810 protein-coding genes, 15 tRNA genes, 1 other RNA gene, 4 pseudogenes and 2 riboswitches (1 of these 832 only partly in view) are annotated in these 922746 nt (G+C 60.0%); of the genes and pseudogenes, 392 read left to right on the top strand and 438 right to left on the bottom strand.

Annotated features, from left to right (window positions below):
• Nucleotides 1–44: 44 nt before the first annotated feature.
• Both NF676_RS13395 and NF676_RS13390 read right to left on the bottom strand, forming a co-directional pair.
• A complete protein-coding gene (locus NF676_RS13395) occupies nucleotides 45–1019 on the bottom strand; it encodes a hypothetical protein (protein ID WP_252887897.1) in 975 nt (324 codons plus the stop codon).
• A gap of 429 nt (nucleotides 1020–1448) precedes the next feature.
• A complete protein-coding gene (locus tag NF676_RS13390) occupies nucleotides 1449–1940 on the bottom strand; it encodes a hypothetical protein (protein WP_252878121.1) in 492 nt (163 codons plus the stop codon).
• Between the two features lie 197 nt (nucleotides 1941–2137).
• Between NF676_RS13390 and NF676_RS13385 the strand changes: the two genes are divergently transcribed.
• Nucleotides 2138–2830, top strand: coding sequence for an aspartate/glutamate racemase family protein (locus NF676_RS13385; RefSeq protein ID WP_236168885.1), 693 nt, complete (start codon nucleotides 2138–2140; stop codon nucleotides 2828–2830).
• A gap of 1 nt (nucleotide 2831) precedes the next feature.
• On the opposite strand, the gene NF676_RS13380 is transcribed toward NF676_RS13385, so the two are convergent.
• Nucleotides 2832–3350, bottom strand: coding sequence for a GNAT family N-acetyltransferase (locus tag NF676_RS13380; protein ID WP_252887896.1), 519 nt, complete (start codon nucleotides 3348–3350; stop codon nucleotides 2832–2834).
• A 627-nt stretch (nucleotides 3351–3977) separates the two neighbouring features.
• Between NF676_RS13380 and NF676_RS13375 the strand changes: the two genes are divergently transcribed.
• From NF676_RS13375 to NF676_RS13365, 3 genes are all read left to right on the top strand, one after another.
• A complete protein-coding gene (locus tag NF676_RS13375) occupies nucleotides 3978–4337 on the top strand; it encodes a DUF6124 family protein (protein ID WP_252887895.1) in 360 nt (119 codons plus the stop codon).
• A gap of 393 nt (nucleotides 4338–4730) precedes the next feature.
• Entirely contained in the window at nucleotides 4731–7313 is a 2583-nt protein-coding gene (locus tag NF676_RS13370) for an immunoglobulin-like domain-containing protein (RefSeq protein WP_252887894.1), read from the top strand.
• Between the two features lie 472 nt (nucleotides 7314–7785).
• Nucleotides 7786–8145, top strand: a complete 360-nt coding sequence (locus NF676_RS13365; RefSeq protein ID WP_252887893.1) for a DUF6124 family protein — start codon at nucleotides 7786–7788, stop codon at nucleotides 8143–8145.
• Nucleotides 8146–8738: 593 nt separating this feature from the next.
• Here NF676_RS13365 and NF676_RS13360 read toward each other — a convergent pair.
• From NF676_RS13360 to NF676_RS27735, 10 genes are all read right to left on the bottom strand, one after another.
• The gene (locus tag NF676_RS13360; protein WP_252887892.1) at nucleotides 8739–9719 is read right to left on the bottom strand and encodes a substrate-binding domain-containing protein; all 981 of its coding nucleotides are present in this window, start codon (nucleotides 9717–9719) and stop codon (nucleotides 8739–8741) included.
• Nucleotides 9720–9864: 145 nt separating this feature from the next.
• Nucleotides 9865–10806: a peptidylprolyl isomerase gene (locus NF676_RS13355; RefSeq protein WP_252887891.1), complete on the bottom strand. Its 942-nt coding sequence runs from the start codon at nucleotides 10804–10806 to the stop codon at nucleotides 9865–9867.
• A complete protein-coding gene (locus tag NF676_RS13350) occupies nucleotides 10803–11273 on the bottom strand; it encodes a YbjN domain-containing protein (protein ID WP_252887890.1) in 471 nt (156 codons plus the stop codon). Before NF676_RS13350 ends, NF676_RS13355 begins: the two co-directional genes overlap by 4 nt.
• 17 nt (nucleotides 11274–11290) lie before the next feature.
• Nucleotides 11291–11920: a hypothetical protein gene (locus NF676_RS13345; RefSeq protein ID WP_056785753.1), complete on the bottom strand. Its 630-nt coding sequence runs from the start codon at nucleotides 11918–11920 to the stop codon at nucleotides 11291–11293.
• Nucleotides 11921–11937: 17 nt separating this feature from the next.
• Nucleotides 11938–13635: a putative porin gene (locus NF676_RS13340; RefSeq protein ID WP_252887889.1), complete on the bottom strand. Its 1698-nt coding sequence runs from the start codon at nucleotides 13633–13635 to the stop codon at nucleotides 11938–11940.
• Nucleotides 13636–13674: 39 nt separating this feature from the next.
• Nucleotides 13675–14379, bottom strand: a complete 705-nt coding sequence (locus NF676_RS13335) for an energy transducer TonB family protein (RefSeq protein WP_122692655.1) — start codon at nucleotides 14377–14379, stop codon at nucleotides 13675–13677.
• Between the two features lie 3 nt (nucleotides 14380–14382).
• A complete protein-coding gene (locus tag NF676_RS13330) occupies nucleotides 14383–14808 on the bottom strand; it encodes an ExbD/TolR family protein (RefSeq protein ID WP_003201710.1) in 426 nt (141 codons plus the stop codon).
• Between the two features lie 11 nt (nucleotides 14809–14819).
• On the bottom strand, nucleotides 14820–16619 hold the full coding sequence (locus NF676_RS13325; RefSeq protein ID WP_252887888.1) for a DUF2341 domain-containing protein: 1800 nt from the start codon (nucleotides 16617–16619) through the stop codon (nucleotides 14820–14822).
• Nucleotides 16620–16631: 12 nt separating this feature from the next.
• Entirely contained in the window at nucleotides 16632–18230 is a 1599-nt protein-coding gene (locus NF676_RS13320) for a ShlB/FhaC/HecB family hemolysin secretion/activation protein (RefSeq protein WP_095179900.1), read from the bottom strand.
• A gap of 54 nt (nucleotides 18231–18284) precedes the next feature.
• The gene (locus NF676_RS27735; protein ID WP_095179898.1) at nucleotides 18285–18896 is read right to left on the bottom strand and encodes a transposase; all 612 of its coding nucleotides are present in this window, start codon (nucleotides 18894–18896) and stop codon (nucleotides 18285–18287) included.
• Nucleotides 18897–19272: 376 nt separating this feature from the next.
• On the opposite strand from NF676_RS27735, the gene NF676_RS13310 reads away from it, so the two are divergent.
• The 4 genes from NF676_RS13310 (at nucleotide 19273) to NF676_RS13295 (ending at nucleotide 23417) form a co-directional block, all read left to right on the top strand.
• Entirely contained in the window at nucleotides 19273–20898 is a 1626-nt protein-coding gene (locus NF676_RS13310; protein ID WP_252885970.1) for an NADP-dependent glyceraldehyde-3-phosphate dehydrogenase, read from the top strand.
• Nucleotides 20899–21000: 102 nt separating this feature from the next.
• Nucleotides 21001–21357 carry a DUF3302 domain-containing protein gene (locus NF676_RS13305; protein ID WP_150742061.1) on the top strand — a complete coding sequence of 119 codons (357 nt, stop codon included), beginning with the start codon at nucleotides 21001–21003 and terminating at the stop codon, nucleotides 21355–21357.
• A gap of 2 nt (nucleotides 21358–21359) precedes the next feature.
• On the top strand, nucleotides 21360–22319 hold the full coding sequence (locus tag NF676_RS13300; protein ID WP_016774598.1) for an HlyD family secretion protein: 960 nt from the start codon (nucleotides 21360–21362) through the stop codon (nucleotides 22317–22319).
• A gap of 57 nt (nucleotides 22320–22376) precedes the next feature.
• Nucleotides 22377–23417, top strand: a complete 1041-nt coding sequence (locus NF676_RS13295; protein WP_095179892.1) for an FUSC family protein — start codon at nucleotides 22377–22379, stop codon at nucleotides 23415–23417.
• A gap of 3 nt (nucleotides 23418–23420) precedes the next feature.
• On the opposite strand, the gene NF676_RS13290 is transcribed toward NF676_RS13295, so the two are convergent.
• Nucleotides 23421–24314, bottom strand: coding sequence for a DMT family transporter (locus NF676_RS13290; protein WP_252887887.1), 894 nt, complete (start codon nucleotides 24312–24314; stop codon nucleotides 23421–23423).
• Between the two features lie 147 nt (nucleotides 24315–24461).
• On the opposite strand from NF676_RS13290, the gene NF676_RS13285 reads away from it, so the two are divergent.
• The gene (locus NF676_RS13285; protein ID WP_095179888.1) at nucleotides 24462–24899 is read left to right on the top strand and encodes an Lrp/AsnC family transcriptional regulator; all 438 of its coding nucleotides are present in this window, start codon (nucleotides 24462–24464) and stop codon (nucleotides 24897–24899) included.
• Nucleotides 24900–24957: 58 nt separating this feature from the next.
• A complete protein-coding gene (locus tag NF676_RS13280) occupies nucleotides 24958–25287 on the top strand; it encodes a YceK/YidQ family lipoprotein (protein WP_130910296.1) in 330 nt (109 codons plus the stop codon).
• A gap of 65 nt (nucleotides 25288–25352) precedes the next feature.
• Here NF676_RS13280 and NF676_RS13275 read toward each other — a convergent pair whose 3' ends face one another.
• Entirely contained in the window at nucleotides 25353–26024 is a 672-nt protein-coding gene (locus NF676_RS13275; protein WP_008006561.1) for a Bax inhibitor-1/YccA family protein, read from the bottom strand.
• A 123-nt stretch (nucleotides 26025–26147) separates the two neighbouring features.
• On the opposite strand from NF676_RS13275, the gene NF676_RS13270 reads away from it, so the two are divergent.
• Nucleotides 26148–26235, top strand: a tRNA-Ser gene (locus NF676_RS13270).
• A 152-nt stretch (nucleotides 26236–26387) separates the two neighbouring features.
• Here the strand turns inward: NF676_RS13270 and NF676_RS13265 are convergent.
• The 6 genes from NF676_RS13265 to pstS all read right to left on the bottom strand — a co-directional run bounded on the left by NF676_RS13265 (nucleotide 26388) and on the right by pstS (nucleotide 31640).
• On the bottom strand, nucleotides 26388–27029 hold the full coding sequence (locus NF676_RS13265; protein WP_252887886.1) for a hypothetical protein: 642 nt from the start codon (nucleotides 27027–27029) through the stop codon (nucleotides 26388–26390).
• On the bottom strand, nucleotides 27029–27727 hold the full coding sequence (locus NF676_RS13260; protein ID WP_056785687.1) for a hypothetical protein: 699 nt from the start codon (nucleotides 27725–27727) through the stop codon (nucleotides 27029–27031). The genes NF676_RS13265 and NF676_RS13260 overlap by 1 nt, the downstream gene beginning before the upstream one ends.
• Nucleotides 27728–27820: 93 nt before the next feature.
• The gene (gene pstB / locus NF676_RS13255) at nucleotides 27821–28582 is read right to left on the bottom strand and encodes a phosphate ABC transporter ATP-binding protein PstB (RefSeq protein ID WP_016774591.1); all 762 of its coding nucleotides are present in this window, start codon (nucleotides 28580–28582) and stop codon (nucleotides 27821–27823) included.
• Nucleotides 28583–28657: 75 nt separating this feature from the next.
• On the bottom strand, nucleotides 28658–29569 hold the full coding sequence (pstA, locus tag NF676_RS13250) for a phosphate ABC transporter permease PstA (protein ID WP_016774590.1): 912 nt from the start codon (nucleotides 29567–29569) through the stop codon (nucleotides 28658–28660).
• Nucleotides 29569–30534: a phosphate ABC transporter permease subunit PstC gene (gene pstC / locus NF676_RS13245; RefSeq protein ID WP_024012838.1), complete on the bottom strand. Its 966-nt coding sequence runs from the start codon at nucleotides 30532–30534 to the stop codon at nucleotides 29569–29571. The genes pstA and pstC overlap by 1 nt, the downstream gene beginning before the upstream one ends.
• A 74-nt stretch (nucleotides 30535–30608) precedes the next feature.
• A complete protein-coding gene (gene pstS / locus NF676_RS13240; RefSeq protein WP_051600442.1) occupies nucleotides 30609–31640 on the bottom strand; it encodes a phosphate ABC transporter substrate-binding protein PstS in 1032 nt (343 codons plus the stop codon).
• Nucleotides 31641–31953: 313 nt separating this feature from the next.
• Between pstS and NF676_RS13235 the strand changes: the two genes are divergently transcribed.
• A complete protein-coding gene (locus NF676_RS13235) occupies nucleotides 31954–33393 on the top strand; it encodes an ATPase domain-containing protein (RefSeq protein WP_252887885.1) in 1440 nt (479 codons plus the stop codon).
• A gap of 23 nt (nucleotides 33394–33416) precedes the next feature.
• Nucleotides 33417–33776 carry a response regulator gene (locus tag NF676_RS13230; RefSeq protein ID WP_016774585.1) on the top strand — a complete coding sequence of 120 codons (360 nt, stop codon included), beginning with the start codon at nucleotides 33417–33419 and terminating at the stop codon, nucleotides 33774–33776.
• Here the strand turns inward: NF676_RS13230 and NF676_RS13225 are convergent.
• Nucleotides 33771–34727, bottom strand: a complete 957-nt coding sequence (locus tag NF676_RS13225) for a fimbrial protein (RefSeq protein ID WP_056785684.1) — start codon at nucleotides 34725–34727, stop codon at nucleotides 33771–33773. The genes NF676_RS13230 and NF676_RS13225 overlap by 6 nt on opposite strands.
• A gap of 330 nt (nucleotides 34728–35057) precedes the next feature.
• Here NF676_RS13225 and NF676_RS13220 point away from each other — a divergent pair, with 330 nt between their 5' ends.
• Nucleotides 35058–35642, top strand: coding sequence for a hypothetical protein (locus tag NF676_RS13220; protein WP_056785683.1), 585 nt, complete (start codon nucleotides 35058–35060; stop codon nucleotides 35640–35642).
• Nucleotides 35643–35680: 38 nt separating this feature from the next.
• Here NF676_RS13220 and NF676_RS13215 read toward each other — a convergent pair whose 3' ends face one another.
• From NF676_RS13215 to NF676_RS13190, 6 genes are all read right to left on the bottom strand, one after another.
• Entirely contained in the window at nucleotides 35681–37309 is a 1629-nt protein-coding gene (locus NF676_RS13215) for a methyl-accepting chemotaxis protein (protein ID WP_095179876.1), read from the bottom strand.
• 115 nt (nucleotides 37310–37424) lie between these two features.
• A complete protein-coding gene (locus tag NF676_RS13210; protein WP_056785680.1) occupies nucleotides 37425–37886 on the bottom strand; it encodes a hypothetical protein in 462 nt (153 codons plus the stop codon).
• 308 nt (nucleotides 37887–38194) lie between these two features.
• Nucleotides 38195–38572, bottom strand: coding sequence for a type 1 fimbrial protein (locus NF676_RS13205; protein WP_016774580.1), 378 nt, complete (start codon nucleotides 38570–38572; stop codon nucleotides 38195–38197).
• Between the two features lie 101 nt (nucleotides 38573–38673).
• Nucleotides 38674–42306 carry a transporter substrate-binding domain-containing protein gene (locus NF676_RS13200; RefSeq protein WP_423661282.1) on the bottom strand — a complete coding sequence of 1211 codons (3633 nt, stop codon included), beginning with the start codon at nucleotides 42304–42306 and terminating at the stop codon, nucleotides 38674–38676.
• 7 nt (nucleotides 42307–42313) lie between these two features.
• On the bottom strand, nucleotides 42314–43021 hold the full coding sequence (locus NF676_RS13195) for a response regulator transcription factor (RefSeq protein WP_016774579.1): 708 nt from the start codon (nucleotides 43019–43021) through the stop codon (nucleotides 42314–42316).
• Between the two features lie 173 nt (nucleotides 43022–43194).
• Nucleotides 43195–44415 carry an EAL domain-containing response regulator gene (locus tag NF676_RS13190; protein ID WP_095179872.1) on the bottom strand — a complete coding sequence of 407 codons (1221 nt, stop codon included), beginning with the start codon at nucleotides 44413–44415 and terminating at the stop codon, nucleotides 43195–43197.
• 320 nt (nucleotides 44416–44735) lie between these two features.
• Between NF676_RS13190 and NF676_RS13185 the strand changes: the two genes are divergently transcribed.
• The 3 genes from NF676_RS13185 to NF676_RS13175 all read left to right on the top strand — a co-directional run bounded on the left by NF676_RS13185 (nucleotide 44736) and on the right by NF676_RS13175 (nucleotide 48815).
• On the top strand, nucleotides 44736–45341 hold the full coding sequence (locus NF676_RS13185; RefSeq protein ID WP_056785673.1) for a fimbrial protein: 606 nt from the start codon (nucleotides 44736–44738) through the stop codon (nucleotides 45339–45341).
• Nucleotides 45342–45408: 67 nt separating this feature from the next.
• Nucleotides 45409–46158 (top strand): fimbrial biogenesis chaperone, encoded by a 750-nt coding sequence (locus NF676_RS13180; RefSeq protein ID WP_041478776.1) that lies wholly within the window; start codon nucleotides 45409–45411, stop codon nucleotides 46156–46158.
• Nucleotides 46159–46355: 197 nt separating this feature from the next.
• Entirely contained in the window at nucleotides 46356–48815 is a 2460-nt protein-coding gene (locus tag NF676_RS13175; RefSeq protein WP_252887883.1) for a fimbria/pilus outer membrane usher protein, read from the top strand.
• A 121-nt stretch (nucleotides 48816–48936) separates the two neighbouring features.
• Here NF676_RS13175 and NF676_RS13170 read toward each other — a convergent pair whose 3' ends face one another.
• From NF676_RS13170 to NF676_RS13130, 9 genes are all read right to left on the bottom strand, one after another.
• The gene (locus NF676_RS13170; protein WP_016774575.1) at nucleotides 48937–49842 is read right to left on the bottom strand and encodes a LysR family transcriptional regulator; all 906 of its coding nucleotides are present in this window, start codon (nucleotides 49840–49842) and stop codon (nucleotides 48937–48939) included.
• An 87-nt stretch (nucleotides 49843–49929) separates the two neighbouring features.
• Nucleotides 49930–50466: a 2,4'-dihydroxyacetophenone dioxygenase family protein gene (locus NF676_RS13165; protein WP_024012829.1), complete on the bottom strand. Its 537-nt coding sequence runs from the start codon at nucleotides 50464–50466 to the stop codon at nucleotides 49930–49932.
• Between the two features lie 108 nt (nucleotides 50467–50574).
• Entirely contained in the window at nucleotides 50575–51720 is a 1146-nt protein-coding gene (locus NF676_RS13160; RefSeq protein ID WP_252887882.1) for a glycerol dehydrogenase, read from the bottom strand.
• A gap of 24 nt (nucleotides 51721–51744) precedes the next feature.
• Nucleotides 51745–52515, bottom strand: coding sequence for an SDR family oxidoreductase (locus NF676_RS13155; protein WP_252887881.1), 771 nt, complete (start codon nucleotides 52513–52515; stop codon nucleotides 51745–51747).
• A 33-nt stretch (nucleotides 52516–52548) separates the two neighbouring features.
• A complete protein-coding gene (locus NF676_RS13150; RefSeq protein WP_073474647.1) occupies nucleotides 52549–53253 on the bottom strand; it encodes an ABC transporter ATP-binding protein in 705 nt (234 codons plus the stop codon).
• Entirely contained in the window at nucleotides 53246–55027 is a 1782-nt protein-coding gene (locus tag NF676_RS13145) for a branched-chain amino acid ABC transporter ATP-binding protein/permease (RefSeq protein ID WP_252878103.1), read from the bottom strand. Before NF676_RS13145 ends, NF676_RS13150 begins: the two co-directional genes overlap by 8 nt.
• An 11-nt stretch (nucleotides 55028–55038) precedes the next feature.
• Nucleotides 55039–55914 carry a branched-chain amino acid ABC transporter permease gene (locus tag NF676_RS13140; protein WP_024012825.1) on the bottom strand — a complete coding sequence of 292 codons (876 nt, stop codon included), beginning with the start codon at nucleotides 55912–55914 and terminating at the stop codon, nucleotides 55039–55041.
• Nucleotides 55915–55991: 77 nt separating this feature from the next.
• Complete coding sequence (locus NF676_RS13135) at nucleotides 55992–57239, bottom strand: ABC transporter substrate-binding protein (protein WP_252887880.1); 1248 nt, start codon at nucleotides 57237–57239, stop codon at nucleotides 55992–55994.
• Nucleotides 57240–57441: 202 nt separating this feature from the next.
• Nucleotides 57442–58347, bottom strand: a complete 906-nt coding sequence (locus NF676_RS13130) for a LysR family transcriptional regulator (RefSeq protein ID WP_252887879.1) — start codon at nucleotides 58345–58347, stop codon at nucleotides 57442–57444.
• Between the two features lie 118 nt (nucleotides 58348–58465).
• Between NF676_RS13130 and NF676_RS13125 the strand changes: the two genes are divergently transcribed.
• Together NF676_RS13125 and NF676_RS13120 are read left to right on the top strand one after the other, a co-directional pair.
• Nucleotides 58466–59392, top strand: coding sequence for an alpha/beta hydrolase (locus tag NF676_RS13125; protein ID WP_252887878.1), 927 nt, complete (start codon nucleotides 58466–58468; stop codon nucleotides 59390–59392).
• Between the two features lie 94 nt (nucleotides 59393–59486).
• Nucleotides 59487–59696 (top strand): hypothetical protein, encoded by a 210-nt coding sequence (locus NF676_RS13120; RefSeq protein WP_252887877.1) that lies wholly within the window; start codon nucleotides 59487–59489, stop codon nucleotides 59694–59696.
• Between the two features lies 1 nt (nucleotide 59697).
• Here NF676_RS13120 and NF676_RS13115 read toward each other — a convergent pair whose 3' ends face one another.
• Entirely contained in the window at nucleotides 59698–60672 is a 975-nt protein-coding gene (locus tag NF676_RS13115) for an NAD-dependent epimerase (protein WP_252887876.1), read from the bottom strand.
• Nucleotides 60673–61357: 685 nt separating this feature from the next.
• Here NF676_RS13115 and rfaH point away from each other — a divergent pair.
• From rfaH to NF676_RS13035, 16 genes are all read left to right on the top strand, one after another.
• The gene (rfaH, locus tag NF676_RS13110) at nucleotides 61358–61876 is read left to right on the top strand and encodes a transcription/translation regulatory transformer protein RfaH (protein ID WP_252887875.1); all 519 of its coding nucleotides are present in this window, start codon (nucleotides 61358–61360) and stop codon (nucleotides 61874–61876) included.
• A gap of 51 nt (nucleotides 61877–61927) precedes the next feature.
• Complete coding sequence (locus NF676_RS13105) at nucleotides 61928–63088, top strand: outer membrane beta-barrel protein (RefSeq protein ID WP_252887874.1); 1161 nt, start codon at nucleotides 61928–61930, stop codon at nucleotides 63086–63088.
• A gap of 12 nt (nucleotides 63089–63100) precedes the next feature.
• Nucleotides 63101–63634 carry a polysaccharide biosynthesis/export family protein gene (locus NF676_RS13100; protein ID WP_236168959.1) on the top strand — a complete coding sequence of 178 codons (534 nt, stop codon included), beginning with the start codon at nucleotides 63101–63103 and terminating at the stop codon, nucleotides 63632–63634.
• A gap of 2 nt (nucleotides 63635–63636) precedes the next feature.
• A complete protein-coding gene (locus NF676_RS13095; RefSeq protein WP_252887873.1) occupies nucleotides 63637–65946 on the top strand; it encodes a GumC family protein in 2310 nt (769 codons plus the stop codon).
• Nucleotides 65947–66012: 66 nt separating this feature from the next.
• Nucleotides 66013–67404, top strand: a complete 1392-nt coding sequence (locus NF676_RS13090) for an undecaprenyl-phosphate glucose phosphotransferase (RefSeq protein ID WP_056785633.1) — start codon at nucleotides 66013–66015, stop codon at nucleotides 67402–67404.
• 46 nt (nucleotides 67405–67450) lie between these two features.
• On the top strand, nucleotides 67451–68809 hold the full coding sequence (locus NF676_RS13085) for a UDP-glucose dehydrogenase family protein (RefSeq protein WP_252887872.1): 1359 nt from the start codon (nucleotides 67451–67453) through the stop codon (nucleotides 68807–68809).
• On the top strand, nucleotides 68806–69513 hold the full coding sequence (locus tag NF676_RS13080) for a WecB/TagA/CpsF family glycosyltransferase (RefSeq protein WP_252887871.1): 708 nt from the start codon (nucleotides 68806–68808) through the stop codon (nucleotides 69511–69513). Before NF676_RS13085 ends, NF676_RS13080 begins: the two co-directional genes overlap by 4 nt.
• Before the next feature lie 11 nt (nucleotides 69514–69524).
• Nucleotides 69525–70604, top strand: coding sequence for a glycosyltransferase (locus NF676_RS13075; protein WP_252887870.1), 1080 nt, complete (start codon nucleotides 69525–69527; stop codon nucleotides 70602–70604).
• Nucleotides 70601–71707 (top strand): glycosyltransferase, encoded by a 1107-nt coding sequence (locus tag NF676_RS13070; protein ID WP_150635431.1) that lies wholly within the window; start codon nucleotides 70601–70603, stop codon nucleotides 71705–71707. Before NF676_RS13075 ends, NF676_RS13070 begins: the two co-directional genes overlap by 4 nt.
• A gap of 1 nt (nucleotide 71708) precedes the next feature.
• The gene (locus NF676_RS13065) at nucleotides 71709–73016 is read left to right on the top strand and encodes an O-antigen ligase family protein (RefSeq protein ID WP_252887869.1); all 1308 of its coding nucleotides are present in this window, start codon (nucleotides 71709–71711) and stop codon (nucleotides 73014–73016) included.
• Nucleotides 73010–73939, top strand: coding sequence for a glycosyltransferase family 2 protein (locus NF676_RS13060; RefSeq protein ID WP_252887868.1), 930 nt, complete (start codon nucleotides 73010–73012; stop codon nucleotides 73937–73939). The genes NF676_RS13065 and NF676_RS13060 overlap by 7 nt, the downstream gene beginning before the upstream one ends.
• 17 nt (nucleotides 73940–73956) lie before the next feature.
• Complete coding sequence (locus tag NF676_RS13055; protein ID WP_252887867.1) at nucleotides 73957–75375, top strand: oligosaccharide flippase family protein; 1419 nt, start codon at nucleotides 73957–73959, stop codon at nucleotides 75373–75375.
• 31 nt (nucleotides 75376–75406) lie between these two features.
• On the top strand, nucleotides 75407–76462 hold the full coding sequence (gene galE / locus NF676_RS13050) for a UDP-glucose 4-epimerase GalE (protein ID WP_252887866.1): 1056 nt from the start codon (nucleotides 75407–75409) through the stop codon (nucleotides 76460–76462).
• A 30-nt stretch (nucleotides 76463–76492) separates the two neighbouring features.
• Nucleotides 76493–77971, top strand: a complete 1479-nt coding sequence (locus NF676_RS13045) for a family 16 glycosylhydrolase (RefSeq protein WP_252887865.1) — start codon at nucleotides 76493–76495, stop codon at nucleotides 77969–77971.
• A 408-nt stretch (nucleotides 77972–78379) separates the two neighbouring features.
• Complete coding sequence (locus NF676_RS13040; RefSeq protein WP_252887864.1) at nucleotides 78380–79564, top strand: MFS transporter; 1185 nt, start codon at nucleotides 78380–78382, stop codon at nucleotides 79562–79564.
• Between the two features lie 27 nt (nucleotides 79565–79591).
• Nucleotides 79592–80266 carry a polysaccharide lyase family 7 protein gene (locus tag NF676_RS13035; RefSeq protein ID WP_252887863.1) on the top strand — a complete coding sequence of 225 codons (675 nt, stop codon included), beginning with the start codon at nucleotides 79592–79594 and terminating at the stop codon, nucleotides 80264–80266.
• Nucleotides 80267–80333: 67 nt separating this feature from the next.
• Here NF676_RS13035 and NF676_RS13030 read toward each other — a convergent pair whose 3' ends face one another.
• The 7 genes from NF676_RS13030 to NF676_RS13000 all read right to left on the bottom strand — a co-directional run bounded on the left by NF676_RS13030 (nucleotide 80334) and on the right by NF676_RS13000 (nucleotide 88459).
• A complete protein-coding gene (locus tag NF676_RS13030) occupies nucleotides 80334–81824 on the bottom strand; it encodes an aldehyde dehydrogenase (protein WP_252887862.1) in 1491 nt (496 codons plus the stop codon).
• A 1-nt stretch (nucleotide 81825) separates the two neighbouring features.
• The gene (locus NF676_RS13025) at nucleotides 81826–82728 is read right to left on the bottom strand and encodes a dihydrodipicolinate synthase family protein (protein ID WP_122610468.1); all 903 of its coding nucleotides are present in this window, start codon (nucleotides 82726–82728) and stop codon (nucleotides 81826–81828) included.
• Between the two features lie 48 nt (nucleotides 82729–82776).
• Complete coding sequence (locus NF676_RS13020) at nucleotides 82777–84093, bottom strand: NAD(P)/FAD-dependent oxidoreductase (RefSeq protein ID WP_252887861.1); 1317 nt, start codon at nucleotides 84091–84093, stop codon at nucleotides 82777–82779.
• A gap of 124 nt (nucleotides 84094–84217) precedes the next feature.
• Nucleotides 84218–85279, bottom strand: a complete 1062-nt coding sequence (locus NF676_RS13015; protein ID WP_252878085.1) for a GlxA family transcriptional regulator — start codon at nucleotides 85277–85279, stop codon at nucleotides 84218–84220.
• Nucleotides 85280–85366: 87 nt separating this feature from the next.
• The gene (proX, locus tag NF676_RS13010) at nucleotides 85367–86347 is read right to left on the bottom strand and encodes a glycine betaine/L-proline ABC transporter substrate-binding protein ProX (RefSeq protein WP_370695137.1); all 981 of its coding nucleotides are present in this window, start codon (nucleotides 86345–86347) and stop codon (nucleotides 85367–85369) included.
• A gap of 72 nt (nucleotides 86348–86419) precedes the next feature.
• Nucleotides 86420–87373 carry a glycine betaine/L-proline ABC transporter permease ProW gene (gene proW / locus NF676_RS13005; RefSeq protein ID WP_252887859.1) on the bottom strand — a complete coding sequence of 318 codons (954 nt, stop codon included), beginning with the start codon at nucleotides 87371–87373 and terminating at the stop codon, nucleotides 86420–86422.
• A gap of 51 nt (nucleotides 87374–87424) precedes the next feature.
• Nucleotides 87425–88459, bottom strand: coding sequence for a quaternary amine ABC transporter ATP-binding protein (locus NF676_RS13000; protein ID WP_252878082.1), 1035 nt, complete (start codon nucleotides 88457–88459; stop codon nucleotides 87425–87427).
• A gap of 368 nt (nucleotides 88460–88827) precedes the next feature.
• Between NF676_RS13000 and NF676_RS12995 the strand changes: the two genes are divergently transcribed.
• From NF676_RS12995 to NF676_RS12975, 5 genes are all read left to right on the top strand, one after another.
• On the top strand, nucleotides 88828–89787 hold the full coding sequence (locus NF676_RS12995; RefSeq protein ID WP_122610472.1) for a LysR family transcriptional regulator: 960 nt from the start codon (nucleotides 88828–88830) through the stop codon (nucleotides 89785–89787).
• A 141-nt stretch (nucleotides 89788–89928) separates the two neighbouring features.
• Nucleotides 89929–91275: an MmgE/PrpD family protein gene (locus NF676_RS12990; protein ID WP_252878081.1), complete on the top strand. Its 1347-nt coding sequence runs from the start codon at nucleotides 89929–89931 to the stop codon at nucleotides 91273–91275.
• 155 nt (nucleotides 91276–91430) lie between these two features.
• Nucleotides 91431–92666: an aromatic ring-hydroxylating oxygenase subunit alpha gene (locus tag NF676_RS12985; protein ID WP_252887858.1), complete on the top strand. Its 1236-nt coding sequence runs from the start codon at nucleotides 91431–91433 to the stop codon at nucleotides 92664–92666.
• Between the two features lie 16 nt (nucleotides 92667–92682).
• Nucleotides 92683–93834: an MFS transporter gene (locus NF676_RS12980; protein WP_252887857.1), complete on the top strand. Its 1152-nt coding sequence runs from the start codon at nucleotides 92683–92685 to the stop codon at nucleotides 93832–93834.
• A 251-nt stretch (nucleotides 93835–94085) separates the two neighbouring features.
• A complete protein-coding gene (locus NF676_RS12975) occupies nucleotides 94086–95378 on the top strand; it encodes an MFS transporter (RefSeq protein ID WP_150742030.1) in 1293 nt (430 codons plus the stop codon).
• A 7-nt stretch (nucleotides 95379–95385) separates the two neighbouring features.
• Here NF676_RS12975 and NF676_RS27585 read toward each other — a convergent pair whose 3' ends face one another.
• Both NF676_RS27585 and NF676_RS12970 read right to left on the bottom strand, forming a co-directional pair.
• Nucleotides 95386–95514: a hypothetical protein gene (locus NF676_RS27585; RefSeq protein WP_290127647.1), complete on the bottom strand. Its 129-nt coding sequence runs from the start codon at nucleotides 95512–95514 to the stop codon at nucleotides 95386–95388.
• Between the two features lie 132 nt (nucleotides 95515–95646).
• Complete coding sequence (locus tag NF676_RS12970; protein ID WP_150742029.1) at nucleotides 95647–96198, bottom strand: cytochrome b; 552 nt, start codon at nucleotides 96196–96198, stop codon at nucleotides 95647–95649.
• A gap of 206 nt (nucleotides 96199–96404) precedes the next feature.
• Here NF676_RS12970 and NF676_RS12965 point away from each other — a divergent pair, with 206 nt between their 5' ends.
• From NF676_RS12965 to NF676_RS12925, 9 genes are all read left to right on the top strand, one after another.
• On the top strand, nucleotides 96405–97082 hold the full coding sequence (locus NF676_RS12965; protein ID WP_150742028.1) for a thermostable hemolysin: 678 nt from the start codon (nucleotides 96405–96407) through the stop codon (nucleotides 97080–97082).
• On the top strand, nucleotides 97072–98550 hold the full coding sequence (locus tag NF676_RS12960; protein WP_252887856.1) for an AMP-binding protein: 1479 nt from the start codon (nucleotides 97072–97074) through the stop codon (nucleotides 98548–98550). The genes NF676_RS12965 and NF676_RS12960 overlap by 11 nt, the downstream gene beginning before the upstream one ends.
• Entirely contained in the window at nucleotides 98550–99224 is a 675-nt protein-coding gene (locus NF676_RS12955) for an iron-containing redox enzyme family protein (RefSeq protein ID WP_252887855.1), read from the top strand. The genes NF676_RS12960 and NF676_RS12955 overlap by 1 nt, the downstream gene beginning before the upstream one ends.
• Nucleotides 99211–100020: an SDR family oxidoreductase gene (locus tag NF676_RS12950; protein ID WP_122699284.1), complete on the top strand. Its 810-nt coding sequence runs from the start codon at nucleotides 99211–99213 to the stop codon at nucleotides 100018–100020. Before NF676_RS12955 ends, NF676_RS12950 begins: the two co-directional genes overlap by 14 nt.
• Nucleotides 100017–100661: a tetratricopeptide repeat protein gene (locus NF676_RS12945; RefSeq protein WP_041478760.1), complete on the top strand. Its 645-nt coding sequence runs from the start codon at nucleotides 100017–100019 to the stop codon at nucleotides 100659–100661. The genes NF676_RS12950 and NF676_RS12945 overlap by 4 nt, the downstream gene beginning before the upstream one ends.
• Nucleotides 100662–100672: 11 nt before the next feature.
• Nucleotides 100673–101335: a response regulator gene (locus tag NF676_RS12940; RefSeq protein ID WP_016774538.1), complete on the top strand. Its 663-nt coding sequence runs from the start codon at nucleotides 100673–100675 to the stop codon at nucleotides 101333–101335.
• Entirely contained in the window at nucleotides 101332–102702 is a 1371-nt protein-coding gene (locus NF676_RS12935; RefSeq protein WP_252887854.1) for an ATP-binding protein, read from the top strand. The genes NF676_RS12940 and NF676_RS12935 overlap by 4 nt, the downstream gene beginning before the upstream one ends.
• A gap of 8 nt (nucleotides 102703–102710) precedes the next feature.
• Nucleotides 102711–102914: a hypothetical protein gene (locus NF676_RS12930; RefSeq protein WP_056785583.1), complete on the top strand. Its 204-nt coding sequence runs from the start codon at nucleotides 102711–102713 to the stop codon at nucleotides 102912–102914.
• Nucleotides 102915–103256: 342 nt separating this feature from the next.
• Nucleotides 103257–103469: a hypothetical protein gene (locus tag NF676_RS12925; RefSeq protein WP_241149620.1), complete on the top strand. Its 213-nt coding sequence runs from the start codon at nucleotides 103257–103259 to the stop codon at nucleotides 103467–103469.
• Here NF676_RS12925 and NF676_RS12920 read toward each other — a convergent pair.
• Nucleotides 103463–104434: a universal stress protein gene (locus NF676_RS12920; protein WP_252887853.1), complete on the bottom strand. Its 972-nt coding sequence runs from the start codon at nucleotides 104432–104434 to the stop codon at nucleotides 103463–103465. The genes NF676_RS12925 and NF676_RS12920 overlap by 7 nt on opposite strands.
• A 233-nt stretch (nucleotides 104435–104667) precedes the next feature.
• Here NF676_RS12920 and fnr (NF676_RS12915) point away from each other — a divergent pair, with 233 nt between their 5' ends.
• The 3 genes from fnr (NF676_RS12915) (at nucleotide 104668) to NF676_RS12905 (ending at nucleotide 107906) form a co-directional block, all read left to right on the top strand.
• Nucleotides 104668–105408, top strand: a complete 741-nt coding sequence (gene fnr / locus NF676_RS12915) for a fumarate/nitrate reduction transcriptional regulator Fnr (RefSeq protein ID WP_252887852.1) — start codon at nucleotides 104668–104670, stop codon at nucleotides 105406–105408.
• 202 nt (nucleotides 105409–105610) lie between these two features.
• Entirely contained in the window at nucleotides 105611–106951 is a 1341-nt protein-coding gene (gene potE, locus NF676_RS12910) for a putrescine-ornithine antiporter (RefSeq protein ID WP_252887851.1), read from the top strand.
• 49 nt (nucleotides 106952–107000) lie between these two features.
• Nucleotides 107001–107906, top strand: coding sequence for an amino acid ABC transporter substrate-binding protein (locus NF676_RS12905; protein ID WP_252887850.1), 906 nt, complete (start codon nucleotides 107001–107003; stop codon nucleotides 107904–107906).
• A 41-nt stretch (nucleotides 107907–107947) separates the two neighbouring features.
• Here the strand turns inward: NF676_RS12905 and NF676_RS12900 are convergent, their stop codons facing one another.
• On the bottom strand, nucleotides 107948–108859 hold the full coding sequence (locus NF676_RS12900; RefSeq protein ID WP_095179817.1) for a universal stress protein: 912 nt from the start codon (nucleotides 108857–108859) through the stop codon (nucleotides 107948–107950).
• Nucleotides 108860–109083: 224 nt separating this feature from the next.
• On the opposite strand from NF676_RS12900, the gene NF676_RS12895 reads away from it, so the two are divergent.
• The gene (locus tag NF676_RS12895; protein WP_252883742.1) at nucleotides 109084–109647 is read left to right on the top strand and encodes a GNAT family N-acetyltransferase; all 564 of its coding nucleotides are present in this window, start codon (nucleotides 109084–109086) and stop codon (nucleotides 109645–109647) included.
• Between the two features lie 53 nt (nucleotides 109648–109700).
• On the opposite strand, the gene NF676_RS12890 is transcribed toward NF676_RS12895, so the two are convergent.
• The 4 genes from NF676_RS12890 to NF676_RS12875 all read right to left on the bottom strand — a co-directional run bounded on the left by NF676_RS12890 (nucleotide 109701) and on the right by NF676_RS12875 (nucleotide 113346).
• Entirely contained in the window at nucleotides 109701–110624 is a 924-nt protein-coding gene (locus tag NF676_RS12890) for a universal stress protein (protein WP_252887849.1), read from the bottom strand.
• A 100-nt stretch (nucleotides 110625–110724) separates the two neighbouring features.
• Entirely contained in the window at nucleotides 110725–111966 is a 1242-nt protein-coding gene (locus tag NF676_RS12885; protein ID WP_252878071.1) for an MgtC/SapB family protein, read from the bottom strand.
• 47 nt (nucleotides 111967–112013) lie between these two features.
• Nucleotides 112014–112238 (bottom strand): hypothetical protein, encoded by a 225-nt coding sequence (locus tag NF676_RS12880; RefSeq protein WP_236168978.1) that lies wholly within the window; start codon nucleotides 112236–112238, stop codon nucleotides 112014–112016.
• A 34-nt stretch (nucleotides 112239–112272) separates the two neighbouring features.
• A complete protein-coding gene (locus NF676_RS12875; protein ID WP_252887848.1) occupies nucleotides 112273–113346 on the bottom strand; it encodes an NAD(P)-dependent alcohol dehydrogenase in 1074 nt (357 codons plus the stop codon).
• Between the two features lie 255 nt (nucleotides 113347–113601).
• On the opposite strand from NF676_RS12875, the gene NF676_RS12870 reads away from it, so the two are divergent.
• The gene (locus NF676_RS12870; protein ID WP_252878069.1) at nucleotides 113602–114528 is read left to right on the top strand and encodes a universal stress protein; all 927 of its coding nucleotides are present in this window, start codon (nucleotides 113602–113604) and stop codon (nucleotides 114526–114528) included.
• A gap of 783 nt (nucleotides 114529–115311) precedes the next feature.
• Here the strand turns inward: NF676_RS12870 and NF676_RS12865 are convergent.
• Nucleotides 115312–115677: a phage tail protein gene (locus tag NF676_RS12865; protein ID WP_252887847.1), complete on the bottom strand. Its 366-nt coding sequence runs from the start codon at nucleotides 115675–115677 to the stop codon at nucleotides 115312–115314.
• Nucleotides 115678–116132: 455 nt separating this feature from the next.
• Here NF676_RS12865 and NF676_RS12860 point away from each other — a divergent pair, with 455 nt between their 5' ends.
• The 3 genes from NF676_RS12860 (at nucleotide 116133) to NF676_RS12850 (ending at nucleotide 118114) form a co-directional block, all read left to right on the top strand.
• On the top strand, nucleotides 116133–116855 hold the full coding sequence (locus NF676_RS12860) for an XRE family transcriptional regulator (protein ID WP_041478742.1): 723 nt from the start codon (nucleotides 116133–116135) through the stop codon (nucleotides 116853–116855).
• Between the two features lie 16 nt (nucleotides 116856–116871).
• Entirely contained in the window at nucleotides 116872–117453 is a 582-nt protein-coding gene (locus tag NF676_RS12855; protein ID WP_041478741.1) for a hypothetical protein, read from the top strand.
• Nucleotides 117454–117916: 463 nt separating this feature from the next.
• Entirely contained in the window at nucleotides 117917–118114 is a 198-nt protein-coding gene (locus tag NF676_RS12850) for a hypothetical protein (RefSeq protein WP_252887846.1), read from the top strand.
• Between the two features lie 192 nt (nucleotides 118115–118306).
• Here the strand turns inward: NF676_RS12850 and NF676_RS12845 are convergent, their stop codons facing one another.
• Nucleotides 118307–118657: a hypothetical protein gene (locus tag NF676_RS12845; RefSeq protein WP_252887845.1), complete on the bottom strand. Its 351-nt coding sequence runs from the start codon at nucleotides 118655–118657 to the stop codon at nucleotides 118307–118309.
• A gap of 131 nt (nucleotides 118658–118788) precedes the next feature.
• Between NF676_RS12845 and NF676_RS12840 the strand changes: the two genes are divergently transcribed.
• On the top strand, nucleotides 118789–119394 hold the full coding sequence (locus NF676_RS12840; RefSeq protein ID WP_252887844.1) for a hypothetical protein: 606 nt from the start codon (nucleotides 118789–118791) through the stop codon (nucleotides 119392–119394).
• Nucleotides 119395–119425: 31 nt separating this feature from the next.
• Nucleotides 119426–119572, top strand: a pseudogene (locus NF676_RS27635) (integrase); the annotation flags it as partial.
• Nucleotides 119573–120006: 434 nt separating this feature from the next.
• Here the strand turns inward: NF676_RS27635 and NF676_RS12835 are convergent.
• Both NF676_RS12835 and NF676_RS12830 read right to left on the bottom strand, forming a co-directional pair.
• The gene (locus tag NF676_RS12835) at nucleotides 120007–120768 is read right to left on the bottom strand and encodes a hypothetical protein (RefSeq protein ID WP_252887843.1); all 762 of its coding nucleotides are present in this window, start codon (nucleotides 120766–120768) and stop codon (nucleotides 120007–120009) included.
• Between the two features lie 29 nt (nucleotides 120769–120797).
• The gene (locus NF676_RS12830; RefSeq protein ID WP_252887842.1) at nucleotides 120798–121016 is read right to left on the bottom strand and encodes a hypothetical protein; all 219 of its coding nucleotides are present in this window, start codon (nucleotides 121014–121016) and stop codon (nucleotides 120798–120800) included.
• Nucleotides 121017–121431: 415 nt separating this feature from the next.
• Here NF676_RS12830 and NF676_RS12825 point away from each other — a divergent pair, with 415 nt between their 5' ends.
• From NF676_RS12825 to NF676_RS12815, 3 genes are all read left to right on the top strand, one after another.
• Nucleotides 121432–122058, top strand: a complete 627-nt coding sequence (locus NF676_RS12825; RefSeq protein ID WP_252887841.1) for a hypothetical protein — start codon at nucleotides 121432–121434, stop codon at nucleotides 122056–122058.
• Nucleotides 122059–122132: 74 nt separating this feature from the next.
• Entirely contained in the window at nucleotides 122133–122366 is a 234-nt protein-coding gene (locus NF676_RS12820; protein WP_252887840.1) for a hypothetical protein, read from the top strand.
• Between the two features lie 161 nt (nucleotides 122367–122527).
• On the top strand, nucleotides 122528–122779 hold the full coding sequence (locus NF676_RS12815) for a hypothetical protein (RefSeq protein WP_252887839.1): 252 nt from the start codon (nucleotides 122528–122530) through the stop codon (nucleotides 122777–122779).
• A 231-nt stretch (nucleotides 122780–123010) separates the two neighbouring features.
• On the opposite strand, the pseudogene NF676_RS12805 reads toward NF676_RS12815, so the two are convergent.
• Nucleotides 123011–123209, bottom strand: a pseudogene (locus NF676_RS12805) (site-specific integrase); the annotation flags it as partial.
• A gap of 328 nt (nucleotides 123210–123537) precedes the next feature.
• Nucleotides 123538–125307, bottom strand: a complete 1770-nt coding sequence (locus NF676_RS12800) for a hypothetical protein (RefSeq protein WP_252887838.1) — start codon at nucleotides 125305–125307, stop codon at nucleotides 123538–123540.
• A 370-nt stretch (nucleotides 125308–125677) separates the two neighbouring features.
• Between NF676_RS12800 and NF676_RS12795 the strand changes: the two genes are divergently transcribed.
• The 3 genes from NF676_RS12795 to NF676_RS12785 all read left to right on the top strand — a co-directional run bounded on the left by NF676_RS12795 (nucleotide 125678) and on the right by NF676_RS12785 (nucleotide 129601).
• Entirely contained in the window at nucleotides 125678–127390 is a 1713-nt protein-coding gene (locus NF676_RS12795; protein ID WP_252887837.1) for a hypothetical protein, read from the top strand.
• Nucleotides 127391–127919: 529 nt separating this feature from the next.
• On the top strand, nucleotides 127920–128288 hold the full coding sequence (locus NF676_RS12790; protein WP_252887836.1) for a hypothetical protein: 369 nt from the start codon (nucleotides 127920–127922) through the stop codon (nucleotides 128286–128288).
• Nucleotides 128289–129007: 719 nt separating this feature from the next.
• Nucleotides 129008–129601 carry a DinB family protein gene (locus NF676_RS12785; protein WP_252887835.1) on the top strand — a complete coding sequence of 198 codons (594 nt, stop codon included), beginning with the start codon at nucleotides 129008–129010 and terminating at the stop codon, nucleotides 129599–129601.
• On the opposite strand, the gene NF676_RS12780 is transcribed toward NF676_RS12785, so the two are convergent.
• The 5 genes and pseudogenes from NF676_RS12780 to NF676_RS12760 form a co-directional block, all read right to left on the bottom strand.
• Nucleotides 129522–130442, bottom strand: coding sequence for a LysR substrate-binding domain-containing protein (locus tag NF676_RS12780; RefSeq protein ID WP_252887834.1), 921 nt, complete (start codon nucleotides 130440–130442; stop codon nucleotides 129522–129524). The genes NF676_RS12785 and NF676_RS12780 overlap by 80 nt on opposite strands.
• A 1140-nt stretch (nucleotides 130443–131582) precedes the next feature.
• A pseudogene (locus NF676_RS12775) lies at nucleotides 131583–131756 on the bottom strand (DUF2625 family protein); the annotation flags it as partial.
• Between the two features lie 11 nt (nucleotides 131757–131767).
• On the bottom strand, nucleotides 131768–131935 hold the full coding sequence (locus NF676_RS12770; RefSeq protein ID WP_155400930.1) for a hypothetical protein: 168 nt from the start codon (nucleotides 131933–131935) through the stop codon (nucleotides 131768–131770).
• Between the two features lie 152 nt (nucleotides 131936–132087).
• The gene (locus NF676_RS12765) at nucleotides 132088–132762 is read right to left on the bottom strand and encodes an FMN-dependent NADH-azoreductase (RefSeq protein WP_042609824.1); all 675 of its coding nucleotides are present in this window, start codon (nucleotides 132760–132762) and stop codon (nucleotides 132088–132090) included.
• Between the two features lie 28 nt (nucleotides 132763–132790).
• The gene (locus NF676_RS12760) at nucleotides 132791–133273 is read right to left on the bottom strand and encodes a GNAT family N-acetyltransferase (RefSeq protein ID WP_042609823.1); all 483 of its coding nucleotides are present in this window, start codon (nucleotides 133271–133273) and stop codon (nucleotides 132791–132793) included.
• 89 nt (nucleotides 133274–133362) lie between these two features.
• Here NF676_RS12760 and pdxR point away from each other — a divergent pair, with 89 nt between their 5' ends.
• Nucleotides 133363–134799 (top strand): MocR-like pyridoxine biosynthesis transcription factor PdxR, encoded by a 1437-nt coding sequence (pdxR, locus tag NF676_RS12755; protein ID WP_122704474.1) that lies wholly within the window; start codon nucleotides 133363–133365, stop codon nucleotides 134797–134799.
• On the opposite strand, the gene NF676_RS12750 is transcribed toward pdxR, so the two are convergent.
• Entirely contained in the window at nucleotides 134792–135271 is a 480-nt protein-coding gene (locus tag NF676_RS12750; RefSeq protein ID WP_064361697.1) for a carboxymuconolactone decarboxylase family protein, read from the bottom strand. The two genes, pdxR and NF676_RS12750, sit on opposite strands and share 8 nt — an antisense overlap.
• A 612-nt stretch (nucleotides 135272–135883) precedes the next feature.
• Between NF676_RS12750 and NF676_RS12745 the strand changes: the two genes are divergently transcribed.
• Complete coding sequence (locus tag NF676_RS12745) at nucleotides 135884–136627, top strand: SDR family NAD(P)-dependent oxidoreductase (RefSeq protein WP_064361698.1); 744 nt, start codon at nucleotides 135884–135886, stop codon at nucleotides 136625–136627.
• Nucleotides 136628–137484: 857 nt separating this feature from the next.
• Complete coding sequence (locus NF676_RS12740; RefSeq protein WP_252887833.1) at nucleotides 137485–138063, top strand: hypothetical protein; 579 nt, start codon at nucleotides 137485–137487, stop codon at nucleotides 138061–138063.
• Nucleotides 138064–138412: 349 nt separating this feature from the next.
• On the opposite strand, the gene NF676_RS12735 is transcribed toward NF676_RS12740, so the two are convergent.
• The 5 genes from NF676_RS12735 to NF676_RS12715 all read right to left on the bottom strand — a co-directional run bounded on the left by NF676_RS12735 (nucleotide 138413) and on the right by NF676_RS12715 (nucleotide 142862).
• A complete protein-coding gene (locus NF676_RS12735) occupies nucleotides 138413–139201 on the bottom strand; it encodes an ADP-ribosyltransferase family protein (protein ID WP_252887832.1) in 789 nt (262 codons plus the stop codon).
• Between the two features lie 343 nt (nucleotides 139202–139544).
• Entirely contained in the window at nucleotides 139545–139931 is a 387-nt protein-coding gene (locus tag NF676_RS12730) for a hypothetical protein (RefSeq protein WP_252887831.1), read from the bottom strand.
• 863 nt (nucleotides 139932–140794) lie between these two features.
• Nucleotides 140795–141565, bottom strand: coding sequence for a molybdopterin-dependent oxidoreductase (locus tag NF676_RS12725; RefSeq protein WP_039760272.1), 771 nt, complete (start codon nucleotides 141563–141565; stop codon nucleotides 140795–140797).
• Complete coding sequence (locus NF676_RS12720; RefSeq protein WP_431078550.1) at nucleotides 141562–142119, bottom strand: cytochrome b/b6 domain-containing protein; 558 nt, start codon at nucleotides 142117–142119, stop codon at nucleotides 141562–141564. Before NF676_RS12720 ends, NF676_RS12725 begins: the two co-directional genes overlap by 4 nt.
• 134 nt (nucleotides 142120–142253) lie before the next feature.
• Nucleotides 142254–142862, bottom strand: a complete 609-nt coding sequence (locus tag NF676_RS12715) for a hypothetical protein (protein ID WP_042609816.1) — start codon at nucleotides 142860–142862, stop codon at nucleotides 142254–142256.
• Between the two features lie 215 nt (nucleotides 142863–143077).
• Here NF676_RS12715 and NF676_RS12710 point away from each other — a divergent pair, with 215 nt between their 5' ends.
• Complete coding sequence (locus NF676_RS12710; RefSeq protein ID WP_039760267.1) at nucleotides 143078–143773, top strand: heavy metal response regulator transcription factor; 696 nt, start codon at nucleotides 143078–143080, stop codon at nucleotides 143771–143773.
• Nucleotides 143746–145134, top strand: a complete 1389-nt coding sequence (locus NF676_RS12705) for a heavy metal sensor histidine kinase (RefSeq protein WP_039760264.1) — start codon at nucleotides 143746–143748, stop codon at nucleotides 145132–145134. The genes NF676_RS12710 and NF676_RS12705 overlap by 28 nt, the downstream gene beginning before the upstream one ends.
• Here the strand turns inward: NF676_RS12705 and NF676_RS12700 are convergent.
• The gene (locus NF676_RS12700) at nucleotides 145106–145612 is read right to left on the bottom strand and encodes a nuclear transport factor 2 family protein (RefSeq protein ID WP_042609814.1); all 507 of its coding nucleotides are present in this window, start codon (nucleotides 145610–145612) and stop codon (nucleotides 145106–145108) included. The genes NF676_RS12705 and NF676_RS12700 overlap by 29 nt on opposite strands.
• 78 nt (nucleotides 145613–145690) lie before the next feature.
• Nucleotides 145691–146449 (bottom strand): SDR family oxidoreductase, encoded by a 759-nt coding sequence (locus NF676_RS12695; RefSeq protein ID WP_039760604.1) that lies wholly within the window; start codon nucleotides 146447–146449, stop codon nucleotides 145691–145693.
• Nucleotides 146450–146617: 168 nt separating this feature from the next.
• Here NF676_RS12695 and NF676_RS12690 point away from each other — a divergent pair, with 168 nt between their 5' ends.
• Nucleotides 146618–148129 carry an MFS transporter gene (locus NF676_RS12690; RefSeq protein WP_223631549.1) on the top strand — a complete coding sequence of 504 codons (1512 nt, stop codon included), beginning with the start codon at nucleotides 146618–146620 and terminating at the stop codon, nucleotides 148127–148129.
• 1 nt (nucleotide 148130) lies between these two features.
• Here the strand turns inward: NF676_RS12690 and NF676_RS12685 are convergent, their stop codons facing one another.
• On the bottom strand, nucleotides 148131–148991 hold the full coding sequence (locus tag NF676_RS12685) for a LysR family transcriptional regulator (RefSeq protein WP_122704478.1): 861 nt from the start codon (nucleotides 148989–148991) through the stop codon (nucleotides 148131–148133).
• A 118-nt stretch (nucleotides 148992–149109) separates the two neighbouring features.
• Here NF676_RS12685 and NF676_RS12680 point away from each other — a divergent pair, with 118 nt between their 5' ends.
• The 4 genes from NF676_RS12680 (at nucleotide 149110) to NF676_RS12665 (ending at nucleotide 151653) form a co-directional block, all read left to right on the top strand.
• Nucleotides 149110–149961, top strand: coding sequence for an NAD(P)-dependent oxidoreductase (locus tag NF676_RS12680; RefSeq protein ID WP_042609811.1), 852 nt, complete (start codon nucleotides 149110–149112; stop codon nucleotides 149959–149961).
• Nucleotides 149962–149995: 34 nt separating this feature from the next.
• Nucleotides 149996–150328 carry a chorismate mutase gene (locus NF676_RS12675; protein WP_042609810.1) on the top strand — a complete coding sequence of 111 codons (333 nt, stop codon included), beginning with the start codon at nucleotides 149996–149998 and terminating at the stop codon, nucleotides 150326–150328.
• 46 nt (nucleotides 150329–150374) lie between these two features.
• On the top strand, nucleotides 150375–151028 hold the full coding sequence (locus NF676_RS12670; RefSeq protein WP_110599395.1) for a hypothetical protein: 654 nt from the start codon (nucleotides 150375–150377) through the stop codon (nucleotides 151026–151028).
• A 232-nt stretch (nucleotides 151029–151260) separates the two neighbouring features.
• Entirely contained in the window at nucleotides 151261–151653 is a 393-nt protein-coding gene (locus NF676_RS12665; protein WP_122704611.1) for a RidA family protein, read from the top strand.
• A 191-nt stretch (nucleotides 151654–151844) separates the two neighbouring features.
• On the opposite strand, the gene NF676_RS12660 is transcribed toward NF676_RS12665, so the two are convergent.
• The 7 genes from NF676_RS12660 to NF676_RS12630 all read right to left on the bottom strand — a co-directional run bounded on the left by NF676_RS12660 (nucleotide 151845) and on the right by NF676_RS12630 (nucleotide 157512).
• Nucleotides 151845–152447 carry a terminase small subunit gene (locus NF676_RS12660; protein ID WP_252887830.1) on the bottom strand — a complete coding sequence of 201 codons (603 nt, stop codon included), beginning with the start codon at nucleotides 152445–152447 and terminating at the stop codon, nucleotides 151845–151847.
• Nucleotides 152448–152776: 329 nt separating this feature from the next.
• The gene (locus NF676_RS12655; RefSeq protein ID WP_047598490.1) at nucleotides 152777–153109 is read right to left on the bottom strand and encodes a phage holin family protein; all 333 of its coding nucleotides are present in this window, start codon (nucleotides 153107–153109) and stop codon (nucleotides 152777–152779) included.
• 529 nt (nucleotides 153110–153638) lie between these two features.
• Entirely contained in the window at nucleotides 153639–153998 is a 360-nt protein-coding gene (locus NF676_RS12650) for a PA0613 family protein (protein WP_252887829.1), read from the bottom strand.
• On the bottom strand, nucleotides 153991–156210 hold the full coding sequence (locus NF676_RS12645; RefSeq protein ID WP_252887828.1) for a VapE domain-containing protein: 2220 nt from the start codon (nucleotides 156208–156210) through the stop codon (nucleotides 153991–153993). Before NF676_RS12645 ends, NF676_RS12650 begins: the two co-directional genes overlap by 8 nt.
• Nucleotides 156200–156424 (bottom strand): TraR/DksA family transcriptional regulator, encoded by a 225-nt coding sequence (locus NF676_RS12640; RefSeq protein WP_116254822.1) that lies wholly within the window; start codon nucleotides 156422–156424, stop codon nucleotides 156200–156202. Before NF676_RS12640 ends, NF676_RS12645 begins: the two co-directional genes overlap by 11 nt.
• Entirely contained in the window at nucleotides 156417–156935 is a 519-nt protein-coding gene (locus NF676_RS12635; protein ID WP_009049401.1) for a phage regulatory CII family protein, read from the bottom strand. The genes NF676_RS12640 and NF676_RS12635 overlap by 8 nt, the downstream gene beginning before the upstream one ends.
• Before the next feature lie 319 nt (nucleotides 156936–157254).
• Nucleotides 157255–157512, bottom strand: coding sequence for a hypothetical protein (locus tag NF676_RS12630; protein ID WP_083368988.1), 258 nt, complete (start codon nucleotides 157510–157512; stop codon nucleotides 157255–157257).
• A 76-nt stretch (nucleotides 157513–157588) separates the two neighbouring features.
• Here NF676_RS12630 and NF676_RS12625 point away from each other — a divergent pair, with 76 nt between their 5' ends.
• The 9 genes from NF676_RS12625 (at nucleotide 157589) to NF676_RS12585 (ending at nucleotide 162102) form a co-directional block, all read left to right on the top strand.
• A complete protein-coding gene (locus NF676_RS12625; RefSeq protein WP_083368987.1) occupies nucleotides 157589–158311 on the top strand; it encodes a LexA family protein in 723 nt (240 codons plus the stop codon).
• A 96-nt stretch (nucleotides 158312–158407) separates the two neighbouring features.
• Nucleotides 158408–158587, top strand: a complete 180-nt coding sequence (locus NF676_RS12620) for a hypothetical protein (protein ID WP_083368986.1) — start codon at nucleotides 158408–158410, stop codon at nucleotides 158585–158587.
• On the top strand, nucleotides 158584–159174 hold the full coding sequence (locus NF676_RS12615; RefSeq protein ID WP_252887827.1) for a hypothetical protein: 591 nt from the start codon (nucleotides 158584–158586) through the stop codon (nucleotides 159172–159174). The genes NF676_RS12620 and NF676_RS12615 overlap by 4 nt, the downstream gene beginning before the upstream one ends.
• Before the next feature lie 10 nt (nucleotides 159175–159184).
• Complete coding sequence (locus NF676_RS12610) at nucleotides 159185–159466, top strand: phage antirepressor KilAC domain-containing protein (RefSeq protein ID WP_252887826.1); 282 nt, start codon at nucleotides 159185–159187, stop codon at nucleotides 159464–159466.
• A 140-nt stretch (nucleotides 159467–159606) separates the two neighbouring features.
• Complete coding sequence (locus NF676_RS12605; RefSeq protein WP_252887825.1) at nucleotides 159607–160017, top strand: hypothetical protein; 411 nt, start codon at nucleotides 159607–159609, stop codon at nucleotides 160015–160017.
• Nucleotides 160017–160397 carry a pyocin activator PrtN family protein gene (locus NF676_RS12600; protein WP_083368982.1) on the top strand — a complete coding sequence of 127 codons (381 nt, stop codon included), beginning with the start codon at nucleotides 160017–160019 and terminating at the stop codon, nucleotides 160395–160397. The genes NF676_RS12605 and NF676_RS12600 overlap by 1 nt, the downstream gene beginning before the upstream one ends.
• Nucleotides 160394–160867, top strand: a complete 474-nt coding sequence (locus NF676_RS12595) for a hypothetical protein (RefSeq protein ID WP_252887824.1) — start codon at nucleotides 160394–160396, stop codon at nucleotides 160865–160867. Before NF676_RS12600 ends, NF676_RS12595 begins: the two co-directional genes overlap by 4 nt.
• Nucleotides 160864–161070, top strand: coding sequence for a DUF4224 domain-containing protein (locus NF676_RS12590; protein WP_252887823.1), 207 nt, complete (start codon nucleotides 160864–160866; stop codon nucleotides 161068–161070). Before NF676_RS12595 ends, NF676_RS12590 begins: the two co-directional genes overlap by 4 nt.
• Nucleotides 161071–162102 (top strand): site-specific integrase, encoded by a 1032-nt coding sequence (locus NF676_RS12585; protein WP_083368979.1) that lies wholly within the window; start codon nucleotides 161071–161073, stop codon nucleotides 162100–162102.
• 93 nt (nucleotides 162103–162195) lie between these two features.
• On the opposite strand, the gene NF676_RS12580 is transcribed toward NF676_RS12585, so the two are convergent.
• Nucleotides 162196–162282: transfer RNA gene (locus NF676_RS12580), tRNA-Leu, on the bottom strand.
• 490 nt (nucleotides 162283–162772) lie between these two features.
• Here NF676_RS12580 and NF676_RS12575 point away from each other — a divergent pair.
• On the top strand, nucleotides 162773–163306 hold the full coding sequence (locus NF676_RS12575) for a GAF domain-containing protein (protein ID WP_164488345.1): 534 nt from the start codon (nucleotides 162773–162775) through the stop codon (nucleotides 163304–163306).
• Between the two features lie 86 nt (nucleotides 163307–163392).
• Here the strand turns inward: NF676_RS12575 and NF676_RS12570 are convergent.
• From NF676_RS12570 to NF676_RS12545, 6 genes are all read right to left on the bottom strand, one after another.
• A tRNA-Cys gene (locus NF676_RS12570) sits at nucleotides 163393–163466 on the bottom strand.
• A 46-nt stretch (nucleotides 163467–163512) separates the two neighbouring features.
• Nucleotides 163513–163588, bottom strand: a tRNA-Gly gene (locus tag NF676_RS12565).
• Nucleotides 163589–163648: 60 nt separating this feature from the next.
• The gene (pgsA, locus tag NF676_RS12560) at nucleotides 163649–164209 is read right to left on the bottom strand and encodes a CDP-diacylglycerol--glycerol-3-phosphate 3-phosphatidyltransferase (protein ID WP_041478738.1); all 561 of its coding nucleotides are present in this window, start codon (nucleotides 164207–164209) and stop codon (nucleotides 163649–163651) included.
• Nucleotides 164210–164241: 32 nt separating this feature from the next.
• On the bottom strand, nucleotides 164242–166065 hold the full coding sequence (gene uvrC / locus NF676_RS12555; RefSeq protein ID WP_150635509.1) for an excinuclease ABC subunit UvrC: 1824 nt from the start codon (nucleotides 166063–166065) through the stop codon (nucleotides 164242–164244).
• A gap of 2 nt (nucleotides 166066–166067) precedes the next feature.
• Nucleotides 166068–166709, bottom strand: a complete 642-nt coding sequence (gacA, locus tag NF676_RS12550; RefSeq protein ID WP_024012761.1) for a response regulator transcription factor GacA — start codon at nucleotides 166707–166709, stop codon at nucleotides 166068–166070.
• 127 nt (nucleotides 166710–166836) lie between these two features.
• A complete protein-coding gene (locus tag NF676_RS12545) occupies nucleotides 166837–167280 on the bottom strand; it encodes a GNAT family N-acetyltransferase (protein WP_056785278.1) in 444 nt (147 codons plus the stop codon).
• Nucleotides 167281–167885: 605 nt separating this feature from the next.
• On the opposite strand from NF676_RS12545, the gene NF676_RS12540 reads away from it, so the two are divergent.
• Entirely contained in the window at nucleotides 167886–168959 is a 1074-nt protein-coding gene (locus tag NF676_RS12540) for a 3-deoxy-7-phosphoheptulonate synthase (RefSeq protein WP_252887822.1), read from the top strand.
• A 54-nt stretch (nucleotides 168960–169013) separates the two neighbouring features.
• On the opposite strand, the gene NF676_RS12535 is transcribed toward NF676_RS12540, so the two are convergent.
• Nucleotides 169014–170093: a hypothetical protein gene (locus NF676_RS12535; protein WP_252887821.1), complete on the bottom strand. Its 1080-nt coding sequence runs from the start codon at nucleotides 170091–170093 to the stop codon at nucleotides 169014–169016.
• 334 nt (nucleotides 170094–170427) lie between these two features.
• On the opposite strand from NF676_RS12535, the gene NF676_RS12530 reads away from it, so the two are divergent.
• The 10 genes from NF676_RS12530 (at nucleotide 170428) to NF676_RS12485 (ending at nucleotide 183444) form a co-directional block, all read left to right on the top strand.
• A complete protein-coding gene (locus NF676_RS12530; RefSeq protein WP_056786840.1) occupies nucleotides 170428–171297 on the top strand; it encodes an esterase/lipase family protein in 870 nt (289 codons plus the stop codon).
• A gap of 95 nt (nucleotides 171298–171392) precedes the next feature.
• Nucleotides 171393–171674 (top strand): peptidylprolyl isomerase, encoded by a 282-nt coding sequence (locus NF676_RS12525; RefSeq protein ID WP_041478733.1) that lies wholly within the window; start codon nucleotides 171393–171395, stop codon nucleotides 171672–171674.
• A 131-nt stretch (nucleotides 171675–171805) separates the two neighbouring features.
• Entirely contained in the window at nucleotides 171806–173674 is a 1869-nt protein-coding gene (locus NF676_RS12520) for an extracellular solute-binding protein (protein ID WP_252887820.1), read from the top strand.
• The gene (locus NF676_RS12515) at nucleotides 173674–174735 is read left to right on the top strand and encodes a microcin C ABC transporter permease YejB (RefSeq protein ID WP_041478731.1); all 1062 of its coding nucleotides are present in this window, start codon (nucleotides 173674–173676) and stop codon (nucleotides 174733–174735) included. The genes NF676_RS12520 and NF676_RS12515 overlap by 1 nt, the downstream gene beginning before the upstream one ends.
• The gene (locus tag NF676_RS12510) at nucleotides 174735–175757 is read left to right on the top strand and encodes an ABC transporter permease (RefSeq protein WP_041478730.1); all 1023 of its coding nucleotides are present in this window, start codon (nucleotides 174735–174737) and stop codon (nucleotides 175755–175757) included. Before NF676_RS12515 ends, NF676_RS12510 begins: the two co-directional genes overlap by 1 nt.
• Before the next feature lie 9 nt (nucleotides 175758–175766).
• Nucleotides 175767–177341: an ABC transporter ATP-binding protein gene (locus NF676_RS12505; protein WP_252887819.1), complete on the top strand. Its 1575-nt coding sequence runs from the start codon at nucleotides 175767–175769 to the stop codon at nucleotides 177339–177341.
• Nucleotides 177342–177474: 133 nt separating this feature from the next.
• Nucleotides 177475–178890, top strand: coding sequence for a sigma-54 interaction domain-containing protein (locus NF676_RS12500; protein ID WP_252887818.1), 1416 nt, complete (start codon nucleotides 177475–177477; stop codon nucleotides 178888–178890).
• Between the two features lie 275 nt (nucleotides 178891–179165).
• On the top strand, nucleotides 179166–180557 hold the full coding sequence (locus tag NF676_RS12495) for a GntP family permease (RefSeq protein WP_041478724.1): 1392 nt from the start codon (nucleotides 179166–179168) through the stop codon (nucleotides 180555–180557).
• Nucleotides 180558–180564: 7 nt separating this feature from the next.
• The gene (gene hbdH, locus NF676_RS12490; RefSeq protein ID WP_071172267.1) at nucleotides 180565–181338 is read left to right on the top strand and encodes a 3-hydroxybutyrate dehydrogenase; all 774 of its coding nucleotides are present in this window, start codon (nucleotides 180565–180567) and stop codon (nucleotides 181336–181338) included.
• Nucleotides 181339–181488: 150 nt separating this feature from the next.
• Nucleotides 181489–183444, top strand: coding sequence for an acetoacetate--CoA ligase (locus NF676_RS12485; protein ID WP_252887817.1), 1956 nt, complete (start codon nucleotides 181489–181491; stop codon nucleotides 183442–183444).
• Between the two features lie 47 nt (nucleotides 183445–183491).
• On the opposite strand, the gene NF676_RS12480 is transcribed toward NF676_RS12485, so the two are convergent.
• The gene (locus NF676_RS12480; RefSeq protein ID WP_252887816.1) at nucleotides 183492–187250 is read right to left on the bottom strand and encodes a hypothetical protein; all 3759 of its coding nucleotides are present in this window, start codon (nucleotides 187248–187250) and stop codon (nucleotides 183492–183494) included.
• 132 nt (nucleotides 187251–187382) lie between these two features.
• Nucleotides 187383–188492 (bottom strand): PilT/PilU family type 4a pilus ATPase, encoded by a 1110-nt coding sequence (locus tag NF676_RS12475; RefSeq protein ID WP_252887815.1) that lies wholly within the window; start codon nucleotides 188490–188492, stop codon nucleotides 187383–187385.
• A 109-nt stretch (nucleotides 188493–188601) separates the two neighbouring features.
• Between NF676_RS12475 and NF676_RS12470 the strand changes: the two genes are divergently transcribed.
• Both NF676_RS12470 and NF676_RS12465 read left to right on the top strand, forming a co-directional pair.
• Complete coding sequence (locus NF676_RS12470; protein ID WP_252887814.1) at nucleotides 188602–191139, top strand: PAS domain-containing hybrid sensor histidine kinase/response regulator; 2538 nt, start codon at nucleotides 188602–188604, stop codon at nucleotides 191137–191139.
• Nucleotides 191140–191191: 52 nt separating this feature from the next.
• Complete coding sequence (locus NF676_RS12465; RefSeq protein ID WP_007912322.1) at nucleotides 191192–191467, top strand: peptidylprolyl isomerase; 276 nt, start codon at nucleotides 191192–191194, stop codon at nucleotides 191465–191467.
• Nucleotides 191468–191583: 116 nt separating this feature from the next.
• On the opposite strand, the gene kdgK is transcribed toward NF676_RS12465, so the two are convergent.
• The 8 genes from kdgK to NF676_RS12425 all read right to left on the bottom strand — a co-directional run bounded on the left by kdgK (nucleotide 191584) and on the right by NF676_RS12425 (nucleotide 198246).
• Complete coding sequence (kdgK, locus tag NF676_RS12460) at nucleotides 191584–192504, bottom strand: 2-dehydro-3-deoxygluconokinase (RefSeq protein ID WP_150635519.1); 921 nt, start codon at nucleotides 192502–192504, stop codon at nucleotides 191584–191586.
• Between the two features lie 133 nt (nucleotides 192505–192637).
• Entirely contained in the window at nucleotides 192638–193852 is a 1215-nt protein-coding gene (locus NF676_RS12455; RefSeq protein WP_252887813.1) for an amino acid deaminase, read from the bottom strand.
• A 38-nt stretch (nucleotides 193853–193890) separates the two neighbouring features.
• The gene (locus NF676_RS12450; protein WP_150635937.1) at nucleotides 193891–194655 is read right to left on the bottom strand and encodes an IclR family transcriptional regulator; all 765 of its coding nucleotides are present in this window, start codon (nucleotides 194653–194655) and stop codon (nucleotides 193891–193893) included.
• 147 nt (nucleotides 194656–194802) lie between these two features.
• Complete coding sequence (locus tag NF676_RS12445) at nucleotides 194803–195192, bottom strand: RidA family protein (RefSeq protein ID WP_016774497.1); 390 nt, start codon at nucleotides 195190–195192, stop codon at nucleotides 194803–194805.
• Nucleotides 195193–195223: 31 nt separating this feature from the next.
• Nucleotides 195224–196015, bottom strand: a complete 792-nt coding sequence (locus NF676_RS12440; protein WP_041478713.1) for an amino acid ABC transporter ATP-binding protein — start codon at nucleotides 196013–196015, stop codon at nucleotides 195224–195226.
• Nucleotides 196012–196674: an amino acid ABC transporter permease gene (locus NF676_RS12435; RefSeq protein WP_041478712.1), complete on the bottom strand. Its 663-nt coding sequence runs from the start codon at nucleotides 196672–196674 to the stop codon at nucleotides 196012–196014. The genes NF676_RS12440 and NF676_RS12435 overlap by 4 nt, the downstream gene beginning before the upstream one ends.
• 9 nt (nucleotides 196675–196683) lie before the next feature.
• Complete coding sequence (locus NF676_RS12430; protein WP_024012746.1) at nucleotides 196684–197346, bottom strand: amino acid ABC transporter permease; 663 nt, start codon at nucleotides 197344–197346, stop codon at nucleotides 196684–196686.
• A 51-nt stretch (nucleotides 197347–197397) separates the two neighbouring features.
• Nucleotides 197398–198246, bottom strand: a complete 849-nt coding sequence (locus tag NF676_RS12425; RefSeq protein ID WP_041478710.1) for a transporter substrate-binding protein — start codon at nucleotides 198244–198246, stop codon at nucleotides 197398–197400.
• 458 nt (nucleotides 198247–198704) lie between these two features.
• Between NF676_RS12425 and NF676_RS12420 the strand changes: the two genes are divergently transcribed.
• On the top strand, nucleotides 198705–199136 hold the full coding sequence (locus tag NF676_RS12420) for a thioredoxin family protein (RefSeq protein ID WP_252887812.1): 432 nt from the start codon (nucleotides 198705–198707) through the stop codon (nucleotides 199134–199136).
• Nucleotides 199137–199272: 136 nt separating this feature from the next.
• Here the strand turns inward: NF676_RS12420 and NF676_RS12415 are convergent, their stop codons facing one another.
• The 5 genes from NF676_RS12415 to cobW form a co-directional block, all read right to left on the bottom strand.
• The gene (locus tag NF676_RS12415) at nucleotides 199273–200832 is read right to left on the bottom strand and encodes a TerC family protein (RefSeq protein ID WP_041478708.1); all 1560 of its coding nucleotides are present in this window, start codon (nucleotides 200830–200832) and stop codon (nucleotides 199273–199275) included.
• A 357-nt stretch (nucleotides 200833–201189) separates the two neighbouring features.
• Nucleotides 201190–201882: a vWA domain-containing protein gene (locus NF676_RS12410; RefSeq protein ID WP_252887964.1), complete on the bottom strand. Its 693-nt coding sequence runs from the start codon at nucleotides 201880–201882 to the stop codon at nucleotides 201190–201192.
• Nucleotides 201855–202865 (bottom strand): magnesium chelatase ATPase subunit I, encoded by a 1011-nt coding sequence (locus NF676_RS12405; protein ID WP_252887811.1) that lies wholly within the window; start codon nucleotides 202863–202865, stop codon nucleotides 201855–201857. Before NF676_RS12405 ends, NF676_RS12410 begins: the two co-directional genes overlap by 28 nt.
• Before the next feature lie 215 nt (nucleotides 202866–203080).
• A complete protein-coding gene (gene cobN, locus NF676_RS12400) occupies nucleotides 203081–206929 on the bottom strand; it encodes a cobaltochelatase subunit CobN (protein WP_252887810.1) in 3849 nt (1282 codons plus the stop codon).
• Nucleotides 206930–206932: 3 nt separating this feature from the next.
• Nucleotides 206933–207997, bottom strand: coding sequence for a cobalamin biosynthesis protein CobW (gene cobW, locus NF676_RS12395; RefSeq protein ID WP_225930814.1), 1065 nt, complete (start codon nucleotides 207995–207997; stop codon nucleotides 206933–206935).
• 99 nt (nucleotides 207998–208096) lie between these two features.
• Nucleotides 208097–208308, bottom strand: a riboswitch (cobalamin riboswitch).
• An 874-nt stretch (nucleotides 208309–209182) separates the two neighbouring features.
• Nucleotides 209183–209401, top strand: a riboswitch (cobalamin riboswitch).
• 123 nt (nucleotides 209402–209524) lie between these two features.
• On the opposite strand from cobW, the gene NF676_RS12390 reads away from it, so the two are divergent.
• The 4 genes from NF676_RS12390 (at nucleotide 209525) to cobM (ending at nucleotide 211670) form a co-directional block, all read left to right on the top strand.
• A complete protein-coding gene (locus tag NF676_RS12390) occupies nucleotides 209525–209722 on the top strand; it encodes a CbtB domain-containing protein (protein WP_016774486.1) in 198 nt (65 codons plus the stop codon).
• Nucleotides 209723–209733: 11 nt separating this feature from the next.
• Nucleotides 209734–210435 (top strand): CbtA family protein, encoded by a 702-nt coding sequence (locus tag NF676_RS12385; protein ID WP_110599348.1) that lies wholly within the window; start codon nucleotides 209734–209736, stop codon nucleotides 210433–210435.
• Nucleotides 210432–210845 (top strand): cobalamin biosynthesis protein, encoded by a 414-nt coding sequence (locus NF676_RS12380; RefSeq protein ID WP_252887809.1) that lies wholly within the window; start codon nucleotides 210432–210434, stop codon nucleotides 210843–210845. The genes NF676_RS12385 and NF676_RS12380 overlap by 4 nt, the downstream gene beginning before the upstream one ends.
• Nucleotides 210846–210923: 78 nt before the next feature.
• Complete coding sequence (gene cobM / locus NF676_RS12375; RefSeq protein ID WP_056785217.1) at nucleotides 210924–211670, top strand: precorrin-4 C(11)-methyltransferase; 747 nt, start codon at nucleotides 210924–210926, stop codon at nucleotides 211668–211670.
• A gap of 144 nt (nucleotides 211671–211814) precedes the next feature.
• On the opposite strand, the gene nfuA is transcribed toward cobM, so the two are convergent.
• Together nfuA and NF676_RS12365 are read right to left on the bottom strand one after the other, a co-directional pair.
• On the bottom strand, nucleotides 211815–212399 hold the full coding sequence (gene nfuA / locus NF676_RS12370; protein WP_003225494.1) for a Fe-S biogenesis protein NfuA: 585 nt from the start codon (nucleotides 212397–212399) through the stop codon (nucleotides 211815–211817).
• Between the two features lie 104 nt (nucleotides 212400–212503).
• Nucleotides 212504–214798, bottom strand: a complete 2295-nt coding sequence (locus NF676_RS12365) for a fatty acid cis/trans isomerase (protein WP_252887808.1) — start codon at nucleotides 214796–214798, stop codon at nucleotides 212504–212506.
• 155 nt (nucleotides 214799–214953) lie between these two features.
• Between NF676_RS12365 and metH the strand changes: the two genes are divergently transcribed.
• On the top strand, nucleotides 214954–218664 hold the full coding sequence (gene metH / locus NF676_RS12360; RefSeq protein WP_041478700.1) for a methionine synthase: 3711 nt from the start codon (nucleotides 214954–214956) through the stop codon (nucleotides 218662–218664).
• 54 nt (nucleotides 218665–218718) lie between these two features.
• Here metH and NF676_RS12355 read toward each other — a convergent pair whose 3' ends face one another.
• Nucleotides 218719–225720 carry a dermonecrotic toxin domain-containing protein gene (locus NF676_RS12355; RefSeq protein WP_252887807.1) on the bottom strand — a complete coding sequence of 2334 codons (7002 nt, stop codon included), beginning with the start codon at nucleotides 225718–225720 and terminating at the stop codon, nucleotides 218719–218721.
• Between the two features lie 448 nt (nucleotides 225721–226168).
• On the opposite strand from NF676_RS12355, the gene NF676_RS12350 reads away from it, so the two are divergent.
• The 3 genes from NF676_RS12350 to NF676_RS12340 all read left to right on the top strand — a co-directional run bounded on the left by NF676_RS12350 (nucleotide 226169) and on the right by NF676_RS12340 (nucleotide 228996).
• Nucleotides 226169–226387, top strand: a complete 219-nt coding sequence (locus NF676_RS12350; RefSeq protein ID WP_041478699.1) for a DUF2970 domain-containing protein — start codon at nucleotides 226169–226171, stop codon at nucleotides 226385–226387.
• A 472-nt stretch (nucleotides 226388–226859) separates the two neighbouring features.
• Complete coding sequence (locus NF676_RS12345) at nucleotides 226860–228518, top strand: nitrite/sulfite reductase (RefSeq protein WP_071172068.1); 1659 nt, start codon at nucleotides 226860–226862, stop codon at nucleotides 228516–228518.
• Nucleotides 228502–228996 (top strand): DUF934 domain-containing protein, encoded by a 495-nt coding sequence (locus tag NF676_RS12340; protein ID WP_041478697.1) that lies wholly within the window; start codon nucleotides 228502–228504, stop codon nucleotides 228994–228996. The genes NF676_RS12345 and NF676_RS12340 overlap by 17 nt, the downstream gene beginning before the upstream one ends.
• Before the next feature lie 65 nt (nucleotides 228997–229061).
• Here the strand turns inward: NF676_RS12340 and sohB are convergent, their stop codons facing one another.
• Complete coding sequence (gene sohB / locus NF676_RS12335; RefSeq protein WP_252887806.1) at nucleotides 229062–230093, bottom strand: protease SohB; 1032 nt, start codon at nucleotides 230091–230093, stop codon at nucleotides 229062–229064.
• 204 nt (nucleotides 230094–230297) lie between these two features.
• Here sohB and NF676_RS12330 point away from each other — a divergent pair, with 204 nt between their 5' ends.
• Complete coding sequence (locus NF676_RS12330) at nucleotides 230298–231008, top strand: histidine phosphatase family protein (protein ID WP_252887805.1); 711 nt, start codon at nucleotides 230298–230300, stop codon at nucleotides 231006–231008.
• 63 nt (nucleotides 231009–231071) lie between these two features.
• Nucleotides 231072–231389 carry an SCP2 sterol-binding domain-containing protein gene (locus NF676_RS12325; RefSeq protein WP_056785204.1) on the top strand — a complete coding sequence of 106 codons (318 nt, stop codon included), beginning with the start codon at nucleotides 231072–231074 and terminating at the stop codon, nucleotides 231387–231389.
• Between the two features lie 78 nt (nucleotides 231390–231467).
• Here the strand turns inward: NF676_RS12325 and NF676_RS12320 are convergent, their stop codons facing one another.
• From NF676_RS12320 to NF676_RS12300, 5 genes are all read right to left on the bottom strand, one after another.
• Complete coding sequence (locus NF676_RS12320; RefSeq protein ID WP_252887804.1) at nucleotides 231468–232073, bottom strand: hypothetical protein; 606 nt, start codon at nucleotides 232071–232073, stop codon at nucleotides 231468–231470.
• Nucleotides 232070–233107, bottom strand: coding sequence for a hypothetical protein (locus NF676_RS12315; RefSeq protein ID WP_252887803.1), 1038 nt, complete (start codon nucleotides 233105–233107; stop codon nucleotides 232070–232072). The genes NF676_RS12320 and NF676_RS12315 overlap by 4 nt, the downstream gene beginning before the upstream one ends.
• Before the next feature lie 12 nt (nucleotides 233108–233119).
• Nucleotides 233120–233647: a PAAR domain-containing protein gene (locus NF676_RS12310; RefSeq protein ID WP_041478692.1), complete on the bottom strand. Its 528-nt coding sequence runs from the start codon at nucleotides 233645–233647 to the stop codon at nucleotides 233120–233122.
• Nucleotides 233648–233830: 183 nt separating this feature from the next.
• Nucleotides 233831–234325 carry an RES family NAD+ phosphorylase gene (locus NF676_RS12305; protein WP_039758650.1) on the bottom strand — a complete coding sequence of 165 codons (495 nt, stop codon included), beginning with the start codon at nucleotides 234323–234325 and terminating at the stop codon, nucleotides 233831–233833.
• On the bottom strand, nucleotides 234322–234798 hold the full coding sequence (locus NF676_RS12300) for an MbcA/ParS/Xre antitoxin family protein (RefSeq protein WP_252887802.1): 477 nt from the start codon (nucleotides 234796–234798) through the stop codon (nucleotides 234322–234324). The genes NF676_RS12305 and NF676_RS12300 overlap by 4 nt, the downstream gene beginning before the upstream one ends.
• A gap of 350 nt (nucleotides 234799–235148) precedes the next feature.
• On the opposite strand from NF676_RS12300, the gene NF676_RS12295 reads away from it, so the two are divergent.
• From NF676_RS12295 to NF676_RS12285, 3 genes are all read left to right on the top strand, one after another.
• Nucleotides 235149–236012, top strand: a complete 864-nt coding sequence (locus NF676_RS12295; protein WP_056785192.1) for a LysR family transcriptional regulator — start codon at nucleotides 235149–235151, stop codon at nucleotides 236010–236012.
• Nucleotides 236013–236123: 111 nt separating this feature from the next.
• Complete coding sequence (locus tag NF676_RS12290) at nucleotides 236124–237269, top strand: sterol desaturase/SRPBCC family protein (protein WP_252887801.1); 1146 nt, start codon at nucleotides 236124–236126, stop codon at nucleotides 237267–237269.
• Nucleotides 237266–238342, top strand: a complete 1077-nt coding sequence (locus NF676_RS12285) for an SMP-30/gluconolactonase/LRE family protein (protein WP_236169002.1) — start codon at nucleotides 237266–237268, stop codon at nucleotides 238340–238342. Before NF676_RS12290 ends, NF676_RS12285 begins: the two co-directional genes overlap by 4 nt.
• A gap of 131 nt (nucleotides 238343–238473) precedes the next feature.
• Here the strand turns inward: NF676_RS12285 and NF676_RS12280 are convergent, their stop codons facing one another.
• Both NF676_RS12280 and NF676_RS12275 read right to left on the bottom strand, forming a co-directional pair.
• The gene (locus tag NF676_RS12280; protein ID WP_016774471.1) at nucleotides 238474–238638 is read right to left on the bottom strand and encodes a hypothetical protein; all 165 of its coding nucleotides are present in this window, start codon (nucleotides 238636–238638) and stop codon (nucleotides 238474–238476) included.
• Between the two features lie 99 nt (nucleotides 238639–238737).
• On the bottom strand, nucleotides 238738–238992 hold the full coding sequence (locus tag NF676_RS12275) for a DUF465 domain-containing protein (RefSeq protein ID WP_041478686.1): 255 nt from the start codon (nucleotides 238990–238992) through the stop codon (nucleotides 238738–238740).
• 204 nt (nucleotides 238993–239196) lie between these two features.
• Between NF676_RS12275 and NF676_RS12270 the strand changes: the two genes are divergently transcribed.
• Nucleotides 239197–239718 (top strand): DUF4142 domain-containing protein, encoded by a 522-nt coding sequence (locus NF676_RS12270; protein WP_056785185.1) that lies wholly within the window; start codon nucleotides 239197–239199, stop codon nucleotides 239716–239718.
• A 56-nt stretch (nucleotides 239719–239774) separates the two neighbouring features.
• Here NF676_RS12270 and NF676_RS12265 read toward each other — a convergent pair whose 3' ends face one another.
• Nucleotides 239775–240038, bottom strand: a complete 264-nt coding sequence (locus NF676_RS12265) for a hypothetical protein (protein ID WP_110647015.1) — start codon at nucleotides 240036–240038, stop codon at nucleotides 239775–239777.
• Nucleotides 240039–240298: 260 nt separating this feature from the next.
• On the opposite strand from NF676_RS12265, the gene NF676_RS12260 reads away from it, so the two are divergent.
• Genes NF676_RS12260 through NF676_RS12235 form a run of 6 tightly spaced genes read left to right on the top strand, consistent with a single transcriptional unit; the run spans nucleotide 240299 to nucleotide 245727 of the window.
• On the top strand, nucleotides 240299–241150 hold the full coding sequence (locus NF676_RS12260; RefSeq protein ID WP_041478684.1) for an STAS domain-containing protein: 852 nt from the start codon (nucleotides 240299–240301) through the stop codon (nucleotides 241148–241150).
• A 2-nt stretch (nucleotides 241151–241152) separates the two neighbouring features.
• Nucleotides 241153–241515 (top strand): STAS domain-containing protein, encoded by a 363-nt coding sequence (locus tag NF676_RS12255; RefSeq protein WP_056785183.1) that lies wholly within the window; start codon nucleotides 241153–241155, stop codon nucleotides 241513–241515.
• Nucleotides 241512–241916 (top strand): anti-sigma regulatory factor, encoded by a 405-nt coding sequence (locus NF676_RS12250; protein WP_016774465.1) that lies wholly within the window; start codon nucleotides 241512–241514, stop codon nucleotides 241914–241916. The genes NF676_RS12255 and NF676_RS12250 overlap by 4 nt, the downstream gene beginning before the upstream one ends.
• Nucleotides 241913–242926 (top strand): ATP-binding protein, encoded by a 1014-nt coding sequence (locus NF676_RS12245; protein ID WP_252869337.1) that lies wholly within the window; start codon nucleotides 241913–241915, stop codon nucleotides 242924–242926. Before NF676_RS12250 ends, NF676_RS12245 begins: the two co-directional genes overlap by 4 nt.
• A complete protein-coding gene (locus tag NF676_RS12240; RefSeq protein WP_252869336.1) occupies nucleotides 242919–243794 on the top strand; it encodes a sensor histidine kinase in 876 nt (291 codons plus the stop codon). Before NF676_RS12245 ends, NF676_RS12240 begins: the two co-directional genes overlap by 8 nt.
• Entirely contained in the window at nucleotides 243784–245727 is a 1944-nt protein-coding gene (locus NF676_RS12235) for a response regulator (protein ID WP_252869335.1), read from the top strand. Before NF676_RS12240 ends, NF676_RS12235 begins: the two co-directional genes overlap by 11 nt.
• 122 nt (nucleotides 245728–245849) lie before the next feature.
• Here NF676_RS12235 and NF676_RS12230 read toward each other — a convergent pair whose 3' ends face one another.
• The 3 genes from NF676_RS12230 to NF676_RS12220 all read right to left on the bottom strand — a co-directional run bounded on the left by NF676_RS12230 (nucleotide 245850) and on the right by NF676_RS12220 (nucleotide 251458).
• A complete protein-coding gene (locus NF676_RS12230; RefSeq protein ID WP_252877988.1) occupies nucleotides 245850–248483 on the bottom strand; it encodes an excinuclease ABC subunit UvrA in 2634 nt (877 codons plus the stop codon).
• Between the two features lie 38 nt (nucleotides 248484–248521).
• The gene (locus NF676_RS12225) at nucleotides 248522–250633 is read right to left on the bottom strand and encodes an ATP-binding protein (RefSeq protein ID WP_252883691.1); all 2112 of its coding nucleotides are present in this window, start codon (nucleotides 250631–250633) and stop codon (nucleotides 248522–248524) included.
• Nucleotides 250634–250768: 135 nt separating this feature from the next.
• Nucleotides 250769–251458 carry a GntR family transcriptional regulator gene (locus tag NF676_RS12220; RefSeq protein ID WP_076563214.1) on the bottom strand — a complete coding sequence of 230 codons (690 nt, stop codon included), beginning with the start codon at nucleotides 251456–251458 and terminating at the stop codon, nucleotides 250769–250771.
• A 126-nt stretch (nucleotides 251459–251584) separates the two neighbouring features.
• Between NF676_RS12220 and NF676_RS12215 the strand changes: the two are divergent.
• Nucleotides 251585–251701 (top strand): annotated as a pseudogene (locus NF676_RS12215) (metal ABC transporter ATP-binding protein); the annotation flags it as partial.
• Between the two features lie 274 nt (nucleotides 251702–251975).
• On the opposite strand, the gene NF676_RS12210 reads toward NF676_RS12215, so the two are convergent.
• The 16 genes from NF676_RS12210 to NF676_RS12135 form a co-directional block, all read right to left on the bottom strand.
• Complete coding sequence (locus tag NF676_RS12210) at nucleotides 251976–255053, bottom strand: error-prone DNA polymerase (protein WP_252887800.1); 3078 nt, start codon at nucleotides 255051–255053, stop codon at nucleotides 251976–251978.
• Nucleotides 255050–256465 carry a Y-family DNA polymerase gene (locus NF676_RS12205; protein WP_252887799.1) on the bottom strand — a complete coding sequence of 472 codons (1416 nt, stop codon included), beginning with the start codon at nucleotides 256463–256465 and terminating at the stop codon, nucleotides 255050–255052. The genes NF676_RS12210 and NF676_RS12205 overlap by 4 nt, the downstream gene beginning before the upstream one ends.
• Before the next feature lie 5 nt (nucleotides 256466–256470).
• Nucleotides 256471–257088: a translesion DNA synthesis-associated protein ImuA gene (gene imuA / locus NF676_RS12200; RefSeq protein WP_041478676.1), complete on the bottom strand. Its 618-nt coding sequence runs from the start codon at nucleotides 257086–257088 to the stop codon at nucleotides 256471–256473.
• A complete protein-coding gene (gene lexA, locus NF676_RS12195; RefSeq protein WP_236169010.1) occupies nucleotides 257088–257705 on the bottom strand; it encodes a transcriptional repressor LexA in 618 nt (205 codons plus the stop codon). The genes imuA and lexA overlap by 1 nt, the downstream gene beginning before the upstream one ends.
• 197 nt (nucleotides 257706–257902) lie before the next feature.
• Nucleotides 257903–258181: a DUF971 domain-containing protein gene (locus tag NF676_RS12190; protein ID WP_252887798.1), complete on the bottom strand. Its 279-nt coding sequence runs from the start codon at nucleotides 258179–258181 to the stop codon at nucleotides 257903–257905.
• Nucleotides 258178–259140: a HEAT repeat domain-containing protein gene (locus NF676_RS12185; RefSeq protein WP_252887797.1), complete on the bottom strand. Its 963-nt coding sequence runs from the start codon at nucleotides 259138–259140 to the stop codon at nucleotides 258178–258180. Before NF676_RS12185 ends, NF676_RS12190 begins: the two co-directional genes overlap by 4 nt.
• Nucleotides 259137–259985, bottom strand: a complete 849-nt coding sequence (locus NF676_RS12180) for an ABC transporter ATP-binding protein (RefSeq protein ID WP_252887796.1) — start codon at nucleotides 259983–259985, stop codon at nucleotides 259137–259139. Before NF676_RS12180 ends, NF676_RS12185 begins: the two co-directional genes overlap by 4 nt.
• Nucleotides 259985–260764 (bottom strand): ABC transporter permease, encoded by a 780-nt coding sequence (locus tag NF676_RS12175; protein ID WP_186569798.1) that lies wholly within the window; start codon nucleotides 260762–260764, stop codon nucleotides 259985–259987. Before NF676_RS12175 ends, NF676_RS12180 begins: the two co-directional genes overlap by 1 nt.
• A 445-nt stretch (nucleotides 260765–261209) precedes the next feature.
• Nucleotides 261210–262634 carry an ABC transporter substrate-binding protein gene (locus NF676_RS12170; protein WP_252887795.1) on the bottom strand — a complete coding sequence of 475 codons (1425 nt, stop codon included), beginning with the start codon at nucleotides 262632–262634 and terminating at the stop codon, nucleotides 261210–261212.
• Nucleotides 262635–262845: 211 nt separating this feature from the next.
• A complete protein-coding gene (locus NF676_RS12165; RefSeq protein WP_003225615.1) occupies nucleotides 262846–263091 on the bottom strand; it encodes a 4Fe-4S dicluster domain-containing protein in 246 nt (81 codons plus the stop codon).
• Nucleotides 263092–263118: 27 nt separating this feature from the next.
• Entirely contained in the window at nucleotides 263119–264849 is a 1731-nt protein-coding gene (locus NF676_RS12160) for a fumarate reductase/succinate dehydrogenase flavoprotein subunit (RefSeq protein WP_252877980.1), read from the bottom strand.
• Nucleotides 264846–265598, bottom strand: a complete 753-nt coding sequence (locus NF676_RS12155; protein WP_252885886.1) for a GntR family transcriptional regulator — start codon at nucleotides 265596–265598, stop codon at nucleotides 264846–264848. The genes NF676_RS12160 and NF676_RS12155 overlap by 4 nt, the downstream gene beginning before the upstream one ends.
• A 225-nt stretch (nucleotides 265599–265823) precedes the next feature.
• Nucleotides 265824–266789: a Gfo/Idh/MocA family protein gene (locus NF676_RS12150; protein ID WP_252887794.1), complete on the bottom strand. Its 966-nt coding sequence runs from the start codon at nucleotides 266787–266789 to the stop codon at nucleotides 265824–265826.
• A gap of 9 nt (nucleotides 266790–266798) precedes the next feature.
• Nucleotides 266799–267686 (bottom strand): Dyp-type peroxidase, encoded by an 888-nt coding sequence (locus NF676_RS12145; RefSeq protein ID WP_076563227.1) that lies wholly within the window; start codon nucleotides 267684–267686, stop codon nucleotides 266799–266801.
• 74 nt (nucleotides 267687–267760) lie between these two features.
• Nucleotides 267761–268498, bottom strand: a complete 738-nt coding sequence (locus NF676_RS12140; protein WP_252887793.1) for a DUF72 domain-containing protein — start codon at nucleotides 268496–268498, stop codon at nucleotides 267761–267763.
• A gap of 10 nt (nucleotides 268499–268508) precedes the next feature.
• A complete protein-coding gene (locus NF676_RS12135) occupies nucleotides 268509–270296 on the bottom strand; it encodes a thiamine pyrophosphate-requiring protein (protein WP_041478664.1) in 1788 nt (595 codons plus the stop codon).
• A gap of 180 nt (nucleotides 270297–270476) precedes the next feature.
• On the opposite strand from NF676_RS12135, the gene NF676_RS12130 reads away from it, so the two are divergent.
• The 4 genes from NF676_RS12130 to NF676_RS12115 all read left to right on the top strand — a co-directional run bounded on the left by NF676_RS12130 (nucleotide 270477) and on the right by NF676_RS12115 (nucleotide 275809).
• Entirely contained in the window at nucleotides 270477–270980 is a 504-nt protein-coding gene (locus tag NF676_RS12130; protein ID WP_252887792.1) for a cupin, read from the top strand.
• A gap of 229 nt (nucleotides 270981–271209) precedes the next feature.
• Nucleotides 271210–272049: a glutathione-dependent disulfide-bond oxidoreductase gene (gene yghU / locus NF676_RS12125; RefSeq protein WP_236169021.1), complete on the top strand. Its 840-nt coding sequence runs from the start codon at nucleotides 271210–271212 to the stop codon at nucleotides 272047–272049.
• Nucleotides 272050–272319: 270 nt separating this feature from the next.
• Complete coding sequence (locus NF676_RS12120; protein WP_252887791.1) at nucleotides 272320–274488, top strand: TonB-dependent siderophore receptor; 2169 nt, start codon at nucleotides 272320–272322, stop codon at nucleotides 274486–274488.
• Nucleotides 274489–274615: 127 nt separating this feature from the next.
• The gene (locus NF676_RS12115; RefSeq protein ID WP_252869323.1) at nucleotides 274616–275809 is read left to right on the top strand and encodes a GAF domain-containing sensor histidine kinase; all 1194 of its coding nucleotides are present in this window, start codon (nucleotides 274616–274618) and stop codon (nucleotides 275807–275809) included.
• An 8-nt stretch (nucleotides 275810–275817) separates the two neighbouring features.
• On the opposite strand, the gene NF676_RS12110 is transcribed toward NF676_RS12115, so the two are convergent.
• The gene (locus tag NF676_RS12110; RefSeq protein ID WP_041478660.1) at nucleotides 275818–276750 is read right to left on the bottom strand and encodes a helix-turn-helix transcriptional regulator; all 933 of its coding nucleotides are present in this window, start codon (nucleotides 276748–276750) and stop codon (nucleotides 275818–275820) included.
• Between the two features lie 541 nt (nucleotides 276751–277291).
• On the opposite strand from NF676_RS12110, the gene NF676_RS12105 reads away from it, so the two are divergent.
• From NF676_RS12105 to NF676_RS12090, 4 genes are all read left to right on the top strand, one after another.
• Nucleotides 277292–278641: an MFS transporter gene (locus NF676_RS12105; RefSeq protein WP_056785134.1), complete on the top strand. Its 1350-nt coding sequence runs from the start codon at nucleotides 277292–277294 to the stop codon at nucleotides 278639–278641.
• 99 nt (nucleotides 278642–278740) lie between these two features.
• Nucleotides 278741–279433, top strand: a complete 693-nt coding sequence (locus NF676_RS12100) for a fumarylacetoacetate hydrolase family protein (protein WP_252887790.1) — start codon at nucleotides 278741–278743, stop codon at nucleotides 279431–279433.
• Nucleotides 279434–279466: 33 nt separating this feature from the next.
• The gene (locus NF676_RS12095; RefSeq protein ID WP_252887789.1) at nucleotides 279467–280225 is read left to right on the top strand and encodes an SDR family oxidoreductase; all 759 of its coding nucleotides are present in this window, start codon (nucleotides 279467–279469) and stop codon (nucleotides 280223–280225) included.
• A 31-nt stretch (nucleotides 280226–280256) separates the two neighbouring features.
• Nucleotides 280257–281213 (top strand): 2-hydroxyacid dehydrogenase, encoded by a 957-nt coding sequence (locus NF676_RS12090; RefSeq protein ID WP_252887788.1) that lies wholly within the window; start codon nucleotides 280257–280259, stop codon nucleotides 281211–281213.
• Between the two features lie 816 nt (nucleotides 281214–282029).
• Here the strand turns inward: NF676_RS12090 and NF676_RS12085 are convergent.
• On the bottom strand, nucleotides 282030–282371 hold the full coding sequence (locus NF676_RS12085; protein WP_252887787.1) for a hypothetical protein: 342 nt from the start codon (nucleotides 282369–282371) through the stop codon (nucleotides 282030–282032).
• An 87-nt stretch (nucleotides 282372–282458) separates the two neighbouring features.
• A complete protein-coding gene (locus NF676_RS12080) occupies nucleotides 282459–283100 on the bottom strand; it encodes a class II glutamine amidotransferase (protein ID WP_252887963.1) in 642 nt (213 codons plus the stop codon).
• Between the two features lie 167 nt (nucleotides 283101–283267).
• On the opposite strand from NF676_RS12080, the gene NF676_RS12075 reads away from it, so the two are divergent.
• From NF676_RS12075 to NF676_RS12060, 4 genes are all read left to right on the top strand, one after another.
• Complete coding sequence (locus NF676_RS12075; RefSeq protein ID WP_056785124.1) at nucleotides 283268–283516, top strand: hypothetical protein; 249 nt, start codon at nucleotides 283268–283270, stop codon at nucleotides 283514–283516.
• 105 nt (nucleotides 283517–283621) lie between these two features.
• The gene (locus NF676_RS12070; protein WP_252887786.1) at nucleotides 283622–284779 is read left to right on the top strand and encodes a GGDEF domain-containing protein; all 1158 of its coding nucleotides are present in this window, start codon (nucleotides 283622–283624) and stop codon (nucleotides 284777–284779) included.
• Between the two features lie 8 nt (nucleotides 284780–284787).
• Nucleotides 284788–285303, top strand: coding sequence for a PaaI family thioesterase (locus tag NF676_RS12065; RefSeq protein ID WP_095179703.1), 516 nt, complete (start codon nucleotides 284788–284790; stop codon nucleotides 285301–285303).
• A 32-nt stretch (nucleotides 285304–285335) separates the two neighbouring features.
• On the top strand, nucleotides 285336–285740 hold the full coding sequence (locus NF676_RS12060) for a hypothetical protein (protein WP_252887785.1): 405 nt from the start codon (nucleotides 285336–285338) through the stop codon (nucleotides 285738–285740).
• A 64-nt stretch (nucleotides 285741–285804) separates the two neighbouring features.
• Here the strand turns inward: NF676_RS12060 and NF676_RS12055 are convergent, their stop codons facing one another.
• Entirely contained in the window at nucleotides 285805–288009 is a 2205-nt protein-coding gene (locus NF676_RS12055; protein WP_252887784.1) for an OsmC domain/YcaO domain-containing protein, read from the bottom strand.
• Nucleotides 288010–288229: 220 nt separating this feature from the next.
• Here NF676_RS12055 and NF676_RS12050 point away from each other — a divergent pair, with 220 nt between their 5' ends.
• The gene (locus tag NF676_RS12050) at nucleotides 288230–290839 is read left to right on the top strand and encodes a bifunctional diguanylate cyclase/phosphodiesterase (RefSeq protein ID WP_252887783.1); all 2610 of its coding nucleotides are present in this window, start codon (nucleotides 288230–288232) and stop codon (nucleotides 290837–290839) included.
• Nucleotides 290840–290842: 3 nt separating this feature from the next.
• Here NF676_RS12050 and cydB read toward each other — a convergent pair whose 3' ends face one another.
• The 5 genes from cydB to ppk2 all read right to left on the bottom strand — a co-directional run bounded on the left by cydB (nucleotide 290843) and on the right by ppk2 (nucleotide 295306).
• Nucleotides 290843–291844, bottom strand: a complete 1002-nt coding sequence (cydB, locus tag NF676_RS12045; RefSeq protein ID WP_252887782.1) for a cytochrome d ubiquinol oxidase subunit II — start codon at nucleotides 291842–291844, stop codon at nucleotides 290843–290845.
• A 12-nt stretch (nucleotides 291845–291856) separates the two neighbouring features.
• Nucleotides 291857–293230: a cytochrome ubiquinol oxidase subunit I gene (locus NF676_RS12040; RefSeq protein ID WP_252887781.1), complete on the bottom strand. Its 1374-nt coding sequence runs from the start codon at nucleotides 293228–293230 to the stop codon at nucleotides 291857–291859.
• A gap of 3 nt (nucleotides 293231–293233) precedes the next feature.
• On the bottom strand, nucleotides 293234–293623 hold the full coding sequence (locus NF676_RS12035) for a VOC family protein (RefSeq protein WP_236169030.1): 390 nt from the start codon (nucleotides 293621–293623) through the stop codon (nucleotides 293234–293236).
• A 23-nt stretch (nucleotides 293624–293646) separates the two neighbouring features.
• Nucleotides 293647–293862 (bottom strand): hypothetical protein, encoded by a 216-nt coding sequence (locus NF676_RS12030; RefSeq protein ID WP_095179697.1) that lies wholly within the window; start codon nucleotides 293860–293862, stop codon nucleotides 293647–293649.
• A gap of 628 nt (nucleotides 293863–294490) precedes the next feature.
• Entirely contained in the window at nucleotides 294491–295306 is an 816-nt protein-coding gene (ppk2, locus tag NF676_RS12025; protein ID WP_252887962.1) for a polyphosphate kinase 2, read from the bottom strand.
• A 190-nt stretch (nucleotides 295307–295496) separates the two neighbouring features.
• Between ppk2 and NF676_RS12020 the strand changes: the two genes are divergently transcribed.
• The 3 genes from NF676_RS12020 to msrA all read left to right on the top strand — a co-directional run bounded on the left by NF676_RS12020 (nucleotide 295497) and on the right by msrA (nucleotide 299300).
• Nucleotides 295497–297623: a TonB-dependent receptor family protein gene (locus NF676_RS12020; protein ID WP_252887780.1), complete on the top strand. Its 2127-nt coding sequence runs from the start codon at nucleotides 295497–295499 to the stop codon at nucleotides 297621–297623.
• Nucleotides 297624–297861: 238 nt separating this feature from the next.
• Nucleotides 297862–298647, top strand: coding sequence for an enhanced serine sensitivity protein SseB (sseB, locus tag NF676_RS12015; RefSeq protein WP_252887779.1), 786 nt, complete (start codon nucleotides 297862–297864; stop codon nucleotides 298645–298647).
• A gap of 146 nt (nucleotides 298648–298793) precedes the next feature.
• On the top strand, nucleotides 298794–299300 hold the full coding sequence (gene msrA, locus NF676_RS12010) for a peptide-methionine (S)-S-oxide reductase MsrA (RefSeq protein ID WP_016774420.1): 507 nt from the start codon (nucleotides 298794–298796) through the stop codon (nucleotides 299298–299300).
• 18 nt (nucleotides 299301–299318) lie between these two features.
• On the opposite strand, the gene NF676_RS12005 is transcribed toward msrA, so the two are convergent.
• Nucleotides 299319–300536, bottom strand: a complete 1218-nt coding sequence (locus NF676_RS12005; RefSeq protein WP_076563247.1) for an MFS transporter — start codon at nucleotides 300534–300536, stop codon at nucleotides 299319–299321.
• A gap of 130 nt (nucleotides 300537–300666) precedes the next feature.
• Here NF676_RS12005 and NF676_RS12000 point away from each other — a divergent pair, with 130 nt between their 5' ends.
• Nucleotides 300667–301290, top strand: coding sequence for a TetR/AcrR family transcriptional regulator (locus tag NF676_RS12000; protein ID WP_076563248.1), 624 nt, complete (start codon nucleotides 300667–300669; stop codon nucleotides 301288–301290).
• 5 nt (nucleotides 301291–301295) lie between these two features.
• On the opposite strand, the gene NF676_RS11995 is transcribed toward NF676_RS12000, so the two are convergent.
• Nucleotides 301296–302522: an MFS transporter gene (locus NF676_RS11995; RefSeq protein WP_236169032.1), complete on the bottom strand. Its 1227-nt coding sequence runs from the start codon at nucleotides 302520–302522 to the stop codon at nucleotides 301296–301298.
• 59 nt (nucleotides 302523–302581) lie between these two features.
• On the opposite strand from NF676_RS11995, the gene NF676_RS11990 reads away from it, so the two are divergent.
• The gene (locus NF676_RS11990) at nucleotides 302582–303583 is read left to right on the top strand and encodes an AraC family transcriptional regulator (RefSeq protein ID WP_375709712.1); all 1002 of its coding nucleotides are present in this window, start codon (nucleotides 302582–302584) and stop codon (nucleotides 303581–303583) included.
• A gap of 40 nt (nucleotides 303584–303623) precedes the next feature.
• On the opposite strand, the gene NF676_RS11985 is transcribed toward NF676_RS11990, so the two are convergent.
• The 3 genes from NF676_RS11985 to NF676_RS11975 all read right to left on the bottom strand — a co-directional run bounded on the left by NF676_RS11985 (nucleotide 303624) and on the right by NF676_RS11975 (nucleotide 305885).
• Nucleotides 303624–304256 (bottom strand): carboxymuconolactone decarboxylase family protein, encoded by a 633-nt coding sequence (locus NF676_RS11985; RefSeq protein WP_252887778.1) that lies wholly within the window; start codon nucleotides 304254–304256, stop codon nucleotides 303624–303626.
• A gap of 141 nt (nucleotides 304257–304397) precedes the next feature.
• The gene (locus tag NF676_RS11980) at nucleotides 304398–304832 is read right to left on the bottom strand and encodes a cyclophilin-like fold protein (protein ID WP_252887777.1); all 435 of its coding nucleotides are present in this window, start codon (nucleotides 304830–304832) and stop codon (nucleotides 304398–304400) included.
• A gap of 24 nt (nucleotides 304833–304856) precedes the next feature.
• Entirely contained in the window at nucleotides 304857–305885 is a 1029-nt protein-coding gene (locus NF676_RS11975) for an alpha/beta hydrolase (RefSeq protein ID WP_252887776.1), read from the bottom strand.
• A gap of 134 nt (nucleotides 305886–306019) precedes the next feature.
• Here NF676_RS11975 and NF676_RS11970 point away from each other — a divergent pair, with 134 nt between their 5' ends.
• Nucleotides 306020–306928 carry a LysR family transcriptional regulator gene (locus NF676_RS11970; RefSeq protein ID WP_150742622.1) on the top strand — a complete coding sequence of 303 codons (909 nt, stop codon included), beginning with the start codon at nucleotides 306020–306022 and terminating at the stop codon, nucleotides 306926–306928.
• Nucleotides 306929–307128: 200 nt separating this feature from the next.
• Here the strand turns inward: NF676_RS11970 and NF676_RS11965 are convergent, their stop codons facing one another.
• Together NF676_RS11965 and NF676_RS11960 are read right to left on the bottom strand one after the other, a co-directional pair.
• On the bottom strand, nucleotides 307129–307371 hold the full coding sequence (locus NF676_RS11965) for a hypothetical protein (RefSeq protein WP_110645864.1): 243 nt from the start codon (nucleotides 307369–307371) through the stop codon (nucleotides 307129–307131).
• A 223-nt stretch (nucleotides 307372–307594) separates the two neighbouring features.
• Nucleotides 307595–308512 carry a LysR substrate-binding domain-containing protein gene (locus tag NF676_RS11960; RefSeq protein WP_150742624.1) on the bottom strand — a complete coding sequence of 306 codons (918 nt, stop codon included), beginning with the start codon at nucleotides 308510–308512 and terminating at the stop codon, nucleotides 307595–307597.
• A 194-nt stretch (nucleotides 308513–308706) separates the two neighbouring features.
• Between NF676_RS11960 and NF676_RS11955 the strand changes: the two genes are divergently transcribed.
• The 9 genes from NF676_RS11955 (at nucleotide 308707) to NF676_RS11915 (ending at nucleotide 330733) form a co-directional block, all read left to right on the top strand.
• Nucleotides 308707–309456, top strand: a complete 750-nt coding sequence (locus NF676_RS11955; RefSeq protein WP_073474913.1) for an SDR family NAD(P)-dependent oxidoreductase — start codon at nucleotides 308707–308709, stop codon at nucleotides 309454–309456.
• Between the two features lie 100 nt (nucleotides 309457–309556).
• Nucleotides 309557–310855: an MFS transporter gene (locus NF676_RS11950; RefSeq protein WP_123442684.1), complete on the top strand. Its 1299-nt coding sequence runs from the start codon at nucleotides 309557–309559 to the stop codon at nucleotides 310853–310855.
• Nucleotides 310856–310872: 17 nt separating this feature from the next.
• On the top strand, nucleotides 310873–311721 hold the full coding sequence (locus NF676_RS11945; RefSeq protein ID WP_252887775.1) for a transketolase: 849 nt from the start codon (nucleotides 310873–310875) through the stop codon (nucleotides 311719–311721).
• Nucleotides 311718–312746 carry a transketolase family protein gene (locus NF676_RS11940; protein WP_252887774.1) on the top strand — a complete coding sequence of 343 codons (1029 nt, stop codon included), beginning with the start codon at nucleotides 311718–311720 and terminating at the stop codon, nucleotides 312744–312746. Before NF676_RS11945 ends, NF676_RS11940 begins: the two co-directional genes overlap by 4 nt.
• 61 nt (nucleotides 312747–312807) lie before the next feature.
• Nucleotides 312808–313767 carry an alpha/beta hydrolase gene (locus tag NF676_RS11935; protein ID WP_252887773.1) on the top strand — a complete coding sequence of 320 codons (960 nt, stop codon included), beginning with the start codon at nucleotides 312808–312810 and terminating at the stop codon, nucleotides 313765–313767.
• A 407-nt stretch (nucleotides 313768–314174) separates the two neighbouring features.
• Nucleotides 314175–325901 carry a BapA/Bap/LapF family large adhesin gene (locus NF676_RS11930; RefSeq protein WP_252887772.1) on the top strand — a complete coding sequence of 3909 codons (11727 nt, stop codon included), beginning with the start codon at nucleotides 314175–314177 and terminating at the stop codon, nucleotides 325899–325901.
• Nucleotides 325902–325944: 43 nt separating this feature from the next.
• On the top strand, nucleotides 325945–327381 hold the full coding sequence (locus tag NF676_RS11925; protein WP_252887771.1) for a TolC family outer membrane protein: 1437 nt from the start codon (nucleotides 325945–325947) through the stop codon (nucleotides 327379–327381).
• Nucleotides 327378–329540, top strand: coding sequence for a type I secretion system permease/ATPase (locus NF676_RS11920; RefSeq protein WP_252887770.1), 2163 nt, complete (start codon nucleotides 327378–327380; stop codon nucleotides 329538–329540). The genes NF676_RS11925 and NF676_RS11920 overlap by 4 nt, the downstream gene beginning before the upstream one ends.
• A gap of 5 nt (nucleotides 329541–329545) precedes the next feature.
• Nucleotides 329546–330733, top strand: a complete 1188-nt coding sequence (locus NF676_RS11915) for an HlyD family type I secretion periplasmic adaptor subunit (RefSeq protein WP_370593533.1) — start codon at nucleotides 329546–329548, stop codon at nucleotides 330731–330733.
• On the opposite strand, the gene NF676_RS11910 is transcribed toward NF676_RS11915, so the two are convergent.
• Both NF676_RS11910 and NF676_RS11905 read right to left on the bottom strand, forming a co-directional pair.
• Nucleotides 330734–331330, bottom strand: coding sequence for a trypsin-like peptidase domain-containing protein (locus NF676_RS11910; protein ID WP_143170125.1), 597 nt, complete (start codon nucleotides 331328–331330; stop codon nucleotides 330734–330736).
• 238 nt (nucleotides 331331–331568) lie between these two features.
• Nucleotides 331569–333458, bottom strand: a complete 1890-nt coding sequence (locus NF676_RS11905) for a sigma-54-dependent Fis family transcriptional regulator (RefSeq protein WP_252887769.1) — start codon at nucleotides 333456–333458, stop codon at nucleotides 331569–331571.
• Between the two features lie 246 nt (nucleotides 333459–333704).
• On the opposite strand from NF676_RS11905, the gene NF676_RS11900 reads away from it, so the two are divergent.
• The 5 genes from NF676_RS11900 to NF676_RS11880 all read left to right on the top strand — a co-directional run bounded on the left by NF676_RS11900 (nucleotide 333705) and on the right by NF676_RS11880 (nucleotide 338985).
• Complete coding sequence (locus NF676_RS11900; RefSeq protein ID WP_252887768.1) at nucleotides 333705–335528, top strand: NAD(P)/FAD-dependent oxidoreductase; 1824 nt, start codon at nucleotides 333705–333707, stop codon at nucleotides 335526–335528.
• 114 nt (nucleotides 335529–335642) lie between these two features.
• A complete protein-coding gene (locus tag NF676_RS11895) occupies nucleotides 335643–336647 on the top strand; it encodes an NAD(P)-dependent oxidoreductase (protein WP_252887767.1) in 1005 nt (334 codons plus the stop codon).
• A gap of 86 nt (nucleotides 336648–336733) precedes the next feature.
• Complete coding sequence (locus NF676_RS11890) at nucleotides 336734–337300, top strand: GNAT family N-acetyltransferase (protein ID WP_056785063.1); 567 nt, start codon at nucleotides 336734–336736, stop codon at nucleotides 337298–337300.
• Nucleotides 337301–337384: 84 nt separating this feature from the next.
• The gene (locus NF676_RS11885) at nucleotides 337385–338290 is read left to right on the top strand and encodes a LysR family transcriptional regulator (protein ID WP_024012654.1); all 906 of its coding nucleotides are present in this window, start codon (nucleotides 337385–337387) and stop codon (nucleotides 338288–338290) included.
• Between the two features lie 137 nt (nucleotides 338291–338427).
• Nucleotides 338428–338985, top strand: a complete 558-nt coding sequence (locus tag NF676_RS11880) for a flavin reductase family protein (RefSeq protein ID WP_056785061.1) — start codon at nucleotides 338428–338430, stop codon at nucleotides 338983–338985.
• Between the two features lie 45 nt (nucleotides 338986–339030).
• On the opposite strand, the gene NF676_RS11875 is transcribed toward NF676_RS11880, so the two are convergent.
• Nucleotides 339031–339246 carry an Atu4866 domain-containing protein gene (locus NF676_RS11875; RefSeq protein ID WP_056786820.1) on the bottom strand — a complete coding sequence of 72 codons (216 nt, stop codon included), beginning with the start codon at nucleotides 339244–339246 and terminating at the stop codon, nucleotides 339031–339033.
• 235 nt (nucleotides 339247–339481) lie between these two features.
• Nucleotides 339482–340051 (bottom strand): NAD(P)H-dependent oxidoreductase, encoded by a 570-nt coding sequence (locus NF676_RS11870; RefSeq protein ID WP_016774391.1) that lies wholly within the window; start codon nucleotides 340049–340051, stop codon nucleotides 339482–339484.
• A gap of 204 nt (nucleotides 340052–340255) precedes the next feature.
• Between NF676_RS11870 and NF676_RS11865 the strand changes: the two genes are divergently transcribed.
• The gene (locus NF676_RS11865) at nucleotides 340256–341164 is read left to right on the top strand and encodes a LysR family transcriptional regulator (RefSeq protein WP_252887766.1); all 909 of its coding nucleotides are present in this window, start codon (nucleotides 340256–340258) and stop codon (nucleotides 341162–341164) included.
• Here NF676_RS11865 and NF676_RS11860 read toward each other — a convergent pair.
• Nucleotides 341158–342288 (bottom strand): MFS transporter, encoded by a 1131-nt coding sequence (locus tag NF676_RS11860; protein ID WP_252887765.1) that lies wholly within the window; start codon nucleotides 342286–342288, stop codon nucleotides 341158–341160. The two genes, NF676_RS11865 and NF676_RS11860, sit on opposite strands and share 7 nt — an antisense overlap.
• Nucleotides 342289–342498: 210 nt before the next feature.
• On the bottom strand, nucleotides 342499–343332 hold the full coding sequence (locus NF676_RS11855; RefSeq protein WP_056785051.1) for an oxidoreductase: 834 nt from the start codon (nucleotides 343330–343332) through the stop codon (nucleotides 342499–342501).
• Nucleotides 343333–343627: 295 nt separating this feature from the next.
• Between NF676_RS11855 and NF676_RS11850 the strand changes: the two genes are divergently transcribed.
• Together NF676_RS11850 and NF676_RS11845 are read left to right on the top strand one after the other, a co-directional pair.
• Nucleotides 343628–344059 carry a DoxX family protein gene (locus NF676_RS11850; RefSeq protein WP_082228565.1) on the top strand — a complete coding sequence of 144 codons (432 nt, stop codon included), beginning with the start codon at nucleotides 343628–343630 and terminating at the stop codon, nucleotides 344057–344059.
• A gap of 60 nt (nucleotides 344060–344119) precedes the next feature.
• Entirely contained in the window at nucleotides 344120–345055 is a 936-nt protein-coding gene (locus NF676_RS11845; RefSeq protein ID WP_252887764.1) for an NADP-dependent oxidoreductase, read from the top strand.
• On the opposite strand, the gene NF676_RS11840 is transcribed toward NF676_RS11845, so the two are convergent.
• The 5 genes from NF676_RS11840 to NF676_RS11820 all read right to left on the bottom strand — a co-directional run bounded on the left by NF676_RS11840 (nucleotide 345033) and on the right by NF676_RS11820 (nucleotide 352822).
• Nucleotides 345033–348092 (bottom strand): efflux RND transporter permease subunit, encoded by a 3060-nt coding sequence (locus NF676_RS11840; RefSeq protein ID WP_252887763.1) that lies wholly within the window; start codon nucleotides 348090–348092, stop codon nucleotides 345033–345035. The genes NF676_RS11845 and NF676_RS11840 overlap by 23 nt on opposite strands.
• A complete protein-coding gene (locus NF676_RS11835; protein WP_252887762.1) occupies nucleotides 348089–349198 on the bottom strand; it encodes an efflux RND transporter periplasmic adaptor subunit in 1110 nt (369 codons plus the stop codon). Before NF676_RS11835 ends, NF676_RS11840 begins: the two co-directional genes overlap by 4 nt.
• Nucleotides 349199–349298: 100 nt before the next feature.
• The gene (locus NF676_RS11830; protein WP_236169230.1) at nucleotides 349299–350570 is read right to left on the bottom strand and encodes an OmpP1/FadL family transporter; all 1272 of its coding nucleotides are present in this window, start codon (nucleotides 350568–350570) and stop codon (nucleotides 349299–349301) included.
• Between the two features lie 168 nt (nucleotides 350571–350738).
• Nucleotides 350739–351365: a TetR/AcrR family transcriptional regulator gene (locus tag NF676_RS11825; RefSeq protein ID WP_016774383.1), complete on the bottom strand. Its 627-nt coding sequence runs from the start codon at nucleotides 351363–351365 to the stop codon at nucleotides 350739–350741.
• A gap of 134 nt (nucleotides 351366–351499) precedes the next feature.
• Nucleotides 351500–352822, bottom strand: a complete 1323-nt coding sequence (locus tag NF676_RS11820) for an APC family permease (RefSeq protein WP_252887761.1) — start codon at nucleotides 352820–352822, stop codon at nucleotides 351500–351502.
• A gap of 547 nt (nucleotides 352823–353369) precedes the next feature.
• On the opposite strand from NF676_RS11820, the gene NF676_RS11815 reads away from it, so the two are divergent.
• Nucleotides 353370–353732, top strand: a complete 363-nt coding sequence (locus tag NF676_RS11815; protein ID WP_095179679.1) for a DUF6124 family protein — start codon at nucleotides 353370–353372, stop codon at nucleotides 353730–353732.
• An 84-nt stretch (nucleotides 353733–353816) separates the two neighbouring features.
• Here the strand turns inward: NF676_RS11815 and NF676_RS11810 are convergent, their stop codons facing one another.
• The 4 genes from NF676_RS11810 to NF676_RS11795 form a co-directional block, all read right to left on the bottom strand.
• Complete coding sequence (locus NF676_RS11810) at nucleotides 353817–353900, bottom strand: YHYH domain-containing protein (RefSeq protein ID WP_252887961.1); 84 nt, start codon at nucleotides 353898–353900, stop codon at nucleotides 353817–353819.
• A complete protein-coding gene (locus NF676_RS11805; RefSeq protein ID WP_252887760.1) occupies nucleotides 353897–355033 on the bottom strand; it encodes a nickel/cobalt efflux transporter in 1137 nt (378 codons plus the stop codon). The genes NF676_RS11810 and NF676_RS11805 overlap by 4 nt, the downstream gene beginning before the upstream one ends.
• Before the next feature lie 7 nt (nucleotides 355034–355040).
• Nucleotides 355041–355340, bottom strand: coding sequence for a metal-sensing transcriptional repressor (locus tag NF676_RS11800; RefSeq protein ID WP_016774379.1), 300 nt, complete (start codon nucleotides 355338–355340; stop codon nucleotides 355041–355043).
• 375 nt (nucleotides 355341–355715) lie between these two features.
• Complete coding sequence (locus NF676_RS11795; RefSeq protein ID WP_252887759.1) at nucleotides 355716–356609, bottom strand: AraC family transcriptional regulator; 894 nt, start codon at nucleotides 356607–356609, stop codon at nucleotides 355716–355718.
• Nucleotides 356610–356882: 273 nt separating this feature from the next.
• Between NF676_RS11795 and NF676_RS11790 the strand changes: the two genes are divergently transcribed.
• A complete protein-coding gene (locus tag NF676_RS11790) occupies nucleotides 356883–357395 on the top strand; it encodes a nuclear transport factor 2 family protein (protein WP_252887758.1) in 513 nt (170 codons plus the stop codon).
• 149 nt (nucleotides 357396–357544) lie between these two features.
• Here NF676_RS11790 and NF676_RS11785 read toward each other — a convergent pair whose 3' ends face one another.
• From NF676_RS11785 to NF676_RS11770, 4 genes are all read right to left on the bottom strand, one after another.
• Nucleotides 357545–358297 (bottom strand): GIY-YIG nuclease family protein, encoded by a 753-nt coding sequence (locus NF676_RS11785; RefSeq protein ID WP_252887757.1) that lies wholly within the window; start codon nucleotides 358295–358297, stop codon nucleotides 357545–357547.
• Between the two features lie 43 nt (nucleotides 358298–358340).
• Complete coding sequence (locus NF676_RS11780) at nucleotides 358341–359006, bottom strand: hypothetical protein (RefSeq protein WP_252887756.1); 666 nt, start codon at nucleotides 359004–359006, stop codon at nucleotides 358341–358343.
• Nucleotides 359006–360067, bottom strand: a complete 1062-nt coding sequence (locus tag NF676_RS11775) for a ParA family protein (protein WP_252887755.1) — start codon at nucleotides 360065–360067, stop codon at nucleotides 359006–359008. The genes NF676_RS11780 and NF676_RS11775 overlap by 1 nt, the downstream gene beginning before the upstream one ends.
• Nucleotides 360068–360360: 293 nt before the next feature.
• Complete coding sequence (locus tag NF676_RS11770; RefSeq protein ID WP_252887754.1) at nucleotides 360361–361263, bottom strand: LysR family transcriptional regulator; 903 nt, start codon at nucleotides 361261–361263, stop codon at nucleotides 360361–360363.
• 145 nt (nucleotides 361264–361408) lie between these two features.
• Between NF676_RS11770 and NF676_RS11765 the strand changes: the two genes are divergently transcribed.
• The 4 genes from NF676_RS11765 (at nucleotide 361409) to NF676_RS11750 (ending at nucleotide 365438) form a co-directional block, all read left to right on the top strand.
• Complete coding sequence (locus tag NF676_RS11765; protein WP_252887753.1) at nucleotides 361409–362455, top strand: SDR family oxidoreductase; 1047 nt, start codon at nucleotides 361409–361411, stop codon at nucleotides 362453–362455.
• Between the two features lie 58 nt (nucleotides 362456–362513).
• The gene (locus NF676_RS11760) at nucleotides 362514–363824 is read left to right on the top strand and encodes an NTP/NDP exchange transporter (RefSeq protein WP_252887752.1); all 1311 of its coding nucleotides are present in this window, start codon (nucleotides 362514–362516) and stop codon (nucleotides 363822–363824) included.
• 84 nt (nucleotides 363825–363908) lie between these two features.
• The gene (locus NF676_RS11755; RefSeq protein WP_056784992.1) at nucleotides 363909–364454 is read left to right on the top strand and encodes a P-loop NTPase family protein; all 546 of its coding nucleotides are present in this window, start codon (nucleotides 363909–363911) and stop codon (nucleotides 364452–364454) included.
• Nucleotides 364455–364535: 81 nt separating this feature from the next.
• Nucleotides 364536–365438, top strand: coding sequence for a bestrophin family protein (locus tag NF676_RS11750; RefSeq protein ID WP_024012629.1), 903 nt, complete (start codon nucleotides 364536–364538; stop codon nucleotides 365436–365438).
• A gap of 44 nt (nucleotides 365439–365482) precedes the next feature.
• On the opposite strand, the gene NF676_RS11745 is transcribed toward NF676_RS11750, so the two are convergent.
• Nucleotides 365483–365782: a hypothetical protein gene (locus tag NF676_RS11745; protein WP_236169219.1), complete on the bottom strand. Its 300-nt coding sequence runs from the start codon at nucleotides 365780–365782 to the stop codon at nucleotides 365483–365485.
• Nucleotides 365783–365892: 110 nt separating this feature from the next.
• Between NF676_RS11745 and NF676_RS11740 the strand changes: the two genes are divergently transcribed.
• The gene (locus NF676_RS11740) at nucleotides 365893–366504 is read left to right on the top strand and encodes an LbetaH domain-containing protein (RefSeq protein WP_252887751.1); all 612 of its coding nucleotides are present in this window, start codon (nucleotides 365893–365895) and stop codon (nucleotides 366502–366504) included.
• Between the two features lie 118 nt (nucleotides 366505–366622).
• On the opposite strand, the gene NF676_RS11735 is transcribed toward NF676_RS11740, so the two are convergent.
• The 5 genes from NF676_RS11735 to NF676_RS11715 all read right to left on the bottom strand — a co-directional run bounded on the left by NF676_RS11735 (nucleotide 366623) and on the right by NF676_RS11715 (nucleotide 373529).
• A complete protein-coding gene (locus NF676_RS11735) occupies nucleotides 366623–367078 on the bottom strand; it encodes a hypothetical protein (RefSeq protein WP_252887750.1) in 456 nt (151 codons plus the stop codon).
• Between the two features lie 113 nt (nucleotides 367079–367191).
• Entirely contained in the window at nucleotides 367192–368295 is a 1104-nt protein-coding gene (locus NF676_RS11730) for a tetratricopeptide repeat protein (RefSeq protein WP_122601574.1), read from the bottom strand.
• Nucleotides 368296–368455: 160 nt separating this feature from the next.
• On the bottom strand, nucleotides 368456–368749 hold the full coding sequence (locus NF676_RS11725) for a DUF7660 family protein (protein ID WP_122601573.1): 294 nt from the start codon (nucleotides 368747–368749) through the stop codon (nucleotides 368456–368458).
• A 190-nt stretch (nucleotides 368750–368939) separates the two neighbouring features.
• Nucleotides 368940–372458, bottom strand: a complete 3519-nt coding sequence (locus tag NF676_RS11720; RefSeq protein WP_122601572.1) for an AAA domain-containing protein — start codon at nucleotides 372456–372458, stop codon at nucleotides 368940–368942.
• Nucleotides 372459–372785: 327 nt separating this feature from the next.
• Nucleotides 372786–373529 (bottom strand): methyltransferase domain-containing protein, encoded by a 744-nt coding sequence (locus NF676_RS11715; RefSeq protein ID WP_122601571.1) that lies wholly within the window; start codon nucleotides 373527–373529, stop codon nucleotides 372786–372788.
• Between the two features lie 215 nt (nucleotides 373530–373744).
• On the opposite strand from NF676_RS11715, the gene NF676_RS11710 reads away from it, so the two are divergent.
• The 3 genes from NF676_RS11710 (at nucleotide 373745) to NF676_RS11700 (ending at nucleotide 376553) form a co-directional block, all read left to right on the top strand.
• A complete protein-coding gene (locus NF676_RS11710; protein ID WP_435406600.1) occupies nucleotides 373745–374128 on the top strand; it encodes a GNAT family acetyltransferase in 384 nt (127 codons plus the stop codon).
• A 148-nt stretch (nucleotides 374129–374276) separates the two neighbouring features.
• A complete protein-coding gene (locus tag NF676_RS11705; RefSeq protein ID WP_252887960.1) occupies nucleotides 374277–375260 on the top strand; it encodes a helix-turn-helix transcriptional regulator in 984 nt (327 codons plus the stop codon).
• A gap of 165 nt (nucleotides 375261–375425) precedes the next feature.
• Nucleotides 375426–376553, top strand: a complete 1128-nt coding sequence (locus NF676_RS11700) for a mechanosensitive ion channel family protein (RefSeq protein WP_252887749.1) — start codon at nucleotides 375426–375428, stop codon at nucleotides 376551–376553.
• A gap of 36 nt (nucleotides 376554–376589) precedes the next feature.
• Here the strand turns inward: NF676_RS11700 and NF676_RS11695 are convergent, their stop codons facing one another.
• Complete coding sequence (locus tag NF676_RS11695) at nucleotides 376590–378509, bottom strand: tyrosine-protein phosphatase (protein WP_252887748.1); 1920 nt, start codon at nucleotides 378507–378509, stop codon at nucleotides 376590–376592.
• Between the two features lie 337 nt (nucleotides 378510–378846).
• Between NF676_RS11695 and NF676_RS11690 the strand changes: the two genes are divergently transcribed.
• The 3 genes from NF676_RS11690 to NF676_RS11680 all read left to right on the top strand — a co-directional run bounded on the left by NF676_RS11690 (nucleotide 378847) and on the right by NF676_RS11680 (nucleotide 381808).
• A complete protein-coding gene (locus NF676_RS11690; RefSeq protein WP_252887747.1) occupies nucleotides 378847–380385 on the top strand; it encodes a methyltransferase regulatory domain-containing protein in 1539 nt (512 codons plus the stop codon).
• A 280-nt stretch (nucleotides 380386–380665) separates the two neighbouring features.
• Nucleotides 380666–381547 carry a manganese catalase family protein gene (locus NF676_RS11685; protein ID WP_041480494.1) on the top strand — a complete coding sequence of 294 codons (882 nt, stop codon included), beginning with the start codon at nucleotides 380666–380668 and terminating at the stop codon, nucleotides 381545–381547.
• A 51-nt stretch (nucleotides 381548–381598) separates the two neighbouring features.
• A complete protein-coding gene (locus tag NF676_RS11680) occupies nucleotides 381599–381808 on the top strand; it encodes a hypothetical protein (protein WP_252887746.1) in 210 nt (69 codons plus the stop codon).
• Nucleotides 381809–381881: 73 nt separating this feature from the next.
• Here NF676_RS11680 and NF676_RS11675 read toward each other — a convergent pair whose 3' ends face one another.
• Nucleotides 381882–382313, bottom strand: a complete 432-nt coding sequence (locus NF676_RS11675) for an HhH-GDP family DNA glycosylase (protein WP_150742652.1) — start codon at nucleotides 382311–382313, stop codon at nucleotides 381882–381884.
• 160 nt (nucleotides 382314–382473) lie between these two features.
• Between NF676_RS11675 and NF676_RS11670 the strand changes: the two genes are divergently transcribed.
• Entirely contained in the window at nucleotides 382474–384030 is a 1557-nt protein-coding gene (locus tag NF676_RS11670; protein ID WP_252887745.1) for a sensor domain-containing diguanylate cyclase, read from the top strand.
• 25 nt (nucleotides 384031–384055) lie between these two features.
• Here NF676_RS11670 and NF676_RS11665 read toward each other — a convergent pair whose 3' ends face one another.
• Nucleotides 384056–385150 carry a GNAT family N-acetyltransferase/peptidase C39 family protein gene (locus NF676_RS11665; RefSeq protein ID WP_252887744.1) on the bottom strand — a complete coding sequence of 365 codons (1095 nt, stop codon included), beginning with the start codon at nucleotides 385148–385150 and terminating at the stop codon, nucleotides 384056–384058.
• Between the two features lie 94 nt (nucleotides 385151–385244).
• On the opposite strand from NF676_RS11665, the gene NF676_RS11660 reads away from it, so the two are divergent.
• Nucleotides 385245–386825: a RimK family ATP-grasp domain-containing protein gene (locus NF676_RS11660; RefSeq protein WP_056784954.1), complete on the top strand. Its 1581-nt coding sequence runs from the start codon at nucleotides 385245–385247 to the stop codon at nucleotides 386823–386825.
• A gap of 3 nt (nucleotides 386826–386828) precedes the next feature.
• Nucleotides 386829–387740, top strand: coding sequence for a magnesium transporter CorA family protein (locus NF676_RS11655; protein WP_252887743.1), 912 nt, complete (start codon nucleotides 386829–386831; stop codon nucleotides 387738–387740).
• Nucleotides 387741–387782: 42 nt separating this feature from the next.
• Here the strand turns inward: NF676_RS11655 and NF676_RS11650 are convergent, their stop codons facing one another.
• Nucleotides 387783–388049: a DUF6555 family protein gene (locus NF676_RS11650; RefSeq protein WP_041480507.1), complete on the bottom strand. Its 267-nt coding sequence runs from the start codon at nucleotides 388047–388049 to the stop codon at nucleotides 387783–387785.
• 133 nt (nucleotides 388050–388182) lie between these two features.
• On the opposite strand from NF676_RS11650, the gene tspO reads away from it, so the two are divergent.
• Nucleotides 388183–388626, top strand: a complete 444-nt coding sequence (gene tspO, locus NF676_RS11645; RefSeq protein ID WP_041480509.1) for a tryptophan-rich sensory protein TspO — start codon at nucleotides 388183–388185, stop codon at nucleotides 388624–388626.
• Nucleotides 388623–389606 (top strand): alpha/beta hydrolase, encoded by a 984-nt coding sequence (locus tag NF676_RS11640; protein WP_252887742.1) that lies wholly within the window; start codon nucleotides 388623–388625, stop codon nucleotides 389604–389606. The genes tspO and NF676_RS11640 overlap by 4 nt, the downstream gene beginning before the upstream one ends.
• On the opposite strand, the gene NF676_RS11635 is transcribed toward NF676_RS11640, so the two are convergent.
• Entirely contained in the window at nucleotides 389564–390139 is a 576-nt protein-coding gene (locus NF676_RS11635) for a TetR/AcrR family transcriptional regulator (protein WP_056784946.1), read from the bottom strand. The two genes, NF676_RS11640 and NF676_RS11635, sit on opposite strands and share 43 nt — an antisense overlap.
• Nucleotides 390140–390280: 141 nt before the next feature.
• Here NF676_RS11635 and NF676_RS11630 point away from each other — a divergent pair, with 141 nt between their 5' ends.
• Entirely contained in the window at nucleotides 390281–390976 is a 696-nt protein-coding gene (locus NF676_RS11630) for a glutathione S-transferase (RefSeq protein ID WP_252887741.1), read from the top strand.
• 48 nt (nucleotides 390977–391024) lie between these two features.
• On the opposite strand, the gene NF676_RS11625 is transcribed toward NF676_RS11630, so the two are convergent.
• A complete protein-coding gene (locus NF676_RS11625) occupies nucleotides 391025–392035 on the bottom strand; it encodes a zinc-dependent alcohol dehydrogenase family protein (protein ID WP_252887740.1) in 1011 nt (336 codons plus the stop codon).
• A gap of 157 nt (nucleotides 392036–392192) precedes the next feature.
• On the opposite strand from NF676_RS11625, the gene NF676_RS11620 reads away from it, so the two are divergent.
• Nucleotides 392193–393107: a LysR family transcriptional regulator gene (locus tag NF676_RS11620; RefSeq protein WP_056784938.1), complete on the top strand. Its 915-nt coding sequence runs from the start codon at nucleotides 392193–392195 to the stop codon at nucleotides 393105–393107.
• A gap of 37 nt (nucleotides 393108–393144) precedes the next feature.
• Here the strand turns inward: NF676_RS11620 and NF676_RS11615 are convergent, their stop codons facing one another.
• Together NF676_RS11615 and NF676_RS11610 are read right to left on the bottom strand one after the other, a co-directional pair.
• On the bottom strand, nucleotides 393145–393537 hold the full coding sequence (locus NF676_RS11615) for a carboxymuconolactone decarboxylase family protein (RefSeq protein ID WP_370593534.1): 393 nt from the start codon (nucleotides 393535–393537) through the stop codon (nucleotides 393145–393147).
• A 70-nt stretch (nucleotides 393538–393607) separates the two neighbouring features.
• A complete protein-coding gene (locus NF676_RS11610) occupies nucleotides 393608–393994 on the bottom strand; it encodes a MerR family transcriptional regulator (protein ID WP_056784936.1) in 387 nt (128 codons plus the stop codon).
• 262 nt (nucleotides 393995–394256) lie between these two features.
• Between NF676_RS11610 and NF676_RS11605 the strand changes: the two genes are divergently transcribed.
• From NF676_RS11605 to NF676_RS11570, 8 genes are all read left to right on the top strand, one after another.
• Nucleotides 394257–394613: a metalloregulator ArsR/SmtB family transcription factor gene (locus NF676_RS11605; protein WP_150742657.1), complete on the top strand. Its 357-nt coding sequence runs from the start codon at nucleotides 394257–394259 to the stop codon at nucleotides 394611–394613.
• A 64-nt stretch (nucleotides 394614–394677) separates the two neighbouring features.
• Nucleotides 394678–395148, top strand: a complete 471-nt coding sequence (locus tag NF676_RS11600) for an arsenate reductase ArsC (protein ID WP_095179654.1) — start codon at nucleotides 394678–394680, stop codon at nucleotides 395146–395148.
• A gap of 47 nt (nucleotides 395149–395195) precedes the next feature.
• Nucleotides 395196–395909 carry an arsenical resistance protein ArsH gene (gene arsH / locus NF676_RS11595; protein ID WP_252877926.1) on the top strand — a complete coding sequence of 238 codons (714 nt, stop codon included), beginning with the start codon at nucleotides 395196–395198 and terminating at the stop codon, nucleotides 395907–395909.
• Nucleotides 395910–395977: 68 nt separating this feature from the next.
• Nucleotides 395978–397051, top strand: coding sequence for an ArsO family NAD(P)H-dependent flavin-containing monooxygenase (locus NF676_RS11590; RefSeq protein WP_252887739.1), 1074 nt, complete (start codon nucleotides 395978–395980; stop codon nucleotides 397049–397051).
• Between the two features lie 211 nt (nucleotides 397052–397262).
• Nucleotides 397263–397514 carry a hypothetical protein gene (locus tag NF676_RS11585; RefSeq protein WP_252887738.1) on the top strand — a complete coding sequence of 84 codons (252 nt, stop codon included), beginning with the start codon at nucleotides 397263–397265 and terminating at the stop codon, nucleotides 397512–397514.
• Nucleotides 397515–397703: 189 nt separating this feature from the next.
• Nucleotides 397704–398528 (top strand): oxidoreductase, encoded by an 825-nt coding sequence (locus tag NF676_RS11580; protein ID WP_150635626.1) that lies wholly within the window; start codon nucleotides 397704–397706, stop codon nucleotides 398526–398528.
• A 230-nt stretch (nucleotides 398529–398758) separates the two neighbouring features.
• Nucleotides 398759–399700, top strand: a complete 942-nt coding sequence (locus tag NF676_RS11575; RefSeq protein WP_252887737.1) for an AraC family transcriptional regulator — start codon at nucleotides 398759–398761, stop codon at nucleotides 399698–399700.
• A gap of 119 nt (nucleotides 399701–399819) precedes the next feature.
• Nucleotides 399820–400233, top strand: coding sequence for a PaaI family thioesterase (locus NF676_RS11570; protein WP_041480531.1), 414 nt, complete (start codon nucleotides 399820–399822; stop codon nucleotides 400231–400233).
• Nucleotides 400234–400309: 76 nt separating this feature from the next.
• Here NF676_RS11570 and NF676_RS11565 read toward each other — a convergent pair whose 3' ends face one another.
• Entirely contained in the window at nucleotides 400310–401881 is a 1572-nt protein-coding gene (locus NF676_RS11565) for a GMC family oxidoreductase (RefSeq protein WP_252887736.1), read from the bottom strand.
• A gap of 26 nt (nucleotides 401882–401907) precedes the next feature.
• Nucleotides 401908–402681: an alpha/beta fold hydrolase gene (locus NF676_RS11560; RefSeq protein ID WP_252887735.1), complete on the bottom strand. Its 774-nt coding sequence runs from the start codon at nucleotides 402679–402681 to the stop codon at nucleotides 401908–401910.
• 88 nt (nucleotides 402682–402769) lie between these two features.
• On the opposite strand from NF676_RS11560, the gene NF676_RS11555 reads away from it, so the two are divergent.
• The gene (locus NF676_RS11555) at nucleotides 402770–404209 is read left to right on the top strand and encodes an HD domain-containing phosphohydrolase (RefSeq protein ID WP_252887734.1); all 1440 of its coding nucleotides are present in this window, start codon (nucleotides 402770–402772) and stop codon (nucleotides 404207–404209) included.
• A gap of 13 nt (nucleotides 404210–404222) precedes the next feature.
• Here the strand turns inward: NF676_RS11555 and NF676_RS11550 are convergent, their stop codons facing one another.
• Nucleotides 404223–405131, bottom strand: a complete 909-nt coding sequence (locus NF676_RS11550) for a LysR family transcriptional regulator (RefSeq protein ID WP_252879921.1) — start codon at nucleotides 405129–405131, stop codon at nucleotides 404223–404225.
• Nucleotides 405132–405339: 208 nt separating this feature from the next.
• Between NF676_RS11550 and NF676_RS11545 the strand changes: the two genes are divergently transcribed.
• Complete coding sequence (locus NF676_RS11545) at nucleotides 405340–406116, top strand: SDR family oxidoreductase (protein ID WP_252887733.1); 777 nt, start codon at nucleotides 405340–405342, stop codon at nucleotides 406114–406116.
• Nucleotides 406117–406164: 48 nt separating this feature from the next.
• Here NF676_RS11545 and NF676_RS11540 read toward each other — a convergent pair whose 3' ends face one another.
• A complete protein-coding gene (locus NF676_RS11540) occupies nucleotides 406165–407058 on the bottom strand; it encodes a LysR family transcriptional regulator (protein ID WP_150635633.1) in 894 nt (297 codons plus the stop codon).
• Nucleotides 407059–407153: 95 nt separating this feature from the next.
• Between NF676_RS11540 and NF676_RS11535 the strand changes: the two genes are divergently transcribed.
• On the top strand, nucleotides 407154–408320 hold the full coding sequence (locus NF676_RS11535; protein WP_252887732.1) for an MFS transporter: 1167 nt from the start codon (nucleotides 407154–407156) through the stop codon (nucleotides 408318–408320).
• 12 nt (nucleotides 408321–408332) lie between these two features.
• Here the strand turns inward: NF676_RS11535 and NF676_RS11530 are convergent, their stop codons facing one another.
• Nucleotides 408333–409508, bottom strand: coding sequence for a XylR family transcriptional regulator (locus NF676_RS11530; protein WP_016774329.1), 1176 nt, complete (start codon nucleotides 409506–409508; stop codon nucleotides 408333–408335).
• A gap of 282 nt (nucleotides 409509–409790) precedes the next feature.
• Between NF676_RS11530 and xylA the strand changes: the two genes are divergently transcribed.
• From xylA to NF676_RS11510, 4 genes are all read left to right on the top strand, one after another.
• Nucleotides 409791–411107 carry a xylose isomerase gene (gene xylA / locus NF676_RS11525; protein WP_130888049.1) on the top strand — a complete coding sequence of 439 codons (1317 nt, stop codon included), beginning with the start codon at nucleotides 409791–409793 and terminating at the stop codon, nucleotides 411105–411107.
• Between the two features lie 148 nt (nucleotides 411108–411255).
• Complete coding sequence (xylF, locus tag NF676_RS11520; RefSeq protein WP_016774327.1) at nucleotides 411256–412257, top strand: D-xylose ABC transporter substrate-binding protein; 1002 nt, start codon at nucleotides 411256–411258, stop codon at nucleotides 412255–412257.
• 157 nt (nucleotides 412258–412414) lie between these two features.
• Nucleotides 412415–413971, top strand: a complete 1557-nt coding sequence (xylG, locus tag NF676_RS11515; protein ID WP_252887731.1) for a D-xylose ABC transporter ATP-binding protein — start codon at nucleotides 412415–412417, stop codon at nucleotides 413969–413971.
• Entirely contained in the window at nucleotides 413972–415108 is a 1137-nt protein-coding gene (locus NF676_RS11510; protein ID WP_016774325.1) for a sugar ABC transporter permease, read from the top strand.
• Nucleotides 415109–415276: 168 nt separating this feature from the next.
• Here NF676_RS11510 and NF676_RS11505 read toward each other — a convergent pair whose 3' ends face one another.
• Both NF676_RS11505 and NF676_RS11500 read right to left on the bottom strand, forming a co-directional pair.
• Nucleotides 415277–416359, bottom strand: coding sequence for an alkene reductase (locus tag NF676_RS11505; RefSeq protein WP_252887730.1), 1083 nt, complete (start codon nucleotides 416357–416359; stop codon nucleotides 415277–415279).
• 28 nt (nucleotides 416360–416387) lie between these two features.
• A complete protein-coding gene (locus NF676_RS11500; RefSeq protein WP_252887729.1) occupies nucleotides 416388–417128 on the bottom strand; it encodes an SDR family oxidoreductase in 741 nt (246 codons plus the stop codon).
• A gap of 26 nt (nucleotides 417129–417154) precedes the next feature.
• Here NF676_RS11500 and NF676_RS11495 point away from each other — a divergent pair, with 26 nt between their 5' ends.
• The gene (locus tag NF676_RS11495) at nucleotides 417155–418192 is read left to right on the top strand and encodes a LysR family transcriptional regulator (protein ID WP_236708157.1); all 1038 of its coding nucleotides are present in this window, start codon (nucleotides 417155–417157) and stop codon (nucleotides 418190–418192) included.
• Between the two features lie 338 nt (nucleotides 418193–418530).
• Here NF676_RS11495 and dctA read toward each other — a convergent pair whose 3' ends face one another.
• Both dctA and NF676_RS11485 read right to left on the bottom strand, forming a co-directional pair.
• Nucleotides 418531–419838: a C4-dicarboxylate transporter DctA gene (gene dctA / locus NF676_RS11490; RefSeq protein ID WP_042610193.1), complete on the bottom strand. Its 1308-nt coding sequence runs from the start codon at nucleotides 419836–419838 to the stop codon at nucleotides 418531–418533.
• Between the two features lie 102 nt (nucleotides 419839–419940).
• Nucleotides 419941–421110 (bottom strand): mandelate racemase/muconate lactonizing enzyme family protein, encoded by a 1170-nt coding sequence (locus tag NF676_RS11485; RefSeq protein ID WP_252883610.1) that lies wholly within the window; start codon nucleotides 421108–421110, stop codon nucleotides 419941–419943.
• Between the two features lie 98 nt (nucleotides 421111–421208).
• Here NF676_RS11485 and NF676_RS11480 point away from each other — a divergent pair, with 98 nt between their 5' ends.
• Nucleotides 421209–422084, top strand: a complete 876-nt coding sequence (locus NF676_RS11480; protein WP_252887728.1) for a LysR family transcriptional regulator — start codon at nucleotides 421209–421211, stop codon at nucleotides 422082–422084.
• A gap of 182 nt (nucleotides 422085–422266) precedes the next feature.
• Here the strand turns inward: NF676_RS11480 and NF676_RS11475 are convergent, their stop codons facing one another.
• Nucleotides 422267–423235, bottom strand: a complete 969-nt coding sequence (locus NF676_RS11475) for an oxidoreductase (RefSeq protein WP_252887727.1) — start codon at nucleotides 423233–423235, stop codon at nucleotides 422267–422269.
• An 88-nt stretch (nucleotides 423236–423323) separates the two neighbouring features.
• Here NF676_RS11475 and NF676_RS11470 point away from each other — a divergent pair, with 88 nt between their 5' ends.
• Nucleotides 423324–424244 carry an AraC family transcriptional regulator gene (locus NF676_RS11470; protein WP_252887726.1) on the top strand — a complete coding sequence of 307 codons (921 nt, stop codon included), beginning with the start codon at nucleotides 423324–423326 and terminating at the stop codon, nucleotides 424242–424244.
• A 49-nt stretch (nucleotides 424245–424293) separates the two neighbouring features.
• On the top strand, nucleotides 424294–424746 hold the full coding sequence (locus NF676_RS11465) for a thiol-disulfide oxidoreductase DCC family protein (protein WP_252887959.1): 453 nt from the start codon (nucleotides 424294–424296) through the stop codon (nucleotides 424744–424746).
• Here NF676_RS11465 and NF676_RS11460 read toward each other — a convergent pair.
• Together NF676_RS11460 and NF676_RS11455 are read right to left on the bottom strand one after the other, a co-directional pair.
• Nucleotides 424729–425226, bottom strand: a complete 498-nt coding sequence (locus NF676_RS11460; protein WP_252877912.1) for a DUF2269 family protein — start codon at nucleotides 425224–425226, stop codon at nucleotides 424729–424731. The genes NF676_RS11465 and NF676_RS11460 overlap by 18 nt on opposite strands.
• Before the next feature lies 1 nt (nucleotide 425227).
• Nucleotides 425228–426355, bottom strand: a complete 1128-nt coding sequence (locus NF676_RS11455) for a saccharopine dehydrogenase family protein (protein ID WP_252887725.1) — start codon at nucleotides 426353–426355, stop codon at nucleotides 425228–425230.
• A 169-nt stretch (nucleotides 426356–426524) separates the two neighbouring features.
• Between NF676_RS11455 and NF676_RS11450 the strand changes: the two genes are divergently transcribed.
• Both NF676_RS11450 and NF676_RS11445 read left to right on the top strand, forming a co-directional pair.
• Nucleotides 426525–426740, top strand: coding sequence for a PLD nuclease N-terminal domain-containing protein (locus NF676_RS11450; protein ID WP_041480553.1), 216 nt, complete (start codon nucleotides 426525–426527; stop codon nucleotides 426738–426740).
• Nucleotides 426741–426996: 256 nt separating this feature from the next.
• Nucleotides 426997–427473 carry a PA2171 family ribosome-binding persister protein gene (locus tag NF676_RS11445; RefSeq protein ID WP_016774305.1) on the top strand — a complete coding sequence of 159 codons (477 nt, stop codon included), beginning with the start codon at nucleotides 426997–426999 and terminating at the stop codon, nucleotides 427471–427473.
• Nucleotides 427474–427712: 239 nt separating this feature from the next.
• On the opposite strand, the gene NF676_RS11440 is transcribed toward NF676_RS11445, so the two are convergent.
• The 3 genes from NF676_RS11440 to NF676_RS11430 all read right to left on the bottom strand — a co-directional run bounded on the left by NF676_RS11440 (nucleotide 427713) and on the right by NF676_RS11430 (nucleotide 430255).
• Nucleotides 427713–428639, bottom strand: coding sequence for a LysR family transcriptional regulator (locus tag NF676_RS11440; RefSeq protein WP_252887724.1), 927 nt, complete (start codon nucleotides 428637–428639; stop codon nucleotides 427713–427715).
• The gene (locus NF676_RS11435; protein ID WP_252887723.1) at nucleotides 428636–429610 is read right to left on the bottom strand and encodes a quinone oxidoreductase family protein; all 975 of its coding nucleotides are present in this window, start codon (nucleotides 429608–429610) and stop codon (nucleotides 428636–428638) included. The genes NF676_RS11440 and NF676_RS11435 overlap by 4 nt, the downstream gene beginning before the upstream one ends.
• A 153-nt stretch (nucleotides 429611–429763) precedes the next feature.
• Entirely contained in the window at nucleotides 429764–430255 is a 492-nt protein-coding gene (locus NF676_RS11430; protein ID WP_150742682.1) for an anti-virulence regulator CigR family protein, read from the bottom strand.
• Nucleotides 430256–430381: 126 nt separating this feature from the next.
• On the opposite strand from NF676_RS11430, the gene NF676_RS11425 reads away from it, so the two are divergent.
• Nucleotides 430382–430540 carry a DUF2986 domain-containing protein gene (locus tag NF676_RS11425; protein WP_081932631.1) on the top strand — a complete coding sequence of 53 codons (159 nt, stop codon included), beginning with the start codon at nucleotides 430382–430384 and terminating at the stop codon, nucleotides 430538–430540.
• 1 nt (nucleotide 430541) lies between these two features.
• Here NF676_RS11425 and NF676_RS11420 read toward each other — a convergent pair whose 3' ends face one another.
• Nucleotides 430542–431753 carry an MFS transporter gene (locus NF676_RS11420; protein ID WP_435406598.1) on the bottom strand — a complete coding sequence of 404 codons (1212 nt, stop codon included), beginning with the start codon at nucleotides 431751–431753 and terminating at the stop codon, nucleotides 430542–430544.
• A 131-nt stretch (nucleotides 431754–431884) separates the two neighbouring features.
• On the opposite strand from NF676_RS11420, the gene NF676_RS11415 reads away from it, so the two are divergent.
• Nucleotides 431885–432787 carry a LysR family transcriptional regulator gene (locus tag NF676_RS11415; RefSeq protein ID WP_252887722.1) on the top strand — a complete coding sequence of 301 codons (903 nt, stop codon included), beginning with the start codon at nucleotides 431885–431887 and terminating at the stop codon, nucleotides 432785–432787.
• 481 nt (nucleotides 432788–433268) lie between these two features.
• Here NF676_RS11415 and NF676_RS11410 read toward each other — a convergent pair whose 3' ends face one another.
• The 3 genes from NF676_RS11410 to NF676_RS11400 are packed head-to-tail and all read right to left on the bottom strand — an operon-like array spanning nucleotide 433269 to nucleotide 435156.
• Entirely contained in the window at nucleotides 433269–434081 is an 813-nt protein-coding gene (locus tag NF676_RS11410) for a DUF3618 domain-containing protein (protein WP_252887721.1), read from the bottom strand.
• Entirely contained in the window at nucleotides 434078–434506 is a 429-nt protein-coding gene (locus NF676_RS11405) for a phage holin family protein (RefSeq protein ID WP_252877905.1), read from the bottom strand. The genes NF676_RS11410 and NF676_RS11405 overlap by 4 nt, the downstream gene beginning before the upstream one ends.
• On the bottom strand, nucleotides 434506–435156 hold the full coding sequence (locus NF676_RS11400) for a hypothetical protein (RefSeq protein ID WP_252877904.1): 651 nt from the start codon (nucleotides 435154–435156) through the stop codon (nucleotides 434506–434508). Before NF676_RS11400 ends, NF676_RS11405 begins: the two co-directional genes overlap by 1 nt.
• A 298-nt stretch (nucleotides 435157–435454) precedes the next feature.
• Between NF676_RS11400 and NF676_RS11395 the strand changes: the two genes are divergently transcribed.
• Nucleotides 435455–437311, top strand: a complete 1857-nt coding sequence (locus NF676_RS11395) for an ABC transporter ATP-binding protein (RefSeq protein ID WP_236169182.1) — start codon at nucleotides 435455–435457, stop codon at nucleotides 437309–437311.
• A gap of 39 nt (nucleotides 437312–437350) precedes the next feature.
• On the opposite strand, the gene NF676_RS11390 is transcribed toward NF676_RS11395, so the two are convergent.
• The 9 genes from NF676_RS11390 to NF676_RS11350 all read right to left on the bottom strand — a co-directional run bounded on the left by NF676_RS11390 (nucleotide 437351) and on the right by NF676_RS11350 (nucleotide 443631).
• Entirely contained in the window at nucleotides 437351–438496 is a 1146-nt protein-coding gene (locus NF676_RS11390) for a sensor histidine kinase (protein WP_252887720.1), read from the bottom strand.
• Between the two features lie 169 nt (nucleotides 438497–438665).
• Nucleotides 438666–439100 carry a bleomycin resistance protein gene (locus NF676_RS11385; RefSeq protein ID WP_041480563.1) on the bottom strand — a complete coding sequence of 145 codons (435 nt, stop codon included), beginning with the start codon at nucleotides 439098–439100 and terminating at the stop codon, nucleotides 438666–438668.
• Nucleotides 439101–439142: 42 nt separating this feature from the next.
• Entirely contained in the window at nucleotides 439143–439844 is a 702-nt protein-coding gene (locus tag NF676_RS11380; RefSeq protein WP_252887719.1) for a DUF695 domain-containing protein, read from the bottom strand.
• 164 nt (nucleotides 439845–440008) lie between these two features.
• Complete coding sequence (locus NF676_RS11375) at nucleotides 440009–440350, bottom strand: antibiotic biosynthesis monooxygenase family protein (RefSeq protein WP_252887718.1); 342 nt, start codon at nucleotides 440348–440350, stop codon at nucleotides 440009–440011.
• A 28-nt stretch (nucleotides 440351–440378) separates the two neighbouring features.
• Nucleotides 440379–441353: a zinc-dependent alcohol dehydrogenase family protein gene (locus NF676_RS11370; protein WP_252887717.1), complete on the bottom strand. Its 975-nt coding sequence runs from the start codon at nucleotides 441351–441353 to the stop codon at nucleotides 440379–440381.
• A 63-nt stretch (nucleotides 441354–441416) separates the two neighbouring features.
• Entirely contained in the window at nucleotides 441417–441719 is a 303-nt protein-coding gene (locus tag NF676_RS11365; protein WP_252887716.1) for an ArsR/SmtB family transcription factor, read from the bottom strand.
• Nucleotides 441720–441826: 107 nt separating this feature from the next.
• On the bottom strand, nucleotides 441827–442225 hold the full coding sequence (locus tag NF676_RS11360; protein WP_252883597.1) for a nuclear transport factor 2 family protein: 399 nt from the start codon (nucleotides 442223–442225) through the stop codon (nucleotides 441827–441829).
• Nucleotides 442226–442274: 49 nt separating this feature from the next.
• Complete coding sequence (locus tag NF676_RS11355) at nucleotides 442275–442871, bottom strand: NADPH-dependent F420 reductase (RefSeq protein ID WP_206663340.1); 597 nt, start codon at nucleotides 442869–442871, stop codon at nucleotides 442275–442277.
• A gap of 7 nt (nucleotides 442872–442878) precedes the next feature.
• On the bottom strand, nucleotides 442879–443631 hold the full coding sequence (locus NF676_RS11350; protein ID WP_130889210.1) for a 3-oxoacyl-ACP reductase family protein: 753 nt from the start codon (nucleotides 443629–443631) through the stop codon (nucleotides 442879–442881).
• A gap of 112 nt (nucleotides 443632–443743) precedes the next feature.
• Between NF676_RS11350 and NF676_RS11345 the strand changes: the two genes are divergently transcribed.
• Both NF676_RS11345 and NF676_RS11340 read left to right on the top strand, forming a co-directional pair.
• On the top strand, nucleotides 443744–444670 hold the full coding sequence (locus NF676_RS11345) for a LysR family transcriptional regulator (protein WP_252887715.1): 927 nt from the start codon (nucleotides 443744–443746) through the stop codon (nucleotides 444668–444670).
• Between the two features lie 168 nt (nucleotides 444671–444838).
• Complete coding sequence (locus tag NF676_RS11340; RefSeq protein ID WP_252887714.1) at nucleotides 444839–445798, top strand: EamA family transporter; 960 nt, start codon at nucleotides 444839–444841, stop codon at nucleotides 445796–445798.
• Between the two features lie 64 nt (nucleotides 445799–445862).
• On the opposite strand, the gene NF676_RS11335 is transcribed toward NF676_RS11340, so the two are convergent.
• The 6 genes from NF676_RS11335 to NF676_RS11310 all read right to left on the bottom strand — a co-directional run bounded on the left by NF676_RS11335 (nucleotide 445863) and on the right by NF676_RS11310 (nucleotide 451104).
• The gene (locus NF676_RS11335) at nucleotides 445863–446156 is read right to left on the bottom strand and encodes a hypothetical protein (RefSeq protein WP_252877898.1); all 294 of its coding nucleotides are present in this window, start codon (nucleotides 446154–446156) and stop codon (nucleotides 445863–445865) included.
• Nucleotides 446157–446236: 80 nt separating this feature from the next.
• Nucleotides 446237–446893 carry a DUF2931 family protein gene (locus NF676_RS11330; RefSeq protein WP_252887713.1) on the bottom strand — a complete coding sequence of 219 codons (657 nt, stop codon included), beginning with the start codon at nucleotides 446891–446893 and terminating at the stop codon, nucleotides 446237–446239.
• Nucleotides 446893–448434, bottom strand: coding sequence for a T6SS phospholipase effector Tle1-like catalytic domain-containing protein (locus NF676_RS11325; protein WP_252887712.1), 1542 nt, complete (start codon nucleotides 448432–448434; stop codon nucleotides 446893–446895). Before NF676_RS11325 ends, NF676_RS11330 begins: the two co-directional genes overlap by 1 nt.
• Nucleotides 448435–448572: 138 nt before the next feature.
• Nucleotides 448573–448932, bottom strand: coding sequence for a DUF6124 family protein (locus NF676_RS11320; protein ID WP_252887711.1), 360 nt, complete (start codon nucleotides 448930–448932; stop codon nucleotides 448573–448575).
• Nucleotides 448933–449552: 620 nt separating this feature from the next.
• On the bottom strand, nucleotides 449553–450113 hold the full coding sequence (locus NF676_RS11315) for a nucleotidyltransferase family protein (protein ID WP_252869238.1): 561 nt from the start codon (nucleotides 450111–450113) through the stop codon (nucleotides 449553–449555).
• A gap of 124 nt (nucleotides 450114–450237) precedes the next feature.
• Nucleotides 450238–451104 (bottom strand): LysR family transcriptional regulator, encoded by an 867-nt coding sequence (locus tag NF676_RS11310; protein WP_252887710.1) that lies wholly within the window; start codon nucleotides 451102–451104, stop codon nucleotides 450238–450240.
• Nucleotides 451105–451247: 143 nt separating this feature from the next.
• Here NF676_RS11310 and NF676_RS11305 point away from each other — a divergent pair, with 143 nt between their 5' ends.
• Both NF676_RS11305 and NF676_RS11300 read left to right on the top strand, forming a co-directional pair.
• Nucleotides 451248–452222 (top strand): hypothetical protein, encoded by a 975-nt coding sequence (locus NF676_RS11305; RefSeq protein ID WP_252887709.1) that lies wholly within the window; start codon nucleotides 451248–451250, stop codon nucleotides 452220–452222.
• Nucleotides 452223–452365: 143 nt separating this feature from the next.
• Nucleotides 452366–453133 (top strand): sulfite exporter TauE/SafE family protein, encoded by a 768-nt coding sequence (locus tag NF676_RS11300; protein WP_056784810.1) that lies wholly within the window; start codon nucleotides 452366–452368, stop codon nucleotides 453131–453133.
• A gap of 12 nt (nucleotides 453134–453145) precedes the next feature.
• Here the strand turns inward: NF676_RS11300 and NF676_RS11295 are convergent, their stop codons facing one another.
• The gene (locus NF676_RS11295; protein ID WP_252887708.1) at nucleotides 453146–454090 is read right to left on the bottom strand and encodes a GlxA family transcriptional regulator; all 945 of its coding nucleotides are present in this window, start codon (nucleotides 454088–454090) and stop codon (nucleotides 453146–453148) included.
• 116 nt (nucleotides 454091–454206) lie between these two features.
• On the opposite strand from NF676_RS11295, the gene NF676_RS11290 reads away from it, so the two are divergent.
• Nucleotides 454207–454971: an SDR family oxidoreductase gene (locus tag NF676_RS11290; protein WP_095179612.1), complete on the top strand. Its 765-nt coding sequence runs from the start codon at nucleotides 454207–454209 to the stop codon at nucleotides 454969–454971.
• A gap of 57 nt (nucleotides 454972–455028) precedes the next feature.
• Here the strand turns inward: NF676_RS11290 and NF676_RS11285 are convergent, their stop codons facing one another.
• Both NF676_RS11285 and NF676_RS11280 read right to left on the bottom strand, forming a co-directional pair.
• Nucleotides 455029–460491, bottom strand: a complete 5463-nt coding sequence (locus tag NF676_RS11285; protein WP_252887707.1) for a trifunctional serine/threonine-protein kinase/ATP-binding protein/sensor histidine kinase — start codon at nucleotides 460489–460491, stop codon at nucleotides 455029–455031.
• A gap of 56 nt (nucleotides 460492–460547) precedes the next feature.
• Nucleotides 460548–461219, bottom strand: coding sequence for a response regulator transcription factor (locus NF676_RS11280; protein ID WP_056784803.1), 672 nt, complete (start codon nucleotides 461217–461219; stop codon nucleotides 460548–460550).
• A 199-nt stretch (nucleotides 461220–461418) separates the two neighbouring features.
• On the opposite strand from NF676_RS11280, the gene NF676_RS11275 reads away from it, so the two are divergent.
• The 6 genes from NF676_RS11275 to NF676_RS11250 all read left to right on the top strand — a co-directional run bounded on the left by NF676_RS11275 (nucleotide 461419) and on the right by NF676_RS11250 (nucleotide 465993).
• Nucleotides 461419–462423, top strand: a complete 1005-nt coding sequence (locus tag NF676_RS11275) for a GlxA family transcriptional regulator (RefSeq protein WP_056784802.1) — start codon at nucleotides 461419–461421, stop codon at nucleotides 462421–462423.
• A gap of 96 nt (nucleotides 462424–462519) precedes the next feature.
• Nucleotides 462520–462876, top strand: coding sequence for a response regulator transcription factor (locus NF676_RS11270; RefSeq protein WP_056784799.1), 357 nt, complete (start codon nucleotides 462520–462522; stop codon nucleotides 462874–462876).
• Between the two features lie 223 nt (nucleotides 462877–463099).
• Nucleotides 463100–464302: an NAD(P)/FAD-dependent oxidoreductase gene (locus NF676_RS11265; RefSeq protein ID WP_095179611.1), complete on the top strand. Its 1203-nt coding sequence runs from the start codon at nucleotides 463100–463102 to the stop codon at nucleotides 464300–464302.
• 40 nt (nucleotides 464303–464342) lie between these two features.
• Nucleotides 464343–465275, top strand: a complete 933-nt coding sequence (locus NF676_RS11260) for an MBL fold metallo-hydrolase (protein WP_252877893.1) — start codon at nucleotides 464343–464345, stop codon at nucleotides 465273–465275.
• Between the two features lie 178 nt (nucleotides 465276–465453).
• Nucleotides 465454–465660 (top strand): hypothetical protein, encoded by a 207-nt coding sequence (locus NF676_RS11255; RefSeq protein ID WP_370593551.1) that lies wholly within the window; start codon nucleotides 465454–465456, stop codon nucleotides 465658–465660.
• 84 nt (nucleotides 465661–465744) lie between these two features.
• Nucleotides 465745–465993, top strand: coding sequence for a DUF6555 family protein (locus tag NF676_RS11250; protein WP_041480580.1), 249 nt, complete (start codon nucleotides 465745–465747; stop codon nucleotides 465991–465993).
• Between the two features lie 169 nt (nucleotides 465994–466162).
• Here the strand turns inward: NF676_RS11250 and NF676_RS11245 are convergent, their stop codons facing one another.
• Nucleotides 466163–466672 (bottom strand): nucleoside deaminase, encoded by a 510-nt coding sequence (locus NF676_RS11245; protein ID WP_095179608.1) that lies wholly within the window; start codon nucleotides 466670–466672, stop codon nucleotides 466163–466165.
• Nucleotides 466673–466705: 33 nt separating this feature from the next.
• Complete coding sequence (locus tag NF676_RS11240; RefSeq protein WP_056784786.1) at nucleotides 466706–468046, bottom strand: nucleobase:cation symporter-2 family protein; 1341 nt, start codon at nucleotides 468044–468046, stop codon at nucleotides 466706–466708.
• A 202-nt stretch (nucleotides 468047–468248) separates the two neighbouring features.
• Between NF676_RS11240 and NF676_RS11235 the strand changes: the two genes are divergently transcribed.
• Nucleotides 468249–469163: a LysR family transcriptional regulator gene (locus NF676_RS11235; RefSeq protein ID WP_252887706.1), complete on the top strand. Its 915-nt coding sequence runs from the start codon at nucleotides 468249–468251 to the stop codon at nucleotides 469161–469163.
• On the opposite strand, the gene NF676_RS11230 is transcribed toward NF676_RS11235, so the two are convergent.
• Nucleotides 469164–469589: a VOC family protein gene (locus NF676_RS11230; protein ID WP_252887705.1), complete on the bottom strand. Its 426-nt coding sequence runs from the start codon at nucleotides 469587–469589 to the stop codon at nucleotides 469164–469166.
• 168 nt (nucleotides 469590–469757) lie between these two features.
• Entirely contained in the window at nucleotides 469758–470210 is a 453-nt protein-coding gene (locus tag NF676_RS11225; protein WP_056784779.1) for a winged helix-turn-helix transcriptional regulator, read from the bottom strand.
• 107 nt (nucleotides 470211–470317) lie between these two features.
• Between NF676_RS11225 and NF676_RS11220 the strand changes: the two genes are divergently transcribed.
• Nucleotides 470318–471544, top strand: coding sequence for an MFS transporter (locus NF676_RS11220; RefSeq protein WP_095179604.1), 1227 nt, complete (start codon nucleotides 470318–470320; stop codon nucleotides 471542–471544).
• 112 nt (nucleotides 471545–471656) lie between these two features.
• Here the strand turns inward: NF676_RS11220 and NF676_RS11215 are convergent, their stop codons facing one another.
• The 5 genes from NF676_RS11215 to NF676_RS11195 form a co-directional block, all read right to left on the bottom strand.
• Complete coding sequence (locus tag NF676_RS11215) at nucleotides 471657–471803, bottom strand: hypothetical protein (protein WP_177434183.1); 147 nt, start codon at nucleotides 471801–471803, stop codon at nucleotides 471657–471659.
• Nucleotides 471804–471911: 108 nt separating this feature from the next.
• Entirely contained in the window at nucleotides 471912–472139 is a 228-nt protein-coding gene (locus NF676_RS11210) for a PLD nuclease N-terminal domain-containing protein (RefSeq protein WP_024012535.1), read from the bottom strand.
• Between the two features lie 86 nt (nucleotides 472140–472225).
• A complete protein-coding gene (locus NF676_RS11205) occupies nucleotides 472226–472681 on the bottom strand; it encodes a DUF421 domain-containing protein (RefSeq protein WP_016774256.1) in 456 nt (151 codons plus the stop codon).
• A gap of 7 nt (nucleotides 472682–472688) precedes the next feature.
• Nucleotides 472689–473207 (bottom strand): hypothetical protein, encoded by a 519-nt coding sequence (locus tag NF676_RS11200; RefSeq protein WP_252869229.1) that lies wholly within the window; start codon nucleotides 473205–473207, stop codon nucleotides 472689–472691.
• A complete protein-coding gene (locus NF676_RS11195) occupies nucleotides 473204–473713 on the bottom strand; it encodes a CinA family protein (protein ID WP_150635663.1) in 510 nt (169 codons plus the stop codon). The genes NF676_RS11200 and NF676_RS11195 overlap by 4 nt, the downstream gene beginning before the upstream one ends.
• 165 nt (nucleotides 473714–473878) lie before the next feature.
• Between NF676_RS11195 and NF676_RS11190 the strand changes: the two genes are divergently transcribed.
• Nucleotides 473879–476260, top strand: a complete 2382-nt coding sequence (locus NF676_RS11190; protein ID WP_236169561.1) for a DUF3772 domain-containing protein — start codon at nucleotides 473879–473881, stop codon at nucleotides 476258–476260.
• A 5-nt stretch (nucleotides 476261–476265) separates the two neighbouring features.
• Here the strand turns inward: NF676_RS11190 and NF676_RS11185 are convergent, their stop codons facing one another.
• Entirely contained in the window at nucleotides 476266–477279 is a 1014-nt protein-coding gene (locus NF676_RS11185; RefSeq protein WP_252887704.1) for a LacI family DNA-binding transcriptional regulator, read from the bottom strand.
• A gap of 206 nt (nucleotides 477280–477485) precedes the next feature.
• Between NF676_RS11185 and NF676_RS11180 the strand changes: the two genes are divergently transcribed.
• Genes NF676_RS11180 through NF676_RS11170 form a run of 3 tightly spaced genes read left to right on the top strand, consistent with a single transcriptional unit; the run spans nucleotide 477486 to nucleotide 481002 of the window.
• Nucleotides 477486–478649: a Gfo/Idh/MocA family protein gene (locus tag NF676_RS11180; RefSeq protein WP_252887703.1), complete on the top strand. Its 1164-nt coding sequence runs from the start codon at nucleotides 477486–477488 to the stop codon at nucleotides 478647–478649.
• Nucleotides 478639–479721 (top strand): sugar phosphate isomerase/epimerase family protein, encoded by a 1083-nt coding sequence (locus tag NF676_RS11175; RefSeq protein ID WP_056784758.1) that lies wholly within the window; start codon nucleotides 478639–478641, stop codon nucleotides 479719–479721. The genes NF676_RS11180 and NF676_RS11175 overlap by 11 nt, the downstream gene beginning before the upstream one ends.
• A gap of 42 nt (nucleotides 479722–479763) precedes the next feature.
• Nucleotides 479764–481002, top strand: coding sequence for a nucleoside permease (locus NF676_RS11170; RefSeq protein WP_252887702.1), 1239 nt, complete (start codon nucleotides 479764–479766; stop codon nucleotides 481000–481002).
• Nucleotides 481003–481081: 79 nt separating this feature from the next.
• Here the strand turns inward: NF676_RS11170 and NF676_RS11165 are convergent, their stop codons facing one another.
• Nucleotides 481082–481378, bottom strand: coding sequence for a hypothetical protein (locus tag NF676_RS11165; protein WP_042609596.1), 297 nt, complete (start codon nucleotides 481376–481378; stop codon nucleotides 481082–481084).
• Between the two features lie 1026 nt (nucleotides 481379–482404).
• Here NF676_RS11165 and NF676_RS11160 point away from each other — a divergent pair.
• Both NF676_RS11160 and NF676_RS11155 read left to right on the top strand, forming a co-directional pair.
• Nucleotides 482405–483241, top strand: a complete 837-nt coding sequence (locus NF676_RS11160; RefSeq protein ID WP_252887701.1) for an AraC family transcriptional regulator — start codon at nucleotides 482405–482407, stop codon at nucleotides 483239–483241.
• Between the two features lie 54 nt (nucleotides 483242–483295).
• Nucleotides 483296–483889 carry a LysE family translocator gene (locus tag NF676_RS11155; protein ID WP_076563371.1) on the top strand — a complete coding sequence of 198 codons (594 nt, stop codon included), beginning with the start codon at nucleotides 483296–483298 and terminating at the stop codon, nucleotides 483887–483889.
• Here the strand turns inward: NF676_RS11155 and NF676_RS11150 are convergent.
• A complete protein-coding gene (locus NF676_RS11150; RefSeq protein ID WP_252885778.1) occupies nucleotides 483886–484656 on the bottom strand; it encodes an AraC family transcriptional regulator in 771 nt (256 codons plus the stop codon). The two genes, NF676_RS11155 and NF676_RS11150, sit on opposite strands and share 4 nt — an antisense overlap.
• 221 nt (nucleotides 484657–484877) lie before the next feature.
• Between NF676_RS11150 and NF676_RS11145 the strand changes: the two genes are divergently transcribed.
• The 5 genes from NF676_RS11145 (at nucleotide 484878) to NF676_RS11125 (ending at nucleotide 491353) form a co-directional block, all read left to right on the top strand.
• Nucleotides 484878–486503 carry an APC family permease gene (locus tag NF676_RS11145; RefSeq protein WP_252887700.1) on the top strand — a complete coding sequence of 542 codons (1626 nt, stop codon included), beginning with the start codon at nucleotides 484878–484880 and terminating at the stop codon, nucleotides 486501–486503.
• Between the two features lie 22 nt (nucleotides 486504–486525).
• Nucleotides 486526–487452 carry a 4-hydroxyproline epimerase gene (locus tag NF676_RS11140; RefSeq protein WP_252887699.1) on the top strand — a complete coding sequence of 309 codons (927 nt, stop codon included), beginning with the start codon at nucleotides 486526–486528 and terminating at the stop codon, nucleotides 487450–487452.
• A 54-nt stretch (nucleotides 487453–487506) separates the two neighbouring features.
• Nucleotides 487507–488454, top strand: a complete 948-nt coding sequence (locus NF676_RS11135; RefSeq protein ID WP_056784739.1) for a dihydrodipicolinate synthase family protein — start codon at nucleotides 487507–487509, stop codon at nucleotides 488452–488454.
• A gap of 63 nt (nucleotides 488455–488517) precedes the next feature.
• A complete protein-coding gene (locus NF676_RS11130; protein ID WP_252887698.1) occupies nucleotides 488518–490110 on the top strand; it encodes an aldehyde dehydrogenase (NADP(+)) in 1593 nt (530 codons plus the stop codon).
• Nucleotides 490100–491353 (top strand): NAD(P)/FAD-dependent oxidoreductase, encoded by a 1254-nt coding sequence (locus NF676_RS11125; protein ID WP_252887697.1) that lies wholly within the window; start codon nucleotides 490100–490102, stop codon nucleotides 491351–491353. The genes NF676_RS11130 and NF676_RS11125 overlap by 11 nt, the downstream gene beginning before the upstream one ends.
• Here NF676_RS11125 and NF676_RS11120 read toward each other — a convergent pair.
• Nucleotides 491350–491559 (bottom strand): hypervirulence associated TUDOR domain-containing protein, encoded by a 210-nt coding sequence (locus NF676_RS11120; RefSeq protein ID WP_051600414.1) that lies wholly within the window; start codon nucleotides 491557–491559, stop codon nucleotides 491350–491352. The two genes, NF676_RS11125 and NF676_RS11120, sit on opposite strands and share 4 nt — an antisense overlap.
• A gap of 164 nt (nucleotides 491560–491723) precedes the next feature.
• Here NF676_RS11120 and NF676_RS11115 point away from each other — a divergent pair, with 164 nt between their 5' ends.
• From NF676_RS11115 to NF676_RS11105, 3 genes are all read left to right on the top strand, one after another.
• A complete protein-coding gene (locus tag NF676_RS11115; protein WP_056784730.1) occupies nucleotides 491724–491951 on the top strand; it encodes a hypothetical protein in 228 nt (75 codons plus the stop codon).
• A gap of 142 nt (nucleotides 491952–492093) precedes the next feature.
• Entirely contained in the window at nucleotides 492094–493143 is a 1050-nt protein-coding gene (locus tag NF676_RS11110) for an NAD(P)-dependent alcohol dehydrogenase (RefSeq protein WP_071171871.1), read from the top strand.
• A 127-nt stretch (nucleotides 493144–493270) separates the two neighbouring features.
• The gene (locus NF676_RS11105; RefSeq protein WP_290128316.1) at nucleotides 493271–493969 is read left to right on the top strand and encodes a tRNA (adenine(22)-N(1))-methyltransferase; all 699 of its coding nucleotides are present in this window, start codon (nucleotides 493271–493273) and stop codon (nucleotides 493967–493969) included.
• Between the two features lie 193 nt (nucleotides 493970–494162).
• Here NF676_RS11105 and ycaC (NF676_RS11100) read toward each other — a convergent pair whose 3' ends face one another.
• Nucleotides 494163–494792: an isochorismate family cysteine hydrolase YcaC gene (ycaC, locus tag NF676_RS11100; RefSeq protein WP_016774235.1), complete on the bottom strand. Its 630-nt coding sequence runs from the start codon at nucleotides 494790–494792 to the stop codon at nucleotides 494163–494165.
• 287 nt (nucleotides 494793–495079) lie between these two features.
• On the opposite strand from ycaC (NF676_RS11100), the gene NF676_RS11095 reads away from it, so the two are divergent.
• Together NF676_RS11095 and NF676_RS11090 are read left to right on the top strand one after the other, a co-directional pair.
• Nucleotides 495080–495790: an SDR family NAD(P)-dependent oxidoreductase gene (locus tag NF676_RS11095; RefSeq protein ID WP_041480604.1), complete on the top strand. Its 711-nt coding sequence runs from the start codon at nucleotides 495080–495082 to the stop codon at nucleotides 495788–495790.
• A gap of 94 nt (nucleotides 495791–495884) precedes the next feature.
• Entirely contained in the window at nucleotides 495885–496814 is a 930-nt protein-coding gene (locus NF676_RS11090) for a LysR family transcriptional regulator (RefSeq protein WP_041480605.1), read from the top strand.
• Here NF676_RS11090 and NF676_RS11085 read toward each other — a convergent pair whose 3' ends face one another.
• Both NF676_RS11085 and NF676_RS11080 read right to left on the bottom strand, forming a co-directional pair.
• Complete coding sequence (locus NF676_RS11085; RefSeq protein WP_252883576.1) at nucleotides 496815–497732, bottom strand: AraC family transcriptional regulator; 918 nt, start codon at nucleotides 497730–497732, stop codon at nucleotides 496815–496817.
• Nucleotides 497733–497905: 173 nt separating this feature from the next.
• Nucleotides 497906–498670, bottom strand: a complete 765-nt coding sequence (locus NF676_RS11080; RefSeq protein ID WP_056784713.1) for an SDR family NAD(P)-dependent oxidoreductase — start codon at nucleotides 498668–498670, stop codon at nucleotides 497906–497908.
• Nucleotides 498671–498928: 258 nt separating this feature from the next.
• On the opposite strand from NF676_RS11080, the gene NF676_RS11075 reads away from it, so the two are divergent.
• Together NF676_RS11075 and NF676_RS11070 are read left to right on the top strand one after the other, a co-directional pair.
• A complete protein-coding gene (locus NF676_RS11075) occupies nucleotides 498929–499810 on the top strand; it encodes a helix-turn-helix domain-containing protein (protein WP_252887956.1) in 882 nt (293 codons plus the stop codon).
• Between the two features lie 127 nt (nucleotides 499811–499937).
• A complete protein-coding gene (locus NF676_RS11070) occupies nucleotides 499938–500675 on the top strand; it encodes an SDR family oxidoreductase (protein WP_024012510.1) in 738 nt (245 codons plus the stop codon).
• Between the two features lie 514 nt (nucleotides 500676–501189).
• Here NF676_RS11070 and NF676_RS11065 read toward each other — a convergent pair.
• Together NF676_RS11065 and ycaC (NF676_RS11060) are read right to left on the bottom strand one after the other, a co-directional pair.
• The gene (locus NF676_RS11065) at nucleotides 501190–501390 is read right to left on the bottom strand and encodes a hypothetical protein (protein ID WP_016774226.1); all 201 of its coding nucleotides are present in this window, start codon (nucleotides 501388–501390) and stop codon (nucleotides 501190–501192) included.
• 143 nt (nucleotides 501391–501533) lie between these two features.
• On the bottom strand, nucleotides 501534–502163 hold the full coding sequence (gene ycaC / locus NF676_RS11060) for an isochorismate family cysteine hydrolase YcaC (RefSeq protein WP_016774235.1): 630 nt from the start codon (nucleotides 502161–502163) through the stop codon (nucleotides 501534–501536).
• Between the two features lie 205 nt (nucleotides 502164–502368).
• Between ycaC (NF676_RS11060) and NF676_RS11055 the strand changes: the two genes are divergently transcribed.
• Both NF676_RS11055 and NF676_RS11050 read left to right on the top strand, forming a co-directional pair.
• Nucleotides 502369–502632 carry a hypothetical protein gene (locus tag NF676_RS11055; protein WP_217850025.1) on the top strand — a complete coding sequence of 88 codons (264 nt, stop codon included), beginning with the start codon at nucleotides 502369–502371 and terminating at the stop codon, nucleotides 502630–502632.
• Entirely contained in the window at nucleotides 502629–503366 is a 738-nt protein-coding gene (locus tag NF676_RS11050) for a Fic/DOC family protein (RefSeq protein WP_252887696.1), read from the top strand. The genes NF676_RS11055 and NF676_RS11050 overlap by 4 nt, the downstream gene beginning before the upstream one ends.
• Before the next feature lie 118 nt (nucleotides 503367–503484).
• Here NF676_RS11050 and NF676_RS11045 read toward each other — a convergent pair whose 3' ends face one another.
• Nucleotides 503485–504411 carry a Gfo/Idh/MocA family protein gene (locus NF676_RS11045; protein ID WP_252887695.1) on the bottom strand — a complete coding sequence of 309 codons (927 nt, stop codon included), beginning with the start codon at nucleotides 504409–504411 and terminating at the stop codon, nucleotides 503485–503487.
• A gap of 273 nt (nucleotides 504412–504684) precedes the next feature.
• Here NF676_RS11045 and NF676_RS11040 point away from each other — a divergent pair, with 273 nt between their 5' ends.
• Nucleotides 504685–505290: an SCO family protein gene (locus tag NF676_RS11040; RefSeq protein ID WP_016774221.1), complete on the top strand. Its 606-nt coding sequence runs from the start codon at nucleotides 504685–504687 to the stop codon at nucleotides 505288–505290.
• Entirely contained in the window at nucleotides 505290–505769 is a 480-nt protein-coding gene (locus NF676_RS11035) for a copper chaperone PCu(A)C (protein ID WP_150635681.1), read from the top strand. Before NF676_RS11040 ends, NF676_RS11035 begins: the two co-directional genes overlap by 1 nt.
• A 220-nt stretch (nucleotides 505770–505989) precedes the next feature.
• Here the strand turns inward: NF676_RS11035 and NF676_RS11030 are convergent, their stop codons facing one another.
• A complete protein-coding gene (locus NF676_RS11030) occupies nucleotides 505990–507006 on the bottom strand; it encodes an ABC transporter substrate-binding protein (protein ID WP_252887694.1) in 1017 nt (338 codons plus the stop codon).
• A 328-nt stretch (nucleotides 507007–507334) separates the two neighbouring features.
• Between NF676_RS11030 and NF676_RS11025 the strand changes: the two genes are divergently transcribed.
• The gene (locus NF676_RS11025) at nucleotides 507335–509545 is read left to right on the top strand and encodes an LTA synthase family protein (RefSeq protein WP_252887693.1); all 2211 of its coding nucleotides are present in this window, start codon (nucleotides 507335–507337) and stop codon (nucleotides 509543–509545) included.
• Between the two features lie 9 nt (nucleotides 509546–509554).
• Here NF676_RS11025 and NF676_RS11020 read toward each other — a convergent pair whose 3' ends face one another.
• Complete coding sequence (locus NF676_RS11020) at nucleotides 509555–509983, bottom strand: hypothetical protein (protein ID WP_252877874.1); 429 nt, start codon at nucleotides 509981–509983, stop codon at nucleotides 509555–509557.
• Between the two features lie 260 nt (nucleotides 509984–510243).
• Between NF676_RS11020 and katG the strand changes: the two genes are divergently transcribed.
• A complete protein-coding gene (gene katG / locus NF676_RS11015; protein WP_252887692.1) occupies nucleotides 510244–512520 on the top strand; it encodes a catalase/peroxidase HPI in 2277 nt (758 codons plus the stop codon).
• Nucleotides 512521–512706: 186 nt separating this feature from the next.
• Here the strand turns inward: katG and pepN are convergent, their stop codons facing one another.
• From pepN to NF676_RS10985, 6 genes are read right to left on the bottom strand one after another with little or no spacing between them, the layout of a single operon-like run.
• The gene (gene pepN / locus NF676_RS11010) at nucleotides 512707–515364 is read right to left on the bottom strand and encodes an aminopeptidase N (protein WP_252887691.1); all 2658 of its coding nucleotides are present in this window, start codon (nucleotides 515362–515364) and stop codon (nucleotides 512707–512709) included.
• Between the two features lie 10 nt (nucleotides 515365–515374).
• A complete protein-coding gene (locus NF676_RS11005) occupies nucleotides 515375–516205 on the bottom strand; it encodes a DUF2797 domain-containing protein (RefSeq protein WP_016774216.1) in 831 nt (276 codons plus the stop codon).
• Nucleotides 516202–516462 carry a YeaC family protein gene (locus NF676_RS11000; protein WP_016774215.1) on the bottom strand — a complete coding sequence of 87 codons (261 nt, stop codon included), beginning with the start codon at nucleotides 516460–516462 and terminating at the stop codon, nucleotides 516202–516204. The genes NF676_RS11005 and NF676_RS11000 overlap by 4 nt, the downstream gene beginning before the upstream one ends.
• Nucleotides 516463–516496: 34 nt before the next feature.
• Nucleotides 516497–517366 carry a rhomboid family intramembrane serine protease gene (locus NF676_RS10995; RefSeq protein WP_236169539.1) on the bottom strand — a complete coding sequence of 290 codons (870 nt, stop codon included), beginning with the start codon at nucleotides 517364–517366 and terminating at the stop codon, nucleotides 516497–516499.
• Nucleotides 517363–518334, bottom strand: a complete 972-nt coding sequence (locus NF676_RS10990; RefSeq protein WP_095179579.1) for a metallophosphoesterase — start codon at nucleotides 518332–518334, stop codon at nucleotides 517363–517365. Before NF676_RS10990 ends, NF676_RS10995 begins: the two co-directional genes overlap by 4 nt.
• Nucleotides 518334–519224: an NAD(+) kinase gene (locus tag NF676_RS10985; RefSeq protein ID WP_041480619.1), complete on the bottom strand. Its 891-nt coding sequence runs from the start codon at nucleotides 519222–519224 to the stop codon at nucleotides 518334–518336. The genes NF676_RS10990 and NF676_RS10985 overlap by 1 nt, the downstream gene beginning before the upstream one ends.
• 114 nt (nucleotides 519225–519338) lie before the next feature.
• On the opposite strand from NF676_RS10985, the gene NF676_RS10980 reads away from it, so the two are divergent.
• Nucleotides 519339–520289 (top strand): DUF1853 family protein, encoded by a 951-nt coding sequence (locus tag NF676_RS10980; RefSeq protein WP_252887690.1) that lies wholly within the window; start codon nucleotides 519339–519341, stop codon nucleotides 520287–520289.
• A 115-nt stretch (nucleotides 520290–520404) separates the two neighbouring features.
• On the opposite strand, the gene NF676_RS10975 is transcribed toward NF676_RS10980, so the two are convergent.
• Both NF676_RS10975 and NF676_RS10970 read right to left on the bottom strand, forming a co-directional pair.
• The gene (locus tag NF676_RS10975; protein ID WP_252887689.1) at nucleotides 520405–521688 is read right to left on the bottom strand and encodes an arsenic transporter; all 1284 of its coding nucleotides are present in this window, start codon (nucleotides 521686–521688) and stop codon (nucleotides 520405–520407) included.
• Nucleotides 521689–521837: 149 nt separating this feature from the next.
• The gene (locus NF676_RS10970) at nucleotides 521838–522395 is read right to left on the bottom strand and encodes an NADPH-dependent FMN reductase (protein WP_039763234.1); all 558 of its coding nucleotides are present in this window, start codon (nucleotides 522393–522395) and stop codon (nucleotides 521838–521840) included.
• 183 nt (nucleotides 522396–522578) lie between these two features.
• Between NF676_RS10970 and NF676_RS10965 the strand changes: the two genes are divergently transcribed.
• Nucleotides 522579–522809 (top strand): hypothetical protein, encoded by a 231-nt coding sequence (locus NF676_RS10965; RefSeq protein ID WP_071171849.1) that lies wholly within the window; start codon nucleotides 522579–522581, stop codon nucleotides 522807–522809.
• An 85-nt stretch (nucleotides 522810–522894) separates the two neighbouring features.
• The gene (locus tag NF676_RS10960) at nucleotides 522895–523788 is read left to right on the top strand and encodes a LysR substrate-binding domain-containing protein (protein WP_252887688.1); all 894 of its coding nucleotides are present in this window, start codon (nucleotides 522895–522897) and stop codon (nucleotides 523786–523788) included.
• On the opposite strand, the gene NF676_RS10955 is transcribed toward NF676_RS10960, so the two are convergent.
• The 4 genes from NF676_RS10955 to NF676_RS10940 all read right to left on the bottom strand — a co-directional run bounded on the left by NF676_RS10955 (nucleotide 523754) and on the right by NF676_RS10940 (nucleotide 526969).
• The gene (locus tag NF676_RS10955) at nucleotides 523754–524368 is read right to left on the bottom strand and encodes a GNAT family N-acetyltransferase (protein ID WP_016774208.1); all 615 of its coding nucleotides are present in this window, start codon (nucleotides 524366–524368) and stop codon (nucleotides 523754–523756) included. The two genes, NF676_RS10960 and NF676_RS10955, sit on opposite strands and share 35 nt — an antisense overlap.
• A 308-nt stretch (nucleotides 524369–524676) precedes the next feature.
• Nucleotides 524677–525435: a DNA polymerase III subunit epsilon gene (gene dnaQ, locus NF676_RS10950; RefSeq protein WP_041480624.1), complete on the bottom strand. Its 759-nt coding sequence runs from the start codon at nucleotides 525433–525435 to the stop codon at nucleotides 524677–524679.
• Nucleotides 525436–525649: 214 nt separating this feature from the next.
• Nucleotides 525650–526120, bottom strand: a complete 471-nt coding sequence (rnhA, locus tag NF676_RS10945; RefSeq protein ID WP_007910572.1) for a ribonuclease HI — start codon at nucleotides 526118–526120, stop codon at nucleotides 525650–525652.
• 90 nt (nucleotides 526121–526210) lie between these two features.
• Nucleotides 526211–526969, bottom strand: coding sequence for a class I SAM-dependent methyltransferase (locus tag NF676_RS10940; RefSeq protein ID WP_041480625.1), 759 nt, complete (start codon nucleotides 526967–526969; stop codon nucleotides 526211–526213).
• A gap of 66 nt (nucleotides 526970–527035) precedes the next feature.
• On the opposite strand from NF676_RS10940, the gene gloB reads away from it, so the two are divergent.
• The 9 genes from gloB (at nucleotide 527036) to NF676_RS10895 (ending at nucleotide 541170) form a co-directional block, all read left to right on the top strand.
• Nucleotides 527036–527803 (top strand): hydroxyacylglutathione hydrolase, encoded by a 768-nt coding sequence (gene gloB, locus NF676_RS10935; protein ID WP_056786790.1) that lies wholly within the window; start codon nucleotides 527036–527038, stop codon nucleotides 527801–527803.
• A 99-nt stretch (nucleotides 527804–527902) separates the two neighbouring features.
• Nucleotides 527903–529366, top strand: a complete 1464-nt coding sequence (locus NF676_RS10930) for a transglycosylase SLT domain-containing protein (RefSeq protein ID WP_041480626.1) — start codon at nucleotides 527903–527905, stop codon at nucleotides 529364–529366.
• Between the two features lie 334 nt (nucleotides 529367–529700).
• On the top strand, nucleotides 529701–531533 hold the full coding sequence (locus NF676_RS10925) for an extracellular solute-binding protein (protein WP_095179575.1): 1833 nt from the start codon (nucleotides 529701–529703) through the stop codon (nucleotides 531531–531533).
• Nucleotides 531530–533371, top strand: a complete 1842-nt coding sequence (locus tag NF676_RS10920) for an extracellular solute-binding protein (protein WP_252883565.1) — start codon at nucleotides 531530–531532, stop codon at nucleotides 533369–533371. The genes NF676_RS10925 and NF676_RS10920 overlap by 4 nt, the downstream gene beginning before the upstream one ends.
• A gap of 4 nt (nucleotides 533372–533375) precedes the next feature.
• A complete protein-coding gene (locus NF676_RS10915) occupies nucleotides 533376–534449 on the top strand; it encodes a microcin C ABC transporter permease YejB (RefSeq protein ID WP_016774154.1) in 1074 nt (357 codons plus the stop codon).
• A 1-nt stretch (nucleotide 534450) separates the two neighbouring features.
• Entirely contained in the window at nucleotides 534451–535470 is a 1020-nt protein-coding gene (locus NF676_RS10910; protein WP_016774153.1) for an ABC transporter permease, read from the top strand.
• A 1-nt stretch (nucleotide 535471) separates the two neighbouring features.
• The gene (locus NF676_RS10905) at nucleotides 535472–537082 is read left to right on the top strand and encodes an ABC transporter ATP-binding protein (protein ID WP_150635691.1); all 1611 of its coding nucleotides are present in this window, start codon (nucleotides 535472–535474) and stop codon (nucleotides 537080–537082) included.
• A 19-nt stretch (nucleotides 537083–537101) separates the two neighbouring features.
• Nucleotides 537102–537896, top strand: coding sequence for an enoyl-ACP reductase FabI (gene fabI, locus NF676_RS10900; protein WP_003202751.1), 795 nt, complete (start codon nucleotides 537102–537104; stop codon nucleotides 537894–537896).
• Nucleotides 537897–538047: 151 nt separating this feature from the next.
• Nucleotides 538048–541170: a hypothetical protein gene (locus NF676_RS10895; RefSeq protein WP_252887687.1), complete on the top strand. Its 3123-nt coding sequence runs from the start codon at nucleotides 538048–538050 to the stop codon at nucleotides 541168–541170.
• Between the two features lie 239 nt (nucleotides 541171–541409).
• On the opposite strand, the gene NF676_RS10890 is transcribed toward NF676_RS10895, so the two are convergent.
• The 4 genes from NF676_RS10890 to NF676_RS10875 are packed head-to-tail and all read right to left on the bottom strand — an operon-like array spanning nucleotide 541410 to nucleotide 545647.
• Nucleotides 541410–542372 (bottom strand): sensor domain-containing diguanylate cyclase, encoded by a 963-nt coding sequence (locus tag NF676_RS10890; protein WP_252879862.1) that lies wholly within the window; start codon nucleotides 542370–542372, stop codon nucleotides 541410–541412.
• Nucleotides 542373–542426: 54 nt separating this feature from the next.
• The gene (locus NF676_RS10885) at nucleotides 542427–543005 is read right to left on the bottom strand and encodes a hypothetical protein (protein ID WP_016774149.1); all 579 of its coding nucleotides are present in this window, start codon (nucleotides 543003–543005) and stop codon (nucleotides 542427–542429) included.
• 1 nt (nucleotide 543006) lies between these two features.
• Nucleotides 543007–545169, bottom strand: a complete 2163-nt coding sequence (locus NF676_RS10880) for a xanthine dehydrogenase family protein molybdopterin-binding subunit (protein ID WP_252887686.1) — start codon at nucleotides 545167–545169, stop codon at nucleotides 543007–543009.
• A gap of 22 nt (nucleotides 545170–545191) precedes the next feature.
• Nucleotides 545192–545647, bottom strand: coding sequence for a (2Fe-2S)-binding protein (locus NF676_RS10875; protein WP_041478642.1), 456 nt, complete (start codon nucleotides 545645–545647; stop codon nucleotides 545192–545194).
• A gap of 247 nt (nucleotides 545648–545894) precedes the next feature.
• Here NF676_RS10875 and NF676_RS10870 point away from each other — a divergent pair, with 247 nt between their 5' ends.
• Nucleotides 545895–546725 (top strand): alpha/beta fold hydrolase, encoded by an 831-nt coding sequence (locus NF676_RS10870; protein ID WP_252887685.1) that lies wholly within the window; start codon nucleotides 545895–545897, stop codon nucleotides 546723–546725.
• 960 nt (nucleotides 546726–547685) lie between these two features.
• On the opposite strand, the gene NF676_RS10865 is transcribed toward NF676_RS10870, so the two are convergent.
• Nucleotides 547686–548078, bottom strand: a complete 393-nt coding sequence (locus NF676_RS10865; RefSeq protein ID WP_236169368.1) for a GFA family protein — start codon at nucleotides 548076–548078, stop codon at nucleotides 547686–547688.
• Nucleotides 548079–548245: 167 nt separating this feature from the next.
• On the opposite strand from NF676_RS10865, the gene NF676_RS10860 reads away from it, so the two are divergent.
• A complete protein-coding gene (locus tag NF676_RS10860) occupies nucleotides 548246–549079 on the top strand; it encodes an AraC family transcriptional regulator (RefSeq protein ID WP_236169367.1) in 834 nt (277 codons plus the stop codon).
• A gap of 143 nt (nucleotides 549080–549222) precedes the next feature.
• On the opposite strand, the gene NF676_RS10855 is transcribed toward NF676_RS10860, so the two are convergent.
• From NF676_RS10855 to NF676_RS10840, 4 genes are all read right to left on the bottom strand, one after another.
• Complete coding sequence (locus tag NF676_RS10855) at nucleotides 549223–549810, bottom strand: LysE family translocator (RefSeq protein ID WP_252869200.1); 588 nt, start codon at nucleotides 549808–549810, stop codon at nucleotides 549223–549225.
• A 225-nt stretch (nucleotides 549811–550035) separates the two neighbouring features.
• Nucleotides 550036–552273, bottom strand: a complete 2238-nt coding sequence (locus NF676_RS10850; RefSeq protein ID WP_041478638.1) for an ATP-binding protein — start codon at nucleotides 552271–552273, stop codon at nucleotides 550036–550038.
• Nucleotides 552270–552875: a biliverdin-producing heme oxygenase gene (locus NF676_RS10845; protein ID WP_041478637.1), complete on the bottom strand. Its 606-nt coding sequence runs from the start codon at nucleotides 552873–552875 to the stop codon at nucleotides 552270–552272. Before NF676_RS10845 ends, NF676_RS10850 begins: the two co-directional genes overlap by 4 nt.
• Before the next feature lie 194 nt (nucleotides 552876–553069).
• A complete protein-coding gene (locus NF676_RS10840) occupies nucleotides 553070–553345 on the bottom strand; it encodes a hypothetical protein (protein WP_252887684.1) in 276 nt (91 codons plus the stop codon).
• A gap of 161 nt (nucleotides 553346–553506) precedes the next feature.
• Here NF676_RS10840 and NF676_RS10835 point away from each other — a divergent pair, with 161 nt between their 5' ends.
• Nucleotides 553507–554622 carry a carboxylate-amine ligase gene (locus NF676_RS10835; RefSeq protein WP_252887683.1) on the top strand — a complete coding sequence of 372 codons (1116 nt, stop codon included), beginning with the start codon at nucleotides 553507–553509 and terminating at the stop codon, nucleotides 554620–554622.
• Here NF676_RS10835 and NF676_RS10830 read toward each other — a convergent pair.
• Nucleotides 554604–555035, bottom strand: a complete 432-nt coding sequence (locus NF676_RS10830; protein ID WP_252887682.1) for a VOC family protein — start codon at nucleotides 555033–555035, stop codon at nucleotides 554604–554606. The two genes, NF676_RS10835 and NF676_RS10830, sit on opposite strands and share 19 nt — an antisense overlap.
• A gap of 109 nt (nucleotides 555036–555144) precedes the next feature.
• On the opposite strand from NF676_RS10830, the gene NF676_RS10825 reads away from it, so the two are divergent.
• Together NF676_RS10825 and NF676_RS10820 are read left to right on the top strand one after the other, a co-directional pair.
• Entirely contained in the window at nucleotides 555145–556227 is a 1083-nt protein-coding gene (locus NF676_RS10825; protein ID WP_252887681.1) for a bifunctional transcriptional activator/DNA repair enzyme AdaA, read from the top strand.
• Between the two features lie 58 nt (nucleotides 556228–556285).
• Complete coding sequence (locus tag NF676_RS10820) at nucleotides 556286–556903, top strand: DNA-3-methyladenine glycosylase family protein (protein WP_252879857.1); 618 nt, start codon at nucleotides 556286–556288, stop codon at nucleotides 556901–556903.
• A 44-nt stretch (nucleotides 556904–556947) separates the two neighbouring features.
• Here the strand turns inward: NF676_RS10820 and NF676_RS10815 are convergent, their stop codons facing one another.
• Nucleotides 556948–557883, bottom strand: a complete 936-nt coding sequence (locus tag NF676_RS10815) for a LysR family transcriptional regulator (RefSeq protein ID WP_252887680.1) — start codon at nucleotides 557881–557883, stop codon at nucleotides 556948–556950.
• A gap of 225 nt (nucleotides 557884–558108) precedes the next feature.
• On the opposite strand from NF676_RS10815, the gene NF676_RS10810 reads away from it, so the two are divergent.
• The 3 genes from NF676_RS10810 to NF676_RS10800 are packed head-to-tail and all read left to right on the top strand — an operon-like array spanning nucleotide 558109 to nucleotide 560690.
• Nucleotides 558109–558807, top strand: coding sequence for a CoA transferase subunit A (locus NF676_RS10810; RefSeq protein ID WP_016774135.1), 699 nt, complete (start codon nucleotides 558109–558111; stop codon nucleotides 558805–558807).
• A gap of 24 nt (nucleotides 558808–558831) precedes the next feature.
• Nucleotides 558832–559497: a CoA transferase subunit B gene (locus NF676_RS10805; protein ID WP_150742753.1), complete on the top strand. Its 666-nt coding sequence runs from the start codon at nucleotides 558832–558834 to the stop codon at nucleotides 559495–559497.
• 11 nt (nucleotides 559498–559508) lie between these two features.
• A complete protein-coding gene (locus NF676_RS10800; RefSeq protein WP_252887679.1) occupies nucleotides 559509–560690 on the top strand; it encodes an acetyl-CoA C-acetyltransferase in 1182 nt (393 codons plus the stop codon).
• A gap of 219 nt (nucleotides 560691–560909) precedes the next feature.
• Here the strand turns inward: NF676_RS10800 and cobF are convergent, their stop codons facing one another.
• Together cobF and NF676_RS10790 are read right to left on the bottom strand one after the other, a co-directional pair.
• A complete protein-coding gene (cobF, locus tag NF676_RS10795) occupies nucleotides 560910–561665 on the bottom strand; it encodes a precorrin-6A synthase (deacetylating) (RefSeq protein WP_056784616.1) in 756 nt (251 codons plus the stop codon).
• The gene (locus tag NF676_RS10790; protein WP_431078503.1) at nucleotides 561665–562294 is read right to left on the bottom strand and encodes a histidine phosphatase family protein; all 630 of its coding nucleotides are present in this window, start codon (nucleotides 562292–562294) and stop codon (nucleotides 561665–561667) included. Before NF676_RS10790 ends, cobF begins: the two co-directional genes overlap by 1 nt.
• Before the next feature lie 258 nt (nucleotides 562295–562552).
• Between NF676_RS10790 and NF676_RS10785 the strand changes: the two genes are divergently transcribed.
• The 8 genes from NF676_RS10785 to NF676_RS10750 all read left to right on the top strand — a co-directional run bounded on the left by NF676_RS10785 (nucleotide 562553) and on the right by NF676_RS10750 (nucleotide 570765).
• Nucleotides 562553–563407, top strand: a complete 855-nt coding sequence (locus NF676_RS10785; RefSeq protein WP_252887677.1) for a MurR/RpiR family transcriptional regulator — start codon at nucleotides 562553–562555, stop codon at nucleotides 563405–563407.
• Between the two features lie 2 nt (nucleotides 563408–563409).
• On the top strand, nucleotides 563410–564054 hold the full coding sequence (locus tag NF676_RS10780; RefSeq protein WP_252869191.1) for a cysteine hydrolase family protein: 645 nt from the start codon (nucleotides 563410–563412) through the stop codon (nucleotides 564052–564054).
• Complete coding sequence (locus tag NF676_RS10775) at nucleotides 564051–565382, top strand: type I glutamate--ammonia ligase (protein ID WP_041478625.1); 1332 nt, start codon at nucleotides 564051–564053, stop codon at nucleotides 565380–565382. The genes NF676_RS10780 and NF676_RS10775 overlap by 4 nt, the downstream gene beginning before the upstream one ends.
• Nucleotides 565366–566118 (top strand): N-formylglutamate amidohydrolase, encoded by a 753-nt coding sequence (locus tag NF676_RS10770; RefSeq protein WP_252887676.1) that lies wholly within the window; start codon nucleotides 565366–565368, stop codon nucleotides 566116–566118. Before NF676_RS10775 ends, NF676_RS10770 begins: the two co-directional genes overlap by 17 nt.
• A 54-nt stretch (nucleotides 566119–566172) precedes the next feature.
• Nucleotides 566173–567522, top strand: a complete 1350-nt coding sequence (locus NF676_RS10765) for an APC family permease (protein ID WP_076567476.1) — start codon at nucleotides 566173–566175, stop codon at nucleotides 567520–567522.
• Between the two features lie 118 nt (nucleotides 567523–567640).
• Nucleotides 567641–568657, top strand: coding sequence for an arginine N-succinyltransferase (locus NF676_RS10760; RefSeq protein WP_150635707.1), 1017 nt, complete (start codon nucleotides 567641–567643; stop codon nucleotides 568655–568657).
• A gap of 49 nt (nucleotides 568658–568706) precedes the next feature.
• On the top strand, nucleotides 568707–569741 hold the full coding sequence (gene astA / locus NF676_RS10755; RefSeq protein WP_041478621.1) for an arginine N-succinyltransferase: 1035 nt from the start codon (nucleotides 568707–568709) through the stop codon (nucleotides 569739–569741).
• Nucleotides 569742–569895: 154 nt separating this feature from the next.
• Entirely contained in the window at nucleotides 569896–570765 is an 870-nt protein-coding gene (locus NF676_RS10750; RefSeq protein ID WP_217849971.1) for an isocitrate lyase/PEP mutase family protein, read from the top strand.
• A 105-nt stretch (nucleotides 570766–570870) separates the two neighbouring features.
• On the opposite strand, the gene NF676_RS10745 is transcribed toward NF676_RS10750, so the two are convergent.
• The 3 genes from NF676_RS10745 to NF676_RS10735 all read right to left on the bottom strand — a co-directional run bounded on the left by NF676_RS10745 (nucleotide 570871) and on the right by NF676_RS10735 (nucleotide 574092).
• Nucleotides 570871–571173, bottom strand: coding sequence for a hypothetical protein (locus NF676_RS10745; RefSeq protein ID WP_056784599.1), 303 nt, complete (start codon nucleotides 571171–571173; stop codon nucleotides 570871–570873).
• Between the two features lie 401 nt (nucleotides 571174–571574).
• Nucleotides 571575–572810: a M20/M25/M40 family metallo-hydrolase gene (locus NF676_RS10740; protein WP_056784596.1), complete on the bottom strand. Its 1236-nt coding sequence runs from the start codon at nucleotides 572808–572810 to the stop codon at nucleotides 571575–571577.
• Between the two features lie 208 nt (nucleotides 572811–573018).
• A complete protein-coding gene (locus NF676_RS10735; protein ID WP_150635710.1) occupies nucleotides 573019–574092 on the bottom strand; it encodes a diguanylate cyclase in 1074 nt (357 codons plus the stop codon).
• Between the two features lie 188 nt (nucleotides 574093–574280).
• Between NF676_RS10735 and NF676_RS10730 the strand changes: the two genes are divergently transcribed.
• The 7 genes from NF676_RS10730 (at nucleotide 574281) to NF676_RS10700 (ending at nucleotide 583160) form a co-directional block, all read left to right on the top strand.
• The gene (locus NF676_RS10730; protein WP_252887675.1) at nucleotides 574281–575735 is read left to right on the top strand and encodes a flavin-containing monooxygenase; all 1455 of its coding nucleotides are present in this window, start codon (nucleotides 574281–574283) and stop codon (nucleotides 575733–575735) included.
• Between the two features lie 21 nt (nucleotides 575736–575756).
• On the top strand, nucleotides 575757–576683 hold the full coding sequence (locus NF676_RS10725; protein ID WP_056784590.1) for an alpha/beta fold hydrolase: 927 nt from the start codon (nucleotides 575757–575759) through the stop codon (nucleotides 576681–576683).
• Nucleotides 576684–576775: 92 nt separating this feature from the next.
• Entirely contained in the window at nucleotides 576776–578275 is a 1500-nt protein-coding gene (glcD, locus tag NF676_RS10720; protein WP_122880115.1) for a glycolate oxidase subunit GlcD, read from the top strand.
• Nucleotides 578275–579324, top strand: a complete 1050-nt coding sequence (gene glcE / locus NF676_RS10715; protein WP_252877848.1) for a glycolate oxidase subunit GlcE — start codon at nucleotides 578275–578277, stop codon at nucleotides 579322–579324. The genes glcD and glcE overlap by 1 nt, the downstream gene beginning before the upstream one ends.
• A gap of 2 nt (nucleotides 579325–579326) precedes the next feature.
• Entirely contained in the window at nucleotides 579327–580547 is a 1221-nt protein-coding gene (gene glcF / locus NF676_RS10710; protein WP_252887674.1) for a glycolate oxidase subunit GlcF, read from the top strand.
• Nucleotides 580548–580635: 88 nt separating this feature from the next.
• Entirely contained in the window at nucleotides 580636–582024 is a 1389-nt protein-coding gene (gene hglS, locus NF676_RS10705; RefSeq protein ID WP_252887673.1) for a 2-oxoadipate dioxygenase/decarboxylase HglS, read from the top strand.
• A gap of 308 nt (nucleotides 582025–582332) precedes the next feature.
• Entirely contained in the window at nucleotides 582333–583160 is an 828-nt protein-coding gene (locus NF676_RS10700; protein WP_056784574.1) for a glycosyltransferase family 2 protein, read from the top strand.
• A gap of 323 nt (nucleotides 583161–583483) precedes the next feature.
• On the opposite strand, the gene NF676_RS10695 is transcribed toward NF676_RS10700, so the two are convergent.
• From NF676_RS10695 to NF676_RS10670, 6 genes are all read right to left on the bottom strand, one after another.
• Nucleotides 583484–584068: a hypothetical protein gene (locus NF676_RS10695; protein ID WP_252879845.1), complete on the bottom strand. Its 585-nt coding sequence runs from the start codon at nucleotides 584066–584068 to the stop codon at nucleotides 583484–583486.
• 86 nt (nucleotides 584069–584154) lie between these two features.
• Entirely contained in the window at nucleotides 584155–584355 is a 201-nt protein-coding gene (locus NF676_RS10690) for a hypothetical protein (protein ID WP_056784567.1), read from the bottom strand.
• 11 nt (nucleotides 584356–584366) lie between these two features.
• Nucleotides 584367–584609, bottom strand: a complete 243-nt coding sequence (locus NF676_RS10685; RefSeq protein WP_056784562.1) for a hypothetical protein — start codon at nucleotides 584607–584609, stop codon at nucleotides 584367–584369.
• Nucleotides 584610–584746: 137 nt separating this feature from the next.
• Complete coding sequence (locus NF676_RS10680) at nucleotides 584747–585814, bottom strand: lipocalin-like domain-containing protein (protein ID WP_252887672.1); 1068 nt, start codon at nucleotides 585812–585814, stop codon at nucleotides 584747–584749.
• Entirely contained in the window at nucleotides 585804–588272 is a 2469-nt protein-coding gene (locus tag NF676_RS10675) for an ABC transporter permease (protein ID WP_412071890.1), read from the bottom strand. Before NF676_RS10675 ends, NF676_RS10680 begins: the two co-directional genes overlap by 11 nt.
• Nucleotides 588272–588925 (bottom strand): ABC transporter ATP-binding protein, encoded by a 654-nt coding sequence (locus NF676_RS10670; protein ID WP_016774109.1) that lies wholly within the window; start codon nucleotides 588923–588925, stop codon nucleotides 588272–588274. The genes NF676_RS10675 and NF676_RS10670 overlap by 1 nt, the downstream gene beginning before the upstream one ends.
• Nucleotides 588926–589064: 139 nt before the next feature.
• Here NF676_RS10670 and NF676_RS10665 point away from each other — a divergent pair, with 139 nt between their 5' ends.
• Complete coding sequence (locus NF676_RS10665) at nucleotides 589065–591038, top strand: alkyl/aryl-sulfatase (protein WP_252887671.1); 1974 nt, start codon at nucleotides 589065–589067, stop codon at nucleotides 591036–591038.
• A 218-nt stretch (nucleotides 591039–591256) separates the two neighbouring features.
• Here NF676_RS10665 and NF676_RS10660 read toward each other — a convergent pair whose 3' ends face one another.
• Complete coding sequence (locus tag NF676_RS10660; protein ID WP_252887670.1) at nucleotides 591257–592108, bottom strand: helix-turn-helix domain-containing protein; 852 nt, start codon at nucleotides 592106–592108, stop codon at nucleotides 591257–591259.
• A 96-nt stretch (nucleotides 592109–592204) separates the two neighbouring features.
• On the opposite strand from NF676_RS10660, the gene NF676_RS10655 reads away from it, so the two are divergent.
• Together NF676_RS10655 and NF676_RS10650 are read left to right on the top strand one after the other, a co-directional pair.
• Nucleotides 592205–593149 carry a LysR family transcriptional regulator gene (locus NF676_RS10655; RefSeq protein WP_122506404.1) on the top strand — a complete coding sequence of 315 codons (945 nt, stop codon included), beginning with the start codon at nucleotides 592205–592207 and terminating at the stop codon, nucleotides 593147–593149.
• The gene (locus tag NF676_RS10650) at nucleotides 593146–594165 is read left to right on the top strand and encodes an AraC family transcriptional regulator (RefSeq protein WP_150635721.1); all 1020 of its coding nucleotides are present in this window, start codon (nucleotides 593146–593148) and stop codon (nucleotides 594163–594165) included. Before NF676_RS10655 ends, NF676_RS10650 begins: the two co-directional genes overlap by 4 nt.
• Before the next feature lie 140 nt (nucleotides 594166–594305).
• Here NF676_RS10650 and NF676_RS10645 read toward each other — a convergent pair whose 3' ends face one another.
• Nucleotides 594306–596003 (bottom strand): sulfatase-like hydrolase/transferase, encoded by a 1698-nt coding sequence (locus NF676_RS10645; RefSeq protein WP_252887669.1) that lies wholly within the window; start codon nucleotides 596001–596003, stop codon nucleotides 594306–594308.
• A gap of 389 nt (nucleotides 596004–596392) precedes the next feature.
• Here NF676_RS10645 and NF676_RS10640 point away from each other — a divergent pair, with 389 nt between their 5' ends.
• The 17 genes from NF676_RS10640 (at nucleotide 596393) to NF676_RS10560 (ending at nucleotide 615081) form a co-directional block, all read left to right on the top strand.
• A complete protein-coding gene (locus tag NF676_RS10640; RefSeq protein WP_252887668.1) occupies nucleotides 596393–597745 on the top strand; it encodes a UDP-glucose dehydrogenase family protein in 1353 nt (450 codons plus the stop codon).
• Nucleotides 597742–598776 (top strand): NAD-dependent epimerase, encoded by a 1035-nt coding sequence (locus tag NF676_RS10635; protein WP_041478601.1) that lies wholly within the window; start codon nucleotides 597742–597744, stop codon nucleotides 598774–598776. Before NF676_RS10640 ends, NF676_RS10635 begins: the two co-directional genes overlap by 4 nt.
• A gap of 14 nt (nucleotides 598777–598790) precedes the next feature.
• The gene (locus NF676_RS10630; protein WP_016774101.1) at nucleotides 598791–599537 is read left to right on the top strand and encodes a sugar transferase; all 747 of its coding nucleotides are present in this window, start codon (nucleotides 598791–598793) and stop codon (nucleotides 599535–599537) included.
• Complete coding sequence (locus NF676_RS10625) at nucleotides 599537–600184, top strand: CpsD/CapB family tyrosine-protein kinase (RefSeq protein ID WP_024012451.1); 648 nt, start codon at nucleotides 599537–599539, stop codon at nucleotides 600182–600184. Before NF676_RS10630 ends, NF676_RS10625 begins: the two co-directional genes overlap by 1 nt.
• A 21-nt stretch (nucleotides 600185–600205) precedes the next feature.
• On the top strand, nucleotides 600206–601228 hold the full coding sequence (locus tag NF676_RS10620) for a polysaccharide biosynthesis/export family protein (protein ID WP_095179536.1): 1023 nt from the start codon (nucleotides 600206–600208) through the stop codon (nucleotides 601226–601228).
• Nucleotides 601229–601244: 16 nt separating this feature from the next.
• A complete protein-coding gene (locus NF676_RS10615) occupies nucleotides 601245–602837 on the top strand; it encodes a GumC family protein (RefSeq protein WP_236169334.1) in 1593 nt (530 codons plus the stop codon).
• Complete coding sequence (locus tag NF676_RS10610) at nucleotides 602834–603925, top strand: glycosyltransferase family 4 protein (protein ID WP_252877837.1); 1092 nt, start codon at nucleotides 602834–602836, stop codon at nucleotides 603923–603925. The genes NF676_RS10615 and NF676_RS10610 overlap by 4 nt, the downstream gene beginning before the upstream one ends.
• Nucleotides 603922–605292 carry an O-antigen ligase family protein gene (locus NF676_RS10605; protein ID WP_252877836.1) on the top strand — a complete coding sequence of 457 codons (1371 nt, stop codon included), beginning with the start codon at nucleotides 603922–603924 and terminating at the stop codon, nucleotides 605290–605292. Before NF676_RS10610 ends, NF676_RS10605 begins: the two co-directional genes overlap by 4 nt.
• Nucleotides 605289–606257: a glycosyltransferase family 2 protein gene (locus NF676_RS10600; RefSeq protein ID WP_150635725.1), complete on the top strand. Its 969-nt coding sequence runs from the start codon at nucleotides 605289–605291 to the stop codon at nucleotides 606255–606257. Before NF676_RS10605 ends, NF676_RS10600 begins: the two co-directional genes overlap by 4 nt.
• Entirely contained in the window at nucleotides 606250–607386 is a 1137-nt protein-coding gene (locus NF676_RS10595) for a glycosyltransferase family 2 protein (protein WP_150635726.1), read from the top strand. The genes NF676_RS10600 and NF676_RS10595 overlap by 8 nt, the downstream gene beginning before the upstream one ends.
• Nucleotides 607387–607399: 13 nt before the next feature.
• Entirely contained in the window at nucleotides 607400–608401 is a 1002-nt protein-coding gene (locus NF676_RS10590; RefSeq protein ID WP_041478593.1) for a polysaccharide deacetylase family protein, read from the top strand.
• Nucleotides 608398–609702 carry an oligosaccharide flippase family protein gene (locus tag NF676_RS10585; RefSeq protein WP_252869164.1) on the top strand — a complete coding sequence of 435 codons (1305 nt, stop codon included), beginning with the start codon at nucleotides 608398–608400 and terminating at the stop codon, nucleotides 609700–609702. Before NF676_RS10590 ends, NF676_RS10585 begins: the two co-directional genes overlap by 4 nt.
• The gene (locus NF676_RS10580) at nucleotides 609699–611618 is read left to right on the top strand and encodes a hypothetical protein (RefSeq protein WP_252887667.1); all 1920 of its coding nucleotides are present in this window, start codon (nucleotides 609699–609701) and stop codon (nucleotides 611616–611618) included. The genes NF676_RS10585 and NF676_RS10580 overlap by 4 nt, the downstream gene beginning before the upstream one ends.
• 68 nt (nucleotides 611619–611686) lie before the next feature.
• Nucleotides 611687–612376, top strand: a complete 690-nt coding sequence (locus tag NF676_RS10575; protein WP_095179528.1) for a GNAT family N-acetyltransferase — start codon at nucleotides 611687–611689, stop codon at nucleotides 612374–612376.
• A 4-nt stretch (nucleotides 612377–612380) separates the two neighbouring features.
• The gene (locus tag NF676_RS10570) at nucleotides 612381–613568 is read left to right on the top strand and encodes a GNAT family N-acetyltransferase (protein ID WP_252887666.1); all 1188 of its coding nucleotides are present in this window, start codon (nucleotides 612381–612383) and stop codon (nucleotides 613566–613568) included.
• On the top strand, nucleotides 613540–614331 hold the full coding sequence (locus tag NF676_RS10565; RefSeq protein WP_041478588.1) for a carbohydrate deacetylase: 792 nt from the start codon (nucleotides 613540–613542) through the stop codon (nucleotides 614329–614331). Before NF676_RS10570 ends, NF676_RS10565 begins: the two co-directional genes overlap by 29 nt.
• 57 nt (nucleotides 614332–614388) lie before the next feature.
• Complete coding sequence (locus NF676_RS10560) at nucleotides 614389–615081, top strand: GNAT family N-acetyltransferase (protein ID WP_041478587.1); 693 nt, start codon at nucleotides 614389–614391, stop codon at nucleotides 615079–615081.
• A 126-nt stretch (nucleotides 615082–615207) separates the two neighbouring features.
• Here the strand turns inward: NF676_RS10560 and NF676_RS10555 are convergent, their stop codons facing one another.
• A complete protein-coding gene (locus tag NF676_RS10555) occupies nucleotides 615208–616005 on the bottom strand; it encodes a class I SAM-dependent methyltransferase (RefSeq protein WP_252887665.1) in 798 nt (265 codons plus the stop codon).
• 308 nt (nucleotides 616006–616313) lie between these two features.
• Between NF676_RS10555 and relB the strand changes: the two genes are divergently transcribed.
• Both relB and NF676_RS10545 read left to right on the top strand, forming a co-directional pair.
• Nucleotides 616314–616505 (top strand): type II toxin-antitoxin system RelB family antitoxin, encoded by a 192-nt coding sequence (gene relB, locus NF676_RS10550; protein WP_056786779.1) that lies wholly within the window; start codon nucleotides 616314–616316, stop codon nucleotides 616503–616505.
• Entirely contained in the window at nucleotides 616495–616764 is a 270-nt protein-coding gene (locus tag NF676_RS10545; RefSeq protein ID WP_082228561.1) for a type II toxin-antitoxin system RelE/ParE family toxin, read from the top strand. Before relB ends, NF676_RS10545 begins: the two co-directional genes overlap by 11 nt.
• Nucleotides 616765–616836: 72 nt before the next feature.
• Here NF676_RS10545 and NF676_RS10540 read toward each other — a convergent pair whose 3' ends face one another.
• On the bottom strand, nucleotides 616837–617736 hold the full coding sequence (locus NF676_RS10540; protein WP_041478583.1) for a LysR family transcriptional regulator: 900 nt from the start codon (nucleotides 617734–617736) through the stop codon (nucleotides 616837–616839).
• A gap of 160 nt (nucleotides 617737–617896) precedes the next feature.
• On the opposite strand from NF676_RS10540, the gene NF676_RS10535 reads away from it, so the two are divergent.
• Both NF676_RS10535 and NF676_RS10530 read left to right on the top strand, forming a co-directional pair.
• Nucleotides 617897–618919: an alpha/beta hydrolase gene (locus tag NF676_RS10535; protein WP_252887664.1), complete on the top strand. Its 1023-nt coding sequence runs from the start codon at nucleotides 617897–617899 to the stop codon at nucleotides 618917–618919.
• Nucleotides 618920–619027: 108 nt separating this feature from the next.
• Complete coding sequence (locus NF676_RS10530) at nucleotides 619028–620455, top strand: mechanosensitive ion channel family protein (RefSeq protein ID WP_252887663.1); 1428 nt, start codon at nucleotides 619028–619030, stop codon at nucleotides 620453–620455.
• 224 nt (nucleotides 620456–620679) lie between these two features.
• Here the strand turns inward: NF676_RS10530 and ycaC (NF676_RS10525) are convergent, their stop codons facing one another.
• The 6 genes from ycaC (NF676_RS10525) to NF676_RS10500 all read right to left on the bottom strand — a co-directional run bounded on the left by ycaC (NF676_RS10525) (nucleotide 620680) and on the right by NF676_RS10500 (nucleotide 626881).
• Nucleotides 620680–621303 carry an isochorismate family cysteine hydrolase YcaC gene (gene ycaC, locus NF676_RS10525; RefSeq protein ID WP_016774080.1) on the bottom strand — a complete coding sequence of 208 codons (624 nt, stop codon included), beginning with the start codon at nucleotides 621301–621303 and terminating at the stop codon, nucleotides 620680–620682.
• Nucleotides 621304–621371: 68 nt separating this feature from the next.
• Entirely contained in the window at nucleotides 621372–623210 is a 1839-nt protein-coding gene (locus NF676_RS10520; protein ID WP_042609477.1) for an amidohydrolase, read from the bottom strand.
• 40 nt (nucleotides 623211–623250) lie between these two features.
• A complete protein-coding gene (locus NF676_RS10515) occupies nucleotides 623251–623877 on the bottom strand; it encodes an antibiotic biosynthesis monooxygenase (protein WP_110646470.1) in 627 nt (208 codons plus the stop codon).
• Complete coding sequence (locus tag NF676_RS10510) at nucleotides 623870–624283, bottom strand: DoxX family protein (protein WP_024012430.1); 414 nt, start codon at nucleotides 624281–624283, stop codon at nucleotides 623870–623872. Before NF676_RS10510 ends, NF676_RS10515 begins: the two co-directional genes overlap by 8 nt.
• 636 nt (nucleotides 624284–624919) lie before the next feature.
• Nucleotides 624920–625843, bottom strand: a complete 924-nt coding sequence (locus NF676_RS10505; protein ID WP_039762138.1) for a LysR family transcriptional regulator — start codon at nucleotides 625841–625843, stop codon at nucleotides 624920–624922.
• A 54-nt stretch (nucleotides 625844–625897) separates the two neighbouring features.
• Complete coding sequence (locus NF676_RS10500) at nucleotides 625898–626881, bottom strand: MBL fold metallo-hydrolase (protein WP_056784490.1); 984 nt, start codon at nucleotides 626879–626881, stop codon at nucleotides 625898–625900.
• Between the two features lie 236 nt (nucleotides 626882–627117).
• On the opposite strand from NF676_RS10500, the gene NF676_RS10495 reads away from it, so the two are divergent.
• On the top strand, nucleotides 627118–627549 hold the full coding sequence (locus NF676_RS10495; protein ID WP_041478577.1) for a helix-turn-helix domain-containing protein: 432 nt from the start codon (nucleotides 627118–627120) through the stop codon (nucleotides 627547–627549).
• Between the two features lie 134 nt (nucleotides 627550–627683).
• A complete protein-coding gene (locus NF676_RS10490) occupies nucleotides 627684–630533 on the top strand; it encodes an ATP-binding protein (protein WP_252887662.1) in 2850 nt (949 codons plus the stop codon).
• On the opposite strand, the gene NF676_RS10485 is transcribed toward NF676_RS10490, so the two are convergent.
• Both NF676_RS10485 and NF676_RS10480 read right to left on the bottom strand, forming a co-directional pair.
• Nucleotides 630498–631970, bottom strand: a complete 1473-nt coding sequence (locus NF676_RS10485) for an ATP-binding protein (protein WP_252887661.1) — start codon at nucleotides 631968–631970, stop codon at nucleotides 630498–630500. The genes NF676_RS10490 and NF676_RS10485 overlap by 36 nt on opposite strands.
• A 90-nt stretch (nucleotides 631971–632060) precedes the next feature.
• Nucleotides 632061–633011: a GlxA family transcriptional regulator gene (locus NF676_RS10480; RefSeq protein WP_252887660.1), complete on the bottom strand. Its 951-nt coding sequence runs from the start codon at nucleotides 633009–633011 to the stop codon at nucleotides 632061–632063.
• Nucleotides 633012–633231: 220 nt separating this feature from the next.
• Here NF676_RS10480 and NF676_RS10475 point away from each other — a divergent pair, with 220 nt between their 5' ends.
• Nucleotides 633232–633954, top strand: a complete 723-nt coding sequence (locus NF676_RS10475; protein ID WP_056784475.1) for a pirin family protein — start codon at nucleotides 633232–633234, stop codon at nucleotides 633952–633954.
• 41 nt (nucleotides 633955–633995) lie between these two features.
• On the opposite strand, the gene NF676_RS10470 is transcribed toward NF676_RS10475, so the two are convergent.
• On the bottom strand, nucleotides 633996–634502 hold the full coding sequence (locus tag NF676_RS10470; protein ID WP_236169324.1) for a hypothetical protein: 507 nt from the start codon (nucleotides 634500–634502) through the stop codon (nucleotides 633996–633998).
• A 180-nt stretch (nucleotides 634503–634682) separates the two neighbouring features.
• The gene (locus NF676_RS10465; RefSeq protein ID WP_056784468.1) at nucleotides 634683–635558 is read right to left on the bottom strand and encodes a LysR family transcriptional regulator; all 876 of its coding nucleotides are present in this window, start codon (nucleotides 635556–635558) and stop codon (nucleotides 634683–634685) included.
• 111 nt (nucleotides 635559–635669) lie between these two features.
• On the opposite strand from NF676_RS10465, the gene NF676_RS10460 reads away from it, so the two are divergent.
• The 3 genes from NF676_RS10460 (at nucleotide 635670) to NF676_RS10450 (ending at nucleotide 638988) form a co-directional block, all read left to right on the top strand.
• Complete coding sequence (locus tag NF676_RS10460) at nucleotides 635670–636869, top strand: YbfB/YjiJ family MFS transporter (RefSeq protein ID WP_252887659.1); 1200 nt, start codon at nucleotides 635670–635672, stop codon at nucleotides 636867–636869.
• A gap of 61 nt (nucleotides 636870–636930) precedes the next feature.
• Nucleotides 636931–637929 carry an NAD(P)H-quinone oxidoreductase gene (locus tag NF676_RS10455; protein WP_252887658.1) on the top strand — a complete coding sequence of 333 codons (999 nt, stop codon included), beginning with the start codon at nucleotides 636931–636933 and terminating at the stop codon, nucleotides 637927–637929.
• A gap of 114 nt (nucleotides 637930–638043) precedes the next feature.
• Nucleotides 638044–638988 (top strand): alpha/beta hydrolase, encoded by a 945-nt coding sequence (locus NF676_RS10450; protein ID WP_252887657.1) that lies wholly within the window; start codon nucleotides 638044–638046, stop codon nucleotides 638986–638988.
• 30 nt (nucleotides 638989–639018) lie between these two features.
• Here NF676_RS10450 and NF676_RS10445 read toward each other — a convergent pair whose 3' ends face one another.
• On the bottom strand, nucleotides 639019–639348 hold the full coding sequence (locus NF676_RS10445) for a hypothetical protein (RefSeq protein WP_041478568.1): 330 nt from the start codon (nucleotides 639346–639348) through the stop codon (nucleotides 639019–639021).
• 196 nt (nucleotides 639349–639544) lie between these two features.
• On the opposite strand from NF676_RS10445, the gene NF676_RS10440 reads away from it, so the two are divergent.
• Nucleotides 639545–639820, top strand: a complete 276-nt coding sequence (locus NF676_RS10440) for a hypothetical protein (RefSeq protein ID WP_095179513.1) — start codon at nucleotides 639545–639547, stop codon at nucleotides 639818–639820.
• 127 nt (nucleotides 639821–639947) lie between these two features.
• Nucleotides 639948–640163, top strand: coding sequence for a hypothetical protein (locus NF676_RS10435; protein ID WP_016774063.1), 216 nt, complete (start codon nucleotides 639948–639950; stop codon nucleotides 640161–640163).
• Nucleotides 640164–640245: 82 nt separating this feature from the next.
• Here the strand turns inward: NF676_RS10435 and NF676_RS10430 are convergent, their stop codons facing one another.
• From NF676_RS10430 to NF676_RS10420, 3 genes are all read right to left on the bottom strand, one after another.
• The gene (locus NF676_RS10430; RefSeq protein ID WP_041478565.1) at nucleotides 640246–640533 is read right to left on the bottom strand and encodes a hypothetical protein; all 288 of its coding nucleotides are present in this window, start codon (nucleotides 640531–640533) and stop codon (nucleotides 640246–640248) included.
• Between the two features lie 174 nt (nucleotides 640534–640707).
• The gene (gene rtcA / locus NF676_RS10425; protein WP_095179512.1) at nucleotides 640708–641733 is read right to left on the bottom strand and encodes an RNA 3'-terminal phosphate cyclase; all 1026 of its coding nucleotides are present in this window, start codon (nucleotides 641731–641733) and stop codon (nucleotides 640708–640710) included.
• A gap of 160 nt (nucleotides 641734–641893) precedes the next feature.
• Complete coding sequence (locus tag NF676_RS10420; protein ID WP_095179511.1) at nucleotides 641894–643120, bottom strand: RtcB family protein; 1227 nt, start codon at nucleotides 643118–643120, stop codon at nucleotides 641894–641896.
• Between the two features lie 195 nt (nucleotides 643121–643315).
• Here NF676_RS10420 and rtcR point away from each other — a divergent pair, with 195 nt between their 5' ends.
• Nucleotides 643316–644920, top strand: a complete 1605-nt coding sequence (gene rtcR / locus NF676_RS10415) for an RNA repair transcriptional activator RtcR (RefSeq protein ID WP_252887955.1) — start codon at nucleotides 643316–643318, stop codon at nucleotides 644918–644920.
• 418 nt (nucleotides 644921–645338) lie between these two features.
• Here the strand turns inward: rtcR and NF676_RS10410 are convergent, their stop codons facing one another.
• The 10 genes from NF676_RS10410 to thrS form a co-directional block, all read right to left on the bottom strand.
• Entirely contained in the window at nucleotides 645339–645554 is a 216-nt protein-coding gene (locus NF676_RS10410; RefSeq protein WP_252869149.1) for a hypothetical protein, read from the bottom strand.
• Nucleotides 645555–645763: 209 nt separating this feature from the next.
• Nucleotides 645764–645840, bottom strand: a tRNA-Pro gene (locus tag NF676_RS10405).
• 89 nt (nucleotides 645841–645929) lie between these two features.
• Nucleotides 645930–646286, bottom strand: a complete 357-nt coding sequence (locus tag NF676_RS10400) for a MerR family transcriptional regulator (RefSeq protein ID WP_003179985.1) — start codon at nucleotides 646284–646286, stop codon at nucleotides 645930–645932.
• A complete protein-coding gene (ihfA, locus tag NF676_RS10395) occupies nucleotides 646267–646569 on the bottom strand; it encodes an integration host factor subunit alpha (protein WP_002553164.1) in 303 nt (100 codons plus the stop codon). The genes NF676_RS10400 and ihfA overlap by 20 nt, the downstream gene beginning before the upstream one ends.
• Nucleotides 646570–646572: 3 nt before the next feature.
• On the bottom strand, nucleotides 646573–648951 hold the full coding sequence (gene pheT / locus NF676_RS10390; RefSeq protein ID WP_252887656.1) for a phenylalanine--tRNA ligase subunit beta: 2379 nt from the start codon (nucleotides 648949–648951) through the stop codon (nucleotides 646573–646575).
• A 26-nt stretch (nucleotides 648952–648977) separates the two neighbouring features.
• The gene (gene pheS, locus NF676_RS10385; protein ID WP_003226365.1) at nucleotides 648978–649994 is read right to left on the bottom strand and encodes a phenylalanine--tRNA ligase subunit alpha; all 1017 of its coding nucleotides are present in this window, start codon (nucleotides 649992–649994) and stop codon (nucleotides 648978–648980) included.
• A 109-nt stretch (nucleotides 649995–650103) separates the two neighbouring features.
• Nucleotides 650104–650460, bottom strand: coding sequence for a 50S ribosomal protein L20 (gene rplT, locus NF676_RS10380; protein WP_002553161.1), 357 nt, complete (start codon nucleotides 650458–650460; stop codon nucleotides 650104–650106).
• Between the two features lie 27 nt (nucleotides 650461–650487).
• A complete protein-coding gene (gene rpmI / locus NF676_RS10375; RefSeq protein WP_002553160.1) occupies nucleotides 650488–650682 on the bottom strand; it encodes a 50S ribosomal protein L35 in 195 nt (64 codons plus the stop codon).
• Between the two features lie 60 nt (nucleotides 650683–650742).
• Nucleotides 650743–651294, bottom strand: coding sequence for a translation initiation factor IF-3 (gene infC, locus NF676_RS10370; RefSeq protein WP_169432615.1), 552 nt, complete (start codon nucleotides 651292–651294; stop codon nucleotides 650743–650745).
• Nucleotides 651294–653216 (bottom strand): threonine--tRNA ligase, encoded by a 1923-nt coding sequence (thrS, locus tag NF676_RS10365; protein WP_024012407.1) that lies wholly within the window; start codon nucleotides 653214–653216, stop codon nucleotides 651294–651296. The genes infC and thrS overlap by 1 nt, the downstream gene beginning before the upstream one ends.
• 370 nt (nucleotides 653217–653586) lie before the next feature.
• On the opposite strand from thrS, the gene NF676_RS10360 reads away from it, so the two are divergent.
• Together NF676_RS10360 and NF676_RS10355 are read left to right on the top strand one after the other, a co-directional pair.
• Complete coding sequence (locus tag NF676_RS10360) at nucleotides 653587–653889, top strand: hypothetical protein (protein ID WP_056784441.1); 303 nt, start codon at nucleotides 653587–653589, stop codon at nucleotides 653887–653889.
• 290 nt (nucleotides 653890–654179) lie between these two features.
• Entirely contained in the window at nucleotides 654180–654392 is a 213-nt protein-coding gene (locus tag NF676_RS10355; RefSeq protein WP_003179963.1) for a cold-shock protein, read from the top strand.
• A gap of 65 nt (nucleotides 654393–654457) precedes the next feature.
• On the opposite strand, the gene NF676_RS10350 is transcribed toward NF676_RS10355, so the two are convergent.
• The gene (locus tag NF676_RS10350; RefSeq protein WP_095179508.1) at nucleotides 654458–654775 is read right to left on the bottom strand and encodes an I78 family peptidase inhibitor; all 318 of its coding nucleotides are present in this window, start codon (nucleotides 654773–654775) and stop codon (nucleotides 654458–654460) included.
• Between the two features lie 166 nt (nucleotides 654776–654941).
• Nucleotides 654942–655244 (bottom strand): hypothetical protein, encoded by a 303-nt coding sequence (locus NF676_RS10345; RefSeq protein WP_056784439.1) that lies wholly within the window; start codon nucleotides 655242–655244, stop codon nucleotides 654942–654944.
• A gap of 129 nt (nucleotides 655245–655373) precedes the next feature.
• Between NF676_RS10345 and NF676_RS10340 the strand changes: the two genes are divergently transcribed.
• A complete protein-coding gene (locus NF676_RS10340; RefSeq protein WP_016774045.1) occupies nucleotides 655374–655574 on the top strand; it encodes a hypothetical protein in 201 nt (66 codons plus the stop codon).
• 33 nt (nucleotides 655575–655607) lie between these two features.
• Here the strand turns inward: NF676_RS10340 and NF676_RS10335 are convergent, their stop codons facing one another.
• The 8 genes from NF676_RS10335 to NF676_RS10300 form a co-directional block, all read right to left on the bottom strand.
• The gene (locus tag NF676_RS10335) at nucleotides 655608–656636 is read right to left on the bottom strand and encodes a nucleoside hydrolase (protein WP_056784434.1); all 1029 of its coding nucleotides are present in this window, start codon (nucleotides 656634–656636) and stop codon (nucleotides 655608–655610) included.
• Nucleotides 656637–656667: 31 nt separating this feature from the next.
• Nucleotides 656668–657072, bottom strand: coding sequence for a D-ribose pyranase (gene rbsD / locus NF676_RS10330; protein ID WP_041478553.1), 405 nt, complete (start codon nucleotides 657070–657072; stop codon nucleotides 656668–656670).
• A complete protein-coding gene (rbsK, locus tag NF676_RS10325; protein WP_252887655.1) occupies nucleotides 657069–657986 on the bottom strand; it encodes a ribokinase in 918 nt (305 codons plus the stop codon). Before rbsK ends, rbsD begins: the two co-directional genes overlap by 4 nt.
• Nucleotides 657987–658010: 24 nt before the next feature.
• Nucleotides 658011–659030 carry a LacI family DNA-binding transcriptional regulator gene (locus NF676_RS10320; protein WP_041478551.1) on the bottom strand — a complete coding sequence of 340 codons (1020 nt, stop codon included), beginning with the start codon at nucleotides 659028–659030 and terminating at the stop codon, nucleotides 658011–658013.
• Nucleotides 659031–659033: 3 nt separating this feature from the next.
• Nucleotides 659034–660011 (bottom strand): ABC transporter permease, encoded by a 978-nt coding sequence (locus NF676_RS10315; RefSeq protein ID WP_016774040.1) that lies wholly within the window; start codon nucleotides 660009–660011, stop codon nucleotides 659034–659036.
• On the bottom strand, nucleotides 660008–661561 hold the full coding sequence (locus NF676_RS10310; protein ID WP_041478550.1) for a sugar ABC transporter ATP-binding protein: 1554 nt from the start codon (nucleotides 661559–661561) through the stop codon (nucleotides 660008–660010). The genes NF676_RS10315 and NF676_RS10310 overlap by 4 nt, the downstream gene beginning before the upstream one ends.
• Before the next feature lie 55 nt (nucleotides 661562–661616).
• Entirely contained in the window at nucleotides 661617–662573 is a 957-nt protein-coding gene (locus NF676_RS10305) for a sugar ABC transporter substrate-binding protein (RefSeq protein WP_024012403.1), read from the bottom strand.
• 198 nt (nucleotides 662574–662771) lie between these two features.
• Complete coding sequence (locus NF676_RS10300) at nucleotides 662772–663221, bottom strand: hypothetical protein (protein WP_041478549.1); 450 nt, start codon at nucleotides 663219–663221, stop codon at nucleotides 662772–662774.
• 336 nt (nucleotides 663222–663557) lie between these two features.
• Here NF676_RS10300 and NF676_RS10295 point away from each other — a divergent pair, with 336 nt between their 5' ends.
• The 3 genes from NF676_RS10295 (at nucleotide 663558) to NF676_RS10285 (ending at nucleotide 665807) form a co-directional block, all read left to right on the top strand.
• On the top strand, nucleotides 663558–664646 hold the full coding sequence (locus NF676_RS10295) for an asparaginase (RefSeq protein ID WP_095179504.1): 1089 nt from the start codon (nucleotides 663558–663560) through the stop codon (nucleotides 664644–664646).
• A gap of 197 nt (nucleotides 664647–664843) precedes the next feature.
• Nucleotides 664844–665113, top strand: coding sequence for a DUF1654 domain-containing protein (locus NF676_RS10290; protein WP_016774035.1), 270 nt, complete (start codon nucleotides 664844–664846; stop codon nucleotides 665111–665113).
• 4 nt (nucleotides 665114–665117) lie between these two features.
• Nucleotides 665118–665807, top strand: coding sequence for an endonuclease (locus NF676_RS10285; protein ID WP_041478547.1), 690 nt, complete (start codon nucleotides 665118–665120; stop codon nucleotides 665805–665807).
• A gap of 84 nt (nucleotides 665808–665891) precedes the next feature.
• Here NF676_RS10285 and NF676_RS10280 read toward each other — a convergent pair whose 3' ends face one another.
• Nucleotides 665892–666257: an SPOR domain-containing protein gene (locus tag NF676_RS10280; protein ID WP_056784413.1), complete on the bottom strand. Its 366-nt coding sequence runs from the start codon at nucleotides 666255–666257 to the stop codon at nucleotides 665892–665894.
• Between the two features lie 250 nt (nucleotides 666258–666507).
• On the opposite strand from NF676_RS10280, the gene csrA reads away from it, so the two are divergent.
• Entirely contained in the window at nucleotides 666508–666702 is a 195-nt protein-coding gene (gene csrA, locus NF676_RS10275; protein ID WP_003179932.1) for a carbon storage regulator CsrA, read from the top strand.
• A 219-nt stretch (nucleotides 666703–666921) separates the two neighbouring features.
• On the opposite strand, the gene NF676_RS10270 is transcribed toward csrA, so the two are convergent.
• Both NF676_RS10270 and NF676_RS10265 read right to left on the bottom strand, forming a co-directional pair.
• The gene (locus NF676_RS10270) at nucleotides 666922–667377 is read right to left on the bottom strand and encodes a DUF2214 family protein (RefSeq protein WP_252869133.1); all 456 of its coding nucleotides are present in this window, start codon (nucleotides 667375–667377) and stop codon (nucleotides 666922–666924) included.
• A gap of 463 nt (nucleotides 667378–667840) precedes the next feature.
• A tRNA-Val gene (locus tag NF676_RS10265) sits at nucleotides 667841–667917 on the bottom strand.
• Between the two features lie 183 nt (nucleotides 667918–668100).
• On the opposite strand from NF676_RS10265, the gene NF676_RS10260 reads away from it, so the two are divergent.
• Entirely contained in the window at nucleotides 668101–669384 is a 1284-nt protein-coding gene (locus NF676_RS10260) for an NAD(P)/FAD-dependent oxidoreductase (protein ID WP_252887654.1), read from the top strand.
• A 130-nt stretch (nucleotides 669385–669514) separates the two neighbouring features.
• Here the strand turns inward: NF676_RS10260 and NF676_RS10255 are convergent, their stop codons facing one another.
• The 23 genes from NF676_RS10255 to leuC all read right to left on the bottom strand — a co-directional run bounded on the left by NF676_RS10255 (nucleotide 669515) and on the right by leuC (nucleotide 694657).
• On the bottom strand, nucleotides 669515–670486 hold the full coding sequence (locus NF676_RS10255) for an XdhC family protein (RefSeq protein WP_252887653.1): 972 nt from the start codon (nucleotides 670484–670486) through the stop codon (nucleotides 669515–669517).
• A 1-nt stretch (nucleotide 670487) separates the two neighbouring features.
• Nucleotides 670488–671723, bottom strand: a complete 1236-nt coding sequence (locus NF676_RS10250) for a c-type cytochrome (protein WP_252887652.1) — start codon at nucleotides 671721–671723, stop codon at nucleotides 670488–670490.
• A 2-nt stretch (nucleotides 671724–671725) separates the two neighbouring features.
• Entirely contained in the window at nucleotides 671726–672265 is a 540-nt protein-coding gene (locus NF676_RS10245; RefSeq protein ID WP_016773947.1) for a (2Fe-2S)-binding protein, read from the bottom strand.
• Nucleotides 672258–675089, bottom strand: coding sequence for a xanthine dehydrogenase family protein molybdopterin-binding subunit (locus tag NF676_RS10240; protein ID WP_252887651.1), 2832 nt, complete (start codon nucleotides 675087–675089; stop codon nucleotides 672258–672260). Before NF676_RS10240 ends, NF676_RS10245 begins: the two co-directional genes overlap by 8 nt.
• 490 nt (nucleotides 675090–675579) lie before the next feature.
• Nucleotides 675580–675656 (bottom strand) — tRNA-Asp (locus NF676_RS10235).
• Between the two features lie 93 nt (nucleotides 675657–675749).
• A tRNA-Asp gene (locus tag NF676_RS10230) sits at nucleotides 675750–675826 on the bottom strand.
• 55 nt (nucleotides 675827–675881) lie between these two features.
• Nucleotides 675882–675957 (bottom strand) — tRNA-Val (locus NF676_RS10225).
• Between the two features lie 166 nt (nucleotides 675958–676123).
• Nucleotides 676124–676900, bottom strand: coding sequence for an SDR family oxidoreductase (locus NF676_RS10220; protein ID WP_056784397.1), 777 nt, complete (start codon nucleotides 676898–676900; stop codon nucleotides 676124–676126).
• Nucleotides 676897–678108 carry an O-succinylhomoserine sulfhydrylase gene (locus NF676_RS10215; protein ID WP_016773944.1) on the bottom strand — a complete coding sequence of 404 codons (1212 nt, stop codon included), beginning with the start codon at nucleotides 678106–678108 and terminating at the stop codon, nucleotides 676897–676899. Before NF676_RS10215 ends, NF676_RS10220 begins: the two co-directional genes overlap by 4 nt.
• Nucleotides 678109–678179: 71 nt before the next feature.
• Complete coding sequence (gene purF / locus NF676_RS10210) at nucleotides 678180–679685, bottom strand: amidophosphoribosyltransferase (protein WP_016773943.1); 1506 nt, start codon at nucleotides 679683–679685, stop codon at nucleotides 678180–678182.
• A 41-nt stretch (nucleotides 679686–679726) separates the two neighbouring features.
• Complete coding sequence (locus NF676_RS10205; RefSeq protein ID WP_016773942.1) at nucleotides 679727–680287, bottom strand: CvpA family protein; 561 nt, start codon at nucleotides 680285–680287, stop codon at nucleotides 679727–679729.
• Between the two features lie 98 nt (nucleotides 680288–680385).
• On the bottom strand, nucleotides 680386–681045 hold the full coding sequence (locus NF676_RS10200) for an SPOR domain-containing protein (protein WP_041478538.1): 660 nt from the start codon (nucleotides 681043–681045) through the stop codon (nucleotides 680386–680388).
• On the bottom strand, nucleotides 681029–682336 hold the full coding sequence (folC, locus tag NF676_RS10195) for a bifunctional tetrahydrofolate synthase/dihydrofolate synthase (protein ID WP_252887650.1): 1308 nt from the start codon (nucleotides 682334–682336) through the stop codon (nucleotides 681029–681031). The genes NF676_RS10200 and folC overlap by 17 nt, the downstream gene beginning before the upstream one ends.
• The gene (gene accD / locus NF676_RS10190; RefSeq protein WP_016773939.1) at nucleotides 682333–683253 is read right to left on the bottom strand and encodes an acetyl-CoA carboxylase, carboxyltransferase subunit beta; all 921 of its coding nucleotides are present in this window, start codon (nucleotides 683251–683253) and stop codon (nucleotides 682333–682335) included. The genes folC and accD overlap by 4 nt, the downstream gene beginning before the upstream one ends.
• A gap of 198 nt (nucleotides 683254–683451) precedes the next feature.
• Nucleotides 683452–684084 (bottom strand): phosphoribosylanthranilate isomerase, encoded by a 633-nt coding sequence (locus tag NF676_RS10185; RefSeq protein WP_252887649.1) that lies wholly within the window; start codon nucleotides 684082–684084, stop codon nucleotides 683452–683454.
• A gap of 64 nt (nucleotides 684085–684148) precedes the next feature.
• Entirely contained in the window at nucleotides 684149–684973 is an 825-nt protein-coding gene (truA, locus tag NF676_RS10180) for a tRNA pseudouridine(38-40) synthase TruA (protein ID WP_016773937.1), read from the bottom strand.
• 266 nt (nucleotides 684974–685239) lie between these two features.
• Nucleotides 685240–687897 (bottom strand): motility hub landmark protein FimV, encoded by a 2658-nt coding sequence (locus tag NF676_RS10175; protein WP_252887648.1) that lies wholly within the window; start codon nucleotides 687895–687897, stop codon nucleotides 685240–685242.
• A gap of 209 nt (nucleotides 687898–688106) precedes the next feature.
• Entirely contained in the window at nucleotides 688107–689117 is a 1011-nt protein-coding gene (locus NF676_RS10170) for an aspartate-semialdehyde dehydrogenase (RefSeq protein WP_150635754.1), read from the bottom strand.
• A gap of 245 nt (nucleotides 689118–689362) precedes the next feature.
• Nucleotides 689363–690475 (bottom strand): aspartate-semialdehyde dehydrogenase, encoded by a 1113-nt coding sequence (gene asd / locus NF676_RS10165; protein WP_016773934.1) that lies wholly within the window; start codon nucleotides 690473–690475, stop codon nucleotides 689363–689365.
• 66 nt (nucleotides 690476–690541) lie between these two features.
• Complete coding sequence (leuB, locus tag NF676_RS10160) at nucleotides 690542–691624, bottom strand: 3-isopropylmalate dehydrogenase (protein WP_016773933.1); 1083 nt, start codon at nucleotides 691622–691624, stop codon at nucleotides 690542–690544.
• Between the two features lie 55 nt (nucleotides 691625–691679).
• Entirely contained in the window at nucleotides 691680–692447 is a 768-nt protein-coding gene (locus NF676_RS10155) for a class I SAM-dependent methyltransferase (protein WP_056784380.1), read from the bottom strand.
• Nucleotides 692448–692579: 132 nt separating this feature from the next.
• The gene (gene leuD / locus NF676_RS10150) at nucleotides 692580–693224 is read right to left on the bottom strand and encodes a 3-isopropylmalate dehydratase small subunit (RefSeq protein WP_056784378.1); all 645 of its coding nucleotides are present in this window, start codon (nucleotides 693222–693224) and stop codon (nucleotides 692580–692582) included.
• A gap of 2 nt (nucleotides 693225–693226) precedes the next feature.
• Nucleotides 693227–694657 carry a 3-isopropylmalate dehydratase large subunit gene (gene leuC, locus NF676_RS10145; protein ID WP_041478531.1) on the bottom strand — a complete coding sequence of 477 codons (1431 nt, stop codon included), beginning with the start codon at nucleotides 694655–694657 and terminating at the stop codon, nucleotides 693227–693229.
• 139 nt (nucleotides 694658–694796) lie between these two features.
• Here leuC and NF676_RS10140 point away from each other — a divergent pair, with 139 nt between their 5' ends.
• The 3 genes from NF676_RS10140 (at nucleotide 694797) to NF676_RS10130 (ending at nucleotide 700815) form a co-directional block, all read left to right on the top strand.
• The gene (locus NF676_RS10140) at nucleotides 694797–695687 is read left to right on the top strand and encodes a LysR family transcriptional regulator (protein ID WP_024012384.1); all 891 of its coding nucleotides are present in this window, start codon (nucleotides 694797–694799) and stop codon (nucleotides 695685–695687) included.
• A gap of 63 nt (nucleotides 695688–695750) precedes the next feature.
• Nucleotides 695751–699029 (top strand): PAS domain S-box protein, encoded by a 3279-nt coding sequence (locus NF676_RS10135; RefSeq protein WP_071171649.1) that lies wholly within the window; start codon nucleotides 695751–695753, stop codon nucleotides 699027–699029.
• Between the two features lie 94 nt (nucleotides 699030–699123).
• Nucleotides 699124–700815, top strand: a complete 1692-nt coding sequence (locus tag NF676_RS10130; RefSeq protein ID WP_252887647.1) for a molecular chaperone HscC — start codon at nucleotides 699124–699126, stop codon at nucleotides 700813–700815.
• Here the strand turns inward: NF676_RS10130 and NF676_RS10125 are convergent.
• The 13 genes from NF676_RS10125 to uvrB all read right to left on the bottom strand — a co-directional run bounded on the left by NF676_RS10125 (nucleotide 700812) and on the right by uvrB (nucleotide 712648).
• Nucleotides 700812–703505 carry a DUF805 domain-containing protein gene (locus NF676_RS10125; RefSeq protein ID WP_095179490.1) on the bottom strand — a complete coding sequence of 898 codons (2694 nt, stop codon included), beginning with the start codon at nucleotides 703503–703505 and terminating at the stop codon, nucleotides 700812–700814. The genes NF676_RS10130 and NF676_RS10125 overlap by 4 nt on opposite strands.
• Complete coding sequence (locus tag NF676_RS10120) at nucleotides 703502–704197, bottom strand: DUF1266 domain-containing protein (protein WP_095179489.1); 696 nt, start codon at nucleotides 704195–704197, stop codon at nucleotides 703502–703504. The genes NF676_RS10125 and NF676_RS10120 overlap by 4 nt, the downstream gene beginning before the upstream one ends.
• A 188-nt stretch (nucleotides 704198–704385) precedes the next feature.
• A complete protein-coding gene (locus NF676_RS10115) occupies nucleotides 704386–704832 on the bottom strand; it encodes an Hsp20 family protein (RefSeq protein WP_016773925.1) in 447 nt (148 codons plus the stop codon).
• A gap of 119 nt (nucleotides 704833–704951) precedes the next feature.
• Nucleotides 704952–705911 carry a tRNA dihydrouridine synthase gene (locus NF676_RS10110; RefSeq protein WP_252887646.1) on the bottom strand — a complete coding sequence of 320 codons (960 nt, stop codon included), beginning with the start codon at nucleotides 705909–705911 and terminating at the stop codon, nucleotides 704952–704954.
• Between the two features lie 175 nt (nucleotides 705912–706086).
• A complete protein-coding gene (locus NF676_RS10105; RefSeq protein WP_016773923.1) occupies nucleotides 706087–706530 on the bottom strand; it encodes an acyl-CoA thioesterase in 444 nt (147 codons plus the stop codon).
• Nucleotides 706531–706576: 46 nt separating this feature from the next.
• A complete protein-coding gene (locus NF676_RS10100) occupies nucleotides 706577–707410 on the bottom strand; it encodes an alpha/beta fold hydrolase (protein ID WP_150635760.1) in 834 nt (277 codons plus the stop codon).
• Nucleotides 707411–707440: 30 nt separating this feature from the next.
• Nucleotides 707441–707980 (bottom strand): TetR/AcrR family transcriptional regulator, encoded by a 540-nt coding sequence (locus NF676_RS10095; RefSeq protein WP_041478525.1) that lies wholly within the window; start codon nucleotides 707978–707980, stop codon nucleotides 707441–707443.
• A gap of 182 nt (nucleotides 707981–708162) precedes the next feature.
• Nucleotides 708163–708238, bottom strand: a tRNA-Glu gene (locus tag NF676_RS10090).
• A gap of 80 nt (nucleotides 708239–708318) precedes the next feature.
• A tRNA-Ala gene (locus NF676_RS10085) sits at nucleotides 708319–708394 on the bottom strand.
• Between the two features lie 53 nt (nucleotides 708395–708447).
• Nucleotides 708448–708523, bottom strand: a tRNA-Glu gene (locus NF676_RS10080).
• Between the two features lie 79 nt (nucleotides 708524–708602).
• Nucleotides 708603–708678, bottom strand: a tRNA-Ala gene (locus NF676_RS10075).
• A 188-nt stretch (nucleotides 708679–708866) separates the two neighbouring features.
• Nucleotides 708867–710348, bottom strand: a complete 1482-nt coding sequence (gene gltX, locus NF676_RS10070; protein ID WP_016773920.1) for a glutamate--tRNA ligase — start codon at nucleotides 710346–710348, stop codon at nucleotides 708867–708869.
• 284 nt (nucleotides 710349–710632) lie between these two features.
• Entirely contained in the window at nucleotides 710633–712648 is a 2016-nt protein-coding gene (gene uvrB / locus NF676_RS10065; protein WP_016773919.1) for an excinuclease ABC subunit UvrB, read from the bottom strand.
• A 337-nt stretch (nucleotides 712649–712985) separates the two neighbouring features.
• Between uvrB and NF676_RS10060 the strand changes: the two genes are divergently transcribed.
• Together NF676_RS10060 and NF676_RS10055 are read left to right on the top strand one after the other, a co-directional pair.
• Nucleotides 712986–714182 carry an amino acid aminotransferase gene (locus NF676_RS10060; protein WP_056784357.1) on the top strand — a complete coding sequence of 399 codons (1197 nt, stop codon included), beginning with the start codon at nucleotides 712986–712988 and terminating at the stop codon, nucleotides 714180–714182.
• 227 nt (nucleotides 714183–714409) lie between these two features.
• Nucleotides 714410–714610, top strand: coding sequence for a hypothetical protein (locus tag NF676_RS10055; RefSeq protein ID WP_056784354.1), 201 nt, complete (start codon nucleotides 714410–714412; stop codon nucleotides 714608–714610).
• On the opposite strand, the gene NF676_RS10050 is transcribed toward NF676_RS10055, so the two are convergent.
• On the bottom strand, nucleotides 714607–714837 hold the full coding sequence (locus tag NF676_RS10050; RefSeq protein WP_024012377.1) for a hypothetical protein: 231 nt from the start codon (nucleotides 714835–714837) through the stop codon (nucleotides 714607–714609). The genes NF676_RS10055 and NF676_RS10050 overlap by 4 nt on opposite strands.
• Before the next feature lie 219 nt (nucleotides 714838–715056).
• On the opposite strand from NF676_RS10050, the gene NF676_RS10045 reads away from it, so the two are divergent.
• Nucleotides 715057–715132: transfer RNA gene (locus NF676_RS10045), tRNA-Asn, on the top strand.
• Between the two features lie 113 nt (nucleotides 715133–715245).
• Here NF676_RS10045 and NF676_RS10040 read toward each other — a convergent pair.
• On the bottom strand, nucleotides 715246–716769 hold the full coding sequence (locus tag NF676_RS10040) for a nucleobase:cation symporter-2 family protein (protein ID WP_024012376.1): 1524 nt from the start codon (nucleotides 716767–716769) through the stop codon (nucleotides 715246–715248).
• 301 nt (nucleotides 716770–717070) lie between these two features.
• Between NF676_RS10040 and NF676_RS10035 the strand changes: the two genes are divergently transcribed.
• The gene (locus NF676_RS10035; protein WP_150741429.1) at nucleotides 717071–717406 is read left to right on the top strand and encodes a BrnA antitoxin family protein; all 336 of its coding nucleotides are present in this window, start codon (nucleotides 717071–717073) and stop codon (nucleotides 717404–717406) included.
• Here NF676_RS10035 and NF676_RS10030 read toward each other — a convergent pair.
• The 10 genes from NF676_RS10030 to NF676_RS09985 form a co-directional block, all read right to left on the bottom strand.
• Nucleotides 717403–718236, bottom strand: coding sequence for an arylamine N-acetyltransferase family protein (locus NF676_RS10030; RefSeq protein ID WP_252887645.1), 834 nt, complete (start codon nucleotides 718234–718236; stop codon nucleotides 717403–717405). The genes NF676_RS10035 and NF676_RS10030 overlap by 4 nt on opposite strands.
• Nucleotides 718237–718336: 100 nt before the next feature.
• Entirely contained in the window at nucleotides 718337–719131 is a 795-nt protein-coding gene (xth, locus tag NF676_RS10025; protein WP_252887644.1) for an exodeoxyribonuclease III, read from the bottom strand.
• Between the two features lie 83 nt (nucleotides 719132–719214).
• Nucleotides 719215–720657, bottom strand: coding sequence for a mechanosensitive ion channel family protein (locus tag NF676_RS10020; RefSeq protein WP_252887643.1), 1443 nt, complete (start codon nucleotides 720655–720657; stop codon nucleotides 719215–719217).
• A 330-nt stretch (nucleotides 720658–720987) separates the two neighbouring features.
• The gene (locus NF676_RS10015) at nucleotides 720988–721854 is read right to left on the bottom strand and encodes a pirin family protein (protein WP_252887642.1); all 867 of its coding nucleotides are present in this window, start codon (nucleotides 721852–721854) and stop codon (nucleotides 720988–720990) included.
• A 158-nt stretch (nucleotides 721855–722012) separates the two neighbouring features.
• Nucleotides 722013–725219 (bottom strand): transporter substrate-binding domain-containing protein, encoded by a 3207-nt coding sequence (locus NF676_RS10010; protein WP_252887641.1) that lies wholly within the window; start codon nucleotides 725217–725219, stop codon nucleotides 722013–722015.
• A gap of 10 nt (nucleotides 725220–725229) precedes the next feature.
• Nucleotides 725230–725862 carry a response regulator transcription factor gene (locus tag NF676_RS10005; protein ID WP_056784337.1) on the bottom strand — a complete coding sequence of 211 codons (633 nt, stop codon included), beginning with the start codon at nucleotides 725860–725862 and terminating at the stop codon, nucleotides 725230–725232.
• A 125-nt stretch (nucleotides 725863–725987) separates the two neighbouring features.
• The gene (locus tag NF676_RS10000) at nucleotides 725988–726422 is read right to left on the bottom strand and encodes an ANTAR domain-containing protein (protein WP_041478514.1); all 435 of its coding nucleotides are present in this window, start codon (nucleotides 726420–726422) and stop codon (nucleotides 725988–725990) included.
• A gap of 230 nt (nucleotides 726423–726652) precedes the next feature.
• The gene (gene mgtA / locus NF676_RS09995; RefSeq protein WP_252887640.1) at nucleotides 726653–729352 is read right to left on the bottom strand and encodes a magnesium-translocating P-type ATPase; all 2700 of its coding nucleotides are present in this window, start codon (nucleotides 729350–729352) and stop codon (nucleotides 726653–726655) included.
• A gap of 677 nt (nucleotides 729353–730029) precedes the next feature.
• Nucleotides 730030–731367, bottom strand: coding sequence for a lysine N(6)-hydroxylase/L-ornithine N(5)-oxygenase family protein (locus tag NF676_RS09990; RefSeq protein ID WP_076567052.1), 1338 nt, complete (start codon nucleotides 731365–731367; stop codon nucleotides 730030–730032).
• Between the two features lie 133 nt (nucleotides 731368–731500).
• On the bottom strand, nucleotides 731501–731983 hold the full coding sequence (locus NF676_RS09985; protein WP_016773904.1) for a sigma-70 family RNA polymerase sigma factor: 483 nt from the start codon (nucleotides 731981–731983) through the stop codon (nucleotides 731501–731503).
• 280 nt (nucleotides 731984–732263) lie between these two features.
• Between NF676_RS09985 and NF676_RS09980 the strand changes: the two genes are divergently transcribed.
• From NF676_RS09980 to NF676_RS09970, 3 genes are read left to right on the top strand one after another with little or no spacing between them, the layout of a single operon-like run.
• Nucleotides 732264–733427 carry an efflux RND transporter periplasmic adaptor subunit gene (locus NF676_RS09980; protein WP_252887639.1) on the top strand — a complete coding sequence of 388 codons (1164 nt, stop codon included), beginning with the start codon at nucleotides 732264–732266 and terminating at the stop codon, nucleotides 733425–733427.
• A complete protein-coding gene (locus NF676_RS09975; RefSeq protein WP_252887638.1) occupies nucleotides 733428–735398 on the top strand; it encodes a MacB family efflux pump subunit in 1971 nt (656 codons plus the stop codon).
• Between the two features lie 7 nt (nucleotides 735399–735405).
• The gene (locus NF676_RS09970) at nucleotides 735406–736800 is read left to right on the top strand and encodes an efflux transporter outer membrane subunit (RefSeq protein ID WP_252887637.1); all 1395 of its coding nucleotides are present in this window, start codon (nucleotides 735406–735408) and stop codon (nucleotides 736798–736800) included.
• Nucleotides 736801–737424: 624 nt separating this feature from the next.
• Here NF676_RS09970 and pvdP read toward each other — a convergent pair.
• The gene (pvdP, locus tag NF676_RS09965) at nucleotides 737425–739050 is read right to left on the bottom strand and encodes a pyoverdine maturation tyrosinase PvdP (RefSeq protein WP_252887636.1); all 1626 of its coding nucleotides are present in this window, start codon (nucleotides 739048–739050) and stop codon (nucleotides 737425–737427) included.
• A gap of 207 nt (nucleotides 739051–739257) precedes the next feature.
• On the opposite strand from pvdP, the gene pvdM reads away from it, so the two are divergent.
• The 5 genes from pvdM (at nucleotide 739258) to NF676_RS09940 (ending at nucleotide 747187) form a co-directional block, all read left to right on the top strand.
• A complete protein-coding gene (gene pvdM / locus NF676_RS09960) occupies nucleotides 739258–740622 on the top strand; it encodes a pyoverdine-tailoring dipeptidase-like protein PvdM (RefSeq protein ID WP_041478506.1) in 1365 nt (454 codons plus the stop codon).
• Nucleotides 740619–741905, top strand: coding sequence for a pyoverdine-tailoring periplasmic protein PvdN (gene pvdN / locus NF676_RS09955; RefSeq protein ID WP_252887635.1), 1287 nt, complete (start codon nucleotides 740619–740621; stop codon nucleotides 741903–741905). The genes pvdM and pvdN overlap by 4 nt, the downstream gene beginning before the upstream one ends.
• 36 nt (nucleotides 741906–741941) lie before the next feature.
• Nucleotides 741942–742829 carry a dihydropyoverdine dehydrogenase gene (gene pvdO, locus NF676_RS09950; protein WP_252887634.1) on the top strand — a complete coding sequence of 296 codons (888 nt, stop codon included), beginning with the start codon at nucleotides 741942–741944 and terminating at the stop codon, nucleotides 742827–742829.
• A gap of 109 nt (nucleotides 742830–742938) precedes the next feature.
• Nucleotides 742939–744588 (top strand): cyclic peptide export ABC transporter, encoded by a 1650-nt coding sequence (locus tag NF676_RS09945; RefSeq protein ID WP_123443162.1) that lies wholly within the window; start codon nucleotides 742939–742941, stop codon nucleotides 744586–744588.
• A 115-nt stretch (nucleotides 744589–744703) separates the two neighbouring features.
• Entirely contained in the window at nucleotides 744704–747187 is a 2484-nt protein-coding gene (locus NF676_RS09940; protein WP_252887633.1) for a TonB-dependent siderophore receptor, read from the top strand.
• Between the two features lie 877 nt (nucleotides 747188–748064).
• Here NF676_RS09940 and NF676_RS09935 read toward each other — a convergent pair.
• From NF676_RS09935 to NF676_RS09910, 6 genes are all read right to left on the bottom strand, one after another.
• Nucleotides 748065–749027 carry an alpha/beta hydrolase gene (locus tag NF676_RS09935; RefSeq protein WP_252887632.1) on the bottom strand — a complete coding sequence of 321 codons (963 nt, stop codon included), beginning with the start codon at nucleotides 749025–749027 and terminating at the stop codon, nucleotides 748065–748067.
• Between the two features lie 69 nt (nucleotides 749028–749096).
• Nucleotides 749097–761411: a non-ribosomal peptide synthase/polyketide synthase gene (locus NF676_RS09930; RefSeq protein ID WP_252887631.1), complete on the bottom strand. Its 12315-nt coding sequence runs from the start codon at nucleotides 761409–761411 to the stop codon at nucleotides 749097–749099.
• A gap of 13 nt (nucleotides 761412–761424) precedes the next feature.
• Complete coding sequence (locus NF676_RS09925) at nucleotides 761425–769248, bottom strand: non-ribosomal peptide synthetase (protein WP_252887630.1); 7824 nt, start codon at nucleotides 769246–769248, stop codon at nucleotides 761425–761427.
• Entirely contained in the window at nucleotides 769245–772646 is a 3402-nt protein-coding gene (locus NF676_RS09920; protein WP_252887629.1) for a non-ribosomal peptide synthetase, read from the bottom strand. Before NF676_RS09920 ends, NF676_RS09925 begins: the two co-directional genes overlap by 4 nt.
• A gap of 187 nt (nucleotides 772647–772833) precedes the next feature.
• Nucleotides 772834–773817, bottom strand: coding sequence for a TauD/TfdA family dioxygenase (locus NF676_RS09915; RefSeq protein WP_252887628.1), 984 nt, complete (start codon nucleotides 773815–773817; stop codon nucleotides 772834–772836).
• A gap of 34 nt (nucleotides 773818–773851) precedes the next feature.
• Nucleotides 773852–774592: a thioesterase II family protein gene (locus tag NF676_RS09910; protein WP_056784290.1), complete on the bottom strand. Its 741-nt coding sequence runs from the start codon at nucleotides 774590–774592 to the stop codon at nucleotides 773852–773854.
• A gap of 136 nt (nucleotides 774593–774728) precedes the next feature.
• On the opposite strand from NF676_RS09910, the gene NF676_RS09905 reads away from it, so the two are divergent.
• Entirely contained in the window at nucleotides 774729–775862 is a 1134-nt protein-coding gene (locus NF676_RS09905; RefSeq protein WP_095179464.1) for a cupin-like domain-containing protein, read from the top strand.
• A gap of 47 nt (nucleotides 775863–775909) precedes the next feature.
• Here the strand turns inward: NF676_RS09905 and NF676_RS09900 are convergent, their stop codons facing one another.
• Nucleotides 775910–777082 carry an MFS transporter gene (locus NF676_RS09900; RefSeq protein WP_252887627.1) on the bottom strand — a complete coding sequence of 391 codons (1173 nt, stop codon included), beginning with the start codon at nucleotides 777080–777082 and terminating at the stop codon, nucleotides 775910–775912.
• A 234-nt stretch (nucleotides 777083–777316) separates the two neighbouring features.
• On the opposite strand from NF676_RS09900, the gene NF676_RS09895 reads away from it, so the two are divergent.
• The 3 genes from NF676_RS09895 (at nucleotide 777317) to NF676_RS09885 (ending at nucleotide 781010) form a co-directional block, all read left to right on the top strand.
• Nucleotides 777317–778117: an SDR family oxidoreductase gene (locus NF676_RS09895; protein ID WP_252887626.1), complete on the top strand. Its 801-nt coding sequence runs from the start codon at nucleotides 777317–777319 to the stop codon at nucleotides 778115–778117.
• Nucleotides 778110–779936: a glycoside hydrolase family 15 protein gene (locus tag NF676_RS09890; RefSeq protein ID WP_252887625.1), complete on the top strand. Its 1827-nt coding sequence runs from the start codon at nucleotides 778110–778112 to the stop codon at nucleotides 779934–779936. Before NF676_RS09895 ends, NF676_RS09890 begins: the two co-directional genes overlap by 8 nt.
• A 186-nt stretch (nucleotides 779937–780122) precedes the next feature.
• Nucleotides 780123–781010, top strand: coding sequence for an alpha/beta fold hydrolase (locus NF676_RS09885; protein ID WP_150741405.1), 888 nt, complete (start codon nucleotides 780123–780125; stop codon nucleotides 781008–781010).
• Here NF676_RS09885 and NF676_RS09880 read toward each other — a convergent pair.
• Complete coding sequence (locus NF676_RS09880; RefSeq protein WP_150741404.1) at nucleotides 780979–781962, bottom strand: GlxA family transcriptional regulator; 984 nt, start codon at nucleotides 781960–781962, stop codon at nucleotides 780979–780981. The two genes, NF676_RS09885 and NF676_RS09880, sit on opposite strands and share 32 nt — an antisense overlap.
• Before the next feature lie 89 nt (nucleotides 781963–782051).
• On the opposite strand from NF676_RS09880, the gene inhA reads away from it, so the two are divergent.
• The 4 genes from inhA (at nucleotide 782052) to NF676_RS09860 (ending at nucleotide 786185) form a co-directional block, all read left to right on the top strand.
• On the top strand, nucleotides 782052–782738 hold the full coding sequence (gene inhA, locus NF676_RS09875) for an isonitrile hydratase (RefSeq protein WP_150741403.1): 687 nt from the start codon (nucleotides 782052–782054) through the stop codon (nucleotides 782736–782738).
• 209 nt (nucleotides 782739–782947) lie between these two features.
• Nucleotides 782948–783739 carry a CPBP family intramembrane glutamic endopeptidase gene (locus tag NF676_RS09870; RefSeq protein WP_252887624.1) on the top strand — a complete coding sequence of 264 codons (792 nt, stop codon included), beginning with the start codon at nucleotides 782948–782950 and terminating at the stop codon, nucleotides 783737–783739.
• A 102-nt stretch (nucleotides 783740–783841) separates the two neighbouring features.
• The gene (locus NF676_RS09865) at nucleotides 783842–785407 is read left to right on the top strand and encodes a methyl-accepting chemotaxis protein (RefSeq protein ID WP_041479077.1); all 1566 of its coding nucleotides are present in this window, start codon (nucleotides 783842–783844) and stop codon (nucleotides 785405–785407) included.
• 307 nt (nucleotides 785408–785714) lie between these two features.
• On the top strand, nucleotides 785715–786185 hold the full coding sequence (locus tag NF676_RS09860; protein WP_052392185.1) for a hypothetical protein: 471 nt from the start codon (nucleotides 785715–785717) through the stop codon (nucleotides 786183–786185).
• Between the two features lie 172 nt (nucleotides 786186–786357).
• On the opposite strand, the gene NF676_RS09855 is transcribed toward NF676_RS09860, so the two are convergent.
• Together NF676_RS09855 and NF676_RS09850 are read right to left on the bottom strand one after the other, a co-directional pair.
• Nucleotides 786358–786711, bottom strand: coding sequence for a DUF6124 family protein (locus NF676_RS09855; RefSeq protein ID WP_133338899.1), 354 nt, complete (start codon nucleotides 786709–786711; stop codon nucleotides 786358–786360).
• Between the two features lie 910 nt (nucleotides 786712–787621).
• Nucleotides 787622–788302, bottom strand: a complete 681-nt coding sequence (locus NF676_RS09850; RefSeq protein ID WP_252887623.1) for an alpha/beta family hydrolase — start codon at nucleotides 788300–788302, stop codon at nucleotides 787622–787624.
• A 92-nt stretch (nucleotides 788303–788394) separates the two neighbouring features.
• Between NF676_RS09850 and ccoN (NF676_RS09845) the strand changes: the two genes are divergently transcribed.
• The 10 genes from ccoN (NF676_RS09845) (at nucleotide 788395) to NF676_RS09800 (ending at nucleotide 796492) form a co-directional block, all read left to right on the top strand.
• Nucleotides 788395–789819 (top strand): cytochrome-c oxidase, cbb3-type subunit I, encoded by a 1425-nt coding sequence (ccoN, locus tag NF676_RS09845; RefSeq protein WP_217850964.1) that lies wholly within the window; start codon nucleotides 788395–788397, stop codon nucleotides 789817–789819.
• Between the two features lie 10 nt (nucleotides 789820–789829).
• A complete protein-coding gene (gene ccoO / locus NF676_RS09840; RefSeq protein ID WP_003223389.1) occupies nucleotides 789830–790438 on the top strand; it encodes a cytochrome-c oxidase, cbb3-type subunit II in 609 nt (202 codons plus the stop codon).
• Nucleotides 790439–790441: 3 nt separating this feature from the next.
• On the top strand, nucleotides 790442–790639 hold the full coding sequence (locus tag NF676_RS09835; protein WP_016773878.1) for a cbb3-type cytochrome oxidase subunit 3: 198 nt from the start codon (nucleotides 790442–790444) through the stop codon (nucleotides 790637–790639).
• Nucleotides 790636–791589, top strand: coding sequence for a cytochrome-c oxidase, cbb3-type subunit III (gene ccoP, locus NF676_RS09830; RefSeq protein WP_095179454.1), 954 nt, complete (start codon nucleotides 790636–790638; stop codon nucleotides 791587–791589). The genes NF676_RS09835 and ccoP (NF676_RS09830) overlap by 4 nt, the downstream gene beginning before the upstream one ends.
• 481 nt (nucleotides 791590–792070) lie before the next feature.
• On the top strand, nucleotides 792071–793513 hold the full coding sequence (gene ccoN, locus NF676_RS09825) for a cytochrome-c oxidase, cbb3-type subunit I (protein ID WP_024012334.1): 1443 nt from the start codon (nucleotides 792071–792073) through the stop codon (nucleotides 793511–793513).
• Nucleotides 793513–794121, top strand: a complete 609-nt coding sequence (gene ccoO / locus NF676_RS09820; RefSeq protein ID WP_252887622.1) for a cytochrome-c oxidase, cbb3-type subunit II — start codon at nucleotides 793513–793515, stop codon at nucleotides 794119–794121. Before ccoN (NF676_RS09825) ends, ccoO (NF676_RS09820) begins: the two co-directional genes overlap by 1 nt.
• Before the next feature lie 5 nt (nucleotides 794122–794126).
• Nucleotides 794127–794312 (top strand): CcoQ/FixQ family Cbb3-type cytochrome c oxidase assembly chaperone, encoded by a 186-nt coding sequence (locus NF676_RS09815; protein WP_016775513.1) that lies wholly within the window; start codon nucleotides 794127–794129, stop codon nucleotides 794310–794312.
• Nucleotides 794309–795292, top strand: a complete 984-nt coding sequence (gene ccoP / locus NF676_RS09810) for a cytochrome-c oxidase, cbb3-type subunit III (protein WP_150635810.1) — start codon at nucleotides 794309–794311, stop codon at nucleotides 795290–795292. The genes NF676_RS09815 and ccoP (NF676_RS09810) overlap by 4 nt, the downstream gene beginning before the upstream one ends.
• Nucleotides 795293–795818: 526 nt before the next feature.
• Nucleotides 795819–796073: a type II toxin-antitoxin system Phd/YefM family antitoxin gene (locus tag NF676_RS09805; protein ID WP_056786773.1), complete on the top strand. Its 255-nt coding sequence runs from the start codon at nucleotides 795819–795821 to the stop codon at nucleotides 796071–796073.
• Complete coding sequence (locus NF676_RS09800) at nucleotides 796073–796492, top strand: type II toxin-antitoxin system VapC family toxin (RefSeq protein ID WP_252869093.1); 420 nt, start codon at nucleotides 796073–796075, stop codon at nucleotides 796490–796492. The genes NF676_RS09805 and NF676_RS09800 overlap by 1 nt, the downstream gene beginning before the upstream one ends.
• A gap of 38 nt (nucleotides 796493–796530) precedes the next feature.
• On the opposite strand, the gene NF676_RS09795 is transcribed toward NF676_RS09800, so the two are convergent.
• On the bottom strand, nucleotides 796531–797535 hold the full coding sequence (locus NF676_RS09795; protein ID WP_252869092.1) for a metallophosphoesterase family protein: 1005 nt from the start codon (nucleotides 797533–797535) through the stop codon (nucleotides 796531–796533).
• Between the two features lie 483 nt (nucleotides 797536–798018).
• On the opposite strand from NF676_RS09795, the gene ccoG reads away from it, so the two are divergent.
• From ccoG to hemN, 6 genes are all read left to right on the top strand, one after another.
• Nucleotides 798019–799434: a cytochrome c oxidase accessory protein CcoG gene (gene ccoG, locus NF676_RS09790; RefSeq protein WP_016773872.1), complete on the top strand. Its 1416-nt coding sequence runs from the start codon at nucleotides 798019–798021 to the stop codon at nucleotides 799432–799434.
• Between the two features lie 13 nt (nucleotides 799435–799447).
• Nucleotides 799448–799987 (top strand): FixH family protein, encoded by a 540-nt coding sequence (locus tag NF676_RS09785; RefSeq protein WP_056784237.1) that lies wholly within the window; start codon nucleotides 799448–799450, stop codon nucleotides 799985–799987.
• Nucleotides 799988–800200: 213 nt separating this feature from the next.
• Nucleotides 800201–802651, top strand: a complete 2451-nt coding sequence (locus NF676_RS09780; protein WP_252887621.1) for a heavy metal translocating P-type ATPase — start codon at nucleotides 800201–800203, stop codon at nucleotides 802649–802651.
• Nucleotides 802652–802674: 23 nt separating this feature from the next.
• Nucleotides 802675–802887, top strand: a complete 213-nt coding sequence (gene ccoS, locus NF676_RS09775; protein WP_039763029.1) for a cbb3-type cytochrome oxidase assembly protein CcoS — start codon at nucleotides 802675–802677, stop codon at nucleotides 802885–802887.
• Nucleotides 802880–803563 (top strand): sulfite exporter TauE/SafE family protein, encoded by a 684-nt coding sequence (locus NF676_RS09770; RefSeq protein ID WP_041479091.1) that lies wholly within the window; start codon nucleotides 802880–802882, stop codon nucleotides 803561–803563. The genes ccoS and NF676_RS09770 overlap by 8 nt, the downstream gene beginning before the upstream one ends.
• A 197-nt stretch (nucleotides 803564–803760) precedes the next feature.
• Complete coding sequence (hemN, locus tag NF676_RS09765) at nucleotides 803761–805143, top strand: oxygen-independent coproporphyrinogen III oxidase (RefSeq protein WP_252887620.1); 1383 nt, start codon at nucleotides 803761–803763, stop codon at nucleotides 805141–805143.
• Here the strand turns inward: hemN and NF676_RS09760 are convergent.
• Nucleotides 805140–805622: a hypothetical protein gene (locus NF676_RS09760; RefSeq protein ID WP_076566956.1), complete on the bottom strand. Its 483-nt coding sequence runs from the start codon at nucleotides 805620–805622 to the stop codon at nucleotides 805140–805142. The two genes, hemN and NF676_RS09760, sit on opposite strands and share 4 nt — an antisense overlap.
• A gap of 154 nt (nucleotides 805623–805776) precedes the next feature.
• Between NF676_RS09760 and fnr (NF676_RS09755) the strand changes: the two genes are divergently transcribed.
• Both fnr (NF676_RS09755) and NF676_RS09750 read left to right on the top strand, forming a co-directional pair.
• Nucleotides 805777–806511, top strand: coding sequence for a fumarate/nitrate reduction transcriptional regulator Fnr (fnr, locus tag NF676_RS09755; RefSeq protein ID WP_016773865.1), 735 nt, complete (start codon nucleotides 805777–805779; stop codon nucleotides 806509–806511).
• A gap of 75 nt (nucleotides 806512–806586) precedes the next feature.
• On the top strand, nucleotides 806587–807135 hold the full coding sequence (locus NF676_RS09750; RefSeq protein ID WP_024012326.1) for an adenine phosphoribosyltransferase: 549 nt from the start codon (nucleotides 806587–806589) through the stop codon (nucleotides 807133–807135).
• Between the two features lie 110 nt (nucleotides 807136–807245).
• Here the strand turns inward: NF676_RS09750 and NF676_RS09745 are convergent, their stop codons facing one another.
• From NF676_RS09745 to dnaX, 5 genes are all read right to left on the bottom strand, one after another.
• Nucleotides 807246–808394 (bottom strand): acyl-CoA dehydrogenase family protein, encoded by a 1149-nt coding sequence (locus NF676_RS09745; RefSeq protein ID WP_252887619.1) that lies wholly within the window; start codon nucleotides 808392–808394, stop codon nucleotides 807246–807248.
• 137 nt (nucleotides 808395–808531) lie between these two features.
• Nucleotides 808532–809134, bottom strand: a complete 603-nt coding sequence (gene recR, locus NF676_RS09740; RefSeq protein WP_016773861.1) for a recombination mediator RecR — start codon at nucleotides 809132–809134, stop codon at nucleotides 808532–808534.
• A 66-nt stretch (nucleotides 809135–809200) separates the two neighbouring features.
• Nucleotides 809201–810235 (bottom strand): NADPH-dependent curcumin/dihydrocurcumin reductase, encoded by a 1035-nt coding sequence (curA, locus tag NF676_RS09735; RefSeq protein ID WP_095180857.1) that lies wholly within the window; start codon nucleotides 810233–810235, stop codon nucleotides 809201–809203.
• Nucleotides 810236–810495: 260 nt separating this feature from the next.
• Nucleotides 810496–810834, bottom strand: a complete 339-nt coding sequence (locus NF676_RS09730; RefSeq protein ID WP_003223337.1) for a YbaB/EbfC family nucleoid-associated protein — start codon at nucleotides 810832–810834, stop codon at nucleotides 810496–810498.
• 66 nt (nucleotides 810835–810900) lie between these two features.
• A complete protein-coding gene (gene dnaX, locus NF676_RS09725; protein WP_252887618.1) occupies nucleotides 810901–812973 on the bottom strand; it encodes a DNA polymerase III subunit gamma/tau in 2073 nt (690 codons plus the stop codon).
• Nucleotides 812974–813118: 145 nt separating this feature from the next.
• Between dnaX and NF676_RS09720 the strand changes: the two genes are divergently transcribed.
• Nucleotides 813119–813868 carry a substrate-binding periplasmic protein gene (locus NF676_RS09720; protein WP_236169140.1) on the top strand — a complete coding sequence of 250 codons (750 nt, stop codon included), beginning with the start codon at nucleotides 813119–813121 and terminating at the stop codon, nucleotides 813866–813868.
• Nucleotides 813869–813888: 20 nt separating this feature from the next.
• On the opposite strand, the gene NF676_RS09715 is transcribed toward NF676_RS09720, so the two are convergent.
• The 8 genes from NF676_RS09715 to NF676_RS09680 form a co-directional block, all read right to left on the bottom strand.
• Nucleotides 813889–815856 carry a hypothetical protein gene (locus tag NF676_RS09715; RefSeq protein WP_252877775.1) on the bottom strand — a complete coding sequence of 656 codons (1968 nt, stop codon included), beginning with the start codon at nucleotides 815854–815856 and terminating at the stop codon, nucleotides 813889–813891.
• A 36-nt stretch (nucleotides 815857–815892) separates the two neighbouring features.
• Nucleotides 815893–816393, bottom strand: a complete 501-nt coding sequence (locus NF676_RS09710) for a hypothetical protein (RefSeq protein WP_252887617.1) — start codon at nucleotides 816391–816393, stop codon at nucleotides 815893–815895.
• Between the two features lie 205 nt (nucleotides 816394–816598).
• Nucleotides 816599–816695, bottom strand: an RNA gene (gene ffs, locus NF676_RS09705) — signal recognition particle sRNA small type.
• Nucleotides 816696–816841: 146 nt separating this feature from the next.
• The gene (locus NF676_RS09700) at nucleotides 816842–818005 is read right to left on the bottom strand and encodes a zinc-binding metallopeptidase family protein (RefSeq protein WP_252887616.1); all 1164 of its coding nucleotides are present in this window, start codon (nucleotides 818003–818005) and stop codon (nucleotides 816842–816844) included.
• A gap of 311 nt (nucleotides 818006–818316) precedes the next feature.
• The gene (ligA, locus tag NF676_RS09695; protein WP_252887615.1) at nucleotides 818317–820674 is read right to left on the bottom strand and encodes an NAD-dependent DNA ligase LigA; all 2358 of its coding nucleotides are present in this window, start codon (nucleotides 820672–820674) and stop codon (nucleotides 818317–818319) included.
• Nucleotides 820675–820836: 162 nt separating this feature from the next.
• A complete protein-coding gene (gene zipA, locus NF676_RS09690) occupies nucleotides 820837–821700 on the bottom strand; it encodes a cell division protein ZipA (RefSeq protein ID WP_016773851.1) in 864 nt (287 codons plus the stop codon).
• Between the two features lie 259 nt (nucleotides 821701–821959).
• The gene (gene smc, locus NF676_RS09685; RefSeq protein ID WP_016773850.1) at nucleotides 821960–825448 is read right to left on the bottom strand and encodes a chromosome segregation protein SMC; all 3489 of its coding nucleotides are present in this window, start codon (nucleotides 825446–825448) and stop codon (nucleotides 821960–821962) included.
• A 2-nt stretch (nucleotides 825449–825450) separates the two neighbouring features.
• Nucleotides 825451–826110: a GntR family transcriptional regulator gene (locus NF676_RS09680; protein ID WP_039763015.1), complete on the bottom strand. Its 660-nt coding sequence runs from the start codon at nucleotides 826108–826110 to the stop codon at nucleotides 825451–825453.
• 268 nt (nucleotides 826111–826378) lie between these two features.
• Between NF676_RS09680 and xdhA the strand changes: the two genes are divergently transcribed.
• The 4 genes from xdhA to guaD all read left to right on the top strand — a co-directional run bounded on the left by xdhA (nucleotide 826379) and on the right by guaD (nucleotide 832519).
• On the top strand, nucleotides 826379–827833 hold the full coding sequence (xdhA, locus tag NF676_RS09675; RefSeq protein WP_252887614.1) for a xanthine dehydrogenase small subunit: 1455 nt from the start codon (nucleotides 826379–826381) through the stop codon (nucleotides 827831–827833).
• On the top strand, nucleotides 827826–830225 hold the full coding sequence (gene xdhB / locus NF676_RS09670) for a xanthine dehydrogenase molybdopterin binding subunit (RefSeq protein WP_252887613.1): 2400 nt from the start codon (nucleotides 827826–827828) through the stop codon (nucleotides 830223–830225). Before xdhA ends, xdhB begins: the two co-directional genes overlap by 8 nt.
• A gap of 118 nt (nucleotides 830226–830343) precedes the next feature.
• Entirely contained in the window at nucleotides 830344–831201 is an 858-nt protein-coding gene (xdhC, locus tag NF676_RS09665; protein ID WP_073473987.1) for a xanthine dehydrogenase accessory protein XdhC, read from the top strand.
• Between the two features lie 13 nt (nucleotides 831202–831214).
• On the top strand, nucleotides 831215–832519 hold the full coding sequence (gene guaD / locus NF676_RS09660; protein ID WP_056784189.1) for a guanine deaminase: 1305 nt from the start codon (nucleotides 831215–831217) through the stop codon (nucleotides 832517–832519).
• A gap of 248 nt (nucleotides 832520–832767) precedes the next feature.
• On the opposite strand, the gene NF676_RS09655 is transcribed toward guaD, so the two are convergent.
• Nucleotides 832768–833532, bottom strand: coding sequence for a GntR family transcriptional regulator (locus NF676_RS09655; protein ID WP_007918375.1), 765 nt, complete (start codon nucleotides 833530–833532; stop codon nucleotides 832768–832770).
• 358 nt (nucleotides 833533–833890) lie between these two features.
• Between NF676_RS09655 and NF676_RS09650 the strand changes: the two genes are divergently transcribed.
• Nucleotides 833891–835081 carry a benzoate/H(+) symporter BenE family transporter gene (locus NF676_RS09650; protein WP_056784186.1) on the top strand — a complete coding sequence of 397 codons (1191 nt, stop codon included), beginning with the start codon at nucleotides 833891–833893 and terminating at the stop codon, nucleotides 835079–835081.
• A 242-nt stretch (nucleotides 835082–835323) separates the two neighbouring features.
• Here NF676_RS09650 and NF676_RS09645 read toward each other — a convergent pair whose 3' ends face one another.
• Complete coding sequence (locus NF676_RS09645; protein ID WP_016773843.1) at nucleotides 835324–835668, bottom strand: YggL family protein; 345 nt, start codon at nucleotides 835666–835668, stop codon at nucleotides 835324–835326.
• 234 nt (nucleotides 835669–835902) lie between these two features.
• Here NF676_RS09645 and dacB point away from each other — a divergent pair, with 234 nt between their 5' ends.
• Nucleotides 835903–837363, top strand: coding sequence for a D-alanyl-D-alanine carboxypeptidase/D-alanyl-D-alanine endopeptidase (gene dacB / locus NF676_RS09640; RefSeq protein ID WP_252887612.1), 1461 nt, complete (start codon nucleotides 835903–835905; stop codon nucleotides 837361–837363).
• 159 nt (nucleotides 837364–837522) lie between these two features.
• Here the strand turns inward: dacB and NF676_RS09635 are convergent, their stop codons facing one another.
• Both NF676_RS09635 and rlmKL read right to left on the bottom strand, forming a co-directional pair.
• Nucleotides 837523–839907, bottom strand: coding sequence for a sensor domain-containing diguanylate cyclase (locus NF676_RS09635; RefSeq protein WP_252887611.1), 2385 nt, complete (start codon nucleotides 839905–839907; stop codon nucleotides 837523–837525).
• 144 nt (nucleotides 839908–840051) lie between these two features.
• The gene (rlmKL, locus tag NF676_RS09630) at nucleotides 840052–842322 is read right to left on the bottom strand and encodes a bifunctional 23S rRNA (guanine(2069)-N(7))-methyltransferase RlmK/23S rRNA (guanine(2445)-N(2))-methyltransferase RlmL (protein ID WP_024012311.1); all 2271 of its coding nucleotides are present in this window, start codon (nucleotides 842320–842322) and stop codon (nucleotides 840052–840054) included.
• A 530-nt stretch (nucleotides 842323–842852) separates the two neighbouring features.
• On the opposite strand from rlmKL, the gene rmf reads away from it, so the two are divergent.
• Nucleotides 842853–843068, top strand: a complete 216-nt coding sequence (gene rmf, locus NF676_RS09625) for a ribosome modulation factor (RefSeq protein ID WP_003223300.1) — start codon at nucleotides 842853–842855, stop codon at nucleotides 843066–843068.
• A gap of 299 nt (nucleotides 843069–843367) precedes the next feature.
• Here the strand turns inward: rmf and NF676_RS09620 are convergent, their stop codons facing one another.
• Nucleotides 843368–844387, bottom strand: coding sequence for a quinone-dependent dihydroorotate dehydrogenase (locus tag NF676_RS09620; RefSeq protein ID WP_071171588.1), 1020 nt, complete (start codon nucleotides 844385–844387; stop codon nucleotides 843368–843370).
• A 218-nt stretch (nucleotides 844388–844605) separates the two neighbouring features.
• On the opposite strand from NF676_RS09620, the gene NF676_RS09615 reads away from it, so the two are divergent.
• From NF676_RS09615 to cobA, 8 genes are all read left to right on the top strand, one after another.
• On the top strand, nucleotides 844606–845817 hold the full coding sequence (locus tag NF676_RS09615) for a CmpA/NrtA family ABC transporter substrate-binding protein (protein WP_252887610.1): 1212 nt from the start codon (nucleotides 844606–844608) through the stop codon (nucleotides 845815–845817).
• A gap of 15 nt (nucleotides 845818–845832) precedes the next feature.
• Complete coding sequence (locus NF676_RS09610) at nucleotides 845833–846408, top strand: ANTAR domain-containing response regulator (RefSeq protein ID WP_056784167.1); 576 nt, start codon at nucleotides 845833–845835, stop codon at nucleotides 846406–846408.
• 431 nt (nucleotides 846409–846839) lie between these two features.
• Entirely contained in the window at nucleotides 846840–848051 is a 1212-nt protein-coding gene (locus tag NF676_RS09605) for a nitrate/nitrite transporter (RefSeq protein WP_041479125.1), read from the top strand.
• A gap of 7 nt (nucleotides 848052–848058) precedes the next feature.
• A complete protein-coding gene (locus tag NF676_RS09600; RefSeq protein ID WP_252887609.1) occupies nucleotides 848059–849729 on the top strand; it encodes a bifunctional protein-serine/threonine kinase/phosphatase in 1671 nt (556 codons plus the stop codon).
• A gap of 419 nt (nucleotides 849730–850148) precedes the next feature.
• Nucleotides 850149–852602, top strand: coding sequence for a nitrite reductase large subunit NirB (gene nirB / locus NF676_RS09595; RefSeq protein ID WP_056784156.1), 2454 nt, complete (start codon nucleotides 850149–850151; stop codon nucleotides 852600–852602).
• Nucleotides 852599–852916, top strand: coding sequence for a nitrite reductase small subunit NirD (gene nirD, locus NF676_RS09590; protein ID WP_016773836.1), 318 nt, complete (start codon nucleotides 852599–852601; stop codon nucleotides 852914–852916). Before nirB ends, nirD begins: the two co-directional genes overlap by 4 nt.
• On the top strand, nucleotides 852916–855627 hold the full coding sequence (locus tag NF676_RS09585) for a nitrate reductase (protein WP_252887608.1): 2712 nt from the start codon (nucleotides 852916–852918) through the stop codon (nucleotides 855625–855627). The genes nirD and NF676_RS09585 overlap by 1 nt, the downstream gene beginning before the upstream one ends.
• A 13-nt stretch (nucleotides 855628–855640) precedes the next feature.
• Nucleotides 855641–856393, top strand: a complete 753-nt coding sequence (gene cobA / locus NF676_RS09580) for a uroporphyrinogen-III C-methyltransferase (protein ID WP_252887607.1) — start codon at nucleotides 855641–855643, stop codon at nucleotides 856391–856393.
• An 88-nt stretch (nucleotides 856394–856481) separates the two neighbouring features.
• On the opposite strand, the gene NF676_RS09575 is transcribed toward cobA, so the two are convergent.
• The 8 genes from NF676_RS09575 to ppsA all read right to left on the bottom strand — a co-directional run bounded on the left by NF676_RS09575 (nucleotide 856482) and on the right by ppsA (nucleotide 864713).
• Nucleotides 856482–857516: an OmpA family protein gene (locus tag NF676_RS09575; protein ID WP_039762998.1), complete on the bottom strand. Its 1035-nt coding sequence runs from the start codon at nucleotides 857514–857516 to the stop codon at nucleotides 856482–856484.
• 107 nt (nucleotides 857517–857623) lie between these two features.
• On the bottom strand, nucleotides 857624–858214 hold the full coding sequence (gene sigX / locus NF676_RS09570; RefSeq protein ID WP_016773832.1) for an RNA polymerase sigma factor SigX: 591 nt from the start codon (nucleotides 858212–858214) through the stop codon (nucleotides 857624–857626).
• A 90-nt stretch (nucleotides 858215–858304) separates the two neighbouring features.
• A complete protein-coding gene (locus NF676_RS09565) occupies nucleotides 858305–859129 on the bottom strand; it encodes a mechanosensitive ion channel family protein (protein ID WP_016773831.1) in 825 nt (274 codons plus the stop codon).
• A gap of 2 nt (nucleotides 859130–859131) precedes the next feature.
• A complete protein-coding gene (locus NF676_RS09560; RefSeq protein ID WP_003223293.1) occupies nucleotides 859132–859380 on the bottom strand; it encodes a hypothetical protein in 249 nt (82 codons plus the stop codon).
• A 63-nt stretch (nucleotides 859381–859443) separates the two neighbouring features.
• The gene (locus NF676_RS09555) at nucleotides 859444–860439 is read right to left on the bottom strand and encodes a zinc transporter ZntB (protein ID WP_016773830.1); all 996 of its coding nucleotides are present in this window, start codon (nucleotides 860437–860439) and stop codon (nucleotides 859444–859446) included.
• A 21-nt stretch (nucleotides 860440–860460) separates the two neighbouring features.
• The gene (gene rraA / locus NF676_RS09550) at nucleotides 860461–860952 is read right to left on the bottom strand and encodes a ribonuclease E activity regulator RraA (protein WP_039762996.1); all 492 of its coding nucleotides are present in this window, start codon (nucleotides 860950–860952) and stop codon (nucleotides 860461–860463) included.
• Between the two features lie 210 nt (nucleotides 860953–861162).
• Nucleotides 861163–862152: an alpha/beta fold hydrolase gene (locus NF676_RS09545; protein WP_041479138.1), complete on the bottom strand. Its 990-nt coding sequence runs from the start codon at nucleotides 862150–862152 to the stop codon at nucleotides 861163–861165.
• Nucleotides 862153–862337: 185 nt separating this feature from the next.
• Nucleotides 862338–864713, bottom strand: coding sequence for a phosphoenolpyruvate synthase (ppsA, locus tag NF676_RS09540; RefSeq protein WP_056784146.1), 2376 nt, complete (start codon nucleotides 864711–864713; stop codon nucleotides 862338–862340).
• A 174-nt stretch (nucleotides 864714–864887) separates the two neighbouring features.
• Between ppsA and ppsR the strand changes: the two genes are divergently transcribed.
• Nucleotides 864888–865706 carry a posphoenolpyruvate synthetase regulatory kinase/phosphorylase PpsR gene (gene ppsR, locus NF676_RS09535; RefSeq protein ID WP_016773826.1) on the top strand — a complete coding sequence of 273 codons (819 nt, stop codon included), beginning with the start codon at nucleotides 864888–864890 and terminating at the stop codon, nucleotides 865704–865706.
• A gap of 133 nt (nucleotides 865707–865839) precedes the next feature.
• Here ppsR and prpD read toward each other — a convergent pair whose 3' ends face one another.
• The 6 genes from prpD to NF676_RS09505 all read right to left on the bottom strand — a co-directional run bounded on the left by prpD (nucleotide 865840) and on the right by NF676_RS09505 (nucleotide 874426).
• On the bottom strand, nucleotides 865840–867324 hold the full coding sequence (gene prpD, locus NF676_RS09530) for a 2-methylcitrate dehydratase (protein ID WP_252887606.1): 1485 nt from the start codon (nucleotides 867322–867324) through the stop codon (nucleotides 865840–865842).
• Nucleotides 867325–867510: 186 nt separating this feature from the next.
• A complete protein-coding gene (prpF, locus tag NF676_RS09525) occupies nucleotides 867511–868701 on the bottom strand; it encodes a 2-methylaconitate cis-trans isomerase PrpF (protein ID WP_252887605.1) in 1191 nt (396 codons plus the stop codon).
• 53 nt (nucleotides 868702–868754) lie between these two features.
• Complete coding sequence (acnD, locus tag NF676_RS09520) at nucleotides 868755–871349, bottom strand: Fe/S-dependent 2-methylisocitrate dehydratase AcnD (protein WP_016773823.1); 2595 nt, start codon at nucleotides 871347–871349, stop codon at nucleotides 868755–868757.
• Between the two features lie 198 nt (nucleotides 871350–871547).
• Nucleotides 871548–872675: a bifunctional 2-methylcitrate synthase/citrate synthase gene (gene prpC / locus NF676_RS09515; protein ID WP_252887604.1), complete on the bottom strand. Its 1128-nt coding sequence runs from the start codon at nucleotides 872673–872675 to the stop codon at nucleotides 871548–871550.
• 138 nt (nucleotides 872676–872813) lie between these two features.
• The gene (gene prpB, locus NF676_RS09510) at nucleotides 872814–873707 is read right to left on the bottom strand and encodes a methylisocitrate lyase (protein WP_150635869.1); all 894 of its coding nucleotides are present in this window, start codon (nucleotides 873705–873707) and stop codon (nucleotides 872814–872816) included.
• A complete protein-coding gene (locus tag NF676_RS09505) occupies nucleotides 873704–874426 on the bottom strand; it encodes a GntR family transcriptional regulator (RefSeq protein ID WP_177180867.1) in 723 nt (240 codons plus the stop codon). The genes prpB and NF676_RS09505 overlap by 4 nt, the downstream gene beginning before the upstream one ends.
• Nucleotides 874427–874830: 404 nt before the next feature.
• Between NF676_RS09505 and rloA the strand changes: the two genes are divergently transcribed.
• From rloA to pabB, 4 genes are all read left to right on the top strand, one after another.
• A complete protein-coding gene (gene rloA, locus NF676_RS09500; protein WP_016773819.1) occupies nucleotides 874831–875367 on the top strand; it encodes a retropepsin-like aspartic peptidase RloA in 537 nt (178 codons plus the stop codon).
• A 5-nt stretch (nucleotides 875368–875372) separates the two neighbouring features.
• Nucleotides 875373–876908 carry an osmotic stress tolerance membrane protein RloB gene (gene rloB / locus NF676_RS09495; RefSeq protein ID WP_024012295.1) on the top strand — a complete coding sequence of 512 codons (1536 nt, stop codon included), beginning with the start codon at nucleotides 875373–875375 and terminating at the stop codon, nucleotides 876906–876908.
• Nucleotides 876908–877894: an alpha-L-glutamate ligase-like protein gene (locus NF676_RS09490; protein WP_056784132.1), complete on the top strand. Its 987-nt coding sequence runs from the start codon at nucleotides 876908–876910 to the stop codon at nucleotides 877892–877894. Before rloB ends, NF676_RS09490 begins: the two co-directional genes overlap by 1 nt.
• Nucleotides 877895–878197: 303 nt before the next feature.
• Nucleotides 878198–879541: an aminodeoxychorismate synthase component I gene (gene pabB, locus NF676_RS09485; RefSeq protein ID WP_252887603.1), complete on the top strand. Its 1344-nt coding sequence runs from the start codon at nucleotides 878198–878200 to the stop codon at nucleotides 879539–879541.
• 94 nt (nucleotides 879542–879635) lie between these two features.
• On the opposite strand, the gene thrH is transcribed toward pabB, so the two are convergent.
• Entirely contained in the window at nucleotides 879636–880253 is a 618-nt protein-coding gene (thrH, locus tag NF676_RS09480) for a bifunctional phosphoserine phosphatase/homoserine phosphotransferase ThrH (RefSeq protein WP_252887602.1), read from the bottom strand.
• A 164-nt stretch (nucleotides 880254–880417) separates the two neighbouring features.
• Between thrH and NF676_RS09475 the strand changes: the two genes are divergently transcribed.
• The 3 genes from NF676_RS09475 (at nucleotide 880418) to NF676_RS09465 (ending at nucleotide 884054) form a co-directional block, all read left to right on the top strand.
• Nucleotides 880418–881158 (top strand): phosphoadenylyl-sulfate reductase, encoded by a 741-nt coding sequence (locus NF676_RS09475; protein WP_056784126.1) that lies wholly within the window; start codon nucleotides 880418–880420, stop codon nucleotides 881156–881158.
• A gap of 574 nt (nucleotides 881159–881732) precedes the next feature.
• Entirely contained in the window at nucleotides 881733–883271 is a 1539-nt protein-coding gene (locus tag NF676_RS09470) for an NCS1 family nucleobase:cation symporter-1 (RefSeq protein ID WP_252887601.1), read from the top strand.
• A gap of 54 nt (nucleotides 883272–883325) precedes the next feature.
• The gene (locus tag NF676_RS09465; RefSeq protein WP_252887600.1) at nucleotides 883326–884054 is read left to right on the top strand and encodes an aspartate/glutamate racemase family protein; all 729 of its coding nucleotides are present in this window, start codon (nucleotides 883326–883328) and stop codon (nucleotides 884052–884054) included.
• 107 nt (nucleotides 884055–884161) lie between these two features.
• Here the strand turns inward: NF676_RS09465 and NF676_RS09460 are convergent, their stop codons facing one another.
• On the bottom strand, nucleotides 884162–885085 hold the full coding sequence (locus NF676_RS09460; protein WP_252887599.1) for a LysR family transcriptional regulator: 924 nt from the start codon (nucleotides 885083–885085) through the stop codon (nucleotides 884162–884164).
• A gap of 125 nt (nucleotides 885086–885210) precedes the next feature.
• On the opposite strand from NF676_RS09460, the gene NF676_RS09455 reads away from it, so the two are divergent.
• Nucleotides 885211–885957 carry a 3-oxoacyl-ACP reductase family protein gene (locus NF676_RS09455; RefSeq protein WP_056784118.1) on the top strand — a complete coding sequence of 249 codons (747 nt, stop codon included), beginning with the start codon at nucleotides 885211–885213 and terminating at the stop codon, nucleotides 885955–885957.
• Between the two features lie 62 nt (nucleotides 885958–886019).
• Here the strand turns inward: NF676_RS09455 and NF676_RS09450 are convergent, their stop codons facing one another.
• Complete coding sequence (locus tag NF676_RS09450) at nucleotides 886020–886715, bottom strand: HAD-IA family hydrolase (protein WP_252887598.1); 696 nt, start codon at nucleotides 886713–886715, stop codon at nucleotides 886020–886022.
• A gap of 239 nt (nucleotides 886716–886954) precedes the next feature.
• Between NF676_RS09450 and NF676_RS09445 the strand changes: the two genes are divergently transcribed.
• The 6 genes from NF676_RS09445 to NF676_RS09430 all read left to right on the top strand — a co-directional run bounded on the left by NF676_RS09445 (nucleotide 886955) and on the right by NF676_RS09430 (nucleotide 894171).
• Entirely contained in the window at nucleotides 886955–891811 is a 4857-nt protein-coding gene (locus NF676_RS09445; RefSeq protein ID WP_252887597.1) for an RHS repeat-associated core domain-containing protein, read from the top strand.
• Nucleotides 891808–892194: a hypothetical protein gene (locus NF676_RS09440; RefSeq protein ID WP_217851028.1), complete on the top strand. Its 387-nt coding sequence runs from the start codon at nucleotides 891808–891810 to the stop codon at nucleotides 892192–892194. Before NF676_RS09445 ends, NF676_RS09440 begins: the two co-directional genes overlap by 4 nt.
• 138 nt (nucleotides 892195–892332) lie before the next feature.
• Complete coding sequence (locus NF676_RS27630; protein WP_353956312.1) at nucleotides 892333–892728, top strand: Imm50 family immunity protein; 396 nt, start codon at nucleotides 892333–892335, stop codon at nucleotides 892726–892728.
• A 170-nt stretch (nucleotides 892729–892898) separates the two neighbouring features.
• Complete coding sequence (locus NF676_RS09435; RefSeq protein ID WP_217851032.1) at nucleotides 892899–893312, top strand: DUF6896 domain-containing protein; 414 nt, start codon at nucleotides 892899–892901, stop codon at nucleotides 893310–893312.
• Nucleotides 893300–893530, top strand: a complete 231-nt coding sequence (locus NF676_RS27730) for a DUF6896 domain-containing protein (RefSeq protein ID WP_431078424.1) — start codon at nucleotides 893300–893302, stop codon at nucleotides 893528–893530. Before NF676_RS09435 ends, NF676_RS27730 begins: the two co-directional genes overlap by 13 nt.
• A 266-nt stretch (nucleotides 893531–893796) precedes the next feature.
• Nucleotides 893797–894171 carry a UCP019853 family protein gene (locus NF676_RS09430; protein ID WP_041479377.1) on the top strand — a complete coding sequence of 125 codons (375 nt, stop codon included), beginning with the start codon at nucleotides 893797–893799 and terminating at the stop codon, nucleotides 894169–894171.
• Nucleotides 894172–894239: 68 nt separating this feature from the next.
• Here NF676_RS09430 and NF676_RS09425 read toward each other — a convergent pair whose 3' ends face one another.
• The 4 genes from NF676_RS09425 to NF676_RS09410 all read right to left on the bottom strand — a co-directional run bounded on the left by NF676_RS09425 (nucleotide 894240) and on the right by NF676_RS09410 (nucleotide 895953).
• A complete protein-coding gene (locus tag NF676_RS09425; protein WP_016773805.1) occupies nucleotides 894240–894407 on the bottom strand; it encodes a hypothetical protein in 168 nt (55 codons plus the stop codon).
• Between the two features lie 118 nt (nucleotides 894408–894525).
• On the bottom strand, nucleotides 894526–894945 hold the full coding sequence (locus NF676_RS09420) for a glycine zipper domain-containing protein (RefSeq protein WP_024012287.1): 420 nt from the start codon (nucleotides 894943–894945) through the stop codon (nucleotides 894526–894528).
• A gap of 135 nt (nucleotides 894946–895080) precedes the next feature.
• Nucleotides 895081–895452, bottom strand: a complete 372-nt coding sequence (locus NF676_RS09415) for a hypothetical protein (RefSeq protein ID WP_016773803.1) — start codon at nucleotides 895450–895452, stop codon at nucleotides 895081–895083.
• A 312-nt stretch (nucleotides 895453–895764) separates the two neighbouring features.
• Nucleotides 895765–895953: a hypothetical protein gene (locus tag NF676_RS09410; RefSeq protein WP_024012286.1), complete on the bottom strand. Its 189-nt coding sequence runs from the start codon at nucleotides 895951–895953 to the stop codon at nucleotides 895765–895767.
• Between the two features lie 221 nt (nucleotides 895954–896174).
• On the opposite strand from NF676_RS09410, the gene NF676_RS09405 reads away from it, so the two are divergent.
• Nucleotides 896175–896453, top strand: coding sequence for a hypothetical protein (locus NF676_RS09405; RefSeq protein ID WP_252887596.1), 279 nt, complete (start codon nucleotides 896175–896177; stop codon nucleotides 896451–896453).
• Between the two features lie 55 nt (nucleotides 896454–896508).
• Here NF676_RS09405 and NF676_RS09400 read toward each other — a convergent pair whose 3' ends face one another.
• The 4 genes from NF676_RS09400 to NF676_RS09385 form a co-directional block, all read right to left on the bottom strand.
• A complete protein-coding gene (locus tag NF676_RS09400) occupies nucleotides 896509–896829 on the bottom strand; it encodes a YbjQ family protein (protein WP_016773801.1) in 321 nt (106 codons plus the stop codon).
• A 68-nt stretch (nucleotides 896830–896897) separates the two neighbouring features.
• Nucleotides 896898–898178, bottom strand: a complete 1281-nt coding sequence (locus NF676_RS09395; protein WP_252887595.1) for a Y-family DNA polymerase — start codon at nucleotides 898176–898178, stop codon at nucleotides 896898–896900.
• Nucleotides 898165–898596 carry a LexA family protein gene (locus NF676_RS09390; RefSeq protein ID WP_095180825.1) on the bottom strand — a complete coding sequence of 144 codons (432 nt, stop codon included), beginning with the start codon at nucleotides 898594–898596 and terminating at the stop codon, nucleotides 898165–898167. The genes NF676_RS09395 and NF676_RS09390 overlap by 14 nt, the downstream gene beginning before the upstream one ends.
• Before the next feature lie 250 nt (nucleotides 898597–898846).
• Nucleotides 898847–898936 (bottom strand) — tRNA-Ser (locus NF676_RS09385).
• Between the two features lie 296 nt (nucleotides 898937–899232).
• On the opposite strand from NF676_RS09385, the gene NF676_RS09380 reads away from it, so the two are divergent.
• The 3 genes from NF676_RS09380 (at nucleotide 899233) to NF676_RS09370 (ending at nucleotide 901968) form a co-directional block, all read left to right on the top strand.
• Nucleotides 899233–899922 (top strand): crotonase/enoyl-CoA hydratase family protein, encoded by a 690-nt coding sequence (locus NF676_RS09380; protein WP_252883434.1) that lies wholly within the window; start codon nucleotides 899233–899235, stop codon nucleotides 899920–899922.
• 219 nt (nucleotides 899923–900141) lie between these two features.
• The gene (locus NF676_RS09375; RefSeq protein WP_024012238.1) at nucleotides 900142–900864 is read left to right on the top strand and encodes a 1-acylglycerol-3-phosphate O-acyltransferase; all 723 of its coding nucleotides are present in this window, start codon (nucleotides 900142–900144) and stop codon (nucleotides 900862–900864) included.
• Nucleotides 900865–900996: 132 nt separating this feature from the next.
• Nucleotides 900997–901968, top strand: coding sequence for a magnesium and cobalt transport protein CorA (locus NF676_RS09370; RefSeq protein WP_252887594.1), 972 nt, complete (start codon nucleotides 900997–900999; stop codon nucleotides 901966–901968).
• Between the two features lie 69 nt (nucleotides 901969–902037).
• Here NF676_RS09370 and NF676_RS09365 read toward each other — a convergent pair whose 3' ends face one another.
• The 3 genes from NF676_RS09365 to NF676_RS09355 form a co-directional block, all read right to left on the bottom strand.
• Nucleotides 902038–902766, bottom strand: a complete 729-nt coding sequence (locus tag NF676_RS09365) for an amidotransferase (RefSeq protein ID WP_252877749.1) — start codon at nucleotides 902764–902766, stop codon at nucleotides 902038–902040.
• 91 nt (nucleotides 902767–902857) lie between these two features.
• Nucleotides 902858–905002 carry a 3-hydroxyacyl-CoA dehydrogenase NAD-binding domain-containing protein gene (locus tag NF676_RS09360; RefSeq protein ID WP_252887593.1) on the bottom strand — a complete coding sequence of 715 codons (2145 nt, stop codon included), beginning with the start codon at nucleotides 905000–905002 and terminating at the stop codon, nucleotides 902858–902860.
• Nucleotides 905003–905026: 24 nt separating this feature from the next.
• On the bottom strand, nucleotides 905027–906232 hold the full coding sequence (locus NF676_RS09355) for an acetyl-CoA C-acetyltransferase (protein ID WP_252887592.1): 1206 nt from the start codon (nucleotides 906230–906232) through the stop codon (nucleotides 905027–905029).
• A gap of 577 nt (nucleotides 906233–906809) precedes the next feature.
• On the opposite strand from NF676_RS09355, the gene NF676_RS09350 reads away from it, so the two are divergent.
• Nucleotides 906810–907631, top strand: coding sequence for a c-type cytochrome (locus NF676_RS09350; RefSeq protein WP_252887954.1), 822 nt, complete (start codon nucleotides 906810–906812; stop codon nucleotides 907629–907631).
• A 121-nt stretch (nucleotides 907632–907752) separates the two neighbouring features.
• On the opposite strand, the gene NF676_RS09345 is transcribed toward NF676_RS09350, so the two are convergent.
• The 10 genes from NF676_RS09345 to NF676_RS09300 all read right to left on the bottom strand — a co-directional run bounded on the left by NF676_RS09345 (nucleotide 907753) and on the right by NF676_RS09300 (nucleotide 917002).
• Nucleotides 907753–908556, bottom strand: a complete 804-nt coding sequence (locus NF676_RS09345) for a transglutaminase family protein (protein WP_056784068.1) — start codon at nucleotides 908554–908556, stop codon at nucleotides 907753–907755.
• Nucleotides 908553–909503, bottom strand: a complete 951-nt coding sequence (locus NF676_RS09340; protein WP_016773788.1) for an alpha-E domain-containing protein — start codon at nucleotides 909501–909503, stop codon at nucleotides 908553–908555. The genes NF676_RS09345 and NF676_RS09340 overlap by 4 nt, the downstream gene beginning before the upstream one ends.
• Before the next feature lie 12 nt (nucleotides 909504–909515).
• Nucleotides 909516–910925: a circularly permuted type 2 ATP-grasp protein gene (locus NF676_RS09335; RefSeq protein ID WP_056784066.1), complete on the bottom strand. Its 1410-nt coding sequence runs from the start codon at nucleotides 910923–910925 to the stop codon at nucleotides 909516–909518.
• Between the two features lie 477 nt (nucleotides 910926–911402).
• Nucleotides 911403–911750 carry a ribonuclease E inhibitor RraB gene (locus NF676_RS09330; RefSeq protein WP_003223226.1) on the bottom strand — a complete coding sequence of 116 codons (348 nt, stop codon included), beginning with the start codon at nucleotides 911748–911750 and terminating at the stop codon, nucleotides 911403–911405.
• Nucleotides 911751–911959: 209 nt separating this feature from the next.
• Complete coding sequence (locus tag NF676_RS09325) at nucleotides 911960–912193, bottom strand: hypothetical protein (protein ID WP_236169486.1); 234 nt, start codon at nucleotides 912191–912193, stop codon at nucleotides 911960–911962.
• Between the two features lie 288 nt (nucleotides 912194–912481).
• Nucleotides 912482–913357 carry a polyamine aminopropyltransferase gene (speE, locus tag NF676_RS09320; RefSeq protein WP_016773785.1) on the bottom strand — a complete coding sequence of 292 codons (876 nt, stop codon included), beginning with the start codon at nucleotides 913355–913357 and terminating at the stop codon, nucleotides 912482–912484.
• A gap of 241 nt (nucleotides 913358–913598) precedes the next feature.
• Nucleotides 913599–913790 (bottom strand): PLDc N-terminal domain-containing protein, encoded by a 192-nt coding sequence (locus tag NF676_RS09315; protein ID WP_016773784.1) that lies wholly within the window; start codon nucleotides 913788–913790, stop codon nucleotides 913599–913601.
• 71 nt (nucleotides 913791–913861) lie between these two features.
• The gene (locus NF676_RS09310) at nucleotides 913862–914392 is read right to left on the bottom strand and encodes a hypothetical protein (protein WP_056784060.1); all 531 of its coding nucleotides are present in this window, start codon (nucleotides 914390–914392) and stop codon (nucleotides 913862–913864) included.
• 158 nt (nucleotides 914393–914550) lie between these two features.
• The gene (locus NF676_RS09305) at nucleotides 914551–915069 is read right to left on the bottom strand and encodes an ankyrin repeat domain-containing protein (RefSeq protein WP_150741359.1); all 519 of its coding nucleotides are present in this window, start codon (nucleotides 915067–915069) and stop codon (nucleotides 914551–914553) included.
• 94 nt (nucleotides 915070–915163) lie between these two features.
• Nucleotides 915164–917002 carry a long-chain-acyl-CoA synthetase gene (locus NF676_RS09300; protein ID WP_095180815.1) on the bottom strand — a complete coding sequence of 613 codons (1839 nt, stop codon included), beginning with the start codon at nucleotides 917000–917002 and terminating at the stop codon, nucleotides 915164–915166.
• A gap of 385 nt (nucleotides 917003–917387) precedes the next feature.
• Between NF676_RS09300 and NF676_RS09295 the strand changes: the two genes are divergently transcribed.
• A complete protein-coding gene (locus NF676_RS09295) occupies nucleotides 917388–917666 on the top strand; it encodes a DUF3509 domain-containing protein (RefSeq protein WP_016773780.1) in 279 nt (92 codons plus the stop codon).
• Nucleotides 917667–917840: 174 nt separating this feature from the next.
• Here NF676_RS09295 and mtnC read toward each other — a convergent pair whose 3' ends face one another.
• From mtnC to aroC, 5 genes are all read right to left on the bottom strand, one after another.
• Nucleotides 917841–918524, bottom strand: a complete 684-nt coding sequence (gene mtnC / locus NF676_RS09290; protein WP_236169483.1) for an acireductone synthase — start codon at nucleotides 918522–918524, stop codon at nucleotides 917841–917843.
• A gap of 4 nt (nucleotides 918525–918528) precedes the next feature.
• On the bottom strand, nucleotides 918529–919074 hold the full coding sequence (locus NF676_RS09285) for a 1,2-dihydroxy-3-keto-5-methylthiopentene dioxygenase (RefSeq protein WP_038861971.1): 546 nt from the start codon (nucleotides 919072–919074) through the stop codon (nucleotides 918529–918531).
• A 92-nt stretch (nucleotides 919075–919166) separates the two neighbouring features.
• On the bottom strand, nucleotides 919167–919793 hold the full coding sequence (locus tag NF676_RS09280; protein ID WP_095180814.1) for a methylthioribulose 1-phosphate dehydratase: 627 nt from the start codon (nucleotides 919791–919793) through the stop codon (nucleotides 919167–919169).
• Nucleotides 919790–920935, bottom strand: a complete 1146-nt coding sequence (locus NF676_RS09275; protein WP_150638721.1) for an MFS transporter — start codon at nucleotides 920933–920935, stop codon at nucleotides 919790–919792. The genes NF676_RS09280 and NF676_RS09275 overlap by 4 nt, the downstream gene beginning before the upstream one ends.
• Before the next feature lie 34 nt (nucleotides 920936–920969).
• Nucleotides 920970–922061, bottom strand: coding sequence for a chorismate synthase (gene aroC, locus NF676_RS09270; RefSeq protein ID WP_024012223.1), 1092 nt, complete (start codon nucleotides 922059–922061; stop codon nucleotides 920970–920972).
• 130 nt (nucleotides 922062–922191) lie between these two features.
• Between aroC and NF676_RS09265 the strand changes: the two genes are divergently transcribed.
• Nucleotides 922192–922746, top strand: the 5' portion of a protein-coding gene (locus NF676_RS09265; RefSeq protein WP_041479390.1) for an alpha/beta hydrolase. 399 nt of this gene lie beyond the right edge of the window; the window shows 555 of its 954 coding nt (coding positions 1–555); its start codon is at nucleotides 922192–922194; its stop codon lies beyond the right edge, outside the window.

Below are 922746 nucleotides of genomic sequence, written 5' to 3'. Positions count from 1 at the left end.
TGCAAAGTTCACATCCGACAGCGCGTGTGCCTCGCCAACCGGTATTACCAGGACGATGTTTCGCCACTGCGCAACGCCATCTCCCGCCGGCTATTGGCGCGCATCGCCTTGATCAGCGATACCGTTCCCACCAGCAGAATCGCCGCACCAAACAAGAAGTCGATGTTGTATAGCTGGAAATCTTCCACCGGCCCGATCAGCAATGTACGCACCAGCGCAATTCCCACCAGCGTCGCGAGAAAGTCGATCCCCGGTTCATCGCGGTAGAACACCAGCATCAGTGGCAGGCACAGCACCAGCAGAAGCAACAGCACCACGACCTTGAACGAGCCTTTGCGTTCGACGCTGAACGCGCACTCATGCGCCCCGTACGGCTTGTAGTCCTCATCGCGGATCATCGAGTTTTTCTCGTTGATGTAGTCGGCGCGGTTGTACTTCTGGATCGGCGTAAAGGTGTTGGACATCTCCATCAGCGTGGTGATGTTCTTGAAGCGCAAGTCGATGCGCTCGCTGCCCTTGAGGTAATACAGCACCGGTTTATAGCCGTAGCGATAAGTGTCGAACGGGAACGCCGCGGTCTGGGCGTGCACGCCGATCGGCCGTGGTTCGAGTTCAGCGAAGGCGCTTTTGTTGGTCGACGAGAGGTTGCGGCTCAGCGGCTGCACCTTGATCTGCTCGAGGAAGATCGGCGTGACGCCGAAAGACCACTGCAACGGTTCCAGACGCAGGCGCAGTTCGTTGCGGCCCAGGTCGTAGCGGTGGAAGGTTCGTTCGGAAACCACCAGCGAGCCGCCAACCATGAATTCGCCGCGCAGGTTGTTGGTGACGCGCAAGGTCAGTTGATCCTTGCCCAGCAACGCCGCCTCACTGGTCGGTGGCGTGCCGCACCACGCGGTGCTTTCGCCGACACCGCCAAGCTGGCCGTCGCGGTTTTCCTTGAATACATAAAAGTAACTGGCCCACAGCGTCAGCAGCAAAAGCGACGCCGTGAGACCGAGGATTTTTTTACCCGGACTCACTGATCAGACTCCCTTCTTCGGTTCCATCGTCCAGCCGAAAACCCGCTGGCGACGGCGACTCTACCAAAAGGCCATCAGTGACCCAAGGGAAAATGCCGGATTGGCACCGAACCTAAGGGTTTCCCCGGTCTACGCCTCACTCCTCCTGCGGATGTGGCGCTGGCCCGGCGTCATGCTCAGATTGCTTGAGGGCTCAGGTGATGGAGATGCTTTTTGATGCGCTGGGCGTGATGTTTTTGTGGCTGGCGGCGGGCTGCCCTCACCCTAGCCCTCTCGCAGAGGGAGAGGGGACTGACCGAAGTGTTTGTAGGACTCACGTCGACCTGAAATATCGCGTCGAGCTCAAGTTTTGAACATCACTCGGTCTGCCCCCTTTCCCCCTCGCCCCCTTGGGGGAGAGGGCTGGGGTGAGGGGGTAAGCTTTTGATCTTAACCGCGATCGCGAGGTATCAGGCTCTGCAATTGCTGAGCAAGGAAATCGGCGTCGAAGGCAAACGTATCCGGATCCTTCAAGCCATTGGTCTTGCGCCACTGCCACGCACCATCCGCCAGGCCAACCAGGGAAATGCTCCCGTACCGCGCCGCCGTCAGCCCCATCACTGCCAGGGAAATCTGCCCGCCGCTGCCCATCACATCCGGCACAAATTCCACCGGTTTGCCGGCAATCACAATGCTCAATTTTTCCGTCTTGAACGTCGAGGTTTCCACCGGCACGCTCGGCCCGGATGCGACATACGCCTCGCGACTGACCTCCAGCAGATTCGGCGCCTTGACCGGTTCAAGCCATTGTTCGATCTGGTCGAACAGCGCGCCAATCCGAGCCGCCCAAGCGGCCGATTGCGTGGTGAACAGTTGCTTCTTGTGCGCTTCGCTTTCGGCATAGTGGCGCAGCATCTCGCCCAGTTGCTGTACGTCGTTCATTGCGGTGTTCCTCGGAAAGGACCTGCGAAGGGTGATAGTGGCAGATCCCCGGCGCGGCGTACGTTTAGTTCTTGCAGATGCACAGTTGCGGGAAAGATCGGCGGTACAGTCAGTCGGTACTGGCGTCGAGTCTGGAACAGAAGGTAACTTCGGGCAGCCCTGAATGCTCGACACTGACATTTGCTTGAGGAAATCCAATGCGCACCATCGGCCTTATCGGCGGCATGAGCTGGGAGTCCAGCGCCGAATACTATCGCCTGATCAACCAACAGGTTCGCGAGCGCCTCGGCCCGTTGCGCTCGGCGCAGTTGCTGATGTACAGCGTCGATTTCGGTCCGGTCGAACAGGCCCAGCACGCCGGGCGCTGGGACGATGCAGCGGCGATTCTGGTGGATGCCGCGCGCAGGCTCGAAGCTGGCGGCGCAGAATGCGTGGTGCTGTGTACCAACACCATGCACAAGGTCGCCGAGCAGATTCAGGCGGCGATCAGCATTCCGTTTTTGCACATTGCCGAACCCGCCGCGCAGGCTGCACTGGAAATCGACGCGCGCACCGTCGGGTTGCTCGGCACCGCGTTCACCATGGAGCAGGACTTCCTCAAGCAGCGTCTGATCGCCCAAGGCCTGACAGTGCTGGTGCCGGATGATGCCGAGCGCAAAGAGGTGCACCGGATCATCTACGACGAACTCTGCGTGGGTGTGATCAGCGAACAATCGCGAAAAATCTACCAAGGCGTCATCGAATCCCTGACCGCCCGTGGCGCCCAGGCGATCATCCTCGGCTGCACCGAAATCGGTCTGCTGATCAAACCCGAACACAGCGCCCTGCCCCTGCTCGACACTACCGAGCTGCATGCGCAGTCGGCAGTGGCGTTCGCACTGGGCGACTGACTCAGGGTTTCGACGAACCGCGCAGACGGGCCATGCTCAACGTGTCGACCCACTGTCCGTCGCGCACCGCGTAATCACGCAACAGCCCTTCGGTCTCGAAACCGAACTTGCGGTAGAGGCCGATGGCTGCCTCGTTATCGGCGTAGACCGTGAGTTCGACGCGGTGCAGATTCATCCAGTTATCGGCGACCTCCAGCGCCGCCGCCAACAACATCGATCCGACGCCCTTGCCCTGCCAAGCCGCCCCGACTGCCATGCCGAAGCTGCCGGCGTGGGCGCGGCGCATGCGGGAATAAGCTTCCAGGCCCAGATTGCCGATCACCACGCCTTGGTCCAGGGCAACCAGTTTCAGCGCACGTTCGTTATCAGCCTGAAGTCGCTGGCGCCAGACCTCGGTGGATTGAAACGGCATTTGCAGCACTTGCCGTGCAACGACGGGGTCGTTGTAAAGCGCGGTGATACCTTCGAGGTGGGATTCGTTGGAGCGTTCGAGATGGATCGTGGAGGTTGGGTCTGACATGGGATCGGTCCGTGATCAGCGTGTGGCTGGTCACTCTAAACCGCTGATCTGGAATCTGGCGAGCGGCAATGGTGGGGGCGAGCCTGCTCGCGAAGGCGGTTGGCCAGTCACTGAAGCCTCGACTGGCAGATTGCATTCGCGAGCAGGCTCGCTCCCACATTTTGATCCAGCCCGGGCACAACCCCTGTGAGCACTGAAGATTCCTGTGGGAGCGAGCCTGCTCGCGAAAGCGACCTCATAGCCAACACCTGCTTCCCGGCAAAAACGTCTACCGTGCTGTCGCCAATTTGTTGCTTTTTAAACACCGCTGTTTAAATGACACCTGCTGACACGCCTTCCAGGCTACAAATCCTTGCGTCGTTGCCTACAGCCAAGCCAGAATCCGCCGGCTTGTGCGCCTTGGGGGCGGGTTCTATTGTGGTGCGGTCGCTGACGAATCAGCGATCGGGTCTCGCAGCCCGTCGATCTCTGGACGCACAACACCCGCTGTTTTTATGGCGGCTGTACGTGGGAGACCTTCGGGTCTGCCGGTTCTAGAGTCCCGGTCTGCGACCCGCGTACAGCTGCCACCAACCATTTCGTATCGCAGCGAAAGGTGGCAGCTCCGTCGACTCTAGGAGCTTTACCATGATCAAACCCACACCCAACCCACCCCAAACCGACCCCACCTCTCCCTACGAATCCCTCGACTCAAAAAAACTTCACCAAGCCGCCGACCGCGCCCTCGACCACTACTTCTGCCCATCCGGCTCCACCCCGCCGCCCTTCAGCCCCCGCGCCATGTACGCCGTCACCGCCGACACCAAAAACGAAGACCTTCTGGCCAACGCCTGCGAAACCCTCGCCTCAGCGAAAACCATCGCCCAGGAATTCGCCGGATTGGTCAAGCCATCCCAGCGCCGAACGCTGATGGGGATTGCGCAGTTGATCATGCTCGGCGAACTGGCGGTGAATCGGGTGCTTGATAATCTGGAGTTGCCGCAGTAGCGGGCCTTTGATGATCGTTCCCACGCTCTGCGTGGGAATGCCTCAAGGGACGCTCCGCGTTCCAGCTCTGGTGGGGACGCAGAGCGTCCCGGGCTGCATTCCCACGCAGAGCGTGGGAACGATCAACGCGTAAGCAATGAAGATTCCTGTGGGAGCGAGCCTGCTCGCGAAAGCGTCGGAGCAGTCAGCATTGCAACCGAACATTACGACAAATTCGCAAGCAGGCTCGCTTCCGCAACTGCCGCGCGGACAAGATCCGGCAAGACCGCTCGTCTGAATACCGCCTGTACCTGTCAGATCTGACAGGTGTGCTTTTTTTCAAACTGGAGTGAGATGGATCCCATTCAATGCACGGCACGGCACGGCACGGCAAAATTCTCAGGGAGCGCTTCCATGGATATCCAGTCTTCGATTTTCAACGAATTGTTTGTCTTGTATCCGGTCATCATCAGGGGCTGGGTCACACCGGTGAAGCCGCAGGGCATTGCCCAAGGCGGGATTCCCAAGGTGCTTTACGATGGCGAGACGCAGGGCCTGGAATGTCTGATAGATCCGTGGACGGAAATGCAGCTCGCTTCCTGGACCATGGCCGCTGATGACCGCGTCGATCTGTACGTCAACGACAACCCTACTCCCGCAACGGGCAAGACCGTTGCCCCGGGCGAAGAACAACAGCGGGTGCGCTTGTACTTGCCCCACGGCTGGCTCAATCAGGGCGTCAATCGCCTGTATTACAAGGTCACGCGCGTAGGAGGTAACGATGAATCGTCTCGGGACACGCTAGCCCTCTACCATTTGCGTCTGCCGGAATCTCTGGATCTGATCATTCCGCCGGAAGTAGTACGTGAAGGCGTGGGGCCGGAGCTCGCCGCACGAGGTGTGACATTTGCGTTTACTTACACCAACCGACGCCACTTCGACTCCATCGTTTTTGCGCTCGGCGATACCACCGTGCGCTTCGACGTGCCCGACGCGCCGGCCCCGATCAACCTGACCCTGCTCACCGATACCTTCCAGCGTGCCGGTGACAACCCGAATGCTGTGGCGGAATTCAGAGTATTTGACCAATTGGGCAATGCCGTCATGTCAGGTGAAAAGCGCGTGGACATTCACCTCGGTCGCCTTTCTCTGCTGGCACCCACCGTCCGTGGCATGAACGGCAATCAGTTCAGTCCGACCACTCCGGAAATCAGAGTCCTCGTACCGCAGGGTTCGTTACTGCCCACCGACACGTTGTGGGTGAACTGGCAAGGCGCGACGGCTGTCCCTGAAGGCTCCTACCCAAGCCCGCCTCGGCTGGTCAGTGCCGGCCTGGAGATTGCGGTACCGCGCTCGGTGCTCGCCTACAGCCTGGGCCAACGGGTTGCAGTCAGTTATTTTATCGACCGCGACGACAAACCCGTGGAGTCGGCTGTGTTGCTGCTGGACATTCTGCCGCTGCCGGCAACCGCTTTGAACTCCCCGAAAATTGTCGAGGCCGATGCCAACAATTTTCTCGACATAACGGCGCTTGGCACCAAAAACGCAACCATTCATGCGCTGCTGCATACCTTGATTGAAGCCGAACAGCCCTGCTGGCTGCGGCTTGAGGGTAAGAAGGCTGATGGCACTGCACATGACTTGACTCTCTGGGCTGGGTTGCCAGCTAGAGTCAACAGCACTTGGATCAACCAGGGATTCTGGCCACAGACACTGGCAAACAGTTATCTCGTTCAATTGGGGCATGGCACGACACTGACGCTTAAGTACCTGGTGGCGCTGGACAAGAGCAATATCGAAACGAACGCAGTGAAATTTCCGGATCGGGTTTACACGATCAAGTCTGTAGAACTGGTTGTGCCGACACTGGACAGGATATTGGACTCGAACGGTGAGGAAGTGCTGGAAGGGGGATGGACGGTCAGCACTAGCTTAACGTTGTCGGGAACTGCCAGTAAGGGACTGGATATCGAGGTGTTCGATGATGATGGGTCGAGCACGGTTGCCAAAGGCCGAGCGACGGCCGACCCGCTGACGGGGATCTGGACACGAGAAGTGACTGTTGCTGAAGGGAAGCACCGGTTATTTGCGAGATCGTTGTATCACAGTGGAGAAGTTGATTCTGGCGCGCGGAGTTTTACTGTGGCAGCTGAAGTTGCCCCGACGATTGATTCGGTGAAAGGATTGCCAAGTAACGCCGAAATTGAGGAAGGTGGAACTACTGCAGACACTTCAGTAGCAATGCAAGGCTTGGCCTCGAAAGATCAATGGGTCGAGGTGTCTGATAAAGAAGAGTTTAGAATCAAAGTCCCGGTGAACCACGAAGGCGTTTGGAAATACAGTGAAGATCTGACCGCAGGAAATCACAGCTATAAAGTCAAGGCACTGTATGGTAGTGGAAAAGTTTCCATCCCAAGAACTCTAAAAGTTGTTCCACCGCTATTGGTCGACATATCACCCGTACATCTCTCAGGGAGAAATTACGTCGTCGACCATGCCGCGCTTGGCTGGGCATTAACTGGAAACGATTTCCCAGATACAACCGCGACCCGGGCGGCGACAGGCGGGCAAGCACCGTACACCTACAGGTCGAGCATGCCCAACGTTGTATCTGTGGACGGCAACGGCATGATTCGTTCAATCGGGAATGGTGCAGCTAAAGTGATCGTATCTGACGCTAGCGGACAACTTAAAGAAATACCTGTCGTAGTAAGCAACGTGCAAAAGGTTTTAATTGGCGGCGCCAACTTTACACACGAAGCGGCCAGTGCCTGGATCGCGCGCGTGGGGGGCAGTCCATTTCCGAGCTACTTAAGCGAGATTGCACTTCTTAATATTAAATACAGACCGCTTTACGAAGCCCGGTACTTTTGGGGATATACACTTCCTAGCAACCCTCAGGTCGAATTCACATGGGCCAAGACCAGTTTTATATCGGCATCAACAGGTGCTACGTCCCCTTTTGCTTACACAGCGGTCTGCGTGGCCAGGGCCTAAAACTACACAACGGTTCAACAAGAGAGGTTAACCACCGGTATTCGGAAAAAGGGCGGATTTATTTAACCAGTGATTTAAACAGCGAAGCGCGATCCAGGCTTCTCTTCTGATCGCGAAAGGACCGTCAGGTTTGCGCAATTCTTTGATTTAAACGAAGGTGTTTAAAGGGCACCTCCAGACACGCCTTCCAGGCTACAAAATCTTGCGCCATTGCCTACAGCTACGCCAGAATCCGCCGGCTTGTGCGCCTTGGGAGCGGGTTCTATTGTGGTCCGGTCGCTGAATGTTCAGTGATCGGGTTTAGCAGCCCGGGTTATCTCTAGACGCACAAGGTCTTGCCGTTATGGCGGCTTTGCGTGGGGCACTTCGGTGCGCCGGGTTCTAGAGTCCTGGTCTGCTAACCCACGTACAGCCGCCACCTCCTTCGTTAGCAGCGAACGGTGGCAGCTTCACCACTCTAGAGGCTTCACCCATGATCAAACCCACACCCAACCCACCCGAATCCGACCCCACCTCTCCCTACGAATCCCTCGACTCAAAAAAACTTCACCAAGCCGCCGACCGCGCCCTCGACCACTACCTCTGCCCACCCGACTCTACCCCGCCACCCTTCAGTCCCCGCGCCATGTACGCCGTCACCGCCGACACCAAAAACGAAGACCTGCTGGCCAACGCCTGCGAAACCCTCGCCTCGGCCAAAACCCTCGCCCAGGAGTTCGCCGGATTGGTCAAGCCATCCCAGCGCCGAACGCTGATGGGGATTGCGCAGTTGATCATGCTCGGCGAACTGGCAGTGAATCGGGTGCTGGATAATCTGGAGTTGCCGCAGTAGCGGGCCTTTGATGATCGTTCCCACGCTCTGCGTGGGAATGCCTCAAGGGACGCTCCGCGTTCCAGCTCTGAGGGGACGCAGAGCGACCCGGGCTGCATTCCCACGCGGAGCGTGGGAACGATCAACGCGTAAGCAATGAAGATTCTTGTGGGAGCGAGCCTGCTCGCGAAGGCGGTGGGTCAGTCACTGAGGCTTCGACTGGCGGATTGCATTCGCGAGCAGGCTCGCTCCCACTATCGATACGGTTTGTTCAGTTACGGGTGTGGTGTCTGGGCTGGCGCCATCGCGAGCAGGCTCACTCCTACAAGGGGATCGGGTTAAGGCTGGAACCATTCGTGGCGTTCGTTGAAGGTTTTGATGATCGTCCCCACGCTCTGCGTGGGAATGCCTCAAGGGACGCTCCGCGTTCCAGCTCTGGTGGGGACGCAGAGCGTCCCGGGCTGCGTTCCCACGCGGAGCGTGGGAACGATCAACGCGTAAGCAACGAAGATTCCTGTGGGAGCGAGCCTGCACGCGAAGGCGGTGGGTCAGTCACTGAGGCTTCGACTGGCGGATTGCTTTCGCGAGCAGGTTCACTCCTACAGGGGGGCGGGTTAAGGCTGGAACCATTCGTGGCGTTCGTTGAAGGTTTGCTGGATGAGGTCGATGAGGGCTTTGATTTCGGGGGAGTCTTGCGAGTCGGTGTTGACGGCGAGCCAAGCATGGAGCTGCATCGGTTCGGCGAATAATCCGGGCAGTGCGATGAGGCCACGGTCGAAGCGGCTCATGTATGCCGGCAGCAAGCCAATGCAGGCGCCACAGCGGATCATCTCCAGCATCAATTCATAAGACTGCATCTGCACCACCCCGGCCAACCTCTCCTCCACCAACTCATTCCACGGCCGAAAGCTCTCAACCTGTCGGTCATGCTGCCAGTGCACCAACATGAAATCAGCCAGATCTTCCGGCGTTTCCGGTCGCGCTGTCACCCGTGAATAGCGCTTGGCGATATGCGGCAGGTACTCGATCCGCGCGAGGTGTTGCGGTTGGCTGGTGGAAAAGGTCGGGCCGGAGTTTGGGCATTCGCCTGGAGCAAGCCACAGGACAATGTCGGCGCTGACCGCACGCAATGCCAGTTCGCTATCCAGCGCGATAATTTCCAGACGCAGGCTGGCGTTGCGCCGCAGCAGTGCGATGAGGTCGCGGCCGAGGATGTCGTGCAGGATCGATTCGGCGATGGCCAGACGAATCAGCGGTTGTTCGATGAGCGGGAGTTTGCGTTCGTGGGCCAGGGTGATGAGTCGGGCCTGCAACTGTTGGCCTTCGCGGGTCAGGCTGAGGGCGCTGCCCTGGAAGCTGAACAGGCTGCGTTGCAGTTGCTGTTCGAGTTGCGCGAGTTGTTTGCGCAGCAGCGTCGAGCGCACATTGAGGCTGCGCGCGGCTTGCATGAAGCAGCCGCAGCGAGCACTGACCAGGAAGTATTGGGCGACTTCGCTGTCGATGGTCGCGGCCTGGTTTAGCCAGGGCTCGGAGCGGGATTGCGGCGATTGATAATCAACGGTGCCCGGGCGTCCTGCGGGTTCGGTGAATGACATTGATGACTCCCTGTCGATCTAATGTGGTGTCGTTACGCAAATCTTTGTAGGAGCTGCGGCACGCTGCGATCTTTTGATCTTTAAAAGCAAAATCAACAGATCGCAGCCTCGTTTCACTCGACAGCTCCTACAGAAACACCGTGTGTCAGTTACCTATCACTTTGTTCAGTTCAGCGCCGTCGATGCTGAGGGTGGCGGTGTTGAGCATGCCTTCCAGATAGGCCTGGGCGATCTGTTCCTGGCGTTGTGCGCGCAGGGCCTGGGTCAGTTGGTCGCGCAGTTCCTCCAGCGTCGCGGTGCGGGCCGGTTGTTGTTCGGTGAGCTTGATCACGTGGAAACCGGCGGCGCTTTGCACCGGATCAGACACGGCGCCCACCTTGAGCCGCGCCACGGCGCTGCGCACTTCCGGCACGAGTTGTTGCAACGGTTGCAGGCCGGTATCACCGCCCCGCTCTGCCGTGACGCGATCCTGCGAATATTGCGTAGCGAGCGCCGCAAAATCAGCCGGTGCTGATTGCGCCTTCTTGCTCAATTCAGCGGCTTGTTTGCGCACCGTTTCCACATTCGCTGCGTCACTGACGCCAAGGAAAATCTGACTGACCCGGTACATCGGCGGCGTCTGCCAATTGGCCTTGCCGGCGTCGTACGCCTGCTGCAATTCAGCTGCGCTTGGATACTCCGCCGGCACCTGACTCACCGAGCGCAAATAATCACGAAACACGATTTGCTCAGTCGCTGCGCGAGTCTGCCGGGCGACGTCCGGACGCTGCGCCCAACCCTGCGCATCGGCCTGTTCCAGCACCGCTTTCTCGGTCAGCCGCGCACGAATCCAGCGCTCCAGCGCCTCACGGTTACCGCGCAATTGCTCGCGGGTTTGCGCCGGGACGGTGGCCAGCAGCGCCTGCAATTCCTCTGGCGAAACCTGCTGATTGCCCAACCGCGCGACTGCTGGCCCGGCTGCAACCGCCGGCAACGGCGACGGCTGCTGGGCGGCGACCGGATCACTGCCCGGTCGCAGCACCAGCGCCACGGCCACCACCAACAACGCCAGCGCTCCGGCGCCGATCACCATGGCAGGCTTCTTCACAGCGCGGCTTCCTCTGCTTCGGCGACAGCGGACTTGGCGGGTTGCACAGCAGCGGTCTGGCTAAAATCGCGCAGGTAAACGATGAATTCCTGCAACAGGCGATCCCACAACTCCAGATTGCCGCGCAGGTGCTCGTTGCTCACCCCTGCGGCCACGACCACGTCCATTTCCATCAGCAGAAACTCACCCTGCAACGACAACCGTGCAAACCGCCGCGTCGCGTTCCACTGCTCGGCCACGCCCTGGGGCAAGTCGCCCTGCACGCGCAGCGCACAGCTGAAGGTGAAATCAACAAAGCTGCCCTGCTCCACCGCCGGGTTGCCGAAGCGCACGGCGTAGCCGATGCCCTGACTGGCGCTGAGCAACTGGACGATGCCGTTCTGTTCGCTCTGGTTGACGCGATAACCGGCGGCTTGCAGAACGTCGGTCAGCGATTGCGGGGAAACGTGGGTGATCAATTGAGTCATGGCTTTCTTCCTTGTTATCAGTGAGCGATCGCCGCTTGCGGCGCGTCGAATTGGGTTTTGTACAGCTCGTCGCCAAAGCCCTGGGCCAGTTCATCGAACTTGACCCGGGCGCTGCCGGCGAAGGGCTGGCGGATCTTCATCACTTCGGCGACGTCGATGTTTTCGTAGGCCGTGAGGATCTGTTTGGCGACGCCGTACATTTGCTGATTCTTGGCTGAACATTGCTGCACTTGTGTGTCACGTTCCGCCAGTTGCGCTTGCAGCTTCGAGCGTTCGGCTTCCTTGCCGCGAGCGAGGACCAGCAACTCGTCGTAGGCTTTTTTGAACTTGCCGGTCTGCTCGGCACTGGCCGCGACTTGCGCCTGCGCCTGGCTATGCAGGCTCTGTTGCTGTCCGGCGAGTTGCTCGGCGAGGCCTTTGGCTTTGGCCAGTTCGGCGGTCAGCTGCTTGATCTGCGCTTGCGCTGCCTTGGCTTCGTTCTGCGCTGCCAGTTGCGCGGCGCTGGCCTGGGCCTGTTGGCTTTGCAGGGCCTGCAATTGCTGGGTGGTGCTGCGCAATTGCGTGCGCAAGCGCTCTTCCATGCCTTCGGCGCTCGCCCCGGTGGCAATCAACAAACCCAGGCCCAGCGCGAGAAAACGCGTGTTCATAAAGCTCTCCCGGCGCTTTAGAAGCGCGTATTGATCTCAAGCTGCAAGACGTCGATGTCGAACGGCGCGCCGTACACCGCTTCGGTGCTCATCCAGCGACCCGTGGCGGAAACGTTCTTCGCCAGGCCGTAGTTGCCGCCCATGAAATAACCTTTGGCGTTGGTGCCGCCGAGGTGGAACGACGAGTCGTTGAAGCCGTCGGGCAAGGCGTCCGGCTGGATGTACTTGTAGCCGGCGAACAGGTTCCAGTCGCCCTTGCGCTTGAGGTCCAGCGCGTTGCCGAGGGTGAACTGCACCATCCACGCGTTGGCGCCGCTTTCGATCTCGCCGTTGCTGTCGAGGTTGTTGACGATCTGCCCGGCGGAACGCTTGCGCATGTCGCCTTCGTCGTAGCTGAGGTTGTGGATGTAGTTGCCCTGGCTGCGCAGTTTGAAATCCTGCGGCAAGTCGGCGTCCCACACGACGTTGAGGTCGAGCAGGTTGAACTCGGACGCAAGCCCGACGAATTGCGGCTGCGGCGTAGCGCTCGGGTTGAGCGGGTTCGGCGTGATGTCACGCAGCAGGAACACGCTGTTGCCCTTCTGCATGAACGCTGCGCGAGTGCCGTCGCTGTCGCAACCCGGCGCGCCGGCCCACGGTTCGCAGGGGCTGGAGCGCTGGCCCTGTATGTCATCGAAGCGGTAATAGGCCAGCGCGCCTTTGAGGCGGTTGTTGCTATTGATCGCCCACTTCGCGCCGAGCTGCGCGCCGTACAGCCACTTGTTGTCGCTCTCTTCCTTGTCGAAACCGTTGCTGCTGGAAGTGTCGTTGGTGTAGTCCACCGGGAACGCGCCGACCGTGCCGAACACGCCCCAATCGCGGTTGAGCTTGTGATCGAAAATCGCCGCCACACCGTCGAAATTCAGGTCATTGGAATAGAGCATGTCGGTGGACATGAACGGATTGGCGAAGCGCCCGCCGGCCAGGGTCAATTCGTCCATTGGCTTCCAGGTCAGATAGCCCTGATCGAGCCAGATGTCTTTCTTGGCGAAGCCGCCGCCGAGGTTCTGCGTGGTCGATACCGGGTTGTTGTCCGAACCGGTGCCGATGCGAATGCCGGCGGTCCACTCTTCCGAGATCAGCGCTTTCATGCCTAGGCGTGCGCGCAGGCGAAAGAGATTTTCGCGATCTTCGCGGGTGTTGAGCAACGGCGGCAGGCTGGTGCTGCTGTTGGGGTTCACGTCGTACGGGCCATTGTTGTTGAGCTTGGCGAAGTCGACGATTTCGTTGCTGTTGTTGCCCGAGTAGTAACGCGATTCGTCTCGCAGGCGAATGTCGCCGTCGAAGCTGATGCGCGAGGCCCAGTCCGGGAAGGTATTGGGCGCGGCCCAGTTTTCCTGTTTGGCGGTGGCCATGACCTCGGCTTTGACCTGATCGCGGATCTGGTCGCGCACCGCTGCCGGCACGTACTGCACGCGCACATCCCCCGGCGCGGCGACCGGCCCGGCCGCTACGGCAGTGGACGCGGCAGCCTGCTTGGCCTGCGCCGCTTCGTTCTGGGCCTGGGCGATCAGCGCGTCGGCCTTGTCCTGTTTCAGAATGCCCTGCTCGACCAGCAAGCGGATCAGATTGATCGTGGCGTTCTCCGAAGGCGCAGGCGCTGCCACGGCCTGACCGACCAGGGTCGCAATGACCATGCCGACCGCCAGGGACAATCGATTCACGTTGGAAATCATCTGCACACAACTCCTTTTGCCAAAGCTTGAATAAGTGAATTAACCCGGACGCCGCCCTTGCAGGGACAGGCGCACGGGCAAAGTGATGGAGGCCGGAGGCCGTTCGCTGAGCGCTGGCGCACCGCGTAAAGCGGCCAGCACCTGAGTATCGATTTGCGGGTTGCCGCTGGACTTGATCAGCTCGACACGGGTAATCTCGCCGACGCTGCTCAGCCAGACATCGGCCTGCAGCGAGAATGCGAGGTTGCGCAGCTCGGGGTTCTCACGCAGCAAACGCTGGAAGGTGAACGCCAGAAACTGGCTGTACGTGCCCGTACCCAAACGCCCGCCGCCGGCTCCGGCCATGCCGCCGCCCTTGCCCGCGCCAATGTTGAAAGCGTCGCTGCCGGCCTGCGCGTCGCCGTCCATTTGCATCGGGTTTGCCAGGTCGTCCGCCGGCGATGGCGGTGCTTCTTCTTCAGGCTTGACCTCCTCCGGCTCAGGCGTTGGCTCGGGCTCGACGACTTTTTCTTCCACCGGCGTTTCCGGCTCTGGCGGTTTCTCCGGCGGCGGCGGTGGCGGTGGCGGCAACGGAATGATCGTCGGCACCTTCGGCGCTTCGCGGCGCACGCCGGCCATGTCGTTGGCCCACTGCCAGAGGAACCACGCGGCGAGTGCGCCGACCAGCAATCCGGCGCCCCACTTCACATAGCGCAACGGCGACTTTTTCACGGGCGGCGGTTCGATCGGGAGTTGTGCGGTCATGACTCAGCCCTGACTCGGTTTGCCGGTGACGAGACCGACCTGGGACAGTTCGAGCCGGCGCAGCAGGTCGAGCACTTCGATGACTTTCTGGTACTGCACCGTCGCATCGCCACGCACGATCACCGGAAAATCCGGGCTCTGCGCTTTCTCGATGCGCAGGCGTTCTTCCAGCTCCGCCAACGTCACGGGATAGGCATCGAGAAACACCTGGCCGCCGTCGTTGACCGAGATCGCCTTGGTCTTGGCCTCCGACAGCGACACCGAAGCGCTGGCCTTGGGCAGGTTGATCTGGATCCCGGAGACCTGCGCGGTGGCGGTGAGGATGAACATCACCAGCACCACCATCAGCACGTCGACCAGCGGAGTGATGTTGATGCTGTCGACTGCGGCATCGTCATCATCGTCGTGGGAGGCATTTACGGACGCCATGGCAGTGCTCCTCAGGCCGGTACGGAGTGGTTGGCGTGATGGCCGCGCTGGTGCGACGCCTCACTGAACTGGCTCTCGCCATGCATCTCCGCCAGACGAGTGATGAACTCGTCGACGAACACGCGCATGTCGGCGCTGACTTCCTTGTTGCGGGTGATCAGGCGGTTGTAGCCAAACAGCGCCGGGATCGCGACGAACAGGCCCATCGCCGTGGCCAACAGAGCGGCGGCCATGCCCGGCGCGATGGCATTGATATTCACGTCGCCGGCCATCGCCGTGCCGAGGAACACCACCATGATCCCCAGCACCGTGCCTAACAGGCCGATATACGGACCGCCGGCGATGGCGTTGGACAGGGTCGAGAGTTTCGAACTCAGTTGCTGGTTCTCGCGGGTGCGCACACCGTCCATCGAGCAACGGATGGCTTCGATGGTCGCGGCAGAGACCGACGAGGTATCGGCGCCCTGCTCGCGGCGGGTGCGGATCTCTTTGACCGCCACCAGATAGAGGCGCCACAGCGACGAATGCTGCAGACGTTGAGCCAGTTGCGCGTCGTCGGCGAACATCTCCAGACGCGTGCCGACCTTGGCGAATTGCACGCGAAAGTCTTCGTTGGCCGCAGTGACGCGACTGAGGCTGCGGTTCTTGCGTAGCATGATGACCCACGACTGGAACATCATCAGCACCAGCACGGCGATGATCACCCAGGCGTCGATTGGCACCGCGTTGAGCAGGAAGCCGAGGCTGCCGAAACCGAAGCCGGATTGTTCTTCATCGACGCCGTAAGCCACCAGTTTCGACTCGGCGCCTTGCGAGGTGGCATCGGCCAGCAACAGCGCAGCAGGTCGGGCGACTTTCGACAGGCGCAGCTCATCAATAGCGCCAGAGAATGGCTGCAACGCGCCTTCCTGCAGATCGGCGCCGATGGCCATGGCCGAGTTGAACGCCGGCATCGCCTGGGCCAACGCAGCACTTTCGCGACCGTTAACGTACAGCGTGACTTTCGAGCCCTCGGCAGTCAGCGCAACGTGCTGCCATTGCGAAGGAGCCAGAGCTTGCGTGGCGGCAGCGCGCTGGCCGTCGATTTCCACGAACGGCAGGCCTTGGCTGACACCGATCAGCAGACTTTGCATGCCTTCGCGCCGAGCCAGGATCAGTTGCTCGCCAGTGGCCTGATCCAGACGCAGCCAGGCGCTGAAAGTGAACGCGCTACCAGCGTTGTGTTGCAGCGACGGACTGGCCGGCAGCAACAACGGCTGACCGCTGAACTGCAAGGCACGGCCGACGACGCCATCGATCGCTGTGCCGGTCGCGCTTTGCGCGGTGTTGCCGTACGCCGTGGTGTCTTTCGCCGGGGTGCCGGTGGCGCCGTCGAAGTGATACAGCGCGGTGTAATTCGGATCGAAAGTCAGTTGGCCGTTGCCGGTAGCCGGGGCTTTCTGGTTGCCGTAATACATCCAGATGTCCTGACGCTGACCGCCCTCGACATTCGGCACATCGACCCAGATCAGCGCCATGCCCATCAGCGCATCGAAACTTTCGATCTGGTGGTTGAGCACGGTTTTGTCATCCGCCGCGACAAAGCGCAGATCCGAGCCGTCCTCTTTAACGCCGTCGAAGGTGAAGTTGCCGGTGTGCAGGCGCACCAGCAGCGCGGTGCGGCCAAGGGCCTGATTGATCGCCGCGCCTTGTGGCGTGGTGTCGACGGCGATCTGTTTGCGGTAATGCCAGTCGTCCTGCCACCAGGCCTGAGCCGTGGCCGGGAGCACGAAGCCCAGGCAGATCAACAACGAAAGGAAGAGGCGTTGCATGGACGTGCTCCGTTAGAAAGTGGCTTGGAGGTTGAAGTGCAGGCGCGATTCCTGCTTTGAGGTGTTCGGCCCTTCGAGTAGCGGGTAGCCCCAGTCGAGGCTGCCGGACAGCCATTTACTCAGGCTGGCGCGGGTGCCGAGGCCGACGCTGGCCAGGGCGTAATTGGCGTCCTGATCTGGCAGTTCGTCGCGCAGATACAACTGCGCGCCTTCGGCGAAGGCATAGAAGCGCCAGTCCTGCATCCACGTGCCGGCGAATTTCGCCAGCGACGGTGTGCGCAATTCCTGGCTGAGCAGGTAGCCGTCATCGGCGGTACGTTCAGCCGCGAGATAGCCGCGCACCGAAGTGGCGCCACCGGCGGAGAATTGTTCGTTGGAAACCAGCGGCCCCGAGGCTAGCTGGAACGCCGCTTTGCTTGCGCTCTGCCAGTCGCTGTCGAAGGTCCAGGTGTAGTTGGTGTCGCCCTTGAGCACGGCGAAACCCGGTTTGGCGCGATAGCGTTTGTAGTCGAAGTCTTCGTCGTCGCTGCCGTAGCCGAACACGCTGCGGGTGGCGGCAACCAGGCTCAGACCGAGACCGAGCTGGCTCTTTTCGCTGTAGCGATAGCCGTTGTAAGCGAAGGTGAACGGTGCATATTTGAGCGGTACCTTGTCGCTTTCGCCGGACAGACTCAGGCGCTCGTCGAAGTCCTTGAAGTCGATGCCGGCCGACAGCGAGTTCGACCAGTTGCCACTCGAGGGCAGCGTGTAAATTGCCGCGACGCCGTAGCTGTGACCCTTGCCGAGCACGTTGCTGCCGCCGATGGTGGCGACGTTGCTGTCGGACTGGTAACCGGAGAATTGCACGCTCCAGCGCTCGCTCAGCGGCGCGGTGTAGGACCCGGACCAGACCTTGGCGTTGTCGGTTTCCTGCGGCGCGGTGAAGAACGTCAGGTTGACGCTGTGACCGAGTTGCCAGAGGTTGTTGTAACCGAGGCTGGTGACGCTGCGCAGCTTTTCGGTGTCGGCGCTGTAGTCGTTGTTGAGGCCGACGCTGGCCGTCCATGGGTTCTGGTCTTCGACCTGCAAGTCGACATCCATGGTGCCGGGGCGCTGCCCTTCACGCACCAGCGGCATGACCTGGCGACCGGGGGTCTTGTTAAGTTGCGCGAGTTCGCCCTGGACCTTGGCGAAGTCCGGCACCTCGCCTTCTTTCAGCGCCGGTACGTTGTCGCGAATGTCCAGCGGCGAATAGTGTTTGGCGCCGACCACGCGCACCCGGCCGACCTTGGTTTCGCTGACTTGCAAATAAACGATGCCATCGGCCACGGCCTGCTCGGGCAGCTCGACAAACACCGACTGATAGCCGCGCTCCTGATAGGCCTTCTGCAACGCATCGCGGGCGCCTTCGATGTCGCTCAAGGCTTTCTGCGGGCCGAGAAACGGGTACACCGCTTCTTCGATCGCCCGCGCATCAAGCACGGTGTTGCCGCGCACGAAGTATTCGTTGACGTCGACCAGTCGCTGCGCGGCGGGCGCTTCTGTGCCCTCCTCGGCCAGCGCTGGCTGCGCGCCCGCCGTCACCAGCAGCCAGCCCCACAGCGCCAGCCGTGACGTGAAAATCCGTTCCACATTACCCCCTGAAATTCGCGATGACCTGTGGGCGTTAGCGCCCGGTGTGCTGCGTCAATTGCTGATCGTTGTGGCGCAGGCGTGCTTGCCCAGCCAGGTGTGCAACAGCGCAAAGTTCAGCGAGAACTCGGGCATTTGCAGCAAGGCACCGCAGAACACTTCGCCGATGATTTTCTGAATCAGCAGCACCGCGCGCGGCTCGTTGAGCAGCGTGGCGATGTCACGGCTGAGGGCGGTGAAACTCCAGACCTTCTGGTTCAGGCCAAGACCGACGAACCAGCGGAACAGCAGGTTGTAATTGAGCTGTTCATAGAGCTGCTGTTCGCTGGGCACCGAATACAGCAATTGCAGGAGCAGGATGTGCATCACCGTCTGCGCGGGAATGAGCATGCCGGGCGCGGCGTTGAGGTCGCGCAGCAGGTCCTGGTGGGCGTCGAGCAGATCGTCGATCTGCGGGCGCAGCAACACCAGCGAATGGCCCGGCGGAATGTAGCTGGACACTTCTTTCAAAGCGCCCTGCCAGTCATCCTGCGAGACGATCCAGACCCACGGCGCGCCGTAGCGATACACCGAAACCGGCTTCTTGCGCGCGGCTTCGACGATCTTCGACAGGCGTTGATCGAGCTCCTGCATGCCCACTTTCGAATAGCGTTCCATAGTCCCCATTGCCTCACTCCCGGCGTCCCGCCCCGACTCGCAAAGTGCGCCCCGAAAGGCCCCTCAAGCGCGTTACACAGGCATGACCGGACTGGCTATGTGCTACCGAACTTTTGTCATAAAAGCTTCATTACCGAAGATGGATTGACGGATGTAGATGATCGACCGTGGGAGCGAGCCTGCTCGCGAAAGCGCTGTGTCAGGCGATGAGGATGTTGGATGTGCCGCCGCCTTCGCGAGCAGGCTCGCTCCCACAAGGTGGACTGTGGTTGCACCGTTGCGTGACATTCGCGTGACATTCACGGGGTTAAATCCCGGCCCGTTCAGGCGTATAACCTTCACAAGACTTTCAATCGGCACGCCGACTTCAACACAGGGTAGTGACATGACCACAGCAAACATCCTTGGCAACCTGTTCCCTTCGGTCAGCGACATCCCGGAAAAATATCGCCTCGACGCTCAGGTCGAGCAGCGTGAATACCTGGTCGATGGCCAATTGCGCCGCTGGGACGGCCCACTCGCGCAGGTGCGCAGCCCGGTTTATCTGAAAAGCGCAAACGGTGAAGAACAGGTGATCCTCGGCAGCACGCCGCTGCTGGATGCCGACACCGCGCTCACCGCTCTCGACGCTGCCGTTCGCGCTTACGATCGCGGCCAAGGCCTGTGGCCAACCATGCGCGTGGCCGAACGCATCCAGCACGTCGAAGCATTCCTCGGCCGCATGCGCGAGCAGCGCGAGGCGGTGGTCAAGCTGCTGATGTGGGAGATCGGCAAGAACCTCAAGGACTCGGAAAAAGAGTTCGATCGCACCTGCGATTACATCGTCGACACCATCAATGCCCTGAAAGAACTCGACCGCCGTTCCAGCCGCTTTGAGCTGGAGCAGGACACCCTCGGCCAGATTCGCCGCGTGCCGCTCGGCGTCGCCTTGTGCATGGGGCCTTACAACTACCCGCTGAACGAAACCTTCACCACGCTGATTCCGGCGCTGATCATGGGTAACACCGTGGTGTTCAAACCGGCCAAGCTCGGCGTGCTGCTGATTCGGCCGTTGCTCGAAGCCTTCCGCGACAGCTTCCCGAGCGGCGTGATCAACGTCATCTACGGCAGCGGCCGCGAGACCGTCAGCGCTCTGATGGCCAGCGGCAAGATCGACATCTTCGCCTTCATCGGCACCAACAAGGCTGCCAGCGACCTGAAGAAGCTGCACCCGAAACCACACCGCTTGCGCGCCGCTCTCGGTCTGGATGCAAAGAACCCGGGAATCGTTTTGCCCGAAGTCGATCTCGACAACGCCGTCAGCGAAGCGGTCACCGGCTCGCTGTCGTTCAATGGTCAGCGCTGCACCGCACTGAAAATCCTCTTCGTACATGAAGACGTGGTCGACAGCTTCATCGAGAAATTCAACGCCAGACTGGCCACGCTCAAACCGGGTATGCCGTGGGACAGCGGCGTGGCGCTGACGCCGCTGCCGGAGTCGGGCAAAGTCGACTATCTGCACGGTCTGGTCGCGGATGCGCAAAGCAAAGGCGCACAGGTGGTCAACCCGAATGGTGGCGAGTCCCACGCCTCGTTCTTCTACCCGGCAGTGCTGTATCCGGTGAATCCGCAAATGCGCGTCTATCAGGAAGAACAGTTCGGCCCGGTCGTGCCCATCGTGCCGTACCGCCACCTCGATACCGTGATTGACTACGTGCTGGAATCCGATTTCGGCCAGCAGTTGAGCATCTTCGGCACCAACCCGGTGGCGGTCGGCCGGCTGGTCGACACTTTCGCCAACCAGGTCGGGCGGATCAACCTCAACGCCCAGTGCCAGCGCGGCCCGGACACTTACCCGTTCAACGGTCGCAAAAACTCCGCCGAAGGCACGCTGTCGGTTCACGATGCCTTGCGGGTGTTTTCGATTCGTACGCTGGTGGCGACCAAATTCCAGGAGAGCAACAAGGATCTGATCAGCGAGATCATTCGCGGGCGTGATTCGAGCTTCCTGACCACCGATTACATCTTTTGACGGGTGATCGGCAGGATTGAATGATCCTGCCGATCCGTCAGCTACCCGGCAATTCAGTGACTACACTGAGCCCAGCATTGCTGGATGCCCGGGAGGCTGACCATGCTCGATTACTTCGCATTGGGTCTGTTGGTTTTTGTCGGTCTCGTGCTGTTTTACGGGATTATCGTGCTGCATGACATTCCGTACGAGATCGCCGTCCACCGCAACCACCCGCATCAGGACGCGATCCATGCCACTGGCTGGGTCAGCCTGTTCACCTTGCATGCGCTGTGGCCGTTTCTGTGGATCTGGGCGATGGCCTATCGCGAGGATCGTGGTTGGGGGTTCGGCGATGGCAAACCCATTCAGAATCACGTCAATCAACTGGAGCAGCAGGTCGTCGAGCTGCAAGCCCGGATCGAGCGGCTCGAAGCGCAGTCGCCGCTTGCGCCGCAATCTGACAGCCGGGGGATCTGAGCATGGATCTGTTGCTCATCCTCACGTATGCCGCGCTCTGCGTCGCGATTTTCAAGATCTTCCGCATTCCGCTGAACAAATGGACGGTGCCCACCGCTGTCCTGGGTGGCGTGCTGATCATCGGCGCGCTGATTTTCACCATGAACTACAACCATCCCTATTCTGAGGTGGCGCGCTCCTACTTCGTCTCGGTGCCGGTTATTCCGATCATCAGTGGCCAGGTGATCGACGTACCGGTAAAGGGCAACGAACCCCTGGAAAAAGGCGACGTGCTGTTTCGCATCGATCCAACGCCTTTCCAGAACCGCCTGAAATCGCTCAAGGCGCAACTGGTTGCAGCCAAGGGCGACCGCTACCGCATCACCGAACTGATTCGCCGCAACTTCGGCACCCAGCGTGAACTGGACGCGGCCATCGCCCGCACCGACGATCTGCAGGCGCAACTGGACAATGCGCAGTTCGAGCTGGACAACACCGTGGTTCGGGCACCGAGCAAAGGCTTCGTCACCCACGTTTCGCTGCGACCGGGGATGATGGCGAGCAAGCTGCCGCTGCGCCCGTCAATGGTGTTTATTCCGCAGGAAGGTCAGTACTTCGCCGCCTGGATGCGCCAGAACAGCCTATTGCGTCTGACCGTGGGCGACGAGGCCGAAGTCGCCTTCGACGGCATTCCCGGCAAGGTCTTCGCCGGTCGGGTGAAAAGTGTGATCGGGGTGATCGCCGAGGGCCAGGTGCAACCTTCCGGTACCCTGATCAGCTACACCGGCTCGCCACCGGCCGGACGGGTGCCAGTGATCATCGAGATAACCGATCCGGCGTTCGCCGAATACAGCGCGCTCATGCCGGGCGGCGCCTACGGGCAAGCGGCGCTTTACAGTCAGCACTTTCACCACATCGGCGCGATGCGCAAAATCCTGCTGCGCATGTCCGCCTGGATGAATTACATTTTCCCCTTCCACTGATTTGACTGACTCACGAGGTTCGCACTGACTACTTACAGCACCCACCGCCTGCCACCGCTGTTGCGCCGTATCCTGCGTCCGTTGCTGGACCCGTATCGGCGCTACCGTCACGCCCGCCTGATCCATTCCGTGCGGGTGGCCTTGGGGTTGCTGGCGACGATTCTGCTGACCACTGGCATCAATCTGCCCCACGGCGAATGGGCATCGGTGACCATGCTGGTGGTGATCGGCGGTTTGCAGCACCACGGCAACATCGGCAAAAAAGCCGCCGAGCGCGCCATCGGTACCTTGATCGGTGCAGGAGTCGGATTGGCACTGGTGGCGCAGCACGCCTGGCTGGGCATGCCGTGGCTGACCTACTTTTCCATGGCCGTGGTCTGTGGCTTTTTCTCGTATCACGCGATTGGCAAGGGCGGCTACACCGCCCTGCTCTCCGCCATCACCGTGTTCATCGTCGCCGGGCATGGCGACAACCCGATCACCGATGGTCTGTGGCGCGGCGTCGACATCCTGATCGGCATCGCCCTCGCCCTGGCGTTTTCCTTCGCCCTGCCGCTGTACGCGGTCTACTCGTGGCGTTACAACCTTGCCGATGCCTTGCGCGATTGCGCTACGGTGTACGGACGCATCATCAACGGTGAAGCGGTCAGCGCCGACGAACACGTGCGGCTGATGAGCAAGCTCGGCGCGGTGATGGTGCAATTACGTTCGCTGATGCCGTCGGTGTCCAAGGAAGTGAAAATCTCCATGACCGAGCTCGACGCGATTCAGCGCAACCTGCGCATGTGCATCAGTACGCTGGAGATCCTCGGTAATATCCGCCCCAACGCAAGCGACCCGCAGGCCACGGCACATCTGCAAACGGCACTCAAGGCTGAGCACCGGCAGATTCGCGTGCAACTGATCGGGATGGCTCGCGCCTTGAAGACCGGTGCCTCGCAACGGCTGGAGCGGCCGATGGAACTCCCGCAAGCGAACCTCGACGCGCCAGTTGCCAATACACTCGACGGCTACCGTATGCTGACCCGACAACTCGCTGCCAATATCAGCGAGATGCGCCAACGCTTGGCAGCCACCGCACCGCGCTGGAACATCTGATCCTTACTGCGCCGCCAGCCGCCGGGCTTTCCAGCCCCAACCTTGTTGCATGCCGGCGGCGGCCAGCAGGATCGCTGCGACGCCTATCCATTGCAGCAATTCGAGGCGATGGCCGAAGGCGAACCAGTCAACGAAAATCGCCGCGATCGGATAAATGAACGACAGTGCGCCGGTCAATGCCGTCGGCAGCTTTTGAATCGCGCCGTACAGCAAGACGTACATCAAACCGGTATGCACAATGCCCAGCGTCACCAGACTGGCCCACGCATCGGCGCCTTGTGGCAACGCATCGAAATGCGCGAACGGCGCGAGCAACAACACACCGGTGCACACTTGAACCAGCGCGATGAGGTGCGGCGGCGTGCCGGTCAGGCGCTTGATGATCAGTGCGGCAATCGCGTAGAGAAACGCCGCGCCCAACGCCAGGGCAATTCCCAGCAGATAGTCATTGCCGCTCTCGCCTTGGGTACCATGGGCGCTGACAATCGCCAGCATGCCCAGAAACGAAATCGCCAACCAGAACAGCTTCTGCAAGGTGATTTTTTCGCCGAGGAACAACGCCGCCAGGCCGACCAGCATGAACGGCTGCACGTTATAGACCGCCGTACCAATGGCAATCGAGGCGCGGGAATAGGATGCGAACAGCAGCACCCAGTTGCCGACAATCGCCATTCCACTGAGCACCGCCAGCAGAAACGTTGTGCGGGTCAGAATCCCCGGACGCAGGAATCCGAACGCGGCGCAGACCAACAGCAAGGTGCCGGCGCCGAACACGCAGCGCCAGAACACCACGTCCAGCACCGGTTGCCCGGACACCAGCACAAACCAGCCGATCGTCCCGGATATCAGCATGGCGGCGGTCATTTCCAGCGAACCGCGGCGGATTGCGTTGTCCATCATCTTCTCCTGAGGCTGTGAGCGAAGCATGGCAAAAGTATGCCAAGCGCACCTCGGGCTGCTCCAGCGCATAAAGCAGGCTAAACTTGGTTTTCGCCTTTTTTATCGAGGGTGATTCGCGCCCTTCGCCTAATCCGGAGTTTGAATGTGACTGACGATATCGATCAGATCCTTATCAGCGCGCTGATGGAAGACTCGCGTCGCTCGCTCAAAGCGCTGGCGCAGATCAGCGGCCTGTCATCGCCCAGCGTGGCCGAGCGGTTGCGGCGTCTGGAAGAACGTGGCGTGCTCAAGGGCTACACGGTAGAGATCGATCCGAGATGCTTCGGCTATCAGTTGCAGGCGATCGTCCGTGTGCGGCCGCTGCCAGGGCAACTGCAGGAGGTTGAGCGGCAGATCATGTCGATCCCGGAGTTCACCGAGTGCGACAAGGTCACCGGCGACGACTGCTTTATTGCCCGCCTGCACGTGCGCTCGATGGAGCAGCTCGATACCCTGCTCGACCGACTGAATACGTTGGCCGAAACCAACACCGCGATCGTCAAGAAGACCCCGGTCAAGCGGCGACTGCCACCGATGGCGTAGGTGTCTTTTACCAATGATCAGGGTAGATTGGGTTTTTTTGCGGCTAAGGAATGGCGCTATGAAAATTCAGGCAATACTGCTGGCCGGCATGCTGCTCGGCGGCTGTGGCACGATTCAAACAGTAGCGCGCAACGATCAGGCTGCCGTTGACGGACTCAAGCAGCAGAAAAGTTATTGCGGCGCGGTACCGAGAATCTACAGCGGCCTCGCTTATGACTTCTGCACGCTGAACGCTCCGCTGGCCTCAGGCATCGATCCCGATGATCACCGCAACGCGGCGATTCCGGTGGTGCTGGTGGACGCCGTGGTCTCCGGCGCCCTAGATACCTTGCTGCTGCCCTACACGATCTACCGTCAGCAAGTGGACGGCAGCATCGTCATCAACTGAGCAGACACCTTTGTCCAGACGATAAAAAACCCGCCGAAGCGGGTTTTTTATTGCAGCCATTACGATCAGTCGTCGCGGCTCATGATGCCGAACAGTTGCAGCAGGCTGACGAACAGGTTGTAGATCGATACATACAGGCTGATGGTCGCCATGATGTAGTTGCGCTCGCCGCCGTGGATGATCGCGCTGGTCTGGAACAGAATGCAGACCGACGAGAACAGCACAAAGCCGGCGCTGATCGCCAGTTGCAGGCCGCTGATCTGGAAGAAGAAGCTCGCCAGCGTAGCGCCCAGCAGGACAAAGAAACCTGCGGTGATGAAGCCGCCAAGGAAGCTCATGTCCTTGCGGGTGATCAGCACGTAGGCCGACAGACCACCGAACACCAGTGCGGTCATGGCGAAAGCCGAGCTGACCACTTCAGCGCCGCCCTGCATGCCCAGGTAACGGTTGAGGATCGGGCCGAGCAGGAAACCCATGAAACCGGTCAACGCGAAGGCGGATACCAGGCCCCACGCGGAATCACGGAGTTTGTTGGTGAGGAAGAACAGCCCGTAGAAGCCGATCAGCACCACGAAAATGTTCGGGTAGCCGACACGCATCTGCTGGGCTACGAAGGCCATCACACCGCTGAATGCGAGGGTCAGAGCCAAGAGACCATAAGTGTTGCGCAGGACGCGGCTAACCTCTAGCTGCTCAGCCTGCACGCTGTTATTAACTGCGTAATCCTGTTCGCGCATGGCGACACTCCTGTTGGTTTGAAACGTTCAGTCGCAAAGATCATAACAGACGCTCTGTAACAAGCCATGCAGAGAGTTTGACAGTGTGTTTCATTCAGGTATTATGGCGCCCGCAACGCAAACGGAGGTGTGGCCGAGTGGTTTAAGGCAACGGTCTTGAAAACCGTCGACTGTAACAGGTCCATGAGTTCGAATCCCATCGCCTCCGCCATATTTGATACGACAAAGCCCTGATTATTCAGGGCTTTGTCGTTTCTGCGAGATATGTTTTGCGCAGCATCGTTTGCGCATCTGTTGAGTCATTTCACAGCAGTGCCTCGTACACCTGAGGCGCTGCTGCCCGAATAGCCAATGCGTACCCGCTCAGCCAAGCGACTCAAAGACAGCCTCCGCACGCTGTTGCACCGGCGCCTGAGGTCTGAGCATTTGCTGCCAGGCGAGCTGCGCCTGGACCTTGGCCACCGAATCCAGCACTTTCTGCGCCCAGCGATCATCCTCGGGATGCACCACGACCACCCGGAAGCCATGATCCTTGCCTTCAATCTGCACGCCCTCCGAATCATCGACATGCAAGTCGATATCGAACGCTGGCGGATACTTGGAAGGCGCATTCGACATCCCGTGCGCCGTCAGGGCACGGTTGTGCAGCACACTGTTGACAACGCCGTCGACGCGGATGCCATAAAGCGCCAACCAGCGCCTGATATAGGACGGCGTGCGCCCGGATGAGGTGTAGACCCAGACACTGCAATCCTGGCGACGCAGTTCTCGGATCAGCGATCGTGTGCCCATCCGCAACGGCTCACCCAACCAGCGATGGATACAGGCCGGTAGTCGACTGTTCTCGACTGCGCAGTGGTGGAGCTGGCAAGCGAGCGTGTCATCGATATCGAACGAAATTCGTATGCGCTGACGTTCGAACAACTGCGGCAAAACGCAGCGGACAGCCTGCCCTGCCCAGCTGCCGAAGGTTCTCAATCTGGCAAATGCTGGTGCCCAGTTCATCAATGGCCACCTTGAGAGAGAGGCAAAGGCTTGCCTTTGAGAAAGAACTTCATTGGATCGGGCGCCTGTTCTTCTAAGAATGCTGCATATTTTTTCTTGATCTTGGGCAATTCGTACAACGCCTTGACGCCATGCTTGGCGGAGTTGCGGATGACCGAAGACGGGTTGAAATAGCCCTCGGCGTTTTCCAGCGTCAACACGAATGGAGGCAGCCCCGCCCGCATGAGCAGGTAGCTGACAATGAGCGAGCCACTACGGTTATTGCCTTCGATAAACAGCTGCGGCTTGCTCAGAATGCGCACATAGACACCCGCTGCACGCTTCCAGACCGATTCACTGCGATACGCGCAATACCAGTTGTACAAGTCCTTGATGCCTCCCTCAACATTGTTGAAGAAGTGCGCCTCAGTGGCTGCCAGATGCTGGGCGTATTCCAGCCGGCGCGCCGGATCCCGGCCACAAAGCACTGTGGCATTGATCTCCAGCATCAGGTTCAGTTGCTGCAGATCGAACAGGTCGATGCCGCGGGCAACATATTCGTCAACCAACGCATAACCTTCAAGCACATTGTTCAGGACTTCGTCAGTGAACGGGTCTCGGGGCTCGGTGAAGTGCCGGCTGAGCTCGGCGAAACGGCTCTGCACGTTACGCAGTGCGCGTTCAATCGCAGGCAAATCAAGGCGATGCGTGGCAGGCATTGGAGCTCCTTGGAAACGCTTGGTAAATGTCCGCCGGTGCCCGCCAAATCCATTTGGCTTGTGCAGGTAGGCGGCCGTGACCGGTGCTGTGACTTAGCTGAACTTGCCGCTGATGTAATCGCCGGTCATCTGTTCACGCGGGTTGTCGAAGATCTGCGCCGTCGGGCCCATCTCGACCAGATAACCGGTGCGCGTGCCCTGGGAAATATCCACCGAGAAAAACGCTGTGGTGTCAGCAACACGGATGGCTTGCTGCATGTTGTGAGTGACCAGTGCGATGGTGTAGTCCTTCTTCAACTCGACCATCAACTCTTCGACGCGTCGGGTGGCGATCGGGTCGAGTGCCGAACAAGGCTCATCCAACAACAATACTTCCGGCTCGGTGGCGATTGCCCGGGCGATACACAGGCGTTGCTGCTGGCCACCGGAGAGCGACAGACCGCTGACCTTGAGCTTGTCCTTGACCTCATCCCATAACGCGGCGCCTTGCAGCGCATGCTTGACGCGGTCACCGATATCGCCCTTGTAGCGATTGAGGCGAAGACCAAACGCGACGTTGTCGAAGATGCTCATCGAGAACGGGTTAGGCTGCTGAAACACCATACCGATGTAGCGGCGTACGACCACCGGATCGACGCCCTTGCCGTAGACGTCCTGGCCGAGGAAATGCACATGGCCCTCAAAACGAAAGCCCTTCACCAGATCGTTCATCCGGTTGAGACTGCGCAGCACGGTGCTTTTGCCGCAGCCTGAGGGACCGATGAATCCGGTGATCTTGTTTTTCTCGATGGGCACGTGGCTGTCACGTACTGCCATGAAGTTGCCGTAGAAAATCTTGTCCAGTTTGCAGTCCATGACTACAGGCGCCTGGGTGACAAACGGAGCGGCAATTTGCGCAGTGGATACGTTCAAAATCAGATGCTCCCGTTCTTAATACTTGGGCTTGCCGAAAATCCGGCTGATGATGTTCACGAACAGCACGATCATCACCAGCACCAACGAGGCCGCCCATGCGAGCTCGAGCTGGTTATCGAAAGGCATGCCGGAGAAGTTGTAGATCAGCACCGCCAGCGAGGCAGTCGGATTCATGACATCGAGATTGCCCTGGTGGTAGATCCAGTAGTTGCTGAACAGCGCGGTAAACAACAAAGGTGCCGTCTCGCCTGCGGCACGCGCCACGGCGAGCATCACGCCAGTCAGGATCGCCGGCATGCCGGTCGGCAAGATGATTTTCCAGATGACCTGCGAGCGAGTGCAGCCCATGCCATAAGCAGCATCTTTCATGATCTTGGGCACCATCCGCATCGATTCTTCTGCGGTGAGCACCACGATAGGCAGCATCAGGACGGCGAGCGCCACGCCACCTGCCGGTGCCGAATACGTGCCAGTCGTCATTACTACCAAAGCGTAGGCAAACACCCCCGCCAGGATCGACGGCAGGCCCGTAAGCATCTTGGCGGCAAAACGCGCGGCGTTCCCCAGCTTGCTATCCGGCCCCAGTTCAGCCAGAAAAATGGCCGCCATGATCCCGACCGGCACCGCGATCGCTGCCGCGATACCGACCATCACAAAGGTACCCGCCATCGCGTTGCCGAAACCGCCACCCATCTCGAAGCCGGTCGGCGGCAGTTCGGTGAAGACTTCCAGGTTCAGACGCGCGCCACCGCGGGTGATCAGCATGTAGAGCACGGAAATCAGCGGTACGCTGGCCAGCAAAGCACCTGCCCAGACCAGGGTGGTCAGGATCAGGCTGCGCAGCGCGCGGCCTTCGAACCTGCGTTGCAAACTGGGCATCGCACCGGTTGGCGCCGTCAGGTCTGTTGCTGCGGTCAGATCAGTCATCACTTGTTACCCCGTTGGGCGTACATCATGATCATCGAGCCGAAAATGTTCACGATCAGCGTAATCAACATCAGTACGAGCGCGGCATACATCAACACCTCGATCTCGTTCGGCCCGGCTTCGGGGAAGTTCAGCGCCAGCAGAGCGGCAAGCGTGTTGGCCGGTGCAAACAACGAGAGGGAAATGTTGTTGGCATTGCCGACCAGCATGGCCAGCGCCATCGTTTCACCCAGCGCGCGCCCCAGGCCCAGCACCAGAGAGCCGAAAATGCCGGTGGCGGCCGAAGGCACCATCACCTTGAGAATCGCTTCCCAATGGGTTGTGCCCATGCCGTACGCGGCCTGTTTGGTTTTCATCGGCACAGCCGTAAGCGCGTCCTGCGACACGGCGGCAATGGTCGGCAGAATCATGATGGCGAGCACCAGAGCTGCGGGCAGCAGGCCCGGACCGCTCAGGGACGTGCCGAAAAAGGGTATCCAGCCCAGCTCGCTGTTCAGCCAGGTCGTCAGCGGCCGAATCGCCGGAATCACCACATAGATCCCCCACAGGCCATAGACCACGCTGGGGATGGCCGCGAGCAGTTCGACGATGGTGCGAAACAGCGCAGCAAGCTTGGTCGGCAGGAAATCCTGGGTCAGGAAAATCGCCATGCTCACACCAAAAACACCGGCGATCAGCAACGCGATGAAGGCGCTGTAGAGCGTGCCCCAGATGGCTGGCAGAATGCCGTATTTGCCTTGGTTGACGTCCCATACGCTGCCCAGAAGCACATCGAAGCCGTGCTTCTCCATACCGGGAAGTGCTTTGCGTCCGACTTCGAACACCAATGCAAATACCAGCGCCAGAATCAGTACCACACCGATGCGCGCGAGCGCGCGGAAGGTGCGATCAACCAGGAAATCCTTCGTCGAGGGTGGCTGGCAGGCAGAGTCGGGATTAACCGGTACGACAAAAGGTTTGTTCATGGGCTAAGTCCGGAACAGGGGGAAAACTCTCCCGGCGTGGTGCAGACGCACACGCCGAGAGAGACCTCACGGCGTTACTGAATGTTGGCGGACGCTTTGCGAACCTGTTCGACGACCGATTGCGGCAACGGGATGTAACCCATCGAATCGGCAATCTTCTGCCCCTCGGTCAGGCTGTATTCGACCATTTCACGCATGGCCTTGGCCTTGGCCGGGTTGCCATTGTCCTTGCGGAAAATCATCCAGGTATAAGAGGTGATCGGATAGGACTTGGCACCGTCCGGATCAGGCAGCCAGGCCACCAGGTTTTCCGGCATCTTCACCGCCGCCAATGCCTCGGCACCGCTTTCGGCGTTTGGCACGACGTAATTGCCTGCCTTGTTCTGCAACTGGGCAAAGTCGACCTTGGCAAGCTTGGCGAAGCCATATTCGATGTAACCAATCGCACCAGGGGTCTGGCGTACGGTAGCGGTTACGCCATCGTTTTTCGGCGATTTGATGAACTTGTCACTGGCCGGCCAGTTGACGGTGTTGCCCTCACCCAACGCCTGCTTGAACTCGGCGTTGACGGTTGCCAGGTGCTTGGTGAATACCGCGGTCGTACCGCTGGAATCTGCACGCACTACAACGGTGATCGGCGTATCGGAGAGTTTCAGGTCCGGGTTGGCTGCGACGATCTGCGGATCGTTCCAGCGCGTGATCTTGCCCAGGAAAATGTTGGAATAGACGTCGCGTGGCAGCTTCAGGCCCTTGGGATTGCCCGGCAGGTTATAGGCCAGCACGATTTCCCCGGCGGTCATTGGCAGCAACTGCACGCCTTCGGCGACCTTGGCGATATCTTCGTCCTTCATTGCCGAGTCACTGGCAGCGAAATCCACGGTTTTGTTCAAGAAGTCCTGTACGCCCGCGCCACTGCCTTTGGATTGGTAATCGACAGTGACGCCATCGGATTTCTTGCTGAAATCCTTGAACCAGGTCAGGTAGATCGGCGCCGGGAAACTTGCTCCGGACCCCGTCAGGCGAACATTTTCTGCTGCAAATGAGGCCGAGGTGGCACAAAGAGATACCGCAATGGCGAGCGCAGCAGACTTCATCAAACTTTTCATTAAATGACACCTAGTGATTACGGGCTCCCGAACTCTGCAGCAGTTTTGTGACGATTTCATGAAAGCAAAGTGGCAAGCGTTACCCTCATGGTCCGCAGCAGCGCATATGGACGTAATCGGCTTCCGGGTTTCGAAAAATCGAATCTTCCTGTGCCGGACTTGTCACTACCCCCTGATCCCGAGCAGTCACGTGCCAGGTTCACATTGCAAAAACGCTACTTTTCCCCAGCCTTTATGGCCCTCAACCGGAAATGGCGTTAGCATTTCACTCATTCGGCTGAACAAGCCTGTTTATTCAGATCAGGGTTGCATTGTGGAAAAGCTAAAACGCCTTCAAAGCGGGATCGAAGGGCTCGACGCGCTGCTTCAGGGGGGCTTTGTCGCGGGCGCCTCGTACATCATTCAAGGGCGTCCGGGCTCCGGCAAGACCATCCTTGCCAATCAGCTCGGATTTCACCACGCCCGAAACGGCGGCCGTGTGCTGGTCGCCACGTTGCTGGCCGAGTCCCACGACCGTCTGTTCCAGTTTCTGTCGACCATGAGTTTCTTCGACGCCTCGCGAGTCGGCGCGGAAATCCAGTTTGTCAGCGCATTCGATACGCTGGAAAACGAAGGCCTCGATGAGGTAGTGAAGCTGCTGCGACGCGAAATCACCCGGCAGAAGGCGACCGTCATGGTCGTTGACGGCCTGCTCAATGCACGTTCCAAAGCCGACTCGCCGATCGACACGAAAAAATTCATCTCTGAACTGCAAGGCCATGCCGCATTTGCCGGTTGCACCGTGCTGTTCCTGACCAGCTCGCGCCTGGATGACGGCAGCCCCGAGCATACGATGGTCGACGGCGTCATCGAAATGGGCGAAGAGCTGTTCGGTACCCGTTCGGTACGGCGCATTCATTTGCGCAAGACTCGCGGCAGCGGCGCGTTGACCGGTCTTCACGAGTGCGAGATCACCGATAACGGCCTGGTCGTCTACCCGCGCCTCGAAAGTCTCTACAAGCGCCCTTCCGCCCCTGACAGCGCGGACATGACGCGCATTCCAAGCGGCATTGCTTCACTGGATGACATCCTCGGGGGTGGCTTGCACAGCTCCAGCGTGACGCTGGTCATGGGGCCTTCCGGGATCGGCAAGACCACGCTGGGTCTGAAGTTCATCGCGCAGTCGACGGCCGAATCGCCGGGCCTGCACTTCGGCTTCTATGAAAGCCCGCAGCGGCTGCGGCTGAAAGGCCGTTCGCTGGGCATTGATATCGAACACATGGAACACAGCGGTGCGCTGAGCATTGCCTGGCAGCCAACTACCGAAGGCTTGCTGGACGGCCTCGGCGCACGCCTGCTGAGCCTGGTCGATGAAAAAGGCATCAAGCGCCTGTTCATCGATAGCCTCAGCGGCATGACTCGGGTTTCAACCACACCGGAACGCATCACCGACTTTTTCAGCGCGCTGATGAATGAGCTGCGATCCAGAGGCGTTACGGTGTTCGCCTCATGGGAAATGCGCGATTTGTTCGGCTCCGAGGTCAGCGCACCGAACTCTGACCTGTCCAGTATTGTCGACAACCTGATCCTCATGCGTTTCTTTGAAAATCACGCTGAACTTCGCAGGACGCTTTCCATTCTTAAGGTACGCGATAGCTCCTACAACCCGTCGCGGTTCGAGGTGGTTGTACGCGATCAAGATGTGTTCCTGGAAAAGGCTTTGAAAAATGAACCTTCAGTCGCAGCTGAGTCATTGCCTGGTTCAATTTCGTAAGTCTTCAAGCGGGTTGAAATAACATGACCACCATTCTGGTAGTCGACGACGAGTATCTGATTGCTGACATTCTTGGCTTTGCGCTTGAGGATGAGGGCTTCATGACTGTGACCGCGAGCAATGGCAAGAAGGCTCTCGAAGTGCTGGAAAGAGAACGTCCAGCCCTGGTCATCACTGACTTCATGATGCCGGTCATGGACGGCCTCGAATTCGCCGAAGCCGTGCGTGCCCAGCCGTCCGTCAAACACTTGCCGATCATTCTCATGAGTGGCGCGCAAGCGCACATCGGCATGCAGCGTTCGGATCTGTTTGATGTGGTGGTGCCCAAGCCGTTTGATATTGCGGTGATTGTGGCTGAGGTAAAGAGGCTGTTGGGCTCATAGATACTCGACGACAAAGGCAATTTCGGCATTGGCATCGCCCGCTCGCATTTGCGCATTGGAAGGCTCGATGCGCACGAAGCGGGCTTGCAAGGAAACGGATGCATTACCGCCGCTCGATGTTGGCGCTTTCATTATGTAATTCTGGTTCAGCTTGAGTATCGTCCTGTCACTGAAGCGCATTTGCAATGCCAGCCCTTTGGCAGTGGAATTACTGTTGAGGTGTACCACGCCGGTATCAGCGCTCCATGCAGGGCTGCCCGCAGTGGGCGAAAAGGAGTACCTGAAGTTATTGATTCCGGGAGGACAGTTTTTCATATCAAGAAAGAAATATTTCTCCTTGGCATAGTCACCGTTCTGCAAAAAATCGCTCATGGTGTAGCTGCCCATATCCACTTTCACATCAGGTGTTTCACAAGACTGCGAGACGATCCGCGTTCCATTTGTATTCATTGCCAGAGGCTCGATTTCTGCAGCGACGAAGGTCCCAAGTTGGCCTGAGGGTATCGTCGCACTGCCGGAAATAGTTCCCGTCTTTACAAAACGCAAGATGTGCTCAGAACCATTCCAACCCCAACCGCCAGCAGTGTCGGTAGTTCCTGGAAAGCCTTTCCACGCTTTCCCCGATGGCGGTCGGACCCATTGCCAGCCGATTCCGGTATTTCCGATAGGAAAAATCTCCGCGCCCGGCTGAGTAACGCCGACAGTATTGCGTACACCTTCGTTGTGTACCGCAGAGCACCTGAATGAGCTGGGTATGGCGCCCAGGGTCACGATCGGGCTTTCATAGATAACCGTGCCGTTGGGCGTGTCACGAGGCACCGAGATCGTGGCTGGAAGAACCACCCTGACACTGCCCTTGGAATGGTCGGGATAAAATTCGCAAACTGCAGCCATTGCGTTAAATGGCAGTAAATACAAAAAACCGACAATTAAAACATGGGAAAACTTCATAGCAATCTCTCTGAACTCGCCGTGTTTGCAAACATTTGAATGGCGGACGATTGCGTGAACTATCAGCAGTAAACGCCACCAAAGCGGCAGCAGACGATAATGAAAAAAAGGAGCTTGAGCAAAAAGTTTATTTATTCGCAAACAAGACAATTCTCATGGACCCACAAGAAACTTTAGATAGTCGGTTTAAAAAAGAAGCCTTCTGCGAATTCGTTAACAAATGTTAGCCGTTATCGACATACGCAAATAGAGCACAATTTAAGACTCGTCTTAAAGGCCCAGCGAATCGAGGTTATTACACTGTCTACTCTTGATAGGAGAAACGATTCCGTGAGAGCCCTCGATACCCTCAATAGCTCAAAACCCCAGAGCAACGCCGCCATCTACTGCCTGACCATTCTTGCGCTGGCACTGATCGCCATGACTGTGGTCGCCGGCTACCAACTCAATGAACTGTTTCCACTGAAGGCTGTGGTGCAACAACAGGAGGTCCAACTCACCCAGCGCGCCGATGCAATCCAGTCGATGAGCGCAGAACTGAAGCGCCTGGCGGAACAGAAACAGGTTTTGGAAGCCGACCTGCTTAGCGCAAAGGAACAGGCGAAGGCCGCTGAGCACGCAAAAACCGAACTCGAAAACAATCGACAGGCAGCCCTGACCAGCGCGGCGTTAGAGGATGAAGATTCACTGTGCGCGATCATCGAGCAAAACATCCGACTTGTTGCGGACCAACTCAATCGCGACGATTTCTTCCGCCTGCGTGATGAGCGCGAAGCTGAAGCCGAAGCGGTACTTGAAAGCTATGAAAAACAACTCGCCAGCTGCATTGAGCAGTTGACAGCACAAACCGCATCGCCAGCACAAACTGACTCTGCACCCCATGCGCAAGACTTTGCTGCGCCGATCGAGCGCTGATCAAAAAGCCCTGGTAGCCAGGGCTTTACGTTTACTGATTAAAGTTTGAATTCCTTGGTCAATTTGTTCAGCGACGCCGCCAATTGCGACAGCTCCGCCGATGCAACTGCCGTCTGTTTCGACCCCTCTGCGGTTTCACATGACAGGTCACGAATGCTGATCAGGCTGCGGTCGACTTCCCGCGCAACCTGAGCCTGTTCCTCAGCAGCGGTTGCCATCAGCAGGTTTCGCTCGTTGATGAGATTCAGCGAGCCAGTGATGTCGGTCAGCACTTCGCCGGCGATATTGGCCATTTCGAGCGTTCTCTCGGCCTGAGCGCGGGTGTGGCTCATGGAGGAAACTGCGCGGCTGGTGCCCGACTGAATGGAGCTGACCATGGACTCGATGTCCTCGGTCGACTTCTGAGTACGCTGCGCCAGCCCTCTCACCTCATCGGCAACCACGGCAAAACCGCGACCCGCCTCCCCCGCCCGCGCTGCTTCGATCGCTGCGTTCAAGGCAAGCAGATTGGTTTGTTCGGCAACCTCTCGGATAACGTCCAGCACGCTGCTGATATCGCTCGCCATGGTCGATAGCGCCTGCACCTCAGCCGAGGTGCTGTGCACGCTGGACACCATCAGGTTGATTGCGGCTACCGTGTCGCTGACCTGGCTTCGACCGGCGACGGCTGCGGCACTTGATTCCGACGTCAACTGCGAGGTCGATGCGGCGTTGTCTGCAACCTGCTCCACCGCTGCACTCATTTCAGTGACGGCGGTGGCGGCCATTTCGATTTCATGGCTCTGACGTTGAGTGATACGCGAGATATCTTCAGTGACGCCGTGCATGACCTCCGAGGTCTCGGCCAACTGCGTGGACGAATCACGGATCATGATCAAGGCATCTCGCAGGCTGGTTTGCATCGCCGCCAATGACGACAGCATTTGCGCCGCCTCATCAGAGCCATCCAGCGCAATGGTTTCGCTCAGATCATTGGCGGCGATGCATTCCGCCACCCTTAGCGAGCCTGCAATGGGTACCGTCAGGCTGCGGGTATACAACACGGCCAGGGCCAACGAAGCACCGATCGCGATGAGAATGAACACACTGACGATCAACAGCGTGTGCTCATAGACATTGTCGGCCTGCTTGCCCGCCTCATAAGCTTCTATTTCGTTGAGTGCAATCAGCTTCTTGAGCGCGACTTGTACGCCATCCGAGGCAGCACGCATCTGATTCTTTGACAACGCAATGGCCGCTTCAAGCTGCCCGTTCGCCACGGTTTGAAGGTATTGCTCCTGAGCCAGATCGTTGACCTTCTGTGCTTTGGCAAACTCCTCGAACGCCTCGCGCCCAGCGTCAGTGGCCAGCAGATCAATGAGCGCTTGCTGATGTTTTTTGATCAGCTGACGCGACTGCTGAATGTCCATCAGGGCTTGCGCCTTGCGCTCAGGGGTTTCGATGGGATTGCGCAAGCGAGCGTTGTTGCCCTTGATTTCGACGAACTCTCGATCGAGTTGGCCGAGCAGCTTGATACTCGGCACGATCGTCGTCTCGACGTACGTTTCTGCCTTGTTGAGCAAGTCGACTTGCTGCAGAGCGATCAATCCGATCGCGATAATCATGAGACAGAACAAGCCGAAACACAGCGCCGAACGAGGCGCGAGATTAAGTTTACGAAGCAGCATGATGCCTTACCTTAGAGTGTATTCAAGACAATGGGGCAAACGAGTGGGCGGCACAGCAGGCGCTGGGCAATAGCACCTCAGCGTCTACGTGGATCATCGCGGGAAGGTGCAGCAGCTAGCGGTTTGCGCACGAAGAGAGTGTGGAGTCGGTCGAGGCCGGCTCCGCAAGTTCCTTGAGCGCCGGGTCGGCCAGCATCAGAAAATCTGCCAGTCGCGGCAGATTGATTTTCGAGACCAGGCGCATCCAGCGTTGCGGATGCGGGTTGAAGAAGGTCTTCGACCACTGGTGATCATCGTTGGGATTGAAAATCAGCAAATGACGAATCAGCGGGTTTTCCCCGAAAAAGTCGAGCGGATCCATCGCCATCTCGCTGAGCAGCTCAGCATTGACGACGACCAGGCTCAACCGTTGAGGGCAGTAATACGTCAGTATTTTCAGGTCACGATAAGTGCAAACGTTCAAGACGCTGAGACAGCCCAGCTTGTTGAACTGCTGTTCGATTGACAGACCTCTGCGCACATCGCTATCGGCGATCAGGATCCGCAAGGATCGACTGCGGTTATTTTCAAGAAACATCGGGCACCTTTGGCAGCTCCATTCTTCCTTTCAAGAAAATAACCAAGGGCCAACCTGCCTGATATGAGACTTGTCTCAAAAATGAACGCAGGGATAGATGATAAAAAGCCACACCTTGACGACAGCCCAAGCGATCGGCGCATGGTCTGGCTCAGAAAGTGTTGAAGGAGGGATTTTGCAACGCAGGGGAGTGGCGACAAGCCAGAAGCGCGGGACGGTTCTGTGCGAACCAGACAATTCTCATTATTAACGCCCCTTTTTGTCAGTAACCTTGAAACAAGGGGCGCAGACTCATTCTTTCCAAGCCATCAAGGCAGCGTCATCGTCACTACGTAATTACCGCTCGTTATCTGGTGACCCTTGTTGTCCGTGAGCAGCAAGCGCTGGTCGTAATAATCGTCCTGCTCATGAGTATCGGCAATCACCTTCACAAACACCTGCTGGCGCGACTCACCTCGCCCTGCCGCACTGACGTTGTTCACGGTAAAAATCTGCCCGGTGCTTGCCTGGGGGCAATCAAGCAACTCGACAGAAGAATGGCTGGCGCCACTGGCAATGCAACTTGCCTCGACAATTCGACCGCTGAAGCGAATCACTCCGCTGACCGGCGCAGACTGGGCTGCGCTGACGGTGTCAAAACCGAGCAGGCAAAGGCAGGCAATCAATAAAGGACGTCGAATGATCATCGCGAAACTCCATGGTTATTACCAAGGTATCGCCCGCTGCAAAATGATCTTTAACGTCAGCTTTAATGCAAGGCCAGTCGGATGGTCATGAGCCGATACGTTTACAGCTCGATCCGTTTGATTTTCTTGATCAGATCAGCCTGTGCATGCTCCAGCTTCAATGCACTGCGATTGAGGTCCAGCGGATCGATAACAGGCGCCTCGCACTCGGCTTCAAGCTCGTTACACGCCTCAATGACCTGATGCTCGGCAACAATGCGCGCCGCCCCCTTGATGCGGTGCGCCAGGTCAGCCAACAGCCCGGGATCGCTTTCGGGTATTAGCGAATGCAACTCCTCCAGATCCTTTTCGCAACTCGACAGCGCCTCGCGCAGAAGTTCTTTCATCATGTCGAGATCGCCTCCGGTGAGCTCGTCAAGACGCTCGCGAATCGAACCCAGCTCCTTGATAGTCGCCGCAGGCGGGCTTTCAAATGGCTGGGTTTCAACATTTTTTTCCCAGCCTGCAAGCATGATCGACAAGGTGCCGAGACTGATCGGTTTGAACAGACAATCATCCATCCCGGCCTCCCGGCATTTCACTTTTTCTTCCGGCTGCGCGTTGGCCGTGAAGCCCAGTACGATGCACGGCGATCCACCACTTTCGCGTTCGTCCTGGCGAATGGTGCGGGCCAGCTCATAGCCGTTCATGACCGGCATGTTGCAGTCCGTGATCACAATGTCGAACGGCTCCGAGCGCCACAGCGCCAATGCCTGGGCACCGTCGGCGGCATCACGCACCGCCTGGCCAAGGAAACTCAGCTGCTGCGTCAACAGCAGGCGGTTGGCGCTCTGGTCATCGACTACGAGAATCCTGAGTGTCGGTACCGGTTTGTCCTGAACAACCGAAACAGGCAGCACTTTGCCGCCAAGCGGGCTGAGAATATTGAAGAACAGCGACACTTCCAGGCAGGTGCCTTTGCCAAGCGTACTGGTAATGTTCAGCCGCCCGCCCATCAATTCGCACAATGAACGGGAGATCGCCAGTCCCAGACCGGTGCCGCCTCTGCTGGAGGGGCCATGATTGGCTTGGGAAAACGGCTGGAACAGATTCTGCAGATCGGCGCTGGAAATGCCGATGCCGGTGTCCTCGACCTTGAGGTCGACCTGTAAGCGTTCGTCAGCGAGACGTTGGCCGCGAATCGAGACGGTGACATGACCGGTGTCGGTAAACTTGATCGCGTTGCCCACCAGGTTCGAGAGCACCTGCTGGAAGCGCATCGGATCAACCAATACGTCACAGCCGACAGTGGCGTCGATGTCGAGCTTAAGCACCAGACTCTTCTGCCTGGCCAAGCCGTCGAACACCCGCGCCACGGATTCGACCAATTCGCGCAGGTTGGCACGTTTCGGCGAAAGGCTGACATGGCCCGATTCGATGCGTACCACATCGAGGATATCGCCGATCAGTTCCAGCAGACCTTTTGCCGAGTCGTATGCCACTTCAATCGCCGGCCGATCGAAGTGACCTTGCTCGGCACGCTTGAGGGTAAGTTCGAGCATGCCGATCACGGCGCTCATCGGCGTACGGATTTCGTGGCTCATGGTCGCCAGGAACGTGGTTTTGGCGCGGCTCGACTCGTCAGCCAGCTCTTTCGCCGAACGCAACTCCTCGATCAGTTCACGGCGTTCGCTGATATCGATCCAGCCGCAGATCACGCCTCTGACTTCACCCGCCGTGTCGTGATACGGCTGGATCCAGTGGTAAATGATCAGCCGCGTATCACCCACATGCAGCGTGCGATCCACCTCGTAAGGTTCGTCCTGCTCGATGACGCGCAGGTAGTCGTCGTGAAATTGCAACGCCTCCTGACGATTGCGCTTGCCGCTTTCGAGCACGGTCTTGCCGATCACGTCCTTTTCTGACAGGCCAAATGTTTGCAGATAATTATTATTGCAGGTCACCAGCCGACCTTCCCGGTCACGTACGTAAATGGGATGCGGCGTGCCGTTGATCAGCGCCCCCATGAACTTCAGCTGATCGCCGAGCAAGCGCTCTGCACGACTGCGTTCGCGAATCTGCCGACGGATGTAGAAATTCCACGCCAGCGATCCCAGGATAATCAGGAACGCGCCAGCGCTGATCTGGTAGATCAGCGCCTTGTAATCGCGCCACGACAACCCCGAAAACGCTGCAATGGGACGCCACCTGTTGAGGATTACGTCCAGCTCATCCGGCGGAATGCTCAGCAGCGCCTTGTTCAGAATGCTGACCAGTTCGGTATCGGCACGCCGCGCGGCGAAAGCGAGGAAGCCTTTGTTCATGCCGACGATGTTGGAGATACGCAAGCTGTCGCTGTAGATGTGGGCGATGTAGTAGCGCGCACTGTGCAACGTGGTAATCATCGCGTCCGCTCGACCGTCCTTCACGTCAGCCAAGGCGCCCAGAACTGTTTCGTTATCAACGATCTCGATGTCGGGGTAGTCCTTGAGCAGCTCACGCTCAGCCGAACTTTCGGGCACTGCGACGCGCTTGCCGCGCAGCTCCTGCAGGCTTGAAGGCGCGCCTGCGTCCTTGGTGGTGACGATCACAAAGGGGCTGGCAAGGAACGGATGAGTGAAACGCATGCCGACTTCCCGCGAGACCGTTGGTGTCAGCAGAGAAATATCCGCGCTGCCATCCAGCAGACGCGTGCTCAGACTGGAAAAGCTGTCGGTGCGCTCGACATTGATCTGCAAGCCGGTACGCCGCTGGATGAGCTCGAGCAGATCAGCGCCGATCCCGCCAAAGTTGCCGTCACCATCAAAGAATGCAAACGGTGCCTGATCGTCATTGATCACGAACCGCGCGACCGGATGCAGCTCAAGCCAACGTGCTTCGCCGGGTGTCAGGTCAATGCGTTTGGGCGTCAGCGCCCCGCCGCCGCCCGACCAGCGCTTGGTAATTTCGGCAATCTTCGCATCACCCAGCGACTCGAGGGTCGAATCGATCAGACGCAGCAATTGGTCGTTGCCCCGGCGCAAGGCAAAGCTGAAACCGCTGGTTTGGGTTTTGACGAAAGAGTGCAGCCGCACATAGTTGAAGTAGTTGAGGTTGATCAGGTAATTGCTCGACACCGTATCGCCGAGAAACAGGTCGACCTTGCCAAAAGCCAGCGCAGCCAGTGCCAACTCGTTCGATGGAAAAAGCACGAATTCGGCGTTGGGGTATAACGCGTGTAATTGACTGGAAGGCAGGTAATCGTCGGCAACCGCAATACGCAAACCGGCCAGATTGGCCGGCATCGGTCGTCGATCATCGCCGCGCATGAACATCGCCGGCACGTCTTCGACATAAGGTTTGCTGAGCGTGACGAGGCCATCGATCAATTCGAAACTGTTGGAACTGCCCAACATGTCAATGTCACCGCGCTCAAGTGCGGCCATGGCGTCACGCCGGTCAGGGTAAGCCTTGACGGTAATCTCAACATGCAGTGCCTGACCGATAATGCAGGCGATATCGGCGGCAATCCCCTCATAGCGCGTACCGCTGGCGGTCATGACATAAGGCGGGAAATCCGGAAGCGCAGAACCCAATATCAGGCTGCGCTTTTGCCGCAGCCAACTCCAGTCTTCATTGGCCAGATCGACTTGCAGCTCCTTGCAGTCCGAGCGACCGAACACCTGCAAGGTGCGCGGCTCTGCTGCCAATAACACACCACTACTGAATACGAAAAGCACACTGATTAGCAAAACACCGCGCAACAGATGAAACATAAGCGTGTTATCCCTGGTTGTCGGCTGTCAGGCTGTGCTGCAACTTGAACAGCTCTGCGTCACCACGAATGCCAAGCTTTTTGAAAGCGGCCTGTTTTTGCCCACTGATGGTTTTGCGACTGCGCGAGAACTTCAAGGCAATCTGCGTCACCCCCATCCCCTCGAGACAACAGCGCAAGACTTCTTTCTCTTTAGGTGACAGCAGAGGATTACTGAGGAAATCGTCGCTGTGCGCCGCGCTCTCGTCTTTGGCACCGGCGGGCTCTTCGATCGATGCTGGCAACACGTCAAGCTCAAAGGCCATGGTGGGAGACAGGTACAACTGGCCGGACGCTGCACAGCGAATGGCAGTAATCAGGTCATCGACCGACTGTGACTTGCCGAAGAATCCACTGACGCCCGCCCCGACCGCCATGTTCACCACTGCCGGGCGCTCTTCTGAGGAAGAGACGAGGATGCGCATGCCCGGATATTGCTTGCGCAGCAGGCGGATCAGATTGAGCCCGTCCAGCTCCCCATCGTGCAGTTTGTAATCGAGTATCAGCAGGTCGATGTCGATTTCGCGCAATCCGGCGAGCAACTGCGCGCTGCTGCCATACACACCTACGACACTGAACTCGGCTTCGCGCGTCAGCCGCGACTTCATCGCCAGACGTATGAGCGAGTGATCATCAAGGATGGCAACGCGTAACGGATTCACGACTGACCAATGCATGAACAGCTCCATGATGAAGAGTGTTGGAGGACCATCAGCACTTGGCAACCGCAGCAAATCCCGGGCATCACCGAAGCATTCAGGTGCATCTGATTGATTTCTCGGCACATGATGAGTGTTTTAAAGGCGTGACGAAATAGGGCTTTGTCCCAAAAGTCAGAATGCCGCTTGCATCAACGATCGGATGTGCCTATTGCGCGGCGCCAGGACGACTTCTGGCCTTCGAAACGCCAGTCGACCAAATGCGCCCAATTCATCGGGCGAGCATAGAAGAAGCCCTGCCCCCACTGACAACCAAGCCGCGCCAGATGCTGAACCTGATCTGCGGTTTCAATACCCTCTGCCACCACGCGCATGTCCAATTCCCGCGCCAAGGCCAACGCCCCGTGGATGACCGCGCTGTAGCGCGCCTGATGGAAATTCTGCACGAAGCCGGCGTCGAGTTTGATTTCGTTGAACGGCATCTGGCACAGCCGCTCAAGTGAAGAATAGCCGACACCGAAATCATCGATTGCCAGACTGAAGCCGAGCATGCGCAGACGCACCATGTTTTCCATGCTGATCTCGGGCATCTGCAGCAGGCCGGTTTCCGTGAGCTCGAAAATGAGCCCAGCTGGCGAGGCGCCATGGATGCGCAACAGCGCCTTGATCCGGTCGACAAGATTCGGATTGGCCATCTGCGTCACGTCGAGATTGAACGCCAGCTTGAACGGCTTGCCGTGAGACTGGACGAAGCGCTGCAGACTCAAGCCTTGCGTGAGCAGGCTGAAAAACATCTCATCGAGCAGCCCGCAGCGCTCGATCGTCGGCAAGAACATGCCCGGCGAAAGCAATCCACGACTGGGGCTCTGCCATCGCACCAGCACCTCGGCGCCATCCACCTCACCACTGCGCAGATGAAATTTGGGCTGGAAGTAGGCGCGAAACTCCTGCCGACGAATGGCTTCGAGTACCTCACCCTCTGTGGGCTGATCAAGCTGACTTTCTGCCACTTTGGCATCGATCTGATTGTGCGGCCGGTAGCGAGCCAACAACGGCGCCAGCACATCGACCATCAACGGTTTTCCGACACTGCCAAGCAACTCAAGCCCCTGCAACGTGACGATTCGATCAACCGTGCGCAACAAGTCTTCAGGCAGTGAACTGCAGATGATCACTGCACGAATCAAACCGGCCTCTCTCGCCAGGCGCAAGAACGTCAAACCATCCATCCCGGCCATGCTCAAGTCACACAATGCAACGTCCACGCCTCCAGCCTGGGATATCACAGCCAGCGCATCCTTGCCGTCAGCCGCCTGAAAGATATTTTTGTACCCCAGACTATTAAGCGCACTGACTGCCGCCGTGCGCTGAAAGGCGTGATCTTCCAAGACCAATATACGAAGCGTGTTCACAAACCTGGAACCTCTTTCTATCAGTCGTTAATAGCGAAAGTCTGAATAATCTTTCAAGCAGGACGCCCGCTCACAAACTTTGCGTTGACTGAGAATTTCTGCATCCGCGAATACTAGCCAGACAAAGACCGCACGACTTTGAGAATTGTCTCATTTGGTTCGCTGCACCATTACCGCAAATATGAATACGCCACTGCCATATTACTGACTGGCTCGCACCTTTATCGCTTTAAGACAAATCCCAAAGACCCGCCACCACCGCACACCTAATATGGCCTGGCATTTCAATGCAGCACTTCACAATAACTTCGGATATAAACATGAAAAAGTTCGCTTTCGCAGTACTCACTCTTTCCGTACTGGCTGCCTCCACTGGTGCAGTGGCTGAAGAAGAAGCCGCTAAAGCTGTCAAGGGCGGCAGCGGTCAAATCAGCTTCACCGGCGTTATCAACAACGACGCCTGCTCGGTAGACGGCGCTTCGGGTAACGACAAGATGATTGCCGTGGACATGGGCAGCGTGTCGATCAAAGACATGGGCACCGACTCTGCTCCGGGCGCCGGTCGTGTGGCCGCCAACGATTTCAACCTGAAAGTGAACTGCAACGCTGGCACCAAGGTTTCGATGCTGTTCAAACCAACCGTAAACGGCGGTTCGGGCCTGGTTGATGGCAAAAAAGTTCTCAAGCTGCAGGGTGCAGACGCGGCCAAAGGCGTTGGTATCGCACTGCTGGACAGCAATGGCCAGTTGATCGACCTGAGCTCCGAAGCCACTGCCAAAGTGCAGACCAACCTGACTGGCGACGCAACCACAGGCGGTGACGGCACCCTGTCGTTCGCAGCCGCTTACGTCACCACCGGCGACAAGACCACCGCTACTGCCGGTACCGGTAACGCCACTCTGCCGTTCGTTCTCGAATACGAATAAGCAGCCCGCAATACCTGGACGGGGCCGCTGTGCCTCGTCCTTCCCCGGCCATTAATCGGTGAAAACTATGTTAAGTCGCTATTTTCCGCTTTGCCTGGGGCTTGCCGGGGTGTTGATGACGCACTCGGCATTCGCCAGCATCTCTCTGAGCTCCACCCGGATCATCTTCGATGGCGCGCACAAAGAGGCGAACGTCACGGTGCGCAACGGCGGGCAAACCATCCTCGCACAATCGTGGCTCGATGCCGGCGACACGGCTGGCAGCGCACCGCCTTTCGCTGTTACTCCACCACTGGCCAAACTTGAGCCCAATCAACAGCAATTACTGAGGATTCTTTATGAAGGCCGCGGCATGCCTGCGGACAAGGAGTCGGTGGTATGGCTGAACGTGCAGGAAATCCCCCAGGCCAGTGCTGCCGATGTCAACACGCTGCAATTGGCGGTACGTCAGCGTATCAAGGTCTTCTTCCGCCCGGACGGACTCACCGGTGATGCCGCAAAGGCACCGGAGCAACTTGCATGGCAATTGGTCACTCAGGCTGGCAAGTCGGTGCTGAAAGTAAAAAACCAAAGCAACTACCACGTGTCGCTGGCCGATCTGAAAGTCGTTGCAGGAAAAAAAGCGGAATTGGTAATTGATTCGACAATGATCGTTCCAGGGGAAGTTCGCTCATTCAATCTGAAAGATCTGCCAGCTGGTACTTCGCATTTGAGTTTTTCAGCAATTAACGATTACGGCGCACAACAACGATTCGATGCACCACTAAGCGTTGCCGAAAGCCATGCCGAGCGCGTGAAAGATGCCTCCGCCCAGTAAATCCCCCACCCCACCCTGCCAACTTACAAGCTATTCACAAGTTCCGGACTCCGGTTGAAGCAACACGGACTGATAAGGCAAATTGCATGTTTCCCTCCCAACACCACACATCTGAAAGTTGTGTTAAGCATCATGTTGCGCGCCAGAAAAACAAAGCGGCGTTGGGCTGCCTGCATCCATTGTGCTTTGCTATCAACATGGCCATTTGCGGATTCGCCGTGGGCGCCGAAGCCCCGGCCGCAGTGGCGAGTGAATCTTTCAATACGCTGTTCCTTGAAGGTTCATCGGCGGTCGATCTGCAACCGTTGCTGAATGCCAACAGCGTCTTGCCAGGCCAATACCGCGTCGACGTGTTCAGCAACGGCACGCTGGTCGGGCGTCGCGATATCGATTTCGCGGCCAACCCGGTCAACGGCAAAGTCGAGCCACGCATCACTCTGGAACTGTTGCAGCAGCTGGGTGTGGACATGCGCAAACTGCGTGAGCAGGGTCTGGTTGACGAGCAACACCCTGCCGATCACTACGACCTGCCTGCAATGATCGAGCAAGCGAGTCTCAATTTCGATGCCAACCGCCTGCGCCTCAATATCAGTGTGCCGCAGGTCGCCATGGCGCGTGGCATGCGCGGCTATGTAGATCCAGAGCTTTGGGACCAAGGTGTGGCCGCCGGTTTCATCAACTACCAGCTGAGCAGCACCCGCAGCAAAACCGATTACTCGACGCAAATTTCCAACAACCTCGGGCTTCGCAACGGCCTGAACCTGGGCGCCTGGCGGCTGCGCAACGAGTCCAACCTGAGCAGCTCCACCGGCCGGCCCAATCGGTTCGTCAGCAACCGCACCTTCATCCAGCGCGACCTCACGGCGATCAAGGGGCAACTGAGTGCGGGGGAAATCTTTTCCGATTCGGATCTGTTCGACAGCGTGCGCTATCAAGGCGTCAAGGTGGCCTCTGATGAGGGCATGCGCGCAGACAGCGAGCGGGGCTATGCGCCGATCATACGTGGCGTTGCTGAAACCAACGCCACGATCGAGGTCCGCCAGGATAACTACATTCTCTACACCACCAACGTGCCGCCGGGTCCGTTCGAGATCAGTGACATCTATCCATCGGGCTCCAACGGCGATCTGGAGATCACCATTGTTGAAGCAGATGGACGGCGCAAGGTCACCCGGCAGGCGTTCTCCGCCCTGCCGACGATGGTGCGTGAGGGGCAACTGAAGTACAGCCTGTCGAGCGGCAAGTTCAACAACAACAGCGAGGGCTATGACAAACCGGCTTTCCTTGGGGGCACTTTCGCCTACGGCTTGACCAGCAACCTGACGGGCATTGCCGGCATTCAGGCGAGCAACGGCTTCAAGGCGCTGTCCATCGGTGCGGCGAAGAACACCTCGATTGGCGCAATGTCCCTGGACGTGACGCAATCGTCCAGCAAGGCATTCGGCAAAACCACCCAAGGCAGCAGCATACGCGCGCTCTATGCAAAGACCTTCACCGGCACCGATACCAGCTTCACCCTCGCCGCTTATCGTTATTCGACCGAGGGTTATCGCACGCTGACCGACCATGTCCAGGACACCAGCTCCGGGGCCACCCGGCGCCTGGGTAATTCCAAAACCCGCACCGACCTCACGGTCAACCAGACTTTGGGCGAAGCACGCCAGTTCGGCTCGCTTTACCTGAACGCCAGTGACCAGCGCTATTGGGATCGCGGTGGCTCGCGGAGCTTTTCCGCCGGCTACAACAACAATTGGCGCGACCTGAACTACAACATCAGCCTGAGCAAAACCCAGGAGTTCGGCGCGCGCGGTGACACCAGCAACGACACACAACTGAGCGTCTCGATTTCGTTTCCGCTCGGTTCGACACCCCGCGCACCGCGCGCCTACATTTCCAGTAACCATCAGAACACCGGTACCAGCACCCAAGCCGGGATCAACGGTTATCTGACCGAGGACAGCGACACCTACTATTCCGTGCAGACCGGGCGCAGTGTCCAAGGCGATCGATCTGGCTCGCTGAGCCTGAGTACCCGCACATCGATGGGCGACCTGAGCCTGGGTTACAACCGAGGCAACGGTTATGAATCACAGAACCTGAGTGCCGCCGGATCGCTGGTGGCCCATGCAGGCGGCATCAATATGGGCCAGACCGTCGGTGAAACGTTCGGTCTGGTGGAAGTGCCCGGCATGTCGGGCGTCGAAGTCAGCAGCTATTCGGGTGTGAAAACCGGCCTGAACGGCTATGCGGTTCTGCCTAACGCGCAACCGTACCGCGTGAACTGGGTAACGCTGGACACGCGTAACCTGGGCGGTGAGATCGAGCTGGACAATGCCACCCAGCAACTGGTGCCAAGACGAGGTTCGATAGTTCTTGCACGCTTCGAAGGCAGCAAAGGCAGACGCGTCCAGTTTGAACTGTACGATGCCAACGGCCAGCCGATTCCATTCGGCGCGGTGCTGTTGGATAGCGACGGCAAACAACTGGCATTGTCAGATCCGACGGGCAAGGCCCTGGCGCTGGTGACCAAAGATCACGGTGTCATCACCATCAAGTGGCAGGGCAAAAGCTGCCCCGTGCCGTACAAGCTGCCGGAAAAGGTCGAAGGCTTGAACTATGAGCAATACCGGTTGGCCTGCTCTTCGAGCGCGAAGTAGACCGACCGCGAGCTTGTCACTCTACGCCCCCTCAACCAAAACTCAGCCCTGATGATTCAGGGCTTTTTAATGCGCAGTTTGAGCATCGCGTTGATCAATACGCTGCCCCCAGAGCTGAACGTCAGGAGACCTTCCACGGATGCTCACGCCACTTGTTCTGAAAAAACTCGATGAATACTCGTATCCGTGGACTCAAATGCTTGCGATCCGAATAAAGCAGGTAGATCGGCTCGACCACACCCGTTTTGAAATCCTCAAGCAACGGCACTAGCGTTCCCGCTTTTACATCAAGCCCGATATGAAAGTCCGCAAGCTTCACCACGCCAGCGCCTGACAGCGCCATGTCGCGCAACAGATCGCCTTGAGTAAAAGACGCGCTGGCGGTCACCGGTACCGAGACGCCGTCTCCATCCTGCAAAAATGACCATTTGTTCCACGGGCTGACGAAGCTGAAATTGAAGCAACGATGATTCAGCAAATCTGCGGGTGTGGTTGGTGTGCCGTGTTCAGCCAGGTACTGCGGCGAGGCACAGATCAGCCATTCACATTCGCCGATGCGTCTGGCAATGCGTGATGAGCTGGGCAATACGCCGCTGTGGATGGCGATATCGAGCCCTTGCTCGAAGTGATCGACGAATTGCGCGCCGAGTTGAATCTCAACGTCCAGTGAGGGATACAAATCCAGAAATTCCGGTAGCCACGGCACGATCTGGTGTTTGGCGAAAGAGGTCATGGTGTGGATGCGCAGGGTGCCACTGACCCTGGAGGGCAACGCCTCGGCCAGCGAGTCCGCCTCGTTCATGGCTTCAACGACGGCTTTGGCGCTGCGCAGGTAAGCGGCGCCCTCCTCGGTCAGCGTCAGCACGCGTGAGCCGCGCTGGAACAGCCGGACCTGCAAGCGATCTTCCAGGCGGGTGATCAGTTTGCTGACCGCTGATGGCGTCAGGTGATGGGCGCGCGCGGCAGCAGAAAAACTTCCACATTCGGTAGACCATATAAAAGCGAGCAGCTGCGAATAATTGTCCATGGCCGGTCCTGGCGAAAAGCTTGAAGGCATGTTGTCTCAACGCTTATGAAAAAGCGCGCCGAAGCGCGCTTTTTCCTGGGGGCCGGGTCAGCGAATGAACTGTTCGATGTAGTCGTCCGGCAAACCCAGCGTCTTGTAATGCGCTCGGGCGGCTTCAAGCTTGGTGAACACATCTTCGTAACCCACGGCAACGCCCTGCGGATCGACGTAAGTGTAGCCACCCTGCACGTGGAACCAGGTGATCATTTCACTCACATCCTCGGGGACGAACAGGGTATGCGTTTCACCGGGCGGCTCATAGGCAAAAGACCCCTCCTCCGCGACCCAGTCATGCTCCAGGTAGTACCAGCGACCCTTGAGCACGATCGCATGCACGCCGCCGGTATGGCGGTGACGCGACAGCACGCCGGCCTGACGCACCCGCAACAGGTTGATGTAATAGCCGCCGCTGGTGTTGAGCAGCAATGGCTTGAAGGAGACAGATTTTGTTACCGGCACCCACAGCGCATCGTCTTCGAGCCACTGCGTCATGACGCCCGGGTGCACCATGTCGGGCGTCATGAATGGAACTTGCGGCAACTGATACGCAATGGCGAGTTCATCAGGTTTAACAGGAGTATTCATAGTCAGGCCTCTCGGTTTTTTTGACGAATTCACAGCACTTGATTGCGCCAGGATTTCGCTTGAGGGAAAGGTTATGGCGTCGCTGTACGGGAGAAAACAGCTACTTGGTCACACCTGTTGTGACGCAGGATCACAGTGTCGGGGCGGGTTCGCGCAGACTCTGACCAGCCGTGAACCAAGGCTGTCAGCCGCCGCCAATCCTTCCACCAGGCGCTGGTAGTTCAAGGGCGGTTGCATGTTTCTGGCGTAAACCGCCGATAAGGTTGCGTCCACGAGAATATTGATCTGCGCCGTCGTCAACGGCGTGCGCTGACCCAGTTCAGCGAACGTCACGGGCAGCTTCACCGCGTGCAGCAGACGCGCGACCTGTTCAATCTCTTCGGCCGGTCGCGCCTCCACCGCCATCTGCACCAGCGTGCCGAACGCCACCAGTTCGCCATGCAGCATCGACGCCATCGCCGGTATCGCGGTCAGCCCCCGAACCAGGGCATGGGACAGTGACAAACCACCGCTCTCGAAACCGACACCGCTAATCAGCACGGTGCCTTCGATGACCCGCTCGACATCATCGGTGAGTTCATGTCGACACACCGCCTGATATGCCGGGACGCCGTACTGCATCAGCGTGTCGAAAACCAGGTTGGTGAGCATCAATGCCGTGTGCAGCGGCGGTGTGCCGAAAGAGTTGTGGCCGCCGGCGGCGTAGCACTGTCGGGCTTCGAATTTCTTGCTGATGGCATCGCCGATCCCGGCCGCGAAGAACCGTGCCGGCGCCTGAACGATGACCTCTGTATCGACAATCACCGCAGCGGGATTCATCTTCAGAAACTCCACGCCCACCACTTTGTGCTCTTCGTCGTAAAGCACGATCAGCCGACTCGTTGGCGCGTCACTTGAAGCGATCGTGGGGCAGACAATGATCGGCACGTCGAGATTGGCCGCCAGCCCCTTCGCCGTATCGATGGTCTTGCCACCGCCCAGCGCAATGATCGTGTCGGGGGCGTGCAGCAATGCCTGCTCGGATAACTGCGCAATCGCAGCGCGCGTGCACTCGCCGGGAAACTCGATGTGCAATGGCTCCAATCCCTGGTCCTGCAACGTGGCGCCAACCTGCGGCCATAGATGCCGGGCGACAAACTCATCGCAAAGCACCAGCGGCCGTGATCGACCCATGTCGCTCAGCACTCTGCCCAATTGTTGCAATGCATTCGGACCCTGCTCGTAGCGCCCGGGAAATCCCATCGTTTTAACCATGACAAACGTCCTCGCAAGAAGTCATCAGCGCATCAACCAGCCGCCCGCGACATCAACCACCTGGCCGGTAATGAAGTCGCTTTCGCTTGACGTGAGAAAACACGCCGCTCTCGCCACCTCAAGCGGTGTGCCCAGCCTGCGCAGCGGTGTCTCGTCGACCACGGTTTGATTGGCCTGGGCCGATACGGTCTTGAGCAATGGCGTTTCGATTCGTCCAGGTGCCAGCGCATTGGCGGTGACACCGAACGGCCCGAGTTCGCCGGCCAGGTGGCGGGTAAAGCCGATGATTGCGGCTTTGGTCGCACTGTAGTGCGCTGCGACAATCGGCAAGAACGCGCTGCCCGCCACCGAAGACATATTGACGATGCGCCCGAACCGGCGCTCGACCATGCCGGGCGCGAGCACTCGCACCAGGTTGAAGGAGCCATTGAGGTTGATATCGACCACCCGCAGCCACTCATCCGGCGCCATGGTCCAGATCGGCGCGGGTGCGCCGTGGTGTTTGGGCGAAATGCCGGCGTTGTTGATCAGCGTATCGAAGGGGCCGAGCTCACCTTGCAAGCGCTCGCAGGCAGCAGCGCAGTCTTGAAAACTCGCGACATCAGCCTGCGCCCACGCGACCGCAAAACCCGCATCACGCAACGCCACGCCCTGCTGTTGCACCTTGTCGGCATCAGCGTCGAGCAGCGCCACGGCTGCACCTTCTTCGCAATACAACCGCGCGATCGCCGCACCGATGCCACCACCGGCACCGGTGACCAATACGGTGCGCCCGGCGTGTCTGGAATGAGTCATGACCTTCTCTCGCTTGCAGATAAATGGACTGGGTCAGAGCCCCAGATAAGCACGCTTGACGTGCGGGTTCTCCAGCAGTTCCTGGCCGGTGCCGCTGAGCACCACTTCGCCGTTCTCCAGCACGTAACCTCGATGAGCAATGCGCAGCGTATGAACGATGTTCTGCTCGACGATCAACACGGTGGTGCCCAGCTGGAGAATCCTGTTGATGATCTCGAAGACCTGCGACACCAGCAGCGGCGACAGGCCCAGCGACGGCTCATCAAACATCAACAATTTCGGCTCGGCCATCAGGCCCCGGGCGATGGCAACCATTTGTTGTTCGCCGCCCGACAGTGTCCCGGCGTTCTGATCAAGGCGTTCGCGCACCCTCGGAAACAGATCGAGAATATTGTCCAGACGCTGCCTGTAGCCCGCTCGTGCACTGCGTTTGTAGGCGCCCATCAAGAGGTTGTCGCGCACGCTGATGAAGGGAAACAACTGGCGCCCCTCCGGTATCAGCGTCAGGCCCGCGTCGACAATCTGATCGGGGCGATTGCCATCGATGCGCTGGCCTTCGAATTCGATCGTGCCTTGGGACGGTGTGACGATGCCGCACAAGCTGCGCAGGGTCGTGGTTTTGCCGGCGCCGTTGGCGCCGACGATGGTCACCACCTCACCGGCATTGACCTCGAACGACACGCCACGAAGGATCTCCGTACCGCCATAGCCGCTGTGGACGTTGTCGAGTTTAAGCATGGCTGTACTCCTTACCGAGGTAGGCTTCGATAACCTGAGGATCGTTGATCACATCGTGAGGCGCGCCCTGCATCAGCAGCGTGCCGGAACTGATCACGACGATGCGGTCAGAAAGGCTCATGGTGGCTTGCATCAAGTGCTCGATCATCAACACGCTGACGCCCGAATCACGCACCCGGCGAATGACTGCGATGGCCTTGGCAACATCCGTCGGGTTGAGGCCGGCCATGACCTCGTCGAGCAGCAGGATGCGCGGGCGGGTCGCCAGAGCGCGGGCCATTTCCAGGCGCTTCATGCCGCCGACCGTCAAGTTGCGCGCCCGGGTGTCGAGCAGCGCGGTGAGTTCGGTCAGCTCGGCGACTTGCTCGGCGATCGCCCTCGCCTCCTTCGCGTCGGCGGTGTGCATGAATGCACCGAGCATGATGTTCTCGCAGACACTCAAATCAGCGAATGGCTGCACGATCTGAAAGGTCCGGCCAATGCCTGCCCGGGCGAACTCGGCCGGGCTGTTCGGGGTGACCCAGTCGCCATTGAGCAGGCGCACTTTCACTTGGCCTTTGGATGGCAGAAGAAACCCGGAGAGCTGGTTGAACACCGTAGTTTTGCCGGCGCCGTTCGGGCCGATCACACCCACGATTTCGCCTTCGGCCAAGCTCAGCGAAACATCGTTGGTGGCGTGCAGTCCGCCAAAGAACTTGTGCAGGTTTTCTGCGACCAGAACCGGCTCACCGTGCGTGGCCGAGTGGGCTTGCGCCAAGGTCGGCCCGATCGGTGCTTTTGTATTTGCCATCGAACGACGGCCGCCGGGCAATGAGTCGATCCAGGCAAATATCCGAGCCCCAAAACGCCCCACCACGCCTTGCGGAATAGTCAGCACCACCACGACCAGCACGATGCCATAGACCAGACCGTGCACCCCGCTGCCCAGATCGCCAAGCCAGCCGCGTGCCAGTTCAGCCAGCGGCAGCACCAGCAAAGTGCCGATCAACGGTCCCGATACCGTGCCCAGTCCACCAATCAACGCGAACATGGCGATCTGAATCGACATCTCCAGAGAAAACATCGAGCCGGGTTCGATGAAGGTCAGGTACATCGCGTGAAAGCTGCCGACCAGGCTGGTGATAAATGCGGACAACACCACGGCGATCAGCTTGACCTTGACCGAGTTCACGCCCACCGCATGGGCGGCGTCTTCACGTTCACGCACGGCGATCAGGTAATAACCCAGTCGGGAATTCTTGATCTTCCACGACACTGCCAATGTGATGAGCAGAAACGCGAAGGCAATCAGCAGGTATGGCCAGCGCGGGCGGAACAACATCCACTCGAAACCGAGCTTCAGCGGTACGCCCAGCCCTGCCGCACCACCGGTCACGTCATGCTGATTGATCGCCACCAGACGCACGACCTCCAGCACCGCAATGGTCGCCAAGGCAAAAAACGGCCCGCGCAATCTGAAGCACGGCCAACTGATCAGCACCGCGACAATCGACGACAGGATTGCGCCAGCGAACATGCCGATCCATGGACTGATGCCCAGTTTCATCATCAGCAGCGTCGTCGTGTAAGCGCCCACCCCATAGAACACGGCATGCCCCAACGACAGCTGGCCGGCAAACCCGCCGACGATGTTCCAGGCACTGGCCAGTGCCGCATAACTGCATATGAGGATGAACAGGTGGTAAACGAACGGCGAGCCAACGCTCAATGGAATGATCAGTAACAGCGCCAGGGCCAGTGCACTGACATAGACACGCGGGTGCAAAATATTCATGAACATCTTCCTCACTCAGACCCGCGACCGGCGCCGAAAAGACCTGTCGGACGAAACACCAGGATGCCCAGGAAAATCGTGAAGTAGACGACCTCCTTGAGGTCCGGCGCGATGTAGTAACCGGCGAGACTGTCGACGATGCCGATCAGCATTGAACCGATCAGTGCGCCGGACAGGCTGCCCAGGCCGCCCAGCACCACAATCACAAACGCCGTCAGCACGAAGAAAGTGCCAACGGTTGGAAAGACCGGATATTGCGGAGCGATCAGTCCCGAGGCGACGCCCAGGCAGGCGCAACCCAGGCCGAAGGCAAACACATAGATGTTTTTGACGTTGACACCCATCAGTTGCGCCGCGTTGCGATGCTGTGCAGTAGCGCGGACAGCCCGGCCGAGAAATGTGTTCTGCAAAAACCAGTGCAGCCCCGCGACCAGTGCGAGCGACGCGACAAACGTGATCAACTGACCGCTGCTGACGCGAAAGGCGCCGAAGCTGACGGTCGTGGTACCGACGCTGATGTTCTTCACCGTCATGACGTCGGCACCGAAGATCAGCAACGCGCCGTTCATCAGGGCAATCGAGACGCCCACGGTGGCGAAAATCTGGATATGTCCCTCGGCGCCAAGCAACGGCTGAATGATGAAACGCTGCATTGCCGCACCAGCGGCAAACAACAGGATCGTTGCAGGAATGATCGCCATATACGGGTGGATGCCGAAGTGCGAATTCAGCAAATACACGGCATACAGGCCGATCATCAGAAACTCGCCATGGGCGAAGTTGACCACACGCACGATGCCGAAAATCAACGTCAGGCCGATGCTGATGATGGCCAACGTGCCACCGAGCAATAAGCCGTTCAACAGGAGCTGGATGAAAATTTCCACGGTTGGCGCCCTCTTTGCGAGCGAACGAACCCGTGAAGCTCAATGATCAAGCTTCAGCAGATTGCGGGGTTCAGGTATCAGGGTTGGTCGGAAAAACGCGCTTGGGCAACGGCGGCTGCCTGGGGGTAAACGGTTTTCAGCAGTCCGTTCTGCCACTGCATGATTGCCGTATTGGCGCGCTGGTTCTGGCCGTTCTTGCCAAACCTGGCACCGATGCCGGCAGCCGTGCCGCCGAGAGGAATATCGATGGTTGCCACCGAGGCACGGATCGCATCGGCGTCCAGCGAAGTACTGTTTTCCATGGCATCAAGGAATATCTTCGCCCCGACATAGTTGATCAGGCTGTGGCCCGAGCGCGGTTCGCTGCCGTAGCGATCCTTGTATGCCTTGGCGAACGCCCCGATACCGGGAGCGCCGTTTTCATTGGTCTGGAACTGTGGGAAATCGACATCGAGCACGCCTTCCATATTGGCTGCGCCGACGACCTTGACCGTGTCCTGCATGGAATAGCCGCCGCCGGCGCCGATAACGGCTTTGGGCCTGAAACCGGCTTCGCGGATCTGGCGGAAAAACAGCGTCGTGTCGTTCTGATAACTGGTCTGCAATACCACATCCGCCTGGGCGCCCTTCAAACGCAGGATCAGCGATGAGAGATCAACCGCTTTGGCCGAATACGGCAGTACCTCGACCACATTCAGACCTTGCTCCTGAGCGATCTTTTTCTGAAACCCGGCGATGGTCGTACCGTACAGCGCATCCTCGTGGATGATCGCGACCTTCAATTGTTTCGGATCGACCTTGAGCGATGGGCTGACAATCTCCGTGATGGCGGTGATGGTGCCTTCGGCAAAATTCCTGGCGGTCGGGTTGCTGCGCATCACGTAGCTCAGATCACGCTCAGTGATGTGGTCGGACACCGCACCCAATTCGAAAAACGGCACCCCCGCCATCTCCGTCACCTGCGTGGCCGCAAATGACAGCGCCGAGGAATAGCTGCCAAATACAGCAGTGACGTTCTCAACAGAGGTGAGCCGGCGCGCGGCACCGACCGCTTGTCCCGCATCGACTGCGTCGGCCTTGAGCAACTTGATCGGCTCGCCCTTCAAACCGCCCGAGGCATTTCGTTCGGCGACGGCCAGTTCGAGGCCACGGAAGCTCTCGTCGCCCAGTAACGCCAGGGATCCACTCAGGGGATAAAGCGCGCCGATCCTGATGTCCGCGAGCGCGGCGACCGGGGTGGACAGGCAAAGCAGGATGCCGGCAGCTTTCAGCCAGCTTTTCGTGGTAGCCGCCACGGCCACGGCTTCCTCTTGAGCGAGTCTCATTGGATTCATCTCCCGCAGATATTGTTTTTATTGTTCCTTCAAATGATCCGTGCCGAGCACAGACATCGTCGGATTACAGTGGCGATGACACGCAAGTTTCTGCGCCACTGTTTGCAAGAGTACGGCTCGCCAAGATTGGCTGGATATAGCTGAAAAAGCACACCTGCTGTGAATTTGCGGCACAGCTCCTATGGCGGGCTGATCAGTCCCAAGGCGCCGGCGACCATGCTTCCACCAGCCTGTCGATGAACAGCCGAATCTTCGGCGACAGGTGTCGCTTGCTCGGATAAATCACCCGGATCGGCTCGGCAGCCTCGGCGTACTCTGCGAGCAACTGCACGAGCTTGCCACTACGCAGGTCATCGTTGACCACATAGGATGGCAACGTCGCGATACCGAGGCCTGCGGCAGTCGCCTGATGCAAGGCTTCAGCGCTGTCCATCTGCAGCCGTCCAGCATGAATGACCGGCACAGGCTGACCATTGACGCGAAAATTCCACGGCAGCAATCGGCCGCCGCTGACGAAGTGCAGGCACGCATGCCCGGCGAGATCTTCGGGTGTCTGCGGTGCCGGATGTTCTTTCAGATAATCGGGCGAGGCACAGGTGATCATTTGCTGGTAAGCCACCGTGCGCGTGAGTAGTCCGGAGTCTTCCTTGGGCGGACCGATGCGAATCGCCAGATCGAAACCCTCGTCGATCAGGTCGACCAGCCGATCGGAAAACGTCGCGTCGATGGCGAGCGACGGCCAGTCTCTCAAGCAGCGCTCGATGTGCTGCACAACGTGCAGCCGGCCCAGTGCGACCGGCAGGCTCATGCGCAAGCGGCCGCTGGGCGTCGAACGGCGGAACGCCAAAGCTTCTTCGACCTCGTCCAGATCCTGCAGGATGCCCACGCATCGCTCAAACAGCACCCGACCATCGTCGGTCAGGCTCAGGCTGCGGGTGGTGCGGTTGAGCAGACGGACCTGCAGACGCGATTCGAGCCGCACGATCGATTTACCGACGGCCGAGCGAGTCAGCCCGAGTTGCCTGGCCGCCGCCGTAAAACTTCCGGCATCCACCGAGGCGACGAAGGCGGCGATGTCGTTCAGGTTATGCAGTTCCACTAGGCCTCCGGGTTTGGCATTCAGGCGGGTTGGCACCGGTTATGGGGAACCCTATTCCCCAATCATGAGCATAACATCTCGATTAGTTAAGCCATCACTAACGTCTGATCGAGGTCATATGAACACTGAAGTAAAAGCAGCTGTACAAACCTGGGCCAACAGCCTCAGCGATTTGGTGCCCGTGCTGAAGGGTATCGATACCACCACTAAGATGAGCGACATCCGCGATGCCTACGCAAAAATGCTCGGGCAGAATCAACCACCGGCTGGCGTGAGGTTTGAAGCAGTCGACATGGGCGGCGTGCCCGCTACGCTGGTGACTCCGGATGAACTCAAGACCGACGCAGTGCTGATGTACATCCACGGCGGCGCCTACATCGTCGGTCGACCTGACGGCTACCACGGCATCGGCGGCAACTACGCAAAAATGCTCGGCGCGCGGGTGTACATGCCGGATTACCGTCTCGCACCCGAGCATCAGTTCCCCACCCCTATCAATGACACTTTGCGCGCCTATGAGTGGTTGCTTGAGCAGAACATCGCCGCCGGCAAGATTGCCTTCGCTGGCGAGTCGGCGGGTGGCGCGATGGTGGTCAGCGTGATGGTCGCGGCAAAATCCAAAGGTTTGCCATTGCCTGCGGTGGGCTCGTCAATTTCGCCATGGGCCAACCTCGAACACACCGGCGCTTCCATGAGCAATCGTGAAGGCCTTGACCCGCTAAACTCCAAGCCAGTGCTGGACATCCTCGCGCGAGCCTTTCTCGGCGACACCTTGGCCAACCATCCGCTAGCCTCGCCGGTGTTCGCCGACGTCACCGGACTGCCACCGATTCTGGTGCAGATCGGCGAAAACGAACTGATGCTCAGTGACGCGATGCGTCTGGCCAATCACCTGGCGGACAACCGCGTCCGGGTCAATCTTGAAGTGTGGCCCGGCATGTTTCACGCCTGGCATTTCTACGCGGGCATATTGGCCGAGGGGCAGCAGGCACTGGAGAGTTCGGTGCGGTTTATCGAGGCGGGATTGACTGAGGCTAATCGCTGACCAGACAGCATTAGCTGCTGATCGGGGACACTTGTCGCTGTATTGCTCGGCGCCTTGGCGGTATGGTGATTTGCCGACCGCCGAGGAACCCTGAATGCCGAAAAAACCACCAGCCCCTGAGAACAGCGCCAGTGCAGCCGACATCGAACGCGCCATTCTAGCCTTGAACAAAATGGCCGAGCGTCTGTGGGGTGACGGGCGTGAAGCCGAGGCCAACGCGTTGCTCGATGCACTGGATGCGTTGAATCGCGCCCTCGACCGGATCCGCATCGGGGAAAGTCGCAGGGCCGTCACCCTGCACTGAATCAGACCTGATAGAACTCGCGATACCACTGCACGAACGCTTGCACGCCCTGCTCGATCGGCACCTGCGGGCTGAAGTCGATCCAGCGTGCCAGCGCCGACACGTCGGCCCAGGTCTTCAATACATCGCCCTCCTGCATCGGCAGATAACGGCGCTGGGCCTTCATGCCCAATGCCTGCTCCAGGCATTCGACGAAGATCAATAGCGCTACTGGACTGCCGCGACCGATATTGAACAGCCGGTTAGTACCACGCTCGGCGCTGAGTGCGGGCGGTTTGTCGAGCAGTCGGAAAATCCCTTCGACGATGTCATCGATGTAGGTGAAATCCCGCGCCATTTCGCCTTGGTTGTAAAGGTCGATGGCGCGCCCCTGCAGCATCGCTTCGGTGAACTTGAACAGCGCCATGTCCGGTCGACCCCAGGGACCGTAGACGGTAAAAAAACGCAGGCCGGTGGCTTGCAAGCCGTAGAGATGGCAGTAACTGTGCGCGAGCAATTCGTTGGCACGCTTGGTCGCGGCGTACAACGAAACCGGTTGGTCGACCGGGTCGTCTTCTGCAAACGGCATCTTGGTATTGGCGCCATACACCGAGCTGCTCGATGCGTAGATAAAGTGCTCCGGCGGATGACGACGGCATGCCTGCAGAACGTTGAGAAACCCGACCAGATTCGATTGCGCATAGGCATCGGGATTGTCCAGCGAGTAGCGCACCCCGGCCTGGGCGGCCAAGTGAATGACCTGTTTGAAGTGGCCGTGCTGTAACAGCGCGTTCAACGCCGCCTGATCAACAATGTCCAGCCGATGGAAAGTGAAATTGGCCAGCGTCTGCAATCTGTGCAAACGCGCCTGTTTGAGTTTGACGTCGTAATAAGGATTGAGATTGTCGATACCCACAACCTCGAGCCCCTCGCGACACAAACGCATGACCGTGTGATAACCGATAAAACCTGCGGCACCTGTTACCAGAACACTCATGATCACCTCGGCTCACCGGTTGGACTTTAAGGAGATACACAGCACCGAACATTTACCGGCCAACAACGGCAACTATTGATAGACGACCCTAGTTACCCTGGCCAGCAGCATCCGACGCGAGGCATTTAAAAGTCGAACTGCCGATGAATCGAAAGATGTAAGATTGAAACTAATTTGCTATCACGGACGCCATCTAAGACCCGCGACTTCAATAACTTCGAAAAGTTTAAAAAATCCGACGAATAAATTTCACCTTTCATAAACAATGACTTACGGAACACGGCCATTATCAGCGGATGAAAGGCAGTCTTTTTGACTGTTATTAATTGACAGCTTGCAAAGACTGGTCGATAACTTAGCACTGCCCGAAGAGCTCGCGCCGCCGCGCACTTTTCTGCTCTCCGGCTACTTATGTAATTGGATCCTGAAGGTCGCAACTGCGAACCGTGCGGTAGCTTTGCCTGAATGAAAGCGCGCCGATTCGTTATAGCCAAGACGGCCACGGATATAACAATAACCAACCAAGTTGATTCATTTTTGAAACACTTCTTCTGCCAATAAACATTGATGCATCTGGCTCGGCACTTTGCCTTGATCAGCCTACTACCTACTAGCAAGCTTGGCGGCTAGTCCCACGTTATCGGCCGCCCTGCTTACACGATCGCTATGTATGGAGTACTCCAGCATGCTAACGGTTTGCCGCAACGGCTCTAACTGGTATTTATTGCAGTGCAAGCCCCGCCAGGATGAACGGGCACAACTCAATCTGCAGCAACAGAACTATTCGACCTTTCGGCCGCAGCTGATGAGCGAGCGAAGTATTCGTGGCAAACGCCAACGAACACTGGAATCGCTGTTCCCCGGCTACGTATTCATTGAACTGAGCCGCGACGATAACTGGGCACCGATTCGCTCGACCCGTGGTGTCAGCCGCATCGTCGAATTCAACCATGTGCCCGCCCGGGTCGATGAAGACGTGATCGCGCAATTGCGTGAGCGCAGTCAGGAGTCGATCGGCTTTCCTGCGGAACCGACACTCAAGCCCGGCGAACCTCTGCAAATCGTCCAGGGTCCACTGTCCCCGCTCGAAGGCGTGTTCCTGTCCATGCAGGGCGATGAGCGCGTGATGATGCTGCTCAATTTTCTCAACCGCCAACAGCACGTCAGCGTCCCGCTGAGTTACCTCGAACGCCAGCGACAATAGTCCGGATCCGCTTCGCCCTGACCCCGACCCCCTTAATCAGGAGCGTGATCCATGGCTCTGAAGCCTCGCTGTTCCCTGGTTTTAGTCGTCGCCTGCTGTGCCCCCGAAGCTGCCTGGAGCGTTGAGCCGCAAGCGATCAATGTGTACGGCTTCGATTTCACCCCGACCTTTGCCTTGTCGGAAAGCTACGACGACAACTTTCGTGAAGTCGAACACGATGTCGAATCGACCATGGTCACCCGCCTGGCGCCGGCCTTCGAGCTCAAAGCCGAGGACCGCAACAGCGCCACGCGGGTGATCTGGGAGCCGACCCGCTACATCTATCACAGCGCCTCGGACGCTTCGAACACCGCCCAGCGTCTGCGCGCCGACAGCATCATGGAGTTCACCGACCGGCATCGGCTGAAACTCGAAGCCGAGGCACGCAAGTACGAGCGCACCACCTCGACCGCCGTCGACGGCATCAACGACAAGATCGAGAGCCAGCGCGTCGGCGGCGTCTACACCTTCGGCGCGCGCAGTGCGCTGAACCAGATCGACCTCGGCGCCAGTTACGCACAACTGCGCTATGACAACTCCGACGGCATCAACGATGACAAGGAGCGCAACACCAGCAATCTGTCCAGCACTTGGTATCACCGCCTCGGCAGCAAGACCCGTGGCCTGCTCGAATACGACCACACCCGCTTCGATTACCTGCAATCGAACAGCCCGCGCAGCAGTCGCTCCGACGCGGTACTGGCCGGAGCCGAGTGGGACATGACGGCGAAAACCACCGGCAAATTGCGCGTCGGCTACGAGCGCAAGAACTTCGACCAGAGCGGCGCCGACGACCTGAGCAATCCGACCTGGCAAGTGGATCTGGCGTGGAAACCGCGCACCTACTCGACCTTCACCTTCCTCGCGCGCCAGGCCATGGCCGAAGGCGATGACGGCTCCGACGCGGTGAAAGCCACCTTCACCCAGATCGGTTGGCGTCACGGCTGGACCGAACGCATCACCACGATTGCTGAAGCCGGCATGGGTCATTACGTCTACGAAGGCCAGGACCGCAGCGACGATTTGCAGGACTACAAACTCGGCGTGAATTACGCAATGCGCCGCTGGCTGGACGTCGAAGTCGCCTATCGCCACCGCGACAACGACTCCGATGCCGACAACGAAAGCTTCACCCGCAATGTTTTCCAGATCACGTTCGACGTCAGTCTTTAGGAGGGTTGGGCCATGCACACGCGCCTGATTTTACTGTTGTTGCTGCTCTGGACAGTGCCCACGGTCGAGGCGGCGGACACCGACACCCATTACCGCCTGGCCGCTGGCGATGTCTTGCGCATCATCGTGTTCGGCGAGCCGGAACTGAGCTTCAAGAAGATTCGCCTCAATGATGCCGGCACGTTCTCCTACCCGTTTCTCGGCGAAATCGTCGCCAAGGGCCTGACGCCCAATCAGGTCGAACAGAAAATTGTCGATGGCCTCAAGCAAGGCTATCTGGTCGATCCGAAAGTCAGCCTCAGCCAGATCGAGTACCGCCCGTTCTACATCAACGGCGAGGTGCAGAAGCCCGGCAGCTATCCGTTTCAGCCCGGCCTGACCCTGGAAAAAGCCATCGCCCTGGGTGGCGGCCTGACCGAACGCGCCTCGATGAAACGCGTGACGATCCTGCGCGGCAGTGGCGGCCCGCCGGTCACTGAAAACGTCTCGCGCACCACTGTCATCGCCCCCGGCGACACCATTTCCATTGCACAAGGCTTTTTCTGATCATGGACAACAGCCCAAGCACCTACCTCGAACGTCCGCTCCAGGGCCACTCGCAAACGCAAGCGGCTGATGAGTCGGACACCCTTGATCTGCTGCACCTGTGGCGCGTGGTCTGGTCGGCGAAGTGGAACATCGCCTGGCTGGTGCTGCTCAGTTGCGCGCTGGCCGTGGTGGCGCTGTCGTTCATCACGCCGCAATACGTCGGCAGTGCGACGTTGCTGATCAAGGACAAGACGCCACCGGTGTTGAGTTTTCAGCAGGCCGCCGAATCCGGCGGCGCCACCACCACTGACTACTTGCAGACCCAGCAAGCGCTGCTGCAATCGCGGGAGCTGGCCGAGCGCGCCGTACGCAAACTGGGCCTCACCACCCACCCGGTCACCGATCCACGCCAGCAGGCGCAGAGCTGGTTCACCCCGCGCCAATGGCTGGCGGAGCTCAATCGCGACCAGTGGCTGCCATGGCTGGACCTGTTGCCGCCGCCGAAGCCGCCAGCGACCGAAGAGCAAGTGTTCAATGACGTCACGCAAAACCTGATGCTGCACACCAGCGTCAAGTTTGTCGGCAAGAGTCAATTGCTGGAGATCGACGTCGAACTGCCCGACCCGGCACTCGCTGCGGCGGTGGCCAACGCCCTCGCCCAAGGCTTTATCGACAGCCAGCAGGACACCAGCCTGAAGTCCTCGCAAAACAACACCAGCTGGATGAACACCCGCCTGGTCGAGTTGCGCGACAACCTGCGCGTTGCCGAAAACAAGTTGCAGGCCTACCGCGAGGAACAGGGTCTGGTCGATGTCGACGGTGTCGCCACCATCAGTGCCAACGAGCTGCAGATGACCGGCAACCGCATGATCGATGCGCGCCGCGACCGTGCTGAAGCGGAGAGCCAGTTCCGTCAGGCGCAAGCCTTGAGCAACGGCGACATCAGTCGTTTGTCCAGCGTGCCGGCAGTGCTGAGCAATCCGCTGATTCAGCAGTTCCAGGCCGACCTGGCCAAGGCTCAGGCCAAAGTCGAAGAGTTGTCGGGCCGCTACGGGCCGAAACACCCGGCGCTGATCTCCGCCCGATCCGAACAGCGCACCGCCGCCAACAGTCTGCGCCTGCAAGTGCAGCAAGTGGTCGCCGGCATCGAGCGCCAGTATCAACTGGCAGTGGCCAGCGAAGACGCGCTGCGCAAATCCTTCAACAGCAACAAGGCGCAGATTCAGGACATTTCGCGCAAGGAATTCCAGCTGCGCGAATTCCAGCGTGAAGTCGACAGCACCCGCGCGCTCTATGAAACCTTCGTCACCCGCCTCAAGGAAACCGCCGCCACTTCGGACATGGATTCGGCCAAGGCGCGCATCGTCGACCCGGCGATCGCACCGCTGGAAGCGAGCAAACCGCGCAAGAATCTGATTCTCGCGATTGTCGCGCTGGTCGCAGCGATCGTCGGCGTTGCCCTCGCCTTCCTCTTCGATACGCTCAGCAATACCTTCAAGACCGACGACACCGTCGAGAGTCTGCTCAATGTGCCGTTGCTCAGCGTCGTGCCGCTGGTGATGAAGAAGAGCCGGCGACAGTTGGCGCGGCTGTTCGAAGACAACGACCACCCGCGCTTCTGTGAAACCATCCGTAATCTGCGCACCTGGCTGATGCTGCAGAACAACGAACGCCCGGCGCAGGTGGTGCTCGTCACTTCCTCGGTGTCCGGCGAAGGCAAAAGTACCATCGCCAACAACCTTGCCTCGTCACTCGCGCCACTGGAACGGGTGCTGCTGATCGATGCCGACATGCGGCAGCCGACGCTGTCGCTGAACTTCGATTTCCCGCCGCAGAGCCCCGGCCTCGCCAACCTCATGGCCGGCAGCGCGCGGCTGGAAGACTGCATTCGCAGTGTCGGTAATCTGGACATGCTCCCGGCCGGCTGCCTGACGCCCGCAGCGCTGGACCCGTTCGAGGCACCACGCTTGAAAGCCTCGAGCAGTTCGAGCAACGCCGTGGCCCCCGCGCAGGACTTGCTCAGCTCACCGCGCCTCGGTCGGCTGTTGCAGATTCTCAAGTCGCGCTACCGGCACATCATCATCGATTCGCCGCCAGCGGAAATCGTCAGTGACGCGCTGTTGCTGGCGCAGCATTCCGATGCGGTGATCTACGTGGTCAAGGCGCAGAGCACGCCGGTCGGCCAGGTGCGCAAGAGCATTGCCGTGTTGCAGCAGAGCCAAGCGCCGGTGTTCGGCGTGGTGCTCAATCAGGTCGATCTGCGCAAGGCGCGCAAGTACGGCCATGGCCATTCCCGTTCCTTCTACGACTACGACTTCGCCCCGCGCTGATCCTTCGGGCCGTGCCGCCCGGCCGCAGCCTGTCCTTCCCTGTTCGATGAATCGGAGATCGCGCCGATGACCTCGCAATATTCCGCGCAAATGGCACACCGTCGCGGCCTCACCTTCTGGGGGCAATGGTTGTGCGCAATGACCCTGGTCAATCTGTTGCTGATTGTTCTGGTGCACTGGCGCATCGGCGCCTTGCCCAGTGAATACCGGCTACTGATCATCCTCACGGTGCTCGGCTCGATGCCGGTCTACAGCCTCGTTCAGGTCTACCACAAACGTCATGGCCTGCTGGTCGGGCTCGGCCGTTTGCTGGCCGGCTGGCTGATTCTGCTCGGACTGCTGATGAGCATCGCCTTCGTCACCCAGACCAGCGCGTTGTTCTCGCGGCAGGTGGTGATTGTCTGGGCGGTGGTCGGTTTTCTCGCCCAGGCGGCGACGTTTCTGCCGCTGCATCTGTTCGTGCGCATGTACACCAAAATGATTTGCAACGAGCGCCGCGCGGTGATCATCGGCACCTGCCCGACCGCCCATGAACTGGCGCGCAAACTCCTCGACCCGGATCGCGCGCTGCTGCTCGGGTTTGTCGCGGCGAAAGCCGACAGCGGCCCGGCGCCGAGCATTCTGCCGCTGCTCGGTGAAGTCGAGGACATCCGCGAAATCATCACCCGTTTGCAGGCGCGGCGGGTGTACATCGTGCTGCCGATGGCCGAGGCGGCGACGATCGAAGCGTTGTACATCAATCTGCTCGACATGAACGTCGACGTGGTGTGGATTCCGGATCTGGGCAGCATGGTCTTGCTCAATCATTCGATCTCCGAGATCGAGCGGATGCCGGCGATTTACCTCAACGAAAGCCTGCTTACCTCGCACCCCGGCAGCCTGTTCTGCAAGGACCTGTTCGAACGCAGCGTCGCAGCGGTAGCGCTGATTCTGCTCAGTCCGCTGCTGCTCGGCGTGGCCATTGCGGTCAAGCTGACGTCGCCGGGGCCGGTGCTGTTCAAGCAGAACCGCCATGGCTGCGACGGCGAAGTGATTCGCGTGTGGAAGTTTCGCTCGATGCGCGTGCACAACGATCAGCAAGTGCGTCAGGCCACCCGCGACGACGACCGCGTCACACCGCTGGGACGCTTTCTGCGACGCAGCTCCATCGACGAATTGCCGCAACTGTTCAACGTGCTGTTCGGCCACATGGCGCTGGTCGGGCCGCGTCCGCACGCGGTCACCCACAACATCTATTACACCGGCAAGGTGCGCGCCTACATGGCACGGCATCGGCTCAAGCCTGGGATCACCGGACTGGCGCAGATCACCGGGCACCGCGGCGAAACCGAGACCGTGGAAAAGATGCAGCGCCGGGTCGCCCAGGACCTCAATTACATCAATCAATGGTCGCTGTGGCTGGACATCAAGATCCTGCTGAAGACGCCCTTCACCCTGTTCTCGAAAAACATCTACTGACAGCGGCCAGCGCTCTGGCCCACCCCGCCACGCATGAGGTTTTCCCATGAATGTGAGTGTATTCGGTATCGGTTATGTCGGACTGGTCCAGGGCGCCGCGCTGGCCGGGGTCGGCCACAACGTGCTGTGTGTGGATGTCGACGCGGCCAAGGTGCAGGCCTTGAATGACGGCACTCTGCCCATCTACGAGCCGGGTCTGAAAAGCCTGGTGCGGGACAATCATCACAGCGGCCGTCTGCAATTCGGCAGTGATCTGGTCGCTGCGGTAAAGCACGGCGATGTGTTGCTGATCGCGGTCGGCACGCCGCCGGACGAGGACGGCTCGGCGGATCTCAAACATGTCCTCAGCGTCGCCCGTACCATCGGCGAACACCTGCGCGGCGAGCAGATCATCGTCGACAAATCCACGGTGCCGGTGGGCACGGCGGACCGGGTACGCGAATGCATCAGTGCAATCCTCGCCGAGAGCGGCCGCGCTGCGCTGACCTTCGATGTGGTTTCCAACCCGGAATTTCTCAAGGAAGGTTGCGCGGTCGACGACTGCATGCGCCCCGACCGGATCATCATCGGCACCGACAGCCCGCGCGCCGAAGCGCTGATGCGCGAGCTCTACGAACCGTTCAATCGCAACCGCGAAAAAATCATCGTCATGGATGTGCGCAGCGCCGAACTGACCAAGTACGCCGCCAACTGCATGCTGGCAACCAAGATCAGCTTCATGAACGAGATGGCCGGGCTTGCCGAAAAGCTTGGCGCCGACATCGAAATGGTTCGCCATGGCATCGGCTCGGATCCGCGCATCGGCTACCAGTTCATTTATCCCGGCATCGGTTACGGCGGTTCGTGTTTTCCCAAGGATGTGCGTGCACTGATCCATGCTGCACACGGCGTCGATGTCGATGCACGCCTGCTGCGGGCGGTGGAGTCGCGCAACAACGAGCAGAAAAGCACGCTGTTCCACAAGATCGCCGAGCACTTCAACGGTGCGCTGGAAGGCAAGACCTTCGCGCTGTGGGGCCTCAGTTTCAAGCCCAACACCGATGACATGCGCGAAGCGCCCAGCCGCGTGTTGATGGAGGCGTTGTGGCGAGCCGGCGCCAATGTGCAGGCATTCGACCCGAAAGCCATGGAACAGGCGCAGCAGCTTTACGGCCCGCGCGATGACCTGACGCTGGCCGGCACCAAAGAGGCGGCGCTGAAAAATGCCGACGCGCTGGTGATCGTCACCGAGTGGCAAGCGTTTCGCGCGCCGGACTTCGAACTGCTCGCCCGCCAGCTTAAAAATCCGCTGATCTTCGATGGCCGCAATTTGTTCGATCCGCAACGCCTCAGCGCACGCGGTTTCACCTACATCAGCGTCGGCCGGCCAACCTGCGCCGCCCAAGCACAGGATCTCGCGTCATGATCCGCCTGGAATTGCTCGACCGTTATTCGCCGGCCCTGCTGGAATCCAACCGGGCCTTCTCCTTTCTCAACTTCGCCTCGATCGGCAGTTTCATCCGCCAGCCGCCGTCGTCGCTGGCGTATTTTTGCGACGGCATGCTGATGTCCGGGTTCATGTCGCGCATCACCGGGCGCGCGGTGCAGCGGGTCAGTTTCGATTTCACCTCGATTGCCGATCCGGTGTTGCGTGAATCCGAGCAGCGCGGCAAACGCGTCTATGTGGTCGGTGCGCGGCAGGCCGAGCTTGATCGTTTCGTGGAAAAGCTCGGCATGCAGTACCCGCGCCTGCAACTGGTCGGCGCGCACAACGGGTACTTCGATGCCGAGCAAGGCGCCGCGCTTCAGGCTGATATCCGTCGGCAGCGGACCAACCTGTTGCTGGTCGGCCTCGGCGCCGGTCTGCAGGAGCGCTTTGTCCTCGATGCGCTGCGTGGTGGCTTCAGCGGCGTGGCGTTCACCTGCGGCGGTTTCATTCGTCAGGAAGCCAATGCTGGCGAGCGTTACTACCCCGACGCCATCAACCGCCTGCACCTGCGCGCCTTCTACCGCATGTACCGCGAGCCGCACACGATCAAGCGTTACCTGCTCGACTACCCGAGCAATGCCCTGCGCCTGACCGAACTGATTCTGCGCCAGCAAGTGGCAATCAATGTCACTGCCCCATGAGGATTGTGCCGATGCATATTCTGTTCACGCTCAAGGATTACCAGACTGGCGGCGGCGTCGAGTGCGTGCAGCAACGCCTCGCCGAGCAGTTTCTGGCGGACGGCCGGCGGGTGAGTTTTTTCGTCATGAACGGCGACTCGCCCAACGTCGACGGCGCGCCGAGCATGGCCGGTGGCGGCAGTGGGCTCGCGGGCTGGCTGAAATCGATCGTGCTGCTGCGCCGGCTGATCCGCCGTGAGGGCGTGACGCATCTGATTGGCGCCAAGGAGCAAGCCAACCTCTGCACCTGGTTCGCCACCCTGGGCAGTCCCTGCAAAGTCATTTACACCCGCCACGCCGCGCTGGATTGCGCCGAACAGAACACCGGGCGCGCCAGCCTGCGTCTGTTGTACGCGCTGTACCTGTGCGGCAGCGGCAAGGTGGTCGCGGTGTCCCACGGTCTGCGCCAGTCGCTTGCCGGGTTGATGCCGTGGGGCCAGCCGCGCATCCGTTATTGCCCGAACGCGGTGATCAGCGAGCAACTGTTGCGCGCGGCACAGGCGCCGTTGCCCGGTGGCGTGCCCCATCATTTCTGGCTGGGGGTCGGCCGGCTAGTGGAAACCAAGGGCTTCGCGCTGCTGCTCGACGCCTACGCGCTGGCGGCGCAACAACGCCCGCTGCCGTATCTGGTGATTGCCGGCGACGGGCCGTTACGCGCAGCGCTTGAAGCGCAGACACAACGGCTGGGCATCGAACGCCTGGTGCATTTCACCGGGCATCTGCGCAATCCCTATCCGCTGATCCGCCATGCGCAACTGTTGGTGCTCAGTTCTTTGCACGAAGGTTTGCCGACGGTACTGGTCGAGGCGCTGGCGCTGGGTACGCCGGTGATCTCCACCGATTGCGGCAGCGGTCCGCGCGAGTTGCTCGACGATGGACGCCTCGGGCGTTTGGTCAAGGTCAATGATGTGCCGGCCCTGGCCGAGGCGCTGCTCGACAGTCTGGCCAGCCGCGAACCCGAGCCGCCGCCCCGACATTCAGTCAGCGACGCGATCCTGCCCTATACCAGCCAGTACGCCGCGCAGGCTTATTACCAGGTGTGGAACCGATGAAAAAGCTGCTGATCATCCTCCAGGACCTCGGCGCCGGCGGCGCGGAGAAAATGATGGTGCGCCTCGCCGGTGCCTTGGTTGAGGCCGGCAACGAAGTCACGCTGCTGATGCTCACCGGTGCCGGCATCAATCAGCCGGCGCTCGACCCACGAGTCAGACAAGTGCTGCTCGACAGTCCGCGCAGCGCGGCGGCTGTGCCGGCACTGACACGGTTTTTACGCAGCAATCAGTACGACGCGCAACTGGCCGCCCTCACCCACGTCAACGTCGTGGCGATTGCCGCCGCCGCGCTGTCCGGGACGCTGGCGCGGCTGCATGTCAGCGAGCGCAATGCCTTTTCGCGGGACAAACACGTCAACCCGGCATTGTCGGTCAAGCTCGCCTACTGGCTGGCGCCGTGGTTGTACCGGCTGATTCCCAACCCGGTGATCTGCGTGTCACAAGGCGTCGCCGAGGATCTGGTCGACACCACCATCGCCCGCGCGCGCGATGTGACGACCGCTGACAACCCGGTGCTCGACAACGATTTTCGTGACAAACCCGCCGCCGCGCCCAGCCATCCCTGGCTGAAGGACAAAACCACCCCGGTGATCGTCGCCGTGGGTCGACTGGCGCAACAAAAGGGCTTCGACACTCTGATCGACGCCTTCGCCCGTCTGCCGCAACGCGATGCGCGGCTGATCATCTTCGGCGAAGGCGCCCTGCGCGGCGAACTGCTGGCCCAAGCGACAGCGCTCGGCGTCGCAGAGCGTTGCGATCTACCGGGATACGCCAGTGACCCTATCGCCGAGATTGCCCGAGCGGACTGTTTCGTCCTGTCGTCGCGTTTCGAGGGCAGCCCCAACGCGTTGGTCGAAGCCCTGTCGACCGGCACGCCGGTCGTGGCGACCCGCTGCCCGTACGGCCCGCAGGAAATCCTCGGCGATGGCGCCGTCGCCCCCTTGGTCGATGTTGACGATCCGGCCGCGCTCGCCAGCGCAATCAGCGCACAAATGGCCGCACCACGAGCCCTGCATCGCCAGCGGCGGATTGATGCCGCCGCGCGCTTCGTCAGCGGCCGCGCGGTGCAGACCTACCTCAAGGCGTTACTCGGGAGGCGCTGAGATGAACCGCCTGCAAGTGCGTTATTCGACACTGGCCGATGCCTTCACCTTGTTTGGCGTGCTGTTCTATACGCAAGTGATCGGCTTCTTTCTGCGCCTGGGGAATGTGAGCACGCTGGACGATGCCCAGCAGGATCTGGAAGGCAATCTGGCCAATCAGGTCTGCGGCTTGCTGACGTTGCTGGTGCCGCTGTTCTTCTTCATTCGCCACAAAGTGTTCCTCAGCAAGAGTTTCTACCGGCAGAACCTGTTTTTGCTGTTGTTTCTCGGCTGCGTGGCGGCGTCGATCAGTTGGTCGAGCGAGCCGATGCTCAGTTTCAAGCGTTTCATTGCGCTGCTCAGCGTGGTGTTTTTTGCCGGTTTTATCGCTTGGCGCTACAGCATCGAGCGGATCGCTTTTCTGTTCGGCTGCGTGATCGGTGCAGCGGCGCTAGTCGGGTTGATCTTCGCCGTGATTCGCCCGGACATCGCCTTTATTTCCGGCGGCATCCGTGACGGGGCCTTTCGCGGGGTGTTCGCGGAAAAGAACGCTGGCGCACGCCTGAACGCGATTGCGATCCTGTTGCTGCTGCCGATGATCCGCCAGCGCAACCCGCTGGCCATGCTGTATGGGCTGTTCGCGCTGATCGCCATCGGTCTGGCGCAGTCAGCCACGGCGATTGCGCTGATCGTCGCCGGCACCGCCAGTTACGCCTACTTCATCACGCTGATCCGGCTGCGCATCAACCGCTCACTGCTGGCCTTCACCGCCGCCACGTTGGTGTTCTTCCTCTTGTGTGGGGTGCTTTACGCCAACTACGCCATGCTGCTGGAACTGGTCGGCCGCGACCCGTCACTCACTGACCGCACGTTGATCTGGGAGCTGTTGCAGCCGCTGATCGATGCGCAATTTCTCAAGGGCTATGGTTTCGGCGCGTTCTGGGCCAGTGCCGATGCAGATGCGTTCATTACGCGCTGGGGCTACATCGGCAACGCGCACAGCGGCTACGTCGAAACCCTGCTCAATGGCGGCCTGATTCAGTTGATCGCCCTGCTGCTGATGTTTGCCCAGACCCTGAGCAAGCGCTACCGGGCAATCACGGCGGATCAGTCGGTGCGCTATCAGGCCTGTGCGCTGGTGATCATCGGCCTGTTCGTCGTTACCAATTACGTCGCCTATGTGATTCCCAACTACCGCTCGGGTGAGTTCCTGATTTTCTGCGTGCTCAGCCTGACCTTCCGCCATCACCTCGTCGCCCGTCCGCAGCCGCTGCCAGCGGCGAATGCTCGGCCAATGCGCGGCACTTTCCGGGAGCAACGCCCATGCTGAATGATCCCTCGGCAGTCACCGTGTGCGTGGTGATTCCGCTGTACAACGCCGCCGCCAGCATTCAACGCACACTGGACTCGGTGTGCGCACAGACCCGCCTGCCGGACAAAGCCATTGTCGTTGATGACGGTTCCAGCGATGCCGGGCCAGAGATCGTCAGGCAGTACGCCGCGCCCTTCCCCATCGTGCTGTTGCAGCAGCCCAACCAAGGCCCGGCCAGTGCGCGCAATCGCGGCGTGTTCAGCGCCGAAGAAACCTTTATCGCTTTCCTTGATGCCGACGACCGCTGGCATCCGGAAAAACTGCAAAAACAACTGGCACTGCACGCGGAATTGACCCGACAGGGACGCAAAGTCGGTTTGATCGATTGCTTTCAGATGAGCGAATTCAGTGATGGCAAACGCCAATTGGAGGATCGCTGTAAACACGGCGAGCACTTTGCCGACTTCATGCGCGAGAACATCATCAACGGCACCTCCGGCGTACTCGCCCTGCGCGAGATCATCGTCGCCATTGGCGGCTTCGATCAGAGCCTGCGCTTCGCTGAAGATCGCCTGTTGTGGACGCGCATCGCGGAAATCAGCGAGATCCACAGCGTGCCGCAGATCCTCCACTGGCGCGCCGTCAATGCCGCCAACATCACCGCGCAACCGCACAAGTATTACCCGCACAAGCTGCGCTTCATCCAGCTGTACCTGGCGCGTTACGGCACCCGTTTGAACCAGCAACAGCGGATCTATTTCGTTCTCGCCAACCACGCGGAATTTCTCAATGCCTTCTCCCGGCGCGGCGATCATCGACGGGTTATCGAGGTGTTCCGGCAGATGCTCGGGCATTCGTGGCAGACGCTGTTGTTCTCCCGGGGCAAACCGACCCTGCGCTACCTCTACGCCTGCTTCAAAAGTCTGGGCAACAGCCGCTGAATTTCAGGGATCGCGCCATGGCCAACCGTCGCCTGATGACCCTCGCATGGATTTTCACCGAGAAGTTCGGCCTGATTTTCCTGTCGATGATTACCTTTGTCGTCTACGCGCATTTGCTGACGCCGACGGAGCTGGGCATCGGCACGTTGATCATCGCCGTGGTCGAAGTGGTCGGCATTCTGTTCTCGTCGATGCTGGAAGACCCGCTGGTGCGCCTGCAGCGGATGGAAGACAAACACATCAGCAGCGTGTTCTGGTTTGCCGTGCTGGTCAGCCTGCTATCGATTGCGTTGATCTCGTTGGCGGTGGTGCTGTATACGCCGTCCACCGCGTTGCGCTGGATGACCGCCGTGGCCTCGGTGAAAATCCTCTTCACCCTGATGGCCCGGGTGTATGTGGCACAGATGCGCCGCAGCGGCAATTTCAAGCTGCTGGCCTCGCGCACCTTGCTCGGCAAAGTGGCTGGCGGGGTTGGCGGCGTGGCTGTTGCGCTGCTGGGTTTCGGCCCGTGGGCGGTAGTCGCGCAGGCGCTGATCATGGACGGCGTTTCCACACTGGTACTGATGCGCAGCGAGCGTCGGCGCATTCCCTTGCTGATCGACCGCCAGGTGCTGGGCGAAGTGCTGCGCGCCGGTCTGCCGGTCTGCGTCAATGTCATGAGTTCGCAAACCCTGCAACGCGGCGTCAATCTGATTCTCGGCCTGACTGCCGGGGCGCACGCGGTGGGCATGTTCAATCTGGCCATGCGCATCATCGACCTGCCGCGCTCGGCGATCTGCAACGGCTTGATGAGTTACGCCCTGCCGGTGTTCGCCCGGCGCAGTGCCGAACCGGCGCGCCTGATCGGGGTTATAGGCGATTCCACGGCGATCAGCGGCTTCGTGCTCACGCCGCTGTTCTTCGGCATCGCCCTGACCGCCGAGGACATCATCCTGCTGATCTTCGGCGCGAAATGGGCCGATGCGATTCCTTTGCTGCAAGTGCTCGCCTGCACGGCGGCGCTGGGCAATCTGGCGCTGTATGCAACCACTGCGCTGGTGGCGGTCAATCGCACGCACTTGACCCTCAAGGCGGAAGTCGCCACCACCCTGCTCGCGCTGGCGCTGGTGTATCTGCTCGGAGCGACCTACGGCGGCATGGCGGCGGCGCTGGCATTGCTGCTGCGCACGCTGCTGATCACGCCGTTGCAGGTACGCGGCCTGCACGCCGCGATCGGTTACGACTGGCGCAGCTTCTTTCAGTCCAGTTACCGCAGCCTGCTTGCCTCTTTCGTGATGGTCGTCGTGGTGATGTGGCTGTCGCGGCAGACCGGCCTGTCCGGTTATGCGCACCTGGCCGGCGACATTGCCATCGGCACGCTGACCTATGCCTTGGCCTACAGCCTGCTGCACCCGCGCTGGCCGCAAGAATTCAAGTTGGTGTTCACCGCCCGCTGAGCTGCATTTCCTCGCAATGGAGAACGTCGTCATGCGCAAAACCACGTTGATCACGGGCGGTGCCGGCTACATCGGTTCGCACACGGCATTGCAACTGATCGAAGCCGGACACTCGGTGCTGATCCTCGACAATCTGTGCAACAGCAGCCGCGAAGCAGTCGCACGGCTGGAGCTGTTGAGTCATTCGCACGTCGATTTCATCGAGGGCGATATCCGCGACGCCGCACTGCTGGACGAGATTTTCAGCACCTACGCGATCGACGCCGTGCTGCATTTCGCCGGGCTCAAAGCCGTTGCGCAAAGCGTGCGCCGGCCGATGGATTACTACGCCAACAATGTGTTCGGCACGCTGAACCTGTGTCAGGCGATGGCCCGCGCCCACGTGTTCAATCTGGTGTTCAGTTCCTCGGCGACGGTGTACGGCGAGCCCTCCCGCATGCCCATCATCGAAGACCACGGCACCGGCAAACCGGCCAATCCCTACGGGCGCTCGAAGTTGATGATCGAAGAATTGCTCAGCGACCTTGCCCTCGCCGATTTACGCTGGAACATCGCTGTGCTGCGTTACTTCAACCCGATCGGCGCGCACCAGAGCGGGCTGATCGGCGAAGCACCCAGCGGTCGACCGAACAATCTGCTGCCGTGCCTGACCGAGGTTGCCAGCGGCCAGCGCGCGGCGTTGACCGTTTACGGCAACGACTATCCAACAGTCGACGGCACCTGTATTCGCGATTACATCCATGTGCTGGATCTGGCCGAAGGTCATCTCAAGGCGCTGCAGGTTTTGCAGGGCGACGAGCATGGCCTGCACGTGTGGAATCTCGGCAGCGGCACCGGCTACAGCGTATTGCAGATCATCAGCGCCTTCGAAGACGTCACCGGCCTGCGCATTCCCTACCGGTTCGCTGCCCGCCGCGCCGGTGATGTCGCCGAGTGCCGCGCCGATGCGAGCAAGGCCGGGCGCGAGCTGGGCTGGCGGGCGCAACGCGAGCTGACGCAGATGCTCATCGACAGCTGGCGCTGGCAGACCAGCAACCCGTGGGGCTACCGCCCGCAACCGGCGCCGCTGCTGGCGGTGGGTAGCTGAACCGGCGCACATCCATGTTAGGGACGACTCATGAACAGATCACCATGCTTGCTGTTGGTTTTGCTGCTGCTGAGTGCTGGCGTCAGCGCCAATATTCCACGACCGGTCACTGAAGGCCTGGTGTTGTGGCTGGACGGCAATGACCCGGCCGCGATGACACTGGAGGGGCAAAACCAGGTCGTACGCTGGCTGGATAAATCCGGCAAGGGCAATGACGTCACTGTCGACAACCGCGCGGCGACGACATTGCCCACGCGCGTCGACAACGCCCTCAACGGCCACGGCGTGGTGCGTTTCAACGGCACGGCAGCGTTCATGGGCCAGGCGATCCGCACAAGCAAAGGCCCGGTGACGGTCTTCGTCGTCTCGCGACGTCTGCCCGAGCAGGCCGGCGGCAAGGCCTGGCAGCGACTGTTCAGCTCGCGGCCGCAACTGGCGGACAACGATAACGTCGCACCGAATTTCGGCATCAGCGTGCAGCAGACCAGCGCCTACGAGCCAGCCCTGGCCTTGCTGGAAACCAGTGACGTGCCGATCGGCCCGTTCGCGGTGGCGCGCAATGTGGTGGGCACCTCGGAGATTCTGCGAGGCGACATCGCCGAGGTGCTGGTTTATGACCGCCCATTCAGCAGCCAGGACGAACGCCGCAATGTGTTCGAGTATCTGGCGCAGAAATGGGCGGTCGCCATGCCGCAACAGGTCGACGCGTGGACCCGCGTCGGTCCGCTAGGACCGACCCCGACGCACGTTACGCCCGATCTGCCGTTATCGGACCAGGCCAATGCCGGCGGTTGGACACGCGATACGCGGCTGTCAGACGAATTCAACGGCAGCGCCCTCGATGCCGAACGCTGGCACGTCAACAACGCCACCGGCACCGATTCCCTCGGGCGCAAACCGGCGCTGTTTTTGCCGGAGAACGCCAAGGTCGGCAGCGGTAATCTGAACATCACCTTCCGCAAACAGACCCTCCCGGAAAAATACGTCGCCCTGGGCTACAAGGACTACAGCTCGGCGATGGTGCGCACCAACGAACGGGGCATGTACGGCTATTACGAAGCCCGGGCGAAGCCGATGAACTCTGCCGGCTCCAGTGCGTTCTGGCTGGCGTGGACCGGGCTGCCGGACAACGCCACGGAAATCGACATATTCGAAATCGGCGGCAAAACCCGCGACGAAGCGTTCGACCGCCGGTACAACATGAACGCCCATGTCTGGGCCAGACCGCAGAATGATCAACACCTGAGTTCCGGCAGCACGTGGAATGCCCCTTGGCGGCTGGCCAGTACCTTTCATGTCTACGGTTTCGACTGGCAACCCGAGACCTTGCGCTGGTACGTCGACGGCGTACTCGTCCGGGAAGCAAAGAACAGCTACTGGCATTTCCCGATGCAAATCGTCTTCGACAGCGAAGCGATGTGGGACTGGTTCGGGGTGGTCGACGATGCTGACCTGCCGTCGGTGTTTCGCATCGATTACGTCAGGGTCTGGACCCGCTCGCCGCAGTAGTGCTGTGTTCAACGGGTTTGGACCTTCGCTTGCATCCGCCACAGCGTGCGGAAACCTCCCTGACGCTCGCGCAGTTCTTCCGGCGTGCCGTCCTGCACTAACTCGCCCCCCTCCAAGCGCCATCCCCCGCCCCTCGATACCCGCAAAAACCCCTCGATCCTGCTCGCAAAGGTTGACGTGCGCCAAGCCAACCGAGAGCTGCCCTCGCCCTTTGCTCTACCATCCATCGGCTGTGTTGGAAAATCATCAAACCCCAGTGCAAGTCCGTTATCAGAATCGGTAACCACTCCAGCAACAGACATCCTCAGGGACACTCATGGCTAATGATCCCTCCAACTCCGACCGCACCAGGTTCAGGCCGGAGCATGCGGTCGAGACAACCTTTCCTGCCAGCAATCCGATTTCACCGTGAGTCTTGACCGGCGCAGCCTCAATCTTGTCGCGGCAGCGTTCGCGCTGACGGCGTTGTCCTATGGCCTCGCGCGCTTCGCTTACGGATTGCTGCTGCCGCAGATTCGTCAGGATCTGACGCTCAGCGTGACCGCTGCGGGATGGATTGGTGGCAGTGCGTTCGCCGCTTACTGTGTGGGCATCGTTGCGACGTTTGTCTGCAATGGCAAAATCAGTCCGCGCGGGTTGACGGTGATGGCCGGTGCAGCGGCCACGCTGGGGATGGGCCTGGTGGTTGTGGCCTCGTCGGGGCTGACGTTGGGCTGTGGTGTGGCGCTGGCGGGATTGAGCACGGGTCTGACTTCGCCGCCATTGGCCAGCGCGGTGGCAGCGCGTCTTGATGATGCGGATCGCCCGCGGGCCAATGGTTTTATCAATGCCGGGACAGCGGCGGGAATCGTTTTTTCCGGTTTTGCGGCGATATTGGCGGCCGGGCAATGGCGCCAGCTGTATGCCCTGTTTGCCTTGACCGGCATCGGCGTCACGATCTGGCTCTGGTTTGCGGTACCGCGCCGGGTCGAGCGTGACGTCGCGCAGAGCTTCTCGCTGGCAATGCTGCGTCGACCCGGCGTACTGCCTTTGTGCGCCAGTGCTTTCCTGATGGGCCTGGCGAGCACGGCGATCTGGACATTCGGCGCCGATATTTTGCGCAGTGAGGCTGGTTTCTCCGATCAGGCCATTGCGTGGGCGTGGATGGTATTGGGCGCAGCGGGAATCAGCGGCTGCATGACCGGCGTGCTCACTGGCCGCTTCGGTGTCGCACGCATGCAGCACCTAGCGCTTGCCGGAATCGCCCTCGGGACATTGGGCCTTTCTGCCGCATCAGTTTCCGCCGGATCGGGCCTCGCCGCGATGTGCCTGTTTGGCGCGGCCTACATCGTTTCTTCAGGCGTTTATCTGCTGCAAGGCATTCGTTTGTTGCCGGACCGCCCGGACCTGGGACTGGGCATTCCGTTTCTGCTTCTGGCGCTCGGTCAGACCGCTGGCACGCCGGTTTTCGGCGCTGTGCTGGAGGCTGCCGGTGTGATCGTTGCCCTTTGTGTTTTCGCGGCGGCCGCTTGCGCCGCCATGGTGCTGTGCCCAAGAGATGGTGAAAGTCCGCGCAGACAGATGTGCCAATCCACCGAAGGCTTGGGTCGCTAATGATTTTTATCGTCAGGAGTACAAACCATGGCCGTAAACATCAGCAATCTCACCCTCTCCACCCCGGTACCCGTCTCGGCGACCAATCCGGTCGCACTTGAGCTCAGCGGCGCCGAGGCCATTGCGCAATTTCCCAGCATCGTCACCGTGCTGCCGGACGGATCGCTGCAACTGTCCGCGCCGACCAAAGGCGCCTCAAGCAAGAGCACCCACCGCACCCGCTGCGAATGGAAAGAATCCTTCTATTGGTCGCTGGCCAGCGCCGCTGACCACCTCAACTATCAGGAGATGACCGTGACCAAGGTCAACTCTGCGCAGAAAGTCGTTATTTCGCAGATGCATGTGAAAAACGACGACAGCCCCGCCATCAAGGTGTTCTGGCAGAAAGGCAACATCACCATGGGCTTCCGCCAGAGTTTCAACCAGCCCACCCCGGTCAACACCACGGTGCTCAAGGGCGTACCGCTGGGCGCGAAATTCAAGGTGACCATTCGCGCCAACTCTGCCGGCGTAGCTCGAGTCACCGTCGACTACAACGGCGTTGTCGGTACATCAGGTGATTTGCAGCTCGACTCAACCTGGAATTCGCAGGTGTTCAATTTCCACGGCGGGGTCTACAACCAGATCGACTACACCGACGCCACCCCGCCAGAGGATGGCTCGATCTGCATCATCAGTGATTTGTTGATTTCGCATACCTAGGCGCTGAAACGAGCAAGGGCCTGCGTCAGCTTTCGCTGGCAGGCCCTTGTGTAGGTCCAGACGCCAATTACGACGCGTCGATCCAGATGGTTTTCAGTTCAGTGTATTGGTCGTGCGCCCAAATCGACTTGTCGCGCCCGCCGAATCCCGACTCCTTGTAACCGCCGAATGGCGTCGAGGCATCGCCCTCGCCGAAGCAGTTGACCGTGACGATCCCCGCGCGAATGCCGCGTGACAGTTTCAGCGCATTGCGCAGGTTGCCGGTGTACGCCGAAGCGGCCAGTCCATAGGCAGTGTCGTTGGCCAGAGCGATGGCTTCATCGACCGTGTGAAAGGTGGTGACGCTCAGCACCGGGCCGAAGATCTCCTCTTGGAACAGGCGACTGTCGGGGTTTACGCCATCGACGATGGTCGGCTCGACGAAGATATCGTGGCGAGTCTGGCCGCCCACCAAAAAGCTGAGATGCTCGTCGCGGGCGATATCGAGATACAAACGCACCTTGTCGAAATGCGCCTTGCTGATCATCGAGCCCAAACGGTTCTCCGGGTCCAGCGGGTCACCCATTTTCCAGTCGCCGAGCTGCGCCTGAACGCGCTGCAAGAGTTCGTCCTTGATGTCGGCGTGGACGATCAGGCGCGATGAGGCTGAGCAGTTCTCGCCCATGTTCCAGAACGCGCCATTGACCACATGCTGCGCGACCACATCGATGTCTTCGACATCGTTCATGACCACCGCCGGATTCTTGCCGCCGCACTCGAGCACGATGCGTTTCAGGTTGGATTCGCTGGAGTATTTGAGGAACAGCCGGCCGGTGTCGGTCGAGCCGGTGAAGCTGACCATTGCCACATCGGGATGACGCCCCAGCGGCTCGCCCGCCTCCTTGCCGCCGCCGGGCACGACGTTGAACACACCGGCAGGAATACCCGCCTGATGCGCCAGTTCGGCGACACGCAAGGTGCTCAGGGTGGTTTCCTTGGCCGGTTTGACCACGATCGAACAGCCTGCGGCCAGTGACGGGCCGATCTTCCAGGCGAGCATCAGCAGCGGGAAATTCCATGGCAACACCAGCCCGACCACGCCGATCGGCTCGCGCACGACCATGGTCACCGCGCCGGAACCGACCGGCGCCGTGGCGTCGTAAATCTTGTCGATCAGCTCGGCGTGCCAGCGCAGGGTATGGATGGTTTCCGGCACGTCGATGGTCTGGCACTCACGAATTGGCTTGCCACTGTCCAGGCTTTCCAGCACCGCCAGTTCATGAGCGTTGTCTTCCAGCAATTGGGCAAAGCGCAGCAACACCGACTTGCGCGCCGACGGTGCGAGTGACTGCCAGCGGCCTTCATCAAACGCTGCTTTCGCTGCTGCAACGGCCTGATCGATATCGTCGGCATCACACGCGGCAATCTCGGTCAGCACCTGCTCGGTGGCGGGATTGGTCGTGGTGAACGTCTTGCCGGACTTTGCCGGACAAAAACGCCCATTGATAAAAGCCTGATGGCGAAATTCCAGCTGCCCCGCCAGTTCACGGTATTGCTCTTTACTCAGCAGATCAGCCATTTCAAGCCTCCTCGACAATGCGCGCGACGTTCTTCTGCAGGGTTTCGATGACGTTTTTCAGTTGCTCTTTCTCGGCGGGCTCCAGCGCTTGCAAAGGTGCGCGTACACCGCCGGCACGCAGGCCGCTGAGTTCGCTGCCATGCTTGATCGACTGCACGAACTTGCCGCTCTCGAGGACGTCCATCAGCGGCAACATCGCCGACATGATCCGCCGGCCCTTGTCGAAGTTCTTCTCCAGTACGCAGGCTTCGTACAGCGCAATGTGTTCACGCGGGATGAAGTTGGAACCAGCGCAGACCCAGCTGCGTGCGCCCCAGGCAAAGAACTCCAGCGCCTGATCATCCCAGCCGCAGGACAACTGGATCTGCGGGTGCGAGTGAGCCAGACGATGCAGCCGTGCGGTCTCGCCCGAACTTTCCTTGATCGCGGCGATGTTCTTGCAATCGGCAATGGCAGCGAAGAATTCATCGCCCATCGCTACGCCCATCCGCGACGGATAGTTGTAAAGCATGATCGGCAGACCGGCGGCCTTGTCCACTGCGAGCACATGGGCGGCAATCTCTTTCTGCGTCGGCAAGGCATACGGCGGCGAGCCGACCAGAATCGCGTCTGCTTGCAGTGCCTTGGCCTTCTCGGCGAAGTACACCGAATCTTCGGTACGAATGCCGCCAGTGCCAACCACCAGTGGCAAGCGCCCGCGAATCACCTCTTTCGCGCGCTGGGCCACGGCGACCCGCTCCTCTGCGGTGTGCGCGTAATACTCGCCGGTCGAACCGCCGATCACGATGCCGTGCACCCCGGACTCGATCAGGTATTCGATTACTTCGGAGAACGCCGCATAGTCGATCTGGCCATCGGCGGACAACGGGGTAATGGCCGGGGTAAAGATTCCATCAAAGTTCATCGCGTTTTCTCCAGGGTTCAATATTCAGGATTTCGGGCTTCAGGTAATTCAGCTTTCTCTGCCGGCGCGGTACTGCCCCCACTTGAGGTTCATGTTCACCCCCAGCGATAGGAACGGTTCTGGCGGGTTGCTGTTGGGACCGGGGGTTTGCAGGAGGAAATCGATCAGCCCGTCGCGTTGGCCTGCCAGCCAGTCGGCCAGCAACTTTCCAGTGACAGTGCCGCGAGTGACACCGAGGCCGTTGCAGCCCAGCGCGCCGTAGACGTTGGGCGCCAGCTCACCGAAAAAGCCGTTGTGATTGCGCGACATCGCCAGCGCGCCGCCCCAGGTGTAGTCGAACGTGACGTTGGGCAGCATCGGGAAACGCTGGTCGAACGACGCCTTGTGCCGGCGCACGAAACGCTCGTTGTATTTGCGGTTGCTGCGGCCATCGGGGTTAAAGGTGAAGCTGTTGCGGATCAGCAAGCGGTTGTCCGGCGTGCGGCGCACCGTGGTGCCGAACGGATCAGCGGGAATGGCGCCCCAGAACGGTTTGCCACCCAAGCGCGCCTGCTCTTCCTCGGTCAGCGGCCGGGTGATGCTGGCGTAGGTGTAGATCGGCAACATGCGCCCTTGGAGGAAACCGAAACGCATTCCGAAGGAATTGTTCGCCAGAATCAGTTTGTCGGCCGTGATGCTGCCGTGGGCATGTTTAAGAACCGTCCTGGCGCCGTACTCGACTTCGAGAATCGGCGTGCGCTCATACAGCGTGACGTTGGCAGGCAGATTGTCGGCCAGGCCTTTGACCAGCCCGGATGGCTGCAGCAACACCGCGCCCGGCGTGAACAATGCCTTGCGGTAGAAATGCGTGCCCAGATGTTCAGGCAACTCATCGGCGTCGATCATTTGAAACGGCTGATCGAGTTTCTCCAGACCGCGACGATAGGCATCGAGCACGGCGATACCGCGATTCTCCACGGCAGCCTGATATTTGCCGCACGCCTTCATCTGACAGTCGATGCGGTACTGATCGACCAGATCACGCAGGATCGACTGCCCGGCCAGATTGAGTTTCAGACTGGTGCGCGCCAGTGCAATGTCACCGATGTAATCATCGGCGCCGATATCGTGCGGCAGGTCAATGGCAAAACCGGCATTGCGCCCCGATGGCCCTAATCCAACTTCCTGTGCTTCGACCAGTACTACTTCGTCATCGGGAAAATTCAACGCCAGTTGCCGCGCACAGGCGAGTCCGGTGAAACCGGCGCCGATGATCACCCACCGCGCCGAGCGCTGCCCACGGTGCGCAGGCTCGGGGCTACGCGGTTTGCTCAGATGAAACCAGCCACAACTGTCATCATCGGCGGGTAATGAACTGACTTTCATAGTGTTGAACCGTTAATCGTTGAAGTTGCAAAACGCACGCGGCACAAAGCGAACGCACGCAGTGGCGTTGATCGGAAACTGGTAAAACCGTGACTGGCGCAAACCGTCAGTTCGCGCGGCTGATTCAGTAGCTGGCGGCTAAGGCATAGCGCCCGTGGCTGGCAGAGTCGCTAGCGTAGTGGTAATCCCTGAACGTCATCGGCGGTAAGCCGAACAGATCCTTGAAGCGCTTGTAGAAGTGCGGATAACTGACAAATCCGGTCGCCAGTGCCACGTCTGTCATCGAGCGATCACTTTGCACGATCAATTGCCGTGCGCGGGTCAGGCGCAACTCCAGGTAATAGCGATTGGGCGCAGCGTTCAAATAGCGCGCGAACCGGCGTTCCAATTGTCGGCGCGACACTCCGACGTGACTGGCGATGGCATCGATTTCCATCGGTTCCTCGATGTTGTTTTCCATCAGGTCGATGGCGATGTTCAGCGGCTTGGGAATCGCTGCAGGCCGAACACCGTCGGCAGCTCCCGCAGGTTTGCCCTGTGCCGGCTGATGGACCCGTCTGATTTCATCGAGCAGCGCCACATCGTTGTGCGAACCCAGTCCTTGCATGATCGCCAGGGTCATATCCAGTGCCGCATGAGCGTTGGCACAAGTGGCTCGGCGCTGAGCGACGATGAATTCACGGCTGGAGGCTTTCAACTGTGGGAAGTACTCGCTGAGCAAACCGCAGCTGTCGCGGTGACAGGCGAATTCCTCAGCGCCGAGCAATCCCGCATCAGCCAGGTAGAACGCTGCATTCCAGCACCCGGCGACAATGCCCTTGCCAGCGGTTTTCTTCAGCACTCGGCGCAGCAGCGGTTGCGGCGCCAAGCGGACGCGCTGACCGCCGATCACAATCAGCGCGTCATGGTTGAAGCCCTCTGCGACCAGTCGTTGCGAATCGACCGGCACGCCAATATCGCTTTCGACACGTCCGCCCTTGAGCGACCAGGTCGAGACGGTGTACAGCGTTTCGCCATTGATGAGGTTGCCGGTAACCAGCGCGTCCATCGCCGTGGACAGGGTCGTCAGGGAGAAATTCTCAAGTAATACGAAGGCCACTCGCACCACTCGGGCCTGTCCGGCCACCGACGCGGACTGGCGAAAGCCGATGTTCTGCTGCTTCAACGGACTCTGAAAGGTTTCCATCTTCGCCTCACTCACTCGCCGTTCACTGACACCTGCGATCGCAACGTTGGCGACGGGCTGAGCCGCCGCCAAGCGCGGTCGAACCGATTACTTCGCCGCCGCGCGTGCGTCGCTCAACCAACCGTCATAAGCCTGCTGATTGGCCTTGATCCATTCAGCGGCGTGACGCTTGATGTCGGCGAGGGATTTTTCACCCTTTTGCATGCGCAGGTTCTGTTCGCTTTCCGCGCTGGTCGGAATGCTGACCTCGGAGAGGAATTTGCGCGCCACCGGGTTCTTCTCGGCGAATTCCTTGTTCATCACGGCATTGACTGTGTCTACCGGGAAACCGAGGTTCTTGCCGTCATGGAAGGTGTCTTTGCTTTCCTTGCCGTCTGGCAGCGAGGTGAACGGCACTGGCAACCAGACCACATCGCGTCCTTCCACCAGCACGCCGGCAATCCACTGGGGTACCCAAGTGAAGAACAGCACTGGTTTACCCTGTTGAAAGCGCGCGATGGTGTCGGCCATCAAGGCGAAATACGAGCCGCGGTTATCCACCACGGTCGGACCGAGACCATAGGCCTTCATGTGATGTTCGATCATGATTTCGCAGCCCCAGCCCGGGTTGCAGCCGGTCAGGTCGGCCTTGCCATCGCCGTTGCTGTCGAACAGTTTGGCGATCTCCGGCTTTTTCAGATCGGACAGGTCCTTGATCTGGTAAGCCTCGGCTGTTTTCTTGTCGATCATGTAGCCCTGCAGCACGCCTTTCATGACCTGCCCGACCTTGACCATCACGTCATCGCCGCCCGCCTTTTCATAAAATGCCTGGTGCAGGATTTCCCATTCATGCACGGTGAAATCCGCATCGCCGTAGGACAGCGCGAGAAACATCGCCGGGTAGTCGACCTCTTTGGGCGCTTTCACTTCGTAGCCCAATTCCTTGAGGCCGGCGATCACCACTTCACCGCGAAAACGCTCTTCGGCGATGCTCGGGAAAATCGGCGTGATCGACACACCGGCGCCCGGTTTGTTGGCATCGGCTGCGTAGACTGCCGAGCACAACAGAGTGCCGAACAACGAAGCCATCAGGCCTTTCTTGAAAGTTGTCAGTTTCATGTTTCACCACGCTTGAAAGTGTTTATGGGTGAGCAGGCAAATTCAGTTGGTCACGGGAAGTGCAACGGTTTTCTTTTTTTTCAGTTTCATCAGCAGCCCTACCGGGCCGGTGTCGTACCAGCGCTGACCGGTAGCCAGATCGCTGCTGCGTTCGCCCATGGCTTGGGTCAATCGGTCGAGAAACACCGCCAGCAACACCAGACCGGCGCCGCCGACACTGGCCAGGCCCATGTCGAGGCGGCCGATGCCGCTCAACACCATCAGACCGAGACCACCCACCGAGATCATCGAGGCAACCACCACCATCGACAGCGACAACATCAAAGTCTGGTTGAGCCCGGCCATCATCGTTGGCGCCGCCAGCGGCAATTGCACCTTCAGCAGCATCTGCGTGGCCGTGCAGCCGAACGCCCGCGCCGCCTCGACCTTGTCGGCGGGCACCTGCCGGATGCCGAGGTTGGTCAGCCGCACCAGCGGCGCGACGGAAAAGATGATGGTGACGATCACCCCGGGTACGTTGCCAATGCCGAACAGCATGACCACCGGCACCAGGTACACGAATGCCGGCAGCGTCTGCATGGCGTCGAGAACCGGGCGGATGATCATTTCGGTGCGATCACTGCGCGCACAGAAGATGCCCAGCGGGATGCCGATGACCGCGCAGAACAATAGCGATGTCAGCACCAGAGCCAGGGTGACCATCGCGTCGTTCCACACGCCGATCAGGCCGAGGCCGGTGAGCGTGGCGACACTGAAAATGGCGATTCGTTTGCCGCCGATCTGCCAACTGATCAGTCCGGCAATGATGATGAAGACGGTGGGAGGTACCGACAGCAGGCTCCACTGCACGCCGTCCAGGACCTGGTCGACCGGCCAGCGAATCGAGCGGAACACTTCACGAAAGTTGCTGACCAGATATTTAAGCGCGGTTTCGACCCACGAACCCAAAGGAATGTTGATGCTCTGGAAAGGATCCAGAATATTGAAATCTGACATGGTGCTACCTCGCCCGCAGAAACTGCTTTATCAATTCTGACTGTTCGGAGTTCAGCTGTTACTTAGGCAGCTCAGTAAGTGTCCTTGGGAAATCGAACCTTTATAAAGTCCAACTTCATCGACCACCGGCATTGGAGTTGCCGACGCGGCAACAATATGAAAGATGTCTCGCAACGAGGCCTCAGCCTTGATCGTTACTTGACTGCCCGGCAGATAAACAACATTCGAATCCTGCTGGGCGATATCCCCGGCCTTCAATATTCGACTGGTGTCGAAACCATTGAAGAAGTCGCGCACATATTTATTCACCGGGTTGCACAGCAGTTCACGCGGAGTGCCGATCTGCACCACGCGCCCGCCTTCCATGATCGCGATGCGATGGCCGATGCGCACCGCTTCTTCAATGTCGTGGGAGATGAAAATGATCGTGCGATCCTGCTCGGCCTGAAGTTTGATCAGCTCACCCTGCATCTCGCTGCGGATCATCGGGTCGAGCGCGGAGAAAGCTTCGTCCATCAGCAGAATGGCGGGGTCGTTGGCCAAGGCGCGGGCCAGGCCTACACGCTGCTGCATGCCGCCGGAGAGTTGATGGGGAAAGCTGAATTCCTGGCCGGACAGCCCGACCTGCTCGAGGGCGCCCATGGCCCGGCAGTAGCGTTCTTTCTCGCTGACACCGCTGATTTCCAGACCGAAACTGACGTTATCAATGACGCTCATGTGCGGCATCAGGGCGAATGACTGGAAGACCATGCCCATGTCCTTGCGCCGCACTTGCAGCAGATCCTTGTCGCCCAGGCCGGTAATTTCCTTGCCGTTGAGAAAGATCTTGCCGGAGGTCGGTTCGATCAACCGGTTGAACAAGCGGACCATGGTCGATTTGCCGGAGCCGGACAAACCCATGATCACAAAGATTTCGCCTCGGCGAACGGAAAAGTTGGCATCGAATACACCAATGGCCTGACCGGTCTTTTTGAATACTTCAGCTTTCGAGGCGCCCTCTTCAATCATCTTCATGGCCAGCACTGGCTGGCTGCCGAAGACTTTGAAAACATTCTTTACGCAGATGATCTCGTCGGAACTTGTCATACCATGCCTCCTTCGCGTCGCACTTCGATCACTTTAAACGGCAAGTAATCAAGCGAAACTGTGTTTAAACGGCAGAGGTAATGAATAAATGTCTTCACGACGGTTTCCTTTTATTATTTTTGGGTGCCCAGGAAAGAAGGGATGTTGCAAATCTATTAGCATCACCGCGCTTAATCCAACTACATTTACAGGGACAATTTGATAACGTCGGGTTATCGGTTGCGGGCTCGGGCATGGCTGTCCGTTCGGCTCCGCACCATGAGCGACCGGGTCTATTCCCAAAGCGACGCTGGCGTGGCCCTGCGAGGAGCGTTCCGTTACCCTCCACGCGCTTCGTTGGGGAGCTTTATCGTTAGGAGAGTGTACGAATGACCAAGCATGTCGACCCTGACACCATCCTGCTGAAAATGCCGTCCTTGAGGGCTGTGAAGGCATTTGTCGCCGCCGCCAAATACGAAAGCTTCACCCGTGCCGCCGAGGCGTTGTGCGTTTCGCAAGCGGCGATCAGCCGGCAGATCCGCGAGCTGGAAAGCTACCTGGGCGCGCAACTGTTTACCCGGGTGGGTCGTGCGGTAGAACTGACCGCTGCCGGTGCGGTGTTCTTTGATGCCGCGCAACTGTCGTTCGTCAACATCGCCCAGGCCGCCGAACGGATTCGCAACAGCCAGTCGAGCAAGAAAGTGCTGACCGTCTGCTGCTCCCCGGCCTTTTCCGCGCTGTGGTTATCAGATCACCTGCAGGAGTTCTTCGCTCAGTGTCCTGACATTGAACTGAACCTGATCACCACGCAGAACTTTCTGACGATGGAACCCGGCGTGCAGCCGGACATCTTCATCACCAAGATTTCGCGCATCCGCGAAGGCTATAGAAGCTATCCGCTTTGCCACGACGTGATCTACCCGGTGTGCACGCCGCAGTATCTGGAGCAGCATCCGGAGATTTCCACCATCGAGGGCGTGCGCGATTCGGCCCTGCTCAACCTCAGCCCTTACGGCCGTTCGCAAGTCGCCGAACACGTCGACTGGGGCGTGTGGCTGGCGTTTCAGGCAATCGATATCGACGACCGCCCGGCCAACAGTCCACAGATTTTCAACGCCAACGACTACAACCTGCTGATCAGCATGGTGCTGACTCATCAAGGCATCGCTCTGGGCTGGAATCACCTGGTCACGTCGCTGGTGCAGCGAGGCTTACTGGTGCGACCGATTGAGCAGCAGGTACAGCTGCGCAACAGTTGGCACTATTTGAGCTGCCGCGAAAATTCGGACAATGAAGACGAATTGCAGCGCTTCCGTGAATGGATTCTGGGGAAGTTTCCCCGCCGTTGATCTGCTCTGCGCCAGCGTCGGTCGTTTTGGTTATCAATAGCGCGACGAAAATGTCGCTGGAGCAGCCTGCCGTCCCTGACCCATTGTTGAGCGACGCCGACCAAGCACGGTCGCGCTCAACACACAGGAAGGGCTTGTTGCATGTCACTCTTCGAATTCACTCGCGATTTTGATTTTCTCGACGCTCCGCAGAAAACCCGCGCGATCGTACAAAACAGTCTGCTCGACATTATCGGAGTCATGGCCGGCGCGGCGAGCAACGACACCAGTGTCGCGATGCGCCGGTTTGCCGAACGGCACTATCCGGCCGGTCTCTACAGCAGTCGCCTGATTTTCTCCGGGCAGCGCGTCAACGTGCTCGGCGCAGCGTGGGCCGGCGGCTTCAGCGCCGACAGCCTCGACGCCCATGAGGGCCATTTCAAATCCAAGGGCCACGCAGGGGCGACCTTGGTACCCGCCCTGCTCGCCCTCGCCGATGCACTGCATCAGCAGGGCCAATCGATCAGCGGGCATGAGCTGCTGAGCGCTTTATGCATTGGTTACGAAACCGCGTTGCGCGCAGGTTCGGCATTGATGGCGACCTCACCTACGTATCACGCTTCCGGTGGCTTTTCAGCGCTGGGCGTGGTCTGCGCTGGCGCGCGATTGTTGCGTCTGGATGAGACAACGTTCCGCCACGCCTTGGGCATTGCCGAATACTTCAGCGCACGCTGCCCGATGATGCGCGTGGTGCAAGCGCCGACGATGCTGCGTGATGCTCATGGTGCGGGCGCATTCACCGGTCTGAACGCTTTGTTCATGGCCTTGGAAGGCATTACCGGTGCGCCAGCGGAAACAGTCGAAGACATCGCCGTTTCAGAGCATTGGCGCGACCTCGGTCAGCGTTGGGAAATCGACAGTCAGTACTTCAAACCCTGGCCCGTCTGCCGCTGGGCGCAACCGGCGCTGACCGCAATGCTTGAGCTGCAACGACAACATCCGTTGCTCGCTGCCGATTCGATCGAAACCATACGTGTGGAAACGTTCTATGAATCGATGTGCCTGCAGGGACATTCACCGAAGAACGCCGATCAAGCGCAATACGCCTTGGCGTTTCCACTCGCAGCGCTGGTTGTCAGGGGCAAGGTCGGGCCTGAGGAAGTCACCGGTCTGGCGATTACTGCGCCGGATATTCTGGCCCTCAGCGCCCGCATCGAAATCGTCGAAGCCGCCGATATCTCGGCCAGATTCCCCGAGGAAATCCTCTCCCGGTTGAGCATTACTCTGAAGAATGGCGAGGTGCTGGTGAGCCCGATCACCGCTGCGCGCGGCGATCCGCAGACGCCTTTGAGCGTTGAAGAGCTGGAGCAAAAGTTTGATCTGTTCGCTCAGGGGCTCGGCCTTGAACGCAGTACCGCTGTGAAGATGGCAATCAGAAACATCGCTAAAGCCGACTGCGCCGTCACTGCACTGCAAGCGGTTTTTCAAGCGGTGCCGACTTCACCCTGACTCTGTCACTCATAACCGCAAATCATTAATTGCCCGCAGCAAATGTCGGTTGTGACGTTTGTTCTGTGCCGGATAGGCTGAGGCTTATCGTTCGCTTATTTAGAAAGTCACGGTTAAAGGTGACCGCTCAAGATCGAAGTCCTGGGAGGATAACAATGAACAACAAGCAAAGCGTTTATGACCTGATCGCACAACGCAAACCGTGGCATTCGCTGCCGGGCGCGCTTTACCGCAGTGAGGACGTATACCGTCAGGATCTTGAGCAGATCTGGCACCGAGACTGGATCTTCGCCGGCCACACCTTTGAAATCACCAAACCGGGGCAGTATTTCACTTTGCAGATTGGCGACTATCCGGTGGCCGTCGTTCGCGGCAAGGATGGTGAGGTTCGGGCCTTCCACAATGCGTGCCGGCACCGTGGCGCGAAAATCTGCGAGGCTGACCATGGCAAAGTGGCGAAGATGGTCTGCCCGTATCACAAGTGGACTTACGAGCTGGACGGCAACCTGTTGTTCGCCGGCAACATGGGCCAGAACTTCGACAAAGCGCAGTACAACCTGAAAAGCGTGCACTGCGAAATCGTCGACACCTACATCTACGTCTGCGTTGCCGCCAAGGCACCCGACTTTGAAGGTTTCCGCAAAGCCGTCAGCCCTTTCATCGCGCCGCATTTCCTTGAAAACTGCAAAGTCGCGTTCGAGTCGAACATCGTCGAGAAAGGCAACTGGAAACTGGTCTTCGAAAACAATCGCGAGTGCTACCACTGCGACGGCTCACACCCAGAACTGCTGCATTCGTTTGTCGATAACCTTTCAGTCGGAGGCATCAGCGGCGAAGACGATCCCGAGCTGTCGGCATATTGGGCCAAGTGCGAAAAGGCCGGATTGCCAAGCCGTCTGGTCATGGACATCAATGGCCAGTTCCGCATGACGCGTATCCCGCTTTCATCAGGCGCCGTCAGCTACACCATGGATGGCAAGCCCGCCGTCAACGGCCGCCTCGACAAGACCTCCGAAGCCGACATCGGCGCGCTGCTGTACTTCCACTACCCGTCCACCTGGAACCACTTCCTCGGCGACCATGCGCTGAGTTTCCGCGTGCTGCCGATCAGCGCCACTGAAACATTGGTCACCACCAAATGGCTGGTGCCCGACACGGCGGTGGAAGGCGTTGACTACGATATCGAGCGCCTGACCAAAGTGTGGATTGCCACCAACGATCAGGATCGCACGCTGGTTGAAGGCACCCAACGCGGGGTGACCTCGCCCTCCTACGAACCCGGCCCGTATTCGGAAACCGCCGAGACTGGCGTTTGTCAGTTCGATGACTGGTACTGCGTGACGATGATGGATCGGCTCAAAGGACCGATTCCGTTGAAGTCGGTTGGTTGATCGGCGCTTATCGTCCATGAGCGGTTGCACATCATCCCTGGCAATACGCGAAAACTACGGCGAGCGCGCGTCCACGCGGATCGTTTTCCTGATCACCGGCATTGTCATGTCGGCCTGGGCGCCGCTGGTTCCTTTGGTAAAAGCGCGCACCGGGCTGGACGAAGGTGGCCTGGGCCTGTTGTTGCTGGGCTTTGGCATCGGCTCGATCGTGGCCATGCCGTTCGCCGGATACCTGACCGCGCGTTTTGGCTGTCGGCCGGTGATCATCGCCTCAACTCTGGCTCTGTGTGCGGTGCTGCCGATGCTGAGCCAGTTGACGTGGCTACCGGGGCTGGCGCTCACGGTGCTGTTGTTCGGCGCGAGCATGGGCATGCTCGACTGTGCGATCAATATCCAGTCGATCATCGTCGAAAAGAACAGCGGCGAAACCCTGCAATCGGGTTTTCACGGGCTCTATAGCGTGGGCGGTATCGCCGGTGCCGTGGCGATGACGGCGATGCTCAGTATTGGCCTGGATCCGCTGCCATCGGTGCTGTGCCTGGTGGCGATCATTCTCGCCTCGCTATATAAGGCTGCACCAAACCTGCTGCCTTACGGTACCGAGCGCGACGGCCCGATCTTCGCGGTTCCGCGCGCAATCGTCCTGTTGCTGGGTGTCCTCTGCTTCATCGTGTTCCTGACCGAAGGCGCAATGCTCGACTGGAGCGCGGTGTTTCTTGCCTCGCAACGCGATATGCCATCGAGCTACGCAGGATTGGGCTACGCCTGTTTCGCCGCAACCATGACGCTAGGACGGCTGACCGGCGACGCGATTGTCAGCCGACTGGGCGGCATTCGTGTAGTGACGCTCGGCGGTATCTGCGCGGCAGTCGGCATGCTGATTTCGCTGGTGTTCGATGGCTGGCCGGCGTCATTGCTGGGCTATGCGCTGGTCGGCGCCGGATGCTCGAACATCGTTCCGGTGTTGTTCAGCGCCGCAGGTCGACAACAGCGCATGCCGCAGCGCACCGCTATTCCGGCAATCATTTCCATGGGTTATGCGGGGATTCTGATGGGGCCGGCGTTCATTGGCCTGATCGCCCATTTCAGCTCGTTGACGATCGCCTTGGGTGGCGTGGCCGTGCTGTTGTTGTTTGTCAGCTGTGCCGCGAGGTTGCTCAAGGCCTGAACGCGGCGAACTCTGACGGGCCTGCGTCCTAACGTCGCAGCCGTCAGCTATTGGCAAATCCTGCGCAAGCCGTAGAATCCCGCGCTCTCGCATCGCGCGTCTGGTCACAGACGCGAACTTGCAGGGCTGGCCATGTCGTCCGACGTCACCACCCTGCCCGATCGGCAGACCCCCTGCACAACACCTGTTCCAGCCTGGCAACCGCACGCGCAGTGGCGCACGTTGCGCTGTTCGATTTTCTTGAGGTTTTTATGTCTCCGCGTTTGCTGGCCATGGCGCTGGCGCCCCTGCTCGGGCTGTTCATTATTGCTCTGGGCAATGGTTTTCTGTCTTCCCTGACCACCCTTCGCCTGGACGCCGCCGGTGCCTCGGCGACGATGATCGGAGTTGTTTCGTCGGCCTACTTCATCGGCCTGACGCTGGGTGCGGTGTTCAATGACCGGCTGATTCTGCGCATCGGCCATATTCGTGCCTACGGCAGCTTCGCGTCGCTGATCGCCGTGACGATCCTGTTGCAAGGTCTGTTCTACGAGACCTGGGGCTGGCTGGTCCTGCGCCTGATCAACGGCTGGGCCACGGTCGGTGTGTTTCTGGTGATCGAGAGCTGGCTGCTGCTGGCCGGTGACGAGAAGATTCGCGGGCGCTTGCTCGCGCTGTACATGATCGTCCTTTACGGCGCTGGCGTTTTGGGCCAAGCCACGCTGGGGACCATCACCGGCATGAGCGACAGCGCGCCGTTCATGGTCGCCGGCATGCTTGCTGCGCTGTCGGTGCTGCCGATCGTGATCCTGCCGCGCGTGTCGCCGCTGCTCGATCAGGTCGAGCCGCTCAAGCCCCGGCAACTGCTGGGCGTGACGCCGACCGGGCTGGTCGGCTGTTTCGGCTCGGGGGTGACCATCGCGGCGATCTACACCTTGTTGCCGCTGTATCTGCAACGCAGAGGTCTGGACGTCGGAGAAGTCGGCAGCATGATGGCCTGGACGATCCTCGGCGCGATGCTGCTGCAGTATCCGGTCGGACGCTGGTCCGACCGCACGGATCGCTTGCAGGTGCTGACGCTTCTGACGGTGGCATGCACGGCATTATCGCTGGTGATTGTGCTGCTGCCGCTGTCTTCGACAATGCTCGCGGCGATGCTGTTTCTGCTCGGTGGCGGCGTCTTCGCGCTGTACCCGGTGGCCGTCAGCCACGCGGCCGACCGCGCCCCGGCCGAAGCGCTGGTGCCGATGATTCAGGGTTTGCTGCTGATCAACTCGCTGGGCTCGGCCATCAGCCCGATGATGATCTCGCCGGTGATGAACTCGTTCGGCGCCAACGGCCTGTTCTGGGTATTTGCGGTGGTCAACCTGAGCATGGTCAGCTTTTTCTTTTGGCGCCGCGGCAAACGCCCGGTGCCGGCCAACCCCGCACCTTTCACGGCGGCAGCAACCTACTCGCCGACGGGTGCGGAGTTGCGGGTCACCGAGGATTTGCGTGTGGCCGCTGAGGAGCATCCGGCGATGATGGATGCGATCAGCGGAGAATTGGTGACGCAGCCGCGGTAACTGGTGATCAGCAACTGCCCGGCGGAATACCGTCCTTGTTGAAGTCCTTCAAGCGCTCGCGCTCTTCTTCGGTGGAATGCGCCGGGGTTGTTTGATCCGGTACTTCTTGCGGCACTTCGGGTTTTTCTTCAGTCATGGCTTTGCCCTCGTTGTCGATGCTATTTCGGCATCGGCGAGGGCCGGCAGTTCCGGATTTTCAACTCCACCGCAGCCATGCGCTTCAGTTACGGCGAGCATTACCTTCAGCGAACAGCGCCAGATGCTTGCCTCAAGAGCGGGCACGCTCAATCAACATCCTCTGCAACGTGTTGTCCTTCACCCAGTAATGGTGGAACAGCCCCGCCAACGCGTGCAGGCCGATCAGCCAGTAGCCGGCACTGCCAATCCATTCGTGCCAGTACTTGAGTTGTTTGGCCAGGTCCGGATCAATAGCCACCGGCGCCGGCACATGGAAGCCGAAGTAAGGAAACGGCTTATCGCCCGCCGCGAGCATCAACCACGCGAGGAGCGGTGTGACAATCATCAATCCATACAGCGCCAGGTGCGTCAGGTGCGCGATTGCGGTCTGCCACGCTGGCGGCTTGGGGATGATCGGCGGACGCGGGGTCAGGCGGCCGATCAGACGAATCCACACCAACGCGAAGATGCTTGCGCCAAACAGCCCATGCATACCCATCAGCAGGCCGCGTGCTTCGCTGCCTTTGGGCATATAGCCTTTGATTTCGACGCACGCATACACACCGACGAACAACGCCAGCATCAGCCAATGCAGGATGATTGAGAGTTTTCCATAACGGGTTACAGCGGTGTCGCGAATCATAGGAAACGCCTCGTGATTGTTGTGGAGCGACGATCATCTCGCTCGAAATTATCGATCCGGTTGCCCTGAATCAAGGCTAACCATGCTTGCCCAGCCTTAAGGGAGTCTGAAGATCGGCGCTGCGGTTAACGGTTTTTCATCTTCAGACTTCGTTAAGAAATGGCTTGGATACTGCGCTCAAACCCATTGAGGGAGGCGTTCTGCCCATGCCCGAATTCGACTGGAACATCCCGCTGCCCCTGCACTTCGGCCAGGCCGAATCGATGCCGATGACGCTGAGAAACGCGTTGCCGGAGGACGAACTGCGCGCGCCCTTCGAAGCCTTTATCCAGCAGCGTTTTCGCACGGCTCACGGTGCCGAAATCCGCCATTTCATGCCCGAGCTGTTCGGCATGCACAACAGCGATGGCCAGTTGTGCGCAGTGGCCGGGGTCCGTCGAGCGCATCTGGAGGCACTGTTTCTCGAGCGCTATCTGGATGAACCGATCGAGCCGTTGATCAGCGCCGCCGCCGGTCGTGCAGTGGATCGCAAGGTCATTGTCGAAGTCGGCAACCTCGCCGCCAGCGATACCGGCAGTGCGCGCCTGAGCATCATCGCCATCACCTATCTGCTGGCCATGGGCGGCCTGGAATGGGTGACCTTCACCGGCAACATCGGGCTGGTCAACAGCTTCCATCGCCTGGGTCTGAAGCCCGTGACATTGTGCGCCGCTGATCCACAGCGACTGGGTGACGAGCGTCAACACTGGGGCAGTTATTACGAAAGCAAACCCTGGGTGCACGTCGGCAACATTCGCGCGGGATTTGTTCATCTGCGCAATATTGGCCTGTTCACTCGCCTGGGTTTGCCGACTTCCGTTGAAGGAGCCTGCCATGTCGCTTGAATTGCAGCGCTTCCAGGAAACCCTGCGCGACCATGCCCGGCGCAATGACAACGCCTCAGCCCTGTGGGGCGACACGCTGAGAATAGATTACGCCACGCTGTATGCCGAGGTGTTGTATCGCCAGGAGCGCCTGCGCGATGAGCAGGTGCAGGTGATCGCGCTGGCGCTGGACAACGGCGTCGACGCGATGCTTTGGGATCTGGCTGTGTTGTTCGAAGGCTTGACCTGCGTAACGCTGCCACCGTTTTTCAGTGCCGCGCAGCGCGCCCATTGTCTGGAGCAGAGCCAGGCCGAACGGGTGATCGCCGAGCCGCAACTGCAAGCCGAGCTGCTGGCGGCGGGATATGAATTACGAGGCGAATTCTGGTGTCGCTCGTTCAATGGCCCGAGTCGCATGCCGGCGGGCACCGCGAAACTCACGTTTACCTCCGGGACCACCGGCACGCCGAAAGGGGTGTGCCTGAGCGCCGACAGCTTCCTGCGCGTTGCCCGGGAGCTTGATCAGGCAAGCGCAGCCACTGGACCGGAGCACCATCTGGCGCTGTTGCCTTTGGCGATCCTGCTGGAGAACCTGGGCTGTTATGCCGCGCTATACGCCGGTGCGGTGTTGAGCCTGCCAAGCCAGACAACCCTCGGCATTCAAGGTGCCAGCGGCATCGATGTTGCGCGCCTGCTCGGTTATCTGGCCAAGCGTGCGCCGGAGAGCCTGATACTCGTGCCACAGCTGCTGCAAGTTCTGGTCAGCGCCGCTGAACAGAAGGCTTTCGATCCGCAAACCCTGCTCTTCGCCGCGGTCGGTGGAGCGCGGGTGTCAGCGGATCTGCTGCACCGCGCGCAACGGGTCGGGTTAGCGGTTTACGAGGGATACGGCTTGTCCGAGTGCGCCTCGGTCGTATGCCTCAATCGCCCCGGCGCGCGCCGTCCGGGCAGCGTCGGGCGCCCTCTGCCTCATATCGAGGTGCGGTTGGCCGAGGACGGCGAAGTGCTGATCAAGGGTTCGGTGTTGCTCGGTTATCTGGGGGAGCCGGCGTATACCGATCAATGGTGGCCGAGTGGCGATCTGGGCGAGTTCGATCCGGAAGGTTTTCTCTATCTCAAGGGCCGCAAAAAACACCAATTCGTCACCAGCTACGGGCGAAACGTCAACCCGGAATGGGTCGAGTCGGAACTGACCCAGCGCCGCCACATCGCTCAAGCGTTCGTCTATGGCGAGGCGATGCCGCACAACCACGCCCTGCTCTGGCCGCATCGTCCGGACTGCACCGATGCCGAGCTGACCGCCGCCGTCGCCGAAGCGAACGAGGCGTTGCCCGATTACGCCCAGGTGCATCAGTGGACGCGCCTGGCGCACCCCTTCACCGCCGCCAACGGCCTGCTCACCGCCAATGGCCGGCCGCGCCGCGACGCCATCATCGCGCAGTACCACACGCAATTGACCGAATCCGCCACTTCCGAGGAATCCGCATAATGAGTTTTTTCGACACCCTGCAAGAAGCCACACAACGCGAACGCCACGAGCTGTTCAACCTGCCGATCATCGTCGATGCGTTGCAAGGCAAGGTCAGCCTCGACAGCTATCGGGCCTTTCTTGCCCAGGCTTACTACCACGTGCGCCACACCGTGCCGCTGATGATGGCCTGCGGTGCACGCCTGCCGACGCGCCTGGAATGGCTGCGCAAAGCGGTGTGCGAGTACATTGAGGATGAATACGGCCACGAACAATGGGTGCTCAACGACATTGCCGCCTGTGGTGGTGATCGCGACGCCGTGCGCGATGGCCAGCCGTCATTGTCAATCGAGCTGATGGTCAGTTTTCTCTACGACCTGATCGCCCGGGGCAATCCGGTGGGTCTGTTCGGCATGGTAAATGTGCTCGAAGGCACCAGCATTGCCCTGGCTACCCACGCGGCGGGGAGCATTCGCGATCGCCTGGCGCTGCCGGAAACGGCATTCAGCTATCTGAGCTCCCACGGCGCACTCGATATCGAGCACATGCAGACCTATCGGCGGTTGATGAATCAGCTGGAAGACCCTGACGATCAAGCGGCGGTCATTCATGCTTCGAAAGTCGTCTATCGGCTCTACACCGACATGTTCCGTGATCTGCCGCGCGACGCTGAGGCCCAAGATGCAGCTGCATGAAGCCCGCGTGGTGCTGACAGGTGCCAGTGGCGGCATCGGCCTGGCCATCGCCAGTGCCTTGTGCGCCGCCGGTGCCAGGGTATTGGCCGTGGCGCGGCATCAAGAGGCGCTGTTGCCGCTGCTTGAGCGGTATCCGCAGAACCTGTGCTGGGTCGCCGCCGATCTGACCTTCCTTAGCGATCGGCGCAAAGTGTTGGCCGCCGCCGACGCCATCGGCGGCATCAACCTGCTGATCAACGCCGCCGGGGTCAATCACTTCGCCATGCTCGAACAGCTCGATGACAGTGACATCAACGCGATGCTGGCGGTGAACATCAGCGCGCCAATCTGCCTGACCAAAATGCTGTTGCCGCTGCTCAAGCAGGCTGACAGTGCGATGGTGGTCAACGTCGGCTCGACCTATGGCTCGATCGGCTACCCCGGTTACGCCAGTTATTGCGCGAGCAAATTTGCCCTGCGCGGATTCTCCGAGGCGTTGCGCCGCGAGCTGGCCGACACGCGGGTCAGCGTGTTGTATGTCGCGCCCCGGGCCACCCGCACCTCGATGAACAGCGCCGCTGCGCAAGCCTTGAACGATGCCCTGAAGGCCAGCGTTGACGATCCGCAGACCGTGGCGTCGGCAGTGATGCATGCGATTGCCGGCGATCGTCGTGATCTGTATCTGGGCTGGCCCGAACGCTTCTTCATCAGACTCAACAACCTGCTGCCCCATCTGGTGGATCGCGGTCTGCGCAAGCAATTGCCACTGATCCGCCGTCTCAGTGAAAAACCTGACAACGAGGCTTCAAAGCCATGAAAAAACTCTCCACATGCCTGCTGTTTGCCGCCCTCAGTCAAAGTGTCTGGGCGCTTGAGCCGGCTGATCAGCAACGTCTCACCGGCATCCAGCAGAACTGGGCGCACATTCAATACGAGGTCGCGGAAAAGCAGCGCGCCGCGGCGTTCGAGCAATTGGCCAGCGAAGCCAACGCGTTCACCACGCAACGTCCGAATGTGGCCGAAGCCTGGATCTGGAAAGGCATCGTCACCAGCAGTTGGGCCGGTGCCGAGGGCGGGCTCGGTGCCCTGGGCAAAGCCAAGGACGCCAAAGCGGACCTGGAAAAATCCCTGACGCTTGACCCTAAAGCCCTGCAAGGCTCGGCATACACCAGCCTCGCTGCATTGTACGATCGGGTACCGGGCTGGCCGATCGGCTTTGGCGACAGCGACAAGGCCGAGCAATTGCTCAAACAAGCCCTGCAGCTCAACCCCGATGGCATCGACAGTCTGTACTTCTGGGGCGACCATCTCTACCGTCAGAAGCGCTACGCTGAAGCCAAGGCAGCGCTGATCAAGGCCAGACAAGCCGCACCCCGTGCGGGCCGCGAAAGTGCCGACGCCGGGCGTCGTAAAGAGATCGACGCCTTGCTGGTGGACGTGAACAAGAAACTCGACTGAAAGGAGTGCGCGTGCGTTTATTACTGATCGAGGATGACGTGGCGCTGGGTGAAGGCATCTATCAGGCGCTGGGCCGCGAGGGGTACACGGTCGACTGGCTCAAGGACGGCAGCAGCGCCTTGCATGCCCTGCTCAGCGAAACGTTTGATGTCGCCGTGCTGGACCTCGGTCTGCCGCGCATGGATGGCCTTGAAGTGTTGCGTCGTCTGCGTGACAGCGGTTCGAACCTGCCGGTATTGATTCTCACCGCGCGCGATGCCACCGAGGACCGCATTGCCGGACTCGACGCCGGTGCTGACGATTACCTGGTCAAGCCCTTCGACCTCGCCGAACTCAAAGCCCGCCTGCGCGCCTTGTTGCGCCGCAGTGCCGGGCGCGCCCAGGCGCTGATCGAACACGCCGGCATCAGCCTCAACCCCGGCACCCAGCAGGTCAGTTATCAAGGCCAACCGGTCGCGCTCACCCCCAAGGAATATCAGTTGCTGCACGAACTGCTGTCGCCGCCGGGGCGGGTGATGACTCGCGATCAATTGATCCAGTTGCTCTACGGCTGGAACGAAGAAGCGGAAAGCAACACCCTGGAAGTGCACATTCATCACCTGCGCAAGAAGTTCTCCACCGACCTGATCCGTACCATCCGCGGCGTGGGTTATCTGGTGGAGGAGCGTCGATGACCTCGATCCGCCGGCGCACGCTGACCCTGATCATCGGCCTGTTACTGGCCGGTCTGGCGATACTCAGCACCTTCAATGTGCATGACAGCAACCACGAAATCGCCGAGGTTTACGACGCGCAATTGGCGCAGAACGCACGCCTGTTGCAGGGCGTAATGCGTATGCCGATGGCGAGTACCGAGCACGCGCAGTTGTATCAGGCGTTCAATCAGGCTCTCGGGGAAGCCAAGCCACGGGTTGACGGACATCCTTACGAAAGCAAAATCGCCTTCCAGGTGTGGAACCCGCAAGGCGAGGTGCTGGTACATACCGCCAGTGCGCCCTCCTTCACTGCGCCGCCGACGAGAACGGGCTTCAGCGACGTCGTCGATCTGAAAGGTCGGCAATGGCGAGCGTTCATGCTGGAAGACAAGCAGAACGGCCTGCGCATCTGGGTCGGCGAGCGCGACGATGTGCGCACCGACCTGGTCGACCGCATCGTACGCCACACGCTGTGGCCGAACATGCTTGGCAGCCTGATCCTCGCCGCGATGATCTGGCTGGCCATAGGCTGGGGACTCAAGCCCCTGGCAGACATGGCGGCGACTCTGCGCGCCCGTCACAGTGGTTCACTTGAGCCGCTGCAACTGACGCCCCTGCCCAGTGAGCTGGAGCCCATGCAGGCAGCGCTCAATCGCATGCTCGCGCAGATTCAGGAAGTGCTCGGCCGGGAGCGTCGCTTTATCGCCGATGCCGCGCATGAAATGCGCACGCCGCTGGCGGTGCTGCGGGTGCATGCGCAAAATCTGCAGGAGGCCGGTACCGAAGACGAGCGTCGTGAGTCACTTGAGTTTCTGATCTCCGGAGTCGACCGCACGAGCCGACTGGTCAACCAGCTGCTGACCATGGCGCGTCTTGAACCCAAACCCAACCCGCCGCCACTGCAACGCATTGATCTCAGCGAAACCGTACGCAACAGCCTGGTGCAATTGACACCATGGTTGCTGAGCAAACACCTTGAATTGATCTTCGAGGTCAGCGACCAACCGTTTCATGTCCTCGCCGACCCCGCCGCCATCGACATCGCGCTGAATAACCTGATCACCAACGCGGCGAATTTCTCCCCCGAACACGGTGCGATCACCGTGCACCTGAGCAAGTCTGATGGCGTCTGTCATTTGACGGTCGACGATCAAGGGCCGGGAATTGATGAATCAGGCAGAGAGCGATTGTTCGAGCGTTTTTACAGCCGTGGCACGGCGCATGGAGCCGGGTTGGGGTTGACCATTGTCAACACCATCGCGATGCGACTGAACGGACGGATTGAACTGACAAACCGCGCAGAGGGAGGTTTGAGGGCGACGTTATCGATTCCGGCAGGGGAATAATCATCCGATTGATTCAGCTGTATGCCGCCGGCCCCAAATACCTGCTGCTCAGCGCTCTGCTCTACGCGCTTGGATCGTTGATTTACCTGGGCACGCTGAAAACACGTCAGGGTCAGCCGCTCAGCGGTCCGGAAACGGGTGTGTTGATCATCATCTGGGCCGCCGCGATTTACGCTGGCCGGATGTTGTGGGCCGGAACGCTGACTTTGTAAGGTGCACCAGCGTTTGCGCTAGACCGCCAGTACGCTGCAGGGGTCCTGGTACAGTGAAAAACCTGAATATCGAGGCTTGTCCACCACCCTTGCGAAAGCGCCTGGAAAACCGACAAAGCGGCGATGAAACTGGCGAGCGACATTGATCTGGATCAATCGCTGCGACGACAAACTGGATCGAAATAGATTCATGACTCGGCTGCGCCCGCATCTCGGATCAGGGACAGTCACAAGCTGCTCGAACGCGTGAAAGTTACAGATGCGGCCACAGGGTGGCAGGTCCGCAACCCACCCTCATTCTTGCTTTGCGAGGTTCACGATATGGTCATCAATGATTCAGCCATGACAACCGCCAATGTCCCCGACGCGATCGATGACAGTGGCGCACTGTTTCACGAAGCCGATCGGCTCAGCGAACGGGCCTATGCCGTCCTTGAAGAGCCGTTTTCTCCAGACACCATGCACAAGTTCACTGAAGCGAGGAAACGCGCCGATGAGAAATATCGGCACGCCTGGCAACAATGGCAATACGCACACGGCGGGCGCAGTCACTGATGGATTATCCTCAACCGATTACCATCAACTGCTGCGATGACCGGGCAGGCTGTGGCAGGCATTGCCTTGACCATCAACAAACTGCAAGAAGCCCGGTTCATCAGGCATTCGGCCGTGCCGCCGATGAAGCCGTCGAGCGCTTGATGGTGACAGATACCGAGCACCAGCAGGTCGAACGCGTGCTGCCGGGCGAAGTCTTCGATCACCCGGTACGAGACACCTGAGAGCAGGTGGCTATGCTCTTCATCGAGACCATAGCGCTCGGCCAGCGTATCGAAGGCTTCCTGCTGAGTGTCGTTGATCGCATCGCGCAAACTGTGATCCAGACTCAAGTTCGGCACACTCATCGCCGCATCACCCACCACTGACCAATTGGCGACGTTCAACAAGTGCAACGATGCATCGCATTTAGCTGCCAATGTCGATGCAACGCCAAGTATCCGGTCATTGAGCCCTTGGGTCAGATCCTCGAGATGCGACAGGTCAATGGCCGCCAGGATCTTCAAGGGTTTCGGATGTGCGGCCTCGGTGACCAGATGCACGCAGGCGGGACAATCTCGTACCAATAGCCAGTCCAATGGCGGATGAAACGTTTGATTGAGCGCTGAAACATGGTGAGCATCCTTGATCACCAGATCGACATGAATGTCATTGATGTACTCAAGCACATGCGCCGGGGTGGCCCTGGCCCAGACCACTTCGGTGCTGACTTGCACGCCGGCGCCACGTTGAAACCGGGCCTGCTGCTCCAGCCACTGGCGATGCATCTGCAAATAGCCTTCACGCGCTTGCGCCATGGCGTCGTGGTCGATCAGGCCGGCCAACGCCAGGGACTGGACATGATCGAACGCTACGATGTGCAGCAACGCGCCACTGGCCCTAGCAAGTGCCTGGGCGCGATCAAACGCCGGGGTGCGGGTCATTTCGGCAGGTGCGATCAACAGAATTCGTTTGAGCCTGAACATCACGAGTGTTTCCAGTCAGCGCCATCGGACGATTCTGCAACTCTGCCAACCGCCACGCTTGATATGCATCAAGTTTCCCCATTAACCCTGCAATACAAGAGCGGCGAAGAGCCCGACGCCTCTGTGAGTTCCCTCCCCGCCGTTCGTCCGTAATCACGCTGGCACGCCAAACGAAAAGTACGTGCGCTGCGAAGACTTCTATGCTTATCACACTCATTGGAGGCTGCTTATCCATGCTTGAAGCCCACTCGCCCCCGCCGATTCTCAAAACTGCCTGTTCCAACTGCAGCGTGATTGAGTTGTGCCTGCCGCTCGGTCTGACTGGCCCGGAGGTTGATCGACTCGATACGCTGATCGTGCAGCGATACAAGGTGAAGAAAGGTGTCGCTCTCTACCGGACCGGGGACCCGCTGCGCTCTCTGTACGCTGTGCGAATAGGTTCGTTCAAGACCAGCGTGGTCTCCGTCGATGGCCGCGAGCAAGTGACCGGTTTTCATATTCCCGGCGAAATGCTCGGGCTGGACGCCATCAGCATCGATCAACACGCGTGTACTGCGTATGCGCTGGAAGACAGCGAAGTCTGTCCGATTCACTTCGCACAGCTGGAAAAACTCGCGCAAAGCCTGCCATCCCTGCAGCACAATCTGAATAAACTGCTGAGCCGGGAAATTGTGCGCGATCACAGCATGTTGATGCTCATGGGCAACATGAACTCAGATGAGCGCCTCGCGGCTTTCCTGGTCAACCTTTCACAACGCCTCAGCTCCCGTGGCTATTCCTCGAAAGAGTTCGTGCTGAAAATGCGCCGTGAAGAAATCGGCTCCTACCTTGGGCTGCGTCTGGAAACCATTTGCCGCGGCATTGCCCACTTGCGCGATCAGGGTTTGGTGGAAATCACCGCACGCGACGTAAAAATCCGCAACATGGACGGCCTCAAGCAGATGGTGTCGGGCTGCAACCGCCAGCAGCATTGAGCCCGTCCATGAGTTCCTGCCATGCCTTCGCCATCCCTCGGGCAAGCCATATCGAAGCGATGGGCGCGCTGTTTCGATGCACTTGAAATCACCTGTCTTTCTAACCGTTGAACGTCGCTTGAAAAGCTGCGTACTGCCGATGCCGGCAAAACCTTGAGCGTTGGCTGAGCGGTGATGCGTTGCGCAAATCGAGGGAACTGCGATGGCCGACTCAAGCAAGAAAATGAGCCTCATGGGGCTCACCACACTGGTGACGGTGAACATGATGGGCTCAGGCATCATCATGTTGCCGACGAGCATGGCCCAACTCGGGGCTGTTTCATTGCTGTCATGGATAGTCACCGCTGTCGGCTCGATGGCCATCGCATATTGTTTTTCCCAGTGCGGCATCTTCTGCCTGCGCTCTGGCGGGCTATCCGCCTACACCGAAGAGGCGCATGCAAAGTCAGGCTTTTTTCTGTGCTCTTACCTGTACTTCCTGTCGCTGGCCATCGCCAACGTGGCGGTGGCCATTTCGGCAGTGGGCTACATGACGTCGTTCATGCCTTGGCTGGGAAGCGGCGCCATTCCTTTATTCGTTGGAACGGTCGGCCTGCTCTGGCTGACCACCGTGGCGAATTTCGGCGGCCCAGGCATCACCGGCAGGATTGGTGCGGTTACGGTGTGGGGGGTAATCATTCCTGTAGCGGGCTTGAGCATCATCGGTTGGTTCTGGTTCAAACCCGATCTGATCATCGCCGCCTGGAACCCGAATCAACTGCCGATATCCGAGGCCATCAGCAAAGCGATTCCCCTCACGCTCTGGGCGTTTCTCGGAATGGAGTCGGCAGCCCAGGCCTCAGATGCGGTGGAAAACCCCAAGCGCACCGTACCGCTGGCCTGTCTGTTCGGGACATTGGGCGCAGCGGTGATCTATGTGCTCTCGACGACGGTCATTCAGGGCATTATTCCCAACGCCGAACTGGCCAACTCATCTGCTCCTTTCGCGCTCGTTTATGCACACATGTTCAATCCCCTGGTCGGCAACATCATCATGGCGCTCGCGGTAATGGCCTGTGTTGGCTCGCTGCTGGGCTGGCAGTTCACGTTGGCGCAAACGGCCAAGGTGACCGCTGATCAGGGGATGTTTCCAAAACTGTTCTGCAAGGTCAGCGCACGCAACGCCCCCATCGTCGGGATGCTGGTCTGCGGCGTCCTGCAGACCTTGATGGCGCTGTCGACCATTTCGCCGAACGCGAGCGCGCAGTTTGGAAAACTCGTCAGCCTCGCGGCGGTGACCAACCTGATTCCCTACGTGACGGCAGCCACCGGGCTGCTGGTCATGATGTACAAAGCCAGAGTCAGCGCCGCCGTATACACGCGCAATACCCTGCTGTTAGTGGTTGCCGTGGCCTATTCGTTGTATGCGCTGTATGCCTGCGGCAAAGACGCGGTATTCGGCGGCATCCTGGTCCTGGTGTTCGGCTACCTGCTTTACGGTTTCCTCGCCAAACGTTTTGTCGCTGCCCCTGCGCCTGTCGGCCCCCGGCCTGATAACCCTTGATCGAAGTCTTCGGTACAGCACTGCCATCTGAATTCGAGGAACCGCGCGCATGAACGTGAAACTGATCAGAGCCCACCACCTGCTGCTCGTCTGCGTCCTTGCGCTGCTACCGGTAGTGACCCATGGCAATACGCTGGAGCGCATCCGTGCCAGTCAAGCGATCACCCTTGGCTACGTGCCTGACTTCATGCCTTTCAGTGATCAGGCCGCCGATAAAGCCAGCGGCTATGCCATCGATCTCTGCCTGAAAATAGCCGAGAAGGTCAGGATCGATCTGCATCTGCCGACGTTGAAAATCCAGTACCAACCGGTCTCGCTCAACGACGAGATGAGCGCCGTCAGTTCCGGCAAGATCGACATTCTTTGTACGCCGACCCCACCCACGCTGGCGCGGCGCAGGGTCGTAAGCTACTCGGTGCCGATTTACACCGCCGGGCTCTCGGCCGTGGTGCGCCAGGATGCTTCCGAAACCTTGCTCAATGTGCTGAATGGCAAAGTGGCCCATACCTGGCCAACGTGGCGAGCCACGGTGAACCGTGGTCTGGCCAATCAGACGTATGCCGCCATCGCCGGCGGGGTCACCGAAACGTGGATACAACAGCAGATGCGATTGCTGGGTGTAGTAGCCAAGCTGGTCACCGTAGAGAACGCAGAAGCCGGTCTGAATCTGGTTGCCAATGGCAAAGCCGATGCGTTTTTCGCTGAACGCATGCTGCTCAAGCATCTGCTGACCAGAAATTATCCATCGGGCAACCTGGTGCTGCTGGAGCGGATTTTCGAGTACGCACCGACGGCGATGGCAGTGGATCGAGAGGATGAGGATTTCCGTCTGCTGGTCGACACGGCGCTGAGTGAAATGTACCAATCCGGCGAAATTGAACAGGCATTCGACAAACATCTGGGCGGCGCCGGCGATGCGGCCAGGAAGCTGTTCAAGATCTATGCAATACCCTAGCGAGCCAGCGAACAGGCTGGCTCGCTACGCTGCGATCATGCTCAACGCACAGGCTCTTTCGTCACCGCCAGAATGCTCCCCGGCACCGAATACAAGGCGCGCTCGGTGGTGCTGCCGATCACGCGTTCGATGCCCACGCGATGAACCGTGCCCATCACCACCACGTCGGCCAGGTACTGCTCGACGAACTCATTGATGACCTGCACTGGATGGCCCATGACGAAGTGTCGACGCTCAGGTGGCACACCGTGACGATCGGCAAGGGCGACAAAAGCCTGATGCAGTGTCTGACGCAGCTCGTTCGCCAGATCTTCGTTCCAGCCACCGTTGATCATTGGTGCATCGCCGTTGAAAGCGGCGGACAAATCGTAGGCGCAGAGCAGGTGCAACGGCACGTCGCATTGCAACGCCAAAGCGTTCGCCGATCGTATGATGACGTCGTTCAAGCCATTGATTTGGGTATCTGGATCAAACGGATCAACGGCCGCGACGACACGATGCGGCAACGCATAGCGAATCTGATTGACCAGATGCACGGGGATCGGACACTCACGCAGCAGGTGACAATCGAGCGGCGTGATGAACACGCGCTTGAGCGCCGGTTCCAGTCGCACATCCTTGATCAACAGGTCGGGCTTGAGCACATGGACGGTCTTGAGGATGTCCAGCAGCGGATGGCTGGAGAAGACCACATCAACGGTGCCGTCCAGCCCCTGGTTGCTGAGCTGCTCGAGCTCATCGGCCACCCAGCGACGGTAGCGCCGCTGATAGCGCTGAGCATCCACGTCATCGATTTTTTCCTCCCACAGATGGGTGATCGGCACCGGCTCGACGAAGGCCCGCACATCCAGTGCCGCCCCGCTCGCCTTGGCCAGCGCGATGGCACGCAGCATCGCCGCCGATTGATGCAGCGTCTGGTCGGCGACCAGCAACAGACGTTCATATTGGCCCATCACACACCTCCGCTCGGCACCGGCGCGGTGGGCCGGCAGGCTTCAAGACTGCGCCCGCTCGCCCTGGCCGGGCGTTGATTTACATCAAACCCGGGTCAATCAACGAGGCGCATGGCAGCTGTCTGATGTAGATCAGATGTCGCCATGGGCAACCGCGTAGAAGGGAGGCAAGCGGACGGTTTTCCAACCGCCCGCCAGCCTCTCGAACCGGATGGAGAATGACCATGCTCACCGTCAAAGACCACAACGATCAGGCCGTGGCCGCTTACGCGGCGGTTTCCGGTCAATACTGGATTGAGGCGCTCAAGGACGGTCGCCATGTATTGATCCGGCCGCTCACGGAGAAGGATCGCCTGCGCGAATACGACTTCATCAAGCGCCTGTCCCCCGAATCCAGGCACATGCGTTTTCTCGCCCAGATCGGCGAACCCGGCACTGCTCTGCTCGACCAGTTGATGGACACCGATAACAAACAGCGCACCGCCTTCATTGCACTGGTTCACGAGAACGGCAAGTTGATCGAAATCGGCATCAGCCGCTATGCCGGCACAGGCAGACATCAATGCGAGTGCGCGGTGACGGTCGCCGATGAATGGCAGCACTTGGGCTTGGGCACGTTGCTGATGGAACACTTGATCAAGGCAGCCCGCCACAACGGATTTCGCCAGATGTACTCGGTCGATGCCGCCAGTAACGCGGCGATGCGCGATCTGGCCAAAAGCCTGGGCTTCGAAACCCACAATGATCCGGACGACGCACGCCAGGTCATTCATCGTCTTGACCTGTAAATGAATCGCCCCGAGGTGAGTCGGCCAACGATTCACCTCGGGGCGTTCGTGTTTCAGGATTGCAGTGTGGGTTGCGGCTTGATCGCCAGCACACTGCAAGGTGCCCGATGCAGCAGCTGTTCGGCGGTGCTGCCTAACAACTTGCTCAAGCCGTGGTGCTGCACTGTGCCCATGACAATGACGTCGATCTGCTTGTTGATGGCGAACTCGCAGATACTGCGCACCGGCGCGCCCTCGATGAAGTGCCGGCATGAGGCCGGCACGCCGTGGCGCTCGGCCAGGGCCGTAAATGCCTCATGCTGCGCAGTGCCCAGCGTTTCATGGATCCCGGTGGCCAATGGCAGTGCGCCGAACCCCATGTCCGTGGCGTAAGCCGCCGTCCAGTCGTAAACATGCACCACATCAAGACTGGCATCGCACTGCGCGGCCAGTTGGGTGGCGGCATCGATGATTTGATCGTTGAACAGGCAGTCCTGCTCTTCGCTGCGCAAGACATCGACGATGGCCAGCACACGGCGTGGGCGCGGATGAGTGTCGTCGGTCACCAAATGCACCGGCACCGGGCAATCGCGTAACAGTTGCCAGTCCAGCGGGGTGTAGAAAATACGCTCCAGCACGGACTCGTGCTGCACATCCTTGATGATCAATAGCAACGGCATCTCGTTGATGAACTGCAGGATCTCGGCGAAGGGATCCTGAACCCACATCACCTCGCTGGTGACCATGATCTGATGCCTCGCCAGCAATGAAGCCTGCTCTGTGAGCCACTGCCGGTGAGTGCGCAGATAACCATCGCGGGCGAGGCGGATCTGCTCGGGGGCAAACAGCCCTGCCACTGCCAGCGCCTGCAAGTAGTCGAAGGCCACGATGTGCAACGGCAACTGCATGGCCTGGGCCAGCGCAGCCGCGCGCTCGAACGCAGGCGTGTGCTCCATGGCGCAGGGAGCGATCAACAGTAAACGCGGAGTCTGTGACATGGGATACCTCGGCATGCGGCCAGCCAGAACAAACAGTCTTCAGGGTGAATGCTGTGGCCATTGGCAGCTTGATCTTTATCAGCAAGAGCACCGATTGCGCTCAAAACAGCACAGTGCCCGCCCACATGGCCAAGGTCAGCAACAACTGGCCCGGGATCACGCAGGCAGCGAAACGCCTGCCGCCGCTGACCCACGCCACCACGCATTTGCTCACCGAGTTACTGCTGACGGCAATCAGCGCTGGCACGACTATCGAGTCATAAGGCACCTGGCCCGCCTTGGCCAGGCTTGCGATGGACGCTGTGGCAGAGTGCGCATCGGCAAAGCCCGAAAGCATTGCGGTAAGCCACAAGCCTGCCTGACCAAAGTGGCTGAGCATGGCCGAGGAGACGAATGTGATGCCGGTAAGCGTCAATGTCACGATGACCGCGAGTTTCAGATTGAACGCCCCTGCCGTATCGACCGGTTTGCTGCGGCTCCCTCGCGTGGGGTCGGGAAACATCAGGCAGGCGCCGTACAACAACGTAGCGATCAGGCCGAAAAGCAGAGGCGTCCATATACTGTTCAGCAGATTCGGATCAACCATCATGAGGATCAGTCCGACCTGTATCACCGTTGCCAGATTGGAGAAAATCGCGGCCGCGCTGAGGATGCGGATATTGCCCGGCTCATGGGCAAGGCGTTGGCCCATGGTCGCGATCGTCACGGTACTGGAGGCGAAGCCGGATGCAATCGCGCTGATGACGTAGCCATAGCGCGAGCCCAAAGCGCGCACGGCAATGTGGCCGAACGCGCCGACCAGCATCAGCAACACCGTCACGGTACAAATGGTGCGCAGATTGATCGCGGCGTAGGGGCCGATATATCGGTCCGGTGCCAATGGCAGTATTACCAGCGCGGCGATCAGCAAGATCAGGCCATCACGCATTTCCGTGTCGGACAACTGGCTGTTGGCAAAGTGATGCAGCGTCTGGCGATACGCCAAAAGGCCCGCAATCACCACGCCAAGGGCAATGGCCAGCGCCGGCGCAGTTGCGCACAACGCGCCCAGGATCAGCACCGCGATCAACGCCACCTCGCTGGTCAGCCCAGGGTCGTCGCTTTGACTACGCCAGTACGCAACGCTGGTCAGCAACGTGACACAGCCGGCGACAATCCCCAGCAGCAGGCCACCGCCGACCTGTAGCGCGACATACCCCAACAGCGCGGTAATGGCGAACGTGCGCAAACCGGCGCAGTGTCGCGCATCGCCGGTGCCCTTGTGCCGTTCACGCTCAAGACCGATGAGCATGCCGATCCCCAGCGCCGCAGCGGCGCCGGACAGATCAAAAACCTCATTCATGATGGGTAGCGTCCCGCAGGGTTTGCGCACCCTGCTCTGCACTTGGCTTATGGCGAGCATTCAGCACTTGCGCTGATGCGGCGAGCCGTTGCCGGCCTCGCTGGCAACGGCTGGGCAAACGCATTCGGCCACTCATGAGGAGCGTTGATACGGGCCTCAAGCACCTCGACAAATTCCTGCGCAGCCTTAAGGCTCCTGAAGCCCACATCCCAGTCATCCATGTGCACGACCCAGCCATGGGGAGCGTGTTTTTCAGTGATCTTGATGTTCATGGAAACCCTCGCTTCAGCGGCCTGCCAATGGCTTTCAAGGAGTGATTGCGACTTTCATGACCCCGTCGCGTTGATGAGCGAACAACTCATACGCCTGCTCGATGTCGTCCAGTCTGAAACGGTGAGTCACCAGCGGTGACAGATCGACGGCGCCGCTCTGCACCACCGCCATCAGGCGCCGCATGCGCTCCTTGCCGCCGGGGCACAGGGTGGAAACGATGCTGTAATCGCCCAGTCCGGCGGCAAACGCGCCGAGCGGGATGTGCAGATCGCTGGAATACACCCCGAGGCTGGACAAGCGCCCACCCGGGCGCAGCACCCGCAATGCCGACTCGAACGTGCCTTGGGTGCCCAGCGCTTCGATGGACACATCCACGCCACGGCCATCGGTCAACGCCATGATCTGCTCCACCACATTGCCGTCCTTGAAATTGACGGTATGGGTCGCGCCCAGTTGGCGCGCCATGGCCATGCGTTCGGGCACCGCGTCGACACCGATAATCGTGGTGGCGCCCTTCAGGCGCGCTCCGGCCACGGCGCAGAGGCCGATGGGACCCAATGCAAATACTGCGACAGCGTCGCCGATGGCGATCTCGCCCCGCTCCGCCCCCGAGAACCCGGTGGACATGATGTCCGGGCACATCAGGACCTGTTCATCGCTCAACTCATCGGGGATCGGGCACAGGTTGGCCTGTGCATCCGGCACCAATACGTACTCGGCCTGGCAACCGTCGATCGTGTTGCCAAACTTCCAGCCGCCAATGGCCTTGAAGCCGTGCCGGGTGTCGGGGCCGTCCTGCGAGCCGCAGCCACACAGGCACGCGTAACTGTGCCCGCTTGGGGTGATGGCACCGGCGATCACCCGCTGCCCTTCGATAAAACCGCGTACTTGCGAGCCCAATCGCTCAATGATGCCGACCGGTTCGTGCCCGATGGTCAGCCCTTTGGCCACTGGATATTCGCCGCGCAGGATATGTACGTCGGTGCCGCAAATGGTGGTGGTGGTCACGCGGATCAACGCATCCAGCGGCCCGACCTCGGGAATCGGCTTGTCATCGAGCACGATGCGGTTTTTTTCAACGAATATTGCGGCTTTCATGGTGGCCATGATGGCTTTCCCTCCGCCGACAGGTGAGTGCAGAGCAGAGCTTGAGCCGCGGCGACAGGGTCGTAGTTGATAATGGTCAACTATCCGAGGATCAGTGGTCTTGCTCGACCGTACATCCGCTCACGACCACGCGCTGATGTCTGGTTGATAAATATCAACCCCGCCCTGCTGGCTCGCTCCAGGATAAGCGCATGCGCCACTACTCACTCCAGGCATGCAGCGCAATGCTTGGGTGACTACCTCGGGAGTTCTGTCATGTCTGAGCAATCGCGTTTCATGCTGGTCGTGTCGCCGCTGATGAAAAACAGTCCCGCATTCGACCGCGCCGCCGCACTGGCCAAAGCGTCGGATGCCGCACTGCATATTGTCGCGTTTGATTATCTGGAGGGCCTGGCGACCGCAGGAATGGTCAACGAGCAAGCCCTGGAGCAGATGCGTCTGGGCTATGTCGAACGCCATCATCAATGGCTCGAAGACCAGGCCCGGCCGCTGCGCAAGATCGGAGTGACCGTCACCACCGAGGTCGTCTGGGTGGACAATCCTTTGAAGGAGATCCTCATCCATTTGAAGGAACAGCCGATGGCCGCCCTTGTAAAGGCTCTGGAGCACGAATCAGTTCTGTCGCGACTGATGTTCACCCCGCTGGACATCCACCTGTTGCGCGAATGCCCGGTGCCGCTGCATTTTGTCAGCCACGCTCAAAACGCACTGCCACGCCGAATCGTCGCGGCGGTCGACCCCTTCCATCGTGATGGCCAATACCAGGGCCTCAACGACCGGATCCTGCGCGAAGCAGCAAGACTGGCCGGTATCTGCAATGGCAGCCTGGACGTAATTTATGCTCATGACCTGTCATCGATCAGCGCTGCCGAATTCGGCTTCAATAACGCGTCCGCGATCTTTTCTTCCAGCGCAGCCAAGAAACTGTTCGACGCCCAAGGCGAAGCTTTCCAGGCGCTGGCTGCACGCAACAACATTCCGGCAGAAAACCAGCACATGATTGTGGGCGATCCCGCCAAGGTGCTTTCCAGCTATGCCGATGCTTACGACATCGATGTGATCGTAATGGGCCGCGTCACTCATCGAGGAATAGGCAGACTGGTTGGCAGCACGGTCGAGCATCTGTTGTACAAAATGCCCTGTAGCGTATGGGTGGTAGCGCCGGAAACGCTTACTCGCTGATGGATGCAGTCGACGCTGAAGAAAGGAGTCGAACTTCAGGCACCAGACGGCGACGGAATGGCCAGTCAGGAGCGTGGAAAACATTTCCACGGCACAAAAAATAAGGGCTTGCATGACATATGTCATGCAAGCCCTTGATATTTATGGTGCCCGAAGCCGGAATCGAACCGGCACGCCCTTACGAGCGGGGGATTTTAAGTCCCGCGCCAGAATCAAGCGCCTTGATAGGCGCGATTTTGGTGACTCCGTCTAATGGAGGCGTAATTCCCTTCGTTTTCACAATGGTTACTTTGCTTTGCACGATCACCGTCTGGCTGGGATCATATCAAGGCGGATACTTATTCCCAGAAGGGAAAATCAGAAGTATCTTGGCATATGTCGGCGCGCGATCTTTTGCAATATATCTTGTTCACAACCCGTCATTTTGGCTGACCAGAGAAATCTGGTCGCGAATTGAAGGGGTAGGATTCGAGTTCAACTCTCATTACAACATTAGATTTTGCGTAACCGCTATTATCCTAATCGCAGTCTTCGCTGAGCTGAACTACCGGCTTATCGAAACGCCACTCCGGAAGCGAGGCATTGAGAAGTCCAAAAGATATCTAGCTTCCAAAGCCAGCACTCGGGAGCCTGTACTTGCTTAGTCCGTGAACGGTATCCCTTAAGGGGCGGCGGCAAGTATGCCGGCGCTCCGCAGGACCAGCATAAACTTCAGATGATTAATGAACAGCGTTTATTAACGCACCCAAATTCGCTCATTTCGTGTATCGGCATTCGATCCTTTTAGAGCTCATTCGACTCACTCAGCAGCGGCGCAGCAATGATTTCCGGGATGGGCGGTTCGATCGGCCATATCGGCGCCTGACACCAGGTCGGCTGCACAGTGACCTTGCCCAGTGCAAACTTATAGCTCTTCCACGCTTTCAGGTTCAGCGTCAGTGCGGCCTGCTCGGCCTCGTCTTCTGCAGCGGCTTCACCGATCTCAATGCCGAAATTGATCGTATCGATGCGGTCTTGTATTCGCGAGATCTGGGCGATCGCCTGTGCATTTCGTGAGGCGAGCAATGTCTTCGCGGCTGCCAGTTCAGCGGCCTGAATGGCGGCGTCCTTCATGGCCTTGGTGATCAGTTGAGTCCAGTCGATGTTCATGCTTGTTCTCCTGGCTCTGGCAGAGGCATGGGCAAGGGAATTACGCCGTCACGCACATCCTCAAGCGGTGACGGGAATGCCTGATCTGGGCTGTAATAGATCGGGAGCGGAAGGATCAGAGTAAGCTCAAGCTCCCCGTCGACGCGGCTGACATCGCCTGCAAACCATGACGATTTGATCGCGGCACTAGGCAAGGTGTCGCCTTCGCCCACGTTTTACAATTGAAGACTTCACCATTCACGGTTAGAACATCACCAGCACGCACGACCTCAAGACTGGCATCCATTCTGCTAGATGATAGCTTTATGCGCATCAGAACCACCTCCCGATGTGCGTTCTGTTCCATAGCGTCCTCGTTAAACTGGTAATTACAACGCACAGTTACAGATTTTAAATCGAAACTACAATTTATAATTGCAATGCTAGCTACAAGTTCGAGTTGTATTCTCGCTGCCATGACTATTACCTCCTCCCGAATCGCTGCGGCCCGCGAGGCTGCTGGGCTAAATCAGTCCGAGCTGGCGCGAAAGCTCGATGTGAGCCCGCAATCCGTCCAAGCCTGGGAATCCGGGCGAACTGTCCCGAGAAACCCGAAGATCAAAATGCTGAGCGACGTGCTTGGAGTTTCGGTCGCCTATCTGATGGGCGAGGCTGGCCCGCTCGAAAGTCAGAGCCGCACTGCCGACACTTCATTGGGCTCAATCGAAACGTGGGATGACGAGACGCCACCTGGCGACGACGAGGTCTACGTCCCCTTCCTCAAGGAAGTCGAACTGGCGGCGGGCACTGGGCGATTCGCGATAGAAGAAAGCGACAGTGCAAGGCTTCGCTTCTTCAAGAAGGATTTACGCAACAACGGCGTTCAATTCAGCAACGCCAAGTGCGTGACGGTGAGCGGCAACAGCATGATGCCGGTGCTGCGGGATGGCGCCACAGTGGGCGTCAACATGGGCAAAAACTCGCTCGGCGATATCGTCGATGGCGAGATGTATGCGGTGAACCATAAGGGTCAGCTTCGTGTGAAGCAGGTTTACCGGACTCCGACGGGCATCAAGCTTCGCAGCTTCAACCACGACGAACATCCGGACGAGAACTACACCTTCGAGCAAATCCAGGAGCAGCAGATAGCGATTCTTGGACATGTTTTTTGGTGGGCGATGTACTCCCGCGCGAATTGAATTCAGAGGCTTCAACATGGAAGAAGCGGTAAAAGCCTGCCCCTATTGCGCAGAAACGATCAAAGCCGAGGCCATCAAGTGTAAGCACTGCGGTGCTGATGTTCCTTCGCAGGCAGTGGAGGGTGGTGTTTGCCACTCGCGGCCCGACGAGAAACCTCTTCTGAAAATTTTAGGCACTCACTGGACAGTGATTCTGTGTGCCTTCCTGGTTTGCGTGACCCTTTGTGCATTCGTCTACCGCGAGACCTCCGCTAGCTCAGCGGTTCCTGTTCAGCAAAAATCTGTCGCCTATAAGCTGAAGGCGAAAGATCTAATTCATCTCGACATAGAGGCTTTCGGCTGCATCACTCCTGACGATTTTGATCGAGCGTATTCCAGCTACACACATGGCGATTATGCGTTGAGCGCTGTTATGGTCACGCGCGGATTATGCTTTGAGCAGATGGATATCAGCCAAAATACCTCGTGGACGGTTGTACAAATGCGCGATGACCGAATGGAGATCGAACTGAAGAACGGGGCCGAGTATTCGAAAGCGCCCGGCCTAAGCCGATCTACTTACTGGACACATACCCGATGGGCCTCTCGCGCAAAATAATCTAGTGCCCTACAAAGCCCGCCAAGCGCGGGCTTTTTTACGCCTGCAGGAAATCCTTCCATGCATAAATGCAAAACCAATTACAACTCACGCCTGCATATTACAATTTTTGTTGTAGCTTGCCTCAACGCCAAAGCAATCCGGCGCCAGGGTCGACAGACCCGCCGCTCTTTAAAAACCCGCGCCATGAACCACCACCCGGCCAGTCCGGTTAGGTCACTCCCGGCTCCATCGGTGGGAGGTCAGTAAACCGATGAACAAAACGGCACTTGCCTCTACCGGCGACCGGCGACCGGCGATCCGACAGGCCCGAAAGCCTGCCCACGCGCAGCCCACTGCGACGGCGGACGAGGTGTTGACCGAACTGAGTGAATGACCTGGTGAGCGGGTGCGGAGAAACACGGAATTTTTCAGTGATGCACCTGGTGACGGGGGCATTGGGAAAACAACCGAGGGCAAGACAATGAACAAAATCATCCACATCACCCTGCGCGGAGAGCAGCAGGACTTCGCCGACGCCGACTTGAACGCCTGCATCCGAGAGGCGAACAGGCTCAACGCTGAACGTGGACTCACCAGCGGCGTGCGCGTAGTTGAGTGCGAAGACGGCCATCGAATGACGGCGGCTGATTGCAAGGCTGCTGCCCGATCCTCTCTATGAGAGCGCATCGGGGTGTGATCTGAGGCTAAGTCTGGGGCAGCGGATGTGCCAACCGGTCGCCTTCAGGGCTACCCCTTCCGCCGAATGCCGGTTGAGCCCCGGCCAGATCACACCCCGATGCGGAAAGACAGCGGCCTGTAACCGCCGACATGCATCAGGCATCGCTCTCAGCAAAGTAAGAAAGCGAGGCAATTACTTAGCAGTAATCAATCCACCGCAGAGGCTTTCCAGCAAATCCTGGCCGCCTTTGGAATTGAAAAATTCAGTCGACTGCTTCACTTCCATTTCGTACCGAGGATTTGTAGCAACATCACGGATGTGTTGCGCCATCTCGTCAGTCATGCCCTCTTTCTGCTCCGTCAGGAATTTTTCTAGAGTGATACCTGCTTCTGGATGTTTCTTTGCGCACGCCTGGGTGGATGCGACAGCCATAACCGCAGTGTTGTGGTCTGCGACAACGTCGGTGGTAGCCGAAGCTGGGACAGCATAAGCGAGGGCAATCACCGCGATGGCTGTCGCGCTGCGAACTTTACTCAGAAACATTCAGATCTCCAGATCTCAATTATTTGGCATTGATGCCAAGACGTATCGGCCAAGCTCGCTGGTTCCTTTAGCGATTTAGTCATCCTCCCCCGACACCACCCGAATGCACTCCCCTCGGCGTCGAGGCCAAGATGCAGTTGAACGCCAAAGTTGCCGGCCAGATCCTGCCCTGTCGCGGCGACGACCTTTACGGGCGCGCCGGCCCAGATTATCGGCTGGTGATCGTGAGCAAAATCACCGATGCCAGCAAAGGCATCGTGAAGATGCTGGAACACCTCGGCGTCAGAGTGATGGTGCCGAGACAGAGCTGGACCCGACAAGGCAACTGCCTGACCTTCAGCCTCTACCATTCTCTGCTGGAGGTAAGCGGGCACAAGCCTTTCTACGACTGGTACATGTTCGACTGGAACCCGCCTGAGCGCTGCCAGGTGCCGGCTGGCGTGCCATCCCCTGTGCGCCTGACACCGTGGAAAGAGTCAGCGTTGAAGGTGCTGGCCCAGCTCCGGCGCCAAGGCTTCATCACCGCCAAACAGATCGCCAGCCACGGCATCGGCGTCAGCGCGTGGACGCAGGCACCGGGAAGCAAACCGGCATGGCCGGCAGAGGGCGCCGTGCGCGGTACCTGGATCGAAACTGAACATCTGCCGGCCTTCGACAAGCAGCCCCCGGACGTGTACGCCTTGACCGTCCAAACCCTGGCCGCAACAGCGCCAGCAGAATTGGAGCTGTCGCCATGATCACCAAGTGCGCAATCGGCTGCACCCTCTTCTTCTGGCTTCCATTGGTACTGACCATAAGGCTGAATCCAGTGGCGATATCTTGCAAGCCAGAGATCAACTTGGGCATACGACGGTGGTTATGACCGAGCAGTACATCCGCAATCGAAAAGGCAAAAAGGTCATGCCTACCAAGTGAATTGCGGACCAAGTTCAAAATAGCGGACCAGAAACAAACAAGGGTTTGCATCAGCTTTCGCCCGCAAACCCTTGATTTAAGATGGTGCCCGAAGCCGGAATCGAACCGGCACGCCCTTACGAGCGGGGGATTTTAAGTCCACAATTTTTTACCTTTAATTCAATAGCTTACGATCAGTTTTTTTCCGCATCACAGAAATTTTCTCTCCGTTCAAAGACAGCAAAACCAGCACCCTAAAAATAAATTGCGGAAAGAAATTGGGCTGCAGGGTCACGCATTTTAAGACAACTCAGATGCACGTCAGTAGCCAGACAGCAAAGGAATGACAGACCAGCATCGGGGTGACTGGTTGCCGTGGCCGCAACAAAGGCCCCCACGCCTGGTCCAGGTGTGGGGGCCGAGTGAACATAAGCTGAAATTCAACGTACCCGTCGTCAAGGCAGCGTTGACCAATCACTGGACTGGAAGTTGGTGCCTGTAGCCTTCTGAAAGCTAGCCTCATAATCGCGAATTGAATTGAATAACTCGTGATCACCGAATGCCATCGCTGAGAAGCCGCAGGCCATGAGGCCACGATACATATAATTCCAAAAGTCAGCACGATGCTCAGCTTGCCTCGTAGTCCCGTGCATGCCTCGCATAAAAAATCCGCGCGATGCTCCCCCATACATATCCATGATCTGGGGTGAAGCTGCGTGGATGTAACCCGAATAAGCTTTACTGAGCGTTCTGACAGTCTCCAAGTGCTTGCTGCAACCTTTTGGGCCACTCACGCACCGATCCACATACGCACGAATTTTTTTCCGGGGGACCATTCCCCTGTCTGTCGATGAAACAGACTCTGCGTCGGGATCAAATTCTTCTTGAAAGAAATTCTCCAGGTATTGCTCATGTATGGGAATAGACTCTCCGTTTATTACGGAGAGAGCCAAGAACGAAATGTCTTCGGTGATCTCATCGAGAATACGTTGTAGAGAAGCCTGTTCTTGAACAAACCCCGCGTCCAACAGCAACCTTGCGGCGTGGAGACTACTCACCAGCCGCGCAAGCTTCTGTACCAACGCCTGATGTACTGTTTTCTCTACATGGCGATAGACGAAGGACTTTTTAAAAGGTACAGATCTGGGCGCAGGAACTCGCAAGGAAAGCACATTGACGATGCGCTCCATGTAATTCAACGCTTGTTCGTAATGCATGCTTTCTGTCATAGGAAATGGAATCCCATCTAGAGTTGTCGAAGTCGCAGAATCGCGTCTGTAATCGCTTTCGCGTTTTCATCCAGTGTTTCCATGGCCCCGACCGCGTTCTCTGCAACTGTCCCTACGCCATTCTCCGAAAGCCACTTGGTGACCTCCTCTATCGCCGCCCCAAGCGCATGCTGGTTGTGCAGTAGTAACGTGAGTGCATCCGCAGTGGCAATGTTGGAATCTGAGTTATCTGGCATAGCAGCCTTCCTTGGAGTTCGGTTCGCAGAAGCCTAGTTCACCGGATCGCTGGCGAAGATTAGTCACCCGACATTTTTCGCACCAAAATGGCGACTCAGTCCCATCTCAGTCCCATATGGCCTTTTTTTCAGACGCCGAAAACCACACCCCCCCGACTTTCTCTAGGAGAATCAAGGATTTGTGATTTTTGGCGTCCCAAAAACAGCCCCATGGGACCGCCATGGGACTGGCGCTCCATTATGATCCGAAAAGCTGGAGTGAGGAGATGAGTAACCCAGATGTCTCGATCTACGCCCGTTGACGCTTAGAATCCGAAGCGAAGCGTCATTTCCGGCCAGATCTCCTATTCCGCACGTCAGTAGTTACTGCGTCTAATATCAGCATCTATTTCGCTACGTTCATGGAGGGGCAGTCATGGATTCGGGGAACGTTTCAGCAATTATTTCAGCAGTAGCAGGCATAAGCGGCGTGTTGCTTGGCAACCTATTCGTGCTGGTGAAAGAGTGGTGGGTCAAGCGGGGCACGGTTGGCCAAAATACGACGTACCTCGGGATTATTGTCGTTTCGCATTTGGACCGGTTTACAACGCAGTGCTTCGACGTTTGCATAGATGATGGTACCTATCATGGCCAGCCAGCGGGTCAAGATGGTCAGTATGAAACTACCACGGTGGCTCCTGTATTTAATCCATTGGAGCTTGATGTCGACTGGAAGCTGTTACCCAAGGAGTTGATGTACTCGATTCTTCGAATTCCCGATAAGCAAGACCAGCTCCATGGAAAGCTTCGAGGAATCCAGGAGTTCAATTATGACCCGCCAGATCATGCAGATTTTTTTTGGACAAGACGACGGGGGTATGCAGTCCTCGGATTAGAAGCGTCAGAACTAATAAAGAAACTGCGTATGCATGCAGGACTTCCTACTGATGTGCCTCTACCAGGTGAGTGGAATAGGGATCAAAACCTGAAGGATGTCATAGCTGATCTTGATAGGCTGGAAAGAGAAAGCCTTAGCAGGAACGCAACTGTGCATGAGCTTTAACAGCGTGTGAAAGGAACCCCCACCCCAGCGGCCGCTGTGCTTACAATGAGCCACCATCACAAGGAGTGTTACTTATGAGTGAGCAATACGACCCTCAAGGCCAATATGACCTGTATGACCCGGAAGGCATCAAGTTAGGGGAGATTCGCCAAGGCCGCTATTTCGAGGGCGATTGGGAGGCGGGAGCAATCGAAGGCGACGTATTCCATTATAACGGTGAGGCGGCTGGCAGGCTGGACGGCCTGACCCTGACGCGCAATGATCCGCCGGGCAAGCTGACCCAGTGCCAGTTGGTGCGCAAGGCGTAAGCTTTACGAATAACGCCGCTTATGTTCAAAAGGCCCCCACACCTGAGGCAGGTGTGGGGGCCTTTTGTTTACCGGCGGAAACCACAACCTCCTAGACCGGTATGCCGATGCCCCCTACAGTGGTTTTAAGCACTAAAACCCATTCAGAAAGGAATCGACCCATGGGCACCCCCACGACTACGCAATTGAAAGGTATCAATCTTCCTACGCAGGCTCGCCAATGCGTGGAGAAGCATTTGGGTTGTATTGAGCGCGCTGAGGACGACGCCACTGTGCGCGTCTTGCTCGACCGAGCGGAAAGTTTGATCGAAGGGCTGGAGGCATCCGGGGCATTCAACGACAGTACGATCGAGGCGCTGTATGTACACTTCGATCGGGTCGCGGTAGCGCGTATGGTGGTGCTGAAAGGATAATCGGCGAGGCTATCCAGTCAGAGACGCTGAAAGCCCTGGTCAGCCAACACTCCGTTCGGGATGCAATAGTGGGCCGCGTTGCCAGCGACGACGGAAAATGGACCCTGTCTATCCGCCTGGGCGGTCCCACCACGTGCCTAATACCGGTGCGTTCGAGGCGTGAGCCGTTGCGCACTTGGTCAAGCCTGACGGCCGTGGGCCGCTTTGCCGAGGCCATGGGGCTTTCGGGTTTCAGTGTAGAACTGTGACCGGCGAAAGCTTTAGAGCCAGCTGTAGCATTCCCACCACGACTGGCCCATCCTCATTGATCCACGTTCCATAATGCTGACGGATCATGTTGCCGTTGGTATGCCCCATCTGTTCAGCGATCCAAATCGATTGAGGCGATGCCCCTCGTCAGTAATTGGCTGGCGTAGGTGTACCGGCATCGGAGAAGCTATCGAGAAGGCAGCTTCGGGTCGTTCGCGGACTTTAATCAGCGTCTGCATTTTCCCGTAAGCGAACAGTCAGGATCGGCAGCTAACGGCCAGAAGCGGACGATCATAAACTCGCAGCTGGTGGAGCATGTTAGGGAGCTGGAGGGGCAGTAGGCTCAGAATCAAGGCAATGGGAAAGTGGGGAAGCTAAATCAGGTCGCTTCATGACCTTTGGCCTTGATGTGCTGCGCTACGCCGCTGCGTTAAACCGGCGAGCGGCTTAGCGGACGAGTGCCGGGCGAGCTGATATGGGAAAATATTCGTCCCATGATCGCTTAACTACTACTCGTCTAGACTGGACGGCTCGCCAAACAAGAATTTTCCGGTATACCAAATCGACCGCCCAACGTTGTGAATTAGCTGCTCCCCTTGCCGTAAGGGCGAGTTATCTTCATTGATGCCCGCGAGCTTGATCGCATCTATAACCTTCGAACCAGTAGGGTGCGCATCTCCCAATCGCATATCATAAGCACCGGCAATTTCAGCAAACACCTGCTGGGCTCCATCGATTCCAATACTCTGGGCCAGGATACTTTGTAGCAATTTATTCGAGCCAAGCTTATCTTTATCCGCGTGTGTAGAAAGCTTACGTAGTTCGCGCACGTTGAGTCTGTCCGAGAATACTCGAATAATGTCTTTGGCCAATCTGAGTAGGGTTGGTCTATCCTTGCTCGCAAATCTAGATATTTGCTGTCCTGCCTCAGCGTCATCAATGTCATGGGTGAATAAGGATATGTTGTATTTTTCCCGAAACCCATCTTCTAGAAGCCTCATACTTCCAAAGAATAGTTCTTCTACCGCATTTGTAGATGCTGGTTTTGCCTTCACCTGCGATTCTAGCAACTCACTTGAAACTTTCCCTTCTGGAGCAGTGTTATGTGCTGCCCAAACATGCTGTTCCCAGGAGGCCAAGCGTGCGACGTCATAGGCGTAGACAGTAATCAGGTCAGAGCTATTGATCCCGAAGTGAGTTTTATACCCTGATGTGGACTGAATTGCCCCAGTTTCGGCAGTGTACCAAGTCAACTTAAAGGCGCGATTATTCAGAAGCTCAGTGACAACGCTCGGCCGAAACCATAACCAACGACCGATGTCCTCGTTCCTGAGTGCCCGTGACGGCATTCGAGTTCCATCAGTTTCCACGATGAATTGAGGGAGGTTCTGATCAATATCTCCGCGAACGCGCTGGCTTTTTGATTGGTGGTCGACCCACTCCTCCCGCCAAAATTTACTCTCGACCCGAACACCTGCATAGCCTCCACGTTTACCATTGGAGCTTTCATGGTCTGTGTTGGTATCATTTTCAAGCCCCATCACCGGAGCGTCTTCATCCTCATCGACATCCGTCCTCCAAGCACGAAACATCGCCCAACTTCCCCCGAACACGTCATTGAGATCCCTAACGATTAGCTCGAACCTGCCTTCATCTCTTTCCTCGCTCCGTGTTTGAAAATTTGAATAAGGGCTATTCTGCAATGCGGCGACATTTTCCACCCTCTGTCGATAATACGACAGGCGGAGCGACAAATTTCTCGCTGCTAAATAATCAATTAGAAACTCCCTTTTTATTTCAATAAGACAATATTCGCCGTTCGCGTCGAAGGTTTCGCGAGCTACTACTACGAAGTTTTCTTCAGGTCTAACCCAGTTATCACCTTCTTTGATGAGGCGAAGCGCAACGATGAGATCCGGGCTCAATATCCATTTGTTGCCACCTATGACGGGTTGGGGCTGCACGTAAACCAGGTTAAAACCTATTGGCTCTTTGTCATTGTACTGATATTGATCGATTGAGGAATAATATCCATCTTCGTACGCATACGGGGCAACGGTGTGCCCTATTCCTATGTTGCTCCAACCAAGACGTTCTTCCACGAGGGCTCGATGTTCTGGTGGGAATGCAACAGAGCCACAACCGAAATACTCACTGACATGATCTACCTCTTTCACTTCACCTTTCTTGTCTTCTACAGAGGCTCTCAAAGGAACCCATGTCGCGTTATAAAATGCTCTGCGAGTTTCCTTGGTTTGGAGAATCCACTCTTCATTCATGGTTGAACTTCCGTTTTTCAAGATGGCGTTTGGCAATAAAGGAGTCGTCCTGTTTAGCATGTTGGCTCGCTACTGGTTTGCATCTGTGCGCATGCTACGCAGGATGCCAGAGCTTAAGGTAGAGTAGCACCGCGACTAGCCGTCGTGGAGCTAACGGCTGTATAAATCTGGTGGTGCTCCAACGGGGTAGGAGCTGCGTTCAACGGTACGCCGCTTTTGGCTGATTGCTGCTTCTCATGAAGTGCTGCAATCGACCAGATCGACTCATTAACAGGCCCGCCGCAAATGAGTAGCATCTAGCTGTCAAAGATGTTATATCGTCGAACAATCGTTCCTGTTTAAATAGCCTAAATGTTATTTGAGAAGAATTATGAATAGTTTTGACGACGACTCCTATACTGCACAGCGACTTCTGGATGCATGGAAGGCAATGAGAGAGGGGAAACTGAAGTTTCCGCCAGCGCTACAATCCCATGCAGATGAGCTATTAGCTGCACCACTGACGGCTATTGGATTGGTAGATACCAAAGGTATGTCCAGACAAACTGTACTCATGGCGACGAGCGCTGGTGAAGCGCTGTCGATACAGGGAGAAGAACAATCGAAGGAGAAAACCGATCAGCTATCAACTGCCATGAGTGAAACTCAAATTGAGTTATTTGTACATTTCAGCGCGCTATTTTCTGCATTGACAGGTCGTGCGGTCGATCTCGTGAGAAGCGTGGAGGAGATCAAACAACGGATAATGCGTCGTATTGAACTTCAGCCAGACGTGTTCGCCAATTCTGTAAATCAAGCAACAGATGAGTTAGGTGAATTTTATAATCGCCACTCGATAAATATTTACCAACGGGCAAAAAATCTAGGTGGTATGAGATTGGTTACTGGCGGCCAACGGCATTTTGGTCCATCCGCACTCAATGCTGTTCGCATAACTGGCCTTTACGCAGACACACAACTAATTCCAGACCCTATATATCCATTCATAAGCTCAGAACTAAACTTAAACGCTGCGCCTTTGCAACTTGCCATTGAGCTTTTTAATATACTGCAGCTGCGTCCATTAGTGGATGCACAGCTTCCCGTGCCAGCGGTTTTTATTTTCCCCAGCTTTGAGCAGCCATTGGAAGAGAATGATGCACATACCAAGTTGGGGCTTCAACAATTGGCGATTCGTCTGATCTCCCCGATTTGCGACGGAGAGATCCAATCACTGGAGGAGCTCTTCGATTATTCAAGTACACAAGAATCTGCATTTCTTGATGCGCTGATGCCGTCAGGCTTATTCGTCCCGCCAGGAGGGGAGCCCGGCATTCAACTTAGTGCAATCGAAGCGGCGAGCCAGTATCTCAAAGCGCTTGAGGGGAAACGCTCGTCCCGTTATTTAGATCAAATGAAACGCATGCCCACCGGCCCACTGCTTCTCAATGGCGTGTTGGAAAGATTACGACCTCAGTACCATTTGTTTGAAAACTCAAACGAACTCGGGGCGCAAGCACTTCTTTCGCAGCCTGTTCACTGGCACTATTTTGAGAAAATCGCCCAAGCAAATGCAAGAGATCTCCGCTCACAGAGTGTGATCTCTGATCAGGCACTTCAGACGCTCCATGCAGTCCAGGATGACAGCCTATCCTGGCTGGCTAATATCCCAGTAACAACTCTTGTCCAGCTAATCTCGAATAACGAACACCGGTGGCTCCGGGAAGAACTCAATAAATACACAAGCCAACTGGCGTCCACAGGCCCCATTGATACGAATGAGATGATCAGAGAGGTCAGCCACGGCCTCGCTTCGCTTGTACAACGACAACAAAAGAGTCTTAAGGATATTGAGTTAAAATACGCACCGAAGAAAGCAGCTGTCCTTACAGGTGGCGTCATAGGCGCGGGCTTGGTAGCATCGGCAGTCATGCTTCCCTTGCTCTCCCCTCTCCTTGCAGTAGGTGTTCCTACAGTTGCGCTAGCAGGCGCTGCTAGCGGTGCACTCATTGGTTTGGGAAAGGAAAAAATAGGTGAAGTCGTTGAAAAGCGCTACGCGGGTAAGTCCATGCTAGGCGTGCTCGCTACAACCAGACCCAATTAATATCCCGATGCTTGGTATATGTAACTAACAGTACGTCCGCTATTGTATCTAATTGTTTGATTAGATGCAAAGTGGGCAGATTGACCCGGTACAGGCCCCAATACTGCTCCCTTCAGCCTTAGAGTGTCGAGAGCTTAAGCTTCGGCGGGTATACTCCCCATTTAGCTATTCGCGAGGATCGTTTCTGTCAAATCTTTATCGGCGTTCTGAAATTAAGTTCTGATGACCTCAACCTTCTTCATTATCGTTCATCACCTTTAAGGCCCTCATTAGGCGACATTGGTCAGCATCCAAGAATTCTATTTTACTTGATCAGGCTAATTGCCAACAACTCGGCTACAATTTACCAATTCCACTCGGTCACGAAATCGAAAGACTGGGTCGTAAACGGACGTGGTCGAGCGTCCGCTTTTGGCCGAAAGCGGTGGCCTGGTACGGCAGGTTTCGGCTAGAAGCGCACTCGACAGTTAGCCGCTGATGTCTCTACGCTGATCGATCTGGTGAAAGCACACCACTAAAAGGAGCAGTCATGTTGGTAGTTGCCATTGATCGAGATAGCGTTCATGCGGGAGATGATCTGGAAAGTCATGCAATATCGATCTCACTCGATCAATCAGCAACACTGCGCATCTTGATCGAAGTGATACAAGATATGGACTACCTACCTCGTATCAGTGGAGGCAAGGCCACTTGGGTTGTTTATTCATCTGGCGAACCATTAGGTGTTTTAGCCCAGCAATGGCCAGATCCTAAATGGGTCGTGCGCCCCGAGAGCATCGTGGATCAATATTTCAGAAATATTGAGCCTCGCCTACTTTTCAGATATTGGTGTGAGGCAGATCCAGATGAGGTCTTTTCGGATGCCCTGGCCGGAAATGAACTGCCATCACGATTTTAGGATGGGCAGGAGGCATTGCTTTAGATCAATGCGGTTCAGATTACTGCTGTGGGTCGATAGCTGCCTCCCGTGAACGACTGCTTTTGGCCGTTAGCGGCCGTTCTGAGGAACATTGCAGGAAATCAAAGCGGAACACTACGGCTCATAACTCATTGAAATTAGTCGAATTATTAAAGGTCTTGAAAACCGTCGACTGTAACAGGTCCATGAGTTCGAATCCCATCGCCTCCGCCATCTTATGTACGACAAAGCCCTGATTATGCAGGGCTTTGTCGTTTCTGGCATTCAGGAAATTGGCTCCTCTGTCTACGGATCGTTTCCGCATCTTTTCGGGCATTTCCGCAACCCTACCCTTCTGACACCGTTAAGTGCTCAACAAAACTAAGCACAGCGCGACGGCAGCATTGAATGCTCAGTAGACCGCTTTCGGCCATAAGCAGCCGTTCAAGACGGCTCGTTTTTCAGGCGGCAGAGGCCCATCCCGTCGCCGCTACCTGGCGCTCACCCTCCACAACTGATCCAGCTTCGTCGTATAACTCTGGTAGGCTCCCTGATCAGCAAAGACTGAGGGGGGCAGGCAGCGCCTTTACGCTTTCCGGCTTCGAGTCTCCTAGCCCAATTGGCTCCCTGGCGCTTGCCGACCGATAATCAGCGTCTTCGATGCCGCTCGTTGTGAGGGCTATGCTTGGCATTACGCCCATTTAAATTGGGGAAATCTCATGATCAACGTACGCACAGCCCGCATGCTTGCCGATTACAAATGCTGGGCCGATCAGCGCCTCTTTGACAGCCTGGCCGCACTGCCTCCTGGCGAAGTCAGCAAAGAGCGAGTGTCGGTGTTCAAAAACGTAATCGGCACTTTGAATCACATTTACGTCGCGGACTGCATTTGGCAGGCTCACCTCGAAGGCCGGGGGCACGGCTTCGAAACTTCACATGATCTGCTGCATCCCGAACTCGCTGATTTGCGCTTGGCACAAAAGGAGATCGATCACTGGTACAGCGACTGGAGCGCCCGGCAGAGCGAGGCATCGCTGGATAGACTCGTCGAGTTCACGTTTGTGTCTGGGGAACGCGGCACCATGAGTGCCGGAGCAATGCTGATGCATGTGGTCAACCACGCCAGCTATCACCGTGGGTGGGTTATCCAGATGTATTTCGACATTCCGGCCATTCCGCCAATGACAGACATGCCGATATTCCTGCGCGAGACCGATCCAAATTTCAATTCGCTCAATACACCGGCAGAGGGGTCGCCATGTGTTGGGCAATTAATGAGCGCAACCAACGCTCTGCCGGATCGTTATCGTTGACCCCGCTCCAGACCATCGACAACTCCGACGGCACGATGTCAAAGGGCGGGTCATCAGCACGCAACTGGCTGCTGCCATCGATCAGCGCGCACGCCGCGTAGTCCGGCACTGCGGCTAGCATTTCCGTGCCCGCTAATAAGGCACGCAGTCCTGAGAACTGGGGTACCGCCAGCATCACTCGCCGCGAGCGGCCGATGCGTGCCAGGTCGGTATCGATGGCACCGGTCAAATCCCCGGAAAACGACACCAGGGCGTGAGGTCGTTCGCAATACTCATCCAAGGTCAGGGGGCCAGGACGATTATCGCCGCGCAGTATCTTGACGCGCAGATCCCGCAGCTTCTTGCGCTTGGCGTTGGCCGGCAACTCGGTGGTGTAACTGACTCCGACGGAAATCTCTCCGGAGGCAAGCATGGTCGACATCAGCAGAAAGTTAACCCGCCGTACCACTACGATAACCTTTTGCGCCTCTTCGCGAAGTTGATTGATCAATGGTGGAAATAGGCCGAATTCGGCATCGTCGGAAAGGCCGATTCGGAATACGTCCCGGCTGGTGGATGGGTCAAAATCCTTAGCTCGGCTGACAGCTCCGGAGATGGTGTCCATGGCTGGTCGCAACTCTTTAAGAATTGCCAGCGCTCGCTGGGTCGGCTCTAAGGTACGACCGTTGCGTACTAGCAAGGGATCGTCGAACAAGTCGCGCAACCGCGCTAAAGCGGCACTGACGGCGGGTTGGCCTAAGAACAGTTTCTCCCCAGCCCGAGTCAAGTTCCTTTCGAACATTAAGGTTTCGAAAATAACCAGAAGATTCATGTCCACGCGACGCAAGTCGTTTCGATTCATTCCTAGGCCCTCGCAGGCAGCATAATTTTCAAGTAAAGCAGCTACGCGGCAGAACACCGTGTTTCTGCTGCAACTAGACTTTGAATACGCCTTATTCAATCTCTTTACATTTGACCGGAAATGGATCGGGTGCGTGTAGCTCAAATTGGCGTGGGGAGTACGTCACGTATTTCCCTTAGCGAAGCATTAGGACTCAGAGAGCTCTCCCCTCCAAGCTATGTCCGATGTGCAAAGCGGCACGCCACTTCTTGTCGCTCTTTAACCTTCGCATCTAATGACAGGCTGAAGTCATCAGCAAAACGAGCTAAGTGCGATTCCCGTGCCCGCGAACCAAAATTTTTTGTTTCAATTTTGCAGCAAAATCCGAGGGGCAGTCTGTGTTAGACCAGTGCTCGCGACTTTATTGATAAAAACGAAATCCAGTGGTCCTTTTCCTCGCTTGTCCGCCTTCTCTCCCGAGTGGATCTTTGTACTAATCAACCCATGATCTGCGTTGCGGTGTTCCTAGGCAGGTAGAGCAATTTCGTAACAATTGCTGCCAACAAAATTACAAAAGGTCGGAGGACTTATGCGCCAAGATCAGCTTGATGGTCTTGGTTAAATTCTTAGAGGTAGCAAAGCAGCGCAGCTGCACTTGGGCATCCCACCATTGGGGGGGGGCTCCCCCTGCTGTAAGCTAGGTAGAGAGAAACCTCGAACGAAGGCTCGGTGTTGTATTGTTCAGACGTACTATCCGGAGTGTCAGTCTGACGTAAGCAGGTGGTCAGTGTCTCAGTAAGAGTCCAGTGAATGCTTCAACTTTGAAATGTCTGTGCGTAACCAGCGCACTTTGACTCGCTGCCGGCCTGCTTAATTTAATTAGGAGTGATGGCGGGGCGTACAACTGGCCGGCTAATGTGCAATTCAAATCATACTATTCAGCCATGCTGACAACCTGCGCGCTTATTGCCACTCAGCCCCTCGTGTCCATAGGAATGGGTAGAAAGACACGCATTGATCTCCGCCCACTCACTGAATGTCGTTGCGCCAGGATTACCAACGTAGGCCCTCTTAGTAGGCCGCCGTACGATTGCTCACAGCTCATTCCAAGAAGGCGGTATAATCGATGCCCAATGGCTCCCACTGCAGAATATCGGGCGCCTAGTAGTACACCGCTCCCACATCATCACCCAAGCCGCCGCCGTTGATGGAAAAGCATCCACCTGCTTCGTCATCTGCCACCAGCAGCTGCCCTTACGCCCGTCCCTCGCTCCATCCCGCCAGGCCCCGATCAATCAGTATCCCGCCAGTCTCAAATGCTATAGCCCCCAAAGTAGACTTGGTTGTTACCTGTAGCTGTAGAAGAACGCTGGTGTTTTGAGGTGAGGTGGAAGCAAGTCGTAGGGGCGGTCGGCATGCTCCAGCATCTCCCGTATGTAGATCATGGCGGGGTCATTAATTTCAAGCGACTTGGCTGCACCATGTGAAGTTTGAAACCAACTGAGGCGACTCATGATCAATTCCTCTCTGTAGGCGGTATTAAGAGGTGGACATGCGGCCCATGGCTGTCGACCCGGGCGAACAGCTCTCCCGAAAATCAAAAAGCTAGGCTCAGCTTCAGGCATCGCTGCCGACCTTTGTACTTCGGCCGTCTGGGGCACCGGCTTCAGGCAACTGTTTCATGAGTCCTAGTTTCGATTTCCTCATGAAAGAACGTATGCACATCGTCGTACCCTATTTTCTGCGCCGTTTTTAGCGCGTCCGTCCCTTTTGCTGTGCCTTCAACGGTGAAGTAATGCACCTGATTGAGACCGATGGTTTTCAGCACTGCGGATAGGTAGGGACGAAGAAAGTCGGGTTGCCGTGCCCTCTCACCGCTAATGTAGCCGCCGGTGGCTACGGCAACGTAGACGGGGCGATCCAATAACGTTCCAACCTTACCTTTTGATGTGCTGAGGAAAGTTTTTCCGACGCGTACGACGTGGTCAATCCAGGCCTTGAGCGGCGAGGGCACGCTGTAGTTGTGCATGGGAGTAGCGATAAGCAGCACATCGCAGGCATTCAACAGGATGATCATTTGGTCGGAGCGACTCAATGTACCTTTCTGATCCTCGGTAGCTATTTCGCTCGGATGGGCCAAGGCATGGGCATAAGTCGCATCGACTGGCGATAACGTGTTCAGGTCTATATCCGTCAGTTCAATCCCGCGTATGCCAGCGCGTACTGTCAGAGCGTGCAGAATCCGCTCAGACAGTTTCAAGCTTTCAGATGCATTACCGTTGGGACTGGCAATCAGGCGAAGGATTCGCAAAGGAGCGAGGGGCTTCTGAGACGGGTTCATGATATTGCCTCCTGTACGGGTGATGCGGTCATGGGGTATCGAACTGTTTTTGAAAACGCAGCGCGCCGGTATAAAGGCCTTCGCGGAAGTAGAAGCGTTGGGCGCGCGCGTTGGCCAAACCCGTGTCAAGCACAAGGCGAGCACAACCGCTGGCACGAGCCAGTCGTTCCAGAGCTCGCAATAACCGGGAGCCCCACTGGCCGCCGCGCTGGGCTTCATCGGTGATGAGGTCATCGACATACAAGAATGGGCCATAAATCAGATTCTCCTGAAGGCGGTAACCTGCAAGCGCCACGAGAGCCGATGACTCGAAGGCTCCAACCAGGCGATAGCCGCCGGCTCGCATTCGTTCGATACGACTCATAAAATCGGCCTCGCTTGTTAGGTGGGGGCGCAATTGCTGCATTACCGGGAAAGCGATTTTCAAGTCATGGCGGCTGTCTAGAGGACGCAGGGCAGTGTCGGCCAAGTCGAGCACGCTGGGCACGTAGTCTTGAAGATTGAACGTCATGGGAGAGGCCTTAGTGGGTTGTGATGGTCAAATCTTGAACTAACATTGCCTCAATTTATTGAACCAAGAAGTGAGATATGAACTAGGCCATGATGACTTCCTGTTCGCACCCTTTCGCCTCCTTGGATGGGCAACCCGGTTCGCCTCTGTACCGTCAGTTATATGACCGAGTACTCGCCGCCATCGCCGCTGGCACGCTTTCCCCTGGTGACCGATTGCCTTCGGTGCGAGCTCTCGCCAAGGATCTCGGCGTTGCTCGTGGCACCATCGAACTGGCCTATTCGCTGCTCACGAGCGAGGGCTACCTCTTGGCCCTGGGGCAGAAGGGCACCGTGGTCAATCCCGAATTGCAGAAGCCGCTACTGTCTGCCCCCGCTTTATCCGTCAGCAGCGAGGTGATTGAAAACTCCCCAGACGCACTATGGCGTCCACCGCAACTTTTGCCGTTTCAGATGGGAGTGCCTGCAATGGATGAGTTCCCACGCAAGATCTGGGCGCGCTTGGGTGCCCGTTATCTGCGAGGCATGCGTTCAGGCGATCTGGACTATCCGCCGCCGCACGGCCTGCCTGCCTTACGCAGCGCCATCGCCTCATATCTGCAGGTGTCTCGAGGTATCGATTGCGGCGCCCATCAGGTGTTTATCACCAGCGGCTGGCGCAGTAGCCTGTCGCTGATCGCACATACTTTGCTGCGCGCAGGGGAGCGAGCCTGGGTCGAAGATCCTGGCTACCCAACCACGCGCCAAGTGCTTCGTCAATTCGGTATTGAGCTTGAGGCAGTGCCAGTTGATGCCGAAGGTATGGATGTGGAGCAGGCCATTGCCAGGCATCAGGCTGCACAGGTCGTCATGGTGACGCCGGGGCATCAAAGCCCACTGTGTATGGCGCTGTCTTTGCCTCGGAGACAGTTGTTACTCGATTGGGTGGCCCGGAGCGATGCCTGGGTTGTCGAGGATGATTACGACGGCGAGTATCGCTATGTCAGTCGCCCCTTCCCGGCGTTGGCGAGCCTGGATCGCAACGGGCGCGTGCTGTACGCCGGGACTTTCAGCAAGGTGCTTTTCCCCGGTATCCGCCTTGCCTACCTAGTGGTGCCTCAGGGGCAAGTGGCAGCGTTTGAGCGTGTAAGTCGGGCGTTATTCTCCGCAGGCTCGCCAGCGATTACTCAAGCGCTGGTCGCAGAGTTCATTGTCGAGGGGCATTTCACTCGGCACATTCAGCGCATGCGAAGGCTCTACAGCGAACGACGCGCTTTGACTATTGAAGCGTTGGAGCGGAGTTTACCCAATGGACTGCTGGTGGAGCGCTCGCCAGGGGGGATGCACTTGGTACTCCGTTTGCCGGAGGGAGTAGTCGACACTGCCCTGACTGAGCAACTGCTGGCCAAAGGCATCGCCGTGCAACCCTTGTCGCGATGGAGTGTTTCGTCGCGGCGTCAATCTGGGCTGCTGCTGAGCTTCACCAACTGCGCCTGCGCTGCTCAGGGCGAGCAGCTTGGCGCGTTGATAAACCGTGCGCTCAGTTGAGGTTGGCTTTGGTCAGGCCGAACACCTCATCCGACGAACCAGGGACTGCCTGAAAGGCCACATTGAGGCGATTCCAACCGTTGATGGCGACAATCAGGAACGACAAATCCGACAGATCCTGTTCGGAAAACTGCTCACGCACATCCGCGTAGAGGCTTTCAGGTACACCATGGGATGGCAGTTGGGTCAGGGCTTCTGTCCAGGCGAGCGCCGCGCGCTCTATTGGCGAGAACAGTTGCGATTCACGCCAGACCGCAATGTGATGGAGGCGCAATTCGCGCTCGCCATGGATCTTGGCTTCCTTCACGTGCATATCCACGCAGAACGCGCAGCCATTCAATTGAGACGCCCGCAGCATTATGAGGTGGGCCAGGTCAGCCAGTAGCGGCTTCTTACTCAGTTGCATCGTCAGCTCCACCAGCTTATTGGAAGCCTGAGGCGACTGTTTGAAGTAATCAATACGGTTGTTCATGGCGGTCACTCGCAGCGGGTTTAGGGTTGTTGGAGCCCACTGTAGCCACGCGTGGTCTAGTCAGACAGGGCCAAGAAAAGACCTTTCAACTAAGCCATGCTGTTCTGATTCGCGATTTGCCGTTCGCCGATGTTGCCAAGCCGGTTGTCCGTGAACCCGGCGGAAGGCGACCCAAAGCCGGTGTATAAACTGGCACAGTAAGCGGCAACTGAGTTGCGATGCGCGATAGTTCTGGGGTGGATAACAGGTGCAGCGCCTTTGTGAAGACTGATTCCTCTCGCCGGTCGACAAAGCCGAAACAGATCGCAAGAGAGTGGGGCGGTGGGCGGTCAATCCGCAGTTCGCGGAGCAACTCGGGCGTGTTTACGAAGAGTGGAGTGGTATTTTCCTCTCAAAGAAATTCGATGCGACCGGATTTTCAGTCCTATAACGCACTTGAGAACACAGCCATTGGTGCGTGTCAAAAAAACCTATTTGTCGTCATTTCGACTAAAACGAATAATGGTCAAATTGACTCGGTATAGCTTCTGCACCCTGATTTTTATGACGTTTTAGGTTGGCATGAAATGTGTCAGTGATGGGTAAATGGTTTAATACCCAAGGAGCTGAAACATGAAAAGTGAGTTCGACAATCGTGTCGCTGTGGTAACCGGAGCAAGTTCAGGCATCGGACTGGCAGTCGTTCAACGATTACTAAGCTATGAAGCGACGGTAGTGGCGATGTCCCGTGGCCGGGGCGGCCTGGCTGCACTCAAAGACGTTCATGGTGATCGCCTCCATATTGTCAGTGGCGATGTTACGGTAAGTTCGGATCTTGAGAAGCTTGCACACTGCGTCTCCAGAATCGGGCCTGTAGATTTTCTAGTACCGAATGCAGGAGTCGCTGTACTTGAAGACAGCTTGGCGAGTAAGGGATTCGAGCGAAATTGGGCCATCAACGGAGCAGGTGCGCTTAACACGCTTTCAGCTTTGCGAGCCCAATTGGCGAGACCCGCTTCGGTAGTATTTGTGGGGACTTTTCTTTCCGCTTTGGCCTTCCCAGGCTTGGCTGGCTACATTGCGTCGAAAACAGCACTGACAGCGCATGCTCGAACCTTAGCCGTCGAACAGGCTGAGGCCGGAATTAGAGTGAACGTCGTATCGCCAGGGCCAACAGCTACGCCGATCTGGCGATCACTAGGGTTGGATAATGCGACGTTGTCCTCAGTCGCGGAAACGGTCAATCAGCGCTTACTAGAGGGTAAGTTCCTTGAGCCGGAAGCGGTGGCAGATGTGATTCTGTTCCTTCTATCAGAGCGAGCACGTGGCATTTACGGCCAAGATATTGTGGTAGATGGTGGGTATACCTTGCGGTAGGGCATAGAAACGCGAAGAGGTCGTGTAGACATGTATTCGGTGCGGATCGTGCGCTCGGCCTCTTATTTTTTCTTGCGCTAACTTTACCTCGATTGACGCGATCAACTCGGACCCTTGATTACGTACATTCCCCCCATGGTTGCCCACCTTGTATCTATGAATCCTCAGCTGGCCGGTGCCGACACGCCCAGCACGCCTTGAACGAAAGACCCACATGGGCAAGCCCGCAGCGGTGACCACCTTTGCTATATGCATGCCTCATTTATGTCCGCTTTTGGCCGAAAGCGGTCATTCATAAGCGTCTGCTTCCGGCCAAAAGCAGTCGTTGGCTATGGACTGCTTCCGGCCAGGATCAGAAATTGAAGTAAAAATAAAGCTGCCTGTTATTCCTGTACTTACGACAAAATGAGACCTTCCTTTGGACTCTTCGGGTCTGCACCCTATGGACGACTCTCTTTTCACTCCAGAGCAGGTGGCATTGCGATCTGGTTTTGATCAGGTAGATAAGCAGGTGAGGCGATGGTTAGTGGGTCTAATCGCTGAGAGACTCGACTTTCTAAAGCGAATGTGTCCACTAAACTACCGATACTCAATCAGACCGCCCTAGGCTGTACAGCTATCGAGGCAGGGTAACGAGCACATGTTTAGGATTCGCTGCCTGCTGGCCTTCACAGCGCGGGACAGGAACTCAACAGCGGTTACAGCCGATTCAGGGGGGGAAAGCTCCGTCGGATTGCGTCACAGGAGAAGCTTTTACCGACGATGCGCTAGTTCATGAGTTACTACGGCCGTGGGCGTCTGGATTCTCAACCCAAGGAAAAAATAAATCTTTAGTCTTCTCTAGGAGAATTGTTCCAATGGAAACAATAAACAAACCAGACGTAGCACAGCAGACTTGCTTTCCGGCCGTGGCCTCGCCAGTCACCACTCAGAAACTCGGTACGCATCTCGACTCAATAAACGCTAGTATTGCGTCGCCTAAGGCGAAAAGACGAACACCTGAGCAAGATTTAATCGACGAGTTCATAGGCCATCTAAACGTCCATGTGGATGATGACCTGAAAATTCACACACTCTTCAATACTGACTGCAAGTCCAAAACTCTCGCAGACATAGAGTTCAAATCCGTATCAAACATCCATTGGGTCATCGAGGCAAAAAGCAATGACTCCGCGGATAGGCACAATACCGTTCATAAAATATTTGGCGAGCTGTTGAAGGAAACAGGAAGAAAAGGCAGAGTAGATTTTCGCCATGCAATTCTTATCCCTCTGGAATCTGTGAAGTTCTATAGTCGTGCATTTCAATCGATCAAACGGGAAAAATACATTGGATTTGGCAATCTGATTCCGATTGATACAGTATTCATGAGTAGTATAGAAGGCATATCTCAGCTCAGTTGGGCAGCGCTGTACGACGCGTATAGAAAAAACTAAACTCCTTACCAGTCAAGCCAATAGCTTAATTAAGGAACTGTCGAATTCGCGCTAAGCAAACGACCATTCTCTTGAACTCGTATAGTGCCCCAAGCAAATGTAGCAACCGCTTGCATGCACCTTCATAACCTGCATGTCATCAGTTAACTCAGCGCACGTTTTACCTGGAAATACGCTCAAAGAGATTGTATTGAATAGTTTATTGAATGGCCAAGCTGGACGCGTCAATCACAGCAAACTTAGATAGTATTTAGAAAACCTAATGCGACCCAATCGACAGCGGAGACTCTCCTAAAATTACAGACGTATAAGGTCGTATCACAGTTTTCGATCAATCTACAGGCTGGTGCTAGTGGTGATCTAACACGTCCAGCCTAATGACAGTCTGACCTGCCCCCATATTTTCTTTACTTGTGACTCTGAATGCACAACATATGGGAAAAAGTACTTCCTCCTCCTCTGGAAACATCGACACCGCCGAGATATCCCGCGGTGCTCGCTTGCCATACTCTGACAGTGGACTTGTGGGTAGAAACTCGAACAAAACATTCCCTCCCAAGCAAGATTCTCTGGATTTAGATGCAGACGTAAAAGGTGCCCAGATAAACATTTCACCAGGATTGTAAAGCTTGATTTCTGCTCTAGTGAATTTTGCTCCTCGATACGAAACTTCCATATACTCATCTCGACGTCGTATCGCAGCATTGAGCTGGAGTATCCAAGGTGTCAATGAGTCCTTTCCTATATCTCGCCCACCATGACCATCCCTAAGAAGAAGATTTGCTTCACGATATAGGCTTTCACTCGAAGTGTACTGTTCGATAATCACATTATTTAGATCAAGCTCCGTTGTAGACATTTTAATTTGAAATGCTTGTGAACTATAACCGGCACTCTCTAGGGAGCGCTGGATGAGATCTTTCAACCTAAGAAAATCTTTGATGTCTGAACCTACAGAATAAGGATCCGGTTCGCGCATTATCTGCAATCTAAAGTGAATCAAATGAGCGACCCATTGCCTGTAAGAATTCATTTCAAGTGCTGATTCAAGAATGAAACTCTCACATTCAGCGAGTGATATATCATGAGAATAAGTTAGTTTTTTACCGACGGGCGATTCACTAAGCCTTGTGCGCATATGATATGTTTCTTCATTATTATAAGAAAATTTAAAGATTATTATGATATCAAATTTTTTACATCACCTTGTCAAATATTTTTCGTTCGCTCTGGACAGCTTGGCGCAGTGCCAGTGATTAGGAGGAAAGGATATAGAGGCTCGTCCATCAGGACCTGAGCACACCATTTCACAATAATCTGAATCGCCTCGAATTTTGTACACTGCTGACGGGCTGCATTAGGTCGACAGCAGCCGGTCGCTTATGACCGATATCGGCCAATTGCGGCTCATCAATTAAAGGCACTTTTGTCCGAAATACACCATTCAAAAATATCTGTAGCACGACGCGCAGGCACCGACCTCAAGGACGATGTAGCCCTGTCGCATCCCGCCAGTACATGGTTTGTTCGAACTGAAAGCTAACTAGAAAGAAGGCTGAACACGACTGAGATATTGATTGGGCGACTTTTTCCAAATCTTCCATAGCGGACTCTCCCTCTGGTTCGGGCCCTTTAATTCTGATGGTACAACGCACAGCGACAGGAAAATCGATACCCATTGTATTCTCAGCATAAATCGTGGGGTCACCGAAAGAGTCATCGGTACTTAATTTAAGTCCTGAGCTAAATTCAGCGTATAGCCCATCTTCTGTTACCTCGACTTTTCGAGCTCCAGCATTCTCAAGGGCATTGCTCAATGTCAAAATTGTGAGCGTACTATCAGCTTCCAAGCACAGATCAAGACTCATCAATCCTCCCTTTTAACCGATGAACACTTGCACCAAATTTGAATGCGATCGTCGCGACAGTGTATTTGAACTAGCGGTACGAATGTCCGCTTTTGGCCGAAAGCAGCCGTTCACGAACGACTACCTTCGGCCAAAAGTAGCCCTGATGGAGGGCTATAACTCTCTGATGCTCAGAATAAACGGGGGATGACAGCGGGGTAGAAAAATAGGCTGTAAGTCGACGCTGCCTCATAACACCACCCACGATAGAGAAGCCATCGGGCTTTCTATTTTAGGCGAACGAAAGACCATTCAACGCTACAGGTGAGAATTGGCGGTATGTGCTTCTCCCTTAATAATACTGGCCTACGGCGAGCAAGCTCTCGAGACACGTCTAATCATAACCCCTATCCTCCGAGCTTGACCGGTTGAGGAAGGAGCTCTCGGCTGAAGAGGGATTGCGACGGCGAAAAGTCCGTATCCCAGGCGAACGCAGTGGCGCTCGAACAATCTCGGTCGGTACCCAGGTGACGGTTAGCGGCGAAAGAGCCACTGCAATGGCGAACGCATTCAGTCCCCCTGTGCCGATAACATCAGAGCAGATAGCCCTTTTTTCGCCATTGAAGGTACATGCGGCAAGATTATCAAAGAGCATCCGAGTGCGAGCTTTATCTGACTGTTGTAAAGGTGGCCTGGACTGAGCCTGCAAGAGAGATTGGAAATCTGCTCCATCACTCGTTGCCCGCATCCTGGGTTCTGATGTTGGCCAGTCGGATGGTGCTGGCGGTACCGCAGAAATACCGGTCATCGGCATGCCTCATATCACGCTTGGTGTCATGAATCTCGCCAGTGTTCCTGGCGTGACAGTTCCGTTCTTTGCTTCATCAGATCCCGCTGAACCAGTTGTAGCCCTGGTCTTCCCAATACCCGCCCGGGTTGTCGTTGCTGACGAAAATCTCGACAACATGCTTGGGGTTTTTGAATCCCAGTTTGGTGGGGACCCGAACCCTCAGCGGATAGCCGTACTCGGGCGGCAGCGCCACGTCAGCGTAATCCAGTGCCAACAGCGTCTGCGGGTGCAAGGCAGTCGGCATGTCCAGACTGGAGTAGTAACGATCGGCACATTTGAAACCGACAAATTTCGCTGTGGTGTCGGCGCCGATGTGTTCCAGGAAGGTTTTCAGCGGTACACCTCCCCATTGACCGATCGCGCTCCAGCCCTCAACACAGATCAGCCGAGTGATATCGCTGCGTTGCGGCAGCTTGCGCAAGCTTTCGAGTGTCCACGGCGCCTTGTCCCTGATCCGGCCGGAGACGGCGAGCGAGTAACTGGTCAGGTCTACTTCAGGGATATCGTCCTGACCATAGAAAGCGTTGAACGGAAACGGCTTGGTGATCTGCGCGCGGGCGAAGGTCGGCGCCAGTTTCCGTCCACTGAACAGCCACGCCTGGACCCGGTCGTTCCAACGCGACATGGCCCAAAGCACTTTGTCGACCTGATCGCCGTCCTGCAGGTTGCAACCGGTCAGCATCGACATCGCGCCAACCGTCAGGCCGGCCCGAAGAAAATGCCGGCGCTGAATGTTTTCCAGTTCAAGCTGTTGCGCAGGTTCAATCCTGACGCGCTGACGCGTTGTTATTTTAAATTCAGTCATGACCCATTTTTCTCGTTATTAGGCGTCCGCACTCCACCCGTGATCATTGGCACCAGGGTTTTTGGTACCAGAATCACCAAGACCAGGTGAATCACTACAAACGCTGCAATCATCGCCATGGCCGCAAAATGTACGTAACGAGCAACGTCATAGCTGCCCAGTAACGCGACCAGCTCTTGAAGTTGAACCGGTTTCCAGATCGCTACACCCGAGATCACGATCAGTACACCTGCCGCCAGCACGATCCAGTACATCAGGCGCTGTACTGCGTTATAGACACCCTTTTCATGCACCAGCCGAAAGCGCAAGGCATCGGTCAGATCATGCTTCAATGCGGCAATGCCGATGGGCAGCAGCTCACGTTTGAAATGACGACTGGCCAACCCGTACAGCACATAGATTGCGCCGTTGATCAGCAGCAGCCACATGAACGCAAAATGCCAGGCAAGTGCCCCGCCCAGCCAACCGCCCACGGTCAATGACACCGGAAACCTGAAACTGAACAGTGGCGAGGCGTTGTAGATAGCCCAACCGCTCATGAACATGCAGACCATGCAGGCCGCATTGAGCCAATGGGTGAGGCGAACCGGCCAGGGATGCAGTTTCTTCTGTCTCACGTGGTTCCCCTTGCAAGCCTTCCGTGTAGCGGAGCGTTGCCAGACGGCAACGCTCAAGCTTTCTCAGATGATTACATCGGTGGCTGGAAGCCATCCTTGCCGACTGCAATGCCGCGTGCGGTGCCATCTGCAGCGGGGAACACGACGATTTTCGTTCCTTTGACCAGCTCATCGGCTTTGCCTGGCTCGACGTAGGCGATAGGCACGTCATCCGGCACGACGATTTGTTTCTCGCCGCCCTGGTAGTTGACGGTCAACGTGCGGCCGTCGGTTTTGGACAGTTTGCCAACGGTGCCGTTGGTCATGGTGCCAGTGCTGCCGTCTGCGTTCTGCCAACCGTAATGACCTTCGCCGCTGCCCTTGAGCCTGGCGTCGAATACCGTGACCTCAAGCGCCTTCAAGGTTCCGTTGGCCTGCGGGATGGCCGCCGAGCCGATGAAGCTGTCGGATTTGATCGAGTCGATATTGGCCTTCGATACCCGGCTGATACCGGTCTTGTCAGTCAGTCCGATCGTCTGCTGGGCGCCAGAGCGGACAGTGAAGGTCAGCGTGTTGTTGCTGACGCTTTCCACCGTACCGCGCAGTGGTTTGATGACCGGCATGTCGGCGGCGGTGGCAATGACGGCAGCGCTGAGCATCACCAAACCGAACGTGGTAGACAGGGCGTTTTTGAGTTGCATGGCGACGATTCCTCATGGGTTGATGTGTCGCCATCCTCGACCGCAGACCGGGACGTCACGATGACCGTCGAATGACATTTTTGTCATTCGCCAACCCTGACCATGTATGACAGAAATGTAACCGACTGCGCCCGCTCATCCCGTTACACTGCACAGCCGAGATACCGATGTCGCGGACTTAACCCCGTCATGAAGAAACCCGAGCGCGCCTGACGATGCATATCCTGCTGATCGAAGATGACACCAAAACAGGTGAGTACCTGAAAAAGGGGCTCGGTGAGTCCGGTTACAACGTCGACTGGACCCAGCATGGCGCTGACGGCCTGCACATGGCCTTGCATACGACCTATGACCTGATCGTGCTGGACGTGATGTTGCCCGGGATTGACGGGTTTCAGATCATCGAGCTGTTGCGCGCCAGACAAGACGTACCCGTGCTGTTCCTTACCGCGCGCGACCAGTTGCAAGACCGCATTCGCGGTCTGGAACTGGGCGCCGATGATTACCTGATCAAACCTTTTTCGTTTACCGAACTGCTGTTGCGCATCCGCACTATTCTGCGCCGCGGTGTCGTGCGCGAAGCCGACCATTTCCACCTTGCCGATCTCGAACTGGATCTGGTCCGGCGCCGCGTGACCCGCCAACAACAGGTGATCGTGCTGACCAACAAGGAGTTCGCCCTGCTCCATCTGTTTCTCCGTCGAGCCGGCGATGTGTTGTCCAGGACACAAATCGCTTCGGAAGTCTGGGACATGAATTTCGACAGCGATACCAACGTGGTGGACGTCGCTGTCAAGCGCCTGCGCAACAAGGTCGACCAGCCCTACCCGATCAAGCTGATCCATACCATTCGCGGTATCGGCTATGTCTGCGAGGTGAGGCCATGCGGTCCCGACGCCAACCCTCGCTGACGCTGCGATCGACCGTGGCGTTTGCCATGGTCGCGATGCTGGCCGTGGCCGGCGCGGGCTTCTATCTGTATCAGACGATGAAGGCCTCGGTATTGGTCTACAGCGATCACGCGGTGATGGGCCGTCTGGAGCATTTTCGCAAGCTCCTGCATTACGAACTCGCCATCGAAAAGCTGCGCGACAGCCCGCAGATTTTCAAGAACATGCTCGACAGCGAAGACGACATCTTCATCATTGAAGAGCCGGGGCAGCCACCGGTCATCCAGGTCAATCCACTCAACGTCACGTTGCCTGAACTGCCGGTGATCGGCCAGGACACAAAGCTGAGCGTCAGTGATCTGCGCAGCGGCGTGACCGACTCGGGAACAAGGCTGCGCGCCGCCTCCGTAGTCACGACGTCGGGTGGCCGTGTAGTCCGATTGACGGCCGCCCACCTTATGGGCAAGGAAATGGCGATGCTTGCAGCGTATCGCGAGCGCATCTACCTGGCCGTGGCCCTTGCCTTTCTGGCAACCGCGTTGCTGGGTTATCTGTTATTGCGTCGCGGGCTGCGTCCGCTGCGCAAAATGGCCGCCCATGCCGCAGCCATAACGCCTGAGCGTCTGCACAGCCGTATGGACAGCGCCGATACGCCGGTTGAATTGCAACAGCTGAGTGACGCCTATAACGCGATGCTTGATCGTCTTGCTCAGGGTTATCAGCGACTGACGCAATTTTCCGCCGACCTTGCCCATGAAATCCGCACGCCGGTCGGGTCGTTGATGGGACATTGTCAGGTTGCCCTTCGCCAACGCCGTAGCGAGGACGAATATCAGGCGCTGATCGCTTCGAACCTTGAAGAACTCGAACGGATCTCGCGCATCGTCGAAAGCATTCTATTTCTGGCGCGCGCCGATGAAGCGCAAGCCGTAGTGGAGCGCCAGCAACTGTCGCTGCATGACGAATCACAGCGCATCGCTGAGTATTTTGAGGGTTTGGCTGAAGAGCGGCGAATGAGCTTCCAAATAACGGGCGATGGTATCGTGCTCGCTGACCCCTTGCTGCTGCGCAGAGCGTTGAGCAACCTGGTGGCGAACGCTGTTCGCTACGCTTACGAGGGCACCGAGATTCTGATACGGGTATTGGAAACCCACGGAGGTGCCCGGATTGAGGTGGAGAACCAAGGGCCGGTGCTGGGCGACGAAACCCTGGGCAAACTCTTCGACCGCTTTTACCGTGGCGATGCGTCTCGGCACCAGAATTCCGACTCCTACGGGCTTGGCCTCGCCATTGTCGTGGCCATCATGCAACTGCATGACGGCCACGTGGGTGTCGAACAGCCAAGGGCCGGGACTATTCGTTTTTCGCTGTCGTTCCCTTGAGCTGCTCGAACGGTGCAAACTGTTCTTCGCCCGCTGCGGGTACCCAATCTTTTAACGGCGTCAGGAAATGCATTTCAAAACGACGTGACAGGAACGCCCACTTTCCGTCCCGACGTTCAAACCTGTCGTGGTAAAGACCGCTGACTTGCACCGGGCCTTTTTCAATGTCATGAAACAGGCAATCCGCAGCTACCGTGCCCACTGCGCTGTCACCCTCGATTTCAATCAGCGGGTTGGCCATCCAGTGGTGCATATGGGGCATCTGGCGCCAGCTGTTTTGCGCCATCGCCAGGATTTCGTCACGGTTTCCAGCCTGGCCAAAACCCGGTAGATCCAGTGTCGACTCTTCGTGCCAGATTGAGCTAAGAAGCGAGGCGTCGATGCGGTCGAAAGCATTGGCGTAGGCGCTGATCAGCGACTCGATGGCGGCGCGACTTTCCAGGGCGTCCAGTCGGGCTGTCAGTTGTTCATTGTTCATGATGAGGTTTCCTGCAGGGGCTGCGCATAAGCGAGGAAGGCAGCCCTGCGCGAGGGCTGCGCTAGGTTGAGCACGTGGTCAGATCTGCGACAGGCCGCCGTCGACCATCAACTCCACACCGTTGACATATTTCGCATCGGCAGACGCAAGAAACAGCGCCGACGAGGCGATTTCCTCAGGCTCGGCCATGTACCCCAATGGCGTGATCTGCTCGACGTGCTGACGCAGCGCGGCGACGTCGGTTTCGCTCATCTTCAAGCCGTTATCCATCAGCGGTGTGCGGGTGAAGCCAGGGCTCAGGACATTCGCTCTGATCTTGCGACCTTTGAGTTCGTTGGCCCACGTCCTGGCAAAGGAACGTACCGCGGCTTTGGAGGCGTTGTAGAGGCTCAGTCCTTCCATGCCATTGCTGGAACAGATAGAGGCCGTCAGCACGATCGAAGCGCCATTTTTCAACAATGGCATCAACGTCTGTACAGTAAAAAAGACTCCCTTTACGTTGATGTCGAACATGTTGAAATAGGCGGCCTCGGTGGTCTCGCCCAGCGGGTTCTTTTCACAAATACCCGCATTGGCAAACACTGAGTCCAGTTGATCGCCGTGCGCCTCAATCGTCGCCTTGAGCTCGTCCAGATCAACCTGGCGCGCGACATCGGAAATGACCGCGACCGCCCTGTCGCCAAGCTTGGCCACCGCAGCCTCCAGCGTGGCTGCAGAACGCCCGGTGATGTAAACGCGCCTGGCGCCCTCGGCAATCAAACCCTGTGCAATCGCAAATCCGATCCCGGTGGACGCGCCGGTGACGACTGCGACCTGATCAGCGAATTTACCTGACATAACTGACTCCTCGATTTCGGTTGTGTGGCTCGACTGGATCCACAGTGCGGCCATTTTGCGAGGAGGCAGGGGCGCAGCGGCACTGCCATAAATGAACATTGGCCGTTCATTTATGTGAGGCGTCAGCCAGGGTTTGATCGTTTAGATTGAAGTCAGCTTATTCAAAGCATGACTCGCAATCGAAAATATTCTGGAGCCGAAGGGTTTCAGAAAGGAGACCTTATGCCTGAGAAAATAGTAGCCCTTCCGGAACAGCGGCGCTGGCTGATGTTCGCCATCCTGTTGGTCGGTGCATTCTTGCCGCCGCTGGATTTCTTCATCGTGAACGTAGCGCTGCCTTCGATTCAGCAATCGCTGGGCACGGCCTCCTCTGCCGAACAGTTGATCATCTCTTCTTACGCGGCGCTGTATGCCGTGACACTGATCACCGGCGGAAGGCTTGGCGACATCTTTGGCCGCATGAGAATGTTCTTCGTTGGCCTGATTGGCTTTGCCGTCGCCTCACTGATCTGCGGTGTCGCCGAGTCACCCTGGGTGTTGATCGCCGGACGCTCGCTGCAAGGCGTGACGGCCGCTGTCATGGCGCCGCAGGCACTCGCTTCAGTGCAGGCGATATTCCCTGAGTCGGAAAAACCCTTGGCGTTGAGCCTGTACGGTGCGGTGTTTGGTTTGGCGTCGGTAGTCGGCCAGGCACTTGGCGGGATTCTGATCTCGCTCAACCTGATGAACCTGGGCTGGCGGTCGATATTTCTGGTGAATCTACCGATTGCGTTGCTGGTCATTCTGATCGCCATCCCCGTGGTCAAGGAAACCCGCGCACCCCAGACCAGCAAGCTGGATCTGGGTGGAACGCTGTTGTCGATGGTGACGCTTGCGGCGCTGATCGTTCCACTGATCGAGGGACGTGAAGCGGGCTGGCCGTGGTGGGCCTGGCTGTCGCTGGCGGCGGTGCCACTGCTGGCCTGGCTGTTCTGGCGCTACGAAGCCCGCTTGTATCAAGCGCAAGGCGCGCCGTTGCTGAACCCTGCTGCACTGCGTGCGCCCGGGCTGGGCCGGGCATTGCTGGTGGCGCTGACTTTTTACGCGATCGGCGTGTTCTTCCTGCTGTTTTCCATCTATTTACAGGGAGCGCTGCATACGAGCCCGCTCAGTGCAGGTCTGGTCTTTCTGCCATTCGGCGCTGGTTTCTTGCTGGGGCCGCTCGCCACCCATCTATTCCGGCGTTTGCTGGGGTCTTATGTGAATCCCTTCGGAATGGCACTCGAAGTGCTGGGGTTCGTGCTATTGGCCTGGCTCGTGGCGCACACGCCAACCGCCGTCACGCCCTCTGCGCTGTCCCTTGCCGTGATTCTCTTTCTGATCGGTTTCGGACAAGGACTGGCCCTTCCGACATTGATGCGCATGATCACTGGACGCGTGGCACCGGCGTATTCCGGCATGATTGCGGGCATCACCAGTTCCACACTGCAAATCAGCACGGCACTGAGCGTAGCGATCATCGGTGGCATTTTTTACACGCTTCTGGGCAAGGACACGGACGCGGCGGCCATCACCCACGCCTTCACCGTCGCCATACTGTGCATCGCTGCGTGTCTGGTGGTAGGCGCAGGACTGAGTCTGAGTCTGGCGCGCCAATCTGCTGCAGAGCTGCAAACGGCGGCCATGCAGCCGGCAGAGTGAATCAACCGCCTGCCTGAGTGCCAATCATGACGGAGGCCAGGTCGGCAAGCGCGCGCAGACTGTCCATCTGGCGCATGTCCTGGTGGTAGCCCATCCAAATGTCGCGGCCTGGTGGCGGTTCATCTGAATCGATCAGACGCAGCGCCGTCAACTGGTCGCCCAAAGCGCGGGGCAATACCGCGACGCCCTGCCCCTGCGCACACATTTGCGCCTGGACTGTGCGGCTGCTACTGGTAAACACGGTACGCGCCAGAGGGTAACGCTGCTGCAGCCACTGCACATCGGGATAATGAGACTGGGCAACACTCATGGTGATCAGACCCAGCCCGGCGCCCTGTGGCTCAGGGTCAGCAGATCCAACGGCTGCGTATAACCCGTAAGTCAGGGAGATCAGCTTGCGGTGCACGATATCGGGTTCGGTGAACGGAACGATTCGAAACGCGATGTCGGCGTCGCGGCGAGCCAGATCAAACAATCGATGCCCGGCAATGACCTCGGGCACGATCAATGGATAACGCCGGCCCAGTTCACTCAGCACCGGGGCCAGCACATAACAGGCGAACCAGTCAGCGCAGGAAATGCGCAGCACACCTTCGGGCTGTGCGCTGTCCCCCGCGAGGCGCCTTTCGATGGCCAACGCACTTTGCTCCATTTCCTGCGCGAGGCTGAGGAGCTTCTCGCCGCTGTCGGTCAACACGAGACCTTGGTTGGTACGCAGGAAAACGGGTTGGCCACTGAACTGTTCCAGCACCTGCAAGCGCCGCCCCACGGTCGGATGGCTGACCCCCAACAGCTTGGCGGCAGCCCCTAATGACCCGCTGCGGGCAATCGCGAGAAAGACCCGCACATCACTCCAGTCCATGCTCCGCCCCCGTACAAAAATGAACAGTGAGAGTGCAGCAATGGCAGTGCCGTAGCAATCCCGTGCCCGACATACTTGTCTGCATTCACCGTCGTCGAATACCAACCGGAGACTGCAAATGAAGATTGGTTTTATCGGAGTGGGATGCATGGGCAGAGCCATCATTCCACTGCTCGTCCGCGCTGGCCATCACGTCTCGGCATGGAACCGCAGTCAGGCGGCGATCAAGGATCTCGAAGGCATCAGCGTTATCGAAACGCCGGCCTCGGCGTTCCAGCAAGAGGTAGTCATCACTCTTCTGGCCGATGATGCCGCCGTCAGGCAAGTGCTTCTCTCCAGCGCTGTTCTGGAAACTGCAGACAAAGCTTGCGTGCATGTCGTGATGTCGACCTTGTCGCCTTCGCTGATGTTGGAGTTGCAGCGCGAACATGAAGCCGTCGGCATGCCATTGATCGCGGCGCCGGTCTTCGGCGTGCCCGCCGTGGCGGCCAAGGGCGAGTTGAATATCCTGGCGGCCGGATCGCAGGCCGCTGTCTCGACCGTCCAACCGCTGTTCGACCTGCTCGGGAAAAAAACCTGGTATCTGGGCGACCAACCTGAACAGGCCTGTATCGCGAAAATCGCCGGCAACATGATGATCACCCAAGCCATCCAGTCGCTGGGCGAAGCCAGCGGACTCGTTCAACGCCACGGACTGAGCCCTTCGATTTTCATCAAGCTCATGACCCAGACCCTGTTCGCCTGCCCCAGTTATCAACGTTATGGGCAGAACATCGTCAGCAGCAATTTTGAACCGGGATTCAAACTGTCGCTTGGCCTCAAGGATATGAATCTGGCGATCGATGCGGGTCGTCTCAAGGGGCTGGAGTTGCCAGCGGCGGATGCCGTGCGATTGAAAATGACGTCGGCGGTAGCCAGGGGAGATGGCGACAAGGACTGGTCGGTTTTTGCTCAGCAGACGAATCATTGAGAAGCTCTTTCGAACACCTGTCACGAGGTCATTCATGGAAAACTCCGACATCGCGCGTCAACTCTCAACATTCAGGAAAACCATCGACAATATCGACGCCGCCCTCATCCACCTGCTCGCGGAACGGTTTCGCTGTACCGATGAGGTCGGATTGCTCAAGGCCCGATATCAGTTGCCTGCGGTAGACGAGGCCAGAGAGCAGCAGCAATACCAGCGTCTGGCAGCACTTGCTCAGGAGGCCGAGCTGGATACGGCCATCGTGCAGAGGCTGATGCAGTTGGTCATTGGCGAAGTGGTCGAGCGCCACAGGCAGATCGCCGCCAGGCATGCCCCGGCACCCGCCAATAACCCTGACCCTCGGGCCTGACCCCGGCGCCACTTATCGAAGCAATCAGACAAACGAGCAGAACCGCATGAAATGGCCAACGATCGAGCAAATTCGCAGCTTCACCGATTTACCCTATGGCTACAGTTGGGATTACCTGAAACGTGAGGAGATCAATGTCGCGACAGATTTTTTCCGGACATGGTTTCCCTCCATTTCGGTGGGGTTGGCAAGCCCGTTTCTGGACCAGCAGTTCTACGCAGACAACGTGGTGCTCGAAGACGATCCGGATCGAGGCATATTCGCTACCGTCGTCCGCCAGAACGATGAGATTGTCGCTATCGCCACGTGGGAAAAAATTGACGGTGCTGACGTTATTTTCGGGCGGGTCGGCGCGGTAGCCAAACCGCACAGACAAGCCAGACTGGCCGTTGCGGCCCAGGACCTGGGAGAAAAAATCGGCACGTTCATGGGCGCGGGGCTGATCTATGGCATGGCAACAACCCGCACGCCGTATATGCAACAAGCACTGGAGCAAGCCGGTTACAAAGCGGTAGGGATAATGCCTGGCTTGGACCGGGAAGAAACAGCACCTGGAATCGTGCGCAGGGTTTACGAAGTCATCTACGTAAAACGGCTCGCACCACACGCCGACTTTCTCATTCCTGCCGGTCATAACCTTACCCCTACAGTCGCGCGACTTTACGCAGATATATTTCAAGGTGATGACGACACGAACTGACGAGCCAGCCTAGCAGCGAACCAACCATCGAAATGCTTCTGATCAGTAACGCTACCGGCTCGCGCCTTTTGCATCGATCGAGGTAGCCACATTAGGTAATGAGTTCAAAAAGACTCAGCAGCGGCTAAAAGCACCTGTGGGGTTGATTAATAGATGAGAAGTGAACTGAGTGGACGCGGCTCTGGCCCCTGAGTTAGCTTTCGTAACCGTTCTAACTTGGGGCTCCGCAATCATGACTGACCGTCAGATCATTGTTCCAGATGGCATGAGATTGATCTACGAGCGCGCGGGTTATGCACCAGCAGTAAAGGTAGGAAAAACTCTCTACTGCGCGGGTCAGGTAGGCAGGACGCCGGAATTATCCGTCATTGAAGAACCTGAGCAGCAGTTTTTAGCTGCATGGGACAATCTCCGGATCGTCTTGGAGGCAGGTGGCTGTAAATTTGAAGATGTCGTAGAAATGACAACTTACCACGTCAACATGCACCGTCACATGCCAATTTTCAGACGCGTAAAGGATAAAGTCTTTCCGAGAAGCACTTGTGCATGGACCTGCATTGGTGTCAGTGAATTAGCTCGACCTGGCCTTCTCGTGGAGATCAAGTGCGTCGCAGTAGAGCGATAACCTTCTGACAAGCACCTGCATATCCAGATCTTAAAATGGGTGACTACGCATGCGGTGGTAGATTCAAAATTACACTCGCCTGCTGCATTGGTAGGCGCGTGATAACACTTTACGCCGACGGCTAATACTGACTGGAAGCAGGCGCCAATCAATTCCGATGCGAGCAGAAAAATGCCTATCAGCGGATATCCTTAGCACTCGCTCAACGCAAATCCAAAGTCATCGCTTGACACTTGTGCCGCTTCGTTAAGTCGTTGGCGCAGCGCAGCCGTTAGCTGCCTCTCCACCTCCCACGGATCCGACAGCGCGGCGAGTTTTGGCGCCAATTGCGGCGACAGGCTCATTAGCGAATGATTAAGCGATCGCGCCGTTTCAAAAGCGGCTTTCTGCACAAAGCTGATTTCCACCAGCTCCCCCTGCGCCTTGCGAAACTCCATCTCAGCCATCCGCGCCAAGTAGTGCTCGCGATGTGCACGCGCTTTCTGAAAGTCCGGGGACTGCCCTTGCGCGAGATCAACGGGCGGGGGCGCAGCCATGTTAGTCGACTCGGATTTTGCAGCGACGTGGCTGTACACATCACGTTGAAGCCGCTCCTTTTGGTGGCGAGCAGCGACGGAAGCCTTGCTCGGGTCAGCGGTATCGCGGATCAATGCTTCGGTGGCCAGAACGTCGACCTGCTTGCCATTGGGAGACAGGACCAGTCGACCGTTTTCCTTCAGCCAGGTGATGTAACTCGGCGACCGTCCGATGTGCGCAGCAAAGGCGCTCTTCGACAGGTACGTAGCTGTGCTCATAAGCCCTCCTTTTCAGCGGCTTTTCAATGAATCCTTTCAAGATTTCAGTGGATTGAAATTTCAGTAAGCTGGCGGGTCTCCCACTAACACGATCCCGCGGGTTTCCGACCCCGTGTCCTTTGAAAGTCCCCAGGGTCCCCGGCGGTTTTGTGCCCAGTCCGGTCGGTCGAGCCGGCATCCGAGTGCCATGCCCTGCCCCCATTCCCTTGGAAAGACGGACATCCCTGCGAAGGTTTCAGCTAGAGAGATTCCGCGAGTTCGATAACCCGTGTAGGGGGCGGCCCTTGGGGAGGACCCGTAAAATCGGAGCGCCACCCGGCCTGCCCAGCTCATGCCTTCGGTTCGGCCTCATTCAGGTCCAGCCGCTTGGCCACCCAGCGTTCGTACAAGCCGATGGCTACATCCGCGCCGGCCATTGCGGTCAGGCAACCCAGAGCGCCCGCCGTCCAGATCGATAAGCCCGCACCAAACAACAACATCATCGCTGACACGCCGCAAACGATGCAGGCACCGGAGCGAAGTGCGAGGCGGCGCAGTAAGGCCCAGCCTCGCGCCCCGTCCTTGTCGGCGCGCCACATCTCGCCAGACACACCGCCAACCAATGACAGGGCAATCACCAACCAGATCGGCATCTCTGCCAGTGCCTGTTGCTCGTTCGTCATTGCCCTGCCCCTTAAACAAAAAGACCCGGCGCTATGGCCGGGTCAGGTGGTGGGTGGCCTGCCGCGCTTTGCGGTCGCACCCATCGAAGATGGCCCCTTTTTACAGGTCGATTCTGGTGGCAGCAAGACCGTTTTAATGCCATCCGGTGAATGTGTGGGTGACGCCCGGTGAACGGCTGGCGAATGTCGGTGAATATCTATCCCGGCTGTCTTTTGCTTTTCTGGCGTCCCATGCGTCCCACCTCTCTAAATCAAGGTGGGACGTCTGAAAGCCCCGTAGATTGGGGCTTTGCCCCACCGTCCTACTTTTATCTCTCTTTTCTCGTGTATAGAGAGAATATTTAAAAACACGCGTGCGCGTGAACACGCGCATTGATGCCCGCTACGCACACACGGGCGGGTGGCATGAAAAAGGTGGGACGGTGGGACAGCCCAACAACGACGGGGCCTGCGCCCGTCCCACCACCGCAATAAGCGGTGGGACGGAGGCAGGCCGGTGGGACGGCGTGAGCCAGAGTAATGCCCACGATCAAGCCGCTTCCCCCATGAGGAAGTGCTCGACCACGATATGAGCGTCATGCAGGCGCTGGTAGTAGAGATTGCGGGTGCAACCACTCTCAGCCAGACGCGCAGTCAAGGGCGCATCAGGCTGGAAGTAATGCACCTGCACCACCGTCATCAACTCGGGATCAAGGCGTTTCTTGACGATGCGCTCGATGTCCAGGGAGGCCTCCAGCGGCACCCTGCTCCCGCGCCTTCCGCGCACAAGCTGACCACCACTCTCCATCATCATGGCGACCATGTTGCCGCCCGAGTAACCGGCAGCCACTTCATCGCTGTGCAGCTCCTGCGCCCATTGCTTGAGGGCCATATCGATTACCTTAATCATCGAAGCACGGCTCCTCGAACTCTGGTTGTTCCAGCGCAGGCGCCCTGCCCCAACCCTCAGGTTTCTTGTACGCCCAAGGCCGCTGACCGCTCTTGCTCAAGGCGCCCAAACGGAACCGTCGCCAGCCCAGACGATGCAAGATCGCACCCACGCGCATCTGCTCGGGTTTGCCCCAATGACCAGGATCGAGCTTGAGCGCCTGGCTCATCACCTCACTGCCGGTGGTAGTCTCACCAATCTGCGATTCTTCGAGCCAGGTCAGGATGGGCGTTTCCCATTCGTCCACCACGAAGCGTTCGTCCTGTTCCTCGCTGAACATTGGCGCTTCCTCTCGCGTCACCCACCAGAGGTCGCCGGCCTCAAAGCAGAACATCGCTTCGGCCCACAGCTGATCGCGGATCTCGCGCAGCAACGCCACGTCGACCTTGGTACAGGCCACCGGCCAATAGCGTCGGTTGCCGGTGGCGTCCTTGAGGTATTCGTCCTGGTTAGTCGTGCCGACGAAAACACACTGGCGTGGCACGTCCAGGGTTCTGCGGCCATAGCTTTCGCGGTAGGTGTCAGTCGATGCCGAGAAGAACTGCTTGGCCTTGGTGCTCTCGGCCTTGTTGAAGCTGTCCAACTCGCCGAGCTCGACGATCCACTTGCCGCGGATCGCCTGAAAGCCGTCCTTGTCACCGAGAGCAAACGGCGTATCCATGAACCAATCACCGCCGAGCACGCTCATGGCGGTCGACTTACCGGCGCCTTGTACGCCTTCGAGAATCATCACCGAGTCCGCCTTGCAGCCGGGCTTCATCACCCGTGCCACGGCCGAGATCATCCAGCGTTTGCCGACCTTGGACGTGTAATCGGTTGCCTTAACCCCCATGACATCCGTCAACCAGCGCTCTAGGCGCGGCACACGATCCCATTCGAGTTTCTTCAGGTACTCGCGCACCGGGTGAAACGCGTGGTCGTGTGCAACGACACTGACCGCCTCGATCACGTGCGACGACTTCACACGCAGGTTGTACTGCTGCGCGAGCCACTTCATCACGCGCACATCATCGATGTCGGCCCATTCGCCGGTACCGCCGCCATAAGGAGCGGCCCGCAGCTTGACGATCTTCGAGCTAAAGGCGCAGTAGCTGACCACCCCAGCCCAGCGTTCGTCGTGAGCGAGGATCAATTCGACGTTCTGCATGTGCGCGATCAGGGCGCCGCTTTCACTGCGGGCCAGCTGATCTTTCCAGCCACCGGCAGCGGGAGGACGTACCACCGCGAGCACTTGTCGACGAACCGCGTCCAAACCCTCAGCGACGTGCAGGTCGTTGAAGTCGGTCCACTTGTCGTGACGCTCGACAGAGAAGATCGGCGCAACGACCTGGGCACCGACGATCAGCGCGGCGTTGCTAGCCTTCTCTTCACCGGGGTTCCACGCATCGCCATTAGGCTTGGTGGTCTTCCAGTCGTCGTCGCGACAGATGATCAGCGGGCAACCGGCGAAGCGCTCGCGCATGACCTTGCACACAGCCAGCAGGTTGCCCGCATCGAAGGCCACGGCCACGGCAAGCGATGTCGCCATGTGCAGGCTGGCGCCGGTGGCGTAGCCCTCACACACCAGCACCGGTTCGCCCGGTACCGGGTGCGGACCGAGCAGGTGAAAAGTACCCTCCTTCGCCATCCCGTAAGGCCAGTAGGATTTGTCGCGGCCGGTGTCCTCTTGCTTGTTCGGGAAGATCACCTGCAGGCCCATGATCTGATCACGGGCATTGTTCATCGGCACCAGTACCGCACCGGTGCGCGGCGCGTAACGCACTTTGATACCAACGATCTGCTTACGGTCCAGGTAGTCGCTGCGGCCGGTGGTCGGCATGCGCTCGAACAAACCCTGTGCCCTTTTCGCGGCCCGCCGCGCAGCGTTACTCGCGATTTCGGCAGCGCGGCGCTTGGCTTCCTCCTGGCGGGCGCGCATCACTTCACGTTCTTCAGGCGACATGCGGCCGGCCTTGACCTTGATCTTCTGCGTCTCGCCCGAACGCCAGTCACCGAAGGCGCCAAAGATCAGGGTGTCGCCCTTCTCCGTGCGCTGCTCGTGCACCACGTACCAGCCGTTCTTTTCCTTGCCCTTGTCCTGCGATGTCTTACAGCGGGTCAGCTTGCCGAACACCAGCGGTTGCGCTGGCTCCAGACCGTAATCGGCGAATTGGCCCAATACCTCATCGAGCATGCTGAATCCCCCGCTCAGAGAGGGACTGACAGCTGATGCACTGCGAGCAACCCGGTGAGGCCAGGCGACGGGCTTCCGGAATCGGATCGTCACAGGCTTCACAGAACAGCAAAGAATGGGCAGCGCTTTCTGCTTTGGCAGCGCTGCGCGCGGCCATGGCCTGATCGATGCGTTCCTGCACCAGATCATTAGCGAAATCGGCGATGTCAGCCACGGTCAGCACCTCGCGTCGTCTGGTTGACGTAGGTGGCGCGGTTGAACAAACCCAGCAGACCTTGAATACCCCGGAACACCTGCAGACGAATCGCCGCGAGCTCCTGATCCGTCACCACACCGTCGCCGATGCTCTTGGCCCAGGTCTCGGCCAGATCCGCGACCTGGCGGAAGTATTCGGCGATACCCGTGGTCAAGGTTTCGGGCATGTCGTTGGTGTAGGTGTCCGCCAGCTCCTGCCAGATCGTGTCACCGACCAGCGCATGCACCGCATCGAGAATGCGGCGATCCTTAGTCAGTTCGAGGATCTCACCGAATTCCTGAATGTTGATGGAGTGACTCGGGTGAGTTGGCGATAGCTTGTGCTGCAGCGTGGTCGGGTTGCGGCCCGTAGTCGCGGCGATGGCAGCGGCGCCGCCCGGGTAATCGCGAGCGGCGTGGTACAGCGCTAAATCGAGCGGCAGGATTTCCCGCTGCGCCCGTTCCAAAGAACTAAGAGCGATACGGCTCATGGCATTAATCCTAAAAGTTGCCAGTGCCGCGCGACAGAAGTTGGTGATACATTTGCCGCGTGGTCTGGAGAGGCCCAAAGCCGGCTAGGTTCGTAAGACCAACACCGGCACCGTGCCGAGGCGAACAATCCGTTGTTCACCCCTGGCGCAACAGCTGCCAGCTCTGTGGTAAGAACGGCAGCAACACCAAGGCTTCCGAGCCTTGGAAACGCGATGAAAGTCGGCGGCATGTGGTGTGCTCGCCTTCCGCCATCGCGACCCGACTGCGTTGTGGTGATGCTGTCGGGAGAAACTGGGCGACCCTTGGGTCGCCTTTTTTCTATGCAGCTTTCTGTGGTGCAGATTTTCCGAGCAGCCAATCGGCGTCGAATGGGTTGCCTTTTTCTCGTGCAGCTGCAGCAAGCAATTTCGCGTACTCCGTCTCACCTGTGTAATCGGTGCGTGGTAACGAAGCTGCTAGCCTCCACTTGTTGAGTGCTTGATAACTGCGTCCACACACACGTGCTGCTGCTCCAATACCGCCTACAGCCTCAAAGGCGAAGGCAATGGCATTTGGGAAGCTCTGTGGGTTAAGCATGAATGCCTCCTTTCAACTGTCGGTTGATAATAATGTTCAACTGACAGATTAGCAATCATTATGTGACTATCAACCTATGATTGATAAAGAATCCGAAAGACTTATGTTTGCCGAGCGGCTTAATACTGCACTGGACGCCAATGGCGTACGTCAGCGTGGCCGAGGGGCAGACATCATCAAACAGCTCAGCTCCAAGGGAGTGGTTAAGACCGCTCAAGCCGTCAGTAAATGGCTAAACGGGGCGGCTATTCCAGAAATCGATAGTTTGACGGCGCTATCCGCCTGGCTAGGCGTGCGCAGGGAGTGGCTTGAGCATGGGGTCATGCCAGTTTTTCCTCATGAAACAGGTAATCAGCAAGTAGCGCAGGACGAGAACGTTATCGCCTTGACATCAAGCATGAACAAAGTGCCGCTGATTTCATGGGTTCAAGCTGGAGCTTGGTGCGAGATTGCGCCTACCGTCGAACTACTCCATGCCGAACAGTGGGTGCCCTGCCCTGTGAATATCAGCAGATCGGGGTATGCGCTTCGCGTTGTCGGAGACTCAATGACAAATACCGGCCCAGGTCGCAGCTATCCAGAGGGCTGCATCATTTTTGTCGATCCCGATCTCGCTGTGAACAACGGTGATCGAGTGATCGCTTCTTTGCCGAGCAGCAACGAAGCCACGTTCAAGGTGTTAGTGAAGGACGCCGGAAAGCACTACTTAAAACCTATCAACCCGCAATACCCCATCATTGAAATGACGGATGAAATGCAAATTTGCGGAAAAATCGTTGGTTCATTCACTCCCGAGTGAATAGTAAATCCCACATTTTCACCTGGTGGTTGTTGACTTAATTTAACCACTGGTTGATATTTGCCTCACTCTTTACCACAGAGCGAGGCAATACCTATGCGCACCACCGCAACCTTGCATGTCCATCCAGCATGCGTCAGCAATCGCAAACTGATTGAACAGCTGCAGCTCACCACGGGCTGCCTGGTCGTCATTCGTAACAGCAAACCCAAGCTTGTCGCCAAGTCCTGCCAGCCCTCTCCTATCGATCCGAACGGTGGAGGGCATGCGGCATGATCAAGTACAAGATCGACAACCGCACCCTGCAGTTGCTTAACGCCCAGGTCAGCCTAACCGAGACCTTCAACCACGTCCTGCGCACAGCACCGAAGCGTGAATGCCTGGCATTCCGTCTCAAGGCTGAGCGCGGCGCAGTGGAAAGCACTTTTGTCGTGGAGCTGGGCAGCGAACGCCACACGCTGACCCTGCCAAACGACAAGAAGATGCACCTCAAACTGGCCGACTTTATTGAAGAGATTGCCAACGGTCCGTTCGACGCGAGCAACTCCAGCGATCTGGTGCATCTCCCACATGCGGATCGTCAATACGGCCGTTTTGATATCCAGGACAAGCAGCGCGTGTTCGAACTGGTGCACACCGGCGGCGTGCTGAGCCTCGACATGGGTTTTGAACTTCCCCTGCATGTGGCGCTGCATCGCACTCATACACGCCGCGGGGTCACCGCCATCTTGAGCATCGGCAACAAGAGTCCGCATACGCGCTGCTTCACCTTGTACGACCCCGATGCCGAGATCTACGCAAGGCTCCTTGAGTCCATCAACCACCTTGCTGCAGCGGCCACTCCTGCTGCGCACGCGGCATGAGGAGGACGATATGGAACGCACCCTCGCCCAAGCAGCCGCACAACTCGGCCTCACTCGCCCCAAATTGATCGCTCTCATGCGGAAAAAAGGTTTGCTCAAGGGAAACCTGCCGGCGGACCCGAAGCGCGACAAAGCGTACCTGCGGATCAATGACAGCCCCTGGTATGACGAAAAATGCGGAATGCAGTACAGCCAGTCGACCCGCGTCATGCAAGCCGGCATCCGCTGGCTGGCCGAGCAGCTGGACATCGATCTTCCTGCCATCCCGGCAGATCGCCGTGACGTGGCCTAGGGAGTACGCCCGCCGGATCGTTGCCATGCGCACACGCGAGGAGCGCAACGCCGCGCTCCTCGAAGTGCCCGAACATCTGCGCGAGCTGACCAGACGCCACTGCCTGAATGCATGGGCTCACTCCAAAAGGAAAAGAACACATGAATAACCATCTGATGGATCAGTACCTCATTGACCTTTTACGCACGCCCGCAAAGCAGCGTAGCCGTCACAAGATTCACGAGGTGATCACTCAAATTGCCGCGATTGCACAATTGGAGGAGCGATTTGATATCAAGGCAGACTGGACGCATTACCAGCTAATGGAGCTGCAGCGTGAAGCAATGGAGCTAGAAACCATTGCTGAGTTACTCAATGCGACTCCGACGTTCGACCACGGGGATTTTGCATTCAACATTCGCAAGACGGAACTCGACTGGCGTGCCTCGCTCACGATGCTGCTGACCAACGCAGGGGCCCAGGCTGGCAATAAATACATATCGAGGCATGGAGGCACCGCCGAAGAGGCAGTGCTCAACCTCAGAACGACAGTCAGGACGTGGATAAGCTAATGAAAGCCGCTAACCAGAACCCACTTCGTCTGCACGCTGCACCGGAGTCAGCCACTGTTGAACTGCTCTACCGCATCTTCGGCGACGTCCTGGTCCCCCTGGAAAAAGTGCGCGAGCAGTACTTTCGCAACCTCAACGAACAGTCCTTCGTGGCGGAAATCCAGAGCGGCAGAATTCAGCTGCCGATCACTACGCTGGACACCAGTCGTAAAGCGTTGAAGTACGCGCACATCCGCCACGTTGCCTCGCTGATCGACATCCGCGCCTACAAGGCCGATGAACACATGCAGCGCCAACAGGACGGCCAACGCAATGTCGCCCCCACACCACTGACGGCTGTCACCACCAGCCAACAACAATCTCAGGAGCACACCACATGATGACCCCAATACAAGTCGGCGCACTCGTCATCCTGATAGTTCTAGCCGCCTTGCTTGTCTGGGGCGGTTACATCATGGGCCGCAGCGATGGACGAAAGACCGGCCTACGCGAGGGCGAAGACATCCAGCGCGCCGCAAGTGCCAAAACCATCCGAGAGCTTCAGTCCTCTCTGCAGTTCATCCGAGCCGATTACACGCGCCTGGCACAAGCCTGCAAACGACTTGAAGCAGATCCGCACTTCGGCCCGGCCGAGCACCAGACGCTGATCGCCATCGGCGAACTGCTGCGTATCGCGGCCGAGACGTTCAGCGCTTTTCGTACCGGGAAGAAACTTGAACGTGATGCTCGGTCCCTTCGTACACAAGCACTTGCGATGTCAGGAAGCTTGCCGCCGACCTCGAAGGACGAACACTCCAATCAGCAAGCACCTTTGAGAAACGCTTTAGGACCTAGCAAGGAGGCAGCATGACAATCCAGTTTTTAAGCCATGAGCAAGTATGCGAATTGACCGGCGCCAAAACTAAAGCAGGTCAGATCATCGTTTTAAAGAGAAATGGCATCCGCCATACGATAAAAAGGAATGGATGGCCCTGCGTCGTGACTTCAGCGCTAACAGGGTCAACCACCACCACATCGGAAACGCCGAAGTGGCAGCCACGCTTGGTGGGATAGATGGGACGAAGACCAACCAAACCGGGGAGCATTCCCCGCTTGCGTGAGAGAAAGCGCGGCAAAACAACCTACTACTTGTACGACACTGGTGGAAAACCGCGCAAAGAAATCCCCCTGGGTACTGACTATGGCCTTGCCATCTTAGAGTACGCAAAACTGGAGAAAAGCCGTGTATCTCAGGCTTTAATGCAAGAAGTATTAACTTTTGCATACGTTGCCGAGCTCTATACGAAGGAGGTCGTTCCAACCAAAGCCCATGCCACTCAAAAGGACAACGCGCGCGAACTTAAAAACCTTCTGCTGTTCTTCAACGATCCGCCTGCCCCGCTTGAAGCGATCGAACCGAAGCATGTCAGTCAGTACCTTCGTCACCGGGGCAAAACAGCACCAATTCGCGCGAATCGAGAAAAGGCCTTACTCAGCTCCATTTGGAACTTTGCTCGCGAGAATGGTTACACGTCTCTGGCAAACCCCTGCGCCGGGATAAAGGGCAATAAGGAATCTGGTCGCGATGTATATGTCGAAGACGACGTTCTTGCCAAAGCATATCTGTACGCCGATCAACCATTGAGAGATGCCCTGGACCTGTTCTATCTGACAGGACAAAGGGTGGCCGACACACTGAAGATGGATGAGCGAGATATCAAAGACGGAAAGCTTTCCGTCCAGCAGGGGAAGACTGGTGCGAAACGAAGGATCGAGATTATTGGAGAGCTCAAAATTGTGATAGATCGAATCATGGCTCGAAAGGCTGGCTACAAAATCAGATCAACACGCCTTGTGGTAATCGACTCTGGACAGCCGATGACGACGAGCATGCTCAGGAAAAGATTTGATGACGCTAGGGAGGCAGCCGGGATTCCGAAAGCAGAATTTCAGATGCGGGATTTACGAGCAAAAGCGGCAACGGACAAAGAGGAGTCGACGGGGAGCATTCGCGAAGCTCGAGACCAGTTAGGGCATACAACTGTCGGGATGACGGAGCAGTACATTCGGATGCGTAAGGGCATGAAGGTAACCCCTACGAAGTGACCAACGGTTTCGAATTGCGGAAAAGATTTTCTGATTGCGGAAAAAAGAACTAAGGGCTTGCACGAGGTATCTCATGCAAGCCCTTGATATTCATGGTGCCCGAAGCCGGAATCGAACCGGCACGCCCTTACGAGCGGGGGATTTTAAGTCCCATGCGTCTACCAGTTTCGCCATTCGGGCGGTAGCGCGGTATTGCTCTGCTCAGCCTTGCGGTTGGATCCTGACAGGATGACCGCTTGAAAAGCCGAGCGGGGAATATATACATCACGTCCCGGTGAAGCAAGTTTGGAGTGCGCGATTTGAGAACTAAATATCGCTGACCGCAGAAAATCAAAAAGCCTCAGAAATCAGGGAGCTACGGAGTTTGCTTGAAGTAGAGGCCGAGGTAACTGGCAAATCGCAGCAACCAGACTGGAAATTGTGGCGATAAACTCAAAAGATTCAGATGCTCACCATCACCTTGGCTGCACGGGTGACAGATGTTTCATCGATTGAGATTATGAGCAGGCAACCCAAGTCTGGACGGGATGTCTACGCTAAAGGTTGGCGCCGAAATCAATAATCAAAGGGTATCAGCACGCCCCCCTTCAACCACGATCACGCCTCACAGAACGTCACCAGAGCAGAGCTCAGGGATGTACAAGCAATCAGGAGATTTGATTCCATGCAAATGAGTGACACCGTTCTAAAAGCGTCTTTAAGCCAAGAGGAGCGCTCGGCGATCGCCGAGATCGAAGCGACCACCAATATCCTGCAGCTTGTCACCCGCCTGACCGGTACACGCTTTGCCGGAATCGCAAAATTCACGGAAACGGAATGGATCGTCTGTTCGGCATACGATCCGATTGAACTGGGAATAAACGTAGGCGATACGCTGGATCTGGAAACTACGCTCTGCAGTGAGTTTCGACGAAATCCTCAAGCCCTCTTCCTTCCACAAATCAGCAAGGATGGACGACTGTCGTCACGTCCTGTGGTGAAGCAGTATTCAATTGAAAGCTACGCAGGCGCGCCTGTTTTCCTGCCGGACGGAAGACTCTGGGGTGCCCTATGTGCTCTGGATTCAAGGGCCGTTCTGTTTGATAACCCGGATCTTGCGGACACACTGACGTTATTCGCACGCCTTATTGGCTGCATCTTTTTCTCGAATCTGACGGTGGAAGGTGCCAGCCATATCAAGACCGGGGCGTGTCTGACTGAGTGACCCTACTCAAACGATGCGGAACACCACACTTTTCCCACAAGCAACAAAAAACCCCGTAGATCATTGATCTACGGGGTTTTTGATAGTGGAGGCCGAGGTCGGAATCGAACCGGCGTAGGTGGATTTGCAATCCACTGCATAACCATTTTGCTACTCGGCCTCAAAGTATTTGCTGTCAGTAGCGCAACAACAAACACTGTACAAATTGGAGCGGGAAACGAGACTCGAACTCGCGACCCCGACCTTGGCAAGGTCGTGCTCTACCAACTGAGCTATTCCCGCTTGGTGTGGCGCATTCTATAGAATTAAGAAGCCCCGTCAACCCCTTGATTCAAAAAACTTTTATTTCTTTTCTACATCAGTCTTCAGGTGCGGCCAGGCGGCGCGAAGGTATTGAACCATCGACCACAGGGTCAGCCCTGCCGAGACGATCAGCAGCGTATAACCGAGCACGACCCAGAAGCTCAATGCCTTTGGATGAGCCAGCAGAATCACCAACGCGAGCATTTGCGCCGCTGTTTTCCATTTGCCGAGATTGGAAACGGCCACCTGTGCCCGGGCGCCGAGTTCGGCCATCCATTCGCGCAGCGCCGAAATCACGATCTCGCGACCGATGATGACTGCTGCGGGCAGCGTAAGCCAGAGATTGCCGTGTTCCTGCACCAGCAAGACCAGGGCAACAGCGACCATCAGCTTGTCGGCGACCGGATCGAGAAACGCCCCGAACGGTGTGCTTTGCTCCAGTCGGCGCGCCAGATAACCATCGAGCCAGTCGGTTGCAGCCGCAAAGGCAAAAACCGAAGCGGAGGCCATGTAACTCCATTGGTAAGGCAGATAGAACAGCAATATGAAGATCGGGATGAGCAGGACGCGTAGAACGGTAATCAGATTAGGGATATTCATCGGCACAACTGGCTACGAGGTGAAGGGGCATTCTACTCACTATGCAGGTTCGCATAAATCGACTCAGCGAGCTTTTTACTGATCCCCGGGGCTTTGGCGATCTCTTCGATGCTTGCACGAGACAGCTCCTGCAATCCACCAAAATGTTTCAATAGGTCACGGCGGCGCGTCGGCCCTACCCCTGCGACACCCTCAAGCGTCGAGGTTCGGCGGGTCTTGCCGCGACGGGCGCGATGCCCCGTAATTGCAAAGCGGTGTGCCTCATCGCGGATCTGCTGAATCAGGTGCAACGCGGGCGAATCGCCGCGCAAGGTGAACTCGTGCGCTGCATCATTCAGATACAACGTTTCGAAACCGGCCTTGCGCGTGGCGCCTTTGGCGACGCCCAACAGGATCAGATCCGGCACGGCCAGTTCGTTGAGCACATCGCGGGCCATCGACAATTGGCCCTTGCCACCGTCAACCAGCAGGATGTCCGGCAACTTGCCCTCTCCGTCCTTGAGTTTGCTGAACCTGCGGGTCAGCGCCTGGTGCATGGCCGCATAATCGTCGCCGGCAGTGACGCCTTCGATGTTGTAGCGGCGGTAATCCGACTTGATCGCGCCTTCCGGCCCGAACACCACGCAGGAGGCAACCGTCGCTTCGCCGCTGGAATGACTGATGTCGTAGCATTCCAAACGTTGCGGCGGCTCATCCAGATTCAGCACTTCGGCCAGCGCGTCGAATCGCGCGGCGGTGTGCTGACGGTTGGCCAGACGCGCGCCCAACGCTTGCTCAGCGTTGGTCACGGCCAGTTGCTGCCAGCGCGCACGGGTACCGCGCACCCGGTGACTGATGGCCAATTCGCGGCCGCGCAAGGTATGAATCCCTTCGATCAGCGCTGGAAAATCTTCGTGAACCACATTCACGATCAGTTCGCTCGGCAAATCGCGCTCGGGGCTGCTGATGTAGTACTGGCCGAGAAACGCCGCCATGACTTCGGAAACGTTTTCCTCGATGCCGACCTGCGGGAAAAAATTCTTGCTGCCCAGCACTCGCCCGCCGCGCACGCTGATCAGGTGAACACAGGCGCCGCCGGGGTTGACGAATGCGGCAATAACGTCGATATCGCCGGTTCCGCCTTCCATGCTCTGCTGGTCCTGTACCCGGCGCAGCAATCCGATCTGGTCACGCAATTCGGCCGCGCGCTCGAACTCGAGATTGATCGCTGCCTCTTCCATCGCCGTGGACAGCTCGTTGGTCAGCGCATGGCTGCGACCTTCGAGGAACATAACCGAGTGGCGTACGTCTTCGGCGTAGACGTCAGGCTCGACCAACCCCACGCACGGCGCCTTGCAGCGTTTGATCTGGTATTGCAGGCACGGACGGGTGCGGTTCCTGTAATAGCTGTCTTCGCACTGGCGAACGAAAAAGGTTTTTTGCAGGATGCTCAGGCTTTCGCGTATGGCACCGGCACTCGGATATGGGCCGAAATACTTGCCCTTGGCCTTTTTTGCCCCGCGATGGATGCTCAGGCGCGGAAACTGCCCGTCGGAGAGAAACACGTACGGATAGGATTTGTCGTCGCGCAGCAGGATGTTGTACGGCGGGCGCCACTCCTTGATCAGCGTCTGTTCCAGCAGCAGCGCTTCGGTTTCGTTGGCGGTGATGGTCGTCTCGACCTGAGCGATACGGCCGACCAGTGCGGCCGTCTTCGGCGCCAGCCCGGTCTTGCGAAAGTAGCTCGCCAGACGTTTCTTCAGGTTTTTCGCTTTGCCGACATAGAGCAGGCGCGCTTCGCTGTCGAACATGCGATAGACGCCGGGCCGACCGCTGACGGTCGACAGGAAAGCACTGGAATCAAATTTCTCGGTCATGGTCAGGCGCTGGCATCCACCATGCCGTGACGCACCGCGAGCAGTGTCAACTCGACGTCGCTGCTGATCGAAAGCTTCTCGAAAATGCGATAGCGGTAGGTATTCACGGTTTTCGGCGACAGGCACAACTTGTCGGAAATGATCTGGACCTTCTGGCAACCGACAATCATCAACGCAATCTGGATTTCCCGCTCGGACAACGCATCGAACGGCGAATCATTGGTGGGCTGGAATGATTTGATTGCCAACTGCTGAGCGATCTGCGGACTGATGTAACGCTGCCCGGCGAAGACCAGACGAATGGCCTGAACCATTTCCGGCAGACCCGCGCCCTTGGTCAGGTAACCAGCCGCCCCGGCCTGCAGCAAACGCGTCGGGAAAGGGTCTTCCTCGCACACCGTAACGGCAACCACCTTGATGTCCGGGTGGCTGCGCAGCAGCTTCCGCGTGGCTTCGAGGCCGCCAATGCCGGGCATCTTGACGTCCATGAGCACTACGTCAGGCTTCAATTCACGGGCCTTGATCAGGGACTCTTCACCTGACTCGGCCTGACCCACCACCTGCAGGCCATCGATATCGGCCAGCATTCGTGTAATGCCTGTGCGAACGAGATCATGGTCGTCGACCACTAGCACCCTAATCAAGCAGACACCTCGCGATATGGTCTTATTGGGATGCCGGACACCTTAGCAAAAAGTGCCAGACAGACCTAGCGGAAAGCCGCATTTAAAAAGTTTCAATTCATCATTCAGGGCTTGCCGGCTGTGGGTTTCAGAGCACAGCTGTACTCAAATCGAGCTGCATCCTGAGGAAACACTCATCCCTGCCCACGATGCGCAGTCCTTTGCGTGCATACAGTTCTTGCGCCCGGTTATTGTCAAACACTGTCAGTCGCAGTGCCGGTCGTCTTGCCTGACGAGCCATTTCGGTAACTTGACCAATGGCCCAGGAACCGGCGCCCTGCCCTTGCCAGAGATGATCAATCTGCAATTCGCGTATGTACAGCGCCCGCGCATCCTGGCTCAGACTGAAAAAACCGATCGCCAGTTCATCCTGGAGGATCATCCAGTTGTCACGATACTGCCAGCCTGCGTCGAACGCCTCGTCCTGCCACAACAGGTCGTGGTCAATGTAATAGCGCAGCATGTTGCGACAGGTCAGATCCCGCGCAAGAGCAAGATCATCACGGGTGGCATGCCGGATTCGATAACTCATTCAGCTTTCTCCATGACTGCAAAGTTGCCCTTCACCCGCATGGTTTGCCAGTGATAGGCGTTTCGAGCGGCGGGCAATAGCATTTTCTGATTGCTGATGCGTATCAGCGTCGAGTAAGCTCGGCGCATTCATCGGAGACAGCACATGTTCAACACCCTTCCACAGTCTTGCACCACCAGCGCCCTGCGCTCGGTCGCGGCTGCCCGGGTGAATCACACTTGCGCTCCTGACAATTTTTATTTTGGGTATTGGTTTAGCCACTGGCGCGCCTGATACCCAAACGGCGCCCATGATAACGGGTCGCCTACCAGAGATTTCTCAACCCCCGGTCGGCCTCCCGACCGGGGGTTTTGTTTTTTCAGGCCCATCACTTTCAGCGACACACCACATTTCGAGGATTACACCATGAACCACGCCACTTATTACCGTTACGACAGCTTTAGCGCCTGGCGATTTACCAGCCTCCGCTCGGGACAGCCTGCCGCCTCCGATCGGTCACCCACAGGTGGCAAACACACATGCCTAGCCAGTACGGCCATTTGTCGAACACCCCAGTAGGGCCGAGTGCGCGGGAAAAACCCGCCATCCGCCCAGGAAGACCGAACATGAACTCTTCAGTTTCCGCTTTGCCGCTGTCCACCCTCGATTCTGCCAACGAAGCACTGACCCTGCGTCTGCCCAGCTCGTTGCAGCTCAAACAGCAATTGCCGCTCAGCCATTCCCTGCATCAACAGGTCAACACTCATCGCCAGGCGGTGCGCGCCATCCTTGACGGTGAAGACCCACGCCTGCTGGTCATCGTTGGCCCCTGCTCTATCCATGATCCGCAATCAGCAATCGAATACGCCAGCAAACTCGCTCGCCTGGCCGAGGATGTCAGCAGTGAAATGCTGCTGGTGATGCGCGCCTACGTCGAAAAGCCGCGTACGACAGTTGGCTGGAAAGGTCTGGCCTACGATCCGCATCTGAACGGCACTGACGACATGGCTACCGGCCTGACGCTGTCGCGCGAACTGATGCTGGAAATGATCCAGCTCGGACTACCGGTCGCTACCGAACTCCTGCAACCCATGGCCGCCAGCTACTTTGATGACCTGCTGAGCTGGGTGGCCATTGGAGCCCGCACCACCGAGTCGCAGATCCACCGCGAAATGGCCAGTGGCTTGAACATGCCCGTGGGCTTCAAGAACGGCACCGACGGCGGCGCCGCCATTGCTGTCGACGCCATGCGCTCGGCAGGCCATCCGCATCGGCACTTCGGCGTGGACAGCCAAGGGCATCCAGCGATCGTGCAGACAGCCGGCAACGCTGACACCCACATTGTGCTGCGCGGTGGCCATCAAGGGCCAAACTACGACGCAACCAGCGTAGCCAACATCAGCGCCGAACTCAGCCGACTGAAGATTCCCAGCCGGATCATGGTCGATTGCAGCCATGCCAACAGCGGCAAGGATCCCCTGCGCCAGCCAGCCGTCTTCAACGAGGTGCTTGAACAACGCCTGCGTGGCAACCACTCGCTGATCGGCGCGATGCTGGAATCTCATCTGTTCGAAGGCTGCCAGCCGCTGAGCACCTCTCTACGCTACGGCGTATCGATCACTGATGGCTGCCTCGGCTTTGACGCAACGGAACATTTGCTGACCGACGCCGCACGGCGCCTCGCTAACGCCAGGGCCTGATCGCAGATCGCCCTCCCGTTCCATACGAAGCGCGGAGGGCCGACCTTCCCCGGGTTATGCCACTATGCTGATCCGCCTCACGGCAGATTGCTGACTGGTATCGTCCAGACGTTCGATGGTGTAGGCAATCTCCACCGTCGTGCCGTGGTGCTCGCGCCAGAACCGATGGGGAACAATGAAACTCACCGGTTGCCCGGCCGTCTCCCGAGTGATTTCAAGATCATCGCGATGACTGAAAAAATCACCATCGCACTTGAGATAGACCAACTCGTCTTCCTGCACCAGCGGGTCTTCAATCAGAATGGAAACCCCCTCTATCGAGTCCTTCACCGACAGCACATCATCGATCGCCCCAACAATATCCGGCGCGGCCAGTTCAGCACGCACTGCCGGCCCAATGAAAACCGTCGCAGGCTCCGAGGTTCGGATGGCTCCACAGCGCTGTTCAACACGGTAGGCGACCACCACCTCGCCACCACGATGCGCTTCGACGTAGCTGGCCGGCACCCAGAAGGACAGGCTTTGCGCGACGGCGCAGGCCTCGACCTTCAACGAGTCGGTGAATATTTCAGGCGAAGCATCTCCATGCCACGACAGCATGATCCGGTCGCCCGCTGACATCCGAGCGTAAGGCTGCAGGGTCACCAAGGTGCCTTCGACCACTCGCGACGGCTCCAGCGCTCCGTTTACAGCGCCTTCTATTTGCGGCGCCAACAGATGCGGTCCAACGTCCCCGACAGACAGTTGCAGGCGAGCAGATTCCACTGCCTTGGGTGCGGACGCACTTTGCAGTGTCCAGTAAACCTCCAGCGAGCCCCCGTCCAGCGCAGCGACATGCATCGCCTTGATGACGAAGATGACGTCTTTGCCAACCTGGACCTGGCTGATGAATCGAACACTCTCGTATTGATAGGCAAAGCCTTCGATATCCAGCCCCTCCCAAGACAGCACGATCTGATCGCCGCAGCTCATGTTGGCATAAGGGGAAATGCGAACGATGGCCTTGGCCAGCGAAGGATCCAACACGCTCCCTTGGAGCCCGTCAATCGTTGGCGCGACCAGAGGTTCCATAGACACTTCGGCATCCATCGGCTGGCGCATCCGCCAGCAAAACTCGATTTCATGGCTATTCATTTTCGCTTCCACTCCCTGGAAAACGTGCCGCCCCGAATGACGACACTGACATCTACATTGAGGACCTCTTTGAACATTCCGGATGTCAGCCGAATCCACCGCGACAACGGCGTAACCGCTACTCGCAAAGTAGGCAACAGCAGAGGTCACGCGGTTATGCCGACAAACGACCCACTGAACTTCCGATTCGGATTTCACAGCTCTCCGAAATTTCGTACGCCTCGTAGTCCATTTTCAAACGCAATGTGAAGCCTCTTCGTACTTCTTCAACGGGATGAGTGTTTTAGAGTGGCCCGGTGATTTCCCGATGAACTTCTACGAAAAAGGTAAGAACATGCAACGGAATGCTACAACTCGTTATCCCATCCTGTTGGTCCACGGTCTGTTCGGGTTCGAGCATATCGGTCATTTCGAGCTGTTCCATGACGTCAAGTCCGCGCTGAAAACCGCCGGATGTCGATTGTTTGTTCCACACCTTTCGGCCACCCACGACAATGAAAAGCGGGGTGAGCAATTGCTGTCACAGATTGCTTGCGTGCTACGAGGCACAGGCGCGAAGAAAGTCAACCTCATAGGACACAGTCAAGGCGCACTCGCTGCACGCTATGCGGCGGCGCTTGCACCAGACGTCGTCGCTTCGGTCACCTCCGTCAGTGGCCCGAACCATGGCTCGGAGCTCGCCGACTTCCTGCGCAGGGCACTGATTCCGGGCAAGCTTCCCGAAGCCGTCGCACAGAATGTCGCAACGCACTTCGCCGACTTACTGTCGCTACTGAGCGGCAGCGCGACATTGCCGCAGAATGCGTTAGCCGCACTCAACGCATTGACCACGGTCGGCGTCGGTCAATTCAATGACAAATTTCCCCAGGGACTGCCGCAAACCTGGGGCGGGCATGGTCCTGAGCAAGTCAACGGCGTGCGCTACTACTCGTGGAGCGGGGTTGTTGCGCAATCCACGTTGCCAGTGCTGGATCCGGTTCAAGCAACCTGCCGGGTCCTGTCGCAATATTTCACCACCGAACCCCAGCAGAATGATGGTTTCGTCGGACGCTTCAGTAGCCATCTCGGCCAAGTGATCCGTTCCGATTACCCAATGGATCATTTGGCCAGCCTGCGGCGGAGCGCGGGCACAAAAGCGCCCTCGCCGGATCCGATCGACCTGTACGTCGAACATGCCCAGCGTCTGCAAGCGGCGGATCTATGAATCGGGCAAGGAACGCAGAATGGAACTTTGCCGAGAATTCGCCGACTGATTCCGGTACGCTCCACCTTTTATTGAAACAGTTCGGAGAATTCCCCATGGCCAAAGCCACTGCCCGCCACATCCTGGTTTCCAGCGAAGACAAGTGCAACGAACTCAAGGCTCAGATCGAAGCCGGCGCCGATTTCGCTGAAGTCGCCAAAGCCAACTCCACCTGCCCGTCCAGCCGTCAGGGCGGCGATCTGGGCTCGTTCGGTCCAGGCCAGATGGTCAAGGAATTCGACACCGTGGTATTCAGCGCGCCGATCAACGTCGTGCAAGGCCCGGTAAAAACCCAGTTCGGTTATCACCTGCTGGAAGTCACCAGCCGTCAGGACTGATTCGTCGTCCGATTGCTGACAACGGCCCGCCTTCTGGTGGGCCGTTGTGTTTCAGTTACACATACGGCTGGCGAGTGGCGCGCGGCTCGCGTACAACTTGCGCTTATCGATTTTGCGTTCCAAGGCTGACGATGCGACTGGTTTTTCCCACACTGATGCTCACCGCCCTCGCCTTTCTCATTGGCGCCGCTGGCGTGAACGCTGCCCCGCAACACGCACTGACCGTTTACGGCGAACCGGCCAAATACCCCGCCGGTTTCAGCCATTTCGACTACACCAATCCGCAAGCGCCGAAGGGCGGGACGATGCGGCGCTCGGCCATCGAGATCGGCCACTTCGACCATTTGCTGCCTTATATAGACAAAGGCATCGGCGTGACGCAGATCGACGGCCTGCTGTACTCGCCGCTGGCCCAACGCTCGCTGGACGAGCCTTACACCGTCTATGGTCTGGTTGCGCAGAAGATGGAACGTTCGGACGACGGTCTTTCGCTACGTTTCTTCATCAACCCGAAGGCGCGCTTTGCCGATGGCAAACCGATTACCGCCGAAGACGTGCGCTACACCTACAACCTGCTGATGACCCAGGGCAGCCTGCGTTATCGCACCCAGTTTGCCGACGTCAAAGGCGTCGAAATCGAGGCACCGCTGACCGTGCGCTTCGACTTCAAAAGCAACGAAAACCGAACTTTGCCGCTGGACATCGCGACCTTGCCGGTATTCCCCGAACACTGGTGGAAGAGCCGCGATTTCGCCGGCGGCGGTGGTTATGAACCGCCGCTGGGCAGCGGGCCGTACCGGGTTGGCAAGGTCGACTCCGGGCGCAGTATCACGTTCGAACGCAATGGCGACTGGTGGGGCAAGGACCTGCCGGTCAGCCGCGGCCTGTACAACTTCGACCATTTCAGCATCGAGTATTTCGGCGACACCGATGTCGCCCGCCAGGTGCTGCGTGGTGGCGCCTATGACTACAACCGCGAGTTTTCCGCGACCGGCTATTCGATCGGCTACGACAGCCCTGCCCTCAGCGATGGCCGTTTGCAGAAAGCCCACCTCGCCACTGAAGCGCCGCAATCGGCCCAGGGTTTCGTGTTCAACCTGCAAAAGCCGATGTTCCAGGACCGCCGCGTGCGCCAGGCACTGGCGATGCTCTGGGATTTCGAATGGAGCAACCGGCAGATGATGCGTAACGTCTATATCCGCCAGCAGAGTTACTTCTCCAACACCGACCTCGCCGCCCGACAGTTGCCCGACGCACAGGAACTGAAAATCCTTGAACCACTGCGCGATCAGATTCCCGAAGAAGTGTTCACTGAAGTCTTCGAAGCGCCGAAGACCGATGGCAGCGGCATCATCCGTGACAAGCAGTTGCAAGCCCTGCAACTGCTCGAGCAGGCCGGCTGGAAACCGGATGGCGACCAGTTGGTCAATAGCGCCGGCGAACCGCTGAGCTTCACTTTTCTGGTCAGCCAGAATGGCATGGATCGCCTGCTGTTGCCTTACAAGCGCACGCTGAAACAGATCGGCATCGAGCTCAATATCCGCCGCATCGACGCCTCGCAATACGTCAATCGCCTGATGAGCCGCGACTACGACATGATCGTCACCGGCTATCCCGTTACCACTTCTCCGGGTGGGGAATTGCTCAACTACTTCGGCTCGGCAGCGGCCAACGATCCGGGCGCAAACAACTACATGGTGCTGAAAAATCCGGCAGTCGACACTTTGATCAACGGCCTGATCCGCGCCTCGACCCAATCAGACATGCTGCATTACGCCCATGCGCTGGACCGGGTGCTGCAATGGAACTATTACTGGATTCCCAACTATTACCCGCCGGGCACCTCGACCGTGTGGTGGAACCGCTTCGGCATTCCCACGGTGCAGGCGAGCAATGACGAAGCCATCGAGAGCTGGTGGGAAATCAGCCGCACGCCGCTGACCAATCAGCAAATGACCGCCGAGAAAATCAGTCGCAGCAGACCCGGAGGGCCGCACTGATGTGGGGTTACATACTGCGGCGCCTGCTGCTGATCATTCCGACGCTGGTGATCATCCTGCTGGTCAATTTCGTGATCATTCAGGCCGCGCCCGGCGGACCAGTGGAACAGGCCATCGCCCACCTGCAAGGCATTGGCGGCGCCAGTGTCGGCGGCGGTGCCAGCGAGACCTCGAGCACTGCCTCGCGCGCCAGCCGTGGCCTCGATCCGCAGCTGATCAAGGACATCGAAAAGCAGTATGGCTTCGACAAACCGGCCCACGAGCGTCTGTGGCTGATGCTGAAGAATTACGCGCAACTGGACTTCGGCAAGAGCTTCTTCCGTGGCGCGACAGTCACCGACCTGATTCTGGAAAAAATGCCGGTGACCATTTCGCTCGGGCTGTGGGCGACGCTGATCACCTATCTCGTGTCGATCCCGCTGGGCATCCGCAAGGCTGTGCACCACGGCAGCCATTTCGATATCTGGAGCAGCACGGCGATCATCATCGGTTACGCCATGCCGGCGTTTCTGTTCGCGATGTTCCTGATCGTCGTATTCGCCGGCGGCACTTCGCTGAACTGGTTTCCGGTGCGCGGGCTGGTGTCGGACAACTTCGAATCGCTGTCGACACTGGGCAAGATCGCCGATTACTTCTGGCATCTGGTGCTCCCGGTCACGGCGCTGGTGATCGGTGGATTCGCGACGCTGACGATCCTTACAAAAAACTCGTTCCTCAATGAAATCACCCGACAGTACGTAGTAACGGCCCGCGCCAAAGGCTTGAGCGAACGCCGCGTGCTGTACGGGCACGTGTTTCGCAATGCCATGCTGTTGGTGGTCTCGGGGATACCTCAGGCGTTCATCAGTGTGTTCTTCGCCGGCTCGCTGCTGATCGAGGTGATCTTCTCCCTCGATGGCCTTGGGCGCATGAGTTACGAAGCAGCGGTATCACGGGATTATCCGGTGGTGTTCGGTTCACTGTTCATCTTCACCCTGTTCGGCCTGCTGATAAAACTGATCGGCGACCTGTGCTACACCCTGGTCGACCCGCGTATCGACTTCGCCGCGAGGAATGCCTGATGTTCAAGCTCTCGCCTTTGGGTCGTCGCCGTTTCGAACGTTTCAAGAAAAACCGTCGTGGCTGGTGGTCGCTGTGGCTGTTCATCGGCCTGTTCATCCTGACGCTGGGTGGCGAGTTGATCGCCAACGACAAACCGTTGATGGTCAGTTATCAGGGCCAGTGGTACTTCCCGGTGTTCAAGCGCCATACCGAACAGGAGTTCGGCGGGCAACTGCCGTTTCAGGCCGATTATCGCAGCGAGTACGTGCAGAATCTGATTCGCAAGGACGGCGGCTGGTTGCTGTTCCCGCCGATTCCGTTCAGCGATGACACGCCCAACTATGACCTGAACAAACCGGCGCCGAGCCCACCAACTTCGGTGAACTGGCTGGGCACCGACGATCAGGCGCGCGATGTGCTGGCGCGGGTCATCTTTGGCGCTCGGGTGTCGATTCTGTTTGCCTTGATGCTGACATTTGTCAGTGCGCTGATCGGTATCGCCGCCGGCGCATTGCAGGGGTATTACGGTGGCTGGGTCGACCTGCTCGGACAACGCGTGCTGGAGGTATGGTCGGGGCTGCCGGTGTTGTATCTGCTGATCATCCTCTCCGGGTTCGTCGAGCCGAATTTCTGGTGGCTGCTGGGGATCATGGCGCTGTTTTCCTGGTTGGCGCTGGTGGACGTGGTGCGCGCCGAGTTCCTGCGCGGGCGCAATCTGGAGTACGTCAAAGCCGCACGTGCCCTGGGCCTGACTGACCGCAAGGTGATCTTCCGGCACATCCTGCCCAACGCAATGAATGCGACGCTCAGCTACCTGCCGTTCATTTTGACCGGGGCGATTTCGACGCTGACCGCGCTGGATTTCCTCGGCTTCGGCATGCCGGCCGGCAGCGCTTCGCTGGGCGAACTGATCGGTCAGGGCAAGCAGAACCTGCAAGCACCGTGGCTCGGGTTGACCGCGTTCTTTACCCTGGCGCTGATCCTCTCCTTGTTGGTATTCATCGGCGAAGCGTTACGTGACGCTTTTGACCCTCGATCCTGAAGCGTGACCATGACTGAAAACCTGATTGAAATCCGCAACCTCAATGTCGCCTTCCATGGTCAGACTGTGGTGCGTGACCTGTGCCTGGATATCCGCCCCGGTGAGTGCCTGGCTCTGGTCGGCGAATCGGGCTCGGGGAAATCGGTGACCGCGCATTCGATCCTGCAACTGCTGCCTGAGGGCGAGGCGCAAACCCGTGGCAGCATCCGCTATCGCGGGCAGGAACTGCTCGGTGCTGATCCGAAGGTCTTGCGAGAACTGCGCGGCAATCGCATCGCCATGATCTTTCAGGAGCCAATGACCTCGCTCAATCCATTGCACACCATTGAAAAGCAGATCGGCGAAACCCTGTTGCTGCACCGCGGCCTCGGCGGCAAGCAAGCGCAGCAGCGCATTCTCGAATTGCTCGGACTGGTCGGCATTCAAAAGCCCAAGGAACGGTTGAAAGCCTATCCGCATCAGCTCTCTGGCGGGCAACGGCAACGGGTGATGATCGCCATGGCCCTGGCCTGCGAACCGGAGTTGTTGATTGCCGACGAGCCGACCACGGCGCTGGATGTCACCGTGCAGCGCAAGATTCTCTTGCTGCTCAAGTCCCTGCAACAGCGGCTCGGCATGTCGCTGCTGCTGATCAGTCACGATCTCAACCTGGTGCGCAGCATCGCGCAGCGGGTGTGTGTGATGAAGGCTGGCGAGATCGTCGAGCAGGCACCCTGCGAAACCCTGTTCACCGAACCCAAACACCCTTACAGCTGCGTGCTGTTGAACGCTGAGCCGGAAGGTGAAGCCCTGCCCCGTGACGAACGTGAAAATGTGCTGGAAGTCGCTGACCTGCGCGTCGATTTCCAGGTCGGCGGCGGGCTGTTCAGGCGCAAGCAGTATCTGCGCGCAGTCGATGGCATCAGTCTGAATATTCAGCGCGGCAAGACCTTGGGCATTGTTGGCGAATCCGGTTCGGGCAAGTCGACGCTGGGTCAGGCGATCCTGCGCTTGCTGGATTCCGAGGGCAGCATTCGCTTTCAGGGCGAAGCGCTGGACGGCCTCAATCAAAAGCAGCTGCGGCCGTGGCGGCGGCAGATGCAGGTGGTGTTTCAGGACCCGTTTGGCAGCCTGAGCCCGCGCATGTCGGTGGCACAGATCATCAGCGAAGGTCTGGAAGTGCATTGCGAGTCGACCGCTAATGAATGTGATGAGCAAGTGATTCGCGTGCTCAAGGAAGTCGGCCTCGACCCGGAAAGCCGCCATCGCTACCCGCATGAATTTTCCGGCGGCCAACGCCAACGCATCGCCATCGCCCGGGCTCTGGTGCTCAAACCCGCGCTGATCCTGCTCGATGAGCCAACCTCCGCACTTGACCGCACCGTGCAGAAACAAGTGGTCGCCCTGCTCCGTGATCTCCAGGAGAAATACGGTTTGACCTACCTGTTTATCAGCCATGATCTGGCGGTGGTGCGCGCTTTGGCACACTACATGATCGTGATCAAGGACGGTCAGGTGGTCGAGCGTGGTGCCAGTCACGACGTATTTGACAACCCGCAGCATCCCTACACCAAAGAGCTGTTGGCGGCGGCGCATCCGGGGTAGGTTTTTTTCTGCTAATTCGCGGCGCGGCATTCGCGAGCAGGCTCGCTCCCACATTTGGAATGCAGGCCCCTGTGAGAGCGAGCCTGCTCGCGAAGGGATCGGTACCGGCAACAAACAATCAGGATCAGCCTCCATGAACACCACCGAAAGCCTCAAGGACTACCAACGGGTACGCACCCTGGCGATCCGTTCGCTGTTCGAGATCATCGAGCAATCCAGCGAAGGCACGGTGATTGTCGATCGCGATGCGAACATCGTCTGGATGAACGAACGCTATGCCCGGCGCTTTGGTCTCGAATCGGCGGCAGGCGCTATCGGCAAGCCCTGCGAAAGCGTGATCCCCGGCAGCCTGCTGCGCGAGGTGGTGCGCACCGGTCGGCCGATTCTGCTGGACATGCAGGACACGCCAAAGGAGCCGCTGGTGGTGATGCGCCTGCCGATCCACGACGATGCAGGCAGCGTGATCGGCGCCATCGGTTTTGCCCTGTTCGACGAGTTGCGCACGCTGTCGCCGATGCTCAAGCGTTACCTGAGCATGCAGGAGGAACTGGCCTCGACCCGCTCACTGCTGCGTGCGCGGCAGACCAAATACAACTTCGCCCACTTCATCGGTACCAGCGCTGCCAGCCTCGAAGTCAAACGACGTGCGCGACGAAGCGCCAGCGCTGATTCGCCCGTGTTGCTGCTGGGAGAAACCGGCACTGGCAAAGAGTTACTCGCACAAGCCATTCACAGCGCTTCGCCGCGCGCGCACAAAGCCTTCGTCAGTATCAACAGCGCGGCAATTCCAGAGGCGCTGCTGGAAGCCGAATTTTTCGGCACGGCACCCGGCGCCTTCACCGGCGCTGACCGCAAGGGCCGCACCGGTAAATTACAAATCGCTCAGGGTGGCACACTGTTTCTCGACGAGATCGGCGATATGCCGCTACCGCTGCAAAGCAAACTGTTGCGCGTGTTGCAGGAAAAGGAGTTCGAGCCGGTCGGCTCCAATGAAGTGATTCAGAGCGATGTGCGGGTAATCGCCGCGACGTCGACGGATTTGCAGGCAGCGATCAAGCGCGGCGAATTTCGCGCCGATTTGTACTACCGCCTCAATGTGCTGCCGATCCAGGTGCCGCCGCTGCGCGAACGTCTCGATGATCTGCCGGCGCTGAGCGAGGCGATTCTCGAAGAACTGCGCAGCCAGCATGAACTGCACCGCGATGCGCTGGCGTTGCTCGGCCAGCATGCCTGGCCGGGCAACATCCGTGAGTTGCGCAATGTGCTGGAGCGGGCGGCGTTGCTCAGTGATGATCTGATGCTGACTGAGCAGGATATTCGCGGCGCGATTGGCACGTTTACTCCGGTTGAGCGAACGTCCGAGCCGAGCACGCACGCATCGGCTCGGGATACATTCGCGCAGGCGCGGGCGCGCTTTGATCGGCAGTTGATCGAATCGACCCTGGCGCAATGCGCGGGGAAAGTGCCGGAGGCTGCGGCTCGGTTGGGGCTGGGCCGTTCGACGCTGTACAAGAAAATGGCTGCGCTGGGGATTGCCGAGTCTACATAAAGAGATATCGAATCTCTGTATGAAGACAAAACAAAAGCTTCGCGAGCAGGCTCGCTCCCACAGGGGAATGCATGTCAAATGTGGGAGCGAGCCTGCTCGCGAAGGCTCCGGCCCATTCAAAGAAAATCTCAACTAAGAGACAAAAACAGCTTCGAGAACTCGACCGAGATCTAATTTCCTTATATTTCAAACAGTTAGAAGATTGGCACAAATCTCGCTAACCCACTCTCCACACCCGTTTCACCCACAAAAATAACAATCTGGAGAGACACACCATGAGTGTGATCATTGCCTTGGCAGCCCTGACGCTGCTGATGCTCGCCGCCTACCGTGGCTACAGCGTCATCCTCTTCGCCCCGATCGCTGCTCTCGGCGCGGTGCTGCTGACCGATCCGTCCGCCGTTGCCCCCGCGTTCACCGGGGTGTTCATGGACAAGATGGTCGGTTTCATCAAGCTCTACTTCCCGGTATTCCTGCTCGGCGCGGTGTTCGGCAAGCTGATCGAGCTGTCGGGTTTCTCACGCTCGATCGTGGCCGCTGCGATTCGACTGCTCGGCACCAGACAAGCAATGCTGGTGATCGTGCTCGTGTGCGCCCTGCTCACTTATGGCGGCGTGTCGTTGTTCGTCGTTGTCTTCGCCGTTTATCCGTTTGCAGCGGAGATGTTCCGCCAGAGCAATATCCCCAAGCGTTTGATTCCGGCGACCATTGCCCTCGGTGCATTCTCGTTCACCATGGACGCCCTGCCCGGCACGCCGCAGATCCAGAACATCATTCCCAGCACCTTCTTCAACACCACCGCATGGGCGGCGCCGTGGCTGGGTGTGATCGGCACGATTTTCGTGTTCTGCGCCGGCATGCTGTTTCTGCAGCGCCAACGCAACAAGGCGCAACGTGCCGGCGAAGGCTACGGCACTGAACTGCGCAACGAACCGGAAACTGCCGAAGACCTGAAGCTGCCCAACCCGTGGATTGCCCTGTCGCCATTGCTGGCCGTGGGCATCATGAACCTGCTGTTCACCCAGTGGATTCCGCAGTGGTATGGCAAGACCCACAGCCTCGCACTGCCGGGCATGGCCGCGCCGGTCACTACCGAAATCGCCAAGCTCACGGCGATCTGGGCGGTGCAGGCGGCGTTGCTGGTCGGCATCCTTATGGTGCTGGCGTTCGGCTTTAAGGCGATTAAAAGCAAGCTCGCCGAAGGCAGCAAAAGCGCGGTCAGCGGTGCGTTGCTCGCGGCCATGAATACGGCGTCGGAATACGGCTTTGGTGCGGTAATCGCTTCGCTGCCGGGCTTTTTGGTGCTGGCCGACTGGCTCAAGCAGATTCCCAATCCGTTGGTCAACGAAGCGATCACCGTGACGCTGCTCGCCGGCATCACCGGTTCGGCCTCGGGCGGCATGAGCATTGCGCTGGCGGCGATGTCCGAGCAGTTCATCAGCGCGGCGCACGCGGCGAATATCCCGCTGGAAGTGCTGCACCGCGTGGCCGCGATGGCCAGTGGCGGCATGGACACCCTGCCGCACAACGGCGCGGTGATCACCCTGCTGGCGGTGACCGGATTGACCCACCGCGAAGCCTACAAAGACATTTTCTGTATTACGCTGATCAAGACCCTCGCGGTTTTCGTGGTGATCGGCACTTTCTACGCCACTGGCATTGTGTGAGGTATTCATGACCACTCTTTCCGGCAAGACAGCTTTGGTGACCGGCTCCACCAGCGGTATCGGCCTGGGCATCGCGCTGACTCTCGCGAAAGCTGGCGCCAACCTGATTCTCAATGGCTTCGGCGATGCTTCGAAGGTGATCGCCGAAGTCGCTCAGTTCGGCGGCAAGGTCGGCCATCATCCCGCCGATGTCAGCGACCCGGCGCAGATTGCCGACATGGTCGCCTACGCCGAGCGCGAGTTTGGCGGCGTCGACATTCTGGTCAACAACGCTGGCATTCAACACGTTGCGGCGGTAGAAGAGTTTCCGGTTGAGCGCTGGGATTCGATCATTGCGATCAACCTGTCATCGGTGTTCCACAGCACCCGTTTGAGTCTGCCGGGCATGCGCCGCAAGAACTGGGGGCGCATCATCAATATCGCCTCGGTACATGGCCAGGTCGGCTCCACCGGCAAAGCCGCGTACGTCGCCGCCAAGCATGGCGTGATCGGCCTGACCAAAGTGGTCGGGCTGGAAACCGCGACCAGCAATGTCACCTGCAATGCGATCTGTCCGGGCTGGGTGTTGACGCCGCTGGTGCAGAAGCAGATCGACGATCGCGCGGCCAAGGGGGTCGATCCGCAGCAGGCGCAGCATGATCTGCTGGCGGAAAAACAGCCCTCGCTGGAGTTTGTCACACCGCAGCATCTGGGTGAGTTGGTGCTGTTCTTGTGCAGCGAAGCCGGCAGCCAGGTGCGCGGCGCGGCGTGGAACATTGATGGTGGCTGGCTGGCGCAATAAACACCTGGCCATTGTGGGAGCGAGCCTGCTCGCGAATGCGGTTTATCAGACACAGTTCGGGATACTGAGACAACGCTTTCGCGAGCAGGCTCGCTCCCACAGGGAATGATCTCCCTGGCCTGTACGAATCCGATAAGAAGAGGCAAGCCCATGTCCGACATTCTCTGGCAACCCGACACCCAGCGTATCGCCGGTTCGCGTATGGATGCCTTCCGGCGCGATATCAATCAGCGGCATTCGCTCAAGCTCGACGGCTACCCTGCCCTGCACCAATGGAGCATCGATCAGCGCCCGGCGTTCTGGCAGGCGATCGTCGATTTCTTCGACATCCGCTTCCACACTCAGCCCGACGCCGTCTTGCGTGAAGGTGCAGAAATGCCCAGCGCCGAGTGGTTCCCCGGCGCGACCCTGAACTTCGCCGAACACCTGTTGCGCCGACGCGACGATGCCGTGGCCGTGGTCGCAGTTGCAGAGAATGGTCAGCGCGAACAACTGACCTGGGCCGAGCTGGCCGAACAGGTCGCCGGGTTTCAGGCGAGCCTGCGCGCGGCGGGCGTTGGCCGGGGTGATCGCGTGGCGGCGTGCATGCCCAACACCTGGCAAACCCTGGTGGCGATGCTGGCCACTACCAGCCTCGGCGCGATCTGGTCCTGCTCGTCGCCCGACTTCGGCACCCACGGCGTGATCGATCGCTTTGGCCAGATCGAACCGAAAGTGCTGCTCACCTGTGCCGGTTATCAATACGCCGGAAAAACCCTGGATCAGACCGCCAAGCTCAACGAAATCCTTGCACAACTGCCGTCACTGCAGCAGTTGATCATCGTCCCGTACGCCCTTCCGCAAGCGCGCATCGAGGATTATCAAACCCACGCTGATGTCTGCTTGTGGGAAGACTTCTATCAACCCGGCGGCGAACCGGTTTTCACCCCGGTGCCGTTCAATCATCCGCTCTACGTGCTGTACTCCAGCGGCACCACTGGCGTGCCGAAATGCATCGTCCACAGCACCGGCGGCGTGCTGCTGCAACACGTCAAGGAACATGGTTTGCACTGCGACCTCGGTCCCGGTGATCGCTTGTTCTATTACACGACCTGCGGCTGGATGATGTGGAACTGGCTGGTTTCAGCGCTCGCGGTTGGCAGCGCCGTGGTGCTCTACGACGGCTCGCCGTTCCACCCGGATCACCAGCGCCTGCTCGACCTGATCGACGATGAACGCATCAGCGTGTTTGGCACCAGTCCGAAATTCCTCGCGACGCTGGAAAGCAGCGGCGCCAAGCCCCGCGAAAGTCATGACTTGAGTAGTTTGAAAACCCTGCTGTGCACAGGCTCGGCTTTGTCACCGCAAAGCTACGATTTCGTTTATCGCGACTTCAAAACCGAGGTGTGTCTGGCCTCGATGTCCGGTGGCACCGACATCGTTTCATGCTTCGTCAATGGCAATCCGCTGTCAGCGGTACGGCGCGGGGAAATCATGGGCAAGAGCTTGGGCATGGCCGTCGAGGTGTGGAACGACGCTGGCCAGCCGGTGATCGGTGAGAAAGGTGAACTGGTCTGCACGCGGCACTTCCCGGCGATGCCGATCGGCTTGTGGAATGACCCCGACGGCTCAAAACTGCACCAGTCTTATTTCAGCCAGTTCCCCGGTGTATGGGCGCAGGGTGATTACGCCGAGCAATTGTCCGGTGGCGCAATGATGATCCATGGCCGTTCGGATGCGGTGTTGAATCCGGGCGGCGTGCGCATCGGCACGGCGGAGATTTATCGGCAGGTCGAGAAAATCAGTGAAGTGCTGGACAGCGTCGCCATCGGTCAGCAATGGCAGGAGGATGTGCGCGTCGTGTTGTTCGTGCGTTTGCGCGACGGCGTCGAGCTGGATGAAGGGCTTGAACAGCGAATCCGCGAAGTGATCCGCGCCAATACCACACCCAGGCATGTTCCCGCACGCATCGTCGCAGTAACCGATATACCGCGCACCATCAGCGGCAAAGTCGTGGAGCTGGCGGTGCGCGATGTCGTGCATGGGAGGCCAGTGAAAAATACCGACGCACTGGCCAATCCCGAAGCGCTGGAGCAGTTTCGGGATCGGCGGGAACTGGCCGAGTGAAGCAGGCACTGGCGTTTCACCTGACAGGGTGACGCCAGTGCCTGGGGTCAGCGAGGTTTGTTCAAGGTGATGACGACCGGCTCGCCAATGGCTTTGCCAGCACTGGCCTCCAGTGCGCCGCGAAGTACCGACATGTTTTCATCGAAGGTGGCCTTGTCGGTGGCCAATTGACTCAGCAACGAGGTAGCCAGCGCGAGTGAATCAGCGTTTTCAAAGGCCCTCGACGGCGCATGACAGTCAGTGCCGGACTCCGATGCCGCCAGGCAACCGGCGCCCAGATTGATCAGTTCGCTCACGTCCAGCCGCTGCCCGCCATCACTGGCATGCACGGCGTCGCTGGCATAGCCGACATCGTCGGTCTGCGCGCTGGCGTGGAACAGCTCATGAATCAGGTCGTCGGCGACCACGTCGTGGTTGAAACCCATACTGACGAAATGCCTGTTGAGGTTTCGCGTGTAGATTTCGACGAAGGCGATTTCAGACTTGTCGCCCGCATCGGCATCTTTCCAGCGCTGGTAGTTGTCGGCATCGAACGAGGCGAGTGTGTCGTTGATTTTCAGGCCATCGAGAATCATGTTGCTCATCGAAAAGCCCGCAAAGTCGAAGCGGATCAAACGCAGATAGTTGACCAGGCGATCAGTGGAAACCTCTGAGGCATTGCCGAACACAATCTTCATCAGCGACTCGCGATCGCGCTTGAAGTCATGTCGCTGGAACACCTCGATGGCATTATCGATCTTGGTCCGCGCACGGGGCAGACTGTGTTCGACGAACTGGCGTGTATAGCTCGTCGGCAATGTTCGCGGTGAATACGGCAGTTGCACCGGCGCGTGAAAGGCGAAACCGTCCAGGGCTTTGCCCCAAAGATTGCCACGACGATTCAACGCATACCATTTGTCGCCAGTGCGGGCTGCCAATACATTGATGGCGTCGCCAGCGAACCCGCGTGGTCGCCAACTGCCCATCCCCAGTTGTGCAGAATTGGAGGCGTCGAGCAGATCATAGGATTGCCGGCGACCAGTGAGTTTGTGCAACTGGCTATTCGCCCTGGCAATCAGGTCGTGGCTGTTTTTGTTAAAACGCAACAAGCCCTTGTGTACCAGTTTCCCACCGCTCTGCAGGCCAGAGGGCACGCCGTCGAAGGGGTTAAAAAGCGAGATGGCTGAAGTAAACGCCAATCGGGTAAAGCTTGCAGCCTTGGCGGTAGTGGAAATGGCCTTGGCGGAAATACTCAACACTTTCGAGCTGGCGCCAGCGACAGTTCCCACTAGCCCGATGCCATCCATCAAACAACCGTAGAACCCGTCCACCATCTTGTTGTGTTCGCCCGAGACGATGTCCTCAATGCACTTCTTGAACGGCACGATCAGGTCGATGAAATAAGTCAGCAACCGTTCGCCTTCATCTTTGGAGAGTTCCAGCGGTGTCGGTATACGCACGAGTTCTCTGAGCTCACTCTTGTTCAGGAACGGTCGGTTATCGGCGAGAAATCCGGCGATGCGCGCGACGTTCGGCTCATTGAATTTTTGATAGAAGCCGCGCTGCGATTGTGAAGATCGCGTTGGTGCTTCCAGCGCACCGAAGTAATCGATGATCGCCATGCTGCTGGTAATTGAAGCGTCCTCGGCTGCGGCATGGGTATAGCGCTTGATGTTCAGCGGAACGCTCTGAGTTGCAGTATTGCTCAGGGGCAGCGTCATATTGGCACTGGCGCTCATTCTCGAGCGTTGCTGGAGCTTCCGCTCCCGCCTGATGAATGCACCGAGGGCATCATTCTTTCGGGATTCTGCGCGCGAGGTAAATAGCTCATAACAAAGATCCGCATCTCCATGGGATGTATACATCACAACCCCGAAACGTCCTGTGGCGGCATCTCTGCTTTGTTGTGTTTCTTGTTCGAGCCCCACATTCAGAGGGCCGCCGGCCCGACGGGTAGTGACATAGGACGCAGATCCGCGCACGGTGAAAAAATGTATGTCGGCATTCATGAACACCTGCAGATCTGCTTCCGGCATGTGCGCCAACGCCAGTTTGACGGCAGTCAGCATGCCGCTGTTCAGCTCTTTGAAATGCGCCGCCAGTTGACGCTCCATTTCCTCTTCACAGGATTCAAGCGTAAGCAGATGCGGATAACGCTGGTAAAGACTGACACCTGAAGGGTTGTAATTGATGGCCGGTTGCGGCAATCCGTTGACGATCAGTCGCACAGTGCGTCTGTCCCACTGGCCAGTGACCATGTCGCCCGATTGATGCAGATCGACCATGGACATGATCTGCTGCCCGCCTACCTCGGACAGCGCCTTTTCGTCCAGTGTGTCGCAGCCCGGCGCAGCCTTTCTCAATTGAGTGCGGGCAATTTCCGCACGGTTGGGCAAGGGGGTCGAAAAAGCGCGAGCTGTTTGGGCGAATTGCTCTGCGTGGTGCTCAAACGCCTCAATAGCCAGCCTTGTACAAGCCTCTTCCGCCTGCTCGAGCTCGGCTCTTGAAAAAATCCGGTTGAGCAGCGCCCACTCGACGATCGGGTCGATCAGCGCCAGATCGCGCATGTGTTTCTGCGCTTCGCTCACGGGCTGCAATTCGCCGTAAGCAATGATCTGCGCATAGGTCAGTTCCCGCGAAGCCCCGGTTTTTGCAGCCTCGACCAATACCACTGCACGACAGAAATTGATCCACGCAATCGACCCGAGTCTGACCTCAGCCGGAATTTTTCTGACCAGCAATTCAGGCGCGACGCGTGCCAGAAGAAGATGGGCCACCAGCGGCGCCAATACTGGATTTACCCAGTTTTTACTGCGCACAAACGCGGTGTACTCGTCGAGTATTTCTGTCGGATGACGTTCTATGTTGTCAGGCGAATAAAGGTCTCGTCGATTGATCAAGTGGCAATGACCGATCGATGGATCCAGATCAAGCAATATTGCGGTCATCAGCAATTGGCGAAGGATATTTTCGGAAACCGTTTGCCCTTCATTCACTCCGTACCAGTTCAGCTCTTTGATATAGCTTCTGGCAAGATTCAGCGAAATTGGATAGGCGACAAATTCAATCAGGCGCTGCGCTGCCGTCTCGTGAGCTATCTCAGCCTGGCCTGTAATGTTATACAAAGCCAACAGCAGCTTGGGCCTTGGCATCAACTTGGCGGTAGCGCCACGAATATCGGAAAATTGCTCTTCGGATAATGCATTCAGGCTCGTATCATTTGTCTGAAAATGCTCCCAATAGTTGACTGGCTCCTTGACCTGCGGTGAAAACCTGAACAAACCGACCAAGTTAGTGATCCTGGCCTTGGTATCAGGCAGATCGATTTCATGAAACTTGAACCACTGATCCAGGGTTATATCAAGATCAGGCCAGATATAACCGCCGGCTACCGCAGCGATATCCGCTATCAGACTTACCGTCGAGCGTGTTGGCTGACTGAATTGAAAGTGCTGCGCCGCAACCAGATCAACCCAACCTCTGACGGCACGGACTTCCATCTTGCCTTCCCGTGTTATCCGCACCAAACCGTTGTGATCGGTCGCATTTTCCCGAGCAAGCGCACCAATGACTGGCCCGGTACTCAGCAACTCGTCAAGCAGAAGTCTGCCGGGATTGTAGATTTCATACAGCGAGGATCCAGGCTCCAGCTCTATCTCATGCGCGTACCAGTTGATCTTCTCATTATCGTTGTACTTGGTTAACGCTTCTTCCAGATGCCGAAGAACCATGTCACGCTCGGCACCATCTGCTTCAGATCGAAACTTCCACTCAGCCAACGCAACTTTCGACGGCCTGAATACTTTATTTCTGTTTAGTTCACTCACGGTAAAACCTCATCAAAAAACCCGCTGACCATTCAGCTGCTGACGTTTTACCCAAGCATATATAAGCGCACCACGAGTTAATTATTAAGCGTTGTTGCAGCCGAGACACTCGATACATTCAAATACATTGACTCAGTCCATTAAACCCCACTCGCCGGCGCCTGAATTGTTAACACTCGCTTGATCGTGCTGAAGTTTAATTCGCAACTTCAGGTTATTCACCGAATCGGCATTCTTCAATGCTTCCTGCTCGCTGACAGCACCTTCTGCAACCAGCGCAAACAGTGCTGCGTCAAAGGTCTGCATACCGAGTTCGAATGATTTTTCCATCAGCGGTTTGAGTTCCTCGAACTGACCGCGGCGGACCAGATCAGCGATGGTCGGCGTGCCCAGAAGAATCTCGACCGCCGCGCGCCTTTGCCCGTCGACAGTGCGGACCAGACGCTGCGAGACACACGCTTTGAGGTTGTTGCCCAATGTCTGCAAAAGCTGTTCGCGCTTCTCCTCGGGAAACATATTGATGATGCGATCCAGCGCCTGATTGGCGTTGGTCGCATGTAATGTCGACAACACCAGATGCCCTGTATCGGCAAACGAGAGCGCGTGCTCCATGGTTTCGCGGTCACGGATCTCACCAATCAGGACGACGTCCGGTGCCTGGCGTAAAGTGTTCTTCAGTGCAGCATGAAAGCTGCGCGTATCGACGCCAACCTCACGCTGATTGATGATCGAGCGCTTGTGCCGATGGATATATTCGATCGGGTCTTCGATGGTAACAATGTGTCCGGCACTGTGACGGTTGCGATGATCGATGAGCGCCGCCAGGGAGGTCGACTTGCCCGAACTGGTAGCGCCGACAAAAAGAATCAGGCCACGTTTGAGCATCACCGTTTCCAGCAACACCGGCGGCAGTTTCAAGTCTTCGAACCGCGGGATGTCGAGCTTGACGTTGCGGATAACGATCGAAACGTCGTTGCGCTGCTTGAAAATGTTCACCCGGAACCGGCCGACGCCCGTTCGGGAGATTGCTAGGTTCATTTCAAGATCCCGGTCGAACTCCCGGCGCTGCTCGGCGTCCATCAGGGAGGTGGCGATGGCCGCGGTTTCGCCAGGTTTGAATGGCTGATCGCTGAGCGCCGTCAGCACACCATCAATGCGAGCGCTCGGTGGTGCGCCGGTGGAAAGGAAGAGATCCGAACCGTTTTTTTGCGACAATGTTGACAACAGTGCATCGATTTCCATGGCTGAAAGCACCCGCGAAGCATTGAATGAGCAGATTTGGCCTACGCTTGGCGCGGCTCCTGCAACAATGATAGACCCCGTCTCACCGAACCACGCTCAGGATTGAAACATGAATGCTGTACCCACCACCGATGACGCCCAGGCCCTGATCGCCCGCACCGACTGGAGCCGCAGTCCGCTGGGCGCCGCCGGCAGCTGGCCGCAGAGCCTGCGCACGGCGGTGGACATCGTGATTCATTCGCCGATGCCGATGCTGCTGTTGTGGGGGCCGCAACTCACGCAGATCTACAACAATGGCTTTGCCCTGCTCGCCGGCAGCAAGCATCCCGAAGCCTTCGGCCAGCCAACGCATGAGATCTGGCCGGAAGTGCGGGATTTTGCCGAGCCGATCTACCAAGCGGTGCTGCAGGGTCAGGTGCGCAGCTTCAGCGAGCAGCGTTTCAGCGTGCAGCGGGACGGCAAAAAAACCGATTTCTGGCTGGATCTGACCTACAGCCCGATTCGCGATGAAACCGCACAGGTGGCCGGGATTCTGATCACTGCCATCGAAACCAACGAGCGCCGACGCATTGCCCTGGAATTGCAGCGTCGTTCCGAAGAAAGCCTCAAGGCCCAGCGTCAGTCCGAGGAGCGTCTGCAACTGGCCCTCGCCGCCACCGACGCCGTCGGCACTTGGGATTGGGACATTGGCGAAGACCGTTTCATCGCCGATGCGCACTTCGCCGAACTGCACGGCGTCGATCCGACCAGGGCCGGGCAGTTGCCGATCAGCGAATATATGCACGGGGTGCACCCCGAAGACCGCGCAATGGTTGCGCGCGGCATCAAGCACTGCATCACCCACGGCACCGAGTACGCTGAGGAATATCGCTTGTTGCAGGCCGATGGCACGCTGCGCTGGGTGTTCGCGCGGGGGCGTTGCTACAAGGATCATCATGGTCGGCCGATGCGCTTTCTCGGCGCGGCGCTGGACCTGACCGAACGCAAACACACCGAACAAGCGCTGCGTCAGAGCCAGACCGAATTGCAGTTGATCATCAACGCCATGCCGATCCTGATCAGCTATGTCGACGCCGAAGAACGTTTTCGCTTGAACAACGCAGCGTATCTCGACTGGTACGGCCTTACACCGCAAGAGTTGTACGGGCGCAAGATTCGCGAAGTCATCGGCGAAGAGGCGTATTTCCTGCGTGCACCGTACATCGCCGAAGCGCTGGCCGGACGCGCCTGTTCCTTCAGTTTCTATACCCCCCACCGCGACGGCAGCACCCGTCATGCCCTCATGAATTATCTGCCGCGACATGGTGCGGACGGTGCAGTGAACGGCTTCTACATCTTTGTCATCGACGAGACCGAGCGCAAGAAAACCGAAGAAGCCCTGCGTAATCTCAACGAGACCCTCGAAGAGCGGGTCAGCGCGCGCACCGAGCAACTGGCTCAGGCCAACGAGCGTTTGCAGAACGAGATGTTCGAACGCGAGCGCGCCGAAGATGCCTTGCGCCACGCGCAGAAGATGGAAGCCGTCGGCCAGCTCACGGGTGGCATCGCCCACGACTTCAACAACATGCTCACCGGCATTATCGGCAGTCTGGACTTGATGCAGCGCTACATCGCCAATGGTCGTGCCGACGAGATCGGCCGTTTTACCGAAGCGGCCGTGTCATCGGCCAATCGCGCGGCGGCGCTCACGCATCGCTTGCTGGCGTTCTCGCGGCGCCAGTCGCTGGACCGCAAGCAACTGAACGTCAATGAGCTGGTGCACTCGCTGGAAGATCTGATCCGCCGCACCAAAGGCGATCCGATCGACCTGCAACTGCGCCTGCCCGAAGACGTTTGGCCGGTGAGCACCGACGTCAGCCAGCTGGAAAATGCCTTGCTCAATCTGGTGATCAACGCCCGCGACGCGATGCCCGAAGGCGGCACGTTGCTGATCCAGACTGCCAACGTCTACCTCGACAGCAGCGACATCACCATTCTCGAACCGGTCAAGGCCGGGGAATATGTGATGCTCGCGGTCAGCGATAACGGCACCGGCATGACTCCGTCAATTCGCTCCAAAGCGTTCGATCCGTTCTTCACCACCAAGCCGATCGGCCAGGGCACCGGGCTCGGGCTGTCGATGATCTACGGTTTCGCCCAGCAATCCGGTGGTCACGTCAGCCTCGACAGCGTGCCGGGGCAAGGTACTTGCGTGCGCCTGTACTTGCCGCGCTTGCTTGAGCCGACGCCGGAAACCTCATCTGTGAAGAAAGCCGAACCGATTGCTGCTTCATCTTCTGGCGAAACCGCAATCGTGGTCGAGGATGACGCGGCGGTGCGCATGCTGGTGCTCGATCTGCTGAGGGAGCTGGGCTATAAAACCTTCGAAGCGGCAAACGCCAAAATCGCCCTGCCCTTGTTCGAGTCCGCGCAACGTGTCGATCTGCTGGTCACCGATGTCGGGCTGCCCGGCATGAACGGTCGCCAGTTGGCGGAAATTGCGCGCCAGCATCGTCCCGGCCTTAAAGTGCTGTTCATGACCGGTTACGCGCAGATTGCTGCCGAGCGCCAGGGCTTTCTTGAAGAGGGCATGGACATGGTCGCCAAGCCTTTTGTCCTGGAAGTGTTGGCGAGCAAGATTCGCAAGTTGAGCAACCCGACCCCGTGACTTGAGGCATAATCGCGCGCCCCGCTGTCACCCCGTTATCAGGTATTGCACGATGAAAGCCCAAGCCCGCCACATTCTGGTGAAAACCGCCGAAGAGGCCGAACAACTCAAACAGCGCATCGCCAAGGGCGAAGCATTCGATGTGCTGGCGAAGAAGTTTTCCACCTGCCCGTCCGGCAAACGCGGCGGTGATCTGGGCGAAGTACGTCCAGGACAGATGGTCGGCGCGATTGATGCGGTGATTTTCAAGAAACCACTGCGCACCGTGCATGGACCGATCAAGAGCAAGTTTGGTTATCACCTGGTGCAGGTGTTTTATCGGGATTGATCGGCTGGCTGTCGAGCTTCTTCGCGAGCAGGCTCGCTCCCACATTTCGACCGGATTTTCATTGTGGGAGCGAGCCTGCTCGCGAACCGATTGCGCAGCAAGCGGCCATTCTCTGACTACCTGGGGATCAGCGCCCCTGGCACCTGTATCACCTGACTGGCCAATTCATGTCCCGCTTGGGCCGCCTCTGCCGGGCTGCCGCCGAGCAAGCGCCGGGCCAGATACGCCGCACTGAACGAATCCCCCGCCGCCGTGGTGTCGACAACCTTGTCGACCTTTTGCGCCGGCACCTCAAACGCCTCCCCCTGACAACGAATCAGGCACGCCTCCGCGCCACGCTTGAGCACCACTTCTGGCGTGCCAATCTGCGCATACGTCGCAAACACCTCAGCGCAATCGGCAAACCCGAACAACGCCTGTTCGTCATCCACGGTGAGCAACGCCAGATCGACATAAGGCAAGACGCTGCGATATGCCGCGCGGGCCTCTTCCACAGAAGCCCACAAGCGTGGGCGGTAGTTGTTGTCGAAAACGATGCGCGCATCGCGCTGCCGGGCTTCGCTCAACGTCTTGATCAGGCGGGCACGGCCTTGCATGCCAAGTACGGCGAGGGTGATCCCGCTGAAATACAGCACGTCGTAGTCCGGCAAGGCCGCGAGAATCGGCTCGGCCGCAGGGGTAGTGAAGCAATCGCGTACCGCCGCTTCGTTGCGCCAGTACAGAAAGCGCCGCTCGCCGTTGGCGTCGGTCTGTATGCAATACAAACCGGGAAGCCGACCGGGCAAGCGCTGCACCAGATCGAGGCCGATGCCTTCGCTGCGCCAGATCTGGCACATTGCGTCACTGAAACTGTCATCGCCCAGCGCGGTGACGTAGTCGACTTGCGCCTTGTCGCCCAGCGCGCGGGACAGGTACACGGCCGTATTGAGGGTATCGCCACCGAAGCTTTGCTGCAGACTGCCGTCGGCACGTTGTTGCAGTTCGATCATGCATTCGCCGATCAGGGCGATGCGTGGGGTGTTGCGGAGGATTTTCATCGGGTGGGATCTCGGGTGGTTCAGTGGTGGCTAAGCGGGCGTCTTCGCGAGCAGGCTCGCTCCCACATTCAAATGCGTCCTCTGTGGGAGCGAGCCTGCTCGCGAAATAGCCGCCGCAACGCAATCTCAAGCCTTAGAAACAAGTCTCCATGGTCTCGATGACCGCCAACTGCTCATCCACCAGCAACCCAACACGCCATTTGTCAAACGTCAGGCACGGATGCGAAGTACCAAAGGAAATGATGTCGCCGACCCGCAGTTCTACACCCGGCGCCACGGTCATGAACGCATGCTGATCCATCACCGCTGTGACCTTGCACGCACCGATATCATCACCTGTCGCCGGCACCACACCGGCCTTGTAGCGCAACAACGGCACCGGCAAACCGGCGTCGAAGGCGACGTCGCGCTTGCCCAGGGCGATCACCGCGAAACCCGGTTCCGGCAGCGACTGCACATGAGCCCAGACTTCCAGCGCCGGGCGCAGGCCTTCGTGCAGATCGCTGCGACGGTCGAGCACGCAGCACTGCGCCTCTTTGTAGATGCCGTGGTCGTGCGCGACATAACTGCCCGGGCGCAACACACTGAGGAAGCGGCCAGCGGCGTTCTGGGTTTCGAAGGATTCGGCGATCAGGTCATACCAGGCTGAACCCGATGCGGTGATGATCGGTTTGGCAATGGCGAAAGCGCCGCTGTCCTGCAGCTGCACCGCCAGGCGCACCAGCGACGCAGCGAACTGGCGAATGCCACTGACCGCATGATCGCCATGAATCACGCCTTCGTAACCTTCAATGCCGGTCAGTGCCAGCGCCGGTTGCGCATCGATGGCCTTGGCCAGCTCGATGACTTCCTGCTCGCTGCGGCACCCGCAGCGCCCGCCGACCACGCCATATTCGATCATCACGTTGAGCTTGACCCCACGTGAAGCGAAGTAAGCCCCGAGGTCGGCGACGTTGTCCGGGTGATCGACCATGCAATAGAAATCGAACGTCGGATCGGCGAGCAGATCGGCAATCAACGCCATGTTCGGCGTGCCGACCAATTGATTGGCCATCAACACCCGACGTACGCCGTGAGCATAAGCGGCGCGGGTCTGGGTAGCGCTGGCGAGGGTGATGCCCCAGGCGCCGGCGTCGAGCTGTCGCTTGAACAGTGCCGGGGTCATGCTGGTTTTGCCGTGGGGCGCGAGTTCGGCGCCGCTGTCGCTGACAAATTTCTGCATCCAGCGAATGTTGTGCTCGAGCGCCTCGCGGTGCAGCACCAGCGCTGGCAGGCTGACGTCGCGGGTCAATTGCGCGCCGAGGGTGGCGTCACCTTTTTCTACGGCAGAGTTGATGGCAGTGGTCATGGTCCAGTCCTCACAGTCGCGGCCGCAGGCAGCCGCGGTTATTCGTTGATCCGCCGGGCGAGGCTGTTGGCGCTCTCGATCAGCACCCGGCGATAGTCGTTGTAATTGTTTTTTGCATCGGCCCGTGGGGCGACGATGCACAACGTGCAAATGGCCACGCCTTGCGGGTCTTTCACCGGCGCGGCGAAGCAATGGGTGAACGTGTCGGCGACGCTGTCGAAGGAGAAGAAGCCATCGAGGCCAGCCTGACGAATCTCCGCCAGAAAGCGTTCCAGCGGCAGGCGTTCGCCGTCGGGCAGGATGTAGTCGTCCTCGTCGATCAGGTCGATGATCTGCTGATCGCTCAAGTGCGCGAGCAGCAGGCGCCCGGAGGCGGTCCACGGGATCGGCGCGTTTTCGCCAATATCGGAGGAAATGCGGAAATGCCGCTCGCCCTCCTTCATCAACGCCACCGTGTATTTGCGCCCGTTGAGCAGGCACATCTGCGCGGTTTCGCGGGTCTGGCTGACGATCTCCTGCAAGGCGTGATCGGCTTCGCGGCTGAGGTCGAAATGGCGCAGATGCGCTTGGCCGAGGAAGTACAACTGGCGGCCGAGATAGACGTGGCCGTCCTTGCCCACCGGCTCGAGAATCCGCCGCTCCAGCAAGGATGCGACCAGCTCGTAGACCGTGGATTTCGGGCCGCCGATGCCGTTGGCGATGTCATTGGGGCGAAGGGGCTGGCCGATTTCCTTGAGAAAATCGAGGATATCGAACGCCCGGTCCAGACCACGTGCCCGGCGCTTGATGGTGTCTTCGGTCATGTCAGTGGTTTCCATTCAAAGTCGCCGGGAGTTTACCGAGAGTCCAGTGTCGCCTGTTACATCGCTTTCGCGAGCAGGCTCGCTCCCACAGGAAAACGCATTCCAAATGTGGGAGCGAGCCTGCTCGCGAAGAGGGCTGCACTTGTTTCAGGCCTTCTTCTTGTAGGCAATGCAGTCGATCTCAACCTTGCAATCAACCATCATGCTCGCCTGCACGCAGGCCCGCGCCGGGGCGTGTTCGGGTTTGAAATACTCGGCGAAGACCTTGTTGAAACTGCTGAAATCCCGTGGATCGTCCAGCCAGACGCCAGCGCGGACCACATCTTCAAGGCCATAACCAGCCTCTTCGAGAATGGCGATCAGGTTCTTCATGGTCTGGTGGGTCTGTTCGACAATGCCGCCGACGATGATCTCGCCATCCACCGCCGGTACCTGGCCGGACACATGCAGCCAGCCATCCGCTTCGACTGCGCGGGCGAATGGACGAGGCTGGCCGCCGGCGGCGGTGCTGCCGGTGCCGTAACGCGTAATGCTCATGGGTGTTTCTCCTGATTGCAAAAGTGCAGATTCAAAACCGCGTGCTTTTGAGAAATTCCGCCAGACGCGGCGATTGCGGGCGTTCGAACAGTTCCTTGGGAGGCCCCTGCTCTTCGATTCGCCCTTGATTCATGAAAACGATCTTGTCCGAGACCTCGAAAGCGAAACGCATTTCGTGGGTCACCAACAACATGGTCATGCCGTCCTCGGCCAGCCCCTTGATCACGTTGAGCACCTCGCCAACCAGTTCCGGGTCGAGGGCTGAGGTGACTTCGTCAAAGAGCATCAGGCTCGGGTTCATCGCAATCGCTCGGGCAATCGCTACGCGCTGTTGCTGACCGCCGGACAACTGACCGGGAAAGTGATTGCGCCGCTCCAGCAGGCCGACACGCTCCAACCATTTTTCGGCAAGCACCACGGCTTCGTCCTTGTGCATCTTCTTCACCTTGAGCAGGCCCAAGGTGACGTTCTGCAAGGCGGTCAGGTGCGGAAACAGGTTGAATTGCTGGAACGCCATGCCGGTCATCGCGCGATGGCGAGCAATGACCTTTTCCGGGTGACGTACGCGTTTACCGTTGACCTCGTCATAGCCGATGGATTCGCCGTCGAGCAGAATCTGCCCGCCCTGAAACTCTTCGAGCATGTTCACGCAACGCAGCAGCGTGGTCTTGCCCGAGCCACTGGAGCCGATCAGCGTAACGACGTTGCCACGCTGCATGCTCAGGTCGACACCCTTGAGCACTTCCACCGCGCCGTACTGTTTGTGCAGACCGCGAATATCCAGCAGCGCCTGATTCTGTGAAGCAACTTGAGCTTGAGTCATGGCAAGGCCACCCGCTTTTCAATGTGCCGGCCGAGTAATTCGATGCCGTAGTTGATGACGAAGAACAGAAAACCGGCGAACAGGTAGAACTCCAGGGTCATGAAGTTTCGGGCGATGATCTGTTGTGTGCTGAGCAGCAATTCGGCGACGCCGATCACCGAGAGCAAGGTCGACGCCTTGACGATTTCGGTCGACGAATTGACCCAGGTCGGCAGGATCTGCCGCAGCGCCTGAGGCAACAGCACGTAGCCGAGGGATTGGTAGAACGTCAGGCCGATGGCTTTCCCCGCCTCCATCTGCCCGCGCGGCAAGGCTTGCAGGGCGCCACGCACGATCTCGGCGACGTGCGAGCCGCAGAACAGCGTCAGGCCCAGGGCTCCGGCCTGAAACGCGCTGATCTGCCAACCGAGCGCCGGCGCCATATAAAAGCAGGCCAGCACCAGCACAAACACCGGCGTGCCGCGAATCAGATCGACGTACAGCCGAAACGGCGCGCGCATCCAGAATCTGCCGTAAGTCAGGACCAGGCCGGCAACCACGCCGAGCATGGTGCCCAAGACGATGGCCAGCGCCGAGACCTGCACACTGGTCAGAAAGCCCTGCCACAAAGGCTCGCGCGCGAGCCACAATTCATGCAACCAACTGGGGGATTGGTACATCGCAGCCTCCTATCGGCGGATCGCCAGACGCTGCTCGAGGTAACGCAGCAGCATGGCAATGAGGTAACAGGCCGCGACATACAACGCCGTGGTCACCAGCCAGGTTTCGATCACCCGGTAGCTCTCGACGTTGATCTTGCGCGCGTAATAGGTCAGCTCCGGCACCGCAATCGCAGCCGCCAGCGAGGTGTCCTTGAACAGCGAAATGAAGTTGTTCGACAGCGCCGGCAGCACATTGCGCAGCATCACCGGCACGGTGACGTAAGCCTTGACCTGCCATTCACCGAGACCGATTGCCAGCCCGGCTTCACGCTGGCCTTTGGGAATGCTCAGCAAGCCGCCACGAAAGACTTCGGTCAGGTACGCGCCGGCATACAGCGACAGCGTGATGATGAACGAAGGAATCTTGTCCAGACGAATGCCAAGACTGGGCAGTGCGAAGTAGATCAACAGAATCAACACCAGGATTGGCGTGTTGCGCACCACCGTGACGTACACCGAGGCCAGCACCCGCAAGGCGCGATGTTTGGAGAGCAAGGCAAACGCCATCAGCAGGCCGATCACGCAGCCGATGGCGATCGACACCAGCGCCAGCTGCAAGCCCAGCCCGAGCCCTGCCAGCAAGGTGTCGAAATCGCGCCACACGGCGGCAAAGTTCAACTGATAATTCATGGTCAGCAGTACCTTGAGCGGGGCGACTGAAATCGCCCCACTCTCACGGGATCATTTGAATTCGACTGGGAAACCGATCGCGGGCGACGGCAGATCGACACCGAACCATTGCTTGAAGGAGGCGGCGTAGGTCGGGAACTCAACCCCGGTCATTGCTTCATGCAGCGCGGTGTTTACGAAGTTCAGCCAGTCCTGATCGCCACGTTTGACTGCGCAGGCGTAAGTCTGCGGGCTCCAGGCATAGCTCGGGCTGCGGTAGCGGCCCGGGTTCTGCACCATCAGGTATTTGACCGACGACTGATCGGTTGCGGCGGCATCGGCACGGCCGGAGTTCACTGCCTGATACATCAGGTCGACGCTGTCGTACTGATCGACCTTGGCCTTGGGCAATGCCTGATGCACCAATTCTTCGGCGTAGACGTTTTGCAGCACCGCAACGGTAACGTCATCGCCCGCTGCCTGCAGGTCTTCGATTTCCTTGTACTTGCTGTTGTTCGGCAACAGCAGGCCGACGCCTTCGCGGTAGTACGGCAGAGTGAATGCCACTTGCTGCGCGCGGCTCGCGGTGACGGTGATGAACTGGCAGCTCATGTCGACCTTGTCGGTCAGCAGGTTGGGGATACGCGCATCGGACGACTGCACCACGAACTCGACTTTACTCGGGTCGTTGAACAGTCCCTTGGCCACCATCCTGGCGATGTCGATATCAAAACCCTGCAACTTGCCGTCCGCGCCCTGAAAGTGCCACGGCGCGTTGGTGCTGCCGGTGCCCACGATCAACTTGCCACGGGCGAGAACACTGTCGAGCTTGCTGTCGGCCGCCTGGGCCAGACCCATGACCGAGGAAGAAGCCGCAAGGACAAAAACACACGCTTTGAACAACGAAGGATGGCGACGCATGGCAAGCACTCCAGAATTGTGTTTATTCCGCTATACCGGAACACGGTTTGTTACTACGGAATAGACAGCAGAAAGTGTGCCACAGGAATCTCGCGAAATCTGTAACTGCGTTGAACGCTTTTGGAATCAACAAGATATGTTTCGTGGACCAAAGGGTTTGGCCCGACCAGGAGCGAAGGAAACACCTGACAAAGCCAGGAAAGGGGTAATGCGTTCCCAACTTGGGTCAGATCGCGCCGTTGTGGTGCGAATCAGGGTGACAGTTGAGCAAAACCCGGTATCAGCGCTTTAGCGCCTGCCCGTAGACATCACCACCCTGCCGTCTCGCGACGGCTATCACCGTGACGACAGCACTTCTCGTGGTTACGCAGTCCACCTGTAATTTCTGACAGTAGACCCAGACGTGCCTACTCCTTTAACGTCAAGGAACCTATCCGCTCGTTGAAAAGGACCCTTCGATGAACGTCACCAACACAACTTCCGCGCTGGCCCCGGTTTACCGCAAAGCCCTGAAAACCTGGCGTCCGGTCATTCTTTATTTCGCCAATGAACATTGCCCCGCCTGCGAATGGTCCGGGCCGATCTTTCGGCAGATTGCCGAGCCTTACCGACTGCGCGCCAACATCTATATGCTCAACACCAGCCAATCGCCCAAGCACCCGAATGTCACGGGCACGCCAACCGTGCTGTTCTATAAAAACGGCAGGCTGATGAAAAAGCTCAAAGGTATCGGCACTGAAGAAACCCTCGCACGGGATTTCGCCGTGCACATCGGCAAGACCAAAGCCCCCTTTGCCGCGCGTAAACGGAAGCATGATCTGCCTTGGCTGCGTCAGACACTTCGTACTTTGCGTACCGTCCCACATGGGCGCCCACGGAGGATGTACTGAACGAGCCTCCTCAGAGGTATGGAGTGCCTGCCAAATTGCCTTCGCGAGCAGGCTAGCTGCCACATTGAACCGCATTGCAATGTGGCAGCGAGCCCGCTCGCAAAAAGGCCGGCACAGCTTTTAGAAAACGCAAGTATTACGCGGCAGCGCGCTCCAGCAACACCCGCGTCACCCTCCGCTCTTCCACCGCTTTGACAGTCAATTGCCAGCCCTCGTATTCCAGTTGATCGCCGGTCATCGGCAAGCGATCCAGCAGACTCATCACCAACCCGGCCATGGTCTGATAGTCCTCCGTCGGCTCGGCATCGAAGCCGGTACGCTGGCGAACGCGAGCCAAGGGCAGCGCGCCGCTGACCAGAAACCCGCCACGCTCTTCGACCACGTCCGGGCCTTCGATTTCGCTGGCATCGGGTAGTTCGCCAGCGATCGATTCGAGGATGTCGGTCATGGTCAATACGCCGACGAAATCGCCAAACTCGTTGACCACGAAAGCGATGTGGGTCGAGGCCGCGCGCATCTGCTCCAGGGCATTGAGGATTGAGTAACTGTCGAGCAGATTGACGGTCTTGCGAGCCAGATGCTCCAGGTTCGGCTCGTTGCCCGCCAGATATTCCTTGAGCAGTTCCTTCTTGTGTACGAAGCCCAGCGGCTCGTCCACCGCGCCATCGCGAATCAGCGGCAAGCGCGAGTAGGACGAATGCATCAACTTCGTGCGAATGGTTTCGGCGTCATCCGCAAGATCAATCAGGTCAACGTCGGCGCGCACCGTCATCAGGTTGCGAATCGGCCGTTCCGCCAGTTGCAGCACACCGCTGATCATCACCCGCTCACGACGGTCGAACAGCTCGGCCACCGGCGCTTCACCGTTGTCCAGCAAGTCGGAGATTTCCTCGCCAACCTCCTCCGCCGCCAGCTTGCGCCCGCCGAGCAGACGCATCACCGCATGTGCCGTGCGCTCACGCATCGGCCGCACGCCCTGCATCGAACGTTTGCGCCGAGCCCGGGCGATCTGGTTGAACACCTCAATCAGGATCGAGAAACCGATGGCCGCGTACAGGTAACCTTTCGGGATATGGAAGCCCAGACCTTCGGCGGTCAGGGCAAAACCGATCATCATCAGGAAGCCCAGGCACAGCATGATCACGGTCGGGTGCGCGTTGACGAAGCGGGTCAGCGGCTTGCTGGCGACGATCATCAGGCCGATGGAAATGATCACGGCGATCATCATCACCGCCAGTTCATCGACCATGCCCACGGCGGTAATCACCGCGTCGAGCGAGAACACCGCGTCAAGCACCACGATCTGCGCCACGATCGGCCAGAACAGCGCGTAGGTCGTGTTGGTCGAGCGCTCGCCGACGTGGCCTTCGAGGCGTTCATGCAACTCCATCGTCGCTTTGAACAGCAGGAACACGCCACCGAACAGCATGATCAGATCACGACCGGAGAAGCTCTTGTCGAACACCTCGAACAACGGCTGCGTGAGCGTAACCAGCCAGGAAATGCTCGCCAACAGGCCCAGACGCATGATCAACGCCAGCGACAAGCCGATGATGCGCGCACGATCACGCTGATGCGGCGGCAGTTTGTCGGCAAGAATTGCGATGAACACCAGGTTGTCGATACCCAGTACCAGTTCCAGCACGATCAGAGTCAACAGGCCTAACCAGGCCGTGGGATCCGCTAACCATTCCATAAAACGTCTCGATCTCTCTACAGTGAATTCAGGCGGCCGGACACGGCGAAGTGCAACGCGAAGGCTCAAGGGCCGCGTTATCAACCATAGTCGGGAGTCGGAAGACGGGATGCTGCGAATGGATCAAGACCGCGCAATATTGCGCTGGAGAATGCTGACTGGGAGGCTCCGAGAGGGTGTTCATGTAGATCCTGAATGAAAAATGGCCTTCGAGCGTACAGGGTCGACTGGTCCGCTCCACAGCGGTAAATCATTTCAAGATCTGTATGAATCAATGTAACCGAAGATTTTCAGCGTTGCCGAAAAAGCCTTCGCGAGCAGGCTCGCTCCCACAGGGTGCGAGCGGTGCGGCGGATTTCAGCGTGGACCCAGCTCATCGATATGCTGATACTGCGCTTGCAGCGCGGTCGCCAGATCCTTCGCCCGGCCCAGTCGAATCGGCCCGCGCTCGATGTCGATCAGCAATCCCGGACACGCCAGCACTGGCAACGCCGACAGTTCTTTCACGCGACCATCGGTCACGATCAGACAGCGTTGCTGTTCGGCGGGAAAGCGCTTGCGTCTAACCGTCAGCCATTGCTGCGCCTGCTCCAGCGCCGCGAGCAACGGCGTGCCGCCACCAGCGCCCAGGCCGGCGAGCCAGACGCTCAGGCCGCTTGAGGCCTTCAAGCCTTGCACCTGCCATTTCGGCGCAGAACCACTGGCGGTCAGCAACGCCAGCCGCGCCCGCTGGCGGTAAGCATCGTCGAACAACTGCGCGAGCAGGCCCTTGGCATCGCTCAAGGCCTGATGGCGACGGGTCGAAGCCGACGCGTCGACGATCACCAGCCAGACTTCATGGGGCGAACGGGTACGCTGTTGAAACAGCAAATCAGCGCGACGCTGAGGGAGGCCATTGAGCAGCGTGCCCGGCCAGTTCACCGAACCGCTGCTGGCAGCGTGCCGTTGGCCCTGGCGGCCATTGTCGAGTTGTCCGGCACGGGGTCTGGCATTCGCCCCCGCGTCTGATCGGGGGCGAATGCCTAGGGCTTTTTTGCCTGTGGCGGCCAGCTCGGAACTTCGCGGCGGGCACCGGTAGCTTGCGCCGTTGCCGGCATCTCGCCCCACTGGCCCTGGCCTTCGCCGGATTTGCTGTCTGTGCCTGACGGAGATTGCGCTTGTGATTGGGCGCTGGATGAAGGTTGTTCGCGACGGCGATGGCGCAGGGCAAATTCGGCCACCGCGTCGATATCCTCTTCAGCAATCGCATCGGCCCCACGCCACGCCGCATGGGCGCGAGCCGCGCGCAACCAGACCAGATCAGCGCGCAAGCCATCGACGCCGGCGGCGAAACAACGCTCGGTAATCAACGCCAATGCCGCATCATCCAGCGGGATGGCTGCCAAGCGCTCGCGGGCGCTTTCACAGCGCGAACGCAGGATGTGTTGCTCGCTCGCCCACTGCGCGCAGAACCCTTGCGGATTGCTGTCGAAATCCAGCCGCCGGCGAATGATCTGTCCACGTTCGGCGGGCGCAGTGTGGCCGCTGAGGGCAACGTTCAAGCCGAAGCGGTCAAGCAGTTGTGGCCGCAGTTCGCCCTCTTCCGGGTTCATGGTGCCGATCAGGACGAATTTCGCCGAATGTCGATGGGAGATGCCGTCACGCTCGATCAGGTTGGTACCGCTGGCGGCGACATCGAGCAGCAGGTCGACCAGATGATCGGGCAGCAGATTGACTTCATCGACGTACAGCACGCCACCGTCAGCCTTGGCCAGGACACCGGGCGAAAACTGCGCGCGAGCGCCGCTCAGGGCAGCGTCGAGATCGAGGGTGCCGACCAGGCGCTCTTCAGTTGCGCCCAATGGCAACGTGACAAATTGGCCGCTGGCGAGCAGGTCCGCCAGGCCCCGGGCCAGGGTCGACTTGGCCATGCCGCGCGGGCCTTCTATAAGTACGCCGCCGATTTTCGGGTCGATGGCGGTCAGGCACAGGGCGAGTTTCAAGTCATCGGCGCCGACCACGGCGGAGAGCGGGAAATGCGGGGTGTCGGTCATGGGTTTCTCTTTCGTGGTCGTGGATGGTCGTGACGTTGTGGTGTGTCAGTTGTTGCCCTCACCTAGCCCTCTCCCAGAGGGAGAGGGAACAGACCGTGATGGCCTCTCGAGTTCTGTCGACGTGATGCATCGGGTCGACGCAAACTTCGACAGCGCTAAAGATCGGCCCCCTCTCCCTCCGAGAGAGGGCTGGGGTGAGGGTAGCTTTTTAGCGGCTACATATCTTCCTCGATATCCAACAGCAAATTCTCCAGCGCTTCTTTATAAGCCCCCGGCTCCTGCCACATCCCGCGCTGCTGCGCTTCGAGCATGCGTTCGGTCATGTCGCGCAGCGCATGGGGATTATGCTCACGAACAAAATCCCGGGTCGCCGGATCGAGCAAATATGCCTCCGCAAGCAACGCATATTGATGGTCGTCGATCAATTGCGTAGTCGCATCGAAGGCGAACAGATTATCAACCGTCGCCGCCAGTTCGAACGCGCCTTTGTAGCCGTGACGCTTGACCCCGTCGATCCACTTCGGATTCGCCGCGCGCGAGCGCACCACGCGATTGAGCTCTTCCTTCAAGGTACGAATCTTCGGCAGATCCGGTTGGCTGTGATCGCCGTGATAGCTGGCCGCCGCTTCGCCACGCAGAGTCTCCACCGCCGCGAGCATGCCGCCCTGGAACTGGTAGTAATCGTTGGAATCGAGCAAGTCATGCTCGCGGTTGTCCTGGTTTTGCAGCACGGCTTGCACCTGGCTCAGGCGCTGGCTGAATTGCGCGCGGGCGGCCGTGCCCTCGTCGGCACCGCCGTAAGCATAGGCGCCCCAGTTCAGGTAGACCTCGGCGAGGTCTTCGCGCGACTGCCACAGACGTCCATCGATAGCGCCTTGCACCCCGGCGCCATACGCCCCCGGTTTCGCGCCGAAGATGCGCCACCCGGCTTGACGCCGCGCGGTATCTTCATCGACGCCCGACTGCAACAGCGCCTCGCGTTCGGCGCGCACCTTGGCGGCGAGTGGGTTCAAGTCATCCGGCTCGTCCAGTGCGGCCACCGCTTGCACGGCGGCGTCGAACAGGCGGATGAGATTGGCAAACGCATCACGGAAAAACCCCGAAACCCGCAGCGTCACGTCGACCCGCGGACGATCGAGCAGGCTCAGCGGCAGAATCTCGAAATCATCCACGCGCTGACTGCCCGTGGCCCAGACCGGACGCACGCCCATCAAAGCCATGGCCTGAGCGATGTCGTCGCCGCCGGTGCGCATGGTCGCGGTGCCCCAGACCGACAGGCCGAGCTGGCGCAAGTGATCGCCGTGGTCCTGCAGATGCCGTTCGAGAATCAGCGTTGCCGACTGGAATCCGATGCGCCACGCGGTGGTGGTCGGCAGATTGCGCACGTCCACCGAATAGAAGTTGCGCCCGGTCGGCAGCACGTCGAGGCGGCCACGGCTGGGCGCACCGCTGGGGCCGGCCGGGACGAAACGACCGCTGAGGGCGTCGAGCAGACCGCGCATTTCGGCGGGGCCGCACGCGTCGAGGCGCGGGGCGACGACTTCGCGCAGATGGTCGAGTATCGAATCAACCTCAGCCCAACCCGCCCCTTGTGGGAGCGAGCCTGCTCGCGAACTCGGTGTGTGATTCAACAATGATTTACCTGACTCACCGCTTTCGCGAGCAGGCTCGCTCCCACAGGGGACATTCAGTGCTTGGAAGATCAGGTCTGCGGCAAACAATTCGAGGCGTTCGCGGGTGTCGCCGGCGGTGCGCCATACTTCTTCGCTGATGGCCTGCAACTCGGTCGGACGCGGGCCGCTCCACGGCTCGGCCAACGCGCAATCCAGCGGATCAAAACCCAGTTCAAATGCTTTGGCCAGTGCTCGCAGCAGACTCGACTGCGCGCCCTTGCCGTCACCGCGCGGGATGCGCAGCAACGCCAGCAACGTGTCGATGCGCAAGCACCCGCTCGGTGATTCGCCGAAGATGTGCAACCCATCGCGAATCTGCGATTCCTTCAAATCGCACAGATATGTGTCCAGACGCGGCAACCAGATCGCCGCATCGGCATCGCTGTCCAGCGCGGCATCCAGTTGCAATTCGCGGTCGATTTGCGTGTCCCGCACCAATTGCAGAATGTCGCGCTGCAACTCGCGGGCACGGCGCGGATCGAGCAGTTGCGCCTCGTAATATTCGTCGGCCAGCAACTCCAGATTACGCAGCGGCCCATAGGTTTCGGCGCGGGTCAGCGGTGGCATCAGGTGGTCGATGATCACCGCCTGCGTGCGCCGCTTGGCCTGGGCGCCCTCGCCCGGATCGTTAACGATAAACGGATAGATATTCGGCAACGGCCCGAGCAATGCGTCGGGCCAGCAGTTTTCCGACAGCCCAACACCTTTGCCCGGCAGCCATTCGAGATTGCCGTGCTTGCCGACGTGGATCACGCCGTGGGCGCCGTAGGTGTTGCGCAACCAGAAATAGAACGCCAGATAGCCGTGCGGCGGGACCAGATCCGGGTCGTGATACACCGCGCTCGGATCGACCTGATAACCCCGGGCCGGCTGAATGCCGACAAAGGTCAGACCGAAACGCAGACCGGCGATCATCAGCCGGCCGTCGCGACACATCGGATCGTTGTGTGGCGATCCCCAGCGCTCGAGTACCGCCGCGCGATTCGCCTCCGGCAACGCGTTGAACATTGCCAGGTAATCGTCCATCGCCAGGCTTTGCTGGCACGGGCGCAGGTCGAGACTGTCGAGGTCGTTGCTGACACCACCGAGCAATTGCTGGATCAGCTCGGTGCCACTATCGGGCAACTCGGCCGTGACCGGATAACCCTCTTCGCGCAAAGCGCGCAGGATGTTCAGCGCCGCCGCTGGCGTATCGAGGCCGACACCGTTGCCGATGCGGCCGTCGCGGGTTGGGTAGTTGGCGAGGATCAGCGCGATGCGTTTTTCGCCATTGGGCACCCGCCCCAGAGCAATCCAGCGCCGCGCCAGTTCGGCGACGAAATCCATGCGTTCGGGCTGGGCGCGATAGCAGACCACATCGGACTGGCTGCGCTCGCTGCGCCAGGCCAGATCCTTGAAGCTGATGGGGCGGCTGATGATGCGCCCGTCGAGTTCCGGCAAAGCAATGTGCATCGCCAGATCACGGGGTCCGAGGCCCTGCTCGCTGTCGCGCCAGCCAGGCTCGTTGTCCTGGGCGCAGATCGCTTGAATCACCGGGATGTTGCGGCGAAACGGGCGCAGATGCGGCGCCTCGGGACTCGATTGGGCAAAACCGGTGGTGTTGAGAATCACCCCCGCCTCGACTTCATCCAGCCAGTCCTCGACCACCGACAAGCAACCGGGTTCTTTCAGACTGGCCACCGCGATCGGCAGCGGATTGAGTCCGGCTGCCTGCAAACGCTGACAGAACACATCGATGAACGCCGTGTTCGCCGCCTGCAAATGCGAGCGATAAAACAACAGCGCCGCCACCGGTTGACCGGGCAGCCATTCGGCTTGCCAGTCGCTCAGGGCAGCGCTGTTTTTCTGTGGGTGATAAATCGCCGTGCGCGGCAGGGTTTGCGGCTCGCTCCACGGGTAATCGCGGGCGAACCATTGGTTGCCCAGGCAACGGAAGAAATCCAGCGCGTTACCCATGCCGCCCTGACGCAGGAATTGCCAGAGTCGATCGCGCACGTCGGCGCTGACCGTGCTCAAGTCGCTGAGCTCGGGGTCCGGGCGGTCATCGCCGGGCACCAGAATCAGTTGCACGCCGCGTTCGGACAACTCGACCAGCCGCGCGACACCGTAGCGCCAATAGGCGATGCCGCCGTGCAGTGAGATCAGAATGACCTTGGCGTGGCGCAGCACTTCGTCGACATACAGATCGACAGAGGCATGATTCTGCACCTGCATCGGGTTGGCCAGACGCAGGCTCGGATAATCATCGGGCAGTTGCTGCGCAGCCTCGGCGAGCAGCGCCAGGCTGGAATCGCCGCTGCACAGGATCACCAGCTCGGCGGGGGTTTGTCCGAGGTCGGCAATGTTGTCGTCCGAGACGAATCCGCCGGGCTGGGTCCTGAGCAGGTGCATGGCTTAAACGCTGAGCGCAGCGCGCAATTGCGCTTCGAGTTGTGCCGCATCAAGCTCCTGACCGATCAGCACCAGACGCGTCACCCGCGCTTCGTCGGCACCCCACTGGCGGTCGAAATGCTTGTCGAAACGCGTGCCCACGCCCTGGATCAACAGGCGCATCGGCTTGTTCGGAATCGCCGCGAAGCCTTTGACCCGCAGGATGCCGTGCTGCACCACCAGTTGCGTGAGCGCGTCGAGCAGCAGGCTTTCGTCGGCTTGCGGCAATTCGATGGAGATCGAATCGAAGGCGTCGTGATCGTGGTCGTCGTCATCACCGTCATGGTGGTGATCGTGGTGGCTGTGGCGGCTGTCGATATGCTCTTCAGAGCCGGCACCGAGACCGATCAGCACGTCGAGCGGCAGGCGGCCATTGCTGGCTTCGACGATTTTTACCGCTGGCGGCAGCTCTTCGGCTACTTCAGCGCGTACGCGAGCCAGGTCTTGCGGGCTGGTCTGGTCGGCTTTGTTGAGGATCACCAGGTCAGCGCTGGCCAGTTGATCGGCGAACAGTTCATGCAGCGGCGACTCGTGATCAAGGTTCGGATCGAGTTTGCGCTGGGCATCGACCTGATCCGGGAACGCAGCGAATGTGCCTGCGGCGACCGCCGGGCTATCGACCACGGTGATGACTGCGTCGACGGTGCAGGCACTGCGAATTTCCGGCCACTGGAAGGCTTGCACCAGCGGTTTTGGCAGGGCTAGGCCCGAGGTTTCAATAAGGATGTGGTCGAGATCGCCGCGACGGGCAACCAGCTCGCGCATCACCGGGAAGAATTCTTCCTGCACGGTGCAGCACAGGCAGCCGTTGGCCAGCTCATAAACGCGGCCGCTGGCCTCTTCTTCGGTGCAGCCGATGGTGCATTGCTTGAGGATTTCACCGTCGATGCCCAGCTCGCCAAACTCGTTGACGATCACCGCGATGCGCCGGCCCTGAGCGTTATCGAGCATGTGCCGCAGCAGCGTGGTTTTGCCCGAACCGAGGAAACCGGTGACGATGGTGACGGGGAGTTTGGCCAGTGTTTTCATCGGTATGCCCTTTGGCAAGCGGCGGGCATACGGGACGAGAACCGGCAGCGCGCGTGCACGCCGGAAGCATTCGCCACCGGATCACCCCGCCCGGTTGTAGTGAGAATCTGTGACGAGGCAGGTCTCCTGGCTGACGGCGTTCAGGCGTTGGGCCTGGCGTCCATTGCGCCTTCCCGCTGGCTCATCGGTTGAGCTGGCAGTGGCGTGGCAACGAACATCACCGTTCACAGTTGCGGGGGCAGCCGCGGCTTTGACCGCGTTCCCTTCTTAGCTTCGGCGAGTGCCGAAGAACCTCGAAAGCGCAAGGCTACGCATGGGTCCGTCGTGGGTCAATGGTCGGTGAGTCTGAAACTGGGGGTATATCCGTTGCTGCGGTAACGGCTTCTTATGGTTTCGCTCTTACAGCGAGTCCCTTTTTCAAACGCCAAAAAGGAACCAAAAGGCTTTGCCCCGGCGTACGGCCCGCTCGCTGGGGCTCGGGGTACCTTCGTTACGGGACCGATCCGGGCGCAGCGGCTACGGTTTGCTTCGCTGCACCTCCTTCCGCTGTGTACGACTGCGTCGTACGGTCGCTGCGCTCCCACCCCCGGATCGATCCCGTAACGAAGCCTGCCGAAGGGGCAAAAGATCAAAAGCCAGAGCAAAAGCAAAGGCAAAGGCAAAAGCAAAAGATCGCAGCCTTCGGCAGCTCCTACAGTTGGATCGCGCACCAGCTCAAGAACAGGTCGGCTGTCAGGCCGCCTTCGCGAGCAGGCTCGCTCCCACAAAAGCAAAAGTAAAGCAGCGCAGCCGCCCCACTCAACAATGAGCGTTAGCTCGAGTGCTCTTGATCTTGATCCACCGGCGACGTCGGAAGGCTGAGTGGAGGGATTGATCCGGGCGTGGGAGCGCAGCGACCGTACGACGCAGTCGTACACAGCGAGTGTAGGTGCAGCGAAGCAAACCGGAGCCGCTGCGCCCGGATCAGTCCCGGAGCGAAGGAACCCGAGCCTGCGAGGGCCGAACGTAGGAGCAAGCCTTTTTGGGTACTTTTTCGGCGTTTGGAAAAAGTGCCTCGCCGTAAGGGCGAAACCGTAATCAGCAACACCCGCAGCAACGGATATACACACAAAAACATCAGAAAAATGCCCACACCGCAGTACCGAAAACTCCCGGAAATTGACTAAAAACCCAAACCCATGTTCTCCTGCACACCTTGTTACGGGTGCCCTTCACAGGGTGAAACGGGAAACCGGTGAATCATGTGCTTTACTCAAAGCCATGTCAGTCCGGTGCTGCCCCCGCAACGGTAAGCGAGCGAAGCGTCAGATCCACTGTGCCCCGGCATGGGAAGGTGATGCTTGCAGGTCGGCGACCAGCCAACCCCTCGCGAGCCCGGAGACCGGCCCGCAACACCCAGCGCGCGCAAGCGCCGCTGAACACAAACAAACCCGCGGTGGGCGGGCGCTGTTCGAAATCCCTGCGTGCCCGGCCCGCAGGGATTTTCATGCGCTCTGTTTACCCGCTGACATTTCAGAGGGAAGCGCTATGTCGATCATCAGTAACACCGTCAGCCACACTGACCACATCTCCAGCAGCACCACACTCGGCCAACGCGTGGCCGCCGCCCTCTTTGCCTCGATCCTCGGCGCCAGCCTGGTCTGGTTCGCCGGTTTCTCGCACATCGAAGCGGTGCACAACGCCGCCCACGATACCCGCCACAGCGCCGCGTTCCCGTGCCACTGAGGCCTGCCGAAATGATCAAACGTATCGCGCAAACCGCAGGCTTCACCGGCTTGCTGGCCGCCCTGCTCCTGACCCTGCTGCAGAGTTTCTGGGTATCGCCACTGATTCTGCAGGCCGAATCCTTCGAGAAATCCGAACCGGTCGCGCAAGTCCACGAACACGCCGCCGGCACCGCCGCCCACAGCCATGATGGCGAAGCCTGGGAGCCGGAAGACGGCTGGCAGCGCGTGGTCTCGACCACTGGCGGTAATCTGGTGGTGGCAGTGGGTTTCGCCCTGATGCTCGCCGGCCTGTACACCTTGCGCGCGCCGACCAAGACCTCGCAAGGGCTGCTCTGGGGTCTGGCCGGTTACGCCACGTTCGTTCTCGCGCCGACCCTGGGCCTGCCACCTGAGTTGCCGGGCACAGCCGCCGCCGATCTGGCTTCGCGGCAGATCTGGTGGATCGGCACTGCCGCTTCGACCGCCGTCGGCCTGGCACTGATCGCCTTCAGTCGTCACTGGCTGATGAAGCTTCTTGGTGTAGCGATTCTCGCCGTGCCGCATGTGATCGGCGCGCCGCAACCGCAGGTGCATTCGATGCTCGCTCCAGAGGCACTGGAAACCCAGTTCAAAATCGCTTCGCAGCTGACCAACGTGGCGTTCTGGCTGGCTCTGGGCCTGATCAGTGCCTGGTTGTTCCGCCGCAAGAGCGCAGGCCGATATCAGGCATGACCAATGACCGCGCAGCGCCGACCTTCGTGGTCGGCCTCGGCTGCCAGCGCGGCTGTCCCGCCAGTACGCTGCGCGCATTGCTCGACCAGGCTTTGCAGGCACACCGCATCGAACTGCGAGCGGTCAAGGCTCTGGCGAGTATCGATCTCAAGCGCGACGAACCGGGGTTGCTGGAACTGGCCACACAATTGAACCTGCCGCTGCAGTATTTCAACAGTGCCGAACTGGCGCCCTATCAGCAGCGCCTCAGCCATCAATCGCAGATCGCCTTTGAGCGCACCGGCTGCTACGGCGTGGCGGAAAGCGCCGCGCTGGCGCTCGCCGAGCAACTGATTCAGGCGCCGGCGAAACTGCTGATCCACCGGCAGAAATATGCGCAGGCCACGCTGGCATTGGCCGGCGCTGCATAAAATCCCGATAATCCCCGCCATCGATCATGAGCACGCTTCATCTGCAGTGTGTCTGCGCCTCTTCACAAGGATTCAACGATGACCGTCTACTTCATCGGCGCCGGCCCCGGCGACCCGGAACTCATCACCGTCAAAGGCCAACGGCTGATTCGCAGCTGCCCGGTGATCATTTATGCCGGCTCGCTGGTACCCGCAGCGGTGCTGGAAGGTCATCAGGCCGAAATCGTGGCCAACAGCGCCGAACTGCATCTGGAACAAATCATCGATTTGATCAGGAGCGCCCATGCCAAAGGCCAGGATGTGGCCCGTGTGCATTCGGGGGATCCAGGTCTGTACGGCGCGATTGGTGAGCAGATCCGCCACTTGCGTGAGCTGAGCATTCCTTTCGAGATCATCCCTGGCGTGACCGCCACAGCGGCATGCGCAGCACTGCTGGGCGCAGAGCTCACTCTGCCGGACATTTCGCAAAGCGTGATCCTGACCCGTTACGCCGACAAGACCGCGATGCCCGCCGGCGAAGAACTGGCGAGCCTGGCGCAGCACGGCGCGACCATGGCGATCCACTTGGGGGTCAATCATCTGGAAAAAATACTGGTTGAACTGCTGCCGCATTACGGCGCGGACTGCCCGATTGCCGTTATTCACCGCGCGACATGGCCGGATCAGGACTGGGTGGTAGGTACATTGGCGGACATTGCCGCAAAGGTCGAGGCCAAAGGCTTTCGGCGTACGGCGCTGATCTTGGTTGGCAGGGTGCTGGGCAGCGAGGTGTTCAGCGAGTCTTCGTTGTATCGGGCCGGGCATGCGCATCTTTATCGCCCTTGAAGACGCTTTCGCGAGCAGGCTCGCTCCCACAGGTGATTGCATTTCAATGTGGGAGCGAGCCTGCTCGCGAATGGGGGCGGCAAAAGTTACCCATAAAAAAACGGCGCTCACGGGGCGCCGTTTTTCATGTTCGCAGCGAACACCTTAGTAGTAGGCGTTTTCTTTCTGCGTGTGGTCGGTCACGTCGCGAACGCCCTTGAGCTCAGGAATGCGCTCGAGCAAGGTGCGCTCAATGCCTTCCTTCAAGGTTACGTCGGCCTGGCCGCAGCCCTGGCAACCGCCACCAAACTGCAACACAGCGATGCCGTCCTCGACAACGTCGATCAGGCTGACCTGACCGCCGTGGCTGGCCAGCCCCGGGTTGATCTCGGTTTGCAGGTAGTAGTTGATGCGCTCGTTGACCGGGCTGTCGGCATTGACCATCGGCACTTTGGCATTCGGTGCCTTGATGGTCAGCTGGCCGCCCATGCGGTCGGTGGCGTAATCAACAACCGCGTCATCGAGAAACGCTTCGCTGAACGAATCGATGTAGGCGGTGAAGCTTTTCAGCCCCAGCGCGGTATCTTCAGGTTTCTCTTCGCCCGGCTTGCAGTAGGCAATGCAGGTTTCGGCGTACTGGGTACCAGGCTGGGTGATGAAGACACGGATGCCGATGCCCGGGGTGTTCTGCTTGGAGAGCAGATCGGCCAGGTAATCATGGGCGGCGTCGGTAATGGTAATAGCGGTCATAAAAACTCCTCGCAGGCGTGGGCGCAGTTTACGCCAATCGGCGCGGCTGACAAAGTCCTAGTATTTTTGTCGGGAAAGAATCCCGGGCACACGCCTGCGAATACTCAAAGATTCTCGTACCGGTTCATATCCAGCACGCCCTCTTCCACCGGGTCGGTTTCATGGATGTACTGGCTCAGATCGTGGAAATACAGCCAGAACTGCGGATGACTGCGGCGAATGCCCCAGCGCTCGACGATCTTTTCGAACCGATTGACATCCCTGGCGTTTTCCATGGCATCGACAAACGCCGGTACCTGCTCGGCCGGGACGTTGAACATGAAATTCGGGTAACTGCTGAGCACGCCCGGATAGATCGTCAAGGTGTCGAGCCCCGACTGATAGCGCAGCGATTCACCGAGCAGAAACGCCACGTTGCTGTGGGCGCGGTTGCGCAGCACGCTGTAGACCTCGCGCTTGCCGCTGGCGGTTTCGACACGCAGCAAGGTCGCTTCGGGCATCTGGTCGATGACTTTCAGTCCCGCTGCCGGGCGCGAGGCCAGACGGCTCAAAGCCTGCTCGGCATTCTGCAACGCCGGATCGATATTCGGTCGCGAGCAATAAGCGCCGTCGCAGCGATTGATCGGGTCTGGCCGCGCGTTCAGATCACCGTAGCGCGCCAGCAACTGCATGGCGAAATCATGTTTCGGGTCTTTTTCGTCGAGCTTTAATGCGGTCGGTTTGTCGTCATCGATGGCCTCGTAATCGAGCCACATCTTGAATTGGCCGCCGTCCTGGTACCAATCGTTGAGGTAATCCTCACGCGAGTCGGCGGGCATAAGGCGCAGGAAGTTCTGTTCCGCGCCGTTACGGATCAGGTCGAAATACAGACGGGTCTGCGCCTGATGGGAAACGTTGCCGAACACGTCGAAATTGACCGCGAGCTGGTAGTAGGTGCGTTCCAGCAGCGGATAGTCGAACAGCCACATGGTTTGCGGCACCTCTCCGATAAGCCCCTTGGTCACCGAAGCGCTGTCGAAGTGGCGGAAAATGCTCAGCAAGGCGTTGTCGTTGCCGGCCCACAGCGTCGACCAGCTCGGCGCCGGCAGATCGGCATAGCTGTCACGGCGCAGTGCCTCGTATTCGTTGCGCTTGTCGCGATAGTTGCGCCACAGACTCAGCACGCTGCCGACATCGTCGTTCTGCCCCGGCATCGCCAGCAGCGGCGTGGCCTGGCCGCGGTAGTTCGGGTCGGTGATATAGAGATCATGTTCCGGCGCCTGGAACAGCGCCCAGAAGTTGTCGCGGATCACGTCGGTCGCGATCTGCCCACGGCACACCGGGCCGCGAATGAAGGTGCGGACGAAGTATTCGGCGTTATCGAGCATGAACTGATAGCGCGCCTGCGCCGGAATCGCTTCGAAAGTGGCAAACGGATTGGCACGGCTTTGCGGGCCGTAACCCGGCAGCGCGTTGACCTGCCAGTTGCCGCTGTAGAACAGGCTTTTGATCCGGGCCATTTTCGCCGCGCTCAGCGGATAAGTGATGTGCGTCTTGTGCACGATCACCCCTTGCACCGGCCACATGCGGTAATACACCTGCGTGCCCGGGTCGTCGTTGGGGCGGCGAGTGGCGATCAGATCAATCGGCTGGCCGCTCGGCGTACGCGAACGCACCCACTGGAAATAATGCCCCGGCTCACCGTCCTTGAAATAGATGTGCGCCAGATACCAGTGCTCGAACAGCCAGCGCCCGACCAGACTTTGCCGAGCACCGGGAGCATTGAGCAGGTTCTCCCACTGCAGGATCTGCATGGCCTCTTTGGCAGTCGGCGCCAGGCTCTGCTCATCAATCGGCGCGCCAGACGCCAGCCAGCGCTGCAAGGTCTGGTATTGCTGGTCGGTCAGGCCAGTGACCGCCAGCGGCATGCCCTCTTTCGGGTGCGCGCCGGCATATCCGTCGAACTCCGCAGGCATTGCGCATAGATTGTTGCGATTGAGCCCAAGAACAATCTCTTCTGGCAGTTTGGCGTTCGGCGTCAGCGGCGTCTTGTGGCCGAGTTCAAGCATCCGTGCCATCAGCGCGGCCTGACTGCCCTGGGCGTCGAGCACCGAATAGAAGTCTTTCTGTTGCCAGGCGCGCTTGCCGAAGGCGTCGTAAAACAAGCGCGTGGTCGGTGCCGCCTGGGTGCGTTCGCCGTCATATACCGGCATCTTGCTCGCGCCACGGGCGGCGCCTTCGCCACTGCCGAGATTGAGCTGACAGGCCGAGTCATAGCACGCATGGCAGGCTACGCACTTCTCGGTGAAGATCGGTTGGATATCTCGGCTGTAGGAGATGGAAGAAGAAATGGCGGGATCTTGCGCCGCAACGCTCCCGCTCAGGACCAGCAACCATAAACTGATGAAACGGTGCGGCATGCTGCTGATCTCGATGGTAAAAAAAGGCTGCGATTCTACCGTTATGACGCTCGCACCAACATGAGCGATATTCATGCAAAAGCTGCACATGCTCCAAAAGCGCACAGGTTTGCTATGATCGCGCTCCTTCGTAATGGTCTTTCCGAGTAGTCCACATGTCCGATCGCAGCGTCCGCCTTCAAGCTCTCAAGCAAGCCCTCAAAGAGCGCATCCTGATTCTCGACGGCGGGATGGGCACGATGATCCAGAGCTACAAGCTCGAAGAACAGGATTATCGCGGCAAGCGCTTCGCGGACTGGCCGAGTGACGTCAAGGGCAACAACGACCTGCTGGTGATCACCCGTCCGGACGTGATCGGCGGTATCGAAAAAGCCTATCTGGACGCCGGCGCCGACATTCTCGAAACCAACACCTTCAACGCCACGCGCATTTCCATGGCCGATTACGGCATGGAAGAGCTGGCCTACGAGTTAAACGTAGAAGGCGCACGTCTGGCGCGCAAGATTGCCGACGCCAAGACCGCCGAAAACCCGGCCAAGCCGCGCTTCGTTGCCGGCGTGCTCGGCCCGACCAGCCGCACCTGCTCGCTGTCGCCCGACGTCAACAACCCCGGCTACCGCAACGTAACCTTCGATGAGTTGGTGGAAAACTACACCGAAGCCACCAAAGGCCTGATCGAGGGCGGCGCCGACCTGATCCTGATCGAAACCATTTTCGACACCCTCAACGCCAAAGCCGCGATCTTCGCCGTACAAGGTGTGTTCGAAGAGCTGCACCTCGAATTGCCGATCATGATTTCCGGGACCATCACCGACGCCTCCGGCCGAACCCTGTCGGGGCAGACCACCGAAGCGTTCTGGAACTCGGTAGCGCACGCCAAGCCGATTTCCGTAGGCCTGAACTGCGCCCTCGGCGCCAGCGAACTGCGCCCGTACCTGGAAGAGCTGTCGAACAAGGCCAGCACCCACGTATCCGCGCACCCCAACGCCGGCCTGCCGAACGAGTTCGGCGAGTACGATGAACTGCCCTCGCAAACCGCGAAAGTCATCGAAGAGTTCGCCCAGAGCGGTTTCCTCAACATCGTCGGCGGCTGCTGCGGCACCACGCCGGGCCACATCGAAGCCATCGCCAAAGCCGTGGCCGGTTACGCGCCACGTCAGATTCCGGACATTCCCAAGGCCTGCCGCCTCTCCGGTCTGGAGCCGTTCACCATCGATCGCAGCTCGCTGTTCGTCAACGTCGGCGAGCGCACCAACATCACCGGTTCGGCAAAATTCGCCCGCCTGATCCGTGAAGACAATTACACCGAAGCCCTCGAAGTCGCGCTGCAGCAGGTCGAGGCCGGCGCGCAGATCATCGACATCAACATGGACGAGGGCATGCTCGATTCGAAGAAGGCCATGGTGACCTTCCTCAATCTGATCGCCGGCGAACCGGATATCTCGCGCGTGCCGATCATGATCGACTCGTCGAAATGGGAAGTCATCGAAGCCGGCCTCAAGTGCATCCAGGGCAAGGGCATCGTCAACTCGATCAGCATGAAAGAAGGCGTCGAGCAGTTCATCCACCACGCCAAGCTGTGCAAGCGCTACGGCGCTGCGGTGGTGGTGATGGCCTTCGACGAAGCCGGCCAGGCCGACACCGAAGCGCGCAAAAAGGAAATCTGCAAACGCTCCTACGACATTCTGGTCAACGAAGTCGGCTTCCCGCCGGAAGACATCATCTTCGACCCGAACATCTTCGCCGTCGCTACAGGCATCGAAGAGCACAACAACTACGCCGTCGACTTCATCAATGCCTGCGCCTACATCCGCGACGAGCTGCCGTATGCGCTGAGCTCCGGCGGCGTGTCCAACGTGTCGTTCTCGTTCCGTGGCAACAACCCGGTGCGTGAGGCGATTCACTCGGTGTTCCTGCTCTACGCGATCCGCGCCGGGCTGACCATGGGCATCGTCAACGCCGGTCAACTGGAGATCTACGATCAGATCCCGGTCGAGCTGCGCGACGCGGTCGAAGACGTGATCCTCAATCGCACCCCGGACGGCACCGACGCCCTCCTCGCCATCGCTGACAAGTACAAGGGCGACGGTAGCGTCAAGGAAGCCGAGACCGAAGAGTGGCGTAACTGGGACGTCAACAAACGTCTGGAACATGCGCTGGTCAAGGGCATTACGACGCACATCGTCGAAGACACCGAAGAATCCCGCCAGTCGTTTGCGCGGCCGATCGAAGTGATCGAAGGCCCGCTGATGTCCGGCATGAACATCGTCGGCGACCTGTTCGGCGCCGGCAAAATGTTCCTCCCGCAAGTGGTGAAATCCGCCCGCGTGATGAAGCAGGCCGTGGCGCACTTGATCCCGTTCATCGAACTGGAGAAAGGCGACAAGCCGGAAGCCAAGGGCAAGATCCTCATGGCCACGGTCAAGGGCGACGTGCACGACATCGGCAAGAACATCGTTGGCGTGGTGCTTGGTTGCAACGGCTATGACATCGTCGACCTCGGCGTGATGGTCCCGGCCGAGAAGATTCTGCAGGTCGCCAAAGAAGAAAAGTGCGACATCATCGGCCTTTCCGGCCTGATCACCCCGTCGCTGGACGAGATGGTTCACGTTGCCCGCGAAATGCAGCGTCAGGATTTCCATCTGCCGCTGATGATCGGTGGCGCGACCACCTCCAAGGCGCACACTGCGGTGAAGATCGAGCCGAAGTACAGCAACGATGCCGTGGTCTACGTGACCGACGCCTCGCGCGCCGTCGGCGTGGCGACACAGTTGTTGTCCAAGGAGCTCAAGGCCGGTTTCGTCGAGAAGACCCGCCTGGAATACATCGACGTGCGCGAGCGCACGTCCAATCGCAGCGCCCGCACCGAACGCCTGAGCTATGCCGCCGCCATCGCGAAGAAGCCGCAATTCGACTGGGCCAATTATCAGCCAGTGGTACCGACCTTCACCGGCAGCAAGGTGCTCGACAATATCGATTTGAACGTGCTGGCCGAGTACATCGACTGGACGCCTTTCTTCATTTCCTGGGACCTGGCCGGCAAGTTCCCGCGCATCCTTGAAGATGAAGTGGTCGGTGAGGCCGCCACTGCGCTGTACAAGGACGCCCGGGAAATGCTCACCAAACTGATCGACGAAAAGCTGATCAGCGCCCGTGCGGTGTTCGGTTTCTGGCCAGCCAATCAGGTCAACGAAGACGACATCGAGCTGTACGACGATAACGGCAAGCCATTGGCCAAGCTGCATCACTTGCGCCAGCAGATCATCAAGACCGACGGCAAACCGAACTTCTGCCTCGCCGACTTCGTTGCGCCCAAAGACAGCGAAGTCACCGACTACGTCGGCGGCTTCATTACCACCGCCGGTATCGGCGCCGAAGAAGTGGCCAAGGCTTATCAGGACGCTGGCGACGACTACAACTCGATCATGGTCAAGGCCCTCGCCGACCGCTTGGCCGAGGCCTGCGCCGAATGGCTGCACCAGCAAGTGCGTAAAGAACATTGGGGTTACGCCAAGGATGAAACCCTCGACAACGATGCACTGATCAAAGAGCAATACCGTGGCATCCGCCCCGCTCCCGGCTACCCGGCCTGCCCGGATCACACCGAGAAAGCCGCGCTGTTCACCCTGCTCGATCCAGAGGCTGCGGAAATGCGCGCCGGGCGCAGTGGCGTGTTCCTCACCGAACACTACGCAATGTTCCCCGCCGCAGCGGTCAGCGGCTGGTACTTCGCCCATCCGCAAGCGCAATACTTTGCGGTGGGCAAGATCGACAAGGATCAGGTGCAAAGCTACACCGCACGCAAGGGACAGGATCTGAGCGTGACCGAGCGTTGGCTGGCGCCGAATCTGGGTTACGACAGCTGAGGCTTGTTGCAAAGCCGATCCGGGAGTTTGCGATTCCCGGATCGGGTCAGCTCCTCAGTCCCGACGCGAGGACGGCCCCGGTTGCGGTGACGCCGGGCGTGTCTGCGAATCCCCTGCAGCGACCCGCGCAAGGTTTACCAGTTCCTGGCGAGACAGCTCCTTGAGTTTGTCGGTGCGTGCCTGCGCCAGCTCGATTTCCAACTGGCTCATCGCTTCCACGTACAGTCTTCGCGAGTCCTCGTCGTTCCACTTGTCTGGATGCGCATCCTCGACTTCTTCCTGACGGTGTGTGGCGCTGCGTTCAAGCTCATCGAAGATGGCGGCGTGTCGGTCGCGCATGTAGCGAATCCAGTAATCGCGGGCAATCAAATCCTCGAGGAACAGGCCTGACGCTTCGTCGGCCAGCACAGAAGCGCGTGCCTCGCTCAGCAGTTGTCCCTCGATCGGTGTCCTGTACAACATGTGATCCGGTTGCGCAGGCAGCTCTAACCCGTCGGGCCAGCCGCGCGTCATGCCGATTCGGTACTGCAGACGGATTTCGGCCCGGTCCTGGAACCTGCCAGCTGCTTCCGCCAGCCTGTCGACCCTTTCCAGTCGGAACAGGCGCCGCGTCAGCTCGACCAACGCTATGCCGCGCTGATCAGGCAGATGGCGTGGGATGTCGCGCAATGCGGTGTATTCATAGACCCGCGTTTCCAGCTCACTGAACGACAGTATTCGGCCATCGGGGCAGGTGCCGTGAGTCGCGGAGTTGAAGAAGAGCAACTCGCGCAACTCCGTGTTTTCGCTTGCCGCTTCTATCACCCGCCATACCCGTTGCGTCAGATCAGCGCCCGACACACTGAAATCGGCAGTGTCGTGCAACATCGACAGCAGGTGAAAGAACGCCTCATGGTTGGGTTCGCGCGCCAATTGCAGCCATAGCGCTTGCCGCGTTTCGCGCGTCTGGGTCCGGGTGTAATTGAGCCAGGTGTTCATTGCCTGCTCATCTACGTCTTGCTGCGGATTGGCGATGATTTCGTCTGCTTCCACGGCTTCATGCCTGTCCACGCGTCCGGCACCGCCGGCATTACTGTCATCGCTATCGCTACTGTCGGAATCAAAAGGCGTATCGGGCTCGCTTTCGGACGTCGCTTCATACTCGGTAATTGCGCGCTCGAGAGATGCAAACGAATACCCCATGACGCCACGGTTCGCGTTAGCCGCACTGTAGTCCCTGAGCTGTTCCAGACTCTCGAGAGGCAGTCGGTTTCCGCGCAGGTCGGTGCCTGCCACCAGTCGCTCATGGTTGCCATCCAGCAGCGTGTCGGGAAATAGGGAAATACGGTTGCCAAGAAGATTGAGAGTTTGCAAATGCTCCAGTGCCTGTACCCCATCAGGCCAGTGGCTTATCGAATTGAGAGACAGATTCAGGCGCTCGATCCGGGTGAGTGCGCTGGCGTTGAATTGGCTCAGTTGGTTATGACTCAGATCCAGCGAACGCAGGCGATTGCCCATTTGCTGCAAAACGCCAGGCGCTTCAGCAAAATGGTTAATGCGTAGCTCCAGATGCTCCAGCCTCTGCAATGTACCGACAGCCTCCGGTAGCCCCTCCAGATTGTTGGAGTTAAGCACCAGCGTGGTCAGTTCAGGGAAAGCGCCGCAAAAATCATTCAGGCTCTGCAAGGAAAACCCTACCGAAGTCAGGTCGAGCGTTCGTACTTGCGTAAACGCGTTCGACAGAGGCGGCAACTCAACAATGTACAAGCCGCTGAGGTCGAGCTTGCGACCCGCTTCTTCGGTATGACGGGTCAGTCCATCGACCCAGCAATCACGGATTCTCATCGCCGTGAAGACTCTGTCTTGCGTCGAAACCCTCGCGGCCGCCGGCTTGAAGATCCAACCGTTCAACTGACGCGTCAGCGCCTCGTCACTCTCTCGCCAGTCCTTGATCCGGGCATCAATCTGCGCTTCATCCAACCCTGCGCCGCCCAACCGCGCAATACAGTGCTGGGCCTGTTCCTGGGAAAGGTCCGGATTCAATTCCCGCAACCGCCTGACCAGACCTGCGCTACCTTCAGCCGCAGATGACGCAGTACGCAGTGGTAACAGAAACTCGTGAATCCGGGAAAACGCGGTGCCTGGCACCGAGGTGTTCGCAGCGACCAGGTAGCCGGCCGGCTGACTTTCATAGCTTTTCAATGCACCTCGAGGCAAACCGTTGCTCGCCTCGATACGCCCGCGCGCCGTTGTCAGAGCTGCCTCTGCCTCAGCGCTGAACGGGTTCCCGGTCAGATGGCTCTTGAGCAATACGCTGTCTATGGCCAGAACGCGCTCGGGCAGCGAATCGAGGCTGTTGTCTCGCAGATCCAGCCACTTCAACCCGGACAGATTTTCCGCCCCCGCTGGCCACGTTTGAAGGCTATTGCCACTCAAATCCAGCACTTCGAGCTTCGGCATGGCCGTCACGTCCAGCGCCGTCAAACGGTTGCGCCGCAAGTTCAGAAACTCAAGCGCCTTGAGCTCGGCGAACTGGCTTTGAATTTCCCCCGTAGAGGTGATCTGGTTGCTGGACAGGTCCAGCCGCGTCAGCTGCGCAAAATCCGCCGGTTTCACCGGCAACTCGGTCAATCCGCAGCCAGTGATTTGCAGTGTCCGCACGCCGCTGAACGCTTGCAGAAAAGCCTGAATCTGTCCAGCCGGCACGTTCAACCGATCCAGACGTAAGGTCTGCACATGGGAAAATGTACCGGCCGGCAATGACACAAGCTCGCTGATGGCCGCGCCATGGTTCAAACCGTCTGTGTCAGACAGCTCGAATACCAGAGAATCGTCCCCCAGGTCGAGCAGGCGATAGCGTTTGCGTACGCTCGCGCGCCAGTTTTCCTCAAGCTCACGCACCACCGCGCTGTTCGGCGGCGACTGCCAGCGCGGCTCGCGTGCAGCGCCACGCAGGCCATCGGACGTCGTCGGTTGATAAAACCGACGGAAGATCCCGGCGTGTTCCAGGCGCAGCAGTTCGATCGCTTTCAACCGGGTTTCCGGGGTATTCCAGACAGTCATGATGTGCTCAGGCAACGGATCGAGAAAGCGGCCTTCACCCGTGAGGAATTTCAGTTCACCGAGGCAGTACTGGCGGACCATCAAGTTCAGGTCCATCAGATGCCCCATGGACCCCGAATAATTTTTGACGTACTCGAATGCTGGTTTGAATGCCTCATGGGAGAAGTTCGACCAATTCAGTGACAGGCCCGCCCACAGTTTTTCATGGCCGGTATAGAGCGCTGGAGGAATGGAAGCGATTGACGTCCGAAACAGATCCAGCCTCTGCAGCTCGGGAAGCGCTTGTACCGATGCTGGCCATTGCGTCATGCCGGGGGCTTCGATCTTGAGTCGTTTCAGGTGTTTGAGCGCGGCCAGTTCCAGTGCCGGCGGGTTCTCGTCAATGAATCCTTGAAAATCGAGTTCAAGGGCTTCGAGCGAGGTCAACATTTTCACCCGCTGAGGGAAATCTGTGGCCATTGCCGGGGCCGAGGTCCTCAGCTTGAGCGTTTTCAATGCAGGCATCCTGGCTAAGCTTGCGGGCAGAGAGGACAGCGACTGCTGGTGCATACCCAAATCAAAATAACTCTCGCGCTCACCCAGCGAGAGTTTTTCCAGGCCGGGAAACAGGGCAAGAAAAGCGTCGGCATTGCCATCAGTAATGCCATCTCCGCGAAGGGACAATTTACGCACGTGGGAAAAGTCTGCTGTCAGCGCGGGCAAAGCATCGTAAGTCACCAGGCGCAGTTGATCCGCATTGGGCACTTCATCGACCAAAAGGGCATTGCGCCAACTGGTTTTAAGCGCTTGCGCGACCAGCAGATTCTGAACAGTACCGGAAGGTTCCCAGGGAGCCATCGCGTTGGTCCCCGCCCACTCGTCCAGTGTTGCCTCAAGTTGTTGCCACTCTTCGCGTCGCGACTGCAACCACCGAAAAATCTCCCGGTTGTTTCTGCCCGCACGCACCTGCTCAAGGATCAATCCACTGGCCTGCTGATCGGTGAGGCCCGGGTAGAGGTCGCGCAGGTCGGCAACCAGATTGCGCTCCAGCCAACCCGCTCTTCCGCTGGCGGGATAGCCGATCAGCGCTTCGTTTACCCGTACAGGCGGTCTCATCCACTGCGCTGGCTGTTCCAGCAATGCGGCCGCCATGCCGTGGTGCTGGTCAGCGTGGGCGATGATTTTCTTTTGCAGTTCGGCCGACTGACTGACCTCGGGCACCCCCAGGGCGCGCCGCGCGTGATCCGGCAGAGCGTGCATGAGAGAGGCATAAAAGTTGTCGCCGTGGCGTGGCAGGCTGTTGAGCGTTTCGCCTCGGTCGTTGAATGCCTGAAATTGCTGGCCGCTTTTGATCAGGTACTTTCTCTCGAAGGCCGTCTGGCTGCCAATGCTCTCAAGCAACGGACCGCTGTCGCTGCCCTCGCGTATTTCAAGGCGCAAGTTGTCCGGCCAGCCGGGCAACCGTTCAAGCGTGTGCAACGCCAGGCATCGACTGTCCGCCGAGGCAATATTCTCGCTGCGCAGCCCCGCATATGCCCGCACCTGCCGGCTGCGGCGCGCATACCAGCGAGCTTCCTCCAGCATGCGCAGCGGTATGGGACGAGTTGAGCCGAGCCGTTGCAGTTCATCCGGCCGCGCCTGCGCCAGCACTTGCTGTGCAGCTGACTCACTGAGTCCCGGACAGGCGTTCTGCAATTGCCTGACCTGATCGGCGACAGGCTCGGTGCCCTGATAAATACTGTCGTAAATGGCCGATTGGCGGGTTTGGGCATAGGCCGCAATTTGCTTGGCGAGTTCTGCAGGTCTCGCTTCTCGAACCCGCGCACCTTCACCTCCGAGCAGGTGGACGATTTCCGATTCATCCAGTCCGCCCAGAACAAGCTGCGGCAGGTCGCCGCTGAGGACGTCCGCCCGGGAAATCCGGATCGGTGCCTTGCCCCCGACACCCCGCACCCGATATCCGCCGCCATACTTGACGGATCTGCCGGTCAGTTGCGTCCCCTCAAAGACTTCCAGTACGCGATTGGCCGGCCAGCGCGGCATGTCAGTGACCAGTGGCAGGGCATACAGATACTTGTCATCGACCGGCGCCCCACCCTCCAGTTGCTCAATGACTTGCGCGGCTTGTGCATCGGTTTTCAACAAGCGCATGGCCTGAATCAGCTCCGGTGGCGGCACCCCATGGTCGAGGTGCATCTTGCGCAACATATCGTCGCTGACGCCGCTGATATCCATCGCTTTGAGCAGCTCCGTATCGGATAGCGGCTCGCAGATGTGGCCCATGCGCCGCAACAGCGTCAGACGATCCCATTCCAGAGGACGCTCCAGGGTATGGCGCCACGCTCCATGGCCATTACTTTGCAGAACAGGTTGATAGGCTGCAGGATCGGTCGGGTGCTTGATGCGCCACTGGTTGATCGAGTCGTCGAAGACCTGCTCATACACCTTGTTGTCCTGACGGATCCAGGTTTTGCCATCCACCGCATACTGCCCGGAAGGATTCGGGGTCAGGTGTGCGTCAAGGACAACAGGGGCCTCGTAGCCGCTGAGATCAGGTTTCCACAGGCGGGTTTCGCCATTGGGTAACGTGACCGGACTCAGCTGTTCGATGACCGGTACAGTCCTGGCGGCCGAGAACTTCCTTACACCTGCTCCAACACCCGCCATCACGGCAACCTGAGCGAGATTCTCGGCCACGTCGACCAGGTGATCCCTGGCGGCCCTGCGATCACCTTCACTCCACTCGATAGCGCCTTCAAGGGTTTCATACAGCAGTTGTCCCGCCATCACGACCATCATTGTTTCGCCCAGCACAGGCACGAACATCGACACCAGATTCAAGCCCAGCATGCCGATCTGCATCAGATGGGCCAGTTTGGCATCTCGTGCGTTCGCATCGACATCGGCAGTGGGTACCGCGTGGCTTCGCGCGTCGGCCAACACCTTGGCGCGATTCTGCGCATAAAGGTATTGCCACAAGTCCTCGTTGGGCGCCCAAAGCCCCCTGCCCTTGCGTTCGACTGTCGAAGGCGCGATGTACGGATCAACCGCCGGCTCCCACTTGACTGTGCGTTCGGGCGGAACCTGTTCGATGGTGGTGAATGTAGAACCACCGGTAAAACCCTGTACGAAGGCCAGCCAAGGGGAACGCAGAACGTCCCAGGCATCGCCAGGTGAGTCGGCTGCCTTTTGCCTGAACTGGCTGAAATAGTACGGGCGCTGATCATAGGGCAGGAACTGACTGAAAAAACGCTGGTAGGCGGTGGGCTCTGCGCTGGTCTGTTGCGACGCATCACGTGCGGTGAGCAAGCGCTCGAGCTCTTCGCGCATTTGCTCGAACGTGTAGCGCTTGAGCGGATGTTCCGGGTCGTTGGGGATGTAAAGGATCAGTTCATCGGTGTAACGGTATTTTTCGCAGATGACGAAAGCCACGCACCCGGTCAGCCTTTTTTTCATCAGGCCGAGGTCCTGGAACCAGACTTGCTTGCGCCCCATCCACGGGTGCATTTCGCCGTCGATGACCGAGAGGATCATCGCGTGATCTGCCGCCTCGATGTGATTGCGCAATAGCGCCTGTTCGGCTGCGGCGCGCATCGCTGCCTTCTGGCTGGCGATGAAGCGTTCGCTGAGCACCGCCTCTGCCACCGCGTCCCCCGGATGGAAAAATCCCTGCAGGTATGTCTGGTATTGCTGGCCTATATCCAGATTGCGGCAAAGGTGCAAAAACTGGCTGACCGTGAGGCCTGTGTCGACGTGCTTGAATGTGTCCGCAGCAGGCGTCGCCACAAAAAAACCGGAGCTCGAATGATAAGTATCTTCACATTCGTCAGCTTCGAAGTTGTGCAGCGAGGCTTCCAGCAGCGTGATCTTGAGAACCTCGAACGAGGCCAATACGGTTCTCTGAATACCCATTTCGACCGGGCGCCGCAGACATAACAGGGTTTTGTCTACATCGATTTCCAGCGCGTATTGGTCCTTCAAGGCTTTGATCAATAACGGCCTGGCGAATGATTCGACATCGACGAATTTCGCCATGCTTTTGTCGAGACTGTTCTGGGCAATGACGCTGGCCTTGAAAGTCTCGTCGAGGGTTTTGCGCTGGGCCGGCGTCGCATGCTGATACCAGGACGGTAACGCGGTCGGAACCGCCTTGAGCGACTCGCGCCGATGCGGCAAAGCGCTGGTCAACCATTGCGGGATCGATGTCTCGAGAAACTCGCCGTGCAGACTTTGCGTTGCAATGAGCTTTACTGACCGACCGGGGTCTGCCGGCTGAGCGGTCGACGCAGGCAGCGCCGACACTGGTTTGGGCGGGATAACGTTCATGGTCACTCCTTTTTGATGGAGCGGTCAGCAAACCATGTCGCGTTAGTGCTTCTGCGTTATCCGGGTATCGCTCAAACTTGTCCGGGCTGCTTCGATGGCATCCCGGACCCAGCGGATTGGCTATGCTTCAGGAGGATGACTTTTCGCAGAGGGATTTATGGACGATCCAATCGACAATAAACCGCCGAGTTTCTGGCAGATGCTGCACAGCGTCATGGCGGCGGCGTTCGGGGTGCAGAGCGGCAAGAACCGGGAAAGGGATTTTACCCACGGCAAACCCAGTCACTTTGTGATTCTGGGAGTTTTGTTCACGGCGGTGTTCGGCCTGACGCTGTTTGCCATCGTCAAGCTGGTGCTGTATCTGGCCGGGGTGTGATGGCACTGAACAGGCATCTGCCACAGGTTATCCGGGCCTTGGGAGAACGGCCCGGAAGCGCGGATGTTACTGGTGACTGACCCAGAAGACCGCTGTTCCTACTACGAGAATGATCAGGAACAAAATGGCCCACGCGTCGACACTGCTGTCGCTTTTTCTGGCTTTGGTCGGGTTGCTCATTGCATCGCCTCTTGTCGGTTTTATCGGTGATTGCACAAAGACTCGATCACAGTTAAGACGATGATTGTCCGCACGACAAATGTGGATTAGATGACCGGCATTCGCGTTAGGCGATTTGGTTCTTTACATATACTCAAACATCACTTTTGCGCATAACTGCAAACGGGTATATTGCCCCGGCTCCGTGACGGAGTGCGCGGCCGTGCGCGCAGAATTGCAGAGGCAACATCGGACTCCAGCAAGCGAAAACGCAGCGTTTTCCGAGAAGCCCAAGCCTGAGAACAGGACTTATATGTACGTATACGACGAGTACGATCAGCGGATCATCGAGGACCGCGTCAAGCAGTTCCGTGATCAGACCCGACGCTATCTGGCAGGTGAGCTGAGCGAAGAAGAATTCCGCCCCCTGCGCCTGCAAAATGGCCTGTATATCCAGCGTTTCGCGCCGATGTTGCGCGTGGCCGTGCCTTACGGCCAGCTGACTTCGCGCCAGGTGCGCATGATGGCGAAGATCGCCCGCGACTACGACAAGGGCTATGCCCACATCAGTACGCGGCAGAACGTGCAGTTCAACTGGCCGGCGGTTGAAGACATCCCGGACATCCTTGCTGAACTCGCGACCGTGCAGATGCACGCCATCCAGACCAGCGGCAACTGCCTGCGCAACGTCACCACCGACCAGTTTGCCGGCGTCGCCGCCGATGAAGTGATCGACCCGCGTCCATGGTGCGAAATCGTCCGTCAGTGGACCACGTTCCACCCGGAATTCGCCTACCTGCCGCGCAAATTCAAGATCGCCGTCAACGGTTCGACCAGTGACCGCGCAGCCATTGAAGTCCACGATATCGGTCTGGAACCTGTCTATAACGCTGCCGGCGAGCTGGGCTTCCGAGTGCTGGTCGGCGGTGGCCTCGGTCGTACGCCGGTGGTTGGCGCATTCATCAATGAATTCCTGCCGTGGCAAGACCTGCTGAGCTATCTCGACGCCATCCTGCGGGTGTACAACCGCTACGGCCGTCGCGACAACAAATACAAGGCGCGGATCAAAATCCTCGTCAAGGCGCTCACGCCTGAGGTGTTCGCGCAGAAAGTCGACGCGGAAATGGAGCACCTGCGCGGTGGCCAGACCACGCTGACCGAGGCCGAACTGCATCGCGTCGCCAAGCACTTCGTCGATCCGGACTACAAGACCCTCGACAACCAGACCGCGCAACTGGCCGATCTGGACAAAGAGCATCCGGGTTTCGCCCGCTGGCGCAGCCGCAACACCCTGGCGCACAAAAAACCGGGCTATGTCGCTGTGACGCTGTCGTTGAAGCCGACCGGCGTTGCCCCGGGCGACATTACCGACAAGCAGCTCGACGCCGTCGCCGATCTGGCCGAGCGCTACAGCTTCGGTCAACTGCGCACCTCCCACGAGCAGAACATCATTCTCGCCGATGTCGAGCAGAGCCAGTTGTTCACCCTGTGGGGCGAGTTGCGTGAAGGCGGTTTCGCCACGCCGAACATCGGCCTGCTGACTGACATCATCTGCTGCCCCGGTGGTGACTTCTGCTCGCTGGCCAACGCCAAATCGATTCCGATTGCCGAATCGATCCAGCGCCGTTTCGATGACCTGGATTACCTGTTCGACATTGGCGAACTGGACCTGAACATCTCCGGCTGCATGAACGCCTGCGGTCACCACCACGTTGGCCACATCGGCATCCTCGGTGTGGACAAGAAAGGCGAAGAGTTCTACCAGGTTTCCCTCGGCGGCAGCGCCAGCCGTGATGCGAGCCTGGGCAAGATCCTCGGCCCGTCCTTCGCACAGGAAGCCATGCCTGACGTGATCTCGAAGCTGATCGACGTGTACGTTGAACAACGTACCGAAGACGAGCGCTTCATCGACACTTATCAGCGTATTGGCATCGACCTCTTCAAGGAACGCGTCTATGCAGCGAATCATTAAGAACAACGAAGTCGTCGACGAAACCTGGCACCTGTTGCCGAAGGATTTCAACATCGATGAGATCAGCAACTGCGACGATCTGATCGTTCCTCTGCAGTTGTGGCGCGAGCACAGCCGCATGCTCAAGGCCCGCGACGGCGGTCTGGGCGTGTGGCTGGATGCTGACGAGGAAGCCGAAGAAATCGGTGAAGACGTCGGTGAGTTCCAGGTAATCGCGCTGAATTTCCCGGCGTTCACCGATGGCCGCAGTTACTCCAATGCCCGTCTGCTGCGTGACCGTTATGGTTTCAAAGGCGAGCTTCGCGCGATTGGCGACGTGCTGCGGGACCAGCTGTTCTACATGCACCGCTGTGGCTTCGACGCTTTTGCCATTCGCGCGGATAAAGACCCGTACGAAGCACTGGAAGGTCTGAAGGACTTCTCGGTGACCTACCAGGCCGCCAGTGACGAACCGCTGCCGCTGTTCCGTCGGCGCTAAGCCAGCGGGTTTATTGCGGACACAAAAACGCCGGTCATTGACCGGCGCTTTTTTATGCCTGGTGTTTACCAGAAACGTTGCTGAGTGAGGCGACTCCACCAGCTCAACAGCACGCGGTCTACCGAACCGCTGGCGGCCATGCCGATGCGTTCCTGCAGGCTTTTACGCTCGGCGTAGTGCAGGTGGTAAACCTCAGCCTGTTTGGCTTTCTGCGCCAGGTATTCATCGCTGGTCTTGAGCTCATCCACCAGTTGGTTTTCCAGCGCAGCGATACCAAGCCACACCTCACCGGTCGCCACCTCATCGATCGCCAGTTGCGGGCGATACCGCGCCACGAAGTTTTTGAACAAACGATGGGTGATGTCGAGGTCTTCCTGGAACTTCTCGCGGCCCTTTTCGGTGTTTTCGCCAAACACGGTCAGTGTGCGTTTGTATTCACCTGCGGTCAGCACTTCAAAGTCGATGTCGTGCTTTTTCAGCAGGCGATTGACGTTAGGCAATTGCGCGACCACGCCGATCGAACCGAGGATGGCGAACGGTGCACTGATGATCTTGTCGCCGATGCAGGCCATCATGTAACCGCCACTGGCTGCGACCTTGTCGATACACACAGTCAGTGGCACGCCCGCATCACGGATTCGCGCAAGTTGAGACGACGCCAGACCGTAGCTGTGCACCATGCCGCCGCCACTTTCCAGACGCAGGACTACTTCGTCCTTCGGCGTGGCCAGGGTCAGCAGTGCGGTGATCTCGTGGCGCAGGCTCTCGGTGGCGGAAGCCTTGATATCGCCGTCGAAGTCGAGCACGAACACCCGGGATTTGGTCTCAGGCTTGTTCTTCTGTTTTTTCGCGCTTTTTTCCGTTTTCGCTTCGCCCTTGCGCAATGCCTTGAGCTGATCCTTGTCGAGCAAGGTCTGCTCAAGGCGTTCACGCAGCCCCTTGTAGAAATCGTTGAGCTTGCTGGCCTGCAACTGCCCTGCCGATTTGCGCCGGCCTTTGCTGCGCAACGCGGCGAAACTGGCGAGCACCACCAGAATGGCGATCACCAGTGTGACGGTCTTGGCCAGGAAGCTGGCGTATTCGGTGAAAAAATCCACAGAGACTCCTCAAAGCAATGCGTGACGGTGTATCACACGCGGAATGGCTCCAGCATACCCATGCGTCGGCTCGTCGGCCAGCCGTGAAACCTCTGGCAACACGCCTGTAACGGGCATTTCAAACAAGCGTATGTTTTTTCATTGACAGCCTTACGCCATCCTCATAACCTCGCCTGACCTTCAACGTACCGGGACGACGCGGACGTGGGCAGCATCTACTTGATACGACATGGCCAGGCCTCCTTTGGTGCAGACGATTACGACGTGCTGTCGCCGACCGGTGTGCGTCAGGCAGAAATTCTCGGCCAGCACCTCGCCGACCTTGATATCAGCTTCGATCGTTGCCTTGCCGGTGACCTGCGTCGCCAACAGCACACGGCCACCAGTGCACTGGAGCAATTCAGCGCCAGAGGCCTGCCGGTTCCAGTCCTCGAAACCGATTCCGCCTTCAACGAATTTGACGCCGACGCGGTGATCCGCGCCCTGCTCCCGGCCATGCTGCCGGCAGAGCCGGAAGCCCTCGACATCCTGCGCAACGCCGCGCAGAACCGCGGTGAATTCCAGCGCATCTTCGCCCTGATCGTCGAGCGCTGGCTTGCTGGCACCTACGACACACCCGGACTGGAAAGCTGGCTGGGCTTCGTCGAGAGGGTTCAGGCCGGTTTGCACCGCATCCTCGACCTGGCGGAAAAGAACCAGAAAATTGCCGTGTTCACCTCCGGCGGCACCATAACTGCCCTGCTCCATCTGATTACGCAAATGCCTGCCAGGCAGGCCTTTGAATTGAACTGGCAAATCGTCAACACCTCGCTCAACCAACTGAAGTTTCGTGGTCGCGAGGTGGCTCTGGCTTCCTTCAACAGTCACGCACACCTGCAACTGCTGAAGGCCCCGGAACTCATCACTTTTCGCTGAGTCCGGCTTACTGTGACCCTGGCTGTAACCACCCAGCTCCCATGACCAAGAAAGGATCGAACCATGACCTCCGTAGCTGATGCCGTAAAAGCAATGCAAGCCAAGTTCAACCCAGCCGCCGCTGCCGGTCTGGATCTGGTCTTCGGTTTCAACATCACCGACGAAGACAAGCAATACGCACTGATCGTCAAAGACGGCACCTGCAACATTCAGGAAGGCGAAAACCCGAACGCCAACTGCACGCTGGTGCTGGATAGCGAAACCCTGAAAGGTATCGTCAGTGGCGAGACAGACGGCATGCAGGCCTTCATGAGCGGCAAGCTGCGCGTTGAAGGCGACATGATGCTGTCGATGAAACTGTCCGAGCTGTTCCCTTCGTAAGAAGCTTCTTGGTAAAACACAAATCCCGCTTATTGGCGGGATTTGTCGTTTCAACCATTGAAGACATGGCAACGTGAGTTAACGCTTGGCTGAAGCCGTCCCATCAAGCTCTTTTTTTACCTGGAGGTATGCCGCCTCTTCATCACTTTTTTCGATCAGATTCGAAGCCATCGAGCGGGGCAGGAGTTTCTTTTCTGTCACGTCCCAATCGATCGTAACGACCACGGTCTTGTTTGCAAACGTGATGAAAAGCCAATAGGAATCCACCGGCCTGTCAGGCTCGGCAAATGAACTATAGGCATACCGTATCTGGCGGTGCAGGTCCGGCGTATTCAGAATGAGGTCTTCGGTGTCCAACTTCGGAAACTGTCGCCCTACAGCGAATAACGCTTCGGTCAAGAGAACATCATTCTCAATATGTCGCAAACTTTCAGGCTTATTGCGCAGCATGGTCACTGGGCTCTCTTCAGGCGGAGTACCCATGAGACGCGGGCGATACATACCTGAACTGAACCACTGGCTGGCATCGAAACGGTTTTCTTCCGGACTCCACGGGCCGTAATACATCATTGCTTTGGCTGGCATCTGGGCTTCCTTGGCGTAAATAAATAGTCCTGCAAAGCTGGCAGCAATCAACAAGACACAGAAGACGTGACGTTTGCCTATAAACTTCAGGAGCGTCATAGCGGTTTATAGGCAAGCAGGTGTTTGGGTACGCCGTCCGGTGTATCACCTGATCGAACGTCACGATGTGCGCCTAAGGCATCCAGCGGAAATCCAATCTTTCGTTCATACAATGCTCGGCTGTCATCGTGCGCCAGCAAATTGCGCTCTTCTTCAGAGACTGTTGGCGTCGGCGCCTGCGGCGCCTGTTCATCAGGTAATTGCGCCGTTGGGTCTTTGAGGGTCTTGCGATGTTCGACCAGCTTTCGTTCATAAGCGGTTTTTCGACTCAAATAATTCCGCATCGCTCGCCCATCAGCTGCTTCTCTTTCACGAATTCCCGGCACAGATCCCCGTTCCGCGGCAGTACCATAAGTCGTGTCGTAGTTGCTGCGTCTTGGAAATGCCCACACGGTGGTCCGGGTAGCATTAGCAAGAATCTGCGCCAGGCTGCGCTCGTAATGAGGATCTTCTGTTTCATTGACCTTGAAGTCGGCATCGATACCCAAACCTGTGCGACAAGCGTAGGAGTGAATTTTCGCACCATAGGCAAACGCTTCGGGCTTGAACATACTCGCTTGTGCATCACGCAGACGGTAGCTATCGTTTTTATCCAGCTCGTAGCCCAACTCGATACTGCCCACCACACCATGGGAAAAAAAGTCGAGCTGTTTGATCTCGCGCCCGCGGCGTTGCCGAGCTGCGATGAAATCCACAAGACCGGATATCGAGTCCATCTCCCGGTACTGTGCTCCGTGCTGATTTTCGACAACGTCCTTCAAAGCCGCCAGCAAGTTCTCCGGATAGTCATTTTTGAAAATCAGAAATACACGCTGGATTGTGAAGTTTGGAGTGCCGATTGGATACTTTGTGAGTTGGCGGATACCCTGATTGATAAAGCGCATCTTGTTGCCCTTCTGGCCACGAACCTTTTCATAAAGGGACATGTAAGACGCACCCACAACCGTTACGTAATCCTGTGCCAGCGTACCTTTCACTTGGGTCGTTGTATGTTGATCGCTTGTTCGAGCTTGATTCTTTTTGGGGGCTGCCACCTGCCACCTCCCTTAGTAATCTAGGCCGAGCGCATCGAGATGGGCGGCGGCTTCCTTACCCCACTGCACAACTATCGAAGTCGGGTTGGCCGTAAACACTCGCGCGGCGTTACCATGACTGTCGGTATGGCCGACGAGACGCTGCCCGTCACCCGTTTCGATGCAATAGAGCATGTCGGGAATAGCTTCGCCAGTGGCCTCATCAACCAGTTGGAAGCGCTCGCTGTGTTTAGGAACAGTGATAATCGGGGAGAAAGGTGCGGAACCGACCTGGGTGCCGACAAAAACGTCGCCAGAGCCCGTGATTATCATGCCTCCGTGGGCCGTTGCACTGCCCAAGAAAGCAATAGGCTTGCCATTGATCAAAATATTGCTGATGCCTTCGGTGACAGTGTCTCCGCACGCTGTGGTGTCTCCGACACGCAAAACTGGCATTCCATTGATGTTTACATCACCGGAACCGCTGTTACTGGGATTGGTGCCATGGCCTGTGATCGGGCATGCATTAAGATCGCTGAGTCGAGCGGCAGGCTTTGCCATCTTTAACTTCCTTGTAGTAAGCGTGGGCGCGAAATGTACCGGATCTTTATATTGGTTGAAAGCTTCAATCCAGACGTAGAATGCGAGCCGCCGCGAATGTAGCTGGCAGCGACTCATCGGCCCTTGATCGCTCCCGGAACCTGGAAATTGTCGTGTCGGATTCGCAGGCCCACACAAATCCGATCAACCCTCCTGCAACAACCGCGTATCCAGCCCAAACCGCTCTTGCGAAACCATCCTGAACTGACCTTCCGCCAGATCGCAACTCACCAGCAAATTCCACGAGTGTCGGGTGGCCACCGAAGGCACCAGAATAAATGGATGTTCAGCCAGCAGTGCGTCGGCAAACTTTCGCTGGTTGGGCGAGGTTTTTATCGGGGTGAGCCAATGCGGATTGGGCACGTCTTCCGGTTGCACGATTCTGACGCTGGCGTCGTGGGTGATTTCAAAACAGGTCAATACATAGGGCTCCTGATCAAGTGCATCGAAGCTGCCATGGGCGGCCACCTCCAGTATCGCCGTGGAAGGGTCGACCGACGCATAAACGACTCTGCGGCCAGGGGTATTCCAGCGACCGCCGTCCCGTTTCGACCCCAGGCCGCTGTCCCAGGTCTCGCTGTACACCTCGCGATCCAGCCGCCACGCGTACCAGCGATCATCCCAGGGCAAGGGATTCATTGATAAACCCCGTATTTGATCTGGTTCAGATACTCCTCCACCATCCTGAAGCCCAACGCATTTCCAACCAGATCGAGCGGCACATAACCGTAGAAGTAAGTGGCGCGTTGCTCCAGCCATGATTCGGCCTTGGCCTGTCGCCCGAACACCTTGATGGCCAGCTCCAGCGCTGCCGCATATTGGTAGGCGATGATGCTCTGCGGCGTGTCCAGGCGCACCGACGCGCCTTCCTTGAGCAGACGTCGCACGGTTCTCACAGATTTGCCGGTGATACGTTTGACCATCTCTCCCTGTTGGTACAGTTCGGAGGTTGCGATCATGTTGACCACATCGAGCAGCGCAAATCCTTCGGCTGTGCAGCGCAGAATGAGCATCGGATCGTCGCCGGTGTCCTGCCCTCGCAACAGCAATTCCAGAGGTTTGCCCTCAAGCTTCTTCAAGCCCGTGAGCCGGGGCACTTTGGCGCTCGGCATGGCAACGTCCTCCGAGGGGCATCTCGCGCGGTCGTCGCGCCAGTAATGGCGAGGCGAGTAAGCAGGCGTATGGCTTTCAATCAGTGGGATTCGCATAGTCCATCCTTTGTCCAGGTCCAGAGCGATCTGTGCGCTCGATGACTTCAATGTCAGGACTGATCCTATAGATCCGGCGTCCGACGACCAACCTGAAAAAGTCGTCAGAAATATCCCCTCATCTGATCAAAACGCTCCTGTTTCCGTAGGACTGAAACGCAATTTTCAGCGGTTCAGTCCATTGCTGCTTTCAAGTTGGGGAGAGGGACTTTTGACTTACAATGCGCCCCACCTTCAGATATCGGCCCTGCCCCATGGACATCGACCTCGCCCGCACTTTCCTCGAAATCGTCCGCCACGGCAGTCTTGCCGCCGCCGCGCAGAAGCTGTTCGTCACGCAAACGGCGATCACCGCACGGGTGCAGAAACTCGAGGGCCAGTTGGGCAGCACGCTGTTCGTGCGCAATCGCGCCGGGGCGAAGTTGACGGCCAATGGCGAAGCGTTCGTGGTCTACGCCAATCAACTGGTGCAGACCTGGGAAGCCGCGCGCCGCGACTTGCCGCTGCCCGAGGGTTATCACAACGTTCTGCACATTGGCGGTGAGGTCAGCCTGTGCAACCCGTTAATGCTCAGTTGGGCGGCGGAACTTCGGGAGAAAATCCCCGGCCACGCACTGCGCATGGAAATTCGCGACGGCGAAAATCTTTTGCGTCAGCTCGAACTCGGTGTGCTCGATGCGGCGCTGGTTTATCAACCGGAATACTGGCCGGGATTGCAGGTCGAGCAAGTGCTGGAGGAAAAACTGATTCTGGTGCGCGCGCCCGAGCGTCCGGAGCCTTACGTCTACATCGATTGGGGACCGGACTTTCGTCGTCAGCACGACGCCGCCCTGCCGGAAAAAGCCAAAGCCGCGCTGAGCTTCAACCTTGGCCCGCTGGCCCTGCAATACATCCTCGAACATGGTGGCAGCGGTTATTTCCGTACCCGGGTCGTGCGCACTTATCTGGAGACCGGCGCACTGGAAGCCGTCACCAAAGCCCCGGAATTCGGTTATCCGACCTATCTGGTGTATTCCCGCGATCGCGATTCGGCAGTGCTGCAACAGGCTTTCGATTTGTTGCGCGAGGTGATCCGCACCGATGACGACTGGTCGCAGCGCTGGAACCCGTTGAGCTGACGGGCAGCTTCAGTCCAGAGCATGGCGCTTAAGGCCGCGAGGTTCGCCCTGCACAAGTCAGCGGATCGGCTAATCTGCCGGGTATAACAACAATACCCGCAGGTGAAAGCGTTGAGGCAGACCACCGAGGCATTCCGCAGCCGCTACCGTGCGGCCATTCATCCTTTATACAATCCGTGGTTGCATGGCGCGTTCGTGTTGCTGTTCGGCATTTTCGCCGTCGCTGCGTTCTGGCGCACGGTGCATTCAGTGAGCTGGCTGGAATGGCTGACCGTGCCGCTGAGCCTGTTGTTGTTCAACTTCGGCGTGTACATGGTCCATCGTCATCTGGGCCATCACAAAAAAGCTTTCGCAAAGCTGTTCTACGCACGACATGCCGGCGACCATCACAGCTTTTTCACCCCCGGCCATATGACCTACGACAGCGCGCGGGACTGGCGAGTGATTCTGTTTCCAGCCTGGCTGATCGTCATTCATACGCTATTGATCACCCTGCCCCTCTGGTGGCTGCTCGCGCAGGTCAACGCCAATGTCGCCGGGCTGTTTGCCGGGTGCATGGTGCTCGGTTATCTGCTCTATGAGGTATTCCATGCCTGTGAACATCTGCCACCGCAGAATCCGTTGACTCGTTTGCCGTGGATTCGCCAGATGCGCCGTCTGCACGAACTGCATCACCGCCGCGAGCGTATGCAGGAGCGCAATTTCAACATCGTTCTGCCCTTGATGGACTACCTGTTCGGCACGCTGTACCGCGAGCCGGAACCCGCCCCTTTGAGTTATTCGAAAATGCCCATGACGCGCATGCAGCACCAGATCGATATCGCCGGCGAACCGGTCGCCGTGCTGGCTTATGCCGCCAGCGTCAGTCACTGGCCGGACTGGCATCCCTCCTCATTGAAGATTGACGGTGCGCAAGGTCCACTGCATGCCGGTGCACGTTTCGAAGAGGACATCCATGCCGGCGGACGTGCCGGTCACTTGCGTTGGGAGGTTACTGAATATCTGCCGGGCCGGCGCTGGTGCGCACGCGCGCAAAGTGATCAGGGCTTGTCCCTGCGGTTGACTTACGAGTGCTCAGCGGAGGCTGGCGGCACGCGTTTCGTGCGCACGCTGGAATATCGCTTTGACGGTTTGCTCATGCGTCTTGCCAATCGCCTGCTGCTCAAGCGGCGCATCGAGCGCGAATCTGCCGCATCCATGCTCGCCCTGCGCGACATGGCTGCGCAGTTTATCGGCGCGGCGAGGGCCAGCGCGTGAAATTACGTTATGTGCTGTGCCTGCTGATCGTTCTCGTCATCGCCTTCTTGTTGTTGCTGCCGACCAAGGTCGAACCGGTCGCCTGGACGCCGCCACCGGCGCCCTCGCTGAAAGACGGGATCTACGCGGACAACCAGCGCCTCAAAGCTGTGGCGAAGGTCGGGCCGAGCGACATCGAAGGGCCTGAGGCGTTGCTACTGGAAGACGAATTCCTCATCACCGGATTGCATGACGGCAGGCTCATCCGTAGCAGCCTCGACGGTACGCAGCGCAAGGTCCTGGCCGACACCGGTGGCCGTCCACTGGGCCTGGCCCGTCATCCGAATGGCATGCTGGTAGTTGCCGATGCGGTCAAAGGCTTGCTGTCGCTGGATGCGCAGGGCCGCGTGATTCCGTTGACCACCGAGGCCAACGGCGTGCCATTTGGATTTACCGATGATGTAGCGGTCGACAAGTCAGGCCACTACGCCTACTTCAGCGATGCCTCGAGCCGTTGGGGCTATGGTCATGACGGCGAGGCGATCATTGAGCACGGCGCCGACGGACGTCTGCTGCGCTACGACTTTCAAACCGGCAAGACCAGCGTCTTGCTCGACAAGTTGCAGTTTGCCAATGGCGTCACTCTTGGTCCGGACGAGGCCTATGTGCTGGTCAACGAGACCGGTGCTTACCGCATCAGTCGCTACTGGCTGAGCGGGCCGAAGGCCGGTACCCATGATGTGTTCATCGACAACTTGCCAGGGCTTCCGGACAACCTCTCGTTCAATGGCAGCAATCGCTTTTGGGTAGCGCTGTATGCGCCGCGCAATGCCTTGCTCGATGGCACCGCTGAACACCCGTTCGTGCGTAAGATGATCGTGCGGGCTTTGACGGTTTTACCCAAGCCTGTCGAAAAGCGTGGGTTTGTGCTGGGACTGGATCTGGACGGCAAGGTGATTGCCAATCTGCAGGACGCGAGCGAAGGCAATTATTCGCCGATTACCACGGTGCGCGAGTATGGGCAGTGGTTGTATTTCGGCTCGTTGAAGGCCATGCATATGGGGCGAATGGGGTTGGATGCGGCGCTTAAGTAAAACAGAAAAATTTTCACCGTATGGACCGACGATATCGCTGGCAAGCCAGCTCCCACAGTGTCCGTGTGAACTCCAAATATGTGTTCACCAGATGAACCTGTGGGAGCTGGCTTGCCAGCGATAGCGGTCTGTCAGTTGCCGGACCGGTCGAACTTCTCCGGATCTTCATCCTCCGGCAGTTCTTTCACGGTTTTTTCCGGATGCGCTGTGGTATGCGCCGGGCTGTTCGGTTCAGGACGGGTAGGAATCGGGTCGAAACCACCCTGCTCTTCACTGGGGAATTTGGGGTCGTTCATATGGCACCTCGCAACGAGTCGATGGTTTGCAGACTCTGCACATTGGAGGTGCCATTGGCCGTAGCCGTTCCCTTCAGAAAATGACCACGGGTCGGGCGACTACTGTCCCGTCAGCGGCTGCCCGGCGAGTTGAGCAACGATCTGTTCCTTGACGATCACGCGCTTCTCTTTGAGCTTTTTCAATTCGTCGTCAGTGGGGGCGTCTGACTGGGCGTTCTCGGCTTCGACCACGGCTTTATCCACGTCGAAATACTTGTTGAGCAGCGAATCCAGCTTCGGATCCTCGGAGCGTTTTTGCTCGATCTCTTCCTTCTTGCAGCCCAGGTCCTGATACAGATCATGTGAAACCGGCATGAAACACCTCCATCAATTTGATCGACAACCAGCGCGACCGATGCGCCGACTCATTATCAGCATGGCCTTGCCCGATGACTTCTGTCGACTCCCTGTCAGACCAGCGGTTGCCGTTCGTCGCCCTGTCGTAAATGCGATAAAACCTTTGGCGTCTGCGCTCGCTCCATTGGATAACGCTCACAAAAACCTGCGTGGAGATACCCAATGGACGGATTCAACCTGCGTCATCTCGCTCTGGCTGTTGCACTGTCTGCCGGCATGGGCAGCGCCTTTGCCGCAACCGACAACGACTTTGTCGACAATGCCGCCGCTGGTGGCATCGCCGAAATCGAAACCAGCAAGCTGGCACTGGAAAAAAGCCAGTCAGCCGACATCAAAGCCTTCGCTAACCAAATGATCGCTGATCACACCAAGGCCAATGAAGAGCTGAAGAAGATCGCGACCACCAATGACATCGAAGTCCCTGACGACACCACCCTGGTCAAGCAGGCCAAGGAAAAAATTCTCGACATGCGCGATGAATCCTTCGATGCGGCCTACGCCAACAACCAGGTCAAGGCTCACGAAGAGACCATCGAGCTGTTCAAGAAGCAGGCGAACACCGTGACCGATGACAAGGCCAAGGGCGCTACTGAGCTGAAAGCGTTCGCGCAGAAGATGCTGCCAGCGCTGGAAAAACACCTGGCCCACGCCAAAGAGCTGCAAGCCAAACATCCGAGCAAGTAACCGGCCGGCAATAAAAAGGCCGCATCCTTCGATGCGGCCTTTTTGCGTTTCAGCGATCAACCACCATCGGTGTCGATATCGGCGTCAGTGCTTTCGCCCGGTTCAGGACGGTCCGGGTCAGGCTTGAAGCCGGGGCTGAAATCGTTGCTGTTGTCGTTGTGATGCTGCTTTTGATCGACCTCGGCAGCCGCGCTGTCCGCCTGCCCTTCTTCAACCGGCGCGGGAGTATTTTGCCCCGGCGTTTGCGGGTCGATGGCCGGGTCGTTGCGGTTAATTGACTCTGAGGACTGATTTTGCTGTTGCGGCGCTTGCTCGTTCATATCCACCTCATTCATAGTCCTGCCTCCTTCTTCCAGCACGACTGGAAAACGTCGGGCATGCAGATTCGAAGCCTGACGCCGTAGATTCGTTCAAAAGATCGTTGCCTGCCGCCACGCCGACTAGAGTTAGCGGGGCGTTCGACGCGGCAGGCAGAAAAATTCATCGCTAGCTGAACAACTATTTCAAGCGGTAAATGTCAGTCAAATCGCGCCGGTCATTTCGCCGAGCCGGCCCATATACGTAACGGAGCGACACGCACATGGCAGCACTGCAGAACAGCACAGTTGAAGCAATCAAGAACAACCAGACTCAGCTGTTGAGCGAGTGGACCAAACGCCTCGAAGCCAGCGGCGCCACACGCAACCTCAAGGAACACGACCTCGCTCAGCAAACCCGCGACTTGCTGGGCCTGCTCCTGGCGGGTCTGGAAAACGGCAACGGCAGCAAGATTGCCGCTGCGGGCTGGGAGGATACCCGTCAGTTCCTTGAAAAGCTGTCGCAGAGCCGTGCCCTCCTCGGCCAGGATTCCCAGCAAACCGCAAACTTCATCTTCGCCTTGAAAGGCCCGTTGTTCGCCCTGCTGCAAAACCATTATCAGGACCAGCCGGCACTGCTTGCCGAGCAATTGCTGGAAGTCTCCGAATTGCTCGACACCGTCGGTATGCACACCATCGGCACCTTCCAGAAATCCCGTGAAGCGGTGATCAAGCGTCAACAGGAAGAGCTGCTGGAACTGTCGACTCCGGTGGTCAAGCTGTGGGATGGCGTCCTCGCCCTGCCAATGATCGGCACCCTCGATTCGCAGCGCACCCAAGTAGTCATGGAATCGCTGCTGCAACGCATCGTCGACACCGGTTCGGAAATCGCCATCATCGACATCACCGGCGTGCCAACCGTCGACACTCTGGTCGCCCAGCACTTGCTGAAAACCGTGACCGCGATCCGCCTGATGGGCGCTGACTGCATCATCAGCGGCGTGCGTCCACAGATTGCGCAAACCATCGTTCACCTGGGTCTGGATCTGCAAGGCGTAGTGACCAAGGCCAATCTGGCCGACGCATTGAAACTGGCCCTGACCCGCTTGGGTGTCAGCCTCGTCAAGACGGCTTGACCATGGAACGTATTCCGATTCTTCAAATGGGCGATATCTTGCTGGTGACCATTCAGGTCGACATGCATGACCAACTCGCCCTGACCCTGCAGGACGATCTGTCCGAGCGCATCAGCCGGACATCCGCCCGGGGCGTGCTGATCGACATCACGGCGCTGGACATGGTCGATTCGTTCATCGGGCGCATGATCGGCGACATTTCCGGGCTGTCGAAAATCATGGACGCCAAAACCGTGCTGGTCGGCATGCAGCCGGCAGTGGCGATCACGCTCGTTGAGCTGGGCATGACTTTGCCAGACGTGAGCACCGCCCTGAACGTCGAACGCGGGATGAAACTGCTGCGGGAACGAGTACTTGCACAATGACCGTGCGCAGTAGCGGTACGCAACCCATTCTCATTGAACAGGACGTAGTGCTGGCCCGCCAGACCACGCGCAAACTCGCCACCGAATGTGGCATGCGCCTGATCGACCTGACCAAACTGGTGACCGCTGTCAGTGAGCTGGCGCGTAACACCATGGTCTACGGCGGCGGCGGCGACATGGACTGGCAGATTCTCGAGGAAAACGGCCGGGTCGGTTTGCGCATCACCTTCCGCGACGAAGGCCCTGGCATCCCCGACATCAAACTGGCGATGACCGACGGCTGGACCTCCGGCAGCGGGTTGGGCCTTGGCCTGACTGGCGCCAAGCGCCTGGTCAATGAATTCGAACTCGACACTGAGCCCGGCAAAGGCACGCGCATTACGATCACACGATGGACATGAATATCACCGGGTCGTTGACCCAGGTTCTGCCGATCGAGGACAGCAGCCAGATCGGCCACGCCCGGCGCACCGCGCAGAAACTCGCCGAGCAGCATGGCTTCGACGAAAACGATGCCGGCCGCGTGGCGCTGGTCGCGACCGAACTGGCCAGCAACGTGCTCAAGCATGCCCAGCGTGGTGAATTTCACCTGCGTGTACTGGCTCGGCCGGATAGCGGCTTCGGCATCGAAATGCAGACCGTGGATCGGGCGCAGGGCTTTGATCTGGATGCCTGTCTGGCGGATGGCTTTTCCACTGGCGGCACACAAGGCATCGGCCTCGGCGCCGTATCGCGGCAGACCAGTGTCTTCGATGTCTACGCCGACCACCGTGGCGCGGTGTTGCTGGCGCGAATTTTTCCGCGCAGCGATCGTCAGGCCGATATCCGCTTCGGCGTCAGCCAGCATTCGCTGCATGCCGATCCAGCCTGCGGCGATGTCTGGCATCTGGCGTATGAAGGCTCGCGGATCAGCGCGCTGGTGGTCGATGGCCTCGGTCATGGCGAAGACGCCGAGCGCGCAGGCCTGGCCGGGGCGCAGGCATTCGCCCGGGCACCGTTTGCCGATCCAGTGGTATTGATGGAAGACCTGCATCAGGAAATGCTCGGCACCCGTGGCGGCGCCGTCGCTTTCGCGCAGTTTGACAGCCAGCGCGACGGCCTGACGTTCGCCGGTGTCGGTAACATCGGCGCCAGTCTGCTGGAGCCTGGCAAATCCCGCGGTCTGGCCTCACATCCCGGTATCGTTGGCGGCCAGTACCGTAAAGCCAAACCCTTTGACTATGCTCACGTGAACGGACATTTATTGATCATGTACAGCGACGGCCTACAGTCCCGTTGGAATCTTGCAGACTACCCCGGCCTGGTGCATCGCCATCCTGCCGTGATAGCCAGCGTCCTGCACCGCGACTTTTGTCGTGGCCGCGATGACGTGACGGTGCTGGTCGTGGCTCTGGAGGCCGCCCATGGCTGAATCGACAACCCTGAGCCCTGCTGAACAGGCGGCGCTCATCGCTCAGTTGCAGCGCGAAACCACTGCCCTGCGCGAAGAACTCGATGAAACCAACCAGGGTGTTCTGGCGCTGTACGCCGAGCTCGACAATCAGGCCGAAGAACTGCGTCAGGCATCGGATCTCAAGAGCCGTTTCCTGTCGTACATGAGCCATGAATTCCGCACGCCGCTGGGCTCGATACTGAGCATCAACAGTCTGCTCGCTGACGAACTCGACGGTCCGCTCAGCCCTGAACAGCACAAGCAGGTAGCCTTCGTCAGCACCGCTGCCCGCGAGCTCAGCGACATGGTTGATGACCTGCTCGATCTGGCGAAGATCGAAGCCGGGCGCATCAGCATTTCCCCGGCCTGGTTCGACATGTTCGACCTGTTCTCCGCCCTGCGCGGGATGTTCCGGCCAATCGTCGACGCCTCGGCGGTGGATCTGATCTTCGAAGAGCCACTGGGCCTGCCGCGCCTGTATACCGATGACAAGAAGCTCGGGCAGATCCTGCGCAACTTCATTTCCAACTCACTGAAATTCACCACCCGTGGCGAAGTGCGGGTATCGGCGCGAATGGAAGGTGAAGACAAAGTGCGCTTTGCCGTCAGCGACACCGGCATCGGCATCGCGGCCGAACTGCATGACACGCTGTTCGAAGACTTCTCCCAAGTCGATTCGCCATTGCAGAAACGTCTGCGCGGCACCGGTCTGGGTCTGTCACTGTGCAAGCGTTTCGCCGCCCTGCTCGGCGGTGAAGTCGGGGTAGACAGTACGCCGGGCGTCGGCTCGACGTTCTTTGTCATCATCCCGCTGGCGATCGCTCTGGAGAACGTCGATGAATCGTGACATCCGCCTGTTGATCGTCGATGACAACGTCGCCACCCGTTACGCCCTGCGCCGGCGCTTGGAGCGCCATGGCTACACGGTGCTCGAAGCCGGCACCGGCAGCGACGGCCTGGCCCTGATCGAGGGCGAAGCCCTCGATGCGTTGATCCTCGACGTCAACCTGCCGGACATGAGCGGTTTCGACATCGTCCGCCTGCTGCGCGCCGACCCGGGCACCGCGCTGCTGCCAGTGATTCATGTGTCAGCGGCGTCGATCCAGACCGGCGATATCATCACTGGTCTCAACGCGGGTGCCGATGCCTATCTGATTCACCCGGTCGACCCCGATGTGCTCTTGGCGACCCTGCGTACCCTGCTGCGGGTGCGCGACACGGAAAATGCCCTGCGCGAAAGCGAGGCGCGTTTCCGCGAGATTTTTGCCAACGTCTCGGCACCGATCGCCGTGCTCGATGCCAATCTGAAAGTGCATGAATGCAACCACGCCTTTGCCCAGTTGATCGTCGACAACCGCGACGCGCAGGCGCTGCGTGAATGCTTTGCCGAAGATCAATGCTCGATCCTCGATGAACTGCGTCTGCGTCTGGTCGACGGCGAGCGCTGGAAAGGCACGCTGAACATGCGTGTGCAGGGCGAGATTCGCGAGACGCAATGGCAGATTTCGCCTTATCGCACCCCGGAACTGAGTCTGGTGTTCGTCGAGGACGTCACCGAACACCGCCACCGCGAGCGCTCGCATCTGGCGCGGCTGGATGACACCACCACGCAACTGGCCAAGGAAGTCGCCGAGCGCGTGCACGCCGAAGCGCAATTGCTGCAAGTGCAGAAAATGGATGCGCTGGGCAAGCTCACCGGCGGTATCGCCCACGACTTCAACAACCTGCTGACCGGGATCATCACCAGCCTGGAACTAATCCAGAAACGCGTGGCCGATGAGCGTCTGGACAAGGTGCAGTTCTATACCGAAGCAGCGCTGAACTCAGCCATGAGCGCGGCCTCATTGACCCATCGTCTGCTGGCATTTGCCCGCCAGCAGCCGCTCGATACACGGCCGGTGGACATCAACGAGCATGTCCGCTCGCTGGAAGAATTGCTGGTGCGCACCATCGGCGAGCGCATCACCCTCAAGCTGGAACTGACCAACAAACCGGCGATTGCGCTGGTCGACCCGGTGCAGCTGGAAAGCGCGGTGCTCAACCTGGTGATCAACGCCCGTGATGCCCTGCCCTCGGGCGGCAATATCTGGGTCAATACTTACGCCGCTTATTCCCATGGCGATCCGAATCTGGCCGATGGCGCGTACGTGGCGCTGTCGGTACGCGACGACGGCACCGGCATCGAACACAACGTGATCGACAAGGTGTTCGAACCGTTTTTCACCACCAAGCCTTTGGGCCAGGGCACCGGGCTCGGTCTGTCGACGATCTACGGTTTTGCCCGTCAGTCGGGCGGTGACGCGCACATCCGCAGCGTCGCCCGACGTGGCACCGAAGTGACCATCATGCTGCCCGGCACCAACGACCCGACCGGGGCCGATGCGCCTGTGCCCGTGCCTGACGCGAAAGGCAGTGGCGAGCATGTGCTGATCGTCGAGGACATGGCCACGGTGCGCTTGTTCGTCACCGAAGTGCTGGAGGATGCCGGCTATCGCTGCACGCAAGCGGCGGATATCGAATCGGCGCTGGAGCGCTTGCAGAACGACCCGTCGATCGACCTGCTGCTGACCGACGTCGGCCTGCCGCGCATGAGCGGGCGGGAGTTGGCGGATGTTGCCCGTGGCTGGCACGAAGGGCTGCCGATCCTGTTCATGACCGGCTACGCCGAAACCGCGCTCAACCGCCAGGTCTTCCTCGGTACAGGCATGGACATGCTGGTCAAACCGTTCCAGATCAGCGAACTGCTCGACAAGGTCCGCCGCACGCTGGATGGCGCCTGAACTGGCGCCATCGCTGGCAAGCCAGCTCCCACAGGGGCATCAGTGTGCGCAGATTTTCGGCAACAACTTGAATTTCTGTGGGAGCTGGCTTGCCAGCGATGGCGGCCAGCAAGGCGCTGCAGTTATCGGCTTAAAGCACGGGCAAGAAACGGCGCGGTCTTGCTCTTCTTGCTGGCGGCGACTTTCTGTGGTGTGCCGGCGGCGACGATCCTGCCGCCCTGATCACCGGCGCCGGGGCCGATGTCGATCACCCAGTCGCTCTGCGCGACGACACGCATTTCGTGTTCGACCACAATCACCGTGTGCCCCGCCGTTACCAGCGTATCGAGTTGTTCCAGCAAGCGATCGACATCTCTCGGGTGCAATCCCGTGGTCGGTTCATCCAGTACATACAAGGTCGCACCACGCTGGCTGCGCTGCAACTCGGTCGCCAGTTTGATCCGCTGCGCTTCACCACCGGACAGTTCCGTGGCCGGTTGCCCCAGGCGCAGATAACCCAGGCCGATATCGCGCAGCACTTCCAGCGAACGACGAATCCCCGCCTGTTCGGCAAACACCGCTACCGCTTCATCGACTGTCAGTTGCAGGACTTGGGCGATGCTCAAGCCCTGCCAGAGAATCGCCAATGTCTGCGGGTTATACCGCGCTCCGTGGCAAGTTGGGCACGGCGCATACACGCTGGGCATGAACAGCAATTCCACACTGACAAAACCTTCGCCCTCACACGTGGCGCAACGGCCCTTGGCGACGTTGAAAGAAAACTGCCCGGCATCATAGCCCGCCGCTTGTGCCTCAGGTGTCGCGGCAAACAGCTTGCGCACGTTGTCGAACAACCCCGTGTAAGTCGCCAGATTGGAGCGCGGCGTGCGTCCGATGGGTTTCTGATCAACCTGCACCAGCCGTTTGATCGACTCCAGGCCGGCGCTGATCTGCCCGGTGCTGGGCGGCGGAGTGTCATCTTCCAGGCTCGGCTCTTCTGACTCGGCCTCGGCCACCGGACGGCCCAACTGCGCGCCGACCAGTTCGAGCAAGGCCTGACTGACCAGACTCGATTTGCCAGATCCCGATACGCCGGTCACCGAGGTGAAACAGCCCAAAGGGAATTCGGCGCTAAGATTATTCAGGTTATTGCGCGTCACGCCGTCGAGCTTCAGCCAGCCGCTCGGCTTGCGCGCGGCGCGCTCAGGGCGTTGGTTTTCGGCAAACAGATAAGCGCGGGTCTGCGAATCTGCAATATCAGCAAGTCCCGCAGGCGGACCGCTGTACAGCACGCGCCCGCCCTTCTCGCCCGCCGCTGGGCCGACGTCGATCAGCCAGTCGGCACGGCGCATGGTTTCGACATCGTGTTCGACCACAAACAGCGTGTTGCCGTCGGCCTTCAAGCGCTGCAACGCTTCGAACAGCGCCTCACCATCCGCCGGATGCAGACCGGCAGACGGTTCGTCCAGGACATAAATCACCCCGAACAGCTGCGAACCCAATTGCGTGGCCAGGCGCAAACGCTGCAACTCGCCAGACGACAAGGTCGGCGTACTGCGTTCCAGCGCCAGATAACCCAGGCCGAGATCGGTCAGGGTGCTGACCCGCTCCAGCAAATCCTCAGCGATGCGCTGCGCCGCCAGACGCTTTTCCAGCGACAGGTTCGGCGTATGGCGCACGTCCGGCGCGCTGGCGTGACCGCTGGCCCCATGGGCGACCCGCTGCTGACGCGCCTCGCGGGTTTGCGCATGGCTGAGGGTGTCGCCGCTCTCCTCGGCCTGTTCCAGATAATTTGCCGCTGCTACAGGCCGCAGCACTTCGGCCACTTGCAGCAACGGCATCTGCGACAACTCGCCAATGTCGTAGCCGGCAAAGGTCACCGACAACGCCTCGCGCTTGAGCCGTTTGCCCTCGCACAATGGGCACGGGCTACCGCGCATGAACTGTGAAACACGCTTCTTCATCAGCGCACTTTGCGAGTGAGTGAAGGTGTGCAGGATGTAGCGCCGGGCGCCGGTGAAGGTGCCCTGATAACTCGGTTCCATCTTGCGCTTGAGGGCGACGCGGGTTTCCTCCGGCGTCAGCCCGGCGTACACCGGTACCGTCGGCGTTTCTTCAGTGAAGAGAATCCAGTCGCGTTGCTTTTTCGGCAGTTTCTTCCAGGGAATATCGACATCAATGCCCATGGTCACCAGGATGTCGCGCAGGTTCTGCCCTTGCCAGGCCAAGGGCCAGGACGCCACTGCACGCTGGCGGATGGTCAGGTTCGGGTCCGGCACCATCAGCGCTTCGGTGACTTCATAGACGCGACCAAGTCCATGACACTCCGGACAGGCGCCCTGCGGCGTGTTCGGTGAAAAATCCTCGGCATACAGCATAGGCTGCCCCGGCGGGTAACTCCCGGCCCGGGAATAGAGCATGCGGATCAGGCTCGACAGCGTCGTCACACTGCCCACCGAAGAACGCGCGCTTGGCGTGCCGCGCTGTTGTTGCAGAGCGACGGCAGGCGGCAGTCCTTCGATGGAATCGACATCCGGCACGCCGACCTGATCGATCAGCCGCCGCGCGTACGGCGCCACCGATTCGAAATACCGCCGCTGGGCCTCGGCATACAGAGTGGAAAACGCCAGCGACGACTTGCCCGAACCGGAGACACCGGTGAACACCACCAGCGCATCGCGCGGAATATCGACATCAACGTTCTTCAGGTTATGTTCGCGGGCGCCGCGCACACGAACCATGCCGGCGGGTGCTTTGGAATTGCGCTTGGAAATCATCGGCCTGCCTTGATTGAAAAACTGGGCAGCGCTCGGCATCAGGTGCCGAGCACCTCGCAAATCATCTGCAGTAAAGCTTGCGGGCTGTAGGGTTTGCCGAGCAGATGCGTATCGGGGCTGAGCTGGTGGTCGCGGGAAATGATGTCGCGGGTATGCCCGGAAGTGAACAGCACCGGCACTGGCGGCGTCTGCACCTTGGCCCACGCGGCCAGATCGGAACTCTTGATCAGGCCGGGCATGACCACGTCGGTGAAAATCAGATCGATCTCGATGCCTTCCAGCAGCATCTGCATGGCCACGTCGCCATTGCACGCGGTCATCACCCGATAGCCTTCTTCGCGCAGCAACTCCACCGCCGAAGCGCGCACCGCGTCATTGTCTTCCACCACCAGAATGGTTTCGTGGCCGCCGCTCTTGCGCTCGCCGACACTGGCGGTCTCTTCACGAACCGGACGCAGACTGCGCGGGAAATACAACTGCACCCGCGTGCCTTCGCCGAGCTTGCTGTCGATCTCGACGTGGCCGCCACTCTGTTTGACGAAGCCAAAGACCATGCTCAGACCGAGGCCAGTGCCCTGCCCGTCGGCCTTGGTGGTGAAGAACGGTTCGAAAACCTGTTCCAGCATTTGTGGGGCAATGCCCACGCCGGTGTCGGTGACCGCCACGCGCACATACTCACCGGACGCGATGCCCTTGCCGACGCAGTATTCGCTGTCCAGACAGACATTGGCGGCACTGAGGCCGATAACGCCCTCGCCCTTCATCGCGTCGCGGGCGTTGATGGCCAGGTTGAGAATCGCGTTTTCCAGTTGGTTGCGGTCGACGTTGATGTGCCAGGGCTGCGGCGGCAGTTGCACGTCGATCTGAATGGTTTCGCCCAATGCACGTTGGAGTAATTCGCCCACGCCTTCGAAAATTTGCTCTGGATTGCACACGGCCGGTGACAGCGGTTGCCGCCGGGCAAAGGCCAGCAGTTGCGAAGACAGTTTGGCACCGCGTTCGACCGCCGCCAGCGAAGCCACGACCCGGCGTTGTACGTTGGCATTGTTGGGCTCATGCCGGGCGAGCAGATGCAGGTTGCCAGCGATGACTTGCAGCAGATTGTTGAAGTCGTGGGCAACGCCACCGGTCAGGCCGCCGATGGCTTCGAGCTTCTGCGATTGGCGAAGTTGTTCCTCGGCCGCGAGCCGCGCATTCACTTCGGCCGCCACGCGCTGTTCGAGATTGCGGGTGAATTTGAGCAGTGATTCTTCGGCGTTTTTGCGCTCATGGATGTCGATCAGCACACCGGGAAAGCGAAACGGTTTGCCTTGCTCATCGAACTCGCAGGCACCACTGGCCAACACCCACAGGTACTGGCCGTCGGCCCGCTGCACGCGGTATTCAGCGTTGTACGGCTCGCCAGTGCGCACGCTATGGGCAACTCGCTCCTGCACCCACCGATGATCTTCGGGATGAATGCGCGATTCGGCGATCTCTTGTTGCAGATCGCTCAGGTCCTGATCCGGTGGATAGGAAAAGGTGCGGGCGAAACGTTCGTCAGCGGAGAAGCGATTGTTCTTGATGTCCCAGACAAACGAGCCAAGCAGTGCGCCGGCATTCAGCGCCAGACGCACGCGCTCGTTGTCGGCGCGATAGGCATCTTCGGCCGCCTGACGCAGGCGCTCGGAATGCACCAGTTCGGTGGTTTCGACCACCATCGCCATGACGCCGCCGGGCACGCCTTCGTCGTTGGCCACCGGGCTGTAATACAAGTCCATCCAGACGTCTTCGGGCACGCCGTCGCGAAGCAATACCAGCTCTTTGTTGCGATAGGACAAGGTGCCGCCGGCCAGGCAAGTGTCAACGACGTGGCGGTTGAATTCGGCGACTTCCGGCCAGCCCAGCTCTACCGGCACGCCAAGCAGATAGGGATGGCGGCCACCGGCGAATTCGGAGTAGGCGTCGTTGTAGATCATGTAGCCGGCATGGCCCCAGAGCATCACCATCGGCAGCGGCGAAGCCAGCATCAGCTGCACGGTGTTACACAGACTGGCCGGCCAGTCGGCGAGCGGACCCAGTTCGGTGAGGCTCCAGTCGAACGCACGGATGCGTCCGGCCATTTCGCCTTTCCAGCCCTCACAGCCGTGGCTTTCGGATAAAAACTGCATCGCCTGACTCAGTGTCCTTTTTTGCGGTTTTCCGATCTATCGCAACCCTACAACGACGCGACGCCCGTGTGTTTCGAGGCCCTGAAAACGCATTGGTTTCATTGGAGGTATAGCCGATTTGCGACACAGGGCCATTCAGACGCCAATCAAGTGTTTGAGTGGGTGATAGCCGGTTTTCATTTTTGCAGCAACGTCGAGAATCGCCTTCTCGATTCCGTTGAGGTGCGTGCAGGTCAGCTCGATCGCGGCGCTCTGATTACCGGCCTCGATGTACTCAAGCAAACGCAGGTGTTCATCGTCGCGGCAGGCTTGATGACTGTCGTCATCGAGCGCGGCGGCATACAGCGAAGCGCGCGAGATCAGCTTCTGGAACCAGTCGAGCAGCACCGGATTGTTGAGGCTGCGCGCCAGTTTGAGGTGGAATTCGCCGAGCAGATGGATCAGCCGTTCATGGTCGCCGGCCGCATGGGCGGCATCCTCCAGCAACAAGTGCTCACGCAGATCCTGCATGGCAACGGTGTCTTTGCGCCGGCACAGTTCGGTGACGATGCCGATTTCGATCAACCGCCGGGTTTCGAACAGCGAACGCAGCTCTGCGTCACTGGGCAGCGACACCGATGCACCTTTGTTGGGCTCAGTGGTGACCAGACCATCGGCTTCCAATTGCTTGAGCGCAGCACGCACCGACGTGCGGCTGACATTGAACAACTCGGCCAGCGAGGCCTCACCCAGCTTCATGCCTGGGCGCAACGAACGCTTGCTGATCGCCGCGTAAACCCCTTGGTAGACGCGGTCGACCGTGGTTTCCAGTTTCTTTTCGCTCATTCGAACACTCCTTTGGCGTCGGGCAATTCATCCTGGCAGTGGCTGGCCATGGAGTTGATCGGGTTCCCGTACCGGTGTGAAGCGCAGAATATCTGCCTTCGGCCCAAAGGTGCAGCCTTTTGATTTATCTCGATTTTGGATAAACAGCCAAAACCTGTGGGAGCGAGCCTGCTCGCGAAGGCGGAGGCACGTTCGACATCGTCATTGCCTGACAGTCCGCATTCGCGAGCAGGCTCGCTCCCACTCTGATACGAGGCAGATCGACCATCTTCATTGCAACCAAAATCCCTGTGGGAGTGAGCTTGCTCGCGAAGGCGGCGGCACGTTCGACATCGTCATTGCCTGACAGTCCGCTTTCGCGAGCAGGCTCGCTCCCACTCTGATACGAGGCAGATCGACCATCTTCATTGCAACCAAAATCCCTGTGGGAGCGAGCCTGCTCGCGAAGGCGGCGGCACAGTCAACATCGTCATTGCCTCAGACTGCGCTTTCGCGAGCAGGCTCGTTCCCACAAAGGTCAGTGGAAATCCCGGCTCTGCACGTGAATGCCGTTGAGCAGCGGGCTAAGGTCGCTCATGCGCCCGGCGATCAGGTGGCGCACATCGCCTTCGCGTTCCCAGCGGCCGTCGACCTTGAGCAATTGCGACCCCACCAGCACTTGGCGCTGCCGCTCGGCCAGGTCACGCCAGACCACCACGTTGACGTTGCCGAACTCGTCTTCCAGGGTCACGAACGTCACGCCGCTGGCCGTACCGGGGCGCTGTCGGCCGGTGACCAGACCGGCCACGCTGACCGGCCGGCCATGTTCGATATCCATCAATTCCCGCGAGCTGCGGCAACGCCGGGCCTGCAACTCGCCACGCAACAACGCCAGTGGATGCGGCCCCAGCGTCGTCCCCACGGTCGAGTAATCAGCATGCAGGTCTTCGCCAACGCTGGGTTTGGGCAGGACGATTTTGACTTCCTCTTCGTTGGGCAGGCCGGCGAACAGGCCGAGTTGTTTCTGCACCCCGGCTACTTCCCAACGCGCACGATGACGATGCCCGGCCAGACCGCGCAAGGCGCCGGAGTCTGCCAGCAAGGCCTGCGCACGACTGTCGAGGGCGGCGCGCTCACCCAGGTCAGCGACATCGGCAAACGCCCCGTGGCGGCGCGCGGCTTCGATGCGCCGGGCATCTTCTTCGCGAAACCCCTTGATCATGCGCAGGCCCATGCGAATCGCCGGTTGCCCGGCACTCAGCGGTTCGAGGCTGCAATCCCAGTCGCTGGCGCGCACGTCCACCGGACGGATCTGCAATTGGTGCCGCCGCGCGTCCTGCAGAATCTGGTCCGGACTGTAAAAGCCCATCGGCCAACTGTTGATCAATGCACAGGCGAACGCCGCCGGCTCGTGGCATTTCAGCCAGCAACTGGCGTAGGTCAGCAAGGCGAAACTGGCGGCGTGGGATTCGGGGAAGCCATAACTGCCGAAGCCTTTGATCTGCTCGAAGATCTGCGCAGCGAATTCCGGTGTGTAGCCGTTCTTTTTCATGCCGGCGGCGAGGCGCTCCTTGTGCGGCTCCAGTCCGCCATGGCGCTTCCACGCCGCCATCGAGCGGCGCAACTGATCGGCCTCGCCGGGGCTATAGTCGGCAGCGACGATGGCGATCTGCATGACCTGCTCCTGAAACAGCGGCACGCCCAGGGTTCTTTTGAGTACGACTTCGAGCGCCGGCGACGGATAGGTTTCCGCCTCTTCGTTATTACGTCGGCGCAGATACGGATGAACCATCCCGCCCTGAATCGGCCCGGGACGGACAATCGCCACTTCGATGACCAGATCGTAGAAAGTCTTTGGCTTCAGGCGCGGCAACATCGACATCTGCGCCCGCGACTCGATCTGGAACACGCCGACGGTATCGGCGCGACTGATCATTTCGTAGGTCGGTTTGTCTTCAGGTGGAATCGTCGCGAGTGTCAGGTTCAGATCACGATGCCGGCGCAGCAGATCGAAGCAGCGGCGAATCGCACTGAGCATACCCAAGGCGAGAATATCCACCTTGAGCAGGCCGACCGCATCGAGGTCGTCCTTGTCCCATTGGATGATGGTGCGGTCGGCCATTGCCGCGTTTTCTACCGGCACCAAGGTGTCCAGCGGTTGCTCGGAAATCACGAAACCACCGGGATGCTGCGACAGGTGCCTGGGGAAGCCGATCAGTTGCCCGGTCAGGCTCAGTACCCGACGCAGCACCGGACTGTCCGGGTCGAAGCCGCCTTCACGCAAACGTTCCAGCGGCGGCGTTTCATCGCTCCAGCGCCCGCAGCAATCGGCCAGCGCGTTGATCTGATCCGGTGGCAGGCCGAGGGCCTTGGCCACATCGCGCACGGCACCGGTGGCGTGATAGGTGCTGACCACCGCGGTCAGCGCCGCACGCCGCCGGCCATAACGGTTGAACACGTATTGCAGGACTTCCTCGCGGCGCTCGTGCTCGAAATCGACATCGATGTCCGGCGGCTCGTTGCGCTCTTTGGACATGAAGCGTTCGAACAGCAGCGTAGTGCGATCCGGATCGATCTCGGTGACGCCCAGGGCAAAACACACCGCCGAGTTGGCGGCCGAACCACGGCCCTGACAGAGGATGTTCTGCGTGCGGGCAAAGCGCACCACATCGTGCACGGTGAGGAAGTAGCTTTCGTAGCCGAGTTCAGCGATCAGTTGCAGCTCGTCATCGATCTGCTTGAGCACCTTGGCCTGAGGCCCTTTAGGCCAGCGCCAGGCAATGCCCTCCTCGGTCAGATGACGCAACCAGGAACTGGCATTGTGGCCCTCGGGCACCAGCTCTTTCGGATATTGATAGCGCAGCTCGCTCAGATCGAAGGTGCAGCGTCTGGCCAGTTTTAGCGACGCTTCGAGCAAGTCCGGCGGATACAGTGCGCGCAGCTCATCGAGGCAACGCAAATGCCGCTCGCCATTGGGATGCAGGCGCAAACCCGCTTCGGCCACGGGGACGTGATGACGGATCGCGGTCATGGTGTCCTGCAAGGCACGGCGCCCCCGGGCATGCATGTGCACATCGCCGCTGGCCACGGCTGGAATCCGCAGCTCAGCCGCCAGAGCCAACAATGCCGCGAGCCGCTGCTGATCGTTCTGCCCGCGATGCAGTTGCACCGTGAGCCACAGGCGGTCGCCGAAGGTTTGTTTCAGCCAGCGCCCTTCTTCCCGGTCATCCACTGAATCCGGCACCCACAACACCAGCAAACCCGGCAGCGCTTCGGCGAAGTCTTCGCGCAGCAGCTGATACTGGCCTTTCTGCGTACGCCGCCGGGCCTGGGTGATCAAGCCGCACAGGGCCTGATAACCAGCAAGGTTTTCCACCAGCAGTACCAGTTTCGGGCCGTTGTCGATGCGCACCTCGCTGCCGATGATCAGCGGCAACTCCACGGACTTCGCCGCTTGCCATGCACGAACGATCCCGGCGAGGGTGCACTCGTCGGTGATCGCCAGTGCCTGATAGCCGTGCTTTTTCGCCCGCTGAAACAGCTCCAGCGCGCTGGAGGCACCGCGCTGGAAACTGAAATTCGACAGGCAATGCAGTTCGGCGTAATCGGCACTCATGCGAACCAGCCTTGCAGCCACAGCGCGCCGCCCTCACCCACAGCGCGCCAGGCCCAGCCCTGCTGACCGGCGCGGTTCTGGATCAGGTAGTAATCACGCCGCACGTCGCCACCGTCCCACCAACCGGATTCGATGCGCTCCGGCCCCATGAGAATCCGCGCCGAACCTTCCGGCACGCTCTGCGGTTCGTTGAGCAGCCAGCCCGGGCGCTGGACGCTGGGCAAACCTGTGCAAGGCTGTTTGTCGACGCCATTCTGCCACGCGCACTCGGGGCGATGATCGGCCTGAAAGCGCAAGCCCTGCACCGCGTCATCACCCAGCCGTGCGCGCAGACGTTCGCGCAATTGCTCCCAGGGCAAGGTCTGCTGCGGGCGGTCGTCGAACAGTTCCTGATACTGCGGAACGAAACTCGGCAGGTCTTCGGCGCGCAAGCGAAAACCACGCACCGGGGCCTCGACCTGGACTTGCTCCAGCCGGCCACGGGCCAGTTCAAACAGCATCGCCGCGTCACGCTCCGCGCTGAGCAGGCCGACCTTGATCACCGTGTCCGGCAGCCCTGCGTGTTCCAGATGCAGGTCAAAACGCTGCACGCCACTGTCGCGCCCACAGAGGAACGCCGACAGGTCGCCGGTCAAGCGCCGTAACGGGAACAGCAATGCCTGATGAGATTGCACGTCGAAATTCAGTTCGATGCGGATATCGAAACGGTCTGGCGGCAGATAGAACGCCAGCGCCAGCGGGCGTGCGCCGAACAGCGTGTCGAGGTGCTTGAGCATCTGCGCTTCGAAACGCCGGGCCAGTGCCTGGCGTGGCAGGCTTTGCACCTGACTGAGATTGCGCAGGCCCATGCGCGACAACGCCGTGGCGACATTCGGCTCCAGCCCCACACGATCAACCGGCAATTGCCCGAGATGATGCTGCAAGGCTTCGCTGTCCGGCACCACCAGGCCATCGTAGGCATTGGCCAGCACTCGTGCCGCCACCGGGTTCGGCGCGGCGACGATGCGATGGCGAAAGCCCAGATCTTTCAATTCCTGGCGCAGGCGAGCTTCAAATTGCGGCCAGGTACCGAACAGTCCGAGGCTCGATTCGATCTCGAACACCACGGTACGCGGGTAATGCACGCTGACCTGCGCGCTGAAGCGATAGGCCCACGCGGCGAGAAACTGCTGCCAGTGCTCGACCTCGGCCACCTCGTAATCGGCGGTGGCAAAGCCTTTGCTCATGGCTTGCGCGGCGGTCATCGACATGCCGGGGCGCAGGCCGAGTTTGCGCGCCGCCGGATTTACCGCTTGCAGCACTCGGCGTTGGGCCGGACCGCTGAGCAGCACCAACGGCTCTTCAGGGTCGGGCCGCTGACGCAGCACAGCGTCGAGGGCCAGTTGCGGAAAGAGAATACATACCCAGCGCATGACGATCAGTGCCCCACGGCAAAGGCAATCGGCGCCGCACGCGCCAGCCCGCCACGGCATTTGAGTACGCGGAGTTGCGCCGGTTTGGCATCGATGGCTATGCGCAACGCTGCCGGTGACGGGTTGACCGCCTCGCTCAACGGGCGCCAGGCAAAGGCCAGGGTCTGGCCGGTTTCCGCCGCTACCTGCAAACGCCGCAAAGCCCGGTCGTCGGCCTTGTTCGGCCAGCACAGCACCGCGCCGCAACTGCCCGAGCGCAGACACTGCTCCGCCGCCCACAAGGCATCGCGTTCGCTGGCCTGAATCACCGACAACTGGCGCAAATCGACCCCGGCATTGGCCCAGGCCTGCGGGTACGGCACGAACGGCGGCGCCACCAGCACGATGCGCTCACCGGCCGCGGACAATCGCGCCAGGGTTGGCCAGACCAGTTGCAGCTCGCCGACACCAGGGCCGGCGAGAAGGATTTCGCTCAGCGCCGCTTCCGGCCAGCCGCCGCTGGGCAGAGCTGCGTCCAGTCCCGCATGCCCGGTCGGCTGCGGACTCGCCGCCGGTGGCGCAGGCCTGCCGCGCCAGACCTGGCCGCCATTGAACAGCGTATCCAACGCAACGACGGCGCCCATCAGCCTTGCCTCACCAGACCACAGAACACGCCTTCAATGGCCAGATCCTGATCATCACGCACGACAATCGGCTTGTACGCCGGGTTGCGCGGCAGCAGGCGCACTTCATCCCCGACCCGTTCGAAGCGTTTGATGGTGACTTCACCGTCCAGACGCGCAACGACGATCTGGCCGTTCAGCGCCTCGGGATTGCGCCGCACACCGACCAGATCGCCATCGAGAATGCCGTCTTCGATCATCGAGTCGCCCTGCACCCGCAGCATGTAATCCGGGGTGCGGGAGAACAGCGCCGGGTCGAGCAGCAAACGGTTATGGATATCGGCATCGGCGCCAATCGGCGCGCCGGCGGCCACACGACCGAGTACGGGGATCTCCAGCAGCTCCGGACGCGCCGGCTGACCGAGCAAACGAATGCCCCTGGCCTGATGCGGGTTGACCTCGATGAAACCGGCTTCGGTGAGCGCCAGCACATGCTTGCGCGCCACGCTGCGCGAGGCAAAACCAAAAGCCTCGCTGATTTCAGCGAGGCTTGGGGGCTGACCGTGCTCGGCGATGCGATCGCGGATAAAGGTCAGAATGGCGGTACGGCGGGGAGTCAGATTGGTCATGGAGTACATTTGTACTCCTGTGGGAATTTCCTGACAAGAACCGCCAGTCGGCGCATGCCGACGCAGGGAGCTGCAATCGGATCAATCTGTGAACACAGTCCCTGTGGGAGCGAGCCTGCTCGCGAAAGCGTAGTGTCAGGCGACGATGATGTGAATGTGCCGACGCCTTCGCGAGCAGGCTCGCTCCCACAGGGGGCCAGGAAAATTCAGGAATTCAGTTGCGCCAGGTACTCCCACGGATAAATCCCGCGTTGATGCCCGTCGCTGAATACCAGTTGCACACCATACCCCTGCGGGTTGAGTTCGATCAGACGCACGCGATCATCAACCAGCGGCGTGACGCCGCGCAGGCGAAATGCGCGGCATTGCGAGCAAGGGCATTGCCGGCGCAGATCGGCATGCTTGAGCAGCGATTCGCGCCCGTCCGGCCAGCTCAGGCGTAACGTGCGCTCACTCTGCGAGTTGCCCACCGACAGCGGATTCATTGCAGCTGACTCAACGCGATGCGCACGGCTTTGCGCACTTCCGGGTCGCCGTCGTCCTGCGCTGCCTGCAACGCGGCCACGGCGCCGCGATCGTTCAACTCTCCAAGCGCCAGAGCGGCCTCCTTGCGCAGGTTGCTGATGCGGTGGCCGAGGGTGTCGATCAGCGCGTCCAGCGCCGGGACGAAACGCAGACGACCGAGGCTGCGAGCGGCGCGCAGGCGCACTTGCCAGTAATCATCGCTCAGCGCTTCGAGCAAGGTGGGGCCGGCGTCGCTGTGGCCAACCTTGCCCAGTGTCGTCGCGGCTTCTTCGCGCACTTGCCAGGCGGGGTCGTGCAAGGCCTGGCTCAGCGCCGGCAACACTTCGGCGCCACTGGCCAGACCCAGCGCACCGGTCGCGGCGCGGCGCACTTCGGTGTCCGGGTCGTCGCTGGCCAGTTGCGCCAGGGCTGGCAGCGCGTCGAGCTGTTTGAGCCAGCCGAGCACACCGACCGCTTCGCGACGGACATTGGCATCGGTGTCCTCCAACGCGGCGACGGCAGCCGACGCGGCCTCGGCGAAGCGCAATTCGCGTAACGCCCGAAAGGCGGCGATGCGCACACTGACATCGGCATGTGCGGTCCACGGCAGAATGACCCGCCCCGCCGCCGCAGTCTTGAGCAGGCTCAGGCTTTGCGCCGCCGCCGATTGCACAGCGGGCGACGTATCCGTCAGCGCTTCGCACAAGGCTTGCACGACCGCATCGTCCTCCCACGCTTCAAGCAATCGCGCAGCTTCAGCGCGAACATCCTCGGCAGGATCCTGACGAAGTCGATCAACCAGCCAGAGCAAGCCATCCGGTTCTTCGAGATCGGCCAGATCGATCAAGGCAATGCGCCGCACGCCAGCGTCTTCAGCCGTCAGGCGCGGTTGCAGGGCGAGGATGTCTTCGTTGTCGGTCACAGCAAAAATAGAGGTCATAGGGCAAATCGCGGCAAAGGGTTTTCAGGAGGCAGGCCGAGCGGATTGAGGCGCGGCAGCGGTCGGTCGTTGTCGTGGCGCAGCAGGTCGAGGCAGTGGCGCTTGAGGCGAGCGAATTCCGGGCTGGTGACCAGTTCGCTGGTGCGCGGACGCGGAAAGTCCAGAGGCAAGTCTTCGATGATTCGCCCCGGTCGCGCGCTCATTACCAGCAAGCGGTCGGCGAGAAACAACGCCTCGTCGATGTCGTGAGTGACGAAAACCACCGTGGTGCGGATGCGCGTCCAGATGTCCAGCAGCAGTTCCTGCATGTTCAGACGGGTCAGCGCATCCAGCGCGCCGAACGGTTCGTCCATCAGCAACAGTCGCGGGCGATTGACCAGCACCCGGGCGATTTCTACCCGTTGCTGCATGCCCCCAGAGAGCTGATCGGGCCAGCGCTCGGCGAAGCCTTCGAGGCCGACCAGTGTGAGGATTTCATCAGCCGCGCGATGCCGCTCAGCCTTGTCGACGCCGCGCATCTTCAGGCCGAAGGCGACGTTGTCGCGCACCGTGCGCCACGGGAACAGCGTGTGGTGCTGAAACACCATGCCGCGTTGCGGAGACGGGCCGGTCACCGCGCTGCCGTCGACTTTCAGGCTGCCGGTACTGGCATTCAAGTGTCCGGCCAGGGCGCCGAGCAAGGTCGACTTGCCGCAACCGGACGGGCCGAGAATGCACACGAACTGGCCGGATTCGATCTGGCAATCGAGGCCCTGCACCGCTTCGAAGGCTTCGCGGCCCTGGCCGAGGACGATGGACAATTGGCGAATGTCGATCCGCCCTGCCGGGGTTTGCATCACGCTCATCAGGCTTTGCCTCGCGGTCGATGCCAAGGCGTGAACAAGCCGCCCAGGCGTTTGATCAGCCAACTGCTGCCCATGCCCAACACGCCGATCAGGAGCATGCCGACGACAATGTCGGCGTAGTTCTGAATGGTGTAGGACTCCCAGGTGTAGTAACCGATGCCGAACTGCCCGGAGATCATTTCCGCGGTCACCAGACAGAACCACGACGTGCCCATGCCGATCGCAAGGCCAGTGATGATGCTCGGCGCAGCGCCCGGCAGGATTACTTCCAGCAGAATCGCCCGACGCCCGGCCCCGAGGCTCTTTGCCGAGGCGATCAGGCGTGGATCAACGCCTTCGACGCCGTGCACGGTATTGAGCAGGATCGGGAACAGCGCGCCAGTGAAGGTGATGAAAACCATCGACAACTCCGAGGACGGAAACATCAGGATCGCCAGCGGAATCCACGCCACGGCGGGGATCGGGCGCAGGACTTCCAGCGGTGGCAGCAAAATGTCTTCAGCCCATTTCGACCGGCCGATGGCCAGGCCCAGGGCGATGCCGATGATCAGCGCCGCCAGATAGCCGGCGAAGACGCGGCCCAGGCTGCTGCTCAAGTGCTGCCAGAGTTTGCCCGAGTCGCCCAGGCCCAGTGCGGCTTCGATCACCGCCAGTGGCGTCGGCACGTTGGCAAAGGTGACCAGGCCGAGGTTCCAGTGATGGCTGGCGGCTAGTTGCCAGAAGAGCAGGCAGAGCAGCAGTGAGGCGGCTCTTGATGTCCAGCGCAACGGTGTTTTCATAGTCCGGTTTCCAGTTCGGGTTCTGTGTGATGGCTGAGATTTACCCCCTCACCCCAGCCCTCTCCCCCAGGGGGGCGAGGGGGAAAGGGAGCCGATTTGCGTGCTTTTCACGACCTGAGTTCGACTCGGTACTAAACGTCGGCGTATCTCACCAACAACTCGGTCAGTCCCCTCTCCCTCCGGGAGAGGGTTAGGGTGAGGGGCTTTTGATCTTCAGCGCTTGCAGACCTCAGTTCGACTCGGTAATTCACGTCGGCGTATCTCTCACCAACAACTCGGTCAGCCCCCTCTCCCTTTGGGAGAGGGTTAGGGTGAGGGGCTTTTGATCTTCAGCGCTTGCAGACCTGAGTTCGACTCGGTAATTCACGTCGGCGTATCTCTCACCAACAACTCGGTCAGTCCCCTCTCCCTCCGGGAGAGGGTTAGGGTGAGGGGCTTTTGATCTTCAGCGCGCAGCAACAACCTGCGCAGTCGCATCGCTAAAGTCGAACACCTTGCCACCCTGCGCCGCAGCGTATTGCTGGGCCTGGCCCTTGAGCAGAAATGCGCTGAGGTGGCCCTTGGCGTCGCTGGCAAACCACGCCTGTTCAGCGAGCAACTTGATCCCGCTGTCACTGGCCTGCGCATACACCGCACGAATGTTCTTGCCCTCCTGCTTCAACCCCGCCAGCGCGGTGAACGCCGCTTCAGCCGAGCCGTAACGGCGGACTTTTTCCTCACCGCGCACCCAGATTTCCGCGACATGGCTGACGTCGGTGATGGCATTGCCCGTCGCCGCATCCACGCCCGGCAATGGCGTCTGCGCGTAGTTGGCCAGTTGCGCGGTGTAATCGAGGTTCGCAGCCTTGAAGGCGGCGCGGATGTACTGGTCGTCGATGAAGTTGTTCAGGTCGAGCCCGCGATCGGCTTTCTTCAGCAGCTTCAAGGTATCGATGGCGGTACCGACAGCCTGGCGGTATTCAGGTTTCCAGCTCAGGTCGCGGGTCTGTACGCCGAGCGGGCCGTGAAACAGGTAGTTGACCTCGGCATCGACCCCGGTGACTTTGGCGATCAGTTCGCTGTACTTCTCCGGTTCGGCGGCAAGCAGTTGGTTGGCTTCGATGCTCGCGCGCAAATAGGCGACGACGATTTCCGGGTACTTCCTGGCGTAGGCCTGATCCACCAGTGCGCCATGGAAAGTCGGCGCGTTGGCCTGGGCGCCGTCGTAGATCTTGCGGGCGAAACCACGGCTCGGGAACAGCTCGGCGAACGGCACGAAATCGGCGTGGGCGTCGATCTTGCCGGCCTGCAATGCCGAGCCGGCGACTTCCGGTGGCTGGGCGATGATGTTGACATCCTTGAGCGGGTCCCAGCCCTGCTCTGCCACGGCGCGCAGCAACATGCCGTGAGCCGTCGAGGCGAACGGCACCGAAATGGTCTTGCCCTTGAGTTCACTCAAGCTCTGCACGGCCGAAGCGCTCGGCACGACGATGCCGTTGCCGCTGCCCTTGATGCTGCCTGACAGCACGCTGATGAACAGGCTGTGCTTGCCCGCCGTTTCGAACGCCACGCCGTTGAACGCACCGGGGAAATCGGCCATGGCACCGAAATCGAGTTTGCCGGCGACCATCTCATTGGTCAGCGGCGCGCCACTGGTGAAATTCTTCCACTGCACGTCATACTTCGCGTCTTTGTAGGCGCCATCGTGGGGCAGGTATTTTTCCAGCAGACCCAGTTCCCTGATCAACAACCCGCCAGCGGCGCAGTTGATGGTGGTGTCCTGAGTGCCGATGGCGATGCGGATGGTTTCGGCCGAGGCCGACAAGGTGAATGAAGCCAGTACCAGACCGGCAAGTGCTGCACGCAACATGAGTGTTTCCCCTCGAATCATTTGTTTGAAGTTCGTCTCCGCCGCGATCAGGGCGCGGTGGGAAACGAGGGGTGTTTTGCATTCAGCGTCCGGGGTTCACCGGATGGCTATTGGATAATCACAATTGCAATGTGGGAGCGAGCCTGCTCGCGAAGGCGGCGGGTCAGTCACCATCATTGTTGAACGAACGATTGCTTTCGCGAGCAGGCTCGCTCCCACAATGGATTTGGGGTCAACGCAACAAATAGGGGATGTCGACCTTCACCGCCCCCGTCGGGCAATCCTTCTCGCACGGCATGCAGTACCAGCATTCATCGAATGCCATGTACGCTTTTTGCGTGGCCGGGTTGATCGCCAGCAGGTCCATCGGGCAGACGTCGACGCACACGGTGCAGCCCTTTTCGGCGATGCATTTGTCCTCGTCCACGGTGACCGGCGCGTTGGAGCGGAAGAAGATTTCCTGAGCTTGATAAGCCATGGTTCGGACTCTCTTTCTAGTGATGCATCAAGCGGCGAAGGCGCCGACCCGCAGGCGGTCGTAGGCCTGCATTTCTTCGGCATCGAGCGGGATGATGTAAGGCTCGACGGCTTTCTTGAAACTGGTCATGCGCCCGTCCTCGCCCTTCTTCAGATGGCAATGGCAGAACCACTCGGCGTCGTTGCGTTGCGGGTGATCGACGCGATAGTGGTACAAGCCCCAGCGGCTTTCGGCGCGGAACAACGACGCGCGGGCGGCCATTTCGGCGCAGTCGCGGATCACGCTGGTTTCCATGGCGCGCATCAATTCGTGAGCATTGCTGGCCTTCATCTGCTCAAGATCGTGCTCGATGTCGCTGAAACGCTGCAGGCCGATCTGCATCTTCTTGGTCACTTTCGGCGGTTGCAGGTAGTCGTTGACGAAGCGGCGCAGCTTGTATTCCACCTGCGCCGGTGGCAGGCCGTGTTCGCGGTCGAGCGGCGCGTAGACCCGGGCTTTCTCCTTGGCGATCTGCTCGCTGTCCAGTGCGGAAAACTCGCGACCGGCGACAAACTCCGCCGCGTTGTGCCCGGCGAACCAGCCGTAAGTGAACGCGCCAAGCATGTAATTGTGCGGCACCGCAGCCATGTCGCCGGCCGAATACAAGCCTTTCACTGAAGTCTCGGCACGCTCATTGACCCACACGCCGGACGCCGAGTGGCCGCTGCAAAAGCCGATTTCCGAAATGTGCATTTCAACCATCTGCGTGCGGTAGTCGGTGCCACGGTTGGCGTGGAACTGGCCACGGCTCGGGCGCTCATTGCTGTGCAGGATTTCCTCGATGTTCTGGATGGTTTCCTCGGCCAGGTGATCGAGTTTGAGGAACACCGGACCGTTGCCGCTCTCCAGTTCCTGATGGAATTCCCACATCATCTGCCCGCTCCAGTAGTCGCACTCGATGAAGCGTTCGCCCTTGTTGTTGGCGGTGTAGCCACCCAGCGGGCCGGTGACGTAGGCACAGGCCGGGCCGTTGTAATCCTTGATCAACGGGTTGATCTGAAAGCACTCGAGATTGGCCAGTTCGGCGCCGGCGTGATAGGCCATCGCGTAGCCGTCGCCCGCATTGGTCGGGTTCTCGTAGGTGCCCATCAAGTAGCCAGACGATGGCAGACCCAGGCGTCCGGCCGCGCCGCAGGCGAGAATCACTGCTTTGGCCTTGATCACATGGAAGTCGGCGGTGCGGCAATCGAAGCCCATCACTCCGTTGATCGCGCCCTCCTCGTCGGTCAACAAACGCGTGCATACCAGGCGATTGGTGATGCTCACCCGCGCACGTTTCAACTGCCGATACAGGACTTTCTTGATGTCGTGCCCTTCCGGCATCGGCAGCACATAGGCGCCCATGTGGTGGACCTTTTTTACCGCGTAGTCACCGGTCTCGTCTTTCTCGAACTTAACGCCCCAGCGGTCGAGTTGTTCGATGGTTTCAAAACTGTGCGTCGCATAGGCGTAGACCGCCGCCTGATTGACGATGCCGTCGTTGGCGATGGTGATTTCCTTGGTGTACTGCTCCGGCGTCGAGTGGCCGGGGATGATCGCGTTGTTCAGGCCGTCCATGCCCATGCTGATCGCGCCGCTGCGCTTGACGTTGGCCTTGTCGACCAGCAAAACGCGCAAATCGCGGTTCTTCTCTTTGGCCTTGATCGCCGCCATCGGCCCGGCCGTACCGCCGCCAATCACGACGATGTCGTATTCCTGTTCTAGAACGTTGCGGGTCATGCCTGCTCCCCTTTTTGCCGGTCGATCCGCAGGCGGTACTGGAACGCATCGCCACGGTAATAAAGGTGTTCGAAGTCCAGCGGCTGGCCGTGGGCATCGTGGGTCAGGCGCTCGATGCGCATGATCGGCGAGCCCGCTTCGACGCTGAGTGCCTGGGTCAGGTCGCTGTCGGCCAGCACCGCATCGATGGCCAGATCGGCGTGGCCGAGGGCGATGCCGCAGTCGTTTTCCAGAATCAGAAAGATGTCGCGAGTGACCAGATCAGCCTTCTCCAGCCGTTCGCCGACGGCTTTGGGCAGGTAGGTAATTTCCAGCGAGATCGGCTCGCGGTTGATCAGGCGCACGCGTTTGATCTGCGCGACGATCTCACCTTCGGCGAGCTGCAGACGCTCGGCCACACGCTTGTCGGCCGGAATGAATTTGAAACTGCGCAGGCGGTTGATCACTTCATAACCGCGCCCGGTCATCGACTCGGCGAGGCCTTGCAGGCTGCTGACGTTCTGAAAGGTTTTCGGCTTGGCGACAAAGGTGCCCTTGCCGTGGATTTTGAAGATCAACCCTTCCTTTTGCAGATCACCCAGCGCCTGGCGCACGGTGATACGGCTGACTTTGAACAGCGCACCCAGCTCGCTTTCGGAAGGCATTTGACTGTCTTGCGGGTATTCACCGTCGAGAATCCGCGCACGCAGGACGTCGCGCAGTTGGGTGTGCAGCGGAACGCTACTGAGGGAGAGAACGTTATCGGTCATTGTCGGATCACTTGTTATAACGAGTTATGACGTGATCTTAGAGACGTTATGAAGAGGTTGAGAAATATTGTTTGGGCATAACCTTAGATGCGTGTTGCGCCGGAAGACCTGTGGGACATCTGTGGGAGCGAGCCTGCTCGCGAAGGCGGTGTGTCAGTCACCAAAATACTGACTGACAGGATGCTTTCGCGAGCAGGCTCGCTCCCACAGGGGATCGTGAGCTATTTAGCGTTTGAGGATCCAGTCCATTACCCAATCGGTCTTGACGGCTTGCTCGGCCACGGCGGGATGCTGTGAATCACCCCGAATATGCGCATTCATCCCCAGCACGTGATGCCACTGAATATGCTCATGGTGGGCAATCTCCAGGCTGATCTGCTCGTCGGCAAACAGCTGCACCGGATGTTCATCAAACACCGAAAACCCGATCCGCCCTTTGCTGCCGATAATCTCGACGCGATCCTCACGGCGATCCGCAACAAAGTTCCAGCAGCCCGTGCCCAACGCCCCGGAGGCGAATCGCCAAGTGGCGCTGACCGCATCTTCAGCCGCGTACAAACCTGCCTGACGCGCGGTGAAACCGGCGACTTCAACGATGTCGCCAAGCAGATACTGGAACAGGTCCAGGCCATGGCTGGCCAGGTCGGCAAAGTAGCCGCCGCCAGCCACCGCAGGGTCGGTGCGCCAATTATCGCGACCCTCAAGATCAGCCGGCGACGGCGCTTTGGTCAGTGTCCAGCTCAGATGGCGGACATCGCCGATGCGCCCCTCCTCCAGCCATTGCCGCACCTGAGCGAAGCGCGGCAGCGAGCGGCGGTAATACGAGACGAACAAGTGCAGACCGGCAGCGGCAAACGCTTGCTGCATCTCGCGGCTTTGCCCGGCGTTGAGCGCCATGGGCTTTTCCACGCAGCAATGCTTGCCGGCGGCGGCGACTTTCAGGCTGTAGGCGTGGTGGCTGTCGGGCGGTGTGGCGATGTACACCGCGTCGACTTCGGGATCGTTGATCAGCGCATCGACATCGGTGTAGACGCGACTAATGCCGTGGCGCGCAGCGTAGTCGGTCACCGCTTCGAGGCGACGGCCCATTACCGCAATCAGCGCCGAACCGGGCGCCTTGTAGAAGGCCGGCCCGCTCTTGCGTTCAGCGACACTGCCGCAACCGATCATGCCCCAGCGCACCACGTTCATATGCAGTCCTCAGCCGATGCGCAACGCGCGCAGATCAAGGCGTCCGTCCTTGAGCGGCGGGCACCAGTAGTAGCCGCCGGTGATTGGCCGGCTGATCTGGTACAAGCCATCGGCAATACCGTCTTCCAGACCGCTCATACGGCGCAGCTGCGCTTCGAAGGCATCGAGGGAGAAACCGAAAGCGAGGAACATCAAACCGGCACGATCGCCTTCGATCCACGGCATCGAGCGGCGCACGACGAAGGCTTCCGGCGCAAAGCTTTCCTGCGCGGTGCGTTTGACGTGGGCGGAGATCGGCGCGTCGTCGATTTCTTCGTTATCGCTCAAGCGACGCCCCATGATGTCGTCCTTGGCCCCGGCAGACAGGCGATGAAAACCCTTGAGGTCGTGCTGCCACTGCTGGATCGCGGCGAAGCTGCCACCGACCAGCCCGTCCGCGCCACTGCTTAGCAGTGCGGCGGCGACAGCGGCGTCATCGTGGGGGTTTTCCGTGCCGTCCTCATAACCGGTGAGGTCGTGGCCCTCCATGTGGCGGAAGGCTTCCTGCATCTCGACCAGACGCAAGGCCGGAGCCAGCGCGGCTTCGATAGCGTTGCAGCGGTTGAGCAGCTCACCACGGTCAACACCGTGCAGCCAGATCCACAGGGCATGCTGGGTCGACGGGTTATTCACGCCAACGCCGGTCAGCGCCGGGAAGCTGCGCAGGCCAGCGATTTCGACATTCAGCGCCTTGGTCAACGACTCACCAAAGCCAACCACCGCCGACTTGCCATCCACCAGCATCAGCAGGCTGTCGATCGCTTGCGGCAAGGCTTCAACCGACGCCAGGGCGAAAAACAGATGACGTGCTTGCGCAGGAACAGGGGTAGCGAGAATGCCCGGCTGGTAGTAACTCATGTGAACTCCTTGAAAAAGTGCGCGGAGTTTACCTGTAGCCGGATCGTTTGTGTGGGTAACGAGAGCGTCGTCGTTCAGCGCTCACCGCCTTCGATCAACGCCTTCAAAGCCAGCGCATCGGCGGTGGCGGCACCGCTGGCGGTGTTGTCGAAGATGCACCAGATGTGTTTGCCCTCGGCACTGGCGCGCAGCAGGTTCCGGGCAAGCTGTTGCAGATAGGCCGCTTCATAAGCGCTGTGATAAATCCGAGGCGAGCCGTGCAGGCGCCAATACTGCAGGCCTTGCCAGCCACCCGGCGCGGTGTCGCTGCTGATCCGCGAGGGATCGACCACCGCTTGGGCGATTTGCAGATCGACCAGCATCGCTTCAGCGCCAGTCCACGATTCGTGTCGCGGTTCCAGCACCACACTGCCTTTGTACCGCTCGCGCAGGGCGTTAAAAAACGCCTCGGCCACCGGCGCATCGAAAGCAAGTTTCGGTGGCAGTTGCACTAGCAGGCAACCGAGTCGATCACCCAAGCCCTGGCCTTGCCCGAGAAACTCATCGAGCGCGGCCGCGCTGTCCGCCAGCCGCTGTTCATGGGTGATGAGCTTCGGCACTTTCACGGCGAAGCGAAAGTCCGGCGCCACCGAATCAGCCCAGCGCTCGTAGGTCTGACGCCGATGCGGGCGGTAGAACGAGCTGTTGATCTCCCCACAGTTGAAGCGCGCGGCGTAGCGTTGCAGGTGCGTGCCTTCGGCGGGGAATGCCGGCCAGTGCTCGCGAGCGAGACTCCAGCCGGCGCAACCGATAAAGATCGCTGGCTCGTTCAAGCGCCCACCGTCATTTTTTCCCGGGCAACACGGCGCCGAGCACCTGCTTGGCGGTCTGCACAATCACCCCGGCTTCGTCCGGATCGCCCTTGAGCAGGGTCGTGGCGAATTTCTTCGCTTGCTCAAGCTTGATGTGCGGTGGCAGCGGCGGCACGTTCGGGTCGGTCTTGAACTCGATCAGCACCGGCACTTCCGAGGCGAGCGCTTGCTCCCACGCAGCGGCGACCTCTTCTTCACGATCAACAAAAATGCCCTTGAGGCCAATGGAGATCGCGAACAGGTGATACGGCACGTCCGGGATGCTCTGCGACGCTTCGAACTTTGGATCGCCCTCCATCACCCGCTGCTCCCAGGTGACTTGATTGAGGTCTTCATTGTTGAACACCGCGCAGATCCATTTCGGGCTCTGCCATTGTCGCCAGTATTTGGCGACAGTGATCAGCTCGGCCATGTTGTTCATCTGCATCGCGCCATCGCCGACCAGGGCAATGACCGGGCGTTCCGGGTAGGCGAACTTGGCCGCGATCGCATAGGGCACCGCCGCGCCCATCGAGGCCAGGCCACCGGACAGTGAGCATTTCATGCCGCGACGGATTTTCAGGTCACGGGCGAACCAGTTGGCGCATGAGCCGGAATCGCTGGTGATGATTGCCTGCTCAGGCAAGCGCGGTGACAACTCGTAGACCACTCGTTGCGGGTTGACCGGATCGGCTTTGGCCATGGCACGTTTTTCCAGGGTTTTCTCCCAGCTGCTGCGCCAGCCTTCGATCTTCTTGCGCCATTTGTTCGAGGTTTTCTGTTCCAGCAAGGGCAGCAACGCGGCAAGGGTTTCCGCTGAATCGCCGACCAGATTGACCTCCATCGGATAGCGGAGGCTGAGCATGTCCGGCTGCAGATCGATTTGAACCCCGCGCGCCTGGCCTTCCTTGGGCAGAAACTCGGAATACGGGAAGCCCGAACCGATCATCAGCAAGGTGTCGCATTCGCTCATCAGCTTGTAGCTGGGCTCGGTACCGAGCAGGCCGATGCTGCCGGTGACCCACTGCAAATCATCTGGCAACGCTGCTTTGCCCAACAGCGCCTTGGCGACGCCCGCGCCGAGCTTTTCCGCCACGGCGATGACCAGATCGGTCGCCTCCAGCGCGCCGGCACCGACCAGAATCGCGACTTTCTCGCCGCTGTTCAGCACCTCGGCGGCGCGTTGCAGATCGGCGGCATAAGGAACGACTTTCGGCTTGCTGTAGCCGACGCCGGAATGCGCGGTGCCATGGGCACGCGCCGGTTGTTCGTAAGGCAGGTCCTGCAAGTCATTGGGCAGAATCAGCGCGGTGACGCGGCGCTCGCCGACCGCAGTGCGCACCGCACGATCAAGCAGATGGCGCACTTGCGACGGCGCCGAAGCCTGCTGCACAAACGCACCGGCGACATCCTTGAACATCGACACCAGATCCAGCTCCTGCTGGTAGTGGCTGCCCAGCGCCGTCCGCGCCTGCTGACCGACAATGGCCAGCACCGGCATGTGGTCCATGCGCGCGTCGTAGAGGCCGGTGATCAGGTGCGAAGCGCCGGGACCCGAGGTGGCGATGCACACGCCCAGCTCGCCGGTGAACTTGGCGTGGGCCGAGGCCATGAACGCAGCCATTTCCTCGTGCCGTGCCTGAACGAATTCGATCTTGCCTTTGGCCCGGCTCATGGCGCCGAACACGCCGTTGATGCCATCCCCCGGATAACCAAAAATCCGCGTGACGCCCCATTCGCTGAGCCGCTCAACCAGAAAATCACCTACTGTCATCGTCATCTTGACCCTCGCCATTTACCGCTGCATGGACATGTAAGGGTCTGGACAGCCCGCTGCACGATGAAGTTTCGCTGGATTGTCCGGGCATGAACTTCGGCGCCGTGTTTGCGCGGCAATGATTTTTTGAGGCGTGCGCCCTGCTCTGTGGTCGATTGAGAAATGATCGAAGGAGGATGGGCCATGACTGAAGTACAAACCCTGCTGCTTCAACGCAATGACTGGGTGCCGAACAATCCGCGTCTGCCAGTGCTGATCTACCGCAGCGCGGTTGCCGTTGAAGGCGACGATCCCGCGGCGCGCTTCGAGCAGACCTTCGGCGCCAATGGCTGGCCGGCGCAGTGGCGCTACGGCATTTATGACTATCACCACTACCACACTGAAGGCCACGAAGTGCTTGGCGTGGCGGCCGGTCAGGCGCGGTTGATGTTGGGCGGGCCTGACGGGCAAGCCGTCGACGTCAGCGCCGGGGATGTGCTGTTGCTGCCTGCCGGAACCGGGCACTGCAATCTGGGATCGAGTGAGGATTTTCTCGTGGTGGGTGCTTATCCGCCGGGGCAGCAGGCGGATATTTGCCGGGCCGCGCCGAGTGATGCGCAGTTGGCGCAGATCGCGGGGCTGGCGTTTCCTGAGACAGATCCGGTGCAGGGAGTCGGGGGTGCAGTTGGGCGGTATTGGAGCCATTAGGCGCGGCGACCCTGCCGACGCTTTCGCGAGCAGGCTCGCTCCCACAATGAATACGGGTGAACCCTGTTTCTCTGTCCAATACATACCCTGTGGGAGCGAGCCTGCTCGCGAGGGCGGCAGATCGGTTTACATCATTCAATATGAATAACCGCACTCACCGCTGGCACCCGCCGGAAATTTTCCCTACGGTGTCTACCTGTTCTCTCCCAGCATCGACGAGGTCCGTTTCATGAGCAATGCGTCTTACGTTCCGCCCAAGGTCTGGAAACACGAAGCCCCGTCCGGCGGCCACTTCGCCAGCATCAACCGGCCGATCGCCGGGCCGACCCATGACAAAGAGCTGCCGGTCGGCAAGCATCCGCTGCAACTGTATTCGCTGGCCACGCCCAACGGCGTCAAGGTCACCATCATGCTCGAAGAGTTGCTCGCACTCGGCCACAGCGAGGCCGAATACGACGCGTGGCTGATCCGCATTGGCGAGGGCGATCAGTTCTCCAGCGGCTTTGTCGAGGTCAACCCGAATTCGAAAATCCCGGCGCTGCTGGATCGCAGCGTCGAGCCGCCGATCCGGGTGTTCGAGTCCGGTTCGATCCTGCTGTATCTCGCGGAAAAGTTCGGCGCCTTGCTGCCCAAGGATCCGGCCGGTCGCACCGAAACCCTCAACTGGCTGTTCTGGCAAATGGGCTCGGCGCCGTACCTGGGCGGCGGTTTCGGGCACTTCTACGCGTATGCGCCGGAGAAGCTCGAATATCCGATCAACCGCTTCACCATGGAAGCCAAACGGCAGCTGGATGTGCTCAACCGCCGTCTCGCCGACAACGCCTATCTGGCCGGCGACGATTACACCATCGCCGACATTGCCGTGTGGCCCTGGTACGGGCAACTGGTGCGCAACAACGTTTACTCGGCGGCGGAATTTCTCGCCGCGCACGAGTACACCCATGTGCAGCGCTGGGCGGAAGAAATCGCCAAGCGGCCAGCGGTCATCCGTGGGCAGCGAGTGAATCGCACCTGGGGTGATGAAGACAGTCAGGTACCGGAGCGGCATGAGGCGAAGGATCTGGACTGATTTCAAAAAAACCGCATAACCCTGTGGGAGTGAGCCTGCTCGCGAAAGCGTCGTATCAGATAACGCATCTGTTGAATGACACACCGCCTTCGCGAGCAGGCCCGCTCCCACATTTGCCTGCGGAGGCCATCAAATCCAATTGTGAAAAAATCATTAACTAACTGACTCGTACGGGTTTATTCCCCCGGAAACTTCCGACATACTAATGCGAATAATTCTTACATTCACTCGCATTAGTTTCGTTTGGGTAAATCTTGGGGAAGCAGATAGATGTCGTTTCACACCATTCACCGCCGCTCGAACCTTTCACCTAACCTCCTCGCACTCGCCATCGGCATGGCCAGCATCGCTCCTGCGTTGGCTGAAGAAACCGCAGCCACTGCGCCAGCCAATGGCCCGCTGGAACTGCAAGCGACCGAAATCGGCGCTACGCAGATGAGCAGCACCACCGAAGACACGCAGTCCTACACCACCGGCCCGATGCAGACCGCGACCAAGCTGTCGCTGACCATGCGCGAAACGCCGCAGGCGGTGACGGTAATCACTCGTCAGCGCATGGACGACCAGAACATGACCAGCGTCAACGACGTGGTGCGCGGTACGCCGGGGCTGTTCCTCAGCGAGGCCAGCGGCCCGGGCCGGCAGACTTACAAGGCGCGCGGTTTCGACATCGACAACATCATGTACGACGGCCTGCCCAGCTCGTATTCGCCGTTCACCCTGGCGGTGCAGCCGAACCTGGCGATGTTCGACCGGGTGGAAATCGTCCGCGGTGCGACCGGTCTGGTCACCGGTGCCGGCAACCCGTCGGCGGCGATCAACATGGTGCGCAAGCGTCCAACCGCTGATCAGCGCGTGACCCTCACCGGCGCCGCCGGCAGCTGGGATGACTACCGTGGCGAAGTCGATGCCTCCAGCCCGCTGAACGAAAGCGGCACCCTGCGTGGCCGGGTAGTGACGTCGTATCAGGGCGCGGACAGCTTCCGCGACAAGGAAGAAAACGATCACGGCCTGTTCTACGCCATCGGTGAAGCCGACCTGAGTGACAGCACCACCGCGACCCTCGGTTTCTCCCGGCAGAACGATCAGACCAACTATTTCTGGGGCGGCCTGCCGATCGGCGAAAACGGCCACCACCTCGACCTGCCCCGCTCCACCTACCCGGGCACCGATTGGGAAAACCGCAAGCTGCAGGTCGACACCGTGTTCGGTGAAGTCGAACACCGTTTCGCCAATGACTGGAAACTGCACATCGGCGGCTCGACTTCGACAACCGAAGGCGAATTCTCCGGCACGTACCTGTCGCGTTACGACGGCCCGCTGGAAACCACCGCCTACCAATCGCACCACACCGACAAGCAACGCGCCTTCGACGGTTTCGCCAGCGGCCCGTTCGAAGCGTTCGGCCGCACTCACGAACTGGTGGTCGGCGCCAGCAACCGCGTGTACGACGCCACCACCAAGGAATACTCGCCCTACGACACCGGTCTGCCGATCGCCGCGCCCAAGCCTGACTTCGTCCGCAGTGGCAAGTCGCGTAACGTCACCACCCAGGACGCGGTTTACCTGACCACGCGCTTGAGCCTGGCCGACCCGCTGACGTTGATCCTCGGCAGCCGCCTGGACTGGTATGACTACGACGATCGCAGTGCCGACGGTGACTTCAAGGTCACGCGCAACCTGACCCGTTACGCCGGCCTGATCTACAAACTCGATGACCATCACTCGGTCTACGCCAGCTACACCGATATCTTCACCCCGCAAACCCAGAAGGACCTCGGCGGCAAAGTGCTCGAGCCGATCGTCGGTGAAAACTACGAAGTCGGAATCAAGGGCGAATATTTCGACGGCGCGCTGAACGGCAGCGTGGCGGTGTTCCAGATGGACCAGACCAACCGCGCCACCCAGGCGGCGACCCAGCTCGGCTGCCCGGAACTGACCTGCTACGAAACCTCCGGCAAGGTTCGCGCCCAAGGCGTGGACATGGAACTGCAAGGTGCGCTGACCGAGCAATGGCAAGTCGGCGCCGGCTACACCTACACCCGCGCCCACTACATCAAGGACGAAAACCCGGCCAACAATAACCAGAAATTCGACACCGACATGCCCGAGCACCTGTTCAAGGTCTCCACCGTGTATCGTTTCAAAGGCCCGCTGGAAAAACTGCGCGTGGGCGGCAACGTCTACTGGCAGAGCCGCATGTACAACGACATCGCTCTGGCCAATGGCGGCAGCTATCGTCTAGAACAGGGCGGCTACGCGGTCACCGACCTGATGGCCGGTTACGAGGTCAACAAGCACCTCGACCTGCAGGTCAACGCCAACAACATCTTTGACCGCAAGTACTATTCCTCCATCGGCACCGACGTGACCTGGGGCTCGACCGACAACTACGGCACCCCGCGCAGCTACATGATGACCGCCAAGTACAAGTTCTGAGGCGATAGCGCTCAGCAAGCACCGCACAGGGCGCCGGGACTTTTCCCGGCGCCCTTTTTTGCAGGTTCATTAGGCATGGCCGGCAATTACCGATAGTCTCTGGCGACACTTTCGCGAAGCGCCGGCCATGCCCCAGACAGATTTCTCCTCCGACCTCCAGGCCATCGGCAGCATCGACGCTGTGCCGGTGATCCTGAGCATGGTCAAGCATACGACCGGCATGCGCTTCGCCGCTGTAGCGCGGGTCACCGAGAGCAAGTGGATCGCTTGCGCCGTGGATGACTCGATAGACTTCGGCCTGTTGCCCGGCGGCGAACTGGTACTGGAATCGACGATTTGTCATGAGATCCGTCAGCACCATCAGCCGGTGATCTTCGGCCATGCCAGCCAGCACCCGGTTTTCTCCACGCACCACACGCCGAAAACCTATGGTCTGGAAAGCTACATTTCGATTCCGATCATCAAGGCCAATGGCGAGTTTTTCGGCACACTCTGCGCCATTGATTCGGTTCCGGCGAACCTCGACGACCCGGCCATCGAAAAGACCCTCACCCTCTTCGCCCAGCTGATTGCAATGAGCCTGGATACCCAGGGCCATTTGCACGCGACCAAAACCGCACTGGCCGATGCCAACGAATTGGGCCGTCTGCGCGAGCAGTTCATCGCCGTACTGGGCCATGACTTGCGCACGCCACTCAGTGCCATTCGCATGAGTGCCGACCTGCTGCAAAGCAAAGCCGAAGACAAGCGCTCGCGCACGCTGCTATCGGCGATCCGTACCAGTTCGGTGCGCATGGGCGTGCTGATCGAAAACATCCTCGACTTTGCCCGGGGTCGGCTCGGCAGCGGGATTCCGGTGCAACGCAAACTGGTCGATGACTTGCAGCAAACGCTGCGCCAGACCCTTGAAGAAATCCAGGTGGCGTACCCGCAGGCGAAGTTCATTGATTCGCTTGAGGTACCGACCGGGGTCTATTGCGACCCGTTGCGCATCAGCCAGTTGTTGTCGAATCTGCTGGGCAACGCGGTGACCCACGGTTCTACGGCCGAACCGATCGTGCTCAAGGCGTTTGCCGAGGGCGATGAGATGGTGATTTCGCTGACCAACCAGGGCGCGCCGATTCCACCCGCGCTGATGCCGCTGCTGTTTGAACCGTTCTCACGTTCCGAAGCCGGTCAGCGCAATGAAGGGCTGGGGCTGGGCTTGTACATTGCCGGGCAAATTGCCAATGCGCACAACGGCACCTTGACCGTGACGTCCGACAGCGAGGCAGGCACCTGTTTCGTGGCGCGCTTCCCTGCCCGCTTCAAATGGGTCTGAGCGCCGTTCTAAGTATTCAGTGGTGTCTGCGGCGTATCCGGATTGAGCTGGCGGCGACGAAACTGCCCCGGTGGCTGGCCATGAATCTGGCGAAAACGTCGAGAGAAATAGGCCTCATCAGCAAATCCACACAGCCGCGCGACCTCGCCCACCGAGCGCGTGCTGTTGAGCAGGAAATTGCGCGCCGCGTGCATGCGCCGCTCCAGCACCAGCTCGGTGAACGTCTTGCCGATCTCCTTGCGCAGCCAGTGCGTCAGGTAAGTCGGTGACAGATAGGTCGCAGCGGCGACTTTGATCAGGTTGAGATCAGGATCGGCGATGTTCTTCCGCAAGTACTCGAACATTCGGCTCAAGGCGTCGCGACGGCTGTTCTCGGCGGCATTCTCTTCCGCCAGGCGCTTGAGCGGCTCGGCGTAAAGAAAACACACGCTGCCGATCATCTGCAGCAACAAGCCCTTGAGCATTTCCCGTGTGCCGAACTGACGGTTCTCATCAAGGCTGCGCATCTGCTCGATCAGGCCGCAGACCTGAGCGAAATCCTCATCGCCCAAAATGAAATCCAGATGCTCCTGAAAGCGGAACGGCGACAGTTCAGGCGCGAGCAGGATTGACACCTCTTCCAGATCCATCGGGTCGCACTGTAGATGCGGCAAGAGGAACGTCTGGGAAAAATTGATGACGATGAAATTGCTGTCTGCGGGATGCGGAATCACATGCACGCGGTGCGGCAGGATGAACGCCAGAGTGTTGCGCGGGAACGGCCGTTGCACGCTGCCGATGTGCTGCACGGTGTCGCCACCGAGGTTGATCTGGATTTGAAAATACTCATGCCGGTGAGGCGCGGTTTCGGCGCGCCGACCCTTTTTGTCGCGAATGTAGAAATCGGTCAATTCGCTGCGTTGCTGCATGACGTAGGTCGGGATACGGCTGGGTGAAGACATGGGCGGGAGGTCCTCCGGGCAGTGAGGTGGCGCCCGTCATCTTGCAGGGTTGTGCGGTGGGCGGCAACGAGTCATACGATGACGTCGTCTTTTTTGAAAGAAGCCTCGCGATGAGCCTGTCCAAAAACCGCATTATCGTAAAAGTAGAGATAGTCGTTATTTTTCAGTTATTTATGCTTTAAACCTGATCTTTATTCTCAAGACAAATCGTATTTATCTTTTTGGACACGTTCGCCAAATCCACTTTTTTCAAGAAAAAACGTTCTAACCCATCGGTTGATTTAGAACCGTTGTACGACCACTGTAATGACCAACGCAGCCCAACCTCTTTCAAAAACAATCAAAGGTGCGCACGTCATGATCCTGCTATTTCCCCTCGCCGCCCCGCCCGACCTCCCCTTGAAATCAGTCGCAGAAAGACGTTCCTGAACGTCTGAAAACCGCGCTGCAACCCGTTCGATTGCCTTGCCCCACACGTTGCGGGCAACGGCATCGGCTGCTCGAAAAATCTCGACTCTTCTAACAATAACGAGGTCTCCGCATGTCCAACTCCCATTCTTCCAGTGCCACGGTGCCGCCGGTGATCGCCGGTGCACGCGATGCCGTTTCGGCGCAGCGTCTGCCTACCCGGCGGCGCTGGTTCATGCTGTCGCTGCTGCTGATCGCGACGATCATCAATTACATCGACCGGGTGAACATCTCGATCGCCGCGCCGTTCATGGCCAAGGACCTGGGTCTGGACAAGATCGAGATGGGCCTGATTTTTTCCGCATTCGCCTGGACCTATGCGCTGGCGCTGGTGCCGGCGGGGTTTATCGCTGACAGGTTTGGCTCGCGCTTCACCTACGGCGTATCGCTGATCAGCTGGTCGACCGTCACCGTTTGCCAGGGTTTCGCCACGGGGTTTGCCTCGCTGTTCGGCCTGCGCCTGGCGGTCGGCGCCATGGAAGCCCCGGCCTTTCCGGCCAACAGCCGCGCCGTGACGGTGTGGTTCCCGGCGCGGGAACGCGGGATGGCCAGTAGCATTTACGTGTGCGGCCAGTACCTCGGCACGGCGCTGTTCACCGGCGCCCTGTTATGGCTGGCGACCACTTTTGACTGGCGCCACGTGTTTTACAGCACCGGCGCACTCGGCATCGTCTTCGGTGTGCTGTGGCTGTACCTGTATCGCGATCCGCTGAACTGCAAAAAAGTCAGCCAGGAAGAATTGAAGTACATCGAAACCGGCGGCGGTCTGGTCAAGAGCAGCCAGGAGCGCACCCGTTTCAACTGGCGGCAGATTGCCGAGCTGTTCAGCTATCGGCAGATCTGGGCGATCTGCATCGGCAAGTTCGCCAGCACCTCTGCACTGTACTTCTTCCTCACCTGGTTCCCGACCTACCTGATCGAAGAACGCAAACTGACCATGATCAAGGCCGGGATCTTCGCCGTGCTGCCCTTCGTCGGTGCGACGGTGGGGATTCTGCTGGCCGGCATCGTTTCCGACTTGCTGATCCGTCGCGGCTACTCGATGTCGTTTGCGCGCAAGTTGCCGCTGGTGGTCGGTTCGATGCTGGGCATGTCGATCGTGCTGGTGAATTTCACCGACTCCAACCTGATCTGCATCGCCGTGTTGACCATCGCGTTCTTCGCCCAAGGCATCGCGTCCTCATCGTGGGCGGCGGTATCGGAAGTGGCGCCAAAAGAGCTGATCGGCCTCACCGGCGGCATTACCAGCCTGGCGGCGAATATCGGCGGCATTGTCACACCGATCGTGATCGGCGCCATCGTCCACGCCACCGGCACCTTCGCCTATGCCTTCTGGTTTATTGGCGGCGTCGCGCTGATCGGCACGCTCTCCTATTCGTTGTTGCTCGGACGTCTGTACCGCATCGAGCTGAAGGTGCGCTGAGGCGAAAAGCCCGGATTTGTCCAAACACAGGCGGCTTTCGTCCAACTTCGCCGACGCCAGCCGCCGTACGCTGCCCTTTCAAACAGGATGACCCGCAGGATGAACATGACCGAATACGTCTTTACCCCGGATCTGCCCGTGACCTTGCCGGTCCTCGGCACCGAGCAGCGCTTCCCCGTCGGCCGGGTGTTCTGTGTCGGCCGCAACTACCCATGGCCGGACTCTCAAGGCCAGTCGCGCCAGCCGCCGGTGTTTTTCATGAAACCGGCAAGCTGCGTGGTCGATGCCGTCGGCGACGTCGCCTTCCCCTCAGTGTGCGAGGACTTCGTTCACGAAATCGAACTGGTCGTTGCCATCGGTGAAGGCGGCGCCCATATCCCTGAAGATCAGGCTCTGGCCTACGTCTGGGGCTACGCTGCCGGCCTCGACCTGACCCGCCGCGATGTTCAACGCGCAGCCAAGAGCAACGGCTTGCCGTGGGAAGGCGCCAAGGTGTTCGACGGCGCCGCGCCGATGACTGCCGTTGTCCCGGTGAGCCGCTGCGGCCATCCCGAGGGCGAGTTGTGGCTTAACGTCAACGGCGAAGAACGCCAGCGCGACAACCTCGACAGCCAGATCTGGTCGGTCAGCGAAGTGATCGCGCGCATCTCGCAATCCGTGACCCTGCGCGCCGGCGACCTGATCATGACCGGCAGCCCCGCTGGCGTTGACAGCCTGCAACCGGGCGACGTGATCAGCGCCGGCATCGACGGCATCGGCCACCTGGAAATGCGCGTCGGCCCACGGCCCTGATCCTGCGGATTAAGAAAAAAGGAGAACAACACTATGACGACCCCCTTGAAAGTCGCGCTGGTGACCGGCGCCGGCAGTGGCATCGGCCGCGCCGTGGCGCTGGGCCTGATGGCCGACGGCTTCACCCTCGTGCTCGCCGGTCGCCGGCCCGAGCCCTTGCAAACGCTGGTCGAACTGGCGCAGAGCCAGGGTCATCAAGCCTTGGCGGTGCCCACCGACGTGCGTGATCCGGCCAGTGTCGACGTGCTGTTCGCGACCATTGCCGAGGTCTACGGCCGCCTCGATGTGGTCTTCAACAACGCCGGGGTCAACGCCCCCGCCGTGCCGCTGGACGAGCTGACCTTCGAGCAGTGGCGCAACGTGATCGACACCAACCTCAACGGTGTCTTTCTCTGCGCTCGCGGCGCGTTTGGGCTGATGCGCAAACAACAGCCGCAGGGCGGACGAATCATCAACAACGGCTCGATTTCCGCACACACGCCGCGCCCGTTCAGCAGCGCCTACACCGCGAGCAAACACGCCGTGCTCGGCCTGACCAAATCCCTGGCGCTGGACGGCCGCGAATTCAACATTGCCTGTAGCCAGATCGACATCGGCAATGCCCTGACCGAAATGTCGGTGCGCATGACCAAAGGCGTACGCCAGGCCAACGGCAGCATCGCCGTCGAGCCGATGGTCGACGTCAAACACGTCGCCGATGCAGTGTGCTACATCGCCGGCCTGCCGCTGTCAGCCAACGTCCTGAACATGACCGTCATGGCCAGCGCCATGCCGTTTGCCGGCCGCGGTTGAGCCGGCCTTTTTATTGCGTAACGAGGTAGCCATGAAGCCAGAAATCCTGCAACTGAGCCCGATCCTGATCCCTGAAATCAACGCGCGTCTGGACGAACTGTTCACCGTACGCCGCTACTTCCAGCAAACGGACAAACCCGCCTACATAAAGGAACACGGCGCCAACATTCGCGGCGTCATCACCGGCGGCCACACCGGCATCAGCCAGGCGCTGATGGCGCAACTGCCGAAACTGGAAGTCGTCGCGGTCAACGGCGTCGGCACCGATGCCGTCGATCTGGCCTACGCCCGCGACCGCGGCATCCGCGTCACCGCCACCATCGGCGCCCTCACCGAAGACGTCGCCGACCTCGCCATCGGCCTGCTCATCTCGGTCTGTCGCGGCCTGTGCACCAGCGACCGCTACGTGCGCTCCGGCCAATGGCCACAAAGCCCGACCCCACTCGCCCCGCTGCCCTTGGCCCGACAAGTCTCCGGCATGCGCATCGGCATCGTCGGCATGGGCCGCGTCGGCCGCGCCATCGCCACCCGCGCCGCCGCCTTCGGCTGCCCGATCAGCTACACCGATCTGCAACCGATGAGCGACGTCCCCCACACCTTCGTCGCCGACCTCAAACAACTCGCCCGCGACAGCGACGCCCTGATCCTCGCCGCCGCGGCGGACAAGGGCGAAGCGATCATCGACGCGCAAGTGCTGCAAGCGCTGGGCAAGGACGGTTATTTGATCAACGTCGCCCGGGGCAAACTGGTGAATGAGACGGCTCTGGTTGCCGCGCTTGCGGCTGGCGAGATTGCCGGGGCTGGGCTGGATGTGTTTGTCGATGAACCGAATGTGCCGGAAGCGTTGTTTGCTAATGAACAGGTGGTGCTGCAACCGCATCGGGCCAGCGCCACGCTTCAGACACGCACGCGGATGGGGGAAATGGTTGTGGCGAGTCTGGTAGATACGTTTGCGGGGAAAGTGCCGGTTGGGTGTGTGACGGGGTGAACGGGTTCCGGAGCGCTGTTCGTGATCGCGGCACACACCGCCTTCGCGAGCAGGCTCGCTCCCACAGGTTTGATTGCGTACATTCAGTGAGAAATGGGGCGTCTGTCAGGCCGCCTTCGCTGGCAAGCCAGCTCCCACAGTTTTTTGTGGCGTAGACAGGAACTGGTCAACACCCAAAGTCCAATGCAGGCTTGCTCTCAACGGAAAAGCAAAAGCGAAGGCCAGATCAAAAGATCGCAGCCTTCGGCAGCTCCTACAGTTGGATCGCGTTCCGCTCAAGAACAGGTCGGCTGTCAGGCCGCCTTCGCGAGCAGGCTCGCTCCCACAGGAAAGCAAAAGCAAACCAAGCAGGCCGTCCCGCCACCCAACACGATGAGCGCAAGCTCGAGTAGCTTTTGATCCTGGAGCCCGTCGGCAGGCTGAGTGGAGGGATTGATCCGGGTGTGGGAGCGCAGCGACCGTCTGGCGCAGCCAGACACAGCGGAAGGAGGTGCAGCGAAGCAAACCGGAGCCGCTGCGCCCGGATCGATCCCGGAGCGAAGGAACCCCGAGCCCCAGCGAGCGGGCCGAACGTCAGGGCGAAGACCTTTTGGTTCCTTTTGGGGCGTTTGCCAAAAGGGACTCGCCGTAAGGGCGAAACCGCCAGCCGCAACACCACCAAAAAAGGATATACACCCAAAAACCCCAAAGCATGGTCGGCCCAAAGGCCGCCAAGTCCAAAAAAAAGCCCCACAACCGAAAACCAGTGTGGGGCGAAAAAATTGGTTGGTTGCGGCCAACCAAAGGAGCTCTGTCAAAACCCTTCAAGCGCTCAGATCAAATACACTCCTGAGCCGCCCGCTCAAAACTCGAAGGCAACAAATTCGACGCCAGCAAATGCCGCTCATAAATGAACACCTTGCCGCCCTTCCCCGCCTTGTACGCCTCCAGCACGTTGTCGGCGGATACCTTGCTCGGCACCACAATCCGATAACTGCGCTGACTCTGCGAAACCGTCGGATTCAACGCACTGTCCTGCAATTTCGGCACCACGCAATCGGCGTACTGCGCCGGCGTCTTGCTGGTCTGCAACGTCAGAGTCGGATCGTTCGGCGCCGAAGCACAACCGCCGAGCAACAGGGAAACAAAAGCCATGGCTGGCACGAATAAAGGACGCATCGGGGTAATCCTGAAAATAAAGGTTCGGTTCAACCGGCAACGGTTCGACTTCACGGGATCGCCTCTGCCATTCAATTTTTTGGAGAATCAGCTCGACGCCACCAGGGCCTTGAGCGACACATCGAATTGCTTCAGCGCATTGAGTTGCAGATCACGCTGCTGATTGATCTGTGCCGCGATCTGCGGCGCCGCCCGGTCATGCACCCAGACCGAAGGCAGCTCCTGCTCGATTGCCCCCTCGGCCTTGCCGATGTATTGCAGGTCGGCGTCGTAGAACCGTGCAGAGAAGCGCGCCTCGACCAGACTGTTGCGCTGGGTCAGCAAGCGATTGAAGGTATCGAGCTTGACCACCACATCCGGATGGGCCTGAAGCAGCTCATCCAGATTGTCGTAAACGGTCACCGAGACGAACTGTTGCTGCAGCGAACTCATCAGCCAGTCGAGGGCCAGTTCCGGGTCGGAACTGCCAACAAAGGCGTCGCGAATTCGCGAATCCAGCGCATCTTTCGCGCCATTGAGCGCCATGTCGTGGTAGCGCTCCAGATATTGCAGGTTCTGCAACGTGTTTTCGCTCAACAACACACCCACGGTCTGCGTATGCTGCAACGCCGAGGCACTGGCGGCGATGGGTTGCAGGTGACACGACCGGGAGTCGTCTGCGTAAGCCGGTGCGGTAACTACCCCGCCCATCAGCAGGGCGATCATTGCCAGTCGAGTCAGAATGTTCATCGCGCAATTTCCTTGAGCTGCGTCTTCGATGGAGGCGATTTTCCGCCGATCGCCGGCAAAGCAGAACTTGCGTTTCTTGATGGTCACTATTACTTCCAGCAATAGTTGCGCGTCGCGCAGACTGATGCACACTGAGCACATTCAAGAAAAATGATGAGGGTCTCGCCTTGAGAACGTTTGATCTGATCCGTGACGCCGTGCTGCCCGAATATCGCGACCGCGTAGCCGAATACCTGGTGCAGTACGAAAGCGTCCTGCTGGACAAAAACACCCGCGATGCGCAATTGATCCGCGATACCGCCCAGCAACTGCGCGGTTATCTGCGCGGCCTCAATACCACGCGGGTGCTGGGCATGGCCTATTGGGAAGAGCTCGATCGCCGCGTGGTAGACACCTGGCTAAGCCCGCAAGAGTGACCGCTGGAGCGCCAGTGGTCTGCCCGGCAACACGCCCCCTGCGAAAAACCTGACCAAACGCTTACAATCGCAGGCCTATTGCCATACAGACAGGCCTGCCCGGAAATGCCGCTCGACCCGCCAACGATGCTGACCATCACGATCGCCCTCGCAGCCGCTGCCGCGCTGTATCTGGCGGTCGAGTGGCGCAGCATTCGTGAGCCTTCGCTACTGTTCTGGAGCGCCGGTTTCGCCACCATCACCATCGGTTCCACCCTCGCTCTGCTACGCAGCAGCGGTTTTCTGCTGCTGGGCATCTGGTTCGCCAACGGCCTGCTGGTGACCGCGCACTTCTTTTTCCTGCTCGGTGTGGCGCGCTTCACCCAGACCCGACTGTCGCCGGCGTGGTACCTGATTTTCGCAACCTGGCTGATCATGTTGATGTTGCCGGACGGCCCGCTGTGGTCCAAGGCCATGCTGGTGGCCAACTCAATGCTGGTGGCGATCCCGACGCTCAAGGCCAGTTCGCTGCTGCGCCCGCACGGCAAGTCGTTGAGCGTGGGCGCGGTGCAATTGCGTTATGTGCTGCTCGGCCATGGCATCTTTTATGTGGCCAAGGCCCTGACCGTGGTGATCCCCGGCACGCTGATCGATCTGGCGGCGTTTCGTGGCGAGATCATTCAGATCTCGCTGGTCGAAGGTGCGATGGCGATCATGTTGATCGCCCTGTCGATGACCGGCACCGAGCGTTATCGCCGGGAAAAGCAAATCGCCCGCCTCGCCGAGCGCGATCCGCTCACGGCCCTCTACAACCGCCGTGCCCTGGAAAAACGTACGCCACGTCTGCTGGCCGGCGTTTCCGCGCAAAAACCAGGGGCGCTGCTGTTGATCGATATCGACAACTTCAAACTGGTCAACGACCAGTACGGGCATATTGCCGGTGATCGCTTGCTGATTGCCTTGAGCGAAATGATCCGTGCCCAGCTTCCGGCCAATGCGTTGACGGCGCGGCTGGGTGGCGATGAGTTTTTGATGCTGCTCAACAACGCGTCAGCCGAAGCTATCCTTGAACTGGGCAACGCCTTGCGCGAACAGTTTCTGGCCCTGGCGTCGCACACCTATCCCACGTCCGCTGCGGTGACCTTGAGCATCGGCGCCACCCTGTTCGACAAACCGCCGGCCAGTCTGGCGGCGCTGATCGAACTTGGCGACGCCGCGCTCTACGAGTCCAAACGCGGCGGACGCAACCGCTTGCGCCTGTCCGGCCTCGCCACTCCAGGATGAAACCCGCCATGTCCAGCCACGACACCCCGCTGCAAGACCTCGCCGCCCCCGACGGCGTTTGTTACGGCTGCGGCGGCCGCAATCCGCAAGGCCTGCACGTGAAAAGTCGTTGGGATGAGGACGGCAAACACGTCATCGCCGAGCATCTGCCCGAAGCTCAATATTGCGGCTGGCCGGATCTGGTTTACGGCGGGCTGATTGCCATGCTTGTCGACTGTCATTCGAACTGGACCGCCATGGCCTGGCACTACCGCGCGGAAAACCGCGAAGCCGGCAGCCTGCCGCGCATCGACTGCGTGACTGGCAACCTCGGGATCAAATTCATCAAACCCACACCGATGGGCGTGCCGCTGCTCTTGCGCGCGCGAGTCGAAGGTGAAGTCGGGCGCAAGACCCGGGTGATTTGCGAGGTGTATGCCGGGGAAGTGCTCACGGCGGTGGGTGATTCGGTGTTTGTGCGGGTGGATACGGGGCAGTTGGCGGATGCAGCGCATGGCCGCAAAAGCCAAAGCCCCTCACCCTAGCCCTCTCCCAAAGGGAGAGGGAACTGACCGAGGTGCTTGGTGCAGATACGCCGACCTGGGAAACCGAGCCGAACTCAAATCTTGAAAAAACCCCCACCCTAGCCCTCTCCCAGAGGGAGAGAGAACTGACCGAGGTGCTTGGTGCAGATACGCCGACCTGGGAAACCGAGTCGAACTCAAATCTTGAAAAAACCCTCACCCTAACCCTCTCCCAGAGGGAGAGGGGATTGACCGAGGTGTTTGGTGGAAATAGGCCGACCTGGGAAACCGAGTCGAACTCAAATCTTGAAAAAACCCTCACCCTAGCCCTCTCCCAAAGGGAGAGGGAATTGACCGAGGTGTCTGGTGGAATAGGCCGACCTGGGAAACCGAGTCGAACACAAATTCTGAAAAGCTTGAAAATCGGCTCCCTCTCCCTCGGGAGAGGGCTGGGGTGAGGGGCTGCGGTTCAAGCCACGCAGCCACACTCAAGCCGAAAGCGAAACGTTCTGAGCCAGCTCTTCAACGCGACAAAGCCGCCACACCACCCCGCGCCGCGTGCAGCTTTTTATAGCTTTCGATTAAGCGCAAATGCCGATCCAGCCCTTCCAGCTTCATGCTCGTCGGCGTCAAACCGTAAAAACGCACACTGCCATTCACCGACCCAATCGCCGCATCCATACGCTCGTCACCAAACATCCGACGGAAGTTGGCCTCGTAGTCTTCCAGCTCGAGATCCTCGTCCAGCTCCATCTCCAGCACCACATTCACAGCCTGATAGAACAAGCCGCGCTCAACAGTGTTGTCGTTGTATTGCAGGAATGCCTCAACCAGATCCTTGGCCTCGTCAAACTTCTGCAGTGCGAGGTAGATCAGCAGGCGCAGTTCCAGAATCGTCAACTTGCCCCACGGTGTGTTGTCATCGAACTCAATGCCGATCAGCGTGGTGATATCGGTGTAGTCATCCTGCTCGCTGCGTTCCAGGCCCTGGACCAGATTGCGCAGGCCAACCTTGCTGAGGTTGTGCAGATTGAGGATGTCGGCACGGAATTGCAGGGCTTTGTTGGTGTTGTCCCAGATCAGGTCTTCGACCGGGTAGATCTCCGAGTAATCCGGAACGAGGATGCGGCAGGCCTTGGCGCCGATGTGCTCGTAGACCGCCATGTAAACTTCCTTGCCCATGTCTTCGAGGATGCCGAACAGGGTCGCGGCTTCTTCGGCGTTGGAGTTTTCGCCTTGGCCTGAGAAGTCCCATTCGACGAATTCGAAATCTGGTTTGGCGCTGAAGAAGCGCCACGACACCACACCGCTGGAATCGATGAAGTGCTCGACAAAGTTGTTCGGCTCGGTCACTGCCTGCCCGGAGAAAGTCGGCTGCGGCAAGTCATTGAGGCCTTCGAAGCTGCGGCCCTGGAGCAGCTCGGTCAGGCTGCGTTCCAGCGCGACTTCCAGGCTCGGGTGCGCGCCGAAGGAAGCGAAGACGCCGCCGGTGCGCGGATTCATCAGGGTCACGCACATCACCGGGAATTCACCGCCCAGCGAGGCGTCCTTGACCAGCACCGGGAAGCCCTGCTCTTCAAGGCCTTTGATGCCGGCGAGGATGCTCGGGTATTTTTCCAATACCTCTTGCGGTACATCCGGCAGGGCCATTTCGCCCTCGAGGATTTCGCGTTTGACCGCGCGCTCGAAAATTTCCGACAGGCACTGCACCTGCGCTTCGGCCAAGGTATTGCCGGCGCTCATGCCGTTGCTGAGGTAGAGGTTTTCGATCAGGTTCGACGGGAAGTACACCACTTCACCGTCCGACTGGCGCACGAACGGCAGCGAGCAGATGCCGCGCTGGGTGTTGCCGGAGTTGGTGTCGTACAGGTGCGAGCCACGCAGTTCGCCGTCGCGGTTGTAAATGCCGAGGGTGTAGTCGTCGAGAATCTCGCTGGGCAATTCGTCTTTCGGACCCGGCTTGAACCACTTCTCGTCCGGGTAATGGACGAATTCGGCATTGGCGATGTCTTCGCCCCAGAACTGGTCGTTATAGAAGAAATTGCAATTGAGGCGCTCGATGAACTCGCCCAGCGCCGACGCCAGTGCGCCTTCCTTGGTCGCGCCCTTGCCGTTGGTGAAGCACATCGGCGAATGCGCATCGCGAATGTGCAGCGACCAGACGTTGGGCACGATGTTGCGCCACGAAGCGATTTCGATCTTCATGCCGAGGTCGGCAAGGATCTTCGACATGTTGGCGATGGTCTGCTCCAGCGGCAGGTCCTTGCCGGCGATGTAGGTGCCTGCCTGGGAATCGGACTGCGGCATCAACAAGGCCTGGGCATCGGCGTCGAGGTTGTCGACTTCTTCGATGATGAACTCGGGGCCGGTCTGCACCACTTTCTTCACGGTGCAACGGTCGATGGAACGCAGGATGCCCTGGCGATCCTTGTCCGAAATATCGGCGGGCAATTCGACCTGGATCTTGAAGATCTGGTTGTAGCGGTTTTCCGGGTCGACGATGTTGTTCTGCGACAGGCGAATGTTCTCTGTCGGGATGTTGCGCGTGTCGCAGTACAGCTTGACGAAGTAAGCCGCGCACAAGGCCGACGACGCCAGGAAGTAGTCGAACGGCCCCGGTGCCGAGCCGTCGCCCTTGTAGCGGATGGGCTGATCGGCGATCACCGTGAAGTCGTCGAACTTGGCTTCAAGTCGAAGGTTGTCGAGAAAGTTGACCTTGATTTCCATGCGGGATTACCAGAATACGGCTAAACGAATGGCGGCCATTATCCGGTTTTTGTGCGGGAAGTCTCGCCCTTTCGGGATTCGCCGCTGGCCGGCGCTGCTGGAAATTCCGGCAGATTCGCTACACTTTGAAAAAATCCAGGCGATACCAATAACAACAATCTGAACATTGTGCGCTCGCCATTGTTCTAGATTCAGAAGACACCGGATCAAGGACGAGCACATGGCCGTTATTCTCCCTGCGCAGCCAATCCCCACCCCGCAACGCGCCGTCACCCGGCGCCTGGCCATCGCCGTTGGCGCACTGTTCGTCGCTGGCGTTATTGCCGCGATCAGCACCCTGCTTGGCATTGCCAATACCCTTGACGCGAAAGATCTGGAACAGAACCAGTTCTATTCCGTGCGCGCCGTGGAAAACCGCATCACCGCGTCGAAAAACTACATCACCAGTTATGCCTACTGGACCCGCGCCTATGAGGCCTTGAGCGGGCCGATCGACGTCAATTGGGCCTACACCGAACAGAACATGGGCAAGACCCTGTTCACCAGCGACGGCTACGACGGCGTGTTCGTCCTTGATCGCAATCGCACCAAGTACGCGGTGATTCGCGGGCAGATGGTTGAAACCGACGTATCCAGCGTACTGCAAGCGCCCGCCTCGGCGCTGGTCGAGCAGGTGCTGAGCCAGCCTGATCTGACCAAGCCGATCAGCAGTTATTCATTGTTCGAAGGCTGGCCGGCGCTGATCACCGCTGCCGCGATCATTCCCAATGACGAGCGCCCGCTGGATGAATTGAGAAACACCTCGGTGCTGGTGTTCGTCGACAAGCTGACCCCGACCAAACTGCGCAAGATCGGCAGCGGTTATGGCCTGACGAACCTGACCCTCGTCCCGGATGAAACCATTGAGAAAGGCCATCCAAGCGTACCCCTCGACAGCACCGGCTACAGTCTGGTCGCCGACCTGCAGCGACCCGGTCAGCAACTGCTGTGGACGCTGGTGCCGCCGCTCGGCGCGACGTTTCTGGTGCTGATGCTGCTCACCGCCTATTTTTTCCGCCATGCATTGCGCTCATCGCAATACGTCGACAACAGCATTCATGCCATGCAGGCCTCGAATCAGGCACTCGAGAAAGCCAATCATGCGCTCGAAGCCAGTGAAGAACGCTTTCGCGCCGTGGCCGAAGCGGCGTCGGACTGGATCTGGGAAGTTGATGATCAGTTGGCGCTGACCTATCTGTCGGCGCGCTTCAGCGAAGTCACCGGCTACCCGCAAGCCCTGTGGCTGGGCCAGGACATCGGCGAATTACTGACTTGCGACACCACGCCACTGGAGCTGTGGCTGCGCAAACTCAGCGAAGAAAACAGCGCCGGCGATTTGCGCTGCACTTATCGCGATCACTCCGGGCAGCCACGCCACTGCCGGCTCTCGGCGCGGCCGATTTTCGACAAGGACAGCGTCGTCGGCTATCGCGGCACTGCCAGCGATATCACCGACGAAGTCGCCGCCCATGCGCAGATCCAGCACCTGTCGATGCATGACGCCCTGACCGGTCTGCCCAACCGCAACAAACTGGCGCGTTATCTGGATGAAGTGCTGATATTGAAAGAACACTCGCCACCGCTGTCGCTGCTGATGATCGATCTGGACAACTTCAAACCGATCAACGATTCCCTCGGCCATCCTGCCGGTGACGCGGTACTCCAGGAAGTCGCCACGCGTCTGCGCGAATGCACCCGCGAGCACGACCTCGTCGCCCGCCTCGGTGGTGATGAATTCGTCGTGGTGCTCAATGGCATGGACAGCCATAACGAGATCGACAAATTCTGCACACGGCTGATCGGCAGCCTGCATCAGCCGATCCTCTACGAACAGCATCCACTGCATATCGGTGCCAGTGTCGGCATCGCCCTGAGTCGTCGGCACGGTTTCGTCGCCAGCGATCTGATCCGCTACGCCGACATCGCGCTGTATCAGGCCAAGTCCGACGGCAAGAACACCTGGTGCTATTTCGAAGCGCACATGAGCGACCAGATCCAGACGCGCCGGCAAATGGAAGATGACCTGCGCCATGCGCTCAAGCACAACGAATTCGTCCTGCACTATCAGCCGCGCTACAAGGTCGATGGCAAGCACATCGTTTCGGTGGAGGCGCTGGTGCGCTGGCAGCATCCGACCCAGGGCTTGCTCGGGCCGGACGTGTTCATTCCGCTGGCCGAACAGACCGACCTGATCGTACCGCTGGGCCGCTGGGTGCTGCGCGAAGCCTGCGAAACCGCGCTGGAATGGCCCCATGACATTCTGCTGTCGGTCAACCTCTCGCCTGCGCAGTTCGCCCTCAGCGATGTCGTCGAGGATGTTCGTGAAGTGCTGGTGGATACGCGTTTCCCGGCCAGCCGTCTGGAGTTGGAGATCACCGAGAACGTGATGCTCAACGACACCGATGGCGCGCTGACCACCATGAATCAGCTCAAGGAGCTCGGCGTACGCCTTAACATGGACGACTTCGGCACCGGTTATTCGTCGCTCGGTTACCTACGCGCCTATCCATTCGACGGGATCAAGATCGACAAACGCTTTATCGCCTCGATCAGCAGCGGCGCCAACGACCGTGCCGTGGTTCAGGCGATCATCGGTCTGGGCAAAGCCATGGGGCTGACGGTGACCGCCGAAGGCGTCGAGACCGAGGAGCAACTGGCGATTCTCGGCAAAGATCAATGCAACGAGGTGCAGGGTTATTTCATGAGTCGGCCAATCGACAAGGCGGCTTTTGCTGATCTGCTACGGGCTTCGCGACTGTCGCTGGTGAGCAAAAAAGGTCGGGTGACGTGAATATCAGCCATCGCTGGCAATGCGCACTTTGCCGCTGAACACGCGGAAACCGAAGGTGTTGTAGGCTAGGGTTATCGGTATGAGTACGGCGAATCCGACCAGCATGAAGATCTGGCTGTTCGGGCTTGAGGCTGCTTCGCCCAAAGTCAGATCCGGCGGAATGATGAAGGGAAATAGCGCGACCAGCATCACCGCGAAAGCCAGGACGAAGATGCCCAATGCGGCGAACAACGGCACGCAGTCAAAGCGCCCGTGAAAACCTTTGCTGAACCCCCATCCTAGAGTGCTGAGGATCAGCCCTGCCGCCAGCCACAGCCGAATATCGGCAAGCCGCTGGGCGTATTGCGGCTGCAACGTCGCCGTCCATGCAATCAGCACCAGCAATAACGCCACGACGACCAGCGCCAAGACGCGGGCCTGGCGGGCCGAGTGCTGCTGCAATTCATCCAGAGTCCGCCAGTACAACCAGCACGTCCCCAGCCAGACGTAACCGAGCACCAGCACCACACCGCAAAACACCGGGAACGGATTAAGCCAGTCGCGGCCATCGCCAATGTATTGACCGCCCCGATGCGCAACGCCTTGCACGAGAGTGCCGAGCACCATGCCCTGGACCAACCCGGTCAGCAGCGAAGCCAGGGCCAACACGCCGTCGACGATGCGCTTGCGTCGCTCGTTCGGTGCGTAATCGCGAAATTCCAGCGCCATGGCCCGCACAATCAAGGCGAGGAACATCACGATAAACGGCACATACAGGGCCGGCAGCAAGATCGCGTACGCCAGCGGAAACAGCGCCAGCAGCCCTCCGCCGCCGAGCACCAGCCAGGTTTCGTTGGCGTCCCATACCGGCAGAATCGTCACCGCCATCGTCCGCCGCTGCCGACTGCAACGCGCAAGCCCCATGAGCATGCCAACGCCCAGATCGGTGCCGTCGAGCATCACGTAGTTCATCACCGAGAACGCCAGTGCGGCGGCGCACAACAGGGTCAGCCAGTCCGTGTCCATGTCTGCGATTCCTCAGTGCCCGGTTTCGTCGGCAAGGGTGGGCTGCGGCCCGGGTTGATCCTGCTGCGGCGGCTCGCGCAACAGGCGCAGCAACACCCACAGACCGATGCCGAAGATCAGCAGATAAAACAGCAGAATCAGCCACGTCGACCCGACGACTTGAGCCCTGGACACCGATGACAGACTGTCCGCCGTGCGCATCAATCCGTAAACCGTAAACGGCTGTCGCCCCACTTCGGTGACGACCCAGCCGCTGAGCATCGCCAGAAACCCGGCCGGTGCCAGCAGCACGCACGCGCCCAGCCAGAGCCGCGCCGTGTACAGGCGATTACGTCGGCGCAGGATCAGGCTGACCACACCCTGCCCAAGCATCAACAGCCCCAACCCGACCATCAGCCGAAATGCGAAAAACACCGGCGCCACGGGCGGGATGTCCTCAGCCGGGAACTCATCAAGCGCAGCGATTGTGCTGGTCAGGTCATGCTGCAGGTAGAGGGAACCAATGCGCGGAATCGCCACCTCCCAGTGGTTGCGGCGCTCTTGCATATCCGGCCATGCGAACAGCCGCAGTGGCTCCCCTGCCCCTTGGGCCGGGCGCGTCCATGAGCCTTCGATGGCCGCCACTTTCTGCGGCTGGGCGTGCAAACTGTGCCGGCCATGCAGGTCCCCGACGACAATCTGCACCGGCATCAGCAGCGCAATCACCCATAGCCCCATGGAGAATTGCAGGCGAGCACGCGGGTTTTTCGGGGCCTTGCGCAATTGCCAGGCACTGATCCCGGCAATCAGCGTCGCGCTGCCGATGAACACGGCAAGCAGCATGTGCGCCAGGCGATAGGGAAACGAAGGGTTGAAGATGATTGCCCACCAGTCCTCGGCAAGGAACCGCCCGTCCGCGCCAGTCGCATAGCCAGCGGGGGTTTGCATCCAGGAGTTGGCAGACAGAATCCAGAACGCGCTGATCAGCGAGCCCACCGCCACCGCGCACGTGGCAAAAAAGTGCAGACGCGGGCCGACTTTCTTCAAGCCGAAGAGCATGATGCCAAGGAAACCCGCTTCGATGAAAAACGCCGCCATCACTTCATAGAACATCAGCGGACCGAGGACATCACCGGCCTGCACCGATAGCCGTGACCAGTTGAGGCCGAACTGATACTCCAGAATCAATCCCGACGCCGTGCCCACCGCAACGTTGAGGGCGAATACCTTGAGCCAGTAACGATAAACATCCAGATAAACCTGGCGCCCGGTTTTCAACCACAACGCTTCCAGCACCATGAGGAAATTCGCCAGACCGATGCTGAACGCCGCCAGCACGATGTGAAAGCTGATCGTGATCGCGAACTGGGCGCGGGCGGCCATCAGGGCCGAATCAACAGGCTCCATCCATCAGCCGCTGTAGAACACAGCCAGCTTGTTGCCTTCGGGGTCGCGCAGATAGGCCACGTAAAAGTCCGGCGTATAGGCCTCGCGAGTGCCAGGCGCGCCTTCGTCGCTGCCGCCATGGTCGAGCCCGGCCTTGTGCACCTGATCGACCTTATGCCGCGAGTCGGCGCGAAACGCCGGCATCATGCCGTTGCCGGGTGTCGCCGGCTCACCATTGAACGGTTGCGAGATGTGCACACTGCCGGGGCCGTTGGACTTGTCCGCGCAATCGGGCAGGTAAAAACAGTAGTGTTCTTCGCGATCATGCCGGTAGCCGAGCGGCGTCAGAATCGCCTTGTAGAAAGCTGCCGAACGCTCGACATCGTTGGCGCCGATAAACAGATAACTGAGCATGGGACGTCCTCCGATGACAGCTGTCAGCGCTGCGGCTGTTCTTGGTTCAAGGTGAAAACATTGCCGGCGTCACGCACCAACTGGCGCCATTCGGCACTGGTGATCAGGCCTTGCTCCTCCATCTGATCCGCAGCCTTGAGCAGCTCGTCATATTGCTGTTCCGGATCCAGATCGCCCTCGGCCTGCTCTGCCATCTTGCGCCATGCCGCCAGTGATGCCTGCTTTTGCTGATCGAACATACCGGTATCTCCTGAGGGACTTACCCGGTAGAAAAATCAGCGCGAGAGAGGTTCAGGGCAGACGACGGATGGACGGTTGATGCGCAAAACCTTGTCGGAGTGAGCCTGCTCGCGATAGCGATATATCTTTCAAAAAATTTGAATGTGCCTCCTTCATCGCGAGCAGGCTCACTCCCACAAAAGCAAAAGCAAAAGCAAAAGCAAAAGCAAAAGCAAAGCAGCGCAGCTGCCCGCGGCGAAGCCGCCCCACTCAACAATGAGCGCAAGCTCGAGTGCTTTTGATCTTGCTTTTGATCCACCGGCGACGTCGGAAGGCTGAGTGGAGGGATTGATCCGGGCGTGGGAGCGCAGCGACCGTTCGACGAAGTCGAACACAGCGGAAGGAGGTGCAGCGAAGCAAACCGTAGCCGCTGCGCCCGGATCGATCCCGCAGCGAAGGAACCCCGAGCCCGCGAGGGGCCGAACGTAGGAGCAAGCCTTTTCGGTTACCTTTTCGGCGTTTGGAAAAGGTGACTCGCCGTAAGGGCGAAACCGCCAGCCGCAACACCACAAAAAACGGATATCCACCCAAACCAACCAAAGCCTGGTCGGCCCAAAGGCCGCCAAGCCCCCAAAAACCCCGCAAATGTCAAAACCGCTCCGCCACCCGCTTATACGGATAGTCCGGCTCCCGATACTTGCCCGGCTTCTGCCGTTTCGGCAACTCGACCTTGTCGCGCTTCACCTCTTCATAAGGGATGCGACTGAGCAGATCAGTGATGATGTTCAGCCGCGCACGACGTTTGTCATTCGAGTCGGCAACCCTCCACGGCGCCCAATCGGTGTCGGTGTGCTTGAACATCTCGTCCCGCGCCCGTGAGTAGTCATACCAGCGGCTGTAGGACTTCAGATCCATGGGTGTCAGTTTCCAGATCTTGCGCCCGTCATTGATTCGCGCTTCGAGCCGGCGGGTCTGTTCCTCCGGATTGACCTCAAGCCAGTACTTGAGCAGGATCACCCCCGAATCAACGATGGCGTTCTCCACCCAAGGAATCGACTTGAGAAACTTGTCGGCCTGCTCCTCCGTACAAAAACCCATGACCCGTTCGACACCGGCGCGGTTGTACCAACTGCGGTCGAAAATCACCACCTCGCCGCCCGCCGGCAGATGCGGCAGATAGCGCTGTACATGCATCTGACTTTTTTCTCGATCGGTTGGCGCCGGTAATGCCATCACGCGGAACACCCGTGGGCTGACGCGCTCCGTGATCGCCTTGATCACCCCGCCCTTGCCCGCACCGTCGCGCCCTTCGAAAACAATACACACCTTGACACCTTTGGCGATGACCCACTCCTGCAGCTTGACCAGCTCAACGTGGAGCTTGCGCAGCTGTTCCAGATAGTCCTTGTTTTTCAAGCGTGGACGTTCGATTGCCTTTGCAGGTTTCTTCTTGTCTTTCGCCATGAACCTGTCCTCGCGCTTCAACAGCCCGCTGAATTTGTTTATTGACCCGAAGGGCCTGATCCGTGAGGTTAGTTCACGCCCGGTTGTTTGCCATTGCCGGGCAAAAAAGCCCTGTCGCCATGTGTTTCCTGAGATTGTTCCGACGTCGCACTGTTCATTGCCCGATCCCCTGTTTGCTGGAGTTTTTTCGATGCCGTCGTCCAAATCATTGCCCACTGCCCTGCTCGGTCTGGCCCTGGCCTGCCCGGCGATGGCCGAGACCCAAGGTCTGGAGCTGGGGCAAGTGCTGATTTCGGCAGATGAGCGCAGTGGCAGCGATGCAGCGGTCGAAGAAGCGCTGGAACGCCTTGAGCAGATTCCCGGCGGCACCAACGTGGTCGACATGCGCCAGCCGTTGCAGGGCCGCGTTGCCAGCAATCAGGATGTGCTGGCCTATCAGCCGGGGGTGTATGCACAGTCGGCGGGCAACGAAGGCGTGAAGATTTCCATCCGTGGTTCAGGCATCAACCGCGCACCCGGCGCCCACGCCTCGGGGCTCTACACGATGCTGGATGGCTTGCCGCTGACCGGCCCCGGCGGCACACCTTATGAATTGCTCGAGCCGTTGTGGGTCGACCATGTCGAAGTGCTGCGCGGCGCCAACGGCTTCGATCGCGGCGCGCTGGCACTGGGCGGCGCTATCGATTACGTCAGCCACACCGGTTACACCGCGCCGAAGCTGCAAGTGCGCTACGCCACCGGCAGCCATGGCTTTCAGCAGCGCCAGGTCAGCTCCGGGCAAGTGCTGGGGAATTTCGATTACTACGTGTCCCTGACCGATGCCAACGCCGACGGCTATCAGGACCATACCGCCAGCGAGAGCAAAGGCCTGATCGCCAACTTCGGCTATCGCTTCAACCCGAATCTGGAAACCCGCTTCTATTTCCGCTATCGCGAAACCGACAACGACCTCGCCGGTCGCGTGACCAAGCATTCCATCGAACACAGCCCACGGGCAGCCAACCCGGCGTATGTGGCGCGCGATGACAGCCGCAAGCAGCCCGGCAGTACGTTCATCGGCAACAAGACCACGTTCTACCTCGATGACGATTCGAGCATCCAGACCGGCCTCGCCTACCACGACTACCCGATGGATCTGCGCGAAGGCCCGAACCGGCTGAAGGTGGCTTATACCGACGTCAGCGGCACCTTCGACTACAAACGCCGCGACACTTTGTTCGGGATGGAAAGCAGTAGCAATGTCGGCCTGCGCGTGACCAAGCATCTGCCCAACGATGGCGCCAGCGAGTTCGTGCGCATCCCGAGTGGCAACACCGCCAGCTATGCCCCGGGCACGCGGATGCGCAACTTCACTTATCAGGGTTCGGACACCGTTCTGCATTTCGGCAATGACCTGGAAATTGCCGACGACCTCTGGCTGACCACCGGCCTCGCCGCGATCTACACCCGCCGCGAAAGCGCCGTGACCTATCCGCAGGGCGGCGGCAAGACCAGTCTCAGCGACTGGGACTATGCACCGCGCATCGGCCTGCGCTACCAGATCACCCCGGACGTGCAAGTGTTCGGCAACCTCAGCCGCTCCGTCGAAGCACCGCACCCGTGGTCGCTGATCTACAGCTCCAACGTGCGCTTCCCTGCCGGCAACGGCGCCGCCACCGGCACCCAGCGCGACCCGGTCGAACTGCAAAACCAGACCGCTACCACTCTGGAACTCGGTGGCCGTGGCGACAGCAAACTGGGCGAATGGAGCCTGGCCTGGTACTACGCGCAAGTTCGTCACGAACTGCTCTCGGTACTGCCGGACGCCAACGCCGTCACGCCCTACGAACTCAACGCCAGCCCGACCGTGCACCAAGGCATCGAGGCCAGCCTCAACAGCAAACTCTGGACCGCCGCCGACGGCCGTCAGTTGAGCTTGCGCCAGGCCTACACCTTCAGCGACTTCCACTACCGCGACGATGAACGCTTCGGCGACAACCGCTTGCCGGGCCTGCCGATGCATTATTACCAGGGCGAACTGCGTTACGACTGGCCGCAGGGCTTCTTCGCCGCCGTGAATACGCAACTGGTGTCCAAAGTTGCCGTGGACTACGCCAACAGCTACTACGCCGATCCGTACGCCCTGTTCGGCTCCACCCTGGGCTACAACGCCCCGAAGGGCGACTGGCAAGGCTGGGTGGACATGCGCAACCTGACCGGCAAACGCTACGCGGCAACGGTCACGCCGGGGTATGACGACAAGGGAGTGGACGCCGCGCGGTCGACGCCGGGTGAAGGGATGGGGGTTTATGTTGGGGTTTCGTGGAGTTTGCTATAAGACCCAACGCGAAATTCAAATGTGGGAGCGAGCCTGCTCGCGAAAGCGGTGTATCAGCCGTGAGTTATTTCAACTGACACGACGCCTTCGCGAGCAGGCTCGCTCCCACAGTTGGCTTTGTGGTGTTGGTTAGAACGACGCAGGATTCGAATCTCTGGACGAGTATCATCGTGACAGCACGTCTCCTCGGACCGACCAGATAATCATCGCTCTCCATTGAAAATAACGGACTGACCTCATGGATACTTCCCAAGAAAACCCACTGGAAACATCACTGCGACTGGCCGCGGACGAACCCGCGCATCGCCCTGAGTTCTATCGCACACTTCTGGATTCCACCGTCTACATCCTCGGTACCGCCGGTGGGGTGCAGGGTCATGTCAATCTCGAAGCCGGCAGCAACATCAGCATCGCCCATTGGCAGAAGCCCGATGGCACGCCTGTCATTCCGTTCTTCTCCTCGCTGCCAACGCTGCAACAATCCATCGACAGCGAACAGAGCTATGTGGAGATACCGGCACGATCATTGTTCGAAATCACTCTGGGCGCGCTGCTCTTTCTGAATCCGAAGTCGCCGTACGGCAAGGAATTTCTTCCGGCGGAAGTGCAACGCCTGCTCTCAGGCGAAATCGGCCGGCCCGCCACGCAGCGTACCGTGGAAAAAGAAACCAACGTCTTGCTTGGACAGCCTTCGGACTACCCATCGACGATGGTCCATTCGCTCTCGCAATTGCTGGCCAAACACGCCAATGTGACACGCGCATTCCTGGCGTTGATGCACGACCCATCGGTTGATGACAAACCGCACCTGATCGTCGGCATCGAAGCGGATGGCGATATCGAACAGGTCATGCGAGAAGCCGGCAATGTCGCCGGGGACACAGCCCCTGATGGCGGGCCAGTTGATTTTTGTCGCGTGCTGACGGGACAAGCCGGGCTGAGTGATTACTTCCTCAAGGAGACCAAACCGTTCTACGAGCGCAAGTCGCCAAGCAAGCTGCGTTCGTTCTTTGGCTTTGGTTGAATACGATCTGATGAAAATCGCAGTCGCCTGCATGTCGCTTGATCAGCAGGCCAGTGGTCGATTCTCATGAGCGTGACCTTGGATTCTCTCAACCCGCCCTCATAACAGTGGGTATCCCCCCATCGTCTCGAGAGGAAGCACACACCATGACCACTCAAACCGAAACTGCCATTCTCGCCGGCGGCTGCTTCTGGGGCATGCAGGATCTGTTGCGCCGCTATCCGGGTGTGCTGAAAACCCGCGTCGGCTATACCGGCGGCGATGTGCCGAATGCGACCTATCGCAACCACGGCAACCACGCCGAAGCCATCGAGATCGAGTTTGATCCGGCCGTGATCAGCTACCGGCAGATCCTTGAGTTCTTCTTCCAGATCCACGACCCGAGCACGCCTAACCGTCAGGGCAACGATCTTGGCCCGAGCTACCGCTCGGCGATCTACTACCTCAACGACGAGCAGCGTGCCGTCGCTGAAGACACCGCCGCCGATGTAGACGCATCGAAGTTGTGGCCGGGCCGAGTGGTTACGGAAATAGAACCGGCCGGCCCGTTCTGGGAAGCGGAACCCGAGCATCAGGATTACCTGGAGCGGATTCCGAACGGCTACACCTGCCATTTCATCCGGCCTAACTGGAAACTGCCGAAGCGCGGTTGAAGAAACTGCTGGCGGGGTTCAATGCCCCGCCACCACCGAAGCTTCTACAGAGCGCGGGCCCGACTTGAAACCGTGGGCCCGGGCACCCCAGGCAATGGCGAAGGCGATAGCGACCAGTGCCAGCATGGCCCACGGAAATGAGGTAACGCCCCACTGATCGAGCAGCACGCCGCCGACGACACCGCTGCCAGCGATCGCGCTGTTCCACGCCACTACGTTCAACGACAAGGCGACATCCGCTCCGTCGCCCGCCGCATCAGCCAGCGCCGTTTGCAACAGCGTCGCCGCGCCGCCAAAGGTTAAACCCCATGCCGCCACGCCGAGATAAATCACCTCTGGGCTGCCTCCGCCAAATCCCAGCGCCACGCAGACGGCGGCAAAGGTCGCCAAACTCAGCAGAACCGTCGAACGCAGCAGCGGCTCGACCAGCTTCGCCGTCAGCCATATCCCGACCAGAGCGGCGATGCCGAAGCTCAACAACACCACATCCACCCGCTCGGCCATGCCCGCCGGCGCCACGAACGGAGCGATATAGGTGTAGAGAATGTTGTGCGCCAGCATCCAACTGATCACCACTGCTAGCACAGGACGCACGCCCGGGGTAGTCAGGACTTTGCTCAGCGATAGGCGTTGATGGGCCGGCTGCGGCGGGTAGTCGGGCACTTTCACCAGTACCCAGACGATCAGTACCAAGGTCAGCGCCGACATCAGACCGAATGTAGTGCGCCAACCGACCAGCCCACCGAGCCACGTACCCAGAGGCACGCCCAGCGACAGCGCAATCGGTGTGCCGACCATCGCCAGCGCCAACGCCTTGCCCTGCTGTTCGGGCTCAACCATGCGTCGCGCATAGCCGGCCAGCAGACTCCATGCCAGACCCGCCGCAACCCCGGCGAAGAACCGCGCGACCAGCGTCACGCCGTAATGCGACGACAGCGCGGTAATCGAATTGAACAGCAGGAAACCGACAATCGTCAGCAGCAGCACGTTGCGGCGCCGCCAGCCCCGGGTGGCGATGGTCATCGGGATCACCGCCAGTACGGAACCCAATGCGTACGCGGTAACCATTTGCCCGGCCATGGACGGCGAAATCGCCAGGCCTTCACTGATCAACGGCAACAGGCCCGCCGGCAGGGTTTCGGTGACGATGCAGATGAAGCCAGTCATGGCCAGCGCCAGCAAAGCGCCGATGGGCAGACCTTTTGGCGTAGCCGTTAACGTGATTGAAGGTGTCACTGGAAGCTCCTCGAAAAAACCGACTCAGATTTAAATACCGATCGATCTAGATCCTGAGGGTGCATGCGCAGCGTTGTCAACAATTTCTGTATCGACTAGTCTTTATATTAAATCAATGAGGAGTCAGGTCATGGCGAGAACCGGTCGCCCCCGTCAGTTTGATCGCGACGACGCCGTCGATCAGGCTTTGCAACTGTTCTGGCAACACGGCTACGACGCGACATCGCTGGCCCAATTGAAGGCAGGCCTGGGTGGCGGTATCTCTGCACCTAGCTTCTACGCCGCGTTCGGTTCCAAGGAAGCGTTGTTCGATGAATGCGTGCAGCGTTATTTAACCACCTATGCGCAAGTCACCGAGTGCCTGTGGGACGACAGCCTGCCACCACGCCAGGCGATCGAGACCGCTTTGCGCCAGTCGGCACGCATGCAGTGCGACGACACACACCCCAAGGGCTGCATGGTTACCCTCGGCGTCATGAGCGCACCGAGCCCGGAAACCGCCCATGTGGCGCAAGCCCTGACCCACTCAAGGCAGCGCACCCGTGCCGGCATTCAAGCCTGCGTCGAACGCGCTGTGAATGCCGACGAGCTGGCCAGCGGCACAAGTGCGGCGGCGATGGCGACGGTATTCGACAGTTTCCTGCAGGGCATATCCATCCTCGCCAGAGACAACACCGCGCTGGATAACATTGATGCTGCCATCACTCAGGTCATGCAAACCTGGGACATTGCCGCCACGCGTAAGGCGGATTGATCAAATCACAAATGCACCGGTGCCACCGGCGCCGAACCCGGCTCCGGCACATCGACATTGACCTTCAGGGCAATCAGCAGCGCGGCCAGCAACATCAGAATTCCAGCTGCTACAAACACGCCATTGATGCCGCTGAAACTGAACACCGAACCGCCGGCGGCGGCGCCTGCGGCAATCGCCGACTGCACCGATGCGACGACCATGCCGCCTGCGCTTTCGGCCTGATCGGGTATCGATCGCGCCACCCAGTTCGACCATGCCACCGGCACGCCACCGAAGGCCATCCCCCACAGAGCCAGAAGCAACGCCTGCCCGGTGAGCGACGCCGGTAACCCGACCAACGCCAGAGCAGCAACGCCCACCAACACCGGCATCAGCACCAGTGTTGCGCGTGGATTGCGCTGCAACAGCCAGCCAGCGAACAGCGTGCCGGCAAAGTTCGCCACGCCGAAACCGAGCAGCATCAGCGCCAGCGTCTGCGGGCCGACTCCGGTGGTGCTTTCCAGAAATGGCCTGATATAGGTGAACAACGCGAAGTGGCCGGTGTGCACCAATACACAGCCGAACATGCCAATGGCAATGCCCGGTCGCAGCAAAACCTCAAGCACCGTACGCAGGCGTGACGGTCGATGCGGCGCCAGACTCGGTAACGTGAACATTTGAAAGACCAGCGTCACCACGCCAACCGCCGCAGCTGCGAAAAACGCACTGCGCCAGCCAAACTGGCCGCCGAGATAGCTGCCCAATGGCACCGCGACCACGGTCCCCACGGCGATCCCGCTGAAGATAATCGACAGCGCCCGTGGCAGCAGCGCCGCCGGCACCAGGCGCATCGCCACGGCCGCCGCCATGCTCCAGAATCCGCCCAAAGCTATGCCCAAAAGGATGCGCATGATCAGCAAAACTGCGAGGCTCGACGACAGCGCCACCAGCAGATTCGACGCGATCATCAGTACCGAGAAACCGAGCAAGACCAGCCGCCGATCAAGACTGCGCGTCAATCCAGGTACGAGCAATCCGGCAAAGAGCGCCACCACTGCGGTCACCGTCACTGCTTGCCCGGCCAGGGCTTCGCTGACGCCAAGGTCGAGCGCCATCGGCGTCAGCAGGCTGGCCGGCAGATATTCTGCGGTGAGTAAACCGAACACACCCATCGCCAGTGAGAAAACCGCCATCCACGCAGGAACCATCGGCTCCTCTTCAGCTCGCCCATCACCTACACGTTCATTCATTTCCAGACTCCCTCGGACATTTCGAGAGGGCAGTCTATTGACGGCAAACCGGATGATCTATGATGCGCAGTCTTGAACTTTTGATCGAAACCCCGAACATGAGCAGCACTGATTCCTTTTCACTGTCATCAGACCTGATCACAGAATTGCTGCGCAGCATGCGTCTGCGTGGCGTGCAGTATCGGCGGATCCACGCCGGTCCGCCGTATGGTCTGGGTTTCAGCGACAAATCGGGCCATGCGTATTTCCACTTCGTTGCCGCTGGATCGACGGTGTTGCGACTGGAGGACGGCAGCCTTTACGAGTTGGCGGCGGGCAATGCGGTATTCATTGCCCATGGTGCCGCGCACCAGTTGCTGTCACACCCAAACGCCGAAGTGCAGGACATTGACAGCGCCGTCGCCGCGCCACTCGGCGATACGGTCTGCGCGGTGCAGGTCGGTCACAGCGCCGTTTCGCCCGATAGCGCCCTGCTCTTCAGTGGCTGTATGGAGTTCGAGCTCGGCAGCCTGCAGGGCCTCGGTCGGCTGATGCCGGGACTGATGCTGATCGACGCCGGCGGCCAGCGTTATCCGGGGCTTATGCCGATTCTTGCGACCATGGAACGCGAAGTCAGCGCAGCGCGCATCGGCTTCGCCGGCATTCTCGCTCGCCTTGCCGACGTAGTGGCGGCAATGATTGTTCGTGGCTGGGTCGAATGCGCTTGCGGCAATGCCTCCGGTCTCGTCGCCGCCCTGCGCGACCCTCGCCTGGCGCAGGCCTTGCTGGCCCTACACCAACAACCGGGGCGCGACTGGAGCGTCGCCGAACTCGCAACGCTGTGCAACACCTCACGCTCGGTCTTCGCCGAACGCTTCCAGACCACCCTCGGCACCCCGCCGCTGCGCTACGCCACCGAACTGCGCATGCGCCTGGCCAGTCAGTGGCTGACACTGGAAAGACTGCCGATCGAAGAAGTGGCGCAGCGCTTGGGCTACACCTCCCAAGCGGCGTTCAGTCGTGCGTTCAAGCGGATAACGGGAAGCTCGCCGGGAGCGAGTCGGCGCCAGCGCGCACTGTAGAAAATTGCGTTAACAGGGCGGCAATGAATCCGAGCCGCCCTCACCGCTGGATTTTCCCCAGCCCCGCGCCCACCCGTTCAGCAGCCTGCAAATCCCCACGCGCCTCCAACTCCTGCGCCACTTGCCGCAGTTGCTCAACAGTCAATCCCACATTCAGACTGATCTTCAAATGTGACTCCAGCTGTGATTCCACCCCAGCCATCGCTGCCAGCGCACCAACAGTTGCCAGTTCCCGATCCGTCCATGCCAGGTTGTCGCGGGCGAAGATGTCGCCGAACAAGTGCACTTTCAGGAACTGATCGATCGCCGGGGCGAATTCGAAGAGCGGGCCGGACACTGGCGCGCCGACCAGACGGGTCTGATTGTCGGTGCCGAGTTCGGTAAGTGCATACCCCGACGGAACCGGGCCGGGCTCTCGTCCGGGCGCGTCTTCAATGCCCCGCGCGGCGCGCTCCTGCACAACCTTCATCAGCAATGACAAGGCGTTAAGGCTGCGTGGGAACCCGGCGTAGGCGTACAGCTGCACCAGAATTTCCTTGGTCTCGCTGATGCTCAGCCCGGCATCGAGACCACGATTGAGTGCATCGTGCAAACGCGGCATGTCGCCGATTGCAGCGTTGGCGGCAATCGGGGCGATCGCCAGTTGTTTAGGCGTCAGAGGCTGTTCTTTCATGATCGGTTTCTCCGGTGATCGGGAAGGATTGGCGCAGAGGGGATTCACGCAGGCTGCACTGGCAAGGACCGCGCAGCCGAGAGCCACAATGCGCAGAAGGCGCGGCTGATGCAGGTTTTTCAGCTTCATCAATGAATCTCCTCACTCATCCAGCGTGAACGTCACCCGCACATCGCCGCGCCCCAAGGTCTCGGCCAAGTCCTGCGGCCGGTCGATGCGACCAAGACGCGAATAGCGGTAAGACGAATCGAAGGTTTTATAGAAGACCACCAGCGTATCGTCGCCATACAAAAGGAAATCGCCGTTGTGGATCGTGCCCGGCCGATAGGGCTGGGTGGGCAAGGGCGGCTGCACGGTGGCGTATTTTTCGTTGCTGTGCAGGTCGCTCATGTTCAGGCTCAGCGGCAATCGCGTGAGCAATTGCCGAGTGCTCGGGTTGTCCTCAAGAGCAATGGCAAAACGGTGTTCTCCGACGGTCATCCACATCGTGGTCTCCTCCGGGTTAGCAGCAGACAGAGCAAAGGGCAGCCATGCCATCAGTACGAATCCCTTCCAGCCGTTGGCAAAAATCCGCATCGCTTTGCTCCGTCGCGTTGAAAGTTACTTCAGGTTGCTCTTGAAGAACTGCGTCAGCTTGGCAAAAGGAATCAGCTCGGCCCGGTCGTACAGATCGACATGACCGGCATTCGGCACAATCACCAGTTCTTTCGGCTGCCCCGCCAACCGAAACGCCTCTTCGCTGAACTCACGGGAGTGCGCGTCGGCACCGGCAATAAACAACATCGGGCGCGGCGAGATGCTCTCGATATCGACGAATGGATAGAAGTTCATGAACTTGGTGTTGCTGCTCAGCGTCGGACGCGTGGTCTGTTGCGGCGTCGAGCTGGCCGGGGTGAATTCGCCGCGCGGGGTGCGGTAGAAATCGAAGAATTCACGCTGGATCGGATGGGTGTCGGCCTTCAGTTCCAGCACCGTGCCGCCGGTGTATTCGACCTTGCCGCCAGTAAACTCGGCGTAACGCTGCTCGGCCGCTTGCGCAATGATCTGCTTGCGCTGCGCAAGGCTTTGCGAATGCTTTAGGCCGTCACGGTTGGCGGCGCCCATGTCGTACATGCTGACCGTGGCGATGGCTTTCATGCGCGGGTCGATTTTCGCCGCGCTGATCACGAAGCTGCCGCTACCGCAAATGCCCAACACGCCGATGCGCTCGCGGTCGATGAATGGCCGTGTGCCGAGGTAATCGACGGCCGCGCTGAAGTCTTCGGCGTACATATCCGGCAGCACGGCATTGCGCGGCGCGCCCTCGCTTTCGCCCCAGAACGACAGATCCAGCGACAGGGTGACAAAGCCCTGCTCCGCCAGTTTCTGTGCGTACAGATTGGCGCTCTGCTCCTTTACCGCGCCCATCGGATGACCAACGATAATCGCCGCGCTGCGGGCTGCCGGGTCGAGTCCTTTAGGGACAAACAGGTTGCCGACCACGGTGAGTTGATATTGATTTTTGAAGCTGACCTTCTGCGCGGTCACCTTGTCGCTTTTGAAGAAATTGTCGGCACCGTGGGACATGTCAGCTCCGAATGCAGTGAATGAACTCAGGAGAAACCCGAGCAGTATGAACAGTGGTTTCATGGGGGCGTCCTTGATCGAGAAGCCAGTCGTGGCCGGGATGAAGGTATTGTTGCGCACGCTCGAGACTTTGATTAGCTAATGAGTGCTTAATGCGGTTATAACTGCTGCTAATCAATAGAGCTGAACATTGCGCCATGGCCAAACCCAATTTCAACGACCTGCTCGCCTTCGTCACGGTTGCCCGCAGCGGCAGCTTCACCCGCGCGGCGGTGCAACTGGGCGTGACGCAATCGGCGGTGAGCCAGGTAGTCTCGGCGCTGGAGGCACGTCTGAAAATTCGCTTGCTGACCCGCACTACGCGCAGCGTGTCACTGACGGCGGCCGGCGAACGCCTGTTGCACACCGTCGGGCACCGTTTCGATGAAATTGAAGCCGAGCTGGACGCCCTGACCGAGTTGCGCGACAAGCCCGCCGGCACGGTGCGCATCACCTGCGGCGACAACATCATCAAGACCACTCTGCTGCCGAAGCTGACACCGCTGCTGCTGCAGTACCCGGACATCAAGCTTGAGTTCGATATCAACTACGGTTTCCGTGACATCGTTGCCGACCGCTTCGATGCCGGCGTGCGTTTCAGCGATACCGTCGCCCAGGACATGATCGCCGTACCGATCGGCCCGCCACTGCGCATGGCCGTGGTCGCTTCGCCCGGCTACTTCGCCCGGCACCCCGCCCCGCAACATCCGCGCGATCTGGCGGCGCACCGTTGCATCGACATCCGTTTTCCGACCTACGACGGCGTCGATGCATGGGAATTCGAGCGCGAGGGCAAAAAGTTGAAAGTGCGAGTCGACGGGCAACTGGTGTTCAACTCCACCGTGCACATCGCCGACGCGGCTGTGAACGGGTTAGGGATTGCCTACCTGCCTGAAGACGAGTTCGGTACGCATCTGGCTGAAGGGCGTTTGGTCAGAGTGCTGGAAGACTGGTGCGAACCGTTCGGTGGCTTCCACCTCTACTACCCCAGCCGCCGCCAACCGTCGCCGGCGTTTTCACTGGTGGTGGATGCGTTGCGCGTGGTGAGAGATCCAGCCCCGTTGTAGGAGCGAGCCTGCTCCGATAGCGTCGGCACATCCAACAGAGTAAGTGCCAGATCCAGCGCTTTCGCGAGCAGGCTCGCTCCCACAGGGGTTTGCGACAGATCCCGGAAATCAATCGATTCACAAATCCATTGTGGGAGCGAGCCTGCTCGCGAAGACGCCAGACCAGGCAAATCATCTCTGCATGCCACCCCGCGCGCGCCTCACAACTTCGACACATCCCCGGTAGCCTCGGCAATCGTCGCCAAGGTTTCCTCCATGCTGGCGATGTCTTCATGCAGCTTTTGAAACACCAGATCCAGCGACTCGGGAGCGTCCACGGTCTGATGGCCACGCAGCGACTCGACGCTAGCGCTCTCCACGTGTTGAAGAATGTCCACGCTTTCTCGCAGTGCCAACAGCTGGTCGAAGATCGCGGCAATCTGCGCCTGGCTGCGGGTGCTCATCGCTTCCCCGGCTTACAGATCAGTGATCCCCATACCAGACATGTGATGACCATAAATCAGCCCCTTCTAAAGAAACGATGAACACAGAAAACAACAGCCTGCTCAGCCTTTGGTTTTTCGCGGATCGGCAGCGCGCGGTAAAGTGCGTTCTTGCGTGAATGATCAAGACCGATAATGGATTGACCTTGAGCGGTTCAGAGAGTTTGAAAGAATTGATCCCCACTCAATACGCGAACTCGTGGCCCAATTCGCTCTCCATCCACGCCAGAAAACGCCTCACCCGTGGAAAGCTCGAATGCGCCTTGGGATACACCAAATGGTGCGCCGCCACCGCAGCACTCAGTGATTCAGGCGCTACTTCAACCAGCGTGCCCGCCGCCAGATACTTCTGCGCCAGCAATGTGCTTTCCAGCGCGAAACCCAAGCCATGACTCGCCGCTTCCAGCGACATGTAGGAACGATCGAAGCTCAATGCATAAGGCCGTTCCGGACGCGCCAGACCATGCTGAGCAAACCATTGCGGCCATTTGAGCAGAGTGGCTTCCGACAGAATCAGATCGCACTCCAGCAGATCCGCCGCGCCGCGTATCGGGCGTTGCGCGAGCAGTTTCGGTGAGGTCAGCACCGCGAACGTCTCGTTCCTGACCGTGCGCACCTCATAGCTTGGCCAGTTCGGCAGACCATGGCGGATATCGACGTCGATCTTGTCGCGACTGAAGTGCAGCGATTCATAGGAGCACGACAGGTTGATCTGAATGTCCGGATGACTCGCACGAAACGCTTCCAGGCGCGGCATCAGCCAGAGCAGGCCGAAGCTTGGCGACGAGTGCAAGCGCAGGCAATCGAGGCTGACATCGCTGGCAGCACGTTCGGTGGCAACGGCGAGACTGTGCAAAATCCCGGAAACTTCCTTGAGGTACTGCTCGCCGACCGGCGTCAGCGAGACGCCACGGGCAGCACGGACGAATAATTGCCGGCCGATCATCCCTTCCAGTTTCGCCAGTTGATGGCTGACTGCCGAGGGTGTCAGGTCCAGCACTTCCGCCGCTCTGGCGACGTTGCCGAAGCGCGCGGTTTGTTCGAAGGCCTGAATTGCTTTCAGCGGTGGCAGGTTGATCGATGCCTCAGTGTCTGAGCGCATGGTGACTCCGTGGTGATTTCTTGTGATGTACGGACCGGTTTCATTCAAGCATTTGCGAAACGGCCTGACGAGTGCTGAATTTTTTTCAGCATTGAGTGACTTCCGCGTTATTGCTCACGCTCGCCCCGGAGGACAAGCTGAGTCATCGGTTACTTACACACCGACCCAATAAAAACAATTCGAGGGAATCCTCCATGCTTCTTCAAGGCAAAGTCGCAATCATTACCGGTGCCGCATCTGCCCGTGGCATTGGCCGCGCTACCGCCAGTACATTTGCGCAACACGGCGCTCGCGTGGTCATCCTCGATCTGGATGCATCCGCAGCACGTGACGCCGCCGCAGCACTGGGCGAAGGTCATCTGGGCCTGGCGGCCAACGTGGCCGACGAAGCGCAGGTTCAGCAAGCTGTCGCCGCCATCATCGAGCACTTCGGGCGCATCGATATCCTCGTCAACAACGCCGGCATTACCCAGCCACTGAAGACTCTGGATATTCGCCCTTCGGACTACGACAAGGTGCTGGACGTCAGCCTGCGCGGCACTTTGCTCATGTCCCAGGCGGTGATTCCGCTGATGCGCCAACAGTCTTCCGGCAGCATCGTCTGCATGTCGTCGGTGTCTGCCCAGCGCGGCGGCGGCATCTTCGGTGGCCCGCATTACAGCGCGGCCAAGGCCGGTGTGCTGGGGCTGGGCAAGGCCATGGCGCGGGAATTGGGGCCGGACAATATCCGCGTCAACTCCATCGCCCCGGGCCTGATTCACACCGACATCACCGGCGGCCTGATGCAGGATGACCGCCGCCACGCCATCATCGAAGGCATTCCGCTGGGGCGCCTGGGTCAAGCGCAGGACGTCGCCAACGCCGCGCTGTTTCTGGCCAGCGACCTGTCCGCTTATCTGACCGGCATCACCCTCGATGTGAACGGCGGCATGCTGATTCACTGAGTAACTCTGGGCGGGCCTGCGTGGCCCGTGCGGTTCTGGATCGATGACGCAGCCGGGCCTGATGGCCTGGCGGTCAATAAAAACAAGAGATCAGACCATCATGACTACCCTGTCGCTCGAAGCGGTTTCGACCGTGCGTTCTTCTGCCTATCGCAAAACGGCGTGGCGCCTGATGCCGTTCCTGATGCTGTGCTACCTGTGCGCCTATCTGGACCGGGTCAACGTCGGTTTCGCCAAGCTGCAAATGATGAACGATCTGGCCCTCAGCGAAACGGTCTACGGACTGGGCGCCGGGGTGTTTTTCATCGGCTATTTCCTTTGCGAAGTGCCCAGCAACATCATCCTGCACAAGGTCGGCGCACGGGTGTGGATTGCGCGGATCATGATCACCTGGGGCATCGTCTCGGCGCTGTTCGCCTTCGTCGAAACCGCCTGGCAGTTCTACGCGCTGCGCTTTCTGCTGGGGATTGCCGAAGCCGGTCTGGCGCCGGGCCTGCTGCTCTACCTCACCTACTGGTTTCCGTCCTATCGGCGGGCGCGCATGACGGTGTTGTGGTTTATCGCCATTCCGCTGTCAGGCATGGTCGGTGGCCCGCTTTCGGGCTGGATCATGAACCACTTTGCCGGTGTGCACGGCTGGGCCGGCTGGCAGTGGATGTTCGTTTTGGAAGCGGTGCCCACCGTGGTCGTCGGCCTGCTGGTACTGAGTTATCTGAAAGACGGCGTGCATCAGGCGACCTGGCTCAATGACGAGGAAAAAGCGCTGATCACTCGCGAACTGGCCGAAGACGACCAGCAAAAGGTCACCCATGCCTCGGTCGGCGAGTTCATCCGCGACCGGCGCTTGTGGCTGCTGGCGGCGATCTACTTCTGTGTGGTGATGGGCCAATACGCGATCACCTTTTGGCTGCCGACACTGGTGCGTAACGCAGGGGTTTCCGACCCGCTGCACATCGGGTTCCTGACCAGCCTGCCTTACCTGTGCGCCATCGCCGCCATGCTCCTGGTCGGCCGCAGTGGCGACAAACATCGCGAGCGCCGCTGGCACCTGATCGTGCCGATGATCGCCGGTGCGATCGGCTTGAGCCTGGCAGCGATGATGGGCGGCAATCCGACCTTGTCGATCCTCAGCCTGTGCCTGGCCGCCTCCGGCATTCTGTCCGCCACTTCGTTGTTCTGGATGCTGCCCACCACGCTGCTCGGCGGCGTGTCTGCGGCGGCCGGCATCGCCGCGGTCAACAGCTTCGCCAACCTCGCCGGATTCTGCTCGCCCTATCTGATCGGCTGGATCACCACCCTGACCGGTTCCAGCGCCATCGGCATGTACCTCATCACCGGCGTGCTGTTCCTCGGCGCCAGCCTGGTCCTGCGTATTCCTGCCGCTTTGGTCAATCGTTGAGTCAACGGAGTTTCATCATGACGACTAATCTTGCACACGCTGCATCGCTGAGCCTGACCCAGCGCGCGCACAACATTCGCCGCCATGCATTGCGCATGGGCCAGGTTCAGGGCCAGGGCTATGTGGGCCAGGCCCTCGGCGCGGCTGACCTGCTGGCGGTGTCTTACTTTCATGCGATGAATCATCGCCCCGCAGATCCCGAATGGGAGCAGCGCGATCGCTTCTATCTCTCCATCGGCCACTACGCCATCGCGCTGTACGCAGCGCTGATCGAAGCCGAGATCATTCCCCTCGACGAGCTGGAAACCTATGGTTCGGATGACAGCCGCCTGCCGATGTCGGGCATGGCCGCCTACACCCCGGGGATGGAAATCACCGGCGGTTCGCTGGGTCAGGGCCTGGGTATCGCGGTCGGTGCCTGCCTGGGCCTCAAGCGCAAAGGCTCGACCTCGTTCGTCTACAACCTGCTGTCCGATGGCGAACTCAATGAAGGCTCGACCTGGGAAGCGGTGATGTCGGCTTCGCACTGGAAGCTCGACAACCTGATCGCCATCGTCGACGTCAACAACCAGCAGGCCGACGGTTACTCCAGCGAGATTCTTTCGTTCGAACCCATTGTCGATCGCTGGCAAGCCTTCGGCTGGTTCACCCAGCGCGTCGACGGCAATGACCTCGACGCCCTGGTCGCTGCATTCGATGCCGCCCGCAATCATCCCGGCGGGCAACCGCGCGTGATCATCTGCGACACGAAAATGGGCAAAGGCGTGCCGTTTCTGGAGAACCGGGAAAAGAACCACTTCATTCGCGTCGAAGAGCACGAATGGGACCTGGCACTGAGCAACCTTGAAGAAGGAAAAGACCAATGAGCAACGCCGCCAACACTGCGCCTTCGACTGCTACTGGCGCGCCGGTGAAAAAGCGCCTGACCACCTCGGCGATGATTGCCTCGATTGCTTCCGAGGGCCAGGCGACCCGTTCGGCACCGTTCGGCCATGCGCTCGCAGCGCTGGCAGACCAGCGCGCGGACATCGTCGGTCTCTCGGCTGACCTGTCCAAGTACACCGACCTGCACATTTTCGCCAAGGCGCATCCGGAGCGTTTCTATCAAATGGGCATGGCCGAACAGTTGCTGATGAGCGCTGCGGCGGGCATGGCGCGTGAGGGTTTCGTGCCGTTCGCCACCACCTACGCGGTGTTCGCATCGCGGCGTGCTTACGACTTCATCTGCATGGCCATCGCCGAGGAAAACCTTAACGTCAAAATCGTCTGCGGCCTCCCCGGTCTCACCACGGGTTACGGGCCGAGCCACCAGGCCACCGATGACCTGGCTATTTTCCGCGCCATGCCCAATCTGATGATTATCGACCCGTGCGATGCGCTGGAAATCGAACAGGCCGTGCCGGCCATCGCCGCTCACCAAGGCCCGGTCTACATGCGTTTGCTGCGCGGCAATGTGCCGTTGGTGCTGGACGAGTACGGCTATCAATTCGAAATCGGCAAGGCCAAGACTCTGCGCACGGGCAACGACGTGCTGATCATCTCCACCGGGCTGATGACCATGCGCTCACTGGAAGCGGCCAAGCAATTGCAGGCCGACGGCATTGATGTGGCCGTGCTGCACGTGCCGACCATCAAGCCGCTGGATGAACAAACCATTCTCGCCGAAGCGCGTAAATCCGGGCGTCTGGTGGTCACAGCCGAGAACAGCTCGATCATCGGCGGTTTGGGTGAGGCGGTTGCCGGGTTGTTGTTGCGCAATGGCGTGACGCCCACCTTCAGACAGATCGCGTTGCCCGACGCCTTCCTCGACGCCGGCGCCCTGCCGACGCTGCATGATCGCTACGGCATTTCGACGCCGGCCGTTTGCGCGCAGATCAAAGCCTGGCTGTAACTCCACCGTGAGCGGCGCCTCCATCCGAGGCGCTCGTTCATTCGAAAACAGGAGGCAGAACGTGAAAGCACGTGAACTGCTGGATCCCGACTTCAAAAGCTTTTTAACCCCCGGCGCACAAGCCTGGACGTTAGAGACGCTGCCCGCGATCAGGGAGCGTGTCCATGCGACATTCAAATCCCGAGAACAAGCGCGCGGTGAAAGCCTATGGACCAAGGCCCACGACGGTGAGGATTTGCGCCTGTGTCTTTACCGGCCCGCCGCCGGGGCACCGGGCGGTAATTTTGCGGTGATCCTGTACATCCACGGTGGAGGCTTCGTCCTTGGTTGCCCCGAAATGGCCGATGACTATCTGGCTAACCTCGCCGAAGCACTTCAGGCGATCATCGTCGCTGTCGATTACCGTCTCGCGCCAGAGCACCCCTTCCCTATTCCCCTGGAAGATTGCTACACCGCCCTCGGCTGGGTTGTCGCCCACCGGCAAACGCTCAACATGGACGCCGACAACGTGATCGTCATGGGTCACAGTGCCGGTGCAGGTCTGGCAGCAGCGCTGGCAATTGTGGCGCGGGATCGCGGCGTATATTCCATCGCCAGCCAGGTGCTGGTGTATCCGATGCTCGATTACCGTTCGGGCAGCCCGGCCTCGCCTCACCAGAACAGCACGACCGGAGTGATTGGCTGGCCGGCGCAAGCCAACCAGTTCTGTTGGGATTGCCTGCGCGCTGACCAAGCGCTGGATGATCTGCCAATCGGCTGGTTTTCGCCGGCCCTGCAAGACGATCTGCGTGACTTGCCACCGACGTTTCTGGCCGTTGGGGCGCTGGATCTGTTTCTGGAAGAGGACGTTGCATTTGCCCTGAGTCTGTCGCGCGCCGGGGTTGCCGTCGAACTGCATGTCTACCCTGGGGCGCCACATATGTTTGATCAGTGCCCCGGCAGTGTTAGCGATCAGTCTGCGCAGGATATTGTCCGATCACTTCGGCGATCGATAGCTGGCGCATTAACTGCTGAGGGATAGAAAGAACAGCTGAAACGGTACGACTGGATTTCTTATACAAAGCCTTCCCCCCCTCCCACGCTTATTGATTAATACCTTCGCAGACCGGCAGCTGCGGAGGTTGGCCTGCGCTTTGAGAAATTCAATATCGCTTAGCCGTCGCTCTCCTCGATTCCGCCCGGATATTTTCCAGCGTCTCTTTGAATAATGTCGAAACCGACACATTTTGTTGCACCAAAAAACCGCTTGGATCCAACGTCCCGACAAACGGTAACGACCTGAATAGAACAGATTTTCAAAGAGATAAACGTGGGCAAATGGCCCATCCATACGCTCGTCAAAAATCAGGCAGCCCCATCTGACACTCCCTATCTATGGTTTTAAAACCATCCGTGGACGTCCGCCCCACCCATTTACAGGGAGTAGTAATGGACAACATCGTCATTGCCGACAAAGCCAATTCTCAGCTCACTGCCCAGAACTGGGGCAATGTTCAGCTCAATCAGCCTTCAGTTGTACAAATGCCGGTTCGGCCCGATCAATTGGCGTCGACCAGTCGCAGCGGTCAGGATTTGATTGTCAATCTGAAGTCTGGCGAGCAAATCAAAATCTCCAATTTCTTTGTCACCAGCCCTGACGGCGTGCCCAATGACATTGTCTTTCAGGGTGACGACGCGACGCTGTGGCAGGCGCGCTACAGCGCCGAACCGTTCAACGGCTTTACCTTTGACGAAATCAATTCGCTGGACGAGCTGATCGCTGGCGTCGGTGTGGTGGATGGCGCGACGCCGGCCTGGGCGATTGCCGGGCTCGGCCTGTTGGGCGCGGGTGGTGCGGCGGCCGCTGCGGGCGGAAGTGGCGGCGGCGGCGGAGGTGGTGGCGGTGGCGGTGGAGACGCGACGCCTCCTGCGCCCGCGACCGGATTAACCTTGTCGGCCGATGGCCGGGTGCTGAGTGGTTTTGGCGAAGCTGGCAGTGTCGTTCAGGTACGCGATGCAGCCGGCAACCTTTTGGGTTCCGGAACCGTTGGCGCCGATGGCAGTTTCCAGGTCGACCTGGGTACGCCGCAGAACAATGGCCAGCCGCTCGACGTCACGCTCACCGACCCTGCGGGCAACGTTTCGACGCCGGGTACGGTCACTGCGCCGGATACCTCCGCGCCCACTGCGCCTGGTAACCTCGCTGTGAGCGCCGATGGCACGCAACTCGGCGGGACCGGTGAAGCCGGCTCGACCATCCAGGTGCGCGCCGCCGATGGCACGCTACTCGGTAGCGCTGTGGTGGCGGCGGATGGCACTTTCAGCGTCGCCCTCAGCCCCGCGCAAACCGGCGGTCAGCCGCTGACAGTGAATGCCACCGATGCCGCAGGCAACACCTCGACCGGCGCAACGGTCAGCGCGCCGGAGATCGTCGAACCGACGACGCCAGGCAATCTCGATTTGAGCAGCGACGGCAGCCAACTGACCGGCACCGCCCGGGCCGGCACCACGATTGAAGTCCGTGCCGCCAACGGCGAACTGCTCGGGCGTGCGGCGGTGGCCGCTGATGGCACTTTCCTGCTGACGCTGGTTCGTGCGCAGGCCAACGGTGAAACCTTCAGTGTCGTGGCAGTCAACGGCGCCGGTGCGCAATCGCCGGCCGTGACCTTCAATGCGCCGGACATCACCGGCCCCGGCACTGCGACGGATCTGGCGGTGAGCAGCGATGGCCTATCGGTGACCGGCCGTGGCGAACCCGGCAGCACGGTCAGCGTCACCAATGCGCAAGGTACGCTGCTCGGCACAGCGCAGGTGGCAGCCGATGGCTCGTTCACCGTGCAACTTAACGCCGCGCAAATCGATGGTGAAGCGCTGAGCGTGCTGGTCACCGACGCCGCCGGCAACCCTTCGCCAGCAGTGACTATCATCGCGGTTGACCTCGACGGGCTGACCCAACCAAGTGACATCGCAGTGAGCATCGATGGCACGCAGTTGAGTGGACGCGGCCAGGTCGGTTCGACCGTAACGGTGCGCGACGCCAACGGCAATGTGCTCGGTTCGGCCGTGGTGGCGGCGGACGGCACGTTCAGCCTGCAACTGAGCAGTCCGCAGAACAATGGCGAAACACTGCAGATCAGTGCCAGCGACGCCGCTGGCAACACTTCCGCACCACTGAACTTCGTGACGCCTGACACCCAAGGGCCGACGGCCGTCTCCGATCTTGCGCTCGACGCTCAGGGGCAGACGCTCACCGGTAAGGGTGAGTTGGGTGCGTCGGTCACTGTCCGCGATCCGGCCGGCAACATCATCGGCACGGGCACGGTGGATGCCGATGGCAATTTTACCGTTCCACTTTCCACACCACAGAACGATGCGCAACAACTGCAAGTGATCCAGACCGACGCGGAAGGCAATCCCTCGGCGCCGGTCAACGTCACCGCACCCGATCTGACCACACCGGTAGCCGTGACCGATGTGAGCATTTCCGCCAATGGCGCCGTAGTCTCCGGCGCGGGTCAGATCGGCGCCACCGTTACTGTCACTGACACCAACGGGACCGTGCTGGGAACAGCTTTGGTCGGCAGCAACGGTCGGTTCGAAGTCACCCTGTCTTCACCACAAACCAATGGCCAGAACCTCAGCGTGGTGCAGAGCGATGGCTCGCCCACTGGCTCCCCGGCAGTTCCAGTTGAAGCGCCGGATATCCAGGCTCCCACTGCCCCTTCGGATCTGACGCTGAATGCAGGTGGCACTGAACTGAGCGGCACCGGCGAACCCGGTGCCACCGTGTCGGTCAAGGATTCGGCCGGCAATGTGTTGGGCACCGCGATCGTCGACGGCAGCGGCGCCTTTACAGTGCCACTGAACAGCCCGCAGATCGAAGGCCAGCAACTGCAAGTCAGCCAATCGGATGGCGTGAACGTTTCCCCCAGCACACCATTGACGGCGACGGACACCACCGCGCCGCTGGCGCCGGACAATGTCGTGCTCGCCAGTAACGGCGTGACCTTGACCGGCACCGGGCAAGCGGGCAGCACCGTAACCGTCAGCGCGCCCGACGGCACGGTGCTTGGCACTACGGTGGTCGCCAGCGACGGCAGTTTCAGCGTCAACCTGAGCCCGGCTCAGCTCGACGGTCAGGTGTTGAGTGTGATCCAGACCGATGCGAGCGCCCTGCCCTCGCCGGCCACGCCGGTCACCGCACCGGACATCACCGCCCCACCTGCACCGAGCGGTCTGCTCATCGATCCGGCGGGTGCCACGGTCACCGGCACCACGCAGCCCAATAACACGGTGCAGGTGCTGGATGCCGACGGTAACGTCATCGGCACCGCGACCGCTGACGGCACGGGCGCCTTCACGGTCAACCTCGATACTGCGCAGAACAATGGCGAAGCCTTGCAAGTCGTGGTGTCGGACGGCGCCAACAGTTCGCTTCCCGGCAGCGTCACCGCGCCGGACAGCACCCCGCCGGCGCCAGTCAGCGATCTCGCGCTCAATCCCGCCGGCACGCAGGTCTCTGGCCTTGCCGAACCGGGCACCACGGTCACCGTCAGCATTGCCGGCGGTGGCGCTGTGCTGGGCACCGCGACGGCCGATGCGGATGGCCGCTTTGTCGTGACCCTCAACCCACCGGCCGAGCCTGGCGGCAATCTGGAAGTCATCAGCACTGACGGCGGCGGCAATGATTCGCCCGTTGTGCCGCTGGCAGGACTGGACGGTACCCAGGTCGCGACCCCGACCGATCTGGCTTTGAGTGCCGATGGTTTCACCCTGACCGGCGCCGGTACGCCCGGTTGCACCGTGACGGTGACCAGCAGCAGCGGCACGGTGCTCGGCTCCGGGCTGATCAACAGCTTCGGCCGCTTCACCCTGTTGCTCAGTAGCAAACAGATCAATGCGCAAGTCCTCCAGGTGACGGCCACCAGTCCCGACGGTGACGTGTCGATTCCGGGCACGGTGACGGCGATCGATGGCACGGCGCCGGACGCGGTGACCAATCTGGCGCTGAATGCCAACGGCACGACACTCACAGGACGCGGAGAGGCCGGGGCGACGGTCACTGTCACCGACGCCACAGGTACCGTGCTCGGTACTGCACTGGTCGCCAGCAATGGCACGTTCAGCCTGACGCTGACGCCGGCACAACTTAATGGCCAGGCACTTACCGCGATCCAGAGCGATGCCGCCGGCAACCTGTCGCAACCCGCCGGCATCATCGCCACCGATCTGCAACCGCCAGCCGCAGCGACTGGCGTTACGATCAATGACGTCGGCACCGTGGTCAAAGGCCAGGGCGAAGCCGGCAGCACCGTGACCGTGCGCGATGCCGCCGGCAATGTTCTGGCCACCGGCGTAGTCGATCAGAGCGGCAACTTCCAGGTCACCTTGCCCAACGCGCAGAACACCGGCGAAACCCTGCAGGTCACCCTGACCGACGCCAACGGCAACGCCTCGATTTCCACTGGCGTGGTCACCGTCGACGGCACCCCGCCGGCCGCCGTGCAGAATCCACTGATCAGCGCCGATGGCAGCACCCTCAGCGGCACGGGTGAGGCTGGCGCAACCGTCAATGTCACCACCGCCAACGGCACCGTGCTAGGCAGCGCCGTAGTTGGCGCGGACGGCTCGTTCAGCGTGACCCTGGCGCCAGCGCCGACCAATGGTGAAGCGCTCGCGATCAGCCAGACCGACCCTGCCGGCAACGTCTCGCCATCGACCAGTGTCAACGCCCCCGACATCAGCCCGCCGGCGGCACTGACCCAGGTTGCGGTGAATGCTGACGGTGTCACCGTCACCGGCCACGGCGAGCCCGGCGCCACCGTGTCTGTGCGCAGCGCCGACGGCACCTTGCTCGGCACCGCACAGGTCGGCAGCGGCGGCGCGTTCACTGTCACCCTCAACGCAGCACAACTGAATGCTGAGGTGCTGACCGTCACTCAGGAGGATCCGCCGGGCAATGTGTCGACTGCGGTTGAAGTCACCGCCGTGGATTTGACTGCGCCGGCGATTCCGAGCGCATTGACCCTCAACGCTGCCGGCGTGCAACTGTCGGGTAACGCCGAGGCCGGCAGCACGGTGACCGTGCGTGACAGCCAGGGCAACCTCCTCGGCACCTCCACGGCGGCCGCGAACGGCACGTTCCAGATTACCCTCAACAGCCCGCAGACCAACGGCCAGTCGCTGAACGTGACGGCCACCGATGCGGCAGGCAATCCGTCAGCCCCGGCAATCCTCAATGCGGTCGATAGCACGGCGCCGTTGTTGGCGAGCGATCTGGCGGTCAGCGCCAATGGTGCCACCCTGACCGGCATCGGCGAGGTCGGCGCCAGCGTGGAAGTTCGCGATGCCGGAGGTGTTTTGCTGGGTACTGCGACCGTTGCCAGCAATGGCAATTTCAGCGTCACGTTGTCCCCGGCTGCGGTGGCTGGATCGAATCTTTCCGTGGTGCAGATCGATGCTGCCGGCAACACCGGACCGGCAGCGCCGGTGACTGCACCGGGCAATCTGGCGGAAAGCGCACCGACCAATCTGGCCCTCAGCGCTGACGGGCTGACCCTGACCGGCTCGGCCACCGCCGGCAGCACCGTGAGCATTCGCAATGCGTCGGGTGTGTTGCTCGGCAGTGCGCTGGTGGCGGCCAATGGCACTTTCAGCGTCACGCTAAATGCCGCACAACTCAACGGCGAACAACTGTCTGCCGTGGCGACGTCGAGCACCGGCATCAATTCCTCCCCGACCGATTACACCGCAGCCGATGTCGCCGCGCCAACGCCGCTCAGCGAACTGAGCCTGGCGCCGAACGGCACGGCCCTGACCGGGCGCGGTGAAGCCGGCGCCACGGTGACCGTGCTCGGCACGGGCGGAGTGGTTCTCGGCAGCGCCGTGGTGGCGGCCAACGGCACGTTCAGCGTCTCCCTCAGCCCGGCCCAGACCTCGGGCCAGACCCTGAGCCTGAGCCAGGCCGACACCGTCGGCAACGAATCCAACAGCGTCAACCTGATCGCGCCGGACCTGCTCGCGCCCAATCCACCGGCGGCGCTGGTGGCAAGCGCTGACGGCACCTTGCTGTCGGGCACGGGTGAGGCCGGCACCACGGTCAACGTGTACAACGCCGCCGGAGCGCTGGTCGGGACCGGTACCGTGAGCATCGACGGCACATTTGCAATCACCCTGACCACGCCGCAAGCCAACGGCCAGGCGCTGACCGTGTCGCTGACGGATGCGGCGGGCAACACCTCGACAGCCACGCCGTTCACTTCGGTCGACAGCACACCGCCAGCGGCCGTTTCGCAACTGAGCATCGGCGGCGACGGCGCAAGCCTGACCGGGCGCGGCGAACCGGGCGCGCAGGTGCGCGTCATCGACAGCGACGGCAACGTGCTTGGCACCGCCGTGGTCAGCGCGACCGGTACCTTCACCCTGCCACTGAACCCGGCGTTGACCAATGCCGAAGTGATCACCGTGGTGCAGGCCGACGCGGCGGGCAACGACTCGCCGGCAGTGAACCTGACGACACCGGACTTCACCCCGCCGGATCCACTGGACAACGTCGATATCAACTCGTCCGGCGCGTTGGTCATCGGTACTGGCGAACCCGGCGCGACCGTCACCGTGCGCGATGCCAACGGCACCTTGCTCGGCACCAGCGTGGTGCTCGGCGACGGCACCTTCAGCGTCACCTTGAATCCGCCGCAGATCAACGAACAGATCCTCAGCGTGCAGCAGGCCGATCCACCCGGCAACGTCAGCGCCCCGGTGTCCGTTACCGCACCGGATCTGACCCCGCCAGCGACACCGGCCGATCTGCAACTGAATGCCGATGGCGACACGCTCACTGGTACCGGCGAGGTCGGCGCTATTGTCCGCGTGACATCGGCCGATGGCACCGAACTGGGCACCGGTACGGTGGGCAGCGATGGGCGTTTCCAGATCACCGTGACCCCGGCGCAGACCGATGGCCAAGCGCTGTTCGTGGTGTTGGCGGATGCGGCCGGCAATGCCTCGCCTGCCGGCACCCTGACCGCGCCTGACAGCACGCCTCCTGCCGCGCTGACCGATGTCGATATCGACGCCAGCGGCAGCCTGATTACTGGTTCCGGCGCGGCTGGCTCGCAAGTGATCGTCACTAACGCGGTGGGCACCATCGTCGGCACCGGCACCGTCGCGGCCGATGGCAGCTTCAGCGTGACTCTGGATCAACCGCTGCTCAACGGTGAAGCCTTGTCGGTGATCCAGCGCGATGCGGCGGGCAATCCCTCGCCTATCGTGCCGGTCACTGCACCGGACACCACCGTGCCTGTCGCGCCTGCCAGTCTTGCCCTCACGCCCGATGGCGTGACGCTGACCGGTACCGGTGAAGCCGGCGCCACGGTGCGCGTGCTGAGCGCGACTGGCACGGTACTGGGCTCGGCAACCGTGGCCGCCAATGGCTCGTTCAGCGTGACTCTCAATCCGCCGCAAGTGAACGGCGAGCTGTTGAGCGTCAATCAGACTGATCCGGCTTCAAACATTTCACCCACAGCACCTCTGCAAGCGGGCGACAGTACTGATCCACTGGAAGTGGCCGATCTCAACGTCAGCCAGGACGGCTTGACCGTCACCGGTACTGGCGAGCCCGGCGCAACCGTCACCGTGCTTGACGGCGCGGTGGTGCTCGGCACGGCGACGGTGGCCACAGACGGCAGTTTCAGCGTCACGTTGTCGGCTGCGCAACTCGATGGTCGCGCGCTTTCGGTCATACAGGCCGACGCACAAAACAACGAGTCCCAGCCCGTTCTGGTCGACGCGCCGGACAGCACTGCACCTATCGCACCAACGGTGACATCGCTGACCGGCGCCGGCACCTTGCTCGCCGGAACCGCCGAAGCCGGCAGCACCGTGACTGTGCTGTCCGCCACCGGCACCGTGCTCGGCACAGCGGTGGCATTGGGCGACGGCACCTATACCGTTACGCTGAATCCGGCCCAGGCCAATGGTCAGTTGTTGTCAGTGATCGCGACGGATGAGGCGCAAAACGCATCGCCAGTGCTGCTCTACCCGGCGGCTGATACTACCGCTCCAGATGCCGTCACCGGTCTGACCATCAGCGGCGATCTGAGCCAACTCGCCGGTCGTGGCGAAGCGGGCGCGAGTGTCGAAGTGACCGATGCGCTGGGCAATATCGTCGGCACCGGCACAGTGGCCGCCAACGGTACGTTCCTGATCGATCTGGCGCCGGGCATCACTGCCGGCCAGGTGCTGACGGTGAATCAGATCGACGTGGCGACTAACATTTCGGCAGATGCCAGCCTGATCGTTCCGGCCGTTCCGGCCCCGGATGCTCCAGCCAATCTGGCGCTCACGGCCGATGGTCTGACGCTGACCGGCACTGCGGCCATTGGCACGATCATCAATGTCTACGCGCCGGACAACAGTCTGATCGGCACCGGCGTCACCGGCGCGGATGGCACGTTCAGCGTCGTGCTGACGCCCGCGCAAACCAACGGCGAAAGCCTCGAAGTCACCGCCAACACTGCGTTGGGTGGCGCCTCGCTGCCGACTGAAATCACCGCAGGTGACACCTCGGCGCCGGCGCCACTCAGCGATCTGGCGGTCAACGCCAACGGCACTTTGGTTACCGGTCGCGGCGAAGTCGGCGCGTCGGTGACCATCACCGGCGCTGGCGGCGTCGTGCTGGGCAATGCGACGGTTGGCGCCAATGGCACTTTCAGCGCACAGCTCAATACGCCGCAGGTCAATGGCCAGGTGCTCAATGCGACTCAGACCGATGCGTCCAACAACACCTCATCCGGCCTTAACGTAACCGCGCCCGACATCACTCCCCCGGCCGCTCCGACGGCGCTGGTCCTCAGCGGTGCCGGTCTGGTGCTCGGCGGGCTCGGTGAAGCCGGCGCCACCGTCACTGTTCGCGGTGCGGGTGGCGCGGTGCTGGGCACTGCGACGGTGGCGGGCAATGGCTCGTTCTCGGTGACCTTGTCCTCCGCGCAACTCAACGGCCAGCAACTCAGCGTCACGCAGAGTGATGCGGCGGGCAACGTTTCGCCGGTTACCAACCTCAGCGTCGCCGATACCACCGCGCCAGCGCCGCTGAGCAATGTCAGCTTGAACGGCACCGGCCTGGCGGTCAGCGGCACGGGTGAGGCCGGCGCGACCGTCAGCGTGACCAACGCAGCCGGTACCGTCCTCGGCACCGCTGTGGTCAATGCTGGCGGCACCTTCACCGTGCAACTGTCCAGCGCGCAATTGAATGGCCAACAGCTCAACGTCCAACAGGCCGACCCGACGGGCAATCTGTCGCAGGTCTTCAATCTGACGGCCCCTGACGTGCAGGCGCCGATTGCAGCCAGCGGTCTGACGCTCGCTGCCAACGGTCTGACTTTGAGCGGTACGGGCGAAGCCGGTGCGACGGTCAACGTCTACGGCCCGGGCGGCGCGCTGATTGGCACTACCACCGTGGGCAGTGGCGGCACGTTCAGCTTCAACCTGAACACCGCACAACTCGACGGGCAGCTGTTGACCGTGCGTCTGGTCGACCCGGCCGGCAATCTGTCGCCCAACGCCAGCCTGACAGCGCCGGACATTACCGCGCCCGGCGCGCCGACCGGCGTCAGCGTCAATGGCAGCGGCACCGTGCTCACTGGCGTCGGTGTGCCCGGTTCGACCATCAGCGTACGCGGCGTCGGCGGTGTGGTGCTCGGCACCGCGACCGTTGCCGCTAACGGCAGTTTCTCGGTGACACTGGCCTCGGCGCAGATCAACAGCCAAGTGCTCAGCGTTACCCAGGCCGATCCGAGTGGCAACGTATCGGCAGCGGCGACCGCGACGGCGCCAGACCTGACACCGCCCGCTGCGGCAACGGCGCTGCTGGTCGGTGCCGATGGCCTGACCGTCACCGGTACCGGTGAAGCCGGTGCAACCGTGACCATCAAGTCGGCCAGCGGCAGCGTTCTGGGCACTGGCACGGTCGACAACCTCGGCGTGTTTAACGTCACCCTGAGCAGTGCGCAGATCAACGGCGAAAACCTCACCGTCAATCTCAGCGACGCTCGCGGCAACGTTTCGGTGGCCGCCAACGTCATTGCGCCGGACGTCGACGTCAACGCGCCAGTGATCGCCAGCGATAACCTCGCCGTTGGCACCGTCACCCTGGCTCCGGTCACCGCGTCGCAGACCTTTAACGACTCGTTCACCACACTGCTGGCCGGGTTCTCGAAAACCTTCACCTTCACCGTGGCCGGCGGCACGCGTCTTGATCCGACCCTGACGCTGACCACCAGCAGTCTGATTTCGCTGATCGATGGCGTGGTCTACACCCTGCAAGTGAAAGATGCCAGCGGCAACTGGGTCACTCTGGATGTCAACGGCAGCGGCGGTCTGCTCGACCTGATCGCGCTCGCCGGCCAGGGCGTGCGGGTCGACATCGGTAACCTGCTGTCAGGCGATTATCGACTGACGGTTTCGAGCACCGGCATCGGCGTGCTGACCACGGTCAATACCCAGCTGCAACTGGATGTGAGCAGCCTGACCCAGTTCAACGGCATTGCCGGGCCAGCGGTGACCGGCAACGTCATCACCAACGTCGGCGTCGATGGCACGGCCGATCAGACCGGCCCGGACAACGGCGCGCAATTGCAGATCTTCAAGAACGGCGCCTGGGTCAACGCTGGGGCCGGCACCACGGTGCAAGGGTTGTACGGCACGCTGACCATCGACGCCAATGGCAACTACAGCTACAAACCGAACGGCAGTGTTGGCAGCGTCGGCAAAGTCGACGTGTTCAACTATCAACTGGTGCACCCGAACGGCTTGAGCGACACCGCCAATCTGTACGTGCGCATCGACAGCCCGCAAGCCAGCGAAGTGTGGAATGACGCCAACCTTGGCAGCCCGGCGCTGGTGGTGGATGCCACGCCAGACGTCGCCTCGACTGACGTCACCCTGATCAACCGCGAAGTCACCACCAACTCTGCCCTTGGCACGTTCAATGTGCTGCTGGGCGGCGGCAGCGGTAACTACAACACCGTGGTCGCGGCCGATACCGTCAGTGACCTGACCGTGGTGGTCAATTCGAGCAACCTGTTGGCGCTGCTCGGTTCGATGACGGTGGGCCTGTACAAGCTCAACACCGCCACCAACCAGTACGTGCTGGTCAAGAGTTACGGCGGCAACGCGCTGGTCAATCTCGGCGGCGGCAACTACGGGATCAAGTTCGACGACCAGACCGCCGGCAGTTATCAGGTGCGGGTGGCAGTGGGCGGCCTCGGCCTGCTGACCAGCGTCAACACCAGCCTGATCAACGTCGCGACCTACAACAATCAGTTCGTGGTCGGCAGCTACACGCCGGTATCGGGCAATCTGCTCACCGACACCGCTGGCGGCGGCGCCGATGTGTTGGGCTCGGTCTACACCTTGCTCAGCGTGCTGGTCGCTGGCAGTTACGTTGCGCCGGGTTACAACGGCGTCTCGCTGGTCGGCAACTACGGCACCCTGGTGGTCCAGGCCAACGGCAACTACACCTACACGCTCAAGGCCGGGCTGACCGATGCGGTGATCGGCCAGGAAGACACCTTCACCTACCAACTCACCCACCCCAACGGCACCGTGGATACCGCGACGCTGACCATCGACCTGAACAATGCCGGCGCATTCGCCAGCACCGCGTTCTCGGCACTGGCCAGCGATGACCTCGGTCTGGCCCATGTCGCTGGCAGCGAACTGATCCAGGGCACCGAAGGCAACGACACCCTCGACGGCTCGCACGGTGGCGCCGTCACGCTGCAAGGTGGCGGTGGCGACGACACGCTGATCATCGCCGATCAGCAGTTCACCTCGGTGGACGGCGGCAGCGGCACCGACACCCTGCTCTGGGCCGGTGGCGATGTGTCGATCAACCTCGGCGATCTGCAGAGCAAGATCCACAACGTCGAAATCCTCGACCTCAACCATTCCAGTGCGGTTGCGCTGACATTGAATCTCGGCGATCTGCTGGCGATTACCTCTTCGGACAACAACACCCTGCTGATCAAGGGTGACGACAGGGACAGCGTGCACATGACCGATGGCTGGGTCGCCGATGGCACGCAACAGGCCGACGGCATCGACTATGTTCAATACACGGCGCAGGAGGATCCGAGCCACCACTTGTGGGTACAGAACGGCATTCAAGTGGTTTGAAACAAGACATCGAACGTTGGTCTCTCAACAGTAAGGGAAGTCTGTGGAGTCAGTTTTTCGCCAGAAATGGCCGGTGGTCCTGTTGACCATCGGCCTCTACCCCGCTTTCACCGTCGGCGTTCGCGCCGACGACAATCTCGACAGCAGCTTGCGCAGCATCAGCCCGTCGCAACTGCAACAACCTGCAGGCAATGACAATCGTCAGCGCCCTGCCCCTGCTTCAAAAACGGCCGCCAACGCAGATACGTTGGGGCTGGAACAAGCGGTCAGGCTCGCCGTGGACTGGCACCCACGCATCGGCGAAGCCATCGGCACCCTGTTCCAGCAAGGCGAAGGGGTCAACGTCGCCGAGTCCGGCTATTACCCGCAGGTCACCGGCGGCATCAAGGGTGGCTACACCAGCGGTTACGGCAGCGATGCCGGCAGCCAGTCGGTGAACATTTCCCTCAAGCAGATGCTGTATGACTTCGGCAAGGTTTCCAGTTCGGTCGACGCCGCCCGCGCCCGGGTGGCGCGCAGTCAGGCCGGGATTCTGCTGGCGATCGACGACATCGCCCGCGACACCGCCAGAGCCTACATCGAAGTGCAGCGTTATCAGCGTCTGCTCGAGGTTGCCCGTGAACAGATTCAGGGCATCGGCGGCATCGTTGACCTGGCCAGACAGCGCAGCGACATGGGCGCCAGCACCCGTTCCGATATGGTCCAGGCGCAGTCCCGCGCAGAAGGCGCGACGGCGACGTTGCAGGAATTCAAGGCGCAATACGCACGGTGGCAAGCGACCCTGATCAGTCTGCTCGGACGACGCACGCCGCCAGCAGTCAGCGATGCCGCCGCGCCGACGCTGACCCAGGCCTGCGACGCGTCGCAGATTTCCGACACCCTGCCCGCCGTTCTCCAAGCCGCCGCGCAACGCACCCAGGCCCAGGCCGAGCTGGCCCAGGCCAAAGCCGAGGCCTACCCGACCCTGTCGCTGCAACCGTCGGTCAACCAATACCTGGACGATCATTACGACGATCAGAACTCGCGCGCCGATCGCACTCAGGTCGGGATCTTCCTCAACCTCGAAGTGCCGATCTACCAGGGCGGTGCGATCAGTGCGCGCAGCCGCGCCGCCGGGCATGCACTGACCGCAGCGGACTCGGCCGAAGACTTCGCCCGTCTGCAAGCGCGCCAGGGTCTGGCCGAAGCCCAGGCGCAAACCTCGGGTCTGAACCGGCGGCTGCGCTCGCTGGAATTTCGCCAGACCAGCATCACCGAGGCACGCATGTTGTATGGCCGCCAGTACCTGGAACTGGGCACGCGACCGCTGCTCGACCTGCTCAACGCCGAGCAGGAAATCCATCAGTCGCGCTTCGATCTGGTCAACACCCAGGCTGATCTGCAACGTCTGCAGATCGACTGCTTCTACAACAGCGGTGCGATTCGCCGGGTCTTCGGCATCGACCACAGCGCCATCCAGAATGTCGAGATCCTGCCATGACCGATGTCAGCATCACTGTCCCCGAACCCGCCGCTGCCGAAGCTCGCGAAGATTATTCGCCATGGCTGGAAGCGGTGCTCAAGGTCGCCCGCCACTATCGCCTCGACGTCTCGCCGGAAAGCGTGCGCCTGGCTTCGGTGCACAGCGAAGGCCGCGTCGAAGAAGTGGTTCGGCACATGGCGCGGCAGGCCGGTTTAAGCGTGAAGTTCGCGGTTTTCGACAACAAGAGCCTGAGCCGCTGGCGCACGCCGCTGGTGGTGCAACTGCGCGATGGTCAGGTCGGCGTGCTCGAAAGCATCGGCGAGACCGGCGAGCTGGGCATCTGCTTCAGTGGCGACCAGGGTTTGCAGAGCCGCATGGACGCCACCGCGCTCGCCGAGCAAGCCCTGCGCACGGTGATTCTGCGTCCGACGCAACCGGTGGCCGACGTGCGCACCAACGATTACATCAAGCCCTACGACGAGCACTGGTTCCGGCGCATCGTCCTCACCGATCTGCGGCCTTACAGCCAAGTGATGATCGCCTCACTGGTCGCCAACCTGCTGGGCATGGCCGGGGTGCTGTTTTCCATGCAGGTGTACGACCGGGTGATTCCGGCCGAGTCGCTGCCGACCCTGTACGTGTTGTTCGGCGGGGTGATGCTGGCGCTGCTGTTCGATTTCGTCATGCGCATCCTGCGTCTGCGCATCACCGATGTGCTGGGCAAACGCGCCGACTTGCGCGTCTCCGATCTGGTCTTTGGCCACGCTTTGCGTCTGCGTAATTCGGCGCGGCCGAAATCCACCGGTTCGTTCATATCGCAGTTGCGCGAGCTGGAGCAGATCCGCGACCTGATCACCTCCAGCACCGCCACGGCGCTGGCGGACATGCCGTTTTTTCTGCTGTTCCTGCTGGTGTTCTATTTGATCGGTGGGCCGCTGGTGTTGATTCCACTGGTGGCGTTGGTGTTCATGTTGCTCCCCGGGATCATCGCGCAACCGCGTCTGGCGCGACTCGCCAATGCGTCGATGCGTGAAGCGGCGCTGCGCAACGCCATGCTGGTGGAAAGTATTCAGGGCCTCGACGACATCAAGGCGCTGCAGGCCGAGCAGCGTTTCCAGCAACAGTGGAACCAGTACAACGCCGCCTCGGCGGACAGCAGCTTGCGCCTGCGCACCTTGACCAACAGCCTGGTGGCCTGGACGCAAAATGTGCAGGGCGGAGTGTTCGCGGTGGTCATTGTGTTCGGCGCGCCGATGGTGATTGCCGGCGACCTGACCACCGGCAGTCTGGTCGCCGCGTCGATTCTGTCGTCGCGGATGATGGGGCCGATGGCGCAACTGACTCACGTACTCACGCGATGGCAGCAGGCCAAGGTCGCGCTCGAAGGCTTGAACCGGATCATGCAGATGCCGGTGGATCATCCCGAAGGCAGCCAGCGCGTGCACTTGCCGGCGATTCGCGGCGACTACCGCCTGCGTCAGGCCAGTTTTCGCTACAGCGAAGAATCGTCCCCGGCGCTCAACAACATCGACCTGAGCATTCGCCCCGGCGAGCGCATCGCCCTGCTCGGCCGCAACGGTGCTGGCAAGTCGACGTTGCTGCAAGCACTGGGCGGCGCGATGGATCTGAGCAGCGGTGAAACCACTCTGGACGGCATCGCCCTGGCACATCTGGATCCGGCCGACCTGCGCCGCGATGTCGGCCTGCTCTCGCAACAGGCGCGACTGTTTCACGGCACCTTGCGCGACAACATCACCCTCGGCGCCGGTCAGGCCAGCGATCAGGAAATCATCGCCGCGCTGACTGTCACCGGTGCGCTGGACTTCGTTCGGCAGCTGCCCAAAGGCATGGATCATCTGGTACTCGAGGGCGGGTTAGGTTTGTCTGGAGGTCAGCGCCAAAGCCTGTTGCTGTCGCGCTTATTGATCCGCCAGCCACAAGTGCTGCTGCTCGACGAACCGACCGCCGCGCTCGATGACGTCACCGAGCGTTTGCTGCTGGAAAAACTCGCGACCTGGACCCAGGGCCGAACGCTGGTGGTTGCCACGCATCGGGTCAGTGTGTTGCAACTGGTCGAGCGGATCATCGTTCTCGACAACGGCCGCATCGTCATTGACGACCATCGCGACGCGGCATTGGCGCGGCTGCGCGCACCGGGTAAAGGAGTGGCGGTATGAAGCCGATGATGACCGACGTGCCGGATCCGATGTCCTACCTCGATGGCCGCGATGAGCGCGCACTTGCCGGTGGCGCAAAGGTGATCTGGGGTTGCGCGCTGATGCTCGCCTGCTTCATTGCCTGGGCCGCGTGGTTCGAGATCGTCGAAGTCTCGACCGGCACCGGCAAAGTGGTGCCCAGCTCGCGCGAGCAGGTGATTCAGTCGATGGAGGGCGGCATTCTCGAGCAGCTCAATGTCAGCGAAGGTGCTTTGGTCGAGCGCGGCCAGATCCTCGCCCAACTGGACCCAGTGAAGAACCAGTCCAACGTCGGCGAAAGCGCGGCCAAGTACCGCGCGGCGCTGGCCAGCGTCAACCGCTTGCAGGCCGAGGTCAGCGAAAAGCCGCTGACCTTTGACGCATCGCTGCAGGAATTTCCCGATCTGATCCGCGCCGAAACCGAGCTCTACCAGACCCGGCGCAAAGGTCTGGCGGAAACCCTCGACGGCATTCAGAGCTCGCTGAAACTGGTACGTAGCGAACTGGCGATCACCGAGAATCTGGCGAAGATCGGTGCCTCGAGTCGGGTTGAAGTGCTGCGCCTGACCCGTCAGCGTTCGGAGCTGGAATTGAAGGCCACCGAAGCCCGCTCCGATTACATGGTCCGCGCCCGCGAAGACCTGGCCAAGGCCAACGCCGAAGCGCAGATGCTCGAAGCGGTGATCCGTGGGCGCACCGATTCACTGTCGCGCCTGACCCTGCGCTCGCCGGTGCGCGGCATCGTCAAGGACATCGAGGTCAGCACGATTGGCGGCGTCATTGCGCCCAACGGCCAGGTCATGCAGATCGTGCCGCTCGATGAACAACTGCTGATCGAGACGCGCATCTCGCCGCGCGACATCGCCTTCATTCACCCGGGCCAGGCGGCGAAAGTGAAAATCACCGCCTATGACTATTCGATCTACGGCAGCCTCGACGGCGAGGTGGTGACGATCTCGCCGGACACCATCCAGGACGAAGCCAAGCCGGAAATCTTCTACTATCGCGTGTTCATCCGCACTGCGTCGGATGAACTGCGCAACAAGGCCGGCAAACGCTTCGCCATCGTGCCCGGGATGATCGCCACGGTGGACATCCGTACCGGCGAAAAAACCGTGCTCGACTACCTGATCAAACCACTCAACCGCGCCCGCGAAGCGTTGCGCGAACGCTGATCAGCGGCTGGCCAGTTTGGTCGCTGGTGGCGCTGTGGGGGTGATGCTGGCCTGATAGCGCGACCACTCGCGATTGATCTCCGCGTACGGCAAAAAGATGCTTACGCGCGGTTGATCGAGCAAGTCCTTGCGCTTGAGGCGGCTGACATCATCGCGGGTGAGAAACGCCACGTTGATGCCAACCACTTTGCCATCGGCAGAAAACACCGGCCCGCCGGACATGCCTTTGGCCAGCGCGCCATTGTGGGTGCCGTAAAGCACATTGCCCTCTTTGACGTCGAGGCGAACCATCGCCGGCAACGCCTGGCCGGTGCCCTTGACCGACATGTACAGCGAATTGAAGCCAACCGAAGTCAGCTCTTCGCCCGGCTTGTAGCCGCGCCACGCCGGCACGCTATTGGCCTTGTGGCGGAAGAACTGTACGTCTGCCTGCCCTTGGAAAACCGTGCCCGACAAGTAAGGAATGTGCTTCACCGTCACGGCGAAGTCTTCGTTCCATTGCACAGCCGAACCCATCAGCAGGTAAGGCAAAGGCGCGCCGGAGTGGACGACAAAGGCTTGGTCTAAAACAGGATCCTGAACAAAAGCGACTGGCATTCCATTGCACCCGCTGAGCAGCAACGACGCTGCAACAAGTGACTTGAGGGGGCGCATTTTCGGTACATCTTGAGGTGAGGAAAGGTGCTGCAATATGTCATTGCGCCATCACTTTTAGCAATAGGCTCAGCCTACCGCTTGTCGGCGTGCGATATAGTGAGTTAATTATTGGATCCAAGCAATTTCCAGGCAATACGCGCAATTAACAGCGAATGAACGCAAATGATCGCGATTGTCTTCAACCAGGTCGAGTGATCCCATGCTGACGAAGCTTGCGGTACAGGGTATTGCGGCTAATCCCCAGACGACGGGCAACTCGCGCGACATGCCAGTGTTCAGCTTCGATCATGCTGAGCAGAGTTTGCCGTTCGGATACGCCCAGTGGATCGTCAACAGGTTGTTCGTCACTTGCGGGCAGTAACTCGTGCACGTCCTCCAGCGTGACCCGGCCTTCCACTGCCAACGCCACCAACGTCCGCAAACAGGTGCGCAGTTGCCGGACATTGCCCGGCCAGGGCTGCGCCAGCAAGCGCTCTCGAACTCCCGCTTGCAGCCGCACAGTGGCGCCCGCCGCTTCTTCGCGCAGCAGCAGGTCGAGCAGACGGCCCTTGTCGGAACGCTCGCGCAGCGGCGGCAGTTCCACGGCGAAACCGCCAATGCGATAGAACAGGTCCTCGCGCAGGCGTCCGTCGGCCACGCAGGCTGGCAGATTCTGGTGACTGGCGCTGATCAGGCGTACATCAAGCGGTCGCGGCGTTGCGCTGCCCAGCGGCACAACCTGGCGCTCTTCGAGTACGCGCAGCAGACGGGTCTGTAGCGCGAGGGGCATGTCGCCGATTTCGTCGAGAAACAGAATGCCGCCATGGGCCTGCTCAAGCTTGCCGACCATGCCGTCCTTGCGCGCGCCAGTGAAGCTGCCGCCGCGATAGCCGAACAGCTCGCTTTCAATCAGCGTCTCGGGGATCGCCGCGCAGTTGATCGCGACAAACGGCTGGCCGGCGCGGGAGCTGGCGCGATGCAGCGCTGCCGCAAAGGCCTCCTTGCCGGTGCCGGTTTCACCCTGCAGAAACACCGGCACGTCACGCTCCAGTACACGCAACGCGCGAGCGAATCCGCGTTGCAGGCGCGGGTCTTCCAGGCACACGCGCTCATCCTTGATTGGCGGGACAGGCGCAAGGGTCAACGGCGCGGAGCGGATCGGTTCGCGCAACTGGCCGTAGAACAAGCGCCCGTCGGCCAGGCGCATCGGCCAGCAGACGTGCGCCTGAGCACTGGCCTGATCGAGCAACTGCTCCATCGGCGTTTCCAGCAACATGGTCAACGACTGCCCGACCATCTGCTCGCGGCTCAGGCCCAACAGATTCAGCGCCGCCGCATTCACCGAACAGATCCGCGCACTCTCGTCGAAGCTGAGCAGGCCTTCACCCAGCAGCCCGACAAACCCGGCGTCGGGATGAAACCGCAGCAAATAGCGCTGCGGATCGTGGCCAAGGAAAAAACAGCTCTCGATCAACCTGGCCGACAGATTGGTCAGGGCCATGGCCTTGAAGCGTTGCTCAAGGCTGCTTTCCTCGCGCACGGAGGACAGGTTGAGCACGGCGAGCAACTCACCGCTGGCGTCGAATATCGGGCTGGCCGAACAGGTCAGGCCGACGTGCTGGCCACGGAAATGCTCGTCGCGGCGAATGGTCACGTGCTGGCGCTCGACCAGGCAGGTGCCGACGCCGTTGGTGCCCTCGTGCTCCTCGCTCCAGACCGAGCCGAGCCACAGCCCGGAGCGCTGGAACTCGCCGCGTTCGGCTTCGTTGAACACGCTGTCGATCGCCACGCCGCGCGCATCGGTGAGCAGCACGACATGGCCGTCACGTCCCAGTTGCTGGTGCAGGCTGTTCATCTGCCAGTGCGCAACGGAAATGATGTGTTCCAGCGGCGCACGGTGTTCGCGCAAACGCGCCTGTTCGAGCACATCCGGCGCGCGGCGGCTGGCCGGATCGAGCTGGTATTGATCCAGGCAACGCCGCCACGAACGGGTGATCGCCAGGTCCGCCGCCGCGCTGTGGCTGGCAACAGAGCCCTGCACGGCTTGCAGTACCTGGCGCGCGTGGGCGTTGATCGAGGCCGGTTTCATTGTTGTTGTTCTCCGCTTCGGTGAAGACACGGGTGTGTCCGCAGCTTAGATGAAAAGCTCGTTGCGGGGGAATTTCGCGCCGAGTGACACAGTGTCATCCGCGATTCTCGAATTTGTGACATGTCGCCTGCGCCAAGCCTTGTCGGCCTTTGCATCAAACGCTCTGGCCCGCGTCTTTCAAGGAGATGGCCCAAGCCTTGCTCTGATGCCATGGCTTACCAAAACAACAAGATCGGGAGTGGCCCCATGAACATCGCTATTGAAACCTCTTTGCAATCGCCAACAGCGCAACTCGCCGCTTGGGTCGAACGCCTCGGCGGACGTCTGGCGCAACGAGATGTGGACGGCACGCTGGAGCTGTTTGCCGAAGAATGCCACTGGCGTGACTTGCTGCTGTTCAGCTGGAACCTCGTCACCCTGGAAGGCAAACCGGCGATTCGCGACATGCTCGAAACACGCCTTGAGCAGACCCGGCCCGAACGCTGGCAACTCGAAGGTGAAGCCACGCTTAGCGATGGCGTGCTTGAAGGCTGGATGAGCCTGGAAACCGACTCGGCGCGCGGCAAAGGCTACGTGCGCCTGAAGGACGGTCTGTGCTGGACGCTGCTGACCACCATGCGCGAACTCAAAGGCTTCGAAGAACCCAGCGGCCGCCGCCGGCCGATGGGCGCGAGCCACGGCCATGCCCACGCTGACAAGCGCAACTGGCTGGAGCGCCGCCGCGATGAAGAAGCGGCGCTGGGCATCACCACGCAACCGTACTGCCTGATCGTCGGCGGCGGTCAGGGCGGGCTCGGCCTCGGCGCAAGGCTCAAACGCATGGGCGTACCGACGCTGATCATCGACAAAGCCGAACGCCCCGGCGATCAATGGCGCGGCCGCTACAAGTCGCTGTGCCTGCACGACCCGGTCTGGTACGACCACATGCCCTACCTGCCCTTCCCCGACCACTGGCCGGTGTTCACCCCGAAAGACCAGATCGGCGACTGGCTGGAGATGTACACCAAGGTCATGGAACTCAACTACTGGCCGCGCACTGAATGCCTCGGCGCTACGTTTGACGAAGAGACTGGCCGCTGGACCGTGGAGGTCCTGCGCAACGGCGAGCCCGTCACCCTGCAACCGACGCAACTGATCCTCGCCACCGGCATGTCTGGCGTACCGAATGTGCCGGTGTATCCAGGCGCTGAAAACTTCCAGGGCCAGCAACATCACTCCAGCCGTCACCCCGGCGGCGATGCGTGGAAAGGCAAGCGCGCAGTGGTCATCGGCGCGAACAATTCAGCCCACGACATCTGCGCCGATCTGGTGGAAAACGGCACCGAGGTGACCATGGTGCAACGTTCGAGCACGCACATCGTGCGTTCGGACAGCCTGATGGAACTGGTTTTCGGCGGGCTTTATTCCGAAGAGGCGCTCGAGTCGGGGCTGACCACGGACAAGGCCGACCTGCTGTTCGCCTCGATTCCGTACAAGGTCATGCCACAGTTTCATCGGCCGATCTTCGACGCGATCAAGGAGCGCGACAAGGACTTCTATGAACGCCTGAGCCGGGCGGGTTTCATGCTCGATTTCGGCGATGACGAATCCGGTTTGTTCATGAAATACGTACGCCGTGGCTCGGGTTACTACATCGACGTCGGCGCCTCGGAACTGATCGCCAACGGCACGATCAAGCTCAAGAGCACGCCGGGCCTCGGTGTCGAACGCATCGAAGCGGATGCGGTGGTGCTCACCGATGGCAGCCGCTTGCCGGCCGATCTCATCGTTTATGCGACAGGTTATGGCTCGATGAACGGCTGGGCCGCGAAGCTGATTTCCCAGCAAGTCGCCGACAAGGTGGGGCGCTGCTGGGGCCTGGGTTCCGGCACCACCAACGACCCCGGCCCGTATGAAGGTGAACTGCGCAACATGTGGAAGCCGACCCAGCAGCAAAACCTCTGGTTCCACGGCGGCAACCTGCATCAGTCACGGCACTATTCGCTGTATCTGGCGTTGCAGTTGAAAGCCCGTTTCGAAGGCCTCGACACCGATGTTTATCGCCTTGCAGAGCGCCATCATCTGGGCTGATTCCTCAAGTGGTCGTTCGTCGGTGCGCAGACCAAGCGCACCGGCGAACTGGAAAGTGCGTGCTAGGGTGTCTAGCCCAAGCACGTTTCAATCCAGGAAAAATGAGGAGGATTCATGCCACTTCATCCCATTCTGTTCATGGGCGGGTCCGGCGCCATCGGCCATCAGACGGCCCGCGCATTGCGCGCGGCGCATCCCGACGTCCCCTTGCTGATCGGCGGACGCGACCTCGCCAAGGCTGAGCAAACCGCCGAGCAAATCGGCAATGCGCAGGGTGTGGTCATCGATGCTCGCGCAGAAAATCTGGGACTGGGTGATCGCCCGATCAGCGCCATCGCCCTGTTCTACATGGACCACGCCCTCGCCGGGCTGCGCTTTGCGCAAAAGCGCAAGGTGCCGCACCTGAGCATCTCTTCCGGCGTGTTCGAAATCGCCCCGCAGATCGCCAGTTTCATCCACTCGCCCGACGCGTCTCCCATTGTCCTCGGCTACGAATGGATGGTCGGCGCCACCACCGTGGCAACGCTGCACATCGCCAAGGCATTCGCCCGCGTGCACGACATCCGGATCCATGCGCTGGTCGACGAACAGGACGGCGGCGGCCCGACGGTAGCCGTCGATTTCGAGCACCTGAACAAAATGCTGCCCGCCGCGCTGACCCGCCGCGACGGCAAATTCATCTGGCGCGAAGGCGACGGCGCCAAGGTCAGCTTCCGCGCCGTCGACGGCACAATCATGCAGGGCGCCGGTTTTTCCTCCATCGACGTCACCGGCCTGGCCGCCGCCACCGACGCCCCGAACGTCGAGTTCAACCTCGCCAGCGGCGTCAGCTCGACCCGGCGTCAGGGCCAGCCGATGTCGACGGAAATACACATCGAACTTGAAGGCACGGATCACGATGGCCAGCCATTGCGCACCCGCCACGCCGTGGTTCACCGATCAGGCGCAGCAGCGTTGACCGGGCTCAGTGTGGCCATGTTGCTGGAGCGACTGGTTGGGCTGGATGGGCAAGTGCCGGTCAGGCCGGGGCTGTATTTTCCGTATCAGTTGCTGGAGGCACAGGTGTTTTTGCAGCGATTGAAAGAGGACGGTGGGGAGTTGATCGAACTGCTTGAGTGAGACCGCGCACAGGTCGCTCGACACTTGAACTGCTCGTTTGAGAGAGTACCGGTCCTGCCCGCCACTGCTCGCAAGGATTGATTGCCATGGATTGCATCCCCACGCTTTACACCCGCCGCTTGATCCTCACGCCGCTGCAACTGAGCGATGCAGCGGCGGTGCAACAATTGTTTCCGCAATGGGAGGTCGTGCGCTATCTCGACAGCCGCGTTCCGTGGCCGTATCCGGACGACGGCGCGCTTGTTTACGTCCGCGATGTCGCGCTCCCCGCGATGGCTGCCGCAAAGGAATGGCACTGGATGATCCGCACCCGCGTTCAGCCCGAGAGCTGCATCGGCAGTATCAGCCTGTTTGATCAACCGGGTAACCATCGAGGCTTCTGGCTCGCCCCTCAGTTTCAGGGCAACGGCTACATGCGCGAGGCCTGCAAGGTGATCAATGCCTTCTGGTTCGACACCTTGATGCGCCCATTGATGCAGGTGCCCAAGGCCGCCGCCAACCACGCTTCGCGCAAGATTTCCGAAGATGAAGGCATGCGGATGGTTGACAGACGGGACGGCCAGTTTGTGTCGGGGCCGATGCCTGTGGAGGTGTGGGAGATCACGCGCAGCGAATGGCTTGCCGAAGAAACAAACCGGTCAATTGATTGTTAGAGCCGATCAAGTGCTCAATCTTGCGTATATGCTGCTGTCTGCAAAATCAGGACAAGTACTCCCCAAACGTTCGAGACAGTAGAAATGATCTCCGATCCAGGAACACCAACGCTTGATCAACTGAAAGTATTTCTGACGGTTGTAGAAGTGGGCAGTTTTGCCGCTGCGGCCAGAAAACTGCATCGCGCGACATCGGTGGTGAGTTACTCCATTTCCAATCTGGAGATGCAGCTCGGGGTTTCACTGTTTGACCGCAAAACCACGCGCAAACCGCAACTGACGGAGGCAGGTCGAACCGTCCTGGCTGAAGCACGCACTATTACCAACGGCGTAAATGGGCTGCGCGCAAAAGTCTCCGGTTTGCTGCATGGGCTTGAAGCAGAAGTTCACCTCGCGCTCGATGTAATGCTCCCTGCCGAGCGAGTAGTCGATGCGTTGAGGACCTTCAGGGAAGAATTTCCCACAGTCACTCTGCACTTGCACATGGAAGCCTTGGGGGCAGTGACCCAACTGGTGATGGAGAAGAAAGCTGGAGTCGGCATCAGCGGTCCGCTGGACATTGGCCTGGACGGCATCGAGCGCATCGGCGTGGGCAGTGTTCAATTGATACCGGTCGCCGCGCCTGCACACCCGCTTGCAACCGAGTGTTCCAAATCCCCTGGCGCTGCCAGAGAGTTTGTTCAATTGGTGCTATCGGATCGTTCAACGCTTACGGGTGACAAGGACTTTGCCGTCGTGAGCACTCGCACTTGGCGACTGGCGGATCTGGGCGCCAAACACATGCTTCTCAAAGAGGGCATCGGATGGGGGAATATGCCGGTGCCCATGGTTCAGTCTGACCTGGACGAAGGACGCCTGGTCGAGCTTGATATGCCCGACTGTAAAGGCGGCACCTATGCCTTCGATGCGATTTATCGAACCGACTCGCCGCCCGGTCCGGCTGGGCAGTGGCTGATCAAGCGGTTCGGCGAACAGCTCTTGCCGACGTAAGCAATTCAGGGAAAAGAGCAAAAATCCGACAGCCTGAGCAAGGCTGCCGGAGAGATGCATGTCAAAAAGCAGGAAAGTTGAATTGTCGAAAGCGACTGACAACAACTGTTTATCCTCTTTTGATCCCCGGAGGCGCCATGACCGCATTTCGAAAATCCGACTTCCCTTTGAGCGAGGTTCGCCAGCATCTGGAAACCGGCCCCATCGTCCTGGTGACCTCCGCCTGGCAAGGTGAAACCAACATAATGACCATGGGTTGGCACATGATGATGCAGTTCTCCCCCGCCCTGTTTGGCTGCTACATCTGGAGTGCAAACCACAGCTACGAGCTGATCCACAACAGCCAGCAGTGCGTCATCAACGTGCCCACCGTCGAATTGGTGGACCAGGTTGTTGCCGTCGGCAACAGCAGCGGTGGCGCCATCGACAAGTTTGCCCAATTTGACCTCACAGCCGCCCCCGCAGAACGGGTAAAGGCCCCGTTGATCAAAGAGTGCTACGCCAATTTCGAGTGCAAGCTGTTCGACTCCAATCTTATCGGCGAGTACGGTCTGTTCGTGTGGGAAGTGGTCAAGGCGCATGTGGCTACGTCGGTGAAAAACCCCAAAACCCTGCATTACCGCGGGCAGGGGAAATTTATGGTGGCGGGCGAAACCCTGGATTTGCGCGATCAATTCCGCCCACAGAATCTGTAATACGACACTAATAAAAAAGCCGGAATGTTCATTCCGGCTTATGCGTCAGCGCTCGGGATATAACACCATGCCCGCGTGGTACAGCACGTTATCTCGAAACTCTCCGTCTGCGGTAAAGCCAGTATCGTCCACATACTCGATGTGGTCGCCTTCCAGCCAGTAGCGCCCTTGATAAGCGCTTTTTTGCCGACCGCGAGCCTCGTCATATCGCCCTCCTGGCAGCAACTCATGGCGAATATGACCGTCGGCTGTCACCCACATGCCAACGTACTTGCCCTGATCGCCGGCTGGATTTGCCGTGGCGTTTTCTTGCGCATCAGGGGTTACGCGAATTTCGACATCGGACATTTTAGAACTCCTGTTTTCAGATCATAGTTTCCTGCCGTTCAGCAGGATTTGAAGCAAGAGTAAAAAGTCGCGGCGCGGTGCCGTTATGCAATTCCTGCGCAGGTTTTGCCCAATGCTCCAGGCGCTCGCAGAACGTCTAAGCGAAGGACTACGCGAACTTCTGCAAAGGAGAGAAGGCCCGCGCATCTTTCAGCGCCCGTGCCCACCAGGCCAGCTGGATCAACAACTGCGCCATCGAAACCCGTGCTTGCGCAAAGTGCTCCAGTCCGAGGCCTTGTTCGAGACGCTCGGCAATCTCAGCGAACTTCACATAGCCACCAACAGGCATGGCCTGCAGCTTCAACAACTCGCATCCAAGCTCGTCGACCTCATCCTCCCCGCCGGTCGTGGTGCCATAACCAACAAATGAACAAGGTCGTCCCTGGAGGTGTTCAGGCCAGCGCGCCATCAAGACTTTCAATCCATGCTGGTAACCAAGGTGACGTGCGGGCACCAAGACGATATAGGCATCTGCTGCCGCTAGCGCTCTCAAGCACACTCGACGACCGGGTTGTTCCGAAAAATCGTCTATAAATCTCAGGTCAAACGGCTCTACCACGCTCAACGCAAATTCGCTGCGGTCTTGCACCACGGCGGTAATCCATTGCACCAACGCCGTGTCTACGCCGTTGGACTGGTTGCTGTTATGGATCAGTACTAATTGCAGTGTGTGAGTCATTTCAGCCTCCGAGCAGCTATCAACTTGGCAATGTTCTACGGTTAGAGAAAACAACGTGACAGCAAGAGCGCGATGGTTGGAAGTGGCCACTTCTTTGCTTGCAAAGTCGGCAACCGTTCCATATCGCGTTGGCAAAATATTAGGCGCGCGAAATGGTAGATAAACAGCCCGTGCCCAGGCACACGATTTATGACGTGAGTTCACATGCGACGACTGGATATCAATTGCTTCGCCGAGATGAGCGTGTTCGTTAAAGTGGTGGAACGCGGAGGTTATTCAGCGGCCGCAAGAGCTTGCGCGATAACCCCCTCTGCCGTGAGCAAGCTCATGACGCGCCTGGAAAGCCGTCTTGGCGCACGTTTGCTGAACAGGTCCACGCGCAAGCAACTGCTGACGCCAGAAGGAATGGCTTTTTACGAACGCAGCGTTGCCATACTGGCCGATCTTGACGAAGCGGAACGCGAAGCATCTGCCAGTTCTGCACCGCAGGGCGTGGTCAGAATCAGCTGTAATGTGGGTATCGGCCGCCAGCTTTTTCTTCCCATCATCAACTTGTTCATGAATCAACATCCTGGGGTCAGCGTCGAACTTTTCCTCACCGATGAGGTGGTCGATCTCATCGAAGCACGTGCGGATATCGCCATACGCACCGGAGCGCTCAAGAACTCCAACCTTGTGGCGAAACGACTCGGGCAATCCAGAGGGCTGATCGTAGGATCTCCTGACTACCTGGCGGCCAAGGGCACTCCGCTGGTGCCTCAAGACCTTGCCGATCACAACTGTCTGGGTTTCACCTTTTCGCCTCCCGCCATGGAGTGGGCCTTGCTCGACGAGAGCGGCGAGCAACGTATGTACCCGGTAAAAGGCAATCTGCGCGTCAGCGATGGCGACGCCTTGCGTGAATTGACGGTGCTGGGCGCAGGGCTAGCCAGGCTGGGGTTCTGCCAGGTTGCAGATGACCTGGCTGCCGGAAGGTTGGTTTGCGTCCTGCAACCATTCGTGCCTGCAAGCGTCACGGAGATTCATGCGATTTACGTCGGCCAAGGCGGACATCTGCCCGCACGCGTAAGAGCCCTGATGGATTTCCTCGCCGCCCATTTGCATGTTCATTGAACCGCAACGCGGGCAAAGGGCCGTTCCTTCAATGCATAGGCCAGCACAAGAGCCGCGGGCAAAGCAGCGCCCAGTAGGCACAGCCCTTCCCAGCCGACATACCGAATACCGAAACTTGCAACTGCGGAGCCAATAGCGCCGCCAACAAAGTTGATACTGATAAACACCGCGGTAATCCGTGAGTTGGCTGCGGGGGCCAGTTTGTAGATGACCGATTGATGGGTGATCTGCAAGCCCATTACGCCAACGTTCAAGGCCATTGCGGCAGCGATAATTATCCAGAGCCCTGTCGCCGCAAAGCTCAGCACTGCCCAGGCCAGTATCATCAACGAGGCCAACCCGAATGCCAGCGCGTGCCGGTAGCCATGATCACAGAGCCGGCCAACCACACCGGGAATCAACGCGCCAGTCACTCCCGTGAGCCCGATCAGTCCGATGCTCGAAGTCGAAAAATTGAACGGCGGTTGCGACAACAGTATTGGTAATCCAGTCCACAACATGCTGAAGCTGGCCATTCCCAGCGCACCGTAAAGCGCCCGGCGAGCAAGCGCTGGGTACTCGAGGATGAGTTGCCACAACGAGCGCATCAACTGCTCATAACGCACGGGCTGGCCTCGGCGCTCGGGCTCGGTTGGCAAGGTGATTCTGAGCAGCATGAGCAGGATCAGCGCCGCGCACCCGGCGCTGGCGTACACCAAGCGCCAACCTGCCGCGTTGCCGATACCGCCGGAGACCAGCCACGACAGCGGTATCGCGAGCAAGGCCCCGGTCATCACCACGCCGATCACTTGACCGCGCCGATGCTCGGCTGCGATGGACGCTACATACGGCACAATCAACATGGCAGCGGATGCCGTGACTCCACTGATCAACACTGCGGCGCAGAACAGCAAGAAATTCGGGCTGGCCGCAGCCACAAACAGCGCTAATGCGTTGATGGTAAACATCCGGCTCAGAAGCGCTCTTCTTTCGAGGACGTCACCGAGCGGGACGACCGGCACAATGCCCAGCGTGTAGCCAAGTTGAGCGCAACTCACCAGCAGGCCGGACGTGGCAAGCGGAATACCAAATGCCCCCGTTACCAACGACAGGATCGGCTGCAGATAATAGAGATTAGCGATCATGGCCCCCGCTGCGAATGCGCAGAGCCACATGAAAGGTCGGGACGGGGACGACGAATTCATACAAATACTCCTCGGTAAATGCCGTTCAAAATTGGGCGAGTCAACTCACTCGCCCAGTTTTTCCCGCACCGCGTCGTCCCCGTTAACTCACTCCTCTCAGGTGTTTGCCTGATTCTGTAGCGTCCATGCCATCAGTGCGGGCTTCGCCTGTCAGGCCGTCGGGAAGTCCGCGCCACGGGCGGTAGACTCCCATGCGCTGAACTCGCGGCCCATGGCGGCAAGCTTCGCCTGCGCTGCCTCATAGGCTTCATTGCCCAACAGCAGGCGCGCCGGCGGCGCTGCGCAGGTAACCGCGGCGTAGATCGCCGCTGCCGCCCTGTCTGGGTCGCCAGCTTGATTGCCAACAGATTGCTGGTACGCGCGCATCGCAGCGCCGGCGGTTGCCTGATAATCCTCGGCCACCGTTTGCGCAGCGCCCGAAGACCCCGCCCATTGGGTTCTGAAGGCGCTGGGCTGAACGGTCATCACGCCGATACCCAGTGGCGCAACTTCGGCGCGCAGACTTTCCGACAGGCCCTCAACGGCGAACTTCGTCGCGCAGTAGTGGCCGACCGCTTCGAACCCGACCAGACCGCCTACCGATGTGAGGTTGACGATCATGCCGGTGCGCCGCTTGCGCATGCCAGGCAGTACCGCGCGAATCATATGGGCCGTGCCGAAGTAGTTGACCTCGAACATCCGCCGAACAGCCCCATCGTCGCTGTCTTCTATCGATGAGAAATAGCCGACGCCGGCGTTATTGATCAGCACGTCCACTCGCCCGAAGCGATGCTCGGCCGCCTGTACGACCTGCATCGCCTGCGCCGGATCGGTCACGTCCAGAGGCAGAATCAAAGCGTCGCCGAGGGCGGCCAGATCCTCGATCTGCTGTGTGTTGCGCGCCGTGACCACCACACGCTCACCCTCATTCAGCAGCGCCGTGGCGATGTGGCGACCGAACCCGGTGGAACAGCCTGTAACCAACCAAACCTTAGTCTCGTTCATTGCAGTACTCCTCTAGATAGCGGCGGTTCAGGATTCGGCTGAACCGCGTTCGAGACCAACGTACCGAATCCGCCCCGCCACTGTTATCCGATTAATCCGCGACATTTGCCTGATCCTGCTCCCCAACACACGTCGCTGACCACAGTGGAAGGTCCACTTCGATTTCTGCTGCATTTCTAGTTTTTCGAACCTGATCATCGAAACTTGTCGGCTATTGCGCAAAGCCTCGCGATGACATCATCTGCTCCACAACGGCGCTTCATGGTGAAGCGCTGAAATCAGCGGAATCCACGTCATGTCCCACGCAGCCACAATTTCCAGCGTCACTGCCTCAACGTCTTCCAACCTCAACAGCACCGTTTCCTTGATCGGGCGGATTCTTCTGAGCGCGATCTTCATTCTTTCGGGCCTGTCGAAAATCGCGGCACCGGCCATGATGATTGGCTACATCGGCTCTGTCGGGTTGCCTTTTCCCGAACTGGCGTTGGGCGTGGCGATTGCTGTCGAGGTTCTCGGCGGCGTAGCGTTGATCGCCGGTTATCGCACACGTACCACCGCAGCGCTGTTGGCGATTTTCAGCGTACTGACCGCACTGATTTTCCATAACGCCCTGGCGGACCAGAATCAGTTCATTCACTTCTTCAAGAATATCGCCATGGCCGGTGGGCTCTTGCAGATCGTTTCTTTCGGCGCAGGGCGTTTCAGCCTCGACGCACGTCGCCACTAATCGAATCGCCGGCACGTCCATTCCTTCCGACGAGCCTTGACCATCACAACGGAGAGAATCATGAAAGCGATCCAAGTCGCGCAGTACGGCCAGGCAGAAGCGCTGGAGCTCAAAGAACTTGCGGATCTGAAACCCAATGACGATCAGGTGTTAATCAATGTTGCCGGTAGTGGGATCAATCCAATCGATTGGAAAATCCTCTCCGGTGCCATGCAGCAATTCATTCCTCTGCCACTGCCCTACACGCCTGGCGTGGAAGTCTCAGGCACAGTCGCCGCGGTGGGCAGGAATGTCAGAGACTTTGTCGTTGGCGACAAGGTGTTCGGGTTTATCGGGATTACCGGCGGATATGCGACCCAGGCCCTCTCAACGCCAGATCGTCTGGCCCACACGCCGACAACACTATCGTTGCAAGAAGCCGGCGGCGTGCCGGCGGCAGCGCTGACCGCTTGGCAAGCTCTGCATGAACACGCCGGAATTCAGGCAGGTCAAAAAGTCCTCATTCACGGCGGCTCAGGTGGCGTGGGCAGCTTCGCAATCCAGCTCGCCCGCCTTGCCGGTGCTTATGTGATCGCGACCAGCTCTGCGAAGAACCACGACTATCTGCGTTCACTTGGCGCCGATGAGGTGATTGACTACACCACGGCTAAATTCGAAGACAGCGTTGCTGACCTCGATGCGGTCATTGATCTGGTCGGCGGCGAAACTCAGAACCGTTCATGGAGTGTGATCAAGCGCGGGGGCGTTCTGGTTTCCCCCGTAAGCGCACCCTCTGCACAGAAGGCAAGCGAGCACCGTGTGAGTGGCAAAAATTTCGCCACCCGCTCCGATGGCAGCCAATTGGCCGAGATTGCCGCGCTGTTCACATCCGGCAAGCTCAGCCTTGAGGCTCAAGTGGTACCGCTGACAGAAGTTGTCGACGCGGTTAAACAAAGCTGGGCCGGACACACCCGGGGAAAAATCGTGCTCGATGTCAGCGCTCAGGCCGAATCCTGAACCAGATCGCATACATCGCCGGCAGAAACACCAGCGTGATGATGGTGCCAACAAACGTGCCACCGATCAGCGTGTACGCGAGCGTGCCCCAGAACACCGAGTGGGTCAGCGGAATGAACGCGAGAATCGCCGCCAGCGCGGTCAACAACACCGGCCGCGCCCGTTGCACTGTCGCTTCGACAACGGCATGGAACGGCGCCAGCCCTTCCTGCTCGTTGTGATGTATCTGCCCGATCAGAATCAGCGTGTTGCGCATCAGAATCCCCGACAGCGCAATCAACCCGACCAGCGCATTGATGCCGAACGGCTGGTTGAAGATCAGCAGCGTCGGCACCACACCGATCAAGCCTAACGGCGAGGTAAGGAAGACCATGATCATCGCTGAGATCGAGCGTACCTGGACGATGATGATGAGCAGCGTCATGGCGATCATGATCGGCAGCAACGGCAGAATCGCTTTGCCGGCCTTGCCGGATTCTTCGATGGCGCCCGCCTGTTCAATCCGGTAGCCGGAAGGCAGGTTTTCGATGATCGGCTGCAACTGCTGGATGATCGCGCCGGAAACGTCCGGCGGCTGCAAACCTTCGGCGATGTCGCCACGGACGGTGATGGTCGGCGTGCGATCGCGGCGCCGCAGGATCGGGTCTTCCATGCGCACTTCGACCTCGCCGATCTGCGACAACGGGATGCGCTGCCCCGCCGCACCAACCAGGGTGAAGCCTTCGATCTGCGCCGGGTCCAGGCGGATATTGCCCGCCGCACGACCGACGACCTGCACGGAACGGATGTCTTCGCGCACCGCCGTGATCGGCACGCCGCTGAGCAGAAATTGCAACTGCTGGGCCACCGCGCTGGACGTCAGCCCCACCGCCTGCAAGCGATCCTGATTCAGGTTGAAGTGCAGCGTCGGCGTCAGTGACCCCCAGTCGGTGTTGACGGTTCTCATCATCGGGCTGTCCTGCATCACCGCCCTGACCTGCTCGGCGATGTCGCGCAGCTTTGCCGGATCCGGCCCCATCACCCGGTAGGCCACCGGGAATGGTGAATACGGACCGAAGACGATTTGCGTTGCGCGCACACGGGCCTCCGGGGCAAGCCCTGCGGCGACCGCTTCGCGCAAACGCAACTTCAGAGTTTCACGGGCTTCCTGGCTCTCGGTCAGCACGACAATTTTGGCGAACGATGGATCCGGCAACTCCGGCGCCATCGCCAGGAAAAACCGTGGCGCACCCTGGCCGATATAGGCCGTGACGATTTTGGCCTCTTCCTGCTTTTGCAGCCAGGCTTCGACTTTGGCCGCAGCGGCGCTGGTCTGCTCGATGGACGTGCCGTAAGGCATCTGCACTTCGATCATCACTTCGGGGCGGTCCGAGGTTGGAAAGAACTGCTTCTTCACCAGCCCCATTCCTGGGATCGCAACAGCAAACAGCGCGACCACCGCACCGGCCACCAGCCATTTCCGGGTAATCACCCACGTCAAAATCCGCCGGAAGCGGTTATAGCGCGGCGTGTCGTAGATTGCCCCATGCCCGCCTTCGACTTTCTTGATGTCCGGCAACAGCTTCACGCCCAAGTACGGCGTGAAAGCCACGGCGACGACCCACGAAGCAATGAGCGCGATGCCGACAATCCAGAACATGTTGCTGGTGTATTCGCCCGCCGTTGATTGCGCAAAACCGTTGGGCAGAAAGCCAATCGCCGTGACCAGCGTGCCGGCCAGCATCGGCGCTGCCGTATGACTCCAGGCATAGGCCGAAGCCTTGATGCGGTCGTAGCCCTCCTCCATCTTCACCACCATCATTTCAATGGCGATGATCGCGTCATCGACCAGCAAGCCGAGCGCCAGAATCAGCGAACCGAGGGTGATCCGGTCAAAGTTCTTGCCGGTGGCCGCCATCACCACAAACACGATCGCCAGGGTCAATGGCACCGCCGCTGCGACGACCACGCCGACACGCCAGCCCATGCTGAGAAAGCACACCAGCATGACCACCAGCAGCGCGACAAAGAACTTGACCATGAACTCACCGACGGCCGAGTCGATATTCACCGCCTGATCGGTGACTTTGGAGAGGGTCATGCCCAAGGGCATTTCCTCGTTGATCCTGGCCGTTTCGGCGTCCAGCGCCTTGCCCAGATCGAGACCGTTCCAGCCCTCGCGCATGATCACGCCGAGCAATAAGGCTTCTTCGCCGTTGTTGCGCACGAGGAAGGTCGCCGGGTCTTCGTAGCCGCGTTCGACCGTGGCCACGTCAGACAGTTTGAGTGTTCGTCCCTGCGCCACCACAGGCGTGTCACGGATTTTCTGTAACGTGTCGAACGCGCCATCGACGCGCAAAAATACCTCCGGCCCTTTGGTTTCGACCGATCCGGCGGGCGTCAATACGTTCTGATTGTTCAGCGCGGCGAAGATGTCCTGTGGCGCCAAGCCCAGCGTCGCCAGCCGATCATGGGAAAACGAGACGAATATCCGCTCGGCCTGCTCGCCGATGATGTTGACCTTTTTCACCCCCGGCACGTGCAACAGGCGCTGGCGTAACGTCTCCGCATCGCGTACCAGCAAGCGCTGCGGCTCGCCTTTGGCTTTCAAGGCGAACAGCGCGAAGGTCACGTCGGAGAACTCGTCGTTGACCATCGGCCCGATGACACCCGCCGGCAGCCTGATCGCTTCATCGTCGAGCTTCTTGCGTGCCTGGTAGAACTCTTCCTGCACCTGCGATGGCGGTGTGCTGTCGAGCAACGAGACCACGGTGAATGCCAGTCCCGGACGCGTGTAGGTTTCCGAGCGGTCGTACCACTTCAGTTCCTGCAAGCGTTTTTCGAGGGGTTCGGCGACCTGATCCTGCATCTCTTGCGCGGTCGCTCCTGGCCACGCGGTGATGACGGTCAGCTGCTTGACCGTGAACGGTGGGTCTTCCGCCCGGCCCAATTTGAAGAACGACAGAACGCCGGCAACGGCGATGAGAAAAATAAGAAACACCGTGATTGCGCGCTGGCGCACGGCGATGGCGGAAAGGTTGAACCGGCCCTCGCTCATGGACGACTCCCGGCAATCTGGCCATCGTCGCGGGCAAGCAAGCGCACTTCTTCGCCATCACGCAGCAGATGCGCGCCCAGCGCGACAATCGGCTCACCGACGTTGAGCTGGCCAGCGACACGGGCCGAGTCATCGCTCAAGCCCAGCACCTCGACCGGGCGCCAGCTCACTTTCGCCGGTGTGCCGGCGATGACCCACAAGCCGGGGCCTTTGCCCGGGTCGTAGATCGCGGCGACCGGCACTTTCAGCGCCTGATCTGGCGAAGAACCCTGAGCAATTTCGACGGTGACCGTCGAGCCGATTGGCGCATTGGCCAAACTGCCTTCGAGCACATAGCGCGCCTCGAAAGTACGAGTTGTGCTGTCGGCCGAATCGGAAAGCAGACGCAGTTTTGCGCTCACGGCAGCCGACGTATCGCCATACAGTTTTGCCTGAGCGGTTGAGCCCGGCGCGGGGCGCAAGGTCTCGGGCAGATGGACGATGGCCTCCCGCTGACCGGCCCGCGCCAGCCGCACCACCGGTTGTCCCGGGCTGACGACTTGCCCCGGCTCGGCGAGGGTTTCCACCACCACGCCATCAGCGTCCGCCACCAGAACCGCGTAACCCGAGGCGTTGCGCGCTACGTCCGCTTGCGCCACAGCGGCATTGAGCTGCGCCCTGGCGGTGTCAGCGGCGGCTTTGAACTGATCGTAGGCCGATGCCGAAATAGCGCCGGCGGCGACAAGTTTGCGATTGCGCGCTTCGTCACCGGCAGTCTGTATGGCTCGGGCGCGAGCGGCGCTCACCGCTTCTTGCTGGGCTCGCGCCTGCAGGCCGAGGTCGATCGGGTCGAGGCGCATCAGCGGCTGGCCGCGCTTGACCGTCTGCCCGGTATCGACCAGACGCTCGAGCACCTTGCCCGAAACGCGAAAGCCCAGATCGCCCTGGGTGCGCGCGGCGACGACTCCGGTGAATGATCGAGATCCATTTTCTGCCGGTTGCACCGCCGCCGATCTGACAATCGGCGCCAAGGTACGTGGATCTTTTGCGCTGGAGGAATCCCCGCACGCGGTCAGGGCCAAGGGCAACAAACATACCGCGAGGGGGAAAGGTCGGAGCCGGCGCATGGAATTCCTTCACTGAAAATAGGATGATCATCATATTCTCAGTCTTGTGACTAATATCGTCAATAGTCACTGAGTCATCGGCCCGATGTTCAGCGCTGAATCAGAAGCGATAGCTGACAGAAGTACCGAGCCCGCTGGCGCTGTTCTTGTATTTCGCGCTGTACGAACCCTTGCCAGCCGAGGTGTCGTTGATCTCCACGCTCTCTTCCCAGAGATAGGAATAGGCGACGTCGATGGTGACATTTTCCGCAGGCGTCCAACCGGCGCCGAGGCTGAACACCTTGCGATCGCCCGTTGGAATACGCGGTCCACGATTGGTGTTGTTCGCCGGCGATTGATCAACCGAGAACCCGGTGCGCAGCACAAATTGGTTGTTCAACCGGTACGCCGCGCCGATGGCGTGAGCCCAGGTGTCATGCCAGTTCTGTTCTTCGCTGATCGTGCCCAACTGACCGGCAAGCAGTGGCGGCAATCCGCTGTTTTCGATGGTCAGCTCTTTAAAACGGCTCCAGCGCGTCCAGGTGCTGCCGGCATACAGCGTCCAGTTGTTGTTCAGTTGATGGGTGACCGAGAAGTCCACCGATTCCGGGGTGTCGACGTCCAGCGACGCGTCAAAGCTGCGGCCGCTGACGCCGAGCACGTTGAAGATGCCATCGCTGAGTTTACTTTTCGCGTCGAGGTGGTAACTGACTTTTGAGTGATAGGTCAGGCCCAGGCGGATCTGCTCGGTCGCCTGCACCATGACCCCGGCGTTGAAGCCCAGCGCGGTATCGTCGCCCGTGCTTTTGACTTTGCCGTCATTGCGCCCGGGGCTCAGCGGATTGGCGACCATCCCCGACAGCTCGCCGCTGATGCGGTTGATAGTCGGGCCGAAGCCGATCGACACCTTGTCATTGAAGGCATAACTGATGGTCGGCTGGAACGTCAGCGTGGTGACTTCGCTTTTGTTGGCGTAATAGCGGCCAGCGAAACCACTGCCGTAGTCGGTGATCAGGCCAAACGGCACGTAGAACCCCACGCCGAACGCCCACTGCTCGTCGATCGGTTTGACGTAATAACCCATCGGTACCGTGGTGGTCGGCACCATGTCGCCGTCTTCCTTGCCGCCGAACGTGCTGCGGGTCTGGCTGATATCGGACTTCGCAAACAGCGTCGCCTGCCCCACGCTCGCCTGCTCGCGCTTGAGCCGCGCCATGCCCGCCGGGTTGCCAAAAACGGTGCTGGCGTCTTCCGCCGAGGAAGAGCGACCGGCAAAGCCCGATCCCATGCCGCTGACGCTTTGCTCATTGAGCGCAAAACCACCCGCAAGAACATTCGACGAGGCAAGAACGACAGCCAGCCCCACCGGGCGCTTGAGCATTGTTTTTTTCATTGTGTGGACTCTATGGGTGACTCGGAATTGGATGAACTGCGGCGGCCATGTTATCCGAGTGACCATATCAGTCAACAGTCACGCTTTGGGCAATTATTCATCGTCCGCCCTGTACAGGCGAGGCGAGATCAGGCGGCGACTGATCCGAGTATTCGGATCAGCAGAGGGTCAAGGCATCAAGCTGCGCAGGATGAGGTTCGAAGTCAGCGTCGGCGCCACTTCGATAAAGTCGAGGTTGTGTTGCAGCATCAGTGGATTGACGAAGGGTCGCAACGCCAGGTGGATCGATTCGACCGTCTCGTCCAGCGGCGTCCTGCGCTCGAACTCACCGGCCTCGCGCCCTTCACGGACAATGTCGGTGATGAAACGCTTGATCTGCGCATCGTAACGCTGCGCACTCGGCCAGTTCTCACCCGCTGCAAACGCAGCAATGTCGTAGAGCTTGCGGTCGTTGAAAAACAGGTTCACGCCCGTGGCGATCACGGTTTTCACCAAACGGCGGAAACGCTCGGTAGGCGTCAGGTCTTCCTCGTTGATCGCCTGCTCGACCGCCGCAACGATCTGCCCCAGACAGTTCGCGCAGATGGCTTCGCCAATCGCCTGCTTGGAATCGAAGAATTTGTAGATGTACGCCTTGGAGAAACCGATGGCCTTGGCCAGATCGGACACCGTGGTCTTGGCGTAGCCGTACTGGCTGAAATGCTCGTTGGCAGCCGCGACAATCTGATCACGAATGTCGTGATCGACTGGCCCACGCGGGCCGGGGAAAGATGGGGAAACTGAGGACTGATTCATGTCGGCAGCTTACTCACCCGCCCGCCGACTGACAACGTGTGACACATTTTGAATACCACCACCCATCCACTGTGGGAGCGAGCCTGCTCGCGATGACACCTGCCCAAACGACACCAATCCCCCAAACCCGCGCACTACCCGGCCTTACTGATCGCGGAAAATCTGATGCGAGAACAGCCATGCAGCAACATCCCGACAATGATCAGCGCCCCCGCCCGCAACCACGTTTCCCACCCCTGCTGACTGAGCAGCACCAGACACGAAACGATCGCAAGCACCGGAACGAAGGTCGGCACGCGAAAGTGGTCCTCCTCCACCCTGTCGCGACGAAGAACCAGCACCGCCACATTGGTACTCAGAAAAACGAACAGCAACAGCAAAACCACCGTCTCTGCCAACGTTGCCAGCGTGCCTGTGAGTGTCAGGGCAATAGCGACCACGGTAGTTGCAACAATGGCAGCCCATGGAGTTTTTCGTTCAGGCAGCACCGCACCCAAAACACCCGGCAACAGCCCCAGATTCGCCATGCCATAGGTCAATCGGCTGGCCATGATCATGGTTAACAGCGCACCGTTGGCCACAGCAATCAGCGCAATGAAAGAGAACAGTGCCGGCGGGATTGCGAGGGTCGATGCGCGGACAACTTCGAGCAAAGGCGCCGACGTGGCCACCAACTTCTCGGTAGGCAACACCGAAGAAGCCGCCACACCCACCGCCATGTAAACCACGCCAGCGGTGAGCAAAGCGGCGAACAAGGCACGCGGGTAAACCTTGCGCACGTCTTTGATTTCCTCGGCCAGATTGGCCGAAGTTTCGAAACCGACGAAAGAATAGAACGCGAGCAACGCCGCCCCCAACACCGCCAGCATGGGACTGACGCCCGGTTTGAACGTGAGCGTCCGCCCCAGATCCGCCTCACCTGTGCGGAAATACCAGACCGCAGCCACGATCACCAGAATCAGCCCGGACAGTTCAATCACGGTCATCACCAGATTTGCCCCAAGCGACTCCTTGATCCCCCGCGCGTTGAGCAGGCCGATAGCCAGAAGAAACACCAGGGCTGCAATCTGCGGCGATACGTCGACGAAGGCGTTGAGGTAATCACCGGCAAACGCCAGCGACAAACCCGCAGCGCTGGTGACCGCAGCCGCCAGCATGCAGAAACCGACGAGGAAGGAAATGAGCGGTGACTTGAACGCCTTTTCCGCGAACACCGAAGCCGCGCCGGCGTGGGGATATTTGGTCACCAACTCCGCGTAGGAACCTGCCGTCAACATGGCGAAGAACAATGCGATCAGCAGCGGCACCCAAATCGCGCCGCCCACTTCCCCCGCGATCGTTCCGGCGAGTGCGTAAACACCCGCGCCGAGTACATCGCCGAGAATAAACAGAAACAGCATCGGGAAAGTGATAGCCCGGCGCAGAGAAGTTTTATCAGTGGGAGCCGTCACGGTCATTCCTTGGTTCAGGTGTGGAGGAGCTGGAGGGTTGTCACCTCAAACAATGGAAATGGCGCCGGAAGCAAAGTTCAAAATGTGTGATGGGGCTTATCGCCACGGCGCTATAAACATTGCCAACTCGACACCTGTGGGAGCGAGCTTGCTCGCGAAGACCCCAGCCCGATCAACACAAAACCTCAGCCAAAACCAATTCCCTAAACACCTCGTTTAAAACTGACATTCAGACTGTTCCAGCAAGCTACAACGCCTTGCGCCATTGCCTACGACTACGCCAGAATCCGCCGGCTTGTGCGCCTCGGGCCGTGGTTCTATCGTTGGTCGGTCACTGAAAAACAGTGATCGGGTTTGGTAGCCCGCTTTCCACATGGCGCATAACGTCATCCTATGCAGATGCTTTCGCATCGGTTTTATGGTGGCCATGCGCAGGGCGTTTTCGAGCGCGCCGGTTTTTCCATGTGGGCCGGTCTACCAACCTTCGTATGGCCACCACCCTTCGTTTGGTAGCGAGAGTGATGGCTCCCTTGGTCACATATGGAGCTTCACCATGTTCAAAGTAACGCCCAACCCGCCACAGTCGGACGCAACATCACCCTACGAATCCCTCGACTCAAAAAAACTCCACGAAGCTGCCGACCGCGCCCTCGACCACTACCTCAAACCCAGCGACACCATCAAAACCACGCCCTACCAGACCAGCAGCATGTTCCTCGCCAACCCGAAAACCGCGACTGAAGAATTGCTGGTCAACGCCAGCGAATCGCTAGGCTCCGCCTCGGTAATGCTGAGTGATGTGATCGGGATGGTTGAAGGATCTGCTCGCAAGACACTGCAAGGTATCGCGCAGGTAGTGATGCTCGGCGAGCTCGCGGTTAATCAGGCGTTGGATAACGTCGTGCCGGTCGAGTAATTCTGCGGATGCAGGCGTTCGCTAATGCCTCGCGCTCATCGCGCGCGCCTCGATAGCCCAGCCTTGCGCTGGGCTTTTTGCTCGTCAGTGGCAGTGGTAGTCGTTGGCTTTATGGTTGCGATGGCAACCCTTTGCATCAGTGCCACCGCTGTGCGCAAAGGGTCTTATGCGCTCAGGCCGATCCAGCCATGGAAGCCGACATACAGGCCAACGCCAATGATCAGCACGCTGGACAGATAAGGAGCGCGGCGCGCCACGGTTCCCAGCCACGGCCAGCGATTGGAAGCCTGTCTGGCGCCAATGGCTGCTGCGGCACCGACGGTGACCAAAGTCAGCGCCAGGCCGATGCTGAAACACAGAACGAGCATGCCGCCGAGCGCGACTTCTTTGACTTGCAGGCACAGCAACAGGACAGTGATGGCAGCCGGACAGGGAATCAGGCCGCCAGTCAGCCCGAAAATGACGATCTGACCCGTGGTCACTTCGCGGTTGGTGAAGCGCTTACGGATGTCGTTGGCATGAGCACGTTCGTGCGCATCCTGATAGCCATCAATCGACAGCTCCAGGCCTTCGAGTTCGGAATGCGCATGCCCGTGATCATGCTCCTGGAACGTCAGGTCGTAATCATGCGAATGCCCGGCATGTCCAAGGCTCAAGCGAGCGCTGAACTCGTGCGGTTCCGGAATATCCACCGTCGACTGCAGAAAGCCTTCACGCTCGACGAACGCGAACGATTGGCTGCTGCCGTCCGGACGCGTCGTGGTCAGGCGAACATCCGAGGCTGCCCAGGCGTGTCCGCTCAAGGTCTTCAAGCGCCAGTGCGGTGGCAGGCCTTCCTCGAAGATCGACAGTTCAACACGGCCATGGCCGGTATCTATTCGGTGCGTTTCATCATGATGACCATGGTCGTGTTCGCCGTGATGGTGATCATCGCTTTGCTCGAACTTGAACATCTGCTCACCGCGCCAGGTACGCCACAGCATCCACAGGGCGATCGCGATGATCAGTGCAGCAGACGCAAGCTGGAAATACGGCTCAGTGGTTTCAGCATCCAGGCCTTTGCCCAGGTACATGCCGCCGATGGCGACCAGCCACACCACGGCGGTGTGCGAAAGCGTTGCGGCCAACCCCAACAAAACAGCCTGTTTGACCGAGCCACGGATGGCCACGATGAAGGCCGCCATCATGGTTTTCGAATGACCTGGCTCCAGGCCATGCAAGGCGCCGAGCAGAATCGCGCTCGGGAAATACAGCCAGGCGTGAGCCCCGCCTTGCTGCAACAGTTCAGCGAAATCGGGCATGTCAGACCTAAAGGTACTTGGTGATTTGTTTGAAGGCTTCCAGCGGTGCGCGCTCGCCATTGCCTAGCGCCGAAACGGTATCTTCGAGGCAGTGGTCGATGTGATCCTGGATGAGCGTGCGTTTGGCCTGGCAGATCGCTTTCTCAACCGCATGAAGCTGCTGGGCGATATCCACGCACTGACGCCCTTCTTCGATCATGGTGATGATGCCGCGCAAATGCCCGTCCGCCCGTTTGAGGCGTTTGATGATCGCCTCATGACTTTGGTGGGTGTGGGGATGGCTGTGGTCGTGTTCGTGTTCACTCATGAGTTGAGTCTCAGGGCTCGATGAATTACGCTGGCATCGCATCCCCCCAGGGGGGATTAGGCAAATCGCTTGAGCGCCCTGTCGACGAGTTGAAACCTTTAACACCATGTACAGCAAAACACTGACAACGACGGCAGTAATCGCGCTTGCTCTCGCCATGTTCATGGCCTGGGCCGGGCATACCTATTCGTTGCCAGTCACCTCGGGGCAGCCAGCCTGGGAGATCGCTCAGGACGTCCATCATGCTCACGGCGAAGAGTCGTCATCCAGCCACGACCGGCGATTACCTGAGCGTCAAACAGTAGTCCGGAACACATTGAAAACGAGGCCGCAAATGCGGCCTCGTTTTTTTCTGCGCGACGAAAAGCGCTGGATTCAAATTCCACAAATGTCCGTGCGCAACCGCCAGGCGTCTTTCGCTGGTGGCATGCCGAACAGACGGGCGTAGTCCCGACTGAACTGCGAGGGACTTTCATAACCGACTGCATATCCCGCCTCTGCGGCATCGACCGCTTCGGTGACCATCAGCCGGCGTGCTTCCTGTAGCCGCAACTGGTTGCGAAACTCCAGCGGGCTCATCGAGGTGATCGCCTTGAAATGCGTGTGAAACGAAGAACGGCTCATGCCGGCGATTTCGACGAGTTCATCTATTCGACACGCTTCGTTGTAGTGGCTGCGCAGCCAGGCAATAGCCTTGGCGATCTGGTTCAAGCGGCTGTCTGCTTGTGCCATCTGCCTGATGATGCTGTTGCCGTTTTCGGTTAGAAGGCGATAAAGCATTTCGCGAATCACCAGCGGAGCGAGCGCTTCGATATCCCGTGGCCTGTCGAGCAGCCCGGCCAGCCGAACCGCAGCATCCAGCAGTTCTGGAGTCGTATCGTTGAGCGCAATGCCTGCCGGCGGTGCACTGACGCTCTCTTCTCTTAGCGGATGGCGCAGCGCAAGTTCACTCAACACAGCGGTATCGAGATCCAGCGCCAGGCACAGATAGGGAACAGCCTCACTCGCCTCGATGACCGAGCCCATCACCGGAAGGTCTACCGATGCAATCAGGTACTTGGCCGGATCGTAAACATAGACGGTAGTACCCAGCATCGCTTGTTTACGTCCCTGGGCGACAAGGCAGAGTGTCGGCTCGTACACCACCGGCATAGGCATCGTGGGCGAAGCGGAGCGAATCAGGCTGACACCCGGAATCGCGGTGCTGTGGATGCCGTCATTCCGGGCGTGACGACCAACGATATCGACAAGCTTGGAAAGGGAATTCAAACACAACTCCATCACGTGGGGATTCGGCGGTTAAACATCTGGCCTATCGGATGATCAAGCAAGAAATCAGGACGATCCTGCAACAGCCCTCCTCCGCTCGTAAGTCACACTTCAGATGAGGCCCAGAGATACTGCTGGCCAAACCCGCGCCGGTTCTTGCCAATGCCTCATATAGAACAACGGCGTGTGGGAACGCAACTAGCGGCTCTCAGATAACAACAACGGCCCATCCAACTCGACGGGGCTCATCGGACAGATTAAGGAGCACAGGAAATGACGCTTGTTCAACGCCTCTCTACAGCGCTAGCACTGGTCTTCACCACACTCATTGCAGGGCCGGCGCCCGCCGTGGCCAGCGAACCAACTACGGAACGCAATCGCCAATTCATTGCGCAAGCGTTCAACCAGTGGGCTCAAGGCGACCGGACGTTCTTCACAGATGTCCTGGCCCCCGATGTGATCTGGACAATCAAGGGAACGAGCCCTTCGGCGGGTACTTATCGGGGCCGAGATGACTTCCTGAAACGCGCAGTCCAACCCTTCGCAAAACGGCTCGCCTCGCCCGTTCGCCCGACGGTGGCGGATATCTGGGCTGAAGGCGATGACGTCGTTGTGCACTGGAACGGCACCGCCACCGCAGCCGACGGCGCGCCTTATCGCAACAGCTACGTATGGATCATGCGCATGCGAAATCTGCAGGCAGTTGAAGTCGTTGCCTTTCTCGATCTGGTGCCTTATGACGACGTAATCAGGCGAATTCCGCTTGAAGCTGGCGATGTTGAATAGATAAGTCCGCCAGGATCGACTGGAGGATCTGCTCGCGAGACGCTGCGAGATCTTACGTAGGTGGGCATGTCGTCGAATGTCGGCTTTCGGCCAAAATCGAACGTTTGATTTAACGTGGATCTGGCGCGCTTTCTGAAAGTTGTTGAACCTTAAGTCCCTTCATGTCCGCCGCTGGTAGGCTTGAGACGCGAATTTCTACTTCGTCCCTCCCTCAATACCGCTTTTGCCTCCTCTCTGTTTCCTGATTTACAGTGATGAATGTAGTGCTGAAGCGTCTCCTGGCTCTCGTAGTCGATGCTCAGACAGTCCAATTCCGTACCAACGTACCGAATAATTTCTTCGAGTTTCGCGCTAAACCACTCACCGTTTGTGCGGTACGCGGCAAAATGCTCATGACACTGCATTTCAGCCGCAAGGCAGTCTGCAACTTTGACATTTACGACATTGACGATAGGGCTTCCATGGCCGCCCATCTGTGCACGCTGACGACGGCCAGCCGTCTTGGTGTGCCCGATTTTGCTCAGCCCCGTCATCCCATCGAATAAAACATAGACATAGCCGGTCAGCCGATCAGGAGGGATCGTTGGAGTGCCAGGCACTCGCGATGCTAGATGAGGTAGGAATTCTTTCGCAGCTTGTACTAGATGCGCCCAGGTCGGATGCACGTCGCATCTTACTCTCTCCTTGTTTTGCTTCCGCAGTTCCGTCATCCGGTCAAACTCGTCCACGTGCGCCAAACGGATCGCTTCATCGAGAATCATCCCCCAGCCAAATTTGGCCAGTTCTTCCTGGAAGCGCTTTGCAGGTAAACTGAAAGTGGCCGCGAGGTCGGCAAGTTCGACATTTATGAATTGTTCGGCTGATCCGTTTTTATCCGCTTCAGTTTTGGTGTCTTTAGCCAATTGAATAATTTCCTGTTGCCTCAGTCGTATCGCAGAACATGAGTTAGCAGAATTGCGGCGGTGCATTTGAGCTTTTAAACTTATGATCTGTATATCTCAATAGCCAATTAATTTTTTCTTGAACAGCACCGGCGTCGCTTTTGGTTTTCTCTCTAATCACCGAGACTGCGGCTACGATCGCATCCGCCGATGCGGACTCATCAATTGTTAAAAAATCAACGAAAGCAGCACCATCATCCTGATGCGTTAATGGCAATTCGTCCAAAGAAATTGAAGTCTTAGCAAGCTGCAAAAGATCTTCCGATATTATGATGCGGGGGTATCGAGCCTTTAAGCTTTCGAGATGGTATGCATCAATCATTGCCTTACTAAACAAAAACTTCTCTTTAGAAAAATGCTTGCCAAATGTAATTCCACCTCGACATAGCAAACCATCTAACAAAAGCATCCTTTGCCATTTTGCAATGGTTTCTAAAAAGTCTTTAAGTTTCGACATGTCGAAGGGCCGACTCAAGACGATGGAGTCTGAGAACTGGATAAGTGTTGCATCCAAATCTTTCGCAAATAAAGCGTTAGCTCTTACATGGGCACTATACAGTAGTTCCAAGTATTTAGGCGCATCGAAGGATTCGCAGTCTGACTGAACCATGGCAGAAAAGCCTAGAATGTCGATAAATGCGACGAAATGAGTATCTAATTTTAACGCCACTACTTAACCTCCGCCAATCGGTCGGCAAGCAGTTTAAATGAAGCTCTAAAGCTTTCCATTCGTCGCTCAGCATCAGTCCAGGTCTTGCCACCCCACTGTCCACCAGCTTCTGTTACAAGGGCGGTATCAGCTTGACTAATTGAGAACACTGCCTTGCCGACCTCCTGCATGAGCGGGGCTAATGTTCCAAAGTCTGGTATTTGCGCTGCAATGTACTCCTCTGGCTTCCACGGGCACATCACGTGTTCAGCACCTGAATGCCGCGTCAGAGCCGGTACAAGACAGGTTGTAATTTGTTCCGGGATTCGTTTCATCCATACTTCAAACCCAGGTTTCGGACGACCTTTGTAAAGTTTAAAAAACTGAGAAATGGCACCCAGAAAAATGGGAGCGCCGTGCCGAACGGGCAAACCGTAACTTTCGTATGTCTGTTTAATTTGGGAGTGTTCGTCTAGCCATCTCCCGACGATTGCGGACAGTGTCGCTATTGCTTGCACATTAAACCGGTCAGGAGCCACAGGGACAAAAAAAGCATCACAGGCCAGAAAAAAAGAGCGAGTAAGCGCACCAGCACTTGGGCCCAAATCAATAAATACGTAATCATACTTTCTGGAGGTAGATAACCTTTCCAACATATCGCCTATAGCTACATAGGTTCGCATCAAGTTTGTTCGCGCCGCAAAACGCTGAGAATGAGCTTCAGAAATATCATCTTCAATAGAGTTTAAATCAACACTCCCCCGAATGAGTTCTAATCCCGGCTTCAGCTCTACCGTGCGAATACTATCAACATCAACAATGGGTACTTCGCCATCAATTCGTGGCTTTAGGGCGTCTAATATGCTTGATCCCGGTAACTCTTGAATAATTCCGGTCTTTTCAGCTAGCGCATCTAACTCTGCTATGACTGCACCCATACATAACTCTGTTAAGTTGCATTGAGAGTCTGCATCAACAAGTAAAACTCTTTTTCCTTCATCAACAAGATAGTGAGCTAAATTGAATGTGGTAGTGGTCTTAGACACGCCACCCTTATGGTTGTATAGAGTAACGATGGCCATCTTTCCATCCTTGGTTTGGTTTGATGGTGCTTCGATTGTGCACCTGGGGTGATCGCCACGTTACCCTTTCACTACCATGGCGTCTAGACAGACGCATCTAGCTAAAGCACAAGACTCGCGACCATCCACCTTTTGGCCGTTACGGTCGCTTCCAAGCGTCCGCTTATGGCCGGTAGCGGTCGGCTTCTCAATGGCCGCTTCTGGCCGCTTCTGGCCGATTGCTGCCAGTCGCCATCGACGCCCTGCTGGCAGACCCATTAGCCTCACGAAACAGCGCCGAAAACACCTGCACTCTACGCAATCTCCCCTTCCCCCCGCAAAAAATCCACAAACGCCCTCAGCGGCGAAGGCATGTGACGGCGGCCGTGGTAGTAGAGAAACGGGCCGTCGAAGGCCTGCCACCAGTCCTCGAGAATCGGCACCAGTCGACCATCGGAGAGTGGCTCGCGCAGGAAGTCCTCGAAGGTATAGACGATGCCCAATCCGTTGATGGCCGAGCGAATTTTCAGATCGTGCGACGACGTCAGCAGTTGCCCCTGAGGCGGGATACGTACGATACGGCCGTCTCGATGGAACTCGAATACGCCGACTTTGCCACTCTCGAACCGATGGCCAAGCAGGTCATGGCCCGGCAGTTCTTCGGGGTGAGTGGGCGTACCGCGTTCAGCCAGATAGCCCGGGGCGGCCGCTGCAACGAAGCGTTGGCGACGCGGGCCGATGGGCACGGCGATCATGTCTTTGGCCAGGCTCTCTTCATAGCGCACGCCGGCGTCATACCCGCCAGCGTTGACGTCGACAAAGGTGTTGTCCATGACGACTTCGACACTGACCCCTGGATAAAGGCGCAGAAAACGCGCCAGCAGGTCGGGCAACAGAAAGCGTGCCACCGGCACTGGCACATTGAGCTTGAGCGTGCCGACCGGGCGCTGAGCGTCGTCGTCGAGATCGTTGAAAGCGGCGTCGATTTCTTGCAAGGCCGGGCGCAGGCGCTCGAGCAATCGTTCGCCGGCCGCCGTCGGCGTGACGCTGCGCGTGGTTCGATTGAGCAGGCGCACGCCCAGGTCGCTTTCCAGCCGACGCATGCAATCGCTCAGCGACGAGGCGGACAAACCGCGTTTTTGCGCGGCAGCACGAAATCCCCCCGCCTCGACCACCGCAGCAAATATCGACACATCGGTAAGGTTTGGTTTACGCATGGACGCTTCCTCCGCAAGCGACTGACTGTACGCCATAGCGTACGGGCCATCCACCAATGCCCGACTTATCCTCGGGCATTCGTACACCGATACTGCTCACTCGCCCCGCCAACCGGGAACCTGTCACGCGAATGAGAATCCTCCGATGAGCCATTCCCCCGCTACGCCGAGCAATACCGCGACCCAACGCCTCCTCAAGGCCGCCCGAATGCTGTTCGCCATTTCCGCGATGGCCGGCACACTGGCTGCGCAGGCGACTCCCCGAACGGAGCCGAAGCCGGACTGGTCAACCCACGATATGCCCAGCCAGAAAGGCCGCATCGTGCTGGTCACCGGAGGAACCAGCGGCATGGGCTATGAAGACGCGCTGGCCCTGACCCGAGCCGGTGCCGAGGTGATCATCGCCGCACGCAACGCCGAGCGCGGCCGCGAAGCGATCGCAAACATCAAGCAAGCCGTGCCCGAGGCGCGCGTGCAATTCGAAACGCTGGACCTTGCCAATCTGCAATCGGTGCGCGACCTCGCCAACCGTCTGCAAGGTCGCCTGCCGAGGCTCGACGTGCTGATCAACAATGCCGCGATCATGTCGCCGCCTGTTCGAGGCGTTTCCGCCAATGGCTACGAGATGCAATTGGCGACCAATTACCTGGGGCATTTCGCCTTGACCGGCCTGCTGATGCCCCTGCTACGCAAAAGCGACGATGGTCGGGTGGTCAGCCTGTCGAGCATCGCCGCCGGGCGCGCAATCCTGAACTTCGATGACCTGCAGGCTGAGCGCGCTTACGACCCTTTCGCCAGCTACAGCCAATCGAAACTGGCGATACTCAAGTGGAGTATCGAGCTGCAGCAGCGCAGCGATGCCGCCGGTTGGGGAATACGCAGCATCGCCGCTCACCCCGGCGTTGCCGTGACCGAACTGATCGCCCGTGGGCCTGGCCTGGACAGTGAATTCGGCAAACAATGGGCAGTAGAGCGGGACAGGTATCATTCCGCAGCGCAGGGCGCGCTGCCCACCTTATATGCGGCGACGGCGCTGGAGGCGGTTGGCGGTGCCTACTACGGGCCTACCGGTGATAACGAGAAGCGCGGGCCGCTGGGCTTCGCCAAGATGCCGCCGGCCGCTGCCGATCGCTCGAATTCGGCCACACTGTGGCAACTTTCCGAGCGACTGACCGGCGTCACCTACCGCTGAGCCCGCTGGCACGGGGAGGCTCCGTGCCATTGCCCCGCCACTCCCACAGGAGCGCAACATGGATACGTCTCTTCTCGCCCACCGCGCCGGCGCCATCATCAATGCCGAGGCTGACGAGCTGCGCCCTGCGCTCAATGGCTTTCTGCTGTTCGTCTGCCTGTTCGCCGGCTATTTCATGCTCCGCCCGATCCGCGAATCGATGGGCATCACTGCCGGCGTCGAGAACTTGCAGTGGCTGTTCACCGCGACCTTCCTGGTCATGCTGACGGCCGTTCCGCTGTTCGCCTGGCTCAGCGCACGCGTGCCGCGCCTGCATTTCGTGGACTGGGTGTACGGATTCTTCTGCACCAACCTGCTGTTGTTCGCCGCCTTGTTCCTCGGCGAAGAAAGCGCTTGGCTGGCGCGCGTGTTTTACGTGTGGATATCGGTCTACAACCTGTTTGTCGTATCGGTCGCCTGGAGCCTGATGGCCGATGTATTCGACAGTGCCCAGGCCAAACGCCTGTTCGCGTTCATCGCGGCGGGCGCCAGCGTCGGCGGCCTGAGTGGCCCTGCGCTGAGCGCCTTGCTGATCGGTGCGCTGGGGGAGTCCGGCCTGATGCTGCTGGCCGCTGTTCTGCTCGGCGCTGCGATGTGGTTCAAGCGCCAGCTGATGCGCTGGCGTGAACGGGGTGGCGCAGGACGCCCCGATGCCGCGCCGAGCGAAAGCCCTCGCAGGCCGTTGCCCGGCAATCCGTTCAGCGGTATGACGGCCGTTCTGAAATCACCCTATCTGCTCGGCATCTGCGGTTTTGTGGTGCTGCTGGCGACAGTCTCCACCTTCCTTTACTTCGAGCAGGCACGCGTCGTCGCCGAACACTTCCCGGACCGCGAGGCGCAGGTGCGCGTGTTCGGCATCATCGACTTTGTCGTGCAGGCGGGCGCCCTGCTCTGTCAGCTGTTCATCACTGGACGCCTCGCGCAAAGGCTCGGCGTCGGCGTGCTGTTGGCCATGGTGCCGCTGGTCATGTGTGCCGGGTTTATCGGACTGATCTTCGCCCCCGGCTTTGGCCTGATCGCCGCGCTGATGATCGTGCGCCGCATCGGTGAATACGCCTTCGTGCGCCCAGGCCGAGAGATGCTGTTTGCCCCGCTCGATGCCGAAAGCAAGTACAAGGCGAAGAACTTCATCGACACCGTGGTCTACCGCGCCGGCGACGCCATCAGTGCCTGGGCGAAAAGCGCGCTGGACGCCCTCAGCCAAGGTGCAGGCATGGCAGCGCTGGTCGGCGCGCTGTGTGCACTGCTCTGGGGTCTGCTGGGATGGCGGCTCGGCGAACGGGCGGACCGCCGAGCCAGGGTGGCGGGAGCGCGGCAAAACCCAGCGTAGCGCTCAAGAGTCATTGACGGAGACAGGCATTGCCGTAGAATCGCCCGCCCCAAAAAACAGCTTGCAGAGCGAGAAGGAGCTTCGATGCAACGGGTGATGATTGTTGGTCAGCCTGGGTCTGGCAAAAGTACGTTGGCGCGCAAGCTGGGTAAGCGCACGGGGTTGCCGGTCGTGCATATCGACACGATCCACTGGCAGCCAGGCTGGATCGAGCGAAGCCCGGATGAGAAGACCCGACTCTGCCTGGAGGTCGAGGCGCGTGATCGCTGGATATTCGAAGGTGGCCATTCGACAACTTGGGAAAATCGCGTCGCCCGTGCAGATCTGCTGATCTGGATCGATCGTTCGCCACCGCTTCGATTCTTGCGCGTCCTGCGTAGAACGCTGCTCAACCACGGTCAGTCTCGGCCCGACTTGCCGGAAAACTGCCCCGAACAGCTGGCGAACCTGCCGGAGTTTCTAAAGTTCATGTGGCGGACGAGAAAAACCTCGCGAGCCAAAATGCGCCAATTCGTGTCAACGGCGCCATCGGCTTGCCGGGTGGTTCATCTGCGGTCGAATCGAGAGACGAGGATTTTTCTTGAAAGCATTCGCCATGCACAGGGCCAGACTTTACAGACTGACGGCTGACCGCTCCACCAGGGAACTGCCGGTGCCATCCATCGTCCGAGCTTAAGCGTTTAAGCAAACAGCTCGCCACGAGGTTTCCGTTTGAAAGCTGCCATCGTCAAAAAATACCGTCTGATCATCAAGACCCTGGGTTACGTGGGCTGGTCTTTGTTCTGGTTGCTGCTCTGGGACATCGCCGTCACCGTCGACTTCATGCTATTTCTCAACGCCAAGCTGAACCTGCCGTTGATGCCGCTGACCTTGCTCGGTTCGGCGTTGATCGTGTTGATCAGTTTTCGCAACAGCAGCGCTTACAACCGCTGGTGGGAAGCGCGGACGCTGTGGGGGTCGATGATCAACAATTCCCGCAGCTTCGCCCGGCAGGTGCTGACGCTGCTGGACGACGCTGGTGGCGAGGTTAACCCGGTCAAATCCACGCTGTTGCGCCGCCATGTTGCTTATGTGAATTGTCTTGCCGCGCACCTGCAAGGTCAGCCGTGTCCCGACGAGGTACGGGCGTTTATTCCCGCCGAAGAATTCGCCCGCAGTGGCACAACCAATAACTTTGCCAACGATATCCTCACCGGCTCGGCGACTCTGCTCGCTCGCGAATACAAGGCCGGGCATCTGGACAGTATTCGCCTGGCGCGGCTCGAGTCGACCCTGGTGGATCTGTCCAACAGCCAAGGCGGCATGGAGCGGATCGCCAATACCCCGCTGCCCTACCCTTATGTGTATTTTCCGCGGTTGTTCATTTCGCTGTTCTGCTTGATCGTCCCGATAGGACTGGTCGAATCCCTCGGCTGGTTCACGCCGCTGGCGTCGACTGTGGTCGGGTTCATGCTGCTGGCCATCGAGCGCATCGGCACCGATCTGCAGAGTCCGTTCCGCCACAGCGAACACCAGATTCAAATGGAAGCGCTGTGCGAAACCATCGAAAAGAATTTGCAGTCAATGCAGCGTGATTCGTTGGGGGATGTGCGCAGGGTTGAGGAGCCCGCTTGAGGCGCTGCTGTAGCAGCAGCGCTTTTCATCAGATAGCGGAGCGGCTATTGACGAGTGTCCGCCTCCTCGGCCGGGTAAAACTCGCCCTGCTTGCCCATTTCTTCCAGTCGTTCGCGCGCTACCGCCTCAACACGGGCCACTGCATCTCGATCGTCAGGGTCAACCAACTGCAAGCACAGGCGTCGGACATTCTGATCATGGGTTCCCTCGCTGAGCATTTCGTGGGTGAAGACTTGTTCAGCACGCCATAGGCATAACTGGGTATGGGTCCCGCCGAGCCATATCTCGTTGATTGAGCCAAGATCAGTGGTTGCCAGTTGATCCACGGTGATTGTCTTATCCATTGCGCCGTACCTTGAAAATGCTTGTACAGGTACGACTGGCAGGCATAGCGAGTCGTTCAAGTCGTCGACAGTCCACCCACGCCCCACTCTCACTTGTGCGGAAGATTCTTATGAAATCGCCAAAAATCGAAGATTACATCGCTCAATGGCCATTACTGGGCGTGGACTCCGCTGCCCCTTGGTCAGTGGTTCAGGGTTGCGAGAGCCGGATTCTGAAATTGCTTGAAACGCTCGGCCCGGGATACCGGCGCCACGACTATTGTGCGATTCATGAAACCGCCATCGTTGAGCAAGGCGCCGTTCTCAAAGGCGCAATCATCATCGGCGCGGGCTGTTTCGTAGCAGCGGGCGCTTACCTCCGTGGAGGCGTTTACCTGGGCAGAAACTGCATCGTTGGCCCCAGCTGTGAGCTGAAAAGCACCTTCATGCTCGATGGCAGCAAGCTTGCCCACTTCAACTTCGTCGGCGACTCATTGATTGGCGAAGCGGTCAATATTGAAGCCGGCGCGATCATCGCCAACTACCGTAACGAACTGGACGGAGCCGATATCAAGATCCGCCACGAAAATCGGGTGATCGAAACAGGCGTCAGCAAATTCGGAGCGCTAGTGGGTGATGGCTGCAAGATTGGCGCAAACGCTGTGATTGCTCCTGGCGCTTTGTTGCGGCCCGATACGCGTGTTCCTCGCTTGGGATTGATTGATCAGTTTGCTTACGATTAAAACGAAATGTGTACTCCGGAATCGAATCGCCGTCGCGCAGGGCTGCCCAACTCAGCAAATCTCCCATACGAAAAAGCCCGCAAAGCGGGCTTCTTCAGGCATCGACCAAGCATGCCGCTTACTTGTTCCTCAACAACACATAAGTCTCACCGCCCTTGCGGTCATGCTGAAGAATGAAGTTGTTGTCCTGAATACGCACCTTCGACGGCACACGATCAGCGACCGGCGTTTGCGAGTGAATCTGCGCGGCACTCAGCAATTGACGGGTCAGGCTGTCATCCGACTGACTGGCAGTGGCGACGACGCATTCCTTTTCGGAGAGTTGCACGGAAAGATTTTTGTCTGCGGTGAAGCCGATGCGCGTGAAGCCCATGTCCACAAGCTCGGTAATGCCGTTCCTCTTGGCCGCTTCAGCCGAGCCGGCGAACGACGGGGCGGTTTTCAGACAAATGTCGATAAAAGCTTCAATGGCTTTGGAGGTGACAGGTGTCGGTGCGGATGGCGTTGCGGTGGTGCAGCTGGCGAGCACGAACAGGCTGGACAAAGCCAGTGTGCGGAACAACGTATTGGACATGACGCGGGAATCCTTCCATTTGAAATTCGCAATGCAGCCGTCTGGCTGAAACCGCCGGGCCGGGCGGCGTGCATGATAAATGAAAAACGCGATACTAGGCCCACCCCTGCAGCTTACTGTTCGCTTGTCAGATCACCTTTGAGTCCCATGAGACCCGGCGGGCTTGAATAGAGGTTCTCCAGAGCCGATATCTCAGCCAGTTGCTGCGGCGAAAGTGTTTTCTCTTCTTTCTCAAGCTGCTCGCGCATGGGGTCTGCAATATCGCTCGGCAGCGACTGTTTAAGCGCCACACGCAACAATCCGCAAGCCTTGAGCTTGTTACGCTGGACGCCCTGCCCATTATCCAGATGAACGGCGAGGGCAATCTGCGCCATAGCGTTTCCTTGAATGGCCGCCTGCAACAGCCAGTGATTGGCAAGTGGATAGTTCACGGGTACATCACCGCCACTGCTGTAGAGATAGCCGAGGACATACTGGGCGTTGACCCGGCCCTGATCGGCGGCACGGGTATACCAACGCAATGCGGTGGGTACGTCTTTCGGGATACCGGTGCCTTCTAAAGTGACCGCTCCCAATAATTCAAATGCAAGGCTATCGCCAGCATTGGCCGCTTGGGTGAACAATGTCACGGCGTGTTGAGGGTCGGCTGGAATTCCTTTACCGGAAAAATAGAGTGTGCCTAATAGAGTCAGAGCCTCGGCATCTCCATGATCGGCTGCCTTGCTAGCCCATTTGAACGCCTGTTGGTCGTTTGCCTCAACGCCGTAACCTTTGTCATAAAAGATAGCGAGTTGTCGTTGAGCTTTGGTATGACCTTGTTCTGCTGCCTTGCTGAACCATTGCGTGCCTTGGACAAAATCACTGGCCACCTCTCCACCCGCGACGCTTGCAACCCCCATGTAATATTGTGCGTCGGCGTATCCCTGATCGGCCGACTCAGTTATCCAATGCATACCTTTGGGTCGATCAACTTCGACGCCTCGACCGTAGTATTGAATGATGCCAATCTTGTATTGCGCGACAGGGTCGCCTTTTTCTGCAGCGCTCAAGTACCAGTCTGCGGCTTTGCCAGGGTTGCGGCTGACTATCAGCCCCTCCTCATAAGCTGAGGCGATCAAGACAGGAAGGCTATAAGGGCTCCGCCATAGTGCGATCACGAAGGTAACAAGAAGAAAGGCCAAGAGGCTGAGGCATAGAGGAATCGAGAACTTGCGCAATTTTGAATCCGTTCATGAATGGGAGGACAACGCTTGGGGCCGAGTCGCCCGACAGGTTATCGCCAGGTTTCATGCTCGCTGAAGGGCAAATCTACAAAAGAGCTCGTGCACACAGTGGGTTACCGCAGGTTCGCAGATTCGCAGATTCGCCTGCCAAGGCTCACTCATAGAATTTGCCAGCTAACAGAATGGATGCACACCGCTGCCATATATTTGTTTCTGAAATGCTCGGAGAATTCCGAGCACTGTCGGTTGCCCAAGCAGCTGCTGCTTCGAGAAAAGTATCAACAGAACCATTTTCCCACTGCGAAACGCCCAACTCATCGCGCTTTAATAGCGTCACATTATCTAGCAAGGGTTGACTGGCAAAATCCGAACCCAGAGCATCGATGAATGCGATGAACGATTGCTCGTCGTTCACACGCTCCAGTAGCTCATCGAGATCAATCGACATATAAAGACATTCCGCTGCGGCATAATCGAATGAGAGATTCGCCGCGATTTTGTTCCGCGAAAGGAAAAAGAGTCAACTTCTATAACGGGGCACGTCGGGGCTGAAGTGGTTTGCGAGCGACAGCTTCCGGCCGAAAGCTGCCCTTCACGGATGGCAGATTTCGGCCAGTAGCGGACGCCTATGTCGAGCGCTAAGCTGACGTTGCTCTCTTCGGAATGGAGGTCACCCGTTGCGCTAAACTAGCGCGGTTGATTGCAAGTTCGCCGCTTACATCAGGGCCGCGATAGACCATGGAAGTTTCATGGTGCACATAGTCGCCATAGCGCTGCGCACTCAGCCAATTGAACGAGCCGATACACAGTAACTCCTCATCGGCCATAACTATCTTGCTGTGCACCTTGTTAACCACGCACACCTGAACATCCCGCATTCTCAGCGCTGCAATCGCGCCTTCGAATTCGACGACTTTCTCAGGATCGCCCTCCGGCTTGGCGCGCTTGATGCCAGTGTTGAACCCAAGGTCGGTATACACCACCACTTGGACGCCGCGCTGAACGGCGTTACCCATGATTTCCATCGCGCCGCTTTCCAGCATCCATCGCAGTCTGACCCAAGGCGTTACGATCTGAACCTGCTGGCGAGCCGCTTCAAGCGTCTGCATCAGAAACCGATCATGCTCTTCAACTTCATGCAGGTGGCTCAATCCTGTACGCGCTGTTTGTAAGTCATCTCTGGGTTGATACTCGAAAATCAGCTCGTTCGTCGAATCTGTAAACAGAAACTTGGTTAAAAGTCCGCGCGGCTTGCTTATCGGCACCTGGCTGAACAGGTCCATGTCGCCAAACACCAGGAAACTGTCCTTGGCCCGAGAAACGGCAACGTTCAGCATGCTGTCCTTGCGATCGATAAATTCGCCATCGGCATGTTTGGAATAGACCGCAGAGAAAATCACCACCGGCCGCTCCGCGCCCTGAAAGGAATGAACCGTACCGACAGTCATCTCGCCATCGCCTTTACCGGTCTTGATGCCCAGTGCTGTGCAGGCCTTGACGATCGCCTGCGTCTGCGCGCCGAACGGCGTGATCACGCCGAGAATTTCCCACAGTTCCTTCTTGTAGCGCTTTGTCAGCTCGGCTCCATTCGCTTGAATCCACGCAGCGATCGTCTGCGCTTCCAAGAGGTTATGACGGCTACCGCCATTGCTCTTCTGGCACACTCCATCAATATGCAGGTAGCCCAGCCCCGGCAAACCATCTTCCAGTTTTCGCCCGCGCCGCGGCTGTAGCTTGCCCTTGTAGCAAAGGGCATTGCAGTATTCGATTATCGAGTCGTAGCAGCGACGGTGCTCATACAGATACATGCCTCGGGCGAGGTCGTGATCGTAGTGGTACCGACTGGTCGCCTGGGCGATAGCCATGACGCTGCCGTTGGCCGCGCTACGGCCGCTATCGCAAAAGGCGGCATAGTCATCATCGACCTTGTCGCGCGATAGCAGACCGGCGCCCATCAGGTTGCCGATATCGACCGCGGCCGGAATCGACCAGATCGGTTCGATCTGCTGAGTATCGCCGATTACCAACGCTTGCTTGGCGAGCGCGAACGACGGCGCGGCGACTTCGGGAAGGACTTGGCCAGCTTCGTCGACGATCAGTAGATCAATGAAGTTCAGCGCGTAGTCGTCGACGAAGCCGTTACCATCGTGCCGCTTGCAGTGCAGCTCCTTGGGCAGCCTGAAAAAGGTGGCCACAACGCAGGGCGTGAGCTTCATCCACCGCCGCCAGTTTTTCTCCAGGGTCTTGCGGCCGTTTTTGCCGCGGCTCTTGAGGATCTCTGGCAGGCTTTCGGCGACTTCCATAAGCCAACGACCTTCCCAATAATGGGTAGTCAGCAGGAAGATTTCGAAACGCAGGGAAGTGTCCGCCCACCTGTCGCAGTCGTTGAGAGTCACTTGGGCAGCAGGCCTGTCGGTAAGGGTAGGCAGAACAGCAATCACGGCCTGCCAATTCAATACGTGACGTTGCTCCGCTTGCAGCAATTGCCGGGCCTGCTGCAATCGGGCCACGACGACTTCCTGGGCCTTGCTGGCTTGAGCCACGGAGGCCGTCAACCGGGTCTCGATTTCGCTGATACTGGCGGCGTTTTGCAGCTCGGTGCTAGCCTCATCGAAATGTAATTTCGCCAAACGCAGACGTTTGCCAGCGACCGGGCCAAACCAGCCGAACAGTGTGTAGATCCACGGCTCATGGGCCAGGTAGTGTTTGAAAACCTTCAGACGTGCTTGCGCGTTCGCAAGCTCTTCGGCGTGGTTGAGGCGTTGTGCCTCAAGACGCGCAATGCCTGCATGTGGATCATCGCCCAGCAGTGTCCGGATGGCTTCGCGGGCGCCGACCAGTTCGGCCCAGGCGTACTCGATATCGGTGAGTTGCTGCTGGCGCGAACGGATCGCGACCTGGAGCTGCTTGACCGCGCCCTGGACGCTCAGGCTCCGATCATGGGGGAAGGCGATGGTGGCGCGGGCCAGGTAGGCCTGTTGCGCCTTGTCCAGATAGGACTGCGACTCAAGCTCGGTAAAAAAGCTTTTGGTCTGGTAGGTGCGGGCCATTTCCGCCTCGGCCGAAGACTTGGGAAAGTAAGCGCCGAAGCTGTTGATATCGGGCAGCCAGCGCCCCGCAAAAGGACCGCTCCCCTCTGAGAAGTCCTTGCCGAACGCTTTGATGATGTTGGTCACGGCTTGGTTGTTGGTGGAACTTGCCACAATCACCGGAGGCTCGCCACCGGCCAATGCGGCCTTGGCCCAGAGCGAGGCGACGACCGAAAGCAGCAAGGTGGTTTTACCGGTACCCGGCGGCCCGTTGACGGCCAGCACATCCCCCACATCCGCGACGAGAACATGAGCCAAGCCATCACGTTGGGCGGGCGTCAGGGCATATTCGTCTCCAGCATGGCCCAATCGCACGGCAAACTGGCTGTTGGCGGGCAAGCAAACTTCGTCAGGGCTGGAATCGCGCTGAGCGAAGCGGTCGAATAATGGTGCGTCGGGCTTGCTGTCGCGCAAGTGGTCGTAGAGGCCGACGATATTGCGACTGAAGCCGTCAGCTTTCTCTTCCTTGAACAAATAGCAGAAGTTCACCAGGTCGAAGCCATCCTCTGCCCCCTCCCAACCGCTGGTGACCTTGCGGAACATTTCCATGCAGAAATGGACATAGGCATTCCACTTGTCCCGGTGCTGGTCTGCGGTCAGCTCTTCACCCTCGGCGGATGGAGCGAACAGCGGCACATCTTCGGTGGACAAAAACGCATCCACGTCGACTTGGGCACCGATGACGAAATTATCGCGGTCCAGCGGTTCGAGAATATCGCGGGGCATCAGGGTTTGCGATGTCGGATAAAGACGACCATCGCGGGCGACCAACACTCGACATACAACTGGAGTGATGAACGCCGGAAGTCCGTTTCGGGCTTTGCGGTGCTCCAGGCGAGACTTGTAAACCAAGGGCCGCAGGGTGATCTCTACACAGGCTGATTCAGCGGTTTCGTTGGCGAATAAGAGACTCACCTGCTCTGCCGGCACACACCCTGAGAATAAGGCCTCGATGGGTAAAGCGGTGAGCTTTCGGGCTTGGCTGGTGGACAAGGCGCCGTTGCCATTTTCGGCGTCGGCCAGGCAATTTCGCCAGTAGTTCGCGAGTTTGAAGGAGTTGTCGTTCATCGTCCTGATTCAATGCGGACCGTGACTCACTGTGACGGTCGATGGATGGGTAATTAGGGCGAGGGTAGCGTGTTGGGTGAGGAATGGCCAACCAGGACATGCTGCGCACCGCGATGCTCCAGAACTGACATCGGCGTAAATGTGGAGGACCAACCAGAATACTCACGCCACACAAGTCCAATTCCATCGAGGATCGCATCTTGAGACTGCCTGTTAGTTCATGAATTAGACCCAAGTGCGGTAGACCGGCCCGTAATGACCGCGACATTAGACGTCAGGTTAGTATCGATGAATGGCGCCTCCCCTTCGTATCCGCCTCTCAAAACGTCAATTTTTCCGAGCCCAACTCCCAAACATCACATCACCGACGTAGATACCCGAAGAAGCTGAACGCTCCTGATCCAGACGCGCCTGCAACGTTTCAATGTCCACCTCTTCTGCATTGGCTACTCCTAATGCAATGATTCGTGGCAAGCATGCTCGAACGATGGCGCCAAGGCTGTACGGCGCATCAGGCGTTTGTATCAGGCACTCAGCGCGCACGCTTTCAACGGTCAAGCCGGCCTGAGTGAAAATGCCGTGCAGGTTGAACCCGATGTGCAAATCCGCTCCTTCGTGAGCAAGCATTTGCTGTAACCAACGTTGCGCTTTTTCATGCAAAGGGAAAGGCTCGACGCTGGCGGGCGCCATCGTCGTATCGTGTTCCTGGAAGATCATGATCCCACCGGGACGCAGACACTGCGACAGCGCTCGGATTGTCGCCACCGCATCCGGTTGATACATCAGGACGCGCCTGCCGACGATGGCGTCAAAAGTGCCGATAGAGTCTGGCAACTCCTGCAGGTCTCCCTCGAGAAAGGTCAGCGCATGTCCTGCGGTGCGCTGGCGTGCAAAGGCAATGGCAGCGGCATCGTGATCAACGCCGATGATCTCCCCGTCTCTTCCCACGAGATCACACAGCAAAAACGAAACATCACCCGAACCGCAACCTACGTCCAGGATTCGCATCCCTTCTCCAATGCCCGCATCGATCAGCAAGCGTGTGGTGAAGTCGAGTCGGTTGAGCGGCATTATCAAATTCCCTGAGTTTTCCAAAAAAAATCATTTATGGACTGCTGTCTCTTGCCGCATAGGATGACCGCTTTTGGCCAAAAAGAGACAGTGGACATTATCTACGCCAAGAAGCTAGCGTCAGACCCTTTCAATTCGAGGACGACACCATGAATGCTATCGCCGACTACTAAAATGAAAACCATCGCCGCTACGTCGTGGAGCTCTGGGAAACAGTGTTCGGTTACGAAACCCCGCATAACACCCCCAGCCTGGCTATCGATAAAAAACTGGCCGCAGCCGATGGCCTTTTCTATGTGGCCCTGTCAGGACAAGAAGTCGTTGGCACCGTTCTCGCCGGATATGACGGCCATCGCGGATGGTTGTACTCGGTGACGGTGCACCCTTCGCACCGCAGAAAAGGCATAGGGATGAATCTGGTCCGTCATGCAGAGGGCGCGCTGACCGCGCGCGGCTGTATGAAAATCAACCTGCAAATCTTCAGCTCAAATGAAAATGTCAAAACCTTCTACGAGTCTCTGGGCTACTTGATCGAGCCGCGAATCAGTATGGGCAAAAAGATCGAGTCAAATATCGAGATTCCGGGAGAGCAGGTTTGATCAACGTCCGTTTCGGGTAGGAAGCGACCATTGATGAAGGTGTGCTTTTGGCCGAAAGCGGAAGATGCTCCAAAGCCCTGTCACCAGAAAGTCATGCCAATTTCCTAATCTTCATCCCTCCCGTCGCCCCAAGAGCCCGCATTCCAAAATGCCGCCCATCACCGCCACCTCCCCACCCCGCCAAAAAATCATCCTGCGCTCCGACAACCTCACCTCTTCCGACTTCGGCGCCCTGTTCTCCAGGCTCTTCGGCAACCGCTACGCCGATACTCCGCCGCCACCTTCCAACATCATCATCGGCGGGGTCTACGGGCGGCACGACGGGGTGAGTTTTCGGCGTATGCATTACCACGGCGATTTCAGCGTCGCCCTCCCCGACCCGCAGAACGAAATCACCTTCGTCATCCCCACCGCCGGCAAGATAGTTTTCAACCACGCCACCGAGTCCATCGGCATGGAGCATGTCGGTCTGGCAATCGACAAGGCGGATATCCGTTCGATGCGCTTTGTTGATGATCACGCGCACCACGGGATTTCGATCAATCGTCAGCAGCTCACCGAGCGGTTGTCGGCGCTGCTGGAGAAACCGGTCGTGCAGAAGATCGTGTTTGAGCCAAGCGTGGATCTGAATACCCCGGCATTTCAGGGCCTCAAGGCGTTGATTGATCTGGCCACGGGCACTGAGTTCGATGCCTTGATCAACAGCGGCACGCTGATGCCGTCGCGCTTACGCGAGATGTTGATCGATGCGGTGCTGGAGGCGTGGCCGCACAACTTCACCGAGGCATTACGGGGGCCGGCGCCGTGTGTGGCGCCGCGACATGTGAAGGTGGCGATGGAGTTTATTCAGGCGCATCCGCAGCAGCTGGTCAGTGGCGTGGATCTGGCGCGGTTGAGCCATGTCAGCCAGCGCGCGTTGCAGGAAGGTTTTCGGCGTTTTGTCGGGATGTCGATCGTCGCTTATCAGCGGCAGGTGCGTTTGCAGCGCGCCTATGAGGCGTTGGTGCGCGGGCATGCAGGCTCTGTGACGGAGGTGGCGTTGCGTTTTGGCTTCAGCAATGTCGGGCGCTTTTGTCAGTATTTTCAGAGTGCTTACGGCGTAAGCCCAGCGGAGTTGAAGGCCAGGCGTTGACCATTCAGTCCGGCGAAACCTGCATTTGATTGAACAGCAGGAATCTCAGGGCGACTAACCCAGACAGGTCGTTTGACGGCACCGCCGATTCAAGCGGCGTTTACCTGGCTGCGACCGACGGTGCGTTTCTGCGCGCGTCGGTGCAGGCTTCGCAAGGGGGTTTCCATGACCGAGGATTTCATCGGCTTTTTCACGGCTCACACGATTTTAGGAATTTCACTGGCGAACTGGGTGCTGGCATTTCTCGCCGCGACACTCAGTTATCTGCTGACCACCACGGCGATCCGTTTCGTGTTCCGCAAAGTGCAGGCGCGGGCCAGCGCCGGCAATGGGCATCTGACTTATATGGCCAGCGAAGTGCTGGCGGCGACCAGCACCACGTTGCTGCTGTTGGCGTCGATTCTGGTCGGCATCGGCTTGCTGGATTTGCCGGAGCGCTGGCTCGGGCGGGTCAGCAGTTTGTGGTTCGTGGTGGCGGCGTTGCAGGTTGGCCTGTGGACCAACCGCGCGCTGGCACTGGGGCTGCATCGCTATTTCTCGCGGCATAACGCGACCGGCACTTTTCAGGCGAGCGCCCTGGCGACCCTGAGCCTGTGGGGCGTCAAGGTGTTGCTGTGGGCGGTGATTCTGCTGGCGATGCTGTCGAACCTGGGCGTGAACATCACTGCATTCGTCGCCAGCCTGGGTGTCGGCGGTATCGCGGTGGCGCTGGCGGTGCAGAACATTCTCGGCGACGTGTTCGCCTCGCTGTCGATTGCCGTCGACAAGCCGTTTGAGGCGGGCGATTTCATCGTCGTCGGCACGCTGGCCGGTACGGTCGAGCACGTCGGCCTGAAGACCACGCGCATCCGCAGTCTCGGCGGTGAGCAGATTGTCATGGCCAACGCCGACATGATCGGCAGCACCATTCAGAACTACAAGCGCTTGCAGGAGCGTCGAGTGGTGTTCGAATTTCGTCTGACTTACGAGTGCACCAGCGAACAGATCCGCCAGATCACTCAACGCGTTGAAAGCATCATCAAGAACGAAAAACAGGCACGCTTCGACCGCTGCCATTTCCGCAGTTTTGGTGAAAGCGCGCTGGAATTCGAGACGGTATATATCGTTCTGGACGCCAGCTACAACGTCTACATGGACGTGCAGCAACGCATCAATCTGGCAATCATGGAAGCGGTGGCCGACCTGGACGCGACGTTCGCCTTCCCGGCGCGCACCGTGCATGTCGCCTCGCTGCCCGAACCCACCGCGCAACCGGCACGCACACAGCAACCTTCGCGTGCGCAGCATGCTTGAGCGCAAGAGCCCGGCAATTTGCCGGGCTCGCTGTGTTCAAAACGCGTAACTGGCCTTCAGCCCGCCATTGATACCGTGGCTGTCACCGCCACCGTTGGCCCCGACCTCAGCGCCTACACTCAGGGCGCCGAGGTTAGCCATCAGATTAACGCCGCCGCTGAACTGGTCGCGATTGTCGAACGCCGCGCGCTGCTCGATATCCAGCCCCAGCAGGTGGCCTTCGCTGTCGACTTGCTGATCGCCGAGCGCACGTTCATAGCCCACGCGAACGCCCGGGACCAACTGCCACGCACCCATTGCCACCGGCGCGAATGACACGTCGAGATTAGCCACCGCGCTGCGGCGGGTTTGCTTGATGCCGTCGACGTCGAGCGCCAGTTCACTGCCCTTCTCTTTGAAACCTTGCAAGTCGAGATGACTGACGCGAAAGCCCAGGCTCGGCTCGAGAATCACGCCGTTGAGCGGTGCGCGATAACCCAGCGTCAGGGTCGCGCCGCTGAGATTGCCGTGGCTGTCGCCTTTGGCTGTACCGAGGCCGCCGCCAAGCTCGCGTTTGCTGTCGTAGTCGAAGTAACCGGCGCTGGCGTTGGCATCGACAAACATGCCGCGCTCAAGGCTGGTGAGGCCGTAACGCGCACCGAGGTTGAGGAAGGTGAAGTCAGTATCGGCCTCGCCACCCGCGCCGCCCACGCTGCCCTTGCTGTAGCCAAAGCCGCCGCGTGCGCTGAGTTGTTCGTTGAAGCGCTGGGTAATACCCAGCATCAGGCCCTGGCTGTGCTCGTTGCTGCTGTCGGCGTGGGCTGAGCCGTCGGTGCCGACGTAGCTGGCGAGCGCGGTACTCCAGAGGCGGTATTGGCCGACCTTCAAATCGCTGCCGCTGGCGAACGGTGCGGCGGCTTGTTCGATCATCGCGTTCTGCCGCAGCAGGTAGCTGGCCGTATCAGCGTGAACCTGACCGCCGACTTGAGATTCGACACCGCCCAGACTGCCGGCGTCGATTGCCGATTGCAGGTAGTAGTTGTAGGCGCTGTAGGTGCCGGACAGCTCGGAGTTCTGCAGCTGGCGCAGCAACTCGGCACCAGCGGCGGCATTGCCGATCAGCCCGGTCTGCCCCGGCAAGCTGTTGTACTCGACCAGTTTGCCGCGCAGCACGTAAATGGTTTCCTGGGACAGACCGAGGCCCTGCTTGAGGTAGTTGTCCATGCTGCCGTACTCGGCGGCGACCTGGTCGAGACCCGCCTGCAAATAACTGGCCTGCACCCCGAGCAGCGGCTCGTAGACAGCGGCCATGCTCGGCGGCAAGGCTTTCAAGGTAGCGGCGACTCGGGCGGCGGTGTAGTCGTTGGTCGCCAGATAGTTGGCCATGATCGTCGCCTCATCGACGCCAGCGATGCTCTGCAACACGGCGGCGGTCCAGCCGGTACGGTCCTTGCCGGCGGTGCAGTGGAACAGCTGCGCGGCGTCGACACTGGCCAACTCATTGAACAACTGGCCGAACTGCCCGCGCATGCCGGCATCGCTGACGAAAGCGCGGTTGGTGTCCTCCATCATCGCCACCGCCTCGGCGGCGCTGTGGAACGAGATATTGGTGATGTTCGCACCCGAGGTGGTGCTGCCGATGATGTCGATGTTGCGATAGACCGCGCCCGTGATCATCGTGTCAGGCGTGGCGGCAATTTCGCTGGGCGTGCGCAAGTCGTAAATGGCTTTGATGCCGAGACCATTGAGCGTCGCCAGATCCGTCGCCGACGGCGTCAATGCGTTGGAGCGGTAGAACACGCCGCTGCGCATAACGCCGTCGTGGGCGGTGGAGTACGCGGTGGTGATGCCGGCGATGTCGCGAAAGTTGTCGATGCCGGACAAGCGCGGCGTGTCGAGGGCGACAGGCTCGGCCGCGTGGGCAGCGGCGATGGACAGGCTCAGAACGGACAGCGAACACAGAAGACGTTGGAACACAGTGCAGCCTCATGAAATCAGCGTTGGGCTGGTCACTATGGGCAGACGAGCGGGAGGGAATATGACAGTTTCGGCTGGCTACAAAATGCCTGCGCGAATGGGCCGTGGAGTGCGTGATCGGTCCATCATCCTGCTTGGATGTGTTGAAGATCCCTGTGGCAGCGAGCCTGCTCATGAAAGCGGCGTGTCAGCCGATTATATTCAAACTGAAAAAAAGCTTTCGCGAGCAGGCTCGCTCCCACAGGGTTTGGGGAAGTATCCGTTTTTTCAATTTGTCGCGCGCAGCGACAACCCCTTATAAGACTGCCATCACTTTCAAGAACAAGAGACCGCCCTCATGAGCAACGCCTGGAACGAAGGTTATTTCACCGACGAAGGCTACACCTACAGCTATAGCCGGGAGATCAATCCGGTATTCCTGCGTTACTGCCTGTTGTTGCGCGGGTTCGCCACGCTTGAAAGCAACGACGGCGTGCACTGCGAACTGGGCTTCGGTCAGGGCGTGTCGATCAACATCCACGCCACCGCCAACCCGGGTTCGTTTGTCGGCACGGACTTTCACCCGGGTATGGCGGCCCATGCCATCGAACTCGCGACTGCCGCCAACAACGGCGCCCTCCTGTATGACGACAGCTTCGAACAGCTGCTGGCGCGCAATGATCTGCCGCAGTTCGACAGCATCAGCCTGCATGGCATCTGGACCTGGGTCAGCCGCGACAATCAAAAACTGATCGTCGAATTCGCCCGCCGTCACCTGAAGCCGGGCGGCATGCTTTACGTCAGCTACAACTGCTTCCCCGGCTGGTCGCCGTCAGCGCCGCTGCGCAATCTGTTCAGCCTGCACGATCGTTTCGCCAATGCCTCGTCGCGCTCCGATCAGCGCATCGACGCCGCACTGCAATTTTCCGAAGCACTGCTCGCGGCCAACCCGAAATACGCCGCGGCGGCGCCGAGTCTCGGCGCGCGGCTGCAGAGCATCAAGGGTCAGGATCGTCACTACGTCGCCCACGAGTATTTCAACCGTGACTGGAATTGCATGTACTTCGCCGACATGGTCGACGCGCTGGCCCCGGCCAAACTCGACTACGCCACCACGGCAGTGCCGCTGGACTCGGTCGCCCCGCTCAACCTGAGCGCTGAAGGCATGGACTTTCTGGAAACCATCGAACATCCGATCATGCGCGAGCAAGCGCGGGACTACTTCGTCAACCAGCACTTCCGCCGCGACCTGTACGTGCGTGGCGCGACGCGTCTGTCCGCTGCCGAACGCCGCGCGAGGATGCTGCACAGCCGTTTCGTGCTGCTGCAACCCTGGGAAACCGTGGCGGGCTCGGTCAGTGGTCCCGCCGGCGAAGCGACGCTGCAACCGGAGATTTACGGCCCGGTTCTCGATGCACTGGCGGCACAGAACTATGCGGCCAAATCGATGCGCCAATTGCTGTCCGAGGCTGCGCTGGCTTACGACGACCTCGAACAAGCCCTGGCCGTGCTGATCGGTATGGGCGCTGTCGCTCCGTGCCAGAGCGAGGCCGCCGAGTCTCAGGTCAGCGGTCGCTGCGCCGCGCTCAATCTGCAACTGTGCAAACGCTCGCTGTACGGCGCCAACATCCAGACCCTGGCCAGCCCGGTCACTGGCGGTGGCGTGACGGTCAGCCGCTTCCAGCAGCTGTTCCTGATCTCGATCAAGCAAGGCAAACAGCAGCCAGCCGAGTGGGCGCAATTGGCGTGGAGTGTGATCAGCGAACAAGGTGAAGTGCTGGTAGAGAACGGCCAGCCGCTGCTCACTGCCGAAGCCAATATCGCCGCGCTGACCGCACAGGCGCAGGTATTCGCCGAGCAGACGCTGGTGGTGCTGAGGGCGTTGAAGATAGCTTGATTGCCAACGAACCATTGTGGGAGCGAGCCTGCTCGCGAAAGCGCTGGATCAGCCGCCAAATCGGTGACTGACGTACCGCATTCGCGAGCAGGCTCGCTCCCACATTGGTCGTGGAACAGGGTCAAGCCAACCGTCCTGTTTCCGGAACTTTCCGCCCTCTGCCGTCCGTCCAGCCGGCCTGCAATAAACGAAATTTCCGCTCCACCCACTCCTCACAACTATGCATGCGCTAACGCCCATCAGGGCAAAAGCGCGATAGCCTGGTCTGAGGAAAATTTGAATGTTCATACATAACAAGCGACTTCAGTACACCGTTCGCGTGGCCGAGCCCAACCCTGGTCTGGCCAATCTGCTGTTGGAACAATTCGGGGGCGCCAATGGCGAACTGGCCGCAGCAGCGCGCTATTTCACCCAAGCCTTGGCCGAGGAAGACCCGGGACGCAAAGACCTTCTGCTGGACATTGCCACCGAGGAATTGAGTCATCTGGAGGTGGTCGGCTCGATCATCGTCATGCTCAACAGAGGTGCCAAGGGTCAACTTGCCGAGGGCGTTCAAGAGGAAGGCGAGCTGTACCGCGCGCTGAATGGCGCCGGTAATGACTCGCACATCACCAGCCTGCTTTACGGCGCAGGCGCGCCTCTGGTCAATTCCGCTGGCGTACCGTGGACAGCGGCGTATGTGGATTCGATCACCGAGCCTACTGCCGACTTTCGTTCGAACATCGCAGCCGAAGCGCGGGCGAAAATCCTCTACGAACGATTGATCAACATCACCGATGATCCGGGCGTCAAAGAGGCGCTTGGCTTTTTGATGACGCGGGAAATCGCCCATCAACAGTCCTTCGAAAAAGCCCTGCATTCGATCCAGCCGAACTTTCCGCAGGGCAAGCTGCCGGGGATGCCGGAGTTCACCAACAAGTACTTCAATATGTCTGGCGAGCCCAACGTGCGCGGTCCGTGGAACGAGGGCGGCGCGTGGGAGTACGTGGAAAACCCAGAGCCGGCAGTCGACGGCGGCGATGGTCTGGCGACCGTCAGCCTTCCGGCTGAAGACGAACAGGTGCTGGAAGCGATGAAGACCCGTACAGCCTCTGACCCACTCAGCGAGCCGGTGACCGGTGCTGATCTGGGCTCCGGTTATGTGCAAGGCAAAGATGTCTGAACCCGTCCGGCGGCCCCGGACCGGGGTCGCCACTTGCTCAAGGAAAACCACATGAAAAGCAAAGTCCTGGCACTGACCTCTGAACATTTTCAACGTTTGATGGAACAGGCATCTGCGGGTTTCGAGCTCGACTGCAAACAGGCCTGTCGAGGATTGAAAGTCAGCATGGCGGTGAATGTATTCGGCTTGGGCACCCTGCTGCCGAATAATTTTGCCGATGAAGCCACAGTCCAGCAATCGGAGGTGGCAGCCATCCATTGACCGCGAACTGGCGGGAAGACTTGCTGCTCTGTGAGCCGAGTGTTGCCACCGTCTTCAATGCAGAACCGGGCGTTCAGAAAAGTACCGCCGCCGCTTCCCTCATGAAGATCTCGACGGTCTTCGGCCCTATTCCTTCAAACTCAGACAGGCGCTTCTCCAGCGCCTTACGGTCCGCGCTCGCGGCCACGATGTTACTGACCTTACCGGCGTACTCGGCATTGAGCTTGTTGGCCAGCGCGAGTAATCGCGACGCCGTGCTTTCATCGTAGCGAACGTACCGCGCCTGCCCAAGCATCGACACCAACTGACGGTGGGTGCACTGCGCGAGCTTTTGCGGGGTGTCTTGGTGATGCTGCTCTACTATGACTTGATACGCCTTGGCGGCGATGGCGCCCTGAATCCTTTTGCCCATCAGAAAACTCGCCAGCAGCCATTTGAACAGGCCGGTTTCGTTGGCATTGTGCAGGTCAATGTTCAAGTCACCGGCCGTGATGATATCGCTCACAAGTCTCACCTCAAGGCGCGCTTCAATTACAGATGTTGACCCGGCACGGCTTTGAACGATCCAATCGCGACCGCCTGGCCAAGGCAGTAAATTGAATTCCAGGTGGAAAAGGATGGTCATCTTTCAAGAGATGAGAGATGACAAGCATAAGGACCCTCAGATGCTCGGTCGTAAGATGCCCAAAACCAAGGGGCATGACGCCGCAGAAACCGCTCCCATCAAAGCTGCCAGCGAGATAGCCGCTTTCCGCCTGACAGTCATCTTCATGCTGACGGTCATTCTGGCGTTTCTCGGCGTGGAGGGATGGCGAACCTGGCGTGACTATCATGCAGCCTTCTCGTCGGCGCGTGATTCGGTCACCAACCTCGCGCGGGCAACCGCGCAACATGCCGAAGACGCCATCCGCCAGGTCGATGTGTTGACCGCCGCCCTGGGCGAGCGCGTCGAAGGCGACGGTCTGCAGAACATCAACGTACCGCGCATCCACAACTTGCTGGTGCAGCAGGCCAAATTGATGCCGCAGTTGCATGGACTGTTTATCTACGGCCCGGACGGCAAATGGATCGTCACCGACAAGGAAATGATTCCGGACCCGGCGAACAATGCCGATCGCGACTACTTTCAATATCACCGCGCCAACACCGATCGAAACGTGCGTATCGGTGATGTCGTCAAAAGCAAATCCACAGACGACCTGATCATTCCGATTTCCCGCCGCTTGAATAACCCGGACGGCTCCTTCGCCGGCGTGCTGCTTGGCACCATCAAAGTCAGTTACTTCGTCGACTATTACGGCGATTTCAAGATCGACGACAAGGGTGCCCTAGTGCTGGCGCTGCGCAACGGCACCATTCTCGTGCGTCGCCCCTTCATCGCTTCGGTAATCGGTCAGAGCCTCGCCGACAGTGAGGTGTTCAAGAACTACCTGCCGTTTTCCAATCAAGGGATCGCCGAGGTCCGAGCCGTCGTCGACGGCACCCAGCGTCTGTACGGTTACAGAGCTTTGAGCACCTATCCGTTGGTAGTCGAAACCGGACTGTCCCGCGAATCGATCATTGCGCCGTGGCGCTGGGACCTGATCAAAACCGGCTTTGTGTTGATGTCGGTGATCACCGCGTTCACGGTCTTCGGACTGATCGTCTTGAGACAATTGCGCCAGAGAGTGGTGATGGAAAAGGATCTGCGCCGGGCACACCAGGCCATGAAGGACATGGCCTTGACCGACAGCCTGACCGGGCTGGCCAACCGTCGGCGACTGGACACTGCCTTGATTGACGAAATTCGTCTGGCCAGACGCCAGGGTTCGTCGATCTCACTGATCATGATCGACGTCGATCACTTCAAACTCTACAACGACAGCTATGGGCACGCGGCAGGTGATGATTGCCTGAGCGCCGTCGGCCAGGCCATTGCGCAGGCGGTAAAACGGCCGGGTGATCTCGCCGTGCGCTATGGCGGCGAGGAGTTTTCCGTGTTGCTGCCCAACACCGATATTCGCGGCGCGGCGCTTGTGGCGCAGGAAATTCTTGAGGCCATTCGATCCTTGCGGATGGAGCACAAAGCCCATCCGCTGGGTCACGTCACCGCCAGTGCAGGTATTGCGGTTGGCAAACCGGCCGAACATGAAGTGAGCCCTGCCACTCTTATCGAGTCGGCTGACAAAATGCTTTATGCCGCGAAGCAGAAAGGCAGGGATCGCTACTGTATCGGCGAGTAAGTGCTCGGCGCCTAGCCACCCCTCTTCAACGGGAGCGCAGCATCACGGCTGCGCGAACCCGCTGTACGCCAAACACCGTCATGCGCAGGAATTCCTGGTGACTGACCGGCAAGTGCTGGCAGTCCAGGCCGCGCTTGAGTTTGCTGTGGTCGACATCAGGATCATGCAAGTAGACGAAGTCCTCGTCACACCCGGTGATGATGACCCAATGCGGCGCTTTCAAGCGGGTGAATCGGTAGCTGCTGATCAGCACCAGCGGTTTGTATCCGGCCGCCAACGCCTCGCCGATCTGCAGATACTCACCCAGCACCTGCTCGACTTGCGTGGCAGCCAGGTCTTGGGCAAAGCCGTCCTCGACCAGTTTCATGATCGACTTCTTCTCCGTGCTGCGTACGCCGTGAAGAAAAAGCGAGCCCGCGTGACTGACCTCAAGGCGCACATCGAAACCGCGCCGCCAGGCCGCCAATGCCAGACCCTGAGGACTACAGCCACCGTGCCCCGCCGTCATGAAAATGGTGGTCGCCTCGCGCCATAGCTGGATTTCCTCCGCTCGGGTCATGGCGCGGCTCGAATCGATGGCAGACATGGCCATCAGCAAGCACGCGGCGCCGCAGGTGAACTCGGTGGTTTGCTGGTAGTAAGGCACTTGGCGCGCGGGCGCTGGTGTTTCGCGCAGGATGCGTTTCTCGTAGCGCAACGCCTCGCAGTGGTCCTCGTAGTAATCCTCGACACTGGCAAAGCGCTGATAGCCGTTGGCTTCGTAGAGGCGGATGGCAGCGGTATTGTCAGCGCGCACCTCCAACCGCAGCCATGCGCAGTTGCGCGCCAATGCGCAGGCCTGGGCCTGTTCCAGCAAACGCTGGCCAAGTTGATGTCCGCGCCACGCAGGGCTGACCGCAATCGAATACAGGCGTCCAAGTGAGGTGCCACGGTGAAAAAGCACCAGTGCGTAACCGCAAAGGATTGCGCCTGAGGTAACGACAATCAACGCGGCATTGGCTCTACTGAGCATCCAGCTGAAGTTGCGCTGGTTCAACCGGTCGAGGGTAAAACACATCCGCTCCAATTCGACCAGATCGTCGATATCGTCAGTGGATGCAAAGCGAAAATCAAAAGACATGACCGCACCGTAAAGTTTGAGTAACGAACCGGGACAGACCGAAAGGCCCGTGATTTATTGAAGCGGCGTCTTCTTCAACAGGGATTCATTACTCATGTCAGCGGTGCAAGCCAACGTGAACGAAGTATTAGACAAAACCGAGCATTCGACAATCTCCCTCAGCGAGGAACCTCCCAGTATCAAGCCCTCGGGAAGTCGATTGCTCATACTGGTCGAACGCAAGGATGACTGGGCTGATTACCTGCCCAGCGAGAGCCTGATGCTGGCTCAGGATTACCTTGAACACAGCGATGATTTTCCTCATCGCACCCAGGTCATAAACCTCTGCCGCAATTACAAATACCTCGGTCAGGGCTATTACTGCTCATTGCTGGCCGAAGCGCGCGGACACAAGGTTTTCCCCTCGGTACGCACCGTCAGCGAGCTGGCGCGCAAAGCGCTTTACGGGGTCGGGCTGAATGATCTGGAGCGCACCCTGGAGCGGGCGCTGGCGAACCACCCGTACGGCGAAACCGAGGCTTTCACGCTGTCGTTGTACTTCGGCAAGGCCTCGATCGAGCCGCTGCAAGAGATCGGCCGTCAGCTGTTCGAGGCGTTCCCCTGCCCTATCCTGCTGGTGGAATTCCGCCGTGGTGAGAGCTGGCAGATCGCAGGCATCAAGGCCGGTGCACTGCACAAACTTCGCGATGAACAGCAGCATGTTTTCGCTGATGCACTTGACGCGTTCAATCGCAGAACGTGGCGTCAGCCCGCCTCCAAACGTGTGGCCCGCTACGACCTGGCCATCCTGCATGATCCTGACGAAGCCCTGCCGCCTTCTAATCCCGAGGCATTGCAGCGTTTCATCGCTGCGGGCGAACAGCTGGGTATCGATGTCGAACTGATCGAGAAAAAGGACTACGCACGTCTCGCCGAATTCGACGCGCTGTTCATCCGCGAAACAACGCGAGTGGATGATCACACCTATCGGTTCGCGAAAAAGGCTGAAAGCGAAGGCCTTGTGGTGATTGACGATCCGTCGTCCATCCTGCGCTGCACCAACAAGGTTTATCTGGCCGATTTGCTGAAGCGTCGCGGGCTGGGCATGCCGGCAACGGAAATACTCTACAAGGATCGTCCGCAGGAACTCGAAAACGCAGGGCGTCGCCTCGGTTTTCCCTTGGTATTGAAAATCCCCGATGGCTGTTTTTCACGGGGTGTGATCAAGGTCGCCGATGCACAAGCGCTGGCCACGGCCGCGCAGGAGTTATTCGAACACTCGGTGCTGCTGCTGGCGCAGGAGTATTGCTACACCGAATACGATTGGCGCGTCGGGGTGCTCAATGGCGAAGCGCTGTATGCCTGCAGGTATTTCATGTCCAAGGGGCATTGGCAGATTTACAACCACAAGGCGCTGCCCGGCGAGATCAACGGAATGTGCGAAGCGGTGCCCGTCGAGCAAGCCCCGCCCGCAGTCGTGCAGCTCGCCGTACAGACGGCGCGGCTGATCGGCGACGGCCTCTACGGCGTCGACCTCAAGCAGGCGGGCGATCGGGTCCTGGTCATCGAAGTGAACGACAATCCCAACCTCGATGCGGGCATCGAAGACGCGGTGCTGGGCGACGAATTGTACCGGCGCGTATTACAGGCTTTTACCCAAAGGCTTGAGCTCAAACACCGTGGCCAAGCGTGGTGAGCAATGATTGAAGGCTATTGCATTGATTGCGGCGCCCTGCACAGGACATCGGAGGACCAGGCGACTGTCTGGCTGTGTGTCGCCCCGGACGCAGCCGAGCAACTGGATTTGCACAGACGCCTGGGCATTGGCGCACAAGCGATAGAGTCGTCGCTGGACCCTGATGAAGTGGCCCGCATTGAGGTCAAGCCAGATCACCTGTTCCTGATCTGGAAGCGCCCGGAAAGCTTCGACGGGCGCGCATTCAACGTTTCGTCCTTCGGAGCGGTGCTGAGCGAGAAACGCCTGGTGGTCATCTGCGCGAGCAACTCGCTGCTTTCGGGTCTTGAGCACGATGCGCAAATGACCGGGCCGCTGGACGTGCTGATGGCGTTACTCGCTGAAAGCGTTCATCACTATCTCGGGCATTTGCGGGTGGTCAAACAGATCGCCCGGGAGATTCAACAGCAATTCACGCGGGCAATGGACAATCAGCAATTGGCGCAGATGTACAACCTGAGCGAAAGCCTCGTGTACTACGTCAATGCGATTCAAAGTAACGGAGCAGTGCTGACGCTGCTGCGCAACCACGGCCAGCGTCAGGGCTTCAGCGACAGTCAACTGGCTGCGCTGAACGATCTGATCGTGGAAAACGAACAAAGCTTCCAGCAGGCCAGAATTCACGCCAAGGTGTTCGCCAACCTCATCGAATCCCATGGCAACCTTGCCAACAACAGCATGAACCGCGCGCTGCGAAAGCTGACGCTGATCAACGTCGTATTCCTTCCCTTGAACCTGATCGCCGGCATCGGTGGCATGTCGGAGTTCAGCATGATGACGTCCGGCGTTCCATGGTGGATGTCCTTTCCCGTGCTGATCGCCTGCATGGGCCTCGTGGGCGCGGGGATGGTGCTGGTATTGCGGCGCATGGCCTGAATTCAGAGCACATTCTGCTAACGCCTGCGCCGCATGCGGGCGTCAATTGGTCCGGCTGACCACCCGGATATGCGTAATCCCTACCCGCTCAGCCTGCTCGAGAATCTGCTCTGGCGTCGAATCCGCCGTGGGCATGACCAGGCTGTTTTCGGCATCGCCCAGATGCAGTTCGAGCAGATGCATCGCCGCGTCGTGCTCGGCCAGTTGCGCTTCCTTGAGTTCGAGCAGATAAGTACGAGGCTCGCCGTTGAAACGGTATTCGATGTGATAGGTGTACATGTTGTCGTCCGCGTCGGTGGGAAAAGGCACTGTTTATCCTGACGCAGCGGTCAGCTTTTAGTTCAACCTGACTGCCAAATTGCATTTGCGAACAAACTTTTTGCGCAGCGAAGCGTCCTCTTCTTAACTCTCCATAACAGCTGATCACAGCTAAGGACTGGCAATGACCTTTTTCATCTTCCTCTTGGCCTGCGCGGCGGCGGCAACCACTGGCGTGATGTTCAAACCCGGCCCGTGGTACGAATCGCTGACCAAACCCTCCTTCACCCCGCCCAACTGGGCCTTTCCCGTAGCGTGGACGATCATCTACCTGCTGCTGGCCTGGGCCGGTTATCGCCTGAGCCTGATTCCCGGCAGCCAAACGGTGCTGGCCTTGTGGGCCGCGCAAATCGCCCTGAACACGCTGTGGACGCCGGTGTTCTTCGGCGCGCATCAGGTGCTGGCGGCGCTGGTGATTCTGGCGGTGCTGTGGGTGGTGGTCGCGGTGATGGTCGTGCTCGCCCTGCAACTGGACGTGGTCACCGGACTGATTCTGTTCCCGTACCTGGCGTGGCTGTGCGTTGCGGCGGCGCTGAACTGCTCGATCCTGATGAAGAATCGCCTGTGAGCGACTTCCCATGGCCGCACGGCGAGCGCGAACTGGCACAGGTTCGCGCGTTCAACAAAAAGCTCGCCTGGCTGCCGCGTTTCAAGATCCGCAATCGCCTCACCCCACGGCTGATTCAGGCGTTGCTGCGGGCGGGTCAGCTCGGCGGCGACGGCAAGCTGCGCCAGCATGGGCTGACCGCCGAACGGAAGATCATCGACACGGTGCCCGTGCGCATCATCCGCCCCAAGGGCAAAGCCAGAGGCGTGGTGCTGGATTTCCATGGTGGCGGTTGGGTGATCGGCAATGCGCAGATGAACGACAACTTCAACATCGCCATCGTCAACACTTGCGACGTGGCGGTGCTGTCGGTGGATTATCGGCTGGCGGTGTCGACGCCAATCGAGGGCTTGCTGGAAGACTGTCTGCGCGCCACTCGCGGCATCTTGAACGATGGCGAATTTGCCGGACTGCCCGTGGTCGTCGTCGGTGAATCGGCCGGTGGGCATCTGGCGGCGGCCACCCTGCTCGCCCTCAAATCTTCGCCGCAACTGCTGCAACGGATCTGCGGCGCGCTGCTGTATTACGGCGTCTACGACCTGACCGGCACGCCCAGCGTGCGCGCCGCGCCAGCCGATACCTTGGTGCTCGACGGCCCCGGCATGGTCGAAGCGTTGCGCCTGCTCACGCCGGATATCAGCGACGAACAACGACGCCAGCCACCGCTGTCGCCGCTGTACGGCGATTTCAGCGGACTGCCACCAGCACTGCTGTTTGCCGGCGACCTCGATCCGCTGCTGGATGACTCGCGACTCATCGCTGAGCGCTGGCAGCAAGCGGCGCCGGTGGAGATGTACGTGCTGCCAGAGTGTCCGCATGGCTTCATTCACTTCCCGACCGCCACTGCTGACCATGTGCTGGCTTACAGCCGCAAGTGGATCTCGGCGCGAGTGGCAAGCTACTCAGTGAAATCCGCCGAGATCAGCCCGGCGCTTTCGTAGCTGCCGATCAACTCATCAAACAACGCAATATCCCCTCGGCTGCGTGCAATCAACTGCGCACCGGCCACCGCCGCGTAAATCGCCCGCGCCCGCGCCTCGCAGCTGTCTTCGTCGGCAGCTCCTGCAGCGATCAACACCTGGGTCAGCCACTCGATGTTGACCTCTGCGAACTTCTTCACCTGGTCCTTCACCGGGTCTGGCAGATCCTGGTATTCGGCAGCCATGAAGCTGACCAGGCACAGCCGATTACCGTTCTCCAGCGAAGTGCGGAATATCGACGGGTACAGCTTCAGGGATTGATGCGGCTCGGGATTGGCCTCACGAATACCGTCCAGCGCCTTGGCCGCGTCTTGCCAGTAACGCTCGGCAACTGCCGCGCCGAGGTCGGCCTTGCTGGGAAAGTGATAGTAGATGCTGGCGTTCTTGATACCCACCACTTCACCGATGCTACGGAAGTTGATGCCGTTGTAGCCGTGGGTCTGCGCCGCTGTTTTGGCGGCGTCCAGAATAGCTTCGCGTGCGTTCACGCTCATGTCTGTGTCCTCGCTGACTATCGGTCAATGGGGCGGAGTGTACCCGCGAAAGATTTACCTGCCAATTGGCAGGTAGGGGATTGACAGGAATAAATTCTGGTCGCAGTCTTTGCCTACCAACTGACAGGCAGGGCAACTGAAATGACCGCTAACTCGACTCAAAACGACGCTCACTCCATTTCCGCATTGAAAATCTACGACTGGTACAACGGCCCCTACCCGGCGCGCGTGCGCATCGCCCTGGCGGAAAAATCGCTATTGGCCCGCACCGAATTCGTCTCGGTAAATCTGTGGAAAGGCGAACACAAGAACCCCGAGTTCTTGCGCTTGAACTACTCCGGAACGCTGCCAGTGCTGGAGCTGGAAGACGGCACGCTGCTCGCCGAATGCACGGCCATCACGCAATACCTGGACGTTCTCGATGGCAACCCTGTCCTCACCGGCCGCACACCGATTGAGCAAGGACGAATACACATGCTGACCAAACGTGCCGAGATCGAATTTCTCGATGCCGTCAGCGTGTATTTCCACCATGCAACCCCGGGACTCGGCCCGAAAGTGGAGCTGTACCAGAACGCTGAATGGGGCATGCGCATGCGGGACAAGGCTGTGCGCGGCATGCGCTATTTCGACAACTTGCTGCGTCAGCAGCCGTTCGTGGCCGGCACCAGTTTTTCCATGGCGGACATCGCCGTGTTGGGCGGGATGATCTTCTCGGCGCTGGTTGAGCTGGAAGTCCCGGAAGACTGCACGGCACTGCGCGAATGGCACGCGCGCATGCAGCAACGTCCGAGTGTGCAGCAATGGCGCGCGATGGTTGAGCGAGGCGAGCCGTAAAAAACCAGACCAGCAAAAAAGGCGCCTTGATCGGCGCCTTTTTCGTTGTCAGCCTACCTTGATCACAACCTTGCCAAACGCCCCCTTCGCCAGATGCTCATAGGCATCGCGCGCCTTTTCGAATGGATACACATGGTCGATCACCGGCCGAATATCGTGCTCGGCGAGGAACACGTTCATCCGGTCGAACGATGAACGCGGTGCCACCGCGATGCCGCGAATGGTGGTCTGGCGGAAGATCAGCGGCATCAGGTTCAGCTCGACAGTCTGCCCTGTCAGAAAGCCGATCTGCGCTATCCGCCCCGAAGCCTTGGTCGCTGCTACCGACTGATTGATGCCATTGCCTCCCGCCACATCAAGCAGCAGGTCCACACCCTTGCCCTCGGTGAGTTTCAGCACCTCGTCCGCCCAGTTCGGCGTGCTGCGGTAGTTGATACCGGCGATCGCGCCCAGACGTTTTACCGCGTGCAGATTGTCATCGCTGCTTGAGGTTGCGATGACTTTGGCGCCCAGCGCGGTGGCGATCTGCACGGCGAAAATCGATACGCCGCCGGTGCCCTGTACCAACACGGTCTGGCCCGGTTGAATAGCGCCGAAATCCACCAGTGCGTACCACGCGGTGAGTGCGGCGATTGGCAGCGTCGCCGCCTCTTCATCGCTCATGTTGGCCGGCGCGCCGACGGCGCTGTCCTGATGAATGATCATGTACTCGGCGAGGCCACCGGGCAGCGGCGAACCGAAGCAATAATCCGGCTCGTTCGGCCCCGGCTCTCCGTCAAGCCAGCGCGAGTACAGATGCGAATTGACTCGGTCGCCGACCTTGAAGCGTGTCACGCCGTCGCCGATCGCAACCACCGTGCCGACGGCATCGCTGACCGGAATCAACGGTTTTGGCACCATGTGCGGCTCATAGATGCCGTCAACGATGGCCTTGTCGCGAAAATTCAGCGACACCGCGCCGACCTTGACCAGCAGCTCGCCAGCCTTGGGCTGCGGGGTTTGCGTCTCGCCCAGTTGCAGATTGTCGAGCCCGAAATCTTTCAGTAACCACGCTTTCATGATGTGTCTCCAAATGCATTATTGGCCGCAAACCCTCAGCGGGCTTGCCTTGGGGCCATGATTGGCTTTTACATCAGCGCAATAAATGCTTGGAAACAGACATGATTGTTCTATTCTCAGGCAACAAATCCAGATACTGAAGCTCACCGGAAAAGTCATGGAATTACTGCAATCGATGCGCCTGTTCGCCCGACTGGCGGAGCTGGGCAGTTTCACCAAAGCCGCTGAGTCGCTGGACATCGGCCGGCCGCAGGTCACTCGCTATATTCAGGAACTGGAAACATCGCTGGGCGTGCGCCTCTTCCAGCGCACTACGAGGAAAGTCGCACTCACCGCCGAGGGTGAACTTTTCTATCAGCGGGTCCAGGAAATTCTGGCCGAGATCACCGCCGCCACCACAATGTTCGATCGCACCGGAGCCACGCTGTCCGGCCGCCTGCGCATCGACATTCCCACGGCGTTCGCGCAGCTGGAATTCATCAAAAGCCTGCGCGAATTCACCGACACCTACCCCGGCATCGATATGGTGCTGGGCGTCACCGATCGTGCGGTTGATCTGGTCGGCGAAGGCATCGACTGCGCGCTGCGCATCGGCGAGCTGCCCGACTCAACCCTGATCGCCCGCCCTATCGCCTTGGCGACCATGGTCACCTGCGCCGCGCCCGAATACCTGCGCGAGCACGGCACACCGGAAACGCTTGGAGATCTGGCGAACCATCAAGGCGTGAACTTTCTCTCGGGCCAGAACAACCGCACCTTGCCCTGGCAGTTTTCAGTTGAGGGCAAACAGAAATCCTACGTCAGCCGCCAAGGTATTACCGTCACCGAGTCGAACGCCTACGTGCAGTGTGGCGTGTCGGGCTTCGGCATTATTCAGGCACCGGGTATCGCGGTGGCAGAGCATCTGGCTAACGGTGCTCTGGTGGAAATTCTGCAACCGCTGCGCCCGCTGCCTCGGCCAGTGACGCTTTTGTACCCGAGCCGCACGCATTTGCCGGCGCAGGTGCAGGTGTTTATCGAATGGCTGCAGGTGCGGTTTGTGCAGTTGCATGGGGGGTGGGTGGTAGGTTGAATCTGGCTTTATCCCGCAGTTTCTGCAGCGTGCGCACCTAGGATTTAACACTGATCCCGCGAGCAGCAAAGACTTCACGCGCAGCCGTTATACCGTTCAAGGCGCTGGGAAATCCTGCGTATACGGTCATTTGCAAGATCACATCGACCACCGCCTCCGGTGTGCACCCGACGTTCAGGGCGCCGCCGATATGCACTTTCAGTTGTGGCTGTGCATTGCCCAGTGCGGTCAGTGCCGCAACGGTTGCCAGCTCACGAGTGCAGTGATCGAGCCCGGGGCGGGCGAAGACATCGCCGTAGGCAAAACTCAGAATCCAGTCCGCAAGCTCTGGAGCAGTATCCTTCAATGAATCAACCACTGCCTGACCAGGTCCGCCAGTAATCTGCGTCAGAGCGGCTTCTCCGCGCGCTCGACGATCAGTCATGTCCACGGGCGCTGCCACACTGGTCACGCTTGCGCCAATCAATGTGGCGGACAGCAAGCGGTTGAAACCGGGAAGTTTACGGATCATGGTGATGCTCCTTTTGCTCGAGTTGGTGATAGATCTGAATCTTGTTATCCAGAACCTCCAGGGACTGGCTCAACTGGCTGATCTGCGCTTGCACGTCCCGGCGATGCTGCTCGAGAAGCTCGCGGCGTTCTGCCAGGGTCGAGTCGCCTGATCGGCGCAGTTCGGCATACCGCAGCATTTGCTGGATCGGCATTCCGGTCGCCTTCAACCGGAGCAGAAACTCGGCCCACAGCACATCCTTCTCGGCGTACACCCGGTGGCCATTGCCACCGCGCCCAACCGGGTCGAACAGCCCGATGCGCTCGTAATAGCGGATCGTGTGAGCGCTCAAATCAAGGCGCTTGGCCAACTGTGAAATTGTCAGTTCTGGATTCATGTCATCACCGTAAAGGTTTGAGCGTGCTCTAAGTCAATGGCTATTTTCAATCAGTTGGAATCAGACAAATCGCGGGCACTATCCGCGCGGTCCGTCGCTATCAGTCTCGACGGTTCAACCCCTGTTATATTCGCTTTACCAGATATATGAGAATACGTATATTCGGCCATCCATATTCACTGATCAGCAATCATTCCCTCGCCTTTTCAGCCTGAGCGTCAAGCTCATCGTTTTGGTCAAGACACAAGCTTCTGGAGGATGTATGACAGAACCCATGACCCCCACCACTTTGTTCAAGTGTCTGGCCGATGACACCCGGGCCAAAATTTCCCTGCTTGTCGTGCGCGAAGGCGAGTTGTGTGTATGCGAGCTGACGGCAGCACTCGACCTCAGTCAGCCGAAGATTTCTCGCCACTTGGCGCTGCTGCGCTCCGCCGGTTTGCTGCTGGATCGTCGCCAGGGTCAATGGGTGTACTACCGGCTGAATCCTGATGTGCCCGCGTGGGTGGCAGCAGTTTTGAAGGCAGTGGCAGACGCCAATCAGCCATGGCTGGAAACCGAGGCCAAGCGCCTGTGCTGCATGAGCGACCGACCGATCAATCAGGCCATGTGCAGCTGATTCATGCCCACCGGATCAACCACCCTGGCACTGCGCCTCAGTTTCTGAATGAAGGAATCGTCTGATGAAAATCTTGTTCATGTGCACCCACAACAGCTGCCGCAGCATTCTGTCCGAGGCGCTTTTCAACCATTTGGCGCCCGAGGGCGTAGACGCTGTCAGCTCAGGCAGCTTTCCCAGTGGCCGGGTGAATCAACGGGCACTGCAAACGCTGGAGGCGGCGGGTATTTCCACAGTGGGCTTGAGCAGCAAGGCTTCGGATGCTTTTGAGGGCTCGCCTCCGGACATCGTGATCACAGTCTGTGATCGGGCTGCGGGAGAAGCATGCCCGATCTTTTTCGGCCCAGCCCTGAAGGCGCATTGGGGGCTGGCCGACCCGTCTGAGGCTAGCGGGTCGGAAGCCGAGATCACCGCAGCGTTTGCAACCACACTGGCCAAAATCCAGGAACGCGTGAGTGCGTTTCTCGCACTGCCGCTCAAGACCATGAGCCCTGACCAACTGCAAGCTGAACTGAACCGCATCGGTTCGCTTTGAAGATCAACCGAGGCGCCCCCCCTCCAGGTGCCGCCGCAGGAGTTCATATGCAAGAGACATTGCCAAACGTACACGCCGACCTGATCGACATTCCTACGCTGGAGCAGCTGTCTCCGCGTAATCCTTCGCCCCACAAACCTCGCATTTTGCTGCTATACGGATCGACGCGAGAGCGCTCGTTCAGTCGTCTGGTCACGCAAGAAGCGGCACGCCTGCTGAATGAGTTTGGCGCCGAAACCAGGATTTTTGACCCTGCGGGTCTGCCGCTGCCTGATGACGCCCCCGACACACATCCCAAAGTCGCGGAGTTGCGCGAGCTGATGCAATGGTCAGAGGGTCAGGTGTGGTGCTCTCCTGAGCGTCACGGCTCCATGAGTGCCGTGTTCAAAGCGCAGATCGACTGGGTTCCGCTGGCGCTGGGCGCTGTACGACCTACGCAAGGCAAAACCCTCGCTGTGATGCAGGTCTGCGGCGGCTCGCAGTCCTTCAACGTGGTCAATCAGTTGCGGGTACTTGGCCGCTGGATGCGGATGTTCACCATCCCGAACCAGTCTTCCGTGGCCAAGGCGTTCACCGAGTTCGATGAAGCGGGTCGCATGAAGCCTTCTTCGTACTACGACCGCTTGGTGGACGTGATGGAAGAATTGATGAAGTTCACGCTGCTCTTGCGCGATCGTCAGGATTACCTGGTCGACCGTTATTCCGAGCGCAAGGAATCCGCCGAAGAGCTGTCCAGACGAGTCAACCAGCGTTCAATTTGATACCTGTGTGCGGAAACGGTATGAGCGCACCACGATCTTTCACACGTTGAGGCCTTTGCGCCGGGAGGATGCTGGTGAGTCAGAATTCGACACTTGATGTTGTGGTCATTGGTGGTGGTCAATCCGCGCTGACAGTCGCCTATTTTTTGAAGCGCACAGGCTTGTCTTACGTGCTGCTCGATGCCGAGCCGGGACCGGGAGGCGCCTGGCGGCATGGCTGGGATTCGCTGCGACTCTTCTCGCCGTCGGCATGGAGCTCGATTGCAGGCTGGCCGATGCCGGCCATAACCGAGGGGACGCCCGGGCGGGACGATGTTGTCGAATACCTGACTCAGTACGAGCGCCGGTATGACTTCCCCATCATCCGTTCCACGCGGGTGACCGGTGTCGAGAAGATCGAAGGCGGGTTGCGCGTTATCTCAAAGGACAATTACTGGGACGCCAAAGCGGTTATCAGTGCAACAGGCACCTGGAGCCGCCCGTTCGTACCGGACTATCCCGGCCAGGCGTTGTTTGCAGGCAGGCAGCTTCATTCCGCTCATTACGTCGGGCCGAACGGGTTTGCGGGTAAAAACGTCCTTGTCGTCGGTGGCGGCAACTCCGGCGCCCAGATTTACGCCGAGGTCTCCAAAGTGGCTCAGGCAACCTGGGTCACGCAACAGGCCCCAACGTTCTTACCTGATGAGGTGGATGGACGAGTCCTGTTCGAACGCGCTACTGCTCGACTGAAGGCGCAGCAGGATGGCGTGGAGCCTCAACAGCCCGTTGGAGGGCTGGGCGACATCGTCATGGTGCCGCCGGTGAAGGAAGCTCGCGAACGCGGTGTACTGAACGCAGTACGGCCGTTCACGCGTTTTACTTCGACGGGGGTTGTGTGGTCATCGGGCATCGAGACAAAGGTGGACGCTGTCATCTGGTGCACGGGTTTTGCTCCGGCGCTCGACCACCTGAACAGCCTGGGCGTTGTAGGCCGGGATGGCAAAGTGATTGTGGACGAAAGCCGAAGCGTTGCGATGCCCGAACTGTGGCTGGTGGGTTATGGCGACTGGACGGGGCTCGCTTCTGCCACATTGATCGGCGTAACCCGCACCGCCCGGGATGTAGTCAAGCAAGTGCAAAGCTATCTCACTGGCGGAACCTGATTGCTCGCGGCGCCGTGAAGCCATAAGGTCGCTAGCCTGTAAATCATCTTCAGCGAGCAGAATCAGGCAAGTCGCCAACAGTATCCGCCTAACGCCGACACCGCCCTGCCCCCTAATCTGAACCCATGCAGAACACACCACTGCAACGGGTTAACCAGATACGGATCTGAACGACCCGGACCTCAATCTCAACTTGACCGGAGTCACCGCCATGAAAACTGTAAGCCAACTGATCGCCGTCGCCACTTTCGCCCTCAGCGCCAGCGCATTCGCCGTACCGAGCAATCAGGAAGATCGTTTCTTCACCCAGGTCAACGAACCACAGCAGACTGTTGCTGCCGATGGCTCGGAACGTACGCCGCAGGGTCAGGCCATCGCTGCCGACGGCTCAGACCGCACCCCACTGGGCGAGGCGCTCGCCGCTGATGGATCAGACCGGACCCCAGGTCGTCGCGCAGCTTAAGCGCATGATGCTGAGACAAGAAAAGTCCTGCAGGTTTGAAACCTGCAGGGCTTTTCCGTTTTTTGAGGCAAGACCTGATCGAAAACCCTACTGATAGGAACAGGCAATACTCCGATCCGATTCGGCATCGTCCGCCAGCGTTATCCGCCCTAGCATGGCCTCTCCAATTGCCTGCTGGAGTACAGATCCATGAAGACCCTTTTCATCACCGGTGTCAGCAGCGGCTTTGGCCAAGCGCTGGCCAAGGAAGCACTTGCCCAGGGCCATAAGATCATCGGCACAGTGCGCAGCGAATCAGCGCTGGCAGCCTTCGAAGCGCTGTCGCCCGAACGCGCTCATGGGGTGGTGCTGGACGTTACCGATTTCGATGCCATCGATGGGGTGGTTGCGGCAGTGGAGGATCGCCACGGCCCGGTGGACGTGCTGGTCAACAACGCAGGTTATGGCCACGAGGGGATTTTTGAAGAGTCGTCGCTGCAGGAAATGCGCCGCCAGTTCGACGTCAACGTGTTCGGCGCGGTGGCGGTGGCCAAGGCGTTCGTCCCGTATTTTCGCCAGCGCCGCGCGGGGCATGTTCTTAATATCACGTCGATGGGGGGCCATATCACCATGCCCGGGATCGCGTATTACTGCGGCAGCAAGTTTGCGCTTGAGGGCATCTCCGACACCTTGAGCAAGGAGCTTGCGCCCTTCAATATTTTTGTCACCGCTGTGGCGCCGGGGTCATTTCGCACCGACTGGGCAGGCCGCTCGATGCAACGCACGCCGCGTAGCATCAGTGACTACGACGCAAGCTTCGATCCGGTGCGCAAGGCCCGGGAGGAGAAAAGCGGCCAGCAGCTGGGCGATCCGCTGAAAGCTGCACGGGCCATGCTGACCATCATCGACAGTCCAGATCCGCCGGCTCACCTGCTATTGGGCAGTGATGCGCTGGCGCTGGTGCGTGACAAGTTGCAGCAGACGGCGGAGAGTATTGAGCAATGGGCAGCGCTTAGTCGTTCGACGGATGGCTGAAAGATCAAAAGCACCCTCACCCCAGCCCTCTCCCGGAGGGAGAGGGAGCCGATCCGGGTGGATTCAACCCCCGCGTTCGGCACAATATTACAGGTCGGCGTAGTACCAGAAAGCACCACGGTCAGTCCCCTCTCCCTCTGGGAGAGGGCTAGGGTGAGGGCTCTGTCTGACACCCCGCCAATCAGCCAGACAGGTTCAAACGCGCCTTTTCACAAGGAAACCCACAGCCCATGCCGAAACCGAAAGACCCAATCACAGCGCGCATGGTCCAGCTAATGAGCCAGCTCGCCCCGCTGGAAGGTTACAACCTGAGCCCGCTGGACGATGTACGTTTCCTGCGTTCCAACCGACCGCTGACCCGCACGCCGGTGCTGTATGAACCGGGCATCGTCATCCTCTGTCAGGGGCGTAAACGCGGTTACCTCGGCAATGAAATCTACGTCTACGACGCTCAGCACTATCTGGTGGTGTCGGTGCCGGTACCCTTCACCATGGAAACCGACGCCAGCGAAGCGGAGCCGATGCTGGCGGTGTACGTGCGCCTGGATTTCGCCCTGGCCGGCGAGCTGATTCAGCAAGTGGATGAGCGGTGGGAATTTCCCACAGCGCAACCGATGGGCATGTACGCCTCGCCTCTCGACGAACCGCTACGCCAATCGACCCTGCGCTTTCTTGAAGTGATGAGCAACGATGCCGACGCGCAAATCCTCGGCCCGGCGATGCTGCGCGAGCTCTACTACCGTATCCTCACCGGCGAACAAGGTGGCACCCTGCGCGCCGCCATCGCCCAACAAGGCCAGTTCGGCAAAGTGACCCGCGCCATCCACAAGATCCACAGTTGCTATAACCAACATCTAGACGTAGAAGCCCTGGCCGAAGAAGCGCAGATGAGCGTGCCGAATTTTCACCTGCACTTTCGCAAGGTTACCGATTCCTCGCCGATGCAGTATCTGAAGTCGACGCGGCTGCACCAGGCGCGATTGCTGATGCTACGTAACGACCTGACCGCGGCAAAATCTGCGTTTCTGGTCGGTTACGAAAGCGCCTCGCAATTCAGCCGCGACTTCAAACGCCTCTTCGGCCGCACACCGCTGGCGGAAGTTGCGTGGATGAAACAGGCCTATGCGCTGCCGGCACCGACGAGTGCTTCGCCGTTTGTGTCGTCGCACTGATTTTCAGTGCCACGCTCCGCGCACTTATCGGAGCAAATTCCCCGTTCGCATAGTGCTTGCCCCCTCCTGCGACTCCCCGCTCAATCGCACAGGTCAGTCGCCTGCATCAGGATGGGAACATGAACACCACGGCCATTCCCGAAGGTTTCACTCCATTGACCCGCAGCAGTCCGTTGCTGGATCTGCTCGGCCCGATCTACGCCAGGGGTCAGGGGCTGCACTTGGAATTGGGTTTACTGACCGACTCCCGCCACGCCAATGGCCGTGGCACTTTGCATGGCGGTGTATTGGCGACACTGGCGGACGTGGGCATGGGTTACGCCATGGCCTTTTCCAGCGATCCGCCGCAGCCGTTGATCACCGCGAGCATGACCCTGGATTATCTCGGCGCGGTGCAAATCAACGAGTGGCTCGAAGTGCGTCTTGAGCACTCCAGAAAGGGCCGCCAATTGGCGTTTGCTGGCGTCAGTCTGCACGTCGGTGAGCGAACGGTTGCGCGCGCCAGTGCCGTGTTCGCCGTGCCGATGAATTGAATCGACTGACTCGACTCATCGTCCCACCCTGGACGGCAGGCCGGGATTTGCCGCCCCGCCCGCACGGCCATTACCTTCAAGGCATGGTGTTCGCCATCGTCACCCCATACGCAGCCAGAAGCATATCCGCCGCCCGCTCACCAATAACGACACACGGCGCCATCGTGTTGCCAACGGTAATGCGCGGCATGATCGAGGCATCTGCAACGCGCAGCCCGTCGATCCCGTACACGCGTAATTGGTGGTCAACCACCGACAGCGCATCGCGGCCCATTTTTGCCGTGCACGACAGGTGCCAGTAGGTCACGGCCGAATTGCGGATGAACTGTTCCATAGCGCGACGCTCTCTGGGACCGGGCACGACTTCGCGCTTGATCAGCGCATTGAAGGCCTGGCTGTTGCCGAGTGCGCGGCACAGTTCGATCGACGCATGGGCTGCGGCCATGTCCTCGGGCTCGCTCAGGGAGTTCGGCTCAATGATCGGTGCATCCAGCGGCCCAGCACCCGACAACCGCAAGCGTCCGCGACTGGCAGGTCTGGCAAGCCCGGCGAACATGGTCCAGCCATGCTCCGGCGGCTCGATGGCGACCTCAGGCGGAGACGGTACCGCGAATGCCAACTGGCACTGCAACAGGTCCGGGGCTTCCAGGCGGCTGTCGCTTTTCCAGTACAAGGTGGTTTCGCATCCGCTGCCAGCGACGGCCTGGGGTTGTCGATACTCCCACGTGCAAGCGAACGCCAGATGATCCTGCAAATTCTCGCCCACACCGGGTAGATGAACGACCGGTGCGATGCCGTGTTTTCGCAGTTCATCCGCCGGGCCGATGCCCGACTGCATGAGCACTTTCGGTGATTGCACCGCGCCCATGGACAGGATGACTTCAGCTGCGGCATGAAAGCAGCGCCGCTCGCCGGCGATCAACACTTCGACACCGACGGCCCGGGTGCCGACCAGCAACACGCGGGTCACTAAGGCTCCGGTCAGCACCGTCAGATTTGGACATTGCAAGCGTGGCTGGATGTAGGCGTCGTAAACCGATTCGCGCTTGCCCTGTTTGATGCGCAGGTCGGTGACAGCGATCCCACCTGCGCCTTCCATCATCTCGCCATTGGGACTGTCGAATCGGGGGATGCCCAGATCGCTGGCCGCCTCCAGCGTTGCCCACGCAAGGGGTTGAGGCGTGGCCGGCTGTTCGACATGTACCGGCCCACCTGAACCACGCCGAGTGGCGTCCGGGCTGCCTTGCCAGTTTTCGATCCTGCGGTAGTAATCGAGAACCGATGCGTAGCCCCAGGCCGGGTCGCCAGACTCGGCAGCAAAATGCTCCCAATCGGCGCGATGGCCGCGCGACCAGACCATCACGTTGATGCTCGAACCTCCACCGAGCCCCTTGCCCATGCTCAGCGGGAGCCGTCGACCGTTGAGGCGTGGATCGGATTGCCCCTCGAATGCCCAGTCGCGCGCGGAGCCGAGGTTCAGCGGCCATTGCGCCGGTTCGGTCACCTCGGGGCCTGAGTAACCTTCGCCGGCTTCAATCAGCAGAACCCGTGCGCCTGACTGATCGGCAAGCCGCGCAGCGACCACGCAGCCCGACGTGCCGGCACCACAGACAATGAAATCATAGTCGTGAGCGCTTCGAGGGTTCATACGCCCACTCTCCTTCGATGCCGCGATCACTGCTCAGCAACGCCGTGCACGGCCTTGAGAATCACCGCCGCGACTTGCGCCGGCTGCGACTGCTGCGGGACATGGCTGGACTTCACCTCGGCGAGGGTCGCACTGATGCGCTTGGCGGCAGACCGCTGGACGTCGGGATGAATCATCCGGTCTTCGGTAGCGAGCAGGTACCAGGACGGCTTGGTTTTCCAGGCCGAAACGGTGGTTTTATCTTCGAAAGCCGAGGCCTTGATCGGCCCCTGTGTGGCGGTCATGACGGCGGTCTGCGCGGCCGGCAGATCCTGAGCGAAATCCTTGGCCATGCCTTCAGCGGTCAGATAGAGGAAGCCGTTACCGTCGGCCTTGATCTGACTGATGCCCGGCGGCGTCGGCGCGCCTTTACCCTGCTCGCCGCTGGTTTGCCCGGCCTTTGGCGCGAAGGCGGCGACGTACACCAGAGCGCTCACTTTCTGGTCGTTGCCGGCTTCGGTGATCACCGTGCCGCCCCAGGAGTGACCGACCAGCACCACCTTGCCCTGCTGGTTGTTCAGCGCGCGGCGCGTGGCGGCAACATCATCGGCCAGCGAGGTGAGCGGATTTTGCACAACGGTAACGGCCACGCCTTTGGCTTGCAGCAGTGGCACCACTTTGGCCCAGTCGGAACCGTCGGCGAAGGCGCCGTGTACGATCACCACCGAAGGCGTTGTATCCTGCGCGTGGCTGGCGCCGGCCATGAAGGTACTGGCCAGGGCAAAGGCGACGGTGGCGAATTTCGATTTGATTGTTTTCATTGGATGAGCTCCTGTTCGGGAGTTCAGAGTGTGCTGGCCGGCCTGCGATGTGGGCATCGGTCAATTATCCGACCCCGGGGCATTTTTCATGGATAGTGGCTTGCAACTGGACATCTCACTGGACGGCGCACTGGCAACCATCGCCCAGGTCGGTGACCTCAGCATGGGGCAACCGCTCGGTCACTCCCGGCGCGTTGCCGCTTTGGCGCGGATGCTCGCGCAGGCATGCCACGGCGACGGTGAGCATCTGCAGGTTGCAGAGCAGATTGCCTTGCTGCGCTGGTCTGGGTGCACGGCCAACGCCGAAGGCTTTGCCGACCTGCTGGGTGACGACGTCGATGGTCGCCGCGCAATGCTCGATCTGACCCTGGGCAATGAGCAGATGAACGCGGTGCATCAGGCAACCCCGCTGGCCGTGGTGCACTGTGAAGTGTCCGGTGCAATCGCCAAAACCCTCCAGCTCGGAACCGCCGTCGAAGCGGGCCTGTGTCGGGTGTTCGAAACCTACGACGGCACTGGCCGACCGCTCGGCGTGGCGCATGAACATATCCCGGAGGTGGCCTATCAGGTGGTCATGGCCGGTGATCTGGATATTCTCACTCGCGCTCACGGCCTGGACGCGGCGTTGCGCTGGATCAACGAGCAGTCGGATCGGCGCTATCCAGCGTCGCTGGTGTCGTTGCTGGTGGCCAATGCCAAGGCCTGGCTGGCGGATCTGGAAACGCTTTGCACAAAAGTTGAACCCGCGCCTGAGCAGCGTCGTGTCTCGCTGACTTTGGTCGGAGACGTCATTGACTTGAAGCTGCCATGGCTGGCCGGGCATTCGCGTCAGGTCGCGCATGTTGCCGTGGAAGCTGCGCGCCTGTGGGGGCTGGGTGAGCCGGCTTTGGCAAACATTGGCAAGTCCGCGCTGATTTACGGTCTCGGCCGCGCAGCCGTTTCCAATCACCTATGGAATAGCCCGGGGTCGCTGCCCTACGGTGCGGCAGAGCGAGTGCGGCTGGTGCCTTACTGGACGCAACAGGCGCTCCGACCGGTTCCTGAACTGGCCGCGCCCGCCGAAATAGCCACCCACGCGTATGAACGGCTCGATGGCAGCGGCTATTTTCGCGGCGTGGCCGGTGATGCACTGAATGCCGAACATCGGCTGTTCGCCACCTCGGTCGCCTGGGTAGCGTTGAGGCAAGCCCGGCCATGGCGAACAGCCCACGACGAAGCCGCAGCAGCCACGCTACTCAAACAGGATGCTGGCCGTGGTCTGTTCGACAACGATGTCTGCGAAGCGGTCATTGCCGCCGCCAGTGGCGAGCGTCGCCTGCGGCAACCCAAGCCTTCGCTGCTGACAGCGCGTGAGTGCCGCATTCTTCTGGAGATCAGCCGTGGCGCCAGCAACAAGCAAGTCGCGCAACTGTTGGCTATCAGTCCGAGCACGGTACGCACGCACATGGAAAGCATCTTTCGCAAATTGCAATGCTCGACCCGTGCAGCCGCCACTCTGAAGGGGCTGACACTGGGCTTGATCGCCTGAGCCCTGCGCCGGGTCAAGCCTGATCAGCCTGCCTGGCGCGAGCAAGTTCGATGAATGCCCTGGCGGCCGCAGAGGGATTGCGGCGGTTCGGGTAGTACAGGCACAACCTGTCTCGGGGCGGGGTCCAGTCCTTGAGTACCTGCACGAACTCGCCGCTGCGGATTTCGTCACGAACGTCCTGCTCCATGAAAAAGCCCAGCCCCATATCCGCCTGCACCGCCACCTTGACCACGCTCGATTCATCCAGGGTCAGCGGCCCGTTCACATCCAGACGAATGACTTCGCCGTCGCGCTCGAAATACCAAGGGAAAATCGCCCCGTTCGGCAGTCGCACACGGATGCATCGATGCCCGGGCAGATCGGACGGCGTGCGCGGTTTGCCGTGTTGTGCAAAATACCCCGGCGAACCGACCACCGCGTACCGTTGCGGCGGGCCGACTGGCACCACAATCACATCGTTGGGCACAAGGCCTGCCGAGCGCACGCCGAAATCGAAGCCGTCAGCCACGATATCCACCAGCCGGCCTTCGGTCACAAGGTCAATGTGGACTTTCGGATGCTGCTGCAAAAACTCGATCACCAGTGGCAGCAACGCCGAACGAGCAGCGCTGGCGAATGCGTTGATGCGCAGCGTTCCCGAGGGTCCGGCATTCTGCGATCGCACTGCATCCAGTGCGGCGCGCAAGTCGTGCAAGGCTGGCCCCACTTGCTCGAGAAACACCCTGCCCGCTTCGGTGATGGCGACGCTGCGGGTGGTGCGGTTGAACAGGCGCGATTCGAGGCGCGCTTCGAGTTGCGCAATGGTGTTGCTCAGCGCGGTGGTCGAAACGTCGAGATCAATGGCAGCCTGGCGGAACGACCCCCTGCGTGCCACCGCTATAACGGCATCCAGTTCATTAAGGGCTAAGCGATCCTGGGCCATGGATTGTCCTGTTTTCCGGGATGGGTCATTACGATTTGTCCCAGTTGAACAAACTATCTGCAGCGCAGCAAGATGACTCCGGACCATCAATCAGGAGTCAGGCAATGAACCTTCAACTTTCCAACGTCGTGCAAACGTATCTCACGGTCACCGACGAGAAAAAAATCTCCGACGCAATCCATCAATTCGTCGCGCTGGAGATTTCGCCATGCTGAATTCAGGATTGACTGGCAAGCGGGTCCTCGTCACCGGCGGCACCAAGGGAATCGGCAAAGCAGTGGTCGAGTGGTTTCTGGCCGAGGACGCAAAGGTCATCACCTCGGCTCGCCAAGTGGACGTCGAAATGCCAAGCGCACTGCTGGTTGCGGCTGATCTTTCGACACGGGAAGGTTGTGACGCACTCATCGCTGCGGTCGAACAGCAACTGGGCGGCGTCGACATAGTGATCCATGTCCTGGGTGGCTCGTCGGCCCCCGGTGGTGGTTTTGCGGCGCTGGACGAGGAACAGTGGCAACGCGAGCTCAACCTGAATCTGCTGCCGGCGGTGCGCCTTGATCGCGCCCTGCTCCCGGACATGCTCGAGCGTCGTAATGGCGTGGTGATCCATGTCACATCCATCCAGAGTCGGCTGCCACTGCCGGAATCAACGACGGCGTACGCGGCGGCCAAGGCTGCGCTGTCGACCTACAGCAAAAGCCTGTCGAAAGAAGTGTCACCCAAGGGGGTTCGCGTCGTGCGGGTATCGCCGGGCTGGGTTGAAACCGAAGCGTCGGTGGCATTCGCCGAGCGACTCGCGCAGGAGGCAGGCACTGACTATCAAGGTGGCAAAGACATCATCATGCAGGCCCTGGGCGGTATCCCGCTCGGCCGCCCGTCGACGCCAGTTGAAGTGGCTGAGCTGATCGGGTTCCTGGCATCGCCGCGAGCAGCGTCGATCACCGGGAGTGAATTTGTGATCGACGGCGGCACCATCCCGACCATTTAGCCGCCAGTCTGCGGGTCATGGACGACCCGCAGAATCCGCACAGCACGTCTACATCCGATGCTGCTCCAGCAAAAAATCCACAAACAAGCGCACCCGCACCGGCATCGCCGCGCCGCCCACGAACACCGCATGAATCGGTTCCTCATCGCCCGGGTTAAACGCTTGCAGCAGCGGGATCAGCGCGCCGCGCTGCAAGTCTTCCCTGACGGTGAACTCGCCAATCCGCGCAATTCCGGCGCCGAGTCTGGCGAACTGGGCCAGTGCTTCGCCGCTGCTACATTCGATGTTGCCGCTGACTTTCAGCGAGAACTCCTTGCCGTCGCGGATAAACGGCCAGTTGGCTTCGGCGCGGCGGAAGTTGAAGCGCAGGCAGTTGTGCTTGAGCAGGTCTTCGGGTTGCTGAGGCGTGCCATGACGTTCCAGATAGTCGGGCGATGCCACGACCACCTGGCCGGTGTGGCCGAGCCGGCGGGCGGTCAACGGGCTGTCGGGCAGATGGCCGAAGCGGATGGCGACGTCCGCCTGGCCGGCGAGGATGTCAACGACTTCGTCGCCAAGGCTGAGGTCGACCACGATGTTCGGGTAACGGGCGGTGAAGGCTGCGACCAGCGGCACAATGGTCAGCCGTCCATGGCCAAGGGCGGCACTGACGCGCAAGCGGCCCTTGGGTACGCCTTGATCGGTGATGGCCCCTTCCACTTCATCCATGTCGGCGAGAATCCGCCGGGCACCGCGCAGAAAGGCTTCGCCCTCGGCGGTAAACGTCAGCGCGCGGGTGGTGCGCAGCAACAGACGAGTGCCGAGTCGCTGTTCGGCGCGGGCGATGATCCGACTGACCGCCGAAGGCGTCAGCCCCAGCGCACGCGCAGCAGCTGAGAGGCTGCCCTCCTGCGCCACGGTGACGAACACGCTCATTTCCCCTGACCTGCCGTTGAAGTCCATTCGTGCCTCTTGCGCAAAGGTGATTGCCAAAATCGCCATCTACCGCCTGGAAACCATGGATCGTAGCATTGGCGGCATAGATGAGGAGACTTTCCATGCGTATCAATCCACCACTTGTTGCACTCGCTGTCGGCGCCTTTGGCATCGGCGTCACCGAGTTCGCGCCGATGGGCATGTTGCCCGGCATCGCCGCCGATCTCGGCGTTTCCATTCCCGCTGCGGGGTTGCTGGTCAGTGCCTACGCTTTGGGCGTGCTGCTCGGAGCGCCGCTGATGACCCTGACCACTGGCAAGATCCCCCGGCGCTATCTGCTGATCGGGCTGATGGCGATTTTCACCCTGGGTAACCTGATGTCGGCGCTTGCCACCGATTACTCCAGCCTGATGGTCGCCCGGGTGATCACCTCGCTCAATCACGGCGCATTCTTCGGAGTTGGCTCTGTGGTCGCCGCCAGCGTGGTCGCGCCGGAAAAACGTGCCGGCGCAGTCGCGGCGATGTTCATGGGCCTGACCCTGGCGACCATTGGCGGTGTGCCGCTGGCAGCGTGGTTTGGTGAGCTGTTTGGCTGGCGCACGGCGTTCTGGGGCATTACCGGCCTCGGTGTGCTGACCATGATCGCCTTGTGGTTCGCCCTGCCCAATCTGAAAGCAGAGCAAGGCGCGGGTGCGCTGGCAGAAATACGGGTATTGGGCAGAGGTCCGGTGTTGGCCGCGCTGGCCCTGACCGTGGTCGGCTCAAGTGCGATGTTCACCGTATTCACCTACATCGCGCCGATCCTCAGCAGCGAGACCCACGCCTCCGCCGCGTTCATCACCGCCATGCTGGTGTTGTTCGGAATCGGTTTGACGCTGGGCAACATGTGGGGTGGCAAGGCTGCCGACCGTTCGATTGACCGCACCCTGATCGTGTCACTGAGCGCATTGATTGTGGTGTTGCTGGCGCTCACGGTGCTGATGCGCTGGCCGCTGCCGGCCGCCGTGGCCATTCTGATCTGGGGTATCGCCAGTTTCGCCCTGGTGCCACCGCTGCAAATGCGCGTGATGGAAGCGGCCAAGGACGCGCCGAATCTGGCTTCGGCGGTGAACATCGGTGCCTTCAATTTCGGCAACGCGATCGGCGCGGCGCTGGGTGGCGCGGTGATCAATGCCGGGCTGGGTTATCCGGCGATTTCCCTGGCCGGCGCGGCGATGGCCGGTCTGGGTTTGCTGATGGTACTGACGTTTGCCTGGCGTTCCAGAGCCAATGCCGCTGCGCTGGCGTAAGTCTTCGCAGCGCTACGCCCCGCCCTGCTGATACTCGCGGGGCGTGCAGCCGAACTCGCGACGGAACACCGTGTGCAGATATTGCGCAGACTTGAAGCCGCAGGCCTGGGCAATATCGGCAATCGCCGCATCGGTGTTCTTCAAACCGCTGGTAGCCGCCGCCAGTTTGAAACGCAGAATCTCGTCATGCACGCTGCAACCGCGCTCGGCGCGGAAATGCGCTTCCAGCGATGAGCGCGACACGCCGACATACGCCGCCACTTGCGCGGTCTTGATGCCCTGGCAGGCATATTGGCGGATGAACAGCAGCGCTTGCATGACGTACGGATTGCCCAGCGGTTGGTGCAGGCTCGACACCTGCACATTGACCGCATCAGGCGGAATCAGGATTTGCGTGCCAGTGGACGGCATGCCGTGGAGCATCTGGTGCAGCAATTGCGCAGCGGTGCGGCCCATGGTTTCGGTGCCCTGAATCACCGAACTCAGGGGCACGCGGGTCAGGCTGCGGGTCAGCGGGTCGTTGTCGATGCCGATCAGCGCGACCTGCTCGGGCACGGCAATGCCGGCGGTCAGGCAGGCTTGCAGCAACTGCCGGGCGCGGGCGTCGCTGACGGCGATGATGCCGATCGGTTTGGGCAGGCTGTGCAGCCAGGCGATCAGTTGCTCGACGGCACTGTCCCACAACGGTGCGCTGGTGCCCATGCCGCGATAGATCTCGGCGTGCAGGCCGTCGCGCTGCATCAGTTTGCGAAAAGCTTTTTCCCGCTCCTGCGCCCAGCGATTGGCCTGCGCTTCCGGCAGGCTGAAACAGGCAAAGCGCTGCAACCCCGCCTCGACCAGATGCGAATAAGCCAGAGTGATCAGTGCGTTGTTATCAGTGGCAACGTAGGGGATCGCTTTCGGATAGGCGCGCGCATCCTCGTAAGAACCGCCGACCGCCACCACCGGCAAATGAATGTCGGCCAGCGCCTCGCCGATCAGCGGATCGTCGAAGTCAGCAATGATGCCGTCACCCTGCCAACGCTCGATGCCCTTCAACCGGCAAAGAAAGTCCTCTTCCAGAAACAGGTCCCAGGAAGCGCGGGTGCTGCTCAGGTAGTTGCCAATGCCGCTGATGATTCCACGGTCGTAGATCTTGCTGCCGTTGAACAACAGGGCGATGCGGTGCACGGGCGGTAGGCTTTTCATTCAGTATCCGGATTTTGCGTCAAGCCATTCGCGAGCAGGCTCGCTCCCACACGGTTTTGTGAACGACACGAATCAAATGTGGGAGCGAGCCTGCTCGCGAAAGCGGCCTCAAATTGTTTTGTTCCGGGCGCCATGTCACGGCGACGATGGACACAGACTAGGCCTGCGCGCGCTGAAGCTCAATACGCAAAATCGCACTCACGGTTGAGGCTTTTCATAATCAGCGGGCACGGGGGCGTTGCTAGTATCGAGACACCGCCAAGAACAACAAGGACAAGGTCCATGCAGTATTTCCCCAATATCGAGCCGGTTCGCTACGAAGGCCCGAACAGTGATTCGCCCCTCGCTTTCCGCCACTACGACGCCGACAAACTGATCCTCGGCAAACCCATGCGCGAACACCTGCGCATGGCCGCCTGCTACTGGCACACCTTTGTCTGGCCGGGCTCCGATGTGTTCGGTGCCGGCACCTTCAAACGCCCCTGGCAACGCAGTGGCGAACCGATGGAACTGGCCATCGGCAAGGCTCAAGCCGCATTCGAGTTCTTCAGCAAACTGGGCATCGATTACTACTGCTTTCACGACACGGACGTCGCCCCCGAAGGCAATTCGCTGAAGGAGTACCGCGAACACTTCGCACAAATGGTCGATCGCCTCGAACAACATCAGGAACAAAGCGGCATCAAGCTGCTCTGGGGCACCGCCAACTGCTTCAGCAATCCACGTTTTGCCGCCGGTGCCGCGAGTAATCCCGATCCGGAAGTGTTCGCCTGCGCCGCCGCGCAAGTGTTCAGCGCGATGAACGCAACCCATCGCCTCAAGGGCTCCAACTACGTGCTGTGGGGCGGTCGCGAAGGCTACGAAACCCTGCTCAATACCGACCTGAAACGTGAGCGCGAACAACTCGGGCGCTTCATGCGCATGGTGGTCGAGCACAAGCACAAGATCGGTTTCACCGGCGACCTGCTGATCGAACCCAAGCCGCAGGAGCCGACCAAGCACCAATACGATTATGACAGCGCCACGGTGTTCGGCTTTCTCCAGCAGTACGGCCTGGAAAAGGAAATCAAGGTCAACATCGAGGCCAACCACGCGACCCTGGCCGGCCACAGCTTTCATCACGAAATTGCCACGGCTGCCTCGCTGGGGATTTTCGGCAGCATCGACGCCAACCGTGGCGATCCGCAGAACGGCTGGGACACCGACCAATTCCCCAACAGCGTCGAAGAAATGACCCTGGCGACCTATGAAATCCTCAAGGCCGGCGGCTTCAAGAATGGCGGCTTCAATTTCGACTCCAAGGTGCGCCGGCAGAGCCTCGACGAGATCGACCTGTTCCACGGTCATGTTGGCGCCATGGACGTTCTGGCCCTGTCGCTGGAACGCGCCGCTGCGATGGTTGAGAACGATCAATTGCAAACCCTCAAGGACCAACGCTACGCCGGCTGGCGTCAGCCGTTCGGGCAAGCGGTGATGGCGGGCGACTTCAATCTTGAGTCGCTGGCCGAGCACGCGTTCAGCAACGAACTGAACCCGCAAGCCGTCAGTGGCCGTCAGGAAATGCTCGAAAACATCGTCAACCGCTATCTCTATCGCTGATCGCCGAGACCCTCTGCCGACGCAACGACGCTGTGACAATTGCACGACAATTCTGTACCTGCTGCGTCGGCAGATTCTCTACAGTTCTACCCAGCCCGATTCATCGTCAGGCCGTGTCTTTCCAACAAAAATAAAAGGACGCACCACCATGAAGAACTTGAAACGTACGCTGTTGGCCAGTGCCCTGGCGTTGTTGGCCCTGCCGGTAATGGCCGACGCCACCCACCCGAAAATCGGTTTCTCCATCGACGATTTGCGTCTGGAACGCTGGTCGCGCGATCGCGATTACTTCGTCGCGGCGGCAGAAAAAATGGACGCCAAAGTCTTCGTGCAATCGGCCGACGCCAACGAGCAGAAGCAGATTTCGCAGATCGAAAACCTCATCTCTCGCGGCGTCGATGTGATCGTCATCGTGCCGTTCAACGCGACAGTGCTGACCAACGCCGTGGCCGAGGCGAAGAAAGCCGGAATCAAAGTGGTGTCTTACGACCGGCTGATTCTCAACGCCGATGTCGACGCCTATATCTCCTTCGATAACGAAAAGGTCGGCGAGATGCAGGCCGGCGGCGTGCTGAAAGCGGCTCCCAAGGGCAATTACTTCTTGCTGGGTGGCGCGCCCACCGACAACAACGCCAAGATCCTCCGTGAAGGCCAGATGAAAGTGCTGCAACCGGCCATCGACAAGGGCGATATCAAGATCGTCGGCCAGCAGTGGGTCAAGGAATGGAACCCGACCGAAGCGCTGAGCATCGTCGAAAATGCCCTGACCCGTAACAACAACAAAATCGACGGCATCGTCGCCTCCAACGACGCCACCGCTGGCGGCGCCATCCAGGCACTGGCCGCGCAGCAGCTGGCCGGCAAGGTGCCGATTTCCGGCCAGGACGCTGACCTCGCAGCGGTCAAACGCGTAATCGCCGGCACGCAAACCATGACCGTGTACAAACCGCTGAAACTCATTGCGTCCGAAGCGGCGAAGCTCTCGGTGCAACTGGCACGCAACGAAAAACCGGCCTACACCTCGCAGTACGACAACGGCAGCAAAAAGGTCGACACCATCCTGCTCACGCCAACGCCGTTGACCAAGGACAACATCGACTTGCTCGAACAGGACGGCTTCTACACCAAGGCGCAGATTGCCGGGCAGTGATCCGGTCGTAAATCTTGATCAGACCTGTGGGAGCGAGCCTGCTCGCGAAAGCGGAGTGTCAGTCAGTAAAGCTCTGTCTGAAAAGGCCCCTTCGCGAGCAGGCTCGCTCCCACACAGGTTCAGTGGTGTTTGAGTCCCTGGTATACGAGCCTTTTCCATGTCCGACTATCTGCTGCAAATGAACGGCATCGTCAAAACCTTCGGCGGTGTCAAAGCGCTCAACGGCATCGACATCAAGGTCCGGCCCGGTGAATGCGTGGGCCTGTGCGGCGAGAATGGCGCCGGCAAGTCGACGCTGATGAAGATCCTTTCTGCGGTCTATCCCCATGGCACCTGGGACGGTGAAATCCTCTGGGACGGGCAACCGCTCCGGGCGCAATCGATCAGCGAAACCGAAGCCGCCGGCATCGTCATCATCCATCAGGAACTGACGTTGGTTCCCGACCTGTCGGTCGCCGATAACATCTTCATGGGCCATGAGCTGACGCTGCCCGGCGGGCGCATGAACTACCCGGCGATGATCCATCGTGCCGAAGCCTTGATGCGGGAATTGAAAGTGCCGGACATGAACGTGTCGCTGCCGGTTTCGCAGTATGGCGGCGGTTATCAGCAACTGGTGGAAATCGCCAAGGCCCTGAACAAACAGGCGCGCCTGCTGATTCTCGACGAACCCTCCTCAGCCCTGAGCCGCTCGGAAATCGAAGTGCTGCTGGACATCATCCGCGACCTCAAAGCCAAGGGCGTCGCCTGCGTCTACATCTCGCACAAGCTCGATGAAGTCGCCGCCGTGTGCGACACGATTTCAGTGATCCGCGACGGCAAACACATCGCCACCACCGCCATGGCCGACATGGACATTCCACAGATCATCACGCAGATGGTCGGCCGCGAAATGAGCAACCTCTACCCCAGCGAGCCGCACGAGATTGGCGAGGTGATTTTCGAGGCGCGCCACATCACTTGCTACGACGTCGACAACCCCAAGCGTAAACGGGTCGACGACATCTCCTTCAGCCTCAAGCGCGGCGAGATTCTTGGCATTGCCGGGCTGGTCGGGGCCGGCCGCACCGAACTGGTCACCGCACTGTTCGGCGCCTACCCCGGCCGCCACGAGGGCGAAGTCTGGCTGGACGGCCAGCCAATCGACACGCGCACGCCGCTGAAAGCGATCCGCGCCGGCCTGTGCCTGGTGCCCGAAGATCGCAAGCGCCAGGGCATCATTCCGGATCTCGGTGTCGGTCAGAACATCACCCTCGCCGTGCTCGAGAGCTATTCGAAAATGACCCGCATCGATGCCGAAGCCGAGCTGGGCTGCATCGACCGGGAAATCTCCCGTCTGCATCTGAAGACCGCAAGTCCATCCCTGCCGATCACCAGCCTGTCGGGCGGCAATCAGCAGAAAGCCGTGCTGGCGAAAATGCTGCTGGCCAAACCGCGCGTACTGATTCTCGACGAGCCGACCCGAGGCGTGGACGTCGGTGCCAAGTACGAGATCTACAAATTGATGGGCGCGCTGGCCGCCGAAGGCGTGTCGATCATCATGGTTTCGTCGGAACTGGCCGAAGTGCTCGGCGTCTCCGACCGCGTGCTGGTGATCGGCGAAGGCCAGTTGCGCGGCGATTTCGTCAACCATGAGCTGACCCAGGAACAGGTACTCGCCGCCGCCCTCAGCCAGCCGGGCAGCCATAACAATAATGATCGGAAAACCGCGTAAATGAATCAGGTCAAACAACTGTTCACCCGCTACAAGATGCTCGCGCTGGTATTTGCCGTGGTGCTGATCTGGCTGTTCTTCAGCTGGCAGACCGAGGGCGGCTTCCTCACCCCGCGCAACCTTTCCAACCTGCTGCGGCAGATGTCGATTACCGGAATTCTGGCCTGCGGCATGGTGCTGGTGATCATCAGCGGCGAGATCGATTTGTCGGTGGGTTCATTGCTCGGCCTGCTCGGCGGCCTCGCGGCGATACTCGACGTGGTCTATCACATTCCGCTGCTGGCGAATCTGAGTCTGGTCGCCCTGTGCGGCCTGATGATCGGCCTCGCCAACGGCTACATGGCGGCGTACTTGCGCATCCCGTCCTTTATCGTCGGCCTGGGCGGCATGTTGGCGTTTCGCGGCATTTTGCTGGGGATCACCGGCGGCACCACCATCGCCCCGGTTTCGCCGGAGCTGGTCTACGTCGGCCAGGGTTATCTGCCCCACGCGATCGGCACTGGCCTGGGTGTGCTGCTGTTTGTACTGACGGTGTTCCTGACCTGGAAACAACGACGCAATCGCGCCCTGCATGGCCTGGCGGCGCATTCGCTGGTGCGTGATGTTGTGCGCGTGCTGGTGATCGGCGCGGTGCTGGCCGGTTTCGTCCAGACCCTCAACAGCTATGACGGCATTCCCGTGCCGGTGCTGCTGTTGCTGATTCTGCTCGGCGTGTTCAGCTACGTCACCAGCCAGACTGTGTTCGGCCGCCGGGTCTATTCGGTCGGCAGCAACATGGAAGCGACGCGCCTGTCGGGCATTAATGTGCAGGCGGTCAAGCTGTGGATCTTCGGCATCATGGGCGTGATGTGCGCCCTCGCCGGCGTGGTCAACACCGCACGCCTCGCCGCCGGCTCACCCTCCGCCGGCAGCATGGGCGAACTCGACGCCATCGCCGCCTGCTTCATCGGCGGCACCTCCATGCGCGGCGGCTCCGGCACCGTCTACGGCGCCCTCCTCGGCGCACTGGTGATCACCAGCCTGGATAACGGCATGTCGATGCTCGACGTCGACAGTTACTGGCAGATGATCGTCAAGGGCAGCATTCTGGTGCTGGCGGTCTGGGTGGATGTGAGTACGCGTACGGCGCGGCGTTGAAACGTTGCAGGTGAGTTGGTAAAACGCAAATGAGGCCTGATCACAGGCCTCACTTTTTCCTATCAACGGCGTGAACCGTCTCTTGCGACTGGCTTAAGCGTGCTTTTCCGGGTTCTGGCCAGCCCGTCAGGGCATCCACTGCCACGGCGGCTGGCACCGACGCTACATTCAAACGCCATCCACCGCCGGATAATCCCCATACCCTTCCCAACCCTGGCTGAACCAAGTGCTCATTTCGCTTTCCGCCAATGGCAACTGCCGAGCGAATCTCAGCGGCAGATCCGGATTGGCTATAAACGGCCGTCCAAACGCAATCGCATCGGCGAGCCCGGCATCCAGTTGCGCTTGTGCCCTGGCGAAACCGTAGTCCGAATTGAGGATCAGCACGCCTTTGAACACGTCGCGAATCATCCCGGCCAGTGGCGGGCGTTCGGACTTGCCGAAGGTGCCGTCCAGCGGTGGTTCGCGGACTTCCAGATGAGCGATGCCAATCGCTGACAGCACTTCGGCGGCGCGGATGAACAGCGCTTCGGGATCGCTGTCGCGGATGCCCTGCTCGTAGCTGCTTGGAGTCAAGCGCACGCCAGTGCGGTCGGCGCCGATGACTTCGGCCACCGCCTCGGTCACTTCCTTGAGCAAGCGGATACGGTTGTTGATCGAGCCGCCGTACGCATCGGTGCGAAAATTGTCGCTGTCGCGCAGGAACTGGTCGAGCAGATAGCCGTTGGCGGCGTGGATCTGCACGCCATCGAAACCCGCCTCGATTGCGTTGCGAGTGGCCTGACGAAAGTCTTCCAGCAGTGCGGGAATTTCTTCCAGCGGCAACGCACGCGCCGGTGTATACGGCTGCTTGCCGGCGTACGTATGCGCCTGTCCCGGCGCGGTGGTGACCGATGCGGAAACCGGCTGGCCGCCGCCAAGGAAACTCGGGTGCACGACCCGGCCCATGTGCCAGAGCTGCGCGATGATCCGGCCGCCAGCGCCATGCACGGCATCGGTGACCTTGCGCCAGCCGGCGACCTGTTCGGCCGACCAAATGCCTGTCGCATACGGCCAGCCCAGACCTTGCTGGCTGATGCCGATCGCTTCGGAAATGATCAGGCCGGCACTGGCGCGCTGGCGGTAATACTCGACCATCATCTCGGTCGGGACGTGCTCGCGAGTGCCGCGCGCGCGGGTCATCGGTGCCATCAGGATGCGGTTGGGCAAATCGAGCGCGCCGAGGCGCACGGAATCAAATAACGATGCCATGTTCAGGCTCTCAAAAAGGTGGGCAGGATCAAACCAGGCGTGCGCCGCCGTCGATGTTGAGCACGGCGCCGTTCATGAAGGTGTTGCTCATCAGGAAAACCACTGCCGCGCCCGCTTCTGCAGCTGTGCCGAGGCGATGCAGGGGCAGCACCTGCTCAAGAGAAGCGACAAATGCATCCCGCCCCTCGCCCAGTGCCTTGCCCAGAATCGGGGTGTTGATCGGGCCGGGCGAAAGCGTGTTGACTCGCACCGGTGCCAACTCAAGGGCCAGACCGCGAGCCAGTGCTTCCATGGCTGCCGAGGCGGCGGCGAGTACGGCGGTGCCGTAGGCATTCGGGCGATCAGCGAGAGAACCGGAGATAAACGTGATCGAGCCGTCTTTTGCCAGCCTGTCGCCAAGGACCCGAATCGCATTGATCGATGCCCAGATGCGTTCGTCGAACGCGCGGTGCAGATAATCGAGATCAGCCGCGCGCGCGGTGCCAGCGACAAACGTGCCGGCGAGCAGAACGAGGTGATCGACCTGAAGGATATCGGCCAGTGCAGTATCGAGAGCCTGGCTATCGGTCACGTCGGCCGCGCGCCAGCCATCGAGCCCGTGCTCGCTGGCGGCCTGCTCGGCACGTGCAGCGTTCGAGCCGATGACGATGACCTTGGCGCCAGCGGCTTTCGCTTGCACCGCAGCGGCCAGGCCGATGCCGGAGGTGCCGCCGAAAATGACCACGGTTTTGTCGGTGAGTGTGGAAGGCAGGGTTTGGCTGATGTTCATGCTGAGTCTCCGTCTGGAACACCTGAATGGCGTTCGATGGGCAAAGACTACGTTTTGGAAGCCACATTGATAATTGGGCCAGAAGTCGCTTTACTAGTGCCATGAAGGCACAAATTGGATTGGATCGTTTAACCGGGCTCATCGCCTTTGCACGAGCGGCTTCGCTGGGCAGCTACACGGCTGCCGCTCGGGCACTGTCGGTGTCGCCCTCGGCCATCAGCAAAAGCGTGCAACGGCTCGAAGAGCATTTCGGCCTGATGCTGTTTACTCGCACCACGCGCTCGCTGGTACTCACCCCGGAGGGCCGTGATCTATACGAACGGGCGCTGCGGATTCTGCGCGAAGTCGAAGACATCGATCAGGCCGCCGTTGCTTCACGCGCTGAGCCATCGGGCGTATTGAAGGTCACCGCGCCGTTGCCGATTGGACTGAATATCCTCGCGCCGGCCCTGCCGAGATTTCGCGAGCAATATCCAAAGGTGACGATCGATCTACGACTCGGCGATCAGTATGCCGACCTCATCGAACAAGGCATCGACGTCGCGGTTCGGGTTGGCAATCTTGCGGATTCGCGACTGATTTCTCGCCCGCTGGGCCCGCATCGAATCGGTGCGTTCGCATCACCGGACTATCTGCAGCGCAAGGGTACTCCGCTTACGGCCGAGGATCTCGCCGAGCATGAGTGCGTGAATTTCCGCTATCAAAGCACCGGGCAGAGTTTGCGCTGGCCGTATCTAGCCGGTGACAGACAGTTGGAACTGGCACCCGACGCGGCCTTCACCGTTGATGCCAGCGATGCGGTCGCGGCGGTGCTGGCTGCCGGCGGCGGCATCGGTATTTCGCCGCACTACGTAGCGGCGGCTTATGTTCGTCGGGGCGAACTGGTCCCGGTGCTGCCACAGTTCACCGTCGAACGCTTCGCCATTACCGCGTTGTGGCCGGAGAGCCGTCGCGGTAGCCCGAATGTCAAAGCGTTCACGGCGTTTTTGCTTGAGTTGTTCCCTGCAACGCCGCCTTGGGATGAGGTCATCCAGACGTACGTAGAGGGTTCAGGTCCGGCCTGACGGTTCATAGCGAACGTTTTGCAATCCACTGCTTGTACTGTCCGGTGCGAAAGAACATCGCCAACTGTTGTGACAGCAATCGCGCAACCTACTGTGGAAACGGGCTTGCTCGCGAAAGCGCTCTGCCGGTCGCCATCCGTGTTGACCGTTCTGGCCCCTTCGCGAGCAAGCTCGCTCCCACAGGTTTTTTGGCATGGCTGGGGATTGGTGGCGTGCCAGCACCGACTGGTTTTCGTCAGTGCGCCAATTCTCATCGTCCCGCCCCCAGTCCATAACCTTTGAACTGACTTGAAACCTGTACGCGTCGGCAGGCCAATCAAGCGCTCACGTTGCCCGAATCACTTATGCACAAGCAGCGACTTGCGCGCTGCCTTGTCCTGCTTCATGGCGGCGATTTCCCGCTCGCACGCTTCGACATCGAACGACTTGTCCCATTTGGCAATGGCGATGGTGCCAATGCCGTTGCCGATCAGGTTGGTCACCGCTCGCGCCTCGTTGAGGAAGCGGTCGATGCCCAACAGCAACACCAGGCCCACCAGAGGTATGGAGTGAATGGTGGTGAGCGTGGCCGCGAGTGTCACGAACCCTGCTCCCGCCACCCCGGCCGAGCCCTTGGACGTGAGTAGAAATACGCCGAGCAGAATCATCTGATCCATGAAGGTCAGCGGCGTGTTGGTCGCTTGGGCGATGAAGATTGCTGCCATGGTCAGGTAGATGCAGGTGCCGTCCGCGTTGAACGTGTAGCCCGTCGGCAGGACCATGCCGACCACGGATTTCTTGCAGCCGAGCTTTTCCAGTTTGACCATCATTCGCGGCAGTACCGCTTCGGTCGAACAGGTGCCTAGGGTGATCAGGATTTCATCTTTGAAATAACGCAGAAACTGCATCAGCGGCATGCCCGACCATCGCGCCACCGCGCCCAATACAACGACGATGAAAATCAGCGTGGTGATGTACAACGCGACCAGCAACTGCCCCAGCGACAGCAACGTGCCGATGCCGTATTTGCCGATAGTGAACGCCATGCCAGCGCCCGCTCCCAACGGCGCCAGACGCATGACCATCGCGACGATTTTGAACAGACCTTGCAGGAACAGATCGATGGTGTTGATCAGCGGTTTGCTGGTTTCGCCCATTTGCACCAAGGCGACGCCCATCAGCACCGACAACAGAATCACTTGCAGCATGACGCCATTGGAGAAAGCGCCGAGGAAGGTGTGCGGAATGATATTGAGGAAGAATTCGACCAGACCGCCCTGCTCGCTCGCCGCCTGGCTGTATTTGTTGACAGCGCTGCCATCGAGGGTGCCGGCGTTGATGTTCATGCCGGCGCCGGGCTTGACCACGTTGACTACGATCAGGCCTACCACCAGTGCGATGGTGGAAAGAATCTCGAAGTAGATCAGCGCTTTCACACCGATGCGGCCGACCTCCTTGATGCTGCCCATCTTGGCGATACCGACCACTACCGTGCCGAAAATGATCGGCGCCAGGAGCATCTTGATCAGTTTGATGAAACCGTCGGCAAACGGCTGCAGCTTGGCGCCGATGTCCGGCACGAAGTATCCGATGGCAGCGCCGATGACGATGCCGATCAGCACTTGCACATAGAGCTGGCTGTACCAGCGTGATTTTGAAGTTTCCACGGAAGCACCTCATTTTATTGTTGTGGTGGGCATGTGGCTTTGGCGTCGAGGATGACGCCTGAAGGTGCGGCCTCGGAAATCGAGGCCGCAGATGAAACCGAATCAGCCCTCGCCCAGTTCGCGCATGACGGCATACAGCGCAGATTTGGCTTCGAAGCCTACCCCCGGAATATCCGGCAGCCCGACGTAGCCGTTTTCCACGCGGATGCCATCGGCAAACCCGCCGAACGGCTGGAACACGTCCGGGTACGATTCGTTGCCGCCCAGGTGCAGACCAGCGGCGATGTTCAGCGACATCTGGTGACCGCCATGTGGCACCACGCGGCGCGAAGACCAACCCAGCTCTTCCATCACTTTTAGGGTCCGCATGTACTCGACGAGACCGTAGGACAGCGCACAGTCGAATTGCAGGTAATCGCGGTCAGGGCGCATGCCGCCGTGGCGCAACAGGTTGCGGGCGTCCTGGTGAGAGAACAGGTTTTCCCCAGTGGCCATCGGCAGTTCGTAGTGATTGGCCAGCTCGGCCTGGAGCGCATAATCCAGCGGGTCGCCGACTTCTTCGTACCAGAACAGGTTGTACTTCTTGATCGCTTCGGCGTAGGCGATACCGGTCTGCAGATCGAAGCGGCCGTTGGCATCGACCGCCAGGCGCTGGCCGTCGCCCACCACTTCGAGCACCGCCTCAATGCGGCGGATATCTTCGTCCAGCGGCACCGCGCCAATCTTCATCTTGACCACGTCGTAGCCACGGTCCAGGTAGCTCTGCATTTCGGCCTTGAGCTTGGTCTGGTCCTTGCCCGGGTAGTAATAACCACCCGCCGCATACACCCAGACCTTGTCATCGGCAACGCCATTGCGATAACGATCGGCAAGCAGGCGATACAGCGGCTTGCCTTCGATCTTCGCCACCGCGTCCCACACCGCCATATCGATGGTGCCGACCGCTACCGAACGCTCGCCATGCCCGCCCGGTTTTTCGTTGGTCATCAGGGTTTTCCAGATGGCGAACGGATCGAGGTTATTGTTCTCGTGATCGATCAGGGTTTCCGGATCGGCCTCGGTGATCCGCGCCAGAAAACGATCGCGCATCAACGCGCCCTGACCGTAGCGACCGTTAGAGTTGAAACCGTAACCGATGACCGGCTTACCATCGCGAATCACGTCGGTAATGACCGCGACGACCGAGCAGGTCATCTTCGAAAAGTCGATGTAGGCATTGGCGATCGGGGAAGCAATGGAGACGGTTTTTTCACGGATATCGACGATACGCATGACGGGTTCCTCTTGTTGTGGTGGGCCAACGTTATGCGTTGCGACGACACCCGCCCAATGCTATTAATGCCGCGCCCTATGCACAGGAGGCATTGCCCTTGGAACTGGTTTGGCTTGAGGATTTTTCAGCGCTGGCCGAGTACGGCAGCTTTGTCCGGGCCGCCGAAGCGCGCCATGTGACGCAGCCGGCGTTCAGTCGCCGAGTGCGCTCGCTGGAGAACTGGATGGGTGCGGAATTGTTCGTGCGCACTCCGCAGGGTGCGACGCTGACCGAGGCCGGCAGGCAGATTTTGCCCAGCGCTCAGGAAGCGGCCAGACGCCTTTACCGCATGCGCTCCGAGGCCCAGGAAGTGGCTGGCATGGCGGCGAAAACCTTGCAGTTTGCTGCCACTCACTCGCTGTCATTCACCTTCTTCCCACGCTGGTTGCGCAGCGCCGAAAGTGGCGCGCCGATCGACGCGGTTCGCCTGCATTCCGACAGCATGGCCGTGTGCGAACAGATGCTGATTCATGGTCAGGTGCAATTTCTGTTGTGTCATCGCCACCCCGACGTTCCGCCATTACTGGCGCCTGATCAGTTCATTGGCAAGAAGGTCGGCGAGGACGTACTTGTGCCGCTGGCGAGTGCTTCAGCCCAGTTCGACACATCGCCTGAAACCCTGCCCTATCTGGCCTACACCCACGAATCCGGCCTGGGCCGAATCGTCGCCCACAGGCTACACGGCAAGGCCGATTATCTGCATTTGAAACCGCTGTTCAGCAGCCATCTGGCGGCAGTGCTGATGTCGATGGCGCTGGAAAGCAAAGGCGTCGCCTGGCTGCCGAAAAGCCTGACCGAACAGGAAATGGCCGACGGGCGCCTGGTCAGGGCGCTGGATGACAGTTGGGACATTCCACTGGAAATACACCTGACTCGCCCGACCGCACCGATCAGCCCTTCGGCGGAGGAATTCTGGGCGAAGCTGGGAGAGTAACTCTATCGAGCAGCCCCTCACCCCAGCCCTCTCCCGAGGGAGAGGGAGCCGATTTGGGTGCTGTTCAAGAACTGAGTTCGACCCGGTATTTCAGGTCGGCGAATTTCTACTAAACACCTCGGTCAGTCCCCTCTCCCTTCGGGAGAGGGTTAGGGTGAGGGGCTTTTGTCCTTTGACTCGATTTATGCCACCGTGAGCCCCGTCCATTGCTCCGAAACCGCCCAAAGTCGCTCAGCCAGCTCAGCATCCGCCGCCCATTGCGCAACGCCCTTGCGGCCCGCTTCAGGTTGATTGATCGGCGCAACATTGCAGTCTTCGCAATACACGCCACCCAAATCCGCAAGCAATGCACTGGTCGCACACCACAATCCCGTCGCGGCGCCCTGCTCCAGCGTTTTCAGACCGTTGTGGGCATCCAGCCGTGGCCGGCCCTGCTCATCCAGCGCATCGAATGCGGCAAGTTCCGCTGTGCTGAGGTGCCGTGCCAGATCCGTCAGAATCTGCCCCGGATGCAATGAGAACGCACGAACGCCATGACTGCGCCCGCGACGATCGAGCGCCATGGCGAACAAGGCATTGGCCGTTTTCGACTGACCATACGCGACCCATTTGTCATACGGCCGTTGCAGGAAATCGATGTCGGCAAAGTCCACCCCGGCAATCTGATGCCCGCGCGATGACACTGACAACACCCGCGCCTGTCCAGCTTTGACCAGCGCCGGCCAAAGGCCGCAGGTCAGGCGATAGTGGCCCAAGTGATTGGTCGCGAACTGGCTTTCATGGCCATCGGCATCGCGCAGCAACGGCGCGGCCATGACTCCGGCGCAGTTGATCAGCAATGACACTGGCTGACCCGCGCTGACCACGCTTTGGCTGAACGCCGCCACCGATTCAGCCTGCAACAGGTCCATGGGCGTCACGCGGACACCTTCAACACCCGCCAATGCCACCTCTGCCCGCTCCGTATCTCTGGCCGGCACAATGACCTGCGCTCCTGCCGCCGCGAGGCTTTTCACCGTCAGCAGACCCAGGCCGGAATAGCCGCCGGTGACCACCGCGAGCTGCCCGCGCAGATCGATGCCGGCCATGACTTCAGCCGCTGTGCTCGCGGCGTTGAACGGTGATTGCACAGGTTGTTGGAGTGTAGCCATGAGCGTTAATCCTGAGTGAGCTACCGAAGGCCTTCATTCTTGGCTAAGCTCTACGGACGAACCAGTCTGATAAATCCAGGTTTCTGTCGTGATCATCCAAAATCCTGCTGGCGATCCGCTTTCTGCCGTATTGGCACTCTCCGAGTTGCAAGCAGCCTGCTCGGTTCGCTTGCAAGCGGGAGGCGTCTGGGCGCTGCGATTTCAACCCATCGAACTGAAATTCAACGTGGTGCGACGAGGCGAATGCTGGTTGCGCATGCAGGGCTTGCCGGCGCAGTTGCTGCGGGCCGGCGACTGTTTTGTGGTGTCGCGCACGCCGTTCATTCTGGCCAGCGGCGCCGACGTCGAGGCGGTGAATGCCGTGGATGTTTTTGCCCATGACGGCGCCTCGGCGACCTTTGGCGTCGGCGAGGAAGTCGAGCTGCTGGGCGGCAGCGTGTCGCTATCGGGACCCGGCGCTACCGAACTGCTCGACGTGCTGCCGACCTCGCTGATCATTCGCGCCGAGGCCACAGGTGCCTCGTCGTTCGGTTGGCTGCTGGATGAACTGGAGCGCGAGTGGCCATCACACCAGGCCGGCTCGCAGGCGATGTGCAACGACCTGCTGCGGCTGATCTTCATCCATGCGCTGCGCCATCACATCAACAGCGCGGATGCCGAACAATTGTCCTGGCTGGGCGGACTACGGGAACCGGCAATTGCCGGCGTCTTGCGCGCCGTTCACGGTGCCCCGGAAAAACCTTGGCGCCTGACGCAAATGGCCGAGATTGCTTGCATGTCGCGATCAGGTTTCGCCGCGTTATTCAAAACTTGCATGGGTGTAGCGCCGGTCGAATATGCCACGCGCTGGCGGATGCGCGTGGCCGCGTTTCGCTTGCGCAATGGCCGGGACACTGTGGCGACCATTGCTGCTTCACTGGGCTATCTGTCCGACGCGGCGTTTGGCGCTGCCTTCCGCCGCGTGCACGGCATATCGCCGGGCCAATACCGCCGCGATCCACTCCTGTAGGCCAATGATCGAGGTTATGATCGCGACAACCGCCGAAGGACATCCGCCGATGCCTGCCATGAAAACCCGCCCCACCCCCGCGCCATTGCTCAAGCCAGGCGAAACCGTGGTGCTGTTCGACGGCGTGTGCAAACTGTGCAACGGCTGGGCGCGCTTCCTGATTCGCCATGACCATCAGCGCCATGTGCGTCTGGCGACCGTGCAATCGCCCGAAGGCCAGGCCTTGCTGGCGTGGGCCGGTTTGCCCCTGGATGAGTTCGACACCATGGCGGTGATCCGCGACCGGCAGTTCTGGGAACGCTCGGATGCGTTTCTCGAAGTGGTCGGGCAACTGCCAGGGCGCTGGCAGCCGCTGAAACTGCTGCGGATTTTCCCGCGCCGCCTGCGTGACTGGGCTTACGATCGAATCGCGCTGAACCGCTATCGGCTGTTCGGCAGGTACGACACTTGTCTGCTGCCAACAGCGGATCATGAAGGCCGCTTTCTAAAAGCCCACGGTTAACCCGACCAGTTGCACCGGCGTCATCTTCGTCACCATCATCAGCACGATGACAAACATCCCGGCGAACCCGGCAATGCCCATCCAGAACCACCAGCGGTAAGTGCTTGCAAAGCGATCATCCAGAGGCAGGCCGCCCTCGCCCGCGCTCAGCGCCATCTTCTGCAGACGCTTTTGCAATACCAGTACAGGCAGCCACAGTGCGCCTACGCAGAAGAAAATGATCAGCGACGTCAGCAGCCACTCACTGCTCATCGAAAGCCCGGAAAGCCGCATCAGCAGATAGCCGGTGATGACCTGAACAATCCCTGCCGGCGTGGTGATCCACGTATCGAAACGCACCACCATCCTTGCGACATGGGCGATCACTTGCGGGTTGCCGCTGCGGCTGGCGGCGATCAGGTAGAGGTAGGAACCCATGCCGAAACCGAAGAGGAAAATCGCCGCGATTACATGCAGGTACTTCAGGCAGAGATAGAGCATCTCAACGCTGCCCATCGGAGAATTGAACCGACAGGCTCAAGTTGGCCGGATCGTTGATCGCCGCCAGATATTCCTCAACGCTGATTTCGCCAACACACGGCCGCGCACCAGGTTGCGGTGCATAACCCCGCGCCATTTTGATTGCCAGGGCGACGGCGGCGCAGCTGGGGATTTCCGGGCCTTTGTCATTCAGTGCGGTGAGTTGCGCGGTCATGCTCAGCGGCTGGCCTTCGACACCGATGCCGCGAACATCGATGTACATCGCGCTTTTGCCATCACCGAAACGTTCGAACCACGTACCCAGGCGATGCAGGCGCGCCGCCCAGCGCACATGATCGCGCACCAGCCCGAAGCGCAAGGCCTGCGCCAGCAAGGCGTTGGCAACGCCGCCGAGCTTCAGGCCGGCGCCAGCCTTGAAGCGCAGCGTCTGTGCGCCATAGCGGCGAGCGAAAATATCCATGTCCGGCACATCGACATTGGCCAGCACACGCGTGCCCAGTTGCGGCATCGTGCGCAAAGTCAGATCGAGCCAGCCCAGCACTTCGTGTACCTGGCCGTGCTTCAATTGTTTGATCGGCTTACCGGCATAGGCGAGTACGCCTTCGACCGTGGACAGCCCCGGCATCTTCGCCGAGGAGGAAATGCCATGCTCGATCGAATCGATTCGCGCAAAACGTGAGCGCTGCTGATCGATGATCGCCGAAGACAAGGTCGGCACCGAACTGCAACCGCTGAGCACGGCCACACCAGCCTCCCTGGCGCGGGCGTCGAGCACATCAATGCCGTTGACGAAGGTGCGGCAGTCAGCCAGATCGCAATAATTCACACCGGCGCCGATGCAGCTTTCAGCAACTGCGTAGGATTGCCCCTGAAACGGCCCGCCGGTGTGCACCACCAACTGAACATTCAACTCTCGCAACGCCGCTTGAAAACCTGCGCCCATTGCATCGCCGCACCACCCTTCGCACGGACGGCCTGATTGCGCTTGCAGCTCAGCGACCTTGCCCTGCAACTTGCGCGCATCGCGGCCCGACAACAGCAGTTCAATCTCTGGCATGAGCGCCAGATGCCGACAAACGATACTGCCGAAATTGCCGTAGCCACCGACGACCATCACCCTGAATGCCATTGCCCTGTCCCTGTTTCAGCCCAAACGTGGCGCAGAGGATATAGGCCGCAGCGGCGATCAGACATTTATTTTGCAACCGGGTATCACCCCGCCCGCTTGTCCAAGGCAAAAAGAATGAACCCAACGCCCCTCTCGTCGCCTAACGCACAGACCATCAGGAGCTAAGCCTATGCAAATCGAAACCGTGTGGATCGTATTGGCGGTCATTCTTGTGCTGATCGAGCTTTGGGCCATTAACCGGGTGCGTAAAAGCGAGGGGAAATCCAGTAGTAAAGGCGTGTGGATCGTGCTGATCGTGTTCGTGCCGCTGTTCGGCCTGATCGCCTGGGCGTTGGCGGGACCCAAGCATGTCGGTCGCATTTCGCCTTCCCAGGCTAACCGGTGACCCACGGGTGCAGGCCCGTCTGAAGTATCACCACAGCCCGGCTTTTGCTGGGCTTGTTATATGCAATGCCCGCCGCGCGGATTTCTTGCAGGCTGCACGAAAGCATTGTGCCTGCTTCGATGCCAGCCCTTGATTTACAAGGGTTGCGCTTGATCGGCGAGTTGGCATGAGTCCTGCGATAGCCTCTTCCTGAATACACAGCAGCGCGAAAAAAAGAACGCTGTGTTCAATCCGTGAAAAGCAGAGGCCTCAAAAAATGAATGCCATCGACCTTCTCAAAGCCGACCATGAAAAAGTAAAAGCCATCCTCAGCCAACTGAGTGAATCCACCGACCGCGCGCTGAAAAAACGCGTCGAGTTGCTGGGCAAACTGGAAATGGAAATCACCATCCACACCCGCCTCGAAGAAGAGATTCTCTACCCTGCGTTCAAGGAAGCCGGCAGCAAGGAAGAAGACATCATGTATTACGAAGCCAAGGAAGAGCACCGCACCGTGGATTCGCTGGTACTGCCTGATCTGAAAGAAACCGATCCAGGCAGCCCGGAATTTGCCGGTCGGGTCAAAGTGGTCAAGGAACTGCTGGAGCACCACATCGAAGAGGAAGAAGAGGAAATGTTCCCGAAAGCGCAGAAGCTTCTGGGCAAGGCCAAGCTCGAGGAACTGGGCGCGCAAATGGAAGCCATGAAGGCGAGCCACAAAAAGGAAATGGCGGCCAACAAGATCGCCGCTTGAAGTGTTGAAGACACCGAAGCCCGGCGGCAATGCCGGGCTTTTTTTGTGCGCCCAAACTGGCCCTCGCTCCCACATTGGATATACGTATGTTCGGCAATTCCTGAACAAGCCACGAAACCTGTGAGAGCGAGCCTGCTCGCGAAGGCGTCAGGTCAGCCACATCATCTATGACTGACACTGCGCTTTCGCGAGCAGGCTCGCTCCCACAGGGTCAGTGTCGGTCTTGATGCAGGTTGTGATCAAACCGCCCAAGGTGGCGCCGGATCGAATTTGGATTCAATCCACTCCTTGAACGCCACCACCGCCGCCGCTGGAAACCGCGATGACGGCCTGACCAGATAAACGCCGCCCGCCGAATCCAGATGCCAGTCGGGCAGAACGTGAATCAACCGACCTGCCGCCAGATCGCGGCTCATCAGCCAGTCGCCAGCACCGAGTATGCCGGCGTCGGCGCGGGCGGCGGCGAGCAGGGATTCGCTGTCGCTGGCAGTCAGGTTGCCGTGGGGCGTGATGGTCTGCACCTCGTTGCCGCGATGCAGGCGCCACAGCGGGAACGACGCCAGCCCACTGAAGCGCAGGCAATTGTGCTGCAGCAGATCCTGTGGTGTCTGCGGCATGCCATGGGCCTCGATGTAGGCCGGCGATGCGCAGAGAATCCGTCGATGGTCGCTGAGCTTTTTCGCGATCAGCCGATTATCGTCCAGCTCGCCGATGCGAATAGCCGCGTCGAAGCCCTGCTCGATGATGTCGACCAGACCTTCGCTGTAATCGGCCACCAGCGAAACCTGCGGATGGGCCTTGAGAAATTCGGGCAGCAGCGGCCCCAGCCACAAGCGCCCCATCGCCGCCGGCAACGCCAGGCGCAAGGTGCCGCGTACTTCGCTGGCGCCCTGCACCGTTTGTTGCTGCGCTTCGTTCATCAACTCGACGGCCGCGCGCAAGCGTTGTTCAAGTTGCAGGCCGGCCTCGGTGATACGCACGTGTCGCGTCGAGCGTTCCACCAACCGCACGCCCAGTCGCTTCTCCATCGCCGCGAGGCGCTTGGAAACGATGGTCGGATGACGCTGCAACAAACGCCCCGCCGCGACAAACGAGCCTTGCGCGGCGACGGCCAGGAAAGCAGCGATTTCATCGCTGTGCGGGTTGCTCAGAACATCCAGATTCATGGTTTTAAAATGATCGCCCCTGATGATCGGCCTGCCTCGAGATCGGCATGCGCTTGTGCCGCGTCGGCCAATGAATACCGCGCGCGAATTTGCGGCGTGATGATACCGGCGGACACCGCAGCCAGCACGTCTTGCGCGCGCTCCTGATATTCGGCTGTCGTGGTGGTGTGCGCGGCCAGCGACGGACGGGTCAGGAACAGCGAGCCCTTGGCGTTCAGCGTGGCCATTTCCACCGCCGCCGGCGCGCCGGTCTGCGCGCCGAACGAGACCATCAATCCGCGTGGGCGCAAGCTGTCCAGCGAGGCCTGAAAAGACACCCGACCAATCGGGTCATACACCACGTCGACCTTGCGCCCCTCGGTGATACGCAACACATCGGCGGCGAGGGTTTCGGCATCGAACACCAACACTTCGTCACAACCGGACGCGCGAGCCTTGTCGACACTGGCCTGCTTCGACACCACACCGATCACCGTTGCGCCAAGGTGTTTGGCCCATGGCACCATGATTTCCCCCAGACCTCCCGCGACGCCGTAAACCAGCATTGTCGTGCCCGGCCCGACCGGATAAGTCGCCTTCAGCAGATACTGCGCGGTGATGCCTTTGAACAACACCGCCGCCGCATCTTCGAACGACAACTCATTGGGGATCTTCACCAGACGCTCCGCCGGAAACAGCCGCGCCGAGGCGTAACCACCCAAGGGGCCAGTGGCATAAGCAACTCGATCGCCGACGCGGACATTGCTCACACCGGCACCGACCGCTGCCACCCGACCCGCGCCTTCCAGACCCAACCCCGAAGGCAACGCCACCGGCACTGCACCTTTGCGCTGGCTGACATCGAGGTAATTGACGCCCACCGCCGCTTGCTCCAGCCAGACCTCGCCGGCCCCGGGGGTCTGTTCGCTGACAGTGTGCAATTGCAGGACATCCGGTGCGCCCGTTGCGGTGAAGCGGATTGCATTGGCCATGGTCATCTCCATTCATTCGTTAGCCGTTGAGCTCAGTCTGAAAGCTCAGCATTCAACGAACAACCCAGCCTGAATGCAGTTCATTGCTGCATATGATGCAGCTATGCATGAATAAAAAAGGAGCGGCAGGTGCTGCCACTCCTCTTTGCAGAATCAATCGAACGCGCCATTGAGAATTTCGTAAACCAGCCCGGTAGCCAGCACGACGAGGATAAGGTCAGTACCTACCTGCCGCCATTCGTAGCCGTCGTAATGAGGCAAATGGCCGAGCAGACGTCCGTCCAGCTTCTTGGCGATGCCTGGTGGCAGCGGTTTGCCCCGCGCCAGATTCTTCTGAACGCCAGGCGGCAGCGCTGGCCCCGGATTCCAGTATTCGCCGCGATAGCCGTCGACGATGCCGAGAATATTGCCGCGATCAATGCTCGGAGCACCGCCGCCATTGCCAGAGTGTTGCTGGCCTTTATTGCCATTGCCCTGACCGCCCCCACCCTGTTTACCATGATCCTGCATGTTCTGCGGTTTGCCCTTGCCGTTGCCCTGGCCGCCCTGGCCCTTGCCATTGCCGGGGTCGGCCAGTGCCGTCGTGCTGCCGACTACAAGCGCGAGGCAAGACAGCGCGACAATCAATCTGCGAGCTTTTCTCATGTGCGATTCCTTCGGTTTGGGGGGGCTTGAGTTGGGGGGAATGTGCTCAGCTTAGTGGATTTCTCCTTGCTGACCACTCGGCCTTGCGTCAGGATTCCCACCCTCTCCACCCGCGATCGAAAAAACATGAATCGTCAAAAGAAGCTGCAGCAGTTGTTCAAGGAAAAAGCCAAAAAGGCCAACGCCAAACTGGCGCCGAAAAAGCCCAAATACATCTGCAAGGCTGATCGCCTGAAGCTGGAAGCCGAAGCCGCGCAGGCTTCAGTGGAAAATACCGAGAGCTGAGTCAGGCTTTCTGCCGCGACGTCAGCCACGTCATCAGCGCCGCCAGCACCAGCAATGCCGCGCTGGCGAAGAAGGTCAGCCGATAGCCACTGCCGTCGAACAGCAGACCACCGACGGTCGACCCCGAAGCGATCGACAACTGCACCACCGCCACCATCAGCCCACCGCCGGTTTCGGCATCGTCAGGCAGCGTGCGCGCCAGCCAAGACCACCAGCCTACCGGCGCCGCCGTGGCGATCAATCCCCACACGCCCAGCAACACGAACGTCGCGACCACTGAACTGCCCATCCCAATGAGCGCCACTGCGATCATCGCCATCAACAGCGGGATGGCGATCACCACGCGATACAGCCCCTTCTTCAACACGGAACCGATGACCACGGTGCCGATAAACCCGGCCACACCAATGACCAGCAGAATCATCGACAGCACCGAAACATCGACCCGGGTCACGGTTTCCAGAAACGGTCGCAGGTAAGTGAACAGCACAAACTGGCCCATGAAGAACAGGCCGGCGCCGAGCATGCCGAATGCCACCCGGCGGCTTTTGAACAACGCAAAGACATTGCCTGCGCTGGACTTGCGCGGCGCGGCCGGCAGCGCGGGCAAGCTGATCCACTGCCAGAGCAGCGCAATCAACGCCACCGGTATCAGGCAGAAAAACGCCCCGCGCCAGCCAATCACGCTGCCGAGATAACTGCCCAACGGCGCAGCCACGACGGTCGCCAGTGCATTGCCGCCGTTAAAAATTGCCAATGCCTTGGGCACGCTGGCGGAGGGCACCAGACGCATGGCCAACGCTGCCGACATCGACCAGAAGCCGCCGATTACCACGCCGATCAATGCGCGACCGATCATGTAAACCGTGTAGTTGGGCGCCAGGCCCACGACTAGCCCAGACGCACACATCAGCGCCGTCAACAGCACCAACAGGCGCTTGCGATCCATCGAACCGGCAAGCCTGGTGATCGTCAGGCTGGTCAGCACCGCGAACGCGCCGGAGATGGCGATGCCGTAGCCGGCCAGGCCTTCGCTGATGCGCAAGTCCGTGGCCATGGGCGTGAGTAGACTGACCGGCATGAATTCGGAGGCGATCAGCGCGAAGACACACAAGGTCATGGCGAACACGCCGCTCCAGTACGCCGGTTGCTCGCCGGCAGTGGACACGCCCATGGGCTGGTTTGTCGGGTTGTCGATTGCTTGGGCCGTCATGCAAAAACCTGTTTGGAAGAACAAATGGTCGAGGCACTTCTGCCCCGCTACTCAGGCTGCAAAGCTTGACGGATCGGGCTTAACTTGATTAGTAGCGGTAATCTTCATGTGCTTTTGAGAAAAATTCAGCAATGAGCAACGCCAAAGTCAATGACCTGCAGGCCTTTCTGGCGGTGGCCCAGGATCAAAGCTTCACCAAAGCCGCTGCTCGCCTCGGCGTCACGCCTTCTGCGTTGAGTCATACGGTCCGCGCGCTGGAGCAGCGTCTGGGTATCCGCTTGCTGGCTCGCACGACGCGCAATGTCTCGCCGACCGAGGCTGGCGAGCGCTTGATGCATTCGATTGCGCCGCTGTTCGAGCAGATCAGCGCCGAGCTCGAAGCCCTTGGCGAATTGCGCGACAAGCCCAGCGGCACCATTCGGATTTCCTGCACGGACGATCAGATTGAGTTGTGCATTCGGCCGATGCTTGCAAAGTTTTTGCAGGACTATCCGGACATCACCTTGGAGTTTTACGTCGATTATGGTTTCACCAATGTGGTCAAGGAGCGCTTCGATGCTGGTATCCGTCTCGGTGAGTCAATCAGCAAAGACATGATCGCCGTGCGCATCGGCCCGGACTGGCGCCTGGCCGTGGTCGCCTCGCCCGATTACTTCGCTCGTCACCCGGCACCCGCCACGCCGCATCAGTTGACGGAGCACACCTGCATCAACATCCGCCATCAACCGGCCGGCGCGATATACGCCTGGGAGTTTGCGCACAAGGGTCAGGATTTCAGCGTGAAGGTCGACGGGCAGTTGGTGTTCAACAGCATCATGCACGTGCTCAATGCCGCCGTGGATGGCATCGGCGTCGCGTACGTGCCCGAGCAATTGGTCGCGCCGTATCTGGCGGACGGACGACTGGTGGAAGTCCTGGAAGAGTGGTGCCCGACGTTTCAGGGCTATCACCTGTACTACCCGAACCGGCGCCAAGGCTCGGCAGCGTTTGCAGCGTTTGTCGAAGCACTGAAGCTGAACACCGCGCCCCTGTAAGAGTGAGCCTGCTCGCGAAGGCGCCAGATCAGATACATCCACGTTGAATGACACACCGCTTCGCGAGCAGGCTCGCTCCCACAATGGTCCGGGGCAAGGCCAAAATCTTCAGCGCAACCAAAATCCCTGTGGGAGCGAGCCTGCTCGCGAAGGCGCCAGATCAGATACATCCACATTGAATGACACACCGCTTTCGCGAGCAGGCTCGCTCCCACAATGGTCCGGGGCAAGGCCAAAATCTTCAGCGCAACCAAAATCCCCGTGGGAGCGAGCCTGCTCGCGAAGGCGCCAGATCAGATACATCCACATTGAATGACACACCGCTTTCGCGAGCAGGCTCGCTCTCACAATGATCCGGGTCAAGGCTACGATCCGGGTCAAGGCTACGTTTTCACAGGCTGGCTCACCACAGCGGCGCACCGAATCACCGCCGTACAACGACGAAGGGAGGCCCATTGCAGACCTCCCTCGTTTCTCCCCGTCAGGATGTACCCAGACCCTGCGACAGATCCGAAGAAGACGGCCGCGCCGGATCCGGTTTGGTCTCGACTTCGGTTTGTTCAGTGGTTCGGGTCACCGTGTCACGCACGGCTTCATAACCTTCCTGAGCTTTTTGCTTGGCTTTGTCGACCATGCCAGCGCTGGTGCGGCCCATGTAGCGCTGTTCAGTGGAGGTGGTCGGTAACGCCGCGCCGAGCAAGGCACCCAAAGCGACCCCTGCGGCAGCCACCATCAGCGGTTGCTCCTTGAGCAGGTGACTGAACTGCTGGCCGAGCACCTGCGAATTGCGCGACAACCGGTCACTGGCGTCATGCATCGCATGGCTCAGGTTTTCCTTCGCCGCACCGACGTTTTCACCGAGGTGGCTGGCCTTGCCTTTGAGTGACTGGTAACCCTCCTTCAGCGAATCCGAGGTCGAGTGCAAATGCGCGCGCGCACTGTCGATGCCGTCGGCCAAACCATCGGCCCATTCGCCGGCCTTGTCCTGATCCGGCCCGCTGCGATACGTCGGCTGCGGCACGGGTGGGCGATTCTGGCTGATCATCAGCCAGAGCAGGCCCACAGAAGTCAGCACCGCTGGCACCGGATTATTACGCACGCTGGTGCCGAGATTGGTGAAGAATGTCGAGCCGTTGCTCTGCATCATCCCCCAGGCCTGATCGATCATCTGCCCGGGGGTGAACTTGCTCTCCAGTTGATCGACGATGTTGCCGATGCTGGCGCGCTGCGCATCGATTTCGCGCTCGATTTGCTCCGGGCTTTTTTCCGCTTCGATATCCAGTTCGCTTTTCATGAGACTTTCCTCCGCAGCGCTTCCTGATCCTTGTTCAAGGCGTCGAGGGTGCGATCAGGTTTGAAGTGAGATGGCTCGAATTGCTTTTTCCCGGATTGCAGCATGGCGAAGCCGAGGATCATCACCACCACGCCGACGATCAGCGCGGCCAGCCATGGCGCCATGAACATGCTCAGGCCGTACACAGCCGACATCAACAGAATGATGAAGCCGGCGAGGAACACGATCGCGCCGCCGGCCACCGCAGCGATGCCCGCTTTCAGCGTGCTGAGGCTGTTGTGCAGTTCGGCTTTTGCCAGTGCCAGTTCCTTGGTGAACAAGGCCGGTACCTCGCGCGACAGTTGTCGCAACAGGCCGACCACCGAAGCGTCATCTGTTTGGCCGAGGGGCCTTGCCCTGCTCAGATCAGATTCATCTCTGTTCATCACAGTTCTCCTTTGGCGTCGGGTGCGTGCGGTACGGAAGCCGCGGCAAAATCAGCGGGGTGATCGCTGTCACTGGGCGAGTTAGGGGTAATGCCGGTAGCCAATCCCGGATTGGCGTGGGTCGACGACGGCATCGACGATTCATAGGGTCGCTGCGCGCCGTAATCGGCTGGCGGTGGCGTCGAGGTGGAGCCCGCCGCCGGATCGTGTTCGGCACTGACCGTCGCTGCTGCAGAGGTGCCTGCTTTGAGAAACCGCGACAGGCCGAAACCGATGGCAATGCTGCCGGCGATGAACAATCCCGGATTGCTGCGCGCCAGATCCGCCGCATCATGCAGCAACTGCTCGGCACTCTTGCCGCGCAGATTGCCTGCCAGCCCGGTCATGGAATCCGCCATGTCGGTCAGGTAGTCGGACATACCCAGCGTGTCCTTGTCCTGCAGTTCCGAGACAAAGCTTTTCGCCCCTTGCGCCAAGGCTTCGATCTGCTCGGCCGCCGTGTCGCGATACTGGCCGAATTGCGCATCGGCCTGCTGCCGCGCACCGCCCAGTGCTTCGCTGACGTTGTCCTTCAAATGATCAAAATTTTGCTCAGGCTTGCCGTTGGGATCACCTGATTCATACCCTGACCTGCTGTCTGAAGTATTCATGTCGCCCCTCGCCTTCTCACTGAAAACGCAAAAACGGAGCTACACGGCAACATTGCCTCGAGCCCCCACATAGGAGATGACGGAGCAGCTTGCGCGAGAGTTCAAAGAGGTTGATGAGCGTGCGACATCAGGTCTGGATCAGTGACGAAAGGTTGCGCTTGGCAGGATTGTGTTGAGCTTCTGCGCCGGTCTGCGGTCAAGACAAGGCACGGGGGTTCATCCAGATGATGGCAGTGAAACCCTCAACGCCGCCGATAGATGGCAGAATCCCCACACCCTGATCACTTCGGAGACCGCAATGCTTCGCCTGTTTGAAGAAAGGCTCGACCCCTTCCCGCCCGACGAGGCGCCGCCACCGCCAGTCGGTCTGATGCGCTTCTTGTGGGCCTGCACCCGGGGGGCGCGCGGCTACATCCTGGCATTCGCCCTGCTCAGCGCCAGCGTGTCGATCTACGAGGCATGGCTGTTTTCGTTCCTCGGGCAAGTGGTGGATCTGCTCTCGACCTGGCAATCCGGCGGCGCTGCTGGTGATGAGGAAAGCCGCGTGTTGTGGGGCATCGGCATTGTGCTGGTGGTCAGCATCGGGCTGGTGGCGCTGCGCACGATGGTCCAGCACCAGATCCTCGCGATCAATCTGCCGCTGCGTCTGCGCTGGGACTTCCATCGGTTGATGCTGCGGCAAAGCTTGTCGTTTTTCTCCGACGAGTTCTCCGGCCGGGTCACGACCAAGGTCATGCAAACCGCGCTGTCAGTGCGCGAGGTGCTGTTCACCCTGATCGAAATCCTCCCCGGCATTGGCGTGTACTTCATCGCGATCATTGCGCTGGCCGGTGGCTTTGCGCTGAAACTGATGCTGCCGTTCCTGGCGTGGATCGTTTTGTTCGGGCTGGCGATGGTGTATTTCGTCCCGCGTCTGGGCAAGGTCGGCCAGGAACAGGCCGATGCGCGCTCGTCGATGACCGGGCGGATTGCCGACGCCTACACCAACATCACCACGGTCAAACTGTTCTCTCACTCCAAGCGTGAAGCGCATTTTGCCCGTGCGGCGATGGAAGATTTCAAGCTCACCGGGTTCCGCCAGATGCGTCTGGTCAGCCAGTTCGAGATCGTCAATCAGGCGCTGGTGGTCGCGTTGATTATCGGTGCCGGCGGTTACGCGCTGTGGCTGTGGCATCAGGGCGAAGTCGGCACCGGCGCTGTTGCGGCGATCACCGCCATGGCGTTGCGCATCAACGGCATGTCGCACTGGATCATGTGGCAAATGACTTCGCTGTTCGAAAACATCGGTACCGTGCAGGACGGCATGGCCACCCTGACCAGCGGCCCGAAAGTCCAGGACGCGCCGGATGCCAAAGTGCTGGAGCCGGCCGGCGGCGAAGTGGTTTTCGACAATGTCAGCTTCAACTACAACGGCGAACGCCAGGTGCTCGACGGCTTGACTCTGCACATTCGCCCCGGCGAAAAAATCGGCCTGGTCGGCCGCTCCGGTGCAGGTAAATCGACGCTGATCAACCTGCTGCTGCGCTTCTATGACGTTGATCGCGGCGAGATCCGCATCGATGGGCAGAACATCGCCGAGGTCACCCAGGACAGCTTGCGCAGCGTGATCGGCATGGTCACCCAGGACACGTCGCTGTTGCACCGTTCGATCCGCGACAACATCGCCTACGGACGCCCGGACGCCACCGACGAAGACATCCACCGCGCTGCGGTGAACGCCCAGGCCGATGGTTTCATCAGCCAGTTGAGCGACAAGCAGGGCCACAGCGGTTACGACACGCTGGTCGGCGAACGCGGTATCAAGCTCTCCGGCGGCCAGCGCCAACGCATCGCCATCGCCCGGGTGATGCTGAAGAACGCACCGATCCTGTTGCTCGACGAAGCCACCAGCGCACTGGACTCGGAAGTCGAAGTGGCGATCCAGGAAAGCCTCGATGAAATGATGCAGGGCAAAACCGTGATCGCCATCGCCCACCGCTTGTCGACCATTGCAGCGATGGACCGGCTGATCGTCATGGACGAAGGCCGCATCATCGAACAAGGCACCCACGCGCAACTGCTGGAGAAGAACGGCACCTATGCGCGGCTGTGGCAGCACCAGAGCGGCGGCTTCCTCGGTGAGGATCGGGGTTTGGTTGAGGTGATGGAGGAGTGATCAGGCTGGAGGGCCGGGGCCGGCCCTCCATCGATTGGCCTAGATGGTGACGGGGCTTTCTGCATTAACCGGAAGCTTTACGCGAAACACGGTTCCGCCTTCCAGGTCAGAGCTGACCTCGATCGAGCCGGCATGCGAGGCGACGATTTCCGAAGCGATAAACAGGCCTAGACCGAGCCCGGCAACCGGCCCGTGATCAACCACGGAGCGCTGCGAGAACCGCCCCATCGGGTTGAAGATGAACGGCAATACATCCCCCGGGATCGGTTCACCGCCGTTATGTACGGTGAACACCGCGCAATCCTCGCGGACCTGCAACTGGACCGAGACCGGAAACTTATTGTCGCCGTGGGTCACCGCATTGCTGATGATGTTGGAAAAGACCTGTTCCATCCTCGCGCCATCGAACGCTCCCATCACCGCTTCCTTTGCATCGAACCGCACGTTGGCCTGCGGATGAAAGGCGCGGATTTCCTCGATCACCCGTTCGCACACAGGGCTGAGATCGATCAGGGATTTTTTCACCGGAATACCCGGCCCCATCTGGCAGCGCGTCAGATCCAGCAGGTCGCCGACGATCTGGCTGGCGCGCTGCACGCTGGCGTAGATCTGCCTGGCCACTTTTCTGGTGCGCGGGTCGATGGCTTCGGTACGACGCAACATATCCGCACCAAGCAGAATCGCCCCCAGTGGCGTGCGCAAGTCATGGCCGAGAATCCCCAGAAACACGGTGCGCGACGCCTCGACGGCGCGCGAGTAGCTGGCAATCGACTCGGCCAGCGCCTGGTCGATGGCTTCGTGAAAACGCGTCATGTCGTCGACATTAACCGATTTGCCATCCTTGACCTGACGCAGCCACTGGCTCAGCACACTGGTGCGCAGCGCGCGGTATTCGGAAACCATCTGATCGATGGTGAAACCGGCCATCAGCCGCGTCACCGCGTGGGTTTCCGCAGCTGTTTCTTCATCGTCGCGCGGCGCATGACCCTGGGCCTTGGCAATTTGCTCGCTGATGGTCTGCTTGCTCCGCAGATCGATAACGATGGCGTGCAACATCTGCTCGGCGTGATCGCGCAGCGCAGCGTTATCGAGTTCCGCACCTGGTGTCTCGATGGTGCGGGCGAAATCTTCCCAGGCCTGCAGGATCGGCTCTAGGTTTTCGAGAATGAAATCTGGCAGGCGCATGGCTGTGGTCCTAAAGGCAATCCATCAACGCTATGAGGCGAACCGGCGCAGACAGCTAAAAAAGCAAACTCAGGAGTACAGAAGGTACGGCTGACGTTATGCAGCCTACCATCAAAGCGCTGGGCTAACGCGGAAGGAAAATCCAGGGCTGAAGTGTCGCGGACCTCACCTACTCCGCGGCCCAGACCGGCCGCTCACCTAATCGCTCAACCAGCCTGACGAGATAACCGTCCGGATCCTGCACAATGAATTCCCGCTGCCCTGTTTCAACACTTTCTGCGCGATACCAGGTGTCCTGGCAGTTTCGAAAGAGTGGAAAACCAGCTTGTTCGAGTCGTTCGAGGACAGGTGCGACCGCGACTACATCTATTTGCAGGTTGATGCCGCGCCCAAAAGGCTTGCTCAGAGGCGCGGTGAGCCACTGGCCGGCCTGCGGATCGAATTGCTCCAGCATCACTTGCGCGCCGTTCAGATCGAGGTAGGCGAAACCGTCTTCAAGGCGTTGATAGGCGACTTTGAAGCCCAGACAGTTCACCCAGAACGCCAAGCTCTTCGACAGCTCGGTGACCATCAGTTCAGGAACCAGTTTGTTTCGTTCAAGCATGGCGATAAATCCGTTTCAGAAGCTTATGCAGCGAGGGTTGTTTCACTCCAGGCATCGTTTGGGCGTGAGTCGAGGTTGCTCGGCATTCTGCACCTCAGCACTCACATCCGTCTGTTTACGGCTGCTGAACTCGATCGGATAAGGCCCGGTCTGCGCCAGAGCTGCCTGCACACGGCTGACAAAGGCCGCGTCGTCCAAGGTGTAGAAAACCCACACCTGACGCTTTCCGCCGGTGACCGTGCACCCCCACTTTGCGAACCCATCCGCCGTTACGGCCGCCTTAATCAGGCGGTCTACCTGCATCATCCGCGCGGATTCCTTTGAACTCGGCAGGAAGCGATCCGACACGTATTTCCAGCTGATGCGAGCCTTGTAAGGAAATGCCCGGGTATCCTTGAGATTCAGGTCGGAAGGCATGCGAAAACTCGCTGGCATTGGGTCGTCAGGAAAATCAGACGGTTGGAAATCGCTGTCGCCTGGCACGGCCACTTGCCGTTGCGGATTGTCAGCAGGATCATCACTGAGCAGTATTCTGAGCGCTTCAGCTTGGCGCTCTTTCCGCTCGCTCATGCATTTGGCGTAGGCCGTTGTATGCGCTGGACCGGCATCCAGACAAGGATCGCGTTCCACCGGTCTTGGAGAATGGGAGCGCGTGCAGCCGGTCGTGATCAGGCTTGCCTGCAGCAATAGAACAACGGCTGGCCAGATTTCAGGGCGCAGGGAAGCGTGGGGAGTGACTTTCAAGTGGCCTTCCTTGGATGAGCAGCAATACGAGACATATGGAAAACGGCGCATTTTGCCTGCCACCCCTGCCCCATGAACAGGCCAGAGAGGAATTAAAGTGGCAATTCATCACAAGCAGTGCTCGACCAGCCACAGCCGCTTGTGACGAACAGCCACATACTCCCTCAGATGCCTACGCTGGAACCGTTGCCCGGTACGCCAAAATCGCCACCCGGAAAAGCACCACCCTCAATGTGATACACGCTCGGCTCTGCGGAAAAATAATCCTCCAACCCCAGCATGAACCGCTGGTGGTCTTCACTCTGCTCAAACCCCGGCGAGTGGTCCTCAAGTGACTGCCAGCGCACGATCAGATTGAACTGCTCGGGGGTTTCAATACCTTGCGCCAGCAAGTGGCCGCCATATCCCTTGGCGCGAGTGAGCAACGGTTCGACTTCGGCAAATGCGCGTCGGAAGGCTTCAGTCTGATGCGGGTGAACGGGCAGCACAGCGATCTCGTAAACCATGATGTTTCTCCAAAATCAGTGAGCGGATTCAGACAATGAGCGAAGGCTCGACGGCGATGGCAATTTTTCCCAGCAGACCGTTGTTGGCACTCTCCAGTCGGGCATGGGCGAGCGAGATGTCGGCGAGGGAATAGACCGCGCCAACATGGGGCCGCAACTGGCCGCGCTCGACCAACGCGCTCAGTTCATCGAGCTTGCCGCGATTCTGCCGGGTGAAGACGAAGTGGTAGCTGGCGTTCTTGCCCCAGGCCTGAACGAGGTTTTGTGGCTGCGCGATGTCGACGATCGAGACCACGCGGCCAAGCTGGGCGAGCGCGTCGGCACTGCGAGACAGGGTATCGCCACCGATGGTGTCGAACACCACATCAACGCCATGCCCGGCGGTTTCGCGCATGATTGCTTCGACGTAATCCTCTTGGGTGTAATCGATCACCACGTCAGCGCCCAGACTGCGGACGAACTCGGCGTTGGCCTCGCGCACGGTGGTGAACACTCTGGCGCCCATGGCTTTGGCCACCTGAATCGCCACATGGCCGACCCCGCCGGCGCCGCCGTGGATCAGAATGCTTTCGCCAACGCGGAGCATGGCGCGCACGGTCAGCGCTTCCCAAACCGTACCGCCGACCAGACTCAGACTGGCCGCCTCAAGGTGGCTCAGTGAGGCAGGCTTTCTGGCGATGATGCTTTCGGCTGCGACGTGGTACTCGGCATAACTGCCCTGCCCGTCGAATATCTGCGGGGTGTACCAGACTTCGTCGCCCGGCGCGAAAGCGCTGACGCCCGGCCCGATGGCTTCAACCACGCCCGACACGTCGTGACCGGTAATGGCTGGCAGCGGCACCAGGTCGGGATAGTCACCGCGGCGAACCTGGTAATCCAGTGGATTGATAGAAGTGGCGTGCACTCGGACCAGCACTTGGCCGGCTTGCGGAACCGGTTTGGGCACGTCGCTGAGTTCGAACGAATCAGGACCGCCGAAGGATTTCAGAATCATCGCTTTCATGGCAAAACCTCGTATCGATAAAGAGGGATATCGAGAATTCTCGATATCCTAGAGTAAAAAAATTTACAGCTCTTTCCCTATGATCTCTACAAGCGCGCTGATTGCTGCCTCATTGCGTTTGTAGTAGGTCCATTGACCGATGCGCCGCACTTCCACCAGCCCCACCCGCTGCAACGTGGCCAGGTAACTCGACACCGTCGACTGCGACAAGCCGATACCTTCCTGGATGCTGCTCACGCAGACACCCTCGACGAGAACGTCACCCTCATCCTGCGGGGGGAAGTTCTTGACGGGATCCTTCAGGCCTTCAAGGATCTTGAGGCGCGTCGGGTTCGAGAGGGCTTTGAAGATTTCGATCAGTTCCATGCGCCGAGGATATCGAGATTTTTCGATATGTCAATGCGCGATATTAATCTGATCGGCAGTCGGCGACAGGCGGCAACGGGATCCGATTTGCCACCCTGCCGTGCGGCTCAGCCTTGGGGCGCATCCAGCAACACCCACAGTCGCACGATTTTCCCTTCGCTGATTTCTGCCACATCGACGCCGCTGACGATGACCGGCCCATCGCCCGGGCCTGCGTGCCAGCGCAGATAACCCAAGCCGTGATGCCCAACTGCAGTGCCCTCCGCAACAAAAGCGAAGTCCGGCCCGAACTGATCCAGCAACGCACCGGCCACTGCCGAAATCGCCGCTTGCCCGGTGACGATGCCAGCCGGTTCATACATCGTCGGTGCGTCTGCAAAAAGCTCCTGCACCGCCGCCAAGCGCCTTTGTGCATCGCGTTGGTTGAACACCCGCTGCAGATTGGCCCGTAGCAAGGCGTCGTAGTTTTCAACTTCATCAGTATTTCGCGAATCTGAGCCAGCCATTTTTGATTCCTCGATTTGTGTGTGAAGCCCGGTTGCCCGGGCTCAGCGGTTAACCATGTTTGACCAGGTTCAAGGCTGGCAGCGGTCCGCCCGGAAACTGCGCAAGCATTCCTTGCTGCACACCGCCCAGATCGATGCCGTAAAAACCCAGTTGAGTAATCAGCTCTGCAACCTTGGTTTTGCTCGTGGCATCTTCACCGGAATAAAACAGCACCCGCTTGCCGCCCTCGGCGGAGGGATCGCTCAGCAGAGCCGCGAGCAAATGGTTGAAGGCCTTGACCACGTGCGCACCGGGCAGCATCTGCGCCACCACTTGCGAAGACGGCTGGCCGCCCAGATCGAACGGTTTGAACAGTGGCGCCTCGATCGGGTTGTTGGCGTCGATCACGATACGTCCATCCCAAGGCCCGAGATCGCGTACCGCGTCGGGGATCTTCGACCAGTTCACCGCCAGAAAAACAATGTCCGCCTGACTGGCTTGCTGAGCCGTCACCGCTTGTGCGAGTGGACCCAATTCGTCGACCAAACCGGCAAGGCTCTGCGGCCCACGGCTGTTGGCCAGACTGACCGGCAGGCCTGCGTTGACGAGCAACCGAGCGATGGCGGTGCCGATGGAGCCTGTACCAATGATGCTGATAGTCATGATGCTCTCCTTACGCTGTGAAGCCGCCGTCGACGATTAATTCTGCACCGGTGACAAACCCGGCGTCCGCACTGGCCAGGTACGCCACCGCACTGGCGACATCCTTGCCCTCTCCGTACCGCCCCATGGCGATGTTCGGGCGTAGGAAGTCCGCAATAGGCCCGTCGGCCGGGTTCATGTCGCTGTCGGTCGGGCCAGGATGGACTGTGTTCACAGTGATGCCGCGCGGCCCCAGATCGCGCACCAGTCCACGACTGAAACCGGTCAGCGCACCTTTGCTCAGGGTGTAGACGGAGGCGGTAGCGAACGCAGCGTATTGCACCATCGAGCTGCCGATGTGAATGATGCGGCCGCCCTGCCCCATGTGTTTGAGCGCTTGCTGAGTGGCGACGAAGACGCCGGTCACGTTCACCGCAAGGATGCGTTGAAAGTCCTCAAAGGCGATGTCCTCGGGGGCACCGAGCAGGCTGATACCAGCGTTGTTCACCAGAATGTCGATCTTGCCAAAACGCTGTGCAACCTCGGCAATCGCTGCACGTACAGCCTCGGGATTGCCCGCATCGGCCGCCAGCGCCACAGCCTGGCCGCCCGCCGCAACGATTTCCTGCACGACCGCTGCGGCGCGATCTGGCGATGCGTTGTAGGTGATAGCGACGGTTGCGCCATCTGCCGCGAGCCGTTTGGCGATGGCTGCGCCGATGCTGCGTGAGCCACCGGTAACGATGGCGATTTTGCCGGTCAGTGGAAGCGTGGATGTGTTCATGGTCGAGCCTCTGGGTGGTTGAAGTTGATGAGGCTATGAGACGCTTTTTGATCTTCCACCAGTAGTGGAAGACAACTAGAATCACTTTCAATCATTAGTTGAAGGTGCGCGGATGGAAACGTTGGGTAATTTGCTCTCATTCGTGCGCAGCGCCGAGGCAGGAAGCTTCTCTGCGGCGGGGCGCCGCCTGGGCCTGACACCCGCGGCGGTCAGCCGCAATGTCGCGCAATTGGAGGCTAACCTCGGCGTACGCTTGTTTCAGCGCAGCACGCGCAAACTCACGCTGACCGAAGCGGGAGAACGCTTTCTGGCCAATGTCGGTTCAGGACTGGAAAGTGTTCAAGCGGCGATCGCCGATGTGGCCGGCAATGCCGGAGAGCCTTCCGGCACCCTGCGTCTAAGTGCGGCACCGGGTTTTGCCAGGGATTTCCTGCTGCCGCTGATGCCGGAATTTCTCAATCGATATCCCGCCGTGATCCCCGAATGGCATGTCGACAATCGCCAGGTCGATCTCATCGCGGACGGCTTTGATGCGGCTATCGGCGGCGGCATCGAACTCGCGCAAGGTGTGGTCGCCAGAGCCATCGCCCCGGCGCATCTGATTCTGGTGGCCTCGCGGGAGTATCTGTCGGGGCGCCCGCGCGTCCAGCGCATTGAAGAGCTGTCGACGCTGAATCACCTGGCCATGCGCTCGGTGCAGACCGGCAAGGTGCGTAGCTGGATGCTGCAAGGCCCCGACGGGCAACGAGCGCCCCTCGAGTTGACGCCGCGCCTGTTGGTCAACGATCCGCAAGCGCTGTGTCAGTGCGCCCGACTGGGGTTGGGGGTTGCGCTGTTGGCAGTTCCGGATGTTTTGCCTTATCTGCAGGACGGTACGCTGGAAAGGGTTTTGCCCGATTGGTATGTCGATGCAGGGCAAATCTATTTGTACTTTTCCAGCCAGAAACTATTGCCAGCAAAAACCCGGGCTTTTGTGGATTTTCTGGTCGGTCAGGCTCGTGAGGATGGGTGGGCAACTCGACTTGATGCTCGTGCCTAGCAAGCAAGTTATACGATCTCTGAAACTCAAACAGCATCACGCCTAAGCGGCTTTTCAAGCCTTTCGAGCTTGCCGCGCCTGCTCGATTACGGTACAAATCGGGCAGTTGTACGACAACATAATAAAAACCTGAGCCACCCCGAGTGGCTATCATTTTTGAGATCTGCCATGTCCCGTCCTGAGTTTGCGCCAACCGTACCGCCGCCCTTCCCCCGTTATCTCGCCGTGATCATTCTGTTGTGCATGGGTTGTGCGTTCGCCGGCAACCACGTCGCGGCACGGGTGGCTTTTGATGATGGCGCGGGCGTGTTGCTGGCGATCCTGATGCGCTCCGGCGGGACCCTGCTGGTTCTGGCCATTCTCGTCCTGTGGCAGCGGCAAAGTCTGCGTCTGCCGGCGGGCGCCTGGCGTTGGCAATTACTGTTGGGGCTGTTGATCACCGCGCAGAGCCTATGTCTGTACTCCGCTGTCGCGCGGGTCCCGGTCGCTTTGGCGCTGCTGGTGGCCAACGTGTTTCCGATCCTGCTGGCCTTGCTGACCTGGGCGCTGGGCGGCCCACGACCAAGCGCGCGCACCGCGATGTTGATGGGCTTGATTCTCGTGGGATTGGTGTTCGTACTGGACGTCCCCGGACGTCTGTCAGACAGCGCCAGCGTCGGCCCGGAATGGCTACTGGGCGTTGCACTCGCCTTCTGCGCCGCCAGCGTATTCGCCTGCGCGCTGTGGATCACCGACCACAAACTGTCGCAAGTGCGCGGCTCGGTGCGCAGCCTGCTGACCATCTTCATCGTCTTCAGCAGCGTCAACCTGGCCGGCCTGACCGGCGCCCTCCCCGGCGGACTCAACGTCCCCGCCACCTCAACCGGCTGGCTGGCCCTTGCCACGCTCGTCGTGCTCTATGGGACCGGCTTCATTGTGTTGTTCATTTCCGTGCCCCGACTGGACATGCCACGCAACGCCCCGGTGATGAATATCGAACCACTGGCGACGTTGTTGATGGGCTGGATTGTGCTGGATCAAATGCTCAGCAGAGGGCAGATCGTGGGTGGAGTAATTGTAGTGAGCGGGATTGTTTTGCTGACGTATCGCAAAGCGCCGGTGAAGGTTGGGGTGAAGGCTGAGGTTTGAGGGGGTGTGGTGGCGGGACTCTTGGTTGGCGAGTCCTGCTTATCGCCCCCGGCTCGATACCGGATCAGCAGAATTGCAGGCTCTCGAGGTCTACCTGGACATAGCTTCCTATTTCACCCTTGTAGAGATAAATAGCAGTTGCCTCCAGCTCTGTTTGTAAGAATCCCACCAAGGTTCTGAGCCTGGTGCTTGCGGCCATATCAGTGGGGTGCAAAACCATCGCACCACCGGGTTGATCATCGTAAGTTCTTACGAGAAACTCATCGACACCATCCAGAATCAGGTAATTGAAACCTCGATACTCATAGCCTGCGTCGTAGTCGACATCATCGAAACGGTCGACCTTTTCTATTCTCAAGACGCCGCCCCGCTAATTCGACCCAGCGAAATTGAAACGGTCTGGCGCCTGAAAAGTAGATGCTGCTCCATCCACGTCATTTACCAGCTACCGTACGGGATGCCGAACTTATCAATGTATCGCTTGGCCTTTTCGCTCACGGGATAGGCATAGCGCCCGCCATGCTTGCCCTGCTCCGGGCCGAGAGGTTCGAGTTCGCCTTGAGCATGGGAGACTTTTATCGGGCGGTGGCAGGAGTCCCTGACCCACGCTTGAAGCACTCCCCCCGGGGCGAGCCCCACAAGCAGCGTTGCGGAGTAACGTGCGGTTCTTTCGGGAGTCTTCGGGCACCGCTGATGTGTGGACTGCACCATCAGTTGCCTCGCTTCTTCTGGAATCTCTATGAAGCCTTTATAGGTTTTCTGCTCCGATATCGACTGCCAACGGACAAAAATCATTCGAGGAAGGTCAGCACCGGTAACCAAAACTCCAGAACCACCGACTGTTCCCCAACCTCGGGCAGACTCCGTCCCATCTTCTGGTTCGCCTCCGGGAGCGGATTTTCCACCGACTCTGAAAAACATTCTGTTATTGATATCCAGCACCGAGCTGTCCTCAACCCAGATCTTCATGTAATTCGGCTCAACGAATCCTATTTGCCACCAAGCAGACTTGGGGTCATTTTCTCCACTTTCGAAACCTCCTTTCTGGCAGCCCATTAACAATAAGGCGACAAGCAGAGCGATTACAGACTTCATTACCAGAGCTTCCAATCAGCTACGTGAGGATGTTGTACACGGATCGCGTCTTCCGTCGGGGCGTTGATGTAAACAGCATCAATACCGCTCCCGTCTCTTCTTCCAAGGGGATGATTCCAGTTTGCAGAGGTATGAATGTACTTCAGCTTGAGCAAAGCCTCTTCTTCTGCAGTTGTTCTATAGTTTCCGGTGAGAAATCGGTCACAAAGAGGTTGCAGCTCTGCCGGCACGGAGTATTCGTCATCTTCCGGTATATCAATGAATTGAACACCCTTTTCTTTTGCCAGCTGATACATGACTCTTAAATAAACTCTCGAAAGTTTTCCACTCACCGGACGTTTCAATTGTAGAGCGGCATATACGCGCTTCTGCCCCGGTGAAAGCCTGTCTTGATGCTCCTGCGGAATTTCGAAGGCAGCCGGGGTAACAATATCCAGCAGATGCGCAGGCCATCCTTTAGCAAGCCACTCGCTTTTTACGCGCGCGGCGTCGTGATAAATCGACGTCGTTGAAACGTCTACGTACCGAGGTACATCGAGAGTTTGCATCGGACTGACAAGCACGCGTTCCTCTACTTCATCAAGATAGCTGCCGCCAATATCCGAATGAACCCCGGGAAGAGTGTACTCAGGGTGCGCGGGCTTCACCCGGCTGAGCGCAAAATTAGCGCGACACTCATCGCGCGCTACGAGATGTACGACATCCGTGAAGTATCGACGGTCCAAGTAAAGCCTCACACCGGGAGCTATAGGACTTTTCACCCGGCCAAGATTGGTGAAGCCAGCAATTGAGGGCACCGTGTCAAAGAGCCCGATGAAACCCATTTTGATGCCGTTTCCGTATTTATTATCAAAGGTGCGACTGAAATCTGCGGCGTTCCGGTTTAGGAGATCTCCTAAAGCTCCTTGCTTACCCCGCACCACTTCATTTGCGAAGTGCCGTGCAGCAGCAGCCCCACGACTGAAGCCAAATGTATCGAACGTCAGGGACGCAATTTCACTGTCGGGGTTCTCTTGCAGTGCCTCTTCGATAGCTTGTTTTATCTGCATGAAGGACGCTTGTACGCGACTCGTAACACCAGTCTCACCTCGCCCCGTTCCAGCACCTACAGCGCTATCCATCTGATCGCTTTCAGTGCCTATACCTTCGACATATATTGGGCTTGAGACGAACTTAAGAAAGCCATCGCCTTCGGCTTTCTGGGTCTTTTTATACAGAGAAAACAATTTCTTGATATTCGTAGGCCCGGCGCCATAACTACTATCCGGGTCACTCATATAAGGCATGCAGCTAGCTGGTATATCCTCAGGCGCAATCGGATGCTGAGCACCACACAACAACCCCGCAGCAGAGTTGTTCGCATTGTTGCCAGTGCCATCAAAGAAAACCCCGATCCTCAACGCAATGCCTATCTTCTCAGGCTCGCGCGCGGGCTCTTTCCCGTGCTTCTCATATTCGGCCCAGTGCTGGGCGTGCAGGTCGACGGGTTTGGCTTGTTCGTAGCGGTAGTTTTTCGGCGGGTTTGGAACGTAACCACTCAATCCTTGATTCCCTGTTCTGATCCTTGAAGAACGGCCCGAAGGGTGACAGTCGAGACCGGGTGGTGCAAGCCGTGGCCGTGTGCCAGCCATCGTGCGCCCGGGGGATGCGACGAGGTTTTGCGCTCGTCGCGTTGCGGGTTATTTGGCTATTTCGACTTTATCCAACGCCTGATTGACCGCGATTTCGCCGAGCATGACGACCTGGGCGATGCCTAGAAGGGTTTTGCGGCGCGGGTTGTCGAGCAGCGCGGCGAAGTCGTAGAGCATGGTGGTGGCCGAGCCGAGGGATTCGCTGGCGTTGGCCAGCAGGGATTCGGTGTCGTATTTCGGGTTGGCGAGGAACATCTGTTCCGGGGTGTTGGTGCTGGCCAGGATGTCTGCCGGGCCGAGGTAGTGATCGAGGGCGCGTTCGGCGGCTTCGTGTAGTTTTTTCGATGCACCGGATTCGTAGGGTGATGCGGGGTCGGTGGTTGGGGGATTGGGTGTGACCTTGAACATGGTGAAACTCCTGATTATTCGTCTGGAGCTGCCAACATCACTTGCAGATGATGGGTGGCAGCTGTGCGCGGGTCTGCAAGACCGGGAAATCAGGAACCCGGCAGACCCGAAGGTCTCCCGCACAAAGCCGCCATTGAGCGGACACGAACGAATGTCCTTTGGCAGGGGTATGCGACTGATTTCCGACGGGCTTGCAGACCCGATCACTGATGAGCAGTGACAGGAATCAAGTTACGGAGGGAACGGCAGACGCACAAGCCGGCGGATTCTGGCGTAGTCGTAGGGAATGGCGCAAGGCGTTGTAGCCGTTTGCTTAATGCTTGATTTACTGTTTAAACGGGCTAAGGGTTTTCTGTTTATGTGGCGGTGAATGGGCTGGCGTCATCGCGAGCAGGCTCACTCCTACAAGGGGATCAGGCGATGGGCAGTCACAGCATTCTGCTCCTGCACATTCAACTGTCGCTTCTTAAGCAGCGGGTCAATCTCCATTTTGCTCCTTGGTCGTGTGCCGCTAGTTGTCCCTGGTACTTCAAAGCCTCAATCAAAAACCCGAGCGCTCTACGAAAGGTCGGGATGCATAAAGATTTCCTTATCGGTTTAAACGATCAATCGGGGCGGCATCAACCCTGCGTTACGAGCGTCAATTTCGGCCAGATCTCGAGCCATCTCTTCGACTGCAGGCGCTCCAGAAACACCACGTATTTATCACTTTCAAATCGGGCGGTTGGCCGCACTTTCAGCGCAAACAAATCCTCCAGCCCCAATGGCGCCGAAACCTCTATCGCACCATGCCGATCAAGCCTGACACCTACTGCCGTAGCAGTTTCCGGCCAGAACGTCATTGCATCCGCAGCCGCCCCATAAGGCGCATCGGCGTTCCGCTGGTGCATGCGTGCCTGGTTTTTCACCGACCACTTCAAGTCACTGCACAGTGCTGCAAGCTCGACCTCCAAGGCCAAATCCGTTTGATCACCGGGACGTGTTCTGTCAAACCATATGACATCAATGTCCTCGGGCAACGGCGAAGGTTGGCGCTGATGCAGATGATCCCAAACCAGGCTGCGCACAAAACCTGCGGCAACCCAGCAGTCCGGCAAGTTGAGAACCCTGACTATGCGCAAGATGTGCATGCGGACGGGATCTTCAGCAATCAGATCCCGCAGTTGCGCTTCCAGATTCATTTATTTCAATCCAATGACCATGGTTGCGAGAGCCTATCAGTGATCTCTGTAAGCGCTCGGTCCCTTGTGCTGAATGACGAGTGCAGGCGAACTTTGCAGGATAGGGCCAACTGCCGACCACTTCTCAAACCTTGAACTCTTCCTTAAGCAAATCGGCAAACTTGTCTTTTGCGCGATTAGATTCAACGTGCCTGTTCCAGATAAAATAATTCTGCACAGGCTTTAAGTCATTGAAGAAGAATCCTTGAATACCGCCGAGCTGGCGGAACTGTTCAAACATGCCTCTGGGCACCAACGATATCCCGGCGCCTGAACTTACGCAGCCAAGGATGGTGCCATAACTGGCTATGCTTGTTATCGGATTGAAAACTTTGTACCGTTCCAGCCAGGTTACCAAAGCCTTTCTGTAGGGACATCCTTCAGGCCACATGAATAAATCCACACCGCGCAGGTCCTCTGGCTGGTTTATCACCCCCGCGGACGGCGAGGCAATCACCACTAGATCCTCTTCATAGATCTCCAGACTCTCGATGTCCGGATGTTCTGGCCTGACGGCAATTATTGCCCCGTCCAACGTGTAGTTGACCACTTCTGCGGATAATTGTGACCAATCGCCAGTGCTGAATTGCATTTGTACAGCCGGATAAAGTTGATGAAACCTGGATAGCACTTTGGGTAACCGGCCGGTAGCGGATGATTCTATGGCACCAATCCTGAGTTCTCCCGAAGGAGCTGACGACGGATCAAGCGCTCGTTGCGATTCTTCGCACAAAGACAGGATTTTGTTGGTATAGCCGAGAAAAAGCCGACCTGAAGGGCTGATGATCAATCCTCTGCCTTTCCTTATAAACAGGTCAACTCCAAGCTCACGTTCCAGAAGCTTGATGCGGTTGGTGATGTTGGACGGCACGCAGTGCAATCGCTCCGAGGCACGGACGATACTGCCCAGATCGGCTACTGCCTTGAACATGACCAGTTGCGAAAACTCCATGTAAACGCTCATTAAAAATGAATGATTTGGTCAGTATAAGTCACTTGTCGCAGGCCAACAAATCGGGCTAATTTCGCCGCTGCAAGGCAAGAAAGTGCGTTAAAACCAAACATTTCATAGGTCTTTAGGGAGAAGGACACATCATGAGCTCAGCATCGCCACAGAGTCGTTTGGAACCGCTTGAACATAAATCCATGCAAGAATTTGGCGAGACATTTATCCAGGCCCTGCCCAAGCACATACGCAACTTGAAAATTCCCGGACGTACCTTAGAAGAAAACCAACGGCGTCAACCGTTGCTGGCCTGCGTCGGCAACGTTGCTGAGATACAGGACGCCATGCTTGAGGTACTCAATCATTCCATCACGCAAGACGCGCAACTGGCGGCTGAAAGCGCATTCAGGGCGTTCCTCGAAAAGCCAGTAATAGACTCGTCGGTATTGAGCTTTTTCAATGGGTGGAATGAAACCCATAAAACCACCAGCGTTGTCTCGGCAAAAATCATCATGCGCCTGTCGGCGGATGCGATATCGGTATCTGCCGACAGACGTGAGGGTTACCACAATGTCATGGCGCATATGCATGAAGTGGCGAAAGATGATTTCGGTCTTGGACATCAGGGCCATGACGGAATGTACAACTACATGACTGCAGCTTTTGGTGCGTCAGCCTGGGTTGAAGAACAATTCAAAATTGCTGAATGCAATGACTTCGCGGACTTCCTATACAACACCGGGGTCGCCAAGCATAAAACGGCACTAAACTCGCAGGAACACAAATCTTCAATTATGGATGCGATGATGGTTTCAATCTCATCTGAACTGTGGAACGGTCGTGAATACAATTTCATCGCTCAATATATTGAAGCAAAACTCCTCGCGGCCAATCCGTTCTTGAGGACAAACACGCAAAACCTGCGTAACGCCAAAGGCTACGTAATGGGGCACTCCGGAGAAGTTGAGAACAAACACGGATTGCATGCCTTGGCGGCCGCGCAAGCTTACGGTCAGACGGTAGGTCTGGAATTCAAGCCTGCGCGACTGAAGGGCATCATGCTCAATTACAATGAAAGAGTCGGCAATGCATTCTCCGCCATGCATCGGATTATGACCTGTTGATCTCTATGGATTAACGAAGCATGCCGATGAACTCTCATAATGTGAGCTTGGAGAATGATCGGCATGTTTTGACGATATTTAAACCAAACCACGAGCGACTCATGAACCTTCCGGCCAAATGACGTTCCGCAGGGATCTATCGCATGGATGTTGAACACGCTGTTCTTGCATTGGGTTTCTTCGCGTTTTGTGGTGGCCTGATAGACGCTGCGGTCGGTGGCGGGGGCCTGGTACAGGTGCCGGCACTTCTGCATGCTCTACCCCAGTACAGCCTTGCCACCATTTTCGGCACCAACAAACTGGCCGTTCTGGCAGGCAATATTTCATCAATATCGGGTTACCTGAAGCGCATAAAAATTCGCTGGAATTTAATGCTTCCGACCATGCTCGCCGCTTTTTTATTTTCTTTTCTCGGAGCTCTCTCGGTATCCCTTGTTCCTAAAAGATTGATGGAGATCGTTGTCTTTTTCATATTGATAGTCATGGCTATCTACACGTTTATGGAAAAAAAACTTGGTTTGGCAGGCAAAGACCGCCACTTCGGAACGAAAGACATTTGCCTTGGAGTTTTCTTTGGCAGCCTGATCGGTTTCTACGATGGTGTCTTCGGCCCGGGCAGTGGCAGCCTGCTGCTGTTTATCTTCGTCAAGGTCTTTGGCTTTGATTTCCTCAATGCATCAGCCTCTGCAAAACTGGTCAACCTGGGGACGTTCAGCGCTGCGCTCATATTTTTTATCCCCTCCGGTAATGTCTTGTGGGCGATTGGCGGCATAGTTGCTTTATGCAATATGGCCGGTGCACTGACCGGTGTCTTTCTGGCATTACGTTATGGAAGCAGTTTCATCAGAGTTTTTTTCCTGATCCTGCTCGTATTCCTGATCGGCAGAATGGGGGTCAACATTTTTTCGTAGACCCTGGTCACGTCATACCATCCGCCGCGAATCCCGCCGTACCGCCTGCGGCGGCACGCCAAAGCCGCGCATGAACACCTCGCGCATGTGCCGACGGTCACGAAACCCGGTTTCTCTGGCGACCACATCCAGACTGTGACTGCTTTGCTCGATCAGCAAACGCGCTGCTTCCAGCCTTAGGCTCTCTATCGCCTTGGCCGGAGACTGGCCGGTTTCGGCGGTGAACACCCGGGTGAATTGCCGCGGACTCAGGTGCACCACTTCGGCCAGTTCTTCGACACTCAGCGGGCGATTGAGGTGTTTGCGCGCGTAATCCAGCGCACTCTGAATGCGATCGGATTTGGGTGACAGCGACAGCAATTCCGAATGCTGCGACTGCCCGCCCGAGCGGCGCTGATGCATCACCAGCCGGTGGGCCACCGAGCGCGCAATGTCGCTGCCCAGATCTTTTTCGACCATGCCCAACGCCATGTCGACCCCAGCGGTCATGCCCGCCGATGTCCACACCGGGCCGTCGATAATAAAGATCCGGTCGTCCTCGACATTCACCGACGGATGCATCCTGCGCAGCGCCGGGGCGAACGCCCAGTGCGTGGTCACGCGGCGGTTGTCCAGCACGCCCGCCTGCGCCAGTACGAACGAGCCGGTGCAGATACCGGCCACTCGGCGCGCGCCGTCGGTGAACCCGCGCACGCTGTGCAGCACGTCAGCATCGGGCGGCGTCAGCGGTGTCAGCGTGCCCGCCACCATCCAGCTGTCGGCCAGCCCGACCGCCGTCAATGGCAACGTATCGACGTGCAAGCCCAGCGAGGAGCTGACGATGCCGCCGGCCTGGGAAAAGTTCTGCACCTTGTACACGGCTTTGCCGGTGACGATGTTGGCGAACTCGAACACCGACTGGGTCGCCAGCGCCATGACCTGAAAACCTTCCGTGAGCAGATAGCCGACTCGATGCATGGTCGTGCTCCGTTTGTTGAATGTCCTGAAACACTACCACATACGTCATTCAGGTCGGCGCAGGTTTTCTCCATCATGGCTCACATACCAACCAATCCACTTGCGGGACGCAGCTCATGAAACTTGAAGCCAACACGATCTTCATCACCGGCGGCACTTCCGGCATCGGCCGCGCACTGGCCGAGGCCCTGCATCAGCGCGGCAACAAGGTCATCATCGCTGGCCGTCGCCAGGCCCTGCTGGCAGAGATTGCCCAGGCCAACCCGGGCATCGATACCGTGCAGCTGGACATCAACGATGCGCAGCAGATCAACGACGTCGCCGCCGAAGTCATCCGCCGCCATCCGTCGTTGAACGTAATCATCAACAACGCCGGGATCATGCCCTTCGACAACGCGGGTTCCGGCGACTACGACGATGAACAGGCCGTCGGTCTGTTGCAGACCAACCTGCTCGGCCCGGTGCGCGTCAGCGCGGCGTTCGTCGAACACCTCAAGCGCCAGCCCGAGGCCTACATCATCAACAACAGCTCGGTGCTGGCCTACCTGCCGCTGGCGACCACGGCGCTGTATTCGGCGACCAAAGCGGCGATCCATTCCTACTCGCTGTCGCAACGTTTCATGCTGCGCGACACCAGCGTCAAGGTCCTGGAAATCGCGCCACCTTGGGTCGATACCGACCTGATCCACAAGAGCGGCGACGAGCGCGCCATGCCGCTGGACGAGTTCATCGAGGAAACCCTGATCAAGCTGGAAACCGCCACCACCGAAGTGCTGGTCGACCGAGTGCTGCCGCTGCGAGCCAACCAGGGCGCGAACGAGCACGGGTTGATCGAGCAGTTCAACCTGTCGCTGCTGGAAAATCCTATTCCGGTGGCCTGAACTCACCGACAGAAACATCCGGGCTCAATGCCCGGGTAGCCTGGCTGTTGATCATGTTCATTCACAACGCGGCAAGCCAAACACCACCCGCGCCCCCCTCGGCTCATTGCGCTCGGCCCACAATTTGCCGCCATGTCCTTCAATGATCGTGCGGCAAATCGACAGGCCCATGCCCAGCCCGGTGGATTTGGTTGTGAAGAACGCCGTGAACACTTGCTCCGCCCGCTCGCAGGCAAAGCCCGGCCCCGAATCGCTGACGCTGATGTGCACGTTATCGCCCAGCGCCTCACTGCGAATCAGCAGACGTCGCTGCCCCTCTGCCATGATCGTCATGGCTTCGAGGCTGTTGATGATCAGGTTGAGCAACACCTGTTGCAGTTCGACCCGGTCCGCCACTACGAAAGGCAAATCTGCCGCCAGCTCAACGCTGACTTCGGCGCCGTGCTTGAGCGCTTCGCCCCGGCTGAAACCGACCATTTCTTCAATCAGCAGATTGAGGCTGACAGGCTGACGCTGCGGTGGCGTTTTGTGAATCAGCGCGCGGATGCGCCCGAGTACGTCGGCGGCGCGGTTGCCGTCGAGAATGATATGCCGCAGGCCCTGCTCGACCTCGTTGATATTTGGTGGCTTTGCACCGAGCCAGCGCAACGCGGCATTAGCATGGGTCACCGTGGCGGCGATCGGCTGATTGACTTCGTGGGCAATCGATGCGGCCAACTGACCCATGGTTGCCACACGATTGGCGTGGGCCAGTTCCGTTTGCACCTGACGATAACGACGCTCGCCTTCGCGCACTTGCTCTTCAGCCAGCTTGCGTTCGCTGATATCCAGCACAAAGGCCAGGCCCTGTTGCTGACTCGCTTCGAAGGCAGCCAGACCGACAATCACCGGCAGCCGACTGCCGTCCTTGCGGATGTACTCCTTTTCGAATGGCTGGGCCCGGCCAGTGTGGATCGCCGTTGCCAGTGCAATATCGCTGTTAGCGCGCATCGCCGGCGGGGTCATGTCACGCCAATGGACACTGCCCGAAAGCAACTCATCACGGGTGTAACCGACCATGCGCAGGAACGCGTCATTGGCCTCGATGATTTCCCCTTCCACGCCCCAGACGATGATGCCGATGATGTTGGCGTCGACCAGCCGACGGATCTTCGCTTCTCGCTCGGCGAGGTCGCGGTACAGGCGCGCGTTGTCCAGCGAGATCGCTGCCTGCGACGCCACCAGGCGCAACACGGCGAGACGCGTCGGGCTGAACACCCCGGCGGACAGGTTGTTTTCCAGATACAGCGCCCCGGCGACCCGCGCCTGATTCATCAATGCCAGGCACAGGATCGAGCGCGCGCCTCGTTGCTGAACGTATGGATCAGCGGCGAACAGCGGATCGGCAACCGCGTCGTCCAGGCACAGGTTTTCGCCGGTGCGCAGCGTCTGGTAGAGCACTGACTCTGCCAGCGCCACCGTGTGCAGCGGCGCGTTGCACAGCTGCGTGGCACCGTCGCCGATACGGGTTCGCGCAGCGACATAGGGAATGTCGGCGTTCAACAAAATGAGCAGGCCATGCTCGGCCCCGGCCTGTTCGATCGCGGTGCGCATCACCGTTTCGATCAAACGGTCCAGGACGATCTCGCCGGAGACTGCTTGAGAGACCTTGAGCACCGTTGCCAGGTCGAGATGTTCAACTGGCGTAATGAGCGTGGTGACCGGATTCGGTTGCGCCTCTTCGGCACGCAGAAAACGATGACGTCGCTCCAGCTCCCGCACCTTGCCAGCAGCCCCCCAACGCAGATAGGCGTAGCGTGCGTCGCGCAGGTAAACCCGGGATATCCTGACCAGCCCGCGCGCGCCGTAGAACCGTGCGGCCAGTTCGTTGGCCAGCGCTTCGATATGGAGCAAACCATTGTCCTGAGCCAATTGAATGGCTTGCTCGTACTGCAATTCGGCTTCGAGCAACTGTCCGGTGACGCGCGCCATTTCCGCGCCGACCAGCGCCACCTGACTGGCGAAGGTCTCTGCACACAAGCGCGCCCACGTCTGCAACTGTTCATGATGTTGACCCAGACGCTGCAAAGCACCGGCGTCAGTTTCGCCGTGGGCCGCCAAGGTCAACGCCGCGTAGAAATGGTATTCGGCCTCCTCGAAAAACGCCGAAACCACCCACAAAAGTCCCTGCGCCTGGGCCGCGCACTCAGCGGCCGCCGCGTAATCCCCGGCCAGATAGCGCGCCTGCAACTTGCGTACCCAGTACTTGCCGCGCGCCAGCGCCAGATCCGCCGAACCGGCCAGATGCGCCTCGACAGCTGTTTCATCGAACCCGTCATCGTCGAAACAGCCGAACGTCGGCGTCTGCCCGCGCAGCATGCGGATCAGCGTCAACTGGCAGCGCATGAAATCCGCCACCAGACCGAAACCGACCTTTTGTGCATAGACCAGCCCTGATTCCGCTTGCGCCTGCACCTCGGCCAGCGGCTCGCCGATAAACAACAGATCGGAAATCAGGCTGTTTCCGGCGAACGCGGCATACGGCAGATCGCCGCTGCGATGGGCCGCGTTGAGCGCACGGCGCAACAGTTCGCGGCACTCGCGCACTGGCCGCATCCAGCGCACCACGAAGATCGAGAAGCACAACCAGGTGCTCGCCTCATAACGCGTGAGCCCGCGCCGATCAACCAGATCGCAGCCCAGACGGCCAAATCGATAACCAGCGGCATAGTCGCCAAAACGCGGCCCCGACACGCGCCCGAAGTTGGCATAGAGCAGGCAGGAGGCGTCGCAGTTGCCATATTGCAGGCTCAGGCTGATCGCTTTGCAAATGGTCAGGCTGGCGAGGTTCAGATCCGACTGCACCGCCGGCGCGAAGAGTTTGCCCAGCGCATCGAGGGTGGCCCGCGCGGCAGGATCCTCCATCAGCGGCAAGTCGATCATCTGCTCGATACTGCGCCCGCGCAGGCTGGTCCAGACCTGCTGATATTCGTCGCGCACCTGAATATCGTCCGGACGCGCTGGCCAATCGATGCCGACCTGACGCAGAAAGGCCAGACACACCGTCACCGCCCGGTCACTGCGATCAAGCAGCAAGTAGACATCCATCTGCAGGCACGCCACCGCCGCGCGCTCGACGGTGGTCACGGCGCGCTCGGCCAATGTCGCCAGGCGCGAGTCGGCAAGCTGCAGTTGGCCGGTGAGAAATTCGCACTCGGCACGGTTCAGCTCCAGAGCGAAACCCAGTTCATGCCGACTGTCATAACCCTGCTCGCCCAACAGTTCTGCGCCGGCGCCCAGATAGGTCAGTGCTGAGGTATAAGCGGTCGAGGCCTTCGCTCGCTGGCCGGCGAGCAGGTTGAACTCGGCCAGTTGCTCGCGCTCGGCACGCAGGCTGATCAGATGCGCACCGCGATTGAGCTGGCCGACAATCTCGAAGATCGCCTCCTCGCGCCGCTCACCCTGGGTTTGCAGTGCCAGCAGCCGGCCGATGCGCAGGTGCATTTGCGCCCGTTCGGTTTCAGCGATCAGCGAATACGCCGCCTCATGGATGCGATCATGCACAAACCTGTAGGCACCGTCCTGACGCTCGACCAACTCAAGCCGCACCGCCGGCCACAATGCGGAGTGAACGTGAGGCACCGGCACATCAAGGACTGTGGCCAGCGTGTCGAGACGCGCGACGTTGCCCAGGCAGGCCAGTTGTTGCAGCGCCTGGCGGGTTTCCTGGGGCAGCCGCGCCAGTTTGCCGACCATCAAATCGACGACATTGTCGGTGTAGCCCTTGCCGTTGATCAGGTGCACATCCCACCGCCAGCGCTGGCACGCAGGCTCGTATGTCAGCAGCTTCTCCTCGGCCAGGGCGTGCAGAAACTGGATGACGAAGAACGGATTGCCAGCGGTCTTGTCCAGCACCAGCCGCGCCAGCGCGACAATGCTCGCCGGCGGGCAGCGCAGTGACTCGCTGATCAGTTGTTCGATGTGCGCGCCAGCCAGTGGCGCCAGACGAATTTCGTCAATGTGTACGCCGGCGTGATGCAGGGTCTTGAGTGTGCGGCTGAGTGGGTGATCGCCATCTACCTCGTTGTCGCGATAAGCACCGACCAGCAGCAGATGAGGGGTCTCTGCGCGACTGAGCAAATCTTCGAGCAGATCAAGGGTGGCCGCGTCGAGCCATTGCAGGTCGTCAAGGAACAGCGCCAACGGATGCTCGGACTGAGCGAACACGCCGATAAAACGCTGCAAGACCTGAAGGAACCGCTGCTGCGCCTGTTGCGGCTCCAACTCAGGCACGGGCGGCGGCTCGCCGATGATCAGCTTGAGTTCGGGGATCAGATCGGTGATCAACCGCGCATTCGCTTCCAGTGCCCGCAACAGTGCTTCGCGCCAGCCCGCCAGTACGTCGGTGCGCTTGCCCAACAGCGTCCGCACCAGCCCCTGAAAGGCCTGAACCAGAGTCGAATAAGGCACGTCGCGCTGGTACTGGTCGAACTTGCCGGCGGCGAACAAGCCACGCGACGGCACCAGCACCTTGTGCAGTTCACTGACCACCGACGATTTGCCGATGCCGGAATAGCCGGATACCAGCACCAGTGTCGGCGCGCCTGTCTGCACCACATTGGCGAAGGCATCGATCAACGTTTGCACTTCGTGTTCGCGGCCGTAGAGTTTTTCCGGAATCAGCAAGCGCTCGCAGGCGCCCTGCTCGTCCAACGTGAACGTCTCGATCTGCCGCATACGGCGCCAGTCATCGAGGCAACGGCGCAAGTCATGCTCGACACCGACTGCGCTCTGATAGCGCTCCTCGGCAGTTTTCGCCAGCAGTTTCATGACCACTCGCGAGAACATCGGCGGCACCGTCGCCACCCGTTCACACACGGGCATTGGCAGCCGCGCGATATGGCAATGCACCCACTCCATCGGTTCACTGGCACTGAACGGCAGCGAGCCGGTGAGCATCTGGTACAGCGTCACGCCAAAGGCATACAGATCACTACGCGAATCGATCGAACGATTCATCCGCCCGGTTTGCTCCGGCGCCATGTAAGCCAGCGTGCCGGCGATAGATTCCGGTGGCGTGGGCGCTTGCCGTTCCCGTGGCAAGCGCGTGGCCAGGCCGAAGCCGGTCAGCCGCGCCTGCCCGTCATGGCAATGGACAAAGACATGCTGCGGTTTCAGGTCTTTGTGCACCAGACCACACTGATGCATAAGGCCCAGTGCCTTGGCGATGTTCGTGGCCAATTCCAGACAGGTTTCGATATCCAGCGGAGCGACCAGCAATCGCGACAACGGCTCGCCACCCGGATCGTCGAACAGCAGACGAACTCGGGTGCCCGTACGCTCGAAAGCTGTCGGCTGCAACGCCCAGGCAGGATTGAGGTCGTCCCTGAGGCTGTATTCATGCGCCAGACGCTCCAGGGTGCTCGGCAATGGCTGGCCCATCGCCGGACGCACCGCCAGTAGGCTGCCATCATTCGAACCGCGCTCACGGGACAGCACCCGCTCGCCGTCGTCCCACAAAATCTGTTTTCTGCTGGCCATCTGCGTCAACACTGCTCAGGTTTTTTGCCGCACGGTGAGTTGCACGTCGCCAGCGCTCAGGGGTTGCGCTGGACAGGCTCGATGCCCAGCGCTTCTGCGATACGCACCAGATCGGCCACTGAACGTGCGGCCATTTTGCGCATGACCTGGCCACGGTGGACCTTGACCGTGACCTCGCTGAGGTTGAGCTGTCCGGCAATCTGTTTGTTCATCAGCCCGGCAATGACGAAGCCGAGCACTTCGCGCTCACGTGCGGTCAGGGTTTGGTAAGCCCGACACAAAACGGCGCCGGAGTGTTCGGCTGCTAGCCGCGCACGGTCGCGAGCCAACGCACTGGCCACGGCGTCGAGCATGTCCTGATCACGGAACGGCTTGGCCAGAAAATCCACCGCGCCGGCCTTCATCGCCTTGACGCTCATGGCGATGTCGCCGTGGCCGGTCATGAACACCACAGGGATGCGCAAGCCATTTTTTTCCATCTGTTCCTGAAACGTCAGGCCACTTTCGCCGCGCAGGCGCACGTCGAGCACCAGGCAACCGGGTACCTCACGTTGCGCTTGCGCGAGAAAATCTCCGGCGCTGTCGAAGGTTCGCACCTGCAAGCCGATCGAGCGCAGCAAGCTGTCGAGCGCCTGGCGCATCGAGGCATCGTCATCGACCACGTACACCACTGGTTCGCCGAGCACATCGGGACTTTGCGCAGGGCTGGAATGCGACCACAAGGTCATTGTGTCTCCTCGGCGAGATCGCAGCACGCATTGGGCTGGTCAATAAATCTAGTTCAGGATGGCCACCGCAGCCAGACACCGGCCGGACGGTCAGCAATCAGGCTAACAGTCAGCACCATTGCCGGCCGGCCAGAAACCCCTGAAAATCGGCCAGGCTGAGGCAGTCCCGCCTCTAGCGCTGCAAACAGGCAGGCCCGCGATGTCCACTCATCCCGCTTTTACAACGGCCCCGCGCGACGTGGTGTTTATCGCCTACCCACGGCTGAGCCTGCTCGATCTCAGCGGTGCGCAGACCGTGTTCTGGGCGGCGAGCAAAGCCTTGGTCGAGCGCGGGCAGCCCGGTTATCAACTGCACACCGCCAGCCTCAGCGGCGGCTTGATCCCGACCGTCGAAGGGCTGGCCATCGACACCCAAGCGTTAACCACGCTCGACACCACCGCGCTGGACACGCTGGTCGTGCCCGGCGCCCCTGACATCTGCCAGACCCTTGAGGAGCACCGCGAACTGAGCGACTGGCTGCAGGACCATGCTCACCTCGCCCGCCGCGTGGTCTCGGTGTGCAGTGGTGCGTTTCTGCTGGCTCAGGCCGGATTGCTCGACGCCCGCCGCGCTGCCACTCACTGGGCGATGTGCGACGCTTTGCGCGATCGCTTTCCAGCGGTCGAGGTAGATGCCGACGCGATCTTCATTCAGCAAGGCAAGGTCTGGACCTCGGCCGGAGTCACCGCCGGGATCGATCTGGCGCTGGCGCTGGTAGAGGCCGATTACGGCCGTGAAGTGACGTTGCAAGTCGCGCGGGAATTGGTGGTGTACATCAAACGCCCCGGCGGCCAGGCGCAATACAGCACGCTGCTGCAATCGCAGGCGCAGGACGCTGCGATGTTCGATGATCTGCACCTTTGGCTCATGGAGCGCCTCGGCGACCCGAATCTGACGGTGGAGCGCCTCGCCGAGCAAGCCGCAATGAGCCTGCGCAACTTCACGCGGGTCTATAAAGCGCGCACCGGGCGCACACCGTCGAAAGCGCTCGAGCTGTTCCGGCTCGAAGCGGCCAAACGCCTGCTGGAAAACTCCCCGCACAAAATCGAACGAATCGCCCGCCTCTGCGGCTTCAACGATGAAGAACGCCTGCGCGCCTGCTTCCAGCGCCACCTGTCGATCTCCCCGCGCGACTACCGCAGTCGCTTCAGCCGCGATGGCTGAACCGCTATACCTACGTATAGTTTTGCCCGCTGGCCATCAGCGTATGGTGCAAGAACGACAGGAGTCACCAGCTCGGCCGCCCGGCCCGGGAGCTTTATGTACAAGACGCATGTCATTGCGGTAGTGGACGACGACGAGGCAATGCGCACATCGCTGAGCAGCCTGCTGCGAGCGTCGGGGTATCAGGTGTTCTGCTATGCGGCGCCAGCGGACTACCTTGACTCGGACGGGCCGGCGCAGACTGATTGTTTGATTTCCGATATTCAGATGCCGGGCATGGGTGGTTTGCAGATGCTGGATGCACTGCGGGCGCAAGGCTGGCGGATGCCGGTGATTTTTGTGTCGGCGCATGCGGGCAAAATGCCCAACAGCGTACCCGGGGTCATCGCGTGTCTGGCCAAGCCATTTCAGGCTGAACGTTTGCTCGCCTGCCTGGAAAAAGCGCTGGGTTGATCCTTTTTCCCCATACCTTCGTATACCCCCCTTCCACCCATGCGTACCCCACGCACACCGATGGACAACTGCGCTCGTAGCCTCCCCGCCCTAGCATGGCTCTACACAGCGGGCGATTGAGCGCCAGGCAGTACGGCAAGCAGTTACGGCGGCCAGTGATCGTCACGCCAGAGTCCGCATCGGACTCGGGTGTCATCCATCCATCAGCGTCAGGGAGCACATTATGAAACAGCAATTATTGGTGATCGGTGCAGGGTTCGGCGGGCTGTGGAGTGCGCTGAGCGCTGCGCGTTTGCTGGATATGCATGCCCGTCAGGATGTCGAGATCACGCTGCTCGCCCCGCAAGCGGAATTGCGTATTCGCCCGCGCTTCTACGAGCCGGACGTGCACAGCATGTACGCGCCGCTCGACGCGCTGTTCGATGCGGTGGGTGTGCGCTTCGTCAAAGGCACCGCTGAAAGCATCGATGCCCGGGCGCGCCGAATCGGTTACCGCGACGAGGCCGGGCGTCCGGGTGAACTGGCCTACGATCGGCTGGTTCTCGCCAGCGGCAGCCAGCTCGCTCGGCCTCCGGTGGTTGGCCTCAAGGAGCATGCGTTCGATGTCGATCAGATCGAATCCTCGGCGCGTCTGGAACGCCATCTCATCGCCCTCGGCAACCAACCGCCCAGCGTTGCGCGCAACACCGTGGTGGTCGCCGGTGGCGGTTTCACCGGGATTGAAACTGCGACGGAAATGCCGGCGCGCCTGCGCGCGATTCTCGGTGAGGATCAAGACCTGCGCGTGATCATTGTCGATCGCAGCAAGGACATCGCTGCGACCATGGGCGATGGCATTCGCCCGTCGATCATCGAGGCGTCCAATGACCTGGGTATCGAATGGATCGTCGATGCCAGCGTTGCCGCTGTGGATGCCAATGGCGTCACCCTCGCCGATGGCCGCCACATCGAAAGCCACACCGTGATCTGGACCGTAGGTTTCCGCGCCAGCCCGCTCACCGAACAACTCGACGCCGAACGCGATGGCCAGGGCCGCTTGCATGTCGATGGCAACCTCAAGGTGCACGGCATCGATCACGTCTTTGCCGCCGGTGATGTCGCTCGCGCCGCCACTGACGACCTCGGCAACTATGCCGCGATGTCTTGCCAGCATGCGATCAGCCTGGGTCGCTACGCCGGCAACAACGCCGCCGCCGATATCCTCGGCGTCGCTCCGACAATGTATCGCCAGCCCAAGTACGTGACTTGCCTGGATCTGGGCGCCTGGGGCGCGGTGTACACCGAAGGCTGGGATCGTCAGCTGAAACTGGTGAAGGCCGAAGCCAAAGAGCTGAAGACGCAGATCAACACGGTGTGGATCTACCCGCCCGCCGCCGAACGTCGCGCCGCCCTCGCGGCCGCCGATCCGCTGATCCCTGTAGCCTGATTTCACCCTCCGCTTTAGCCCTGAGAACAAGGAGAACACCATGACCCTGCATCTGGATTCCTTCACCGCCAACCGCGCGGTGGCCCTGCAAACGCAAAGCGAAGAACTGGTGCCGTCGCGCTACGCCCTGCGCCTGGGCGACATTGACGTGATGGTGATCAGCGACGGCGTGTTGCCGTTGCCGACCCAGACCATGTCAACCAATGCCGCCCCCGCCGACCGTGCCGCCTGGTTCAAGGAAATGTATCTGGGCCCTGACGCCTTCGACTGGGCGCTCAACGTGCTGGTGGTGCGTAGCGGCGAACAAGTCATCCTCGTCGACGCCGGCCTCGGTGGCCAATTCCCCGGTTTCCCGCGCGCCGGGCAGTTCCCCAAGCGCCTGGCCGCTGCCGGGGTGGACCTCGCCGACATCACTGATATCGTCATCACGCACATGCACATGGACCATATCGGCGGCCTACTGGTCGACTCGGTGAAGAGCCGTCTGCGCCACGACGTGCGCATCCACGTCACCGCTGCCGAAGTGAATTTCTGGTCCACGCCAGACTTCACCAGCACCGACATGCCCGCACCAGTACCAGACGTCCTGCGCAGCACCGCCAACGCGTTCATCAACCACTATGAAAGCAAGTTGCACATATTCGAAGACGAATGTCAGGTTGCACCGGGCGTAGTTGCAAAACTCACCGGTGGTCATACGCCAGGGCACTGCGTGGTCTACGTCAACTCCGGTGGCGAGCGCCTGACCTTTGCCGGTGACGCGTTGTTCCCGGTGGCGTTCGATCACCCTGACTGGCACAACGGTTTCGAACACGATCCGACCAAATCGGTGGAAGTGCGCGTGCGCATGCTCAAGGAAGCCGCCGCCAGCGGCGAGCTGTTTGTCGCCACGCATCTGGCCTTCCCTTCGGTGGGTAGGGTCGCGATCAATGGTGCTGCTTTCCGTTGGATACCTGCGATTTGGGATTACTGATTGCGCGCCTGAAATCTTCGCCCGGCTTCTGCCGGGCGAAACCTTTTTCACCGCCATTGCTACGCAGAACCGTGCGGGCGGTGACCATACTTCGGTTGCTGTGTACCCTTTCTGCATCAAGCAAATCTGAGCAGAGGATGGAGTGTTGGCATATCTGGATTGGGTGCAATGGCCGGCGATGCTGGTCACCGTTCTGGCCGCCTGGCTGATCGGTTCGCAACGACCGCAACGGCGCATGAGCGGCTTCGTTTGTTTCAGTCTGAGCAATTTGCTGTGGGTGATCTGGGGCGTCCATGCCGGGGCTTACGCGCTGATCGTTCTGCAGCTTTGCCTGTTCCTGATGAACCTGCGCGGCTTCATGAAGAACCGCGTTTCAGAGCGCTGAGTGACGATGATCATCTGGCCAGAAAATCCTTTGAATTTTTCTTGTCGGACAAAATCATTTACGTATGAGCGTAAGGAGGAACTCATGCGTAGCACCGATATTTTCGTCATCGAATACAAACATCACGACCAGCCAAAATCATTCGTCATCCGCGCCAAGAGTATGCGCAACGCCGACGCTTGGCATTGGGCGAGCTGTGACGCCGGTATTGCGCCGATTCCGAAACCGGGTAAACCACCGTTGAAAGTGGTTTCCAAACCCCAGGCCGAGCGCTATGGGATTACGGAGGTGAAGTGGCGCGAGACGGCAGCGCTGGACTGGACGGAGGCTTAGGCAAATCGGGTCGCCTGGCTGAGCTTGCAAGTCAGCCAGGCGCCCCACAACAGACCATGGGGGGCATTCCGCTGGGGAATGTGCGGTTATCGTCCCGGTGAAGTGACCAGTACCTGACCGCGCGAAACTGATCGTTCCTCACGCTCCGCGTGGGAACGATCCATATCAACTAAGACCAGAACCCTTTATGCGGCTCAGCCGCCTCTTCCTCCAGCATCGGCCCGAAAACGCTCACCGTGCGCTGCCCTCTGGCAAACACTTCGCGACACGGCAACGAGAACGTCGGGTTCTCGGGATGATCGCCGGTCAGCCCGAGCAAAGCATGTTCCGATAACGCGTACACCACTCGCCCGACACCGGTCCAATACACCGCGCCCGCGCACATGCAGCAAGGTTCGGCGCTGGTGTACAGCGTGCACGCCTCCAGCTCCGTGGGTGACAAACGCTTCGCCGCCGCAGCCACCGCGACCAGTTCGGCGTGCTGGGTGGGATCACCTTCCGGCGGCATCGAATTGTTGCCCGCTTCGGCAATGACGTTGCCGTCGCGGTCCGCCACCAGCGCCGCAAACGGGTGCCGGCCACGTTGTTTCGACGCCTGCGACAGGGCGATGGTCTGGCGCAGCAATGCCAGGTCCAGATCGCTGACGCCGGCCGGGACAAGCTGAGTGAATTGATTCATGGGTAACTCCTGGGCAGTGAGAAAAGACAAAAGTCAGTCGGCCAGTTCGGCCGTGGAAGCGCCGACGGCGTCCGTCGATGGTTTTTGTTTGTTGAGCAAGAGGTTGAGCAGAATGGCGGTGATCGCACCGAGGAAAATGCCGCTGTCGAGCACCAGTTTCAGCGTCGGGCCGACATGTTCGAACAGGGCCGGAAACGACATCGGCAGGACGCCGACGCTGACCGACACCGCAACAATAATGGCGTTGCGTGTGCCCTCGAACTGCACCCGTGACAGTTCCTGAATGCCCGCCACCGTGGTCATGCCGAACATGACGATCGCGCAGCCGCCCAGCACCGGCGTCGGCACCGCCGCAATCAGCGCGCCGAGCTTTGGAAACAAGCCCATCAACACCATGATCGCGCCAGCGGCCGCAACGACGAAGCGGCTCTTGATGCTGGAAAGCGCAATCAGGCCGGTGTTTTGCGTGAAGGCGTTATAGGGAAAGCTGTTGAACAGACCACCGAGCATGGTCGACAAGCCGTCGGCGCGGAAGGCGTTACCGAGGGTCTGCTGCGTAGTCGGTTTGCCGACCAGTTTGCCGATGGCCAGGCAGTTGCCAGTGGTCTCGGCCATGATCACCAGCATCGCCAGGGTCATGATCAGAATCGGTACCAGAGAAAATTCCGGCGCACCGAACGCCATTGGCGCGCTCAACTCGAACCACGCCGCCTCGCTGACCCGATTGAAGTGCGTCATGCCGCAGGCGGCAGCGATCAGGCTGCCGACAAACAAGCCGATGAGCACACTGAGGTTACCGATGAAGCCGCTGAATTTCGCATAAATCACCAGCGTCACACTGACCGTGGCCAGACCCAGCAGCAGATTGGCCGGGCGACCGAAGTCAGGCGAATCGGGATTGCCGCCACCCAGCCAGATTGCCGCCGCCGGCATCAGTGAAATACCGATGATGGTGATCAGGCTGCCAATCACCACGGGCGGAAAGAATCGCAGCAAGCGGCTGAACACCGGCGCCAGTGCGATGGTCAGGAAGCCGGCGGCGATCACCGCCCCAAAGATCTGGCTGAGGCCGAACTCCTTGCCGATCATGATCATCGGCGCCAGCGCAATGAACGAGCAGCCCTGAATCAACGGTAAACGCGCGCCAAACTTCCAGAAGCCGAGGGTCTGAATCAACGTCGCCACACCGGACGTCAGCAGGTTGGCGTTGATCAGTAAAACCACCTGAGCCGACGTCAGCCCCATCGCACTGCCGAGAATCAGCGGCACCGCCACCGCTCCCGCATACATCACCAGAACATGCTGCAGACCGAAGGTGAAAAGCTGCCGCAGGGGCAACACCTCGTCGACCGGGTGAACGCGTTGTGTAGTCATGGCACAAGCTCCTGAAGGGGCAGCGTTGGTTGTAATCGCGGGCGCTCAGGGACAGACGCACAAACAGAATCGGCCCCGGCGTTCGAAGACGCGGGGTCATCCTTGAATGTTTTTAACGATGAAACAAATTGGCAACCATCGCTTTTTTCGATGGCAAAGACGCGGCACAATCGCCGTCTCGCTCAAGCTCGGAGTACACCGCGTGCGCTTCTCACTCGATCAGTTGCTGATGTTCGTCCAAGTGGTGAAAAGCGGCTCGTTCTCCGCCGCCGGGCGCAAGCTGGGCAAGACGCAATCGACCATCAGCGCAGCGATCGCCAATCTGGAAACCGACCTTGGCGTCGAGCTGTTCGGCCGCAGCAACCGCAGCCCTGCCCTCACCGCCAGCGGGCATAAATTGCTGGTCCAGGCAGAGGCGGTACTGGAGCGCTGCATGACCTTCGAGGCCCACGCCGATTGCCTTTCCGATAGCGTCGAACCGAGCCTGACCCTGGCGATTGAAACGCCGTACGGCCCGATCATGCCGGTGCTGCAAGCGTTCGAGCAGGCCTTCCCGTTTGTCGATCTGATCATTCGTCACCCGGTCTACGGCGATGTCAGCGAACTGGTCAGCAGTGGCGAGGCGGTGCTGGGCGTGGCGTTTTCGCAGCCGGGCTATCCCCGGGAACTGGCGTTCCAGCAACTGGGCAAACTGATCATGCTGCACGTCTGTCATCCCGATCATCCGCTGGCGCAACTGGACATCGTCACGTTCGACGATTTGCACGTGCATCGGCGCCTGGCGTTCAGTGCGCACGCCAGCAAACTGCCGAGCAGTGAATACCTGCGTTCGACGCAGCTGTGGCAAGCGGAAAGCTATCTGGCCCTGCTCGAAATGGTCCGCGCCGGCCTCGGCTGGGCGACCCTGCCGCGCCAGCTGATCCAGCGTGAACTGGGCAATGGCGAACTGGTCGAGTTGCAGCTGTCGGCGTACCCGCATACAGACTGGCAAATCGGCGTCGACCTGTTATGGGCACGCCAACGGCCACTAGGGACGGCCGAGCGCTGGCTTAAGGAAAAGCTCCAGGCCAACAAGGTTTATGAACGCGATCGCAACGGTCAGACCACTACGCTGTGATTACTTGGCGAACACCTGGCCCATGTCCTTGAACGCCTTGAATTCCAGCGCATTATCGCAGGGGTCGAGCAGAAACATGGTCGCCTGTTCGCCGACCTGACCCTTGAATCGAATGTAGGGCTCGATCACGAATTGCGTGCCGAATGACTTCAGTCGCTCGGCCAGTGCTTCCCATTGCTGCCACTCTAAAATGATGCCGAAGTGCGGGACCGGTACGTCGTGACCGTCGACCGGGTTGCTGTGAACGCTTTCCTGGGCAGCTGTCTGCGGCTGTTCATGGATGACCAATTGGTGGCCGTAAAAATTGAAATCGACCCACTGCGCGCTGGATCGGCCCTCGTCCAGACCGAACACTTCACCGTAAAAACGGCGGCAAGCGGCAAGATCGTAGACCGGGATGGCGAGGTGGAAAGGTGAAAGACTCATCAGGCACTCCGGCAATCGCGTTGGTTAAACCAATCTGGCAACGGCGCACCGCTGTTGCTCGAGGTTGGAAACAGCCTAGATCAGAAACTCGCCAGATGCCGACCCGACGTTCCATGCCCTGAGATAGCGCGTCTGTGAATACGCGCCACGACTATCTGCTCGGCTTCTTTACCGGCGCGTCACCACTTTTCGGTGACAGTCTGCCGGGGCCAGCACCGCGCCGGCGCTGGAGCGCACGACGATAGTTTCGACGGGCTCGGCCCGTTCGTTGTCGAGCAGGATCGAGTGCTCCTCCCCCTCGACAAACAGAAAACGCTCGCCCCACTGCCGCAGGCTGACGACGATGGGGAACACCGCCCGGCCCATGTCGGTGAGCACGTATTCCTTGTAGGCGCTGCCATCGGACGCGGGCTGAATCTGCAACACGCCGAGCTCGACGAGCATTTTCAGTTTGACCGTGAGGATGTTCTTGGCCAAGCCCAGACGTTTCTGGAATTCACTGAAACGGCGCACGTCATCGAACGCATCGCGAATGATCATCAAGGCCCAGCGATCGCCAATGGCTTCGAGTGTTCGGGCCACCGGGCATTCGCTCTGCGCCAATGTTTGTTGTCGGGCCATGTGATTCCTGATGGATCGGCTATTGAATGTGGTTGCATTTAACAACCCGAATGAATAAAGATCAACGTATCGGTTTCAATTCAAAACCACACTACGAGGAAGCAAGGATGCCGTGTCAGACGCAAACCCTGATCAATGCGCAAGCCGCAGCTGACAGCGCAACGACCGGGCTGAGTCGTTTGCAGACTTTTCTCTTTGCAATCACCTGCGCGATAGCAGTGGCCAATGTTTATTTCGCACAGCCATTGTTGGAATCGATGGCCGCCAGCCTCGGGGTTTCACCCGGTGCAATCGGCGTTGTGGTCACGGCCACGCAAGCCGGGTATGCGGTCGGGCTGCTGTTCATTGTGCCGCTGGGTGATCTGCTCGATCGAAAGAAACTCATCGTCAGCCAACTGCTTTTGTCTGCAACGGCGCTGTGTGCCGTGGGCCTGTCCGAGAGCTGGGGAGTGTTGCTCGGCGCCATGATGCTGGTGGGATTGCTGGCGGTGGTGGTGCAAGTGGTGGTCGCCTGCACCGCCAGCCTTGCTCGTCCGGAACAGCGCGGCGCCGCCGTAGGCACCGTCACCAGTGGCGTGGTGCTGGGCATTTTGCTGGCGCGTTTCGTTTCCGGCGTAGTGGCTGATCTGGCCGGTTGGCGCGGCGTGTATTTTGTCTCGGCAGTCATGATGATCGGCATGGCTCTGCTGTTATGGCGCACCCTGCCCGCCTCGGCAAAACCGCCCGCACAGGGCAGCTATCGGCAATTGCTGCGCTCGATGTTCCAACTTTTTTTGACTGAGCGGGTATTGCGCATCAGAGGTATCTTCGCCCTGCTGATCTTCGCCGCGTTCAGTGTGTTGTGGACGTCGATGGTGCTGCCGCTCAGCGCCCCGCCCCTGTCGTTGTCCCACACGCAGATCGGCCTGTTCGGACTGGCCGGAGTGGCGGGCGCGCTCGCCGCCGCACGGGCTGGGCGCCTGGCCGATCGCGGCTTGGGCAATCGCACCACCGGCATCACCCTAGCGCTGTTGACGCTGTCCTGGCTACCCATCGCATTTGTCGACAGTTCGCTGCTGGCGATGGCCGTCGGAGTGATCCTCCTCGACTTCGCCGTGCAAGCGGTGCACGTCACCAACCAAAGCCTGATCTTCGCCGCACGGCCCGATGCGCAGAGCCGACTGGTCGGTGCGTATATGTGTTTTTACTCGGTGGGCAGTGGTTTGGGCGCCATCGCGGCGACGTATACCTATGCGCACTCTGGCTGGGTGGCGGTGTGTTTTCTCGGAGGAGGGATCAGTGCTGTGGCGCTGATGTATTGGGTGTGGCTGGAGTACGTTTATTCACACGACTGAACCAATGTGGGAGCGAGCCTGCTCGCGAAGACGGAGCATCAGTCAGCACAGAGTTGTCTGACCTGACGCCTTCGCGAGCAGGCTCGCTCCCACAGGGATTACTCGCCAGCAGCTACTTGCCGTCCTCGGGCTTCTCGGTCTGCATCTGCACCGACGGTTTGCTTTTGTCACCGTCCTTGTTGGGTGCATCGTTGGAATCGAAGCAGCCGCTCAACAGAAACATTGAGCAGAACCCCAGACATACGCAGATTTTCTTCATGACAATCTCCTTTCAGCAGTGGTATTGCTACCCGGTTCAAGCTTGACCTAGCATCGTTTACCTTCTTCCGGGATGTGCGCAAATTCATTGCAGGACTGCATCGGGCTCTCAGCCCTTACTGTGCTCCGGCGACGAAGGCCCTTCCTTGACGCCGCGCGGGCCGGCGATGCCCCACACGATCAGGCCGAGCACCGGGAACACGATCAAGCCGATCGCCCAGGCGGCTTTGACGCCGACGCTCTTGTTGCTGCGAAACACGCTGACAATCGCCCACAGGTCGACCAGCAGAATGATCACCGCCACGGCGATGGAGAAGTAACTCGCTGCCTCGTTCATTTCGCAATCCTCCGATGACTTGTAAGCATTGGGCTGCGGGGCTTTTTCAGCGTTCAAAAAAATTGCGCGTGCGCGGCGCCAAAGCCTCAGCCACCTTCCGGATCCTGGCGGATCACGGAAATCTTGCCGTTGCGCTCGATGATCGCGAACTTGATCTGGTCGATGGTTTCAATGCCCTGACTGGAGCGCGCCGCCTCCATGACATCCGCCTCGACCAGCCGCGCATGGCGCAGACGCCGCTGCAACAGCTTGCCGTTCTCGACAATGATCGTTGGTTCACCATCGATCAGCCGCGAGATCCAGCTGGAACGCTGCTTGAGCAAAGAGAACCCAACGTCGATGGCGATCAGGGTGATGATCACCAGAAACGCATTGGTCAGGGAAAAATCATCACCAAGCAGCGCTTGCTGGGTGGCTTCACCGATGATCATCAGCAAGACGAAATCAAACGTCGTCAGCTCGGCCAACGAACGCCGACCGGCAATTTTGAACAGCACCATCAGTGCCAGATACATCGCGAGTGCGCGCAACACCGAGTCCATGGGTCACCTATGGATAAATGAATTGAATGAGCTTCACTTCGCTCGAGCCCGGCGCGCCGATATGGCTGCGAAACAGGCCCAGTCCGTCACCGCGCAGGGTCAGATAAAGCGTTGCCTGGCCCTGCGCATCCGCCTGCAACCACAAACGCATGCCCTGCGCTGAACTGCGCATACGCACTGGCGCCGGTTGCATGGTTTCGATGCTGAAGCCATCGAGCATCTCGCCGCCGATGTCCAATTCGACGATAGCTTCAGGTGTCGCGTGCACGCTGAGTTTCAGCGGGTTGGTCGAGCCGTTGCGGTGGAACATCTCGTACTCGACCTGGACTTTGCCATCGTCGCTGCGGGCGTCCTGCGAACTGAGCACGCCCCGGGAAAACAGCCCCAACAGACCCAGCAGCATGCACAGCACCAGCAGATACCAACCGATGCGCTCGAAGCGCCAGACCTTCAGTTGATAGGCCATGTCCTCCTGCACCGGGAACTGCCGACTGCGCAGATCGGGATGCTCAGCGTCAGGCTTCATCGGCGCCACCCTCCTTCGCCGCGCAAGGCGCGACGGTGATAGGCCGGCAACTGCTGCAAGGCGAACTCACAGGCCAGGGTCTGCACTTCACTGCGCGATCCGGGAAACCATTGCCGGGTGCTGAACAGAAAATGTTGGTCATCGAACTGGAATGCCCAGGCGAAACACACCGTACCGGCCTTGATGCCGTCCATATCATCGGGTCCGAGAATGCCGGTGGTGGCGACCGCGACGTTGGCCGTGCTGTCGCGCAACGCACCAATGGCCATTTCACTGGCAACTTCCACGCTGGTCAGATTGAAGGTTTCCATGGTCGCCGGGCTCACGTGGAGCAAGCGCTGCTTGGCTTGCGGCGAATAGACCACGTAGCCGCATTCGATCAGCTCGCCGCTGCCGGGCACTTCCGACAGCAACATGACGATTTCCCCGGCCGTGCAGGATTCGGCGGTGGTGATGATCAGCGAATGTTGGCGCAGGTATTCAATCGTTTCCTTGGCGATGGACATGGCACGCTCTCGAAGCTGTTATTGCCGGTTGACCGCTCGCTGTGCGGATCATTCCGCTGGACTGGATGAGCGTATACCCGCCTCTTCCAGTGAAAGTTTTCCGCCCTGTTCGGCACGATCACCTACCCTCATAGACTGTGTGATCCACTCGAGCCCGCCGCCCCCATGCGCTGTTCATTCAAGTCGTTGTTTTTGGTTCTGTTGCTGCTGCTGATGCCGGGCAGCGCTGCGCCGTGGGCAGCGGACCTTGCCGCGCCGGCGAACTCAGGCGCAGCGCCGCTACCTGTGATTTCGCAAAGCGATCTGCAAGCCCTGCAACAACGCCTCGACGGGCTCAAGCAGCAGATCTCGGCAGCGAACAATTACAACCAGCTCGAAGGCCCGCAGGATCGGGTGCAGGCGTTCATTCTCGATGTCGATCGGTTGTCGGCAGCGCTGTTGCCGCAACAGGCGCAACTGGCGGTGCAACTGGGCGTGCTCGGCACCGCTCCAGACGCTGAGGTGGCTGCCGAGCAAGCCGATATCGTCGCGCAACGGGCTGCGCTGGCGGAACAGAAAAGCAAGGTCGACGGCACCCTGAAAAGCCTCGCCGCACTGAAACAGAATGCCGCCGACCTGATCACGCAAATCGCCGGCATCCGCCGCACGCTACTGGAAAGCGAACTGACCCTGAGCACGCGCAGTGTGTTGAGTCCGCAGTTCTGGGCGCCACTGATCAATCCAAGCGAGGACGACCGCCAGCGCCTGCGACTGTTCGTCGAGCAGGTGGCTGACGTATGGGCCACGGTCTGGGCGCCGGGCGAGCGGTTTTACACCTGCGTACTGGTGCTGCTGGCGCTGCTGATCTGGACCTTCGGCCGACGTCTGGCTGAGCGCGGGCTGACCTGGTTCTGCATTCATCGCGTGGCGGAGGGCCGACTGCGCCGCAGTGCCTTGGCCTTCGCCTCAGCCATAGCGACCTTCATCACCACCGCCATCGCCCTGAAGCTGCTGTTCTACGCCTGCACCCGCCACGACGCCCTGCCGCCGGTGCTGGAAACCTTCTCCGAAGAGTTCGAAAAAGTCGTCTATGCCTGCGTGCTGATCACCGGGCTCAGCCGTGCATTGCTGTCCACCGAGCACCCGTCGTGGCGCCTGCCGGCAATTGCTGATCCAGTGGCGCTGGCCCTCAAGCCTTATCCGCGAATCCTCGCCTGCGCGTTGCTGGTGTTGGTGACGCTGGTGCAAGTCGCCAATGCCACAGGCATGAGCAGCCACATCGTGATGGCCGGGCGCGGCGTGATTTCCATGGTGGTGCTGGCGATCATCGGCACGATGCTGGTGCGCGTGGGCAAAGTGCGCAAGGCCTTGGTCGCCGCCAACGACGCTTCGGCGACGAACAGCGTGTTCGCCGGGCTGATCTACAGCGTCGCCAGCGTCTCGATGTTTGTCACGGCCATTGCCCTGCTTGCCGGCTATGTTTCGCTGGCGCGGTTCATCAGTTATGAACTGGTGTGGAGCTACGTCGTGCTGTCGGGTTTCTATTTGCTCATTCAGTTGGTCAAGGACGCCTGTGAACACCTGTTTTCACCGAAACACGCGAGCGGCCAGGCGCTCAAGCAATTGCTCGGGGTCAGCGATCGACGCCTTGAGCAAACGTCGATCCTGTTGTCCGGCGTCAGCCGCGCCGGCCTGATGCTGATGGCGCTGATTTCGTTGTTTGTCGGCGGCATCGGCACCACGCTCGGCCAACTGGTCACCAACATCATGTCGATTCTTGGCGGCGCCGGTTTGCGCAAGCTGAATATCGTCCCCGGGCACCTGCTCAATGCGCTGTTGGCGCTGCTGATCGGCATCTGGCTGATCCGTACATTGAGCCGCTGGCTCGACAACGAATTCCTGCCCAAGACCGACATGGACCCGGGCATGTGCGCGTCGCTGAGCACGCTGTTTTCCAATATCGGCTACGCCTTCGTGATTCTGCTGACGCTGTCGTCGCTGGGCGTGCAGTGGACCAATCTGGCGTGGATCGTCAGTGCGCTGTCAGTGGGTATCGGCTTCGGCTTGCAGGAGATCGTCAAGAACTTCGTCTCCGGCCTGATTCTGCTCACCGAGCGCCCGGTCAAGGTCGGCGACCTGATCAGCATCAGCGGCGTCGAGGGCGACATCCGCCGGATCAACGTGCGCGCCACGGAGATCCAGCTCAGCGACCGCTCGATCGTGATCGTGCCCAACTCGCAGCTGATCTCGCAGAACCTGCGCAACGTTACCCTCGGCGGCAGCGCTCAGGGCGTGGCATCGCTGGAGCTGGTGTTTCCGTTGGATATCGATCCTGAGCAGGTCAAACAACTGCTGCTGGATGCGTATCACGAGAACGAAACCATCCTCGATAAACCGGCGCCATTCGTGCGTTTCAGCAAGTTGTCCCCGGACGGCATAACCCTCACGGTCACCGGCTATGTGGGCAGCCCGAGGATTGTCGGGCTGACCAAGAGCGATTTGTTGTTTGAAGTGTTGAAGCGGTTGGGCGCGGCGGGGATCGCGCTGGCGAAGCCGCCAGCGGCGTGATCCGGTTAGCGCTTGCCCGAGTTGTCGATGCGGGCCGTGCTGCTGCGTGGCGTCAGCTCGAACGGCAGGACGACATGCCTTTCTGCCAGCGGCCGCTTTTCGATCAGGGCAATCAACATCTCGACCGCCTTGGCCCCGAAGGCCTCAGCCGGTTGCGAGATGGTGGTCAGCGGCGGATCGCAGAACGCAGCCATGGGAATGTCATCGAAACCCACCACTGAAATATCCTCGGGCACACGCAGCCCAGCCTGCCGGATGCGCTTGAGTGCACCAATGGCCATTTCATCGTTTTCACAGAACAGCGCACTCGGTCGCTCGGCCAATGCGAGCATCTTTTGCGCGCCGGCAAAACCGGCCTCAAGGCTGAAATTGCCATGGCAGATCAGTGCTTCATCGATGGCAATCCCGGCTTCGCGCAATGCCGCTTCGTAACCCGCCAGTCGATCCAGAGTCAGCGGGCTGTTTTTCGAGCCCTTGATCAGGCCGATGCGTCGGTGTCCCAATGCGATCAGGTGGTTGGTCATGGCTTTGGCGGCGGCGACGTTGTCCAGGCTGATGGTTGGATAACGCCCGGCCTTGAGCACTTCGCAGGCGTTCACGATCGGCGGCACATCGGCGTCGGCCGGAGCGTTTTCGAAAGGATCGTAGGCGCGCAACTGAATCACCCCGTCGGCCTGATAGGCGTACACCAGCTCGGCGAATTGTCGCTCCAGTTCTTCCCGGCCCTGAGTGTCGCAGAGCAGCAAGCGATAGCCAGCCGCCTGCGCCGCTTGCTGCGCGCCGCTGATGACCCGGGCAAAGAAGGTATTGGCGATGGTCGGCACCAGAATCACCAGATTGCCGGTGCGCCGCGAACGAAACTGCACGGCCATCAGGTTCGGCCGATAGCCGGCCTGCTCCACGGCCGCCATGACGCGCTCACGGGTTGGCGCGAGCACACGCTCGGGCGATTTCAAAGTCCTCGAAACCGTCGCCACGGAAACCCCGGCCAGTCGAGCCACTTCGCGAATATTGGACAAAAACACCTCGTTGATTCATGCCGATCAGACGCGGAGCTTACCGCAGGCAACGAGCGATCGAAACGCTGTCGATCATCCGCTGGCATTTGACACTCGGCTATTTCACGCCTAGATTTCGCCCACGATGTAACCGGTTACATCACTCATCAGCATTGCATCCAGCTACCGAGAGGACCGCCATGTACGCTGCCGCAAAAAAAACAAGAATGGGTTTTGTCGGAGGCGGTGAAGGTTCATTCATTGCCCGTGCCCACCGGCAAGCCGCCGGCCTCGATGGACGCTTCGAACTGGTCTGTGGCGCGTTCAGCCGCGACTCGGAGAATAATCAGCGCACCGCTGCGACCCTGGGAGTGTCCGCCGAACGTTGTTACGGCGACTGGCAAACCCTGCTCGCTCGCGAGGCCGCCCTGCCCGCCGAGCAACGCATGCAACTGCTGGTCATTGTCACCCCCAATCATCTGCACGCACCGATTGCCCGTGAGGCATTGAGCGCCGGTTTTCACGTGTTCAGCGAGAAACCCGCGGCGCTGAATCTCGCCGAGGTGCAGGCGCTGCATTCGGTGGTGATCAACAGCCAGCGAATTTACGGGCTGGCGCACACCTACCTCGGTTACGCGATGGTCTGGCAGGCCCGCGAAATGGTCGCCAGCGGCGTGCTCGGGCACGTGCGCAAAGTCATCGTCGAGTACCCGCAAGGCTGGCTCAGCACCGATGTCGCCGGGCAAGGCAACAAGCAGGCCGGCTGGCGCGACGATCCGGCGCAATCCGGGATCGGCGGCTGCATTGGCGACATCGGCACCCATGCGTTTTCCCTCGCCGAGTTCGTTGCCGGCCAGTCGATCCAGTTCATCAGCGCAATGCTCGGTTCGCATGTCGAGGGTCGGCAACTGGATGACGATGTGGCGATGCTGTTCAAAATGAGCGACGGCGCCAGTGGTGTATTGCTCGCCAGCCAGGTCTGCGCCGGTGAGGAAAACCCGCTGAAGATCCGCGTCTACGGTGACAAGGGTGGGCTGGAATGGCGTCAGGAAGAGCCGGCCAGTCTGATTCATCGACCGTTGAATGAACCGATGCGTATTCTGCGATCCGGAGTCGGTCAGCCGTGGTTGTGTGACGCTGCCAGTCAGCGCATGCGCCTGCCCGCCGGGCATCCCGAGGGTTATCTGGAAGCGATGGCCAACCTGTACGGCGATCTCGCCGAGGCGATTGTTCAAGGCGTCGAAGGCCATCAGGCCCCGGGCATACCGGGCATCGAGACCGGCCTGCGCGGCATGGCCTTCATTGAAACCGCCATCGCCAATCACCTTGGCAATGAAAAGTGGAGCGAGATACCCGGCCCACTGACAGGAGCCCAGCACAATGAACAGTGATCAGCAAAATTTGACTGGCCTGAAAGGTCCGGGGATTTTCCTCGCGCAATTCATCGCCGACGAAGCGCCTTTCGACTCCCTCGCCAACATCGCCGAGTGGGCAGCCTCGCAAGGCTATAAAGCCATTCAGGTACCGACCCTCGGCACGCGTTTCATCGATTTGCAGCGCGCCGCTGAGAGCCAGGATTACTGCGACGAACTCATCGCCGTCTGCGCCCGCGCGGGTGTAGTGATCAGCGAGTTGTCGACGCACCTGCAAGGACAATTGGTCGCTGTGCATCCGGCGTTCGACAGTCTGTTCGACGACTTCGCCCCGCCAGCGCTGCGCGGCAAGCCGCAGGAGCGCACCGAGTGGGCCATCGAGCAGTTGAAACTGGCGGCCCGTGCCAGCCAGCGTCTCGGACTCAAGGCCCATGCGACCTTCTCCGGCGCCCTGCTCTGGCCCTACGTCTATCCATGGCCGCAACGTCCGGCCGGTTTGGTCGAGCAAGGTTTCGCCGAACTGGGCAAGCGCTGGCTGCCGATCCTCGATTGCTTCGAAGAGGCCGGCGTTGATCTGTGCTACGAAATCCATCCCGGCGAAGACTTGCATGACGGCGCGTCGTTCGAGCAGTTTCTTGAGGCGGTGAATCATCACCCCCGCGCCGCAATTCTCTATGACCCGAGCCACCTGCTGCTGCAGCAAATGGATTACCTCGGCTTCATCGACCGTTACCACCAACGCATCCGCATGTTCCACGTCAAGGATGCCGAGTTCCGCCCCGATGCGCGCTCCGGCGTCTACGGCGGCTATCAGGGCTGGGTCGAGCGTCCCGGGCGCTTCCGCTCGCTGGGCGACGGCCAGATCGATTTCAAATCGATCTTCAGCAAATTGTGCCAATACGACTTCAACGGCTGGGCCGTGCTCGAGTGGGAATGCTGCCTGAAAGACTCTGCACAGGGCGCGGCGGAAGGCGCGGCGTTCATCGAGCGACACATGATCCGCAAGACCGCCAAGGCCTTCGACGACTTCGCCGGGGTCAGCGCCGATGCCGCTTCCAACCGGCGCCTGCTCGGCCTGACCGACGACTGATTCATCCGCGTTACCGACATAAAAACAATACGGTGATCTGAAATGAACGTAATGAATGCGCGACTGAGCGTGATGATGTTTTTGCAGTTCTTTATCTGGGGCGGCTGGTTCGTCACCCTCGGCACTTTTCTGGCCACCACGCTCGCTGCCAGCGGCGGCCAGGTCGGCATGGCCTTCGCCACGCAATCATGGGGTGCGATTCTGGCGCCGTTTGTCATTGGCTTGATTGCCGACCGGTTTTTCAATGCCGAACGCATTCTGGCGGCGCTCCATCTGCTGGGCGCGGTGCTGCTCTATCAGCTCTATCGCGCGGCAGACTTCAGCGCGTTTTATCCCTATGTGCTCGCCTACATGATGGTCTACATGCCGACATTGGCGCTGGTGAACGCCGTGGCGTTCCGCCAGATCAAAGACCCGGCGCTGGAGTTCTCGCGCATTCGCGTATGGGGCACAGTGGGCTGGATTGTCGCCGGCGTGGTGATCAGCTTCGTGTTCGCCTGGGACTCGCAGCAAAGCATCGCGGCGGGAGGCTTGCGCAATACGTTTCTGATGTCCGCCGTCGCATCACTGCTGTTGGGGCTTTACAGCTTCAGTCTGCCGAACACCGCGCCGCTGAAAACCGCAGCCGGCTCATCAAGCCTGAAGCAGATGCTCGGCGTCGATGCGTGGGGTTTGCTCAAGGATCGCAGCTATCTGGTGTTCTTTCTCGCCTCGATCCTGATCTGCATTCCGCTGGCCTTCTATTACCAGAACGCCAACCCGTTTCTCGCGGAGATCGGCGTGACCAACCCGACAGCGAAGATGGCCATCGGTCAGGTCTCGGAAGTGCTGTTCATGTTGCTGTTGCCGCTGTTCATCCATCGTTTCGGCATCAAGATCGCCCTGCTGGTCGGCATGGCTGCCTGGGCGTTGCGTTACGTGCTGTTTGCCTTCGGCAATAACGACGATCAGGCATTCATGCTGCTGATCGGCATTGCCCTGCACGGCGCGTGCTATGACTTCTTCTTCGTGTCCGGGCAGATCTACACCGATGCAAAAGCACCGGAACGCTTCCGCAGTTCGGCGCAAGGTCTGATCACTTTGGCCACGTACGGGTTGGGCATGTTGATTGGCTTCTGGATTGCGGGACGGATTACTGACCACTTCACTTCGAGTGCGGGCCATGACTGGAGAAGTATCTGGCTATTTCCAGCCGGTTTTTCCGTGGCGGTGCTGCTGTGTTTCTGGGCGACGTTCAAGGGCCGCGATCGGGACAAGGCTGTGTTGCCGACTGCGGTTTAGAGCAGAGTTCTAATGCATGAACAGAACGAATGCCGCCTGTGGTTTAGGCGGCATTCGCTATCGATGCTCATGGTTGCGCTCAAGCGGTGCGACGTTCGAGCAGACGGTCTGCGCCACCTTCGGCAACCCGATTGCCTTGCAGATGATCGGAGCCATCAGAGGCTACTGCATCGCTGAACAGTGGATCGGTTTCGGTGGCGGCAACTGCGTCGCTGAATAGCGGGTCGGTTTCGGTGGCGGCTACTGCGTCGCTGAACAGACGATCAGTTTGAGTAGCGGCCACCGCGTCGCTGAACAGTGGGTCGGTTTCGGTGGCGGCGAAGGCGTTCAGTGCAAAAACCGAGAAAGCGATACCGAGGATAGTCTGGCGTTTCATGATGATGTGCTCCGAGGTGCAGTGATTGGGTATGGAGTCGATCTTACGCCGCGCTATGGATATGAGAACTTCATTGACTTAATGGTCGTTATTGACGCAATCAATGATCGAGCTAAGCAAAAGTAGCTGCTTATCTAACCTTTAAGCTGTTACTTACGGGTCCAAACGAAACGCCCTACAACGTCCAAGGCACAAAACTGACCAATCGTATTATTGACAGCTTTACGCAAGCAAAAAAAAGACCCGAATCGATAAAAACCGAAACGGGTCTTTCCCACTCAGACGACCCTTATTTCAAGTCGTCAAAGTGATCTCGCAGGAACTCGTAAAAGCGCAAAGCTTTCAACAATCTCCATACAAGGCTCAGCGTACGCAGCAAAAGCTTCATACGTTTTGGCCTCCAGGGCTGGCGGCCAAACCTCCAGCAAACTTACCGGACCATGCGTGCCTTCAGCCTACATGCTGGTGTGGCTAGTGAGGCGGCCGGTTGAAATCCCTCCGAGACAACATTCCGGCGCGGGTGCGAATCCGCGTCAGAGGGCGTGAAACCTTTTGCGCCCCCCAGCCAAACCTCACTGCTCTACCAACAAGATGAGCGCAGGCATCTTAACGCAGAAATCAGAAGAGAAAACCCGAGTACCCAAGGTTATCCTGCGGCTACGCCTGAACCTTTGTAAAATCTTATTTCTGACAATGTTTATTGACAGACCTGAATTCAGCTACATGCGTTGGACGTTCCGAAAAAACCTCGCACATCACGCTAAACCTACGTTGCACTGACGGGAGAAACTCAATACCATGCGCGGACATGTTGGTGTGGCTAGTGAAGCACATGGCCTCGGCTCCAAACCGAGGATTGAAAAACCGCCCCGCGAAGGCGGTTTTTTTTCGTCTGCGTTTTCTGGTCCCACCCCATCCAGGACACATTGCCTGACTCGATCCCCCTGCACAAATCTTCTAAACACTCTCCTCCCCCACGCGGTATTTTAAAAACGCCCAAGCTCAACCGCCCTATGGAGTCCTCCCATGGACACACGCAACTGGATCTCCCTGTCCCAGGATGTCGATACCGGGATCGAGTCGATTCGTGCGCATTTCCGTGGGCATGCCTACGATCCGCACTGGCATGACAGTTTCCTCGTGGGCGTTACCGAGCAGGGCGTGCAGCAGTTCAATTGCCGTCGTATACGTCATCGCAGTACCCCGGGGCATGTGTTCCTGCTTGAACCAGGAGAGATCCACGATGGCCATGCGCCGACCGAGGATGGCTTCACCTACTCGATGCTGTACCTCGATCCGCACTGGCTGGAGCGCGAACTGCACGCGCTGTTCGAAGAGGCGCCCGCCGACAGTCAGCCAGGATTTGCCGACACCCTGAGCCACGATCCGCGCCTGTCGACGGCGATCGTGCAAGCCTTCCATGCTTTGCATGACGGCGATCTGCGCATCGTCCGGCAGACTGCGCTGGATGGCCTGCTGGCGTCCCTCACCCGCCACCTCGACTGGCGCAAGCGTCAGGACTTCGATCCGCGCCTGCCACTGGTTGCGCAGGTTGCGCGCGACTATCTGCATGCCCACACCTACGAAGACATCGGCCTCGACGACCTAGCGCAAGCCTGTGGCGTTGATCGCTTTCGCCTGACCCGCGCGTTCAAGGCCGCTTTCGGTCTGGCACCCCACGCTTACCTGATCCAGTTGCGCCTGGCCAAGGCGCGGCAATTGCTCGCGCGCGGCGAGACGCCAGCGCAGGTGGCCAGCGTGCTCGGTTTTGCCGATCAGAGTCATCTCGGTCGCTGGTTCCGACGCGCCTATCAACTGACCCCGGCGGACTACCGCAAACGCTGCTCAAATCTTCCAGACTGACGCCCTCCGTCTGACGATCATGGTGTCCTGTTTCGACTTTCAGGAGTTTGCACCATGGCTTCTTTACTGCCCTTTCTACTGTTTGCTTTCGTTGCCTCGATCACGCCGGGGCCGACCAATATTCTGGTGTTGAGCCACAGCTCGCGGCGCGGATTGATTGCCACGCTGCCGATCATTTTTGGCGCGTGTGCGGCGGCCGCGTTGATCGTGCTGGTGGTCGGGCTCGGTGCTGGTGAAACCCTGCTGCGCTTTCCGCGCGTGCAGCAAGCCATGGCTTGGGCTGGCGTGCTCTGGTTGAGCTGGCTGGCGTGGCAGATCTTTCGCAGCCCGCCGCCATCCCTGGACCCGAAATCGCAGGAACAAAGCTTGAGCGTATTCGGCGCGGCGCTGCTGCAATTGGTCAACCCGAAGGTGTGGATGATGGCTGTGGCGGTGGTCAGCGTATTCGTCGGCGGCGGCGACAAGACGCTGCGCCTGTTGGTGTTGTCGCTGGCGTTTCTGCTGGTGTCGTTGCCGTGCATGACGCTCTGGGCATTGCTCGGCGTTGGCAGCGCGCGCTTGCTCAGCTCACCGCAGGCGTTCAAGCGCATGAACGCGGCACTGGCCCTTCTTCTGCTGCTCTCGGCCTGGCTGGCCGTGTTGGTCTAATGCCCGGTGGCTTGCCGGTATTCGCGTGGTGTAAACCCGGTCGAGGCCTTGAACTGACGGGTGAAAGCGCTGTGATCGGTGTAGCCGCATTGCAGCGCCACCTCGGTGATCGGCAGGTCGCTGTGCAGCAATCGATGGGCGTGTTCAAGACGGACTTTCTGAATCATCTGCCGTGGTGTCAGGTGGAAAACGCGTTTGCAATAGCGCTCCAGTTGCGCCACGGAAATCCCGGCGATCCGCGTCAGTTCACTCAGCGTCACCCGCCGGTTGAAGTTGCCGCGAATGTATTCATCGACAGCCGCCAGGCGCTCGAACGCCGGGTGGGTTTCACTGGCTGACTGCAGATCCACCGAGATCCCCACCAGACCGATGATCGTCCCGTCACGGTTGTAGATCGGCCTCTTGTGGGTCAGGCACCAGCCCGGTTCGCGACTGCCATACAGATGCAGTTCGAGCTGATCCTCCAACACGAAACCTTCCTCCAGCACCTTGCGATCCTGCTCGGTATAACCCGGCCCCAACTGCGCCGGGAACACCTGCGCACTGGTTTTGCCGAGCAACGGGCGCAGGTCCTTCAAGCCACAACGCTGCACCAGCGTACGGTTGGCCAGCACATAACGCGCTTGCAGATCCTTGATGAAGATCGCCGCATTGGGGATCACATCGAGTATCGGCAACAGCTGCGCGGCCCCGGCGACCATCTCTTCGAGGGTCTGCGCACGCAAGCCGTCAGTGCCTTGGCACAGGATCGAAAACGCTGACTGCATCAAAGACTTCCCCTCGAATTGAACCACCGCAAATGTCACTCGCCAGCAGATTGCAGCAACGTCGCGACCCTGTCGAGGCCGCGCATTCATCGGTGCCATTGTGCTGAATTCGTCATCGATCCCGGCATAAAACATCAATCGCCGCCACTGCCGGGCGGTGCAAAGTCTGCTCGTCCCCGTGACACAACTGCCTATCCAATAACTCACAAGAAGGCGATGCCATGTCAGGCCAAGGCAAGTTCAAAAAACAGCTTTCATTGATCGACCTCACCTTTATCGGACTCGGCGCGATCTTCGGCTCCGGCTGGTTGTTCGCCGCCAGCCATGTCTCGGCGATTGCCGGGCCGGCGGGGATTTTCTCCTGGTTACTGGGCGGTTTCGCCGTGTTGCTGCTGGGTATCGTCTACTGCGAACTGGGCGCCGCATTGCCCCGTGCCGGCGGCGTGGTGCGCTACCCGGTTTATTCCCACGGTCCGCTGCTCGGCTACCTGATGGGTTTCATTACGCTGATTGCGTTTTCCAGTCTGGTGGCGATCGAAGTGGTCGCCTCGCGCCAATACGCGGCGGCATGGTTTCCCGGTCTGACCAAGGCTGGCAGTGGCGATCCGACGATCCTCGGCTGGCTGGTGCAGTTCGGCCTGCTCTGCGTGTTTTTCCTGCTCAACTACCGCAGCGTGAAGACCTTCGCCAAGGCCAACAATCTGGTCAGCGTGTTCAAATTCATCGTGCCGCTGCTGGTGATCGGCGTGCTGTTCACCTTCTTCAAACCGGAGAACTTCCAGGTTCAGGGATTTGCCCCGTTCGGCTTGTCGGGCGTCGAGATGGCGGTCTCCGCCGGCGGAATCATCTTTGCCTATCTGGGCCTGACGCCGATTATTTCCGTGGCCAGCGAAGTGAAAAATCCACAGCGCACCATTCCCATCGCGCTGATTCTCTCGGTACTGCTGTCGACCCTGATCTACGTGCTGCTGCAAATGGCCTTTCTCGGCAGCATTCCGACGGAAATGCTCGCCCACGGCTGGGCTGGCATCAGCAAGGAATTCGCCCTGCCCTATCGCGACATCGCCCTGGCGCTCGGTGTGGGCTGGCTGGCGTATCTGGTGGTCGCCGATGCGGTGATCTCGCCGAGCGGCTGCGGCAACATCTACATGAACGCCACGCCGCGAGTGATCTACGGCTGGGCGCAGACCGGCACCTTTTTCAAGGTCTTCACCCACATCGATGAAAAGTCCGGCATCCCGCGTCCGGCGCTGTGGCTGACTTTCGCCCTGTCGGTGTTCTGGACCCTGCCATTCCCGTCGTGGGAAGCGCTGATCAACGTGGTCTCCGCCGCGCTGGTGTTGAGCTATGCGGTGGCGCCGGTGTCGGTTGCGGCGTTGCGGCGCAATGCGCCGGACATGCCGCGCCCGTTTCGGGTCAGGAGCATGGGCCTGCTTGGGCCGGTGTCGTTCATCATCGCCGCGCTGATCGTCTACTGGTCGGGCTGGAACACCGTGTCGTGGCTGCTCGGCCTGCAAATCCTGATGTTTGTCATCTACCTGTTCTGCGGTCGCTTTGTGCCCACTGCGCACCTGAGTCTGGCGCGTCAGGTGCGCTCATCGGCGTGGCTGATCGCCTTCTACGCGGTGACCATCGTGCTGTCGAAACTCGGCACCTTCGGTGGCCTGGGCATCCTCGCCCATCCGTTCGACACGATCGTCGTCGCCGCTTGCGCCACCGGCATTTACTACTGGGGTGCAGCAACCGGCGTGCCTGCGCATCTGCTGCGCCTGGACGACGAGGACGAAGAAAGCGAAAGCCCTGCGCCCTCGTCCACCGTCACCGCCCGCCCTGCCGGCGCCTACTGAAATCATCCAACGGGATCTCTCCATGAAACGAGTACACGTCATTGATTCCCACACCGGCGGCGAACCGACACGGCTGGTGATGAGCGGCTTCCCCGAGTTGTCCGGCAACAGCATGGCCGAGAAACGCGATGCCTTGCGCAACCAGCATGACCAGTGGCGGCGCGCCTGTCTGCTCGAGCCACGCGGCAACGATGTGCTGGTCGGCGCGCTCTATTGCCCACCGGTATCGGCGGACGCCACTTGCGGGGTGATCTTCTTCAACAACGCCGGCTACCTGGGCATGTGCGGCCACGGCACCATTGGCCTGATCAATTCGTTGCAGCATCTGGGGAAAATCCAGCCGGGCGTGCACAAGATCGACACACCGGTGGGGCAAGTCAGCGCGACGCTGCACGACGATGGCTCGGTCACTCTGGGCAACGTGCCCGCTTACCGTTATCGCAAACAGGTACCAGTGGACGTGCCCGGTTTTGGTCGCGTAGTCGGTGATATCGCCTACGGCGGCAACTGGTTTTTTCTGGTTTCCGAGCATGGCCAGACCCTGACCATGGACAACGTCGAACACCTGACCGCGTGCACCTGGGCCATGCTCAAGGCGCTGGAAGATCAGGGCATCTTCGGCGAAGACAGTGCGGTCATCGACCACATCGAATTGTTCGCCGATGACGATCAGGCCGACAGCCGCAACTTCGTCATGTGTCCCGGCAAAGCCTACGACCGCTCACCGTGCGGCACCGGCACCAGCGCCAAACTTGCCTGCCTGGCAGCCGACGACAAGCTGCAACCGGGCGCACCGTGGATCCAGGCGAGCATCACCGGCAGCCAGTTCGAAGGCCGCTTCGAATGGGAAGGTGAACGCATTCGCCCGTTCATCACCGGCCGCGCCTACATGACCGCCGACAGCACCTTGCTGATCGACGACAGCGACCCGTTCGCGTGGGGCATCTGAGCCGCCACGCCGATTTTTTCCCTCGAATAAAACGAAATGCCAAGGAGTTAAACCATGAGCGACAACATCTTCACCGGTTGCATGCCGGCCCTGATGACCCCGTGCACCGCCCAGCGCAAACCGGACTTCGATGCGCTGGTGAGCAAGGGACGCGAGCTGATTGATATCGGCATGAGCGCCGTGGTCTATTGCGGCTCGATGGGCGACTGGCCGCTGCTGACTGAAGCCGAGCGTCAGGAAGGTGTGGCGCGCCTGGTCGCCGCCGGGGTGCCGACCATCGTCGGCACTGGTGCAGTGAATACCCGTGAAGCGGTTTCCCACGCAGCGCATGCGGCGAAAGTCGGCGCGCAAGGCTTGATGGTCATTCCGCGCGTGCTGTCCCGTGGTGCTTCGGCGACGGCGCAAAAGGCCCACTTCGCTGCCATCCTGCAAGCCGCACCGAACTTGCCGGCGGTGATTTACAACAGCCCTTACTACGGCTTCGCCACCCGCGCCGATCTGTTTTTCGAACTGCGCCGTGAATACCCGAACCTGATCGGCTTCAAGGAATTTGGTGGGGGCGCGGACCTGCGCTACGCGGCCGAGAACATCACCTCCAAGGATGACGACGTGACGCTGATGGTCGGTGTCGACACGCAAGTGGTGCACGGTTTCGTCAACTGCAACGCTACCGGCGCCATCACCGGTATCGGCAACGCCCTTCCTCGCGAAGTGCTGCAACTGGTCGCGCTGAGCAAGCAGGCCGCGCAAGGCGATGCCAAGGCCCGGCGTCAGGCACGGGAGCTGGAATCGGCATTGGCAGTGCTGTCATCGTTCGACGAAGGCTGTGATCTGGTGCTGTATTACAAGCACTTGATGGTGCTCAACGGCGACAAGGAATACACCCTGCACTTCAACGAAACCGATGCGCTGAGCGACTCGCAACGGCGCTATGCCGAGAAGCAGTATTCGCTGTTCCGTCACTGGTACGAGAACTGGTCTGCCGAACAGAACTTCGCCTGACCACCACCTGCCGCGAGTCATCACGATTCGCGGCAGGCCTCGCTCATTTCACAGGAAGACACCATGACTCTGACGGGCAACATGCTGATCGGCCAGCAAGCCGTGACCGGTAATCGTCCAGCCTTTCGCGCGATTGATCCGGCGACCAACCAGGCACTTGAACCGCAGTACGCCGGGGCATCAGCCGAACAGGTGGAACAGGCCTGCGCCCTGGCCTGGGCGGCGCAAGACGCGTATCGCGAAACCAGCCTGAGCAGCCGTGCGGCATTTCTCGAAAGTATTGCCGAGCACATCGAAAGCCTTGGCGATGAACTGATCGAACGCGCCCACGCCGAAACCGGTTTGCCGCGTGCACGCCTTCAGGGCGAACGCGGCCGCACCTGCTCGCAATTGCGCCTGTTCGCCCGTACGGTGCGCGCGGGTGAGTGGCTGGACGTGCGCGTCGACAGTGCGCAACCGCAACGCCAACCGCTGCCGCGCTCCGACCTGCGGCAACGACAGATTGCCTTGGGGCCGGTCGCGGTGTTTGGTGCGAGCAACTTTCCCCTGGCATTTTCCGTGGCCGGTGGCGACACCGCTGCGGCATTGGCGGCTGGTTGCCCGGTGATCGTCAAGGCGCACAGCGCGCATCCCGGCACCAGCGAACTGGTCGGCCGCGCAGTGGCGCAAGCGGTCAGGGCCTGCGCTCTGCCCGAAGGCGTGTTTTCCTTGTTGTTCGATTCGGGGTACGAAGTCGGCATCGCATTGGTCAGTGATTGGCGCATCAAAGCCGCTGGTTTCACCGGCTCGCGCGCTGGCGGTCTGGCCTTGATGAAAGCCGCGCAAGTGCGGCCGGAGCCGATTCCGGTGTATGCGGAAATGAGCTCGATCAACCCGGTAGTGCTGTTTCCTGCCGCGCTGGAAAATCGGACGCAGGCGTTGGCCGAAGGGTTTGTCGCGTCGCTGACACTGGGCGCCGGGCAGTTCTGCACCAACCCGGGATTGCTGATTGCCCGCAAAGGCCCGGCGCTCGACGGGTTCCTCGGCGCGATAGCGGAACTGATCCCGCGCAGCGCGGCGCAAACCATGCTCACGCCCGGCATCTTCGGCGCCTATCAAGCAGGCGCGACGGCTTTGCAAGACAATCCCCGTGCACGCGCGGTAGCGGTTGGCCAAGTCGGCGGCGGCCCGAATCAGTGTCAGACGCATGTCTTCAGCACCGATGCAGCGGATTTTCTTGCCGATCAAAGCTTGCAAGCCGAGGTGTTCGGCGCGACATCGCTGGTGGTGCAATGCAGCAGTGACGAGGAAATTCGTCAGGTCTGCGAACATCTGGAAGGTCAACTGACCGCGACCTTGCACATGGACGACGCCGACCTTGCACTGGCGCGTACGTTGCTGCCAACCCTGGAACGCAAGGCCGGGCGCTTGCTGGTCAATGGCTGGCCGACCGGCGTGGAAGTCTGCGATGCGATGGTGCATGGCGGGCCTTACCCGGCAACCTCGGATGCGCGCAGCACCTCGGTGGGCACTGCGGCGATCCTGCGTTTCCTGCGGCCGGTGTGCTATCAGGATTTCCCCGACAGCCTGCTGCCGACGGCGCTGCAACAGACCAATCCGCTAAACCTTCGGCGCTTGCTCGATGGCCAACGGGAAGCAACACACCATGGCGAATAACCCTTCGCACGACATCGCGGTGGTCGGCGCCGGGATCATCGGCGTCGCTTGCGCACTGCGTCTGGCGCGCCAGGGCCTGCGGGTGGTGGTCATCGATCAGCAGGAACCGGGCCATGGCGCTTCGTTCGGCAACGCCGGGCATCTGGCCACCGAGCAAGTCTTTCCTATCGCTGACGTGTCGATCCTCAAGCGCCTGCCGGCCATGTTGATGGACCCGATGGGGCCGCTGCGTCTGGACTGGAAGTACCTGCCGCGCGCCCTGCCGTGGTTCACCCGCTTGCTGCTGAATCTGCGGCCTGAACCTTTTCAGAAAACCGTCGCCGGCTTGCGCGCGCTCAACGAAAGCAGCCTCGACGCGTGGCAGCGCTTGCTCAGCGATATCCAGCGCACTGATCTGCTCAAGGTTGACGGCTCGTTACTGGTCTTCGAAAAACCTGAATCCCGGCAGGCCATCGAAGCCTTGCAGGCGCGACTGCATCAGCAGCAGGTGCCGGTGGACTATTGGCAGGCGGGGCCGATTCGCGAAACGGCGCCGCAGCTCAGCGAACAGATTCAGGGCGGACTGTTTTTCCCGCGAACCGGGCATTTCCTTGACCCCTATCGGGTGGTTCGTGCACTGGTCGAGGCGGCGCGCAGCAGCGGCGTGAGTTTTCTCAAACAGCAGGTTCAGGGCGGCTACGTGCAGGAAAACGGTGTCTTGTTGATGACCGGCAACGGCGGTGTGACGGCCAGCCGCGTGTTACTGGCCTGCGGTGCGCATTCGGCGAAACTCACCGCCGCTCTGACCGGCAAGCAAGTACCACTGGACACCGAACGTGGCTATCACCTGATGCTGCCGCACGAGCATGATCGCCTGCCCTTCCCTGTCACCTCGCTGGAACGCAAATTCATCATGACGCCGATGCGCGAAGGCCTGCGCCTGGCCGGCACGGTCGAATTCGCCGGGCTGGAGCGGCCGGCGAACATGGCGCGCGCCTGGCAGTTGCAGCGCCTGAGCCAAGGCCTGTTTCGCAAGGACCTGAACGCTGATGGCGCCACACCGTGGATGGGCTTTCGCCCGTCGCTGCCGGATTCGCTGCCAGTGATTGATCAGGTTTGCGCCGGCAAGGTCTTGCTTGCCTTCGGTCATCAGCATCTGGGCCTTACGCAGGCGGCGGTGACGGCGGAACTGATCGGGCAGATGGTCTCAGGCGCCGCTCTCGCGTTGCCAAATGTCGATGCCTACCGACTGGCACGTTTCTAAGCGTGCTTCAGCGCGTCGCCGTGATGCATGGCCAGGTGGCCGGTCTTGTCGCTCTTGACCTCGTATTGCGGCGCGTCTTTCGAGGCTGGCCGGTGGCGGCCCATGAACTCGGTGTCGCGGGTGTGCACCTTGACCACTTTGCCGTGGATCTCGCCGGCCTCGGAATTCCAGCGCACCGCATCGCCGACTTTGAATGAGCTGCTCATCATTGCGTCCTCGCCTCTGGCTGTTGGTTTATGGAGCGGCGCGCGTCGGAGAAATTCCGCTTTTTTGCGAGGCGACCGAAGGCAGGCAAAAAAATCGAACGGCGAAAATCGCCCGCACCTCCAATCTGCACAAGCCGTAGAAAACGGCCATGACGAGGTGTGAGATGAATAACGATCAAGGCAAGCAAGGTGACGATCCGCTCCCAACCACGCCCGACCCGCTGAGTCCGGGGCGTACCGAGGTCGATCCGATGAAGGAACGCGGCATCGACGAACTGCCCGACAACGAAGGCGAAATCCCGCTGGATGATGACAGTACCGGCCTGGATCCGGAGCGCGTACGTCAGGAAACCGATAACGCCGAGATGGACGACCAGCCCAATCCACGTTGAGCCTGAAACGGCAGCCATACGGCTGCCTTTCGGTTGCGCAATCGACAGCAGAATCAGGCAAGCATTTCACAGAAATGCACTACCTCGCGCTCCGACCCAGGCGCAACAATGGGCGTCCTACAACCCCATGGAGGATGCTCACATGCTCGTACAAGCCTACGGCGCCCACGCTGGCGACAAACCCCTTGAGCCGATGCAGATCAACCGCCGTGCCCCGGCGGCGCACGACGTACAGATCGATATCGCCTTCTGTGGCATCTGCCATTCCGACCTGCATCAGGTGCGCGCCGAATGGGCTGGCACGCAATTCCCCTGCGTGCCCGGCCATGAAATCGTCGGCCGCGTCTCGGCGGTTGGCGATCACGTCAAAAACTACAAGGTCGGCGATCTGGTCGGTGTCGGCTGCATCGTCGACAGCTGCCAGCACTGCGATGACTGCGAATCCGGTCTGGAAAATTACTGCGACGGCATGATCGGCACCTACAATTTCCCGACCCCGGACGCACCGGGCTGGACCCTCGGCGGCTATTCGCAAAACATCGTCGTGCACGAGCGCTATGTGTTGCGCATCCGTCATCCCGAGGCGCAATTGGCCGCCGTCGCGCCGCTGCTCTGCGCCGGCATTACCACCTACTCGCCGCTGCGCCACTGGAACGCTGGCCCCGGCAAGAAAGTCGGTGTGGTCGGCATCGGTGGCCTGGGCCACATGGGCATCAAACTGGCCCACGCCATGGGCGCCCATGTCGTCGCCTTCACCACCTCCGAATCCAAGCGCGAAGCGGCCAAGGCGCTGGGTGCGGACGAAGTGGTGGTGTCGCGCAATGCCGAAGAAATGGCGGCACACACCAAGAGTTTCGACTTCATCCTCAATACCGTCGCAGCGCCGCACGATCTCGACGCCTTCCTCGTCCTGCTCAAGCGCGATGGCGCGTTGACCCTGGTGGGAGCGCCCGCATCGCCGCATCCGTCGCCGAACGTGTTCAACCTGATCACCAAGCGCCGCACCATTGCCGGTTCAATGATCGGCGGCATTCCCGAGACTCAGGAAATGCTGGATTTCTGCGCCGAGCACGGCATCGTTTCCGACATCGAGTTGATCCGCGCCGACCAGATCAACGAGTCCTATGAGCGCATGCTCAAGGGCGATGTGAAATACCGCTTCGTCATCGACAACGCAACGCTCGCCGGCTAAGCGCAAGCGCCCATTGGCAGCGCAATGCTGCCGATGGTTCGGGGATTTCACCTGCACAATTGACAGCGTCAGCGTTGCTCGCCAGAGTCGCACCCCTTTTTCCACCGCTGGGTGAACGGGGTCGCCATTGAACCAACAGACATTGTCCATGCGCCTGGAGCGCGTCGCTGCCCACGTGCCGGTCGGCGCGCGGCTGGCGGATATCGGCTCGGATCACGCCTATTTGCCGGTTGCCCTGATGCGCCGAGGGCTGATTACAGCGGCGGTGGCTGGCGAGGTCGCGCGCACGCCATTTCACGCGGCGCAACGCACCGTCAATGACAGCGACCTGCACGGCCAGATCAGCGTGCGCCTGGCCGATGGTCTGACGGCAATCAAACCTGGCGACGCCATCAGCGCCATCACCCTGTGCGGCATGGGCGGCGAAACCATTCGCGATATTTTCGACAGTGGTAAAGCCCATCTCAGCGGCCACGAACGCTTGATCCTGCAACCCAACGGCGGCGAGCAAGCGCTGCGCCAGTGGTTGATGGATAACAGTTACCGGATCGTTTGCGAAGAAGTGCTGCACGAAAACCGTTTCGACTATGAAATCATCGTTGCCGAGCCAGCCATTGAACCGCTGACTTACAACGCCAGGGAACTGTTTTTCGGACCGCTGCATCTGCAGGTGCGCGGCTCGGCATTTCTGCACAAATGGCAACGCAGACTGAAGCAGCGGCAAAAGACGTTGGGGCAGTTTACGAGAGCGCAACAGACGTTGCCGGAGGACAAAATTCTTGCGCTGAAGCAAGAGATGCAGTGGATCAGTGAATTGCTCGGGTGACTGTGCCGCCGTCTTCGCGAGCAGGCTCGCTCCCACAGGAAATTGCATTTCTCCTGAGGGAACACGGTCCACTGTGGGAGCGAGCCTGCTCGCGAAAGCGGTGGGTCAAGCTACAGAGCAACCAAGTTGGCCGCAGCCGTCGGAAAAACAAAAAGCCTGCTGTTAAAAGCAGGCTTTTTCGTGGGTGGTGAACTTACTTCTGCTGCGTCAGCGCCGAGTAGCTGTTCATCAGGTTGCGGTAGTTGGGGATGCGCTGCGACAGCAGATTGCCCAAGCCTTCGATGTCGTTGCGCCAGTCGCGGTGCAGCTCACAGGCCACCGAGAACCAGTTCATCATCTGCGCGCCAGCCTGAGTCATGCGGCTCCACGCGGCTTGCTGCACGGTGGTGTTGAAGGTGCCGGACGCATCGGTGACTACGAACACATCGAAACCTTCAGCCAATGCTGACAGGGTCGGGAACGCTACGCAGACATCCGTTACCACACCGGCGATGATGATCTGCTTGCGCCCGGTGGCTTTGATCGCCTTTACGAAATCTTCATTGTCCCAAGCGTTGATCTGACCAGGACGAGCGATGTATGGCGCGTCCGGGAACATTTCTTTCAGCTCCGGTACCAGCGGGCCGTTCGGGCCTTGTTCGAAGCTGGTGGTGAGGATGGTTGGCAGGTCGAAGAACTTGGCCAGATCCGCCAGCGCCAGCACGTTGTTCTTGAACTCGTTCGGCGAGAAGTCCTGCACCAGCGAGATCAGACCGGTCTGGTGGTCAACCAGCAGCACGATAGCGTCGTCTTTGTTCAGGCGGTTGTAGGTTGGAGTGGTCATGGTGTGCGTCCCTTTTCAAGTTTGAAGTTTTGTTGTTGCGTTCAAGTTGGGTACAGATTACTGACGCACAGCAAAGGGATAAATCGGCTGAAAAGCGTTTCACCGTCCACTCAAACGGGACAAACGAAAGCTGCCTCCTACAAAAACGCGTGCAGGCCGTTCTGATTAGATACACCGAAGTACAAATGATGTACCTCAGCCCCCATTTATCAACTCGGCGCAACTTCCTAAAGTCTCCTCCAACAGCCACCCGCCATCCTGACGGGCCAGCGACAGAGGAAATCATCATGAGCACATCGAAAAAAGTAGTTGTCATCACCGGCGCCTCGCAAGGCATTGGTGCAGGTCTGGTCGAAGGCTTTCGCGCCCTTGGCCATCAAGTGGTCGCAACCTCGCGCTCGATCAAAGAGTCGAGTGACCCGGATGTCCTGACCGTTGCCGGCGACATTGCCGATCCGCAAACCGCCGAGCGCGTGATTCGCGCCGCCGTCGCCCGCTTCGGTCGCGTCGATACGCTGGTCAACAATGCCGGGATCTTTCTGGCCAAGCCGTTCACCGCTTACAGCCAGGCGGACTATGCCCAGGTCGTGGCGACCAACATGAGCGGCTTCTTCTACATCTCGCAACTGGCCATCGCCGAGATGGAAAAACACGGCAACGGCCACGTCGTCAGCGTGACCACCAGCCTGGTCGATCATGCAATCGACGGCGTGCCTTCGGTATTGGCGTCGCTGACCAAAGGTGGCATCAACGCCGCGACCAAATCCCTGGCGATCGAGTACGCCAAGCGTGGCATTCGGGTCAACGCGGTATCGCCGGGCATCATCAAAACGCCGATGCACGCCGAGGAAACCCATCAGGCGCTGGGCAGCCTGCACCCGGTCGGCCACATGGGGGAAATCGACGACATCGTGCAAGCGATCCTCTACCTCGACGGGGCGAATTTCGTCACTGGCGAGATCCTGCATGTCGACGGTGGCCAGAGCGCCGGCCATTGATCGAAACCCTGCAACGCCGCCGGTGGATACCGGCGGCGTCGTTGGTTGTGGTACACAGAGGATGAACGTCCGTCGATCCTCGGTGCGAGCCACAATGAAACGCCATTTTGAAGATTTGCAGTTAGGCAGTATCGAACTGTTCTGCCTGGCCGCCGAAGCCGGCAGCTTCACCGCCGCTGCGCAACTGGCCGGGGTCACGCCCGCTGCGGTGAGCCGGTCGATTCTGCGTCTGGAGCAACGCCTGGGTTCGCGACTGTTCGCGCGCACCACGCGCAGCATTCGCCTCACCGACGCCGGACGGAGCTTCTTCGAACAATGCAGCCAGGCGCTGACGCAACTGGTCGAAGCGCAGCAGGAAGTCATGGGCGCGCAGACATCGCCGTCGGGGCGACTGCGCATCAGCCTGCCAACCACCTACGGGCATCACCGCATCCTGCCGCTGCTGCCGAAATTTCGCGCGTTGTACCCCGAGGTCACGGTCGACGTGCACTTGGGCAATCGCAATATCGACTTCGTTGAAGAAGGCTACGACCTGGCGATACGCGTACGCGCGCAACCGGACTCGACCCTGATCGCGCGCCTGCTGGAAGACGCCGCCCTGGTGGTGGTCGCCGCCCCCGAATATCTGCATAGAGCCGGCACGCCGCAGACGCTGGACGATCTCATCGCGCATGAGTGCATCCAGTTCGAATTGCCCAGCAGCGGGCGGCGGATTTCCTGGCTGTTTCAGGAAAACGGCCGAGACCTGGAAGTGATTTCCGACGGTGGCTATTCCTGCTCCGACGATGTGCTCGGCGGTGTGACGCTGGCCAAGCACGGCGCCGGGCTGTTTCAGACTTACCGGTTCATCGTCGAGCAGGAACTCGCCGATGGCCGCCTGATTGAAGTGCTGCAGCCGTACGCCGGACGTTCGCGCCCCTACACCCTGCTCTACCCGCACGGCCGCTACGTGCCGCAGCGGGTGCGGGCGTTTGTGGATTTTCTGCTGGGGTTTCGTGAGGAATGGGCGGGACTCCCGAGGTAATCAGCCGGTCTGACGCAGGCGGCTGAGCTCCTTGGATGGCGGGCAGCCGAACTGGCGGTTGTACTCGCGACTGAACTGCGAGGCGCTTTCGTAGCCGACGCGGTAGCAGGCGCTCGAGACGTCCAGCCCTTCATTGATGATCAGCCGCCGCGCCTCTTGCAGGCGCAGCTGTTTTTGATATTGCAGCGGGCTCATGGCGGTGACGGCTTTGAAGCGGTGATGCAGCGCCGAATTGCTCAGATTGGCCACCTGCGCCAGCGCGTCGATGCGCAGTGGCTCGGTGAAGTTCTTGTTCAGCCAGTCGATGGCCCGCGTGACCCGATGGGTCTGCGAATCGCTGACGGCGATTTCATACAGCAGATGCCCGTGCTGGCCGCGCAGCAGGCGGTAATACAGCTCACGCAACACCATCGGTGCGAGCATGCCGATGTCGCGCGGGTTATCCAGCAGGCGCACCAGACGCAGCATGGTGTCGAGCAATGTCACGTCGATCTTGTCGAGAAACATCCCGCGTCCGGTTTCCTGCGGCATGCCGGTCAGCGGCGACTCGGCAATCAGTTGCGTCAGTTGCGCCGGATCGAAATCCAGCCGTACGCAAAAATACGGCGCCTCGGGCGAGGCTTCGATCACCCTTCCCGACACCGGCAACGTCACTGACACCACCAGATAATTCAGCGGGTCGTAGAGGAAGCGTTCGTCACCCAGCCCGACTTCCTTGCGCCCCTGCACGATCAGGCACAGCGCCGGGCGGTGCACGACATGGATCAGCTCGGACGGCCCATCGAGACGGATCACGTGCAGTGGCGCAATCGCGGTTTCGTAGGTGCCCGGCGCATCAAAGCGCTGGGTCAGCAAGCGCACCAGCTCGGCGCGATACACCGCCGTGTCGTGGAGGATGGAAGCGTCGTGGTTATCCATGCAAAGGGCCTCGAAAGCAGACGAAGGTGGGTCAACTGCGGAGGAAGATTAGCCAGTTTTACCCAGCGGCGACTAGATCAAAGATGCTGCAGATTTGCCTGATTCTGCGTCGGTCAGATCGGGGTAAACCATGGGCACATCTTCTTACGTGCCCATGGTTTGCCGCACTGCTATCAGCCTGCCGTTACCGTCATGCCGCCATCGGCCATGACTACCGAGCCGACCATGAAACTGGCGCGGTCGGAGGCCAGAAAGGTCACGATCTCGGCGATCTCTTCCGGCTGCGCCGCCCGACCGATTGGCGCTGCTTCGCCGTGCTGTGCGAGGAAGCCAGGGCCGTCCTCGACCACATCATTAAGGATATTGGTCACCACATCGCCGACGCCGATGGCGTTGACGCGAATGCCGTGCTCGATGACTTCCAGGGCCAGCGTACGGGTCAGTTGCGCCAGCGCACCTTTCGAGGCGGTGTAAGCGGCAATGGTCGGAAACGCAAAGTACGACGCATAGGAAGCGATATTGACGATCGCACCGGATTTGTTCGGGATCATCGCTTTCACCGCTTCGCGGCAGTGCAGGAAGGCGGCCGTGGCATTCACTGCCTGGATTTTTTCCCAATCGTCGCGGCTCATGTCGATCACGGCTTTGTTGATGATGATCCCGGCGTTGTTGACCAGAATATCCAGACGCCCGAACTGCTCGACGGCAAGGCCGACAGCACGTTCGGCGGCGCCGTCCTCGGTGATGTCCGCCACCAGCGGCACCAGATCGGGACGAGCCAGTGCTTCGACAGCCGGGTTGAGGTCTTCGGCAATCACCTTGGCGCCGCGAGCGTGCAGCATCAGCGCAATCGCCTTGCCGATGCCACTGGCCGCGCCAGTGACCAGTGCAACTTTACCGGCGACTTCTTGGGGCAGGGTGTGGTTGAAATCAGTCATGGTTGTAACTCCTCGATAGCGAATCGGTGTTGCGCCTGATGGCGCGGTCGTAAACACGGCTTCACTGTCGCGCACTGTCCGCCGCCGGGCTTTCGGGCGATTGCCGGGACTGTCGGAGTTTTGCGCTGGAATTTCTCATTCGCCCGCCCTAACCTTCAAAATCATTCGCAGCCGAAGCTTTTGATGGAGTGTCCTGTGCCCTCTGCCAGCCCTGCTACACCGACAATCAGCCAGCCCGCGCGCATCGCCGCCGAAGCCATGCCAGAGCATTTGCCCGGTGTTGCAGAAACGAAGGCACCCCAGCCGCAGATCAAGGATGCAGTGGTGCAGCTGTTCCGCCATCAAACCCTGCTTGAGCCGATCCGCGTGCCGTGCGTGGCCGAACCACTGCTGGTGCTGGTACTGGCCGGCACTGCCCGGGTCGAAGAACGTTCGTTGGGCGGAGAGTGGCAGGCGAGCCAGGTCACGGCGGGCGATTTTTTCCTGACCAACACCCGCGAACCCTACGAAATGCGCTGGCAGACCGAAGGTTGCGAGGTCTTCGAAGTCATGCACCTCTACCTCGGTCTGGGCCTGATCGAACAAGCGGCGCGCGAAGCCTTCGGCGAACAGGCCGGTGCAGTGACGTTTGTCGATGTGTCGGGTGCGCGTGACGAGCAGGTCAGCTTCATTCTTGAGCAACTGCGCATCGAACTGACCGGACAGCGCCAACCCAGTGCACTGCTGGTGCACAGCCTGGCTCAGGCGTTGGCGATCCATCTGCTGCGTCATTACCTCGACCCCGACAGCAACCCGCGCCGCGACAACGCCCTGCCCGCCTACAAACTGCGCCGGGTGATCGAAGCCATGAATGCGAATCTGGCGGAGGATTTCAGTCTCAGTCATCTGGCCGCCATCGCCGGGCTGAGCGACTACCACTTCAGCCGCACCTTCAAACGCGCCACCGGTTTATCGCCCTCGCAATACTTCATCCGCCTGCGCATGAGCCGCGCGCGTCATCTGTTGCTGGAGACCGCACGCAGCGTGATCGACATTGGCCTGGAAGTCGGCTACTCCAGCCCCAGCCACTTTTCCCAGGTGTTCCGCCGTGAAGTCGGGGTCACTCCGAGTGCCTACCGGGACGCGCCACGCGGGGCCTGAAAACCTGTCGAAAAGCGATGCAGCAGAATTGGGCAAATCCCGAGGAGGAATCGATTAATAGCCCATGAGCCGCCGCACTTAATCTTCTTCCAAGCCCACTCACGGGCACACAGAAGAGGACGACATCATGCTGAACATTCAAGACAAAGTGATCGTGATTACCGGCGCCAGCAGCGGCATCGGCGAAGCCACCGCACGCCTGCTCGCCGAACGTGGCGCCAAAGTGGTGTTGGGTGCACGGCGCACCGAGCGTCTGGCCGTGATTGCCGAAGAGATCAACGGCGCCGGTGGCCACGCGCAGTTCCGCGCACTGGACGTCACCGATCAGCAGGATGTGCAGCGCTTCGTCGATTTTGCCGTCGAGCATTACGGCCGCGTCGATGTGCTGGTCAACAACGCCGGGGTCATGCCGTTGTCACGGCTGGATGCGCTGAAGGTCGATGAGTGGAACCGCATGATCGACGTCAACATCCGTGGCGTACTCCACGGCATCGCCGCCAGCCTGCCGTTGATGCAGCGCCAGCGCGCCGGGCAGATCATCAACATCGCCTCGATCGGCGCTTACGCGGTCAGCCCTACTGCGGCGGTGTACTGCGCAACCAAATACGCCGTACGGGCGATTTCCGAAGGCTTGCGCCAGGAGGTGGGCGGGGATATCCGCGTCACCGTCATCGCACCGGGCGTGACCGAATCGGAACTGGCCGAGAGCATTTCCGATGAAGGCGGTCGCGAAGAGATGAAGTCATTCCGCAAGATCGCCATCCCCGCCGAAGCCATCGCCCGCGCGATTGCGTATGCCGTCGAACAACCGGCGGATGTCGACGTCAGCGAACTGATCGTGCGCCCGACCGCGAGCCCTTACTGAGACCAGATGAATCACAATCAACTGTAGGAGTGAGCCTGCTCGCGATAGCGGTAGACCAGTCAATGAAAATGCTGAATGTGCCGCCGCCTTCGCGAGCAGGCTCGCTCCCACCGGGGATTTGTGGCACCACCAAATCATTGGTCAACACGGAACATTGTGGGAGAGAGCCTGCTCGCGAAAGCGCTGGGTCAGTCGGCGAAGATGCTGGATGTGCCGCCGCCTTCGCGGGCAAGCCCGCTCCCACAGGGTTTTGTGGCGCAATCAAATCAATGGTCAACACGGAACATTGTGGGAGCGAGCCTGCTCGCGAATGCGCTGGGTCAGTCGGAAGATGTTGAATGTGCCGCCGTCTTCGCGAGCAGGCTCGCTCCCACCGGGGATTTAGCGCACGGATATTCCAATCCTGGGCGGTTGAAACTGGTTTTCACGATGTCGGTGACTGAACTGCATCAGGGTCCGCGGGAGAGCCTCTCACTCTAATTCCAGAGTGGGAGGCATCGATTAAATCGCTCGATCAGCGTGACGGCGGATGTTCGGTTGACACCGAGTTGGCCGCATCCACATCTGACATATCTTCCTCGACCGGTGCCTCATCGTCCGGCGGCAAAGGCACCTCGGGATTTTCCCGCTTGGGATCGTGCCCGGTCTCGTTGTCGGTGGTGCGCGTCACGGCTTGTTGCGACTGGTTGCCCGGTGCGTTTTCATCAATGTCCATGTCGTTCTCCGAGGTGTTCAGCGATAGGTACCTGAACGTGTGAAATGCCCTTGCGTGACAAGTGCCCGACAATGGACGAACGGCGTTCTGTAGAAAACGCAAAAGCCTGCTTTCGAAGCAGGCTTTCGCTTTGGATTTAACGCTTACTTCTGCTGCGTCAGCGCCGAGTAGCTGTTCATCAGATTGCGGTAGTTGGGGATGCGCTGCGACAGCAGGTTACCCAGGCCTTCAATATCGTTGCGCCAGTCGCGGTGCAGCTCACAGGCCACCGAGAACCAGTTCATCATCTGCGCGCCAGCCTGAGTCATGCGGCTCCACGCGGCTTGCTGAACAGTGGTGTTGAAGGTGCCGGACGCATCAGTCACCACAAACACATCAAAACCTTCCGCCAGCGCCGACAGGGTCGGGAACGCTACACAGACATCCGTTACGACACCGGCAATGATGATCTGCTTGCGCCCGGTGGCCTTGATTGCCTTGACGAAGTCTTCGTTGTCCCAAGCGTTGATCTGACCTGGGCGAGCGATGTACGGCGCGTCCGGGAACATCTCTTTCAACTCCGGTACCAGCGGGCCGTTCGGGCCTTGTTCGAAGCTGGTGGTGAGGATGGTTGGCAGGTCAAAGAACTTGGCCAGATCCGCCAGCGCCAGCACGTTGTTCTTGAACTCGTTCGGCGAGAAGTCCTGCACCAGCGAGATCAGACCGGTCTGGTGGTCAACCAGCAGCACGATAGCGTCGTCTTTGTTCAGGCGGTTGTAGGTTGGAGTGGTCATGGTGTGCGTCCCTTTTCAAGTTTTGAGTTTTGTTGTTGCGTTCAAGTTAGGTACAGATTACTGACGCACAGCAAAGGGATAAATCGGCTGAAAAGCGTTTCACCGTCCACTCAAACCGGACAATGGCAAACGTTGAAATGCTCGACGGTTAATCCGCCAGAACGGCGCCATGCTATGCTCCGACAGAGAAAACGAGGGGTTAACAATGAGCGAATCAGCCACTGATAGCGTCGCGAGCGAAGTTCGCAAGCTCGCGGAAAAACACAGGGTAGGCGCCGAGCGTGACGGCCTGAGTCGCATGGCGGTGACGATAACGCGGCTGGCCGGTGATGCCGTTGAACTGGACAGTGTTGAGCAACTGCTGGTCAACCTGAAGCGAAAGGGTGTCTTGAACAAGTCTGAAATCATGGCCTTACAAGGGCGTTACCTTCAGGAAAAAAGGCATTCGAAGAAGCAGCTCAGCGCATGACGTTCGATCCCTTCGGCGATTTCGAAACTGAAGGCTACCTTCGCAATTCGCTCAAGCTGAAAGACCCGGCTGAAGTAAAGGAATCGGAACATCTCTCTTTCGAAGCCAGTATCGAAGAGGCCCTTGCTCATCTGGCAAAAAAAAGATCCATCGACTATCAAGCGGTACTCAGGACTCATGAAATCCTGTTTGCCGGTTTCTACCCATGGTCAGGCAAAGACAGGAATGAGCTGGTTCCCCACCTCGCGGTTTTCAAAGGATCAAAAAACGATCCGCATCACACACCTTTCGAGCGACCTGAGCTGATCAAAAGATCCGTCGAATATGCGCTGGAGCTCGCTGCAAACAAAAAACGCTTCCACGAGCGCCCTGGCGAGGTGATGGGCCAATTGGCTTTCGCTCATCCGTTTCTGGATGGTAATGGGCGGACTATCCTGCTTGTGCACATGGAACTGTGCTACCGGGCCAAGTTTGCCATCGATTGGTCGAAGACCAACAAAGATGCGTATTTACGGGCGCTCAGCGACGAGATCCGCGATCCTTCCAGAGGCCACCTGGACGATTATCTGAAGCCTCACGTCGTAGACATCTCAAGCCGTGAGGAATGGCCCGGAGTGATTGGCGATATCAAAGGGTTGGACGGTTTGGACAAGGAAGGAATCATCTACGCGAATCTCAACAATCCCGACATTCAGCAGCTGTATAAAACCTACAGAACGCAGCCAATAAAGTGACTAACGAGGCCTGCTGTTAAAGCAGGCTTTATTTGTCTGGCAGCCAGCGTCTCTTGACCTTGCGGTCTGCGCGACGCAGACCTGCTTACGCGCCCTGACGACTCAAGCTGAAATTCACTCAATCGTAAAACGGCTCAACCAACGCCCGACTACCGACAAAGAAACTGTCCGCCACCAGGCGCAACGGTTGCAGATCCAGGTCGCTGGCCTTGTCGCTGATCAATTGCTGGAAGTGGCGGTAGACCGCTGCGTACTCGCCCTCCTCCGACACGCTTTGCTTCACGCCGTCGATGCTTAGCACCGCGCCGCCATTGTCCAGACGCAGGACGCCTTCGACGCAGCGAATTTCGATGCTCCACAGTTCATCGTGGCCATGGTCGAAATCGAACTCGGCACGCACGTCGAGCCGACGCGCATCGGACATTTTGATAGAGGCGGCAATCGGCGACTGGCAGTTGCTCGGCACGCGCAGTTCGGCGGCTTCGACAAACAGCGGCAGCGCCAGCAAGTGGGTGATGATCGACAAAGCGTTGATGCCCGGATCGAACACGCCGAGGCCGCCCGGTTGCCAGATCCATGCCTGACCCGGATGCCACTTGCGTACGTCTTCCTTCCAGTCGATCTGCACGCTTTGCAGGGTGCGGCTGGCCAGCCAGTCGCGGGCGGCGGCGATGCCCGGTGCGTAGCGCGAGTGCCAGGCGAACAAAGCGCTGACGCCTTGGTCGGCGACTTGATCGACCAGGGCCATGGCCTCGCCCAATGTCGCACAGGGCGGTTTTTCCACCAGCACGTGCTTGCCGGCGGCCAACGCCTGTTGCACCAGTGCGAAGCGCCCTTGTGGCGGCGTGCAGAAAGCAATCGCATCGACGGTCGGGCCGTTCTCGAGCAGCTCGCCCAGCGACTGGAAGTTTTCCACCCCGGCGCAAGGTTTGCCTTGGGTAGCGACCGCCACCAACTGGAACGCCGGGTTGGCGAGGATGGCGGGGACGTGTTGATCCTGGGCGATCTTGCCGTAGCCCACCAGGCCGAGACGAATCGGTTGCATTACAGACTCCTGTTGTTGTTTTGGTCTTTGCAGCGCAGCGGCAAGAGTACGTGTTTCTGCGCTCGCCTCCAATCGTCATACTATTTAAATCAAGTTTGGTCGCGGCGAACGCATGGCTTATTCGTCATTTCTTCTTACACCTTTTGTCGTCCGATCCCGCACCGCGCGGCGATCGGCAGCCGGCGATCAGCCTCAGTTTGCTATCATGCGGCGCTTTTACGGTTAACCCCTCGCCAGTCCTGCCGACTGGCGGGCTGCAAAAGGCGGTATTAGATGACGGCTTTGTTGACTCGCCGCAAGGTACTTGCGGGAATGGGCGTGCTCGGGCTCGGCCTGCTCGCCGGTTGCGACACCCGTGGCCAACTGTCGTACAAGTACGGCAAGGATCTGAGCGACAAGATCCTCGGACGCACCTTCAAGCTGAAGAACCCCGAAGGCGAAACCATGTCGCTGTCGAGCTTTCGCGGGATGATGCCGATGATCTTCTTCGGCTTCACCCAGTGCCCGGCCGTTTGCCCCACCACCCTGGCCCGCGCCGCGCAGATCAAGAAACTCATGGGCCGCGACGGCGACCGCCTGCAAGTGGTGTTCATCACCCTTGACCCTGAGCGCGACACGCCGCAGATCCTCGACGCCTACGTCAAAGCCTTCGATCCGAGCTTCGTCGCGCTGTACGGCACACTTGAGGAAACCAAGGCCACCGCCAAGGAATTCGACGTGTTCTACGAGAAAGTCCCCGCCGGCGACACCTACACCATCTCCCATACGTCCACCAGCTACGTCTACGACTCGCGTGGTGAGTTGCGCCTGGGCCTGTCCACTTCGCTGACAGCCCAAGAGTGCACGGAAGATTTGCTTACTGTTATGGAGGTCTGCTGATGCATCCCGTTCTGAATCACCTCAAACGCACCGTATGTGCACTGTCCCTGCTCGGCCTGGCCTTCCAGGTGTCGGCGCAGACCAAAGTCGACGATGCCTGGGTCCGTGCCACCGTGCCGACCCAGTCCGCCAGCGGCGCGTTCATGACCGTCACTGCCGACACCGACAGCAAGCTGCTCAGCGTTGCCTCGCCAGTGGCCAAGGACGTTCAGATTCATGAAATGAGCATGAAGAACGATGTGATGACCATGGGCCCGGTGAAGTCCGTTGAGCTGCCTGCCGGCAAAGCCGTGAGCTTCGACCCGAACGGCTACCACGTCATGCTGATGGGCCTGAGCGGTCAGTTGAAGGAAGGCGACAGCGTGCCGCTGACACTGACCGTAGAAAACGCCGAGGGCGAGGAAGAAACCATCGAAGTCAAAGCACCGGTTCGCGCGCTGACCAACATGGGCGGCCACGATCACAGCAAGATGCATTGATCGCTGACGGAAAGACTGTTCGCCTGACAGAAAAACGGGGCGGCCTGATCGATGATCGGGCCGCCCCGTTTTTTATTGGCCGGAAGAAGGCTTACGCCGCTAAACCTGTGGGAGCGAGCCTGCTCGCGAAGGCGTCAGGTCAGTCAACTCGTCTGTGGCTGAAACTCCGCTTTCGCGAGCAAGCTCACTCCTACAGTAGTTCCGAGTGATGCCCAATCCCTCAACTCCCCGCACCACCATGCGCCTCTTCAAAGAAGTAATCCTTCCAGCTCGCCGCCTTGTTTTTCAACACACCCAGTTCCTGCAATTTTTCGGCATAGATAAACGTGCGTTGCGGCACGACGGTGAAGTCGATTTCCGGGTCTTTGACGATTTGCTCGACCAGGGCCAGCGGCAGTTTCGATTGTTCTACGCGGATGTAGGCCTGGGCAGCGGCGGGTTTGTCGGCCTTGATGATTTTCTCGGCTTCAGCCAGTGCGTCGTAGAACGCCTTGTAGGTTTTCGGGTTTTCGTCGTGAAATTTTTCTGTGGTGTAGAGCACGTTGAACGTCGCCGGGCCGCCGAGGATGTCGTAGGAGCTCAGCACTTTATGCACGTTGGGGTTTTGCAGAGCCTGGTACTGAAACGGTGGGCTGGAGAAATGCGAATTGATTTCCGAGCCGCCGGCGATCAGCGCGGCGGTGGCGTCCGGGTGCGGCAGGCTGACTGAGATGTTGTCGAATTTCTTGAACTGGTCGTCACCGAATTGCCTGGCGGTTTCTATCTGCAGGGTGCGCGACTGAAAACCCACGCCTGCGGCTGGCACGGCGATGCGGTCCTTGTCGCTGAAGTCCTTGAGGGTTTTGATGTTCGGGTTGTTGGTCAGCAGGTAATTGGGCATCGAGCCCAGCGCGGCGATGGCTTTGACGTTCTGCTTGCCCTTGGTGCGGTCCCACACTGTGAGCATCGGCGGCACGCCGGCCGAGACCACATCCAGCGCTCCGGTCAGCAGCGCCTCGTTCATCGCCGTGGCGCCGGAAATGCTGTTCCAGTCGACCTTGATGTCCAGACCCTGAGCCTTGCCGTGCTTCTCGATCAGTTGTTGATCGCGCACGACATCGAGGATTAGATAACCAATGCCGAATTGCTGGGCGATGCTGATCTTGCCCTCGGCTTGGGCGCCGCTACTGAACAGCGCACCCGCTGCCAGAGTAGCGGCCAACAGAGTCAGCGCAGAACGTTTGAACGGTGTGGCCATGACAACCTCGCAGCATGGGGGTGGGCTGAAAGGCCTGACTTTATAGCTATAAAAAATAGAAATTAAATACCCTTATCGCATATCGATAGCACTGAGCGATTTGACGTCTGCTGCTGGAATTCAGGAGCAGTGGATGAACCTACAACAGTCTGAAACAAAAAACTGCCCTCGGGAAAAATGGCACTGCGCCCCACAACCCACGCCCGCTATGGGCACGCGCCGTTTCGGGGATCGCCGGCCGCAGGTTTTTAAAAGCCGATCAGCCTTCCTGCCCTTGGTATCATCACCCACACTTTTTTGACCCTTTGATGACAAGCAGGCCTTTTTTGTGAGCGCTCTTTTCAACTGGCTGCGGCGGCCGAATGCCCGCCTTCTTTCTCTAATCGTTTTGGTAATGATCGTGCCGGTGTGCCTGCGTGCAGCGTTGGGCTGGTCGACACCGCTGGGCTTTTTGTCGGATCTGGCCGTCGGCAGTCTGCTGGTAGTAGCACTGCATCGTCGCGCAGGGTGGCTGGCCTTGCCGGTGCTGGTGTTCTGGGCGCTGCTGGCGGTCGCCACGGCAGAATTAGTCAGCGCCGTGGGTCGTCTGCCGACGCCTTCGGATATTCACTATCTGATCGACCCGCAGTTCGTCGAGAACTCCACTGGCGGCGGACTTGCGCACCCTGCCCTGGCCATTGCTTTGCTGGGTGCGTTGGTTTTCTGGCTGCTGGCCCAATTTATAGGGCGCGGTCTGGCTCGGCCGGCATTGCCGCGCGCGGCCTGGGCAGCGCCGATCGTTTTGTTCGCCGCGCACTGGGGCGCGCTAAACCTGTGGCCGAATGACGGCGACGCCTGGCGTCTGTACAACCTGCCGCATCAATTGCTCGCCAGCGAAGTGGCCGACTTGCAGATCCAGGCCGAGGAGTGGCTGGACGGCGACGTCGAAGAACCGACACCGGCGATGGCCGGGCTCACCGACGTCGACCTCAATGGCCAGAAGCTGCTGGCCGCGCCGGGTCAGGCGCGCAATGTGTTGATCATTGCCCTGGAAGGCATTCCCGGCGCCTACATCCGCGCCAACCGCGAGGCGATCGGCAGTCATTATCAGGAAGACCTGATGCCCAACCTCAGCCGCTGGGCCGAGCGCGGCATGAACACTCCGGATTACGTGCTGCACACCCATCAGACCATTCGCGGTCTGTACGCCATGCTGTGCGGTGACTACGACAAGCTCAACAACGGCACGCCCAAAGGCGTGGAAATGCTCACCCTCAACGAGCGCAATCAGGCCTGCCTGCCGGCGCAGCTGCGCGAACACGGCTTCAGCACTCATTACTTGCAGGGCGCCGGCCTGCGCTTCATGGCCAAAGACAAGATCATGCCGCACATCGGTTTCGATGCGACCCACGGCCTGGAATGGTTCAGCAACAGCAACTATCTGGAGTTCCCGTGGGGCAAGGATGACAGGGCATTTTTCGAAGGTGCGCTGGATTACGTCGGCCAGTTGAAAAAGCAAAAGCAGCCGTGGATGTTGACTCTGCTGACGGTCGGCACCCATCAGCCCTACTCCGCACCGGAGGATTATCTGCAGCGTTATGAGACGCCCAAGCAGGCTGCCGTCGGTTATCTCGACGATGCGCTGGATCAGTTTCTTTCAGGGCTGGAGCGCCAGGGCGTTCTCAAGGACACACTGGTGGTGATCACCTCGGATGAATCCCATGGCATCGACGGCGTGCGGCTGGCCTCCTCGTGGGGTTTCAACCTGACGCTGGCACCGGAGCAGGCGCAACTGCCGCGTCTGAATGCCGGGGTTTATGGTCACGTCGATCTGAGCACCTCGATCCTCGACTATTTCGACCTGCCGGTGCCGACCGCGCTGAGCGGGCGGTCGCTGTTTCGCGACTACGATTCAGGGCGCGAAATCATGTCGTTCACCAACGGCAAACTGCGTTACCACAACGGTCAGGGCATCTTCTCCGAATGCGACCTGCCGCGCCGCTGCCGCTATTACCAAAGCACCGGTTTCATCGCCGAAAGTGCCACATACAAAGGCACCTACAGCGGCCACCCGGCCCGGCAGATCGCCGCGCGCGCCGATGCGCTGGACCTGTCCTTGCTGCGCACACCGCTCAATCATCGCTACCAGTTCGGCAGCAACAACATCATCCCTCTGCAAGCGCAGATCAAGGATGACTGGGCCGACAACCTGATCGGCGCGCAATACCTGGAAATGCCCAAAGGCTCGCACACCCGCGTGCGCCTGACCGTGCGCTCGGTCGATCCGCAGCAGGCGGCGTACATTCAGCTCAAGGCCAAGGAATTTGAACAGGACGTGCAACTGGGCCTGCCAGCAGAAATGGTCGCCACGGCGGATCAGCCGCTGGAGATGGATTTCAGCTTTGAAAACCCGCAGCCGCGCAAAGCCTTCTCGTTTCATTTGCTGGGCTATGGCAATGGCGCGGTTGAAGTATCGGACTTCAGCGTGATCACTGAACTGCCTGGGCAGGATGACATTCTTGATGACGTGCCCGAGGACGACACCGCGCAATCGAGTTGACGTCTTTATTTATAAAGGCTGCACTCGCCTGTCACTTTGCTTCGGGGTAACGAGTGTAAGATCGAAATTGCCTGTCACTTTCCCGGCTTGTCCCAGATCCAGAGCAAAAGTGCCTGTTACGGTTTTGCGAAAATTGGCAAAGGTGACGATGAGTTCACCCTCAATAATAGGTTGGTCAAAATGATTGATCACAACCTTCCAATACCGTCCCATGGTTGGAAAAATCACTGTGTGAGGACCATCGCCCTCCAACGCATTCGGCACAGACAAATCGACCGTGTTTATAAAATCTTCAGTTCCGATGATGATAAATTCCTTCTCGGTCTCTGCATAAACACATAACTTGCTCTCCAGAAATTTATCGTCATCGAGAAACGCGACGAAGCTACCGGTAGCATTTCGTTTGTTCATAAGGTCACTTGTTTTGTCCTGAGACATGTCGATATTCCCTTGAGGTAAAGGTGACGTTGCGTTGACTCCAACGTATTGGGATTGCGTGGTATCAACCACTGTCAAAGCTGACAGTTTTTAAGATCGCTTCGAAATAACGCTGCTTTTTCTTCACGATATCGAGGTAGCAAGAGAGCCTGCCTATCGCCTGCCAAGACTGCGGCTATTAGCCGACTTGCCAACTCGGGTCTAGCCTTACCAGTCCGAAGTCGGCACGAGCCGGCCGCAGACCTGATAGGGATCCGAACATGGCAAACGAATCGAAATGCCCGTTCAACCACGCCGCCGGCGGCGGTACGACGAACCGTGACTGGTGGCCGAATCAACTCAATCTGAAAATCCTCAGCCAGCATTCCCCCAAGTCCGATCCGCTGGGCCAGGACTTCGACTACGCCAAAGCCTTCAAAAGCCTCGATTTTCAGGCGCTGAAACAAGACATCAGAGCGCTGATGACTGACTCCCAGGACTGGTGGCCGGCCGACTTTGGCCACTACGGCCCGCTGTTCGTGCGTATGGCCTGGCACAGCGCCGGGACCTATCGCACCGCCGACGGCCGTGGCGGCGCCGGCTCCGGTCAGCAACGCTTCGCCCCGCTCAACAGCTGGCCGGACAACGTCAGCCTCGACAAGGCCCGCCGCCTGCTGTGGCCGATAAAGCAGAAATACGGCCGCAACATTTCCTGGGCCGACCTGATCGTGCTCACCGGCAACGTCGCGCTGGAATCCATGGGCTTCAAGACCTTCGGTTTTTCCGGGGGCCGCGCCGATGTCTGGGAACCGGATGAAGATGTTTACTGGGGCTCGGAAACCGAGTGGCTGGGCGGCGACAACCGTTACGGCAAGAGCAATGGCCCGGTGCAAGAGCCCGGTGACGGCACGCTGGTGGCTGAGCCCGATTTGCATGGCCGTGAAGAAAGCCGCACCGATCAGGGCGAACGCAATCTGGAAAATCCCCTCGCCGCCGTGCAGATGGGCCTGATCTACGTCAACCCTGAAGGCCCGGAAGGCAACCCGGATCCGGTGGCCTCGGCCAAGGACATTCGCGAAACCTTCGGCCGCATGGCCATGAACGACGAAGAAACCGTGGCGCTGATCGCCGGCGGCCACGCGTTCGGCAAGACCCATGGCGCCGGCCCGGCTGACAATGTCGGCCCAGAGCCGGAAGCGGCTGGCCTTGAGCAACAGGGTCTGGGCTGGAAAAACGCCTTCGGCACCGGTAAAGGCGCCGACACCATTACCAGTGGTCTGGAAGTGACCTGGACCACCACACCAACGCAGTGGAGCAACAACTATCTGGAAAACCTGTTCGGCTTCGAGTGGGAGCTGACCAAAAGCCCGGCGGGCGCCAATCAGTGGCAACCGAAAAACGGCGCGGGTGCAGGCACCGTTCCCCACGCTCACGATCCGAACAAGAAGCTCTCGCCGACCATGCTCACCTCCGACCTGGCGTTGCGCTTCGATCCTGCTTATGAACAGATCTCGCGGCGTTTCCTGGCCAATCCCGATCAGCTCGCCGACGCATTCGCCCGCGCCTGGTACAAGTTGATCCATCGTGACATGGGTCCGCTCTCTCGCTACCTCGGCCCGGAAATGCCACAAGAGGAATTGCTCTGGCAAGACCCGCTGCCCGACGTGACGCACCCGCTGATTGACGACAGCGACGCTGCGGCGCTGAAAAACAAGGTGCTGGCTTCAGGGTTGTCAGTGTCGCAACTGGTCTCGACCGCGTGGGCGGCGGCGTCGACGTTTCGCGGCTCGGACAAACGCGGCGGCGCCAATGGCGGGCGCTTGCGTCTGGCCCCGCAGAAGTTCTGGCACGCCAACCAGCCCGAACAACTGGACAAAGTGCTGAGCACGCTGGAAAGCATTCAGAACGAGTTCAACGGTTCTGCTGCCAATGGCAAGAAGATCTCGTTGGCGGACCTGATCGTCCTGGCCGGTAATGCCGGGGTGGAAAAAGCCGCGCAGAACGCCGGGCATTCGGTGTCGGTGCCGTTTTCACCGGGCCGCGTCGATGCTTCGCAGGAGCAGACCGATGTCGAATCGTTCGGCTTCCTCGAACCGATCGCCGATGGCTTCCGCAATTACAGCAAAGGCAAATACACGGTTGCGGCAGAAACCCTGCTGATCGACAAGGCGCAGTTGCTGACTCTCACGGCACCAGAAATGACCGTGCTACTGGGTGGTTTGCGGGTATTGAACACCAATGTCGGCCAGACGCGGCATGGCGTGTTCACCGATAAAACCGAAACGCTGAGCAATGACTTCTTCACCCACCTGCTGGACATGGGCGTGGAGTGGACCCCAACGTCACGGGATGCCGATGAGTTTGAAGGCCGTGACCGCAAGACCGGGGCGCCAAAGTGGACGGCGACGCGGGTGGATCTGGTGTTCGGCTCCAATGCGCAATTGCGCGCATTGGCCGAGGTCTATGCCAGTTCCGACGCGAAGGCGCAGTTCGTCAACGATTTCGTCAAGGCCTGGACGAAGGTGATGAATCTGGATCGGTTTGATCTGCGTAAATAGCTGTTTGTTGTGCCAATAAAAATGCCGCTCGTTGAGCGGCATTTTTTTGTTGATCGTTCCCACGCGCAGCAAAGGAATGCAGCAAGGGACGCTCTGCGTCCCAAAGCCGATGCAGAGCGTGGAGAGAGGCATTCCCACGCAGAACATGGGAACGATCAATTAAACGCCCCAAACATTTAATCGGCGTTACGCCAGGCTTTTGCTCACCACTTCATACACATCACTGGACAGCGACCCGGACGCCAGAATTCGCTCCAGCTCAGCCTTCATCAACGCCTGACGCGCGCTGTCGTATTTGCGCCAGCGGGTCAGCGGGGCCAGTTGGCGCGAGGCGATCTGCGGGTTGAAGCCGTTCAGTTCGATCACCAGATCGGCAAGGAAGCGATAACCGGAACCGTCCGCCGCGTGGAAGTTGATCAGGTTCTGCCCGGCGAACGCGCCGATCAGTGCCCGCACCTTGTTCGGGTTCTTGATGTTGAACGCCGGGTGCTGCATCAACGCCTTGACGCGCGCCAAACCGCCCGGCAAGGTGCTGCCGGCCTGCACGCTGAACCACTGGTCCATGACCAGCGGATTGTCCTTGAAGTGCTCGGCGAAGCTGGCCAAAGCCAGGGCCTTCTGCTCTTCGAAAGGCGAGTTGACCAGCACCGCCAGCGCGGTCAGGCGCTCGGTCATGTTGTCGGCAGCCTCGAATTGCTCCAGCGCCGCTGCCAGCACTTCCGGCTTGCCGCTGAGCATCAGGTACGACAGGGCGATATTCTGCAAGGCGCGACGGGCGAAGTGCTCGGCCTCAGCCACGTATGGAGTCTTTTTCGACAGATCGCGGTTGGCCTGATAACGCAGCCACAGCGCTTCGAACAAGCCTTCGGCGAGTTGCTTGCGGGCAAATTCGCGCGCGACATGAATCGCCTCGACGTCGGCCACTTCGCTGATCTCGGTGAGATAAGCCTCACCCGGCAGCGAGAGCATTTCGGCAACCATCGCCTGATCCAGCGACTCGTCGGACAGCACCGTGCGCAGCGCCGACACCAGACGCGGATCGAGCTTCAGGCTCTCGCCTTTCTGATGCTGGCCGATCAACTCTTGAAGCACTTGCACCGACAATTGCTGACCGGCATCCCAGCGATTGAAACCGTCGCTGTCGTGCTGCATCAGGAACATCAGTTGATCGCGGTTGTACGGGAAGCTCAGTTTCACCGGCGCCGAGAAGCCACGCAGCAGCGATGGCAGCGGCTGTTCGTTGATGTCGACGAAGGTGAAGGTCTGCTCGGCTTCGGTCACCGAAATCACCCGAGTGGTGCCTTGTGCCGAGGCTTCACCAGCCAGACGCAGGGCGATTTCGTTGCCCTGGCTATCAAGCAGCCCGAGCTCGACCGGAATCACGAACGGCAGTTTTTCTACCTTGTCCGGGGTCGGCGGGCAGCTCTGGCGGAAGGTCAGGCTGTAGGTTTTCGCCGCAGCGTCGTAGGACTCGCTGACGGCCAGACGCGGTGTGCCGGCCTGGCTGTACCAGCGTTTGAACTGGCTGAGATCAACGCCATTGGCATCTTCCATGGCCTTGACGAAGTCGTCGCAGGTCACGGCCTGACCGTCGTGGCGTTCGAAATACAGATCGCTGCCCTTACGGAAGCCTTCGGCGCCCAGCAGGGTGTGGATCATGCCGACCACTTCCGAACCCTTTTCGTACACGGTCAGGGTGTAGAAGTTGGAAATCTCGATGAAGCTGTCCGGACGCACGGCGTGGGCCATCGGCCCGGCATCTTCGGCGAACTGGTGAGTACGCAGGTACGCCACGTCCTGAATGCGCTTGACCGTCGCCGAGTTCATGTCCGAGGAGAAACCGGCATCGCGGAACACCGTGAAGCCTTCCTTGAGCGACAACTGGAACCAGTCGCGGCAGGTCACGCGGTTGCCCGACCAGTTGTGGAAATATTCGTGGGCGACGATCGCCTCGACCCGCTGATGCGCGGCGTCGGTGGCAGTTTCGGCGCGGGCCAGCACGGCGCTGGAGTTGAAGATGTTGAGGCCCTTGTTCTCCATCGCGCCCATGTTGAAATCGTTGACCGCGACGATCATGAAGATGTCCAGATCGTACTCGCGACCGTACACCTCTTCGTCCCAGCGCATGGATTTCTTCAGGCTGTTCATCGCGTGCTGGCACTTGTCGATGTTTTCCGGCTCGACATAAATGCGCAGCGCGACGTTGCGCTGGCTCATGGTTGTGAAAGTGTCTTCGACGCACCACAGATCACCGGCGACCAGCGCAAACAGGTACGCCGGTTTCTTGAACGGATCTTCCCAGGTCGCCCAGTGCCGGCCGTCTTCGCCGGGGCCGGAAGCGATCGGGTTACCGTTGGAGAGCAGCACCGGGTAGCTGTGCTGTTCGGCCACGACGGTGGTGGTGAACTTGCTCATCACGTCCGGGCGATCGAGGTAATAGGTGATCTTGCGAAAGCCTTCGGCCTCGCACTGGGTGCAGAACATCGTGCCGGACTTGTACAGGCCTTCCAGCGCGGTATTGGTTTCCGGATGGATGCGCACGCTGGTGTCGAGGGTGAAGGTTTCACTGGTCGGTTGCAGGGTCAGGTGGCTGTCGGAGACTTGATAGTCAGCGGCGCTCAGCTCCTGATCCGCCAGCGTTACCGACAGCAGCTCCAGTTGCTGGCCGTCGAGCACCAGCGGCGGCAGGCCGGCGCCGCGTTCCGGGTTGCGGCGCATCACCAGTTGCGCGTGAACCAGGCTGTGGTCCTCGAACAACTCGAAGGTCAGGTGCGTTTCGTCGATCAGGTACTCGGGCGCCTGATAGTCCTTGAGATAGATCATCTTCGGTTGTTCGGTGCGCATGCTGGAATCCTTATTGATGCACGGCGAGCTGGTACGCCGTGTATTTACGAATGTTGATCACGCCGGTGTCGAAGATCAGGTACTGGCCCTTGATCCCCAGCAGCGTGCCTTCGGCAATCGGGTTCTTGTCCAGGTTGAAGCTGACGATTTTCGCCGGGTATTGCTCGACGGGATAGCGGATTTCCAGCGGTTCGACATCGGCAATCGTCTGAATCGCCTGTAGGCCGAATCGCTCCTGCAACCCTTGCAGGCCTTCGGCGCAGCTTTCGAACAACTGATCGCGCACCTGCGCCAGATCCACCGCCGCCGCATCACCTTTGAGCAGCGCGCGCCAATTGGTCTTGTCCGCCACCTGGCTGCGGAACAGGTCCTCGACAAACCCCGATTGCTGGCGTGTCGATACACGCATGATTGGCAAGGCTTGACTCGCACCCTGGTCGAGCCAGCGGGTCGGCAACTGCGTAGCACGGGTGATGCCAACCTTGATCCCCGACGAGTTGGCCAAATAAACCACATGATCGGTCATGCAGAACTGCTGGCCCCACACCGGATCGCGGCAGGTGCCGGCGTCGAAGTGGCAACGCTCCGGACTCATGATGCACAGGTCGCACTGCGCCAGTTTGGTCATGCACGGGTAGCAATAACCCTGACTGAAACTGGTTTTGGTCTTGCGCCCGCAATGGGTGCAGTGGATTGCCCCCAAAAATTCCAGACGCAGCGTGCTGCCGATCAACGGATTGACCGGCACCTCGACGTCATCCAGACGAAACGCGTACTGCACGTTCGACCCGTCCAGACGCGCCGACATTTTGCTGATTGCACCGCGGCCAATCTCGATCAATGGATGGCATCCGACTTGAACAGGATATTCGGCACTTCGATCGACTTCGACGCACACTCTTGCGGGCCCATGTAGCCAGTGCGCTGGTCTTCCGGCAGGTTCTGGATTTCCCAGGCAATCATCGCCTGCAACGACAGCTCGCGCTGTTCGGCAGTGAGTTTGTTGCCGTCGGACCATTTGCCGATTTCCACGGCCAGCTTCAGGCTTTCGTAGATGTCCGGGGTGATGTTGTTGATCATGTCGTTGAAAGAGGACATCAGGGTCTCCGTGCTCTTTGCTGAAACAAAAATGTTAGACGGCCAGTTTACGGCGGTTATACAAACCGCCCAACAAACCGGTAAAGCATCCGATGAGTAACCCGCTCAGGTGCGCGGCGTTGGCGATCTGGCCGAAACCTATCAGCGAGATCAGCCCGGACATGCACACCACCAGCCACACCAGCATCATCACCAGCACGCCGCGCGGCAAACGATAGGCCGGGTTCGGCGCCAGCAACTGGAAGATCCAGCAATGCCCGAGCAAGCCGTAAAGCACACCAGACAGACCGCCGAACAGGCTCGGGCCGCTCCAGACGAACTGGGCGTAGTTGGACACCAGACTGAACAACAGCGTCAGGCCGATCAGGTTGATGCTGCCCTGGCGCGACTCGATGCGCCGCCCCAGCTCCCAGTACCACATGCCGTTCATGGCCAGATGGAGGATGCCGAAGTGGATCAGCATCGGCGTCACCAGCCGCCACCACTGCCCCGCCGCGAGGCTGTCGGCCAGCGGCGTGAAGTGGATGTACTCACCGATCACGCGGAAATCGAGGAAGGTCAGCCAGCGCAGCGTTTCCAGGTTTTCGCCGAGGAAGGTCAGACCGCCGACGATCAGGCTCAACAGCAGAATGAACCCGGTGGCTTTGGCGTGTTTCAGCTGTTCGGCGAAACTCGGGCGCTTGAAGGTCTGGCCCATGGGTACGTCCAGTTGCTGATCCGGGTCGCCGGCCGGGAAGCGCTCGTACAAGGAACGCACGTCCTCGCTGATTTCCTCTGGCGCCCACAGCACCTGTTCGCCCGCCTCTTCGCTGACGCGATGGGGCACTTGCATGCGTTGCAGCAGTTTGACAAAACCGCTCAGATCCACCGCCAACGGCAGGCGCAATACCGCTACCGCACTCATTGCAGCACCTCCGGCCGCTCGACATCGACCCAGACGAATTTTTGCGGATCCAGGCGCGTTTCCTGGTCCAGACGATAGGCCACCAGTTTGCCGTAGAGCACGGCGCTGTAATCCAGGCACGCGAGGTTCGGGCGGATCGGCGCCGGTTTGCCGCTGCGCCAGTAGTGGCCGACGAACAGCAACGGCTCGTCGACGCCGTAGCGCAGCAGGGAATTCTTTTCAGTGGACGTCAGCGGCGTCTGCGCGACAGGTTCGGGCAGTGCGTCGGGCTGGAACACGATGTCGCCATAGGTTTTCGGGTCGTCCTCCCAGAACTTGGTGCGGAAGAACGAACGCACCAGACCGTCGCCACTGGTCATGGTCAGGCCGCCCGGCAGACGCATGTCGGTACCGCGCAGCAAGCGGTCGAACACAGTGCAGGCGAAGCTGCCTGGCACCGCCGAGGCCTGGAGGAAATGCTCATCGACGCAGCCATTGGGGAACAGCGCCCGCAGCGGCTCGATCAGCCCGGCATCCCAGCATGCATGGACGACGCGAAACCGCCCGGCATCGACGAACAGCGGCAGCTCGTAGAACCACTGCTGGAAGTCATGCCAGTCACCGGGATGGTCCTCGAATTGGCTCAGGGTTTCCTGCAACAGCCGCGCATGGCGCTTGGTGTGTTCGCGCACGAACTGCTTGCCGCTGCCCGGTGGCGCCGGGGTGACCCAGCCGAGCGCATTGAATTCATGGTTGCCCATGATGCACAGCGCCTGCCCCGCCTCGACCATGTCGTGGACGATGTGCAGCGCCTCGCGAATGCGCGGGCCGCGGTCGATGATGTCGCCAACGAACACCGCCATGCGTGAAGGATGCCGCCAAACCCCGCCCTGCTTGTGATAACCGAGACGGTCCAGCAAGTGTTCGAGGGTCATGGCGCATCCGTGCACGTCACCGATCAGGTCGTAACTGCGCGCGGGATCGAGCATCAGTCGCCTCCGCCCCCCAGCTTGCTGCCCCAGCCAAGCTTGGTGCGGCACACCTCGTAGTAATTGTGATCGAGCGGATGAATCAGGCGCAGCTTTTGCGCTTTCTTGCTCACGGTAATGGTGTCGCCCGGTGCGCAGGTGAAGTGGTTCTGGCCGTCGCAGGACACCTGCGGGTAGATCTGCATATCTTTGGACACGACGATTTTCAGCTCACTGTTGCCATCGACCACGATCGGCCGTCCCGACAAGGTATGGGGGTACATCGGCACAATCACAATAGCGTCGAGCTTGGGATGCATGATCGGCCCGCCGGCAGACAACGCGTAGGCAGTGGAGCCGGTGGGCGTGGCGACGATCAGGCCGTCGGCCTTCTGGCTGCAGACGAACTGGCCGTCGATGTACAGCTCGAATTCGATCATCCGCGTCGATTTGCCCGGGTGCAGCACCACATCGTTGAGCGCATCGCCCTGGCCGATGGCCTCGCCATGGCGACGCACTTCGGCTTGCAGCAGGAAACGGTTTTCTACCAGATAGTGGCCGTCGAGCACTTCGGCGACCTTGATTTCCAGCTCGTCGGGGCGAATATCGGTGAGGAAGCCAAGGCTCCCGCGGTTGATGCCCAGCACCGGAATATTGTGCCTGGCCAGCGCCCGCGCGGCGCCGAGCAGGCTGCCGTCGCCGCCGACGACGATGACCATGTCACAAACTTCGCCGAGCATCTTGCGCGACGAGGTTTGCAGGCCATGGCCGGGCAGGACTTCAGCGATGGTGTCTTCGAGGATCACATGCAGGTGACGGTCGAGCAGAAAGCGTTTCAGTCGGCGGACGGTATCCAGCACCTGGGAACTGCCCAGGCGACCGATGATGCCGATATTACGAAATTGCTCCATGGGACCTCTGCGGACAATCGAAAACGCGAAAACCCGATTATGGGCGAAAGCGCCAGATAGACAAAATCCTTTCAGCCTCAAGGGTGCACTCAGGTTTAAGGCTATGCTCGCAAGATGATCCTGTTCCCCGACTTGTTGCAATTGCCCCATCGATTACGCCATCCCGAAGTGCGGGACCTGGCGTGGGTGATCCTCGCGCCGCCGATGCTCGCCGCCACGCCGTGGCCCCAGCGCCATCCGCTTGCCGGCAGCGACTGGGTAAACGACCCGCAGCGCCTCGAATATTGGCTGCACCAGCTCGACCGCGACAGTTACGGCCTGCTGCAATGGCTGTCGCAGGCGCGCACCCGGCGTCTGGGTCTGTATTACGAGCGTCTTTGGCAGTTCGCCGTCTCGCATGCGCCGGGCATAGAATTGATCGCCGCCAACCTGCCGATTCGCCGCGCCGGGCACACCCTCGGCGAACTCGACATGCTGCTGCGTGACCGCGACGGCGTGCATCATCTGGAACTGGCGATCAAGCTCTACCTTGGCCCGCAGGATGGCGATGGCCGCGATCCCGCGCAGTGGCTGGGGCCGGGTTGTCATGACCGGCTGGATCGCAAACTGGCACATCTGGCCGAGCATCAATTGCCGATCTCGGCGCGCCCGGAAAGCCGCGAGGTGCTCGCGGCGCTGGATATCGAAACCTTCAGCGCGCAGTTGTGGCTGGGCGGTTATCTGCTGTATCCGTGGCCGGGGCAGGCCGACTCACCGAACGGCGCGCATCCACAACATCTGCGTGGCAGTTGGCTGCATCAGAAGGACTGGCCGGCGTTTGTCGCGCAGCGCCCGCCGGGCCGCTGGCAACCCCTGCCCCGCCATGCGTGGCTGGCGCCGGCGCATTACCCGGCGGATCAGGTCTGGACAGATGAGCACCTGCGTTTGTGGCTGGAAGACCTGCCAGCACTGGCCCCGGCGCAGTTGATGGTACGCCTGACCGAGAATGCCCAGGGCGAATGGGAAGAGGCGGAGCGGTTGTTTCTGGTGGCGGATCTTTGGCCGAATGTCCCCGGCCAAACCTGAGATTTGTAGTGTCCGACCCAATTCGCGAGCAGGCTCGCTCCCACAGAGAATGCATTTCAAATGTGGAATGCGATCCCTGTGGGAGCGAGCCTGCTCGCGAAAAGAGCAACTCGGTCTATAGGGATAACCGCACCGCCAATGCCGCCAACGTCACCAGCAACACCGGCACCGTCAGCACAACCCCGACACGGAAGTAATAGCCCCAGCCAATATGGATGCCTTTGCGCTCCAGCACGTGCAGCCACAGCAAGGTCGCCAGACTGCCGATAGGGGTGATTTTCGGCCCCAGGTCGCTGCCGATCACGTTGGCGTAGATCATCGCTTCCTTGATCACCCCGCTGGCCTGACTGGCGTCGATCGACAGCAAGCCGATCAAGACCGTCGGCAAGTTGTTCATGATCGACGACAGCAGCGCCGTCAGCACCCCGGTGCCCATGGCTGCGCCCCACACGCCGTGGCCGGCGAATACGTCCAGCCACCCGGCGAGGTAAGTGGTGAGTCCGGCATTGCGCAGGCCGTACACCACCAGGTACATGCCCAACGAGAAAATCACGATTTGCCACGGCGCTTCTTTCATCACTTTGCGCGTGGAGATTTTGTGGCCGCGCGCGGCGATACCCAGCAGCAGCGCGGCGCACACCGCCGAAATTGCGCTGATCGGAATGCCCAGCGGTTCGAGGGCAAAGCAGCCGATCAACAGGATCACCAGCACCGCCCAACCGGCATAGAAAGTCGCTTTGTCGTGGATCGCGGTGTGCGGGTTTTCCAGTTGTTCCGGATCGTAAGCCGCCGGGATGTCGCGACGGAAAAACCACAGCAACATGCCCAGCGTCGCCGCCACGCTGACGAAGTTCACCGGCACCATGACCGCTGCATAACGGTTGAAGCCGATATTGAAGAAGTCCGCAGAAACAATGTTGACCAGGTTCGACACCACCAGCGGCAGGCTCGCCGTATCGGCGATAAACCCGGCGCCCATGACGAAGGCCAGCGTCGCCGCTGGCGAAAAGCGCAGCGCCAACAGCATTGAAATCACGATCGGCGTGAGAATCAGCGCCGCACCGTCATTGGCGAACAGCGCCGAGACCAGCGCGCCGAGCAGCACCATGAAGGCAAACAATTTGCGCCCACTGCCCCGCCCCCAACGCGCCACGTGCAGCGCCGCCCAATTGAAAAAGCCAGCCTCGTCGAGCAACAGGCTGATGATGATCAGCGCGACGAAGGTGCCGGTGGCGTTCCAGATGATCTGCCAGACCAGCGGGATGTCCGTGAGGTGAACGACGCCAAAAATCAACGCCAGCACGGCGCCCAACGTTGCACTCCAGCCGACGCCGAGCCCCTTGGGTTGCCAGATAACGAGGGTGATGGTCAGCAGGAAAATCAGTGACGCAGCGAGCATTCGCAGAAGCCTTCAAATAGCGAAACGGGTGAAAATCGAACAAATGTGGGAGCGAGCCTGCTCGCGAAAGCGGTGTGTCAGACGTGAAATTGTTATCTGACAGTCCGCCTTCGCGAGCAGGCTCGCTCCCACAGTGAGTTTCGGTAAGTTTATTTCTTGTGTTGCTCGACGAACTGGCCGTACGCATCGATGAATTTCTGCAGGAACGGTTTCACCGAGTCGCTCAGTTTGCCCGCTTCGTCGAACGCGTTACCGGCGCCGCCCAGGTAGGCTTCCGGCTGTTGCAGGCAATGGATATCAAGGAAAACAAAGGTCTGGCGCAGGTGCTGGTTGGCGCCGAAGCCGCCGATGGCGCCTGGCGATACGCTGATCACCGCGCCGGGTTTGCCGCTCCAAGCGCTCTGGCCATAAGGACGGGAACCGACGTCGATGGCGTTCTTCAACGGTGCCGGGATCGAGCGGTTGTACTCGGGGGTGACAAACAGCACCGCGTCGGATGACGCCACTTTCTGACGGAAAGTGCTGTAGGCTGCCGGCGGAGAATCGCCGTCGATGTCTTCGTTGTACAGCGGCAGTTCACCGATTTCGACAATCTCGAGCTTGAGATTAGCCGGTGCCAGTTCGGCGAGGGCCAGTGCGACTTTGCGATTGATCGATGCCTTGCGCAGGCTACCGACCACTACAGCGACGTTGTAGACATTGCTCATGGATGACTCTCGATGGTCCGTGGGAAGAGTCGCTAGTTATAGATGATCCAGTGACATTTTCACCAGTAGTCATTGGTTTTTCCTGCGCGAGGAATATTTTTTTCCCGTAGGAAAACTTACCGAGCTTGCTGACGGTCTACAAAGCCGCAAATCAAGCGTTTTATCTCCAGAGGTTCTAAGCAGATGGCAGCAGTACTCGTCGGTCAGTTTCATGCAAGAGATGCGGAAGGCCGCGTTTATTCCGTGCATGAATTCCAGGAATCGAACCCGTCTGCAGACGGATCCACTGGCTCGGAGCCCATTTACAAACTCGCCATTGGCGATCGGGTCAACAAGGTCAGTGACAGCGAGTTTCTCCTGGTTCAATCAGGCATTACCCTGATCCGCGAACCTGAGCCAACCGTCGCTCAATAACCTAGCGTTATGAGCAGAAGTCATGCGAGCGGACTTGGGGTAGGATTCAGCGTCTGACCCCACCTGCTGAACATGGACTTCACGCATGCGATTACGCCACATCGAAGTGATTCAGGCGCTCTTGCAGACCGGTCACCTGGGCACCGCCGCCGAATGGCTGCAACTGCCGGTGACCGAGGTCGAAGAGCGTTTGCGCGAAGCCGAGAGTCAGTTGGGGTTCATGCTGTTCGCCAGCGTTCGCGGTCGCCTGCAATCGACCCCCGAAGCGCGCGCCTTGCAAGTGGAAATCGCACACGTTTATGAGGCGCTTGAGCCGGTGCAGCGTCTGGCCAGCAGCCTCAAGCAGTACCTCGCCCCGCCCTTGCGCATCATCGGCACCCCGCCGCTGGCCCAACAATTACTGCCACAAAGCCTTGGGACCCTGCGTCGACGCCTGCCCGACGCACCGTGCAGCCTGCTCAGCGCGCCGACTCGCGACATCGTCCGCAGCCTGTTATTGCGCGAAAGCGATCTGGGCCTGAGCCTGCACGATCCCGAACACCCCGATATCCACTGCCAGCCGCTGGCCCAGGGCAAGCTGCAATTGCTCGCTCCGCACGGCTGGCTGCAGCCGAAACAGAAATACATTTCCCTAGTGGATCTGGCCGGTCAGGCCATGGTCGGTCTCGAAGGTCAGGATCCGCTGAGCCCGGCGCTGGAAAACAAACTTCAGGCCCTGCGCCCGGCGCCAAGCATTCAGACCCGCGTGCAGACCCATCAGATGATGCGCAGCATGGTCGAGGCCGGCGAAGGTCTGGCCATCGTCGATCCGTTCACCGCTCTGGGCGCCCGCGCCGGTGGCCTGGACGTCTGCCCATTGTCACCGGCGGTGCCGATCAGCCTCTACGCCCTGACCTTCAAACATGCCGCGCCGTCGGCGGCGATTCAGACCTTGCTGGCGATCGTCACGGAACAAGCCGAGGCGATGTTGTCGAGCTGAGTGGTTTTTCCAGCGGATTATCGAACAGGCGATACCAGAACAACGCGACTTCAGCGGTATGCGGATCGATGCCGCGATAGCGTAACTGGTCGATGCCGCCGATCACATAACCGCAACGCTCATACAGACGACAGGCGCCGAGATTGTTGTTCTGGGTTTCGAGCATGATGCCCGGCAGCTTCTTCTTGCGACTCCAGAACTGCGCGACATCGAGCAACGCCTTGGCCACACCGTGGCGGCGGGCCGGGGCGTGCACCGCCAGTTCATCGATGTGGGCAAAGCCGTTCCAGTTGGTGCTGATCACCAGGTGACCGACCGGCTCGTCGTCCAGGTACGCCATGAAAATCGCACTGTCGGGCGCGTTGTGAAAGGCGCTGAATTCTTCGGGATCGATGCCGTAGCACTTGCGGTACGGCACGATTGGCGTCACCGGCCACTGCTCGACCGGCTTGCCGATCACGGCAGCGCCGTAGGCAGCGACCTCGAAACTGAAGTCGCTGCCCCAGATATACGGCGCAAAACCTTCGTCGGCTACACGCACCGACAACCCTGGGTATTTCGGATTCATGACCGGTTGCATACTGGGAAAAGTCCTCATTCCTTGACGCAGCCGACGGTGTCGACCTTACCGTCGCGATGGATGATTGCCAGCGCAAATTTCAACTCTTTGTACATGAGGCTCAGTGTCCTGAGGCGGCAGATTTGCACCTGACCAGTGCACTCAGGGTAGAGGGTTGCGACGAATGTGGCGAGGGTGGCAACTTGGCTTCATGTCGCCAAATGCAAAAAATCGCTGCCTTCCTGGTCCCCACTATGGAATGCATTCCCCGTAGGAGCTGCCGAAGGCTGCGATCTTTTGATCTTCTGATCTTTTGATTTTTCGATCTTTCAGACCTGCGCATCAGCCTCGGCAATCTGCGTCCACAACGCCGGCGCTCCCGCCGATTTGGCGATGATTTCCAGCCGCACCAGATGCGCCGCCAGTTCTTCTTCGGTCGCCCGGATGATGCGTGCTGGCTGGCGATCGACCGGCAGGCGGCGGATTTCGGTAGCCGAGTTGTCGGCGCCCTCGCCCGTGCCATTGCCGTCAGACGCGTTGCCAGCCAGCGACAGGCTGGTCTGGCCGCCGGTCATGGTCAGGTAGACGTCGGCGAGAATCTCCGAGTCGAGCAAGGCGCCGTGCAGTTCACGGCCGGAGTTGTCGACGCCGTAACGTTTGCACAACGCGTCGAGGCTGTTGCGCTGCCCCGGGTGACGTTCCCGGGCCATCATCAGGGTATCGAGGATGGTGCAATGCTGGGTGATATCGGCGCGATCGTGCTGGCCCATCAAGGCAAATTCGTTGTTGATGAAGCCAACGTCGAACGCCGCGTTGTGGATGATCAGCTGCGCGCCCTGGATGAACTCGAAGAACTCATCGGCAACTTCGGCAAAGCGCGGCTTGCCGACGAGGAATTCGTTGGTGATGCCGTGCACACCGATCGCGCCTTCGTCGCTCTCGCGATCCGGTTGCAGATAAACGTGAAAGTGCCGGCCCGTCAGGCGCCGACCGATCAGTTCGACGCAACCGATTTCAATGATCCGGTGACCATCGGTCACCGGCATGCCGGTGGTTTCGGTATCGAGTACAACGGATCTGGTGGCCATCAGTGCTCAGCTCTCAACGGGTCAATCATGCAAAAGCGCGGATGTTAACACGCTCGGCGGGGTGTTTCAGTCGGACCGTGGCGCAGACCGTGGCGGGTCCTTCGCGAGCAGGCTCGCTCCCACATTGAATGCATTCCAATTCAAGGCCTGGAATACATTTCCCTGTGGGAGCGAGCCTGCTCGCGAATGGCAGCGCCACGGTTTATAAGCGAAATCAGCTCTGCTTGTAACCACGCACTTCGTCAACGCCACGATTGGCCAGTTGGTCAGCCCGCTCGTTACCGTGATGGCCAATGTGCCCGCGCACCCATTTCCAGGTGACTTTGTGGCGGTTGACCTGCTCGTCCAGCTCTTTCCACAGGTCGGCATTCTTTACCGGCTCTTTCGCAGCCGTTTTCCAGCCGCGCTTCTTCCAGTTGGCCATCCACTCGTTGATGCCTTTCATCACGTATTGCGAGTCGGTGACCAGCAGCACTTCGCAGGGGCGCTTGAGCGCTTCCAGGCCACGAATCGCGCCGAGCAGCTCCATGCGATTGTTGGTGGTGTTGGCCTCGCCGCCCCACAGTTCCTTTTCGACGCCCTTGCACACCAGCAGCGCGCCCCAGCCGCCGGGGCCGGGGTTGCCCTTGCAGGCGCCGTCGGTGAACAGTTCTACGGTGTCGACGCTTTCCACGCTTTCGCTCATGCCAGTCTTTCCAGAAAAATGCCTGTCCTGCCAATCACGGATCGACAATGACCGCGACCGGGACAAGCCCGGCCACAAATAAAAGAAGATTTACGGTTCGATGCGGCGGCGGTTGACCTTGGCCATCGGCAGCGGAATCAGCTTGCCCATCGGCTCGCGGCGTTCCTGGCGCAACGGCCTGAGCCCCACCACGATCTTGCGCGCCACCAGCAGATAGAAGCCGCCGCCGGACAATTGCCAGTCACCGGCCTTGCGTTCCCAGCCGGCCAGACGGTTCTGCCACTTGGGTGATGCGAGCGGCGGACGATAGCACCCGAAGCGGCGTTTCTCCAGCGCGAAGCCCAGCAGATTGAGCCAGTCGGCGACCCGCGACGGCGAGATGCAGCGCGCCTTGCGCAGGGCATCATTGGCGAAGAAATGCCGCAGCCCCCAAGTGCTCCAGGGGTTGATGCCGATGATCAGCAGATGCCCGCCGGGGCGCACGCTGCTCGCTGCTTCACGCAGCAAACCGTGGGGCGACAGGCAGAAATCCAGGCCATGCTGCATCACCACCACGTCGGCAGCGTGCTCGCTCAACGGCCAGGCCTGCTCTTCGCAAACGATCTCGACACCGGGCAACGGCGCGCCAAGACGCACGTTGCGCTGCACTTGCGGCGCGGCCGGCGGGGTTTCGGCGGACGGCCCGTAATGCACCAGATAACCGCCGAAGAAGCGGCCGAGCTCGTCATCGAGCATGCGCCGCTCTTCATCCAGCAGAAATTGCCCGAGCGGCCCCGACAGCCATTCGCGGGCGGCGCTGATCAATGCCAGCCAGTCGGGATCGGCCTGAGCGAACGCTTTATCGGTCATGTCATTCTCCAACGCGCCAGGAACTACTAAGATGCGCCAATGTTTTCTGCTTGGCGAATTCCGACGATGATACAGATCAGTGCCCTGCCCGCGTTCACCGACAACTACATCTGGTTGTTACAGGATCATCAGACCCAGCGCTGCGCGGTGGTCGATCCGGGCGACGCCACCCCGGTGCAGGCGTGGCTTGACGCGCATCCGGGCTGGGTGCTCAGCGATATTCTGATCACTCACCATCACCATGACCATGTCGGCGGCGTCGAGCGCCTGAAAGCCGCGACCGGCGCCAAGGTCTACGGCCCGGCCAGCGAAAGCATCCCGGCGCGCGACGTAGCGCTCAAGGACAACGACAGCGTCAGCGTGCTCGGCTGGGACTTCGACGTCTATGCGGTGCCCGGTCACACCCTGGGGCACATCGCCTATTACCACCATGGCCTGCTGTTCTGCGGCGACACCCTGTTCGCCGCCGGTTGCGGCCGGTTGTTCGAAGGCACACCCGAGCAGATGTACCGCTCGCTCAGCCGTCTTGCGGCCCTGCCGGAAGATACGCTGGTCTACTGCACCCATGAATACACCTTGAGCAATCTGAAATTTGCCGCCGCCGTCGAGCCGGGCAACCCGGAAGTCGCCGCCCGTCTGGAAAAGGTCACGCAGCAACGGCAGAACGGCGTGATGACGTTGCCGTCGACTCTGGCTCTGGAAAAGCTTACCAATCCGTTTTTACGCACTTCTGAAACATTGGTTACACAAAAAGTGGACGAACGGGAAGGCGCTCAAAACCGGGCGCCGAGCGAGGTATTTGCGGCTCTGCGGGCATGGAAAGACAAGTTCTGACAAGCGCGCCGGCCGGGACAAAAATTCTCAATGGTTGACCGCAGGGGGTGCGCTTTCTAGAATCGCCCGACATTTTTGCCCGGAACTTACTTCCAGCCAATGTCGTCATCCATACGTAAGTCCGTCAATTCAGATGCTTTGACCCGCCTGGCGCAAGCCATCGCGGTGGCTGTGTCCGCCACGCTGGCGGGTTGCTCCAGCCACGCTCCGCAGACTGAAGCGACGCATACGCCGAACATTGCTGCGCGAGCCAAGCAGAAGCCGATCTGGCTGACCGAGAAGCCCACTCCCGTGGCGCCCCAGGACATCTGGGAACGCATGCGTCAGGGCTTCCAGTTGCAGGAAGGCCTTGGCGTCAATCCGCGCATCGAGCAACAACGCCTGTGGTTCGCCAGTAACCCCTCCTTCCTCGAGAATGCCGGTGAACGCGGCAGCCTCTACATTCATTACATTGTCGAACGCCTCGAAGAGCGCAACATGCCGCTGGAACTGGCCCTGCTGCCGGTGATCGAGAGCGCGTACAACCCGATGGCCTATTCCCGCGCCGATGCGGTGGGCCTGTGGCAGTTCATTCCGTCCACCGGGCGTTATTTCAACCTGCGCCAGACGCGTTTTTATGATGGTCGTCGCGACATTACCGCCTCGACCACGGCCGCGATGGATTACCTGACCCGCCTGCACGACATGTTCAACGGCGACTGGCTGCTGGCGCTGGCAGCCTACAACGCTGGTGAAGGCACCGTAAGCCGGGCGATCGAGCGCAACGAAAAACTCGGCCTGCCCACCGACTACTGGAACCTGCCACTGCCGGCGGAAACCCAGGCCTATGTGCCGAAGTTGCTGGCACTGTCGCAAGTGGTACTGGCGCCTGAAGCCTACGGCGTCAACCTCAACCCGATCGCCAACGAACCGTACTTCCAGGTCGTCGAAATCAACCAGCGCATGGACCTGTCCAAGGTCGCTGCGGTGGCGAACATCGATGAAGACGAACTGTTCCAGCTCAACCCCGCGTTCAAACAGCGCACCACCATCGACGGTCCGCAGCACTTGCTGGTGCCGACGTCCAAGGCGCAACTGCTGACCGCCAGTCTGCAGACCATGCGCCCGGACGAACTGATCAGCCCGCGCTCGCTGAAACCGGTGTTCGAAGGCGCCGATCCGTCGGAAGTGGCGCAGCTCAAACGTGCTTATCGGGTCAAGCGTGGCGACAACCTCGGCTCCATCGCCAAGGCCAACAAGGTCGAAGTCAAGGATCTGCAGCGCTGGAACAAGCTGACCGGCAAGAATCTCAAGGTCGGCCAGACCCTGGTCATGCAGGACAACACCAAGCGTGCCCCGGCGCGCAAGTCCGGCCGGGTCAACACCGTGGTCGCGGCGAATACCAAGACCAAAGGCAAGGACGAGAGCAAGCAGCAGACCCAGTACAAGGTCAAGCGCGGCGACACCCTGTATGTGGTGGCCAAGCGGTTCAACGTCGAGATGCAACATCTCAAGCGTTGGAACCCGGGTGCGGGCAAGGCGTTGAAGCCGGGGCAGATGCTTACGGTTTATCAGCCGCACTGATTGAAGAGCCCCTGATATTTCAGGGGCTTTTTTTGGATGAAGTTTTTGTGGTGTGCTTTAGATCCATCCCCCTCACCCCAGCCCTCTCCCCCAGGGGGGAGAGGGGGAAAGGGAGCCGATCGGGGGCTTTTCAGAAACTGACTTCGACTCGGTATCGCACGTCGGTGCAATTCGCCCAGACACCACGATCAGTCCCCTCTCCCTCCGGGAGAGGGTTAGGGTGAGGGGCTCTTCGCGCAAACGATTAACCCGCCATTAACCCGCATCTTTTTCCTGTCCAGACAAGCTGTTACTGTACGGCCCACAAAGCCCAAGCCGCTGGATCGGATCTGACTTGAAGCGTGCCCTCTCCCTGCTCCTGATCAGCCTGGCCTTGAGCTCACCCGCAAGCGCGACGATTACCGAAAGTCATGGTTATGCGCAGTTCGGCACGCTCAAGTACCCGGCCAGATTTACCCACTTCGACTGGGTCAACCCGCAAGCGCCCAAGGGCGGTACGTTGCGGGTGATGGCGTTCGGCACCTTCGATACGGTCAATCCGTACACCTTCAAGGGCACCAGCCCGGTTACCACCGCCAATTTTCTCCAGTACGGCATCAACGAGCTCAACGAGCCGCTGATGGTCGGTACCGGACAGTATTCGCCGTCCGGCGACGAGCCGGCGTCGAGTTACGGGTTGATCGCACAATCGGTGGAGTACAGCGAAGATCGCAGCTGGGTCGTCTTCAATTTGCGCCCCGAAGCGCGCTTTCACGACGGAGCGCCGATCACCGCCTACGACGTGGCGTTCTCCTATCGAACGCTGCTCAAGGACGGTCATCCGCTGTATCGCACGGCCCTGCAGGAAGTGCTGCGAGTCGACATCCTCAACAAGCAGCGCATTCGCTTTGTGTTCAAGCGCTCGGGCAATCCGCTGCTGATCCTGCGCCTGGGCGAGTTGCCGGTGCTGCCGCAGCATTACTGGAAAGACCGCGACTTCAAAGCCACCACGTTCGAACCACCGCTGGGCAGCGGGCCGTACCGCATCACGTCGGTCACGCCAGGCCGACAGCTGATTTTCGAGCGGGTCAAGGATTACTGGGGCAAGGATCTGCCGGTCAATCGCGGCAAGTACAATTTCGATCGCATGGAAGTCGAGTTCTACCGCGACAGCGATGTCGCCTTCGAAGCGTTCAAGGCCGGTGAGTTCGACATCTACATCGAGCATCAGGCAAAGAACTGGGTCAACGGTTACAACTTCCCTGCTGTACGTCGTGGCGAAGTGATCAAGGTGCAGATCCCGCATCAGATCCCGACCCAGACTCAGGGCCTGTTCATGAACAGCCGCCGCGCGACCTTCGCCGATGTCAGGACGCGCGAAGCGTTGGGTCTGATGTTCGATTTCGAATGGACCAACCGCGCGCTGTTCAGCGATGCCTATAAACGCACCAGCAGCTACTACCCCAACAGCGAATTCACTGCGTCCGGCCTGCCGGTCGGCCATGAATGGCTGATGCTCAAACCCTACAAGGAGCAACTGCCGGCCAGGCTGTTTACCGAGCCGTTCACCCTGCCGAAAACCGACGGCCGTGGCATTCCGCGCGAGACTATGCGCAAAGCCCTCGCCCTGCTCGCCGAGGCCGGTTGGAAGCTCCACGGCCAGCGCCTGCAAGACAAAGACGGCCAACCGCTGCGCTTCGAACTGCTGCTGGTCAACCCGAGCCTGGAGCGGCTCTATCAGCCGTACATCGAAAACCTCAACAGCATCGGCATCGACGCGCGCCTGCGTACCGTCGATCGCGCCCAGTACAAACAGCGCCTCGACCAATTCGATTTCGACATGATCTCGATGACCCTCGGCCAGACCCTGAGCCCGGGCCTTGAGCAGTGGCAGTACTTCCACTCCAGCCAGGTGAACGTCAAGGGCAGCAAGAATTACGCGGGCATCGCCAATCCGGTGGTCGATCACCTGCTCGAACAATTGCTCGCCGCCCGCACTCGCGACGAGCAGGTGGCCGCCGGCAAGGCGCTCGACCGCGTGCTGCTCTGGCAGCACTACAGCATTCCCAACTGGTACCTCAATTATCACCGTCTGGCCTACCGCAACCGGTTGGCCTTTGTCACCACGCCGCCCTACACCCTGGGCCTGAGCGCATGGTGGCTGAAGTCTTCGGAGAAAGATCGATGAACGCTGTTCGCACCCTGCTCGTGCAGGCCGGCGGCTTGCTGTTCGCCGGGCTGGCCTGGGCCGCCCCGCAACACGCCGTGACCCTGTACAACGAGCCGCCGAAATACCCGGCCGATTTCAAGCATTTCGACTACGTGAACCCTGATGCGCCCAAGGGCGGCGTGTTCCGCCAAGCCGGTTTCGGCGGCTTCGATAGCCTCAACCCGTTCATCAACAAAGGCGTGCCGGCCGATGACATCGGCCAGATCTACGACACCCTGACCAAACACAGCCTCGACGAGCCGTTCACCGAGTACGGCCTGATTGCCAGCAAGATCGAGAAAGCCGACGACAACAGTTGGGTGCGCTTCTACCTGCGCCCGCAAGCACGTTTCCACGACGGCCACCCGGTGCGCGCCGAAGACGTGGTGTTCAGCTTCGAGACGTTGACCAAGGAAGGCTCGCCGATGTTTCGCGGCTACTACAACGACGTCGCCGAAGCCATCGCCGAAGACCCGTTGAAAGTCTTGTTCAAGTTCAAGCACAGCAACAACCGCGAGCTCCCGCTGATCCTCGGCCAGTTGCCGGTCCTGCCGAAACACTGGTGGGCCAGTCGCGACTTCAACAAGGGCAATCTGGAAATCCCGCTGGGCAGCGGCCCGTACAAGGTCACCCAAGTGAAGGCCGGCCGTTCGGTACGTTACGAGCGGGTCAAGGATTACTGGGGCAAGGACTTGCCGGTCAACCGTGGCTTCTACAACTTCGACACGATGACCACCGACTATTACCGCGACAACACCGTCGCCCTCGAAGCACTGAAGGCCGGGCAGTTCGATTACTGGCTGGAGATGACCGCGAAGAACTGGGCCAGCGCCTATAACGTTCCGGCGGTCACCGAGGGGCGTTTGATCAAGGAACTGATCCCCAACAGCAACCCGACCGGCATGCAGGGCTTCGTCTTCAACCTGCGCCGCCCGGTGTTCCAGGATGTGCGCGTGCGTCAGGCGCTGGGGCTGCTGTTCGACTTCGAATGGACCAACAAGCAATTGTTCAACGGCGCCTACGTGCGCACCCGCAGTTACTTCGAGAACTCGGAAATGGCCGCCACCGGCCTGCCCGACGCCGAGCAACGGACGATCCTCGAACCGTTTCGCAGCAAACTGCCGGCCCAGGTGTTCAGCGAAGCCTTCGAAAATCCCAAGACCGACGCCAGCGGCATGATCCGCACCCAGCAGCGTGAGGCGTATCAACTGCTGCAAGAGGCCGGCTGGAAAATCGTCGATGACAAAATGGTCGACGCCACTGGCAAACCGGTGGTGATCGAATTCCTCCTCGCCCAGACCGAGTTCGAACGGGTGCTGCTGCCGTTCAAGCGCAACCTCAGCGACCTCGGTATCGATCTGGTGATCCGCCGCGTCGACGTCTCGCAGTACATCAACCGCGTGCGCTCGCGGGACTTCGACATGATGGTCGGCAGCTTTCCGCAGTCCAACTCACCGGGCAACGAGCAGCGCGAGTACTGGATGAGCGCCGCCGCCGACAAACCGAGCAGCCGCAACAGCATGGGCCTCAAGGATCCTACCGTCGATCAACTGGTGGAAAGCCTGATCAACGCCGACTCGCGCAAAAGTCTGGTGGCCCACGCTCGCGCGCTGGATCGCGTACTGCAATGGGGCTACTACGTGGTGCCCAACTGGCACATCAAGAGCTGGCGCGTGGCCTACTGGAATCATATAGGCCACCCGAAAACCTCGCCCAAGTACGACATCGGCATCAATACCTGGTGGGTCAAGCCTGACGCCAAGCCTGCCGTAGAAGTCGAAACCCAACTGCAAGCCGACCCTGCGGGCACGGAGTAATCAGATGCTGGCGTATATCTTTCGGCGACTGCTGCTGATCATCCCGACCCTGTTCGGCATTCTGCTGATCAACTTCGTGATCATCCAGGCCGCGCCCGGCGGGCCGGTCGAGCAGATGATCGCCAAGCTCGAAGGTTTCGAAGGCGCCACCAGCCGGATTGCCGGCGGCGGTGCCGAAGTGGCGGTGGCCGGCTCGTCCTACCGTGGCGCGCAGGGGCTGGATCCGGCGCTGATCAAGGAAATCGAGCACATGTACGGGTTCGACAAATCGGCCCCGGAACGTCTGTGGATCATGGTCAAGAACTATGCGCAGCTGGATTTCGGCGACAGTTTCTTCCGCGACGCCAAGGTCATCGACCTGATCAAGGAAAAGATGCCGGTGTCGATCTCGCTGGGGCTGTGGAGCACGCTGATCATGTATCTGGTGTCGATCCCGCTGGGCATCGCCAAGGCCACGCGGCACGGCAGTCACTTCGACGTATGGACCAGTTCGGCGATCATCGTCGGCTATGCGATCCCGGCGTTTCTGTTTGCGATCCTGCTGATCGTGGTATTTGCCGGCGGCAGTTATCTGGACTGGTTCCCCCTGCGCGGGCTGACTTCGAACAACTTCGATGAGCTGAGCCTGGGCGGCAAGATCCTCGATTACTTCTGGCACCTGGCATTGCCGGTCACCGCACTGGTGATCGGCAACTTCGCGACCATGACCCTGTTGACCAAGAACAGCTTTCTCGACGAAATCAACAAGCAGTATGTGGTCACCGCCAAGGCCAAGGGCCTGACCCGCCATCGCGTGCTCTACGGCCACGTGTTCCGCAACGCCATGCTGCTGGTGATTGCCGGTTTTCCGTCGGCATTCATCGGTATCTTCTTCACCGGTTCGTTGCTGGTGGAAGTGATTTTCTCCCTCGACGGCCTCGGCCTGATGAGTTTCGAAGCGGCGATCAATCGCGATTACCCGGTGGTGTTCGGCACCCTGTTCATCTTCACCCTGCTCGGGCTGGTGGTGAAACTGATCGGCGATCTGACCTACACCTTTGTCGATCCGCGTATCGACTTCGCCAGCCGGGAGCATTGAGATGAACCTGTCCCCTCTCAACCGCCGGCGCTTCGAACTGTTCAAGGCCAACAAGCGTGGCTGGTGGTCGCTGTGGCTGTTTCTGATCCTGTTCGGCCTGAGTCTGGGCGCCGAGCTGATTGCCAACGACAAGCCGCTGGTCGTGCATTACGACAACAACTGGTATTTCCCGGCGATCAAGCGCTATCCGGAAACCGCGTTCGGCGGCGAATTCCCGCTGGAAGCCAACTACAAGAGTCCGTACATTCGCGAACTGCTCAAGGCCAAGGACGCGTGGATTCTGTGGGCGCCGATCCCCTACAGCTACCAGAGCATCAACTACGACCTGAAAGTCCCGGCCCCGGCGCCACCCTCGGCGGACAACCTGCTGGGCACCGACGATCAGGGCCGCGACGTGTTGGCGCGGGTGATCTACGGTTTCCGCATTTCCGTGTTGTTTGCGCTGACGCTGACCGTGCTGAGTTCGATCATCGGCGTGATTGCCGGGGCGCTACAGGGCTTTTATGGCGGCTGGGTCGATCTCGCCGGGCAGCGTTTTCTCGAGATCTGGTCGGGGCTGCCGGTGCTGTATCTGCTGATCATCCTTGCCAGTTTCGTCCAGCCGAATTTCTGGTGGTTGCTGGGCATCATGCTGCTGTTCTCGTGGATGAGCCTGGTCGATGTGGTGCGCGCCGAGTTCCTGCGCGGGCGCAATCTGGAATACGTGCGCGCCGCCCGCGCGCTGGGCATGCAGAACGGCGCGATCATGTTCCGCCACATCCTGCCCAACGCCATGGTCTCGACCATGACCTTCATGCCGTTCATTCTCACCGGCGCCATCGGCACCCTGACCGCGCTGGACTTCCTCGGCTTCGGCTTGCCGGCCGGCAGTCCGTCGCTGGGCGAACTGGTTGCCCAAGGCAAATCCAACCTGCAGGCGCCGTGGCTGGGCATGAGCGCGTTTGCCGTACTGGCACTGATGTTGAGCCTGCTGGTGTTTATCGGCGAGTCCGCTCGCGATGCCTTCGACCCGAGGAAGTGAAATGAATCAGGACAATCTGATCGAAGTGCGCGACCTCGCCGTCGAATTCGGTTTCGGCGAGCGCGTGCACCGCGTGGTCGAGGGCGTGAGCTTTGACATCAAGCGCGGCGAGACCCTGGCACTGGTCGGCGAATCGGGCTCGGGCAAATCGGTAACGGCGCATTCGATCCTGCGCCTGCTGCCCTACCCCATGGCGCGGCATCCGGCCGGCAGCATCAATTACGCCGGGCAGAACCTGCTGGATTTGAGCGAGAAGACCATCCGCCATATTCGTGGCAACCGCATCGCCATGATCTTTCAGGAGCCGATGACCTCGCTCAATCCGCTGCATTCGATTGAGAAGCAGATCAACGAAGTGCTCGGCATCCACAAGGGCCTGAGTGGCAAAGTGGCGACCAAACGCACGCTGGAGCTGCTGGAAATGGTCGGCATTCCCGAGCCGCACAAGCGGCTCAAGGCGCTGCCCCATGAATTGTCCGGCGGCCAGCGGCAGCGGGTGATGATCGCCATGGCCCTGGCCAACGAGCCGGAATTGCTGATCGCCGACGAACCGACCACGGCGCTGGACGTGACCGTTCAGCTGAAAATCCTCGATTTGCTCAAGGATCTTCAGGCCCGATTGGGCATGTCGCTGCTACTGATCAGTCACGATTTGAACCTGGTGCGAAGAATTGCGCATCGCGTATGTGTCATGCAGCGCGGTTGCATCGTCGAACAGGCATCGTGCGCAGAGCTGTTCCGTTCGCCGCAGCATCCGTACACTCGGGAATTGCTCGGCGCGGAGCCCAGCGGCGGCCCGGCGAGCAATGAAATCGGCGCGCCGCTGCTTGAAGTCGAGGACCTCAAAGTCTGGTTCCCGATCAAGAAAGGCCTGCTCAAACGCACGGTGGATTACGTCAAGGCAGTGGACGGCATCAATTTCAGCCTGCCTCAGGGGCAGACTTTGGGGATCGTCGGCGAAAGCGGTTCTGGCAAATCCACCCTCGGTCTGGCGATTTTGCGGCTGATCGGCAGCAAAGGCACGATCCGCTTTGAAGGCAAGCAGCTAGACTGCCTGACGCAGAACGAGATTCGGCCGCTGCGGCGGGAGATGCAGGTGGTGTTTCAGGACCCGTTCGGCAGCCTGAGCCCGCGCATGTGCGTCAATGACATCGTTGGCGAAGGCCTGCGGATACACAGAATGGGCACCGCAGCCGAACAGGAAGCGGCGATCATTGCGGCATTGAAGGAGGTAGGTCTGGATCCGGAAACCCGGCACCGCTACCCCCACGAATTTTCCGGTGGGCAACGGCAGCGAATCGCCATTGCCCGGGCCTTGGTGCTGAAACCGGCGCTGATCCTGCTGGACGAGCCGACTTCGGCGCTCGACCGGACGGTGCAGCGGCAAGTGGTGGAGCTGTTGCGTTCACTGCAAGCCAAGTACAACCTGACGTATTTGTTCATCAGCCATGACCTGGCTGTCGTCAAAGCGCTGAGCCACCAGCTGATGGTGGTCAAGCATGGCCAAGTGGTCGAACAGGGAGACGCGCAAAGTATCTTTGCCGCCCCCCAACATCCGTATACACAGCAGTTGCTGGAAGCCGCTTTTCTGGCACCAGCCACTGCGCAATAACCTGAAAGAGGAGCAACACATGGGTTTTCTCGCCGGTAAGCGCGTACTGATCGTCGGTGTCGCCAGCAAGCTGTCCATCGCATCCGGCATCGCTGCCGCCATGCATCGCGAGGGCGCTGAGCTTGCCTTCACTTATCAGAACGACAAACTCAAGGGTCGCGTCGAAGAGTTCGCACAAGGCTGGGGTTCGAGCCCTGAGCTGTGCTTCCCGTGCGACGTGGCCAGCGATGAAGAAATCGCCAAGGTCTTCGAAGAGCTGAGCAAGAAGTGGGACGGCCTGGACTGCATCGTGCACTCCGTCGGCTTCGCCCCGGGCGACCAACTGGACGGCGACTTCACCGAAGCCACCACCCGTGAAGGTTTCCGCATTGCTCACGACATCAGCGCCTACAGCTTCGTGGCCCTGGCCAAGGCCGGTCGCGAAATGATGAAAGGCCGCAACGGCAGCCTGCTGACCCTGTCGTACCTGGGCGCCGAGCGCACCATGCCGAACTACAACGTGATGGGCATGGCCAAGGCCTCGCTGGAAGCCGGCGTCCGTTACCTGGCCGGTTCCCTCGGTCCGGACGGCACCCGCGTCAACTGCGTATCGGCTGGCCCGATCCGCACCCTGGCCGCTTCCGGCATCAAGAACTTCCGCAAGATGCTGGCCGCCAACGAAGCGCAGACTCCGCTGCGCCGCAACGTCACCATCGAAGAAGTCGGCAACGCCGGCGCCTTCCTGTGCTCCGACCTGGCGTCGGGCATCAGCGGTGAAATCATGTACGTCGACGGCGGCTTCAACACCACCGCGATGGGCAACATCGAAGAGTGATCTTCCTGTAGCCGATAGAAAAACCCGCCGGATCCGGCGGGTTTTTTTATGCCTGCAGGAAAGCTCGCCCAACTACATATGTACCGCCAACCACCCTGCCCTGCCTTTGATACTCGGCGCTCGATGCTTATCAGCCGCCAGGGAGGCGCAGATGGACGACACACCGGTACACGAACAGACGCTGATTCACAATCTCATCGCAGAATTGACCGCCGTACCGGTGGTCAGCGCCGCCACATCGGCGCGCACGCTGGAGGTTCCCCGTGCATGCCGGCTGCGCGAATGGATGGAGCTTTACTGGAGCGCCCTCGAACGCCCCGAATTTCTGGACTGGGCCAGTGGCTTTAACATCGATCTGGACACCCTGCAGATCAAGGGCGATACCCTGCAAGCGCAAACACCCTCGAACGGCTCCAACGGCGTTCGCACGTTCACGCTGGAAGATGATTCAGGCTGGTGGCAGATGGCGCCGATGCTGCTGTCGATTTCCCAGCGTATCGATCCTGCGGGGCTGGGCCTGCCCTACATCGGCGGTAAATCCGCCAACCCGCTGTATCGGTTTCCACGGCAAGTGGTGCTGGCGTTCTACGGTTACCCGGAACCGCAAAACCAGATTCAGGCCCGAGTCATCCTCGCCGAGCTGAAGAAAACCGGGCTGGCGGCCATCGATGAAAACGGCCAGAGCACGTCGGCGCTAGTGAAGGAACGCAACGCGCAACTGCAAGATTTTCGGGCGATCGCCGATCGAATCGATGAAGTGTTGCTGGCGAGCGACCCTTTCGAGCAGCGAGGCTTTCTCGACACGCCGGTAACCCTCACTTCGGCCTCTGTTTCTGCACCGGCCAGAGGGCCGCGCCTCAAACTGGGCGAGCTTCTGGGCCGCTATGAGTTTGCGTTGCCGCAAGATGCTCGCGAAGCCAGGGCACTTGCGCAACGCCTGCGCCAGCAAAGCTGGCCGGCGCTGCCCTACGTCAGCGATTACGTGCAAAGCAACGACCCCATCCGCAGTTATCGTGAAGAGTTTGGCGCTCTGGAAGATAACCGGCACATCGTGCGACGCCTTGAAGCGCTGAGCTGGAACAAAGCGCCCAAGGCCAAGATCGATTACGAGGAAATCAGCGAGCCCCATCCGGATTCCGCGCTGGCGGGACGGATGAAGTATGGCCAGCGTCAATTGCAGACACTCAGCGCCGATGAGGATTTTCAAGCCATCCTGCAGCAGCACGGACTGCCCGCCGACAGTCAATTGCTCGTCACCGAATCCGGTCATGTCGGTACTGCCAGCGTAAAAGGCTGGGTCACCCTGACGGCGCAGGTGGAAAAACAGGCTGATCTGAAACTCTTTCGCGACCAGCTCAAGGCCAAGGCAAGCAAAGCCGGCGGCGCCCTGCGCTCAAGCGGTAAAGTCACCCTTGGGCAAATGCTGCGCTTCTACAATCTGCTTTTGCCGAACACTGTCGAGCAAGCCCTCGCGCTGGTGAAATGGTTCAGGATCAATCTGCACACCCGCCCCGGGCATATGAATCACTGGTATCTGCTCGGCCAGCCGTGGACACAAACCGAACGGTTCACGGCGCAACAGCGTCAGAGCATCATCGACACCACACAGGCGTTTTTACCCGTAGACTCGCCGCCGTTGATCGACTACCTCAGTGAGGGTGTCGATACCGATCTGCCGCTCAAAACGCTCCAGGCAAAAGCCGACTACCTGATCAGCCGTATTCTGATCACACCGCGCGCGCAAACGCTGGGCAATCTGCTGGTGAAGACTCTGGGCGCTCCGGCGCAGGAGAAACGCCTGCTGGCCACCAACCGCGATCGCCTGTTGCTCGCTGCATTGATTCTCAGCCTGGAGCCGAACGCGGGTGAAGATTTGAACCGTATTGTCGAGCAACGTCTGGAGGGGCGTGATTTCTGGGGCGACAGCTATGACGAGGTACGCCGCTTCATTGATCGGCAGCCCGCTCTTGCATCGGTCAAAAACAAGACGTTGGCCACCCATCTGTTGTTGTCCGGTATAGCGCCGGAGTTTCTGACCCGGCATATTCCGCCATCACTCTGTTACATGAGTTGTTCGCGTTGGGTCAGGCTGAAGCAGGTCGTGCTGTATATCGAAAGCCAAATGCCGGGTGTGGCACGCCTGATGAGCTATGAGCAACTGAGCCAACTGACCAAAGGCCCGGCCCCCACGCACTTCTACAAATTCCTGCGCGAGGATTCCTGTGCCTCACTGGTCGTTGACTGGGCGGTTGCCAGAGGGCTGATCCAGCGCAACGCCGAATTTCCGGTGACTGTTTATGACGCCACGACTCTGAAGCAGGCCGATGTCCTGTTCCGCAACCACAATCGCCTGTTGAACGATCTTTATCGGCGGGCGTTCCTCTCGGCACCGCCCACTCCCGTCACGGTTGCCCTGGCCGATCTGCGCAAGGTGTTCAGCGATTCCCCCTACCTCACGGAGAAGGCGCTGTTTGCTCCCGACTCCAACACGCAGACCTCTGCAGCGCACTATTCGCTGAGCGAACTGCATGTCGCCGGCAAGCTGACAGGTGACCTGCAAGGATGGCAATCGAGCAATGCACAGTTGCAACTGGCCCCCATGCTTGCCTCGTTGCCCAGACTGCACAATGTGGCGACCTACTTCCATGCGGCACTGAGCGCACGCCTGAGGCAAATGAAGGACGCACATATCGCATTTCTCAAGGAAGCGTTCTGTCGCTTGCCGTTCGCGCAGCGAATCGACATCGAAGATCACGAGCTGGAACTGCTCGCCCTGCGGCCAGTATCGGCAGCCACGGACAAGCTGGCTGACGCCAGCACTGCGCCATTCGGCATCTTGGCGCTGCTGCGTGGGAGTCCAGCCAGAGTCTTCGAGATTTTCACTGGCAGGAATGAAGTGGTGCTGCGTCGCGATATCGACCTTGCATTACTCAAACCATCGGGGGCAAATGATGCGGCGAAATCGCTGCCCGTCGACGCCGAAGCCTACAGGCACGGCTCCCAGCCTCGCTTGAATGCCACTTGTAACGCGTTCATTACTCGCCTCGATATTCAGGGCGCACCCCTGGCGCAACAGGAGCGCGCCGCCGTGCCCGATACCTTCGTCTCCAACACAGTTAACGCCATCGCCAGCACTGCCGTCAGGCATCTGTTCGATGCTTTCAAAGCGCAAGCCTTGCAAGACGCATTGCGCGTGCCCGAACTCGAGGATGCCGCTGCGAGTCACGAGAAATGGCTGGCGTTTTACCAGAAGCTGAGCCCGCCCAAGCGCTGAGCACTGGCGAATCCGGCGATAGATCGACTGACGCCTTCGCGAGCAGGCTCGCTCCCACATAGATGGTGCTGAACTGAAAAATCCTCCGCGCCATCGAGACCTGTGGGAGCGAGCCTGCTCGCAAAGACATTCCATCAGCCAGCATCAAATTGCCTGACCCACCGCCATCGCGGGCAAGCCCGCTCCCACGGGATTCAAGGGAGTCTGTGGGAGCTGGCTCGCCAGCGATGGTGCCGGTGCTAGCAGCCTTTCAGAGCTTGCTTGTGCGCATACATTGCGCCATCCGCATCGGCCAGCAGTCGATCAACGCTTTCGTGGCGTTTGGGGTCGTATTCGATCTGGCCGACGCTGAAGCGAATCGCGTAACCACGGTGCAGCGTGGCGTTGCGCTCTTCGAGGATTTCCTTGAGCCGCGCCATGATCCGCGTGGTTTCAACGTGGCTCGAGCCGGTCAGCAACGCGACGAACTCATCACCACCCAAGCGCCCGACCACATCGCTCTCGCGAAAGGCAATGCGCAACACATCGGCGAAGGTCTTCAGCGCACTGTCACCTTCGGCATGCCCGTACAGATCGTTGATCTGCTTGAAGTCGTTGAGATCGAAAAACAACAGCGTCGCCGGTCGGTTCAAACGTGCGCAGGCATCCAGCGCGTGCTGGGCCAGTTGCTTGAAACCACGGCGATTGGACAGCAGCGTCAGTTCATCCATGCTTGCCATCTGCACCGCCGTCAGCTCTTGCTCGGCCATCTCCGCGAGGTCGCGCAACAAGGCACGCTCTTCGTCGTCGAGATGGCGGGGTTTGGTATCGATCAGGCACAAGGTGCCCATTTTGTTACCGTCCGGCACGGTCAGCGGATAACCGGCGTAAAAGCGAATATTCGGTGCGCCGGTGACCAACGGGTTGTCATGAAAGCGCAAATCTTCCAGCGCATCGGGCACCAGCATCAGCTCGTTTTGCAAAATCGCATGGCCGCAGAACGAGACATCGCGGGATGTCTCGCTGACATCCAGACCCACACAGGACTTGAACCACTGGCGATCCTTGTCGACCAGCGTGACCAGGGCGATCGGCACGTTGAACAGGCGCTTGGCCAGGCGTGTCAGACGATCAAAGCGCTCCTCCGGCGCCGAGTCGAGGTTGAGGCCGTGCAAGGCGTCGATTCGTGCAGCTTCATTGGCAGGTTTTCCGGGCACCAGCATGCGCACACTCCGTAGACAGTCATGCGTTCAGCGTAGCGCTTAATCGTCGGGGCATCACATTTGCGCCACCGGACACGGCCCGCCGGCATCGGCCCAGAGTTTGAACTGCGCGACGAAAATATCGTGCGGCACCGGCACCGGTGCGCGCCCTGCCCCGGGATTCCAGCCCCAGAGCACCAGTTTGTCTTCGCTGACGTGTTTTAACAGCGCGGCGAAATCCCGATCGCCGTTGCTCGCACGGTCCTTGATCATCGCGCAGAGCTTGTCCGAGGGCAGGCCGATCCAGGCCATTTTGTGTGCCGCTGGCGGCAGGCTCCAGTGCGGCGCACCCGGCGGCGCATGGGGGCCATAACTGGCCGGCGGATTGCTTTCAGCGTGACAGGTGGCGCAGGGCAAACCGGCGGCGCCCTTGCCATCCATGCCGCGCACTACATTCATCGCGTGAGGGATGCCGGCGTCGAACTGCAACGGCGAATCGCCGGGAATGTGGCAGTTCTGGCAGCGCGGGCTCTGGAACACTTTCTGCACCGTGCCGAAGGCCTTCAACGCTTCCTGATCCTCGGCAAACAGGTCCGAGGCATAGCCACCGAGGCCCAGCAACACGACGGTGCCCAACACAAGATGTCGTTTCATCTCACACCCCCGACAATTGCAGTGGCAGTTCGCGCAGGCGCTGCCCGGTCAAGGCGAACACTGCGTTGGCTACCGCCGGCGCAGTCGGTGGCACGCCGGGCTCGCCGATGCCGCCGGGTTTTTCGCTGCTGGGGACGATGTGCACTTCCACCGCCGGCATTTCATTGAGCCGCAGCACTTGATAATCGTGATAGTTGGACTGCACGACGCCGCCGTCCTTGACGGTGAGCTTGCTGTGCAGGGCCATGCCGAGGCCGAAAGTGATGCACGATTCCATCTGCGCGGCGATGCTCTGCGGGTTTACCGCAATGCCGCAGTCCACGGCGCAGACCACCCGATGCACGCGGATCGCCAGATTGTCCTGCGACACCTCCGCCACTTGCGCCACGTAGCTGCCGAACGACTCGTGCACCGCCACGCCCAGAGCATGCCCGTCCGGCAACGGCGCGCCCCAGTTGGCCTTCTCCACCGCCAGATTGAGCACGCCGAGGTGGCGCGGGTGCGCCTTGAGCAGCGTTCGTCGGTACTCCACCGGATCCTTGCCCGCCGCCGTCGCCAGTTCATCGATCAGCGATTCCATGACAAACCCCGTGTGGGTGTGGCCCACCGAACGCAGCCACAACACATTGATGCCGGTCTGCGGCGAATGCAGATCGACCTGATGATGAGGCAGATCCTTGATGTACGGACTGTCGGCCACGCCCTCGACCGAGGTGGCATCGATGCCGTTCTTGACCATCGCTGCCTCGAGCATCGTCCCGGCCATGATCGACTGGCCGACCAGCACATGCTGCCAGCTCATCGGCAAACCATCAGCGCCCAGCCCGACCTGCGCCTTGTGCAGGTACATCGAACGATAGTAGCCGCCGCGAATGTCATCTTCGCGCGCCCACACGGTTTTCACCGGCAGGTCCGCCGCTTTCGCCACTTGCACCGCTTCGGCGACGAAATCCGAAGTCGGATTGGCACGGCGACCGAAGCCACCACCAAGAAATTCCGTGTGAATTTCGACCTGCTCGGGCTTGAGCCCGGTGATCTTGCTGGCGACCATTTGGTCGAGGGTCTGAAACTGCGTGCCAGTCCAGATTTCGCATTTGCCGGCGCTGATTTTCACCGTGCAATTGAGCGGTTCCATCGGCGCGTGGGCTAGGTAAGGCACGCTGTATTCGACCTCGATTTTTTTCGCGGCTTTGCCGAAATTGGCCTTGGCATCTCCAGCCTGCGTGGCCGAGGTGCCCGGCGTCGCTGCCAGTTTGCGGAAACTCTCCAGCAGCTTTTCACTGCTCATGTCGGCCAACGGCCCCAGGTCCCAATCGACCTTCAGCGCATCACGGCCCAGCTTCGCCGCCCAGAAATGCTCGGCCACCACCGCTACGCCGCTGGGCACCTGCACAACCTTGTGTACGCCGGGAATGGCCAGCGCTGCGGCGCCTTCGAAGGATTTCACCGTGGCACCGAACACCGGGGCGCGGGCGACCATCGCGGTCATCAGGCCTTCAAACTGCACGTCCATGCCGAACTTGGCGCGGCCGGTGATCTTCTCCGGGGTATCGAGGCGCTTGGTCGGTTTGCCGATGACTTTCCAGTCCTTGGCTTCCTTGAAAGTGATGGTTTTCTGGTCCGGCACCGGCAGTTGCCCGGCGGCATCGGCCAGTTCGCCGTAGGTCGCGCGTTGGTCCCCGGCGATGACCACGCCGGACTCCGTGCGAATCGTCGACGGGGCGACGTCGAAGCGTTTCGCCGCCGCTTCCACCAGCATCTGCCGCGCCGTCGCCCCGGCGAGTCGATAGCGGTCGAATTCCATCCAGGTCGACGTCGAGCCACCGGTGATCTGCATGCCGCCAAATGCCGGCAACCCGTAATCCGCCGCCGAGGCTGGCGAGTGCTCGACGCGGATTTTCGACCAGTCGGCGTCCAGTTCTTCGGCGATCAGCATGGTCAGGCCGGTCCAGATGCCCTGGCCCATTTCCGAATGACCGAGCAGCACGGTGACGCTGTTGTCCGCCGCGATGCGCAGAAACGCGTTGGGTGCGAAGGTCTTGTTCTGATTTTCTGCCGCCCGGGCAAAGCGGTTGGCCCCGGGCACCACAAACGCCACCATCAGGCCGCCGCTTAACAGTGCGCTGCCCTTGAGAAACCCGCGACGCGATACAGGACTGTTCATCGTTCCTCTCCCAGAGAATGACTCAGCCGATTTCGGCGGCGCGTTTGACCGCAGCGCGAATGCGCGGATAGGTGCCGCAGCGGCAGATATTGCCGGAGAGCGCCTGATCGATATCGCTGTCGGTGGGCTTGGGAATTTTCGCCAGCAATGCGGCGGCGGACATGATCTGCCCGGACTGGCAATAACCGCACTGCACCACGTCCAGCTCGGCCCAGGCCTGCTGCACCGGGTGCGAGCCATCGGTGGACAAGCCCTCGATGGTGAGGATTTTCTGCCCATGGGCGACGGCAGTCGCCGGGGTGATACAGGAGCGTAATGGCGCGCCGTCGACGTGCACGGTGCAGGCGCCGCACTGGGCCATGCCGCAACCGAACTTGGTCCCGGTCAGGTGCGCGATATCGCGCAGAACCCAGAGCAGCGGCATGTCGGCGGGGACATCGAGCTCTTGGTCCTTGCCATTGATATTCAGGGTCAGCATCGGGTGATTTCCTCAGACTCACGTATTGCAAAGGGGCGTCGCTGTGGTCGCAAAAACCTACGGACGCCCGCGCTTATCCCTTTCAGCAAAGCCTAATTTGCGCAGCAAGCCACACGTTGTGACCAGCGGTCATGCAGACCCCGGCTTTGCTCCTACAGTTGATAACGGCTCGCACTGAGTCGTCGTATCTCTGCGCAACCGGCCCGCGAACCTCGCGGTTGTCCATCACAGGTCAGGAGTAACGAATATGGGCTTTGTCACCACTCGAGACGGCGTCGACATCTTCTACAAGGACTGGGGGCCGCGCGACGCGCCGGTGATCCACTTCCACCACGGCTGGCCGCTCAGCTCGGATGACTGGGACGCGCAGATGCTGTTTTTCCTGGCACAGGGCTTTCGGGTGATTGCTCATGATCGACGCGGGCATGGCCGCTCCAGCCAGGTCTGGGACGGCCACGACATGGATCACTACGCCGACGATGTGCTGGCAGTGGTCAATCATCTGGGTACGCGCGACGTTGTCCACGTCGGCCATTCCACCGGCGGCGGCGAAGTGATCCATTACATCGCCCGACATGGTCAGGACAAGGTCAGCAAAGCGGTATTGATAAGCGCCGTACCACCGCTGATGGTGCAGACCGAAAGCAACCCGGGCGGTTTGCCGAAATCGGTGTTCGATGGCTTTCAAGAGCAGTTGGCGGCGAATCGCGCGCAGTTTTATCGCGATGTGCCGAGTGGACCTTTCTACGGCTACAACCGCCTTGGCGCCGAGCCGTCGGAAGGGACCATCGCCAACTGGTGGCGCCAGGGCATGATCGGTGGCGCCAAGGCGCACCACGACGGCATCGTCGCGTTCTCGCAGACTGACTTCACCGAAGACCTGAAAAAAGTCACCGTGCCGGTGCTGGTCATGCACGGCGAGGATGACCAGATCGTGCCCTACGCCAACTCCGCACCGTTATCGGCGAAACTGCTGCCCAACGGCACACTGAAGTCGTACCCGGGATTTCCGCATGGCATGCCGACGACGCAGGCTGAAACCATCAATGCGGATTTGTTGGCGTTTATTCGCGGGTAACCGCCTCAATCAGGCTTACTGCAATTGGCAAACACTGATCCCTGTGGGAGCGGGCTTGCCCGCGAGGCGTCTCTCCAGTCCAATTATCTGCGAATGACACTCCGCTTTCGCGAGCAGGCTCGCTCCCACAGTTGGGATTGGGTATATCCGTCAGAGACTGGTCGGCTGGAAGGCCGCCATCGCTGGCAAGCCAGCTCCCACAGTTGGAATTGGGTATATCCGCCAGAGACTGGTCGGCTATAAGGCCGCCATCGCTGGCAAGCCAGCTCCCACAGTTGGGATTGGGTATATCCGTCAGAGACTGGTCGGCTATAAGGCCGCCATCGCTGGCAAGCCAGCTCCCACAGTTGGGATTGGGTATATCCGTCAGAGACTGGTCGGCTATAAGGCCGCCATCGCTGGCAAGCCAGCTCCCACAGGGATCAGGGTAGATCTGCTGTTCATTCGTATCTTTGAGATAGCTATCGCGAGCAGGCTCACTCCTACAAGAGCAAGAGCAAGAGCAAAAGATCGCAGCCTTCGGCAGCTCCTACAGTCTCCGCGTTCGCCTTAGGCCGAGTGTCAGCTCGCCTGCTTTTGATCTTGATCCACCGGCGACGTCGGAAGGCTGAGCGGAGGGATTGATCCGGGCGTGGGAGCGCAGCGACCGTCTGGCGCAGCCAGACACAGCGGAAGGAGGTGCAGCGAAGCAAACCGGAGCCGCTGCGCCCGGATCGATCCCGCAGCGAAGGAACCCGAGCCTGCGAGGGCCGAACGCAGGAGCAAGCGTTTTTTTGCTTACTTTTTTTAGGCGTTTGTAAAAAAAGTGAGTCGCCGTAAGGGCGAAACCCTAAGCAGCCGTTACCGCAGCAACGGATATGTACTCGGTCAACCAGAACAAATCATCGCTCGACAACAAGCCTTCGCGAGCAGACTCGCCCCCACAGAAATCGCAAGCGTGCTGAAGGCTGAATCAATCCCCTACCCCTCTGCCCGCCCTTCGCCTTCACGATCACCACGGTAATGCCTGGCCAGCGGAAAATCCGGCAGCCACGATTCACGCCGCACAATCCAGCTCTCATAGGTCGGCTTCAACTGATCCGGCGCATCCAGCGCGCCGAGGTTCACCTCGACCTCATCACCACTGCGATTGAACACCGACGAACCACAGCGCGGGCAAAAGTGCCGCCCTTGATACTCATGGGTTTCACCGCTGATGGTCACCGCGTCCTCAGGAAAAATCGCCGAGGCATGAAACAGCGCACCGTGGATCTTGCGACAGTCCAGGCAATGGCACAGCCCGACCCGGTAAGGCTCGCCAGAGGCTTCAAAACGCACATCGCCGCACAGGCATCCGCCGGTAAATGCAGTCATGGTTCAGCTCCATCGCGCTCGTGGTGTCACGCCCCCAGAGCCTATAACAGTCGGCGCTGCAATGCAGACGATGTTTCAGATGAAAGAACTCAATGTTGCCGCACTGCAACGGGCATTCGCCGGCCAGAGCTAATACACTCGGACGCTGACCTGCCGGGACGATCACGATGAAACACGCCACAGCGAAAAACCCCGAGAAAGCCCCGCGCTTCTGGCGCGACGACGCCCTGCCCTTCATCGAAGCGCGGGCCATCGCGGATGGTCGTGAAGTCTGTTATGCGCGGCATTCCCATGCGCACTTTTCCATCGGCGCAATCACCGCCGGGCGCAGCACCTATGTGCATGAGCAGGCGCAGTATGAAGTGGCAGCAGGCACCGTGGTGCTGATGAATCCCGGCGATGTACACGCCTGCAATCCGATCGATGATCAGCCTTGGTCGTACGTGATGTTGTATGTCGAAACGCCGTGGCTGACGGATTTGCAGCATCAATTGGGGTTTGCCGGGGAGCTGGAATTCCGGCGATTTTCCGACACCCATCTGGCTGATGCCGAGCTGTTCGGCAAATTGATGGGGTTGTATGAGGTTTTGCTCGACGACCAAATGGAGGCGCTGGCGAAACACAGCGCGGCGGTAGAGTTTTTCAGTGATTTGCAGGTCCGCCTGAATCCGGCGGATGAGCCCGTCGATGAGCCGAATTTCAAGCTGGAACGCGCCGCTGATTTCATCCGTGGACATTGCACCGAAGTGCTCAGCCTCGAGGCGATTTGCGCGGCGGCGCAGCTGTCGCCGTCATACCTGATTCGCGCGTTCAAGCAGCGCTACGGGATGACGCCCCATGCGTTCGTGGTCAACCAGCGCATCCAGTTCGCCCGCGAGCGCTTGCGCAGCGGCCAGTTGATTGCCGATGTCGCGCTCCAGGCCGGGTTTGCCGATCAGGCGCATTTTCAGCGAGCGTTCAAACAACATCTGGCGGCAACGCCGGGGCAGTATCGCGGCTGACTTCATACTCAAAGTTGAACACTGCCCCCCTTGTGGGAGCGAGCCTGCTCGCGAATGCGGTGTGTCATTCAACACTTCACTGACTGATCCACCGCATTCGCGAGCAGGCTCGCTCCCACAGGGGGTTGTGGTGGGCCTGTCAATCAAGTGAACAGCAAATAAAGCGCACTCACCGCCAGCAACAACGCCATCAACCGATTGAACCAGCGCATCCCGGCGGCATTGCTCAGATACCCGCGCAAGAACGTCCCGGCATACGCCCAGCAGCCCACCGACAGATAGCAGATCACCAGATACACCGCCGCAAACTGCCAGACCAGCCGCGCCTCGCCGTCGGCGACAAATGCGCCCATGCCGGCCACGCATGCCAGCCAGGCCTTGGGGTTGAGCCATTGCATCACCGCGCCATAGAGCATCGACGGCGCACGGCCGGACTCGCTGGTGTTCAGTTGGCCGTCATCGCTGGCCAGTTTCCAGGCCATGAACAACAGGAACGCCACCCCGGCCCATTGCACCACGCGGGTCATGAACGGCCACAATTGCAGCACCTCATGCAGGCCCAGGCCCATCAGCACCAGCAACAGCACAAACCCCAACGTCGCCCCGGCCACGTGCCGTTGGCTGGCGCGGAAACCGTACTGCGCGCCGGTGCTCAAGGCGACGATATTGACCGGCCCGGGGGTGATGGATGCGGCGAGGGCAAACGCCGCCATGGAAAGAATCAGACTCATTGCACACCTGCTTCAATCGAGGAACGAGGTGGCTACGGTAGCGGGCGGGGGATTTGCGGTATTGAACAAAATGACCCTGAGGCTGCGAATCTGATCTGATCGTTCCCACGCTCTGCGTGGGAATGCAGCCCGGGACGCTCTGCGTCCCATTCAGAGCCGAACGCAGAGCGTCCGTAGAGGCATCCCACGCAGAGCATGGGAACGATCAAAACCTACAGGGGGCACTCAGGCGAGGCGCGGCACGGTGAAGCGGAATTCGCTGCCCTGCCCCGGCTCGCTCTCGGCGACGATCTGGCCGCCATGGGCTTCGACGATGCCTTGGGTGATGTACAAACCCAGGCCAGTGCCGGTCGGGTTGCCTTCCTTTATCGTCCAGTAGCGGTCGAACACATGCGGCAAGTGCTCCTTGGGAATGCCTTCGCCACTGTCACGCACGATAAACACGATCTCGTCGCCCACCGATTTCGCGTGCACGCCGACGGTGCCCATGCGCGGGGTGAATTTGATGGCGTTGCCCACCAAGTTCGACAGCACCTGAAACAGCCGCTCGGGGTCGGCGTGGATGCGCAGGTCAGGATCGGCCTGGAAGGAAATGCTGATGTCCTTGTCATGGGCCAGAGGCGACAGCAACGCTTGTGCCTCTTCAAAGATGTGCCCGACCTCCAGCGCCTGCGGGGTGATCGAGTAACGCCCGGCATCGATTTTCGAGGTATCGAGCAGGTCTTCCAGCAGCGTGTTCATCCGCGCCGTGGCCTGCTGCATGGTGTCGATTGCAGTGGAGATACGCCGCGAAGTGTGCGCGCCTTCCGAGCTGAAGGCTTTCTGCATCATGCCGCAGAGCATCGAAATCACCGTCATCGGGTTGCGCAGGTCGTGGGAAACCACCGCCACCAGATCATCGCGCGCCTGCACAGCCGCCTGCTCGCGACGTACCTGACGGGCCAGATCGTTTTCCAGCGCTGAACGGCGCAGATCATTGGCGGCGAACCGGTCACCGTGGCTCCACTTGGTGGAGATCCCGGCCATCTCGACCTTCCAGATCTCGAACGAAGTACGCGGACGCAGGCGCATCCCGGCGTCGGAGGTTTCCAGATCCAGCGGCTTGCGCGGGTCACCGCTCCAGTTGATGTTTTCCTTCACTTCCGGACGGAACCACAGCACGCCGTTGTCCACCGGTTTGGGCAGGCTCATGGCGAGCACACCGCTGGCCACAGACTGATACTGCGCCGCCGGCGGGTAAACGCTGGACAGGTGATGGCTGGCGAACACCGGCTCGCCGCGCGCCTGCAACCACTTGTGCAGCGCGCGAATTTCTTCCGGCGCCGGGCAGTTGCCGTAACGGTGCAACTGCTTGTCTTCGATGATCGCGATGCCGCCGGCATTGACCAGCGCCATCAGCGTCGCTGGCTGCTGGGCGAGGCCGTCGAAAACATTTTGCGGCGAATCGACCATCGCCTGATTGAGCCGCGCCAGCGCTTCGACCTTCTCTTCACGCTGGCGGGTCAGTTCAAGGGTTTCCATGGCACTGATCTGCAACGACAGGACCTGGCCGATGGTCTGGCAAGCCATGCGCAATTCATGCGGCACGTGCAGCGGCTGGCGATTGCCGCAGCTGATCAGGCCCCAGAGCTTGTCGCCCTTGAGCAGGGAAATGCTCATCGACGACAGCACGCCCATGTTCTTCATGTACTGACAGTGAATCGGCGAGACGCTGCGCAGCGTGGCGAAACTGAGGTCCAGCGGCGTTTGCGTGTCCGGGCGCAGCTTCGGCACCAGTGGCACTGGCTGATAATCGGCGTTGGGGATGATCCGCAGCCAATTGGTGCGGTACAGCTCGCGCGCCTGCTCGGGAATGTCCGAAGCCGGGAAGAACAGGCCGTTGAACACTTCCATCGACGGATCGGACGCTTCGGCGATGACCTGACCGTGGCCCTCTTCCTCGAAGCGATAGATCAGCACCCGGTCGTAACCGGTCATCGCCTGGATTTCCTTGACGCTGATGTCGTACAGGGCCTGCAGCGTGGTCGCCGCTTGCAGGCGCTGGAGCATGCGGCCCAGGTGGGTATTGACCCCGGCGACGTTGCGCGGCTGGAAATTCTTCACATGGATTTCCAGCTCGAGAATCAGCACGCCCTGATGGCGGTGCAGCAAACCTTCGAATTCAGTGCCGTTGAGCTCGAATCGTAGCGGCGCCGCCTCGGAAAACGCTGTCTGCTGCAAGGCTTCGAGCACGTGCGCGGTGTGTTCGGCGCCGATCAGGCTGTGCAGCGGCTGGCCGATCAGCGATTCGGGCGCGCGGGCCAGCAGGGTTTCGACGTTGGCGCTGACCTGAATGATCTGCAGCGCAGGCTCGGTCAGGGTCAGCAGCAAACCATGGGGCTGGATCGCGCCAGGAAAGCGGATCGGCTCGTCGGCACAGTTGGCCAGCAGTTCTTCAAAGGCTTGTGGGTCTTGCGGGTTCATGCCAGTACCTCCTGGCGCTCGAGCCACTGCTCGAAACAGCTGAATGTGGTTTGTGCTGCGCTGACCACGGCCGCGCGTTCGCTGGCCGCCATGGGCCGGTTGCTCAGGTATTCGATGAACTCACGCCAGCGCCGCCCGGTGGCCGCGCCGTAGACGTCGAGGAAGGCAGCGCCATTGTCGGCGTCCAGATTCAGCCGCGCGGCGATCTCCCGACGCAGGATCTGCCCGCCGAGAGTGGCGCCTTCGAGCACGTACAAAACACCGAGACTGGCGGCGCTGGAGTCGATCACCGGCAAGTCCTCGCACAGCGGCAAATCATTGGTCGTCGCGCCCAGCGCGCGCAGGTCGGCGTGCAAGGTCTCGGCCTTCAAACGAGGCGTCAGATCGAAATCATCCGGGACAGCGCCACTGGCGAGCAACGCCCGTTCCAGCGGCTGATAAAAACCGTAATAGGCCGCCATCAAGCGCTCGAATGCGGGGGTATCGAGGGTATCGGTAAAAAAAGGAAGGCGTTTTTCCAGTGCGATGTGCAGTTCGGCTGTGCCGGCCCGCAGATCTTGCAGCACCGGTGGCACATAAACCTCACGGGCCTTTGCTTGCATGTAGATCGCTCTTAGTGGGACCCGGCAGGGGCCATTCTGGGTGGGCTCGACGTGGGGGGAATTTATCACGCCACGCAGCTTTTTCTGACTGCCGAAGCGTTTTTTCTGTCGAACTGCGACCCTATGACAGGTTCAGAGTGGCGCCGGATCAGAAAAGTTCGACCGACGCCATTATCCTGCCACTGCTGACCACCTCAATCAGCGCCGTCGTTCTGCACCGATGGGTCGCCGTTGGCCGGTACGCTGCTGTCGGCAACGGGTTTCGAAGGATTGTTTTTTTCGGCCCCGGGATAACCGGGCAGACCGCGAGTATCGTCCGGCGTCATGACATCCTCGTTATCTCGACTAACGTCCCAGTCGGTGGTGGCGTTGGGGTCTTCATCGCGCCCGGCCGTGCCGATGGCGAAGCCGTCGTCGTTGGGATTGACGGTTTGCTTAAGCGCTTTGTCGTTGCTGGATGGGTTGCTCATGTCTGCCTCCAGAACACGTTGATCGGACTTGTTTGGAAACGCCTTGGCCGCTCAAGTGCAATGGACAAGACCAACGGTGCATTCGCGGGGCACTGGTCGCCTGGCGTGAACCACCGCAACGGCGCACGGTTCTCAAGAGAACCACTTGCTCGAGCACCGTCATGAGCCACCCGCGATTCGGCATTGAGGAAGAGTACTTTCTCACTGACCTGCAGAGCCTGCGCATGGTCGGCAGCCCGCCCCCACAGGCCATCGAGGCTTGCCGGGCGGCGCTGGGCGCGTGGTTTGCCACGGAGATGTTTCAGGGGCAGATCGAAGTGGCCTCGCCGGTGTTCAGCGACTTTGTGCACGCTGGCGATTTTCTCCGTGGCAGCCGTCAGGCCTTGGGTGCAGCCCTTGAACCGTTTGCTCTGGGCGTGCTCAGCGCCGGCAGTCATCCGCTGGCCGACTGGCGCGAGCAGGTTCCGACCGACGAGGAACATTTCCATCATCTGTTCGAGCGCTACGGCCATGTTGCCCGCCGCAGCGTGTTGTCGGGACTGCATGTGCACGTCGAGGTCGAGCCGCTGGATCGCATTGCGGTGATGAACGAAGTCCTGCCGTGGACGCCGCTGCTGTTGGCACTGAGCTGTTCGTCGCCGATCTGGGATGGCGCCGCCAGCGGCTTCATGAGCTATCGGCAGACCGCGTGTGACGAGTGGCCACGCATGGGCATCCCGCCGCTGTTTGCCGATCAGCGCCATTACGACGAACACTTGGCGTTGCTCATGCGTATCGGCGCGATCAGCCAGCCCGGCGAGTGTTGGTGGGGCGTGCGCCCGGCCGCGCGTTTTCCGACCCTGGAACTGCGTATGACCGACGCTTGCCCTCGCGTCGACGATGCGCTGACCCTGGCGGCGTTTTTCCGCGTATTGGTGGCTCACGCCAGTGCGCAGCGGCGGCCAGGATTGCTCTATGACCAGACCGCACGTTCGATGCTGGAGGAAAATCGCTGGCGGGCCAAACATCAGGGGATTCATGCGCGCTTTTTGGTCGAAGGCATCGACGGCGACTGTTCGCTCGCGCAATGGCTGGAACTGGCCGAGCAGCGTTTTGCCGAAACGGCACAGGTATTGGGCGCGGCGCAGTTGTTCGAGCGTGCCCGGGCGATCATCGACAGCGGCACCAGCGCCGATCGGCAACTGGCGCTGTTCAATCTGGCGTCTGAACAACCGCAAAACGGCCGTTCGGCCCTCGGGCAAGTGGCCGAGCTGCTGCTTCAGGAAACCGCTGGCTGATCGCTCTCGGACGGGCCTTTGAGTTCGACCTGATTGCCGTCCGGGTCGAAACAGTAAAGCGACAAGCCGTAACCCTCGGCGCCAAAACGCCTGGCGGCTTGTTCAACGGTCAGCCCGAAGGATTGCAGGTGAGCGATGAGCGCGGCTTCGTCGAACGGTTCTATGCGCAGACAGAAGTGATCGACGTTGCGCTTGTGCGCATCAGCGGCGCCGCCGCCCTTGCGCCCGAGTTCGCCCGCCAGGTCGACGAGATCGATCATCGACGTACCGGCCCGCAGGTGCACCAGCCCCAGCGGCTGGTTATGCCTGACCACTTCGGCGCCGAACACCCTAGCGTAGAAATCGATGCTGCGTTGCAGGTCGGCGACGCGCAGGACGATATGATCGATGCGCTGAATGGAAAACGGCTGCATGGTTTGGCTTCCTCGAAAGCGGCAACCTGCTCATTGTGCTGCACAAGGGAAAAAATTCACTGTCGATTTTTCGGTGGAGCCATCGACAAAGCGGATTTATTCTCTGGCCATGAACATACCAGCCGCTGTCCTGCCGCCCCACGCCGAAATGGTTCGCGCCATGCTCGAGCGCGACACTGCCTATGAAGGCGTGTTCTTCACCGCCGTGAAAACCACCGGGATCTTTTGCCGTCCCAGTTGCACGGCGCGTAAGCCGAAACCGGAGAACGTCGAATTCTTCGCCCACGCCGACGAATGCCTGTGCGCCGGTTATCGCGCCTGCCTGCGCTGCAAACCGCTGGACGCAGCGGCCATCGCCCCGGCCTGGGTGCAGCGCCTGCTCAATGCGGTGGACGCCGATCCCGAACGGCGCTGGAGCGATGCGCAATTGCTCGCCGAGGGCATCGAACCGCTGAAACTGCGACGCTGGTTCAAGCAGCACTTTGGCATGACCTTCCACGCCTGGCTGCGCACACGTCGCCTCGGCATGGCCCTGGGCGGGATCAGGCAAGGCACCTCGATCGATCACGCGGCGTTCGACTCCGGCTACGAGTCGCTCAGCGGTTTTCGCGATGCGTTTCAGAAGTCCTTCCACATCACCCCGGGCCGTGCGGCCAATAGTGAACCGTTGCTGTTCACCCGCCTGACCACGCCGCTGGGGCCGATGATCGCCATGGCTGAGCAGCGTGGGCTGGTGTTGTTGGAGTTTCTCGATCGACCGGCGCTGACCCGCGAAGTCGAAGCGCTGCAAAACCGTCACGGCTACGCGATTGCACCGGGGCATAACGCCCACTTGCAGCAGATCGAGGTGCAACTGGCGGATTATTTCGCCGGCAAACTCACTCAGTTCAGCGTGCCGCTGCACCTGCCCGGCAGCGCTTTTGCACGCGAGGTGTGGGCGGCGCTGCTGCAAATCCCCTATGGCCGCACGAGCACGTACGGCGCCATCGCCGCGAGCTTGGGCAAACCCGGCGCCAGCCGTGCCGTCGGCCTGGCCAACGGGCACAATCGGCTGTCGATCGTGGTCCCGTGCCACCGAGTGATCGGCGCAGACGGATCGCTGACCGGTTATGGTGGCGGACAACCGCGCAAGGCGTTCCTGCTCAGGCTGGAAAACGCTGCGCTGCAAATGACTCAACAATTGGCTTTTTGAGCCTTGCGATCCAACACGCAAACAGGGATTTCGATGAGTACGTTCGAATCACCGCAACATGGCTGACATGTATGAGATGGCCAGCGCTTTTCTGGCCGCGATAGACACTGACTGGCAGCGCCATGTCAGCGCCGTCGGGCCATGTCTGCATCAGCCACATCCGGCGCGCGACCCGTATGAATCGCTGGTACGGGCGATTGCCTATCAGCAACTGCACGCCAAGGCCGGCGATGCGATCCTTGGGCGTTTGGTGGAGTTGTTCCCCGGCCAGTCGTTTCCGCATCCGCAGCAGATTTTGGCTACCGAGGTCGAGCGACTGCGTGCTTGTGGTTTTTCGGCGAGCAAGATTGCGACGATTCAAGGGATCGCCCAGGCTTCGCTGGACGGCGTGGTGCCGGATTACCCGACTGCGCGGGCGATGGACGATGAAACCCTGATCGAACGCCTGACCAGTTTGCGCGGTGTCGGCCGCTGGACCGTGGAGATGCTGTTGATCTACAGCCTCGAACGCATGGACATCCTGCCGGCGGATGATTTTGGCGTGCGTGAGGGATATCGGCGCTTGAAGGGACTGGAGGTGCAGCCGACGCGCAAACAGATGATCGAGATTGGCCAGGCGTGGAAGCCTTATCGGACGGTTGCAGCCTGGTATCTGTGGCGCGTGGCCAAGGTTTAGACCGCGTTATCGTTCTTCGCGAGCAGGCTCGCTCCCACACTGAATCAGCGTTCGGCGCTCTGTTTCCGCGCTCCCAGGGTGAGGGGAAAATCGAACTGTCGCTGCAAATCCTCAGCCTTGAGAATCTCGAATAACGCCTGCGCCGCCGCCGACAGGTCATTGCCCGGCTCGGTCAACACACCAATCGCCCGCTCCACAGAATCATTCAAGGTCAGGCAATGCGCACCGAGCTCGCACATTTGCCCCGCGCACAATGCCGGCACCGCGCTGACCCCAAGCCCGCTGGCAACCATTCGCCCGACCGTTGCCAATTGATGACTCTCGAACTCCACCGGCAACTTCATTCCGCGCGCCTGCAAATGCTCTTCCAGCATCACCCGCACCGTTGATGGCCGCTGCAGGGTGATGAACGGTTGCTCCAGCAAGGTCTGCCAATCGATGTCGGCGCGACCGGCCAGCGCTGAATCGGCCGGCACCACGGCGACAAAGCGATCGACATACAAAGGCGTGAATGTCATCGACGTGCTCTGCATCGGCGCGAACGCCACACCGAGTTCAACCTGACGATCGCGGACCATTTCCAGCACTTGCTCGTTGATCACGTCGTTGACCGTCACGTTGACGTTCGGATAACGCGCGCGAAAGCTTTTGAGGATCGGCGGCAGCAGATTGCCGGCAAATGACGGCATCGCCGCCAGCGTCACGCGTCCGCGCTGCAGGCTGAAACGCTGGCGCATTTCGTCTTCGGCATTGTCCCAGTCGGCGAGCAAGCGGCGCGCCAGCGGCAGCAGGGACTCGCCTTCCGGGGTCAACGCCACGTTACGCGTGTTACGGCTGAACAGACGCCCTCCCAGGCCCTCTTCCAGCGCCTTGATGGTCAGGCTGAGCGCCGATTGCGACAAATGCAGACGCTCGCAGGCCACAGCAAAACTGAGGCTGTGGGCCACGGCGAGAAAGGCCCGGATCTGTTTGATGGTCATGGTCGCTTTGCTCCAGTTGCAAGCTGCAAGCGTCAAGCTGCAAGCCGTGATGCGATGGCCCTGATCGTTCCCACGCTCCTGCGTGGGAACGATCATCGCCGAACGCGTATTGGTGAGATTTATCAATCAATCCACCTTAAAAATCAACTTAACAAATATATCCAGCAGAGAGACACTCCAGTCATTCGGCTAGCCAGCCGCCCGCAAATAATAAAAGAGGTGCCTATGGCAGGTTTCGACAAGCGTGTGTATTCCTACGAGGAAGCGATGGCCGGGCTGGAAGACGGCATGACCGTTATCGCCGGCGGCTTTGGTCTGTGCGGCATTCCGGAAAACCTGATCGCCGAGATCAAGCGCAAGGGCACCCGTGACCTCACCGTGGTTTCCAACAACTGCGGCGTTGATGGTTTCGGCCTTGGCGTGCTGCTCACCGACCGCCAGATCAGCAAAGTCATCGCCTCCTACGTCGGCGAGAACAAACTGTTTGAAGAGCAACTGCTCAAGGGCGAGATCGAAGTCATCCTTACCCCGCAAGGCACCCTCGCCGAGAAGATGCGCGCAGGCGGCGCCGGCATTCCGGCGTTCTTCACCGCCACTGGCGTTGGCACCCCGGTTGCTGAAGGCAAGGAAGTGCGCGAGTTCAAGGGGCGCAAATACCTGATGGAAGAATCCATCACCGGCGATTTCGCCATCGTCAAAGGCTGGAAGGCGGACCATTTCGGTAACGTCGTTTACCGTCACACCGCGCAGAATTTCAACCCGCTGGCCGCTACCGCCGGCAAGATCACCGTGGTCGAAGTCGAAGAAATCGTCGAGCCCGGCGAACTCGACCCGACGCAGATCCACACCCCGGGCATCTACGTCGATCGAGTGATTTGCGGCACGTTCGAAAAACGCATCGAACAGCGCACCATCCGCAAATAATTCAGGCCTACGGAGAACAACAACATGGCACTTACCCGCGAACAAATGGCTCAGCGCGTCGCCCGCGAAATGCAGGACGGCTACTACGTCAACCTCGGCATCGGCATTCCGACCCTGGTCGCCAACTACATCCCCGATGGCATGGAAGTCATGCTGCAATCGGAAAACGGTCTGCTCGGCATGGGTCCGTTCCCGACCGAAGAAACCATCGATGCCGACATGATCAACGCCGGCAAACAAACGGTGACTGCAAGGATCGGCGCGTCGATCTTCAATTCCGCCGAATCCTTCGCGATGATCCGCGGCGGCCATGTCGACCTGACCGTGCTCGGCGCGTTCGAGGTCGACGTCGAAGGCAACATCGCTTCGTGGATGATCCCCGGCAAACTGGTCAAGGGCATGGGCGGCGCGATGGATCTGGTGGCCGGCGCCGACAACATCATTGTCATCATGACCCACGCGTCCAAGGACGGTGAGTCCAAGCTGCTGGCCAAGTGCAGCCTGCCGCTGACCGGTGCCGGCTGCATCAAGCGCGTGCTGACCGACCTCGCCTATCTGGAAATCGAAAATGGCGCTTTTGTCCTCAAGGAACGCGCACCTGGCGTCAGTGTTGAGGAAATCGTCGCCAAAACCGCTGGTAAACTGATCGTCCCGGATCACGTACCGGAAATGCAGTTCGCTGCCCAGTGAGGAATTCGAAAATGCAAGACGTCGTCATTGTTGCCGCCACGCGTACTGCGATCGGCAGTTTTCAGGGCTCCCTGGCCAATGTATCCGCAGTAGACCTGGGCGCGGCAGTGATCCGCCAGTTGCTCGAGCAGACCGGCCTCGACGGTGCGCAGGTCGATGAAGTGATCATGGGCCAGGTGCTCACCGCTGGCGCTGGCCAGAACCCGGCACGTCAAGCCGCAATCAAGGCTGGCCTGCCCCACGCCGTACCGGCCATGACCCTGAACAAGGTTTGCGGTTCCGGCCTCAAGGCTCTGCACCTGGGCGCGCAAGCGATCCGTTGCGGCGACGCCGAGGTGATCATCGCCGGCGGTCAGGAAAACATGAGCCTGTCCAACTACATCATGCCGGGTGCGCGCACCGGCCTGCGCATGGGCCACGCGCAAATCGTCGACACCATGATCAGCGATGGCCTGTGGGATGCGTTCAACGATTACCACATGGGCATCACTGCCGAGAATCTGGTCGACAAATACCAGATCAGCCGCGAACAGCAGGACGCCTTCGCTGCCGCCTCCCAGCAGAAAGCTGCCGCTGCGATCGAGGCCGGGCGCTTCGTTGATGAAATCACGCCGATCCTGATCCCCCAGCGCAAAGGCGATCCGGTGGCGTTCAAGGTCGACGAGCAGCCACGCGGCGATACCACCGCACAATCTCTGGCGAAACTGCGTCCGGCGTTCAAAAAGGACGGCAGCGTCACCGCTGGCAACGCCTCGTCGCTGAACGACGGTGCCGCCGCCGTGATTCTGATGAGTGCCGAGAAAGCCAAAGCGCTGGGCCTGCCGGTTCTGGCCAGGATTGCCGCCTACGCCAACGCTGGCGTCGACCCGGCGATCATGGGTATCGGCCCGGTATCGGCGACCCGCCGCTGCCTGGACAAGGCCGGCTGGAGCATCGATCAGCTCGACCTGATCGAAGCCAACGAAGCGTTCGCTGCGCAATCGCTGGCCGTGGCCAAAGACCTGCAATGGGATCTGGACAAGGTCAACGTCAACGGTGGCGCCATCGCCCTCGGTCACCCGATCGGCGCATCAGGTTGCCGCGTGCTGGTGACATTGCTGCACGAAATGCTCAAGCGCGATGCGAAAAAAGGTCTGGCGACCTTGTGCATCGGCGGCGGTCAGGGCGTGGCTTTGGCGCTGGAACGCGGCTGATACGGAGTTCTAGGTTGACGGCGGATCCACGACATCCGCTGTTGGCTGGCAACAAAAAACCCGGTGCGATTTGCGTTGCACCGGGTTTCTTTTTGCCTGTCTACAATCGGTGGTGAATGTTCTGCCCCCTTCGCGGGCAGGCTCGCTCCCACATTCTGCAACGCATTTCCCTGTGGGAGCGAGCCTGCTCGCGAAAGCGCTTGTTCAGGCGCCAACCACTCAAGGCTTGCGCAACAGATAGGTATCCATGATCCAGCCATGCTCCGCTCGCGCCGCCTTGCGCACCCGTTCGATCTCATCGGCCACTTCCGCCAGCCGGCCGCTGAGGAGAATCTCGTCCGGTGTGCCCAGGTAAGCGCCCCAGAAAATCTCGGTCTGCCGATCCGCCACCCGCTGGTACGAATCCTCGGCATCGAGCATTACCACCAGACTGTCCGCTTCACTCACCTGCCCCGCCGCCAATCGCCGGCCTGTGGTGATTTCTACTGAGCGACCAATCGTGTTCAAAGGTATTTTGTGCTGCGCAGCCAGGGCTTGAACACTGGTAATCCCGGGGATGACTTCATAGTCGAATTCACAGCGGCCTGATGCCTGAATCGCCTGAAGGATCCGCAGTGTGCTGTCGTACAACGCCGGATCGCCCCAGATCAGGAATCCGCCGCACTGGCCGTCGGACAATTCTTCATTGATCAGCCGTTCGAAGGTCTGCTGCTTGGCGAGGTTCAGTGCATCGACGCTCGCTGTGTAGTCGACATCGCCGCGCTCCCGCTCCGGGCTGCTGGCTTCGACAAAGCGATAAGCGTGGTCAGTGATGTAGCGCTCGCAGATCTCCCGGCGCAGGTCGATCAGCGTCTGCTTGCTCTGGCCTTTATCCAGCAGAAAGAACACATCGACCCGATTCAGCGCTTTCACCGCCTGCATGGTGATGTAGTCCGGATTGCCGGCGCCAATGCCGATGACCAGCAGCTGTTTCATCAGAATTCCTCGTCAAGGGCCATGCCCGGCAAGCGTAGCCGCCAGATGCCATTGAAGCGAAAGTCGATCATCGCCAGTGGCTCGACGTCGATTGCGTGGAACGCCGCGCCCTGCAGCACCTGCATCAGCGCCGCGCGAATGACGAACGGATGGGTGACTGCCACTACATGTCCAGGGGTTTCGGCGATGGAGTCCAGCCACATTGAGACCCGCTGCGTCAGTTGCCTGACCGATTCGCCGCCGTGGGGTGCGGCTTCAGGATCGGCCAGCCAGGCTTGCAAAGCCTGGTTTTCATTGGCTTGCAGATCCTTGATCGATTGCCCGTGCCAGCGTCCCCAATCGCAATCGCGCAGAGCTTGATCAATCTGCGCATCGACGCCAAACCATGCTGCCGTTTGCTGAGTTCTCAACTCCGGGGCACACACCAGCCGCCGTGTTACCGCCAATCGCGCCCTGAACGCGTCGGACGGAACAGCCAGATTTTCAACAGGCTCGTCCGTAGGAAAACGCGCCAGTTTCTGTGCGATGGTTCGCGCATGGCAAATCAGTGTCAAACGGCTACTTGGCACAAGCAGGTTCTCGGTCGAAAGATAAAACAAACAATGGCACACAGCCGATACGCGTCGCATTGTGCCGTAAAACCTCGGCGTTCAGGGTTGTCACCGGCCAGTCGCTGAGCTTGGGATAGGCAATGTCTGACACAGCAATCGGCAAAGGACTACAACAGCGCGTTACTTCGACGTAGCCCTTATTACACGGGCACCTTGCACACTTTTGGTGCTCGAAAAACCTGTACAAAAATTCGCTAGACATGTAGCACCCATTACATAAATACTCGTTTAACGGATTGTGAAACGAATTCGACACCCCATCCAGCAGGAGCCAGGATGCCCCCTCTCAGAGACCTGATCACCGACCCCGGCCTGGACCTGACGCCGTCGGAGCGCAAAGTCGTTCGCGCCCTGCTCGATCAGTATCCACGCAACGGTCTCGGGCCTATGGCGCGACTGGCCGAACATGCCGGTGTCAGCGATCCGACCATCGTGCGTCTGGTGAAAAAGCTCGGTTTCGGCGGTTATGCCGAATTCCAGGAAGCCCTGCTCAGCGACATGGACCATCGCCTGCGTTCACCGCGCACCTTGTTGCAGCCGCGCTCGCAGCAGAACAACGACGATGCCTGGGCGCATTATCTGGCCGACAGCCAGCGTTTGCTGGTCGACACCCAAGCCCTGACCCAGCCTGAGGACGTGCGCATCCTCGTGGAATGGCTGCTCGACAGCCGCCATCAGGTCTACTGTTTTGGTGGCCGCTTCAGCATTCTGCTCGCCAACTACCTGCTCAACCACCTGCGTCTGCTGCGTCCCGGCTGTTTCGCCATGGAAGATAACGCGCTGCTGCCTGACCGCTTGTTCGACCTGCAACGTCAGGACGTGGTGCTGGTGTTCGACTACCGGCGCTACCAGACCCAAGCTTTGCGCGTTGCGCAGGCGGCGAAAAACAACAACGCGCGAGTGGTGTTGTTCACCGATGTCTACGCCTCGCCGCTGCGCGAATTGGCCGACCTGATCATCAGCGCGCCGGTGGAATCGGCGTCGCCGTTCGACACCATGGTGCCGGCGCTGGCGCAGGTCGAGGCGTTGATTGCCTGCCTGACCTTGCGCGTGCCGGACCCGGCCGATCGCCTGGAAGGCATCGATGCCCTGCGCAACGATTTTGCGACTCACCTGCTGGAGGACAAATAAGGATGTTCAGCCTTCCCCACCGCTCGCCACGGGACCTGCCGTTTGCGACCGACCACACCGCTTTGTTGCTGGTGGACATGCAGCGCGCCTGGCTCGAACCGCAATTCGACCCGCACCTGAGCGGCGCGGATGCCGAGTATTTTCTCCAGCGCACGCGCAGCCAGGTGGTGCCCAACCAACAGCGCCTGCTTGGCGCCTTTCGTCAGGCGCAGCAGAACGTGCTGCACACGATTATCGAAAGCCTGACCGCCGACGGTCGCGACCGCTCGCTGGATCACAAACTGTCTGACATGCACTTGCCCAAGGGCAGCGTGCAGGCTCAGGTCATCGCTGAACTGACCCCGACCGAAAACGAAATCGTGCTGCCGAAGACCTCCTCCGGGGTGTTCAACTCGACCAACATCGATTACGTGCTGCGCAATCTGCAAACCCGGCATCTGATCATCGCCGGCATCGTCACCGACCAATGTGTGGACATGGCCGTGCGCGACGCCGCCGACCGTGGTTATCTGGTGACGCTGGTAGAAGACGCCTGCGCCACTTACAGCGCCGAACGCCATCACGCCTGCCTCAACGCGATCAAGGGTTACTGCTGGATCACCGACACCGACACCGTGCTCGGTCGTCTGCGGGAGATGCAGCCATGAGCCCGCGCCTGACCCCGTTGCCGATGACCACACTGGTCACCACCGACCTGATCGGCATCACCCGGGGCCGCTCGTTTCCTAGCGATGAGCTGGAGCATTACCAGGCGGCGGGTTGCGGCTGGGTCCCCGCCAACAGCGCGTTGACGCCGCAGGACATCATCGCCTCGAGCAGTCCGTGGGGCGCGTACGGCGATCTGCGGCTGATTCCGGATCTGAGCAGCCGCGTCACTGTCGGCAGCGGCCCGGACGCCAATGCACCGGTGCTGGATTTCATCCACGCCGATATTCGCGAGACCGACGGCCAGGCCTGGGGCGCCTGCCCACGCACATTGCTGCGCGATGAAATCGAGCGCTATCACGATGAGCTGGGGTTGCAGGTCAACGCCGCCTTCGAACATGAATTCAACCTGCACGCAGGCATTGCCGAACACGCGGCGTTCTCTCTCGAAGCGCAGCGCCAGGGCGCCGAATTCGGCGGCTGGCTGCTCAGTGCCCTGCGCGCCGGCGGCGTCGAGCCGGAAATGTTTCTGCCGGAATACGGCAAGCACCAATACGAAATCACCTGCCGCCCGACTCTCGGCGTAGCGGCGGCGGATCGTGCGGTCAACGTGCGCGAAATCACCCGGGAAATCGCCCGGCAAATGGGCCTCGACCTGAGTTTTGCGCCGAAGACTGCCGCCGAAGCGGTGTGCAACGGTGTGCACCTGCACGTCAGCCTGCTCGACCTGGCCGGCCAGCCGATGTTGTACGACGCCGGCACCAGCAACGGCCTGTCGAGCATCGGTCAGCATTGGGCTGCCGGAGTCCTGCATTTTCTACCGGCGCTGTGCGCGTTCACCGCGCCGACGCCGCTGTCCTACCAGCGTTTGCAGCCGCACCACTGGAGCGCCTCCTATGCGTGTCTGGGGCAGCAGAACCGTGAAGCGGCGCTGCGCATCTGCCCGACTGTGACCCTGGGCGGCAAGTCCGCCGCGCAGCAGTTCAACCTGGAATTCCGCGCCATGGACGCCACCGCCTCGCCGCATCTGGCCATGGCCGCGCTGCTGATTGCCGGGCGGCTGGGCATCGAACAGCGTCTGGCGCTGAACGCGATCACGGATGAAATTCCCGATTCACTCAACGACGAGCAACGCAAGGCCCGGGGCATCGTCGCCCTGCCCGCCTCGCTGGCCCAGGCGCTGGATTGCCTGCGCGACAGTGCAGCGTTCAATGAATGGCTGCCCAAGCCGTTGCTCGACACGTATTACGCCCTGAAAACCGAGGAACTGGCGCTGACGGAACAGCTCTCGCCCGCTGACCTGTGTGAGCACTATGCACGCCTGTACTGAATCCGCTGAGCTGGGGTTGTATACCCGCCCGGTCTACACCCTGAGCCGCGAGGACTCGACGAATCCGTTGATCCTCGTGTGCGAACACGCCAGTCGATACATCCCCGACGCCCTGAACAATCTGGGCCTGGACGAGGCGGCCGCGCGCGAACATATCGCCTGGGACATCGGCGCGCTGCAACTGGCCGAACAGTTGTCGGAACAGCTTGGCGCTACGTTGCTCAGCGCCAATTATTCACGGCTGCTGATCGACCTCAACCGCCCGCGCCATGCTCCGGACAGCATCCCGCTGCAGAGCGAGATCTACCCGATACCCGGCAACCGCGAGCTGGATGAGGCGACCCGCGAATACCGCCGGCAGACCCTGTTCAAGCCGTTTCATGCGCGCTTGCAGACGCTGATCGATGAACGCATTGCCAAAGGCCGGCCGGTGCGTGTGGTCGGCATTCACAGTTTTACCCCGGTGTATTACGGCCAGCCGCGACCACTGGAAGTCGGCGTGTTGTTCGGCCAGGCCCGGGACTATGCCCTGCGTTTGCTCGACGGGCTGCAAGTGCATCCGCTGAAGGTGGCGGGCAACCAGCCGTACAGAATTGATCCCTTGGGCGACATGACCGTGCCGGTGCACGGCGATGCCCGGGGCCTTGAGGCGGTGCTGATCGAGGTGCGCAATGATCTGCTGCGCAGCCCCGAAGCGGTCTCGCGCTGGGCAGGTTACCTCGCACCTTTGCTGTAAACGATGGACCGATAAAACATAAACCGACCGATGGCTGACAAGGAGTTGCGCTTCATGGAAATTGAAGAATTCGGCTACAAGCAAGAGTTGAAACGTAGCCTGACGCTGACCGATCTGGTGGTGTACGGGATGATCTTCATGATCCCCATCGCCCCGTTCGGTGTGTATGGCTACGTCAACGCCGAAGCACCGGGGATGGTGCCGCTGGCGTACATCATCGGCATGGTGGCGATGCTGTTCACCGCCCTGAGTTACGGCAGCATGGCCAAGGCCTTTCCGGTTGCCGGCTCTGTATATTCCTACGCGCAACGCGGCCTTAATCAACACGTCGGCTTCATCGCTGGCTGGCTGATGCTGCTCGATTACCTGCTGATTCCGCCGCTGCTGTACCTGTATTCGGCGATGGCGCTCAACCATTTGTACCCGGACATTCCCAAGGTCGGCTTCATCCTGGCGTTTCTGGTCAGCGCAACATTCGTCAACCTGCGCGGCATCACCTTCACCGCGCGGATGAACATGCTGTTCCTGCTGGCACAACTGGTGGTGCTGGGGATCTTCCTGTTCTACGCCTGGAACGCCCTGCACAACGGTGGCGGTAACGGTGAGCTGACGCTGGCGCCGCTGTATCACCCGGAAACCTTCAACTTCGCTCTGCTGATGCAAGCGGTGTCGATCGCCGTGCTGTCGTTCCTCGGCTTCGACGCGATCTCCACCCTCGCCGAAGAAATCAAGGAAGATCCGGGCCGCAGCGTCGGCAAGGCAGCGCTGATCACCCTGGCGGTGATGGGCACGATTTTCGTCGTACAGACGTGGATTGCCACCGATCTGGCGGCGGGCATGGGCTTCAAATCCGCCGACACCGCGTTTTATGAAATTGCCGAAATCGCCGCTGGCAGCTGGCTGGCGACCCTGACCGCCGTCGCCACGGCGCTGGCCTGGGGCGTTGCTGTAGCGATCACCTCGCAGGCCGCCGTCTCGCGTCTGCTGTTCGGCATGGCCCGCGACGGCAAGCTGCCGAAGGTGCTGGCCAAGGTCCACCCGAAACACAACACGCCGTACCTGAGCATTTATCTGGTGGCGGTGTTGTCGCTGCTGATCTGCTACCTGTTCATCGACGCGGTCGACATCCTCACCTCGCTGATCAACTTCGGCGCCCTCAGCGGTTTCATGCTCCTGCACCTGACGGTGATCAACCACTACTGGCGTCGGCAGAAGTCGGGACAGTTTGTGCGCCATCTGCTCTGCCCGGTGATCGGCTTCATCATCGTCGCCGCCATCATGTACAACATGGGCGTCGATGCGCAGAAACTCGGCCTGATCTGGATTGCCCTGGGCCTGGTGTACCTGTTCTTCCTCAACAAGCTCGGCGCCAGCACAGCGCTGCCCGATCCGAGCAAAGGCTGACAAGAAAAAGAGCGGCGTCTGACAACAAATCAGGCGACCGCCGATTCAACGCGTGGACACCGACAGTGATAGTCAGGTTCGGCGAATCGGCCGAATCTTTTGATACAGGAGTACATCCATGCTGGTCTTACGCCCAGTCGAGCAGAATGATCTGCCCCAGCTACAGCGCCTGGCCCGCGAGAGCCTGATCGGCGTGACTTCGCTGCCGGATGACAGCGAACACCTGCGCGAAAAAATCGCCGCGTCGTGCGCGTCTTTCGACAGCGCCGCCACAGCCCAGGGGCCGGAAAACTATTTCTTTGTACTGGAAGATCTCGAACGCCAGCAATTGGTCGGCTGCTCGGAAATCCTTGCCACCGCCGGTTTCAAGGAGCCGTTCTACAGCTTGCGCAATCGCCACTTCACCAGTGCTTCGCGGGAATTGAACATCGAGCATGGCGTGCCGGCGCTGTCGCTGTGCCATGACCTCAGCGGGCATACCTTGCTGCGCGGTTTCCACATTGACGCCGCGCTGGTGCGTACGCCGTTTTCCGAACTGTTGTCGCGAGCGCGCCTGCTGTTCATTGCTGCGCATGCACAGCGGTTCTCCGAGGCGGTGATCACCGAGATCGTCGGCTACAGCGACGAGCAGGGTCACTCGCCGTTCTGGGATGCGCTGGGCAAGCATTTCTTCGACCTGCCGTACGCGGAAGCCGAGCGCCTCTGCGGGTTGCAGAGCCGCACGTTTCTCGCCGAACTGATGCCGCAATACCCGATCTACGTGCCGATGCTGCCGCAAGCGGCGCAGGATTGCATCGGCCGCGTGCACCCGGACGGCCAGGAAGCGTTCGACATCCTCGCGCGTGAAGGCTTCGAAACCAACAGCTACATCGACTTGTTCGACGCCGGTCCGACGCTGTATGCGCGCACCGCGAACATTCGTTCGATCGCTGGCAGCCAGACCGCTATTGTCCGCCAACAAGTATCGACCGACGCCCGTGGCCGTTACCTGCTCAGCAACGACGCCCTGCATGACTACCGCGCGATTGTCACCGAACTCGACTATCACCCTGATCAACCGCTGCCCCTGACACCCGCCATCTGCGCGGCACTGAAAGTCAGCGAAGGCAGCTCGATACGGCTGGTCGCTCTGTGAGCCGCGTTAGCCATCCGCGCCTGAATCGGTACGCCAAAGGAGTTGGAGCATGATTGTCCGTCCGGTAAAAGTCAGCGACCTGCCTGCCTTGATGACCCTCGTCGAACAGGCCGGGCCAGGTTTCACCACCCTTCCGGCCAACGAGGACCGACTTGCGCACCGGGTGCGCTGGGCGCAACGGGCGTTCGCCGAACAGGTCGAACGGGCCGATGCCGATTACCTGTTTGTCCTCGAGGATGATGAGCAGCGCGTGGTCGGTGTCAGCGCGATGGCCGGCGCCGTTGGCCTGCGCGAGCCCTGGTACAACTACCGGCTCGGGGTGACCGTCAGTTCGGCACCGGACCTGGGCATTCAGCGGCAGATCCCAACGTTGTTCCTCAACAACGAACTGACCGGGCAATCGGAGCTGTGCTCGCTGTTCCTGCGCCATGACCAGCGCAACGGCAGCAATGGCCGCCTGTTGTCGCTGGGTCGTCTGCTGTTCGTCGCCGAATTTCCGCACCTGTTTGGCGAGAAGATGATCGCCGAGTTGCGCGGCAGTGCCGATGAAAACGGTTGCTCGCCATTTTGGGACAGCCTTGGCCGGCACTTCTTCCAGATGGATTTCACCCACGCCGATCACTTGTCCGGTCTGGGCAACAAAGCCTTTATCGCCGAACTGATGCCGCGCCAGCCACTATATACCTGCCTGCTCACCGAACAGGCGCAGGCGGCGATAGGCCAGACTCACCCGAACACCCAGCCGGCGTTGAAGATTCTTCAGGCCGAGGGCTTCACGCACAAAGGCTATATCGACATTTTCGACGGTGGCCCGGTCATCGAAGCGCCGATCCGCAGCATCCGCACGGTGCGCGACAGCCTCGAACTGACCTTGAGCCTCGGCACCCCGGACGAGCAGGCGCCGCTATGGCTGATTCACAACCGCCGGCTGGAAAACTGCCGTATCACCGTGGCCCCCGGGCGACTGGTGGGCAATAGCCTGGTTGTCGATCGTCTCACTGCCAAACGCCTGCAACTTCAGCCAGGCAATTCAGTGCGCGCAGTGCTCCTGCCCCATCAACAGCAACATGCCGTGGCGGCCTGATATTTCCGGCACGGGAGATTAAACCTTTCAGCCGCCAGTCCTGCCGCGCAAATTCGTCATGATTCTTGACCCATTCGCGTGATAGCCTTTTCACTCTTCGGCGTTGACACCTTTGCTCAAGCCTTTCCATTCCTTATGTATTGGTGGAACTCGTATGACCAGGCTTTCCCATCAAGATTTGCGCCATAACTTCCGTCAGCTGCTGGCCTCCGACACCTGCTACCACACGGCTTCGGTATTCGACCCGATGTCCGCCCGCATCGCCGCTGACCTTGGTTTTGAAGTGGGTATCCTCGGCGGTTCCGTGGCCTCCCTGCAGGTGCTTGGCGCGCCGGACTTCGCCCTGATCACCCTCAGCGAATTCGCCGAACAGGCCACGCGCATTGGCCGCGTCGCCCAATTGCCAGTGATCGCCGACGCCGACCACGGCTACGGTAACGCTCTTAACGTGATGCGCACCATCGTCGAACTGGAACGCGCTGGCGTCGCTGCACTGACCATCGAAGATACCTTGCTGCCCGCGCAATTCGGGCGCAAATCCACCGACCTGATCACCGTGGCCGAAGGCGTCGGCAAGATCCGCGCGGCGCTGGAAGCCCGGGTCGACACCGAGATGGCCATCATCGCCCGCACCAACGCTGGCATTCTGCCGAATCAGGAAATCATCAGCCGCACCCGCCAATATCAGGCGGCGGGCGCTGACGGTATCTGCATGGTCGGCGTGCAGGACTTCGATCAGCTGGAACAGATCGCCGAGCATCTGACCGTGCCGCTGATGTTGGTCACCTACGGCAACCCGGCCCTGCGCGACGACAAACGCCTGGCCGAACTCGGCGTACGCGTGACCATCGACGGCCACGGCGCCTACTTCGCCGCGATCAAGGCAACCTACGACAGCCTGCGCGAACAGCGGCAGATCTTCACCCAGGCCGCCGACCTGAGCGCGACCGAGTTGACCCACACCTATACCCAGCCGGAGGAATACATTCTCTGGGCCAAGGAGTACATGAGCGTCAAGGAGTGATGCACACGCTGCACCGGCCCCTTCGCGAGCAGGCTCGCTCCCACAGTTGAAATGCGGTCCCCTGTGGGAGCAAGCCTGCTCGCGAAAGCGTCTATTGCGGCACCGCTAAACCGGCGTCTTATACCCCTCCTCCCGCTGCGCCGCCCGCGCCTGAATCACATTCAGAATCGCGCAGCCCTCGCGCATCAGCAGATGAACCGCGCTGGTCACCCGCGTCAGATCACAATCGGAGATGCCCTTGAGGTTGAGGCTGGCGAAAGTGTCGGCCAGATCGCGCACGACCAAAAACCGGTGCATCGCACAGGCGGCCATGTCGCTGAGTTCAGTGTGGGTATTGATGAAGAGCACCGGGGATTCGGCGTCGTAGGTGTCGATGGGGAGATAGCGCGGCATTACTTGGTCGGTCATAGAGTTCACTCCAGAAAGGTCAGGTTCTGTATTCGACCGGCCAAGATCGTCGCAGGGTTATCTGCGAACCGAGACTATAAGAGCCGCGCCCGACGGCCGCAACGAGAGCTTCTGTCGGACTTTTCGGTATTTTTTGTGCGCCGTCCTCGACTGCCACTTTTCCCACAAAAGCCCCTCACCCTAGCCCTCTCCCAGAGGGAGAGGGGACTGATTGGGGAATGCTCTGGATCTGCGCCGACGTGGTGGACCGTGTTGAATGCGAAATTGAATTCAGCAGAAAATCTTAAGCTTGCCGCATTGACTATAAACAACACGGTCAGTCCCCTCTCCTGGGGGAGAGGGCTAGGGTGAGGGGTGAGTCAACTGACACCCCATCCCAAGCATTCACACCACCAACCCCATCACCGCGGCTTGGCCAACTCCATGATCATCCGCGACAACAGGTAAATCCGCGGCGCCACGCTCGCCACTTCGGCATATTCCTCCGGCGTATGAATATTGCCGCCGACAATGCCGAAGCCATCCAGCGTCGGCGTCCCTACGCCTGCGGACAGACTGGCATCCGCCGCGCCACCACTGCCCTCCTCGGTCAGCTTGCGGCCAATTTCGCCGTAAATGCCTTGAGCCATGGCCATCAAGCGATCGGACTCAGCGGTCTGCGGCATCGGCGGCAAACCGCGCTGCAAGGACGTTTTCACTTCGGTATCGGCAATCAACTTGTCCTGCGAGACCCGCGCCAGATCCTTCTCGATGCGATCAAATTCCTCCGGCACTGCCGCGCGCACATCCGCCTTGGCCGTGGCCTGATCAGGAATCACGTTGGTGCGATCGCCGGCCTTGAGCACGGTGAAGTTGATGGTGGTCTTCTTCGCCTCGTCACCGAGCTTGCCCAGTTGCAGAATCTGATGCGCCGCTTCCATCGCCGCGTTCCGTCCCAACTCTGGCGCGACGCCGGCGTGGGCGGCCTTGCCTTTGACTTCGACCAGCGCCGTCGCACTGCCCTTGCGCCACACCACCAGGCCATCGGCCGGGCGCCCCGGTTCGAGGTTGAGGGTGACGTCGTGCTGTTTGGCGGTTTTCTTGATCAGGTCGGTGGCGACGTCCGAGCCGGTTTCTTCGCTGGCATCCAGCAGGAAGGTGATCTGCGCGTAATCCTTGAAGTCGAGGTTCTTCAGCACTTTCAATGCGTAGATGCCGGCGACGATGCCGCCCTTGTCGTCCATCACACCCGGCCCGTAGGCGCGGCCGTCCTTGATGTGGAAAGGCCGCTCGGCGGCGGAGCCTTCCTTGAACACCGTGTCCATGTGCGCCATCAGCAGGATTTTCGCCTTGCCGGTGCCTTTGAGCGTGGCTAGCACGTGGTTGGATTTCTCCGGGGTGTTCGGCACCAGTTCGATAGTTGCGCCGAGCTTTTTCAGCTCATCGATGGCGATGTCGCTGACCTGTTTCAGGCCCGGCTCATAACCTGAGCCGGAGTCGATATTGACCAGTCGCTCCAACATTTTCAGGGCTTCGGGCTGATACTGCTCGGCATCGGCGAGCACTTGTTTGTGCGGTTCGGCAGCGTTTGCGGCCGAGAATGCGAGGGACAGACCGAGGCTGGCGGCCAGCAGAGAGCGGGGAAAGGAGAACGTCATGAAGCAGTCCTTGTTTCGTGTCGGAGGGATTCAACCGTAACCGACATCGGCACGAGGCTCTATAGCGGATGCGACACTGATCTAACCGACAACACATACCCCGGTGGGAGCGAGCCTGCTCGCGAAGGCGTCGTGGCAAACGATATTGATACCGCCTGACCCAGCGCTTTCGCGAGCAGGCTCGCTCCCACAGGTATCAGCTCGCCCGTCAGACCGAATCCAGCAGCGCCTGCCTCGGCTTGTTGTCGCTGTTGCAGATCACCCGATTGCGCCCACTGGCCTTGGCTTCGTACAACGCCTGATCGGCCTCATCCAGCCAACGCGTGGCGTCGGCATGGCTCGGGTCGTACGCGGCCAGGCCAATGCTCAGACTGACCTTCAACGCGGGGTTCTGCTCGTAGCCCATCACCGCAAAACGCTCGCGCAAGGCTTCCATGGCCTGAGCCGCGTTGAACAGTGGCAGCTCCGGCAGAATCACGCAGAACTCGTCCCCGCCATAGCGCCCCGCCACATCCGTGGCGCGCAGATTCTGTTTGAGCAGTTTGCTCAACTGGCGCAGGACGATATCGCCAGCGACATGCCCATAGGTGTCATTGATCGCTTTGAAGTGGTCGATGTCGATCAGCGCAATCGCCGCGCCCTGCTGCTGGCGTTTGCAGCGCTGGAACGCGAGGTTCAGCTGATCCTTCCACGCGCCGTGATTGAGCAGGCCGGTCAGGCTATCCGTGCGACTCAACGCCAATAGCTCGCGCTTGTGCCGACCGAGGGTAGAGGCCTGGCGAAAGCAGATCCAGCCCAGCGCCAGCGGATACAGCAACAGCAACGGCAAACAGGCGTACAGCTGCAGCGGCGATGTCGGTGGAATGAACGCCGGAGCAAACACCACCAGCCCCACGCCCATACCGAATAGCTGTGCCGCCGTGCCCGCCAGCAAAAAACGCCCGCCACCGATGGCGACGTTGTTCATCGCCATCATCGAAATCGTGGTAGCGCTGGGCAAGGGATTAAACTGCATGGCGGCGACCCAGAAGCCGCCCATGAATGCATCGATCAGCAAATTGCGGTGTTCGGCGCGAAACGGCACGCTCGAGCTTCGCGCCCATTGAAAGGCCAGATGCGGCCAGACCAGGCCGTTGAACAGCATCAGGCCCCACACCCACAGCGGCGGATCGAGCGCATGCATCGCCACGCTGACACACATCAGCCCGAGCAGCAGCCCGAACACCCGCGACCTGTACAGCCTCCTGGCCAGTGAAAGTCCCTTTCCTCGCGTATTTCCCATAAGGGCCTCGACCGCGCGATGCATGGTTACATCCCGACAAGGATGTGTCCGGAGTCTATCAGGGCGCCGCTAAATAGCCATCACCGGCCAGCGGCCTGAATAGAGCGCTATCAGCGCCGCACGCGCGGCCCAGAGTTGGCTATAAATGAAAGAGGGGAAATAGAAAAACAACTATAAAAAGGGGGCACATGCATACCTACGCTGTGTTGATCATCGGCAGCGGTTTCGGCGGCCAGTGCGCGGCGGTCAACCTGCTCAAGGCCGGAATCGACGATTTTCGCATTCTTGAGCGACGCGACTTCTTCGGCGGCACCTGGTGCCAGAACACCTACCCCGGCGCAGCGGTGGACGTCCCGTCGCCGCTGTATTCGCTGTCATTCGCGCCCTACCGCTGGTCGCAGATGTTCGCCGAACAGGCGGAATTGCGTCGCTACACCGAACAGCTGATCGAGCAGTTCGGTTTGCGCGAGCGCGTGGAGCTGGGGGCGGATGTCGAGCGCGTCGAGTGGGACGAGGCGGAAAAACACTGGACGGTGCACACCCGCGCCAAAGGCATCTTTCACACGCAGTTTTTGATCAACGCTTCCGGGCCATTGAGTCAGCCGGTCATCCCGCACTTTGCTGGGATGGATCGCTTTCAAGGCAAGACTTTTCACACAAACAATTGGGATCACAGCTACGACTATCGCGGTAAACGCGTGGCGATCGTCGGCAGTGGTGCCAGCGCCGCGCAGGTGATCCCGGCGATTGCGCCACAAGTCGAACACCTGCATGTATTCCAGCGCACGCCGCATTGGGTGCTGCCGCGTGCCGATCGCAAATTCGGCCGTTTCCAACGCTGGCTGCTCGGTCTGAAGCCGGCGTACAAGCTGCTGCGCTGGCTGATCTACTGGCAATTCGAAACCCGGGTGATCGCCTTCAAATACTCGAGACCGGCGATTCATCTGGTCCAACAACATGCGCTGCGTTTTCTCAAGCGCCAGGTTCCGGACCCGCTGCTGCGGCAAAAACTCACTCCGGACTTCACCATCGGCTGCAAACGCGTTTTGGTGTCCAGCACGTACTACCCGGCGCTGAGCCGCGCCAACGTCACGTTGCACAGTCGCGAGCACGGCATCGCTTCGATCGACGAAAGCGGGATCAACACCGTGGACGGTGAGCATCTCGATGTTGATCTGATCGTCTGGTCGACCGGTTACGACGCCACCGACGGGGTGATTTCCTACCCGGTCAGCGGCAAAAACGCGGTGCAACTCAGAGATGTCTGGGCCGAATACCCGCGCGCGTACCTCGGCACCAGCCTGCCGGATTTCCCCAACCTGTTTATCGTCACCGGGCCGAACACCGGCATTGGCCACACCTCGGCACTGTTCATCATCGAATCGCAGATGAACTACATCCTCGACTGCATCCGCACCGTACGGGCCAAAGGCCTGAGCAGCATCGAAGTGCGCCGTGACGCAGAACGTACCTACACTGCAATGATCCACCGGGAAATGCAGCGCACGGTGTGGAAGTCCGGTGGTTGCCACAGTTGGTACCAGAGCAAGAGCGGTCATGTGATCGCGATGTTTCCCGGCTTCAGTTTCAGCTATCACCTGCTGACCCGGGCGCTGAAACCGGCCGACCATATTTTGTCCTGAACACGTATAAGGAAGACGTCGATGCTTTTGCTGTTTGTCGCACTCGCGGTTTTCGTGGCCTGGAGCTGGTTGAGTTACCCGGCGGTCGGCCATTGGCTGTACGACCTGGCGATGGCAAGCGAGGCCAGGTTGTACAAACTGCACAAGATCGAAGTGCCGATCGCCGAGATGACCGTGTCGACCTGGCAAGGCGGGCCGTACGAGGCGTCCAGCGCGATCCTGATGCTGCACGGCTTCAGCGCCGACAAAAACCTCTGGCTGCGCTGCGCCCGGCATTTCGTCCGTCAGTATCGGGTGATCATTCCGGATCTGGCCGGCCACGGTGAGACTGGCTTCAAGGCTGGCGGCGGTTACGACATTGCGGTTCAGGCCAAACGCATGATTCAACTGCTCGACGTCTGCGGCGTGGAGAAAGTCCATGTCATTGGCAACTCCATGGGCGGCTACATCGCCGCGTGGCTGGCGGCGACCTATCCGGAGCGGATCGCATCGCTGGCGCTGATCGACCCGGCCGGCGTCACCGCACCGGAGCCGAGCGACATGGAGCGCCATCTGGCGCGCGGGCACAATCCGTTTCTGATCAATTCCCGCGAAGAATTTCAGCGCTTCTACGCGATGACCATGGAGTCGCCGCCGTGGGTACCGAAACTGGTGCTGGACGCCGTCGCCCAGCGCTATGAGCAACAACGTGACGAGCTCGAAGAAATCTTCCGCGACTTCCGCGCCAGCCCGCCGATGGAGCCGAAACTGGCCGAGATCAAATGCCCGGCGCTGTTGCTGTGGGGGCGCAAGGATCGCCTGATCGACGTCAGCAGCGTGCCGGTGTGGAGCAAAGGCATCGCCAATCTCGAAGTGGATGTGTGGGATCACGTCGGGCACATGCCGATGGTCGAACAGCCGGGAAATACCGCGCGCCTGTACGGGGAGTTTCTGGAACGACAGCGATGAAGATGGATACTCGCAATGCCCCAGGTTGCGCACCTGATCGTTCCCATGCTCTGCGTGGGAACGATCAGCGGAGACAGAAGGTTGGCGTTCCCATGAACATCCTTTACGACGAACGCCTCGACGGTCCGTTGCCCGAGGTGAACAAGGGCGAATTGCTCAAGGCCCTGCAACAAGCCCTGCCGGACCTGGACATCCTCTGGCGCGAAGATGAACTCAAACCCTACGAATGCGACGGTCTCTCCGCCTACCGCACCACGCCGATGCTGGTCGCCCTGCCCCGGCGCCTGGAGCAAGTGCAAACCCTGCTGAAACTCTGCCATCAGAACAACGTGCCCGTGGTCGCGCGGGGTGCCGGCACTGGGTTGTCCGGCGGCGCCCTGCCACTGGAAAAGGGCCTGCTGCTGGTGATGGCGCGATTCAACAACATTCTGCACATCGACCCCGCTGCACGTATCGCGCGGGTTCAGCCGGGGGTGCGCAATCTTGCTATCTCCCAGGCGGCGGCCCCATTTGGCTTGTATTACGCACCGGATCCGTCGTCGCAGATCGCCTGTTCGATCGGCGGCAACGTCGCGGAAAACGCTGGTGGCGTGCATTGCCTCAAGTACGGCCTGACCGTGCACAACGTGTTGAAAATCGAAGTACTGACCATCGAGGGCGAACGTCTGACGCTGGGCTCCGAGGCGCTCGATTCAGCCGGTTTTGACCTGCTCGCCTTGTTCACCGGCTCCGAAGGCCTGCTGGGGATCATCACCGAAGTCACGGTGAAACTGCTGCCCAAACCGCAAGTCGCCAAGGTCCTGCTCGGCAGTTTCGATTCAGTGGAAAAGGCCGGCCGCGCGGTTGCCGAAATCATCGCTGCCGGGATCATTCCGGGTGGTCTGGAAATGATGGACAACCTGGCCATTCGCGCCGCCGAAGACTTTATCCACGCCGGTTACCCGGTCGACGCCGAGGCGATTCTGTTGTGCGAACTCGACGGCGTCGAAGCCGACGTGCACGACGATTGCCAGCGCGTACGGGAAGTCATGACAGCGGCCGGCGCCACTGAAGTGCGCCAGGCCCAGGACGAGGCCGAGCGTGTGCGTTTCTGGGCCGGGCGCAAAAACGCGTTTCCGGCGATCGGCCGGTTGTCGCCGGATTATTACTGCATGGACGGCACCATCCCGCGCCGCGAATTGCCCGCTGTGCTGCAAGGTATCGCTAGCCTCGGCGAGGAATATGGCTTGCGCGTGGCCAACGTGTTCCATGCCGGCGACGGCAACATGCATCCGCTGATTCTGTTCGACGCCAACCAGCCAGGGGAGCTGCATCGGGCCGAGGCGTTGGGCGGCAAGATCCTCGAACTGTGCGTCAAGGTAGGCGGCAGCATCACCGGCGAGCACGGCGTCGGCCGCGAAAAAATCAATCAGATGTGCGCGCAGTTCAACAGCGACGAGTTACTGCTGTTTCATGCGGTGAAAGCCGCGTTCGATCCGCAGGGCCTGCTCAATCCCGGCAAGAACATTCCGACCCTGCACCGCTGCGCCGAATTCGGCGCGATGCACATTCACGCCGGGCAACTGCCCTTCCCCGAGCTGGAGCGATTCTGATGGCTGATTTCGATGCCGCCAACGCCCTGCTCGATCAGGTCAACGCCGCGCGGGCCAATGCCACGCCACTGAAGATTCAGGGCGGCAACAGCAAGGCGTTTCTCGGTCGCGAGGTGGCCGGCGAAGTGCTCGACACCCGTGCTCATCGCGGCATCGTTCAATACGATCCGACCGAACTGGTGGTCACCGCACGTGCCGGCACGCCGTTGTCCGAGCTGCTCGCGGCGCTGGATGAGGCCGGGCAAATGTTGCCCTGCGAACCGCCATCCTTTGCCGACAGCGCCACGGTCGGCGGCATGGTCGCTACGGGACTGTCCGGACCACGCCGGCCGTGGTCCGGCTCGGTGCGCGACTTCGTTCTCGGCACGCGGGTGATCACCGGCCTCGGTCAGCATCTGCGCTTCGGTGGCGAAGTGATGAAAAACGTCGCCGGTTATGACCTGTCGCGACTGATGGCCGGCAGTTTCGGTTGCCTCGGCGTACTCACCGAAGTGTCGCTGAAAGTCCTGCCGAAACCGCGCCAGTGCCTGAGCATTCGCCTCGATATCGACTGCGCTCGGGCCTTGAGCAAACTTGCCGAATGGGGCCAGCAACCGCTGCCGATCAGCGCGGCATGTCACGATGGCCAGAGTCTGTATCTGCGTCTGGAAGGCGGCGAAGGTTCGGTAACGGCGGCGCATCAACGGCTCGGTGGTGAGCCGTTGGACTCGGTTTTCTGGCGCGACCTCAACGAACAGCGCCTGAGTTTTTTCGACGAAGGTTTGCCGCTGTGGCGCCTGTCATTGCCGAACAATCTCGGCCCTCTCGAGTTGCCCGGCGAGCAACTGATCGACTGGGCCGGCGCGCAACGCTGGGTGAAATCCGAAAGCTCTGAGATTCACGCACTCGCCCATTCCTTGGGCGGCCATGCAACGTGCTTTACCCACGGTGCCACCGACTCGCCGTTTCAACCCTTGGCGCCAACCCTGTTGCGCTACCACCGGCAACTCAAGGCACAACTCGACCCGCAAGGGCTGTTCAACCCCGGACGCATGTACGCGGAGGTCTAGCCATGCAAACCACCCTCAGCGAGCAATCGCGGCAACTGCCCCGGGCTGGCGAAGCGGAAAAGATCCTGCGCACCTGTGTGCACTGCGGCTTTTGCAACGCGACGTGCCCGACGTATCAATTGCTCGGCGATGAACTCGATGGGCCGCGCGGGCGCATATACCTGATCAAGCAAGTGCTGGAAGGCGCACCGGCCACCGAGCAGACGCAGCTGCATCTGGATCGCTGCCTGTCGTGTCGCAACTGCGAAACCACCTGCCCGTCCGGCGTCGATTATCACAACCTGCTCGACATCGGCCGTGCGGTGGTCGACAGCGCGGTGCCGCGCCCGGCCGCCCAGCGCTTGCTGCGCGAAGGCTTGCGTGCGTTGGCGCCCAATCCCGGTTTGTTCAAAGGCTTGCTGCGCATGGGCGCGACCTTTCGACCGCTGCTGCCGCGCCTGCTGGAAAGCAAACTGCCGCAACACTTGGGTGTTATGGGGTCGCGCCCCGCTCCTCGGCATGCGCGCCGGGTGTTGTTGCTCGAAGGCTGCGTGCAACCGGGTCTGTCGCCGAACACCAATGACGCGACCGCGCGGGTGCTCGATCGTCTGGGCATCAGCGTCACTCCGGTGAGCGAGGCGGGTTGCTGCGGCGCGCTCGACTATCACCTCGACGCCCAGGCCAAAGGTCTCGACCGCGCTCGACAGAACATCGACGCCTGGTGGCCGCACTTGCAGAATGGCGCCGAAGCCATCGTGCAAACGGCCAGCGGTTGTGGCGCGTTCATCAAGGATTACGGGCATTTGCTTGCGGACGATCCGATCTACGCGTTGAAAGCCCGGCAGATCAGCGAAATGACTCGGGACCTGGTGCAAGTCATCGCGCAGGAACCGCTGGAACAGGTCTGCGCCGCCAGCGAACGGCGCATCGCCGTGCATTGCCCGTGCACTTTGCAGCACGCACTGAAACTCGGCGGCGCCGTGGAAACAGTGCTGACCCGACTCGGCTTCAACCTCACGCCGGTACCGGATGGCCATTTGTGCTGCGGCTCGGCGGGCACTTACTCGCTGACCCAACCGGTGCTGGCGCGGCAACTGCGTGACCAGCGACTCAACGCTCTGGAAAGCGGCCGGCCCGAGTTGATCGTCACTTCCAATGTGGGCTGTCAGAGCCATCTGGCGAGCGCCGGGCGCACGCCGGTCAGACACTGGATCGAGCTGGTGGATCAGTCGTTGGCAGAATGAAGTTCGTAGGATTCTTCGTTTGCCCGCGTGGGCGAAGGCTGCGATCTTTTCGGGCATCCATTTCGTCACCGTGGCAGGAATTTTTTTCATGACCGTGCAGCCGTTCGTCAGCCCCGACCTGATCCGCCAACGCTTCTCCCGAGCGATGTCCGACATGTACCGCGAAGAGGTGCCGCTGTACGGCGCGCTGATGGAACTGGTGGAGAAAACCAATCGCGAAGTGCTGGCACGTCAGCCTGACATCGCCGGACAGCTCAAGCGCACCGGCGAAATCGAACGCCTGGACATGGAACGCCACGGCGCTATCCGCGTCGGCACCGCGACCGAACTGGCCACCCTCGCCCGCCTGTTCGCGGTGATGGGCATGCAACCGGTGGGTTATTACGACCTGACCCCAGCGGGTGTGCCGGTGCATTCAACGGCGTTTCGCGCGGTGCATGAAGAAGCGCTGCAGGTCAGCCCGTTTCGCGTGTTTACCTCGTTGCTGCGCCTGGAGCTGATTGAAGACGCTGAATTGCGTTCGTTTGCCGAGTCGGTACTGGCCCGTCGTTCGATTTTTACTGAAGAGGCGTTGCGCCTGATTGAACAGGCGGAAACGGCAGGCGGACTGAATGACGACGAAGCCGCAGAATTCGTCCGACAGGCACTGGAGACTTTTCGCTGGCACCACAGCGCCACCGTCAGTGCCGCGCAATACCAAAAACTCAGCGCTCAGCACCGCTTGATCGCCGATGTCGTTGCGTTCAAAGGCCCGCACATCAACCACCTGACCCCACGCACGCTGGACATCGACACCGTGCAGGAGCAGATGCCTGCCCATGGCATCACACCCAAAGCGGTGATCGAAGGTCCACCACGCCGCAACTGCCCTATCCTGCTGCGCCAGACCAGTTTCAAGGCGCTGGACGAGCCGATCGCCTTCACCGATCAGCCCGAAACCCGTGGCAGCCACAGCGCGCGCTTCGGCGAAATCGAACAACGCGGCGCAGCTCTGACACCCAAGGGTCGCGCGCTGTATGACCGCTTGTTGAATGCCGCTCGCGATGAACTGGGCGACGTCCCCAATGAAGCCAATGCCGCACGCTACGACGCGCTGATGACGCAGCACTTTGCCGAATTTCCTGACAGCATCGAGGGCATGCGCGAACAGGGGCTGGCGTACTTTCGTTATTTCGCTACGGAAAAGGGCATCGCGCCGCACGGACTTGGCGAATCGTCACTGGAGGATTTATTGCGCGAAGGCTATGTGAAAGCGGAGCCGCTGGTGTACGAAGATTTCCTGCCGGTGAGCGCAGCGGGGATTTTTCAGTCGAACCTGGGGGATGCCGCACAGGCGCATTACGCCGAACACTCCAATCGACATGCTTTCGAACAGGCGCTGGGGCGTTCGACCATTGATGAGTTGGGGTTGTACGCCGAGACGCAACGGCGGTCGATTGAGGAATGTGCCGAAGTGCTGCGGATCAAACTCACCTGAATTTTGCACCGCTCTACTGTAGGAGTGAGCCTGCTCGCGATAGCGGTGTAACAGTCGCCGATGATGTGACTGGAAAGACGCCTTCGCGAGCAGGCTCGCTCCCACAGGTTTTGCGGATGGACCGCCGTTCAGGACAAGCGACAAAACCAAATGGTCGCTGCATCTATTGGAAAACAATGTCGGATCTGAATTATCCCGCTTGTTTTCACAAACCAATCAGATCGGCAAATTAAGCTTCACCTAAGCTTCCCCCGCTAGCATCCCGGCTCATCAACCTGTCGTCTTGAGCCGTGATGAGTCCCTCCGACATGAAAGCCTTCGATCTGCCTACCCAGCCGCATCCCGACTTCAGTCTTGTTCTGGTCAATTACAAAACCCCGGACATCACCCGCATGTGTCTGGAACTGTTGCGCGAGCATGTTCAGGCGCAGGGCATTCCAGTGTGGGTGGTGGATAACGATTCGGCGGATGCCAGCCTCGATTATTTGCGTTCGCTGGACTGGATCAATCTGATCGAGCGGCCGTCGCCCGGTAAGGAAATGGGGCATATTGCCCATGGCAAGGCGCTGGATCTGGCCTTGGCGAAAGTTGAGACCGATTATTTGTTTCTGCTGCACACCGATACCTTTGTCTACGACATGGAAGTGTTCGCGATGATGATGCGCGAATGCACGAAAAGTGCGGACATGGCGGCGGTGGGTTGTGTTGAGCAACTTGATCGTGGGTTACTGCGTGATACCTGGCGGTTAACTTCGCGGTTCTGCAAACATCATGTTCGTCGGCTAAAAGTTCATTTCGGCCTGCGTTCGAAACCACCACGCCCGTATAAAGAAACGCATCTGAAAAGTTTCTGTACGCTGTGGAATGCACGTTTGATGAAGTCGCTCGGGCTGCACTTCTGCATGGATGAGGAGGTGCCTGGTTACACGCTTCAGGATCGAATGGTCGGGTTGGGCTATGGCGTCAGGTTTCTCTCGCCGCGGAAGATCTTCCGCTACCTTGATCACATCCAGGCCGGCACCGTCGCGGCGGCAGGCACATATGGCAAGGATCATCGCCGTACAAAAATGTACCAGCAGACACTCAAGCGCTTGCAGGGGCAGCATGGCAAAACCGGTATGCAAGCTTCGACTTGATCGAAAACAATAAAAAAGGGCGACTGCAAAGTCGCCCTTTTTGTTTGCAGATTCTGTATACAACTTTCGTCAGTAGTGGAGTTCGCCCAGTGTTACGGCCTGGCAATCCTTGCACCGGTAAAGAGCCCTGACACTGGGCGAACGCCGAGGATTTTAATTCAAACAAGTGGACCTGTCGTCCTGGGCAAACATGAAATTTTTGCACTGAAAAGTTAAAAACTGTGTTTTGCCGATTTATCCCGGGAATTGTCTTACAAAAACCTTTATATGATTGCTCTCATACATAAAGTTGTACAAGAGCAATAAACTTGTAGAGTTAATACTCAACTATCGTGCTGACTGGTCACTTTCAGGATATCGGTATAAGTGACAATAACGCTCTGCCCTACTTTCAGATCTTTCAACTTGGCCTGAATCTCCGGCTTCTTCACATCGAGCGTCTTCGATTGTCCGGACGGATCTTGGAGGGTGACCTGATTGGTCTTCAAATCGATTTTGCTGATTTTCAGCTGCACCTGAACCTGACGATAGCCCTCGCCGCCCGGGTTATCGCTGCCCGGGGCCTTGCGCAGTTCGCCGGTACGTTCGGTGGTGCCTGGCAGACCTTTATCCACGTCTGTATCGAGATAAGCGGCGACAGATCGCTGCACCTCGATCTTCACCAGGTCCCCTACTTTGAGATTGGCAAGATTTTTCGCTTTGTCGCTGAGCTGAACGTGGACCTGACGTCCCTCGGGGCCTTCCAGCACGACCTGGTGATTGGCCGGGTCGACAGCGAGCACTTTGGTGGTAACGGAATCGGCCTCAACGACGGCGGATAACGGAATGTCGGCAGCCAGAGCGCCGAAACTCGTGACAGAAAGCAGCGTTGCGAGAGTGATGGCCTTGGCCAGAGCGTCGAGCTTCATATGCATTACTTTCCCTGTGATGAAATGGCGACACCCGCCACCAGAACGACTTCAGCGACGGGCGTGCCAGTGAGCATAGACGCTGTTCAGGGCTTGACTTGGGTTTGTGGCCCTCGGGTGTGTGGCTTGGCGGTCTCTTGGGCGGTGGATTCGCCACTCGGCGTGCCCTTGCCGCTGTCCTGCCGCTGCTTGGGATCGGTCGGGCGCAAGGCATCATTGTCGCGCTCGGTTTCACCGGCCGGGCGTGGTTCGTCGGGGTTGTCGTTCTGGTTGCTGGTGGTATTCATGGCAGGAGTCCTCAGGCTTCGGGATCTTCGAGTTCGCGGGCGACGTTGACCTCGGGTGACTGCTTGTGCAGATCGTCGGCTTTGGCGCGCATCAACTGCCATTGCTCAAGATCGATTGCGCCTTGGCCGAGCAGGTCATCGGCGATGCGTTGCAGATCGAGGTAGTGAGCGTCAGGGGAGTTCTGCCAGTAGGCTTGATCGTCGAACAGGCGCTGCCAGGTGTCGAGGTCTGGGGGTTGCAGGTCGTCGCTCATGGGTGAGTCCGAAAATGGCGGGTTTCTGGGTAGAGCGGAGAGCGCTGGCGAGAGTTCCAGTCAGTTAACTCAGCGGTCACAGCGCTGACGCTTTCGCGAGCAGGCTCGCTCCCACAGGGAAGAAAGCGGTGCCGCCGTTAATACCCGGTCATTTCCAGATAGCCTTGGCCAGGATGGCTGCCATCGACCTTCACCGGCCCTTCCCAATAGGGAATACGCAAATCCATCCACGCATTGCGGTTGATCGCGTCAACGCTGATATCGAGTTTCTTGTCAGGAATGCGGATCGACCATTTCACCGGCATCGGCCGATCAGCAACCTTGGCCGTATCCTGCGGCACAAGGCTGATCTGCTCGCTGCGCAACGTCTGAATCTGCCCGTCAGCGGCGATCCAGGTGCCGGTCAGATAAGGCGCGCCGGTCTTCTGCCGCATGCGATAAAGCATCACGTGTTCGCCGCTGTCCAGATGCAGCGAGAACCAGTCCCAGCCAGTTTGATTGGCGGTGAGTGGCTGACTGCTCCACTCGCGATCGAGCCACGCCGGGCCGCTGACGGTGTAGGTCTGGCCGTCGATCTGCAGCGTGCCGCTGGCCTGGAAAAATGGCTGGCTGTAGTAATACGACGCCTGGCCTTCTTCGGATTTTTGGCTGAAACCGTTGTCGCCCTGCAGCACCAGCGGTCGGCTGGAGGTAAGGCGCAGTTGATAAGCGAAATTCTTGTCACGAGCACTGAGTTGCATATCGCTCAACGGATCCTGCGCCTGACTGGCAAACATCCAGTCATCGATCCACGCCTCGAACGGCGCCAAGCGCACGCCGGCCTGGCCTACTCCGCCCCGGGCGTAGCGCTCGGCGGCATGATGCACCGAGCGCGAAGTGACTGCCGCATGGCCCAGCCAGATCGTTTGGTTGCCCCAACCGGCCTGCTCGGCGACGGGTTTCAGGGCGCTGCGAAACAGCGTCCATTGCACGCCGAAGTCATTGCCCTGCTGATCCTTGAGGTTGGCGGTGACGTACCACCACTCAATGCGAAAACCATCATGCGCGCCATGATCGGCCGGAAAGCTGAATACCCGACCGGGCACCACCGGGGTGAAGGATTGCGCCTGATCGCCCATGCCGGCAAAACCCTTTTCCTCGGGTGCAGGCTGATCGCAGCCAGCGAGCAGCAGCGCAATCATCAGCACGAGCCATTTAGTCCTCATGGGCAAATGTCCTCAGCAAGTCCGCCGGTTGTGTGCGGTACAGCGAATACAGCGGCCATGCCGAAGCCAGTAAAGTCGCGAGCAAGGCCAGGCCCATCAGTTGCAACAACTGCAACGGGAACACCCGCAGCGGCAGTCGCCAGCCGAACGCCTGCACGTTGATCACCGCATCGAGGCACCACGCCAGGGCGATTCCCAACGGCAGCGCCAACAGCAACGTCAATACGGCAAGCAGCCAGGTCTGACCGAGGTTGAGCAGCATCAATTGTTTGCGTGTAACGCCCAGCGCCCACAGCGGTGCGAGCTGACTGAGGCGACTCTGGCTCTGAGTGAGCAGACTGATGAACAGCGCCACACCCGCCACGGCCAGGGTCAGGCTGTTCAAAGCTGCTGTCGCAGCAAATGTGCGTTCAAAGACTTGCACCGACCAGCCCTTGAGCCGCGCCTGATCGACGATGCGGTTGTCATCCAGCGCAAAACGCGCCTGCAAGGCGTTGAGCAGCGCCGGAATCTGCGCTGGGTCGATACGCAGATTGAAGCGGTTCGGCGTGAGTTGCGGCCATCCGCGCAGCAGGTGCTCACTGCTGATCAGCACGTGCCCCTTCGGATTGCCGTAGTCGGCGTAGATGCCGACGATGCGCGGCGACCATGTGCCGTTCGGCGTGGGAATGTTCAGATGCTCGCCCGGCTTCACTTTCAGGCGTCGCGCCAGTTGTTCGCTGAGCATCACCGCATCGTCCGTGGCCAGTTTGCCCCACGGATCGCTGCCACTGCTGTCGAGCAACGGCCAATGCTGGCGATAGTACGAGTGGTCGATGATGCCGTAGACATCGGCCGGCCAGCCTTGCAGCGTCACCGAAACCTGCCAGTTGGGCAGCACAGCGGTCACGTCGGGCTGCTGCTTGAGCCAACTGTGCATCTCGCGGGCCTGCGCCGGATTGGCCGGGTTGATGTACAACTCGGCGCTCAGGCGTTGTTCGAGCCAGTCGTTGAAGGTCTGGCGAAAACCGGCGGTCATGCTACCGGCGCCGATATTGGCGGCGAGCGCCAACAGCAGCGCCATCAGCGCCAGACTCAGGGCTGGCAGTTGCTGGCGGCAGTCGGCGAGAAACCACTGGCCGAGCACCGAACGACTGCGCCCGAGCAACGGGTTCAACAACGCGCTGAGCAACACCGGCAAGGCCAGCGCGGCACCGAGCAACAGCCCGGCCATGAGCACGAAACCGCTGCTCAGGGTGTCGCCCCAGATCAGCGCCGCCAGCGCAATTGTCAGCAGCGCTGTCGCCAGCCAACCCTGTCGGCGCAACCAGCGCGAATACTGTTGATGCCACGCCTGCGGATCGGCCACCGCCAGCAACGGCAGGCGCGCCGCCCGCAGCAGACTGTTGGCCCCGGCCAGCAACGCGCCGAGCAGGCTCAGCCCTATGCCGCTGAACCACCACCAGGGACTCAGGCGCAACTGCCCCGCCACTTCCGCGCCATATAAACCGCGCAGGCTGGCGGCGACGTCCGGCAGCAGCACGCTGGCCAGCCAATAGCCGCTGATCACACCGAATAATCCGCCGATCAGCGCCAGCACACCCAGTTCAACCACCAGACATGCGATCAGCATTCGTGCACTGACGCCACAGGCGCGCAAGGTGCGCAGCAAACCTCGGCGCTGTTCCAGAGCGAGGCCGATGGCGGCGTGGACGATGAACAGGCCGACCAGAAATGACAAAAATCCAAGGGCATCAAGATTGAGGTGAAAGCTCTCGGTCAGCCGCGCGAGGTTGTTTTCTTCGCCGCTGCTCTTGAGCTGCAAGCGATCATTGAAACTGGCCGGTAATTCCTGATGAAAATCTTTGGGCAGCAGCAGTCGCGACAATTGCTCGGGTTGTTCGAGCAGGCGCTGCGCTACGCCGATGTCGACCAGCAACAGGCCCGGCGCCATGTCCTTCTGCGCGAGCAGTGGCGGCAGGGTCTGGCCGTTCACGGTTTGCGGTGTATCGCCTTCGCGCAAGCCGAGCATTTGCATCGTGTCCGGGGAAATCCAGGTGCTGCCCGGCGGGCTGAAAAATTCGACGATGCGCTCGATCGGCATCGCCTGCCCGGCCACTGCCGAATCCGTCGGCAGCGATACCGGCTCGATGCCCATCACCTGAATCCGCTGGTCTTCCTGGCCCTTGAGCGTCAGCCGGCCCTGCAACACCGGTGACACCGGCCAGCCCTGACGGCGCAATTCGATAAACCAACGCTGTGGAAACAGCGACCCATTCGGCGTGCTCAGGCTGGCCTGTGGTTCGCCGCCGATCATCTGGCTGGCCCGCGCGTAGCTGTCACGTGCCTGACTGTTCAGCGCCTCGACGCCAGTGAGCAGACTGGTGGCCAGCCACAACCCGGTCAGCACGCTGAAAAACTGCACGGGATGGCGCCGCCAGTGGCTGAGCAGCGCGCGCAGGGTTTGCCGCCAGATCATCAGGCGACCCGCCCGTTCGACAACACCACACGCTGGGCCAATCGCGCCGCGACGCGCTGACTGTGGGTGACCATCAGCAGGGTCGTCGGCGTGTCATCGAGCAATTCCAGCAACAGCCGCAGCACTTCATCGCTGGTCGCTTCATCGAGGCTGCCGGTGGGTTCATCGGCCAACAGCAATTTCGGCTGCGAAGCCAATGCCCGGCCCAAAGCGACTCGTTGCTGCTGACCGCCGGAGAGTTGCTCGGGATACCGCGAGAGCAGATCGCCCAGACCCAGACGCTGCACCAGATGCGCTTGCCAGCGCGGCTCATGGCGCCCGGCGAGGCGCGCCTGAAAGGCCAGATTGTCTTCCACGCGCAGACTGCCGATCAGGTTGAACTGCTGAAACACCAGACCGATTTCCGTACGTCGCCAGTTGGCCAGTTGCGCTTCGCTCATGGCTTCCAGACGATGTTCACCGCTGCGGATGCTGCCGCTGTCGACCTTGTCCAGCCCCGCCACCAGATGCAGCAGCGTGCTTTTGCCACTGCCCGATTCGCCCATCAGCGCCAGGCTGCCACCGGCCTCCAGCGTCAGGTCGACGCCTTGCAGCACCGGCAACAATCCCTGTGGCGTGGCATAGCTTTTGAAAACGTCGCGAACCTCAAGCATGGGCAAACCCGATCAGTGAACCTGGGCCTAGGATAGCGGCCCTGAATGGTTTTTGTCCGCTGATGATCATCGTCAACCCAGCGCCGCGCCTTAAGCTGCTGGCTGTTCGGCCATAACGATAATAAAACCGGAGACACCCATGCCCCGTTTCATCCTGAGCCCGCGTGGCCTGCTGACCTGCCTGATCACCACTTGCCTGAGCCAGCCGTTGCTCGCTGCTGACGGTCCGGTGGCGCCGAGCGTGCAAACCGCCGCAAGCAACGCTGCCGTGCTGCAAACCCTGCCTTTCAGCGACCGCACCGATTTCGAATCCGTCAGCAAAGGCTTGATCGCACCGTTCAAGGGTCAGATCAAGGATGCCGCCGGCAAAGTCATCTGGAACGTCAATGCCTATGATTTCCTCGCCAAAGACAAGGCGCCGGAATCGGTCAATCCGAGCCTGTGGCGGCTGGCCCAGCTCAATGCCCACGCCGGTCTGTTCGAGGTCAGCCCCAAGCTGTATCAGGTGCGCGGCCTCGACCTGGCCAACATGACCATCATCGAAGGTGACGACGGGCTGATCATCATCGATCCGCTGACCATGGCCGAAACCGCCAGGACGGCGCTGGATCTGTACTACGTCAATCGCCCGCGCAAACCGGTCGTCGCGGTGATCTACAGCCACACCCATGTCGATCATTTCGGCGGCGTGCGCGGGGTGATCGACGAGGCCGATGTCAAGTCCGGCAAGGTCAAGGTCTACGCGCCGGTCGGCTTCATGGAACACGTCATGAGCGAAAACGTCATGGCCGGCAACGCCATGAGCCGCCGCGCGCAGTACCAGTTCGGCAGCCTGTTGCCGCGCAGTGAAAAAGGCCAGGTCGACGCTGGCCTCGGCAAGAGCGCGCCCAGCGGTGGCACGGTCACACTGATCGCGCCAACCGATCTGATTGCCGAGCCGTTGGAAACCCGCATCATCGCTGGCCTGCAAGTCGAATTCCAGCTGACCCCAGGCACCGAAGCGCCAGCGGAAATGAACCTTTATCTACCGCAGCTGAAAGCCTTGTGCATGGCCGAAAACGCCACGCAGATGATGCACAACATCCTCACCCCGCGCGGCGCGCAAGTACGCGATGCCAAAGCCTGGTCGCAATACCTCGATGACAGCCTGGCGCGCTATGGTGACAAGGCCGACGTGCTGTTCGCCCAACACAACTGGCCGACCTGGGGTGGCGAGCGGATTCGTACTTTGCTCGCCGATCAGCGTGACATGTACGCCTTCATCAACGACCGCACCCTGCACTTGCTCAACCAGGGTCTGACGCCGCTGGAAATTGCCGAAGCAATCAAGAAACTGCCCGGCTCGCTCGATCAGAAGTGGTACACCCGTGGTTATTACGGCTCGCTGAGTTTCAATACGCGCGCGGTGTATCAGCGTTACATGGGTTTCTACGACGGCAACCCGGCCAACCTCAACCCGCTGCCGCCGGTCGATGCGGCTAAACGCTCGGTCGAGGCCATGGGCGGTGCCGCGTCGGTGCTGGAAAAAATGCGCAGTGCGATGGCCAGTGCTGACTACCGATGGGCCGCGCAGTTGGGCAACCAGTTGCTGTTCGCCGATCCGGACAACGCGGATGCCCGCAACGCTCAAGCCGAGACGCTGGAGCAGTTGGGTTATCAAAGCGAGAACGCCACCTGGCGCAACATGTACCTGACCGGTGCGATGGAACTGCGCAACGGCGTACCACCGCAGTCTGCCAATACCGTATCGGTGGACATGGTCCGGGCGATGAGTCCGGAAATGTTCTTCGACTACCTCGCGGTACGCCTGGACAGCGACAAAGCCGTGGCCCATGACCTGACGCTGAACTGGACGTTCGACGATGTGCAAAGGGATTTCACCCTGACCCTGCGCAATGGCGTGCTGACTCACCGCGCCGGCTTGAATCCGGCGGCGGATGCGAGCGTCAGCCTGAGCCGCGATACGCTGGAGAAGATCAGCCTGAAGCAATTGGACTTCCCGACGGCGATGCAAACAGGGCTGGTGAAGTTGCAGGGCAATGGTCAGAAATTCGGATTATTGATGGGCAGCCTGGATACGTTCGGGCCGCAGTTCAATATCGTCACGCCGTAAGTCAAAAGCCCCTCACCCTAGCCCTCTACCAAAGGGAGAGGGGACTGACCGTGTTGGATGTACGAGATACGCCGAGGCGGGATACCGAGTAGAACTCAGATTCCGAACGCCATGAAGATCGGCTTCCTTTCCCCCTCGCCCCCTTGGGGGAGAGGGCTGGGGTGAGGGGGGAAATCTTGCTGGCACCCTCAATAACGATCAATCACCTCAATCCGCTTTCAACAAACCTGCCCCGGATTCAACCGGAACTGCTTCGGCGTAATCCCGAACTGTTTGCGAAACGCGCGGATAAAGTTGCTCGGCTGGCGATAACCCAGCCGCTCAGCGATCCGCTCGATCGGTTGATCGCCCGCCGTCAGCCAGTGCCGCGCCATCGTCAGATTGTCCTCACGCGCAGGCGCGCAAGTTGCAGCGTGCCAGTGACGCAGCATGCACTGGTACAGAAACGGGTTGGCGCCCAGCAAGGCCTGATCGAGCCTGGAGCGCGGCAAGGTCAGGCACAGATGCTCGCCCTGCTCCACCGCGATACCCACTCCACGCAGCCAGCCACCGGCCATTTGCGCCGGGCGCAGGCTGACACTCACAAACAAATCTCCAGGCGCCCCGCCGAGTCGACGGGCAATGTTGCGCACCAGCGTTATCGCCGCCGCATCCAGAGCGAAATGATGGAGCTGCCCCTGCAGCGAACGCAGGCGCAAACGAGCCACGTCGCCTGCCTCGACCAACTCCACCGCAACGTAATTGATCACCCTTGGCAAGCAGTCAATGAAGCACTTCAGACTGGCCCGCAGGGTCGCGGCCGAGTCGAGCAGAATATTCAGTCCTTGCAGGCAATCGGTCGCCATCCCGTCGGCCAGTTCGCAGCCAAACGTCGGCGCTACCCCGGCCCATTCACACTCACGCCACAACCGTTCAACCGCTTGTGCGGCGATCAATTGATGCTGTCCGGCAAGCACAGACGGGCAGATCCCGACGCGCGCCATCAAGCGTTGCGGGCACAGCCCGGACTGGCGAGCATGCGCGAGAATCGTGCGGGTGAACGCGCTGGAGGCGAACAGAGGCTGAGACATGATGGCGGCCATCGAAGAACAGTCGTGTACTTATGCCAGCGGACGTGCTATCGATCCAATGCATTAAAAGTATTCACAAAATGCAGGAGACGCATGATGGATCTTCGCCAGCTTCGCCACTTGGTCGCCCTCGCTGATTACCGCAACTTCGGTCGCGCCGCCGAGGCGATCAACCTCAGCCAACCAGCGTTCAGCCGCAGCATCCAGACTCTGGAGCGTGACCTTGACTGCGAGCTGGTCGAGCGCAGCAGCCGTGAGTTTCGCCTGACCGGGCAAGGCCAACTGGTGCTGCAACATGCGCGGCGCCTGCTCGCTGGCAGTCAGGCGCTGCACAACGAATTGACGCAATACAACGGTCTCACCGGCGGCGAACTGCAATTCGGTTGCGGCCCGTATCCGGCGCAAGTGCTGGTGCCGGAAGCGCTGGCCGATTTCATTCAGGCGCATCCGGCAATTCGTACGCGCTTTCATCAGGGCGACTGGCAGCAATTGACGCTGTGGTTGCGCGAGCAGCAGATCGAGTTTTTCGTCGCGGACGCGCGGCACTTTGTCAGCGATCCGCAGTATCAGGTGCACCTGCTGCGCACGCGGCCGGGACGGTTTTTCTGTCGCGCCGGCCATCCGCTCCTCGCGCAACGAGACCTGCGCTTGCGCGCCCTGCTCGATTACCCGATCGTCGGCACGCGCATTCCTCCGATGATCCGCAAGGTACTCGCCGATATCCTCGGTGAGCAGGACTTCACCCCGAGCGTCGAGTGCGCACAATTTGACGCGATCCAGCGCGTAGTGCTGCGTTCAGACGCGGTGGGGCTTGCCACGCTTGAGGCCTTGCGTGAACAACTTGATCGAGGCCTGATCGAGCTGCTCGACTTTGTCGACGTCCCCCATGACGAGCCTGCGCTGCAACTGGGTTACGGCATCGTCAGCCGCGCCGGTTTTACCCTGACGCCAGCAGCGCGGGCGATGATCGAGGCGATCCTCAGCGTCGATCAGCGTTTGCTGGCGGCTAACGGAGCTACGGGAGACGCGCGCACAACATGAGCAAAATCGATCCGCAACCCGTCAACGCTTTTTACGCGCCGACCCTGCTGCCGGCCATTGAAGAATTGCTCGCGCGCGGCGTTACCCAAGGCGCAATCGAAGCGCAGCTGCGCCGCAGCCTGTTCGATCTGCGCACGCCGTTCACGCGCATGCCGCTGCTGATGTCACGGCGCTTCTGGGCGTTTGCCGTGGAACAGAGCGGGGATCCACTGATCGGTCTGGCGGCGGGTGAACGTTTCGTTTCGACGGCCACCAACGGGCTGACCTATCTGTTCGATGTCGCCGTGTCGCTGGAACGTGCCTGTGCGTTTTTCGCCGAGTACTTTGCGTTTTTCAACGGACATTTCCGTGTGCAAATCCTGCGTAAAGATGACGGCGTAACACTGCGTCTGGTCGAAGCCGGCAGTCTGGGTGCTCCGGCGGCGCTGACCGATTACATCCTTGTCAGCCTGTGCAGCCTGGTACGACGCAAATTGCTCGCCAGCGGCGTGAATCGTGATCCGGTGCTAGGTGTGGCATTGGCATCGGCAAGCCGCGAGCAGCATCAATCGGCATTGCGCGCCCCGGTGAGCGCAGAGCAATCATGCGCGGCGATTTATCTGGATCCTCAGCTGTTCGTGATGCCGTTGACACCGGGCAATCCGGCATTGGAAACAACGCTTGTCGATCTGCTGGAACAGACCCGACGTCTCAGTGAATCGACCTTGCTCGGACAGCTCAGCGATTATCTGATCGAAGATCTGGCTTCAGCGGATTGGCAGCAGTTCTGTGTTACACAGCATTTGCTTGAGCGCACGGCGGCAAGGCGTTTGAAGGCGTTGGGCTGGACTTTCAGCGAACTGCTTGATGAGCATCGGCGCTATCGTGCCGAGGACCTGTTGCAATCCGGGGCGCTGGAGCTGGTCGAAGTGGCTGATCGGTTGGGTTACAGCGATGTGCAGGGATTCAACCGGGCTTTCGCGCGCTGGCTGGGGTGCGCGCCCGGGGAGTATCGGGCGCGGTGGCTGAAGCTTTGAATTGGCTGGTGTCAGTGCTGGCCCCATCGCTGGCAAGCCAGCTCCCACAGAGGCCAGTGCTGACACAGGATTTGTGAACAACCTCGAACCCTGTGGGAGCTGGCTTGCCAGCGAAGAGGCCCGCCCGAGCAATCAAAAACTCACTGCCCCGCAGCCACACTCGCCGGTGCCCGCTCAGGCGTCACGATGCTGCCCAGATCGATATGCTTCCACTCAGGCTTGGCCCCCAACCGCGCATTGAAGCGGTAGTTGAAAGTGAACTCATCCGCCGTCGGCACGCTCAGCGGTTTGCCATATACCGCTTCAATCCCCGCAAGGTCATAACCCATCACCTGCAACAGCGTCGGGAAGATGTTGTAGTGGCTGGAGCGGTCCTTGTTTGCCGGCAGATTCGCCGCCCAGTCCGGCGCCTGCAATCCACGGCCCTGAATCACCACCAGCGGCACCAGCCCCTCCTCTTCCACCGGGTCGCCGCCGCAATGGGTATTCAAGCCCGGGTTGCCGCGCTCATGCAGATCCTGGCCATGATCGGAGGTGTAGATCAGCAGCGCATTGTCCAGGTTGGCTTGGGCAAACACCCTCGCGAAGAACTCGCCGACGTTCCACAACAGCGTGTTCTTGTAGGCGTTGCGATACAGCACCCAGTCATCCGGCTGGCCATTGAAACCGGGGCGTTCGCCAGTGTCGGCGACTTCGGTGAACTGCCCGCGCGGCAGCGTCGGCCGGTAGGCCATGAACGCGTCCGGGTATTTGTCATGCACCGGAAAATGCGCGCCGACCTTATTGATCACGATCAGCTCGGGGCGATCGTCATTGAGCAATTCGATCAGCTTCGCCGCTGCCGCCATGTCGCGGTCGCGCACGCTGGTCTGGTCGAATTGCACGAAACTGTCGATGTCGTTTTTCTCGGCGGCGGTCATCAGGTTCTGCAGGTTGCCGGCCGTGCGTTGGGCGTCGATGTACACCGTGCCGAGCCCGGCCTTCTTCGCGTACTGCCAGATCGACGGCAACGTGCTGTTGATGCGCCTGTAATCGGCGCGGGTGCCGCCGTAGCGCAAGGTGACGTTGGTGTCGGCGCTGCAGTTGGCAATGGACGCGGCATAACCGAAGTTGAAGACATCGACCCCGGCCGGCGCTTGCTTGAGGTTGCTGTGCACGCCGAACGGCGCGTTGATGTCGAGGTAATTGCCGGAAATGCTTTCGTCGATGATCAGCACGATATCGTGGCTGATGGCAGGCGCGGCGCGCGCGAGCGTCACCGCTTCACGGGGGCCGACAGTATCGTGCAACGCTTCATAGGCAAACAGGTTCAGGTAGGCCAGCGGCGTGTACATGATCGGCAGACCACGTGCGCCCTCACCCGCACGTAAAAACAGCAAAGCGCTGAGCATCAACACGCCGATGACCGGAGCCGCTACCCGCAACGTGTTGGGTATGAACAGCGCATGACGCGGCTTGAGTCCGATGCCGAATAACAGCAGCAAGCCACTGAGCAGCGCGCGCAGGATCGCGTCGCGGTACTGATAGGCCGCTTCCTGAATGAAGCCGCCGGAGTACACCAGCGAGACAAAATCGCTGTACCTCAGGTAATCCGCCGTGACCCGGGTATAGACATCGAAAAAAACCGCCGCAACAAACAGCGTTAATGCGAACGCATGTCGAACAAGAGCCTGACGTATATAGGCAGTTAGATATAACGCGAAAGTAAGCGCCAAAAACATCGCGCCAAAAACAAGTACATTAAAAACCCACCCGATAGCATTTAACCGGTCCAGATAGTAGTCGGAAAAGAGCAATAAGTAGGCAACTAAAAGCAGTTCCTTGGCGTATTTGAACATGGCGATACCGGCCGTCCGAAATGGGAGGTTGTCAAAGCTTTGTCGGTCAGAACCTGACACTAGCACCCGGCCATCAAAGCGCAAGAAATGACTGATAGCCGGGTAAAGCGTCAAAAAAACGGTGACTCAAATCTGACACACCCGGGGGGGTGAAAGCCTTTAATTTCGGGGACTTAGACCGTCTGTCGGTTAAATTGAATCTGAACAAATCTGCAAAGAAAGAACAAATTCAATCGCAGCAATGACTTGATGGCCAATCGCCAAAAACGCCTCAAGTGTTATACCCGTGCAACATGTCATTTTGCTGACACGCTTTTCAAACCCTGCGCTATACCCCTTTAACAATCTCATTCCGTAGTTAACTTTTCTGGTTTTATTGAGGTGCGCAGATGGACGTGAGCGTATTTGGCACTGGCTATGTCGGACTTATACAAGCCGCTGCACTTGCCGATGTCGGTCATCGGGTTTTATGCATTGATATTGATCCGAACAAGATCAAACAACTGCAACAAGCGGGACCGCCCATCAGTGAACCAGGCCTGTCCGCAACACTTGAAGAAAACATCAAGGCCGGGCGCTTGTTGTTCAGCACCCAGGCCAGTGATGCGGTGACTCACGCCGAGCTGATTTTCATCGCCGTCGGCACCCCGGCGGACGAAGACGGCTCAGCCGACCTCAGCCATGTACTCAACGTCGCCCGGCAGATCGCCGGCCTGATGGAGGCCGATCGCACGCTGATCATCAAATCCACGGTGCCGGTCGGGACTGCCGATCAGGTTCTGGCCACGGCCACCAGCGAATTGCTGCAGCGCGGAAAAACCGAGCTGCAGGTGCGTGTGGTTTCCAACCCGGAATTTCTCAAGGAAGGCAGTGCCCTCGCCGACTGCATGCGCCCGGACCGGATCATCATCGGCACCCGCGACGACGCTGCCCGCGAGCAGATGAGCGAGCTGTACGCGCCGTTCTGCCGCAACCACGAAAAACTGATGTTCATGGACAACCGCAGCGCCGAGCTGACCAAATACGCGGCCAACGCGATGCTCGCCACCCGCATCAGTTTCATGAACGAACTGGCCAATCTCACCGAGCTGCTCGGCGCCGACATCGAAGCGGTGCGCAAAGGCATCGGCTCCGACCCGCGCATCGGCTACCACTTCATCTATCCGGGCTGCGGCTTCGGTGGCTCGTGCTTTCCCAAGGATCTGCGGGCCTTGCTGCACACCGCCGAACACAACGGCATGCCGCTGAAACTGCTGCGCAGCGTCACCGACGTCAATGACAGCCAACGGCACATCCTGTTCAGCAAACTGCGCGCGCAGTTTCCGCAAGGCCTGGCCGGCAAATCCATCGCGGTCTGGGGCCTGGCGTTCAAACCGAACACCGACGACATGCGCGAAGCCCCCAGCCGTTACCTGATGGACGCGTTGTGGGCCGAAGGCGCCAGCGTGCAGGCTTATGATCCGGAAGCCATGTCCGAGTGCCGGCGCATCTACGGCTATCGCAACGACCTGCACCTGTGCGCGACCCGCGACGACACCCTTGAAGACGCCGACGCGCTGGTGATCTGCACCGAGTGGAAAAACTTCCGCGTGGTCGATTTCGAGCTGCTCGCCGAGAAGCTGCGTTCGAAGGTGATCATCGATGGGCGCAATCTCTACAACCCGGAACAAGTAGCCGCCGCCGGCCTGCATTACAGCGGCATCGGCCTGCGCCACATCGCCCCTGAAGGGCTGCGGCCATGAAGATTCTGGTGACCGGTGCCGCCGGTTTCATTGGTGCCCATTGCGTCCTGCGCTTGCTGCGCGACGGGCATTCGGTGGTCGGCCTGGACAATTTCAACCACTACTACGACCCGCAGCTCAAGCACGACCGCGTGCAGTGGGTGCGCGAGCAGGTCGGCGATTTTCCGCTGGCCACGGTGGATCTGGCCCACGCTTCGGCGATCGATGCGCTGTTTGCCCGCGAGCAGCCACAAGTGGTGATCCATCTGGCTGCGCAGGCCGGGGTGCGTTATTCGCTGGACAATCCACGGGCGTATCTGGACAGCAACCTCAACGGTTTCCTGAACATTCTCGAGAGCTGCCGCCACCACCCGGTCGAACACCTGATCTACGCCTCGTCGAGTTCGGTGTACGGCGCCAATCAACACACGCCTTACTCGGTCAAGGATGGCGTCAACCATCCGCTGTCGCTGTACGCCGCGACCAAGAAAGCCAATGAACTGATGGCGCACAGCTACAGCCATCTGTTCGGCATTCCCTGCACCGGCCTGCGCTTTTTCACTGTGTACGGGCCTTGGGGTCGGCCGGACATGTCGCCGATCCAGTTCGCCCGGGCGATCAGCGAAGGCGAGCCGCTGAAGCTGTTCAATTACGGCGAGCACCAGCGCGATTTCACCTACATCGACGACATCATCGAAAGCATCGCACGCCTCATCGATCAGCCACCGCAAGCCAATCCGCAGTGGGATCGCGAGCAGCCCGACCCGGCCAGCAGCATGGCGCCGTGGCGTCTGTTCAACATTGGCGGGCAGCAGCCGGTTGCACTGAAAACCTACCTCGCGCTGATGGAAAAACATCTCGATCGGCAAGCCATTGTCGAGCTGCTGCCGCTGCAACCGGGCGACGTGCTCAACACCTGCGCCGAGGCCAGCGATCTGGCCCAGGCCACCGGATTCCAGCCCCGGATAGAACTGGATGAAGGACTGGGCCGCTTCATCGCCTGGTTCCGCGACTACTACCCCACTGCCCGTGCGCCGCTTGCGGCTGATTGAATGCGGAGGACGCCATGACTGGACATGAAAGAAGTGTGTCGATTGCACAGATGCGCCCTGACAAGCGCGTCGACCCGGAACATCGCATGCGCCTCGACGCGGCGATCCACCGTCAGGGTCGCGGCTGGCTCAGCGGCCGCGATGGCGGCCGCCCATGGCAGCTGTCGCGGACCAACCGGGTGGTCGCCTGCCTCGGCGCGCTGACGATTCTCGTGCTGATCTCGCCAGTGCTGCTGGGCCTGGCCCTGGCCATCAAGCTCACCAGCCCGGGGCCGGTGCTGTTCGTGCAGAAACGCACCGGTTATCGCGGGCGCAAGTTCGGCATGTTCAAGTTCCGCACCATGGTCAGCAACGCCGAAGAACTCAAAGAGTCGCTGCGCCACCTGAACAAACACGGGGCTGACGCCATCGACTTCAAGATCGACAAGGACCCGCGTGTCACCGGCATCGGCAGTTTTCTGCGGCGCACCAGCCTCGACGAACTGCCCAATCTGATCAACGTAGTGACCGGCGACATGCGCCTGGTCGGCCCTCGCCCGACCTCGTTCAACGCTTACCGCTACAAGGACAATCACCTCGCGCGTCTGGCGATCTACCCCGGTATGACCGGTCTGTGGCAGATCTCCGGACGCAGCAACATCGACTTCGACCAGCGCGTTGAGTTGGACCTCAGCTACATCGCCGAGCAGAGCCTTCTGCTTGATCTGAAGATTCTGTTGAAAACCCCCTTCAAAGTATTCAGCGGCCACGGAGCAAGCTAATGGACGGTTCAACCAATAAAAGCCTGAGCATCGCCAGCCCCAGCGAATCGAATCTGACTTCGACCGTGCTGGATCTCGATCTGCGCATTCTGTTCCTGACCGCCGCCAACCCCGGCGCCGGCACCACCACCAGCGCTCTGGCACTGGCCAGTCAGCTGGCGCAGATGAGCAGCGGCCAGGTGCTGCTGGTCGACGCCAGCCAGTCGGCGAACAACCTCACCCAGCAGATGAACCTCGGCAAGGAGCGCGGCCTGCGCGACCTGCTGTTCAACCCGGGCAACCCGCCGCTGTTGCAGGACTGCGTGGTGCAGGTCTCGAGCCTGCCCTTCCATGTGCTGCCCAACGGCCGGCCGATCCGCACGCTGGAACACCTGACCGCCGAGCGCCTGAGCCCGTTGCTCGACCAGTTGGGCAGCCAGTACCGCTTTGTGGTGATCGACGGCGACGCGGTGTATTCCGCCGCCGACACCCTGGTCATCAGTACTCAGGTCGACGGCGTGGTGTTTGTCGTGCGCGCCGAAGACACCCGCTGGGAAGTCGCCCAGGCCGCTGTGCAACGCCTGACTCAGGCCGGGGCGAAAGTGGTCGGCAGCGTGTTCAACCGGCGTAAGTACTACATGCCCAAATGGCTTTACAAAAACCTGTAAGCGAACGCAAAGGATGACGCCATGAACGCCAGAATGCTTGTCCTGCTGTTGCTGCCGCTTGCGGGCTGCTCCAGCACTTCCGACACCCAGAACATGCCGGTGAATATTCTCACCGCCTCCCCGGCCAACGCCCAGGCGACCGATATGCCGAAGATCGAGCAGACCCTGCGCCCGCAGGATGTGCTGGACGTGATCTTCCATATCAGCACCAGCGGTTCGGACGCCTACCGCGTGCAATCGGGCGACCAGATCGGCCTGAATTTCACCGCCGCCAGCCAGCTCAACGGCAATCAACTGGTGCTGCCCGACGGCACCATCGAACTGCCGGGCGCCAACACCTCGGTGAAAATCGCCGGGCTGACCAGCGAAGAAGCGCGTCAGGAAATCCAGCGCGTGTATCAGCGCAAACAGCTGTTCCAGCCCAACCGCAACCAGCTCACCGTGCAGATCATCAGCCCGCTGAGCAACGAGCAGAACCTGAAAAGCGCCCTCAATCACCCGGCCACCGGCATGAGCCGCGAGATCACCGTCGGCACTGACGGCTACGCGAGTTTTCCGGAAATCGGCGCCGTGCCGCTGCAAGGCATGACCGTCAATCAACTGGAATCGTTCCTCAACAAAAAGTACGCGCAACTGCCGGGCCGCATGACCGTGGACGTGCTGCTCAAGTCTACCGCAGGCAACGAGATCTACGTGCTCGGCGAGGTCGCACAACCGGGCTCGTATCCGATCCGCCGGCCGGTGTCGGTGCTCGAGGCGCTGACCCTGGCGCGCGGTACCAACGTCAAGGCGCGGCTGGATTCGGTGGTGATCATGCGGCGCAACGGCAATCAGGTGAAAGCGGTGCGCTACGACGTCGAAAAAGCGCTGTCCGGCGACGCCCCGCAAATCGCTTACCTGCAACCGGACGACATGCTCTACGTGCCAAAAACCAAACTGGCCAGCGCCGGCGAACTCGCCCGCCAACTGGCTGATGTGGTGCTGTTCCAGGGCGTCGGTTTCAGCTTCGGCTACCGCGTCGACAACAAAGACAGTGACAACTAACTCACAGGTGACCGACATGAACCCAAAGGAAAACTACCTGCATGAGTTCTTCAGGATTTTCTTCGCCAACAAGCAGCTGGTGAAGCGCGTCTTCCTGACCTTTGCAGTCATCGCCCTGCTCCTGCCGTTGCTGCTCAAACAGAGCTTCGATATCACCGCGCAGGTCATCGTGCAGTCGAAAAAACTCTCTCAGGGCGACGCCACCACGTCGCTCACGGTGGACAACGCCACGTTCATTCCGCCGTCGCTGGCGGACATGGAAACCGAGAGCAACATCCTCCGCTCGCCAGCACTGATCCGTCAGACCATCAGCGAACTGCGCGACAACGGTGAATACAGCCCGCCACCCGGGGTGTTCGCCAAGTTGCTCGGCGAACCATTCAAGCACTACGTCTCGACGCCGCTGCGCGAGTACGTGATCAATCCGCTTCGCGACGGGCTCGGGATGGAAACCGATCCGGTACGTGACACCACCCTCGACGCCCTTACCCAGCAAGCCGTCGACAGCCTGAAAATCGAAACCCTGCCCGGTTCCAACGTGATCTCGATCACCTACAGCTTCCCGGATCCGCAGCAAGGCACGACGTTTGTCAGCGCCCTGCTGCAGAACTATCTGGTCAGCCGTCAGGCCCTGCAATCGATCGACTTGCCGCAGTCGTTCTACGAGACCAAAAAGCACCAGTATCAAGTGCGTCTCGATGGCCTGGAAGGTAATCGTCAAGCACTGCTGGAAAATGTCGGCGCAGCGGATCCGAAGGAGGAAATCACCTTCCGCCTCAACGCCATCAACACTGAAGAACAGGCGCTGAACCTGTATCAGGACCGCCTGCTGCAAAGCCAACGCTGGCTCGAATATCTGAAAACCGCGCTCGCCGCCGCCAGCAGTAGCAAGCTCAACGACTACACCTTCCCCTACACCTTCACCACCACCGTCGACAACGTGGCGTTCGAGGACCGGGAAATCAAACAGATGGGCGAGCAACTGACCAGCCAGGTCAGCCGTTACATGAACGATCTGGCGGTGTTCCAGCCCGGCAGCGAACCGATGCTGTTGACCCGCGAGCAGATCGCCCGCACCCGTCAGCAGTTTCTCAAAGTGGTGAGCAACCGCATCCAGGAACGCACCGCCGATCTGGCCGTGGTCAAGCAGGTGATCGAGCAGAAAACCGCGCGCATCGCCGAGTTCAAGAACCGCATCCGCGACCTGCAACAGACCCAGAGCAAACTGCGCCAGATGGACACCGAGATCGATGCGCTGCACGCAGCGTTCTCGACCTATGCCCAGCGTTTTGCCGAAAGCAGCACCACGCGCTCGCTCAACGATGACCTGTCCAACGCCCGGGTACTCAGCCCGCCGTTCGAACCGACCGAGGCAGCGTTCCCGAAACCGCTGCTGATCATCCCGTTCGGGCTGTTCACCGGTCTGCTGCTGGCAATCGCGTTCGTCTACGTGCGTGAGTTCTTCGATCACCGCTTCAAGCATCCGGCGCAAATCAGCCATGAGCTGGGCCTGCCGGTGCTGTTGGTGCTCAACGAAGAAACGTCGCAGCCGGGCAATCCGCACAAGAACTGGACCATGCCGAGCCTGGTTCACTGGGTGCGCAATTGAACGCGGTGTCCACCCCAATCGTCGCCCTGCCGATCATTCATTTGCTCAGCAGCGGCGGCTTCTACGGGGCCGAGCGGATGTTGCTGGATCATTGCCTGGCCACGCCGGGGCAGCATCAGGTGCTGTTCCTCGACGCACCGCCTGAGCTGATCTCGCGCTTTCGCGAGGCTGGGGTGGACGCTCGCGCTTGTTCAGGGCCGGGCGAGCTGTTGCGGCACTTGCGTCAGCGCCGTGGCGACAAACCGTTGCTCAACACCCACAACTTCAAAGGCCTGTTGTTCGGCTGGGTCGGCGCCACGCTGTTGCGCCTGCCGCTGGTGATCACTCAGCACGGCTTCACCCCACGCAGTCGCAAGCAGAAGTTCTACACCTGGCTCAGCCTGCAACTGTGCCGCACGGCGTCGGTGAAACGGGTGGTCTGCGTGGCGGAAAGTATCGCCGTGCTGCACCGTCAGGCCAACGTACGGACGGAGAAGTTGCAGGTGATTCCCAACGGTTTACCAGCGGCGCCAGCGATGCCGTCGCTGGCAGAGCGGCAACGCTGGCTGGCCGGTTACGTCGGGCGGTTGAGCAGCGAGAAAGGCCCGGACCTGTTCCTCGATGCGCTGATCGCATTGTGTCACCAGCATCCGCAACTGGACGCGGTGATGCTCGGTGACGGCCCGGAACGCGAGGCCTTGCAGGCGCGTATCGATGCTGCCGGGTTGCAGCAGCGGATTCGCCTGCCGGGCTACCAGACGGCGATGCAAGGCTGGTGGCAGCAACTCGATGCGTTGGTGATCAGCTCGCGCACCGAGGGCACGCCAATGATTCTGCTCGAAGCGATGCAGGCCGGCGTGCCGGTGGTGGCGTTCGCGGTCGGCGGTATTCCCGATGTCCTGCAGGACCGTCACAACGGCCTGCTCGCGGCGCCGACGGATACCGCCGCCCTCGCCCGCCAGCTCGACACACTGCTGGCCGAACCGAAGCTGGCCGCGCAGTTGCGTGAAAACGCCAGACGCACCCAACAGGAACGCTACGACCTCAAGGCTTTGGCCGAACGCTGGTCGCAGCTGTACATCCAAACGGCACGGGAGACACGCGCATGATTTTCCCGCTCTCGATCGTCAGTCTGTTCGCCCTGGTCAGCCTCGGTCTGCTGGCCAGTCCTTGGCCGTATCTGGCGCCGGGGGCGGTGATTGGCCTGGTCGGTTTCACCGTCCTGTACCGCAAGCCGACATGGGGCCTGCTCGGCATTGCCGCGCTGGTGCCGTTCGAAGGGTTCTTCAAGGACAGTTCAGTGTCGGGAAGCAAGTTGCTCGGCGCCTCCCTGGCGGTGATCGTGATGCTGCAACTGACGCTGCACCAGATTCCGTCGCAACGCCTGCGCAGCAACCTGTGGCACTGCCTGATCGGCTTCATGATTCTGTATTTTCTCAGCCTGCTCAATACCGATGACATGGGCATGTCGCTGGGGCATCTGCGCGAACTCAGCGTTGGTCTGGTGCTGTTTGTCATTACCTTGTTGATCGGCCGCGAACTGAACCTCGACCTGTTCGCCCGGCTGGTGACCCTCGCCGTCACCGCGACCTGCGCCATGGCAATGTTCTCGGCGAAGTTTCAGGATCAGGGCCGCGCCGCCGGCCTGCTCGAAGACCCCAACGCCTTCGCTATGCTCATCGCCTTCGCCATTCCTCTGGGCCTGCTGCTGGTGATCCGCAGCCCGAACCTGCTGCACCGCTTGTTCTGGGGCGCCTGCTGCCTGCTGTTGCTGGGCGGCATGACCAAGACCGAATCGCGCTCAGGTCTGGTGGTATTGGCGTTGAGCCTGCTCATCGGCATTTGGCACTACCGCGCGCAACTGACCCACATCCGCCCACGGCATCTGGGTTTCGTCATGCTCGGTGCGGCCATCGTGATTCCGCTGGCGATCTACGCCATGCCGGCCGGTTACATGGCGCGGATCCAGTCATTGAGCATCCTCAGCGCCGGCTCCAAGGCGCAGGACGAATCCCTCGGCCGCCGTGCTTCCTACATCGTCGTCGGCGGCCAGATGATCCGCGAACATCCGGTGCTCGGCTCCGGTCCCGGCACCTTCCCACTGCATTACGCGACCACCGGTTACGCCAAGGCGTTTTCCGCCAACCGCAAGATCGGCGATCTGTACCGCCGCGCCCACAACACCTATTTGGAAATCTTCAGCGAACTGGGCGTGCCTGCCGGGCTGTTCTTCGTCGGCATGCTCGGGCTCGGTCTGTACAACCTGATTCGCGCGCGGGCGGCGTGGATGCTGCGCGGTGATGGACATCGGGCGGACATGATGACCCACCTGGGGGTGAGCTTTCTGTCGCTGACCCTGTTCCTGATGTTCCTCAGCGCGCCGAACCAGAAATACGTGTGGATCATGCTGGCGCTGACCAGCGTCCTGCGCATCAAGGCCGAGCAGGCGCCACTGACCCCGGAGACGCAGGCATGAAGCGGATCAGCATCGTCATCCCGATGTACAACGAGGCGCGGCACATTGGCCGTACCCTGCTCGCCGCGCAGAAAGCCGCACACGCGGCCAACGTCGAGTGCGAGCTGATCGTGGTCGACAACGGCTCGACCGATCAGGGTCCGCAGATTGCCCGGCAGTTCGGCGCAACCGTGCTGAGCTTGCCGGGGCTGTTGATCGGCGCTCTACGCAATCGCGGCACGGCGATCGCCAGCGGGGAATGGCTGGCCTTCATCGACGCCGACGTGGAAATGCCTGAAACCTGGTTGCAGCCCTTGTTCGACATCCAAGCCAGTGGCCAAGCCGATGTGTTCGGCCTGGATCTGCATACGCCGGCCGAGGCGCCATGGTTCGCCACGGCCTGGCAGCGGCGCACTTCGCAGCCGTCGCACCGCGTCAGCCACAGTGTCGATTGGCTGCCCAGTTCCAACCTGCTGATGCGTCGCGACTGGTTCGACAAGGTCGGCGGTTTCAACGAGGCCCTGCGCACTGGCGAAGACAAGGAATTCACCCTGCGCCTGCACGAACAGGGCGCGCGTCTGCTGTCGGTCAATGACAAGGTCGCGCTGCACTGGGGTTACGAGATGAACTGGCGCGAATGGATGGGCAAGGAAATGTGGCGTCAGGGCAGCCATCTGCAACTGCTGCGCACCCATGGCATGAGCCTGCGCCTGCTGCGCTTTCCAATATTGTCGTTGTTGGTGTGGATCCTCGATTTCCTGGCGATTTCCGCACTGCTAGACGGCTTTCCCCATCACGCGGCGGTGATGGTCACCCTGACCGTGATCCCCGGTCTGGTCCTGAGCGTTCGCCAGAGCATCAAGCACCGCGATCCGATTCTGCTCCTGCAACTGTGGGGCCTGCACTGGCTGCGCCTGCACCTGGCCGGCGCGGCGTTCATTTTGAGTCTGTGTCAATGGAACGCAAGGAGGCCTGCCCGTGGCTGAGTTCATTTTCTGGATGTGCCTGTTGCTGCCCGTCTACGCCTACGTCGGCTACCCGCTGTTGCTGACGATCCTCGCGCCGCTGTTTCCAGCGTGGCGACACACGCCGGCGCCGCCGCTGAACGTCAGCATCGTCATCGCCGCGCACAACGAGGCGCGGCATATCGAGCACAAGTTGCGCACGCTGCTGGCCCAGGATTATCAACCGGCAACGCTGCAGATCATTCTCGCCAGCGACGGCTCTACCGATGACACCGTGGCCTGCGCGCACAAAGTGATTGATCCGCGCATCACCGTGCTTGACCTGCCGCGTCAGGGCAAAGCCGCCACGCTGAATGCCGGCGCGGCCCTGAGCAGCGGCGACATTCTGGTGTTCACCGATGCCGACAACCAATGGTCACGCGACACCCTCGGTCACTTGCTCGCGCCGCTGAGCGATCCACAGGTCGGCGCTTGCGCCGGGCACATGGTGATCCCGGTCACCGGTGGCGGTCTGAGTGTCGGCGACAGCCTCTATCGGCATTACGAAGGCTGGTTGCGCCGGGTCGAGAACCGCACCGGTTGCATGGTCTCGGCCGACGGCGCCCTGCTCGCCCTGCGCCGCGAGTTGTTCCAGAACGTACCGGCCGAGGTCAACGACGACTTCTTTATCAGCACCTGCGCGCCGGTAGCCGGCAAGCGCATCGTCTACGTGCCCGAAGCGCAAGTGATCGACCATGGCGTCGACGAGGCGGACAAACAGTTTCGCCGCCGTCAGCGCGTCACCGTCGGCGGCCTGCAAAGCCTGGCCCAGCGCCGCGAACTGCTCAATCCGCTCAAGCACGGCCTGTATTCCCTGGCGTTGATCAGCCACAAATTGATCCGCCGCCTGGCGCCGGTACTCCTGCTGCCATTGCTGCTGAGCAATTGCTGGCTGTGGGACGAGCACGCTTTCTATCGCCTGAGCCTGATCGCGCAACTGTTCGGCTACAGCGTGGCAATTGCCGGGCTGCTGGATGCGCAACACCGCTTGCCGAAACCGTTCCGCCTCGCCGCGTTTCTGCTGGTCACCCTCGCCGGGATGAGTCTCGGCCTGTGGCAGTTCCTGCGCGGTCAGCGGTATGCCCAGTGGAATCCGGAACAGAACCGTTAAGAGGACCGAAGCCATGGCGATCAAACAACTGATAAAAAGCACCAGTGGCTGGCTCTATCTCAACTCGCCGGTGGGCCGTCAGCAGTTGCAGGGCGCGGGGGTGATTCTGATGCTGCACCGCGTGCTGTCGAATGACCGCGCCGCCGACCTGCCGCACCGCAATGAACTGTGCGTCGGACCGAAAGCGTTCGAGCATTTGCTGGTGTGGCTGCGCAAGCATTTCGACTGCGTGCCGCTGATGGAAATTCTCCAGCCCAACGCCCTGCGCAGTGAACGCCCAAGGGTGGCGCTGACCTTTGACGATGGCTGGCGTGACAACGCCGTCAACGCCTTCCCGTTGCTGCAGAAACACCAGGTGCCGGCGAGCATTTTCCTCTCCACCGATTTCATCGGCAGCCGCCAGCGCTTCTGGTGGGAAAGCCTTGGCGAAACCCTATGGGGCAGCCATGGCGATAAAGCACGCATGCACCTGATCGAATGCCTGCATGCGCGCAAACATCCGCTGCCGGTGCTGCTTGATGACATCGATGTCGAGCGCCGCAGCCTGGCGCTGCTGCATTACCTGCAAGGGCTCAAAAGCCTGGCCCCGCAGGAGCTGGAAGAACTCACCGACGAATGCCCGAAGGACTCGCTGCCACAGGCACTGGACTGGCATCAGGTGCGGGCAATGGAAGCCTCCGGTCTGGTGCGGTTCGGCCCGCACGGCGCCAGCCACGCAATCCTCACCGGTCTCGATGATGCGCGCCTGAGCGAAGAAATCCGCCGCAGCCGCGACGCATTGAACAACGGCTGCAACCGACCTCTACCGGTCTATTGCTACCCCAACGGCGACAACGATGATCGCGTTCGCCAGCAGGTCGCGGACCACGATTACCCGTTTGCGCTGGGCACCGGCACCGGGATCTATCGCGGCGACGGCGATCCGCTGAACCTGCCGCGTTTCGGCGTCAGCCAGCGCACCGCGCGCCATCCGCAATTGCTGTCGTGGCGGATCTACCGGGGAGCGCGGCCATGAGCCGAGGCAACTACCTCAAGCACCTCGCGTTGAGCATGGGCACCAAGCTGGCGATGATCGCCTTGCGTTTGCTGCGCAACGTCCTGCTCGCGCGGATTCTCGGCCCCAGCGAACGCGGCCTGTTCGCCCTGCTCAGCACCCTGCCTGACCTGATCAGCGCGGCCACCAGCGGCGGTCTGAACTCGGCGGTCGGTTATCAGGCGGCCAAGCAGCGGCCGATGGGTTTGCTGCTCAGTCAGGTGCTGGTGTTCGGCTGTCTGCTGGCTGGTTTGCTGACTTTGCTGGTGGTGGCGTTGGTGCGCGAATTTGGCACGCAACTGGACGTGACCACGCAACTGGGCCTGCTCGCCTGGCTGTTGCTGCTGGCGGTGCCGTTGACCGTACTGAAAAGCGGCCTGCTGACCCTGCACAACGCCTCGGGTGGCGTGGTCGCATTCAACGTCTTGCGCCTGATCGAATCGCTGGCGCCGCTGTTGCTGTTCGTCGCACTGTTCTGGATGTGGCAGAGCGCGGCGTTGGAGGCAGCGCTGATCAGTTGGCTGGCCGGTATCAGTCTGGTGGTGCTCGCCGGTTGGGTCTGGCTGAAGCGGGCGCAGCCATTGCAGCTGCAATGGGATCGCGCCAGCCAGAAGGAGCTGCTGCGCTACAGCGCGCGCAGCCATCCCGATCTGCTGTTCCAGCAAGTGATTTTGCGCTCCGATTACCTGTTCATCGGCGCCCTGCTCGGCAGCACCGCGCTGGGCCATTACGCCATGGCCAGCGCTGCTGCCGAATTGCTGTTGATCGTCCCCGAAGCCGTGACCACACCGCTGATGAAACGCCTGCTGCAACAGGATGAAGGCATGGACAAGGTCACTCCGCTGGCGCTGCGCCTGACCGCGACGGTGATGCTCGGCGCCTGTTTGAGCATGGCCGTGATCGGCGAGTGGTTGATCGTCACCCTGTTTGGCGCTGCCTACCAACCGGCGTACCCGGCGCTGCTGGCGTTGCTGCCGGGGCTGTTGGGTCTGTGCTACGCGAGCATTCTGCGCCTGGACTTGCTGGGCAAGAATCGCCCCGGCACGGTGTCGTTGTTGATGGGCCTCGGCGCGCTGCTCAATCTGGCGCTGAACCTGGTGCTGATTCCGGCCTACGGCATCGTCGGCGCCGCCGCCGCATCATCGATCGCCTATCTGGCGGTGACCGTGGCCATGCTCGTGCTGTATTGCCGTTTGAGCGCTGTGCCGTTCTGGCAAACCCTGATCATCCTGCCCCGCGACGTGCTGCCGATGTGGTCGATGCTGCAGAGGAAACCCGCATGAAAGGCTGGTACCTGCTGTTCGGTCTCGGCCTGTCGCTGGACGCTTTGGCGGCGTCGATGCGCTGGGGCGAGATTCGTGACGGCAGTCTGTTTCTGCAAACCGATCAGCCTGACAGCGTGACCGTGCGCTGGACCCCGGCGTGGCAAGCGGATGCCAACGAAGAGCAACTGTACCTGCTCGACGGTCGCGGCAAATTGCTCGGCGAACGCTTGATCAAGGCCAGCGAAACCCGTGGCAGCCAGACCTGGCCGCTGCTGCCCGGCGCGGCGAGTTATCGACTGGAAATTCCCGGCTACAGCTTCCGCCACTACCGCATCGAACACGATGAACGCACCGTTGCCCTGTTTGCCCCGGCCAAAGTGCACTTCAGTGCCGAAAGCAAAAATGGCGACGTGCTGTATTTCAAAGTCGCGGCCGGTGAGCATGCAGTGCTCGCCGGCAAGTTTCACGGCGGCGTCACCGCGCTACAGGCGCAGCGGATCGGCGACCACCAGGCGCTGACTCTCGCACTAAAGCCCTATCGCGCCTATTGGCAGTTCGATCAGGTCGCGTTGCCAGTCAGCCCCCGCGAGCAGGTCTGGCGCCTGCAACTGCAGGGCAGCGGCAAAGCGGCGTTCTGGCTTGATGGCACGACTAATCTGTTTGCGCAGAATCCGCAGCAACTGCAACCGCTGCGCGAAGAGGTCGGAGATGTCCGGCTGGTGCTGCATGACAAAGTCCTCGGGCGCACGCCGGATCTCGGTATCGCCCTGCCCTATGTGATGCCGCCCGCAGCCAGCCACGCGCTGCTCGATGCGCTGAAGCCGACGGCGGCGAGCTATTACAGTTTCGTCGACGTCACGGCGCAGAATCCGCAATTCGAAGACGCATTCCGCCGGGTCTATCAGCAGCGCTTCGGCATTCGCAACGACATCACCCTGCTGGCCGGAAGTCAGCGCCAGGCCGATCTGCGCGCCGACGTGCAGAGCAACAGCGGCCTCGACGCCTGGCTGGCGAGCACCCGCGCGCTGGGCGGCAACGGCATGCACTACATCGGCTTTGCCGACGAACCCAATCTCAACTATTCCAGCTACGGGCAATATCAGGCGATTTTCACCAGCATGGCCCGTCAGGTGCGCAGCGACCCGGCGAATGCCCGCGCCGGTGTGCGCATCGCAATGCCGGCCAGTTCGCGACTGGTCAACGGCCCGTTCGCCGATAACGCGGCGGACAAGCGCGGAATCGATTGGGCACGGCGCCTGCTCAGCGAGTCAGCCGATCAGGTCGATGCACTGGCCTGGCATGAATGGATGATTCGCGATCTGCTCGCCACCCGCGTCTACCGCGACAGCGTACGCCGTGCCGCCGAACTGGTCGGCCTCGACGCCAATGGTCAGCCGCGCAAGGCCTTGCTTCTCGATCAGACCAACCTGTCCAGCGGCTCCAGCCTCAGCCCCTACGATCAGGAAACCCACTACACCTCGCTGTGGTGGGCCTCGGTGGTGATCAACGCTTCGCAGGACGGTTTGCTGAGCATGCTCAACTGGTTTCAGGCCGCTGACGAACCGCATTACCCCAAAGGCATGTTGCGCGTGTTGGGCGACGATCGCTTCGAGCTGAAACCGGTCGGCCTGGCCCAGCAATTCATCGCCCTCCACTGGCTGCACCAGGTGCTGCAACTGGACAACGATGCCTTTGAGGTGGATGTGCTGGCGATGGCCGGCGACGAGCAGCGCACGTTGCTCGGAGTGAACAAAGGTACGCGCCTGCAACGCGTCGATCTGAGCGGCGCCCGATGCCCGCTCAACCATGGCGCCCTGCGTTACTTCGGCGCCGACAATCGCAGCCGCGACGCACCGTTTGCCTGCGACAACGGGCGCGTGCGTTTCGAACTGCCGGGACAAACCCTGTTTGCCCTGAGCTGGAGCGCTTCATGAGCCGCCCTTCGATGCTCTGCCGCGTGGGCTTGATGCCGCGCATGGCACCCTCATCAGGAGAAGAGACCATGGATGTTTTGCAAAAACTCAGCGGACATATTCGTCGTAAAGGCCTGCGAGCGACCTTGGGCAAGATCCGCAAACTGTACATTTTTTCCCATCAGCAACTGCTGTGGATGGAGCGCGACCTGGTCAGCCCGGTGCCGCCGCACAAGCTCAAACCCTATCCGCCGCTGCGCGTGGTCAGGATCACCGCGGACAACGCCAGCGCTTTCGCGCGTTACTTTGGCGACCGTGTCGGCACGATGGCCGAGCTGGCCAAAGAAGGCCACACCGGGCACATGCATGTCGACGAGCAAGGCGATGCCGTGGCGTTTATCTGGGGCACGCCGCGCAGTTATTTCGATCGGCACTACTACGGCTGCCGATTCCCGGTGAAGCCCGGCGAGTTCTTCGAGTTCGGTGGCGAACTGGCCCGGGCCTACTGGGGGACAGAGCTGTCGGTGGACCTGCAATTGCGCCTGTGGGAAGCCATGGCCGCCCAGGGCTGCCGAAAAGTGGTCGATGTCTGTGAGTCGACCAACATCCCGGCACTCAAGCTGCATCTGCGCATGAGCTATACCGAACAACGGCGGATCATGAATATCTACACGCTGTTCGGCCGCTGGCGCTTCTATCGCGAAACCCGCTACAGCGGTTCGCGCCTGGCGGCGCTGGGTAAAACTTCCCGTCCACCTGTCAACGCAACGGCGGCCTGAACCTATGGTGATGCGATTCGAATGGCGCACGTCCCTGTGCGCCGCCGACTTCCCGGCAACCGCGTATGAAACGCTGCGCCTGGGCGTGACCGACCATACGCCGTTCAACAATCTCGGCTGGTTATGTGCGGCGGAACAGGCTCTGGGTGAGGATCAGCGCCTGCACATTCTGCTCGGTTGGGAAGCCGCAGAACTACGCCTGTGCCTGCCGCTGGTAGCCAGCCGCGAGCGCTTCGCCGGCGTGCCGTTTCGGGTCTTGCATCACTTGGGTTATCCACTGGCTGATCGTCTTGCCCTGCTGTCGTTGCTCGGCGGCGAGGACATGCACGAGGCGCTGGTGTTGATTCGCCAGCGCCTGCCCCATGCGCTGCTGCAACTCAATGAATTGTCGGAGCCTGCGGGTGAAGAAAGTGCCGTCACCGCATGGATGGCGCGCAGTTCCACGGCCGAGCGACGCCTGAGCTGCCGGGTGCCAGTGCATCTGATCAGCGAAGCCGACCATCAGGAAGTCTCCGGCGACCCGCGCTACAAACTGCGCCGGGCACGCAAACGGATTGCCGCGTGCGGTGCGCAGATCCGCCGGATTACCCCGGATGCGCTGAGCATGGCTGCCTTGTTGCAGACCATCAGCGAAGTCGAGGCGGTGAGCTGGAAAGGCGATGAAGGCGTCGGGATTTTCGCCACACCGCGCAGTCGCCAATGGATCGAACGCGCCTTCACCGCCCTCGCTGGCCAAGGCCTGGTACGCGTGGTGATGCTCGAGCTGAACGGCCGCTGCATCAGCTATCGCCTCGGCCTGCTCGAACAGGGCCGGCTCTACGATTACAACCTCGCCTTCCTGCCGCAGTACGCCGACCTGGGCAGTGGCCGGGTGTTGCTGGAGGAATGGATTCGCTGGGGCCTGGACGAGCACTGGCGCTGGATTGATGCCTCGCGGGTCAGCCTGGAAAACTCCAGCCATCAACTGCACGAACGCATGACCGGGCAATTGGAACACTGGCGCTGGAGTTTCTATTCGTGGCGCCCAAGTGGGCTGGCATTGGGTCTGGCGCTGCGCATCTGGTATCGCTGCAAGCCCGCCGTGCAGCAGTGGCGCACCAGGCGCGCCAACAAAAAATCTGCAGCACTGGTGCAACCTGTCGCAATCACTCCGGAGGGCGGCCATGCCTCGCCAAGTCATAGTCAACGCTGATGACTTCGGTCTCAGCGCCAACGAAAACGCAGTGATCTTCGCTGCCTTCCAGGCCGGCCTGATCAGCTCGGCCACGGCCATGGCCAACATGCCGGCGTTTGAAGCCGCCTGCACCATGGCCCGCCATCCGACGCTGCAAGGTCGGATCGGTCTGCACTTCAACCTGACCTACGGGCGCCCGCTGAGCCAGGCGATCCTGGGGCGGCGGACCTTTTGCGATGGCAACGGCGTGTTCGACCTCAACCTGCCCCGCCACAGCCTGTGGCTGAGTCGCGCAGACCGTGACGCGGTGCGCGCCGAGTTACAGGCGCAGTGGCAACGCTGCGTCGATCACGGCATGCGCCCGAGCCATATCGACTCGCACCAGCACGTACACAACATCTGGCCGATCGGCGAAGTCGTCGCGAAGTTTGCCGCCGAGCAAGGCGTACCGATTCGGCTGGCGCGCAACCTCGGGCACAACCTCACGTTGCCCAAGCGCCTATTCAAGGGTTTGCTCAATGGCCGTTTGCAGAGTCTGGCGCGGGTCACCGCCGATTACGTCTGCACCCCGGTGGACCTGCGCAATGCCAGCGTCCCCAGCGACGGCGTGCTGGAAATCGTCGCCCACCCGACCCGCCTCGGCGTCGATTTCGGTGATGCCTATCTCGACTCCGGCGAGTCTTTGAGCGAGGTAATCGAACAGGGTTTGAGAGGCGTCGCGCGAGTCTCGTATGCCGACCTCAATCGAGAGGAAACGCAGGGCGCTACGGCGCTCGAATGAATCACCGCTGTAACGACACTCACCACAACATCCGGGCAAAGACCCTGGAGGGGCATCATGAGCATCATCACCAAAGTGCAAGATCGCATCAGACAGAAAGGCCTGGGCCGCACCGTCGGCACGTTGTGGAAACGCTACGTGTTCTTCCACTGGGAACTGCTGTGGATGGAGCGCGACCTGGTCAGCCCGGTGCCGCCACACAAACTGCGCCCGTATGAAGGCCTGCGCAAAGTCGACATCACCCCGGAGAACGCCGTGGCGTTCAGCAAACACTTCGGCGACCGTGTCGGCACCATGGCCGAACTGGCTGCCGAGGGCCACACCGGGCACATGTACCTGGACGCCGATGGCCACGCCGTGGGCTTTATCTGGGGCAGCATTCGCGACTACCACGACCGCCACTATTACGGCTGCACCTTCCCGGTCAAACCCGGCGAGTTCTTCGAATTCGGCGGCGAAATGATCCGCGCCTACTTCGGCAGCAGCCTGTCGGTGGACGTGCAGGTCGCGCTGTGGCAAGCGATGGCGGCGCAGGGTTGCACCAAGGTGGTCGACGTCTGTGAAACCCACAACATCCCGGCGCTTAAACTGCATATCCGCATGGGTTATCAGGAACAAGGTCGGGTGACCCACGTTTACTGCCTGTTCGGCCGCTGGAAATTCTTCCGCGAAACCCGCTATGAAGGCTCACGCCTGGATCCGCTGCGCAAACCGGGCCGGCCGGTGGTAAGTGCCGCGGCGCAGGCTTGATCCGGCCTTGTGAAATGTGGCGGTCGCAAGGCCGCCATCGCGAGCAGGCTCGCTGCCACACTGGAATGCGTTTCCCTGTGGGAGCGAGCCTGCTCGCGAAGAGGCCAGCCGTCGCAAAAAAAGTTCTCAGGCCTTGCTCGCCACCAGGCTAAAGCACATCGGCAGCTGCGCCTGCTGGTTCAGGTAGCAGTCATACACCTCTTCCCGGTTCGAATGCGCATATTCCTTAAAATCCACAATGCTCAGCCCCGCTCCAATGGCGCCGCTGAAGATCGCGCCCAGCGTATGCACGAACCAGTACGACTTTGCCGCCGGCTGCTCGACTTTACCTACGTAAACGATCGGCTCTTGCTGCACAAACGGCTCGGCACGGAAGTACGAGCTGGCGAGGCGGTAGGGATCTTCAGCCCGTGGATCAACCATTTCCAGAAACGGATGGGTTTCGTAGATCACCAGCTTGCCGCCCGGCTTCAGCACCTGCGCGACATGACGGAAGAATTCGCCGATGTCAGGCATCCAGTTGAGTACGCCAATGGTAATCAGGGCAACGTCAAAGCGATCATGCAGTGACGCGGGGAGACGGTGGATATCGCTTTCGATGAACTCAGCATCGTGCGGCGAGCGGGTGTTCAGCTCGCGGGCCTGCTCAAGAAACGCTGCGGATTGATCGACGCCGACGACACTGCGCGCACCCAGCGCAAACAGCGACAGGCTCTCCCGACCGTTATTGCAGCCCAGTTGAATCACGTCTTTGCCGTCGACGTCCAGCAAGCCACGCAAGGTGTCATCGAGGCAGCAAAACTCCCCCTGCGCGACATCGCTGAGCAATGCCTGCCAGTCCGGTGAATCCTGATGATGGCGAGCGGAATCGTTCCACGCCTGTCGATTGCTTTCGATGGCGGTTTTGGGGTTGGGCACTTCCATGGCGATACTCCGGGTGAGGCTCGTGATTGAGCGGCGTGAGTGTAGAACAGACGCGGGGTGGCGGTTGTTCCAATGTTGTAATCACACTGCGCAGTCCTCTTCAGCGAGTCCTACAGAAAAAGGAAGGAACTCGAGAAACCCCAACCGTTTTCCTACATCTTCCGTCGGTTGGCCGTCGGAAGCGCTCAGTCTAGGATTTGTCGAACTACAAGTACTCATGGAGCTCGACCAAGATGCAGTTCATCCAGACAACGACGACAGCAATCCCTGTACCGAATAGACTGCCAGGCATTGATCCCGGAGGCACTATGGACGGCAAAATCTTTCCCGACGATTCAGGGTTTAAAAACAACGAGCAGGCTGCCAGTCATGATCGCTGGTTGCGAGCCAAGGTGCAGGCGTCCAGAGATGATCCCCATCCGAGTCTCCCCCATGAGGACGTGATGGCGGACATGCATGCCTTGATCGAATCCATGCGAAAAAAGGTCGATGCAGATTGAGTGGCGTCCCGAAGCCAAGGCCGATCTTTCGAACATCCTCAGATACATTGGCGAGAGAAACTTTGCAGCCGCAGTGAGTCTCTCGAAATCCATCGAAGAATCCACAACCTCACTCTCCGTTCATCCCCATCTCTACCGTAAAGGTCGATCTCCCGGCACCCGGGAAATCGTTGTACATCCTAACTACGTAGTGATTTATGAGGTGACGGATCGAATCGAGATACTTAGCGTTTTGCATACCCGACAGGAATATCCATAAAGACATCGCAGGAAAAAACGGTAGGACGTTCGCCCGATCGATAACACGCCGTTTGCCCAGCAGGCCCCACTATCAAAGATTCACATGACTCTGGTTAAGCCGCTCACGCAAAAACTCCACCAGCGCCTGTACCGGCCGCGAAGCCTGGCGATGCTGCGGATAAACCGCCGACAGGGTCAACGGCTCCGGGCGCAAATCATCCAGCACTGGCACCAGCCGCCCGTCCTTCAGCGCCGCGCCGACGATAAAGGTCGGCAGATAGGTAATGCCCATCCCCTGCACCGCGGCGTCTCGCAGCAGTTCGCCGTTGTTGACGCGCATGCGGCCGGCGACGTTGATCAGCAGCGGTTTGCCCGGCGCTTCGTTGAAACGCCATTGCACCGAGCGCCCGTGGCCGTAAGGCAGGCAGTCGTGGCTGTGCAGGTCTTCGGGTTTGAGTGGTGTGCCGCGTTCGGCGAGGTAGGCCGGGCTGGCGCAGTAGACCCGTTCGATGCTGGCGATACGTCGGGCGATCAATGTCGAGTCCTCCAGCACGCCGATGCGCAGGGCCAGGTCGTAGCCTTCGCCGAGCAGATCGACCGGGCGATCGCTCAGATCCACTTCGACGGTGACTTCGCGATAACGCTGCAGGAATAGCGGTAGCAGACAACCCAGATGCGCCACGGCAAACGACAACGGCGCGCTGAGGCGAATCGTGCCGCGCGGCTCGGCGGTTTCGCCGGCGATGCCCTGCTCGACCTGCTCTACCTCGCCGAGCAAACGCAACGCCGATTCGTAATAGCTCTGCCCCAGGGGGGTGACGTCGAGGCGGCGGGTCGAGCGATTCAACAAGCGCACACCGAGGCGCTCTTCCAGTTGCATCAAACGGCGGCTGACGAATTGCTTGGACAGCCCCAACTGATCGGCCGCAGCGGTGAAGCTGCCGGAGTCCATGACCTGGCAAAAAATACGCATGTCTTCGAACGGGTTCATTGTCACTCTCTGGTGGACAGTTAAACGCTTTATAGCCGCTTTTTCGCTTTTCAGCAGCCCATTAATCTGTGCTCACGGTGTTGCTGAGGCCGCAAACCCAGTGCCACAGCAGCCCGCAACTCAGGCAAAAAAATCAAAATCATTCAAAAGGATTTCCACCATGAACATCGTCAAGAAAACCCTCGCCGCGTCGCTCCTCGCCCTCTCCGTCAGCAGCGCTTTCGCCGCTGGCAGCCCTGGCGTCGAACACAATACCCAAGCATTCCTCGATGCCCTCGCCGCTGGCGGTGGTCGTCCGCTGGAGCAACTGAGCCCGAAAGACGCCCGTGCGGTGCTGACCGGTGCGCAGGCTTCGGTGAAGGTTGATCTGTCCGGTGTGGAAGTCAGCGACAAGGCGATCAAGGTCGATGGCCAGACCCTCAACCTGAAAGTGGTGCGCCCGGCCAAGGTCAAAGGCGAGTTGCCGGTGTTCATGTTCTTCCACGGTGGCGGCTGGGTGCTAGGTGACTTCCCGACGCACCAGCGCCTGATCCGTGATCTGGTGGTCGGCTCTGGCGCTGTTGCGGTGTATGTCGATTACACGCCATCGCCGGAAGCGCAGTACCCGACCGCGATCAATCAGGCGTACGCCGCGACGAAATGGGTGGCCGAGCACGGCAAGGACATCGGTGTCGATGGCAAACGTCTGGCGGTGGCCGGCAACAGCGTCGGCGGCAACATGGCGGCGGTCGTGGCGTTGATGGCCAAGGAGCAGAAAGCCCCTGCCCTGCGCTTCCAGCTGTTGATGTGGCCGGTGACCAATGCGCAATTCGACGACGGTTCTTACCAGCAATTTGCCGAGGGCCATTTCCTCACCAAGGGCATGATGCAGTGGTTCTGGGACAACTACACCACCAACCCGGCCGAGCGTGCGCAGATCCATGCCTCGCCGCTCAAAGCCAGCGCCGAACAGCTCAAGGGCCTGCCCGCTGCGCTGGTGCAGACCGCCGAGTTCGACGTGCTGCGTGACGAAGGCGAAGGCTATGCGCGGCATCTGGATGCAGCCGGCGTGCCGGTGACTTCGGTGCGCTACAACGGCATGATTCATGACTTCGGCCTGCTCAATCCGCTGAGCCAGATTCCGGAAGTCAAAGCGGCGGTGCGTCAGGCGGCGGCCGAGCTGAAGACTCATCTGAATCCATAAAAGCAAAAGATCGCAGCCTGCGGCAGCGCCTACCCTGGAATACGATTCCCTGTAGGAGCCGCCGCAGGCTGCGATCTTTTTTCTCACCAGCGTCGCGGAGTACCGGTCATGACCCTTTTCTACGCCCACCTGCTGTCCTGGAGCGCTGTGCTGTTGCTGCTCGACGCCGCGCTCTGGCATTTCTCGCCCTTCAGCCATCGCGCGCCGCGAGTCGGCGTGCGTCTGGCACTGTTTCTGGCGTTCAGCGCGCTGGTGATCAATGCCGGTGTCAGCCCCTTGCAGGCGCCGCTGTTCGCCGATGATCGTGTGGCGCAGCTGGGTGCGACGGCGCTGGGGATTCTCTGGTGGTTGTACGCAGCACGGGTGCTGACCGAAGTGATCGGCCTGGCGCTGATGCGCCGCATCGGTCACAGCGGGCGCTTGCTGCAGGATGTCATCGGTGCGCTGGTGTTTCTGGTAGCGATTGTCGCGGCGGCCGGTTACGTGCTGGAACTGCCGGTCAAAGGTCTGCTGGCCACTTCCGGGGTGGTCGCCATCGTGGTCGGTCTGGCGCTGCAAAGCACCCTCGCCGATGTGTTTTCCGGCATCGTCCTCAACACCACCAAGCCGTATCAGGTGGACGATCTGGTGATGATCGACGGCGTCGAAGGCAAGGTCTTCGATATCGACTGGCGCGCCACGCACCTGCTGACCAGCGCCGGCACCATGGCCGTAGTACCGAACTCGGTGGCGGCCAAGGCGAAAATCGTCAATCTCAGCCGGCCGAGCAACATGCACGGCGTCTCGATCAGTATCAAAGTGCCGAACCACATTCGCCCGCGTCGGGTATTGGATGCCCTTGATCGCACTCTGCAGGGCAGCAGTTCTCTGTTGCTCAGCCCGGCGCCGAAAGCCGTACTCAAAGAAGCCGGCGAAACCATGTCGGAATACGTTGCCAGCGGTTTCATCGCTGAGCTGGGCAAGAAGAGCGAAGTGCGCAATCAACTGTTCGACCTCGCCCACCGCCATCTCGAAGCGGCAGGTATTTCGCGCCATCCCGACGGCGTGATCGAACCGTCGAGCCGCGCCCGTGCGTTGCTGGACGAGGTGAAGATTTTCCGTTCGCTGACCAGTGAAGAGCGCGATCGCCTCGCTGAATCGATGGTCGCGCAGCAGTACACGGCCGGTCAGGTGGTGCTGGATCTGGACGAGGTGCCGGACAGTCTGTTCGTGATCGCCACGGGCGTGGTCAGCGCGACGGTGCCGGACGGCAATGGCCAGACCGAGGCCGGGCGCATGGGGCCGAGCGAAGTCATGGGCGAACAGAGCATTCTTGCCGATACACCGTCGCAGGCGACGTTCACAGCACTGACGTCGAGCATCATTTATCGTCTCGACAAACAGTTGACCCGTGAGTGCATGGACAAGCGCAGCGAAGTCGGCCGGGCCTTGAACAAGTTGCAGGCGGTGCGTCAGCAGAACAGTCGCCTCGCGTTGATGGCCAAACCGGTGGCGGTGAAAAAAGGTGGTTTTTTGGGGTGGTTGCAAAAACGCTGATCTGAAACTTTGAAGATCAAAAGCTCACCCCCTCATCGGAACGCCGCCCGCCCAGCCCTCTCCCCCTAAGGGGGCGAGGGGGGAAAGGGAGCCGATCTCCATGCGTTTCAAGAGCGGAGCTCGGCTCGGTATTGCAGGTCGATGCAACTCTAGCAAACAACGCGGTCAGTCCCCTCTCCCTCCGGGAGAGGGCTAGGGTGAGGGGCTTTTGACTTTCGACCAGATTACTTGGCAGTGAACTTGGTATAGCTGTTGATCAGGTTGCGATAGTTAGGCAGACGCTCGGACAGCAGATGCGCCAGGCCTTCCATGTCGTTGCGCCAGTCGCCTTGCAGCTCGCAAGCCACAGCGAACCAGTTCATCAGGTGTGCACCGGCGGCCGACATCCGCGCCCACGCCGCTTGTTGCACGGTGGTGTTGAAGGTACCCGACGAGTCGGTGACGACGAACACTTCGAAGCCTTCAGCAATCGCCGACAGGGTCGGGAAAGCTACGCAAACGTCGGTCACTACACCGGCGATGATCAGTTGCTTGCGGCCGGTGGCCTTGATCGCTTTGACGAAGTCTTCGTTGTCCCAGGCGTTGATCTGGCCTGGACGCTGAATGAACGGCGCGTCGGGGAATTGCTCAAGCAGCTCGGGCACGATCGGGCCGTTGGGACCCGCGTCGAAGCTGGTGGTCAGAATGGTCGGCAGCTTGAAGAACTTGGCGATGTCGCCCAGTGCCAGCACGTTGTTCTTGAACTCGTTCGGCGAGAAATCCTGCACCAGCGAGATCAGACCGGTCTGGTGATCGACCAGCAGGACGACGGCATCATCTTTGTTCAGACGCTTGTAAGGAACGCTCATGGCAAAACTCCTGGATGGATGGTTGTTGCGGGAAGCGCCGGCCCTGATGACCGGCGCTTTTTTCAAACTCAGAACGCGAAGCAGGAACAGCCGAACGCGCCCCAGAAACCGGCGAAATCGCTGACCGGCGCATTCGACATCCGCGCTTTTTCATGGCTGTGGGTGTGCACGGCGCACGGCCCGCTGCACTGGTGAACCTGCGCCTGCAGTGGCGAGTTCGGGCGCCAGTGGCCCGGGACTTTGACTACCGGCGACCAGTCCGGCAGCACCGGAATCGAACGCGGGCCGAGGTCTTCGAAGTCGCCGGCGGCGTAGACAATCTTGCCGCCGACCACGGTCATCACCGACTCGATCCACTTGATCGCTTCCTCTTCAACGCTGAAGAAGTCCGCGCTCAGTGCCGCCAGGTCTGCCAGTTGGCCGACGCGGATCTGGCCCTTCTTGCCCTGCTCCGAGGAGAACCAGGCGCTGCCATGGGTGAACAGCTCCAGTGCAGTGCTGCGTGGCAAACCTTCTTCGTAAAGCGCCAGACCGCCAACGGTACGGCCGCTGACCATCCAGTACAGCGAGGTCCACGGGTTGTAACTGGACACTCGGGTGGCGTCGGTGCCAGCGCCAACCGGTACGCCCTCGGCGAGCATGCGCTTGATCGGCGGCGTGGCTTCGGCCGCTTGCTTGCCGTAGCGATCGACAAAGTATTCGCCCTGGAACGCCATGCGATCCTGAATCGCAATGCCGCCGCCTAGCGCCTTCACGCGCTCGATGTTTTGCGGGGTGATGGTTTCAGCGTGGTCGAAGAACCACGGCAGACCGTTGAACGGAATGTCGCGGTTGACCTTCTCGAACACATCGAGCATACGGCTGATCGATTCGTTGTACGTGGCGTGCAGACGGAACGGCCAGCGCTGCTCAACGAGGTGGCGTACCACCGGCTCCAGCTCCTGTTCCATGGTCTGCGGCAGGTCTGGACGCGGCTCGAGGAAATCCTCGAAGTCGGCGGCGGAGAACACCAGCATTTCGCCAGCACCGTTGTGGCGCAGGTAGTCGTCGCCCTGATGTAACTTGACGCTGCCGGTCCAGTTCTGGAAATCGGTCAGCTCTTCTTTCGGCTTCTGGGTGAACAGGTTGTAGGCGATGCGCACGGTCAACTGGTCGTCTTTGGCCAGTTGCTCGATCACTTGGTAATCGTCCGGGTAATTCTGGAAACCACCCCCGGCGTCGATTGCACTGGTCAGGCCCAGGCGATTGAGCTCGCGCATGAACTGACGGGTCGAGTTGACCTGATATTCCAGCGGCAGCTTCGGTCCCTTGGCCAGTGTCGAGTAGAGGATCATCGCGTTCGGCCGCGCGACCAGCATGCCGGTCGGGTTGCCGTTGCTGTCGCGGACTATTTCGCCACCCGGCGGGTTTGGCGTGTCGCGGGTGTAGCCGGCCACACGCAGGGCAGCGCGGTTGAGCAGCGCACGGTCGTAGAGGTGCAGGATGAACACCGGAGTATCCGGCGCGGCCTGGTTGATTTCTTCAAGGGTCGGCATGCGTTTTTCGGCGAACTGGAACTCGTTCCAGCCACCGACCACACGCACCCACTGCGGGGTGGGCGTGCGATCGGCCTGATCCTTGAGCATGCGCAGCGCGTCGGCGAGCGATGGCACGCCTTCCCAGCGCAGTTCGAGGTTGTAGTTCAGACCGCCGCGAATCAGGTGCAAGTGCGAGTCGTTGAGGCCAGGGATGACGCAGCGGCCCTTCATGTCGACCACTTGTGTGGCGCTGCCCTTGAGGGCCATGGCCTCGGCATCGTTACCGACGGCGACGAAACGGCCATCCTTGATCGCCACCGCACTGGCCAGTGGTTTTTCCCGGTCTACGGTATGAAATTGGCCATTGAATAAAATCAGATCGGCGCTCATCGCAGTTCCTCAAGCGAAAGTGAAAAGAAGCAAACCCCGCTCAACGCGGCGAGGTTTCTTGGGAATCGAGGTGTTCGTGGGCCTGACTGGCTTCCAGCCACGGGGTAAACAAACGGGTGACCGGCGGCATCACCACGTAGACCACCGAGAGGACGATGGTCAGGGTGATCAGGAACGTGGCGACCACGTAGTTGGACAGAAGCGGATGCAGCGCCAGCAGCGGGCCCCAGATCAGCGGCACCAGCAGGGTGTGCGGCAGAATCACCAACAGTGTGACGACAGCCTGCTTCCAGCGCGGCGGCGGCGAGCCGGCCTCGGCCAGCGGTGTGAACCAGAATTCATTGACCGGCGCGACTTCGGTCTGATCACCGTCAGCCAGCATCGGTGCGGCTTCAGCCACCAGCGCCTGACGCTCGGAGGATTCCAGCCAGCCCTGCATCGCTTCGGTGGAGCTAAAGCGCAATACGCAAGTGTAGAAATCCAGACGCCCGCGCTTGCCGCGCACCACGTCGACACCCAAATGCCCTTCGCGCTGCCCGGCGACGCGCACGATATTGCGCAGCCATGCTTCATACGCCGATTCGAAACCGGTTTTGACCGAGTGTTTGATGATCAACGTGACGGTCTCATCGGCCCCCGGTGCTTGTGAATTGAGGACTTCAGGCATAACGCAGCACTCCGGGCAAACGAACAGGGATCGCCAGCCGTCCCGGCCCGGCAATCAATACGGTGGTGAAAAGAATCAACAGCAACCAGCCAAACTGCCCTTCAGCCACACTCCATTGCGGATGCACGACCAGCAGCGCCACGAGCAGTACAAAGAGAATAGGCAAACAAGCCAATCGCGCCAGCACACCGGCGACGATCAGCAACGGGCAGAGGACTTCGGCGAAAATCGCCAGGATCAGGGTCAGGTGAGCGCCGAGGTGGAACGGGTCTTCGATCAGTTGCAGCTGCGCGGTGAAGTCCAGCAACTTCGGCAAGCCGTGCACCCACAACAGAAACAACCCGCCGCTGACTCGCAGAAACAGCAACCCGATGTCGCGCGCCTGTTCATCCCTCGTAGCAATCATGACCCGACCCTTTGAATGTCATTGACGGGAATCATGCCAAGGCCGGCGCGGGAGAAATTGGATGGGTGTGCTTAGTTGCTTTTCAGGTCTTTGATGTTCTGCCGCCAGCCACAAAACAATGTGGGAGTGAGCCTGCTTGCGAAGGCGTCAGGTCAGTCACATCCACACTAACTGACACACCGCTTTCGCGAGCAGGCTCGCGCCTACAGGTTTTTGTGGTGACCAACAATGTTCATTCCACCCCGAATCCCTGTGGGAGCTGGCTTGCCAGCGATTGGTCGGCACATCCACCACCTTCTTTGACGGACCCACCGCAATCGCTGGCAAGCCAGCTCCCACAAGTCTATGTGCCGAATCACAAAGCCCGGTCAGCCCCGAATTTCTCTGTGGGAGTGAGCCTGCTCGCGAAGGCGTCAGGCCAGTCACATCCACACTAACTGACCCACCGCTTTCGCGAGCAGGCTCGCTCCCACAGGGATTGGCGGCGTGCATTCAATTTGCAGACCGCCACAAAAACAATGTGGGAGTGAGCCTGCTCGCGATTGCGTCAGGCCAGTCACATCCACACTAACTGACACACCGCTTTCGCGAGCAGGCTCGCTGCCACAGGAGAACTGCTTGTGTAATCGAGGGCGGTTAAAGCGCCGGAATATCCAGCGGCGCCGCCATGAACTGGCTAATGCGCGAGCGCAGCCATTTCTCTGCCGGGTCGTTGTCATGCACCCCGCTCCAGGCCATGGACAATTGCGCGGCATCGATCGGGAATGGCGGATCTTCGGCACGCAGGGCGCAGCCTTCAACCAAGGCACAGGCGGCGTAGTCCGGCACCGTCGCGATCATCTCGGTACCGGCGAGCAAGGCGCGCAAACCGCTGAACTGCGGTACGCCGAGAACGACTCGGCGGCAACGGCCGATCTTGGCCAGATCCAGATCGATATTGCCGCTCAGGTCACCGGAGAACGACACCATTGCATGCGGACGTTCGCAATATTCGTCCAGGGTCAACGGCCCCGGACGGTCGTCGCCGCGCAGCACTTTGCAGGGAATATCACGCAGCTTCTTGCGCTTGGCGTTGGCAGGCAGATCCGTGGTGTAGCTGACGCCCACGGAAATTTCTCCAGAGGCCAACAACGCCGGCATCAACAGATAGTTGGCGCGGCGCACCACCACGACGATCCCCGGCGCCTCCTGCTGAAGCTGGCGCAACAGCGGTGGAAACAGACCGAACTCGGCGTCGTCCGACAGACCGATGCGAAATACGTCGCAACTGCTGGCCGGTTCGAACTCCTTGGCGCGGCTGACTGCGCCGGAAATCACGTCCATTGCCGGTTGCAATTCCTTGAGGATCGCCAGCGCCCGCGCTGTCGGCTCCATGCCGCGACCGTTGCGCAGCAGCAACGGATCGTCGAACAGATCACGCAAGCGCCCCAGGGCAGCACTGACCGCCGGCTGGCCCATGAACAGTTTTTCCGCCACACGGGTCAGATTCTTTTCGAACATCAGCGCTTCGAAAATCACCAGCAGGTTCATGTCGACGCGGCGCAGATCGTTACGGTTCATGGGTGTGGTTTCCTTATCGGTGTCAGACGCTTTTTGCCACAGGCGTTGGGCACTTTACTCGATCAATGGCACTTTCGCCGCGCGTTTGTAGGGGCCGTACTCCACCGGCACCCATTGGAAATGTTTGCCCTCGGCGGTGATGTGGCCGATGCCCGGGAACGGCAGATGCGCTGCCGTCACCCAGGTCTTGCTCGCTGCCGCAGCACTGAACACTGCCTGACGACTGCTGATCGCTTGCTGACTGTTGACGTCGAAACCGATCGACACTTCCGGGTGCAAAAACTGCACCGCCAGGTTATGCACCAGATCGCCCATGAACACGATGCTCTGCTGCTGCGAATTGAAGCGATATGTGGTGCTGCCCGGCGTGTGGCCGGCTTCCAGGGTTGCTTCGACCAGTCCCGGCAGTGGCGACTGCCCGGCGGCAAACGTCTTGAAGCGACCGGCGGCAACATAGGGCGCCGTAGAGTCCCGGGCTATCTTGAAAAACTCTTTTGCGCCCGCCGGGGCCTTGGCCAGCGCTGCCGGATCGAGCCAGTAGTCGGCCTCGGCTTTGGCTGCAAACACGGTGGCGTTGGCGAACACCGGTTTCTTTTCGGCGTCGACCAGACCGCAGACGTGATCGAGGTGCAGGTGCGTCAGCAGAATCGTGTCGACCTGTTCAGGCTTGTAACCGGCGGCCTGCATGTTGGCCGAGAGTTGGCCTGCGGTGGCGCCGATGCACTGCCCTGCGCCCGTGTCGACCAAAATCAGTTGTTTGCCAGTGTTGACCAGAAAGGCATTGAACGCCGTCTGCACGCCAGGGGTTTCAATCGAACGGCGCGCAAGCAGCGCGCGAATCTGACTCTGGCTCATGCCCTGCAACAACTTCGGCGACAAATCGTTGTAACCGTCGAACAACGCGGTGACTTCGTAATCGCCGACAGCCAGCCGGAAATAACCCGGCGCCTGAGTGCCAACCTGCGGTGCCTGCGCCATGGCGCCGGACATTGCCAGCACGACCGCCAGCGTCGTTGCCGCTTTCACCAAGCTTTTCATTGCATTCCCCTTTGAACCTGGCCAACGGCGGCCGTGCTTTGTCGACATCGTCGCGCAAAGCGCCGGGCGCTGACTTGCAAGGATGTGCTGAGTTCCAGCCTGAGCGAGGAAATTAACAACGATTAACTCGTCAGTCTCAAGGCATCGCCCAACAATGAAGCCCTCTGCGCAGCGTTGCTTTTTTGACCTGAGGGAATGCGCCGACCGTGCCTTCCCCACCGACACGGACCTTGGCCATGGCTTATCTACAGCAATCCGTCGCCCTCGCCCCTGCCAGCGAACCGCGTAAAAACACGACTGGCGGACTCAGTCCGCAGCGCGAACGCCAGATCAAACAGTTGATCCTGGATCGCTTGGGCGAAAGCCTCGAAGTGGCTGAACTGGCCCGGGCATGTGCACTGTCACGCAGTCATTTCTCCCGCGCATTCAAGTGCAGCACCGGCCTGTCGCCACAGGACTGGATCCGCGCCCAGCGCCTGGCCCGGGCCAAGTTGCTGATCCAGCACACCGACTTGAGCCTGACGCAAATCAGCCTCGAATGCGGCTTCTGCGATCAGGCGCACTTCTGCCACATGTTCACCCGCAGCGAGGGCATCAATCCCTTCGCCTGGCGCTGTCGAGTCATGGATAAACCGAAAAACACCGCAGCGCAGCCTGCGGTGTTTTGACTGCTGCCGTTACGCCACCCGTTGCACTGATGCTCAAACCTGAGGATTATGCCCGGACACCCCGGATCAGACGGCCTGCGCTTGCGCCAGGGACTGATTCGCCCTGTCCGCCGCATCACCGCAGGAGCGCGCTGTTGAGTTTTTCCCCGAATCAGGCCATTGCGTTTGGCCCCTATCGGATTCATCCCGGGCAACGATTGCTACTTGAAGGCCAACAGCCTTTGCGCCTGGGACGGCGGGCGATGGACATCCTCCTGATTTTGCTGGCCCATGCCGGTGAAGTGGTGAGCAAACAGCAATTGATGGCCGGGGTCTGGCCAGACAGCGTCGTTGAAGACATCAACCTGCGCGTGCACATGGCGGCGCTGCGCAAAGCACTTGGCGACGGGCAGAACGGCCAGCGCTACATTGTCACCGTGGCGCAGCGCGGCTACAGCTTTGTCGCACCGTTCGTGCTCGACAGCATCGAAGCAACGCCTGCGGTCGCCGCGCCCCGGCACAACCTGCCGCTGCGTCGTACGCGGATGATTGGTCGCCAACCCCTGATCGATCACTTGATTACGCAACTGCCGCGCCGACGCTGCATCACTCTGGTCGGCCCCGGCGGCATTGGCAAGACCACCGTCGCCCTGCGCGTCGCCGAACAATTGCTCGACCAGTATCGCGACGGCATCCGCCTGGTGGATCTGGCGCCCATCGCCGATCCCGCGCTGATCGGCTCGCATCTGGCGACGCTGCTTGATCTGTCCGCAGCTGAAGGCGATGCGCAGGCTGGTCTGGTCGACGGCCTGCGAGAACAGCAAATGTTGTTGGTGATCGACAACTGCGAGCACTTGATTGATGCGGTCGCCGCGCTCAGCGAGCAGATTCTGCGGGGGGCACCAAAGGTGCATATCCTGGCGACCAGCCGCGAGAGCCTGCGCGCTGAGGGTGAGTTCGTGCAGCGTCTGGAATCGCTCGAATGCCCGTCCATGTCGACCCCGATGGAGCCGGCCCAGGCACTGGGCTTTGCTGCGATGCAGTTGTTTGTCGAGCGCGCCACCGCAGCCAGGGAAAACTTCCGACTGAGCCACGCCGAGCTGCCGCAAGCGATCGAAATCTGCCAGCGCCTGGACGGCATTCCGCTGGCACTGGAACTGGCCGCCGCGCAGGTCAGCGAATTGGGCATGGACGGATTGCTCAAGCAATTGCGCGAGGGTTTGCCGCCATTGTCGGCCGGACACCACAGCAGCGCCGAACGCCACCTGACCCTGCGCGCGACGATGGACTGGAGTTTCAACCTGCTCAACGTCTGCGAGCAAACCTGTCTGCGGCGACTGGGGATTTTCCGCGGCAGCTTCACCCTCGCCTCGGCGGCAGCGGTGATCATCGGCCAACAGATTGATCCCGGCGCGGTGTTCACCGCAGTCACGCAATTGGTGGCCAAATCCCTGCTGAGCGTCGAAGTGGGCGACGAAGATGTTTTCTATCGCTTGCTCGACACTACCCGCCACTACGCACTGGAAAAACTCGAGCAGGCCGACGAGCTCAGCGCAACCCGCCAACGCCACGCCGAGCGCTGCCTGACACTGATGCAGCAGGCGCAGGCGGATTGGGACAATACTCCGACTGTATTGTGGATGGAGCGCTATGCCCGGGGCCTGGAGGATTTGCGCGCGGCGCTGGACTGGAGCCTCAACGGCCCGGGACCGGATGAGCTGGGGGTGCAACTGGCAGCCGCGTCGGCGCCTTTGTGGCAGGAGCTGTCGTTGCTGCGCGATTACAGCCGCTATGTACGCCGGGCACTGAGTCTGCTGGAGGCTTCGCCAGCAGACTCGCTGCTACCGCCCTGCCCTCGCCTGCAAATCGCCTTGAAACTGGCGCTCGGTAGCACCAGCTATCACACCTGGGGCGGCACGCCACAAACTATTCAGGCCTTCGTCGACGCCTGCCAATTGGCCGAGGAACACGGCGATCTGGCCGGGCAACTGCGTGCGATATCGGGGCACATGGCGGTCAATCTGAGTTGCGGGCATTACCGCATGGCTTTGGCCCAGAGTGAGCAATTCGACCGCATCGGCCTGCACGGCGAACCGCTGCTGTCACTGAGCACACATCGCTTGCGCGTGCTGGCCCTGCATTATGCCGGCGACCAGCCGCAGGCACGCGTACATGCCGAGCAGGTGCTGCAACGCATGGCCCACAGCGGCCATCTCAATCGTTTCACCCATGGTTTTGGCGTGCAATACGACCAGAGCGTCGCTTCGCTGACAGTACTGGCCCGAGTGCTGTGGTTGCAGGGTCTGCCCGAGCAAGCCTGGCGCGCCGCACGGCAGGCGCTGGACATCGCCGTGCAGATCAATCACGGCACATCGATCTGTTACACCCTGGCGCTGGCCAGTTGTCTGATCGCTCATTACAACGGCGACCATGTAAACGCCCGCGCGCTGCTGCAGTTGCTGCTGGAACAATCGCAGAAGCACTCGGTGCTGCTGTTCAATAACTGGGGCCGGCAGTATGCGCAGGTGATCGATCCGGATAATGCCATGCCCGTACCAGCACAGAGCAGCGGTCTGATTCGGGAAGTGATGGTTACGCTGGATGAGCGTTTTGTCGATGATGCACTGGTGGAGCGCGCGCGCAATGGCGATGCGGGATGGAGTGCAGCGGAGATATTGCGGGCGCGGGCGGCGGCATTGTTGAAGGGTTCATCCTGTGGGAGCGAGCCTGCTCGCGAATCGGCCCGCTCAGACACCGCTGAAACCCGAGAAGCCGAACAAACCCTGCAACAAACTCTGGCCATCGCCAGAAGCCAGGGCGCCCTCGCTTGGGAACTGCGCAGCGCCACGGACCTCGCCCGATTATGGCAGCGCCAGTCCCGCCATCGCGAAGCATGGGATTTGCTCAGCCCCATTTACCAGCGCTTCACCGAAGGCTACGCCACACCGGACTTGCGCAAGGTCCGCCTGCTACTCGACAGCCTCCACGAGCAGTGCCCGGCCTGAAGCGTTGCGCGTTCTGCTGAGATAGCGCGCATGGCGCTGTTTCAGTTCGAACTTGTCGTCACTGCGCTCGAACTGATCACGAGCATAGCGGCGCACGGTGTTGAGCATCCAATAGCGGGCCGTCGCACGGTTGGGTTCTCGAACAAGCAACGATTTGCGCGCCAACCCTTCGATTATCGCGGACAGTCTGGAACCCGCCAGATCCGCGCTGCTGATCACACTCAGTGCGGCCTCCAGGGTAAAGCCCGCGCTGAATACCGACAGACGCAGCAGCACACGCTGTTCCATCTCCGTCAGGTACTGGAAGCTCCAATCGATCGCAGCGGCCATCGACTGATGGCGCGGTTCCGCGGTGCGCCGGCCTTGGCCAAGCAACTGCAGGCCGTTTTCAACCTGTGCCTGCAAGCCGATCAAGCCCAGCGCGTCGATCTGCGCAGCGGCGAGCTCGATCGCCAGCGGCAGACCGTCCAGTTGACGGCAGATCTCGCGCACACCTGGCAAATCCTGCTCACGCAAACAGAAGCCATGCTGCCGTGCCCGCGCGCGATTGACGAACAACTGCACCGCCGGATAGCCCATGGCTTCTTCGACGGTGTTCAATGTCGAGCGCTTGGGAATCGCCAACAGCGGCACGTAATGAACGGTCTCCTGCGCGACTTGCAAGGCTTCGCGGCCGGTGACCAGAATCGACAGGCGAGGCGCAGCATGCAACAGCGTTTCCACCAGTGCCGCACAGCTGTCGCGCTGGTGGTCGCAGTTATCCAGGATCAACAAGGCGTGCCGGCCGGTCAGTGCGAAAAAGTCTGTCTTCAGGGTGTGCAACAGGCGCTCGAGCAATGGAATGTCATCTTCGAGGCTGGCAAGGTCGACCCACCAGGCGCCATCGCGAAAGTATTGCAGGAGCAATTCCGCCACGCGCAATGCCACTGTGGTCTTGCCAACACCCGGCGCACCGGTAATCGTCATCAAGCGGCATACCGGCATTTGTCGAACCAGACCACCAATCAGGGCGTCGCGCCCACTGACTGGCGTCAGTCGTGCCGGAAGATTGTGCAGAGGGATGAGCGCGGCAGCGGGCATGGTCAGCGCATCACTGGTGCCCTGCTCCACCGGGGCGACAAAACTGTAGCCGCAGTGCGCCACGTGAATGATGAAACGCTGCCCGTTTACGCCGTCACCCAGTGCGCGGCGCAACGCCGCAATGTGCACCCGCAGGTTGATCTCTTCGACGACCGAGGTCGGCCATACCCGAGCAATCAACTGCTCTTTGCTGACCACCTCACCCGCGTGTTCGAGCAGCGCCTGAAGGATGTCCATGGCGCGCCCGCCCATGCGCAACGGCTGCTCTCCTTCAAGGACCAGACGTTGGCGCACATGAAAGGCGTAGGGGCCGAAACGCAGCACTGAACCGTGGCTTGTGTCGTTGTGATTATTCATGCCAAACATCTTGGCACTCTCGCGTGACGATACAACCGCCAGAGCCGACGCAGCACGGACATCCGACTGCGTCAGACGGACAGAACCGCTCTAGCTGAACTGTTCGCGGTATTGTAACGGTGTAAGACCGAGCTTTTCGGCGAACAACGAGCGCATGTGCCGGACACTGCCAAAGCCGCTTTTGTAGGCGATGGTCTTGAGCGGCAGATCGCCGGTTTCCAACAGGTTTCGCGCGCAGTCAATGCGGGCATTCTGCAAAAACTCCATCGGCGTCATATTGACGTCACGGGCGAACAGGCGAGCAAAGTGCCGTGCGCTCATGTTCGCCAATCCAGCCATGCGCTCGACGGTGAACGCTTCATCCAGATGTTCAAGGACGTAATTCTGTGCGCGGGTGATGGGCGTTTCTTGCGGTGAGACTGCCGCCATCAACGGGCTGAACTGCGCTTGCCCGCCCTGGCGCTTCATGACCACCAACAAGACCTTGGCGACGTCCTGGGCGATTTTCTTGCCGTGATCTTTGGCCACCACCGCCAGCGCCAGGTCGATGCCGGCCGTAACGCCACCGGAGGTGATGAGATTACGATCCTCGACGTAGATCTGATCGGTGGTCACCGTGGTTTTCGGGAAAGCCTTGATCAGCCGTTCGGTGTAGTTCCAGTGCGTGGTGACGCGATAACCATCAAGGAGGCAAGCGTGGCCGAGGATGAATGCGCCAGTGCAAATCGAACCGTAACGCTCCGCGCGCGGCACGGCTTTTTTCAACCAGCCAAACAGCTCGGGAAATCTCTGGTTATAGGCGCCGGGTCCGCCCGGCACCAATAGCAGGTCATAGCGCTCGGCCGCTTCGTCGATGTGCAAGTCAGCCTGAACCTTCACGCCGTTGGACGCCCTCAGCAAGCCGCGCTCTGTCCCGAGAGTCGTCAATTGATAGTGCAGATCAGGTTTCAGATAACGGTTGGCGACTGAAAACACCTCCAGCGGCCCCGCCATGTCGAGCATCAGAAAGTCAGGGAACAGCACCATTGCCACGGTTTTCATGGGAGGTTTCACACATATTCAAGGGTCAATACGCACGCTTCAGCCAAGGCATTATGGCGGACCGAGTGTTCAGGAGCGTGATCGAATGGGTGAACCATAACGCAAAACTGTCAACCTGAGCCGGACAGTCTTTCAATTTCCATCTACTTATTGCCTCACCGGGTAACCAGTAACCTTCTCCTCACTCGGACGAATTCACGTCCCGCCAGGAGATTTCATCATGCTGACTCTTCGCAAAGCCTCCGATCGCGGCCTCGCCAATCACGGCTGGTTGAAGTCGTTTCACACCTTTTCTTTCGCCAGCTACCGCAACCCGCGTGAACAGGGTTTCTCCGATCTGCTGGTGATCAACGATGACCGGGTCGCCGCCGGCAAAGGCTTTGGCCAGCACCCGCACCGCGACATGGAGATCTTTTCCTATGTGCTCGAAGGCGCGCTGGAACACAAGGACACCCTCGGTACTGGCTCGGTGATCCGCCCCGGGGACGTGCAATTGATGAGTGCCGGCAGCGGCGTGGCGCACAGTGAGTTCAACCACTCGGCCACCAAGCCCGTGCACTTTCTGCAAATCTGGATCGTGCCGGATGTCAGTGGCGCCAAGCCGCGCTATCAACAGGAACACTTCAGCGCGCAGAAAAAACGTGGTCGCCTGCAACTGATCATCTCGCCGGACGGTAGCAATGGCTCCCTGAAAGTCCGTCAGGATGCGCGGGTCTACGCCGGGTTATTTGACGGCGAGGAAAGTGCCACGCTGAAATTGCCGGCCAATCGTTACGCTTACGTGCACGTTGCGCGTGGCAGCGTCGAACTCAATGGCCAAGCCTTGCAGGAAGGCGACGGCGTGCGGGTTCGTGAAGAACAGCTGCTCACCTTGAGCAACGGGGTCGATGCCGAAGTGCTGGTGTTCGACTTGCGGCCTCAGGAGTTGCCGGAAATGCCATGATCTGGCGCGATGCAGAACGGCCTTCCACTGAAGGCCGTTTCTTATTGCGGCGGCACTGCTGAGGGTTGTACGACAGGTTTGGGTGACGATACCTCTTTGCCAATCTGAATCGCTGCCAGCGTGGTTTGTATCGTGGTCAACACCGCCGCCTGATTGGCAAAATGTGCGCCAACCAGCAAGGAAGCCACGCCGAGGAAATGCACAGTGGTGGCAGCCCAGTAATTGGCCTTTACCGTCGATGCCTGTCTGATCGCTTCCCGCGATTCGTCGGCGATTTTCTGCACGCCCATCCACATCAGGTCATAACGCTTGTCCCGTTCCTGCAGGGCCTTGTCCCGTTCAAGATAGACCTTGTCCCGCTCTGCCTGAGCAGCCAGGAACCCGCGAATGTCGGCGCGCATTTCTGCCACGCGGCCATCCATCCTCGTCTCGATGGTTTCTATCCTGGCATCGAATTCTTCGCGACTTATGCTGCTCATGATTTGCCTGTCCCGCCCCGCGTCCGATCTGTCCGTGACTGCATATTGATTCACTTCCCTGATTTTCAATTCGACACCTTTCTGCGGCTACGCGGCCTTCCCTGGCTCTTCGTTTCGATGCGTCACTGAGGTCTGCATCGAGCTGCAGTGACAATAGAACTCATCACGGACTACAACAAGCCGGCCCATTCTGTCTCGGACGTAGGCTGTTTCGTCAGCAGTTGTAGCCTCGGCAAAACCCTGAACCACTTATTCGTTTTCCAGCGCAAAAGCCTCAACGATCTGCTCGATGACCGCCCGTACCCGCGCGGTGTGACGCAGGTCGGCGTGGGTGACCAGCCACACTTCATACGGCAGCGGCCGGGTCCGCTCCGGCCAAAGTCTGACGAGGCCATCGCGTTCGCCCATGTATACCGGTATCTCGCCTATCCCGAGGCCTGCGGCAAGGGCTCGACGCACCAAAAGGCTGGAGCTGAGCGTGGCGACGATGCGTCCGCGGGTCAACGGTTCAGAGACCAGCGTCAGGTCTTTTTTGCTCTGTAAGTACGGCTGATACACCACCAGATCATGGCCCTCGAAAGCGTTGCCGGGCTGCGGTTCTCCATGGCGCTCGACATAGGCCTGTGCTGCGAAAAGTCCTACAGGCCAACGGGCGATTCGCCGAGCGATGAGATCCGGGTTATCCGGCCGAGTATTGCGCACCGCGATATCGGCTTCGCGCTTGGCCAGACTGAGAATCTGCGTCGATGCATCCAGCTGAATCTGCACGTCGGGGTGCTGGTCATGCAGGCGCGCCATCGCCGGGATGATGAAGTCGATGGCCATCGAGTCGGTGGTGCTGACCCGTACGTTACCGGTCAGACGATCGTCCAGCCCGTGGATGTGCCGCTCCAGTTCCAGTGCCGAATGTTCCATTTTTTCCACACTTTTACGCGCCGCTTCACCAACACTGGTCAGCGCGTAGCCATCGGAGGTACGCAGGAACAGCGTCGCGCTCAAAGACTTTTCCAGCGCGGTAATACGCCGCCCGACAGTGGCCTGGTCCACGCCCAGAACTCGTGCAGCTCCGCGCAAGGTGGACTCGCGACAGACCGCCAGAAAAACCCGCGCATCATCCCAATTCATGCTGATCCTCATCGAAGCATTTTTGCATCACTCTGCCGCTTAATCGCTGCATATGCGCAGCCAAGATAGCCGATAAGCTGAGCGCCATACACCTCTTGTGAGATCGCTATCATGCGTACTGCAAATTCCTCCGGCATCTGGCTGCCGATCTTCGCCGGGCTTTGCGCCAGCCTGGTCAGCATTGGCCTGGCGCGTTTCGCCTACACGCCGCTGATCCCTTCGCTGATTCAGGCACAGTGGTTTTCCGCCAATGATGTCGTCTATCTCGGCGCGGCCAATCTGGTCGGCTACTTGATCGGCGCCCTGCTCGGTCGGCCCATGGCCCATCGACTAGGTAACCGCAACGCCTTGCGCCTGATGATGCTGGCGGTCACGGGAGCATTTTTTGCCTGTGCTTATCCGCTCTCGGTGAGCTGGTTCTTCGGCTGGCGTTTGCTGTCCGGCATTGCCGGTGGCGCGATCATGGTGCTGGTGGCGGCAACCGTGCTGCCTCACGTTCCGGTGGCGCGCAGAGGTCTGGCCAGTGGCGCAATCTTCCTGGGCATCGGCCTCGGAATCGCCGGTTCCGGGACCATCGTGCCGCCGCTGCTGAGCCTCGGCTTGCAAGCGACCTGGCTGGGACTGGGCGCGCTGGCGTTGTTGCTGACCGCGGTGAGCTGGTTCGGCTGGCCTGCGGATACCGCGCACCCTGTGGCTGCGCACGCAACGTCGGCTGATGAGCCGACACCGCCGGGCGTCTACCTGTTGTTTGCTCAATACGCGTTCATGGCCGCCGGGCTGGTGCCTGCCATGGTGTTTCTGGTGGATTACGTGGCTCGCGGACTGGGCGCCGGGGCGCATATCGGCGCAATGGTCTGGGTGATGTATGGCCTGGGAGCGATTGTCGGGCCGGTGACGTACGGTTTTCTGGCCGACCAGCTTGGTGCACGCACTGGCATTCGCGTGGTGCTGGTAGTTCAAGCCATTGCCCTCGGTTTGCTCGCCGTCTCCCATGCGTTTCTGGCGCTGGCTTTACTGGCGGTGATTCTCGGCTCGTTCCCGCCGGGCATCGTGCCTCTGGCTTTGGCCCGCGTGCATGAGCTGGTGCCGTCGCATCACCGTCAGCAGATCGCCTGGAGCCGTGCCACTGTGTCATTCGCAACCTTTCAGGCGCTGGCCGGGTTTGCCTATTCGGCATTGTTCAATGCCTCGGGCGGCCAGCACACGCTGCTGTTTGTGATCGCCGCTGGCGCAATCGTCGTGGCTCTACTGCTGGAGCTAGCCATGCGCTGGCTGCCCTCTGCTAATGAAACGCGCTGCGCGGCGAACTGAGGGGAATCATTGCGCGCTGCCAGCGTTCCCATCTACACGACCTTTTTCACAGGAATCGACAATGTCACTGCCCAACGAAATGACCCGTATTGAAATCACCGAACCCGGCGGCCCTGAAGTATTGCAAGCCAGGCGTGTGCCTCTGCCGACCGTTGGCGAAGGCCAAGTGCTTATCCGCGTTCACGCTGCCGGCATCAATCGTCCGGATGCCTTGCAGCGCGCCGGCAAATATCCGATGAAACCCGGGATGGACCCGATTCCCGGCCTGGAAGTGGCTGGCGAAGTGGTCGCGGTTGGCGCCGGAGTAACGCGTTTCGCGGTCGGCGATCGGGTATGCGCGCTGACCAATGGCGGTGGCTACGCCGAGTATTGCGCGGTTCCGGCCGGCCAGACTTTGCCTGTGCCGGATGGAGTCGATTGGGTCCAGGCCGCCGCGATTCCGGAAACGTTTTTCACCGTCTGGGCCAACCTGTTCGGCCTCGGCGGTGCCAAGGCCGGCCAGCGCGTGCTGATTCACGGTGGCACCAGCGGTATCGGTACCACCGCGCTGATGCTCTGTCGTGAATTTGGCATCGAGGCGTTTGCTACCGCAGGCAGTGCTGAAAAATGCGCCGCAATCAGCAAACTTGGCGGGCAACCGATCAACTATCGTGAGGAAGATTTCGCCAAGGTCATTGCCGAGAAGACCGCAGATCAAGGCGTGAACGTGATTCTCGACATCATGGGTGGCTCGTATCTGAACGGCAACATCAGCGCACTGGCAATGGATGGCCGACTGGTGATGCTCGGCTTTCTCGGCGGCGCCCGCGCCAACGACATCGATCTGCTGGCGATCCTCGGCAAACGCGCAGTGGTCACCGGCTCGCTGCTGCGCGCGCGTACGGCTACGGAAAAAGCCGCCATCGCCGATCAACTGCAAGAACACGTTTGGCCTGCCCTCAGCGCCGGGCGCTGCCTGCCGATCATCGACAAGGTTTACCCGCTGGCTGACGCGGCTCAGGCCCATGCCCGCATGGAGGGCGGCGATCATATCGGCAAGATTGTGCTGCAGGTGGCGTGATCGATTGCAGCATCTTGTAATCGTTGGGCGTGCACGGTGGTCGAAAAACAGTCACGCGCAGACCGAGGCATCTGGTAAAAAGCGTTCTTTGTCTGCGCTGTGGTGAAACGATCAATGTTCCTGTCCTTCCTGACCCGCCTGCGACGCCGCCGCTTGGCATTCGCCATGATGGCCGCGCTGATCATTGGCGTGCCGACGAGTTGTGGGGTGCTGGAACACACCGAGCGCAAACTGTTGTTTCGCATCGAGCCGGGCACCGCCGGCTGGTATCGCGGTCTGCCCGGCAGCGTTCAGGAACTCGATCTGCAACCGAAGAGCTTCAAGGCCGGGCAGAACATCCATGCCTGGTGGTGGCCGGCGGAACGTGCCAATGCCCCGGCAATCCTTTATTTGCATGGCGTGCGCTGGAACCTCACCGGACAGTTGTTCCGCATAGAACAACTACGCGCGGCGGGCTATTCGGTGCTGGCCATCGATTATCGCGGGTTCGGCCAAAGCAAGGGTGATCTTCCATCCGAAAGCAGCGTTTATGAAGATGCCCGCGTGGCCTGGGAGCGCTTCCAGCTGCTGCAACCGGACCCGAACAAGCGCCTGATCTACGGCCACTCTCTCGGCGGTGCGGTGGCGATTGATCTGGCGGCCGAGCTCGGACAGAACGCGGCGCGCAACAACACACCTCTGCCGGTTCGCGGTCTGGTCATCGAATCTACCTTCACTTCTCTCGCCGACGTAGCTGCCGCCGTGGCCAACACCTCGCTTCCTGTGCGTTGGCTCCTGTCGCAGAAATTCGATTCCATCGACAAGATCGCCGACATTCACATGCCACTGCTGGTGGTGCATGGCCTGGCTGATGCCTTCGTGCCGCCGCGCTTCAGCGAGCAGCTATTCAATGCCGCAGAGCAGCCCAAACGCCTGCTGCTCGTGCCCGGCGCGACGCACAACAACAGCATGGCGCTTGGCGGCCAGGGCTATCGCAAGGCTCTGGATGCACTGATGCAGACCAAAGCGGCGCCGCGGGTTGCCGGGCCGGCAGTCGCCAAGGGCTCTCGCGATTCCTGAGCTGTGTAAATCAGTCCTGAGAAACCGGCATCAGCGCCGAGCCAACTCATGGCGTACGCATTGTTCGTAATAGGTCTGCTTGACCGCTGCCGGTTTGAGCTTCGAACTGCTGTTGTAGGTCTGCTCGGTAATCCCCATCGCTGTCATGCGCATCCAGGGTTGCTGGAATCGGCGAACCTGCAATTGCTTGCGCGCGCCATACAGCGAAACCCCGGACAGTTTTGATCGCTGCGCACCGGCAGCAATATCCGAGCCCCAGGTGCAGGCAAAGCGATGGCCCTTGCTCAACTCTTTTGCCTGCACTCCCGAGGCGATCAAAGCCAGGGAAAGCGTCACAACGGTGATGACAATCGTGCGCATGTAGCCAACCTAACCTTTTGAAAAAAGGCGATTTTGCCGGTGCGAAACACCTATGGGGGCCAGCAATTTGCCTGCTGTCGCGAGATTTTTGATCCGGCTGAATACAATCAGGCTTCGCCGCTCGTCCAGTACTGCGCACCTTTGGCAGACAGGCTTATCCAAAGCAGTACATCCCACCGCGTAGAAGGCCCACGTGATGAACAAGAAAATCTTCGCAATTTCGTTTTTCAGTCTGTGCTTGATTGGCCCGCTCCACGCTTGGGCAGCCGAAACGACAGCGGGCGCTGCCACCCCCGCCACCGCCCTGCCCGGTGTCAATCATGCACAAAGCTCTAGTGACCATGATGAGAAGGCCAACAAGAAAGGTGAAGAGTCTTCAGGCGCCAACGCGGGCTCAGAACCGCACGAGACGGAGAAGGATGCGGCGACGTCGAGCGACTCCGAAGATCTTGAGAAAAAACCCGTTCAGTAACCACGGACTTTGCTATTCATAACGAAATACCGACGCCGAACTAGCGCAATCCAGGGTGATATCAATATGATGCGCGCACTGGCCACCATAGAAGGTGGCCAGAGGAAAATACATCCAAGGAATGCAAATGAAAGATTTCGTCATCGGCGTCAACAACATCGTTCTCTACATCGCACTGGCGGTCATCCTGATCGTTTCCCTCTTCATGATGAGCCAGAGCTTTCTTTCAGGTCTCGGCATGTTCGTAGGCGGCACCCTGGGCTGGTGCATCGTCTCCGGCTTCTGGTTCGTGCAATCGGCGACCTACGAAGAACTGCGCAAGCTGAACTCGAAAACCAACTGATCTGCGCCGAGTATTGGTTAAAGAAAAAGGCCAATGTCATCGACATTGGCCTTTTTATTTCAGCTTCGAAAAGATTGATTAGTCATTGCTTGGTGCACTGAGCGCCCAGTCCCATGCCCATGGAACCCAGAGCAACCATCGGGCCGCTCGGCAGTTCGCACGTATATTCGCCACTTTCGGTTTGAGCGGTGTAGAAGGTTGTATTGAAGTCGCTGCGGATATTTGAAACCTTGATTACGGGTTTGCCGATGGTGGTCTGTGCGCGATTCTTGAGATCACTCTCTCCCGGTTTGACGGTCTGGCATCCAGTAACTGCGAGCGCCATTGTTGCGAATAAAGCGAGAACCGGGATAGTCCTTGATGAGTTCATTGCAGATCGACCTTTTTGATTTTCATACCGGAGAAATACTGGCAATAACCTGCCAAGCGAAAGGACTTTAAGGTCGAGCCAGACCGGGGGCAATTAGGTCGGATGTGCTAATGGCTGAAGGCTAGCCTCACCTGCGATGAGGTTGTGCAACTGCTTTCCGGTTGCCGGCCGCTGTTAATCGGTTTGGAAAACGTCTACCCGCAAGCGATCGCCGCCCTCCTCTCGGCAATCGATACGGACCGGCAAAAACAGGTGAATGACTTCGATGTTGCTGCGCAGATGATCAGTCATGCGCGGCGTGGTGAACGATCCGCCACCGGCCAGCGCCATCGGCAACAGCAACTGATCGGCCAGATGCTCAGCGACAGCAGCATTACTGCACAACCAGTCGACGGCCTGATTGATTGCGGCATCGGCCACCTTCTCGGCGCGTAACGACACTTGGCCAAATGCGCTGAACACCTCAGTGACATGCTCGAAAACATACTCCAGCAATAACACATTGCCCGGACCGCGTGCCGGGTCAAGCGCCATAGGTTGCAGCGCCTCCACTGGCCAGTTCAAACGCTTGGCCACCTGACTCAGCTCTCGCTGAGCGACAGTGGGTGCGAGACCTGCGGTCAGCGCCAATGCGCGTCGTGAGACTGCCTCGCCGCGCTCACACAGGTCCAGGCGCGTGAGGCGCGAGGGCTGCACCTTCACCGCAATTTCGCCACCGCCAGCCGGTACGAAACCATGACGCAGCAACTCCAACTCGACATCGCCGCCCATGCGCCGCAGCAGCGGCAACCAACTGCGCGACAGGAAATCCGTCGGCGGCGCCAGCGGATTATGCGTGCCACCGGAGATCGTCACCCGACTGGCCTTCGATGCCCGCAACAAGGCTGGCAACAGCGTCTGTAGCACCAGCGTGCAACTGCCCGCCGTGCCGATAGCGAACTGAAAGTCGCCGCCGCGAATTTCGCCCGGTTCGAAGCTCAGGCCTTGCGACCCCAGATGCGCACCAGATATCTGTGCACCACAAATCTCGCCCGCCGCCATCACGGCTGTCAGGTGCTGACGCAGCAATCCCGGACGACTGCGTCTGGCGCGAATCTGTTTAATGCGAAACGCCCGGCCTGTCACCATCGACAGGCTCAGCGCACTGCGCAACACCTGGCCGCCACCGATGGCGCCGTCCAGTTCGATTATCTCTTTCATTGCAAATCCTTACGCGTATAGCCCGACGGTGTCTCTGAGGTACCGTTAAACCGTCGTGGGTCTTCCTGAGTTACGATCAATATTGATAATTCGCGCTTCAGCTCAGCCGCGATGAACCAGCGCACTGCCGACGCAGAATTCTCGCCAGCGCGGTAGTTCCTTAGCCTTTGACGCACACCACCTGACGCAGGGTGTGCAGCACTTCCACCAGCTCACGCTGGGCGTGCATGACTTTGTCGATGTCCTTGTAGGCCATCGGAATTTCGTCAATCACCGCTTCGTCCTTGCGGCACTCCACATGGGCAGTGGCGCGGATCTGATCGGCGACGGTGAAGGTATTCTTCGCCTTCGTGCGGCTCATGGTGCGCCCGGCGCCATGACTGCAGGAACTGAATGACTCTTCATTGCCCAGACCGCGCACAATGAAACTCTTGGCGCCCATCGAGCCCGGAATAATCCCCAGCTCGCCCTTCTTCGCTGACACCGCGCCTTTGCGGGTAATCAGCACGTCTTCACCGAAATGCCGTTCCTTCTGCACGTAATTGTGGTGGCAGTTGACCGCCTCCAGCGCCACTTCGAACGGCTTGCGGATGATCTGCCGCGTGGCCTGAACCACCGCACGCATCATCAGTTCACGGTTCTGTCTGGCGAAGTCCTGCGCCCAGCCAACCGCCTCCACGTAATCATCAAAATGCTGGCTGCCCTCTTCGAAATAGGCCAGGTCACGGTCCGGCAGGTTGGCAATGTGCTGACGCATATCGGCTTGGGCCATCTGGATGAACAGGTTGCCGATAGCGTTGCCGACGCCACGCGAACCGCTGTGCAGCATGAACCACACCCGATTGGCCTCGTCCAGGCACACTTCGATGAAATGGTTGCCACTGCCGAGCGTCCCCAAGTGCCCACGGTTGTTGGTGTTGGCCAGTTTCGGATACTTGTCGGTGATCAGTTTGAAGCGCGGCTGCAACCCCGCCCAGGCCTGATCGGCTTGCTGAGGAATCTCGTCCCAGGCGCCTTTGTCTCGCCGCAAACGATTCGAACTGCGGCCATGTGGCACCGCTTGCTCGATGGCGCTACGCAGTCCCTGGAGGTTGTCCGGCAGATCCGAAGCCATCAGCGATGTACGCGCAGCGATCATTCCACAACCGATGTCGACGCCCACCGCCGCCGGAATGATCGCGCCGACCGTTGGAATAACGCTGCCGATGGTTGACCCCTTGCCCAGGTGCACATCCGGCATCACCGCCAGATGCTTGAAGATGAAGGGCATTTTCGCAGTGTTCATCAACTGTGCGCGGGCTTCGTTTTCAACCGGGACGCCTTCGGTCCAGAGTTTGATGGGCTTGCCGTTGGCGACTTCGAGAAGCTGGTAGGTTTGGTCTTTCATATCTTGGTGTCCATGTTCGTTTCCATCAGCATTGCAGCCGCTGTGCCAGCTTTGGATGCGGCCATGGTTGTTTCTGCTATGTTTTTGATTTTAATAACTTTTATCTCTGATTGGACGAGGCTCGATAATCTATGGAAGACAAATCCGACCAGCAAAATTATCATTGCATATCGTCATTTATCTTATGAGATAAGCATGCCCAACAAACGCACGGTCGCCATCGGATTTATCGGAGCCACCCTGGATCGTGTCGGCAAAGGTGCCAGCCGATGGAATTATTGGCGACCAAGCGTAGGCCTGTGCCAACAAACAGACCTCCCTATCCACCGACTTGAATTGATTCATGGCCTCGACGCGCGCGACGTCAGCCTCGCCGAGCGTGTCCGAGCGGACATCCAGCAGATTTCTCCGAGCACCGAAGTGCGCCTGCATCCAATGTCGCTGCGCAACCCTTGGGATTTCGAGGAGGTGTACGGCGCCCTGCACGACTTCACCACTGCGTACAATTTTGACACCGAGCACGAGGATTACCTCGTCCACATCACCACCGGCACCCACGTCGCACAGATCTGCTGGTTTCTGCTCACCGAGGCGCGCTATCTGCCGGCCCGATTGATCCAAACCTCCCCCGCCAAGCGCAAGAACGAGAACGAGCCCGCCTGCGGCACTCATGCGCTGATCGATCTCGATCTGTCGCGCTATGATCGGATTGCCTCACGCTTCGCCAGCAAACGTCTTGAAGGCCTGGAATTTCTCAAGTCCGGCATCGCCACGCGCAACCCGGCCTTCAACCGCTCCATTGAACAGATAGAGCGCGTAGCCCTGCGCTCAAAAGCCCCCATGCTGCTGATCGGCCCGACCGGCGCCGGCAAATCCTTCCTGGCGCGACGCATCTACGAACTCAAACGTAACCGTCATCAAATGCAGGGACGCTTTGTCGAAGTCAACTGTGCAACCTTGCGTGGCGACGGCGCGATGTCGGCCTTGTTCGGCCACGTCAAAGGCGCCTTCACCGGCGCGCAAAACGCTCGCGATGGCCTGCTGCGCGCCGCAAACGGCGGCATGCTGTTTCTCGATGAAATCGGCGAGCTCGGCGCAGACGAACAAGCGATGCTGTTAAAGGCAATCGAAGAGAAACGCTTCTTCCCGCTGGGCTCGGACAAGGAAGTCGAGAGTGATTTTCTGATAATCGCCGGCACCCACCGCGACCTGCGCAGCCGCGTCGCCGAAGGCCTTTTTCGCGAGGACCTGTACGCAAGGATCAACCTCTGGACATTCGACCTGCCCGGCCTCGCCGGCCGCCGCGAGGACATCGAGCCAAACATCGATTTCGAACTGGAACGCCACGCGCGCGAACATGGGCAACGCGCGCGTTTCAATCTCGAAGCACGCCGACGCTACCTGGCCTTCGCCAGCTCACGTGAAGCAGCGTGGCTGGGCAACTTTCGCGAACTGTCCGCGTCGATTACACGGATGGCAACTCTGGCCGAAAGCGGACGCATCGATGAAGCGCAGGTAGACGATGAGATCGATCGATTGCGATATGCATGGGGCTTGGCGCAACCCACTGCGGTATCAACTGAGTTGCCGGGAGATAGCGAGAGCATGGACTTGTTCGATCGCTTACAGCTGAAGGCGGTTATTGAGGTATGCCGGCAGGCGGACAGCCTGTCGGATGCCGGTCGACAGCTGTTCGGCATTTCCCGGCAGGCCAAGGCGCAGCCTAATGATGCCGATCGCTTGAGGAAGTACCTGGCGCGGTTCGGACTTGAATGGGGCAAGTTAGTGGACACGAAGTGAAGCACAGCGCTCTTGATCGCACTACTTCAATGATGACTGTAGAAAAAATGAATTAGCCGCCTGATCTCTCGGTCAAGAATTATGAACGCAGTAAATCTGACGAGGTGACAGCAATGACTATCCAGGCAGAGACACTCGTACAACTGACCGAAGCGCTCCAAGAGCGAGGCATGAAAATGGTCTCAGACGTCCATTTCACACGCGCACCCTATCGATACAACCATCGCTGGATCTGCATCGTAGAGTGAACATGCTTGTTGCCGGCGCCTGGATCGAAGCGTCCAGCCGCCGGCGCCGCTCGGCTTCGCCCTCCCAAGCCCAAATAACCGTCTGCGCCCGGTGATGTCGATAGAGGGTTGGGCGGCAATAAAAACCCGGCGCGATGGCCGGGTCTCGTGAACTATTACATTGATCGGGCTTACGTAGCGCCGCCATTATCTCGGCCCGTCTGAGCGTCCTGATCAGAGCCAGGATTGCCGGGAGGCGGATTCCAGTCCTCTGGTCGTTCGTCGGTGCCCTGCTTCGGCTCAGAATCAGCCTGCTCCAGGCCGGAATCATGACCCTCGCCAGAATCAGGGGTTTGTTCGTCTGGTCCCGGATATGGCGCTTCAGGGCCGTTGTTGTCGTCGATCATCATTCTCTCCCGTCAGTGGCGCAGGGGCTGCGCTTAATAAGTAAGAGAAGATCGGCGCACAGAGAGTGCTATTTGCTCGACGAGCGGACTTTCTTACTAATCCAAACACTTGGTGATGCGAGTCGCAGGCGTGATCGAGTAGCCCCGCAAATCTCACACACATGAAAAAGGCCAATGCTGTGAACATTGGCCTAGATCATTGAAAAATATGGTCGGGACGGAGTGATTCGAACACTCGACCCCTAGCACCCCATGCTAGTGCGCTACCGGACTGCGCTACGCCCCGACTGATGTTGCATCCCGTTCTTCACCTCGAAGAACGCTCAAGAATATATCGCAAGCTTTTGAAAACTGGAAGTATTCAAGCGCAGCTTTTTATTTCTTGAGTACCACCAGAACATCTTCCAATTCGGCAATCATCTGCCGAATCATCTGTTTGTACTGTGTGGTGTCATCTTTGGCTTCGTCGCCGGACAGACGCAGACGTGCGCCGCCGATGGTGAAACCCTGATCGTAAAGGAGCGCGCGGATCTGCCGGATCATCAGCACGTCCTGGCGCTGATAATACCGGCGGTTCCCGCGGCGTTTGACGGGGTTGAGCTGAGGAAACTCCTGCTCCCAGTAGCGCAGCACGTGTGGCTTTACGGCACACAGCTCGCTGACTTCACCAATGGTGAAGTAGCGTTTGCCCGGGATGACGGGTAGTTCGTCGTTATGACTTGGTTCCAGCATAAGCCTCAACTCGGGCCTTCAACTTCTGCCCTGGACGAAAGGTGACCACACGGCGAGCCGTGATCGGGATTTCTTCCCCCGTTTTCGGGTTGCGGCCAGGCCGCTGGCGTTTGTCCCGAAGGTCGAAATTGCCGAAACCGGACAATTTGACCTGCTCGTTGTCTTCAAGAGCGTGCCTGATTTCCTCGAAAAACAGTTCGACCAATTCCTTGGCTTCCCGCTTGTTCAGGCCCAGCTCTTCATACAGACGTTCCGCCATCTCAGCTTTCGTCAAAGCCCCCATACGTCACTTCCTTAACGTGGCGTTCAACCTTTGTTCGAGCGAGGTGAGGATATTTTGCGTCGTCGAATTCACCTCATCGTCATTAAGAGTGCGCGATGGATGCTGCCAGGTCAAGCCGACTGCAAGGCTTTTTCTATCAGGATCAATACCTTTACCCTGATACACGTCAAACAGCCTGAGCTCTGTGAGCCATTCGCCTGCATTTTCACGGATTACGTCCAGTACAGCCGAGGCCGCGACGTCTTTGTGCGCGATCAGTGCAAGGTCACGACGCACTTCAGGAAAGCGCGACAACTCGTAGAATTTCGGCATTTTACCGAGCGCCACTTCCGCCAGAACCAGCTCAAAGACGAACACCGGACGATCCAGCCCCAGTGCCTTCGACAGCTCAGGGTGAATTGCACCGATATAGCCTACCTCGCGACCTTCACGCTCGATGCGCGCGGTCTGACCCGGATGCAGCGCCGGGTGCTTGCCCGGAGCAAAGGTGAACGAATCCAGGGCACCGGCGAAACCCAGTACCGCTTCCACGTCAGCCTTTACGTCGAAGAAGTCGACGGTATCCCGACCCTGCGCCCAGCCTTCCGGCAAGCGACTCCCGCACACAACCCCGGACAGCATCGGCTCTTGCTTCAAGCCTTCAAGCTGACCAACGAAGCGCAGGCCGCTCTCGAACAGACGCACGCGATCCTGCTGACGGTTGAGGTTGTGCTGCAATGCCTTGACCAGACCTGGCCACAACGACGAGCGCATGGCGGCCATATCGTTGGAGATCGGATTGGCCAGCAACAGCGGCTCGACGCCAGGACTGAACAGTTCGAACTGACGCGGATCGATGAAGCTGTAAGTGATCGCTTCCTGATAACCACGAGCAACCAGCAGACGACGCAGCTCAGGCAGATCACTACGCGCTTCGGCCTTGGCTTGCGGCGCCAGACGCGCTTGCGGGTAGCGAACCGGCAAACGGTTGTAACCGTAAAGACGCGCCAGCTCTTCGATCAGGTCGACTTCCAGGCTGATATCGAAGCGGTGGCTTGGCACTTCAACTCGCCATTGACCTTCGCCGTCAGCGGCAATGCTCAGGCCCAAGGCACTGAGCAGGCGCTCGACCTGTGCCGAATCCATCTCCATGCCGAGCATCTGAGTGATGCGCTGAGCGCGCAGAGTAATCGGTGCAATCGATGGCAGATGTTGTTCGCTGACGGTCTCGATGATCGGACCAGCTTCGCCGCCAGTGATTTCCAGCAGCAGGCCAGTGGCGCGCTCCATGGCTTCACGAGCGAGTTGCCAGTCAACGCCACGCTCGTAGCGATGCGAAGCGTCGGTATGCAAGCCGTAAGAACGTGCCTTGCCGGCAACCGCAATCTGATCAAAGAACGCAGATTCGAGGAACACATCACGGGTGGTCGCGGAAACACCGCTGTGCTCGCCACCCATGACGCCGGCGATCGCCAGTGCACGAGTGTGGTCAGCGATGACCAGCGTATCGCTACGCAGGCTGACTTCCTGACCATCAAGCAGAACCAGCTTTTCGCCCTCTTCAGCCATGCGCACACGAATGCCGCCATTGATTTCGGCGAGATCGAAAGCGTGCAGCGGTTGGCCGAGCTCGAGCATGACGTAGTTGGTGATGTCGACGGCAGCGTCGATGCTGCGCACGTCGGCGCGACGCAGACGCTCAACCATCCACAGCGGGGTTGGCTTGGACAGGTCGACGTTACGGATGACCCGACCCAGGTAACGTGGGCAGGCAGCTGGGGCCAGCACCTCGACCGAGCGGACTTCGTCGTGTACCGCTGCAACCGCAGCCACCACAGGACGGGTTACCGGCACGGCGTACAGCGCGCCGACTTCACGAGCCAGACCGGCCAGGGACAGGCAGTCGCCACGGTTCGGGGTCAGGTCGACCTCGATGCTGGCGTCTTCCAGATCCAGATACACTCGGAAATCTTCGCCCACCGGCGCATCGGCCGGCAGCTCCATCAGACCGTCGTTGCCCTCACCGACCTGCAGCTCTGCCTGCGAGCACAGCATGCCGTTGGACTCGACGCCACGCAGCTTGGCCTTCTTGATCTTGAAGTCGCCCGGCAGCTCTGCGCCAATCATCGCGAACGGAATCTTCAGGCCCGGGCGCACGTTTGGCGCTCCGCACACGACCTGGAAGGTTTCCGCGCCATTGCTGACCTGGCATACGCGCAACTTGTCGGCGTCCGGATGCTGCTCGGTGCTCAGCACCTCACCCACCACCACACCACTGAATACGCCGGCGGCCGGAGTAACGCTATCGACCTCAAGACCGGCCATCGACAGACGAGCAACCAGCTCATCGCGATCTACCTGCGGGCTGACCCAGCCACGCAGCCATTGTTCACTGAATTTCATCCTGCTCTCCTAAGAATTCGTTACGACTAGCGAAATTGCGCGAGGAACCGCAAGTCGTTGTCGAAGAACAGACGCAAGTCGTTCACGCCGTAACGGAGCATGGCCAGACGCTCGACACCCATGCCGAAGGCAAATCCGGAGAACTCTTCCGGATCGATGCCGGACATGCGCAGCACGTTCGGGTGAACCATGCCGCAGCCCATCACTTCCAGCCAGCCGGTCTGCTTGCAGACGCGGCAGCCTTTGCCGCTGCACATCACGCATTCCATATCGACTTCAGCGGATGGCTCGGTGAAGGGGAAATACGAAGGACGGAAACGCACGGCCAGTTCTTTCTCGAAGAACACCCGCAGGAATTCTTCGATGGTGCCTTTGAGATCGGCAAAATTGATATCGCGATCGACCAGCAGGCCTTCGACCTGGTGGAACATCGGCGAATGGGTGATATCGGAGTCGCTGCGATAGACGCGGCCCGGACAGACGATGCGGATCGGCGGCTGCTTGGATTCCATGGTGCGGACCTGTACCGGCGAGGTATGGGTGCGCAGCAACATGTTGGCATTGAAATAGAAGGTGTCATGCATCGACCGGGCCGGGTGATGGCCTGGGATGTTGAGCGCTTCAAAGTTGTGGTAGTCGTCTTCGACCTCAGGGCCTTCGGCGATGCCGTAGCCAATGCGGGTGAAGAACTGCTCGACGCGCTCCAGAGTCCGGGTGACCGGATGCAGACCGCCAGAGGTCTGGCCACGGCCCGGCAATGTCACGTCGATGGATTCGGCAGACAGTTTGGCAGCCAGCTCGGCTTCTTCAAACAATGCCATGCGCGCATTGAGAACGCCTGTAACACGTTCCTTGGCAACGTTGATCAGCGCACCGACTTGCGGACGCTCTTCGGCCGGCAGATTCCCCAGGGTCTTCATCACCTGAGTCAATTCGCCCTTCTTGCCAAGGTATTGAACCCGGATTTGCTCCAGGGCATTGATATCTTCAGCGCTTTGCACAGCCTCTAGTGCTTGAGAGACCAGCGCATCCAGGTTTTCCATGTACAGACTCCAGATACAAAATAGGGGAAGAGCTTGAAGGCTCTTCCCCTATTTATGACGTTTAACACCTGGCCCCACAGAGGTGAGGCCGGGTGACTGTCGGGGGTACTTAAGCCAAGGTGGCTTTAGCTTTCTCGACAATCGCAGCAAACGCCGCTTTTTCGTTCACTGCCAGATCAGCCAGAACCTTACGGTCGATCTCGATGGACGCTTTTTTCAGGCCAGCGATGAAACGGCTGTAGGACAGACCGTTAACACGAGCGCCAGCGTTGATACGAGCGATCCACAGAGCGCGGAACTGACGTTTTTTCTGACGACGGTCACGGTAGGCGTATTGGCCTGCCTTGATTACCGCTTGCTTGGCAACACGGAATACGCGGGAGCGTGCGCCGTAGTAGCCTTTAGCAAGTTTCAGAATTTTTTTGTGACGCTTACGGGCAATGACGCCACGCTTTACACGAGCCATGAGTTACTTCCTCTATTCTTGACTAAATTAACGAAGGCGCAGCATGCGCTCGACTTTTGCCACGTCAGACGGATGCAGCAAGCTGCTACCGCGCAGTTGACGCTTACGCTTGGTCGACATTTTAGTCAGGATGTGGCTCTTGAAAGCGTGCTTGTGCTTGATGCCGTTAGCAGTTTTCAGAAACCGCTTGGCAGCACCACTTTTGGTTTTCATTTTTGGCATGTTCGGATACTCCGCATTCAGTTGATAAACATAATCAGAAGGCCTGCCGTGCCCTGTTGATTACTTCTTCTTTTTCGGGGCGATGACCATGATCAGCTGGCGTCCTTCCATCTTAGGATGCTGTTCGACCGAACCGTACTCGAGCAGGTCTTGTTCAACCCGCTTGAGGAGTTCCATCCCCAGCTCCTGGTGGGCCATCTCACGGCCGCGGAATCGCAAGGATACCTTGGCCCTGTCCCCGTCACTCAGGAAACGTACCAGGTTGCGCAGTTTTACCTGGTAATCCCCTTCCTCCGTCCCTGGACGAAACTTGATTTCTTTAACCTGAATCTGCTTCTGGTTTTTCTTCGCCGCGGCAATCTGCTTCTTCTTCTCGAAGATCGATTTGCCGTAGTCCATCACCCGGCAAACAGGCGGGACTGCATCTGCGGAAATTTCCACCAGATCAAGCTTTGCTTCTTCAGCGATACGAAGCGCTTCATCAATCGAGACGATGCCAATCTGCTCGCCATCAGCGCCAATTAACCGAACCTCGCGTGCCGAGATATTCTCGTTGATCGGGGCTTTCGGTGCAGCTCGTTTATCTTGTCTCATTTCACGCTTAATAATAATTACTCCGAATCTGGGCGACCACGCCGGGAAACCGCTTGCGCGAGAAACTCAGCGAACTGGGCGACGGGCATCGAGCCCAGGTCAGCACCTTCACGAGTACGCACAGCGACAGTCTGCATCTCGACTTCCTTATCTCCGATAACCAAAAGATAGGGAACCTTGAGCAAAGTATGCTCGCGGATTTTAAAGCCGATCTTTTCATTTCTCAAGTCGGACTTGGCACGAAATCCGCTTTCGTTGAGAGTTTTTTCAACCTCTGCAACAAAATCTGCCTGTTTATCAGTGATATTCATGATCACCGCCTGGGTCGGCGCGAGCCACGCAGGGAAAGCACCTTCGTAGTGCTCGATCAGAATCCCGACGAAACGCTCGAACGAACCGAGGATCGCGCGGTGCAACATCACCGGGTGTTTGCGGCTGTTGTCTTCGGAGACGTATTCAGCGCCCAAACGGACAGGCAGGTTAAAATCGAGCTGCAAGGTACCACACTGCCAGACTCGACCGAGACAATCTTTCAGCGAGAACTCGATCTTCGGCCCGTAGAAAGCACCCTCGCCCGGCTGCAGATCGTACGGCAGGCCAGCAGAATCAAGGGCTGCAGCCAATGCAGCTTCAGCGCGATCCCACAGCTCATCGGAGCCGACGCGTTTTTCCGGACGAGTGGACAGTTTCATCTCGACTTCGGTAAAGCCGAAATCGCGATAGACATCCATGGTCAGCTTGATGAACGCAGCGGACTCGGCCTGCATCTGCTCTTCGGTGCAGAAGATATGCGCGTCGTCCTGAGTAAACGCTCGCACGCGCATGATGCCATGCAACGCACCCGACGGCTCGTTACGGTGGCAAGCACCGAACTCGGCCAGACGCATCGGCAACTCGCGGTAGCTTTTCAGGCCCTGATTGAACACCTGCACGTGGCATGGGCAGTTCATCGGCTTGATGGCGTAGTCGCGGTTTTCCGACTGAGTGGTGAACATGTTGTCGGCGTAGTTGGCCCAGTGCCCGGATTTTTCCCACAGGCTGCGGTCGACGACTTGAGGAGTCTTGATCTCAAGGTAGCCGTTGTCGCGCTGGATCTTGCGCATGTACTGCTCGAGCACCTGGTATAGAGTCCATCCATTCGGGTGCCAGAACACCATGCCCGGCGACTCTTCCTGAGTGTGGAACAGGCCCAGACGCTTGCCGATCTTGCGGTGATCGCGCTTCTCGGCTTCTTCGATGCGCTGAATGTAAGCCGCCAGCTGTTTCTTGTCCGCCCAAGCGGTGCCGTAGACGCGCTGCAATTGCTCGTTCTTGGCGTCGCCACGCCAGTAGGCGCCCGACAGCTTGGTCAGCTTGAAGGATTTCAGGAAACGCGTGTTCGGCACGTGCGGACCGCGGCACATGTCGACGTATTCTTCGTGATAGTACAGACCCATGGCCTGCTCGTTCGGCATGTCTTCGACCAGACGCAGCTTGTAATCTTCGCCGCGGGCCTTGAACACTTCGATCACTTCCGCGCGCGGAGTGACTTTCTTGATGACGTCATAATCCTTCTCGATCAGCTGCTGCATGCGCTGCTCGATGGCCGCCATGTCTTCCGGCGTGAAAGGACGCTCGTAGGCGATGTCGTAATAGAAGCCTTCGTCGATGACCGGGCCGATGACCATCTTCGCGGTCGGGTACAGCTGCTTGACCGCGTGGCCAACCAGGTGCGCGCAAGAGTGGCGAATGATCTCCAGCCCCTCTTCATCCTTTGGCGTAATGATTTGCAGGGTCGCGTCGCTGCTGATGATGTCGCTGGCGTCGACCAGTTGGCCATTGACCTTGCCCGCGAGCGTGGCTTTGGCCAGACCTGCTCCAATGGATGCGGCGACCTCGGCTACGGAAACCGGGTGATCGAATGAACGTTGACTGCCGTCGGGAAGAGTAATAGTTGGCATGGCGCCTCCTCTCCTAGTGGTGACCCCTACCAAAGGTCACGTGGGTTGGGATGAGCCAGTACAAGATCCGATCCAGGCCATTCAATGACGAACGCCTGCCTTACAGCGGCAGGAGCCTTGCGGCCAACCGGAAAACCGAACCAGAGTGACTGGGATTCAAATCGGAAAAATTCGCACGCCGACCGCTTCGGGACTGAAGGTCATCCGAAGCCTGAGAACGCTTGAGCCCGGCATGCTAGCACAGATGAGCGGTCGCTTACGTCCTGATTTGGCAGAAGGCCAAATGTCCGTTTTTATGCCAGAGTGCTGAACTTGATCGGCCCTTGCGCCCTCAGATAACAAGACATTGACCCACAAGGAGCATCCTCGCATGCGTCTGAAAAGCTTATTCGCCCTCGTCGCCCCCGTCGTTCTGCTGCTGCCACTGAGCGCCCATGCCGACTGGCCAAAAGGCGAGCGCGAGAAGTACATGGCCCAGTGCACTGAGGCTGCAACCCAGCAAATCGGTGCTGCCGCGGCGAAATCCCACTGCGCTTGCGGAGCTGACGCCATCAAGTCCTATCCGGCCAGCGACATTCAGGCGCTGATGGACAACAAGGCGACGCCTGAATTGCAAAAGAAAGCCCTTGGCCAGATCACCAAATGCAAGGCAAATACCGCCCCGAAAAAATAAGAAAACCGGTCATTAACATCGGCTGAAAGGCGGAAAAAAGTGCTGGAAATGAGGCTTTTCAGACGATTTATGCAGGTTTTACAGGTTTTTTTATCGTCTTTACGTTTCGCTGAAAGCCTTTCAAACCGGGGCTTTCAGCGCAACAAGGTGGTAAAGAAAACACGACTGATTGGCAAACAGCACGTCCGGGGGGCTACCAAAGCGAACATTTCGACTATGATACCCGGGTGTGCCCAGTTGGCCTGAGCAGCACAGCACTACTGAAAATATATGTTTCTTGGAGATACACCATGTCTAATCGCCAAACCGGCACCGTTAAATGGTTCAACGATGAAAAAGGCTTCGGCTTCATCACTCCTCAAGGTGGCGGTGACGACCTGTTCGTACACTTCAAAGCTATCGAATCCGACGGTTTCAAAAGCCTGAAAGAAGGCCAGACCGTCTCTTTCGTGGCTGAGAAAGGCCAAAAGGGTATGCAAGCTGCACAGGTTCGCCCAGAGTAATTTCTCGGCGCACTAAAAAAACCCCGTCCTGGTGACGGGGTTTTTTATGCCTGAGACAAAAGGACTCAGCCGCAGTTGACGCGGGTGACTATCAGGTTGTTGTCGGTGTTCAGGTTCAGGCGATCGGAGCGGTATTCCAGGGTGATCATGTCGTTCGGCTTGAGGAAACGCGCATTTTGCGCTCCAGCCTTGGCACGCGCCTGATCCAGCAGCTCAGGGGATGCCTTCTTGCCGATGGCAAATTGCGCTGCCGATGCTTCGCAGCGGCTATTTCCTGATTCAGCCGCCACGGGCTCCTTTGCCGACTCGCTGGAGGTTGTGCTGCAACCAGCCAACAGAGCAGCGGCCATAAGTGCACCCAGTGTCGCGAACTTCAAAGGCATGAAGCCTCCTTGTTTTCAAATGTTTAAGCAGAGATCGTGCGACCGCCAATGCGGCGTTTGGTTTCAAGGCTCAAGCCATGCCCTGCCCCACGAGCGGAAAAATGCCGAGTGTGCCTGAGCCGCCCTGTCCGGCTCATCAAACATTCGTGACTGAATATTAACGACCTCAATAAACGTCGATGTAGTCGTAGGGCGGATTCGGCCAGTTGTCTTTGAGTGCGTTGAAAATCTGCATCACCCAGACTTCATCGCTGGCTGCGACGTTACCCACATAGCCCGACCCCTTCGCCCAGGTTTCCAGGCGAAACAGCAGACCCTCGATATCCTGCCCACCGGTCACCGTAGACAGATAGGCAATGCCATCTTTGGTCACGCGCAATTGGTTGTGCACGTCGTCACTGCCCGAGGCAAGCAATTGGCGCACTGCTTCGAGTGTGAGGCCGTCAGGGGTATTCAAATCAATCTGCACAGCGGGGTCCTTTGCAAGCCGGAAAAGACCAAGTGTCGCATAGCGCTCCGCTCATGCCTAAGTCGCAGTGCCAAATGCCGCACAAAATGGTTAACTCGAAAACAGACATCCTGACCTTTCGAGCCTCCCATGACCAGTGTAAGCATCGACGCCGCCATCAACGCCAAATGGGCCGAAGGACACAGCTCTTACAGCCCCGGCACGACGGAAGAATTGGCGCTGATCGGCATTGATTTACTGGTCAAGGAGTTGGGGATAGAAGCGGCGCAGCATTTTATCAATCAGGTATTCGAACGCTATCCGATCGGTCAGGCCGAACAGCCGCAGTGAAAACCCGCAGGCAACCGCCTGCGGGTTGACGACTTATTTCAGGCGTTTCAGGCGCTCGGTCAGCAGATCAAAGAATCCCTGGGCGTCGCCATTTTCGACCCAGAATGCATTCTTCGGCGCTTTCAAGCCGTCGTACCAGTCGACAATGGTCTGGCCGAATGTCGGTCCTTCACGGCTATCCACCACGACGTTGACGGCCCGACCGGTAAACAACTCAGGCTTGAGCAGATACGCCACAACCGTCGCGTCATGCACCGGGCCACCTGGAATGCCGTAGTGCTCCATGTCGCCCTTGATGTACTCGTTGAGAATGTCGCCGACGATCTTGCTCGCATTGTTGTTCAGCGCGGCGATCTGCTTCAGGCGTGCATCGCTGGTCAGGATCTTGTGGGTCACGTCCAGCGGCAGATAGGTGAGTTTCACCCCGCTCTTGAGCACCACCTCGGCAGCCTGCGGATCGGCGAACAAGTTGAATTCAGCCACAGGGGTGATGTTGCCACCGTTGAAATGCGCCCCGCCCATGATCACCACTTCCTTGATGCCCTGAACGATTTCCGGCTCCTGGATCAATGCCAGAGCCAGGTTGGTCTGCGGACCGAGCATGGCAATGGTGATGCTGTGCGGTTTGGCCGATTTAAGAGTGTCGATCAGGTAATTGACCGCATTGCCTTTCGCCAGGCCTTTCTTCGGTTCGTGAACCGTGACGCCTGACAAACCTTCCTTGCCATGAATGTTCTCGGCGTAGATCGGCGTGCGCATCAGCGGCTTCGGTGCGCCAGCGTAAACCGGCACGTCTTCGCGCCCTGCCCATTCGCGAGCGAGTCGCGCGTTACGCGAAGTCTTGTCCAGGCGCACGTTGCCGGCGACAGTCGTTAACGCGCGGATATTCAATTCATCCGGCGACGCCAGCGCGAAGAGCAAAGCGACAACGTCGTCAGCGCCTGGATCGGTGTCGATGATCAAATCGATTTTTTCAGCGGCCTGAACGCCGGTCGCAGTTATCACAGACAAAAGCAGCAGGCTCCGGACCAGTTGATGAAGTTTTGCAGCATAGCGTTGCATAGCGCATTCCTTGTGCAGGTGATATCGGAAATCAGAATGTAACCCCGGCGACCAGAACGATGTTGCAGTACGGCTGACATTCTCCTGTACGAATGATCGCCCTGGCTTGTCGGCTAAGCACCTTGAACTGCTCGTGGGTGAGCAGATCCCTACGGCCCAGCGCGCCCTCTTCGTTCAACGCGTCCAGATCGGCCAGCGCCGTGGGTTGTTTGTCGAAGATCTCTTTGGCCAGCACATGGCTCTCTACCTGCATCTCGCTGAGTACAACTTTCAGCGTGCTGACGAAATCAGGGATGCCATGGGTCAGTGCCAGATCAATCAACTCGACACCCGGTGGCACGGGCAAACCGGCATCGCCAATCACGACCATGTCACCGTGGCCAAGAGAAGCGATCAGTCGCGACAGCGCGACGTTAAGCAGAGGAGTCTTTTTCATGCGGGTTTGAACGCCTGTACTTCGGACATGGTTGGAATCGACGGTTGCGCACCGGCGCGGGTAACCGACAGTGCAGCGGCGATCTGCCCGTAGCGAATCGCCTCGGCCTCAGTCTTGCCATCGGCCAGCGCTGCGGCAAAACCGCCGACGAAAGTGTCGCCCGCCGCCGTGGTATCGACCGCCTTCACGGTCGGCGCGGGGAAATGTTCGAAACCGTTGCCGTTGGCGAACAATGAGCCTTGCGCGCCTAACGTGACGATGACTTTGCCCGCGCCCATGGCAATCAACTGAGTGGCAGCCGTTTCTGCCGACTGCAGCGAGTCGACAGCGAGCCCGCTCAATGCGGCGGCTTCGCTTTCGTTGGGAATCAGATAGTCGATGGCGGCAAACCAGTCTGCCGGCAAAGGACGGCTGGCCGGCGCCGGGTTGAGGATGACGGTTTTGCCCAGTTCACGCGCACGCTTGAGCGCATGCCCGACCGTCGCGTCGGGAATCTCGAGCTGACAGATCACTACATCGGCGGCCTGTAAAACCGCATCAAAGCGGTCGATCACTGCCGGCGTCATCGCGCCGTTGGCACCGGCGACAATCACGATGGCGTTCTGGCTGTTGTCGTCCACCACAATCAGCGCTACGCCACTGGAATCCTCTACGACACTGACAGCCTCGCAGTCGATGTGCTCGGCGAGCAAGGCATCGCGCAATCGCACACCGTAGTCGTCATTTCCGACGCAACCGATCATTGCCACCTTAGCGCCCAAGCGCGCAGCAGCAACCGCCTGATTGGCGCCCTTGCCGCCAGACACCGTGACAAAGGAATGACCAATCAGCGTTTCACCGCCGCGTGGCAGCCGTGGCGCCCGGGTGACCAGGTCCATGTTCAGGCTGCCTATTACCACTACATTTGCTGGCATACATCACTACTCATCAATTCGGTTTCAGCGATATTCGGTGAACACGCCGGACAGCGGCGCGGTCGATTCGCGCAGGACAATGCTCGGGGTCACGATGCGTTGATCGGTGCCCGAATCCGGCGCAGCAATTCTGCGCAACAGCACTTCGGCGGCCATCTCGCCCAGTTGCAGGATCGACTGGCCGACCGTGGTCAGCGCCGGATAGACATAACGGCTCATCTGAATGTCATCGAAGCCGATCACCGACAGCTCGGCCGGTACCCGGACATTACGTTCAGCCGCCGCACGCAGCACACCGATGCCAATCATGTCGTTACCGGCAAAAATTGCGCTCGGCGGATTGCTCTCGAGCAGCCGGGCTGCGGCGTTGTAACCGCCGGTGCTGGTGAAGTCGCTTTCGAGCATACGCTCCTCGCGCACCTCGATTCCCGCTTCTCGCAGCGCTCGGCAATAACCGGCCTGACGCATTTGCGCCACGCTGGTACTGGCCGGACCGCCGATGGTGGCGATGTCGCGATGCCCCAACTCGAGCAGGTGACGGGTTGCCAGATAAGCGCCGTATTCGTGGTCGATGCGCACCAGATCGGCATTTACACCTTCCAGGCCCCGGTCAACGATAACCATCGGCGTCTTCACGCCTGCCAGCCCTTGCGCCAGACCAGTGTCACCGCCGGCGGAGGCGACGATCAAACCGTCGATGCGTTTTTCCAGCAACACACGCAGATAACTGCGCTGCTTGTCCGGATTGTCGTCGGAGTTACAGAGGATCACGCAGTAACCGTTGCGCTCGCAGTAATCCTCGATTCCGCGCGCCAATTCAGCGAAGTACGGGTTGAGGCTGTTAGGCACCAGCAGGCCGATGGTCGCGGTGGTCTTGGCTTTCAGCGAGCGCGCCACGGCACTGGGAACGTAGTCGAGGCTCTTGATCGCCGCCTCGACTTTGCGCCGCACTTCTTGACTCACCGGGCGGGTGTTGTTCACCACGTGCGACACGGTCGTGTAGGAAATACCCGCAAGCGCCGCTACATCCTTGATCGTTGCCATGGTTCAGCCCCGGCGACTGGCGCGTTGACTGCGATAGGTGTCGAGCACCACGGCGATAACAATTACCGCACCGGTGATGATGCGCTTGGTCGGCTCCGTCGCACCAATCTGCGCGAGACCGGCCGCGAGCACGGAAATGATCAGCACGCCAAAGAAAGTACTGATCACCGAACCGCGCCCACCCATCAGGCTGGTACCACCGATAACCACCGCCGCGATCACTTGCAGTTCCAGGCCCGAACCTGCGTTCGGGTCAGCCGCCTCCAGACGCGAAATCTGAAACAGAGCGGCAATGCCCGCCAGCAGGCCCATAAGGCTGAACACCAGAATCTTGTAGGGCTTGGGATTGATCCCGGCCAGCCGCACGGCTTCTTCGTTGGTGCCGATGCCGATCAGGTAGCGGCCGAAAACAGTGCGGGTCAAAACTGCCTGCGCGATGAAGATCACCAGCAACGCGATGATGAACGAGGGTGAAATACCGAACGCGATCGGATTCGACAGCCAGGCGAACGCATCGCCGATGTACGCAGTCCGCGACCCGGTCATCTGATACGCCACACCGCGGGCCATTTCCAGCACGCCGAGGGAGACGATGAACGACGGAATCCGCCAGGCCACGGTGATCGAGCCAGTGATGGTCCCGGCTAGCGCCGCCACCGCCATGCCGAGCAGCGCCGCTGGCAAAACGCTCCAGCCCCAGCCGAGAATCGCAACGCTGACCGTCGATGCGGCCAACGCCAGCACCGAGCCGACGGACAAATCGATGCCGCCGATGATCAGCACAAAGGTCATGCCCACGGCCAGCACCATCAGGTCGGGAATCTGGTTGGCCAGGGTACTGAAAGTGTTGTACGAAAGGAAATGGCTGCTCAGAACCGAGAACAGCGCAATCATCGCCAGCAAGGCACCGGCCAGGCCCAGATATGTGCCCAGGCCGAAGAAATTGCCACTACGTTTACTGGCAGAAGATGCAGTTTTCATGGGAGATCCCTAGGCGCTGCCTCATTGAGCAACGCATCACGTTTTTGGTAGCCGGCGAATGCGGCGGCAAGCAAATCATCCTGGGTCCAGCTGTCGCGCTCGAAGGTGTCGATCAGACGCCCCGCCGAAAGCACGCCGATCCGGTCGCAGATCAGCATCAACTCGCGCAAGTCACTGGACACCACCACCAACGCCTTGCCCTGACGGGTCAACTCGCCGAGCAAACCGTAAATGTCGAACTTGGCACCGACATCGATTCCGCGAGTGGGCTCGTCGAACAGCAGCACCGAACAGTCGCGCTCCAGCCAGCGACCGATCACGACCTTCTGCTGATTGCCGCCGGACAGCTCCGAAACCAACTGCGTCGGGCTCGAACTACGGATACGCATGGCCTCGATCTGACGCTGCGCCAGGGAAATTTCGTCGCCGTTGTTGACGAAACCGCCACTGGAGATTTCCGGCATGTTGCCCAGAGCGATGTTGGCGCTGATCGACTGACTGAGCAGCAGCCCTTCGCCCTTGCGATCCTCGGTGATCAACGCGATGCCATTGCGTACGGCATCGACTGGCGAGCGAACACTCACGACCTTGGCCGGGGAGCCGAGCGCGATGGTGCCGCTGTCGGCAGCATCGGCACCGAATATCAGCCGCAGCAATTCCGTGCGCCCAGCTCCGATCAATCCGGAAATGCCGAAGATCTCCCCGGCACGCACCTCAAAAGAGACGTCGCGGACTTTGTCAGAGCGGGTCAGGCCTTTTACCGTCAACGCCGGAGCGCCGATCTTGCGCGGCCCCATGTCGATGTGTTCACCCAGTTCGCGACCGACCATCAAGGTGACCAGTTGCTCGCTGTTGTAGTTGGCCATCGGCTCGACGCAGACCAGGTTGCCGTCACGCAGCACGGCAATACGCTGCGCCACCCGCGCCAGTTCTTCGAGACGGTGAGAGATATAGATGATGGAAACGCCGCGGGCCTGCAATCGGCTGATCTGCTCGAAGAGCATTTCGACTTCGCGCGCCGTGAGCATCGCGGTCGGCTCGTCAAGGATCAGCACATGGCAGTCGCCGATCAGGTTGCGCGCGATTTCAACCATCTGCTGATGGCCGATACCGAGTTCGCCGACCAGCGTGTCCGGATCGATCGCATCGAGGCCGACTTGCGCCATGGCTTCGATCGCGGCCTTGCGCAACTGCTTGCGGCTGATCCAGCCAGCGCTGCTCGGCAGATTATCCAGAAAGAGGTTTTCCGCCACCGACAGCGTCGGCAACAGATTGAGTTCTTGCATGACCATCCGCACGCCAAGCTCTTCGGCCTGGGTACGGCTGCCCGGACGATAATCCTTGCCGTGGAATTGCATCTGGCCGGTAGTGGGTGTGACCAGACCACCAATGATCTTCGACAGGGTACTTTTGCCGGCACCATTTTCGCCGGTCAGCGCCAGTACTTCACCGCGCATCAGCGTCAGATCGATGCCGGTGAGCACCGGTTGCGCATAGGTCTTGCCGATACCGCTGACCGAGAGGACAGCGTTCGGGGCGGAAACTGACATAGAAATCTCCATGCGCTCGCCCGGACGGACGAGCGCCGTTGTGTCGCCAGATGACTTACTGGGTGACCAGCTCGACCGGTGTTTCGATCACGCCGTTGGCACCGCTGTCGACTTTCTCGCCCTTGATGATCTTCAGCGCGGTTTCGATGCCGAACACGGCCTGCTTGGCTGCAAACTGGTCAGCCGTCGCCAGCACGCGGCCGTCCTTGAGCATTGGCTTGATGGCATTGATATTGTCGTAACCGACGACTTTCACCTGCCCTGCCTTGCCAGCGGCACGGACTGCGGAAACGGCACCGACCGCCATGCTGTCGTTACCGGCCAGCAGCGCTTTGACATCCGGGTATTCACTGAGGATCGAAGCGGCAACCTTGTTGCCCTTGTCGATTTCCCAGTCACCGGACTGCAGCGAGACCACTTTGATCTGCGCGGCTTCCATCGCGTCCTTGAAACCGGCCGTGCGCGCCTGTGCGTTGGTGGTGGTGGACACGCCTTCGATGATGCCGACCTCGTCGCCCGCCTTCAGTTGCTTGGCCAGGTATTCGCCAACCAGACGTGCACCTTTGCGGTTGTCCGGGCCTACGAAAGGCACGTTGATGTTTTTGCTTTTGACTACGGCGGGATCGAGCTGGTTATCGATGTTGATGACGGTGATACCGGCGTCTACGGCCTTCTTGATCACCGGTACCATGGCCTTGGAGTCAGAAGGCGCGATCACCAGTGCATTCACCTTGGCCAGGATCATCTGTTCGACGATGCGAGTCTGGCCGGCGGTGTCGGTTTCGTCTTTGATACCGTTGGAGATCAGATCGAAATCGGCGGAGTGTTCTTTCTGGTAGGCCTTGGCGCCGTCTTCCATGGTCAGGAAGAATTCGTTGGCCAAAGATTTCATGACCAGCGCGACTTTGGGCTTTTCTGCAGATTCGGCGAACGCCGAGGAGACAGGTAGTGCGGCGGCTGTGGCAGCCAGCATAGCGACAGCAAGAAGACGTGCGGCGAATGGCAGCTTCATGGGTTCACTCCGATCTTATGATTATTGTGAGCAACGTTTGCGCTGACGTAAGCTACGTCACGGCTCCGAGAGCAGATGCCCTTCCAAGTCGCGCAAACGTTTGCGTAGACCGAACTATGAGAATCCCGCCGACATTTGTCAACAATCAGAAATCGTCTTTTGTTGTAGGCCGAATCGCTGAGTCGGCCATCTGACGCTTCAGGCGGTCGTGTTGACCAGGCCACCGCTGGTAGCGCTTTTCGACATCTCCTTGACCAACGCACCCGCCACTTCTGCCAGTGCGGCGCTGGTTTGCGCGATCTGGCCCTGAATCGACATCACTGCCTGGGACTTCGCTTCGGGAGTCGGATAGCTTGCAGCCTGAGCCGCAGCCAGTTGCTGTTGCTGCTCCTGAAGTTGCTTCTGCAATTCCTTCATCCGCTTGAGCAACGTCTTGACGGTGATGCTGAGATTGCTGTCAGCCTCGGTTTCACTGTTTTCCTGCACAGGCCCGCCACCGGTTCTGACCTGATTCTTCTCAGTCTTTTCGGTACCCAGCGCCTGCGCCGAAGTCTCATTGGTCGCATCGTTCAGGCTGTTGATCGTCGCTGCAGTTTTACCGCCAATGGTGACTGCAGCGGGATTGGCAAAACCGACCGTCAGTGACATGTGAACTCCTAAGATTTGGTTTCCTTGAGGACGCATCGGCCTGAGAGCACATTTCTTTAGCGAGGATTTGTCACCCGCCTGGCTTTTCAGAGATTGCTTATCGGCGAGCCGAACGCGAATCCGCCTATCGTTCGGAATCCCGGATGGATGGATCCTCAACGATGCTCCAGCCCTCGACAAATATTGATTTAAATCATTGGGTTAAACATTTTCCGCCAGCACATTACGCATGGTATGAATCCTGCTCCCGTCCTTGCACCTCGAGCATTCAGATCGGCTTGGGGCGCATCTAGATGAACCTGCATCAGCACCGTCTCACGACTAGAGAGAAAAATAATGAAATCTGCTTTCAATACTTTGATTCCGGGCGCATTGGCCCTCCTCCTGCTCCTGCCTGCTGCCCTTCAGGCAAAAGAAGCCGAAACCCAGACGAAACTGGCCAACGTCGTCGTCCTCGCCACAGGCGGCACCATCGCTGGCGCCGGCGCCAGTGCTGCCAACAGCGCCACTTATCAGGCAGCGAAAGTCGGTATCGAACAACTGATTGCCGGCATTCCCGAGTTGAGCAAACTGGCTAACGTGCGTGGCGAACAAGTCATGCAGATCGCTTCGGAAAGCATCACCAACGACAACCTGCTGCAATTGGGTCGTCGCGTTTCCGAACTGGCTGACAGCAAGGACGTGGACGGCATCGTTATCACCCACGGCACCGACACCCTCGAAGAAACCGCTTACTTCCTGAACCTTGTCGAGAAGACCGACAAGCCGATCATCGTCGTAGGTTCGATGCGTCCGGGCACTGCCATGTCGGCAGACGGCATGCTTAACCTGTACAACGCCGTCGCCGTGGCGAGCAGCAAAGAAGCACGCGGCAAAGGTGTGCTGGTGACCATGAACGACGAGATCCAGTCCGGTCGCGACGTCAGCAAAATGATCAACATCAAGACCGAAGCATTCAAAAGCGCCTGGGGTCCGCTGGGCATGGTGGTCGAAGGCAAATCCTACTGGTTCCGCCTGCCGGCCAAGCGTCACACCATGGATTCGGAATTCGACATCAAGGACATCAAGAGCCTGCCTGACGTAGAAATTGCCTACTCCTACGGCAACGTCAGCGATACCGCCTACAAGGCACTGGCTCAAGCCGGCGCCAAAGCCATCATCCACGCCGGCACTGGCAACGGTTCGGTATCCTCTCGCGTGGTTCCATCCCTGCAAGCCCTGCGCAAGGATGGCGTGCAGATCATTCGCTCGTCCCACGTCAACGCCGGCGGCTTTGTCCTGCGTAACGCCGAACAGCCCGACGACAAATACGACTGGGTTGTCGCTCACGACCTGAACCCTCAGAAAGCCCGCATCCTGGCGATGGTTGCACTGACCAAGACCAACGACAGCAAAGAGCTGCAACGGATGTTCTGGGAATACTGATTGAACATCGCCTGATCACTTCTCGATCGGGCAATTGCGCATCACCTGTCAGCTTGACAGGTGGTGCCCCGCTTACACCCTTCCAATACTTTTCCCACAAAAATCTCGACAAGTCCTACACCAAAATCGGAAACCCGCTGTCAGAGGATTTTCTTGAATTTTAAGCAGTTGCGAAATCGCTTACAGTTAAATACTGTATGCACGTACAGCTTAATAAGGATAACCTCGTGGCCACCTCTCCTGCTGCTCCTGACGCTTATGAACGCATGGGTATGCGCGTTCAGAAAATCATCAACTCCCCCACCGCACAAAAAGCCAAAGCCGCACTGATTTTCCGTCTGCCGGATGAGCCGATGGACGACTGGGAGCGCTTGCTCGAGGAAATCGACGAGAACGACAACGTCACCCTCGCCTATCGCGATGACGGTGGCGTGCAGATTTTTTGGGTTGTGCCGAAGGAAGATTGATTCAATGAGTGTCCGCTGTGTTGCTTTGCTGTTGTTGTTTTTCGCCGTGGGCGCCCAGGCTGGCGCCCCACGTACATTTTCCGAAGCCAAGAAAGCCGCATGGAAACTTTATGCGCCGCAGTCCACGGAGTTTTACTGCGGCTGCAAGTACACCGGCAACCGCGTCGATCTCAAGGCTTGCGGCTATGTGCCGCGCAAGAACGCCAAGCGTGCATCGAGGATCGAGTGGGAGCACATCGTGCCAGCGTGGCAGATCGGGCATCAGCGGCAGTGCTGGCAGCAAGGCGGACGCAAGAATTGCACGCGTTACGATCCGGTTTATCAAAAGGCCGAAGCTGACCTGCACAACCTGGTACCGAGCATCGGTGAGGTCAACGGTGATCGCAGCAACTTCAGCTACGGCTGGTTGCCGGTGCAGTCCGGTCAGTATGGATCCTGCCTGACCCAGGTCGACTTCAAAGCGAAGAAAGTCATGCCCCGCCCTTCGATTCGCGGCATGATCGCCCGCACGTATTTTTATATGAGCAAACAATACGGACTGCGCCTGTCGAAGCAGGATCGGCAGTTGTACGAGGCGTGGGACAAGACCTATCCAGTGCAGGACTGGGAACGTCAGCGCAACCAGAGCGTGGCGTGCGTGATGGGGCGTGGCAACGAGTTTGTCGGCTCGGTAAATCTGAAAGCCTGCGGCTGATCGCAGCACAAATAAAAAGGCCTCGAGCGTTATGCTCGAGGCCTTTTTCATGTCTGGCGTTCAATCTGTTTGAAGGCGCTACGCTTATGGCGTGAGCGGATGCTCAATCACCACCGATTCGATATTTTGTTTCTTGGCTTTAACCAGCGCTGCATCGACCTGCACCTTTCGCGCCTCGGCGTCAGCCTGGGAATTGAACGGACCGATCAGAATTCGTGTTTTACCGCTGCCGTCCTTGACGACCGTCGGAACGAAAGCGTGCTCGATCAACCAGCCGCTCAGGTCACTGACGGCCTGAGGGGTCTCGCCACGCACTTCCAGATCCCACTGTGGCGCGGCGGCCGCCGGCGCTGCCGCGACCTTTGTCTCAGGCTTGGGCGCATCTACACTCTTGCCTTCACCGCAGCCTGCCAATGCCAGTGCCGCTACCAGCCAAACCAATTTGCGCACAACGCTTTCCTCGGAATTCACAAAGCGGCGATCTTATCATTCATAAATACTTCGCGAGCCCCGCAAAATGGGCACAAAACAACGAGAATGATGATTGCAGCCTCTGTATAGTTACGCCCTGGGAATTAATGCCGCATCTGCGCGTCAGAAAGAGGCACCCAAACCGTGAGACTTCGCACTAATCTATAGATACCACCGACCTCTGCACTGTCTGAATCAGGTGCCCTACAAAGCAATCAAGGAGAAGACCATGCTGATACTCACCCGCAAAGTCGGTGAAAGCATAAACATTGGTGATGACATCACGATCACCATCCTCGGAGTCAGCGGCCAACAGGTTCGCATCGGCATCAACGCTCCGAAAAACGTGGCAGTGCACCGTGAAGAAATTTACCAACGCATTCAGGCCGGCCTGACCGCTCCGGACAAGCCGCAAACGCCCTGAGCCACTTTGCATTACGTAGCCAGTCCCTTTGCCCCCGCGCAAGACTGGCTAAAGATTCACGCGCCGTTTAGCCATCCGCATTTCACCCCGCTGGGCACGGCGCCTGAAGCATGCTGACTCCTTTCACTTGCCCCTCCCTCCTTTCTTACGCCGATATTACCTTTCACTCCTGGAGCTGGCTGTCGGACGTTTCCGATAGAGCACGGCGAATTTCGCCTTCTAAGCGAATATCACGCCACGCGCCATGCCTGTCGCCGCGACCATCATCAGGATCAGCAGCAGCGCTTCAACATGACTGATTCGCGCGTACAACTTCGCACGCCCGGCTTCAGGCGCTACCCCGCGCGACGATGCGATGCGCCATTTGATCAGCGTGATCATCGGTGCAAGCTCCATCAGTAGTATCAGCAAGAACAGCGTCATCTTCAGATGAAACAGCGGCTGATGCAGGTAATAGTCGGAGGCTTTCTCGTAACCACCAAATGCGCGCATCGCTCCGGTAATAAGCAGCGTCAAAGCTGAAAGCCCCCAGAGGTTATCCGCGAGCAGCACGCGCTTGAGCTCTCCCGTGCCCGCCGAGAGCTGGCTGAACGCTGTGCCGCGCGTCAGTACCGCCCAGAAAGCCAAGGCAAACGCGAATAGATGAACAGCCGCAAGGATCCACTGACTCAGCATCGACGCACCCCCTTACAAAGAGTTGAAAATCGGCCAGTCAGTAGTAGACGAAAAAGCGGGGCCTCGCTTGGAGCTGACGGCGAGACAGATGCCAAACGCCAAAACGCAGGCAAAAAAAATCCCAAGCAGCTGATGGAAGCTTGGGATTTAAAAATGCATAAACCGTGGTGGTGAACGCGGAACGGATGTTACTTAAATTCCCAATATGCAACAAGGCTTTTTCGATAACCGGTTGGAGAAAAATAGCTGTAAGCCTTTGGATATTCAGGTGTTTTCAACAACAAAATGGTAGAAAACGCACCAAAATGGCGCTTGATCACTTTGCCCAAATAGTAATGAATGGAGAGCTGATCAGAGCGAAGCGGAAATGACCGGGAACAAGCGTTGCGCAAATCGCAGACAACAAAAAAGGGCTCACCTTTCGGTGAGCCCTTCCAGACCGCCCAGCAGAGCGGATTTTGTTTGGTAGGCGCGATTGGACTCGAACCAACGACCCCCACCATGTCAAGGTGGTGCTCTAACCAACTGAGCTACGTGCCTGCTGTGAGGCGGCATTCTACGGAATTCCGGAGGGGTGTCAACACCTTTTTTTCACCTAACCCTATGAATATGCAAAATATTTAATTTCGCCTCAGCGACGAAGATTTTTCGGTAGCTGGCGGAGGTTTTTCAACTCGGGTAGGATCGACGCACTCGTAAAATATATTAAACAGAGGCGGCAGGATGGCGAACAACCAATACCCAGAGTCTTATTACGCTGCGTCGGCCAATGCCGTACCACCACGCCCTGTGCTGCAGGATGATGTGGAGACGGACGTCTGTGTGATCGGCGCCGGGTATACCGGGCTGTCGTCCGCCCTGTTCCTGTTGGAGAACGGTTTTCGCGTAACCGTGCTGGAAGCGGCGAAAGTCGGTTTTGGCGCCTCTGGCCGAAACGGTGGGCAGATCGTCAACAGCTATAGCCGCGACATTGATGTCATCGAACGCACGGTCGGCCCCAAGCAGGCGCAACTGCTCGGCGAAATGGCCTTTGAAGGCGGCCGGATCATTCGCGAGCGCGTGGCCAGATACAACATCCAGTGCGACCTGAAAGACGGTGGTGTATTCGCCGCCCTTTCCGCCAAACAAATGGGCCACCTTGAATCGCAGAAACGGTTGTGGGAACGCTTTGGTCACACTCAGCTGGAACTGATGGACCAACGCCGCATCCGTGAAGTGGTGGGTTGCGATCAATACGTCGGTGGCATGCTCGATATGAGCGGCGGCCACATCCATCCGCTGAATCTGGCGCTCGGTGAAGCGGCGGCAGTCGAGTCTCTCGGCGGCACCATCTATGAGCAATCACCTGCCGTGCGCATCGAGCGCGGGGCCAATCCGGTTGTGCATACACCGCAAGGCAAGGTCAGGGCCAGGTTCATCATCGTCGCCGGCAACGCCTATCTTGGTAATCTGGTGCCCGAGCTGGCGGCCAAATCGATGCCGTGCGGCACTCAGGTGATCACCACCGAGCCCTTGGGTGATGAGCTGGCGAAAGCATTGCTGCCGCAGGATTACTGCGTGGAGGATTGCAACTATCTACTCGACTACTATCGCCTGACCGCCGACAAACGCCTGATCTTCGGCGGCGGTGTAGTCTATGGCGCTCGCGATCCGGCGAACATCGAAGCGATCATCCGCCCGAAGATACTCAAGGCTTTCCCGCAACTCAAGGACGTGAAGATCGACTACGCCTGGACCGGCAACTTCCTGCTGACCCTTTCGCGCTTACCGCAGGTCGGGCGCCTGGGCGACAACATCTATTACTCGCAGGGCTGCAGCGGCCACGGCGTCACCTACACGCACCTGGCTGGCAAAGTCCTCGCCGAAGCGTTGCGCGGTCAGGCCGAGCGTTTCGATGCCTTTGCCGACCTGCCCCACTACCCCTTCCCCGGCGGGCAACTGCTACGCACACCGTTTGCCGCGCTGGGCGCCTGGTATTACGGGCTGCGCGATAAGTACGGCCTATAAACACCATTGTGGCGAGGGGATTTATCCCCGCTGGGGGTGCGAAGCGCCCCCTCTTGAGCAGGAGGGGACTGCTGCGCAGTCCAACCGGGGATAAATCCCCTCGCCACAGTAAATTCAGCAAGGCTTAGGATCAGAGCTGATCCCGAGCGATCCCGCTGCGAATCCGCAGGATATCCGCCAGCACCGCCAGCGCAATTTCCGCCGGTGTCTTGCTGCCGAGGTTGAGGCCGATCGGCGCATGAATCCGCGCCAGCTCCGCCTCGCTCAAACCACCAATGCGACGCAAGCGCTCAAAGCGTTTTTGCGATGTCTGCAGCGACCCCATCACACCGATGTAAAACGCCTCGGTGCGCACCGCCTCCATCATCGCCAGATCATCGATACGCGGATCGTGGGTCAACGCCACTACCGCCGTATCGCGATGACAACCACCGTCGGCAATAAACATCGAAGGCAACTGTCGACGGATTTCCACGCCATTGAGCAACACACCTTCCAGCACCTCCTCGCGCGGATCGCAGAGAATCACTTCGAAGCCAAGCCCTACCGCGAATTCGGCACAGGCCTGCGCCACACTGGAGTAGCCGGCGAGCAACAAGCGCTGTGCTGCACCGATACGGATGCGCACCCGATCAATCTCACGCTCGATCCGTGCACCCTGCTCGCGGTCAGCGAAAAGAGTGCGCGCACCGCTGGCCAGATCGACTTCGCGAAGCAGACGACGCTGACCCAGCAGCGCTGATTCCAGTTCACGCAGATGCGCCTGCACCTCGCAGCCGGCGTCAAGTTTCTCCACCAACACATCGAGAATGCCACCGCAAGGCAGACTGACCCGCGAGCGCGGATCATCGCCTTCGCCGTAACGCACGACGCTGACTGCTTCGAGAAACGCACCTTCGGCAACGCGCTCAAGAAAATCCTCCTCAACGCAACCGCCCGACAGCGAACCGATCCACTGCCCGCTTTCGTTCACCGCGAGCAGCGAACCCGGCGCGCGCGGAGCCGAGCCGTAAGTGGTCAGCACCGTGCACAGCCAGATTCGCTGCCCGGCCACCGACCATTCCAGCGCCCGACGCACCACTTGCAGATCGAGATGCTGCATATCAGTGGGCCTTGTGCTCGACGCTCGGCGCGTCGGCTTGCAGCTTCTGCACTTCGCTCACCGCCAGTTCAGCCCTCTGGCCGCCCCAACCCTGACGCAGGTAGTTGAGCAGATCAGTCAATTGCTCAGGACTGAACTTTTCAGCAAACCCCGGCATCGGCTGCATGCGCTCGAACCCGGAGAACTTCTGTTCGCCGATGCCGTCCTCGATCACTCGCAACAGGTTGCGCGGATCTTCCAGACGCAACGTGGTGTTGCCGCGCATGGCCACTGCGATGTGCGGTTTGCCTTCACCGCCAGCCGCGTGACAACCGGCGCAGACGTTCAGATATTCCTGACGGCCGCGCTGAGCACTCGCGCTGAGCTTGTCCAGCGGTACTTCGACGAGCTCTTTGGCTGGTGGCGGTTGCTCGCCAAGCAGGAACGTCGCCATTGCCGCCAGATCAGCATCGCTCAGACCTTGAGTGCTGTTGTGAAACACCGGGAACATTTCGTTGAACATCGTTCCTTGCGCGCTCATGCCATGCTTCAGAAACGTGCTCAGATCCTGCTGATTCCAGCCGCGCGCGGCCAGGTCGGTGGCCAGCAGGCTCGGCGCGAGATAACCATTGAGAATGCCGCCGGTCATGCGCTTGTCCATTTGCATCGCGCCCGGCAGGCCACGTGGCGTGTGGCATTCACCGCAGTGGCCGAGCACATCGACCATATACTGGCCGCGCTTCCACGCCGCACTTTTGCCTTCGGCCGGCTCCAGCTTGACGTCTTTACCGTAGAGCATGTTCCAGCCGGTCAGGCCCAGACGCACGTTGAACGGAAAGCTCAGGCTGGTTACCGGCGCGGCGCGTTCGATCGGCTCGATGGTTTTCAGATACGCGTGAATCGCATCGGAATCGGCGCGCGGCATCAGGTGATACGAAGTGTACGGCATCGCCGGATACAGATTCGCACCGTCGCGCCGTTTGCCTTCGGTCAGCGCAGCGAAGAACTCGTCATCGTTGTACAGACCGATGCCGTGCTCTTTGCTCGGGGTGATGTTGGTGCCGTAGATCGTGCCGAACGGCGACACGATCGGCAGGCCGCCGGCATAGGGCGCGCCACCCGGTGCGGTGTGGCAGGCCATGCAGTCAGCGGCGCGGGCGAGGTATTCGCCGCGCTTTACCTGTTCATCGGCGTGGACCGCCAAAAACGGCGCAGCCAGTCCGACCGCAAAAGTCAGGCGGGTCAGTAAACGCTTCATGCTCAACCCTCCTTGACCAGACCAAGATCGGTCAGCACGTTGCGCGTGGCGTTGTAATAACGCACGTACCCGGTGCAGCGGCAGACGTGATGGCCGAGGCTGTCCTCGATCACCTGTTCCAGCTGACTTTTGACAATCGGCTGGCGCTGCAGCTTCTCGACCAACACCGTCGCGGCGTTGACGAAGCCTGGCGCGCAGTAGCTGCACTGGAAGGCGAACTCGTCGACAAAGCGCTGCTGAATCGGATTGAGCTCGGTGACCTGGCCCTGCTCGTCGCGAGTGGCGTGGCCTTCGATGGTGCGGACTTTCTTGCCCTCGAAGTAGTGCGCGCCGGTGATGCAGGTGCGCACTTCTTCGCTGGTACCGTCGGGGTTATCGACGATCACCACGCAGGCGTGGCAGATCCCCTGACCGCAGCCCAGCCGCGAGCCGGTGAGGTTTTTGTATTCGTGCAGGTAGTCGATCATCGGCAGGTCATCAGGGATGTCCACCGGGCCGACGGATTGACCATTGAGGGTCAGTTGAAGCGGACGGTTAGCCATTGAGGGCCTCCTTGATGCGCGCAGCAGTGATGGGCAGGTCGCGAACACGTTTGCCGATGGCATGCGCCACGGCGTTACCGATGGCACCGACAATCGGGATCATCACCACTTCGGCGATGCCCTTGGACGGATCGCTCGGCGACAGCGGCGGCAGGATCTCCGCAGTCTGCTTCCACACCGCAACGTGACGCGCCATCGGCAGACGGTAACGGTTGAAGTTCCAGTCACCCTCCCCCGGCCCGCCTTCGTACAACGGCATCTCTTCCATCAGCGCATGACCAATACCCATGGCGATACCGCCTTCGAGCTGGCCCTTGACCAACTCTTCAACCAACACGCGCCCGCACTCGATCCAAGAATGGTGGTTGAGCACCTGAACCTCCGCCGAGCCTTTGTTGACCTTCAGCTCGACCAGCGTCGCGACCGGGCTGTAATAGGTCACGGCAGCGTTGTTCAACTGGACCACCGGGTAGTTGACGTTCTGCCGATCAAGCAAGTGGAAGCCGGCGCTGTTCATCTGCGCTTTCTTCGCTTGCGGCGCGCCATCGCCGTATTTCACCGCCAGACCGTCGAGCGGCAGGCGCTCGCGCACGCCGTCGATGCTGTATTCAGCCTCGGCCCAGCTCCAACGGTTGAAACCGTGCACCGTGGCGCCCGTCACCAGCCCGCGTTCGTGGGCGCGCTTGGCCAGCTCTTCGAAACTCAGCGGCTGCATGCCGTTGGCGGTCAGCTTGCCGTCGATCCAATGCGCATCTTCGCGACGCACCACATAAGGGTTGGCCTGGCCGCCGTACGGACCCTGACGCCAGATCTCCAGCGCCGCCGGCCACAAGCCGTGGTTGAACAGCACACGCGCCGCTTCACGGGTCGCATGACTGAAGTAATAGGCGGAGTTGGTCGCCGAAGACGCCGACGCCAGCTTGCCGACCCAGCGCGGATTGCGCAGCAGATTGTCCTGCTCGGCCTGACTCATGATGTAAGGGTTGCCGCTGGTGATCAGCTGCATTTCCTGCCATTCGGTTTCGCCGGTCTTCACCTCGTGCGCCGGGCTGCCGAGGAAATCGGCGACGACCAAGGCTTGCGAAGTGGACATGCCGGTGCCGATTTCGATACCGATGTGGCGCAGAGTAATGCGCCCGTCTGCAGTGAATTCGATGCTGGCCATCGGCGCTTCGGAGCCGGTGCCGAAGTCTTTCTGGCAGATGGCGAAACCGACGCCGTACCAGTTATCCGGGTCTGCCGCTTCACGTTGCTGCTTGATCGTGTCGCGATTTTTCCAGACTTCGTGCACCGAGGCCTTGTCGAGGATTTCATGCAGGCGCAGTGCACCGGCCGGGATTGCGCCCTGGGTGTTTTTCATGCCGGAACGCAGGGCATTCCTGCGGCGCAAATCGATGGCGTCGACACCCAGGCGATTGGCGATCTCGTCGACCATCATTTCGGTCGCCGCCATGCTTTGCAGAGTGCCGTAACCGCGCATCGAACCCGCCTCGACCGCGCGCGAGTGATACGCGGTGACCTGCAGATCGTTCTGCGGCATGTAGTAGATCGACTGCGCTGCGGTGGCGCCAACCGCCGCCACCGATGGGCTGTAGTTGACCCGACCGCCGCCATCGACGCTCATTTCCGCGCGGAAAATCTTGAAGGTGTAGTCGTTCTTGTCCACGGCCAACTGGTAGCGGATGTCGAACGGGTGACGCTTGATGCCGCTCTGGAACTGCTCGTAGCGGTCGTTGGCCAGACGCACCGGCACACCGGCGCCGTACAGCGCGGCCAGGGCTGCGTAGTAGACGAAAATGTTGTGGTCTTTGGAGCCATACCCGACGGTGTAGCCCGGGTGCATGTTCAGGTTGGCCAGGCCGAAACGCGACGGCCCGATCATCTTCGCGGTCTCGGTCGCGACTTCCAGCGGGCACTGCGTCGCCACGACGAAATGCAGGGTTTTGGTTTTCGGGTCGTACCAGCCGTTGCCGTTGTCCGGCTCGAGGGCGGCCGGCTCGATCGACGGCGTCTTGTAGCGCTCATCGAACACCAGCCAGTTGTCTGGCGGCGTGTCGATTTCCTGCTTCATGCGATCGGCGTAGAACAGACCGCGCTCGGTGAGGTTGCCATGCAGGTTCGGCGATGCATTCCACACTGGACGGCGGTTCTTCAGCATCGGGAACAGGATCGAATCCTTGAGGCTGGCGAACTCGTCTTCGTCCGCCGAGGTCGCGCCACCGACGCGCACATAGCGGAAGCTGCCGTAGGGATCGCCTTCGTAGAACGGCACCTTGGCGCCGTAACGAATCGCTTTGTCATTGAATTTGAGTTGATTCTTGGCCTGACGGAAACGCTCGAAGTCGTTCCAGATCAGGATCGCCACCGGATGACCGATGAACATCGGCACTTTACCTTCCGGCAGCAATGGATCAGGCGCGTGCTCTTCGGGGAAGACAATACCGTCCTTGTCCAGATCGGCAGCGGTAACGATGCGGTCCGGCTGCAGATCAGCGCCGAGCCACGACAGGTCGTAACCTGCGTAGATATGGTCGGCCTTGATGGTTTTCAGCAGCATCGCGTGGCCCTGTTGCTCGGGCCAGCCAGGCATGTCCTTGGCGCGGATGTCGCGGGCAAACACCTTGCTGCCGCAGACCTTGGACAAGGCATCGTTGCGTTGACGGGCCTTGCCGTTATTGCCGAGCCATTTCTCGGACGGCACGGTGACGCTGTTTTCCATCAAGGCAGCCAGCGCCTGACTGCTGAGCGGCGTAAGCGTAACGCTCACACCCGCCACCAGCCCGCCCTGGAGGAACGAGCGCCGGGATATTTCACGGTTGGACATGGATCATCCTCTGGGCGGTTATAGGTCCGCCCTTGTGGTTATCTACTGGGGATCTCGAGTCGTGCAGAAGCTCTTTCTGGCGAAGCAAAGAGCTGTGTTGACAGTGCAAAGCTGACCGAAAGGTTAACTTTAAAGGTTTCTGCGCCCACAGCAAACAACCAGTTACAAAAACCTGACTAAATAATCAAAAAATCAATGCGACGTAGCACCGCATCCGATCTGCCGAGATAACAGAGCGTGCCTATGTGGGAGCGAGCCTGCTCGCGAAAACGTTTTTCCAGGCAATACAGATTTTGAACGTGCCGGCGCTTTCGCGAGCAGGCTCGCTCCCACAGGGATTCGCATGGACTTAAGGAGAGAGGAATGAGGAATAACCAAATTTCAGACACAAAAAACCCCGGTCTTTCGACCAGGGTCTTTGCTATCGATCCGATTCAGCCAATGGCTTATCTCGGCGCTTCAAGGCGTTCAGTGGTCCTTGAAACAGATATGGCGCAGCGGACGGGACTCGAACCCGCGACCCCCGGCGTGACAGGCCGGTATTCTAACCGACTGAACTACCGCTGCGTATCGCTTTGAGCTTGCGCTCAAGTAACTCGTTTTGATTGCCGGCTTCGGTGCCTTGCAATCGCGAATCAGATGAATCTGACTCGTAAAATATGGCGCAGCGGACGGGACTCGAACCCGCGACCCCCGGCGTGACAGGCCGGTATTCTAACCGACTGAACTACCGCTGCGCGTCGGTGCAGGCACTTTCAGCCTACTCTCTTGCTTGCGCAAGCTTCTCGGGAGTGGTGGGTGATGACGGGATCGAACCGCCGACATTCTGCTTGTAAGGCAGACGCTCTCCCAGCTGAGCTAATCACCCGTTTGCATCTCCGAGGCCGCGAAATTTACGCAGGTGGCGAAGCTAAGTCAATAGCAGGATTGGAGTTTTTCTGAAAAAGACGAAATTGCTTCATTCCTGAAGAAGCCATCGACCGATGGACCGCATTCGCGAGCAGGCTCGCTCCCACAGGACGCGGCTTCGCTTGTTATTCCGTGTAGATCATCTTCTTGGTCATGCCGCCATCGACGACGAATTCCTGCCCGGTGACAAATCCCGCATTGCGCGACAGCAACCACGCCACCATCGCCGCCACGTCTTCGACCGTCCCCACCCTGCCCGCCGGATGCTGGGCGTGATCGGCATCGGCCAACGGTTCGGCGCGACGCACAGAGGGATCACGAGTATCGATCCAGCCCGGACTGACCGCATTCACGCGGATTTCCGGCCCAAGGCTGATTGCCAGCGCATGGGTCAGCGCCAACAGCCCCCCCTTGCTCGCCGCATACGCCTCGGAGTCCGCCTCCGACTGTCGCGCACGGGTCGAGGCCAGATTGACGATCGAACCGTTGTGCGCACGCAGATAAGGCGCACAGTGCTTGGCCAGCAACATCGGCCCGCTCAGATTCACCGCCAGCACCCGATTCCAGTACGCCAGATCGAGGCTTTCCAGAGTGATGTTGTGCGGATCTGCCACCGCCGCGTTGCAGACAAGCGCATCAAGGCGACCAAACTGCCCCAGCACTTCGGCCACGCCCAGTGCGACCTGATTTTCCTCGGCGACGTCCATGGCGATGAACCAGGCATTCTCGCCGAGCACCTTCGCCACTTTCGAACCACGCACCCGATCAAGATCGGTCAGCACCACTTGCCAGCCTTCGCTGATCAGCCAGGCGGCAATTCCGAGGCCGATACCGCGTGCAGCGCCAGTGACCAGCGCCACGCGGCCATGGGTATTGGCCGCCGGTGTGGACAACTCGATCACAATGCCGCCAGACCGCGCGCCAGGTCAGCCTGCAGGTCAGCCACATCTTCCAGACCAACCGCGACGCGAATAAGGCTGTCGCGAATCCCCGCCGCTTCACGCTCCTGCGGCGCCAGACGGCCGTGGGAGGTGGTGCTTGGATGGGTGATCGTGGTTTTGCTGTCGCCGAGGTTGGCGGTGATCGAAATCAACCGAGTAGCATCGATAAAGCGCCAGGCGCCTTCTTTGCCGCCCTTGACCTCGAAGCTGACCACCGCACCAAAACCCTTCTGCTGGCGCTGGGCCAACTCGTGCTGCGGATGGCTCTTCAGACCGGCGTAATGGACCTTCTCGATGCCGTCCTGCTGCTCCAGCCATTCGGCCAGCGCCTGAGCGTTGGCGCAATGCGCTTTCATGCGCAGGTTGAGGGTCTCGAGGCCTTTGAGGAAGATCCACGCGTTGAACGGGCTGAGGGTCGGCCCAGCGGTCCGCAGGAAACCCACCACTTCTTTCATCTGTTCACCGCGACCGGCGACAACGCCGCCCATGCAGCGACCCTGACCGTCGATGAACTTGGTCGCCGAGTGCACGACAATGTCCGCGCCGAGCTTCAGCGGCTGCTGCAACGCCGGGGTGCAGAAGCAGTTGTCGACCACCAGCTGCGCGCCCTTGGCATGCGCGATTTCTGCCAGTGCGGCGATATCCACCAGTTCGGCCAACGGATTGGACGGCGACTCGACAAAAAGCAGCTTGGTATTGGACTTGATCGCCGCGTCCCAGGCCGACAGATCGGCCAGCGGGACGTAATCGACTTCGACACCGAAGCGTTTGAAGTATTTCTCGAAGAGGCTGATGGTCGAGCCGAACACGCTGCGCGACACCAGCACATGATCGCCAGCACTGCACAGGCTCATCACCACCGCCATGATCGCGGCCATGCCGGTTGCCGTGGCGACGGCTTGCTCGGCGCCCTCCAGCGCGGCAATGCGTTCTTCGAACGCGCGCACGGTCGGGTTGGTGTAGCGCGAATAGACGTTGCCAGGCACTTCGCCGGCAAAGCGCGCCGCTGCATCGGCAGCGGTGCGGAACACGTAACTGGAGGTGAAGAACATCGGGTCACCGTGTTCGCCTTCCGGCGTGCGGTGCTGACCGGCACGGACGGCCAGGGTATCGAACGCTACGCCTTCGAGGTCGCTGTCCAGCCGACCGGCATCCCATTCCTGACTCATGCTGTCTCTCCTTGCTGTTCTCGAACAATAAATATCAGATACAAAACCGGCCCCTCAGGGCCGGTGGAAACTCAGTTGTTGTACAGATCGATGATCGCACTGACTGCCTGGGTCTTGACCTTCGAGGCATCGTTGCGCGCCTGTTCGATCTTGTTCAGGTAAGCCTCGTCGACGTCACCGGTCACGTACTTGCCGTCAAACACTGCGCAATCGAAGTGCTCGATCTTGATCTTGCCGCCGCCGACCGCTTCGATCAAGTCAGGCAGATCCTGATAGATCAGCCAGTCTGCACCGATCAGGTCGGCCACGTCCTGAGTCGAACGGTTGTGCGCGATCAGTTCGTGGGCGCTCGGCATGTCGATACCGTACACGTTCGGGAAGCGCACCGCAGGTGCCGCCGAGCAGAAGTAGACGTTTTTCGCGCCGGCTTCGCGGGCCATCTGAATGATCTGCTTGCAGGTGGTGCCGCGCACGATCGAGTCATCGACCAGCATGACGTTCTTGCCACGGAATTCCAGCTCGATGGCATTGAGCTTCTGGCGTACCGACTTCTTGCGCGCAGCCTGGCCCGGCATGATGAAGGTGCGACCGATGTAACGGTTCTTGACGAAACCTTCGCGGAATTTCACGCCCAGGTGATTGGCCAGCTCCAGCGCTGCGGTACGGCTGGTGTCCGGAATCGGGATGACCACGTCGATATCGTGTTCAGGGCGCTCGCGCAGGATCTTCTCGGCAAGCTTCTCGCCCATGCGCAGACGCGCCTTGTAAACCGACACGCCGTCGATGATCGAGTCCGGACGCGCCAGGTAGACGTGTTCGAAAATGCACGGGGTCAGCGACGGGTTGGTTGCGCACTGACGGGTGTGCAGCTTGCCGTCTTCAGTGATGTACACCGCTTCACCCGGCGCGAGGTCGCGAATCAGGGTAAAACCGAGCACGTCCAGAGAAACGCTTTCCGAGGCGATCATGTACTCGACGCCTTCGTCGGTGTGACGCTGGCCAAACACGATCGGGCGGATGCCGTGCGGATCGCGGAAACCGACGATGCCGTAACCGGTGACCATCGCCACAACGGCGTAACCACCAACGCAACGGTTGTGCACGTCGGTCACGGCGGCGAACACGTCTTCTTCGGTCGGCTGCAGCTTGCCGCGCTGGGCCAGCTCGTGGGCGAATACGTTGAGCAGCACTTCCGAATCGGAACTGGTGTTGACGTGACGCAGATCGGATTCGTAAATCTCTTTGGCCAACTGTTCAACGTTGGTCAGGTTACCGTTATGCGCCAGTGTGATGCCGTACGGCGAGTTGACGTAGAACGGCTGGGCTTCGGCCGACGTCGAGCTGCCGGCAGTCGGGTAACGGACGTGGCCGATACCCATGTGGCCGACCAGACGCTGCATGTGACGCTGCTGGAACACGTCACGCACCAGGCCATTATCCTTGCGCAGGAACAACCGGCCATCATGGCTGGTCACGATACCGGCAGCGTCCTGGCCGCGGTGCTGGAGCACGGTTAGCGCGTCATACAGCGCCTGATTGACGTTCGACTTACCGACGATACCGACGATGCCACACATGCGACGCAACCCCTACTTAATGGATCTGAACTGAACAGCACTCACTGAGGCGTTTTCGCCGTCGGCAAGAGCTGCTCCTTGAACGGAATCTCAGCGGGTACGCTGATTCCGCTGGCAAGCCACTGACTGCTCCACCCGAGTATCAGGTTTTTGGACCAGTCGGCGACCAATAGAAACTTGGGCACGAGCTGTGATTCTTTCCACCACCCGTCCTGCTGTACCGGCCCCAGGCTCAACAGCCCGACCGCCACGACCACCAGCAACACGCCACGCGCTGCGCCGAAGGCCATGCCGAGGAATCGATCGGTCCCGGACAACCCGGTGACGCGAACCAACTCGCCGATAAGATAATTGATCATTGCGCCCACGATCAGTGTGGCGACAAACATGATGGCACAGCCCGCGATCACGCGAGCCGATGGGGTTTCGATGTATCCGGCGAGGTACTCGGACAGTGAGCCACCAAACATCCAGGCAACCGCTCCTGCGATGATCCAGGTCAGCAGCGATAAAGCTTCCTTTACGAAGCCGCGGCTCAGACTGATCAAAGCGGAGATGGCGATGATTGCAACGATCGCCCAGTCAACCCAGGTAAATGGCACAGTGCAGCCTACAGACGGATAAGGCGGCGCATTTTAGCAGAGCGCATGGCTGTCGGTAAGCTGCGATTGTCAGTGCTTTTCAATCGAGGTGATAGATTTCAGCCACGTTCAGGCTGAAAACGGACAACGAAGCCCTTGAGGTTCTGCTGACGACTCAGCAGATCACGCAGACGATCGGCTTCGGCACGCTCGATCAGCGGACCGACGAACACCCGATTCTTGCCATCGGCAGAACGAATGTAGGCGTTATAACCCTGGCTGCGCAGGTTCTTCTGCAGGCTCTCGGCGCTGGCGCGGCTCGACAGACTGGCCAGTTGCACCGACCAGCTCACCGACAGACCGTTGGCATCGACGCGGCTCTGCGTGGTGTCAGGCTTGCTGGTTGCGGATGTGATCGGCTGAGCCGGCGCCGGAATCGGCTTGGCCACCGGTGGCGGCGTTGCCGGACGAGCTATCTGCGCAGGGATGGTCGGCGCTGGCGCAGCCGGTGCAGCCGGGGCCGCAGGCACCGCTTCTTCAGCGACTTCTTCGTCAGTCGGCACAGGCTCTTGCGGCAAGGCTTGCGGCTCGGGCACAGCCACCGGGTCAATTTGCACCTGCGGCATGGCCGAAGGCTGAGGCGCAGCCGGGGCCTCGACGGTCACCTGACGCTGCTCGTCCTGACGGGAAAACAGCATCGGCAGGAAGATCACCGCCAGCGCCACCAGCACCAGCGCGCCAACCATGCGCTGCTTGTACGCTTTATCCAGCAAAGCCATTTGCCGCTTCCTCCGTGGAGCGCCGGGCCAGCCATTCAAGGGCCTCGGCGACACAATAAAATGATCCGAACAACAGAATCTCGTCGTCACTGGTTGCTATAGCGCACTGCCCTTCCAGAGCGGCCGCCACGCGGGCGTAAGACGTAACCGAAGCACCAAGGTTCTGCAGCGCTGCCTCAAGTTCAGCCACCGGACGCGCGCGCGGCGAATCCAGCGGCGCGACAGCCCAATGCGCGACACTAGCATTCAATTCGCCAACAACACCATCCAGATCCTTGTCCGCCAGCAGGCCGAATACCGCCAGGCGCTTGCCCGCCGGGGGCCGCGCGGCCAGACGACGGGCGAGATATTCAGCGGCATGCGGATTGTGACCAACATCAAGCAACAGGTTCAGGCGCTTGCCATTCCATTCGAATGACCGACGATCGAGGCGCCCAACCACGCGCGTCGCCTGCAACGCCGCGACAATCTGTTCGGCATTCCACGGCAAACCTGTCAGCAGATAGGCTTGCAGCGCCAGCGCGGCGTTTTCCATCGGCAGATCGAGCAGCGGCAAGTCGCGCAACTCGACCACTTGGCCCAGGGCATCGGTGCCGCGCCATTGCCAGTGCTGATCAGTGATGCCGAGATCGAAATCGCGTCCACGCAGAAAGAATGGGCAAGCCAGTTCGTGCGCCTTGTCGAGCAGTGGTTGCGGAGGATTCAGGTCGCCACACAGAGCTGGCTTGCCCTGGCGGAAAATTCCGGCCTTCTCGAAGGCCACGGATTCGCGGGTATCGCCCAGATAATCGGCGTGATCGACGCCAATGCTGGTGACCAGCGCAATATCGGCATCCACCACATTGACGGTATCCAGACGCCCGCCCAACCCGACCTCAAGCACCACAGCGTCAAGCGCCGCCTGCTGGAACAGCCAGAACGCTGCCAGAGTGCCCATTTCGAAGTAAGTCAGGGAAGTCTCGCCGCGGCCCGCCTCGACCGCAGCAAAGGCTTCGCAGAGCTGCGCGTCAGTGGCTTCGACGCCATTGAGCTGCACCCGCTCGTTGTAACGCAGCAGGTGCGGAGAATTGTAGACACCAACGCTCAGGCCCTGCGCACGCAGCAATGAAGCCACGAACGCGCAGGTCGAACCCTTGCCGTTGGTGCCGGTGACCGTGATCACCCGAGGCGCCGGCTGGCCCAGCCCCATGCGGGACGCTACCTGTTGCGAACGCTCCAGGCCCATGTCGATGGCCGACGGATGCAACTGCTCAAGGTAGGCGAGCCATTCACCAAGGGTGCGCTGGGTCATACGTTGGCAGGCACCGGCGGCACCACGATCGGTTCGATCGGCGCGGCGACGAACTTCGGCGTCGGCTTGCCGGTCATCTGTGCCAGCAGGTTACCCAGACGCGGACGCAATTCCTGACGGTGAATGATCATGTCGATCGCGCCGTGCTCGAGCAGGAACTCGCTGCGCTGGAAGCCTTCCGGCAGTTTCTCGCGCACGGTCTGCTCGATTACCCGCGGACCGGCGAAGCCGATCAGGGCTTTCGGCTCGCCGACGATGACGTCGCCAAGCATCGCCAGACTGGCGGAAACGCCGCCGTAGACCGGGTCGGTCAGTACGGAGATGAACGGAATGCCTTCTTCACGCAGACGCGCCAGTACGGCCGAAGTCTTGGCCATCTGCATCAGCGAGATCAGCGCTTCCTGCATGCGTGCACCACCGGAGGCGGCGAAGCAGATCATCGGGCAGCGGTTTTCCAGTGCGTAGTTGGCAGCGCGAACGAAGCGCTCACCGACGATGGCGCCCATGGAACCGCCCATGAAGTTGAATTCGAACGCCGAAACCACTACCGGCATGCCCAGCAAGGTACCGCTGACCGAGATCAGCGCGTCTTTTTCGCCGGTCTGCTTTTGCGCGGCAACCAGGCGGTCCTTGTACTTCTTGCCGTCGCGGAATTTCAGACGGTCAACCGGCTCCAGGTCAGCGCCCAGTTCGTTGCGGCCTTCCGGATCGAGGAAGATGTCGATGCGCGCACGTGCGCCGATGCGCATGTGGTGGTTGCACTTGGGGCAAACGTCCAGGGTCTTTTCCAGCTCCGGACGGTACAACACAGCCTCGCAGGATGGGCATTTGTGCCACAGACCTTCAGGCACCGAGCTCTTCTTGACCTCCGAGCGCATGATCGAAGGGATCAGTTTGTCTACTAACCAGTTGCTCATGCTTTCTTTCTCCAGTACCGGCGGCCCGAACGCTCTGGTTCGCAGCCCCGCGTATGCCCTTGAGCTAAATTCATGTGTGTGGCGATGGTTGCCGAACAGTGGCGGTCAGCGCGGAACATGACCTGCGACGATTCAGCAACCCTCAGCCGCGCCTGCTTTGTGCAAGTGCATTGATGGACGGCGGCAGACTGCCAGCCGTCACATCGACGATGTATTGCCGCGCACCGCGTTGATGAATGCGCGAATCTTGTGGTGATCCTTGATGCCTTTGCTCGCTTCTACCCCGCCGCTGACATCCACCGCGTAGGGCTTGACCCGTGCTACCGCGTCGGCAACGTTCTCCGGCGTCAGGCCGCCGGCCAGAATCAGCGGTTTGCTCAAGTGTTGCGGAATCAGTGACCAGTCAAACGCCTCGCCGGTTCCACCGGGCACCCCTTCGACATAGGTGTCGAGCAGTACGCCACTGGCGCCGGGAAAGGCATCGCAAGCAGCGGCAATATCATCGCCGGCCTTGACCCGCAGCGCTTTGATGTACGGACGATGCCAGCCTTCACACTCCTCCGCACCTTCGTCGCCATGGAACTGCAAAAGATCCAGCGGCACCGCATCAAGGATTTCTCCCAGCTCGCAACGGCTGGCATTGACGAACAGCCCCACGGTGGTAACGAACGGCGACAGCGCCTTGATGATCGCCCGCGCCTGCTGCACGTTCACCGCTCGCGGACTCTTGGCGTAAAACACCAGGCCGATCGCGTCGGCACCGGCTTCGACGGCGGCCAGCGCATCTTCGATGCGGGTAATGCCGCAGATCTTGCTGCGAACGGCTGACATGTCAGGAAAACCTCAAGGCAAAATCCGAAAACGTCCCGGATGGTAACAAAAGCGTTCGAGGGCGTCAGCCGTCAAGTTCGGAGAAACCCGTAAGGAAATGTGGCCCGATAAAGCGCTCGGGCAACGGAAATTCGTCGTGGTACTCGACCTGCACCAGATACAACCCGTAGGGATGCGCCGTGACCCCGCCGGAGCGACGCTCGCGACTTTCCAGCACTTCCTTCATCCACTCCACCGGACGCTCACCGGCACCGATGGTCATCAGCACACCAGCGATATTGCGCACCATGTGATGCAGGAAGGCATTGGCCCGAATGTCGAGCACGATCATCTTGCCGTGACGGGTCACGCGCAGGTGATGCATCTTCTTGATCGGCGACTTTGCCTGGCACTGACCGGCCCGGAACGCGCTGAAATCGTGGGTACCAATCAGGTACTGCGCGGCCTCGGCCATGCGCTCGGCGTCGAGCGGACGGTGATTCCAGGTGATTTCTTCATTGAGGTGCGCCGGGCGGATCTGATCGTTGTAGATCACATAGCGATAACGCCGGGCAATGGCTTTGAAGCGCGCATGAAAATGCGCCGGCATGACCCTGGCCCAACTGACGCTGATGTCGTGGGGCAGATTGATATTGGCGCCCATGACCCAGGCTTTCAGCGAGCGATCAACCTGGGTGTCAAAGTGCACCACTTGGCCGCAGGCATGCACGCCGGCATCGGTACGCCCGGCGCATTGCAGGGAAACCGGCGAATTGGCGACTTTCGACAGGGCTTTTTCAAGCTCTTCCTGCACAGTCGCCACTCCGGTCAGCTGCCGTTGCCAGCCGCTGTAGCGCGAGCCTTTGTACTCAACGCCCAGCGCGACGCGGTAAAAGCCGTCGGGCGCCATTTCGGCGACCGGGTTATCTATGTTTGCCAAGGTGGGACAGCCTGCTGATTTGCAAAGGCGGGCATTATAAGGCGGTGGGCTGGGGATGCCAGAGTTCTCTATCGGCAGTACCGCCCCCTTCGCGAGCAGGCTCGCTCCCACATTTGCAATGCGCCCCCCTGTGGGAGCGAGCCTGCTCGCGAAAGCAATCGATCAAACACCGCCGAATCCGGCACAAACAAAAACGGCAGCCCCACCGGGCTGCCGCTTGTTGTTTACCGCTGAACTTACGCCAGGTTGGAAAGCATTTCCTTGGCCTCGCCCCGCTGCTTCTCGTCACCCTCGGTCAACACTTCGTTGAGGATGTCACGCGCACCGTCAGCGTCGCCCATGTCGATGTAAGCCTGGGCCAGATCGAGTTTGGTCGCTGCTTCGTCTGTGCCGGCGAGAAAGTCGAAATCGTCTTCGCCCAGATCATCGCCCAACGCAGCGTCCGCTTCGGTGAAGCTCGGCTCGGCCATGCTTTGCGACAGGCGATCCAGCTCGGCATTGACGTCGTCGAGCTCGGCCGCGAAAGCATCCGGCTCGGCGGCTGGGTTAGTGTCCATTTCGTCGGCCAGCGACAGGTCGAAATCGGCTGGGAGTTCCAGATCGTCCTGCGGCACGTCAGCAACTACCGGCGTCTCGACCGGCGGCAAGTCCTTCACGCCGTCGTCAAGATCCAGCAGGAAGTCATCTTCAGCCAACGTGGCCGGCGATGGTTCGGCGCCCAGATCCATGTCCAGATCGAAGTCCGACAGATCGTCGAGATTGTCTTTCATCTCGGTCTGCTCTTGCAGCACCGAAGCGAAGCTCAGATCGTCTTCGGCCGGAAACGCGTCGAGCTCGACAGGCGCTTCTGGCTCGACCGCTGGCGCAGGATCGACCGGGGTGATGTTGTCGAGGTCGTCCAGGCTCAAATCGAACGCGATGTCGAGATCGTCAGCGGCAGCCTCGGGCGCTTGCGGCTCGTCTTGCAGCAATTCCTTGACGTACTGCGCGTCCAGTTCGGCAGCGACGGCGGCAGCTGCCAGCCCACCGGCAGCGACCACAGCCATGGCTGGGAAGCGGCTTTTCAGCGCTTCGACCTTGGCGAAGTTATCGCCATTGGCCACCAGTTGACGCTCTTGCGCAACGAACGCATCGCGGTCGCCCTGCTGACCGTAGACTTCCATCAGCTTCAGGCGCAGATCGCTGCGTTCCGGCTCAAGGCTGACGCCCTCTTCCAGCAGCGCGGCGGCCTGATTAAGGCGGCCGGCATTGATGTGCGATTGCGCTTTGTCGAGCACATCATCAGAGCGTTCGCCGGCCGGGGCCACCAGTGGTGCGGCAATCGGCGCAGCCATCACCACCGGAGTGACGACCGGTGCAGGGGCTGGCGCAGGTGCCGGAGCTGGCGTGTTGAGCTTGACGCTGGCTGCCGGGGTTTCCAGGCCGGAGAAGCTGCTTTCCGGCAGATCCTGCTCAGCGGAGAACTCTTGCTCTTCAGCCAGAGCGCGGGCCATGCGCAGGTGCTTTTCGGCTTCCTGCTGGGCTTTGCGACGACGTGCCAGCAGCAACAGCAGAAGCAGCAGAACCACCGCACCGCCGCCGATCAGGCCGAGCAGGATCGGATTGGTCAGCAGTTCATCGAAGGCTTTGTCGTCATCGGCGGCAGCAGGCGTGGTTTCGACCACCGGCTCGACGACCGGCTCAACCGGGGTTTCCGCTGGCGGCGCGATGGCCGACTCTGGAGTCGGTGAAGCCGCTGCGGCGTCGGCCGGGGTGGCTGGCGGTGTTGCGGCCAGTTCGGCAGTGATCGCCGGCACCGGCGGCACAGCAGCAGTGGCGCCAGGCGCAGCGCCGGCGCCGTCGGCCTGCATCTTCGCCAGTTGATTGTTCTTCAGCTCGATCAGCTTTTGCAGCTTGTCCAGCTGGCTCTGCAGATCAGCCATGCGGCTTTTCAGTTCCTCGTTGTCACGACGGGTCGTGTCGAGGTTTTCCTGAGTAATTGCCAGTTTGTTGCTCAGCGCCTTGGCGTCGCCGGCCGGGCCTTTCGCACCGGGCTTGGCGCTTTCCGCCGAGACCAGGCTCAGATTGTCCTGGGTGTTGGCCGCTGCACCGGTATTGCCACGGCCACGATTGGTCGCATCCAGCTGCTGCTGACCGGTGCCAGGCTTGCCCACATAACGACGGCCCTGACGCCAGGCTTCGTTCTGCGCCGCCACTTCAGCGATGGCAGCCGACTGCGGCAGCGCTGTGCTTTGTACCGGGTCAGGCAGACGCAGCACCTGGCCGGTTTTCAGACGGTTTATGTTGCCGTCGATAAAGGCATTCGGATTGAGCGCCTGAATCGCCAGCATGGTCTGCTGCACCGAGCCGCCGTTGCGCGCCTTCGCGGCGATTTCCCACAGGGTATCGCGCGGCGTGGTGGTGTATTGATTGCGATGGGTGGCGCCAGTGGTGGGCGCAGTGATGGTCTGCGACGGCGCCGGTTGCGCGGCGGCGTCTGCGGTCTGCGGCGAGAACTTCGACGGATCGAGCAGCACGCTGTAATCACGCAACAAGCGGCCATTGGGCCACATCACCTGCACAAGGAACTTCACCATCGGTTCCGACAGCGGTTGGCTCGAGGTCACGCGCAACACGCTTTTGCCGTTGGCGTTGAGTACCGGGGTGAACGTCAGGTCATTGAGAAAAGCCTGACGGTCGACGCCGGCCTTGGCGAAATCTTCAGGGGAAGCCAGGCTCGGCACCACTTCGGCAGCGGTGAGATCCTTGACGTCGAGCAGCTCGATTTCAGCCACCAACGGCTGGTTCAGGGTCGACTTCAGGGTCAGCTCCCCGAGCCCGAGGGCATGCGCCATACCGGAGGACAGCGCCGAGGCGGCCGCTATTGCTAACACCAGTTTGCGAACTTGAACCATAGCCTCATCCTTTGTTTGAACGTTCCTCGGCCAGCGAGAAGCTTTTGAATACCGCTGCCGTAAGGCATTGCGCGCGACGACGGGGGTCGCCGCGCGCGATCATTTCGGTGCTGCCCCGGAAAGTCCCGGAGGGTGACTCGTCATCGACGCGCTTCGGGCAAGCATAGCGCTCACCTAGAATCAGTCGACAAATTGTTGCCAAGTATCTTTTACAGCAGGTCTTTTATCAACAACTCAGCCAGTTGCACGGCGTTGAGCGCCGCGCCTTTGCGTACGTTATCTGACGTCAGCCAAAGATTTAGTTCCGCCGGGTCGTCGACGCCCGTCCGCACGCGGCCTACGTAGACCACGTCCTGCCCCACCGCATCGCCGACCGCGGTCGGATAATCACCGGCCTCGACCAGCTCGATGCCCGGTGCAGCCTCAAGCGCTGCGTTGACCTTTTCCAGGTCAACAGCGCTGCCTGACTGCAAGGTCACGCTAAAGCTATCGCCAAAAAACACCGGGGCTTGAACGCAAGTGGCAGAAATCTTCAATAAAGGTTTCGCCAGGACCTGGCGCAGCTCTCGAACCAATCGTTTTTCCAGCAGCGTGTGGCCCTGCGCATCAGGCGTACCGACTTGTGCCAGCAGGTTGAAGGCCATCTGCCGGTCGAAGAACGTCGGTTCCAGCGGACGCATGTTGAGCAGCTCGGCGGTCTGCCGCGCGAGCTCGGTGACCGCCTCGCGGCCTTGCGCCGAAACGGCCAGATTGGCGGTGACGTTGACGTATTGCAGATCGAGCAGATCGAGCAGCGGCGCCAGCACCACCGCAAGCGTCGTAGCAGACGGGCTTGGGCTGCTGACCTGGAATGGGCTTTTCAGACTGGCGAGAATATCGGCATTGGCCTCGGGCACCACTTGTGGCGCCTGATCGGTGGGCAAGGCGCCGGACAAGTCGATCAACGAGCAACCGGCAGCATGGGCGCGAGCGGCGTAGCTCAGCGACACAGCAGCGCCGGCGGCGAAGAACACCAGTCTGACCTTGCTGAAATCGAACTCGTCGACCTCGCGCACGCGTACGTTTTTGTTGCGGAAAAGCACCGAGCTGCCGGCCGATTCACTGCTGGCCAGCAGGTGCAGGTTGCCGACCGGGAAGTCGCGTTCTTCGAGAATCTGTACGAGGGTTTCGCCGACAGTACCGGTGGCGCCGATAACGGCGATATCGAAAGTCTGGGTCATGGAGCTACCTCTGGCAAAACGGGGGGAGCGGCACTTTACCGGGTGGGTGGCGCGCAGGCAATTTCTGCAGGATTTGCGGCGGCTGGACCGGCCCTTTCGCGAGCAGGCTCGCTCCCACAGGGACCGCATTTCAATGTGGGAGCGAGCCTGCTCGCGAAAAAGGCAGTACAGACACCGGAGAAATCCTTGGCATAAAAAAACCCGCACCTCTCACAAGGCACGGGCTTCTTCAATGCTTCAAGCGATCAACGCTCCAGCAGGATCCGCAGCATGCGGCGCAGCGGTTCGGCCGCGCCCCACAGCAGTTGGTCGCCGACGGTGAAGGCGCCGACGAATTGCGAACCCATGTTCAGCTTGCGCAGACGACCGACCGGTACATTCAGGGTGCCGGTGACCTTGGTCGGGCTCAGCTCCTGCATGCTGATCTCGCGGTTGTTCGGTACCAGCTTGACCCAAGGGTTGTGCTGGCTGATCAGCCCTTCGATATCGGCGATCGGTACGTCTTTGTTCAGCTTGATGGTCAGCGCCTGGCTGTGGCAGCGCATGGCGCCGATGCGCACGCAGATGCCGTCGACCGGGATCGGGCTCTTGAAGCGACCGAGGATCTTGTTGGTCTCGGCCTGGGCCTTCCACTCTTCGCGGCTCTGGCCGTTCGGCAGTTCCTTGTCGATCCACGGGATCAGGCTGCCGGCCAGCGGTACGCCGAAGTTTTCGGTCGGGTACGCGTCGCTGCGCATGGCTTCGGCCACGCGACGGTCGATGTCGAGGATCGCGCTGGCCGGATCGGCCAGTTGATCGGCGACAGCGGCGTGGGTCGCGCCCATCTGCTTGATCAGTTCACGCATGTTCTGCGCGCCGGCACCGGAGGCCGCCTGATAGGTCATGGCGCTCATCCACTCGACCAGACCGGCCTCGAACAGACCGCCCAGACCCATCAGCATCAGGCTGACGGTGCAGTTGCCGCCAATGTAGTTCTTGGTGCCCGCGTCCAGTTGCTGGTCGATGACCTTGCGGTTGACCGGATCGAGAATGATCACCGCGTCATCGTTCATGCGCAGGCTCGACGCCGCGTCGATCCAGTAACCCTGCCAGCCGGCTTCACGCAGCTTCGGGAATACTTCGCTGGTGTAGTCGCCGCCTTGGCAGGTCAGGATCACGTCGAGGGTCTTCAGCTCGTCAATGCTGTAAGCGTCCTTGAGAGGAGCAATGTCCTTGCCCACGGACGGGCCTTGGCCACCGACATTGGACGTGGTGAAAAACACCGGCTCGATAAGATCGAAATCCTGCTCTTCCAGCATCCGCTGCATGAGCACGGAACCGACCATCCCGCGCCAACCGATCAGACCTACACGTTTCATCGCAACTACACCTTCTTGAAAAGTGGGCCGCTGCTTTGTATTGAATTTCGCAGCGGGCCCGAGAGATTACAGATTCCGCAGCGCGGCGACTACTGCGTCGCCCATTTCCTGCGTACCGACTTTGGTACAACCGGCCGAGTGGATGTCGCCGGTGCGCAAGCCCTGATCGAGCACGACGCTGACAGCTTTTTCGATGGCATCGGCAGCGTCGTGCAGATTGAAGCTGTAACGCAGCATCATCGATACCGACAGGATCGTCGCCAGCGGGTTGGCAATGCCTTTACCGGCAATGTCCGGGGCCGAACCGTGGCAAGGCTCGTACATGCCCTTGTTGTTGGAATCCAGCGAGGCCGACGGCAGCATGCCGATCGAGCCGGTGAGCATCGACGCTTCGTCGGAGAGGATGTCGCCGAACATGTTGTCGGTGACGATCACGTCGAACTGCTTGGGTGCGCGCACCAACTGCATGGCGGCGTTGTCGACGTACATGTGGCTCAGTTCGACTTCCGGGTAATCCTTGGCCACTTGCTCGACCACTTCGCGCCACAACTGGCTGGATGCCAGGACGTTGGCCTTGTCCACCGAGCAGAGCTTCTTGCCACGAACCATGGCCATGTCGAAACCGACACGGGCGATGCGGCGGATTTCGCTTTCGCTGTACGGCAGCGTGTCGTAGGACTGACGCTCGCCGTTGTCCAGCGTACGGGTGCCACGCGGCGCGCCGAAGTAAATGCCGCCGGTCAGCTCACGGACAATGAGGATGTCCAGACCGGCAACGATTTCCGGTTTCAGGCTCGACGCGTCGGCCAGTTGCGGATAGAGGATCGCCGGGCGCAGGTTGCCGAACAGGCCCAGTTGCGCGCGGATTTTCAGCAGACCGCGCTCAGGGCGGATGTCACGCTCGATGGTGTCCCATTTCGGGCCACCGACCGCGCCCAGCAGCACGGCGTCGGCAGCGCGGGCGCGATCAAGGGTTTCGTCGGCCAGCGGCACGCCATGCTTGTCGATGGCCGCGCCGCCGATCACGTCGTGGCTCAGCTCGAAGCCCAGGCTGTACTTGTCATTGGCCAATTCCAGCACCTTGACCGCTTCGGCCATGATTTCCGGACCAATACCGTCACCCGGGAGAATCAGAATCTGCTTGCTCATGCTTTCCTCGTGTCTTCAAGCGGTGCGCCAGTGAACGGCGCGCCGGGAAAAATTCCTATCGCTCGGCCATCAGTACGATCACATCGGTACTGAACGAGCCGTCGGCATCTATCTCAAAATACTCACGCACTTCGTTGCCCATCGACTGCTGCAACTGGCGGATCGCCGCGCGCATCACGTCAGGTGTGCGCATGCGCTCGACCCAGCTGCTGTACTCCAGACGCAGGCGCTGCCGGGTGGTACTGCGCACATGCAGACCAGCCTCGCTGACCTGGCGCAGCCACTCGGCGGCGGAGTAGTCGCGGACATGGCTGGTGTCGCGCAGCACTTCGACGCTTTGCAGGTAAGTGTCGAACAACGCACTGCCCGGTGACAACACGTCAACGAAAGCCGCCACCCCGCCCGGCTTCAGCACCCGGCGCACTTCGCGCAAGGCCAGACCGAGGTCGCTCCAGTGATGCGCCGAGTACCGGCTAAACACAAAATCGAACTCGCCATCAACGAACGGCAAGCGCTCGGCAGCGCCGTTGACGGTAATGATGTTGTTCAAGCCGCGATCAACGGCAGCGCCGGCAACCACATCAAGCATTTGCTGCGACAGGTCGTAAGCCACCACTTCCTTGACCAATGGAGCGACGTGGAAACTGACATGGCCTGCGCCGCAACCCAAGTCCAGCAAACGAGCCTCGCCCTGCCCGGCCAGCTCAGCCTGTAGCAATGCGAATTCGGTGCCTTGAGCGTGAACGGCGCTGCTCAGGTAGGCGGCGGCCTGTTCACCGAATTGCTTTTGTACGACCTGAGTGTGTTGGGCGGTGCTGGTCATGGGCACATCCTGGTATCTATGTTGTTTGCGCTGCCGTCTTCGCGAGCAGGCTCGCTCCCACAGGGGAATGCATTCCAAGGTGGGAGCGAGCCTGCTCGCGAAGGGGCCAGCCCCGACTACATCAATTTCGAATCACACGTCGCGAAACAACCACGGCTGGCTAACCCGATGTTTCGCCTCGAACGTCGCAATCGCATCGCCGTCCTGCAAGGTCAGGCCGATATCGTCCAGACCGTTGAGCAGGCAGTGCTTGCGGAACGCATCGATCTCGAAGCTGTACACCTTGCCATCCGGGCGGGTCACGGTCTGCGCCTGCAAGTCGATCTGCAATTGATAACCCGGCTCGGCTTCAACTTGCTTAAACAGTTCATCAACTTCTGCATCGCTGAGAATGATCGGCAGCAGGCCGTTCTTGAAACTGTTGTTGAAGAAGATGTCGGCGTAACTCGGCGCGATGATGCTGCGGAAACCGTACTCTTCCAGCGCCCACGGCGCGTGTTCACGGCTCGAGCCGCAGCCGAAGTTCTCGCGGGCGAGCAATACGCTGGCACCCTGATAACGCTCGGCGTTGAGGACGAAATCCTTGTTCAACGGGCGCTTGGAGTTGTCCTGATACGGCTGGCCGACATCCAGATAACGCCACTCGTCGAACAGGTTCGGACCGAAACCGGTGCGCTTGATCGACTTCAAGAACTGCTTGGGAATGATCTGATCGGTGTCGACGTTGGCACGATCCAGAGGCGCGACAAGACCAGTGTGCTGAGTAAATGCCTTCATCTTTACTGTGCTCCTTGGATCAATTCACGAACGTCGATGAAACGGCCGTTCACCGCTGCCGCCGCCGCCATGGCCGGGCTGACCAGGTGGGTACGGCCACCGGCGCCCTGACGGCCTTCGAAATTACGGTTGGAAGTCGAGGCGCAATGCTCGCCGGACTCCAAACGGTCCGGGTTCATCGCCAGGCACATGGAGCAACCCGGCTCGCGCCATTCGAAACCGGCCTCGAGGAAAATCTTGTCCAGCCCTTCGGCTTCAGCCTGCGCCTTGACCAGACCCGAGCCCGGCACGACGATCGCCTGCTTGATGGTCGAGGCCACCTTGCGGCCCTTGGCGATCACCGCAGCAGCGCGCAAGTCTTCGATGCGCGAGTTGGTGCAGGAACCGATGAATACGCGATCAAGCTGAATGTCGGTGATCGCCTGATTGGCGGTCAGACCCATGTATTTCAAGGCGCGAACGATCGAGTCACGCTTGACCAGATCCATTTCCTTGGCCGGGTCCGGCACGTTCTGATCCACGGCCAAAACCATCTCAGGCGAAGTGCCCCAGCTGACTTGCGGCTTGATCTGCGCGGCGTCCAACTCGACCACGGTGTCGAATTTGGCATCGGCGTCGGAGACCAGGTCTTTCCAGGCTTCGACGGCCATGTCCCACTGCTCGCCCTTCGGCGCGAATGGACGACCTTTGACGTAGTCGATGGTCTTCTGATCTGCCGCCACCAGGCCGACGCGGGCGCCGGCTTCGATGGACATGTTGCAGATGGTCATGCGGCCTTCGACGGACAGATCGCGGATCGCGCTGCCGGCAAACTCGATGGCATGGCCGTTACCGCCGGCGGTGCCGATCTTGCCGATCACCGCAAGGACGATGTCCTTGGCGGTCACGCCGAACGGCAATTGGCCTTCGACGCGCACCAGCATGTTTTTCATTTTTTTGGCGACCAGGCACTGGGTGGCGAGCACGTGCTCGACCTCAGATGTACCGATACCGTGGGCCAATGCCCCGAATGCGCCGTGGGTCGAAGTGTGCGAGTCACCGCAGACCACGGTCATGCCCGGCAAGGTCGCGCCCTGCTCCGGGCTGATCACGTGAACGATGCCCTGACGCACGTCGTTCATCTTGAATTCGACGATGCCGTATTCATCGCAGTTGTCGTCGAGGGTCTGCACCTGCAAACGCGAGACCTGGTCGGCAATGGCTTCGATCCCGCCCTTGCGCTCCGGAGTGGTCGGTACGTTGTGGTCCGGGGTCGCGATGTTGGCATCGATGCGCCAAGGCTTGCGCCCGGCCAGACGCAAGCCTTCGAAAGCTTGCGGCGAAGTCACTTCGTGGATGATGTGACGATCGATGTAGATCAGCGCCGAGCCATCGTCGCGCTGCTTGACCAAATGCGAATCCCAGAGCTTGTCGTAGAGCGTTTTGCCGGCCATCAGACGGTTCCTCATCAGCTTGTTTCTATGCCCTGGGCTTATCAATAACCCTTTGGCTTGTGAGGCCGATCCTATGGGGTTAGATTAAATAACTCAAATTCATATTTTTTATGCTTTGGATAACCAACTGGAATGCGACATGGATCTGGCTAACCTGAATGCTTTTATTGCCATCGCCGAGACCGGCAGCTTCTCCGGCGCCGGCGAACGCCTTCATCTGACACAACCGGCGATCAGCAAGCGCATCGCCGGGCTTGAGCAGCAATTGAAAGTGCGCCTGTTTGATCGACTAGGTCGCGAAGTCGGTCTGACCGAGGCGGGTCGCGCCCTGCTGCCAAGGGCCTATCAGATTCTCAATGTGCTCGACGACACCCGCCGCGCCCTGACCAACCTGACCGGCGAGGTCAGCGGCCGCCTGACCCTGGCCACCAGTCACCACATCGGCCTGCATCGCTTGCCGCCTCTATTAAGGGAGTTCACCCGCCGCTACCCACAGGTTGCGCTGGATATTCAGTTCCTTGATTCGGAAGTGGCCTACGAGGAAATTCTCCACGGCCGCGCAGAACTGGCGGTCATCACCCTCGCGCCAGAGCCGCATACCCTGGTCAAAGCTACGCCGGTATGGGACGACCCGCTGGATTTCGTCGTCGCCCCGGAACACTCACTGATCAACAACGGCGCCGTCAGTCTGGCGGACATCGCCGGCCATCCGGCGGTTTTCCCCGGCGGCAACACGTTTACCCACCACATCGTCCAGCGTTTGTTCGAAGCTCAGGGCCTGACGCCGAACATCGCCATGAGCACCAACTATCTGGAAACCATCAAGATGATGGTCTCCATCGGCCTGGCCTGGAGCGTGCTGCCGCGCACGATGCTCGACGAACAAGTGGCAAGCATCGCATTGCCGGGCATACAGCTCACTCGCCAGCTAGGCTATATCTTGCACACCGAACGGACGCTATCGAATGCAGCACGCGCCTTCATGGCCCTGCTGGATGCACAAATCGATCGGCCAGGGATCCCGGCCTGACTTGTGCTACTCCTATAGAGCCGCTCCTGTGCCTCACGCCACTCAGCTCAAGGCCCGCTGACAATGCCGAAATCTGTTGACCGAATTCCGCCGATGCCGCGAATCCAGGCTGTTGATCCGCGCCATTCCGAGCAGAGCTGGGAAAGCGCGCCGCAATTGCTCGCCGCGCTCAACGGCGCGCGGCTCGGTGCCTGGTATTGGGACATCGAGCGCGGCCAGATCAGCTGGTCGCGGGGCACTCAGGCATTGTTCGGTTTCGATCCACGGCAGCCATTACCCGCCGATTTGGAATACCTCGACCTGTTGCCGCCGGAAGACCGTGCGAAAACCGTGCGTGCTTTCCATGCGGTGATCGCCGGTGCCCCGTTGGAGCAGGCGATGCATCACCGCATTCGCTGGCCCGACGGCAGCCTGCACTGGCTGGAGATCAGCGGCAGCCTGCTGCCGGACAAGAACGGCCGGCCCCGAATGATCGGGGTGATTCGCGAAATCACCCACCAACGCCAGCGCGAGCAGGCCCTGAGCAGCTCGGAGAAACGTTTCGCGACACTTTTCCACCTGTGCCCGAACATGGTTCTGCTGACCCGTCAGGATGACGGTCTGATCAGCGAGGCCAACCAGTATTTCGAAAGCCTGTTCGGCTGGCCGGTGCAAAGCGCAATCGGCCGCACCACCCTGGAACTGGGCTTGTGGGTGCATCCCGAGCAACGCGCCGAACTGGTGAAGAAAACCAAAGCCAAGGGCGAGCTGATCAGCATGGAAGTGCAGTTTCGCGCTAGCAATGGCCAGGTGCACGACGGCATCCTCAGCGCGCAGAAGGTCGAGCTCGAAGGCCAGCCCTATCTGCTCAGCACCTTCCTCGACACCACCGAACGCAAAGCCGCCGAACTGGCCTTGAAGGACAGCCAGGAACGCCTCGACCTGGCGCTGGATTCGGCGCAACTCGGCACCTGGGACTGGCACATCCCCAGCGGCATGCTCTACGGCTCGGCGCGCGCTGCGCAATTGCACGGGCTGGAGCCGATTCCATTTCATGAATCATTCGAGGAGTTTTTCGAAGGCGTGCCGGGCGAGGAGCGCGACAGCATGCGCGACGCCTACCGCAGCCTGCGCGAAGGCCCCGCCGGCAATTATCAACTGACCTATCGGGTGCAATTGCCCGACGGCAGCTCGCGCTATCTGGAAAGCCGCGCGCGTCTCTATCGCGACGACAACGGCGCACCGCTGCGCATGGCCGGCACGTTGCTGGACATCACCGATCAGGTCGAGCGCGAGCAGCGGCTGGTAGCCTCGGAAGAGAAATTCGCCACGCTGTTTCAGGTCAGCCCCGATCCGATCTGCGTGACGCGCCAGGAAACCGGGGAATTCATCGAAATCAATTCGAGCTTCAGCCAGACCTTTGGCTGGAGCGCCGCCGATGTGATTGGCCACACCGCCGAAGAAATCGGCCTGTGGGACGCCTCGGCAAAGAGCCTGCAACGCATCGAACGAGTGATTCGCGAACAAGGCCTGAGCAACGTGGCCATTCTCGTCCAGCACAAGGACGGCCAGTCGCTGACCTGCGTGATTTCCAGCCGGCAGATCAGCGTCGGCGACCAGCCGTGCATCGTCACCACCCTGCGCGACATCACCCAGCAACAGCGCTCGGAAGCGGCTCTGAAGGCCAGCGAAGAAAAATTCGCCAAGGCGTTTCACTCAAGTCCAGACGCGATCACCATCACCGAGCGCGACACCGGGCGTTATCTGGAGGTCAACGACGGTTTCTGTCGCCTTACCGGCTACCGCGCCGACGAAGTGGTGGGCAAAACCGTTTATCAGGTGGGGATCTGGGCCGAAGAGAAACAGCGCTCGACCTTACTCGCCGAGTTGCAGATCAAGGGCCGCGTGCATCATCAGGAAATGCTCGGGCGCAACAAGCGCGGCGAGTTGCTCACGGTGGAAGTTTCGGTCGAGCCGATCACCCTCAATGAAACCGCCTGCCTGCTGCTGACCGCGCGCGACGTTAGCCTGTTGAAGAACGCCGAAGCGCAGATTCGTCACCTGGCCTATCACGACCCGCTGACCAACCTCCCCAACCGCGCCCTGCTGATGGATCGCCTGAGCCAGCAGATCGCCCTGCTCAAGCGCCACAATCTGCGTGGCGCCTTGCTGTTTCTCGACCTCGATCACTTCAAGCACATCAACGATTCCCTCGGTCACCCGGTCGGCGACACCGTGCTGAAAATCATCACCGCGCGGCTCGAAGCCAGTGTGCGCATGGAAGACACCGTGGCGCGCCTCGGTGGCGATGAGTTTGTGGTGTTGCTCAGCGGCCTCGAAGGATCGCGCAGTGAAGTCAGCGAGCAAGTGCGCGCGCTGGCTGACACCATTCGCGAACTGCTCTCGGAGCCGATGTTCCTCGATGGCCAGCGCCTGCAAGTGACGCCGAGCATTGGCGTCGCGCTGATCCCCGATCACGGCTCGACCCCGACCGACCTGCTCAAACGCGCCGACATCGCCCTGTACCGGGCCAAGGATTCCGGGCGCAACACCACGCAGATGTATCACAACACCATGCAGAAAGCGGCCAGCGAACGCCTGCGCATGGAGACCGACCTGCGCCTGGCGCTGTCGCGCGGCGAGTTCAACGTGCACTTTCAGCCACAGGTCGATGCCCGCGACAACCGCATCATTGGCGCCGAAGCCCTGGTGCGCTGGAATCATCCCGAACTCGGCGCGCAATCGCCCACCGAGTTCATCAAGGTACTGGAAGACAGCGGCCTGATTCTCGAAGTCGGCACGTGGATCCTCGATGAAGCCTGCAACGCCTTCAAACAACTGATCGCACTGAAACTGGTCGACCCGCTCAACTTCAGCCTGTGCGTGAACATCAGTCCCCGGCAGTTCCGCCAGAACGATTTCGTCGAACGCATCGAACACAGCATGACCAGCCACGGCCTGCCCTGCTCTCTGCTGAAACTGGAAATCACCGAAGGCATCGTCATTCAGAATCTGGAAGACACCATCAGCAAAATGCGTCGTCTGAAAAAGCTCGGCGTGAGCTTCGCCATGGACGATTTCGGCACCGGTTATTCGTCGCTGACTTATTTGAAGCGTCTGCCGGTAGACACCCTGAAGATCGACCAGTCGTTCATCCGCGATGCGACCACTGACTCCAATGTTGCCGAGATCATTCGCGCGATTGTCGCGATGGCGCGCAGCTTGGAATTGGAAGTGATTGCCGAAGGAGTGGAGACGCCAGCACAGCTGGCGTTTTTGCAGGGGCTGGAATGCCATTTGTATCAGGGCTATCTGCACAGCCGACCGGTGGGGTTGGAGGATCTGAAAAAACTGCTGCCCTGAATCGGCGGTCGCACAGACTGGCAACAGAGCAACAATTGCCACGGTTTGCGTCAGCCTGTAGGGTCGCGTTTTTTGCGCCGCTTCGAGATCAACCATGCAGGATGCATCCCTTCCCCGCCCGGCCCTGCTGGGCATCGACCTTGGCACCACCAACAGCCTGATCGCCGTCTGGCGTGAAGGCCGCGCCGAACTGATCCGCAACGCCCTCGGCGATGTGCTGACACCGTCGGTGGTCAGCCTTGATGAAGACGACACGATTCTGGTCGGCAAAGCCGCCCGCGCCCGCCTGACCACGCACCCGGAACGCACTGCCGCCGCGTTCAAGCGTTTCATGGGCAGCGACAGGCAAATCCAGCTCGGCTCTCGCCAGTTCAGCCCGGAAGAGTTGTCGGCGCTGGTACTTGGCTCACTCAAGCAGGACGCGGAGGCCTTTCTCGGCCAAGCGGTCACAGAAGCGGTCATTTCGGTACCGGCATATTTCAGTGACGAGCAGCGCAAGCGCACCTTGTTCGCCGCCGAACTGGCCGGGCTGTCCGTGACGCGCCTGATCAATGAACCGACCGCGGCCGCCATGGCGTACGGCCTGCACGAACAGAAGTTCGAACGCACGCTGATTTTCGATCTCGGCGGCGGCACATTCGACGTCACCGTGCTCGAATACGCATTGCCGCTGATTGAAGTGCATGCCTCCACTGGCGACAACTTTCTCGGCGGCGAAGACTTCACCGCCGCCCTGTTGCAGGCCTGCCTGAAACACTGGCAACTCGCCCCCTCAACGATCGATGCACAAGCCATGGCCAGCCTCGGTGATGCCCTCGAACAGGTGAAATGCAAACTCGGCGAAGGCGCACAGCAGTTGAGCTGGCGGTATGCCGAGCAGACATTCGAATGGGAACTGGATGAAGCCGCTGCAGTAAAAATATGGGAGCCGTTGCTGGCCCGCTTGCGCGCGCCAATCGAACAGGCTCTGCGCGATGCCCGACTGAAACCGCGCGACCTCGACAGCCTGGTGCTGGTCGGTGGCGCCACGCGCATGCCGGCGGTACAGCAAATGGTCGCCACGTTGTTTGGACGCCTGCCTTATCGGCATCTTGATCCAGACACTATCGTGGCGCTGGGGGCGGCGACGCAGGCGGCATGCAAGGCGCGGGATGGTGCGGTCGAGGAATTGATTCTGACGGATGTCTGTCCGTATACGCTGGGGATTTCGACTAATCGTGGCGAAGGCGTCAGTGGCGCGTTCTCGCCGATCATCGAGCGCAACACGGTGATTCCAACGTCACGGGTGCAGCGTTACTCGACGACGTTTGCGCAACAGACTGAAATCCGTATCGCGGTGTATCAAGGGGAACGCCCGTGGGTACGCGACAATATTTTCATCGATTCTTTCGACATCCAGTTCACCCCTAGTGAGCAACTGCAGAGTCTCGATGTGCGTTTCAGCTATGACATCAACGGCCTGCTGGAAGTAGACGTCACGCTTCTGGAAACCGGCGAACGTTACGGCCACAGCATCGACCGCAGCCCGACCGGACTGGATGAACAGGCGCGCAGAGACAGCCATGCCCGGCTCGCGACGCTCAAAGTCCACCCTCGCGACGCCCTGCCCAACCGCACCCTGCTCGCACGTCTGGAGCGAGCATGGATGCAAAGTCTGGGCGACGAGCGTGCGCGCATTGCCGAGTGGATGGATACCTTCAACACCGTGCTTGCCGGCCAGCAACCCAGCGCAATCGCCAGCCACCGCTCAGCGCTGAATGATGCGCTGGATCAGATGCGTCTTTAGCCGTTCAGTCGCCGCAGAGCGGCCTGCAATCCGCCGGACAACATATCTGCCCCACCGTCCGGCGGCACGCCGTAGCGATTGGGCAGTTTGTCTCCTGGAAAACCGAAGAGCACCAGCGGCAGGAATGGCAGAAACGGCGACAATCCAAGAAATATCAGCAGTGTCGGTATGCCCCGGCCCATATCGTGCAACCGCCGTAGCACTGCCGCGAACAACAGCAGTACGCCAAGCAAAAAGATGACCATCCCGCCAATCGTCGTGCCCGTTATCAGCCCGGCTATCGGTGTGACCACTACGCATCCCAGGACCTGAGCGATAAAAGCCTTGCGCCCCAGCCGTGATCCGAGGCGCCAAAAAGCTTTCGCTGGTACTGGCTGGACATCACTGTTGGCTAACAGCAACCGCTCCGACCACGACAGCAACGCGCAAAGTGCCAAGCGCAAACCGACGCTGTTCTGCACGTCATCCTTACCCTGCTGCAGTTGCCGCAATACTCGCGTTTTCGGCACACCGGCAGCGCCGTAGCGAATCAAGCTTTTGAGCGCATCCAGCGCCTCATAGGCCAATAGTTTGTCGACACCGAAATCCGTCAACACCTTGCGCGGTGGCCACACCGGTTCGCCCTTGATCAGACCGTCGCGAAAGCCTTCGAACCAGTCATCCTCGCAACTGACCGCTTCAATCGACTGCAACAACGCCCGGTGCTGCTCGGCGCTCAGGCTTGGATCGTGGTAGAGCACGCCCCAGAACATCAACAAGCCCAGCAGGTCATCACCGCACGCCGCACGGTCACTTTCGACGCAGGTGTAAAGCAGGGCATTGGCGGGCAGCCTGGCGCTGTCGAGGGCCTGCTCGACACTGAACAACTGTTGCACCAGCAAACCGTGTACGGGATCGTCACCCTGCAGCCAGCCGAGCAAACCGGCGCCATCGCCCTGCTCACGCAGCAAGCGCCGCAACAGTGGCTGCAGGCGACTCAAAGGATGCGCAGGATTGAACGGCAAACGCTCCAGACACTGCGCATCAATCAATTGCAACCAGCGCTCGGGTTGTTCCAGCAATGCCAGCAAAAACACGGTTTGAGCGTGCCAATCCCAGATCGCCGTTCCCAACCCGATCGGCGGCAAACCTGTCGCGCGCCGATTCAACTGGAGCATGAGATCAAGCTCCGAGAGGTCATTGCCGTCTTTGACCGCACTCAGCTCGAACGCGTCGGCAATGCGTGCAAGCGCCGTGTCGCTATAGGGCCGCAAGCGCTGCAACCACAGACGACAAACCTTGTGCAGCGTACCTTCGGACAACGCGAGCGGCAATTGCGGTGAAAGTGTTTGCGAGTCAGTGAAAGCGCTCATGGCCTGCGCAACAGGCGCCTTGGCCAGCCAATGCAGATGTTGCCTGGCCTGATACTTCAGGCCGCTCAAAACCAGGCATTCCAGCGCATCCACCGGCAGCGGTTCGTCGACAATCTGCTGCAACAAGGCCGAATCACCACGATGCAGCGCCCAGGCGTGCCGGTACAGACGCAGCAAACGGCTGTCGTGGTTTTCGCCGATCAACTGCGCGAGCAATGGCAGCTCGTCGCCCGCCATGCGCCAATCAACAAAGCTTTGCGCCAGTGCATCAAGCTTGAGCCGTCCGACACCCAACCAACGCGTCAAGGTCTCGGGCCGCTGTGACGGACTGCCATACACCTGGCACTCAGCACCCAGCTCGTCCGGCCAAACGGCGCAGTCCTCCAGACGATCGAACGCCTGAATCAGCAACGGCAGAAAGGTCGGCTGACGCTTGGCACACAGCTCCAGCAAGCGACTCTCTGCCGCGGGATGGCGATGTTCGCTCCAGAGCCGAATCCAGCATGGAAACGCTTGATCGTCGTGCCCCAACAGACTGTACTGACACGCCAGCAGGTACAGCCAGTCGACGTTATCCGGCGCGGCATCGTGCTGTTCGGCACAGCACTGCAGGAACGTCGGCGCGCCCATCCCCGCTTGGGTGAACTGCACCAGCAACCGCTTGAGGTACGCGGCATCGTTGGGCAACGGCAAGCACGTGTGCCGACTGGCGAACTCGGCGAACTCGTGAAGCGGACGCTGAGTAAAGATGAAATCGAGGCTAAGGGCATACCACAGCGACTCGGTCTGTGCCGGCTCTGACCAGGCGCTCATCAGATCCGTGTCGAACGGGTCGGGCGCCTTGATGCGCTGCAAAAAGCCTTCTACCGCTTGCGCATCGTCGAATGCCAAATCCAACAGTTGCTGGTCCCAGGCCATGCGTTGCGCCAACAGATTCGCACAACGGTAGGACAACGGACCGGCGCCGGACAGTCGGTGGTACAAGCCCCAGTTGAGGTCATCGAAAACCTCCAGTGACAAGTCATCCAGCGTCCGGACGAATGCCTGCCACGCCGCGTGATTGAAGCGTCGCGCGGGATCATCCAGCAGCGCACAGAAATCCAAGAAAGCTTGAGGCGCCCGAACGACATTGGCTTGTGCAGCGTCAATCTCGTCTTCAGCCTCTTCCTGCTGCTCTTCACGGGCCAGACGCAGGGCACTCTCGTAGGCCATGCGCAGCGCCTGAAAACCTTCCGGGTCGGTTTCCGGATGGTGCGCCGGCAAACGGGCGCGATAGGCGCTGCGAATCAGGGTTTCGTCAGTAGTCGGTTCAATGCCCAGTCGAATCCAGCAACTCATGACCAGTCGAACTCCCCAAGCGATGCCGGACGAGACGGCGGATCAATATCCATGTGCCAAGGCAGATCGGCGAGAAAGTGTGGAATGTTTTGCGCAAGGCCTCGGGCAATCCTGGTGTTGAAAGCGCTGGTGCCCTCACGACTCATCTCGACCGCCAGTTCATCATCGCTTTTGCTCATGCAGCACCAAAAAGTTCGTCCCACCAGAAAGCCGTTGAAATAAGCCATCCAGCTGCCGTAATGAAACTGCGCCCTCAACGCCAGACGACTGTGCAACCAGTTGCTCTCGGCCAGATCGATCCATTGATTACGCACGGCGCAGCGCAACAGAAAGCCCATCCGGCCGTAATCCCAGGACAGAATGCCGCCGGGACCACAGCTGCCGAAGGTACGGCTGGCAAATTCATGCAGGACGCGCTCGCGCGGGCTCAGATCATTGAGCAACGACTGCCATTCACTCGGCAGGCATCGCTGCCACGCCAGATAGGCCCCGCTGAGGTGCTTGGCATGGCCGTCGTCGGTCATCCATCCGAGCATGTCGAACAACTGTCGGCGATCATCGATACCCCAACTTTCCTTGAGGTTGATGTAACGATCGTTGCAGAACGCCGGGTCGTCATACCCGGCGCCGGTGTTGAGCGCGGCCATTGGTGCGGACAACGCGCACAGCCAGCGCTGTTGAATCTCGTCCATGAAAAAAGGCTCCAGGCCGACCGCTGGGAAATGGGGGTCGGCAAAACTGCGCAGATTGTAAAGAGCCCCGACAACACCGGCAAACCCTGCATCGCTTTGATTGCGCGCACAAAAAAGGCCCCGACGTATCGGGGCCTTTCGTTCAGCGGCTTATCGCCGATTCGGGCGATTGTGTGTCAGCACATGAATCAATGCTGCAACGCCGGCTGCTGCGCTCCATTGATCGGGATGCGCTTGGCTTTCGCTTCTTCCGGGATCACACGGAGCAGGTCGATGCTCAGCAGGCCGTTGCGCAGCGCAGCGTCCTTGATCTCGATGTGATCGGCCAGACGGAACGACAGCTTGAAGGCTCGCTGGGCGATGCCTTGATGCAAGAACGTGACGCTTTCGTCAGTGTCACGCTTGCCGCCACTGATGGTCAGCACACCCTTCTCGACCTGCAGGTCCAGGTCTTCTTCCTGGAAACCGGCGGCCGCGACGACGATACGGTATTGATCATCACCGTGTTTTTCGACGTTGTAGGGTGGATAGCTGCTGCCAGGCTCGTTACGCAGGGCGGTTTCGAACAGGTCGTTGAAACGGTCGAAACCTACCGAGGAACGGAACAGTGGCGCGAGAGAAAATGCAGTACTCATGATTCAAATCTCCTGAAAACAATCAGCAAGGTTTTGTGTCTCCGCGACCCGAATTCGGCATCGCGTAACCCTTAGATAGGGACCGCTGTTTTGATTTCAAGAGAATATTTTGAGATTTTTTATGCGGCTTCGACGAGCGGCAATCCGAGCAAGCGCGAGACTTGATCCGGCTCGGTTTCGCGACGCAGAACAGTGAAAAGCTCGGCGGCTTCCGGGTAGTTGCGCGTCAACATGGCCAGCCATTGCTTGAGGCGACCGGGCGATTGGCGTGCGGTCATCTGCGCCTTGGCCTGCAGCCAGAAGTCCTGAATCAGCGGCATCAGCTCGGCCCAGGTCATCTCGACGACCTCGTCGCCAGTGCGCGCCGCAGCGATCTGCCGAGCGAGATCCGGGCGGGAGACCAGCCCCCGACCGAGCATGATGTCTTCGACGCCGCTGATTTCGCGGCAACGGCGCCAGTCTTCGACGCTCCAGATGTCTCCGTTGGCGAAGACCGGGACCTTGACCACATCCTGCACACGCGGGATCCACTCCCAATGCGCCGGCGGTTTGTAGCCGTCCAGTTTCGTCCGCGCATGTACGACGATGTGCTCTGCCCCGCCTTCGGCCAGTGCCGTGGCGCAGACCAGCGAGCCGTCAGGACTGTCGAAACCCAGGCGCATTTTCGCGGTGACCGGGATGTGCGCCGGTACGGCGCGACGGACATGCTCGACGATCTGGTTGAGCAGCTCCGGCTCCTTGAGCAGCACGGCGCCGCCACGGGATTTGTTGACGGTCTTGGCCGGGCAGCCGAAGTTGAGGTCGATCACTTCCGAGCCAAGCTCGCAGGCCAACGCGGCGTTCTCCGCCAGGCACACCGGATCGGACCCGAGCAATTGCACGCGCAGCGGCACGCCGGACGCGGTGCGAGCGCCGTTGAGCAGCTCGGGGCCGAACTTGTGGAAATAGGCCGGCGTGAGCAACTGGTCGTTGACCCGAATGAACTCGGTCACGCACCAATCGATGCCGCCAACGCGGGTCAACACGTCGCGCAGGATGTCGTCGACCAACCCTTCCATGGGCGCCAGAGCAATTTGCATGGGGAAACACTACTTGAAGAAAAAACGTGCGGCAGTTTACTGGATATCGCACAAATCCGCAGAACTACACATATCTCTGTGGGAGCGAGCCTGCTCGCGAAGACGGTCTGTCAGTTGACGCATGCGTAACTCACGCGATGCTTTCGCGAGCAGGCTCGCTCCCACAGGGTGAGATTCACATGGCTTCTGCAATCTGGATCGCCGGGCCATAGCCTTCGATAAATTCCGCCGGCATACGCTTGGGCTTGCCGGTCGACAGTTCGATGCAGACAAATGTGGTCTGCGCGCGCAACAGGGTGGCGTTGTCGCTGGGGCGTTTGAGCTGGAAATGCCGGGTCATTTTCAGGCGCTGATCCCAATCGACGATCCAGGTCGCCAGTTGCAGTTCATCGCCTTCATAGGCGGCGGCCAGATAATCGATTTCATGGCGGACAACGGCCATCGCCCGATCCAGCCGCCGGTATTCGACCAGGTCCAGGCCGAGGCGCTGCGAATGGCGCCAGGCGCAGCGCTCGAGCCAGGTGACGTACACCGCGTTATTGGCGTGCCCGAGCCCGTCGATGTCTTCGGCGCCTACTTGCAGATCAATGGTAAACGGCGTTGCCCGATCCCAGCCCATGCCCCACTCCCGGTCAAAGTATTCAACCGGGGCAGTGTAACGGAGCTCAGGCCGATTGGCGCGCCTGAAGGCTGCGACCGGCGAGCAGTGATAACACGCCATCAATCACTCGAGGGTCGGCCAGCACGCGTTGATGGCCGCCGCTTTCGAGGCGCAGCAGGCGGCTGTCGAACCAGGCTTCGTGAATCAATTGCGATTCTTTGACCGAGACAAAATTGTCGTCCTCGGCATGCACGATCAGGCCGGGCATATCCAGTTGATAGTGGGCCACGTCCAGCGTCGCGGCGCGCATGCCGACGTCCTGCTCGACCTGACGAATGAACGCCGAACGCGCGCGCGGCGGCATGCCGACCATTCGCGCGAAACCGCGCAGCACGCCGAGAATCCGCGACGGTGCGGCGATGCTGACCAGGGTTTCGGTGCGCAGCCCCAATTGCACGGCGAGCATCGCGCTGGCGCCGCCCATGGAATGCCCGATAACCGCTTGCAGCGGCGGCAATTCGGCAGCGGCTTCAAGCATGGCGCGGGCGAACAGCACTACATTGGCTTCTCGCCCAGGGGAGCGACCGTGGGCCGGGCCATCGAGCGCGACGACGGTATAGCCAGCATCAACCAAAGCGTTTATCAGCGAAGCGAATTGCGTTGGCCGCCCTTCCCAACCATGCATCAGCAACACTGCAGGACCTTGGCCCCAACGCAGCGCCGACAGACCGAAGCGCAATGTGATGCGTTCGGAGCTGGCCAACAGCGGCAGCTCCCAATCGCGCAGCGGTAGAGCGCGGGGCGTCATGAACGCCAGACGCATTTTGCTTGCCACCAGTCTGGGTGCAAACCAGCCCAAGGTACCGTTAACGCCACGAACCCACTTCAACGCGTTCATCGCACTCTCCTCAGGCTTGTTGCCTTCAGGTCAACGCACCGCCGACTTGGCAGCGCGCAGCAATCGATCGGATAAATCTCCCGGACCCAGCGCTCTGGCCAAGGCCAGACCACCGACCATCAACGCGACATCGGCCAAAGCCTTGTCGGTGTCTTCAGGGCTGGCCGCCAGTTGCGCGACCATCAATTCCAAATGCTCGTTCAGCGCAATGCGGAACGACTCCGGCAAACGCCCCAGCTCCCCAATCGAGGCCGGGATCGGGCATGCGGCCTCGCTGGAATCCCGGTGTTTGCGTGACAGGTAGAACGCAGCCACCAAAGCGCGACGCTCTTCGCCGGTCAGATCGGCGTCCATGTCGGCAATCAGGTCGCGACGGCGGCCCAGCAGCTGCTTGAACGCCTCGAGCATCATCGCGTCCTTGCTTTCGAAGTGCGCATAGAAGCCGCCGACAGTCAGCCCGGCGGCGCCCATCACTTCACCCACGCTCGGGTCTGCCGGGCCGCGTTGAATCAATGCGGCGCTGGCAGCCTTGAGGATGCGTTCGCGGGTTTGAGCTTTTTTATCGTTCATCGTTGCCTCCGAATATTACGACTAGAATATTATTCGCATAATAATATTCCGCAAGTCATGAATATGACCGCTGGTCTGAAGCACAGTGTAAGGAAAAAGGAGAGTTGGCCAAACGCCAGACAAACAAAAGGGCCATTCAATAATTGAATGACCCTTATAAAATCCCGCAGAGCGGGTAATCGTGGCGTCCCCTAGGGGACTCGAACCCCTGTTACCGCCGTGAAAGGGCGGTGTCCTAGGCCACTAGACGAAGGGGACACAAACCCTTCTATACAACTGATCAGTGCTGAGAGCTGATCGATTCAAGGCCGGTGTGGCCAGACCTTGAACTGTAAAATTGGTGGAGCTAAGCGGGATCGAACCGCTGACCTCCTGCATGCCATGCAGGCGCTCTCCCAGCTGAGCTATAGCCCCGGATTTTTCGCCTCGCGGCGGAGTGATCTCTTGCAACATCACTTCTGTAAAACTGGCGTCCCCTAGGGGACTCGAACCCCTGTTACCGCCGTGAAAGGGCGGTGTCCTAGGCCACTAGACGAAGGGGACGCAAACCCTTCTATACAACTGATCAACGCTGAGTGTTGATCGCTTCAAGGCCGGTGTGGCCAGACCTCGAAGTGTAAATTGGTGGAGCTAGACGGGATCGAACCGTCGACCTCTTGCATGCCATGCAAGCGCTCTCCCAGCTGAGCTATAGCCCCTCATCGCTGAGGACGGGGCGAATCTTAAGGGCGTATCGAAAGCCTGTCAAACTTATTTTTGAAAAATTTCAAAATTTTTTGCCGGGATAACAATCACTTACCGCCCTCCCCCGTAAATTCGGGAGAAACGCCGAAGGCAGGATCAAAAGATCACAGCCTTCGGCAGTCCTGCAGAGAAGCAAAAGCAATCAGGCGATGGCGCCCAAGAGCTTTTCCCATTCCTTGTTTTCTTTCTTCGACACGCCGCCCAGCAGGTCAATCGCCTGGCGCAGACGGAAACGGGTCAGGTCCGGGCCGAGGATTTCCATCGCATCGAGCACCGACACCGAACTGGCCTGCCCGGTGATCGCAGCAAACATCAACGGCATCGCATCGCGCAGTTTCAGCTCGAGGGACTCGACCACCGCCTGGATCGTCGCGGTGATGCTGTCCTTCTCCCACTGCCGCAGGCTTTCCAGTTTCCACAGGATCAATTGCATCAACTGGCGAACCTGATCGCCGGAGAGCTTTTTCGACTCAAACAGCTTGGCATCCGGATTCACGCCGCCAGCAAAGAAGAATCCCGCCAGCGGTGCGACCTGGCTGAACGTTTCAACACGGCCCTGTACGTGCGGCGCGATCTTCATCATGTATTCGGAATTGAACGCCCACTTCTGCACGCGGGCGGCAAATTCTTCCACCGGCAGATCGCGCAGCCACTGGCCGTTGAGCCACGACAGCTTCTCAATATCGAAGATCGGCCCGCCGAGGGATACGCGCTTGAGGTCGAAGTTGTCGACCATTTCCTGCAGCGAGAACTTCTCGCGCTCGTCCGGCATCGACCAGCCCATGCGGCCGAGGTAGTTGAGCATCGCTTCCGGCATGAAGCCCATGCGCTCGTAGAACGTCACCGAGGTCGGGTTCTTGCGCTTGGACAGCTTGCTCTTGTCCGGGTTACGCAGCAGCGGCATGTAGCACAGCTCCGGCTGTTCCCAGCCGAAGTATTCGTACAGCAAAATCAGTTTCGGTGCCGATGGCAGCCATTCTTCGCCACGCAGCACGTGGGTGATGCCCATCAGGTGATCGTCGACGACGTTGGCGAGGAAGTACGTCGGCAGGCCGTCGGTCTTCATCAGCACTTGCATGTCCATGCGATCCCACGGGATCTCGACGTCGCCACGCAGCATGTCCGGCACCACGCAGACGCCTTCGCTCGGCACCTTCATGCGAATCACGTGCGGTTCGCCAGCGGCCAGGCGCGCCGCGACTTCTTCCTTCGACAGCAGCAGCGCGCGGCCGTCGTAGCGCGGAGTTTCGCCACGAGCCATTTGCTCGGCGCGCATCTGATCGAGTTCTTCAGCGGTGCAGAAGCACGGGAACGCATGCCCCATGTCGACCAGTTGCTGGCAGTACTTCTGGTAGATGTCGCCGCGCTCGCTCTGCCGATACGGGCCGTGCGGGCCGCCGACGTCCGGGCCTTCGCTCCAGTCGATACCGAGCCAGCGCAGGGCGTCGAAGATCTGCTGTTCGGACTCGCGGGTCGAACGCAACTGATCGGTGTCTTCGATGCGCAGGATGAACTCACCGCCGTGCTGCTTGGCAAAGCAGTAGTTGAACAATGCGATGTAAGCGGTACCTACGTGGGGATCCCCGGTAGGCGATGGCGCGATGCGAGTGCGGACGGTGGTCATGGCTTGTCTCGAAAAAATGAAGAGCAGAACAATCAAGCGGCGAATGGTAACAGGCGACACCCGCCCCGCTCCAGCGGGCAGGGTATTTAAGCCAGATGCCCTAAGCCCTAAGCCCTTCGGATGGTGTGAAGGCCATTCGCGAGCAGGCTCGCTCCCACAGGGATACACAATGATCGTTCCCACGCTCTGCGTGGGAAAGCATCCTGTGACGCTCTGCGTCACGCGAGCGATGGGACGCAGAGCGTCCCGGGCGGCATTCCCACGCAGAGCGTGGGAACGATCCCTTATACCGTAAGCAATCGTTCGCGCAGTTTGGCAATCTCGTCACGCATCTGCGCCGCCGCTTCAAACTCCAGATCCCGCGCCAATTGGTACATCTTCTCTTCCAGCGCGCGGATGCGTTTGGTGATTTCGCTTGGCGAGCGCAGTTCGGCTTCGTACTTGGCGTTCTCTTCGGCGGCCTTGGCCATGCCTTTGCGCTTCTTGCTGCGCGAGCCCGGTACGGTGGCGCCTTCCATGATGTCGGCGACGTCCTTGATCACACCTTTCGGGGTGATGCCGTTCTCAAGGTTGAAAGCGATCTGCTTCTCGCGACGGCGCTCGGTCTCACCAATCGCCCGCTCCATCGAACCGGTCATGCGATCGGCGTAGAGAATCGCCCGGCCATTGAGGTTACGCGCCGCGCGGCCGATGGTCTGGATCAGCGAGCGCTCGGAACGCAGGAAGCCTTCCTTGTCAGCATCGAGAATCGCCACCAGCGACACTTCCGGCATGTCGAGGCCTTCACGCAGCAGGTTGATCCCGACCAGCACATCGAACACGCCGAGGCGCAAATCGCGGATGATCTCGACGCGCTCGACGGTATCGATGTCCGAGTGCAGATAACGCACGCGCACGCCGTGGTCGGCGAGGTAATCGGTCAGGTCTTCGGCCATGCGCTTGGTCAGCGTGGTGACCAGCACACGTTCTTCGATCGCCACGCGCTTGGTGATTTCCGAGAGCAAGTCATCGACCTGAGTCAGTGCCGGCCGCACTTCAACCTGCGGGTCGACCAGGCCGGTCGGCCGCACCACTTGTTCGACCACGCGCCCGGCGTGCTCGGCTTCATAGTTGCCGGGGGTCGCCGAAACGAAAATGGTCTGCGGGCTGACCCCTTCCCACTCGTCGAAACGCATTGGCCGGTTGTCCAGCGCCGAAGGCAGGCGGAAGCCGTACTCAACGAGGGTTTCCTTGCGCGAACGGTCGCCCTTATACATCGCGCCGACCTGCGGCACGCTGACGTGGGATTCGTCGATCACCAGCAAGGCGTCGGCAGGCAGATAGTCGTAAAGCGTGGGTGGCGCCGCGCCGGATGGACGCCCGGAAAGGTAGCGCGAGTAGTTTTCGATGCCGTTGCAGTAACCCAGTTCGAGGATCATCTCCAGGTCGAAACGGGTGCGCTGCTCCAGGCGCTGGGCCTCCACCAGTTTGTTGTTACTGCGCAGGTATTCGAGGCGCTCCTGCAATTCGACCTTGATGCCTTCGATGGCGTCGAGCAGGGTTTCCCGAGGCGTCACGTAGTGGCTCTTCGGATAGAAAGTGAAGCGCGGCATCTTGCGGATGACTTCGCCGGTCAGCGGATCAAACGCGGAAATGCTCTCGACCTCGTCGTCGAAAAGCTCAATGCGGATCGCTTCCAGATCGGATTCCGCCGGGAAGATATCGATCACATCACCGCGCACGCGGAACGTCGCCCGGGCAAAATCCATGTCGTTGCGGGTGTATTGCAGGTCAGCCAGGCGCCGCAGGAGCGCGCGCTGATCGAGCTTGTCGCCGCGATCAACGTGCAAGACCATTTTCAGATAGGTTTCCGGGCTGCCCAGACCATAGATGCACGACACCGTGGTGACGATGATCGCGTCCTTGCGCTCCAGCAACGCTTTGGTCGCGGACAGTCGCATCTGCTCGATGTGGTCGTTGATCGACGCGTCCTTCTCGATGAAGGTGTCGGACGACGGCACATAGGCTTCGGGCTGGTAGTAGTCGTAATAGGAAACGAAGTATTCAACGGCGTTGTTGGGGAAGAACGCCTTGAACTCACCGTACAACTGCGCGGCCAGGGTCTTGTTCGGCGCCAGCACCAGCGTTGGCCGCTGTACCTGCGAGATGACGTTGGCAATGCTGAAGGTCTTGCCCGAGCCGGTCACACCGAGCAATGTCTGGTGCGCCAGCCCGGCGTCAATGCCCTCAACCAATTGGCGAATGGCTTCCGGCTGATCGCCGGCGGGCTCGAAGCGGGTGACTAGCTGGAATTCCGACATACACACCTCTGGAATCGCGGCGTTCCGCGTCAGGCGGAGCACCACGAGGACGACCGCAAACGACCGATGTCGCGCAAGAAAAAACCTGGATTGTGCTGAATGTGGTGGCGATTGCCTGACCTTTCAAGGCAAACGTCCTACATCCGGTAAAGAGTCTGACAAAGTCAATCGACTAACGGTCCAGAAATAATCGGAAAAACTTACCCCAAAAGCCGATTCGCCTGTCGCCATTGCGCGGTGATGGCCTCTATACTAGCTCCCCGTTTGTGCACCGCTCTAGTGCATTCGGCTGGAGCGCTACACGTCCCTCCACTCTCCATTCAGAGCCGCCGTAATAATGAGCCTGTTCTCCGCTGTCGAAATGGCACCCCGCGATCCAATCCTGGGCCTCAACGAAGCATTCAACGCCGATACCCGGACCACCAAGGTCAACCTGGGCGTAGGCGTGTACTGCAACGAAGAGGGGCGAATTCCACTGCTGCGCGCGGTGATCGAAGCCGAGACGATTCGCGTCGCGCAACACGCTTCGCGCGGTTACCTGCCGATCGATGGCATCGCTGCCTACGACCAGGCCGTGCAAAAACTGCTGTTCGGCAACGACTCGCCGCTGATCAGCGCCGGTCGCGTCATCACCACTCAGGCCGTCGGCGGGACCGGCGCGCTGAAGATCGGTGCCGACTTCCTCAAGCAACTGCTGCCGAACGCCGTCGTGGCGATCAGCGACCCGAGCTGGGAAAACCACCGCGCGCTGTTCGAGACCGCTGGTTTCCCGGTGCAGAACTATCGTTACTACGACGCTGCCACCCACGACGTGAACCGTGCCGGCATGCTCGACGACCTCAACACCCTGCCGAACGGCTCGATCGTTGTCCTGCATGCTTGCTGCCACAACCCGACCGGCGTCGACCTGACCCCGGCGGACTGGAACAAGGTGCTGGAAGTGGTCAAGGCCAAAGGTCACGTGCCGTTCCTCGACATGGCTTACCAGGGTTTCGGCGACGGCATCGATGAAGACGCCGCCGCTGTGCGCCTGTTCGCCGAATCCGGCCTGACCTTCTTCGTCTCGAGCTCGTTCTCCAAATCGTTCTCGCTGTACGGCGAACGCGTTGGCGCACTGTCGATCATCAGCGAATCGAAAGAAGAAAGCGCGCGCGTGCTGTCGCAGGTCAAGCGCGTGATCCGCACCAACTACTCCAACCCGCCGACCCATGGCGCCAGCATTGTTGCTGCGGTGCTGAACAGCCCGGAACTGCGCGCACAGTGGGAAGCCGAGCTGGCCGAGATGCGCCTGCGCATTCGCGGCATGCGCGAGCAGATGGTTGCCCTGCTGGCGGAAAAAGCCCCGGGCCGCGATTTCAGCTTCGTTGGTCGTCAGCGCGGCATGTTCTCCTACTCCGGCCTGACCACTGAACAAGTGCATCGCCTGCGCAACGAGTTCGGCATCTACGCCCTGGACACCGGCCGCATCTGCGTGGCTGCGCTGAACCAGAGCAACATCAAGGCTGTGACGGACGCGATCGTTCAGGTCATCTGATTTCGCCGCGCGATGAAAAACGGGAAGCCTTTGGGCTTCCCGTTTTTATTTGTCCCTGGAACCGCCGTGCAACCTCTAGACTGCACACAATTCAAAGCGCAGGAGCTGACGAGTGCAACGAGGCTGCGATCTTTTGATCTTGTTTCCAAGATCAAGATCAAAAGATCGCAGCGTTCCGCAGCTCCTACCGGTTTTGTGTACACCCGAGATTTTTGAAGAGAACCCACATGAAAAACGACAACCTGCGCGCCGACCGTGACGACCTGGATGATTTCGTCCCGCGCGCTCCGGCCAAGCGTGAAAAGAGCCTGGTGCTGCAAGTCGCCACCGGGGTATTCCTCGGTGGCCTGGCCCTGTGGCTGGTGCAACTGGCGGCGACAGCGGTCTATGCCAAGCTGATGCTCGGCACGATTACTTTCGGCAGTTAAGCCAGTTCAGCCGAGCGCTGGGTGGCGGCATCGTCGTAAATCACATACAGCGATTCGGCGACCTGGCTTTTGATGGCCTTGCTGCTTTCGAGACCGAGGACGAAACCTTCGGCCTTGCCGCCGGCGCGGTTCAATTCTTCGGCGGTACTTGCCCCGGTGATTGCATCGAAAAGTTTTTCGGCGTGCGGGCCGATCCCTTTGGGCAGGCTGATCTGTGCGGTGCTCATGCGAGCACCTCGGTGTTGCGGGTGATTTGAATCATGGCGCGTACCTTTGCGGCTAATGGCCGGCAGCGCGTGTGACCACTTCCGGGCTGCCATGGTAGACCTCTGAGGCCTTCCTGGTAACCGCCAATCGCTGACAAAATGCCGTCCGTCCCCATGAATCGCAAAAGTTGCCAGGCGATGCTTGACTTCTCTTTTTGAATCAGTAACATACGCACCAATTCCGCAATAGCTCAGTTGGTAGAGCAAGTGACTGTTAATCACTGGGTCCCTGGTTCGAGTCCAGGTTGTGGAGCCAAATAGCAAAGCCCCTGAATCGCAAGGTTCAGGGGCTTTTTTGTGGGCGCATTAAAAATACCAAAAGGCCGATCTGTTTGGGCAGATCGGCCTTTCCTGTTTCAGACGCAGCGGTCAGACATGTTCGCTGCTTTTCACCTGCACCTTTGGCGCGCCGTGGCCATGATCATGGTCATCCGGCTCGATCACCGGCACTTCCTTGCCATCGCAATCATGCAGCTTGCCGTCGCTGAAGTAATCGCCTTCACGCAGCGCGGCGAGATCGCGATAACGCAGCGTGCGCTCTTCGGCTGCGGCGAACACCGACTGTTGATCCGAGTTGCCGGTCGTGAAGTGGTTGAAGGCCAGATTGAGCAGGATCGCCATGATTGCCGATGAACTGATGCCCGAATGGAAAATCGTCGCGAACCAGCTCGGGAAGTGATCGTAGAAGTTCGGCGCTGCGATCGGGATCATGCCGAAACCGATCGAAGTGGCGACGATGATCAGGTTGACGTTATTGCGGTAGTCCACCTTCGACAACGTGCGAATGCCACTCGCCGCCACGGTGCCGAACAGCACGATCCCTGCGCCGCCGAGGACAGAAGTCGGCACGGCGGCAATCACCCGGCCCATGAACGGCAGCAGCCCGAGGACGACGAGAAACAGACCGCCGGTGGCCACCACGAATCGGCTCTTGATCCCGGTCACCGCCACCAGGCCGACGTTTTGCGCGAAAGCACTTTGCGTAAACGAACCGAAGATCGGCGCAAACATGCTCGACAGCATGTCGGCGCGCAGGCCGTTGCCCAAGCGTTTGGAATCTACCTTGGTGTCAATGATTTCGCCCACGGCAAGGATGTCTGCCGAGGTTTCCACCAGCGTCACCATGACCACAATGCACATCGACAGGATCGCGGCGAAATGGAAGGTCGGCATGCCGAAGTGGAACGGTGTCGGGAAGCCGAACATGGGACCGGTGGTGACACTGGAGAAATCCGCCATGCCGAGGAACACCGCCAGCACCGTGCCGATGACCATGGCCAGCAGAATCGACAGCCGAGAAATGGTCGCGCTGCCAACCTTGCTCAGCAGCAACACCAGCACCAGCGTCACCGCCGCCAGACCGATGTTCTGCATGCTGCCGAAGTCCGGCGCGTGGCTGTTGCCGCCCATCGCCCAGCGTGCGGCCACTGGCATCAGCGTCAGGCCGATAGTGGTGATCACAATGCCGGTGACCAACGGCGGAAAGAACTTGGTGATGCGCGAAAACACTGGCGTGATCAGCAAGCCGATCAACGAGGCGGCAATCACCGCGCCCAGCACCGATTGGAAACCGCCCTCCCCGCCACTGCTGACGATCGCGACCATGGTCGCCACACCAGAGAACGATACGCCCTGGACCAGCGGCAGCTGACAGCCAAAAAACGGCAGACCCAGGGTTTGCAGCAACGTCGCCAGCCCCCCCGCAAACAATGAAGCAGCAATCAACAGACCAATGTCCGCCGGCGACAGACCGGCCGCCTGGCCAATGATCAGTGGCACCGCAACGATACCGCCGTACATGGTCAGAACATGTTGCAGGCCGTAAGCCATATTCGCGCCGACCCCGAGGTTTTCGTCCTCGGGCCGTTGGTGTGAAACATGGGGCGTTTTCATGGTGGGAGGTTCCCTGGTTTTTGTTATGCGCACACTGTATTCAATACTCAGGACAAATGTCCATAGAGTTGTATACAACTTGTCAGTCACATAATGGTTAGGTAGCCATCCAACCTTCTAGTCTGCGCTTCTTGCCCCAACAAATTCGGCAACACATCCCCGTTGCGCTCGCGCCAGTGCCCACTAGGCTGAAGTGTCTACGGCGACCGACGGTGTAGTTGCGCTCTTTTTTATGCATATAAAGTATGCATAATGAAATTGAGGAGATTCAGTTACGACCGGAGTTAAGGAGGCTTGACCGATGAAAGACGAATATGACTTTTCCGCAGGTAAACGCGGCGCAGTAGTGCCGAACAAGGGCAAGACCCGCATCACCATCATGCTTGATGACGCGGTGATCGAAGCGGCGCGTAGCGCCGCAGAAACCGAGGGCTTTGGCTACCAGACTGTGATCAACAACACCCTGCGCCATGCGCTGCTTGATGGCGCACGCCAGCAGGAAAGCGCTGACGATTCAGGGTTGACGGGGCAATTCAAGAAAGGCATCACCGCCACCGATCTCAAGAGTCTCGAAAGAAAGCTGTCAGCGGCAATCGGCGAAATCCGTCGCGTATTGGAGCCTGATGTAAAGCCTTAGATGGAGGCTGGCGCGATGACCCGAGCCAGCGCTTGCCGCACACGCGGTGAATCAGGCACTTGAAGATCAAACTCACGCCGCAGCAATTTCATCAGCTCGTCGACGTCCGCGACTTCGCGCCGCTCACTGTCCGCGCCCATGTGATGAATGGCAAAACTGCCGTTGTTCAGGGTTTTGCGCCAACCAGCACCGGTGCGCGCCAGCATCAGGCGCTGGGCAAAAGGTGACTCGGGATGCGTCGAGACGTACCAGTTGCCGACGGTGTAATCGATGTCTTCCTGGCGTTGCAAATCGAACAGGTACATCGGCCGCCATTCACCTGCGACCTTGGCGCGCAGCAGGTAGCCATCGGTTTGCTTGTCGATGCAATAGGGTTCGTGTGGGGTGGGTTGTTCATGTTCGCTGTCGAGCAAAAGCGGCGCGGTGGGCACCATGCCGCCAAAGCCGACGTCGGTGATGTAACGCACTGTGTCGATGGTCACCAGACTCAAACGATGGGTGCGCGCCGTCCAGCTGCCTTCCGGTTGATTCATCACCACGCGCCCGCTGATCGCCCGCGCGTCGAAGCCCAATTCAAGCAGCAGCGCATAAAACAAATGGTTGAGTTCGTAGCAGTAGCCGCCCCGCCCTTGCTGCAGCACCTTGCTTTCGATGGAGTCCAGGTCGATCGACACCGGTTCACCCATGATCGTAGCCAGATTTTCGAAAACAAATTCGGCGGTATGGCGCAGTTGCAACTGACGCAACGTATCCAGTGTCGGTGGCGGCGGCGCATCGAAACCCAAACATTGCAGATACAGATTGGTATTGCTCAGCCGTAGCGCACTCATTGCTCGATCCTTATGCATGGGCCGCAGAACACTGCGTGGATGTTGCCCTGTATACGGGATCAAGCACGGCTTCCGACAATTGATTTCGCCAATCGCCCGCTCAGCGCTTTTTCCGCGAAGCGATGCGAATCCATGTCGGTGCATGGTCGCTGGCGTGCGGTTCGTTGCGCACCCAGGCGTCGACGCCGGCATCGTGCAGATACGGGCTCAATGCCGGGTTGAGCAGCAGGTGGTCGATGCGCAGGCCGGAGTTGGTTTGCCAATGGTTACGGAAATAATCCCAGAAGGTGTAGATGCGTTCTTCGGGATACACGTGGCGCAGGGAATCGGTCCAGCCCTGGCCCAGCAGGCGCTGATAGCACTCGCGGCTTTCGGGTTGCAACAAAGCATCCTTGAGCCAGGATCGCGTGTTGTAGATGTCCATGTCGGTGGGCACGACATTGAAGTCACCGGCGAGCACCACCGGGTGATCGCTGCCTTGCAGGTCTTTGGCGTAATTGATCAGACGCTCGAACCAGGCCAGTTTGTAATCGAATTTCGGCCCCGGCTGCGGGTTGCCGTTGGGCAGATACAGGCAACCGACCAGCACACCGTGCACCGCCGCTTCGATATAGCGGCTGTGCGTGTCATCGGGATCGCCGGGCAAACCGCGTCGACTCTCCAGCGGCTGCGCATCACGCGCCAGAATCGCCACGCCATTCCATGACGCCTGGCCCTGCCAGATCGCGCCGTAACCGGCGGCCTCCAGTTCGGCGGCGGGAAACGCGCTGTCGACTGACTTGAGCTCTTGCAGGCAGGCGATGTCCGGCTGCTCGCGCTTGAGCCACTCCAGCAGATTCGGCAGCCGCGCGCGCATGCCGTTGACGTTGAAGGTGGCGATCCGCAGGTTTTTCATCGTCTGCAACTCCTGCCCGGTGGGATTGCAAATTGTGACCCTGAGAACGCCGCGCAGGTTGCATCGAATGACAATGCGACAGCTCAGACGCGATTACGCAGCCATTGCAGGAAGCCTCTTTTCGGCGCGACCACGGGCGCGTCCTCGGTCAGCGACTGCGCCTTGTGCAGACGAAAATCGAGCAACGCCTGCATCGCATCATGGATGTCATGGCGCGCGTCCAGGCACGGTTTCAGGTAGGACTTCTCGATGCGATACAGGGCGCAGAAAGTCTTCGCGGAAAAATCCGCCGGCAACGCGGTGTCGGAAAGAATCCCGGCCTCGCCGATCACCTCGCCCGGCCCCATGCGCCCGGATTCCAGGGGTGCACCATGGCGCTTGAGCGTCACCGAAACCACGCCGGATTCAATGATGAACAAATGATCGCTGACCTCCCCGCCCGCCAGAATCGTTTCGCCGGCGCGGAAGGTTTGCAGGGTCATGTTCTGGCTGAAGGTGTCTTTTTCTTCCTCGCGTAGGGTCGAGAAGATCGGTGAGCTTTCCAGCAGCGCCCGTGGCCGCGACAACTGCGGCGCGGCGCTGGTCTCGTTGCTCGACAGCAGATTGACCCCGGAGGCCTGCAAATGCCGGTAAGCGAGGTCGAACAACTGATTGCGCACCACGCGCTTCTCGCCCATCGAGGCGACAAATCCACTGATTTCGTATTCCGCGCCGCCGCTGGCAGAACTCTTCAACGATACGCTCGGCGCCGGCGTGTCGAGCAATTGCCGGCAACCCTGCATTGCCCGCTCCAGCGCCTCGATCACTGAGCTGGGCCGGGCATGGGGGCTGACAGGCACGCTGACGGAAACGCCGAACATATTGCTCGGTCGGCTGAAGTTGATGATTTTGGCTTTCGCCGCCAGCGAGTTGGGTATCACGGCCATGCTGCCCTGGCTGGTTTGCAGACGCGTGGCGCGCCAGTCGATGTCGGTGACGCGGCCCTCGGTGCCGTCGATGGAGATCCAGTCATCGAGTTGATAGGGCTTGGTGGTGTTGAGGACGATGCCGGAGAACACGTCGCTCAACGTGCTCTGCAAGGCCAGACCGACGATGATCGCCAACGCGCCGGACGTCGCCAGCACGCCTTTGACCGGCAGATCGAGCACGTACGCCAGCGCCGCAATGATCGCGATGAGGAAAATCACCGCGCCGAGCAAGTCCTGCAACAGCCGGCCGGTGTGGCCGACCCGCTGCATCATCACCGCGCCGATCAGCACCGTCAGGGTCCGCGCACCAAACAGCCACCAGCCGATCTGCAACCCGGTCGCCGCCAGATGCAGCGGCACGTTGTCGGCCCACGGCGCCGGCTCCATCGGGTTGAGGCCTTCGTTGAACAGCACAATGCTGAACAGGGCGAAAATCAGTACCCGCACCAACAGCTTCCATCCGCTGCCGCGAGAGCTGATCAGCCGCCACAGGCCAAGATCGAGCAGGATCAGGATCAACGCGCTAAACAAAGGGTGTTCGGTCAGCAGAGACAGCATCAAACAACTCCGACAAAGGCCAATCGCGAGAAGATCGCACAGATTGGCACAGTGTAGGAGCAATTGATTTCGGCGGATGAACCGCCGCTTGAAAACACTGCGAAACCCTGTAGGAGCTGACGAAGGCTGCGATCTTGAGGCTGTGGGACGCGGAGCGTCCCCGGCTGCATTCCCACGCAGAGTGTGGGAACGATCAGACGCTGAAAAACCTGTGGGAGCGAGCCTGCTCGCGAAGGCGTCCTGTCAGTCACTACCTCTTCGACTGAATCAGAGCATTCGCGAGCAGGCTCGCTCCCACAGGGGAGTTTCAGTTGCCAGTAAAGCTCGGGGTCAGGCGTGCATCCGGCCAAAACGCCCGGACTGGAAGTCGGCGAAGGCCTGATGAATTTCCTGCTCGGTGTTCATCACAAACGGGCCATGGCCGACGATCGGTTCGTCGATCGGCTCGCCGCTGAGCAGCAATACCACCGCGTCTTCGCTGGCCTGGAGAGTGAGTCGATCACCGTCGCGTTCGAACAGCGCCAACTGCCCGCCCCCTACCGATTCCGCACCGTTGACCTGCACCGAACCTTTCAGCACCACCAGTGCGGTATTGCGTCCTTCGTGCAGATCAAGCGTCAGCAACTTGCCGGCATTGAGGCGCAGATCCCAGACGTCGATCGGCGTGAAGGTGCGCGAAGGTCCGGTGTGCCCGTCGAATTCACCGGCGATCAGTCGCAGGCTGCCGGCGTTGTCCTTGAGCGCGATGCTGGGAATGTCGCGGTCGAGAATGGTCTGGTAACCCGGCGCGGCCATTTTGTCCTTGGCCGGCAGGTTGACCCACAGCTGGACCATTTCCAGCTTGCCGCCGGTTCTGGCGAAATTCTCCGAATGAAACTCTTCATGGAGGATGCCGGACGCTGCGGTCATCCACTGCACATCACCCGGGCCGATGGTGCCGCCGCTGCCGGTGGAGTCGCGGTGTTGCACTTCGCCGTCGTAAACGATGGTCACGGTTTCGAAACCACGGTGCGGGTGCTGGCCGACGCCACGCTGTTCGGTGGTCGGGGTGAATTCGGCGGGACCGGCGTGATCGAGCAGCAAAAACGGGCTGATGTGCTTGCCCAGGTTGTCGTAAGAGAAAAGTGTGCGCACCGGGAAACCATCGCCGACCCAATGGCCGCGCGGGCTGGTGTAAATGCCGATGATGTTTTTCATGGGGTCTCCAATGTGTAAATGCATTGGATTAAGCCTAAAGGCATATCGAATATTCGACTAGACGGTGAAAACCGGCTTGAGTGTTCCATGTGCAGAACAATTGGGTCAGCAGCGCGCATTTCGCGAGCAGGCTCGCTCCCACAGGAGACTGCGTTGGCTCAGAGACAGCGCGCGAGGCCGTGCATGGCGTCGCGCAGCTTGCCGATGGCACGCTCGATAAACGCGTTATCACCGTCTCGGCACGCCGTGTCCAGATCTGCACACGCCGCAACAACCCGCGCAGCGCCGACCATTTGCGCGCCGCCCCTGATGCGATGGGCCAGCTCAAGCAGGCCGTTGCGGTCGCCGACGTGGATATGATCCAGAGCCTGGAGATCATCACGCAGGCTGTTGCCGACTTCGTTGCGCAAATGCTCGATCAACGAGTGATCGGTCCCGGCCATCTGCTCCAGGGCACTCAGGTCAATCTCGACCGACTCGGCGCCAGGCGGTTCATCTTCGTGAAGCTCGCAACGGCGGGCGCCGTTCATGGCTTCAGCCAGATCGTGCAAGCGAATCGGTTTGAACAGGCAGCCGTCCATACCGGCATCCAGACAACGCAGGCGCTCTTCGATTTGCGCGTTGGCCGTAAAACCGAGGATCAGACAGGGCCTGCGGCCGCTGGCGGCTTCTTCGTTGCGAATCGCCTGTGCCAGTTCATAGCCATTGCGTCGCGGCATGTTGCAGTCGGTGATCACCACATCGAAGGCCTGGGTTCGCCAGCGGTCCAGCCCCTGTTCTCCGTCGCCCACGTCTACCGTGCGATGCCCCAATTCACTCAGTTGCCAGCACATCAGCAAGCGATTGACCGGGTGATCGTCGACTACCAACACGCTTAATACACAGGTCGCGGCCGCCGCCTCGGGCGTTGCCAGTGTGGTCGTCACCGACGTCAGCAGCGGCAACTGGATATTGATTTTTACTCGCGTGCCTTGCCCGAGATCACTATCGAGACCCAGCGTGCCGCCCATCATTTCGCAGAGGTTACGGCTGATCACCAACCCCAGGCCGGAACCGCTGCGCGCCGCTTGAAGGCTATTGCTCGCTTGAACGAACGGGCTGAACAGGCGCTTTTGATCTTCAGCACTTATACCGATGCCGCTGTCTTCGATCAGCACTTGCACACTCACTTGCTCGTGCGATATCGCAACGATCTGCAGTCGCAGGCTGACGTCACCTGACTGGGTGAATTTGATCGCATTGCTCAACAGGTTGGACAGCACTTGTTTGAAGCGCGTCGGATCGACCAGCACATCCACGTCGGCGCGCGGATCAAGTTCGATGCGCCACAAGAGCCGTTTCTGCCGCGCCAGCCCTTCGAACACCCGACATACCGACGACACCGTCTCCCGCAGGTTGGCCCGCTCGGGCGCGAGGGACAAATGCCCCGATTCGATACGAGCGATATCGAGAATGTCGCCAATCAACGCCAATAATTGCTGGCCGGCATTCGACGCCACCTGAATTGCGAGTCGATCGGTCACGCCCTCCTCTGCGCGCTTGAGGGCCAGTTCGAGCATGCCGATCAGGGCGTTCATCGGCGTGCGGATCTCGTGGCTCATGGTCGCCAGAAAAGTGCTCTTGGCCCGACTGGCTTCGTCCGCCGCGTCCTTGGCCTGTTGCAGTTGCAGCAACCATTGCTGACGCTGGTGGATCTGCCGGCGCTGCCAGCCAATCCACAGCAGTGCCAACAGAAGCAAGGCAGCTGCGCTGGCGAAACCAAGCAGAATCTCCTGACGGTGGCGCAGCCAGTAGCTGTTCTCGACCACTACATCGTGGCTCCAGCGCTCCACCAGTTCATCCATTTGCTGCGGCGCAATGCTCAGTAACGCCTTGTTCAGGATCGAGTGCAGCAATGCCGATTGCGGCGCCGTGGCCAATGCGATGCGCGCCGGCTGATCGCCAACGGTGCCGGTAATTCGCAGGCGATCGCGGTACTGCCGGGCAATCAGAAAACGCGCCACCAGCAACGAGCTCACCGTTACGTCGACCTGTCCTCGGGCAATCAGCGCCATGCCTTCGGCGGGGCTTTTCACTTCGACCAGACGTAGTCCGGGCACGCGTTGCAGCAGGTATTCGCGCAACGGGTGGCCGCGATAGATGGCCAGGCGTTTGCCCGCCAGGTCGTCGAGTGGCAATGGATGTTGGCCGTTCGCCGCACTGACCAGCACGAACGGATTGTTCAGATAGGCGCGGGTGAATTGCAGCTGCGCTTCCCGCTCGGTGCTCGGCGTCACTACCGGCAGGACATCAAGTTCACCCGCCTGGAGCTGCTCGAACTGATCGTTCAACGAGGTGCCACGCACGATCTCGAAATTCAGCCCGCTGCGCTGGGCGATGAGGCTCAACAACTGCGCTGCCAGGCCGTTGAAGCGTCCCTCGGCATCGAAAAACGCCAACGGCGCGAAGTCTTCGACCGCGCCCACTCGCACCACCGGGTGCTGATCAAGCCACTGCTGTTCAGCGGCGCTGAGCTGTACCCGCGACTGCTCGGCCATCTCGGCAAGGCCGACACTCCAGCGCTGTTCGATCAGATGCCGACGCTCCATGGGTACCGCCAGCAAGGCCTTGTCGACGATGCGTTTGAGCACCACATCGCTGCGCAATAACGCAAAGGCGAACGGATTGGCATCAAGCCCCGACGGCCCGGCCAATTGCAGGTCGTTGCGATAGTTGGTGTTGATCAGATAATTGGCGCTGATGAAGTCGCCCAGGTACACGTCGTCGGCACCGAAGGCGACCGCGCCGAGTGCATCCATGGCCGAAGCATAAAGCTGCACGTGGGCGCCGGGGTAGAACGCCTGAACATGGGCCAGTGGCAGGTAATCCTCGACCATGGCGATGCGTTTGGCCGTCAGGTCGGCGGTCAGCTTCTCGTCGTGACGCGTGACCAGCATAGGCTGATCTTCAGCATACGGCCGCGACAGAACAAAGGCCGGATCCGCCGCTTCGAAACTGTTCGAGGTGCCCAAAAGATCAACGTCGGCGCGCTTGAGTGCGGCCATCAGTGCCGGCCGATCGGCGAAACGCCGCACTTCGATCCTGATGCCGAGCAGTTGCGCCAGCAGATCGGCGTAATCGGCGGTCAGCCCTTCCAGCTCATGCTGTTGGCGGGTGATTTCGAAGGGCGGGTAATCCGGGCCGGAGATGCCCATGCGCAAGACTGGATGCTCACGCAGCCACTGGCGCTCCCGATCATCGAGGCGGACCTGGATACCCCCAGGTTCGAGGCGGGCCAGCACCTCCAGTGTCTGCGGCTGATCATTCGCCCAGACCAAGGTGGCAAGCCCCAGCCAAATCCCTAAAACCCGCAGTCCCTGCGTCATGTCGAGGTACTCAGATCAAGTGATTGCGCTTGGCGAACTCACGCAGAAGCACCAGCGAACCCAGGCCAAGTTTCGCCATCATGCGGGTCTTGTAGGTGCTGACGGTCTTGTGACTCAGGTGCATCTCCTGGGCGATGGCTTTGTTTGGTTTGCCCAACGCCAGGTTCACGAAAATGCATAACTCTCGATCGGACAGCTGAGCGATCAGCTCCTGTTCAGTGCGTTGCACCGCGTTGTACAGACCGCTGGTATTGGGCAACGCGGAGAAATAGGTGTGGCCGGACATCAGCGCCTTGATAGCGTCGTGCAGCAGCGTCAGATGATTGCTCTTGGTCACGTAACCCCGCGCGCCCGCGCGCAAACAGCGCTCCTGGTAATGCGTGGGCTCATGCATGCTGAACACCAGGATCCGGCAGCGTGCCGTCGGCGCTTTGATCTGGATTCGCGTCAGCACTTCCAGCCCGTCCATGGACCCCAAGCCGAGATCGAGCACGACCAGGTGTGGATCATGCGCGCAAATCAACGGCACGACTTCATTGCCATTGGACGCTTCATGAATCTGCGTGAAGCCTTGAGCCTGCAGGACAATTCGAATGGCCGCGCGCACGACTGGGTGATCATCGACGATCAGCGCTGACTTCATTGGTACTCCTGCAAAATCGAAGACACCGCAACAGTCTGTCCCGGAGTCGGTGGCCGCGCCGGCACTGTTACATGGATGAGCAAGAGAATCACCTGTCAGGTCTGACAGTTGTGCAGAGTGGTTTTTTATGCATTGGCATGGCGCAACGACGCGTGAGAGTCGGGCGGTGCCTGGCGTTCGTCGCAAGCTTCGACTCTCGCCATCACCTGCCCGATGAGCTGTGAATTGGGCAATGGCGTCGGGCTGATCTGCGCGTTTTCCTGAGCAAACCCCGCAACCGCCAGCAAGGGCGCCGACGGTTCGTTGTAGATCAGAGCGTGGCGAACCTGTGGGTGATCGAGCAGAAAGCCCGACAGATCGAGGGAGCCTGCCGCCAGCTCGGCATTGATCACCAATACATCGAACGGCTCGCAGCCGTAGTCGACCAGCGTCAACAGTTCGCCGAGATTCTGCACCGGGGCGACGCGGTAGTAGCCGAGCGAGTTGAACAGGCGCTCGATTTTCATGCGATGAAAATGCTGCGGGTCGGCGATCAGGATGCGCAACGCTTTGTTGCTCATGGTCATTCTCCCGGTGAGGTTTGGGGAGGGCAAGACTACGCAAGCGTCGGGGATAGCTCTGTAGGACTTTTCCTAAAAATCCGCTCATTCATCCGGCGGCCCCGACGCACCAATATCCCCTGTGGGAGCGAGCCTGCTCGCGAAGGCGGTACACCTGTCAGAAATTTATTGACTGACACGGCGCCTTCGCGAGCAGGCTCACTCCCACAGGGGAGAGCATTCCATGGCTGCTATTGCCAGCCGAATCGACGGATGTAGAAGCCTTTCACCGCTTGGGTCAAAGCCATGTACGCGAGCAGAATCATTGGCAGAAACGCGAAATACAGCGACGGCAATGCCTGCAACTTGAAGTAATGCGCCAGCGGGCCCATGGGCAGGAAGATGCCGACTGCCATGATAATCGCCGTCATCACCATCAGCGGCATGGCTGCACGGCTTTGCAGGAACGGAATCTTCGGCGTACGGATCATGTGCACGATCAGCGTCTGGGTCAGCAACCCGACCACGAACCAGCCGGACTGGAACAGCGTCTGGTGATCCGGGGTATTGGCGTCGAACACGTACCACATCAAGGCGAAGGTGGTGATGTCGAAGATCGAGCTGATCGGGCCAAAGAACAGCATGAAGCGCCCGACGTCAGCCGGCTGCCAGCGCTGCGGCTGTTTCAGCATCTCGTCGTCGACGTTATCGAACGGAATGGCAATCTGCGAAATGTCGTACAGCAGGTTTTGCACCAGCAGGTGCATCGGCAGCATCGGCAGGAACGGGATGAATGCACTGGCCACCAGCACCGAGAACACATTGCCGAAGTTGGAGCTGGCAGTCATCTTGATGTACTTGAGCATGTTGGCGAAGGTACGCCGCCCTTCGAGCACGCCCTCCTCCAGCACCATGAGGCTTTTTTCCAACAGGATGATGTCCGCCGCCTCCTTGGCGATGTCCACCGCGCTGTCCACGGAAATGCCGATGTCGGCGCTGCGCAGCGCCGGCGCGTCGTTGATACCGTCGCCCATGAACCCGACCACATGGCCGTTGCCCTTGAGCACACGGACGATGCGCTCTTTGTGCGACGGCGTGAGTCTGGCGAAGACGTTGGTCGTCTCGACCGTTACGGCCAGTTCGCTGTCGCTCATGCGCTCAATGTCATTGCCCAGCAGCAAACCCTGTTGCGCGAGGCCGACCTCGCGGCAGATCTTTGCTGTGACCAGTTCGTTGTCACCGGTCAACACCTTCACCGCCACGCCATGCTCGGCCAAGGCCTTGAGCGCTGGCGCGGTGCTTTCCTTCGGCGGATCGAGGAACGCCACGTAACCGATCAGCGTCAGTTCCTGCTCATCGGCCAGGCTGTAAATCTCGCGGCCTGCTGGCATTGAGCGAGCCGCGACCGCCACCACGCGCAGACCTTCGGCATTGAAAGCGCCGGTGACCTGGCGAATCCGTGCCAGCAATTCATCGCTCAAAGCCTCATCAACTTCGCCGTGACGCACCCGGCTGCACACCGCCAGCACTTCTTCCACCGCGCCTTTGCAGATCAATTGGTGGGGCTGAGCGCGGCCCTCCACGACCACCGACATGCGCCGGCGATTGAAATCAAACGGGATTTCATCGACCTTGCGAAAGGCACTGCCGACTTTCAATTCGCGATGGATTTCCACGTGTTCCAGCACCGCCACATCCAGCAGGTTTTTCAGGCCGGTCTGGTAGTAGCTGTTGAGGTAGGCCAGTTCCAGCACAGCGTCAGAATCCTCACCCCAGACATCGACATTACGCGCCAGAAAGATCTTGTCCTGAGTCAGGGTGCCGGTCTTGTCGGTACACAGCACGTCCATGGCGCCGAAGTTCTGGATCGCGTCGAGGCGTTTGACGATGACTTTTTTGCGCGACAGGAACACGGCCCCTTTGGCCAGGGTCGAGGTGACGATCATCGGCAGCATTTCCGGAGTCAGGCCGACGGCAATCGACAGCGCGAAGAGCAGCGCTTCGCTCCAGTCGCCCTTGGTGAAACCGTTGATGAACAGCACCAGCGGGGCCATGACGAACATGAAGCGGATCAGCAGCCAGCTGACCTTGTTGACCCCCTGCTGAAACGAGGTCACCGCCCGGTCCGTCGCGCCGACCCGTTGCGCCAACGCACCGAAATAGGTGCTGTTGCCGGTGGTGAGAATCAGCGCAATCGCGCTGCCGGAGACAACGTTGGTGCCCATGAACAGAATGTTGTCCAGCTCCAGCGGGTTACGCGTGTCGCGATCGGTCTGCCGGGTGAATTTCTCCACCGGCATCGATTCACCGGTCATCGCTGCCTGGCTGACGAACAGGTCCTTGGCGCTGAGCACGCGGCAATCGGCGGGAATCATGTCGCCGGCCGAGAGCACGATCAGATCGCCGGGTACCAGTTGCTTGATCGGCAGCTCCCGGCGTGGGCCATCGCGGCGCAGCACCGTGGCGGTGTTGCTGACCATGGCTTTGAGCGCATCGGCGGCCTGATTGGATTTGCTCTCCTGCCAGAAGCGCAGCAGTGTCGACAGCACCACCATGGAGAAAATCACCACGGCCGCCTTGAGGTCTTCGGTCAGCCAGGAGATCACCGCGAGCAAGGTCAGCAGCAGGTTGAATGGATTTTTGTAGCAGTGCCACAGATGGGTCCACCACGGCAGCGGCTGCTCGTGTTCGACTTCGTTGAGGCCGTGTTGCGCACGCAGTGCATCGGCTTCGACCTCGGTGAGCCCCTCGCCGTGCGTGCCCAACGACGACAGCAACGCGGCGCTGTCGGCATGGGCGGCAGCAACCAGCGTACTGGCCAGCGTCGGCGGCACTTCACGGCTGACCCTGGTGTCGTTGATCGAATCCAGCAACGCGAGGCGACGGAAGTGCCGGGCGATGTGACGGCTGCGCAGAAAGCCTGCGAAAAATTCCTTGAGTGTAAGTTTCATGGCTGTGTCCCCTGTGGTCAGCCGGGAAACCGTCGAGCAGGTACCGCCGCGCCCTGGCACCGGGACAACCGGCACGGCAAGGCGTAGCGCGCCCGTCGGGAATGACAGGCGTGTCGATAGGCTGCGATGACGACTGAGGTCGTCAGCACGCTTGGTTCAGCGTCGATGAGAAGGACGTCGAGACACGATCCGGAACGGGTCGTGCACGGGATGCCGCTGCTCGCTGTTACGGCGAGACAACGGCAGGGAAAGGCTGCGCGTTATCTTGCCGAGAATCTGCCGGTGATCGAGACCGGCCGACAACTGTCACTCGAACAAGTACCCACTGTGGGTCTCCGCAATTGATGAAAACGCGCGCAGCTTACGCCCGCAGCGAAACGGCTGGAAGAGGTGTTTGCCGGGAATGTGGGGGGGTGTTCAGGAAGGGTTCAGAATTTCCCCGCGATCGTTCCTACGCTCAGCGTAGGAACGCCTCATCGGACGCTCCGCGTTCGGCTTCTGAAAGGGACGCGGAGCGTCCCGGGCTGCATTCCCACGCAGAGCGTGGGAACGATCATATGTGGGGCCATCCATGGCCCCTTCGCGAGCAGGCTCGCTCCCACATTTTGCCCTGCGTTCACAGATCCATTGTGGGAGCGAGCCTGCTCGCGAAAGCGGTGTGACAGGCGCCGCATACTTCAGCTGGCAGTCGCCAACAACAGCTCCGCCACCGAGCGACTGTGCCCGCGCTGCTTGCCATGCTCGTACAACGAGCCAGCGATTTCATCGGCGCGAATCGGCAGCACCGACAGCAGCGTATCGCTCAGGCCATGGCTGGCCTGGCAGAAGCCCTGCATATATATGCCGGCCTTGCAGCGCTCGTCGGTGATCAGTTTGTAGTTGCGATCGACTTCGAATTCGCCGAGATATTCCTCCAGCGGCGCGAGCAACTTGCGGTGCATCTGGCGCTCGTAACCGGTGGCCAGCACCACGGCGTCGTAAATCCGCACTGTGACTTCGCCAGTGGCATTGTTGCGCACCGCCAGTTCGATGCCATTTGCCGTCGCATTGGCGCTTTCGACGGTGGTCAGGGTGCGGAAGGCATGGCGGGCAATCCCGGAAACCTTCTGTCGATAGAAGATGCCGTAGATGCGTTCGATCAGGTCGATGTCGACCACCGAATAGTTGGTGTTGTGGTACTCGTTGACCAGACGCTCGCGCTCGACGCTGTTCTGCTGGAACACCAGATCAGTGAATTCCGGCGAGAACACTTCGTTGACGAACGGGCTGTCGTCCGCAGGCTTCAAGGCCGAGCCGCGCAGGATCATGTCGACCTGCACCGACGGGAATGAATCGTTCAGATCGATAAAGGCTTCCGCCGCGCTCTGTCCGCCTCCGATGATGGCGATGCTCATCGGTTGATTGTTCACGCAAGGCTGTCTGGCCATTTGCGACAGATACTGCGAATGGTGGAACACGCGATGATCGCCCTTCAACGCCTTGAACGCCTCTGGAATGCGCGGCGTGCCGCCAGCGCTGACCACCACCGAACGCGTGGTACGCACGAATTGCTGGCCGTCGCTGCCCCGGGAAATCACCCGCAACGCTTCAACCTGCTGGTTGTGCAACACCGGTTCGATAAACTGCACTTCTTCACCATAACGGCTCTGCTCGGTGAACTGCCCGGCCACCCAGCGCAGGTAGTCGTTGTACTCCATGCGGCATGGATAAAAAGTGCCGAGGTTGATGAAGTCGACCAGACGCCCGTGGTGCTTGAGGTAATTGACGAAAGAATACGGGCTGGTCGGATTGCGCAGGGTCACCAGGTCCTTGAGGAAGGAAATCTGCAACTCGCTCTGCGTCGACAATGTATTGCCGTGCCAGCTGTAGGTGGCCTGCTTGTCGAGGAACAGCACATCCAGTTCGCCCTGGATCCGGCCGCGCTCTTGCAGGGCGATGGCCAGTGCCAGGTTCGAAGGGCCGAAACCGACGCCGATCAGGTCGTGAACGATGGGCGATGCAATTGCCTGTGTCATTTCCAGTGTCCTCTGGATGAACCCCTCAACGCGGGGAAATAAAGCCTGGGTGGCCTGACCGGCCTGAATCAGGTCAGCAGGTCGTCTGTTGAGTAGGAACGAGGACGATGAAAGGAAATTTAACCGGCGCGGATCACTGGCCATCCCATTGCTGGATGCGCAGGCGGCAATGTTTCATGGCGTTGACGATGTGTTTTTCCACCAGCGCCCGGGAGATGCCGAGGGTCTGGGCGATTTCCGGATGGGACATTCCTTCGATCTTGCGCAGCAGAAAACTGTCGCGGCACAGCGGCGGCAGCTCGGCCAGTGCGCGCTGGAGCATTTCCAGACGCTGGCCGTGATCGAGGGTGCCGTGGGGGGACGGGGTGAAATAGCGCTCTTCGTTGTCGAGCACGTCCAGCGATTCGACCTGACGCAGCGCGTTACGGCGGTGATCGTCGATGACCAGGTTCAACGCGGTGCGATAAAGGAAGGCCCGGGGTTGTTCGATCGGCACCTCGCTGGAGCGCTCCAGCACGCGTACATAGGCGTCATGCACCACATCCTCGGCGACCTGACGGTTGCCCAGTCTGGCGTTGAGGAAACACACCAGCTCACGATAGTAGTTTTCCAACATGACTCCCGACCGCATCGATGCCGTTTCTGTCCTTGAGCGCACTGATCAGACCTGCGGATCACGCAGTAGCAAGATAGTGGCAACTTGAGGTGCGTAATTTATAGTAATTCTCATATAGATTTAAAGAGTTGATTCCATATCCCGGACAAATAGTCGTCGCCCGGCGTGCGGTAACTCGATGTGTCTGCGGCTAAATTCCGTCGCCCATGCCTCGTTTACAGGACAGCCCCTGTGTCTGTCGTGCCTTGCGACGGGCCGCAACCACTGGCCGGAACCCTGCATGAATCGTCCCCGCCCCGCCCGTCGCGCGCTGTTTGCCGCCCTCTGTCTGATTCCCGTGATCGCCGTTGCTGCCTGGCAGGTTTTGCCACCCGGTCGCGACGCCGTTGCCACTGTGCAGGTCAGCCGGGGCGATATCGAAAACAGCGTGACGGCGCTCGGCACCTTGCAGCCGCGCCGCTACGTGGATGTCGGCGCACAGGCTTCGGGGCAGATTCAGAAGATTCACGTCGAGGCTGGCGATACGGTCAAGGAAGGCCAGTTGCTGGTGGAAATCGACCCGTCGACACAGAAAGCCAAGCTCGATGCCGGGCGCTTTTCCATCGAAAACCTCAAGGCGCAGCTGCAGGAGCAACGCGCCCAGCACGATCTGGCGCAGCAGAAATACCAGCGCCAGCAGAAACTCGCCGCCGGTGGCGCCACCCGCGAGGAAGACGTGCAGACCGCGCGCGCCGAGGTTCGCGCAACCCAGGCGCGCATCGACATGTTCCAGGCGCAGATCCGCCAAGCCCAGGCCAGCCTGCGCAGCGACGAAGCGGAGCTCGGTTACACGCGCATCTACGCGCCGATGAGCGGCACCGTGGTCGCCGTCGGTGCGCGCGAAGGCCAGACCCTCAACGCGCAGCAACAGACCCCGCTGATCCTGCGCATCGCCCGACTGTCGCCGATGACGGTATGGGCCGAAGTTTCGGAGGCCGACATTGGCCACGTCAAACCGGGCATGACCGCTTACTTCATCACCCTCAGCGGTGGCACTCGGCGCTGGAGCAGCACGGTGCGGCAGATCCTGCCGGTGCCACCACGTCCGCTTGAACAGAATCAGGGCGGCAGCCCTACCAGTGGTCGCAGCGGCAGCGAACGCGTGGTTCTTTATACCGTGCTGCTCGACGTCGACAACGCCGATCACAGCCTGATGACCGACATGACCGCCCAGGTGTTCTTCGTCGCCGAACAGGCGCAAGACACCCTGACCGTGCCGACTGCTGCCCTGCAACCGGGCTCGCGTCCGCAGTGGCAGCGGGCGCAGATCGTCGCTGCCAACGGTGATATTCAAACGCGGGAAGTGCGCACCGGCATCAACGATCGCCTGCGCACCCAGGTGCTGGAAGGTCTGGCCGAGGGCGAGCATGTTCTCAGCGCGCCGGCCGCTGGTCATGGAGGCTGAATGCACACGCCTCTGATCGACCTGCGGCAGATCCGCAAAGCCTACGGCGGTGATGACAGCCCGCGGGTGGAAGTGCTGCGCGGGATCGATCTGTCGATCCACGCCGGCGAATTCGTTGCGATTGTCGGCGCCTCCGGTTCAGGCAAATCGACGCTGATGAACATCCTCGGCTGCCTCGACCGCCCCACCAGCGGCGAGTATCTGTTCGCCGGGGAAAATGTCGCGCAGCTGGACAGCGATGAACTGGCCTGGCTGCGCCGCGAAGCGTTCGGGTTTGTCTTTCAGGGCTATCACCTGATCCCGTCCGGCTCGGCGCAGGAAAACGTCGAGATGCCAGCGATCTATGCCGGCACCCCGGCCGCCGAGCGCCATGCCCGAGCTCACGCGCTGCTGCAACGTCTCGGTCTCGGCACTCGCACCGGCAACCGTCCGCATCAGCTTTCCGGCGGTCAGCAACAGCGGGTGTCGATTGCCCGTGCGCTGATGAACGGCGGCCACATCATCCTCGCCGACGAGCCGACCGGCGCCCTCGACAGCCACAGCGGCGCTGAAGTGATGACCCTGCTCGACGAACTCGCCGATCAGGGCCATGTGGTGATCCTTATCACCCACGACCGCGAAGTGGCGCAACGGGCCAAACGCATCATCGAAATCCGCGACGGCCTGATCATCAGCGACAGCGCCGAGCACGCGTGCGCGCCGCCTGCGGCCAATCCGGGCGCGTTGCAAGCGGTCGACCTGCGCCAGCGCCTGAGCAGCGGCAGCAACCAGACCGGCGCCTGGAAAGGTGAACTGGTGGACGCTGTACAAGCGGCCTGGCGAGTGATGTGGATCAACCGCTTTCGCACCGCGCTGACCCTGCTGGGCATCGTCATTGGTGTGGCCTCGGTGGTGGTCATGCTCGCCGTCGGCGAAGGCAGCAAGCGTCAGGTCATGGCGCAAATGGGCGCGTTCGGCTCCAACATCATTTACCTCAGCGGCTCGGCGCCGAACCCGCGTACGCCGGAGGGCATCATCACCCTCGACGACGTCGCCGAACTGTCCGCCCTGCCCCAGGTGGAACGGATCATGCCGGTCAACGGCTCGACCGCCGGGGTGCGCTTTGGCAACGCCGACCACAGCAGCTACGTCGGCGGCAATGACACCAACTTTCCGCAGATTTTCAACTGGCCGGTGATTCAGGGCAGCTACTTCACCCAAGCCGACGAGGACAGCGCCGCCGCCGTCGCGGTGATCGGCACCAAGGTCCGCGACAAGTTGCTCAAGGATGTCGCCGACCCCATCGGCCAATACATCCTCATCGAAAACGTGCCGTTCCAGATCCTCGGCGTGCTTGCGGAAAAAGGCGCCAGCTCCGGCGACTCCGATAGCGACAACCGCATCGCCGTGCCCTATTCGGCGGCGAGCACGCGCCTGTTCGGCAGCCGCAATCCGCAATACGTGGTGATCGCGGCCAAGGATGCGCGCAAGGTCAAGGACGCCGAACAGGCCATCGAACAGGCGATGTTGCGTCGGCACCACGGCAAGAAGGATTTCGAGCTGACCAACAATGCCGCGATGATCCAGGCCGAAGCGCGCACGCAAGGCACGCTGTCACTGATGCTGGGGGCGATTGCGGCGATTTCCCTGCTGGTCGGCGGTATCGGCGTGATGAACATCATGCTCATGACCGTGCGCGAACGTACCCGCGAGATCGGTATTCGCATGGCCACCGGCGCCCGTCAGCGCGACATCCTCCGTCAGTTTCTCACTGAAGCCTTGATGCTCTCGGTGGTCGGCGGAATTGCCGGAATCGGCCTGGCGCTGCTGGTCGGCGGCGTGTTGTTGCTCAGTGGCGTGGCGATCGCCTTTCAAGCGCTGGCGGTGATCGGTGCGTTTGCCTGTGCGCTGGTCACCGGCGTCATCTTCGGCTTTATGCCGGCCCGCAAAGCTGCCCGGCTCGACCCGGTCACGGCCCTTACCAGTGAATGATCGACCTATGAAAGTGCGACTGACGTTCCTCGCCGCCAGCCTGTTGCTGGCGGCCTGCAGCAGCCCGGTGCCGCGCCTGGACAGCGGCGTGCAGCCACCGAGCGCGTGGCAGTCCGTCGACAGCCATGGCGCGCTGCAGAGCAATCGACAATGGTGGACGCAGTTCGGCAGCCCCGAGCTGGCGCGACTGGTCGAACAGGCGCGGCTGGGCAGCTACGACCTCGCCGCCGCCGTGGCACGGGTCAGACAGGCCGAGGCCAGCGCAACCATTGCCGGCGCCCCGCTGCTGCCCGAACTCAAGGCCGGGCTGAACGCCAACCGGCAGAAACTGATCCACGGCAAGGGCTACAGCCAATTGGATGTCAGTCCCGAGAATCGCTCGCTGGATTATTACGACGCCGAGCTCAGCGCCAGTTACGAGATCGATTTCTGGGGCGGCAAGCGTGCCGCGCGCGACAGTGCCGTGTTCGGTGTGCAGGCCAGCGAGTTTGACCGCGCCACCGTCGAACTGACCTTGCTCAGCGGCGTCGCCAACAGTTACACCCAGGCCCTGGCCCTGCGTGAGCAGGCGCGCATTGCCGAACTCAATCTGAAAAATGCGCAGAATGTGCTGCATCTGGTGCAGACCCGTTTTGACGCCGGCAGCGCCACTGCGCTGGAACTGGCCCAGCAGAAAAGCCTGGTGGCGGAACAACAGCGTCGCCTGCCGCTGGTGCAACAACAGGCCCGCGAAGCACTGATCAGCCTCGCCGCCCTGCTCGGCCAACCGGTGCAAGCGTTGCCGTTGCCCGAGCAATCCTTCGCCCAATTGCACTGGCCGGACATCGCCAGTGGCGTGCCGAGCGACTTGCTCAGTCGCCGCCCGGACATTGCCAGCGCCGAGGCCAGACTGGCGGCGGCGCAGGCTGATGTCACCGTCGCCCGCGCCGCGATGCTGCCGAAAATCACCCTGACCGCCAGCCTCGGCAGCGGCGCCGACCTTGCCGCCGACCTGCTGCGCACGACGTTCTACAACCTGTCCTCGGGGCTGACCGCGCCGATCTTCAACAACGGCCGCCTCAGCGCCGAACGCGACAAGGCCAAGGCGCGGCAGGATGAACTGCTGGAGACCTATCGCGGGGCAATCATCAACGGCTTCGCCGACGTCGAAAAAGCCCTCAGCAGCATTCGCGGCCTCGACGAACAACGGCAATGGCAAAGCGAAGAACTGAACCAGGCACAGACCGCTTTCGACATCGCCCAGAGCCGCTACCAGGCCGGCGCCGAAGACCTGCTCACCGTCCTGCAAACCCAGCGCACGCTATATGCGGCGCAGGACATGAACGTGCAACTGCGCCTGTCGCGGTTGCAGGCGAGCATTGCCTTGTACAAAGCGCTGGGGGGTGGTTGGGAAGTGATCTAAGGGCGATGCGTCGACTGAACTGACGCCTTCGCTGGCAAGCCAGCTCCCACAGGGATCAGGGTAAATCTGCTGTTCATTCGTATCTTTGAGATAGCTATCGCGAGCAGGCTCGCTCCCACAGAAAAGCAAAGCAGCGCAGCTGCCCGCGGCGAAGCCGCCCCACTCAACAATGAGCGTTAGCTCGAGTGCTTTTGATCTTGATCTACCGGCGACGTCGGAAGGCTGAGCGGAGGGATTGATCCGGGCGTTGGAGCGCAGCGACCGTCTGGCGCAGCCAGACACAGCGGAAGGAGGTGCAGCGAAGCAAACCGTAGCCGCTGCGCCCGGATCGATCCCGCAGCGAAGGAACCCGAGCCTGCGAGGGCCGAACGCAGGAGCAAGCGTTTTTTTGCTTACTTTTTTTAGGCGTTTGTAAAAAAAGTGAGTCGCCGTAAGGGCGAAACCTTAGGTAGTCGTTACCGCAGCGATGGATATGTACGCCACCATAAATACCCCCTGTAGGAGTGAGCCTGCTCGCGAAGGCGGTGGGTCATCCGGCATAGCAGCTGATTGACACAACGCCATCGCGAGCAGGCTCGCTCCTACAAAAGATTGCGACCAATTCAGAGTATGTGTTGAACCAATCTAAAGCTGTCGGCCCTTGACCTTCAGGTGCCGCGCATACCAAGGGCGCTGCGGGACTTTGCGGAACAGTTCGGTCATGTTGTCTTCGTCGCCAAAAGTGATACGCAGCGCCAGCTTCATGGTCTCCGGGTCCATCTCCACTGAGCGTCCGACTTGCAGCCCGGGTACGGTGCTGCAGCCGTGGGTGTCGGGGCCGAGCCAGGGGTCGGCGACTTCCACCCAGCGTCCCGGTGCAAACCACGGCACGCCGTTGACTTCCAGACGGCTCACTTCGCCCGGGTGAAAACGTTCATGGGCGCGGAACCAGTCTTCCAGGCGGTCATCAATCCAGCCGTGGAAACGCCAGAACACCGGATTCACATGGGAGGAAAACGGATCACCGAGAAAGTCGTTTTCCGGCGCATACCAGCGCGCAGCGAAGTCCGCCTGATCGCGCGCCATCGGCACTGGAATGTCGTTGGATGGGTCACGCGCCACCGAAGCCCAGCGCATGTGCAGCCAGTCGTGCAGGCCCAGTTCGACTTCCGAACCGAACTGGCCAAGGGTCAATTTCGACAAATAACGCGGGTCACGGTACTGCGATTCCCAGACCAGGAAATTGCTCTGGAAAGTCTCCGCCGCTTTGATGTCGCTGACCCACTTGGTGTACTCGTCATCGCCCTCGGCCAGCCAGGTCGGCGGCAGGGAATTGCCGTCGTGATTGTCGAAATAGCGGGCGAATCCCTGTCGGTCCCGCTCCAGCTCAGGCTGCGGCTGCGGGAACGCCGGCCAGGAAGGCAAATCCTGCATCGAGCGGGCGATGCCAAGCATGTGCCGGTGCATAAAGAAAAAATCCACGCCCGAGCCATTGCGATCCTTGCTTGGCCCACGGGCGTCGCGCTCCTTGTCACGCGGCCCGGGCTGCCAGCCGATGCCGCGTAGCGCTTCGCGTTTTTTCTCCGAGAGCTTGTGCCACTTGTCGCGGGTGGCGTGCCAGAGCTGGTGGAACAACCGATGCTCGGGAGCCACCAGCCAAGCCAACAGTTGCGGATTAAGCCCGGTGCGTTCACGGGCCTCGGGAAAACGCCGCTTGATAGCGATGAATTGATTGTCCAGCTCGGGCAACGCCAACGGCCGATTCAGACGCAGCACTTGCCCGGTGAACGTGGCGCTGCCGGCATTGCCGAACGCCGCCCAGACCTCATCCAGTCTGACTTTGAATTCATACACCGGCGGTGCAAGTGGCGCATCGGTGCGCAGCAGGCGCCAATACATCTCGGCGCCGTTGCCCGGTGCCAGATCGCCAATCACTTGATAACGCACAGGCCCTTCGGCACGCAGATTCGCTCCGGTGTCGAGATAACCGCGCAGGCCGCGACCACGGTGGGCGATGTCGAGAAACAGTTCCAGGCCTTGCGCCGGCAAACCATCAAGCCCGGCCGCCGCACCGGTAAAGCGAATGTCCCAGACCCCACGCAAATTGTCCGCCAGCTGTTGCCCGGCGGTGTCCGCCAGATCGACCGTGGCCTCGCCCGGGGTGATCGGAAACTCCTCGCGAGTCAGTTCACGATGTGCATAAAAAGCGGCAGGCAGCGCGGCGCCCGTGAGTGCCATGCCCGCCATGAACCAGCGTCGAGAGATCGTCATTGCCCTACCTGTGTCAGCCATGAAGCAGGCTTTATCCAAGCTAGAACGTTTGCTCGGCGGGGAAATTTACGCCGCCGGCAAAACATCCCTGCGCCGCTGCCGGGCATTTGTAACGCACACCTAAATTAGCCGTGCAGCCACTCGTTCTTCCCAGATAGCAAAGGCCCCTGCGCCTGTACCTCGACGGCGAACCTGAATGAGATGGCAATGACAAAACCGCGTTGGAAAAAGGCTCTATTCATCGGCCTGCCGCTGGCCCTGGCGATCAGTGCCGGCGCAGGATTTCTGGCCTGGGATTACTGGAACAACCCCGGCTATCCGGTGAAGGTGATGAAACAGGCGACGGAGTTGCAGGATCGCCTGCTGTCGTTCGACAGCCACATCACCGTGCCGCTGAGTTTCGGCAGCCACGACCATGAAGCTGACAAGGATGGCTCGGGCCAGTTCGACCTCATCAAGGCCAATCGCGGACGCCTGTCCGGCGCGGCGCTGACGGTGTTCGGCTGGCCGGAAATGTGGAACGGCCCGAATGCCCCGCACCGTCCGACCGAGGGTTTTGTCGAAGAAGCGCGCAATCAGCAGGAGGTGCGCTACAAGATCATTTCCGGGATCGTCCGCGACTTCCCCAATCAGGCCGGCATCGCCTACACGCCAGATGATTTCCGCCGTCTGCACGGCGAAGGCAAGTTTGCGATCTTCATCAGCATGCTCAACGCCTATCCGCTGGGCAATGATCTGAGAAAGCTCGACCTGTGGGCCGGGCGCGGCATGCGCATGTTCGGTTTCAGTTACATCGGCAACAACAGCTGGGCCGACTCGTCGCGGCCGCTGCCGTTTTTCAATGATTCGCCCGACGCCCTCGATGGTCTGTCGGACATCGGTAAACAAGCGGTGCAGCGCTTGAATGATCTGGGCGTGATCATCGATGTTTCGCAGATGTCGACCAAGGCCCTCGAGCAAGTCGCCGAACTGAGCCGTACACCGCTGGTGGCCTCGCACTCGGCGCCACGGGCGGCAGTGGATATCCCGCGCAACCTCAGCGACAAAGAACTGCAACTGATCAAGAACAGTGGCGGCGTGGTGCAGGTCGTCGCCTTCTCGCAGTACCTGAAACCGCTGACCCAGGGCACGCAGGACAAACTCAATGCGTTGCGTGCGCGCTTCGATCTGCCGCCACTGCCCAACCTGGCGATGGCACTGATGCCGGGCGATCCGATCATCACCGCCTGGTCGGAACAGAAGCTCGGCCAATACGCCAGCGGCCTCTACGCGATCCTCGAAGAAGAACCGAAAGCCACCCTCAAGGACTTCGGCGACGCCATCGATTACACAGTGCGCAAGATCGGTATCGACCACGTCGGTATCGCCTCGGACTTCAACGACGGCGGCGGCATCAAGGGCTGGGAAAACGTCGGCGAGATTCGCAACGTCACCGCCGAACTGCTGCAGCGCGGCTACTCCGAAGCGGATATCGCCAAGCTCTGGGGCGGCAACTTCATGCGCGTCTGGGATCAGGTGCAAAAAGCCGCGAAACCAGCGCTGGCGTCGCGCCAGGAGGTGGCGCGGCCATGACCGATCGTCGCACTTTTCTCAAGCAGGCCGGCCTGCTCGCCGCCGCCCTGCCCCTGGGCGCCAGCCTGACTGCACCGGCGGCCGTCGCTGCCGTGCCGACTGCCTCGCGGGACAAATGGGCGCAGTTGCGTCAGTTGTTCGAGCAGGATCCTCAGGCGATTCACTTCGCCAATTTCCTCGTCACCTCGCACCCCAAACCGGTGCGCGAAGCGATCGAACGCCATCGCGCGGCGCTGGATCTGAATCCCGGTCTGGCGATGGATTGGGATCTGGGCGTCACCGAGAAGCGCGAAGAAAACGTGCGCCACTGGGCCGGCCAGTATCTGCAAGCCAAACCGGCGCAAATCGCCCTGACCGGCAGCACCACCGAAGGCCTGGCGATGATCTACGGCAGCGTACAGGTGCGCGCGGACCAGGAAATTCTTACCACGGTTCACGAGCATTATTCGACGCGCAACATTCTCGATTTCCGCAGCCGTCGTGACGGCACGCGCGTGCGCAAACTCAAGCTGTTCGAAACCCCGCAGAGCATTTCTCTGGATCAGGTGCTCGACACGATCAATCGCAACATCCGCCCCGAAACCCGTGTGCTGGGCATGACCTGGGTGCATTCGGGCAGCGGCGTGAAGCTGCCGATCAGCGACATCTCGCGGCTGGTCGACGAGCACAACCGCCAGCGCGACGACAAGGATCGGCTGATTTACGTGGTCGATGGTGTGCACGGTTTCGGTGTCGACGACTTGAGTTTCCCGCAGATGAACTGCGACTTTTTCATCGCCGGCACGCACAAGTGGATGTTCGGCCCGCGCGGCACCGGCATCGTCTGCAGCCGCACCGAAGAACTGAAATACGTCAGCCCCAGCGTGCCGACCTTCTCCGAGGCCACGGCCTTCTCGACCATCATGACCCCGGGCGGCTACCACGCCTTCGAGCATCGCTGGGCGCTGGACGAAGCCTTCAAGTTGCACCTGCAGCTGGGCAAAGCCGAGGTGCAGACGCGCATTCATCAGCTCAACAGCTACCTCAAGCAACGCTTGCAGGAGCACCGCAACATCGAATTGGTCACCCCGCTCGCCTCGCAGTTCTCCGCCGGTTTCACCTTCTTCCGGATCAAGGGCCAGGACAGCGATGAAGTAGCTGCCTGGCTGATGCAGAACCGGGTGATCTGCGACGCGGTCAGCCGCGACGTCGGGCCGGTGATTCGCACCGCACCGGGCTTGCTCAACAACGAAGCCGAAGTGGATCGCTTCATGGACATCCTCGGCACCAAGCTGCGTGCCTGATCCTCGATTGCCGTTTTCCTTTCAAAGAGACGACCCATGAAAAAGCCTCACGCGTCACTCCTCTCCAAAGCCCTGCCCGCACTGGCGCTCAGCGCCCTCTGCGGCGCACTGATGCCCGGCACCGCGCACGCGGCGACAGCCCCCGCTGCGGGCAAAGTGTTCAAGGATTGCAAGGACTGCCCGGAAATGGTCGTGCTTCCGACTGGCAGCTACACCATGGGCACGCCGGACGATGAAGTCGGCCGCCAACCCGACGAAGGCCCGCTGCACACGGTGACGTTCAGCAAACCATTCGCTATCAGCCGCTCGCAGGTGCTGGTGGGTGAATGGGACGCCTATGTGCGCGAAACCGGCAACAAGCCCTACGACTTCGATGACCGCCCCGGCCGCCGCTGCACCGCCGGCAAGCCCGAATTCAAACAGACGCCCCGCGACCCGGCGGTGTGCATGAACGTCGCAGAAGCCCAGGGCTACATCGACTGGCTGTCGAAAAAGACCGGCCACGCCTATCGCCTGCAAAGCGAATCGATCCGCGAATACGCCGCCCGGGGCGGCAGCACCGGGCCTTTCCCCTTTCCGTTCGATGAGGGCAAGGATTACCAGATCTCCAAACACGCCAACACCTATGGCGCAGCCGACGGCTACAACTTCACCTCGCCGGCCGGCACCTTCCCGGCCAATGCGTTTGGCGTGTTCGACGCCCACGGCAACGTCTACGAATGGACCGCCGATTGCTATCACCCGGACTACTCCGGAGTGCCCGCCGACGGTCGCCCATGGACCCAGGAAAACTGCGAACGCCAGGTCATGCGCGGCAACGATTGGGGCGAAGCGCCGATCTTCTCCCGCTCGGGCAACCGCAACAGCAGCTGGCCGACCAGCAAGGGCGACTGGCTGGGCTTTCGCGTAGTACGCGACCTCTGATCCCGCCCTCGACGAGCGCAGCCACGCCTGCGCTCGGTTAAAGAAACTCCGCGACCATTCGTTTTCCTTAAGTACCGGCACTCCCTCCGCATCGAAGCAGGAATCCTCCATGACCAAGCCTACGCGTGGGGCGATCAACGAATTGTTCGCCCTGCTCAAGCCCTTCCGCCTGATCGTCTCGGCGTCCATCGTGCTCGGCATGCTCGGCGGCCTGAGCGTCACCGTGCTGCTGGCGACCATCAACAACGCCCTGCATTCCGATGACGGCCTGACCCGCACCGTGGTGATGATCTTTGCCGGCCTCTGTGCCCTGGCCCTGCTGACCACGATCCTGTCGGACATCGGCACCAACTACGTCGGCCAGCACATCATCGCCAAACTGCGCAAAGAGCTGGGGGAGAAAGTCCTGTCGGCGCCGATCGACCAGATCGAACGCTATCGCAGCCATCGCCTGATTCCGGTGCTGACCCACGACGTCGACACCATCAGCGACTTCGCCTTCGCCTTTGCGCCCCTGGCGATCTCCATGACCGTAACCCTTGGTTGTCTCGGCTATCTGGCCATGCTGTCGTGGCCAATGTTCCTGATGATGCTGGTGGCCATCGCCATCGGCACCACCATCCAGGCGATTGCGCGCGCCAAGGGCATGCGCGGTTTCTACGCCGCCCGCGATTCCGAAGACGAACTGCAGAAGCACTACAACGCAATTGCCGAAGGCGCCAAGGAACTGCGCATTCACCGCCCGCGTCGCCAGCGCATGTTCGTCGCCGGCATTCAAAAAACCGCCGAGAAAATCTGCGATACCCAGATCAGATCGATCAACACCTTCGTCATCGCCAAGTCATTTGGCTCGATGCTGTTTTTCGTGGTCATCGGCATGGCCCTGGCCCTGCAATCGCTGTGGCCGAGTGCCGACAAAGCGGTGATGAGCGGTTTCGTTCTGGTGCTGCTGTACATGAAGGGGCCGCTGGAACACCTGATCAGCACCCTGCCGATCATCAGCCGCGCGCAGATTGCCTTCCGCCGCATTGCCGAACTGAGTGAACAGTTCTCTTCACCTGAGCCGCACCTGTTGCTGCAGGATCAGGGCAGCAAGCCAGCCGCCGTCAACAGCCTGGAACTGCGCAACGTGCGCTACGCCTTCCCTCCCGTGGAAGGCAGCGAGCCGTTCCGCCTCGGCCCGGTGAACCTGCGCATCGAACAGGGCGACATTGTGTTTATCGTCGGTGAGAACGGCTGCGGCAAGACCACGCTGATCAAATTGCTCCTGGGTCTGTACGCGCCGACCGAGGGCGAAATTCGCGTTAACGACAAGCCAATCACTGCGGTCAATCGCGATGATTACCGGCAGAACTTCACGACGATCTTCGCCGACTACTACCTGTTCGATGATCTGATTCAGGGCGATCGTGAAGTGCCGCAGGATGCCACCCGCTACCTGGAACGTCTGGAGATCGCGCACAAGGTCAGCGTGCGCGACGGCGCCTTCAGCACTACCGACCTGTCCACCGGTCAGCGCAAACGCCTGGCACTGGTCAACGCCTGGCTCGAAGAGCGCCCGGTGCTGGTGTTCGATGAATGGGCGGCGGATCAGGACCCGACATTCCGGCGGATCTTCTATACCGAGCTGCTGCCCGACCTCAAGCGTCTGGGCAAGACCATCATCGTGATTTCCCACGACGACCGTTACTTCGACGTCGCCGATCAACTGGTGCGCATGGAGGCTGGCAAGGTCAAAAGCGAACTGCAACCCGCCTGATCGAAGCAGCCGCGACCGGGCCGGAGAAAAAACTTTTCCGGTTTGCCGCGGCTTCCTCGTCTTAATGAGATGAATAAGAACCATTAACAACTATACCTGCCAAGGTCTTAACCTCATGTCCGCATCCCGTTTCATGCTTCGCCCTCTGACTCGAGCCCTGCTGATGCACGGCGCGACCCGCACACGCCTGGCCGGTAGCGGCCTGGGTCTGGCACTGACCCTCGCGGCAGCGCCGTATGTCCAGGCCCAGGAATGGACCCTGAATATCCCGGCCCAACCGCTGGCCCAGGCCCTGCAAACCCTCGGTCAGCAGACCAGCCTGCAAATCATCTACAGCCCGGAAAGCCTGCAAGGCCTGCGCTCCAGCGCCCTCAATGGCCGCTATCAGGATGACGAGTCGCTCAAGGCCATGCTCAGCGGCACCGGCATCCGCTATCAGCGTGACGGCAACACCGTCACCGTGCTCGGCGCGGCCACCAGCGGCAGCGCGATGGAACTGGCGCCGACCAACGTCAACGCCAACCGCCTCGGCGCCACCACCGAAGGCAGCAACTCCTACACCACCGGCGGCGTGACCATCGGCAAAGGCGTGCACTCGCTGAAGGAAACGCCGCAGTCGGTCACGGTGATGACCCGCAAGATGCTCGACGACCAGAACCTCAACACCATCGAACAGGTGATGGAGAAGACCCCGGGCATCACCGTCTACGACTCGCCAATGGGCGGCAAATATTTCTACTCGCGCGGTTTCCGCATGACCGGCCAGTACCAGTACGACGGCGTGCCGCTGGACATCGGCAGCAGCTACGTGCAGGCGGACAGCTTCAACAGCGACATGGCCATCTACGACCGCGTGGAAATCCTCCGCGGCGCGGCCGGCATGATGAAGGGCGCGGGCGGCACCGCCGGCGGCGTCAACTTCGTGCGCAAGCGCGGCCAGGACACCCCGCACACGCAACTGTCGCTATCGGCCGGCACCTGGGACAACTACCGCGGCCAGGTCGACACAGGCGGTCCGCTGAACGACGCCGGCACTGTCCGTGGCCGCGCCGTGGTGACGCAGCAGACCCGTAAGTATTTCTACGACGTGGCCGAACGCCGTGATCAGATCTACTACGGCGCCCTGGACTTCGACCTCAGCCCCGACACCACCCTCGGTCTGGGCATGGCCTATGAAGACGTCGACGCCACCCCGTGCTGGGGCGGCCTGCCGCGCTACGCCGACGGCTCCGACCTGCACCTGAAACGCTCCACCTGCCTGAACACCTCGTGGAACAACCAGCGCAGCAAACGCGCCACCTACTTCGCCGACGTCAAACACCAGTTCAACGATGACTGGTCGCTGAAAGTCGCCGGTGTCTACTCGCGCAACACTCAGGACATGGAATATTCCTTCCCGAGCGGCACAGTGCCCTTGGGCGCCACCGCCACCAACACGCTGATGCTCGGCAGTACCTATGATTACGATCAGCGCGACTACGGTTTCGATGCTTACGTCGACGGCAAATTCGACGCATTCGGCCAGCAGCACGAACTGATCGTCGGCGCCAACGCCAGCCGTTCGCACAAGGACGACTTCTACGCGGTGGCGGCATTGCCACAGCGCCAGAACGTGTTCAACCCGAACCACAACATCCCGCAGCCGGATGAAAGCTATTACCTGGCCAACGCCTCCCGTGGCGGCCCGGTGGACATGCACATCAAGCAATACGGCGCCTACTCGATCGCCCGCCTGAAACTCGCCGACCCGATGACGCTGGTACTTGGCAGTCGGGTCAGCTGGTACAAATCCGACACTGACTCGGTGCAGTACTTCCGTGGCGAAGGCACCGAGGTCAACACCCAGTCCACCGAAACCGGCCAGGTCACGCCGTTCGCCGGCCTGCTCTACGACCTCAACGACAACCTGACCGCCTACGCCAGCTACACCGACATCTTCACCCCGCAAGGCTCGTACAAAACCATCGACGGCAGCACGCTCAAGCCGCTGATTGGCCAGAGCTACGAGCTGGGGATCAAGGGTGAGTGGTACGACGGTCGTCTGAACACCACGTTCAACCTGTTCCGCACCATCCAGAAAGATGCGGCCCAGGATGACCTGCGGTGCGAAGACAGTTCGTGCCAGATCAACTCCGGCAAGGTCCGCGCCCAGGGCTTTGAAGCTGAAGTCAGCGGTGAAGTGATCGACCGCCTGCAACTGTTGGCCGGTTATACCTACACCCAGACCAAGGTGCTGGAAGATGCCGATGCCACTCAGGATGGCGCGGTCTACAACTCCTACGTGCCGCGTCACCTGTTGCGCGTCTGGGGTGATTACGCCCTGAGCGGGCCGCTGGACCGTGTGACGATTGGTGCGGGGGTCAATGCGCAGACGGGCACCTACCGGGTTTCGCCTCTGGGCGGGGACAATGTCGATGGCGCGGGTTATGCGGTCTGGAACGGTCGCATTGGTTATCGGATTGATGACACCTGGTCGGTGGCGTTGAACGGCAACAACCTGTTCGACAAGCGTTATTACGCGACCATTGGTACCGAGGGGTTCGGTAACTTCTACGGTGATCCGCGCAATTTTGTGATGTCGGTGAAGGCTGATTTCTGATTGCTCTTAGTTGTGTGGAAGCCCCGCTTTGGCGGGGCTTTTTGGTTTTTGGGATTGGGGGGCATATCCGTTGCTGCGGTGAAGGCTACTTAGGGTTCCGCCCTTACGGCGGGTCACTTTTTCCAAACGCCGGAATGCCGGCCCAGCGAAAAGTAACCAAAAAGGCTTTGCCCCGGCGTACGGCCCGCTCGCTGGGGCTCGGGGTACCTTCGTTACGGGACCGATCCGGGCGCAGCGGCTCCGGTTGGCTTCGCTGCACCTACACTCGCTGTGTACGACTGCGTCGTACGGTCGCTGCGCTCCCACACCCGGATCGATCCCGTAACGAAGCCTGCCGAAGGGGCAAAAGATCAAGAGCCAGAGCAAAAGCCCCTCACCCTAGCCCTCTCCCGGAGGGAGAGGGGACTGACCGAGGTGTTCAGGCGAAATACGCCGACTTGCGATATCGAGTCGAATGCAGATTCTGAAAAGCCCGCAAATCGGCTCCCTCTCCCTCGGGAGAGGGCTGGGCGGGCGGCGTTCCGATGAGGGGCGAATCCAACACAGATCCAAAGCAGACCACACGCTTTTCACCACTCAACAATGAGCGCTAGCTCGAGTGCTTTTGATCCACCGGCGACGTCGGAAGGCTGAGTGGAGGGATTGATCCGGGGGTGGGAGCGCAGCGACCGTTCGACGAAGTCGAACACAGCGAGTGTAGGTGCAGCGAAGCAAACCGGAGCCGCTGCGCCCGGATCGATCCCGCAGCGAAGGAACCCGAGCCTGCGAGGGCCGAACGCAGGAGCTAGCGTTTTTTGCTTACTTTTTTTGGCGCTTGTAAAAAAGTAAGTCGCCGTAAGGGCGAAACCGCCAGCAGCAACACCAAAAAAACGGATATTCACCCCATCCAAAAAACCCGCGCAAGCGCCCCACCAACCCTCGAATAAACCTCCAGAACCCCAGGCACCACCGTCCCCAACCGCAACAAATCATGAGTCAACCCGGCACAAACCTCGACCTCGACCTCAACCCCCTGCCCACGCAGCCTGTCGACATAAGCCTGCCCCTCATCCAGCAACGGATCAAACCCGGCAAGCAGCACAATAGCCGGCGCAACCCCGCGCAGATCCTCCGCCAGCAACGGCGAAAAACGCCAATCCAGATAATCCTCCGGCCCTCGCGCATAGTGCTGATAAAACCACTCCAGCGTGTCGTTCTCGAGCAAATACCCCTCACCAAACAACAGCCGCGAATCATGCACCCGCGAAGCATCGGTCACCGGATAACACAACAACTGCGCCTTGGGCGCGATAGCCACCGTGTGCGGCTGCACCACTGCCTGAATCGCCAGCACCGTCGCCAACGTGGCACCCGCGCTGTCGCCACCAAACGCAACGCGCGAACCATCCAGGCCGAGGCTCGCAGCCTCTTCGGCCAGCCAGGCCAAAGCGTCCTCGCCATCCTCCAGCGCTGTCGGAAAGCGATGCTCCGGCGCCAGTCGATAACCGACCGAGAGCACCGCACACGGCGTGCGCTGGCAAAACTCGCGGCAGACGCCGTCGTGGGAATCCAGACTGCCGACCACAAACCCGCCACCGTGGAAATACACCAGCACCGGCAGCGGCGATTCAATACCGTTGGGCCGATACAAACGCAACGCCAGCGCCGCACCATCGCGGGCCAGTGTCTCAATCTCGCTGACTTCAAGATCCTGCGGCGCCGGCCAGCGCAGTTGCGCGGTGGTCTGCTCGAAGGTGGCGCGGGCCTCGCTCGGGGTCAGTTGGTGCATGGCCGGCAGGCCGGCGTCCTGGCTGTCTTGAGCGAGGTCGAGGAAAGCTTCCAGATCAGGGTGTAACGACATCGATAAAAATCCTTGTATCCGCAATAGGACGGGCGCGCCTGGGCAGCGCCCGCGCAAAAGACCGGGCGATCAACCCACCCGCGCCATGCAATGCTCGATCAACGCTTCAAGCTCGCGCTGGTAATCGCTCATCAGCGCATCCATGGTGCCGGCGCGGTAACGCTGGCTGCTGTAGATGCAGCGCAAGGCCAGTTGCCCGTCATAGACCTGGCCGACGATTTCAAGCCAGTTGCCCAGATTCGCCTTGAGGCTGTAGTTGTCGCCGGTCTCCTCCAGTGCCGGCACCAGCAACGCCTGTTCATCGAAGCTCTGGTCGAACTGCCCGAGGTAGTTGAACGTCACCCGTGCCTGCGGCAATGCAGCCAGTTGCGCCGAGATTTCCGGCCCGGCCAGATGACGCAGCACGCCATAGCCGATGCCCTTCTGCGGTACGCCCGCCAGTTGCGCCTGCACATCGATGATCGACTGGCCGATGTCATCGCTGTCCGGGCGCAAACGCACCGGGAACATGCTGGTGAACCAGCCGAGGCTGCGGCTCAGGTCGATCGATTCGAAGAGGTCTTCGCGCCCGTGCCCTTCGAGCAGAATCAACGCCGACGCTTGCTGGCTCCAGCGGCACAGGGCGCGGCTGAGCGCTGACAACAGCAAGTCGTTGATCTGCGTGCCGTACACCGCCGGGGCCTGTTTGAGCAGTTGTTCGGTGTGCTCGCGGGACAGCTTGAGCCGTGCCTGCGCCTGTTGCCGCACGAGGTTCTTGCCGCGCGGGTTGTCGCACGGCAGATCAACGCCGGGCTGATCCAGTTGCTCCAGCCAATAGCTCAATTCCTGCTCGGCAATCACCGGCGCCTGCGCCTGCAATGCCTCGGCAAACGAACGATAACTGCTGGTGCGAATCGGCAGTTGCGGCGCCAGCCCCTGCACGCACGCCTCATAAGCGACTTTCAGATCGTCGAGCAGAATCCGCCACGACACGGTGTCGACCACCAGGTGATGAATCACCACCAGCAAGCGCGCCTGGCCATCCGGCAATGCCACATGCATGACCCGCCAGACCGGCCCGTCATTGAGTTTGAGGCTGCGCTGCGCGAGGTTGGCCAAGGCTTCGACCTCTTCGCTGCTTTGCGCTTCACGGCGCCACAGCACAGCCTCGTCGGACGCGCTGCTGCTATAGCGCTGCAACCAGCGCCCGCCGTCGTTGGAAAAACGCAGACGCAACGAATCGTGATGCTGTTCGATCAAGCCCAGGGCCTGCTCCAGTGCATCCAGATCCAGCGGCTGACGTGCGCTGAGCAGCAACGACTGGTTGTAGTGATGCGCCTCGGCCATGCCTTCGGCGAAGAACCATTGCTGGATCGGCAGCAAATTGAACGCGCCCTCTGCGGCAACCTGTGTCAGGTCCGGCAGCGCTTGCCCAGCGCCCTCCTTCGCCACCTGCTGCTCGACGATGCCGGCGATGGTTTGATAGCGCATCAGATCACGCAGCTTCAGCTCCATCTGCAGGGTCGGGTGGTTTCGCACCCGCGAGATCACTTGCAGGCTGAGGATCGAATCGCCGCCCAGTTCAAAGAAGTTATCGCTGATACCGACCTGCTCGACCTGCAACACCTGCGCCCAGATTTCCGCCAGCAGGCGTTCCTGCTCGGTGCGCGGGGCAACATATTCGTCGCTTTTGAACTCCGGCTCCGGCAAGGCCTTGCGATCGAGTTTGCCGTTGGGCGTGACCGGGAATGCGCTGAGGCAGACGACCTGCGCCGGCACCATGTATTCCGGCAGCGAAGCGCGCAGCCCGGCCTTGAGTTCATCGCCGATGTCTTCACCGCTGGCGGTGACCACGTAGCCGATCAGTTGCTTGCCGGAGGCATTGTCGCGGGCAATCACCAGCGCATCGCTGACCGCCGGCAACTGACGCAGGCTGGCCTCGACTTCGCCTAGCTCGATGCGGAAGCCACGGACCTTGACCTGATGGTCGATGCGCCCGACGTAATCGACCACCCCGTCCGGGCGACGACGCACCAGATCGCCGCTGCGGTACAGGCGCTCGCCAGGGGCAAACGGGTTGGGCACGAAGCGCTCGCCGGTCAGATCGGGGCGGCCGTAGTAACCGCGAGCGACGCCGTAACCGCCGATGTACAACTCACCGGCGAAACCCGGCGGCAGCGGATTCAGATCGTCGTCGAGCACGTACAGCGAACGCGCACCGACCGCGCGGCCGATCGGCGCGTATGCCGCTTCGCACTGCTGGCTGATGGCGACTTTCCAGAGCATCGGCGTGACCACGGTTTCGGTCGGGCCGTAGCCGTTGGTGAAGAACTGCGGACGCAACGCGGCTTTCACCTGTTCGAAAGTCTGTTCCGGCACCGCGTCGCCACCGAAGCAGTAGATGCGTACCGGTGGCGGCGCGATGCCGCTGGCGGCTGCGTACTCGGCCAGTTGCTTGAGATAGGCCGGCGGGAAACAAGCGATGGTCACGCCGTAATCGTGCAGGGCCTGATAGGTCTGCTCCGGCGTCCACAAACAACCGTCGCGGATCACCAGACGACCGCCGCTGTACAGCGTACTCAGCCAGCGTTCGTGAGCGCCGTCGAAAGCGAAGGACATGAAGTGCAGCTCGCAACTGCTCGCGTCCATTTCGTACAACTCGGCGATCGCCTGGCAGTGCATGCTCAGCGGTCCCTGGGTCACGGCCACGCCTTTCGGCCGTCCGGTGGAGCCGGAGGTGTAAACCAGATAGGCCAGGCTCTGCTCATGAACATCGCAGACCGGGACCGCGTCACTGTAAAGACTGCGATCGAGCTGATCGATTTCCAGACGCCGCACGCCGTTAGGCGCCGGCAACGTCGCACGCAGGCTGGTTTGCGTCAGCAGCAGCGCCATGCGCGAATCTTCGATCATGTACGCCAAGCGCTCGGGCGGATAATCGATGTCCAGCGGCACGTACGCCGCACCGCTCTTGAGCACGGCGAGGAAGCTCACCAGCATTTCCAGCGAGCGCGGCAACGCCACGCCGATCACCACTTCCGGCCCGGCGCCGTGCGCGATCAGGCACTGCGCGAGTCGATTGGCCTGCCGCTCCAGTTCGGCGTAGCTCAGGCTTTCGCCGGCGCACTGCACTGCGATCGCATCCGGTTGCTGTTGCGCATGACGGCTGATCAGCTCCGGCAGCAACTGCGGCGCGTGGCGGTGGGAAGGCTCGGCGCTCCAGGCCTGCGCCGCTTGCCATTGTTCGGCGGACAGACGCTGCAAGTTGCCCAGCCGCTCATACGGCGCGGCCATCATCGCCGCGAGGGTGTTTTCCAGGGTCAGGCGAATGCCTTCTACCGCCTCGGCGCTGAAGTGGCTGCGCAGGTACAGGTACTCGATCGACAATTCATCGCCGAGCATCACCGCAAGGTCCATCGGCACGTTGGTCACGCCGTGGCCGATGGATTTGCCGAAGGTCAGCTCTGTGTCGGTTTCTTCCTGCAAGCGCTCGTCGATCGGGAAGTTCTCGAACACCACGATGCTGTCGAACAGCGCCTGACCACCGAGGTTCGACCAGCGCTGCACATCGGCCAGCGGTGCCTGGGAGTAATCGCGAATGTCGAGGTTGTACGCCTGCACTTCGCCCAGCCAGTCGGCCAGGCGCTGATCGGCCTGCGGCGTCTGAATGATCGGCAAGGTGTTGATGAACAGGCCGAGCATGTTGCCGACTTTCGGCAGACTTTCCGGACGCCCCGATACGGTGGCGCCGAAGGTCACCGTCTGCTGGCCGGTGTAGCGTTGCAACAGCAGCAGCCACGCGCCCTGAATCAGCGTGTTGGGGGTGATGCGCAAATCGCGGCAGAACTCCAGCAGGCGCGCGGTTTGCGCCTTGTCCCAATTCGAATAGAGCGCATCGTGACCGGTAACGTCGGCACTGTGGCGCGGGTGCATCGCCTGACTCAGCGCAGTCGGTTCGTTGACCACCGCCAGACGCGCCTTCCAGAACAGCTCTTGGGCATCCTGATCCTGCGCCTGCAACCAGGCAATAAAGTCGCGATAGCGGCCGTTTTCGCCAGTCACCTGGCCCGTGGAATAGAACTGCAAGACCTCGCCGAACAACCGCGAACTGCTCCAGCCATCCATCAGAATGTGGTGGCTGGTCCAGATCATCTGGTACTGCTCGTCGCCCAGCTGCAGCAGGGTCACCCGCTGCAAACGCGCCTCGGACAAGTCGAAGCCCAGCGCGCGGTCGGCACTGGCAAATTCGGCAATCGCCGCCTCGCTGCAGTCCTGCCCACGCCAATCGAGCACCTGCATCTGCAACGGCGCTTGGCGATGCACTACCTGCAGCGGCTTGGCCAGCCCATCCTGCCAATGGAAACTGGTGCGCAGGATCGCCTGACGGACAATGATGAATTCCCAGGCCTTGCGGAAACGCTCCACGTCGAGGCCCTTGATCGGCAGGCTGACCTGTTGCACGTAGAGGCTGCTGCCGTTATCCGACAGCGTATGGAACAGCATGCCTTCCTGCATCGGCGACAGCGGGTAGACGTCTTCGATCAGCTCCGTCGGCACCGGCAAGGCATCGAGTTGCGCCTGATCCAATTGCGCCAACGGGTAGTCGGCGGCGCTGGCGGATTGCGCGTCTGCATGCGAAACCACTGCGGCCAGTTTCTGCACCGTCTGCTGCTGGAACAGGTCCTTGGGCGTGAAGCAAATGCCCTGCTGCCGCGCGCGGCTGACCAGTTGAATCGAGATGATCGAATCGCCGCCGAGGGCGAAGAAGTTGTCGGTCACGCCGACCCGCTCGATCTTCAGAATGTCCTGCCAGACCTCGGCCAGTTGCTGCTCCAGCGGCGTCGAAGGCGCGACGTAATCGCGTTGCGCCTGATTGGCATCCGGCGTCGGCAAGGCCTTGCGATCAAGTTTGCCGTTGGGTGTCAGCGGCAACTGTTCGAGGAACAGCCACTGCGCCGGCACCATGTAATCCGGCAGATGCGCCTTGAGCGCGGCTTGCAGCGCAGCGCTCAGCGCGTCCAGTTGCGCAAGACTCTGATCAGCCTCCGCCGGCACCACATAAGCCACCAGTTGCTGGCCGCCAACGCCGTCCACCGCCAGCACCACGCCTTCGCGCACGCTGGCCTGGGCCAGCAGACGCGCTTCGATTTCCCCCAGTTCGATACGGAAGCCGCGCACCTTGACCTGATGGTCGATGCGGCCGACGTATTCGATACGGCCGTCGTCCATGAAACGCGTCAGGTCGCCGGTGCGGTACATGCGCTCGCCGTTGCTCGCCAACGGGTTAGGCACGAAGCGCTCGGCGGTCAGGCCCGGGCGCAACAGATAGCCACGGGTGATGCCCTCACCGGCCAGATACAGCTCCGCTGCGATGCCGAGCGGAGCTGCCTGCAATTGCCCGTCGAGCAGGTACGCGGTGGTGTTGCGCAGTGGCCGGCCGATATTGGCCGGGCCGCCGAGTTCGCGACGGGTCCAGGTCGAATACGTGGTGTCTTCGGACGGCCCGTACAGATCGTAAACGTGGGCAACCGAAGTCTCGCGGTACAAGGTGTCGACCAGCGCCTGCTTGAGCGGCTCGCCGGCCAGATTGATGATCCGCACACCCGGCGGGATCTGGCCGATGCGTTGTAGCGCGGCAATCGCCGATGGCACGGTGTTGATCAGGCGCACCTGATCACGCTCGGGCAAGTCCGCCAGCTCCAGGGCATTGCGTGCCATGACCATGGATCCGCCGCGCGCCAGGGTGACGAAAATCTCCCACACCGACAGGTCGAAGCACACCGACGTCGAGGCCAGCACGCCTTGCAGATCGTCCTCGCTGTAGACCTCGGCGGACCACTGGATCAGCGCCTGCACGTTGCGATGGGCGATGGCCACGCCTTTCGGTTTGCCGGTGGAACCGGAGGTGTAGATCACGTAGGCAAGATTGGCCGAGTCGGCGCGCGCCGGCAGGTTGTCCGGCGCTTGCGCGGCGAACGCCTCGCCGCCGGCCTCGACCAGCACCACGTGGGCTTCGCTGGGCGGCAGTTGCGCCAGCAAGGCTTGCTGGGTCAGCAGGACTTTCGCCTGGCTGTCGTCGAGCATGTAGGCCACGCGGTCGGCCGGGTAGTCCGGGTCCAGCGGCACGTAGGTGCCCCCGGCCTTGAGCACCGCCATCAGGGCGATCACCAGTTCCGCCGAACGCGGCAGCGCCACGCCGACGCACACTTCGGCGCTGACACCCAGCGTCACCAAATGCCGCGCCAGCTGATTCGCCCGCAGGTTCAGTTCGCCATAGCTGAGGGCCACGCCGGCATGACTCAACGCCAGTGCCTGCGGATGTGCTGCGACCCTTGCTTCAAAGCTCTGCGAGATCAGCCGCTCGGCCGGATAAGCGGCGTGATTGTCGTTCCACTGCGCCAGCGTCTGCCGTTCGGCCTGCGGCAGCAGACCGATCTCGCCAAGTGCCCGCTGCGGCGCTGCAATAAATTGCTCCAGCACTTCACGCAAATGCGCCGCCAGACCAAGCACGCTGCGCTCGGCGAAGTGCTCGGTGAGGTAGTTGAAATCGAGGTTGAGCACTTGGCTGACGCCGGCGATCAGGGTCAGACCGTAGTTGGTCTGCTCGCGGTGCTCCAGACCGGAAAAACGCAGCCCGCCCGGATTGGCCTCCAGCGCTTCGGACACCGGGTAGTTCTCGAACACCAGCAAAGTGTCGAACAGCGCTTCGCCACTCAATGCGGCCAGACGCTGAATGTCCTGCAACGGCGTCTGTTCGTAGTCGCGCAACAGCAGGTTCTTGTCCTGCACGCTGCGCACCCAGTCGCCCACACTGAGGGTGGCCTGCGGACTGGCGATCACCGGCAAGGTGTTGATGAATAGCCCCAGCTGTTCTTCGATGCCCGGCAAATCCACCGGACGCCCGGATACCGTGGCGCCAAACGCCACGGTGGCCTGGCCGGTGTAGCGCTGCAACACCAGCAGCCATGCCGCCTGCACCAGGCTGTTGAGGGTCACCTGTTGCTGACGGGAGAAGCTGTTCAGACGCTGGGTCAACGCTTCATCGAAATGCAGACGATGCATCTGTTTGCCCGGCCCCGGCACGGTGCGTCCGTGGCAGGCGGAGGCCAGTCGGGTCGGCTCGTCGAGTTCGGCCAGTTGCCCGCGCCAGAATTCCTGCGCGGCCGCCTTGTCCTGGCCCTGTAGCCACACCAGAAAATCCCGATAGCGACCCTGCGCGCTCGGCACCGGCTGGCCGGCGTAATCCTGCAGCACCTCGCCGAACATCCGCGAGTTGCTCCAACCATCCATGAGGATGTGATGGCAGGTGAAAATCAGCCGATGGCGATCGTCGGCAGTGCGCAGCAGGCACAGACGCAACAGCGGCGGATTCTGCAGATCGAAGCCGCGCTCGCGGTCGGCCTGCGCCCGCGCCTCAAGCACCGCCGGCAGATCAGCGGCATCGCGTACATCAACTTCCGGCATTTCCAGGGTCAGTTGGCGATTGATCACCTGCAACGGTGCATCGAGGCCATCGCGGCCCCAGATGAAACCGGCGCGCAGCACTTCATGGCGGTCGACCACGCGCTGCCAGGCTTGCTGGAACCGCGCGACGTCGAGGCCGTCGATGTCCAGCAGCATCTGATAGACGTAGGCGCTGGCGTCCGCGTCGTACAGGCTGTGGAACAGAATGCCCTGCTGCATCGGCGCCAGCGGATAAATGTCCTCGATGCGCTGGGCGGCGATCGGCAGGCTGTCCAGATGCGCCTGGGACAAACCGGCCAGCGGCACGTCGGACGGAGTCAGCCCCCCGGAATGACTAAGGCAGTGGTCGATCAATTCGCTCAGCGCCACTTCGTAGGCGCGGGCCAAACCGACAATGGTCGCCTCCTCGAAGACGTCGCTGCTGTAGGTCCAGGTCAGGCTCAACTGGCCCTGATAAACCCGGCCATCGATGGTCAGCCAATTGGCCATCGGCGCGTTTGCGTCCTGACCGGCGCCCTTGTCTTCGGTGGCCGGCCGCCACAAGGCGTCTTCGTCGAAGTTGTTATCGAACTGGCCGAGGTAGTTGAACGTTACCTGCGGTTGCGCCAGTTCATGGAGTGCCGCTTGTGCTTCGGCGGTGCCGAGATAACGCAACAAGCCATAGCCGATGCCCTTGTTCGGGATCGCGCGCAGTTGCTCCTTGATGCCTTTGATCGAGGTTTGCAGACTGGCGTTTGGCGTCAGGCGCACCGGGAACATGCTGGTGAACCAGCCCACGGTGCGGCTCAGGTCGATGTCATCGAAGAGGTCTTCGCGGCCATGGCCTTCGAGCTGGACCAACGCACTGTCGCTGGCGGTCCACTCACACAACACCCGCGCCAGTGCGGTCAGCAGCAGGTCGTTGACCTGAGTGCGGTAGGCCGCCGGGGCCTGTTGCAGCAGCTGGCGAGTGCGTTCGGCGTCCAGCCGCGTGTCGACGCTGCGTTCGAAGCGGTTGTACAACTGGCCCTGCGGATTATCCAGCGGCAAACCGAGCGGAACGTCGCGCAACTGTTCGCGCCAGTAGCTCAGTTCGCTGCCCAGCGCCGCGCTGCGCGCATGTTCTTGCAGGCGCAGACCCCAGTCTTTGAACGCGCTGGTCTTGGCCGGCAGATGCACGCTCTGTCCGCTGCTGATCTGCTGATAGGCGCTTTGCAGATCTTCGAGCAGGATTCGCCACGACACGCCATCGACCACCAGGTGATGAATCACCAGCAACAGACGCTGACTGGCGTCCGGCAAATCGATCAGCGCCGCGCGGATCAGCGGGCCGTTGTGCAGGTCGAGGCTGCGTTGCAGCTCCAGGCACAGCGCTGGCAATGCCGCGCTGTCGTCCAGCGTGAAAGTGCGCAACAACGCTTGTGGCTGATCCGCCGCGCCGTGACTTTGCTGCCAGCTTTGCTCGGTTTGGCGATAACGCAGACGCAAGGCGTCATGCTGTTTTTGCACCTGCGCCAGGGCCTGTTGCAGCGCAGTGGCTTGCAGGGTTTTCGCCGGGGTCAGCAGGATCGACTGGTTCCAGTGATGCCGCGCCGGGATGTCGCTGTGGAAAAAATACTGCTGGATCGGCGTCAGTGGTGCGTCGCCAAGCACCTCGCCCTGCTCCGTCTGCACCGCGTCGCTTTGTTGCGCGACGGTGGCCAGACGCTGCACGGTCTGGTGCTGAAAAATGTCCTTGGGCGTAAAGCGAATGCCGGCCTGCCGCGCGCGGCTGACCACTTGAATCGAAATGATCGAATCGCCGCCCAGCTCGAAGAAATTATCGTGAAGCCCGACCCGCTCGACCTTGAGCACGTCCTGCCAGATCTCCGCCAGACGCTGTTCCAGTTCGCTGCGCGGCGCGGAGTAGGCCTCTTGCACCTGCGCAACGTCCGGCTGCGGCAGCTGCTTGCGGTCGAGCTTGCCGTTGGCGGTCAGCGGCAGCCGGTCAAGGAACGCCCAACTGACCGGGACCATGTAATCCGGCAGGGTTTCGCGCAGGTGCGCCTTGATCGAATCACGCAGCGCGCCCTGCTCGTCCGCGTTCAATGTCTCAACCGGCACGACCCAGGTCGCCAGTTGCTGACCGCTGAGACCGTCCACCGCCAGCACCACCGCTTCGCGCACCTGTGGATGCTTGAGCAGTTGCGCTTCGATTTCGCCGAGCTCGATGCGGAAACCACGGATCTTCACTTGGTGGTCGATACGACCGATGTACTCGATCACCCCGTCGCCGCGCAGGCGTGCGAGGTCGCCGGTACGGTACAGACGCTGGCCGGCCTTGCGGTTGAACGGGTCGGGCACGAAGCGGGTAGCGCTCATGCCAGCCTGATTCAGATAACCACGGGCGAGACCGGCGCCAGCGATGTACAACTCACCGATGCAGCCTTGCGGCACCAGGTTGAGCGAGCTGTCGAGCAAGTACCACGACAGGTCGACAATCGGCGCGCCAATCGGGCTGCTGTGATTGCTGTGCAGATCCGCCAGCGACAATGGCCGGTAGGTCACGTGCACGGTGGTTTCGGTGATGCCGTACATGTTGGTCAGCGTCGGCGCGCGGTCGCCAAAACGCTCGAACCACGGACGCAGAGTCTGCACTTCCAAAGCCTCGCCGCCGAACACCACGTAACGCAGGGCATTGCTGCGCGCAGATTCACAGGCAACCTGCATCAACGGCTTGAATGCCGAAGGCGTCTGGTTCAACACCGTGACGTTTTCATCGCAGAGCAGCGTGTAGAAATCCTCCGGCGAACGGCTGACATCGTGGGGCACCACCACCAGTTTGCCGCCGTACAGCAGCGCGCCGAAAATCTCCCACACCGAAAAGTCGAACGCGTAGGAATGGAACAGCGTCCAGCTGTCCTGCGCGCCGAAATCGAACCAGTGCGCGGTGGCGCTGAACAGGCGCATGACGTTGCCGTGCGGCAGCAACGCGCCCTTGGGTTTGCCGGTGGAACCGGAGGTGTAGATGACGTAGGCCAGATTGTCCGGCGTGGTCAGGCATGGCGGGTTACTCGAGATGCCGTGTTCCGGCGCCTGATCCAGATCGAGGCAGACCAGCCCCGGCGGCAGCGGCAATTGCCCGAGCAAATGGCCCTGGGTCAACAGCAATCGAATACCGCTGTCGTCGATCATGTAGCCCAAGCGGTCATCCGGGTAGCTCGGGTCCAGCGGCACATAGGCGCCGCCCGCTTTCAGCACCGCGAGAATGGCGACGATCATGTCCAGCGAACGCTCCACCGCCACGCCGACGCGCACGTCCGGGCCGACGCCCTGCTCGAGCAGCGTATGCGCCCACTGGTTGGCGCGGCGATTGAGTTCAGCGTAGGTCAGGCGTTGTCCTGCGAAGGTCACGGCCACCGCATCGGCATGCCGCTCGGCCTGGGCCTCGATGGCTTGCTGGATGCACTGGGTCAGCGGTTGTTCGATCAGCGACGGATTCCATTGCGCCAACAGCTGTTGCTGCTGGCCGGCGTCGAGCATCGGCAATTGGCCGATGCACCGGGTCGGCTCGGCGACGATCGCCTGCAACAGCGCGGTCCAGTGTTGCGCCAGTCGCTCGATGGTCGCTGCGTCGAACAGGTCGGTGGCGTACTTGAGTACCGCTTCGATGCCGTGCGCCTGTTCGGTAGTGTTGAGGGTCAGGTCGAATTGCGCGGTCTGGCTCTGCCATTCCAGCGGTTCGATGTTCAGGCCGTTAAGGCGCGTCGCAACGCTCGCACGGCGCTCGGCCTGGTGGTTGAACATCACCTGGAACAGCGGACTGTGGCTGAGGCTGCGGCCCGGCTCCAGCGCTTCGACCAGTTGCTCAAACGGCAAGTCCTGATGCGCCTGCGCCTCCTGCGCCGTCTGATTGACCTGACGCAGCAGCTCGACAAACGGCAGCTCTGCGTCGACATCCGCCTTGAGCACCTGGGTGTTGACGAAGAAGCCGATCAGCCGCTCGATTTCCACTCGGCCACGGTTGGCCACCGGCACGCCGACACGGATGTCGCTTTGCCCGCTGTAGCGATGCAGCAAGGCCTGAAACGAAGCCAGCAGCAACACGAACAGGGTGACGTTTTCCTGCCGGGCAAACGCTTTGAGGGCATGGCTCAGCGCCGGGTCGAGAATCAGGTTGTGGCTGGCGCCGGCGAAGCTCTGCTCCACCGCGCGCGGGCGATCCAGCGGCAGTTCCAGTACCGGTTGTTCGCCGCCGAGCTTGGCCTGCCAGTAGGCCAGTTGTCGCTCCTGCTCACCGGCCTCCATCCACTGGCGCTGCCACAACGCGTAATCGGCGTATTGAATCGGCAGGGCCGGCAGACCGGCGTCGTGACCGAGGTTGAAACCGGCATAGAGCTGCACCAGTTCCTCGATCATCACTTGCAGCGACCAGCCATCGGAAACGATGTGATGCAGGGTCAGCACCAGCACATGCTCAGCGGGGTTGACCTGTAGCAGCGCGGCTCGCAGCAACGGGCCGTGCTGCAGGTCGAAAGTCTTCTGGCTCTGGGTCTGGACGAAAGCCTGGATCGAACGCTCCGGGTCATTCGCCAGATCAGCGCTCAGGTGATGAATATCGAGGGTAAAAGGTCCTGCGGGCAGGACCACTTGCAAGGGTTGCGCGCTGTCTTGAGAGAACACCGTGCGCAAGGTTTCGTGGCGCTCGATCAGCGCCGCAATGCTGCGTTCCAGTGCCGGCACATCCAGCGGCCCCTGCAAGCGCAGGGCCGTCGGAATGTTGTAGGCCGCGCTGTGCGGTGCCCACTGCCACAGGAACCACTGGCGCTGCTGAGCGTAGGACAGCAGCAGCGGCTCTTCAGCCGCGCGCTTGAAAACCGGGGCAATGTCAAAGAGGTTGACGCCTTTCTGCTTGAGCAGAACCGCCAGAGCCTTTCTTTGCTTAGCCGAAAGTTGTCCTACCGACTCGATTAACTCTTGCACGCGTTTTTCCCTCTCAAGAAATCAGTTTTTCCAGATCATCGAGGGATAGACGTTTGAGGGCCTCCAGTGATTTAGCCAATTCATCCTGAACGGGCGACATTTCGACGCGCAGCGCTTCGATCCGCGCGCAGAAATCCTTGAGCGTGTCGGTTTCGAACAGCGCCTTGAGCGGCACCTTGTCGCCCAGACGTTCCTGCACCCGGGTCACCACCAGCGTCGCCAGTAACGAATGGCCGCCGAGCTGGAAGAAGTTGTCCGCCAGCCCTACCCGCTCGACTTCCAGCACTTGCTGCCAGATCGTCGCGACCTCCCACTGCAAGTCGCTTTGCGGTGCCTGGTATTGCTCCTGCGTCGGGCTCTCGCCCAACGCCATCAGCGCCTTGCGATCGAGCTTGCCGTTGGGCGTCAGCGGGATCGCGTCGATCAGGTGCAGATGCCCCGGCACCATGTGCGCCGGCAAGCGACTGGCCAAGGCATTGCGTACCCGCTCGGTCAGCGTCGACCGCTCGCTGTCCGGCGCGGCGACGAGGTAGGCATGCAGGTGTTTGCCAGCGGCGCCGTCCTGCGCCAGTACCACCGCTTCGCCGATATCGTCGAGTTCCAGCAGGCGCGCTTCGATCTCGCTGAGTTCGATGCGGAAGCCGCGAATCTTCACCTGATGGTCGGCGCGACCGATGTACTCGATGTTGCCCTCATCGCCCTGGCGCACCAGATCGCCGGTGCGGTACAGGCGCTCGCCATTGCTCGCGTAAGGATTCGGCACAAAGCGTTCGGCGGTCAGCGCGGCGCGGCGCAGATAGCCGCGAGTCACCCCGGCACCCGCCAGATACAGCTCGGCCGCCACGCCCTCGGGCAGCGCCTGCAACTGACTGTCGAGCAGGTAGACCACGGTGTTGTCCAGCGGCCGGCCAATGTTCGCCCGGCCCTGCGGTGTGCGCAGGGTGAAGGTCGAATAAGTGGTGTCCTCCGACGGCCCGTAGAGGTCGTAGACCTGCTGCACCTGAGTGCTGGCGTAGAGGCTGTCGACCAGACTCTGCTTGAGCGGCTCGCCGGCCAGATTGATGGTGCCGACCGAAGTCGGGATCTGCCCGGCCCGTTGCAACGCGGCAATCGCCGACGGCACGCTGTTGATCAGCGTGACCTGATCGCGCGCCGGCAAATCCGCCAGCGCCAGAGCGTTGTCGGCCAGCACCAGGCAGCCACCGCAGGCCAGCGTGACGAAGATTTCCCACACCGACAGGTCGAAGCAGATCGAAGTCGAAGCCAGCACACCGCGTAATTGCTCTTCGCGATAGACCCCCGCCGACCATTGAATCAGCGCCGACAGATTGCCGTGGCTGATGGCTACGCCTTTCGGTTTGCCGGTGGAGCCGGAGGTGTAGATCACGTACGCCAGATTTTCAGCCGCGAGGTTAACCAGCGGCGCAGTGGCCGGGCATTCGCTGGCGACGTTCTCGTCCACCAGCAGCACCTGCGCACTCAAGGTTTCGGGCAGCATCGCCAATGCCGCTGGCTCAGTGAGCAGCACCGCCGCGCGGCTGTCGTCGAGCATGTGCAGCAAGCGTTCCTGCGGGTAATCCGGATCGAGCGGCACGTAGGCGCCACCGGCCTTGAGGATCGCCAGCAAGCCGACCAGCATGTCCGGCGTGCGGCGCATGCACACGCCGACGCGCACTTCCGGCCCGACGCCCATGCCTTGCAGCTTGTGCGCCAGACGATTGGCTCGGGCATCGAGGTTTTGGTAAGCGATGGATTGCTCAGCGAACAGCACCGCGTTCGCCTGCGGTTGACGTTGCACTTGCGCGGCAATGTACGCCAGCACCGTGCGTTGATCCGGCGTGGTAACCGGCGCCTTGCCCCACTCGATCGCTTGTTGCCGTTGTGGCTCGGCGAGCAGTTGCAGCGCGCCCAGCGGCTGCGTGGCGTCGGCGAGGAACTGCTCGAGCAGGCCTTGCAACTGCGCACTCAACGCATTGATCGCTTGAGCGTCGAAACTGGCCTGATCGTAACTCACGCCCAGACTCAGCTCACGGCCGGTGATCGCCACCAGGGTCAGCGGATAATTGGTCTGCTCCTGACGGCGGATCGCCGAGAATTTCAGGCCGGTCTGCGGACCCTGAGCCAAGGCCTCGGCCATCGGGTAGTTTTCGAACACCAGAATGCTGTCGAACAACGCCCCGGCGCCCATACCGGCCCAGCGCTGAATGTCATACAGCGGCGTGTGTTCGTGCTCGCGCAAGGCCAGGTTGAGGTCTTGCACCTGTTGCAGCCATTGGCTGACGCCGATCTCCGGCGATGGCGCCGCCACCACCGGCAAGGTGTTGATGAACAGGCCGATCTGCTGCTCGACACCCGGCAAATCCGTCGGCCGCCCGGCGACAGTCGCGCCGAACGTCACGTGATCCTGGCCCGTATAACGCTGCAACAGCAGCAGCCACGCCGCTTGCACCAGCGTGTTGAGCGTGACTTTCTGCTCGCGGGCGAAGCGGTTCAGTTCTGCGGTCAGCGGTTCGCTGAACACATGCTGGTGATCGGCATAGCCGCTGGCCGCGTGCCTGACCGGCATGGCACTGGCCAGTCGCGTCGGCTCTTCGAGATCCGCCAGCGCCGTGCTCCAGAACTGCCGACTGGCTTGCTGATCGCGCTGGCCGAGCCATTCGATGTAATCGCGATAACGCCCCTGCCCTGTGCTCGGCACGATGCCGGCGTAACGTTGCAGCACTTCGCCGAACAACTGCGAAGTGCTCCAGCCGTCCATGAGGATGTGATGGCAGGTGTAGATCAGGTGATGAGTGTGCTCATCGGTGCGCACCAACGTCACGCGCAACAGCGGTGCGTCGAGCAGATCGAAACCGTTGTGCAGGTCTTCAGCGGCGAGATGATCAAGTGCTGAATCAAGGCCGGCGCGACCGCGCCAGTCCTGCACCTGCCACGGCATCTGCACACGGCTGCGGACCACCTGCACCGGCGCGGCGGCATCCTGCGGCCAGACGAACGCCGTACGCAGAATATCGTGGGCTTCAAGGGTCTGCTGCCAGGCCTGGCGGAAGCGCTCGGCGTCGAGCTGCTCGACATCGACGCGCAGCTGATTTGTGTAGGCCGGGCTATCCGGCTCGTTGCGGCTGTGGAACAGAATGCCTTGCTGCATCGGCGACAGCGGGTACAGATCGACGATGTCACGCGGCGCAATCGGCAATGCCGACAGCTGCGCCTGGGTCAGGTTGGCGAGGTTGAAATCCGAAGGAGTCACGCCACCTGCGCCGCTCGCGCAGCAATGTTCGATCAGGCGTTCCAGTTCGCGGCGATAAGCCTCGGCCAACGCCTCGATGGTCTCGGCGCGGTACATGCCGGTGCCGAAGGTCCAGGTCAGTTCCAGCTCACCGCCGAGAACCTGTCCGTCGACGCTCAGCCAATTGCCCAGCGGCGCTTGCCCATCCTGATTGGCGCCAGTGCCGTCGCTGCTTGGCAAGAACAACGCGCCCTGCTCAGCGCTGAACGCGCCGTCGAACTGACCGAGGTAATTGAAGGTCACCCGTGGTTGCGCCAGCGTCTGCAACTCGGCAGCACGCGTGAGGTAACGCAGCACGCCATAACCGATGCCTTTGCCCGGCACGGCGCGCAGTTGCTCCTTGATCGCGCACAGCGACGCAGCGGGATTGGCCTGCGGGGTCAGGCGCACCGGGAACAGGCTGCTGAACCAGCCGACCGTGCGGCTCAGGTCGATGTCTTCGAACAGGTCTTCACGACCATGGCCTTCGAGCTGGATCAACACCGAAGGCTGCTCGCTCCAGTCACACAACACCCGCGCCAATGCGGTCAGCAACAGGTCGTTGATTTGCGTGCGGTAGGCCGCCGGGGCGACTTTCAGCAGTTTGTCGGTCAATGTCTGGCTCAGGCGCGTACTGGCGCGGGCGGCCTGGGCGCGGGTCTGGCTGTCCTCGGCGAAATCCCGTGGCAGTGCCGCGTCAGCCGCCGCCAGGGTCTGGCGCCAATAAGCGCTTTCGGCCGCCAACGTTTCGCTCTCTGCATAACGATGCAACTGCTCGGCCCAGTTGTGCAACGAACTGCTCTGGCTTGGCAACACTGGCGCCGTCCCCGCCGCCCATGCGTGGTAAGCCTGCTGCAAGTCGTCCAGCAGAATGCGCCACGACACGCCGTCGACCACCAGGTGATGAATCACCAGCAACAAGCGCTGCTCGGCGTTCGGCAGGTTGACCAGCACCGCGCGCAGCAAGTGCCCGCGTTGCAAATCCAGGCTGCGCTGCGCTGCGTCGGCCACGGCCGGCAAGGCATCGAGGCTGTCCAGCTCGCGAACCCAGAGCAATTCGGCATCGCGCTGAGTCTGCGGCAACGCCTGCCAGCTATCGCCCGACTGCACGAAACTCAGGGCCAAGGCCTCGTGCTGTTCTACCAACGCTGCCAGCGCCGTACGCAGATGCGCGGCGTCCAGCGCCAGGGTCGGTTGCAACATCACCGACTGATTCCAGTGCTGACGCTGGGCAATCGGCGTCTCGAAGAAGCGCACCTGGATCGGCAGCAACGGCAACGGCCCGCGAGCCACTGGTGCCGCGACGGCAGCCGGTTTGGCTTCGATCAGTCTGGCCACAGCAGCCAGTTGGCCGATGGTCTGTTTTTCGAACAACTGCTTGGGGCTGAGCTTGATGCCCTGGCGCTTGGCCCGGGCGATGATCTGCAAGCTGAGGATCGAGTCGCCGCCCAGTTCAAAGAAGTTATCGCTGCTGCCGACCCGCTCAAGCTTGAGCACCTCAGCCCAGATCGCGGCCAGTTTCTCTTCGATCTCACCGACCGGCGCGACGAACTGCTGGCTGACCACGCCGGGCACTGGCAAGGCACGCTTGTCGAGTTTGCCGTTGGCAGTCAGCGGCAGCTTTTCCAGCAACAGCAACTGTGCCGGCACCATGTAATCCGGCAGCCGCGCCTGCAATTGCTCGCGCAGATCCTGCGCCTGCACCTTCGCGCCCACTGCCGGCACGCACCACGCCAGCAGTTGCAGGCGCGCCGGATCGTCATCCAGTGGCAGCGCGAGCACAGCGGCTTCGCTGACGCCGTCGAGACTGAGCAACAGCCGCGCGACTTCCGCAGGCTCCACACGGTAGCCGCGCACTTTGACCTGATCGTCGGCACGACCGATGAACTCAAGCGCCTGCTCGCGATTGCGCCGGACCCGGTCGCCGCTGCGGTAGACCCGCGCGCCCGCTGCGCCGAACGGTTCGGGCAGGAAGCGTTCGGCGGTCAGCGCCGGCTGATTCAGGTAACCAAGGGCAACGCTGTCGCCGCCGATGTACAGCTCACCGGCGACCTGATCGGCTACCGGGTTGAGCACATCGTCGAGCACATAGACATGGGCACCGGCCAACGCCGTGCCGACCGGAACACTGCGTGCTTGCGCGGCAAGCACTTCGACCTCGTGGGTCAGCACGCCCACGGTGGTTTCGCTCGGCCCGTAGTGGTTGATCAGGCGGCAGCCCGGCTTAAGTTGCTGCACACGCTCGACCAGCGCCGGCGAACAGGCTTCGCCGCCGACGATCAGTGCGTGTTCCGGCAGCACATCGGCAGGCTTGGCCGCCTGCAAAAGCGCGGCGAGATGCCCGGGGACGATCTTCAGCACGCCAACGCGATGGCAGGCCATGTATTCGGCAAAGCGATCCGGGTCGAAGCCGAGTTCTTCCGGCAACACATGCAGCAGTCGGCCCGAGCACAACGCACCGAACAGCACGGTGAAGCCAAGGTCGGCGGCGATGGTCGAGACCAGCGCCATGCTGGCCTCGGGCGCCGGCGCCAGACGCTCGAGTACACCGCGCACATAACTGCCCAGCGCGCCGTGGCTGACCAGCACGCCCTTGGGTTGCCCGGTGGAACCGGAGGTGTGAATCACGTAGGCCGGCGACTGCGCATACAGCGTCAGCTCAGGCGCGGACGTCGGCAGCGAGTGCCACTGCCCTGGCGCAAACTCCAGACCCTGACAGCCCTCAGCCGCCAGTTCGCTGAGCCGTGCGTCGCCTTCAGCACCGATCAGCGCCCGCGCCTGGGCAGCGCCGAGCATCTGCTTCAGGCGCGCGCTTGGCGCCTTGACGTCGAGCGGCATGTACACCGCGCCAGCCTTGAAAATCGCCAGCAGGCAAGTCAGCCAGTCCAGCGAACGCTCCAGCAGCACCGCCACCGGTTCGCCAACGTTGACGCCCTGCGCACGCAAATAATGGGCGAGACGGTTGGCTTGTTCATCCAGCGCCTGGAAAGTCACCGTTTGCTTGAGATCCCGAGCGGCCAGCGCCTGCGGCTGCCGGGCCACTTCACCCGCCCAGTGTTGCAACACCGTCAACGCCGGTTCGCGTTGGATGGCATGCGCAGCAGGCCGTGGTGTGGCAACCGTATGTAATGGCGCCTGCGGCGAGTCGAGCAACTGTGTAAACAGATCCAGCAACATCGGCACAAAACCGGCGACCGTTTCCGCCCGATAGAGATCGCTGGCGTAGGTCATCTGACCGTGGATCAGTGCGCCGTCGTCGGTGATGTCCAGGGCCAGATCGAAATGCGTGCCGTCCTTGGCCAGCGGGTATTCGCTGACGGTCAGGCCGGGCAAGGCCATCGAGCGTTGTTTCTGCATGCCGACGTTCTGGTTGAATTTGGCCTGGAACAGCGGGTTGTGGCCCAGGGTGCGTTCGGCGACCAATTCGTCGACGAGTTGCTCGAACGGCAATTCCTGATGCGCCTGCGCGCCGAATGCCGCTTCACGCACCTGCGCCAGCAAATCGGCGAAGCTGGCGCACTCATCGACCTGGCAGCGCAGCACCTGAGAGTTAACGAAGAAACCGATCAGCCCTTCGACTTCGGCGCGGCCACGGTTGGCATTCGGCACGCCGACACGAATGTCGCGCTCGCCGGCCAGACGCGAAAGGAACAACGAGAACCCGGCCAGCACCAGCATGAACAGGCTGATGCCCTGGCTGCGGGCGAAGACGTTGAGCTGTTGCGACAGGTCGGTGCCGAAATCAAAGCCCAGGGTCTGCCCGGCGAAGCTCTGGGTCGGTGGTCGGGCAAAGTCCGCTGCCACTTCCAGCAGCGGATGCTCGTCGCCCAGTTGCTGACGCCAGTAGTCGAGCTGGCGTTCGCCCTCGCCGGCCTCCAGCCAGCGCCGCTGCCAGATCGCATAGTCGGCGTACTGCAATGGCAACGCCGGCAATTGCGGCTCGCGCTGCAGGCTGAACGCCTGATAGCACTGCACGAACTCCTTGACCATGACGTCCATCGACCAGCCATCGGAGACGATGTGATGCATGCTCACCACCAGCACGAACTCATCGTCGGCCAAAGCAAACAGGCTGGCGCGCAATAACGGGCCGTGGCGCAGATCGAACGGTTGCGCGGTGACGTCTTGCACGTGTTGCGCGAGCACTTTTTCGCGCTCTTGCACGGCGGTGCCGGTCAGATCAAGGCGGTCCAGGGCAATTTTCTGCTGCTCGAGAATCACCTGATGCGCTTGATCGCCATCGGTGTGAAACACCGTGCGCAACACTTCATGGCGCGCCAGCAGATGATCGAACGAGCGGCTCAAGGCAGACTCGTCCAGCCGGCCTTTCAGACGCAAGCCAGCGGCCATGTTGTACGCGGCGCTGTGCGGCTCCAGTTGCCAGAGAAACAGCAGGCGCTGCTGGGCGAACGACAGGGGAATCTGCGCACAGTCGTGGCGGCTGACCGGCAGCGGCAACAGGCTGAAATCCTTGCCCTCCTCGCGCAATTTGGCCAGAAACAGCCGACGCTGTTCCAGCGGCAGGCCGACGAACCTTTTTGCAATACGTTCCGCCATCGTGCCGCTCATACTTCTTCTCCTTGCAAAGCATTCATGAACTGATCCAGGTCGGACCAGTCGTCGTCGCCGCTCGCCTCGGCCAGTTGCCCGAGCACCTCGGCGAGATCCGCCAGCAGCGGTTTTTCGAACAGGCTGCGCAGCGGCAGCACCACGCCCATCTGCTCCTTGACCCGGGCAATCACTTGCGCGGCCAACAACGAATGGCCGCCCAGTTCAAAAAAGTGATCGTCCAGGCCCACACGCGGCACGTGCAGCACCTCGGCCCAGACCTGCGCCAGACATTGTTCGGCCGGTGATTGCGGGGCGCGGTAATCGCCCTGCAACTGCGCCGGATCCGGCGTCGGCAAAGCCTTGCGGTCGAGCTTGCCGCTCGGCGTCAGCGGCAGGTTCGCCAGCAACAGCAGATGCCCCGGCACCATGTAATCCGGCAGGCTGGCTTGCAGCGCGGCGCGGGTCTGCTGACGGAATGCCGCTTGCGTCGCCGCGCTGGCGAGCACCGCAGGTTCTGTCACAACGTAGGCGACCAGTTGCGCACCGCCCGCGAACGGCACCGCCAGCACCACTGCTTCGCGAACGCCCGGACATTGCTGCAGGCGCGATTCGATCTCGCCCAGTTCGATGCGAAAGCCACGAATCTTCACTTGATGATCGACCCGGCCGACATACTCCAGCGCGCCATCGCCGCGCAGCCGCACACGGTCGCCGGTGCGATACAGGCGCTGGCCGTCGGCAAACGGATCGACAATGAACCGCTCAGCGCTGAGGCTCGGCTGACGGTGATAACCGCGCGCCAGCCCCGGCCCACCGATGTACAACTCGCCCACCGCGCCTTGCGGCAGCAGGTTCAGATCATCGTCGAGCACGTACAGGCGCCGCGCTGCCAGTCCGTGGCCGATCGGCATGCCGCGCCACGACACGTCTTGGGCGGTCAGCGCGGTGCAGTCATGAATCGTCGAGACCACCGTGGCCTCGGTCGGGCCGTAGGTGTTGAGCAGGCGCACATGGCCGAGCCCGGCCTGTTGCCACAAGCGCAAACCGTCCACCGCCATGGCTTCACCGCCGACGTGAACCTGCCGCAGCGCGCCGAAACTTGCCCGCGGTTTCGCCGCATATTCCTGCACCAGCCAATACCAATAAGCCGCTGGCAGATCAGCCAGGGTAATGCCCTGATCGATGATCACCTGATGCAGCGTCGCGCTGTCCCACAGCGGTGCATCGCGCATGACCACGCTGGCGCCATGGCACAGCGGCGGGAAAAACTGCTCGACGAAACCGTCGAAACTGCTGGTGGCGAATTGCAGAACCCGGTCGCCTTCGCGCAGATCGCTGTAATCGATGGCGCGGGCAATGAACTCGCTCAGCGCGCCATGACTGACCGCCACCCCTTTCGGCCGTCCGGTGGAGCCAGAGGTGTAGATCACGTAAGCGAGGTTGTCGGCTTCGACCGTGACCGGCAGGTTGTCGCTCTGCTCGCTGTCGGGCAACTGCTCCAGACACAGGCATTCGATGCCGTCGAGCGGCGGCAGGCTGGCGAGGCTTTGCTGGTCGCCGAGCAACAGTTTCAGGCCGCTGTCAGCGAGCACGTGGCGCAGGCGTTCGGCCGGGGTCTGTGGGTCCAGCGGCACATAGGCACCACCGGCCTTGAGCACGGCCAGCAGCGCTACCGCCAATTCCAGAGAGCGCCCCAGCGCAACACCGACCAGCACGTCCGGGCCGACACCCTGTGCGCGCAACTGACGGGCCAAGCGATTGCTGCAGCTGTTGAGTTCGTCGTAGCTGAATGCCGGCGCAGGCGCTGTGGCCAACCGCACCGCCGGCGCTTGCCCAGTGCGTGCTACTTGCGCTTCGAACAGGCTTTGCACGCTAATGAAACGAGGCGCTGGCGCGGTGGCCTGGATCAAGGCGTGGCGTTCGTCTTCGGCAAGCATCGCCACATCGCCGATCAACTGCTGCGGATCGCGGCACACCGACTGGAGAATCTTGCGCCAATGCCCGGCCAGCGCGGCGATGGTCGCGGCGTCGAAAATATCCGTGGCGTAAGTGAAGGCAGCAAACAGTTGCTCGCCCTCCTCGCGAGTGTCGAGCATCAGGTCACTGGTGGCCGCATGTTGCCGGCCGCTGCCGGCCAGTTGCTCCTCGCTCAAATAGCCCACGCGCAAACCCGAGGCCAGTTGCGCCTGGTGCAGATCGGTGACCAGCGGCTGGTGGTTGAACATCACTTGGAACAGCGGATTGTGGCTCTGGCTGCGCGCCGGTTGCAGGGCTTCGATCAGGGCGTCGAACGGCAGATCCTGATGGGCCTGGGCGCCGAGGGCGGCCTGGCGCAGGTTCTGCAGCAACTCGGTGAACGGCGTTTGTGCGGTGACCACGCTGCGCAGGATCTGGGTGTTGACGAAGAAGCCGATCAACCCTTCGGTTTCACTGCGGGTGCGGTTGGCGATCAGCCCGCCGACACGAATATCGGTCTGGCCGCTGTAGCGATGCAACAGGGTCTTGAACGCTGCCAGCAACACCACGAACAAGGTTACGCCCTGACGCTGGGCAAGGTTTTTCAGCTCTTCGCGCAGGGCTGCGTCGATCACCGTTTCCAGGCGTGCGCCCTGATGGCTGGACTGCGCCGGATAGGCGCGATCGGTGGGCAATTCCAGCACTGGATGTTCGTCGCCCAGTTGCGTGCGCCAGTAGTCCAATTGCCGCTCGCGCTCACCGGCCTCCAGCCAGCTGCGCTGCCACAGCGCATAGTCGCGGTAATGCACGGTCAAGGGCGCCAGCGTCGGTTCACGCCCGGCGGCCAACGCGTCGTAGGTGCGCATGAATTCGTCGATCAGAATGTTCATCGACCAGCCGTCAGCGATGATGTGATGCAGGGTCAGCAGCAACACATGTTCCTGCTCGGCCAGGCGTAACAGACGCAGACTCAGCAGCGGGCCGTTCTGCAGGTCGAAGGCCTGGGTCGCCTCGGCCATCATGTGCTGCTGCGCCAGCGGCCAGCGCTGCGCTTCGGGCACCGTGCTCAGGTCAGTGACGGGCAGTTTTAGTGGCTTTGGTTCGGCCACACGCTGGAAGGCACACTCGCCGTCCTGGCCGAAGGTGGTGCGCAAACATTCGTGGCGCGCCGCCAGACGGCTGAAGGCCTGCTCCAGTGCCTCGACTTGCAACTCACCATCCAGACGCACCGCCATCGGCAGGTTGTAGGCGGCGCTGGTCGGCTCCAGCTGCCAGAGAAACCACATGCGCTGCTGCGCGTAAGACAGGCCGTCACGCTCGGCGATGCCGTCGCAGGCGGTCATGGGAAGCTGCGCAAAATCGATGCCTTCGCGGGCCATGCCGGCGAGGAACAGACGGCGTTTGTCCTGGGGCAATTCGATAAAGCGGCGGGCTAGTTTCTGTGCGTCTGCGGCATTCATGCGTGGAGTCCTTGCTGATCGGCGGCGTGACCTGGAGACCCGGTCGTATCAACAAGAACGAATGGCCCGCGCGATGATTTAGCGCGCCAGCGGCAATCACGGCCCGACAGTTCAAAGGCCAGACAGACAAATGCCGAAGCCGGTACAGGCCCGGATTCGGCATTTGAGTTGAAGGGTTGCGAACAGGTCAGCGCACGTCCTGCGAATGCCCCTCGGCCATGGCCACGATGACTTTGCGCGGCCCTTCGAACGGTGAGCGCGCGTGAGCCGAGAGCATGTTGTCGAGCATCAGCACATCGCCCTCCTGCCAGGGGAAACTGATCGCACAGTCGTCGAGCACCGCGCGAATCTGCGCCAGCACTTCGTCTTCGATCGGCGAGCCGTCGCCGTAGTAGACATTACGTGGCAGGTCTTCTTCGTCGACGATGTCGAGCAAGCTTTCGCGCACGTCCGCTGGCAGGTTGGAGATGTGAAACAGGTGCGCCTGATTGAACCAGACGTGGTCGCCGGTCACCGGATGCACCGCCACCGCCTGACAGATCTGGCGCGTGCGCAGCTCACCGTCGTCCTTCCACTCGCAGACAATGCCGTGAGCCTTGCAGTAGGCCTCGACGACTTCACGGTCTTCGGTGTTGAACACGTCTTCCCAGGCCACATCGAGGCCATTGCCGAAGTTGCGCACGTACATCAGGCCTTTGCTGACGAAACGCTCGCGGATCGCCACCGGGATGCGCCGGTACACTTCGCGGCTGTCGGCAATCGGCGTCTCACCGCCGGACCTGGCGGCGATCATGCTGTAGAACCAGATCTTCATCGGCCAGTCGCGGGAATAAGCCTGTTCGTTGTGCAGCGGAATGCTTTGGTGCGCCGGGTATTCGGTGGAGGTGTACACGCCTTGGGTGACGTTGGTACGCGGCGTCGAGCCGAACTCGTAGTTGAGCAATGGATGGCCGAAACTCGCGGCAAACTGGCGAAACTGCTCGGCGCCGTCGAGGCGGAAGCCGCGAAACAGCACGCCACCGTCGCGCAGCAGGTGCTCGTCGACCAAGGCCTTCAATTCATCGAATACCGCCAACAGATCGGTGTCGGCATCGCTTGCTTCGACCAACAGCGGCAAACGTCCGCGCTGCGGCAGCAACGGCCGCACGGAAAACCCCAGAGCAACAGCCATGACTGGCCTCCTGAAAATGATAGATGAGGCGGTCTCAAAACGCCGGTTGCGCGGCCTGCGCATGGCGCCGGTGATGCACTTCCAGATGCGTCTTGATCGTGCGAATGACCCGCGCTTCATGTTCATGAATGAAGAAATGCCCGCCGGTCATCATGTCCACCGAGAAACTGCCCAGGGTCTCTTTGCTCCAGCCGATCAGTTGTTCGGTGGTGGCGCGGTCTTCCTTGCCACCGAGCACGTGCACCGGGCAATTGAGCAAGGGCCGCTCGGCAGGCGTGAAGCGCCCGCACATCATGAAATCGGCGCGCAGCACCGGCAGGGTCAGGCTCATCAGCTCTTTATTGGCGAGGACTTCTTCGCTGGTGCCCTGAAAAGTGCGCAACTGTTCGATGAGTTCTGCATCGCTGCGCGGTTCGGCAAAGCCTCGGTCGTAATCGCTGCGCATGGACGGTGCGGCGGTGCCGGAGGCGAACAGCGCCAGCGGCTCCGGCACACCCAATTCGCGAAAGGCATGGGCCATTTCGCAGGCGAGCAACGCACCGAGGCTATGCCCGAACAACGCATACGGGCCTTGCAGCCCCGGCTTGTGCTCGCGCGCCAGTTGCCGCGCCAGTGCGCGCATGTCGGTTTGCAGCGGTTCATCGAACCGCGCGCCACGTCCCGGCAGTTCCACCGGTTGCAATTGCAGCCACGTCGGCAGTTGACGCCGCCAGCGGCTGTAAACCATGGCGCTGGCGCCCGAATAGGGCAGGCACAGCAATGTCAGCTTGGTCACCGGGCTTTCCTTGAAAAATGTGTCTGCAAGAAAGACGGATCACTCGCCGGACAAATTAGTCGCCCGGTCGCTAAATTCCCCCGCCAGCCGCTCGTTGCCTGTTCAGGAAAAAAACAACAATCGCGAGGGAATCACCGTGGACCTGCAGAGCATTCTGGGCAAGTTGTTCGCCAACGCCGGCGCGGTCGGCATCGAGGGCGTTTTCCAGTTCATCTTCAGCGCGCAACAGGCGTACTGGTACGACATCAAGACCAGCCAGCGCACGGAAATCGGGCGCCATCCAAGCCCGGACGTGACCATCGAAGTGGCGCAAAAGGAATTTCTCGGGATCATGGCCGGCGTGGTCAATGTCGAGGAACTGTTCGCCAGCGGGCGCCTGAAGATCGGCGGCAACATGGGCCTGGCGACGATGTTGCCGCAGATCATCGACCACGCTCGCCAGGGTGGCGGCACGGTGGAAAAGGTTGACATGAACAAGCGCTACCCGACGCCACCGCGCTTCAGCGAAAAGCTCACTGCCGCGCTGCCTCGGCAGACCAGCATCGAACGCCGTGCGCGCGAAGGGTTGAGCCGGCACGAATTCGAAACCCGGTATCTGCCCAACGGCATTCCATTGGTGATCAGCAATGCCCTGCACGACTGGCCATTGTTCAGCCTGAGCCGCGAGGAATCGCTGGTGCATTTCGCTGAACTGCAGGGCATCACCCGCCATGGCGATTATGTGAAGAAGACCTTTTCCACCGAGCGTGATTTCCGCTCGACCTCGATGGCCGAATTCATCGCCTCGCTGGACAGCCCGGCAGTCAAAGGCGCCGACGGCGAGCCGCCGGCGTACATGGGCAACAACATCCTCCCCGCGCAATTGCTGCAGCAGATCCAGTACCCGCCCTACTTCGACACGTCGTTGTTCATTCCGCCACGTATCTGGATCGGCCCCAAGGGCACGCTGACGCCGTTGCACCGCGATGACACCGACAACCTCTTCGCCCAGGTCTGGGGGCAGAAAAAATTCACCCTTGCCGCACCTCATCACCGCGAGGCACTGGGCACTTGGTCGACCGCGCCCAAGGGAGGTCTGGATGGCTGCGATTTCAACCCGGACGCGCCGGACTATGAACGCTTCCCGGCAGCGCGGGAGGTGACGTTTTTGCGGGTGACGCTGGAGGCTGGGGATCTGCTGTTCCTGCCCGAGGGCTGGTTCCATCAGGTGGAGTCGGTGTCGACGTCGCTGTCAGTCAACTTCTGGATCAACTCAGGACGCGGCTGGTAACCCCATTTCCTGTAGGAGCGTAGGAGCTGACGAGTGCAACAGGACTGTTATTTCAAGTGACGGAAACTTTGAAACGCTGAAACCAGCACCACCGCCCCCGCCGCAATCGCCAGCCAGAATCCGCTGCGCGCGCCAAACGCATCGACCAGCGCGCCGGAACCGGCGGCGCCGATCGCCACGCCGATGCTCAGCCCGGTCACCAGCCAGGTCAGGCCTTCGGTCAGTTTGGCCGGCGGCACGATGCGTTCGATCAACGCCATCGCCACAATCAACGTCGGCGAAAAGAACAGCCCGGCGATAAATACCGCGATCGACAAGCCGAGGATGTTGCTCGCCAAGAGCAGCGGCAGCGTGGTCACTGCCGTCGCCACGCCGCCGTAGAGAAACAGGCGCGGCAGCGGCAGTTTCGAACGCATCGCACCGAAGGCGATGCCGGCCAGGCATGAGCCGATCGCGTATACCGACAAAACAATACTCGCCGCTGCCGGCTGGCCCTGATGTTGAGCGAAAGCGACGCTGACCACATCGATGACTCCGACGATCACGCCCATCGCCAGCATCAACGCCAGCAGCCATTGCACGTCGGTCGAGCGAATGATCGAGCCCTGATCCTGCGACTCCTGCGCGTGCACCGGTGGCTCGGTGCTGCGCTGGGCGACAAACGCCGTTACCCCTATGGCCAGGGCCAACAACGCCGCCAGTGGCCCGGCCTCGGGAAACACCGCGACCGACAAGCCCACCGACAGCGGCGGCCCGACGATAAAACACACTTCGTCGAGCACCGACTCCAGGGCATACGCCGTCTGCAATTGCGGCTGGCCACGGTAGATTTCAGTCCAGCGCGCCCGCACCATCGCCGACATGCTCGGCATGCACCCGGCCAGCGCGGCAAAGACGAACAAAGTCCAGTCCGGCGCCTGCAAACGCGTGCACAGCAGCAAACTCAATAACCCGCCGCCACCGGTCAGCGCTGCGATCGGCAGCACCCGCCCCTGACCATAACGGTCCACCAACCGCGATACCTGCGGCGCGCAAAACGCCGTGGCCAAGGCAAACGTCGCCGCCACCGCCCCCGCCAGCGCATAACCGCCGTTCAACTGCGCAAGCATGGTGATGAGGCCGATGCCGGTCATGGAAATGGGCATGCGCGCCAGCATCCCGGCCAGCACAAACGCACGGGCGCCGGGGGCGGTGAACAATTCGCGGTAGGGATTTGCCATCGATTGCAGCCTCATCAGGGGCGGCCAAGTTGCCATAGCCTTGAATGCCGTGGAAGCGCGCAATTGTTAGCGGTCTGTGAAGGCCCCTTCGCTCGCACATTCGAAATGCCGTCCCCCGGTGGGAGCGAGCCTGCTCGCGAAGGGGCCGGCGCAATCACCGCATCCAGCAAATGAACTCTCAGCGTCTGCCATCAGTCAGCTACTTAAGTCTCTGGAACCAAGGCGCGAATCGTCATGCAGATTTCCCTCGCTCATCAGGTGGCGCTGGTCACGGGTGCCAGCTCCGGCATCGGCCATGCCGCCGCCAAAGCACTCGCTGCGGCCGGTGCTGCGGTCGTGATCAACTACAACAGCAGCGCTGAACCTGCGGAAGAACTGGCCGCGCAAATCAACGCCAAGGGCGGCAAGGCCCTCGCTATCGGCGCCGATGTTTCGAAAGAGGACGAGGTCGAGCGGCTGTTCGCCGAGACCGTCGAAGCCTTCGGCTCGCTGGACATTCTGGTGGCCAACTCCGGTCTGCAAAAAGACGCTGCCGCCGTGGACATGACCCTCGACGACTGGAACACGGTGATCGGCGTCAACCTCACCGGGCAGTTCCTCTGCGCACGGGCGGCGTTGCGGATTTTCCAGCGTCAGGGCGTGCGCGAAGGCGTGTCGCGCGCGGCGGGCAAGATCATTCACATGAGTTCGGTGCACCAGCGGATTCCATGGGCCGGGCATGTCAATTACGCGGCGTCCAAGGGCGGCGTCGATCAGTTGATGCAAAGCCTTGCCCAGGAAGTCAGCCACCAGCGCATCCGCATCAACAGCATCGCGCCCGGTGCGATCAGCACGGCTATCAACACAGAAGCCACTGAAGGCGCGGCCGGCGACAAACTTCTTGAGCTGATTCCGTACGGGCGCATCGGCGATGTCGAGGATGTCGCCAACGCAGTGGTTTTCCTCGCTTGCGACCTGTCCGATTACATCGTCGGCACCACCCTGTTCATCGATGGCGGGATGAGCCTCTATCCGGAGTTTCGCGGCAATGGCTGAGCCTAAAGTGGAACAACAAAGTCCCATCGGTGCCCACGGCATCATCGGCGACATGCGCAGCGCCGCACTGGTCAATGACAAGGGCAGCGTGGATTTTTTCTGCTGGCCGGAGTTCGACAGCCCGACGATCTTCTGCTCGCTGCTCGACACCCCGCAAGCAGGGATTTTCCAGCTCGCGCCAGACTTGCCGGACGCGCGCCGAGAACAGATTTATCTGCCCGACACCAACGTCTTGCAGACCCGTTGGCTGAGCGAACACGCGGTGGTGGAAATCACCGATCTGTTGCCCATCGGTGACGATGTCGACGCACTGCCGCTACTGATGCGCCGGGTGCGCGTGGTCAGCGGCTCGGCGACGTTCAATCTGCGTTGCGCGGTGCGCCACGACTACGGCCGCGCCGACACCCGGGCAGAAATGGACGAAAAAGACGTAACGTTTCACGCCGCTGGCCAGCCGTCGATACGCCTGGCTTCAGATCAGGCACTGCAAATCGATGCACAAGCGGCCGTCGCGCAGTTCACCCTCAAGCACAATGAAACCGCCGCGTTCATGCTCGGCGGCAGCGACGATCCGCGTTTTGCCAAAGGCGCCGGCGAGTTGTGCATGGAGCGCACCCTCAAATACTGGCGCGGCTGGATCGGCCAATCCAACTATCGCGGGCGCTGGCGGGAAATCGTCAATCGCTCCGCCCTCGCCCTGAAACTGCTGACCTCGCGTCGCCACGGTGCGATCCTCGCCGCCGCCACCTTCGGCCTGCCGGAAACCCCCGGCGGCGAGCGCAATTGGGATTACCGCTACACGTGGATCCGAGATGCCTCGTTCACCGTTTACGCGTTCATGCGCCTTGGCTTTGTCGATGAAGCCAACCACTACATGCAATGGCTGCGCGGACGGGTCAGCGATTGCTGTGGCAAACCGATGAAACTCAACATCCTCTATGCCATCGATGGCCAGCAGGAATTGCCGGAAACCGAGCTGACGCATCTGGCCGGCCACGGCGGCGCGCAACCGGTGCGCATCGGCAATGGTGCCTACGATCAGGTCCAACTGGACATCTTCGGCGAGCTGATGGACGCGGTGTATCTGGTAAACAAGTACGGTGATGCGATCTCCCACGAAGGCTGGCGGCATGTCGGCGAAGTGGTCGATCAGGTCTGCGAAAACTGGCAGAGCGAAGATGTCGGCATCTGGGAGATGCGCGGCGAGACTCATCATTTCCTGCACTCGCGGCTGATGTGCTGGGTGGCGCTGGACCGGGCGATCCGTCTGGCTTCCAAGCGTTCGCTGCCGGCGCCGTTCGCCCGTTGGGATGACACCCGGCAAGCGATCTACACCGATATCTGGGAAAACTTCTGGGACGAAGAACGCGGGCATTTCGTTCAGTACAAGGGCGGTACCGCACTGGATGGCTCGATGCTGCTGATGCCGCTGGTGCGCTTCGTCAGCGCCAAGGATCCGCGCTGGCTGTCGACTCTGGAAGCAATCGAAAAAACCTTGGTGCGTGACGGCATGGTCTATCGCTATCGCAACGAAGACGCCAACATCGATGGCCTCAGCGGCACCGAAGGCGCGTTCGCCGCGTGTTCGTTCTGGTACGTCGAATGCCTGGCCCGCGCCGGCCAGGTGGAAAAAGCCCACCTGGAGTTCGAGCAATTGCTGCGATATGCCAATCCGCTTGGGCTGTACGCCGAAGAGTTCGACAGCCATGGGCGGCACCTGGGCAACACGCCGCAAGCGCTGACGCATCTGGCGTTGATCAGTGCGGCGAGTTTTCTTGACCGCAAGCTGAGTGGCGAGAAGAGTTCCTGGCAGCCGTAGCGTTGAGCGCTTTTTCGCCAGCGCTTGTCAGACCGATCTCTGATCGACAGGTATGTTTCCACAACGGGCCTGCATGCCAGACAACTGGCTCAGGCCCATATTCATGGTGAAACCTGCGCAGCGGTGACCCGCATTCCGTTCGCAGATCCAGAGTGTCTGAATACGATTCAAACGGAGTGGTTCGTCATGATCGAGAGCGTTCTTACCCCAACCCTGACCATTGCCTACGAACAGCACGGTCAGAACAACGGCGCCCCGGTAATTCTGCTCCACGGCTTCCCCTATTCCCCGCGCACCTTCGACGAAGTCGCCCCGGCGCTGGCCGCGCGAGGCTACCGCGTCATCGTGCCGTACTTGCGCGGTTACGGGCCGACCCGGTTCAACAGTGCGCAAACCCTGCGCTCCGGCCAGCAAGCTGCGATGGCGCAGGACTTGCTCGATCTGATGGATGCGCTGGGCATCGAACAGGCCACGCTTTGCGGTTATGACTGGGGCGGTCGGGCAGCGTGTATTGTCGCGGCGTTGTTTCCGGCGCGAGTGCGCGGGCTGGTCAGCGGCGACGGCTACCTCGTGCAGGACATCGCCCATGCGAACCAGCCGTTGGACCCGGAAGACGAGCATCGGCTCTGGTATCAGTACTATTTCCACACGCCGCGTGGCGCCGAGGGCCTTAAGCAGAATCGCCGGGAGTTGTGTCAGTTGCTCTGGCGGCTGTGGTCGCCGACATGGGCGCGAAAGGACGAACGCTACCCGCTGACCGCTGGCGCTTTTGATAATCCTGACTTTGTCGACGTGGTGATTCATTCCTATCGGCATCGCTTCGGCTACGGCCCGGGCGATCCAGCCCTGGAGTGGATGGAAGAAGCGCTGGCCACAAAGCCGGTGATCAGCGTGCCGAGTATTTCGCTGTGCGGTGGCGATGATGGCGTCGGCCCGCCTTCGCTGATTGATGAAGATGCCGAGCATTTCAGCGGCTTTTATGAGCGGCGCGTGCTCGCGGGTGTCGGCCACAACATTCCCGAAGAAGCGCCGCAGGAAACCCTCAAGGCAATACTGGATCTGCTGCAACGCTGACCGAAAACCGCTCCCGATAAGCCTGCGGCGTCACGCCAATCGCTCGCAAAAAACTGCGCCGCAGCGTCTCTTCGCTGCCAAACCCGCAATTGGCGGCGATGCGTTTCACCGGCAAACCGGTATCGCTGAGCAGTCGCCGCGCGGTTTCGACGCGGATCAATTCGATCGCCCGCGCCGGGGTCTGGCCGGTGTCGGCGCGGTAGTGGCGGATGAAGCTGCGTTCGCTCATGCCAGCCTGTTCGGCGAGGGTCGGGATGCCGAGGTCGCAGGTCAGGTTCTCGGCGATCCAGGCGTGCAGTTCATCGAAGCGGTTGCCCTGTTGTTGCAGCGACAGCGTCACGCTGAACTGCGACTGTCCGCCCGGGCGTTTCAGGAAGACGACCAAGTGCCGGGCGACGTCGAGGGCGATGTCGCGGCCGAGGTCTTCTTCGACCATGGCCAGCGCCAGATCGATGCCTGCCGTGACCCCGGCGGACGTCCACACCGGGCCGTCGTTGATGAAAATCGGATTGGCTTCCACGTGCAGATTCGGATGCTTCGCGGCCAGTTGCTCGCAGCGCGTCCAGTGGGTGACCACGCGGCGACCATCGAGCCAGCCGCTGGCCGCGAGTAGAAAGGCCCCGGTGCATACCGAAGCCACGCGCCGGCAGCCGCGCGCATGTTCGCGTACCCAGTCGACCAGTTGCAGATCTTCCGATGCCGCATAAATGCCCCAGCCACCCGAGATGATCAATGTGTCGCTGGGCGTTTGCGGCAACGGTTCTGCGAGCACCGCCAACCCCGCCGATGACAGCACCGCCCCGCCACCGCTGGCGATCACGCTCGGCGCATAGGGTGTGGGCAAACCGCGCTGGCGGGCCAGATCGTTGGCCGAGGCGAACACCTGCAACGGCCCGGTGACATCAAGAATCTGCATATTGGCAAACGCGAGGACGTGAATGGCTTTAGGCATTTGGCGTAATTCGTGGGGTTATTGGCGTATGCGCCAGAACCTACGCGCCTACAGTGAAGTCGTCCACTTCTTTCAACGGAGCAAGAACGATGACGCTGCAGATCGGTTTTCTGTTATTCCCGCAGGTCCAGCAACTCGACCTCACCGGCCCTTACGACGTGCTCGCCTCGTTGCCCGGCGTGCAGGTCCACCTGATCTGGAAGGATCTGATGCCAGTGACATCCAGCACCGGGCTGCTGCTGAAACCGACTACGACTTTCGAGGATTGCCCGGATCTGGACGTAATCTGCGTGCCCGGCGGCAGTGGCGTCGGGCCGTTGATGGAAGATCAGCAGACGCTGGACTTCATTAAACATCAGGCCGCCCAGGCACGTTACGTGACCTCGGTGTGCACCGGCTCGCTGGTGCTCGGCGCGGCGGGCCTGCTGCAGGGCAAACGTGCGACCACGCATTGGGCGTATCACCAGTTGCTGCCGACGCTGGGCGCGGTTGCGGTGAAGGATCGGGTGGTACGCGACGGCAATCTGTTTACCGGTGGCGGAATCACTGCCGGGATCGATTTTGCCTTGGTGCTGGCGGCGGAACTGGTCGATGCCGACACGGCGCAACTGGTGCAGTTGCAACTGGAATATGCCCCGGCACCGCCGTTCAATGCCGGGAGCCCGGACGTGGCGCCGAGCGCGGTTGTCGATGAGGCGCGGTTGCGCGCGGCGCCTTCGTTGAAGCTGCGTACCGAGATTACCGAACGCGCAGCGGCCAAACTGGGCCTGCGCTGATATCCAGCCGAATGCAAAACCTGTGGGAGCGAGCCTGCTCGCGAAAGCGGAGTGTCAGTCGCCAGTGACGTCATCTGGAAGACCGCTTTCGCGAGCAGGCTCGCTCCCACATTTGATTTGTGTCTGGCATGACTGCCACACCTTCACTTGTCCCACCTCCCTCGCCCGTGTAGAAAGCCCCTTCCAGAAATCTCGCACAAGGACTTTCGATGAATGCGCTGCCCTGGCTCTATCTCGCGCTGCTCGGCCTCGGTTACGGATTGGCCCTGAGCTACGGCCAGCTCGGTTGGCTGGCATTGATCTCCGTGGGGCTTTTGCTGTTCGCCGCATTCGCCGTGCGCCAGCAACAAGTGGCAGTCGCGCGTTGGCTCGGCCATGGCCTGTTCATCGTTCTGGCCGTGGCACTGGCGCTGCACTGGCTGCCGGGCTTCGCCAACGGCCGCGTGATCAATCCGCAACGTTTCACTGACAACGCGGTGCCGTTCGCGATGTACTTCAATCTCGACAAACCGCTGGTGGGCTTCTGGTTGCTGCTGGTTTGTCCGTGGATCGTCGCGCGGCGATCGTTGCGCCTGACGGTCTATGCCACCGCCCTCGCCCTGACGCTATGTGCGATTCTCGCCCTCGGCGGCGCGCTTTTACTTGGCGTGATCGCCTGGGCACCGAAATGGCCGGATCAGGCCTGGCTGTGGGTGCTGAACAATCTGCTGCTGGTGACGCTGGTCGAGGAAGCGCTGTTTCGCGGCTATATACAGGGCGGGCTGAGCCGTCGCTTCAAGCACCTGCCCTACGGCGACAATCTCGCGCTGCTGTTGGCCTCGCTGTTGTTTGGTCTGGTGCATGCCGGCGCTGGCTGGACCTGGGTGTTGCTGGCGGGACTGGCCGGGGTCGGCTATGGTCTGGCCTACCGTTTCGGCGGACTGGGCGCGGCGATCGCCACCCATTTCGGCCTGAACCTGTTGCACTTCGGCCTGTTCACCTATCCGATGCTGGCCAGTTGACGCAAGCGCGGTTTTGCGACGCCGTACTTAAATCTGAAAAAAAACTTCAATAAAAACCTGTCGGCGCCGACAACCATTCAAAGCCTTGCGGATTGAAAAACCATGCGTAACAACCAGCCCATTACACAACGCGAGCGGACCTTTCCAGCTCAGCAACGGTTGATTTCCACCACCGATGCCAAGGGCATGATCACCTACTGTAACGACGATTTTGTCGAGATCAGCGGGTTTTCGCGGGAGGAACTGATCCGTGCGCCGCACAATCTGGTCCGCCACCCTGACGTGCCATCGGCGGTGTTCTCGCACATGTGGGGCACACTGAAACAAGGCTTGCCATGGATGGGCATCGTCAAGAATCGCTGCAAATCCGGTGACCACTATTGGGTTAACGCCTATGTCACACCGGTGTTCGATGGCAGCCAGGTGATCGGTTACGAGTCCGTGCGCGTCAAGCCCACCGCCGAACAGATCCGCCGCGCCGAAGCGCTCTACCAACGCATCAACCAGGGCAAGTCGGCGATTCCATCGACGGACAAATGGCTGCCGCTCCTGCAGGACTGGCTGCCGTTCATTCTGGTAAGCCAGCTGAGCTTCATGATCGGCGCGACGCTGAACTCGCAGTGGGGCTTCGCCCTCGCCGCCGGTCTTTCGGTGCCGTTGGGCCTGATGGGCCTGCAATGGCAGCAACGCGGGCTCAAGCGCCTGCTGCGCCTGGCCGAACAGACCACCTCCGACCCGCTGATCGCGCAGATGTACACCGACAGCCGTGGCGCCCAGGCGCGTCTGGAAATGTCGATCCTCAGCCAGGAAGCGCGCCTGAAAACCTGCCTGACCCGCCTGCAGGACACCGCCGAGCACTTGACCGAACAGGCCAAGCAGTCCGACGCCCTGGCACACAACAGCTCAACCGGCCTGGAACGCCAGCGCGTGGAAACCGAACAGGTCGCCACCGCCGTCAACCAGATGGCCGCCACCACCCAGGAAGTCGCCAGCCACGTACAGCGCACCGCTGACGCCACCCAGGAAGCCAACCGCCTGACCGGGCGTGGCCGCGACATTGCCGGGGAAACCCGCGAAGCGATTCAGCGCCTGTCGGTAGTCGTCGGCGAAACCGGCCTGACCGTGACGCAACTGGCCAAGGACAGCGACGAAATCGGCGGCGTGGTCGACGTGATCAAAGGCATCGCCGACCAGACCAACCTGCTCGCCCTCAACGCTGCAATTGAAGCAGCGCGTGCCGGTGAAATGGGCCGTGGTTTTGCGGTCGTGGCTGACGAAGTCCGCCAACTGGCGCAACGCACCAGCGAATCCACCGGGCAGATTCACGCCCTGATCGCCAAGTTGCAGCAGACTGCCTCCAGCGCCGTGCAAACCATGGAAGCCGGCCATCGCCAAGCCGAAGAAGGCGTGGCACGGGTCCTGGAAGCGGATCAGGCACTGGTCGGCATCAGCGAAGCGGTGGCCAACATCACCGACATGACCACCCAGATCGCCGCCGCGACCGAAGAGCAAAGTGCCGTGGCTGAAGAGATCAGCCGTAACATCAGCAATATCTCGGAGTTGGCGGATCAGACCTCGGAACAAGCGCATAACTCGGCGTTGTTGAGTGAAGAGCTGACGAAGACGGCCAACACCCAGTATTCGTTGGTGGCGCGGTTTAACCGCTGATTGGAAGGCTGGAATGAAAAAACCCGGATGGCGTGAGCTTTCCGGGTTTTTTGTTGTGTCAATGAACTACTCAATAGGACTTGAGTAGTTCAGTCGTGCATTGCGCCGCCTGCCAAACCGAGACATCTAATATTGAACTTCATCAGAAAGTTTTGCGCTGCACATTCGGAAATCCTGGCGAAAATCCACAGAATACAGCGCATGTCTACTGTCAGGTCTTACAGTAGACATTCAAGTTTCAGGGGCATATCTATAAATCGTTGAACAGATGGTTTTCATTATCACGATATGACCAAGGAGCTAAAAAATGAGCAAACATAGCATCCTCATCCCAAAACCAGGTGCCATTGCAAAACAGTCTAATGTCTTCACTTGGCAATTCGGCACCAACCCTGAAACCACGGCCACTATAATTTCTTTTGAGCTACGTCATTTTATTCCGACGGGCGAAAAGAGCTGGTCAATCTCAGGGTCCACAGGAACGCTGGAGGAGAAGAATATCTTTCTCTACTCTTTCTCGATCCCCTATACCAGTGACGCCCCGTTCCATAAAACTTATACGTTGGAAGACGGGCTGACATTCCAGCACGGCCACTCGTCACCTGGACCCTCTGGGTTTTATGGATTTACTTATGTTGATGCTGATGAAGCCACGGTCACTATCGACATCCATCCCACCAAGGGGATTGCTAAAGGTACATTTGAAGCAAAGTTCAAAAGCCATGGATACCGAACGCAGCCTATAGGTACTTTCAACTTGCTTAGGGATGATTTGTGATTTTTCGCGACAACGTTTCGATCAGATTGCATCCCCGCCCTTTCAGCCGTATGGCGCTTCGCGAGCAGGCTCACTCCAACATTGGATCTGCGCTGATCACAGACTAGGTGCCAGACACCAATCCCCTGTGGGAGCGAGCCTGCTCGCGAAGAGGCCATAACAGCCAGCGAAATTATTGAGGCAACTTGAGCTTATCCAGCAGTCGATTGACCAACAGTTCGTTGAGCATGATCACCTGTTGCAGCGCCAGCAGTGGTTTGCGTTCCGGGCCGCCTATCGAGTTGGCGATGTTACCGGCCATGGCATGCGCGTATGAAAGCGACTCGCAGGCCTCGACCAACAGGGTTTCGTCATCCAGCGTGGGGTCCACGACATAGACCGGGCGATATTTTGGAGAGCTTGGTGGAGCGGCCAGATCTTCGGGTTTGAGGTAGTAATCGAGGGCGCGGTCGGTGGCTTCCTGGATTTTTTGCGGATCGAGAGCGCGGTCGTGGGGGGGTGGCGGGTTGGGGGTGACTTTGAACATGATGAAACTCCTATCGCAGACTGAAGGAGCCATCACCTTCGCTACCAAACGAGGGTGGCGGCCATACGCGGGTTGGTAGACCGGCTGCAATAGGAACCCGGCGCTCGCGAACGAGCCCCACGCATGACCACCATATAACCATGCCCCCAAAAAAAGGACGGTCTGAAGGCGTAGACATACGGCCATTACAGACGGGCTACCAAACCCGATCACTGCTTTCTGTCAGTGACCGAGAAACGATATAGCCAACCTCATGGCGCGTAAGCCGGCGGATTCTGGCGTAGGCGTAGGCAATGGCGCAAGGAGTTGTAGCCGGGATGGCGTAACGGGTCGTGTAGTTTAAACATTGGTATTTGATGATGTTTAAGTTCAGAGATTGCCTCTGACAGGCAGGTGGTTTGATGTCGTCTGGAAGGGAGCTTTCGCGAGCAGGCTCGCTCCCACAGAAAAGCAAGGCAGCGCGGCTGCCCGCGGCGAAGCCGCACCACTCAACAATGAGCGCAAGCTCGAGTGCTTTTGATCTTGATCCACCGGCGACGTCGGAAGGCTGAGTGGAGGGATTGATCCGGGGGTGGGAGCGCAGCGACCGTCTGGCGCAGCCAGACACAGCGGAAGGAGGTGCAGCGAAGCAAACCGGAGCCGCTGCGCCCGGATCAGTCCCGGAGCGAAGGGACCCGAGCTTGCGAGGGCCGAACGCAGGAGCTAGCGTTTTTTGCTTACTTTTTTTGGCGCTTGTAAAAAAGTAAGTCGCCGTCAGGCGAAACCGCCAGCCGCAGCTCCCGAAGCAACGGATATGCCCCCAAGAGCAAGATCAAAAGCTAGCCCCCTCACCCCAACCCTCTCCCCCAAGGGGGCGAAGGGGAAAGGGAGCAGGTCTTCATGCAACGCAAAATCCCGGCCCGGCTCAAAATCAGTCACCGAGAAATTCAGCCACCTTCTGCGCAGCACCCGCCAAATGATCGGAATGCGCAAAGCCAGAAGCCTTGAGCGGCTTCAAATCATGATCCCCCGCCACCAACCAAAACACCTCAATCCCCGGCGCTAACGAATAGCCCTCAACCGCCTCGCGATTCCCCAGAGCGTCCCGCTCTCCCTGCACAATCAACGCCCGCGTGCGCAACGAAGCCAAATGCTCAACCCGCGGTTTCTCCGGCTTCCCCACCGCATAAAACGGATACCCCAGACATACCAACGCATCCACCCCCAACTCATCCGCCACCAGACTCGCCATCCGCCCACCCATGGACTTGCCGCCAATCGCCAACGGCCCAGCGACATGACGCCGCACAAGCGCAAACACCTCCCGCCAACATTCCTGCAACTTGCCAGCAGGATTCGGCGGCCGCTTCACCCCATCCACCCGCCGCTGCGCCATATAGGGAAACTCAAACCGCAACACGTTGACCCCAAGCCCGGCAAGGCGCCCAGCCATGTCGTTCATCCACTCGCTATCCATCGGCGCCCCCGCCCCGTGGGCCAGAATCAGCGTTGCTGAAGCCTCACCAACAGCGGCATCCCACAACCATCCATGATCGAGCACACACTGCGCCCATTGATCCCCGTCAATACTGGCCTTGTGCTGTTTGTCCATGCTTGCCTCGCTTTTAGTCTGCCTATAACTCCAGGCGAAGGATTCGCGTCGTTTGCGCGCGCTCACTTCGGCTGAACCGTGGATGGGGAACCATGAACACTTCTATCAGTACCGCCTACAACTACAAGGTGGTCCGCCAATTCGCCATTATGACGGTGGTGTGGGGCATCGTCGGCATGGGCCTCGGGGTTTTTCTCGCGGCGCAATTGGTCTGGCCGGAACTCAACTTCAATTTGCCCTGGACCAGTTTCGGCCGTCTGCGCCCGCTGCACACCAACGCGGTGATCTTCGCCTTCGGTGGCTGCGCGCTGTTCGCCAGCTCTTTCTATTCGGTGCAACGCACCTGCCAGACGCAATTGTTCGCGCCGCAAATCGCCGCGTTCTGCTTCTGGGGCTGGCAACTGGTGATCCTGCTGGCGGCGATCAGCCTGCCGCTGGGTTACACCAGCTCCAAGGAATACGCCGAACTGGAATGGCCGATCGACATCCTGATCACCATCGTCTGGGTCGCCTACGCGATCGTGTTCTTCGGCACGATCATGCAGCGCAAGACCAAGCACATCTATGTGGGCAACTGGTTCTTCGGCGCGTTCATCATCACCGTGGCGATCCTGCACATCGTCAACAACCTTGAGTTGCCGGTGAGTTTCACCAAGTCCTACTCGGTGTACGCAGGTGCAACCGACGCCATGGTGCAGTGGTGGTACGGCCACAACGCTGTGGGCTTTTTCCTCACCGCCGGTTTCCTCGGCATGATGTATTACTTCGTGCCGAAACAGGCCGAGCGTCCGGTGTACTCGTATCGCCTGTCGATCGTGCACTTCTGGGCCTTGATCACCCTGTACATCTGGGCCGGCCCGCACCACTTGCACTACACCGCGCTGCCGGACTGGGCACAGTCACTGGGCATGGTGATGTCGCTGATCCTGCTGGCACCGAGCTGGGGCGGCATGATCAACGGCATGATGACCCTCTCCGGCGCCTGGCATAAGTTGCGCAGCGACCCGATTCTGCGCTTCCTCGTGGTGTCGCTGGCGTTCTACGGCATGTCGACCTTCGAAGGTCCGATGATGGCCATCAAGACTGTCAACGCCCTCTCCCACTACACCGACTGGACCATCGGCCACGTACACGCCGGCGCACTCGGCTGGGTGGCGATGATCTCGATCGGCGCGCTGTACCACATGATCCCGAAAATCTTCGGCAAAGCGCAGATGCACAGCGTCGGCCTGATCAATGCGCACTTCTGGCTCGCGACCATCGGCACCGTGCTCTACATCGCCTCGATGTGGGTCAACGGCATCGCCCAGGGCCTGATGTGGCGCGCGGTCAACGAGGACGGCACGCTGACGTATTCCTTCGTCGAAACCCTGGTGGCCAGCCATCCGGGCTTTGTCGTGCGGCTGATCGGCGGGGCGATTTTCCTCAGCGGCATGTTCCTGATGGCTTACAACACCTGGCGCACCGTGCGGGCCTCGCAGCCTGCCGACGTCGTCGCTGCCGCGCAGATGGCTTGAGGAGTCCGCCATGAAACACGAAACGATTGAAAAGAACGTCGGCCTGCTGATGCTGTTGATGGTGTTCGCCGTGAGCATCGGCGGCCTGACCCAGATCGTCCCGCTGTTCTTCCAGGACGTCACCAACAAACCGGTGGAAGGCATGAAGCCCTATACCGCGCTGCAACTGGAAGGTCGCGATATCTACATCCGCGAAGGCTGCGTCGGTTGCCACTCGCAGATGATCCGTCCGTTCCGCGCCGAAACCGAACGCTACGGGCACTACTCGGTTGCGGGCGAAAGCGTTTGGGATCACCCGTTCCTGTGGGGCTCGAAACGTACCGGTCCGGACCTCGCCCGGGTCGGCGCGCGTTACTCGGATGACTGGCACCGCGCGCACTTGTACAACCCGCGTAACGTCGTGCCGGAGTCGAAGATGCCAGCCTACCCGTGGCTGGTCACGCAAGCGGTCGACAGCAGCCACACCGAAACCAAGCTGAAAACCATGCGTACCCTCGGCGTGCCGTATACCGATGACGACATCAGCGGCGCGGTCGCCAGCCTCAAGGGCAAGACTGAAATGGACGCCCTCGTTTCCTACCTGCAAGTGCTCGGCACTGCAATCAAGAGCAAGAGGTGAGTCATGGTCATTGAAATGAGTGCAGGCCTGATTCGCGGTCTCGGCACGGTCGTGGTGTTCGTCGCGTTCGTCGGCCTGACCTTGTGGGTGTTCAACCGCAAGCGCACCCCGGAATTCGCCGAAGCACGCCTGCTGCCGTTCGCCGACGAGCCACTACCCGAAACAATTTCAGCCCCTGAAACAAGGAGTACCCGGCCATGACCACCTTCTGGAGTACGTGGATCTGCGTACTGACCATTGGCAGCCTGATCGGCCTGACCTGGCTGCTGATCGGCACCCGCCGGGGCGAGACCAAGGGCAGTGTCGACCAGACCATGGGCCACAGCTTCGACGGCATCGAGGAGTACGACAACCCGCTGCCGCAGTGGTGGTTCATGCTGTTCGCCGGCACGTTGGTGTTCTCGGTGGGTTATCTGATTCTCTATCCGGGCCTGGGCAACTGGAAAGGCATCCTGCCCGGCTATGAGGATGGCTGGACCGGCGTGCACGAATGGGAAAAGGAAATGAACAAGGCGGACGCCCGGTTCGGGCCGATCTTCGCCAAATTCGCCGCGATGCCGCTGGAAGAAGTGGCCAAGGATCCGCAGGCGCTGAAAATGGGCGGTCGTCTGTTCGCCTCCAATTGCTCGGTGTGCCACGGCTCGGATGCCAAGGGTGCGTTCGGCTTCCCTAACCTCGCCGACAGCGACTGGCGCTGGGGCGGCGATGCCGAGACGATCAAGACCACCATCATGGGCGGCCGCATGGCGGCCATGCCGGCCTGGGGCGAAGTGCTCGGTGAGTCCGGGGTAAAAAACGTTGCCGCCTACGTGCGCCACGAACTGGCCGGCCTGCCGCTACCCGCCGACAGCAAAGCAGACCTGCAAGCCGGACAGCAGGCGTTCAGCACCACGTGCGTGGCTTGCCACGGCGCAACTGGCCAAGGCACCCCTGCCATGGGCGCACCGAATCTTACCCACCCGGCCGGCTTCATTTATGGCACCAGCCTGACCCAACTGGAACAGACCATCCGCCATGGTCGTCAGGGGCATATGCCAGCGCAGAACGAATTGCTGGGCAACGATAAAGTGCAATTGCTCGCCGCTTATGTGTACAGCCTGAGCCACGGATTGAACACAGAAAAACTGATAACTGAAGACAACAAGAAATAGCAATTGCGTACACCACTGCCGCAGCTTTCTCGCTGCGGCAGTTTCCCGTCCCTTTGCGACGCATTGTCGCACCCCTTGGATCCTCTCCTTTCGGAACCCCGGATTCGGGTCTACGCTTCATCGAAGCGGACCGGCTGAAGTCGGTTTCCAGATCAATCCCGAACGATGCGCGCCGTGAACCGGTTGATGGATTCGCCGCAAACGCAGGTAGATAACGGCTGTTGCGCCGATTGCCCGCAATTTCCCGATCACGACCTGTGAACGGGCACCGTTGACGGCGATCAGGATTGCGAGCTTTTTACGCGCACTGCGACATTTTGTCAGAGGCCATTTTTGACCCTACGCGGCGCATGGAAAGGCCGCAGAATCAGCGTTGGAAAGCATTGACCCAGGTCATGGCGCGTTGCAATGACCCCCTGCTTTATACATACTTGCGGCCGATTTTATCCCTATAAAAATACCCAAACCGTGGAACCTTAGAATGAGCACAGCAATCAGTCCGACTGCTTATAACTATAAGGTAGTCCGCCAGTTCGCCATCATGACGGTGGTCTGGGGGATCCTTGGCATGGGGCTCGGTGTCTTCATCGCCTCGCAACTGGTCTGGCCGGAACTGAACTTCGGTCTGCCGTGGACGAGCTTTGGACGCTTGCGCCCGTTGCACACAAACCTGGTGATTTTCGCCTTCGGCGGTTGTGCACTGTTTGCCACTTCCTACTATGTCGTGCAGCGAACCTGCCAGACGCGACTGATTTCCGACAGCCTCGCTGCCTTCACCTTCTGGGGCTGGCAAGCGGTGATCGTCGGCGCAATCATTACCTTGCCGCTGGGTTACACCACCACCAAGGAATACGCCGAGCTGGAATGGCCGATCGCGATTCTGCTGGCAATTGTCTGGGTCACTTACGGTCTGGTGTTCTTCGGCACCATCACCAAGCGCAAAACCAAGCACATCTACGTCGGCAACTGGTTCTACGGCGCGTTCATCGTTGTCACCGCGATGCTGCACATCGTCAACCACATGTCGCTGCCGGTCAGCCTGTTCAAGTCGTATTCGGCTTACTCCGGTGCCACTGACGCGATGATCCAGTGGTGGTATGGCCACAACGCGGTGGGCTTCTTCCTGACCACCGGTTTCCTCGGGATGATGTACTACTTCGTGCCGAAACAGGCCGAACGCCCGATCTATTCCTATCGTCTGTCGATCGTGCACTTCTGGGCGCTGATCACCCTGTACATCTGGGCCGGCCCGCACCACCTGCACTACACCGCCCTGCCGGACTGGGCACAATCGCTGGGCATGGCGATGTCGATAATTCTGCTGGCGCCAAGCTGGGGCGGCATGATCAACGGCATGATGACCCTGTCGGGCGCCTGGCATAAGTTGCGCACCGACCCGATCCTGCGCTTCCTCGTGGTGTCGCTGGCGTTCTACGGCATGTCGACCTTCGAAGGGCCGATGATGGCGATCAAGACCGTCAACTCGCTCTCGCACTACACCGACTGGACCATCGGCCACGTACACGCCGGCGCCCTCGGTTGGGTAGCGATGATCTCGATCGGCGCGATCTACCACATGATCCCGAAACTGTTCGGCCGCGCGCAGATGCACAGCACCGGGCTGATCAATGCGCACTTCTGGCTTGCCACTATCGGCACCGTGCTCTACATCGCGTCGATGTGGGTCAACGGCATCACCCAAGGCCTGATGTGGCGTGCAATCAACGATGACGGCACCCTCACCTACTCGTTCGTCGAAGCGCTGCAGGCCAGCCACCCGGGCTTCATCGTCCGCGCGCTGGGCGGTGCTTTCTTTGCCAGCGGCATGCTGCTGATGGCTTACAACGTGTACCGCACTGTCCGTGCGTCGGATCCGGTTGAAGCCGAAGCCGCCGCCAAGATTGCCGTCGTTGGAGCTCACTGATGAAGCATGAAGCTGTCGAGAAGAATATTGGCCTGCTGGCCTTCTTCATGGTCATCGCCGTCAGCGTCGGTGGCCTGACCCAAATTGTTCCGCTGTTCTTCCAGGACGTCACCAACAAGCCGGTCGAGGGCATGAAGCCACGTTCGGCGCTGGAACTGGAAGGCAGCGACGTCTACATCGCCAACGGTTGTGTCGGCTGCCACTCGCAGATGATCCGCCCGTTCCGCGCTGAAACTGAACGCTATGGCCACTATTCGGTCGCCGGTGAAAGCGTCTGGGACCACCCGTTCCTGTGGGGCTCCAAACGTACCGGCCCGGATCTGGCCCGTGTGGGCGGTCGTTACTCCGATGACTGGCAGCGTGCGCACTTGTACAACCCGCGCAACGTGGTCCCCGAGTCGAAAATGCCGGCTTACCCGTTCCTCGTGGAAAACAAGCTCGACGGCAAGGAAACCGCGAAAAAAATGGAAGTCTTGCGCACCCTCGGCGTGCCGTACACCGACGAAGACATCGCCGGTGCACAGGATGCCGTGAAGGGCAAAACCGAAATGGACGCGCTGGTGGCCTATCTGCAAGGCCTGGGCACCATCATCAAAAGCAAACGGTGAATCTGATGGATATCGGGATGATTCGAGGCCTGGGCACCGTGGTCGTGATGGTGGCCTTCATCGGTCTGGCCTTGTGGGTGTTCAGCCCCAAGCGCAAGTCGGAGTTTGACGACGCGACCATGCTGCCTTTTGCGGATGATCCCGAAGCCATCAAGCACGTCGAGCAAGCTTCTAGGAGTAACAAAGAATGACTACATTCTGGAGTCTGTACGTCACAGTCCTCAGTCTCGGTACGATCTTCGCCCTGACCTGGCTGCTGCTGTCGACCCGCAAGGGCCAACGCAGCGAACAGACGGACGAGACGGTCGGCCACTCCTTCGACGGGATCGAGGAGTACGACAACCCGCTGCCGAAATGGTGGTTCATGCTGTTCGTCGGCACTATCGTGTTCGCTCTGGGCTACCTGGTGCTGTACCCGGGTCTGGGCAACTGGAAAGGTCTGCTGCCGGGCTACAACTATCTGGATACCGAGAAACAGACCGCGTTCGCCAACGGCCAGACTGGCTGGACCGGCGTCCACGAGTGGGAAAAGGAAATGGCCCGTTCGGACGCGCGCTTCGGTCCGATTTTCGCCAAGTTCGCGGCGATGCCGATCGAGGAAGTCGCCAAGGATCCGCAAGCACTGAAGATGGGCGGCCGTCTGTTCGCGTCCAACTGCTCGGTGTGCCACGGTTCCGACGCCAAGGGCGCCTATGGCTTCCCCAACCTGACCGACGCCGACTGGCGCTGGGGCGGTGAGCCGGAAACCATCAAGACCACCATCATGGGCGGCCGCCACGCGGTGATGCCGGCGTGGGCGGAAGTGATCGGTGAGCAAGGCGTGGCCGATGTGGCTGCTTACGTGGTGACCAATCTCGACGGCCGTAAATTGCCGGAAGGCACCAAGGCCGACCCGGCCAACGGCCAGAAACTCTTCGCCGCCAACTGCGTGGCTTGCCACGGCCCTGCCGGCAAAGGCACGCCGGCCATGGGTGCGCCCGACCTGACCCATCCGGGCGCATTCATCTACGGCTCGAGCTTCGCGCAACTGCAGCAGACCATCCGTTACGGTCGTCAGGGCCAGATGCCTGCGCAGGAACAACTGCAGGGCAATGACAAGGTGCACCTGCTGGCGGCGTATGTTTACAGCCTGTCTCACGGTGAAAAAGCACCGGAGGCGAAGGCTGAGTAAGGCCAACGCTTGAAGCAAAAAAGGCCCCGCCAATGGGAATTGGCGGGGCCTTTTTTCATGCTGGCATTCATGATTCGAAACGCTTGCTCAATGGACCTGAGCTGCGATGCACGGTAGGTTTTTTTCGCCCCGATAATCCATATCGGGTCCACTTCAAGGATGAAGCCCAATGTCGAAAGATCACCAAAGCGCACTGCAAAATCAGCCTCAACCCGGCTCTACCCATAGGGCAGGGTTCGAACGAACATCTGTGAAACCGTTACTCGAGGTATCGCAGCAAACCATGAACAGCCCCGGCGACGGTGGCGGACTCGACGGCCTCGGCGGCGGTAGATTGCTCTGACAAGGGCAGCAAAAACACCGAATTTACGCCCTGTATCCAGTGCCTCACGCCTTGGCGGGAGGCGCCTTCGCCGGTGCCCTTATGAAATTGACAAACCGATCGTCCCCGACCTGCCTTTTCGATTGCGGTGAAAACCTCAAAATAGTAACGTTCCTACATCAGAATTTCTGGAGGCCAAACATGATGGCCATCACCACCATTTCCAGCCGCGAGTTCAATCAGGACACCAGTGCAGCCAAAAAAGCCACGCGTCAAGGTCCAGTAATCATTACTGACCGAGGCAGGCCTGCCCACGTATTGCTCAGCATTGAGGAGTACCAGAAACTGACCGGTTGCGAGACCAGCATCGTTGAGCTGCTGGCGATGCCGAATGCGCTTGAAATCGAATTCGAACCCGAGCGCGCTGTAATCACTCCTCGCAGCGTGGACCTTTCCTGATGTTCCTACTGGATACCAATGTAGTTTCCGAGCTGCGGAAAAAACAAGCCGACAGGCATGTGGTGAAATGGGCAAACAGCGTTTCCCCAGCCAGCCTGTATCTATCTGCAATCACTGTGCTGGAACTGGAAACGGGCGCCCTGCGTATCGAACGTCGTGACCCTTCACAAGGCCAGCTGCTGCGCAACTGGCTGGAACATCACGTCAAACCGGCGTTCTCTGGAAGAATCCTGCCTGTCGATACCAGCGTCGCCACCCGGTGCGCACGATTGCATGTTCCCGACCGCAGCAGTGAATGCGACGCCTTGATCGCCGCCACCGCGCTTGTGCACGGGCTTACGCTGGTAACTCGCAACATTGCGGACTTTCAACTCAGCGGCGTCAATCTGATCAACCCATGGATCGCTGCCAATAACTGACTGCTGAACACCCCGCCCTATCACCGGCGGGGCTTTTTTCATGGGCGTTGGGCAAAGATTGAATGCACAACCGTGGTATCGATCAGCGTCCGCTCACGCCACTGGTTGTTCTTCACCAGATAGATCTGCAAATGCTTGCGATCCTCGGTGAAATTCGCAGTCAGGTAGGTTTGCTGAGAGGTGCTTCCGCTGAGATACATGGGGACGCTGCCTTCCCAGTAGGAACTTCCTCCCTCGGTATGCAGGTGGCCGGCGAAAATGGCCGTCACCTGGTACTTGTTGACCATGTCATGGAAACGCTTCTTCTGCTCGGGGCTGCCCTGGTGCCGCAAGGGTTTATGCATATTGATAATGATGGCGTAGCCCGACGCTCGCGCCAGTCGCAGATCGGTCTCGAGCCAGTCCAGTGCGTCGTTGATTTCGAACGTTGTCGGGTTCAACGGATGAGCAATCCGGGTGGTGTAGGTCGGCTCGTTATTAAGCTGAACCATATGCACTTCGCCGATATTTTTCGAATAGGCGAGACTACCGGCATACGTCCTGCTCAGAAAACCGTCAGTGATTTTCAGATCAAAGTTATCGACTTTACCTTCATGATGTTCTTTGAACTCGACAATACTTCCTGCAGCACAGTTATTGGTAAAGCAATCATCAACATTGTTTTCATAGTCGTGATTACCCAAGCCGTAAAGATATTCACCCTTGAAGTGCCTGTTCAGCGAATCCTTCATGAACGAGCGCTGCCAGCCATGACCAAAAGCGGTTATATCGCCATTGATCATCAAAGGAACCTGCGCTTGGGAGCCGTGTAGATTTCTGAATTCGGCAATGCTTGCAAGTTGGGTTTCAATCAGCCATTTCGAGCGCGCCGTGAATTCTGAATCCGATTCGGGCTCGCGGATATCAGTCTTGTCTGTCCACGGATATTGAGTATCCGAAGCAAAGACCATATGTTTCGGCATGCCAGTTGTAGCCTGAGCGGTAATAGCCGAAGCTACCAGACAAGCACCCATAAAGGTGCTCATGAATTTATTCAAAGCCATGCTTGAAATTCCATTTCAATTAATTTTCGGTACGCAAAAGAAGTTTCGCGCGAACAGAACTTATTCGAATACCGCGAAAACTTCAAAGCCTTCACCTACAACAATCGAGTGAATATATTTCAGACCCAACAACTTACAACATACCAATCAATAGAAACCCGTAGCGTCCGGCCTGAGTTGTCGCCTGGACGAAAACAATCACGGGTGTTATTCAACTTGCGAAATCAACGGCAGTGGCGTGAACAAACAATTGAAAGGATGAACTAGCCACTTCGGCAAAAGCGTCCATACTCAACAAGTCAATTGATCTGCGTCAGGCTTTTGCGCAATCGCTACACCATCCGCATTTTTTACCCAACGCGACCAAAGGTCGCACCCTTGAGCCAGAGCGGCAGGCGTATCATCGCGCTACTGCAACAGCCTTTTTGACCTCGGTTGGCACGTATCGACCGAGGCATTTTTCCACTGCCGTGGGATGCAATGATGAGCAATCAGATTCCGGTACACGACGTCACGCCACCGAGCAAGAACGCGAACAACAGCGTCGATCTTTATGCCTCACGAGAAAAAATCTACACCCGTGCCTTCACAGGCCTGTTCCGCAATCTGCGGATGCTTGGCGGTGCGGCGTTGTTTCTGCTGTATTTCGGCACGGTGTGGCTGAACTGGGGCGGTCATCAGGCGGTGTGGTGGAACCTGCCGGAGCGCAAGTTCTTCATCTTCGGCGCGACTTTCTGGCCACAGGATTTCATCCTGCTCTCGGGCCTGTTGATCATTGCCGCGTTCGGCCTGTTCTTCATCACTGTCTATGCCGGGCGTGTCTGGTGCGGTTATACCTGCCCCCAGAGCGTGTGGACGTGGATTTTCATGTGGTGCGAAAAGGTCACCGAAGGCGACCGCAACCAGCGCATCAAGCTCGACAAGGCGCCGATGAGCGCCAACAAATTCCTGCGCAAGCTGGCCAAGCACTCGCTGTGGCTGCTGATCGGTTTCGTCACCGGCATGACCTTTGTCGGCTACTTCTCGCCGATCCGCGAACTGGTTATCGAGTTCTTCACCGGCCAGGCTGATGGCTGGTCGTATTTCTGGGTCGGTTTTTTCACCCTCGCCACGTACGGCAATGCCGGTTGGTTGCGTGAGCAGGTGTGCATCTACATGTGCCCGTATGCGCGCTTCCAGAGCGTGATGTTCGACAAGGACACGCTGATCGTTTCCTACGACCCGCGCCGTGGCGAAAGCCGTGGGCCGCGCAAGAAAGGCATCGACTACAAGGCGCTGGGGCTGGGCGATTGCATCGACTGCACGATGTGCGTGCAGGTCTGCCCGACCGGCATCGACATCCGCGATGGCCTGCAGATCGAATGCATCGGCTGCGCGGCGTGCATCGACGCTTGCGACAGCATCATGGACAAGATGGATTACCCGCGCGGCCTGATCAGTTACACCACCGAACACAACCTCTCCGGGCAGAAAACCCATAAACTGCGACCGCGCCTGATCGGTTACGCCGTGGTGCTGCTGGCGATGATCAGCCTGTTGGTCGCCGCGTTCTTCATGCGTTCACTGGTCGGCTTCGACGTCAGCAAAGACCGCGTGCTGTACCGCGAAAACGCTGAAGGCCGGATCGAAAACGTCTACAGCCTGAAGATCATGAACAAGGATCAGCGCGACCACACTTACCTGCTGCAAGCCGAGGGGCTGCCGGACCTGCGCCTGCAAGGCAAGCGCGAGATCAAGGTTGCCGCCGGCGATATCGTCAGCATGCCGGTCGAGTTGTCGAGCGCACCGGAACAACTGCCATCGAGCACCAACGAGGTGAAATTCATCCTCAAGGATGCCGATGACGAAAGCGTCCACGTTGAAGCCAAGAGCCGATTCATCGGCCCACAAATCCGTTGAGAGAATTTTGAACATGCCCGCTGCAAACGCCGCAAGTCCCTGGTACAAGCACCTCTGGCCGTGGATCATCATCGCGATTCTGGCCTGCTCGGTGGCCTTGACCCTGTCGATGGTGACCATCGCGGTGAACAACCCGGACAACTTGGTCAACGACAACTACTACGAGGCGGGCAAAGGCATCAACCGTTCACTGGATCGCGAGCTGCTGGCGCAAACCCTGAAGCTGCGTGCGGCGGTGCATCTGGATGATGTGACCGGTGAAGTCGATCTGCGCTTGAACGGTGACAGCCAGCCGCAAACCCTGGAACTGAACCTGATCTCGCCGACCCAGCCGGAAAAGGATCGCAAGATCGTTCTGACCCGCAGTGGCAGCGAGAGCGGGCGCTACATCGGCCAGCTAAGCGACAAGGTCGAAGGGCGGCGCTTTGTCGAGTTGCTCGGCAGCCAGGACGAGCACGTGTGGCGCATGTTTGAAGAAGAGCTGGTCAGCCATGACAAGGAACTGCTGCTGGGGGATGAGCCACTGCAGGGTGCGGAAGACCTGAAGAAGTGAATCAAAATCAAGAGCCCCTCACCCTAGCCCTCTCCCGGAGGGCGAGGGGACTGATCTCGGTTGCTTGGAAGCGGGGCGTATGACAGTGACAATGTCAGCGACTGAAGCCGCTCTTCAGGCTTACACCGATCGGCTCCCTCTCCCTCCGGGAGAGGGCTGGGGTGAGGGCAAGCGAACACCCCCAATGCAAGGGCTCATACCCTCATCAATGCCATGACCACCCCAGTTCCCTGCTACCACTGCGCCCTGCCCGTCCCGTCCGGCAGCCGCTTCACCGCCGTCGTCCTCGGGCAGGCCCGCGAGTTCTGCTGCCCGGGCTGTCAGGCGGTGGCCGAAGCCATTGTCGCCGGTGGTCTGCAAAGCTATTACCAGCATCGCAGCGAAGCCTCGGCCAATCCCGAAGCGCTGCCGGTGCAACTGAGCGATGAACTGGCGCTGTACGACCGCGCCGACGTGCAGCAACCATTCGTGCGCCACGAAGGCGATCTGGCCGAAACCACCTTGTTGATGGAAGGCATCAGTTGCGCCGCCTGCGGCTGGCTGATCGAGAAACACCTGCGCACCCTGCCCGCCATCGCCGAAGCGCGGTTGAACCTGTCCAACCATCGCTTGCACGTACGTTGGGCCGACGCGCAATTGCCGCTGAGCCAGATCCTCGCCGAACTGCGCCACATCGGTTACGCCGCCCACCCGTACCAGGCCGACCGCGCCAGCGAACAACTGGCCAGTGAGAATCGCCTGGCCCTGCGCCAACTCGGCGTCGCCGGACTGCTGTGGTTTCAGGCGATGATGGCGACCATGGCCACCTGGCCGGAATTCAACATCGACCTCAGTCCCGAGCTGCACACGATCCTGCGCTGGGTCGCGCTGTTTCTGACCACACCGATCGTGTTCTACAGCTGCGCGCCGTTCTTCAAAGGCGCAATGCGCGATTTGCGTACCCGCCACCTGACCATGGACGTTTCAGTTTCACTGGCGATCGGCAGCGCTTACATCGCCGGGATCTGGACGTCGATTACCGGGGTCGGCGAGCTGTACTTCGATGCGGTCGGCATGTTCGCGCTGTTTCTGCTCGCCGGGCGTTATCTGGAACGCCGCGCCCGCGAACGCACCGCTGCTGCCACCGCGCAACTGGTCAACCTGTTGCCCGCCTCGTGCCTGCGCCTGGATAACAACGGTCAGAGCGAACGCATCCTGCTCAGCGAGTTGCGCGTGGGCGAGCGGATTCTGGTGCAGCCGGGCTCGATTCTGCCGGCTGACGGCAAGATCATCGACGGTCAGTCGAGCATCGACGAATCGCTGCTGACTGGCGAATACCTGCCGCAGCCACGCACGCTCGGCGATGCTGTTACTGCGGGCACGCTCAATGTCGAAGGCGCATTGACCGTGCAAGTGCAGGCGCTGGGACAGGACACGCGTCTCTCCGCGATCGTGCGCCTGCTTGATCGCGCTCAGGCGGAGAAACCGCGTCTGGCAGAAATCGCCGACCGCGCCGCGCAATGGTTCCTGCTGCTTTCGCTGATTGCGGCGGCAGTGATCGGCGTGCTGTGGTGGCAACTGGATTCCTCACGGGCGTTCTGGATCGTCCTTGCCATGCTGGTGGCGACCTGCCCGTGCGCGCTGTCACTGGCGACGCCGACCGCCCTCACCGCCGCCACCGGCACCCTGCACAAACTCGGCCTGCTGCTGACACGCGGCCATGTGCTGGAAGGCTTGAACCAGATCGACACGGTGATTTTCGACAAGACCGGTACGCTCACCGAAGGCCGCTTGGTGCTGCGCTCGATTCGCCCGCTCGGCGCGCTCGACAGCGAGCAATGCCTGAGCCTTGCCGCTGCGCTGGAAAACCGTTCGGAACACCCGATCGCCCGCGCTTTCGGTCGCGCGCCGCTGGCCGCCGAGGACGTTCACAGTACACCGGGGCTGGGCCTGGAAGGCGTGGTCGGTGAGCAACGCTTGCGCATCGGTCAGGCGCCGTTCGCCTGTGCCCTGAGCGGCGCGGCACTGCCGTCAATGCCTGATGAGGCCGGACAATGGTTGCTGCTCGCCGACACTCAGGGGCCGCTGGCATGGTTCGTCCTCGACGATCGCCTGCGTGACGATGCCCCCGCCCTGCTCGCGGCCTGCAAAGCGCGGGGCTGGCGCACCTTGCTGTTGTCCGGCGACAGTTCGCCGATGGTCGCCAGTGTCGCCGCCGAACTGGGCATCGACGAGGCCCGTGGCGGCTTGCGCCCCGATGACAAACTGCAAGTGCTGCAACAACTGCACAAGGAAGGGCGCAAGGTGCTGATGCTCGGCGACGGCGTCAACGACGTGCCGGTGCTGGCTGCGGCCGATATCAGCGTGGCCATGGGCTCGGCCACCGATCTGGCGAAAACCAGCGCCGATGCAGTGTTGCTGTCCAATCGCCTCGACGCTCTGGTGCAAGCTTTCACGCTGGCGCGACGCACGCGCCGGGTAATCATCGAAAACCTGCTGTGGGCAGCGCTGTACAATGGCCTCATGTTGCCGTTCGCCGCCCTCGGCTGGATCACTCCGGTGTGGGCGGCGGTCGGCATGTCGATCAGTTCGCTGACCGTGGTGCTCAACGCCCTGCGCCTGACTCGTCTGCCGAGCGCGCCGGCCGCCAGCAGCCCGACCCAAACCCGCCCGCTGCCGGCCTGAGCCGCGCGGGCCTGGAGTTACCGATGCCAGCTCTCTATGTGATGATTCCCGCTGCCTTGCTCATCGTCGCCATCGCCGTGTACATCTTCTTCTGGGCGGTGGACAGCGGTCAGTACGACGACCTCGACGGCCCGGCACACAGCATCCTTTTTGACGATCAGGACCCCAACCACACCGCTGCGGTGGACGAAGCCAACGCCGGCAAACCGGACGACAAGGCGCCACCCCATGCTTGAACTGGCGCCGCTGCTGGTCTCGGCGCTGATCCTCGGCCTGCTCGGTGGCGGCCACTGTCTGGGTATGTGCGGCGGTCTGATGGGCGCGCTGACCCTGGCGATCCCCAAGGAGCAGCGCAGCCGGCGCTTTCGCCTGTTACTGGCGTACAACCTCGGGCGGATTCTCAGTTATGCCACGGCGGGGTTGCTCATCGGTCTGGCCGGCTGGGCAGTCGCCAACAGCCCGGCGGCGCTGTTCATGCGCGTGCTGGCCGGTTTGCTGCTGATCGCCATGGGTTTGTACCTCGCCGGCTGGTGGAGCGGGTTGACGCGCATCGAAGCGCTCGGGCGTGGCTTGTGGCGTTTTATTCAACCCGTGGCGAATCGCTTGCTGCCGGTTTCCAGCCTGCCGCGTGCCTTGCTGCTCGGTGCGCTGTGGGGGTGGCTGCCGTGCGGGCTGGTTTACAGCACCTTGCTGTGGAGCGCGAGTCAGGGCAATGCGCTGGACAGTGCGTTGCTGATGCTCGCTTTCGGCCTCGGCACCTGGCCGGTGCTGCTGGCCACCGGGCTGGCGGCTGAACGGGTGACCGCGATCTTGCGCAAACGCAGCGTGCGCATGGCGGGTGGCTTGCTGGTGATCCTGTTTGGCCTGTGGACCCTTCCCGGCCCGCATCAGCATTGGCTTATGGGCCATTAAATGTGTGGCGCGGCCTTCGCGAGCAGGCTCGCTCCCACAGGTCTTGAGTACGCTGCAAATCCAATGTGGGAGCGAGCCTGCTCGCGAAGACGCCCGCACGAACAACACAAATCCTCGCCGTTGATGCAAATCAAGATGCCCTGTAACGCACTCCCCTAGACTCGCCACACTGCCAGCCTATCCGGGGGAATGCCCGCATGCTCGACGCCATTCGTTGGGACTCTGATCTGATCCGCCGCTACGATCTGGCGGGGCCACGCTACACCTCGTACCCGACTGCCGTGCAATTTCACGGGCAGGTCGGCACTTTCGACCTGTTCCATGCCCTGCGCGACAGCCGTAAGGCCCAGCGGCCGTTGTCGCTGTACGTGCATGTGCCGTTCTGCGCGAACATTTGTTACTACTGCGCTTGCAACAAGGTCATCACCAAGGATCGCGGCCGTGCGCAGCCGTATCTGCAACGGCTCGAGCAGGAAATCCAGTTGATTGCCTGCCACCTCGACCCGGCGCAAACCGTCGAGCAGCTGCATTTCGGTGGCGGCACGCCGACTTTTCTCAGCCACGACGAATTGCGCCAGCTGATGGCGCACCTGCGCAAGCATTTCAATTTGCTCAACGATGACTCGGGCGATTACGGCATTGAAATCGACCCGCGCGAGGCTGACTGGTCGACCATGGGCCTGCTGCGCGAACTGGGTTTCAACCGGGTCAGCATTGGCCTGCAGGATCTTGACCCGGCGGTGCAGCGCGCGGTCAATCGCCTGCAAAGCCTGGAAGAAACCCGCGCGGTGATCGATGCGGCGCGAACCCTGCAATTTCGCTCGATCAACATCGATCTGATTTATGGCCTGCCCAAGCAGACGCCCGACAATTTCGCCCGCACCGTCGAGGAAGTGATCAGCCTGCAACCGGATCGCCTCTCGGTATTCAATTACGCGCACCTGCCGGAACGCTTCATGCCGCAACGGCGAATCAACAGCAGCGAACTGCCGAGCCCGGCGCACAAGCTGGAAATGCTCCAGCGCACCATCGAGCAACTGACCGCTGCCGGCTACCGTTACATCGGCATGGACCACTTCGCCCTGCCCGATGACGAACTGGCGATTGCCCAGGAAGAGCACACCCTGCAACGCAACTTCCAGGGTTACACCACCCACGGCCATTGCGACCTGATTGGCTTGGGCGTGTCGGCGATCAGCCAGATCGGCGATCTGTACTGCCAGAACAGCAGCGACCTCACTGCCTATCAGAACAGCCTGGCCAGCGCGCAGCTGGCGACCAGTCGCGGCCTGGTGTGCAACGCCGACGACCGCTTGCGCCGCGCAGTGATTCAGCAGCTGATCTGCAATTTCAAACTCGAGTTCGCCGAGATCGAGCAGCAGTTCAACATCGATTTTCAAGGCTACTTCGGCGCGCTCTGGCCGCAGTTGCAAGGTATGGCCGAGGATGGCCTGATCAGGCTCGAGCGCGAGCGCATCGAGGTGTTGCCAGCGGGCCGATTGCTGGTGCGCTCGGTGTGCATGGTCTTTGATGCGTACCTGGAGCAGCAGAACCGCCAGCGTTTCTCGCGGGTGATTTAAGGCTTGGTCAGCAACGAGCCGACTTTGAGGTTCTGGTCAGGATTGAGCGCCGACTGGTTCATGACTTTCGACAGGGCGAGGTTGGCGGTGATCAGGCCACTGTTGAGGGCGGCGATGGCGCCCCGCAGTGCGGCGAGCTTGTTGATCTTTTCCTCGTTGGAGAGGGTTCTGTCTGACATGACCGCCGCCATGCGCGCTTTTTTCTCGATGATTTCTTTTTGAATCTTGCGAATCATCTTCAGCAACTGTTGGATGTTCTCCGGTAAGCCACTGTTGTCGATGTCGCTGTTCTCGCCACCGACAGCGGCGGATTTGGCGATGGCCGCGCCGGACAGCGACACTTTGACGCCCTCGACCAAGGTCGGGGTTGCCGTGTGCGACAAGTCTTCATCGCGATCGATTGCAGCGTCGGTGCTGGTCATCTCCGGCGAAGCGGCAACGCCGCTGCTGCCGGGGCTTAGCGTACCAATGGCGGTCATCGGGGCCTTCCTTGGTTGAGTGCTGATAGCGGGTTATCGGCCGCCGGTGCTGCGGCTTTATGTCTGTAGGACAACGCCGCCACGTGCTGGCCTGAATGTCCTCCCGTGGGTTACCCTTACGGCTTATGTGTGTTTTCCCACAAGGATTGAAGAAATGTCCGAGCCAGTCAAACTGCGCGCTCACAACCAGGCCCACTGCAAGGATTGCAGCCTGGCCCCGCTCTGCCTGCCACTTTCTCTGAATCTGGAAGACATGGATGCGCTCGACGAAATCGTTAAACGCGGCCGCCCGCTGAAGAAAGGCGAATTCCTGTTCCGCCAGGGCGACACCTTTGATTCCGTTTATGCAGTCCGCTCTGGTGCGCTGAAAACTTTCAGCCTGAGCGATGCCGGCGAAGAACAGCTGACCGGTTTCCACCTGCCGAGCGAACTGGTCGGACTGTCGGGCATGGACACCGAAAAACACCCGGTCTCGGCCCAGGCGCTGGAAACCACTTCGGTCTGCGAAATCCCCTTCGAACGCCTCGACGAACTCGCGCTGCAATTGCCGCAACTGCGCCGCCAGTTGATGCGGGTGATGAGCCGCGAGATTCGTGACGACCAGCAAATGATGCTGCTGCTGTCGAAGAAAACCGCTGACGAGCGCATCGCTACTTTCCTGGTCAACCTGTCGGCACGCTTCCGCGCTCGCGGCTTCTCGGCCAACCAGTTCCGCCTGAGCATGTCGCGCAATGAAATCGGTAACTACCTGGGCCTGGCGGTGGAAACCGTGTCGCGGGTGTTCACCCGTTTTCAGCAGAACGAGCTGATTGCCGCCGAGGGCAAGGAGATCCATATCCTCGACCCGATTCAGCTGTGCGCGCTGGCCGGCGGTTCGATCGAAGGCTGATCACGACCCGCGGTTGAGCGAATCGTTTCAGCCGCGGGTATACTGCGCCGTTTGCAGCCCTGCCAGGACACCCCGATGGTCTTCGACTCCTTCGACATCAAATCTCTGATCCGCCCCGTGATCGACTTCCCGAAACCGGGCGTGATCTTTCGCGACATCACCCCGCTGTTCCAGTCGCCGACGGCCCTGCGCCTGGTGATGGACAGCTTCGCCCATCGCTACGTCGAAGCCGACTTTACCCACATCGGCGCCATGGATGCCCGTGGTTTTCTGATCGGTTCGGTACTGGCCTATCAGTTGAACAAGCCGCTGGTGCTGTTCCGCAAGCAAGGCAAACTGCCGGCGGACGTACTGGCCGAAGGTTATGCGACCGAGTACGGCGAAGCGTTTCTGGAAGTGCACGCCGACAGCCTGTGTGAAGGCGATTCGGTGGTGATGTTCGATGACCTGATCGCTACCGGCGGCACGCTGATCGCAGCAGCCAACCTGATTCGCCGCATGGGCGCGCGGGTACATGAAGCGGCGGCGATCATTGATCTGCCAGAGCTGCAAGGCTCGCAGCGCTTGCAGGACATGGGCATTCCTACCTTTTGCCTGACGCAGTTTGCTTTGACCGATAAATAAGCAGCGTCTGACAGGCCGCTTTCGCGAGCAGGCTCGCTCCCACAGGGGAATGCATTTCAACTGTGGGAGCGAGCCTGCTCGCGAAGGGGCCGGCAGCTACACCGCAGGACTTAGAGCCCCATCTGCTTGCTGATGATTTCGTTCATCACTTCCCGCGTTCCGCCGCCAATCGACAGAATGCGATTATCCCGATACAGCCGCTCCACCAGGCTTTCACGCATGTAACCGAGCCCGCCAAGGATCTGCACGGCTTCGGTGGTGATCCGGTCCGAGGTGTCGGTGGCGAAGTTCTTCGCCATGGAAATCTCCTTGATCACGCTCTGCCCCGCCGCCATTTTCGCTGCTTGCCGGTAAGTGAACTCCCGCGACACTTCCAGCGCCGTGGCCATTTCGGCGAGGCGATGTTTGATCACCTGAAACTTGCCGATGGGTTTGCCGAACGCCTCACGCTCGCGCGCCCACTTCAGGCTCTCCTCCAGCGCCAATTGCGCCGTCATGTTGGCCATCAGCGCCAGCGCCAGGCGTTCGCTCTGGAAATTGCCCATGATGCAGGCGAAGCCCATGTTCTCGGCGCCGATGAGGTTTCCTACAGGCACGCGGCAATCGTCGAAGAACAATTCAGCCGTGTCCGACGCCCACCAGCCCATTTTCTTCAACTGCCTACCGACACTGAACCCCGGCGCGCCCTTCTCGATCAGCAACAAACTGATGCCGCCAAACCCCGGCGCACCGGTGCGCACCGCGACGGTGTAGAAATCCGCGCGAACGCCGCTGGTGATAAAGGTCTTGCTGCCGCTGACCCGGTAGAAGTCGCCGTCACGCACGGCGCGGGTTTGCAGGTTGGCGACGTCGGAACCGCCACCGGGTTCGGTAACCGCCAAGGCGCTGATCTTTTCGCCGCTGAGCACTTGGGGGACGACCCGCTCTCGCACTTCAGGCCGCGCCCATTTGACGATCGGCGGCAGGCCGATATCCAGCGAACCCAGCCCCGCCACCAGCCCGCCTGAGCCACAGCGCATCAGCTCCTCACTGGCGGCGACCTTGGCGAACAGATCGCCTTCATGGCTGCCGCCAAGCGCCTCGGGATAGCCGATACCGAGAATGCCCGCCGCACCGGCCTTGAGGTACAGCTCACGGGGAAAGCTTTCGGCTTCTTCCCACTGATCGATGTCCGGCAGGATCTCGCGTTCGACAAAACGTCTGACGCTGTCACGGACCAATTGGTGGCTGGGGTCGAAGTATTCCTGAAAGGCAGGCATGGGCGAGCTCCACGGAGGGGTTCGCCGACGTTAACCGAGCGCTTGCTTGGTTATCAATGAAATTGTGTGAATCAGATCGACCGCAGCGCGGCCATCGCTGGCTTGCCAGCGATGTGGCCCGAAAGGGCGATAGAGACTTACAGGGAGATAGGTTTACGCCCGGCAAACGAATGCGCCAGCGTGCCGCCGTCGACCAGCTCCAGCTCACCGCCCAGCGGCACGCCGTGGGCAATCCGCGAGGCGACCAGGCCTTTGTTGTTGAGCAACTGCGCGATGTAGTGCGCCGTCGCTTCGCCTTCCACCGTCGGGTTGGTGGCGAGGATGACTTCAGTAAAGGTCCCCGCCTCTTCAATCCGCGCCATCAGTTGCGGAATGCCGATCGCTTCCGGCCCCAGGCCATCCAGCGGCGACAAGTGCCCCTTGAGCACGAAATAGCGGCCACGGAAGCCGGTCTGCTCCACCGCATAAACGTCCATCGGCCCTTCGACCACGCAGAGCAGCGTGTCATCGCGGCGCGGGTCGGCGCATTGCGGGCAGAGGTCGTCTTCGGTCAGCGTGCGGCACTGGCGGCAATGGCCAACGCCTTCCATGGCCTGGCTCAAGGCCTGGGCCAGACGGGTGCCACCGCTGCGATCACGTTCGAGCAACTGCAACGCCATGCGCTGAGCGGTTTTCTGACCCACGCCCGGCAAGGTGCGCAGAGCGTCGATCAGTTGGCGAATCAAAGGGCTGAAGCTCATGGGTAAACAGTCCGACTAAACAACGAGACGCGGTTTATACCCGCGCCTCTGGCCAGCGTCAAATCCTCAGTCCTGGGCGACCCGGACCACCAGTTTGCCGAAGTTGCGCCCTTCCAGCAGACCGATGAACGCCTCGGGCGCCTGCTCCAGGCCTTCGACCACGTCCTCACGGAATTTCACTTTGCCGTCGCGTACCCACGGCACCATGTGGCTGATGAATTCCGGCTGACGATCACCGTAATCGTCAAAGACGATGAAGCCCTGAATCCGCACACGCTTGGTGAGCAAAGTGCGTTGCAGCATCGGCAAACGATCCGGGCCGGTCGGCGCCTCGGCGGCGTTGTAGCCGGCGATCAGGCCGCACAACGGGATGCGCGCCTTGGGATTGAGCAACGGCACGACGGCATCGAAGACATGGCCGCCGACGTTCTCGTAATAGATGTCGATGCCGTTGGGACAGGCCTTGGCCAGTTGCTCGGCGAAGTCATCGGCCTTGTGGTCGATGCAGGCATCAAAACCCAGCTCCTCGACCACGTATTTGCACTTCTCGGCACCACCAGCCACGCCGACCGCGCGCAGACCTTTGATCTTCGCCACTTGCCCGACCACCGAGCCGACGGCACCGGACGCTGCAGCCACTACCAGGGTTTCGCCCTCTTTCGGCTGGCCGATGTCCATCAGGCCCATGTACGCGGTCATGCCCGGCATACCCAGCACCCCGAGGGCCATCGACGGGCTCGGCAGGCCGGCCGGGATCGGCATGATGTTGCGACCGTCGCTGATGCTGTGGCTCTGCCAACCGGTGGCGCCAACCACCAGATCACCTACGTGGAATTTCGGATGATTGGACTGCTCGACCCGACTGACCGCACCACCGGTCATGACTTCGCCGATTTGCACTGGCGCAGCGTAGGACGGAGCGTCGCTCATGCGCCCGCGCATGTACGGGTCGAGAGAGAGGTACAGGGTTTTCAGCAGGACTTGACCGTCCTGCAGATCGGGCAATGCCTCGCGCTCCAGACGGAAGTTCTCCGGGGTCGGCGCGCCGCTCGGGCGCGAGGCGAGGACGAAGCGTTGATTGAGGGTGAGAGGGTCGGACATGTCAGCGTCTCCTGTGAATGGGGAATTCGGTGTATAGGGAGCAGACCTTGGTAGCGGTGGTGTGTTCGATGTTTCTTCAGTTGTGCCGAGGTGACTTCATTCGCGAGCAGGCTCGCTCCCACACTTGGAAATGCAATCCCTGTGGGAGCGAGCCTGCTCGCGAAAGCGTCAGTCTGCGGCACATGCCCATCAGGCAGAAACAAAAATGCCAGGCACAATGCCTGGCATTTTGTGTAGCTCATCTGCCGCGCAATGGCGAATCAGAACGGCAGTTTCATACCCGCCGGCAGGTTCATGCCGGCGGTCATGCTGCCCATTTTTTCCTGGCTGTTGGCTTCGATCTTGCGCACGGCGTCGTTGACGGCGGCAGCGACCACGGCTTCCAGCATTTCCTTGTCGTCTTCGCTCAGGCCTTCGACCAGGCTTGGGTCGATGCTCACGCTTTTAACGTCGTGACGACCGGTCATCACCACGGTGACCATATCGCCGCCGGCCTTGCCGGTGACTTCGGCGTTGGCCAGTTCTTCCTGCATCTTGGCCATTTTTTCCTGCATCTGCTGCGCCTGCTTCATCAGGCCGGCCATGCCACCTTTCATCATGGGAATCACCTCAAACGTACTTGGATAAAACAGCGCCCGGCCATCTTGGCCGAGCACCTTCAGTTATTAGCCTTGGGTGACCAAGGCGTCGACAGGTTCAATAGTATCGCTTCGCACCACCGCGCCGAACTGCTGAACCATCTGCTGGATGAACGGATCACCATGGATCGATTCCTCCGCCTCACGCTGGCGATTGGCGCGGCGGCGGGAGGCGGCCTGGGCCGGGGTTTCCTGCTCGGGCTTGATCAGCTCGATGGTCAGCGTCAGCGTGCGCCCGTGGAACTGGTTCAACGCGTCGTTGAGACGACGCTGTTGCGTGGCATTGAACAGTGCGCTGTGGGCCGGATCGAGGTGCATCAGCCAGTGATCGCCATCGACCGCAATCAATGTGCAGTTGGCGGCGATGCTGCCGGTCATGCCGGAAATCGGCAGCTTAGGGAACAGCTCCAGCCATTGCAGGGCCAGGCCGGTGGCCGGCGCGGCGGCAGGTTCCGGCTCGGGCTCAGGCTCGGGATCGGCGGCGTGTTCGCTGGCCAGTTCGTCGAGGTAGCTGTATGCCGAATCCATGTCCGGCTCGATGTAGTCTTCATCCAGCGGCGGTTCGTCGTCCATGTCCATGCCCGGCGTAGCGGCATCGACCTCGGCGACGGACGGCTCGGGAATTGGCGCAGCGGCCCACTCCGGCGCATCCGGCACCACGCTGTCCGGGGTCGGCAGCGGCATCGGCGGCAGCTCGGGCTGCTCGCCAGCGGTTTCCAATACCGGCTCGACGGCGGGTTGCTGAACTGGCGCCGGCTCGGCCTCGGCTTCCACCGGGTCGTTCCATGGCAGATCGACCACGGTTTCGACGGCGACTGGCTCAGGCTCCGGTTGCGCTTCGACAACCGGCACAACCGGTTCTGGCTCGGCAGCGGGCGCGGGTGCTGGCGCAGCAGCCGCAGCCGCAGCGACCACCGGCGCAGGCTTCGGCGCGGCAGCCACTGAGTTTGCGGAATCAACTGTGGCCTGGCTGATCCCCACTGGCTTTAGCGGTTGCCTCGGCGCGTCCGCCGTATCCGCCGGGCGGAACGCGAGCATGCGCAGCAAGACCATCTCGAAACCGCCACGCGGGTCCGGCGCCAGCGGCAAGTCGCGGCGACCGATCAGGCCCATCTGGTAATAGAACTGCACGTCTTCGGCCGGCAACGCCTGGGCCAGGGCCAATACGCGATCACGGTCGCCGTGGCCATTGTCGACGCCTTCCGGCAACGCCTGAGCGATGGCCACCCGGTGCAGCACGTTGAGAATTTCCGAGAGCACGCCGTTCCAGTCCGGGCCTTGCTCGGCCAGATGCCGCACGGCTTCGAGCAGCGCCTTGGCATCGCCTTCGATCAGCGCATGCAGCACGTCATAGACCTGACCGTGATCCAGCGTGCCGAGCATCGCGCGCACGTCGGTCGCGAGGACCTTGCCTTCACCGAACGCGATGGCCTGATCGGTCAGGCTCATGGCGTCGCGCATCGAGCCGTCAGCAGCGCGGCCGAGCAGCCACAGTGCGTCGTCTTCGAAAGGTACGTTTTCTGCGGTCAGGACGTGGGTCAAATGCTCGACCACACGCTCGGGCGTCATGTTCTTCAGGGAGAACTGCAGGCAGCGCGAAAGAATCGTTGCCGGAAGTTTCTGCGGATCGGTGGTCGCCAGGATGAACTTGACGTAGGGCGGCGGCTCTTCGAGGGTTTTCAACAGCGCATTGAAGGAATGGCTGGAAAGCATGTGCACTTCGTCGATCAGGTAGACCTTGAAGCGCCCACGGCTTGGCGCGTACTGCACGTTATCGAGCAGTTCGCGGGTGTCTTCGACCTTGGTGCGGCTGGCGGCGTCGATCTCGATCAGGTCGACAAAACGCCCCTCATCGATCTCGCGGCACACCGAGCACTCGCCGCAGGGGCTGGAAGTGATACCTGTCTCGCAGTTCAGGCACTTGGCAATGATCCGCGCGATGGTGGTCTTGCCGACCCCGCGCGTCCCGGTGAACAGGTAGGCGTGGTGCAGCCGTTGGCTGTCCAAGGCATTGATCAGAGCCTTGAGCACATGGGTCTGGCCGACCATTTCGCGGAACGAGCGTGGACGCCATTTACGTGCAAGAACCTGATAACTCATCGAAAACCGTCGCAGCGAAGGAAGCAGAAGCGGCTAATGCTAGCGGAGCAAGGGCAAAATTGCATCCGGTGTCCTCGTCTAATATGGCTAAGCTGCATCAGCAGAGGCTTTTATCAGCTCGGGATGGGGAATTACCGGAGCGTCTATGCGGTGGGCCGTGGCGGCATTGCTGGGTATCAGCCTCAACGCGATGGCAGCGCAAGCGCCGTTGCGCTTCGCCGTGCCGGACAGTTGGGCGATGCCGATGATGCAACTGCAAGGCGGCAGACCGACCCAGGGCATCCTGCACGACGCCCTGCTCAGCCTGGCGACCCAGGTCGGCGCGCCGGCGCAATTCGTCGTCCTGCCGCGCGCGCGGGTACAGAGCGCCATGGAACACGGCGACATCGATGTGCGCTGCTATGCCGCACAGTCGTGGTTGCCGAATCAGTCCGGCGATTACATCTGGAGCGTGCCGTTGTGGTTTCAGCGCGACCTGCTGGTCAGCCGCAAGGAGCAACCGGCGCAGATCGATCCCGCCCGGCTGCCGCGCCAGGCCATCGGCACCGTCCTCGGTTACAGCTACCCTACCCTGCAACCGCTGTTCGACGCCGACCAGTTGCAACGCGAAGACGCGCGCAATCAGGAACAGGTACTGGAAAAGCTGCTGGCCGGGCGATACCGCTATGCGGTGAGCAATCAGTGGACACTGGACTGGATCAATCAACGCCTGCTGCCGGAGCAGCAGTTGCAGGGGGTCGCGGTGCTGCAGGAACAGAATATCGGCTGCTATGTGAGGAACGACCCGAACGTGCCGGTGCAGCGGATCCTGCGCACGCTGCTGCGAATGAAAATGTCCGGCGAGATCGACGACATTATCCGGTTGTACACCGGCGCCTCTTCAACCACACCCTAGCTCCCACAGGGTTGGCCTGGTCAATAACCGTGCGACTCGCGGAATTTCGGCTCGCGGCTGTGGTGATAATCGATCCACTCGACCACGTCGTAAGGCAGATAAAGCTGCTGCCGGGCACGGGACACGGCGATGTACACGGCACAGATGCGCTGATCGAACTCGTAGGCATCCTTGAATTTCTCGTTGCTGAGCAACGTCCGGGTCAACAGCACGCGCTTGAACTCCATGCCGCCAGCCCGCTCGGCCATCATCAACAGACAGGCTTTGCCTGGCTCGATGATCTTTTGGCTCAGGCGAGTCAGGTCGGCAATCATGAAGCCGTTTTGCAACTGCGCCTCGATCCACAAGAAAGCTTCATCGAACTGGTTGGCGGCGCGCACCTGCTGCCAATCAGCCATGTCGCTGAAATACGGGTGCGGTCCTTTCTCGCTGGACCCGGCGTTGTAGAAATCGCGGCGGAACAGCTCGATGGCGGTGGTCATGAAATGCTTGATGTCGTCCTGCGCTTCCCGGTCGGGAAAACTGAAGGCGCAACTGGAGTCGTGCAGATGGATGGCCCACATCATCGTGTCCCAGGGTGACGCGGTCAGCACCACGCAACCTTCGGGCGGCACGAAGGCTTGCGGGTAGTACTCGATATCGACGTCGGCGTGACGAGCGCCTTCGAACGGCACCTTGCTCTTGTGCGTGTGGCGCGAGATCAGCGGATTGACCAGGCGCTCGACATTGCGCCCCGAACGCACCGAATAGCAGATATCGCTCTGACGAACTTCACGCTTGCGCTTGGGCGCCTCGCCCGTGGCCTGCTGATATTCATCGCCGAGGGTGATCAGCACCTGCTGCCCGCGCTCGATGATTTGCAGCAGCGACGCCGGCACGTCCTGGCTTTCGTCGATGATCACATGGGTATAGCGCGGCGGGACGCGGCAACCGGCCAGACTGGCGCGCTTGATCATGAGCAACGTCGGAAAGCCGCTCTGGCTGGCCCAGGCCGGATTGGCTTCCAGATACACCCACAGGCGACTGGAATATTCCAGCAGCGCCTGTGAGTCTGCACCGCTCAAGGGCTGCTGAAAATGCGGCAGGTGCCTGGCGGATAGCGTGTGATCTCTTGAGGCGCAATACAGCTCCAGCACGCGCAGACAAACCTCCAGAGTGCCCTGCCCATCGTGGTGGCGAAAGCCGAAGATATTCAGTTCCTGCGCCAGCGCCTGCCTGCTCGGGATCCGCGCTGGCGTCCTGGCCATGTGCGATCGGGGGCCGAGCAACTGGGCCTGGGCAAAATCGTAGAAGGTCTGGCCAATTTCCGTGTCGTGCACTTGCACGATGTGCTTGCGCAACGTCGCCAGTTTCGCCGGGGTGCGCGCCAGCACCAGGGTGCGTTTCGAGCGCAGGCATTCGATCAGCGCGCTGAGCATGTAACTCTTGCCGATGCCCGCATAACCCTGCACGTGCAGGTCTTCGTCGAGGTTGGCACGGAAGGTTCGCAGCAGTTTGTCCTGCGCCGCGCTTAACCAGTGCTCGCGCTCGCGTGGCGTGACCATTTGCTGGCTGAACGGATTGTTCTGTTGCTGATGGCGAATTTTGTAGTCCACATCCCACTGCCCGCCGGGCAACAGATATTCCTGTGCGGCGACTTCATCGGCCATGAGAAACCGCAGGTTCAGGCCTTTGAGCGCATTGAGGCCGAAATACAATTTGCGCGAATCGAAAAGACGCCGCGCCTCTGCAAGCAGTCCCGCCGATCCGGAGCGCCGGGAGGTGACAGACCAGTCAATGAGTCTGGCGAGAATTTTCTCCGCTGCGCTGGCACTCAGGTCCTTTTCCGTGGCCTGGGCAAGGTTCTGGATGACCAGCACCGCCGCCAGTTCCGGGTCGCTCAGGTTGGCCAGTGCCGCGTCACCCTCGGGCTGCAACAGCGCCGTACACACATCATGGGTGATGGGCAGAAATACCGGGGTGGCCAAATCAAAATGTTCCGGGTGCATACAACCTCGCCGCCTGGGCTTTAATACAACACCAGATCAGTCCTGGTCATTCTCGTCGTGCATTTCATGAGACTGCGGCAAGTTTCCTTCACTGCCGGCCTCGGGGCTGATGCGCAGCTCGAAGGAGTAGCCGCCGAGCGTGCCGGACATGCCGCGTCGTTCAGTGCCGCTGGCCACCGCCGCCGCATCGATCTGCGCCTGCACTTCGTAGAGCGCCATTTCGAGCAGTCTGCGCAGGTGTTCAGGGTTTTGCGCGGTGGCTTGCAGCTGCAGGTCGTACTTTGCGGTCAGCGAGTCTGATGCGTGCTCGACGATCGCCGATTGTGCCTCCACCGGGACCGACTGTTCAGGCTCTTCTGCCGCGTTGAAAACAGCAGATGCCGCCAGAATCGCAGCGTGTTCTTCATCCATCAGGTCGAGCACTCGCGACAGTTCCAGCGTGCGCTCGGGCTGATCCTGCATCTGCGTTTTGACTTCCAGACGCCGCATCTGCCATTCGCGCAGTTTTTCACGAGTCAGATCGTCAATTTCACCCACTTGCCTTACCTCTCAATGCCAGGCGAGGGAGTATGCCACTGTTCGCCTTCAACAGCCGCACGGGTACCGGGGCGCTGTGCTGCTGATCCGCGCGTTTCTGATGGCGGAGCAACGCCACTAGCCAAATCGCAGGCATAAAAAAACCGCAGTGGGCGAAACCCATGCAGTTCTGTCTGAAGCCTTGGCTGGTTCGTTAAGGTGGTGCCCCCACCAGCCACACCCCGGCACACAATGTTCCCGCTGTGGCTGCTTCCTTCCGGATCTGACCAGGTTCACGGGTAATCGTTGCGGGGGGACCGATGGGGTCACCATAACGACGCTTGCCTGTCGGCGAGCCGCGCCATTGTACCTGTCTGAGATGAAGTTACAACCGTTGGTTGCAGATAAAAAATACCAACAGGTTCAAGGACATGCGGTGACGCCAAAAGATCGCAGCCTGCGGCAGCTTCTACAGGGCCAGGACTTCGTCTGCGCGACCGCCCGCATCCTGGATCACCAGATGAATGAAGTGCAGCTTGGCGATCGCCGCTGCCGGCAGTACGAACGGATAAAAATCCGGCTGGCCCATGCTGCGCGACAGTTCGTTGAGCATCCCCGCCAGCTCGATCCACGCATTGACGAATGACAGGAAAGCGCCACCGCCGGGGTGCTCCGGGTCGTACAGGGTGCTGGGCGGAAACGGCTGATAGTCAAAGTCCATTTCCCGCGCGCTCATGCCGAAGCCCAGCGCAGTATCCACGGCGTCCATCATGTGCAGGTAGTGCGCCCAGGTTTCCGCCCAGTCTTCCCACGGGTGCATGGTCGCGTAGGCACTGACGTAGTGCTGCGGCCAGTCCAGCGGTGCGCCTTGCTGGTAATGCCGGTCCAGCGCCTCGGCGTAACTGGCGCGCTCGTCGCCGAACAGGTTACGGAACGCCTCCAGCCAAGGGCCGTTGGCGATGAGGCGATCCCAGTAGTAGTGGCCGACCTCATGGCGAAAATGCCCGAGCAGCGTGCGGTAAGGTTCGTGCATCGCGGCCCTGACCTGTTCACGGTGAGCGTCGTCGGCCTCTTTGATATCGAGGGTGATCAGGCCATTGGCGTGGCCGGTCATCGGCGCGTTGCCTTCCAGGTCAACACCGATGAAGTCGAACGCCAGCCCGGTTTCTTCATCCGTGGTTTTCGGGATGACCGGCAAGCCGAGGGTGATCAGTTGCGCGACCAGTCGACGCTTGGCGACTTCGACCTTGCGCCAGCGTTCGGGATTTTCCGCGACGGAGAGATCAGGGATGGTGCGGTTAAGGCTGCAAGCGATGCACAAGGTGTCGTGATCGTTGGCCGGCAGCAGCCAGTTGCACGCGGCGGGCATGTCGAGGTTGGCGCAGCGGCGGAACAGTCCGGCGTCGGGATCGGCGTCGAGCGTCCAGGTGCCCTCTTCCGGCCCCGGCTGCAGCGAGGTCAGGCGACTTTGTTCAGGTTGATAACCGAGCAAGGCGTTACAGGCCAGGCACTGACTGTTGCGAAAGAACAGCGACTGCCCGCAACGGCACGGCCAGACTTTGCTGTTGCGCGAGGATCCGGCCACGAACGGCGCGATGATGCGGGAACTGAGCTGCTCGAAAAAGCGGTGCATGGCGATCTCTCCCTGGGACTGGCCAAGACTAGATCATTCTGAAGACAACATCGTTCCCACCATAACCGCGCAGCCGGGTGATAGCACCATTGTGGTGAGGGGATTTATCCCCGCTCGACTGCGCAGCAGTCGCAAAACACCGTACACGCGATACAGATGAAATGATCGGTCGCAGGGTTTTGGGGTCGCTGCGCAACCCAGCGGGGATAAATCCCCTCGCCACAGGGGTTCATCCGGACAGGGATAAATCCCCTCGCCACAGGTGTCCATCCGGACAGGGATAAATCCCCTCACCACAGGGGTTCATCCGGTCAGACGGCGACGCCGTGGGTTTTGAGGAAGGCGATAAACGCTTCCTCGTCCATGACCTTCACACCCAGCTCGTTGGCCTTGGTCAGTTTCGAGCCGGCACCCGGGCCTGCGACCACGCAATGGGTTTTCGCCGACACCGAACCGGCGACCTTGGCACCCAGGCTTTCCAGATGATCCTTGGCCACATCCCGGCTCATCAGTTCGACCTTGCCGGTCAGCACCCAGGTTTCCCCGGACAGCGGCAGACCTTCGACGACTTTCTTCTCGCTCTGCCAATGCATGCCGAAATCGCGCAACTGCTGCTCGGCCCGCTCGGCCAGTTGCCGATGGTCAGGCGAGGCGAAGAACTCGCGCACCGAGTTGGCCTGCTTCTCTGGCAATGCCTGGCGCATATCCAGCCAGTCAGCGTTCATCACCGCTTCCAGCGAGCCAAAGCGGTCGGCGAGTTTTTGCGCACCACCGGGGCCGACGAAAGGAATGTGCAGTTTGTCGAGCAAGCCGCCCAGCGTGGTACTGGCGGCGAATTCGGCGCCCAACTCGCCTTGATCCTGAATCTGCAAACCATGGCCGAGCAATTCGCTGATGACCTGCTGGTTGTGCGCATCCTCAAAGAAACTGTGAATCTCGTGCGCCACTTCCAGGCCGACGTCCGGCAGATAGGTCAGCACATGCGGCAAGGCCTGTTGCACGCGCTCCAGCGAACCCAGCGAGCGCGCCAGCACCTTCGCCGTTTCTTCGCCGACATCGGGAATGCCGAGGGCATAGATGAAACGTGCCAGGCTCGGTTGCTTGCTGTCTTCGATGGCTTTGAGAAGCTTGTTGCTCGATACCTCGGCGAAGCCTTCCAGATCGACGATGTCGTCGAACTTCAACGCATACAGATCGGCCGGCGAACTGACCAGACCTTCGTCGACCAGTTGCTCGACGCTCTTGTCGCCCAAACCTTCGATGTCCATGGCCCGGCGCGAGACGAAGTGGATGATCGCCTGCTTCAATTGCGCACCACAGGCCAGTCGGCCGACGCAGCGATAGACCGCACCTTCGCTGAAGGTTTCCTTGCCCTTGCTGCGCTTGACCAGTTGCGTGCGTTCAACGTGGGAGCCGCACACCGGGCAACTTTCAGGAATGGCCACCGGGCGCGCGTCATCGGGGCGACGCTCGGTAACTACCTGCACCACTTGCGGAATCACATCGCCGGCGCGGCGAATGATCACCGTATCGCCGATCATCAGGCCCAGACGCGCGACTTCGTCCATGTTGTGCAACGTGGCGTTGGCCACGGTGACGCCGGCGACTTTCACCGGTTTCAGGCGCGCCACGGGAGTTACCGCACCGGTGCGGCCGACCTGGAATTCCACGTCGAGCAGCTCGGTGAGTTCTTCCATCGCCGGGAATTTGTGCGCGATCGCCCAGCGCGGCTCGCGCGCACGAAAGCCCAGTTCACGCTGGTCGGCAATGCTGTTGACCTTGAACACCACGCCATCGATTTCATAGGCCAGCGAGTTACGGCGCGCGCCGATGTCGCGGTAATACTCCAGGCACTCGTCGATGCCCTTGGCCAGCTTCAGTTCGTGACTGATCGGCATGCCCCACTTCTGCAACTGCTTGAGGTTACCGATGTGGGTGTCGGCGATATCGTGAGACACCTGGCCAATGCCGTAGCAACAGAATTCCAGCGGACGATTGGCGGTGATCTTCGAATCGAGCTGGCGCAGGCTGCCTGCTGCCGCGTTGCGCGGGTTGGCAAAGGTCTTGCCGCCGATTTCCAGCTGCGAAGCATTGAGGCGCTCGAAACCGGCCTTGGACATGAACACTTCACCGCGCACTTCCAGCGTCGCCGGCCAGCCTTCGCCATGCAGCTTCAGCGGAATATTGCGCACAGTGCGCACGTTGACGCTGATGTCTTCGCCGGTGGTGCCATCGCCACGGGTGGCGCCGCGCACCAGCAGACCATCCTGATACAGCAGGCTGACCGCCAGGCCATCGAGCTTCGGCTCGCAGCTGTATTCCACCGCCGCGCCGCCACCAAACAGATCGCCGGCCGGCACGTCGAGGCCTTCGTTGACGCGGCGATCGAACTCGCGCATGTCGGATTCTTCGAAGGCGTTGCCGAGACTGAGCATCGGGATTTCGTGACGCACCTGAGTGAACGCGGTCAACGCCATGCTACCGACGCGCTGGGTCGGCGAATCGCTGGTGATGAGTTCCGGGTTGGCCGCTTCCAGTGCCTTGAGCTCGTGAAACAAGCGGTCGTATTCGGCATCGGGAATGCTCGGCTCGTCGAGAACGTGATAGCGATAGTTGTGCTGATCCAGCTCAGCGCGCAGCTCTAGAATGCGGGTTTTGGCGGCGGTCATGGGTGTTCTCTCATAAAGCAAAAGAGCAGCCGAGGCTGCTCCAGTTTTATTCCATTATCGGCGGCGGGGCCAGAAGATCGCAGCCTCGTTGCACTCGTCAGCTCCTACAGTATCGCGATCCTCTGTAGGAGCTGCCGAAGGCTGCGATCTTTTGATCTGGCCTTAGCGCTTCTGGGTCAATGCGCGGCGTTCGAATTCGACGATGCGCTGACGGTAATGCTCAATCGTCTGCGCGGTCAGTACGCTGCGCTGATCGTCTTTCAATTCGCCGTTCAATTCCTGGGACAGCTTGCGGGCTGCCGCGACCATCACGTCGAAGGCCTGCTTCGGATGACGCGGGCCTGGCAGACCGAGGAAGAAGCTCACCGCCGGAGTGCTGAAGTGGTCAATGTCGTCCAGATCGAAGATACCCGGCTTGACCGCGTTGGCCATGGAGAACAGCACTTCGCCGTTGCCGGCCATGCTTTCGTGGCGGTGAAAAATGTCCATCTCGCCGAAACGCAGGCCGCTTTCGAGAATGTTCTGCAACAGCGCCGGGCCTTTGAAGCCGGCCGGGTCGCGGCAGATCACGCTGATCACCAGGACTTCTTCGGCTTGCGGCTGATCTTTTTCCGCCACGGCCGCTGCAGGCTTACTGTCTTCGGCGAAATCGTCGTCACGGCTGCTGAAGCTCGGGCCGCCGTCCAGATCGAGGTCGAGGTTCAAGTCGCCCTGCGCCGGGCCGTTGCTGCCGCGCTTGCCACGTTTCGAACCGGATTCACGCGGCTCGCGGGCTTCGCGGTTGGGCATGCTCACCGACGGCAGATCGTGCTCGTCCAGTTGTGGCTCTTTGTGCGTGTCCAGCACGCGGGCCGGGCCCAACAGCTCGGCGCTGGTGTCCTCGTCCGGCAGATTGGACAGGCTCCGGTCGAGACGGAATTTCAGCTTTCCCTTGCCGCCGCGCATACGGCGCCAGCCATCGAAAAGAATACCGGCTATCACAATGATGCCGATGACGATCAGCCACTCGCGCAGACCGATTTCCATGTAATCCCGTGCCTCTATAAAAAATGCTGAAAAATAAGGGGTTTACACTGCGTAAACCGCTTTAAAACGTGGCGCCAACTCTATGTTCTGACAGGCGTTTTGCCCACGTATACGAAAAATTGACATTAAACTAGCACGACCAAAGACAACTTTACACCGTCTGTCTCATTTGGCTTGCGCGAATATGTCGATTGGCCATCCGGCCGATGTCAGTAAAAAGTCCTACAGACCTCCAAAACTATTCCGACACCACACCGACTCAGGCGTCCACCATCGCCATCGCCTCCTCGACATCCACCGCCACCAGTCGCGAGCAGCCCGGTTCATGCATCGTCACACCCATCAACTGCTCGGCCATTTCCATGGCGATCTTGTTGTGGGTGATGTAGATGAACTGCACGGTCTGCGACATCTCTTTGACCAGGCGTGCGTAGCGTCCAACGTTAGCGTCATCCAGTGGCGCGTCAACCTCATCGAGCATGCAGAACGGCGCCGGGTTCAACTTGAAGATGGCAAAAACCAGGGCCAGTGCAGTCAAGGCTTTTTCGCCGCCGGAAAGCAAATGGATGGTGCTGTTCTTCTTCCCGGGCGGCTGCGCCATGATCGTCACCCCTGTATCGAGTAGATCTTCGCCCGTCAGTTCCAAATACGCGCGCCCGCCACCGAAAACTTTCGGGAAAAGTGCCTGCAAACCGCCGTTGATCTGATCAAAGGTATCTTTGAAACGGTTGCGGGTTTCCTTGTCGATCTTGCGGATGACGTTTTCCAGGGTCTCCAGCGCCTCGACCAGATCGGCGTCCTGCGCATCCAGATAACGTTTACGCTCCGATTGTTGCGTGTATTCGTCGATGGCCGCGAGGTTGATCGCACCCAGGCGCTGAATCCGCGCGTTGATGCGTTCGAGTTCTTCTTCGGCTTCGCGTTCACTGGCTTGTGCGGTCAATGTGGCGAGCACGCCGTTGAGATCGTAGCCATCTTCGAGCAATTGATCCTGCAAAGCCTTGCGCCGTACGGTCAGCGCCTGCCATTCCATGCGTTGCTGTTCGAGCTGGCCGCGAATCAACTGCGATTGCTGCTCGGCCTGGGTGCGGCGTTTTTCCGCGTCGCGCAATTCACGATCGGCGTCTTCCAGGGCGATCTGCGCGGTCTTGAGTTCTTCATCGACGGTCATGCGCTTGTCGAGCAGTTCTTCAAGTTTCAGACGCAGCTCTTCCAGCGGCGCCTCACCCTCCTCCAGATTCAGACTCAACTGTTCGCGCTTTTCAGTCAGGCGCTCGGCCTGCATCTCCAGACGCTCCAGCGCCTGTCGCGTGGAGTCATGCTGGGCGCGCAACGAGCCGAGACGCACGGCCAGTTGATGGGCGTGATCCTTGTGCTGCCGGGCTTCCTGACGCACGCGATCAAGGCGCTCGCGCAGGCTGTCGCGCTGGGCCAGCAGCAACTCGCGCTGCTCGGTGTCGAGCGCCATGGCGTCCAGCGCTTCCTGCAATTGCATGCGCGCTTCGCCGACCTGTTCGTGCTCAAGCTCGCGCTGTTCGGCGAGTTCGACCAGTTCTTCATCGAGACGGGTGCGGCGCAATGTCAGCTGTTCGGCTTTGGCCTTACCGGCGGACAACTGCGCTTTCAGTTCGCCTTGCTGGCGCGCTTCGTCCTGCAGCAAGCGGCGCAGATGTTCGCGGCCGTTTTCCTGCTGGCGCTGTTGCGCGCGCAAGGTTTGCAGGCGGGTTTCCATGGCCTCGACGGTGGCTTCGCGCTCTTCGCGTTCAAGCTGCAAGTCTTCGATTTCCTGGCCACGGGCGAGCATGCCGCTTTCCGCTTCGCTGGCGCGACGTACGCGTAAAAAGTGTCGACCCACCCAATAGCCATCGCGGCTGATCAGGCTCTGCCCGGCGCTCAACTGACCGCGCAACGCCAGCGCCTGTTCAAGGCTGTCGACCGGTTTGACCTGGCCGAGCCACGGCGACAGATCGATCTGCGCCTCGACCTTGTCCAGCAGGCTGCCAGCCACCCGCACGCCATCACTGGCCGGGCTGAGCAGGCGCAAATCGCCTTGGGTGAAACCGGACAGATCGAAGCCGCTGAAATCGTCGACCAGTACCGCTTGCAGATCGGCGCCGAGCACGGTTTCCACCGCCAGCTCCCAACCGGCCTCGACCTTCAGGCCTTCGGCCAGACGCGGACGCTCGGCGAGGTTGTGTTCCTTCAACCACTCAGCAGTGCCGGTGCCGGGATCGAGCGCGGCCTGCTGCAAGGCTTCCAGCGACGCCAAACGCCCGTTGAGCCGCTGCAGATCGCCCTGCGCCTGCTGCTGGGCGGTCAACGCCTGCTGCAATTCCTGACGCAGTTGTTCGAGCTTTTCGACCTGCGCTTCTTCGCTGGTCTGCAAATCTTCGAGAGTCGCTTCGGACTCGGCGAGCTGCTCGTTGAGCGCCATGATCGCCGCGTCTTCCGGGTCGGCGGACAGTAACGCACGTTCTTCGGCGAGGCGCTTCTGCCGGTCGGCCAGGCGCTCCATGCTGCTTTCCAGCTGCTGGATCCGCGATTGCTGGACTTCAGCCTGACGGCGCGGTTCGGCAGCGGTCAGGTTGAAAGCGTCCCACTGCTCCTGCCAGCCGTGCATGGTGGTTTCGGCTTCTTCGAGGGCCGCAGCGGCTTCCTCGGCGGCGGCGCTGGTGACTTCCTGCTCGGGGGTGAGCATGTCCAGTTCTTCGCCGAGGGTCAGCAGCAACGTGCGGTCGTGGCCCAGGTGCGATTCGGTTTCCAGACGCGCGCGCTCGGCTTCTTTCAGATCGTCCTGCAACTGACGCAAACGCTGCTGGCCGTGCTGGATGCTCTGCTCGACCCGGGCGATGTCGCCGCCGACCGAATAGAAGCGGCCCTGCACCAGATTGAAGCGTTCGGACAGGTCGTGGTGACCGTCGCGCAGGCGTTCGATGGCGGCGTCAGCGTTACGCTGTTCAGCGACCAGCGCTTCGAAGCTGACTTCCTGGTTGCCGATGATCGACTCGCGCTGGCCGACCTGCTCGTTGAGGTCCTGCCAGCGCAGCGCCGACAGTTGCGCCTTGAGCTGACGCTCTTCGGCCTTGAGTTCCTGATACTTTTTCGCCGCCTCGGCCTGACGGTGCAGTCGTTCGAGCTGGCGCTCCAGTTCTTCGCGCAGGTCGGTGAGGCGGGCGAGGTTTTCGTGGGTGCGGCGGATGCGGTTCTCGGTCTCGCGGCGGCGCTCTTTATATTTCGAGATGCCGGCGGCTTCCTCGATGAAGTTACGCAGGTCTTCGGGCTTGGATTCGATCAGCTTGGAGATCATCCCCTGTTCGATGATCGAGTAGCTGCGGGGACCGAGGCCGGTGCCGAGGAAAATATCGGTGATGTCGCGCCGACGGCATTTGGTGCCGTTGAGGTAATACGTGGTCTGGCTGTCGCGGGTGACTTTGCGGCGGATGGAAATTTCCGCGTAGGCGGCGTATTCGCCGAGCAGCGTGCCGTCGGAGTTGTCGAACACCAGTTCGATGCTGGCCTGGCTCACCGGTTTGCGGCTGGTCGAGCCGTTGAAGATGACATCGGTCATCGACTCGCCACGGAGGTTCTTCGCCGAACTTTCGCCCATCACCCAGCGCACGGCGTCGATGATGTTCGACTTGCCGCAACCGTTCGGCCCGACGACCGCCGCCATGTTACTGGGGAAGTTCACCGTGGTCGGGTCGACGAAGGATTTGAACCCCGCCAGTTTGATGCACTTCAGCCGCACGCTCAGGCAACCGTCAGCGCAGACACCACCAGATCGCAGCTGCGCTGGGCATACGCCGTGAGCACGATGCGGATCTGCGGCAAATCACGGGCGAGTACGGCGGCGAGCAAGCGTTCGAACAGTTCGAGGAATTCGCTCATTTCCGCCTTGCGCTGTTCGAGGGCGAGGAAATACGCGCGGCTCATCGCCGGCTGGAGGTTCTCGACGGTTTCTTGCAGGTACGGATTGTTGGCAAACGGATAGGCGGCGCGCATCACCGCGAAGCTGTCATCGACGAAGCTGCGGATATCGCCGCGTTCGTAATTGGCGGTCAGGCGCTGCTGGATCTGCACGAACGGCGCCATGTCCGACTGCACTTGCCAGCCATTGGCCACGGAATTGCCGAGCAGGATGTACAACTCGCTCATCAGCGTGCACAGGCTCTGCACCTTGTGCGGCGTCAGCTCGGTAACGTGGGCGCCACGACGCGGCAGGATCGCGATCAGGTGACGGCGCTCGAGGATCAGCAAGGCTTCGCGGACCGAACCGCGGCTGACGTTGAGCGCCAGCGTGACCTTCTGTTCCTGGATGCGCTCTCCCGGCTTCATTTCGCCACGAATGATGCGTTCGGCGAGGTGGTGAGCGATTTGCTCGGCGAGGCTGTCCGGCGCCTTGAACGTCATGGTTGTCCTTCAAACTCTATCGATCTGCACAAGCGGCGCAGTGTAGCGCAAATGCGCGGTCATGGCGGAGTGCCCACTCAGCGGTTTTTGGCACGAATCCCGCAAAAAAGCGCGGTGACCGATGAAGGTCAATACTGAATAGACACGCTGTTGATCGACGAAACGGATTTTCCTGACCTTTAAGTCAGAAAACCATTGACCGAAAAGTCAGACCTGCTAAATTCGGTTCACGTCGGTTAACAACAATAATGAGTCTGCGAGGCCTTCCGTGATCCAGTTTTTACTTAACCAGGAACTCCGTAGCGAGCACGCCCTGGACCCGAATCTGACTGTGCTCAATTACCTGCGTGAACACGTGGGCAAGCCCGGCACCAAAGAAGGTTGTGCCAGTGGCGACTGCGGCGCCTGCACCGTGGTGGTTGGCGAGTTGCAGACCGATGACACCGGGCGTGAACATATTCGCTATCGCAGCCTCAACTCGTGCCTGACCTTCGTTTCGTCGTTGCACGGCAAACAACTGATCAGCGTCGAAGACCTCAAGCACAAGGGCGAACTGCACAGCGTGCAGAAAGCCATGGTCGAGTGCCACGGTTCGCAGTGCGGTTTCTGCACCCCCGGTTTTGTGATGTCGTTGTTCGCCCTGCAAAAGAACAGCGATGCGCCGGATCAGGCCAAGGCCCACGAAGCGCTGGCCGGCAACCTCTGCCGCTGCACCGGCTACCGGCCGATTCTCGCCGCTGCCGAACAATCCTGCTGCGGCAAACCAGCGGATCAGTTCGACGCCCGCGAAGCCGAAACCATTGCCCGCCTCAAGGCCATCGCGCCGAACGATATCGGTGAACTCAACAGCGGTGACAAACGCTGCCTGGTGCCGCTGACCGTCGCTGACCTGGCCGACCTCTACGACGCTTATCCGCAAGCGCGGCTGCTCGCCGGCGGCACCGATCTGGCGCTGGAAGTCACCCAGTTCCACCGCACCCTGCCGGTGATGATCTACGTCGGCAACGTCGCCGAAATGAAGCGCATCGAAACCTTCGATGACCGCATCGAAATCGGCGCCGCCACTGCCCTCTCCGACTGCTACGAGGCGTTGAATGCCGAGTACCCGGACTTCGGCGAACTGCTGCACCGCTTCGCCTCATTGCAGATCCGCAATCAGGGCACCCTCGGCGGCAACATCGGCAACGCCTCGCCGATCGGTGACTCGCCACCGCTGCTGATCGCCCTCGGCGCGCAGATCGTGCTGTGCAAAGGCGAAACCCGCCGGACCTTGAACCTGGAAGATTACTTCATCGACTACCGCGTCACCGCGCGCCAGGAAAGCGAATTCATCGAAAAAATCATCGTCCCGCGCGCCAGCGCCGAGCAGTTATTCCGCGCCTATAAAGTGTCGAAGCGTCTGGACGACGACATCTCCGCCGTCTGTGCTGCGTTCAATCTGCGCGTGGAAAATGGCGTGATCAGCGCCGCCCGGGTGGCCTTCGGCGGCATGGCGGCAATCCCCAAACGCGCTGCGCACTGCGAAGCCGTGCTGCGAGGCGCGCCGCTCAACAACGCGGTGATCGAACGCGCCTGCGCCGCGCTGGCCGAGGATTTCACGCCGCTCTCGGACTTCCGCGCCAGCAAGGAATATCGCCTGCTCAGCGCGCAGAATCTGCTGCGCAAATACTTCATCGAACTGCAAACACCGCACATCGAGACTCGGGTGACCGCTTATGTCTAACCATCACGCCGTAGAGAAGACCCAGGCTGAACTGGCCGAACTGTTCGCCCAGGACCTGACCACCGGTGTCGGCCGCAGCGTCAAGCACGACAGCGCCGCCAAGCATGTGTCCGGTGAAGCGCAGTACATCGATGATCGCCTGGAATTCCCCAACCAGTTGCATTTGTATGCACGCCTGTCGGACCGCGCCCACGCGAAAATCCTCAGCATCGACACGTCACCGTGCTACGCCTTCGAAGGCGTGCGCATTGTCATTACCCACGAAGACGTGCCGGGCCTGAAGGACATCGGCCCGCTGATGCCGGGCGACCCGCTGCTGGCCATCGATGACGTGCAGTTTGTCGGCCAACCGGTGCTGGCGGTCGCGGCGAAAGATCTGGAAACCGCGCGCAAGGCAGCGATGGCGGCGATCATCGAATACGAAGATCTGGAACCGGTGCTCGACGTCGTCGAAGCCCTGCGCAAGCGCCATTTCGTGCTCGACAGCCACACCCATCAGCGCGGCGACTCGGCTTCGGCGCTGGCCACGGCTGAACACCGTATTCAGGGCACGCTGCACATCGGCGGCCAGGAGCACTTCTATCTGGAGACACAGATCTCCTCGGTGATGCCCACCGAAGACGGCGGCATGATCGTCTACTGCTCGACGCAGAACCCGACCGAAGTGCAAAAACTGGTCGCCGAAGTGCTCGACGTGTCGATGAACAAAATCGTCGTCGACATGCGCCGCATGGGCGGTGGTTTCGGTGGCAAGGAAACCCAGGCCGCGAGCCCGGCGTGCCTGTGCGCGGTGGTCGCGCACCTCACCGGCCAACCGACCAAGATGCGCCTGCCGCGTGTCGAAGACATGCTGATGACCGGCAAGCGCCACCCGTTCTACGTTGAATACGACGTCGGCTTCGACAGCAGCGGCCGTCTGCACGGGATCAACATGGAGCTGGCCGGCAACTGCGGCTGCTCGCCGGACTTGTCCGCCTCGATCGTTGACCGCGCGATGTTCCACTCGGACAACTCTTACTATCTCGGCGATGCAACCATCAACGGTCACCGTTGCAAAACCAACACAGCGTCGAACACCGCTTATCGCGGCTTCGGCGGCCCGCAAGGCATGGTCGCCATCGAAGAAGTGATGGACGCGATTGCCCGGCATCTGAAGCTCGACCCGCTGGCGGTGCGCAAGGCCAACTACTACGGCAAGACCGAGCGCAACGTCACCCACTACTACCAGACCGTCGAGCACAACATGCTCGAAGAGATGACCGCCGAACTGGAAGAAAGCAGCCAGTACGCCGAGCGCCGCGAAGCGATCCGTCGCTACAACGCCAACAGCCCGATCCTGAAAAAAGGCCTCGCGCTGACTCCGGTGAAATTCGGCATTTCCTTCACCGCGAGCTTCTTGAACCAGGCCGGTGCGCTGATCCACATCTACACCGACGGCAGCATCCACCTGAACCACGGCGGTACGGAAATGGGCCAGGGCCTGAACACCAAAGTCGCTCAGGTCGTGGCGGAAGTGTTCCAGGTCGAAATCGATCGTGTGCAGATCACTGCGACCAACACCGACAAAGTGCCGAACACTTCGCCGACCGCTGCTTCCAGCGGTGCTGACCTGAACGGCAAAGCCGCGCAGAACGCAGCACAGACCATCAAGCAACGCCTGGTCGAATTCGCCGCGCGGCACTACAAGGTCAGCGAAGAAGACGTCGAATTCCGCAACGGCCACGTGCGGGTGCGCGAGCAGATCCTGACGTTCGAAGCGCTGATCCAGCAGGCGTATTTCAATCAGGTTTCGCTGTCCAGCACCGGCTTCTACAAGACCCCGAAAATCTACTACGACCGCAGTCAGGCGCGGGGCCGTCCGTTCTATTACTTCGCCTTTGGCGCAGCCTGCTGCGAAGTGATCGTCGACACCCTGACCGGCGAGTACAAGATGCTGCGCACCGACATCCTGCATGACGTCGGCGCCTCGCTGAACCCGTCGATCGACATCGGTCAGGTCGAGGGTGGTTTCGTGCAAGGCATGGGCTGGCTGACCATGGAAGAGCTGGTATGGAACAACAAGGGCAAGCTGATGACCAACGGCCCGGCCAGCTACAAGATCCCGGCGGTGGCCGACATGCCGCTGGATCTGCGAGTGAAGCTGGTGGAAAACCGCAAGAACCCGGAAGACACGGTGTTCCATTCCAAAGCTGTCGGTGAACCGCCGTTCATGCTCGGGATCGCCGCGTGGTGCGCGATCAAGGACGCGGTGGCGAGTCTCGGTGATTATCAGCATCAGCCGAAAATCGACGCGCCAGCCACGCCGGAGCGGGTGTTGTGGGGTTGCGAGCAGATGCGTCAGCTCAAAGCGGTGAAGGCTGTCGAAGCTAAAACCGAGCTGGCTCCGCTCTAGGACCGAGGCGCGGCCATTCGCGAGCAGGCTCGCTCCCACATTTGGAATGCATTGCCAATGTGGGAGCGAGCCTGCTCGCGAAGAGGCCGGCACAGACAACGAAGATGTCGAGGTGAACATGTACAACTGGATCGACGCCCTCGCCGACCTGCAGAATCAGGGCGAGCCCTGTGTGCTGGTGACGATCATCGAAGAACTCGGTTCGACGCCACGCAACGCGGGCTCGAAAATGGTCGTCAGTGCCGACCGCCTGTTCGACACCATTGGTGGCGGGCATCTGGAATTCAAAGCCATGCAGATCGCCCGCGAGATGCTCGCCAGCGGCAAGCAGGACACCCATCTGGAGCGCTTCAGCCTCGGCGCCAGCCTCGGCCAATGCTGCGGTGGCGCTACGGTGTTGCTGTTCGAACCGATGGGCCAGGTGCAGGCACAGATTGCCGTATTCGGTGCCGGCCATGTCGGGCGCGCCCTCGTGCCGCTGCTGGCCAGCCTGCCCTGCCGGGTGCGCTGGATCGATTCGCGCGAGGCGGAGTTCCCCGAACACATTCCCCACGGCGTGCGTAAAATCGTCAGCGAAGAGCCGGTGGACGAAGTCGATGATCTGCCCGCCGGCAGCTACTGCATCGTCATGACCCACAACCATCAGCTCGATCTGGAGCTGACCGCGGCGATTCTCAAGCGTAACGATTTCACTTGGTTCGGCCTGATCGGCTCGAAAACCAAACGCGCCAAATTCGAACACCGTCTGCGTGATCGTGGTTTCGACCCGAGCGTGGTGCAGCGCATGCGCTGCCCGATGGGCATCGGCGAAGTCAAAGGCAAACTGCCTGTGGAAATCGCCATCTCCATCGCCGGCGAAATAATCGCCACCTACAACGCCAATTTCGGCCAGCACAGCGCCCGCGCCGAACCGATTGCCCGACTGCTGCCCGCCTCGCGCCGCAGCCAGTCCGCCAAACTCAAAGCCTCAAACTGATTAGAGAAACCTCATGCCTCTGACTCGCAAAGCCTACCGCGCCGCCATCCTGCACAGCATTGCCGACCCTGCCGAAGTCGGCATCGAAGCCTCTTATGAATATTTCGAGGACGGCCTGCTGGTGGTCGACGACGGCAAGATCAGTGCCCTCGGCCACGCCAGCGAACTGCTGCCAACCCTGCCGGCAGATATCGAGATCAACCATTATCAGGATGCGCTGATCACACCGGGCTTTATCGACACACACATTCACCTGCCGCAGACCGGCATGGTCGGCTCCTACGGCGAGCAACTGCTCGACTGGCTGAACACCTACACCTTTCCCTGCGAAAGCCAGTTTGGTGATAAGGCTCACGCCGACGAAGTGGCCGATATTTTCATCAAGGAACTGCTGCGCAACGGCACCACCACGGCGCTGGTGTTCGGCAGCGTGCATCCGCAATCGGTGAATTCGTTTTTCGAGGCCGCCGAGAAGCTTGATCTGCGCATGATCGCCGGCAAGGTGATGATGGACCGCAATGCCCCGGACTATCTGGTCGATACCGCCGAATCCAGCTACGTCGACAGCAAGGCGCTGATCGAGCGCTGGCACGGCAAGGGTCGCTTGCACTATGCGGTGACGCCGCGTTTCGCACCGACCAGCACCCCGGAACAACTGACCCTTGCCGGGCAATTGCTGACGGAATATCCGGATCTGTACATGCAGACCCACATCAGCGAAAACCTCAAGGAAATCGAGTGGGTCAAAGAGCTGTTCCCGGAGCGCAAGGGTTACCTCGACGTCTACGATCACTACCAGTTGCTTGGCGAACGCTCGGTATTCGCCCACGGCGTGCACCTGTGTGACGAAGAATGCGCGCGACTGGCGGAAACCGGCTCGGCGATCTCGTTCTGCCCGACCTCGAACCTGTTCCTCGGCAGCGGCCTGTTCAACCTGCCGATGGCCGAGAAGCACAAGCTCAATGTCGGCCTCGGCACCGACGTCGGCGGCGGTACCAGTTTCTCCCTGCTGCAAACCCTCAACGAAGCCTACAAGGTCATGCAACTGCAGGGCGCGCGGTTGAGCCCGTTCAAGTCGCTGTATCTGGCGACCCTGGGTGGTGCGCGGGCGCTGCGTCTGGAAGACAGGATCGGCAATCTGCAACCGGGCTCCGATGCCGACTTCCTGGTACTGGATTACAACGCCACGCCGCTGCTGAGTTATCGCTTAAAGCAGTCGAATAACATTGCCGAGACATTGTTTGTGTTGATGACCTTGGGCGATGACCGGACGGTGCAGCAGACTTACGCTGCGGGGGCGCTGGTGCATCAGCGCTAACCTCTTCGCACTGATCGTTCCCACGCTCTGCGTGGGAATGCAGCCCGTGACGCTCCGCGTCACTGGACGCGGAGCGTCCCTAGAGGCGTTCCCACGCAGAGCGTGGGAACGATCATCCCGGTGGTGTTTACCCCTGGGGATTTTTGATGCCGGTCAGGTTGTCTTCGCGAGCAGGCTCGCTCCCACCTTTGAAATGCATTCCCCTGTGGGAGCGAGCCTGCTCGCGAAAGCCGCGACTCTGTTTCAGCTTAGAGCTTGGCCGCTGGACGCCCCGGCTTCTTGGTCTGCAACAAATGCGAGAACACCGCATGCAGATCATCCGACGCGCCTTCCTCGTCGAGGTTGAGCTTGCTGTCGATGTGATCCATATGATGCATCATCAGGTTCACCGCCAGTTCGCCGTCGCGCTTTTCGATGGCATCGATCAGCTGCGTGTGTTCGTCGTACGAGCAGTGCGAGCGGTTGCCGCTTTCATACTGGGCAATGATCAGCGAGGTCTGCGAAACCAGGCTGCGCTGGAAGCTGATCAACGGTGCGTTCATCGCCGCTTCCGCCAGTTTCAGGTGGAATTCGCCCGACAGACGAATACCGGCACCGCGATCGCCGCGCGAGAAACTGTCGCGCTCATCGTTGACCATCTGCCGCAATTCGGCGATCTGCTCGGCCGTGGCGTGCTGCACGGCCAATTCAGTGATCGCACGCTCGACCAGACGGCGGGCGAGGAACACTTGACGCGCTTCTTCAACACTCGGGCTGGCTACGACGGCGCCACGATTCGGCCGCAACAGCACCACGCCTTCATGGGCCAGACGCGACAGCGCGCGGCGAATGATGGTGCGGCTGACCCCGAAGATTTCCCCCAGCGCCTCTTCGCTCAACTTGGTACCGGGCGCCAGACGCTGTTCGAGGATGGCCTCGAAGATATGCGCGTAGACAATATCGTCCTGGGTTCCGCTGCGGCCGGCTTTGCCTGCTCGCGGTTGTTTCTTGAGGGGTTGCAACTGTTCGTTCATGGGCACTCGAGTCGGGAAAACTGCGGCGAATAGACCGTGACTGTAATACGGCACAGTAGGTCGCTGGCAAGTATCGCGTAAAAAACAGCGCGATTGTACACAATGAATGGTGGCAACACGACTGTACGGCTGTTTGCGCCTGCGGCTGTATTGCAACGGTTTGTCAGGTTTGAGTTTAGGCTTGATCGCAGAATCCGCTGCATGACCGCAATCCCCCGTGGGAGCGAGCCTGCTCGCGAAAGCCATTTCACATTCACTATGAATGTTGACTGACATAGCGCTTTCGCGAGCAGGCTCGCTCCCACAGAGGTTCTGTGTTGTGGCGGACATCTCCATTGGTATAAGGAACACCGCCGTCATGACCGACGCTACCCACGCCCGCCTGCGCCCTCTTGCCGACACCTCGCCTTCCGCCATCGTCGCCGGTTTCATCGCGATGATGACCGGCTACACCAGTTCGCTGGTGCTGATGTTCCAGGCCGGGCAAGCGGCCGGCCTGAGCAGCGGGCAGATTTCCTCGTGGATCTGGGCGATTTCGATCGGCATGGCGGTGTGTTCGATTGGCCTGTCGCTGCGCTATCGCACACCGATCACCATCGCCTGGTCGACACCCGGCGCGGCGTTGCTGATCACCAGCCTGGGCGGAGTCAGTTACGGCGAGGCGATCGGCGCCTACATCACGTGCGCGGTACTGGTGACGATCTGCGGCCTGACCGGCAGCTTCGAACGGCTGGTGAAAAAGATCCCGGCCTCTTTGGCGGCAGCTCTGCTGGCAGGGATTCTGTTCAAGATCGGCAGCGAAATCTTCGTCGCCGCGCAACACCGTACCGGGCTGGTGCTGGGAATGTTCTTCACTTATCTACTGGTCAAGCGCCTGTCGCCACGCTATGCGGTGCTCGCAGCGCTGCTGATTGGCACTGCGCTGTCGGGCTTCATGGGGCTGCTGGATTTCAGCGGCTTTCACCTGGAAGTGGCCACCCCGGTGTGGACCACGCCGCACTTCTCCCTGGCCGCTACCATCAGCATCGGCATTCCGCTGTTCGTGGTGGCGATGACCTCGCAGAACATGCCCGGCATCGCCGTGCTGCGCGCCGATGGCTATAACGTCCCGGCCTCGCCACTGATCACCACCACCGGCATCGCCTCGCTGTTGCTGGCGCCGTTCGGCTCCCACGGCATCAACCTCGCGGCCATCAGCGCGGCGATCTGCACCGGTCCGCATGCTCATGAAGATCGCAACAAGCGTTACACCGCAGCGGTGTGGTGCGGGGTGTTCTACGGGATTGCCGGGGTGTTCGGTGCCACGTTGGCGGCGTTGTTTGCCGCGTTGCCGAAAGAACTGGTGCTGTCGATTGCGGCGCTGGCGCTGTTCGGCTCGATCATCAATGGCTTGAGCATTGCCATGAGCGAGGTGAAAGAACGGGAAGCGGCGTTGATCACCTTCATGGTCACGGCGTCCGGGCTGACGCTGTTTTCCATTGGTTCGGCGTTTTGGGGGATCGTGGCGGGGGTTTTGACGCTGGTGATTTTGAATTGGCGCAGAGCTTAAGATCAAAAGCCCCTCACCCTAACCCTCTCCCAAAGGGAGAGGGGACTGACCAAGGTGCTCGGAAGATATACGCCGACGAGGGATATCAAGTCGAACTCACATCCCGAAAAGCCCACAGATCGGCTCCCTCTCCCTCGGGAGAGGGCTGGGGTGAGGGGCGAGTCCACCATCAAATCCAAGCCGTATCACCTAAACACCAGACGAAAAAAAACGGCGACCCTCAGGTCGCCGTTTTTTCAGTATCACTTAGCCGCGTTGATCGGCTTTTCCGGATACCACACATCCAGCAGCGGGCTGACTTCGTACTTGGTCAGCTCGGAGCGGTTTTTCAGCCAGGCTTCAACGGCAGCGCGCTGCTCTTCGTTGACCGAGCCACGCTTCTGCAGGCACACCAGACCGAAGTCGTCGCCGCCAACATAACCCAGACCGTTGGCTTCCATGGCTTCTTTGATGAATGCTTCGAGGAAAGCGTCAATGGCTTCTTCGGACAAGTCTTCTTTGAAGTCCAGGTTCAGTTCGAAACCCAGCTCTTGAAATTCATCAACGCACAGTTTTTTGCGCAGACGCTGGGAACGGTTAGTCGCCATTGGAACAATCCTCTTAAGTAATAACGGCCGGCACTTTACCAGTTTAAGCCAGCGATTGCCCGACTCTCTGGCCGCTGCGGCCGACCGCCCGTAAAAAAATAAGCGATTGCCCGGGCCTGACACGGCACAAGCTGTTACAGCTTGGGGCATAATGCCGACACTTTCATGACCACTGAGGGCCTTTTCATCCATGTCCTCCTCTTTTTTCCCCTCTTTTGCAGGGTTTTATTGCATATGATCAAATCGTTGCGTCCACTGTTTCTCGCCGGCCTTCTTCTGCCTCTGGCCTTGCCTGTCTCCGCTGCCACCATCAACACTTCCCTAACCCCGAACGTCGAAAAAGCCCTCAAGGCCAGCAAGCTGCAGCCCACCGCGCTGTCGCTGGTGATGGTGCCGCTCGACGGTCCGGGCACGCCGACCGTGTTCAACGCCGACGTCTCGGTCAACCCGGCCTCGACGATGAAACTGGTCACCACTTACGCGGCGCTGGAAATGCTCGGCCCCAACCATCAGTGGAAAACCGAGTTCTACACCGACGGCGACCTGAGCGGCGGCATTCTCAACGGCAACCTCTACCTCAAGGGTGGCGGTGACCCGAAGCTGAACATGGAGAAACTCTGGCTGTTGATGCGCGACCTGCGCGCCAACGGCGTGACGCAGATCACCGGCGACCTGATCCTCGACCGCAACTTCTTCGTGCAGCCGCAATTGCCGGAATTCAACGATGACGGCAACGACGACAACAAGCCGTTCCTGGTCAAGCCCGACTCGCTGCTGGTCAACCTCAAGGCCCTGCGCTTTGTTGCGCGCAATGACGGTGGCCGCGTGTTGATTTCCGTGGAGCCGCCGATCGCGAACATCCGCATCGAAAACACCGTCAAAGCCCTGCCGTCCAAGCAATGCACCGGCGGCGTGCGCTACAACCCGGTGCCGCAGGCCGATGGCAGCGTGACCGTGACCGTTGGCGGCCAGTTGGGCGAAGGCTGCAGCTCGCAGACTTACCTGTCGCTGCTCGACCACGCGACCTACACCGCCGGCGCCGTGCGGGCGATCTGGAAGGAACTGGGTGGCAGCATTCAGGGCAAGGATCGTCTGGCGCCGACGCCGAGCAGCGCCAAACTGCTTGCCCGTGCGTACTCGCCGGATCTGGCCGAGATCATCCGCGACATCAACAAATACAGTAACAACACCATGGCCCAGCAGCTGTTCCTCAGCCTTGGCCAGCGTTTCCGCAACGATGCCGACGGTGACGACGCCCGGGCAGCGCAGCGCGTGGTACGTCAGTGGCTGGCGAAGAAAGGCATCACCGCGCCGCATCTGGTGATGGAGAATGGTTCTGGTCTGTCGCGGGCCGAGCGGGTCAGTGCGCGGGAAATGGCCAACATGCTGCAGGCCGCCTGGCACAGCCCGTACGCCGCCGAATACATCAGCTCGCTGCCGATCGCCGGCACCGACGGCACCATGCGCAAACGTCTGAAAACCACGGCGATGCGCGGTGAGGCGCACGTCAAGACCGGCACCCTGAACACCGTGCGCGCGATTGCCGGTTTCAGCCGTGATGTGAATGGCAATACCTGGGCGGTGGTAGCGATCCTCAACGACAAGGCCCCGTTTGGTGCATCGTCGGTGCTCGATCAGGTGCTGCTGGATCTGTACAAACAGCCGAAACTGCCGCAGACCGCTTCGGTGCTGTAGGCGCAGCAGATGCAATTGAGGGAGCGAGCCTGCTCGCGAAGGCGTCGGTTCAGTCAGCATGTTCAGTGACTGTCACACCGCTTTCGCGAGCAGGCTCGCTCCCACAGAAAATCAGCGCCAGATCCCCTCTGCCCCACAGGGTCAGGTGTCAGGTTCGAATCAGCTCATCTCCCGCTCAACCCGATCCCGGCCATTCTGCTTCGCTGCGTAAACCCCTGAGTCAGCGCGCAGCAACAACGCATCCGCGCCCTCCCCCGGCCGCCAGCTGGCGATGCCGAAACTGGCGGTGACCACGCCAACCACATCCACCGGCGCGCTGCGCAGGCCTTCCCACAACTCCATCGCCAGCATGTACGCGTGCTCGCCGTCGATGTCCGGGCACAGCACCATGAACTCTTCGCCGCCCAAACGGCAGAACACATCGGTGCGACGCAGACGATGGCCAATTCGCTCGCAGACTGCTTGCAGCACACGGTCGCCGACGGCGTGGCCGTAATGGTCGTTGATGCGTTTGAAGTGGTCGATGTCGAGCATGATTACCGACAACTCGCCGCCGCCCCGCTCGACCCGGGCCATCTCCGTGGTCAGGCGTTCCTGGAAATAGCGACGGTTGTGAATGCCGGTCAGCGAATCGGTGATCGACAACGCGCGCAATTCTTCTTCCACGCGCTTGAGATCGGAGATATCCGAGATATAACCGTGCCACAGCACCCCGCCGCCCGGCAGTTCTTCAGGCGTCGCCTCGCCGCGCACCCAGCGCAGGCCGCGCTCGGGCAGTTGCACGCGGTATTCCTCGCGCCACGGGCTGAGATTTTCCGCCGATTCGCGGATTGATGAGCGCACGCGAATCGCGTCCTGCGGGTGAATGCGGCTGAAAATCGCCTCGGAGTCGAGCAGCAGCACATCCGGCTCCAGCTCGTAGATTTCGCGGATGCCATCGCTGGCGTAGATCACGCTGAAGCGTCCGTCGAATTCCATTTTGAATTGGTAAATGCCGCCCGGAACATGGGCGCTGAGCTTCTTCAGCAACGTGTCGCGTGCTGCCAGCACTTCGTGCACGCGTTTGCGCTCGGTGATGTCGATGCAGATCGCCAGATGACCGACCCACAGGCCTTGCTCGTCAAGCACCGGCGTGGCGAGCATGTTCACCGGCAGATGACTGCCATCGCTGCGCACCATGGTCCATTCGCGTGCTTCATGGCCGCCGACTTCGCCGCCCTCGACCAGCATCGCGTGGCAAGTCGGGATGCTTTTGCCGTAGCGCGCACTCAACTCGGCCGAACGCGTCGCCAGTTCCCTGGGTAAATGCAGGTTCTCCAGGGTCATGCGCCCGACCACTTCGGCGCTGCTGTAGCCGAGCATTTGCTCGGCACCGGGATTGAAAGTGTTGATCACGCCGCGCAGGTCGGTGGCAATGATCGCGACCTGAGTGGCGGCATTCAGCACGCCGCGCAACTGACCGTGGGTGCCGCGCAGTTCCTGCTCGCGCTCGTGCAATTCCTGGGTGCGCACCTCGACCAGCCGCACCGCGCGCTGGCGCTGGCTGACCAGCACGTAAAGCAAGGCGCTGAGCAATGCGCTGAGCAAGCCGCCAAGAATGATCACGCTGCCCACCGACGAATGGTTGGCCTGCATGAACGCCTCGCTCGGAAGGATATCGACCTGATAGTCGTGGTCGGCCATGCGCAGCAAGCGCGTCGCCGCCAGATCGCCGGGCACCGCCTCGTTGCTCGATTCGAACAGCGCCTCGTGCTGATCTTGGGTCGACAGGTCGAGAATGCGCACCGACAGGTAATCGTGCAGGGCATCGGGCAAACCATCGGCGAGCAACTGGCGCATGCTGATCACCGCCATCACATAGCCGAACGGCTGCGATTCTCCGGCGCGACTGACCGGCGCCAGTAGCAACACCCCACGCGCGTAGGACGGCTCAATCCCGACCAGGTGCATCGGTTGCGACACCGCCATGCTGCCGAGCTGGTCGGCGCGTTGCAGGGTTTCGCGGCGCAAGGGTTGGGCGAGCAAGTCATAACCCAGTGGTGGCGCCAATCGGCTTTGGGTCTGGGTGTACAGCACCGGCACATATGCGTCGCGCGCTGCCGCCAGTTGCAGCTCGCCATTGGCGTCGAGCTCGCGAATGGTGAAGTTGCTCAGGCCTTCGTCACGCACCTGCTGTTCGAACGCGGCGCGTTCGGCACCACTGACTCTCGGGGCATAGGTATAGGCTTGGGTGCGCAGCAATAAAGGGCGGGAGTAGCCGTCGAATTCGGCGCGGGACACCGATTCGGAGTTGGCGAAGAACCGGCGCAGACTATCGAGACGTTGCTCCTGGTCCTGAAAACGTTCGGCGATACGGCTGTAGCGTTCGTTGGCCAGCAGTTGAAAGCGCTGACGCGATTGTTGCTGAAACTGGTTGAAGGTGCCCCACGCGAGCAGCCCGGTGAGAATCCCGCCGGCAAGCAACACCAGCAAAGCGACCAGCCAGGCTGAGACGTCTTCACTGATGAAACCGAGGATTTTCGGGCGCACGGGGTGCAACGGCATAAGCACGACTCACTCCGCCAGATTCACGGGAAAACCCCATTGGCGGTGTGTGAGTTATAGCTATTAGCCACTAATTTAGCCAGCACCGCTGGATCCACCGAGCCGTTAAAAATCAAGGCTCTGTGGATCCAACCAGTGAAAGCGTCAACGAGCCGTGATTTTCCAGGCGCGGTGGATCTTGGTATTGCGGGCGAAATCCGGATCAATGGTCTGCGCACTGATTTCCTCGACCGCATAACGCTCGGCGAGGTTTTCCTCCAACTGGAACTTGCGGAAGTTGTTGGAGAAATACAGCACGCCACCCGGTGCCAGCCGCGCCATCGCCAAGTCGATCAACTGCACCTGATCGCGCTGTACGTCGAAGATGCCTTCCATGCGCTTGGAGTTGGAGAACGTCGGCGGGTCGATGAAGATCAGGTCGTATTCGTCGCGGCTGCTTTCCAGCCACGCCATCACATCACCCTGCTCCAGACGGTTCTTGTCCGAGAAGCCGTTCAGCGACAGGTTGCGTCGCGCCCAGTCCAGATAGGTTTTCGACAGGTCGACGCTGGTGGTGCTGCGCGCGCCGCCCTTGGCCGCGTGCACGCTGGCGGTCGCGGTGTAGCAAAACAGATTGAGGAAGCGTTTGCCGGCCGCCTCTTTCTGAATGCGCATGCGCATCGGCCGGTGATCGAGGAACAGGCCGGTGTCGAGGTAATCGGTGAGGTTGACCAGCAGCTTCACGCCACCTTCATTGACTTCGACGAACTTGCCCTGCGCAGCCTGACGCTCGTACTGCTTGGTGCCGCTCTGCCGCTCGCGGCGCTTGACCACCACGCGGTTCTTGTCGACGTTCAACGCCTGCGGTATGGCCGCCAGCGCATCGAACATGCGCGCCGAGGCTTTTTCCGGGTCGATGGATTTCGGCGCGGCGTATTCCTGAACGTGCACCCAGTCGTGGTACAGGTCGATGGCCATTGCGTATTCGGGCATGTCGGCATCATAGACGCGGTAGCAATCGATGCCTTCGCGCTTGACCCACTTGCCCATCGCCTTGAGATTTTTCTGCAAGCGATTGGCAAACATCTGCCCGCCTTCGCTCAGGCGCGGCTGTTCGATCACTGGCGCCGGGGCTGGCGTCGGCTTGATCGGGTTGCCGTTCTTGTTGAACTTGCGCTCTTGCGGCTCGTCCGGGGTCTGGTCGTAAGCCGCTTGCTCGCGCTCGGCCTGGCGCTGTTCCGGAGTGCGGCGTTCGCCAGTGACGAACTGATCCGGCAGAACCTTGATCAGCAGCAGTTTGCACGGCAGCGCGCCGTTCCAGAACGAATACTGCTTATGGCTGCGGATACCCATGCGCTTGCCCAGATCCGGGGCGCCGGTGAACACCGCCGCTTCCCAGTTCAGGCAGGCCTGACGCAGACGCTCGCCGAGGTTCTGGTAGAGATACAGCAGGCTGGCTTCGTCACCGAGACGCTCGCCGTACGGCGGGTTGCAGATGACCAGACCTTTCTGGTTCTGATCCGGGCGCGGCTCGAAGGTCGCCACTTCGCCCTGGTAGATCTTGATCCACTCGCTGAGGCCGGCGCGCTCAACGTTATTGCGGCCTGGCTGAATCAGTCGTGGATCGGCTTCGTAACCGCGAATCCACAGCGGCGGTTTGGCCAGACCGGCGGCGGCACGCTCGACGGCTTCTTCGTGGAGTTTTTTCCACAGTGCCGGCACATGACCGAGCCACGCGGTAAAGCCCCACTGCTCGCGACGCAGGTTCGGCGCCATGTCGGCGGCAATCATCCCCGCTTCGACGAGAAACGTACCGACACCGCACATCGGGTCAGCCAGTGCGCCACCTTCGGCGGCAATTCGCGGCCAGCCGGAACGAATGAGGATTGCCGCCGCGAGGTTTTCCTTCAGCGGCGCGGCGCCCTGCTGCAAGCGATAGCCGCGCTGGTGCAGGCTGTGGCCGGACAGGTCGAGGGACAGAATCGCTTCGCCGCGATCCAGACGCAGGTGAATGCGCAGGTCCGGGTTGAGTTTGTCGATGGATGGACGATCGCCCTGCGGCGTGCGCAGTTTGTCGACGATGGCGTCTTTGACTTTCAGCGCGCCGAAGTGGGTGTTGTCGATGCCCGAGCCGTGGCCGCTGAATTCGACGGCCAGGGTGCCGTCGCTGAGCATGTGATCCTGCCAGTCGATGTCGAGCACGCCGTGGTAGAGGTCTTCGGCGTCCTTCATCGGGAAACGCTTGAGCACCAGCAACACACGGTTGGCCAGACGCGACCAGAGGCACAGGCGATAAGCGGTTTCCATGGTCGCCATGCCACGCACGGCGGAGGTGTGCTCGCGCGCTTCTTCAAGGCCAAGCCCGACGGCTTCCTCGATGAGCAGGCCTTCAAGGCCTTTGGGGCAAGTGAGGAAGAGTTCGAAACGATCGGACATGGTAATTCCAGAGCCTTTGGCTAGTGGGCCGGCAACGCATTGCCGACCCGGTTTTCAATCAGGCGCTTTTCTGAAAGAGCGCCCGCGTGGCACGAAGGTGTGCCGTTCCATCCCCGCTGCTCGGGTTAAAAGAGCTTAGATGCCGGGACAGATAAAAAAGTTGGTGAAACAAAAAGACTGAAAGCGACCCTTCGTCGAATATTACCCAAGCGCAAACGTGGGTCATTCTCACTAAAGGATTAACCCCCTGAGTCAGCGGGGCGCCGATCATACCGGGGTTTGCGCAATGAACGTTGAATAAATACGCGGTTACTTATCGCCATAGCATCCTTTACGTTACGTGCTTATGACAAAACGATCATTCCCTCGGTGTGACTCATTGGTTAGAACTGAGCACAGGTTGACGTCGCAACGGCGTCAACACCTTGGCTCGCCACGCCGGCAGCGAGCCGCACGATGGCAGGTTTTTTCTGCCAGACCTCAATTGAGGTCAACGCGACACTACAGTCAACAAGTGAGGGAAACACCCTATGAGAAGACTTAAGCGTGATCCGTTGGAAAGAGCATTTTTGCGCGGATATCAATATGGCGTTGGTGGCAAATCCCGTGAGCTTTGCCCATTTACTCTACCGTCGGTACGTCAAGCCTGGATCAACGGCTGGCGAGAAGGACGCGGCGACAACTGGGACGGTATGACCGGCACTGCGGGAATCCACAGACTCAACGAACTTCACGCCGTCGGCTGACACAGGGCATTTATTCCGACACGACAATCTGAATCTGCACTGAATTAACCACGCACGTCCCTCCCGGACGGCGGGCTACGGCCCAGGGGCTCCTTCGAGGAGCCCTTTTTTATGCCTGCAAAAAGGGTTAACCGGGATCCACGTGGCGAGGGGATTTTATCCCCGCTCGGCTGCGCAGCAGTCGCGAAGTCCAAACTTCAATCTACCTGGCATATCACTGTGGAAGGTTTGGGGCTGCTGAGCAGCCCAGCGGGGATAAATCCCCTCGCCACAAAGGCTCCCCAAGGCCTCGGCAATCCTCAGCGCAACGCGGCGATGGCGTCTACCGATTCACGAATCAGCGCCGGGCCTTTGTAGATGAAGCCCGAATAGATCTGCACCAGGCTTGCACCGGCGGTGATTTTCTCCGCCGCGTGCTTGCCTTCGGTAATCCCGCCCGCAGCAATGATCGGCAAACGCCCGGCCAATTCGCCCGCCAGCACCTTCACGGTATGGGTGCTCTTTTCACGCACCGGCGCACCCGACAGACCGCCCGCCTCGTCGCCATGCTCCATGCCTTCGACGCCGACACGACTCAAAGTCGTATTGGTGGCGATCACCGCATCCATGCCGGTTTCGATCAAGGCTTGGGCGACCTGCGCAGTTTCTTCGTCGGTCATGTCCGGCGCGATCTTGATCGCCAGCGGCACATGCTTGCCGTGACGCAGAGCCAGTTCGGCGCGGCGCGTGGCCAGGTCCGCGAGCAATTGCTTGAGCGAGTCGCCGAACTGCAGGCTGCGCAGGCCCGGGGTGTTTGGCGAGCTGACGTTGACGGTGACGTAGCTGGCGTGGGCGTAAACCTTGTCCAGGCAGATCAGGTAATCGTCGACCGCGCGCTCGACCGGGGTGTCGAAGTTCTTGCCGATATTGATGCCCAGCACGCCCTGGTATTTCGCCGCAGCGACCCGCGCCAGCAGGTTATCCACGCCAAGGTTGTTGAAGCCCATGCGGTTGATGATCGCCTCGGCTTCCGGCAGGCGGAAGATCCGTGGTTTCGGGTTACCCGGCTGCGGACGCGGGGTCACGGTGCCGATTTCGACAAAGCCGAAACCCAGTTGCGCAAAGCCGTCGATGGCCGCGCCGTTTTTGTCCAGACCTGCCGCCAGCCCTACCGGGTTCGGGAACTCCAGCCCCATGACGGTCACCGGCATTTTCGCCGGAGCCTTGCACAGCAAGCCGTTGAGGCCCAAACGTCCACCCGCGCCGATCAGATCCAGCGACAGATCGTGGGAGGTTTCCGGGGAAAGTTTGAACAACAGCTGACGGGCCAGGGTGTACATGGGCGGCAATGACTCGGGCGGCGAAAAGAGGCGGCGATTATAGCCGGGCATCGTCCCCCGGCGCGAGGCGCCTGCGCGAATCAGGCGACTGGCATATGCCTTGCACCACCCCGCTCATCAGTCTGCCGACCAATGACGGCGCGCAGGCCAGGACAATGGCGTCGTCCCCGGGTTTTGCCTGCGCAGAATCCGGGACGACGTTTTTTTTGAGGTAGCGTATGAACGAAACGTCCTTGGGGCCTTTGGCCTGGGTCAATGGCAGCGATGCGCCGGAGAAGAGCGCGATCAATCTCGGCTTCATGGCGCTGAGCGACTGCGCCTCGGTGGTGGTCGCCGCCACCCAGGGCTTCGCCCAGCCCTACGGCCTGACGCTGAACCTCAAACGTCAGGCCTCATGGGCCAACCTGCGCGACAAACTGGTCAGCGGCGAACTGGATGCCGCGCACAGCCTGTACGGACTGATTTACGCGGTGCACCTGGGCATCGGCGGCGTCGCCCCGACCGACATGGCAGTGCTGATGGGCCTGAACCAGAATGGCCAGAGCCTGAACCTGTCCCATGGTTTGCAACAGGCTGACGTGAACAGTCCTGAAGCGCTCGATCGGCATGTGCACCAAAGCCGCGCAAAACTGACCTTCGCCCAGACCTTCCCCACCGGCACCCATGCGATGTGGCTTTATTACTGGCTGGCGAGCCAGGGCATTCATCCGTTGCAGGACGTCGACAGCGTGGTAGTGCCGCCGCCGCAAATGGTCGCGCACCTGCAAGCCGGGCGCATCGACGGCTTTTGCGTCGGCGAACCGTGGGCGGCCAGCGCCGTGCAGCAGAATCTCGGTTTCACCCTGGCGACCAGCCAGAGCATCTGGCCCGACCACCCGGAAAAAGTCCTCGGCTGCACCCGGGAATTTGTCGAGCAATACCCCAACACCGCGCGGGCGCTGGTCATGGCCATTCTTGAGGCCAGCCGCTTCATAGAAGAAAGCCCGGAGAACCGCCGCAGCACCGCGCAATTGCTCAGCGCCGCCGAATACCTCGACACCCCCGCCGCCTGCATCGAGCCGCGTTTCATGGGGGATTACGCCGACGGCCTCGGCAATCGCTGGCAGGATCCGCATGCGCTGCGTTTTCATGGCGATGGCGAGGTCAATCTGCCGTACCTCTCCGACGGCATGTGGTTCATGACCCAGTTTCGTCGCTGGGGTCTGTTGCGCGAGGATCCGGATTATCTGGCCGTCGCCCGTCAGGTTCAGCGTCTGGATCTGTATCGCGAGGCCGCCAGCGCGGTCGGTGTTGCGACTTCGTACGCAGACCTGCGCAGCAGCCAGTTGCTCGACGGCAAGGTCTGGGACGGCAGCGACCCGGCGGGCTATGCGCGCAGTTTCAAACTGCACGCCCTGAACGACACCGCCCCCCTTCTCGCCCAGCGCTGACAGGAGACCGCGAACATGTTGCGCATTCTGCTGATCAACGACACCGCGAAAAAAGTCGGACGCCTGAAAGCGGCGCTGACCGAGGCCGGCTTCGAGGTAATCGACGAGTCCGGCCTGACCATCGACCTGCCGGCGCGCGTCGAAACGGTGCGCCCGGACGTGATCCTGATCGATACCGAGTCACCGAGCCGCGATGTCATGGAGCAAGTGGTGCTGGTCAGCCGCGACCAGCCCCGGCCGATCGTGATGTTTACCGACGAACATGACCCGGGGGTGATGCGTCAGGCGATCAAGTCCGGGGTCAGTGCCTACATCGTCGAAGGCATTCACGCACAACGGTTGCAGCCGATTCTCGACGTGGCGATGGCGCGCTTCGAGAGTGACCAGGCTTTGCGCGCGCAATTGCAGGCGCGCGATCAGCAACTGGCCGAGCGCAAGCGCATCGAACTGGCCAAGGGGTTGCTGATGAAGATGAAGGATTGCAACGAGGAACAGGCCTACACGCTGATGCGCCGCCAGGCGATGAGCCGCCAGCAGAAGCTGATTCAGGTGGCGGAGCAGATCATTGCCATGAGTGAGTTGCTGGGCTGAAATTTTCGCTGCAAATCAAGAGCCCCTCACCCTAGCCCTCTCCCGGAGGGAGAGGGGACCGACCGCGTTGTCTTGCGCTGTCCGCCGACCTGAACGACCGAGTCGATTATGGATTCACTCGAAATCGTTCAGATCGGCAAATGATTCGGCCATCCCCCGCTCGGTTCCCTCTCCCTCTGGGAGAGGGCTAGGGTGAGGGGCTTTTGCTTTTCAGCTGTTGGCACAAATCTCGCTAAGTAAACCGCACAGGTAACCAACGGCGGTTGCCCCACCTACGACAAAGACGTCGCTCACCCCGTTCGCCCCCCGGCGAATCAGGTAGCGGCGTTTTTGCGTTTTGGCCCCACAGAACGGGGCCGGTGGTGCGGCCGTGAGGCGCTCCACCTGCTGTGCATGACTCCTTTCGAGACTCTTTTCAGCCGAGGTGCGCGATGAATTCAAGCTTCTGGAAATCCGGCCATACCCCGACCCTGTTCGCGGCCTTTCTGTATTTCGACCTGAGCTTCATGGTCTGGTACCTGCTCGGCCCGCTGGCGGTGCAGATTGCCGCCGACCTGCACCTGACCACCCAGCAACGCGGCCTTGTGGTCGCCACGCCGATTCTGGCCGGCGCGGTGTTGCGCTTCGCCATGGGCATGCTCGCTGATCGCTTGTCGCCGAAGACCGCCGGGCTGATCGGCCAGGTCATCGTCATCTGCGCGCTGTTCGGCGCCTGGAAACTGGGCATCCACAGTTATGAACAGGCGCTGATCCTCGGCCTGTTCCTCGGCATGGCCGGCGCGTCGTTCGCCGTGGCCCTGCCGCTGGCCTCGCAATGGTATCCGCCAGAGCACCAAGGCAAAGCCATGGGCATCGCCGGTGCGGGCAACTCCGGCACCGTGTTCGCCGCGCTGCTGGCGCCAGTGATTGCCGCCGCGTTCGGCTGGAGCAATGTCTTCGGGTTTGCCCTGATCCCGCTGGTCCTGACTTTGGTGCTATTCGCCTGGTTGGCAAAAAACGCTCCCCAGCGGCCAAAACCGAAAGCCATGGCCGATTACTTCAAGGCCCTCGGTGATCGCGACAGCTGGTGGTTCATGTTTTTCTACAGCGTCACCTTCGGCGGCTTCATCGGCCTGGCCAGCGCCCTGCCCGGTTACTTCAACGATCAATACGGTCTGAGCCCGGTGACCGCCGGCTACTACACCGCTGCCTGCGTGTTCGGCGGCAGCCTGATGCGGCCATTGGGTGGCGCGCTGGCCGACCGCTTCGGCGGCATTCGTACCTTGCTGGCGATGTACACCGTCGCTGCCATCTGCATCGCAGCGGTGGGCTTCAATCTGCCAAGTTCCTACGCGGCGCTGGCGCTTTTCGTCTGCACCATGCTCGGCTTGGGCGCCGGCAACGGTGCGGTTTTCCAACTGGTGCCACAGCGTTTTCGTCTGGAGATCGGCGTGATGACCGGGCTGATCGGCATGGCCGGCGGAATTGGCGGCTTCGCCCTCGCCGCCGGTATGGGCGCGATCAAGCAAAGCACCGGCAGTTATCAATTGGCGCTGTGGTTGTTCGCCAGCCTCGGCGTGCTGGCATGGTTTGGCCTGCACGGCGTCAAGCGTCGCTGGAGAACCACCTGGGGCTCGGCGGCGGTGACGGCGGCGCGGGTCTGAGGCCCCAATGGCCCTGCAACTGAGCTTCGCCGAAGCCAGCGCCACCGGCCCGCGCGCGGAGAATCAGGACGCCCTGCGTTCAGTGACACCGGCGCCGGCACTGGCGGTGAGCAAGGGTTATCTTTTCGCCATCGCCGACGGCGTCAGCCAGTGCGCCGATGGCGGCCTCGCCGCGCGTTCGACCTTGCAGGCCCTGGCGCTGGACTACTTTGCCACGCCGGAAACCTGGAGCGTGGCCCAGGCGCTGGATCGCCTGCTGCTCGCGCAAAATCGCTGGCTGCAGGCCAACGGCGGCGGGCAACCGCTGCTGACCACGGTCAGCGCGCTGGTGATGCGCGGTCGGCGATTCACCCTCGCCCACGTCGGCGATTGCCGGGTCTATCGCTGGCACGCCGAGCGCTTGCAGCGCATCAGCGAGGATCACGTCTGGGAGCAACCGGGCATGCAACACGTGCTCAAACGTGCGCTCGGGCTCGATCAGCATCTGGTCCTGGATTTCCTCGACGGCGAACTGCGAGAGGGCGAAAGCTTCGTGCTGCTCAGCGACGGCGTCTGGTCGACCTTGGGCGATACCGCGATCGCGGCGATTCTGCGTGATCAAGCGGATCTGCACAGCGCGGCGCAAACCTTGGTCAACGCCGCGCATCTGGCCGGCAGTCAGGACAACGCCAGTGCCCTGCTGGTGCGCGTCGATGCGCTGGGCGAAGCGAGCATCGGCGATGCGCTGGTGCAATTGCAGCAATGGCCACTGCCGCCAACGCTGAAACCCGGGCAAGCGTTTGAAGGCTGGCAGGTGCAAGGCATCATCGGCCAGAGCCAGCAATCATTGCTGTATCGCGTGCTCGATAGTCAGGGCCAGCCTTGGCTGTTGAAGACCTTGCCGACGCGCTTGGCCGACGACCCGCAAGCCGGGCAGGCGCTGCTGTCCGAGGAATGGTTTCTCAAGCGCGTGGCCGGCCGGCATTTTCCGCAAATCCATGCCTGCACTCAGCGTCAGCATCTGTATTACGTCATGCGTGAATATGCCGGGACGACGCTGGCCGAAATTTTTCAACACAGCGGCCCGCTACCACTGGCGCAGTGGCAGGACATCGCCGAGCGGCTGTTGCGCGCGGTCGGGCTGCTGCATCGACGGCAGATTCTGCACCGCGACATCAAACCGGAAAACCTGCTGCGGGGTGACGATGGCGAGCTGCGCCTGCTGGATTTCGGCTTGGCTTACTGCCCTGGGCTGTCGGAAGACGCGCCGGCGACGCTGCCGGGAACGCCTAGTTTCATCGCCCCGGAAGCGTTTCGCGGCGAGTCGCCAAGTGCGCAGCAGGATTTGTATTCGGTGGGCGTCACCCTGTATTTCCTCCTCACCGGGCATTTCCCCTACGGCGAAATCGAAGCGTTCCAACGGCCCCGATTTGGCGTGCCGGTGAGTGCCAGTCGCTATCGCCCGGACTTGCCGGAATGGCTGGCGCAAAGTCTGGAACGCGGCGTCGCCGCCGATCCGCAGCAACGCTTCGAAACCGCTGAAGAGTGGCTGCTGGTGCTGGAACAGGGTGAGCGGCAAAGTTTGAGTGTGCGGCCCCGGCCTTTGTTGGAGCGGGAGCCGTTGAAGGTCTGGCGGACGATGGCGCTTCTGGCATTGATGGGGAATGTGGTGCTGCTGGTTTTGTTGTTTCATGGCTGAGATTGAGTTGCGCCATTCGCGAGCAGGCTCGCTCCCACAGGGAATTTGTGTCGTTCGCAGACACCTTGTGGGAGCGAGCCTGCTCGCGAAGGCATTCGGCTTCACACCGCATAACCCCAAGAATTAACGCGCCACGAACGAGCAACACGCCTCGATTCGGTGCAAAAAAAGCTCCTGTCACAACCCCAATCCCCAATAAATCCGCGTCCCCCCGAGTTGGCACAACCACTGCATTACCCTTTTCACCATACATAAAGCCCAACCTTCAACGACGAAGGCTGCGCTTCCCGAGAGAACGGGACCAGGACAAAGGCGTCCTCGCTAGGCAACTAGCGGGACGCCTTTTTTTGTTTGCGCGAAATTTGTCGAGCAAGGCCCGACGGCCCACCAGAGGCCAGCCGCAGCTCCCGGAGAACCTGATGAAAAAACTCAAACTAGTGATGATCGGCAATGGCATGGCCGGGGTCCGAACCCTGGAAGAACTGCTCAAGCTGAGCGACGAGCTCTACGACATCACCGTCTTCGGCGCCGAACCGCACACCAACTACAACCGCATCCTGCTGTCGCCGGTGCTAGCCGGTGAGCAGACCTTCGAAGAGATCGTGCTGAACGACCTCGACTGGTACCTGGAAAACAACATCAAGTTGCTGCTCAACCGCAAAGTGGTGGAGATCGACCGGGTCAAACGCCGAGTGATCGCCGAGGACGGCACCGAAGCCGAGTACGACCGTCTGCTGATCGCCACCGGCTCGACTCCGTTCATCCTGCCAATCCCCGGCAACACTTTGCAGGGCGTGATCGGTTATCGCGACATCGCCGACACCCAGGCCATGATCGACACCGCCAGGACCCACAAGCACGCCGTGGTCATCGGCGGCGGTCTGCTCGGCCTCGAAGCGGCCAACGGCCTGATGCTGCGCGGCATGCACGTGACCGTGGTGCACCTCGGCGAATGGCTGCTGGAGCGGCAACTGGACAAGACCAGCGGCCAGCTTCTGCAATCGGCGCTGGAATCCCGTGGCCTGCATTTTCGCCTATGCGAACAGACCCAAGCCCTGCACGACGCCGGCAATGGCCGGGTCGGCTCGGTGCAGTTCAAGAACGGCGACATCATCCCTGCCGATCTGGTGGTGATGGCCGCCGGCATCCGTCCCAACACTGAACTGGCAGAAAAGGCCGGCATTCCGTGCAATCGCGGGATTCTGGTCAACGACACCCTGCAAACCTACGACCCGCGCATCTACGCAATCGGCGAATGCGCCAGCCATCGCGGCATTGCCTACGGTCTGGTTGCACCGCTGTTCGAACAGGCCAAGGTCTGCGCCAATCACCTCGCGCAACTGGGTTTCGCTCGCTATCAGGGCTCGGTGACTTCGACGAAATTGAAAGTCACCGGCATCGACCTGTTCTCCGCCGGCGACTTCATGGGCGGCGAAGGCACCGAGACCATCACCCTCTCCGACCCGATCGGCGGCGTGTACAAAAAACTGGTGATCAAGGATGACGTGCTGGTCGGCGCCTGTCTGTACGGCGATACGGCAGATGGCGGTTGGTATTTCCGGCAGATTCGTGAGAATCACGCCATCGGCGAAATCCGCGATCACCTCATGTTCGGCGAAAACGCCTTGGGCGACGTAGGACATCAGGGCCAGGACAAAGCCATGGTCATGGCCGACAGCGCCGAAGTGTGTGGCTGCAACGGTGTGTGCAAGGGCACCATCGTCAAGGCGATTCAGGAACACGGCCTGTTCAGCGTCGATGAAGTGAAGAAACACACCAAGGCTGCCAGCTCCTGCGGTTCCTGCGCCGGTCTGGTCGAGCAAATTCTGATCAATACCGTGGGCGGCGCGGCGGACGTCAAACCGAAAAGCGAAAAAGCCATCTGCGGTTGCAGCGACCTCAACCACGGGCAGATTCGTCAGGCGATCCGTCAGGAACACCTGCTGACCATCGCCGAGACCATGAGCTACCTGAACTGGCGCACGCCCAATGGCTGCGCGACCTGTCGCCCGGCGCTCAACTACTACCTGATTTCCACCTGGCCGGGCGAAGCCAAGGACGACCCGCAATCGCGTCTGATCAACGAACGCGCCCACGCCAACATCCAGAAGGACGGCACCTATTCGGTGGTGCCGCGCATGTGGGGCGGCGTGACCAACCCATCGGAACTGCGGCGGATCGCCGATGTGGCCGACAAGTACAACGTGCCGATGGTCAAGGTCACCGGCGGTCAGCGCATCGACTTGCTGGGGATCAAGAAGCAGGATCTGCCCGGCGTCTGGAGAGACCTCGACATGCCGTCCGGCCACGCCTACGGCAAATCCATCCGCACGGTGAAAACCTGCGTTGGCAGCGAGTTCTGCCGTTTCGGCACGCAGAACTCGACGCAACTGGGCATCGAGCTCGAGCACGACCTGTTCAACATGTGGTCGCCGCACAAGGTGAAGCTGGCGGTGTCCGGTTGCCCACGCAACTGCTCGGAAGCGGGCATCAAGGACGTAGGAATTATCGGCGTCGACTCCGGCTGGGAGATGTACATCGGTGGCAACGGCGGGATCAAGACCGAAGTCGCCGAGTTCTTCGTCAAACTGAAAACTGCCGAGGAAGTCCGCGAATACAACGGCGCGTTCCTGCAGCTCTACCGCGAGGAAGCCTTCTACCTCGAACGCACCGTGCATTACCTGCAACGGGTCGGCATGGAGCACATCAAGAAGAACGTGCTCGAAGACGCCGAGCGGCGCAAGGCCCTCAACGAGCGGCTGCAATTCTCCCTGTCGTTCGAACAGGACCCATGGAAAGAGCGCCTGGCGCAGCCGCAACTGAAGAAAGAATTCGACGTGATCCCCGTGAAAAACCTGGAGGTGCCGGCATGAACTGGCTCGATATCTGTGCGCTGGAAGAGATCAACGCCCTCGGTTCGCGGATCATTGCCGGGCCGAAAGGTGACATCGCGATTTTTCGTACAAGCGACGACGAGGTTTTCGCACTCGATGACCGCTGCCCGCACAAGGGCGGGCCGCTGTCGCAGGGCCTGATCTATGGCAAGCGCGTGGCCTGCCCGCTGCATAACTGGCAGATCGACCTCGAAACCGGCGAAGCCCAGGCGCCGGACATCGGCTGTGCGCACCATCATCCGGCGCGAGTCGAGAATGGCCGGGTGCAACTGGCCCTGCGGGACGCCATCTGATGAACCGCCAGACGACCGCCTCGACCTGCTGTTACTGCGGGGTCGGCTGCGGCGTACTGATCGAGCATGACGGCGAGCGCATCCTCGGCGTCAGCGGCGATCCGGCGCACCCGGCCAACTTCGGCAAACTGTGCAGCAAAGGCTCGACGCTGCACCTGACCGGCGACCTCGCCGCCCGCGCCTTGTACCCGGAACTGCGCCTGGGCAAAGGCCTGGCGCGCAGCCGTACTGACTGGGATACCGCCCTCGACCACGCGACCAACGTGTTCGCCGAAACCATCGCCGAGCACGGCCCGGACAGCGTGGCGTTCTACATCTCCGGGCAGTTGCTCACCGAGGACTACTACGCCTTCAACAAACTGGCGCGGGCGCTGGTCGGCACCAACAACATCGACAGCAATTCGCGGCTGTGCATGTCCTCGGCGGTGGTCGGCTACAAACGCAGCCTCGGCGCCGATGCGCCGCCGTGCAGTTACGAAGACCTGGAGCTCAGCGACTGCGTGATGATCGTCGGCAGTAACATGGCCTACGCCCATCCGGTACTTTTCCGTCGGCTGGAGGAAGCCAAATCCCGTCGCCCGCAGATGAAAGTCATCGTTATCGACCCACGTCGCACCGACACCTGCGATTTGGCTGACCTGCATCTGGCGATTCTTCCGGGTACCGATGTCGCCTTGTTCCATGGGATTTTGCATCTGCTGCTGTGGGAAGACTGGGTCGATCGCGATTTCATCAAGGCGCACACCGAAGGCCTCGCCGAACTCAAAACCCTGGTCCGCGATTACACCCCGCAAATGGTTTCGCAGCTGTGCGGCATCAGCATTGAGCAGCTGCAGCAATGCGCAGAATGGGTCGGCACTGCGCCGAGCTTCCTGTCGCTGTGGTGCATGGGCCTGAATCAGTCCACCGCCGGCAGCGCAAAAAACAGTGCGCTGATCAATCTGCACCTGGCCACCGGGCAAATTGGCCGGCCCGGTGCTGGACCTTTCTCCCTGACGGGTCAGCCAAATGCCATGGGCGGGCGGGAAACCGGCAGTCTGTCCAATCTGCTACCGGGCCATCGCGATGCCGGCAATGCGGAACATCGCGCCGAGGTGGCGGCGTACTGGGGCGTCGAGAGCTTGCCCGAGGCGCCGGGCCTGAGCGCCATCGAGCTGTTCGAAAGCCTGCGCAGCGGCAAGATCAAAGCGCTGTGGATCGCTTGTACCAACCCGGCGCAATCGATGCCTGATCAGAGCGCAGTACGCGCAGCGCTTGAGGCCTGCCCTTTTGTAGTGTTGCAGGAAGCCTTTCGCACCACCGAAACCGCTGCGTTTGCCGACCTGCTGTTACCCGCCGCCAGTTGGGGCGAGAAAGAAGGTTCGGTGACCAACTCCGAACGGCGCATTTCCCACGTGCGCAAAGCGGTTGTCGCACCGGGCGAAGCGCGGCCGGACTGGGCAATCACGGTGGATTTCGCACAGCGTCTGGAGAAACGTCTGCGCCCCAGGCAGCCGAGCCTGTTCGCTTTCGATCAACCTTCGCAGTTGTTTGATGAATTCAAAGCGCTGACCCGTGGGCGAGACCTGGATCTGTGCGGAATCAGTCACGCCTTGATCGACGAAATCGGTCCGCAGCAATGGCCCTTCCCTGCCGGCGCCCGCCAAGGCACGCCACGCTTGTACGGCGACGGCATTTTCCCTACAGCCAATGGTCGCGCGCAATTCATTGCCGATCCGTACCGCGCCGCCAAGGAACAACGCGACGCGCGCTTCCCGCTGACTTTGATCACCGGTCGCCTGCGTGACCAGTGGCACGGCATGAGCCGCACCGGCACCGCCGCGCAATTGTTCGGCCACGTCAGCGAAGCCGTGCTGAGCCTGCACCCTGACGAAATGCGTCGGCACCGCTTGCAGCCCGGTGATCTGGTCAATCTGAAAAGCCGCCGTGGCGCGGTGATTGTTGCGGTCGGCAGCGACGACAGCGTGCGTCCGGGCCAGGCGTTTCTGCCGATGCACTGGGGCGATCGCTATCTTAAGGGCGGTGTTAACAAGCTGACCTTGCCGGCGTTTGATCCGCTGTCCAGGCAACCGGAGCTCAAGCACAGCGGCGTGCGTCTGGAGGCAGTCAACCTGCCGTGGCAATTGTTCGCCTTGATCGAGGGTGATGTTCAGCGGCATTTCGAGACGCTACGACCGCTGTGCGAGGCGTTTTCCTACGTCAGCCTCAGCCTTGTCGGGCGTGAGCGGCCAGCGTTGCTGATACGCGCTGCACACGCTGAGGCGCCCGATCCACAGTTGCTGGGCGAGATCGACCAGTGCCTGTCCTTGCTGGATGGCCCGGTTCTGGCCTACGACGACCCTCGCCGAGCCATCGGCAAGCGGGTGCGTATCGAAAACGGCCGTATCACTGCGATTCGCCTCGCCGGCGAAACCCTTGCGCAACACTGGCTGCAAAGCCTGTGGCTGGAGGGCCGTGCCGACCAACAACTGCGGCGCTGGCTGCTCGCGCCGATGAGCGCGCCGCCGGGCGCTGTCGGCGCCATTGCGAGCGACAAGACCTTGTGCAATTGCGAAAACGTCAGTCTCAACGCAGTCTGCGCCGGCATTCGCCAGGGACTGGATCTGCAAGGCCTGAAAAACAATCTCCGATGCGGTACGCAATGCGGTTCCTGCGTGCCGGAAATCAAGCGTCTGCTGGCTGCCGAAGCGCGGCCGGTCGCGGTCATTTAACGAGGACAACACCATGAATGCGAAAGTCTGGCTGGTGGGCGCAGGCCCTGGCGATCCGGAGTTGCTGACGCTCAAAGCGGTGCGCGCGTTGCGCGAGGCCGATGTGGTGATGATCGATGATCTGGTCAACGACGCGGTGCTGGAGCACTGCCCGGCTGCGCGGGTGATCCCGGTGGGCAAACGCGGCGGCTGCCGTTCGACCCCGCAGGCGTTTATCCATCGGCTGATGCTGCGTTATGCGCGTCAGGGCAAATGCGTGGTGCGCCTCAAGGGCGGCGATCCGTGCATTTTCGGCCGCGGTGGCGAAGAAGCGCAGTGGTTGCGCGAGCGTGGCGTTGAAGTGGAACTGGTCAATGGCATTACCGCCGGGCTGGCCGGGGCGACGCAGTGCGATATTCCGCTGACGTTGCGGGGCGTGGCGCGCGGAGTAACGTTGGTGACTGCGCACACCCAGGATGACAGCCAGTTGAACTGGCAGGCGCTGGCGCAAGGCGGGACGACGCTGGTGGTTTACATGGGCGTGGCCAAGCTGGGCGAGATTCGTGATCAGCTGCTGGCGGGAGGGATGGCGGCGGATACGCCGGTGGCGATGATCGAAAACGCTTCTTTGGCGCATCAGCGTGAATGTCGCAGTGATCTGACTGCGATGGCTGAGGATGCCTCGGCGTTTGAGTTGAAAAGTCCGGCGATTCTGGTGATTGGTGCGGTGGCTGGTGTCGTGCAAGAGCAAAAGATCGCAGCCTTCGGCAGCTCCTGCACGGCGTAACGCGCGCACGCGCTTTTAAGCGGCGAAGCCAAATCGCAGACAAAGAAAAGCCCGGCCTGAGCCGGGCTTTTCCATCAGCGGCAGCTAATTACTTAGCTTGAGCTTCAACCTGCGCTTCTACGCGACGGTTTACAGCGCGGCCAGCTTCAGTTTTGTTGTCAGCAACTGGGCGGGATTCGCCGTAGCCAACAGACTGAACGCGGGACGATTCAACACCGTACTGGTTGGTCAGAACTTGCTTAACGGCGTTTGCACGACGCTCGGACAGTTTCTGGTTGTAAGCGTCAGGACCGACGGAGTCAGTGTGACCTTCAACAGTAGTGGTGGTGGATGGGTACTGCTTCATGAAGTCAGCCAGGTTTTTGATGTCGCCGTAGCTGTTAGGCTTGACTACCGACTTGTCGAAGTCGAATTTCACGTCCAGCTCAACACGAACAACTTCAGCAACTGCTGGGCAGCCATCAGCGTCAACGGTTACGTTGGCTGGGGTGTCCGGGCACTTGTCAACGTTGTCGCAAACGCCATCGTTGTCGCTGTCGGAGCAGACTTCAGCAGGTGCTGGAACTGGAGCAGCAGCTGGCTTGGAGCCGCCACCGAAGTTCACACCGATACCGACGCTAGGAGCCCACTCGGTGTCGCCCTGGTCGATGTTGTACTGAGCTTCAACGCCGGCACGGGCGTAGAAGTTCTCGGTGAAGTACAGCTTGGCACCGCCGCCAACGTTGGCGAAGGTGGAACGGTTACGACCGTTCGAACCGTTCTGGTCGATGCTCTGGTCAGAGAAACCGGCCGAAACGTATGGACGAATCATGTCGCCTGGGTTGTTGAAGTGGTACAGAGCGTCCAGAGCGGTGTTAGCGCCTTTGACGTTCTTGCCATCGTCGGCACGTACGTTGTGCACTTCGTCGTAGCCCAGACGCAGTTCAACGTCGTCGGTCAGGAAGTAACCGATCGAACCGCCGAACAGGTTGCCGTTGTTCTTGAAGTTACGAGCGCTGTCGAATTGTTCTTTCTTAGCGAAGCCTTCGATTTCAACTGCGCCTTGGCCTTGTGCCAGAGCGCCGAACGAAGTGGCGGCAATCAGAGAACCAATGGCCAAGCCCAAGGTGTTTTTCAGTTTCATCCGTTAAATCCCCATCTGGTGATTGTGAAGCAGTCCCGCAAACCGGGGGACAACTCGGCGGCAAGTCTATCAGAACTTGCCTACACGTAAGAGATATTTGCGCTGAACTAAGTTTCAGCAATGCCTGCAAATTTCTCACGCAATTTATCTAGAGCGCGTTTGTAACGCATTTTTGTCGCACTCAAACCCATGTGCATGATGTCTGCGATCTCCTGAAACTCCAGCTCTGCGACAAATCGTAGCACCAGAATTTCGCGGTCAATCGGATTCACATACACCAGCCAGCGATCAAGCCCACCCTTCTCCTCCGGCTTCGGCGCCTTTTCTTCAGACGCTTCTTCAAGAGGGTCCAGACTGAGAGCGTCCATCAAGCGACGCTTACGCCGTTCCTTCCGATACTGCGTGATGCATTCGTTGTAAGTGATGCTGTAAAGCCAGGTTTTGAACTTCGATTTCCCCTCGAAGTTCTTCAGGCCGTACAGCACCTTCAGCATCACTTCCTGACAGACATCGTCTGCGTCGCGATCGTTCCCAAGATATCTCGCGCAGACGTTAAATAATGTTCGCTGGTAACGCCGCATCAACTCTTCGTAGGCGCGCGTTACGTGAAACAGCTCGGTATGCGAGCGCGCGACCAACTCCTCATCAGAGAGCTCGCGGGGGTCGTAGCGCGTGGATAGCGGTTGGGCTTTATTCAAAACAAGTCGTGCCGACAGTCAGGTCAATGTCCGCCACAACCAGCCTTGGCTGGCATTTTGCGGCGGCATACATTAGCAGGGTTTGCCGGTTTAGCGGCTACTCACATGCTGTTCCAGCAGGATCCGATTGGAGAGAGAGACTAGCTCACCCTCATCGGTCAGCAATGTGGTTTTAACCGTGCCGATCTCTTCGATCTGGCCTTCGACCTCGCCAACACGCACTTGTTGCCCAACCTCGTACAGCTCACGCACATAGATTCCCGCAAGAATCTGACCAGCGATTTCCCGGCTTCCCAAACCCATGGCCAGCGCAACTGCCAGACCAACGGTAATCAATACGATGACAATCACATGGTTCAGCAGGTCGGTCTTGACCTCGAGCTGGCTGATCGCCACCGAGATGCTGATGATGATCACCAGCCCCTGCGCGATCCGTCCCAACCCGGAAGCGTAGTCCAGGCCTACGCCTTCTGCTGCGCCGCGCACCAGCCCGTTAGCCAGTTGCGCCAGCAGGACACCGACCAGCAACACCAGCGCGGCGCCGAATACTTTCGGCAGATACAACGCCAGCATGTCCAGCGTAGCTGAAACTCGCTCAAGGCCAAGGGATTCTGCTGCGGAAACCAGAAAAATCAGCAGAACGAACCAGTAGACGATTTTACCGATCAGCGTCGAGATCGGCACTTGCAGCCCGGCCCGCGACATCAGTTTGGTCAGCCCGGTACCGCCCATCAGGCGATCAAGGCCCAGTTTTGCGAGCAATTTGGAGAGCAAGGTGTCGAGCAGCTTGGCCACGACGAAACCCAACAGCAGCACAACCAGTGCGCCGAACAGGTTCGGAATGAAGTTAGCAACTTTGGTCCACAACGCAGTCATTGCAGTGACGAGGCTCTGAGTCCAGAGATCAAGTTCCATATTCAATCAGCCTTATCAGCAGTGCGAGCAGTGGTTTTACGAAGACGGGAAACCGGCGAGACATGCGCCGAGCCATTGTTCAGGGCGATCATCAGCGCGGGCAGCCAGCGGCCCAGCAGGCTGAACAGATCACCGGCGCCGACCTGGCGGTTGGCGGTTTTGAGTACGCGGCCCAGGCAGGCATCGTCGTCGCGGCTGGACGGCGAAGCGTTGAGCATGTCGCGCAAAGACTGTTCAAACGGATCGTGCATACGCACCTCTCGTGATGTCTGTGAAAGACGCGGGCAGTTTTACTCGGGTCACATACGCCATGTTCACACCCAGCGCAATCGACGGAACAACCACCACTGACCGAACGCCAGGGCGAGTACCGTCAGGCAGGCAATCAGGAAACCATACGGGCTTTCGGCAAACGGAATACCGCCGACATTGATGCCCAGCAGACCGGTGATGAAACTCATCGGCAAAAAGATGCAGGTAATGATGCCGAAGCGGTACATGGTGCGATTCATGTGCACGCTCAAACGCCGGTCTTCGGCCTCCAGCACAAGCCCCACACGCTCTCGAGTCAATTCGAGCTCTTCCAGATAACGGGTCAGGCTGTTGTTCAATTCGTTCCAGTAGTCGGCGTCGTCTTCGACGAACCACGGCAATTTTATCCGCGTCAGCTGTCCGAAAATATCCCGCTGTGGCGCAAGAAAACGCTTCAGCCCGGCCGCTCTACGGCGGATGTGCAAAATCGCCCCGTGCTCGGGCGTATACCGTTCGTCGGCGTCGAGTTTTTCTTCCTCTTCATCGACCACTTCCGACAGGCACGTGACCAGATCCTGCACTTTATTGGTGAGGAACTGCGCCAGATACAGCATCAATTCAGAAGACGTTTTCGGACCTTTGCCCTCCCCCAGCAGCGCCAGCAACTCATCTGTAGCGCGCAACGGACGCAAGCGCAGGGAAATCACGCGCTGAGCGGAGGCAAAAATCCGCACCGAGACCATGTCTTCCGGTTCGGCCCCGGGGTTGAGATTGACCCCGCGCAGAAACAGCAGCAGCTCGGAGTCGGGCAATGGCAACAGACGCGGGCGGGTGTTCTCTTCCAGCAGCAGATCGCAGGTGAATTCGTTGAGCCCGCTGGATTTGCGCAGCCAGGTTTGGGTCTGCGGATGGCTGCGATCCCAGTGCAGCCACAGGCTTTCATGGGCCTGCAGCTGCAAATCGTCGAGCTCAGTCCGGGCTATCGAACGCGCACCGCCCTTGCCGTCCAGTACCAGGGCATGTACCAGCCCCCATTGCGCGTTTTCTTCCTCGAACATCCGCATCCCTTGTCGAAAACCTTATTCAGGCATTTTCAGCGGAGTCGGCGAAACGATCACGCCGTTGTTGTCCGCATAAATGTACTGGCCCGGGTGAAACGTCACACCGGCGAAAGTCACCGGGACGTTGAGGTCGCCAATGCCGCGCTTGTCGGTTTTCATCGGGTGACTGGCCAGCGCCTGCACGCCGAGATCGGTCTGGGCGATGACGTCGACGTCACGGATGCAACCGTAGATCACCAGCCCTTCCCAGCCGTTCTGCGCGGCCTTGGCGGCGATCATGTCGCCCAGCAGGGCGCGGCGCAGCGAACCGCCGCCATCAACCACCAGTACTTTGCCTTTGCCGTTGAGTTCGGCCTGCTCCTTGACCAGCGAATTGTCTTCGAAGCATTTGATGGTCACGATTTCGCCGCCGAAAGAATCCCGGCCACCGAAATTGCTGAACATCGGTTCCAGCACCTGCACCAGCTCCGGGTAGGCGTCGCACAGATCAGGCGTAAGGTAATGTTCCATCGAAAAACTCCTGTAACAAGGAAGACGATCAAGGATGCCGCATTCTGATGAGACGAGTTCCGGCGGTCGCTGTTTACCTTAGTCCATGCCATGGTCGCTGACGCAACCTGAACAAACCCTGAAACGTAATAGCTAAACAGTCACGAAATATGACCAGAACCGCACAATGCGTCATATCTTAGCCGCAAGCCAGGCTGAACGGAACGCCCCTCACACTGCGGCGGCCAGATTCGCTGGCTGCGCAAGCAACGGTGTCTGCTGATCCTTCAACCAGCGCGCCACCAGCGGCCACACTTCAGCCTGCGCTGCTTTGCTCACCAGCATTTCGACATGGCCGAAATTATCCGAGAAGCCCTGCTCGCGGCCCAGGTTGATGAACTGCTTGTGCTCGGCGCCGATCTGCTCGAACAGCTTGCGGCAAGCCCACGCCGGATCCTGATGATCGCCCGCTGCCGTCACCGCCAGCACCGGTACCTGAACCTCGGCAAGTCCGGCCCACCAGTCCTTGTCCTTGTCGCCGAAGCGACCGAACAAGCCGTACCAGCGCATGCTTTCGATGGCCAGGCCGATCGGTTCGTCTTCCGGGCCGCGTTTGAGGCGTGAGCCGGACAACTGCGCGAAACGCTTGAGAATAAAGCGCCCGCCCCACTCCACCGGTGGGATTTTCAAAGGCCAATAGGTGCGGCTGACCTGGGTGCCGAAAAACGCCGCCGAGGCCACGGCCGGTTCGCCGAGATACTCGCCGCCGAGCGCTGCTGCCAGGGTGATGCCGCCCAGCGAATGGCCGATCCAGTGCGGGATCTGTCCGCTCTGCTCACGCACGAACGCGGCAATCGCCGGCAGATCGTAACGGGCGTAATCGGCCACGCGGTTGCGCCGATAGTCCTCGTTGCGCTGGGACAGGCCGTGACCGCGCATTTCCGGAATCCACACGTCGAAGCCCAGCCGCGTCAGATACGCGCCGAGCCCGAGGCCTTTGGGGGAAAACCAGAAGCGCCGATTGGAAAAGCTGCCGTGCAACAGAATCACCGGCACGCCGCGTGGCGCCGTGTCATCGGCCATGCCCAGGCGGGTGACGGCGATCTCCACGGACCAGTCCGGGCTGTTGCCGGGTTTCAATCGATAGACGTCTTCGCTCAGATCGCCGCGCCGCTCGGCGCTGATCAGCGCGACAGGAAACAGGTTGCTGCTGCTTTGCATAATGCTCTTGCACAAAAAAGGGCGGCATCCGATGGAGCCCGCCCTACTTCAATCTCAAGGCCCGGCCCATGTGGGAGCGAGCCTGCTCGCGAAAGCGGTGTATCAATCAACATCCATGGTGAATGTTGCTCCGTCTTCGCGAGCAGGCTCGCTCCTACAGGGGGCGCGGCCCGTTCACATGTTGATCAAGCCTGCGCCTGACCTTCGGCGAGGAAGAACCAGGTTTCCAGCACGGTGTCCGGGTTCAGCGACACGCTCTCGATGCCCTGTTCCATCAGCCACTTGGCCAGATCCGGGTGGTCCGAAGGACCCTGACCGCAGATGCCGATGTACTTGCCAGCCTTGTTGCAGGCCTGAATGGCGTTGGCCAACAGCTTCTTGACCGCTGGATTACGTTCGTCGAACAGGTGCGCGATGATCCCCGAGTCGCGGTCCAGACCCAAAGTGAGCTGGGTCAGGTCGTTGGAGCCGATCGAGAAACCGTCGAAGAATTCGAGGAATTCCTCAGCCAGAATCGCGTTGGATGGCAGCTCGCACATCATGATCACGCGCAGACCGTTCTCGCCACGCTTCAAGCCGTTCTCGGCGAGCAGATCGACCACCTGGCTGGCTTCGCCGAGAGTACGGACGAACGGCACCATGATTTCCACGTTGGTCAGGCCCATCTCGTTGCGCACGCGTTTCAGCGCGCGGCATTCGAGTTCGAAGCAGTCGCGGAACGATTCGCTGATGTAACGCGAAGCACCACGGAAACCCAGCATCGGGTTTTCTTCTTCCGGCTCGTAGAGCTTGCCGCCGATCAGGTTGGCGTATTCGTTGGACTTGAAGTCCGACAGACGCACGATGACTTTTTTCGGCGTGAACGCTGCAGCCAGGGTGCTGATGCCTTCCACCAGTTTGTCGACGTAGAAGTCGACAGGGTCGCTGTAACCGGCAATACGCTTGTCGACGCTGTCCTTGATTTCCTGCGGCAGGCCGTCGTAGTTCAACAGCGCTTTCGGGTGCACGCCGATCATGCGGTTGATAATGAATTCCAGACGCGCCAGACCAACGCCGGCGTTCGGCAATTGGGCGAAGTCGAAGGCGCGGTCCGGGTTGCCGACGTTCATCATGATCTTGAACGGCAGCTCCGGCATGGCATCGACGGAGTTCTTCTTGATGTCGAAGCCCAGTTCGCCTTCGAAGATGTAACCGGTGTCGCCTTCGGCGCAGGACACGGTCACGCCCTGGCCATCCTTCAGCAACTGGGTGGCGTTGCCGCAACCGACCACCGCCGGAATGCCCAGCTCACGGGCGATGATCGCCGCGTGGCAGGTACGCCCGCCACGGTTGGTGACGATGGCGCTGGCGCGCTTCATCACCGGTTCCCAGTCCGGGTCGGTCATGTCGGACACCAGAACGTCGCCCGGCTGGACCTTGTCCATTTCCGAGACGTCTTTGATGATGCGTACTTTGCCGGCGCCGATGCGCTGGCCGATCGCCCGACCTTCCACCAGCACGGTGCCGGTTTCTTTCAGCAGGTAACGCTCCATGACGTTGGCCTGGGTGCGGCTTTTCACGGTTTCCGGACGCGCTTGCACGATGTACAGCTTGCCGTCGTCACCGTCCTTGGCCCACTCGATGTCCATCGGGCAGCCGTAGTGCTTCTCGATGATCATCGCCTGCTTGGCCAGCTCGCTGACTTCGGCGTCGGTCAGGCAGAAACGCGCGCGTTCGGCCTTGTCGACATCGACGGTCTTGACCGAACGACCGGCCTTGGCCTCGTCGCCGTAGATCATCTTGATGGCTTTGCTGCCCAGATTGCGACGCAGGATCGCCGGACGACCGGCCTCCAGCGTGCCTTTGTGTACGTAGAACTCATCCGGGTTGACCGCGCCTTGTACGACGGTTTCGCCCAGGCCGTAAGCGCCGGTGATGAACACCACGTCACGGAAACCGGATTCGGTATCGAGGGTGAACATCACGCCGGCGGTGCCGGTTTCCGAGCGCACCATGCGCTGCACGCCAGCCGACAGGGCGACCAGTTTGTGGTCGAAGCCCTGGTGCACGCGGTAGGAAATCGCACGGTCGTTGAACAGCGAAGCGAACACCTCTTTGGCGGCGCGGATTACGTTTTCCACACCACGGATGTTCAGGAAGGTTTCCTGCTGACCGGCGAACGAGGCGTCCGGCAGGTCTTCGGCGGTAGCAGAAGAACGCACGGCCACGGCTACGTCAGGGTTGCCCGCCGACAGCGCGGCGAACGCGGTGCGGATCTCGGTGTTAAGTTTTTCCGGGAATTCGGCGTCCATGATCCATTGGCGGATCTGCGCGCCGGTCTTGGCCAGGGCATTGACGTCGTCGACGTCAAGCGCGTCGAGGGCCTTGTGGATCTGCTCGTTCAGGCCGCTCAGTTCGAGGAAGTCACGATAGGCCTGAGCCGTCGTGGCGAAGCCGCCGGGGACCGAAACACCGGCGCCTGCCAGGTTACTGATCATCTCGCCCAGGGATGCGTTCTTGCCCCCCACATGCTCAACATCGTGTTTGCCGAGCTTATCGAGGGAAACTACGTACTCTACCAAGGTGATCTCTCCACTAACTGTGTTGGAAAAGCTCAGAAACCGGCGGCCCGGGGGAGCCTTGGCCGGTTGTATGGCCTGGACCTGGAAAATAAGTGAGAATGCGGGCCAATGGCGGCCGGCAAATCGCGCCTATCATATCCAAGATTCGTTACTAGCTTAAGGCCCAAGGTGCAAATGAAACGATCTGCTTTCTTCATCTCCGATGGCACCGGCATTACCGCCGAAACCCTGGGTCAAAGCCTGCTGGCGCAGTTCGAAAACATTACCTTCAGCAAATTCACGCGGCCCTACATCGACAGCGTGGAAAAAGCGCGGGCCATGGTACAACAAATCAACAAAGCCGCTGAAACCGACGGCTTTCGGCCGATCATCTTCGACACCATCGTCAATCAGGACATTCGTGAGATTCTCGCAACGTCCAATGGTTTCATGATCGACATTTTCTCGACCTTCCTCGCGCCGCTCGAACAGGAGCTTACCGAGCACTCTTCCTACACCGTCGGCAAGTCCCATTCCATCGGGCACAACTCCAATTACATGGAGCGCATCGAGGCGGTGAACTTCGCTCTCGACAACGATGACGGCGCGCGCACCCACTATTACGACAAAGCCGATCTGATACTAGTGGGCGTGTCGCGATGCGGCAAAACGCCGACGTGTCTGTACATGGCCATGCAGTTCGGTATCCGCGCGGCCAACTATCCGCTGACCGAAGACGACATGGAGCGCCTGACCCTGCCGACGGCCCTGCGCGCCCATCAGCACAAGCTGTTCGGCCTGACCATCGACCCGGACCGCTTGACCGCGATCCGCAACGAGCGCAAGCCCAACAGCCGTTATTCGAGCTACGCCCAGTGCGAATTCGAAGTGCGCGAAGTGGAGAACCTGTTCCGCCGCGAGAACATTCCGCACATCAATTCCACGCATTTCTCGGTGGAAGAGATTTCGGCGAAGATTCTGGTGGAGAAAGGGGTTGAGCGGCGGTTCAAGTAGGTTTGCGGTGCCTGATCTGACGCTATCGCGGGCAAGCCCGCTCCCACAGGTTCTGAAGGTGTTCACAATTTCTGTGTTCATCACCATTCCCTGTGGGAGCGGGCTTGCCCGCGAAGAACGATAACGCGGTCCGTCAGATCACAAACAGGTCGATGAATCGATTCACCGCTGTGGCTTCCAGCCGCGCCTGATCCTCACAGAGCGCAAATATCTCAGCGCAACGCTGCCCGGCAAACCGCGTGGCCAGGTTGGCCTTGAACTTGTCCTCCAGCAACGGAATACCTTCGGCGCGGCGGCGGCGATGGCCGATCGGGTACTCCACCACGACGTTCTCGGTGCTGCTGCCGTCCTTGAAAAACACCTGCACGGCATTGGCAATCGAGCGTTTGTCGGGCTCAAGGTATTCGCGGGTGAAGCGCGGTTCTTCAACGATGAGCATTTTTTCGCGCAGCACATCGATGATCGGATGCGCCTTGTGGAAGTCGTCTTCGTAGTGCTCCGCCACCAGATTGCCGAATGCCAGCGGCACGGCGGTCATATATTGCAGGCAGTGGTCGCGGTCGGCTGCGTTGGCCAGCGGGCCGACCTTGGAAATGATGCGGATCGCCGATTCATGGGTGGTGATGACAATGCGGTCGATCTCGTGCAGGCGATTGCGCACCTGCGGATGCAGGGTCACCGCCGCCTCGCACGCCGTCTGCGCATGGAATTCGGCGGGGAAACTGATCTTGAACAGCACGTTTTCCATCACGTAACTGCCGAACGGCCGGGAAAAGCTGAAAGCGCGTTTGTCCGAGGGTTTCAGCGCCAGATCGTTGTTGGTGTGGCTGAACGAAACGTCATAGAAGCCCCACTGCTTCGCGCTCAAAACTCCGGGAATGCCCATCTCGCCGCGCATGGCGATGTCGGCCAGCCTTACGCCGCGACTCGCCGCATCCCCCGCCGCCCAGGATTTGCGCGAGCCAGCGTTCGGCGCGTGACGATAGGTGCGCAGCGCCTGACCGTCGGCGAAGGCATGGGACAGCGCCGACAGCATCTGCTCGCGATTGGCACCCATCAGTCTGGCGCTGACGGCGGTCGAGGCGACTTTCACCAGAATGACGTGGTCGAGTCCAACCCGGTTGAAGGAGTTTTCCAGAGCGATCACGCCTTGAATCTCGTGGGCCATGATCATCGCTTCCAGCACATCACGAACCGTCAGCGGCGCCTCACCGTGGGCGACGCGTTTCTGCGACAGGTGATCGGCTACGGCGAGGATGGCACCGAGGTTGTCCGATGGATGCCCCCATTCGGCGGCAAGCCAGGTGTCGTTGTAATCGAGCCAACGGACGATGCAGCCGATGTCCCACGCGGCCTTGACCGGATCGAGGCGATAACTGGTGCCCGGCACTCGTGCGCCGAACGGTACAACCGTGCCTTCGACGATCGGGCCGAGATGTTTCGTGCATTCGGGGAAACGCAGGGCCAGCAGACCGCAGCCCAGCGTGTCGATCAGGCAGTTGCGCGCGGTGTTCAGCGCTTCGGCGGATTCGGGCTTGAAGGTGAGGACGTAGTCGGCGATGTCCTGCAGGACTGCGTCGTAATCGGGACGGTTGTTCAGGTCGACGTTGGCGCTCATGTTCGATTCACTCGTAAAGTGGTTCGTTGATGGGACCTCGGTTCAGGGCTAACGATTTCTTATGATTGAAATGCAATCCACTGTGGGAGCGAGCCTGCTCGCGAAGGCTGAGTGTCAGTCAACCTTTGCATGTCTGATGCATCGCTTTCGCGAGCAGGCTCGCTCCCACAAGGATATTGCTGTCGCTTAAAAGGAATCTCCGGGCACGCGGACGTAACCTTCCATGAGAACGCGTGCACTGCGGCTCATGATGGCTTTCTTCACCACCCACTCGCCATTCTCCAGCGTCGCCTCAGCGCCCACGCGCAATGTCCCCGACGGATGCCCGAAACGCACCGCGTTGCGTTCAATGCCACCCGCCGCAAGATTGACCAACGTGCCGGAAATCGCCGCCGCCGTGCCGATCGCCACCGCTGCCGTGCCCATCATCGCGTGGTGCAGCTTGCCCATCGACAACGCGCGCACCAGCAGGTCCACATCACCAGCAGCGATCGCTTTACCACTCGACGCTACGTAATCCGCAGGCTTGGCGACGAACGCAACTTTCGGCGTGTGTTGCCGCTTGGCGGCTTCTTCCAGATTGGCGATCAGGCCCATGCGCAACGCACCGTAGGCGCGAATGGTCTCGAACATCAGCAGCGCTTGCGGATCGCCGTTGATCGCGCCTTGCAGCTCGGTGCCGGTGTAGCCGATGTCCTCGGCGTTGACGAATATCGTCGGGATCCCGGCATTGATCATGGTCGCCTTGAACGTGCCGACACCCGGGACCTCAAGCTCATCGACCAGATTGCCGGTGGGGAACATCGAGCCACCGCCGCCCTCTTCTTCCGCCGCCGGATCCATGAATTCAACCTGCACTTCCGCCGCCGGAAAGGTCACGCCGTCGAGTTCGAAATCACCGGTTTCCTGCACTTCGCCGTTGGTGATCGGGACGTGGGCAATGATGGTCTTGCCGATGTTGGCCTGCCACACGCGCACCACCGCCACACCGTTGTGCGGAATGCGGCTGGCGTCGACCAGACCGTTGCTGATGGCGAACGAACCGACCGCCGCCGAAAGGTTGCCGCAGTTGCCGCTCCAGTCGACGAACGGCTTGTCGATCGACACCTGGCCGAACAGGTAATCGACGTCGTGATCGGCGCGGGTGCTTTTCGACAGGATCACGGTTTTGCTGGTGCTCGACGTCGCGCCGCCCATGCCGTCGATTTGCTTGTCGTACGGGTCGGGACTGCCGATCACCCGCAGCAGCAGCGCATCGCGTGCCGGGCCAGGAACCTGCGCGGCTTCGGGCAGATCGGTCAGGCTGAAGAACACGCCTTTGCTGGTGCCGCCGCGCATGTAGGTGGCAGCGATTCTGATTTGTGGTGCGTGAGCCATGGTGCTCCTTACCGAAGGCATGGGACTTGAAAATCCCATGCCCACAAGTTGATTTAAACGGCGACCGCCGAGCCTTCGAGGAAGTCCTGCGCGAAGCGCTGCAACACGCCGCCGGCCTCGTAGATCGACACTTCTTCAGCGGTATCGAGACGGCAGGTCACCGGCACTTCGACGCGCTCGCCGTTCTTGCGATTGATCACCAGCGTCAGATCCGCGCGGGGTTTGCGCTCGCCGATCACGTCATAGGTTTCGCTGCCATCAATGGCCAGGGTGTGGCGGTTGGTGCCGGGTTTGAATTCCAGCGGCAACACGCCCATGCCCACCAGGTTGGTGCGGTGAATGCGCTCGAAACCTTCAGCGGCAATCGCCTCGACACCGGCCAGGCGCACGCCTTTCGCCGCCCAGTCGCGGGACGAACCCTGACCGTAGTCGGCACCAGCGATGATGATCAGCGGCTGCTTGCGCTGCATGTAGGTTTCGATGGCTTCCCACATGCGCATGACCTGGCCTTCCGGCTCGACACGCGCCAGCGAACCCTGCTTGACCTTGCCGTTTTCCACGACCATTTCGTTGAACAGCTTCGGATTGGCGAACGTCGCGCGCTGTGCGGTCAGGTGGTCGCCACGGTGGGTGGCGTAGGAGTTGAAGTCCTCTTCCGGCAGGCCCATTTTCGCCAGGTATTCGCCGGCGGCGCTGTCGAGCATGATCGCGTTCGATGGCGACAGGTGATCAGTGGTGATGTTGTCCGGCAGCACCGCCAGCGGGCGCATGCCCTTCAACGGACGGGCGCCGGCCAGTGCGCCTTCCCAGTACGGCGGACGGCGGATGTAGGTGCTCATCTCGCGCCAGTCGTACAGCGGCGCGACTTTCGGCCCGGTGTCTTCATGCACGGCGAACATCGGAATGTAGACCTGACGGAACTGCTCAGGCTTGACCGAAGACTTCACCACCGCATCGATTTCTTCATCGCTCGGCCAGATGTCTTTCAGGCGAATTTCCCGGCCATCGACCACGCCCAGCACATCCTTCTCGATATCGAAACGGATGGTCCCGGCGATCGCGTAGGCAACCACCAGCGGCGGCGAAGCAAGGAATGCCTGTTTGGCGTACGGGTGAATGCGGCCGTCGAAGTTGCGGTTGCCGGAAAGCACCGCGGTCGCGTACAGATCGCGGTCGATGATCTCTTGCTGGATCAGCGGATCGAGGGCGCCGGACATGCCATTACACGTGGTGCAGGCAAATGCCACAACGCCGAAACCGAGCTGTTCCAGCTCAGTGGTCAGCCCCGCTTCATCGAGGTACAGCGCTACGGTTTTCGAACCGGGCGCCAGCGAGGATTTGACCCATGGCTTGCGGGTCAGGCCGAGCTTGTTGGCATTGCGCGCCAACAGGCCAGCGGCAATGACGTTGCGTGGGTTGCTGGTGTTGGTGCAGCTGGTGATGGCGGCGATGATCACCGCGCCGTCGGGCATTTGCCCCGGCACGTCATCCCACTGGCCGGAGATGCCTTTGGCCGCCAGATCGGACACCGCGACGCGGGCGTGCGGGTTGCTCGGGCCGGCCATGTTGCGCACCACCGAGGACAGATCAAAAGTCAGGCCGCGCTCGTATTGCGCGCCTTTCAGGCTGTCAGCCCACAGGCCGGTCAACTTGGCGTATTGCTCGACCAGTTGCACTTGCTGGTCTTCACGACCGGTCAGCTTCAGGTAATCGATGGTCTGCTGATCGATGTAGAACATCGCTGCCGTGGCGCCGTATTCCGGGGCCATGTTGGAAATGGTCGCGCGGTCGCCGAGGGTCAGCGCTGCCGCGCCTTCACCGAAGAATTCCAGCCATGCGCCGACGACTTTCTGTTTGCGCAGGTATTCGGTCAAAGCCAGGACCATGTCGGTGGCGGTGATGCCCGGTTGCAACTTGCCGGTCAGTTCGACGCCAACGCTTTCCGGCAGACGCATCCACGACGCGCGACCGAGCATCACGCTCTCGGCTTCGAGGCCGCCGACGCCGATGGCAATCACACCCAGCGCATCGACGTGCGGCGTGTGGCTGTCGGTGCCGACGCAAGTGTCGGGGAACGCCACGCCTTCGCGCACCTGAATCACCGGCGACATTTTCTCCAGGTTGATCTGGTGCATGATGCCGTTGCCCGGCGGGATCACATCGACGTTCTTGAAGGCCTTTTTGGTCCAGTTGATGAAGTGGAAACGGTCTTCGTTGCGGCGATCTTCGATGGCGCGGTTCTTCTCGAAGGCCTGGGCATCGAAACCGCCCGCCTCGACGGCCAGCGAGTGGTCGACGATCAGTTGCGTCGGCACCACCGGGTTGACCTGCGCCGGGTCACCACCCTGCAAAGCGATGGCGTCACGCAGACCGGCGAGGTCGACCAGCGCGGTCTGGCCGAGGATGTCATGGCAGACCACCCGCGCCGGGAACCACGGGAAATCGAGATCGCGCTTGCGTTCGATCAGTTGCTTGAGCGAATCGGTAAGCGTGGCCGGGTCGCAGCGACGCACGAGGTTTTCCGCCAGCACGCGGGAGGTGTACGGCAGGGTGTCGTAGCTGCCAGGCGCAATCGCCTCGACCGCCGCGCGGGTGTCGAAGTAATCCAGCGGCGTGCCGGGCAGGTTCTTGCGGAATTCTGTGTTCATCGGGTCAGGACTCGGGTCACGGTGGTTTCAAAGGGTGGGCCAGAAACCTGAGTTACACACCGTCCACTGTGGGAGCGAGCCTGCTCGCGAAAGCGGTATATCAGTCGACATCAATGTTGAATGTCAGTCCGTCTTCGCGAGCAGGCTCGCTCCCCCAGGGTCTAGCGGTGTTCTCTGGTTCCGGGTCAGCCCACCATTTCAGCGACGTTCGATTGGCACGAACTTGCGCTGTTCGACGCCGGTGTACTCGGCGCTCGGGCGGATGATGCGGTTGTTGGCGCGTTGTTCGAACACGTGCGCGGCCCAGCCGGTCAGGCGCGAGCAGACGAAGATCGGCGTGAACAGCTTGGTCGGGATGCCCATGAAGCGGTAAGCCGAGGCATGGTAGAAGTCGGCATTCGGGAACAGTTTCTTCTGCTCCCACATGGTCTTGTCGATGGCCTCGGAAACCGGGAACAGCACCTTGTCGCCGACCTCGTCCGCGAGTTTTTTCGCCCAGCCCTTGATCACCTCGTTGCGCGGGTCGCTGTCCTTATAGATCGCGTGGCCGAAGCCCATGATCTTGTCCTTGCGCTCGAGCATGCCGAGGGTGCCTTTGATCGCCTCTTCCGGCGACGAGAAGCGCTCGATCATTTCCATCGCCGCTTCGTTGGCGCCGCCGTGCAATGGACCGCGCAGCGAACCGATTGCCGCTGTTACGCAGGAATACAGATCGGAAAGGGTCGAGGCGCAAACCCGTGCGGTGAAGGTCGAGGCATTGAATTCGTGCTCGGCGTAGAGGATCAGCGACACGTTCATGACTTTGACGTGCAGTTCGCTCGGTTTCTCGCCGTGCAGCAAATGCAGGAAGTGGCCGCCAATGGTCGGCTCGTCGCTGACGCAGTCGATGCGCTTGCCGTCGTGGCTGAAGCGATACCAGTAGCACATGATCGCCGGGAAAGCGGCGAGCAGGCGGTCGGTCTTGTCGCGCTGTTCGGCGAAGTCCTTCTCCGGTTCGATGTTGCCGAGGAATGAGCAACCGGTACGCATGACGTCCATCGGATGCGCGTCAGCCGGAATGCGCTCAAGCACTTCCTTGAGCGCCTGCGGCAGGTCGCGCAGCTTGCTAAGTTTGCTTTGATAGTCGGCCAGTTGCGCTTTGGTCGGCAGTTCGCCGTACAGCAGCAGATACGCGACTTCTTCAAATTGCGCGTCGGCGGCCAGTTCACGCACGTCGTAGCCGCGATAGGTCAGCCCGGCTCCGGCCTGGCCCACGGTGGACAGTGCGGTTTGCCCGGCAACCTGGCCACGGAGCCCGGCGCCACTGAGTACTTTTGCTTCGGCCATTGTGTTCTCCAATCTTCTTGAATTTGTATGGGGAAAACTTGTGGGAGCGAGCCTGCTCGCGAAAGCGCTGGATCAGTCGACATCAATGTTGGATGTCAGTCCGTCTTCGCGAGCAGGCTCGCTCCCACAGGGTTTTGTTCAGCCTTTCTTCTGTGCAAACAACGCATCGAGCTTCTGCTCGAACGTGTGGTAATCGATACGATCGTAGAGCTCCATGCGAGTCTGCATGGTGTCGATTACATTCTGTTGCGTGCCATCGCGGCGGATCGCCGTGTAGACATTTTCCGCCGCCTTGTTCATCGCGCGGAATGCCGACAGCGGATACAGCACCAGAGAAACGTCGGCGCCGGCCAGTTGTTCGGTGGTGTACAGCGGCGTTGCGCCGAACTCGGTGATATTGGCCAGGATCGGCGCTTTCACGCGGTTGGCGAACAGCTTGTACATCTCCAGTTCAGTAATCGCTTCCGGGAAGATCATGTCAGCGCCGGCCTCAATGCACGCCGCCGCACGATCGAGTGCCGATTCCAGACCTTCCACCGCCAATGCATCGGTGCGCGCCATGATCACGAAGCTGTCGTCGGTGCGCGCATCGACGGCGGCTTTGATGCGATCGACCATTTCCTGCTGGCTGACAATTTCTTTATTGGGGCGATGGCCGCAGCGCTTGGCGCCAACCTGGTCCTCGATGTGAATCGCCGCCGCGCCGAACTTGATCATCGACTTGACCGTGCGCGCGACGTTGAACGCCGACGAGCCAAAACCGGTGTCGACATCCACCAGCAGCGGCAGGTCGCAGACATCGGTGATGCGGCGCACGTCGGTCAGCACGTCGTCCAATCCAGTGATGCCCAGGTCCGGCACGCCCAGAGAACCTGCGGCTACACCGCCACCGGACAGGTAGATCGCCTTGAAACCGGCGCGTTTGGCCAGCAGCGCGTGGTTGGCGTTGATCGCGCCGACCACTTGCAAAGGATGCTCGCTGGCGACCGCATCGCGGAAGCGCTGGCCCGGCGTGTTCAGGTTGGAAGTCATGCATCACCTCGTTCAGTGGCTGTCTTGTTGTGGGCGCCGTCCTCGTAGTGACGGGCGATGTTGCGTTTCGAGGCGCCGATGTGGCGGCGCATCAACAATTCCGCGAGTTCGCCGTCACGGTCGGCGATGGCATCGAGAATGCGGTGGTGTTCGGCGAAGGCCTGGTGCGGGCGATTCGGCGTGGTGGAAAACTGGATGCGGTACATGCGCACCAATTGATACAGCTCGCCGCAGAGCATCTGCGTCAGCGTGCGATTGCCGCTGCCCTGGATGATCCGGTAATGAAAGTCGAAATCGCCTTCCTGCTGGTAATAACCGACGCCGGCCTGAAACGCCGCATCGCGCTCGTGGGTTTCCAGGACCCGGCGCAGTTCGTCGATTTCCTCGACGCTCATGCGCTCGGCGGCGAGGCGGCAGGCCATACCTTCGAGGGATTCACGGATTTCGTAGAGTTCGATCAATTCGGCATGGCTGAGCGAGACCACCCGCGCACCGACGTGCGGCACGCGCACCAGCAGGCGCTGGCCTTCCAGACGATGGATCGCCTCACGCAGCGGGCCTCGGCTGATGCCATAGGTGCGCGCCAGCTCCGGCTCGGAGATCTTGCTGCCCGGGGCGATTTCGCCTTTGACGATCGCGGCCTGGATACGCCGGAAGACGTTTTCCGACAGCGTCTCGGAATCGTCGCCACTGATGACCGGGGGATCGAGTTGATCCAGCATGATTGTCGACACCTTTAAATCCAATGCGGCAAAAACTAGCCAATCTGGCCCGATGAGTCAAAGGATAAATAGGTATTGTCGACAATCGTCTAATAACCGCAGCCAATCGATCATCTATTACTGTGGGAGCGTGCCTGCTCGCGAAGGCGGCACATCAGCCGGCTTCTGCATCGAATGACACAGCGCTTTCGCGAGCAGGCTCGCTCCCACAAGAGTGGCATCCCTTGCAGCTCATGGGTCGGCGCAAGCGCTGGCGCCATAAAACCACCGTGCTAGAATGCCGCCCGCATTTGCGGGTCTTTTGTACGGCTTGCCATAAAAAGCTGCCAGGCACACGCGGGGGCTTGCGCACGGTTGTGCGGGCACCTGAACCGATAACGGAACGCTGCGCACCAGGATTTATGAGACTCAAGCCTTTCCCCACCTTTTTTGCTCTGTTTTGCCTGCCCGGCCTCGCCGCCGCGGGGGAAAAAACCGTGTACGGCCTCAACGAATACGCTTCGCTTGACGGCATCAATCTCGAAGTTGCGGCCAAACTCGACACCGGGGCGAAAACCGCCTCGCTGAGTGCCCGCGACATCAAACGCTTCAAACGCAACGGTGAATCCTGGGTACGTTTCTACCTGGCGATCGACACCGCGCATTCGCACCCCATCGAACGGCCGCTGGCGCGGGTCAGCAAGATCAAGCGCCGCGCCGGCGACTACGATCCGGAAGAAGGCAAGCAGTACACCGCCCGTCCGGTGATCGAGCTGGATATCTGCATGGGTTCGGCAATGCGCAGCATCGAAGTGAACCTCACCGACCGAAGTGCGTTCCAATACCCGCTTTTGATCGGCTCCGAGGCGCTGAAACGCTTCGACGCGCTGGTCGACCCCAGTCTTAAATACGCTGCCGGCAAACCTGCCTGCACCATCGCCGCTCACACCGCCGAGTAATTTCCATGCGTTCTCTAACCTTCCACCTGAAAATCCTGATCGCCGTGCTGGTGCTGCTGGGCGTTTCGGTTACGGCCTATCAGATTTTCGTGCTCGGCATCCCGGTGACCGAAGACGCCACCGACGACCTGTGGAACATCGACGCCAAGGTCGAGTTCGTCGCCAGCACCAAAGATCCGGTGAAGATCCAGATGTTCGTGCCGCCGTTGAGCCGCGATTACGTGAGCCTCAACGAAAGCTTCATCTCCAATAACTACGGCGTCGCGGTCAACCGCATCGACGGCAACCGCAAGGTGACCTGGTCGGCCCGTCGCGCCAAGGGCAATCAGACGCTGTATTACCGTCTGGTGCTGACCAAGCGCTACACCGCGGAAAAATCCAAGGTCAAAGGCCCGACCTTCCGTGACAGCATGGTCATCGAAGGCCCGGAAAAAATCGCCGCCGAAGCCCTGCTCGCGCCGATCCGCCAACATTCGGCCGACGTCGAAACCTTTATTGGCGAGGCGATCAAGCGCGTCAACAACGTCAACGACGACAACGTCAAATTGCTGCTGGCCGGCGATCCGTCGACTTCGCACAAAGCCAAGATCGTCGAACTGCTGCTGTCGATTGCCCACGTTCCGGTAGAAAAAGTCCACACCATCCGCCTCGTCGCCGATCAGCCTCAGACTCCCGAACTGTGGCTGCGCAGCTTCAACGGCAACGACTGGTTGTACTTCAACCCGGAAACCGGTGAGCAAGGCCTGCCGACCGATCGCCTGCTGTGGTGGACCGGCGACGAAAACCTGATCACCGTCGACGGTGGCAAGAAAGCCAACGTGACCTTCAGCTTGAACAACAGCGAGATGAACGCGATTCGTCTGGCCAAGCTGACCGACGAAAACACTGACGCCAACTTCCTCGATTACTCGCTGTACGGCTTGCCGCTGCAGACCCAGCAGACCTTCATGATCATGGTGATGATCCCGATCGGCGTGCTGGTGATCCTGATCCTGCGTAACCTGGTCGGCCTGCAGACCCTCGGCACATTCACCCCGGTGCTGATCGCCCTCGCCTTCCGCGAAACGCAGCTGGGCTTCGGCATCCTGCTGTTCACAGTGATCACGGCGCTGGGCCTGTCATTGCGCTCGTATCTCGAACATCTGAAGCTGCAAATGCTGCCGCGCCTGTCGGTGGTGCTGACGTTCGTGGTGGTGTTGATTGCGGCGATCAGTCTGTTCAGCCACAAGCTGGGGCTTGAGCGTGGCTTGTCGGTGGCGCTGTTCCCGATGGTGATTCTGACCATGACCATCGAACGTCTGTCGATCACCTGGGAAGAACGCGGCGCCAACCATGCGCTGAAAGTCGCCATCGGCACGCTGTTCGCCGCCTCCCTGGCGCACCTGATCATGACCGTGCCGGAGCTGGTGTACTTCGTGTTTACCTTCCCGGCGATCCTGCTGATTCTGGTCGGTTTCATGCTGGCGATGGGTCGCTATCGCGGCTACCGCCTGACCGAACTGGTACGTTTCAAGGCCTTCCTGAAGAAGGCTGACGCCTGATGTTCGGTTTCTGGAAGACCTGGAAGGCCCTCGAGGCGCGCGGCATCATGGGCATCAACCGCCGAAACGCGGACTACGTGCTCAAGTACAACAAGCGCAGCCTGTACCCGATCGTCGATGACAAGATCCTCACCAAGGAACGCGCCATCGCCGCCGGCATTCATGTGCCGGAGCTGTACGGGGTGATCTCCACCGAAAAGGAAATCGACAAGCTCGACGAGATCATCGGCGGGCGCAGCGACTTCGTGATCAAACCGGCGCAGGGCGCGGGTGGCGACGGCATCATCGTCATCGCCGACCGCTTCGAAGGCCGCTATCGCACGGTGTCGGGCAAGATCCTCGCCCACGAGGAGCTGGAACATCACATCTCCAGCATCCTCACCGGCCTGTACTCGCTGGGCGGCCACCGCGACCGCGCGCTGATCGAATACCGTGTGACCCCGGACCAGATCTTCAAAAGCATCAGCTACGAAGGCGTGCCGGACATCCGCATCATCGTGCTGATGGGTTACCCGGTCATGGCGATGTTGCGTCTGCCGACCCGCCAGTCCGGCGGCAAGGCCAACCTGCACCAGGGCGCCATTGGCGTCGGCGTCGATCTGGCCACCGGCCTTACTCTGCGCGGCACCTGGCTGAACAACATCATCACCAAACACCCCGACACCACCAACGCGGTGGATGGCGTGCAACTGCCCTACTGGGACGGTTTCATGAAACTCGCCGCCGGCTGCTATGAGCTGTGCGGGCTGGGTTATATCGGCGTGGACATGGTGCTTGATCAGGAAAAAGGCCCGCTGATCCTCGAGCTGAATGCGCGGCCGGGGCTGAACATTCAGATCGCCAACGATTGCGGCCTGACCTTGCGTACCCACGCGGTTGAAGCGCGGCTGGAAGAGCTGAAGGCGCGGGGCGTGACGGAGTCGGTTGAAGAGCGGGTGGCGTTTACCCAGGAGATGTTTGGGCATATTCCAGCTGTCGAAGGCTAAAAGCTCAAGAGCCCCTCACCCTAACCCTCTCCCAAAGGGAGAGGGGACTGACCGAGGTGGATGTTGGAGGTACGCCGACCTGAACGTCTTGAGTCGAACTCAAGCTTTGAAAAGCATGAAGATCGGCTCCCTCCCCCAAGATATCGAGCCGAACCCAAGTTTTGAAAAGCCCCCGATCTGCTCCCTTTCCCCCTCGCCCCCTTGGGTGAGAGGGTTGGGGTGAGGGGGAGGCTTTTGACTTTGATCTGGCAGCGCAGAGGACTACAATCCCCACCCCGCCTCAACGGCCGATCTGCCCCGCCCATGCTGACCTGCTCCGTACACCCACTGCCCTACCGCGCCAATCCGGCCGACTATTTCGCGGCCATTCGCAACGCACCCGGCGCCGTGCTGCTCGACAGCGGCCGGCCGAGCGCTGAACGCGGCCGTTATGACTTGTTGAGCGCCTGGCCGCTGGAACAACTGGCGGTGTTGCCGGAGGAAAGCGGTGCGCATTTCCTCCAGCGCCTGCGTGACCATCTCAGCCGCTTGGGCGAAGCGCAGTTGCCTGCCGGGTATGAATTACCATTCGCCGGTGGATTGATCGGCTATTTGAGCTACGACTTCGGCCGGCATCTGGAAAACCTGCCGAGTCAGGCGCTGGATGACCTGCAACTGCCCGATGCGCGTTTTGGCCTGTACGACTGGGCGCTGATCAGTGATCACCACGCGCAAACCAGCCAACTGGTCTTTCATCCTTCGCTTGTCGACAGTGAACGGCAGCGATTGGTCGCGCTGTTCACTCAGCCTCAATTTGACGCGCTGGCGCCATTCAAACTGAACGCCCCCATGGCCGCTGATATTTCGGCCGACGATTACCGTCAGGCGTTCGAACGCATTCAGGACTATATCCAGGCCGGCGACTGCTATCAGGTCAACTTTGCGCAACGCTTCCGTGCCGAATGTCTGGGCGATCCATGGCTGGCCTATTGCGCATTGCGCCAGGCCTGCCCGACGCCGTTCTCCGGTTTCCAGAGCCTGCCCGACGGCGGCGCGGTGCTGAGTCTGTCACCGGAACGTTTCGTCAGAGTCAGCCAGCGTCAGGTCGAAACCCGACCGATCAAGGGGACTCGCCCTCGCGGCGTGACTCCAGCCAAAGACGCCGCCAACGCCGCCGAACTGCTGGCCAGCCCCAAGGATCGCGCGGAAAACCTGATGATCGTCGACCTGCTGCGCAACGACCTCGGGCGCACTTGCCGCATCGGCTCGGTGCGGGTGCCGGAGTTGTTCAGTCTGGAGAGCTATCCGAATGTGCATCATCTGGTCAGCAGCGTGACCGGTGAACTGGCGGCGGATCGTGATGCGCTCGACCTGATCGCCGGCAGCTTCCCCGGCGGCTCAATCACCGGCGCACCGAAGATTCGGGCGATGCAGATCATCGACGAGCTGGAGCCGACCCGGCGCGGTTTGTATTGCGGATCGTTGCTGTACCTGGACGTGCGCGGTGAGATGGACAGCTCCATCGCTATTCGCAGTCTGTTGGTCAAAGATGGCCAGGTGTGCTGCTGGGGCGGCGGCGGGATCGTCGCCGATTCGGACTGGCAGGCGGAGTATCAGGAGTCGATGACCAAAGTGCGGATCCTGCTCGATACCCTGCAAAACCTCTAAAAACTTAAAAGCTTCGCGAGCAGGCTCGCTCCCACAGGGAAATGTATTCCAAATGTGGGAGCGAGCCTGCTCGCGAAGACGTCCTTCCAGACAACTACAAACTCAACTCTCTATTAGAGGCCTTGAGAAATTCCTGCTTCAGCTCTTCAAACGTATGCACCGCCGGGAACTGCGGAAACTCGCGAATCACGTTGTCCGGCGCATGAAACAGAATCCCCGCGTCCGCCTCGCCGAGCATGGTCGTGTCGTTGTATGAATCCCCCGCCGCGATCACCCGGTAGTACAGGCTCTTGAACGCCAGCACCGACTGACGCTTGGGATCTTTCTGACGCAGTTGATAGCTGGTCACCCGCCCGCTGTCGTCAGTGATCAAGCGATGGCAAAGCAAGGTCGGGAAGCCCAGTTGGCGCATCAGTGGCTGTGAAAACTCATAAAAGGTGTCCGAGAGAATCACCACCTGGAAACGCTCGCGCAGCCAGTTGACGAACTCCACCGCGCCGTCCAGCGGTTTCAGTGTCGCGATCACTTCCTGAATGTCCGCAAGCTTGAGGCCGTGCTCATCGAGGATGCGCAGGCGCTGCTTCATCAATACGTCGTAATCGGGAATGTCCCGGGTGGTAGCCTTGAGGGCGTCGATTCCGGTTTTTTCGGCGAAGGCGATCCAGATTTCCGGTACCAGTACCCCTTCAAGATCCAGGCAAGCAATTTCCACAAGACACTCCCGTTTGTAGTGATTATTGAGTCGAGCGAGGCCGAACTCTAGCGTCTGCACCAGACGCGCGCAACGCAGAGGACGCCCCGGCCGCGGCAGCTTTTTGTTACCATCGGCCCCCTATAGAGCGCCCGAGCGCCATTGACCTGTAGGAAGCCGCCCTGATGAGCCCAACGTTCGACGTCGTGGAACTCGCCACGACCTATGCCAACAAATCCGCCCAGGACATCCTCAAGCTCGCCTTCGCCGAGTTCGGCGATGACTTGTGGATATCTTTCAGCGGCGCCGAGGACGTGGTGCTGGTGGACATGGCGTGGAAGCTGAACAAGAACGTCAAAGTCTTCAGCCTCGACACCGGCCGCCTGCATCCGGAGACCTACCGCTTCATCGAGCAGGTGCGCGAGCATTACAAGATCGATATTGAAATCGTCTCGCCGGACTACACGAAACTCGAACCGTTCGTGAAGGAAAAAGGCCTGTTCAGTTTCTACAGGGACGGCCACGGCGAATGCTGCGGCATCCGCAAGATCGAGCCGCTTCGCCGTAAGCTGTCCGACGTCAAAGCCTGGGCCACCGGCCAGCGCCGCGACCAGAGCCCGGGCACCCGCAGCGCTGTGGCGGTGCTGGAAATCGACACGGCGTTCTCGACACCGGAACGCACTCTGTACAAGTTCAACCCGTTGGCGCAGATGACCAGCGAAGAGATCTGGGGTTACATCCGCATGCTCGAACTGCCGTACAACAGCCTGCACGAGCGCGGCTTCATCAGCATCGGCTGCGAACCCTGCACCCGCCCGGTGCTGCCGAACCAGCACGAGCGTGAAGGCCGCTGGTGGTGGGAAGAAGCCACGCAGAAAGAATGCGGGTTGCATGCGGGGAATATCATCAGCAAGAGCAAGGTCTGATCCCCCATTTATAGAAAGACCTGTGGGAGCGAGCCTGCTCGCGAAAGCGCAGTTCCAGTCAACGTTTCAGTTGCCTGATACACCGCATTCGCGAGCAGGCTCGCTCCCACATTGATATGTGCCGGGCACGCAAAAGGTGTACACAAGGTTGTCACCATCGGTGCCATTTATGTGTGCACTTTCTGTTTTTACGCCCTGAAAAGTTACATCCCCCAGCAGAATCCCGTCTGCGTGCGCCCCCTGCAAAATCCCTCCTCCAAAAAAAATACCTGTCCAATCGATCAATTTATATCGCCGGTTTTTCAGTCACTTACCCCGCATTGATAACTATTCGAAATGAGCCCTGGCGCTTATAGATTGGCAACTGGCACAAATCTGGCTTTATCGCATACATGTTTTGTATACAAAACTGCAAAACATGCACACTTTCGATCCGCAAGCCTGAAGCGCCCTATCCCGTACAGGCTGCAGATGCCCCGTAACCATTGATGCCTTCACCGTCGCGACGAAGATTTGTCGAGCCTGAGCGCTCATGCACAGTCATCGCGGGAGTGAACGTCAGGAGCCTGCCGGAATGCGTACAAGTCTTTCGAATAACATCGCGCTGAATCTGCCCTCCTCCACGCTTGATCAACCGTTGCCCGATGACGGACTGAGCGAGCCGCTGCAACTGAGCCCGCGTCTGCACAACAGCGATCTGGCGCCGACCAAAGCCGAAGGGCGGCGCTGGGGCCAGTACAGCATCTTCGCCCTGTGGACGAATGATGTGCACAACATCGCCAACTACTCGTTCGCCATCGGCTTGTATGCACTGGGTCTGGGCGGCTGGCAAATCCTCTTGTCACTGGGGATCGGCGCGGCGCTGGTGTACTTCTTCATGAACCTGTCCGGGTACATGGGGCAGAAAACCGGGGTGCCGTTTCCGGTGATCAGCCGGATCAGTTTTGGCATCCACGGTGCGCAAATTCCTGCATTGATCAGGCCGGTTATCGCCATCGCCTGGTTCGGTATTCAGACGTACCTCGCCTCGGTGGTATTCCGCGTCCTGCTGACCGCCGTGCATCCCGGCTTTGCCGAATACGATCACGACTCAATTCTGGGCCTGTCGAGTCTGGGCTGGGTGTGCTTTGTAGCAATCTGGCTGGTGCAACTGGCGATCCTCGCCTACGGCATGGAGATGGTGCGCCGTTACGAGGCATTTGCCGGGCCGGTGATTCTGCTGACCGTTGCTGCGCTCGCCGGGTGGATGTACTTCCAGGCCAACGCGACCATTGCCTGGTCGATCCGCGAGCCGCTGACCGGTGGCGAGATGTGGCGCAACATCTTTGCCGGCGGCGCGTCGTGGCTGGCGATCTACGGCACGCTGATCCTCAATTTCTGCGACTTCGCCCGTTCTTCGCCGTGCCGCAAAACCATCAAGGTGGGAAATTTCTGGGGCTTGCCGGTGAACATTCTGGTATTCGCCGCGATTACCGTGTTGCTGTGTGGCGCGCAGTTCCAGATCAACGGGCGAATCATCGAAAGCCCGACCGAAATCATCGCTTCAATCCCCAACACGTTCTTTCTGGTGCTCGGCTGCCTGGCTTTTCTGATCGTCACCGTTGCGGTGAACATCATGGCCAACTTCGTCGCCCCGGCGTTCGTCCTCAGCAACCTGGCGCCGAAGTACCTGACCTTCCGCCGCGCCGGGTTGATCAGCGCGACCATCGCCGTGCTGATCCTGCCGTGGAACCTCTACAACAGCCCGCTGGTGATCGTGTATTTCCTGTCGGGCCTCGGCGCCCTGCTCGGCCCGTTGTACGGGGTGATCATGGTCGACTACTGGCTGATCCGCAAAGGCCGGATCAACGTGCCGCAGCTCTACAGCGAAGATCCCAACGGCGCTTATTACTACAGCCGTGGCATCAATTTCCGCGCGGTGGCGGCGTTTATTCCTGCAGCGCTGATCGCCATCATCCTGGCGCTGGTGCCCGGTTTCCACAGCGTCTCACCGTTCTCCTGGCTGATCGGTGCCGGCATCGCCGGCATGCTTTACCTGATCGTCGCCAAACGCCACACCCATTACGCCGACGTCAGCGGCGAGTGCATCGCTGTGGATAACGTCAGCCACTGATCCCTTCGCGGCCCGGTTTTCGGGCCGCACCACTGCCCGCAATAAGGATTTTCCATGCGTATTCTCGTGGTCAACGTCAACACCACCGAATCCATCACCGACGCCATCGCCCGCTCGGCGCAGGCCGTCGCTTCGCCCGGTACCGAAATCGTCGGCCTGACGCCGTACTTCGGCGCCGAATCGATTGAAGGCAATTTCGAAAGTTACCTGGCCGCCATCGCCGTGATGGATCGAGTGATGTCTTACGATCAACCCTTCGATGCGGTGATCCAGGCCGGCTACGGCGAACATGGCCGCGAAGGCTTGCAGGAACTGCTCAACGTGCCAGTGGTGGATATCACTGACGCGGCGGCCAGCACCGCGATGTTTCTCGGCCATGCCTACTCGGTGGTGACCACACTGGATCGCACCGTGCCGCTAATCGAGGATCGGCTGAAATTGTCCGGTCTGTGGGATCGCTGTGCCTCGGTGCGCGCCAGTGGTCTGGCGGTTTTGGAGCTTGAACACGAACCGCAGCGCGCGCTGGAAGCGATCGTGCAGCAGGCCGAACTGGCGGTGACCCATGACAAGGCCGAGGTGATTTGCCTGGGCTGCGGCGGCATGGCCGGACTGGACGAGCAGATCCGCCGGCGCACCGGCGTGCCGGTGGTGGATGGCGTGACAGCCGCCGTGATGATTGCCGAGTCGCTGGTGCGTTTGAAGTTGTCGACGTCCAAGGTGCGGACTTATGCGACGCCACGGCCGAAGAATATTGTTGGTTGGGCGCAGCGCTTTGCTCGATAGACCGCGTTATCGTTCATCGCGGGCAGGCTCACTCCTACATTTGGAATGCGTTCCCCTGTGGGAGCGAGCCTGCTCGCGAATGCAAACGACTCGGTCCCAAGCCTTACTTAGATGGCACTAAACCGCCGCCCCAGTCCCTGCTCATCAAACTGTTCAATCACGAAATCCACAAACGCCCGGGTCTTGCCCGGCAACAATTTGTGCTCGGCGTAATAGATCGAAATGTTGCCGTCATCGACAAACCATTCCGGCAGCACCCGCTGTAACGTCCCTGCCTGAAGATACGCGACCGCAAACGGCATGCTCACCAGCGCAATGCCCAAACCTTGCATCGCCGTTGCACAGGCAGCCTCGGAATCACTCATGGTCATCCGCGTCCGCAATGTCAGCGGACTGTGTTGCTGATCGCGGTGAGTCAGTTGCCAGGAACGCACGCGCCCGGTCTGCGGTGAGCGAATCAGAATGCCGTCGTGTTGCCTGAGGTCATCGGGATGCCTGATCGGCGCATGTTTTTGCAGATAGTCCTCCGATGCCACCAACACCCGATGCGCCGGTGTCAGCCTGCGCGCAACCACGCCTTGTGGCAGTTCAAAGCCGCCGCCAATCGCCGCGTCGAAGCCCTGCCCGATCAGGTCGACCTGGCGGTTATCGAAATGCCAGTCCGGGTTGATCGCCGGATAACGCCGCAGAAACTCACCGAGTAGTGGCACGATATACAGACGACCAAACACCGTACCCATGCTGACTTTCAGCGTGCCGGCCGGTTGCCCGCCGGCACTGGCCAGATTGGCTACGGCATTCTGGATGGTGGTCAGGCTGGCGCTGACTTCACTCAAAAACAGCTGCCCCGCTTCGGTCAACGTCAGGCTGCGTGTACTACGCTGGAACAGCCGCACGCCAAGCCGCGCTTCCAGTTTCGCCACGCTCTTGCCGACCGCCGCCGGGGTCAGGCTCAAGCGTCGCGCGGCTTCGGCAAAGCTGCCGACTTCGGCGCTGCGCACAAAGCATTCGATACTGCTGAATGTTTCCATGATCGCCACTATAAACTTCTGGTTTACACAGACTATAGCAATCATGGTCTACCCGGTTGTCGATACCAGGCCGATACTCGGCACCAACACCAAGGCATTCCGCCTTGAACACTTGGAGATCGAACATGACCACTCAACACCTCAGCGGCAAGGTCGCTCTGATTCAAGGCGGTTCGCGCGGCATCGGCGCGGCCATCGTCAAACGTCTGGCCGCTGAAGGCGCCGCTGTCGCTTTCACCTACGTCAGCTCCGCCGCCAAAGCTGAAGAACTGCAGAACAGCATCACTGGCAACGGCGGCAAAGCCTTGGCGATCAAGGCAGACAGCGCCGATGCCAGCGCGATTCGCCACGCCGTCAGCGCCACCGTCGAAGCGTTTGGACGCCTGGACATTCTGGTCAACAACGCCGGCGTACTGGCCATCGCGCCGCTGGAAGACTTCAAACTCGAAGACTTCGATCAGACCCTGGCCATCAACGTGCGCAGCGTGTTCATTGCGTCCCAGGAAGCGGCGAAACACATGGGCGAAGGCTCGCGGATCATCAACATCGGCAGCACCAACGCCGACCGCATGCCCTTCGGCGGTGGCGGTGTCTACGCGATGAGCAAATCGGCACTGGTCGGCCTGACCAAAGGCCTAGCCCGCGACCTCGGCCCTCGCGGCATCACCATCAACAACGTGCAACCTGGCCCGGTCGACACCGACATGAACCCGGCCCATGGCGAATTCGCCGACAGCCTGATCCCGCTGATGGCCGTCGGTCGTTACGGCACCGCCGATGAAATCGCCAGCTTCGTCGCCTACCTGGCCGGGCCGGAAGCCGGTTACATCACCGGTGCCAGCCTGACCATCGACGGTGGTTTCGGCGCCTGACAGACCGGCAAGAAAAAACGCCGCCCTTTTTTACAGGAAGGACGGCGTTTTTGTGCGGACGGTCAAGCCAGCTCCAGCATCGGTAAGCCAAAGGCGCTGGGCCTGAAGTCTTTCAGCGAACGAATAATGCCGTCAGCGTGAGCATATTTCTCATCAGCCATCGCTGCGTCGGGGATGGCGATTGCGGTCATGCCTGCCGCTTTCGCGGCGGTGACGCCGAACGGCGAATCCTCGAACACCAGACAATCCCCGGGCGCGACGCCCAGACGCCTGGCAGCGGTGAGGAAAATATCCGGCGCCGGTTTGGCCGCGCCGACTTCCGGATCGTCCGCCGTGACGATGAAATCGAACAGCGCAAACCACTCACGGTGCAAGGTGGTTTTCTGCCCGAACGACTGGCGCGACGAACTGGTGCCGACCGCGATCGGGATGTTGTGCGCCTTGAGGTGACGCACCAGCGCTTCGGCCCCCGGCATCGCCTGCGCCTTGGGAAAACGCTCGCGCATCAGCGGCTCGCGAATCTGCAGGAATTCTTCCGGGCTGATCGGTAGTTCCAGCGCCTGCACCACGTAATTGGCCAGATCATTGGCACCGCGACCAATGATGTTTTGTTTGACGCTCCAGTCGAAGGTTTTCCCGTAGCGCCCGGCAATCAGCGAGGTGACCTCGGTGTAAATGCCCTCGGTGTCGAGCAGCAAACCGTCCATATCGAAAATCACGGCCTTGATCGGGCCGAACGTCTTCAGCGGTGCATTCATCATCGGATCCGTTAACAAAGACATCCCGGGCGACAGGCAGCGTGCCGCAACGCGGATCTGATTAATGGGTTCAGCAGCATAGCGAGGCCGATGGACATTGAGCAACGGGCAATGCCATCGACGCCCTTTCGCATTTAGCGAAAACTCCTACAGACACTGCCTACTTCCCCGACTTCTTTCCTTTTTGATCCCCCGCAAAGTCCGCGCTCCCGTTTCTTCATATGCGCGAGCGACTGCGAATGTTTCAACCCGATCAGCTCCTGGCCCTGAACAACAGCATCGGACTGCTGGTGGTGGCCGCCCTGAATCCGAAGCAGCCAGATTTTGAAGCGCTGATCGACGAGTTCCGCCTGTGCCTGAACAACTACGACGCCTGGGCCGAGCAATTCTGGACGGGGACGGCGCTGGACATCGAGCAGGTGTTCAAGGTTGGCAATGACGTACAACTGAGCGCGCCGATCACTTCGCGCGCACCTGTCAGTTCATCGGTGGTCATGTGTTCGGCCAGCGGACCGCTGACCCTGGTGCATCTGTTTGAAGCAGCGCGCTTCGTACCGATCGGCGACACCCCGGTGACCCTCGAACCGCTGCTCAGCGACGTCGACGGCGTGCTGACCTTCGGCGAACCAAAGCGCTACACCATTGGCCCGAGCGGGATCCTCGAGGTGACCGATTGCATGCGCGGCCAGCGCTATCGCGTCACCTTCTTTCCCAACGTTTCCTCCGCCCATGTCCGCGCCCTGTATGCCTCATATGAAGGGGTCATTGCCGGCCTTGAAGGCTGGCTGCGCAGCGAATGGACAGGCTTCCAGCCGCAGTGGACGGAGTTTTCCAGCGCCGGTTTTCTTGATCGTTACGGGCAGTTGCAGCGGGCCGATTGGCGCGGCCTGGAAAAAGCCCTGAATGGCGTCTGGGATGACATTCAACAGCTGTTCGCCCTACTTGCCGATCTGCAGGAGCACAGCGCAAAGCTCCTCGAATACCTGAGTGAAGTCGAACTCGAGGCGCTGCTTGCCGCTTCAAACGAAGCGATCGCCAACGCCTTGTTGATGCTCAGCGACGAGCCGTTGTTGTTCATTCATCTGGCCGCGTTCACCAGTTGGCTAAAAATGCTGCCGCCGCAATACCTCGCCGAGGTGGTGGCCGAAGTTCGCACCGAGTTGCTGATCAGCTTCCTGTTGATGCGCGTGGCGGGCGGTGCCGGCGTATCGCTGCGTTTGAGCAGCAAGGTCCTGGCGAAGATCAAATCGCCAAGGGCGCGGGAGTGGCTGGCCGCCTCAGCCTTGCGTCTGGCTGAGCTGACTTCGACACCGGAACTCAAACAGCACGCGAGCACGCTGAAGCCGCTGATGTTCCATGCCCGCGAAGTGGAGCTGAAGCCGACGCCATCGATTCCGCTGAACATTCGTCAGGCCGACGCGGTGGTGCTCCGCGTGCCGAATCCGGCGCCGCTCGCGCGGGAAAAATCCCAGGGCATGGCGCGCCTTGAGCGCCACGAGCCCCACGACGACGCCCCCGACCAGGCGAAAAACCCCAACGGCGACGCCGCCGACTGCGTCCCCAATACCTGCAAAAACGGCTGCCCGGTGTCGATGGTCACCGGCGAAGAACTGCTGACCCTGACCGACGCGGTGCTCGATGGCGTGCTGCCCTTCGAGTTCACCCGCTTGTACCGCAGCAGCGCGGTCGAGATCGATATGGGCCTGGGTTTCGGCTGGAGCCACACGCTGGCCCATCGCCTGTCCTTCGACGGCGATGGCGTGATCTGGATCGACCACGAAAACCGCCGCACTCGGTTTCCCCTGCCCAACGTCGCGCGTCCGGCGATTCACAACAGCCTGTCGCGGGCGGCGATCTTTCTCGGTGATGAACCGGAAGAACTGATCCTCGCCCTGGCCGGGGAAAACGCGCGCTTCTACCACTTTCGCGCCGGCCGGCTGACCGCAATCAGCGATGTCTACGGCAATCGTCTGACCCTGCAACGCGATCGCTCCGACCGCATTCAGCGTCTGGACAACGGCGCCGGCCGCTCATTGCTGTTGCGTTATGACCGCGCGCAGCTGGTGGCGATTGATTATCAGGTGTTCGTCCAGGGCGAGTGGATCACCGAGGAAAACCTCGCCACCTACAGCTTCGATGCCCGGCAACGCCTGCTGACCGCGACCAACGCGGTCGGCGACAGCGAGCGCTACGACTACGACGACCACCACGTCATCCTCCAGCGCCAGTTGACTGGCGGCGCGAGCTTCTTCTGGGAGTGGCAGCGCGAGGGCAAAGCCGCCCGCTGCGTGAGGCACTGGGCGTCGTTCTCGCAGATGAACACCCGTTACGTCTGGAACGATGACGACGCCAGCGTGACAGTGCATTACGTCGACGGTACCGAAGAAGTCTACGTCCACGACGAGCGCGCGCGGCTGGTGCGGCAGGTCACGGCCGATGGAGGTGAGCAGCTCAAGGCCTATGACCAGCAGGGCCGGTTGATCGCCGAGCAGGATGCGTTGGGCGCGGTTACCGAATACCGCTACGACGAGGTCGGACGGCTGATCGCGCTGATTCCGCCGGACGATGCACCAACGTCCTACGAGTACCGCAACGGTTTTCTCTACAAGCGTTGCCGTGGTGATGCGGTGTGGATCTATCGGCGCAACGCTGAAGGCGCCGTCACCGAAGCGGTCGATCCCGACGGCCAGGTCACCCATTACTACTACAACCTGCGCGGCCAATTGCTGTCGCTGCGCTATCCGGACAGCAGCCGCCACCGCTGGGTGTGGAACGAGCTCGGCCAGCTCATCGAAGAAACCCTGCCGGACGGCGGCGTGCGGCGTTTTTCCTACGATGCGCTGGGCCGGCGGATTACCACCCAGGACGAATTTGGTGTTGTCAGTCGTCAGCAGTGGGACGCGGCCGGCCGACTGATCCTGACGACTTCTCCTACGGGCAGCACGCGCGCCTACAGCTACGGCGCCTACGGCCAGATCACCGCTGAGCGCGATGAACTCGGGCGCATTACCCGCTACGAATATGACGATGATTTGCACCTGGTCTCGCGACGGATCAATCCCGACGGCACCCGCGTGCAGTACCGCTACGACCATGCGCGGTTGCTGCTGACCGAAATTGAAAACGAGTCAGGGGAAAAATACTGCCTGGATTACACGCCGACCGGATTGATCCGACAGGAAACCGGGTTTGATGGGCGGCGCACGGCGTATGCCTACGACCTCAACGGGCACCTGCTGGAGAAGACCGAGTTTGGCGAGCAGGGTTTATCGCTGGTCACCCACTACCAGCGCGATAAGGCCGGGCGCTTGCGGGTCAAAACCCTGCCCGATGGCGCCAAGATCCGCTACGACTACGACCGCCTCGGGCGCTTGGTTGCCGTTGATGACGGGCAAAACCATCCGCTGGCCTTCGAGTATGACCGTCAGGACCGGCTGATCACCGAGCATCAGGGCTGGGGCACCTTGCGCTACGCCTATGACGCCTGCGGTCAGCTCAAACGCCTGCGCCTGCCGGACAACAGCAAGCTCGACTATCACTATGCCAAGGGCGGTGCGCTGAGCGCCATCGACCTCAACGGCACGCCGCTCACGCGCCACGTCTACCAGTCCGGTCGTGAACAGCAACGCCAGCAAGGCTTGCTGCTCAGCGAATACTCCTACGACGATCAGGGCCGCTTGCTCGCCCACGCTGTAGGCCATCGCCACGCCTCGCTGTACCGCCGCGATTATGCCTACAGCGCCAACGGCAATCTCGAGCACATCGCCGACAGCCGCCACGGCCAGCGCACCTACGGCTACGACGCCCTCGACCGGTTGATCCGCGTCCGTCACTCGCGCGACGAACTGCCCGAATCCTTCGCCCACGACCCGGCCGGCAACCTGCTGATGCAGGACCGCCCCGGCCCTGCGCAGATCAAGGGCAATCGCCTACTGATGCAGGGCGACCGTCATTACGACTACGACGCCTTCGGCAACCTGATCCGCGAACGCCGTGGCCACGGCCAGACCCTGGTCACCGAATACCGCTACGACTGCCAGCACCGCCTGATCGGCCTGACCCGCCCCGACGGCCAGACCGCCACTTATCACTACGACGCCTTCGGCCGGCGCATCCGCAAAACAATCGACGGCGCCGTCACCGAATTTTTCTGGCAAGGCGAACACCTCGTCGCCGAAAGCAGCGCCACGCAATACCGCAGCTTCCTCTACGAACCCGGCACCTTCCGCCCACTGGCGATGCTCGACGGCAAAGGCCCGAAAAAAGCCTGCCCGTTCTACTACCAACTCGACCACCTCGGCACCCCGCAGGAACTCACCGACTACAGCGGCGAAATCGTCTGGTCCGCGCAATACGACGCCTACGGCAAAGTCGCCGCTGTGACCTTGGCCGGCGAAGACTACCTCGACCAACCGCTGCGTTTTCAGGGGCAGTATTTCGATGTTGAAAGTGGGCTGCATTACAACCGGCATCGGTATTACGACCCGAGATTGGGGCGGTATTTGACGCCGGACCCGGTGAAGCTCGCGGGTGGGTTGAATCAGTACCAGTACGTGCCGAATCCGACGGGGTGGGTGGATCCGTTGGGGTTGACGTCCAATTGCCCACCGCCGAAGAAGCCTGGGTGTGAGGTTCCGGGGGCGAGTGATGGGGTTAAGGTTGATGAGGGGGAGCCTGATGCACCAGCGCCTAAGAAAAAGCAGGAATATCTGTACCGAGGAGATTCAAGAGACCCGTCCGATGTTTTTGTGAACGGATTCAAAAGCAAGGGAGACAGCGAGGACTTATTCCTCCACTCCATTGATAGCGATTTTCCTCCAAGCGGCTTTATCAGCACCTCCCCCTCTCGAGACGTGGGAAAAGAGTTTGCTACCAGCTTTTTTACAAAAACCGGGTTTCTTTATACTTTGAAGAGAGTCAATGGCTATGATTTGAAGCAAGAATTAGGAAACCGATACAAATTTTCCCGAGAACAGGAATTCGCCGTCCCAAAAATCATCAAAAACGAAGATATTCTAGGCGCCACGATAATTATTGATGATGGGCGTGACTTTGGTTACTCCATCCCGAATCCATATAGGAAAATTGACAAATGATTTCGGAATTCACAATTATCGTAGAAAAAGAATATGCAATCAAAGATGTAGTTCTGATTTGCGATAGCGAGAAAATAAGCATAACTCTAAACCTGGACGGTTTATCGCCAAAAACATATGCCGGCAAAAATTTTTATCATTGTTTCGGTTTGATCCGAAAGGACAACCCTCTAGTAACTTTTTTTTGCAAAGGCTCAAAGCTAAATGTTCACCCCTCGAGCTTATCATCACAAATGTCTCTTGGATTAAAAGCTTATGAATTGACAAATGGAGCAGAACCATCACTAAAAGACGTAGTGTCGATATTTGACTACGAAAATGAAAACCTAACAAACTCGCCAGAATTACAGAGGGAATTTTTCTTACAGTGGATAGGGACTTAGGGGAAGAACGACATATCTCGTGACGACAGAATGGACAAATGGCGCCCATGTGAATATTTAGAAAAACGCAGGCCGAGCATTAACCAACACTACATGAAGGCGCTTTCTAGAAATAGATCGACAGAGTAAAAGAAACACATGAAATACTGGAATGAGATAAATGGCAGCAAATTCTTCAATATGGTCTTCAGCCGAAATATACCTATCGGAGAGATTAAGCTCTTCACTCTAAACATAGACAATAATCTTTCAACACTGACTCTGGCATTTGACATCAGAGAAATTCCAGACACGCCTCCGAAGACGTGGGAATCCATAGAATACAATGCTTGCCGCATAGGGATGACGTGCAGTGAAGTTACAAGCTTGACGACATCCAATCTCCCCACACGGGAAAAATTTCAATTATCCATTCAAACTATTGAGAGCAGGCACTTAGTTTGCGTTGCATCAGAGACTTCCGAGATAAAATTCATTACATCATCATTGAGATTAAGAGAACCTAGCGTCTACTTAACAGAGTCACTTTTCTAAACATCACGCATCAAACACTCCTCGCGCATCGCCTGCAAGACCAAAAGCAATATCACCAAGGCTGAAAATCACTACCACCCCAAAGAGCACTCAGCAATTTTTAAACAATAAAAATGCAATCCAGCCAGCCAAATCATTGGACTAGATATTTCGCAAAACCGGAGAAAAAAATGAGTGACCAAGATCAAACTTTGGATACCCTGATACATGACTTTACTTCTATGGTAGAGACAAGCACGCTTATATTTGAAAAAAAATTTGGCACTCGGGACATTCGAAGGCTTTGGCATACCAGGGCGATAAAGCGTCGCGGGAGAGTCACTCGAGGCGTTAAATATGAACTGCACGGCATTGGCTGCCGCATTAATCTATCGACAGGAACTGTAGATTTTGACTATGGGCCTAATGGTGAAATCAATGGGTTTGACATTCGCCGCTTATACTTCTTTGCTTGTGAAAGACCATCTAAATATAGAAAATACTGCGACAAAAAAATAATCGAAAAAGAATTCGCCGAATACATAGATCTAAAAAAAATCAAGAAAATTTCCTTAATTAGCAACTTGTATATATGGACCAACTGAAAAAAAGAAGGAACAACGCTATTACAAGAAAAATTTGGTACTCGAAACATCCTAAGACTTTGGGGAGCGGCAAAATAGAAAGTTGCGGAGAAGTCATCGATGGTATTGAATATGAACTACACGGCATAGGCTGTGCTATTCATTTTCCCACTGAATCAGTGGATTTCGATTACGGTTCGAATAACAGGATCGATGGTTTTGATGAGTGGCGCCTTTAAATGTGCGCCACCGACAGACCTGAAGAGTACAAAAAATACACTGACATAAATTTTCTTGAGAGCGAGTTCAAGTCTTATATAGACTCAGGCAGAATCAAAAAATATCGCCCTCCGATGACCTCTTTGAATTAATCGACCCGCCGGAAAACCTCTGAAAACGAGACTTAAGCGCCTGCTGACTCAGGCCATTATGGCAAAGTCCAACTCATAAAAAACTTCACTGATCACCTCAATCCTCTGAAAGAAAACGAGAGCATGGCTCGCAGATGACTAAGAAATATCCCGCGCATATGGTAGAGATCGACCCAATCATCGAAGAAATGGTCCTACTCAGCATCAACGGTGTGACTGTGAGATGTTTCGCAGGCCGCTGCCCGTCAGTAATCGAAGTAGGTGAGACCTACTCAGCCGAGTTCGAAATGGTGCTGCCGGACGAGATAGACATTTCAAAATGTGATGGCAGCGAAACACGTGTCGAGATGCTTGACAATGGTTTCTCATGCGATATCTACGGGCGCTTAGAAGGCGATACGCTCAAGTCGTTCGTCGAATTTGCGGATCAAGATATCCACTTCGATTTTCCGCACCTCAATGGTCAGTTTGTAAAAATCAGAGCACAAAGAATCGACGTCTCGTTCTGAGGAACAGATTTTCTGTAGGGCCTGCGGAGTCAGGCCCTTAAACCATCATTCAAAACCTCAACCCCACCTCACTGCTCATCCCCATCCTCCTCATACTCCATATCCGCCTCATCCGCATCATTCAACGGCACCGTAGCATCGTCCATCAGCGACCCGGGATCTTCATTCCCCGGATCATTGATAAATGGCAATCCACTCGGGCCTTTCTCTTCTTTGCCTTCAGTTTCAGGAGTCATGGCGCACCTCTTGAGCGTGTGGGATGTATCACTTTCGAAAAGCCCTATCGCCAATCGTTCCTCCGCCTGACGGCCAGACACGAAAAACCCGGCGCCAGGCCGGGTTTTCGTTGATCAATCAGCGATGTTTATTTTTGTGTTTGTTCTTGTGCTTGTGGCCACCGGAATGAGATCCACCGTCGTCGTCGCCAAGATTGTTACCTACCGCGCCGCCTGCTGCGCCGCCCAGGCCCGCGCCAATGGCGGAGCCGGTGGAGCCGCCGAGGCTGTTGCCGACGACCGAGCCGCCTGCTGCTCCGAGACCGCCGCCAATCGCGGCTTCGGTGCGGTTGCGTTTGTTCGCGCCGACGGCACTGCCGGCCGCGCCGCCAACACCTGCGCCGACCGCTGCGCCCGTACTGCCGCCAAGTTGTCCGCCAACCACATTACCCAGCGCACCGCCGAGACCACCGCCTACGGCAGCGGTGCCGTCTCCGGCCGCCATCGCGCCCTGCGCCACGACCAAGCCAAAAAACAGTGCAGATAATGACAATCGCATATGAACCTCGCAGTTCCCGAATCGGGACAGTCCGCCCAAGCGGGGCGTATGCAGATTGGAGATGATTTCTGACGAAACGTTCAGCCATGAAAAAGCCCGACATCGAGTCGGGCTTTTTCTGACAGGCCATCAGTCTCAGTGGCGCTTGTGACCTTTGCCCAGGTTGCTGCCGACTGCGCCGCCGGCCGCGCCGCCCAGACCTGCACCGATGGTGGCGCCGTTGCGGCCGCCCAGGCTGTTGCCGATCACCGAACCGCCGGCTGCACCGACACCGCCGCCGATCGCCGCTTTGGTGCGGCTGCCCTTGCGTGCGGCGACGGCACTGCCTGCTGCGCCCGCGACGCCAGCGCCAATGGCGGCACCGGTGCTGCCGCCCATTTTCTGACCGACCACGTTACCCAGCGCGCCACCCAGGCCACCGCCCAGCGCAGCGGTGCCATCACCGGCAGCCATCGCACCTTGAGCAACCAGAAGGCCAAGAACCAGAGCAGGCAGTGTTAAACGCATGACGAAAACCTCAAATAAACGGGATGACGAAAAGGAGCGGGATTTAATGCGCTCGGCCCAGGAAAGTCCAGACGCAGGCGACAGCGTCGTTTGGACCGCGATCAGGGAAAAGGTTTTATGCCGGGCAAAAAAAAGCCCGCTGGGGAGACGGGCTGGAGACTTGCTTTCTAACGGATGGCTTCACACTACGTTGGCCAACGTGAAAAGTTTGTGAAAAAAAACCGACATTAATGTCAATGCTTGCCAGAGATTTCAAACCCCTATTCTTGCGCACATAAAAAACCCCGTTCAGTGACGGGGTGCAGGATGAAATCACTTTCTGGTCCTTGCCGTGACCTTGGGTAGGAATTTCGCTTTCGGCCCTTTGGGGGCTGTGGATTTGATTTTGCCGATGCTCACCGGATCCTCGCCAAACCCCGACTGATACTCCGACTGACCGCAGCGCACACAATTGTTGAATGAAAACTCTGCGCCATCATCTTCGATAAATGGACCTGACATAGACTCTCCCCTACGCAACTGGGTCGACACCGACAAAACAGTTTTGCCTGGAAAATATCGCCCCTCAGCGCTTTTGAGACTAGCTGGTCACTACTGGACTTGCCGTTCAGAAAGACTGATCACCGACGAATGGAAAAAAGCGTCGTGAACGATCATTCGCTAAAGATTTCCATCGAACGGCCGCTGCCCTTACTCCTACAAATGAATCTCAAGGAGAGATCATGCAGATCAATGGATTCCCGAACATGCCAGTCGTAAAACTCACGGACGAGCAGATCGCTGCCGGCAAGGCCGGTGCGGAAAAACTCAAGGAAAAGATCGCCTCGGGTGAAATCACCATCAAATACCCAGACAAACCGCTTCTGCAACCGGGCGTCGTCTACCATCCCAGCGAGCCCGCACCATCGGCGCAGCCTGACGGGACGCCGCCCCTCGTTGCCATCGATACACCGCTGACCTATGACTCAAGAGGCGCTGTGTTGCTCAAGCAAAAAGGATGATTGACGCGAAAAAGCCCATTCGTTGTGCGAGTGGACTTTGCCTTGAACACAATGATCAGCGCAGCTTGACCGCAGTTCCGGTGACGAACACCACGACCATGCCGCCCTTGCCTGCCGGCATGCTGATCTCGAAGTCCACGCCGACCACCGCGTCAGCCTGCAATGCCCGCGCTCGATCTTTCAGTTCGTCGGTGGCCTGAATGCGTGCTTCTTTAAGAGCCCGCTCCAACGTCTGCGAGCGCCCGCCAAAGAAGTCGCGCATGCCGGCGAACATATCGCGGATCACGTTGACGCCCTGCACAGACTCGGCGCTGACGATGTCCAGATAGGCCGTGATCTGCCGCCCCTCGACGGAATGAGTGGTGGAAATGATCATGAAAGTCGTCCCTTTACTGCATAAGTGAAGGCAGCGATTGTAACGCGGCACCAGATCTGGCCCGTGCCTCAATTGGATTTAACGACCCACAATTGATCCAGCTTCGTCGTAAAACTCGAACTCATCATCTCCCGCCGCATGCCCCAGGCCGGATCCGCCGGCACACTCCCCGCTCGCAACGTTCCATGCGCCCAGCGCTGATTGATCTGGTCCAGCACGCCCATTACCCTCTCCGCCGCTTGAGGTTGGGACTGTGCAAACAGGTCTTCGGTAAATTCTCCGGGCTGTCGCAGATCCATCAACAGCACCTCAGCCTTGCTGTACTTGAACCCCGGCCGGAACAATCGATCGATCGCTTCGCTCGCCACCTTGCTCAGCAATCGCACATCATTGGTCGGATAAGGCAACTCGATCAGCGCGCCATTGGCGTACTTCGCCTCTTCCGGATTGAACATGCCGGTGCGGATACTCACGCGGATCTTTTTGCACAGCGAACTCTGCGCACGCAGCTTTTCCGCCGCTCGATGCACATAAGTAGCAACGGCTTCCTTGATCGGCTCGATGGTAGTCAAACGGTTGCCAAACATGCGGCTGCTGCAAATTTCCTGCTTCGGCGGTTCTGTTTCCGACAGTTCCAGACAGGATGTGCCGCCCAATTCGCGCGCGGTCTTCTCGATCACCACGCTGAACTTGCGCCGCAGTGTCCACGGATCGGCCTTCGCCAGGTCCATCGCACTTCTGATTTGCATGCTTTCCAGATGAGCTTTCATCCGCCGTCCGACGCCCCACACTTCACCGACATCGGTATTGCGCAGCACCCAGTCGCGTTTGGACGGATCGCAGATGTCGACCACGCCGCCGGTATGCGCTTGCAGGCGCTTCGCAGTGTGGTTGGCGAGCTTGGCCAGCGTTTTCGTGGGGGCGATGCCGACGCCGACCGGGATGCCGGTGCGCTTATAAACAGCAGAGCGAATGGTTCGGCCAAAACCTGTCAGGTCCCCAGGAATGCCGCTGAGATCGGCGAACGCCTCATCAATGCTGTAAACCTCGACCGCCGGCACCATGGACTCGATGATCGTCATCACCCGTTCGCTCATGTCGCCGTACAACGCGTAATTACTGCTGAACACCTGAATGCCGTGGCGGCGCAGATCATCACAAATCTGAAAGTACGGCGCGCCCATTTTCACAAAAGGTTTGGCATCGTAGCTGCGCGCGATCACGCAGCCATCGTTGTTGCTCAGCACGACAATCGGCGTCTTCGCCAGATCGGGCCGGAACACTCGCTCACAGCTGGCATAGAAGCTGTTGCAATCGATCAGCGCGAAAACCTGCTCACGATTTGCCATGGTCGCGCACGCTGTAAGTGACCACACCCCAGATCACCAGCTCATCCCCTTCCATCACGTAGCGTGGCGGGTATTTGCTGTTGGCCGAAAGAAGGATGATGGTGTTGTCGCGCATGTGCAGGCGCTTGCAGACAGGTTCGGAGTTGAGACCGGCGATGACGATATCGCCGTGCTCGGCAGTCAGGCTGCGGTCGACGATCACCAGATCACCGCAAAATATCCCGGCGTCCTGCATGCTCTCGCCTTCGATCTTCGCCAGATAAACGTGCGGCGCACGAATATCAAAAACCTCGTCCAGAGAGATGTGCTTTTCAATGTGATCAGCCGCCGGCGAAGGAAAACCGGCGGGAATCCGAAACGAATACAGCGCAAGCTGTTCGCCCGCGCCTGACAAAGGGCCGAGGATGGTGACGCTCATGATACGAACCTGATAGTGAGTTTACTGTATGCGCATACAGTAAACTCGGGACGGTTCGGGGGGTCAACGAGGCGTGTAGGAGATTTCGACGGGTGACAGGGTTTTGTATAGCTTTGGAGAGAGAATGATCACCAAAACACATTTCATGGATGCCGAGCACCAACGGTCCCATATGACCATTTTCCAGACACCAAAAACCACAAACCCCCGACTTTCTCTAGGAAAATCAGGGGTTTGTGTTTACTGAATGTGGCGGTGAAGGAGAGATTCGAACTCTCGATACAGTTTCCTGTATACACACTTTCCAGGCGTGCTCCTTAAGCCACTCGGACACTTCACCGTATCTCTGCAGACATGTTCTGTCTGTCGAGGCGCGCTAATGTAGTCGAAAGCTTTTCCGATGGCAAACTTTTTTTCAGAATTTTCATGCGCTTAAGAGAGGCCGCTGCGTTCAGCCAGAGCGGACGATGGCAAACCCGCCAATCTCGGGTAAGCCGTGCGCTTCCTTTATAGAAGGCAACACGCGCGCAGCGCTGGCCAAAGCGCAAAACAGTGACTGGCAGGTCAGTCACGGCGCTTTACCTGGCTTGCGGCGGTGGGTAACGTCTGCCCATCTTTCTAATAAGGAATAGCGTCATGAGCGAGTTGATTGCCTACCACCTCGAAGACGGTATCGCGACCCTGACCCTGAACAATGGCAAGGTCAACGCGATTTCTCCGGATGTGATTGCGGCGTTTAACGCGGCGCTGGATCAGGCGGTGGCGGATCGCGCGGTGGTGATCATTACCGGGCAGCCGGGGATTCTTTCGGGTGGTTATGACCTGAAGGTGATGACGGCCGGCCCGAAAGAGGCCGTTGCGCTGGTGACGGCCGGTTCGACCCTGGCGCGCCGCCTGCTCTCTCACCCGTTCCCGGTGATCGTTGCTTGCCCGGGGCACGCCGTGGCCAAGGGTGCTTTCCTGCTGTTGTCCGCCGATTACCGCATCGGTGTGGACGGCCCGTTCAGCATCGGTCTCAATGAAGTGCAAATCGGCATGACCATGCACCACGCCGGTATTGAGCTGGCACGCGACCGCTTGCGGCGTTCGGCTTTCCATCGTTCGGTGATCAATGGCGAGATGTTCGATCCGCAAAGTGCCGTTGATGCGGGCTTCCTCGACAAAGTCGTCACTGCCGAAGAATTGCAGGGCGCCGCGCTGGCTGCCGCGCGTCAGTTGAAGAAGATCAACATGCTGGCGCACAAGAACACCAAGCTCAAAGTGCGCAAGCAACTGCTGGACACTCTCGACGACGCGATCCTGCAGGATCAGCAACATCTGGGCTGACTCGTCCAAAATCTGCCGGTAAGAGAATAGCCCGACCTTGGTCGGGCTTTTTCTTACGTTCAGCGTTGAAGATTCGCTGAAAGCTCTAGGACGCGCCTGACAGGCAATGCTGAAACATGCGCTTAAACATCGGCCATCTCCGGACTCTATAGCGGCAATTGCCGAAAACAGTGCACATCCGTACACTGCGCCACCTTTTGTCCCGGTGGGCCTGCAAAAATGCTGTTTGTGTTTCGTATGTTGTTGATGGGCCTGCACTTTATTCTGGCCGGCGTGCTGGGCGTGATCCTTGGATTGTGCCGCCCGTTCAACCCGGACAACAGCCGACTCTGCGCCCGCCTCTACGCTTTGCCGGCGATGTGTATCTTGCGTTTGCGGGTCAGGTCCGAGGTCAACGGCTTGATGAACAAGCCCGACAGTTGCGTGATCATTGCCAACCATCAGTCCAACTACGATCTGTTCGTGTTCGGCAATGTCGTCCCCCGCCGCACCGTGTGTATCGGCAAGAAAAGCCTGAAGTGGGTGCCGTTGTTCGGCCAGTTGTTCTGGCTGGCCGGCAATGTGTTGATCGACCGTGGCAATGCGCACAAGGCGCGGCAGTCGATGCTGACGACGACCCACACCTTGCAGAACGAAGACACCTCGATCTGGGTATTCCCGGAGGGCACCCGCAACCTCGGTGAAGATTTGTTGCCGTTCAAGAAAGGTGCGTTCCAGATGGCGATTGCCGCTGGCGTGCCGATCGTTCCGGTGTGCGTGAGCAGCTATATAAAGCACATGCGCCTGAATCGCTGGCGCAGTGGCAACGTTCTCATACGTTCCTTGCCGGCGATTCCTACAGTCGGATTGACCATGGACGACATGCCCATGCTCATCGAGCGATGCCGCGAGCAGATGCGCGAGTGCATCGAATCGATGGATCGGCAACTGCAAGCCGCGTGAAACCAAACCCGCCCCGTGCGGGTTTTCTTTTGCCGGGTGAACTGTAGAAGTTTCACTGACTCTCAAGCAGCGACACGGCTAAGCTGAAGCCTAGTTTCCCTGCCATCTGCCAAGAAGAAGTGAATCACCACCATGGGTCGAGTTGTTGCTGCTGCGGTGTACAGCGAGGGTAAGAAAGTCACCAATATTGCGCTGGACGAAGGTGCTGCCTGGGCCGCCAAACCCGGCCACTTCGTCTGGATCGGTCTGGAAGAACCGGACGCACAGGAATTATCCAACCTGCAACGACAGTTCAACCTGCATGAACTGGCCATCGAAGACGCGCTGGAAAAACACAGCCGACCAAAACTGGAAACCTTTGGCGACGCTCTGTTTATCGTCACCTACTCACCGGTTCGCGAAAACGGCGTTTTGCAATTCATCGAAACGCATATCTTCGCCGGCAGGGGTTACATCATTACCGCACGCAACGGCCATTCCGCGTCGTACGCCTATGTGCGTCAACGCTGTGAAGCGCGTCCGCTGTTGCTCGAGCACGGAGAGGATTTCGTCCTCTATGCGCTGCTCGATTTCGTCATCGAGAACTATCAGCCGGTGGGCGAAACGATCCACGCCGAGATCGATGAGCTGGAGCGCAACGTCTTGTGTAGCGCCCTCAACGAGCGCGACATTCAAAAGCTGCACGGTCTGCGCCGCGATGTGGTGCGCTTGCGTCGGTACGCGGCACCGATGGTGGAGATCGGCGAGGAGCTGCAAAAGCTCAGTTTCCCGTTCATCGACAAGAACATGCGCCCGTACTTTCGCGATGTGCAGATTCATGTAACGCGGCAGATGGAAGACCTGACCACGCTGGCGGACATTGCCAGCCAGACCATCGAGATTGGCGTGTTGCTTGAGGCATCACGGCAGAGCGTGGTGCAACGCAAGTTTGCAGCGTGGGCGGCGATTCTGGCGTTCCCGACAGCGGTGGCGGGGATCTACGGAATGAATTTCCAGAACATGCCGGAATTGACCTGGCACTACGGTTATTTTGCAGTGCTGGGGTTTATTGCGGTGGGGTGTGTGAGTTTGTGGGCGAGCTTCAAGCGGTCCGGGTGGCTGTAGCCGGGACCGCGTTGCCCCGGAGATTCGCGAGCAGGCTCGCTCCCACAGGGATTGTGGGAGCAGGCCCTTTTAGCGTTGAGCCGTTTCTGGTTTGTGCGCCACGAACCGCATCATCCACTCCGCAACCGTAGCGCCATGATGTTCCTGCTCTAGGCTCGCAACCCCCTTGCTGTAGATCTGCGAGCCCAGCGCTTCCTGGCGCAGGTCGAGCAGCGCGCGCGAGTAATCGTGAATGAATTCCGGGTGACCCTGGAAGCACAGCACTTGATCGTTGATGTGATACGCCGCGAACGGGCAGAAATCGCTGGACGCGATGACCGTGGCGTTTTCCGGTAGCTCGGTTACCTGATCCTGGTGACTGATCAGCAGTGTCAGCTCTTCGCGTACCGGGCTCATCCACGGCGCCTTGGCTGCCAGCTTGTAATTGTGAGTACCGACGCCCCAACCCTGAGAGGCCCGCTCGCTCTTGCCGCCAAGCAGCAGCGCCAGCAATTGATGACCGAAACACACGCCGAGCAATTTGTCGCCGCGTTCGTAGCGATTCAGAAGATAGGTCTTGAGGGTCTGAATCCACGGATCCGTGCCGAACGAATCTGCCTTGCTGCCAGTGACCAGATACGCATCGAAAGCCTCGTCGTCGCTTGGGTAATTCCCCTTCACCACGTTATAGACAGTGAAATCAGCGGCGATCGGTTGTTGCGAGAACAGCCGCTGAAACATGTGCCCATAGCCCTGATATTGGTCAATCAATTCGGGCCGCAGGATGTCGGTTTCGAGAATGCAGATGCGCAGCGACATAAAAAATACCTGACACGTGATGGGAATAATGAACACCCAGAGCCTGCCCTGAAACACCCGGCCAAGGCAAGCCCCGAAATGCTCGCTCGCCCTAGAACATTTCACCTTTCGCCGCTTTGTCCAGCAGCAGCGCTGGCGGGGTAAAACGTTCGCCGTATTGCTCGGCCAGATACTGCGCGCGGGCGATGAAGTCCTTCAGGCCATACTGGTTGATGAACTGCAGCGCCCCGCCGGTCCACGCGGCGAAACCGATGCCGAAGATAGAACCGACGTTGGCATCCGCCGTCGAGGTCAGCACGCCCTCCTCCACACAGCGCACGGTTTCGATGGCCTGCACAAACAACAGCCGATCACGCACATCCTTCGCAGAGATCTGTCCGTCGGCCTTCTCGAAGCGCGTTTTCAGCTCCGGCCACAAATGCTTCTGCGCGCCCGCTGGATACTCATAAAAACCGCCTCCGGCAGCTTTGCCCGGTCGCTTGAATTCATTGAGCATCAAGTCAATCACGGCGAAGGCCGGGTGCTCAATCAGCGGTTTGCCTTCTGCCTGCAAGTCCTTGGCCGTCTGCTGACGGATATGGCTCATCAGGCTGAGGGAAACTTCATCGGAGATGGCCAGCGGCCCGACCGGCATCCCGGCCTTGCGCGCTTCGGTCTCGATCATCGGCGCACTGACACCCTCGCCGAGCATGGCGATGCCCTCGTTGGTGAATGTGCCGAAAACCCGCGAGGTAAAGAAGCCGCGACTGTCATTGACCACGATCGGAGTTTTCTTGATTTGCAGAACGAAGTCGAAACCGCGAGCGAGAGTTTCGTCGCTGGTCTGCGCGCCCTTGATGATTTCCACCAGCGGCATTTTTTCCACCGGACTGAAGAAATGCAGGCCGATGAATTTGCTTTGATCGGGCACGGCCGTCGCCAGGCCGGTGATCGGCAGGGTCGATGTGTTGGAGGCGATGACAGCGTCGCCACCCACCACCTGTTGCGCGGCGGCAGATACCTTGGCTTTGAGCTGGCGATCCTCGAACACCGCTTCGATGATCAGATCGCAACCGGCCAGATCGGCATCGCTTTCGCTCGCAACGATGCGCGCCAGCACCGCCTCGCGCTGCTCGACAGTCAGCTGGCCACGGGCAACTTTTTTATCCAGCAGCGAAGCTGAATGCGCCTTACCTTTCTCGGCAGCAGCGAGATTGATGTCCTTGAGGACGACTTCGATACCGGCCGAAGCGCTGACAAACGCGATGCCCGCGCCCATCATTCCGGCGCCGAGCACACCGACTTTCCGGGTTTTATAGGGCGCAAAACCTTGCGGCCTGGAACCGCCGGCGTTGATTTCGTTCAACTGGAACCAGAACGTGCCGATCAGGTTTTTCGAAATCTGCCCGGTCGTCAGCTCGGTGAAGTAGCGGGTTTCGATCAGGTGCGCGGTGTCGAAATCGACCTGAGCGCCCTCCACCGCCGCGCATAGAATCTTCTCCGGCGCCGGCAGGGTGCCTTGAGTTTTCGCGCGCAGGATCGACGGCGCAATCGCCAGCATCTGCGCCACTTTCGGGCTCGATGGCGTGCCGCCAGGAATCTGGTAGCCCTTCACGTCCCAGCGCTGCACTGCCGCCGGATTGGCGAGAATCCACGCGCGCGCCTTGGCCAGCAGCTCATCGCGATTCGCTGCCAGTTCATCAATCAGCCCGGCCTGCAACGCCTGTTGCGGGCGCACCTTCTTGCCTTCAAGCAAGTACGGCAGGGCTTTTTCGATACCGAGCATGCGCACCATGCGCACCACCCCGCCGCCGCCCGGCAACAGGCCCAGCGTCACCTCCGGCAAACCGAGTTGCACCGAGGCATCATCCACAGCGATGCGATGGTGGCAGGCCAGACAGATCTCCCAGCCGCCGCCCAACGCAGCGCCGTTGATCGCCGCGACCACCGGTTTGCCGAGGGTTTCCAGGCTGCGCAATTGCGCCTTGAGGGTCAGCACCATGTCGTAGAAGGCTTTGGCTTCGGGCTTGCCAACCTTGATCAATTCATTGAGGTCGCCGCCGGCAAAAAAGGTTTTCTTCGCCGAGGTGATGATCACTCCGGCGATGCTGTCCTTCTCCGCTGACAAACGAGCAACGCAAGCGGCCATGGCCTCGCGATTCACGGCGTTCATGGTGTTGGCGCTCTGGCCCGGCATGTCCATGGTCAGCACGACGATAGCGTCCTGGCCTTTTTCGTAACGAATGGCTTCGCTCATAACAGGGTTCCTTGAAGTCGGGGCTCAGAGGCGTTCGATGATGGTGGCAATGCCCATGCCTCCGCCGACACACAGCGTCGCCAGGCCGTAGCGCAAGTTGCGCGCTTCCAGTTCATCAAGCAGGGTGCCGAGGATCGCGCAACCGGTGGCGCCCAGCGGGTGGCCCATGGCGATCGAGCCGCCGTTGACGTTGACCATGCCCGGGTCGACGGCCATGTCCTTGATGAATTTCAACACCACCGAAGCAAACGCTTCGTTGACCTCGAACAGATCGATGTCCTCCACGCGCAGTCCGGCCTTGGCCAAGGCTTTGCGGGTCGCCGGCGCTGGGCCGGTGAGCATGATGGTCGGATCTGTGCTGGTGACGGCCGTGGCGACGATACGCGCGCGTGGCTGCAGCCCCAGCGCGCGGCCCTTGGCTTCGGAGCCGATGAGCATCAGCGCCGCACCGTCGACAATTCCGGAACTGTTGCCCGGCGTGTGCACGTGGTTGATCCGCTCGACATGGCTGTAGACCCGCAACGCCGTGGCGTCGAAGCCCATTTGCCCGATCATTTCGAAACTCGGCTTGAGCTTGCCCAGGCCCTCGAGGGTAGACTCGGCGCGGATGAACTCATCGTGGTCAAGCAGGATGATGCCGTTCTGATCCTGCACCGGCACCAGCGACTTGTTGAACGAGCCGTCGGCCCGCGCTCGTGCGGCTTTTTGCTGGGAGTGCAGTGCGTAGGCATCGACATCCTGCCGGCTGAAGCCTTCGAGGGTGGCGATCAGATCGGCGCCGACGCCTTGCGGAGTGAAATGGCTGTGCAGGTTGGTCTGCGGGTCCAGTGCCCAGGCGCCGCCATCGCTGCCCATTGGCACCCGCGACATCGACTCGACGCCGCCAACCACCACCAGATCCTCGAAACCCGAGCGCACTTTCATCGCGCCAAGATTCACCGCTTCCAGACCCGAAGCGCAGAAACGGTTGATCTGCACACCGGCGACGCTGACGTCCCAGTCGGCCACTTGCACCGCCGTCTTGGCGATGTCCGAACCTTGATCGCCGATCGGCGTGACGCAGCCAAGGACGACGTCATCGACCTGACTGGTATCCAGCGCGGTGCGCGCCTGCAAAGCGCTCAGCAAACCGGCCACCAGGTTGACCGGCTTCACGCTGTGCAGCGCGCCATCGGCCTTGCCTTTGCCACGCGGAGTGCGTAACGCATCGAAAATCAAAGCTTCAGTCATGACGTCCTCGAACCTGATTCATTGTCGCTTCACTTTCGCCCTGCGCAGCCTGGCAAGCAATGACCACATTGCTCAAAGCGCTTGACGCACGCGCTCAGACGGACGGTCATCGGACCTCAGGTGAACCGGTTCAGGTCGTCGAGTTGTCTAGCCAGCGGGCGGCAAAGAAGCTGGCAATACGCCTCATGCCGTTTTAAAAGCTTTTTTCAAGATCCCCATATGAAATGGATCTAAGCGAAGGGTGACGCGGGCTCTAAGGTGAACATGTACGCCATCGTCGTCGGGTTTTGCCGAGACGGGCGTGCTTCAACAGGAAGTGCAACGCGTGCCGTCAGGGAAATGCAGTCAGGCACGCATCAGGAAATAACAATAAAGGCGGTCAAGCCATGTTCAAACAACCGAAAGTACGTCAAGCAGGACTCATTCTTTTCGCCACGACGCTGTTGTTGATCTTGCCGAATCTGACCAAGGTCATCGGCTGATTCAAACGTCGCGTGCTGTATGTCGCCATTGAAAATGTGACTGGCCCGCTACCCGGGCCAGCGCGGTTGTGCCAACCTTTGCGCACTACCACGACATGGACGGCGATCATTTGAAAACCCTCATTGCGCTCGGTGCCTTGCTACTGAGCTTGCCCTTGGCTGCCGCACAACTGGATCTGCAGTTGGGCGCAAACAGCCGCACCTGGCAGACCGAAGAGCTGCTCAAACATCCTCAGCTGCAAACTCTCACGATCAACAATGATGTTTCCTACAAGAAGGACATGACTTATCAGGCTGTGCCTCTGGCCGCATTGCTGAAGGGGGTCAAGCCGGAGGATCACTTGCAAGCGGTGGCGCTGGACGGCTTTGCCGCAGAGCTGGCCGCTGCGCCCTTGCTGAACAAGGACGGCGCGCGGGCATGGCTGGCGATCGAGGATCCGGCGCAGCCGTGGCCACCGCTGTCAGCCGGCAAGCACAGCGCCGGGCCGTTCTATCTGGTCTGGACCGATCCGCAGGCGGGCAATATAAGCCCCGAGCAGTGGCCGTTCGAAGTCGCCAGTATCAAGCTGATGGCGCCGGTGGCCCAACGCTTTCCTGCCCTGCTGCCCGATCCTGCCTTGAAGGCCGATGATCCGGTGAACCAGGGTTTTGCCCTGTTTCAAAAAAACTGCCTGGCCTGTCACCGGTTGAATGGTGCCGGAGACGCGCAGTTCGGTCCGGATCTGAATATTCCGTATAGCCCGACCGAGTATTTCGGGGCGGATTTCTTGAAGCGCTACATCCGCGATCCGCAGAGTTTGCGTCAGTGGCCGCAGGCGAAGATGCCGGGGTTTTCTGCTGAGGTATTGCCGGATACAGATCTTGAAATGCTGGTGGGCTATCTCAAGCACATGGCCGGGCGCAAAGTTAAGCCGTAAGCCTTAGGGTGTTATTACTGGCCTCTTCGCTGGCAAGCCAGCTCCCACAGGGTATGCGCAGAGTTCGAATCAGCGGTCATCCTGTGGGAGCTGGCTTGCCAGCGATAGCGGTATCCCGAATCTATTGTTGCTGCACGGAAATAACCGGTGTCGGCGAGACGAACACCTTCGCATGCATCTGCTCGCAGCCACCGCCCCGGCGCATGCCACGGACCGGGCAGGCATCGAGATAATCCAGGCCCACCGCCAGCTTCAGGTGTCGCTCCGGGCGCGCCAGCTGGTTGGTCACGTCGAAGCTGTACCAAGCGTCATCCAGCCACGCTTCCGCCCAGGCATGACTGGCGAGATGCTCGCAATCTTCGCTGTACAGATAACCCGACACGTAACGCGACGGCACGCCGAGACTGCGCGCGCAGGCTAGAAAGGCGTGGGCATGATCCTGACAGACCCCGGCCCGACCGGCGAAAGCTTCGGCGGCGCTGGTGTCGACTTCGGTGGAGCCCGGCGTGTAGCTCATGTGCTGATTCAGACCGTGCATCAAGTCGATCAGCGCGGTGCGATCACGCCGTTGCTTGCAGTTCTTCGCGGCAAACTCGCGCAAGGCTTCGTCGGCTTCGGTCAGGCGCGTGAAGCGCAGGAACGGCAGCGCCGACTGGCTCTCATGTTCGGCCTCGCGCAATTCGTCGATATCGACCTGACCCCGGGCGCCAATGATGATCGCTTCGTGGGGCTCGTCCATGGTCAGCACATGCAGGATGTTGCCAAACGGATCGAGCTGCGCACGCACCGGACGCGGCAGGTCGAGTTGCCAACTGAGGACATGCTGACGCTCGCTGTCGTGGGGTGTCAGGCGCAGGTACTGGATGCTCGCGCGCACCTGATCTTCGTAGTGATAGGTGGTCTCGTGGCTTATGGAAAGTCTCATGCAGCCTCCAGATAGGAACTGTGAATGGCGTTGCCCAACTGGCGCACCAGCGGGATGAATTCGGTCAGCCAGGCGTGCAGGCCTTCTTCGAGAATTTCGTTGATGCCGGTGTAACGCAGGCGCGCGTCCATTTCCGCCGCCAGGCGTTGTGCCGGGCGGCCGTTGGCGCCGGGCAGTTGCGCGAGGATCTGGTCAATCTCTTCTGTACAGGCACGCAGCGAACGCGGCACATCGGCGCGCAACAGCAGCAATTCGGCGACATGCCGGGCGCCGGGCGCGTCGCGGTAGATTTCGGTGTAGGCCTCGAATGAGGACAAGGCGCGCAGCAGCGCACTCCATTGGTAATAGGCGTGCGCCGTGCCGTCGCTGACTGCTTCGGCCTGATCGCCGGCCATTTCGTAACGGGCATCAAGCAGGCGCAGCGTGTTGTCCGCGCGCTCGATAAACGTGCCCAGACGAATAAAGCGAAACGCGTCGTTGCGCATGATCGTGCCGTATGAGGCGCCACGAAACAGGTGCGAACGTTCCTTGATCCATTCGCAAAACCGGCTCATGCCATAACGACTCAGGCCCTGCTCGGCGATGCCACGAATTTCCAGCCAGGTCGCATTGATGTTTTCCCACATGTCGGCAGTGATTCGCCCGCGCACGGCATGGGCACTGGCCCGCGCAGCGCCGAGGCAGCTGTAGATGCTCGCCGGGTTGGCCGCGTCCAGTGCGAAGAAATGCAGCAGGCGCTCTGCGTGCAGGTCGCCGTGGCGTTCAAGGTAATCGTCCAGGGTGCCGGTGATCAGCAACGGCATGGCGAGTTCATGCAGACCATCGCCGCGCCCGTCCTGCGGCATCAGCGACAGCGAATAACTGATGTCGAGCATGCGCGCGAGATTCTCCGCACGCTCCAGGTAACGCGACATCCAGTACAGATCCGAGGCAGTTCTACTTAACATGGCAAGCTTCCTTCAATCCTCGACTACCCAGGTGTCCTTGGTCCCGCCGCCCTGGGAGGAGTTCACCACCAGGGAGCCTTCACGCAACGCGACACGGGTCAAACCGCCAGGCACCACACGGGTTTCGCGGCCGGACAGCACGAACGGACGCAAGTCGATATGGCGCGGCGCGATGCCGTTTTCGACAAAGGTCGGACAGGTCGACAGCGATAGTGTCGGTTGCGCAATGTAGGCATGGGGTTTGGCTTTGATGCGCTCGCGAAAGGCATCGATTTCCGCCGTCGTCGCGGCCGGTCCGACCAGCATCCCGTAACCGCCGGAGCCCTGGGTTTCCTTGACGACCAAATCCGCAAGATTGGCCAGTACGTGGGACAGCTCGGACGGGTTGCGGCATTGCCAAGTCGGCACGTTTTTCAGGATCGGCTCTTCGTCGAGGTAAAAACGGATCATGTCGGTGACAAACGGGTAAACCGATTTATCGTCCGCGACCCCGGTGCCGATGGCATTGGCCAGCACCACGTTGCCGGAGCGATAGGACGACAGCAGCCCCGGCACACCGAGCATCGAGTCCGGGTTGAACGCCAGCGGATCAAGGAATGCGTCGTCGAGGCGGCGATAGATCACGTCGACCGCTTTCGGGCCATCGGTGGTGCGCATGAACACCTTGTCGTCACGCACGAACAGATCTGCGCCTTCCACCAGTTCAACGCCCATTTCCCGCGCCAGAAACGCATGTTCGAAGAACGCGCTATTGAAGCGTCCCGGCGTCAACACCACCACGCTCGGGTTGTCGATCGGACTTGAGCTTTTCAGGGTATCAAGCAGCAGATTGGGATAGTGATCGATCGGGGCAATGCGCTGGGCGGAGAACAGTTCAGGGAACAGACGCATCATCATCTTGCGGTCTTCGAGCATGTAGCTGACGCCACTGGGTGTGCGCAGGTTGTCTTCGAGAACGTAATAAGTGCCATCGCCATCGCGCACCAGATCGACGCCGGAGATGTGCGAATAGATATCGCGGTGCAGATCCAGACCTTGCATCGCCAATTGGTATTGCTCGTTGGCCAGCACCTGTTCGGCGGGAATAATCCCGGCCTTGATGATGCGCTGCTCGTGGTAGAGGTCGGCGAGAAACATGTTCAACGCCTTGACCCGCTGGATGCAGCCGCGCTCGACAATCCGCCATTCACTGGCGGGGATGCTACGGGGAATGGTATCGAACGGAATCAGGCGCTCGGTGCCCTGCTCGTCGCCATAGAGCGTGAAGGTGATCCCGGCACGGTGAAACAACAGATCGGCCTCGCGGCGACGCTGCGCGAGCAGCTCGTCGGGCGTCTCGGCCAGCCAGCGGGCAAATTCCCGGTAATGCGGGCGGACCAGGCCGCCGGCATCGTACATCTCGTCAAAATAGGTGCGGATCATGCCGTACTCCTTGTCACTCCGGACATACAGGCCTTCGCAAGGCCCGTGCCATCGGCATAAACGCTTTGATTTCAATCGGTTGTAGATCCACGCCGAACGCTGCGCACCATTCCTGTGCGGCAAATGCCCCGGCCCGATTGCCCCCGCTTCATTGCGACGCACTGCATCGCCTATCACCAGCATAGTCAGAGTTGATTTCACTGCCCGGCCACGACTGCGGATAATCCGCGCATTCGCTGCAAAACTTCCCCGGCACGCCGCCGCGAAGGAGACAGCTCAACTGATCTGAACTGCCTTGGCAGCCCCGTCCCGACAGGACTTTATTGCATACCCGTCTTCCCTTTTAGCCACCCTCTCCGGTGGCTTTTTTTTGCCCGGGATTCTTGTTTCAGGGTTTTGCCACTGCGATATGCAGAAGCCAGAAACGACAACGGCCGACCCGAAGGTCAGCCGTTGCCCGACAAACAATGCGCAATATCAATTCAACCGGTAACGATTGCGCACCTCCTGCTTCACGCCCCAACCCTCGATAATGCCGCCCAGCGGTTCGACCACGGCAGAAAAGCCTTGCTCGAAATCGCCGATGTCGTCATAGGTTGCGTACATCACTTTGCTCAATTCCAGCGACCAGGCGCCGTCGTCGCGCGCACTGACCTGGGCATTGATGGATTCACCGCGAAATTTGCCTGCTGCCCTGCGCGCCCGCTCCTCGTCCGGGAAAATCGCGTAGAACTCGATGGGATGGAACCGGGAAAAATCGAAGCCGCCTTCTTTCATGCGGCGCAGAACGTTGCTGCTGATGTCTTCTTGATAGGCTGTGCTCATGAATCGTCCCCCTCGATTGATGGATAGACTTTCCGTATTCCCGCCCCGGGCCTTTTGGCCTAAGTACTACGGCAACGTGGTTGCGCGCGGGAAACAAGCATGTAGCTGACAAGACCAGACCTTAGCGATCCATTCGCTGATCTCGCTTGCAGAGTAGCCCCAAGAGAGCGCCGCTGCCAAGGCCTGGTTTACGAGATGACAGGAAGTGTTCAGACAGGGGTGATGCTGAGGATTTCGATGCCGTTCTGGGTCTTGAGGTTTTTCACCCCGGCATCGGCGGTGCGCCCTTCCAGATCGTTGAGATCCAGCTGGGCGGCGACCGGAAGAAGCCGCTCCTTGATCAGCCGCGCGGCTTCATCATCGGACGGGCATTCCTCACGTTCGAAGACTTCATCAACAATTTCGCCGTGATCATCCACGAAAGTGACTTTCCACTTTTGCATCAGTGCCTCCTCGATCAACCCGTAAATGGGCTTACCTCTATCTCGACTTTTTTCCGCGATAGTTGGTTCAAAAGGATTACAGCCGCCAACGGTGAAAATAACCATCCGATCGATAGGGCGGACTCTGTGGCGAGGGGATTTATCCCCGTTCGGCTGCGCAGCAGTCGTAATGCCGTCCATTGCGGTTTAACGGAGACACCGCGCAGGCCGGTTCACGGATGCTGCGCATCCCAACGGGGATAGATCCCCTCGCCACAAAAGCTCCCTTGCAGAGCGACTTCAGAGTGATCAGTCGTTGCTTGGCTTGTTGACCGCTTGCAGCACGTATTGCGGCAAGGCGAACGCGCCGATGTGGATTTCCGGATTGTAGTAACGGGTGACGATGCCGCTGCCGATGAAGCGCTGTTGCAGGGTTTCACGGCTGAGCTTGCGGTAGGCCGGGTTGGTCGAGCCCCAGGCGAAGGTCATCGAGCCGCCGATGTAGGTCGGCACGGCGGCCTGGTAGAAGTGCCAGTCCGGGAACAGGCTGCGCAGGCGACCGGCGGTGGTTTTGACTTCGTCGATTTGCATGAACGGCGTGCCGTTCTGAGTCACGAGGATGCCGCCTTCGTTCAGGCAGCGGTGGCACGCCTGGTAGAAGTTCTCCGAGAACAGCACTTCGCCCGGGCCGATCGGGTCGGTGGAGTCGGAGATGATCACGTCGAATTTTTCAGTGGTGGTGGCGACGAAACGCATGCCGTCATCGATCACCAGGTTCAGGCGCGGATCGTCGTAGGCTCCGGCGGAATGGTTCGGCAGGAATTCCTTGCACATGTCGACCACAGTGCCGTCGATTTCGACCATGGTGATGTGCTCGACGCCGGCGTGTTTGGTCACTTCGCGCAACATGCCGCCGTCACCGCCGCCAATGATCAGCACGCGCTTGGCGGTGCCGTGGGCAAGGATCGGCACGTGGGTGAGCATTTCGTGGTAGATGAATTCGTCGGCTTCGGTGGTCTGGATCACGCCGTCCAGCGCCATCACCCGGCCCATGCGCGGGTTCTGGAAGATCACCAGATGCTGGTGTTCGGTGCGCACTTCGTGCAGCAGTTTTTCCATGCGAAAACGCTGGCCGTAGCCTTCGTAGAGGGTTTCCAGGTACTCGCTGGTCTTGGTGACGGTCATGGTCAAGTGCTCCGATAAATGCGCGGGCGCCATCGTGGGGACGATTGCCCGGGAAAGGCGCGCATTCTACGTTGCCGAAGATGACAGGTCGAACCTCCAGTTGTTTTTTACCAGCGCAAACCACTGTGGGAGCGAGCCTGCTCGCGAAAGCGGAGTATCAGTTGCCGGTGATGGCGACTGACACAACGTCTTCGCGAGCAGGCTCGCTCCCACAGGGATGACCGTGTGATCGAAAATCAGCTCAGATCCGGACGTTACCCCGTGGCCCGGCAATAGCCCAGATGATCAGGCCCAGCACCGGCAGGAGGATGATCAGCAACACCCAGACGATTTTCATTCCGGTGGAGGCGCCGCTTTTCAGCACGTTGATGATGGCCCAGATATCGAGGGCAAGGATGATCAGGCCAATCAGACCGTTGAACGTGGAACCCATGGTGTCGCTCCAGAATAGTGGCATGCACTTTTAGGATAGACGGTCGCGCGCAGGGTTCCCTTTTATTGCGTTCAGACGTGAACAGCGACCTTCAAGGCTTCCAGTGCCGGCGCAGCGGCGATGCCGACCTCGGCGCACAACTCCAGCACGCGGGGCACGTCGTTGCCGTAGACCAGGACCATTTGCAATTCATCGTCGAGCAACTGGCTGAAGTTCATCAACGTGTAACCGCCGTTTTCCTTGTTCAGGCTGCTCATCTGCACCTGGATGCGGTTGAGTGCGGTCAGTGCTTCGGTCTTGGCCAGTTGTTTGGGCTTGAGGTTGAAATCCACGCCGGGGCCAAACGAAGCAACGATTTGTGCGAACAGATCGACATAGGTATCGGCCTGGAACAGCACAGTTTCCGGCAGGCTGCCGACCACTACCCACTCACCCAGCGGGATCGGGAATGTGTCGTCGTAGTTGATGTCCGGATTGGCGGCCAGAAAAGCATTGGCATCGGCGTAGGCCTGAGCGGCTTCGTCGGCCACTTTCAGGATCTCGTCCTCGCCCATGCAGCCGGAGCTGATTTTGCTGATGAGTTCGACGAGTGCGGCTTTCATGAGGGCGGATCCTGTAGTGACAGTAGAATTTCGGGCGCGAAGAATAGCGCAGAAAAGCAAAAGATCGCAGCCTTCGGCAGCTCCTACAGGTCCTGCGTTCACTTGGCGAACGCATCAAGTGTAGGAGCTGCCGCAGGCTGCGATCTTTTGATCGTTTATCAGGCCAACAACTTTTCCAGCTGCGCAGTGGTATCGACTGCACCCATGGTCCGCGCCGCATCCAGCGCGGTCACGCCATTGGCGTCCTTGGCTCTCGGGTCAGCACCCTGGCCGATCAGGTAATCGACGATTTCAACGCGGTTGAACATCGCCGCCATCATCAGCGCCGTGCGGCCGTCGAAGGAAGAACCTTCAATTTCGGCGCCCGCCTCGACCAGCGCCTTGACCACCGCCAGATCGCCTTTGAACGCAGCGCCGGCAATCGGGCTCTGGCCGTTGCCATTGCGCATTTCCGGATCGGCTTTGTGTTTAAGCAGAACCTTCACCGCATCAACATGGCCGTAGTAGCTGGCGAGCATCAACAGGGTGTCGCCCTTGCTGTTTTTCAGGTTCACCGGCAGTCCGGCGGAGACAAGGCGATCAAGCATCTCGGCATCACCGTCGCGCGCCTTGTTGAAAACCTGCTCGGTGAATTCGGCAGCTTCCTCAGGGGTCATCTGGCGGCTTTGGTCAGACATGTGGCACTCCATTTCGGTCTATCGGAAGCCGACAGTTTCCCGAGCGCGACGGTGCCTGTCACTCGGTTTTTTCCGAGCGTCCCGATAGCCACGCTCAATACCGATGTTTGCCTTGTTGAATTTCAGCGAGGATTTGCTCACTGACATGCACATAAGTTTCGCTGCCCGGCAGCCAGGCAAAGATCGGGTCATCGCCCGTGAGGCCGGGATCGAAGCCTTCTGTTTTCAGGCGAGTCTTCTGGTACTTGAACGTGCCGGTGGTTTCCATTTTCACTTTCACCCGCAGGAACAACGGCACGGCATAAGCCGGCATACGTTGCCGGACGAAACTCAGCAATTCAGCGAAATCCAGCGTGGCCAAGGATTCCGCAGGAGTGATGGCGGCCATTCCGGCGCGCCCGTTGGTGTTGGGGATTTCGACACCGTAGGCCACAGCTTCAGCAATCAATGGATGTTGCAGCAAGAGGTTTTCGACTTCGGTGGTCGACACGTTTTCACCCTTCCAGCGATACGTATCGCCGAGGCGATCAACAAATTGCGCGTGGCCGAAACCGATGTTGCGCAGCAGGTCGCCGGTGTTGAAAAAGCGATCGCCCTTGTTGAACACATCGTGCAATACGACGCGGGCGGTTTTCTGCGGATCGGTGTAACCGTCCAGCGGCGCTTTTTCGTCGATACGCGCCAGCAGCAGGCCTTGCTCGCCCTTGCCGACCTTGCGCATGAAACCATCTTCGCCGCGCAACGGCTCGCCACTGTCATGGTCGTAAGCGACCAGTTCCCAGGCCATCAGGGAAAACCCGACGGTGTTGTCGAAATTGAGGATGTTGGTGAAACCGATGTTGCCGTCGCTGGCCGCGTACAGCTCACAGATATGCTCCACCGCAAAACGTGATTTGAACTCGGCCCAAGCACCAGGACGCAGGCCATTGCCGATCATCTTGCGCACATCGTGACGGCTGTCATCGACGCTGACCGGTTGCTCGACCAGGTAGCGGCACAATTCGCCAACATAGCCGATGGTGGTCGCGCGATAGCGGCGCACGTCATTCCAGAACTGGCTGGCGCTGAATTTGCGGCGGATGGCGAAACCCGAGGCGCCGTTGATCGCCGATCCCCAACACACGCACAGACCTGTGGCGTGATACAGCGGCAAGGTGCAGTAAACGACATCATCCGGGCGCATATCGAGGGCGATCATGCCGAAGCTCGCCGAACTGCGCATCCACCGTCCGTGCTTGAAAACCCCGGCCTTGGGCAGACCGGTGGTGCCGGAGGTGTAGATGTAGAAACACGGATCGTCGAAGAATACTTGCGCGCTGCTCGGCGGGTTATCGCTGCTGGCGTCAGCACTGGCGCTGATCAGATTGACGTAATCCTCGGGCGCGATGCCCGGGTGGCTGTATGTGTCCTGATCAGCGACAAACCAGGTGCGGGGCGCTGCGATCGCTACCTGATCACGCACGCCGGCATAGGCAGCGGTCAGTTCTTCGCCGACCACGATGGCCACAGGCGCAACCAGATTGATGCTGTGAACAAGCGTGTCGCGCATCAATGAGGTGTTGAGCAGCGCACTGACCGCGCCGAGCTTGGCCAGCGCCAGGATTGTCACCAGTAATTCCGCACGGTTCTCGATGAACACCGCGACCACATCGCCCTTGCCGATGCCCTGCTCGCTCAGGTAATGCGCGATGCGATTGGCCCACTGATTGACCTGTGTATAGGTCAAGGCAACGTCGCCCTGCAACAACGCCGCACCATCGGGATTGCGCAGCGTCGCCTGCTCGAACGTCCAACCCAGGCCGCACGTTTGGGTCGGATCCGTGACGTTGGCCACCTTCATGCCTTTGACCACCCGGGGGATGGCCTTGGCGATCATCGGCAGTTTGCGGAGCATCATGCCCCAGGTAATCGTGTCGCTTGGTGCGTGACGCATGAAAGCTCCCCGTTCGATCTTGACGTGCAGACCGCTGTTCTTGTTATCGGGTAATGACTGCGACCGACGCGTTTACTCCGTGGGTCGAGAAGGAAAGTACGTCAGTGCTCGCGGGGCTGTACACGCGGTTTTTGCAATGATTTGTATCCCGTCGCGCCTACGGGGAACAGCGGATTCTGGTACGGACGTTTGGTTCCGTTGCATGGAGAAAAATCACGCAAAATGCAGGATGCACGATGGCCATTCATGCAGATTGCACGACGCCGGCAAAATGCACTACTTTCAACTTGTTGATTTTAAAGGGAATTTATTCGCATCAATACTGGCACAAACGCTGCAACTACCTCCGCATGCTTGCCATTCAAGTACATACGGAGCTGATGACATGAGCCTGATTCAAGAAAAATTTACATCGCTGTTCTCCAACTACGAAGTCAGCACTGCCCCACGTCCTGACGGTGGCATCCTGCTCACTCTGCGTAGCAGCGACGGCAAAGTCTTCAAACGCGCACTCTCGTATCAGCAACTGCATGCCGGCGACCAACTGTCGTGGGCGATCAGCGCGATCCGCCGTGACTTGGCCGAACAAGCCAGCGAGCTGCCGCAAATTGCGATGCTGCAGAGCCAGCAGCGTTTTGCTCTGCCGACCTATCACTCGCTGTAATTGGCTTAAAACAAAAACAGGCCGTGGAGCATGCGCTTCACGGCCTGTTTTTTGTGCGCATGATTTTTGTAGGAGCTGCGGTACGCTGCGATCTTTTGATCTTGATTTCATGCGTAAATCGAAAGATCGCAGCCTCGTTTCACTCGACAGCTCCTACAGGGATGCGTGCAATGGTCAGAACGCTTCCGGTTCGATCCCGGTAAAGCTGTCCACCGTCACGTGTCCTGCCAACTCCCCGCCTTCACGCGCCAGGCCACAGGTTTTCATGCCGGCTGACTGGGCAGCGTCGAGCTCTTCGACGATATCCGACAGGAACAGGATTTCATCGGCTTCAACACCCACCGCCTGCTGAATGTTGCGGTAGGACTGCGCCTCACGCTTCGGCCCCGATGTGGTGTCGAAATAGCCGCTGAACAGCGGTGTCAGATCCCCCGCTTCCGAGCAACCGAAAATCAGTTTCTGTGCCTGGATCGAGCCGGACGAGTAAACAAACAGTTGATAACCGGCCGCATGCCAACGTTGCAGCGCTTCAACGGCATCCGGATAAACATGCCCTTTCAACTGCCCGGCCTGATAGCCCTGCGCCCAGACCATGCCCTGCAACGCCTTGAGCGGCGTGGCTTTGCGGTCTTCAGCGATCCAGCTCAAGAGGATTTCAACAACCCGCTCGACATCGGCCTGCGGCTCATTGCTGTCTCGGCGCACGGCGTCGAGCTGTTCGGCGACATCGGCACGCGAAGCGGTCTGGCGCACAAAGTCGGGCAAATGTTCGGCGGCGTAGGGAAACAGCACGTCGAAGACGAAACTCACCGCGCTGGTGGTGCCTTCGATGTCGGTGAGGATGGCTTTGATCGACACGGTTTCAGTCCTCCAGACGCGGGAAACGACCGGCGATGTCTTCGCCGGTGAAATTGGCAACCCAGCCTTCCGGGTTGTTGAACAGACGAATCGCCACGAAATGCGGATGTTCGCCCATGTCGAACCAGTGCTTGGTGCCGGCCGGAACCGAGATCAGGTCGTTCTTTTCACAGAGCACGGCGTAGACGTAATCGTCGATATGCAGGGTAAACAAGCCACGACCGGCGACGAAAAATCGCACTTCGTCTTCGCCATGGCGGTGCTCTTCGAGGAACTTGGCGCGCAGCTCGGCTTTTTGCGGATGATCACTGTTGAGGCTGATCACATCGACCGTAATGTAACCGCGCTCGGTCATCAGTTTGTCGATCTGCTCTTTATAAGCGCTGATGACCTCTTCCTGACTGGCGCCGGGCTGAATCTTCGCGGCGGCCTGCCAGCGGTCGAAACGCACGCCCTGCTCGGCCAGCGTCGAGGCGATATCTTCGAAATGGGTCAGCACCTTATTGGGAATCTCAGGGCTGGAAACGTGATAAACGGACAGGCTGCTCATGGGCAATTCCTCGGTAGCGGCGGCGCCGTCCGGCTCTTGAAGACCGGTCGGGCGCCGCATGGCATCAGGCAAACAGGCTGTTTCAGATGAACTCAGCCTTGGCGGTTCATGACGCTGCGGGTTTTCAACTCGCATTCAAACAGGAATTCAAAAGCCTCGATCTGCCGCAGCGCGTCGCTCATCTGCGCGCCCCAGGTGTAGAGGCCATGACCACGAATCAGATAACCGACGCAATCAGGATGGGCGTCGAGCCAAGGCTGCACCTTGGCAGCGAGGCGCGCAATGTCCTGATCGTTGTCGAAAATCGGCACACGCACCCGTGATTCATGGGTGGAAATACCGCTGAAGGCTTTTTGCAGTTCGTAGTCTTCGAACTCGATGAAATCTTCCGGGGTCAGCCGCGACAGCACCGTGGCGTTCACCGAGTGGGTGTGCAACACCGCGCCGATTTCCGCGCGCCAGCGGTAGAGCTGGGTGTGCAACAAGGTTTCGGCGGAGGGTTTCTTGCCCGGCTCCAGGCTGTTGCCGGACAGATCGGTAGCGAGCACGTCATCCACACCCAACTGGCCCTTGTGCTTGCCCGATACGGTCAACAGCGCTTCGCTCGGCGACAGGCGTGTCGAATAGTTGCTGCTGGTGGCTGGCGACCAGCCACGGCCATATAGAAAACGCCCGGCGTCAACGATCTGCTGGGCGAGCTGTTCACGGCTAAGGCTCATGGCCTGTCCTCTTGCATACATGTGGCAATGATAACGGCAGCGGCAAGCGCTGCGAGACTGGCAATACTAAAGGTCAATGTTGCGCCGAGGGCATTCCAGCTGTAGCCGGAATACAGCGCGCCGAGCGCCCCGCCGGTGCCGGCCAGTGCCGCATACAGCGCCTGGCCCTGGCCTTGCTGGCGGGCGCCGAAACTACGTTGCACGAAAGCGATGGCAGCCGCATGAAAGCTGCCGAATGTCGCTGCATGCAACACCTGGGCGAACAACAACACCCAGAGAAACTCCGCAAACGAACCGAGCAGCACCCAACGCAACGCCGCCAGAAGGAAGCTCGCCAGCAGCACCCGGCGCAGGGAAAAGCGCGCCAGAATGCGGCTCATGGCCATGAACATCAGCACTTCCGCCACCACGCCCACGGCCCAGAGCATGCCGATGACGCCACGGCTGTAACCGAGGCGTTCAAGGTGCAAAGTCAGAAAGGTGTAATACGGCCCGTGGCTGACCTGCATCAGCGCGACGCAAGCATAAAACGCCAGCACGCCGGGATGACACAATTGCTTGAGGAAGCCCTCACCCGTCGGCCGATTGCCTTGCGCCGGCTGTGCATTCGGCACCCACAGGCTGCTGAGAACGATACCGGCCATGATCAGCACCAACGCCGCTGGGTAGATGTCCAGACTCAGCCATTCGAACAGCCGTCCCAGCACCACCACAGTGATGATGAAGCCGATCGAGCCCCACAGGCGAATCTGGCTGTAACGCGACGTTTGCCCCTGCAGATGCGCGAGGGTGATCACTTCGAACTGCGGCAGCACCGCGTGCCAGAAGAACGCATGCAGGGCCATGACCATCGCCAGCCAGGCGTAGGTCTGGCTGACGAAAATCAGCGAAAAGGTCAGCAACGTGCACACCGCACCAAAGCGCACGATGGCCAGACGCCTGCCGGTGTAATCGCCGAGCCAGCCCCAGATGTTCGGCGCCACGCAGCGCATCAGCATCGGAATCGCCACCAGCTCGCCGATGCGTGCGGCGCTGAAGCCGAGGTGATCGAAGTACAGCGCCAGAAATGGCGCTGTCGATCCGAGCAAGGCGAAATAGAACAGATAGAAACTGGACAGCCGCCAGTAAGGAAGCGCCGCCACGCCGGTTATGCCGCGACGGCTTTGAGCGCGGCCATCAGAGCTGGCCCAGCACCGGCGTGCTCACGCGCACATCGGCGTTCTGCCCACGGTGGCGCAGCAGGTGATCCATCAGCACGATGGCCATCATCGCCTCGGCGATCGGCGTCGCGCGGATGCCGACGCATGGGTCGTGACGACCCTTGGTGATCACGTCGACCGGGTTGCCATTCACGTCGATCGAGCGGCCTGGGGTGGTGATGCTCGAGGTCGGTTTCAATGCCAGATGCGCAACGATTGGCTGGCCGGACGAGATGCCACCGAGGATGCCGCCGGCGTTGTTGCTGAGGAATCCTTCCGGCGTCAGTTCATCGCGGTGTTCGGTACCACGCTGGGCGACACAGGCGAACCCGGCGCCGATCTCGACGCCCTTGACCGCGTTGATGCTCATCAGCGCGTGGGCCAGTTCGGCGTCGAGGCGATCGAAGATCGGCTCGCCAAGACCCGGCATCACGCCTTCGGCGACCACGGTGATCTTCGCTCCGACCGAGTCCTGATCGCGGCGCAACTGGTCCATGTACGCTTCCAGCTCCGGGACCTTGTCCGGGTCAGGACTGAAAAAGGCGTTTTCTTCGACCGAATCCCAGGTCTTGAACGGAATTTCGATCGGGCCGAGCTGGCTCATGTAACCGCGAATCACGATGCCCTGACTGGCCAGATACTTCTTGGCGATCGCACCGGCCGCCACGCGCATGGCGGTTTCCCGCGCGGAACTGCGGCCACCGCCGCGATAATCGCGTTCGCCGTATTTATGGTGATAGGTGTAGTCGGCGTGAGCCGGGCGGAACAGGTCCTTGATCGCCGAGTAGTCCTTGGACTTCTGGTCGGTGTTGCGAATCAGCAGGCCGATCGAGCAACCGGTGGTGCGACCCTCGAACACGCCGGAGAGGATTTCGACTTCATCGGCTTCCTGGCGCTGAGTGGTGTGGCGGCTGGTGCCGGGCTTGCGGCGATCGAGGTCGCGCTGCAGATCTTCCAGGGAAATCTCCAGGCCCGGCGGGCAGCCGTCGACAATGGCGACCAACGCCGGACCATGGCTTTCGCCAGCGGTGGTGACAGTGAACAACTTGCCGTAGGTATTGCCGGACATGCAGGACGCTCCGTGAAATCAAACCCGAATTCTTGATGCGCGCCAGTATACGCAGGCTAACCGAGTAGTTCATCCTCGAACCTTAGTGGTGCCGGCGAGTCCAACCGGCACCTTGACCAATGATGGCGTGATGATGCTGCGAGTTCTGATCTTGAGTCTTACCCTCTTTACCGGCTTTGCCCAAGCGACAGTCCTACAGCGCCCGGTCACTCTGGACACCGGCAGCGGCGAACTTTTCGGTTCGCTGTTGCTGCCCAAGTCCGACAGCCCGGTGCCGATTGTTCTGATGATTTCTGGCTCAGGTCCTACAGATCGCGACGGAAACAACCCCGACGGCGGACGCAATGACAGCCTCAAGCGCTTGGCCTGGGTGCTGGCCAAACACAACATCGCCAGCGTGCGCTATGACAAGCGCGGCGTCGCCGCGAGCCTGGCGGCCGCTCCCGATGAACGTGATTTGTCTGTAGAAGGCTATGCGGCGGACGCAGTGGCATGGGGGCAGAAGCTCAAGGCCGATCCGCGTTTCGGCAAACTGATTCTGCTCGGCCACAGCGAAGGCGCGCTGATTGCCAGCCTCGCCGCGCCGAAGCTGGACGCAGCGGCGGTGATCTCGCTGTCCGGCAGCGCGCGCCCGGTCGACCAGGTCATCCGCGAACAGTTGGCGCGCAGCCTGCCGCCGCCACTG

Origin of the sequence: Pseudomonas siliginis, assembly GCF_024072275.1 — a bacterium.
GTDB lineage: Bacteria > Pseudomonadota > Gammaproteobacteria > Pseudomonadales > Pseudomonadaceae > Aquipseudomonas > Aquipseudomonas siliginis.
The sequence above is the reverse complement of the archived record's forward strand: the minus strand, read 5'-3'. Positions and strand labels throughout refer to the sequence as shown.

Excerpts from the sequence above, each read along its gene's own strand:
- NF676_RS13390 (WP_252878121.1), bottom strand. The coding sequence starts at position 1,940 with ATGAACGACGTACAGCAACTGGGCGAGATGCTGCGCCACTATGCCGAA.
- NF676_RS13385 (WP_236168885.1), top strand. The coding sequence starts at position 2,138 with ATGCGCACCATCGGCCTTATCGGCGGCATGAGCTGGGAGTCCAGCGCC.
- NF676_RS13380 (WP_252887896.1), bottom strand. The coding sequence starts at position 3,350 with ATGTCAGACCCAACCTCCACGATCCATCTCGAACGCTCCAACGAATCC.
- NF676_RS13375 (WP_252887895.1), top strand. The coding sequence starts at position 3,978 with ATGATCAAACCCACACCCAACCCACCCCAAACCGACCCCACCTCTCCC.
- NF676_RS13370 (WP_252887894.1), top strand. The coding sequence starts at position 4,731 with ATGGATATCCAGTCTTCGATTTTCAACGAATTGTTTGTCTTGTATCCG.
- NF676_RS13365 (WP_252887893.1), top strand. The coding sequence starts at position 7,786 with ATGATCAAACCCACACCCAACCCACCCGAATCCGACCCCACCTCTCCC.
- NF676_RS13360 (WP_252887892.1), bottom strand. The coding sequence starts at position 9,719 with ATGTCATTCACCGAACCCGCAGGACGCCCGGGCACCGTTGATTATCAA.
- NF676_RS13350 (WP_252887890.1), bottom strand. The coding sequence starts at position 11,273 with ATGACTCAATTGATCACCCACGTTTCCCCGCAATCGCTGACCGACGTT.
- NF676_RS13345 (WP_056785753.1), bottom strand. The coding sequence starts at position 11,920 with ATGAACACGCGTTTTCTCGCGCTGGGCCTGGGTTTGTTGATTGCCACC.
- NF676_RS13340 (WP_252887889.1), bottom strand. The coding sequence starts at position 13,635 with ATGATTTCCAACGTGAATCGATTGTCCCTGGCGGTCGGCATGGTCATT.
- NF676_RS13335 (WP_122692655.1), bottom strand. The coding sequence starts at position 14,379 with ATGACCGCACAACTCCCGATCGAACCGCCGCCCGTGAAAAAGTCGCCG.
- NF676_RS13330 (WP_003201710.1), bottom strand. The coding sequence starts at position 14,808 with ATGGCGTCCGTAAATGCCTCCCACGACGATGATGACGATGCCGCAGTC.
- NF676_RS13325 (WP_252887888.1), bottom strand. The coding sequence starts at position 16,619 with ATGCAACGCCTCTTCCTTTCGTTGTTGATCTGCCTGGGCTTCGTGCTC.
- NF676_RS27735 (WP_095179898.1), bottom strand. The coding sequence starts at position 18,896 with ATGGGGACTATGGAACGCTATTCGAAAGTGGGCATGCAGGAGCTCGAT.
- NF676_RS13310 (WP_252885970.1), top strand. The coding sequence starts at position 19,273 with ATGACCACAGCAAACATCCTTGGCAACCTGTTCCCTTCGGTCAGCGAC.
- NF676_RS13305 (WP_150742061.1), top strand. The coding sequence starts at position 21,001 with ATGCTCGATTACTTCGCATTGGGTCTGTTGGTTTTTGTCGGTCTCGTG.
- NF676_RS13300 (WP_016774598.1), top strand. The coding sequence starts at position 21,360 with ATGGATCTGTTGCTCATCCTCACGTATGCCGCGCTCTGCGTCGCGATT.
- NF676_RS13290 (WP_252887887.1), bottom strand. The coding sequence starts at position 24,314 with ATGGACAACGCAATCCGCCGCGGTTCGCTGGAAATGACCGCCGCCATG.
- NF676_RS13280 (WP_130910296.1), top strand. The coding sequence starts at position 24,958 with ATGAAAATTCAGGCAATACTGCTGGCCGGCATGCTGCTCGGCGGCTGT.
- NF676_RS13275 (WP_008006561.1), bottom strand. The coding sequence starts at position 26,024 with ATGCGCGAACAGGATTACGCAGTTAATAACAGCGTGCAGGCTGAGCAG.
- NF676_RS13265 (WP_252887886.1), bottom strand. The coding sequence starts at position 27,029 with ATGAACTGGGCACCAGCATTTGCCAGATTGAGAACCTTCGGCAGCTGG.
- NF676_RS13260 (WP_056785687.1), bottom strand. The coding sequence starts at position 27,727 with ATGCCTGCCACGCATCGCCTTGATTTGCCTGCGATTGAACGCGCACTG.
- pstB (WP_016774591.1), bottom strand. The coding sequence starts at position 28,582 with ATGGACTGCAAACTGGACAAGATTTTCTACGGCAACTTCATGGCAGTA.
- pstA (WP_016774590.1), bottom strand. The coding sequence starts at position 29,569 with ATGACTGATCTGACCGCAGCAACAGACCTGACGGCGCCAACCGGTGCG.
- pstC (WP_024012838.1), bottom strand. The coding sequence starts at position 30,534 with ATGAACAAACCTTTTGTCGTACCGGTTAATCCCGACTCTGCCTGCCAG.
- pstS (WP_051600442.1), bottom strand. The coding sequence starts at position 31,640 with ATGAAAAGTTTGATGAAGTCTGCTGCGCTCGCCATTGCGGTATCTCTT.
- NF676_RS13230 (WP_016774585.1), top strand. The coding sequence starts at position 33,417 with ATGACCACCATTCTGGTAGTCGACGACGAGTATCTGATTGCTGACATT.
- NF676_RS13225 (WP_056785684.1), bottom strand. The coding sequence starts at position 34,727 with ATGAAGTTTTCCCATGTTTTAATTGTCGGTTTTTTGTATTTACTGCCA.
- NF676_RS13215 (WP_095179876.1), bottom strand. The coding sequence starts at position 37,309 with ATGCTGCTTCGTAAACTTAATCTCGCGCCTCGTTCGGCGCTGTGTTTC.
- NF676_RS13210 (WP_056785680.1), bottom strand. The coding sequence starts at position 37,886 with ATGTTTCTTGAAAATAACCGCAGTCGATCCTTGCGGATCCTGATCGCC.
- NF676_RS13205 (WP_016774580.1), bottom strand. The coding sequence starts at position 38,572 with ATGATCATTCGACGTCCTTTATTGATTGCCTGCCTTTGCCTGCTCGGT.
- NF676_RS13200 (WP_423661282.1), bottom strand. The coding sequence starts at position 42,306 with ATGTTTCATCTGTTGCGCGGTGTTTTGCTAATCAGTGTGCTTTTCGTA.
- NF676_RS13195 (WP_016774579.1), bottom strand. The coding sequence starts at position 43,021 with ATGCATTGGTCAGTCGTGAATCCGTTACGCGTTGCCATCCTTGATGAT.
- NF676_RS13185 (WP_056785673.1), top strand. The coding sequence starts at position 44,736 with ATGAAAAAGTTCGCTTTCGCAGTACTCACTCTTTCCGTACTGGCTGCC.
- NF676_RS13180 (WP_041478776.1), top strand. The coding sequence starts at position 45,409 with ATGTTAAGTCGCTATTTTCCGCTTTGCCTGGGGCTTGCCGGGGTGTTG.
- NF676_RS13175 (WP_252887883.1), top strand. The coding sequence starts at position 46,356 with ATGGCCATTTGCGGATTCGCCGTGGGCGCCGAAGCCCCGGCCGCAGTG.
- NF676_RS13170 (WP_016774575.1), bottom strand. The coding sequence starts at position 49,842 with ATGGACAATTATTCGCAGCTGCTCGCTTTTATATGGTCTACCGAATGT.
- NF676_RS13165 (WP_024012829.1), bottom strand. The coding sequence starts at position 50,466 with ATGAATACTCCTGTTAAACCTGATGAACTCGCCATTGCGTATCAGTTG.
- NF676_RS13160 (WP_252887882.1), bottom strand. The coding sequence starts at position 51,720 with ATGGTTAAAACGATGGGATTTCCCGGGCGCTACGAGCAGGGTCCGAAT.
- NF676_RS13155 (WP_252887881.1), bottom strand. The coding sequence starts at position 52,515 with ATGACTCATTCCAGACACGCCGGGCGCACCGTATTGGTCACCGGTGCC.
- NF676_RS13150 (WP_073474647.1), bottom strand. The coding sequence starts at position 53,253 with ATGCTTAAACTCGACAACGTCCACAGCGGCTATGGCGGTACGGAGATC.
- NF676_RS13145 (WP_252878103.1), bottom strand. The coding sequence starts at position 55,027 with ATGAATATTTTGCACCCGCGTGTCTATGTCAGTGCACTGGCCCTGGCG.
- NF676_RS13135 (WP_252887880.1), bottom strand. The coding sequence starts at position 57,239 with ATGAGACTCGCTCAAGAGGAAGCCGTGGCCGTGGCGGCTACCACGAAA.
- NF676_RS13125 (WP_252887878.1), top strand. The coding sequence starts at position 58,466 with ATGAACACTGAAGTAAAAGCAGCTGTACAAACCTGGGCCAACAGCCTC.
- NF676_RS13120 (WP_252887877.1), top strand. The coding sequence starts at position 59,487 with ATGCCGAAAAAACCACCAGCCCCTGAGAACAGCGCCAGTGCAGCCGAC.
- NF676_RS13115 (WP_252887876.1), bottom strand. The coding sequence starts at position 60,672 with ATGAGTGTTCTGGTAACAGGTGCCGCAGGTTTTATCGGTTATCACACG.
- rfaH (WP_252887875.1), top strand. The coding sequence starts at position 61,358 with ATGCTAACGGTTTGCCGCAACGGCTCTAACTGGTATTTATTGCAGTGC.
- NF676_RS13105 (WP_252887874.1), top strand. The coding sequence starts at position 61,928 with ATGGCTCTGAAGCCTCGCTGTTCCCTGGTTTTAGTCGTCGCCTGCTGT.
- NF676_RS13100 (WP_236168959.1), top strand. The coding sequence starts at position 63,101 with ATGCACACGCGCCTGATTTTACTGTTGTTGCTGCTCTGGACAGTGCCC.
- NF676_RS13095 (WP_252887873.1), top strand. The coding sequence starts at position 63,637 with ATGGACAACAGCCCAAGCACCTACCTCGAACGTCCGCTCCAGGGCCAC.
- NF676_RS13090 (WP_056785633.1), top strand. The coding sequence starts at position 66,013 with ATGACCTCGCAATATTCCGCGCAAATGGCACACCGTCGCGGCCTCACC.
- NF676_RS13085 (WP_252887872.1), top strand. The coding sequence starts at position 67,451 with ATGAATGTGAGTGTATTCGGTATCGGTTATGTCGGACTGGTCCAGGGC.
- NF676_RS13080 (WP_252887871.1), top strand. The coding sequence starts at position 68,806 with ATGATCCGCCTGGAATTGCTCGACCGTTATTCGCCGGCCCTGCTGGAA.
- NF676_RS13075 (WP_252887870.1), top strand. The coding sequence starts at position 69,525 with ATGCATATTCTGTTCACGCTCAAGGATTACCAGACTGGCGGCGGCGTC.
- NF676_RS13070 (WP_150635431.1), top strand. The coding sequence starts at position 70,601 with ATGAAAAAGCTGCTGATCATCCTCCAGGACCTCGGCGCCGGCGGCGCG.
- NF676_RS13065 (WP_252887869.1), top strand. The coding sequence starts at position 71,709 with ATGAACCGCCTGCAAGTGCGTTATTCGACACTGGCCGATGCCTTCACC.
- NF676_RS13060 (WP_252887868.1), top strand. The coding sequence starts at position 73,010 with ATGCTGAATGATCCCTCGGCAGTCACCGTGTGCGTGGTGATTCCGCTG.
- NF676_RS13055 (WP_252887867.1), top strand. The coding sequence starts at position 73,957 with ATGGCCAACCGTCGCCTGATGACCCTCGCATGGATTTTCACCGAGAAG.
- galE (WP_252887866.1), top strand. The coding sequence starts at position 75,407 with ATGCGCAAAACCACGTTGATCACGGGCGGTGCCGGCTACATCGGTTCG.
- NF676_RS13045 (WP_252887865.1), top strand. The coding sequence starts at position 76,493 with ATGAACAGATCACCATGCTTGCTGTTGGTTTTGCTGCTGCTGAGTGCT.
- NF676_RS13035 (WP_252887863.1), top strand. The coding sequence starts at position 79,592 with ATGGCCGTAAACATCAGCAATCTCACCCTCTCCACCCCGGTACCCGTC.
- NF676_RS13030 (WP_252887862.1), bottom strand. The coding sequence starts at position 81,824 with ATGGCTGATCTGCTGAGTAAAGAGCAATACCGTGAACTGGCGGGGCAG.
- NF676_RS13025 (WP_122610468.1), bottom strand. The coding sequence starts at position 82,728 with ATGAACTTTGATGGAATCTTTACCCCGGCCATTACCCCGTTGTCCGCC.
- NF676_RS13020 (WP_252887861.1), bottom strand. The coding sequence starts at position 84,093 with ATGAAAGTCAGTTCATTACCCGCCGATGATGACAGTTGTGGCTGGTTT.
- NF676_RS13015 (WP_252878085.1), bottom strand. The coding sequence starts at position 85,279 with ATGGAAACCTTTCAGAGTCCGTTGAAGCAGCAGAACATCGGCTTTCGC.
- proX (WP_370695137.1), bottom strand. The coding sequence starts at position 86,347 with ATGGCTTCGTTGTTCGGCACTCTGTTGTGCTCGGCAGTCTACGCAGCC.
- proW (WP_252887859.1), bottom strand. The coding sequence starts at position 87,373 with ATGTCAGATTTCAATATTCTGGATCCTTTCCAGAGCATCAACATTCCT.
- NF676_RS13000 (WP_252878082.1), bottom strand. The coding sequence starts at position 88,459 with ATGACAAGTTCCGACGAGATCATCTGCGTAAAGAATGTTTTCAAAGTC.
- NF676_RS12995 (WP_122610472.1), top strand. The coding sequence starts at position 88,828 with ATGACCAAGCATGTCGACCCTGACACCATCCTGCTGAAAATGCCGTCC.
- NF676_RS12990 (WP_252878081.1), top strand. The coding sequence starts at position 89,929 with ATGTCACTCTTCGAATTCACTCGCGATTTTGATTTTCTCGACGCTCCG.
- NF676_RS12985 (WP_252887858.1), top strand. The coding sequence starts at position 91,431 with ATGAACAACAAGCAAAGCGTTTATGACCTGATCGCACAACGCAAACCG.
- NF676_RS12980 (WP_252887857.1), top strand. The coding sequence starts at position 92,683 with ATGAGCGGTTGCACATCATCCCTGGCAATACGCGAAAACTACGGCGAG.
- NF676_RS12975 (WP_150742030.1), top strand. The coding sequence starts at position 94,086 with ATGTCTCCGCGTTTGCTGGCCATGGCGCTGGCGCCCCTGCTCGGGCTG.
- NF676_RS27585 (WP_290127647.1), bottom strand. The coding sequence starts at position 95,514 with ATGACTGAAGAAAAACCCGAAGTGCCGCAAGAAGTACCGGATCAAACA.
- NF676_RS12970 (WP_150742029.1), bottom strand. The coding sequence starts at position 96,198 with ATGATTCGCGACACCGCTGTAACCCGTTATGGAAAACTCTCAATCATC.
- NF676_RS12965 (WP_150742028.1), top strand. The coding sequence starts at position 96,405 with ATGCCCGAATTCGACTGGAACATCCCGCTGCCCCTGCACTTCGGCCAG.
- NF676_RS12960 (WP_252887856.1), top strand. The coding sequence starts at position 97,072 with ATGTCGCTTGAATTGCAGCGCTTCCAGGAAACCCTGCGCGACCATGCC.
- NF676_RS12955 (WP_252887855.1), top strand. The coding sequence starts at position 98,550 with ATGAGTTTTTTCGACACCCTGCAAGAAGCCACACAACGCGAACGCCAC.
- NF676_RS12950 (WP_122699284.1), top strand. The coding sequence starts at position 99,211 with ATGCAGCTGCATGAAGCCCGCGTGGTGCTGACAGGTGCCAGTGGCGGC.
- NF676_RS12945 (WP_041478760.1), top strand. The coding sequence starts at position 100,017 with ATGAAAAAACTCTCCACATGCCTGCTGTTTGCCGCCCTCAGTCAAAGT.
- NF676_RS12935 (WP_252887854.1), top strand. The coding sequence starts at position 101,332 with ATGACCTCGATCCGCCGGCGCACGCTGACCCTGATCATCGGCCTGTTA.
- NF676_RS12925 (WP_241149620.1), top strand. The coding sequence starts at position 103,257 with ATGACAACCGCCAATGTCCCCGACGCGATCGATGACAGTGGCGCACTG.
- NF676_RS12920 (WP_252887853.1), bottom strand. The coding sequence starts at position 104,434 with ATGTTCAGGCTCAAACGAATTCTGTTGATCGCACCTGCCGAAATGACC.
- fnr (WP_252887852.1), top strand. The coding sequence starts at position 104,668 with ATGCTTGAAGCCCACTCGCCCCCGCCGATTCTCAAAACTGCCTGTTCC.
- potE (WP_252887851.1), top strand. The coding sequence starts at position 105,611 with ATGGCCGACTCAAGCAAGAAAATGAGCCTCATGGGGCTCACCACACTG.
- NF676_RS12905 (WP_252887850.1), top strand. The coding sequence starts at position 107,001 with ATGAACGTGAAACTGATCAGAGCCCACCACCTGCTGCTCGTCTGCGTC.
- NF676_RS12900 (WP_095179817.1), bottom strand. The coding sequence starts at position 108,859 with ATGGGCCAATATGAACGTCTGTTGCTGGTCGCCGACCAGACGCTGCAT.
- NF676_RS12895 (WP_252883742.1), top strand. The coding sequence starts at position 109,084 with ATGCTCACCGTCAAAGACCACAACGATCAGGCCGTGGCCGCTTACGCG.
- NF676_RS12890 (WP_252887849.1), bottom strand. The coding sequence starts at position 110,624 with ATGTCACAGACTCCGCGTTTACTGTTGATCGCTCCCTGCGCCATGGAG.
- NF676_RS12885 (WP_252878071.1), bottom strand. The coding sequence starts at position 111,966 with ATGAATGAGGTTTTTGATCTGTCCGGCGCCGCTGCGGCGCTGGGGATC.
- NF676_RS12880 (WP_236168978.1), bottom strand. The coding sequence starts at position 112,238 with ATGAACATCAAGATCACTGAAAAACACGCTCCCCATGGCTGGGTCGTG.
- NF676_RS12875 (WP_252887848.1), bottom strand. The coding sequence starts at position 113,346 with ATGGCCACCATGAAAGCCGCAATATTCGTTGAAAAAAACCGCATCGTG.
- NF676_RS12870 (WP_252878069.1), top strand. The coding sequence starts at position 113,602 with ATGTCTGAGCAATCGCGTTTCATGCTGGTCGTGTCGCCGCTGATGAAA.
- NF676_RS12865 (WP_252887847.1), bottom strand. The coding sequence starts at position 115,677 with ATGAACATCGACTGGACTCAACTGATCACCAAGGCCATGAAGGACGCC.
- NF676_RS12860 (WP_041478742.1), top strand. The coding sequence starts at position 116,133 with ATGACTATTACCTCCTCCCGAATCGCTGCGGCCCGCGAGGCTGCTGGG.
- NF676_RS12855 (WP_041478741.1), top strand. The coding sequence starts at position 116,872 with ATGGAAGAAGCGGTAAAAGCCTGCCCCTATTGCGCAGAAACGATCAAA.
- NF676_RS12850 (WP_252887846.1), top strand. The coding sequence starts at position 117,917 with ATGAACAAAATCATCCACATCACCCTGCGCGGAGAGCAGCAGGACTTC.
- NF676_RS12845 (WP_252887845.1), bottom strand. The coding sequence starts at position 118,657 with ATGTTTCTGAGTAAAGTTCGCAGCGCGACAGCCATCGCGGTGATTGCC.
- NF676_RS12840 (WP_252887844.1), top strand. The coding sequence starts at position 118,789 with ATGCAGTTGAACGCCAAAGTTGCCGGCCAGATCCTGCCCTGTCGCGGC.
- NF676_RS12835 (WP_252887843.1), bottom strand. The coding sequence starts at position 120,768 with ATGCATTACGAACAAGCGTTGAATTACATGGAGCGCATCGTCAATGTG.
- NF676_RS12830 (WP_252887842.1), bottom strand. The coding sequence starts at position 121,016 with ATGCCAGATAACTCAGATTCCAACATTGCCACTGCGGATGCACTCACG.
- NF676_RS12825 (WP_252887841.1), top strand. The coding sequence starts at position 121,432 with ATGGATTCGGGGAACGTTTCAGCAATTATTTCAGCAGTAGCAGGCATA.
- NF676_RS12820 (WP_252887840.1), top strand. The coding sequence starts at position 122,133 with ATGAGTGAGCAATACGACCCTCAAGGCCAATATGACCTGTATGACCCG.
- NF676_RS12815 (WP_252887839.1), top strand. The coding sequence starts at position 122,528 with ATGGGCACCCCCACGACTACGCAATTGAAAGGTATCAATCTTCCTACG.
- NF676_RS12800 (WP_252887838.1), bottom strand. The coding sequence starts at position 125,307 with ATGAATGAAGAGTGGATTCTCCAAACCAAGGAAACTCGCAGAGCATTT.
- NF676_RS12795 (WP_252887837.1), top strand. The coding sequence starts at position 125,678 with ATGAATAGTTTTGACGACGACTCCTATACTGCACAGCGACTTCTGGAT.
- NF676_RS12790 (WP_252887836.1), top strand. The coding sequence starts at position 127,920 with ATGTTGGTAGTTGCCATTGATCGAGATAGCGTTCATGCGGGAGATGAT.
- NF676_RS12785 (WP_252887835.1), top strand. The coding sequence starts at position 129,008 with ATGATCAACGTACGCACAGCCCGCATGCTTGCCGATTACAAATGCTGG.
- NF676_RS12780 (WP_252887834.1), bottom strand. The coding sequence starts at position 130,442 with ATGAATCGAAACGACTTGCGTCGCGTGGACATGAATCTTCTGGTTATT.
- NF676_RS12770 (WP_155400930.1), bottom strand. The coding sequence starts at position 131,935 with ATGAGTCGCCTCAGTTGGTTTCAAACTTCACATGGTGCAGCCAAGTCG.
- NF676_RS12765 (WP_042609824.1), bottom strand. The coding sequence starts at position 132,762 with ATGAACCCGTCTCAGAAGCCCCTCGCTCCTTTGCGAATCCTTCGCCTG.
- NF676_RS12760 (WP_042609823.1), bottom strand. The coding sequence starts at position 133,273 with ATGACGTTCAATCTTCAAGACTACGTGCCCAGCGTGCTCGACTTGGCC.
- pdxR (WP_122704474.1), top strand. The coding sequence starts at position 133,363 with ATGATGACTTCCTGTTCGCACCCTTTCGCCTCCTTGGATGGGCAACCC.
- NF676_RS12750 (WP_064361697.1), bottom strand. The coding sequence starts at position 135,271 with ATGAACAACCGTATTGATTACTTCAAACAGTCGCCTCAGGCTTCCAAT.
- NF676_RS12745 (WP_064361698.1), top strand. The coding sequence starts at position 135,884 with ATGAAAAGTGAGTTCGACAATCGTGTCGCTGTGGTAACCGGAGCAAGT.
- NF676_RS12740 (WP_252887833.1), top strand. The coding sequence starts at position 137,485 with ATGGAAACAATAAACAAACCAGACGTAGCACAGCAGACTTGCTTTCCG.
- NF676_RS12735 (WP_252887832.1), bottom strand. The coding sequence starts at position 139,201 with ATGCGCACAAGGCTTAGTGAATCGCCCGTCGGTAAAAAACTAACTTAT.
- NF676_RS12730 (WP_252887831.1), bottom strand. The coding sequence starts at position 139,931 with ATGAGTCTTGATCTGTGCTTGGAAGCTGATAGTACGCTCACAATTTTG.
- NF676_RS12725 (WP_039760272.1), bottom strand. The coding sequence starts at position 141,565 with ATGACTGAATTTAAAATAACAACGCGTCAGCGCGTCAGGATTGAACCT.
- NF676_RS12720 (WP_431078550.1), bottom strand. The coding sequence starts at position 142,119 with ATGGTCTGCATGTTCATGAGCGGTTGGGCTATCTACAACGCCTCGCCA.
- NF676_RS12715 (WP_042609816.1), bottom strand. The coding sequence starts at position 142,862 with ATGCAACTCAAAAACGCCCTGTCTACCACGTTCGGTTTGGTGATGCTC.
- NF676_RS12710 (WP_039760267.1), top strand. The coding sequence starts at position 143,078 with ATGCATATCCTGCTGATCGAAGATGACACCAAAACAGGTGAGTACCTG.
- NF676_RS12705 (WP_039760264.1), top strand. The coding sequence starts at position 143,746 with ATGCGGTCCCGACGCCAACCCTCGCTGACGCTGCGATCGACCGTGGCG.
- NF676_RS12700 (WP_042609814.1), bottom strand. The coding sequence starts at position 145,612 with ATGAACAATGAACAACTGACAGCCCGACTGGACGCCCTGGAAAGTCGC.
- NF676_RS12695 (WP_039760604.1), bottom strand. The coding sequence starts at position 146,449 with ATGTCAGGTAAATTCGCTGATCAGGTCGCAGTCGTCACCGGCGCGTCC.
- NF676_RS12690 (WP_223631549.1), top strand. The coding sequence starts at position 146,618 with ATGACTCGCAATCGAAAATATTCTGGAGCCGAAGGGTTTCAGAAAGGA.
- NF676_RS12685 (WP_122704478.1), bottom strand. The coding sequence starts at position 148,991 with ATGGACTGGAGTGATGTGCGGGTCTTTCTCGCGATTGCCCGCAGCGGG.
- NF676_RS12680 (WP_042609811.1), top strand. The coding sequence starts at position 149,110 with ATGAAGATTGGTTTTATCGGAGTGGGATGCATGGGCAGAGCCATCATT.
- NF676_RS12675 (WP_042609810.1), top strand. The coding sequence starts at position 149,996 with ATGGAAAACTCCGACATCGCGCGTCAACTCTCAACATTCAGGAAAACC.
- NF676_RS12670 (WP_110599395.1), top strand. The coding sequence starts at position 150,375 with ATGAAATGGCCAACGATCGAGCAAATTCGCAGCTTCACCGATTTACCC.
- NF676_RS12665 (WP_122704611.1), top strand. The coding sequence starts at position 151,261 with ATGACTGACCGTCAGATCATTGTTCCAGATGGCATGAGATTGATCTAC.
- NF676_RS12660 (WP_252887830.1), bottom strand. The coding sequence starts at position 152,447 with ATGAGCACAGCTACGTACCTGTCGAAGAGCGCCTTTGCTGCGCACATC.
- NF676_RS12655 (WP_047598490.1), bottom strand. The coding sequence starts at position 153,109 with ATGACGAACGAGCAACAGGCACTGGCAGAGATGCCGATCTGGTTGGTG.
- NF676_RS12650 (WP_252887829.1), bottom strand. The coding sequence starts at position 153,998 with ATGATTAAGGTAATCGATATGGCCCTCAAGCAATGGGCGCAGGAGCTG.
- NF676_RS12645 (WP_252887828.1), bottom strand. The coding sequence starts at position 156,210 with ATGCTCGATGAGGTATTGGGCCAATTCGCCGATTACGGTCTGGAGCCA.
- NF676_RS12635 (WP_009049401.1), bottom strand. The coding sequence starts at position 156,935 with ATGAGCCGTATCGCTCTTAGTTCTTTGGAACGGGCGCAGCGGGAAATC.
- NF676_RS12630 (WP_083368988.1), bottom strand. The coding sequence starts at position 157,512 with ATGCTTAACCCACAGAGCTTCCCAAATGCCATTGCCTTCGCCTTTGAG.
- NF676_RS12625 (WP_083368987.1), top strand. The coding sequence starts at position 157,589 with ATGATTGATAAAGAATCCGAAAGACTTATGTTTGCCGAGCGGCTTAAT.
- NF676_RS12620 (WP_083368986.1), top strand. The coding sequence starts at position 158,408 with ATGCGCACCACCGCAACCTTGCATGTCCATCCAGCATGCGTCAGCAAT.
- NF676_RS12615 (WP_252887827.1), top strand. The coding sequence starts at position 158,584 with ATGATCAAGTACAAGATCGACAACCGCACCCTGCAGTTGCTTAACGCC.
- NF676_RS12610 (WP_252887826.1), top strand. The coding sequence starts at position 159,185 with ATGGAACGCACCCTCGCCCAAGCAGCCGCACAACTCGGCCTCACTCGC.
- NF676_RS12605 (WP_252887825.1), top strand. The coding sequence starts at position 159,607 with ATGAATAACCATCTGATGGATCAGTACCTCATTGACCTTTTACGCACG.
- NF676_RS12600 (WP_083368982.1), top strand. The coding sequence starts at position 160,017 with ATGAAAGCCGCTAACCAGAACCCACTTCGTCTGCACGCTGCACCGGAG.
- NF676_RS12595 (WP_252887824.1), top strand. The coding sequence starts at position 160,394 with ATGATGACCCCAATACAAGTCGGCGCACTCGTCATCCTGATAGTTCTA.
- NF676_RS12590 (WP_252887823.1), top strand. The coding sequence starts at position 160,864 with ATGACAATCCAGTTTTTAAGCCATGAGCAAGTATGCGAATTGACCGGC.
- NF676_RS12585 (WP_083368979.1), top strand. The coding sequence starts at position 161,071 with ATGGGACGAAGACCAACCAAACCGGGGAGCATTCCCCGCTTGCGTGAG.
- NF676_RS12575 (WP_164488345.1), top strand. The coding sequence starts at position 162,773 with ATGAGTGACACCGTTCTAAAAGCGTCTTTAAGCCAAGAGGAGCGCTCG.
- pgsA (WP_041478738.1), bottom strand. The coding sequence starts at position 164,209 with ATGAATATCCCTAATCTGATTACCGTTCTACGCGTCCTGCTCATCCCG.
- uvrC (WP_150635509.1), bottom strand. The coding sequence starts at position 166,065 with ATGACCGAGAAATTTGATTCCAGTGCTTTCCTGTCGACCGTCAGCGGT.
- NF676_RS12545 (WP_056785278.1), bottom strand. The coding sequence starts at position 167,280 with ATGAGTTATCGAATCCGGCATGCCACCCGTGATGATCTTGCTCTTGCG.
- NF676_RS12540 (WP_252887822.1), top strand. The coding sequence starts at position 167,886 with ATGAACTCTTCAGTTTCCGCTTTGCCGCTGTCCACCCTCGATTCTGCC.
- NF676_RS12535 (WP_252887821.1), bottom strand. The coding sequence starts at position 170,093 with ATGAATAGCCATGAAATCGAGTTTTGCTGGCGGATGCGCCAGCCGATG.
- NF676_RS12530 (WP_056786840.1), top strand. The coding sequence starts at position 170,428 with ATGCAACGGAATGCTACAACTCGTTATCCCATCCTGTTGGTCCACGGT.
- NF676_RS12525 (WP_041478733.1), top strand. The coding sequence starts at position 171,393 with ATGGCCAAAGCCACTGCCCGCCACATCCTGGTTTCCAGCGAAGACAAG.
- NF676_RS12520 (WP_252887820.1), top strand. The coding sequence starts at position 171,806 with ATGCGACTGGTTTTTCCCACACTGATGCTCACCGCCCTCGCCTTTCTC.
- NF676_RS12515 (WP_041478731.1), top strand. The coding sequence starts at position 173,674 with ATGTGGGGTTACATACTGCGGCGCCTGCTGCTGATCATTCCGACGCTG.
- NF676_RS12510 (WP_041478730.1), top strand. The coding sequence starts at position 174,735 with ATGTTCAAGCTCTCGCCTTTGGGTCGTCGCCGTTTCGAACGTTTCAAG.
- NF676_RS12505 (WP_252887819.1), top strand. The coding sequence starts at position 175,767 with ATGACTGAAAACCTGATTGAAATCCGCAACCTCAATGTCGCCTTCCAT.
- NF676_RS12500 (WP_252887818.1), top strand. The coding sequence starts at position 177,475 with ATGAACACCACCGAAAGCCTCAAGGACTACCAACGGGTACGCACCCTG.
- NF676_RS12495 (WP_041478724.1), top strand. The coding sequence starts at position 179,166 with ATGAGTGTGATCATTGCCTTGGCAGCCCTGACGCTGCTGATGCTCGCC.
- hbdH (WP_071172267.1), top strand. The coding sequence starts at position 180,565 with ATGACCACTCTTTCCGGCAAGACAGCTTTGGTGACCGGCTCCACCAGC.
- NF676_RS12485 (WP_252887817.1), top strand. The coding sequence starts at position 181,489 with ATGTCCGACATTCTCTGGCAACCCGACACCCAGCGTATCGCCGGTTCG.
- NF676_RS12475 (WP_252887815.1), bottom strand. The coding sequence starts at position 188,492 with ATGGAAATCGATGCACTGTTGTCAACATTGTCGCAAAAAAACGGTTCG.
- NF676_RS12470 (WP_252887814.1), top strand. The coding sequence starts at position 188,602 with ATGAATGCTGTACCCACCACCGATGACGCCCAGGCCCTGATCGCCCGC.
- NF676_RS12465 (WP_007912322.1), top strand. The coding sequence starts at position 191,192 with ATGAAAGCCCAAGCCCGCCACATTCTGGTGAAAACCGCCGAAGAGGCC.
- kdgK (WP_150635519.1), bottom strand. The coding sequence starts at position 192,504 with ATGAAAATCCTCCGCAACACCCCACGCATCGCCCTGATCGGCGAATGC.
- NF676_RS12455 (WP_252887813.1), bottom strand. The coding sequence starts at position 193,852 with ATGACCACTGCCATCAACTCTGCCGTAGAAAAAGGTGACGCCACCCTC.
- NF676_RS12450 (WP_150635937.1), bottom strand. The coding sequence starts at position 194,655 with ATGACCGAAGACACCATCAAGCGCCGGGCACGTGGTCTGGACCGGGCG.
- NF676_RS12445 (WP_016774497.1), bottom strand. The coding sequence starts at position 195,192 with ATGAGCATTACGCGTTACGGCACCGGCAGCACCGCCGCCGGCGGCCAG.
- NF676_RS12440 (WP_041478713.1), bottom strand. The coding sequence starts at position 196,015 with ATGACTCAAGCTCAAGTTGCTTCACAGAATCAGGCGCTGCTGGATATT.
- NF676_RS12435 (WP_041478712.1), bottom strand. The coding sequence starts at position 196,674 with ATGTACCAATCCCCCAGTTGGTTGCATGAATTGTGGCTCGCGCGCGAG.
- NF676_RS12430 (WP_024012746.1), bottom strand. The coding sequence starts at position 197,346 with ATGAATTATCAGTTGAACTTTGCCGCCGTGTGGCGCGATTTCGACACC.
- NF676_RS12425 (WP_041478710.1), bottom strand. The coding sequence starts at position 198,246 with ATGCGTCGCCATCCTTCGTTGTTCAAAGCGTGTGTTTTTGTCCTTGCG.
- NF676_RS12420 (WP_252887812.1), top strand. The coding sequence starts at position 198,705 with ATGAACGTCACCAACACAACTTCCGCGCTGGCCCCGGTTTACCGCAAA.
- NF676_RS12415 (WP_041478708.1), bottom strand. The coding sequence starts at position 200,832 with ATGGAATGGTTAGCGGATCCCACGGCCTGGTTAGGCCTGTTGACTCTG.
- NF676_RS12405 (WP_252887811.1), bottom strand. The coding sequence starts at position 202,865 with ATGACCGACACCCCGCATTTCCCGCTCTCCGCCGTGGTCGGCGCCGAT.
- cobN (WP_252887810.1), bottom strand. The coding sequence starts at position 206,929 with ATGCACCTGCTCAGGACCCAGCCCGGCGGATTCGTCTCGGACGACAAC.
- cobW (WP_225930814.1), bottom strand. The coding sequence starts at position 207,997 with ATGAAAACACTGGCCAAACTCCCCGTCACCATCGTCACCGGTTTCCTC.
- NF676_RS12390 (WP_016774486.1), top strand. The coding sequence starts at position 209,525 with ATGTCGATCATCAGTAACACCGTCAGCCACACTGACCACATCTCCAGC.
- NF676_RS12385 (WP_110599348.1), top strand. The coding sequence starts at position 209,734 with ATGATCAAACGTATCGCGCAAACCGCAGGCTTCACCGGCTTGCTGGCC.
- NF676_RS12380 (WP_252887809.1), top strand. The coding sequence starts at position 210,432 with ATGACCAATGACCGCGCAGCGCCGACCTTCGTGGTCGGCCTCGGCTGC.
- cobM (WP_056785217.1), top strand. The coding sequence starts at position 210,924 with ATGACCGTCTACTTCATCGGCGCCGGCCCCGGCGACCCGGAACTCATC.
- nfuA (WP_003225494.1), bottom strand. The coding sequence starts at position 212,399 with ATGACCGCTATTACCATTACCGACGCCGCCCATGATTACCTGGCCGAT.
- NF676_RS12365 (WP_252887808.1), bottom strand. The coding sequence starts at position 214,798 with ATGCCGCACCGTTTCATCAGTTTATGGTTGCTGGTCCTGAGCGGGAGC.
- metH (WP_041478700.1), top strand. The coding sequence starts at position 214,954 with ATGTCCGATCGCAGCGTCCGCCTTCAAGCTCTCAAGCAAGCCCTCAAA.
- NF676_RS12355 (WP_252887807.1), bottom strand. The coding sequence starts at position 225,720 with ATGGCGAAATTCGTCGATGTCGAATCATTCGCCAGGCCGTTATTGATC.
- NF676_RS12350 (WP_041478699.1), top strand. The coding sequence starts at position 226,169 with ATGGACGATCCAATCGACAATAAACCGCCGAGTTTCTGGCAGATGCTG.
- NF676_RS12345 (WP_071172068.1), top strand. The coding sequence starts at position 226,860 with ATGTACGTATACGACGAGTACGATCAGCGGATCATCGAGGACCGCGTC.
- NF676_RS12340 (WP_041478697.1), top strand. The coding sequence starts at position 228,502 with ATGCAGCGAATCATTAAGAACAACGAAGTCGTCGACGAAACCTGGCAC.
- NF676_RS12325 (WP_056785204.1), top strand. The coding sequence starts at position 231,072 with ATGACCTCCGTAGCTGATGCCGTAAAAGCAATGCAAGCCAAGTTCAAC.
- NF676_RS12320 (WP_252887804.1), bottom strand. The coding sequence starts at position 232,073 with ATGACGCTCCTGAAGTTTATAGGCAAACGTCACGTCTTCTGTGTCTTG.
- NF676_RS12310 (WP_041478692.1), bottom strand. The coding sequence starts at position 233,647 with ATGGCAAAGCCTGCCGCTCGACTCAGCGATCTTAATGCATGCCCGATC.
- NF676_RS12305 (WP_039758650.1), bottom strand. The coding sequence starts at position 234,325 with ATGAATCCCTTGCCCTGGGATGATCGCTGGTACGCGTGGCGGCTGGAT.
- NF676_RS12300 (WP_252887802.1), bottom strand. The coding sequence starts at position 234,798 with ATGCCGAGCGCCAAAGTGCCCCGGCTCACGGGCTTGAAGAAGCTTGAG.
- NF676_RS12295 (WP_056785192.1), top strand. The coding sequence starts at position 235,149 with ATGGACATCGACCTCGCCCGCACTTTCCTCGAAATCGTCCGCCACGGC.
- NF676_RS12280 (WP_016774471.1), bottom strand. The coding sequence starts at position 238,638 with ATGAACGACCCCAAATTCCCCAGTGAAGAGCAGGGTGGTTTCGACCCG.
- NF676_RS12275 (WP_041478686.1), bottom strand. The coding sequence starts at position 238,992 with ATGCCGGTTTCACATGATCTGTATCAGGACCTGGGCTGCAAGAAGGAA.
- NF676_RS12270 (WP_056785185.1), top strand. The coding sequence starts at position 239,197 with ATGGACGGATTCAACCTGCGTCATCTCGCTCTGGCTGTTGCACTGTCT.
- NF676_RS12265 (WP_110647015.1), bottom strand. The coding sequence starts at position 240,038 with ATGAACGAGCAAGCGCCGCAACAGCAAAATCAGTCCTCAGAGTCAATT.
- NF676_RS12260 (WP_041478684.1), top strand. The coding sequence starts at position 240,299 with ATGGCAGCACTGCAGAACAGCACAGTTGAAGCAATCAAGAACAACCAG.
- NF676_RS12255 (WP_056785183.1), top strand. The coding sequence starts at position 241,153 with ATGGAACGTATTCCGATTCTTCAAATGGGCGATATCTTGCTGGTGACC.
- NF676_RS12250 (WP_016774465.1), top strand. The coding sequence starts at position 241,512 with ATGACCGTGCGCAGTAGCGGTACGCAACCCATTCTCATTGAACAGGAC.
- NF676_RS12245 (WP_252869337.1), top strand. The coding sequence starts at position 241,913 with ATGAATATCACCGGGTCGTTGACCCAGGTTCTGCCGATCGAGGACAGC.
- NF676_RS12240 (WP_252869336.1), top strand. The coding sequence starts at position 242,919 with ATGGCTGAATCGACAACCCTGAGCCCTGCTGAACAGGCGGCGCTCATC.
- NF676_RS12235 (WP_252869335.1), top strand. The coding sequence starts at position 243,784 with ATGAATCGTGACATCCGCCTGTTGATCGTCGATGACAACGTCGCCACC.
- NF676_RS12230 (WP_252877988.1), bottom strand. The coding sequence starts at position 248,483 with ATGATTTCCAAGCGCAATTCCAAAGCACCCGCCGGCATGGTTCGTGTG.
- NF676_RS12225 (WP_252883691.1), bottom strand. The coding sequence starts at position 250,633 with ATGCAGTTTTTATCCGAAAGCCACGGCTGTGAGGGCTGGAAAGGCGAA.
- NF676_RS12220 (WP_076563214.1), bottom strand. The coding sequence starts at position 251,458 with ATGAGCGAAAAGAAACTGGAAACCACGGTCGACCGCGTCTACCAAGGG.
- NF676_RS12210 (WP_252887800.1), bottom strand. The coding sequence starts at position 255,053 with ATGAGTGCCGATTACGCCGAACTGCATTGCCTGTCGAATTTCAGTTTC.
- NF676_RS12205 (WP_252887799.1), bottom strand. The coding sequence starts at position 256,465 with ATGCGCTGGGTATGTATTCTCTTTCCGCAACTGGCCCTCGACGCTGTG.
- imuA (WP_041478676.1), bottom strand. The coding sequence starts at position 257,088 with ATGGGCGCCGTCGTTGCGTTGGATACGCTGTTCAATGGCGGCCAGGTC.
- lexA (WP_236169010.1), bottom strand. The coding sequence starts at position 257,705 with ATGTACTCCATGACCAATCTGACTCCCCGCCGTACCGCCATTCTGACC.
- NF676_RS12190 (WP_252887798.1), bottom strand. The coding sequence starts at position 258,181 with ATGAATCCGCTGTCGGTGGGCAACTCGCAGAGTGAGCGCACGTTACGC.
- NF676_RS12185 (WP_252887797.1), bottom strand. The coding sequence starts at position 259,140 with ATGACCTCTATTTTTGCTGTGACCGACAACGAAGACATCCTCGCCCTG.
- NF676_RS12180 (WP_252887796.1), bottom strand. The coding sequence starts at position 259,985 with ATGAGCGTGATGCAAACCCCGGCAGGGCGGATCGACATTCGCCAATTG.
- NF676_RS12175 (WP_186569798.1), bottom strand. The coding sequence starts at position 260,764 with ATGAAAACACCGTTGCGCTGGACATCAAGAGCCGCCTCACTGCTGCTC.
- NF676_RS12170 (WP_252887795.1), bottom strand. The coding sequence starts at position 262,634 with ATGATTCGAGGGGAAACACTCATGTTGCGTGCAGCACTTGCCGGTCTG.
- NF676_RS12165 (WP_003225615.1), bottom strand. The coding sequence starts at position 263,091 with ATGGCTTATCAAGCTCAGGAAATCTTCTTCCGCTCCAACGCGCCGGTC.
- NF676_RS12160 (WP_252877980.1), bottom strand. The coding sequence starts at position 264,849 with ATGACCCGCAACGTTCTAGAACAGGAATACGACATCGTCGTGATTGGC.
- NF676_RS12155 (WP_252885886.1), bottom strand. The coding sequence starts at position 265,598 with ATGACCGATAACGTTCTCTCCCTCAGTAGCGTTCCGCTGCACACCCAA.
- NF676_RS12150 (WP_252887794.1), bottom strand. The coding sequence starts at position 266,789 with ATGAACGTGGTGCGCTGGGGCATGATCGGTTGCGGCAGTGTCGCTGAA.
- NF676_RS12145 (WP_076563227.1), bottom strand. The coding sequence starts at position 267,686 with ATGAGTTACTACCAGCCGGGCATTCTCGCTACCCCTGTTCCTGCGCAA.
- NF676_RS12135 (WP_041478664.1), bottom strand. The coding sequence starts at position 270,296 with ATGACGATGACAGTAGGTGATTTTCTGGTTGAGCGGCTCAGCGAATGG.
- NF676_RS12130 (WP_252887792.1), top strand. The coding sequence starts at position 270,477 with ATGACTGAAGTACAAACCCTGCTGCTTCAACGCAATGACTGGGTGCCG.
- yghU (WP_236169021.1), top strand. The coding sequence starts at position 271,210 with ATGAGCAATGCGTCTTACGTTCCGCCCAAGGTCTGGAAACACGAAGCC.
- NF676_RS12120 (WP_252887791.1), top strand. The coding sequence starts at position 272,320 with ATGTCGTTTCACACCATTCACCGCCGCTCGAACCTTTCACCTAACCTC.
- NF676_RS12115 (WP_252869323.1), top strand. The coding sequence starts at position 274,616 with ATGCCCCAGACAGATTTCTCCTCCGACCTCCAGGCCATCGGCAGCATC.
- NF676_RS12110 (WP_041478660.1), bottom strand. The coding sequence starts at position 276,750 with ATGTCTTCACCCAGCCGTATCCCGACCTACGTCATGCAGCAACGCAGC.
- NF676_RS12105 (WP_056785134.1), top strand. The coding sequence starts at position 277,292 with ATGTCCAACTCCCATTCTTCCAGTGCCACGGTGCCGCCGGTGATCGCC.
- NF676_RS12100 (WP_252887790.1), top strand. The coding sequence starts at position 278,741 with ATGAACATGACCGAATACGTCTTTACCCCGGATCTGCCCGTGACCTTG.
- NF676_RS12095 (WP_252887789.1), top strand. The coding sequence starts at position 279,467 with ATGACGACCCCCTTGAAAGTCGCGCTGGTGACCGGCGCCGGCAGTGGC.
- NF676_RS12090 (WP_252887788.1), top strand. The coding sequence starts at position 280,257 with ATGAAGCCAGAAATCCTGCAACTGAGCCCGATCCTGATCCCTGAAATC.
- NF676_RS12085 (WP_252887787.1), bottom strand. The coding sequence starts at position 282,371 with ATGCGTCCTTTATTCGTGCCAGCCATGGCTTTTGTTTCCCTGTTGCTC.
- NF676_RS12080 (WP_252887963.1), bottom strand. The coding sequence starts at position 283,100 with ATGAACATTCTGACTCGACTGGCAATGATCGCCCTGCTGATGGGCGGG.
- NF676_RS12070 (WP_252887786.1), top strand. The coding sequence starts at position 283,622 with ATGCCGCTCGACCCGCCAACGATGCTGACCATCACGATCGCCCTCGCA.
- NF676_RS12065 (WP_095179703.1), top strand. The coding sequence starts at position 284,788 with ATGTCCAGCCACGACACCCCGCTGCAAGACCTCGCCGCCCCCGACGGC.
- NF676_RS12055 (WP_252887784.1), bottom strand. The coding sequence starts at position 288,009 with ATGGAAATCAAGGTCAACTTTCTCGACAACCTTCGACTTGAAGCCAAG.
- NF676_RS12050 (WP_252887783.1), top strand. The coding sequence starts at position 288,230 with ATGGCCGTTATTCTCCCTGCGCAGCCAATCCCCACCCCGCAACGCGCC.
- cydB (WP_252887782.1), bottom strand. The coding sequence starts at position 291,844 with ATGGACACGGACTGGCTGACCCTGTTGTGCGCCGCCGCACTGGCGTTC.
- NF676_RS12040 (WP_252887781.1), bottom strand. The coding sequence starts at position 293,230 with ATGGAGCCTGTTGATTCGGCCCTGATGGCCGCCCGCGCCCAGTTCGCG.
- NF676_RS12035 (WP_236169030.1), bottom strand. The coding sequence starts at position 293,623 with ATGCTCAGTTATCTGTTTATCGGCGCCAACGATGTCGAGCGTTCGGCA.
- NF676_RS12030 (WP_095179697.1), bottom strand. The coding sequence starts at position 293,862 with ATGTTCGATCAGCAAAAGCAGGCATCACTGGCGGCATGGCGCAAGATG.
- ppk2 (WP_252887962.1), bottom strand. The coding sequence starts at position 295,306 with ATGGCGAAAGACAAGAAGAAACCTGCAAAGGCAATCGAACGTCCACGC.
- NF676_RS12020 (WP_252887780.1), top strand. The coding sequence starts at position 295,497 with ATGCCGTCGTCCAAATCATTGCCCACTGCCCTGCTCGGTCTGGCCCTG.
- sseB (WP_252887779.1), top strand. The coding sequence starts at position 297,862 with ATGGATACTTCCCAAGAAAACCCACTGGAAACATCACTGCGACTGGCC.
- msrA (WP_016774420.1), top strand. The coding sequence starts at position 298,794 with ATGACCACTCAAACCGAAACTGCCATTCTCGCCGGCGGCTGCTTCTGG.
- NF676_RS12000 (WP_076563248.1), top strand. The coding sequence starts at position 300,667 with ATGGCGAGAACCGGTCGCCCCCGTCAGTTTGATCGCGACGACGCCGTC.
- NF676_RS11995 (WP_236169032.1), bottom strand. The coding sequence starts at position 302,522 with ATGAATGAACGTGTAGGTGATGGGCGAGCTGAAGAGGAGCCGATGGTT.
- NF676_RS11990 (WP_375709712.1), top strand. The coding sequence starts at position 302,582 with ATGATGCGCAGTCTTGAACTTTTGATCGAAACCCCGAACATGAGCAGC.
- NF676_RS11985 (WP_252887778.1), bottom strand. The coding sequence starts at position 304,256 with ATGAAAGAACAGCCTCTGACGCCTAAACAACTGGCGATCGCCCCGATT.
- NF676_RS11980 (WP_252887777.1), bottom strand. The coding sequence starts at position 304,832 with ATGCGGATTTTTGCCAACGGCTGGAAGGGATTCGTACTGATGGCATGG.
- NF676_RS11975 (WP_252887776.1), bottom strand. The coding sequence starts at position 305,885 with ATGAAACCACTGTTCATACTGCTCGGGTTTCTCCTGAGTTCATTCACT.
- NF676_RS11970 (WP_150742622.1), top strand. The coding sequence starts at position 306,020 with ATGGCCAAACCCAATTTCAACGACCTGCTCGCCTTCGTCACGGTTGCC.
- NF676_RS11965 (WP_110645864.1), bottom strand. The coding sequence starts at position 307,371 with ATGAGCACCCGCAGCCAGGCGCAGATTGCCGCGATCTTCGACCAGCTG.
- NF676_RS11960 (WP_150742624.1), bottom strand. The coding sequence starts at position 308,512 with ATGCGCTCAGACACTGAGGCATCGATCAACCTGCCACCGCTGAAAGCA.
- NF676_RS11955 (WP_073474913.1), top strand. The coding sequence starts at position 308,707 with ATGCTTCTTCAAGGCAAAGTCGCAATCATTACCGGTGCCGCATCTGCC.
- NF676_RS11950 (WP_123442684.1), top strand. The coding sequence starts at position 309,557 with ATGACTACCCTGTCGCTCGAAGCGGTTTCGACCGTGCGTTCTTCTGCC.
- NF676_RS11945 (WP_252887775.1), top strand. The coding sequence starts at position 310,873 with ATGACGACTAATCTTGCACACGCTGCATCGCTGAGCCTGACCCAGCGC.
- NF676_RS11940 (WP_252887774.1), top strand. The coding sequence starts at position 311,718 with ATGAGCAACGCCGCCAACACTGCGCCTTCGACTGCTACTGGCGCGCCG.
- NF676_RS11930 (WP_252887772.1), top strand. The coding sequence starts at position 314,175 with ATGGACAACATCGTCATTGCCGACAAAGCCAATTCTCAGCTCACTGCC.
- NF676_RS11920 (WP_252887770.1), top strand. The coding sequence starts at position 327,378 with ATGACCGATGTCAGCATCACTGTCCCCGAACCCGCCGCTGCCGAAGCT.
- NF676_RS11915 (WP_370593533.1), top strand. The coding sequence starts at position 329,546 with ATGATGACCGACGTGCCGGATCCGATGTCCTACCTCGATGGCCGCGAT.
- NF676_RS11910 (WP_143170125.1), bottom strand. The coding sequence starts at position 331,330 with ATGCCAGTCGCTTTTGTTCAGGATCCTGTTTTAGACCAAGCCTTTGTC.
- NF676_RS11905 (WP_252887769.1), bottom strand. The coding sequence starts at position 333,458 with ATGAAACCGGCCTCGATCAACGCCCACGCGCGCCAGGTACTGCAAGCC.
- NF676_RS11900 (WP_252887768.1), top strand. The coding sequence starts at position 333,705 with ATGAACATCGCTATTGAAACCTCTTTGCAATCGCCAACAGCGCAACTC.
- NF676_RS11895 (WP_252887767.1), top strand. The coding sequence starts at position 335,643 with ATGCCACTTCATCCCATTCTGTTCATGGGCGGGTCCGGCGCCATCGGC.
- NF676_RS11890 (WP_056785063.1), top strand. The coding sequence starts at position 336,734 with ATGGATTGCATCCCCACGCTTTACACCCGCCGCTTGATCCTCACGCCG.
- NF676_RS11885 (WP_024012654.1), top strand. The coding sequence starts at position 337,385 with ATGATCTCCGATCCAGGAACACCAACGCTTGATCAACTGAAAGTATTT.
- NF676_RS11880 (WP_056785061.1), top strand. The coding sequence starts at position 338,428 with ATGACCGCATTTCGAAAATCCGACTTCCCTTTGAGCGAGGTTCGCCAG.
- NF676_RS11875 (WP_056786820.1), bottom strand. The coding sequence starts at position 339,246 with ATGTGGGTGACAGCCGACGGTCATATTCGCCATGAGTTGCTGCCAGGA.
- NF676_RS11870 (WP_016774391.1), bottom strand. The coding sequence starts at position 340,051 with ATGACTCACACACTGCAATTAGTACTGATCCATAACAGCAACCAGTCC.
- NF676_RS11865 (WP_252887766.1), top strand. The coding sequence starts at position 340,256 with ATGCGACGACTGGATATCAATTGCTTCGCCGAGATGAGCGTGTTCGTT.
- NF676_RS11860 (WP_252887765.1), bottom strand. The coding sequence starts at position 342,288 with ATGATCGCTAATCTCTATTATCTGCAGCCGATCCTGTCGTTGGTAACG.
- NF676_RS11855 (WP_056785051.1), bottom strand. The coding sequence starts at position 343,332 with ATGAACGAGACTAAGGTTTGGTTGGTTACAGGCTGTTCCACCGGGTTC.
- NF676_RS11850 (WP_082228565.1), top strand. The coding sequence starts at position 343,628 with ATGTCCCACGCAGCCACAATTTCCAGCGTCACTGCCTCAACGTCTTCC.
- NF676_RS11845 (WP_252887764.1), top strand. The coding sequence starts at position 344,120 with ATGAAAGCGATCCAAGTCGCGCAGTACGGCCAGGCAGAAGCGCTGGAG.
- NF676_RS11840 (WP_252887763.1), bottom strand. The coding sequence starts at position 348,092 with ATGAGCGAGGGCCGGTTCAACCTTTCCGCCATCGCCGTGCGCCAGCGC.
- NF676_RS11835 (WP_252887762.1), bottom strand. The coding sequence starts at position 349,198 with ATGCGCCGGCTCCGACCTTTCCCCCTCGCGGTATGTTTGTTGCCCTTG.
- NF676_RS11830 (WP_236169230.1), bottom strand. The coding sequence starts at position 350,570 with ATGAAAAAAACAATGCTCAAGCGCCCGGTGGGGCTGGCTGTCGTTCTT.
- NF676_RS11825 (WP_016774383.1), bottom strand. The coding sequence starts at position 351,365 with ATGAATCAGTCCTCAGTTTCCCCATCTTTCCCCGGCCCGCGTGGGCCA.
- NF676_RS11820 (WP_252887761.1), bottom strand. The coding sequence starts at position 352,822 with ATGACCGTGACGGCTCCCACTGATAAAACTTCTCTGCGCCGGGCTATC.
- NF676_RS11815 (WP_095179679.1), top strand. The coding sequence starts at position 353,370 with ATGTTCAAAGTAACGCCCAACCCGCCACAGTCGGACGCAACATCACCC.
- NF676_RS11805 (WP_252887760.1), bottom strand. The coding sequence starts at position 355,033 with ATGCCCGATTTCGCTGAACTGTTGCAGCAAGGCGGGGCTCACGCCTGG.
- NF676_RS11800 (WP_016774379.1), bottom strand. The coding sequence starts at position 355,340 with ATGAGTGAACACGAACACGACCACAGCCATCCCCACACCCACCAAAGT.
- NF676_RS11790 (WP_252887758.1), top strand. The coding sequence starts at position 356,883 with ATGACGCTTGTTCAACGCCTCTCTACAGCGCTAGCACTGGTCTTCACC.
- NF676_RS11775 (WP_252887755.1), bottom strand. The coding sequence starts at position 360,067 with ATGGCCATCGTTACTCTATACAACCATAAGGGTGGCGTGTCTAAGACC.
- NF676_RS11770 (WP_252887754.1), bottom strand. The coding sequence starts at position 361,263 with ATGCGTAAACCAAACCTTACCGATGTGTCGATATTTGCTGCGGTGGTC.
- NF676_RS11765 (WP_252887753.1), top strand. The coding sequence starts at position 361,409 with ATGAGCCATTCCCCCGCTACGCCGAGCAATACCGCGACCCAACGCCTC.
- NF676_RS11760 (WP_252887752.1), top strand. The coding sequence starts at position 362,514 with ATGGATACGTCTCTTCTCGCCCACCGCGCCGGCGCCATCATCAATGCC.
- NF676_RS11755 (WP_056784992.1), top strand. The coding sequence starts at position 363,909 with ATGCAACGGGTGATGATTGTTGGTCAGCCTGGGTCTGGCAAAAGTACG.
- NF676_RS11745 (WP_236169219.1), bottom strand. The coding sequence starts at position 365,782 with ATGGATAAGACAATCACCGTGGATCAACTGGCAACCACTGATCTTGGC.
- NF676_RS11740 (WP_252887751.1), top strand. The coding sequence starts at position 365,893 with ATGAAATCGCCAAAAATCGAAGATTACATCGCTCAATGGCCATTACTG.
- NF676_RS11735 (WP_252887750.1), bottom strand. The coding sequence starts at position 367,078 with ATGTCCAATACGTTGTTCCGCACACTGGCTTTGTCCAGCCTGTTCGTG.
- NF676_RS11725 (WP_122601573.1), bottom strand. The coding sequence starts at position 368,749 with ATGTCGATTGATCTCGATGAGCTACTGGAGCGTGTGAACGACGAGCAA.
- NF676_RS11720 (WP_122601572.1), bottom strand. The coding sequence starts at position 372,458 with ATGAACGACAACTCCTTCAAACTCGCGAACTACTGGCGAAATTGCCTG.
- NF676_RS11715 (WP_122601571.1), bottom strand. The coding sequence starts at position 373,529 with ATGCCGCTCAACCGACTCGACTTCACCACACGCTTGCTGATCGATGCG.
- NF676_RS11705 (WP_252887960.1), top strand. The coding sequence starts at position 374,277 with ATGCCGCCCATCACCGCCACCTCCCCACCCCGCCAAAAAATCATCCTG.
- NF676_RS11700 (WP_252887749.1), top strand. The coding sequence starts at position 375,426 with ATGACCGAGGATTTCATCGGCTTTTTCACGGCTCACACGATTTTAGGA.
- NF676_RS11690 (WP_252887747.1), top strand. The coding sequence starts at position 378,847 with ATGAGCAACGCCTGGAACGAAGGTTATTTCACCGACGAAGGCTACACC.
- NF676_RS11685 (WP_041480494.1), top strand. The coding sequence starts at position 380,666 with ATGTTCATACATAACAAGCGACTTCAGTACACCGTTCGCGTGGCCGAG.
- NF676_RS11680 (WP_252887746.1), top strand. The coding sequence starts at position 381,599 with ATGAAAAGCAAAGTCCTGGCACTGACCTCTGAACATTTTCAACGTTTG.
- NF676_RS11670 (WP_252887745.1), top strand. The coding sequence starts at position 382,474 with ATGCTCGGTCGTAAGATGCCCAAAACCAAGGGGCATGACGCCGCAGAA.
- NF676_RS11665 (WP_252887744.1), bottom strand. The coding sequence starts at position 385,150 with ATGTCTTTTGATTTTCGCTTTGCATCCACTGACGATATCGACGATCTG.
- NF676_RS11660 (WP_056784954.1), top strand. The coding sequence starts at position 385,245 with ATGTCAGCGGTGCAAGCCAACGTGAACGAAGTATTAGACAAAACCGAG.
- NF676_RS11655 (WP_252887743.1), top strand. The coding sequence starts at position 386,829 with ATGATTGAAGGCTATTGCATTGATTGCGGCGCCCTGCACAGGACATCG.
- tspO (WP_041480509.1), top strand. The coding sequence starts at position 388,183 with ATGACCTTTTTCATCTTCCTCTTGGCCTGCGCGGCGGCGGCAACCACT.
- NF676_RS11635 (WP_056784946.1), bottom strand. The coding sequence starts at position 390,139 with ATGAGCGTGAACGCACGCGAAGCTATTCTGGACGCCGCCAAAACAGCG.
- NF676_RS11630 (WP_252887741.1), top strand. The coding sequence starts at position 390,281 with ATGACCGCTAACTCGACTCAAAACGACGCTCACTCCATTTCCGCATTG.
- NF676_RS11625 (WP_252887740.1), bottom strand. The coding sequence starts at position 392,035 with ATGAAAGCGTGGTTACTGAAAGATTTCGGGCTCGACAATCTGCAACTG.
- NF676_RS11620 (WP_056784938.1), top strand. The coding sequence starts at position 392,193 with ATGGAATTACTGCAATCGATGCGCCTGTTCGCCCGACTGGCGGAGCTG.
- NF676_RS11610 (WP_056784936.1), bottom strand. The coding sequence starts at position 393,994 with ATGAATCCAGAACTGACAATTTCACAGTTGGCCAAGCGCCTTGATTTG.
- NF676_RS11605 (WP_150742657.1), top strand. The coding sequence starts at position 394,257 with ATGACAGAACCCATGACCCCCACCACTTTGTTCAAGTGTCTGGCCGAT.
- NF676_RS11600 (WP_095179654.1), top strand. The coding sequence starts at position 394,678 with ATGAAAATCTTGTTCATGTGCACCCACAACAGCTGCCGCAGCATTCTG.
- arsH (WP_252877926.1), top strand. The coding sequence starts at position 395,196 with ATGCAAGAGACATTGCCAAACGTACACGCCGACCTGATCGACATTCCT.
- NF676_RS11590 (WP_252887739.1), top strand. The coding sequence starts at position 395,978 with ATGCTGGTGAGTCAGAATTCGACACTTGATGTTGTGGTCATTGGTGGT.
- NF676_RS11585 (WP_252887738.1), top strand. The coding sequence starts at position 397,263 with ATGAAAACTGTAAGCCAACTGATCGCCGTCGCCACTTTCGCCCTCAGC.
- NF676_RS11580 (WP_150635626.1), top strand. The coding sequence starts at position 397,704 with ATGAAGACCCTTTTCATCACCGGTGTCAGCAGCGGCTTTGGCCAAGCG.
- NF676_RS11575 (WP_252887737.1), top strand. The coding sequence starts at position 398,759 with ATGCCGAAACCGAAAGACCCAATCACAGCGCGCATGGTCCAGCTAATG.
- NF676_RS11570 (WP_041480531.1), top strand. The coding sequence starts at position 399,820 with ATGAACACCACGGCCATTCCCGAAGGTTTCACTCCATTGACCCGCAGC.
- NF676_RS11565 (WP_252887736.1), bottom strand. The coding sequence starts at position 401,881 with ATGAACCCTCGAAGCGCTCACGACTATGATTTCATTGTCTGTGGTGCC.
- NF676_RS11560 (WP_252887735.1), bottom strand. The coding sequence starts at position 402,681 with ATGAAAACAATCAAATCGAAATTCGCCACCGTCGCCTTTGCCCTGGCC.
- NF676_RS11555 (WP_252887734.1), top strand. The coding sequence starts at position 402,770 with ATGGATAGTGGCTTGCAACTGGACATCTCACTGGACGGCGCACTGGCA.
- NF676_RS11550 (WP_252879921.1), bottom strand. The coding sequence starts at position 405,131 with ATGGCCCAGGATCGCTTAGCCCTTAATGAACTGGATGCCGTTATAGCG.
- NF676_RS11545 (WP_252887733.1), top strand. The coding sequence starts at position 405,340 with ATGCTGAATTCAGGATTGACTGGCAAGCGGGTCCTCGTCACCGGCGGC.
- NF676_RS11540 (WP_150635633.1), bottom strand. The coding sequence starts at position 407,058 with ATGGACTTCAACGGCAGGTCAGGGGAAATGAGCGTGTTCGTCACCGTG.
- NF676_RS11535 (WP_252887732.1), top strand. The coding sequence starts at position 407,154 with ATGCGTATCAATCCACCACTTGTTGCACTCGCTGTCGGCGCCTTTGGC.
- NF676_RS11530 (WP_016774329.1), bottom strand. The coding sequence starts at position 409,508 with ATGAAAAGCCTACCGCCCGTGCACCGCATCGCCCTGTTGTTCAACGGC.
- xylA (WP_130888049.1), top strand. The coding sequence starts at position 409,791 with ATGCAGTATTTCCCCAATATCGAGCCGGTTCGCTACGAAGGCCCGAAC.
- xylF (WP_016774327.1), top strand. The coding sequence starts at position 411,256 with ATGAAGAACTTGAAACGTACGCTGTTGGCCAGTGCCCTGGCGTTGTTG.
- xylG (WP_252887731.1), top strand. The coding sequence starts at position 412,415 with ATGTCCGACTATCTGCTGCAAATGAACGGCATCGTCAAAACCTTCGGC.
- NF676_RS11510 (WP_016774325.1), top strand. The coding sequence starts at position 413,972 with ATGAATCAGGTCAAACAACTGTTCACCCGCTACAAGATGCTCGCGCTG.
- NF676_RS11505 (WP_252887730.1), bottom strand. The coding sequence starts at position 416,359 with ATGGCATCGTTATTTGATTCCGTGCGCCTCGGCGCGCTCGATTTGCCC.
- NF676_RS11500 (WP_252887729.1), bottom strand. The coding sequence starts at position 417,128 with ATGAACATCAGCCAAACCCTGCCTTCCACACTCACCGACAAAACCGTG.
- NF676_RS11495 (WP_236708157.1), top strand. The coding sequence starts at position 417,155 with ATGGCGTTCGATGGGCAAAGACTACGTTTTGGAAGCCACATTGATAAT.
- NF676_RS11485 (WP_252883610.1), bottom strand. The coding sequence starts at position 421,110 with ATGCGTATCGTCGATATCCGTGAAAAAACCGTCTCCATTGCTTCCCCG.
- NF676_RS11475 (WP_252887727.1), bottom strand. The coding sequence starts at position 423,235 with ATGGCTACACTCCAACAACCTGTGCAATCACCGTTCAACGCCGCGAGC.
- NF676_RS11465 (WP_252887959.1), top strand. The coding sequence starts at position 424,294 with ATGCCTGCCATGAAAACCCGCCCCACCCCCGCGCCATTGCTCAAGCCA.
- NF676_RS11460 (WP_252877912.1), bottom strand. The coding sequence starts at position 425,226 with ATGCTCTATCTCTGCCTGAAGTACCTGCATGTAATCGCGGCGATTTTC.
- NF676_RS11455 (WP_252887725.1), bottom strand. The coding sequence starts at position 426,355 with ATGGCATTCAGGGTGATGGTCGTCGGTGGCTACGGCAATTTCGGCAGT.
- NF676_RS11450 (WP_041480553.1), top strand. The coding sequence starts at position 426,525 with ATGCAAATCGAAACCGTGTGGATCGTATTGGCGGTCATTCTTGTGCTG.
- NF676_RS11445 (WP_016774305.1), top strand. The coding sequence starts at position 426,997 with ATGAATGCCATCGACCTTCTCAAAGCCGACCATGAAAAAGTAAAAGCC.
- NF676_RS11440 (WP_252887724.1), bottom strand. The coding sequence starts at position 428,639 with ATGAATCTGGATGTTCTGAGCAACCCGCACAGCGATGAAATCGCTGCT.
- NF676_RS11435 (WP_252887723.1), bottom strand. The coding sequence starts at position 429,610 with ATGGCCAATGCAATCCGCTTCACCGCAACGGGCGCACCGGATGTCCTG.
- NF676_RS11430 (WP_150742682.1), bottom strand. The coding sequence starts at position 430,255 with ATGAGAAAAGCTCGCAGATTGATTGTCGCGCTGTCTTGCCTCGCGCTT.
- NF676_RS11425 (WP_081932631.1), top strand. The coding sequence starts at position 430,382 with ATGAATCGTCAAAAGAAGCTGCAGCAGTTGTTCAAGGAAAAAGCCAAA.
- NF676_RS11420 (WP_435406598.1), bottom strand. The coding sequence starts at position 431,753 with ATGACGGCCCAAGCAATCGACAACCCGACAAACCAGCCCATGGGCGTG.
- NF676_RS11415 (WP_252887722.1), top strand. The coding sequence starts at position 431,885 with ATGAGCAACGCCAAAGTCAATGACCTGCAGGCCTTTCTGGCGGTGGCC.
- NF676_RS11410 (WP_252887721.1), bottom strand. The coding sequence starts at position 434,081 with ATGAAAAGCGAACTGGATATCGAAGCGGAAAAAAGCCCGGAGCAAATC.
- NF676_RS11405 (WP_252877905.1), bottom strand. The coding sequence starts at position 434,506 with ATGAACAGAGATGAATCTGATCTGAGCAGGGCAAGGCCCCTCGGCCAA.
- NF676_RS11400 (WP_252877904.1), bottom strand. The coding sequence starts at position 435,156 with ATGAATACTTCAGACAGCAGGTCAGGGTATGAATCAGGTGATCCCAAC.
- NF676_RS11395 (WP_236169182.1), top strand. The coding sequence starts at position 435,455 with ATGCTTCGCCTGTTTGAAGAAAGGCTCGACCCCTTCCCGCCCGACGAG.
- NF676_RS11390 (WP_252887720.1), bottom strand. The coding sequence starts at position 438,496 with ATGCGCCTGCCAGATTTCATTCTCGAAAACCTAGAGCCGATCCTGCAG.
- NF676_RS11385 (WP_041480563.1), bottom strand. The coding sequence starts at position 439,100 with ATGCTTGAACGAAACAAACTGGTTCCTGAACTGATGGTCACCGAGCTG.
- NF676_RS11375 (WP_252887718.1), bottom strand. The coding sequence starts at position 440,350 with ATGGTTTACGAGATCGCTGTGCTGCCCGTTCACCCGCATCAGACTGAA.
- NF676_RS11370 (WP_252887717.1), bottom strand. The coding sequence starts at position 441,353 with ATGAAAGCGATGATTCTGAAATCCTTCGGCGGTCCTGATTCGTTCGAA.
- NF676_RS11365 (WP_252887716.1), bottom strand. The coding sequence starts at position 441,719 with ATGGAACTGATCGAAATCTTCAAAGCCCTCTCGAACCCGACGCGCCTC.
- NF676_RS11360 (WP_252883597.1), bottom strand. The coding sequence starts at position 442,225 with ATGGCTGGCTCAGATTCGCGAAATACTGATGAAGTTGAAAACTACGAC.
- NF676_RS11350 (WP_130889210.1), bottom strand. The coding sequence starts at position 443,631 with ATGAACACATCCACGCTTCCACTGACCGGCAAAATCGCCATCGTTACC.
- NF676_RS11345 (WP_252887715.1), top strand. The coding sequence starts at position 443,744 with ATGGAAACGTTGGGTAATTTGCTCTCATTCGTGCGCAGCGCCGAGGCA.
- NF676_RS11340 (WP_252887714.1), top strand. The coding sequence starts at position 444,839 with ATGTCCCGTCCTGAGTTTGCGCCAACCGTACCGCCGCCCTTCCCCCGT.
- NF676_RS11330 (WP_252887713.1), bottom strand. The coding sequence starts at position 446,893 with ATGAAGTCTGTAATCGCTCTGCTTGTCGCCTTATTGTTAATGGGCTGC.
- NF676_RS11320 (WP_252887711.1), bottom strand. The coding sequence starts at position 448,932 with ATGTTCAAGGTCACACCCAATCCCCCAACCACCGACCCCGCATCACCC.
- NF676_RS11315 (WP_252869238.1), bottom strand. The coding sequence starts at position 450,113 with ATGAATCTGGAAGCGCAACTGCGGGATCTGATTGCTGAAGATCCCGTC.
- NF676_RS11310 (WP_252887710.1), bottom strand. The coding sequence starts at position 451,104 with ATGGAGTTTTCGCAACTGGTCATGTTCAAGGCAGTAGCCGATCTGGGC.
- NF676_RS11305 (WP_252887709.1), top strand. The coding sequence starts at position 451,248 with ATGAGCTCAGCATCGCCACAGAGTCGTTTGGAACCGCTTGAACATAAA.
- NF676_RS11300 (WP_056784810.1), top strand. The coding sequence starts at position 452,366 with ATGGATGTTGAACACGCTGTTCTTGCATTGGGTTTCTTCGCGTTTTGT.
- NF676_RS11295 (WP_252887708.1), bottom strand. The coding sequence starts at position 454,090 with ATGCATCGAGTCGGCTATCTGCTCACGGAAGGTTTTCAGGTCATGGCG.
- NF676_RS11290 (WP_095179612.1), top strand. The coding sequence starts at position 454,207 with ATGAAACTTGAAGCCAACACGATCTTCATCACCGGCGGCACTTCCGGC.
- NF676_RS11285 (WP_252887707.1), bottom strand. The coding sequence starts at position 460,491 with ATGGCCAGCAGAAAACAGATTTTGTGGGACGACGGCGAGCGGGTGCTG.
- NF676_RS11280 (WP_056784803.1), bottom strand. The coding sequence starts at position 461,219 with ATGACCTTGTGGTCGCATTCCAGCCCTGCGCAAAGTCCCGATGTGCTC.
- NF676_RS11275 (WP_056784802.1), top strand. The coding sequence starts at position 461,419 with ATGTCCACTCATCCCGCTTTTACAACGGCCCCGCGCGACGTGGTGTTT.
- NF676_RS11270 (WP_056784799.1), top strand. The coding sequence starts at position 462,520 with ATGTACAAGACGCATGTCATTGCGGTAGTGGACGACGACGAGGCAATG.
- NF676_RS11265 (WP_095179611.1), top strand. The coding sequence starts at position 463,100 with ATGAAACAGCAATTATTGGTGATCGGTGCAGGGTTCGGCGGGCTGTGG.
- NF676_RS11260 (WP_252877893.1), top strand. The coding sequence starts at position 464,343 with ATGACCCTGCATCTGGATTCCTTCACCGCCAACCGCGCGGTGGCCCTG.
- NF676_RS11255 (WP_370593551.1), top strand. The coding sequence starts at position 465,454 with ATGCTGGTCACCGTTCTGGCCGCCTGGCTGATCGGTTCGCAACGACCG.
- NF676_RS11250 (WP_041480580.1), top strand. The coding sequence starts at position 465,745 with ATGCGTAGCACCGATATTTTCGTCATCGAATACAAACATCACGACCAG.
- NF676_RS11245 (WP_095179608.1), bottom strand. The coding sequence starts at position 466,672 with ATGAATCAATTCACTCAGCTTGTCCCGGCCGGCGTCAGCGATCTGGAC.
- NF676_RS11240 (WP_056784786.1), bottom strand. The coding sequence starts at position 468,046 with ATGACTACACAACGCGTTCACCCGGTCGACGAGGTGTTGCCCCTGCGG.
- NF676_RS11230 (WP_252887705.1), bottom strand. The coding sequence starts at position 469,589 with ATGAGTCTTTCACCTTTCCACCTCGCCATCCCGGTCTACGATCTTGCC.
- NF676_RS11225 (WP_056784779.1), bottom strand. The coding sequence starts at position 470,210 with ATGGCCCGACAACAAACATTGGCGCAGAGCGAATGCCCGGTGGCCCGA.
- NF676_RS11220 (WP_095179604.1), top strand. The coding sequence starts at position 470,318 with ATGCCGTGTCAGACGCAAACCCTGATCAATGCGCAAGCCGCAGCTGAC.
- NF676_RS11215 (WP_177434183.1), bottom strand. The coding sequence starts at position 471,803 with ATGAAGAAAATCTGCGTATGTCTGGGGTTCTGCTCAATGTTTCTGTTG.
- NF676_RS11210 (WP_024012535.1), bottom strand. The coding sequence starts at position 472,139 with ATGAACGAGGCAGCGAGTTACTTCTCCATCGCCGTGGCGGTGATCATT.
- NF676_RS11205 (WP_016774256.1), bottom strand. The coding sequence starts at position 472,681 with ATGGACTCGGTGTTGCGCGCACTCGCGATGTATCTGGCACTGATGGTG.
- NF676_RS11200 (WP_252869229.1), bottom strand. The coding sequence starts at position 473,207 with ATGAAGCCTGACGCTGAGCATCCCGATCTGCGCAGTCGGCAGTTCCCG.
- NF676_RS11195 (WP_150635663.1), bottom strand. The coding sequence starts at position 473,713 with ATGTCCATCGCCAAGGAAACGATTGAATACCTGCGCCAACATTCGCTG.
- NF676_RS11190 (WP_236169561.1), top strand. The coding sequence starts at position 473,879 with ATGCGCTGTTCATTCAAGTCGTTGTTTTTGGTTCTGTTGCTGCTGCTG.
- NF676_RS11180 (WP_252887703.1), top strand. The coding sequence starts at position 477,486 with ATGGGTTTTGTCGGAGGCGGTGAAGGTTCATTCATTGCCCGTGCCCAC.
- NF676_RS11175 (WP_056784758.1), top strand. The coding sequence starts at position 478,639 with ATGAACAGTGATCAGCAAAATTTGACTGGCCTGAAAGGTCCGGGGATT.
- NF676_RS11170 (WP_252887702.1), top strand. The coding sequence starts at position 479,764 with ATGAACGTAATGAATGCGCGACTGAGCGTGATGATGTTTTTGCAGTTC.
- NF676_RS11165 (WP_042609596.1), bottom strand. The coding sequence starts at position 481,378 with ATGAAACGCCAGACTATCCTCGGTATCGCTTTCTCGGTTTTTGCACTG.
- NF676_RS11160 (WP_252887701.1), top strand. The coding sequence starts at position 482,405 with ATGGACACACGCAACTGGATCTCCCTGTCCCAGGATGTCGATACCGGG.
- NF676_RS11155 (WP_076563371.1), top strand. The coding sequence starts at position 483,296 with ATGGCTTCTTTACTGCCCTTTCTACTGTTTGCTTTCGTTGCCTCGATC.
- NF676_RS11150 (WP_252885778.1), bottom strand. The coding sequence starts at position 484,656 with ATGCAGTCAGCGTTTTCGATCCTGTGCCAAGGCACTGACGGCTTGCGT.
- NF676_RS11145 (WP_252887700.1), top strand. The coding sequence starts at position 484,878 with ATGTCAGGCCAAGGCAAGTTCAAAAAACAGCTTTCATTGATCGACCTC.
- NF676_RS11140 (WP_252887699.1), top strand. The coding sequence starts at position 486,526 with ATGAAACGAGTACACGTCATTGATTCCCACACCGGCGGCGAACCGACA.
- NF676_RS11135 (WP_056784739.1), top strand. The coding sequence starts at position 487,507 with ATGAGCGACAACATCTTCACCGGTTGCATGCCGGCCCTGATGACCCCG.
- NF676_RS11130 (WP_252887698.1), top strand. The coding sequence starts at position 488,518 with ATGACTCTGACGGGCAACATGCTGATCGGCCAGCAAGCCGTGACCGGT.
- NF676_RS11125 (WP_252887697.1), top strand. The coding sequence starts at position 490,100 with ATGGCGAATAACCCTTCGCACGACATCGCGGTGGTCGGCGCCGGGATC.
- NF676_RS11120 (WP_051600414.1), bottom strand. The coding sequence starts at position 491,559 with ATGAGCAGCTCATTCAAAGTCGGCGATGCGGTGCGCTGGAATTCCGAG.
- NF676_RS11115 (WP_056784730.1), top strand. The coding sequence starts at position 491,724 with ATGAATAACGATCAAGGCAAGCAAGGTGACGATCCGCTCCCAACCACG.
- NF676_RS11110 (WP_071171871.1), top strand. The coding sequence starts at position 492,094 with ATGCTCGTACAAGCCTACGGCGCCCACGCTGGCGACAAACCCCTTGAG.
- ycaC (WP_016774235.1), bottom strand. The coding sequence starts at position 494,792 with ATGACCACTCCAACCTACAACCGCCTGAACAAAGACGACGCTATCGTG.
- NF676_RS11095 (WP_041480604.1), top strand. The coding sequence starts at position 495,080 with ATGAGCACATCGAAAAAAGTAGTTGTCATCACCGGCGCCTCGCAAGGC.
- NF676_RS11090 (WP_041480605.1), top strand. The coding sequence starts at position 495,885 with ATGAAACGCCATTTTGAAGATTTGCAGTTAGGCAGTATCGAACTGTTC.
- NF676_RS11085 (WP_252883576.1), bottom strand. The coding sequence starts at position 497,732 with ATGGATAACCACGACGCTTCCATCCTCCACGACACGGCGGTGTATCGC.
- NF676_RS11080 (WP_056784713.1), bottom strand. The coding sequence starts at position 498,670 with ATGACTGATTTCAACCACACCCTGCCCCAAGAAGTCGCCGGTAAAGTT.
- NF676_RS11075 (WP_252887956.1), top strand. The coding sequence starts at position 498,929 with ATGCCAGAGCATTTGCCCGGTGTTGCAGAAACGAAGGCACCCCAGCCG.
- NF676_RS11070 (WP_024012510.1), top strand. The coding sequence starts at position 499,938 with ATGCTGAACATTCAAGACAAAGTGATCGTGATTACCGGCGCCAGCAGC.
- NF676_RS11065 (WP_016774226.1), bottom strand. The coding sequence starts at position 501,390 with ATGGACATTGATGAAAACGCACCGGGCAACCAGTCGCAACAAGCCGTG.
- ycaC (WP_016774235.1), bottom strand. The coding sequence starts at position 502,163 with ATGACCACTCCAACCTACAACCGCCTGAACAAAGACGACGCTATCGTG.
- NF676_RS11055 (WP_217850025.1), top strand. The coding sequence starts at position 502,369 with ATGAGCGAATCAGCCACTGATAGCGTCGCGAGCGAAGTTCGCAAGCTC.
- NF676_RS11050 (WP_252887696.1), top strand. The coding sequence starts at position 502,629 with ATGACGTTCGATCCCTTCGGCGATTTCGAAACTGAAGGCTACCTTCGC.
- NF676_RS11045 (WP_252887695.1), bottom strand. The coding sequence starts at position 504,411 with ATGCAACCGATTCGTCTCGGCCTGGTGGGCTACGGCAAGATCGCCCAG.
- NF676_RS11040 (WP_016774221.1), top strand. The coding sequence starts at position 504,685 with ATGACGGCTTTGTTGACTCGCCGCAAGGTACTTGCGGGAATGGGCGTG.
- NF676_RS11035 (WP_150635681.1), top strand. The coding sequence starts at position 505,290 with ATGCATCCCGTTCTGAATCACCTCAAACGCACCGTATGTGCACTGTCC.
- NF676_RS11030 (WP_252887694.1), bottom strand. The coding sequence starts at position 507,006 with ATGGCCACACCGTTCAAACGTTCTGCGCTGACTCTGTTGGCCGCTACT.
- NF676_RS11020 (WP_252877874.1), bottom strand. The coding sequence starts at position 509,983 with ATGTCTCAGGACAAAACAAGTGACCTTATGAACAAACGAAATGCTACC.
- katG (WP_252887692.1), top strand. The coding sequence starts at position 510,244 with ATGGCAAACGAATCGAAATGCCCGTTCAACCACGCCGCCGGCGGCGGT.
- pepN (WP_252887691.1), bottom strand. The coding sequence starts at position 515,364 with ATGCGCACCGAACAACCGAAGATGATCTATCTCAAGGACTATCAGGCG.
- NF676_RS11000 (WP_016774215.1), bottom strand. The coding sequence starts at position 516,462 with ATGTCCTCTTTCAACGACATGATCAACAACATCACCCCGGACATCTAC.
- NF676_RS10995 (WP_236169539.1), bottom strand. The coding sequence starts at position 517,366 with ATGAGTGCGGTAGCGGTATTGCGCCTGCCGTTGGCGGTGGATCTGAGC.
- NF676_RS10990 (WP_095179579.1), bottom strand. The coding sequence starts at position 518,334 with ATGCTCGATCCCGCGCGCAGTTACGACCTGATCGGTGACGTGCACGGA.
- NF676_RS10985 (WP_041480619.1), bottom strand. The coding sequence starts at position 519,224 with ATGGAGCAATTTCGTAATATCGGCATCATCGGTCGCCTGGGCAGTTCC.
- NF676_RS10980 (WP_252887690.1), top strand. The coding sequence starts at position 519,339 with ATGATCCTGTTCCCCGACTTGTTGCAATTGCCCCATCGATTACGCCAT.
- NF676_RS10975 (WP_252887689.1), bottom strand. The coding sequence starts at position 521,688 with ATGCTCGCTGCGTCACTGATTTTCCTGCTGACCATCACCCTCGTTATC.
- NF676_RS10970 (WP_039763234.1), bottom strand. The coding sequence starts at position 522,395 with ATGAGCAATGTCTACAACGTCGCTGTAGTGGTCGGTAGCCTGCGCAAG.
- NF676_RS10965 (WP_071171849.1), top strand. The coding sequence starts at position 522,579 with ATGGCAGCAGTACTCGTCGGTCAGTTTCATGCAAGAGATGCGGAAGGC.
- NF676_RS10960 (WP_252887688.1), top strand. The coding sequence starts at position 522,895 with ATGCGATTACGCCACATCGAAGTGATTCAGGCGCTCTTGCAGACCGGT.
- NF676_RS10955 (WP_016774208.1), bottom strand. The coding sequence starts at position 524,368 with ATGCAACCGGTCATGAATCCGAAATACCCAGGGTTGTCGGTGCGTGTA.
- dnaQ (WP_041480624.1), bottom strand. The coding sequence starts at position 525,435 with ATGGCCACCAGATCCGTTGTACTCGATACCGAAACCACCGGCATGCCG.
- rnhA (WP_007910572.1), bottom strand. The coding sequence starts at position 526,120 with ATGAGCGAAAGCGTGGAAAGCGTCGACACCGTAGAACTGTTCACCGAC.
- NF676_RS10940 (WP_041480625.1), bottom strand. The coding sequence starts at position 526,969 with ATGACCGATAAAGCGTTCGCTCAGGCCGATCCCGACTGGCTGGCATTG.
- gloB (WP_056786790.1), top strand. The coding sequence starts at position 527,036 with ATGATACAGATCAGTGCCCTGCCCGCGTTCACCGACAACTACATCTGG.
- NF676_RS10930 (WP_041480626.1), top strand. The coding sequence starts at position 527,903 with ATGTCGTCATCCATACGTAAGTCCGTCAATTCAGATGCTTTGACCCGC.
- NF676_RS10920 (WP_252883565.1), top strand. The coding sequence starts at position 531,530 with ATGAACGCTGTTCGCACCCTGCTCGTGCAGGCCGGCGGCTTGCTGTTC.
- NF676_RS10915 (WP_016774154.1), top strand. The coding sequence starts at position 533,376 with ATGCTGGCGTATATCTTTCGGCGACTGCTGCTGATCATCCCGACCCTG.
- NF676_RS10910 (WP_016774153.1), top strand. The coding sequence starts at position 534,451 with ATGAACCTGTCCCCTCTCAACCGCCGGCGCTTCGAACTGTTCAAGGCC.
- NF676_RS10905 (WP_150635691.1), top strand. The coding sequence starts at position 535,472 with ATGAATCAGGACAATCTGATCGAAGTGCGCGACCTCGCCGTCGAATTC.
- fabI (WP_003202751.1), top strand. The coding sequence starts at position 537,102 with ATGGGTTTTCTCGCCGGTAAGCGCGTACTGATCGTCGGTGTCGCCAGC.
- NF676_RS10895 (WP_252887687.1), top strand. The coding sequence starts at position 538,048 with ATGGACGACACACCGGTACACGAACAGACGCTGATTCACAATCTCATC.
- NF676_RS10890 (WP_252879862.1), bottom strand. The coding sequence starts at position 542,372 with ATGCTGGTGCCCGGAAAACCTGCCAATGAAGCTGCACGAATCGACGCC.
- NF676_RS10885 (WP_016774149.1), bottom strand. The coding sequence starts at position 543,005 with ATGAAACGACATCTTGTGTTGGGCACCGTCGTGTTGCTGGGCCTCGGT.
- NF676_RS10880 (WP_252887686.1), bottom strand. The coding sequence starts at position 545,169 with ATGAACAGTCCTGTATCGCGTCGCGGGTTTCTCAAGGGCAGCGCACTG.
- NF676_RS10875 (WP_041478642.1), bottom strand. The coding sequence starts at position 545,647 with ATGCTGACCCTGAATATCAATGGCAAGGACCAAGAGCTCGATGTCCCC.
- NF676_RS10870 (WP_252887685.1), top strand. The coding sequence starts at position 545,895 with ATGGGCTTTGTCACCACTCGAGACGGCGTCGACATCTTCTACAAGGAC.
- NF676_RS10865 (WP_236169368.1), bottom strand. The coding sequence starts at position 548,078 with ATGACTGCATTTACCGGCGGATGCCTGTGCGGCGATGTGCGTTTTGAA.
- NF676_RS10860 (WP_236169367.1), top strand. The coding sequence starts at position 548,246 with ATGAAACACGCCACAGCGAAAAACCCCGAGAAAGCCCCGCGCTTCTGG.
- NF676_RS10855 (WP_252869200.1), bottom strand. The coding sequence starts at position 549,810 with ATGAGTCTGATTCTTTCCATGGCGGCGTTTGCCCTCGCCGCATCCATC.
- NF676_RS10850 (WP_041478638.1), bottom strand. The coding sequence starts at position 552,273 with ATGAACCCGCAAGACCCACAAGCCTTTGAAGAACTGCTGGCCAACTGT.
- NF676_RS10845 (WP_041478637.1), bottom strand. The coding sequence starts at position 552,875 with ATGCAAGCAAAGGCCCGTGAGGTTTATGTGCCACCGGTGCTGCAAGAT.
- NF676_RS10840 (WP_252887684.1), bottom strand. The coding sequence starts at position 553,345 with ATGAGCAACCCATCCAGCAACGACAAAGCGCTTAAGCAAACCGTCAAT.
- NF676_RS10835 (WP_252887683.1), top strand. The coding sequence starts at position 553,507 with ATGAGCCACCCGCGATTCGGCATTGAGGAAGAGTACTTTCTCACTGAC.
- NF676_RS10830 (WP_252887682.1), bottom strand. The coding sequence starts at position 555,035 with ATGCAGCCGTTTTCCATTCAGCGCATCGATCATATCGTCCTGCGCGTC.
- NF676_RS10825 (WP_252887681.1), top strand. The coding sequence starts at position 555,145 with ATGAACATACCAGCCGCTGTCCTGCCGCCCCACGCCGAAATGGTTCGC.
- NF676_RS10820 (WP_252879857.1), top strand. The coding sequence starts at position 556,286 with ATGGCTGACATGTATGAGATGGCCAGCGCTTTTCTGGCCGCGATAGAC.
- NF676_RS10815 (WP_252887680.1), bottom strand. The coding sequence starts at position 557,883 with ATGACCATCAAACAGATCCGGGCCTTTCTCGCCGTGGCCCACAGCCTC.
- NF676_RS10810 (WP_016774135.1), top strand. The coding sequence starts at position 558,109 with ATGGCAGGTTTCGACAAGCGTGTGTATTCCTACGAGGAAGCGATGGCC.
- NF676_RS10805 (WP_150742753.1), top strand. The coding sequence starts at position 558,832 with ATGGCACTTACCCGCGAACAAATGGCTCAGCGCGTCGCCCGCGAAATG.
- NF676_RS10800 (WP_252887679.1), top strand. The coding sequence starts at position 559,509 with ATGCAAGACGTCGTCATTGTTGCCGCCACGCGTACTGCGATCGGCAGT.
- cobF (WP_056784616.1), bottom strand. The coding sequence starts at position 561,665 with ATGAAACAGCTGCTGGTCATCGGCATTGGCGCCGGCAATCCGGACTAC.
- NF676_RS10790 (WP_431078503.1), bottom strand. The coding sequence starts at position 562,294 with ATGCGACGCGTATCGGCTGTGTGCCATTGTTTGTTTTATCTTTCGACC.
- NF676_RS10785 (WP_252887677.1), top strand. The coding sequence starts at position 562,553 with ATGCCCCCTCTCAGAGACCTGATCACCGACCCCGGCCTGGACCTGACG.
- NF676_RS10780 (WP_252869191.1), top strand. The coding sequence starts at position 563,410 with ATGTTCAGCCTTCCCCACCGCTCGCCACGGGACCTGCCGTTTGCGACC.
- NF676_RS10775 (WP_041478625.1), top strand. The coding sequence starts at position 564,051 with ATGAGCCCGCGCCTGACCCCGTTGCCGATGACCACACTGGTCACCACC.
- NF676_RS10770 (WP_252887676.1), top strand. The coding sequence starts at position 565,366 with ATGCACGCCTGTACTGAATCCGCTGAGCTGGGGTTGTATACCCGCCCG.
- NF676_RS10765 (WP_076567476.1), top strand. The coding sequence starts at position 566,173 with ATGGAAATTGAAGAATTCGGCTACAAGCAAGAGTTGAAACGTAGCCTG.
- NF676_RS10760 (WP_150635707.1), top strand. The coding sequence starts at position 567,641 with ATGCTGGTCTTACGCCCAGTCGAGCAGAATGATCTGCCCCAGCTACAG.
- astA (WP_041478621.1), top strand. The coding sequence starts at position 568,707 with ATGATTGTCCGTCCGGTAAAAGTCAGCGACCTGCCTGCCTTGATGACC.
- NF676_RS10750 (WP_217849971.1), top strand. The coding sequence starts at position 569,896 with ATGACCAGGCTTTCCCATCAAGATTTGCGCCATAACTTCCGTCAGCTG.
- NF676_RS10745 (WP_056784599.1), bottom strand. The coding sequence starts at position 571,173 with ATGACCGACCAAGTAATGCCGCGCTATCTCCCCATCGACACCTACGAC.
- NF676_RS10740 (WP_056784596.1), bottom strand. The coding sequence starts at position 572,810 with ATGACGTTCTCCTTTCCCCGCTCTCTGCTGGCCGCCAGCCTCGGTCTG.
- NF676_RS10735 (WP_150635710.1), bottom strand. The coding sequence starts at position 574,092 with ATGGGAAATACGCGAGGAAAGGGACTTTCACTGGCCAGGAGGCTGTAC.
- NF676_RS10730 (WP_252887675.1), top strand. The coding sequence starts at position 574,281 with ATGCATACCTACGCTGTGTTGATCATCGGCAGCGGTTTCGGCGGCCAG.
- NF676_RS10725 (WP_056784590.1), top strand. The coding sequence starts at position 575,757 with ATGCTTTTGCTGTTTGTCGCACTCGCGGTTTTCGTGGCCTGGAGCTGG.
- glcD (WP_122880115.1), top strand. The coding sequence starts at position 576,776 with ATGAACATCCTTTACGACGAACGCCTCGACGGTCCGTTGCCCGAGGTG.
- glcE (WP_252877848.1), top strand. The coding sequence starts at position 578,275 with ATGGCTGATTTCGATGCCGCCAACGCCCTGCTCGATCAGGTCAACGCC.
- glcF (WP_252887674.1), top strand. The coding sequence starts at position 579,327 with ATGCAAACCACCCTCAGCGAGCAATCGCGGCAACTGCCCCGGGCTGGC.
- hglS (WP_252887673.1), top strand. The coding sequence starts at position 580,636 with ATGACCGTGCAGCCGTTCGTCAGCCCCGACCTGATCCGCCAACGCTTC.
- NF676_RS10700 (WP_056784574.1), top strand. The coding sequence starts at position 582,333 with ATGAAAGCCTTCGATCTGCCTACCCAGCCGCATCCCGACTTCAGTCTT.
- NF676_RS10695 (WP_252879845.1), bottom strand. The coding sequence starts at position 584,068 with ATGAAGCTCGACGCTCTGGCCAAGGCCATCACTCTCGCAACGCTGCTT.
- NF676_RS10690 (WP_056784567.1), bottom strand. The coding sequence starts at position 584,355 with ATGAATACCACCAGCAACCAGAACGACAACCCCGACGAACCACGCCCG.
- NF676_RS10685 (WP_056784562.1), bottom strand. The coding sequence starts at position 584,609 with ATGAGCGACGACCTGCAACCCCCAGACCTCGACACCTGGCAGCGCCTG.
- NF676_RS10680 (WP_252887672.1), bottom strand. The coding sequence starts at position 585,814 with ATGAGGACTAAATGGCTCGTGCTGATGATTGCGCTGCTGCTCGCTGGC.
- NF676_RS10675 (WP_412071890.1), bottom strand. The coding sequence starts at position 588,272 with ATGATCTGGCGGCAAACCCTGCGCGCGCTGCTCAGCCACTGGCGGCGC.
- NF676_RS10670 (WP_016774109.1), bottom strand. The coding sequence starts at position 588,925 with ATGCTTGAGGTTCGCGACGTTTTCAAAAGCTATGCCACGCCACAGGGA.
- NF676_RS10665 (WP_252887671.1), top strand. The coding sequence starts at position 589,065 with ATGCCCCGTTTCATCCTGAGCCCGCGTGGCCTGCTGACCTGCCTGATC.
- NF676_RS10660 (WP_252887670.1), bottom strand. The coding sequence starts at position 592,108 with ATGTCTCAGCCTCTGTTCGCCTCCAGCGCGTTCACCCGCACGATTCTC.
- NF676_RS10655 (WP_122506404.1), top strand. The coding sequence starts at position 592,205 with ATGGATCTTCGCCAGCTTCGCCACTTGGTCGCCCTCGCTGATTACCGC.
- NF676_RS10650 (WP_150635721.1), top strand. The coding sequence starts at position 593,146 with ATGAGCAAAATCGATCCGCAACCCGTCAACGCTTTTTACGCGCCGACC.
- NF676_RS10645 (WP_252887669.1), bottom strand. The coding sequence starts at position 596,003 with ATGTTCAAATACGCCAAGGAACTGCTTTTAGTTGCCTACTTATTGCTC.
- NF676_RS10640 (WP_252887668.1), top strand. The coding sequence starts at position 596,393 with ATGGACGTGAGCGTATTTGGCACTGGCTATGTCGGACTTATACAAGCC.
- NF676_RS10635 (WP_041478601.1), top strand. The coding sequence starts at position 597,742 with ATGAAGATTCTGGTGACCGGTGCCGCCGGTTTCATTGGTGCCCATTGC.
- NF676_RS10630 (WP_016774101.1), top strand. The coding sequence starts at position 598,791 with ATGACTGGACATGAAAGAAGTGTGTCGATTGCACAGATGCGCCCTGAC.
- NF676_RS10625 (WP_024012451.1), top strand. The coding sequence starts at position 599,537 with ATGGACGGTTCAACCAATAAAAGCCTGAGCATCGCCAGCCCCAGCGAA.
- NF676_RS10620 (WP_095179536.1), top strand. The coding sequence starts at position 600,206 with ATGAACGCCAGAATGCTTGTCCTGCTGTTGCTGCCGCTTGCGGGCTGC.
- NF676_RS10615 (WP_236169334.1), top strand. The coding sequence starts at position 601,245 with ATGAACCCAAAGGAAAACTACCTGCATGAGTTCTTCAGGATTTTCTTC.
- NF676_RS10605 (WP_252877836.1), top strand. The coding sequence starts at position 603,922 with ATGATTTTCCCGCTCTCGATCGTCAGTCTGTTCGCCCTGGTCAGCCTC.
- NF676_RS10600 (WP_150635725.1), top strand. The coding sequence starts at position 605,289 with ATGAAGCGGATCAGCATCGTCATCCCGATGTACAACGAGGCGCGGCAC.
- NF676_RS10590 (WP_041478593.1), top strand. The coding sequence starts at position 607,400 with ATGGCGATCAAACAACTGATAAAAAGCACCAGTGGCTGGCTCTATCTC.
- NF676_RS10585 (WP_252869164.1), top strand. The coding sequence starts at position 608,398 with ATGAGCCGAGGCAACTACCTCAAGCACCTCGCGTTGAGCATGGGCACC.
- NF676_RS10580 (WP_252887667.1), top strand. The coding sequence starts at position 609,699 with ATGAAAGGCTGGTACCTGCTGTTCGGTCTCGGCCTGTCGCTGGACGCT.
- NF676_RS10575 (WP_095179528.1), top strand. The coding sequence starts at position 611,687 with ATGGATGTTTTGCAAAAACTCAGCGGACATATTCGTCGTAAAGGCCTG.
- NF676_RS10570 (WP_252887666.1), top strand. The coding sequence starts at position 612,381 with ATGGTGATGCGATTCGAATGGCGCACGTCCCTGTGCGCCGCCGACTTC.
- NF676_RS10565 (WP_041478588.1), top strand. The coding sequence starts at position 613,540 with ATGCCTCGCCAAGTCATAGTCAACGCTGATGACTTCGGTCTCAGCGCC.
- NF676_RS10560 (WP_041478587.1), top strand. The coding sequence starts at position 614,389 with ATGAGCATCATCACCAAAGTGCAAGATCGCATCAGACAGAAAGGCCTG.
- NF676_RS10555 (WP_252887665.1), bottom strand. The coding sequence starts at position 616,005 with ATGGAAGTGCCCAACCCCAAAACCGCCATCGAAAGCAATCGACAGGCG.
- relB (WP_056786779.1), top strand. The coding sequence starts at position 616,314 with ATGGACGGCAAAATCTTTCCCGACGATTCAGGGTTTAAAAACAACGAG.
- NF676_RS10545 (WP_082228561.1), top strand. The coding sequence starts at position 616,495 with ATGCAGATTGAGTGGCGTCCCGAAGCCAAGGCCGATCTTTCGAACATC.
- NF676_RS10540 (WP_041478583.1), bottom strand. The coding sequence starts at position 617,736 with ATGAACCCGTTCGAAGACATGCGTATTTTTTGCCAGGTCATGGACTCC.
- NF676_RS10535 (WP_252887664.1), top strand. The coding sequence starts at position 617,897 with ATGAACATCGTCAAGAAAACCCTCGCCGCGTCGCTCCTCGCCCTCTCC.
- NF676_RS10530 (WP_252887663.1), top strand. The coding sequence starts at position 619,028 with ATGACCCTTTTCTACGCCCACCTGCTGTCCTGGAGCGCTGTGCTGTTG.
- ycaC (WP_016774080.1), bottom strand. The coding sequence starts at position 621,303 with ATGAGCGTTCCTTACAAGCGTCTGAACAAAGATGATGCCGTCGTCCTG.
- NF676_RS10520 (WP_042609477.1), bottom strand. The coding sequence starts at position 623,210 with ATGAGCGCCGATCTGATTTTATTCAATGGCCAATTTCATACCGTAGAC.
- NF676_RS10515 (WP_110646470.1), bottom strand. The coding sequence starts at position 623,877 with ATGCCTGAAGTCCTCAATTCACAAGCACCGGGGGCCGATGAGACCGTC.
- NF676_RS10510 (WP_024012430.1), bottom strand. The coding sequence starts at position 624,283 with ATGATTGCTACGAGGGATGAACAGGCGCGCGACATCGGGTTGCTGTTT.
- NF676_RS10505 (WP_039762138.1), bottom strand. The coding sequence starts at position 625,843 with ATGAACCGTAACGATCTGCGCCGCGTCGACATGAACCTGCTGGTGATT.
- NF676_RS10500 (WP_056784490.1), bottom strand. The coding sequence starts at position 626,881 with ATGAAAAGCTTGGTGAAAGCGGCAACGACGCTGGCGGTCGTGCTGGCA.
- NF676_RS10495 (WP_041478577.1), top strand. The coding sequence starts at position 627,118 with ATGGCTTATCTACAGCAATCCGTCGCCCTCGCCCCTGCCAGCGAACCG.
- NF676_RS10485 (WP_252887661.1), bottom strand. The coding sequence starts at position 631,970 with ATGAATAATCACAACGACACAAGCCACGGTTCAGTGCTGCGTTTCGGC.
- NF676_RS10480 (WP_252887660.1), bottom strand. The coding sequence starts at position 633,011 with ATGAAAACCGTGGCAATGGTGCTGTTCCCTGACTTTCTGATGCTCGAC.
- NF676_RS10475 (WP_056784475.1), top strand. The coding sequence starts at position 633,232 with ATGCTGACTCTTCGCAAAGCCTCCGATCGCGGCCTCGCCAATCACGGC.
- NF676_RS10465 (WP_056784468.1), bottom strand. The coding sequence starts at position 635,558 with ATGAATTGGGATGATGCGCGGGTTTTTCTGGCGGTCTGTCGCGAGTCC.
- NF676_RS10460 (WP_252887659.1), top strand. The coding sequence starts at position 635,670 with ATGCGTACTGCAAATTCCTCCGGCATCTGGCTGCCGATCTTCGCCGGG.
- NF676_RS10455 (WP_252887658.1), top strand. The coding sequence starts at position 636,931 with ATGTCACTGCCCAACGAAATGACCCGTATTGAAATCACCGAACCCGGC.
- NF676_RS10450 (WP_252887657.1), top strand. The coding sequence starts at position 638,044 with ATGTTCCTGTCCTTCCTGACCCGCCTGCGACGCCGCCGCTTGGCATTC.
- NF676_RS10445 (WP_041478568.1), bottom strand. The coding sequence starts at position 639,348 with ATGCGCACGATTGTCATCACCGTTGTGACGCTTTCCCTGGCTTTGATC.
- NF676_RS10440 (WP_095179513.1), top strand. The coding sequence starts at position 639,545 with ATGAACAAGAAAATCTTCGCAATTTCGTTTTTCAGTCTGTGCTTGATT.
- NF676_RS10435 (WP_016774063.1), top strand. The coding sequence starts at position 639,948 with ATGAAAGATTTCGTCATCGGCGTCAACAACATCGTTCTCTACATCGCA.
- NF676_RS10430 (WP_041478565.1), bottom strand. The coding sequence starts at position 640,533 with ATGAACTCATCAAGGACTATCCCGGTTCTCGCTTTATTCGCAACAATG.
- rtcA (WP_095179512.1), bottom strand. The coding sequence starts at position 641,733 with ATGAAAGAGATAATCGAACTGGACGGCGCCATCGGTGGCGGCCAGGTG.
- NF676_RS10420 (WP_095179511.1), bottom strand. The coding sequence starts at position 643,120 with ATGAAAGACCAAACCTACCAGCTTCTCGAAGTCGCCAACGGCAAGCCC.
- rtcR (WP_252887955.1), top strand. The coding sequence starts at position 643,316 with ATGCCCAACAAACGCACGGTCGCCATCGGATTTATCGGAGCCACCCTG.
- NF676_RS10410 (WP_252869149.1), bottom strand. The coding sequence starts at position 645,554 with ATGATCGACGACAACAACGGCCCTGAAGCGCCATATCCGGGACCAGAC.
- NF676_RS10400 (WP_003179985.1), bottom strand. The coding sequence starts at position 646,286 with ATGCTGGAACCAAGTCATAACGACGAACTACCCGTCATCCCGGGCAAA.
- ihfA (WP_002553164.1), bottom strand. The coding sequence starts at position 646,569 with ATGGGGGCTTTGACGAAAGCTGAGATGGCGGAACGTCTGTATGAAGAG.
- pheT (WP_252887656.1), bottom strand. The coding sequence starts at position 648,951 with ATGAAATTCAGTGAACAATGGCTGCGTGGCTGGGTCAGCCCGCAGGTA.
- pheS (WP_003226365.1), bottom strand. The coding sequence starts at position 649,994 with ATGGAAAACCTGGATGCGCTGGTCTCTCAAGCACTAGAGGCTGTGCAA.
- rplT (WP_002553161.1), bottom strand. The coding sequence starts at position 650,460 with ATGGCTCGTGTAAAGCGTGGCGTCATTGCCCGTAAGCGTCACAAAAAA.
- rpmI (WP_002553160.1), bottom strand. The coding sequence starts at position 650,682 with ATGCCAAAAATGAAAACCAAAAGTGGTGCTGCCAAGCGGTTTCTGAAA.
- thrS (WP_024012407.1), bottom strand. The coding sequence starts at position 653,216 with ATGCCAACTATTACTCTTCCCGACGGCAGTCAACGTTCATTCGATCAC.
- NF676_RS10360 (WP_056784441.1), top strand. The coding sequence starts at position 653,587 with ATGCGTCTGAAAAGCTTATTCGCCCTCGTCGCCCCCGTCGTTCTGCTG.
- NF676_RS10355 (WP_003179963.1), top strand. The coding sequence starts at position 654,180 with ATGTCTAATCGCCAAACCGGCACCGTTAAATGGTTCAACGATGAAAAA.
- NF676_RS10350 (WP_095179508.1), bottom strand. The coding sequence starts at position 654,775 with ATGCCTTTGAAGTTCGCGACACTGGGTGCACTTATGGCCGCTGCTCTG.
- NF676_RS10340 (WP_016774045.1), top strand. The coding sequence starts at position 655,374 with ATGACCAGTGTAAGCATCGACGCCGCCATCAACGCCAAATGGGCCGAA.
- NF676_RS10335 (WP_056784434.1), bottom strand. The coding sequence starts at position 656,636 with ATGCAACGCTATGCTGCAAAACTTCATCAACTGGTCCGGAGCCTGCTG.
- rbsD (WP_041478553.1), bottom strand. The coding sequence starts at position 657,072 with ATGAAAAAGACTCCTCTGCTTAACGTCGCGCTGTCGCGACTGATCGCT.
- rbsK (WP_252887655.1), bottom strand. The coding sequence starts at position 657,986 with ATGCCAGCAAATGTAGTGGTAATAGGCAGCCTGAACATGGACCTGGTC.
- NF676_RS10320 (WP_041478551.1), bottom strand. The coding sequence starts at position 659,030 with ATGGCAACGATCAAGGATGTAGCGGCGCTTGCGGGTATTTCCTACACG.
- NF676_RS10315 (WP_016774040.1), bottom strand. The coding sequence starts at position 660,011 with ATGAAAACTGCATCTTCTGCCAGTAAACGTAGTGGCAATTTCTTCGGC.
- NF676_RS10310 (WP_041478550.1), bottom strand. The coding sequence starts at position 661,561 with ATGTCAGTTTCCGCCCCGAACGCTGTCCTCTCGGTCAGCGGTATCGGC.
- NF676_RS10305 (WP_024012403.1), bottom strand. The coding sequence starts at position 662,573 with ATGAAGCTGCCATTCGCCGCACGTCTTCTTGCTGTCGCTATGCTGGCT.
- NF676_RS10300 (WP_041478549.1), bottom strand. The coding sequence starts at position 663,221 with ATGTCACTGACGGTCGGTTTTGCCAATCCCGCTGCAGTCACCATTGGC.
- NF676_RS10295 (WP_095179504.1), top strand. The coding sequence starts at position 663,558 with ATGAAATCTGCTTTCAATACTTTGATTCCGGGCGCATTGGCCCTCCTC.
- NF676_RS10290 (WP_016774035.1), top strand. The coding sequence starts at position 664,844 with ATGCACGTACAGCTTAATAAGGATAACCTCGTGGCCACCTCTCCTGCT.
- NF676_RS10285 (WP_041478547.1), top strand. The coding sequence starts at position 665,118 with ATGAGTGTCCGCTGTGTTGCTTTGCTGTTGTTGTTTTTCGCCGTGGGC.
- csrA (WP_003179932.1), top strand. The coding sequence starts at position 666,508 with ATGCTGATACTCACCCGCAAAGTCGGTGAAAGCATAAACATTGGTGAT.
- NF676_RS10270 (WP_252869133.1), bottom strand. The coding sequence starts at position 667,377 with ATGCTGAGTCAGTGGATCCTTGCGGCTGTTCATCTATTCGCGTTTGCC.
- NF676_RS10260 (WP_252887654.1), top strand. The coding sequence starts at position 668,101 with ATGGCGAACAACCAATACCCAGAGTCTTATTACGCTGCGTCGGCCAAT.
- NF676_RS10255 (WP_252887653.1), bottom strand. The coding sequence starts at position 670,486 with ATGCAGCATCTCGATCTGCAAGTGGTGCGTCGGGCGCTGGAATGGTCG.
- NF676_RS10250 (WP_252887652.1), bottom strand. The coding sequence starts at position 671,723 with ATGAAGCGTTTACTGACCCGCCTGACTTTTGCGGTCGGACTGGCTGCG.
- NF676_RS10245 (WP_016773947.1), bottom strand. The coding sequence starts at position 672,265 with ATGGCTAACCGTCCGCTTCAACTGACCCTCAATGGTCAATCCGTCGGC.
- NF676_RS10240 (WP_252887651.1), bottom strand. The coding sequence starts at position 675,089 with ATGTCCAACCGTGAAATATCCCGGCGCTCGTTCCTCCAGGGCGGGCTG.
- NF676_RS10215 (WP_016773944.1), bottom strand. The coding sequence starts at position 678,108 with ATGAGTCAGGAATGGGATGCCGGTCGGCTGGACAGCGACCTCGAAGGC.
- purF (WP_016773943.1), bottom strand. The coding sequence starts at position 679,685 with ATGTGTGGCATCGTCGGTATCGTCGGTAAGTCGAACGTCAATCAGGCG.
- NF676_RS10200 (WP_041478538.1), bottom strand. The coding sequence starts at position 681,045 with ATGGCTTTGCTGGATAAAGCGTACAAGCAGCGCATGGTTGGCGCGCTG.
- folC (WP_252887650.1), bottom strand. The coding sequence starts at position 682,336 with ATGACCCAGCGCACCCTTGGTGAATGGCTCGCCTACCTTGAGCAGTTG.
- accD (WP_016773939.1), bottom strand. The coding sequence starts at position 683,253 with ATGAGCAACTGGTTAGTAGACAAACTGATCCCTTCGATCATGCGCTCG.
- NF676_RS10185 (WP_252887649.1), bottom strand. The coding sequence starts at position 684,084 with ATGTCAGCCGTTCGCAGCAAGATCTGCGGCATTACCCGCATCGAAGAT.
- truA (WP_016773937.1), bottom strand. The coding sequence starts at position 684,973 with ATGGCGCCCGACGGCTTTTACCGCGTCGCGCTGGGCGTTGAGTACAAA.
- NF676_RS10175 (WP_252887648.1), bottom strand. The coding sequence starts at position 687,897 with ATGGTTCAAGTTCGCAAACTGGTGTTAGCAATAGCGGCCGCCTCGGCG.
- NF676_RS10170 (WP_150635754.1), bottom strand. The coding sequence starts at position 689,117 with ATGACCCAGACTTTCGATATCGCCGTTATCGGCGCCACCGGTACTGTC.
- asd (WP_016773934.1), bottom strand. The coding sequence starts at position 690,475 with ATGAAACGTGTAGGTCTGATCGGTTGGCGCGGGATGGTCGGTTCCGTG.
- leuB (WP_016773933.1), bottom strand. The coding sequence starts at position 691,624 with ATGAGCAAGCAGATTCTGATTCTCCCGGGTGACGGTATTGGTCCGGAA.
- NF676_RS10155 (WP_056784380.1), bottom strand. The coding sequence starts at position 692,447 with ATGACCAGCACCGCCCAACACACTCAGGTCGTACAAAAGCAATTCGGT.
- leuD (WP_056784378.1), bottom strand. The coding sequence starts at position 693,224 with ATGAAGGCATTTACTCAGCACACTGGTCTTGTCGCGCCTCTGGATCGT.
- leuC (WP_041478531.1), bottom strand. The coding sequence starts at position 694,657 with ATGGCCGGCAAAACGCTCTACGACAAGCTCTGGGATTCGCATTTGGTC.
- NF676_RS10140 (WP_024012384.1), top strand. The coding sequence starts at position 694,797 with ATGGATCTGGCTAACCTGAATGCTTTTATTGCCATCGCCGAGACCGGC.
- NF676_RS10135 (WP_071171649.1), top strand. The coding sequence starts at position 695,751 with ATGCCGAAATCTGTTGACCGAATTCCGCCGATGCCGCGAATCCAGGCT.
- NF676_RS10130 (WP_252887647.1), top strand. The coding sequence starts at position 699,124 with ATGCAGGATGCATCCCTTCCCCGCCCGGCCCTGCTGGGCATCGACCTT.
- NF676_RS10125 (WP_095179490.1), bottom strand. The coding sequence starts at position 703,505 with ATGAGTTGCTGGATTCGACTGGGCATTGAACCGACTACTGACGAAACC.
- NF676_RS10120 (WP_095179489.1), bottom strand. The coding sequence starts at position 704,197 with ATGGACGAGATTCAACAGCGCTGGCTGTGCGCGTTGTCCGCACCAATG.
- NF676_RS10115 (WP_016773925.1), bottom strand. The coding sequence starts at position 704,832 with ATGAGTACTGCATTTTCTCTCGCGCCACTGTTCCGTTCCTCGGTAGGT.
- NF676_RS10110 (WP_252887646.1), bottom strand. The coding sequence starts at position 705,911 with ATGCAAATTGCTCTGGCGCCCATGGAAGGGTTGGTCGACGACATCCTG.
- NF676_RS10105 (WP_016773923.1), bottom strand. The coding sequence starts at position 706,530 with ATGGGCTGGGATCGGGCAACGCCGTTTACCATTGATCTGCAAGTAGGC.
- NF676_RS10100 (WP_150635760.1), bottom strand. The coding sequence starts at position 707,410 with ATGAACGCGTTGAAGTGGGTTCGTGGCGTTAACGGTACCTTGGGCTGG.
- NF676_RS10095 (WP_041478525.1), bottom strand. The coding sequence starts at position 707,980 with ATGAACGATAAAAAAGCTCAAACCCGCGAACGCATCCTCAAGGCTGCC.
- gltX (WP_016773920.1), bottom strand. The coding sequence starts at position 710,348 with ATGACCACCGTCCGCACTCGCATCGCGCCATCGCCTACCGGGGATCCC.
- uvrB (WP_016773919.1), bottom strand. The coding sequence starts at position 712,648 with ATGTCGGAATTCCAGCTAGTCACCCGCTTCGAGCCCGCCGGCGATCAG.
- NF676_RS10060 (WP_056784357.1), top strand. The coding sequence starts at position 712,986 with ATGAGCCTGTTCTCCGCTGTCGAAATGGCACCCCGCGATCCAATCCTG.
- NF676_RS10055 (WP_056784354.1), top strand. The coding sequence starts at position 714,410 with ATGAAAAACGACAACCTGCGCGCCGACCGTGACGACCTGGATGATTTC.
- NF676_RS10050 (WP_024012377.1), bottom strand. The coding sequence starts at position 714,837 with ATGAGCACCGCACAGATCAGCCTGCCCAAAGGGATCGGCCCGCACGCC.
- NF676_RS10040 (WP_024012376.1), bottom strand. The coding sequence starts at position 716,769 with ATGAAAACGCCCCATGTTTCACACCAACGGCCCGAGGACGAAAACCTC.
- NF676_RS10035 (WP_150741429.1), top strand. The coding sequence starts at position 717,071 with ATGAAAGACGAATATGACTTTTCCGCAGGTAAACGCGGCGCAGTAGTG.
- NF676_RS10030 (WP_252887645.1), bottom strand. The coding sequence starts at position 718,236 with ATGAGTGCGCTACGGCTGAGCAATACCAATCTGTATCTGCAATGTTTG.
- xth (WP_252887644.1), bottom strand. The coding sequence starts at position 719,131 with ATGAAAAACCTGCGGATCGCCACCTTCAACGTCAACGGCATGCGCGCG.
- NF676_RS10020 (WP_252887643.1), bottom strand. The coding sequence starts at position 720,657 with ATGCTGTCTCTGCTGACCGAACACCCTTTGTTTAGCGCGTTGATCCTG.
- NF676_RS10015 (WP_252887642.1), bottom strand. The coding sequence starts at position 721,854 with ATGAAAAACATCATCGGCATTTACACCAGCCCGCGCGGCCATTGGGTC.
- NF676_RS10010 (WP_252887641.1), bottom strand. The coding sequence starts at position 725,219 with ATGACGCAGGGACTGCGGGTTTTAGGGATTTGGCTGGGGCTTGCCACC.
- NF676_RS10005 (WP_056784337.1), bottom strand. The coding sequence starts at position 725,862 with ATGAAGTCAGCGCTGATCGTCGATGATCACCCAGTCGTGCGCGCGGCC.
- NF676_RS10000 (WP_041478514.1), bottom strand. The coding sequence starts at position 726,422 with ATGAGCAACAAAGCGTTGCGCATCCTGATCGCCGACCCGCAGCATTTT.
- mgtA (WP_252887640.1), bottom strand. The coding sequence starts at position 729,352 with ATGAAACTTACACTCAAGGAATTTTTCGCAGGCTTTCTGCGCAGCCGT.
- NF676_RS09990 (WP_076567052.1), bottom strand. The coding sequence starts at position 731,367 with ATGACACAGGCAATTGCATCGCCCATCGTTCACGACCTGATCGGCGTC.
- NF676_RS09985 (WP_016773904.1), bottom strand. The coding sequence starts at position 731,983 with ATGTTGGAAAACTACTATCGTGAGCTGGTGTGTTTCCTCAACGCCAGA.
- NF676_RS09980 (WP_252887639.1), top strand. The coding sequence starts at position 732,264 with ATGAATCGTCCCCGCCCCGCCCGTCGCGCGCTGTTTGCCGCCCTCTGT.
- NF676_RS09975 (WP_252887638.1), top strand. The coding sequence starts at position 733,428 with ATGCACACGCCTCTGATCGACCTGCGGCAGATCCGCAAAGCCTACGGC.
- NF676_RS09970 (WP_252887637.1), top strand. The coding sequence starts at position 735,406 with ATGAAAGTGCGACTGACGTTCCTCGCCGCCAGCCTGTTGCTGGCGGCC.
- pvdP (WP_252887636.1), bottom strand. The coding sequence starts at position 739,050 with ATGACGATCTCTCGACGCTGGTTCATGGCGGGCATGGCACTCACGGGC.
- pvdM (WP_041478506.1), top strand. The coding sequence starts at position 739,258 with ATGACAAAACCGCGTTGGAAAAAGGCTCTATTCATCGGCCTGCCGCTG.
- pvdN (WP_252887635.1), top strand. The coding sequence starts at position 740,619 with ATGACCGATCGTCGCACTTTTCTCAAGCAGGCCGGCCTGCTCGCCGCC.
- pvdO (WP_252887634.1), top strand. The coding sequence starts at position 741,942 with ATGAAAAAGCCTCACGCGTCACTCCTCTCCAAAGCCCTGCCCGCACTG.
- NF676_RS09945 (WP_123443162.1), top strand. The coding sequence starts at position 742,939 with ATGACCAAGCCTACGCGTGGGGCGATCAACGAATTGTTCGCCCTGCTC.
- NF676_RS09940 (WP_252887633.1), top strand. The coding sequence starts at position 744,704 with ATGTCCGCATCCCGTTTCATGCTTCGCCCTCTGACTCGAGCCCTGCTG.
- NF676_RS09935 (WP_252887632.1), bottom strand. The coding sequence starts at position 749,027 with ATGTCGTTACACCCTGATCTGGAAGCTTTCCTCGACCTCGCTCAAGAC.
- NF676_RS09925 (WP_252887630.1), bottom strand. The coding sequence starts at position 769,248 with ATGAGCGGCACGATGGCGGAACGTATTGCAAAAAGGTTCGTCGGCCTG.
- NF676_RS09920 (WP_252887629.1), bottom strand. The coding sequence starts at position 772,646 with ATGAATGCCGCAGACGCACAGAAACTAGCCCGCCGCTTTATCGAATTG.
- NF676_RS09915 (WP_252887628.1), bottom strand. The coding sequence starts at position 773,817 with ATGGCTGTTGCTCTGGGGTTTTCCGTGCGGCCGTTGCTGCCGCAGCGC.
- NF676_RS09900 (WP_252887627.1), bottom strand. The coding sequence starts at position 777,082 with ATGGCAAATCCCTACCGCGAATTGTTCACCGCCCCCGGCGCCCGTGCG.
- NF676_RS09895 (WP_252887626.1), top strand. The coding sequence starts at position 777,317 with ATGCAGATTTCCCTCGCTCATCAGGTGGCGCTGGTCACGGGTGCCAGC.
- NF676_RS09890 (WP_252887625.1), top strand. The coding sequence starts at position 778,110 with ATGGCTGAGCCTAAAGTGGAACAACAAAGTCCCATCGGTGCCCACGGC.
- NF676_RS09885 (WP_150741405.1), top strand. The coding sequence starts at position 780,123 with ATGATCGAGAGCGTTCTTACCCCAACCCTGACCATTGCCTACGAACAG.
- NF676_RS09880 (WP_150741404.1), bottom strand. The coding sequence starts at position 781,962 with ATGCCTAAAGCCATTCACGTCCTCGCGTTTGCCAATATGCAGATTCTT.
- inhA (WP_150741403.1), top strand. The coding sequence starts at position 782,052 with ATGACGCTGCAGATCGGTTTTCTGTTATTCCCGCAGGTCCAGCAACTC.
- NF676_RS09870 (WP_252887624.1), top strand. The coding sequence starts at position 782,948 with ATGAATGCGCTGCCCTGGCTCTATCTCGCGCTGCTCGGCCTCGGTTAC.
- NF676_RS09865 (WP_041479077.1), top strand. The coding sequence starts at position 783,842 with ATGCGTAACAACCAGCCCATTACACAACGCGAGCGGACCTTTCCAGCT.
- NF676_RS09860 (WP_052392185.1), top strand. The coding sequence starts at position 785,715 with ATGAGCAAACATAGCATCCTCATCCCAAAACCAGGTGCCATTGCAAAA.
- NF676_RS09855 (WP_133338899.1), bottom strand. The coding sequence starts at position 786,711 with ATGTTCAAAGTCACCCCCAACCCGCCACCCCCCCACGACCGCGCTCTC.
- NF676_RS09850 (WP_252887623.1), bottom strand. The coding sequence starts at position 788,302 with ATGGACAAACAGCACAAGGCCAGTATTGACGGGGATCAATGGGCGCAG.
- ccoN (WP_217850964.1), top strand. The coding sequence starts at position 788,395 with ATGAACACTTCTATCAGTACCGCCTACAACTACAAGGTGGTCCGCCAA.
- ccoO (WP_003223389.1), top strand. The coding sequence starts at position 789,830 with ATGAAACACGAAACGATTGAAAAGAACGTCGGCCTGCTGATGCTGTTG.
- NF676_RS09835 (WP_016773878.1), top strand. The coding sequence starts at position 790,442 with ATGGTCATTGAAATGAGTGCAGGCCTGATTCGCGGTCTCGGCACGGTC.
- ccoP (WP_095179454.1), top strand. The coding sequence starts at position 790,636 with ATGACCACCTTCTGGAGTACGTGGATCTGCGTACTGACCATTGGCAGC.
- ccoN (WP_024012334.1), top strand. The coding sequence starts at position 792,071 with ATGAGCACAGCAATCAGTCCGACTGCTTATAACTATAAGGTAGTCCGC.
- ccoO (WP_252887622.1), top strand. The coding sequence starts at position 793,513 with ATGAAGCATGAAGCTGTCGAGAAGAATATTGGCCTGCTGGCCTTCTTC.
- NF676_RS09815 (WP_016775513.1), top strand. The coding sequence starts at position 794,127 with ATGGATATCGGGATGATTCGAGGCCTGGGCACCGTGGTCGTGATGGTG.
- ccoP (WP_150635810.1), top strand. The coding sequence starts at position 794,309 with ATGACTACATTCTGGAGTCTGTACGTCACAGTCCTCAGTCTCGGTACG.
- NF676_RS09805 (WP_056786773.1), top strand. The coding sequence starts at position 795,819 with ATGGCCATCACCACCATTTCCAGCCGCGAGTTCAATCAGGACACCAGT.
- NF676_RS09800 (WP_252869093.1), top strand. The coding sequence starts at position 796,073 with ATGTTCCTACTGGATACCAATGTAGTTTCCGAGCTGCGGAAAAAACAA.
- NF676_RS09795 (WP_252869092.1), bottom strand. The coding sequence starts at position 797,535 with ATGGCTTTGAATAAATTCATGAGCACCTTTATGGGTGCTTGTCTGGTA.
- ccoG (WP_016773872.1), top strand. The coding sequence starts at position 798,019 with ATGAGCAATCAGATTCCGGTACACGACGTCACGCCACCGAGCAAGAAC.
- NF676_RS09785 (WP_056784237.1), top strand. The coding sequence starts at position 799,448 with ATGCCCGCTGCAAACGCCGCAAGTCCCTGGTACAAGCACCTCTGGCCG.
- NF676_RS09780 (WP_252887621.1), top strand. The coding sequence starts at position 800,201 with ATGACCACCCCAGTTCCCTGCTACCACTGCGCCCTGCCCGTCCCGTCC.
- ccoS (WP_039763029.1), top strand. The coding sequence starts at position 802,675 with ATGCCAGCTCTCTATGTGATGATTCCCGCTGCCTTGCTCATCGTCGCC.
- NF676_RS09770 (WP_041479091.1), top strand. The coding sequence starts at position 802,880 with ATGCTTGAACTGGCGCCGCTGCTGGTCTCGGCGCTGATCCTCGGCCTG.
- hemN (WP_252887620.1), top strand. The coding sequence starts at position 803,761 with ATGCTCGACGCCATTCGTTGGGACTCTGATCTGATCCGCCGCTACGAT.
- NF676_RS09760 (WP_076566956.1), bottom strand. The coding sequence starts at position 805,622 with ATGACCGCCATTGGTACGCTAAGCCCCGGCAGCAGCGGCGTTGCCGCT.
- fnr (WP_016773865.1), top strand. The coding sequence starts at position 805,777 with ATGTCCGAGCCAGTCAAACTGCGCGCTCACAACCAGGCCCACTGCAAG.
- NF676_RS09750 (WP_024012326.1), top strand. The coding sequence starts at position 806,587 with ATGGTCTTCGACTCCTTCGACATCAAATCTCTGATCCGCCCCGTGATC.
- NF676_RS09745 (WP_252887619.1), bottom strand. The coding sequence starts at position 808,394 with ATGCCTGCCTTTCAGGAATACTTCGACCCCAGCCACCAATTGGTCCGT.
- recR (WP_016773861.1), bottom strand. The coding sequence starts at position 809,134 with ATGAGCTTCAGCCCTTTGATTCGCCAACTGATCGACGCTCTGCGCACC.
- curA (WP_095180857.1), bottom strand. The coding sequence starts at position 810,235 with ATGTCCGACCCTCTCACCCTCAATCAACGCTTCGTCCTCGCCTCGCGC.
- NF676_RS09730 (WP_003223337.1), bottom strand. The coding sequence starts at position 810,834 with ATGATGAAAGGTGGCATGGCCGGCCTGATGAAGCAGGCGCAGCAGATG.
- dnaX (WP_252887618.1), bottom strand. The coding sequence starts at position 812,973 with ATGAGTTATCAGGTTCTTGCACGTAAATGGCGTCCACGCTCGTTCCGC.
- NF676_RS09720 (WP_236169140.1), top strand. The coding sequence starts at position 813,119 with ATGCGGTGGGCCGTGGCGGCATTGCTGGGTATCAGCCTCAACGCGATG.
- NF676_RS09715 (WP_252877775.1), bottom strand. The coding sequence starts at position 815,856 with ATGCACCCGGAACATTTTGATTTGGCCACCCCGGTATTTCTGCCCATC.
- NF676_RS09700 (WP_252887616.1), bottom strand. The coding sequence starts at position 818,005 with ATGCACCGCTTTTTCGAGCAGCTCAGTTCCCGCATCATCGCGCCGTTC.
- ligA (WP_252887615.1), bottom strand. The coding sequence starts at position 820,674 with ATGACCGCCGCCAAAACCCGCATTCTAGAGCTGCGCGCTGAGCTGGAT.
- zipA (WP_016773851.1), bottom strand. The coding sequence starts at position 821,700 with ATGGAAATCGGTCTGCGCGAGTGGCTGATCGTCATCGGCATCATTGTG.
- NF676_RS09680 (WP_039763015.1), bottom strand. The coding sequence starts at position 826,110 with ATGACGTTCAAGGCGCCGGACAGCCTCGCCGAGCAAATCGCTCACCAC.
- xdhB (WP_252887613.1), top strand. The coding sequence starts at position 827,826 with ATGTCTAACCATCACGCCGTAGAGAAGACCCAGGCTGAACTGGCCGAA.
- xdhC (WP_073473987.1), top strand. The coding sequence starts at position 830,344 with ATGTACAACTGGATCGACGCCCTCGCCGACCTGCAGAATCAGGGCGAG.
- guaD (WP_056784189.1), top strand. The coding sequence starts at position 831,215 with ATGCCTCTGACTCGCAAAGCCTACCGCGCCGCCATCCTGCACAGCATT.
- NF676_RS09655 (WP_007918375.1), bottom strand. The coding sequence starts at position 833,532 with ATGAACGAACAGTTGCAACCCCTCAAGAAACAACCGCGAGCAGGCAAA.
- NF676_RS09650 (WP_056784186.1), top strand. The coding sequence starts at position 833,891 with ATGACCGACGCTACCCACGCCCGCCTGCGCCCTCTTGCCGACACCTCG.
- NF676_RS09645 (WP_016773843.1), bottom strand. The coding sequence starts at position 835,668 with ATGGCGACTAACCGTTCCCAGCGTCTGCGCAAAAAACTGTGCGTTGAT.
- dacB (WP_252887612.1), top strand. The coding sequence starts at position 835,903 with ATGATCAAATCGTTGCGTCCACTGTTTCTCGCCGGCCTTCTTCTGCCT.
- NF676_RS09635 (WP_252887611.1), bottom strand. The coding sequence starts at position 839,907 with ATGCCGTTGCACCCCGTGCGCCCGAAAATCCTCGGTTTCATCAGTGAA.
- rlmKL (WP_024012311.1), bottom strand. The coding sequence starts at position 842,322 with ATGTCCGATCGTTTCGAACTCTTCCTCACTTGCCCCAAAGGCCTTGAA.
- rmf (WP_003223300.1), top strand. The coding sequence starts at position 842,853 with ATGAGAAGACTTAAGCGTGATCCGTTGGAAAGAGCATTTTTGCGCGGA.
- NF676_RS09620 (WP_071171588.1), bottom strand. The coding sequence starts at position 844,387 with ATGTACACCCTGGCCCGTCAGCTGTTGTTCAAACTTTCCCCGGAAACC.
- NF676_RS09615 (WP_252887610.1), top strand. The coding sequence starts at position 844,606 with ATGAACGAAACGTCCTTGGGGCCTTTGGCCTGGGTCAATGGCAGCGAT.
- NF676_RS09610 (WP_056784167.1), top strand. The coding sequence starts at position 845,833 with ATGTTGCGCATTCTGCTGATCAACGACACCGCGAAAAAAGTCGGACGC.
- NF676_RS09605 (WP_041479125.1), top strand. The coding sequence starts at position 846,840 with ATGAATTCAAGCTTCTGGAAATCCGGCCATACCCCGACCCTGTTCGCG.
- NF676_RS09600 (WP_252887609.1), top strand. The coding sequence starts at position 848,059 with ATGGCCCTGCAACTGAGCTTCGCCGAAGCCAGCGCCACCGGCCCGCGC.
- nirB (WP_056784156.1), top strand. The coding sequence starts at position 850,149 with ATGAAAAAACTCAAACTAGTGATGATCGGCAATGGCATGGCCGGGGTC.
- nirD (WP_016773836.1), top strand. The coding sequence starts at position 852,599 with ATGAACTGGCTCGATATCTGTGCGCTGGAAGAGATCAACGCCCTCGGT.
- NF676_RS09585 (WP_252887608.1), top strand. The coding sequence starts at position 852,916 with ATGAACCGCCAGACGACCGCCTCGACCTGCTGTTACTGCGGGGTCGGC.
- cobA (WP_252887607.1), top strand. The coding sequence starts at position 855,641 with ATGAATGCGAAAGTCTGGCTGGTGGGCGCAGGCCCTGGCGATCCGGAG.
- NF676_RS09575 (WP_039762998.1), bottom strand. The coding sequence starts at position 857,516 with ATGAAACTGAAAAACACCTTGGGCTTGGCCATTGGTTCTCTGATTGCC.
- NF676_RS09565 (WP_016773831.1), bottom strand. The coding sequence starts at position 859,129 with ATGGAACTTGATCTCTGGACTCAGAGCCTCGTCACTGCAATGACTGCG.
- NF676_RS09560 (WP_003223293.1), bottom strand. The coding sequence starts at position 859,380 with ATGCACGATCCGTTTGAACAGTCTTTGCGCGACATGCTCAACGCTTCG.
- NF676_RS09555 (WP_016773830.1), bottom strand. The coding sequence starts at position 860,439 with ATGTTCGAGGAAGAAAACGCGCAATGGGGGCTGGTACATGCCCTGGTA.
- rraA (WP_039762996.1), bottom strand. The coding sequence starts at position 860,952 with ATGGAACATTACCTTACGCCTGATCTGTGCGACGCCTACCCGGAGCTG.
- NF676_RS09545 (WP_041479138.1), bottom strand. The coding sequence starts at position 862,152 with ATGCAAAGCAGCAGCAACCTGTTTCCTGTCGCGCTGATCAGCGCCGAG.
- ppsR (WP_016773826.1), top strand. The coding sequence starts at position 864,888 with ATGAAACGATCTGCTTTCTTCATCTCCGATGGCACCGGCATTACCGCC.
- prpD (WP_252887606.1), bottom strand. The coding sequence starts at position 867,324 with ATGAGCGCCAACGTCGACCTGAACAACCGTCCCGATTACGACGCAGTC.
- prpF (WP_252887605.1), bottom strand. The coding sequence starts at position 868,701 with ATGGCTCACGCACCACAAATCAGAATCGCTGCCACCTACATGCGCGGC.
- acnD (WP_016773823.1), bottom strand. The coding sequence starts at position 871,349 with ATGAACACAGAATTCCGCAAGAACCTGCCCGGCACGCCGCTGGATTAC.
- prpC (WP_252887604.1), bottom strand. The coding sequence starts at position 872,675 with ATGGCCGAAGCAAAAGTACTCAGTGGCGCCGGGCTCCGTGGCCAGGTT.
- prpB (WP_150635869.1), bottom strand. The coding sequence starts at position 873,707 with ATGACTTCCAACCTGAACACGCCGGGCCAGCGCTTCCGCGATGCGGTC.
- rloA (WP_016773819.1), top strand. The coding sequence starts at position 874,831 with ATGAGACTCAAGCCTTTCCCCACCTTTTTTGCTCTGTTTTGCCTGCCC.
- rloB (WP_024012295.1), top strand. The coding sequence starts at position 875,373 with ATGCGTTCTCTAACCTTCCACCTGAAAATCCTGATCGCCGTGCTGGTG.
- NF676_RS09490 (WP_056784132.1), top strand. The coding sequence starts at position 876,908 with ATGTTCGGTTTCTGGAAGACCTGGAAGGCCCTCGAGGCGCGCGGCATC.
- pabB (WP_252887603.1), top strand. The coding sequence starts at position 878,198 with ATGCTGACCTGCTCCGTACACCCACTGCCCTACCGCGCCAATCCGGCC.
- NF676_RS09475 (WP_056784126.1), top strand. The coding sequence starts at position 880,418 with ATGAGCCCAACGTTCGACGTCGTGGAACTCGCCACGACCTATGCCAAC.
- NF676_RS09470 (WP_252887601.1), top strand. The coding sequence starts at position 881,733 with ATGCGTACAAGTCTTTCGAATAACATCGCGCTGAATCTGCCCTCCTCC.
- NF676_RS09465 (WP_252887600.1), top strand. The coding sequence starts at position 883,326 with ATGCGTATTCTCGTGGTCAACGTCAACACCACCGAATCCATCACCGAC.
- NF676_RS09460 (WP_252887599.1), bottom strand. The coding sequence starts at position 885,085 with ATGGAAACATTCAGCAGTATCGAATGCTTTGTGCGCAGCGCCGAAGTC.
- NF676_RS09455 (WP_056784118.1), top strand. The coding sequence starts at position 885,211 with ATGACCACTCAACACCTCAGCGGCAAGGTCGCTCTGATTCAAGGCGGT.
- NF676_RS09450 (WP_252887598.1), bottom strand. The coding sequence starts at position 886,715 with ATGAATGCACCGCTGAAGACGTTCGGCCCGATCAAGGCCGTGATTTTC.
- NF676_RS09445 (WP_252887597.1), top strand. The coding sequence starts at position 886,955 with ATGTTTCAACCCGATCAGCTCCTGGCCCTGAACAACAGCATCGGACTG.
- NF676_RS09440 (WP_217851028.1), top strand. The coding sequence starts at position 891,808 with ATGATTTCGGAATTCACAATTATCGTAGAAAAAGAATATGCAATCAAA.
- NF676_RS27630 (WP_353956312.1), top strand. The coding sequence starts at position 892,333 with ATGAAATACTGGAATGAGATAAATGGCAGCAAATTCTTCAATATGGTC.
- NF676_RS09435 (WP_217851032.1), top strand. The coding sequence starts at position 892,899 with ATGAGTGACCAAGATCAAACTTTGGATACCCTGATACATGACTTTACT.
- NF676_RS27730 (WP_431078424.1), top strand. The coding sequence starts at position 893,300 with ATGGACCAACTGAAAAAAAGAAGGAACAACGCTATTACAAGAAAAATT.
- NF676_RS09430 (WP_041479377.1), top strand. The coding sequence starts at position 893,797 with ATGACTAAGAAATATCCCGCGCATATGGTAGAGATCGACCCAATCATC.
- NF676_RS09425 (WP_016773805.1), bottom strand. The coding sequence starts at position 894,407 with ATGACTCCTGAAACTGAAGGCAAAGAAGAGAAAGGCCCGAGTGGATTG.
- NF676_RS09420 (WP_024012287.1), bottom strand. The coding sequence starts at position 894,945 with ATGCGATTGTCATTATCTGCACTGTTTTTTGGCTTGGTCGTGGCGCAG.
- NF676_RS09415 (WP_016773803.1), bottom strand. The coding sequence starts at position 895,452 with ATGCGTTTAACACTGCCTGCTCTGGTTCTTGGCCTTCTGGTTGCTCAA.
- NF676_RS09410 (WP_024012286.1), bottom strand. The coding sequence starts at position 895,953 with ATGTCAGGTCCATTTATCGAAGATGATGGCGCAGAGTTTTCATTCAAC.
- NF676_RS09405 (WP_252887596.1), top strand. The coding sequence starts at position 896,175 with ATGCAGATCAATGGATTCCCGAACATGCCAGTCGTAAAACTCACGGAC.
- NF676_RS09400 (WP_016773801.1), bottom strand. The coding sequence starts at position 896,829 with ATGATCATTTCCACCACTCATTCCGTCGAGGGGCGGCAGATCACGGCC.
- NF676_RS09395 (WP_252887595.1), bottom strand. The coding sequence starts at position 898,178 with ATGGCAAATCGTGAGCAGGTTTTCGCGCTGATCGATTGCAACAGCTTC.
- NF676_RS09390 (WP_095180825.1), bottom strand. The coding sequence starts at position 898,596 with ATGAGCGTCACCATCCTCGGCCCTTTGTCAGGCGCGGGCGAACAGCTT.
- NF676_RS09380 (WP_252883434.1), top strand. The coding sequence starts at position 899,233 with ATGAGCGAGTTGATTGCCTACCACCTCGAAGACGGTATCGCGACCCTG.
- NF676_RS09375 (WP_024012238.1), top strand. The coding sequence starts at position 900,142 with ATGCTGTTTGTGTTTCGTATGTTGTTGATGGGCCTGCACTTTATTCTG.
- NF676_RS09370 (WP_252887594.1), top strand. The coding sequence starts at position 900,997 with ATGGGTCGAGTTGTTGCTGCTGCGGTGTACAGCGAGGGTAAGAAAGTC.
- NF676_RS09365 (WP_252877749.1), bottom strand. The coding sequence starts at position 902,766 with ATGTCGCTGCGCATCTGCATTCTCGAAACCGACATCCTGCGGCCCGAA.
- NF676_RS09360 (WP_252887593.1), bottom strand. The coding sequence starts at position 905,002 with ATGAGCGAAGCCATTCGTTACGAAAAAGGCCAGGACGCTATCGTCGTG.
- NF676_RS09355 (WP_252887592.1), bottom strand. The coding sequence starts at position 906,232 with ATGACTGAAGCTTTGATTTTCGATGCGTTACGCACTCCGCGTGGCAAA.
- NF676_RS09350 (WP_252887954.1), top strand. The coding sequence starts at position 906,810 with ATGGACGGCGATCATTTGAAAACCCTCATTGCGCTCGGTGCCTTGCTA.
- NF676_RS09345 (WP_056784068.1), bottom strand. The coding sequence starts at position 908,556 with ATGAGACTTTCCATAAGCCACGAGACCACCTATCACTACGAAGATCAG.
- NF676_RS09340 (WP_016773788.1), bottom strand. The coding sequence starts at position 909,503 with ATGTTAAGTAGAACTGCCTCGGATCTGTACTGGATGTCGCGTTACCTG.
- NF676_RS09335 (WP_056784066.1), bottom strand. The coding sequence starts at position 910,925 with ATGATCCGCACCTATTTTGACGAGATGTACGATGCCGGCGGCCTGGTC.
- NF676_RS09330 (WP_003223226.1), bottom strand. The coding sequence starts at position 911,750 with ATGAGCACAGCCTATCAAGAAGACATCAGCAGCAACGTTCTGCGCCGC.
- NF676_RS09325 (WP_236169486.1), bottom strand. The coding sequence starts at position 912,193 with ATGCAAAAGTGGAAAGTCACTTTCGTGGATGATCACGGCGAAATTGTT.
- speE (WP_016773785.1), bottom strand. The coding sequence starts at position 913,357 with ATGACCGTCACCAAGACCAGCGAGTACCTGGAAACCCTCTACGAAGGC.
- NF676_RS09315 (WP_016773784.1), bottom strand. The coding sequence starts at position 913,790 with ATGGGTTCCACGTTCAACGGTCTGATTGGCCTGATCATCCTTGCCCTC.
- NF676_RS09310 (WP_056784060.1), bottom strand. The coding sequence starts at position 914,392 with ATGAAAGCCGCACTCGTCGAACTCATCAGCAAAATCAGCTCCGGCTGC.
- NF676_RS09305 (WP_150741359.1), bottom strand. The coding sequence starts at position 915,069 with ATGTCTGACCAAAGCCGCCAGATGACCCCTGAGGAAGCTGCCGAATTC.
- NF676_RS09300 (WP_095180815.1), bottom strand. The coding sequence starts at position 917,002 with ATGCGTCACGCACCAAGCGACACGATTACCTGGGGCATGATGCTCCGC.
- NF676_RS09295 (WP_016773780.1), top strand. The coding sequence starts at position 917,388 with ATGAGCCTGATTCAAGAAAAATTTACATCGCTGTTCTCCAACTACGAA.
- NF676_RS09285 (WP_038861971.1), bottom strand. The coding sequence starts at position 919,074 with ATGAGCAGCCTGTCCGTTTATCACGTTTCCAGCCCTGAGATTCCCAAT.
- NF676_RS09280 (WP_095180814.1), bottom strand. The coding sequence starts at position 919,793 with ATGAGCCTTAGCCGTGAACAGCTCGCCCAGCAGATCGTTGACGCCGGG.
- aroC (WP_024012223.1), bottom strand. The coding sequence starts at position 922,061 with ATGTCCGGCAATACCTACGGCAAGTTGTTCACTGTCACCACCGCTGGC.